General features: G+C 63.5%; 821 protein-coding genes, 12 tRNA genes and 2 pseudogenes (1 of these 835 only partly in view). 455 read left to right on the forward strand and 380 right to left on the reverse strand.

The features are described 5' to 3' along the window. The first annotated feature begins 237 nt into the window (after positions 1-237). Positions 238-978: an SDR family NAD(P)-dependent oxidoreductase gene (locus DOM41_RS05500; RefSeq protein ID WP_110685853.1), complete on the forward strand. Its 741-nt coding sequence runs from the start codon at positions 238-240 to the stop codon at positions 976-978. A gap of 21 nt (positions 979-999) precedes the next feature. Here DOM41_RS05500 and hisC read toward each other — a convergent pair whose 3' ends face one another. Continuing rightward, positions 1,000-2,052 carry a histidinol-phosphate transaminase gene (gene hisC / locus DOM41_RS05505; protein WP_110685854.1) on the reverse strand — a complete coding sequence of 351 codons (1,053 nt, stop codon included), beginning with the start codon at positions 2,050-2,052 and terminating at the stop codon, positions 1,000-1,002. A gap of 204 nt (positions 2,053-2,256) precedes the next feature. On the opposite strand from hisC, the gene DOM41_RS05510 reads away from it, so the two are divergent. From DOM41_RS05510 to mnmH, 5 genes are all read left to right on the forward strand, one after another. Further along, positions 2,257-3,360, forward strand: coding sequence for an alkene reductase (locus DOM41_RS05510; protein ID WP_110685855.1), 1,104 nt, complete (start codon positions 2,257-2,259; stop codon positions 3,358-3,360). 175 nt (positions 3,361-3,535) lie between these two features. Further along, positions 3,536-3,994: a copper resistance protein NlpE N-terminal domain-containing protein gene (locus DOM41_RS05515; protein WP_110685856.1), complete on the forward strand. Its 459-nt coding sequence runs from the start codon at positions 3,536-3,538 to the stop codon at positions 3,992-3,994. 183 nt (positions 3,995-4,177) lie between these two features. Continuing rightward, complete coding sequence (radA, locus tag DOM41_RS05520) at positions 4,178-5,560, forward strand: DNA repair protein RadA (protein WP_110685857.1); 1,383 nt, start codon at positions 4,178-4,180, stop codon at positions 5,558-5,560. A 117-nt stretch (positions 5,561-5,677) separates the two neighbouring features. Next, entirely contained in the window at positions 5,678-6,718 is a 1,041-nt protein-coding gene (selD, locus tag DOM41_RS05525) for a selenide, water dikinase SelD (RefSeq protein ID WP_110685858.1), read from the forward strand. After that, a complete protein-coding gene (gene mnmH, locus DOM41_RS05530) occupies positions 6,715-7,827 on the forward strand; it encodes a tRNA 2-selenouridine(34) synthase MnmH (protein WP_110685859.1) in 1,113 nt (370 codons plus the stop codon). The genes selD and mnmH overlap by 4 nt, the downstream gene beginning before the upstream one ends. Positions 7,828-7,839: 12 nt before the next feature. On the opposite strand, the gene DOM41_RS05535 is transcribed toward mnmH, so the two are convergent. After that, a complete protein-coding gene (locus DOM41_RS05535; protein ID WP_110685860.1) occupies positions 7,840-8,505 on the reverse strand; it encodes a type 1 glutamine amidotransferase in 666 nt (221 codons plus the stop codon). 61 nt (positions 8,506-8,566) lie between these two features. Here DOM41_RS05535 and DOM41_RS05540 point away from each other — a divergent pair, with 61 nt between their 5' ends. The 3 genes from DOM41_RS05540 to DOM41_RS05550 all read left to right on the forward strand — a co-directional run bounded on the left by DOM41_RS05540 (position 8,567) and on the right by DOM41_RS05550 (position 10,418). Then, positions 8,567-8,863, forward strand: a complete 297-nt coding sequence (locus DOM41_RS05540; protein ID WP_110686616.1) for an MGMT family protein — start codon at positions 8,567-8,569, stop codon at positions 8,861-8,863. A gap of 90 nt (positions 8,864-8,953) precedes the next feature. Next, a complete protein-coding gene (locus tag DOM41_RS05545) occupies positions 8,954-9,535 on the forward strand; it encodes a YjaG family protein (RefSeq protein ID WP_110685861.1) in 582 nt (193 codons plus the stop codon). A gap of 118 nt (positions 9,536-9,653) precedes the next feature. Next, entirely contained in the window at positions 9,654-10,418 is a 765-nt protein-coding gene (locus tag DOM41_RS05550; RefSeq protein ID WP_110685862.1) for an RsiV family protein, read from the forward strand. Positions 10,419-10,512: 94 nt separating this feature from the next. Here DOM41_RS05550 and hisF read toward each other — a convergent pair whose 3' ends face one another. The 4 genes from hisF to hisB form a co-directional block, all read right to left on the reverse strand. Next, entirely contained in the window at positions 10,513-11,286 is a 774-nt protein-coding gene (hisF, locus tag DOM41_RS05555; protein WP_110685863.1) for an imidazole glycerol phosphate synthase subunit HisF, read from the reverse strand. Next, positions 11,283-12,035, reverse strand: coding sequence for a 1-(5-phosphoribosyl)-5-[(5-phosphoribosylamino)methylideneamino]imidazole-4-carboxamide isomerase (hisA, locus tag DOM41_RS05560; protein ID WP_110685864.1), 753 nt, complete (start codon positions 12,033-12,035; stop codon positions 11,283-11,285). Before hisA ends, hisF begins: the two co-directional genes overlap by 4 nt. Positions 12,036-12,121: 86 nt before the next feature. Continuing rightward, positions 12,122-12,763 carry an imidazole glycerol phosphate synthase subunit HisH gene (hisH, locus tag DOM41_RS05565; RefSeq protein WP_110685865.1) on the reverse strand — a complete coding sequence of 214 codons (642 nt, stop codon included), beginning with the start codon at positions 12,761-12,763 and terminating at the stop codon, positions 12,122-12,124. Between the two features lie 58 nt (positions 12,764-12,821). Continuing rightward, positions 12,822-13,415, reverse strand: a complete 594-nt coding sequence (gene hisB, locus DOM41_RS05570; RefSeq protein WP_110685866.1) for an imidazoleglycerol-phosphate dehydratase HisB — start codon at positions 13,413-13,415, stop codon at positions 12,822-12,824. Positions 13,416-13,697: 282 nt separating this feature from the next. Between hisB and DOM41_RS05575 the strand changes: the two genes are divergently transcribed. From DOM41_RS05575 to DOM41_RS05600, 6 genes are all read left to right on the forward strand, one after another. Beyond that, positions 13,698-16,088 carry an AsmA family protein gene (locus DOM41_RS05575; protein ID WP_110685867.1) on the forward strand — a complete coding sequence of 797 codons (2,391 nt, stop codon included), beginning with the start codon at positions 13,698-13,700 and terminating at the stop codon, positions 16,086-16,088. 297 nt (positions 16,089-16,385) lie between these two features. After that, entirely contained in the window at positions 16,386-17,462 is a 1,077-nt protein-coding gene (gene mutY / locus DOM41_RS05580; RefSeq protein WP_110686617.1) for an A/G-specific adenine glycosylase, read from the forward strand. Between the two features lie 31 nt (positions 17,463-17,493). Further along, on the forward strand, positions 17,494-17,766 hold the full coding sequence (locus DOM41_RS05585) for an oxidative damage protection protein (protein ID WP_110685868.1): 273 nt from the start codon (positions 17,494-17,496) through the stop codon (positions 17,764-17,766). A gap of 113 nt (positions 17,767-17,879) precedes the next feature. Next, positions 17,880-17,955, forward strand: a tRNA-Phe gene (locus DOM41_RS05590). Positions 17,956-17,962: 7 nt separating this feature from the next. Next, positions 17,963-18,037 (forward strand) — tRNA-Gln (locus tag DOM41_RS05595). Positions 18,038-18,056: 19 nt separating this feature from the next. Further along, a tRNA-Thr gene (locus tag DOM41_RS05600) sits at positions 18,057-18,132 on the forward strand. Positions 18,133-18,320: 188 nt separating this feature from the next. Here DOM41_RS05600 and DOM41_RS05605 read toward each other — a convergent pair. The 3 genes from DOM41_RS05605 to DOM41_RS17375 form a co-directional block, all read right to left on the reverse strand. Then, complete coding sequence (locus DOM41_RS05605; protein WP_110685869.1) at positions 18,321-18,797, reverse strand: hypothetical protein; 477 nt, start codon at positions 18,795-18,797, stop codon at positions 18,321-18,323. 150 nt (positions 18,798-18,947) lie between these two features. Further along, complete coding sequence (locus tag DOM41_RS17370; RefSeq protein ID WP_157956843.1) at positions 18,948-19,145, reverse strand: hypothetical protein; 198 nt, start codon at positions 19,143-19,145, stop codon at positions 18,948-18,950. Beyond that, positions 19,142-19,393, reverse strand: a complete 252-nt coding sequence (locus tag DOM41_RS17375; protein WP_157956844.1) for a hypothetical protein — start codon at positions 19,391-19,393, stop codon at positions 19,142-19,144. Before DOM41_RS17375 ends, DOM41_RS17370 begins: the two co-directional genes overlap by 4 nt. 593 nt (positions 19,394-19,986) lie before the next feature. Here DOM41_RS17375 and DOM41_RS05615 point away from each other — a divergent pair. The 6 genes from DOM41_RS05615 (at position 19,987) to DOM41_RS05640 (ending at position 26,313) form a co-directional block, all read left to right on the forward strand. Next, positions 19,987-21,093, forward strand: a complete 1,107-nt coding sequence (locus tag DOM41_RS05615) for an AI-2E family transporter (protein ID WP_110685871.1) — start codon at positions 19,987-19,989, stop codon at positions 21,091-21,093. Between the two features lie 376 nt (positions 21,094-21,469). Beyond that, positions 21,470-21,545 (forward strand) — tRNA-Thr (locus DOM41_RS05620). 1,334 nt (positions 21,546-22,879) lie between these two features. After that, positions 22,880-23,485 carry a Yip1 family protein gene (locus DOM41_RS05625; protein ID WP_110685872.1) on the forward strand — a complete coding sequence of 202 codons (606 nt, stop codon included), beginning with the start codon at positions 22,880-22,882 and terminating at the stop codon, positions 23,483-23,485. Between the two features lie 144 nt (positions 23,486-23,629). Continuing rightward, entirely contained in the window at positions 23,630-23,908 is a 279-nt protein-coding gene (locus tag DOM41_RS05630) for a hypothetical protein (RefSeq protein WP_110685873.1), read from the forward strand. Positions 23,909-24,534: 626 nt separating this feature from the next. Next, complete coding sequence (gene thpD / locus DOM41_RS05635; RefSeq protein WP_110685874.1) at positions 24,535-25,482, forward strand: ectoine hydroxylase; 948 nt, start codon at positions 24,535-24,537, stop codon at positions 25,480-25,482. Positions 25,483-25,650: 168 nt separating this feature from the next. Further along, complete coding sequence (locus tag DOM41_RS05640) at positions 25,651-26,313, forward strand: fumarylacetoacetate hydrolase family protein (protein ID WP_110685875.1); 663 nt, start codon at positions 25,651-25,653, stop codon at positions 26,311-26,313. Between the two features lie 162 nt (positions 26,314-26,475). Here the strand turns inward: DOM41_RS05640 and DOM41_RS05645 are convergent, their stop codons facing one another. The 4 genes from DOM41_RS05645 to DOM41_RS05660 all read right to left on the reverse strand — a co-directional run bounded on the left by DOM41_RS05645 (position 26,476) and on the right by DOM41_RS05660 (position 32,536). Further along, the gene (locus DOM41_RS05645; RefSeq protein WP_110685876.1) at positions 26,476-28,818 is read right to left on the reverse strand and encodes a glucose/quinate/shikimate family membrane-bound PQQ-dependent dehydrogenase; all 2,343 of its coding nucleotides are present in this window, start codon (positions 28,816-28,818) and stop codon (positions 26,476-26,478) included. 178 nt (positions 28,819-28,996) lie between these two features. Continuing rightward, entirely contained in the window at positions 28,997-30,904 is a 1,908-nt protein-coding gene (gene speA, locus DOM41_RS05650; protein ID WP_110685877.1) for a biosynthetic arginine decarboxylase, read from the reverse strand. Between the two features lie 213 nt (positions 30,905-31,117). After that, entirely contained in the window at positions 31,118-32,074 is a 957-nt protein-coding gene (locus tag DOM41_RS05655) for a homoserine kinase (RefSeq protein WP_110685878.1), read from the reverse strand. Between the two features lie 135 nt (positions 32,075-32,209). After that, complete coding sequence (locus DOM41_RS05660; protein WP_110685879.1) at positions 32,210-32,536, reverse strand: DUF2782 domain-containing protein; 327 nt, start codon at positions 32,534-32,536, stop codon at positions 32,210-32,212. 115 nt (positions 32,537-32,651) lie between these two features. Between DOM41_RS05660 and polA the strand changes: the two genes are divergently transcribed. Together polA and gndA are read left to right on the forward strand one after the other, a co-directional pair. After that, entirely contained in the window at positions 32,652-35,432 is a 2,781-nt protein-coding gene (polA, locus tag DOM41_RS05665; RefSeq protein WP_110686618.1) for a DNA polymerase I, read from the forward strand. Positions 35,433-35,610: 178 nt separating this feature from the next. Then, a complete protein-coding gene (gene gndA, locus DOM41_RS05670; protein ID WP_110685880.1) occupies positions 35,611-37,026 on the forward strand; it encodes an NADP-dependent phosphogluconate dehydrogenase in 1,416 nt (471 codons plus the stop codon). 193 nt (positions 37,027-37,219) lie between these two features. Here the strand turns inward: gndA and DOM41_RS05675 are convergent, their stop codons facing one another. The 5 genes from DOM41_RS05675 to DOM41_RS05695 are packed head-to-tail and all read right to left on the reverse strand — an operon-like array spanning position 37,220 to position 53,973. Next, positions 37,220-39,403, reverse strand: coding sequence for a site-2 protease family protein (locus DOM41_RS05675; RefSeq protein ID WP_110686619.1), 2,184 nt, complete (start codon positions 39,401-39,403; stop codon positions 37,220-37,222). An 8-nt stretch (positions 39,404-39,411) separates the two neighbouring features. After that, positions 39,412-40,755, reverse strand: coding sequence for an efflux RND transporter periplasmic adaptor subunit (locus DOM41_RS05680; RefSeq protein ID WP_110685881.1), 1,344 nt, complete (start codon positions 40,753-40,755; stop codon positions 39,412-39,414). Between the two features lie 3 nt (positions 40,756-40,758). Next, positions 40,759-41,619: an efflux RND transporter periplasmic adaptor subunit gene (locus tag DOM41_RS05685; protein WP_110685882.1), complete on the reverse strand. Its 861-nt coding sequence runs from the start codon at positions 41,617-41,619 to the stop codon at positions 40,759-40,761. Continuing rightward, positions 41,609-43,234: a TolC family protein gene (locus DOM41_RS05690; RefSeq protein ID WP_110685883.1), complete on the reverse strand. Its 1,626-nt coding sequence runs from the start codon at positions 43,232-43,234 to the stop codon at positions 41,609-41,611. The genes DOM41_RS05685 and DOM41_RS05690 overlap by 11 nt, the downstream gene beginning before the upstream one ends. Then, positions 43,231-53,973: a VCBS domain-containing protein gene (locus DOM41_RS05695; protein ID WP_188112365.1), complete on the reverse strand. Its 10,743-nt coding sequence runs from the start codon at positions 53,971-53,973 to the stop codon at positions 43,231-43,233. The genes DOM41_RS05690 and DOM41_RS05695 overlap by 4 nt, the downstream gene beginning before the upstream one ends. A gap of 761 nt (positions 53,974-54,734) precedes the next feature. Between DOM41_RS05695 and DOM41_RS05700 the strand changes: the two genes are divergently transcribed. From DOM41_RS05700 to DOM41_RS05780, 17 genes are all read left to right on the forward strand, one after another. After that, positions 54,735-55,202: a hypothetical protein gene (locus DOM41_RS05700; protein WP_157956845.1), complete on the forward strand. Its 468-nt coding sequence runs from the start codon at positions 54,735-54,737 to the stop codon at positions 55,200-55,202. A 1,009-nt stretch (positions 55,203-56,211) separates the two neighbouring features. Next, positions 56,212-57,015 (forward strand): hypothetical protein, encoded by an 804-nt coding sequence (locus tag DOM41_RS05705; RefSeq protein ID WP_223160935.1) that lies wholly within the window; start codon positions 56,212-56,214, stop codon positions 57,013-57,015. A 143-nt stretch (positions 57,016-57,158) separates the two neighbouring features. Next, positions 57,159-58,496, forward strand: a complete 1,338-nt coding sequence (locus DOM41_RS05710; RefSeq protein WP_223160936.1) for an OmpP1/FadL family transporter — start codon at positions 57,159-57,161, stop codon at positions 58,494-58,496. 47 nt (positions 58,497-58,543) lie between these two features. Further along, positions 58,544-58,870, forward strand: a complete 327-nt coding sequence (locus DOM41_RS05715; RefSeq protein ID WP_110685886.1) for a hypothetical protein — start codon at positions 58,544-58,546, stop codon at positions 58,868-58,870. A 198-nt stretch (positions 58,871-59,068) separates the two neighbouring features. After that, positions 59,069-60,730, forward strand: a complete 1,662-nt coding sequence (locus DOM41_RS05720; RefSeq protein ID WP_223160937.1) for an arylsulfatase — start codon at positions 59,069-59,071, stop codon at positions 60,728-60,730. Positions 60,731-60,894: 164 nt separating this feature from the next. After that, on the forward strand, positions 60,895-61,929 hold the full coding sequence (locus tag DOM41_RS05725; RefSeq protein ID WP_110685887.1) for an HAD family hydrolase: 1,035 nt from the start codon (positions 60,895-60,897) through the stop codon (positions 61,927-61,929). Further along, positions 61,926-62,906 carry an AAA family ATPase gene (locus DOM41_RS05730; RefSeq protein WP_110685888.1) on the forward strand — a complete coding sequence of 327 codons (981 nt, stop codon included), beginning with the start codon at positions 61,926-61,928 and terminating at the stop codon, positions 62,904-62,906. Before DOM41_RS05725 ends, DOM41_RS05730 begins: the two co-directional genes overlap by 4 nt. Positions 62,907-62,978: 72 nt before the next feature. Next, positions 62,979-63,992 (forward strand): DUF58 domain-containing protein, encoded by a 1,014-nt coding sequence (locus DOM41_RS05735; RefSeq protein ID WP_110685889.1) that lies wholly within the window; start codon positions 62,979-62,981, stop codon positions 63,990-63,992. Then, positions 63,989-64,552, forward strand: coding sequence for a DUF4381 domain-containing protein (locus tag DOM41_RS05740; RefSeq protein ID WP_110685890.1), 564 nt, complete (start codon positions 63,989-63,991; stop codon positions 64,550-64,552). Before DOM41_RS05735 ends, DOM41_RS05740 begins: the two co-directional genes overlap by 4 nt. Further along, positions 64,545-65,549, forward strand: coding sequence for a VWA domain-containing protein (locus tag DOM41_RS05745; protein ID WP_223160938.1), 1,005 nt, complete (start codon positions 64,545-64,547; stop codon positions 65,547-65,549). The genes DOM41_RS05740 and DOM41_RS05745 overlap by 8 nt, the downstream gene beginning before the upstream one ends. Further along, on the forward strand, positions 65,546-67,165 hold the full coding sequence (locus tag DOM41_RS05750; RefSeq protein WP_110685891.1) for a VWA domain-containing protein: 1,620 nt from the start codon (positions 65,546-65,548) through the stop codon (positions 67,163-67,165). Before DOM41_RS05745 ends, DOM41_RS05750 begins: the two co-directional genes overlap by 4 nt. After that, on the forward strand, positions 67,162-68,676 hold the full coding sequence (locus DOM41_RS05755; protein WP_110685892.1) for a BatD family protein: 1,515 nt from the start codon (positions 67,162-67,164) through the stop codon (positions 68,674-68,676). The genes DOM41_RS05750 and DOM41_RS05755 overlap by 4 nt, the downstream gene beginning before the upstream one ends. Then, the gene (locus DOM41_RS05760; protein WP_110685893.1) at positions 68,673-69,476 is read left to right on the forward strand and encodes a tetratricopeptide repeat protein; all 804 of its coding nucleotides are present in this window, start codon (positions 68,673-68,675) and stop codon (positions 69,474-69,476) included. The genes DOM41_RS05755 and DOM41_RS05760 overlap by 4 nt, the downstream gene beginning before the upstream one ends. Positions 69,477-69,616: 140 nt before the next feature. Continuing rightward, positions 69,617-70,519: a formylglycine-generating enzyme family protein gene (locus tag DOM41_RS05765; protein WP_223160939.1), complete on the forward strand. Its 903-nt coding sequence runs from the start codon at positions 69,617-69,619 to the stop codon at positions 70,517-70,519. A 290-nt stretch (positions 70,520-70,809) separates the two neighbouring features. Beyond that, positions 70,810-71,520, forward strand: a complete 711-nt coding sequence (locus DOM41_RS05770; RefSeq protein WP_110685894.1) for a (2Fe-2S)-binding protein — start codon at positions 70,810-70,812, stop codon at positions 71,518-71,520. Continuing rightward, positions 71,517-72,551 carry an FAD binding domain-containing protein gene (locus DOM41_RS05775; RefSeq protein ID WP_110685895.1) on the forward strand — a complete coding sequence of 345 codons (1,035 nt, stop codon included), beginning with the start codon at positions 71,517-71,519 and terminating at the stop codon, positions 72,549-72,551. The genes DOM41_RS05770 and DOM41_RS05775 overlap by 4 nt, the downstream gene beginning before the upstream one ends. Before the next feature lie 23 nt (positions 72,552-72,574). Next, on the forward strand, positions 72,575-74,809 hold the full coding sequence (locus DOM41_RS05780) for a xanthine dehydrogenase family protein molybdopterin-binding subunit (RefSeq protein ID WP_110685896.1): 2,235 nt from the start codon (positions 72,575-72,577) through the stop codon (positions 74,807-74,809). Positions 74,810-75,023: 214 nt separating this feature from the next. Here DOM41_RS05780 and DOM41_RS05785 read toward each other — a convergent pair whose 3' ends face one another. Beyond that, a complete protein-coding gene (locus tag DOM41_RS05785; RefSeq protein ID WP_110685897.1) occupies positions 75,024-75,560 on the reverse strand; it encodes a DUF302 domain-containing protein in 537 nt (178 codons plus the stop codon). A 521-nt stretch (positions 75,561-76,081) separates the two neighbouring features. Between DOM41_RS05785 and DOM41_RS05795 the strand changes: the two genes are divergently transcribed. From DOM41_RS05795 to DOM41_RS05805, 3 genes are read left to right on the forward strand one after another with little or no spacing between them, the layout of a single operon-like run. After that, on the forward strand, positions 76,082-76,627 hold the full coding sequence (locus DOM41_RS05795; RefSeq protein ID WP_110685899.1) for a (2Fe-2S)-binding protein: 546 nt from the start codon (positions 76,082-76,084) through the stop codon (positions 76,625-76,627). After that, entirely contained in the window at positions 76,624-77,634 is a 1,011-nt protein-coding gene (locus DOM41_RS05800) for an FAD binding domain-containing protein (RefSeq protein WP_110685900.1), read from the forward strand. Before DOM41_RS05795 ends, DOM41_RS05800 begins: the two co-directional genes overlap by 4 nt. Further along, on the forward strand, positions 77,631-79,850 hold the full coding sequence (locus DOM41_RS05805) for a xanthine dehydrogenase family protein molybdopterin-binding subunit (protein WP_110685901.1): 2,220 nt from the start codon (positions 77,631-77,633) through the stop codon (positions 79,848-79,850). The genes DOM41_RS05800 and DOM41_RS05805 overlap by 4 nt, the downstream gene beginning before the upstream one ends. A gap of 88 nt (positions 79,851-79,938) precedes the next feature. Here the strand turns inward: DOM41_RS05805 and DOM41_RS05810 are convergent, their stop codons facing one another. Beyond that, the gene (locus DOM41_RS05810) at positions 79,939-80,598 is read right to left on the reverse strand and encodes a TetR/AcrR family transcriptional regulator (RefSeq protein WP_188112366.1); all 660 of its coding nucleotides are present in this window, start codon (positions 80,596-80,598) and stop codon (positions 79,939-79,941) included. Between the two features lie 130 nt (positions 80,599-80,728). Between DOM41_RS05810 and DOM41_RS05815 the strand changes: the two genes are divergently transcribed. The 5 genes from DOM41_RS05815 (at position 80,729) to DOM41_RS05835 (ending at position 88,059) form a co-directional block, all read left to right on the forward strand. Next, a complete protein-coding gene (locus DOM41_RS05815; protein WP_110685903.1) occupies positions 80,729-81,874 on the forward strand; it encodes an HlyD family secretion protein in 1,146 nt (381 codons plus the stop codon). After that, a complete protein-coding gene (locus tag DOM41_RS05820; protein ID WP_110685904.1) occupies positions 81,871-83,421 on the forward strand; it encodes a DHA2 family efflux MFS transporter permease subunit in 1,551 nt (516 codons plus the stop codon). The genes DOM41_RS05815 and DOM41_RS05820 overlap by 4 nt, the downstream gene beginning before the upstream one ends. 146 nt (positions 83,422-83,567) lie before the next feature. After that, entirely contained in the window at positions 83,568-83,987 is a 420-nt protein-coding gene (locus tag DOM41_RS05825) for a hypothetical protein (RefSeq protein ID WP_110685905.1), read from the forward strand. Positions 83,988-83,991: 4 nt separating this feature from the next. Further along, a complete protein-coding gene (locus DOM41_RS05830) occupies positions 83,992-86,367 on the forward strand; it encodes a GNAT family N-acetyltransferase (RefSeq protein ID WP_110685906.1) in 2,376 nt (791 codons plus the stop codon). A gap of 216 nt (positions 86,368-86,583) precedes the next feature. Further along, complete coding sequence (locus DOM41_RS05835) at positions 86,584-88,059, forward strand: aminoacyl-histidine dipeptidase (protein WP_110685907.1); 1,476 nt, start codon at positions 86,584-86,586, stop codon at positions 88,057-88,059. Positions 88,060-88,482: 423 nt separating this feature from the next. Here the strand turns inward: DOM41_RS05835 and DOM41_RS05840 are convergent, their stop codons facing one another. Both DOM41_RS05840 and DOM41_RS17865 read right to left on the reverse strand, forming a co-directional pair. Further along, entirely contained in the window at positions 88,483-89,325 is an 843-nt protein-coding gene (locus DOM41_RS05840; RefSeq protein WP_280951215.1) for an integron integrase, read from the reverse strand. Beyond that, positions 89,273-89,452 carry a phage integrase N-terminal SAM-like domain-containing protein gene (locus DOM41_RS17865; RefSeq protein ID WP_342588145.1) on the reverse strand — a complete coding sequence of 60 codons (180 nt, stop codon included), beginning with the start codon at positions 89,450-89,452 and terminating at the stop codon, positions 89,273-89,275. Before DOM41_RS17865 ends, DOM41_RS05840 begins: the two co-directional genes overlap by 53 nt. A gap of 226 nt (positions 89,453-89,678) precedes the next feature. Between DOM41_RS17865 and DOM41_RS05845 the strand changes: the two genes are divergently transcribed. From DOM41_RS05845 to DOM41_RS05855, 3 genes are all read left to right on the forward strand, one after another. Further along, complete coding sequence (locus tag DOM41_RS05845) at positions 89,679-90,602, forward strand: hypothetical protein (RefSeq protein WP_110685908.1); 924 nt, start codon at positions 89,679-89,681, stop codon at positions 90,600-90,602. A 105-nt stretch (positions 90,603-90,707) separates the two neighbouring features. Next, positions 90,708-91,832, forward strand: a complete 1,125-nt coding sequence (locus DOM41_RS05850; RefSeq protein WP_110685909.1) for a dsDNA nuclease domain-containing protein — start codon at positions 90,708-90,710, stop codon at positions 91,830-91,832. Next, a complete protein-coding gene (locus DOM41_RS05855) occupies positions 91,829-93,598 on the forward strand; it encodes a P-loop NTPase family protein (protein WP_110685910.1) in 1,770 nt (589 codons plus the stop codon). Before DOM41_RS05850 ends, DOM41_RS05855 begins: the two co-directional genes overlap by 4 nt. Before the next feature lie 222 nt (positions 93,599-93,820). On the opposite strand, the gene DOM41_RS05860 is transcribed toward DOM41_RS05855, so the two are convergent. Both DOM41_RS05860 and DOM41_RS05865 read right to left on the reverse strand, forming a co-directional pair. Then, positions 93,821-94,978, reverse strand: coding sequence for an App1 family protein phosphatidate phosphatase (locus tag DOM41_RS05860; RefSeq protein ID WP_342588146.1), 1,158 nt, complete (start codon positions 94,976-94,978; stop codon positions 93,821-93,823). Positions 94,979-95,237: 259 nt separating this feature from the next. Further along, a complete protein-coding gene (locus DOM41_RS05865; protein ID WP_110685911.1) occupies positions 95,238-95,801 on the reverse strand; it encodes a type 1 glutamine amidotransferase domain-containing protein in 564 nt (187 codons plus the stop codon). A 234-nt stretch (positions 95,802-96,035) separates the two neighbouring features. Here DOM41_RS05865 and DOM41_RS05870 point away from each other — a divergent pair, with 234 nt between their 5' ends. After that, the gene (locus tag DOM41_RS05870) at positions 96,036-97,628 is read left to right on the forward strand and encodes a DNA recombination protein RmuC (RefSeq protein ID WP_245391753.1); all 1,593 of its coding nucleotides are present in this window, start codon (positions 96,036-96,038) and stop codon (positions 97,626-97,628) included. An 84-nt stretch (positions 97,629-97,712) separates the two neighbouring features. On the opposite strand, the gene DOM41_RS05875 is transcribed toward DOM41_RS05870, so the two are convergent. Continuing rightward, entirely contained in the window at positions 97,713-98,867 is a 1,155-nt protein-coding gene (locus DOM41_RS05875) for a glycerate kinase (RefSeq protein ID WP_110685912.1), read from the reverse strand. A gap of 382 nt (positions 98,868-99,249) precedes the next feature. On the opposite strand from DOM41_RS05875, the gene DOM41_RS05880 reads away from it, so the two are divergent. Genes DOM41_RS05880 through DOM41_RS05895 form a run of 4 tightly spaced genes read left to right on the forward strand, consistent with a single transcriptional unit; the run spans position 99,250 to position 102,081 of the window. Then, a complete protein-coding gene (locus tag DOM41_RS05880) occupies positions 99,250-99,855 on the forward strand; it encodes a hypothetical protein (protein WP_157956847.1) in 606 nt (201 codons plus the stop codon). After that, on the forward strand, positions 99,852-100,268 hold the full coding sequence (locus DOM41_RS05885) for a hypothetical protein (protein ID WP_110685914.1): 417 nt from the start codon (positions 99,852-99,854) through the stop codon (positions 100,266-100,268). Before DOM41_RS05880 ends, DOM41_RS05885 begins: the two co-directional genes overlap by 4 nt. After that, a complete protein-coding gene (locus DOM41_RS05890; RefSeq protein ID WP_245391754.1) occupies positions 100,265-100,942 on the forward strand; it encodes a DUF1007 family protein in 678 nt (225 codons plus the stop codon). The genes DOM41_RS05885 and DOM41_RS05890 overlap by 4 nt, the downstream gene beginning before the upstream one ends. Further along, on the forward strand, positions 100,930-102,081 hold the full coding sequence (locus DOM41_RS05895; RefSeq protein ID WP_110685916.1) for a nickel/cobalt transporter: 1,152 nt from the start codon (positions 100,930-100,932) through the stop codon (positions 102,079-102,081). Before DOM41_RS05890 ends, DOM41_RS05895 begins: the two co-directional genes overlap by 13 nt. A gap of 23 nt (positions 102,082-102,104) precedes the next feature. Here DOM41_RS05895 and DOM41_RS05900 read toward each other — a convergent pair whose 3' ends face one another. After that, positions 102,105-102,527, reverse strand: a complete 423-nt coding sequence (locus tag DOM41_RS05900) for an HIT domain-containing protein (RefSeq protein ID WP_110685917.1) — start codon at positions 102,525-102,527, stop codon at positions 102,105-102,107. A 171-nt stretch (positions 102,528-102,698) separates the two neighbouring features. Between DOM41_RS05900 and DOM41_RS05905 the strand changes: the two genes are divergently transcribed. From DOM41_RS05905 to DOM41_RS05930, 5 genes are all read left to right on the forward strand, one after another. Continuing rightward, entirely contained in the window at positions 102,699-102,830 is a 132-nt protein-coding gene (locus tag DOM41_RS05905; RefSeq protein ID WP_110686627.1) for an entericidin A/B family lipoprotein, read from the forward strand. A 417-nt stretch (positions 102,831-103,247) separates the two neighbouring features. Next, on the forward strand, positions 103,248-104,054 hold the full coding sequence (locus DOM41_RS05915; protein ID WP_110685919.1) for a formate dehydrogenase accessory sulfurtransferase FdhD: 807 nt from the start codon (positions 103,248-103,250) through the stop codon (positions 104,052-104,054). 172 nt (positions 104,055-104,226) lie between these two features. Continuing rightward, entirely contained in the window at positions 104,227-105,120 is an 894-nt protein-coding gene (locus tag DOM41_RS05920; RefSeq protein WP_110686628.1) for a formate/nitrite transporter family protein, read from the forward strand. 173 nt (positions 105,121-105,293) lie between these two features. Continuing rightward, positions 105,294-107,639, forward strand: a complete 2,346-nt coding sequence (locus DOM41_RS05925) for an FdhF/YdeP family oxidoreductase (RefSeq protein ID WP_110685920.1) — start codon at positions 105,294-105,296, stop codon at positions 107,637-107,639. Then, the gene (locus tag DOM41_RS05930; RefSeq protein ID WP_110685921.1) at positions 107,632-107,937 is read left to right on the forward strand and encodes a MarR family transcriptional regulator; all 306 of its coding nucleotides are present in this window, start codon (positions 107,632-107,634) and stop codon (positions 107,935-107,937) included. Before DOM41_RS05925 ends, DOM41_RS05930 begins: the two co-directional genes overlap by 8 nt. Before the next feature lie 210 nt (positions 107,938-108,147). Here the strand turns inward: DOM41_RS05930 and DOM41_RS05935 are convergent, their stop codons facing one another. The 4 genes from DOM41_RS05935 to osmF are packed head-to-tail and all read right to left on the reverse strand — an operon-like array spanning position 108,148 to position 112,184. Further along, positions 108,148-108,912, reverse strand: a complete 765-nt coding sequence (locus DOM41_RS05935; protein WP_110685922.1) for an ABC transporter permease — start codon at positions 108,910-108,912, stop codon at positions 108,148-108,150. Further along, positions 108,909-110,045 (reverse strand): ABC transporter ATP-binding protein, encoded by a 1,137-nt coding sequence (locus DOM41_RS05940; RefSeq protein WP_110685923.1) that lies wholly within the window; start codon positions 110,043-110,045, stop codon positions 108,909-108,911. The genes DOM41_RS05935 and DOM41_RS05940 overlap by 4 nt, the downstream gene beginning before the upstream one ends. Then, positions 110,042-111,247, reverse strand: a complete 1,206-nt coding sequence (locus DOM41_RS05945) for an ABC transporter permease (protein ID WP_110685924.1) — start codon at positions 111,245-111,247, stop codon at positions 110,042-110,044. The genes DOM41_RS05940 and DOM41_RS05945 overlap by 4 nt, the downstream gene beginning before the upstream one ends. Before the next feature lie 10 nt (positions 111,248-111,257). Continuing rightward, positions 111,258-112,184 (reverse strand): glycine betaine ABC transporter substrate-binding protein OsmF, encoded by a 927-nt coding sequence (gene osmF, locus DOM41_RS05950; protein WP_110685925.1) that lies wholly within the window; start codon positions 112,182-112,184, stop codon positions 111,258-111,260. A 256-nt stretch (positions 112,185-112,440) separates the two neighbouring features. Between osmF and DOM41_RS05955 the strand changes: the two genes are divergently transcribed. Next, positions 112,441-112,776 carry an I78 family peptidase inhibitor gene (locus DOM41_RS05955; protein WP_110685926.1) on the forward strand — a complete coding sequence of 112 codons (336 nt, stop codon included), beginning with the start codon at positions 112,441-112,443 and terminating at the stop codon, positions 112,774-112,776. 117 nt (positions 112,777-112,893) lie between these two features. Here DOM41_RS05955 and DOM41_RS05960 read toward each other — a convergent pair whose 3' ends face one another. Then, complete coding sequence (locus DOM41_RS05960) at positions 112,894-113,946, reverse strand: ion transporter (RefSeq protein WP_245391755.1); 1,053 nt, start codon at positions 113,944-113,946, stop codon at positions 112,894-112,896. A gap of 36 nt (positions 113,947-113,982) precedes the next feature. Then, a complete protein-coding gene (locus DOM41_RS05965) occupies positions 113,983-114,459 on the reverse strand; it encodes an acyl-CoA thioesterase (RefSeq protein ID WP_110685928.1) in 477 nt (158 codons plus the stop codon). Positions 114,460-114,542: 83 nt separating this feature from the next. Here DOM41_RS05965 and DOM41_RS05970 point away from each other — a divergent pair, with 83 nt between their 5' ends. The 11 genes from DOM41_RS05970 to DOM41_RS17400 all read left to right on the forward strand — a co-directional run bounded on the left by DOM41_RS05970 (position 114,543) and on the right by DOM41_RS17400 (position 122,715). Continuing rightward, positions 114,543-115,061, forward strand: a complete 519-nt coding sequence (locus DOM41_RS05970) for an acyl-CoA thioesterase (protein WP_245391756.1) — start codon at positions 114,543-114,545, stop codon at positions 115,059-115,061. Between the two features lie 4 nt (positions 115,062-115,065). Continuing rightward, positions 115,066-116,913 (forward strand): recombinase family protein, encoded by a 1,848-nt coding sequence (locus DOM41_RS05975; protein ID WP_110685930.1) that lies wholly within the window; start codon positions 115,066-115,068, stop codon positions 116,911-116,913. A gap of 112 nt (positions 116,914-117,025) precedes the next feature. Then, complete coding sequence (locus tag DOM41_RS05980; protein ID WP_110685931.1) at positions 117,026-117,394, forward strand: histone-like nucleoid-structuring protein, MvaT/MvaU family; 369 nt, start codon at positions 117,026-117,028, stop codon at positions 117,392-117,394. A gap of 61 nt (positions 117,395-117,455) precedes the next feature. Then, the gene (locus DOM41_RS17380) at positions 117,456-118,043 is read left to right on the forward strand and encodes a hypothetical protein (protein ID WP_157956848.1); all 588 of its coding nucleotides are present in this window, start codon (positions 117,456-117,458) and stop codon (positions 118,041-118,043) included. 59 nt (positions 118,044-118,102) lie between these two features. Next, entirely contained in the window at positions 118,103-119,233 is a 1,131-nt protein-coding gene (locus tag DOM41_RS17385; RefSeq protein WP_157956849.1) for a DUF3800 domain-containing protein, read from the forward strand. A 23-nt stretch (positions 119,234-119,256) separates the two neighbouring features. Further along, positions 119,257-120,009 (forward strand): HNH endonuclease, encoded by a 753-nt coding sequence (locus DOM41_RS17760; protein WP_110685933.1) that lies wholly within the window; start codon positions 119,257-119,259, stop codon positions 120,007-120,009. A gap of 8 nt (positions 120,010-120,017) precedes the next feature. Further along, a complete protein-coding gene (locus tag DOM41_RS17635; protein ID WP_188112367.1) occupies positions 120,018-120,755 on the forward strand; it encodes a GIY-YIG nuclease family protein in 738 nt (245 codons plus the stop codon). 341 nt (positions 120,756-121,096) lie between these two features. Further along, complete coding sequence (locus tag DOM41_RS17390) at positions 121,097-121,402, forward strand: hypothetical protein (protein WP_157956850.1); 306 nt, start codon at positions 121,097-121,099, stop codon at positions 121,400-121,402. Between the two features lie 196 nt (positions 121,403-121,598). Further along, positions 121,599-122,075 carry a hypothetical protein gene (locus DOM41_RS06005; RefSeq protein WP_110685935.1) on the forward strand — a complete coding sequence of 159 codons (477 nt, stop codon included), beginning with the start codon at positions 121,599-121,601 and terminating at the stop codon, positions 122,073-122,075. 12 nt (positions 122,076-122,087) lie between these two features. After that, complete coding sequence (locus DOM41_RS17395; protein ID WP_157956851.1) at positions 122,088-122,336, forward strand: hypothetical protein; 249 nt, start codon at positions 122,088-122,090, stop codon at positions 122,334-122,336. Beyond that, entirely contained in the window at positions 122,329-122,715 is a 387-nt protein-coding gene (locus DOM41_RS17400) for a hypothetical protein (protein ID WP_157956852.1), read from the forward strand. Before DOM41_RS17395 ends, DOM41_RS17400 begins: the two co-directional genes overlap by 8 nt. A 111-nt stretch (positions 122,716-122,826) precedes the next feature. Here DOM41_RS17400 and DOM41_RS06010 read toward each other — a convergent pair whose 3' ends face one another. The 6 genes from DOM41_RS06010 to DOM41_RS06035 form a co-directional block, all read right to left on the reverse strand. Then, positions 122,827-124,104 (reverse strand): hypothetical protein, encoded by a 1,278-nt coding sequence (locus DOM41_RS06010; protein ID WP_157956853.1) that lies wholly within the window; start codon positions 124,102-124,104, stop codon positions 122,827-122,829. Between the two features lie 2 nt (positions 124,105-124,106). Continuing rightward, positions 124,107-125,081 carry a hypothetical protein gene (locus tag DOM41_RS06015; protein ID WP_110685937.1) on the reverse strand — a complete coding sequence of 325 codons (975 nt, stop codon included), beginning with the start codon at positions 125,079-125,081 and terminating at the stop codon, positions 124,107-124,109. Positions 125,082-125,163: 82 nt separating this feature from the next. Next, complete coding sequence (locus tag DOM41_RS17405) at positions 125,164-125,799, reverse strand: hypothetical protein (RefSeq protein WP_157956854.1); 636 nt, start codon at positions 125,797-125,799, stop codon at positions 125,164-125,166. Between the two features lie 70 nt (positions 125,800-125,869). Beyond that, a complete protein-coding gene (locus DOM41_RS06020; protein ID WP_110685938.1) occupies positions 125,870-126,784 on the reverse strand; it encodes a hypothetical protein in 915 nt (304 codons plus the stop codon). Positions 126,785-127,489: 705 nt separating this feature from the next. After that, on the reverse strand, positions 127,490-127,798 hold the full coding sequence (locus tag DOM41_RS06030) for a hypothetical protein (RefSeq protein ID WP_110685940.1): 309 nt from the start codon (positions 127,796-127,798) through the stop codon (positions 127,490-127,492). Positions 127,799-127,966: 168 nt separating this feature from the next. Next, the gene (locus tag DOM41_RS06035; RefSeq protein ID WP_110685941.1) at positions 127,967-128,578 is read right to left on the reverse strand and encodes a hypothetical protein; all 612 of its coding nucleotides are present in this window, start codon (positions 128,576-128,578) and stop codon (positions 127,967-127,969) included. An 807-nt stretch (positions 128,579-129,385) separates the two neighbouring features. Between DOM41_RS06035 and DOM41_RS06040 the strand changes: the two genes are divergently transcribed. The 5 genes from DOM41_RS06040 to DOM41_RS06050 all read left to right on the forward strand — a co-directional run bounded on the left by DOM41_RS06040 (position 129,386) and on the right by DOM41_RS06050 (position 132,839). Continuing rightward, positions 129,386-129,772 carry a hypothetical protein gene (locus DOM41_RS06040; protein WP_157956855.1) on the forward strand — a complete coding sequence of 129 codons (387 nt, stop codon included), beginning with the start codon at positions 129,386-129,388 and terminating at the stop codon, positions 129,770-129,772. Positions 129,773-129,893: 121 nt separating this feature from the next. Next, positions 129,894-130,997, forward strand: a complete 1,104-nt coding sequence (locus DOM41_RS06045; RefSeq protein ID WP_110685943.1) for a hypothetical protein — start codon at positions 129,894-129,896, stop codon at positions 130,995-130,997. Beyond that, positions 130,994-131,326, forward strand: a complete 333-nt coding sequence (locus DOM41_RS17410; protein ID WP_157956856.1) for a hypothetical protein — start codon at positions 130,994-130,996, stop codon at positions 131,324-131,326. The genes DOM41_RS06045 and DOM41_RS17410 overlap by 4 nt, the downstream gene beginning before the upstream one ends. Next, positions 131,319-131,699, forward strand: coding sequence for a hypothetical protein (locus DOM41_RS17415; RefSeq protein ID WP_157956857.1), 381 nt, complete (start codon positions 131,319-131,321; stop codon positions 131,697-131,699). Before DOM41_RS17410 ends, DOM41_RS17415 begins: the two co-directional genes overlap by 8 nt. A 96-nt stretch (positions 131,700-131,795) precedes the next feature. Next, complete coding sequence (locus DOM41_RS06050) at positions 131,796-132,839, forward strand: hypothetical protein (RefSeq protein WP_110685944.1); 1,044 nt, start codon at positions 131,796-131,798, stop codon at positions 132,837-132,839. Positions 132,840-133,010: 171 nt separating this feature from the next. Here DOM41_RS06050 and DOM41_RS06055 read toward each other — a convergent pair whose 3' ends face one another. The 3 genes from DOM41_RS06055 to DOM41_RS17420 form a co-directional block, all read right to left on the reverse strand. Then, positions 133,011-134,552, reverse strand: a complete 1,542-nt coding sequence (locus DOM41_RS06055) for a hypothetical protein (protein ID WP_157956858.1) — start codon at positions 134,550-134,552, stop codon at positions 133,011-133,013. Between the two features lie 73 nt (positions 134,553-134,625). Further along, on the reverse strand, positions 134,626-137,055 hold the full coding sequence (locus DOM41_RS06060; RefSeq protein WP_110685946.1) for a DotA/TraY family protein: 2,430 nt from the start codon (positions 137,053-137,055) through the stop codon (positions 134,626-134,628). Between the two features lie 21 nt (positions 137,056-137,076). After that, positions 137,077-137,460: a hypothetical protein gene (locus DOM41_RS17420; protein ID WP_157956859.1), complete on the reverse strand. Its 384-nt coding sequence runs from the start codon at positions 137,458-137,460 to the stop codon at positions 137,077-137,079. 304 nt (positions 137,461-137,764) lie between these two features. On the opposite strand from DOM41_RS17420, the gene DOM41_RS17425 reads away from it, so the two are divergent. The 7 genes from DOM41_RS17425 (at position 137,765) to DOM41_RS06080 (ending at position 142,709) form a co-directional block, all read left to right on the forward strand. Then, the gene (locus tag DOM41_RS17425; RefSeq protein WP_157956860.1) at positions 137,765-138,457 is read left to right on the forward strand and encodes a hypothetical protein; all 693 of its coding nucleotides are present in this window, start codon (positions 137,765-137,767) and stop codon (positions 138,455-138,457) included. Next, entirely contained in the window at positions 138,420-138,908 is a 489-nt protein-coding gene (gene mobC / locus DOM41_RS06065; RefSeq protein WP_110685947.1) for a plasmid mobilization relaxosome protein MobC, read from the forward strand. The genes DOM41_RS17425 and mobC overlap by 38 nt, the downstream gene beginning before the upstream one ends. Further along, the gene (locus DOM41_RS06070) at positions 138,898-140,439 is read left to right on the forward strand and encodes a relaxase/mobilization nuclease domain-containing protein (RefSeq protein WP_110685948.1); all 1,542 of its coding nucleotides are present in this window, start codon (positions 138,898-138,900) and stop codon (positions 140,437-140,439) included. Before mobC ends, DOM41_RS06070 begins: the two co-directional genes overlap by 11 nt. Positions 140,440-140,721: 282 nt before the next feature. After that, positions 140,722-140,940, forward strand: coding sequence for a hypothetical protein (locus tag DOM41_RS17430; RefSeq protein WP_157956861.1), 219 nt, complete (start codon positions 140,722-140,724; stop codon positions 140,938-140,940). Between the two features lie 111 nt (positions 140,941-141,051). Next, positions 141,052-141,237, forward strand: coding sequence for a hypothetical protein (locus DOM41_RS17435; RefSeq protein ID WP_157956862.1), 186 nt, complete (start codon positions 141,052-141,054; stop codon positions 141,235-141,237). A 150-nt stretch (positions 141,238-141,387) separates the two neighbouring features. Next, entirely contained in the window at positions 141,388-141,963 is a 576-nt protein-coding gene (locus DOM41_RS06075; RefSeq protein WP_110685949.1) for a hypothetical protein, read from the forward strand. 131 nt (positions 141,964-142,094) lie between these two features. After that, entirely contained in the window at positions 142,095-142,709 is a 615-nt protein-coding gene (locus DOM41_RS06080; protein WP_157956863.1) for a leucine-rich repeat domain-containing protein, read from the forward strand. 56 nt (positions 142,710-142,765) lie between these two features. Here the strand turns inward: DOM41_RS06080 and DOM41_RS06085 are convergent, their stop codons facing one another. Continuing rightward, a complete protein-coding gene (locus DOM41_RS06085; RefSeq protein WP_110685951.1) occupies positions 142,766-143,443 on the reverse strand; it encodes a thioredoxin domain-containing protein in 678 nt (225 codons plus the stop codon). 574 nt (positions 143,444-144,017) lie between these two features. On the opposite strand from DOM41_RS06085, the gene DOM41_RS06090 reads away from it, so the two are divergent. From DOM41_RS06090 to DOM41_RS06105, 6 genes are read left to right on the forward strand one after another with little or no spacing between them, the layout of a single operon-like run. Further along, positions 144,018-144,383, forward strand: coding sequence for a hypothetical protein (locus tag DOM41_RS06090; RefSeq protein WP_110685952.1), 366 nt, complete (start codon positions 144,018-144,020; stop codon positions 144,381-144,383). Next, entirely contained in the window at positions 144,380-144,679 is a 300-nt protein-coding gene (locus tag DOM41_RS06095; RefSeq protein ID WP_110685953.1) for a hypothetical protein, read from the forward strand. The genes DOM41_RS06090 and DOM41_RS06095 overlap by 4 nt, the downstream gene beginning before the upstream one ends. Before the next feature lie 22 nt (positions 144,680-144,701). Further along, positions 144,702-144,944: a hypothetical protein gene (locus DOM41_RS06100; RefSeq protein ID WP_110685954.1), complete on the forward strand. Its 243-nt coding sequence runs from the start codon at positions 144,702-144,704 to the stop codon at positions 144,942-144,944. Positions 144,945-144,955: 11 nt separating this feature from the next. Continuing rightward, complete coding sequence (locus DOM41_RS17440) at positions 144,956-145,303, forward strand: hypothetical protein (RefSeq protein ID WP_157956864.1); 348 nt, start codon at positions 144,956-144,958, stop codon at positions 145,301-145,303. Next, complete coding sequence (locus DOM41_RS17445; RefSeq protein ID WP_157956865.1) at positions 145,300-145,662, forward strand: hypothetical protein; 363 nt, start codon at positions 145,300-145,302, stop codon at positions 145,660-145,662. The genes DOM41_RS17440 and DOM41_RS17445 overlap by 4 nt, the downstream gene beginning before the upstream one ends. Next, a complete protein-coding gene (locus DOM41_RS06105; RefSeq protein WP_110685955.1) occupies positions 145,640-146,302 on the forward strand; it encodes a hypothetical protein in 663 nt (220 codons plus the stop codon). Before DOM41_RS17445 ends, DOM41_RS06105 begins: the two co-directional genes overlap by 23 nt. Before the next feature lie 32 nt (positions 146,303-146,334). On the opposite strand, the gene DOM41_RS06110 is transcribed toward DOM41_RS06105, so the two are convergent. Genes DOM41_RS06110 through DOM41_RS06120 form a run of 3 tightly spaced genes read right to left on the reverse strand, consistent with a single transcriptional unit; the run spans position 146,335 to position 147,471 of the window. Beyond that, positions 146,335-146,574, reverse strand: a complete 240-nt coding sequence (locus DOM41_RS06110) for a hypothetical protein (RefSeq protein ID WP_110685956.1) — start codon at positions 146,572-146,574, stop codon at positions 146,335-146,337. A 13-nt stretch (positions 146,575-146,587) separates the two neighbouring features. Further along, the gene (trbK, locus tag DOM41_RS06115; protein WP_110685957.1) at positions 146,588-146,791 is read right to left on the reverse strand and encodes an entry exclusion lipoprotein TrbK; all 204 of its coding nucleotides are present in this window, start codon (positions 146,789-146,791) and stop codon (positions 146,588-146,590) included. Positions 146,792-146,820: 29 nt separating this feature from the next. Beyond that, complete coding sequence (locus tag DOM41_RS06120; RefSeq protein ID WP_110685958.1) at positions 146,821-147,471, reverse strand: hypothetical protein; 651 nt, start codon at positions 147,469-147,471, stop codon at positions 146,821-146,823. Positions 147,472-147,615: 144 nt separating this feature from the next. On the opposite strand from DOM41_RS06120, the gene DOM41_RS17450 reads away from it, so the two are divergent. The 5 genes from DOM41_RS17450 to DOM41_RS17460 all read left to right on the forward strand — a co-directional run bounded on the left by DOM41_RS17450 (position 147,616) and on the right by DOM41_RS17460 (position 152,737). Then, positions 147,616-148,917: a hypothetical protein gene (locus DOM41_RS17450; RefSeq protein ID WP_157956866.1), complete on the forward strand. Its 1,302-nt coding sequence runs from the start codon at positions 147,616-147,618 to the stop codon at positions 148,915-148,917. A 143-nt stretch (positions 148,918-149,060) separates the two neighbouring features. After that, entirely contained in the window at positions 149,061-149,522 is a 462-nt protein-coding gene (locus DOM41_RS17455) for a hypothetical protein (RefSeq protein ID WP_157956867.1), read from the forward strand. Positions 149,523-149,811: 289 nt separating this feature from the next. Next, positions 149,812-150,780, forward strand: coding sequence for a helicase RepA family protein (locus DOM41_RS06125; RefSeq protein WP_110685959.1), 969 nt, complete (start codon positions 149,812-149,814; stop codon positions 150,778-150,780). After that, positions 150,758-151,666, forward strand: coding sequence for a replication protein C, IncQ-type (gene repC / locus DOM41_RS06130; protein WP_110685960.1), 909 nt, complete (start codon positions 150,758-150,760; stop codon positions 151,664-151,666). The genes DOM41_RS06125 and repC overlap by 23 nt, the downstream gene beginning before the upstream one ends. A gap of 492 nt (positions 151,667-152,158) precedes the next feature. Further along, positions 152,159-152,737 carry a hypothetical protein gene (locus tag DOM41_RS17460; protein ID WP_157956868.1) on the forward strand — a complete coding sequence of 193 codons (579 nt, stop codon included), beginning with the start codon at positions 152,159-152,161 and terminating at the stop codon, positions 152,735-152,737. 573 nt (positions 152,738-153,310) lie between these two features. Here DOM41_RS17460 and DOM41_RS06135 read toward each other — a convergent pair. Together DOM41_RS06135 and DOM41_RS06140 are read right to left on the reverse strand one after the other, a co-directional pair. Then, a complete protein-coding gene (locus DOM41_RS06135; protein WP_110685961.1) occupies positions 153,311-154,624 on the reverse strand; it encodes a short-chain fatty acid transporter in 1,314 nt (437 codons plus the stop codon). Positions 154,625-154,764: 140 nt separating this feature from the next. Then, entirely contained in the window at positions 154,765-156,117 is a 1,353-nt protein-coding gene (locus DOM41_RS06140; RefSeq protein WP_245391757.1) for an MATE family efflux transporter, read from the reverse strand. Between the two features lie 320 nt (positions 156,118-156,437). Here DOM41_RS06140 and DOM41_RS06145 point away from each other — a divergent pair, with 320 nt between their 5' ends. After that, positions 156,438-157,850 carry an alginate export family protein gene (locus tag DOM41_RS06145; protein ID WP_110685962.1) on the forward strand — a complete coding sequence of 471 codons (1,413 nt, stop codon included), beginning with the start codon at positions 156,438-156,440 and terminating at the stop codon, positions 157,848-157,850. Positions 157,851-157,964: 114 nt separating this feature from the next. Here the strand turns inward: DOM41_RS06145 and DOM41_RS06150 are convergent, their stop codons facing one another. From DOM41_RS06150 to DOM41_RS06160, 3 genes are read right to left on the reverse strand one after another with little or no spacing between them, the layout of a single operon-like run. Beyond that, positions 157,965-158,213: a YfhL family 4Fe-4S dicluster ferredoxin gene (locus DOM41_RS06150; protein WP_110685963.1), complete on the reverse strand. Its 249-nt coding sequence runs from the start codon at positions 158,211-158,213 to the stop codon at positions 157,965-157,967. A gap of 19 nt (positions 158,214-158,232) precedes the next feature. Further along, complete coding sequence (gene coaD / locus DOM41_RS06155; protein ID WP_110685964.1) at positions 158,233-158,721, reverse strand: pantetheine-phosphate adenylyltransferase; 489 nt, start codon at positions 158,719-158,721, stop codon at positions 158,233-158,235. Positions 158,722-158,763: 42 nt separating this feature from the next. Further along, entirely contained in the window at positions 158,764-160,641 is a 1,878-nt protein-coding gene (locus DOM41_RS06160) for a beta-ketoacyl synthase (protein WP_110685965.1), read from the reverse strand. Between the two features lie 415 nt (positions 160,642-161,056). Here DOM41_RS06160 and trmB point away from each other — a divergent pair, with 415 nt between their 5' ends. The 6 genes from trmB (at position 161,057) to DOM41_RS06190 (ending at position 165,626) form a co-directional block, all read left to right on the forward strand. Then, the gene (trmB, locus tag DOM41_RS06165; protein ID WP_110685966.1) at positions 161,057-161,734 is read left to right on the forward strand and encodes a tRNA (guanine(46)-N(7))-methyltransferase TrmB; all 678 of its coding nucleotides are present in this window, start codon (positions 161,057-161,059) and stop codon (positions 161,732-161,734) included. After that, complete coding sequence (locus DOM41_RS06170; protein WP_110685967.1) at positions 161,731-162,063, forward strand: DMT family transporter; 333 nt, start codon at positions 161,731-161,733, stop codon at positions 162,061-162,063. Before trmB ends, DOM41_RS06170 begins: the two co-directional genes overlap by 4 nt. Positions 162,064-162,300: 237 nt before the next feature. Continuing rightward, positions 162,301-163,674: a D-alanyl-D-alanine carboxypeptidase/D-alanyl-D-alanine endopeptidase gene (gene dacB / locus DOM41_RS06175; RefSeq protein ID WP_245391758.1), complete on the forward strand. Its 1,374-nt coding sequence runs from the start codon at positions 162,301-162,303 to the stop codon at positions 163,672-163,674. Between the two features lie 164 nt (positions 163,675-163,838). Next, the gene (locus DOM41_RS06180) at positions 163,839-164,285 is read left to right on the forward strand and encodes an META domain-containing protein (RefSeq protein ID WP_157956869.1); all 447 of its coding nucleotides are present in this window, start codon (positions 163,839-163,841) and stop codon (positions 164,283-164,285) included. Positions 164,286-164,318: 33 nt separating this feature from the next. Further along, positions 164,319-164,840, forward strand: a complete 522-nt coding sequence (locus DOM41_RS06185; protein WP_110685970.1) for a GNAT family N-acetyltransferase — start codon at positions 164,319-164,321, stop codon at positions 164,838-164,840. Between the two features lie 45 nt (positions 164,841-164,885). Then, positions 164,886-165,626, forward strand: coding sequence for a TSUP family transporter (locus DOM41_RS06190; protein ID WP_110685971.1), 741 nt, complete (start codon positions 164,886-164,888; stop codon positions 165,624-165,626). A 16-nt stretch (positions 165,627-165,642) separates the two neighbouring features. Here the strand turns inward: DOM41_RS06190 and DOM41_RS06195 are convergent, their stop codons facing one another. Next, positions 165,643-166,563, reverse strand: coding sequence for an AraC family transcriptional regulator (locus DOM41_RS06195; protein WP_110685972.1), 921 nt, complete (start codon positions 166,561-166,563; stop codon positions 165,643-165,645). Between the two features lie 253 nt (positions 166,564-166,816). On the opposite strand from DOM41_RS06195, the gene DOM41_RS06200 reads away from it, so the two are divergent. Continuing rightward, entirely contained in the window at positions 166,817-167,899 is a 1,083-nt protein-coding gene (locus tag DOM41_RS06200) for an NAD(P)-dependent alcohol dehydrogenase (RefSeq protein ID WP_110685973.1), read from the forward strand. Between the two features lie 131 nt (positions 167,900-168,030). On the opposite strand, the gene DOM41_RS06205 is transcribed toward DOM41_RS06200, so the two are convergent. Beyond that, a complete protein-coding gene (locus tag DOM41_RS06205; protein WP_110685974.1) occupies positions 168,031-168,849 on the reverse strand; it encodes an acyl-CoA thioesterase in 819 nt (272 codons plus the stop codon). 95 nt (positions 168,850-168,944) lie between these two features. On the opposite strand from DOM41_RS06205, the gene tadA reads away from it, so the two are divergent. Further along, a complete protein-coding gene (gene tadA / locus DOM41_RS06210) occupies positions 168,945-169,451 on the forward strand; it encodes a tRNA adenosine(34) deaminase TadA (protein ID WP_110685975.1) in 507 nt (168 codons plus the stop codon). A gap of 76 nt (positions 169,452-169,527) precedes the next feature. Here the strand turns inward: tadA and DOM41_RS06215 are convergent, their stop codons facing one another. Beyond that, positions 169,528-171,471: a sensor domain-containing diguanylate cyclase gene (locus tag DOM41_RS06215; RefSeq protein WP_110685976.1), complete on the reverse strand. Its 1,944-nt coding sequence runs from the start codon at positions 171,469-171,471 to the stop codon at positions 169,528-169,530. An 83-nt stretch (positions 171,472-171,554) separates the two neighbouring features. Beyond that, positions 171,555-173,015: a membrane-bound lytic murein transglycosylase MltF gene (mltF, locus tag DOM41_RS06220; RefSeq protein WP_245391759.1), complete on the reverse strand. Its 1,461-nt coding sequence runs from the start codon at positions 173,013-173,015 to the stop codon at positions 171,555-171,557. 231 nt (positions 173,016-173,246) lie between these two features. Here mltF and purL point away from each other — a divergent pair, with 231 nt between their 5' ends. Next, on the forward strand, positions 173,247-177,170 hold the full coding sequence (purL, locus tag DOM41_RS06225; RefSeq protein WP_110685977.1) for a phosphoribosylformylglycinamidine synthase: 3,924 nt from the start codon (positions 173,247-173,249) through the stop codon (positions 177,168-177,170). A gap of 159 nt (positions 177,171-177,329) precedes the next feature. Here the strand turns inward: purL and DOM41_RS06230 are convergent, their stop codons facing one another. Further along, positions 177,330-177,644: a putative quinol monooxygenase gene (locus DOM41_RS06230; RefSeq protein ID WP_110685978.1), complete on the reverse strand. Its 315-nt coding sequence runs from the start codon at positions 177,642-177,644 to the stop codon at positions 177,330-177,332. 145 nt (positions 177,645-177,789) lie between these two features. Continuing rightward, positions 177,790-178,221, reverse strand: coding sequence for a hypothetical protein (locus DOM41_RS06235; protein ID WP_157956870.1), 432 nt, complete (start codon positions 178,219-178,221; stop codon positions 177,790-177,792). Between the two features lie 237 nt (positions 178,222-178,458). Here DOM41_RS06235 and radD point away from each other — a divergent pair, with 237 nt between their 5' ends. The 15 genes from radD (at position 178,459) to DOM41_RS06310 (ending at position 189,489) form a co-directional block, all read left to right on the forward strand. After that, positions 178,459-180,336 carry a DNA repair helicase RadD gene (radD, locus tag DOM41_RS06240; RefSeq protein ID WP_110685980.1) on the forward strand — a complete coding sequence of 626 codons (1,878 nt, stop codon included), beginning with the start codon at positions 178,459-178,461 and terminating at the stop codon, positions 180,334-180,336. 372 nt (positions 180,337-180,708) lie between these two features. Beyond that, positions 180,709-181,077: a hypothetical protein gene (locus DOM41_RS06245; protein ID WP_157956871.1), complete on the forward strand. Its 369-nt coding sequence runs from the start codon at positions 180,709-180,711 to the stop codon at positions 181,075-181,077. 79 nt (positions 181,078-181,156) lie between these two features. Then, complete coding sequence (locus tag DOM41_RS06250) at positions 181,157-181,582, forward strand: DUF805 domain-containing protein (protein WP_110686631.1); 426 nt, start codon at positions 181,157-181,159, stop codon at positions 181,580-181,582. 161 nt (positions 181,583-181,743) lie between these two features. Beyond that, on the forward strand, positions 181,744-181,821 hold the full coding sequence (gene pqqA, locus DOM41_RS17950; RefSeq protein WP_075569317.1) for a pyrroloquinoline quinone precursor peptide PqqA: 78 nt from the start codon (positions 181,744-181,746) through the stop codon (positions 181,819-181,821). Continuing rightward, entirely contained in the window at positions 181,818-182,753 is a 936-nt protein-coding gene (gene pqqB, locus DOM41_RS06260; RefSeq protein WP_245391760.1) for a pyrroloquinoline quinone biosynthesis protein PqqB, read from the forward strand. Before pqqA ends, pqqB begins: the two co-directional genes overlap by 4 nt. After that, on the forward strand, positions 182,750-183,547 hold the full coding sequence (gene pqqC / locus DOM41_RS06265) for a pyrroloquinoline-quinone synthase PqqC (protein WP_223160941.1): 798 nt from the start codon (positions 182,750-182,752) through the stop codon (positions 183,545-183,547). Before pqqB ends, pqqC begins: the two co-directional genes overlap by 4 nt. Further along, positions 183,544-183,873, forward strand: coding sequence for a pyrroloquinoline quinone biosynthesis peptide chaperone PqqD (pqqD, locus tag DOM41_RS06270; RefSeq protein WP_110685982.1), 330 nt, complete (start codon positions 183,544-183,546; stop codon positions 183,871-183,873). The genes pqqC and pqqD overlap by 4 nt, the downstream gene beginning before the upstream one ends. Then, positions 183,870-184,976 carry a pyrroloquinoline quinone biosynthesis protein PqqE gene (gene pqqE, locus DOM41_RS06275; protein ID WP_110685983.1) on the forward strand — a complete coding sequence of 369 codons (1,107 nt, stop codon included), beginning with the start codon at positions 183,870-183,872 and terminating at the stop codon, positions 184,974-184,976. The genes pqqD and pqqE overlap by 4 nt, the downstream gene beginning before the upstream one ends. A gap of 91 nt (positions 184,977-185,067) precedes the next feature. Beyond that, positions 185,068-186,018: a segregation and condensation protein A gene (locus DOM41_RS06280; RefSeq protein WP_110685984.1), complete on the forward strand. Its 951-nt coding sequence runs from the start codon at positions 185,068-185,070 to the stop codon at positions 186,016-186,018. Beyond that, positions 186,015-186,902: an SMC-Scp complex subunit ScpB gene (gene scpB, locus DOM41_RS06285; protein WP_110685985.1), complete on the forward strand. Its 888-nt coding sequence runs from the start codon at positions 186,015-186,017 to the stop codon at positions 186,900-186,902. Before DOM41_RS06280 ends, scpB begins: the two co-directional genes overlap by 4 nt. Next, on the forward strand, positions 186,899-187,765 hold the full coding sequence (gene rluB / locus DOM41_RS06290) for a 23S rRNA pseudouridine(2605) synthase RluB (protein ID WP_110685986.1): 867 nt from the start codon (positions 186,899-186,901) through the stop codon (positions 187,763-187,765). The genes scpB and rluB overlap by 4 nt, the downstream gene beginning before the upstream one ends. A gap of 87 nt (positions 187,766-187,852) precedes the next feature. Further along, positions 187,853-187,928 (forward strand) — tRNA-Lys (locus DOM41_RS06295). A gap of 21 nt (positions 187,929-187,949) precedes the next feature. Continuing rightward, positions 187,950-188,025 (forward strand) — tRNA-Lys (locus tag DOM41_RS06300). A 60-nt stretch (positions 188,026-188,085) separates the two neighbouring features. After that, positions 188,086-188,161, forward strand: a tRNA-Lys gene (locus DOM41_RS06305). Positions 188,162-188,310: 149 nt separating this feature from the next. Next, positions 188,311-189,489 carry a serine hydrolase domain-containing protein gene (locus DOM41_RS06310; RefSeq protein ID WP_157956872.1) on the forward strand — a complete coding sequence of 393 codons (1,179 nt, stop codon included), beginning with the start codon at positions 188,311-188,313 and terminating at the stop codon, positions 189,487-189,489. 31 nt (positions 189,490-189,520) lie between these two features. On the opposite strand, the gene DOM41_RS06315 is transcribed toward DOM41_RS06310, so the two are convergent. Beyond that, positions 189,521-191,002, reverse strand: a complete 1,482-nt coding sequence (locus DOM41_RS06315; RefSeq protein WP_110685988.1) for a M48 family metalloprotease — start codon at positions 191,000-191,002, stop codon at positions 189,521-189,523. A 196-nt stretch (positions 191,003-191,198) separates the two neighbouring features. On the opposite strand from DOM41_RS06315, the gene DOM41_RS06320 reads away from it, so the two are divergent. Then, the gene (locus DOM41_RS06320; RefSeq protein WP_110685989.1) at positions 191,199-191,501 is read left to right on the forward strand and encodes a sulfurtransferase TusA family protein; all 303 of its coding nucleotides are present in this window, start codon (positions 191,199-191,201) and stop codon (positions 191,499-191,501) included. Beyond that, on the forward strand, positions 191,498-192,580 hold the full coding sequence (locus DOM41_RS06325; protein ID WP_110685990.1) for an AI-2E family transporter: 1,083 nt from the start codon (positions 191,498-191,500) through the stop codon (positions 192,578-192,580). The genes DOM41_RS06320 and DOM41_RS06325 overlap by 4 nt, the downstream gene beginning before the upstream one ends. Before the next feature lie 69 nt (positions 192,581-192,649). Here the strand turns inward: DOM41_RS06325 and DOM41_RS06330 are convergent, their stop codons facing one another. Continuing rightward, positions 192,650-193,120 carry a peroxiredoxin gene (locus DOM41_RS06330; RefSeq protein ID WP_110685991.1) on the reverse strand — a complete coding sequence of 157 codons (471 nt, stop codon included), beginning with the start codon at positions 193,118-193,120 and terminating at the stop codon, positions 192,650-192,652. A 345-nt stretch (positions 193,121-193,465) separates the two neighbouring features. Here DOM41_RS06330 and dapA point away from each other — a divergent pair, with 345 nt between their 5' ends. From dapA to purC, 4 genes are all read left to right on the forward strand, one after another. Continuing rightward, positions 193,466-194,350 carry a 4-hydroxy-tetrahydrodipicolinate synthase gene (gene dapA / locus DOM41_RS06335; RefSeq protein ID WP_110685992.1) on the forward strand — a complete coding sequence of 295 codons (885 nt, stop codon included), beginning with the start codon at positions 193,466-193,468 and terminating at the stop codon, positions 194,348-194,350. Positions 194,351-194,510: 160 nt separating this feature from the next. Further along, positions 194,511-195,485: an outer membrane protein assembly factor BamC gene (locus DOM41_RS06340; RefSeq protein WP_110685993.1), complete on the forward strand. Its 975-nt coding sequence runs from the start codon at positions 194,511-194,513 to the stop codon at positions 195,483-195,485. Further along, positions 195,485-196,315: an MBL fold metallo-hydrolase gene (locus DOM41_RS06345; protein ID WP_110685994.1), complete on the forward strand. Its 831-nt coding sequence runs from the start codon at positions 195,485-195,487 to the stop codon at positions 196,313-196,315. The genes DOM41_RS06340 and DOM41_RS06345 overlap by 1 nt, the downstream gene beginning before the upstream one ends. A 107-nt stretch (positions 196,316-196,422) precedes the next feature. Then, entirely contained in the window at positions 196,423-197,136 is a 714-nt protein-coding gene (gene purC / locus DOM41_RS06350) for a phosphoribosylaminoimidazolesuccinocarboxamide synthase (RefSeq protein WP_110685995.1), read from the forward strand. A gap of 110 nt (positions 197,137-197,246) precedes the next feature. On the opposite strand, the gene DOM41_RS06355 is transcribed toward purC, so the two are convergent. Together DOM41_RS06355 and tsaA are read right to left on the reverse strand one after the other, a co-directional pair. Further along, on the reverse strand, positions 197,247-197,813 hold the full coding sequence (locus tag DOM41_RS06355) for a peptidylprolyl isomerase (protein ID WP_110685996.1): 567 nt from the start codon (positions 197,811-197,813) through the stop codon (positions 197,247-197,249). 48 nt (positions 197,814-197,861) lie between these two features. Then, positions 197,862-198,656: a tRNA (N6-threonylcarbamoyladenosine(37)-N6)-methyltransferase TrmO gene (gene tsaA / locus DOM41_RS06360; protein ID WP_110685997.1), complete on the reverse strand. Its 795-nt coding sequence runs from the start codon at positions 198,654-198,656 to the stop codon at positions 197,862-197,864. 128 nt (positions 198,657-198,784) lie between these two features. On the opposite strand from tsaA, the gene DOM41_RS06365 reads away from it, so the two are divergent. The 5 genes from DOM41_RS06365 to fabF all read left to right on the forward strand — a co-directional run bounded on the left by DOM41_RS06365 (position 198,785) and on the right by fabF (position 203,308). After that, on the forward strand, positions 198,785-199,345 hold the full coding sequence (locus tag DOM41_RS06365) for a cupin (RefSeq protein WP_110685998.1): 561 nt from the start codon (positions 198,785-198,787) through the stop codon (positions 199,343-199,345). A gap of 189 nt (positions 199,346-199,534) precedes the next feature. Next, on the forward strand, positions 199,535-200,035 hold the full coding sequence (locus DOM41_RS06370) for a GNAT family N-acetyltransferase (protein WP_110685999.1): 501 nt from the start codon (positions 199,535-199,537) through the stop codon (positions 200,033-200,035). A 233-nt stretch (positions 200,036-200,268) separates the two neighbouring features. Then, positions 200,269-201,318, forward strand: coding sequence for a homocysteine S-methyltransferase family protein (locus DOM41_RS06375; protein ID WP_110686000.1), 1,050 nt, complete (start codon positions 200,269-200,271; stop codon positions 201,316-201,318). Positions 201,319-201,459: 141 nt separating this feature from the next. Next, the gene (locus DOM41_RS06380) at positions 201,460-202,035 is read left to right on the forward strand and encodes a winged helix-turn-helix transcriptional regulator (protein WP_110686001.1); all 576 of its coding nucleotides are present in this window, start codon (positions 201,460-201,462) and stop codon (positions 202,033-202,035) included. Between the two features lie 10 nt (positions 202,036-202,045). Continuing rightward, positions 202,046-203,308, forward strand: a complete 1,263-nt coding sequence (gene fabF, locus DOM41_RS06385; RefSeq protein WP_110686002.1) for a beta-ketoacyl-ACP synthase II — start codon at positions 202,046-202,048, stop codon at positions 203,306-203,308. Positions 203,309-203,429: 121 nt separating this feature from the next. On the opposite strand, the gene DOM41_RS06390 is transcribed toward fabF, so the two are convergent. Continuing rightward, positions 203,430-204,224, reverse strand: a complete 795-nt coding sequence (locus DOM41_RS06390; RefSeq protein ID WP_110686003.1) for an SDR family NAD(P)-dependent oxidoreductase — start codon at positions 204,222-204,224, stop codon at positions 203,430-203,432. A gap of 293 nt (positions 204,225-204,517) precedes the next feature. Here DOM41_RS06390 and DOM41_RS06395 point away from each other — a divergent pair, with 293 nt between their 5' ends. The 5 genes from DOM41_RS06395 to astB all read left to right on the forward strand — a co-directional run bounded on the left by DOM41_RS06395 (position 204,518) and on the right by astB (position 210,850). Then, a complete protein-coding gene (locus DOM41_RS06395) occupies positions 204,518-205,732 on the forward strand; it encodes an aspartate aminotransferase family protein (protein ID WP_110686004.1) in 1,215 nt (404 codons plus the stop codon). Beyond that, on the forward strand, positions 205,729-206,841 hold the full coding sequence (locus DOM41_RS06400; protein ID WP_110686005.1) for an arginine N-succinyltransferase: 1,113 nt from the start codon (positions 205,729-205,731) through the stop codon (positions 206,839-206,841). The genes DOM41_RS06395 and DOM41_RS06400 overlap by 4 nt, the downstream gene beginning before the upstream one ends. After that, positions 206,841-207,860 (forward strand): arginine N-succinyltransferase, encoded by a 1,020-nt coding sequence (gene astA, locus DOM41_RS06405; RefSeq protein WP_110686006.1) that lies wholly within the window; start codon positions 206,841-206,843, stop codon positions 207,858-207,860. The genes DOM41_RS06400 and astA overlap by 1 nt, the downstream gene beginning before the upstream one ends. A gap of 153 nt (positions 207,861-208,013) precedes the next feature. After that, the gene (gene astD / locus DOM41_RS06410; RefSeq protein ID WP_110686007.1) at positions 208,014-209,483 is read left to right on the forward strand and encodes a succinylglutamate-semialdehyde dehydrogenase; all 1,470 of its coding nucleotides are present in this window, start codon (positions 208,014-208,016) and stop codon (positions 209,481-209,483) included. Continuing rightward, positions 209,480-210,850, forward strand: coding sequence for an N-succinylarginine dihydrolase (gene astB, locus DOM41_RS06415; protein ID WP_110686008.1), 1,371 nt, complete (start codon positions 209,480-209,482; stop codon positions 210,848-210,850). Before astD ends, astB begins: the two co-directional genes overlap by 4 nt. A 13-nt stretch (positions 210,851-210,863) precedes the next feature. Here the strand turns inward: astB and DOM41_RS06420 are convergent, their stop codons facing one another. Further along, entirely contained in the window at positions 210,864-212,066 is a 1,203-nt protein-coding gene (locus DOM41_RS06420; RefSeq protein WP_245391761.1) for a CynX/NimT family MFS transporter, read from the reverse strand. Between the two features lie 233 nt (positions 212,067-212,299). On the opposite strand from DOM41_RS06420, the gene DOM41_RS06425 reads away from it, so the two are divergent. Further along, positions 212,300-214,438, forward strand: coding sequence for a response regulator (locus tag DOM41_RS06425; RefSeq protein ID WP_188112368.1), 2,139 nt, complete (start codon positions 212,300-212,302; stop codon positions 214,436-214,438). Positions 214,439-214,471: 33 nt separating this feature from the next. On the opposite strand, the gene DOM41_RS06430 is transcribed toward DOM41_RS06425, so the two are convergent. Further along, a complete protein-coding gene (locus DOM41_RS06430) occupies positions 214,472-215,893 on the reverse strand; it encodes a WecB/TagA/CpsF family glycosyltransferase (protein WP_110686010.1) in 1,422 nt (473 codons plus the stop codon). Between the two features lie 298 nt (positions 215,894-216,191). On the opposite strand from DOM41_RS06430, the gene DOM41_RS06435 reads away from it, so the two are divergent. The 4 genes from DOM41_RS06435 (at position 216,192) to DOM41_RS06450 (ending at position 220,750) form a co-directional block, all read left to right on the forward strand. Beyond that, positions 216,192-217,466, forward strand: a complete 1,275-nt coding sequence (locus DOM41_RS06435) for an oligosaccharide flippase family protein (RefSeq protein WP_110686011.1) — start codon at positions 216,192-216,194, stop codon at positions 217,464-217,466. Further along, on the forward strand, positions 217,463-218,392 hold the full coding sequence (locus DOM41_RS06440) for a glycosyltransferase family 2 protein (protein ID WP_110686012.1): 930 nt from the start codon (positions 217,463-217,465) through the stop codon (positions 218,390-218,392). Before DOM41_RS06435 ends, DOM41_RS06440 begins: the two co-directional genes overlap by 4 nt. Positions 218,393-218,771: 379 nt before the next feature. Next, a complete protein-coding gene (locus tag DOM41_RS06445; RefSeq protein ID WP_110686013.1) occupies positions 218,772-219,764 on the forward strand; it encodes a glycosyltransferase family 2 protein in 993 nt (330 codons plus the stop codon). Next, positions 219,761-220,750, forward strand: a complete 990-nt coding sequence (locus DOM41_RS06450; RefSeq protein WP_110686014.1) for a glycosyltransferase family 4 protein — start codon at positions 219,761-219,763, stop codon at positions 220,748-220,750. The genes DOM41_RS06445 and DOM41_RS06450 overlap by 4 nt, the downstream gene beginning before the upstream one ends. On the opposite strand, the gene DOM41_RS06455 is transcribed toward DOM41_RS06450, so the two are convergent. The 3 genes from DOM41_RS06455 to DOM41_RS06465 are packed head-to-tail and all read right to left on the reverse strand — an operon-like array spanning position 220,733 to position 224,645. Next, positions 220,733-222,076 carry an O-antigen ligase domain-containing protein gene (locus tag DOM41_RS06455; protein WP_110686015.1) on the reverse strand — a complete coding sequence of 448 codons (1,344 nt, stop codon included), beginning with the start codon at positions 222,074-222,076 and terminating at the stop codon, positions 220,733-220,735. The two genes, DOM41_RS06450 and DOM41_RS06455, sit on opposite strands and share 18 nt — an antisense overlap. Continuing rightward, on the reverse strand, positions 221,992-223,443 hold the full coding sequence (locus tag DOM41_RS06460) for a GumC family protein (RefSeq protein WP_110686016.1): 1,452 nt from the start codon (positions 223,441-223,443) through the stop codon (positions 221,992-221,994). Before DOM41_RS06460 ends, DOM41_RS06455 begins: the two co-directional genes overlap by 85 nt. Then, positions 223,440-224,645 carry a polysaccharide biosynthesis/export family protein gene (locus DOM41_RS06465; RefSeq protein WP_110686017.1) on the reverse strand — a complete coding sequence of 402 codons (1,206 nt, stop codon included), beginning with the start codon at positions 224,643-224,645 and terminating at the stop codon, positions 223,440-223,442. Before DOM41_RS06465 ends, DOM41_RS06460 begins: the two co-directional genes overlap by 4 nt. A 285-nt stretch (positions 224,646-224,930) precedes the next feature. On the opposite strand from DOM41_RS06465, the gene DOM41_RS06470 reads away from it, so the two are divergent. The 6 genes from DOM41_RS06470 to DOM41_RS06495 all read left to right on the forward strand — a co-directional run bounded on the left by DOM41_RS06470 (position 224,931) and on the right by DOM41_RS06495 (position 231,048). Beyond that, on the forward strand, positions 224,931-225,482 hold the full coding sequence (locus DOM41_RS06470; RefSeq protein ID WP_157956873.1) for a heme NO-binding domain-containing protein: 552 nt from the start codon (positions 224,931-224,933) through the stop codon (positions 225,480-225,482). Further along, complete coding sequence (locus DOM41_RS06475) at positions 225,479-226,927, forward strand: sigma-54-dependent transcriptional regulator (protein WP_110686019.1); 1,449 nt, start codon at positions 225,479-225,481, stop codon at positions 226,925-226,927. The genes DOM41_RS06470 and DOM41_RS06475 overlap by 4 nt, the downstream gene beginning before the upstream one ends. 82 nt (positions 226,928-227,009) lie before the next feature. Beyond that, positions 227,010-227,999, forward strand: a complete 990-nt coding sequence (gene galE, locus DOM41_RS06480) for a UDP-glucose 4-epimerase GalE (RefSeq protein ID WP_110686020.1) — start codon at positions 227,010-227,012, stop codon at positions 227,997-227,999. A gap of 140 nt (positions 228,000-228,139) precedes the next feature. Continuing rightward, entirely contained in the window at positions 228,140-228,775 is a 636-nt protein-coding gene (locus DOM41_RS06485) for a YceI family protein (protein WP_223160942.1), read from the forward strand. A 207-nt stretch (positions 228,776-228,982) separates the two neighbouring features. Beyond that, a complete protein-coding gene (locus DOM41_RS06490) occupies positions 228,983-229,537 on the forward strand; it encodes a TetR/AcrR family transcriptional regulator (RefSeq protein WP_110686021.1) in 555 nt (184 codons plus the stop codon). A gap of 119 nt (positions 229,538-229,656) precedes the next feature. After that, positions 229,657-231,048, forward strand: a complete 1,392-nt coding sequence (locus tag DOM41_RS06495; protein ID WP_110686022.1) for an MFS transporter — start codon at positions 229,657-229,659, stop codon at positions 231,046-231,048. Positions 231,049-231,088: 40 nt separating this feature from the next. On the opposite strand, the gene DOM41_RS06500 is transcribed toward DOM41_RS06495, so the two are convergent. The 7 genes from DOM41_RS06500 to DOM41_RS06530 all read right to left on the reverse strand — a co-directional run bounded on the left by DOM41_RS06500 (position 231,089) and on the right by DOM41_RS06530 (position 238,254). After that, the gene (locus DOM41_RS06500) at positions 231,089-232,453 is read right to left on the reverse strand and encodes an amidase (RefSeq protein ID WP_223160943.1); all 1,365 of its coding nucleotides are present in this window, start codon (positions 232,451-232,453) and stop codon (positions 231,089-231,091) included. Beyond that, positions 232,450-233,133 carry a DUF2848 domain-containing protein gene (locus DOM41_RS06505; RefSeq protein ID WP_110686023.1) on the reverse strand — a complete coding sequence of 228 codons (684 nt, stop codon included), beginning with the start codon at positions 233,131-233,133 and terminating at the stop codon, positions 232,450-232,452. The genes DOM41_RS06500 and DOM41_RS06505 overlap by 4 nt, the downstream gene beginning before the upstream one ends. Positions 233,134-233,179: 46 nt before the next feature. Next, the gene (locus DOM41_RS06510; RefSeq protein ID WP_110686024.1) at positions 233,180-234,460 is read right to left on the reverse strand and encodes a TRAP transporter large permease; all 1,281 of its coding nucleotides are present in this window, start codon (positions 234,458-234,460) and stop codon (positions 233,180-233,182) included. After that, on the reverse strand, positions 234,460-235,050 hold the full coding sequence (locus DOM41_RS06515; protein ID WP_110686025.1) for a TRAP transporter small permease subunit: 591 nt from the start codon (positions 235,048-235,050) through the stop codon (positions 234,460-234,462). Before DOM41_RS06515 ends, DOM41_RS06510 begins: the two co-directional genes overlap by 1 nt. A gap of 71 nt (positions 235,051-235,121) precedes the next feature. Then, positions 235,122-236,201, reverse strand: a complete 1,080-nt coding sequence (locus DOM41_RS06520; protein ID WP_110686026.1) for a TRAP transporter substrate-binding protein — start codon at positions 236,199-236,201, stop codon at positions 235,122-235,124. Between the two features lie 119 nt (positions 236,202-236,320). Next, on the reverse strand, positions 236,321-237,121 hold the full coding sequence (locus DOM41_RS06525) for a putative hydro-lyase (RefSeq protein ID WP_110686027.1): 801 nt from the start codon (positions 237,119-237,121) through the stop codon (positions 236,321-236,323). A gap of 227 nt (positions 237,122-237,348) precedes the next feature. Further along, positions 237,349-238,254 (reverse strand): LysR family transcriptional regulator, encoded by a 906-nt coding sequence (locus DOM41_RS06530; RefSeq protein ID WP_110686028.1) that lies wholly within the window; start codon positions 238,252-238,254, stop codon positions 237,349-237,351. A gap of 292 nt (positions 238,255-238,546) precedes the next feature. Here DOM41_RS06530 and ilvD point away from each other — a divergent pair, with 292 nt between their 5' ends. The 4 genes from ilvD to DOM41_RS06550 all read left to right on the forward strand — a co-directional run bounded on the left by ilvD (position 238,547) and on the right by DOM41_RS06550 (position 242,784). Continuing rightward, positions 238,547-240,301 (forward strand): dihydroxy-acid dehydratase, encoded by a 1,755-nt coding sequence (ilvD, locus tag DOM41_RS06535; RefSeq protein ID WP_110686029.1) that lies wholly within the window; start codon positions 238,547-238,549, stop codon positions 240,299-240,301. A gap of 178 nt (positions 240,302-240,479) precedes the next feature. Continuing rightward, positions 240,480-241,661 carry a cobalamin-independent methionine synthase II family protein gene (locus DOM41_RS06540; RefSeq protein ID WP_110686030.1) on the forward strand — a complete coding sequence of 394 codons (1,182 nt, stop codon included), beginning with the start codon at positions 240,480-240,482 and terminating at the stop codon, positions 241,659-241,661. Between the two features lie 95 nt (positions 241,662-241,756). After that, on the forward strand, positions 241,757-242,176 hold the full coding sequence (locus tag DOM41_RS06545) for a hypothetical protein (RefSeq protein ID WP_110686031.1): 420 nt from the start codon (positions 241,757-241,759) through the stop codon (positions 242,174-242,176). Between the two features lie 101 nt (positions 242,177-242,277). Next, positions 242,278-242,784 carry a metallophosphoesterase family protein gene (locus tag DOM41_RS06550; protein ID WP_245391762.1) on the forward strand — a complete coding sequence of 169 codons (507 nt, stop codon included), beginning with the start codon at positions 242,278-242,280 and terminating at the stop codon, positions 242,782-242,784. A gap of 13 nt (positions 242,785-242,797) precedes the next feature. Here DOM41_RS06550 and DOM41_RS06555 read toward each other — a convergent pair whose 3' ends face one another. Continuing rightward, the gene (locus DOM41_RS06555) at positions 242,798-244,090 is read right to left on the reverse strand and encodes a PQQ-dependent sugar dehydrogenase (protein ID WP_110686032.1); all 1,293 of its coding nucleotides are present in this window, start codon (positions 244,088-244,090) and stop codon (positions 242,798-242,800) included. Positions 244,091-244,403: 313 nt separating this feature from the next. Between DOM41_RS06555 and DOM41_RS06565 the strand changes: the two genes are divergently transcribed. Beyond that, entirely contained in the window at positions 244,404-245,432 is a 1,029-nt protein-coding gene (locus tag DOM41_RS06565) for an AbrB family transcriptional regulator (RefSeq protein WP_110686034.1), read from the forward strand. A 129-nt stretch (positions 245,433-245,561) separates the two neighbouring features. Here the strand turns inward: DOM41_RS06565 and DOM41_RS06570 are convergent, their stop codons facing one another. Further along, positions 245,562-246,068 carry a hypothetical protein gene (locus tag DOM41_RS06570; RefSeq protein ID WP_110686035.1) on the reverse strand — a complete coding sequence of 169 codons (507 nt, stop codon included), beginning with the start codon at positions 246,066-246,068 and terminating at the stop codon, positions 245,562-245,564. Between the two features lie 337 nt (positions 246,069-246,405). Between DOM41_RS06570 and DOM41_RS06575 the strand changes: the two genes are divergently transcribed. Next, positions 246,406-247,140, forward strand: coding sequence for a glutamine amidotransferase-related protein (locus DOM41_RS06575; RefSeq protein WP_110686036.1), 735 nt, complete (start codon positions 246,406-246,408; stop codon positions 247,138-247,140). A 101-nt stretch (positions 247,141-247,241) separates the two neighbouring features. Here the strand turns inward: DOM41_RS06575 and DOM41_RS06580 are convergent, their stop codons facing one another. From DOM41_RS06580 to DOM41_RS06630, 11 genes are all read right to left on the reverse strand, one after another. Then, positions 247,242-248,009 carry a transporter substrate-binding domain-containing protein gene (locus DOM41_RS06580; RefSeq protein WP_110686037.1) on the reverse strand — a complete coding sequence of 256 codons (768 nt, stop codon included), beginning with the start codon at positions 248,007-248,009 and terminating at the stop codon, positions 247,242-247,244. 178 nt (positions 248,010-248,187) lie between these two features. Continuing rightward, a complete protein-coding gene (locus DOM41_RS06585; RefSeq protein WP_110686038.1) occupies positions 248,188-249,306 on the reverse strand; it encodes a succinylglutamate desuccinylase/aspartoacylase family protein in 1,119 nt (372 codons plus the stop codon). A gap of 118 nt (positions 249,307-249,424) precedes the next feature. Beyond that, on the reverse strand, positions 249,425-250,246 hold the full coding sequence (locus DOM41_RS06590; RefSeq protein ID WP_188112369.1) for a transporter substrate-binding domain-containing protein: 822 nt from the start codon (positions 250,244-250,246) through the stop codon (positions 249,425-249,427). A 78-nt stretch (positions 250,247-250,324) separates the two neighbouring features. Continuing rightward, entirely contained in the window at positions 250,325-251,056 is a 732-nt protein-coding gene (locus DOM41_RS06595; protein ID WP_110686039.1) for an ABC transporter permease, read from the reverse strand. Beyond that, a complete protein-coding gene (locus DOM41_RS06600) occupies positions 251,056-251,760 on the reverse strand; it encodes an ABC transporter permease (RefSeq protein WP_110686040.1) in 705 nt (234 codons plus the stop codon). Before DOM41_RS06600 ends, DOM41_RS06595 begins: the two co-directional genes overlap by 1 nt. 24 nt (positions 251,761-251,784) lie before the next feature. Beyond that, positions 251,785-252,555, reverse strand: coding sequence for an ABC transporter ATP-binding protein (locus DOM41_RS06605; protein WP_110686041.1), 771 nt, complete (start codon positions 252,553-252,555; stop codon positions 251,785-251,787). Positions 252,556-252,906: 351 nt separating this feature from the next. Then, positions 252,907-253,908 (reverse strand): succinylglutamate desuccinylase, encoded by a 1,002-nt coding sequence (locus DOM41_RS06610; RefSeq protein ID WP_110686042.1) that lies wholly within the window; start codon positions 253,906-253,908, stop codon positions 252,907-252,909. A 191-nt stretch (positions 253,909-254,099) separates the two neighbouring features. Continuing rightward, positions 254,100-255,131 (reverse strand): SMP-30/gluconolactonase/LRE family protein, encoded by a 1,032-nt coding sequence (locus DOM41_RS06615; RefSeq protein WP_110686043.1) that lies wholly within the window; start codon positions 255,129-255,131, stop codon positions 254,100-254,102. Between the two features lie 325 nt (positions 255,132-255,456). Then, positions 255,457-256,059 carry a lipocalin family protein gene (locus DOM41_RS06620; RefSeq protein WP_110686044.1) on the reverse strand — a complete coding sequence of 201 codons (603 nt, stop codon included), beginning with the start codon at positions 256,057-256,059 and terminating at the stop codon, positions 255,457-255,459. Between the two features lie 89 nt (positions 256,060-256,148). Further along, entirely contained in the window at positions 256,149-256,844 is a 696-nt protein-coding gene (locus tag DOM41_RS06625; protein WP_110686045.1) for an SDR family oxidoreductase, read from the reverse strand. A gap of 117 nt (positions 256,845-256,961) precedes the next feature. After that, entirely contained in the window at positions 256,962-257,402 is a 441-nt protein-coding gene (locus DOM41_RS06630; RefSeq protein WP_110686046.1) for a hemerythrin domain-containing protein, read from the reverse strand. A 284-nt stretch (positions 257,403-257,686) separates the two neighbouring features. On the opposite strand from DOM41_RS06630, the gene DOM41_RS06640 reads away from it, so the two are divergent. Then, entirely contained in the window at positions 257,687-259,453 is a 1,767-nt protein-coding gene (locus DOM41_RS06640) for an IlvD/Edd family dehydratase (protein ID WP_110686048.1), read from the forward strand. Between the two features lie 44 nt (positions 259,454-259,497). Here DOM41_RS06640 and DOM41_RS06645 read toward each other — a convergent pair whose 3' ends face one another. Then, the gene (locus tag DOM41_RS06645) at positions 259,498-260,223 is read right to left on the reverse strand and encodes a GntR family transcriptional regulator (RefSeq protein WP_110686049.1); all 726 of its coding nucleotides are present in this window, start codon (positions 260,221-260,223) and stop codon (positions 259,498-259,500) included. Positions 260,224-260,546: 323 nt separating this feature from the next. Here DOM41_RS06645 and DOM41_RS06650 point away from each other — a divergent pair, with 323 nt between their 5' ends. From DOM41_RS06650 to DOM41_RS06695, 10 genes are all read left to right on the forward strand, one after another. Continuing rightward, positions 260,547-261,608 (forward strand): tripartite tricarboxylate transporter substrate binding protein, encoded by a 1,062-nt coding sequence (locus DOM41_RS06650; RefSeq protein WP_110686050.1) that lies wholly within the window; start codon positions 260,547-260,549, stop codon positions 261,606-261,608. Positions 261,609-261,643: 35 nt separating this feature from the next. Continuing rightward, entirely contained in the window at positions 261,644-262,210 is a 567-nt protein-coding gene (locus DOM41_RS06655; protein WP_110686051.1) for a tripartite tricarboxylate transporter TctB family protein, read from the forward strand. A gap of 59 nt (positions 262,211-262,269) precedes the next feature. Beyond that, positions 262,270-263,781 (forward strand): tripartite tricarboxylate transporter permease, encoded by a 1,512-nt coding sequence (locus DOM41_RS06660; protein WP_110686052.1) that lies wholly within the window; start codon positions 262,270-262,272, stop codon positions 263,779-263,781. A gap of 112 nt (positions 263,782-263,893) precedes the next feature. After that, on the forward strand, positions 263,894-265,015 hold the full coding sequence (locus tag DOM41_RS06665; protein ID WP_110686053.1) for a mandelate racemase/muconate lactonizing enzyme family protein: 1,122 nt from the start codon (positions 263,894-263,896) through the stop codon (positions 265,013-265,015). A 76-nt stretch (positions 265,016-265,091) separates the two neighbouring features. Then, positions 265,092-266,015, forward strand: a complete 924-nt coding sequence (locus tag DOM41_RS06670; RefSeq protein WP_110686054.1) for a dihydrodipicolinate synthase family protein — start codon at positions 265,092-265,094, stop codon at positions 266,013-266,015. A gap of 43 nt (positions 266,016-266,058) precedes the next feature. Next, positions 266,059-267,240, forward strand: a complete 1,182-nt coding sequence (locus DOM41_RS06675; protein ID WP_110686055.1) for an alpha-hydroxy acid oxidase — start codon at positions 266,059-266,061, stop codon at positions 267,238-267,240. A gap of 302 nt (positions 267,241-267,542) precedes the next feature. Continuing rightward, positions 267,543-267,980, forward strand: coding sequence for a type 2 periplasmic-binding domain-containing protein (locus tag DOM41_RS06680; RefSeq protein ID WP_110686056.1), 438 nt, complete (start codon positions 267,543-267,545; stop codon positions 267,978-267,980). Then, positions 267,973-269,181 carry an OprO/OprP family phosphate-selective porin gene (locus DOM41_RS06685; protein WP_245391763.1) on the forward strand — a complete coding sequence of 403 codons (1,209 nt, stop codon included), beginning with the start codon at positions 267,973-267,975 and terminating at the stop codon, positions 269,179-269,181. The genes DOM41_RS06680 and DOM41_RS06685 overlap by 8 nt, the downstream gene beginning before the upstream one ends. A gap of 3 nt (positions 269,182-269,184) precedes the next feature. Beyond that, positions 269,185-272,055 carry a bifunctional diguanylate cyclase/phosphodiesterase gene (locus tag DOM41_RS06690; RefSeq protein WP_110686057.1) on the forward strand — a complete coding sequence of 957 codons (2,871 nt, stop codon included), beginning with the start codon at positions 269,185-269,187 and terminating at the stop codon, positions 272,053-272,055. A gap of 52 nt (positions 272,056-272,107) precedes the next feature. Beyond that, complete coding sequence (locus tag DOM41_RS06695) at positions 272,108-272,872, forward strand: PEP-CTERM/exosortase system-associated acyltransferase (protein WP_157956874.1); 765 nt, start codon at positions 272,108-272,110, stop codon at positions 272,870-272,872. 109 nt (positions 272,873-272,981) lie between these two features. Here DOM41_RS06695 and DOM41_RS06700 read toward each other — a convergent pair whose 3' ends face one another. After that, positions 272,982-274,076: a tartrate dehydrogenase gene (locus DOM41_RS06700; RefSeq protein WP_110686059.1), complete on the reverse strand. Its 1,095-nt coding sequence runs from the start codon at positions 274,074-274,076 to the stop codon at positions 272,982-272,984. A 7-nt stretch (positions 274,077-274,083) separates the two neighbouring features. Further along, entirely contained in the window at positions 274,084-274,965 is an 882-nt protein-coding gene (locus DOM41_RS06705; RefSeq protein ID WP_110686060.1) for an alpha/beta fold hydrolase, read from the reverse strand. A 105-nt stretch (positions 274,966-275,070) separates the two neighbouring features. Between DOM41_RS06705 and DOM41_RS06710 the strand changes: the two genes are divergently transcribed. After that, positions 275,071-276,036, forward strand: a complete 966-nt coding sequence (locus tag DOM41_RS06710; protein ID WP_110686061.1) for a LysR family transcriptional regulator — start codon at positions 275,071-275,073, stop codon at positions 276,034-276,036. 129 nt (positions 276,037-276,165) lie between these two features. Here DOM41_RS06710 and DOM41_RS06715 read toward each other — a convergent pair whose 3' ends face one another. Together DOM41_RS06715 and DOM41_RS06720 are read right to left on the reverse strand one after the other, a co-directional pair. Then, positions 276,166-277,176 (reverse strand): ABC transporter substrate-binding protein, encoded by a 1,011-nt coding sequence (locus DOM41_RS06715; RefSeq protein WP_245391764.1) that lies wholly within the window; start codon positions 277,174-277,176, stop codon positions 276,166-276,168. A 75-nt stretch (positions 277,177-277,251) separates the two neighbouring features. After that, positions 277,252-278,499 (reverse strand): TauD/TfdA family dioxygenase, encoded by a 1,248-nt coding sequence (locus tag DOM41_RS06720; RefSeq protein ID WP_245391765.1) that lies wholly within the window; start codon positions 278,497-278,499, stop codon positions 277,252-277,254. Between the two features lie 207 nt (positions 278,500-278,706). On the opposite strand from DOM41_RS06720, the gene DOM41_RS06725 reads away from it, so the two are divergent. Both DOM41_RS06725 and DOM41_RS06730 read left to right on the forward strand, forming a co-directional pair. Continuing rightward, a complete protein-coding gene (locus DOM41_RS06725; RefSeq protein ID WP_110686641.1) occupies positions 278,707-279,570 on the forward strand; it encodes a LysR substrate-binding domain-containing protein in 864 nt (287 codons plus the stop codon). A 105-nt stretch (positions 279,571-279,675) separates the two neighbouring features. Next, positions 279,676-280,140, forward strand: a complete 465-nt coding sequence (locus DOM41_RS06730; protein ID WP_110686063.1) for a hypothetical protein — start codon at positions 279,676-279,678, stop codon at positions 280,138-280,140. A gap of 13 nt (positions 280,141-280,153) precedes the next feature. Here the strand turns inward: DOM41_RS06730 and ltaE are convergent, their stop codons facing one another. Continuing rightward, a complete protein-coding gene (gene ltaE, locus DOM41_RS06735; RefSeq protein WP_110686064.1) occupies positions 280,154-281,170 on the reverse strand; it encodes a low-specificity L-threonine aldolase in 1,017 nt (338 codons plus the stop codon). A 79-nt stretch (positions 281,171-281,249) separates the two neighbouring features. Then, positions 281,250-282,113, reverse strand: a complete 864-nt coding sequence (locus DOM41_RS06740) for a sirohydrochlorin chelatase (RefSeq protein WP_110686065.1) — start codon at positions 282,111-282,113, stop codon at positions 281,250-281,252. Between the two features lie 231 nt (positions 282,114-282,344). Between DOM41_RS06740 and DOM41_RS06745 the strand changes: the two genes are divergently transcribed. Together DOM41_RS06745 and DOM41_RS06750 are read left to right on the forward strand one after the other, a co-directional pair. Then, a complete protein-coding gene (locus tag DOM41_RS06745) occupies positions 282,345-282,641 on the forward strand; it encodes a YciI family protein (RefSeq protein ID WP_110686066.1) in 297 nt (98 codons plus the stop codon). Between the two features lie 5 nt (positions 282,642-282,646). Beyond that, on the forward strand, positions 282,647-282,991 hold the full coding sequence (locus DOM41_RS06750) for a hypothetical protein (RefSeq protein WP_110686067.1): 345 nt from the start codon (positions 282,647-282,649) through the stop codon (positions 282,989-282,991). Between the two features lie 203 nt (positions 282,992-283,194). Here the strand turns inward: DOM41_RS06750 and DOM41_RS06760 are convergent, their stop codons facing one another. The 7 genes from DOM41_RS06760 to DOM41_RS06785 all read right to left on the reverse strand — a co-directional run bounded on the left by DOM41_RS06760 (position 283,195) and on the right by DOM41_RS06785 (position 292,126). Continuing rightward, positions 283,195-283,680 (reverse strand): GNAT family N-acetyltransferase, encoded by a 486-nt coding sequence (locus DOM41_RS06760; RefSeq protein ID WP_110686069.1) that lies wholly within the window; start codon positions 283,678-283,680, stop codon positions 283,195-283,197. A 658-nt stretch (positions 283,681-284,338) separates the two neighbouring features. Beyond that, the gene (locus DOM41_RS06765; protein WP_110686070.1) at positions 284,339-286,516 is read right to left on the reverse strand and encodes an AAA family ATPase; all 2,178 of its coding nucleotides are present in this window, start codon (positions 286,514-286,516) and stop codon (positions 284,339-284,341) included. Positions 286,517-286,611: 95 nt separating this feature from the next. Further along, on the reverse strand, positions 286,612-287,547 hold the full coding sequence (locus tag DOM41_RS06770; RefSeq protein WP_110686071.1) for a hypothetical protein: 936 nt from the start codon (positions 287,545-287,547) through the stop codon (positions 286,612-286,614). Positions 287,548-287,595: 48 nt separating this feature from the next. Beyond that, the gene (locus DOM41_RS17465) at positions 287,596-288,654 is read right to left on the reverse strand and encodes a DUF6414 family protein (RefSeq protein ID WP_157956875.1); all 1,059 of its coding nucleotides are present in this window, start codon (positions 288,652-288,654) and stop codon (positions 287,596-287,598) included. Between the two features lie 106 nt (positions 288,655-288,760). Then, on the reverse strand, positions 288,761-289,345 hold the full coding sequence (locus DOM41_RS06775; protein WP_110686072.1) for a hypothetical protein: 585 nt from the start codon (positions 289,343-289,345) through the stop codon (positions 288,761-288,763). 396 nt (positions 289,346-289,741) lie between these two features. Continuing rightward, complete coding sequence (locus DOM41_RS06780; RefSeq protein WP_110686073.1) at positions 289,742-290,560, reverse strand: M90 family metallopeptidase; 819 nt, start codon at positions 290,558-290,560, stop codon at positions 289,742-289,744. 3 nt (positions 290,561-290,563) lie between these two features. Next, positions 290,564-292,126, reverse strand: coding sequence for a bifunctional GNAT family N-acetyltransferase/carbon-nitrogen hydrolase family protein (locus DOM41_RS06785; RefSeq protein WP_110686074.1), 1,563 nt, complete (start codon positions 292,124-292,126; stop codon positions 290,564-290,566). A gap of 460 nt (positions 292,127-292,586) precedes the next feature. Here DOM41_RS06785 and DOM41_RS06790 point away from each other — a divergent pair, with 460 nt between their 5' ends. Genes DOM41_RS06790 through DOM41_RS06800 form a run of 3 tightly spaced genes read left to right on the forward strand, consistent with a single transcriptional unit; the run spans position 292,587 to position 295,776 of the window. After that, on the forward strand, positions 292,587-293,732 hold the full coding sequence (locus DOM41_RS06790; protein ID WP_157956876.1) for a porin: 1,146 nt from the start codon (positions 292,587-292,589) through the stop codon (positions 293,730-293,732). 9 nt (positions 293,733-293,741) lie between these two features. Beyond that, positions 293,742-294,158, forward strand: a complete 417-nt coding sequence (locus DOM41_RS06795; protein WP_110686076.1) for a type 2 periplasmic-binding domain-containing protein — start codon at positions 293,742-293,744, stop codon at positions 294,156-294,158. A 4-nt stretch (positions 294,159-294,162) separates the two neighbouring features. Next, positions 294,163-295,776: a diguanylate cyclase domain-containing protein gene (locus DOM41_RS06800; RefSeq protein WP_188112370.1), complete on the forward strand. Its 1,614-nt coding sequence runs from the start codon at positions 294,163-294,165 to the stop codon at positions 295,774-295,776. A gap of 30 nt (positions 295,777-295,806) precedes the next feature. Here the strand turns inward: DOM41_RS06800 and DOM41_RS06805 are convergent, their stop codons facing one another. The 3 genes from DOM41_RS06805 to DOM41_RS06815 all read right to left on the reverse strand — a co-directional run bounded on the left by DOM41_RS06805 (position 295,807) and on the right by DOM41_RS06815 (position 297,674). Beyond that, positions 295,807-296,421: a flavin reductase family protein gene (locus tag DOM41_RS06805; protein WP_188112371.1), complete on the reverse strand. Its 615-nt coding sequence runs from the start codon at positions 296,419-296,421 to the stop codon at positions 295,807-295,809. A 162-nt stretch (positions 296,422-296,583) separates the two neighbouring features. Further along, complete coding sequence (locus DOM41_RS06810) at positions 296,584-296,832, reverse strand: GlsB/YeaQ/YmgE family stress response membrane protein (protein WP_110686079.1); 249 nt, start codon at positions 296,830-296,832, stop codon at positions 296,584-296,586. A gap of 128 nt (positions 296,833-296,960) precedes the next feature. After that, positions 296,961-297,674: a dienelactone hydrolase family protein gene (locus DOM41_RS06815; RefSeq protein WP_110686080.1), complete on the reverse strand. Its 714-nt coding sequence runs from the start codon at positions 297,672-297,674 to the stop codon at positions 296,961-296,963. Between the two features lie 404 nt (positions 297,675-298,078). Between DOM41_RS06815 and DOM41_RS06820 the strand changes: the two genes are divergently transcribed. The 3 genes from DOM41_RS06820 (at position 298,079) to rluF (ending at position 300,906) form a co-directional block, all read left to right on the forward strand. Then, complete coding sequence (locus DOM41_RS06820) at positions 298,079-298,741, forward strand: IclR family transcriptional regulator (RefSeq protein ID WP_157956877.1); 663 nt, start codon at positions 298,079-298,081, stop codon at positions 298,739-298,741. Positions 298,742-298,839: 98 nt separating this feature from the next. Further along, the gene (locus tag DOM41_RS06825; RefSeq protein WP_245391766.1) at positions 298,840-299,478 is read left to right on the forward strand and encodes an inorganic diphosphatase; all 639 of its coding nucleotides are present in this window, start codon (positions 298,840-298,842) and stop codon (positions 299,476-299,478) included. A 273-nt stretch (positions 299,479-299,751) separates the two neighbouring features. Continuing rightward, positions 299,752-300,906 carry a 23S rRNA pseudouridine(2604) synthase RluF gene (rluF, locus tag DOM41_RS06830; RefSeq protein ID WP_110686082.1) on the forward strand — a complete coding sequence of 385 codons (1,155 nt, stop codon included), beginning with the start codon at positions 299,752-299,754 and terminating at the stop codon, positions 300,904-300,906. A gap of 10 nt (positions 300,907-300,916) precedes the next feature. On the opposite strand, the gene DOM41_RS06835 is transcribed toward rluF, so the two are convergent. The 9 genes from DOM41_RS06835 to DOM41_RS06875 all read right to left on the reverse strand — a co-directional run bounded on the left by DOM41_RS06835 (position 300,917) and on the right by DOM41_RS06875 (position 313,348). After that, positions 300,917-301,582 (reverse strand): GntR family transcriptional regulator, encoded by a 666-nt coding sequence (locus tag DOM41_RS06835; protein ID WP_110686083.1) that lies wholly within the window; start codon positions 301,580-301,582, stop codon positions 300,917-300,919. 26 nt (positions 301,583-301,608) lie between these two features. Further along, positions 301,609-302,520, reverse strand: coding sequence for an aminotransferase class IV (locus tag DOM41_RS06840; RefSeq protein WP_110686084.1), 912 nt, complete (start codon positions 302,518-302,520; stop codon positions 301,609-301,611). Between the two features lie 27 nt (positions 302,521-302,547). Then, entirely contained in the window at positions 302,548-303,966 is a 1,419-nt protein-coding gene (nhaC, locus tag DOM41_RS06845; RefSeq protein ID WP_110686085.1) for a Na+/H+ antiporter NhaC, read from the reverse strand. Positions 303,967-304,210: 244 nt separating this feature from the next. Further along, positions 304,211-304,618 carry a GlcG/HbpS family heme-binding protein gene (locus DOM41_RS06850; RefSeq protein WP_110686086.1) on the reverse strand — a complete coding sequence of 136 codons (408 nt, stop codon included), beginning with the start codon at positions 304,616-304,618 and terminating at the stop codon, positions 304,211-304,213. Between the two features lie 60 nt (positions 304,619-304,678). Further along, positions 304,679-306,019, reverse strand: a complete 1,341-nt coding sequence (gene glcF / locus DOM41_RS06855; protein WP_110686087.1) for a glycolate oxidase subunit GlcF — start codon at positions 306,017-306,019, stop codon at positions 304,679-304,681. Between the two features lie 33 nt (positions 306,020-306,052). After that, entirely contained in the window at positions 306,053-307,183 is a 1,131-nt protein-coding gene (glcE, locus tag DOM41_RS06860; RefSeq protein ID WP_110686088.1) for a glycolate oxidase subunit GlcE, read from the reverse strand. Between the two features lie 66 nt (positions 307,184-307,249). After that, positions 307,250-308,749, reverse strand: a complete 1,500-nt coding sequence (gene glcD, locus DOM41_RS06865; RefSeq protein ID WP_110686643.1) for a glycolate oxidase subunit GlcD — start codon at positions 308,747-308,749, stop codon at positions 307,250-307,252. A 237-nt stretch (positions 308,750-308,986) separates the two neighbouring features. Continuing rightward, on the reverse strand, positions 308,987-310,684 hold the full coding sequence (locus tag DOM41_RS06870) for an L-lactate permease (protein ID WP_110686089.1): 1,698 nt from the start codon (positions 310,682-310,684) through the stop codon (positions 308,987-308,989). A gap of 312 nt (positions 310,685-310,996) precedes the next feature. Next, on the reverse strand, positions 310,997-313,348 hold the full coding sequence (locus DOM41_RS06875; RefSeq protein WP_110686090.1) for an FdhF/YdeP family oxidoreductase: 2,352 nt from the start codon (positions 313,346-313,348) through the stop codon (positions 310,997-310,999). Positions 313,349-313,577: 229 nt separating this feature from the next. Here DOM41_RS06875 and DOM41_RS06880 point away from each other — a divergent pair, with 229 nt between their 5' ends. Continuing rightward, positions 313,578-314,288: a glutathione S-transferase N-terminal domain-containing protein gene (locus tag DOM41_RS06880; protein WP_110686091.1), complete on the forward strand. Its 711-nt coding sequence runs from the start codon at positions 313,578-313,580 to the stop codon at positions 314,286-314,288. Between the two features lie 132 nt (positions 314,289-314,420). Here DOM41_RS06880 and DOM41_RS06885 read toward each other — a convergent pair whose 3' ends face one another. From DOM41_RS06885 to DOM41_RS06920, 8 genes are all read right to left on the reverse strand, one after another. Further along, entirely contained in the window at positions 314,421-315,380 is a 960-nt protein-coding gene (locus DOM41_RS06885) for a D-2-hydroxyacid dehydrogenase family protein (RefSeq protein WP_110686092.1), read from the reverse strand. A gap of 91 nt (positions 315,381-315,471) precedes the next feature. Next, positions 315,472-316,230, reverse strand: coding sequence for an amino acid ABC transporter ATP-binding protein (locus DOM41_RS06890; protein WP_110686093.1), 759 nt, complete (start codon positions 316,228-316,230; stop codon positions 315,472-315,474). Next, positions 316,223-316,888, reverse strand: coding sequence for an amino acid ABC transporter permease (locus DOM41_RS06895; RefSeq protein WP_110686094.1), 666 nt, complete (start codon positions 316,886-316,888; stop codon positions 316,223-316,225). Before DOM41_RS06895 ends, DOM41_RS06890 begins: the two co-directional genes overlap by 8 nt. 12 nt (positions 316,889-316,900) lie before the next feature. Beyond that, positions 316,901-317,542: an amino acid ABC transporter permease gene (locus DOM41_RS06900; RefSeq protein ID WP_110686095.1), complete on the reverse strand. Its 642-nt coding sequence runs from the start codon at positions 317,540-317,542 to the stop codon at positions 316,901-316,903. A 92-nt stretch (positions 317,543-317,634) separates the two neighbouring features. Then, positions 317,635-318,534 carry a transporter substrate-binding domain-containing protein gene (locus tag DOM41_RS06905; RefSeq protein WP_223160944.1) on the reverse strand — a complete coding sequence of 300 codons (900 nt, stop codon included), beginning with the start codon at positions 318,532-318,534 and terminating at the stop codon, positions 317,635-317,637. Positions 318,535-318,761: 227 nt separating this feature from the next. Continuing rightward, a complete protein-coding gene (locus DOM41_RS06910; RefSeq protein ID WP_110686096.1) occupies positions 318,762-319,751 on the reverse strand; it encodes a CobW family GTP-binding protein in 990 nt (329 codons plus the stop codon). 2 nt (positions 319,752-319,753) lie between these two features. After that, positions 319,754-321,412, reverse strand: coding sequence for an amidohydrolase (locus tag DOM41_RS06915; protein ID WP_110686097.1), 1,659 nt, complete (start codon positions 321,410-321,412; stop codon positions 319,754-319,756). Next, the gene (locus DOM41_RS06920) at positions 321,409-322,812 is read right to left on the reverse strand and encodes a sodium/glutamate symporter (protein ID WP_110686098.1); all 1,404 of its coding nucleotides are present in this window, start codon (positions 322,810-322,812) and stop codon (positions 321,409-321,411) included. Before DOM41_RS06920 ends, DOM41_RS06915 begins: the two co-directional genes overlap by 4 nt. Positions 322,813-323,084: 272 nt before the next feature. Here DOM41_RS06920 and pdxR (DOM41_RS06930) point away from each other — a divergent pair, with 272 nt between their 5' ends. Then, entirely contained in the window at positions 323,085-324,542 is a 1,458-nt protein-coding gene (gene pdxR / locus DOM41_RS06930) for a MocR-like pyridoxine biosynthesis transcription factor PdxR (RefSeq protein ID WP_110686099.1), read from the forward strand. A 35-nt stretch (positions 324,543-324,577) separates the two neighbouring features. Here the strand turns inward: pdxR (DOM41_RS06930) and DOM41_RS06935 are convergent, their stop codons facing one another. Further along, on the reverse strand, positions 324,578-325,897 hold the full coding sequence (locus DOM41_RS06935; RefSeq protein WP_110686100.1) for an aspartate aminotransferase family protein: 1,320 nt from the start codon (positions 325,895-325,897) through the stop codon (positions 324,578-324,580). 134 nt (positions 325,898-326,031) lie between these two features. Here DOM41_RS06935 and DOM41_RS17470 point away from each other — a divergent pair, with 134 nt between their 5' ends. The 3 genes from DOM41_RS17470 (at position 326,032) to DOM41_RS06945 (ending at position 327,812) form a co-directional block, all read left to right on the forward strand. Then, the gene (locus tag DOM41_RS17470) at positions 326,032-326,238 is read left to right on the forward strand and encodes a hypothetical protein (RefSeq protein ID WP_157956878.1); all 207 of its coding nucleotides are present in this window, start codon (positions 326,032-326,034) and stop codon (positions 326,236-326,238) included. Then, entirely contained in the window at positions 326,235-326,987 is a 753-nt protein-coding gene (locus tag DOM41_RS06940; RefSeq protein ID WP_110686101.1) for a sulfite exporter TauE/SafE family protein, read from the forward strand. Before DOM41_RS17470 ends, DOM41_RS06940 begins: the two co-directional genes overlap by 4 nt. Before the next feature lie 63 nt (positions 326,988-327,050). Next, the gene (locus DOM41_RS06945) at positions 327,051-327,812 is read left to right on the forward strand and encodes an SDR family NAD(P)-dependent oxidoreductase (protein ID WP_110686102.1); all 762 of its coding nucleotides are present in this window, start codon (positions 327,051-327,053) and stop codon (positions 327,810-327,812) included. Positions 327,813-327,976: 164 nt separating this feature from the next. Here the strand turns inward: DOM41_RS06945 and DOM41_RS06950 are convergent, their stop codons facing one another. Continuing rightward, a complete protein-coding gene (locus tag DOM41_RS06950) occupies positions 327,977-330,520 on the reverse strand; it encodes a membrane-bound PQQ-dependent dehydrogenase, glucose/quinate/shikimate family (protein ID WP_110686103.1) in 2,544 nt (847 codons plus the stop codon). 387 nt (positions 330,521-330,907) lie between these two features. Here DOM41_RS06950 and DOM41_RS06955 point away from each other — a divergent pair, with 387 nt between their 5' ends. After that, positions 330,908-332,194, forward strand: coding sequence for an ATP synthase subunit B family protein (locus tag DOM41_RS06955; protein WP_110686104.1), 1,287 nt, complete (start codon positions 330,908-330,910; stop codon positions 332,192-332,194). Between the two features lie 93 nt (positions 332,195-332,287). On the opposite strand, the gene DOM41_RS06960 is transcribed toward DOM41_RS06955, so the two are convergent. The 4 genes from DOM41_RS06960 to DOM41_RS06975 all read right to left on the reverse strand — a co-directional run bounded on the left by DOM41_RS06960 (position 332,288) and on the right by DOM41_RS06975 (position 336,662). Further along, positions 332,288-334,354, reverse strand: coding sequence for an FUSC family protein (locus tag DOM41_RS06960; RefSeq protein ID WP_110686105.1), 2,067 nt, complete (start codon positions 334,352-334,354; stop codon positions 332,288-332,290). A gap of 5 nt (positions 334,355-334,359) precedes the next feature. Continuing rightward, a complete protein-coding gene (locus tag DOM41_RS06965; RefSeq protein ID WP_110686106.1) occupies positions 334,360-335,325 on the reverse strand; it encodes an efflux RND transporter periplasmic adaptor subunit in 966 nt (321 codons plus the stop codon). After that, positions 335,325-335,543, reverse strand: a complete 219-nt coding sequence (locus tag DOM41_RS06970; protein WP_110686107.1) for a DUF1656 domain-containing protein — start codon at positions 335,541-335,543, stop codon at positions 335,325-335,327. Before DOM41_RS06970 ends, DOM41_RS06965 begins: the two co-directional genes overlap by 1 nt. A gap of 174 nt (positions 335,544-335,717) precedes the next feature. Further along, the gene (locus tag DOM41_RS06975; protein WP_110686108.1) at positions 335,718-336,662 is read right to left on the reverse strand and encodes a LysR family transcriptional regulator; all 945 of its coding nucleotides are present in this window, start codon (positions 336,660-336,662) and stop codon (positions 335,718-335,720) included. Between the two features lie 203 nt (positions 336,663-336,865). Here DOM41_RS06975 and DOM41_RS06980 point away from each other — a divergent pair, with 203 nt between their 5' ends. The 5 genes from DOM41_RS06980 to DOM41_RS07000 all read left to right on the forward strand — a co-directional run bounded on the left by DOM41_RS06980 (position 336,866) and on the right by DOM41_RS07000 (position 343,013). Then, positions 336,866-338,836, forward strand: coding sequence for a ligand-gated channel protein (locus tag DOM41_RS06980; protein ID WP_110686109.1), 1,971 nt, complete (start codon positions 336,866-336,868; stop codon positions 338,834-338,836). A 109-nt stretch (positions 338,837-338,945) separates the two neighbouring features. Continuing rightward, positions 338,946-339,881, forward strand: coding sequence for an ABC transporter substrate-binding protein (locus DOM41_RS06985; protein WP_110686110.1), 936 nt, complete (start codon positions 338,946-338,948; stop codon positions 339,879-339,881). A gap of 45 nt (positions 339,882-339,926) precedes the next feature. Further along, a complete protein-coding gene (locus tag DOM41_RS06990; RefSeq protein ID WP_110686111.1) occupies positions 339,927-340,952 on the forward strand; it encodes a FecCD family ABC transporter permease in 1,026 nt (341 codons plus the stop codon). Further along, positions 340,949-342,109: a FecCD family ABC transporter permease gene (locus DOM41_RS06995; RefSeq protein ID WP_110686112.1), complete on the forward strand. Its 1,161-nt coding sequence runs from the start codon at positions 340,949-340,951 to the stop codon at positions 342,107-342,109. Before DOM41_RS06990 ends, DOM41_RS06995 begins: the two co-directional genes overlap by 4 nt. Before the next feature lie 43 nt (positions 342,110-342,152). Next, positions 342,153-343,013, forward strand: coding sequence for an ABC transporter ATP-binding protein (locus DOM41_RS07000; RefSeq protein WP_110686113.1), 861 nt, complete (start codon positions 342,153-342,155; stop codon positions 343,011-343,013). A gap of 39 nt (positions 343,014-343,052) precedes the next feature. Here DOM41_RS07000 and DOM41_RS07005 read toward each other — a convergent pair whose 3' ends face one another. After that, positions 343,053-343,508: a GNAT family N-acetyltransferase gene (locus DOM41_RS07005; protein ID WP_223160945.1), complete on the reverse strand. Its 456-nt coding sequence runs from the start codon at positions 343,506-343,508 to the stop codon at positions 343,053-343,055. A 119-nt stretch (positions 343,509-343,627) separates the two neighbouring features. Next, positions 343,628-344,494, reverse strand: a complete 867-nt coding sequence (locus DOM41_RS07010) for a DMT family transporter (RefSeq protein WP_110686114.1) — start codon at positions 344,492-344,494, stop codon at positions 343,628-343,630. 150 nt (positions 344,495-344,644) lie between these two features. Between DOM41_RS07010 and DOM41_RS07015 the strand changes: the two genes are divergently transcribed. The 5 genes from DOM41_RS07015 to DOM41_RS07035 all read left to right on the forward strand — a co-directional run bounded on the left by DOM41_RS07015 (position 344,645) and on the right by DOM41_RS07035 (position 350,648). After that, entirely contained in the window at positions 344,645-345,166 is a 522-nt protein-coding gene (locus DOM41_RS07015; RefSeq protein WP_110686115.1) for a DUF192 domain-containing protein, read from the forward strand. A gap of 235 nt (positions 345,167-345,401) precedes the next feature. Then, on the forward strand, positions 345,402-346,376 hold the full coding sequence (locus DOM41_RS07020; RefSeq protein ID WP_110686116.1) for a TAXI family TRAP transporter solute-binding subunit: 975 nt from the start codon (positions 345,402-345,404) through the stop codon (positions 346,374-346,376). A gap of 203 nt (positions 346,377-346,579) precedes the next feature. Then, positions 346,580-349,180: a TRAP transporter permease gene (locus DOM41_RS07025; protein ID WP_110686117.1), complete on the forward strand. Its 2,601-nt coding sequence runs from the start codon at positions 346,580-346,582 to the stop codon at positions 349,178-349,180. 157 nt (positions 349,181-349,337) lie between these two features. Continuing rightward, positions 349,338-349,778: a DUF4385 family protein gene (locus DOM41_RS07030; RefSeq protein WP_110686118.1), complete on the forward strand. Its 441-nt coding sequence runs from the start codon at positions 349,338-349,340 to the stop codon at positions 349,776-349,778. A gap of 78 nt (positions 349,779-349,856) precedes the next feature. Further along, positions 349,857-350,648, forward strand: a complete 792-nt coding sequence (locus DOM41_RS07035) for an MOSC domain-containing protein (protein ID WP_110686119.1) — start codon at positions 349,857-349,859, stop codon at positions 350,646-350,648. Between the two features lie 40 nt (positions 350,649-350,688). Here the strand turns inward: DOM41_RS07035 and DOM41_RS07040 are convergent, their stop codons facing one another. Continuing rightward, positions 350,689-352,701 carry a metallophosphoesterase family protein gene (locus DOM41_RS07040; RefSeq protein ID WP_223160946.1) on the reverse strand — a complete coding sequence of 671 codons (2,013 nt, stop codon included), beginning with the start codon at positions 352,699-352,701 and terminating at the stop codon, positions 350,689-350,691. A 130-nt stretch (positions 352,702-352,831) separates the two neighbouring features. Beyond that, complete coding sequence (gene cra / locus DOM41_RS07045) at positions 352,832-353,809, reverse strand: catabolite repressor/activator (RefSeq protein WP_110686120.1); 978 nt, start codon at positions 353,807-353,809, stop codon at positions 352,832-352,834. A 238-nt stretch (positions 353,810-354,047) separates the two neighbouring features. Here cra and ptsP point away from each other — a divergent pair, with 238 nt between their 5' ends. The 4 genes from ptsP (at position 354,048) to DOM41_RS07065 (ending at position 360,469) form a co-directional block, all read left to right on the forward strand. Then, entirely contained in the window at positions 354,048-356,990 is a 2,943-nt protein-coding gene (gene ptsP, locus DOM41_RS07050) for a phosphoenolpyruvate--protein phosphotransferase (RefSeq protein WP_245391767.1), read from the forward strand. Next, positions 356,990-357,994 (forward strand): 1-phosphofructokinase, encoded by a 1,005-nt coding sequence (gene pfkB, locus DOM41_RS07055; protein WP_110686121.1) that lies wholly within the window; start codon positions 356,990-356,992, stop codon positions 357,992-357,994. Before ptsP ends, pfkB begins: the two co-directional genes overlap by 1 nt. Beyond that, positions 357,991-359,787: a PTS fructose-like transporter subunit IIB gene (locus DOM41_RS07060; protein ID WP_110686122.1), complete on the forward strand. Its 1,797-nt coding sequence runs from the start codon at positions 357,991-357,993 to the stop codon at positions 359,785-359,787. Before pfkB ends, DOM41_RS07060 begins: the two co-directional genes overlap by 4 nt. Before the next feature lie 145 nt (positions 359,788-359,932). Beyond that, on the forward strand, positions 359,933-360,469 hold the full coding sequence (locus tag DOM41_RS07065; RefSeq protein ID WP_110686123.1) for an O-acetyl-ADP-ribose deacetylase: 537 nt from the start codon (positions 359,933-359,935) through the stop codon (positions 360,467-360,469). Positions 360,470-360,520: 51 nt separating this feature from the next. Here DOM41_RS07065 and DOM41_RS07070 read toward each other — a convergent pair whose 3' ends face one another. From DOM41_RS07070 to folB, 4 genes are all read right to left on the reverse strand, one after another. After that, complete coding sequence (locus DOM41_RS07070) at positions 360,521-361,213, reverse strand: response regulator (protein WP_110686124.1); 693 nt, start codon at positions 361,211-361,213, stop codon at positions 360,521-360,523. Beyond that, a complete protein-coding gene (locus tag DOM41_RS07075; RefSeq protein WP_110686125.1) occupies positions 361,210-362,685 on the reverse strand; it encodes an ATP-binding protein in 1,476 nt (491 codons plus the stop codon). Before DOM41_RS07075 ends, DOM41_RS07070 begins: the two co-directional genes overlap by 4 nt. Before the next feature lie 78 nt (positions 362,686-362,763). Continuing rightward, positions 362,764-363,336: a 2-amino-4-hydroxy-6-hydroxymethyldihydropteridine diphosphokinase gene (folK, locus tag DOM41_RS07080; protein ID WP_110686126.1), complete on the reverse strand. Its 573-nt coding sequence runs from the start codon at positions 363,334-363,336 to the stop codon at positions 362,764-362,766. Next, entirely contained in the window at positions 363,336-363,689 is a 354-nt protein-coding gene (gene folB / locus DOM41_RS07085) for a dihydroneopterin aldolase (protein WP_110686127.1), read from the reverse strand. The genes folK and folB overlap by 1 nt, the downstream gene beginning before the upstream one ends. A 168-nt stretch (positions 363,690-363,857) precedes the next feature. Between folB and DOM41_RS07090 the strand changes: the two are divergent. Further along, positions 363,858-364,421 (forward strand): annotated as a pseudogene (locus DOM41_RS07090) (glycerol-3-phosphate acyltransferase); the annotation flags it as partial. 194 nt (positions 364,422-364,615) lie between these two features. On the opposite strand, the gene tsaD reads toward DOM41_RS07090, so the two are convergent. Continuing rightward, positions 364,616-365,644, reverse strand: coding sequence for a tRNA (adenosine(37)-N6)-threonylcarbamoyltransferase complex transferase subunit TsaD (tsaD, locus tag DOM41_RS07095; protein WP_110686129.1), 1,029 nt, complete (start codon positions 365,642-365,644; stop codon positions 364,616-364,618). 410 nt (positions 365,645-366,054) lie between these two features. Between tsaD and rpsU the strand changes: the two genes are divergently transcribed. The 3 genes from rpsU to rpoD all read left to right on the forward strand — a co-directional run bounded on the left by rpsU (position 366,055) and on the right by rpoD (position 370,857). Next, a complete protein-coding gene (gene rpsU, locus DOM41_RS07100) occupies positions 366,055-366,270 on the forward strand; it encodes a 30S ribosomal protein S21 (protein ID WP_110667173.1) in 216 nt (71 codons plus the stop codon). A gap of 303 nt (positions 366,271-366,573) precedes the next feature. Then, complete coding sequence (gene dnaG, locus DOM41_RS07105) at positions 366,574-368,502, forward strand: DNA primase (RefSeq protein ID WP_110686130.1); 1,929 nt, start codon at positions 366,574-366,576, stop codon at positions 368,500-368,502. A 474-nt stretch (positions 368,503-368,976) separates the two neighbouring features. Further along, positions 368,977-370,857 carry an RNA polymerase sigma factor RpoD gene (gene rpoD / locus DOM41_RS07110; protein WP_280951216.1) on the forward strand — a complete coding sequence of 627 codons (1,881 nt, stop codon included), beginning with the start codon at positions 368,977-368,979 and terminating at the stop codon, positions 370,855-370,857. Between the two features lie 110 nt (positions 370,858-370,967). Here the strand turns inward: rpoD and DOM41_RS07115 are convergent, their stop codons facing one another. The 4 genes from DOM41_RS07115 to DOM41_RS07130 form a co-directional block, all read right to left on the reverse strand. Beyond that, positions 370,968-374,933, reverse strand: a complete 3,966-nt coding sequence (locus tag DOM41_RS07115) for a hybrid sensor histidine kinase/response regulator (protein WP_110686132.1) — start codon at positions 374,931-374,933, stop codon at positions 370,968-370,970. A gap of 96 nt (positions 374,934-375,029) precedes the next feature. Beyond that, entirely contained in the window at positions 375,030-375,545 is a 516-nt protein-coding gene (locus DOM41_RS07120) for a hypothetical protein (RefSeq protein ID WP_110686133.1), read from the reverse strand. Between the two features lie 92 nt (positions 375,546-375,637). Next, positions 375,638-377,419 carry a sodium:solute symporter family protein gene (locus tag DOM41_RS07125; protein ID WP_110686134.1) on the reverse strand — a complete coding sequence of 594 codons (1,782 nt, stop codon included), beginning with the start codon at positions 377,417-377,419 and terminating at the stop codon, positions 375,638-375,640. 6 nt (positions 377,420-377,425) lie between these two features. After that, the gene (locus DOM41_RS07130; protein WP_110686135.1) at positions 377,426-377,686 is read right to left on the reverse strand and encodes a DUF4212 domain-containing protein; all 261 of its coding nucleotides are present in this window, start codon (positions 377,684-377,686) and stop codon (positions 377,426-377,428) included. Positions 377,687-378,582: 896 nt separating this feature from the next. On the opposite strand from DOM41_RS07130, the gene DOM41_RS07135 reads away from it, so the two are divergent. The 3 genes from DOM41_RS07135 (at position 378,583) to ttcA (ending at position 381,972) form a co-directional block, all read left to right on the forward strand. Further along, positions 378,583-380,400, forward strand: coding sequence for a putative nucleotidyltransferase substrate binding domain-containing protein (locus DOM41_RS07135; protein ID WP_110686136.1), 1,818 nt, complete (start codon positions 378,583-378,585; stop codon positions 380,398-380,400). 11 nt (positions 380,401-380,411) lie between these two features. After that, complete coding sequence (locus DOM41_RS07140) at positions 380,412-381,029, forward strand: 3'-5' exonuclease (protein ID WP_110686137.1); 618 nt, start codon at positions 380,412-380,414, stop codon at positions 381,027-381,029. A gap of 88 nt (positions 381,030-381,117) precedes the next feature. Then, positions 381,118-381,972 carry a tRNA 2-thiocytidine(32) synthetase TtcA gene (ttcA, locus tag DOM41_RS07145; protein ID WP_110686138.1) on the forward strand — a complete coding sequence of 285 codons (855 nt, stop codon included), beginning with the start codon at positions 381,118-381,120 and terminating at the stop codon, positions 381,970-381,972. A gap of 175 nt (positions 381,973-382,147) precedes the next feature. Here ttcA and DOM41_RS07150 read toward each other — a convergent pair whose 3' ends face one another. Together DOM41_RS07150 and DOM41_RS07155 are read right to left on the reverse strand one after the other, a co-directional pair. Next, entirely contained in the window at positions 382,148-385,057 is a 2,910-nt protein-coding gene (locus DOM41_RS07150) for an insulinase family protein (RefSeq protein ID WP_245391768.1), read from the reverse strand. Positions 385,058-385,123: 66 nt separating this feature from the next. Then, the gene (locus DOM41_RS07155; protein WP_110686139.1) at positions 385,124-385,804 is read right to left on the reverse strand and encodes an SOS response-associated peptidase; all 681 of its coding nucleotides are present in this window, start codon (positions 385,802-385,804) and stop codon (positions 385,124-385,126) included. A gap of 272 nt (positions 385,805-386,076) precedes the next feature. Here DOM41_RS07155 and DOM41_RS07160 point away from each other — a divergent pair, with 272 nt between their 5' ends. Both DOM41_RS07160 and DOM41_RS07165 read left to right on the forward strand, forming a co-directional pair. Then, positions 386,077-386,691 carry a TetR/AcrR family transcriptional regulator gene (locus DOM41_RS07160; RefSeq protein WP_110686140.1) on the forward strand — a complete coding sequence of 205 codons (615 nt, stop codon included), beginning with the start codon at positions 386,077-386,079 and terminating at the stop codon, positions 386,689-386,691. Then, positions 386,688-388,589, forward strand: coding sequence for an MFS transporter (locus tag DOM41_RS07165; protein WP_110686141.1), 1,902 nt, complete (start codon positions 386,688-386,690; stop codon positions 388,587-388,589). Before DOM41_RS07160 ends, DOM41_RS07165 begins: the two co-directional genes overlap by 4 nt. 186 nt (positions 388,590-388,775) lie before the next feature. Here DOM41_RS07165 and DOM41_RS07170 read toward each other — a convergent pair whose 3' ends face one another. Both DOM41_RS07170 and DOM41_RS07175 read right to left on the reverse strand, forming a co-directional pair. Then, on the reverse strand, positions 388,776-390,059 hold the full coding sequence (locus tag DOM41_RS07170) for an HlyC/CorC family transporter (RefSeq protein WP_110686142.1): 1,284 nt from the start codon (positions 390,057-390,059) through the stop codon (positions 388,776-388,778). Between the two features lie 101 nt (positions 390,060-390,160). Beyond that, entirely contained in the window at positions 390,161-390,964 is an 804-nt protein-coding gene (locus DOM41_RS07175) for a cytochrome C assembly family protein (RefSeq protein ID WP_110686143.1), read from the reverse strand. Positions 390,965-391,331: 367 nt separating this feature from the next. Here DOM41_RS07175 and ffh point away from each other — a divergent pair, with 367 nt between their 5' ends. The 11 genes from ffh to DOM41_RS07230 all read left to right on the forward strand — a co-directional run bounded on the left by ffh (position 391,332) and on the right by DOM41_RS07230 (position 402,583). Next, positions 391,332-392,777 carry a signal recognition particle protein gene (gene ffh / locus DOM41_RS07180; RefSeq protein WP_110686144.1) on the forward strand — a complete coding sequence of 482 codons (1,446 nt, stop codon included), beginning with the start codon at positions 391,332-391,334 and terminating at the stop codon, positions 392,775-392,777. A 159-nt stretch (positions 392,778-392,936) separates the two neighbouring features. Then, positions 392,937-393,188 carry a 30S ribosomal protein S16 gene (gene rpsP / locus DOM41_RS07185; protein WP_110686145.1) on the forward strand — a complete coding sequence of 84 codons (252 nt, stop codon included), beginning with the start codon at positions 392,937-392,939 and terminating at the stop codon, positions 393,186-393,188. A gap of 12 nt (positions 393,189-393,200) precedes the next feature. Continuing rightward, positions 393,201-393,749, forward strand: coding sequence for a ribosome maturation factor RimM (gene rimM, locus DOM41_RS07190; RefSeq protein ID WP_110686146.1), 549 nt, complete (start codon positions 393,201-393,203; stop codon positions 393,747-393,749). A gap of 70 nt (positions 393,750-393,819) precedes the next feature. After that, on the forward strand, positions 393,820-394,584 hold the full coding sequence (gene trmD / locus DOM41_RS07195; RefSeq protein ID WP_110686147.1) for a tRNA (guanosine(37)-N1)-methyltransferase TrmD: 765 nt from the start codon (positions 393,820-393,822) through the stop codon (positions 394,582-394,584). Between the two features lie 109 nt (positions 394,585-394,693). Continuing rightward, positions 394,694-395,050, forward strand: coding sequence for a 50S ribosomal protein L19 (rplS, locus tag DOM41_RS07200; protein ID WP_110686148.1), 357 nt, complete (start codon positions 394,694-394,696; stop codon positions 395,048-395,050). Positions 395,051-395,214: 164 nt separating this feature from the next. After that, complete coding sequence (gene xerD / locus DOM41_RS07205; RefSeq protein WP_110686149.1) at positions 395,215-396,102, forward strand: site-specific tyrosine recombinase XerD; 888 nt, start codon at positions 395,215-395,217, stop codon at positions 396,100-396,102. 2 nt (positions 396,103-396,104) lie between these two features. Continuing rightward, complete coding sequence (locus DOM41_RS07210; protein WP_110686150.1) at positions 396,105-396,851, forward strand: DsbC family protein; 747 nt, start codon at positions 396,105-396,107, stop codon at positions 396,849-396,851. 240 nt (positions 396,852-397,091) lie between these two features. Beyond that, positions 397,092-398,408 carry a homoserine dehydrogenase gene (locus tag DOM41_RS07215; RefSeq protein ID WP_110686151.1) on the forward strand — a complete coding sequence of 439 codons (1,317 nt, stop codon included), beginning with the start codon at positions 397,092-397,094 and terminating at the stop codon, positions 398,406-398,408. Between the two features lie 145 nt (positions 398,409-398,553). Next, complete coding sequence (gene thrC / locus DOM41_RS07220; protein ID WP_110686152.1) at positions 398,554-399,942, forward strand: threonine synthase; 1,389 nt, start codon at positions 398,554-398,556, stop codon at positions 399,940-399,942. Between the two features lie 8 nt (positions 399,943-399,950). Beyond that, complete coding sequence (locus tag DOM41_RS07225; RefSeq protein WP_110686153.1) at positions 399,951-401,768, forward strand: single-stranded-DNA-specific exonuclease RecJ; 1,818 nt, start codon at positions 399,951-399,953, stop codon at positions 401,766-401,768. A 203-nt stretch (positions 401,769-401,971) separates the two neighbouring features. Next, entirely contained in the window at positions 401,972-402,583 is a 612-nt protein-coding gene (locus DOM41_RS07230; RefSeq protein WP_110686154.1) for a YitT family protein, read from the forward strand. A gap of 213 nt (positions 402,584-402,796) precedes the next feature. Here DOM41_RS07230 and DOM41_RS07235 read toward each other — a convergent pair whose 3' ends face one another. Further along, the gene (locus DOM41_RS07235; RefSeq protein ID WP_245391769.1) at positions 402,797-405,343 is read right to left on the reverse strand and encodes a heavy metal translocating P-type ATPase; all 2,547 of its coding nucleotides are present in this window, start codon (positions 405,341-405,343) and stop codon (positions 402,797-402,799) included. Continuing rightward, entirely contained in the window at positions 405,340-405,771 is a 432-nt protein-coding gene (locus DOM41_RS07240) for a MerR family transcriptional regulator (protein ID WP_110686155.1), read from the reverse strand. The genes DOM41_RS07235 and DOM41_RS07240 overlap by 4 nt, the downstream gene beginning before the upstream one ends. Before the next feature lie 396 nt (positions 405,772-406,167). Between DOM41_RS07240 and DOM41_RS07245 the strand changes: the two genes are divergently transcribed. Next, positions 406,168-407,535 (forward strand): OmpP1/FadL family transporter, encoded by a 1,368-nt coding sequence (locus tag DOM41_RS07245; RefSeq protein WP_110686156.1) that lies wholly within the window; start codon positions 406,168-406,170, stop codon positions 407,533-407,535. A 232-nt stretch (positions 407,536-407,767) separates the two neighbouring features. Here DOM41_RS07245 and DOM41_RS07250 read toward each other — a convergent pair whose 3' ends face one another. The 16 genes from DOM41_RS07250 to DOM41_RS07325 form a co-directional block, all read right to left on the reverse strand. Next, entirely contained in the window at positions 407,768-409,843 is a 2,076-nt protein-coding gene (locus tag DOM41_RS07250) for a M13 family metallopeptidase (RefSeq protein ID WP_110686157.1), read from the reverse strand. Positions 409,844-409,975: 132 nt separating this feature from the next. Beyond that, entirely contained in the window at positions 409,976-412,474 is a 2,499-nt protein-coding gene (locus tag DOM41_RS07255) for a TonB-dependent receptor (protein WP_110686158.1), read from the reverse strand. Positions 412,475-412,930: 456 nt separating this feature from the next. Next, the gene (locus tag DOM41_RS07260; protein WP_110686159.1) at positions 412,931-413,332 is read right to left on the reverse strand and encodes an ExbD/TolR family protein; all 402 of its coding nucleotides are present in this window, start codon (positions 413,330-413,332) and stop codon (positions 412,931-412,933) included. Between the two features lie 52 nt (positions 413,333-413,384). Further along, positions 413,385-414,104 (reverse strand): MotA/TolQ/ExbB proton channel family protein, encoded by a 720-nt coding sequence (locus DOM41_RS07265; protein ID WP_110686160.1) that lies wholly within the window; start codon positions 414,102-414,104, stop codon positions 413,385-413,387. Between the two features lie 58 nt (positions 414,105-414,162). Then, positions 414,163-414,993: an energy transducer TonB gene (locus DOM41_RS17870; RefSeq protein ID WP_110686161.1), complete on the reverse strand. Its 831-nt coding sequence runs from the start codon at positions 414,991-414,993 to the stop codon at positions 414,163-414,165. Between the two features lie 652 nt (positions 414,994-415,645). After that, entirely contained in the window at positions 415,646-417,502 is a 1,857-nt protein-coding gene (gene pepF / locus DOM41_RS07275; protein ID WP_157956879.1) for an oligoendopeptidase F, read from the reverse strand. 120 nt (positions 417,503-417,622) lie between these two features. Beyond that, the gene (locus DOM41_RS07280; RefSeq protein ID WP_110686163.1) at positions 417,623-419,230 is read right to left on the reverse strand and encodes an ABC transporter ATP-binding protein; all 1,608 of its coding nucleotides are present in this window, start codon (positions 419,228-419,230) and stop codon (positions 417,623-417,625) included. Between the two features lie 10 nt (positions 419,231-419,240). Then, positions 419,241-420,206, reverse strand: a complete 966-nt coding sequence (locus DOM41_RS07285) for an ABC transporter permease subunit (protein ID WP_110686164.1) — start codon at positions 420,204-420,206, stop codon at positions 419,241-419,243. A gap of 44 nt (positions 420,207-420,250) precedes the next feature. Beyond that, positions 420,251-421,177 carry an oligopeptide ABC transporter permease OppB gene (gene oppB, locus DOM41_RS07290; protein ID WP_110686165.1) on the reverse strand — a complete coding sequence of 309 codons (927 nt, stop codon included), beginning with the start codon at positions 421,175-421,177 and terminating at the stop codon, positions 420,251-420,253. A gap of 49 nt (positions 421,178-421,226) precedes the next feature. Next, positions 421,227-422,834 carry a peptide ABC transporter substrate-binding protein gene (locus tag DOM41_RS07295; RefSeq protein ID WP_110686166.1) on the reverse strand — a complete coding sequence of 536 codons (1,608 nt, stop codon included), beginning with the start codon at positions 422,832-422,834 and terminating at the stop codon, positions 421,227-421,229. A gap of 70 nt (positions 422,835-422,904) precedes the next feature. Further along, positions 422,905-424,458: a peptide ABC transporter substrate-binding protein gene (locus DOM41_RS07300; RefSeq protein WP_245391770.1), complete on the reverse strand. Its 1,554-nt coding sequence runs from the start codon at positions 424,456-424,458 to the stop codon at positions 422,905-422,907. A gap of 238 nt (positions 424,459-424,696) precedes the next feature. Continuing rightward, a complete protein-coding gene (locus DOM41_RS07305; RefSeq protein WP_110686168.1) occupies positions 424,697-425,635 on the reverse strand; it encodes a C40 family peptidase in 939 nt (312 codons plus the stop codon). 33 nt (positions 425,636-425,668) lie between these two features. Next, positions 425,669-427,264, reverse strand: a complete 1,596-nt coding sequence (locus tag DOM41_RS07310) for a peptide ABC transporter substrate-binding protein (protein ID WP_110686169.1) — start codon at positions 427,262-427,264, stop codon at positions 425,669-425,671. Positions 427,265-427,429: 165 nt separating this feature from the next. Further along, positions 427,430-428,629, reverse strand: coding sequence for a GGDEF domain-containing protein (locus tag DOM41_RS07315; protein WP_110686170.1), 1,200 nt, complete (start codon positions 428,627-428,629; stop codon positions 427,430-427,432). A 56-nt stretch (positions 428,630-428,685) separates the two neighbouring features. After that, on the reverse strand, positions 428,686-429,360 hold the full coding sequence (locus DOM41_RS07320; RefSeq protein WP_157956880.1) for an OmpW/AlkL family protein: 675 nt from the start codon (positions 429,358-429,360) through the stop codon (positions 428,686-428,688). Positions 429,361-429,486: 126 nt separating this feature from the next. Further along, positions 429,487-431,064 (reverse strand): peptide ABC transporter substrate-binding protein, encoded by a 1,578-nt coding sequence (locus DOM41_RS07325; RefSeq protein WP_110686172.1) that lies wholly within the window; start codon positions 431,062-431,064, stop codon positions 429,487-429,489. A 295-nt stretch (positions 431,065-431,359) separates the two neighbouring features. On the opposite strand from DOM41_RS07325, the gene prfB reads away from it, so the two are divergent. Together prfB and lysS are read left to right on the forward strand one after the other, a co-directional pair. Beyond that, positions 431,360-432,458 (forward strand): peptide chain release factor 2 gene (gene prfB / locus DOM41_RS07330; RefSeq protein ID WP_110686173.1). Its coding sequence is split into 2 segments (ribosomal slippage): positions 431,360-431,434 and positions 431,436-432,458, totalling 1,098 coding nucleotides; the frame shifts between segments, so codons are not numbered across the junction. 178 nt (positions 432,459-432,636) lie between these two features. Continuing rightward, on the forward strand, positions 432,637-434,172 hold the full coding sequence (lysS, locus tag DOM41_RS07335) for a lysine--tRNA ligase (protein WP_110686174.1): 1,536 nt from the start codon (positions 432,637-432,639) through the stop codon (positions 434,170-434,172). 87 nt (positions 434,173-434,259) lie between these two features. On the opposite strand, the gene DOM41_RS07340 is transcribed toward lysS, so the two are convergent. From DOM41_RS07340 to DOM41_RS07365, 6 genes are all read right to left on the reverse strand, one after another. Then, positions 434,260-435,258 (reverse strand): ABC transporter ATP-binding protein, encoded by a 999-nt coding sequence (locus tag DOM41_RS07340; protein WP_110686175.1) that lies wholly within the window; start codon positions 435,256-435,258, stop codon positions 434,260-434,262. Continuing rightward, positions 435,240-436,292 carry an ABC transporter ATP-binding protein gene (locus DOM41_RS07345; protein ID WP_110686176.1) on the reverse strand — a complete coding sequence of 351 codons (1,053 nt, stop codon included), beginning with the start codon at positions 436,290-436,292 and terminating at the stop codon, positions 435,240-435,242. The genes DOM41_RS07340 and DOM41_RS07345 overlap by 19 nt, the downstream gene beginning before the upstream one ends. After that, positions 436,289-437,179, reverse strand: a complete 891-nt coding sequence (locus DOM41_RS07350; protein ID WP_245391771.1) for an ABC transporter permease — start codon at positions 437,177-437,179, stop codon at positions 436,289-436,291. Before DOM41_RS07350 ends, DOM41_RS07345 begins: the two co-directional genes overlap by 4 nt. Positions 437,180-437,189: 10 nt before the next feature. Then, entirely contained in the window at positions 437,190-438,140 is a 951-nt protein-coding gene (locus DOM41_RS07355; protein WP_110686177.1) for an ABC transporter permease, read from the reverse strand. Positions 438,141-438,208: 68 nt separating this feature from the next. Then, the gene (locus DOM41_RS07360; protein ID WP_110686178.1) at positions 438,209-439,879 is read right to left on the reverse strand and encodes a peptide ABC transporter substrate-binding protein; all 1,671 of its coding nucleotides are present in this window, start codon (positions 439,877-439,879) and stop codon (positions 438,209-438,211) included. A gap of 55 nt (positions 439,880-439,934) precedes the next feature. After that, complete coding sequence (locus DOM41_RS07365; protein ID WP_110686179.1) at positions 439,935-441,281, reverse strand: NAD(P)/FAD-dependent oxidoreductase; 1,347 nt, start codon at positions 441,279-441,281, stop codon at positions 439,935-439,937. A 536-nt stretch (positions 441,282-441,817) separates the two neighbouring features. On the opposite strand from DOM41_RS07365, the gene DOM41_RS07370 reads away from it, so the two are divergent. The 5 genes from DOM41_RS07370 (at position 441,818) to rimI (ending at position 445,432) form a co-directional block, all read left to right on the forward strand. Next, positions 441,818-442,204 carry a hypothetical protein gene (locus tag DOM41_RS07370; RefSeq protein WP_110686180.1) on the forward strand — a complete coding sequence of 129 codons (387 nt, stop codon included), beginning with the start codon at positions 441,818-441,820 and terminating at the stop codon, positions 442,202-442,204. 60 nt (positions 442,205-442,264) lie between these two features. Next, positions 442,265-443,653: an MFS transporter gene (locus tag DOM41_RS07375; protein WP_110686181.1), complete on the forward strand. Its 1,389-nt coding sequence runs from the start codon at positions 442,265-442,267 to the stop codon at positions 443,651-443,653. A gap of 101 nt (positions 443,654-443,754) precedes the next feature. After that, positions 443,755-444,069: a BolA family protein gene (locus tag DOM41_RS07380; RefSeq protein WP_110686182.1), complete on the forward strand. Its 315-nt coding sequence runs from the start codon at positions 443,755-443,757 to the stop codon at positions 444,067-444,069. Further along, positions 444,066-444,929 (forward strand): hypothetical protein, encoded by an 864-nt coding sequence (locus DOM41_RS07385; protein ID WP_110686183.1) that lies wholly within the window; start codon positions 444,066-444,068, stop codon positions 444,927-444,929. The genes DOM41_RS07380 and DOM41_RS07385 overlap by 4 nt, the downstream gene beginning before the upstream one ends. Positions 444,930-444,943: 14 nt before the next feature. Next, positions 444,944-445,432: a ribosomal protein S18-alanine N-acetyltransferase gene (gene rimI / locus DOM41_RS07390; protein ID WP_110686184.1), complete on the forward strand. Its 489-nt coding sequence runs from the start codon at positions 444,944-444,946 to the stop codon at positions 445,430-445,432. A gap of 54 nt (positions 445,433-445,486) precedes the next feature. On the opposite strand, the gene DOM41_RS07395 is transcribed toward rimI, so the two are convergent. Beyond that, positions 445,487-445,738, reverse strand: a complete 252-nt coding sequence (locus DOM41_RS07395) for a cell division protein ZapB (protein WP_110686185.1) — start codon at positions 445,736-445,738, stop codon at positions 445,487-445,489. Between the two features lie 204 nt (positions 445,739-445,942). After that, positions 445,943-446,599, reverse strand: a complete 657-nt coding sequence (rsmD, locus tag DOM41_RS07400; RefSeq protein ID WP_110686186.1) for a 16S rRNA (guanine(966)-N(2))-methyltransferase RsmD — start codon at positions 446,597-446,599, stop codon at positions 445,943-445,945. Between the two features lie 127 nt (positions 446,600-446,726). On the opposite strand from rsmD, the gene ftsY reads away from it, so the two are divergent. The 4 genes from ftsY (at position 446,727) to rpoH (ending at position 451,113) form a co-directional block, all read left to right on the forward strand. Further along, positions 446,727-448,280: a signal recognition particle-docking protein FtsY gene (gene ftsY, locus DOM41_RS07405; protein WP_110686187.1), complete on the forward strand. Its 1,554-nt coding sequence runs from the start codon at positions 446,727-446,729 to the stop codon at positions 448,278-448,280. Continuing rightward, a complete protein-coding gene (gene ftsE, locus DOM41_RS07410; RefSeq protein WP_110686188.1) occupies positions 448,277-448,945 on the forward strand; it encodes a cell division ATP-binding protein FtsE in 669 nt (222 codons plus the stop codon). The genes ftsY and ftsE overlap by 4 nt, the downstream gene beginning before the upstream one ends. Then, positions 448,942-449,925, forward strand: a complete 984-nt coding sequence (ftsX, locus tag DOM41_RS07415) for a permease-like cell division protein FtsX (RefSeq protein WP_110686189.1) — start codon at positions 448,942-448,944, stop codon at positions 449,923-449,925. Before ftsE ends, ftsX begins: the two co-directional genes overlap by 4 nt. A 321-nt stretch (positions 449,926-450,246) precedes the next feature. Beyond that, complete coding sequence (rpoH, locus tag DOM41_RS07420; protein WP_110686190.1) at positions 450,247-451,113, forward strand: RNA polymerase sigma factor RpoH; 867 nt, start codon at positions 450,247-450,249, stop codon at positions 451,111-451,113. Positions 451,114-451,234: 121 nt separating this feature from the next. On the opposite strand, the gene slmA is transcribed toward rpoH, so the two are convergent. From slmA to DOM41_RS07460, 8 genes are all read right to left on the reverse strand, one after another. After that, positions 451,235-451,843 (reverse strand): nucleoid occlusion factor SlmA, encoded by a 609-nt coding sequence (gene slmA / locus DOM41_RS07425; RefSeq protein WP_110686191.1) that lies wholly within the window; start codon positions 451,841-451,843, stop codon positions 451,235-451,237. 57 nt (positions 451,844-451,900) lie between these two features. Then, the gene (argB, locus tag DOM41_RS07430; protein ID WP_110686192.1) at positions 451,901-452,812 is read right to left on the reverse strand and encodes an acetylglutamate kinase; all 912 of its coding nucleotides are present in this window, start codon (positions 452,810-452,812) and stop codon (positions 451,901-451,903) included. 60 nt (positions 452,813-452,872) lie between these two features. After that, the gene (locus DOM41_RS07435; RefSeq protein WP_110686193.1) at positions 452,873-454,285 is read right to left on the reverse strand and encodes a phosphomannomutase/phosphoglucomutase; all 1,413 of its coding nucleotides are present in this window, start codon (positions 454,283-454,285) and stop codon (positions 452,873-452,875) included. 66 nt (positions 454,286-454,351) lie between these two features. Then, positions 454,352-454,888, reverse strand: a complete 537-nt coding sequence (locus DOM41_RS07440) for a YaeQ family protein (protein WP_110686194.1) — start codon at positions 454,886-454,888, stop codon at positions 454,352-454,354. Positions 454,889-454,964: 76 nt separating this feature from the next. Next, the gene (gene dut / locus DOM41_RS07445; protein WP_110686195.1) at positions 454,965-455,459 is read right to left on the reverse strand and encodes a dUTP diphosphatase; all 495 of its coding nucleotides are present in this window, start codon (positions 455,457-455,459) and stop codon (positions 454,965-454,967) included. 89 nt (positions 455,460-455,548) lie between these two features. Continuing rightward, positions 455,549-456,826: a bifunctional phosphopantothenoylcysteine decarboxylase/phosphopantothenate--cysteine ligase CoaBC gene (coaBC, locus tag DOM41_RS07450; RefSeq protein ID WP_110686196.1), complete on the reverse strand. Its 1,278-nt coding sequence runs from the start codon at positions 456,824-456,826 to the stop codon at positions 455,549-455,551. Between the two features lie 75 nt (positions 456,827-456,901). After that, entirely contained in the window at positions 456,902-457,828 is a 927-nt protein-coding gene (locus DOM41_RS07455; protein WP_110686197.1) for an EthD domain-containing protein, read from the reverse strand. 102 nt (positions 457,829-457,930) lie between these two features. Beyond that, positions 457,931-459,118, reverse strand: a complete 1,188-nt coding sequence (locus DOM41_RS07460; RefSeq protein ID WP_223160947.1) for an MFS transporter — start codon at positions 459,116-459,118, stop codon at positions 457,931-457,933. Positions 459,119-459,243: 125 nt separating this feature from the next. On the opposite strand from DOM41_RS07460, the gene DOM41_RS07465 reads away from it, so the two are divergent. After that, a complete protein-coding gene (locus DOM41_RS07465; protein WP_110686198.1) occupies positions 459,244-460,152 on the forward strand; it encodes a LysR family transcriptional regulator in 909 nt (302 codons plus the stop codon). Between the two features lie 38 nt (positions 460,153-460,190). On the opposite strand, the gene DOM41_RS07470 is transcribed toward DOM41_RS07465, so the two are convergent. After that, a complete protein-coding gene (locus tag DOM41_RS07470; protein ID WP_110686199.1) occupies positions 460,191-460,592 on the reverse strand; it encodes a hypothetical protein in 402 nt (133 codons plus the stop codon). Positions 460,593-461,037: 445 nt separating this feature from the next. Between DOM41_RS07470 and radC the strand changes: the two genes are divergently transcribed. The 14 genes from radC to DOM41_RS07540 all read left to right on the forward strand — a co-directional run bounded on the left by radC (position 461,038) and on the right by DOM41_RS07540 (position 475,206). After that, positions 461,038-461,712 (forward strand): RadC family protein, encoded by a 675-nt coding sequence (gene radC, locus DOM41_RS07475; RefSeq protein WP_110686200.1) that lies wholly within the window; start codon positions 461,038-461,040, stop codon positions 461,710-461,712. 246 nt (positions 461,713-461,958) lie between these two features. Next, entirely contained in the window at positions 461,959-462,192 is a 234-nt protein-coding gene (gene rpmB, locus DOM41_RS07480) for a 50S ribosomal protein L28 (RefSeq protein ID WP_110686201.1), read from the forward strand. A 15-nt stretch (positions 462,193-462,207) separates the two neighbouring features. Further along, on the forward strand, positions 462,208-462,363 hold the full coding sequence (gene rpmG, locus DOM41_RS07485) for a 50S ribosomal protein L33 (RefSeq protein ID WP_035472447.1): 156 nt from the start codon (positions 462,208-462,210) through the stop codon (positions 462,361-462,363). A 107-nt stretch (positions 462,364-462,470) separates the two neighbouring features. Continuing rightward, complete coding sequence (gene mutM, locus DOM41_RS07490) at positions 462,471-463,286, forward strand: bifunctional DNA-formamidopyrimidine glycosylase/DNA-(apurinic or apyrimidinic site) lyase (protein ID WP_110686202.1); 816 nt, start codon at positions 462,471-462,473, stop codon at positions 463,284-463,286. A 213-nt stretch (positions 463,287-463,499) separates the two neighbouring features. After that, the gene (locus tag DOM41_RS07495; protein ID WP_110686203.1) at positions 463,500-464,690 is read left to right on the forward strand and encodes a class I SAM-dependent rRNA methyltransferase; all 1,191 of its coding nucleotides are present in this window, start codon (positions 463,500-463,502) and stop codon (positions 464,688-464,690) included. Between the two features lie 4 nt (positions 464,691-464,694). Beyond that, entirely contained in the window at positions 464,695-465,024 is a 330-nt protein-coding gene (locus tag DOM41_RS07500) for a putative signal transducing protein (protein ID WP_110686204.1), read from the forward strand. 68 nt (positions 465,025-465,092) lie between these two features. Further along, positions 465,093-465,533: an acyl-CoA thioesterase gene (locus DOM41_RS07505; RefSeq protein WP_110686205.1), complete on the forward strand. Its 441-nt coding sequence runs from the start codon at positions 465,093-465,095 to the stop codon at positions 465,531-465,533. A gap of 193 nt (positions 465,534-465,726) precedes the next feature. After that, positions 465,727-466,845 (forward strand): alanine dehydrogenase, encoded by a 1,119-nt coding sequence (gene ald / locus DOM41_RS07510; RefSeq protein WP_110686206.1) that lies wholly within the window; start codon positions 465,727-465,729, stop codon positions 466,843-466,845. Positions 466,846-467,114: 269 nt separating this feature from the next. Continuing rightward, the gene (locus DOM41_RS07515; RefSeq protein ID WP_110686207.1) at positions 467,115-467,861 is read left to right on the forward strand and encodes an IclR family transcriptional regulator; all 747 of its coding nucleotides are present in this window, start codon (positions 467,115-467,117) and stop codon (positions 467,859-467,861) included. Then, the gene (locus tag DOM41_RS07520; RefSeq protein WP_110686208.1) at positions 467,858-469,159 is read left to right on the forward strand and encodes an NAD(P)/FAD-dependent oxidoreductase; all 1,302 of its coding nucleotides are present in this window, start codon (positions 467,858-467,860) and stop codon (positions 469,157-469,159) included. The genes DOM41_RS07515 and DOM41_RS07520 overlap by 4 nt, the downstream gene beginning before the upstream one ends. A 79-nt stretch (positions 469,160-469,238) precedes the next feature. After that, the gene (locus DOM41_RS07525; RefSeq protein WP_110686209.1) at positions 469,239-470,645 is read left to right on the forward strand and encodes a Na+/H+ antiporter NhaC family protein; all 1,407 of its coding nucleotides are present in this window, start codon (positions 469,239-469,241) and stop codon (positions 470,643-470,645) included. Between the two features lie 90 nt (positions 470,646-470,735). Next, positions 470,736-471,749 (forward strand): tryptophan--tRNA ligase, encoded by a 1,014-nt coding sequence (trpS, locus tag DOM41_RS07530; RefSeq protein ID WP_110686210.1) that lies wholly within the window; start codon positions 470,736-470,738, stop codon positions 471,747-471,749. A 258-nt stretch (positions 471,750-472,007) separates the two neighbouring features. After that, positions 472,008-473,222: a YeeE/YedE family protein gene (locus DOM41_RS07535; RefSeq protein ID WP_110686211.1), complete on the forward strand. Its 1,215-nt coding sequence runs from the start codon at positions 472,008-472,010 to the stop codon at positions 473,220-473,222. A gap of 301 nt (positions 473,223-473,523) precedes the next feature. Beyond that, positions 473,524-475,206 carry an NAD-dependent malic enzyme gene (locus tag DOM41_RS07540; protein WP_110686212.1) on the forward strand — a complete coding sequence of 561 codons (1,683 nt, stop codon included), beginning with the start codon at positions 473,524-473,526 and terminating at the stop codon, positions 475,204-475,206. Positions 475,207-475,295: 89 nt separating this feature from the next. On the opposite strand, the gene DOM41_RS07545 is transcribed toward DOM41_RS07540, so the two are convergent. Genes DOM41_RS07545 through DOM41_RS07565 form a run of 5 tightly spaced genes read right to left on the reverse strand, consistent with a single transcriptional unit; the run spans position 475,296 to position 480,608 of the window. Beyond that, positions 475,296-476,246 carry an SMP-30/gluconolactonase/LRE family protein gene (locus tag DOM41_RS07545; RefSeq protein ID WP_110686213.1) on the reverse strand — a complete coding sequence of 317 codons (951 nt, stop codon included), beginning with the start codon at positions 476,244-476,246 and terminating at the stop codon, positions 475,296-475,298. Further along, positions 476,243-477,181, reverse strand: a complete 939-nt coding sequence (locus tag DOM41_RS07550) for an ABC transporter permease (protein WP_110686214.1) — start codon at positions 477,179-477,181, stop codon at positions 476,243-476,245. The genes DOM41_RS07545 and DOM41_RS07550 overlap by 4 nt, the downstream gene beginning before the upstream one ends. A 10-nt stretch (positions 477,182-477,191) precedes the next feature. After that, positions 477,192-478,124: an ABC transporter permease gene (locus DOM41_RS07555; RefSeq protein ID WP_110686215.1), complete on the reverse strand. Its 933-nt coding sequence runs from the start codon at positions 478,122-478,124 to the stop codon at positions 477,192-477,194. Then, positions 478,121-479,581 carry an ATP-binding cassette domain-containing protein gene (locus DOM41_RS07560; protein ID WP_110686216.1) on the reverse strand — a complete coding sequence of 487 codons (1,461 nt, stop codon included), beginning with the start codon at positions 479,579-479,581 and terminating at the stop codon, positions 478,121-478,123. The genes DOM41_RS07555 and DOM41_RS07560 overlap by 4 nt, the downstream gene beginning before the upstream one ends. Next, positions 479,574-480,608: an ABC transporter substrate-binding protein gene (locus DOM41_RS07565; RefSeq protein ID WP_110686217.1), complete on the reverse strand. Its 1,035-nt coding sequence runs from the start codon at positions 480,606-480,608 to the stop codon at positions 479,574-479,576. Before DOM41_RS07565 ends, DOM41_RS07560 begins: the two co-directional genes overlap by 8 nt. 275 nt (positions 480,609-480,883) lie before the next feature. On the opposite strand from DOM41_RS07565, the gene DOM41_RS07570 reads away from it, so the two are divergent. Both DOM41_RS07570 and DOM41_RS07575 read left to right on the forward strand, forming a co-directional pair. After that, positions 480,884-482,080 carry a GAF domain-containing sensor histidine kinase gene (locus DOM41_RS07570; protein WP_110686218.1) on the forward strand — a complete coding sequence of 399 codons (1,197 nt, stop codon included), beginning with the start codon at positions 480,884-480,886 and terminating at the stop codon, positions 482,078-482,080. Beyond that, positions 482,077-482,796 carry a response regulator transcription factor gene (locus tag DOM41_RS07575; RefSeq protein WP_110686219.1) on the forward strand — a complete coding sequence of 240 codons (720 nt, stop codon included), beginning with the start codon at positions 482,077-482,079 and terminating at the stop codon, positions 482,794-482,796. Before DOM41_RS07570 ends, DOM41_RS07575 begins: the two co-directional genes overlap by 4 nt. A gap of 95 nt (positions 482,797-482,891) precedes the next feature. Here DOM41_RS07575 and acnA read toward each other — a convergent pair whose 3' ends face one another. Further along, a complete protein-coding gene (gene acnA, locus DOM41_RS07580) occupies positions 482,892-485,654 on the reverse strand; it encodes an aconitate hydratase AcnA (RefSeq protein ID WP_110686220.1) in 2,763 nt (920 codons plus the stop codon). A gap of 362 nt (positions 485,655-486,016) precedes the next feature. Between acnA and DOM41_RS07585 the strand changes: the two genes are divergently transcribed. The 3 genes from DOM41_RS07585 (at position 486,017) to trxB (ending at position 488,105) form a co-directional block, all read left to right on the forward strand. Beyond that, the gene (locus DOM41_RS07585; protein ID WP_110686221.1) at positions 486,017-486,223 is read left to right on the forward strand and encodes a zinc ribbon domain-containing protein; all 207 of its coding nucleotides are present in this window, start codon (positions 486,017-486,019) and stop codon (positions 486,221-486,223) included. A 137-nt stretch (positions 486,224-486,360) separates the two neighbouring features. After that, positions 486,361-486,963 (forward strand): peroxiredoxin, encoded by a 603-nt coding sequence (locus tag DOM41_RS07590; RefSeq protein WP_110686222.1) that lies wholly within the window; start codon positions 486,361-486,363, stop codon positions 486,961-486,963. Between the two features lie 188 nt (positions 486,964-487,151). Then, positions 487,152-488,105 (forward strand): thioredoxin-disulfide reductase, encoded by a 954-nt coding sequence (gene trxB, locus DOM41_RS07595; protein WP_110686223.1) that lies wholly within the window; start codon positions 487,152-487,154, stop codon positions 488,103-488,105. Positions 488,106-488,232: 127 nt separating this feature from the next. On the opposite strand, the gene DOM41_RS07600 is transcribed toward trxB, so the two are convergent. Continuing rightward, positions 488,233-488,511 carry a SlyX family protein gene (locus DOM41_RS07600; protein WP_110686224.1) on the reverse strand — a complete coding sequence of 93 codons (279 nt, stop codon included), beginning with the start codon at positions 488,509-488,511 and terminating at the stop codon, positions 488,233-488,235. Positions 488,512-488,734: 223 nt separating this feature from the next. On the opposite strand from DOM41_RS07600, the gene DOM41_RS17875 reads away from it, so the two are divergent. Further along, complete coding sequence (locus DOM41_RS17875) at positions 488,735-489,217, forward strand: cold-shock protein (RefSeq protein ID WP_110686225.1); 483 nt, start codon at positions 488,735-488,737, stop codon at positions 489,215-489,217. A 126-nt stretch (positions 489,218-489,343) separates the two neighbouring features. Here the strand turns inward: DOM41_RS17875 and DOM41_RS07610 are convergent, their stop codons facing one another. The 7 genes from DOM41_RS07610 to map form a co-directional block, all read right to left on the reverse strand. Continuing rightward, positions 489,344-490,282 (reverse strand): cation diffusion facilitator family transporter, encoded by a 939-nt coding sequence (locus DOM41_RS07610; protein ID WP_110686226.1) that lies wholly within the window; start codon positions 490,280-490,282, stop codon positions 489,344-489,346. Between the two features lie 126 nt (positions 490,283-490,408). After that, on the reverse strand, positions 490,409-490,801 hold the full coding sequence (locus DOM41_RS07615) for a hypothetical protein (protein WP_110686227.1): 393 nt from the start codon (positions 490,799-490,801) through the stop codon (positions 490,409-490,411). A 7-nt stretch (positions 490,802-490,808) separates the two neighbouring features. Then, positions 490,809-491,981: a succinyl-diaminopimelate desuccinylase gene (gene dapE, locus DOM41_RS07620; protein WP_110686228.1), complete on the reverse strand. Its 1,173-nt coding sequence runs from the start codon at positions 491,979-491,981 to the stop codon at positions 490,809-490,811. 23 nt (positions 491,982-492,004) lie between these two features. Further along, positions 492,005-493,039: a 2,3,4,5-tetrahydropyridine-2,6-dicarboxylate N-succinyltransferase gene (gene dapD, locus DOM41_RS07625; protein ID WP_110686229.1), complete on the reverse strand. Its 1,035-nt coding sequence runs from the start codon at positions 493,037-493,039 to the stop codon at positions 492,005-492,007. Between the two features lie 89 nt (positions 493,040-493,128). Next, positions 493,129-493,476 carry an ArsC family reductase gene (locus DOM41_RS07630; protein WP_110686230.1) on the reverse strand — a complete coding sequence of 116 codons (348 nt, stop codon included), beginning with the start codon at positions 493,474-493,476 and terminating at the stop codon, positions 493,129-493,131. Positions 493,477-493,583: 107 nt separating this feature from the next. After that, positions 493,584-496,256: a [protein-PII] uridylyltransferase gene (locus DOM41_RS07635; RefSeq protein WP_110686231.1), complete on the reverse strand. Its 2,673-nt coding sequence runs from the start codon at positions 496,254-496,256 to the stop codon at positions 493,584-493,586. Between the two features lie 111 nt (positions 496,257-496,367). Next, positions 496,368-497,159: a type I methionyl aminopeptidase gene (gene map, locus DOM41_RS07640; protein WP_110686232.1), complete on the reverse strand. Its 792-nt coding sequence runs from the start codon at positions 497,157-497,159 to the stop codon at positions 496,368-496,370. Between the two features lie 349 nt (positions 497,160-497,508). Between map and rpsB the strand changes: the two genes are divergently transcribed. From rpsB to tilS, 18 genes are all read left to right on the forward strand, one after another. Further along, positions 497,509-498,240: a 30S ribosomal protein S2 gene (rpsB, locus tag DOM41_RS07645; protein ID WP_110686233.1), complete on the forward strand. Its 732-nt coding sequence runs from the start codon at positions 497,509-497,511 to the stop codon at positions 498,238-498,240. A gap of 176 nt (positions 498,241-498,416) precedes the next feature. After that, complete coding sequence (tsf, locus tag DOM41_RS07650) at positions 498,417-499,286, forward strand: translation elongation factor Ts (RefSeq protein WP_110686234.1); 870 nt, start codon at positions 498,417-498,419, stop codon at positions 499,284-499,286. Positions 499,287-499,458: 172 nt separating this feature from the next. Next, positions 499,459-500,205 (forward strand): UMP kinase, encoded by a 747-nt coding sequence (gene pyrH / locus DOM41_RS07655; RefSeq protein WP_110666983.1) that lies wholly within the window; start codon positions 499,459-499,461, stop codon positions 500,203-500,205. A 10-nt stretch (positions 500,206-500,215) separates the two neighbouring features. Beyond that, positions 500,216-500,773 (forward strand): ribosome recycling factor, encoded by a 558-nt coding sequence (frr, locus tag DOM41_RS07660; RefSeq protein ID WP_110686235.1) that lies wholly within the window; start codon positions 500,216-500,218, stop codon positions 500,771-500,773. Positions 500,774-500,833: 60 nt separating this feature from the next. Next, the gene (gene uppS / locus DOM41_RS07665) at positions 500,834-501,595 is read left to right on the forward strand and encodes a polyprenyl diphosphate synthase (protein WP_110686236.1); all 762 of its coding nucleotides are present in this window, start codon (positions 500,834-500,836) and stop codon (positions 501,593-501,595) included. Continuing rightward, positions 501,588-502,388: a phosphatidate cytidylyltransferase gene (locus DOM41_RS07670; RefSeq protein ID WP_110686237.1), complete on the forward strand. Its 801-nt coding sequence runs from the start codon at positions 501,588-501,590 to the stop codon at positions 502,386-502,388. The genes uppS and DOM41_RS07670 overlap by 8 nt, the downstream gene beginning before the upstream one ends. A 37-nt stretch (positions 502,389-502,425) precedes the next feature. After that, positions 502,426-503,640 (forward strand): 1-deoxy-D-xylulose-5-phosphate reductoisomerase, encoded by a 1,215-nt coding sequence (gene ispC, locus DOM41_RS07675; RefSeq protein WP_110686238.1) that lies wholly within the window; start codon positions 502,426-502,428, stop codon positions 503,638-503,640. 49 nt (positions 503,641-503,689) lie between these two features. After that, a complete protein-coding gene (gene rseP / locus DOM41_RS07680; RefSeq protein ID WP_110686239.1) occupies positions 503,690-505,069 on the forward strand; it encodes a sigma E protease regulator RseP in 1,380 nt (459 codons plus the stop codon). A 201-nt stretch (positions 505,070-505,270) separates the two neighbouring features. Then, positions 505,271-507,610 (forward strand): outer membrane protein assembly factor BamA, encoded by a 2,340-nt coding sequence (bamA, locus tag DOM41_RS07685; protein ID WP_110686240.1) that lies wholly within the window; start codon positions 505,271-505,273, stop codon positions 507,608-507,610. Positions 507,611-507,801: 191 nt separating this feature from the next. Next, positions 507,802-508,305 (forward strand): OmpH/Skp family outer membrane protein, encoded by a 504-nt coding sequence (locus tag DOM41_RS07690; RefSeq protein WP_110686241.1) that lies wholly within the window; start codon positions 507,802-507,804, stop codon positions 508,303-508,305. A 23-nt stretch (positions 508,306-508,328) separates the two neighbouring features. Continuing rightward, positions 508,329-509,369 carry a UDP-3-O-(3-hydroxymyristoyl)glucosamine N-acyltransferase gene (gene lpxD, locus DOM41_RS07695; RefSeq protein WP_110686242.1) on the forward strand — a complete coding sequence of 347 codons (1,041 nt, stop codon included), beginning with the start codon at positions 508,329-508,331 and terminating at the stop codon, positions 509,367-509,369. Positions 509,370-509,517: 148 nt separating this feature from the next. Next, positions 509,518-509,961 (forward strand): 3-hydroxyacyl-ACP dehydratase FabZ, encoded by a 444-nt coding sequence (fabZ, locus tag DOM41_RS07700; RefSeq protein WP_110686243.1) that lies wholly within the window; start codon positions 509,518-509,520, stop codon positions 509,959-509,961. Continuing rightward, complete coding sequence (lpxA, locus tag DOM41_RS07705; protein ID WP_110686244.1) at positions 509,958-510,725, forward strand: acyl-ACP--UDP-N-acetylglucosamine O-acyltransferase; 768 nt, start codon at positions 509,958-509,960, stop codon at positions 510,723-510,725. The genes fabZ and lpxA overlap by 4 nt, the downstream gene beginning before the upstream one ends. A gap of 9 nt (positions 510,726-510,734) precedes the next feature. After that, positions 510,735-511,898, forward strand: coding sequence for a lipid-A-disaccharide synthase (lpxB, locus tag DOM41_RS07710; RefSeq protein ID WP_110686245.1), 1,164 nt, complete (start codon positions 510,735-510,737; stop codon positions 511,896-511,898). Between the two features lie 57 nt (positions 511,899-511,955). Then, positions 511,956-512,582 carry a ribonuclease HII gene (gene rnhB, locus DOM41_RS07715; protein ID WP_110686246.1) on the forward strand — a complete coding sequence of 209 codons (627 nt, stop codon included), beginning with the start codon at positions 511,956-511,958 and terminating at the stop codon, positions 512,580-512,582. A 199-nt stretch (positions 512,583-512,781) separates the two neighbouring features. Further along, on the forward strand, positions 512,782-516,285 hold the full coding sequence (dnaE, locus tag DOM41_RS07720) for a DNA polymerase III subunit alpha (RefSeq protein ID WP_110686247.1): 3,504 nt from the start codon (positions 512,782-512,784) through the stop codon (positions 516,283-516,285). Between the two features lie 91 nt (positions 516,286-516,376). Then, positions 516,377-517,330, forward strand: coding sequence for an acetyl-CoA carboxylase carboxyltransferase subunit alpha (locus tag DOM41_RS07725; RefSeq protein ID WP_110686248.1), 954 nt, complete (start codon positions 516,377-516,379; stop codon positions 517,328-517,330). Between the two features lie 168 nt (positions 517,331-517,498). Then, positions 517,499-518,770: a tRNA lysidine(34) synthetase TilS gene (gene tilS / locus DOM41_RS07730; RefSeq protein WP_245391772.1), complete on the forward strand. Its 1,272-nt coding sequence runs from the start codon at positions 517,499-517,501 to the stop codon at positions 518,768-518,770. Positions 518,771-518,823: 53 nt separating this feature from the next. Here tilS and ppx read toward each other — a convergent pair whose 3' ends face one another. Further along, entirely contained in the window at positions 518,824-520,332 is a 1,509-nt protein-coding gene (gene ppx, locus DOM41_RS07735) for an exopolyphosphatase (RefSeq protein WP_110686250.1), read from the reverse strand. 174 nt (positions 520,333-520,506) lie between these two features. Between ppx and DOM41_RS07740 the strand changes: the two genes are divergently transcribed. The 5 genes from DOM41_RS07740 (at position 520,507) to DOM41_RS07760 (ending at position 525,851) form a co-directional block, all read left to right on the forward strand. Next, positions 520,507-520,827, forward strand: coding sequence for a thioredoxin family protein (locus DOM41_RS07740; RefSeq protein ID WP_110686251.1), 321 nt, complete (start codon positions 520,507-520,509; stop codon positions 520,825-520,827). 405 nt (positions 520,828-521,232) lie between these two features. Then, positions 521,233-522,492: a transcription termination factor Rho gene (gene rho, locus DOM41_RS07745; RefSeq protein ID WP_110686651.1), complete on the forward strand. Its 1,260-nt coding sequence runs from the start codon at positions 521,233-521,235 to the stop codon at positions 522,490-522,492. Positions 522,493-522,697: 205 nt separating this feature from the next. Then, entirely contained in the window at positions 522,698-524,215 is a 1,518-nt protein-coding gene (ubiD, locus tag DOM41_RS07750; RefSeq protein ID WP_110686252.1) for a 4-hydroxy-3-polyprenylbenzoate decarboxylase, read from the forward strand. Positions 524,216-524,331: 116 nt separating this feature from the next. After that, entirely contained in the window at positions 524,332-525,174 is an 843-nt protein-coding gene (locus DOM41_RS07755) for an FAD-binding oxidoreductase (RefSeq protein ID WP_110686253.1), read from the forward strand. Then, on the forward strand, positions 525,171-525,851 hold the full coding sequence (locus DOM41_RS07760) for an SDR family NAD(P)-dependent oxidoreductase (protein WP_110686254.1): 681 nt from the start codon (positions 525,171-525,173) through the stop codon (positions 525,849-525,851). Before DOM41_RS07755 ends, DOM41_RS07760 begins: the two co-directional genes overlap by 4 nt. Positions 525,852-525,926: 75 nt before the next feature. On the opposite strand, the gene DOM41_RS07765 is transcribed toward DOM41_RS07760, so the two are convergent. Together DOM41_RS07765 and DOM41_RS07770 are read right to left on the reverse strand one after the other, a co-directional pair. Further along, positions 525,927-526,649, reverse strand: a complete 723-nt coding sequence (locus DOM41_RS07765; RefSeq protein WP_110686255.1) for an anti-sigma factor — start codon at positions 526,647-526,649, stop codon at positions 525,927-525,929. Continuing rightward, positions 526,628-527,182: a sigma-70 family RNA polymerase sigma factor gene (locus DOM41_RS07770; RefSeq protein ID WP_110686256.1), complete on the reverse strand. Its 555-nt coding sequence runs from the start codon at positions 527,180-527,182 to the stop codon at positions 526,628-526,630. Before DOM41_RS07770 ends, DOM41_RS07765 begins: the two co-directional genes overlap by 22 nt. A gap of 394 nt (positions 527,183-527,576) precedes the next feature. Between DOM41_RS07770 and DOM41_RS07775 the strand changes: the two genes are divergently transcribed. After that, positions 527,577-528,674 (forward strand): 3-deoxy-7-phosphoheptulonate synthase, encoded by a 1,098-nt coding sequence (locus tag DOM41_RS07775; RefSeq protein WP_110686257.1) that lies wholly within the window; start codon positions 527,577-527,579, stop codon positions 528,672-528,674. A 114-nt stretch (positions 528,675-528,788) separates the two neighbouring features. Here DOM41_RS07775 and DOM41_RS07780 read toward each other — a convergent pair whose 3' ends face one another. The 16 genes and pseudogenes from DOM41_RS07780 to DOM41_RS17475 form a co-directional block, all read right to left on the reverse strand. After that, on the reverse strand, positions 528,789-530,900 hold the full coding sequence (locus DOM41_RS07780; RefSeq protein WP_188112372.1) for a phosphatase PAP2 family protein: 2,112 nt from the start codon (positions 530,898-530,900) through the stop codon (positions 528,789-528,791). 349 nt (positions 530,901-531,249) lie between these two features. Further along, positions 531,250-531,975, reverse strand: coding sequence for a hypothetical protein (locus DOM41_RS07785; RefSeq protein ID WP_110686259.1), 726 nt, complete (start codon positions 531,973-531,975; stop codon positions 531,250-531,252). Beyond that, on the reverse strand, positions 531,972-532,442 hold the full coding sequence (locus tag DOM41_RS07790; RefSeq protein WP_110686260.1) for a hypothetical protein: 471 nt from the start codon (positions 532,440-532,442) through the stop codon (positions 531,972-531,974). The genes DOM41_RS07785 and DOM41_RS07790 overlap by 4 nt, the downstream gene beginning before the upstream one ends. Next, a complete protein-coding gene (locus DOM41_RS07795) occupies positions 532,439-533,752 on the reverse strand; it encodes a hypothetical protein (protein ID WP_110686261.1) in 1,314 nt (437 codons plus the stop codon). Before DOM41_RS07795 ends, DOM41_RS07790 begins: the two co-directional genes overlap by 4 nt. After that, positions 533,749-534,789: a type II secretion system minor pseudopilin GspK gene (gspK, locus tag DOM41_RS07800; RefSeq protein ID WP_245391773.1), complete on the reverse strand. Its 1,041-nt coding sequence runs from the start codon at positions 534,787-534,789 to the stop codon at positions 533,749-533,751. The genes DOM41_RS07795 and gspK overlap by 4 nt, the downstream gene beginning before the upstream one ends. After that, positions 534,786-535,436: a prepilin-type N-terminal cleavage/methylation domain-containing protein gene (locus DOM41_RS07805; RefSeq protein ID WP_110686262.1), complete on the reverse strand. Its 651-nt coding sequence runs from the start codon at positions 535,434-535,436 to the stop codon at positions 534,786-534,788. The genes gspK and DOM41_RS07805 overlap by 4 nt, the downstream gene beginning before the upstream one ends. Beyond that, positions 535,433-535,819 carry a type II secretion system protein gene (locus DOM41_RS17775; protein ID WP_245391774.1) on the reverse strand — a complete coding sequence of 129 codons (387 nt, stop codon included), beginning with the start codon at positions 535,817-535,819 and terminating at the stop codon, positions 535,433-535,435. Before DOM41_RS17775 ends, DOM41_RS07805 begins: the two co-directional genes overlap by 4 nt. Beyond that, a complete protein-coding gene (locus DOM41_RS17780) occupies positions 535,816-536,037 on the reverse strand; it encodes an elongator complex 1 family protein (protein WP_245391775.1) in 222 nt (73 codons plus the stop codon). Before DOM41_RS17780 ends, DOM41_RS17775 begins: the two co-directional genes overlap by 4 nt. Before the next feature lie 148 nt (positions 536,038-536,185). Further along, positions 536,186-536,290, reverse strand: a pseudogene (locus DOM41_RS17955) (prepilin-type N-terminal cleavage/methylation domain-containing protein); the annotation flags it as partial. Beyond that, positions 536,287-536,760, reverse strand: coding sequence for a type II secretion system major pseudopilin GspG (gspG, locus tag DOM41_RS07815; RefSeq protein ID WP_110686264.1), 474 nt, complete (start codon positions 536,758-536,760; stop codon positions 536,287-536,289). The gene gspG and the pseudogene DOM41_RS17955, both read right to left, overlap by 4 nt. 95 nt (positions 536,761-536,855) lie before the next feature. Continuing rightward, positions 536,856-538,076 (reverse strand): type II secretion system inner membrane protein GspF, encoded by a 1,221-nt coding sequence (gspF, locus tag DOM41_RS07820; RefSeq protein ID WP_110686653.1) that lies wholly within the window; start codon positions 538,074-538,076, stop codon positions 536,856-536,858. 29 nt (positions 538,077-538,105) lie between these two features. Then, complete coding sequence (gspE, locus tag DOM41_RS07825; protein WP_110686265.1) at positions 538,106-539,671, reverse strand: type II secretion system ATPase GspE; 1,566 nt, start codon at positions 539,669-539,671, stop codon at positions 538,106-538,108. Then, on the reverse strand, positions 539,668-541,770 hold the full coding sequence (gspD, locus tag DOM41_RS07830) for a type II secretion system secretin GspD (protein ID WP_110686266.1): 2,103 nt from the start codon (positions 541,768-541,770) through the stop codon (positions 539,668-539,670). The genes gspE and gspD overlap by 4 nt, the downstream gene beginning before the upstream one ends. Next, complete coding sequence (locus tag DOM41_RS07835; RefSeq protein WP_157956881.1) at positions 541,767-542,609, reverse strand: type II secretion system protein N; 843 nt, start codon at positions 542,607-542,609, stop codon at positions 541,767-541,769. Before DOM41_RS07835 ends, gspD begins: the two co-directional genes overlap by 4 nt. Before the next feature lie 11 nt (positions 542,610-542,620). Then, the gene (locus tag DOM41_RS07840; protein ID WP_223160948.1) at positions 542,621-544,321 is read right to left on the reverse strand and encodes a bifunctional UDP-sugar hydrolase/5'-nucleotidase; all 1,701 of its coding nucleotides are present in this window, start codon (positions 544,319-544,321) and stop codon (positions 542,621-542,623) included. Positions 544,322-544,333: 12 nt separating this feature from the next. Then, positions 544,334-544,690: a hypothetical protein gene (locus DOM41_RS17475; RefSeq protein ID WP_157956882.1), complete on the reverse strand. Its 357-nt coding sequence runs from the start codon at positions 544,688-544,690 to the stop codon at positions 544,334-544,336. Between DOM41_RS17475 and DOM41_RS07845 the strand changes: the two genes are divergently transcribed. Beyond that, positions 544,667-546,838 (forward strand): PhoX family protein, encoded by a 2,172-nt coding sequence (locus tag DOM41_RS07845; protein ID WP_110686268.1) that lies wholly within the window; start codon positions 544,667-544,669, stop codon positions 546,836-546,838. The two genes, DOM41_RS17475 and DOM41_RS07845, sit on opposite strands and share 24 nt — an antisense overlap. Before the next feature lie 85 nt (positions 546,839-546,923). Here DOM41_RS07845 and ppk1 read toward each other — a convergent pair whose 3' ends face one another. The 15 genes from ppk1 to DOM41_RS07920 form a co-directional block, all read right to left on the reverse strand. Further along, the gene (gene ppk1, locus DOM41_RS07850) at positions 546,924-549,077 is read right to left on the reverse strand and encodes a polyphosphate kinase 1 (RefSeq protein ID WP_110686655.1); all 2,154 of its coding nucleotides are present in this window, start codon (positions 549,075-549,077) and stop codon (positions 546,924-546,926) included. Positions 549,078-549,201: 124 nt separating this feature from the next. Continuing rightward, positions 549,202-550,209 (reverse strand): porphobilinogen synthase, encoded by a 1,008-nt coding sequence (gene hemB / locus DOM41_RS07855; RefSeq protein ID WP_110686269.1) that lies wholly within the window; start codon positions 550,207-550,209, stop codon positions 549,202-549,204. A 177-nt stretch (positions 550,210-550,386) separates the two neighbouring features. Continuing rightward, positions 550,387-551,151: a twin-arginine translocase subunit TatC gene (tatC, locus tag DOM41_RS07860; RefSeq protein ID WP_110686270.1), complete on the reverse strand. Its 765-nt coding sequence runs from the start codon at positions 551,149-551,151 to the stop codon at positions 550,387-550,389. Next, positions 551,148-551,666: a Sec-independent protein translocase protein TatB gene (gene tatB, locus DOM41_RS07865; protein WP_110686271.1), complete on the reverse strand. Its 519-nt coding sequence runs from the start codon at positions 551,664-551,666 to the stop codon at positions 551,148-551,150. The genes tatC and tatB overlap by 4 nt, the downstream gene beginning before the upstream one ends. Positions 551,667-551,672: 6 nt before the next feature. Beyond that, entirely contained in the window at positions 551,673-551,945 is a 273-nt protein-coding gene (tatA, locus tag DOM41_RS07870) for a Sec-independent protein translocase subunit TatA (RefSeq protein WP_110686272.1), read from the reverse strand. A 42-nt stretch (positions 551,946-551,987) separates the two neighbouring features. After that, positions 551,988-552,329, reverse strand: a complete 342-nt coding sequence (locus DOM41_RS07875) for a phosphoribosyl-ATP diphosphatase (RefSeq protein ID WP_110686273.1) — start codon at positions 552,327-552,329, stop codon at positions 551,988-551,990. 83 nt (positions 552,330-552,412) lie between these two features. Continuing rightward, positions 552,413-554,035 carry a ubiquinone biosynthesis regulatory protein kinase UbiB gene (gene ubiB / locus DOM41_RS07880; RefSeq protein ID WP_110686274.1) on the reverse strand — a complete coding sequence of 541 codons (1,623 nt, stop codon included), beginning with the start codon at positions 554,033-554,035 and terminating at the stop codon, positions 552,413-552,415. Next, a complete protein-coding gene (locus DOM41_RS07885; RefSeq protein ID WP_157956883.1) occupies positions 554,032-554,676 on the reverse strand; it encodes a ubiquinone biosynthesis accessory factor UbiJ in 645 nt (214 codons plus the stop codon). Before DOM41_RS07885 ends, ubiB begins: the two co-directional genes overlap by 4 nt. 10 nt (positions 554,677-554,686) lie before the next feature. Next, positions 554,687-555,433 carry a bifunctional demethylmenaquinone methyltransferase/2-methoxy-6-polyprenyl-1,4-benzoquinol methylase UbiE gene (gene ubiE, locus DOM41_RS07890; RefSeq protein WP_110686276.1) on the reverse strand — a complete coding sequence of 249 codons (747 nt, stop codon included), beginning with the start codon at positions 555,431-555,433 and terminating at the stop codon, positions 554,687-554,689. Between the two features lie 145 nt (positions 555,434-555,578). Beyond that, positions 555,579-555,962: a gamma-butyrobetaine hydroxylase family protein gene (locus DOM41_RS07895; protein WP_110686277.1), complete on the reverse strand. Its 384-nt coding sequence runs from the start codon at positions 555,960-555,962 to the stop codon at positions 555,579-555,581. 145 nt (positions 555,963-556,107) lie between these two features. Continuing rightward, positions 556,108-557,487 (reverse strand): ATP-dependent protease ATPase subunit HslU, encoded by a 1,380-nt coding sequence (hslU, locus tag DOM41_RS07900; protein ID WP_280951217.1) that lies wholly within the window; start codon positions 557,485-557,487, stop codon positions 556,108-556,110. A gap of 14 nt (positions 557,488-557,501) precedes the next feature. Next, positions 557,502-558,020 (reverse strand): ATP-dependent protease subunit HslV, encoded by a 519-nt coding sequence (gene hslV / locus DOM41_RS07905; protein ID WP_110686278.1) that lies wholly within the window; start codon positions 558,018-558,020, stop codon positions 557,502-557,504. 446 nt (positions 558,021-558,466) lie between these two features. Then, positions 558,467-559,168 (reverse strand): SPOR domain-containing protein, encoded by a 702-nt coding sequence (locus tag DOM41_RS07910; RefSeq protein WP_110686279.1) that lies wholly within the window; start codon positions 559,166-559,168, stop codon positions 558,467-558,469. A gap of 3 nt (positions 559,169-559,171) precedes the next feature. Further along, on the reverse strand, positions 559,172-560,857 hold the full coding sequence (argS, locus tag DOM41_RS07915; RefSeq protein ID WP_110686280.1) for an arginine--tRNA ligase: 1,686 nt from the start codon (positions 560,855-560,857) through the stop codon (positions 559,172-559,174). 243 nt (positions 560,858-561,100) lie between these two features. Then, a complete protein-coding gene (locus DOM41_RS07920; RefSeq protein WP_188112373.1) occupies positions 561,101-563,365 on the reverse strand; it encodes a primosomal protein N' in 2,265 nt (754 codons plus the stop codon). A gap of 245 nt (positions 563,366-563,610) precedes the next feature. On the opposite strand from DOM41_RS07920, the gene rpmE reads away from it, so the two are divergent. Then, the gene (gene rpmE, locus DOM41_RS07925) at positions 563,611-563,823 is read left to right on the forward strand and encodes a 50S ribosomal protein L31 (RefSeq protein WP_110686282.1); all 213 of its coding nucleotides are present in this window, start codon (positions 563,611-563,613) and stop codon (positions 563,821-563,823) included. Between the two features lie 299 nt (positions 563,824-564,122). Beyond that, the gene (locus tag DOM41_RS07930) at positions 564,123-565,397 is read left to right on the forward strand and encodes a malic enzyme-like NAD(P)-binding protein (RefSeq protein ID WP_110686283.1); all 1,275 of its coding nucleotides are present in this window, start codon (positions 564,123-564,125) and stop codon (positions 565,395-565,397) included. A gap of 106 nt (positions 565,398-565,503) precedes the next feature. Here the strand turns inward: DOM41_RS07930 and DOM41_RS07935 are convergent, their stop codons facing one another. After that, the gene (locus DOM41_RS07935) at positions 565,504-566,250 is read right to left on the reverse strand and encodes a DUF481 domain-containing protein (protein WP_110686284.1); all 747 of its coding nucleotides are present in this window, start codon (positions 566,248-566,250) and stop codon (positions 565,504-565,506) included. A gap of 87 nt (positions 566,251-566,337) precedes the next feature. Continuing rightward, positions 566,338-568,860, reverse strand: a complete 2,523-nt coding sequence (locus DOM41_RS07940; protein ID WP_110686285.1) for a penicillin-binding protein 1A — start codon at positions 568,858-568,860, stop codon at positions 566,338-566,340. A 254-nt stretch (positions 568,861-569,114) separates the two neighbouring features. Between DOM41_RS07940 and pilM the strand changes: the two genes are divergently transcribed. From pilM to DOM41_RS07990, 10 genes are all read left to right on the forward strand, one after another. Further along, positions 569,115-570,170: a type IV pilus assembly protein PilM gene (pilM, locus tag DOM41_RS07945; protein WP_245391797.1), complete on the forward strand. Its 1,056-nt coding sequence runs from the start codon at positions 569,115-569,117 to the stop codon at positions 570,168-570,170. After that, a complete protein-coding gene (locus DOM41_RS07950; protein ID WP_110686287.1) occupies positions 570,167-570,844 on the forward strand; it encodes a PilN domain-containing protein in 678 nt (225 codons plus the stop codon). The genes pilM and DOM41_RS07950 overlap by 4 nt, the downstream gene beginning before the upstream one ends. Next, a complete protein-coding gene (locus DOM41_RS07955) occupies positions 570,841-571,512 on the forward strand; it encodes a type IV pilus inner membrane component PilO (RefSeq protein WP_110686288.1) in 672 nt (223 codons plus the stop codon). Before DOM41_RS07950 ends, DOM41_RS07955 begins: the two co-directional genes overlap by 4 nt. Then, positions 571,509-572,075 (forward strand): pilus assembly protein PilP, encoded by a 567-nt coding sequence (locus DOM41_RS07960; protein WP_110686289.1) that lies wholly within the window; start codon positions 571,509-571,511, stop codon positions 572,073-572,075. The genes DOM41_RS07955 and DOM41_RS07960 overlap by 4 nt, the downstream gene beginning before the upstream one ends. Continuing rightward, complete coding sequence (locus DOM41_RS07965; protein WP_110686290.1) at positions 572,072-574,231, forward strand: type IV pilus secretin PilQ; 2,160 nt, start codon at positions 572,072-572,074, stop codon at positions 574,229-574,231. Before DOM41_RS07960 ends, DOM41_RS07965 begins: the two co-directional genes overlap by 4 nt. Next, positions 574,231-574,791 (forward strand): shikimate kinase AroK, encoded by a 561-nt coding sequence (aroK, locus tag DOM41_RS07970; protein WP_110686291.1) that lies wholly within the window; start codon positions 574,231-574,233, stop codon positions 574,789-574,791. The genes DOM41_RS07965 and aroK overlap by 1 nt, the downstream gene beginning before the upstream one ends. Before the next feature lie 7 nt (positions 574,792-574,798). Then, the gene (gene aroB / locus DOM41_RS07975) at positions 574,799-575,926 is read left to right on the forward strand and encodes a 3-dehydroquinate synthase (RefSeq protein WP_110686292.1); all 1,128 of its coding nucleotides are present in this window, start codon (positions 574,799-574,801) and stop codon (positions 575,924-575,926) included. 695 nt (positions 575,927-576,621) lie between these two features. After that, on the forward strand, positions 576,622-581,073 hold the full coding sequence (gene gltB, locus DOM41_RS07980; protein WP_110686293.1) for a glutamate synthase large subunit: 4,452 nt from the start codon (positions 576,622-576,624) through the stop codon (positions 581,071-581,073). Positions 581,074-581,139: 66 nt separating this feature from the next. Further along, positions 581,140-582,570, forward strand: coding sequence for an FAD-dependent oxidoreductase (locus DOM41_RS07985; RefSeq protein WP_110686294.1), 1,431 nt, complete (start codon positions 581,140-581,142; stop codon positions 582,568-582,570). A gap of 100 nt (positions 582,571-582,670) precedes the next feature. After that, positions 582,671-582,910 carry a hypothetical protein gene (locus DOM41_RS07990; RefSeq protein ID WP_157956884.1) on the forward strand — a complete coding sequence of 80 codons (240 nt, stop codon included), beginning with the start codon at positions 582,671-582,673 and terminating at the stop codon, positions 582,908-582,910. A gap of 188 nt (positions 582,911-583,098) precedes the next feature. Here DOM41_RS07990 and DOM41_RS07995 read toward each other — a convergent pair whose 3' ends face one another. Continuing rightward, positions 583,099-584,295 carry an NAD(P)/FAD-dependent oxidoreductase gene (locus DOM41_RS07995; RefSeq protein WP_110686296.1) on the reverse strand — a complete coding sequence of 399 codons (1,197 nt, stop codon included), beginning with the start codon at positions 584,293-584,295 and terminating at the stop codon, positions 583,099-583,101. A gap of 353 nt (positions 584,296-584,648) precedes the next feature. Between DOM41_RS07995 and DOM41_RS08000 the strand changes: the two genes are divergently transcribed. The 4 genes from DOM41_RS08000 to eno all read left to right on the forward strand — a co-directional run bounded on the left by DOM41_RS08000 (position 584,649) and on the right by eno (position 590,140). Continuing rightward, complete coding sequence (locus DOM41_RS08000) at positions 584,649-585,950, forward strand: solute carrier family 23 protein (RefSeq protein WP_110686297.1); 1,302 nt, start codon at positions 584,649-584,651, stop codon at positions 585,948-585,950. 111 nt (positions 585,951-586,061) lie between these two features. Beyond that, complete coding sequence (locus DOM41_RS08005; RefSeq protein ID WP_110686298.1) at positions 586,062-586,772, forward strand: gamma-glutamylcyclotransferase; 711 nt, start codon at positions 586,062-586,064, stop codon at positions 586,770-586,772. Positions 586,773-586,944: 172 nt separating this feature from the next. Beyond that, positions 586,945-588,603 carry a CTP synthase gene (locus DOM41_RS08010; protein WP_110686299.1) on the forward strand — a complete coding sequence of 553 codons (1,659 nt, stop codon included), beginning with the start codon at positions 586,945-586,947 and terminating at the stop codon, positions 588,601-588,603. A 244-nt stretch (positions 588,604-588,847) separates the two neighbouring features. Beyond that, positions 588,848-590,140, forward strand: coding sequence for a phosphopyruvate hydratase (eno, locus tag DOM41_RS08015; protein WP_110686300.1), 1,293 nt, complete (start codon positions 588,848-588,850; stop codon positions 590,138-590,140). A gap of 100 nt (positions 590,141-590,240) precedes the next feature. On the opposite strand, the gene fdxA is transcribed toward eno, so the two are convergent. Next, entirely contained in the window at positions 590,241-590,564 is a 324-nt protein-coding gene (gene fdxA / locus DOM41_RS08020) for a ferredoxin FdxA (RefSeq protein WP_110686301.1), read from the reverse strand. A gap of 340 nt (positions 590,565-590,904) precedes the next feature. Here fdxA and DOM41_RS08025 point away from each other — a divergent pair, with 340 nt between their 5' ends. Next, a complete protein-coding gene (locus tag DOM41_RS08025) occupies positions 590,905-591,357 on the forward strand; it encodes a DUF1203 domain-containing protein (protein WP_110686302.1) in 453 nt (150 codons plus the stop codon). Between the two features lie 14 nt (positions 591,358-591,371). On the opposite strand, the gene mutS is transcribed toward DOM41_RS08025, so the two are convergent. Continuing rightward, complete coding sequence (mutS, locus tag DOM41_RS08030; RefSeq protein WP_110686303.1) at positions 591,372-593,954, reverse strand: DNA mismatch repair protein MutS; 2,583 nt, start codon at positions 593,952-593,954, stop codon at positions 591,372-591,374. Between the two features lie 54 nt (positions 593,955-594,008). Here mutS and DOM41_RS08035 point away from each other — a divergent pair, with 54 nt between their 5' ends. The 4 genes from DOM41_RS08035 (at position 594,009) to DOM41_RS08050 (ending at position 596,824) form a co-directional block, all read left to right on the forward strand. Further along, complete coding sequence (locus tag DOM41_RS08035) at positions 594,009-594,437, forward strand: hypothetical protein (RefSeq protein ID WP_110686304.1); 429 nt, start codon at positions 594,009-594,011, stop codon at positions 594,435-594,437. An 84-nt stretch (positions 594,438-594,521) separates the two neighbouring features. After that, positions 594,522-595,046, forward strand: coding sequence for a CinA family protein (locus DOM41_RS08040; RefSeq protein ID WP_110686305.1), 525 nt, complete (start codon positions 594,522-594,524; stop codon positions 595,044-595,046). Positions 595,047-595,267: 221 nt separating this feature from the next. Next, positions 595,268-596,332: a recombinase RecA gene (gene recA, locus DOM41_RS08045; protein ID WP_110686306.1), complete on the forward strand. Its 1,065-nt coding sequence runs from the start codon at positions 595,268-595,270 to the stop codon at positions 596,330-596,332. Between the two features lie 24 nt (positions 596,333-596,356). Then, the gene (locus DOM41_RS08050) at positions 596,357-596,824 is read left to right on the forward strand and encodes a regulatory protein RecX (protein ID WP_110686307.1); all 468 of its coding nucleotides are present in this window, start codon (positions 596,357-596,359) and stop codon (positions 596,822-596,824) included. A 128-nt stretch (positions 596,825-596,952) separates the two neighbouring features. On the opposite strand, the gene DOM41_RS17880 is transcribed toward DOM41_RS08050, so the two are convergent. Then, positions 596,953-597,078, reverse strand: coding sequence for a hypothetical protein (locus tag DOM41_RS17880; RefSeq protein ID WP_280951218.1), 126 nt, complete (start codon positions 597,076-597,078; stop codon positions 596,953-596,955). Between the two features lie 261 nt (positions 597,079-597,339). Here DOM41_RS17880 and alaS point away from each other — a divergent pair, with 261 nt between their 5' ends. The 6 genes from alaS to DOM41_RS08080 all read left to right on the forward strand — a co-directional run bounded on the left by alaS (position 597,340) and on the right by DOM41_RS08080 (position 602,291). Continuing rightward, positions 597,340-599,943 carry an alanine--tRNA ligase gene (gene alaS / locus DOM41_RS08055; protein WP_110686308.1) on the forward strand — a complete coding sequence of 868 codons (2,604 nt, stop codon included), beginning with the start codon at positions 597,340-597,342 and terminating at the stop codon, positions 599,941-599,943. 59 nt (positions 599,944-600,002) lie between these two features. Next, entirely contained in the window at positions 600,003-601,247 is a 1,245-nt protein-coding gene (locus DOM41_RS08060) for an aspartate kinase (RefSeq protein ID WP_110686309.1), read from the forward strand. A gap of 231 nt (positions 601,248-601,478) precedes the next feature. Further along, a complete protein-coding gene (gene csrA, locus DOM41_RS08065) occupies positions 601,479-601,676 on the forward strand; it encodes a carbon storage regulator CsrA (RefSeq protein ID WP_110686310.1) in 198 nt (65 codons plus the stop codon). Between the two features lie 207 nt (positions 601,677-601,883). Further along, positions 601,884-601,976, forward strand: a tRNA-Ser gene (locus DOM41_RS08070). Positions 601,977-602,070: 94 nt separating this feature from the next. Beyond that, positions 602,071-602,147: transfer RNA gene (locus tag DOM41_RS08075), tRNA-Arg, on the forward strand. 67 nt (positions 602,148-602,214) lie between these two features. Further along, positions 602,215-602,291: transfer RNA gene (locus DOM41_RS08080), tRNA-Arg, on the forward strand. Between the two features lie 293 nt (positions 602,292-602,584). On the opposite strand, the gene DOM41_RS08085 is transcribed toward DOM41_RS08080, so the two are convergent. The 7 genes from DOM41_RS08085 to DOM41_RS08115 all read right to left on the reverse strand — a co-directional run bounded on the left by DOM41_RS08085 (position 602,585) and on the right by DOM41_RS08115 (position 609,596). After that, on the reverse strand, positions 602,585-603,559 hold the full coding sequence (locus tag DOM41_RS08085; RefSeq protein ID WP_110686311.1) for a tRNA dihydrouridine synthase: 975 nt from the start codon (positions 603,557-603,559) through the stop codon (positions 602,585-602,587). Between the two features lie 193 nt (positions 603,560-603,752). Continuing rightward, positions 603,753-605,252 carry a tripartite tricarboxylate transporter permease gene (locus tag DOM41_RS08090; protein WP_245391776.1) on the reverse strand — a complete coding sequence of 500 codons (1,500 nt, stop codon included), beginning with the start codon at positions 605,250-605,252 and terminating at the stop codon, positions 603,753-603,755. Between the two features lie 39 nt (positions 605,253-605,291). After that, positions 605,292-605,825 carry a tripartite tricarboxylate transporter TctB family protein gene (locus DOM41_RS08095; RefSeq protein ID WP_110686313.1) on the reverse strand — a complete coding sequence of 178 codons (534 nt, stop codon included), beginning with the start codon at positions 605,823-605,825 and terminating at the stop codon, positions 605,292-605,294. Beyond that, positions 605,822-606,829, reverse strand: a complete 1,008-nt coding sequence (locus DOM41_RS08100; RefSeq protein WP_110686314.1) for a Bug family tripartite tricarboxylate transporter substrate binding protein — start codon at positions 606,827-606,829, stop codon at positions 605,822-605,824. The genes DOM41_RS08095 and DOM41_RS08100 overlap by 4 nt, the downstream gene beginning before the upstream one ends. An 89-nt stretch (positions 606,830-606,918) precedes the next feature. After that, the gene (locus tag DOM41_RS08105) at positions 606,919-607,449 is read right to left on the reverse strand and encodes a chromate transporter (protein WP_110686315.1); all 531 of its coding nucleotides are present in this window, start codon (positions 607,447-607,449) and stop codon (positions 606,919-606,921) included. Then, on the reverse strand, positions 607,446-608,033 hold the full coding sequence (locus tag DOM41_RS08110) for a chromate transporter (protein ID WP_110686316.1): 588 nt from the start codon (positions 608,031-608,033) through the stop codon (positions 607,446-607,448). Before DOM41_RS08110 ends, DOM41_RS08105 begins: the two co-directional genes overlap by 4 nt. Before the next feature lie 3 nt (positions 608,034-608,036). Further along, complete coding sequence (locus tag DOM41_RS08115; RefSeq protein ID WP_223160965.1) at positions 608,037-609,596, reverse strand: gamma-glutamyltransferase family protein; 1,560 nt, start codon at positions 609,594-609,596, stop codon at positions 608,037-608,039. Positions 609,597-610,028: 432 nt separating this feature from the next. Between DOM41_RS08115 and DOM41_RS08120 the strand changes: the two genes are divergently transcribed. After that, the gene (locus DOM41_RS08120) at positions 610,029-610,694 is read left to right on the forward strand and encodes a GntR family transcriptional regulator (protein WP_110686318.1); all 666 of its coding nucleotides are present in this window, start codon (positions 610,029-610,031) and stop codon (positions 610,692-610,694) included. A gap of 1 nt (position 610,695) precedes the next feature. Here the strand turns inward: DOM41_RS08120 and DOM41_RS08125 are convergent, their stop codons facing one another. Together DOM41_RS08125 and DOM41_RS08130 are read right to left on the reverse strand one after the other, a co-directional pair. Continuing rightward, positions 610,696-611,313 carry an IMPACT family protein gene (locus tag DOM41_RS08125; protein WP_110686319.1) on the reverse strand — a complete coding sequence of 206 codons (618 nt, stop codon included), beginning with the start codon at positions 611,311-611,313 and terminating at the stop codon, positions 610,696-610,698. Then, positions 611,313-611,786: a LexA family protein gene (locus tag DOM41_RS08130; protein WP_110686320.1), complete on the reverse strand. Its 474-nt coding sequence runs from the start codon at positions 611,784-611,786 to the stop codon at positions 611,313-611,315. The genes DOM41_RS08125 and DOM41_RS08130 overlap by 1 nt, the downstream gene beginning before the upstream one ends. Positions 611,787-611,961: 175 nt before the next feature. On the opposite strand from DOM41_RS08130, the gene smc reads away from it, so the two are divergent. From smc to DOM41_RS08150, 4 genes are all read left to right on the forward strand, one after another. Continuing rightward, entirely contained in the window at positions 611,962-615,504 is a 3,543-nt protein-coding gene (gene smc, locus DOM41_RS08135) for a chromosome segregation protein SMC (RefSeq protein ID WP_110686321.1), read from the forward strand. A 255-nt stretch (positions 615,505-615,759) separates the two neighbouring features. After that, positions 615,760-616,995: a cell division protein ZipA gene (zipA, locus tag DOM41_RS08140; protein ID WP_110686322.1), complete on the forward strand. Its 1,236-nt coding sequence runs from the start codon at positions 615,760-615,762 to the stop codon at positions 616,993-616,995. Between the two features lie 226 nt (positions 616,996-617,221). Then, positions 617,222-619,252 (forward strand): NAD-dependent DNA ligase LigA, encoded by a 2,031-nt coding sequence (gene ligA, locus DOM41_RS08145; RefSeq protein WP_110686323.1) that lies wholly within the window; start codon positions 617,222-617,224, stop codon positions 619,250-619,252. A gap of 1 nt (position 619,253) precedes the next feature. Continuing rightward, on the forward strand, positions 619,254-619,523 hold the full coding sequence (locus DOM41_RS08150) for a YheU family protein (protein WP_110686324.1): 270 nt from the start codon (positions 619,254-619,256) through the stop codon (positions 619,521-619,523). Between the two features lie 120 nt (positions 619,524-619,643). Here DOM41_RS08150 and DOM41_RS08155 read toward each other — a convergent pair whose 3' ends face one another. Then, positions 619,644-620,957, reverse strand: coding sequence for a 2-hydroxycarboxylate transporter family protein (locus DOM41_RS08155; RefSeq protein WP_110686325.1), 1,314 nt, complete (start codon positions 620,955-620,957; stop codon positions 619,644-619,646). Between the two features lie 451 nt (positions 620,958-621,408). On the opposite strand from DOM41_RS08155, the gene DOM41_RS08160 reads away from it, so the two are divergent. Continuing rightward, entirely contained in the window at positions 621,409-623,004 is a 1,596-nt protein-coding gene (locus tag DOM41_RS08160) for an ATP-binding protein (protein WP_110686326.1), read from the forward strand. A gap of 5 nt (positions 623,005-623,009) precedes the next feature. Continuing rightward, positions 623,010-623,723 carry a response regulator gene (locus DOM41_RS08165; protein WP_342588147.1) on the forward strand — a complete coding sequence of 238 codons (714 nt, stop codon included), beginning with the start codon at positions 623,010-623,012 and terminating at the stop codon, positions 623,721-623,723. Between the two features lie 20 nt (positions 623,724-623,743). Here the strand turns inward: DOM41_RS08165 and mnmC are convergent, their stop codons facing one another. The 3 genes from mnmC to DOM41_RS08180 form a co-directional block, all read right to left on the reverse strand. Beyond that, positions 623,744-625,759, reverse strand: a complete 2,016-nt coding sequence (mnmC, locus tag DOM41_RS08170; protein WP_110686328.1) for a bifunctional tRNA (5-methylaminomethyl-2-thiouridine)(34)-methyltransferase MnmC2/FAD-dependent 5-carboxymethylaminomethyl-2-thiouridine(34) oxidoreductase MnmC1 — start codon at positions 625,757-625,759, stop codon at positions 623,744-623,746. A 247-nt stretch (positions 625,760-626,006) separates the two neighbouring features. Beyond that, complete coding sequence (locus DOM41_RS08175; RefSeq protein WP_110686329.1) at positions 626,007-626,306, reverse strand: YciI family protein; 300 nt, start codon at positions 626,304-626,306, stop codon at positions 626,007-626,009. Further along, positions 626,306-626,857: a septation protein A gene (locus DOM41_RS08180; protein WP_110686330.1), complete on the reverse strand. Its 552-nt coding sequence runs from the start codon at positions 626,855-626,857 to the stop codon at positions 626,306-626,308. The genes DOM41_RS08175 and DOM41_RS08180 overlap by 1 nt, the downstream gene beginning before the upstream one ends. Before the next feature lie 119 nt (positions 626,858-626,976). Here DOM41_RS08180 and DOM41_RS08185 point away from each other — a divergent pair, with 119 nt between their 5' ends. Together DOM41_RS08185 and DOM41_RS08190 are read left to right on the forward strand one after the other, a co-directional pair. Further along, positions 626,977-627,936, forward strand: coding sequence for a PHP domain-containing protein (locus tag DOM41_RS08185; RefSeq protein ID WP_110686657.1), 960 nt, complete (start codon positions 626,977-626,979; stop codon positions 627,934-627,936). Between the two features lie 91 nt (positions 627,937-628,027). Beyond that, on the forward strand, positions 628,028-628,648 hold the full coding sequence (locus DOM41_RS08190) for an L-threonylcarbamoyladenylate synthase (protein WP_110686331.1): 621 nt from the start codon (positions 628,028-628,030) through the stop codon (positions 628,646-628,648). A 57-nt stretch (positions 628,649-628,705) separates the two neighbouring features. On the opposite strand, the gene DOM41_RS08195 is transcribed toward DOM41_RS08190, so the two are convergent. Together DOM41_RS08195 and DOM41_RS08200 are read right to left on the reverse strand one after the other, a co-directional pair. Continuing rightward, positions 628,706-629,518 carry a 5'-nucleotidase, lipoprotein e(P4) family gene (locus tag DOM41_RS08195; RefSeq protein WP_245391777.1) on the reverse strand — a complete coding sequence of 271 codons (813 nt, stop codon included), beginning with the start codon at positions 629,516-629,518 and terminating at the stop codon, positions 628,706-628,708. Between the two features lie 298 nt (positions 629,519-629,816). Further along, positions 629,817-630,776 carry an ion transporter gene (locus tag DOM41_RS08200; RefSeq protein WP_110686332.1) on the reverse strand — a complete coding sequence of 320 codons (960 nt, stop codon included), beginning with the start codon at positions 630,774-630,776 and terminating at the stop codon, positions 629,817-629,819. A 244-nt stretch (positions 630,777-631,020) separates the two neighbouring features. On the opposite strand from DOM41_RS08200, the gene DOM41_RS08205 reads away from it, so the two are divergent. Next, entirely contained in the window at positions 631,021-631,584 is a 564-nt protein-coding gene (locus DOM41_RS08205; protein WP_110686333.1) for a heme NO-binding domain-containing protein, read from the forward strand. Then, positions 631,581-633,530, forward strand: a complete 1,950-nt coding sequence (locus tag DOM41_RS08210; RefSeq protein WP_188112374.1) for a GGDEF domain-containing phosphodiesterase — start codon at positions 631,581-631,583, stop codon at positions 633,528-633,530. The genes DOM41_RS08205 and DOM41_RS08210 overlap by 4 nt, the downstream gene beginning before the upstream one ends. A gap of 55 nt (positions 633,531-633,585) precedes the next feature. Here DOM41_RS08210 and DOM41_RS08215 read toward each other — a convergent pair whose 3' ends face one another. After that, the gene (locus tag DOM41_RS08215) at positions 633,586-634,458 is read right to left on the reverse strand and encodes a CYTH domain-containing protein (RefSeq protein ID WP_157956885.1); all 873 of its coding nucleotides are present in this window, start codon (positions 634,456-634,458) and stop codon (positions 633,586-633,588) included. Positions 634,459-634,672: 214 nt separating this feature from the next. Here DOM41_RS08215 and DOM41_RS08220 point away from each other — a divergent pair, with 214 nt between their 5' ends. The 6 genes from DOM41_RS08220 to glrR all read left to right on the forward strand — a co-directional run bounded on the left by DOM41_RS08220 (position 634,673) and on the right by glrR (position 642,880). Further along, the gene (locus DOM41_RS08220; protein ID WP_110686336.1) at positions 634,673-635,353 is read left to right on the forward strand and encodes a TIGR00153 family protein; all 681 of its coding nucleotides are present in this window, start codon (positions 634,673-634,675) and stop codon (positions 635,351-635,353) included. A gap of 70 nt (positions 635,354-635,423) precedes the next feature. Next, the gene (locus DOM41_RS08225) at positions 635,424-636,692 is read left to right on the forward strand and encodes an inorganic phosphate transporter (RefSeq protein ID WP_110686337.1); all 1,269 of its coding nucleotides are present in this window, start codon (positions 635,424-635,426) and stop codon (positions 636,690-636,692) included. A 121-nt stretch (positions 636,693-636,813) separates the two neighbouring features. Further along, on the forward strand, positions 636,814-638,127 hold the full coding sequence (gene argA, locus DOM41_RS08230; protein ID WP_110686338.1) for an amino-acid N-acetyltransferase: 1,314 nt from the start codon (positions 636,814-636,816) through the stop codon (positions 638,125-638,127). 901 nt (positions 638,128-639,028) lie between these two features. Further along, a complete protein-coding gene (locus tag DOM41_RS08235; protein WP_110686339.1) occupies positions 639,029-640,543 on the forward strand; it encodes a sensor histidine kinase in 1,515 nt (504 codons plus the stop codon). Between the two features lie 31 nt (positions 640,544-640,574). Further along, positions 640,575-641,093 carry a hypothetical protein gene (locus DOM41_RS08240; protein ID WP_157956886.1) on the forward strand — a complete coding sequence of 173 codons (519 nt, stop codon included), beginning with the start codon at positions 640,575-640,577 and terminating at the stop codon, positions 641,091-641,093. A gap of 416 nt (positions 641,094-641,509) precedes the next feature. Further along, on the forward strand, positions 641,510-642,880 hold the full coding sequence (gene glrR / locus DOM41_RS08245; RefSeq protein ID WP_110686341.1) for a two-component system response regulator GlrR: 1,371 nt from the start codon (positions 641,510-641,512) through the stop codon (positions 642,878-642,880). A gap of 293 nt (positions 642,881-643,173) precedes the next feature. Here the strand turns inward: glrR and xseA are convergent, their stop codons facing one another. Then, positions 643,174-644,550 carry an exodeoxyribonuclease VII large subunit gene (gene xseA / locus DOM41_RS08250; protein ID WP_110686342.1) on the reverse strand — a complete coding sequence of 459 codons (1,377 nt, stop codon included), beginning with the start codon at positions 644,548-644,550 and terminating at the stop codon, positions 643,174-643,176. A 194-nt stretch (positions 644,551-644,744) separates the two neighbouring features. Between xseA and guaB the strand changes: the two genes are divergently transcribed. From guaB to DOM41_RS08265, 3 genes are all read left to right on the forward strand, one after another. Continuing rightward, positions 644,745-646,214, forward strand: a complete 1,470-nt coding sequence (guaB, locus tag DOM41_RS08255) for an IMP dehydrogenase (protein WP_110686343.1) — start codon at positions 644,745-644,747, stop codon at positions 646,212-646,214. Between the two features lie 335 nt (positions 646,215-646,549). Then, positions 646,550-648,124: a glutamine-hydrolyzing GMP synthase gene (gene guaA, locus DOM41_RS08260; protein ID WP_110686344.1), complete on the forward strand. Its 1,575-nt coding sequence runs from the start codon at positions 646,550-646,552 to the stop codon at positions 648,122-648,124. Between the two features lie 243 nt (positions 648,125-648,367). Continuing rightward, positions 648,368-648,883: a hypothetical protein gene (locus tag DOM41_RS08265; protein WP_110686345.1), complete on the forward strand. Its 516-nt coding sequence runs from the start codon at positions 648,368-648,370 to the stop codon at positions 648,881-648,883. Between the two features lie 185 nt (positions 648,884-649,068). On the opposite strand, the gene DOM41_RS08270 is transcribed toward DOM41_RS08265, so the two are convergent. Then, positions 649,069-649,818 carry an SDR family oxidoreductase gene (locus DOM41_RS08270; RefSeq protein ID WP_110686346.1) on the reverse strand — a complete coding sequence of 250 codons (750 nt, stop codon included), beginning with the start codon at positions 649,816-649,818 and terminating at the stop codon, positions 649,069-649,071. Positions 649,819-649,948: 130 nt separating this feature from the next. On the opposite strand from DOM41_RS08270, the gene DOM41_RS08275 reads away from it, so the two are divergent. After that, positions 649,949-650,833, forward strand: a complete 885-nt coding sequence (locus DOM41_RS08275) for a LysR family transcriptional regulator (protein WP_245391778.1) — start codon at positions 649,949-649,951, stop codon at positions 650,831-650,833. A gap of 41 nt (positions 650,834-650,874) precedes the next feature. On the opposite strand, the gene DOM41_RS08280 is transcribed toward DOM41_RS08275, so the two are convergent. Beyond that, complete coding sequence (locus DOM41_RS08280) at positions 650,875-651,057, reverse strand: hypothetical protein (protein WP_157956887.1); 183 nt, start codon at positions 651,055-651,057, stop codon at positions 650,875-650,877. A 91-nt stretch (positions 651,058-651,148) separates the two neighbouring features. On the opposite strand from DOM41_RS08280, the gene DOM41_RS08285 reads away from it, so the two are divergent. Further along, complete coding sequence (locus tag DOM41_RS08285) at positions 651,149-651,601, forward strand: DUF2846 domain-containing protein (RefSeq protein ID WP_110686348.1); 453 nt, start codon at positions 651,149-651,151, stop codon at positions 651,599-651,601. Positions 651,602-651,809: 208 nt separating this feature from the next. Here the strand turns inward: DOM41_RS08285 and DOM41_RS08290 are convergent, their stop codons facing one another. After that, positions 651,810-652,943: a lactonase family protein gene (locus DOM41_RS08290; protein ID WP_110686349.1), complete on the reverse strand. Its 1,134-nt coding sequence runs from the start codon at positions 652,941-652,943 to the stop codon at positions 651,810-651,812. Positions 652,944-653,311: 368 nt separating this feature from the next. Between DOM41_RS08290 and DOM41_RS08295 the strand changes: the two genes are divergently transcribed. From DOM41_RS08295 to DOM41_RS08305, 3 genes are all read left to right on the forward strand, one after another. Beyond that, the gene (locus DOM41_RS08295; protein ID WP_110686350.1) at positions 653,312-654,325 is read left to right on the forward strand and encodes a DUF1852 domain-containing protein; all 1,014 of its coding nucleotides are present in this window, start codon (positions 653,312-653,314) and stop codon (positions 654,323-654,325) included. Beyond that, on the forward strand, positions 654,322-655,353 hold the full coding sequence (locus DOM41_RS08300; protein WP_110686351.1) for a methionine synthase: 1,032 nt from the start codon (positions 654,322-654,324) through the stop codon (positions 655,351-655,353). The genes DOM41_RS08295 and DOM41_RS08300 overlap by 4 nt, the downstream gene beginning before the upstream one ends. Before the next feature lie 141 nt (positions 655,354-655,494). After that, complete coding sequence (locus DOM41_RS08305) at positions 655,495-655,971, forward strand: LabA-like NYN domain-containing protein (protein ID WP_110686352.1); 477 nt, start codon at positions 655,495-655,497, stop codon at positions 655,969-655,971. Between the two features lie 22 nt (positions 655,972-655,993). Here the strand turns inward: DOM41_RS08305 and DOM41_RS08310 are convergent, their stop codons facing one another. Both DOM41_RS08310 and DOM41_RS08315 read right to left on the reverse strand, forming a co-directional pair. Further along, positions 655,994-657,400 (reverse strand): ATP-binding protein, encoded by a 1,407-nt coding sequence (locus tag DOM41_RS08310; protein ID WP_110686353.1) that lies wholly within the window; start codon positions 657,398-657,400, stop codon positions 655,994-655,996. Then, positions 657,400-658,218 (reverse strand): response regulator, encoded by an 819-nt coding sequence (locus DOM41_RS08315; RefSeq protein ID WP_110686354.1) that lies wholly within the window; start codon positions 658,216-658,218, stop codon positions 657,400-657,402. The genes DOM41_RS08310 and DOM41_RS08315 overlap by 1 nt, the downstream gene beginning before the upstream one ends. A 105-nt stretch (positions 658,219-658,323) precedes the next feature. Between DOM41_RS08315 and DOM41_RS08320 the strand changes: the two genes are divergently transcribed. Continuing rightward, entirely contained in the window at positions 658,324-660,633 is a 2,310-nt protein-coding gene (locus DOM41_RS08320) for a TonB-dependent siderophore receptor (protein ID WP_110686355.1), read from the forward strand. A 125-nt stretch (positions 660,634-660,758) separates the two neighbouring features. Here the strand turns inward: DOM41_RS08320 and DOM41_RS08325 are convergent, their stop codons facing one another. Further along, the gene (locus tag DOM41_RS08325; RefSeq protein ID WP_157956888.1) at positions 660,759-661,679 is read right to left on the reverse strand and encodes an alpha/beta hydrolase; all 921 of its coding nucleotides are present in this window, start codon (positions 661,677-661,679) and stop codon (positions 660,759-660,761) included. A 58-nt stretch (positions 661,680-661,737) separates the two neighbouring features. Continuing rightward, a complete protein-coding gene (locus DOM41_RS08330) occupies positions 661,738-662,826 on the reverse strand; it encodes a quercetin 2,3-dioxygenase (RefSeq protein WP_110686357.1) in 1,089 nt (362 codons plus the stop codon). A gap of 137 nt (positions 662,827-662,963) precedes the next feature. Between DOM41_RS08330 and DOM41_RS08335 the strand changes: the two genes are divergently transcribed. Further along, positions 662,964-663,848 (forward strand): LysR substrate-binding domain-containing protein, encoded by an 885-nt coding sequence (locus DOM41_RS08335; protein ID WP_157956889.1) that lies wholly within the window; start codon positions 662,964-662,966, stop codon positions 663,846-663,848. A gap of 90 nt (positions 663,849-663,938) precedes the next feature. On the opposite strand, the gene DOM41_RS08340 is transcribed toward DOM41_RS08335, so the two are convergent. Genes DOM41_RS08340 through DOM41_RS08365 form a run of 6 tightly spaced genes read right to left on the reverse strand, consistent with a single transcriptional unit; the run spans position 663,939 to position 670,192 of the window. Continuing rightward, on the reverse strand, positions 663,939-665,453 hold the full coding sequence (locus tag DOM41_RS08340) for an ABC transporter substrate-binding protein (RefSeq protein ID WP_110686359.1): 1,515 nt from the start codon (positions 665,451-665,453) through the stop codon (positions 663,939-663,941). Between the two features lie 7 nt (positions 665,454-665,460). Continuing rightward, positions 665,461-666,471 (reverse strand): ABC transporter ATP-binding protein, encoded by a 1,011-nt coding sequence (locus tag DOM41_RS08345; RefSeq protein ID WP_110686360.1) that lies wholly within the window; start codon positions 666,469-666,471, stop codon positions 665,461-665,463. Then, the gene (locus DOM41_RS08350) at positions 666,464-667,462 is read right to left on the reverse strand and encodes an ABC transporter ATP-binding protein (RefSeq protein WP_110686361.1); all 999 of its coding nucleotides are present in this window, start codon (positions 667,460-667,462) and stop codon (positions 666,464-666,466) included. The genes DOM41_RS08345 and DOM41_RS08350 overlap by 8 nt, the downstream gene beginning before the upstream one ends. Then, positions 667,459-668,337: an ABC transporter permease gene (locus tag DOM41_RS08355; RefSeq protein ID WP_223160950.1), complete on the reverse strand. Its 879-nt coding sequence runs from the start codon at positions 668,335-668,337 to the stop codon at positions 667,459-667,461. Before DOM41_RS08355 ends, DOM41_RS08350 begins: the two co-directional genes overlap by 4 nt. Beyond that, the gene (locus tag DOM41_RS08360) at positions 668,334-669,254 is read right to left on the reverse strand and encodes an ABC transporter permease (RefSeq protein ID WP_223160951.1); all 921 of its coding nucleotides are present in this window, start codon (positions 669,252-669,254) and stop codon (positions 668,334-668,336) included. Before DOM41_RS08360 ends, DOM41_RS08355 begins: the two co-directional genes overlap by 4 nt. Before the next feature lie 38 nt (positions 669,255-669,292). Further along, positions 669,293-670,192 (reverse strand): proline iminopeptidase-family hydrolase, encoded by a 900-nt coding sequence (locus DOM41_RS08365; protein WP_110686363.1) that lies wholly within the window; start codon positions 670,190-670,192, stop codon positions 669,293-669,295. Between the two features lie 240 nt (positions 670,193-670,432). Here DOM41_RS08365 and DOM41_RS08370 point away from each other — a divergent pair, with 240 nt between their 5' ends. Further along, positions 670,433-671,233: a LuxR family transcriptional regulator gene (locus DOM41_RS08370; RefSeq protein ID WP_223160952.1), complete on the forward strand. Its 801-nt coding sequence runs from the start codon at positions 670,433-670,435 to the stop codon at positions 671,231-671,233. Positions 671,234-671,321: 88 nt separating this feature from the next. Then, the gene (locus tag DOM41_RS08375; RefSeq protein ID WP_110686364.1) at positions 671,322-672,221 is read left to right on the forward strand and encodes a proline iminopeptidase-family hydrolase; all 900 of its coding nucleotides are present in this window, start codon (positions 671,322-671,324) and stop codon (positions 672,219-672,221) included. Positions 672,222-672,347: 126 nt separating this feature from the next. On the opposite strand, the gene DOM41_RS08380 is transcribed toward DOM41_RS08375, so the two are convergent. From DOM41_RS08380 to DOM41_RS08390, 3 genes are all read right to left on the reverse strand, one after another. After that, positions 672,348-673,943 (reverse strand): DUF2252 domain-containing protein, encoded by a 1,596-nt coding sequence (locus DOM41_RS08380; RefSeq protein ID WP_110686365.1) that lies wholly within the window; start codon positions 673,941-673,943, stop codon positions 672,348-672,350. A gap of 199 nt (positions 673,944-674,142) precedes the next feature. Continuing rightward, entirely contained in the window at positions 674,143-675,630 is a 1,488-nt protein-coding gene (locus tag DOM41_RS08385; protein WP_110686366.1) for a PQQ-dependent sugar dehydrogenase, read from the reverse strand. Continuing rightward, complete coding sequence (locus DOM41_RS08390; protein WP_110686367.1) at positions 675,627-676,055, reverse strand: DUF2231 domain-containing protein; 429 nt, start codon at positions 676,053-676,055, stop codon at positions 675,627-675,629. Before DOM41_RS08390 ends, DOM41_RS08385 begins: the two co-directional genes overlap by 4 nt. Before the next feature lie 327 nt (positions 676,056-676,382). On the opposite strand from DOM41_RS08390, the gene DOM41_RS08395 reads away from it, so the two are divergent. Continuing rightward, on the forward strand, positions 676,383-676,523 hold the full coding sequence (locus DOM41_RS08395) for a DUF2256 domain-containing protein (protein WP_110686368.1): 141 nt from the start codon (positions 676,383-676,385) through the stop codon (positions 676,521-676,523). A gap of 256 nt (positions 676,524-676,779) precedes the next feature. After that, entirely contained in the window at positions 676,780-678,954 is a 2,175-nt protein-coding gene (locus DOM41_RS08400) for a mechanosensitive ion channel domain-containing protein (protein ID WP_110686662.1), read from the forward strand. A 7-nt stretch (positions 678,955-678,961) separates the two neighbouring features. On the opposite strand, the gene DOM41_RS08405 is transcribed toward DOM41_RS08400, so the two are convergent. The 3 genes from DOM41_RS08405 to DOM41_RS08415 form a co-directional block, all read right to left on the reverse strand. Continuing rightward, a complete protein-coding gene (locus tag DOM41_RS08405; RefSeq protein ID WP_110686369.1) occupies positions 678,962-679,420 on the reverse strand; it encodes a DUF1284 domain-containing protein in 459 nt (152 codons plus the stop codon). Further along, positions 679,417-679,992, reverse strand: coding sequence for a biotin transporter BioY (locus DOM41_RS08410; RefSeq protein WP_223160953.1), 576 nt, complete (start codon positions 679,990-679,992; stop codon positions 679,417-679,419). The genes DOM41_RS08405 and DOM41_RS08410 overlap by 4 nt, the downstream gene beginning before the upstream one ends. A 207-nt stretch (positions 679,993-680,199) precedes the next feature. Next, on the reverse strand, positions 680,200-680,562 hold the full coding sequence (locus tag DOM41_RS08415; RefSeq protein ID WP_110686371.1) for a hypothetical protein: 363 nt from the start codon (positions 680,560-680,562) through the stop codon (positions 680,200-680,202). Between the two features lie 350 nt (positions 680,563-680,912). Here DOM41_RS08415 and DOM41_RS08420 point away from each other — a divergent pair, with 350 nt between their 5' ends. The 12 genes from DOM41_RS08420 to DOM41_RS08475 all read left to right on the forward strand — a co-directional run bounded on the left by DOM41_RS08420 (position 680,913) and on the right by DOM41_RS08475 (position 692,816). Then, entirely contained in the window at positions 680,913-681,680 is a 768-nt protein-coding gene (locus DOM41_RS08420) for an SDR family oxidoreductase (RefSeq protein ID WP_110686372.1), read from the forward strand. A gap of 232 nt (positions 681,681-681,912) precedes the next feature. After that, a complete protein-coding gene (yghU, locus tag DOM41_RS08425; protein WP_110686373.1) occupies positions 681,913-682,767 on the forward strand; it encodes a glutathione-dependent disulfide-bond oxidoreductase in 855 nt (284 codons plus the stop codon). A gap of 123 nt (positions 682,768-682,890) precedes the next feature. After that, a complete protein-coding gene (locus DOM41_RS08430; protein ID WP_110686374.1) occupies positions 682,891-684,153 on the forward strand; it encodes a dicarboxylate/amino acid:cation symporter in 1,263 nt (420 codons plus the stop codon). 15 nt (positions 684,154-684,168) lie between these two features. Continuing rightward, positions 684,169-685,314 (forward strand): N-methyl-L-tryptophan oxidase, encoded by a 1,146-nt coding sequence (gene solA, locus DOM41_RS08435; RefSeq protein WP_110686375.1) that lies wholly within the window; start codon positions 684,169-684,171, stop codon positions 685,312-685,314. A 44-nt stretch (positions 685,315-685,358) separates the two neighbouring features. Then, the gene (locus tag DOM41_RS08440; protein WP_110686376.1) at positions 685,359-685,853 is read left to right on the forward strand and encodes a nucleoside deaminase; all 495 of its coding nucleotides are present in this window, start codon (positions 685,359-685,361) and stop codon (positions 685,851-685,853) included. A 91-nt stretch (positions 685,854-685,944) separates the two neighbouring features. Continuing rightward, positions 685,945-686,127 carry a hypothetical protein gene (locus tag DOM41_RS08445; RefSeq protein WP_157956890.1) on the forward strand — a complete coding sequence of 61 codons (183 nt, stop codon included), beginning with the start codon at positions 685,945-685,947 and terminating at the stop codon, positions 686,125-686,127. Positions 686,128-686,227: 100 nt separating this feature from the next. After that, positions 686,228-687,181 (forward strand): phosphate/phosphite/phosphonate ABC transporter substrate-binding protein, encoded by a 954-nt coding sequence (phnD, locus tag DOM41_RS08450; protein WP_110686378.1) that lies wholly within the window; start codon positions 686,228-686,230, stop codon positions 687,179-687,181. Positions 687,182-687,331: 150 nt separating this feature from the next. Then, a complete protein-coding gene (gene phnC / locus DOM41_RS08455) occupies positions 687,332-688,147 on the forward strand; it encodes a phosphonate ABC transporter ATP-binding protein (RefSeq protein WP_110686379.1) in 816 nt (271 codons plus the stop codon). Then, the gene (phnE, locus tag DOM41_RS08460) at positions 688,144-688,950 is read left to right on the forward strand and encodes a phosphonate ABC transporter, permease protein PhnE (protein ID WP_110686380.1); all 807 of its coding nucleotides are present in this window, start codon (positions 688,144-688,146) and stop codon (positions 688,948-688,950) included. The genes phnC and phnE (DOM41_RS08460) overlap by 4 nt, the downstream gene beginning before the upstream one ends. Further along, positions 688,947-689,759 (forward strand): phosphonate ABC transporter, permease protein PhnE, encoded by an 813-nt coding sequence (gene phnE / locus DOM41_RS08465; RefSeq protein ID WP_110686381.1) that lies wholly within the window; start codon positions 688,947-688,949, stop codon positions 689,757-689,759. Before phnE (DOM41_RS08460) ends, phnE (DOM41_RS08465) begins: the two co-directional genes overlap by 4 nt. Positions 689,760-689,895: 136 nt before the next feature. Next, positions 689,896-690,798 carry a putative RNA methyltransferase gene (locus DOM41_RS08470; RefSeq protein ID WP_110686382.1) on the forward strand — a complete coding sequence of 301 codons (903 nt, stop codon included), beginning with the start codon at positions 689,896-689,898 and terminating at the stop codon, positions 690,796-690,798. A gap of 551 nt (positions 690,799-691,349) precedes the next feature. Further along, positions 691,350-692,816: a catalase gene (locus tag DOM41_RS08475; RefSeq protein WP_110686663.1), complete on the forward strand. Its 1,467-nt coding sequence runs from the start codon at positions 691,350-691,352 to the stop codon at positions 692,814-692,816. A gap of 86 nt (positions 692,817-692,902) precedes the next feature. Here DOM41_RS08475 and DOM41_RS08480 read toward each other — a convergent pair whose 3' ends face one another. The 8 genes from DOM41_RS08480 to DOM41_RS08515 form a co-directional block, all read right to left on the reverse strand. Beyond that, positions 692,903-694,210, reverse strand: coding sequence for an SPFH domain-containing protein (locus DOM41_RS08480; protein WP_110686383.1), 1,308 nt, complete (start codon positions 694,208-694,210; stop codon positions 692,903-692,905). Next, positions 694,210-695,643, reverse strand: coding sequence for an SPFH domain-containing protein (locus DOM41_RS08485; protein WP_110686384.1), 1,434 nt, complete (start codon positions 695,641-695,643; stop codon positions 694,210-694,212). The genes DOM41_RS08480 and DOM41_RS08485 overlap by 1 nt, the downstream gene beginning before the upstream one ends. Next, a complete protein-coding gene (locus DOM41_RS08490; protein ID WP_110686385.1) occupies positions 695,643-696,332 on the reverse strand; it encodes an NfeD family protein in 690 nt (229 codons plus the stop codon). Before DOM41_RS08490 ends, DOM41_RS08485 begins: the two co-directional genes overlap by 1 nt. 551 nt (positions 696,333-696,883) lie before the next feature. Next, on the reverse strand, positions 696,884-698,563 hold the full coding sequence (locus DOM41_RS08495) for a methyl-accepting chemotaxis protein (RefSeq protein ID WP_110686386.1): 1,680 nt from the start codon (positions 698,561-698,563) through the stop codon (positions 696,884-696,886). Positions 698,564-698,877: 314 nt separating this feature from the next. Then, a complete protein-coding gene (locus DOM41_RS08500) occupies positions 698,878-700,503 on the reverse strand; it encodes a methyl-accepting chemotaxis protein (RefSeq protein ID WP_188112376.1) in 1,626 nt (541 codons plus the stop codon). A gap of 224 nt (positions 700,504-700,727) precedes the next feature. Beyond that, complete coding sequence (locus tag DOM41_RS08505; RefSeq protein WP_110686388.1) at positions 700,728-701,786, reverse strand: nucleoid-associated protein; 1,059 nt, start codon at positions 701,784-701,786, stop codon at positions 700,728-700,730. An 89-nt stretch (positions 701,787-701,875) separates the two neighbouring features. Continuing rightward, positions 701,876-702,637, reverse strand: a complete 762-nt coding sequence (locus DOM41_RS08510; protein ID WP_110686389.1) for an ABC transporter permease — start codon at positions 702,635-702,637, stop codon at positions 701,876-701,878. Next, the gene (locus tag DOM41_RS08515) at positions 702,637-703,626 is read right to left on the reverse strand and encodes an ABC transporter ATP-binding protein (protein ID WP_110686390.1); all 990 of its coding nucleotides are present in this window, start codon (positions 703,624-703,626) and stop codon (positions 702,637-702,639) included. Before DOM41_RS08515 ends, DOM41_RS08510 begins: the two co-directional genes overlap by 1 nt. Positions 703,627-703,807: 181 nt before the next feature. On the opposite strand from DOM41_RS08515, the gene DOM41_RS08520 reads away from it, so the two are divergent. Continuing rightward, positions 703,808-704,398 (forward strand): BPSL1445 family SYLF domain-containing lipoprotein, encoded by a 591-nt coding sequence (locus tag DOM41_RS08520; RefSeq protein ID WP_110686391.1) that lies wholly within the window; start codon positions 703,808-703,810, stop codon positions 704,396-704,398. Positions 704,399-704,528: 130 nt separating this feature from the next. On the opposite strand, the gene DOM41_RS08525 is transcribed toward DOM41_RS08520, so the two are convergent. After that, entirely contained in the window at positions 704,529-705,257 is a 729-nt protein-coding gene (locus DOM41_RS08525) for a YebC/PmpR family DNA-binding transcriptional regulator (RefSeq protein ID WP_110686392.1), read from the reverse strand. A gap of 230 nt (positions 705,258-705,487) precedes the next feature. On the opposite strand from DOM41_RS08525, the gene dbpA reads away from it, so the two are divergent. The 3 genes from dbpA to DOM41_RS08540 all read left to right on the forward strand — a co-directional run bounded on the left by dbpA (position 705,488) and on the right by DOM41_RS08540 (position 708,944). Further along, complete coding sequence (gene dbpA / locus DOM41_RS08530; RefSeq protein WP_110686393.1) at positions 705,488-706,927, forward strand: ATP-dependent RNA helicase DbpA; 1,440 nt, start codon at positions 705,488-705,490, stop codon at positions 706,925-706,927. Positions 706,928-706,961: 34 nt separating this feature from the next. After that, positions 706,962-707,819 carry a PA4780 family RIO1-like protein kinase gene (locus DOM41_RS08535; protein ID WP_110686394.1) on the forward strand — a complete coding sequence of 286 codons (858 nt, stop codon included), beginning with the start codon at positions 706,962-706,964 and terminating at the stop codon, positions 707,817-707,819. Positions 707,820-707,936: 117 nt separating this feature from the next. Continuing rightward, positions 707,937-708,944, forward strand: a complete 1,008-nt coding sequence (locus tag DOM41_RS08540; RefSeq protein ID WP_110686395.1) for a zinc-dependent alcohol dehydrogenase family protein — start codon at positions 707,937-707,939, stop codon at positions 708,942-708,944. A 112-nt stretch (positions 708,945-709,056) separates the two neighbouring features. On the opposite strand, the gene DOM41_RS08545 is transcribed toward DOM41_RS08540, so the two are convergent. Next, the gene (locus DOM41_RS08545) at positions 709,057-709,869 is read right to left on the reverse strand and encodes a transporter substrate-binding domain-containing protein (protein ID WP_245391779.1); all 813 of its coding nucleotides are present in this window, start codon (positions 709,867-709,869) and stop codon (positions 709,057-709,059) included. A gap of 264 nt (positions 709,870-710,133) precedes the next feature. Between DOM41_RS08545 and DOM41_RS08550 the strand changes: the two genes are divergently transcribed. From DOM41_RS08550 to DOM41_RS08560, 3 genes are read left to right on the forward strand one after another with little or no spacing between them, the layout of a single operon-like run. Beyond that, positions 710,134-710,787: a LemA family protein gene (locus DOM41_RS08550; RefSeq protein ID WP_110686397.1), complete on the forward strand. Its 654-nt coding sequence runs from the start codon at positions 710,134-710,136 to the stop codon at positions 710,785-710,787. After that, the gene (locus DOM41_RS08555; RefSeq protein WP_188112377.1) at positions 710,787-711,587 is read left to right on the forward strand and encodes a TPM domain-containing protein; all 801 of its coding nucleotides are present in this window, start codon (positions 710,787-710,789) and stop codon (positions 711,585-711,587) included. Before DOM41_RS08550 ends, DOM41_RS08555 begins: the two co-directional genes overlap by 1 nt. Positions 711,588-711,616: 29 nt before the next feature. Beyond that, positions 711,617-712,258, forward strand: coding sequence for a TPM domain-containing protein (locus DOM41_RS08560; protein WP_110686398.1), 642 nt, complete (start codon positions 711,617-711,619; stop codon positions 712,256-712,258). A gap of 173 nt (positions 712,259-712,431) precedes the next feature. Here DOM41_RS08560 and DOM41_RS08565 read toward each other — a convergent pair whose 3' ends face one another. Continuing rightward, positions 712,432-713,859 (reverse strand): DEAD/DEAH box helicase, encoded by a 1,428-nt coding sequence (locus DOM41_RS08565; protein ID WP_110686399.1) that lies wholly within the window; start codon positions 713,857-713,859, stop codon positions 712,432-712,434. Between the two features lie 266 nt (positions 713,860-714,125). Between DOM41_RS08565 and DOM41_RS08570 the strand changes: the two genes are divergently transcribed. The 5 genes from DOM41_RS08570 (at position 714,126) to DOM41_RS08590 (ending at position 718,491) form a co-directional block, all read left to right on the forward strand. Next, a complete protein-coding gene (locus tag DOM41_RS08570) occupies positions 714,126-714,500 on the forward strand; it encodes a VOC family protein (protein WP_110686400.1) in 375 nt (124 codons plus the stop codon). A gap of 137 nt (positions 714,501-714,637) precedes the next feature. Beyond that, the gene (locus tag DOM41_RS08575) at positions 714,638-715,429 is read left to right on the forward strand and encodes a class II glutamine amidotransferase (RefSeq protein ID WP_157956891.1); all 792 of its coding nucleotides are present in this window, start codon (positions 714,638-714,640) and stop codon (positions 715,427-715,429) included. A gap of 202 nt (positions 715,430-715,631) precedes the next feature. Then, entirely contained in the window at positions 715,632-716,834 is a 1,203-nt protein-coding gene (locus DOM41_RS08580) for a glycerophosphodiester phosphodiesterase (protein ID WP_110686402.1), read from the forward strand. A 111-nt stretch (positions 716,835-716,945) separates the two neighbouring features. Continuing rightward, the gene (locus tag DOM41_RS08585) at positions 716,946-717,233 is read left to right on the forward strand and encodes a cupin domain-containing protein (protein ID WP_110686403.1); all 288 of its coding nucleotides are present in this window, start codon (positions 716,946-716,948) and stop codon (positions 717,231-717,233) included. A gap of 88 nt (positions 717,234-717,321) precedes the next feature. Further along, positions 717,322-718,491, forward strand: coding sequence for a M20 family metallopeptidase (locus DOM41_RS08590; protein WP_110686404.1), 1,170 nt, complete (start codon positions 717,322-717,324; stop codon positions 718,489-718,491). A gap of 88 nt (positions 718,492-718,579) precedes the next feature. Here DOM41_RS08590 and pip read toward each other — a convergent pair whose 3' ends face one another. Then, positions 718,580-719,554: a prolyl aminopeptidase gene (gene pip, locus DOM41_RS08595; protein ID WP_110686405.1), complete on the reverse strand. Its 975-nt coding sequence runs from the start codon at positions 719,552-719,554 to the stop codon at positions 718,580-718,582. A gap of 177 nt (positions 719,555-719,731) precedes the next feature. Here pip and DOM41_RS08600 point away from each other — a divergent pair, with 177 nt between their 5' ends. Then, entirely contained in the window at positions 719,732-720,103 is a 372-nt protein-coding gene (locus tag DOM41_RS08600) for a diacylglycerol kinase (protein WP_110686406.1), read from the forward strand. Positions 720,104-720,146: 43 nt separating this feature from the next. On the opposite strand, the gene DOM41_RS08605 is transcribed toward DOM41_RS08600, so the two are convergent. Both DOM41_RS08605 and DOM41_RS08610 read right to left on the reverse strand, forming a co-directional pair. Further along, entirely contained in the window at positions 720,147-720,788 is a 642-nt protein-coding gene (locus DOM41_RS08605) for a nucleotidyltransferase family protein (RefSeq protein WP_110686407.1), read from the reverse strand. After that, positions 720,778-721,749, reverse strand: coding sequence for an XdhC family protein (locus DOM41_RS08610; RefSeq protein WP_110686408.1), 972 nt, complete (start codon positions 721,747-721,749; stop codon positions 720,778-720,780). Before DOM41_RS08610 ends, DOM41_RS08605 begins: the two co-directional genes overlap by 11 nt. 372 nt (positions 721,750-722,121) lie before the next feature. Between DOM41_RS08610 and DOM41_RS08615 the strand changes: the two genes are divergently transcribed. From DOM41_RS08615 to DOM41_RS08625, 3 genes are all read left to right on the forward strand, one after another. Then, positions 722,122-722,679, forward strand: a complete 558-nt coding sequence (locus DOM41_RS08615; protein ID WP_110686409.1) for a MarR family winged helix-turn-helix transcriptional regulator — start codon at positions 722,122-722,124, stop codon at positions 722,677-722,679. Between the two features lie 166 nt (positions 722,680-722,845). Further along, a complete protein-coding gene (locus tag DOM41_RS08620) occupies positions 722,846-723,034 on the forward strand; it encodes a hypothetical protein (protein ID WP_110686410.1) in 189 nt (62 codons plus the stop codon). Between the two features lie 3 nt (positions 723,035-723,037). Further along, entirely contained in the window at positions 723,038-724,501 is a 1,464-nt protein-coding gene (locus DOM41_RS08625; RefSeq protein ID WP_110686411.1) for a sodium:solute symporter family protein, read from the forward strand. Here the strand turns inward: DOM41_RS08625 and DOM41_RS08630 are convergent. Together DOM41_RS08630 and DOM41_RS08635 are read right to left on the reverse strand one after the other, a co-directional pair. Next, positions 724,498-725,694: an MFS transporter gene (locus DOM41_RS08630; RefSeq protein WP_110686412.1), complete on the reverse strand. Its 1,197-nt coding sequence runs from the start codon at positions 725,692-725,694 to the stop codon at positions 724,498-724,500. The two genes, DOM41_RS08625 and DOM41_RS08630, sit on opposite strands and share 4 nt — an antisense overlap. Then, positions 725,691-726,677, reverse strand: coding sequence for a GlxA family transcriptional regulator (locus DOM41_RS08635; RefSeq protein ID WP_110686413.1), 987 nt, complete (start codon positions 726,675-726,677; stop codon positions 725,691-725,693). The genes DOM41_RS08630 and DOM41_RS08635 overlap by 4 nt, the downstream gene beginning before the upstream one ends. 225 nt (positions 726,678-726,902) lie before the next feature. Between DOM41_RS08635 and DOM41_RS08640 the strand changes: the two genes are divergently transcribed. Then, entirely contained in the window at positions 726,903-728,234 is a 1,332-nt protein-coding gene (locus DOM41_RS08640; protein WP_245391780.1) for a carbohydrate porin, read from the forward strand. Between the two features lie 137 nt (positions 728,235-728,371). On the opposite strand, the gene DOM41_RS08645 is transcribed toward DOM41_RS08640, so the two are convergent. From DOM41_RS08645 to DOM41_RS08660, 4 genes are all read right to left on the reverse strand, one after another. After that, the gene (locus DOM41_RS08645) at positions 728,372-729,898 is read right to left on the reverse strand and encodes a tripartite tricarboxylate transporter permease (protein ID WP_110686414.1); all 1,527 of its coding nucleotides are present in this window, start codon (positions 729,896-729,898) and stop codon (positions 728,372-728,374) included. Between the two features lie 2 nt (positions 729,899-729,900). Then, on the reverse strand, positions 729,901-730,452 hold the full coding sequence (locus tag DOM41_RS08650) for a tripartite tricarboxylate transporter TctB family protein (protein ID WP_110686415.1): 552 nt from the start codon (positions 730,450-730,452) through the stop codon (positions 729,901-729,903). A 127-nt stretch (positions 730,453-730,579) separates the two neighbouring features. Further along, entirely contained in the window at positions 730,580-731,560 is a 981-nt protein-coding gene (locus tag DOM41_RS08655; RefSeq protein WP_110686416.1) for a Bug family tripartite tricarboxylate transporter substrate binding protein, read from the reverse strand. Between the two features lie 149 nt (positions 731,561-731,709). Beyond that, a complete protein-coding gene (locus DOM41_RS08660; RefSeq protein ID WP_110686417.1) occupies positions 731,710-732,027 on the reverse strand; it encodes an NIPSNAP family protein in 318 nt (105 codons plus the stop codon). A gap of 237 nt (positions 732,028-732,264) precedes the next feature. Here DOM41_RS08660 and glnE point away from each other — a divergent pair, with 237 nt between their 5' ends. Then, entirely contained in the window at positions 732,265-735,261 is a 2,997-nt protein-coding gene (gene glnE, locus DOM41_RS08665) for a bifunctional [glutamate--ammonia ligase]-adenylyl-L-tyrosine phosphorylase/[glutamate--ammonia-ligase] adenylyltransferase (protein ID WP_110686418.1), read from the forward strand. Between the two features lie 109 nt (positions 735,262-735,370). Continuing rightward, positions 735,371-735,988 (forward strand): YrbL family protein, encoded by a 618-nt coding sequence (locus tag DOM41_RS08670; RefSeq protein ID WP_157956892.1) that lies wholly within the window; start codon positions 735,371-735,373, stop codon positions 735,986-735,988. 112 nt (positions 735,989-736,100) lie between these two features. On the opposite strand, the gene trhO is transcribed toward DOM41_RS08670, so the two are convergent. Further along, positions 736,101-737,054, reverse strand: coding sequence for an oxygen-dependent tRNA uridine(34) hydroxylase TrhO (gene trhO, locus DOM41_RS08675; protein WP_110686420.1), 954 nt, complete (start codon positions 737,052-737,054; stop codon positions 736,101-736,103). Between the two features lie 205 nt (positions 737,055-737,259). Between trhO and DOM41_RS08680 the strand changes: the two genes are divergently transcribed. The 4 genes from DOM41_RS08680 to DOM41_RS08695 all read left to right on the forward strand — a co-directional run bounded on the left by DOM41_RS08680 (position 737,260) and on the right by DOM41_RS08695 (position 740,059). Beyond that, the gene (locus tag DOM41_RS08680; RefSeq protein ID WP_157956893.1) at positions 737,260-737,703 is read left to right on the forward strand and encodes a hypothetical protein; all 444 of its coding nucleotides are present in this window, start codon (positions 737,260-737,262) and stop codon (positions 737,701-737,703) included. Positions 737,704-737,778: 75 nt separating this feature from the next. Beyond that, positions 737,779-738,471: a CDP-alcohol phosphatidyltransferase family protein gene (locus tag DOM41_RS08685; RefSeq protein ID WP_110686422.1), complete on the forward strand. Its 693-nt coding sequence runs from the start codon at positions 737,779-737,781 to the stop codon at positions 738,469-738,471. Next, positions 738,464-739,396 carry a phosphatidate cytidylyltransferase gene (locus DOM41_RS08690; protein ID WP_110686423.1) on the forward strand — a complete coding sequence of 311 codons (933 nt, stop codon included), beginning with the start codon at positions 738,464-738,466 and terminating at the stop codon, positions 739,394-739,396. Before DOM41_RS08685 ends, DOM41_RS08690 begins: the two co-directional genes overlap by 8 nt. Positions 739,397-739,405: 9 nt before the next feature. Continuing rightward, complete coding sequence (locus DOM41_RS08695; protein WP_110686424.1) at positions 739,406-740,059, forward strand: lysophospholipid acyltransferase family protein; 654 nt, start codon at positions 739,406-739,408, stop codon at positions 740,057-740,059. A 49-nt stretch (positions 740,060-740,108) separates the two neighbouring features. Here the strand turns inward: DOM41_RS08695 and DOM41_RS08700 are convergent, their stop codons facing one another. From DOM41_RS08700 to DOM41_RS08715, 4 genes are all read right to left on the reverse strand, one after another. Beyond that, the gene (locus DOM41_RS08700) at positions 740,109-740,759 is read right to left on the reverse strand and encodes an FMN-binding negative transcriptional regulator (protein WP_110686425.1); all 651 of its coding nucleotides are present in this window, start codon (positions 740,757-740,759) and stop codon (positions 740,109-740,111) included. A 3-nt stretch (positions 740,760-740,762) separates the two neighbouring features. Continuing rightward, positions 740,763-741,509 carry a GNAT family N-acetyltransferase gene (locus DOM41_RS08705; RefSeq protein WP_110686426.1) on the reverse strand — a complete coding sequence of 249 codons (747 nt, stop codon included), beginning with the start codon at positions 741,507-741,509 and terminating at the stop codon, positions 740,763-740,765. Then, positions 741,506-741,967: a rhodanese-like domain-containing protein gene (locus DOM41_RS08710; RefSeq protein ID WP_110686427.1), complete on the reverse strand. Its 462-nt coding sequence runs from the start codon at positions 741,965-741,967 to the stop codon at positions 741,506-741,508. The genes DOM41_RS08705 and DOM41_RS08710 overlap by 4 nt, the downstream gene beginning before the upstream one ends. A 148-nt stretch (positions 741,968-742,115) precedes the next feature. Then, a complete protein-coding gene (locus DOM41_RS08715; protein ID WP_110686428.1) occupies positions 742,116-742,571 on the reverse strand; it encodes a GNAT family N-acetyltransferase in 456 nt (151 codons plus the stop codon). A 137-nt stretch (positions 742,572-742,708) separates the two neighbouring features. On the opposite strand from DOM41_RS08715, the gene pdxR (DOM41_RS08720) reads away from it, so the two are divergent. Continuing rightward, a complete protein-coding gene (pdxR, locus tag DOM41_RS08720) occupies positions 742,709-744,187 on the forward strand; it encodes a MocR-like pyridoxine biosynthesis transcription factor PdxR (RefSeq protein WP_110686429.1) in 1,479 nt (492 codons plus the stop codon). Positions 744,188-744,199: 12 nt separating this feature from the next. On the opposite strand, the gene DOM41_RS08725 is transcribed toward pdxR (DOM41_RS08720), so the two are convergent. Together DOM41_RS08725 and DOM41_RS08730 are read right to left on the reverse strand one after the other, a co-directional pair. Then, positions 744,200-745,678 (reverse strand): mechanosensitive ion channel family protein, encoded by a 1,479-nt coding sequence (locus tag DOM41_RS08725; RefSeq protein WP_110686430.1) that lies wholly within the window; start codon positions 745,676-745,678, stop codon positions 744,200-744,202. 36 nt (positions 745,679-745,714) lie between these two features. Further along, positions 745,715-746,230 carry a YchJ family protein gene (locus DOM41_RS08730; RefSeq protein WP_245391781.1) on the reverse strand — a complete coding sequence of 172 codons (516 nt, stop codon included), beginning with the start codon at positions 746,228-746,230 and terminating at the stop codon, positions 745,715-745,717. Between the two features lie 109 nt (positions 746,231-746,339). Between DOM41_RS08730 and DOM41_RS08735 the strand changes: the two genes are divergently transcribed. Both DOM41_RS08735 and DOM41_RS08740 read left to right on the forward strand, forming a co-directional pair. Continuing rightward, on the forward strand, positions 746,340-747,053 hold the full coding sequence (locus tag DOM41_RS08735) for a DUF3581 family protein (RefSeq protein WP_110686432.1): 714 nt from the start codon (positions 746,340-746,342) through the stop codon (positions 747,051-747,053). Positions 747,054-747,126: 73 nt separating this feature from the next. Next, positions 747,127-747,954 carry an ion transporter gene (locus DOM41_RS08740; RefSeq protein WP_245391782.1) on the forward strand — a complete coding sequence of 276 codons (828 nt, stop codon included), beginning with the start codon at positions 747,127-747,129 and terminating at the stop codon, positions 747,952-747,954. A gap of 220 nt (positions 747,955-748,174) precedes the next feature. Here DOM41_RS08740 and DOM41_RS08745 read toward each other — a convergent pair whose 3' ends face one another. The 5 genes from DOM41_RS08745 to DOM41_RS08765 all read right to left on the reverse strand — a co-directional run bounded on the left by DOM41_RS08745 (position 748,175) and on the right by DOM41_RS08765 (position 752,870). Beyond that, positions 748,175-749,242, reverse strand: coding sequence for an ABC transporter ATP-binding protein (locus tag DOM41_RS08745; RefSeq protein WP_110686433.1), 1,068 nt, complete (start codon positions 749,240-749,242; stop codon positions 748,175-748,177). Beyond that, on the reverse strand, positions 749,239-750,063 hold the full coding sequence (locus DOM41_RS08750) for an ABC transporter permease (RefSeq protein WP_110686434.1): 825 nt from the start codon (positions 750,061-750,063) through the stop codon (positions 749,239-749,241). The genes DOM41_RS08745 and DOM41_RS08750 overlap by 4 nt, the downstream gene beginning before the upstream one ends. Further along, a complete protein-coding gene (locus DOM41_RS08755) occupies positions 750,047-750,889 on the reverse strand; it encodes an ABC transporter permease (protein ID WP_110686435.1) in 843 nt (280 codons plus the stop codon). The genes DOM41_RS08750 and DOM41_RS08755 overlap by 17 nt, the downstream gene beginning before the upstream one ends. Continuing rightward, a complete protein-coding gene (locus DOM41_RS08760; RefSeq protein ID WP_110686436.1) occupies positions 750,886-751,707 on the reverse strand; it encodes an alkaline phosphatase family protein in 822 nt (273 codons plus the stop codon). The genes DOM41_RS08755 and DOM41_RS08760 overlap by 4 nt, the downstream gene beginning before the upstream one ends. A gap of 80 nt (positions 751,708-751,787) precedes the next feature. Continuing rightward, positions 751,788-752,870: an ABC transporter substrate-binding protein gene (locus DOM41_RS08765; RefSeq protein ID WP_245391783.1), complete on the reverse strand. Its 1,083-nt coding sequence runs from the start codon at positions 752,868-752,870 to the stop codon at positions 751,788-751,790. A gap of 236 nt (positions 752,871-753,106) precedes the next feature. Here DOM41_RS08765 and DOM41_RS08770 point away from each other — a divergent pair, with 236 nt between their 5' ends. Both DOM41_RS08770 and DOM41_RS08775 read left to right on the forward strand, forming a co-directional pair. Beyond that, positions 753,107-753,862 (forward strand): UTRA domain-containing protein, encoded by a 756-nt coding sequence (locus DOM41_RS08770; RefSeq protein ID WP_110686437.1) that lies wholly within the window; start codon positions 753,107-753,109, stop codon positions 753,860-753,862. An 82-nt stretch (positions 753,863-753,944) separates the two neighbouring features. After that, positions 753,945-754,286 (forward strand): zinc ribbon domain-containing protein YjdM, encoded by a 342-nt coding sequence (locus DOM41_RS08775; RefSeq protein ID WP_110686438.1) that lies wholly within the window; start codon positions 753,945-753,947, stop codon positions 754,284-754,286. On the opposite strand, the gene DOM41_RS08780 is transcribed toward DOM41_RS08775, so the two are convergent. Next, the gene (locus DOM41_RS08780) at positions 754,273-754,752 is read right to left on the reverse strand and encodes a GNAT family N-acetyltransferase (RefSeq protein ID WP_110686439.1); all 480 of its coding nucleotides are present in this window, start codon (positions 754,750-754,752) and stop codon (positions 754,273-754,275) included. The two genes, DOM41_RS08775 and DOM41_RS08780, sit on opposite strands and share 14 nt — an antisense overlap. A gap of 107 nt (positions 754,753-754,859) precedes the next feature. Here DOM41_RS08780 and DOM41_RS08785 point away from each other — a divergent pair, with 107 nt between their 5' ends. After that, complete coding sequence (locus tag DOM41_RS08785; protein ID WP_110686440.1) at positions 754,860-755,345, forward strand: GNAT family N-acetyltransferase; 486 nt, start codon at positions 754,860-754,862, stop codon at positions 755,343-755,345. Positions 755,346-755,372: 27 nt separating this feature from the next. Here DOM41_RS08785 and DOM41_RS08790 read toward each other — a convergent pair whose 3' ends face one another. Both DOM41_RS08790 and DOM41_RS08795 read right to left on the reverse strand, forming a co-directional pair. Next, positions 755,373-755,714: a hypothetical protein gene (locus tag DOM41_RS08790; RefSeq protein WP_110686441.1), complete on the reverse strand. Its 342-nt coding sequence runs from the start codon at positions 755,712-755,714 to the stop codon at positions 755,373-755,375. Between the two features lie 105 nt (positions 755,715-755,819). Continuing rightward, a complete protein-coding gene (locus DOM41_RS08795; RefSeq protein ID WP_110686442.1) occupies positions 755,820-756,281 on the reverse strand; it encodes a hypothetical protein in 462 nt (153 codons plus the stop codon). A 214-nt stretch (positions 756,282-756,495) separates the two neighbouring features. Between DOM41_RS08795 and DOM41_RS08800 the strand changes: the two genes are divergently transcribed. From DOM41_RS08800 to DOM41_RS08810, 3 genes are all read left to right on the forward strand, one after another. Continuing rightward, positions 756,496-756,879 carry a PepSY domain-containing protein gene (locus tag DOM41_RS08800; RefSeq protein ID WP_110686443.1) on the forward strand — a complete coding sequence of 128 codons (384 nt, stop codon included), beginning with the start codon at positions 756,496-756,498 and terminating at the stop codon, positions 756,877-756,879. Positions 756,880-756,981: 102 nt separating this feature from the next. After that, entirely contained in the window at positions 756,982-757,653 is a 672-nt protein-coding gene (locus tag DOM41_RS08805; protein WP_110686444.1) for a response regulator, read from the forward strand. Next, positions 757,650-759,041, forward strand: a complete 1,392-nt coding sequence (locus DOM41_RS08810; RefSeq protein ID WP_245391784.1) for an ATP-binding protein — start codon at positions 757,650-757,652, stop codon at positions 759,039-759,041. The genes DOM41_RS08805 and DOM41_RS08810 overlap by 4 nt, the downstream gene beginning before the upstream one ends. A 5-nt stretch (positions 759,042-759,046) precedes the next feature. On the opposite strand, the gene DOM41_RS08815 is transcribed toward DOM41_RS08810, so the two are convergent. Further along, positions 759,047-760,036, reverse strand: coding sequence for a LacI family DNA-binding transcriptional regulator (locus DOM41_RS08815; protein ID WP_110686445.1), 990 nt, complete (start codon positions 760,034-760,036; stop codon positions 759,047-759,049). A 543-nt stretch (positions 760,037-760,579) separates the two neighbouring features. Here DOM41_RS08815 and DOM41_RS08820 point away from each other — a divergent pair. From DOM41_RS08820 to DOM41_RS08860, 9 genes are all read left to right on the forward strand, one after another. Then, on the forward strand, positions 760,580-761,884 hold the full coding sequence (locus DOM41_RS08820; RefSeq protein ID WP_110686446.1) for an ABC transporter substrate-binding protein: 1,305 nt from the start codon (positions 760,580-760,582) through the stop codon (positions 761,882-761,884). A gap of 231 nt (positions 761,885-762,115) precedes the next feature. After that, positions 762,116-762,961 (forward strand): carbohydrate ABC transporter permease, encoded by an 846-nt coding sequence (locus tag DOM41_RS08825; RefSeq protein ID WP_245391799.1) that lies wholly within the window; start codon positions 762,116-762,118, stop codon positions 762,959-762,961. Further along, entirely contained in the window at positions 762,958-763,782 is an 825-nt protein-coding gene (locus DOM41_RS08830; RefSeq protein WP_110686448.1) for a carbohydrate ABC transporter permease, read from the forward strand. Before DOM41_RS08825 ends, DOM41_RS08830 begins: the two co-directional genes overlap by 4 nt. A gap of 45 nt (positions 763,783-763,827) precedes the next feature. Next, positions 763,828-764,940 carry an ABC transporter ATP-binding protein gene (locus tag DOM41_RS08835; protein ID WP_110686449.1) on the forward strand — a complete coding sequence of 371 codons (1,113 nt, stop codon included), beginning with the start codon at positions 763,828-763,830 and terminating at the stop codon, positions 764,938-764,940. Positions 764,941-765,016: 76 nt separating this feature from the next. Continuing rightward, the gene (locus tag DOM41_RS08840) at positions 765,017-766,492 is read left to right on the forward strand and encodes a mannitol dehydrogenase family protein (RefSeq protein WP_110686450.1); all 1,476 of its coding nucleotides are present in this window, start codon (positions 765,017-765,019) and stop codon (positions 766,490-766,492) included. Between the two features lie 54 nt (positions 766,493-766,546). After that, positions 766,547-768,031, forward strand: coding sequence for a xylulokinase (gene xylB, locus DOM41_RS08845; protein ID WP_110686451.1), 1,485 nt, complete (start codon positions 766,547-766,549; stop codon positions 768,029-768,031). Positions 768,032-768,193: 162 nt separating this feature from the next. Next, a complete protein-coding gene (tal, locus tag DOM41_RS08850) occupies positions 768,194-769,150 on the forward strand; it encodes a transaldolase (RefSeq protein ID WP_110686669.1) in 957 nt (318 codons plus the stop codon). 134 nt (positions 769,151-769,284) lie between these two features. Continuing rightward, entirely contained in the window at positions 769,285-769,644 is a 360-nt protein-coding gene (locus DOM41_RS08855) for a DUF3302 domain-containing protein (RefSeq protein WP_110686452.1), read from the forward strand. Positions 769,645-769,646: 2 nt separating this feature from the next. Next, positions 769,647-770,774: an HlyD family secretion protein gene (locus tag DOM41_RS08860; protein ID WP_110686453.1), complete on the forward strand. Its 1,128-nt coding sequence runs from the start codon at positions 769,647-769,649 to the stop codon at positions 770,772-770,774. A 119-nt stretch (positions 770,775-770,893) separates the two neighbouring features. Here DOM41_RS08860 and DOM41_RS08865 read toward each other — a convergent pair whose 3' ends face one another. Then, positions 770,894-771,892 (reverse strand): LLM class flavin-dependent oxidoreductase, encoded by a 999-nt coding sequence (locus tag DOM41_RS08865; protein ID WP_110686454.1) that lies wholly within the window; start codon positions 771,890-771,892, stop codon positions 770,894-770,896. Positions 771,893-772,222: 330 nt separating this feature from the next. Between DOM41_RS08865 and DOM41_RS08870 the strand changes: the two genes are divergently transcribed. Beyond that, positions 772,223-773,857, forward strand: a complete 1,635-nt coding sequence (locus DOM41_RS08870; RefSeq protein ID WP_110686455.1) for a BCCT family transporter — start codon at positions 772,223-772,225, stop codon at positions 773,855-773,857. A gap of 201 nt (positions 773,858-774,058) precedes the next feature. Continuing rightward, positions 774,059-774,235, forward strand: coding sequence for a hypothetical protein (locus DOM41_RS17480; RefSeq protein WP_157956894.1), 177 nt, complete (start codon positions 774,059-774,061; stop codon positions 774,233-774,235). 29 nt (positions 774,236-774,264) lie between these two features. Here the strand turns inward: DOM41_RS17480 and DOM41_RS08875 are convergent, their stop codons facing one another. Beyond that, the gene (locus DOM41_RS08875; RefSeq protein ID WP_110686670.1) at positions 774,265-775,023 is read right to left on the reverse strand and encodes a GntR family transcriptional regulator; all 759 of its coding nucleotides are present in this window, start codon (positions 775,021-775,023) and stop codon (positions 774,265-774,267) included. Between the two features lie 223 nt (positions 775,024-775,246). On the opposite strand from DOM41_RS08875, the gene DOM41_RS08880 reads away from it, so the two are divergent. From DOM41_RS08880 to madM, 4 genes are all read left to right on the forward strand, one after another. Continuing rightward, entirely contained in the window at positions 775,247-776,611 is a 1,365-nt protein-coding gene (locus DOM41_RS08880) for a malonyl-CoA decarboxylase (RefSeq protein ID WP_245391785.1), read from the forward strand. A 46-nt stretch (positions 776,612-776,657) separates the two neighbouring features. Continuing rightward, a complete protein-coding gene (locus DOM41_RS08885; RefSeq protein ID WP_110686456.1) occupies positions 776,658-778,196 on the forward strand; it encodes a malonate--CoA ligase in 1,539 nt (512 codons plus the stop codon). A gap of 145 nt (positions 778,197-778,341) precedes the next feature. Further along, positions 778,342-778,749 (forward strand): malonate transporter subunit MadL, encoded by a 408-nt coding sequence (madL, locus tag DOM41_RS08890; RefSeq protein WP_110686457.1) that lies wholly within the window; start codon positions 778,342-778,344, stop codon positions 778,747-778,749. Between the two features lie 12 nt (positions 778,750-778,761). Next, positions 778,762-779,523 (forward strand): malonate transporter subunit MadM, encoded by a 762-nt coding sequence (gene madM, locus DOM41_RS08895; RefSeq protein WP_110686458.1) that lies wholly within the window; start codon positions 778,762-778,764, stop codon positions 779,521-779,523. A 29-nt stretch (positions 779,524-779,552) separates the two neighbouring features. On the opposite strand, the gene DOM41_RS08900 is transcribed toward madM, so the two are convergent. Beyond that, the gene (locus tag DOM41_RS08900) at positions 779,553-780,329 is read right to left on the reverse strand and encodes an EAL domain-containing protein (RefSeq protein WP_110686459.1); all 777 of its coding nucleotides are present in this window, start codon (positions 780,327-780,329) and stop codon (positions 779,553-779,555) included. Between the two features lie 264 nt (positions 780,330-780,593). Between DOM41_RS08900 and DOM41_RS08905 the strand changes: the two genes are divergently transcribed. Further along, positions 780,594-781,292 carry an extensin-like domain-containing protein gene (locus DOM41_RS08905; protein WP_110686460.1) on the forward strand — a complete coding sequence of 233 codons (699 nt, stop codon included), beginning with the start codon at positions 780,594-780,596 and terminating at the stop codon, positions 781,290-781,292. A gap of 19 nt (positions 781,293-781,311) precedes the next feature. On the opposite strand, the gene DOM41_RS08910 is transcribed toward DOM41_RS08905, so the two are convergent. Next, positions 781,312-781,539, reverse strand: coding sequence for a hypothetical protein (locus DOM41_RS08910; RefSeq protein ID WP_110686461.1), 228 nt, complete (start codon positions 781,537-781,539; stop codon positions 781,312-781,314). A 199-nt stretch (positions 781,540-781,738) separates the two neighbouring features. After that, positions 781,739-782,839: an agmatine deiminase gene (aguA, locus tag DOM41_RS08915; protein ID WP_110686462.1), complete on the reverse strand. Its 1,101-nt coding sequence runs from the start codon at positions 782,837-782,839 to the stop codon at positions 781,739-781,741. A gap of 184 nt (positions 782,840-783,023) precedes the next feature. On the opposite strand from aguA, the gene DOM41_RS08920 reads away from it, so the two are divergent. The 4 genes from DOM41_RS08920 to DOM41_RS08935 all read left to right on the forward strand — a co-directional run bounded on the left by DOM41_RS08920 (position 783,024) and on the right by DOM41_RS08935 (position 785,176). Continuing rightward, positions 783,024-783,647: a YbhB/YbcL family Raf kinase inhibitor-like protein gene (locus DOM41_RS08920; protein ID WP_110686463.1), complete on the forward strand. Its 624-nt coding sequence runs from the start codon at positions 783,024-783,026 to the stop codon at positions 783,645-783,647. A gap of 16 nt (positions 783,648-783,663) precedes the next feature. Further along, a complete protein-coding gene (locus DOM41_RS08925) occupies positions 783,664-783,996 on the forward strand; it encodes a DUF3253 domain-containing protein (protein WP_110686464.1) in 333 nt (110 codons plus the stop codon). Further along, the gene (locus DOM41_RS08930) at positions 783,989-784,504 is read left to right on the forward strand and encodes a retropepsin-like aspartic protease family protein (RefSeq protein ID WP_110686465.1); all 516 of its coding nucleotides are present in this window, start codon (positions 783,989-783,991) and stop codon (positions 784,502-784,504) included. The genes DOM41_RS08925 and DOM41_RS08930 overlap by 8 nt, the downstream gene beginning before the upstream one ends. A 132-nt stretch (positions 784,505-784,636) precedes the next feature. After that, the gene (locus DOM41_RS08935; protein ID WP_110686466.1) at positions 784,637-785,176 is read left to right on the forward strand and encodes a carboxypeptidase-like regulatory domain-containing protein; all 540 of its coding nucleotides are present in this window, start codon (positions 784,637-784,639) and stop codon (positions 785,174-785,176) included. Here DOM41_RS08935 and DOM41_RS08940 read toward each other — a convergent pair. Next, positions 785,166-785,654 (reverse strand): NUDIX hydrolase, encoded by a 489-nt coding sequence (locus tag DOM41_RS08940; RefSeq protein WP_110686467.1) that lies wholly within the window; start codon positions 785,652-785,654, stop codon positions 785,166-785,168. The genes DOM41_RS08935 and DOM41_RS08940 overlap by 11 nt on opposite strands. Before the next feature lie 239 nt (positions 785,655-785,893). Between DOM41_RS08940 and DOM41_RS08945 the strand changes: the two genes are divergently transcribed. Both DOM41_RS08945 and DOM41_RS08950 read left to right on the forward strand, forming a co-directional pair. Further along, the gene (locus tag DOM41_RS08945; protein WP_110686468.1) at positions 785,894-786,613 is read left to right on the forward strand and encodes a winged helix-turn-helix domain-containing protein; all 720 of its coding nucleotides are present in this window, start codon (positions 785,894-785,896) and stop codon (positions 786,611-786,613) included. 114 nt (positions 786,614-786,727) lie between these two features. After that, positions 786,728-788,353 carry an ATP-binding protein gene (locus tag DOM41_RS08950; protein WP_110686469.1) on the forward strand — a complete coding sequence of 542 codons (1,626 nt, stop codon included), beginning with the start codon at positions 786,728-786,730 and terminating at the stop codon, positions 788,351-788,353. A 135-nt stretch (positions 788,354-788,488) separates the two neighbouring features. On the opposite strand, the gene DOM41_RS08955 is transcribed toward DOM41_RS08950, so the two are convergent. Beyond that, entirely contained in the window at positions 788,489-789,412 is a 924-nt protein-coding gene (locus DOM41_RS08955; protein WP_110686470.1) for a LysR family transcriptional regulator, read from the reverse strand. A gap of 335 nt (positions 789,413-789,747) precedes the next feature. Between DOM41_RS08955 and DOM41_RS08960 the strand changes: the two genes are divergently transcribed. The 3 genes from DOM41_RS08960 (at position 789,748) to DOM41_RS08970 (ending at position 791,750) form a co-directional block, all read left to right on the forward strand. Next, a complete protein-coding gene (locus DOM41_RS08960) occupies positions 789,748-790,602 on the forward strand; it encodes a C-type lysozyme, inhibitor (RefSeq protein ID WP_110686471.1) in 855 nt (284 codons plus the stop codon). A 104-nt stretch (positions 790,603-790,706) separates the two neighbouring features. Next, positions 790,707-791,315, forward strand: a complete 609-nt coding sequence (locus DOM41_RS08965; protein ID WP_110686472.1) for an FMN-dependent NADH-azoreductase — start codon at positions 790,707-790,709, stop codon at positions 791,313-791,315. Positions 791,316-791,345: 30 nt separating this feature from the next. Further along, positions 791,346-791,750 (forward strand): DoxX family protein, encoded by a 405-nt coding sequence (locus DOM41_RS08970; protein ID WP_110686473.1) that lies wholly within the window; start codon positions 791,346-791,348, stop codon positions 791,748-791,750. 287 nt (positions 791,751-792,037) lie between these two features. Here DOM41_RS08970 and DOM41_RS08975 read toward each other — a convergent pair whose 3' ends face one another. After that, positions 792,038-793,090: a metal-dependent hydrolase gene (locus tag DOM41_RS08975; protein WP_110686474.1), complete on the reverse strand. Its 1,053-nt coding sequence runs from the start codon at positions 793,088-793,090 to the stop codon at positions 792,038-792,040. A gap of 162 nt (positions 793,091-793,252) precedes the next feature. Here DOM41_RS08975 and DOM41_RS08980 point away from each other — a divergent pair, with 162 nt between their 5' ends. From DOM41_RS08980 to DOM41_RS08990, 3 genes are read left to right on the forward strand one after another with little or no spacing between them, the layout of a single operon-like run. Continuing rightward, the gene (locus DOM41_RS08980; protein ID WP_110686475.1) at positions 793,253-793,693 is read left to right on the forward strand and encodes a VOC family protein; all 441 of its coding nucleotides are present in this window, start codon (positions 793,253-793,255) and stop codon (positions 793,691-793,693) included. 4 nt (positions 793,694-793,697) lie between these two features. Continuing rightward, positions 793,698-794,168, forward strand: coding sequence for a TspO/MBR family protein (locus DOM41_RS08985; protein WP_110686476.1), 471 nt, complete (start codon positions 793,698-793,700; stop codon positions 794,166-794,168). A 13-nt stretch (positions 794,169-794,181) separates the two neighbouring features. Beyond that, positions 794,182-794,880 (forward strand): uracil-DNA glycosylase family protein, encoded by a 699-nt coding sequence (locus DOM41_RS08990; protein WP_245391786.1) that lies wholly within the window; start codon positions 794,182-794,184, stop codon positions 794,878-794,880. 52 nt (positions 794,881-794,932) lie between these two features. Here the strand turns inward: DOM41_RS08990 and DOM41_RS08995 are convergent, their stop codons facing one another. After that, a complete protein-coding gene (locus tag DOM41_RS08995; RefSeq protein WP_157956895.1) occupies positions 794,933-795,340 on the reverse strand; it encodes a DoxX family membrane protein in 408 nt (135 codons plus the stop codon). Between the two features lie 344 nt (positions 795,341-795,684). Between DOM41_RS08995 and DOM41_RS09000 the strand changes: the two genes are divergently transcribed. Next, positions 795,685-796,887, forward strand: a complete 1,203-nt coding sequence (locus tag DOM41_RS09000; RefSeq protein ID WP_110686479.1) for a GGDEF domain-containing protein — start codon at positions 795,685-795,687, stop codon at positions 796,885-796,887. A gap of 69 nt (positions 796,888-796,956) precedes the next feature. Here DOM41_RS09000 and DOM41_RS09005 read toward each other — a convergent pair whose 3' ends face one another. The 8 genes from DOM41_RS09005 to DOM41_RS09040 form a co-directional block, all read right to left on the reverse strand. Further along, complete coding sequence (locus tag DOM41_RS09005; protein WP_110686480.1) at positions 796,957-797,673, reverse strand: phosphatase PAP2 family protein; 717 nt, start codon at positions 797,671-797,673, stop codon at positions 796,957-796,959. 10 nt (positions 797,674-797,683) lie between these two features. Then, positions 797,684-798,397 carry a phosphatase PAP2 family protein gene (locus DOM41_RS09010; protein WP_110686481.1) on the reverse strand — a complete coding sequence of 238 codons (714 nt, stop codon included), beginning with the start codon at positions 798,395-798,397 and terminating at the stop codon, positions 797,684-797,686. Between the two features lie 253 nt (positions 798,398-798,650). Next, positions 798,651-801,506 (reverse strand): valine--tRNA ligase, encoded by a 2,856-nt coding sequence (locus tag DOM41_RS09015; protein WP_110686482.1) that lies wholly within the window; start codon positions 801,504-801,506, stop codon positions 798,651-798,653. Between the two features lie 311 nt (positions 801,507-801,817). Beyond that, on the reverse strand, positions 801,818-802,243 hold the full coding sequence (locus DOM41_RS09020; protein WP_110686483.1) for a DNA polymerase III subunit chi: 426 nt from the start codon (positions 802,241-802,243) through the stop codon (positions 801,818-801,820). Between the two features lie 136 nt (positions 802,244-802,379). Beyond that, positions 802,380-803,120 carry an SDR family oxidoreductase gene (locus DOM41_RS09025; RefSeq protein WP_110686484.1) on the reverse strand — a complete coding sequence of 247 codons (741 nt, stop codon included), beginning with the start codon at positions 803,118-803,120 and terminating at the stop codon, positions 802,380-802,382. Positions 803,121-803,173: 53 nt separating this feature from the next. Further along, the gene (locus DOM41_RS09030; RefSeq protein WP_110686485.1) at positions 803,174-803,572 is read right to left on the reverse strand and encodes a VOC family protein; all 399 of its coding nucleotides are present in this window, start codon (positions 803,570-803,572) and stop codon (positions 803,174-803,176) included. Between the two features lie 102 nt (positions 803,573-803,674). After that, positions 803,675-804,775, reverse strand: a complete 1,101-nt coding sequence (locus tag DOM41_RS09035; protein ID WP_110686486.1) for a branched-chain amino acid aminotransferase — start codon at positions 804,773-804,775, stop codon at positions 803,675-803,677. A gap of 187 nt (positions 804,776-804,962) precedes the next feature. After that, positions 804,963-806,480, reverse strand: coding sequence for a leucyl aminopeptidase (locus DOM41_RS09040; RefSeq protein ID WP_110686487.1), 1,518 nt, complete (start codon positions 806,478-806,480; stop codon positions 804,963-804,965). 362 nt (positions 806,481-806,842) lie between these two features. Here DOM41_RS09040 and lptF point away from each other — a divergent pair, with 362 nt between their 5' ends. The 4 genes from lptF (at position 806,843) to bfr (ending at position 810,397) form a co-directional block, all read left to right on the forward strand. Beyond that, entirely contained in the window at positions 806,843-807,922 is a 1,080-nt protein-coding gene (lptF, locus tag DOM41_RS09045; protein WP_110686488.1) for an LPS export ABC transporter permease LptF, read from the forward strand. Continuing rightward, positions 807,919-808,983 carry an LPS export ABC transporter permease LptG gene (lptG, locus tag DOM41_RS09050; RefSeq protein WP_110686672.1) on the forward strand — a complete coding sequence of 355 codons (1,065 nt, stop codon included), beginning with the start codon at positions 807,919-807,921 and terminating at the stop codon, positions 808,981-808,983. The genes lptF and lptG overlap by 4 nt, the downstream gene beginning before the upstream one ends. Before the next feature lie 294 nt (positions 808,984-809,277). Beyond that, positions 809,278-809,481, forward strand: coding sequence for a (2Fe-2S)-binding protein (locus DOM41_RS09055; RefSeq protein ID WP_110686489.1), 204 nt, complete (start codon positions 809,278-809,280; stop codon positions 809,479-809,481). A gap of 433 nt (positions 809,482-809,914) precedes the next feature. Continuing rightward, on the forward strand, positions 809,915-810,397 hold the full coding sequence (gene bfr / locus DOM41_RS09060) for a bacterioferritin (protein ID WP_110666488.1): 483 nt from the start codon (positions 809,915-809,917) through the stop codon (positions 810,395-810,397). Between the two features lie 178 nt (positions 810,398-810,575). Here bfr and DOM41_RS09065 read toward each other — a convergent pair whose 3' ends face one another. From DOM41_RS09065 to DOM41_RS09085, 5 genes are all read right to left on the reverse strand, one after another. Further along, on the reverse strand, positions 810,576-811,667 hold the full coding sequence (locus DOM41_RS09065; protein ID WP_110686490.1) for a 5-(carboxyamino)imidazole ribonucleotide synthase: 1,092 nt from the start codon (positions 811,665-811,667) through the stop codon (positions 810,576-810,578). Then, complete coding sequence (gene purE, locus DOM41_RS09070) at positions 811,664-812,182, reverse strand: 5-(carboxyamino)imidazole ribonucleotide mutase (protein WP_110686491.1); 519 nt, start codon at positions 812,180-812,182, stop codon at positions 811,664-811,666. Before purE ends, DOM41_RS09065 begins: the two co-directional genes overlap by 4 nt. Positions 812,183-812,407: 225 nt before the next feature. After that, the gene (locus DOM41_RS09075) at positions 812,408-812,638 is read right to left on the reverse strand and encodes a DUF1653 domain-containing protein (RefSeq protein ID WP_110686492.1); all 231 of its coding nucleotides are present in this window, start codon (positions 812,636-812,638) and stop codon (positions 812,408-812,410) included. Continuing rightward, complete coding sequence (tcdA, locus tag DOM41_RS09080) at positions 812,631-813,575, reverse strand: tRNA cyclic N6-threonylcarbamoyladenosine(37) synthase TcdA (RefSeq protein ID WP_110686493.1); 945 nt, start codon at positions 813,573-813,575, stop codon at positions 812,631-812,633. The genes DOM41_RS09075 and tcdA overlap by 8 nt, the downstream gene beginning before the upstream one ends. Continuing rightward, entirely contained in the window at positions 813,572-814,444 is an 873-nt protein-coding gene (locus tag DOM41_RS09085) for a pseudouridine synthase (RefSeq protein WP_110686673.1), read from the reverse strand. The genes tcdA and DOM41_RS09085 overlap by 4 nt, the downstream gene beginning before the upstream one ends. A gap of 271 nt (positions 814,445-814,715) precedes the next feature. Here DOM41_RS09085 and DOM41_RS09090 point away from each other — a divergent pair, with 271 nt between their 5' ends. Further along, positions 814,716-815,501 (forward strand): hypothetical protein, encoded by a 786-nt coding sequence (locus DOM41_RS09090; protein ID WP_110686494.1) that lies wholly within the window; start codon positions 814,716-814,718, stop codon positions 815,499-815,501. A 74-nt stretch (positions 815,502-815,575) separates the two neighbouring features. Beyond that, positions 815,576-816,292: an SIR2 family NAD-dependent protein deacylase gene (locus DOM41_RS09095; protein ID WP_110686495.1), complete on the forward strand. Its 717-nt coding sequence runs from the start codon at positions 815,576-815,578 to the stop codon at positions 816,290-816,292. A 15-nt stretch (positions 816,293-816,307) separates the two neighbouring features. Here DOM41_RS09095 and DOM41_RS09100 read toward each other — a convergent pair whose 3' ends face one another. Beyond that, the gene (locus DOM41_RS09100; RefSeq protein ID WP_110686496.1) at positions 816,308-816,973 is read right to left on the reverse strand and encodes an NADPH-dependent F420 reductase; all 666 of its coding nucleotides are present in this window, start codon (positions 816,971-816,973) and stop codon (positions 816,308-816,310) included. Between the two features lie 127 nt (positions 816,974-817,100). Here DOM41_RS09100 and DOM41_RS09105 point away from each other — a divergent pair, with 127 nt between their 5' ends. The 13 genes from DOM41_RS09105 (at position 817,101) to DOM41_RS09165 (ending at position 828,665) form a co-directional block, all read left to right on the forward strand. Continuing rightward, positions 817,101-818,045, forward strand: a complete 945-nt coding sequence (locus DOM41_RS09105; RefSeq protein WP_157956896.1) for a LysR family transcriptional regulator — start codon at positions 817,101-817,103, stop codon at positions 818,043-818,045. A 127-nt stretch (positions 818,046-818,172) separates the two neighbouring features. Further along, entirely contained in the window at positions 818,173-819,135 is a 963-nt protein-coding gene (locus DOM41_RS09110; protein WP_110686498.1) for a bile acid:sodium symporter family protein, read from the forward strand. Between the two features lie 90 nt (positions 819,136-819,225). Then, on the forward strand, positions 819,226-820,020 hold the full coding sequence (locus DOM41_RS09115) for a tRNA-uridine aminocarboxypropyltransferase (RefSeq protein ID WP_110686499.1): 795 nt from the start codon (positions 819,226-819,228) through the stop codon (positions 820,018-820,020). Between the two features lie 269 nt (positions 820,021-820,289). Next, complete coding sequence (locus DOM41_RS09120; RefSeq protein ID WP_110686500.1) at positions 820,290-820,991, forward strand: metal-binding protein ZinT; 702 nt, start codon at positions 820,290-820,292, stop codon at positions 820,989-820,991. A gap of 132 nt (positions 820,992-821,123) precedes the next feature. After that, positions 821,124-821,200 (forward strand) — tRNA-Arg (locus DOM41_RS09125). Between the two features lie 164 nt (positions 821,201-821,364). Continuing rightward, on the forward strand, positions 821,365-822,564 hold the full coding sequence (locus DOM41_RS09130; protein WP_110686501.1) for a tyrosine-type recombinase/integrase: 1,200 nt from the start codon (positions 821,365-821,367) through the stop codon (positions 822,562-822,564). A 557-nt stretch (positions 822,565-823,121) separates the two neighbouring features. Next, positions 823,122-823,547, forward strand: a complete 426-nt coding sequence (locus DOM41_RS09135) for a helix-turn-helix transcriptional regulator (RefSeq protein WP_245391787.1) — start codon at positions 823,122-823,124, stop codon at positions 823,545-823,547. Continuing rightward, on the forward strand, positions 823,544-823,804 hold the full coding sequence (locus tag DOM41_RS09140) for a hypothetical protein (RefSeq protein ID WP_110686502.1): 261 nt from the start codon (positions 823,544-823,546) through the stop codon (positions 823,802-823,804). Before DOM41_RS09135 ends, DOM41_RS09140 begins: the two co-directional genes overlap by 4 nt. A 524-nt stretch (positions 823,805-824,328) precedes the next feature. Then, complete coding sequence (locus DOM41_RS09145; protein ID WP_110686503.1) at positions 824,329-824,568, forward strand: hypothetical protein; 240 nt, start codon at positions 824,329-824,331, stop codon at positions 824,566-824,568. Then, the gene (locus DOM41_RS09150; RefSeq protein WP_110686504.1) at positions 824,561-824,875 is read left to right on the forward strand and encodes a hypothetical protein; all 315 of its coding nucleotides are present in this window, start codon (positions 824,561-824,563) and stop codon (positions 824,873-824,875) included. The genes DOM41_RS09145 and DOM41_RS09150 overlap by 8 nt, the downstream gene beginning before the upstream one ends. Continuing rightward, the gene (locus DOM41_RS09155) at positions 824,868-825,914 is read left to right on the forward strand and encodes a toprim domain-containing protein (RefSeq protein WP_110686505.1); all 1,047 of its coding nucleotides are present in this window, start codon (positions 824,868-824,870) and stop codon (positions 825,912-825,914) included. Before DOM41_RS09150 ends, DOM41_RS09155 begins: the two co-directional genes overlap by 8 nt. Then, positions 825,907-827,682: a DUF927 domain-containing protein gene (locus tag DOM41_RS09160; protein ID WP_110686506.1), complete on the forward strand. Its 1,776-nt coding sequence runs from the start codon at positions 825,907-825,909 to the stop codon at positions 827,680-827,682. The genes DOM41_RS09155 and DOM41_RS09160 overlap by 8 nt, the downstream gene beginning before the upstream one ends. Before the next feature lie 137 nt (positions 827,683-827,819). Beyond that, on the forward strand, positions 827,820-828,665 hold the full coding sequence (locus DOM41_RS09165) for a hypothetical protein (protein WP_157956897.1): 846 nt from the start codon (positions 827,820-827,822) through the stop codon (positions 828,663-828,665). A gap of 645 nt (positions 828,666-829,310) precedes the next feature. Here DOM41_RS09165 and DOM41_RS09170 read toward each other — a convergent pair. The 3 genes from DOM41_RS09170 to DOM41_RS09180 form a co-directional block, all read right to left on the reverse strand. Further along, positions 829,311-829,946: a LysE family transporter gene (locus DOM41_RS09170; protein ID WP_110686508.1), complete on the reverse strand. Its 636-nt coding sequence runs from the start codon at positions 829,944-829,946 to the stop codon at positions 829,311-829,313. Between the two features lie 65 nt (positions 829,947-830,011). Next, on the reverse strand, positions 830,012-830,905 hold the full coding sequence (bla, locus tag DOM41_RS09175; RefSeq protein WP_110686509.1) for a class A beta-lactamase: 894 nt from the start codon (positions 830,903-830,905) through the stop codon (positions 830,012-830,014). 82 nt (positions 830,906-830,987) lie between these two features. Further along, positions 830,988-831,521, reverse strand: a complete 534-nt coding sequence (locus DOM41_RS09180; RefSeq protein WP_188112379.1) for an HPP family protein — start codon at positions 831,519-831,521, stop codon at positions 830,988-830,990. Between the two features lie 498 nt (positions 831,522-832,019). Between DOM41_RS09180 and DOM41_RS09190 the strand changes: the two genes are divergently transcribed. From DOM41_RS09190 to DOM41_RS17490, 3 genes are read left to right on the forward strand one after another with little or no spacing between them, the layout of a single operon-like run. Further along, a complete protein-coding gene (locus DOM41_RS09190; protein ID WP_110686511.1) occupies positions 832,020-832,898 on the forward strand; it encodes a DNA-processing protein DprA in 879 nt (292 codons plus the stop codon). A gap of 13 nt (positions 832,899-832,911) precedes the next feature. After that, complete coding sequence (locus tag DOM41_RS17485; RefSeq protein WP_157956898.1) at positions 832,912-834,036, forward strand: phosphoribosyltransferase; 1,125 nt, start codon at positions 832,912-832,914, stop codon at positions 834,034-834,036. A 2-nt stretch (positions 834,037-834,038) separates the two neighbouring features. Next, the gene (locus DOM41_RS17490; RefSeq protein ID WP_157956899.1) at positions 834,039-834,929 is read left to right on the forward strand and encodes an AbiJ-NTD4 domain-containing protein; all 891 of its coding nucleotides are present in this window, start codon (positions 834,039-834,041) and stop codon (positions 834,927-834,929) included. Positions 834,930-835,230: 301 nt separating this feature from the next. Here DOM41_RS17490 and DOM41_RS09195 read toward each other — a convergent pair whose 3' ends face one another. After that, positions 835,231-835,932, reverse strand: coding sequence for a cation efflux transmembrane domain-containing protein (locus DOM41_RS09195; RefSeq protein ID WP_110686512.1), 702 nt, complete (start codon positions 835,930-835,932; stop codon positions 835,231-835,233). A gap of 65 nt (positions 835,933-835,997) precedes the next feature. Here DOM41_RS09195 and DOM41_RS09200 point away from each other — a divergent pair, with 65 nt between their 5' ends. Further along, a complete protein-coding gene (locus DOM41_RS09200; protein WP_223160955.1) occupies positions 835,998-836,396 on the forward strand; it encodes a MerR family transcriptional regulator in 399 nt (132 codons plus the stop codon). 699 nt (positions 836,397-837,095) lie between these two features. Further along, positions 837,096-837,722, forward strand: a complete 627-nt coding sequence (locus DOM41_RS09205; protein WP_110686514.1) for a LysE family translocator — start codon at positions 837,096-837,098, stop codon at positions 837,720-837,722. Between the two features lie 220 nt (positions 837,723-837,942). Here DOM41_RS09205 and DOM41_RS09210 read toward each other — a convergent pair whose 3' ends face one another. The 5 genes from DOM41_RS09210 to DOM41_RS09230 form a co-directional block, all read right to left on the reverse strand. Beyond that, positions 837,943-838,578, reverse strand: coding sequence for a LysE family translocator (locus DOM41_RS09210; RefSeq protein ID WP_110686515.1), 636 nt, complete (start codon positions 838,576-838,578; stop codon positions 837,943-837,945). A gap of 85 nt (positions 838,579-838,663) precedes the next feature. Next, positions 838,664-839,302 carry a LysE family translocator gene (locus DOM41_RS09215; protein WP_110686516.1) on the reverse strand — a complete coding sequence of 213 codons (639 nt, stop codon included), beginning with the start codon at positions 839,300-839,302 and terminating at the stop codon, positions 838,664-838,666. A gap of 104 nt (positions 839,303-839,406) precedes the next feature. After that, entirely contained in the window at positions 839,407-840,300 is an 894-nt protein-coding gene (bla, locus tag DOM41_RS09220; protein WP_110686517.1) for a class A beta-lactamase, read from the reverse strand. Positions 840,301-840,556: 256 nt separating this feature from the next. Beyond that, a complete protein-coding gene (locus tag DOM41_RS09225; protein ID WP_223160956.1) occupies positions 840,557-841,066 on the reverse strand; it encodes a GNAT family N-acetyltransferase in 510 nt (169 codons plus the stop codon). A 68-nt stretch (positions 841,067-841,134) separates the two neighbouring features. Then, positions 841,135-841,668: an HPP family protein gene (locus DOM41_RS09230; protein ID WP_188112380.1), complete on the reverse strand. Its 534-nt coding sequence runs from the start codon at positions 841,666-841,668 to the stop codon at positions 841,135-841,137. Between the two features lie 1,010 nt (positions 841,669-842,678). On the opposite strand from DOM41_RS09230, the gene drt3a reads away from it, so the two are divergent. Next, entirely contained in the window at positions 842,679-843,995 is a 1,317-nt protein-coding gene (drt3a, locus tag DOM41_RS09235) for an antiviral reverse transcriptase Drt3a (RefSeq protein ID WP_157956900.1), read from the forward strand. Further along, positions 843,985-845,934, forward strand: coding sequence for an antiviral reverse transcriptase Drt3b (gene drt3b / locus DOM41_RS09240; RefSeq protein ID WP_110686520.1), 1,950 nt, complete (start codon positions 843,985-843,987; stop codon positions 845,932-845,934). The genes drt3a and drt3b overlap by 11 nt, the downstream gene beginning before the upstream one ends. 386 nt (positions 845,935-846,320) lie before the next feature. Here the strand turns inward: drt3b and DOM41_RS09245 are convergent, their stop codons facing one another. Next, complete coding sequence (locus DOM41_RS09245) at positions 846,321-846,860, reverse strand: AAA family ATPase (RefSeq protein ID WP_110686521.1); 540 nt, start codon at positions 846,858-846,860, stop codon at positions 846,321-846,323. 157 nt (positions 846,861-847,017) lie between these two features. Beyond that, on the reverse strand, positions 847,018-848,301 hold the full coding sequence (locus DOM41_RS09250; RefSeq protein WP_110686522.1) for an MFS transporter: 1,284 nt from the start codon (positions 848,299-848,301) through the stop codon (positions 847,018-847,020). Positions 848,302-848,806: 505 nt separating this feature from the next. Between DOM41_RS09250 and DOM41_RS09255 the strand changes: the two genes are divergently transcribed. After that, positions 848,807-849,421: a DUF2076 domain-containing protein gene (locus DOM41_RS09255; RefSeq protein WP_157956901.1), complete on the forward strand. Its 615-nt coding sequence runs from the start codon at positions 848,807-848,809 to the stop codon at positions 849,419-849,421. Between the two features lie 155 nt (positions 849,422-849,576). Here DOM41_RS09255 and DOM41_RS09260 read toward each other — a convergent pair whose 3' ends face one another. Both DOM41_RS09260 and DOM41_RS09265 read right to left on the reverse strand, forming a co-directional pair. Then, complete coding sequence (locus tag DOM41_RS09260; RefSeq protein WP_110686524.1) at positions 849,577-850,383, reverse strand: AraC family transcriptional regulator; 807 nt, start codon at positions 850,381-850,383, stop codon at positions 849,577-849,579. 1 nt (position 850,384) lies between these two features. Further along, entirely contained in the window at positions 850,385-851,005 is a 621-nt protein-coding gene (locus DOM41_RS09265; protein WP_110686525.1) for a LysE family translocator, read from the reverse strand. 222 nt (positions 851,006-851,227) lie between these two features. Between DOM41_RS09265 and DOM41_RS09270 the strand changes: the two genes are divergently transcribed. The 4 genes from DOM41_RS09270 (at position 851,228) to DOM41_RS09285 (ending at position 855,771) form a co-directional block, all read left to right on the forward strand. Next, positions 851,228-852,916, forward strand: coding sequence for a DUF748 domain-containing protein (locus DOM41_RS09270; protein ID WP_188112381.1), 1,689 nt, complete (start codon positions 851,228-851,230; stop codon positions 852,914-852,916). Between the two features lie 69 nt (positions 852,917-852,985). Continuing rightward, entirely contained in the window at positions 852,986-853,348 is a 363-nt protein-coding gene (locus DOM41_RS09275) for a GFA family protein (RefSeq protein WP_110686527.1), read from the forward strand. 204 nt (positions 853,349-853,552) lie between these two features. Further along, the gene (locus DOM41_RS09280) at positions 853,553-855,217 is read left to right on the forward strand and encodes a putative bifunctional diguanylate cyclase/phosphodiesterase (protein WP_110686528.1); all 1,665 of its coding nucleotides are present in this window, start codon (positions 853,553-853,555) and stop codon (positions 855,215-855,217) included. Positions 855,218-855,333: 116 nt separating this feature from the next. Beyond that, positions 855,334-855,771, forward strand: coding sequence for a BLUF domain-containing protein (locus DOM41_RS09285; protein WP_110686529.1), 438 nt, complete (start codon positions 855,334-855,336; stop codon positions 855,769-855,771). 61 nt (positions 855,772-855,832) lie between these two features. Here DOM41_RS09285 and DOM41_RS09290 read toward each other — a convergent pair whose 3' ends face one another. After that, entirely contained in the window at positions 855,833-856,093 is a 261-nt protein-coding gene (locus tag DOM41_RS09290; RefSeq protein ID WP_110686530.1) for a type B 50S ribosomal protein L31, read from the reverse strand. A 197-nt stretch (positions 856,094-856,290) separates the two neighbouring features. On the opposite strand from DOM41_RS09290, the gene DOM41_RS09295 reads away from it, so the two are divergent. Further along, positions 856,291-856,590: a hypothetical protein gene (locus tag DOM41_RS09295; RefSeq protein WP_110686531.1), complete on the forward strand. Its 300-nt coding sequence runs from the start codon at positions 856,291-856,293 to the stop codon at positions 856,588-856,590. Positions 856,591-856,609: 19 nt separating this feature from the next. Here DOM41_RS09295 and arfA read toward each other — a convergent pair whose 3' ends face one another. From arfA to DOM41_RS09310, 3 genes are all read right to left on the reverse strand, one after another. Beyond that, entirely contained in the window at positions 856,610-858,121 is a 1,512-nt protein-coding gene (gene arfA / locus DOM41_RS09300) for an arabinosylfuranosidase ArfA (protein WP_110686532.1), read from the reverse strand. Positions 858,122-858,233: 112 nt separating this feature from the next. Then, positions 858,234-859,706: an MFS transporter gene (locus DOM41_RS09305; protein ID WP_110686533.1), complete on the reverse strand. Its 1,473-nt coding sequence runs from the start codon at positions 859,704-859,706 to the stop codon at positions 858,234-858,236. A 504-nt stretch (positions 859,707-860,210) separates the two neighbouring features. Continuing rightward, positions 860,211-860,489, reverse strand: coding sequence for a hypothetical protein (locus DOM41_RS09310; protein ID WP_110686534.1), 279 nt, complete (start codon positions 860,487-860,489; stop codon positions 860,211-860,213). 462 nt (positions 860,490-860,951) lie between these two features. On the opposite strand from DOM41_RS09310, the gene DOM41_RS09315 reads away from it, so the two are divergent. Together DOM41_RS09315 and DOM41_RS09320 are read left to right on the forward strand one after the other, a co-directional pair. Further along, complete coding sequence (locus DOM41_RS09315; RefSeq protein ID WP_110686535.1) at positions 860,952-861,869, forward strand: CHAD domain-containing protein; 918 nt, start codon at positions 860,952-860,954, stop codon at positions 861,867-861,869. Positions 861,870-861,952: 83 nt separating this feature from the next. Beyond that, on the forward strand, positions 861,953-863,536 hold the full coding sequence (locus DOM41_RS09320; protein ID WP_110686536.1) for a BCCT family transporter: 1,584 nt from the start codon (positions 861,953-861,955) through the stop codon (positions 863,534-863,536). Between the two features lie 127 nt (positions 863,537-863,663). On the opposite strand, the gene DOM41_RS09325 is transcribed toward DOM41_RS09320, so the two are convergent. Further along, the gene (locus tag DOM41_RS09325; RefSeq protein WP_110686537.1) at positions 863,664-864,143 is read right to left on the reverse strand and encodes an Hsp20 family protein; all 480 of its coding nucleotides are present in this window, start codon (positions 864,141-864,143) and stop codon (positions 863,664-863,666) included. A gap of 320 nt (positions 864,144-864,463) precedes the next feature. Next, positions 864,464-865,678, reverse strand: a complete 1,215-nt coding sequence (locus DOM41_RS09330) for a TraB/GumN family protein (RefSeq protein WP_110686538.1) — start codon at positions 865,676-865,678, stop codon at positions 864,464-864,466. 130 nt (positions 865,679-865,808) lie between these two features. Between DOM41_RS09330 and DOM41_RS09335 the strand changes: the two genes are divergently transcribed. Then, positions 865,809-866,186, forward strand: a complete 378-nt coding sequence (locus DOM41_RS09335; RefSeq protein ID WP_110686539.1) for a DUF2784 domain-containing protein — start codon at positions 865,809-865,811, stop codon at positions 866,184-866,186. Here DOM41_RS09335 and sstT read toward each other — a convergent pair. From sstT to def, 8 genes are all read right to left on the reverse strand, one after another. Further along, a complete protein-coding gene (gene sstT / locus DOM41_RS09340) occupies positions 866,183-867,472 on the reverse strand; it encodes a serine/threonine transporter SstT (RefSeq protein ID WP_110686540.1) in 1,290 nt (429 codons plus the stop codon). The genes DOM41_RS09335 and sstT overlap by 4 nt on opposite strands. Before the next feature lie 136 nt (positions 867,473-867,608). Next, on the reverse strand, positions 867,609-869,057 hold the full coding sequence (locus tag DOM41_RS09345; RefSeq protein ID WP_110686541.1) for a TrkH family potassium uptake protein: 1,449 nt from the start codon (positions 869,055-869,057) through the stop codon (positions 867,609-867,611). Positions 869,058-869,163: 106 nt separating this feature from the next. Next, positions 869,164-870,537: a Trk system potassium transporter TrkA gene (gene trkA / locus DOM41_RS09350; protein ID WP_110686542.1), complete on the reverse strand. Its 1,374-nt coding sequence runs from the start codon at positions 870,535-870,537 to the stop codon at positions 869,164-869,166. Positions 870,538-870,703: 166 nt separating this feature from the next. Beyond that, positions 870,704-870,910, reverse strand: a complete 207-nt coding sequence (locus DOM41_RS09355; RefSeq protein ID WP_110686543.1) for a dodecin — start codon at positions 870,908-870,910, stop codon at positions 870,704-870,706. A gap of 66 nt (positions 870,911-870,976) precedes the next feature. Then, on the reverse strand, positions 870,977-871,669 hold the full coding sequence (locus tag DOM41_RS09360; protein ID WP_245391788.1) for a nicotinamidase: 693 nt from the start codon (positions 871,667-871,669) through the stop codon (positions 870,977-870,979). Between the two features lie 98 nt (positions 871,670-871,767). Then, positions 871,768-873,102 carry a 16S rRNA (cytosine(967)-C(5))-methyltransferase RsmB gene (gene rsmB / locus DOM41_RS09365; RefSeq protein ID WP_110686544.1) on the reverse strand — a complete coding sequence of 445 codons (1,335 nt, stop codon included), beginning with the start codon at positions 873,100-873,102 and terminating at the stop codon, positions 871,768-871,770. After that, positions 873,099-874,103, reverse strand: a complete 1,005-nt coding sequence (gene fmt, locus DOM41_RS09370) for a methionyl-tRNA formyltransferase (RefSeq protein WP_110686545.1) — start codon at positions 874,101-874,103, stop codon at positions 873,099-873,101. The genes rsmB and fmt overlap by 4 nt, the downstream gene beginning before the upstream one ends. 156 nt (positions 874,104-874,259) lie before the next feature. Then, positions 874,260-874,772, reverse strand: coding sequence for a peptide deformylase (def, locus tag DOM41_RS09375; RefSeq protein ID WP_110686546.1), 513 nt, complete (start codon positions 874,770-874,772; stop codon positions 874,260-874,262). A 200-nt stretch (positions 874,773-874,972) separates the two neighbouring features. On the opposite strand from def, the gene DOM41_RS09380 reads away from it, so the two are divergent. Further along, positions 874,973-876,064 (forward strand): LysM peptidoglycan-binding domain-containing protein, encoded by a 1,092-nt coding sequence (locus tag DOM41_RS09380; RefSeq protein ID WP_110686547.1) that lies wholly within the window; start codon positions 874,973-874,975, stop codon positions 876,062-876,064. Beyond that, complete coding sequence (gene dprA, locus DOM41_RS09385) at positions 876,061-877,230, forward strand: DNA-processing protein DprA (RefSeq protein ID WP_245391789.1); 1,170 nt, start codon at positions 876,061-876,063, stop codon at positions 877,228-877,230. The genes DOM41_RS09380 and dprA overlap by 4 nt, the downstream gene beginning before the upstream one ends. Before the next feature lie 39 nt (positions 877,231-877,269). Here the strand turns inward: dprA and DOM41_RS09390 are convergent, their stop codons facing one another. Next, the gene (locus DOM41_RS09390) at positions 877,270-878,133 is read right to left on the reverse strand and encodes a 5'-nucleotidase, lipoprotein e(P4) family (protein WP_110686548.1); all 864 of its coding nucleotides are present in this window, start codon (positions 878,131-878,133) and stop codon (positions 877,270-877,272) included. A gap of 334 nt (positions 878,134-878,467) precedes the next feature. Between DOM41_RS09390 and tsaC the strand changes: the two genes are divergently transcribed. From tsaC to aroE, 3 genes are all read left to right on the forward strand, one after another. Further along, a complete protein-coding gene (gene tsaC / locus DOM41_RS09395) occupies positions 878,468-879,034 on the forward strand; it encodes an L-threonylcarbamoyladenylate synthase type 1 TsaC (RefSeq protein ID WP_110686549.1) in 567 nt (188 codons plus the stop codon). 101 nt (positions 879,035-879,135) lie between these two features. Next, positions 879,136-880,086 (forward strand): oxygen-dependent coproporphyrinogen oxidase, encoded by a 951-nt coding sequence (gene hemF, locus DOM41_RS09400; protein ID WP_110686550.1) that lies wholly within the window; start codon positions 879,136-879,138, stop codon positions 880,084-880,086. Positions 880,087-880,099: 13 nt separating this feature from the next. Further along, positions 880,100-880,912 carry a shikimate dehydrogenase gene (aroE, locus tag DOM41_RS09405; RefSeq protein ID WP_110686551.1) on the forward strand — a complete coding sequence of 271 codons (813 nt, stop codon included), beginning with the start codon at positions 880,100-880,102 and terminating at the stop codon, positions 880,910-880,912. 126 nt (positions 880,913-881,038) lie between these two features. On the opposite strand, the gene DOM41_RS09410 is transcribed toward aroE, so the two are convergent. Both DOM41_RS09410 and DOM41_RS09415 read right to left on the reverse strand, forming a co-directional pair. After that, on the reverse strand, positions 881,039-881,845 hold the full coding sequence (locus tag DOM41_RS09410) for a M48 family metallopeptidase (RefSeq protein WP_110686552.1): 807 nt from the start codon (positions 881,843-881,845) through the stop codon (positions 881,039-881,041). 201 nt (positions 881,846-882,046) lie between these two features. After that, positions 882,047-882,682 carry an LEA/WHy family protein gene (locus tag DOM41_RS09415; RefSeq protein WP_110686553.1) on the reverse strand — a complete coding sequence of 212 codons (636 nt, stop codon included), beginning with the start codon at positions 882,680-882,682 and terminating at the stop codon, positions 882,047-882,049. A 228-nt stretch (positions 882,683-882,910) separates the two neighbouring features. Here DOM41_RS09415 and DOM41_RS09420 point away from each other — a divergent pair, with 228 nt between their 5' ends. The 4 genes from DOM41_RS09420 (at position 882,911) to DOM41_RS09435 (ending at position 889,373) form a co-directional block, all read left to right on the forward strand. After that, a complete protein-coding gene (locus DOM41_RS09420) occupies positions 882,911-883,786 on the forward strand; it encodes an ATP-binding protein (RefSeq protein WP_110686554.1) in 876 nt (291 codons plus the stop codon). 82 nt (positions 883,787-883,868) lie between these two features. Then, positions 883,869-887,354: a GAF domain-containing hybrid sensor histidine kinase/response regulator gene (locus DOM41_RS09425; RefSeq protein WP_110686555.1), complete on the forward strand. Its 3,486-nt coding sequence runs from the start codon at positions 883,869-883,871 to the stop codon at positions 887,352-887,354. After that, positions 887,351-887,740: a response regulator gene (locus DOM41_RS09430; RefSeq protein ID WP_110686556.1), complete on the forward strand. Its 390-nt coding sequence runs from the start codon at positions 887,351-887,353 to the stop codon at positions 887,738-887,740. The genes DOM41_RS09425 and DOM41_RS09430 overlap by 4 nt, the downstream gene beginning before the upstream one ends. Beyond that, entirely contained in the window at positions 887,730-889,373 is a 1,644-nt protein-coding gene (locus DOM41_RS09435) for a GGDEF domain-containing response regulator (protein ID WP_110686557.1), read from the forward strand. Before DOM41_RS09430 ends, DOM41_RS09435 begins: the two co-directional genes overlap by 11 nt. Positions 889,374-889,504: 131 nt before the next feature. On the opposite strand, the gene der is transcribed toward DOM41_RS09435, so the two are convergent. The 13 genes from der to DOM41_RS09500 form a co-directional block, all read right to left on the reverse strand. After that, the gene (gene der / locus DOM41_RS09440) at positions 889,505-890,908 is read right to left on the reverse strand and encodes a ribosome biogenesis GTPase Der (RefSeq protein WP_110686558.1); all 1,404 of its coding nucleotides are present in this window, start codon (positions 890,906-890,908) and stop codon (positions 889,505-889,507) included. 226 nt (positions 890,909-891,134) lie between these two features. Further along, entirely contained in the window at positions 891,135-892,298 is a 1,164-nt protein-coding gene (gene bamB, locus DOM41_RS09445; RefSeq protein ID WP_110686559.1) for an outer membrane protein assembly factor BamB, read from the reverse strand. Continuing rightward, positions 892,295-892,954 (reverse strand): YfgM family protein, encoded by a 660-nt coding sequence (locus DOM41_RS09450; RefSeq protein WP_110686560.1) that lies wholly within the window; start codon positions 892,952-892,954, stop codon positions 892,295-892,297. The genes bamB and DOM41_RS09450 overlap by 4 nt, the downstream gene beginning before the upstream one ends. A gap of 78 nt (positions 892,955-893,032) precedes the next feature. Beyond that, positions 893,033-894,298, reverse strand: coding sequence for a histidine--tRNA ligase (gene hisS / locus DOM41_RS09455; RefSeq protein WP_110686561.1), 1,266 nt, complete (start codon positions 894,296-894,298; stop codon positions 893,033-893,035). Between the two features lie 168 nt (positions 894,299-894,466). After that, positions 894,467-895,582, reverse strand: coding sequence for a flavodoxin-dependent (E)-4-hydroxy-3-methylbut-2-enyl-diphosphate synthase (ispG, locus tag DOM41_RS09460; protein ID WP_110686562.1), 1,116 nt, complete (start codon positions 895,580-895,582; stop codon positions 894,467-894,469). A gap of 8 nt (positions 895,583-895,590) precedes the next feature. Continuing rightward, on the reverse strand, positions 895,591-896,598 hold the full coding sequence (locus tag DOM41_RS09465; RefSeq protein WP_110686563.1) for a RodZ domain-containing protein: 1,008 nt from the start codon (positions 896,596-896,598) through the stop codon (positions 895,591-895,593). A gap of 21 nt (positions 896,599-896,619) precedes the next feature. Then, positions 896,620-897,372: a type IV pilus biogenesis/stability protein PilW gene (gene pilW, locus DOM41_RS09470; protein ID WP_110686564.1), complete on the reverse strand. Its 753-nt coding sequence runs from the start codon at positions 897,370-897,372 to the stop codon at positions 896,620-896,622. A gap of 160 nt (positions 897,373-897,532) precedes the next feature. Next, positions 897,533-898,666: a dual-specificity RNA methyltransferase RlmN gene (gene rlmN / locus DOM41_RS09475; RefSeq protein ID WP_110686565.1), complete on the reverse strand. Its 1,134-nt coding sequence runs from the start codon at positions 898,664-898,666 to the stop codon at positions 897,533-897,535. An 81-nt stretch (positions 898,667-898,747) separates the two neighbouring features. Further along, positions 898,748-899,176: a nucleoside-diphosphate kinase gene (ndk, locus tag DOM41_RS09480; RefSeq protein WP_110667547.1), complete on the reverse strand. Its 429-nt coding sequence runs from the start codon at positions 899,174-899,176 to the stop codon at positions 898,748-898,750. A gap of 230 nt (positions 899,177-899,406) precedes the next feature. Then, entirely contained in the window at positions 899,407-899,733 is a 327-nt protein-coding gene (locus DOM41_RS09485) for a HesB/IscA family protein (protein WP_110686566.1), read from the reverse strand. A 67-nt stretch (positions 899,734-899,800) separates the two neighbouring features. Further along, positions 899,801-900,976: an aminotransferase class V-fold PLP-dependent enzyme gene (locus tag DOM41_RS09490; protein ID WP_110686567.1), complete on the reverse strand. Its 1,176-nt coding sequence runs from the start codon at positions 900,974-900,976 to the stop codon at positions 899,801-899,803. A gap of 129 nt (positions 900,977-901,105) precedes the next feature. Further along, the gene (gene iscR, locus DOM41_RS09495; protein ID WP_110686568.1) at positions 901,106-901,588 is read right to left on the reverse strand and encodes a Fe-S cluster assembly transcriptional regulator IscR; all 483 of its coding nucleotides are present in this window, start codon (positions 901,586-901,588) and stop codon (positions 901,106-901,108) included. Between the two features lie 103 nt (positions 901,589-901,691). Further along, positions 901,692-902,516 carry an RNA methyltransferase gene (locus DOM41_RS09500; protein ID WP_110686569.1) on the reverse strand — a complete coding sequence of 275 codons (825 nt, stop codon included), beginning with the start codon at positions 902,514-902,516 and terminating at the stop codon, positions 901,692-901,694. A gap of 108 nt (positions 902,517-902,624) precedes the next feature. Here DOM41_RS09500 and DOM41_RS09505 point away from each other — a divergent pair, with 108 nt between their 5' ends. After that, positions 902,625-903,419 carry an inositol monophosphatase family protein gene (locus tag DOM41_RS09505; RefSeq protein WP_110686570.1) on the forward strand — a complete coding sequence of 265 codons (795 nt, stop codon included), beginning with the start codon at positions 902,625-902,627 and terminating at the stop codon, positions 903,417-903,419. A gap of 93 nt (positions 903,420-903,512) precedes the next feature. On the opposite strand, the gene DOM41_RS09510 is transcribed toward DOM41_RS09505, so the two are convergent. From DOM41_RS09510 to queA, 6 genes are all read right to left on the reverse strand, one after another. Continuing rightward, entirely contained in the window at positions 903,513-905,360 is a 1,848-nt protein-coding gene (locus tag DOM41_RS09510; protein ID WP_188112382.1) for an autotransporter domain-containing protein, read from the reverse strand. Positions 905,361-905,644: 284 nt separating this feature from the next. Next, entirely contained in the window at positions 905,645-906,550 is a 906-nt protein-coding gene (secF, locus tag DOM41_RS09515; RefSeq protein ID WP_110686572.1) for a protein translocase subunit SecF, read from the reverse strand. Positions 906,551-906,562: 12 nt separating this feature from the next. Then, positions 906,563-908,410 carry a protein translocase subunit SecD gene (gene secD / locus DOM41_RS09520; RefSeq protein WP_110686573.1) on the reverse strand — a complete coding sequence of 616 codons (1,848 nt, stop codon included), beginning with the start codon at positions 908,408-908,410 and terminating at the stop codon, positions 906,563-906,565. A gap of 106 nt (positions 908,411-908,516) precedes the next feature. Beyond that, positions 908,517-908,849 carry a preprotein translocase subunit YajC gene (gene yajC, locus DOM41_RS09525; protein WP_110686574.1) on the reverse strand — a complete coding sequence of 111 codons (333 nt, stop codon included), beginning with the start codon at positions 908,847-908,849 and terminating at the stop codon, positions 908,517-908,519. A 135-nt stretch (positions 908,850-908,984) separates the two neighbouring features. Continuing rightward, positions 908,985-910,103, reverse strand: a complete 1,119-nt coding sequence (gene tgt / locus DOM41_RS09530) for a tRNA guanosine(34) transglycosylase Tgt (protein ID WP_110686575.1) — start codon at positions 910,101-910,103, stop codon at positions 908,985-908,987. Between the two features lie 107 nt (positions 910,104-910,210). Beyond that, complete coding sequence (gene queA / locus DOM41_RS09535; protein WP_110686576.1) at positions 910,211-911,248, reverse strand: tRNA preQ1(34) S-adenosylmethionine ribosyltransferase-isomerase QueA; 1,038 nt, start codon at positions 911,246-911,248, stop codon at positions 910,211-910,213. Positions 911,249-911,391: 143 nt separating this feature from the next. On the opposite strand from queA, the gene DOM41_RS09540 reads away from it, so the two are divergent. Next, positions 911,392-911,478 (forward strand) — tRNA-Leu (locus tag DOM41_RS09540). Positions 911,479-912,408: 930 nt separating this feature from the next. Here DOM41_RS09540 and DOM41_RS09545 read toward each other — a convergent pair. The 3 genes from DOM41_RS09545 to DOM41_RS09555 form a co-directional block, all read right to left on the reverse strand. Further along, the gene (locus DOM41_RS09545; RefSeq protein ID WP_110686577.1) at positions 912,409-915,888 is read right to left on the reverse strand and encodes an acyl-[ACP]--phospholipid O-acyltransferase; all 3,480 of its coding nucleotides are present in this window, start codon (positions 915,886-915,888) and stop codon (positions 912,409-912,411) included. A gap of 193 nt (positions 915,889-916,081) precedes the next feature. Further along, positions 916,082-916,492, reverse strand: coding sequence for a carboxymuconolactone decarboxylase family protein (locus DOM41_RS09550; RefSeq protein ID WP_110686578.1), 411 nt, complete (start codon positions 916,490-916,492; stop codon positions 916,082-916,084). 265 nt (positions 916,493-916,757) lie between these two features. Further along, the gene (locus tag DOM41_RS09555; protein WP_110686579.1) at positions 916,758-917,081 is read right to left on the reverse strand and encodes an ElaB/YgaM/YqjD family protein; all 324 of its coding nucleotides are present in this window, start codon (positions 917,079-917,081) and stop codon (positions 916,758-916,760) included. A gap of 144 nt (positions 917,082-917,225) precedes the next feature. On the opposite strand from DOM41_RS09555, the gene DOM41_RS09560 reads away from it, so the two are divergent. The 3 genes from DOM41_RS09560 (at position 917,226) to DOM41_RS09570 (ending at position 919,050) form a co-directional block, all read left to right on the forward strand. Then, a complete protein-coding gene (locus DOM41_RS09560; RefSeq protein ID WP_110686580.1) occupies positions 917,226-917,834 on the forward strand; it encodes a LysE family translocator in 609 nt (202 codons plus the stop codon). 94 nt (positions 917,835-917,928) lie between these two features. Further along, entirely contained in the window at positions 917,929-918,435 is a 507-nt protein-coding gene (locus tag DOM41_RS09565) for an NUDIX hydrolase (protein ID WP_110686581.1), read from the forward strand. Positions 918,436-918,555: 120 nt separating this feature from the next. Next, a complete protein-coding gene (locus DOM41_RS09570; RefSeq protein WP_110686678.1) occupies positions 918,556-919,050 on the forward strand; it encodes a glutathione peroxidase in 495 nt (164 codons plus the stop codon). A gap of 25 nt (positions 919,051-919,075) precedes the next feature. Here the strand turns inward: DOM41_RS09570 and DOM41_RS09575 are convergent, their stop codons facing one another. Further along, positions 919,076-919,477, reverse strand: a complete 402-nt coding sequence (locus tag DOM41_RS09575) for a DUF7079 family protein (protein WP_110686582.1) — start codon at positions 919,475-919,477, stop codon at positions 919,076-919,078. 211 nt (positions 919,478-919,688) lie between these two features. Between DOM41_RS09575 and fabV the strand changes: the two genes are divergently transcribed. Beyond that, a protein-coding gene (fabV, locus tag DOM41_RS09580) for an enoyl-ACP reductase FabV (RefSeq protein ID WP_110686583.1) crosses the window boundary here: on the forward strand, positions 919,689-920,340 show its 5' portion. Its footprint extends 548 nt past the window's final position; 652 of the gene's 1,200 nt are visible here — the first part of the coding sequence; its start codon is at positions 919,689-919,691; its stop codon lies beyond the right edge, outside the window.

Here is a 920,340-nt window from a genome sequence, read left to right on the forward strand (position 1 = left end):
GAAAAGACCGCCGCGGGCCGTCGGTCGGCCTCGGCCGACCCTGGCGATGTGGGCGGTCTCGCTCCCATTGCGCCCTTGTCTTAGACGCCGTTTCTCCGGCTCTGCGCCCATCTGTGATTCCGCCACGCTTCTACGCTCACCGAAAGCGAACATTCGGGCGAGGCGCCAGCCTCGTCTGGGCTAGGCGGCGCCGAGCGGCTAAGCTGGTTTTAGAGTCACGCCAGGGAGAGTCACATCATGCTGGACCAGCTAGCGTCTCGATTCACGGCTCTCGTCACCGGTGCCGGCGGGGGGATCGGGGGCGCCATGATCGAGCGCCTGCTCGAGACAACCGAGGTCGGGAAGGTCTACGCGATCTCGCGCCGCCCGACGGCGTTCGGCGATGAGCGAGTCATTGGCATCCAGGCGGATATCACGACCGCAGATGGGCTATCACAGGTCGCGGCGAGCGTCGGCGACGAGCCTTTGCACCTGTTGTTCAATACGGTAGGGATGTTGCACGACCCGGCAGGCAACATCGCGCCGGAGAAGCGTCTGGAATCGCTGGACGCCGCGGCCCTGGCGACGCTCTTTCATGTCAACGCGAGTACGCCGGCGTTGCTGATCAAGGCGCTGAGCCGGTCACTCAAAGGGGGGCATCCCGCGCTGGTCGCGAGCCTCTCTGCGCGAGTGGGGTCGATCGAGGACAACGGGTTTGGCGGCTGGTATGGCTATCGGGCCAGCAAGGCCGCGCACAACATGCTGTTGCGCACGGCGGCCATCGAACTGGCTCGTTACAACCGCCAGGCGATAGTGCTCTGCCTGCATCCCGGTACTACGGATACCCGGCTCTCCGAGCCGTTTCAGGCCAGCGTTCCCGAGGGGAAACTGTTCACGCCAGCCTTCGTTGCCGATTCACTGTTGCAGGTGATGACGGACCGCCGCCCTGAAGAGAGCGGCAGTTTCTGGGACTGGGCCGGAAAGCGCATTCCCTGGTGAGACGCGCCTTGCCGGCGCGAGCTAGACGATCTCTGTCAGCGCATCGATGAAGTGCTTCATCTCGTCGTCGGTGCCGATGGAGACCCGCAGGAAATCTCTCAGGCCATCGCGATCGAAGTGACGTACGAGGACCCCGCGCTCGCGGAGCCCGGCGAACAGGGATTCGCCCTCGAGGCGCGGATGTCGGACGAACAGGAAGTTCGCCTGTGAGGGAAGTACCTTGAACCCAAGCGCCACCAGTTCACGGCGTGTCCACTCTCGGGTTGCCATCACGCGTTCGCAGCAGTCACGAAAATGCGCCTCGTCATCGAGGGCGGCGATCGCGACATCGCTCGCCAGCATGTCCACCGGATAGGAGTTGAAGGAGTTCTTCACCCGCTCCAGCCCCTCGATCAACTCCCGCGAGCCGATGGCGAAGCCCAGACGCAGCCCGGCCAGGCTGCGTGACTTGGAGAGCGTCCCTGTCACGAGCAGATTCGGATGTTCGTCGATCAGTGGCACGGCACTCTCGCCACCGAAGTCCACGTAGGCCTCGTCCACCAGTACGACGCTATCGCGAACCCGTTCAAGCAGCGAGGCGATTGCCGAGCGCGAATGGCCGTGGCCGGTGGGGGCATTGGGATTGGCGAAAATCACCCCGCCGTTGTCCGCATCGAACGCCTCCAGTGAGACTTCCCAGCGGTCGTCGAGGGCGATGGTGCGATAGTCGATGCCGTAGAGCTTGCAGTAGACCGGATAGAAGCTGTAGCTGATGGCCGGCATCAGCAGCGCGGCGTCCTGGCAGAAGAAGGCCTGAAACGCGAGCGCCAGCACTTCATCGGAACCATTGCCCACGAAGACCTGCTCGGGCTCGACCCCGTGAGCGCGCGCCAGTGCCTCACGCAGGGCCTGCGAATCCGGGTCCGGGTAGCGGCGCAGTCGTGTGCGGTCGAATTCCGTCAGTACCCGCTCCACCCGCGGTGACGGCGGGTAGGGATTTTCATTGGTGTTGAGCTTGATCAGTTTTTCGCGCGGCTGCTCGCCCGGTACGTAGGGCGTCAGGGCGCGAACGGCGGGGCTCCAGAATCGGCTCATGGTCTCTCGCGGCGGGATGCACAATAGTTAACGGAAGGAATGTCGCCATACTGGCCCTTGAGATAACGCTGCGCAAGTTCGTCGCCGGGTGTGGCAAGGGGTTGATTCGCCGCCTATCGGCCGCATCTAGATGGCACGTACAGCGAACCGGAAACCGTATCTGTCACCGTTCATCGTGAGGATCCGGTCTGGACAAGGACTATCATGGCTTATCCGCAACTGCTTTCCGACATCACCATGGGCGACGTCGCGCTGGACAATCGCGTGCTCATGGCGCCGCTCACCCGCGCTCGCACACCGGACAGCATCCCGGGCGATCTTCAGGTCGAATACTACGCCCAGCGCGCCGGCGCCGGACTGATCATCAGCGAAGCGACCAATATCTCGCCGACGGCGCGTGGCTATGTCTATACCCCGGGTATCTGGACCGATGCCCAGGAAGCCGGCTGGCAGCGCGTGGTCAGCGCCGTCCATGAAGCCGGTGGCCGCATGGCGCTGCAGCTCTGGCACGTCGGGCGAATCTCGCATGAGATCGTTCAGCCCGAAGGCCAGCAGCCGGTGGCCCCGAGTGCGCTGCGCGCCGAGGGCGCCAACTGCTTCGCCGAATTCGCCGACGGCAGCGCCGGGCAGCAGCCGACCAGTACGCCGCGAGCGCTCGAGCTCGACGAGATCCCCGCGCTGATCGACGACTACCGCCAGGCAACGCGTCGCGCTAAGCGTGCCGGCTTTGACATGGTGGAAGTCCACGCCGCCAACGCCTATCTCCTGCAGCAGTTCCTGGCAACCGGCAGCAACCAGCGCACCGACCGCTATGGCGGCAGTATCGTCAACCGGGCACGGCTGCTGCTCGAGGTCGTCGACGCTGTCAGCGCGGAGATCGGTAGCGGCCGGGTCGGCGTGCGGCTGTCGCCGTTCATCGAGATTTTCGGTCTCACCGATGACGAGCCGCAGGCGATGATGAATTACCTGGCCAGCGAGCTGGACCGCCGGGGTATCGCCTACCTGCACGTCAACGAGCCCGACTGGACCGGCGAGGGCCCTCAGCTGACCGACGCGTTCCGCCGCGACCTGCGTAGCCGCTTCTCTCGTACCCTCATCTACTGCGGCCACTACACCGCCGAGCGTGCCGAAGCGATGATCGACGCAGGGTATGGTGATGCCGCCGCATTCGGGCGCCCCTACATCGCCAACCCGGATCTGGTGGCGCGTTTCCGTCAGGACGCCGATCTCAACGAGCCCGACCCGAATACCTTCTACGGTGGTGGTGCCGAGGGGTACACCGACTACCCTGCACTCGCCCACGGCTGAGAGCGTCACCCAGCGGACGGCGCGACCGCGTTTAACGTGACGCGACAGTCGGTTGCGCCGACCGCCGCATACGCGACCCCGGCGGGAATGGGGTGTCAGCGTGGGCGGTAGCCGCTATTCTGTAGACAGTGGCCGCCCACGCGGCCGGAATGGCCCAGAAGTAAGGAGAAGCGAAATGCAAATCAGGACGTTGCTGGCCAGCGCCGCCACGGTAGCCCTACTGGCAGGCTGTGCCAGCGGGGGAACGCAGACTGGCCCCGGCGAGAGTGAGACGAGCGCTTCCGGTGCCACGACCACCTATCAGGGCACGCTGCCTTGCCGCAGCTGCGACGGCATCGATTTGACCGTCGATCTCCATGGCAGCGAAACCTCGCAGCCCGAGGCGCGTACCTTCGAGCTCGAGGCAGACTACCGCAACCATCCGCAGAACCCGGATCCCGAGCAGTACGAAGGGCTGTGGGACGTCATGACCGGTACCGCCGTCGATCCGCAGGCAACAGTCTACGAACTGACGCCTGAGGGTGAGGGGCAGGTCTACTACTTCCAGAAGATCGACGACAGCACCCTTGAGCTGATCGACCCGCAGCGTCGCCAGTTCGAAAACGGCCAGATGCTGCGCCTGACCCGCCAGTAACGGGGGCGAGGTGATCGAGGGCGGCCATTGGCCGCCCTTTGTTTTTATAGGGCCTGCCTCGGCGAGCCTTTGTCAGCCAGGTATGGGTAGGGTTCTGCACGGTGACGGCCAGGCGGCACAACAGGCGATGGCCTGCCTGGCGTTGCGCGCTGGCCGTATCCGTTTTGATAGAGAGAGACCCGCGTGGCCAAAGCGAAAAGCGCCTACGTCTGCACCGAGTGCGGTGCCGAATTCACCAAGTGGCAGGGCCAGTGTAGCAACTGTCGCGAGTGGAACTCCCTGAGCGAGATTCGTCTCGGGGCCTCCCGTCCCGGCGCCGGCAGCGCGACCCCCAGCGGTGGCGGCCGGGGCGGCTACGCTGGCGCCCTGACCAGAGAAGTGGTCGATCTGTCTGGCGTCGACCTCACCGAGGTGCCGCGTTTCAGCTCCACCTTCGACGAGTTCGACCGAGTGCTCGGCGGCGGTCTCGTACCGGGCTCTGCGGTGCTGCTGGGTGGCCACCCCGGCGCCGGCAAGTCGACCCTGCTGCTGCAGACCGCGTGTCGGCTGGCGCAGAGCAAGCGCGCGCTCTACGTCACCGGCGAAGAGTCGCTCTCCCAGGTTGCCATGCGCGCACACCGGCTGCAGTTGCCGACTCAGGGGCTCAAGATGCTCGCCGAGACCAGCGTCGAGACGCTGCTCGCCGTCGCCGAGCGCGAGCGCCCTGAGATCCTGATCATCGACTCGATCCAGACCATGCACCTGGAGGATATCGGCTCCGCACCCGGCGGTGTTGCCCAGGTTCGCGAGTCCGCCGCTGCGCTCACTCGGTTTGCCAAGCAGACCAATACGGTGTTGCTGCTGGTCGGCCACGTCACCAAGGATGGTTCGCTCGCCGGGCCCAAGGTGCTCGAGCACATGATCGATGCGTCACTGCTGCTCGAAGGCGGCAGCGACTCTCGATTCCGCACCCTGCGTGGCCAGAAGAACCGTTTCGGCGCGGTCAACGAGCTGGGTGTCTTCGCCATGCTCGAACTCGGCCTCAAGGAAGTGAAGAATCCCAGCGCGATCTTTCTCTCTCGCGGGGAAGAGCTCGCCTCCGGCAGCCTGGTCATGGTGGTCTGGGAGGGCACCCGGCCGATCCTCGTCGAGGTGCAGGCGCTGCTCGACGAATCGGCCCTGGGCAACCCGCGCCGCGTCGCGGTCGGGCTCGATCACAACCGGCTTGCGATGCTGCTCGCCGTGTTGCACAAGCACGGCGGGCTCTTCACCGGCGACCAGGACGTCTTTCTCAACGTGGTCGGTGGGGTCAAGGTGCTCGAGACCAGTGCCGATCTGGCGGTCCTGATCGCGGTGGTTTCGAGCCTCAAGAACCAGCCGCTGCCTCGAGAGCTGGTGGTGTTCGGCGAGGTTGGCCTCTCCGGCGAGATCCGGCCGGTGCCGAGCGGCCAGGAGCGTATCGTCGAGGCCGCCAAGCACGGCTTCACCCGGGCCATCGTGCCCAAGGGCAACGCACCCAAAAAGGCACCGCCCGGGATGGAGATCGTCGCCGTCGACAAACTCGCCGAAGCGATCGAGGCGCTCTGAGTCGCCGGTCCACCTCGGTTACACTGCCTGCACCGGTAACCGGCGTCAGCCATTACCGATGCCAACGATTTCGCCGCAAACGACTGATCATCGACGCCGCCGACGAGGAGCATCACCATGAGTGCCATCCGCTTGACCCAGTACAGCCACGGCGCCGGCTGTGGCTGCAAGATCGCCCCCGACGTGCTCGACCGCATTCTTGCCAAGGCGGGGCCGGGCGCGGGCAGCCATCGGTTGATCGTCGGCAATCAGGGCCGCGAGGATGCGGCCGTCTATGACCTCGGCGATGGCCGCGGGCTGATCTCCACCACCGATTTCTTCACGCCGATCGTCGACGATCCCTTCGATTTCGGCCGTATCGCCGCGACCAACGCCATCAGTGATGTCTACGCCATGGGCGGGGAGCCGATCATGGCACTGGGCATCCTCGGCTGGCCCATCGACAAGATCCCGGCCGACGTCGCCGGTGACGTGGTCGCCGGCGCCCAGGCGGTCTGTCGCAAGCTGGGGCTGGCGCTTGCCGGCGGCCACTCCATCGACGCGCCTGAGCCGATCTTCGGGCTATCGGTCAATGGCTTGGTGGATCTCGACAATCTCAAGCTCAACAGTGGGGCCAAGCCCGGGGATCAGCTCTATCTGACCAAGCCGCTTGGCGTCGGCATTCTCACCACCGCGGAGAAACAGGGCAAGCTGGAAGCCGGTCATCAGGGGTTGGCGCGAGAAACCATGCTGATTCCCAATGACATCGGCCAGGCGCTCGCCAAGGTAGCGGGCGTGCACGCCATGACCGACGTCACCGGCTTTGGGCTGGCAGGGCATCTGAGTGAAGTCTGTGCCGCCAGCGAGGTGGCGGCTCACATCGATTTCAGCCGTTTGCCGCGGCTCGCCGAGGCGGAAGCGTACCGCCGACAGGGCGCGGTCCCCGGCGGCGCCGGGCGCAACCGCGAGGCGATCGGCGCCGCGTTGGCGGAGATGGACGAGGCGCATTGGCAGTGGCTTTGCGACCCCCAGACCTCCGGCGGGCTGCTGCTGGCGGTCGACCCGGCGTGGGCGGATGACGTCGAGCGTATCGGCCGCGAGTACCGGCTCGATCTTCAGGCGTTCGGCGAGTGCCGCGAGGCCATCAAGGGCCAAGTCACGATCGAGGTGCGCGGTTGAGTCCGACGCCGGGATCGAACACTGACGCGACGCTCATCGACGCGGACCTGTCGCTGCTTGGACGCCCGTTGATCGACGTGCGCGCCCCGATCGAGTTCGCTGCCGGTAGCCTGCCGGGGGCGATCAATCTACCACTGATGGACGACGACGAGCGTCGCGAGGTCGGCACGCGCTACCGCCATGCGGGGCAGGCCGCGGCGGTGGAGCTGGGCAATCGCCTGGTCTCAGGCGAGCGTCGTCGGCAGCGTCTCGAGGCGTGGGCGCAGCACATTCGAGCGGCGCCGGAGAGCGTGCTCTACTGCTTTCGCGGCGGGATGCGTTCGCAGACCGTACAGCGCTGGCTGGCCGAGCAGGGCATCGAGATCCCGCGCATTCGCGGTGGCTGGAAGGCGATGCGCAATCGGATGATCGAACAGCTTGATACACGAAGCCCGGGGCCGACGCTGCTGGTCGCCGGGCTCACCGGCTGCGCCAAGACCTCGCTGGTCAATCGCCTCGCGGGGGGCGTCGACCTGGAGGGGCACGCCCGCCACAAGGGGTCCGCCTTCGGCCAGCATCCGCTGGCGGGGCCGTCGCAGATCGATTTCGAGCACGATCTCACGCTGGATCTGAGCCGTATCGCCGGCGGTCGCGTGATCGAGGACGAGTCCCAGCGCATCGGACGGCTCGCGATCCCCACCGGCTTCTGGCAGGTGATGAAGGAGGCGCCGACGATCCGTGTCGAGATGCCGCTGGCGTGGCGGCTCGAGCAGATCCGGCGCGATTACATCGACGATCTCGTCGCGCTTTACTACCGCCACTATGGCGATTGGCTCGGCGAGATTCTCTTTCGCAAGCAGCTCTCCGGCGCGCTCAAGCGTCTGGGCAAGCGCCTCGGCAGTGCTCGCTTGAACGCGCTGCTCGACGCCCAGCAGCGCGCCTTCGAACGGCAAGCCAGCACAGGCACCCAGGCGCACGACGCCTGGCTCGCCCCGCTATTGAAGGAGTACTACGACCCGATGTATCGCCACCAGCTCGAGGTTCGGCCACGGCCCACGCTGCATGTCGGCGACTGGCAGAGCTGTCTCGAGTTCGCCCAGGCGTGGGAGCAGCGCCAGACCCACGCCTGAGCGCGGCGGCGGTCAGGGCGCGGCGAGCCACTGGGTCAGCACGCGGTCGAGCGCCGCCGACTGGTGGTCGAAGCGCCGCGGATCGTCCAGCACATCTGCCGGCAGCGGCGGACGCTGGGTTCGCCGCGGGTCGACCGTCTGCTGGAGCGCACGGGTGCGGACGGCGTCGAGCTCGAGGTGGCACTGCAGTGCCACCACGCGGCCGAGGTCCCAGGCGAATCCCTGCACTGGACCGTCAGCGGTATGACCGAGCGGTAACGCGGCATCCGGCAGGCCGAAGATATCGCGGTGCCACAGCAGGACGTCGAAGGACTCGGGCAGGTCGAAGGGACTCGCAGGGTCCAGGGTCACCGAGTGCCAGCCGGCTTCGGGCACGACCGCCGGGGAGACGATCGCGCCCAGCGCCTCGGCGATCAGCCCCGCGCCGTAGCCGATGCCCAGCACCGGCTTGCGGCTTCTGAGCGCGCGATCGATCAGCTTGCGTTCGCGTTTTGCCAGCGCCGGTGCCGGGGGCGTCAGCGCATCGAGCACGATCAGTCCATCGCAGTGGTCCAGCGGGGGCGGCAGTTCGCCGTCGTCGAGTCGGCAGTGGTTGTGGCTGTGGCCCATACCCTCGAGCCAGTCGGCCAAACGCGCGGGGCCGAGAAGGGGGTCGTGCTGAAGAAAGTAGATATGCATGATTCAGTCATCATGGAGGCGTGAAGGCGTCGCCACAAGCGAGAGCGAAGCGGAGATCGCGATGCGCGCGGAGATTCTCGAACAGATCTACACCATCGTCGCCTCGGTGCCGGCAGGGCGAGTGACCACCTACGGCCGGATTGCCCGGATGACCGAAGGCGCGAGCGCCCGGTCCGTTGGAACCGCCATGCGAACGCTGCCGGCGGGGCATCAGCTGCCGTGGCATCGGGTGATCGGCGCTTCGCGTCGACTCGCGGATCACGGAGGGGCCGGGCGTCAGCGCGAGAAGCTGCAGGCCGAGGGCGTGGTGTTTGATGCGACCGGCCGAGTCCCGGCTCAGCGGCTCTGGCCTGATTGAGCGAAGCGTAGGCGATAGGTCCGGCAGGCGGCAACGGCTCGCGAGACACTCGGCGGAGGGAAGACCCCCGCCATCATGACAGGAGAAGACATGGCCTCGACTCAGGAAAGCTTCAACGTGCGGCTGCGCAAGCTCGACCGCCGCCAGGCGATCGCGTTCATGGCCGCCACTGCCGAAAGGCTGGTGCCCAACTACGTGCTTTACGCCCACGTCAACGCGGTCGGCGACCCGGCCATGCTGTATAACGTCATCGATCTCGTGTGGGAGTCGCTCAACGTCAAGTCGGCGAAGATCGACTTCGACAAACAGGCCGAGAAGCTCGCGGCGATCGAGCCACTCTCGGAAGACGACAGCTTTGGCGCGCGCCGCGCGACCGAGACCATCATGGCCGTAACGACGCTGTTGGATGCACTTCGCTCGGAGGCCTCGGAGTCAGTGATTGATGTCAGCCGGGTGTCGCGCAACGGTGTCCGCGCGATGATCGAGATGAGTGAGGGAACGGAGGACGCCGAGCAGCTCGATGCGCTGTGTCGCGAGCACCCTTTGATGCAGGACGAGCACGACTTTCAGGACGCCGTGCTGGAAGCGGTTGAGAACGGTGAGGCGATGCGAGACCTGAGAACGCTGGGGCGAAACGGTGGCGTCAGCAATCTCGGGCTCACGCTCGACTGAGGCGACGCCTCGAGCCGTGAGACGCGCCGGCCCCGCATCGTCCCACTCTCACGACGTTATCGAAAACGACTAGGCTCAAGGTCGAAGGTCGTAATCGGTATCACTCAGGGAGAAGGGCATGCAGGGACGTTGCGCGCTGGGAGCGCTGGGGCTGGTCTCGCTGCTGCTGGCGGGCTGTCAAAGCCTTGGCGATAGAGAAGGTAACGACGCGCTACGCACCGAGCCGGTGGTCAAAAGCGCACACGAGCCGGGGTGTTCGGGAGACGGCTGTGCCACCGTCGAGGCCGACTACCTGAGGTTTCCCGCGTCGCCGGCGCTCAGCGCCGATCTCGAGCGGCGCCTCTTCGGGCTCGCTGGTGGCATCAGCGACAGCGCCGATGGCGGCGCACCGTCGTTCGACGCCTTCGCGGGCCGCGTCTTCGCGGCGGCGAGTCGCGAGCCGCGTCGAACGGACGGTGTGCCAAGTTACGTCGCCGACCTCGGGGCACAGGTGGTCGCCGACAACCGCCACGCGCGGGTCATCCAGCTCGACGGCTATCTCTTCAGCGGCGGCGCCCATGGTCTGCCACTCACCGACTATATGGTGATCGACCGCGACACCCTGACGGTGGTCTCGCTGGACGACATGCTGCTGCCGGGGCAGCATCCCGCCTACGAGCGCGCGTTGGCGCGGGCGCATCAACGCTGGATGGATGGCGACGACATTATGGTCAACGAGGCGAACTGGCCGCTGTCGACCTCCGGCAATGCCGCGCCGCTGGCAGAGGGGCTTTCGGTCAAGTATCAGGTCTACGAGCTGGGTCCTTACGCCATCGGTCAGCCGACGCTGACGATTCCGTATTCGGAGCTCGGTGGGGTAATAAAGCCGCGTTACCTTCCCTGAGCCGTATCGCCGCCCCTGAAACAACGCCGCCGCGCCTTTGGAATCGTCCGAGGGCGCGGCGGCGTTGACGTCCTGCCGAGGGTCAGGCTGATGCCTACAGGCGCATTTCCAGGCCGTGCTCGGCCATGTAGCGCTTGGCATCGGGGATCGTGTATTCACCGAAGTGGAAGATGCTGGCGGCGAGCACGGCGTCGGCACCGCCCTCTCTCACGCCCGCGACCAGATGGTCGAGGTTGCCCACGCCGCCGGAGGCGATGATCGGCACCTCGACCGCATCGCTGATGGCGCGGGTAACGCCGATATCGAAGCCCGCCTTGGTGCCGTCCCGATCCATGCTGGTCAACAGCAGCTCGCCCGCACCGTACGCCACCATCTTGCGCGCCCACTCGACGGCATCAAGCCCGGTCGGACGACGTCCACCGTGGGTAAAGATCTCCCAGCGTGGCGTCTCGTTGTCGTCGCTCACCCGCTTGGCGTCGATCGCGACCACGATGCACTGGCTACCGAAGCGCTCGGCCGCCTCGCGGACGAAGTCCGGGTTCGTCACCGCGGCGGTATTGATCGATACCTTATCGGCACCCGCGTTGAGCATGGTGCGGATGTCCTCGCAGCGGCGGATGCCACCGCCGACCGTCAGCGGGATGAAGACTTCCCCGGCGATACGCTCGACCATCTCCACCGTGGTGTCGCGATCCTCGTGACTCGCGGTGATGTCGAGAAAGGTGATCTCGTCAGCGCCCTGCTGATTGTAGCGCTTGGCGATCTCCACCGGGTCACCGGCGTCGCGAATGCCGAGGAAATTGACACCCTTGACCACGCGGCCGGCGTCGACGTCGAGACACGGGATGATGCGTTTGGCGAGCGTCATGTCTTGGCGCCTCCGGCGCGGATGTCATCGCTGAGCTGCTGGGCGTGGGCGACGTCGAGGGAGCCTTCGTAGATCGCCCGCCCGGTGATTGCGCCGATGATACCGCTATCGGCGACCTCGGCCAGGGCACGAATGTCATCGAGGTTGGTCACCCCGCCGGAGGCGATTACCGGTAGGCCGCCGTCACGCGCGAGAGTCGCGGTGGCCTCGACGTTGACGCCCTGCATCATGCCGTCGCGAGCGATGTCGGTATAGACGATCGAGGAAACGCCGTCGTCGCGAAAGCGCCTGGCGAGATCCACTGCCTTGATCGTGGAGACTTCTGCCCAGCCGTCGGTGGCAACGAAGCCGTCGCGGGCGTCGAGACCGACGATCACGCGGCCCGGGAAGGCACGGCACGCCTCGCCGACGAATTCGGGCTGCTTCACCGCCTTGGTGCCGATGATCACGTAGCCGACCCCGGCCTCGAGATAGTGCGCGATGGTGTCGAGGCTTCTGATGCCGCCGCCGATCTGGATCGGCAGGTCGGGGTAGGCGCGGGCGATGGCGGTGACCGCCTCGCCGTTGACCGGCTTGCCTTCGAAGGCGCCGTTGAGATCGACCAGATGCAGTCGGCGTGCCCCCGCCTCGACCCAACGCGCCGCCATGGCGACAGGGTCGTCGCCGTAGGACGTCGCATCTTCCATGCGGCCCTGCTTGAGGCGCACGCACTGCCCGTCTTTGAGATCGATCGCGGGGATCACCAGCATGTCGTCCAATCCTTGTCTGTGCGAGCCGTCGCGGGTGCGGCTCAGTGTCGGGTCTTGTCGCCGAAGCGGGCGCGGACCGCGCCTGGCTAGGGAGCCCAGTTGACGAAATTTTCCAGCAGCTGCAGGCCATCCCGGGCGCTTTTCTCCGGGTGGAACTGCACGGCGAAGACGGTGCCGCGACCGGTCACTACGTGGGCGTCGACCCCGGCGTAGTCGGTCGCGCCGAAGACATCGCTCTCGAGGCCGGCTTCCACGTAGTAGCTGTGCACGAAATAGAAGCGTGCGCCGTCCTCGATGCCGTCCCACAGCGGATGCGCGTGGCGCTGGACCACCCTGTTCCACCCCATGTGCGGGACCTTGAGGCGTTCACCGTCGGTGCCGACGAGGCCGTGTCCGAAGTGCCTGACGCGCCCCGGCAGGAAGCCGAGGCAGTCGACGCCGCCGTTCTCCTCGCTGCGCTCGAACAGCATCTGCTGGCCCACGCAGATTCCCAGCAGCGGCTTGGCCTGCTCGTCGAGCAGCTCGGAGACCAGCCCGCGAAGCTCGGTGCGCTCGAGTTCGCCCATGCAGTCGCGAATCGCGCCTTGGCCCGGCAGCACCAGCCGCGACGCACCGCGGATGGCACGCGGGTCACGGGTGATGGTCACGTTCTCGTGGGTGACATGCTCGAGCGCCTTGGCGACGGAGTGAAGATTGCCCATTCCGTAATCGATTACCGCGATCGTCATAGCGCGCTCCTGGTCATGGCAAGGGGGTGCAGCTTAGCGCATGCCTCGGGGAAGGCGATCATAGCGAGCCCTTGGTCGAGGGCATCTGGCCTGCCATGCGCTCGTCGGGCTCGACCGCGGCGCGCACGGCACGGCCGAAGGCCTTGAAGATGGTTTCCGCCTGATGATGCGCGTTGAACCCCTTGAGGTTGTCGATGTGCAGCGTGACCTGAGCGTGGTTGACGAAGCCCTGGAAAAACTCCCAGAACAGCTGCGTATCGAGGCGGCCGATAGCGGCGCGGGTGAAGGTCACATCCATGAACAGACCCGAGCGCCCCGAGAAGTCGATCACCACCCGGGAAAGGGCTTCGTCGAGCGGCACGTAGGCATGGCCGTAGCGGCGAATGCCTCGTTTGTCGCCGATCGCCTTGGCGAACGCCTGACCCAGCGTGATGCCGAGATCCTCGACGGTGTGATGGTCATCGATCTCGAGATCGCCCTTGGCGTCGATGGTGAGATCGAGCATGCCGTGACGCGCGATCTGATCGAGCATGTGGTCGAGGAAGGGGACGCCGGTCTGGCACTCGAGGCGGCCGCTACCGTCGAGATTCACCGTGACCGTGATCTGCGTCTCCTGGGTGTTGCGTGACACCGTGGCAGTGCGCTCGGACATGCAGGGGAGTCTCCCGGGGGGTTGGCGAGAATCGGCCATTATAGAGAATCGGCACCGGCATCCGCTACAATGGCGGGATTGCAGAGCGGCCTGGGCCTGGCCGCTTCATCGACAGGGAGAAGCAGGGGGCATGCCGCAAGCCGCGCGCGCGATCGAGTCGAACTACCGTAGTCCGCCCACCCGATGCCCCAGGCGGGGCAGCGCCATGTGCCGTCTCACTCGCGATGCCCGCTGGAAGGGCGAGCCCTCGGGGGTGAGTGACGGCGACCGGGAGGCCACGGCATGAAAGGGTTGATCAGGGCGTTACTCGCGGCGGTCGGCGTTCTCGCCATGCTCGCCGTTGTGGCAGTGGTGTACATCACCACGTTTTTCGATCCCAACGATTTGAAGCCTCGCCTGGTCGAGGCCGTTCGCGACCAGAGCGGGCTCGAGCTTGCGCTCGACGGCCCGCTCTCCTGGAGCTTCTACCCGCGGATCGGCGTCAGCGTCGAGGATGCGGAGGCCTGGCTGCCCGAGCAGACGCACGACGAAGACGCCTTCGTGGGCTTCGACCGGGCGGAGGTGAGCGTTGCCTTCGCGCCGCTGCTGACCGGCGACGTCTCCATCGACGGCCTGATTCTCGATGGTATGCGCCTGAATCTGATTCGCGGGGCCGACGGTCACGGCAACTGGCAAGTGCTGCTCGACCGTCTGGCCGAGAAGGACGCCCAGCACGATGCCGATGTCGCCCCCCGCGCGGCGACAGCCGGCCCGGGGTTGAGTGAGGTCGACGACGAACCGGTGGCGTTCGATGTCGCCAGCGTCAAGGTCGAGAACAGTCGCGTGCACTATGTCGACCGCGGCGGGGCGGCGGAGGGCGACACCGACGCAGCGGGGGCGCTCGATGTCACGCTGGACGCGCTGAGCCTGACCGGCACCAACGTCAGTCCCCGCGCCGCGTTCCCGGTGCAGCTCGCGTTTGACATGCATGGCGTCGAGCCGCGGTTCGAAGGGCACGTCCAGGCCAAGAGCCGGATGAGCATGGATCTCGCCGCCAAGCGCTACACCTTCGAGAATGTCACGCTCGACGGTCGCGCTCAGGTGCCGACCCTGGCCGAGCCGCCGCAGACGCTCTCGCTCAAGATCGCCAATCTGCTGGCCGACACCGGGGCGCGACAGTACCGCGCCGAAGGCATCCAGCTTGGCGCCGGGCTCTCCTTTCCGGGGCTGCAGGAGACGCCACTGTCACTGTCGCTCAAACTCGACGCCGACACGGATCTCGACGCCCACACGGCGTCTCTCGCCAACGTATCGCTCACCGGCGACGATGGGCTAGATCTCACCGGCAGCGCGACGCTGAACGGTCTCGACGACGATCTGCGCTACCAGGGCCGGTTCGCCCTCGCGCCGCTGCCGCTGCGCGACTGGCTGACCCGGTTGGGCGTCGAGGTAACGACCGCCGACCCCGAGGCGCTGACGGCCGTCGCCGCGAACGGCGCCTTCCAGGGCGATCTCGCGCGGGTCGATGTCGACGATCTCGACCTCACGCTCGACGATACGGTCTTCGACGGCACCTTTGGCGCCGCTTTCGACGGCCGGTCCCTCGACTTCGACCTCTCGGGGGGGCGCCTCGATCTGGACGCCTACCTCGCGCCCGCCGGTACGACGTCGGGCGAGGCCAATGACACCCAGACAGCGTGGCTCGGCGCACTCGGCGTGGCGCCGGCCCTGGCCGCCGCCGAGCAGGCCGAACTGCTGCCGGCCGCGTGGCTCGCCGTGCTGAACCAGCAGGGGCGTTTGACGCTCGATGCGCTCCAGTTGAAAGGGGTGGAGATGCGCGACGTTACCCTCGAGTCCAGTGGCAGCGACGGGCGCCAGCGGATCGACACGCTCACCGCCGCGCTCTACGACGGCCGACTCGACGCCACCAGCGCGCTCGACCTGCGCCAGGAGCCAATGACGTGGTCCTTCACCGAACGGCTCGAGGGCGTCAACGTGGCGCCGCTGGTCCAGGCGATCAGTGACAAGCCATCACCCCTGCGAGGCAGGCTCGATCTTCAGGGCGATTTCGACTCGCGCACCAATACGCTCGACGGACTCAAGCGACACCTCTCGGGTCAGGCGGCCCTGCGTATCGACGACGGTGCCATGCTCGACGTCAATGTCTCGCGCCAGCTCTGCACGGCGGCAGCGGCGCTGCAGGGGCGTGAGTCGGAGCGCGAATGGAGTGACGACACCCCGTTCGACCGGCTGCGGGCCAGCGTCAGCGTCGACGAAGGCCGCCTTCACAACGAGGATCTCGACATCGCCATTCCCGGTATCGCGCTGACCGGCAAGGGTGACGTCGATCTGATCAGCCGCCAGATCGACTACCGGGCGGCAGCGCGCTTCACCGATACGGCGGACGAGGCAGCATGTCCGGTCAGCTCGCAGCTGGCCCGGGTCGAGTTTCCGATCCGTTGCCGGGGTGATCTTGCGGCGTCCCCGAGTGAATGGTGCGGCTTGGACCGCGAGGCGCTGGGAGAGCGGCTGGCCGCCTTCGCCGAGGGCGAGCTGCGTCAGCGCGCCGGCGAGCGAGTCGATCGGGCACTCGACAAGGCGCTCGACGCCGACACCCAGCGCAAGATCGATGACACGCTGGGCGAAGGGGCGTCCCGGGAGCTCGGCGATCGCATCCGGGGGCTATTCGACTGAGCGATCGCGACCCGCAGCCCTAGCGCCTCGAAACCATGGCGCCTCGAAGCCATAGCGCTTCGAAACCCTGGCAAAGTGCCACGCCCAGTCTTCGCGCCGACGCCCGTCGGCGCTCTCTTTGTTACCGACCCACGCTCGCCGGCTCTTGTCGGTAACGTCCGTTCGATTCTGTACAAACTCTCGGTTGCCGCCGCGCGGTGTGTCTCCCGGGATATCATGATTCCGCCTGCCCCCCATGATCTGCGTGCGCGGGGCGGGTGAGCCAATGTCTGTTTCAAGAGGTGTCGCTTGGCCGAGATGGATCTGTCGGTGGAGGCGTTTCGAAAGCGCGTTTTCACCTGGTTCGACCTGCACGGACGAAAGTCGCTGCCGTGGCAGTACGACAAGACCGCCTACCGCGTTTGGGTCTCCGAGATCATGCTGCAGCAGACCCAAGTCGCCACTGTCATTCCCTACTACGAGCGTTTCATGGCGCGGTTCCCCGACGTCGAAACGCTGGCCGAGGGGTCTCAGGACGACGTGCTGAGCCTGTGGACGGGGCTCGGCTACTACGCCCGGGCGCGTAATCTTCACAAGGCCGCCCAGGTCGTGGTGGCGGAGCACGACGGCGTCTTCCCCACCCATGACCTCGACGCCATGACCGCGCTGCCGGGGATCGGGCGCTCGACGGCGGGAGCGATCGTCAGCATCAGTACCGGTCGACGCGCTGCGATCCTGGATGGCAACGTCAAGCGGGTGCTGGCGCGCCTCCACGCTGTAGAGGGATGGCCCGGGCGCAGCGAGGTCGCCAACACGCTCTGGTCGCTGGCGGAGCGCTACACCCCGGCGTCTCGTCCGGCGGACTACACCCAGGCAATGATGGATCTGGGCGCGATGATCTGCACCCGCGGCAAGCCGAGCTGCCTGCTCTGTCCCTTCGAAGACGTGTGCGTTGCCCACGCGCGCGGTGAGGAGCGCCGCTACCCCGGCAGCAAGCCCAAGCGAGCGCTGCCGACGCGCCAGACGCAGATGCTGTTGCTGCGCGATGCAGACGGCCGTGTGCTGCTCGAGAAGCGTCCGCCAAGCGGACTCTGGGGTGGTCTGTGGGGGTTCCCGCAGTTCGATGATGAGGCCACGCTGTACGCCTGGCTGGAGCGCCACCATCATGGCGTTCACCTCAGCCAGGCGTGGCAGCCTTTCGTCCATACCTTCACCCACTTCAGACTGGAGATCACGCCACGCCCGGCGCGCGTCGAAGCGATGGGTGCCGGCGGGGTGAACGAGGCATCAGAAACCCGCTGGATCGACCCGGCCGCGCCCAGCGACATCGGGCTCGCTGCGCCGGTCAAGACGCTGCTGGGCAAGCTGGCCCAGACACCGCCTCTCAACGACTAGACTCAATCCGACATACAACAGGAGATGATCCATGGCGCAGACGGTTTTCTGCCGTAAGTATCAACAGGAGCTCGAGGCGCTCCCTTTTCCGCCGCTGCCCGGGGCGAAGGGGCAGGAGATTCAGCAGACGGTCTCCAAGCCCGCCTGGGAGGAGTGGCAGGCCCAGCAGACGCGCTTGATCAACGAAAAGCATCTCAACATGCTCGACCCCGACAACCGGGCCTATCTGCTCGACCAGATGGAGCGTTTTCTCGATAACCGCGATACTGATCACGCCGAGGGTTACGTGCCGCCCAGCGAGTGACTCTGGCGTCGCAAACCGGCCTTCGGCGGCACTGGAAGGCCGGTCTCATCTTTTTGAAATAAAAGGCTTGACCCCAAAACGGCTTGTTGGTTTAATGCGTCCCCGTTGGCAACGGCCAGATAGCTCAGTCGGTAGAGCAGGGGATTGAAAATCCCCGTGTCGGCGGTTCGATTCCGTCTCTGGCCACCATCATTGCTGGGGCATCGCCAAGTGGTAAGGCACCGCTTTTTGGTAGCGGTATGCGCAGGTTCGAATCCTGCTGCCCCAGCCATCGCCAACGTCTCTAGCTCGCCGACATAGCTCAGTTGGTAGAGCAACTGACTTGTAATCAGTAGGTCCCGGGTTCGACTCCTGGTGTCGGCACCAGAGCTTAGAGATGAATACAAAGGCTGTTACAGCCTTGCAGAAAACCGCCCCTCGAGGCGGTTTTTTCGTTTCTACGGATTCATTGCCACCGTCTTTTCTTGCGGTGACGTCACTCGCCGACTGACCGCTTCACGCGTGGCGTCACGGGGCATTGTCGTTACCGCGACGCCTGCACGTCTGGGGCGACGCTAGAGTTTCAGCCAGGCATAAAGCAGTTTGTAGAAGATCTCCTCGGTGAGCGCGTCGTACTGAGAGAGATGGCGCTTGTGACCGAACTGGAGGTCCGAGATGTAGTGCACCCCGTCGGACTCGATGATCTCCTTGACGTCGTCCTCATCGCTGGTCGCGAACAGCAGCGTTCTGCCCGTATCCAGAAAGCCATCCTCCGGACGCACGTGAATCTTGCACGCGCCGAGATCGATTACCTGGTCGTTGAGCTCCAGGCGGTAGACCTCGCTGAATCTCTCCAGCACATGCTCACGCGCCGAGTACTGAATATTGGACCGATCGAGGTCGAGCGCTTTGACCCAGGTATCGACCTGCGATTGCAGCGCGTTCAATTCGGCGCGCCGGGTGTTCAGCGATGCTTCGAGCTCCCGCCGCTCCGCCTGACTTTCTGCCACGGCGTCCTTGATACGCTGTTTGAGCTGCTCGATATCTGCCATGACGTGCATCCTTGTCGTTATGAGTCCGCTCGAGGCCGACTGAGCCGGATCGATGGATTCAAAGTGTAGTCGCCGCCTTTCAGCGGGAGACAATTATTACAGGCAATAAAAAACCGCCCTCTCGGGGCGGTTGCTATGACATAGGATGTGTCAGGCGGCGATGGCGGGTCGTGGGCTTGGCCTTGGCTGGCCGATGGCCATCAGCGCCCGCTCCAGATCCATCGCATGGCATTTGAATGCCGTGCAGTTCGCGCAGCAGACTTTCGATCCCTCGTCGGCACGGGTCGGCAGCTGGAATTGCGTATGGCCGCAGATCGAGCAGGACAGATCCAACGTCACTTTCATCATGCCGATACCCTGGCTCCGCCGCGATTATCATTGACCGGGCGCGATTCACGCGCCATCTGCAGTGACAACATACGAGAGCGGTTAAGTGTCTGGATCAGATAGTTGGGGGAGACGGAGTCTTCCCAATGGCCGTAGGTGTCGAGGAATTCACCGCATTCGATGCAGTTGATCTCGTCCCAGGCACACTCGGTATTGGTCGCCGGCGATTGAACGTTACCGCAGCGCGTGCAAGAAATTTGGTGTTGCATGGTCAGCCCTCCCTGGCTTTCCCGTCCGACCTTCCTGGTCGGTTGAGTGTTGGCAGTCCCTGCCGGGTGCGATTGGAGGCTCCCAACCGCTGCCGACCTTCCTGGCCAGCGATGAATTCAATTTTGCATATCCCCGAACCGTGTACAAGTGTTGTACCAAAGGATTTTTAGCTTTTGCTTGTCCCAGGTTAAATGACGGGGGCTAACGGGTTGAATTCGCTCGTCTTGAATCCGCCTCGGGGAAGCCGGATTTTCGCAGCTTTGACATAGGTTTAGCGCATTTTCTCGGTTTCACCGAAATGCCATCCCAACGACATGAAATCGTCACGCAAGCGCCGTATGAAGGAGTGGCAGGGACGCCAGATTGCCGACAGTGACGTCGAAAGCAGGAAGCTCTGTACAATGGCAGGGAACCGCCGGCGCGACCGAGCGCTTCGCCGTGAGGCCCAGCGCTCTCTTTTTGATCACGTTGGGCGCCGGCATCCCGGTCTGTCGACTCAGCCACCCTCCTGGGTCGGCGACATGGATTTATCGATCCCCGTCACCAGTGACGCGCTATGCTATCGCTCTCTTTTGTCCGTTGGAGGGCGCCAATGAACTCGTCAAGCCAGCACCGGGCCTTCATCCTTCTGCTGACGGCGGTGTCGATCGCCTTCGTCTGGTTATTGCTGCCTTTCTATGGCGCCGTACTGTGGGCGGTCATCCTCGCTATTCTGTTTCAGCCGATGTTTCGCCGCCTCGAGCGGAAGCTGGGAGGACGGCGGAACATCGCCGCGCTGCTGAGCGTCATGGCCTGTTTTTTTATCGTCGTGATTCCGGTGACGTTGATCTTCGCCTCTCTGGTACGCGAGGGCGCCAGCGTCTATCAGCGGATCGACAGCGGTGACATCGACTTCAACGCCTATCTTGCCCAGTTCCAGGCGGCGATGCCGGATGTCGTCAGAGATCAGTTCGGCAATGCCGGTCTCGGCAGCTTGAGCGATGTCGGTGACCGTCTGACCTCGGCGCTGCAGCAAGGGAGCCAGCTGATCGCCACGCGCGCATTGAGCATCGGCCAGAACACGCTGCAGTTTCTGATCAGTACCGGCATCATGCTCTATCTGCTGTTCTTCCTGTTCCGTGACGGGCGCGCGATCGGCCATCAGATCCGCGCGACGGCGCCGTTGAGCGATACCTATACCCATCGACTGATCGAGAAGTTCACCGCCGTGGTGCGTGCGACGGTCAAGGGCAATGTCATCATTGCCGTCGTTCAGGGCGCGATCGGCGGGGTGACGTTCTGGCTGCTGGGTATCGAAGCCGCCCTCTTGTGGGGCGTACTGATGGCGTTCCTCTCCCTGCTGCCTGCGATTGGTTCGGCGATCATCTGGGTGCCGGTGGCCGCCTACCTGCTGATCAGCGGGGACTATGTGCGGGGCGGGGTTCTGATCTTCGTCGGCGTCGTGATCATCGGGCTGGTCGACAACCTGCTCCGCCCGCCATTGGTGGGCAAGGAGACCAAGCTGCCCGATTACGTGGTGCTCATCTCCACCGTGGGCGGAATGACCTTGATGGGCATCAACGGCTTCGTGCTGGGGCCGATGATTGCGGCGCTGTTCATCGTCGCGTGGTCGCTGTTTCGAAGCGAAAAGGAAGCCGACGACGAGAATGGGGCCCGCCAGGTGGCGCCGGAGGTGCCCTTCGAGCTACGCGACCAATGATCAACGACAGGACGCGAGGGGCGTCGGCGGTGCCTTGCCGCCATCGGCTCCGCGCGTGCCGGCCTGGCCAACTACCTCGACGTTCTCAGCAGCGAACAACGGCTGTTCGCCGCCGAGCAGGGACTGTCTCAGCTCGTCACACAGCAGCTCGACCGGTCGATTCAGCTCGTCCACGCGCTGGGCGGCGGGCTGAAGCTCGATCTCGCGGTCCCTTGCTAGGAAGGCGGCTTCCCCCGTGCCCCGATCCCCTGCGGGTCTCGGCGAAGGAAGACTGACTCGCGCCGGGCGTGGCGGACGCGTCGTGGCAAGGAGGGCGAAAGGGCGAGCGGCAACGCTTGTGACCGCGGGTCCGGCTGATTATGATAGTCGCCGCCTGGCCGATGTAGCTCAGTCGGCAGAGCAACGCATTCGTAATGCGTAGGTCGGTGGTTCGAATCCACTCATCGGCACCAGGCGTTTCTCGTATCCCGTACGAGTTCGATGATGAAAAGCCGCTCTCGCAGCGGCTTTTTTGCGTTTGTGCCTTTCTCATCGATGCCGTTCTCAGCCAATACGCGCAATCCCCGTCGTCCTGTTCACACCGGAGGGGTGTCTCTCCAGCCCTAGAAAAGTTCAGCGAAAGACACCGCGTACGGGCCGATTAATACCGACGACATGAAGCCGATTCACGATAATGACAGGAGGGTTTGCGTCGAGCGTTGCTGCCTGAATAACCCAGGTAAGTCTCTTGTTGCGGTCCTGACCATCGGCGATTGATGGAGTCAGCCCGAGTGGTCTGGTATTTCAAATCGCGGATCAAGATCGAGTGACGATAATGGGATAGCAGCTGACAACGAGAAAACCGCGAATCGCGGAAGAGGACATTCGAAGTGGGGAGGGGGTCGTCGACAGACTGTGATGTTCGACTTGGGGAAAAGATCCCCGCTACACGTGGCGCCAGCCTGAGGCGATCGTAATAGCGGGAAGCGGTCGCAGGCCCAAGAAGTCCAACAAGCCTTACAAGCGGGCTGGACTCTTAGGTCGCCACCCTTAACAAAAGTTTAGATTAAAATAACCTCGGGCAACATAGCTTTACCCTAAGCTTAATTTGGAAATGGGGTAAAAAGTCCGCTGCGCATGCCCAATCCTCTGCCTGCCCATGAATGGCATCCCATCCGACAGTGCCGATGCCCGCGGGAAGTCGACAGTGAGGCCTCGAAAGCCCGTTCGACACCGCTGTTATCCAGCTCGATTTTCAGGCCATCGTCACGATACGGAATCAACCAGTGACAGCCTTTTAGTGGCGAAGAAACGGCAGCGATAGGGGGCTATTGAACTTCCGGGCCGTCGCTTCTTGATGTGCCTGTTTGATGTCGATTCATCCCCAAATGTTGATCTGCCGGTGCAGTGAAGTCGGTAGGTATGTGCACGAGAGGAAAACAAAACGCCTGACGTGGACGTCGTCGAAGAGCCTGGCTGCACGAGGGCCTGGTCTGTATCAACAGCAAGTCTCGAGCCATTGATGGATAGCGTGGGGTGAGGCGCGTCAGACGCTGGCGAGCGATGAGCGGTTGCCAACAAGCGCTGGAGACAGCGCCTCGAGGAAGCGCGGGCGGAGTGCGACACGCGGTGGCGGGGGAGGTCGATCGGCGACGAGGTCACCGCGGCAGTTTTTCATCGACAGCCGTTGCGTTGGGAAAAACTAACTACAGTTAAATTTGTGGACTCGCTCAGCGTTCGAGTCAGGCGACGCTGCAGGACGATGACGCGACAGGATGGTGACGCACGCACGACGAGGAGGTGACATATGATTCATCACGTCTGGGGTCTCATGGCCCATCCGCAGCGAGAGTGGCAGAGGATCAGGAGTGAGAACGAGAGCGTCAAGCAGCTCTACGGCTCGCATGTGCTGGTGCTCGCGGCCGTTCCGGTCGTCTGTTCGCTGATCGGCACGACGGTGGTGGGCTGGCATTTCGGTGAAAACCTGCAGGGGCAGGAAGAGCGGGTTCAGCTCAGCCTGGGGACGGCGCTGATTCTCGCGGTGGTGTTCTATGCGCTGATCCTGGGGGCGGTCTTTTTCATGGGGCGCGCCGTTCACTGGTTGGCGAAGCGGTTCGACTCGCGGCCGAGTGCTCACCGCTGTACGGTTTTCGCCGGCTATATGGCGACACCGCTTTTTCTCAGCGGCATCGTGGCGCTCTATCCGCTGATCTGGCTCTGCCTGCTCGCCGGCGTCATCGGGCTCTGCTACACCGCCTACCTCGTGTTCATCGGGCTACCGCACTTTCTGGACATCGATCAGCAGTCCGGCATTCGAGCGGCGGGGGCGTGGCTTGCGATCGGGGTGCTGGTACTCGAGGCGCTGTTGGCGGTTACGGTGTTGATGGGCGGCTACGGCGCTGAACTATTTTGACCTTCAGAGGCTGGTGGTCGTAAGGGGGAAACGATCACCGGCCGGGTAGCAGAGATTTCATCCGAGAGCCTTCGCCGTCAGGGCATACACTGATCGATACGCTGTCCGTTCAGTCATTGTTGGCATGCCCGTCTAAGGTTCCCCATGAGAGCGATCGTCTATCTGGTGGTATTCGCCTGTCTCGCTAGCGCCGATGCCGGCGCCGCGCCGACCGGCTGCGAGAATTTTCGCTGTGCCTACGGTGACGTACCGACACGGCGCGAGCCACTCATCGCAGAGCCCTTTCGCGCCTTCTATACCGACGCCGTGGTCATGCCGCTGATTCCCTATCGCCCCGACGCTGCGTCAGCGCCGGCCACGTCGAAAGCGGAACATGACGATGCCGCTCCAACAGACGATGATCCCGCGAAACCCGATCGCTAGCGATGTTACATTTGCACACAATTAAACCCAGTTGTTTAGCCTGAATCATTTTTGCTAATTGAGTGATGCTCTACTCTAGTCGGCGTTCCACGGAGGGACGCTCGCTAGGATAGAAGAAACGGGAATGTTTCAACGCCAAGGACACTCGGACCGCGAGGGCCGTGAAAGCCAGCGCTTTTGGCACGCTGACCCAGGGTCTTGCCGGTAACGTCACGGCCCTTTGCAAGACCGTCGCCCCGCACGCCAGTGCGGGGCGACTTTGTTTATCGGTGTCGGATTTGCCGAATGACGGTATGGCCGCCGCCCCCGCAAAACCTTCGGCCGCTCGGAGCGCCGGGATCTCGCCCTTCACGGCCTTCCGTGCTCGTGACTCGTGAGCGCCACCGCGAGAACCCCTTTTTGATGCCGGCCAGCGAATTGATCTACGTTATCGCCGAAAGGGAGACCCCCTGACACCGTGAGCGCCTTGGCGCGGAACGACAGGCGAAGATACCCGGCTGGGCGCCCGATCTACGCCGCAATTCATCGATATCAACAGCGAGGGTCCTTCGAACCTCTAGCCAATCTGGCGGCCTTTGGGCCGAGGACTGGATCTGAAACCTGATCACAAACTTGGAGGTGATTGGATGTCAGTACAGACCGCATCCCCCCAATTTTCGACGGCGTCGACGAAGCAGGATCGCTATCCGACACGCCTACGCAATACCCCGACCACGCTATGGCAAGATCGCCAGGAAGCCGTGGTCAAAGGGCGACACCTGGACGGCCCGCTCACGCGTGAGCAGCTCGATGGCTTCGAGCGCGACGGTTTTCTCTTCGAGCCCGACTTTCTGAAGCCGGTCGAGCTCGACGCGCTCAATGCCGAGCTTGCGTCGCTGCTGGCTCGCCCGGAGTTCCTGGACCGGGACTTCGCGATCACCGAGGCCGGCAGTCGCAAGATCCGGTCGCTGTTCGCAGTGCACCAGCTCTCCGAACGCTTCGCCAGGCTTGCCAACGACGCTCGTCTGATGGGGCGTGCGCGCCAGATCGTCGGTGGCGACGTCTACGTGCATCAGTCCCGCATCAACTACAAGCCGGGCTTTCACGGCAAGGGATTCGACTGGCACTCGGACTTCGAGACCTGGCACGCCGAGGACGGCATGCCGGAGATGCACGCCGTCAGCGCCTCCCTCGTGCTGACCGACAACCATCACTTCAACGGTCCATTGATGCTGATCCCGGGGTCGCAGAAGTGCTTCGTGCACTGCCTGGGCGAGACGCCGGACGATAACCACAAGCAGTCGCTGAAACAGCAGGAGTTCGGGGTGCCGAGCCATGCCGCGCTACGCGAACTGATCGAGCGCAACGGCATTCAGGCGCCTACCGGTGCCGCTGGCGGTCTGCTGATGTTCGACTGCAACACGCTGCACGGCTCCAACGCCAACATGTCGCCGGATCCTCGGAGCAATGCCTTCTTCGTCTATAACCGCCGCGACAATGCCTGTGGGCAGCCCTTCGGGGCCAAACGCCCGCGGCCTTCGTTTCTGGCGCATCAGCCGGATGAGGCGGGGACACCGCGGTCAGGCCAGCACTGAGCGTGACCGGGCGGCCGCATGACGCGTGATGCCATGAACCGCCGCCGGAGGTAGACTCGAGGGTCACCGCCGGCGGCGGTTTTTTTGTGCCACGCCGGGCAGTTGCAGGCGCCGGCAGCGGCGTCGCCGCAGCGACAATCCTGTCGAGACCTCAGAGGAGAGCACCGCATGTCCATGATCACCCGCTTCACCGACGGCAGGGAGACCGGCCTGCCGCTCGGCAAGATTCTGTGCGTCGGTCGCAACTACGCCGAGCACGCCAGGGAGCTCAACAACCCGGTGCCCACGTCGCCGATCCTGTTCATCAAGCCCTCGACGAGCGCCGTGGCGCTCGAAGACCCTATCGAAAGTCAGTTCACTTACGGCGAGGTGCATTTCGAGACCGAGCTGGCCCTGCTGATCGGCGAGCGCATGAGCCAGGTAAGCGCGGAGGCGTCGGTCAGTGGCATTGCCGGCGTCGGATTGGCGCTCGATCTTACGCTGCGCGACGTCCAGTCGGCGCTCAAGGAGAAAGGTCATCCGTGGGAGCGGGCCAAGAGTTTCGACGGCGCCTGCCCGCTCTCGCGCTTCGTGCCGGTACCAAAGGATGTCGACTGGCGCGCGCTCGGCTTTCAGCTGGATATCGACGGCCAGCGCCAGCAGACCGGCGACACTGGCGACATGCTTTTTGACATCCCCGCGCTGCTCGAGGAGATGACCCGCACGTTCACTCTGGAGCCGGGCGATGTCGTGCTGACCGGCACCCCGGCAGGCGTTGGTGCACTGCCGAGAAACGCCGAGCTGTCACTCTCGCTCTCGCTGGGGCTCGCCGCCGTCACGCAGACGCGCTGAGCCTGTATCGGGAGACTTGGCCGACGCCAGACGGGCTAGCGCCTGAGACTCACGTTGTCGATTGACGTCGGGTGTGGCGAGGCTGGAAACACAAAGGCCCCCGCCGGCAGTGCCGGCGGGGGCCTTGTCGTGAAGGGGCGCGTGCAGACGCGCCCCCGGCCGTTACTGCTTGGGCAGCTTGTAGGCCATCACGTAGTCACCGATGGTGGTGCCGATCGAGCCATGGCCACCCGCGACCTGGACGACCATCTGCTCGCCCTGGCTGTTGAGGTAGGTCATGGGGGTCGCCTGACCGCCGGCCGGCAGTCGGGTTTCCCACAGCTGCTCGCCGCTTTCGAGGTCATAGCCGCGCAGATAGTTATCCACGCTGGCGGCCAGGAACACGACGCCGCTATCGGTGATCATCGGACCCCCGATGCCGGGCACGCCCATGCGGATCTTGAGCGGCAGCGCAGTCATGTCTTCGACGGTGCCGTTCTTGTGCTTCCAGGCGACCTCACCGGTGCGCAGGTCGGCGCCGGCCACGTAGCCCCACGGGGGCTGCTGGCAGGGCACGCCGAACGGCGACAGGAAGGGCTTCATGTCGACAGCGTAGGGGCCACCGGCGTTCTCGTTGAGGCCCTGCTCGCCCTGGTTGGCGTCACCCAGGTCGACACCTTCCTTCGGCACTAGCGTGGAGGTGAAGGCCAGATAGAGCGGCATACCGAACATCACCTGACGCTTCGGATCCACCGCCAGGCTACCCCAGTTGAAGACCCCGAAGTTGCCCGGATAGACGATGGTGCCCTGCTCGGAGGGCGGCGTGTACTGGCCCTCGTAACGCAGCGACTTGAACTGGATGCGGCACATCAGCTGATCGAAAGGCGTGGCACCCCACATGTCCGTTTCGTGCAGCGTCGGCGGACGGAAGCTCAGGCTCGAGATCGGCTGGGTTTCGGAGGCGTGGTCGCCCTCGATGGTGCCCTGCGGCGCCGGCTGCTCAGTGACTGGCAGAATCGGCTCGCCGGTCTCGCGATTCAGCACATAGACGTCGCCCTGCTTGGTGGGAATCACCAGCGCCGGCTGACGGCCATCGTCAGTATCGATGTCGAGCAGGCTCGGCTGAGCCGGCGTGTCCATGTCCCACAGGTCGTGATGCACGAACTGCTGGACCCACTCCACCTGACCGGTCTCGAGGCTCAGCGCCACGACCGAGCTTGAGTACTTCTCCTCGTTCTCGCTGCGGTACATGCCCAGCTGGTCCGGGGTGCGGTTACCCATCGGGATGTAGACCATGCCCAGCTCTTCGTCGGCGCTGGCGATCGACCAGCTATTCGGCGAACTGGCGCTGTAGGTCTCGCCTTCGGCTATCGGGGCGGTCTCTTCCGGATTGGCGGCATCCCAGTTCCAGACCAGCTCACCGGTCTTGGCATCGTAAGCGCGGATCACGCCCGACGGGGAGTTGACGGCGTAGTTGTCGTTGACCGAGCCGGCAACGATGACCTTGCCATCGGCCACCACGGGGGGGGACGTGGAGTAATAGAAGCCGGCCTGCTTGAACGGCATGTTGTGCATCAGGTCCAGTTCGCCGTTGTCGGCGAAGTTGGCGCAGCGTGCACCGGTGGACGGGTCCACTGCCACCAGGCGGGCGTCGGAGGTCGGCATGAACAGTTGCGCATCGCACTGGATGGCGCCCTGATCTTCGGCCGGGCCATCGGCGACCTGCATGTCGAGGCTGTCGGTATCACCCGAGGCCGGCGGCAGGTAGGAGACGCCACGGCAGGTCTGGTGCTGGCGCGAGCTCTCTTCCGGCACCTTGGCATCGTAGACCCACTGCTCTTCGCCGGTGTCGGCGTTGAGTGCGATCAGCCAGTTGTGCGGCGTGCACAAAAAGAGCGAGTCGTCGATCTTCAGCGGCGTCGCTTCGTAGGTCGTCTCGGTGACGTCTTCAGGCCGCTTCTTGTCACCGGTCTGGTACTGCCAGGCCAGTTCCAGGTCGCTCACGTTGTCGGGCGTGATCTCCTCGAGCGGAGAGAAGCGCTGGCCGAGATTGCTGCGCCCATAGGCGTGCCAGCTATCTTCCGGGGTGTCGCCGAGATCGGGCGTCTCGTTGACCACGTCACGGTTCAGCTCGCCGTCGATGCGATGCTGGTCCACAGCGAGGCTGCCCAGCAGGCCCACGCCGATGATCGCCCAGATCGGCAGCAGCACGGCGGTGCCCAGACGGGAGCCGCCCTTGGCCGGCCACAGCAGCAGGATGGCGAGCAGCATGAAGACGCCCAGGCGCGGTGCCAGCGGCCACCAGTCATAGCCGGCTTCCCACAGCGCCCAGACGGCGGTCGCCACCAGGAACAGTGCGTACAGGATCTGGGCCTTGGAGCGGCGCGAGCGCGTCAGGAAGCCGACGGCGATCAGCGCGATGCCGGACAGGGCGTAGTACCAGCTGCCGTCGAGAGTGATCAGCCAGACGCCACCCCCGAGCAGGGCCAGCCCCACCAGCCAGAAAATGAGAGAAATTATGATCATGAAACCATGCCCCTTGCTCCTTGCGAAAAGAATTGTAAAGCGCCCATGATAAGTCATTAGGATGCAAATCAAAATGACATCGACAGACCGCAGTCATGCCGGGCCCGTCGGGATGATCCCATACCTTCAACCGGACCTAATGAAGGAATAGACCTCGGTGCGACCGCCTAACGGCGAATCACTCGAGATAGGTGTAGCCGCTCAGCCCCGCGGAAAGCTCCTCGACGAACTGCACGCGCTCTTCGGCGCTGAGGGAGCTGGCGATCAGCTGCTGGGTGAGCTGTTGCTTGAGCGCCTCGGCGTCGAAGTTGACGTAGCCCAGGACATCGGCGACCGCGTCGCCCTGTTGCACGTGAGAGAGCTGCCAGTCGCCGTTGGCGTCGAGTGCCACGTCGACCGAGTCGGTATCGCCGAACAGGTTGTGCAGGTCGCCCAGAATTTCCTGATAGGCGCCGACCAGGAAAAGCCCCAGCAGCTTGTCGTCGTCGTCTTCCCACTCCGGCAGCGGCAGCGTGCTCTCGAGCCCCTGGCCATCCACGTAGAGGTCGATCCGGCCGTCGGAGTCGCAGGTGATGTCCTGAATCACGCCGCGACGCGTCGGCGGACGTTCGAGCCCCGTCAGCGGCAGCACCGGGAAGACCTGATCGATCCCCCAGACGTCCGGCAGCGACTGGAACAGCGAGAAGTTGACGAACAGCTTGTCGGCCAGCTTCTCGGCCAGTTCGTCGGCGATCTCGCGGTGGGCACGGTTACGGTTGTCGAGCCGCTCCAGCAGTCGCTGGCAGGCGGCGAAGTAGACCGATTCCCCCTCGGCGCGGGTCTGGATGTCCACTAGGCCGAGCACGAAGTGATCCTGCAGCTCGCCCACCGCCTGCACCACGTCGTGGTAGGCCTCGACCAGATCCCGCGGCTCGCGCATGCCTTCGAGCCGATCGTGAACGCGCCACAGCTCGTCGACATTGGCGTCGCCTTCGGCGCGGCGTTCCGGCACCTGATGGCTCAGACGCTCCTCGCCGATCACGTTGGTCACCAGCACGGCATGGTGGGCGGTCAGGGCGCGACCGGATTCGGAGATGATTCGCGGGTGAGGCAGATCGTGGGTGTCGCAGATCTGGCGAAACGCCCACACCACGTTGCTGGCATACTCGCGCATCGAGTAGTTGATCGAGCAGAAGCTGCGTGAGCGGGTGCCTTCGTAGTCCACACCCAGGCCACCGCCGACGTCGACGGTGTCCACCGGCGCGCCGACAGCGCGCAGGCTGTGATAGAAGCGGGCGCACTCGCGCAGTCCCCGCTGGATGTCTCGAATGTTGGCGATCTGCGAGCCGAGGTGGAAGTGAACCAGCTGCAGGCTGCCCAGCGCATCGGCGTCACGCAGACGCTCGACGATGGTCAGAATCTGACCGGCGGTAAGACCGAACTTGGACTTCTCGCCGCCGGTGTCCTGCCACTTGCCCTTGCCGACGGAAGAGAGCCGGGCACGCACGCCGATGCGCGGGGTGACGTTGAGGTTCGCCGACTCCTCGAGGATCAGCGACAGCTCCGAGTACTTCTCCACCACCAGATAGACCTTGTGGCCGAGCTTCTCGCCCATCAGCGCCAGGCGGATGTACTCGCGATCCTTGTAGCCGTTGCAGATGATCACCGACGGACCGTCCCCGGAGAGCGCCAGCACCGCCATCAGCTCCGGCTTGCTGCCGGCCTCCAGCCCCACCCGGCCATGGCCGCGCTCCTGGGTCGCCAGAATCTCCTCGACCACCCGGCGCTGCTGGTTGACCTTGATCGGATAGACGGCGGTGTAGCTGCCGCGGTACTGCTCTTCACGCATCGCCTGGTCGAACGCCATGCAGAGCTGCTCGACCCGGTCATGGAGGATGTCGATGAAACGCACCAGCACCGGCAGGCGCAGGCCGGCCTCGCGCAGGCGATCCACCAGCGTGTCGAGTACCAGGCTCGGGCCGGGCGTTTCGCTACCGAGCGGACGCACCAGCGTGCGGCCCTGATCGTCGACGTCGAAATAGCCGCTGCCCCACTGGTCGATGTTGTAGGTACGGCGTGCCTCGGCGGCGGGGGAAGAATTCGTCATGGCACTCTCCGGTCGACCGGCGGTGGTAACCCGGCGTCGTGCAGGCCAAAGGCCGGGGCGCAATGGCGCGCATTATGCAGGGGCAGCCCCGCTGCGACTACCGCCAATCCAGGATGACTAATACGTGGCAGGCCGCTCGAGGGCGGCGGTGCGGCACGAGACGCCGATGGCGCTGCCGGTTGGGCCCGGCGCCATCGGCAGACACGCCGGGGGTTAGCCGGCGGCGGCGGGCAGCGGCGGAATGCGTCCCTCGCGGCGACAGCCAAGCAGGGTGCGAAAGCGTGCCGGGTCGTGGGGCGTGATGTCGTGGGCCGGCGGATCGACGTGGATCACCAGCAGCCGGGAGAGCCAGTAGCGCAGCGCGGTCATGCGCAGCATGCTCGGCCACAGGTCTCGCTCGGTCTCGGTCAGCGGGCGGTGGGCGAGATACGCTGTGAGAATCGCCTGATAGCGCGCCTCGTCGATCTCGCCGTCGTCGTCGCTGGTCCAGTCGTTGATCACGATCGCCAGATCGAACAGCAGATCGCCGGTGCAGCCATTGTAGAAGTCGATGATCCCGCCGAGACGGTCGCCGTCATACAGCGTGTTGTCGCGGAAGAGATCACCGTGGATCGCTCCCTGCGGGAGCTCGGCGTCGGCGAACACCTCGGCGTAGTGCGTGATCTCTTCGCGCATCAAGGCCTGATCGTCAGCGCTCAGAGACGCCAGGACTTCGGGATGGCGACGCTGAAGGTAGCCGAGATCCCGCGGATTGGGCCGCGTGCCGGTAAAGTCGCTCGCGACCTTGTGCATCCGCCCGAAGGCGTCGCCGAGGGCTTCGCACTGCGCCAGGTTGGGCGCGCTCGGGTGGCGACCCGGCATCCGCGGGAAGAGCAGGGCGGGGCGTCCGGCGAGGCGCTTCAGCGCCACGCCCTGGCGGTCGTGGATCGGCCCCGGCACCGGCAGGTCCGCCGCTGCCAGGTAGTCCAGCAGGTCGACGAAGAACGGCAGGTCCTCGAACTCTCCCTGCTCGAACAGCGTGAGCACCCACTCGCCCTGATCGGTGGTGACGAAAAACGTGCTGTTCTCGGTGCCGTGGGCCACGCCTTCGAGCGTCACCAGGTCGCCGATGGCGAACTCGTCGAGAAAAGGGGTGACCTGAGCGGCGTTCAGGGGAGTGAATACGGCCATGGGAACTCGTATCTGCAGAGCGGAAAGCCCGCATTGTAGCGACTCGGCGGGCGCTCTCCCACCGCCGCCGCTACCCCGGCGCTTTCCCGGTCTTCAGGGAGGGGCCTGTCGCCGGCATGGGATAGGTCGCAGACATCAATCGGCGCGAACCCAGTCCGGCACGGCCACGCGCGCCTGATCGACGCGTTCGAAGTTACCGCCGCCGGTGGCATCGAGCAGAAAATAGGCGGGCCCATCCGCCGGGATGATGCGAATCGCGTAGAGCTTGCCGTCGACGCGGTACTCCTTAAGCGTCTGGCCCGCCTCCTGGACGGTCATGACCTCGGGCGTCGGCCCAGACTGTGACGACGACTGGGCCTGTGCCGGCAGCGCGAAAACGCTCAGCGTGGCGAACGTGACGATCACCGACGCGGCGGCCTGCCCCCGGCGGCGCTGTCGGCAAAACGGTGACGGTCGATGCATGGTCGATCTCCTTGCGAGTCCCGTCCTCGATTCTAGCGCGTGGCTCGCCCTGACGCCGAGCGACGCCTTGCGTATCATGAGCGCATCGAAAAGCCAGCCACGGATGCCCGAGCTCATGGCAGATGCCCCCATCGTCCTCGTCGACGGATCGTCCTACCTCTATCGCGCCTTTCACGCGCTGCCGCCGCTCTCCACTGCCGACGGTGAGCCCACCGGCGCGGTGCGCGGCGTGCTCTCGATGCTCAAGAGCCTGATCAAGCAGTATCCACAAAGCCCCATGGCGGTGGTCTTCGACGCCAAGGGCAAGACCTTTCGCGACGAGATCTTCGCCGAGTACAAGGCCCACCGCCCGCCGATGCCGGACGAGCTGCGCCCGCAGGTCGAGCCGCTGCACGCGTGCGTCAAGGCGCTCGGCCTGCCGCTTCTGTGCATCGAAGGCGTGGAAGCCGACGACGTCATCGGCACGCTGGCCCGGCTGGCCACCGAGTCCGGTCGCGATGCGGTGATCTCCACCGGTGACAAGGACATGGCGCAGCTGGTCAACCAGCACATCACGCTGGTCAACACCATGAAGGGCGAAACCCTCGATGTCGCCGGCGTCGAGGAGAAGTTCGGCATTCCGCCCGCGCTGATCATCGACTATCTGGCGCTGATGGGCGACAAGGTCGATAACATCCCCGGCGTGCCTGGCGTGGGAGAGAAGACCGCGCTGGGGTTGCTGCAGGGCATGAACGGCGGGCTGGACACCATCTACGCCGATCTCGACCGCGTCACGACGTTGAGCTTTCGGGGCGCCAAGACGATGCCCAAGAAGCTGGAGGCCAACCGCGAGCAGGCCTATCTCTCCTATCAACTGGCGACGATCAAGACCGACTGCGAGCTGCCGGTGGGGCTCGATGAGCTGCATCTGGCGGCACCGGATCGCGAGGCGCTCAAGTCCCTTTACCAGCGACTCGAGTTCAAGAACTGGCTGAACGAGCTGCTCGAGGGCAAGGACGAGGGCGTCGACGACGTCAAAGCCGGCGATGCGTTGGCGCAGGCCGACATCGACGAAGAGCCGGCGCCGGCCAAGCCCGAGCGCACCGACCACACCCTGCTGACCCAGGCCGACCTCGACGCCTGGCGCGAGCGGCTGGCCGCGAGCGAGGCGTTCTGCTTCGACCTGGAGACGACGAGCCTCAACTACATGGAGGCGGAGATCGTCGGTATCGGCCTCTCGCTGGCGGCCCATGAAGCGGCCTACATCCCCGTGGGTCACGACTATCTCGATGCCCCCGCCCAGCTCGACCGCGATGCCGTGCTCGCCTCGCTCAAGCCGCTGCTCGAAGACCCCGCCATCGGCAAGATCGGCCAGAACCTCAAGTACGACATTTCGGTGCTGGCGCGCTACGACATTCGGGTTGCCGGTGCCCTGACCGACACCATGCTCGAGTCCTACGTGCTGAACTCCACCGTCACGCGTCACGACATGGACTCGCTGGCGCTGAAGTATCTCGGCGAGAAGACCATCAGCTTCGAGGAGATTGCCGGCAAGGGCGCCAAGCAGCTCACCTTCAATCAGATTGCGCTGGAAGAGGCGGTGCCATACGCCTGCGAGGACGTCGACATCACGCTGCGGCTGCACACCGAACTGCGCCCGCGCCTCGAGGAGGCGGGCCGGCTGGCGCAAGTGCTCGATACCCTCGAGCGGCCGCTGATTCCGGTGCTCTCGCATATGGAACGCGGCGGCGTGGCGCTGGACGCCAACCGCCTGCACGCCCAGAGCCAGGCGCTCGAGGGGCGCATCCACGAGCTCGAGCGGGAAGCCTTCGAGCTTGCCGGGCGCGAGTTCAACCTGGGCTCCCCCAAGCAGCTCGCCGAGATCCTGTTCGACGAGCAGAAGATTCCGGTGATCAAGAAGACCCCCAAGGGCGCGCCCTCCACCGCCGAGGCGGTGCTCGAGGAGCTGGCGCTGGATTACCCGCTGCCCAAGCTGATCATGACCCACCGCGGCCTGACCAAACTGAAGTCGACCTATACCGACAAGCTGCCCCGGCTGGTCAACAAGGCGACCGGGCGGCTGCACACGAGCTACCATCAGGCGGTAACGGCGACGGGACGGCTCTCCTCATCCGATCCCAACCTGCAGAACATCCCCATCCGTACCGAGGAGGGGCGCAAGATCCGCCAGGCGTTCGTCGCCCGCGAAGGGTATCGCATCGTCGCCGCCGACTATTCGCAGATCGAGCTGCGCATCATGGCGCACCTCTCCAACGACAAGGGCCTGCTCGACGCCTTTGCCAACGATCTCGACATCCACGCTGCCACCGCCGCGGAGGTGTTCGGCGTCTCGCTCGAAAAAGTCACCACCGATCAGCGCCGCAGCGCCAAGGCGATCAACTTCGGCCTGATCTACGGCATGAGCGCCTGGGGGCTGGGCAAACAGCTGCACATCGAGCGCAATCAGGCGCAGACCTACATCGACCGCTATTTCGACCGCTACCCGGGTGTCGCCAGGTTCATGGACGATACCCGCGCCCAGGCCGGCGAGGATGGCTTCGTCGAGACCGTCTTCGGTCGGCGCCTCTACCTGCCGGAGATCAAGGCGCAGAACCACGCCCGCCGGCAGGCCGCCGAGCGCACCGCGATCAACGCGCCGATGCAGGGCACCGCCGCCGACATCATCAAGCTCGCCATGATCGACGTGCACCACTGGCTGAACCCCGCCGACGGCGAGGCGGCGTTCGACGCCTGGATGGTGATGCAGGTCCACGACGAACTGGTCTTCGAAGTGAAGGAGAGCCAGGTCGAGGCGTTCATTCCCGCGATTCGTCAGCGCATGGAGAACGCCGCCGCGCTCGACGTGCCTCTCATCGTCGAGGCCGAAAGCGGCAGCAATTGGGACGAAGCGCACTAATCGTCCCGAGGGCATCAAGCCTACCGATCGCATCGATAGCCCGGCATGGGTCGGACTATCGGCGTGACTGACTTACACTGACGTCAACCGATGACCGTCATCGAACTTTCGTCATCTCTAGCCCCGCCGTGCGGCCAGTCATCGCCAGCGGCGGCTTTATCGGCAAGGAGCACCAGCAATGGCCCAGCAGCAAATCGGCGTCGTCGGCATGGCCGTCATGGGGCGCAATCTCGCGCTCAACATCGAAAGCCGCGACTATACCGTGTCGATCTTCAACCGCTCGTCGGAGAAGACCGACGAGGTGATGGCGGAGAATCCGGAGAGCAAGCTCGTGCCGTTCTACAGCGTGGAGGAGTTCGTCGCCTCGCTGGAAACGCCGCGGCGCATTCTGCTGATGGTCAAGGCCGGTGATGCCACCGACAAGACCATCGCCTCGCTCAAGCCGCATCTGGACAAGGGCGACATCCTCATCGACGGCGGCAACACCCCGTTCGAGGACACCATCCGCCGCAACAAGGAGCTTTCCGAAGAGGGCTTCAACTTCATCGGCACCGGCGTGTCCGGTGGCGAGGAGGGCGCGCTGAAGGGGCCGTCGATCATGCCCGGCGGCCAGAAGGAGGCGTATGACATGGTCGCGCCGATCCTCGAGAAGATCGCCGCCCGCGCCGACGACGGCGAGCCCTGCGTCGCCTACGTCGGCCCCGACGGTGCCGGCCACTACGTCAAGATGGTCCACAACGGCATCGAATACGGCGACATGCAGCTGATCAGCGAGGCCTATTCGATCCTCAAGGGCTCGCTCGGCCTGTCGAATGCCGAGCTGGCGGAGGTCTTCGGCGAGTGGAATCAGGGCGAGCTCGACAGCTACCTGATCGACATCACCGCCCGGATCTTCACCAAGAAGGACGATCGCAGCGACAACGATGTCGTCGATATCATCCTCGATTCCGCCGGCCAGAAGGGCACCGGCAAGTGGACCAGCAAGAGCGCGCTGGATCTCGGCGTGCCGCTGCCGCTGATCACCGAGTCCGTCTTCGCACGCTTCATCTCGTCACTCAAGGACGAGCGTGTCGAAGCCGCCAAGGTACTCAAGGGCCCGGCGGAGACGCCGCTGGCAGGGGATCGCGGCGAGTTCATCGAGAAGGTGCGCAAGGCGCTGTTCTTCAGCAAGATCGCCTCCTACGCCCAGGGCTTCGCCCAGATGCGCGCCGCCTCCGACCACTTCGGCTGGGGGCTCGACTACGGCGAGGTGGCCAAGCTCTTCCGCGCCGGCTGCATCATCCGCGCGCGTTTCCTGCAGGAGATCACCGACGCCTATCAGGAGAATCCCGAGCTCAAGAACCTGCTGATGGCACCGCACTTCAGCGAGATCGCCGCCAACTATCAGCAGGCGCTGCGCGACGTGATCGCCCACGCGGTCCAGAACGGCATTCCGGTGCCGACGTTCTCTTCGGCGATCGCCTACTACGACAGCTACCGCAGCGAGACGCTTCCCGCCAACCTGATCCAGGCTCAGCGTGACTTCTTCGGCGCCCACACCTACAAGCGTGTCGACCAGGAGGGCACCTTCCACACCGAATGGCTCGAAGACTGAGTCGCGCCGGCCGCGAGCGGCTTTCCAGGCCAAGGTTCGCCTCGGCTAAGCGGCTTGCCCGGCCGCGCGCGCGGCAAGGCCGCGTGCGATACAAAGGCCGCTGGTGATGAAAGGATCGCTGGTGATGAAAAGATCGCCCGCCCCGGCGCTGCCGGGGCGGGCGTTTTCGTGGGTGGCACTGTCGGTGCGCCGTTCAGAAACCGCTTTCACGGATGACTATCGCCGCCAGCCAGGTGCCGAGCTGGCTCACAAGGCTCTCGCGCTCGGCATCGACATGCAGACTGCCGCGCGCCTGTCGCGACTCGTGCCAGGGGGAATCCAGGCGCACCTTCACCGCGAACAGCGGCTGTTCCAGATGCAGCGCGTCCGGGTTGCCGCCAGCGCTGTCCGATAGCGTCAGCGGCCCGCCATGACGATTCGCCAGCATGGGCTGCTCCAGCCGGATGCTGCGGGTCGGTGCGATATCGATAATCTCGCCCTCGAGAGGGGTCGTCTGGCCCTCGACGAAGAAACGGGCCGGACTGCCGAGCGAGAGGCGATGAATCTCGTCCTGATCGATATACGCCTCGACGATCCAGTGCGTCGGATCCAGCAGCACGCCGAGAGGCGCTTGCGAATTCACCCACTGTCCCTGGGCCAGCTCCGTGGTGAGGCGTTGCCATCGTCCGGCGAAAGGGGCGGAAAGTGTGAGCCGAGTGATCTCCTGCTGCGCCGCCTCGGCGTTACGGGTTCCCAGCGTCCGCCTGGCCCGCGTGGCGCTATCGATGGCGAGACGCTGTGGATTGTCGAGCAGCCCGGCAAGCTCGGCATCGAGCGTGAGCAGATGCGCCTGCTGCGCCGCCAGGTCGCGCTGGATATCCGGCTGTGTCATCTGAATCAGCGGCGCCGAGCGGCTGACCGGGCCGTCGGGGGCGCGCTGCTCCAGGCGAGCCGGAAAGGGCGCGTAGAAGGTGATTTCCCGCTCCGCACGGATCATCCCGGGTCCGCTCACGCTGGTTCGCCAGGGCGTGCAGGCCAGCACGATCAGGGTCAGCGTCACCAGTCCCCACCCCAGACGATATCGGCGGGAAACGGCCTGGCGGCGAGACCACCAGTGCGAGAGTTCACGCGTGATCGGCAGGATGATGAACCATGCAACCTCGACGCAGAAAAGCACGATGCCCAGCGCCTTGAAGAACAGAAGATAGACCGCGATGGCGATACCGAGAAACAGAACGAGCCGATAGAGCCAGGTCAGAAAGGCAAAGCTCACCAGCGCTGCACGTCGGCGACGGGAAAACGCCTCGGGCCAGCTTTCGTCCAGACCGAGAAGACGTCGCCGTAGCCAGGTGCGGGCCTGGCCGCCGGCACGTTCGTGGAGATTGGGGAAGTCGAGCAGATCGGTGAGGATGAAATAGCCGTCGAAGCGCATGAACGGGCTGGCGTTGAGGGCCAGCGAGAGTATCCAGCTGGTGGTGGCCAGGTAGAGTAGTGCGCTGTTGATGGCGCCCGGCGCCGTGATGACCCAGCCGAGCGTCGCCAGTCCTGCCAGCCCCAACTCGGTCAGAATCCCGGCCGACGAGATCGCCAGACGCTGACGGCTTTCCTTTAGCCGCCAGCTTTCGCCGGTGTCGGTGTACAGCATCGGCCACAGCACGATGAATGCCACGCCCATGTGGGCCACCTTGACCCCCAGGCGGGTTGCCACCAGCGCGTGCCCGAGCTCGTGCAGAGACTTTGCGATGACCAGCGCGCAGGCAAAGCTGACCAGCCCCGAGAAGGAGAACGCCTCCACCACCGAATGGGTAAACCGATCCCAGCGCTGTAGCACCATCAGCAAGCCGGCGAGTGACAGCGCCAGCACCAGCGCCACGCAGGTGCGGGTAAACAGCCACGGCGTGAAGCGAGCGAGGCGCTGCAGCCCGCGCTGCGGACGGACCAATGGTAGGCGGAAGAAGAGATAGTGGTGCAGCCACCACGTCGGGCTGGCCCGGGGGGAGCCGCGTTCGGCATGGGCGATCAGCTCGTCGATCCGTTTGCGGTCGGGCCGCAGTAGCTGATGGCGGGCCAGGAACTCCAGCAGCTCGATCACCTGCTCGACATCGGGGGAAAGCGCCGTTTGCGCGGTGATCTGCGCGCAGATTTTCTCGGGGGACTCGCCCCAGCGCAGCAGGCATTCGAACTCCAGCCAACCGATGCGATAGAAGCGATTGACGACAGGGTCCTCGATCGACCAGATCGGCTCGCCGGTGCGGTCCTGCCCGGCGTCGACCAGCTGCAGGTCATCGCGCAGCGGCGGCACGCGGTTGTGTCGCCGTGGGTCGAGATCTGCGGACGCCGCAGCGGTAGAGGCATCGGACGGCACGCCGCCGGGCGGCGTTGGCGTCCAGACTGTCATGCCGGCGCTCACCAGCCCGTCCAGGCGCGCAGGGCCGACAGCGGACGTCGTATCAGGTAATAGCCGAGACTGACATCCTCGCCGTAAACCTTGGCCGTGCCGTGCAGGCCCAGCCTGGCCTGTTTGGCCCCCTCGGCTATGGAGCCCAGCAGACGATAGGCGGCAATGCCGTTGTCGTCCGGCCTGGCCTGATAGCTTGTCTCCTCGATGACACCGTGGAGGGGCGACAGCGGATAGGCCGTGAGAAACAGTGTCACCTCGGCACCGGGCTCGAGGGCAATGGCGTCGGCAACGGCCAGCTGAAGCTCCATCTGCGGCCGGGCGGGATCGGCCAGTCGCAGGATACGTTCGCCGGTCGTGACCGGGCGCCCCTGCCACTCGTCGACACTCCGGTAGACGGCGACGCCATCGCGGGGAGCGCGCACGAGCGTTCGCGCCAGCTCGGCCTTGACCGCGTCGAGCTCCGCCTGACGCTGATCACGTTGGCCGCGCAGGCGCGTCATCTCGGCCAGGCTGGTGCGATCGTCGAAGGCCAGACTGCCGGCGGCATCGAGTTCGGCTTCGGCGACCTTGAGCTGCTGTTCGAGGACCGCTGCCTGGCTCTCGAGGCGTGTCGTATCCAGGCGCAGCAGTGGGGTGCCCGCCGTCACCGCCTGGTTGGGTCGGACCAGCATCGCCGCCACGATGCCGTCCAGCGGGCTGGTCACCACCACGGCCTCGCGGGAGATGATCTGCGCGGGCGCCAGTGCCGACTGACGGATCGGCAGGAACATCGCCAACCCCAGCAGGCCGACGATCAGCCAGCCCATACGCCTGCGTGAAGGCTTTCTCCCGTGGCGACGCGGTGCCAGCGCCTGCCAGCAATAGGCCCAGGTGAATGCGAGCCCGGTCATCTGCGCTTGAATGGCCTGCGGCGGCGGCTGATCGAGCAGAAAGAGTGCGATTGCGCGACGTTCGCCGCGCGAGTCGTGAAGCGGCACGCACCAGACGACGCCGGGCCACCACTGCTGCCACCCCTGCGCGATGTCATCCGGTGGCGTGGTCTGGTGGCGGGTGAGGACGCGTGGCGTGCTCTCCTCGAGAGTCTGATCCAGCCAGCGCGTGACCGTCTTCAGCCAGTTGAGATAGGGCGTCTGTTCCTGCGGTGTCGCCAACCCGGAGACACACAGCACGGTCGACGACGCGCCGTTGGGGACAAGTACCAGCGCCTGCCGAAAGCGCAGCAGCGGATAGGGATCATTGGCAATCGAGAATCCCAGACCCGCCAGCGTCGACGCGGCCATCGCGCGATCGCGCAGTTCGGTGACCGCGGCGATGAGCGAGGGCGGGGTCGGTGCCTCACTGGCGCTCATCGGCTACTCGGACGACCGGGTGGCGATACCGGCCGCGGTGGCGTCATCGGCGTGATGCGCCGTGGACGACCGATCCGCCGACGTATCGTCGGCGTCGTTGAGCGACGCACGCCCGGTCATGCCGGCCATGAGCTCGGCGTGGGGCGAGTCAAGCGTGGCTTCCAGCTCGACGGTCTGGGCGACCGCATCAATACGCGCGCTGATCGCGCTCAGCGTCGCCGGATAGCGTTTGCCCGTTTCGTTGACGCGCACCGACAGCGCCTGGCCGGTCGCCAGCCGTGGCAGCAGCTCGGAGGGCGCGCTCAGCCTGAGCTTCAACGCCCCGTCGCCGATCAGGTCGACCAGCGCCGTGCCCGGCCCGAGGGTCTGGAAGGGTTTGACGTGCACCTTGGCGATGCGCCCCGTAAAGGGGGCTACCAGCGTGCAGCGATCACGCTGGGCGGCGGCGAGGCTCAGCGAGCTCTCCGCCTTGTCGACCTCGGCGGCGGCCAGGGCCACCTCCAGATCGCCGACGGCGTCGAGTGCTCGCAGATTGCGCTTGGCGTCGGCATTGAGCCTCGCCACCGCGCGTTCAGTACTGGCGACGTTGACTCTGGCCTGCTCGACTCGGCAGTCGAAGCGTGCCAACACGTCGCCTTCGGCAACGGCGTCCCCCAGCGAGACGGGCAGCGTTTCCAGAGTGCCCTCCATTCGACTCGAGAGGGTCGCCTCGAGCTGGGGGGTGAGCAGCGCTCTCAAGCGATACTCGGAGAGGGCGTCTTGGCGAAGGGGTTCCTGACCCTGTGCGACAGCACCGCTCAGCAGCAGAGTGGCGAAGGCGCCTGACCACAGGGCGCGCGGCGTCGCGATTCGATCAGAAGGCATCGGCCGGCTCCCGTAGCGGCTCGGGGCGAGACCGGCGAGTCGACGAGGGCGTCTGGAACGGCGCCCCGGCCTGGGGAGCCCGATCGAGTTCGGAGGGTCGCCGGACCGGCGGCGGCAGCGTCAGCGCGGCTTCGTTCTGGTGCATGGTCATCATCTGCTCGATCTCCAGGGCCAGCGCGTCGATGTCGTACTGTTCGACGGTCGCGGGCAGCACGTCGAGCCCGATGGAGTTGAACAGCCTCCCCCAGGCGGCCTGGGCGCGGGAGTAGGCGGCTTCTCGCTGATACTCGGAGAGCAGGTAGCGGCTTTCGGCACGAATCACCTCGAGTTCGGAGCCGATCGCGCTGGTCGCCGCGGCCCTCGCATACGCGAGCAGGTCCTGATCGACGGTCAGGCTCTGGTCGGCATAGTCCAGCTCCTCCTGTGCCAGGTGGTAGCGCAGGGCGCCGACACGCACCTGGGTCAACACCGCCATCGACAGCGCGGTGCGGCGCAGATCGTCGACGGCTGCCTGTGTCGTCTGGGCGCGATTGAGATCGGGATACTGCAGCAGTCTCAGCAGATTGAGAGAGACATTGACCCCGCTCTGTGCCCAGTCGTTGTTGTAGAGATAGTCATTGGAGTCGTACTCGACACCGGCACTCAGCGTGATGTTCGGCCAGAGGCGCGCCTTGGCGGCTTCCAGGTCGAGTTCGTTGACGCGCTTGCGATACCACTCTTCCATGATCTCCGGACGGTGCTGCAGCGCCAGCATTTCCAGGTATTCGACATCGACCACCGTCGGTGGCAGATCGTGGTGCGGCTCGTCGGCCAGCGTCATCCGGGTGCCGGGCGGTAGCGACATCAAGGCCGCCAGTTCGGTCTGCGCAAGCTCCAGGTCCTGTCGACGCGCGGTCAGCAGCGTGGTGGAGTCGAGCAGCGCGCGCTGGTAGGCGAGTACCTCCTGGCGCGGCAGCAGGCCCTGTCGCTGAGCCTGGCGAGCGGCATCGAGCGCGATCTCGGTACGCGCCAGCAGCGTGTTCAACTGCGGGATCAATCGCTGTGCTGCCAACGCTCGCCAGTAGGCGTTCCGCACGTCTCTGAGCACGTTCTGCGCCACCTTGCGGCGGCGCTCCTCCGCCATCAGTCGCTGATCGGCCCTCTGCTGGTTCTCGTAGTAGGCCAGCCCGAAGTCCAGCAGGCTCCAGCTCAGGCCGAGACCGGCGGTGGTTCGATAACGCTCTTCCGAAGTCGAGGCTCGCAGGCTCTCTTCGCCGTCCTCGATCCCGATGGACGTGCCGCCGGCGTCATTGCTGCGGTCGCGGTAACCCGCATCGGCCACCAGCTGTGGCAGCAACGCGTGACGGGAGACATCCTGAAGGTTCGATGCCAGCGCGCGCTCCATCAGCTTCAGTCGGTAGTCGAGGTTGTACTTCAGGGCGCGGGCGGCGGCTTGATAGAAGGTGATTGGCTGACGGATCGGTTCCTGGTTTCGATACATCTGCGCCTGATCGGCGATCGCTCGCTGGCGAACCTCCGCTTCGCTATAGGGGCGAGATTCCAGGCTGGAGCAGGCACTCAACGCCAGGGTGGCGGCTAGCGTCGCGGTGACAACCGTCAGGTGCGATCGAGTCATGCGTTGTCCTTTTGCCGTGATTCGAAAGCGGACGCCATCGCGAGAGAAGCGTGGCGCTGATGCGCGGCCATGAGCTGCTGGCGGAAGCTGCTGGCGACCGTGACAGCCGCCTGCCTCTTCGAGTCGGGGAGTGAAGCGTCGATGGTGTCCAGGGCGGCATCGCGGCGCGTCGTGCCGTCATCGTCTGCGGAGGCATCGCCGCCGGAGGTGTCGTCACTGCCAGTGGCGTCGTCGGTGCCAGAGGCGCCGTCGTCACCGAAATCGTCGTCATCGTCTGGCGGCTCACCGCCGCTGACTTCACCCGTGGAGAGCCCGAGTCGAGTGGCGGCGAACAGCGAAGGGTCCGGCAACAGCCCGTCGGCGGTCAGGTCGGTACGACCGTGGCGACCCAGCAGCAGCAGGCGATCCTGCTCGACGAAGCTTCGACTGAGCTCGAGGCTTTCGCCGATGAACTGGCCGGGCACTGCCTGCAGACGCTCCCGCAGCGAGAGCGTGCGAATCTCCACCGAGCTCACCAGCCAAGGCTGCGTACCGTCGGAGATCTGCAGATAGCCCGCACTCTCGACACTGCTCTGCTCGACGACCGGCGTCACGAAGACGGCAGGATCGACCGCCGAGAGCTGGCTGCCGAGGTCGGGCGGCGGTGGCGGGATGCTGGCGTAGGGGCCTGCCCCCTCCTCGACGAGGGGGAGATAGGGCGCCGAGATCTCCAGCGCGATACTGAGATTCGCCGAGGCGATGGCGCCCGCCGTATCGGCGATCCGGTAGACGAAAATATCGGTCAGGATTGGTCCGCGGCCGGCTGCCCTAAGCACCTCGGTGTTGGAAAGATCGATGGCGTATTCGTAGCGGCCGTCGGCCGTCAGGGTCAGCATGCCGTACTGGCCCGGCAGGGTGTCGCCGGGCGGGCGGGCGCTATCGCTGTCCGCCGCGCGCACGTCGATGACACGCACGCGGTCGTTGGCATCCACGTCGCTGTCATTGGGTAAGACGTTGCCGATCGCCTGCGGTGACGGCGTCTGGTCCGTGGCCAGATTGCTGTCATCGACGGCCATGGGCGCGTCGTCGGCGCCCTGGATGACGACTGTCAGGCGGGCGCTATCGGTTTCCCCGGCACGATCCCGCATCACATAGTCGAAGCGTTCGGTGAGCGTCTCGCCGGCCGTTCGCAACGCCTGAACCTCGGCATTGGTGTTGTCGACCACGTAGTCGTAGCGGCCATCGGGGGTTAGCGTCAGCGTGCCGTAGCGGCCGCGTAGCGCCTCACCGGCCCGGACGGCCGTCGAGCTCTCGGCCAGGGCGACGCTGGCGATCGTCCGCGTCTCGCCGTAGACCGTACCGTCCACGTCGGTGTCATTGGTGAGAACGTTGCCGGTCGGGTCCAGGCCGGACGTGGCGTTGGTGACACCGCCGGCTTCCACGGCGATCGCCACGTCGTCACTCGCCTCCGGGCTATCGTTGCGACCCTCCAGCGTGAGGATCAGCTCGGCGCTGGCCGTCGCGCCCCAGCGGTCGTTGAGGGTGTAGGTGAAGACGTCGGTCAGCGTCTGGCCGCGTTGTCGCAGCGCCTGAACGTCGGGAGCGTCATCGTCGATGTCGTAGCGATAGCTGCCGTCTTCGTTCATCAGCAGGCGGCCGTACTGTCCGTCGAGTCCACCACCGAGCGAGCCGTCTTCACCGCTATCGTCAGCGCCGCCGGTACGGATCGCGATAACCCGGAGATTGGGCCCCAGCGCCCCCGGGAAGCCGATGTCGTCCGGGTCGCTGTCGTTATCCATCACGTTGCCGGTCGCCGGGCGGCCAGGGATGACATTGTCGCGGCCACCCGCCTCGATGGCCGTGGCGCCATCGTCACTGGCCACAGGGGCGTCGTTGCGCCCGCGAATGGTGATCGTCAGCAGGGCCGCATCGGTCAGGTTGCCGCGATCCCGGGCAGTGTAGGTGAAGTCGTCGGCCACGAAGTCGATCGGGCCGAGCGCGGTGATCGCCGCGTCGTCGACCACGTAGGTATAGCGGCCGTCGGCGGCGACCGTCAGCGTGCCATAGGTGCCGACGACCTCGACCCGGCCTGCCGCCAGATTGGAGACGACCGCGCCGTCTGCGTAGGCGCCGGCGCGTACACCATCCACCACCAGGGTGTCACCGTTATCGTCGTCGCGGTCGTTGTCGAGCAGGTTGCCGGAAGGATCGCGACCGGGGGTCGGGTTGATCGGCGTATCCGCCACCGCCAGCGCGCTGTCATCGGAAGCGATAGGGGCGTCCCAGGCGCCCTCGATCGTCAGCGTGAGCTGCGCGGTATCGCGAGCGCCGGCGGTGTCGGCCATCTGATAGGTGAAGGCTTCGCTCAGCGACTCACCCGGTGCCAGCGCCTGCACGGCGGCAAGATCGTTGTCGATGCGATAGGTGAAACTGCCATTGGCGCTTAGGGTCAGTGCCCCGTAGTCGCCCTGAACGACCCGTGTGCCGGCGAGCGTGACGAAGCCGCTGCCGTCGCCTTCTGCCCCGGTGCGCACGCCGACGACCCGGCGTGTGTCGCCAGCGTCGACGTCGCGGTCGGTGTCCAGCACGTTGCCGCTGCCATTCTGGCCTGCGTCGGTGTTGTTGGTGCCGCCGGCTTCGAGCGCCGTGGCGCTGTCGTCGGTGGCGACCGGGGCGTCGTTACGCCCCTCGATGGTGATCGTCAGGGTGGCGCCGCTGGCACTACCGAGCGTGTCAATGGCGGTGTAGGTGAAGACGTCCGTCAGCGTGTCGGAGGACGTTCGCAGTGCCTGCACGGCCGAGTCGTCATCATCGACGACATAGGTAAAGTCACCGTCGGCGCCAAGGGTCAGCGTACCGTGGAGACCGACCAGGGTGTCGCCAGGGTTGGCTTGGGCCTCCGTATCATCAGCACCCTGAGCAAAGCCACTGATCGCCAGTGGCTGGCCGTCGACGTCTCGATCGTCGTCGAGCACGTTCCCTGTGGCCTCCCGACCCGGTCTGGCGTTATCGGCACCGCCCGCTTCGATGGCGGTGGCGCTGTCGTCGCCGGTCGTGGGCGGGTCGTTGGCCCCGGTTACCGTCACCTCGAGCTGCGCCAGGTCCGGATTGCCGGCACTATCGACGACGCGATAGGTGAACGTCTCGCTGAGCGTTTCGCCGGCCGCCAGCCGCTGAACGGCGGGATCACTGCCGTTGACGTCGTAGCGATAGCTGCCGTCGGCCCCGAGCGACAGCGTGCCGTAGCGCCCGGCGATCACGGTGGCATCGCTTGCGATGCGGGAGCCGGGGGCGACGTCGACCAGGCTGCCGCCGTCGGTTTCGCTGCCGCTGCGAATGCCCGTCACGCTGAGTGCGGTGTTGGGGCGATCGATGGCGTCGACATCGCTGTCGACGCCGTTACCGTCATCGTCAGTGATCACGTTGCCGGTGCCGGCTTGCCCGGGCGTGGCGGCATCCGTGGATGGCGCCTGAGCCGAGGTCTCGTTGTCGGTCGCCACGGGGGTGTCCTGCTTGCCTTCGATCGTCATCACCAGATTGGCGACGCCGCGCAACCCGCCAACGTCCGTGACGCGATAGCTGAAGGTTTCCGACAGTGAATCGCCCGCGCCCAGACGCTGCACATCGGTATTGTCATCGTCGATCTGATAGCGATAGCTGCCGTCGGCTCCGATCGTCAGCGTGCCGTAGTCACCGGCGATCACGGCGCCGCTGGCGCTGTCGGTGTCGTCATCCACCGTGTCGAAGGCACCCGACGTATCGGCATTACCCAGACGAATGCCGCTGACGTTTCGGGTTTCGCCGGCTTGATCCACATCGGTGTCGTTGTCGAGCGCGTTGCCGGTGGCGTCCCGCCCGCCGGCGACGTTATCGACACCGCCGGCTTCCACGGCGGTGCCGTTATCGTCCACGCCGAGCGGGGTGTCGTTGGCCCCCGTGATCGTGACCGTGATGGTGGCGGTCGATGTGAGGCCGCCTTCATCGGTGATTTCGTAGGCGAAGGTCTCCTGTAGCGTGTCGGATGCCGTTCTCAGCGCCTGAACGTCGGCGTTATCGTTATCGACGCGGTACTGCGCGAAGCCATCGCTGCCGATCACCAGCGTGCCGTAACTGCCGCTGACGTCGAGCGGTATTGCCGGGTTGGCGTCGACGAGCTCGAGACGGCCGGCGTCGATGCCCGCCTGGCTGACGCGCAGCGTGTCACCATTGGTGGCGATATCGACATCAGCGTCGTTATTCAGGACAAACCCATTGGGGTTGACCCCAGGGATATTGTTGCCGGTGCCGCCGGCCTCGACGGCGATGGCGTTATCGTCGTTGGCCACGGGTGCATCGTTGACCGCATTGAGGGTGAGGGTGAGCGTGTCGATATCGACCCGATCGTCCTCCGGCGACTCGCCGGGAATTCCGTTTCCCTCGCGGCGATCGGGGTTGTCGCCGAAGTTGCCGTGGTCATGGGTAGTGATAGTGAGTGTATCGCTGCCATTGACGTTGGCATCGCCGAGGTAGCTGAGGCTGGCGAGCGCCGTATTGATCTCGTCGAGGGTGCCGCTGAGCGTGACGGTGTTGCTGTTGTTACCCGATATCTGCGATCCGCCAGCGTTGGCGATGGCCAGCGTGCCCTGGGTGACGTTCAGTATGACTTCCAGATCATTGGCGCCGATCTGATCGACGTCATCCCGTGCATCCGGGTCGCTGATCGAGAGCCCGTCGATGGCGATGGGCGTGTCCTCGTCGCCGCTGGGCGCGTCGGCCGGCAGATTATTGACCGGGGCGTCATTGAGTTCGACATAACCGATATCCGCGTCGTCGGTGTCACCGTCCGTCAGGCTGATCTCGATGGACGAGAGGCTGCCATCACCGTAGTTGCCGCCGTCGCTATCGGTTCGGGCGCGCACGTCGCCGGCCGAGGTGGTCGGACCGGTATCGGTGAATGTCTCGGCGCTGGTGATGCGGTAAAGGCCAGTGGGGAGTACGCCGAACTGATACTGGCCGAGCGTGTCGGTGGTGGCGGTGAAGCTTTCGTCGTCAGATTGGGCGGCGTCAGCGTTGGCGAAAATGCCATCGTTGCCGGCCCAGGTCAGGGTGACCGTGCGGCCCGCGAATCCGGCTTCGTCACCATCCTGAATGCCATTGGCGTTTTGGGTATCGTTCCACAGCGTGCCCGAGATCACGCCCAGGCCGGCGCCGCTGGTCAGGATGTAGTCGTTGGGGCTTCCGCCGCTGCCATCATCGCCATTGCGCTCACCCTCTTCGGCCCCGTCGGTCGTGCCCACGTCGGTGCCGCCGAAGCTTTGAAAATCCTCCGGCAGACTCGACCAGGTCAAGGTGGCCTGCGAGTCGTCCGGGCTGATCACGCTGTCGTTGGGGACATCGACGCTGTAGGTCAGCGTGACCGAAGTGTCGGGGTCTAGCTGTTCAAAGCCGATCGAGACCGACTCACTGTTGGGGTCGACACTCGAATCCGTGATCAGGATGACGCCCTCCGGCAGCGAGTTAGCCGCGTAGGACTGGCCATCGATGATCACACTGTCGACGCGGTAATTGGCGCCGTCCGCAAAGCTATCGCTGAAGACGACGTCATAGGCCGGCGCGCTGCCATTCTGCGTGAAGCTGACATCGACGGTGGCGCTACCCATGACCGCCCCGGCATTGGGATCGAACGCGATGACACGCTTGTCTAGACCGTCGAAACCCGGCTCGACCAGGCGTTCCCTGAGCGTCTGGCTCGAGGTCGTGGCGCCATCGCGACTTTCGGTGACGGTCAGCGCGAGTGTCTGACCGGCGATATTGCCGGCGACGTTCGCGACGCGGACGTTGAACTCCAGCGACAGACCTTCCTTGTCGGCGTCGCTGTCGGTGTTGCTCAGCCTGCCGAGATCGACGGTCAGGATGCGTCCGTCAGCCGAGATCGTGTAGCGATCCGCATTCAGTACACCGGTCGGGCCGTTACCGAGATCCTCGGGGATATTGCCGGCTTCGACAGAGCGCTCGTTGCCATCGATGCTATTCGCACCGGTCTCCCGGTCGCTGCTCAATCCGCCCTGGTTGGCGATAAAGGCGATCAAAATCTGGTTGGCGGCTTCCGGGGGGATCGTCAGCCCTTCGTCGACCTGAATCGTCAGCTGGTAATTATCGATGTCGCCTTCCGGAATGAGGGCGACGACGCGATAGCGAATGATTTCGCCGACGGCGACATCCTCGCTCGGCCCGCTGGTGGGGTCGGCTGCCGCCGTATCGTCGAGCCCGCCCACGCGAGACAGCCGCAGCGCCTGAGCGACCGGGATCTCCAGCGTGGCGCTGCGCTGGTAGTCGTTGAGCACGCCACTATCCGACGCGCCATCCGCGCCGGTGCGCTCGCCCTCATCATTGGCCGGACTGCTCGAGCCGTCATCCAGACTCGTCCAGCGGACCTCGGCATTGCTGGTCAGGCGAGGGATGTCGGCGGCGCTGCTGCCGACGGTCGCCGTCAGGGTGATGACGATACGCTCGCCATCCGCCAGATCGATATCGGCACCGTCGACGGATTGCAGCGCGCCATCGACGATCTCGAAATCACCGGCCCCCGTGCCGGTAACGCTCGCGATATCGGTGCCATTCAACGCCGCCGGCAGCTCGCTATTCAGGGTCAGGCCGAAGGCATCGACGCCGGACGTGTTGCTCAGGGTGACCGTAAAGGTGACGGCATCGCCTTCATCCACGCCAACGCCAAGCTCGGCCGTGGACGGTACGACCAGCGTCTGTTCGATAGCGACGGCGGGCTCGACCAGTGTGGTGGTCACGGGGTTGCCGCTCAGGGAGAGTTGCCGCTCCACCGCGTCGTCGTTGCCGCTGTCGCCATCGATGTCGGTGTAACGCAGGGCGGCGCTCTGGACATGCGTGGTGCCGGCCTGGTTGCCGAGGGTGTTGGTGGCGACCAGGCGGAGGCGAATGACGAATTGGTTGTTGTCGGTGACGTTATCGTCGTCGGCTCGGCTCACGTCGAAAGCGAGGCGTCCATCGCCGGCATTGAACGTCCCGGCTGTCAGCGCCCCGGCGAAGTCGTTGGCGATGGCGCCGCTGCCTGCCGCCGTGGTGATGAGTTCGTAGCCGGTGCCGCCATTGAAGCTGGCGTCCAGCGTCAGTCCCACGGGTATCAGATCGTCGACGCTGAGACGCTGCGTCGTGCCTTCCGGCAGCGTGACCACGATGTCATAGGTCATGGTCTCGCCTACGACCAGCGCCGCACCGGTGGTGTGCGCTTCGCTGGAGTCGTCGTCGCTCAGGCCGCCATCGGCGAAGTCGATCCGAATTTCCGGCGCTGCCACCTGCTGATTGGCGTCATCCGTCAGATCGATGGGCGTGAAGTCACTGCCGTTATCGACGCTGGCGTAGCGGTTGAGTGTGGCCGTGGTGCCGAGCGTCCGGCTGGCAGCCACGGCGCTGGCAACCTGCACGTCGTAGGCGATAACGATCAGGTTGTTGCCGTTATTGTCATTGGCGGTGCCCGGGCGGCCGCCCCGCAGCGTGGCAAGGCCGTCGGCATCCAGCAGCGTGATGGTATTGCCGTCGACTTCGTAATCGGTGCCTTCGGTCAGCTCGGTGGTACCGTCGCCGAGGGTCAGCGTGAGATTGGCGAGCGCCAGACTACCGTTGGTGAAGGCCAGATCCGCCGGCAGGCTTATCGAGGTCGATACGTCGAAGGCGCCGCCGCCACCGGTATTCTCCAGCACGGTGACCAGCCGCAGGCTGTCGCCGGCGTCGATGCCTGCCACGTCGCCGGCGGCGACCGAGGGATCCGTCAGGGTGCCGGTGAATGGCACCCCGGCCGTGAGCGGCGCATTCCAGTTGACACTGCCGCCCGCGCCTGCGCCCGTGAGGGTGCCCTGGGTCGTGCTGACGACGCCATGGGTGATCGAGACCACAGGCTCGACGACCGACTGCACCTGGACCACGGCCTGGGAGGTCAGCACGTCCTTGTCGAGCGTCGTGGTCTGACGAGACTGCGCGAGGATGTCCAGCGAACGGTTGTCGGCGAACGGCTGGTCACCGACCGTCAGGGTGAAGCTCACCGCGATCGTGCTGCCGCCGAGATCATCGGTGGCGTAGTCCGCAAAGGAGAACACCACGGCGTTGCCCGAACGACTCTCGACACGGTCGACGGCTCCGGGATGCGTGTTATCGGCGGCAAGCTGCCAGCTGCCGGGGCCAGTGCCTTCGGCCCAATCGATGCCGGACACGTCGAGCAGCGGCAGGGGCAGATAGGCGGTCAGCTCCAGATTCTCGTGATCGCCGGTCACCAGGTCATAGCGCAGGGTGAAGGTGACGTCGTCGCCCGGCACGAGTTCGGGTTCGCCGCTGGTGATGCCGATATCCACCCTACCGGTGGGGATCTCGAGTTGGGTAGCCGAATCGTCCGACTGATTGTCGCCGGTGAGGTTGTTGGGATCGATCAGGATCGAACCCTCGACCCGTGCCTCGTTGCCCAGGCGATCGCCCTCATTGATCTCGGGGTGGGTCTCCTCGGTGACGTAACGCTGGCTGATCAGCGCGCTGTAGACGATGACAGCGGAAGTCGCGGTGCCCTCAATGGTGTTGTCGAAGGCGGCGTCGCCTACCAGCCCGCTCTCCAGTCCCCCTTGGTCGAGAGAGGCCTGCATCATCGACGCGGCGATATCGAACACCAGGGTCGTGGTGCCGTCGTCATTGGTCGTCTGGTTATAAATCAGATCGACATCAACGCTATCCGCGCCGACGAAGGTCACACGCATCGAAGGAGGTGCGTCCGTCGTATCCAGCACCTGACCGTTGCCCAGCGTGTCGGTCACGCTGAACTGCCCGTCATTCTGTGTATCGCTACCGAAGGCGAAGTAATCGGAGAGCGCCACGTCGAGTCGATACGCCAGCGTATCGCCTGGGGTCAATCCGCGGCTCCCGGTATCGAGGGCAATCGTGGCGCTCTTCGCCAGGGTGATCGACTTGGCAGCGAAGGCGATCGTGTCACCGACACCCTCGAAGGCGATCTGATTGCCGTTATCGGGATCCTGATCGCGGGGGTCGTTCGGCGTCCATGCCCCTGAGCCCGTCGGCGCGTCGAAGGTGATCGTCACGTCGTCACCGGTGGTGGGGTTCAGCACCGGATTGCCGTTGGCGTCGCTCTCCGGCACGTAGAAGTCGACGCGGCTGGCGGCTTCTGCCTGCAGCGTGTCGTAACGGACCTCATAGGCCGTGAGGAAGACATCGTCCCTGGCGATCAGCGCATCGATCGCGGTCTGCTCGGTAACCACGCGTCCACTGGCCAGGGTAATGGCGCTCAGCGTGCCGGCGCCGGGGTCGATGGCGATTACCTGAACGTTGGTCGGTATCGGCTGGGTGACGACCACGTCGGTCAGTGACTGTGTCTGCGTGCCGGCGCCCGCGGGCCGGATGGTGGTGGTCAGACCATGAATGAAGTTCTCACCGGTAGCCGTCTCGTTCTCGTTCATGTCCAGCGTCTGCGAGACCGCGATGACGGTGGGGGAAACGGTGAATACCGCGGCGTCGATGCCGATCAGGCTGGGATCGTCGCTAGGGTTGTCGAGCGCGTCGTTGCCCAGCTCGAAACCGGCGAGGGCCGTGATGTCGAGAGTCGGCGACCCGTTGACCGCCGCCGTATCGGCCAGATCGCTGAGCGTCGCATTGACGCTGACACCAATGGCGGGTTGGTCCTGCGTCACGCTGGCGAACGGCAGCGAAATGGCCACCAGCGTGTCGCCAGCGCGATAGCCGTAGTCTGCGGCCTGGATCACCCGGCTGGCACCGCTGGTATCCCTGGCCAGCGGATGCTGCGCCTCGCCGTCGGCATCGAAGGTGACGCGCTGGAGCGCGAGACTCTCGCCGAGATAGCGGGCGGCATTGACGGTGATGCCATCGTCGATCTCGACACCCGCGCCGTCCTTGCCCGTCGTCGGCACGAGCAGTGTGATGAAGGGCGCATATCCCTCCTGACGGGAAGCGGTTTCGAAGTTGACCGTGAAATCGAAATCTTCACCCAGTGGCACGCTGTCGCCGGGCGAGGAGAGGGTGACTTGGGGAGCGGCATCGGCCAGCAGGCGGTCCATGCCGGCGAGCCGGGAAAGCTCGAGCCCGGAGCGCTGATCGATCTCGCCGCTGGCAACCTCCAGCTTCCAATCGCCGCCCAGCCGGGTTTCCCCGCTATCGTCATCGGACGCGCCCACATCGGCGCTCGTTGCCTGTGCCAGCGAATCGACAAGGGCCACGCCGGCGGTATCCGCGCCGATGCGACAGCCGTAGAGCAGCAGGTCGGCATCGACGGTCAATGCGTCGCGCCACTGACCCAGCCGGCTCTCGAGCGCGCCCAGCGTGTCAGCAGCTATGCGCGTGCTGCCCAGTTGAAACTGGCCCGACGCGCCGTGACTGAAAATCTCGATGCTCTGTATACGATCCAGTCCGGCCAGCGCGGCGGTGATGACATCGACCCCGTCCTGACCGCGATCGACGATCACCAGTTCCGTGGACGCCCTGGCACTATCGGTGAGGGTCTGGCGTTGCTGGGTATCCAGGCGGGCATCGATCACGACGAGATGACGCTTATCTCGCTCGCCGCTGGCAGGCGCATGGGCATGGGCGCTTGACGCAGAATCCGTCGCTGATTGCCGGTCGTCGTTCTGAGTCGTGGCGTGATCGGTATCGACCATGTTCGCCGCCGAAGCTGCGGCCCCATCGAATAGCAGGCGGGGTTCAAGCGCCATCCGGCGTGACCGAGGTAGCGTTCTCTTCATGAACTCTCCAGCGGCAAGCATTGCCTGTGTGATCCAGTCATTGGCCCGGAAATCGACAGTCGTGTCTTGTCACGGCCAATAATGAGAATAGTCATTGCCTGGACTGCTTTGTGAATGAATTTCAGTGAAACTAAATGCATCGAGACTAATGGAATCGATCGTGCTGACGGCGTGACGCGAGAGCGCGAAATACAAGGGGGCGTGCAACATCGTCAATCGGCGCGGCGAGGCTATTGTTGTTAATTGATCGTAATAATCTGTCGTTTTTTGTAGGTGTTGATAAAAAACCGGTTTCTCAGTCCGGTTCAAACATCGTCGGCCCGATCGCTGGAGCGAAGCCGTAATGACGGTCAGGATTTATACATTCGCTGACATTGATGGTTTCACCATCGGGTGGGGCGTCACCGTGGGAGAAATCTTATTTGTCTCTGATGACTGTTTGCGGGCTAATCAGAGGTTGTGTATGTCTGCTTATCGGTGATGACCCATCATGATTCGACAATGCTTGTCGCAGACAATTTTTTTCCTCGATACTGTCGACGCGACAGGGCAGCTTTTCTGATGCCAGGGACTCGACCATTCAGGCGCTGGCAATGATTGATCGATAATGGATAGATAGTGCTAACCCCTGACTTCGTTTGACACTTTGATTATTGACCTAAGATGAAACGGCGCGATCAATGCGCCTTCAGACGGCGGTGGGCGGCGGCTCGACAACGACCAAGAGGGAACGGAATATGCAACGGTTTTCGAAGACGAGAATGCAAGTGATGTTCGCCAGCTCGCTGGCCCTGCTCGCCGGCTGTGCCGGTAGCGGCCCGGTGCACGAGTCGGTCTCGAGCTACATGGATTGTGACGCGCTCCAGCAGGCCGTGGCGAGTGCGGATAACGGCTTCGACGAGATCAAGCGGAGCCGCAAGAACACGCGCTTCGGTGAGATCTGGCAGACCGACGTGCAGGCATTCGCCAACGCGTGCACCATCGTCTCCACCAGCGGCCCGGGCTACTACACCTGTTCCGGTCAGATCGAGACCGATGCCACCACATCTCAGCTCGAGGCCGCTTCCGACGGCATCGGCCAGTGCCTGGGGACGGGCTGGTCCACGTCGCCAGCGGGGGACGGTGCCATCGCCTTCAGCGGCGGGGCCGGGACGCCGACGCTGACGCTCAAGAGCTTCGCCAACGACCGCGGTGCGCAGATGGTGGTCATGCGCATCGACCAGCCGTAACGTCAAACGGCGCTGACAGTGACCCGTCAGCGCCTGTCTCGCCTCTCTTTCGTCAGGGCAAGGCAAGCCTCTCGGGCAGCTCGCTAGCCCAGGACCCCAACATACTCATCTCCCGTCTCCCGTCTCCCGTCTCCCGTCTCCTGTCTGCATCGCCAAAGCCACGTTGCGCCTTCTCCAACGCCTGGTTCGTCGTGCCATTACCGGTAGACCACTCTTGACTCGAGCGGGGGCCAGCGCGGCGATAAGTCCATCGTTGAACCATGAAAGTGTCCATCCGTTACAGAAGTGCTTTTTGCTGCTATGGGGCCAATGGCACGCGCTGCGTCTTGAAGTTTAGTTAAGATAATTGGCTATATTTTAACTTGCTAATAAACCATGCCAGATCAAACCGCGAGTCTTGACTTGCCGATAGGCTAGCCAGTGATGATCAGGATCGAACCGAAAGCTATCGCTGGGCCTATGACACGACGTTTAAAAACAGAAGAGTCAAACCCGGATGGCCAACGCACATTGTTCAAAGGTCGCTTCTCAAGAGAAAAACCTACCGCATTGTTAACTGTGTTTCCAACTGTAAGCAGCCAAAAAAATCAATCGCTTGCGGATTATTAACGTCAGGTACGATAGGTTTTTGACTGAGCTTTCTCACGCTAGTTCTTTGTTCTTTATAGAAAATGGAGGGTCACGACGGGTGGCGTTCGATGGCTCGGGTCGTTTTTTCGGAAGCGCCGATTTAAATGCTGATTTTATCAAAGGTTTGCCGTTGGCTATTACGATCAAGGCCTGGTTTGTTTTTTTTTATGAAATGCTGAAGTTACGCAAGGCAACAAATTTTTTTTCCAGCAATGCGGAATGCGATTTATCTTTGCTTCGAAGTCGACGAATTCAGTCGCTGATGTTGGTCATGAGGTGTCATAGCTAGGTTTGATCGATCCTGCTGTCTTCGGTTTGGTTTGTAGTAATAATAAAAAACGATTTAGATCATAAAAACGATTATTACTAAGGGGCGGTCATGAAGCATGGATCCTGCTCGACGTTGGTCGTAGTCACCTTATGTTTCACGGCGAATTCGCTTGCCCAGACGACGGACTCCGCCGATCTCGCCCAACAGCTCACCAACCCGGTTGCCAGTTTGATCAGCGTTCCCTTTCAGCTGAACTACGACGAGAACGTCGGTGCGGGCAGGGGGGATCGCTACCTGTTGAACGTCCAACCCGTCATTCCGTTCAGTATTGCCGAAGACTGGAACCTAGTCAGTCGTACCATTCTGCCAATCATCAGTCAGGACGGCGTCGTACCCGGCGATGGCAGCCAGTTCGGCATGGGGGACATCGTTCAGAGCCTCTTCTTTTCGCCCAAGGAGACAACGGCGTCCGGTCTCATCTGGGGCGCGGGGCCAGTACTGCTTTTCCCTACCGCCAGCGAGGAGACGCTGGGTGGGGACAAGTGGGGCGCGGGGCCGACGGGGGTTGTGCTTAAACAATCTGGTCCCTGGACCACCGGCATGCTTGCCAATCATCTCTGGGATGTCGCTGGCGAGAGCGATCGTGCGCCTATCAACGCCACCTTCGTTCAACCCTTCATGGCCTACACCACGCCTGACGCCTGGACTTACAGCCTGAATACCGAGTCCACCTACGATTGGGAAACCAATCAGTGGTCGGTACCCATCAACGCCTTTGCCACCAAGCTGACATCACTCGGCGCGCAGCCCATCAGCGTTGGCGGCGGGGTGCGCTACTGGGCCGAGCAGCCCGACGGCGGCCCGGATGGCTGGGGGGCCCGGCTCATCGCGACCCTGCTTTATCCCCAGTAGGTCAGGTTGGCGATAGGTCGAGTTGCCAGATGGGGCGTGTTTCGAGATGGCGGGTGGTCGAGATGCCGCGTGATCGAGATCGCGGATGGTCGAAATCGCGCGTGACGGGAGGCAGAGAGACCGCGTTAGGAGAGAAGGTGAGGATGATGACAACCAACGGAGCGATCGCGGGACGTGCGGGCGTGCGGAAGCCAGCAACGCGCTGGCCGGTGCTGTCGGCTGGCGTCGTGTCGCTGGTGGCGGCGGCCGAATCTGAAAATGTCCGTGCCGGCGGTATTCTGCTCTACGAGGCCGGACACGAGGACAGCGCGCTCGCCAATGCGGGTGCCGCCGCCCGTGCGATGGATCCCAGCGTGATGATGACCAATCCCGCTGGAATCGTCCGACTCCCGGGCAATCAGCTCTATGTCGGCGGTCAGATGATCCTCGGGCGCATCGATTTCGACCCCGATGGCAATACCACGACGAGTGGCGGCGACGGCGGTAACGCCATGGTACCCACCCCTGGCCCGAGCCTTTTTATCAGCCACCGGCTGGACGACCGGGCGGCCATCGGCCTGGGGCTCTACGGCAATTTCGGGCTGGGGTTGGACTACGACAACGACTGGGTGGGGCGCTACGTGGTGCAGGAGACCTCGATCGTTGCCGCCTCGCTGCAGCCGACCTTCGCTTACCGATTGACGCCGCAGCTCTCGGTAGGTGTCGGCCCGCGACTGGTCTACGGCAATTTTCGCACCGAGTCCGCGGTGAACAATGACGTCGGCGGCGCCACCGACGTCGCCGACGGGCAGATGGAGTACGAGGATCACGACGTCGCCTGGGGGTGGAGCCTTGGCGCGCTGTTTGAGCTGGACGACTTCACCCGCTTCGGCGTTGCCTACACCAGCAAGGTCGATCTCGATTTCGACGACCGTCCGGACTTTCGCCGGCTGGACAACCCACTGGTCGCTGGCGCAGTGCAGTCGGTCGCCGTCCAGCGCCTCGGGCTGGGGCTGCGCATCCCGGAGACCGTCACCGCCAGCGTCTTTCACCAGTTCAGCGACGAATGGGCCGTGATGGCAAGCCTCGGCTGGCAGAACTGGTCCGAGTTCGGCGATGTCGCGGTGGAGCTGGATACCGCCGGCGGGACGGCCACGCTTAAGGCCGATCGGCACTATCAGGATACCTGGCACGCCTCGCTGGGCGCCCAGCGCCAGATTCATCGCGACCTGCGCTGGAACCTGGGCATCGCCTACGACAGTTCGGCGGTCGAAGGCCGCAACCGCACGCTCGACAACCCCATGAACGAGGCCTGGCGGCTGGCGACCGGGCTCAACTACCAGTGGGATCGCAGCTTCGATGTCAGCCTGAATTATACCTTCGTTTACCTGGGCGACATGGATGTCGACCAGACCAAGAATCTCTCCGGCCAGCGCGTGAGCGGTGAGTACGCCAGTGCGCATCTTCACGTGATCGGCGGCGGGGTGAGGTGGCAGTTCTGAAAGACTCAGCCGCAGTGCTGAAAGACCCAGTGACACAGGAGTCAGTCATGAAAAAACAGCGAATGGTGATTCTCGCGGCCAGCCTTGCCGTATTGGGCATGACGGGCGGGGCTTATGCCCAGAGCGAGGCGATGAAAGAGTCCTACGAGGCCAATGAAGACCCTTTGAACATGGAAGGCGGCGATGGCGCCGAGGGTGAGCAGGAGCCTCGCTCCGGTGTCGGCGGGGGCGAGAGTGCCGCGTCGCAGGAGTCGATGGAAGCGATCGAGGCTCAGACCCGCGGTGAGACCGAGATCGAGCAGGACGAGTCCATGCGTGAGCTGGACGCTGAAGGAGAGAGCGATGCCGCGGCGGAGGCGCAGATGAAGGAGTAGATGGCATCGAGCGCCAGGTATTGGCGGATCGGTCGACGCTGTGGGCGGCCGCCGGGCAGCGAGTGGCCCGGGGCCCGGAGACACGGCCGTAAACCGGGGCTCGCCCGAGCCCGGGCGACGTCATCTTCAGCGCTAGGTAGCAGTTCGGGATTAGCTAGTCGTTGTCTTCACAAACTGACGATTTGCAGGAGATTGTCGATGGAACTCACGCAACAGAAACCGCCCCCGAAACGCTGGAACGGGGTTCTCTCCGCGGCGTTGGCCGTTGCCATGGCGATGCCGGGCGCTGCCCTCGCGCAGGAGAGCCAGAATCAAAACCAGACCCAAAACCAGAGCCAGAGTCAGTCCGGCAATGGCAGCGGTAATAGCAACCCGACCAAGCCCAATATTCTCGTGCTGTGGGGGGATGACATCGGCCAGTCCAATATCTCCGCCTATACCCGGGGGCTGATGGGCTACCACACACCCAACATCGACCGCGTCGCCAACGAAGGCATGATGTTCACCGACTATTACGCCGAACAGTCGTGTACCGCGGGGCGATCGTCGTTCATCACCGGACAGAGCGTCTTCCGTACCGGGCTCTCAAAGGTCGGCATGCCGGGCGCTCAAGAAGGGATGAGCACCGAGGACCCGACCATCGCCGGGCTTCTCAAGGCCGAAGGCTATGCCACCGGCCAGTTCGGCAAGAACCATCTCGGCGACCGCGACGAGATGCTCCCCACCAACAACGGTTTCGATGAGTTCTTCGGCAACCTGTACCACCTCAATGCGGAGGAGGAGCCGGAGCTACCCGACTATCCCAATGACATGGAGCTGGCGGACGGCCGGACCTTCCAGGAAGCCTATGGCCCCCGCGGCGTGGTCCGCTCCACGGCGGACGGGGAGATCGAGGATACCGGCCCGCTGACGCGCAAGCGGATGGAGACCGTGGACGACGAGACCTCGGCGGCAGCCCTCGACTTCATCGAGCGCAAGACGCAGACCAACGAGCCCTGGTTCGTGTGGTGGAACGCCACCCGCATGCACTTCAGAACCCACGTGAAGGACTCGCTGCGCGGTATCTCGGGGCAGAACGAGTACGCCGACGGCATGGTCGAGCACGACCGCCACGTCGGTCTCTTCCTCGACAAGCTCGACGAGCTGGGCATTGCCGACAACACCATCGTCTTCTATTCCACCGACAACGGGCCGCACATGAACTCCTGGCCCGACGCCGGCATGACCCCCTTCCGCGGTGAGAAGAACACCAATTGGGAGGGCGGCTGGCGCGTGCCGGCCATGGTGCGCTGGCCGGGGCATATCGAAGAGGACACCATCTCCAACGAGATCATGCACCACATGGACTGGTTGCCGACCTTCCTGGCCATCGCCGGCAATGCCGACATCAAGCAGGAGCTGCTCGACGGCGGCGTCGAAGCGATCGGGCGGGAGTACAACGTCCATCTCGACGGCTACAACTTCCTGCCCTACCTGACCGGTGAGGCCGACGAGACGCCGCGCCATGAAATCTTCTACTTCTCGGACGACGGCGATCTGATGGCGCTGCGCTACGACGACTGGAAGCTGGTATTCATGGAGCAACGCGCCGAGGGAACGCTGTTGACCTGGGCCAACCCGTTCACGCCGCTGCGCGTGCCGCTGATCTTCAACCTGCGTCGTGACCCCTACGAACGTGCCCAGATCACCTCCAACACCTACTACGACTGGCTGCTGGATCACGCCTTCATGCTGGTGCCGGCACAGGCCTACGTTGCGAGGTTCCTGGAAACCTTCAAGGAGTTCCCGCCGCGTCAGGAAGCCGCGAGCTTCAGTCTGGACAAGGTCATGGAGACTCTGCAGGAGCCCATCTCCCAGTAACTGAGCGTCGCAGAAGCAGTCCCCGGGCGAGTGCGGTCTCCGCACTCGCCCACTCTTCGGTTTTCTTGCTAGCCGGTTGCCTTGCTAGCCGGTTTCTTCTTATCGCTCGGCGCGTGTGAGCAGGAAGGCGAGCCGCGCGGTGCCTGACAGGAGTGACGACCTTGATGACTCACCGTCTTTGCAACAGCGCCATCCCCTGGCTGGCACTCTTTTTTTCCACTGGCGTGATAGCCGATCCGCTGCCGTCCTGGCAGGCGGGTGAACCCAAAAGCGCCATCATCGAATTCGTCGACCGAACCACCAATGCCGACGGCGAAGACTTCGTCCCGAGGGAGCAGCGGATCGCCGTCTTCGACAACGACGGCACGCTGTGGTCCGAACAGCCGTACTACTTCCAGCTTGCCTACGCGCTCGATCGCGCCGAATCGGCGCCTGAGGGCACCCTGAGCGATACGCTGCAGACCGCCGTCGACGACCGCGATCTGGCGGCCATTCTCGAGGGCGGCACCCAGTCGCTGCTCGACATCGTCAACGTCAGCCACGCCGGTCCAACGGTGGAGGCGTTCCAGGATGACGTGGGCCGCTGGCTGGCCGAGGCGCGCCATCCCGAAACGGGGCTCGCCTACACCGAGATGGTCTTCCAGCCCATGCTGGAGCTGCTCGTCTATCTCCGCGATGCCGGCTATGCCACCTATATCGTCTCCGGTGGCGGTGTCGACTTCATGCGTGTCTTCACGCAGGACGCCTACGGCATTCCCCCGCAGAACGTGATGGGCACCACCGGCAATCTGGCGGTATCGCGGGACGATGGGGCCATGACGCTGGTCAAGCAGGGTGATATCGCCTGGCTCGACGACGGCGACGGCAAGCCGATCACCATTCAGCGCACCCTGGGGCAGCGCCCCATCATTGCCGTCGGCAACTCCGATGGTGACGTCCCCATGCTCACCTGGGCCACCGAGGGTGACGGCCCGCGGCTGGGCGTGCTGATCCATCACACCGATGACGCCCGCGAAGTCGCCTACGACCGCCAGAGCGCCATTGGCAAGCTCGACACGGGCCTCGACGAGGCGCCGGCGCGGCAGTGGGTCGTGGTCGACATGGCCGATGACTGGCGCACGGTTTTCGATGCCTCGCTGACCGCACAATCCGGGAGCGAGGATGCGTCCCCGGCGTCCTCGCAGGAGGCGACTGAATGAGTTGTCGGGCCGATATCGAAGCACTGGAGGCGGCGGTCGGCCGGTCGATCATCGGCCAGCAGGCAGTGATCCGGCGCCTGATCATCGGCCTGCTGGCCAACGGCAACCTGCTGATCGAGGGGCTGCCGGGGCTCGCCAAGACACGCGCGATCAAGGCGCTGTCGCGGCATCTGGAGGCCGACTTCAACCGCATTCAGTTCACTCCCGACCTGCTGCCGTCGGACGTCACCGGCAGCGACGTCTATCACCAGAGTGGGGACGGGTCGACATTCACCTTCAGCCCCGGGCCGCTGTTCGCGAATCTGGTACTCGCCGACGAGATCAACCGTGCGCCTGCCAAGGTGCAGTCGGCGCTACTCGAAGCCATGGAGGAGCGTCAGGTGACGGTCACCGGCAAGACCCACCCGCTGCCGGACCTTTTCATGGTGCTGGCGACCCAGAATCCCATCGAGCAGGAGGGCACCTACCCGCTGCCGGAGGCCCAGCTCGACCGCTTTCTGATGAAGGTGCTGATCGACTATCCCGCCGTCGAGGAGGAGGTCGAGGTGATCCGTCTGGTGCGTGACGAAGAGCGGGCAACGCTGGGCCAGGCGGGGGCCCACGCGCCTCCGGTAGTGATTGCCCAGGCGGCGGTCTTCGAGGCTCGCCGTGAGATCGCCGCGCTGCACGTCGCCGAACCGCTGGAGCGTTACATGGCCGATCTGGTCGATGCCACCCGACATCCGGCAGCGCTCTCGAAGGCGCTCGACCACTGGATCGAACTGGGCGCCAGCCCGCGGGCCAGTCTGGCTCTGGATCGCTGCGGCCGCGCCCACGCCTGGCTCGAGGGGCGTGACTATCTTGACCCCCAGGACGTGCAGGCGGTGGCGCCGGACGTGCTGCGCCACCGGTTGGGGCTCAGTTTCGAGGCACAGGGCGAGGGGCTGACGCCCGACGCGATCATCGCCGAGCTGCTGGCGCGGGTGGCGCTGGCCTAGCCGGGTTGGCTGTCGTTATCCCCGGCAGTCGTTGATCCCGGCCGCCGTGGGTTCGAAAGCGAGGAGGAAAGCATGTCGCGCTTGACCGCCAGAGAGCCAAACGCCCGCGCGGGCCGAGCCTCTCCCGATCCTCGGGTGCATACCGATCTGGCCCACCTGCGCGGGCTGGAGCGTCTTGGGCAAACGCTGAGCCTGCTGCCTCGGCAGCCGGCACGCAGCGTACTCAGCGGCCGCCACGGCTCACGCCTTCGCGGGCGCGGGCTCGACTTTCTCGAACTGCGCGGCTATCTGCCGTCGGACGACGTGCGCAACATCGACTGGCGGGTCACCGCACGCACCGGCGAGCCGCACGTTCGTGTCTTCACCGAGGAGCGCGATCGCCCGGCACTGATCGTCGTCGACCAGCGGATGTCGATGTTCTTCGGCAGTCGCCATGCGATGAAGTCGGTGACGGCCGCCGAGGCCGCTGCGCTGCTCGCTTTCGCCGTACTCGCCCAGCACGACCGCGTCGGCGGCATCGTGGTGGGCGATACCGGCCTCGTCGAGTGTCGCCCGGTCAGTTCGCGGGCTGGCGTAATGCGCTTTCTGCAGGCGCTGGCCGAGGCCAATCTGGCGCTGGATGCCGACGCTGACCCCCGTGATCCCACCTCGTTGGATGCGGTGTTCGAATCGGTCGCGAGGCTCGCGCGTCGCGATCATCTCATCGTGGTGCTGAGCGACTTTGATGTCATCGGTCCGCGCACCGAGCGCCTGTTGAGTGGGCTATGTCGCCACAACGATGTCGTGCTGGCACCGGTCACCGACGTGCTGGCCGAGACGCTACCGCGGGATCTGCGTCAGACGGTCTCCGACGGCCAGCTGCAGGCGCTGCTGGACGCCCGTAGCGGTCACGTTCGCGAGGCGCTCGAGCGGGTGTCGGCGGCGCGCCGCGAGACCCTGAGCGAGTGGCAGCGCCGCTACGGGCTCTCCATCGCCCCGCTTTCCGCCGGGGAGGATTGCGCGGTGCAGCTGCGTCGGCTGCTCGGGGGAGATCGGCGACGGGATAGCGAGAGCCCCGGTGTCAGGGTTGGAGGCACCGCCGTATGAGCGTGCCGAGCGCCGCCGTCGACCAGGCGATGGAGGAGGCCGTTGGGGAGACCGTTGGCGAGTCCCCACCGCTGATGCTGTCGCAGATGATCGACCAGCTATCGCCGGCACCCGAGCCCGCGCCCATCGCCTGGTGGCCGCAGACCTGGGGCTGGCTGGTGCTTGGGCTCGTGATCGCGGCGCTGTTGGCCTGGCGGGGCTGGCGCCGCTACCGGCAGTGGCGCGCCGATCGCTATCGACGGGAGGCATTGGCGGAACTGCGGCAACGGCTAGCGCAGGGCGAAGGCATCGTGGCGCTGGCAGAGGTGCTGCGACGCACCGCGCTGGCCGCGTTTCCGCGGCAGGCGGTCGCGTCACTGCGCGGCGACGCCTGGGGCCGGTTTCTGAATGCCAGCCTGCCCTCTGGGACGACCGGCTTCGACGACCGCGCCATCGCCCAGCTCTCGTCGCAGCCCTACCGAGCGCCCGATGCGGCCCCGGCGTCGCTCGAGGCGCTGACGCCGCAGGTCGAGCGCTGGATTCGCCGTCACGACGCGAGCCGGAGTGTCGCGCATGAATGAACTCGCGTCCGGCATGCTCGAACTGGCCGCCCCCTGGGCGCTGGTGCTGCTTCCGCTGCCACTGCTGGTGCACTGGCTTGCCCCCGCGCACCGGCGGCGCACCACCGCGCTGCGGTTGCCTTTCTTCCAGCGCTACATAGCGGCGGCGGGTGTGACCCCGGCCGCTGGCGCCCGGGTACTGACGCGCTCCCGGGCGATGACCGCCGTGCTCGCGCTCGGCTGGGGGCTATTGGTGCTGGCGCTGGCGCGTCCGGAGCAGGTGAGCGCCCCGATTCACTGGCAGACCTCGGCCCGGGATCTGATTCTCGCGGTGGATATCTCGGGCTCGATGGACGAGCGGGATTTCGCCAACGCGAATGAGGCGCCACTGCAGCGGCTCGAGGGCGTCAAACGGGTGATTGCCGACTTTCTCGACGCCCGCGAGGGCGAGCGGCTGGCACTGATCGTCTTCGGCACCCAGGCCTTCGTGCAGTCACCGCTGACGACCGATCTGACCACGCTGCAGTCGCTGCTGGCGCAGACCGAGGTAGGCATGGCCGGGCCCCACACCGCGCTGGGGGATGCCATCGGCCTCGCCATTCGTCAGTTCGAGAGCGACGAGGTCGCGCAGCGGCTGCTGATTCTGCTGAGCGATGGCGCCGACACCGGCAGCCGCATGAGCCCGGTCAACGCCGCCGACATTGCCGCCGAGCGCGAGGTGCAGATCGTCACCGTCGCCATTGGCGACCCTGACGGAAGCGGCGAGAACCGGGTCGACATACCGACCCTCGAGTCGGTTGCCGAAATCACCGGCGGTGCTCACTTTCTGGCAACGGATCAGCAGGCGCTGGCGGCGGTCTACGACCGCATCGATGCGCTCGCCCCGCGCCGGATCGCCGACCACAGCTACCGCCAGCGCCAGTCGCTGGCGGTCTGGCCGATGGGCGCCGCGCTGCTGCTGGTGCTGCTGGTCTGGCTGTGGCGCAGCATCGGGCTAGCCAGAGGGAAGCCGTCATGAGCGAATTCAGCGCGCTTTCCGCCTTTCACTTCCTCAGGCCCTACGGGTTTCTGCTGCTGGTGCCGATCGTCGCCCTCTGGTGGTGGTATCGCTTTCGTTTCACCCCGGGGCAGGCCAGAACGCGCCATGTCGCCCCGCACCTGGCCCGGGCGCTGGTCGTTGGCCAGCCGTCGCGTACCCGGCTGGGACCGGTGGATACGCTGGCCGCGCTGGCGGTCTGCCTGGTCATCGGGCTGGCCGGACCCACCTGGAGCCGAATGCCCAATCCGATGATCAGCCAGACAGCGCCGCTGGTGATCGCGCTCGAGGTGAGCGACTCGATGCTCGCGACCGATGTGCCGCCAACGCGGCTGGCTCGCGCCGGCATCAAGATCGAGCAGCTCCTGGCCACTCGCAGCGGCGCGGAAACGGCACTGATCGCCTACGCCGGTTCCGCGCATCGCGTGGTGCCGCTGACCCGTGACCCCGGGCTGATCAAGCCCTATCTCGAGGGACTCTCGCCCGAGGTGATGCCCTCGCAGGGGGATGCCGCCGGTCAGGCGCTGGCACTTGCCGAAACTCTGCTCGCCGACCAGAGCGTGGCTGGTACGCTTCTCTTCGTCAGCGACGGCGTGAGCGCGGCCAACCGTTCGGCCTTCGCCGCCCGTGACGAGACTCACGCGCTGGCAGTGCTATCGCTGTTGCCGGACGCCCAGCCGCTGGCCGGCATGGAAGGACTGGGCGCCCGGCAGGTCGGCGTCAGCGCGGACGATGACGATGTTCAGGCGTTGGCGCGGATGCTGGCCTCCGACTATCGCCGGGCGCTGCTCAACGACGAGCGACTGGCGTGGCAGGACCGCGGCGTCTGGCTCGCCTGGCCGGCGATGGTGCTGGCGCTGTTCGGTTTTCGTCGCGGCTGGCGCCTTGGCGCGGTGGCACTGTGGTTAGCCTCGGGGGTAGCACCCACGGGCATGTCCGGACCGAGTCAGGCGCAGGCGCAGTCGAGTGTCGCCACCCGCGCCGCCGAGACACAGACGACCTCGTCGCTGGCAATGCGTGTGACCGCACCGCTGATGGACGCGTTTCTGACCCCGGATCAGCAGGGGCGGTGGTGGCTGGAGCGGCGGCAGTATGCGCGCGCCGCTGCCAGTTTCGAGGACCCGGCGTGGCGCGGTTACGCACTCTACCGGGACGGCCAGTACGCCGATGCCGCCACCGCGCTGGCGCTGGTGGACACCGCGGAAGCAGCCTTCACCCAGGGGCTGGCACTGATCCGCAGCCGTCAGTACCGCAGCGCCGTTGCCGCCTTCGAGACGACCCTCGCCCGCGACCCCGACTACCCCGAGGGAGCGAGGAATCTCGCGTTGGCCCGCCAGATCGTCGGCTACGTCGAGGAGACGCAGGCGCAGTCCGACAGTGGCGAGGATCGCGGCGTAGGGGCCGATGACGTGGTGTTCGACAACGAGTCGCGGCGGGGCACGGAGACAACCACGACCGGCGCGGATGAAGACCCGCTGCTGACGCCGGATCAGTGGATCTCTTCCCTCGATACCGACACCGCCGACTACCTGCGTCAGCGTTTCGCACTGGAAGCTGCCTCCCGGACGTCCGTTCGCGCCGGGGAGGAGACACCATGAACGCTGGGAGGCGCCACCGGCCCCCGGTGGCAGCGCTGCTGGCGGCGAGCCTGCTGTTTGGCCCGGGGCCCCCCACCGTGTCGCTGGAGAGACTGTCGATCACCAGCGCCGCGGCCTGGGCACAGGCGCCGCTCGCGCCGTCAGCCGACTCGAGTGCACCATCCCGCGAGCCCCAGGTGTCGCTGACACTGACACCGGCGCAGGTGGCCCCCGGTGAGCGTGCCGAGCTGCGCATCACCGTACTGGTACCCACCTTCATGCCGCGTCCGATGGTGTTTCCGAGCCTGGATCAGCCGAACCTGCGGGTCGAACTGCCCGAGCGCGCGACCATGCCGCTCAGCCGGCGACTCGACGGGCAGACCTGGGCCGGTGTCTCGCGGCGCTATGCGGTGACTCCGCTCGCCCCCGGGGAATTCACTCTGGGAGAGGGGGCACTGGAGATCACCTATCAGGATCCCGACACCGACGAGACGACGGTGCGCGCCGCCGCGCTGACGCCGCAGACGTTGATCGCCGCCGTCCCCGAGGCGGCAGCCGGTCTTTCTCCCTATCTCGCCGGCACCGCGTTGACGCTGGACCAGCGCGTTGCGGTAACGCGGGCGCCACGTCCCGAGGCCGAGTCGAATCACGGAGTGCCTGCTGAGGGGGCGCAGGGTGAGGAAGCGATGGACGAGGAAGCGACGGATGAGCGAGAGCCTGACGGGGTGCCGGTCGCGTTGAACCTGACCGAGGGAGAACCGGTGTCGCTGGCGATCGGTGACAGCCTGCAGCGCGACATCGTACTCTCCCTCGAGGGCGGCAGCGCTCTGCTCCTACCGTCGCTGGCGGAGTCTGCATCGCCGCCGCCGCTGATGAGTCACGTGGCCTCTCCGATCTTGAGGGAGACGCCGACCGGCGGAACGCGGACCGAGCGCCTGACCTACATCGCCCAGCACGGTGGGATGGTGACGCTGCCCGAGCTGATCGTGCGCTGGTACGACCTCGCCAATCAGCGCATCGTCTCGACCCGCGTGGCCGGGGTCGATCTCGCCATCGACGGCGCGCCGGCGGAGTCGGGGAGTTCGAGTCCTTCGCGGTTTTCTGGCGGCGAGCTGGGGCTCGCCCTGGCGCTATCGGTCGCGCTGCTCGGCGCGCTGGCGGGCATCACCCGGTATTGGCTGTGGCCGCGCTGGCGGCACGCGCAGCAGCAGCGTCGTCGGCATCGCGACAGTCACGGTATGGCGGCACTGACGCGGCTCGAACAGCATGTCAGGGCGCGACACTATACCGAGAGCCTGCGTGCCTGGCAGGCACTGCGACGGGACGTGCCCGCGCTCGCCGCCGCCCATCATCGTCACATCGAGCTCTGCATGGCGGCGCTGGGGCGAGAGCGCTACGCCGCGCAGCCGGGGTCGAAGCGCTCGGATGCGCACTGGACTGCGCTGGAGCGGGCACTGCCGCCGGCCGCCGAGCTCCGCCCTCCGCGCAACGGCACGTCACTGCCACCACTCAATCCGAGGGCCGTCACATGATCGTCAGCCGATGCCCGTTTCGCGTCGACACCGAGAGTGCGCTGGCTGGGGCCGCTGTCGCCACGCGTCGGCGAGTCGCGCTGCCGATTACCAGGGGGCGAATCGCGCCCCTGGTGATGGCATCGCTGATGGCCGCTCTCTGGATCGTTACCCTGCCGGCGCTCGCTGCCGAGTCGGCGGAGCCAGATAACGCAGCGTCCTGCGGTGACTGCACCCCGTCCGAGGCCGCTGCGCGTCGGGTCGACCGAGCGAACGCACAGGTGCAGGCAGGCCGGACGACGGCAGCGATGGAAGGCTACCGCGAGGCGCTGGCACTCGATCCCGATTACCTGCCGGCGCGCGTCAATCTGGCGACACTTTACAACCGCCAGGGTGAGACCGAGCAGTCGCAGGCCCTGTTGCGAGCGGGCCTGGCGCTGCCGGAGGCACCAAAGGCGGATCGCGGTCATCTGGCCTATCTACTGGCGCTGTCGTTGGCGGAGCAGGGCGATCTCGACTCCGCGCTGGAGTGGCTCGACCGCGATACCCAGTGGCGCCCGACGCATGCGAGAACCTATTACAACCAGGCGCTGCTGCTGGATCGTCTGGGGCGCCAGGAGGCGGCCCTGGATGCGCTGCACAAAGGGCTCTATCTGGCGCCGGAGTCGCCGGATCTGCTCTACGCCGCGGTCTACCTGAACGCGACGCAGGGGCACGTTTCCCGCGCCCTGGCGGTGATGGAGACGCTTCGCCGGGTGGCGCCGGACGACCCTCAGCTCGACAGGCTCGAACGGCAGCTACAGGGGCAATCGGCCCCCTGAGTCCGTGTCAGTCGTCAGGTCGGTTTTTCGCACTAAACCAGCTCGTTTTCCCGGAACCAGGCAGCTCGATTTCCCGGAACCAGGCAGGTGGGTTCCTCGGTGTGAGCCAGTTCGTTTTCTCGGCATAAGGATGAGGTTCGATGGCCAAGCAGCGCAGCAAGTCTCGGACGATGACCATGGTCGCGCTCGACGGCGGCAGTTTTCGCATGGGATCGGAGGATTTCTATGCCGATGAGGCGCCGTGTCGCGAGGTCTCGGTCGGCGCCTTCGAGATCGATGTCCTGCCGGTGACCTACGCCGAGTACCGGCGTTTCGTCGAGTCGACGGGCTACGTCTCCGACGCCGAGAAGGCCGTCGACCCGGAGCGGTTCCCCAATGCTGATCCGACCCTGCTGTTGCCGGGCGCGGCGGTCTTCACGCCGACCGCCGGTCCCGTGCCGCTCAATGATCACCTGCAGTGGTGGCAATTCGTGCCCGGAGCCAGCTGGCACCATCCGCTGGGCAAGGGCAAGTCGCTCAAGGGGATCGCCCGGCACCCGGTGACGCAGGTCAGCTTTAATGACGCCCTGGCCTACGCCGAGTGGGCCGGCAAGGACCTGCCGACGGAAGCGGAGTGGGAGTTCGCCGCGCGGGGCGGGCTCGATGGCAAGAGTTATGCCTGGGGGGACGAACTTCATCCTGACGGCAAGCGCCTCGCCAAGATCTGGGAGGGCGCCTTTCCCTGGCGCAACGATGCCCCGCCGGGGTGGGAGCGCACCGCTCCGGTGGGCAGCTATCCACCGAACCCGTTCGGACTCTACGACATGATCGGCAACGTCTGGGAGTGGACGAAGGACCCGTATCACCGACTCGAGCAACCGACCAAGGCCTGCTGTAGCAGCAGTCAGAAGGTGGCGGACCCGGCCGCCACGCTCAAGGTGGTCAAGGGCGGCTCGCATCTCTGCGCGCCCGAATACTGTCAGCGCTATCGCCCCGCCGCCCGGCATCCGCAGCCGATCGACGAGTCGACGTCGCATATCGGGTTTCGCTGCGTGCGACGCTGATGTCGCTCATGCCTATTTCTCCACGATAGCGGCGGAATGCTCCTGTCTCCGTCGCTGTCATTTGCAGTCCGGCAGTTACCTTCCTAGTTTTATTTAGTGAGACCGACCGTCACGGCAATGCCTGACACATTGCGACGGCCTACCGATATAGCCACGGCTTCACGGCCCGAGGGCTTCACGGCCCGATCCGGCCCTCACAGCCCGGCCGTGTCCGCCTTTGCCGCCCCCGCGGGGCGGCACGACGACAATAACGATGCGACTCGTGACGACGCCTCGAAGAGGACGATGACATGGATGACAACGAACGCTCGACGACGGGCGTGGGGACTTTCGATCCCACGCACCCGGACGCTTCGACTTCTCCCGGTACGGCGCCACGCTCCCCCGGGCGCCGCCGCTTTCTGCAGGCCGCCGGTGTCTCCGGGCTCGCCGTCGCGGCGGCCCCGGCGCTCTCCGGCGTCAGCTACGCCGGCTCCCCGGATCAGCCGGAGACTCAGCCCGAGACGCCACCCGCGGAAGGGCAGCGGCGTATCACGCTCACCGTCAACGGCCAGCGCCAGCAGCTCGACGTCACGCCCAATGTGATCCTGCTCGATGCGCTGCGCCTGGGGCTGGCGCTCACCGGCACCAAGAAAGGCTGCGATCACGGCCAGTGCGGTGCCTGCACGATCCTCGTCAACGGCACGGCCATCAATTCCTGCCTGAGCCTGGCGATCACCCACGACGGTGACGAGATCACCACCGTCGAGGGGCTCGAGCAGAACGGGCGGCAGCACCCGATTCAGCAGGCCTTTCTCGCCCACGACGCCTACCAGTGCGGCTACTGCACGGCGGGGCAGATGATGAGTGCGGTGGCGATTCTGCAGGATGACGCGATCGGTACCAGTGACGCCGACGTCCGCGAGGCGATGAGCGGCAACATCTGCCGCTGCGGCGCCTACAAGAACATCGTCGCGGCGATTCAGTCCGCTCGCGGCGACCTGCAGGGGGGCCAGGCATGAGACATTTCGACTACGCCCGCGCCGACAGCGCAGAAGCCGCGGTTCAGGCTCACGGCAGCCGCGACGCGGCGAGCGGTGCCGGCTATCAGGCAGGCGGTGCCGCCTATCTGGCCGGCGGTACGACGCTGCTGGATCTGGTCAAGCTCGACGTCATGCAGCCGGACAAGGTCGTCGACATCAACGGCGTCGCTCTCGACGAGATCGAGCGCCTGGACGACGGCCGTCTGCGCATCGGCGCGATGGTCAGCAACACCGCGCTGGCGCGTGACCAGCGGGTGATCGCGGACTACGCGGTACTCTCCCAGGCGCTGCTGGCGGGGGCCTCGACCCAGCTTCGCAACAAGGCGACCACCGGCGGCAACGTCATGCAGCGGGTGCGCTGCCCCTATTTCCGCGACGGTGTCTCCGACTGCAACAAGCGCGAGCCGGGCAGCGGCTGCGCGGCGATCGGCGGGGTCAACCGCAGCGTCCATGCAGTGCTCGGCACCAGCGAGAACTGCATCGCCACGCACCCCTCCGACATGTGTGTCGCGATGGCGGCGATCGGCGCCACCGTCGAGGTCGAAGGGCCTGAAGGCCAGCGCGAGATCGACTTTGCCGACTTCCACCTGCTGCCCGGGGAGACGCCGGCGCAGGAGCATGCGCTGAAGCCCGGCGAGCTGATCACCCATGTGGTGCTCGACGCGCCGATGGAAAACGCCCGCTCGAGCTACCTCAAGCTGCGCGACCGCCAGTCGTACCAGTTCGCGCTCGCGTCCAGCGCCGTGATCGTGACGCTCGACGGCAACACCATCCGCAAGGCGCGTGTGGCGCTGGGCGGGGTGGGCACCAAGCCGTGGCGCGCCCCCGAAGTGGAGGCCGCGCTCGAAGGCCAAGCGGCGAGCGAGGCGCTTTTCACCGCGGCCGCCAGACAGGCGTTCACCCACGCCACCGCCTACGCCCACAACGCCTACAAGATCCCCCTCGGCCAGCAGGCGATCGTGCGTAACCTCGTCGATCTGACCGAGTCGGTCGATCCGACTGCCGCCTGAACCGCCCGTGAGGAGAACAGAGCATGAGTGATGACAACAGCAGCGCCAGCGGCATGATCGGTGCCGGCGTCGCGCGCATCGACGGCCCGGACAAGCTCTCGGGCCGCGCCAACTACGCCGCCGACAATCTGCCGCCCAATCTGAGCCACGCCTACGGCGTCTTCAGCACCGTCGCCAGCGGACGGGTCTCGCGCCTGAGCGTCGAGGAGGCGCGCCAGATGCCCGGCGTCATCGACATCTTCCACCACGGTCATTTCCCGACGCTCTACCGCACGCCGTCGAGCTTCGTGCAGGGCAACAAGGTCGAGGAGACCCGGCTGCCGTTCGAGGATGAGCGCATCTACTACGAGGGGCAGTTCGTCGCGCTGGTGGTCGCGGACACCTTCGATAACGCCCGCGCCGCGGCGCGCCGTGTCACGGTCGACTACAGCGCGGACGACGCCATCGCCAATCTCGAGCAGGGCGTCGAGGCCCACGGCACCCGGAAGGGCAGCGGCAACCACGCCCGCGGCGACGCTGGCGCCCATTTCGACGGCGCGGCGCACACCCTCGATGTGACCTACCGCACGCCGGTGGAGACCCACAACCCGATGGAGATGCACGCCTCCACCGCCTGGTGGGACGACGATCATCTGACGATATTCGACGCCTCTCAGGGCGTGGTCGTGGCGCGCAATGCGCTCTCCAAGATCTTCGCCATGCCGCCGGAACGCATCACCGTGCACGCGCCGTACATCGGTTCCGGTTTCGGCAGCAAGCTCTGGACCTGGCCGCACGCCATTGCCACCGCCGCGGTGTCCAGAGAGCTCGGTCGTCCGGTGCAGCTGGTGGTGCCGCGGGCGCAAATGTTCACTACCACCGGCCACCGACCGGAGACCCGTCAGCGGCTGCGTCTGGCCACGGATGACAACGGCAAGCTGGTCTCGCTGCGCCACGAGTCGATCAATACCACCTCCTTCACCGATCAGTACGTCGAGACCTGCGGCAGCGTCACCAAGAGTCTCTACAGCTGTCCCCATCTGACGGTGAGCCACGAGACCACGCAGGTGAACCGCGGCACGCCGACCTCGATGCGGGCACCGGGCGCCGCCCCGGGGCTGTTCGCGCTGGAGTCCGCCATCGACGAGATGGCCGAGATCGCCGGCGTCGATCCCGTGCAGTTCCGGCTCGACAACTACGCCGAGCGCGACGAGAGCCAGGATCTCGAGTTCTCGAGCAATCACATCGTAGAGGCGACCCACCGCGCCGCCGAACGCTTCGGCTGGGCGGATCGCAATCCGGCAATCGGCAGCATGAAGGCGGGGCGCGAGATCGTCGGCTACGGCGTCGCCGCCTGTAACTGGGAGGCGCTCAAGCGTCCGTGCGACGCCCGCGTCTCGCTGCGCGCCGACGGCACCGCGTTCGCCTCCTGCGCGACCCAGGACATCGGCACCGGCACCTACACCATCGTCGCCCAGGTGATCAGCGATGCCACCGGCATTCCGCTGGACCGGATCACCGTCAAGCTCGGCGACTCCTCCTACCCCGACGGCCCCATCTCCGGCGGCTCCTGGGCGACCGCGACCACGCTGCCGGCCATCGCCGAGGCGACGCGCAATGCCCTCGACGAGCTCAAGCGCTACGCCACCGGCGACGGCGGCGCCTTTGCCGATAGCGAGGCCGACGCCCTGGAGGTCGCCGACGGCGGCCTACGCAGTGCCGACGGCACGCAGACGAGCTTCGGCGACATATTGAAGGCGGCGCGCTTCGGCAGCGCCGACGGCGAGGCGCATACCGACGCGGCGGATTCGAAGTACTCCTATCGCTCCTTCGGCGCGCATTTCGTCGAGATTCGCTGGGATCCGGGTATCTCGAAGCTGCGCGTGGCCCGCGTGGTCAGCGCCATCGACGTCGGCAAGGTGATCAACGAGACCACCGCGCGCAACCAGGTCGAAGGGGCAGTGGTGATGGGCATCGGCATGGGGCTGTTCGAGGCGACCGAGTATGACGAGCGCAACGCCCGTCCGGTCAACAACAACTACGCCGAGTACGTGGTGCCGGTGCATGCCGACCAGCCGGAGATCGACGTGATTCTGCTCGACTACCCGGACCTCGAGTTCAACGAATTCGGCGCCCGCGGTATCGGCGAGATCGGCACCACCGGACTGGCCGCCGCCGTCGCCAACGCGGTCTACCACGCCACCGGCAAGCGCATTCGCGAACTGCCGATCACCCTCGACAAGCTGATGGACGATGTCCCCCAAGCGCGGAGCGCGTGATCCGAAAGAGACGCGTAGCGCGTAATCCGGAAGAGACGCGGCGCGCGTAATCCGAAAGAGACGCCGAGCGGACCACCGGGGCGAGGCACGAACGGTGCGACTTGCCGGCCCGGTATGGCGCAACGCAGAACGACACGGCCCGCCAATTGGCGGGCCGTATTGATGATGGGGCTGGGCTGGCGCGTGGCGCAGGCCAGCCCCTGTCGCGGCCGGCTTACGGCGCCTTCACGGTCTCGACCAGCGCGTCGAGGCTCTGCTGCAGCGGTGCCACCGCGTCGCAGTCGGCGATGCCGTGACGCGCAGCGATCCACGCCGGGTCGTTGTAGCCCAGCCAGGTCTGACCGTCGTCGTCCTGCCACACCAGCGCTTTCATCGGCAGGTCGATACCGGCGGTCGCCGCGCACTGCATCATTGGCGTGCCGCCACGGGCGCTGCCGAACAGGATCACTTCATTGGGGAGTAGTGCCAGATCGCGGGAGATCGCTGCCTGCCGGTGGTCGATGCGAGCGAACACGGTCAGGCCACTTTGGCGCGCGGCCGTAACGAAACGCCCGGCCACCTCGTGGACGCGTCCGTCGACCGGCGTACGAATGAGGCCGGCAACGTCGTCGCCCCGACTCACGTCGCCCGCGGCATCGACGCTCGTCGTCGGTTCGGTCGTCTCGGTCGATTGGGCGTTGACGCCGCCGGCCACGCCGAGCGCTGTCAGACAGAGCGCCAGGGTCAGCCAGCGTTTCGGGGCAAAGGGCATATCGAACTCCTCGTGAAACGATTGGGTTGGCTTCCATACGGCGATGATCGTCGGCCGGATGCCGAGGACCGCCGGGCAGGAACGCCGAGCGGGGGAGAGCATGACCCCGGCCGGCGCCAAGATCAAAACGTGCGCGCCGCAAGGCGTGAATTTTGCCCAAATCGGCGAGCAGGGACGCCGCATTCTGACTATGCTTCGGGGGCAGCGACGGCGGCGGCCTGACACCGCCACCGGCCTCGCTGCCCGCCTCGATAAGGCGCCGGGGCGAACGACGCTCCACCCAGAGACAGCCAAGAAATGATCGCGCGACAGCCGATCGCAAGACAAACACCGTGACATTCCGATCCGCCGCCCTTTGCAGACGGTGGACAACGACCGAGCCGCCCGCGCCGAGCGCCATCGCCGCGCGGTGGACGTCGTCCGAACGATTCGAATTCCGGCATCTCAAGGAGGCACGACGCGTGCCGGCCGTCATGGCCACGAGTGCGCCGGAATTCAGAACGCCATGAGGAGCCGGCAAGATGGATGATTCCGTGCATTCCCGCACCCGCGCGCAGGTTGCCCCAGGCACCCAGACGCTCAATTTCACGCTCAACGGCGAACCGCGCACCCTCGAGGTCGCGCCCAATGCGGTGCTGCTCGATGTGCTGCGTGAGCAGCTCGGCCTCGGCGGCACCAAGAAGGGCTGCGACCACGGCCAGTGCGGCGCCTGCACCGTGCACGTCGAGGGCCAGGCGATGAACGCCTGTCTGCGCCTCGCCGTGATGTGCGAAGGCCAGCACGTGACCACGGTGGAAGGGCTCGCCCGCGACGGCGAACTGCATCCCGTGCAGCAGCACTTCCTCGAGTGCGACGCCTATCAGTGCGGCTACTGCACGCCGGGCCAGATGATGTCGGCCACCGCACTGCTCAACGATGAGCGCGTGGGCACCGACGACGCCTCGGTCAGAGAAGCCATGAGCGGCAATATCTGCCGCTGCGGGGCCTACAAGAACATCGTCGAAGCGATTCAGAAATCCCGCGAGTCGCTGAGCTACGACGCGACTCGCAAGGAGGGCGCCGCATGAGAACCTTCGCCTTTTCCCGTGCCGACAGCATCGACGCCGCCGCCACGCCGGCGGACGCCACCGCCTTCGTCGCCGGCGGCACCACGCTGCTCGACCTGATCAAGCTCGACGTGCTCCAGCCGGAGAGCGTGGTCGATATCAACGCGCTGCCGCTCAAGCGCGTGGAGCGTCTCGACGACGGCCGGCTCAAGATCGGCGCGCTGGTCACCAACACCGATCTCGCGCACCACCCAGAGGTCAAGGCGCACTATCCGGTGCTCTCGGAAGCGCTACTGGCGGGTGCCTCGACCCAGCTTCGCAACATGGCGACCACGGCCGGCAACGTGATGCAGCGCACGCGCTGCCCGTACTATCGCGACCCGGCGGCCAAGTGCAATCGCCGCGAGCCGGGTAGCGGCTGCGATGCCATGGACGGCATCAACCGCATGAACGCGGTGCTCGGCGGCAGCGACGCCTGCATCGCGGTGCATCCGTCGGACATGTGCGTCGGCATCGCCGCCATCGGTGCGACGCTGACGCTCCAAGGGCCCAACGGGGAGCGCGAGGTCGACTTCGCCGACTTCCATCGCCTGCCGGGTGACACGCCGCATGTCGAGCACGACCTGCAGGAAGGCGAGCTGATCACGGCGCTGACGCTGGATGCGCCGCTGCCGGGTGCTGGCTCGCACTATCTGAAGCTGCGCGACCGCGCCTCCTACGAGTTCGCGCTCGCCTCCTGCGCCGCCGAGATCACCCTCGACGGCGAGACGATTCGTGACGCGCGCATCGCCCTCGGCGGCGTTGCCACCAAACCGTGGCGCTGCACCGAGGCCGAAGCCGCCCTCGTCGGCCAGCCCGCCGAGAAGGCGAGCTTCGAGCGCGCCGCGGAGATCGCGCTGAAAGACGCCGTGCCCCGCGAGCACAACGCCTACAAGATTCCCCTGGCGCGACAGGCGATCGTGCGGGCGCTGCGCAACGCCGCGCAGGACAGGACGTCACAGCGCGAGACACAGGAGACCCAGGCATGAACGATATGACGCAACCGAAGGTCGTCGGCCAGCGCACGCCGCGCATCGACGGCGAGTTCAAGCTCACCGGTCGCGCCGGCTACACCGGCGAACTCCACGTCGACGGCATGCTCTACGGCTACCCCGTGCCGTCGACCATCGCCAACGGCAAGCTCGAGTCACTGGAACTGGACGAGGCGCGTGCGATGCCAGGCGTGGTGGATATCTTCCATCACGGCCACTTCGAGACGCTGCACCGTTCGCCCAACTCGATGGCCCACGGCGACATGGTCAACGAGGTGCGCCTGCCGTTCGAGGACGAGCGCATCTACTACCACGGCCAGTACGTGGCACTGGTCGTCGCCGAGACCTTCGAGCAGGCGCGTGCCGCCGCCCAGCGCGTGGTCGCGCGCTACACCAGAATGTCCGGCGCGGCCCCCGGGCTTCTGCAGACCGACGCCGAGGGCGAACTGCAGGAGAGCGCCGGCACGTCGCGCGGGGACCCGCAAGCCGCCTTCGGTGGCGCCGAGGTGAAGGTTGACTCCACCTACCAGATCGCCGCCGAGAGCCATCTGCAGATGGAGATGCACGCCACGCTCGCCGAGTGGCACGACGACGGCCAGCGCCTCGTCGTCCACGAGTCGACCCAGGGCGTGTTCTTCCAGCGCAACGCCATGGCGCGGGTCTTCGGGCTCGCCCAGGAGAATCTGGAAGTCATCTCGCACTACATCGGTTCCGGCTTCGGCAACAAGCTCTTCATGTGGCCGCACGCCGTCGCCACCACCGTGGCCGCGCGCATGACCGGCCGCCCGGTGAAGGTGGTGCTGCCGCGCCAGCAGGACATGAGCAGTGGCGGCAATCGGCCCGCCTCGCGTCAGCGCATCCGGCTGGGTGCCGACCGCAGCGGCAAGCTCACCTCGGTGATCCACGACAGCACCACCGAGACGTCGCTGGTACACCAGTACGTCGACGGCTGCGGCAGCGCCACCCCCAGCTTTTACGCCTGCGACAACGTCTCGACCAGCCAGCGCGTGCTCGAGGTGAACCACGGCACGCCCTGCCCGATGCGGGCCCCGGGCGAAGTCTCCGGCATCTTTGCGCTGGAGACGGCGATGGACGAGCTGGCGGTCGAACTCGACATGGACCCGGTCGAACTGCGGCGGAAGAACAACGCAGAGCTTGACCCGGCGAGCGGGCTGCCGTGGTCGAGCAAGCACCTGGATGAGTGCCTCACCAGCGCCGCCGAGCGCTTCGGCTGGGCGCAGCGCAATCCCGCCGTCGGCTCGATGCGCGACGGTGACGAGATCATCGGTTACGGCATGGCCGCGTGCACCTGGTCCGCCGGACGCCAGCCGTGTGAAGCGCGGGTCGAGCTGCGCGCCGATGGCACGCTCTTCGCCGCCTGCGGTACGCAGGACATCGGCACCGGTACCTATACCATCGTGGCCCAGGCCGTCGCCGAGCTGACCGGCGCCGAGCTGTCGCGCATCGAGGTCAAGCTGGGCGAGACCAGCCTGCCCGCCGGTCCGCTCTCCGGCGGCTCCATGGCCACCGCCACGGTGCTGCCGGCGGTGGCCGCTGCGGTGCGTGACGCGCTGGACGCGATCAAGGAAGCGGCGATCGGCAGCGGCGGGGCGTTCGAAGGCAGCGACGCCGACTCGCTCTTTGCCGACGCGGGCTGTCTCACCGACGGCAACCGCCGCGTGAGCTTCGAAGAGGTGCTCGAGACCAGCAAGCTCTCGAGCGTCAACGGTCACGGCAGCGCAGCCCCCGGCAACGAGCAGAACGAGTACGCCTTTCGCTCCTTTGGCGCCCACTTCGTCGAGGTCCGCATCGATCCGGACATCTCGCGGGTTCGCGTGGCGCGGGTCGTCTCCTCGATCGATATCGGCCGGGCGATCAACCCGCCGACGGCGCGCAACCAGGTCGAGGGCGGCATCGTCATGGGCGTCGGCATGGGGCTGCTCGAGAAGCTCGACTACGACCCGCGTGACGCGCGGCTGATCAACGCGAACGTGGCCGACTACATCGTCCCGACGCACGCCGATGCGCCGGAGATCGACGTCGAGCTGCTCGACTATCCGGACTTCAAGCACAACGAGTTCGGCGGTCGTGGCGTCGGTGAGATCGGTCTGACCGGCGTCGCGCCGGCGATCGCCAACGCGATCTACCATGCCACCGGCAAGCGCTACCGGGACCTGCCGATCACCATCGAGGATCTGCTGGCGGCCGACTGACCGCCGTCGCCGGATCGCTTTTGATCGACCAACGAAAAACCGCCGCACCTTTCGGGTGCGGCGGTTTTTTTCAGTCGCTATGGCGGTGTCAGTCGGGCGCGTCGCGCAGCCCGCCCAGAAAGAGCGTGGCGCAGCGCGTCACCCGGGCGTCGATGGCCTCGGCGCTCGGCGGGGCTTCGAGCTGAAGCAGCTGAATCAGATGCCACTCCCCGAGCACCATGCCCAGATACATGCCGGCGAGGGCGGCAGTGTCGACGGGCGGAAGGGAGCGGTCGGCGACGCGGCGGTCAAGGTACTCCTTGACGACCTGACGCATGCGGCCGGGCCCGGCGTCGAAGAAGCGTCGGGCAAGCTCCGGCTGTCGCGGGCTCTCGGCGACCACTTCGCGGTAGATGCCGAGCGCCTCGTCATCCATCGCCTTGTGCAGCAGCCCGCTGCCGAAGCGGGTCAGCGCCGCTTCGACGGGCAGCGAGTCGATATCGTCGGCGGTCAGCGCGGTGTAGATGTCGTGGGAGCGATGCTCGACCATCGCCTGAAACAGCCCCTCCTTGTTGCCGAAATGGCGATAGAGCGTGGAGAGCGAGCCGCCCGCCTCGGCGACGATGTCGTTGACGCTCACCTGGCTGAACCCCCGCTCCAGAAACAGGCGCTGCGCTGCCTCGAGCAGGGCATCATGCCGCTTGCGCCCGCGCTGGGTCGTGGGGGAGAGCGGCGGGGTGAACGAGCGCGGAAGGGGGCTGTCTGACATGGCAGTTCCGAGGAGCAGGGGGCGGATCGTTGTATGCCAGGGTATGGACGCGCTGACACGCGGTAACGGTGGCGTTTTCAAAAAGAAAGCGTAGCATACACTACACCTAGAATCGGTCGTGGTTTCCTGCATGAAGATCAAGAAAAAGCTCTATACCTCGCTGGCGGTCGTCGTACTGCTGATCGTCGCGCTGGTGTTCGCCTGGCGCTGGTGGCAGACCGGGCGGTTTTACGTCGAGACCGACAACGCCTATGTCCAGACGGACAGCGTGGCCATTCGCTCGGAGCTATCGGCGCGGGTGCTGACGGTCGCCGTCGACGACAACCAGCGGGTCGCGGCGGGAGACGTTCTGGTCCAGCTCGACGACCGCGACACCCGCAGCCGGCTGGCGCAGGCGCAGGCGCAGCTCGCGGTCAGTTCGGCCAACGTGACCCAGAGCGAGCGTCAGGTCGAACTCGACCGGGCGAGTATCGACGAGGCCTCGGCGCAGGTGACCGCCGCGGAGTCCGACGTCGCTCAGGCGCGCCAGCATCTGCAGCGCTCGCAGTCGCTGGCGGCCAACAGCTATGCCTCGCGTCAGCAGCTCGAGGACGACCAGGCCTCGCTGCGTGTCGCCCAGGCCACACTCGCCTCGCGCCGGGCCAGCGTCGAGTCCGCCAAGCGGCGTCTCTCCGCCGACCAGGCGGCGATCGACAGCGCCGAGGCGAACCGCGAGGCCGCCGAGTCGGACATCGACTACGCCGAGAGCCAGCTCGCCAAGACCCGCATCGTCGCCCGGCGCAGCGGCGTGATCGGCAATCTCAGCGTCGAGCCGGGCGATCTCGCCCAGCCCTCGCTGACGCTGATGCAGCTGGTGCCCGTGGACAGCGCCTACGTCGTCGCCAACTACAAGGAGACGGAGATCGAGCGCATGCGGGTGGGGCAGCCGGTGGCCGTGGCGGTGGACGCCTACCCGTCGGTGGCATTCAAGGGCCGCGTCGACAGTATCGCCCCGGCGACCGGCACCGAGTTCAGCCTGCTGCCGCAGGACAATGCCACCGGCAACTTCAACAAGATCGTCCAGCGCGTGCCGGTGAAGATTCGGGTCACCGGCCCCACCGACGAACTGTGGCGGCTGCAGGCCGGACTCTCGGTCGTGCCCTCGGTCGATACGCGTGAAGTCGACGGCCAGGCGATCTACTTCGACCCCGCGCCCGAGCTCGAGGATGCGCCGCCGGAACCGCGGCGACCGCGTGACAACAACGCCGCCACCGCCCCCGCCGAGCGCGATTCATGAGCGAAGTGGCGCCCCCGACCGGCGCCGGCCCGCAGGAGATGCCGTCGTGGCACTACCGCTTCGGCTTCATCGCGGCAGTCTTCGGCATGTTCATGGCGATTCTGGACATCCAGATCGTCGCCAGCTCGCTCAACGAGATCCAGGCGGGGGTCTCCGCCTCGCAGGATGAGATCTCCTGGATCCAGACCTCCTATCTGGTCGCGGAGATCATCATGATTCCGCTCTCCGGCGTGCTGATGCGCTGGCTCTCCACCCGGGTGGCGTTCGTCATCTCGTGCGCCGGGTTTACCCTTGCGAGTCTCGGCTGCGCGCTGGCCACGACCATCGATCAGCTCATCGTGCTGCGCGCCATCCAGGGCTTCATGGGCGGGGCGATGATCCCGATTACCCAGGCGATCAGCTTCTCGCTCTTTCCCCGCCGGGCAATGGGCACCGTGCAGGGCGTGATCGGCATGGTGGTGACGCTGGCGCCGTCGATCGGCCCCACCGTGGGCGGGTATCTCACCGAGGTCTTCAGCTGGCACTGGCTGTTTCTGGTCAACGTCATCCCCGGCATCATCGTCACGCTGATGGCGTGGCGCTTTCTGGATATCGACAAGGGCGATGCCAAGGTCGGCAAGTTCCTCGATTTCCGCGGCCTGATCCTCATCGCGCTGTTTCTCGGCAGCCTCGAGTTCGTGCTCGAGGAGGGGCCGGGCGACGACTGGTTCGCCAGCGACCTGATCATCGGCATGACCCTGCTCTGCGCGCTCTCCTGCGTCGGTTTCTTCTGGCGGGTCTTCACCTACGCCCACCCGATCGTCGATCTGCGCGCGTTTCGCAATCTCAACTTCTCGGTGGGCACCGGGCTGGTCTTCGTCGTGGGTATCGCGATGTACGGGCTGGTCTACCTGATGCCGCTGTTTCTCGGCGGGGTGCGCGGCTATTCGAGCCTGCAGATCGGCGAGGTGATGTTCGTCACCGGCGTGGCGATGTTCTTTACCGCGCCCATCGTCGGGCGCCTGACCAACTCGGTGGATCTGCGGGTGCTGCTCTTCATCGGGCTGGCGCTGGTGGGCATCGGTACCGCGATGAACGCGAACCTCACCAGCGAGTCCGGCTTCTGGCAGTTCTTCTGGCCGCAGATCGTGCGTGGCACGGGCATGATCATGTGCATCATCCCCGCTTCGCGCATCGCCATGGGCACCCTGCCGCCGCATGAACTCGGCAACGCCGCCGGGCTCTTCAGCGTGATGCGTAACCTCGGCGGGGCGGTGGGGCTGGCGATGCTCGACACCGTGCGCGACTGGCGCGCCGACTACCACTGGAACCAGCTGATTCCGGCGCTCGACACGTCCCGCCTCGTGGTGATCCAGGAGATCCAGCGCTACCAGGCGATGCTCGTCGGCCATGTCGCCGACCCCTATCACAGCGCCGTGGCGCTGCTCGGCCAGCGGGTCGGCGTGCAGGCGCAGGTGCTTGCCTACAACGACATCTTCCTGTGGCTCGGGGTGATCTACCTGCTCAGCGTGCCGTTGGTACTGTTGCTCAGAAAGATCGATCACTAGTCGCGCAGAGGCGGCCGCGGGCGGGCTCTTCTGCCCGTGCCCTGTCGCCACGGCGAGACCGTGCACCCGGCAGGGCGTCGATGGTTCAATAGCGCCATTCACGATGCGTCATCGACACCCTTGCCAAACCGCGACAGGAACCGCCCATGAACACCCCCGGCTCACCCAAACCCGGCAGCGACGAACCCGTACGCACCATGATGCGGCTCATCGGGGCCTTCGCGGCACCGGTGGTGATCTATGTGCTGGTCTGGGAGCTGTTCGCCGGGGCGGTGCTGCCCAACGTGGCGCCGGCGGGGCAGTGGTTCGCGATCAATCTCGCCAACGCGCTGATTCCCTGCCTCGGGGTGCTGGGCAGCGTCTTTCTCGCCGGGGTGAAGATCGGTCGCTACCTCGGCGGCGGCGTCATGATGCTGTTCTTTCTCTACTCCTATCTCGTCTCCGGCACCGCCTTCGGCTGGCTGCCCATCGCACTGACCCTCGGCGGTGTGGCGCTGGCATGGGCGCTTGCCCGCGTCACCCCGCGCCTCTCGCCCGACCTCGATGGTCTGATCGGTTCGGCGTGAGCCAATGACGCCCTCGACTGCGCCTCCTCTCGGCGAGTGGCTTGCCGACTGGCGGGCGGAACTGGCCGCACGGCGTCAGCGCGGCATTGTGTGGATCGCCGCCGACGCCCCCTTGCCGCGCGCGCAGGCGCTGCTGGCGGCGAGCGACTGGGCGTCGCCGCTCTGGATCGGCGCGGCCTCGCAGGCGCCGACGCAGTCGATCACCTGTCTCGCCCCGGGGCGCGCCCGCAGCCGGCTGGGTCAGGAGCACGACCTGATCGTCTTCGACGCCACCGGGCAGAGCGGCTTCGACCCGGACGCCTTCGGCGCGATCAGCGGCACGCTCGTTGCCGGCGGCTGTCTGGTGCTGCTGACACCCGCCGCCTGGGCCGAACCGAACGCCACTGGCTGGTATGGGGACGCCGACTACCGGCGGCTGGCGCACTGGCCGGTAGAGGCTGGCGAGATCGAGGCGCGCTATCTGGCGCGGCTGGCCCGCTGGCTCGGCGCTTTCGACGCGCTCGTGACCTGGCCTGCCGACGCCGCGCTGCCGGGGGTTCCCGCCTCGTGTTCTGTCCCGTCCGTCGCCGACTTGGCGTCAGCCGATAGCGATGCCGAGGATGCCCCGTCTCACGCCGAGTTCAATGATGACGAGCTCAATGACCCCGACTGTCTCAGCGCCGATCAGGCGGCGGCGGTGGGCCGGCTGACGCGGCTGCGTCGGCGCCGGCCGCTGGTGCTGATCGCCGACCGCGGCCGGGGCAAGAGTGCCGCGCTGGGGATCGCCGCCGCCCGGCGGCTGATGGCGGGAGAGCGCCGGCTGTGGATCGCCGCCTCCAGCGAGGCCGCGGTGGCGCCACTCTTCGAGCGGCTGGTCGCGCTGCTGCCGACGGGGCAGCGCGTGCCCGGCGGCTTCACGCTGACGCTGAAGGGGACGGAGAGTCACGAGAGAGAGTGTCGCGTTGAGTGGCTGGCGCCGGAGCGCGTCGCAAGCGCCCTCGATGATCCGGAGATCGACCGGCGCTCGCCGCCGACGCTGTTCGTCGACGAAGCGGCATCGATTCCCGCCGCGCGCCTCGCGGATTGGCTGGCGCGCTTTCCGCGCATCGCCTTCGCCACCACCGTCCACGGCTACGAAGGGACCGGGCGCGGCTTCGAGGTGCGACTGCGCGATACCCTCGACCGGCTCACGCCGGATTGGCGCCGGCTGCGGCTGACCACGCCGATCCGCTGGGCGGCGGATGACCCGCTGGAGCGGCTCACCCGCGAGCTGCTGTGTCTGGATGCCGAGATCGACGACCGCCCATTCGCCCGCGCTGAGGCGAGCGGTGTCGCGCTCGACGGGCTTACTCTCGACTGGCTCACTCTCGACTGGCTCGACCGCACTGCGCTGGCTCATGACGAGGCCGCACTGCGGGAGGCGTTCGGGCTGCTGGTGCAGGCGCACTACCGCACCACGCCCGCCGATCTGCGCCAGCTGCTCGACGGCCCCGGCGTGCGCCTGCTGGCGGCGCGCTGCGAAGGGCGGCTGGCCGGTCTCTGCGTGGTGCAGGCCGAGGGCGGCTTCGATGCGGCGCTGGCCGGGGCGATCCAGCGGGGCGAGCGGCGCCCGCGGGGGCATCTGCTGGCACAGTCGCTGGCGATGCACGCCGGCCACGCCGAGGCGGCAACGCGCCAGTGGTGGCGCATCATGCGGATCGCGGTCCACCCCGGCTGTCGCCGTCGCGGTATCGGCCAGACGCTGATCGAGGCGGTGGCGGGCGCCGCGGTAGGGCAGGGCATCGACCATCTCGGCGTCAGTTTCGGGGCCGAACCCGGGCTGATGCGCTTCTGGCGCGACCGGGGCTTCACGAGTCTGCGCGCGGGGCTGACCCGCGAAGCCGCGAGCGGCGAACCGGCGCTGATGATGGGGCGGGGGCTCGCCCCTCTGGCGGTCGCGGAGATCGCGACGTGGGCGGCGGATTTCCAGACGCTGCTGGCGGATCTGCTCGTCGGCGAACTCAGTGACATCGAACCCGAGGTCGCCGCCGGCTGGCTTCACGAAGGGCAGCGCCCGGCGTGGCCGGCCGCGCTCACCGCCCGACTTGAAGCATTCGCGGCGGGTGGCGGCGAACTCGCGCTGATCCGCCCCTGGCTGCGTCAGGCGTGGCTCTGCTGGTGGCGCCAGCAGCCGATTACCGCGCTGCCGGACGGTCTGGGCGCCTCGGCGACAGCGGCAGAGAGCCCCGACGAGCCGTTCGAGCGGGTGCCGCCCGCGGCGGCAGTGGCAGCGCTCTTTCAGCACCGGGCAACGGCGCTGGCCCCCGGCGATGGCGCTGCAGGGCGCCGCGACCGGCAGGCGGCGGCGCGCTCGCTCGCCCGGGGGCTGCTCGCGTGGCAGCGAGCCGCGACACGCCACTGACGGCGTCGCCTCGCGGCGAGAGACGCGCAATGGCCGGTCAGCCTCGACGGCCGGTCACGCCAGGCGCGCCGTACCCGTGCATATGGTCAAGCCAGAGGGAGGCGGGTAAGGTGAGGGCACTTTTTTGCCGGGGGCGAGCGTCAGGCTCGCCCTCGGGTGTCCCATTCATCATCGTGGAACGCGCCGCGTTCGACACGCGCCGCGCCTGGAATCGACATGAACGACCATCTGCTCACGCTCTCTCCCGAACCCGTCTGGCGCCATTTCCGCACCCTGTGCAACACGCCGCGCCCCTCTGGCCATGAGGCCAAACTGGTCGACATCCTCGAGCGCTGGGCCGACGACAAAGGGCTCGCCCACGACCGCGACACCTACGGCAATCTACGGATTCGCCGGGCCGCGACCCCGGGTTACGAAGCGGTGCCCGGCATCGTGCTGCAGGGCCACCTGGACATGGTCACCCAGGCCAACAGCGATCACCCCCACGACTTCCTGAACGACCCGCTCGACACCTTCGTCGAGGACGGCTGGCTCCACGCCCGCGGCACCACGCTCGGCGCCGACAACGGCCTTGGCGTGGCCGCCGCGCTGGCGGTGCTGGAAGCCGACGACATCGCCACCGGCCCCATCGAGGCGCTGTTCACGCTGGAAGAAGAGACCTCGCTGCAGGGCGCACTCTCTCTCGACGCGGGCTGGCTCGAAGGGCGCTATCTGCTCAATCTGGATTCCGAGGATCGCGGCGAGGTCTACATCGGCTGCGCCGGCGGCGCAGACGTGGTGATCGACGCCGACCTGCCGATGCGCGGCTGCAACGACGACGAAGTGATGCGGCGCGTCTCGCTCACCGGGCTGGTCGGCGGTCACTCCGGTGCGGATATCCACAAGGAGCTCGGCAACGCCAACCAGCTACTGGTCCGCGCGCTGCGTCAGCTCGACGAGTTCGACATCCGTCTGGTCGACTATCAGGGCGGCACGCTGCGCAACGCCCTGCCGCGGGAAGCCTTCGCCACCATCGTCATCAACGAGAGCCATCTGCCGGCGCTCGAGGAGACGCTGGACGCGCTGCAGACGACCTACCGCGCCGAGCTCGCCGGGGTCGACGACGACGTGACGCTGACGCTCTCGCCGGCCACGCTCTCCTGCAGCGATGCCGAAGCGCTGACCGACACCGCCACCGACCTGCTGGTCGCCGCGCTACACGCCGCGCCCTACGGCGTCGAGCGGATGAGCGCCGAAGTGCCCGGCGTGGTCGAAACCTCGAACAACCTGGGCGTCGTCTCGCTCGAGAACGGCCGCTTTCACCTCTGCGCGCTGGTGCGCTCGCTGCGCGACAGCGCCGCCGAGAACCTGGCCGACCGCTTCACCGCGCTGTTCGGCCTGATCGGCGCCAAGACGCGGGTCGAGAACGCCTACCCCGGCTGGGCGCCGAGCGCCGGCAGCGCCCTGCTGACCCGCTTTCGACGCCTCCATCAGGAACAGGTCGGCAGCGACCCCGCGGTGAAGGTAATCCATGCCGGGCTCGAGTGCGGCATCATTGGCGGCAAGTACCCGCACCTGGAGATGATCTCCTTCGGCCCCGTGATCCGCGGCGCGCATTCCCCCACCGAGCGCACCGAGATCGCCTCCGTCGAAGAGTTCTGGAAAGTGCTCAAGGCGCTCGTCGCCGACATCGCCTCCGGCAAGGCGGCCTGAGCCACTCTGAAACCAGGCCGGTCTGAAACTAAGCCACTCTGAAAAGAAAACGGGCGAGTGGTTCTCTCGACATCGTGCGCTCCTCACGGAATGCGATTCGAGAGAACCACTCGTTACGGGTAATCCCCCCAAAATCCCTACCTGACACGGTATGTCCTATCCCCTCGGATAACCGCTAATCCGCCCCCAGGACTTTCTCGAAGCGACATCCAGACGCCTCGCGTGGACGAAAATCGTCCCACCCACGCCTAAGACTTTCTTGGGCATTGCGCTTCATGTAACCGCTGGTTACGGTGCGATAACGCCCATTCAAAACGATTGATGATCAAGCGTTACCCAACGGCTATCGCATGGCTGGCGACCGATGATCGCTGCCTGCTCAGGTAGGGGCGGTAGCGTGCAACAAAAAGTGCAGCTTACCCGTCAGCCTAGCGGGCTACGGACACCGGCAAAGCCTTTGCCCAAAACATGCGTATAGATCTGGGTGGTTTCCACGCTCTTGTGCCCGAGCAACTCGTGAACGGTACGTATGTCCGTGCCCTGGCTCAGCAATTGGGTGGCGAAGCTATGTCGCAGCGCATGACAAGAACCGGGACGAGGTAACGATGCCGCTCTCATTGCCTGCTTAACGGCCTTCTGTACTGCTGAAGTATGAATATGATGGAGCACCACCTTGCCACCCTCATCAAAGCACGGGCGGCTAGCCGGGAATAGCCACTGCCAACCCAGAGAGATTCCGGCATTGGGATATTTTCGATCTAGTGCATTGGGAAGCGTTACAGGGACACTGCCACGACTCAGGCGTTGATCAAGTCGCTGATTGGCGAGGTCGATTTGATGCTGCAAATAGGGGGTGCAGAGTGCGGGTAGTAGAGTGGTTCTGTCCTTGTCGCCTTTGCCAGCCCTAACCGTAATGATTTGGCGCTCGAAATCGATATCCCGAACTCTCAGACGGCAGGTTTCCAGAACCCTTAACCCCGAACCATACATCAAGGTCGCCATTAGACGCATTGGCCCGGAAAGCTGATTCAGCACGCTTATTACCTGTTCGTGACTTAACACTACGGGTAACCGACGTGCCTGCTTCGCATGCGAGAAATCGCCAATATCTCCCAGCGGTTGCTCTATTACGTGTCGATAGAGAAAAACGAGTGCATTCAGGGCCTGATTTTGTGTGGCCGCCGCCACCACCTGGCGTTGTATCGCAAGATGCTCAAGAAACGCTTTTACCTCGGGACCCCCCCATGCTGGCCGGATGCCGCACATCACGGAAGCGAATGAAATAGCGTATCCAGTAGCAGTCAATCTTGACCGTGCGGGGGCTGTAACGTTTCACGCGCATGATGGCTTTCACACGATCCATCAGCTTTGGCGGTCGGCTGTGAGCATTCATGATTAACTCAATTTAGCTGTATCTCTATACAGTAATATCAGGTTCAGCGGAACGTGCAAGGGTGCGAGTTCTGCACAACCTGCCGAATTATTATTAGTTGTACAGAAAATCAATGGGTTAGCACCAGATTGATGGGCTAGATAAGAATTCATAAACACGCGCGCTCGTTCAAGTGATAAAACGAGCCTGCTACCTAATACCTGTTATATTCAATTAGGAACCGTTCATGGAAAAGACACTCCAGTCAGGGTGGTTTGATATATTCAAAAAAAAGTTGATGACTGAGTTTAACTTGGATGTCAGAAAAATTCAGAATTATCAGTCAGATATATCTCCAATAGTGTATTGCTGTTTACAACACAGGCGAGTTACACCTAAGCCAAGAAATGTAATTTTAAGCAAAAAGCTCCAAGAAAGCTCATGGGCTACCAATAAAGAATGGATGTCGCTTCAAGAAAGCATTGAAAAAGGAGATGATATAAATGGGTATATGAGTAAGAAAATAAATGAATGGCAGGCGTTTGATTATTTGCTCTATACATGCAATATATCGCATTTTCACTTGTATAAAAATAAGGAAGGGGGGATCAGAGACCCTTTGGTTTTCGGTATTTTTACAAAAGAATTTTTTTATGCTTTAGACATTGGCAGTCATGATGACTTGTACAAGGCGGGGTATTTAGTTTCTATTGTTAGTTCAAATTGGCCCAATTTAGATATTTTCAAAGTAAAAGAAGCAGCAGGGAAGACAGAAGCAGCGTTTGATCCAAACAATTTTAAGCGAACTGCAAACGATCCTCATTTACAATACAACATGATAGCCCCGACAAGTTTTATCGATCATAATGGCCAACGAAAAGAACTAGACAACCATCGAAATACAGCATTAATAAACTTCGTGTTAAATGGTATTGATATTGGGAAAATACCATTTAGAGTTTACTGTGCCTACACAAATGAAATAAAGCACTTAGAGGAGCTTGACGCAAGGCTGTTTAAACATTTTGGGGCAAAAAGGATGTCGCTTGAGATAGATGCTAAAAAGAAGAATTATTCTGTAGAAGTCCATCTTCAGCGCAGTAAAAAACTAAATTACAAAATACCTAAAAAGTTCATAACTTGCAGCCTTTACCATTATGCCGACAGCTAACAATATAACGCTGCCTTGCAGCGGACAAGCCGCTGAATGCGGCGTTATGAGTAGGCGCATAGGGCTAAATCAATTTCAAGTATTCTGCTTTTGGAAGGTGAAGCTTTGACCAAAACAAAAAAGGCAGTCAACGCAGGCGTAGATGCTTTATTGGGCTTCGAGTTTCAGCGAAATTGCGCGTTGTACTTGCTGCTTAATAATTATGACCGTTTCAAGGGGAGAGAGTTCTTTCTGTGCATTGAACACCATGATGACTTTCTATTCTGCTACAGATCTGATTGCCGGGACAAAATAGAAGAAATCCATTCTTATCAGGCCAAGAAACTTTCAGGAGCTGTCTGGACTATAAACGAACGATTTTCCGAAGCTGTTGCGAAGATGCTTGAAGTTGGAAACAACCTAATAAATGATCCAGCTCCAAAATGCCAAAGCTACACTCATGATTTGATATTCATATCAAATACCGATATTAAGCTCAACTACAAACCCAGCAAAGATGAAAAGGAATATGGGAAAAAGGAAATAGTCTACTTCCTTAACGAACAGAACTTTAAGTGTAGTTACGATGGTATACCTGGAGAAATTCAGGACGTGATTGACAAGAAAGTAGGAAGTTTCTGTAATAAGGAAAAGATCACATATCACAAGCCTGAACTAGATAATCTGCATATTGAATGGGTCGACCTACCACGCAGAAAAAAAGACCAAAAAGATATTTTGGTTGGACTTATGTGTAGGAATTTTCCGCATGTTTTAGATCCTAATGCAGCAGTTGAGCTGCTTCTTAGCTTATTTAGAGAAGTGGAAGCTGTGTACAATCAAGGTAGGGTTATTAACTTACTTGACAGCAGTAAGAGGGTTGAAGGCGGCGAGATAAAGAGAGCAATTGATGTTATTGAGACTGAACAAAAGACATTCAATCTATGGAGAAATTATTCAACGGAGCTATCTCGTAGGTTCCAAGTTCCTATCGGTATCCAAAATAACCACGAAAACCATATCAGAAATACCTTTGAGTTACTGAAAGACATGGCAAACAGAGAGCATCAAATAATAAAAAGCTTCATTCGAGAGAATGATTACTCCATGGATTTTTATAGCCATGAGGACATGTTTTATAAGTACGTCTCAGATATAAAGGATGAAAATAGTATGAACCTAAAGGATGTCGACATCTTCTTCTCTGTTTTGTGTGCATATGTAGAATGCCATGGTGGGGATATGCAATGAGTGTAACTATTAATTTCAACAGGCTGTTTGTCAGCTCTGCTTCGCATAACCTCTGTTTTTTTGATGAGTTTTCCTCTGGTGTGAATATTATTAGTGGGCGTAATACATCTGGGAAAAGTTCTCTACTTCAGAGTTTGTTGTTTGCTTTTGGTGTCAATGATGTTCGTGAGAATCTAGCTGAAATTCTTAGTTATAATCCAATATTCAGAGTGGACTTCACCAAGACTGTTGATGGGGTTGAAGAAAAATACACAATTATTAGGGAGCCGAAATCCATCTATGTAAGAGAGCCGAAGGGAAGAGTGGTTCCCTTTCATGGAATAGATGCTGATAATAGCGTTGAGCACGTCAAATTAAAAGACTATATGCGCGATTTGGTTGGCTTTACCCTGCTTCTAGAACAAAAAGGAGAGCTTAAGTCTGCCCCTCTCGAAAGCATGTTTTTGCCATATTATATTTCTCAGTCTGTAGGTTGGGTCTATTTGCGTGAATCGTTTTCTAATCTTCAATATTATAAAGGGTTTAAAGACGATTACTTGGACTATTATCTTGGGGTAAATAATAGCTTCGATAGGGTGAAATATAGAGAGCTTACGAGAAAAAAAGATCGGCTGACAGCTGATATCCAAAATCTCAATCGTTATAGCAAAAAGGCCGAATTCCAGTTTTCAAATTTAGTTGACGAAACCTTTGGTGAGAAGGCAGAAGAGTACATTGAAAGCTACGTTAAAAGGTCGAGCTCCCTGGAAGAAGAAAGAATTAAATATATAAAGCTATGCAATGAGCTTTCGTTACTACAGAACCACCACAAAATTCTCAAGAGAACTAGGAGTAATGTCAAGAGCCAAAAGTATAATGATATCGATCGCTGCCCAGCCTGCACCCAAGTATTGTCATATTCTTTAGAGGGTTTGTATAGCCATTATCAGAAATACAATGATACAGTTGAGCTAGAGTCACACATTGCCGACAAGCTGACAACAAAAAAGTCACAAATAAACTCATCAAGTAAAGTAATTGAAAAATTTAGAAAGGAAATTCAAGATGATTACGGTGTTCTTTTAAGCAAAAATGTAGACGGAGTTACCTTTGATCAATGGGTGGATAATAAAGCAAATATTAAATTATACAAAAAGATGCAGAAAGACATTGGCGATTCAGAAAATGAATTAGACGCTGTTAGGTCATTCATTAATTCTATGAATACGGAGCAGGAAGCAGTCTCTGCAAGGAAAGCAAAAGAAAGGGGGTTTGAAGAGTTATTCTCTGATTATGCGTCACAGTTGAAGCTTAATCCGTTAGTTGACTCTAGATATCTTAATCTATATTCAATTAATTCTTTTCCGCGACAAGGTGTTGAGCTTCATAAGACTGTTATGGCCTATCATTTTGCATTGAACGCTATCATTGCGAAAACAAAAATTGCACATAGGCTGCCATTTTTGTTGGACGCCATTCTCAAGGAAGATATAGATGAGACTAATCTAGCGACTATTTTGTCATTTGTTAGTAATAATCTACCGGAAGATACTCAGACATTCGTTTCTATATCGGAGCATGTCAAAAGTGATTCAGAGGTTAGAGATGAGAAAGATATTAAACCTATCGAGAAAATTAGTGTTAAAGACGTTAAAGATGCTTACTTCCCTGAAAATTCGAAGCTAATCTACATTGGTGGTGGGGAACTTGAACGTGGCTTTCTTTCTCAGTTACTAGAAGATCATCAAGAATTACATGATGAAACTCTTGATTTGACGGCCATCTAAATGATAGTAAGAGGATAGGCGTCGTTGGTATCATAACAAATGCAGGCACAGCGACGCCCTTTCCATTGCGCCTTCGGCTCCATTCCAAGCGCGCGCGTGCTGCAAGCGTTAACTGCCTTAATTCCTCCATCATCATTACCCCCTGCTCACCACAACTTGTTGGCACTTCCACATACCCAAGCCATCCACACCCCTGCGATAAGCCGAAGCGTTCACAACGATTCACTCCCGCTGCTGCTGGGCGCGGGTATCGTCGCGCACGGCATCGAACCCTTCCTGTGAGATGAATCCGCGGGAGAGGGCGTGTTCGGCCATGATGGCGCTGTCGCTGGCGAGGATCAATTCGCAGTCGGAATCGCCGATCTCCTTGGCGAGGGCGTCGATGGCGGCGTCGCGTTCGTCGTCGTCATCCACCTTGCGAATGTAGATGGCGCGGACCCGGTCGGGGTAGGCCTTGACGATCTCGGTGTAGACCTCGGGGTCGTGCTGGCCGCTGTCGCCGATCAGCACGAAGGGCAGCCCCTCGTAGAGTGACAGCATGCTTTGAATCACGTCGGACTTGTGATCCTCTGCCTTGCGCGGCCACGGGCGCTTGAGCGTCATGCCCCACTCGCGCAGAAAGAGGATCGGCCCCACCGGAATGCGGTTCATGTTGAAGAACATCTCCAGCACCTCGTAGATGCTCCACGGCCCGCGGGAAACGTAGAGCATCGGCCGCTGACGGTTACCCTCGGCGCCTTCATAGAGCGCGCGATAGAGCGCAGCCACGCCGGGAAAGGCGGTGCGCTCGTCGGCCTTCTCCATGAACAGGCGATAGAACATCTTCAGCTTGTTGGCGACGCCGGTGTACATCACGGTGTCGTCGATGTCGCTGATGACGATCAGGTCGGTGCTCGCCGGCGGAATGTAGACCTCGGTCTCGGTGCTGATGGCGTCGTCTTCGGAGACCACCTCGAGCTTGGCGGTATGCCAGATCGCCTCGGCCGGCAGGGTGTGGGTGATCTCGATATGGGCGTGGAAGTAGCCGTCGCGGTCGGTGGTGACGGAGGTGCGCGTTGCGCCGAGACGTATGTCGATACGGGCGTCGGCCACGCCGTGGCGCACCAGTCGCCGAGCCAGGTCGGCCAGATCCTGCATGATGCCGGCCTGCTCCCAGCGCGCGAGGCGTCGCGGCTGGCGAAACACGCGGCCCATGATGAAGGCTTCCTTCTGCGAGCCGTAGCCCCGGTAGGGGTGGACGATGACGCCACCCTTGCCCTTGTCACGTCGCATCGGGCGGGTGAACAGGCGGACCAGCTTCTTGCTGAAGTGGATCAGCTTGCCAAAGAACATCTGGCGCTTGGAGCCGTCGCGATGGGGCGTTGAGGCGTCTCGGGTCACGGGGGCTCGTCCTTGTTGGGGGCTTGCAGCGCAGCGACTCTGTCGCCCGCGCCTTTCAGCCTAGCCGCTATCGGGCGAATGAACGATGCGTGTCGTGCCAACGTTCGCCCGGTGGGGCCAATGCCAGTGCCATGCGGGGCCGGGTACTGCTGAGTCTGGCGGCCTCAGGCGGGGGCGTAACGTCGGCCGTGGGGTCAGGCGGGCGGACACAAAAACGCCCGCCATGGGGCGGGCGTTTTCAAGGTCAGGGCCGCAACACTCAGGCGTGCTGGTTGCTGTGGCGGCCTTCGGCAATCTCTTCGATGAGCTTGGCGTTGAAGTCGTCGAGATCCTTGGGCGTGCGGCTGGTGACAAAGCCGCTATCGCAGACGACGGACTCGTCGACCCATTCGGCGCCGGCGTTCTTGAGATCCTGCGCGATGGAGGGCACGGAGGTCAGCTTACGACCGTCGACGACGCCGGCGTTGATCAGGATCCACGGCGCGTGGCAGATCGCGGCGACCGGCTTGCCGGCCTGGAAGAACGATCTGACGAAGCTCAGCGCCTTCTCGTCGGTGCGCAGGGTGTCCGGGTTGAACAGGCCGCCCGGCAGCAGCAGGGCGTGATAATCAGCGGGGTCGGCGTCATCGAGCGCCTTGTCAGCCTCATAGGTTTCGCCCCACTCGGTTTCGGCCCAGGCGCGAATGCCTTTGCCATCCGGTGTCACGACATGGGTCTCGACGCCTTGACCCTGAAGCGCGGCGCGCGGTGAAGCGAGTTCGGATTCCTCGAAGCCGTCGGCAGCGAGAATGGCGACGCGTTTACCATTGAGTTGTTGAGCCATCTTGACCTCCTGGTCGTGATGTAACGATGAATGACGTAGAAGCCCATGGGCCATCCGGGTCCATGTCTCGGCTTACCCCATGAGTTTGGGATAGTCTCGGCGAACTTCAAGGAGAGAATGTCGGCCTCGGCGCCGATATCCTGATGAGAGGCGAAAGGCCGGCGAGCGGCCGGCACGACGCGCAGCGCCGGCCCCGGCCGGGGCGAAAAGCGCAAAAACGACGAGGAGAGGTTCATGCTTGGCGAGGCGGGTAGCGCAGTGTCGCTGATCGGTATGGCGCTGTTGGGCGCGATATTCGGCGCGCTGGTGGCCGGCATGGCGGCACTGTCGGTGCTTCGGCGCCGGCGGGCGCGGAACGACGCCCTCGAGACGCGGCTCGACGAGAGCGACCGCCAGCGGCAGCGGCTCGAGCAGGAACTCTCCCAGAGCGATGCCCAGCAGGACGAACTGCGCGAGCAGCTCGGCGAGCTCAAGCAGCGGCTGACCACCCGGGAACAGCAGGTCGAGACGCTCAACGAGCGCCTGGCGGATCTGCGCGAGCGCTACGGCCGGCTGGAGACGCATGTCGAGCAGGCCAAGCACCACCACGCCGAGCAGATCAAGCTGCTGGAAGACGCCAAGGGCCGCATGGGTCACGAGTTCGAATCGCTGGCCGGGCGCATCTTCGACGAGCGCAACCGCAGCTACAGCGCCCAGAGCCGCGAGAGTCTCGAAGCCCTGCTGCAGCCCTTTCGCGAGCAGGTGGCGGGCTTTCGTCAGCGGATCGAGGAGATTCACGGTCAGGAGAGCCGCGAGCGCACCACGCTCAAGGTGCAGATCGACCAGCTCGCCACGCTCAACCGCCAGATCACCGAAGAGGCCGCCAATCTCACCCGGGCGCTCAAGGGCGACAAGAAGATGCAGGGCAACTGGGGCGAGGTGATGCTCGAGTCGGTGCTCGAACGCTCCGGGCTGCGTCGCGACATCGAGTACCGCCGCGAGGTGTCGCTGGAGGGCGAGAACGGTCGCCAGCGCCCGGATGCGGTGATCTATCTGCCCGACGACAAGCACCTCATCGTCGACGCCAAGGTTTCGCTCAACGCCTACGTGCGCTACGTCAACGCGGAGGAGGACGCCGAGCGGGAGCAGGCACTGCGCGCCCATGTGCAGGCGGTGCGCTCGCACATCGACGCGCTCGCCAGCCGCGACTATCCCAAGCTGCCGGGGCTGCGCTCGCCGGACTTCGTCTTCCTGTTCATGCCGGTGGAGCCGGCGTTCGCGGTCGCCTTCCAGTTCGACGAGACGCTGTTTCAGGATGCTTTCTCCCGCGACATCGTGGTGGTCACGCCGACCACGCTGCTGGCGAGCCTGCGCACCGTCGCCAGCCTGTGGAATCTCGAGCGCCAGAACGAGAACGCCCGGTATATCGCCGAGCGTGCCGGCAAGCTGCTCGACAAGTTTCAGGGGTTCGTGTCGAGTCTCGAGGACGTGGGCAAGCATCTGGGGCGGGCGCAGTCGAGCTACGAGCAGGCGGTGTCGCGGCTCTCCACAGGGCAGGGGAGTCTCGTCGGTCAGGCGCTGCAGCTCGAGAAGCTCGGCGTGCGCATGAAGCGCGAGTTGCCATCCCACCTCACCCGTCGTGCCGAGGGCGAGACTGAGGCGGGCGAGAGTGAGGCGGGTGAGACCGAGGCGGGCGAGAGCGGACGGGAAGACGAACGGCGCGCCGACACTTCTCAGGCCCGCGTCGAAGAAAAAGCCCCGCGCGGGCCCGCGCCGAACGGTGACGACATGCGTCGGGGCGCGGGCTTCGGTGCGGGCGATACCGCCGACGATCGGGGCGGGGCGTAACGGCGCCGTCTCACTTTTCGAGCGGTCTATCCTCTTTTCGGGCCGTCTCGCCTCGCTTCGGGCCGGCTTACCTGGCGGTCGCCGCTATACCGGCCTGGCGTCGGCTGGCTGATGTCGTCCCCAGAGCCTGCCGAGGGCGTGACTGCGGTCGCGCAGCAGGTCGGCGCAGCGGTCAAGCGCCGACGCCAGTGTCATCGGGCCGTCGGCGAGGGCAAACGCTGCGGTCACATCGTGTTCGAACGCGGCCTGCCAGCCGTCGCCGAGCCGGCCCGCCAGCACCACCGTGGGCACGCCGTGCTGTGCCGCGCGCCGGGCGACGCCGATCGGTGTCTTGCCCGAAAGGCTCTGGCCGTCGAGCTGGCCTTCACCGGTGATGACCCAGTCAGCCCCGTCGAGATAGCCGTCGAACCCGGCATGCTCCATCACCAGCTCGATCCCCGGGCGCAGCGTGGCACCCAGCAACACCTTGGCGGCGAAACCCATGCCGCCGGCGGCGCCGGCCCCCGGCAGGTCGCGGCTCTCCTCGCCGCATGCCTCGGCGACACGGTCGGCAAAGTACCCCAGCGCGCGATCGAGCTGTTCGACGTCGGTCGGCGTGGCCCCTTTCTGCGGCCCGAAGATGGCGCTGGCGCCCTGCGCGCCGAGCAGCGGGTTGTCGACGTCGACGGCGGCCTGCACGTCGAGCGTGGCGAGGCGAGGATCGAGCCCGGAGAGGTCGAGCCGCTCGAGCTGCGCCAGCGCGGCACCGCCCGGGGGGAGTTCGTGGCCCTCGGCGTCCCGCAGGCGGGCGCCGAGGGCACTGAGCATGCCGGCCCCGGCGTCGTTGGTGGCGCTGCCGCCAAGCGTCAGCAGCAGCGACTCGGCGCCGGCGTCCAGCGCTGCCAGGATGAGCTGGCCCACGCCGAAGGTGGTGCTGTGCAGCGCGGTGCGCTCGTCGGTGGTCAGCGCCTGCAGTCCGCTGGCCTCCGCCAGTTCGACGAAGGCGCTGCGGCTGTCGGCAAGCCAGCCCCAGGCGGCCTGGCGCTCACGGCCGAGGGCGTCCTGGACCCGTGCCTCGCGGCGCTCGGCGCCGGTGGCGGCAATCAGGGCCTCCAGCGTGCCTTCGCCGCCATCCCCCATCGGACACTGGATCAGCTCGGCCTCGGGGGCGCCGCGGGCCAGCCCCTCGGCGATCGCGGCCGCCGCGTCGCGTGCGGAGAGGGCATCCTTGTAGCTGTCGGGGGCAATGACGATCTTCATGGCATCCTCTCTCGATGGTGGCGCGCAGCAGGCGGTGACAGGTGGCGAAACGGCGAGGTGGTGAAAAGGCGAGGTGGCGACAAGGCAACGTTGCGAAGGGCCGCGCCGCCGTGACCTCGTCATCAGCTTAGCGGCATTGCCCCACGGCAGGGAACGCCAACCCTCGCCGGGCGCGTGACCAAGGCAGCGTGGCGCCGGAAGTCGCCAACTGGCATTCTGAACGCCGTTCACATTCGCCACTGGCGAGGATGATGTGATGAATCGAAACGACAGGATGACGCGGGATGACGCAAAGGGGTCCCATGACGGGGCGAGGTGGGATGCGCCGGTGACGCGTGACCGCCGCGATCGCATGCACTTGCGCCCGTTCGCGGGGCTCGGCATGGGTGCAGTGACTCTGGTCATGGCGGGTCTGCTCGCCGGCTGCCAGTCGCTGTCATCGCCATCGCCGGTCTCCCCGCAGGGCAGCGGCGCGTTGCCACCGGCGTGTCAGTGGCCGGCCAGCGGCGACGATCGTCTCGAACGGCTCCGCGCCACGCGGGAGGTGATCGAGGCGCGGGGCTACGTCATTCTCGATACCGACGTCACCCTCGGCGTGGTCAGCGCCGAGCGGCGAACGCGTCAGCCGGGGCTCGGGGCGGTCGACTCGCCCTTTGGGCGTACCGGGTTCTGGGGGGGATTCGGGATCGGCGGACGCGGTGGCTACGGCGTTGGCATTTCCCAGGGCTTCGGCAGCGGCTACGACCGCGATCCGATCCAGGTCGAGCGCCTCTCGGTGTCGACGCCGGCGGCGGTCACCTATGTCGACCGCGACTCGGTAGTGGTCGATCGCAACGGCTACCTCATCGACGCGCGCAGCTACAACCATCAGGGGCTCTGCAGCGAGCTGCGTCAGGCAATCGAGTCGCAGCTCTCCACGCCAACCGCGGCACCGGGCACCGGCGTGCCGCTTCCCGCATCGACGTCGACGGGGAGGGCCACGCCATGACGCGCTCATCGACAACGCCAAGCCGCTCTTGGCGGCGGGCACTCGCCCTGCTGGCCGCGCTCATGCTCGCGGGATGCGCGGTTGCCCCCGCGCCGGCGCCGCGTAGCATCTCCCTCGACGCGGATGCCGATGCCACGCTCCGGGCGACGCTTGCGATGTTTGCCGAGCGGGGGTTCGTGATCCGCCACGCCGATGGTGAGCTGCGCCAGATCGATGCCGTGCTCGCCTCGCGAAGCGGTTATCAGGTCCATGCCGAAGTCACCACCGGCGACACGCCACCGCCCGGGCTGGCGCTGCGCCAGGGCGATACCTATCTGACGCTGAGCGGGCGTCAGGGTGGACATCCCCTCGGCGCCACTGCGCTCGACCCGCTTTTCATCGATGTTCAGAACCGTATGAGATCACAGCCTTGATTCGACCGATGTACCGCGGCCTTCAGCTCGCGTTGGCGCTGACGGTCGCCGCGGCGGCCACCCCGGCCTTCGCTCACCCGCACGGCTGGGTGGACCTGAGCGTCGAGGGGGTCTTCGACGACGCCGGCAGACTGCAGGCACTCCGCCAGCAGTGGCGAATGGACCCGTTCTACAGCCAGGTGGTGATGGAAGAGATGGGACGCCTGGAAGACGGCACCAGCATGCCGGAGCGCCTCGACGCCCTTGGCGTGGAGATCCGCAACAACCTGGCGACGCAGGACAATCTCACCCACATCACCCTGGACGGCGAGCCTGTCGCTCAGGCCGAGGTGACCAACACCAATACCGAGATTCGCGGTGACCGACTGGTCTTCAGCTTTGTGCTGCCGCTCGCGTCGCCGGTCGAGATGGCCGGCCACGCGCTCGACTACCGCATCTTCGACCCGACCTACTACATCGAGATGGTCCACGAAGCGAACGCCGACGGTTCCGAGCCGCTGCCCGAGGCGCTGACATTGAGCGGCGCGCCGGCGGACTGCACGACGCAGATCGTCCAGGCGGACCCGGACCCCTCGAAAGTGATGGAGGCGGCGATGCTCGACAAGACCGAGTCCGGCGAGCCCAACCTCGGGCGCTTCTTCGCCGAGACGGGAGAGATTCGATGTCCCGCCTGAGACCCGACGCCGCCCGGTGGAAGCCCTGGCTGGCCTTCGGCCTGCCGCTGGCGGGCGTGCTGCTGATCGGTTGGGCGATCTACGCGATGGGCTGGTGGCAGCAGGGAGCGGTGCAGGTCGTGCTGTGGCAACGCGACCTTTACCACGCGCTCACGTCGGCGATCGGCGAGATCGACCGGGCGCCGGGGCTGACGACCTGGGGCGTGCTGCTCGGGGTAAGCTTCGGCTACGGGGTGTTCCATGCCGCCGGCCCGGGCCACGGCAAGGTGGTGTTGAGTACCTACTTGGCCTCTCAGGGCGGGGCGTGGAAACGCGCCATCGTGCTCTCCGCACTCGCCTCGCTGCTGCAGGGCGTGATGGCGATCGCGCTGATCGCCGTGCTCGTCTTCGGCCTCGGCTGGCTGACCCGCCAGGCGATGGCGAGCGTGGATCAGGCCGAGACGGTGAGCTTTCTGCTGGTGGCACTGGTGGGGCTCTGGCTCTGTGTGCGCTCGCTGCGCAGGCTCTATCGGGCGACGTTCGCGGGCGCGCGCGGCGCTTCCGAGCCGGCGGTAGCGACCGCCGCGACGGCGCATGACGCGCACGGGCATAGTGCCCATGAGCACAGTGGCCACGGGCACGACGACCACGGGCACGACGACCCTGAGCACGGCGGCCATGAGCATGCGCATGACAGCCACGAGCACGGCGCACACTGCGGCTGCGGGCACGACCACCACGTCGACCCCACCACGGCCAGTGACTGGCGCGGAGCGCTGCTGACGGTGCTGTCGATCGGTATTCGCCCCTGCAGCGGCGCGGTGCTGTTGCTGGGTGCCTCGGCGCTGCTGGGGCAGTTCGGCAAGGGTGTGGTGGCGGTGATGGCGATGTCGCTGGGGACGGCGCTGACGGTCTCGTCGCTGGCGCTGTTGAGCGTCTTCGCCCGGGACTGGGCGCAGCGCCGGCTGTCGCCGATGGCCAGCCGCCACCCGTGGCAGGCGTGGATCGGTCTGGCAGGCGGGGCGCTGATCCTCACGTTCGGGCTATCGCTCAGTCTCGCCCAGTGGCAGCGCGGTGAGGCGCCCGGCGCGCCGCTACTGGGATCGCCGACAGCAGACGCGCAGGCGGCGCCGGTGGGCGGGCCTCTCGGCCGCGGCTAGCACGGCGTGGCGTCGGGTAACGCTCAGCCGGCGTCCAGCGTCCGGGCCAGGCGGCGAATCGTCTCGCAGCGCTCGTCCAGCGCCGCCTCGGCGTAGGTTTCGGCCTCACCCTGACCCCACACCGGCCCCGGCCAGGCGGGGTCGTCGGCAAACCGCACGATGACGTGGACGTGGAGCTGGGCGACGACGTTGCCCAGCGTGGCGACGTTGAGCTTGTCCCCCCGCCAGTGGGTCATCATCGCCTGGCCCAGCGCGGTCGCTTCGCGCCAGAGCTCGCGCTGGTCGGCTTCATCGAGATCGAAAAGCTCCACCACGTCGGCGCGGCGCGGGACAAGCACCAGCCAGGGATAGCGGGCATCCCGGCTCAGGCGCACCTGGCTGAGGCTCAGGTCGACGACGTGGACGCTGTCCCGCTCGAGTCGATCATCGAGGGTAAAAGTCGGCATGGGGTCTCTCTCTATGAGTGGCAGGCGGGGGCAGGGCAGAAAGGCGGCGCATCGCGTCAGCGAATTTACGCGCGCCCTCGCGCTGCTCTGCTATGTTGGAACTCAGGTCGACGACTGTACGACCGGATGCGTCACGGCGCATCCTTCAAGCCCGTTAAGGAGGACGACACCATGAAACGACTCATCGCATTCTCGCTGCTGGCACTGTTCAGTGCCGGTATTCTCGCCGGCTGTAACACCGTTGGCGGCGCCGGCAAAGATATCGAAGAAGGCGGCGAAGCCGTGCAGGACGCGGCCAGCTAAGGCACTCGACGCCTGGCCCTCGCCAGGCGTCTTGCTTCTAACGCCGCGCGTCGTTGCACCCGCCTTCCGTAAGACGTTGTTGCGCCTGTCTGCCGTAAGATGCTCATTCCTCTACTTGTCCTGGCGCTGCCTAACGGCGCTTATTGTTTGCTGCTTACTGCTTACTGCTTACTGCTTACTGCTTACTGCTTACTGCTTACTGCTTACTGCTTCCTGCTTCCTGCTTCTTGCGTTGTCCCAGTTACCGCTCCAGGGTCACCTCGAACGATGCCGGTGCGTGCGTCGACGGGTCTCGGGGGCACGAGCCGACATGCTAAAGTAGGAGATTGTCCGGTCGCTTCCTTTCGCGTCGCGCTGTCTTCGCGAATCGCTTGCTCGAGCCGTTTTCCCCGCCGCCGACCGGATGGGAGGTTATCCATGTCATCTACCGATGCGCGCGCACGCCGCGCCGATGTCACCGCTGATCCCGACGCCGAGTCGACGGGCGCCTTCAGCGACTCGAGCGATGCGCCACTCGACGCGCTGCCCGGGCCGGACGAGAAGCCGGTCTCCATCGTCTTCAACGACACCGCCTACGCCACGGTGCTGGCGACGCCGTCTCAACTGGAGGCGCTGGCGGTCGGCTTCGCCTTCAGCGAGGGCGTCATCGATCGCTACGCCGACGTCGAGTCGATCGACAGCGAGTCGAGCCGTCACGGGTTGCGGGTGAGACTGACGGTAGCGCCGAGGATCGCCCGCCGTGCCGAGAGTCAGGCGCGGGCGACGCTCTCCACCAGCGGCTGCGGCGCCTGCGGCGTGCAGGAGGAGTCGCAGCTGTTGTTCGGCCTGACCCGGCTGCCGACGCTCGCCTTGCCCGCGCCGGCGGCGCTGCAGGGCGGGCTCGACACCCTGCGCGAGCGCGCTGCCACCGGCATGCATCTGGCGCTCGGCCTCGATGAAGACGGCCAGACGACGAGCCTGGGGCTCGACATCGGCCGCCACAACGCGCTCGACAAGGTGATCGGCGAAAGTCTGATCGCGGGCCGAATGCCCGCCGTGGTGATGACCTCGAGCCGCTGCAGCCTGGAGCTTGTGCAGAAGAGTGTGCGGGCACGCATCCCCGCGCTGGCTACGCTCTCCTACCCCTCGCGGCTGGCGGTGGATGTGGCCCGCTCCTGCAATCTGACGCTGATCAACTGCCATCGCGGGCGGCGACTGGAACTGCTCAGCCGGGGGGACGACTAGTCCCCGGCGGTGCCTGCGGCTGGCCGTGCGAGATCAATTTTCATGCCGATACAGTTAGTGAGCGAACAATGTTCATGCGTACTGAACTATATGAATGGTACGATGTATTAGCGTGACGAAACGTCACACGCTTTCACTCATCGTTTCCGTTCAGACGTCGCTCGAGGCATTCATGGCTTTCAATTCTCCCCAGGACACCGCGCTCCAGGCAGTTTCCGCCGGCTACAAGAAGACCCAGACACCGCTTACGGCGCTGCTCATCCTTGGCTTTCTCGCCGGCGCCTTCATCGCCACCGGCTTTCTGCTCGACATTCGCGTGACCGCGACCATGCCCGCTGAGTGGGGCGGCCTGCGGACCTTCATCGGGGCGTCCGTCTTTCCCGTCGGTCTGGTACTGACGCTGATCGCCGGCGGTGAGCTGCTGACCGGCAACATGATGACGTTGCCGATGGCGCTTTTCTCGCGTCGTATCGGTATCGCCGCGCTGCTCAAGAACTGGGGGCTAGTCACCGTCTCGAACTTCGCCGGCAGTCTTGCAGTGGCGTATGCCTTCGGACACTTTCTGGGGCTGGCGGAAGGCGACTTCCTGGCGACCACCGTGGCGGTTGCCCAGCACAAGGTACAGACGGACTTCTGGCATGCACTGGTGTCAGGCATCGGCTGCAACTGGCTGGTCTGCCTGGCGGTCTGGCTCGGCTATGCCAGCAAGGACGTCGCCGGTAAGATATTCGGCATCTGGTTTCCGGTCATGGCCTTCGTGGCGATCGGTTTTCAGCACGTCGTCGCCAACATGTTCGTGGTCCCGGCGGCGATCTTCGCGGGTGCGGTGACCTGGGGCGAGTATCTGCCCAACTTCCTCGCGGTCTTCATCGGTAATGCGATCGGTGGTGCGCTCTTCGTGGGGCTGGCTTATCACTTCGCCTATCGCCCCCAGGCCTCGCTGGATGCCGTCGCCGACGCCCCGGCCGCGCAGGGTGAAGCCGCCGTTGACGCCAGCCGCGCGGAAGTGAATCGCGCCAAGCGCGCAAGCAAGACCGGCGAGACCCAACCGGCCCAACGCGCCTGAGGGCGCGTTAGTTCACGAGCTGACCCGATCGAGGGTTGGCTCGGTACCGTTTTCGCTTTCCTTTCGTCGCGGCGTCCGTTTTCCCCAGGGAAAAGCGGCCGCCGCGACGCGACGCTCGGCAAGGGATGAGTCCCGCTGGATCGGTGCGTCGTTCGCTTTTTCGGAGATTTGGCATGTCAGACGTTTCTAACGATTCCGCCCAAAACGATCGAGCGGCCGGCGACTGGCCGGTCTATGAGCAGGACCCCACGGTCACCGAATACCACAACCCGGCCGGTGGCTGGGGCGCGCTGAAATCGGTCGGCAAGCATCTGCTACACAGCCGGGCGCTGGGAACCAACGCGCGCTCGCTGTTCAAGCTCAATCAGCCGGACGGCTTCGACTGCCCGGGCTGCGCCTGGGGCGATCCGGAACACGGCTCGTCGTTCGAATTCTGCGAGAACGGCGTCAAGGCGGTGACCTGGGAGTCGACGGCCAAGCGCGTGACCCGCAAGTTTTTCGCTCAGCACAGTGTCAGCGAGCTCAAGGAGTGGGACGACTACCGCCTTGAGGATCAGGGGCGCCTGGTCGAACCGATGCGCTACAACGCCGAGACCGATCACTACGAGCCGATCGGCTGGGACGCCGCACTCGACCTGATCGCTGAAGAGCTCAAGGCGCTGCCGACGCCGGACGACGCGATCTTCTACACCTCGGGCAAGGCGCCCAACGAGTCGGCCTACGTCTTCCAGCTGCTGTCGCGGCTCTACGGCACCAACAACATGCCGGACTGCTCCAACATGTGCCACGAAGCGAGCGGCGTGGCGCTCAATGCGGCCCTGGGCACCGGCAAGGGCAGCGCGCGGCTGGAGGATTTCGAGCAGGCCGAGGCGATCTTCGTGTTCGGTCAGAACCCGGGCACCAACCATCCGCGCATGCTGGGCGTGCTGCGGGAGGCCGCCGAGCGTGGCGCTGACATCGTCACCTTCAATACGCTCAAGGAGCGGGGCCTGGAGAAGTTCGCCGATCCGCAGAAAGCCGGCGAAATGCTTCACAACGGCAGCCACCGCATCAGCAACCACTACTTCCGGCCCAAGCTCGGCGGCGACATGGCCGTGGTGCGTGGCATGGCCAAGGCGCTCTTCGCCCGCGATGCCGCCGGCGAAGAGGTGCTCGATCACACCTTCCTGGCCCATCACACCGCGCAGCTGGCGGCGTATCGGAGCATCGTGGAGGCCACTGACTGGGCGACGCTCGAGTCCCAGTCCGGCCTCAGCCGTCAGGAGATGGAGCAGGCCGCCGAGCTCTACGCCCGCTCCAAGGCAACGATCGCCTGCTGGGCGATGGGCATCACCCAGCATGAGCACTCGGTGGCGACGATCCGCGAGATCGTCAATCTGCTGATGCTGCGCGGCAACATGGGGCGTCCCGGTGCCGGGACATCACCGGTGCGCGGCCACTCCAATGTCCAAGGTGATCGCACCATGGGCATCTACGAGAAGCCGTCCGATGCCTTTCTCGATGCGCTGGAGGCGAAATACGGCCGCGGCATGCCGCGGGAGCACGGCTTGGACTCGGTGGCGGCAGTGCAGGCGATGCGCGATGGCGCCGACAAGGTGTTCATCGGTCTGGGCGGTAACTTCACCCGGGCGATTTCGGACAGCGGCGTCACCGAGCGCGCGATGGGCAACTGCCGCCTGACCGCCTTCATCAGCACCAAGCTCAACCGCAGCCACCTGGTCACCGGCAAGCAGGCGCTGATTCTGCCCTGCCTGGGTCGCACCGAGATCGACCGCAACGCGGCGGGCAAGTCGCAGCTGATCACCGTCGAGGATTCGATGAGCATGGTCCACGGTTCGGCGGGCATCAATCGCCCGGCGGACAAGGCACTGCGCTCGGAAGTGTCGATCATCACCGGTATCGCCGAGCGGCTGCTGGGCAATGACGTGGTCGACTGGTCGGCGATGCGTGAAGACTACGACGTCATTCGCGATCACATCAGTGAGGTGATCCCCGGTTTCACCGACTTCAACGCTCGCGTTCGCACCCCGCGAGGTTTCTGGCTGGTCAACCCGGTGACGCGGCTGCGCTTCTCGACGTCGACCGGCAAGGCGGAGTTCTCCAGCGACGCGCTGCCTGGACAGGTCATGCACCAGCGTCTCGCCGAGCGCGACGGCTGGCTGACGCTGCAGACGATGCGCTCTCACGACCAGTACAACACCACCATCTACGGCTACAACGACCGCTACCGCGGCATCGAGAACGGCCGTCAGGTGATCTTCGTCAACGCAGCGGACATCGAGCGACTCGGCTTCCATGCCGGGCAGTGGGTCGACCTGATCGGTGAAGCCGAGGATGGCGAGGTTCGCCGCGTCAACGGCTTCAAGATCGTCGCCTATGACACGCCGACCGGCTGTGCGGCGGCCTACTACCCGGAAACCAATCCGCTGATTCCGCTCGACCACAAGGGCGAGTTCAGTCACACCCCGGCGTCGAAATCCATCGCCGTTCGGCTGGAAGCGAGCGCGCGCCTTGCCTGAGGCTGGTGACGAGGCGGGTCTTGCCCAGGCGCTGATGTCGCTGCTTGAGGCACACCCGTCGCTGGACCCGCTGGCGGGCATGGTGTGGATCGCCCTGCGCGACTGGGGCACCACGGCGCGGGGGCTGACCACCGCTCAGCTCTCGCGCCGGCTCGAGGTCGAGCATGCCCTGATACGCAGGGCGGCTGCCGACCTCGAGGCGCTGGGCTGGATCGACAGCCAGCCCGCCGGCGGGGCGAGTCCGGCGCTTCGTTTGACCCGGGTCGCGGTGACTGACGACTGCCCCGCCAACGCATAATCCCCTCTCTCTCAGGATGACAGCCAACCGGCTAGACTCACCGCCAACCGGCCAGGCTTACCGCCAACCGAGCGGTGGGTAGGGCAGCAGGGGGCTGGCGGGCCGCCTCGTGCGCGTCACAGGCGGCGGCACCGAAATCGGCTTTCCCTCGCCCACGCGATGGCTCGCCACGCGGAAGTGATACTCATCCCGTGCAGCGCCCGGTGAGGGTCAGCCACCGAAGCTGAAGCGCCGCTCCAGACGCTCGAAGGCGAGATCGGCGACGATCGCCAGCAGCCCCACCAGCACCGCGCCCTGAATGATGTAGGCGAGGTTGTTGCTGACCAGTCCGGCGATCAGCGGGGTGCCGAGACTCTTGGCGCCCACCGTGGAGCCGATCGTTGCGGTTCCAATGTTGATGATCACCGATACCCGAATCCCGGCGATGATCACCCGCATCGCCAGTGGCAACTCGATCCGCCAGAGAATCTGCCAGGCGCTCATGCCGTTGCCTCGGGCCGCTTCTCGGGTCGTTTCCGGGACGGTGTTGAGTCCGGTGATGGTGTTCTGGATCACCGGCAGCAGCCCGTAGAGCGACAGGGCGATGATCGTCGGGGCGAAGCCGAATCCGGCAAGGGGAACGGCGATGGCGAGCACGGCGGCAGGCGGGAAGGTCTGACCGATGGCGGCCAGCGACGACACCATGGGTTCGAACTCGCGCCCGGCGGGCCGGGTGACGAACAGCCCGGCGGCGATCCCGATACTCACCGAGATCAGCGACGACACCGCGACCAGACCGAGATGGGCGAGCATCAGGTTGAGATAGCTGTCGCGGGTGTAGAGCGGGTTGCTGACGGAGGGGAACAGCGCGCGGAATAGCGGCTCGAGCTGACCCATGCCGAGCGTCAGCGCGACCAGCAGCACGCCGAGTGTGATCAGCACGCCGGCGCCCTGACTCGCCGAGCGCAGGCGTCGAAGACTCAGGGCAGGGCTCATGCCGGCTTGCCGTCGCTTGCGGTGGGCGCGGTCTCGCCGGGGCGGACGGCAGTCGAGGCGAGCGTCGCCGGCGGCGTCTGCACGCTGTTCTCCATGCCCATCACGCCCTGCATGCCGACCTCGGCGATGAGCTTACCGTCGCCATCGACCACCGGTAACGCCATCACGCGATACCAGACCATGCGCGACAGCGCCTCCTTCATGCTCATCTCGGGGGTGGCGACCCACTCCGCCTTCACTCGGGTGACGGCATCCTCGTCGTCGAGCCGGGCGCCGGCCAGCGCCGTCGGTCGGCCTTGGTCGTCGACCAGCCACCAGTGACTGCCCGGTTCGGGTAGTGCATCGGCGGGCGCGAGGCTCGGGGGACGCTGGTACTGATGAACCCAGCGCCGCGAGAGCAGCTTGAGTCCCAGATCCGCCTGACCGATGAATTCGCGGACGAAGTCGTCGGCGGGATCGACCATCATCTCCACGGGCCGCTCGTACTGGATCAGTCGGCCGTCATTGAGCAGCGCGATGCGAGTGGCGAGCGACAGCGCTTCGTCCATGTCATGGGTGACGAAGACGATGGTCTTGCCGGTCTGTTGATGCACGCGCCGCATCTCCGCCTGCAGCACCTCGCGGGTGATCGGGTCGACGGCGCCGAAGGGTTCGTCCATCAGCAGGACTTCCGGGTCGGCGGCCAGCGCCCGAGCGACACCCACGCGCTGTGCCTGTCCGCCGGAAAGCTGATGCGGCAGCTTGTCACGAAATGCCGCCGGGTCGAGATGGAACATCGTCATCAGCTCATCGACACGGTCGTCGATGCGCGATTTGGGCCACTTCAGTAGCTGCGGCACGGTGGCGATATTGCGTGCCACGCTCCAGTGCGGAAAGAGCCCGGTCGACTGGATCGCATAGCCGATCCGTCGGCGCAGCTGCTCCACCGGCAGCGTGGCGATATCCTCGCCGCCGAGCGTGATGCGTCCGGCGCTGAGCGGAATCAGACGGTTGATCATCTTCAGCGTGGTCGACTTGCCGCAGCCGGAAGGGCCGATCAACACGCCGAATTCACCGGTCCCGAACGTCAGCGTGATGTCGTCGACCACGGTCTTGCCGGCGTAGGTCTTGGTGAGGCCCTGCAGCTCGATCATGTCGTTTTCCCTTGGCCGGCGCGAGAGGGGCGGCTTAGCGCCACCAGTAGCTGGAGAGCGAAGTCGGCGACCACCGCGAGCACGATGGTGGGGATGGCACCGAGCAGCACCAGGTCGATGGCGTACTGGCCCAGCCCCTGAAAGATGAAGGCGCCGAGCCCGCCGGCGCCGATCAGCGCGGCCACCACCGTCAGCCCGATCGCCTGCACCGTGACGATTCGCAGTCCGGAGAGAATCACCGGCAGCGCCAGCGGAATCTCCACCTGCCACAGGATCTGGCCGGATGTCATGCCCATGCCTCGGGCCGCTTCCAGCGTGCCGGGGGCGACGCCGGCGAGACCGGCGTAGGTGTTGCGCACGATCGGCAGCAGCGAATAGAGCACCAGCGCGATCAGCGCCGGCGCGGCCCCGATACCACCGACGCCGAGTTCGCGCAGCCACGGCAGTGCCGCGGCAAGTGCCGCCAGCGGCGCGATCAGCAGACCGAACACGGCGATCGACGGCAGCGTCTGGAAGACGTTGAGCACACTGAAGAGCGCGTTGCGGGCGCCCGGTCGACGCCTGGCGAGCAGACCCAGTGGCAGACCGATGGCCAGCGCCGGCATCAGCGCGCCGGCAACCAGCGTTAGATGGCGCAGCAGTTCATCGACGAAATTACCGCGCTGGTTGGCGAACTCGCGCATGATCGACAGCGGCGAGAGCAGCGTCGTGGTGAAGCAGGCCACCACGATGAGCAGTGCCACTGCCGCGTAGAGGGCACGCCAGAGCGGGGGCGGGCGCAGGCGCTGCAGCGCGTCGACCATGATCAGGCCGGTCGCGAACAGCAGCACCCAGAAGGCGCTGCCCTGAGAGACCCGGGCAGTGGGGGACGCCTCGGCGAGCGCACGGTGGGCATAGCCGCCGAGAGCGACGAAATCCAGCGCCAGCAGCCCAAGCGCCGCAGCCAACGCCAGCCCGTGGCTGGTCTGGCGCGAAAGACCGCGTTCGCAGGCGGCCAGCGTGAGCAGCACCAGCAGCCCCGCCAGCGTGGCGAGCTGCCACGGCTCGAAGGCTACCCATGCCGACACCGACTGGCCCGACAACAGTCGGTTGGGCGCCATCGAGGCAAAGGGCAGCAGTCCGACGCCGAGCAGGCAGGTGATCACCAGCGTCAACAGCACGCGGTTGCCGATCAGGCGGGTAGGCTGCTCGGCGGCCGGCATGACAACCGCCTCAGTCAAGCAGGCCCTGCGCGTTCAGATAGTCGCGGGCAACCTGCTCTGCGGGTAGGCCATCGACCTGAATCTTGCCGTTGAGCGTCTGCAGGGTCTCGCGGTCGAGCGACTCGAAGACCGGTGCGAGCAGTTCCTCGATCTGCGGGTAGCTCTCCAGCGTCGCCTGGCGCACCACCGGTGCCGGCGCGTAGACCATCTGGACGCCTTTCGGGTCGCCCATCACCGTCAGGCCAGCGGCGGCGATGGCGCCGTCGGTGCCGTAGACCATGGCGGCATTGGCGCCGCTGGTTCCCTCGGCGGCCGCGCGGATGGTCGCGGCGGTATTGCCCCCGGAGAGCACCAGCAGCTGGTCCTGATCGAGCGTGAAATCGTAGGCGCGCTGGAAGCTCGGCAGGGCGGCGTCACTTTCGACGAACTCCGCCGAGGCGGCAAGCTTCACCTCGCCGCCATCGGAGACCCAGCGGCCGAAGTCGGCCATGGTCGACAGATCGTTGTCGTCGGCGATCGCCTGGCGCAGGGCGATGGCCCAGGTATTGTTGGCCGGCGCCGGGGTCAGCCAGATCAGATCGTGCTGATCGCGATCCATCGCTTGAATCTTGTCGAAGCCCGCATCGAGGCGCTTCCAGGCGGGGTCGTCGGTGGTGTCGGTGAAAAAGGCACCGTTGCCGGTGTACTCGGGGTAGAGATCGATATCCCCGGAGATCAGCGCCTGGCGGACGATATTGGTGGGACCGAGCTCGAGGCGGCTCTCCACCGGTAGATCGGCGTTCTCGAGTACCTCGATCATCATGTTGCCGATGAGCGCACCTTCCGTATCGACCTTGGAAGCGATACGGATGGGGTCGTCCTGGGCGACCGCTTGACCCGCGCCACCTGCCATGGCGAGCGTAGTGGCGACGAGGCTTGCGGCGAGCGATTGGCGCATGGTGTCGTTCCTTGGCATCTGGAGCGGGCCGATAATCCCGGCCATCGAGCGGTTCGGGCGGCGGGCGCCGCGTGTCAGTGAAGTTTAACGCCCTCGCTGTCACCCGGCCAGCCGGTGCCGGCGCCGTTGCCAGCTGCTAACCTTGGCGCATCGATCGTTGCCGACGGCCACCCGGCCAGGCGCGGAGATTGACTCGGGGAGGCCGCCAGGCGGCGTCCCGAGCCGACACGCTGACTCTGTCGAAGGGAAGACCACGATGAGCGAAGTAAAGAGCATGAGGCAAACGGGTGCGGCGCTGATGCTGGGCACGCTGCTGCTGGCAGGCTGCAGCAGCTCGCCGGCACCGGATATCGCACCGCCGCCGCCCGATTTCCCGCCGGCACCGGCGGATACCTGCGGGGCGCAGGCGGTGGAGAGCCTGACCGGCGAGACGCTGGACGATGAGACCCGGATCTGGCTCGAGGACCGCTCGGGGGCGAGCACCATCCGCATCGTCGAACCCGGCCAGAACTACACCACGGATTATCGTGCCGAGCGACTGCGGGTCGTCGTCGACGAGGACGATATCATCACGTCGATTCGCTGCGGCTAGCGCCGGTTGACCGCGGCCACCGTCATCAGCCGCTGCAGTGCGTCGGGAAAACCGCACGCCGGAACGACCGAGGGCCGGACGATTGTCCGGCCCTCGGCGTTGTGAACCCCGGCGACCTCAGCGGGTGTCGATCGCGCCCTGGGCGTCGTCGTCTTCGGTATAGGGCGACTGTTTCCAGCGCTGTACCGCCACCTGCTCCTTGAGTAGCTCTAGCAGGTCGATGATGACCTCCTGCGTGACCCGGTCGGTGGTCGCATCGACCTTGAGCCAGGCATCGACACCGCTGCCCACCATGTCCGACAGCAGGCGGTGGAACTCAGGCGAGCGCAGCCCCTCCACCGCCTCGTGGACCATGCGGCTGGCGATGTCGCTCAGGCTGCGTTCGAGCCCGTCGGAGATCGCATCGCCCATCGGCAGGCGTCGCAGTCGGCGAAGTTCGGCGTTCTCTTCGAGCGTGCGCCCGACCAGACCGGCGACGTAGCGGTGTATCTGCTGATGGTTCTCGGCGTAGCTCTTGTCGACGGTGCGCTCGAGTCGCGCCGCCACCTCCTTGACCAGCGCGTCCTTGCGCGGCTGGATCACCTCTTCCGAAATCCGCCGCGACAGATGCTCGCTCTGACGCACCTCGCTCTGGATATCGGTGAGCAGTTTCAGCGCCACCCGGTCGGAGAGTTCCTCCATCGCCACGCCGTAGTAGGTGCGGTAGAAGCGATAGATCGCCCAGCGGTTGACGTCGATGAGGCCGAGCCGCTGAAGCCGTATCAGCAGCGAGACCACACGCAGCAGACGTAGCCAGCGGAAGCCGGCGAGGGGAATGCAGCCGAGCACGTCGTACCAGTGCACGAACGGATAGAAGAACCAGCGTGCGTAGCGTTTCTGGGCAACGGCGATGATCCAGCCGAGCAGCACATCGAGCGCGAAGACCGCAACGAAGTAGAGATCGATGGTGAAGAAGTGGTCGCGGATGTTGGCGTCGTAGGCCGCGTGGAGCCCCGGGGCGACGGCCTCGAAGGCGCCGTTGAGCGGCGGCACCAGATAGAGGCTGTCGAACAGCAGCAGCGCCAGGTTGACGATCACCAGCACTACCACCGAGACGTCCCAGACGGCGAGCAGTCGCTCGCTCATGCGGCTGATGCGACGTCTTGGGCGAGGGGAATCGCGATTGGGCATCGAACGTCCTTGTTCCCTAGGGGCGAGGGCGCGCTATCACGCGTCGGTGCTGCCGGCAGGATAGGCCTTGAGATGCGCATCCATGGCGTTGCGCTCCTCCTCGGCTTCCTGTTTGCGCAATCTCTTGCGCAGCGCGGCCTTGTCGAAGCGTAGCTGCTGCAGGGGCGTGTTCAACGTGAGCGGGGGCACCTCGACCGGTTTGCCGTCGCCGTCGACGGCCACCATGGTGAGATAGCAGCTATTGGTGTGACGAATCACCCGCTCCTGAATCGACTCCGCCAGCACCTTGATGCCGATCTCCATCGACGACCGGCCGACGTGATTGACCATCGCCAGAAAGGTGACCAGCTCGCCGACCAGGATCGGCTGCTTGAACAGCACCCGGTCGACGGAGAGCGTGACCACGTAGCTGCCGGCGTAGCGGCTGGCGCAGGCGTAGGCGACCTCATCGAGCTTCTTGAGGATCGCGCCGCCGTGAACCTTGCCGCTGAAATTCGCCATGTCCGGCGTCATCAATGGGGTTACGGTATCCACAAACTCAATATCCCTTGCTATGCTCTGCCACCTAACCCGTGCTTGCAATGAATGAGAAGACTATGACCCAACAACACAGCGAACGCCATGAGCTATCTCTAACAGTGCTTATGACGCCTGACATGTCGAATTTTTCAGGCAAGGTTCACGGTGGTGCAATCCTGAAAAAACTCGACGAAGTGGCCTATGCCTGTGCCAGTCGCTACTCAGGTAGCTATGTGGTCACTCTATCCGTAGACCAAGTGCTATTCAAAGAGCCGATCCATGTTGGTGAGCTTGTCACATTCCTAGCGTCAATCAACCATGTTGGCCGGTCTTCCATGGAAGTCGGTATCAAAGTCATTGCCGAAAATATCCAAGAACAATCCGTCCGCCACACCAACAGTTGCTATTTCTCAATGGTGGCCGTCGACGCGGACGGTAAACCTCAAGCCGTGCCAGCTCTCGAACTCAACTCCCCACTTCAAAAATTGCGATTCGAAAAAGCGTCACTGCGTAAAAAACTACGCAAGCAAGCTATGCAAGCTGAATCGACCGCAACGCAAGAATTCATTAAGCACTATCCCGATCAGGAACGGTGAAATCATGAAGCCTAAAGCTATCGTTTACGCCCGATATTCGTCAGATATCCAGAAAAAAGGCGACAGTATCGACCGCCAAACGGGTAGCGTCGACGATATCGCTGAAAGGCTTCAAGTCGATATCAAAGAAATAATTATTGACAAAGGTGTTTCGTCATTTCGAGGCCAAAACATTCGACGAGGAAATTTTCAGCAGGTTTGGGATCGAATCGAAGACGGCACACTTCAGGAAGGCGATTTTTTGATTGTCGAATCAGTCGACCGTATTTCGCGACAAGAGATTATTAAAACAACGCAAGAGATTTACAAAATCCTAGAGAAAGGGATTCGAATCCATACTACAACAGATAATCGAACATACGACATAAAAGGAAGAGACGCTGGAAGCCGTTCAGAAGGATTTCTGAATTATGTCGGCTTAGGTGTCCGAGCCGAAAGAGCTAATGAAGAATCAGAAGTTAAGAGCATACGAAGAAAATCAGCTTGGAAAAAACAACGCCAACTTGCGAAGCAAGGTGTCATTTTCAACCGACACCACAACACACCATATGGTTATCGATTAGTCGAGCTTGAAGGTGAAAGGCATTTCGCAATTCAAGAGGACGAAGCTGACGAAATTCGTGAAATTTTCCGCTTGTTAAAGTCGACAGGCATGAGTAGTGCTTGCCAAATAATTAACCAAAAAAGTAAACGGAAATGGCAACCGCGCCGAGTCGCGTCAATGCTCGAAAGCCAGTATCCGACTGGCACACTCAGAACCACTATCACCAGCGCAGACGGTAAGCCTGTTCGTGGTGAATTTATTGAAAACTACTACCCGCGCATTGTCGACGAAACGGACTTCCAAGAAGCCAAGATTGCCGTTGATAAACGTCGAAATGACAAAGCCTACCAAGGCCGGAAATCGTCTCGTAATCTCAACATCCTTTCGAATGTTGTCAAGTGTGGTCTGTGCGGTAGTGGAATGACCTTTGTGTCGAACAAAGTAAAAGGTATCACCTACTACTATTATGAGTGCGGTAAGAAACGATTCGACAACAGTTGCACAGCTCGCGTGAGAGCCGATTACGCCTACCTCCTTGTCATTGAGTTAATGCAGAAAGGTGTGAGCGGTATTTACGAAGGCACAATTGGTGAGCTAATCGAGAAGCAATTTGGAACGGATATCGAGAAGCACAATGAAGAAATCGAGTCGTTCCAAAAGAGCTTCACAATGCTATTGACGACTAAAAAGCGTGCCAAAAAATCAAGAGAGATTTTCGACACACAAAACAAGGTTGCAGAACTAGACCGCACACTTTCGAACTATAAAACACGCTTGAAGGATTTGAAAGGTGAAGTTCCTCAAATGTTCGTTGAAGCAGTTATGGAAGCTGAAACGGAGAGGAAACAAGCTTTAGAAGCTCTGACACAACTTCAAGTCGAACAAGAAAAAGAAGGTTTGGGCATAGAATCCGAACAAGACCTTTTGCAGTTCATACAGGAAGAATCGAAACGCTTGAAGCTCAATGCGTTCTTCAGAGACAACGATATCAGTTTTGTGCTTTGGAACGACATTGACCATATGCTGAAGAACTTCAAGGAAAACTGGCATCCTGATAATAATAGCTATGACGATTGCGATATTCTCGGTGAGGTGAAGCATTTCTATCCGCGTCTCAATCTTGAAAGCAAGACCCGCAACGAGCTTGTAGACCTCATGCACCAGCACTGGGTGAAAGAAAAACGCAAGCACTATAAGGCAGTATCCGCTGAATTGAAATTTGGTGATAAGAAAATGTCTTTTGCTCATCGGGTTTGCACAAACGGGATATTGAAAGAAAAGTTCGGAATCGACCTTAACGAAATATAAAAATTCAAAAAAGTTACTTCAAACACTAGATGACTCTATTTGATTTTGATATATTCAAATTGTTCTCAAGCAAAACAGTAACCAAACCACCGCTACACAAGGACTTATATCAATGTCTAAGCTAGCCGATTTCGTCAGAGCAGAAGCAGAATACAAGCGCCTCAAAGAGCAAATGGAGGCTATGCAAAATGACGATAGCTTCAAGAAAGAGCTTGAGTTTAAGGACAAGCTCGAAGCTCTAATGAAGAAATATGAGAAGTCCGAAAAAGACGTTCTCGAAATTCTCGACCCGGCCCCGGCCAAGGAAGAAGAGAAATCTTCTGGCAACGCTCGTCGTAAGCGTAAGCTCAAAGTCTACAAAAACCCGCATACGGGTGAAGTCGTAGAAAGTCGAGGCGGGAACCATAAGGTTTTGAAGCACTGGAAAGCAGAACACGGCAACGACGAAGTTGAAAGTTGGCTGGCCGAAGAACGCGACTAAGACCAGATCCAAAGCCCATCCATAGAAGATGGGCTTTTTTTACGCACGGGGAACATAAAAAATGAAAACGCTAAAACTCTCAGCACTCCTTTTGCTGTCAATCCTGATCGTCTCCACAACCGGCTGTGTCAGTATCACTAGCTCACCTGATGTTGAAGATAGTTTTTACGACGACCCGAATCCTGTAACCACCGATAGCGAGTATTTTCAAGCTATTGAGGTCGGAAAAACTGAAGGCTTTAAGGGAACCAACCCTTTCTGGTTCTCGGGCAAGGTTTCCCCTAATCTTGACAACGACACAGCCAAAGAAGCTTTAGAAGATACGCTACGCTCGGCGGAAATGCTGGCAGTAAATGGTTCGGCTACCTACCAATTAGACGCAATCATGGTCGACGACGACGCAAAAGGTGTATTTGGTGGGGATAATATTTTCACAGGCACAGAACGCAATATGAGCATTCGATATGTGCTGAGAGCGCTGAATACGACTGCCATACTTTACAACGAAGTCATTAAATCGCACGGCGAAGCAGGTTGCTCAGATCTTTGCATAGGAGCTTATCTTCAGGAATCTATAGCTACAGAGCGAAGCAACACTGATAGTCATAAACAGCTAATCGAAGACCTTAAAGGTCTTCAAGCAGATTGACAGCAAACAAGAACACCAAGCCCGCCACCAGAGCGGGCTTCTTGAATGGAGTAAAACAAATGTCTAACAACATCCAAGCGGAAAGAGATTTAAAAATAAAATTCGGAGGTATTACTAACCCCGATTCAAAACTCGTATTTTATTACGACGAATCAAACAATGACCGCAAAATTAGAATTAAGGAAGGCGAGCTTAATGTAGAAACGTTAAGGAACTTTGCCCTTGGTGGAATTGTAGAAACTCCTGATAGCGATTTTGATTTTGAAAACTTAAAAAGAAGAATAGGTTTTCAAGCTGGCAAGGCAGAACTTAAATTTAGTGATATAGGAAAAGGTAACTTCCTCATCGTTCTTGGGAGCATGAAGCTCAATCACGTTCTTAACTGGCTTTTAGAAAGCAATTTAAATATCCACTTTTTCAATCTAAATCCTTTGTATTGGGGTGTTGTGGATATCATAGATTCAATTTATGGGCAAGACCCGGATAACTTAGACCCGAGGTTTCACCGAAAAATAAAAAATGATTTATATAAAGCCATAAGTAGAAATCTCGACACTTTCGTTCAGTTAGTAGAGGAATGCAACTACCCTGATGTGCCATTGAGTAAGCTGCAATACTTTCTTTTCTCATTAGTGCATATGGTTAATCTAGAGAATGCTGGCTTAGATGATTGGGAAAGAGGATTGATAGCTGGAATTCTTGCGAATGCAGTTCACTATGAAGAACTTGAATTTATTCAAGGTTTTGAAGCAAAGCACTTTATCGATAGCTTTCATCCTTTTTACCTCGAGAGAATAACAATTTATATAAAATCGGAACATATATTCGATAACGAAAAACAAGTAGAAGACGAAATCGAAGGATTCGAAATGCGGTTGGATGATGGCACCAAGTCGAATTATAGATTCGTCGATTCTGTCGAAGAGCCTAAGATTCAAGTCTCAGACGTTGTAGTTGGACTGCTCGGTAAATACTTTACCTATCTTAAAGACGTTGAACTCGAACAATTGATTAGTGATAAACACCTACTGAATGAAAGACAAAAAACTAACTTGTCGCTTCTAAAAACACTTGTTGATAAGAGCATTGCGACTTCAAGCGGGTTTGCTCATTGGTTAGTGCCTGACTCAGAATGCATTAAGCACGAAGTATTTATGAATGGTGCTGATCCAAATCAATTCAATATCTGATTTTGTGTTCGAGGAAACTGCTTATGAACCGTAAACAATTCATAGAGAAACACGGTGCAACTTGCTCCAATTGGACTTGGAGTTGGTCCTTCGTCAATCATAGGGAAAGGTTTGTCATATTCGGCATATGGAACGATAACGTCGATACCGATATGAGTTTAATTCTGAGCGAGGGTTGGCAGAAATCAAACAAAGGACGGATTCAGAACGGTTATGTTCAGGCGATTGAGCACATCAAACTGATTGATAACGAAGGCTATGCTCTCAAAACCTTTGTTATGGAATATGTAGAACAAGAGCGAGACGGGGAAGAGGGTCCGGCCAAAATAGGTGGTTTCACTCCTGAACTCAATGACATGCAACTAATCCAAGTTGGCAACGATTGGTTCGCTCAGGATAGAGCAACGCAACCAAAGCTCGTAGCAGAAGAAATTGAAAGCAATGAAGACTATTTCGAGGGTGCTTCTAAATCAGTGCTGGTCAACCAGTACGAGCGTAACAGCAAGGCCAGAGCCCAGTGTCTAAATAAGCATGGGTACCAGTGCAAGGTGTGTGAATTCGACTTCAAACACTTCTATGGCGGTCTTGGCAAAGAGTACATTCACGTTCACCACATCGTGCCTATCTCAGAGATCGGTCAGGAATATCAGATTGACCCGGAGAGCGACCTTGTGCCGGTCTGTGCCAACTGTCACGCCATGATCCATAGGACACGGCCAGCACAAAGTGTGGAAGGCTTGAGGAACCACCTAAGAGCCCTTGGCTCGATACAGTGAGGTAGCCCATGGACAGACTTCTGAAAGTCGGTTTCGAGCACGCTGGTTACTGGCTCATTGAAGACAACCGGATTGCTTTCAAGCTCGACCGTTTCTACAAGGACTCAAACGTCCTGTATGCCTTCGTGGTCGACGGTGAAGTGCGATACGTAGGAAAGACCACCACAACGCTCTCACGCCGTTTCTATGGCTACCGTAACCCGCACGGGAGACAGCCCACCAACACCAAGAACAACGCCAACATTCTCGCTTGCCTGCAAGCTGGTGAGGAAGTCGATATCTACGTCCTACCTGACAACGGCCTCATGCATTACGGCTCGTTCCACCTGAACCTAGCCAGTGGCCTTGAGGACAGCATTATCAAGACCCTCGACCCTCCATGGAACGGTAAGCCACCCAAAGAGGTCGCTCAGGAGCAGGAAGAAGCCGATCTGCAGGCACCAGACTTCCCTGCTCCCACCGACACCTTCACCGTTAAGCTTGGCACCACCTACTACGAACAAGGCTTCTTTAACGTACCCAAGGAAGCCTCAGATCTGTTCGGTGACCACAAAGACACGCTCGAAATCTATGTGAAGGACTCACCAGAAGCCGTTCTCGGCTACATGAGCAGGAAAGCTCAGTCTACAGGCGCACCACGGATCTATGGACGCTCAGAGCTTGCGACGCTGTTCCAGCAGGCCTACAGCCTTGGGGAAACGGTCATAGTAGAAGTGCTGTCCAGCGAAGCCATACGATTCACCTAAACCGCAAGAATGGCCTTACGACCCGCCATTACGGCGGGTTTTTTGTGTTCACGATCCCTGTAACGAAGACAACACCTTATTGTGTCTAAGCTGGTTATTGAAAAGTAGAGTTCAGATCTCCCACCTTTAATCAATAACCCCTTTGTTTTCAACCATTATAACACTCTCGTCAAAACTAATTTTCCCTTGAATCAAAAAATAAATTGTTTAAAGGCATAAGCAGATTTGCTACCAAAGTGGTCTAATTTTGTTTTAACTGATAAGTAATTCACTGTAAAAGTAAACATTTACAGTAATAATATGTTATAATAATAAAACAATAACAAAAAAGGAGAAACGATATGGATACAGTAATATCAGACTGGAATAAAGAAGTAGAAATCAAAAGTATGAAGGACATAACTACAAAAAAACTTATGGAAATATTTAAGTTTATTGATAGTGAAGAGTATCATCCAAGAGAGCTTGGGACATTTGATGGAGCAAGAAGATTCGAACTTTTCAATGCTTATGAAACTATAACTTCTGTTAGAGTCAGACCCGCTTCAAGAGCATGGCCTTTCTCAGTTTATAAGCACTGCTTCACGAAGAAATATAAGAACTCACTCAAAGACAAAATTAACAGAGTGATTGAATCTAGAAAATAATAGAAAACTATAGCCCGCCAATTCGGCGGGCCACAATAACAGAAAGGGGAATCACAATGACAACACTAGACAGCTTCGAGAGATTCACAAAAAACTTAGAAAAGCTTCAAAAGATTGAAGACAAAAAGAACAAACCAAAACGAAAGCGTGGTAGGCCAAGAAAGAACGAAACCAATAACAACAAAGGAGAAAAATAATGACTGACGAACATAACCATAGCCACAATAAAGAGCGTTTAGCAGAACACATATTGCCACTCTCTGAATCAGACGACTTCGACACCGCAAGGCTTGAATGGTCGATATTTGATATCAAGATTGACGACAACTTTGACCACTGCCCTTGCGGACAGTTAATCAAAGAGCTTTGCTACATAAAGAACGAGAAAAACGGCAATACCACATTTGTCGGCAATGTGTGTATCAATAGATTCATGGCTATTGAGACTGGGAGCCTTTTTGAAGGTCTAAAGCGTATCAGTGCTGACAGCACCGCTAACGCAAACGAAGACTTAATCACTCACGCATATGAGCTAGGCTATATCTTCGAAAAAGAATATGACTTTTTAATGGATACGCGCAGAAAAAGAAAGCTATCGGTTAAACAGCTTGCTTGGAAGCAGAAAATCAATAGAAGGATTATCAACAAAACGCAAGTCAACAAGAATAAATAAAGGAAAACACCAATGAAATTAAAAAACAAATGGCTTGAAGAAACATTAAATGAAGAAATAGAGAAAGTAAAATTTGGAGTAAAATTTGGAGCTATATTATTAGTTGTAAACGCAGTTATATCTATAGCATCAGGTGATCCGAGTTGGATATATTCAGCCTTGGCATTGTCATTAGCTTATACAATCGCTGAATGCTTAAATTTTGGAGCCCATATCGTTGTGAGAATAATAAAAATAAAAAAGGGGCTGATCAATGACTGACGAACAAATTGAAGCCAATTTTGGCACCTACGGCGCACTCGTCGTAGCAAAAGGGCTGATATCGCGTGAGAGGCTGATAGAGCTTGCTCGCAAATACCCCGGCACTCACATAGCGCATGACCGCTCAACGGGGCACTATCAGCTTCATATGCCTTCTACGAAGACAAGCGGTAAGCTAGTGTTGGATCTACACACACACAAAACCGTGCAGGCACCCGGCAAGCCAAAAATCGACCCAGCACAGCGCAAAGCTAAGGCTGTGAGCTTCAAGCTCACGGAAGGTCAACACAGCGCGATTCAGAAGCTCACTGGCTCTGAGGAATCACCCGGCCAGCTAGCTAGGCGTCTGGTTCGTGAATATCTGGAACAACACGCATAAAAAAACCCGCTCGGAGAAGCGGGTTTTTAAACAATAACAATAACAACTTTGGAGAATAACTTTACAACCACAAATAGATTATAACATACAATTTTAAATAAACAATACTTTTCACATATTTAGTGAATTAAACCCATTCTTTATTGTTTGCCACTCCTTTTTCTTTCTTTGCTGAATTCCTTCGTTACCAGTTCGCTCATAAATTCTATTGCGAATCTCCGACATTGAAGCATTCTCTGCTATTGACCAAGAACTTTCATAATTCAGTCCTTCAATATCAGATTTGAATTCAATATCCTGCAGGCTTTCAAGCACCGCCAATTCGATATGTAGACGATTATCCGACAACAGTTTCGAAATTTCTGCTTTGTCGTGTTCGCTCAAGTATCGTTCGTTAGTGCCATTCTTCGCGAAAATTGAGTTCAGGCACTCGCTAGCGCCTTCATGAAAAAACCAACATTCATAAAGTTCGTCAATTTTATCGTCCACATACCATTCGACACGCCATTCAGCTCCAGTAAAATCACAATCTGAGATAGCAACCGCGTCCATAATTTGTTCTGTTACGAATCCTTGCTTTTCAAAGCTGATATTGAGTTCACGAATTAAGGTAGGCACAAGTTCTATAAACGACTCGTGTTGCATACCACCAACAACTTTCTTCAAGTCTTTCGCTGAAATAGAGCGGTCCTGAGTCATTAGCAGTTCATAGTGAATCCGACTCTCATTCAAGCCAACAAGGCTATAGTCCAAGATTCCAGACGATTTCATAATCATTTCGAAAGCGGTCCACTGTTCTTCGCCAGTCATAGAATGAATAGGTTTTCCGTCGAAGCAATAGCCTTCTTCGGGAGCAAGAACCAGCCACTTCAGTATTTGATTATCACCTTGGTAGGGATCATGACGAAGCAACATGCTGACAGCGTTATTCATGTCCTCAGTTGCGAAAATCCTGAATATTGGCGCTTGGTGGACATACATCATTGGTTCGACGATACCCGCAATCGAGACCACGCTTTGATTTTCGATTCGTTTCGCCAACTTAAATAAAGCCAAATCTCTTTCATTTCGAGCAACTTCGTGAAGTAGTCGAGCTTTATCTTTTATTTCAATATCACAGCCTTCAAGTTCGAGATAGATATCATCAGCTTTGTCGTCATAGCCGATCTCGATACTTCGCAGAGTTCTCTGCTTTCCACGATCCAGTTTCAATTCCAAATTATGCTCGAAAAGGCTTCTTGCGTGTTGAGTGATTGGATTATTTTTATACTCGAACATTAAGTTTTCAACTCGACCCGGAAAAGGGCTGTTATCGGAATTCATAAACATCATTGAAAGCTGGCGAGCATGAGAAGGAGGTAGCTGTGAAACGAGTTTTTTTGTATACATAGTCAAACTCTCCTATCACTGAATGACAGCCCGCTCGAAAGCATAGACTTCACGCGGTCGAACCCTTTCATTTCATGCCCCGTGACCGAGAACAGCTTGTCTCGTATCTGACCGCGACTGAATCCTTGATCGACTTGCCACTGACCGTCAACCTTGGTTAGACCCAGCACAGGCGCAGAATCGCCCGTAAGCTCAGCTAATGCGCTACGGATATCGTCAGAGTGCTTTCCACCTCTCGGAGCTAGAGCAACCGCTATAGCGTCGATATCCTTCAAATCCAGCGAGTCACGCCCGGCAAGCTCGAAGGTCTCATAGCGCAGATTTTGAAAATCGGTGTAGCTGTCTTCCACAAAGCTTGATAGACGGTCTTCAAGCTGTTGGAACACAAGCTCACTGAACCGATTGCTACCCAGCTTCGCACCGAGTGAAGAGCTTTCTTCGTCTATCAAACCAACGACCGCATATGACGCACGAATGGGACGCTCAGACGCGATAAACTGGATAGCGTGCAGATCTGCACCCCACGCGAAGGTGGCTATACCCTTGTGGCCGTCACCGTAGGGCTCAATCGAAACCTTTTGAATGGTGATCTCGTCAGCAAGGGCGGTAGCCTCTTCAAGCTCGATACGCTCGATTTCAGCCTTTTCAGCCTTTTCAGCGTCCAGATCCCTTTCCCCTTGCTCGAAAACGAATCTATCCACATTCACAGCGATTCCGCTGAAAATTTCGTCTACGTGCTCGGGGTATCGACCCGCTAACTCGAACTCCAGGCCGTCTGTGCTAGCGAACGGCTCAGATTTGTCGACAAGCAGTGAAATTCCATGGTCATTCGCTCGCATTTCGGTTTCATATAACTTGCCTTCAAAAACGAGGCTCACACCGATTTTGAAGGTTTCACCGTCAGGGACATATGAAGGCATTCGTAGTGATTCGACACGAACCGCGTCGATAAGCTCTACAAGTTGTTCGTCTTTCATTATTGTTGTTCTCCTAATTTTGGCTATTGCTAGCTCCTATGTTGTGTTAAAGAAAACCCGCCTGTGTAGCGGGTTTGGGGTTTCAGTTGAAGCCAAGGCTTGAAGATTTTATTTTCTCTTCTTTCATTTTTTTCTTGGTTTTTTCATAGAGATTATGATTGTTTGTAGACTCAAAAATAGCTTCACGAACAGAATGTTTCGATTGCTCACCAATATGCATCCAGCCACTACCGACCTTAGTAAAGTCACTCATTGCAGATTTGAATGTTGGGTTTGGAGATTTGAAGCCCTCTTCAATAGCACGAGTTATTGAGGCCTCCATAGCTTTCTGTCCGTATTTAGGATAGTCGCCACCTTTAGCGATAAGTTTGCCAAGCTGGTCAAAGTCATGTTTTTGTAAGCTGTCAGAAGAATCAACAATCTCTTGAAAAGTCTTTTGTAGCCCAGTAGCCGAATCTACAATGCCTTTGAGTGTGTCATGGTATCTCACCGCACCTTCATCGGAACCGTATTCGCTTATCATATCTTGATAAAGCGTTCCAAGAAAATCTTCATCAAATTCTACGTCGCGTTCTTCAAAAAAGCCGTTAGCAAACTCGACAGGTATTTCAAAACTGTATTCGGCAGAGCCGAAGACAATCTTTCCCGATAAGAATGGTGAATTATTGACATGCTCGGAAACATCTATTTCTTCAATCTGACCAAAATCGTATTTCATTTTGCTACTCCTTTTGTTGTTAGCTATTTTAATTTTTAGCCCCACCACCATTGGCGGTGGGGCAGGTGTTTCAGTTGAAGCCAAGGCTGGTGCTTTTCTTCTTCTTCGATTCCTTCGGCTCTCTACTCAAATCGACGTATTTATGTTCTAGGCCATATTCGTCTTTTTTGGTATGAGTATGTCTTTGCGACTCTTTATCTAGAGCCTCTTCGACTTTTGGATAAACCTTTTCTTCAATAAAGCTGTTGACGCAGATATCCATATCCTCTTTATTTAAGGCTCTGAATCGAACGTCTTGACCTATCAAGGCTTTTTCAACAGCGTTGACAAACTCTTTGTCATTCTCCAACCCTACACCGTCACCAGACTCGTCAAAAATCAATCTTTGCTCAACACCAGCGTAAGCATTCTGAATATCAATCCAAGTCTCATGCTCTTTACCAGCTAAGGCTACGACAGGTGTGAAGACATAAGTTGTTGAAGCTTCGTCACCTTCACCATTTTGAACAGAGTCAAATCTTGATTCCATGACCTCAACAGATATTTTGTCGAATGCGCTATCAAATGCTTCCGACTGCTTGAATCTCTCAGCTAATTCAAAGCGAACACCTTCCTTCACTTGCTCTTGAATCGTATCTACAACTTTTTCCATTGAAGCAACTGAATAGCCGGTAACCTCGCCGAACTCGTCACGAAATTCTTCACCTTCTGACTTCAAAAATGCTTCTGTAGCTTCAAAGAAAAACTCAGGCTTTCTTGATATAGAATCCTTGTCCAATCTCACAGCAAAATCGTCTTGGTCGAATGTAGCTTCAAAGCCTTCGACTTCTGCCACGATTCTATCGTTACCAAAGCCCGCCAAGGCGTCTTGAATGGTGATATCAATGTTCACAACGTCGTCGTAAAACTCATTCACTCTGACCTTGATTTTGTTGTGACCGTCTAAGAATTTTTCTATTTTTTCATACTCTTCTCTATTACTCATAGCAGTTTTCCTTTTTTTGTAATTGCTATATAACTTCGACTTTTATTATATCATAAAGTTCATTTAATTGCTGATTTAATCCAATAATTTATTGACTTTTTTGTTTTCGATTTGCTCTCAATTTCTGAAAGCATATTGAAAACAAAACAGCCCCCGAGCCGTCACGGCTGGGGTGCATTTTTAAAACTCTTCGATTCTCGTTTCGTAAAACTGACCTATCTCAATTTCTTTCAAAAGTCTAAGATATCCCAAGAAGTTTTGAACGGCAAAAACCATATCGTCTTGTTCTGAAGGTGAGTAAGTATCAAGAATCTCGAATCTCCCATTGTTGTAGAAAAAGGAAAAACTTCGCTCGAACACCAAGTTCTTATCGACCTCTTTCTTGTACGATATCATTGCTTCTATGCAATCCCTATCTTCGCTCATATCGCACACATAACCACCAATTTCATGTATTTCGTTACACATTTTTCATTCTCCTTTTTGGTTTTGTTTTCCAGTGATTCACCACCATTGCCGACAACCTGCTGGAGTCAGTTGTCAGCAAATTTCTTCAAAAGAACAGAGCATGACCGCCCATAACCGCTATACCCAAGCCCACAATGAAGCAGTAAACCCAAGACCCACGGGCCTTTCGTTCGTATAGACTTCCAGTCACTGAGACCACCGCCAGAATCGAACCTGCTATAAAGAAAAGCCAAGGATTCATAGCGCACCTCCTAGCTTTTCAGCAATGATTTCTCTCACAGCGTCATGTGCCGGGCTGATTAAGTGACTGACCAATTCATTGTATTCGTCAATGTATTCAAGCTCGTAAACCAGTTCGAGAAACAACACAGCCATTTTGGCGTAAAAACCCTCGTCAGTTCCTGCTTCGCTGATTCTCAGAGAATCCATATCTTCTTCAATACCGTCCATAATGTGATAGTGAAGCTCCTTATCGTCTTTGGAAAGAAACAACCTAGCTGCCATTTCTTCTTTGATTTCTTCCTTCGCTTTATCGTAATCAATCATTGTTATTATCCTCCTATTTTGGTTTCAATGATTTCGAGACACACCTTCCCCGGCCCATGTGTCAGAGGCAAAAATCAGTCAAGTCACTTTGAGTGAGGAACAGGCTCCGAGCCTGCTTACAGCTAGACCTGCCAGCGGAATACTGGCAAGACTTGTGTCAGGCTACCGCTACGCGATTGCCTTCAATTTTCGAGAATCCACGGCAGTGACCTTCTCGAAAAAAGCGTCGTCCACCTTTTCACCGTTGAGGCCAAGGTGGTCAGCGTTTAGACGCTCTTTCACTGCGAAAAGGAAGTCGCTATGACGAATCACATTGCCAGATTTCGCGATACGAGCCTCGCCCCGGAGGTCTTCATAGGCCAGAAGCACATAGCCTGCGTCGTCAGGCTTGGAGACAAAGAGGGTGTCCCGTAGCTTTTGGAGCTTCGTCATGTGCTTCGTGCAGGTAGATAGCGGGTAGCTCTTTTCCACGCACAGTGACCGCCGATTCTCGCGAACGAAGTCGACACAGAGGTCGGTCAGCTCTTTCTGAAGGAATTGGTGTGGCAAGGCACCGGCTTTGGACTCAACCGAAACGGTAGGTCTGTTGAAACCAGCTTGCCAGTTGAAATGCAGAATAAAATCTGATAGGACTTTCTGATTCTTCAACTCCACAACAAGCGAAGCTTCGAATTGCTCGACAGCTTGATACTTGTCTTTTGCTAGTCCGATTTTTCGAACATAGAGTGAAGTGTTGTTGTTGCTGTGATTATAGTCATTGACGCCAATGCTGTTGCTCATAAAGTTCTCCTAAAAGTTGTGCTTTGGTCATACGCAGCTACTCCTGAATTGGAAGTAAATTGAGCTGTATTGCTATTAAGTCCGTTGGTGGACGAGATACATTTCATCACCAAGTTGCATATAAGTCAATACCACGAAAAAGCGTTATAAATTTCTTAATATTGAAGGTGGCAGCCGGATTAAATAATAACTTAAATAAAAAACCTTTAGGATCAGGGTGTTATGTAATTTTTTCGCAGCGAGATTATTATAATTTTTTTAAAAAATGGCTTTTTAATAGCCCCATGGAATATGAGTAGACTTCCTTATAGCAAAATGTGATTAAAAAGGTCTGAAAAGGTCTTCACATTCTTAAAAATCGCGAGGCTAACGGTGTGGAACTGGTCAGATTTTGATCTTCAATAACCCATTTGTGATCAAAAAATGACCGGAAGAGGCTTGCCGAATTGGCTTCAGTTCACACTCCTAAACAACAGAAAGGGTTTTCTGTAATACGGAAACCCCCTTCTGGCTCAAACACAGTAACGACACAGCCACGAACCCGGCCAAGGCCCCTATCGACCTATCCGGGCAGTGCTATAGAATCCAGTAGCTAAGCATAACAACAGCATGGGCAACTCAATGATCTATAGAAGGCAGTTCCAGAAGGCTATTGAGGCACGCAAAGTCATTTTGCCGAACGAACCATCCCATCGGCCTATTAGAAACCAGCCCAACAACCCTGACATTGAACGTGCCTTGTTCGAGCTAGGCACCCTATTCATAGGCCGTATACCCCCAATGGACAGGGTGGCGAAGTGCCATGCTGTGGCTACCAGCTTTAAAAATTTCATCGACTCACAGGACTTTTCGTTCGATTTTGGTTTGAGTGTCACGGTGGGCATCGTTCGATTACAGGGTAGGAGCCTGTTTCCCTGTGGTTTGGAGTCAATCCAGAGCCTGATAGAGGCTGGCCCTGATTCAGACCTACCTATGAACGCTTATGTCTGGCTCACTGCTGGTGACTCCACAGTGATTGACCTCAACATTCTGGCTTGGCTCAAGGCTAAGCTCAGCGTTGAAATGCACCCCGGCATTCACTGTCCTGCGCTTTGGCGTGAAGGGGACAGATCACCATTGAGCTATGAGCCATTGCTAGTAGACGACGACTTCATGTTCCGTGTAGATAGAGTGAAGGCGATACGACCGCTGTAGTACAAAGCAGATTTTTCATCTACCCATCTATATGAATATTCGTTCCTAAAGTTTTTTCCACCTCTGCCGATTCTTCCCAGAACACTACGTCTAAGCTCGGCGCAGATCGCTGGAGGGTCGGATGCCATTTGGATTTATCAAAAGCTTTTTTGACAGTCCGCTAGATAATGACGACTACTGGGACAAAAAGGCTAGCGCACTTACGTACATGTCCAAGGCCCATGCTGGTGAAGTGGATAACGTTTACCTCGCCAATAGCGATGAGCTTTATGCCCATGCGGTAGCTACTGTAGGCAACATCGACTTCAATGCCTTGCTCACAGATCTCGAAATCGAAGATACTTTCGAGGGGCTAACCAGTGCGCACGAAGTAATCGCTGTAGCCTTCGGCATAGTAGGTGTGCTAACGACAGTTTTGGTAAATTCAAAAGCTAAGTGGTTGGAAGAAAAATTTCTTTCTCTTCATAAGAAATTCAAGCCTGATGGGGCCAGTCCTCTCGACTATCGTACTGGTAAAGGCCATCGATACATATTTGGTCACGATGGTAATTTTTTCCAAGAATTACCAGAGGGATATACTTTTACCGGTGAAGAGGTCGGTGGTAAAAGTCTTTACCAATTGGTCACTGATTACATCGGTGCCAACTACCCCGGTGCCGGAGTTTTTACTAAGCATCTGAAAGCAGTGTCACATATCTTCACCCACTATCTTAGTGACCTACCTACTAAGGATGGGTTACCCCTTCCTTTCACTTCGCTGTTCACGAAGTGGTCAGAGGATGCTACTAAGGCAAGTGGATATTCAGCCAGTAATCCAGTAATGGACGCTCTTGGAAGAGAATTTGGCACAATCAATTTCGCAGATATGTCGTCTTACGCGGTGATTAAGCTTCTTTTGACTGGACACCACCATATCACTTTCGGGAACGTCGAAGTCGCTAAAGACGAAAAAGAATTACACCATGCACAAATGAGCACAATAGCTTATGGTACGGCTTTGTATATCCAAACTTTCTTACTCGCTATTGGTGTAAATGGCAATAAGATTAGAACAGCAAAAATGAACTATCTGATTGCTGGACCCTTCGTTCTTAACTCGACAAAATCAGTCCTTATTGCCACGCGCATGCACAAAAAAGTCGTCGCGCAATATGAAGAGTCAATCGCGATGTTGAAAAATGAAGAAGTCAGCATCGAACAGTGGGTTAAGGCGCAAGCACTATGAAAGCACATCAAGCAAGCTCAAACAGTGAATATCATTTCGAAAGCTCAGATGAATACTGTGATCCTATATTGGTTCGCAAGGTTAAAGACGAAATGGTTGCAGAAAGCTTTTTATCTGAATTAGAACTAGCTCAGCTTATAGCCATAGTTAAGCTGGAAACAGCTCGCTACGAGTACGCTGTAGGCGATTCAAGTTTGAAGGCTCATGGTGAAACCGTTCAGGCTATACGAAATGAGCTGATACAAGCAAACGGCGTTGAGCCATTTGACAACGGTAAAGTTGAATCCGAATTCTATAGACGCCTGAACAGGGAGTACGGCAATGAGTAGTATTTGGAAAAGCGTTGCTTTGGGCATTGGTGCCCTTGGTGCGTCTGCTGTCTCAGCCGTAGTTGCTGCCAAAGCCGCTGACAAAGTATCAGACAGTCGTGAAAATGAAAGGCGGACTAAGCTAGATGAAGAGTTTGACCAGCTAAGGCGGAAAACAAACCCGGCCACTACACCAATTTACGAACTGGAACCCTCTGACGACTCCTTCTTTACGAAGGTAGGAAAAGATAGTCTCAATGAGACTGTGAAAAGACGACAAAAGGAAATGCTAAATGATTATCATCGCGTTCTTGGTATTGATAGCAATAGTTATGATGATGAGTTTCAGCGTGAGGTTTTCGAAGAAGGAAAACAAAAGGATGGCCAAGCATAAAAAAATGAGACAGGCTAAATCCAAGGCTTTTGACAAAGGGTAATTCTTGCTCAAAAATTTCATCCATGAATCCGGCGAATAGGGTAAGGGGCTTTCATGACTAGCTATAAAGTACAAGAACTCGACGCTAACAAGCTTCGTGAAAACGCCTTAACTTCAATTCGGCTTGGTATCGAAGATTTTGGTCTTACGAAAGATCATCCCAAAGGGGAAGGTGATCCTGCTCGTGCCTTATCTTCTATTCGGAACCTTTTTGCGGGAGTCCTTTTGCTACTCAAATATAAAATTTTGAGTAGCGTTGAAGACCCCAAGGAAGCATCTTCTCTCATCTTTGTTCCTCCCAAAAATATACAACCTATCCCTGACGGCGAAGGTGGGATTCTATGGGAACCTGCTGGAAATTTCCAAAAAGGGACAATCGACGTTGACTTGATAAAAAAGCGTCTCGATAGCTTCGATATTTCTTTTGATTGGGCTGTCATACAGGAGCTACAAAAGGCTAGAAATAACATTGAGCACCTTCATCCCGAAAATAGCTTGAACGAGTTATCAGGCTTGATTGCTCAGTTATTCCCTGCTCTTCGAATCTTCATTGAAGAAGAAATGAGTGAGCGACCGGTGGAAATTCTAGAAACTGCTTGGCCCATAATGCTTGCCCATGCCGATTTCTATAATGGAATCCTCAAGGAATGTCGTGAGAGATGGGAAGCTGCTGGAGTTCCAACTCTACTGCAATCTATTTTAAAAATATCGCAGTGCGATAATTGTAGCTCATACCTTATCCAGCCAGATGATGAAGCATTGGACGATGGTCGTTCGGTTGAAAGAGATGAGGCCAATTTCGACTATGCTTGTCGTGAGTGCGGAGATCAACAATCCATTGCGGATCTTTTGATTTCTACATTACATTTTCACCATGGTTTTCACCCGACTGATGATGTTGATCCCAGTGTCGCGTCCTGCATTTGGTGTGACCATGACACGTTTGTAGTTTCGGATCTAAAATGCTTCTGGTGTGAAGCAGAGCTGGATTACAAACAATGTTATATTTGCGAGGAACCCTTGGGTCAGGAAGATCAACTCAACAACGGAATGTGTGGATACCATGCTCATGTTTTTGAAAAAGTGATGAAGGAATAGAGTTTATGCTCTTTATACAAATTAAAGTGCGACAAAGTGTTTTAAAACACTTTAAGAATTCTTAAAACACTTCAAAGTGTCACAAAACACTTTAAAACACATTGTTGTGTATAGAAGCGTTTTTGAGATCAAAAAAACCCGCTCAAAAAGCGGGCTTCATTTAACTATGTATTACTGGTTCTGGAAATAGATCCTTAAATCGATTTCAGCGGGACCATTGCCGGTCTCGTAGCTGATAGGCACGACTTTCGACGAGGTGCCACGCTCACCGACCTTGTAGCCTGAAGCATGGATACCTTCTGTTCCGGTTGAAGTGGTGATCTGACCTGACACGGTATAGACATAGAGGTAACGCCCGTTACCTAGGTCTTTCGCTATGGTGTTGACCACTATGAAGGCCGGTATCACGAAGTCAGAGCGGTAATCGATACCGGGACCGCATTCCATGACGCCTATCCAGATTTTGCCAGCACCCGAAATGTCCTGACCACACAGATTTGCTAGATACTTCGCTGACACGAAGTCATTTATGACATATCGCTTCGTTTCTGCAGTGCTAACGATTTGCCTGAAATGCTCGGAATCGTAGCTACCGGCTAGACCCGCATTGCTCGCAAGCTGTTCAGAATCCGCGTGACGCTCAATCAAGCCTTCTACAGAGTAAGGGTTCACGAATGTTCGAATCTGTCCGTCAAAGCAGTGTGCGGACGCTCTGAGCGGGTAGCTACTGTAGTCAGCTTCCAGCGGGTAGCACCTACGGCCTCGCAAGCTTGGATTATTGCCCAGTGGTGCAGGGCTGGTGCCGTCTATGGCGGAATGTGTGGTCAAGAACTGGAAACTTGTCTTCGCTTGAAGGTCCGAATCGACATGACCGGCCAAGGATTCGAGACACAATCCTCGAGATCCAGACGGTAGCTCTACCCAGTCGGTCGTTTGGTCGATACCGATTGAGTCCAGAGCTTTGCCACAGAGCGCACGGCCACCAAGATTCTGAAGCATAGGTGGCCTGCTCGCATACTGAACGATAACGCTACCTGAGAGGTCGCCAGTAGCCTTGGGCTCATAGCTACCGTAGTCAGTGAGGTTCGTCAGGAAGGTCCATTCTACGAGCTGATTTGGTGCCTTCACGAACACGCCGAATCGCTTCTCAGAGCGGTCGAGATAGCTTGAGAAAGCTGATAGGTCGATATCCTGACCGGCTGACCCTTGGAGTGTGTAGCCGTCGATCTCACCTGCCACGGCTTTGACAGGCTCACCATACGCCGTAAAGCGTAATCCTTCGCTATCAGACACACGACGAATGTAGTCGCTGAAATTCGCCTCCCATCCATATTTTGCGAGCAATGCCCCTGAAGCCTGGCCCTCGGTGGTTATCAGCAGGTCGACACGCTTAGGTTCGTTCTGAGCAACCGCGTAGTAGGCTACAAGGTCTTGACCACCGAGAATCGAATCGAATCCGGGTAGCGAGCTGTTTCGCTCGCGTAGCTGGTCTACTGTCACCCGGCCTTCAGGCATCCAACCTACTGACGAGGCGGCTTCCATATTGGCTTCAACGAATCGTGAAAAAGCGAGCGCCGAGTATTCGACAGTCAAGTCTCGCTCTTTGACGTTCATCTGGGTTTGGTTTTCGGTTGACGCCAAGATAGTGCCTGTCAATGCGAGTGTGGCGATACCTAGCGTCAAAAGTAATGCGTATCCTCTTTGTTTTTTCATAATGTGTTCCCTTTTTTGGTTTCATTGTATTTGTTAGAAAAAGGGGCCAATCCTTGGCCCCTATCCATAGCTATCACTCTCTTGAATTGTCAGAGTCTTTTCCTTTCCACATAGACCTAACTTTGCCCGGTGCGCCACCGATAGCATTACCGATACCGGCTCCTAGGCTGTGACCCATTTGGCTGTTGGTGCCTGTAGAAGTTGAAGGAGAAGTATTCACCATTTTGTCGACAGCAGCGTTATCGCCGTTGTTGCCAAAGGTATTGGTGATACCCGCAAACAACCACCTATCAAAATCGTCTGGCACCGTAGTTATCAGCTTGAAGGTGTTGTGCATAAAAGTGGTTATGAATGTTAGATATATGCCTGTAATGCAGGCAACCTTCATAATATCGAAAGTCCAAAACTCACTTTGACCAACCGACATCCAGAAGATTTCATTCATAAATATCCATCCCACCGCTAGGATAAACCTAGATAACAAGATTCCCACGACAATCATGAAAGGTCTAAGGAGCAAGGTCATACCCATCCCGAGATTTCTTTGCCAGTTTGAACCGGCTAGGCCACTGCCTTCAGGAGAAGCCAACATTGCTAATCCTAGTGGTGCAAAGAACATGGCTTCGGCAAAGATGACCATATAATTCAAGCTTGTAAATCCGGCAATGATTCCGGGCAATATGGGTATGTAGTATGCCATTACAGCACCGGAGCCCTGAAGAACGGTTATCCAGCCTTTTAGATAGTCGGAGACTGACCCTATAAAACCGCCCATTAAACCGCCGATACCAACTTGGCTCAACAAGCTGTTCTCTAACCCTGAAGCCACGCTATCCAGCACAAATGTCACTTGGCGTGCAAAGAAGGTGGTATACATTATTGAATGACCCATTGTCTGGACAATCCCTATCGGATCAGGAAGAGCCGTAGCGCCAGCAGAGATAGCCGTTCCATTGCCATAGTCGTTAGCATCGTAGGTATTTTCATCTGCAAGCCCGAAACCACTACCTAGCACACTGAAGGTGCCTTTTGCCAAAGTCGTACCAAAATCGCCTTTTGTCGCCAATAATGGCGAAGCAACCATTCTGGATACGTTTTTAAGTGTTGCTTTATCACTTGGGCACGACACATCATTACAGGACGCCTCAGAAGCAACACGGGCACTACCATCGCTATTAGCAAGAAAATCTGAAGCTGTTTTCAAAACGTATGTCGATTTATTGAAAATATCGTCATAGCCTCTCGTTCCACAGTCTTCTTCATCTTTGAATGGATTCCATTTCCAGCTGTCATTAGTCATTAGACAGCCTTTTTCGGCGTCAAAGTTGAATGAGGTGTTATCTGTCGCGACAGCAATGCTGGATGTGATGTTGTTGATAGAATTTCCGAGCAACATATAATAGCCACCTAGCATCATCCAACCATATTTATCATTGAATTTTTCGGGATCTACTGACACATACATATTGCCATTGTTGTTTATCAACTGCATGTCGGGGTGCGTAGCTTCGTAATTCGCATTGATTCCTTCAACAATAATGTTCTTCAATTCGCTGTCGTAACTTCTTTGAATTCCTATTAGTTTGTTAGCAGAGTTGATGACATCGTTTTTAATCTTCACCCCATTCGTGCCAGTTTCAATAGCAGAAGCCATATCATAAGAACTATACCAGCCTTCTTCACTATCAACTGGAATCACGACTTCGCTCATAATTCTCGAAAGGGTTTTGATTTGAAGGTTGAGTATTGGTTTCTCTAAATAGCTCATCTCGCCTAGGTCTGGCATTGTAATCATGCCACAATTTCCGTTTTGACCCATCTTAATGTTTGAAGTGACATTCAATAAGTCTGTGTCTAGTCCGTTGGCCGACTTGGCAAGCGTTTCATTAACTGCAGTCCCTAAATCCGTCTGGCGCTGGTTTGAGTAGGCGTACATCATGCCTTTGTAGTCCTGATAATCGTCTATTCCGATATTCAGGGCTCGCGTGCAAAATGCCATATTCACCATGTCTTTCATGGCGTTAAAGCCCGCAGACGAGTCAGGGAGGCTAATCATGGTATTCGTGCTGTTCGCCATCGCAAAACCAGCAGGCTCATCAGCAATGTTATTAGCTGTCCCGAAAATCAATCGACCCACAATCAACTGAATGTTGCTAAGGCCCGCAGGATTTTCACCAAATACCGGCTGAAATACCGGCTGAATAAGCCCAACAACCAAAACACTTAGAAGTATGCTGAAAGGCGACATTTTTGTTGCTGACAACTTGCCAGATTCATTCACCTTCATTACCGAAAAAACAATGCTAAATCCGATCATCCAGCTTGCTATCAAAAAGGCTATCGGATTCGCGTAGCCTGCTATATATGAAAGAAGTGTGACATCCGTTAGATCTGTTTCTAGCCATTTTCCGAATAAAAGTTTACCCATTTCCCAAGCTACACCTGAAGGGTCTGAAAACCAATTATCGGGATTCATAGTTCCTATTATTCCATTCTCGTCCATGACAGTTTTCTCCTATTATTGTTATTCGGTGACGTAATCCCTTGTCAGTGTGTTTTCAAAGAAATGCTTTCTTTGTGCTTTTGATTTCAAGCTTTCAACATAGTCGCCAGTCAAAGTGAACGCACCGTGCGATTTCAATTCGACTTCTGATATCAAACCTTGAATTGCTGGTTCACATAAAGCAGGCTTGAAACCTTTTGGACTTTCATGCACACACTGATCGATTACTGCATTAGCTTCTACTTCAATTCCATTTTGCTGTTCTACATTGATACTCAATTCTTGCAAATGGTTCACAAACATTCTTTCGGACAGGAGGTAAGTAACCCCGTTTGATATCAAAAATGTTGTCAGCAAAATGAAGTATGTAGCAAACCTATCGGTTATCTTTTTTGTTGTTTCCATAACACTCTCCTTATTGGCATTGTTATCAAGTAAGCATCCTTGCTTACTTATGTAGCATTTATCACTATTAGAATTATCTACATTATATTATTATAACATATTTTTAAAAAATGTGTTATAATAAGTTTGTGGTCAATATGAAAGCGAGCATATACGAGCCGGACATAAATGTCCGGCACCACGAAATCGGAGATTTCGTTTCGTAGTCTCGAAAGGGCTCTGCCCTTTACCCGTTTGAATCTCTTCGAGCTTCAAATTATTGCCCACAAAACAGAATGATTGATAACAATAAAGGAGACCAATCATGGAAGATAATGACAACAACAAGCCAAGTTTTTGGCAGAAGCAATTCAGTCGAGACAGAGCAGTTAGAAGGCAGCGTGGTTTCTGGCAAAGACAGTTAGCCACATACACCGATTCGTTCACTTGGCGAGGTGATACGATTAGGGATACGTATCAAGGATTCAATAATCTTAAGAACAATTCTAGAGGTGTACTGAGTCAGTCCAGAACGATGAAAGGTGTCTTTTTGGATTTCGAAACTGAGGCCCAAGCGATGGGTTGTTCGGTCGAAGAGGTCAAAGCATTTCTAATGCGAAGACACACAATATGGAATTTGTTCTCTTGGTTTCTGATTCTTGTTTTAATGGTCGGATTTTATAACATAGCCAACATCTCAGTCGAAGGGTTCACGAATGGTATTGTTTTATGGAGTGGTAGCATTTCTGGCTCAGCCATATTTTATGCCATATGGTGGGAATGTTTGATATTGGGTATTTATCTGCACACTCAATACCACGCTTTCATTATAAGAAATATGTTCGTTCCTAATTTCTGGTCAGGTTTGAAATATCTCTTACGTAATCCGTCAGAGCTTCTACCTATATCCAGCATCTACGATGGTGTCGACGAGGAAATACTTTATGAGCTAGGAAATTTTGAGTCCAAGGAGAACGATAATGAAAAGAACAAGAAGAATAGAAGTCAGAGTCAGTGATATTGAAAAGGAGAATTTCTCTAAGGTCGCTTCAAGCTTGGGACTGACACCTACGGACCTTGTGAGAGTCGCCATTTATCTGATCCCAGCTTTGCAGGCAAGGCAGATTGATATCAATGCCTTTTTGGACGATATCAACAAGCTTCGCGCCAGTGACGCAGTGCCCTATATCAGGAAAAAGAGAAAGGTAGAATTACCGGCCCCTGCAGTGGACCCCGAATTGGTGTCGGCTATCAACTCGATTGGGAACAACGTCAACCAGATAGCTAAGCGTGCGAACGAGGATACCAAGGCCGGAACGCTCGATATCTTCGACTTCCAAACTGACGTTCGTCGCTTGGCTGAGCTTCTGGAAGATATCAAGTATGTCTACCACCGTGACGTTCAGCAGAACATGCGTGACGAGCTGAAGGCCGAGTATCGTGCCAAGGGGGTTCTCTATGCTGATTGAGATGATCCCCAATGGTAAGTCGAAGTCACCTATCAACACAGTGAAAAAGGCCGTGAGCTACCTGCTTGGTGAGAAGGACAGCCATGGCACCACCCGAAGCGTGGAGCCTGAGCTTGCTGACGGTGATGTCGATATGTTTTTGGAACAAACCTGCTATGGCAACCAGCCCGGCAAGTTCACTTCCGGTGTGTTGAGCTTTATGGAGTCACCTGAGCGTATCCCTGACGAGGTTCGTCAGGCTATCAGGGAGAGCCACAAGCAAGCTTCCTTCCCCGGCTTGGACCCTAACAGGGTTGTCTCTATCAATGTGGTCCACGGTGACAAGGGACGCTATGAGGACCATTTCCTCTATGGCGGTGAGGATCTGGCTACCTCGAAGCGTATCAATGGCTATCAGTCTCATGTCTTCAGGAACGGGCGTAAGGTCGATATCGACTTCGAGCGGATGGATGCATGGAAGGACATGACGAATGCCTTCTATGGCTTCGACGACCCTAAAGATCCGCTGTATCGCAAGGGAGCAGAGCTTGAGAACCGCAAGGCATGGCCGAAAGACATTCAGGACATGGTTTCGACTATCAATAGCTACATTGCCCACAAAGTGGCTGAAGGTGACATAAAAAATCGAAAGGACGTGATTTCACAACTACAAGAAAAAGGAATGGAGGTGACCCGTGAAACCAGACAATCAATATCAATCAGAAACCCAGACAGACCAGATGGACGACCTATCAGGCTCAAAGGCGAATTCTTCGAAAAGGATTTCGTCGGAGATGCGAAAAGAACTCAACTCAAAATTGAAACCGAATCAGAAGAGTTCAGAGCCAGAAGATGGGAGCGTTACGAAGAAGCCAAGGCTAAGTTCGACAGACTCTACGAAGTCAAAGCACAGTATTATGAAAAACGTTTCGCAAGCCCCAAGTTCAGGAAAGGCAAGGATAGTTACAAGGGTAGAAAGAAAGCTCTCAGGAAAAGGCGTTCTGCTAAGCATGTTGGCGGGGGCGTTCCTCTCAATAACGATTTTGACTGGAGCAAAGTTGATCAGTCACACACAATTGGTGACCTCTTATTCAGAGACCTCGACTTACATAGAATGCAAGGAGCTAGGCAAAGACACCCAGTCAGGCAAAATCCTATGCCTGCCAAAAACAACAATACTATAAAGGAGCAAGCCAATGGAAAGGATGCCAGCGATAGATCGAGAGATAATAAAGACCTTAATGCGTTCGTTGAAGGAAAGCGAACAGCAAACGAACGATTTGAAAGAACTATTCGAGTTCATGCAGACCAATTTGAAAGAGTATCCGAAGCAACAGGAAGCGCTTCACGAGAAAATGAACAGCTTATTGCTAGTTTTGAAAAGACTCTCAGAAGACTCCAAGAACAAGCAGAACAGGATATCTCAGCTAGAGGAATATCAGCAGAATATGCAGAGACAGATAGAAAAATTGACAAGTCTATTGAACAATTGACGACACCACGTCCGAATCAAGGTCGTAAGATAAAGAAGAACGAAGGTCTTGGTTATTGATATAGAAATAATGTGGTTTAATTTCACTGCTTAAAAGCTTGGGAAAGGTATAAAGCATTGGAAAAAACGAAAATAATCCAACTTTTATTTATTATTTATGATATAATATTAGCATGGGTTTAATTGAGAAAAGCTTTCAGGATGAATATATAGATAGAAAAACACTGCAGGATGAATTAGAGAGGTAGGTATATAATGATAACAATAACAGAAATAGTGGATTGGTTAAGAATGATGAATATGAGACCTGTTATCAGAAGGTCTAAAGGCAACTGGTTTCGAATGTATATTATCGATAGCAATGGTTCAAAGGTTCTACCTGCCGAGTGCTTCAGGTTTTACCCTGTCGCTTTAGGCAAAAGCCTTGAAGTCGATAATATGGACAAGGTTAAGAATAAAGCATTGCAAGATTTGTTATTGAAACTAATGAAAAGTGATATTTTGATAGAAAGCTATGTAAGACAAAACACAGATTTTGACAATAAAGGAGTTAAGTTATGAATATTTTAATGAGATTTTTAGGCTCGCAGTTCGGTAATTCCGTGATTGCACTGATTGCATACGGTGCTGTTGCTTACTTCTGCTTGTCATCAATGTTCGGAGGTCAGTGATATGAGCTACTTCGATAAATTTGATGGCAACGGTGAAAAAGACACCGACCATGCTTTTTACAAGGACCAGCGCGGAAATCGCAAGACAACCGGGGCGGGTAGAGCTTTCGCTTGGAAGCTTGTCGCCTTCGCTGGTGTAGCAGGATTTATGTATTACCAATTCAGTTCGTATTCTATCGGAGGATGAAACTATGTTTAGAAGAAAACCAAAACAAAAAAAGCAAATTGAAGTTCATAGCAATGGATACACGAAAGGCGAGAATCGCTTATACGGCTTCTTCGCACTGGTTGCGGTGTCATTTGGCTTGTATTTCATGATCATTGGCGTGCTTTGATTATGGCTAGCGAGACAGTCGTAACGCTCACTATGACAGCTCAGGGCATGTTTAATCACGAAAGCCTTGAAGAGCTTGCTCGCAAGCGAATCGGTTTCGTCGAGGCGGGTAGCATTATGCTTTACGACCTTGATGACAATCTGTTCGTTCTGTCGCCGGTCGGGAATGATTTTGACGATAGTGTCGCTAGAAACGATTTTATCGTCAGAACCATTCTAGAGAATAGCCCTAAAGCGTTCTCTCGTCGCCTATCAATTGTCACTGCCGTGGATATCGATAGCAAGCCGTCTCTGAAGCTGTCTACGAGCCAGTACGGTGAGTATATCCAGCAGACGCTTACTGACCTAGATACGCAGAATGTGGCCTATGTGTCGGATGGTGAAATCTACATTCATGAAACCGACCGAGATAACACTTGTATCGGTGAGGTGAGAATGAAACGGAATTCGGACACGCTCATTGACGCCGAAGACGTTGTTGGTCGTGTCCTGAAATTCATGCAACTTAAACGAAGTAAAAACTATGTAGTAGAGAAAGTGGTTTATAAGAAAGATAAGAAGAAAAAGGAGGGCAAATGATATGGATAACAAGCATATGGTTTTTGGCTTGGCGATTGGCCTCTTCGTTTTTTCTATCTTGTGTTTATCGTATGGGCTAACAAATTTATGAAATGGGCAAGGAAGCCCAAAAAACAAAAAAGGAGAATTTCATGAAAAAAGCAATTTTAGCAACAGTAGCAATAGCAGTCGCGACAGCAAGCTTGTCAGCAAATGCAGGGTTTATGTTCAGATCAGAGCTTCCCGGTGTCAAAGCAAGTGTCGATTCAGAAGCACCTGATAGTGAGCCTGTGAAACAAAATCCTGATGCGTGGAGTGAATTCGCGATAGCGAATGAGGTTCCTGATCCTAAAGATTCGAATTATCACTCATTGACTTGGGATAGAACCAATCTTTCTAAGTTGCCAAACGAACTTTACCCCGTTGCGACGGTTAATAGAATGTTAATTAGTGGGAATTCTTTTACAAGCATTGCTTCTCTATCTTCAATAATTAAAGCTTATGAGTTGGATCTTTCATACAACAACATAACGTCGCTCTCTGGTTTGAATAACCTTGATTCAGTATCAGAACTCTACCTCTATCGTAATCCAGCACTAACTGATATCTCAGCGTTGTCGAATTTGAAGTCAGCAGATTACGTTGATTTAGATTCAGATATCGCCAGTCGCTCGGGATTCGTTCCAATATCTTCAGAAGCGTGGCTATGTCAATCTAAAAACTCAGGTGTCATACAAGGCCCATCTCAAGCAGATATCTGTTATTGATATTGATTTTTAAAAAAGGAGCCCCTTAAGGCTCCTTTTTTTGCTGACTACTACTGTTATTGATGACTCAAGCTTTCAAGTTTGTTTTCGATATAGCTTGTTTCAGCAGCGCCATAAACCGTTGAGCTATCCTCGAAGAAAATCACAGGTACGCCATGTTTAGCAAGCGCTGTTGAATTACCGACTTTGGTGCCAACATCTTTAGCTTTTAAAGTTTCGAGCATGACGTTGTATACCTCAATCTGCGTTTTCCGGCATGAACGGTTTGCTAATGCGCCTGACGCATTTGTTGGCACGCCACCGTGCATGACAGCTTCATAAGCCTCTAACCGAGACTGATTGTCAGCTTGGCAGTTTACCGCCTGTGCCACCTTCACTGGGGTGGTCTTAAAGAACGGCCCCATAAATATATGGACCGTAGTATTATCGAGTTTGTCCAACCGATCGTTCAGTATTCTTGAATACGGGCAACCCGGCTCCATAAGCACCGCCATTTCCCTCTCTCCCGTTCCGTTGACCTTCTTGATGGAGTGTTCTAACGGCAAAGAGGAATACTGGATTACACGTCCCTGAGAGCCGTAGGTGATTTCCAAAGGCTTAACTTCTTCACTTTGACTGCTCTGAGTGAGAGAAGACATGTAGGATTGCGTGCTGTTCATGGCTTGATCCATGGTCTTACAGCCGGTTAGGGCCGTTGCGATCAAAGGCAAGGCCAGCCATAGCTTGGTATTCATTTCTTGAGTTCCCCGTTAAATTTTCTTTTATATGACACCCACGCGATTGGAACTTAAGACCGCCCGCAGATGAAGGGCTTTGCGGTAAGTTTTTTCTGTCAGAGTCTGTAAGACAAATCCTACAAAACATCCTGAAAAACTAATGTTGCTTGTCCTTCATAATCCCAGCAAATCTACATACCCCAAAACCTTGTCAAGTAAATGATGGGGTGGAAATGAAAAATAAATTAACTTATAAAACTTTTAGAATTGCTTTGATATTCACATAAAACTTTCCCTAGTGTGATACCTATATCACTAATAACGCCCTAAATAATGAATTACTATGTTATAATGGAGTCATAACAAAACAACAAAGGAGAAATTGTTATGACAGCAACTACAGCGCTTTTTATTGCAGGGTTAAGCATTTTATCAGCAACGGTCTGTTTCTTTATCTTAATGCTTACTGCATTGCCAGCAACCTACTTCATAGGAATTGGAATACTAGGATTGGCTTGTTTATCACCGGTCTTGTTCTTCGTCGCGAGAACAGTTCTAGGCTTCGACATATAATAACAAAAAGGAGAAATTTATGAAAACCACTACAAAAATAATATTGTCACCAATCAGACTACCTTACCTACTTATCAAGAAGGTCAGCCTTGGAATCAAAAACAAGTTCTTGGACTTAGCTGAGTGGGCAGAAACCGCGAAGCTAGTTCCCTTGTTACTAGCTTCAATGGGCGTCTCGTTTATCTCATTGTTCTTCGTGTCGCTCTTCCTGAACGCAATCGGCTTGACTTCAATTGCGTCATTCGTGTTCTCAATGTCAGGCTTGATAGTGCTCTATTTCACGTTCTTGGCCGTAGCAATTCTACCTCTAGGCATTCTAGCTGCTGTGTTCTTAACACTAAGAGCAATCACAAGAAGGTTCGTGCTGTCAGGAGGTGCTAAATGAATATCTCATACACAGACACCTTGAATCTTATTTCTGTCTTCAATTTCAAATTGTTGTTCACAAAGCACGGCTCTGCTCAAACCAGAATCTATGTGACGCATGATGGCAAGAAATTGAATGACAACAAAGTGATTGCTGGTCAGAGGAAAGAAAGGATTGAAGCTGGTTATCTCTCTGACAGAACGAAGGGCTGTATCGTCTCAGCCTTTGCCAATGTTCTTGAGTTTTACCCAATGTATAAAGAGCTAGCCAAGAAATGGCTTCACTACCACTACATAGACGAGACAATGATTTAATAACAACAAAGGAGAATACGCTATGGACAGCTACCTACTAACAATAATTTTAGCCTCATACAATGTCGAAGACACGGCAGAGCTTTTAGAGCTGATCGAAGATGGAGGCTACACATACGATTTCGACGCAGAGAAAGCCTATCAGCACTATTCGAGAGCTATCGAATTCGAAAGAAGAATCGGCGACACCCAATTAGGTTTCGACTCTTATGAAGAGGAAGAAGACACATACATAGAAGAATACGAAATGGCCGGAATGGTCTAAGGAGAACAACAATGAATATACTACAAAAAATTGAATCTAAATTAACCCCAAAGTTTACAGACGAAGCAGTGGATAAAGAACTTGAGGACTATACAGTTGAAGCGATAAGGCATAGATTGAAATCTGAAAAACGCTATCTAAAGATTATTCGGTTCATATATCCTTTACTCTTGCCTTCTTTGGTATTGCTGTTGTTTTGGCCCATTACTACTGTTGCGACTGCTACCATTGCATTTGTTTTTTCGGCGCTCTTGCTCACTTCTAGTATTAGAGCTTACAGAAATCTTAAGATAAAGCAGGAAGCTTTGGAATCAGGTTTGAAAAGAAAAATTGAAAACAATAAAGGAGAAGAGCTATGAAATTTTCAACACATAATCTATTCGGAGGAATAAAGACTTTATCTGAGAAGCCGGAATCTAAAGCAACTCTGAGCTTGATTTTCCTTTTTTGCTATTTTCTTGTTTATGCTCTATACATTGTGCCTTTCCTAAGCCATTTAGAAGTTTATTTGTTCTTATTTCCTAATACACTTGGCCTTTTGACTTTTGACTCGCTCTACATTTCATATGAAATGATGATTGATCTAGTTAAAGCTTTTGCTTTTATAGTCGCTACCTTTCCACTATTTAGCTTTGCAACCGTCTTCATTCGAAATCTTGGGTTGATCCCTGACGGTAAAGATAAGGAGATTCACAATGTTGATAACAACAAACAATAACCCCGTCGCATTTGCGCGAACTACAGAAGAAGTCCTGAAAGCAGGTGCTTCTAGAAAAGCCAAGCTCGATATTTTCAGTCTCATGCAAGCTGAGCCGGTTTTTCTAGAAACGTCTCTGACAGACGATGGTCAGCTATACGACCTTGCGGTGTTCGATTCTGCGGGTAAGCCTGTGCTGGCTACGGGTATCAGCCCTACGCACCGTTTTGAAGGTGATACCGCAACGGGGGATAGCTATGAGTCCTTGAGCGTGTATCCGTCTCTATGCCAAGTCTGGGACCGTTTGGCTACGGTTCTGGCTGGTAGGACCGTGGTCAGCTATCAAGCCTCAGAAACGCTCTACAGGCTTCTCTTTGCCTTGAGCGATTGCGGTATCCAATTCGAGTTCGCAGGGCTTGTGGACGCTTCGGAAGCCTTACAGCGTGTGTTGGGGTCAAGACACTCGCTAGCAAGCGCCTATGAGCTTCTGAGCGGTCAGGAAGCCTTGGGTATGGATGTGGCTTACGGAAAGGCTCTCATGCTGTCTCAGGTTTACCGTTCCATAGCTCAATCGGTGGAGGAACCGCTTAGGTCTGGTGTGGTTTCAGGTGGTGTGTATCGCGAGATCCATGAGGCTCGAAATGAAAAGGGGAACCTGTGAGGTTCCCCACCGCTGAAACGGCTGTGGATAGGTCAGAAGCGGTTTTCTGGCCCGCCGGTCTGGATATCGATGCACACGTCCACGATTCGATCTCGGATTTTCGGGGGCAGGTCTTCGATTTTTTCCCACCTATCACTGGCATTGCAATACGCTTTGTCAACGTAGATACCGCCTACAGTTTCTTCGTAGCCAGTCAATTCGCTGGATTCTTGCGCTACGGCAGAACCAGCCGATAAGGCCAGCGTTACCGCTATGAATGTGGTGGTCTTCATGGCGTGTCCTTGGCTACTGGGCGTTCTTGAAGGCTTCACCCATCAGAATTTTTTGGCATTCTTGGACGAACTTCATTTGGTCCTCGCGTGAAGCGTCCCGGTATTGCTCACCCACCTCGGGATCTTGGCAGTTCTCAGCACTGGGTTCGGGCAATCCGCAACCTGTTAGCAGAACAGCGGATACGGTGATAGCGGTGCTTGCGATAAGTGTTTTCATGTCAGGTGTTCCCTTTTTTAACCCAATTTTTAAGTGTTAGCTTGCTTCAACATTTCTTTTTCGATGTTGCTGATATAGGAATTACCTCCTCGGGTTACCTTGAAGCCGATAACCAAGGCTACGATTGTTGCCGGTATTACTGCTAGCACCGAGTAACCAAAACCAGCTTTCATGCCATATTCATAGTATGCATAACATATAGCCACGCTGATCCAGCCAACGTAGTAGCTAATAATTCGGTTAAGTTTATCAACAACAGGGCCATTACCTGATTTCTTTTCCGCTGACAGAAAGCCCAACAGGCCGAATATCGGAAGCATTACAGAAAATGCAACCCATAGGGCGCATAGAATCACTGTTCCTGTAAGGTTACCGTCGTTACCAGTTTCTACTCTCATACGAACGATTTCAGCGGTGGACTTGTTATAGAACATGACGAGCCCTTGATCGTCGTAAGCCATGATCAGCTCGTGACCCGGCCAGAACGAGAGATTCGTATCACTTAATGACCAAGTGCGTTGAGAGCCGGTTTTCTGGTTCTCCAACAAGACTTTGGTCGTAACCCCGCCGGTGTGCTCAGTTTTGATCTCAAAGTAGCGACCGCTCCCCTCGCTGTAGACGGAAGCGTTACGGCTGTCCTGCTCCACAACGTCCACGACCTTCACATGATCGAAGCGCATTCCCCAGACCTCATTTTTGGTTTTGGCCGGTAGGTTTGATCGCTTGTAACAGGATGTCAATAGGCGATGTCTCAAGCTTTGTAGGAAATGATTTATTTAGAGATTTATGATATAATAGAATCAATAACAAAAAGGAGATATGGCATGATTTACAACAACACGCAGGAAATTAGAAAAAAATCCAAAAAGTTTATGTATCAAGGAATCTTAGGAACTACCGCGTTAGCTTACGGGACTGGCGCTGTTGCTCAGGGTTGGGAGCAAGTGGATAAGAAAGAGTTGGTTTTGAATAAAGCTTCGCAGAGTGACGAAGCATTCGATTTGACGCAGTTCATTCAAGACGGTCGAACAAAGCTGAATAATGATAAAGGGGCTATGTCTTCAGAAACACGCTTAACAGCAGAAGAGGTCGCAACTTCTCCAATGACTCAGCTAACAAAAAACGAACCCGTGGTCATGGGAATGTTTGACGGTGCTAATGATTTAGGCACTATTCAGGTTATCAGTATGAAGCGTCACCCAGACGGTTCGGCGACTCTATATCAGAAGTTCTTTACGCCCTATGACTTTGACCCCAAAAGTGAAGGTGGCACCATGTCGCGAGCGAGCGTCGACATTCTCGAAAATCGATACGGCGGGAATCCATTTGAAGATTTCAAATCTGATGAAGAAGAATACAAAAATTCGTTTATCAAGATAAAGCCTTATGGCCTACAAACGGCTATGGGGCTTGCTATGCAACATTACCAGTCAACGACCGGAATATATGTTTTTCTTGAACCTCAAGTTCGAGTTTGGACTACGACAAGTGGTGGCCCTTTCAGAAAGAAAGTGACAACGCATGTTGAAGCACACTTTAAGCCACACTGGGGGCTTCTAACTCCTTCTGATATCGGCAACGATATGGGAACCGTGGGAAAACCGTTTTATGTGCTTGCGAATGGTAAAACTGTCATATCAGGTGCAAGTCTTCATGAAGGTAGTTGTGCTTTAAATCCGCACTATGGCGATAGCCCTGACGAACCGAAATATCTATCTACTTTCGCGTGTGATCGAGTCAAAGTTTTCTACGACAAAAAATCAAAATCCGGTTGGACCGGTATAGCAATTATCGCAGTCGGAATCGCTGTTGGAATGGCAACTGGTGGATTCGGTCTTGCAGGAACCAAAGTCATGGGCGCACTTTATGGTGGTATGGCTTTCGCAGGGTATGGAGCAATCAATGGAAACACCAACTTCACTGAAGTTTCGACCACAAGCATAGGGAATGTTACTGCGATATCTGATACCAGATCCCTTGAGAAACAGGGTGATTGGGCCATGAAATGGAAAAATGTTATGAGGGATAGAGTTAACGAAGGACCGCTTGATTCAAAACTTGACGAAATCAATGAATCACTCAAAAAAGAAAAAGACAACTGGGAATTAAATACCATAGAACCATAATAAGGAGAACAGCATGGAAAAAAACAATAATAGCAATAGCTTTAGTTTCAATATCACTACCTGCTTTTGCCGACTTTTCGCTATCAGCAGAAGAAAGCAAAAACTCACCGATTTCGATACTGCTTTACGGTCAGGCTGTAGCAGTGTCGACTAGCCCCAGCAAAACCATTGTTATTGAAAAGCAAGGTCTTGACAATTCCCGTCGCCAAATCGTGCATGAGACGATCTACGAAAAACCATTGCAAGAGGTTTTACAGTCGGACGCTATAGCCTATGGAATTCACCATGACGGCCATGAGTGGACCATAGAAACCAAGAGTCATAGCGAGAGAGTGAATGCTTACACCAAGGCTTCTATCGACTCTACGCACAAAGCTTGGGCAAGAGGAATGTTAGCTTTTAATCCGGTCGACAAGCCATTTTTTGAACTGCCTTTAATTCAGTCAGGTTTTGTATACGCGAATCAAATTGTTCTTGGAAACACTGAATATGAAGTCTCACCCAAAGCTGAAAAATTATTTCAGGTTTCAAACAAGCCAAAACGAAAGGAAATCAACGGTCGTGACGCTTGGGATACGCTTAACAATGCCAGCCGAAACTTTTAAAAGCGTTAACTTTTTTTCATTATACTTTTACTGTAAATGTAAACTTTTTAAGTAAAAAAGATAAATAATTATTACATTTTAATATTTATATGTTATAATATTAAAATAGCCACCCGGAAGAAGGTGGCTATAACTAGAAGGCAAAACTGGCGCTGAAACCAAAATGAAAGAGAACAATTTGACGCCAGCCTTGACAGCAATCATTATATAATAAGTTGTATGTAATTGTCAATTAAGTATTTGCCTCCTTTTTAATAATAAGTCATTAAAAATACAAAAGGAGAGAAGAATGACTAACAATAATGTTTTAGAAAAATCTGCAAGTGGTTGGAACTACTTTAATATAGACGCAGTTAGCAAGACTACCCCTGAACCACTCGATTTTGTTCTACCCGGCTTTGTATCAGGAACCGTGGGTTCTTTAGTCGGTGCTGGTGGTGCTTCAAAATCAGCCATGGCCCTCGCTATTGCTGGTGAAATTTGCGGTGGTAGCGAAATGGTGGGTGCGAAGCCAAACCCTACTGACAAGGCTGTCAGCGTCCTTGTTCTTGAAGATCCAGCGCTAGCGACACAGCATAGAATCGACTCCTACTTTCATTCGCTCAACGACGAACAGAGAAAGAATGTAGCTGACGGCAGGCTTCAAATCATGCCATTAGCCAGTCAACCCTTTGATATCGAAAAATCTGCTACGCTCGAAAAACTTGAGCAGATTGCTAGCTATTCCCGTCTAATCATTTTGGATACATTCAAGAAGGTCCACAACCTTAACGAGAACGACAGTGGCGATATGGGTATCGTGCTAGACAAGCTCTTGAAAATTGCTGACAAAAACAACTGCGCGATTCTATTCCTCCACCACATGAACAAAGGTTCTGCTGTCAACGATACTGCAGGAGAACAGCAGTCTTCGCGTGGCTCGTCTGTGCTTGTCGACAATATTCGTTTTCAGGCTTACATGAAAACCATGTCGGTCAAAGACGCTAGTGAATATGGAATCTCAGAAGACGAGCGCAAAAGATATGTTCAGTATGGCGTTAGCAAGGTCAATCTAGCTATGCACCCTGAGCCTATCTGGTTCAAAAGAGTCTCGGACCCGAGGCCCGAAATCTACGGCTATACGCTTCAGCGTGTAGAGCTTGAGAAAAAAGACAAAAAAGAAAAGCCAGTCGCAAAACCTGCAAAAGCAAGGAAGCCAGTAGCAGTCGAAAATAACAACAACATGGAGAGTTCAAATGAAAAATTTGCAGACTTCTGAAATCACTTTCGCGCAGAATGACACGGCTTCACTTTTAGCGCCAATTTTTACACACGTCAGCAATACGAAAGGCGAACGAGACAAAGATATCGTTCACTACAACTACAATGGCGCTGATATCACATTCAGAATGTTCGAGAAGCTTGACGCTATCGAACAGTCCGTTTTGCTCGCAATCGTTGGATTGTCAGCAAAACAGGGGTTGTTGCTACCACCTGAGCCAAAGCAGGGCTCTATCTCTGAAAAGCTTTTGAGCCGTTTGGATAAGGGCACCGACGAGCTATCCCCATTCTCAAACCACCCGCGTGTTATCAAAACTAGCTACTATGCGATTTTGAAGGCTTCAGGCATGGGTAGGAGCAAGCAGAGCAAAGAAAGGCTCATAAAGGCTTTGAGAAGGCTTTCTCAGGTTAATTATGAAATCGAGACAGATAGATATATCACCTCAGAAAACATGATATCGCTTGTCGTCGATAAAGACGAAGAAATGTTATATATCGGTATTTCAAGTATTTTGTCCTATGCTCTAGAAAATCAATACACTTACATAGACCTTGTTGAAAGGAAGCAATTAGGTTCTCGTGCTGGTGTTGCTCATTTACTACACGCTCGCTTAAGCGCGAGTGTTAATGTTGGTAGAACTCACTCTTTCAATGCAGAGAGAATGGCTTTAATGCTCAATGGTTTCGTTTCAAGAAAAAAAGTGGACGGAGAGTGGTCAGAAGTTTACGACGATATTGACAGCTTGAAATTAAAGAACTTGAAAAGGTTTGTTGTCTCCGCTTTCAGGAAAATCGGCGAACTTGAAGGATGGGTAGTTTCTGAAAAAGGTAAAGGCAAGAATCATGTTTTTAAGGTCAGTAGACTTGATATTAGTAATTCTTAATAATTCGCTTAGACAGCACCTTGTAAAATTCAGGGTGCTTTTTTTTGTGCCTTCAACACCATTAAAACTATCGCTTAGACAGCACCAACTATCGCTTAGACAGCACCAACTATCGCTTAGACAGCACCTAGCGACTCAATATTTTCGTCATTTTTCAAGCGGATTTACTACCATAATGAAAGTCGCCATTTTTCTCTTTTAATACTCTTTAAAGAGTATTTTAAGGAATCTCTTAAAACCGGCGCTTGAAGCGCCGTTTTCTTCGATTCGAATTTCGGTTTTAGAAAAACAAAACCTATTCGCTTGGAACTTCGTTCCAGCGCTCAATGTTATTGATAAAGAGAGTTAGTTGATTTTGTCTGGCTTTAAGAGAATAGCTTTAATCAATTAAAAATTAGCGATCAATAAATAATATTAGCATTAAATAGTTGATGCTTAAAAACTATGATGATATAATAAAGACTGAAACCAAAAATATAAAGGGGAACAAAAATGAAAACTTTCAAAACTATATCTATTGCTTTTATATCATTTGCTTTGCTTGGCCTTCAAGGTTGTGTAAGCATAACTAGCCAATCTGATCCTAACAAATCAGCATTCATAGCTAGTGACAGTGTTAGTCAGTCACATAAGCTTTATCAAGGTGTCACTGTTTCAGATACTGAAGGGTTCAAGGGCACTAATCCTCTTTCCTTCACTTCTACTGTATCGCCGAATCTCGACAATGAATCAGCAAAAGAAGTGTTGGAAAAATCTCTTGATTCAGCAGGTATGCTTGCTAGCACCGAAAGCTCTGCTCGTTATGCATTGTCAGCCAAAATGGTTGATAGCGGGGCTTACGGAGCCTTTTCTACCAAAACTACCTTTACTGATATCACAAGAACAATGACTATCGAGTATATTTTGACTCAAATCTCAAATTCATTGAATGTGTATGAAGAATCGATCACTAGCTCGGGAACTGCTACTGGCTTCAAGGTTCTTTTCTACGCGAAAGAAAAGGATGCAAGTGAGAAAGCTTATAATGCTAACACAGAACAGCTTATTTCTAATTTGAAAGCTATTGAATAACTCTCAGCAGGAGTTTCAAAGCCTCGCCCACCAGCGGGGCTTTTTTATGTCTATGCATGCATAAAGTAGACGCCTTGACAGCTATTACCACTTCTTCAATAACAAGGGTTCTTGCTAACAAAACTCATTGAGGTCAAGCCTCCTACCTTCATAGTCCTGCGCGGGGCTAGGAAACCCGCTTATGCCCGCACGACACAGGCTTTCGAGGTGAGGTAGGTAAAGGCGTGCGTTCGATTCGATTGACTTCTGTAGGGCTTCCATAGCCGGGCTCTCGGATACTGTATGGATAGACAGTATCTAGCCTAGCCCATGTTCAGGCAAGCTAGCAATCACGCGGTTTTGACTGCAGAGGTAGAGTTTGTGTATAACATGACTGGCTTGATGAGTACGGTCATCGACAGCTCGTGCTGTCGGGGAATGTCGTCTTGCGCCACGTTCGCCTCGAAGAGTCGGTATTTCGCTCGTTGTCGTTCGGCGCGACCTGTCACGCACAGGCGCGCTCGCTGGGCGCAAGATGTATCACGTTTGGCCGGGACTGCCCATCGCGGGCGGCCCGCCAGGGCCCCGGTGGCGCTACAGGAGCGTCAGTCCCAGTCCGATCACGGCACCGGTCACCACGAGCTGGATCAGGCAGAAGCCCATGATGTCCTTGGCGTTCAGCCCGGCGATGGCGAGCACCGGTAGTGCCCAGAAAGGCTGCAGCAGGTTGGTCCAGGCATCCCCCCAGGCGACCCCCATTGCCACCCGGGCCACGTCCGCCCCCAGCGCCTCGGCGGCGGGCAGCATCACCGGTGCCTGTACCGCCCACTGCCCGCCGCCGGAGGGGACGAACAGATTGACCACGCCGGCACTGATGAACGACCAGAACGGCAGGCTCTCGGCGCTGGCAATGGCGACGAACATCTGCGACAGCGACTCGGCCAACCCCGAGCCCATCATGATGCCCATGATACCGGCGTAGAACGGGAACTGGATGACGATACCGGCGCCGCCCTTGATCGCCTCGTTGAGACTCGCCAGCAGGCTTCTCGGGGTGCGGTGCAGCACGATCGCCAGCATCAGGAACAGGAAGTTGACGCTGTTGAGGTTGAGCCCGCCACCGGCAATGGCGAAGTCGTAGATCAGATAGGCGAGCCCCGGTACGCCGACCAGCCAGGAGAGCAGGGTCGAGTTCTCCAGTCGGTCCGCCGGGCGCTCGATCGTCACCCGGTCGTCGGCGCCCGGCTCGGTCAGGCGCGAGGGCGGGATGTAGACGCTGTCGCGAGGCGCCGGCAGCATCCAGCGATTGACCAGCGGCATGATCACGAACAGCGCCGCAACGATGAGCAGATTGAAACCGGCAAAGATCGTCTGCGAGGTGGAGATGAGGCCGATCTCGGCCTCGCTGAAGTGGCCCGGTGTGGCGATGGTCAGCGGGATCGAGCCGGCGAGCCCGCCGTGCCAGACCACGAACCCCGAGTAGGCGCTGGCGATCAGCAGGCGATAGTCGACCCGGATGCGTCGCGCCAGCGCCTTGGCGAAGAGCGCGCCGATCACCAGCCCGAAGCCCCAGTTGATCCAGCTCGCCGCCAGCGACACCAGCGTGACCAGCACGATGGCGCCACCCGGCGAGCGGGCGAGGCTTGCCAGTCGGTCGAGCAGCCGCTTGATCGGCGGCGAACTGGCGAGCATGAAGCCGGTGACCAGTACCAGCAGCATCTGCATCGAGAACGACAGCAGCCCCCAGAACCCGTCGCCCCAGTCGCGCATGACGGCCAGTGGCGCTCGCCCCTCGATGAGCATCGCGGCGAGGGCGGCGATGAGCGTGAGCAGCAGCACGAAGATGTAGGGATCGGGCAGATAGCGTTCGACCATGCGAACGGCGGGGCGCGATAGACGCTGGAGCATGGAGGCGGGCTCGTCGGTGGGTGTCGGCCGAGCGTAGCGCCTGGACGCCAATGGCGTCAGTCAACCTTGGTCGAGTCGCCCGGCCGCCGGTGGGCTCGCCACCCTGAGGCCGTCCAGGGCGCCCGCCGGAGCCCGCGACGTCAGCCGGTGGGCGTAGCTGTCCAGCGCGTGCGGCGGTAGTGCCAATAACAGGCGCCGAGGGACGCCGAGCGCACGGCGGTGAAGAGCAGAAACGACAGCCACAGGCCGTGGTTGCCGAGCCCTTGAGTCAGCCACCATGCCGGCAGGTAGCAGGCGATCGCCAGCCACACCGTATCGCGCATCGCACGGCTTTCGGTGGCGCCGATGAACACCCCGTCGAGCAGGTAGCTCCAGACCGCGATCGCCGGCATCACGACCATCCACGGCAGATAGTCGGTGGCGGTGGCGCGGACCTCGGGAAGATCGGTCAGCAGTGCCACCAGCGCGTCGCCACCGACGGCGAACATCAACATTGACGCCCCGGCGACCGCCACCGAGAGCTTGGTGGCGGCCCGGACGGCATCGTTGAAGTCGTCCCAGGCGCGCTGGCCCACCGAGCGCCCGGTGAGCGCCTCGGCGGCGTTGGCGAAACCGTCAAGGGCAAAGGACGTGAGCATGATGAACTGCAGGAGAACGGCATTGGCGGCGAGCACCGTATCGCCGAAGTTGGCCGCCTGAGCGGTGAAGAACGCCTGCGCGAACAGCAGCCCCAGCGTGCGCACGAACAGGTGCTGATTGACGCGGATCAGCTCCGCGTAGCGCGCCAGCGAGCGCAACGCCTCCCGCGACAGTGACCCGCCGAGCGTGCGCCAGTGCAGCGCCACGCGCCACAGTCCGAAGGCGAGCGCGCTGTAGTCGGCGATCAGCGAGGCCCAGGCGACCCCGTCGCTGGCAAAGCCGAAGCCGACCACGAACAGCAGGTCGAGGGCGATATTGACGCCGTTGGTGAGCAGCAGGATCGCCAGAGTGATGCGGGTGCGCTGCTGGCCGATGAACCAGCCCAGAATGGCGTAGTTGGCGAGCACCGCCGGCGCCGAGAAGATCCGGATGTGGGCGTAGTCACCGGCCAGCGCCGTCGCCACCGCACTGCCGTCGAGAAGCCATAGCCCCAGCGAGATCAACGGCTCGGCAAGCAGGATCAGCAAGAGCCCGATCACGCCCGCCATCACCAGTGACTGCGCCAGCAGCAGTCGGACGTCGCTGTCGCTCTCTCGCCCGACTGCCTGGGAGGTGAGTCCGGTGGTGCCCATGCGCAGAAAGCCGAAGCCCCAGTAGAGAAAGCTGAAGAGCGTCGCTCCGAGCGTTACCGCGGCGAGGTAGCGCGAGTCCGGTAGATGGCCGACTACCGCGGTATCGACCAGCCCGAGCAGCGGCACACTCAGATTGGAGAGAATGATCGGCCAGGCCAGATTCCAAATGTGGAACGTGGTGTAGCGGCGGGGAGCGGTGTCACTGGCGGTCGAGCGATCCACGGCAGTCCTTGTCGTGTTGATAGGTGGGCAAAGGGCACTGGGAAAACGCCACGGCAAGGCGTGCAGCGGCGCAGCCGGCGGCGTGACGAGACGCGAGGTATGTCACGCGGGCCACAGGATACGCGGTCGGTGCCTGTCGATCGATGCGCGGTGCGTCGCGGGCGTGATGTGGCCGCGGGCGATGCGCTGAGTTGGCATTGAGAGTTGCGCTTGGGGCCCGCTCCTCTACGTTAAGAGAACCGCCGCCGACAAATGGCCTCACGGTCGATACCGTTCGCGACGCAACACAACAAGATCCGATCGCTTTCAAGGAATGAATCATGACGATAACTACCGCTGTTGCCGGTCGTGCGTCGCGTCGATCGCTTGCCGCCGCCGCATTGATGCTTCCCGCTTCCGGTGCGTTCGCCTATACCGCCGTCACCGATATCGACTACCAGACCGCCGGCATCGTGCCGCCTGCCGCGCCTCACACGCTGTATGAAAGCGGCGATGGCGATGTGCGTCTCAATGGCGGGCTGTCACTCTACGGCTTCGCCGCCGCGACCGACGACGTCAATTTCGGCTCGGGGTCGAGCATTGACGCCGGCGCCCCGACCGGTTCGAGCCCGGACTGGCTGGAGGCGGTGGTTCAGCCCGCGCTGACCGCCGAGTGGGACGTCGATGACGCCGGCACCTGGTTTACCGGCGTGCAGGGAAGCTACGCGGCGACGCGCGGCAGCCGCTACGGTGACGCGGCCGGTGCTACCCCCAACCATCCCGAGCATGGCCGCCTCGACCGCGCCTATCTCGGCTGGCGCAGCGGCAGCCTATGGGCGGACACCCTCGGCGAGGACGCGGTCACGCTCTCCGGCGGACGCCAGAAGTTCCAGTTCGGCGAGGGCTTTCTCGTCGGCGATGGTTTCACCGATACCGGCAAGTACGCGGGCTACTACATCGGCCCCAGCGAGGGGTTCGAGAATACCGCCGTGGCATCGCTCGACAGTCAGGGCTGGCACGGTGATCTCTTCCATCTCGAGGCGGACCAGTACGTGCGTGGCGGGCCGGATACCGAGACGAAAGCCAACGGCATCAACGTCGACTACACCTTCGGGGAGCGGGCCAAGGTTGGGGCGGCCTACCTGCGGGTCTACGACAGCGATACTGCCACCCGCGACGGCATGGACGTCTATAACCTGCGCGCCAAGGCCAAACCCTTTACCGCCGTGCCCAATCTGTCGCTGGGCGGCCAGTTCGTGCTCGAGAAGAACGACGACGAAGGCATCGATGACAGTGGCTGGTACGTCCAGGCCACGTACGACTTCGTCGACCTGCCGTGGACGCCGCAGCTCGCCTATCGCCACGCGGAGTTCGAGGCCAACTACGACACGCTCTTCTACGACTTCGCCGGCGGCTGGGGCAACTGGTTCATGGGGGAGATCGTCGGCGAGTACATGCTCTTCAACAGCAATCTCGATATCGACATGGTGCGGCTCTCGGTGGCCCCGCGGGACGATCTCGAGGCCGGCGTGATCGGCTATCACTTCCGCTATCATGACCGTGAGGCGGCGGGCGTCAGCGACAGTGACTTCGCCAACGAGATCAATCTCTACGCCGACTGGTCGATCACCGAGCGGCTGTCGCTGTCGGCGATCTATGCCTTCGCCTCGCCGGAGACCGGCGCCGAGGAGCGATTCGGCGGCAACGACGACGACGCCCAGCTCATCGAGCTCTACGCCACCTACACCTTCTGACCGCGACTAGCGGCCATCGACAACGCCATCGCCGCCCCGGTCCTGGGATCGGGGCGGCGATGGCGTCTTGCGGTCGGGGACTTGGCGAGTCGTGCGGGAAGGAGGGAGAGGCGCTCAGGCGGCGGTGATGATCTCGTATTTCTTCATCAACTGTTCCTTGCTCTCCTCATGCTCGGGATCGAGCGGAATGCAGTCCACCGGGCAGACTTGCTGGCACTGGGGCTCGTCGAAGTGGCCGACGCACTCGGTGCAGTGGGCCGGGTCGATGACGTAGATCTCCTCGCCCGGCGAGATGGCGTCGTTGGGGCACTCCGGCTCGCAGACGTCGCAGTTGATGCACTCGTCGGTGATCATCAGGGCCATGTCGAACTCCTCGCGGCGATCAGCCGTCGTCTGCCATGAATCGCCGACGCAGCGCGTCGACCACGCAGGGCGATACATGTTGGGAAACGTCTCCGCCCAGCCGCGAGATCTCGCGAATCAGGGTCGAGGAGACGTAGGCGTTTTGGACCTCCGGCGTCAGAAACAGGGTCTCGACGTCGGGGGCCTGGGCGCGATTCATGTTGGCCAGCTGCAGCTCGTACTCGAAGTCGCTGACACCGCGGACGCCGCGCAGCAGAATGCGCGCATTCAGACTGGCGAGCAGCTCGGTGAGCAAGCCGTCGAAACCGATCACTTCCACGTTGTCGCAGTCGGCGAGCACTTCTCGGGCCAGCGAGGTGCGGATATCGAGACCGAGCGCCGGGGTCTTGCGCGGGCTCTCGGCCACTGCCACCACGACCCGCTCGAACAGCCGCCCGGCTCTGACGATCAGATCGCGGTGGCCGTTGGTGATCGGGTCGAAGGTGCCGGGGTAGACCACGGTGTGCATGCCATTTACCTCGTTGACGTCATCGCGTCGCCTGTCGGGGCGTCAGTCGAGTGTACCGAAGGGGTTGTCCGCCTTCAGTGAAACCGGCTGGCCGTAACCGGGAATCGAGACTGCACTCTCGCTGACGTCGAGCTCCGGGCCGTCGAGTACGCCCTCGCCGAAACGATAGATCACGTTGAAGCGTCCGGCGTCGGCGTTGGCGTCGTAGCGCTCGGCGGTCGCCAGTGTCTGCTCGCGGCGCCGGCGCCAGTCGTCGACGGCGCGCTGGCCGTGGCGCTTGACCAGCAGCCGCTCGGTGACGCTCGGCGAGAGCACCAGGCCGGTGGCGTTGTTGCCACCGAAGCCCTTGGCGTTGACGAAGCTGGCGTCGGCCTCGAAGGCGAGCGGATCCTGGAAAAAGCGTAGCCGCTCAGCGTAGACGTCGTCGGCCACGGCATCGAGCGTCGGGATGCCGGGAATCCAGCCGTGGGCGAAGGTCCCCAGGGCGCTGGCTATCTGATCGCCAGCGGCGCTGCCCTGGGAGTGACCGATGAACGCCTTGATCGCCGCGACCGGCCAATTTTCGATGCCGTTGGCGCGGGCAACCTGGTCGAAGATATGCGACTCGGTGGTGCGATTCTTCGGCGTGCTGGTGCCGTGGGCGTGCAGATAGGTGCGCTGACGCACGCTCTCGTCGCCGAGAATCGAGCGCGCCAGCGACACCGATTTGCCAAGGGTGATGTAGTTGCCGATGCCGGGGGCGGAGATCGAACGCTTCCAGCCGTCGGCGTTGACGTGCACCGCGGGTACCGAACCGAGGATCTGGGCGCCGGTCTCCAGCGCCAGCGAGTCGTCCATCAGCAGCACGAACTGCGAGGCCTCGGCGATGGTGAAGCCGCAGTTGCGGGCAAACGGGCGACAGGCGCGCTGATAGTCGGTGTCGGTGAGCAGTTCGAGGGCATCGAGCGCCATCAGGCTCTGGTCGTCGGCCAGGGCGCTCATGGCGCGGAAACCTTCGATGATCTCCGGGGTCACCGGCGCATCGCTGGTGCCGACCATCACCGCCCGGCGTCGGCCATGGCGAATGTCCTCGACGCCAAGGCGCAGGTTGTAGAGGAAGGTGGCACAGGCGCCCTGAATCGCGCCGGTGGCGCCGACGCTGCCGAGCACGTAGGCGTTGAGAAAGTCCGCCGTCATCTGGCCGTAGCCCAGCGGCATCTGCTTGGAGGTGACGCGGCTGCCGGTGACATAGCTCTTGAGCATGCCGCCCCAACCGGCGTCGTCGAGCTGGCCGATGGAGTTGCCGGCGTAGACGGCGATAGCGTCGGGGTCGAGGCGATCACGCAGGGCATCCCAGTCGAGTCCGCTCTGGCCGAGGCAGTCGCTGGCGCCGAAAATCGCCATCGACAGGCCGCGGGGGTGATGAACGCTGCGATAGAACGATGCCGGCGCGAAGCCATCGGGCAACTGACCGGCAGCGCGCACCGACGCCTGTCGCCGCTCCGGCAGCAGCGCCTCCAGGGGGCCGGCGGGCACGCTCACCTCGACCGTCTTGGCGTCGACTTCCTGCGTTTCCCATCCCTCGGGCAGCGGCTGGGGTAGCTGGCGGCGCGAGATCGTGAAGGTGAACGGCTCACTGAGGTTCATCGTGACCGGACGGTTGCCGGGGATCCCCGCCTCGGCGAAGGTGTCGTCCTCGATCCGGCGAATCAGCGTGTGTTCAAGCACGGTCTGACGGCATCGGTCCGCTGCCACGGCGGTGTCGAGCACCTCGCCATCGGCAGTCTCCCAGCGGCCGTCGTCGCGCTGGGTGATCAGGCGCATCAGCGCGGCCAGCGCGGTCAGGGTCTGGTGCTGGGTCGCCTGCGGCAGGGCGTCGAGAATCGTCCGGCGGTAGGCCTGGTGCCCGGAGGTCCTGCCTGCGGCGTTGATGCCGCCCATTCCGACGATCACCGGTAAATGTGACAAGCCACGTCCCTCGTAAGCGTTGGGGCAATCGGTTGTGAGGTGAGAGGGCAAGGCGGCTCACGCGAGAGCCGATACCGCGGGGCGAGGCCACTGTCGATAGCCCATCAGGCGAGAAACAGCGGTCGAGGTGCGTTCGCTCGACTAGAAATCACGAAGAGACATCGACGATAAACGGGGTGCCGCGCCTGCCACCTAAGGCCGTATTGCCAGGATTGGCTGAATGTGGGCAGGCATGATACACCCGCGCGTAGCCGGCGTCATGCCGGCCGACGTCGAGTCGACCGCGCGAGCGGCTGCCGGGTCACAGCGTGGCGACGCTGCGTCGTGTCGTGGCTGATAGACTAGGCCTTCGTTTCGTTCACTGACCCAGCGAGCCCGTTTCTCTGCCATGAAAGCCGCCTCCCGCCGTATCGAAAGCGCCCAGACCGCGCCCCACGACGATCTTGTCCGCCGCGTCGAGCGCGCCCGTGAAAGCGTGTGGCAGCGTCCGCCGGCGGCGCATACGCTCGACGCCTTCGCTGACGCCGAGCGCTGGCTGGCCGAGGCCGGGCGGCCGCTGATACTGGATGCCGGCTGCGGCGTGGGCCTGTCGACGCGACAGCTGGCCGAACGCTACCCCGAGCATGCGGTGATCGGCGTCGACCGCAGCGAGGATCGTCTGGGGCGGGATCACGGCCCGCTGCCGGACAACGCGCGGCTGGTGCGGGCCGACCTGGTCGATTTCTGGCGGCTGGCCCGGGCCGCCGACTGGCGACCCCGCCGGCACTACCTGCTCTATCCCAATCCTTACCCCAAACGCGCGCAGCTGAAAAAACGCTGGCAGGGGCATCCGGTCTTCCCGACCCTGATCGCCCTGGGAGGCCGACTGGAGCTGCGTACCAACTGGGAGGTCTACGCGCGTGAATTCGCGCTGGCGGTGAGCACGCTGGTGGGGCGTGAGGCGCCGGTCGAGGCGTTCACCCCCGGCGACGCATACCTCACCCCGTTCGAGCGCAAATACGCCGAGAGCGGCCAGACCCTGTGGCGCTATCGTATCGGCCTCGACGCGGTTCCGGAGTCGTCATGACAAGCTATCTGCTACTCGCACTGGCGGTGGTTGCCGAAGTCATCGCCACCAGTTCACTCAAGGCGTCGGCAGGGTTTACCCGGCTGGTGCCCAGCATCGCCGTGGTCGTGGGCTACGCACTGTCGTTCTACGCCCTGTCGCTGGTACTGAAGGTGCTGCCGGTGGGCATTACCTACGCCATCTGGGCGGGGCTGGGGATCGTGCTGGTCACGCTCATCGGCATCGTGGTGTTCGGCGAGCGCCCGGACCTGCCGGCCTATCTCGGCATGGGGCTGATCATTGCCGGGGTCGGCGTCATCCAGGTCTTTTCCCGCCTCTCTCACGGATGATCGCCGCCGCCGGCGACCGGGCCGGCGGGGCGAAACGACATCCCGCGGATGTCTTTGCGTCCCGGCGTCGCCTAACCCCGGGAAACGCTGCTAGTCTCGATAGCGCGGCGAATTTTCATTCGGGTTCGCACCGTCTCTCTTCCTTCACTCAAAGCGAGCATTTCCATGCGGCGTTGGTTGTCTCGAGGTTCTCTGGCTGTCTGCCTTCTTTCTCTTCCGTGGGTCTCGAGCGTCGCTGTGGCGGCCGGGTTCGAGCATATCGCCCAGCTCGCCGACCGCGGTTTCGTACTCAGCGCCCAGGCCCGGCTGCTCGACAGTGGTGAGGTGCTGGGCGCGCTCAATCCGACCCAGTCGCTGTCTCCGGCGTCGGTCACCAAGCTCTACACCGCGGCGGCCACACTCGATCGCTGGGGGCCGCAGCACCGCTTTACCACTCGCTTCGTCTCGACCGGCTCGCTCGATGCGGGCGGCGTGCTCAATGGCGATCTGGTGCTCGAAGGTGGCGGTGACCCGGCGCTCACCTCGGAAGAGCTGTGGCGTCTGATCCAGAAGCTGCGCGAACGCGGTGTGTCTCAGGTGAACGGTGATCTGGTGGTGAGCCAGTGGCGTTTCGGCCCGGTGGCCTGCGTGACCACCGATCGCTGCCAGACACGTACCGAAGGCACCAACGCCTACAGTGCGCTGCTCTCCTCGGCGGCGGTCAACTACGCCAACTGGTGCGCCACGGTGACACCCGCCGCGCCGGGCGAGCGCGCCCGAATCACCAGCTGCGACACCGTGGCGCCGACGATTCGTGTCGACAACGACGTCGAGACCGTTGCCGCCGGCGGTGCGGTGAATCTCAACGCCCGCCGACTGACTGACAGTCAGGGCGACCTGCTGCGGGTGACGGGCCAGATCCCTACCGGTGCCTCGCCACAGGCCGTCTACAAGGCGAGCTCCGATCCGGCGGATCAGACCGGGCGAACACTGGCGTCGCTGCTCGAGCAGGCGGGCGTGGGGGTTCGCGGCTACGCGGTGAGTCAGACGCCGCCGCCCTCGAATGCCACGCTGCTGGCGGCGGTGGAGGGCAAGCCACTGCAGGAGCTTCTGCTGCGCACGCTCAACTACTCCAACAACTTCATGGCGGATACGCTCGCCCTCGATTTGACCAGCGGTGCCCAGCAGGGGCTGCCTGAGGCAGGTGCGGCGCTGGAGCGTTTCGCCGGCGCGCTGCCGGGGCATGGTCAGGTCACGCTGAGAAGCGGCAGCGGTCTGACCCCGGAGAACCGGGTGTCGGCGCAGGACGTCAACGCGCTGCTCGGCGCGATGTACGATCGTGCTTCGCTCTTTCCCACCTTCGTCGCCGGTATGCAGGTGCCGACCAACGGCCCGATGCGCTTCATTCGACGCGGTAGCCAGACCTTTCAGGATCACGTGATGATCAAGACAGGAACGCTCAACGAGCCGGTCACCGTGCGGGCCATCGCCGGCTATTTCCGCACGGAAAGCGGGCGCTGGGGGAGTTTCACGGTGCTCGTCAACGGGACCGCCTCAACGCCGTATCTGGCCTGGCGCGACACGCTACCGCTGGTCTCCGACGATCTCACGGCGATGATCGAGAGCCACTGAACGCACGATTGCCGAGCTCGATGCCCCACTGAACGCCGACCTCGAGTCGGCGTTCGTCGTTATCCGGTGGGGAATGCGAAGAGATCGGGCAAGAGCGGCCCGCCCCGTTGTCCCGATGCGGTGCCCGGGGCAGTATGGCGACATATTCACAGCGGAGAACGGCGATGCGCGGGAAAGGCTTACTGATGGCAGCGTTGCTGGGCCTGTTGACGGCCTGTGCGGGGCAGTTTGGCGGCACGCCGGAGACGGCGCAGCCGGCGGAAGCGCTGGTCGGCACCTACTGGAAGCTGATGACGCTGGACGGCGAGCGGGTGACGGTGGCTGCGGATCAGCGCGAGGCGCACATGGTGCTCGACGCTCACGGCCGCGTCACCGGTTCGACGGGCTGCAATCGTCTGGTCGGTAGCTACACCCTCGAGGGTCAGCGGCTGGAGTTTTCACAGGTCGCGACGACGCGGATGGCGTGTCCGGGCGAGGTCGGCACGCTCGAGCGCGACTGGACCGATGCCCTGTCACGCACCGCCCGCCTCGAGCAGACGGGCAAGCGATTGATTCTCGAGGATGCCGACGGGCAGTCACTGGCGGAACTCAAGGCGACCGCGCTGTATTAAACTGCGCGCTGATCTTCGAGAAGGAGCAGCATCTTGACCCTCATCGAGTGCGACTTCGCCAGTCATGGCGAGTCGATCCTGGCCATCTTCAACGATGCCATCGTCAACACGACGGCGCTCTACGAGTACCTGCCACGCACCACGGCCTACGTCGAAGGCTGGTTTCAGGCCAAGCGCAATGCCGACCTGCCGGTTATCGGTCTTATCGACGACGCCAGCGGGCGGCTGATGGGCTTTGCCAGCTACGGCGCGTTCCGACCGCAGGCGGCGTTCCGGACCAGCGTCGAACACTCGGTTTACGTCGACGCCGAGTTTCGTCAGCGCGGCGTCGCCCGCCGGCTGATGACAGCGCTCATCGAGCGCGCCGAGGCGCAGGGTTATCACCTGATGATCGGCGGAATCGACGCCGAGAACGCTGCCAGCATCGCCCTCCACGAGCGTCTGGGTTTCGAGCACTCGGGGACCGTTCGCGAATCGGCCTTCAAGTTCGATCGCTGGCTCGACCTGGCGTTCTACCAGCGGGTGCTGGCAGCGCCACACTCCGTGGATGCCTGACCCTGATGGCTGCGCGCCACTGACGACGGGTAGGGCGGCTCGCCGATGACGCTCTCCCTGCCGCTGCTGTTTCTCGGCGTCGTATTTGCCACCTCGCTGATATCGGGCATCTTCGGCATGGCCGGCGGATTGATCCTGCTGGGGTTTCTGCTCGCCTGGCTGCCGGCGGCAAGCGCCATCGCCGTCCACGGCGTTATCCAGCTCAGCGCCAACGGCGCAAGGGCGTGGCTGTCGCGGCGCTTCATCGTCTGGCCCATTGTGGTGCGTATCGCGCTTGGCACGAGCGTGGCGTCGCTCTGTCTGGCCTTTCTCGACTACCACCCCAGCGAGACGGGGGTGCTGATCATGCTCGGGCTGATGCCGGTGCTGGTGTGGATCCCCAAACGCTGGTTCCATCTCGACGTCACGCGTCCCTGGCACGCCTTTTTCTGCGGGGTGGTGTCGGGTGGACTCACCATCGCCGTCGGCGTCTCCGGGCCGACCATCGACATCGGCTTTCTCCGCTCGCAGCTCGACCGCCGCGCGGTGGTCGCCTCCAAGGCACTGGTTCAGGTGATCGCGCACTCGCTGAAGATCGTCTTCTACTGGCGGGCGGCGTTGGTGCTCGGGCCGCAGGAGTGGGGGTGGGTATTGCTGGGCATTCCGGTGGCGTTTCTGGGAACCCGCAGCGGTAGCCGAATACTCAATCGGCTCAGCGACGTCGGCTTTCGAACCTGGACGCGCTGGATCGTCACCGGGGTCGGTGGCTACTACCTGGTGCGAGGTCTCATCGGCATGGCGATGTGACCCCGCGGTCGCGGTATTACCCCACCGAGGGGCTGACGCCGAAGTAGCGCTTGTATTCGCGGCTGAACTGCGAGGTGCTGCGGTAGCCCACGTCGTCGGCGGCACGCGCGACGTTCATGCGCTGCTGACCGAGCAGTGCCCGTGCCTTGAGCAGACGCAAGCGTTTGAGGTACTGCAGCGGCGACTGCTGGGTGGTGCGTTTGAAGTGGTGGTGGAAATGCGAGGCGCTCATGTTGGCGCGGGCGGCGAGGGCGTCGACGGTCAGTGGCTCGCGGTAGTGCCCGTGGAGATAGTTGAGTGCCTCGACGATGCGCGCGTACTGGCCGTTGCGCTGGACGAGCTGACGCAACGAATCGCCCTGGGGCCCCTTGAGGGCGGCGAACAGCACCTCCCGGACCCGCCCCGGGCCGAGCACGCGGCTGGCGGTCTCGTCGCCCAGGCATTCGATCAGGTTGAGCACCGCTCGCTCCATGGACGCATCCAGCTCGACGGCGGCCATCGGGGCCGCCTGGCCATCGTCGCCCGATGTCGCTGGCATCTGTTGTACCAGCTCGTTGAGCGTGAGCGGGTCGAACGCGATATTGATCCCCAGCAGCGGCATGTCGGCGTCCGCCCGAGTCTCGCACTCGAACGGCAGCGGCAGCGCCTGAACCAGGTAGTTGCCCGGTCCGTAGTGGATGACCCGGTCGCCGAGGTAGCCGATCTTGTCGCCCTGAGCCATGACGAACAGCCCGGGTTCGTAGATCAGCGGGGTGCGGGCATGACTGCAGTGGGCCGCGATCAGCCGCACGCCGTCGATGGCCGTGTCGATGAATCCTTCGCCGACAGCGTGCGGAGCAATCGCTTCGGCGAGGTGATGCGTGCAGCGACGGTGTTCTTCGGCCGTCGATGAGGCCTCGGGGGGCCTATCGGATACGGTGCGACGAGAGGCGAGCATGGCAGATCTCTCAGGTGTGACGATTCAGTGATGTATCGGTTGATTGTGCATACGCAAGGCCAGAAATGCGGCCTATCCTCGCTCTGGCAATAGTATCGCGCAAACACGCGACAGAAACGAGCATGGTCGTCTTCGCCAAAGTCAACCAGACTTCAGCCCGTTCAAGCGACCCACCGGTTGGGTCCATTACCCTGAAACGCCGCCGACGGATGCGCCAGTCGCTCCCGGCGGTGTTGCCACACTGGAGTCATTCATGACGCAATCGACCGATACCCAAGCGAGCCCCGCCAAGGGGTATGCCGCGCACTCCGACAGCACGCCGCTGGAGCTCTGGAATTTCGAGCGCCGTGCCCCGCGCGCCGACGACGTCGCAATCGAGATCCTTTACTGCGGCGTCTGCCACAGCGACCTGCACTTTGCTCGTGACGACTGGGGCATGGCGGCCTACCCGGTCGTGCCCGGGCACGAAATCGTGGGTCGCGTCACCGCCGTCGGTGATGACGTGAGCCAGTATCAGGTCGGCGATCTCGTCGGCGTCGGCTGCATGGTCGACTCCTGCCGCGAGTGCAAGGCATGTCACGACGGGCTGGAGAACTACTGCGCCGAAGGGTTCGTGATGACCTACGGCAGCCCGGACAAGCAGGACGGCACCCTGACCCAGGGCGGCTACTCCGACAAGGTCGTCGTCAGCGAGCGTTTCGTGGTGCGCATGCCCGACGGGATCGATCTCAAGTCGGCGGCGCCGATTCTCTGCGCCGGCATCACTACCTATTCGCCGCTCAAGCACTACGGCTTGAAGCCGGGCCACAAGGTCGGTGTCATCGGCATGGGCGGGCTGGGCCACATGGGCGTGAAACTCGCCAAGGCGCTCGGCGCTGAGGTCACGCTCTTCACTCGCTCCGAGTCGAAGAAGGCCGAGGCCAAGAAGCAGGGCGCGGATCACGTCGTCATCTCCACCAACGACGACGAGATGGAAGCCATCGCCGAGACTTTCGACTTCATGCTCGATACCGTCCCGGTGCAGCACGACCTTAACCCCTACCTCGCCGCGCTCAAGCCGGATGGCACGCATATTCTCGTGGGCCTGCTCGAGCCGATCGACCCGGCGATCGCCGGTGCCAACCTGGTCTTCCGTCGCCGCGTTCTCGCCGGATCGCTGATCGGCGGCATGCCGGAGACGCAGGAAGTGCTCGATTTCTGCGCCGACAATGGCATCACCTGCGATGTCGAGATGATCAACATCGATCAGATCAACGAAGCCTGGGATCGCATGCAGAAAGGCGACGTGAAGTATCGCTTCGTCATCGACATGCAGTCGCTGAAAGACGCGAGCTGATGAGCCGAAGCGCCGATGTCGGAGGGCGCTAGACTCGCGCCGACGTCGGGCGCGGAAGTCCGCCGCCAAAAGCGAAAAACCCGCGACACTGTCGCGGGTTTTTTTGTGGGGGCTCAGGGGCACCGGCGGGATCAGGACTCGGGCTGCACCCTGACCATTCCTTCCTGCGCGGCGCTGGCGATCAGCTTGCCGTCGCTGTCGTAGAAGCTGCCGCGGGCGAAACCGCGAGCGCCGCCGGCCCAGGGGCTATCCATCACGTAGAGCAGCCAGTCGTCGAGTTTGGGGTCTTCGTGAATCCAGAGCGCGTGGTCGAGGCTGGCGATACGAAGGCGCGGGTCACCGAATTCGACATCGTGGGCGAGCAGGCTGGTCAGCAGCAGATTGAAATCCGAGCCGTAGGCGAGCAGCGCCCGGTGCAGTGCGGGGTCGGCCGGGAGCTCCCCCCCGGTCAAACGGAACCAGATCATCCGCGAGGGCGGATTGGCGTGTCGCTCCTCGACGGTGATGAACTCGACCGGGCTGCCCTGGAAGCGTCGCCGCACCGCTTCGCCGCGGGCGACGAGCGCTTCGGGGTGTTCGATCGCCGGCGCCGTCGTCTGGTGCGACAGCCCGTGCTCGCTGCCCTGAAACGAGGCGCTGCAGAAAAAGATCGGTTGCCCCTTCTGAATCGCGGTGACGCGGCGTGTGGTAAAACTGCCGCCATCACGCACCCGGTCCACGGAGTAGACCACCGGCTGGTGAGCGTCGCCGCGGCGCAGGAAGTAGCCGTGCAGCGAGTGCAGATAGCGGTCTGTCGGCACGGTGCGCGCGGCGGCCGCTGCCGACTGCCCCAGCGCCTGACCGCCGAAGAGCTGGGGGAGGCCGAGATCCTGGCTCTGGCCGCGATAGAGGTTCTCCTCGAGCGCCTCGAGGCTGAGTAGGTTGACCAGGTCATCCAGCGCTTGCGTCATTCGGGTATCCTTGAGGGTCTTTCTTCAGCGGAGACGTGCGCCAGTATCGGTTCAAACCGACGGCGGGTCACGTCGTCCAGCACGACGGATGAGGTATGCGACAGAGCGACGAATTCTACATGCACCGCGCCCTCGACCAGGCACGTCTGGCGATGGACGCGGGTGAAGTGCCGGTCGGGGCGGTGGTGGTCGACGCCGAGGGCGTGGTGATTGGCTGCGGCTACAATCGGCCCATCGCGGGTCACGATCCTACCGCGCATGCCGAGATCCAGGCGCTGCGCCATGCCGCCGCCACGCTCGGCAACTATCGTCTCGACGCCTGCGAACTCTTCGTGACGCTCGAGCCGTGCATGATGTGCACCGGGGCAATCATTCATGCCCGTCTGTCGCGGGTGATCTACGCCGCCGCCGAGCCCAAGGGCGGGATGGTGGAGTCGCGTGCCAATCTCTTCGCCCAACCCTGGTTCAACCATCGGGTCGAGATCCGCGGCGGCGTACTCGCCGCCCCCGCCAAGCGTCTGTTGAAAACCTTCTTCCAGCGTCGCCGAACGCCGGACGATACCGCGGCCGGCCCCTGCGGCGGTGATGGCTCACAGGCTTAGGGGATGGGTCACAGGCTTGGATGCGGTCGACAGGCTTTGGGTGGCGGCGTCGGCATCGACGGTAGTCATCCCGCCATCAATCAATCTCGACGCGGTCTCGTCCCTGCTGTTTGGCGCGATAGAGGGCGTCGTCGGCCGCCTGCAAGAGCTGGTCGCGGCCGATGCGATCGCCGTCGCGAACCGCGAGCCCCACGCTTAGCGTGACCGGCTGACCGTCGGGGCGTACCAGCCCGGCGGTCGAGGCGGCGCGACGCATCGCCTCGGCGATCTCGAGCGCCCGGTCGCGGTTGAACCCCGGCAGACAGGCGACGAACTCCTCGCCGCCGTAACGAGCGAACAACCCGCCACCGGCTTCGACCGGTATCCGGCAGCGCGCCGCGATCGTCTGCAGATAGCGGTCACCGGTGAGATGACCGAAGTGATCGTTGACGTGCTTGAAGTGATCGAGATCGCAGATGAGCAGGGCTAGCGGCGAGGTGTCGCCTTCCGCGTCCATCCACGCGATCAACTGGCGACGATTGGGCAGCTCGGTCAGCTCATCGTGGGTCGCCAGCCATTCGATTTCGCGCTGTAGCCGCTCACGGGTCGTCATCTCGTCGCGCAGCGATTCATTGGCGCCGTTGGCGAGCCGGTGCTGATGTTTCAGCCGGCGATAGATGTAAAGCACCATGTACAGCAGGTAGGCGAGCAGGACACCGAAGATCAACGTGATCTCCGGCAGTCGCTCGCGGAGCTCGAGGAGTAGCTCACGCTTGGGACGCACGCTGAGCATCAGCGTATCGGCGCCGAGCGTGACCGGCTGCGCGTACTGCCAGTTGGCAAGGTCGCTAAGCGGACCGTCGTAGAAATAGAGCTGGTTCTCGCCGTTCAGCACGATGGCGCGGTCGTTGCTGTCGGTCTGCGACAGCAGCGAATGGATCAGGTCGTCGATGCTCACCATCGTCCCCACCGCCCCCAGCAGCGTGCCGTCGACCACGTCGCGTACGGGCAGGAAGCTGACCACGCCACGCCCACCGCGAATCGTCAGAATGCCCCCCAGCCCTTCGATGCCGTAGACCAACGGACGGTCGAGCACCGGTGGGACTGTCGCGCCGGCAACGTAGAGATCAAGTCCCTGCAGTGCCTGATTGCCGCGCAGGGGGTAGACCTGCAGCACGACCCCCTCGAGATCGACGAACATGATGCTGTGAAAGTAGCCGAAGTCGTCGTAGTAGCGTCTGGCCTGGCGCTCCCAGTCGGCCTGCGAGGGCACCGACCCGAGCATGCTCCAGAAGCTGGCGAAGCGGCGTGTCGCCTTGAGGTGCGAACTGGTCTCTGCCGCCAGCATCGACGCGAGGCGGCTCCCGTCATCGGCGATGCGTTGATAGAGGCGGTCGTTGTCGCTCAGTCGCTGACTCTGCCAGCCGAACAGCGTGACCGACATGACGACAGCGCCGACGCAGAGCGGCGGTAAAATACGCCGCCAGTAGCGAAAGAGTACCGGCCAGATCGCCAATAGCTGGTGCAGCCAGAGAAGCCAGAAGGTCGCGAGCATCAGCCGCGGGACGCCCACCAGGGCGGTGGCGTGAACAGGGGGTGGCGTTAGCGACTGGTAGCTCAATGTCGCTAGGCTCGAGGCGATCAGCAGCAGCATGATCGGCGAGCCCAGACCGAGTCGCATCAACAACAGTGTGTTGAGTGACAGCCCGAACAGCAGGCCCAGCGACAGTGCCGGCGGGCGCACGTCGAAGAGTCGCCCGCCGCCGGGCAGCCAGTCGAGGACGGCCTGCCACGCGGCTGTCGATAGCCAGCTCTCGGCAACGGCGTAACTCGACAGCAGAGCCAGCGCGGCGAAGCCCGTGGGAATCAGTAGCCAACGGCTGGTGCGTCGCCAGCGGTAGTTTTCGGCGAGCATGCCGAGCCACACCGCACCGGTGATCGGTACGAGCACCCAGCGCTGATCGGGTACTGACCCGGGCCATGCCAGCAGGCAAAGCGGCACCAACGCCATGTAGAGCGCGAATCTAGACGCGACGGGCATAGCTCACGATGGCTCCCTGGCCGGCGTCGGCGTTCCCGGGACGGGGTGGCATCGACGATCTTATGGTTATAACGGTCTGGTCGTTAGAGTAAAGGCGCGACGACGTCGAGCGGGGCGATCTCGTCGGCCTCGAGGACGCGCTCCCCGAGTCGGTCGAACTGCTGCTGGCTGCGCTGAACGTATTTGAGAATCTCGTAATAGCGGCGCACGTTGCGCACGTAGATGACGGGTTCTCCGCCGCGAGCATAACCGTGGCGGGCCTGAGAGTACCACTCGCGCTGCGCCAGCAGCGGCAGTGCCTCGCGTACGTCCGCCCAGCGGTCGGGATTGCCGCCTCGCTGGCGGACAATGGCGCGGGCGTCGAACAGGTGCCCGAGGCCCACATTGTAGGCGGCCAGCGCCATGAACGTGCGGTCGGGTTCCTGGATCGCCTCATCGAGCCGCGACTCGATGTGACGCAGATAGCGCGCGCCGCCGTCGATACTCTGAGCGGGATCCAGACGATCGTCGATACCGACCTCGCGAGCCGTCGGGTGAGTGAGCATCATCAGCCCGCGGACCCCGGTGGGAGAGGTCGCATCGGGCTCCCAGTGCGACTCCTGGTAGCCCAGCGCTGCCAGCAGACGCCAGTCGAAGCCGGTATCGCGCGCGGCTGCCTTGAAGTCGGGGACGAAGGCCGGCAGCCGCTGGCCCACGTGGCGAATGAAAAGCCGGGCGCCGACGTATTCGAGGTAGGCGTCGTGGCCAAAATAGCGCCCGATCAGTGTGTCCAGTCCGCCGTTCTGGCGCTGCCGCCGTATGAAGGCGTTGGCGGCCGCCTGCAGTGTTAGGGGCGCGTCGTCGGCAAACGCCCAGACCAGCGTCTGCGGTCGACCGAGCGCAAAGCCGCGCTCGACGTTGGGAAAGAAGAGCCGGTTGAGCGTGAACTGATGGGAATAGAGCACCGCGGCATCGAGATCGTCCCGTTCGACCATCTCCAGCAGGTCCGCCACGCTGAGATTTTCCGCCTCGCGCCAGCCAAGCGCCGGGACAGTCTGCTGCTGGCGCGCCAGCGCCTCGGCGCTGCCGGAGCCGGCCACGGTGCCGATGCGAAGATCGAGCAGGTCATCGAGGGTGCGCACCGGCGACAGCCCGCGGCGATAGACCACCAGCGGCTGGAGCTCGAGCAGCGGCTGGCTGTACCGCACGTCGGTGCGATCGGCATCCAGCGACAGCGCGCCGGCGGCGAAGTCGGCGTTGCGGGTGGTGATGTCGTCGTAGACGTCGGCGATGGCGGTATGCGAGGTCACCGAGAGGCTCACGCCGAGCGAGCGCGCGAAACGGTGCAGTAGCTCGTACTCGAAGCCGGTAGGGCCTTGCGCGCCTTCGTAGTAGGTCAGCGGCCCGTTGCGAATCGCGACCTGCAGAAAATCTCGATGGCGAATCGGATCGAGGCCGCTGCTTCCACGGGGGAGCAACTCGGCGGGACAGGCAAGTGTCGCCGCAGCCAGCAGTGTCGTCAGCGCCAGCCGCAGTAGCCGCAGGTGCATCGCGAGATCGAGCATTCAGAGAGGGTCGGTAGCGACAGACGCCTTACCTTATCCGCCCGGTCCTCGACTGTCATCCGTGCGCACGCTCACGATTGTTTGCCCGCGCATCGCGAGGGCGCTTAGCGAGCCACCGCGCTTTCCAGTATCATGCACGCCAAACAAATTCGGCACGCTGCCACGATTCGCCCGATTGCCTGCGATCCGACAGATCCGCGATCCTTGACCGTCCTGGAGGCTTCCCCCGCCATGCTCGAATTGCAAGGCGCGCCCGCGCTATCTGCATTCCGTCACGCCAAGCTGCTCGCCGATCTGCGTGCCGCTGTTCCCGAAGTCGATACGCTGACAGCGCACTACGTTCACTTCATTGACCATCATGCCGATCTCGACGCCGAGGCTCGCCAGACCCTCGAGCGGCTGCTGGATTACGGTATCGCGAACCCCGGTGATCAGCCTGCCGAGGCCGAGACGGCCAACGCGGGCCACGCCTTTCTGATCGTGCCGCGCATCGGCACGCTCTCGCCCTGGTCCTCCAAGGCGACCGATATCCTGCATAACTGTGGACTGTCCGGGGTGACCCGCGTCGAGCGCGGGATTCGCTACCGCGTGAGTTTCAAGACCGCACCGGATGCCGAGGCGTTCGCCGCCCTCACGTCGCGGCTGCACGATCGCATGACCGAAACGGTACTGTTCGATGCCAGCGACGCCGCCAAGCTTTTCTCCCATCACGCGCCGACCCCGCTCTCCACTGTGGATGTGATTGACGGCGGACGCCCGGCGCTGGCGGCGGCCAACGCGCAACTCGGCCTGGCGCTCGCCGAGGACGAGATCGACTATCTGGTCGCGGCGTTCCAGGAGCTCGCGCGCAATCCCACCGACGTCGAACTGATGATGTTCGCCCAGGCCAATTCCGAGCACTGCCGGCACAAGATCTTCAACGCCGACTGGGAGATCGACGGCGAAGCGCAGACGCATTCGCTGTTCAAGATGATCAAGAACACTTTCGAGTGCTCCCCCGACAAGGTGCTCTCGGCTTACAGCGACAACGCGGCGGTGATCGAGGGCGCGAGTGGCGGGCGCTTCTTCCCCGCCCCCGACTCTAAAGTCTATGGCGCGACGCAGGAGCCGATCCACATTCTGATGAAGGTGGAAACGCACAATCACCCGACGGCGATCGCGCCGCACCCGGGGGCGGCCACGGGGGCCGGCGGCGAGATCCGCGATGAAGGTGCCACCGGGCGCGGCGGCAAGCCCAAGGCGGGCCTGACCGGCTTTACGGTCTCCAACCTGCGCATCCCCGAATTCGTGCAGCCCTGGGAAGCCTTCGACTACGGCAAGCCCGAACGGATCCAGTCGGCACTCGACATCATGCTCGAGGCGCCGATCGGCGGCGCCGCCTTCAACAACGAATTCGGCCGGCCCAATCTCAACGGATTTTTCCGCACCTTCGAGCTGGAGGCGGTGGGCGCCAATGGCATCGAGCGTCGCGGCTACCACAAGCCGATCATGCTCGCCGGCGGCTACGGCAACGTGCGTGACGGCCACGTCCAGAAGGGCGAGATCGCCGTCGGGGCCAAGCTCATCGTGATGGGCGGCCCGGCGATGCTGATCGGTCTCGGCGGCGGCGCGGCGTCGAGCATGGCTTCCGGCGCCTCCAGCGCTGATCTCGATTTCGCTTCGGTGCAGCGCGACAATCCCGAGATCGAGCGCCGCGTCCAGGAAGTGATCGATCGCTGCTGGGCGTTGGATGACGCCAACCCCATTGCCTTCATTCACGATGTCGGCGCCGGTGGACTCTCCAACGCGCTGCCGGAGCTGGTCAAGGATGGCGGTCGCGGGGGGCTCTTCGATCTGCGCGCGGTGCAGAGCGTCGAACCGGGCATGAGCCCGCTGGAGATCTGGTGCAACGAGGCGCAGGAGCGCTACGTGCTGGCGGTGTCGCCGGAGCAGCTCGAGACGTTCGACGCCATTTGCGCCCGCGAGCGCTGCCCCTACTCGGTCGTGGGCGAGGCGACAGAAGCCCACCATCTGGCGGTGCGCGACGGCCATTTCGAGGCCGACCCGGTGGATCTGCCGATGAGCGTGCTGTTCGGCAAGCCGCCCAAGATGCAGCGCCGCTTCGACCGACGTGAGCTCGACCTGCCGGGTCTCGGACTCGATAACCTCGACCTGCGCGAAGCGCTGGATCGCGTTCTCAAGCTGCCGACCGTCGCCTCCAAGAGCTTTCTGATCACCATCGGCGACCGTTCGATCACCGGCACGGTAGCGCGTGACCAGATGGTCGGTCCGTGGCAGGTGCCGGTGGCCGACTGCGCGGTGACGACGGCAAGCTATGACACCCATGCCGGTGAAGCGATGGCGATGGGCGAGCGTCCGCCGGTGGCGCTGATCGATCCCGCCGCTAGTGCGCGGCTGGCGGTAGCGGAGGCGATCACCAACCTCGCCGCGGCCCCCATCGGGCAGCTTTCGGACATCAAACTCTCCGCCAACTGGATGAGTGCGGCGGACCACGGCGGCGAGAACCAGGCGCTGTTCGATGCCGTCCACGCTGTCGGTATGGAACTCTGCCCGGCGCTCGGCATCGCCGTGCCCGTGGGCAAGGATTCGATGTCGATGCGGACCGCCTGGCAGGAAGAGGGTGAGGAGAAGAGCGTTACCGCCCCCCTGACGCTGGACATCACCGGCTTCGCCCCGGTCACCGATGCGTTGAAGACGCTGACGCCGCAGCTGCGCCTCGACCAGGACGAGAGCGACCTGATCCTGATCGACCTGGGCCACGGTAGCAACCGCCTGGGCGGCTCGGCGCTGGCGCAAGTCTACGGTCAGGTCGGCAACGTCTGCCCCGATCTCGACGACGCCGAGGATCTGGCCGCGTTCTTCCGCGTCATTCAGGGCCTCAACGCCGACGGCAAGATTCTCGCCTACCACGACCGCAGTGACGGCGGCCTGATCGTCACCCTGCTGGAGATGGCATTCGCCGGTCGTGGCGGTCTCGAGATCAAGCTGGACTGGCTGATCGACGACGCCGTGGGCGCGGTGGAAGCGCTCTTCGCCGAGGAGCTCGGCGCGGTGATTCAGGTCAATCGCCAGGACACCGAGTTCGTGCTCGCCCAGCTTGCCGCCGCCGGCCTCGAGACCTGCGGCGTCATCGCTCGTCCGCGCTACGACGATCAGGTTCGCGTCACGCTGTTCGAAGAGCCGCTGCTCGAGACGACCCGCGCGCATACCCAGCGCACCTGGTCGGAGACCAGCTATCGTCTACAGGCGCTGCGCGATAACCCGGAGTGTGCCAAGAGCGAGTTCGACGCGCTGCTCGATCCGCGGGACCCCGGGCTCTCCGCCCACCCGACCTTCGACGTCAACGAGGATATCGCCGCGCCGTTCATCAGCAGCGGCGCCCGTCCGCGAGTGGCGATCCTGCGCGAGCAGGGCGTCAACGGCCACATGGAGATGGCTGCCGCGTTCGACCATGCCGGTTTCGAGGCGGTCGACGTCCACATGAGCGACATCATCGAAGGGCGCATCGCGCTCGACGAGATGAAGGGGCTGATCGGCTGCGGCGGTTTCTCCTACGGCGACGTCCTCGGCGCCGGCGGCGGCTGGGCCAAGTCGGCGCTCTACAACGCCCGCGCCCGCGATCAGTTCGCGGCGTTCTTCGCCCGCGAGGACACTTTTGGCCTCGGCGTCTGCAACGGCTGCCAGATGTTCTCGCAGTTGAAGGAACTGATTCCCGGCGCCGAGCGCTGGCCGCGCTTCGTGCGCAACCGCTCCGAGCAGTTCGAGGCGCGGGTGTCGATGGTCAAGGTCGAGGAGAGTCCGTCGATCCTGCTCGACGGCATGGCGGGGTCCATGCTGCCGATCGCCGTGGCGCATGGCGAAGGTCAGGCGATGTTCGAGGATGGCGGGCACCTGCGCCGCACCGAGACTAGCGGCCACATCGCCATGCGTTACGTCGACAACGCCGGTCAGGTGACCACGCGTTATCCCGCCAACCCCAACGGCTCGCCGGCGGGGATTACCGGCCTCACCACGCCGGACGGCCGCGTCACCATCATGATGCCGCACCCGGAGCGCGTCGCCCGTGCGGTGACCAACTCCTGGCGTCCGGCCGAGTGGACCGAGGACGGTGCCTGGATGCGCCTGTTCCGCAACGCTCGCGCCTGGGTGAACTGAGGCAGACCGCAAGGCGAGCCGCGCTCGCCTTGCGGTTCAAAAAAACCGGCTGGCNNAGCCGGTTTTTTCATGGGCGGTCGACGGCGCCTTGCATCAGGCGGGCGTCGGCGCCTTGCGTCAGGCGGGTACCGGCGCCGTGAAGGGCGGCGCCGATCGCTCTCAGCTCGGTCGCGTGGCCGGGTAGAAGAAGCGGACCCGGGGTTCGTCGGCGAGCAGTGGGGCGCTACCCTCCTTGAACGGGGCATAGTGCGGCATGGTCGTGTGGTGCTCGAAAGCGGCACGGTCGCGATAGATCTCGTGCAGCACGACGACATCTTCGCTGCCCTCGGGTGTCAGCACCTCGAAGCTCAGACAGCCTTCCTCGTTGGCCAGTGATTCGCTGGCGTCGTTGTGCGCTAGGGCCAGAAAGGCGGGCACCTGTCTCGGTTTGATGGAGAATTCGGCGAGGACGACGAAGTGGCTGGTATCGCTCATGGCGAACTCCCTGTCGTGGATGAAAGTGGGCCGGCCGCGACGCGATGGCGCCGGGCGTGACGTGAGCCTAGGAAGGAAACGCGCACAACGCGAGGCCGTATTGCCGTCGACGACGCGGTGTCATCGGTGCAGGCATCGCGAGACGTCAGTGAACCCGCGGCGCCTCGCCCATGCCCAGGCGCTCCTGGAATTCGGCCACGGCGCTCTTGAGCAGTTCCATCAGTCCCGGCATCAGTGCCGCGCCCTGTTCCGGGCCAGAGACGAACTGCTCGACGCTGACGTGCACCGCCTGATTATGGACCACCAGTTTCGCCGCCTTCAGCGTATTCATGACGTCGTTGGCAGTCTCCAGCAGGCGAAGACGATCGGTGGAATCCGCCGCCTGCCAGACACCGGGAAGCATGAGCTGGAAGAACGCCGGCTCGTCCGGGGCCACCACCAGCACGAATTCCAGGTCGTCGTGGCGCAGGCGAGCGGCCTGATCGTCCATCGCCTCGATCTCGATGTCCGAAGCGCTGAGTCGCGCGATGTACTCCTCGATGGGGGTGGCGGATGGCAAAGAAGTGCTGCTCGTCATGGTCATGCTCCCAAATCGTCGGCGGCGCAGCGGCGTCGCGTATTGACGCCATTGTAAGGCAGCGCGAATTCGGGGTCAGGTTGGCGTTGGGTTTCCGTGCTGTCCTGTCGCCGGTGGCCCGTCAGCGTTCCGGGGCCTGCCGGCGAGCCCCGGAGCCGACACCCGCAGAGCCGGCAATAACAGGCGCTGCCAATCTTGCCGTTTCGGGGCCGGTCGCCAGTGCGTAAACTCCGCGCCATGTCCACGAACGCTCTCTCGCCCCACGCGCCTAAGCTTCGCCCCTACCAGTGTCAGGCCGTCGACAACGTCATCGCGCACTTTCGCCAAAGTGACGACCCTGCGGTGGTCGTGCTGCCCACCGGTAGCGGCAAGTCGCTGGTCATCGCCGATCTCGCCCGCCGCGCCCGCGGTCGGGTGCTGGTGCTCGCCCACGTTCGCGAGCTGGTGGAGCAGAACCACGCCAAGTATCTCGCCTACGGGCTGGAGGCGGATATCTTCAGCGCGGGCCTGAAGCGCAAGGAGAGCACGCGCCAGGTGGTGTTCGGCTCGGTACAGTCGGTCGTCAACGGTCTCGATGCCTTTGCCACCGGCGACTTCACGCTGCTGGTGATCGACGAGTGTCATCGCGTGGCACTCTCTCGAGATGCGCTGGCGGCGCCAGCGAACGAACAGCGCAGCGCTTCGACCTACGAAAAGGTGATCGCCCGGCTGCGCCAGGCCCGGCCCAATCTCAAGGTGCTGGGGCTGACCGCCACTCCTTACCGCCTCGGTGAAGGATTTCTCTACTACCGCCACTATCACGGCATGGTGCGCGGCCCGGAAGAGGCGTTCTTTCGCGACTGCGTGTTCGAACAGCCGCTGCGGGTCATGGTTCGCAAGGGGTACCTCGCCGAGCCCAGGCGCATCGACGCCGCCATGGCGTTCTACGACTTCTCGCGACTGCTACCGCAGCGCAACGGGCAGTTCGCCGAGCGTGACCTGAACGCCGTGGTCGAGGGCAATCGCGCCACACCGCAGATCATCGCCGACATCATCGAACGTGCCCGCGACCGCGAGGGCGTGATGATCTTCGCCGCCACGGTTGCGCACGCCGAAGAGGTGGTCGGGCGCTTGCCGTCCACCGAGAGCGCGCTGATTACCGGCGCCACGCCGGGGCCGGAGCGCGAGCGCCTGATCGCAGCGTTCAAGGCCCGCGAGGTGAAGTATCTGGTCAATGTCGCGGTGCTCACCACGGGGTTCGATGCGCCCCACGTCGACGTCATCGCGATGCTGCGGCCCACGGAATCGGTAGGGCTCTACCAGCAGATCGTCGGCCGGGGCCTGAGGCTCTCGCCGGGCAAGACGGATTGCCTGATCCTCGACTATGCCGGCAACCCCTGGGATCTCTATGCCCCCGAGATCGCCCAGGCGAAGCCGGACAGCGAGAGCGAACCGGTGCAGGTCGAGTGTCCGGCGTGCGGTTTCGCCAACATCTTCTGGGGCAAGCGCGACGGTGAGCTGGTGCTCGAGCATCACGGTCGCCGTTGCCAGGGGCTCGTTGAAAAGGGTCAGGACCGCGCGCTCGGCGTAAGGTCAAACCCGACGGGTATGACCGAGGCGGGCGCGCGAGAGCGTCGACAACAGTGTACTTTCCGCTTTCGCTTCAAGGTGTGCGAACAGTGCGGCGGCGAGAACGATATCGCCGCCCGCGCCTGTGGCCACTGTGGCGAGCGTCTGGTCGACCCCGACGACAAGCTGCGCGATGCGCTGAAGCTGCGCCACGCCAAGGTGCTGCGCGTCAGCGGCATGGAACTCCAGGCGACCACCAACGGGCGTGGCGTACCCAGGCTCAAGGTGATCTATCACGATGAGGATGGCGAGACGCTGGAAGAGTGGTTCGGCCTGGAGACGCCGGCGCAGCAACACGTCTTTGAACGGGTCTTCCTGCGTCAGCACCTGCGCGCCCCCGGTTCGGGCTGGCGGCCAGTGTCCGCCGAGGAGGCAACGCGCGAGGCCGACCGTCTGCGGGCCCCGGATTTCGTCATCGCCCGCAGGACCGGCCGCCACTGGCGCATCGGCGACAAGCTCTTCGATTATCAAGGACGCTACCGCACCGCCGACGCCGCGAGCGGCTGAGGGTGAATCCTGTCTCATCGCGATGATCGCGGCTGTCGAACCTTCCCAGGGCGCCCCCCGGCCTGCGGACATCTTATCGGGAATGAGGTCTGAGCCATTCAGCCAAAGACGACGGGTTCATCGTTCGATGATTTCCGAATAGCGGTCCTCGGTCTCATTGTGAAACCTTCCTGAACGTCGCGATGAAAAAGACATCAATCCGTCCTGATTACCCGTGTCTGATTGGGTCTTTGGCAGAGGGCTTCATCATCGACTGACAGGCTGACAAGGCGATCTCTTACACGCGTTGACGTGATGTGCCACGGAACTCGATTGGCAAAACTGATAGCATCCCGAGCGCTTGATGTGGCCGAGCTAATGCGAGGAGGTGGCGTGGAAAACAGTCGGTGTCCCTACTGCCGGGAGGGGATCAAGACAGAGGCCATTCTTTGCCGACACTGTCACTCCCGTCTCGGCGCCGTGGGTGCCCACGGGCGCCGTCGAGCATTGAGCCCGGAGACCTGGTGGCTGCCCATCCCGGCCGTTGTCTTCGGCCTGCTGTCGCTTTTCTGTTCGTGGTCCACGGCCGGCGTCTATCTGAGTTGGGACGAGATGGCGGGCCTGATGGTGATCCCGCTATTCGGCATCATTACCGGACTGTCCGGGGCGCTGATCCAGGCAAAGGGGCGTAATACCGCCATTGTCGGATGCGCGATGTCAGCGCTTGGGCTGATCGTCGCCATCCTGTTACTGATCGATTAAAACGGAAAAGATTATGGACTGCCCCTACTGCCGTGAAGAGATTCAAGACGGCGCCACGAAGTGTAAACACTGCGGTTCAATGCTGGGTGATACTGCCGCTGCCAATGTGGAAACGACGTCGGCTTTCGGCTACTTCACGAAGTGCTTCCAGCTCTACTGCGTCTTTCAAGGGCGAGCACGACGGCGTGAATACTGGTTCTTTATCCTGTTCACCACCCTTTTCTCGTTCGGGTTCGGCATGCTGGATGCGATCCTCTTCGATGCGACGGACGTCGGTGTCTTCAGTCTGATCTTCAACCTGGTCGCACTGCTGCCGAGCATCGGCGTGACCGTACGGCGTCTGCACGATACCGGTCGCTCCGGCTGGTGGGCGTGGATTGCGCTCATTCCACTGGTGGGGTCGATCATTCTGCTGGTCTTTCTGGTTCAGGACAGTCACCAGGACAACGACTATGGCAGGAATCCGAAATTGGCAGCGCCAGCCGGCGCCACCACGATCGCCTGATGCGGGGTGGCAGCGCCGCCCTTCGAGAACCCAGGGGCCGGCGGGGGGTAAAATCGGTACGACGCTCGACGAAGTGCTGGGGTCGCTCGAGACGATTGTCTAGAATGGGCGCGGAGCCCGGCCACCGGGCGCCTTCAATTCTGTAGCCAAGGAGCGACCCCATGAGCTGGACGACCCCGGAAGTGAAAGAGATCTGTGTCGGCATGGAAATCAACGATTACATGCCCGCGGAATTTTGAGTTCTGCTGAACCCGTACGCGCGGCAGCTACCCTGCAGCTTCGCGTACTCGGAGCCGCCGCTGGCGGCGGCTCCCCTCAATGGAATTGCCGATGCGAGGTCTGCCGTCTGCTGTGGGCGAAGGACCCTCGCGTCACACCCCGCACCCAGTCCTCGATCGCCGCCAGTGTCGACGGTGAGAACTGGGCGCTGATCAACTGCGCGCCGGAAATCCTGAGCCAGATCCAGACCACGCCGGCGTTGCAGCCGAGCCATGGCGATCGACACACGCCGATTCGTTCGGTGATGGTCACCAACGCCGATGTCGACCATATCGGCGGGCTGTTGAACCTGCGCGAAAGCTCGCCGTTTCGCCTTCTGGCGACGCCGCTGATTCAGAACGTTCTCGCGCAGAATCCGATCTTCGACGTGTTGAATCCGCAGTTCGTCGACCGCGAGCCGATCGCCCTGAACGCGCCATTTGCGCTGCTCGAGGGGCTCGGCGCGCGGCTGTTCGCCGTACCCGGCAAGACGGCGCTCTATCTCGAGGGCGATACGGTGGAGATCGGCGGCGAGAGCGAGAGCACGGTGGGGGTAGAGTTCCTCCATGGTGATCAGCGCGCCTACTACATCCCCGGATGCGCGGCGATGACACCCTCACTGGCGGCACGCCTCGACGGCGCCGATCTGGTGCTGTTCGACGGCACGCTCTGGCGCGACGACGAGATGATCGAGGCTGGCGTCGGCGTCAAGACCGGCGCTCGCATGGGCCACATGTCGATGTCCGGTGACGACGGCAGCATCGCCGCCTTCGCCGAGCTCAACGTCGCGCGGCGGGTGTTCGTGCACATCAACAACACCAATCCGGTGTTGATCGAAGGTTCGAAGGCACGCCTGGCCGCCGAGAAGGCCGGCTGGGAGATCGCCTTCGACGGTATGGAGCTAAACTGTTGAGCGCGACATTCGAAAATCGCCGCGACCTGACCGACCCCCTCGATGTCGCGGGGTTGGAAGCGCGCCTGCGCGAGGTCGGCGAGAGCCGCTACCACCATCGTCACCCGTTCCAGCTAATGCTGCAGAACGGCGAGCTCGACAAGCGTCAGGTGCAGGCGTGGGCACTCAATCGCTATTACTACCAGGCGATGATCCCCATCAAGGATGCCTCGCTGATGGCACGCATGAGCGACCCGGCACTGCGTCGCGAATGGCGCTCACGGCTGGTCGACCACGATGGCGAGATGGCAGGCGAGGGCGGTATCGAACGCTGGCTGAAGCTCACCGACGGCCTCGACCTGCCGCGTGAGCTTGTGACCTCCACCCGAGGCATCCTGCCGGCGACGCGCTTCGCGGTGGAGGCCTATACCCACTTCGTGCGCGATCGCACACCGCTGGAGGCGATCGCCTCCTCGCTCACCGAGCTCTTCTCGCCGATGGTGATCGGCCAGCGGGTACGGGGGATGCTCGAGCACTACGATTTCGTCTCGCGGGAGACGCTCGCCTACTTCGAGCCGCGTCTGACCCAGGCGCCGCGGGATGCCGAGATGGCGCTGGATTACGTCAAGCGCCATGCGGTGCGCGCCGACCAGCAGCAGGCGGTGATCGATGCGCTGCGCTTCAAGTGCAGCGTGCTGTGGGCGATGCTCGACGCGCTGCAGCATGCCTACGTCACCCCCGGCCAGGTGCCGCCCGGTGCCTGGGGCAGCGGCGTCGACGGCGACGGCCTGGGCGGCGAAGGGAGGCTGTCATGACCCGCACGGAAAACCCGGAAAACACCGAGCTGGACACCGGCGGCGCACCGGCGCTGTCAGAGACGGACGTGGTCAAGATCCCGCGCGGCGTACGGCTGCGCGAGGACAAGGCGCGTGGCGGCTGGGTGCTGCTGGCGCCGGAGCGGGTGTTCCAGCTCGATCCGGTCGCCCGCGAGGTGCTCTCCCGCCTCGACGGCGAGCGCAGTATCGCGGCCATCGTCGACGATCTGGCAGCGACGTTCGCGGCCCCCCGCGAGCGCATTCTCATCGACGTTCGCGCCATGCTCGTTGACCTGCTCACCAAGAACGTACTGGAAGTGGTATGACGCCCGGCACCCCCGCCCCCCAGCCGCCCATTGGCATGCTGGCGGAGCTGACGCATCGCTGTCCCCTGCAGTGTCCCTACTGCTCCAACCCGGTCGAACTGACGCGCAAGCGTGACGAACTCGATACCGAGACCTGGCAGCGCGTTTTCGCCGAGGCCGCCGAACTCGGTGTACTGCAGGTGCATCTCTCCGGCGGCGAACCGGCGGCGCGCCCCGACCTCGAAGCGCTGATCGCTGGCTGCGTCGATTCGGGGCTCTACTCCAATCTGATCACCGCCGGCGTCAATATCTCGCGAGCCCGGCTCGAAGCGTTGGCGGATGCCGGTCTCGACCACGTCCAGCTCTCGATCCAGGGCGCGACGGCGGAGGTCAACGATCGCATCGCCAATCTGCCCGGCGCCTTCGACAAGAAGCGTGCCTTCGCCGCCGAGGTGACCGACGTCGGCCTGCCGCTGACGCTCAACAGCGTGATCCACCGCCACAATCTGCATCAGATTCCCGATCTGGTGGAGCTGGCGCTGGAGCTCGGGGCGCGTCGTCTGGAGATCGCTCACGCCCAGTATTACGGCTGGGCACTGGCCAACCGGGGGGCGCTGATGCCGCCTCGCGAGCAGGTGATGGAGGCGCTGGAGCTGGTCGAGGCCGCCCGTGAGCGGCTCAAGGGAAAGCTCGTGATCGACGCCGTGGTGCCGGACTACTACGCGCGCCTGCCCAAACCGTGCATGAACGGCTGGGGGCGCCAGTCGCTGAATGTCACGCCTAACGGTCGCGTCCTGCCGTGCCATGCGGCGGAGACGATCCCCGGGCTCGAGTTCTGGAACGTGCGCGAACACGCCCTCGACGAGATCTGGCGCGACAACCCGGCATTCAACGCCTATCGCGGCACCGACTGGATGCCCGACGCCTGCCAGAGCTGCGATCGACGCGAGATCGACTGGGGCGGCTGCCGGTGTCAGGCGCTGGCGCTCACCGGCGACGCCGCCCAGATGGACCCGGTCTGCGAGTTCTCGCCCTACCATGACGACGTTCAAGCGCTGGCCATCGTCGATGCGCAAAAAGGCGACGACTTCGCCTACCGCCGCTTCGCCCGTCAGCCTGCCTGAATCCGCCATCCGATTGCTGGAGGCCGCGTGGGCTTGGGCCGCCGCGCTTGATAGACTGCGCTGACTGCATTGGCCGGTGACGGGAGACGAGATGAGCGTGACCGAATCCGAACGCGTCGATAGCGATTCGTCGAGACCCGAGGCGTTCGTCGCGACCGTCAACGGCGAGGGCATGAGCGAGCTCCCGGAAGATCTGTATATCCCGCCGGAGGCGCTCAAGGTCTTTCTCGAGACCTTCGAAGGGCCGCTCGATCTACTGCTCTATCTGATTCGTCGTCACAACCTCGATATTCTTGCCGTCAACGTCGCGGCGATCACCCATCAGTACGTCGAGTACGTCGAGCTGATGCAGGCGCTCGAGATCGATCTCGCCGGGGAGTATCTGGTGATGGCGGCGATGCTGGCGGAGATCAAATCACGCACGCTGCTGCCGCGTCCGCCCAGGGGCGACGACGAGGACGAGGAGGCGGATCCCCGCGCTGAACTGATCCGTCGGCTGCAGGAGTACGAGCAGCTGAAGGTCGCTGCCGAAGCGCTCGACGAAGTGCCAAGGCAAGGGCGTGACTGGATGCCGGCGCAGGCGGCGCTGCCGCAGCTCGAGGTGCGAATCCAGCACCCCGACGTCGGCCTCGACGATCTTCTCGGCGCGCTTGGCGGGATGCTCAAACGCGCGGATCTGCGTCAGTCGCACCGCATCAGTCGGGAGACACTCTCGACGCGTGAGCGAATGCTCGCGATCATGAACCGGCTCGGCGCCGACCGCTACACGCGCTTCGAGACGCTGTTCGACCTCGAGGAGGGGCGCGCCGGCGTCATCGTCACCTTCGTGGCGATTCTGGAATTAGCGCGTGAGTCGATGATCGAAATCGTGCAGAATGCGCCGCTTTCTCCGATCCATCTGCGGGCGCGCCTGGCCCTGGAATCCGGCGTCGACGGCGCGTTCGAGGTGCCCGACGGTGAGCCGCAAGCGGTGTCCGACGCGCCCTTTGTCGATGCTGCCGAGCCGCGTGCGCGACCCGGCGACGATACCCCGACGCCATGAACCGTTTGACCGACTCCTACGTGACGCCAGCCCTTGACGATATACTCGAAGCGGTACTGTTGGCCGCCGGCGAACCCGTATCGCTGGAACGGATCGAATCGCTGTTCGAGCGTCAGCCGCCGTCGCGGGCCGCGATTCGCGAGTCGCTGACCAAGCTATCGGCGCGTCTTGCCCAGAGCGGTGCACTGGAACTTAGCGAGACGGCATCGGGTTATCGGGTGCGTATTCAACAGCGCTACTCGCCCTGGGTCTCGCGGCTCTGGGAAGAGCGCCCCCAGCGCTATTCGCGGGCGCTGCTGGAAACGCTGGCATTGATCGCCTACCGTCAGCCGGTGACCCGCGGCGACATCGAGGAGGTGCGCGGCGTGGCCGTCTCGAGCTCGATCGTGCGAACGCTGCACGATCGTGGCTGGATTCGAGTGGTGGGCCACCGCGACGTGCCCGGCCGGCCGGCTGTCTATGCCACCACGCGGGCCTTTCTCGACGATATGGGATTGAAGAGTCTGGATGCGCTGCCGCCCATGCAGGCGCTGCAGCAGATGGAGACTTTCGAGACCGCCATGCACGAGCCGTTTGCCGATCAGGGCGGCGGTGATCACGGCCAGGGCCCCCCGGGTGCCGAGGCCGTCGATGATTTATCGGCAAAGGCCGCCCCGACTCCTGTCGAGTCGAAGGCGGACGACACAGACGAACACGCCGAGACGGCGTCCCCCGACCGGTCGCCGAGTTTTGCCGAGCTCGAAGCGCGACTGGTCGAACGCGCCCGCCAACGCGATGCCGACGAGCAGCGCGCAGCGGGGGCGGACACTTCGGAAGCGGTCGATGATGGCGACGACACGCCCGCGACGCTTCCCGCAGCCGATGAGGCCAAGAAAGACTCATGACCGATACGTCCACCGAAAAACTGCAGAAGGTGCTGGCGCGGGCCGGCTACGGCTCGCGCCGTGAAATGGAGACCGCGATCAGCGCCGGCCGCGTCAAGGTCAATGGCAAGATCGCAACGCTTGGCGATCGGGTCGAGGCCCGCGACCGTGTCGCGCTCGACGATCGTCCGCTCAGCCTGCGCGCGGTCGAGGAAGTGCCGCGCCGGGTGATCATGTACAACAAGCCCGAGGGCGAGCTCTGCACGCGCAAGGACCCGGAAGGGCGGCGCACCGTCTTTGAGCGGCTGCCGCGGCTCAAGGGCGAGCGCTGGATCGCGATCGGCCGCCTCGACATCAACACCAGTGGCCTGCTGCTCTTCACCACCGATGGCGAACTCGCCAACCGCCTGATGCACCCGTCGCACCAGATCGAGCGTGAGTACGCCGTGCGCGTCATGGGTGACGTGCAGCGTGAGCACGTGGTCAACATGGTCGACGGGGTGATGCTCGAGGACGGCCCGGCGCGCTTTAGCGACGTGCAGGAGTTCGGCGGCGAGGGCATCAATACCTGGTTCCATGTGGTCATCATGGAAGGCCGCAATCGCGAGGTCCGCCGGCTGTGGGAGTCCCAGGGACTCACCGTCAGTCGGCTCAAGCGGGTGCGCTACGGCAGCATCTTTCTCGACAAGCGGGCCAAGGCCGGCGAGTGGCTCGAGCTCTCCCAGGATGAGATCGACGAACTCTCCACCCTGGCGGGTCTCGAGGCGCGCAAGGTGCCGGAGCTCACCCCGGACGAGAAAAACCGCTGGAACCGTGACAAGAACAAGCGGCGTCCGGTCACGGCGATGAAGAAACCGCGTCGGCCGCGTCGCAGCGACGACTGATCGGCTGGCACAGGGGTAACCCCCGGGGCGGGAAAAAACGCTTGCCTGTCCCGGGGGTTACCAGTAGTATGTGCGCGCAGTCGGAAGGGGTCGTTAGCTCAGTTGGTAGAGCAGTTGGCTTTTAACCAATTGGTCGTAGGTTCGAATCCTACACGACCCACCACTTTCCGACGGGTCGCTCGATGGGTCGTTAGCTCAGTTGGTAGAGCAGTTGGCTTTTAACCAATTGGTCGTAGGTTCGAATCCTACACGACCCACCATCGACTCCCCATCTCGCCGTCATGGCATCGATTCGGCATCCCTTGTCGATCGCACCTTCAGGGTCGTTAGCTCAGTTGGTAGAGCAGTTGGCTTTTAACCAATTGGTCGTAGGTTCGAATCCTACACGACCCACCATTTTGACCTCCTGTTTTCTCCCGGATGGCTGCCTGTCCGTCTGATGTCTCTGTATGAATCGTTCCGTTGGTTGCCGGTCTGCAACTGATGCGCTGGGTCAGGCGTGGCGGGTGTGATAAGGATTGATGATCACCTCAGGGAGAACGAGCATGTCAGAGCGTGCATCATCGACGCCCTACCGCCACGCGCACGAGCCCATTGGCGATGTCGGCGACGCCTATTCCGGTCGGCTGACGCCGGATCTGGCCGTTAATACCTACCGCAATATCGATCGTCTCTTTCCCTCGCGAGTGATCCCGGCCGGCGACGCCGTACGCGCCTTGCCCCCGGCGCCGGCGGATCTCGGCGACCTCTGCCTGCGTGCGGGGGGCAACGACTACGACCTCTTCGACTATCTGGCACTGAACAGCGTCACGGGCTTGCTGGTGCTGCAGCGCGGGCGCGTGCGCTACGAGACCTACCAGCGCGGCAACGCCCCCGATACGCGCTGGATGTCGATGTCGCTGGCCAAGTCGGTCACCTCGACGCTTGCCGGCATGGCCATTCGCGATGGCCTGATCGCGGAGGGACTGGCCGCCCGGGTGGGCGACTATGTGCCGGCACTGGCCGAAAGCGACTATGCGGCGGTCTCGCTGCGCGATCTGCTGATGATGGCTTCCGGTGTCGGCTGGGACGAGACCTACACCGATCCTGACTCCGATCGGCGGGCGCTACTGCAGGCGCAGCGCGCTCAGCGCCCCGGGGCGACGATGGCGGTGATGGCGGGGCTACGCCGGGTGGCGGCCGCGGGGACGGTCCACAACTACAGCACCGGTGAGACCCAGATTCTCGCTGAAGTGGTCCGCGGCGCGGTCGGCGGCTCGCTGAGCGACTATCTCTCGGCGAAGCTGTGGCGCCCCTACGGCATGGAGAGCGATGCTACCTGGTGGATCGAATCGCCGGGTGGCGTCGAGATTGGCGGCAGCGGGATCGCCGCGACGCTGCGTGACTACGCGCGCTTCGGCCAATTCATGCTCGAGGGCGGGGTGGTGCAAGGGCAACCGACGCTACCCGAGGGCTGGATCGCGGCGGCGACGCGACCGACGCAGCTGGCCGGCGGAGAGACGCTCGACTACGGCTACATGTGGTGGACCGGTTGGACCGAGGCGTCGCGGCGGGACGGCGCCTACACGGCGCGCGGTATCCACGGTCAGTACGTCTATATCAATCCGGCGCGGGAGCTGGTGATCGTGCAGCATGCCGCCGCCCCGAAGCCGAAGTTCCGGATGGTGATCGAGCCGATGACGTTTTTCGATGCCATCGCGGCCCGCCTTGACGAGGCCACCTGAGCGGCCTCATCCGCTTGCCGCTCAGCGCGGATCAGAAATTCCGCATCGTCTCTCGATAGCCGAGAAAATCCTCGCGCCGGCGCTCGATGCGCCCGGCCATGGCGTAATCGTTCTCGCGCTTGGCGGCATCGCGAGCCGAGTCGAGCTGGCGAATCGCCGTGTCGATGCGGCCTTCGAGCTGAAGCTGCTCGGCGCGGGCGAGCTGCCCCCAGGCGTCGCGACCGCTGCGCCCGGCCGCCTCGGCGAGCAGGCCGAAGACGTTGGGGTTCTCCGGGTAGGCTTCGCTCATTCCGCGCAGGACATCGAAGGCACGATCCGGCGCCAGCTGCAAAAGCGCCTCTGCCTGCACCCACTCGGCGGGGTAGTAGCTCGGCGACACTCTGAGCACGCGCCGGGCGCGCTCGAGCGCCTCCTCGCGGCGATCGGCGGCGTAGGCGATTTCGGCAGCGGTGGTGGGAATCAGTGACAGATCCGGATACTCCCGCGTCAGCGCATCGAGACTCGCCAGCGCGTCGTCGTAGTGGTTCTGCGCCGCTGCCGTCAGCGCCTGCAGGTAGCGCACCGCAGCGGCGGGCGGATGGTCCTGCATCAGCACGGTCATCGCCTGCGCCGGTGTTTCCCGGTTGAGCATCAACAGCGCCCGCGCTCGAACCATGTCGTAGGTCGGATCGTCGCGGGGTGGCGGGGAGGCGAGCTGGTCGGCGCGGGCCTGGGTATCGCTGATTCGGGATTCGGTGATCGGGTGGGTCAGCAGGAATTCCGGCGGGTTGCCACCCTGGAGGGCGGCGAGCTTCTGTAGCGAACGGAACATCTCCGGCATGGCCTGCGGATCGTAGCCGGCCTTGGCCATGGCATTGATCCCGACGCGATCGGCCTCCTGCTCGAAACGCCGCGAGTAGGCGAGCTGGTCCTGCATGAAGGCGGCCTGGGAGCCCATCATCGCGGCGATACCGGCACTGCCGCCGCCGCCCGCGGCGAGCACCATGCCGGCGAGCATGGCGGCCATGGTCGGCAGCTGGGTCTGCTCGACTCGCTCCATGCGCCGGGCATAGTGGCGCTGGGCGAGGTGGCCGAGCTCGTGAGCCAGCACCGAGGCGAATTCGCCCTCCTTGGGTGCCGAGGCAAAGAGGCCGGCATTGACGCCGACGATACCGCCCGGGACGGCGAAGGCGTTGAGCAAACGGCTCTGCACCAGCGTGACGACGAGACGCTCGTTGGCACCGCTGTAGGGCTGCAGTTTGGCCAGCATCGAGCGCACATAGGTCTCGGCGATCGGATCCTGCCACTGGTCCGTCTGCGCTCGGAACTGGCGCAGCCAGGCGCGGCCGAGGCGATACTCGTCGCCAGTGGTGACCGAGGCGCTGGTGCTGCCGAGATCCGGGAGCTGGTAGGTCGACTGCGCCTCGGCGAGCGGTACGCCGGGGCCGAGCACCAGCGCCAGCGCGGCACCCGTCGTCCAGCGCCTCGCGAGACGCGTGCGGCGTCGCAAAAAACTCAGGGCTCGTGGCGTCATGAGCGTTCTCGTCTGCGGGCGGATGAAAGCGACGCAGGCCTTTGTAGGGTTTGCGTTATCATGCTTTGCATCGCAGTCTGCCGCAGTCGCCTGTACGAGTCGACGCCTTGCGCGACGCGGCCGTCGACTCGCGGGTCAGGAGGCCCGGGAGTTCGACCTTCGACGACCAGGATCGCCACGCCAATCAGGAAGTGCCATGTCTTACGCGCCCGATGAACGCTCCCACCCTTCGGCATCGTCCCCGATCAACGCCGGCGAGCCGGACGCGCGCCTCGATGCCACCGGCCTCGATTGCCCGCTGCCGCTGCTCAAAGCCAAACAGGCACTCGCCAGCCTGCCCGACGGCGGCGTGCTCGAGGTGATCGCCACCGACCCCGGTTCGTGGCGCGATTTCGAGAGTTTCGCGGCTCACAGCCGCCATGAGCTCCTCGAGCGCACCGACGAGGCGGGTCGCTATCGCTATCGGCTGCTCAAGGTCGCCAATGAGGAGCGCTCATGAGTTTGAAGCGTGCCGTTCAGCGCTGGTTCGAGCGCTATCTGTCGGACGAGGAGGCGATCGTGCTGCTGGCGCTACTGGTCGGCGGTTGCCTGTTGGTGATCTGGCTCGGCCAGGCGCTGGCGCCGTTTTTCACGGCACTGGTGGTGGCCTTTCTGCTGCAGGGCGTGGTGACCTGGCTCGAGCGGCGGGGGTTACCGCGTCTACTGGCCGTGGGGCTCGTCTTCTTGCTCTTCGTCGGCGCGCTGCTGGCACTCTGTCTGATCGTACTGCCACTGGTGTGGAATCAGCTCGTCGAGCTGGTGCGCGTGGCGCCCAGCATGTTCGACAGCTCCCAGCGCTGGCTTGGCGAGATGCAGCAGCAGTATCCGACCATCGTCACACCGGACCAGATACAGGGCTGGATCGCCACGGCCGGGCGCCAGGCCTCGCAGCTCGGCCAGCAGGCGGTGACGCTGTCGCTGGCCTCGCTCGGCAGCGTGATGGCGGTAATCATCTATCTGGTGCTGGTGCCGATTCTGGTGTTCTTTCTGCTCAAGGATCGGGACCGGCTGGCCGCCTTTATGCTCTCGATGCTGCCACGCAAACGGACGTTGATGACGCGAATCTGGCTCGAGATGGATGACCAGATCGCCAACTACGTTCGCGGCAAGGCGATCGAGATCACGATCGTCGGCAGTGTCGCCTTCACCACGTTCTGGGCGTTCGGCCTGCCCTACGCGGCACTGCTGGCGCTGATCGTCGGGTTGTCGGTGCTCGTCCCCTATATTGGCGCCGCGGTGGCCACGCTGCCTGTGGCCGCCGTGGCGGGGTTCCACTTCGGCATGAGCGAGCAGTTCTTCTACGTGCTGGTCGCCTACGCCATCCTGCAGGCACTCGACGGGAATGTGCTGGTGCCGATCCTGTTCTCTGAGGCGGTCAACCTGCACCCGGTGTCGATCATCGTGGCGGTGCTGTTCTTCGGCGGGATCTGGGGGTTCTGGGGGATCTTCTTCGCCATTCCGCTGGCGACGCTGATCAAGGCGCTGGTCACAGCGTGGCCACGGGGCGAGCGCGTGGTGGAGCGACTCGAGACGCCCTGATTGTCTCGGCGTCTCGGCCGTCGACAGCCTCATATCGGCTGTCGACGGGGACGCTGCTGGGATCGGGCGTCAGGCGTTGAGCTCGCGCGCCGCTGTCAGCACCTCGTCGACGTGGCCCGGAACCTTCACGCCACGCCACTCTTGAGCGAGGCGGCCCTCCGCGTCGATCAGGAAGGTGCTGCGCTCGATGCCCAGGTGTTCCTTGCCGTAGAGCTTCTTGAGCTTGATGACGTCGAACTGGCGGCAGACGGCCTCGTCACGGTCCGAGATCAGCTCGAACGGATAGCCCTGCTTGGCCTTGAAGTTCTCGTGGGACTTGATGCCGTCCCGCGAGACACCCACCACGACGGTATTGGCCGCGGCGAAGGCCTCGATGTTGTCGCGGAAGTCGCCGCCTTCGGTGGTGCAGCCCGGCGTGCTGTCCTTGGGATAGAAATAGATCACGACCTGCTGGCCGCGCAGCGCATCGAGCTCAAACGGCGCGCCGCCGGTCGCCTCGGCGGTAAAGTTTTCGACGGGTTCTCCAACGCTGACTGGCATGTTGACTCTCCAAAACGGTCGATAGGGTAGGGCATCGTCTCATCGCACGCGGATGCCCTTGGCGCACGATACCCGATACCGTGGCACGATGCGGCGTCAGCGACGACCACCCCGCTCGCGCCGGGGCTTGGCTGTACACGCCACAGTTGCCTGAGTACCATCTGGGGTTTGCAGAAGTCGGGCCCGCGGCTGGGCTGTTGGCGCACACCGCTTCGGCTATCGTGCCGGTCACCTCGCATCAGGCAAGGCCTGCTTAGGCAGGTCGTATCAGTCGGCGCGTACGAGCCCGCGTCAGACGCGGTGCACGGCGCTGAGCCAAATCGGTTTAAGGGAGAGAACGGCAAGATGATCACAGGCAGCATCGTCGCGTTGGCGACACCGATGAACGCCGGTGGCGAGATCGATTGGGAAGCGCTGCGGCGTCTAGTGAACTTCCATCTCGAGCACGGCACCGACGCAATCGTCGCCGCGGGCACGACCGGCGAGCCCACCACCATGTCGTTCGCGGAGCACTTCGACGTGATCCGCACGGTGGTCGAGGAGGTCAACGGCCGCATTCCCGTCATTGCCGGCACCGGTGCCAACAACACCGCCGAAGCGGTCGAGCTGGTGCGCTACGCCAGCGACGTTGGCGCGGACTACTGCCTGTCGGTTGCGCCCTACTACAACAAGCCGACCCAGGAAGGCTTGTATCGCCACTTCAAGGCGGTTGCCGAGGCCAGCGAGCTGCCGATCATTCTCTACAACGTGCCCGGCCGCACCGGCTCGGACATTTACAACGAGACAGTCTTTCGCCTTGCCGAACTCGAGCGCATCGTCGGTTTGAAGGATGCCACCGGCAATCTCGAGCGCGCCGAAGAGTTGATCGATCGCCTCAAGGGCAGCGATTTCGCGCTCTACTCCGGCGACGACCCGACGGCCTGCGACTTCATGCTGATGGGCGGCCATGGCGACATTTCGGTCTCCGCCAACGTCGTCCCGCGGGCCATGCACGAGCTCTGCGTCGCCGCGACCGCCGGCCAACGTGACAGGGCACACCAGATCAACGCGCGATTGGCCTCGCTGCATACGGCACTCGGCATCGAAGCCAATCCGATTCCAGTCAAGTGGGCACTCAACCGCATGGGTTACGCGGGCGAGGGCATCCGTCTGCCGTTGACCTGGCTCTCCGAGCGCTACCACGGCAACGTGGGTGAAGCGCTTCAGCTGGCGGGCGTCGAACCGACGTGAGTCCAGGCGGTCAGACGTTCGGGGCCCCGCAGGGAGGGGCGCCCGGGCGCGTGGCACTGAAACCTCGTCGAGTTGCGAACCGCGCCATCATCGAGACGCGCTCCCCAGGGGCGCGTCGCTCCGTATTGAAGAATCGCCCGTATCGAAGAAAGGTGGATGCATGAAGCCCATCCTCAAGTGGATGCCCCTGATGTTGTGCTCGTCCGTTGCACTGAGCGGCTGCGGTCTGTTCCAGAGCGGTTACTACTACGATCGCAACGATGAGTACCGCAATGCCGAAATGAGCGAGCCGCTGCAGCTGCCGGATTCGCAGAACGCGATCCGCTATCAGGATTCGATGCCGGTGCCGCAGGCCGACAGCGACTTCATGGCTTCCGAAGCCGATCCCGATGCGCCGCGCCCCGCGCCGCTGGCGGCCAGTGGCAGCAGCGACCAACCCTTCGCCGAGATGCGTAAGGCGGGCAGCGAGAGCTGGCTGCTGGTGAGCGCCGCGCCGGCGAGCGTGTGGCCGCGGCTGCAGGGCTTCGTCGCCGATCACGGCGTCGAGACCACCGCCATCGACCCGGCCAGCGGACGCATCGACACCCCGCAAGGGAGCCTGAGCGTGCGTCAGGGCCTGCGCGGCGGAACCAGCGAGGTTCGCTGTGACGTCGGTGCCAGCGCCCAGTGCCTGAGCGCGGTCAAGGCGTATCTGGAAGCCGGTGGCGATACGGATACCGGCGTCTCTCTCGCCGCTCAGCCGCTGGATCAGAGCGAGCGCATCAAACTGCAGAATCGCGGCGATAGCTGGCAGCTGGCCCTGGCGCTGGATGGTGAACGCGCCTGGTCGGAGATTCTCTATCAGCTGCAGAACGCCTTCGACGCCGATCGGCTGACGCTGGTCGATCAGAACCGCAGCGCCGGGCAGTTCTACGTCGACTATCGCGATCGTGACGCGAGCGCCGGCAGCTGGGGCGGCTGGGCCAATCCGGTGAACTGGTTCGGCGAGGATGCCGCGCCGGCTACGCGCTATCGGCTGCAGCTCCAGTCTCAGGCGGACTCGACGACCGTCGGGGTCGAAGATCCCGACGGCGGTCAGGTACCCGCCAGTGCGTCACGCGATCTGCTCGACGCGATCGCGGCAACGCTGCGCTGATGCCGTCAGCGTCGGCGGCAGAGCGCCAGGGGAGCGGTGCGCCCTTCGGACCCGAGGCGTCCCCGGGGCTCTATTTCGCTTCTCTGGGCAGCGGCAGCAAAGGCAATGCCACGCTGGTCAGCGACGGCGAGACGCTGGTGCTGGTGGACTGCGGGTTTCGCCTGCGCGACGCCGAGCGTCGTCTGGCGGCGCTCGGCGTGCATCCGCGTCAGCTGTCGGCGATTCTTGTCACCCACGAGCACAGCGACCACATCACCGGCGTCGGACCGATGGCCCGGCGCTATGCCATTCCGGTTCATCTCAGCGCCGGTAGCTGGTTCAGCGGTCGACTGGGCGCGCTGGACGCGTACACGCTGATCACGCCGCAGGCGCGCTTTGCCATCGGCGGTCTCGAGATCGACCCGGTCACCGTGCCCCACGATGCCCGCGAGCCGATCCAGTTCCGCTTTCGGGCGCACGATCGCCATGTCGGTGTGCTGACCGATCTTGGCCACCCCACGGCGCACGTGATCGAGGCGTTTCGCGGTTGCGACGCGCTCTTTCTCGAGTGCAATCACGATCCGCGAATGCTCGCCGAGGGACCCTATCCTGCGCATCTCAAACGCCGGGTCGCGGGTCGCTGGGGGCATCTTGCCAACGCGCAGGCGGCAGCGCTGCTCCAGCATCTCGGGCTCGACCGGCTTCAGCGGATTGTCTGTTCGCACCTCTCGGAGCAGAATAATCATCCCGATCTGGCTCGCGAGGCGCTCATGCCGCTGCTCGATGGCGATGCCTCTCGGCTGATGATCTCGGCACAGAACCAGGGAACCGACTGGCAGCGGGTCGCCTGAGCGGTCTCGGCCGTCACCTGCCTGCGGTATCCGATATTTCCACCCTCATCAAGAATCAGGCGCCCGTCTTCTCCATCGATTCACGGGCGCGACGCGGAGACAGCTGCATGCAAAAACGCGATCTTCTCTATGCCGGCAAGGCCAAGTCGGTCTATCTGAGCGACGACCCGCAGCGGCTGGTGCTGCACTTCCGCGACGACACCAGCGCCTTCGACGGCAAGAAGAAGGAGGCGCTCGAGCGTAAGGGGCTGGTCAACAACCGCTTCAATGCCTTCGTCATGGACAAGTTGACCCAGGCGGGCATCCCGACGCACTTCGAGACATTGCTCTCGGATACCGAGTGCGTGGTGAAGAAGCTCGAAATGATTCCGGTCGAGTGCGTGGTGCGCAACGTGGCAGCGGGCGGCCTGGTCCGCCGGCTCGGGGTCGAGGAGGGGATCGCGCTGACACCGCCTACCTTCGAACTCTTTCTCAAGAACGACGAGAAGGGCGATCCGATGATCAACGAGTCGCTCGCCGAGACCTTTGGCTGGGCGACTCCCGAGCAGCTGGCGACGATGAAGTCGCTCACCTTTCGCGTCAACGACGTGCTCAAGCAGCTCTTTCTCGACGGCGACATGCTGCTGGTGGACTACAAGCTCGAGTTCGGCGTGTTCGATGGCGAGATCGTGCTCGGCGACGAATTCTCCCCGGATGGCTGCCGGCTATGGGACGCCAACACCCGCGAGAAGATGGACAAGGATCGTTTCCGCCAGGGCCTCGGTGGCGTCATCGAAGCCTACGAAGAGGTGGGGCGCCGGATCGGCATGACCTTCGACTGAGGCGAGCTCGGCGGTAACCACCGCGCCAGTCGCCAGCAAGAAAAAAGCCCGACGGTCGCAACCGTCGGGCTTTGTCGTTTCTGGCGTGCCGAGTGCCAGCGGAGGGCGCTTCAGTCGACGCGTTCCGCTCCCTCAATCGTGATCGGTTGGCGGGGGACATTCGCGTGGGGGCCCTGGCGGCCGGTCGGGGTCTCGGCGATGGCGTCGACGACGTCCATGCCCGAGACCACGTGACCAAAGACGGTGTAGCCCGGGTTGTAGAGATCGCGATAGTTGAGCGCGTCGTTGTCGACCAGATTGACGAAGAACTGGCTGGTCGCCGAGTCCGGATTGGCCGTGCGTGCCATGGCGATGGTGCCGCGGCGGTTGTCGAGGCCACTCTTCTCGAGCGGAATCGGCGCGTGAGTCTCCTTTCTCGTCAGCTCGGCGTCCATGCCGCCGCCCTGGATCATGAAGCCGGGCATCACCCGGTGAAACACCGTGCCGGCATAGAAACCTTCATCGACGTAGCGCAGGAAGTTGTCGACCGTGGCCGGCGCGGCCTCGGCGTCGAGCGCAACCTCGATGTTCCCCTGGCTTGTCTCGAGGCGGACATGGGGCGAGGCGTCATCGGCAAGCGCCGGCAGCGACAGCGCCGCGAGCACGGAGAGAGAGAGCAGGATCGTCGGCATTCGCATCGAGAAGCTCCAGAGGATGGGCGAAGAGCGCCAAGCCTAGCCGGATCGTCAGGGTGTGACCAGATCCCGGGGCTCGACCGCGAACACCTCGAGCCAGGCGCCCACCTCACTCGCCACCGCCCGAAAGCGCACGTTGACGTCGCGCAGGCAGACGCCGTAATCGCGCGTCGCCGTCGGATCGCTGGCGTGGTAGGCCGGCCGCGGGTCCTGGGCCAGCACCTCTTCGATCAACTGGCGCAGCGCGTCACCGTCAGCGCGCTGCGCAAGCTGCACCATCGCCGATTCGGTGAACGCCACCGGCGTCACTGTCGGCGGCGTCGGCGCGAAGCCGGCGCGGGCATCGCCCCGCGCCTCCGCCCACGGCAGGTAGGGCTTGATGTCGAGAATCGGCGTGGCGTCGCTGAGATCGTGGCTTCGCAGATGGAGCTTCACCCGACTTCGGTGTCCGGCCAGTCGTGAGCCGGCGATCGGCGTGTCGCTCGGCGTCGGCTTGCGGCTGGTCTCGACGCGCTCGAGTGTCACCAGGGACAGACCGAGCCGATTGGGGCGATGGGTGGCGCGACTGGCGAAGACACCGATTCGGCGATTGCCGCCCAGTCGCGGCGGGCGGACGCGAGTCGACCAGCGCTCGGGGCTGCGGTCAAAGACAAACTGCAGCCAGAGATGCTCGAAGTCCTCGAGGCCGGAGACGGCCATCGGATCGTCGTACGCGTCGGCGAGATAAAGGATTGCCCGAGCCGACGGCGCCAGACCGGGCTGACGCGGGATGCCGAACTTGTCGGGGTAGTCGCTCGCGAGATGACCGATCGTCGAGAGCGTGAAGCTTGTATCCAGAGAGGGCATGGGAATCGGCGTTCTGGAGGTGAAATTCGGCAACGGTGCCATACTGCAGGGACACGTGAGCCAGGGTGAGACGGGCCGTTCATCGTCTCGCATCATACGGACTCACAGATGCCACGGAGAGGTGTTGGATGAGTTTTTTACACGTATATCACGAAGCGGACGGCGATCAGCCGCTGCTGACCACGCAGGACCCCTACCGCATCTCGCTGGAGATGAGCACCATCGAGGTCTACTTCGACCGGCGTGAATTGACGCCACTGCCCGTGGGTGCCGATCGACAGGAACTGATGGTCCTGCATCACGATGTCGCTACCGAGGTGCTGCGGCTGAGTGGCCGTGCCCACTGCGATCTGCGGGGCATGAGCCCGCGTTATCCGGATCTCGAACTGCGGCGTGAGCTGCTGTTCACCGAGTCCGCAGACGACGAGGAGAGCTGGCATCTCTTCCTGCGCGGACAGGCGATCTTCTATCTGCACGTGAACAGTCGCGTCTATGTCGTCGGCTGCGACCGTGGCGATCTGATCTCGGTCCCCGCGGGGCTGCCGCACTGGCTCGATATCGGTCCCGAGCCGGATTTCCTGCTGCTGACGATGAGCAACGCGCTGGCGCAGAATTCGATCGTCACGGCGAGCGAGATCGCCACGCGCTTTCCACGCTTCGAAAAGCTGATAGAAGACGCCGCCGCCTGACGCCGAATCGCGTCGCAAGACCGCCTGGCTGCCGGAGTCGGCTGGCCCCGTCATGCCTTGTTTAGTGCGTCATCGAGCGCCAAGATGGCGGCGCGATCGACACCACGCCAGTGATCGAGCCAGAGGCGCATTCTGTGAGTGGGGGTCGGGACCGGCAAGCCAGCCGGCCGAACTGCGAGGAGAGAGAGCATGATCGAGCGGACGCGTTTTCGAGAAGCCCTGCCGCGCGACGCCGCGGACCAGGCAGAAGTCTTCCACCATGCCGTCATGGAGGGCGCCTCGTCCCACTACACCCTGGCCCAGCGTGAAGCGTGGGCGGCGGCGCTACCGCGAACCGCCGAGGCGTGGATGGCCCGCCAGGCGCTCTATCCGACGCTGGTGGCGGAGTGCGACGGTCACTGCGTCGGCTTCTGTGAGCGTGACGCCACGCAGCATCATGTCGAGACACTGTACGTCTGGCCGTCGGTGGCACGTCAGGGTATCGGTGCCCGGCTGCTCGCGCTCACGCTGGAGGCGTTTCGCCACGCCGGCGCTCGCGAGGTCTCCATCGAGGCGAGTCTGGTCCTCGCGCCAAGCCTGGAGAGTCAGGGCTGGGTACGCCAGGGACAGAGCTGGGTGGAACGACACGGTGAGCGCCTCGACCGGGTTCGGTTGCACCAGGCGCTCGATGTCGCCGCGTCGGCGTCATGAACGCGAGTTGGAAGCGCCCTTTGTCGGTCCTCATCCGGCGTGGTGACATCGCCGTCGATGACGACTCGAGCCTGCCATCGCGTGCCCAGGATGCCGGTCAGGCGCTGTGACGTGTCCATCCTGTCTGGCATGAGCGACGTTCATGTTGAGTGCCGAATCGTTCATTAGTATTAATGGCGAAAGGGCTGCCAGAATGCGTTTCACCGACCCCGACATCGCGAAGGCACTGACTCATGGCAAACGATCTGATCACCCAGCGGCTCGACCAGGGCCCTCTTATCTGCGCCGAAGGCTTTCTCTTCGAGCTCGAGCGCCGCGGCTATCTCTCGGCCGGTGAGTTCGTGCCCGAGGTGGCGCTACTGCGTCCGGATGCTCTGGAAGCGCTGCATCGGGATTTCCAGCACGCCGGGTCGGACATCGTGCAGGCGTTCACCTATAACGGCCATCGCGAAAAAATGCGGGTGATCGGCAAAGAGGAGCTGCTGGAGCCCTTGAACCGCGCCGCACTCAGGATTGCGCGCAAGGTCGCCGACGAGCAGCCGGGTAACCTAGTGGCCGGTAATATCTCCAACAGCAACGTCTGGGATCCCGAAGATCCGGCATCGCAGCAGAGTGTGCGCGCGATGTTCGACGAGATGGTGCAGTGGGCGGTCGAGGAGGGTGCCGATTTCATCATCGGTGAAACGTTCTACTATGCCGGCGAGGCGCAGGCGGCGCTGGAAGCGATCAAGGCGAAGGGGCTGCCCGCTGTCATCACGCTGGCGCCAATGGCCGGAAACGCCATGGTCGACGGCCCCGGTATCGTCGAGACCTGCGTCGCCCTCGAGAAAAACGGCGCCAGCGTGGTCGGACTGAACTGCTTCCGGGGACCGGATACCATGCTGCCGTGGATTCAGCAGGTCCGGGAGGCGGTCTCCTGTCACGTGGCGGCGCTACCGGTGACCTACCGTACCACCGAGCAGGAGCCAACATTCTTCAACCTCTCCGATACGCACCACTGCAGCTGCCCATCGCCGCATGGGCGGCCGTTCCCCACCGCGCTGGATCCGCTGTTCTGCAACCGCTATGAACTCGGTGCCTTCGCTCGCGAGGTGTATGAAGGCGGGGTCAACTATATCGGTGTCTGTTGCGGCGCCTCGCCGATGCACATACGTGAAGTCGCCATGGCCGTGGGGCGTGAACCGGAAGCCGCACGCTTTGCCGAGCGCATGGAGAATCACTTCATGTATGGCTCGCATGACCGCCTGCCGAAACACATCGCCGCGCTGGGCGAGAAGGCCTGACGCAGCGTTCGTCGAGCGCAGAGGCTGGGCGCGAAGGCCTGACGCAGCGTTCGTCGAGCGCAGAGGCTGGGCGCAACGGTAGCGCGTCCAGCCGGCCCGAACTTTCCCTCGTAACCGAATTCCGGTAAAGTCGCTTTCATTATGAAAGTAAGCGATGACCCCGAGCTTTGCCCCATCGCGCGTGCCCTGCACTGCGTGGGTGACAGCTGGACGCTATTGATTCTGCGTGATGCCTTTCAGGGCGCCACGCGCTTCGATACGTTTCAGCGTGATCTGGGCATCGCCTCCAACATGCTGACGCGGCGTCTCGAGCGCATGGTCGCCAACGGCCTGCTCGAGAAATTCCGCTATCAGGATCGGCCGGCGCGCTTCGAGTACCGATTGACGCTGGCGGGCCGGGAGCTGCTCCCGGTTCTCCTCACGCTCTATCGCTGGGGCGAGCTGCATCGCCCGATCTCCCAGCAGGGGCTCCAACTGGTTGACCGCGATACCCGGGCGCCTATTGCGCCGGTCGTTGTCGACGCCCGGTCCGGCGACGCGCTGACGCTGTCGCGTCTCACGCTATGCCCGGGGCCGGACGCCACGCCAGCCATGCATCGACGCGCCGAGCGCATGCAATCGATGCGCGCGCACACCACCCCGAATTCCGCCGAGACCGACGCGGCCGCCCCTGCCGAGGGCGCCGACGCGGCCAGGCGCACGATCAACGACCGATAAGGACACCGTCATGCGACGCATCGTAGTGACCGGAATGGGCATTCTCTCGCCGCTGGGCTGCAGTCTCGAAACCGTCTGGCAGCGGCTGCTGGCCGGCACCTCTGGCCTGCGGCAGCTGCCTGCCGAAACCGTCGAGGGGCTCGCCGTCGGCGTCGGCGGTCCGGTGCCATCGATCGAGGAGGACAGCACCGGTTTCGATCTCGACGGCACCATCGACCCGAAGGAGCGGCGCAAGATGGACCGCTTCATTCAGATGGCCGTGGTGGCTGCCGAGCAGGCGCTCACCCAGGCCGACTGGTTCCCCGAGAGCGACGCCGACAAGGAGCGCACCGCCACGGTCATTGGCTCCGGGATCGGCGGCTTTCCGGCCATCGCCGACGCCGTGCGCACGGTCGACAGCCGCGGCCCGCGCCGCCTGTCCCCCTTCACGATTCCGTCGTTTCTGGCCAACCTGGCCTGCGGCCACGTGTCGATCCGCCACGGTCTCAAGGGGCCGCTGGGCGCGCCGGTGACCGCCTGCGCTGCCGGTCTGCAGGCGATCGGCGACGCCGCGCGCATGATTCACGCCGGCGAAGCGGACGTTGCCGTCTGCGGCGGTAGCGAAGCGTGTATCGATCGCGTCAGCCTCGGCGGCTTTGCCGCTGCAAAAGCGCTCTCCTCGCACTACAACGACACGCCGGAAGCCGCCTCGCGCCCCTTCGATCAGGGTCGCGACGGTTTCGTGATGGGCGAGGGCGCGGGACTGCTGGTGATCGAGACCCTCGAGCACGCACTGGCCCGCGGTGCCAAGCCGATCGCGGAAATCGTCGGTTACGGCACCAGCTCGGACGCTTATCACCTCACCGCCGGACCGGAAAACGGTGAGGGTGCGGCTCGCGCGATGCAGGTCGCCCTGCGTCAGGCGAATCTGGCACCCACGGATATCGGCCATCTCAACGCCCACGCCACCTCGACGCCAGTCGGCGATCGCGGCGAACTCGCCGCTGTGCGTCGGGTCTTTGGCGATCACCGCCCGGCAATCAGTGCCACCAAGGCGGCCACCGGCCATCTTCTGGGCGCCGCCGGCGGGGTCGAATCAATCTTCACGCTGCTCGCCCTGCGCGATCAGATCGCCCCGGTGACGCGCAACCTCGACGACCCGGACCCGATGGCTGCCGACATGGACATCGTCCGCGGCGAATCCCGCGAGATGCCGATGGAGCATGCCATCTGCAACGGCTTCGGCTTCGGTGGGGTGAACGCGAGCGTCATCTTCAAGCGCTACGCCGGCTGACACGGGCCGCGCGCCACAGCATTGGTGATGCGCAACGCAAAACGCCAGCGACGACCGTCGCTGGCGTTTTTGTGATGACAGCCTACGGTACGGGCCGTTTTTGCCGCGTGACGCTTTGGCGTCAGGCCATCGTATCGACGATGCCGCCCTCGACCCGCATGGCTGCGCCGGTGGTGGCGCTGGCCTGCTCGGAGGCGAGATAGACGCTGAGGTTGGCCACCTCGTCGACCTCGGCCACGCGCTGGATGATCGACGACGGCCGGTTGTCCTTGACGAAGTTGGCCTCCGCCTCGGCTTCGCTCACCCCCTGCTGCCGGGCGATCCCGGCGATCATGTTGCCGACCCCTTCTGACTTGGTCGGCCCCGGCAGCACCGCGTTGACCGTCACCTGTGTGCCGGCGAGCACCTTGGCGAGACCGCGGGAGATCGACTGCACCGCGCTCTTGGTCATGCCGTAGTGCACCATCTCGGCGGGGATGTTGAGGGCCGATTCGCTGGAGAGGAACTGTATCCGGCCCCAGTCGCGCTGCTTCATGCCCTGGGCGTAGTGGCGTGACAGCCGCACCGCGCTCATCACGTTGACGTCGAAGAACTGCTGCCACTCCTCGTCGGGAATCTCGAAGAAGTCCTTCGGCCCGAAGATCCCCACGTTGTTGATCAGGATGTCGCAGTCGGGCTTGGCCTGAATCAGTGCGCTGCAGCCCTCGGCCGTGCCGAGATCCGCAGCGACGCCGTCGGCGGTCGCCCCGGGCACCGCTTCCTTGAGCGTGGCGATCGCGTCGTCGACACGCGCCTGGGTACGTCCGGTGAGGGTGACGGCGGCGCCGGCGCCGGCGAGCCCCCGGGCGATGGCGAGGCCGATGCCGGCGGTGGAGCCGGTGACAATGGCGGTCTTGCCGGTAAGGTCGATCTTCATGCGGGTACTCCCTGATCGGATAGCGGTTCGCGCCGCCGGGAACGGATGACGCCGAGACTCAGCCGGCGCGAGCCATCCGTCGGCGGCGGTGAATGTCGGTGGTCGCCCATGACATCGGGGCGGCAGGGCGTGACGACAACCCGTTTTCACGAATAAGGTAGACGATCGCCAGGTGGCCGGGCGTGGGCGCTTTTCGCAACTCCCCGTCCCATCGCTGAAAGTCGATGCGTCGCCCGGTCCCTATACTCGTTTGAACACCTCGGTTCGATAGACCCATCTCCAGGGAGAGAGACATGCCCGCCAGCTCCACACGTGACGATTTCGACAAGTACATGGCCCCGAACTATGCCCCGCAGCGCGCGATTCCGGTCCGCGGTGAAGGCAGCCGTCTGTGGGATCAGGAAGGGCGCGAGTACATCGATTTCGCCGGCGGCATCGCAGTCAATGCGCTCGGTCACTGTCATCCCGTCCTGGTCGAGGCGCTCACCGGGCAGGCCAACAAGCTCTGGCATCTCTCCAACGTCTACACCAACGAGCCGGCGCTGGCGCTGAGTCGCGAGCTGGTCGAGCGTACCTTCGCCGACAAGGTCTACTTCTGCTCCTCCGGCGGCGAGGCCAACGAGGCGGCGTTCAAGCTGGCCCGTCGCTGGGGGTTCGACAACTTCGGCGAGAAGAAGCACAAGATCATCTCGTTCAAGCAGTCCTTCCACGGGCGCACGCTCTTCACCGTCAGCGTCGGCGGCCAGCCCAAGTACACCGAGGGCTTCGGTCCGGTACCCGCCGGCATCAGCCACGCCACCTTCAACGATCTGGATAGCGTGCGTGAGCTGATCGACGACGACACCTGCGCGGTGGTCGTCGAGCCGATCCAGGGCGAAGGCGGCGTGACCCCGGCCACGCCCGAATTCCTGCAGGGGCTGCGCGAGCTCTGCGACCAGCACCAGGCGCTGTTGGTGATGGACGAGGTGCAGTCCGGCGTGGGGCGTAGCGGCAAGCTCTACGCCTACATGCACTACGGCGTGACGCCGGACATTCTGACCAGTGCCAAGGCGATCGGTGGCGGCTTCCCGCTCGGTGCCATGCTGGCCTCCGACCGGGTTGCCAAGTCGCTGGTCGTCGGTACGCACGGTTCCACCTACGGCGGCAACCCGCTGGCCTGTGCGGTGGGCCTCGCGGCGCTGACCACCATCGACACGCCCGCGGTGCTCGAGGGCGTCGAGCGGCGCCACATGCTCTTCCGCGAGCATCTCGAAGTGATCAACCGCAAGCACGGCGTATTCAAGGAAATTCGCGGCATGGGCCTGCTGATCGGTGCCGAAATGAGCGACGACTTCCAGGGCAAGGCGCGCGAGATCCTGCCGCTGGCCCTCGAAGAGGGGCTGATGGCGCTGGTCGCTGGCCCCAACGTGCTGCGCATGGCGCCGTCCCTGATCATCTCGGAGGCGGACATCGAAGAGGGCATGGCGCGTCTGGAGCTCGCCATCGAGCGGCTCCTCGGCCAGTCATGAGTGATTCGCGAACGTCGACCGCCGCCGCCGCGGCGGCGGACGATACCGGTCAGCTGCTGGTGCGCCCCGCGCGGTCTGACGACCTGGCGGCGATCGAGCGTCTCGCCAGCAGCGCCACGCCGCGGCTGACCAATCTGCCGCTGCATCGCGACCGGCTCGAGGAGCGTATCGCCCGCTCGACGCACTCACTGGCCCACAACGTCGACTTCCCCGGCGACGAGACCTACACCTTTGTGCTCGAGGATCGCGGCGAGCTGGTGGGCACCGCCAGCATCCGGGCCCAGGCCGGGGCGCAGGACGTCTACTACACCTATCGTCAGGAGACGCTGATTCACGCCTCGCAGCAGCTGGATCTGCGCCACGAGGTGCAGACGCTCTCGCTCTCCCACGAGATGTCGGAAGTGTCGCTGCTCTGTGCGCTGTCGCTGGATGCCCGCTACCGCGGCACCAGCGCGGCATCTCTGCTGCGTCGGGCACGGTTGATGTTCATTGCACAGTATCCGGAGCGCTTCGCCGACGTGCTCGGGGTCGCCTTTCCGGGCTATCTCGACGATGACGGCGCGTCGCCGTTCTGGAACAGCGTCGGTCGCCATTTCTTCCAGCAGGACTACCACGAGATTAATCATCTGGCGGGGGTGCGCTCGAAGAGCTTCATCGCCGAGGTGATGCCGCAGTTTCCGCTCTATCTGCCGCTGCTGACGCCGCAGGCTCGGGCCGCGATCGGTCGTGAACACGCGGTCCACGAGTCGGCATTGACCGAGATGCTCGCCGAGGGGTTCGTACGCTCGCGTCACGTCGATATCTTCGACGCAGGCCCCGTACTGCGTGGCGAGCGCGCCCGGCTGCGCACGCTCACCGGCTGCGGCTGGCATCCGGTGCGCATCCGCCCGGCAGCCTCGTTGCCGGACGGCGAGCCGGCCATGGTCGCCAACCAGCAGCTGGCGGATTTCCGCTGCACCGTCGCTCGCTACGCGCTGACGCCCACCGGACAGCTATTGCTCTCCGAGGCCCAGGCCGAACTGCTGGGTGTCGAGGAAGGGCGCGCGGTACTCGCCGCACCACTGCCGCTGCCAGACGTCGAGGACGCGCTGGACGAGGGGGAATTCTGATGCGCCTGAGACCCATCGCATACGACGACATCGCAGAGCTCAGGGCGTTGGCCCAGGAAACCGGCGTCGGTTTTACCTCGCTGCCGGACAGTCAGGAGTTTCTGAGCGCCAAGATCGACAAGGCGGTCGCGGCCTTCGAGGCCCGCGTACCGCCGGAGGAGCGTCTCTACTTCTTCGTGCTCGAGGACGAGACCAGCGGCGAACTCGCCGGCTGCTGCGCCATCGAGGCTGAAGTCGGTCGCGAGACGCCGTTCTACCACTACCGGGTGGGCAAGCTTGCCCACTCGTCGGTGCAGCTCGATCTGCACCGCACCATCGACACGCTCTTTCTCAGTTCGGATCACACCGGAGATGCCGAGGTGGCGTCGCTGTTTCTGCGTCCGGCCTATCGGCGCGATCGTAACGGCACGCTGCTCTCCAAGGCACGCTGGCTGTTCATGGCGGAGTTCCGCGAGTGCTTTCCCGACAAGGTGCTCGCCGAGATGCGCGGGGCGTTCAGCGCCGATGGCGTCAATCCGTTCTGGGAGAGTCTCGGCAGCCACTTCTTTCCGATGGAGTTCAAGCGGGCGGATCAGCTCACCGGCCTTGGGCAGAAGAGCTTCATCGGCGAGCTGATGCCGAAGTATCCGATCTACACGCCGTTCCTGCCGCAGGCGGCCCGCGACTGCATCGGTCAGGTGCACGAACACACCCGCCCGGCGCTGGAGATGCTCAAGAAAGAGGGGCTGCGCTGGGAGGGTTACATCGACATCTTCGACGGCGGCCCCACGGTCGAGGCGTATATCGACGATGTGCGGGCGATCCGCCACTCCCACTGCGTGAGCGTCGAGATCGGCGATGCCGGGCTCGAACAGAGCGAGCGGCCGGGCTGGCTGGCGGCGAGCACCGGCATGGCGGATTTTCGCTGCAGCTGGATCGGTCGCGGGCCGAGCGACGACGGTGTCGTGACGCTCACGCCGCGGGAGGCCGCGCGCCTCGGCGTGGGCAGTGGCGGCCGGCTGCGCCTGCTCGAAACGTAAAGAACGTCTACACAGCGACCCCAGCCCCGCGAGGCGACCCGCGCCGCGCCGTGGCGTGATCCGGCGACGCCGCCGGGCGAATCGACGAGGAAAGGGGCTGGGCCGAACGCGCCGGGTGCCTTGCCCGCGTTCCAGAACAACCAGGAGTGAGATATGCACGCCAAACAGCAGCTGCTGATCGACGGTCACTGGCAGCAGGGTCAGGCCGACGTCTTCGACAAGCGAGATCCCGTCTCGGGTGAGGCGCTGTGGCAGGCGAGTGCGGCCTCACCCGAGCAGGTGAATGCGGCGGTCGCGGCAGCACGCCGCGCCTTCCCCGGCTGGGCGCAACGGGCATTCGACGAGCGACAGGGTGTCGTCGAGCGCTTTCGCGACCAGCTCGAGGCGCAACGCGAGCCGCTGGCGGTCAGCATCGCCCAGGAGACCGGCAAGCCGATCTGGGAGGCACGAACCGAAATCGGCGCGATGATCGGCAAGGTCGCCATCTCGCTCACCGCCTACCACGAGCGGACGGGCGAGCGTGCCCGCGACGCCAACGGAACGCGGGCGGTGCTACGCCACCGTCCCCATGGGGTGATGGCCGTTTTCGGCCCCTACAACTTTCCCGGACACCTGCCCAACGGGCATATCGTACCGGCGCTGCTCGCGGGTAATTGCGTGGTGTTCAAGCCCAGCGAGCAGACGCCGATGACTGCCGACCTGGTGCTGCAGTGCTGGGAGCGAGCGGGACTGCCGGCCGGCGTGATCAATCTGGTTCAGGGCGCCGCCGAGGTGGGGCAGGCACTGGCGGGCAATGCCGATATCGATGGCCTGCTCTTCACCGGCAGCGCCAAGATCGGCGGGCTGCTGCACCGTCAGTTTGCCGGCCAGCTGGACAAGATTCTGGCGCTGGAGCTTGGCGGCAACAACCCGCTGGTGATCAAGGACGTGCGCGATCTCGACGCGGCCGTACTCACCGTGCTGCAGTCCGCGTTTCTCTCCGGCGGGCAGCGCTGCACCTGCGCCCGACGGCTCATCGTGCCGAAGGGGGAAAGCGGCGATCGGTTGATCGACCGGCTCGTCGAGGTCATGCGCGAGCTGCACGTGGCCGCGCCGTTCAGCGAACCTGCGCCGTTCTATTCGGGACTTGTCAGCCCGGAAGCCGCCGAGGGGCTGCTTGCCGCGCAGGCGGAGCTCGAGTCCCGCGGCGGCGAGGTGCTGGTGCGCATGGCATCGCTGGAGTCGGGCACCAGCCTGCTCTCGCCGGGGCTGGTCGACGTCACCGGCTGCGACGTGCCGGACGAGGAGCACTTCGGGCCACTGCTCAAGGTGAGCCGCTACGCCGACTGGGACGATGCGATCGAGCTTGCCAATGACACCCGCTACGGTCTCTCCGCCGGCCTCATCGGCGGCGATCAAGCCGACTGGGACGACTTTCTGCTGCGCATTCGCGCCGGCATCGTCAACTGGAACCGGCAGACCACCGGTGCTTCCAGTGATGCCCCCTTCGGCGGTATCGGCGACAGCGGCAATCACCGCCCGAGCGCCTACTACGCCGCCGACTACTGCGCCTACCCGGTGGCCTCGATGGAGTCCGACACCCTGGCGATGCCGAGCGAGCTGCCACCCGGGGTCACGTTATGAGCGGCGAGGCGATGAACGACGCGGGGAGTGACGTCCAGGAGATCAACTTCGACGGTCTGGTCGGTCCGACGCACAACTATGCCGGGCTCTCCCACGGCAACGTCGCCTCGATGCGCCACGGGGGGCTCGATGCCAATCCGCGGGAGGCGGCCCTGCAGGGACTGGCGAAGATGAAGTCCCTGATGGATGCCGGCTACGCTCAGGGCGTGCTGTTGCCGCAGCAGCGCCCCGATCTCGGTGCCCTGCGTGCGCTCGGCTTTGGCGGCAGCGATGCCCAGATCCTCGCCCGTGCCGCCGAGCAGGCCCCGCAACTCCTGCGCGCGGTCTGCTCGGCCTCGAGCATGTGGACGGCCAATGCCGCCACGGTGACGCCGGGCGTGGACGCGCCCGACGGCCGCGTCCATTTCACCCCCGCCAATCTGCAGTCGAGCTTTCATCGCTATCTGGAGCCGCAGACCACCGCGCGAGTGCTGGCCGCGATCTTCAACGACGCCGGTCACTTCGCGCACCACCCGGCGCTGCCGGCGACGCCGGCGTTTTCCGACGAGGGCGCGGCCAATCACACCCGACTGGCAGGCGACCACGGCGAGGCGGGGGTGCACCTTTACGTCTACGGGCGTCAGGCGTTTGGCGGCGAGCGCGGCCCGGTGCGCTATCCGGCCCGCCAGACGCGAGAGGCAAGCGAAGCCATCGCCCGCCAGCATGGCCTGAGCGAGGCCCAGTGCGTCTTCGCCCAGCAGCACCCCGACGCCATCGACGCCGGCGTGTTCCACAACGATGTCATCGCTGTGGGCAACGGCCCCGTGCTGCTCTATCACGACATGGCGTTCCGGGACGAGGAGGGCACGCTGGACGCGCTGCGTGAGCGGATGTCGACACCCCTGATTCCGGTGCGGGTGCCGAGCGAGGCCGTCGCACTCGACGACGCGGTATCGACCTATCTGTTCAATTCGCAGTTGCTCTCCAATCCCGACGGCAGCATGACGCTGGTGGTACCCGGGGAGTGTCAGGAGAACGAGTCGGTCTGGCGCACGATTCAGGATCTGCTGCTGGCGGGCTACAACCCGATCAGCGAGGTGGTAGTGAAAGACGTCAAGCAGAGCATGCGCAACGGCGGCGGCCCCGCCTGTCTGCGTCTGCGCGTGGCGCTCTCCGCCGCCGAGCGCGGCGCGATGAGCGGACGTGCGCTGCTGACCGAAAAGCTTTACGCCGAACTCACCGCCTGGGTCGAGCGGCACTACCGCGACCGGCTCGGCCCGGGGGATCTCGCCGACCCGGCACTCGCCCGCGAGACGCTGACCGCACTCGACGAGCTCACCGGGCTGCTGCGGGTCGGCAGCGTCTATCCGTTCCAGCTCGACGTGTGAGCTGACGCGTGCTTCAGGCGTTTTTCAGCTCGACCATTCGCGGCCGGCCAAGCAGCACGCCGGCCACGCTCTGGCCCGCCAGCAGAACCAGCAGGAAGAGCAGCGAGACGTGCCAGCTGCCGGTCCAGCCGTGCAGCGCACCGAAAAGCAGCGGCCCCCCGGCGGCGAGCAGATAGCCCAGGCTCTGGGACATCCCCGAGAGCATTGCCGCGTGGTGCGGCGCACGGGTCCGCAGCACGATCATCGTCAGCGCGAAGCTGAAGCAGCCACCCTGTCCGGCGCCGAGCAGGACCGCCCACGCCAGTGGCGCTGCCGTTGGCGCCAGCAGCAGGCCGAGCAGCGAGGTGCCGATCAGCGCGCAGAGCGCGACCACCAACAGGCTGTGATGGCTGAGCCGCGCCGCGAGTCGGGCGATCAGATAGCTGGCCGGAATGCTGGTCAGGTTGATGGTCGAGACCATCAGTCCCGCGGTTGCTGCGGGGACGCCCGCGTCGCTCGCCAGCGCCGGCAGCCAGGTCTGCAGAGTGTAGAAACCGAGCGATTGGGCGCCCATGAAGAGCGTCAGCGTCCAGGCGACCGGATTGCGGAAGAGCCGTGACATTGGCGGCCGGGCCGCCTGGGTGCCCGCCACGCTGGCCCGCCGGGCCATGCCCCACCACAGCAGAGCGCAGGCGAGCCCTACGCCAGCCCACAGCCAGATCGGCGTCGACCAGCTGTCGCTCATCTGCATCAGCGGTACTGCCGTTCCGGCGCTCACGGTCGCGCCGATGCCCATCATTACCGTATAGAGCCCCATGGTCTGGCCCAGCCGATCACCGCGATCGCGCTTGACCAGCGCCGGCATGAACACGTTGCCGAAGGCGATCCCCAGTCCTGCCAGCAGGGTGCCCAGCAGCATCGGTGACAGCAGCTCGACCCCCCGCAGCGCCCCGCCCGCGGCGACCAGCGTGAGCGCACAGGCGATCGCCCGATCGAGCCCGACCCGGTCGGCGAAACCGGGTGCCAGCGGCGAGAGCAGCCCGAAGCAGAGAATCATCCCGGTCGTCAGCAGGCTCGCCGTGCTGGCATCGATGGCCAGCGTCGACATGATCGGTTCCAGCACTGGCCCGATCACGACGATGGGGGCGCGAAGATTGATCGCCGCGAGGCCGAAGGCGAGCAGCCAGAGCCAGGTGGGCGGAGCAGAATAATGAGGTTTGAGCGGCGGTTGCGACACGTTGAACGACTTTGCGGAATGGCGTTGTATCTTAGCATTTTCGCGATTCACACCGCCGCGTCGGGACGATCGACACCCTCCCGACGCACGGACCAGCGCGAGAGTCGGATAGGCAGGCCCGAGCGGAGGCAACTAAGATGGCCGCAGGAACGAGTCGCCGTCCGTTGCCGCGGCCATCGTCCGTTCGTTCGACTGCATTCTGGGGCAAGCCGCCCGGCGAAGAGGAGTCTTTAGTGTCTCTATCCGATGAAGCCCCATCAGCTGAACTCATCCGGCGCCTTGAGCGACGTCTTCAACGCTCGGAGGCCGCGCGCGAAGAGGCGGAGCAGATCATCGAGTCGCGCAGTCGCGAACTCCTGCACGCCAATGAGCAGTTGATGGAGCGCGAGGCCGAGCTGCGTCAGCGGCTCGATATCGAGAGCCAGCATCTACTTCGGGCCCAACGCACTGCCGGTCTCGCAACGTTTCATCGCCACCGCGCCGATCGATTACTGACGTCACCTGAATTCAACACACTGCTGGGCCTCGAGCCTGCCGTCAGAGCCGACGAGCAAGCCTTGCGCGGCGTCGTCCATCCGCTGGATCAGGATCGGTTGATGCGGCTCGAGGCATCGTTTTCACCGTCGAATCACGATGAGCGCGAGCAGACCCACGAGCTACGCATTGTCCGTCGGGGGGCCGTGCGCTGGACCCGCTGGGTGGTGCATCGAGAGGCCGACGAGCAAGGCGATTTTGCCGTGCTCTTCGGCACCGTTCAGGACATTACCGAAAAGCGCCAGTCCGAGCGTACGATTCAGGCACTGGCGCGGGTCGCCGAGCGGCGCGTTCACCAGCTCACGCGACTGGGCGCGACGCTGCGCCAGAGCCAGCGCGCGCTGGAGGAGGCGCTGGACTTCAAGGGGGACTTTCTGGCGACGGTCAGCCATAACATCCGGACTCCCCTCAACGGTATTCTCGGCATGCTGGAGTTACTGGCCTCGGGGGTTCCCGAGGGCGAGTCGCATAGCCGGCTGACCGTGGCTCGGGAAGCGGCCAAGCAACTCGATCTCTACATCGGTGACATCGCCGAGATGGCCTATGCCGAGGACAAGGCGCTGGAGTCTTCGCCGCAACCCGTGCAAATTCGCCAGCTGTTCGATCACCTGATGCAGTTCTGGCAGTACGCCCACGCCCAGCCCGACCCTCTCTTGCGCCTTGCGGTCGATCAGTCGGTTCCGCAGGCAGTGGTCATCGACCCGCATCGATGTCGACAGATCATGGATGTGCTGATCGGTCGGCTGATCCGGGATGGTGGGCCAGTGCATCTGCACGCGACCTTCAATGACGGCCACCTGACGATACGTCTCTCTACGCTGAATGGCAGGCCAGGGTTGCTCGACGATGGAACGACACGATATCCGTTGATGCAGCGTATTCCCGCCGCGATCGGCGGGACGCTCACGCGCATCGATGACGCCGGTGCCATCGGTGTCGTGCTGACGCTGCCCGTCGGCCCGGCGCCCGAGCAGGATGAAGGATCGACCCGCGCGTCGATGGCGCCGCTGCGGGTCGAGGCGCGTCGTCCTCGTCTGCTGGTGGTGGATGATATCGATACCAATCGCCTCGTTCTGACTCAGTTTCTCGACCTCATGGGTTGCGACTGGGTGACGGCCGATGACGGGGATGTCGCCGTGGAACAGGCACTGGCGGGCGGCTTTGATGCCATTCTGATGGATATCCGGATGCCGCGCCTGTCAGGTGTCGAGGCAACTTGCCGCATTCGAGCGGCGTCGGATGCCACCGTGCGATCCGTGCCGATCATCGCGGTGACCGCGCACGCCAATCGTGCCGAGCGGGAAGGGCTTGAAAGCCAGGGATTCACCGCCGCGCTCTCCAAGCCGGTCGACGCTCGCGTGCTGCGCACGTCGCTGCAGGCGATCTTCGCGGCCTCCCCGCCTGGCGCGGGAGTACAGCACGTCTCTCCCTCGCTGGCTGATGACAGACCATCGCCCGCGGCGGAAGGTGCAGAAGGGGCCGCCAGCCAGTCGCGCGACATGCCGATCGACAAGGACTACTTCCAGGCGCTGTTCAAGCCGCTGGCATCGGCGCGTCGCGACCTGCTGCTGAAGGCGGCGGTCGACGACCTCGAGCGATTGATCACGGATATCGAGAGAGGCTACGTGGAGGAGAATCTCGATCTCACCGCTCGGGCCGCGCATAGCCTCAAGGGGGTCGCGGGGAACTTTGGCGCCTTTGCGCTGATGGAGGCAGTGCAGGTCTATCGAGACTTGCCGAAGGAAGAGGCCGGCTGCCGGCTACCCGAGTTGCAGGCGCAGGTCGCGGGGGTGATCGAGCACGCCCGCGACCTCTTTGCCACGCTGGATCGTGATTGAGGCTACCTGCCGTCTCTTGCCACTACCCGGCACTCAGTAGGCTCCCCGTCGCGCGAGGACGGCGGGTACGGTACGGAACATCAGACCGATGTCATGGATCACGCTGTGGCGCTTGAGATACGCGATATCCATGACGACCTGCTGTTCGAACGGAATATCGGCCCGGCCTGATACCTGCCAGGTGCAGGTGATGCCGGGTTTCCCGCCCAGGCGAAGCCAGCTTGCGTCCTGATAGGTAATCACCTCTTCGGGCAGCGCCGGACGAGGGCCGACGATCGACATGTCACCGCGCAGCACATTGAACAACTGCGGCAGCTCGTCCAGCGAGGTCTTGCGCAGCAGCGCGCCAACGCGCGTGATCCGCGGGTCACGTTTCATCTTGAAGCAGGCGCCCTGACGCTCGCTTTGCGAAAGCAGTTCGGCGCGACGGGCCTCGGCGTCCTGGACCATGGAGCGGAACTTGAGCATCTTGAAAGGTTTGCCATAAGCGCCGATGCGCCGCTGGGTGAACAGCGCCGGTCCGCCGTCTTCGTTGCGGATTGCCAGCGCAATCAGGCCGATCAGAGGGGCGAGGGCGAGGATCGCCGTGGCGGAGACGGTGATGTCCACGGCCCGCTTGATGACGCTCTGAATCCTGCGGCCCGGGATGCGCGACTGCACGCCATGGCATAGCGCATGGAACAGGAAGGTGGCATTGCCGATCAAGTATCGGCTGGCCAGACGCCGGGGTTCCTGCATCAGTCGCCATGCCCATTCGCAACCCACACGGCGAACCACTTCAGGGGCGCGAGTGACGTTGCCGGCATAGTAGTCGAACAGGCCTCCGACCCCGATGATGACCGGTACGCGAAGCCGATGACGGTTCTCGGCGATCCACTTCTCCTGCAGCGGGACGCCCAGGCCGACGAACAGAATGGCGGGACGGGCGCGATTGATTCGCGAAATCAGAAGTTCGGTTTCGGCGGGGGCAAAGAATCCATGCTGAGTGCCCGCGATCTCGAGGTCGGGGTAGCGTTGCTGCATCGCGCCCGCTGCCTGCTGGGCCGTGCCGGGTTTGCCGCCCAACAGATAGAGTGAGAGGCCCTTCTTAGCGGCTCTTTCGCACAGCGGTGGGAAGAGATCGGTGCCGTTGAGGTTATCGCCCATGGTCTTGCCGGCCAGCTTGGCAGCGATACGCATGCCGGAACCGTCCGGGAGCAAAAGGTCGGACTCGGCGAGGTGCTCACGGTAGGTCGCGTCGTGGCGGGCCACGTTGATGCAGTGGGCGTTGATGAAGTTGATAGTCGTCGACTGCGTATGGGTCGCGTGGTCGATAATCAAGGAGACCGCAGCATCGCGAGACGCATTGAGCAGCGACAGGCCGAATAACGGCGTCGCGGCACTGGGCGTCGTAGGGGCCGAGCGGCTGTCGCGAGTCTGAAAAGTGCGTGAGGAGTGGGTCGAGAAAGCTGGCATGTTGTCTCTCCGCTGGACGTAAAAGAGCGTTTCGACAGACCAACATCCATAAATCGTGCCAACTTTTATTTTTCATTATTTATCAGAGCATTATGCTATTTATTGCGATTGTCAGCTCGCCCCTATTTGCGTATTGCAATGCGTCGCACAATGGGTTTTGCAATCTGCGGATAAATCCGCGAGATAGTGTGCGAAATGGAAAGATAAAAACGATAGAGCCTTGTTTTACATAAAACTTAGCGAGTGTTGGCCTGGATATTGAAAGCAGTGGAGAAATGCTCTTTATCCGGAGACTTTCATGTTGCGCATTCCTCTGCTGTCCCGCTATGAATCCAGCCCCCTCTACCGGGGATTGATGGCCTTCGGCAGTGCCGAGATGATCAATCGAGTCGCGCGTATCTTGGCGGTCGTGGTGATCGCCAGACAGGTCTCGCCCGCCATGATGGGGGCAGCCGCGCTGGCGCTCAGTCTCTTCGAGGTGGTTCGGGTGTTGACCAACGCCGGCATTGGTCAGCGGGTGATCGCGGTCGGGGCCACGCAGCTCGACGCCACCTGCAACACGGCAGGTCGCCTCTTCTGGCTCTGGTGTCTACTGGTCTGCGGGGTGCAGCTGCTGCTGGCCGGCGCCCTGTGGCTCACCGGCCTGAGCGACATTGCCGTGATGTTGTCGGTGCTCGCCGGGGTCTACTTGTTCATGCCCGCCGGGCTGGTATCGGTCAACCTGCTGATGCGTGAAGAGCGTTTCGGGGCCATCGCGCGCATCGCGACCATCCAGAATGTCAGTGATCATCTGCTGACCCTCATACTGGTCCTCATCTGGCCGAGTGCCTGGGCCATCGTGCTGCCCAAGCTCTGCACGGCGCCGCTATGGCTGATCCTGGCGCGCCGCGCCAGGCCCTGGGCGCCGTGTAGCCGGTCCGGTTATGCGCCATGGCGTGGCTTTGTCGGGTTCGGCACCGGCGTGCTGATCTCGGAACTGGTCAATGTGGGACGTGTCCAGCTCGATAAACTCATCGTCGGTGCGCTATTCGGTGTCAATGCGCTGGGCATCTACTATTTTGCTTTCAATGCCGGGCTCGGCATCACGACGTCCTTCGTCATGGCGCTGGGGCAGGTGCTGTTTCCCTATCTCTGCAGCGCCAAGGATGCCTCGCAGCGTCGCCAGCGTTGCCGCAAGGGAATGCGCGTGGCGCTGCTCGTGTTTCTGCCCATACTGCTGGCGCAGGTCACCCTTGCCCCCTGGTATGTTCCGTGGGTCTTTGGTGCGCAATGGACGGAGGCTGCGCCACTCGTATCGGTACTGGGACTGGGCGCCATTCCCATGATCTTCGCCGCCGTCGCTAGTGCCTGGCTGCGCGCCAACGACCATGCGGGTATCGAAGCCGGCATCAGCAGTGCATCGACCGCCGCCGCGCTGACGGGGCTGGTGACCTTCGCCAGCTGGGGGCTGATGGCTTCGGCGGTGGCCTATGTTGCCGGGCTGGCCATGGTCGTGATCCCCATGGCGCTGTGGCTCCTGTCGCGGCGCGACGTGGCTGCCGAGGCCGCGACACCAGAAAGGTCCTGTGTATGAATCGACCGATATTCAGCGTCATCGTCCCGGTTTACAACGCCAGCGATTCCATCGAAGAGACGGTCGCCAGCGTGCTGATGCAGACGGAGCGGGATTTCGAACTCTGGCTCGTTGATGATGGATCGACCGATGAGACGCCGGCGCATCTGCAGCGCCTGAGGGAGCGCGATCCGCGAATTCAGATACTGTCGCTGCCCAACGGGGGCGTGGCGGCCGCCCGCAATGCCGGTGCCGCCAAGGCGCAGGGGGAGCTTCTCGCCTTTCTCGATGCAGACGACCTCTGGTTGCCGACCAAGCTGGAACGGCACCGTCAGCATCACCGGGATGATCCGGAATGTGCGGCCAGCTTCGCGAGGATCGCCTTCCTGCCCGAGGGGGTGTCGAATTTTAACGAGGCGTCGACCCAGTCAAGCGTGCCCTCAGGGCCGCTGGCGTTGAGTCAGATTCTAGGGGAGAACCCGGTCTGCACCAGCTCAAACCTGGTGGTCAGTCGGCAGTGTTGGCAGGCAATTGGCGGATTTCGTGACGGCATGCAGTACGCGGAGGATCAGGAGTGGCTGGCTCGGGTGGTCGACAGCGGCCGAGAGGTCCGTGGGCTGGACACCCTGCTGGTGGGCTACCGCATGTCGACCGGTGGCCTGTCGGCCAACCTGCAGGCGATGTATGCCGGCTGGCATAGCCTGGCGGGGGATTACGCCAGCCACGCTGGCGTCGCCTCGGCACGTGCAACCTACTGTCGTTATCTGGCCCGGCGCGCGCTGAGATCGGGAGGGGCACCAACGCTCTCTTTGCACTTTGCGCTCGCCGGTCTCTTTAGCTCGCCCAGCGCCTTTCTGAAAGACCGGCGCCGAGGCGTGATGACGCTGCTTGGCGCACTGGTCAGCCCGTTACTCCCCCGGCGTCTGCGGATGCGCCTGTTCGCGTGAGCGGTGCTTTCGGCGCCACGGGATGACGTCGCCGTTGACGGCGGTCTCACGGCCGTCCCTCTGACACAGTGACCTGACAAGCGGTGTCGTTGCCGCGGGCGCGGCGGAATGGCTCGGGCGAGGCTGTCGATCATTGCCTGCTGCCTGCTGCCTGCTGATGGCATGACTCGGGCGCGTCCACGCTGCCGCCGACGTTCGCACTCCCGATCTGCAAATTGCGACACCGGCTTTGCATTTTGCATATGCTCCCGGTTGAAACGCGTTTTCCAACACTGAATTAAAATCCAAGTCATTAAAATAAAACAATAAAATAAATCTGGCACGGTTCTTGTAAAGGAGGAGGCATGTCACGCCTTACGCCAACCTTGAGGAATCGACCATGAACACGCCCACCTTCTCCGTCGTCATGCCTGTCTACAATGTGGAAGCCTTCGTCGGCGAAGCCATCCAGTCCGTTCTCGCACAGACGTTTACCGACTTCGAACTGATCATCGTCGACGACGGCTCCCACGACAGAAGCATGGACATCTGCCGCACGTTCACCGATGAACGCATCCGGGTCGTGACTCAGCGCAATCGCGGGCTGGCGGGCGCTCGCAACAGTGGTATCGCGGTCGCACGGGGAGACTATGTCGCGCTGCTCGATTCCGATGATCGCTGGGATACCGCGAAACTTTCGCTTCACTATATTCACCTGAGAGCGGATGAGAGCGTGGACGTCAGCTATTCGGGGTCGCGCTTGATCGATGCCGCTGGCCGGCCGCTGGGCATCACCCAGCAGCCTCGTCTCACCGGCGTGGCAGCGCGTCATATCCTCACGCGCAACCCGATCGGCAATGGCTCGGCGCCGGTCATTCGCCGCCGGGCGCTGGACGCCGCCCTGTTCGTGCATCCGCAGGAGCCCGGTCGGCTGTGCTGGTTCGACGAGAGTTTCCGGCAGTCCGAGGACATCGAGCTTTGGCTGCGCCTGATTGGCAAACACGGCTGCCATTTCGAAGGGATCGATGGATTGTTGACCGACTATCGCATCGTCACGGGCGGGCTCTCGGCCAACGTGATTCGCCAGTACGAAAGCTGGGAGCGGGCCATCACCAAGGCGCAGGAGTACGCGCCGGCGCTACTTGCCCGCTACGGGGCGCGCGCCAGGGCCTACCAGCTGCGCTATCTCGCTCGCCGGGCGGTTCAGCTGGGAGATGGCTCCTTCGCCGTTGCGCTGATGCGTCAGGCGTTGGCTGCCAGTCCCTGGATCGCGCTTCAGGAGCCGGTCAAAACGCTGGAGACCAGTGTCGGGGCCCTGGCTGCCCGCTGGCTGTCGCGTGAAACCTTCAACTCACTGCTCAACCGCCGCTTGGGCTCGGAGGTGGCCGCATGACACGCTTGAAGGTGATCAGTCTCGTCGACGATGTCTCCCCCGGTGGCGTGATGCAGGCGTTGCAGGTACTGGCACACCCGTCGCTGTCGGCCTCGATCGACTCGCGTGTCTTACAGGTCGACCCGGATCGTCAGCAGGCGCCGGTCTGCGATGCCGATATTGTCATCACCCACTTCCCTCCGAGGTGGCGGGCGTTACCCTTTCTGGCGTCGCTGAAGTGGCGGGCTCGTGGCGCCAGGCTCATCCATATCGAGCACAGCTATACCGGTAGCTGGGAGTGTTTGAAGGTATCCCGGCCCGAGCGATTCCGGCTGATGCTCAAACTGGCCTATCGGCTGTTCGACCATGTCGTTGCCGTTTCGGAGGGGCAGGCCCAATGGCTCAGGACGGTCACCGGCTTGCCAGAGGCCGACCTCAGCGTCGTGCGGCCCTGGAGCGGTGTCACCGGGCTAGACACGCTCCCGCTACCTCACTGGCAGGAGCAGCGCCCGCTGGTTCTGGGCGCCTACGGGCGATTCGCCGAACAGAAGGCATTCGATCGGCTGATCACGCACTTTCGGAGGCTCGACCCGCAGCGCTATCGCCTGCGACTGGGTGGAAGTGGCCCGACCGAAGCGGCGCTGCGCGCCTTGGCGGCGGGGGCGTGCAACATCGATTTCGTTGGCCAGGTCACCGATCGCGCCGCTTTTCTGGGCGCTTGCGATCTCATCGTGGTGCCGTCGCGCTGGGAGGCCTTCGGGTTGGTTGCCACCGAGGCGCGACAGGCGGGCAGGCCGATTCTGGTGGCCGACGTCGATGGCCTGCCGGAGCAGGTCGGGCAGGCAGGCAGGGTGGTCGACTTTACCGCTGACACCGAGCTGAAAGCGGTGCTGGAGGCGCTGGACGGCCCTACGCTCCAGACCCTGGCGCTGGCCGCCCGGCAATCGACGGCAGACCTGGCCGAGCGTCGCCTCGCGTCCTGGCGTGAGTTACTCCGCCTGGCCTGACACCGAGACGGCCGAACGATCGCCGGGTGCCGACACGGCAAGCCCCGGCAGCGCCGACCGGCGCAGTACCGCCCGGCGTGCGGCGATGCCGATGAGCATCAGCGCGGGCCAGTAGAGGTAGCTCAATATCTCCAGGTTTTCTCCGAAGCTGTAGAGCGTCAACAGCAGCAACATGGAGAGGGCGACGCGACCAATCGACTCGTATAGCGACAGTTTTCCAACCACCCAGAAACTGGCCGCGAGTGGAATCGCCAGCGCCAGCGCGCCTACCAGTCCCTTGACGAAAAGCAGTCCATACCAGCTGTGATGGCTACCGATCGGCATGTACTCGACGAGGTGCGGGCCGTTCTCCACGATGCCGTGGCCAAACCATGGGGCTTCATTGCGCCACCGCTCCATGGCAATCCGTCCCAGGGCGGCGCGAACCCGGCTGGAGTCGGCGCGGGCGCTGGTGAAACCTTCGATGAGCTGATCCAGCAGCGTCTGTATTTGGGGGGCCAGAAGCCCGAGTATCAGAATGGCGGGGGCGGCGGCGAACCAGGTCCACGCCTGTCGCAGCCGGCTCACCCCGAAACAGAAGGGCCAGACGATGGCCAGCGCGACCAGCGCCAGCCGTGACTGGCAGAGCAGCGCCAGCAGAAGGCCAGCAAGCACACCGATGATCTTCCAGCCCGGATGCTTCTCCTCAAGAGCGCACAGAATGTGGACCACCGCGATCATGCCGGCGGCGGGAGACCAGGGCGCGAAAAACTGCCAGCGGGGCGTGCCCGCTCCGGGCTCCAGCGTATACAGGATCACGGCAAAGTACTCCGGCCCCGAACCGCCGACGATCTTGAGCGGCGACACGTAGAGCAGACCGGGCAGACCGATAAACGGCGCCACCAGAAAGAGGGGGATCAGCAGCAAGGTCTGCAGACCCAGCCGACATATCGCCCGATAGATGACTTCCGGGCGTATGGAGAGGACAGCGCCGGCCAGGGGAAACAGGGCCAGCAGTGCCCAACCCTTGGCCCAACCGATCGATGACTTGATCGTCTTGGGTAGCCCCAGCTCGTTGAGGAAATGACCGACGATCAGCGCGAACAGCATCACCAGCATGGCCAGTAGCCATATCAGGATGAGTGTGTGCAGCGGCGGCGGCCTGAGGTGAGGCGGTCGCGCCGGCGCGATATACAGCGTCACCGCCGCCATCATTGCCAAAATCCAGGCCAGCGCGGGCCCGGCGATGTAGAGCCCGCCGATCAGCCAGAGTCCCCAGGTACTCTGTATGGCGACTGAGACGACTCTTTCGGCAACAGTAACTGGATGAGGGGCTGGCGTAGCCATAGCAGCAGGAAGCCTGTGATCACGAAGATGGTGGCAACGACGGCGCCGGCAATGGCCAGCACCACGGAGGGCGAGGAGGGCGCTTCCGGCAGCGACGGGGATTCGAAGGTCTGGACCAGCGGGTAGGACGAAAAGGGGTCGGACTTGTTGGTGTCCAGCCGGGCCAGTGCCGAGGAGAATACCGCTTCCGCGACCCGGCGCTCTCGCAGCAGTTCGGAAAGCCTCGCGGCGGTTTGCACGAGCGCCTGGGATGCGTCGCTCTGCTGGCGAATTTGTCGACTGACCTCGGTCAGGGCGCCTTCGGTGCCCGCGATCCTGCCCATGGCGCTGAGCAGGTCGTCAAAGATGCGTCCCCGACCGTCACTGACCGCCAGGTCGGCAAACTGAAGCAGGGCCTCTCGGTCGAGGTCGGTCAGTGCCTGACCGCGGCCTAGCAGGACATTCTGCAGCGTCTGTTTCTGGGCCCCCAATTCGACCAGTTGCAGATGATTGTCACCGAGCGTGGCGCGCGCCTGATTCCAGTCGGTCAGAACCAGCGCGTAGCGGGACAACAGCGACTGAAAGATAGGATCAGCCTTGAGCAGCAGAGCACTGTGGGCATCTGCCACGGAGACCTGCAGGGTGTCGCTTAGCCCCTCGGCATCCGCCTGTAGCCGCTCGAGCTCCAGTTGGAGGTCACGCCGGTCCTGCCTCAGGCCGTCGATCACGTTCAGTCGCTGATGAAACTGATCCATGGTCGCCAGTCCGGACGCTCCCTGAAATTCGAGGATCTGCTGCTGGGCCTGCTGCAGCTTCTCCTCCAGCAGTTCGATCTGCGCGAGATCGGCGGCCTCTCGCTTGGCCGCTTCGTCCTGGCGTAGTTCTACCAGCACTTCCAGAAAGGCTTGCCTCAAGGCGATCAGGCAGTTCTGCGCGTCCTGCGGTGTGGGCGCCTTCAGCGATACCATGATGAGGTTCGTCTGATCCACCAGGCTGACGCTGGGTTTGGGCAGCATGTCCATTGTCTTGTCGACGTGCAGCGCCCCCTTGCGCAGGGTGATGTCTGCAGTCAGCAGTCGTTTGTAATTTTCCGTCGGGCTGAGCGCCGGCGTCGCAAATGCCGAGCTCGACTGCGAGGTGGCCTGGCCGATCGACTCCAGGTTGAGGGAACCGCCAACCCCTGAGCCGGGTAAAATCAGCGTCATCGTGCTTTTGTAATTGACCGGCGCGACAAGAATATAGGCGATGGCCAACCCCCAGATCGCCAGGATGAACGGCAGCATGGCGAACACGTACCGCCGATAGCGACCGGCGGCCGGCAGCCCGTCGCGGATGAACCACCATGCCCTGACCAGCCGACGAGGCGGCGCCGCTGAATGGCGACTCATTGAGACACATCATTGATCAGTATGACGGTGGCCGCCGGCCCCAGTGCATCGCCCGCCATCGATATCGCATCGCGTACGTTCATCCACCGGCTGTCGTAGCAGGCAAGGGCATCTCCGGGCATCAGGTAAGGATTCACTCGATCTCGATCGGCGCTTTCCAGCATGGCCTCGACGTCGCGAGCCATCACGAAGGTTTCACCGTTGAAGGGATTGGTGGAGATCAGGATGGCTTCCCGATGCGCGTTCATGGCCGAGCCGCCGACGCAGTTGGCGGCCACCAGCCCCTGAAGCAGGCGCGTGCCGTAGGGCAGGCTGGTCGTTTCCTTGCCGATCGCCGACGTGGCGTTACTGGCGGCGGGCCGCGACAGGTTCGACATGTAGATACGAATGCCGGGTGGCGTAACGGGACTCGGCCTGATGAGCTCGGGAGCGAAGCAGTGGGTCGTGGGGACGTAGATCCGATCCTGTGCCGCGAGCCTCAAGTCCAGGGCGACCTCGCCGCTCAATAGGCCTGTCAGATCGATTTCCGTCCAGCGCTCGCCCCGAAGCACGCGCACATGAGCGAGATCCGCGTCAGGCCGGACACCGCCGGCGGCCCGCAGGGCGGCCGAGAGGCTACGTTCGGTATTGGCGTCTCCCGTGGCCGGTCCTTCGCGTTGGCCCACCCGGTTCTCCACGGGGCGCTCGCCGACACGAACCGTCCCCTCATTGAAGACCGACCCTTGGACAAAGACGAAAATCCCGGCCCGCTCCACCAGCGAGACTGCCGCGACCCGTGGCAGTGGGCGGACCAGCTGCTCGCGAACCAGAAGTTGGCCCAGTCGGGTCTCGATCTCTTTCACCGACTGCTGGGTGGTATCGATGGCCGGCAGGCCTGGCATGTCGAGCTGCCCATATTCATCGATCACATAAAGGCTCGAAAGGTCGCCGGAGTCCCCCATGACGTCCACCCGTAAACGATCCCCTGGGGCGACGATGGCGGGCGCGGCGCGCAGTGTCTCGGGGGGCACCTGCGTCGCCTGCGGGGGCGGTGGGAGCGATTCTGGCTGACCACATTGACTGTCGTAGGGGACGGCGTGCTCGGGCATCCAGGGTGCAGTATCAAGGTTCTCTGGCTGGGGGGCGGAGCGACAGGCGCTCAGCGTCAGCATGCTCGAGATCGCAATCGCCAGCAGCGTGACACTGGACCGGATGTTGCGCATACCTGCTCCCCTTGAATCTTTGCTTGTGACTAAAAGCCTAGCGGATCATAAGCCACTTTAAATATTCGGTATGTCATACCATTTTGCGGCATTCTTGATCATTCATCTCTTTTTTGCGTTCCGCAATCCCTAAGCAGGCGTTATGCAAAACAGCGTTTGCATAACGCAATTATCGAAGCAATTGTCGAGTCGGAAGCGCGATGGGCGGGTGTGTCAATGTTGGTCCGGTTATTGCTTTGTCTTAATACAAGGGCGATTTCACGACCCGCGAGCGAGGCAACACTCATGAAAGGCGTCATATTCGTCGAGTTAATGAACTTTATGGATGAGCAGTTTGGCGGTGAGTTTACCGAGCGTGTCGTCGATGAAGTCGCCCTGCCCAACAACGCGGCCTTTACCTCCGTAGGTAATTATCCCAGCGTTCAGGCGGCCGACATGGTAGCGACGGCTGCACGACTCGCCGACGCCGATGCTGCCGATCTTTGCGAGCGCTTCGGTCTGTATCTCTTTCAGCGATTCGAGGTTCGCTTCCCGCATCTTTTGACGCGCTATCAGAGCGCCCGCGAACTGCTGGATCATGTCCAGAGCCACATCCATGAGGAGGTCAAGGTGATCTACCCCGGCGCGACGCCGCCGGAAGTGGTCACCCATGAGGGACCCGAAGGGTATGTGGTTATTTATCGATCGCACCGTGCCTTCGCCCACATCGCCTATGGTCTGGTTCAACAGTGCATTACGTTCTACGGTGACAACAGTACGGTTCACTGGTGTGAGGGAGGCACGGCGCACGCGGCGCGTTTCATCATCAAGCCTCATTCGGAAAGCGACCCATCATGAGCGAAAAGACGCATGTTCTTATTGTCGAAGATACCCTGTCACTGGCGTTGACCTACGCCAGCCAGCTCGAGGCGGCAGGATGCGTGGTCGAGCTGGCGGGGAGCGGTGCCGACGCTCAGCAACAGCTGGCATCTCGTCACGGTGGCCAGGCTTTCGATGTCATCCTGCTCGATCTCGGGTTGCCTGACACCGATGGTCTGGAACTCATGGCATCGACGCCGGAGATGACCGAGCAGACGAGCACCGTGGTGATTACGGCGGATGGCTCGATCAATCGCGCCATCAATGCCATGCGCCTCGGCGCCTATGATTTTCTGGTCAAGCCCGTAGCGCCCGAGCGGCTGGTCACGACCGTGGATCGAGCCGGCGAGCGACGTCGACTCGAGAACGAGCTGGTGCTTGCCAGGCAGGTTCAGCGCCGCGAGTCGTTTCAAGGCTTCATCGGCGCATCCGATGCCATGCAGGTCGTCTATCGAGCGATCGAGAATGTCGCCAATTCCAAGGCGACCGTGTTCGTGACCGGCGAGAGTGGCACCGGCAAGGAAGTGACGGCGGAAGCCATCCATAATGTCAGCCAACGCCGCGAGGGGCGCTTCGTCGCGATCAACTGCGGTGCCATTCCCGAAAACCTTCTCGAGTCTGAGCTGTTCGGTCATGTCAAAGGCGCGTTCACGGGCGCGCTGGAACATCGCACGGGGGCTGCCAAGGAGGCCAGCGGCGGCACGCTCTTTCTGGATGAGATCTGCGAGATGGAGCTGAAGCTGCAGGTCAAACTGCTGCGCTTTCTTCAGACCGGCATGATTCAGCCGGTGGGGAGTAGCCGAGCCGTACCGGTGGACGTGCGCGTGATCTGTGCCACCAATCGTGATCCCCTGGTTGAAATGCAGGCGGGACGCTTTCGTGAAGACCTGTTCTACCGCTTGTCGGTACTCCCTATCGAGTTGCCGCCGCTGCGTGAGCGCGATGATGACGTTGTGCTGCTGGCGCAAGGGTTCGTCGACCGCTTTTCGGCAGAGGAGAACAAGTCTTTCGAGCCGCTGGGCGAAGCCGTGCTCACCCTGTTGCGCCGCCACCGCTGGCCGGGTAACGTCCGCGAGCTGCAGAACGAGGTGCGACGCGCCGTCGTCATGAGCGCCGGGCCGACGCTGTCGCTGGAGACTCTCAATGTCACGACGTCGGCGTCACCGCCAGGTTACCGGACGGCCGAGGCGAATCCGGCTCTGGATAGTGCGCCGAGCCCAAGTGGGGACGATGAGTCGCTGGCGGGACTCTCGTTTCAGGGGCTGACGCTGGAGCAGATCGAAAAGATGGCGATCGAGAACGCGATCGCCAGAAACAATGGCAGCATACCGGGGGCGGCGAGAGATCTGGCAGTGAGCCCCTCGACGCTATACCGCAAGCTGGAAAAATGGTCTGTCGGCGGGGCCACATCGTCACTCTCGTGACAGGTGCAACGATGCGCCGCACGAGAACGTGAGGTGGCCCACGTTACCGCCAGTACTTGAAAGCCCCCGACTGGAGGCAGGAATGTCCGCACGAAACGTACTGGTTGTCGGTGGCGCCGGGTATATCGGCTCTCATATGGTTGATCACCTGGTCCGTGCCGGCTATGCCGTCACGGTGCTCGACAATTTGTCGACGGGACATGCCGATGCCGTGCTGAACGCCGAACTCGTCGTCGGCGATCTGGGAGAACCCGACACGCTCGACCGGCTCTTTACCGCACACACCTTCGATGCCGTCATGCATTTTGCGGCGTTAACGGAGGTGGGGGCGTCCGTCAAGGACCCCGAGGCGTATTACGACAACAACGTGGCCAAGACACTCCGATTGCTGGCGGCGATGCGCCGTCATGGCGTGGAGCGCTTCATCTTCTCCTCGACGGCAGCCGTTTACGGTGACTCCATTCCCGGTCTGATCCGGGAAAGTGATATCGGCAGCCCCATCAACCCCTACGGTTGGACGAAGAGAATCATCGAGCAGGTCCTGCGTGACTACTCGCGCAGCTACGGGCTTCGCTCAGTGGTTTTTCGCTACTTCAATGCCGCGGGTGCCGATCCCGAGGGGCAGCTGGGCGAGCGTCATGATCCCGAGACGCACGTCATCCCACTCTTGCTGCAGGCGGCTTCCGGGCGCCGACAAACCTTCACCATCTTCGGTGACGACTACCCGACGCCGGATGGCTCCTGTGTCAGGGATTTCGTCCATGTCGCAGACCTGTGTCGCGCTCACCGGTTGGGGCTGGAGCGTCTGCTGCGCGGCGAATCGGGTGACGTCTTCAATCTCGGCAGCGGTGTCGGCTATAGCGTCCGAGAGGTCATCGAGTCCACCAAGCGAGTGACGGGGCGCGATTTCGCGGTCAACAGTGCATCACGGCGGCCGGGCGATCCGGCGTATCTCGTGGCCGATGTCGCCAAGGTCGAGCAAGCCCTGGGATGGCAGCCGGCGTATTCGCTGGATGAGATGGTGGCGCATGCCTGGCGCTTTGAAACCGACACGCACGGTTCATCAACTTGAAAAGGGCGAGGGCTGTCGCCGTTGCCTACGCCTGCTGCTGAGCGCGGATTGCCGGGCCGGATGCCGGACCCACGCGTCCCCAGTTTTCTCCTACGCTGAATGACGTCGTTACTGACTCAATAGGTTTAGGGAGAAAACTCATGAATCGCACGATGACCACGCTGGGCGTCACCACGCTTGTCGGCCTGATGAGCAGCGGCGCCGTGTTGGCGGCCGAGCAGCCCGAGACGAACGACATCGCCGAGGTGCCGGCCGGGACCTACGACCTCGACGGCTCGCACTCCAAGATTACCTGGGCCGTGGACCACTACGGTTTCTCCACCTATCAGGGGCAGTTCACCGGCATCACCGGGACGCTGACGCTCGCTGAGGACCCGGCCCAGAGCGAGCTGAACATCGAGATTCCGCTCGACCAGGTGGTCACCGGCGGGGCCCTGGACGACCACCTCGCCAGCGACGACTTCTTCGACGTTGATGAGAACCCGACTGCCACCTTCCGCTCGACCCAGATTGCGCTGGACGACGACAACGAGGCGACCATTGAAGGCGAGCTGACCTTCAACGGCCAGACTCACCCGTTGACGCTGGAGGCTGATTTCAATCAAGCCGCCGTCTACCCCTTCGACAAGAACTACCGTCTCGGTTTCGATGGTGAGGCCGAGATGATGCGCAGCGACTGGGGCCTCGACTATCTGCTGCCGGAAGGCGACAGCGTCATGGGCATCAGCGATGAGGTCGAGCTAGAGATCGAAGCGGAGTTCACGCCGCAGGGTTGATCAACGGCGTCGGGAGTCGATCTCGGCCACCCGCGGCAGACCGACAGCACGGCGGGGCNNGCCCCGCCGTGCTGTTTTTGATGGTGCCTGGCGTGTGTGCAACCCGACCGGGTCGCCACGAGCTTGAGAGATTGTCCGGCGAGCGACTTGATTGTGTAAAGTGATCGTTTTACATTGGTGGTGAAGCCAACACCTCGAGGACGGGACATGCAGGCCAGCAACGACATTCGCGCGCGGCTACTCGACGCCGCGGAAGCGCTCTTCGACCGTCATGGCTTTACTGCCACAGGCATGGATCGGCTGACCAGCGCCGCCGGCATCTCCAGCCGCACGCTCTACAAGCACGTGGGCAGCAAGAACGGTCTGATGGCCGCGGTACTTCAGGCGCGCGATCGTCGCTTTCGGCGCCGGGTCGATGTCGCCAGCGTCGACGCGTTCTTCGCCGCACTGGAGACATGGTTCGCGGAGGAGGGCGCGCGAGGCTGTCTGTTTTTGCGCACCTGGCGCGAGACCGGCGGCGACGTGCCCGAAATCGCCGAGGCGATGTCGCGGCACAAGGCATTCATGCAGGAGACGATCGGCGAACTCGTGGTCTCGGAGATCGGGAGTCGCGACGAGGCGCTCGCCGACGAGATCCTGGTGCTGTTCGAAGGCATGGTGCATGCCTACACCTACCGTGGCGAGGCGATGGCCAGCGCGGCCCGCCGCGCCGTCCATACGCTCGTCTCGGCGGCGAGAGCGAGGGAGCCGAAGACGGAATGAGCCGCCTTTTCTCGCGCTGATCTCGACCGAATAGCGACCGATCGTCCCACCGGCTTGCTGCCGGGGAGTCTTATCGCCCCAATGGAAAACGATCATTTTACACCTCAAGGAGAGACCCCATGAAGCGTCCCGAACGCCGTTTGATCGTCGCCGGCATCCTGTTGATCGGTATTAGCTACGGGCTGGCCCGTTTCGCCTACGGGCTCTTTCTCCCCAGCATGCGCGACGACGTGGGGCTGAGCACTGCCACGGCGGGGTTCATTGGCAGCGGCGCCTACGTCGGGTACTGCCTGGCCATCGTGGCGAGCGCCCTGTGGGTCGAGCGACTGGGGGCGCGGCTCGTCGCCGTCATCGCCGCACTGGTGGCGGCGGGCGGTATGGCCGCCATCGCCGTGAGCACTCACCCGCTGGTGCTGGCCGTCGCCATCCTGTTCGCGGGAATGAGCACCGGGCTCGCTTCGCCGCCCATGGCGCAGGCGGTCTCGGGGGTGATCGACGAGGCCCGCCAGGGGCGCGCCAATACGCTGATCAATGCCGGTACCAGTCTCGGCGTCGCGGTCTCCGGCCCCGTTGCCTTCCTCGCCACGGGCCAGTGGCGGCTCGCCTATGCCGTCTTCGCCGTCGCCGCGCTGATCAATGCGCTGATGCTCTGGTTCAGTGTGCCGCGGCGTCTCGACGCGTCGGACACGCCGTCTGAGGCGGATTCGACGACACCTCGTACCGGCGGACTTCGCCGCCCCGGCATGTTCGCGCTGGTGCTTGCGGCCATTGGCATGGGCACGGCGAGTGCGGCCTACTGGAACTTTGCCAGCGATGTGGTGATGACGCTGGGTGATTTTGGCCAGAATACGGCCAGCGGCGTCTGGGTTCTGATCGGCGTGGCGGGGCTATTCGGCGGCGTCGCCGGCGATCTGGTGGAGCGGCTGGGGGTGAACTGGGTTCATCGGGTGTGGCTTTGCGCCATGGCGCTGTCACTGGTGCTACTGGTACTGATGCCGACCCACCTGATGGCCGTGGGCATCTCCGCGGCGCTATTCGGCGCGGCCTACATCATGCTGACGGGTGTCTATCTGGTCTGGGGCGTCGGCCTGTACGCCGACCGGCCCGCGGTGGGGCTGGGGCTGCCGTTTTTGATGATCGCGGTGGGGCAGGTCGTCGGCTCACCTCTGGCCGGCTATCTGATTGGCAGCCAGGGGAGCGTCTTCTGCTTCACCACGTTTGCGCTGATCGCCCTGGCGACGGCGCTGGTGCGCCATCGAGAGCGGCATCAGGTCAGCCATTACCCGGCGCATCCTGCGGGGAAACACGAGGTCAATGGCAACGCTGACAAGGCCCGGGCCGAGGTGGCACGGCCCGGCAAGTCGAGCGACGGTACTGTCGCGGCGTCTACCGGATCGGTCGCGCCACTGGGGCGCTTTTACCTGCCCGCCATGCCGCCGCTGGGGGCCATCGAATGGATCGCCCGCCGACTCAGCGGATCTCGCCGCGTGGCGAGACGGCGGCGGGATTGAGGGCGGGAGCCAACGGCGGCCATGGCGACCGCCAGTGCGCTCAGCGGGCCAGCATCGCCTCGACCACGCTGGCTTGCTGCAGCAGCTGGCTATCCTGCCCCTGGGGGCGCGACAGCATCAGGCCGATGGGCAGTGCGTCGTCAGAGACGAAAAACGGCAGCGAGATCGAAGCGGCGTCGAGATAGTTGAAGACGCTGGTGTTGCGCAGCGCCAGCCGGTTGGCCCGCTGGAACGCCGCGGCGTCGTTCTCCAGCTCGGCGCGCTTCGGCGGTAGTGTCGCCACTGTGGGCAGCAGCACGGCATCGAAGCCGCTCATCTCCTCGGCGAAACAGCGCTGCCAGCCGGCACGCGGCCAGAGCCGCTGGAGATAGTCCGTGGCGCTGATGTCGCGGCCGCCGGTCAGGCGTTCAGCGATCAGCGGATCGTAGTCGGCCTGCGCGCGTTCGAGCTGTTCGCGGTGTAGCGCCGCCGCTTCCGGCACGACGAGTCCGCCCTGCTGGTTGATGGCGAGCGCGCCATCGACCGCCTCGAACGTCAGCCGCTCGACGTGGCATCCCGCAGCCTCCAAGCGGGCGATGGCCGCCTCGAAGCCCTCCCTGACGGCGTCGTCCAACTCCTGGAGCAGACCGCCGAGAGGCACCGCCAGTCGCAGCGGGCGCGGTGTCGGGTCGAGAGTGGGCATGGGCTCGGTCGCCAGCACCGACCAGAGCTGCGCGCAGCAGTCGACGCTGGGGGCGATGGGGCCGACACAGTCGAGGCTCGGCGACAGCGGGTAGGCCCCCTCGCCGGGAACGCTCGCCTGGCTGGGCTTGAAGCCGGTCAGGCCGCAGAACGCCGCCGGAATGCGCAAGCTACCTCCGGTATCGCTACCCAGCGTGGCCGCGGCCAGGCCGAAGGCGATGGACGCCGCGCCCCCGGAGGTCGAGCCGCCAGTGATGCGCTCGACGTCAAAGGGGTTGGGCGGCGTGCCGCAGTGCGGGTTGAGGCCGAGTCCGGAAAACGCGAACTCGCTCATGGTGGTGCGCCCGGCGAGCAGCGCCCCGGCCTGGCGCAGACGGGCGACGGCGGGGGCATCCCGCGGGGCCAATGGCGCCTTGGCAAGTACTTTCGAACCGGCAGCGGTGGTCTCTCCTCGCACGTCGAAGAGATCCTTGATGCTGATCGGGAGACCGGCCAGCGCGCCGTCGGGTTCGATGCCTTGCAGACCCGCACGCAGGGTGTCGGGATCGTAATCGACGAAGGCCGTCGCGGTGACCTCGGGAAGCGATCGAGCGCGTTCGGTCAGCGCCTCCAGCGCCGCCGCCGGGGTGAATTCGCCCGCGGCGAGCGCCGCCTGCCAATCCTTCAGCCGTCGCCGTGCCGGGGGGCGTTGCCAGAACGCCGTGGCGCCATCGGCCCCGCTCACTGCGCGACCTCGAGCTCGACAATGCGGTAGCTGTGATCGAGGCGGCGATCGCTCACCGGATCCACCAGCGACATCGAAAAGCGCGGGCTGGGACGGATGCCGCCGATCGCCGGCACGGTGCCGCACAGCAGCAGCGTATTGGGGGCTAGCGACTCGCCTTGCTTGAGCGCGGCAGGGAGTTTGGCCAACAGCGTCTCTACGTCCAGCAGCTCGGCCAGGGTGCCCTGCTGATAGGTCACCGACTGACCGCCTTCCTCGATCTCACTCGACAGCGCCAGCTGGTCCCAGTGCTCACGAACCTCGTCGAGTGCCCACGCCGTCGCGGCGACCGGCTTGGCGCAGAGCTGCTTGGACTCGGCCACGCCTACCGCTTCCAGCTTGCGGTCGGTGTGATCGGAGGCGAGCGTCACCCAGAGCCGACCGTCGCTGTCGCTGACCAGGCACACCTCGGCCTCGCCGGAGCCGTCGCCACCCAGCATCTCGACGTCCTCTGCCTGGGTCAGCAGCTGCGCGCTGGCGCGGTAGAACAGCGGCACGCTCGACGGCGGTTTGACGCCCAGCTCGGCGAGTTCGGCGATGTGATGCTGGACGCCGGCCTGATCGCGGCCGGCCCAGCCGGCGATGGCCAGGCGCTGGGGGGTAAGTGTCAGAGAACCCTGAGGCGTATCAAAAGTCAGCATGAGTCGCGTTTCCGTAAAGGTGAAAGGAGCCGATGAAAAGTTCGGGTCACAGCGAGTTGGGCAGCCACAGCGCAATGCTGGGGAAGATCACCAGCAGTACGGCCATCAGCAGCATCGCGCCGATGAAGGGCAGCGTCCCGACGACGACATCGGAGAATGGCTTGCCGCGGCGAGCCGCCTGGACGATGTACAGATTGAGCCCCACCGGCGGCGTGATCAGCGCCATTTCGACGAAGAGGATCATGACGACGCCGAACCACACCTTGTCGAAGCCGGCGGCGGCGATCAGCGGCGTGACGATGGGAATGGTGATGACCATCAGCGACAGCGTCTCAATGAAGAAACCCAGCACGACGAACAGCGCGATCACCGCCAACAGCAGCGCGTAGGGCGAGAGGTCGTGGGTGCTGAGCAGCGTATTCAGCTGCTGGACCAGACCGGACGAGGTCAGCGCGAAGTTGAGGAACGAGGCCGCCAGGATGATGAACAGCAGCATCGAGGTCGTCTTGACTGTCCCGTCGAGCGCGGCAATCAACATCTGGCGATCCAGGCGGCGATTGGCCGCTGCCAGCCCCAGCGAGACGATGACGCCGACCGCCGCGGCTTCGGTGGGCGTGGCCCAGCCGAGGTAGATCGAACCGACGATGACCGCGAACAGGATCAGCAGCGGTGCCAGAAACGCCAGACTGCGCAGACGCGCGCTCCAGCTGGCGACGCTACGCGGCCCGCCGAGGCTTGGCTTCCACAGACACAGCACCAGCGCCATGGCCATGAACAGCAGCGACAGCCCGAGACCCGGAATCAGCCCTGCCATGAACAGCTTGGGAATCGAGGTTTCGGTGAGAAAGCCATAGACGATCAGGTTGATCGACGGCGGAATCAGAATGCCTAGCGTGCCGCCGGCGGCGATGCTGCCGCAGAAAAGGCGCGGATCGTAGTTGAGCTTCTCGCCCTGAGGCAGCGCCACCGTGGAGATCGTCGCGGCCGTGGCGACCGACGACCCCGAGGTCGCCGAGAACAGCGCAGCGGTAGTGATGTTGGCGTGGATCAGGCCGCCCGGCAGCCAGGAGAGCCAGTGATCCATGGCGCGATAGGCCTTCTCGGCGATACCGGCGCGCACAATGATCTCGCCCATCAGCACGAACAGGGGGATGGCGATCAGCAGAAAGGAGTCTGCGGCCGACCACAGGTTCTGGCCCAGCGCCTTGGTCAGCGGGAAGAACGAAAAGAACTGGTCGACACCGAAGGCGAGCAGGAACAGCGTGACGGCAACGGGGATGCCGGCGAGCAGCAGCGTGAGAATGCCGACCGAGAGAAATCCGAGCATCAGTGGGTCTCCTTGGCGGGAAGAGCTTCGGTGATTTCGCCGTTATCCATGCCCGCCAGTGCGTCCAGCGTCGGCACGTCGCGCTGGAAGAGCGCGGCGAGTACGCGCAGACCCATGACACTGGTGGTAAAGGCGAACCAGCAGTAGCCCGCGGCCCAGAGGAGCTGGGGAATCCACAGCGGGGTGGCCAGTGGTGTGTTGGCAGTGGAGCCGTTGGCGAGCGATTTACTCAGGACCGGCCAGGCATTCACGGCGATCACCCAGGCCACCAGGTTGAGCGCCAGCAAGGAGATGACGTTCAGCGCGTGGCGCGACAGCGGCGGCAGCCGCCCGTGCACGACATCGATTCGGATATGCGCCCGTTCGAGCAGGGTGTGGGAAATACCCCACGCCGACAGGACGGCGAGCACGTAGCCGGCATACTCGTGAACGCCGGAGAGCGAGTGTCCGGTTAGCTTGCGCAGCAGGATCTCGACGCCGATGAAGGCGACCACGCCCAGCAGTGCCAGACCGATGACCCGCGCCGCCAGGCGAGAGACGCCGCGGGTGAAGCGCACCAGCCCGTCGAGGCCCTTGATGAAGGTAGACATGAAGCGGTTCTGCCTGTCGAAGATAGCAAACCCGGCGTGCGGCTCTCGGGCAGCGCGCCGGGAGGCGGAGGTCAGGGGGCTTCGGCTTGCAGGTCGACGACCTGGCCGACGCCGGCATTCCACTGCTCGATCGTTGCCGCATCGACACGGCTGGCCCACGCCGGCAGCACGACGTTCTGCAGTGCCTGACGGGCGCGCTCGGTATCGGCCTCGGTCGGCTCGACCAGCGTCATGTCGGCGGCATCGCCGGCCGGGCACTCACCGTGCCCCGTGAGGCAGGCGATGCCGCGCTGGGTTTCGCTCTTGGCGTTGTTCCAGGCGGGCGCTGTGAAGGCGTCATCGACCTGTGCCTGGATCAACTGCTGATCGGCGGGGTCGAGACTTTCCCACTTGTCCTGATTGATGGCGGTGATGACGTAGTCCCAGCCGCCGATGGGCAGCGGCAGCATATGGCTGGAGACGTCGTACCAGCCGGCGCTATAGCCGGACATCGAGCCGGTGACGGCACAGTCGATCACGCCGCGCTCAAGCGAGCCGGGAACCTCGTTGAAGGCGATGTTGAGACTCTGCGCGCCGAGGGCTTCGAGAAACTCACCGGTCGAGCGGCCGCTGCCGCGGACCTTCTTGCCCTCGAGGTCAGCCAGTCCCGAAATCGGCGTGTTGCAGAACAGCACCTGGGCGGGATAGGGGACGATCGCCAGCACGTGGCTGTTGAAACGCTGGTTCAGCGCCTCTTCGGCGATGGGGCGGAAGGCCTCGGCCACGGCGCGAGCCTGATCGCTGTCCGTGGTCATCATCGGCAGGTCGAGCCCTTCGAGCTCGGGCGCGTCGCTGACGGTGTAGTCACCCACGGTCATGCCGACGTCGAACAGCCCGTCGCCGAGATAGCGGAAGACGTCGCCGCTGGCGATGCCCATCTGATCGAAGCTGGTGACCTGCGTCGTGATCTCGCCGTCGCTGGCCTCGGGTAGCGTCTCGCTCCAGAACGGCTGCTCGAATTTCTGGTGCAGTTCGAGGCTGCTCCAGCTGCCGACGACGTTGAGCGCTGTGTCGGCCGAGGCCGTGGACACCATGCCGGCGCCGAGAACGGTGGCGGCCAGCGCGGTCAGGGCGCGGCGACGACGGGGAGTGTTGACGGAGTGTCGAGTCATGGGAAGGCCTCGCTTGGCGTTCGTTGTTGATGTTGTTGATGTTGTTGATGTTGTTGATGCTGTTGATGTTCGTATCGGACCACGGCAGCCGTCTCATGGACGCTGCGGTTGCGTCGCGTCTAGCCGTATTTCAGGCGCTGGTTGGGAATGTCCGTGATCAGCATGTGCCCCGGGCTGTGGGTGATCGCAAGCGGCAGCCTGGCGGCCTCGAGGGCGGCCTGGGGGGTCACGCCACAGGCCCAGAAGACCGGAAGCTCGTCATCGTGGATGAGCGGGGCGTCGCCGAAGTCCGGGCGTGACAGATCGGCAATGCCCAACGACTGCGGCAGACCGATGTGGACAGGGGCACCGTGGACTCGCGGCATGTCAGTGGTGATCTGTACGGCGCGAATGGCGTCCGCCGGTTTGAAGGGGCGCATCGAGACCACCAGGTTGCCGCCGAAGGGGCCGCTGGGTTCGAGCGGGATCTGGGTGCGGTACATGGCCACATTACGGTCGAGCTGAATGTGGCGGATCGCCAGACCGTCGGCGATCAGCGCGTCTTCGAAGGAGAACGAGCAGCCGATGGAGAAGGTGACGAAATCTTCCTGCCACAGATCGGCGATATCCGTGCGCTCTTCGCTCAGCTCCCCGTCCCGGTAGAGTCGGTAGCGTGGCACGTCGTGACGCAGATCGATGTCGCTGCCCAGCGCGCGAGGGTAGGGATCCCCCGGGTCGGTGACGTCGAGCAGTGGGCAGGCGCGAGGGTTGCGCTGGCAGAAACGCAGAAACGATTCGGCGTGACGTGCAGGCAGTATCACCAGATTGGCCTGGGCATAGCCCGGTGCCAGTCCGCTGGTGTGGCGCTGCCAGTCGCCGCGACGAATGGCTTCGCGCGCGTGGGCCGGAGAGGCAAGGTCGATGGTGCGTTCGTCTGACATCGAGCTTTCCTGATTGTGGTTGTTGACCCGACCATAAGAAGCGCTCGTCGATAAGGCAAATCGATTTTTCATATCCCTAAAGATCGACTAAACCTTTCACCCGAATCGGCCGTCCCGACCTGGCTGCGGCGGCCCCGTTGGTGGCCGTCGGTATTCGGTCATGGGCGCGGTCGCGAGCCCCAGCGGTGCGTCGACTCAGAGGGCGTGTCTCACCCAGAGGGCGTGGCTCACAGCGCGTATTGGGGGTGGCGCGCCTGATCCTCACGCGCGATCTCGATCGCCAGCTCGATCACGCCCTCGGCCAGCGAGCCATCGAGGTGCTGCGGCCACGACGCCGTGAATTCCAGCTCCGGCAGCGCGATCGGCAGTTCGATCAGCCGCGCCTGCACCAGCTCTTCATGAACCAGACGGGGCGGGATGGCGCCGATGCCGATGCCGTCGAGCGCCATCCGCACGATCGTCCATACCGAACTCGAGCAGTGCAGCTTGAGATGTTCCAGTCGCTGGTGATGGAGCAGTGATCCCAGCTCGCGGTAGGGGCGGCTTTCGCGATTGAAGGTAATCAAGGCGAGCTTGTTCAGGCGCTGCAGCGAAAAGTCGTCGGGGTCGATGCCCAGCTGCGGACTGGCGATCAGGCCCATCTTGTAGTGACACAGGAAGCGATTGAAGACGTCCTGCCGGGTCACCGGCCCCATCATGAAGGCCATGTCGATGTCGCGGCTGTGCAGCTTGGCTGCCAGCCCCGGCGAGGTGTCCACTTCCAGTTCCAGCGTCATCTCCGGGAATCGCCGGGAGAGCTCGGCCAGAAACTGGGGCAGCCAGCTGTGAGCAATGGTCTCGACGACCCCCAGGCGCAGTGTGCCCTGAAACGGGGTGCCCAGTTCGACCATGGCCATCGCCTCCTCCCGCGCTTGCAGCAGCTTCAGGGCGTGGCGATAGAACTGCCGCCCCTTGGGGGTCGGTTTGATGGGGCGCTGGGTCCGTTCCAGCAGAGGCTCGCCCACCGTGGCCTCGAGCCGGGCGATGCGATCGGAGACCGACGGCTGGGTGAGATGCAGATGCCGGGCAGCCAGACGAAACGAGCCGAGCCGGACGATCCAGACGAAAGCGTCGATTTCCTTGAAGTCGAACATGCGGTGACGGCTCCGTATCCTCGTGCGCAGCGAACGCGGGAGTATGGCACAACGCCCCACGCTGCGGATGTCGCCGGCCTGCCAACGTGGCTACAATGACGTATCCGCAGCGTGCCGGGTGTGTTGCCTGCTCCACAAGAGTGCTCATGTCCGCGTACCCGTCATTTGACCGTGACGCCGATGCTTGCCGTTCCTTATTGCCGTGTCATCCCGGCCGGCAGGCGTCGACCCTCTCAAGTCCCGACCGGCGCCGCCTTTGCCGCGGGCGAACAGACGATTACAGGAGCGCTCGATGAGCCAGCAGGACCGTCCCGAAGACGCCGCTTCCGCGACACCCGATGTCAGCGAGAACACCGATCACCGCCGCCGTCACTCCGCCCAGGTGGTGGACGGCCCGGGCAAGGCGGCCAGCCGCGCCATGCTGCGTGCGGTGGGTTTCAACGATGACGACTTCAAGAAACCGCAGGTCGGCATCGCCTCGACCTGGAGCCGGGTCACACCGTGCAACAGCCACATCAACGTGCTGGCGGATGCGGCCAGCGACGGCGCCGATGCCGCCGGCGGCAAGGGCGTGGTGTTCAATACCATCACCATCAGCGACGGTATCGCCAACGGTACCGAAGGCATGAAGTACTCGATGGCCTCGCGGGAGATCATCGCCGACTCCATCGAGGCGGTCGCCGGCTGCGAAGGGTTCGACGGCGTGGTCGCCATCGGCGGCTGCGACAAGAACATGCCGGGCTGCATGATCGGGCTGGCACGCCTGAACCGTCCGAGCCTCTTCGTCTACGGCGGCACCATCCAGCCCGGCGCCGGCCACACCGACATCGTGTCGGTTTTCGAGGCGATGGGCGCCTACTCCCAGGGCAACAAGTCGCTGATCGAGGTCAAGCAGATCGAAGAGACGGCGATCCCGGGGCCGGGCTCCTGCGGCGGCATGTACACCGCCAACACCATGGCCTCCGCCATCGAGGCGATGGGCATGAGCCTGCCCAACTCGTCGGCGCAGGATGCGGTATCGCAGACCAAGCAGGACGACAGCCGCGAAGCCGGCGAGGCCGTGCTCAATCTGCTCGAACTCGACATCAAGCCCTCCGATATCATGACGCGTGAGGCGTTCGAGAACGCCATCACCGTGGTTATCGCCCTGGGCGGCTCGACCAACGCCGTGCTGCACCTGCTGGCGATCGCCAACACTGTCGGCGTCGAGCTGTCGCTGGACGACTTCACCGAGATCGGCAAGCGGGTCCCGGTGCTTGCCGATCTGCGTCCGAGCGGCCACTACATGATGAGCGAGCTGGTCGCCGTCGGCGGCATCCAGCCGATGATGAAGATCCTGCTCGATGCCGGACTGCTCCACGGCGACTGCCTGACCGTCACCGGTCGGACGCTGGCCGAGAATCTCGCCGACGTGGCCCCCTATCCGGTGGACCAGTCGATCATCAAGCCGCTCGACGCCCCGGTGAAGGCGACCAGCCACCTGCGTGTTCTCTACGGCAACCTCGCGCCGGAAGGCGCGGTGGCGAAGATCACCGGCAAGGAGGGCACCCGCTTCACCGGTCGTGCTCGGGTGTTCGACTCCGAAGAGGAGGCCCAGGCGCGCATCAACGACCTGACCGTGGTCGCCGGCGACGTGCTGGTGATCCGCTACGAAGGGCCGAAGGGCGGCCCCGGCATGCGCGAGATGCTCACGCCGACCTCGGCGATCATGGGGCGCGGACTCGGCGATCAGGTCGCGCTGATCACGGACGGGCGCTTTTCCGGCGGCAGCCACGGTTTCGTGGTCGGCCACATCACGCCCGAGGCCTTCGTCGGTGGGCCAATCGGCCTGGTCGAGGATGGTGATCAGATCACCATCGACGCCGAGAATGACGTCATGACCGTGCACATCGACGATGCCGAGATGCAGCGCCGTCGGGCGGCGTGGAAACGGCCGGCGCCGCGCTATACCCGCGGTACGCTGGCGAAATACGCGCGCACGGTCAGCTCCGCCTCGAAAGGCGCGGTGACCGACCTCCCCGAAGCGCTCGACGACGGCATCGACTGAAATCCGACGCCAGGTAACGACCGGCGCCCCCGGCACGTGAGTGTCGGGGGCGCCGTCGTGTCGGACGCGCTATCTTGAACCGCTCGACGTCTCGCTGGGGTCGCTGCCGACAATTTCCCTATTCTATGTGTCGATCCCACGGCGAGTTTCGCCGCCTCTTTTTCTGTCAGGAGTCACCATGAGAACCAGCCGCGATCGCATCCTCACCACGCATACCGGCAGCCTGCCGCGCACGCCGGCACTGTCGAAACTGCTGGTCCAGCGCGAGCAGGGCCGGGCGATCGACGGCGCTGAGTTGGACCGCCAGGTCGCCGAGTGCCTCGACGGGGTCATTCGCGGTCAGCTCGACGCCGGTCTCGACAGCATCAACAACGGTGAGGTGCCGCGGGTCGGCTTCTCGACCTACGTCACCGAGCGGATGACCGGCTTCGGCGGCGAGGGGCGGCGCAAGCCGGCGCTGGATATGCAGCGCTTCCCCGGCTATGCCGCCCACATGGCGCGCCAGATCGGCGTGTCGGAGGATCTGGCCAAGGTCTGGAACACGCCGCTGGCCCAGCGCGCGGTGCAGTACGATCCGACCCTCGCTGGGGTGAAAGCGGAGCTCGCCTCGTTTTCGACCGCGCTGGCCGGCGGCGCCCAGCCGGCGGAGACCTTCATGACAGCGGCGTCTCCCGGCGTTGTGACCACCACCATGCTGCGCGCCGACGACAATCCGGACTATCCCACCGACCGTGACTACGTACTGGCCGTCGCCCGCGAGATGAAGCACGAGTACGAGGCGATCGTCGCCGCCGGCCACGTGTTGCAGCTCGACGCGCCGGATCTCGCCATGGAGCGGGTCATCATGTTCGGCGACGCCGATCTCGGCACCTTTCTCGAGCGGGTCGAACTTCACGTCGAGGCGATCAACCTGGCGCTGGAGAATATTCCGGCGGATCGCGTCCGCCTGCACGTCTGCTGGGGTAATTGGCAGGGGCCGCACCAGGATGATGTTCCGGTCTCCGAGCTGCTGCCGATCCTCTATCGCGCCAACGTCGGCGCCCTGAGCATTCCCCTGGGCAACCCGCGCCACGAGCACGAGACCGTGTCGTTCAAGACGCACCCGCTGCCGGATCACATGCTGCTGTTGCCGGGAGTGATCGACGTCACCACCAACTATCTCGAGCACCCGGAAGTGGTCGCCAATCGCATCTGCGCTTCGGTGGCCGCTGTCGGCGACCGCGAACGGATCGTCGCCGGCACCGACTGCGGCTTCGGCACCTTCGCAAGCTACGAGTTCGTGGCCCAGGACGTGGCGTGGGCGAAGCTCAAGGCGCTGAGCGAAGGCGCGACCATCGCCACCCGGCGGCTCTGGGGCTGAGCCACCGTCATCGGGCGCGGGCGCTCGACCCGGGCGTGCACCCTGGCCGCGCTCTCCTATACTCCAGAGGCACTCGCACAACAGGGAGACGTGCAATGTCGCTGAACAAGATGATGGGCGCCGGCTTGGGTCTGACGCTGAGCGCCATGCTGCTCGCCACGGGGGCCGTGGCGGAAGTGCAGCACCAGCCGCAGGTACAGGCCAGAGACGGCGCCAACGAGACCGCCAGCCAGAGCGAAGGCGTGCCGCCGAAGGCCGCGGAGTGCAAGCAGCTCGCGGTGGACGAGAACGACACCGATTTCGATATCGAGGGCAAGGAGGTCTACGAGAATAACGCCAAGGACTTCGATGCCAGCGAGCTCGACGCGGGCGATACCTTCGAGCTGCGCGTCGACCTGCTCGGTGAGGGCAATTCGATGTACAACATCACCTGCCAGATGGATGCCGACGAGACGTTGACCTTCGAGAGCCTCGAAAAGACCGCCTCGTCCAAGGCCAATCCCGGTGGTGCCTGAGCCCCGGCCTATCGATTCCACGGACGGCCCCTCGGGGCCGTCTTGCGTTGGAGAGCCGCGTTGACGGTGTCGGCATCGGCGAAACGAGGACACGAGAGACAGTGATAGCGACGACCAGAATCTCAACGTCGAGCCCTGTCGGCATCATTTCGGATACCCACGGACTGTTGCGCGACGAGGCGCTGGCGCTGCTGGCGGACTGCTATCCGCTGATCCATCTCGGCGACGTCGGCGATCCCGCCATTCTTCGGCGCCTCGAGGCGCTGGCGCCGCTCTATAGCGTGCGGGGGAATATCGATCGCGACGGTGAGTGTGCCGAGCTCCCCACGCATCGACGCCTGGAGATCAACGGTCGAGTGCTCCAGCTCGTTCACGATATCGCGGATACCGACGAGACGATGGCCTGCGAGGCGGTGCTCCATGGACACTCGCACAAGCCACGTAACGAGTGGCGTGAGGGGGGATGGCAGGGCAGGGAAGAGACGCGCCGGCTGCTGTTCAACCCCGGCGCGGCCGGCAAGCGCCGGTTCAACCTGCCATTGACGCTCGGCAAGCTCTGGATCGACGCCGCGGGGATTCGCGGCGCCATCCTGCATCTACCGCTATGACGGGCCGCCGGGGTTACTCCTGCGCCGGGGTCACGCGGATCAGCGCACCGTCGCGCTGGTCCGTTAGTAACCAGAGGGCGCCGTCAGGCCCCTCGGCAACGTCGCGAACCCGGCCCAGCGACGTGAGCAGTCGCTGTTCGCCGCTGACCCGGTCGCCATCGAGTGTCAGGCGCACCAGGCCGCCGGGGGAGAGCGAGGCGATGACCAGACTGCCCGTCCAGTCGGGAAAACGCGTGCCCGCGTAGAAGGTCATGTCGCCCGGGGCGATCACCGGGTCCCAGTAGTAGATGGGCTGCGCCATGGCCGAGTGTTTGGTGATGCCTCTGCCGATCTCGCTGCCGTCGTAATCCTCGCCGTAGGTGATCACCGGCCAGCCGTAGTTCTCGCCGGGCTCGGGCCGGTTGAGCTCGTCGCCGCCCTTGGGACCGTGCTCGATCGTCCAGAGTCGGCCCGTCTCCGGCTCCAGGGCCGCGCCCTGCACGTTGCGGTGGCCGTAGGACCAGATTTCGGGAAGTCCCTCCTCGCCGTCCGCGAAGGGGTTGTCCTCGGGGATCGAGCCGTCATCGAGGATGCGTATCACCTTGCCCAGATGCGCCTGGGTATCCTGCGCGAGCTGGCGGGGCGCCGGGAGTGAGCGCTCACCCAGAGTGACGTAGAGCCGGTCTTCGTGGTCCCAGACCAGCACGGAGCCGAAGTGTTTGGTGGACTGCCACGCCGGCGTCTGACGGAAGATCACCTCGACGCTGTCGAGCCGATCGCGATCCTCGCTGAGTACGGCGCGGGCGACCGCGGTGCCATTCTCGCCATCCCCGCGGGGCTCGGCGTAGCTGAAATAGACGCGACGATTGTGCGCGAAGTGGGGGTCGAGGCTGACGTCGAGCAGTCCGCCCTGGCCGCGGGCGTCGATATCGGGCAGCCCCTCGATCGGCTCGGAAAGCGTGCCGCTTCGCAGATCAACGACGCGAAGTCGCCCCGGGCGCTCGGTCACCAGCGCGCTATCGGCGTCGAGAAACGCCAGACCCCAGGGGTGCTCGAGCCCGGTTGCCACGCGCTCAACGCGGGTGGCGATCGGCTCGCCCAGCGAGGGCGCGCGGGTCTGACGGTCGAAGGCCGGGGTCTGGTCGGGCGCATTGGGTGGCCCGGTCTCCACCGGCGCCTGGGCGAAGGCGTGACTCGCCACGACGAATGCTAGGGCCGCCGCCGAGAGACAGGCGGTCAGAGCGAGGGGGCGGTGTGCGCTGCTGCGCAGTGACGGGTTGGGGCGGCTGCGTACGCGATCCGTCGCGTGAATAGGGACGTCGAACATGGCGTGTCCTCGTTATTGTGACGATGGCGAGATCCTGTCGACCGCCGTTGCCCACCGCGCAGTCAGACGCGATCCCTGCTGTCGAGTCGGCATCCGGCCATCCTGCCCGACTCGTCTGACTGACTCTAGCAGCTGGATCGCAGCGGTTATCGGTAGGCCCCGAAAGATTATCGAGGCGAGCTGCCCGCGGCCCCGGCTGCTATGCTCGCCGCTTTGTCGAGTGAACGCTGTGTCGCGCCTGTCCTCCTCTTCCTCCTCTTCCTCCTCTTCATCGTCTGCTTCCTCGCCGCCGCCGTGGTCGCCTCCTCGCTGGATGCGCTGGCTTCTGCTCGCGCTCGCCTGCCTGTTGGCCAATCGGCTGCTGGCACTGATCCACATGCCTGCCGGCGGTTTCATTGGCCCTATGGCCGTTTCCATCGCCTACGGGGTAAGCATTGGTGGGCTCAGGCTTCCTCGGGCGGCGTTCAAACTGGGTCAGGGCGTCATTGGCGTGCTGATCGCGCAGACGCTCACCCTCGGGGTGCTGACGCAGATCGTCGCGGCGTGGCCAATCATGTTGCTGGCGACGCTGATGACGCTGGCGCTGAGCGTGGCCGTCGGTGTTGGTCTGGTGCGATATGGCGGGTTGCCCGGCTCGACGGCCGCCTGGGGCACGACGCCGGGCGCGGCGGCGGCGATGGTCGCGATGGCCGAGGAGAACGATGCCGACCCGCGGATCGTTGCCGCCATGCAGTACGTGCGCGTCGTCGCCGTGGTGCTGGTCGGCGCCCTCGTGAGTCACTTTCTGGGGGGGACGGGCAGTGCCGGCCACCCGCCGACGCCCTGGCTTGCCTCCGGGATGGGGTGGTGGCAAATGGCGACGACGCTTGCGACCGTTGCCACGGGTGTGTGGCTGTTCGATCGCCGATTGCCGGCGGGGGCGCTGTTGGGTCCCGTGATTCTCGGCTGTCTATTGAGCCTCGGCGGCGTGATCACGATCTCACTGCCCCAGCCGCTGCTCGAGCTCGCCTATGCGGCGCTGGGGGTCTATGTGGGGCTACGTTTCGATCGCGAGACCGTGCGTATCATCGCCCGCTCACTCGGGGCGCTGATCGTCGCCTCGCTAACGCTGATCACTCTCTGTGCACTCTCGGCCGGGGGGATTGCCTGGCTCATGCAGACCCGGTTCGTGACCGCCTATCTCGGCACCAGCCCCGGCGGGCTGGACTCGATGACGATCATTGCCGTCGAGTCGCATGCCGACGTCGGAATCGTCGTCGCACTGCAGACGCTTCGGCTATTCACCGTGGTGATGGTCGGTCCGGCGATGGCGCGTTTCGTCGCCCGCTTTGCCAGACACTGATCGGGAGGGCAGTGATGAGTTGTGGGGCCGCGCGTCGCGTCAGGAACCTGGCCCCCGACGCCAACCGTCTCAAGCGCCCGAACTCCGCTCGAGCGCCCGCGCGCCATCACTGACCGTCACGCGCCGGCGTCAGGAGTGGCCCAGATCGAGTCGCCAGCGCTTGACCGAGGCGGAGGACTGAGTTCGGCTTCTGACACGGCTGACCCATGCCCGGGTCCCGTCATGACGAATCAGATAGACCGTTTCGCCCTCGCGCAGCGCCGGGTTGGCGGGGTCGAGCAGAATGGCTTCGAACCAGCGTGAAAGATGGAATACCTGCAGTCGATGGGTGACCGGGTGGGCCGCCACCTCGAGCGCGATCTCGCCGGCGGCATTCGACGTCGCGGAGTCGTTGGGCGTCAGCCAGGCGGTGAGACGTCGCCGCCGGTTCGCCATGACCACACTGCCGAGCAGAATGACGGCGAGCGTCAGATCCATCGATGATGGCAGGGGAATCGAGGCGAACCCTGCCACCAGACACGCGACCATGATGGTGCCCACGACGGGGTGTCGTAGCTGACGATACAGCGGAATCAGGGCGCAGAGTGCAATACCGAGCGCCGTCATTTCCTGAGCTGAGGTCTGCCAGTTTTCCATGAAGGTCCCTGCTGGAGTCGTGCGCTCACCTGCGATGGGGAAGCGTCATTATGGCGCGGTGCCGTCGAGGGCGGCCGTCTACGGATTCGAGCGTCGCAGAGTGACACGCGGCGTCGAGGGAGTGCGGTTCATGATTCTTAGCCCAGAATACTAATGGGTTCCGGCGCTCACCATACGAGAACGGTAAACAATTGCTGCCTAACGTAGCGCCCGAGAGGGATTGTCACTTGCATCTCGCTGGCGTGACCGCCGCGTTTTCGTGATAGCTGGGCCGGGTTAGAATGACCGCCATCGAAACTGACCCCGCCACATCCGGCGCGATGAGAGGAGGTGACCGATGAGAGTCGGCATCCTGCAGTGTGACGACGTTGCTGAGCCGCTTCGGGACGCCCATGGCAACTATCCCGAGCAGTTTGAGCGGTTGCTGGCGCGGATCGAGCCAACGCTCGACTTTCGTCACTGGCGCTGTCTCGACGGCGAAATTCCGACGGCGAGCGACAGCGAGACAATCGATGCGTGGCTCGTGACCGGCTCCAAGCACGGCGTCTACGACGGCCTCGCCTGGATCGAGCGGCTCAGCGAGTTTCTTCGCACACTCTACACGGCTCGTCGTCCGCTGGTCGGCGTCTGTTTCGGCCATCAGCTCATTGCTCATGCCCTTGGCGGTGAGGTCGAAAAAAGCGAGCGAGGCTGGGGGGTGGGCGTCTCTTTCAACCGAGTGACCGACACGGCCGCTTGGATGACGCCGGCCCGCGAGCGCCTGGACTTGCTGGTCAGTCACCAGGACCAGGTGACGGCGCTACCGCCTGAGACGACCGTGCTGGCCGAAAGTGACTTCTGTCCGTTCTACCTGATCGAGGTCGGCGGCTGCTTTCTCGGCGTTCAGGGGCATCCCGAGTTCACCAAGGCCTACTCCTCGGATTTGATGACACTGAGAGCGGACAAGGTGCCGGCCGAGCGGGTCACCGAGGGGCTCGCCTCGCTGGAAGCCCCCATCGATGGCGACCTGATGGCGCAGTGGATGCTCAATTTCTGGCGCCGCGCCGGCGCCGCGCCGTCCGGTTCGGGATAACCGCGGCCCGCCCCGCGACGGTTGACCCGTCAGCCACGCAAAAGCCCCGGCCATGGCCGGGGCTTTTGCATCATTGGCACTCGGCAATAGCCGATGCGCGCTTACTGCGTCTTGAAGTACTTGTCGTAGATCTCGTCGTAGGTGCCGTCGTCCTGGAGGGTTGCCAGCGCTTCGTTGAAGCGTTCTGCCAGGTCTTCGTCACGCTGACGGAAGGCAATGCCGAAACCTTCGCCGAAGTACTCTTTCGGTTCACTGATCATGTTACCGACGGTGACGTAGTTGCCGTCGTCGCTATCGAGCAGGGTCGACTTGCCGATCGGGAAGTCCAGGAAGGCGATGTCAACGCGTCCGGCATCCATGTCGAGGACCAGGTCGTCAGCGGTGGTATAGCGGCTGATGTCGGCCACGTCGCCGTAGTTGTCGGTGACGTAGTTGTCCTGGAGCGTGCCGCGCTGGACGCCGATGGTCTTGCCTTCCATCGACTGCGGGTAGATGGTCTCGATGCCACTGTCGGCAGCCGCGAACCAGGCCGACGGCGGCTGGATGTAGGCATCCGAGAAGAGCACGGTCTGGCGACGTTCGTCGTTGATGGTCATCGACGACATGATGGCGTCGTACTTGCGTGCCATCAGGCCGGGAATGATGCCGTCCCAAGCCTGCACGACCCACTCGCACTCGGCATTGATCTGTTCGCAGAGCGCGTTGCCGAGCTCGATATCGAAACCGGTCAGCTCGCCGTCAGCGGTGCGGTACTCCATCGGCTCGTAGGGGATGTCGACGCCGATGCGCAGTTGCTCGGTGTCCTGGGCTTGCGCGGCGCCGGCGAGTAGGGCGGCACCGAGAAGGCCGGTAGTCAGCATTTTTTTCATGGATCGCGTCTCTCTCAAACGGTGGAAATGTTGTTGTGTTGTGACTTCGAGCTTGGGTCCGCGGTAAGCGTAGTCGCGAATCTGACCGTTGCTGTGACCGGACCGTGCGACGTTGTGAGCATAACGAATGCTTACACGGTTGAATATCGCCCAGCGCGACACTCACGTTACTGCGTGGTCAAGGTGCCAGTAGATAACCGCTGCGATGACTTTCGAAGCCAGCGATATCGGCGACGATCGTGCCCGCCGTTGCCATGCGGCGGTGGCTTCTGGCGTAGAACATGCCTTTTTGATTCGCCCGGACCGGCTCGATCCGGTCGCTCAGCGGATCGATGATCTCCGCAATCAGTGTGCCTGCCTCGACCTCGACCCCGGGCGCAAGATGGAACACCAGGAGTCCGCCAATCGGCGCGTGGAGAAAGTCCATTGCCGCCAGCTCCGTGGCCGGGAAAGGCAGCGCGGGGAGCTCGGGAGCGCGACCGGCGATCAAGCCCAGGTAGGTCATCCAGTCGAGAATTGCCTGGCCGTCGCGCTCGCCAAGGGTTCGCGAGACATCCTGCTGGCCGCGCAGTTCGAGGGTGATCGACTGGCAGCCGTCGTCGATCGCAAAGCGCTCGCCGAAGCGTTGACGCAGGCCTTCCCAGACCAGCGTGAAGCATTCGTCGAAAGACTGCCCGCCCGAGTCGGTGGCCAGCATGCTCGCCTTCGAACCGAAATAGCGCGCCAGCGGCTCGAACACCGGCCACGCCGCGGGCGTGGTGTAGAGGTGCTCGACGGCGTTGAAATCGCAGTGCAGATCGAGCACGAAATCCGCGCCGCAGGCCAGCTGCATCAGCGTGAGCTGCATCGATTCCAGACTGGTGGTCGGCGTGATAGCCGCGAGCGCGGCGGCGAAGCGTTCGCGAATGCAGCGCCGGTTGTCGGCGGCATCGTCGCCCAGCAGTGGCTCGAGGCCGTCTGCCACTGTCTCCAGCACGCTGACGTAGCGGCGGTTGAAGTTGGTCAGGCTCTCGAAATCATAGCGACCGAGCGGCGTGTCCATCAGCTGTTGATCGAGCCCGATCGGATTGGCGACCGGCACGACCGTGACGCGACAGGCGAGCTGCCCCTCGCGCTCCAGCTCGGCAAGGCGCTGCTTGAGCGTCCAGGCGACCATCATTCCCGGCAGCTCATCGGCGTGCAGCGAGCCCTGAATGTAGACATGGCGCTCGGCGTTCGGTGGGCCGAAATGGAAGCTGTCGATCTGACGCTGGGTCCCCGGCACCGGGGCGATCAAGGGATGTTGCTGGTGTTCCACGATGCGGCCTCGAGGTGAACGGATGAAGGCGGGAGCAGCGGCCGGTCAACCCGGCCGGCTTCTTTCGCAGGGGAGACGGACACCGCCATCGAGAGGCGGGTGCCCGGTCATGCCCTTTTTACTGGTAGTCGGCGCAGTCGGCGTCGCTCGGACGCGTCGAAAGATCGTAGTCGAAGTACTCGTTCATCAGCGCATCGAACGTCCCGTCGGCGTAGACCTCGCAGATCGCGGCGTTGAATGTCTCGGCCAGTGCCTCGTCGCGCTTGCGAAACGCAATGGCCGCGCCTTCGCCGAAGATCGAGGTCGGCGTCTTGATCGAATCGCCGAGCTGCTTGTACGGGCTGTCGTCGCCGCGGAAGTCGATCCCCTCGACGGCGAGCGGAAAGTCCTCGAAGGTCAGATCGAGACGGCCGGCCTCGAGGTCATTGATGACATCCTGGGACGAGCCGTAGCGCTGGATATCGAGCACGTCGCCGTAGGTCTCGGTGACGTAGACGTCACGGATCGTGCCGCGCTGTACGCCGACGGTGAGGCCCTCGAGCGAGTCGCGGTCAGTGATGTCGATGTCACGGTCGGCCGCGGCGATCCATACGCTTGGCGTGTTGTAGTAGGGCAGCGAGAAGAGGGCCTGACGCTCACGCTCCGGGGTGATCGCCATCGACGACAGGATGGCGTCGTACTTGCGTGCCAGCAGCCCCGGAATGATGCCGTCCCAGCCCTGCTCGACCCAGCTGCACTCGAGGCCGGCGCGATCACAGAGTTCGTTCCCTAGATCGATCTCGAAGCCACTGAGCTCGCCGTCGGCATCACGGACCACGAACGGCTCATAGGGCACGTCGATGCCAAAGCGCACGCTATCTTGTGCCGAGACGGGCGCGGAGACGAGTGCGCCGCCCAGCAGTGCGCCGGTGAGTAGCAGAGTGATCGGTCGCTGTTTCATTGTCGTTCTTCCTCTTGGGCGTGCCGCCAAGGCGGCGAATTTTGTCGAGCGCTGACGCGGTTGAACGTGAGGGCGGGTCTAACCCTCGCGCGGTCTGAGGTGCGCCAGCAGGCGCCGCTCGAGCCGGCGGAACACGAACATGACGCTGAAGGTGAGGCAGAGATAGATCAGTGCCACGAAGATGAACGCCTGGAAGGGGGCGTAGAACCGGGCGTAGACGTAATACGCCGCCCCGGTCAGGTCCATGATCGTGACCACGCTCGCCACGGCGCTGGCGTGGAGCATGAAGATCACTTCATTACCGTAGGCCGGCAGCGCGCGGCGGAAGGCGCTGGGTAGCACGATGCGGCGCAGCATGAGCGGCTTCGACATGCCATAGGCGCGGGCCGCCTCGATCTCGCCCTTGGCGGTGTTCTTGATCGCGCCACGGAAAATCTCGGTGGTGTAGGCCGCGGTGTTCAGCGTGAATGCCATCAGTGCCGGGTAGAAGGCTTCGCGGAAGATCGGCCAGAACATCGATTCCTGGATGCCTTCGAAGAACACCACACCGTAGTAGACCAGGTAGAGCTGGATCAGTAGCGGTGTCCCGCGAAAAACGTAGGTGTACGCGTAGATCGGCATTCGGATCCAGGGGTGCTTGGACCCCCGACCGATGGCCAGCGGCACGGCGAGCAGGATACCGATCAGCAGCGACAGGAAGACCAGCTGAATCGTCGTCGTCAGGCCGTTCCAGTAGAACTCCAGCGTGTTGGCGGTGAAGATCGCGTTGCCGCCGAGCAGCTCCGTCCACCAGGTGGTCAGTGCCTCCATTAGTGCGTCTCCCCGAATCCGGCGTTGTAGCGCTTGGCGAGGCGGGAAAAGATCCACTCGGAAAGCGTGGCGATCAGTAGATAGGTCATGGCGACCGGCACCATGAACAGAAAGGGCTCGTGGGTGGCCTTGGTGGCTTCGGCGGCCACGCGGACCATGTCGGTGAGACCGATGATCGAGACCAGTGCAGTGGTCTTGAGTAGTACCATCCAGTTGTTGCCGATGCCGGGCAGCGCATGGCGCATCATCAGCGGGAAGCGGATGCGGCGAAACGCTAGCCAGTCGCTCATGCCGTAGGCGCGCGCGGCCTCCATCTGGCCCTCCTCGACGGATTGAAACGCGCCACGAAACGTCTCGCCCATATAGGCACCGAAGATCAGGCCGATGGTGACGACACCCGCGATAAAGGCGTTGACGTTGATGAAGATGTCGATGTCGAAGGCTTCATAGAGCTGGTCGGTCAGCATGTTGATGCCGATCTGACCGCCGTAGAAGAGCAGCATCATCAGCACCAGATCGGGGACACCGCGAATCAGCGTGGTGTAGAGCGTGCCGATGCCGTGGACGAGCCGGTTGCGCGAGAGCTTGGCGCTGGCAGTCAGCAGACCCAGGATGACCGCAACGATCAGCGACAGCACCGCGAGTTCGAACGTGACCCAGGCGCCTTCGAGCAGCCGTGGGCCATAACCTTGAAGGTTGATCATGTCATTGGCTCCGAGTCGCGTGCCTCAATGCTTGGGCGCCAGGAACTGGCGGAGGCGCTCGGAGCGTGGGTCATCGAGCACCTGCGCCGGCGCGCCGGACTCTTCGATCACGCCCTGATGCAGGTAGATCACCTGGCTCGAGACATCACGGGCAAAGGCGATCTCGTGGGTGACCAGAATCATCGTGCGGCCCTCGTCGGCCAGTCCGCGCATCACCTTGAGCACGTCGCCGACCAGCTCCGGATCGAGCGCGGAAGTCGGCTCGTCGAAGAGCATCACTTCCGGGTCCATGGCGAGGGCGCGCGCAATCGCCCCGCGCTGCTGCTGGCCGCCGGACATCTGGGTGGGATAGTAATCGGCGCGGTCGAGCAGACCGACCCGGTCGAGCAGTGAGCGCGCTTCGTCGATCGCCTGCTTCTTGGGCTTGCCGAGCACGTGGACCGGCGCCTCGATGACGTTCTCGAGCAGCGTCATGTGGGCCCAGAGATTGAAGTTCTGGAACACCATCGACAGCTTGGCGCGGATGCGTTCGACCTGCTTCCAGTCCATCGGCTCGCGGCCGTGCTTGGTGTCGCGGAAGTGGATCGGCTCGTCGTGGACGATCAGTTCGCCTTCGTCGGGCTGCTCGAGCAGGTTCATGCAGCGCAAGAAAGTGCTCTTCCCCGAGCCGGATGCGCCGATCAGGGTAATGACGTCGCCCTGATGCGCCTCGAGAGAGAGACCCTTGAGCACTTCGTGAGTGCCAAAGCGCTTCTTGATGTTTCGCGCCTGGAGCGGGGTTGCGGTCGTGGCCATGGGTGTCCACCGAGTGGGTTGGCTGGCGAAAAGCGTCGCTCGATCGTCAAGGGAAGTCGTAATGAGGATGACTGACGCGATCGGAACGGCTATCCGGCGAAAAATCCGGCGATTCTAGCAGTTTCGCCGCTAGGTTCCAGACGAGCGGAGCGTCTGGCGTACGACTCGGCCCTTGCGGACACATCGGGGTGCAGCGAATTGGCGGGACATGGGAAACGCCTCATGGTTGTTATCGTTGTCTGGGTATTCGTTGCAGTTCTTTGATTATTCGTAAACTTTGACGGTCTGTCGACCACTGAACGGTAACAGCCCACGGCGTCGCGCCGTCGGTCTGGTCGTCCGCGCTCGGTGTCAGCCGGCCGCCGCCGCGGGTGGCTCGCAGCGGCGAACCAGCAGGGCGGCGCGGGCGCCGAGTTCGACTCGGGCGTTGGGAAAGACGACGGCGAGCGGCTCATCCGGGACCACGAAATCCTCGCTGCCCGGCGCCTCGGTCAGCCGCTCGCCGGCGGCGAACGGCGTGAAGTTGGCCACGTCGTCGGCGAAGGTGAAGCGAAAGGACTCGACGTCGCGGGTGAGTTCGAACGCGACGCGGTAGAAGGGCAGTGCCTGGTAGTCGGTCTGGGGGCCGTCCAGCCCCTCGGTCACACGCGCGAGCAGCCCGCGCATGCCGGCAAGGGCTTCGAGGTCGTTGTCCCCGAAGGGACGAACCTGGCCGAGCTCCAGCGTATAGGCCTCCACGCCATGGTAGTGGCGCGAATAGTGCGAAAACGTCCAGCTATGCTGATGCTGCAGCAGTACTGCCTGCATGTCGGCCTCGGCGAGCAGCGGCCAGCTCGAGGGCGTCGCGGTGTCAGTGTGGGGCACCACCGCAAAGCGCGGATAGCGGCTGTCGCGAATGGCGGTGTGAAGGTCCAGGTGCAGTGCGCGTTCGGGATGCGCGGTGAGAAACGAATCCACGGCCTGCATGAGCTCGCGGGCGCGATCGGCTTCGTCGCCGGTGGCGTCGAGATCGCGCCGAAAGAGCCGGTTCAGGTTGGTGTCGATAAAGCGGGTCCCGGCGCGGATCGCCGGCACGTTGCCGAGAATCACCAGCAGCGGGGCGCCAAGTGTCAGCCGGCCGGCCTCGAGCGCGGCGAGCAGTTCGCCGACGAGCTCGATCGGCGCCGTCTCGTTGCCGTGGATGCCGGCGGAGACCACCAGCGGCCTCACCCCCGGGCGCGGCGCGCGCGGCGTGAGCTCGAGCACACCGTGACCCCGCATGCGGTAGCGACCGCCGGCAAGCTTGCCCTCAAGGGGGCGCGTATCGGCGGCATCGGTGGCGGCGAGCGTCAGCGTCAGCCAGTCATCGAGCATGTCGGCTCCTGCAGTTCAGAGAGGGTGGCCTCGTGAGGCCTCAAGCCGAGCATTGCCCGTGCCCTGCGATACGGCAACCCTCCGCGTGCCTCGCCTGAAAATCGGCGGTGCGAACCTGAAAGCCTTGCGCGTTGGCCAGTGCCCAACGATCAATGTCACCGCACCGCCTTGCCCCTCACTCGTTGACCCTCTCAAGCCCCCCGGGTGCCGGTATAGAGGGTGTAGATTGAACGGCTGGCGGTCATCAACAGGCGGTTACGCCGCTCACCGACGAAGCAGAGGTTGGCACACACCTCCGGCAGCAGTATCCGGCCGATGCGATCGCCGCCGGGAGCGAAGATCGAGACGCCGTCGTGGCCTTCACCGCCGGAGACGCTGGACCAGAGGTTGTCGTCGATATCGAGGGCGATGCCGTCATAGGTCTCGTCATGGCTCGAGACGACGATCTCGCGACTGCCCAGTCGGCGCCCGCCATCGGCAATCGTCCAGCGCGAGATGGTCGCCGGTTCGGTGGGGCGATGCGAGGGTGCGGTATCGCTGGCGTAGAGGGTGCCGCCGTCGGCGGAGAGCGCCACGCCGTTGGGTTTGACGAGTTCGTCGGTCACCAGTACCGGCTCTTCCAGGGTGTCGTCGACGTAGTAAATGGCGGGCGGGAGCTCGAGAACGCGCTTTTCCCCTTCGTAGTCGGCATGGGCGCCGTAGCCGGGGTCGGTGAAGAGAATGCCGTCGCCATCGAGGACGACGAGATCATTGGGGGCGTTGAGCCGCTGGCCCTGATAGTGGCTGGCGAGCACTGTCAGGCTGCCGTCCCACTCGTAGCGCACGACCCGTGCCGGCGAGTGCTCACAGGCGACGAGCCGCCCGTGACGGTCGAAGGCGTTGCCGTTGGAGTGCCCCACCCCTTCACGCAGGACACTCACCTCGCCGGTCACCTCGTCCCAGCGCATCTGCCGGGCGTTGGGGATGTCGCTGAAGACTGCGTAGCGGCCCACGGCGTTGTAGGCGGGTCCCTCGACCCACAGTCCTTCGGACCAGTGACGCTCCAGCGGTGAATTGAAGAGGAAGTACTCGTTGAAGCGGTCGTCGAGCACCTGCCAGGCCTCGTCCGGGTAGCGGCTGGGCCCCTCGCCGCTCGGCTTGGCGAAGACCCGCGAGGAGAGGGCGAGTGCCGCACCCGCGGCGGCGGCGGCGGCGCTGAGAAACTGTCGGCGATGTAGCGTCATGGGGGCCCCCATTCGAAGAAGAGTGGCAGTGTGTGACCCGTTGGCTTTTCCGTGTCCCGGCCATCCGGTGAGCGCGGCGTCCCCGCTCACTATAGTCGCTCATGCTGCGTGGTCGGCCGTCTCGAACCAAGGTCTGAGAGCGCGCGGGAGGGTCCAGGAGAGGGCGGGGGATCAGGGTCGACATGGCAACGATCGAGGCGACATGGCACCTGCGACGTCAGGGGGCGAGGCTCAGGAACGACGGGGCATTGGCGCGATCAGATCGGGGCCAGGCCGACGAGCGTCAGGGGCGCGGCGGGTGCCAGGCTAGCGCATCGGCTGGCGGCTAGGCATTCCCGGCGGCATCGGCGGCGGGTTCGTCGGCCTCGGGAAAGGGAGGGCAGGCCGAAGGACGCTGCTCGACCTGAATCAACTCGTCGACGGGAAAGTCCAGCTCGCGGGCGCGCTCGACCAACGCGCGGTAGGTGGTGGGCTCGAGGGTCGGCGTCCGCGACAGGATCCACAGATAGTCCCGGTCCGGCCCCGCTACCAGCGCGTGGCGATAGTCCTCGTCAAGCGCCAGCACGTTGTAGCCGGCGTAGAAGGGACCGAAAAAGCTCACCTTGAGATGGCCGACATCGGCATCCCCGACGAAGCTCGCGCGGCCCTCGGCCTGCTCCCACTGCTGGGTCTCGGGGTCGAACCCGCTGTTGATCACGCGGATGCCGCCATCCTCGCGGCGGCTGTACTCGGCGCGCACGCACTCCAGTCCCTCTTCGAAACCGTGGTCGAGCCGGGCGATCTCGTACCACTGGCCGAGGTAGTGATCGAGTCGGAAGTCGCCGACGGGCTGGGTGCCTTCCGGCATGCCGGTACAGCCCGCCAGAAAAGTGAAAGGGGCAAGCCAGGTCAGTCGCGGGTAACGGGGGAGGCGAGTGGGCAACAGCATGACGATCCATCCTTGATAAAACTGCCCCGTGAGACCGCGGCGATGAGAAAAAGTTGCATTTGTCACCGCGGCGGCTCCCCCGGGGAGGCTCACTCGATCGGCGGCGTGGGGCGGATCAGAATCTCGTTGACGTCGACGTGCGCCGGCTGCTCGAGGGCGTAGATCACCGCGTTGGCGATGTCTTCGTCCTTCATCGACTGCGCCGGTGGCTCGTCGAAGAACGGCGTGTCGACCATGCCGGGCTCGATCAGCGTCACCCGCATGCCGGAGCCTCTTAGCTCCTCGCGCAGATTGTAGCCGATCCCGGTGACAGCCCACTTGGTTGCGCCGTACATCGAACCGGGGATGGTCGCGCGCCCTGCCGCGGAACCGGTCAGCAGAATATGGCCGCGGCTCTCGCGCAGCGCCGGCAGCGCCGCCTGCACTGACAGGCCGACGCCGTAGACGTTGGTGAGGATCATTTGCTGCCAGACATCCGCATCGGCCTCGCTGAAACCGCCCGGCGTGCCGCCCATACCGGCATTAGCGAAGAGTGCGTCCAGCCGGCCGAACTGCGAAAGCGTCTGTTCGACCATCCGCCGCTGATCCGACTGCGAGGTGACGTCGCACTCGATAGTGAGGGCGTTGTCTTCACCGAGTTCGCTGACCAGCGCGTCGAGTTTCTCCCTCGAACGCGCGGCCAGCGCCACGCGATAGCCCGCCGCCACCGCGCGGCGTGCGGTGGCGGCACCGATGCCGCTGGAGGCGCCGGTGATCAGGACAACCCTGGATTGAGATTCGGACATCGTGACTCCTTGTCGACGCGGGATGCTCACCGCGGCCGGTCGTTCAAAAACTCGGGGGCGCGTGTCGATGTGACCGTCGCCCCCGCTGGGTCTAAGACGCGTGTCGGCAGGCCAAGCTCAGCTGCCCTCGCGCGCTTCCATCTCTTCTCGATAGGTCGTCGCCAGGGCCTTCTTGGTGTCGTCGTCCAGCGCGCGACCGGCGGCCTGGAACATCTCGTGTTCCTCCTCGTCGAGATGGTGGGTCACCGTGTCCTGGAGCTTCTTGGCGGTGGCGACCCAGCTCGGCGAGCTGTAATCGGTGCTCTCCAGCGTCTCCAGCAGTTCGTCGATCTCGTGATGCTCGGCGACGCTGTGCCGCGCCTTCTCTTGCGTGGTATCGATCTCCATCATCGGCACGTAGAGCGCCCGCTCTTCGGCGGCAGCGTGGTTTTCGAGTTCCGCTTTGACGCGCTTGAAGAGCTCGTCGCGGCCGTCGCTGTCACCGTGGGTCTTGACCAGCAGGTCGAGCAGACGGCGTTGCTTGTCGTGGCTTTCGCGTAGGGCTTCGAACAGAGTCATGGTCATCCTCGTCATCTATGGCGCACGTCCAGTGCGGCCTGGCCTTCATTCTGGCGATCGATTCCGGGTTCTTCGCCGGGAGATCGATTCGTCGTTCGGGGTCACGGTCAGGTGCCCTCGGCGTCGTGCTGCCGATAGGGAGAAAGATTAGGCGATAGGTCTGGGTGCCGCGACCGTCGCTGGTGTTCTTCCTTGCTGCGCCCCCCTCTTAGGTCGCATATCGCCAGATGAGCCTCCTGTGGTGTTATCACGTCAATAATATTATTGATAATTCAGGAGGCGACATGCGCCACGATGACGCTCGCGATGGCAGTGATCCGGTGAATGGCAACGACGAAGCCCCCAAGACCGGACTCAATCAGGGGTTGGCGAACTACGGCGACGAGGGCTTCTCGCTCTTTCTGCGCAAGGCATTCATCAAAGGCGCGGGCTACAGCGATGACGCGCTGAACCGCACCATCGTAGGCATCATCAATACCGGCAGCGGCTACAACCCGTGTCACGGCAACGCGCCGCAACTGATCGAGGCGGTCAAGCGTGGCGTGATGCTGGAAGGCGGCCTGCCCATCGACTTCCCCACCATCTCTGTCGCCGAAAGCTTTTCCACGCCGACCAGCATGTACCTGCGCAACCTCATGGCGATGGATACCGAAGAGATGATCCGCGCCCAGCCGATGGATGCGGTGGTGCTGATCGGCGGCTGCGACAAGACGGTGCCGGCGCAGTTGATGGGCGCGGCGTCGGCCAATCTACCGATGATCGAGCTGGTCACCGGGGCGATGCTCACCAGCGGCCATCGCGGCGTCCGGGTCGGTGCCTGTACCGACTGCCGGCGCTACTGGGGCATGTATCGCGGCCAGGAGATCGACGAGGCCGAGATCGAGGAGGTCAACGCCAAGCTGGTCGGGAGCGTGGGTACCTGTTCGGTGATGGGGACCGCCAGCACCATGGCGTGTCTCAGCGAGGCACTGGGGATCGCGCTACCGGGAAGCGCCTCGCCGCCGGCAGTGACCGCGGATCGGCTGCGGATCGCCGAGTGGAGCGGCCGCCAGGCGGTCATCAACGCCCGTACTCGGGTGACGCCGGACCGGATTCTCACTGAAAAAGCGTTCGAGAACGCGCTGCGTGTGCTGCTGGCGATCGGCGGCTCTACCAACGGCATCATCCACCTCACCGCCATCGCAGGGCGCATGGGGCTGGATATCGATCTGGAAGCCTTCGACCGTATGGGCCGCGAGACGCCCGTATTGGTGGACCTCAAGCCCTCCGGGCAGCATTACATGGAGGATCTACACCGCGCCGGCGGGCTGATAACGGTGCTGCGCGAGCTCAAGCCACTGCTGCATCTCGACGCGCTGACCGTTAGCGGGCGCACCCTCGGCGAGGAGATTGATGCCGTACCGGCGTTCGAGCAGACAGTCGTGTATCGCTTCGATGATCCGCTTTACCCGAGCGGCGGCATCGCTTTCCTGCGCGGCAACCTCGCCCCCGGCGGCGCGATCATCAAGCAGTCCGCCGCCGATCCGGCATTGATGGAGCACGAGGGGCGGGCGGTGGTGTTCGAGAGCGCCGAGGACATGGCGGCGCGAATCGACGACCCCGGGCTCGACGTCAACGTCGACGACATTCTGGTGCTCAAACGGATCGGCCCGGTGGGGGCGCCGGGGATGCCCGAGGCAGGCTACATGCCGATCCCGCGCAAGCTGGCGCGTCAGGGGGTGCGCGACATGGTGCGGATCTCCGACGGGCGCATGAGCGGCACCGCCGCCGGTACCATCGTGCTTCACGTCACGCCGGAGTCGGCCCTGGGGGGGCCGCTCGCACTGGTGGAAAGCGGCGACCGCATCCGCTTGAGCGTGCGCGAGCGCGCTCTGGAGTTGCTGGTCGACGAGGCGGAACTCGAGCGCCGCCGGCAGGGGTGGAAGCCGCTGCCCATCGTTGCCGAGCGCGGCTATCGCAAGCTCTTCTTCGAGCAGATCACTCAGGCGGACAAGGGCTGCGACTTCGAATTTCTGCGCCCGCCCAGCATGCAGGGGCGCGTGCCGCGCTGACGGACGGTGGCGTCGAATCGAGGAGATCCCGGCGAGAGAAGGACTCAGCCGCCCTCGCGCTGCCGATAGAGCCGTAGGTAGCGCTCCTTGGAGGGCTGCAGGTGCTGATAGCAGAGTTGGGAGAACGCCTCACGGTCCTCGCGCTCGAGCGCGTCGATCATGCCGCGATGCTCGTCACGGGCGAGCTCGATGCTCTCGCGGTCGGTGGTGCCGATGAAGCGAATGGCGTGCGCCTTCTGGGCGAAGTCGTTGATCGTCTCCGAGAGATAGGGGTTGCCACAGGCCGCGAACAGGGTGCGGTGGAAGTCGATGTTGTGGCGAAACACCGCGCGCCAGTCGCTGCGTTCGATGGCTTCGCTGTGATCGCGCTGAATGCGGTTCAACGCGTCGAGCAGTGACGATGGCGCCGGCAACGGAATCTGTGCGGCGGCGCGGCCCTCCAGCAGTTCGCGCATGGCGTAGATCGCCTCGACCTCGTCGGGTGTATAGGCGCGCACGAAGGCGCCGCGATTCTTGATTCGCTCGACCAGTCCTGCATTTTCGAGCTGGAAGAGCGCCTGGCGGACAACGTGGCGCTTGCCGTCGAAGCGTCGCATCAAATCTTCCTCGACCAGCCGCTCACGGGGGTGAAGGCGGCTGAGCACGATCTCCTCCTCGATCGCCGAGACGATGGCCGGCACGGTGACGCCGTCCGTGCTCGCGCTCGCGGCATCGTCGGCGACGAGCGCTTCGCGCTCGATGACGGGCTGGGAGGCGTCGCGATGGGGCATGGGGACTCCTTGAATGACGGTGGTGATCATTGTCCTGAGCGATGCGTGGCGCTTGCAGACGCACTTGGCACACCGCAGATGGCCGCTTCCAGGGCGCTGGGCGCGGTCCGTGCGCCTGGCGCATCGCCGACCGCCCGCGTTCGCATCGAGATACCTTGGTAAGCCCTGATGCATGGCATGGCAAGACCTTCGTTCAAGACGCGCACGGCGGCGATGCTGCTTTAGTCGTTATTGGCGTCAATATTATTGACAATTTAATCGACAAATTCATACGTTGCCATGGCAAGGCAACGATAACGGACTCCATCGACGAGGTTCCCGTCATGCACGCCAACACGCTTTCGAACGCTATCAGGATTTCCCGAGTCGCCCGTCAGACGGGCCTCACCGAATCAATTGGCCGCCCGGCGGCCGCCCGACTCTGCGGGGTGCTCGGCCTGAGTGCCCTCGCAATTGCCATCGTGCCGCTGGCCCAGGCTCAGGAGTACGCCGGCGGTGATGAGGTCCGGGTCCTGCAGGGCTTCAAACCCGGCGGCGGCAGCGACGCTTTGGCGCAGCTGGTGCAGCCGAAGCTCGCCGAGATCCTCGGCGTCGACTTCGTCAACGAGTACATGCCAGGAGCGACCGGCGCGGTCGCCTGGACTCGGCTCGCCAAGCAGTCGGCGAACGATGGCAGCGTCATCAGCATCACCAACACGCCAATGCTGATGACCAACTACATCATGAACGATGCCATCACCTACACCACCGACGAGATGACGCCGATCGCCAACGTGGTCACCGATCCGGGCATCGTCGTGGTGAGCGCGGACAGCCCCTTCGAGACCATCGAGGATCTGATGGAGGCGGCCGAACAGAATCCCGGAACCGTCACCATCGGTAATTCCGGCGTTGGCGGTGACGACTTCTTCACCACCATCCAGCTCGAACAGGCGACCGGCCTGTCGTTCAAGCGAGTGCCGTTCCAGGGCGACGGCCCATCGGCGACGGCGGCAATGGGCGGCAAGATCGATGCCAGCTTCAACAACGTCGGCAACGTCTATGGCCAAGTGGAATCGGGCAACCTGCGAGCGCTGGCGGTATTCGCGGCGGAGCGTTTAACGAGTCTGCCCGACGTTCCCACCATGCAGGAGAAAGGCATCGATATCGTCGCCGGCTCCTCGAGGGGTTACAGCGCACCGGCGGACATCCCCGACGACGCACGAGACCAGCTGATCGCGGCGTTCGAGACACTGGCGGACGATGAGGCGTTCCAGTCGCAGGCCGAGCAGCGAGCGATGAATCTCGACGTGGTCACCGGTGATGACTACGGCGAAATGATCGCCGACATGGAAGCCGAGTACCGCGATATCTGGCAAGAGGTCCGGGATCAGGTCTCGCAGTAAATCCCGTCACCACTGGCCCTACCAAGGGGAGCGCCATGAACGTCAGTCGCCTGCTGCTCGGGGTTTTCGGAATCATCGTGGCCGCCACCTTCTACGTCGCGGCCGATGACTATCCGCGAGCCGCGGCCGAAATGCCGGTCATCTACGCGGTGGCGGTGGCGCTACTGTCGCTCGCCATGGTGCTAGATGAGCTGGTCTTCAAGCGCCGCCGCCTGGCGGCGCGGGAGGCAGGGGGCAGCGATATGGCGTCCGGTTCATCGGCAACCTCGACCGGGGGAGCGAACGAGCCATCGATGCGCGACGCCTCGCCACAGCGCGCGGCGCCGGCCGCGGCAGACAAGGATGAGGCGACGTCCACTGGAGGCAAGCGCTGGCTGGCGGTGGTAGCGATCTTTGCGCTGGCCGTGGCCTATGTGCTCACGCTGCAGACGCTGGGCTATATCTTCGCCACGGCGCTGTTCATGGCGCTGGCGCTCGGCGTGATCGGCACCGTGCGGTGGCCCTTCGCGGTCATCGGCAGCGCGGTGCTGATCGCGATGATCTGTCTAGTTTTCATCGGGTTCCTGGGGCTGCCGATTCCTCTGCTGCCGGCCTTCGTCTGAGCGCCTCTGGCGTGTGATACGAACCCGCTAGCGTCTCGACGAAAGGAGAGTCAACGCGCATGGATTCCTCTCTGGTGATGATCGGGCTGACCAACGTCCTGAGCATCAACAACATCGCCTGCATTCTGGGTGGCACGGCGCTGGGGCTGTTTGTCGGCGCCATGCCGGGACTCTCGGCCACCATGGCGCTCGCGCTGCTGCTGCCGCTGACCTTCAGCTTCGACCCGGCGACGGGCTTGAGCATGCTCGCCGCGCTCTATGTGGGCGCCTCCTACGGCGGCTCCATCGCCGCCATCCTGTTGCGCACGCCGGGGACGCCCTCGGCTGCAGCAACCGTGCTCGACGGCTTTCCACTCTCTCAGCAGGGCAAGGCGGGACACGCCCTCGGGGTGTCGCTGTTCGCCTCCTTCTTCGGCGGTCTCATGAGCGGTATCGCGCTGCTCACGGCGGCGCCATTGCTGGGTACGCTGGTGCTGGAGTTCGGCCCGGTGGAGCTCTTCGCCATCGCCGTACTGGGGATCACCATCATCGGTTCGCTGGCCCAGGGGTCAGTGATCAGCGGGCTACTCTCCGGCGGTCTCGGGCTGTTGATCAGCACGGTGGGGATGGACCTGACCACCGGCACGCCGCGGATGACCTTCGACCAGATCAGCCTGTTCTCCGGAATCGACTTCACGGTCGCGCTGATCGGGCTCTTTTCGGTCCCGCAGGCGCTGACGCTGATCGAGAACTCGCATCAGGGCAACAAGGTCGCCAGCCGCATCACCGACCGGCTGGTGCCGCAGTGGAAGACGATCAAGCGCCTGATGCCCAATATCCTGCGCTCCAGCGGTATCGGCGTCGTGGTCGGGTTGATCCCCGGCACCGGCGGCGATACCGCGAGCTGGTTCGCTTACAACGAAGCCAAGCGCTTCGCCAAGGACAAGAGCGGCTTCGGCAAGGGGGAGATTGCCGGCGTCGCTGCGCCGGAGGCGGCCAATAACGCGGTGGTGGGTGGGGCGCTGATACCCACCATTGCGCTGGGAATTCCGGGCAGCTCCTCCACGGCGATTCTGCTCGGCGCGCTGATGGTGCAGGGCATCCTGCCCGGGCCCAACCTGCTCACCGACTACGGCGACGTCACCTACACCCTGATCTGGGCGGTGATCATGGCCAATATCGCGCTGCTGGTGGTGGGGCTGGCGTTCACCAAGATGAGCGTCTCGGTGACCCAGGTGCCCGACGGCTTCATTGCCTGCGCGATTCTCGCGCTCTGCATCATCGGCGCATTCGCCATCAACAACAGCCTGTTCGACGTCGGGCTGATGCTGGGCTTCGGGCTCTTCGGTTACTGGCTGAGCAAGGCCGGCGTATCACCGGCGCCGATGGTCATCGGGCTGATCCTGGGGCCTGTGATGGAGATCAGCTTTCAGCAGTCGATGCTGATCGGCAACGACAGCTTCGGCGTCTTTCTCGAAAGCCCGATCGCCACGGTGCTGCTGATCATGGCGCTGCTCTCGATCCTTCAGGCAACGCCGCTGTTCAGCTGGTTGCGACGTCCGTTCAAGCGCCGCCTAGAGCGCAAGCGATAGCGGCGTTCGTCCCGGCCGATCCCGCGAGCCGACGACGTATGGGATCGGTCGGCCGTCACATGAGCGATTCGCTTATCGATCAACGACTCGACCCTTCACTGGAGAATGCTGCATGACACGAATCACCGACGTTCAGGCCCGAACCATCAGCGTTGCGCTGGATAACCCCACCAGTTTTTCCAACCGCCAGGTATTGAAGCGCGACTATTGCCTGGTGCGCGTCACCGGTGACGACGGCGTCAGCGGCATCGGCTTCTGCTACGCCGGCAGCAACGCCGGCGAGGTGGTGACCCGGGCGGTGCGCGATCTGCTCAAACCCGTGCTCATCGGCCAGGACACCCATCGCGTCGAGGGGCTGTGGCAGGAGATGTACCAGGAAGGGCTGCTCCACGGGCGCACCGGCTCGGTGATGCGCGCGCTGAGCATCCTCGATGTCGCGTTGTGGGATCGCAACGCCCGTGCCGCCAACCTACCGCTGCATCGCTTTCTCGGTGCCACCGACGAGGAGAGCGTGGCGGCCTACGCCAGTGGCGGTTACTACCTCGAGGGCAAGACACCTCAGGACCTCGCCGACGAGATGACCGGCTACGTCGGCCAGGGTTTCGGGGCAGTGAAGATGAAGGTCGGGCGAGAGGATCTCGCCGGGGAAGAGGCGCGACTGGCGGCGGTGCGCGAGGCGATCGGCCCCGACGTGCTACTAATGATGGATGCCAACAATGCCTGGCGCGATCTGCCCACGGCGCTGGCGTTCGCGCGCATGGCGGAGCCCTATTCGCCCTACTGGATCGAGGAGCCGTTCAGCCCGGACGACATCGACAACCACCGCCGTCTGGCCGAGCGCACGCCGATTCCCGTCGCCACCGGTGAGATCGAGGCGGGGCGCTGGCGCTTCAAGGAGCTGCTCGACAAGGAGGCGGCGATGATCCTGCAGACGGATGCCGCGGTCTGCGGCGGGATCACCGAGTTTCGCCGCATCGCCGCGACGGCGGCGAGCTACGGCGTCGACATCTGTCCGCACTGGTTCCACGACCTGCACGTGCATCTGGTCGGTTCGACCCCCAACGCGCCCTACGTCGAGTTCTTCGCCGACGATCAGGTGCTCAACTTCCGCAAGCTAATCGATACCCAACTGAGTTTCCGCGACGGCCGCCTGATGCTACCGCAGACACCGGGGTTGGGCTTCGACTTCGACGAGGCGGCGCTCGATCGCTACGCCACCGGCCCCTGGGGCTGAGTCACGCCGCGTCGTCTCCGCCAGCGCCGCGCGCATGCCCGTTGGCGGGGCGCACTCGCACACTCTGGAGATCACCATGTCCGTCAAGGCTCCCTGTGGCACCGTTCTCTCGCCGGTCATCACGCCGTTCGGTGACGATCTCGCCCCGGATGCCGAGCGCTTCGTCGCCCACTGCCGCTGGCTGCTCGCCAACGACGTGGGGCTGGCGATTTTCGGCACCAACTCCGAGGCCAATTCACTGTCGCTGGTCGAGCGCCAGTTTTTGCTCGACCGGCTGATCGAGGCGGACGTCAACCCCGGCCGGCTGATGCCAGGCACCGGCTGCTGTTCGATACCCGAAAGCGTTGCGTTGACTCGCCATGCGATCGAGCAGGGTGTCGGCGGAGTGCTGATGCTGCCGCCGTTTTACTACAAGGGCGTCTCGGAGGAGGGCGTCTTTCGCTACTACGCCGAGGTGATCGAGCGGGTCGGCGACGACCGCCTCCGGCTCTATCTCTATCACATTCCCCCTGTGGCCCAGGTGCCTATCGGTCTCAAGCTGATCGAGCGGCTGGTGGCCCGCTACCCCGGTGTGGTAGCGGGCATCAAGGACAGCGGCGGCGACTGGGAGAACACCCGAGCGGTGATCGAGACCTTCAGCGGTGACGGGTTTCGCGTCTACGCCGGCAGCGAGCGCTTTTTGCTGCCGACGCTGCGTGCCGGCGGCGCGGGCTGTATCAGCGCGACGGCCAACGTCAATTCACGCGCCATCGCCGCACTCGGCGAGAACTGGGCGCTAGAGGGCGCCGACGCCCGCCAGACCGAGCTCAACGTCATCCGCGACATCTTCGAAAGCGTGCCGATGATTCCGGCGCTGAAGGCGGCCACCGCCCACTTCGCCAGTGATCCGCGCTGGGCTAGGGTGCGTCCGCCGTTGGTAGAGCTGGAAGCCAACCAGCGCCAGACGCTGCTCGAGGCGCTGGCGCGCGCCGGTTTCGATATGCCGGGACTCGGGGCATAGTGCGTACGCAGGTCCCCTTGCATTCGACACCTGAGGAGCCGATGTGAATCATCCCTCTCGAGCCGTGGCGCGCCGGCTGGCGCGGATCCGCAACTTTTCGGATCTGGAGTGGGCAGGTCGACGCAGCCTGCCGCGACCGATTCATGGCTACGTCGCCAACGCCGCCGAGGATGGGCGGACTCACGCCGCCAACCGCGCGGCTTTCGACGACTACGGTTTTCTGCCGCGCACGCTGCGTGACGTCTCCGGCATCTCGCTCGAGACCGAACTGCTGGGTCGGCACTATGCGGCGCCCTTTGGCATCGCCCCCATGGGCATCAGCGCGCTCTCCGGCTACCGCGGCGATCTGGCGCTTGCACGCGCCGCATCCGCCGCGAAGGTGCCGATGATCATGAGCGGTTCGTCGCTGGTGCCGATGGAGGAGGTCGTCGAGGTGCCGGGCAGTGACTGGTTCCAGGCCTATCTGCCGGGAGATCGCGAGGGCATCGAGGCGCTGCTTGAACGAGTCGAGCGCGCCGGCTTTCGCCATCTCGTCATTACGGTCGATTACGCGGTGCCACCCAACCCGGACAATAACCGCCGAAGCGGTTTCTCGTCGCCGATCCGCCCCAGCCTGCGCCTCGCTGTCGATGGCCTGCTGCGCCCGCGCTGGCTCTATCACACCTTTTACAAGACGCTGCGTCACCACGGCATTCCGCACTTCGAGAACAACTTTGCCCAGCGCGGCATTCCCGTGATCTCGCGCCACGTCAATCGCGATTTCTCCGGGCGCATGCATCTCGACTGGGAGTACCTGGCCCTGGTGCGCGAGCGCTGGAAGGGCGCGCTGATCGTCAAAGGCATTCTTCACCCCGAAGACGCCAGCCGGGCGAAAACGCTGGGCGCCGATGCGCTCATCGTCTCCAATCACGGCGGACGTCAGCTGGATGGCACCATCGCGTCGCTGCGCGCGCTGCCGGCCATCGTCGAGTCGGTAGGCGAGCTCCCGGTGATGATCGACAGCGGCTTTCGCCGCGGCACCGACGTGCTCAAGGCACTCGCCCTCGGCGCGCGCTTCGTCTTCTTTGGCCGTCCCTTCAACTATGCGCTCGCCTACGCCGGCCAAGCCGGTGTCGCCCACGCCATCGAGCTGATGAACGCGGAAATCACGCGTGACATGGCGCTACTCGGCATTACCCATCCCCGCCAGATGACCTCGGAATGGCTCTGCCCGTCGCGGCGGTAACGCCGCGCCACCGACGGCCCCACCCCAGGCATAAATTAGAATTAACTGTTGTTCGCAGTCGACGACCACGTATCGTAGCCGGCTTCAAAACAGTGACGTCCGGCGTGGTATGCGTTAAAGATAGCTGTGTAAGATCATGCTTTTTTGGGTACCGGGTCGTTCGAAATCTGTAAAGCTGACGCGAGGAATTCATCCGCGTGGCGGAGCCTTCACCTCATCATCAGGCAGTGGAACCCTCTTCCTATGGCGCTGGTTCATTCGATGCCGACACGCTATGCGTCACCGCGACAGGGTCGCGGAACATGCTGAGAACGCTGACTTTTACACTGCTGCTGAGCCTGTCGCTGTCGATCGTAACCGCCTGTCGAGCCGACGACGGGCGGCAGCTGGTGGTCATCGCCAACCCTGGCATCGACCAGAGCTCGATCTCTCTGGAGACGCTCCGTGCCATCTTTGCCATGCGTCAGCGCACACTATCGAGCGGACAGCCGCTACACGTCTTCGTGCTCGGCGATGCCACGCCTCTCCACGAGGCGTTCTCCAAAAGGGTTCTCGGTGTCTATCCTCACCAGCTGAGATTGGCCTGGGAGCGCGCTGTTTTTTCCGGTACCGGGCAGGCGCCCAATCAAGTTGCGAGCGAAGCCGCGCTGATCAATGCCGTCGCCTCGACGCCGGGGGGCATTGGTTACGCCCTGCGATCCCATGTCACCGAACGACTTCAGGTGCTTGCCGTTGACTAGCCAACTTCGAATCGTCGCGACGGCGGTGGCGCTGACGTGCGCCGCCGCGGGCGCGAGCTACGCCGACCTCGCCCGTGCCCAGAGTGATGAAGGCCGGGACACGCTGCAGGTTCACGGCTTCATGAGCCAGGCGCTGGTCGTCACCGACCACAATGCGTTCTTCGGCCCGAGCGATGAAGGACTCGGCAGCCTCGAGTACACCGAACTCGGCCTCAACGTCTCAAGGCGGCTCGGCGATCGCTTTCTCGTCGCGGGTCAGGTGCTCAGTCGGGTCGCGGGAGACTACGGCGATGCCTGGAAGCCCACTCTGGATTATGGCGTCGTTGACTATCAGGCATTGACCCGCGACGACCTGGTGCTGGGCTTGCAGGTCGGTCGTTTCAAGAACCCCTTCGGATTCTACAACCAGACCCGCGACGTGCCGACGACACGCCCCAGCGTGCTGCTGCCGCAGTCAATTTATTACGACCGGAGTCGCTCGCTGGGGTTGGCGTCGGACGGCGTCAGCCTCTACGGCGAGCGCCGCCTGTCCAACGGTACGCTGTATTGGCAGGGCGGCATCGGCGTGCCGCAGATCAATGAAGATGCGGAGATCTCTCTCTCGGCCAGCCGCCCCGATCTGGAGGCCAAGCTCTCAACCATTGGCCAACTGCTCTATGCTCATGATGGTGGGCGAATCAATGTCGCGCTGAGTATGGCCCGGGTTCGCGCCGATTACCGCTCCCGATTGACGCCGTCGGCGCGGGGCGACTTCCTTTTCCAGCCCGTCATCGCGTCGTTCGAGTACAACGCCGAACACTGGAGTCTGACGTCGGAGTACGAATTTCAGACACGCAAGCTCAGCGGCTTTGAGTATTCGCGCGCCAACCGATCGACCGACGGCGAGAGCCTCTATGTCCAGTACCAGTATCGTATTACCCCGCGTTGGCAATGGCTGCTGCGCTACGACTACACGGTCAGCGAGCGTGACGATCGAGACGGTAGGCGCTTCGCGGCGACGGGGCTGGGACCCAGCCATACCCGTTTTGCGAGAGACCTCACAACGGGGGTTCAGTGGCGTATCACCCCTCGCTGGAGCGCTCAGGCCGAGTGGCACTACATCGATGGCACCGCCTGGCTGCCACGCCAGGACAACCCGGACGACGAGGAGACTGATCGATACTGGAACCTGGTGCTCTTCCAAACCGCTTACAGTTTCTGATTCATGATCGGTCGCGAGCAGCCCTATCGGCTCAGCCTGAAATGGCGCGCCTTCGTGCTCACCAGTCTGGTGCTGGTGGCGCTGGCGGCTTCCATCGCCTGGATCAGCTACGCCAATCTGACGAGTCAGTTCGACGCCCGCCAGCGCGCCGGGCAGGAAAACCAGCGTCAGCTGTTGGCCAGTGCGCTGGAGAGTTCGGCCAAGGAGCTCAGTCAGCTCGCCGCCATCATTGCTGCGTCGGAGAGTCTCGAGGAGGCGCTTGGCGATGGCGACCCGGAGACGGTCGCGCAGGCCCTGCAAACCCAGTGGCCCACGCTGCAGCTCAATGCCGGCATCGAAGAGATGCAGATTTTCGATGTCGACGGCGAGCGCCTGGCCCGCTACGGCAGCGAGCAGATCGAGTCTGCCAACGCCGGCTGGCAGCAGTGGGTCGCCAACATCATCGACAGCGAGCGCCCGGACGCGCGCACGGTCTGCCTAACGAGCTGTCGGCAGTACGTCGCGGTACCGATTCTGGTCGCCGGTGGCAGCGCCGGGGTGCTCGTGGCCTCACGTTCTCTGGTCGACGTACTGGACTACTTCCAGCGAAGCTCCGGCAATGATATTGCGTTGTTGACTCGCGACACGCGGGCGCAGAACGCTCCCCAGGGCGCATCACGCCGCGGAGAGGCGCTCAATGTCATGCCTGCCAACCGGACGATTCCCGCGTGGAACGCGCAGGCACTGGCCCTGACCCATCAGGGGGATGTGCTGCCGCTTCTTGCCGAACTCGCCGAACGCCGTTCACTCGAGGCGCTGGTTGGCTCACCGGCACGAATCGAGCGCGACGAGCGCGATTTCGAAGCTATCGCCATGCCGCTCGAGGGCAATCAGCGCGCCAACCTCAACCGCCAGGGTTTTTTCGTCTCGCTTGAAGACGTCACGCGGCAACTTGGCGCCATCAAGCGCACGATTCGAATGGTACTGCTGGCGAGCCTGGTTGGCTGGCTCGTGGCAGAAACCCTGCTGCTGTCTATCCTCTGGCGCCCGGTGCGGCGCATCCGACTGTTGAGCCGCTACCTCCCCGGGCTTGCCAGCGGTGACTTTGAGCGCTTTCGTGACCGGATTGCTCGCAGCTCGCGTCAGCCGGCGCGTGACGAAATCGACGTGCTCGCCGACACCACCGTCGAGCTCTCCTATCAGCTCGAGGCCCTGGAGCAGGAAGTCACCGCTCGTGGGAAGGTGCTTGAGCGACAGGTCAGCGAACTCGAGCGTGAACGCGATCTCGTCAGCGCACTGATGGATTCCGCCGAGGCGTTGGTGGTCGTTCACGACGCCGAGGATCGGGTGCTACTCGCTAACCGCCACGCCCTGCGCATGATCGGCGTCGAGTCACTCGACGGTGAATCGTTCCGGCAATACTTTCTGGAACGTGAGGCGTCGGTGTTGGAGGTGGTCAGTTGTGATGGCCAGCGGGAGAGCGATCTGATCACCGGCGACGGTCAGCGCCGTGCCATTGCCTGGTATCACTCCAGGCTCAAGGCATGGTCGGATGAGGTGCCCGCGGTGGTCTCGGTCGGTATCGACATTACCGAGCGCAAGACGGCAGAGATGCGTCTGGCCTGGCTCGCCCATCGCGACCCGCTGACCGAGCTCTACAACCGTCGCTACTTTGAAGAAACGCTGGCGGGAGCGGTGGTCTCCGGAGCGCAGGGCGCGATGCTCTATCTCGACCTCGACCGGTTCCGCGAAGTCAACGAACTCGGCGGCCATTCCATGGGCGACCAGCTCCTGATGCGAGTCGCCGAGGTGTTTCGCCGTCAGCTTGGCCAGATGGGGACCGTGGCGCGGTTGGGGGGCGATGAGTTTGCCGTACTCATGGAGCGGGCGGAGGCCGATCAGGCGGTCATCCTGGCCCAGAAGATCGTCGCCGCGCTCACCGAGGTCACCCTCGAGGTCGAGGGGCAGCGCTATCGGGCGGCGGCGAGTATCGGCATCGCGCTGTATCCCGACCACGGCGGCACACCCAAGGAGCTGATGGCGAGCGCTGACTTCGCGATGTATCGGGCCAAGGCCAACGCCGAGCAGCGCTGGCATCTGCTCACGTCTCGCGTCGATCGCCATGCACTGCAGGAGCGCATGGTCTGGGAGGAAAAGATTCGCAAGGCGCTTGCCGAGGACGGCTTTCAGCTCTGGCAGCAGCCCATCATGCGCCTTGCCGATCAGGTCGTGACGCACCATGAAGTGCTGCTGCGCCTGCCCGATCCGGTCACCGGCGAGATCGCCTCGCCCGGCTGGTTCATCTCCATCGCCGAAAGCAGCGGTCAGATCGTCGCGCTGGACCGCTGGGTACTGAGACAGACGCTGCTGCACATGCGTCGCGTCGGTGACGATAGCCGCTTCGCCGTCAACCTCTCCGGCCAGTCGCTTCGCGACGAGAAACTCACCGAATTTCTCCGCAACGAGCTCGATGCTCATGGTATCGACGCGCGCCGTCTGATCCTGGAAATCACCGAGACCGCCGCTGTCACGGATTTTTCAACGGCGCGCTATATTCTGCAGGGGCTGCGCAGTCTCGGCTGCCGCGTGGCGCTCGACGACTTCGGGGTCGGATTCAGCAGTTTCTACTATCTCGACCAGCTACCGGCGGACTACATCAAGATCGACGGCTCGTTCATTCAGGACTTGCCCGAGAACCGCCGCAGCCAGATGATCGTCAAGGCGATCGTCGAAATCGCCCGCGGTCTCGGCAAGTCGACGGTGGCAGAGTTCGTCGATCGTGCAGAGATCGTCGATATGCTGCGAACCTATGGTGTGAACTACGCGCAGGGCTACTGGATCGGGCGGCCTGCCCCCATCGATGCATCGAGGGAGTCGACCGGTCCCGTGCGCTGACGCGGATCAGGAAAAATCAACAACAAACGACAGAACGACCCAGGGAACAAGAATGCCAATACAAGAGAGGTTCTGGGACCACTTCGAGTTTGCGCTGGCGCTGACGCCAGCCCAGAAGAACGAGGTCTATGCGCTCCGTTATCGTGTCTATACCGGAGAATTCGGCCATCGGATGCCGGGCGCGCCCGAGCAGGCGCTGGAGTTCGATGATTTCGACACCTCGGCGTTGCACTGTTTCATTCGCCATCGGGACTCAGGCGAGGCGGTCGCCTGCATCCGCATCGTCTCTCCCGGCAGCGCTGAGCCTGGCCTTGGTGCGCTGCCGGTCGAAAATCTCGCCGACGGTTTTTTTTCTCATCCGGAGCTCGTACCCGACAAGCTCCCTCGCGAGACGATCTGCGAAGTCTCCCGCGCCGCCATTCTTGGCAAGTATCGCAAGCGTTCCGGCAGTGACTGCGCCGAAGCGGACAGCACGGCCGAGCGCGAGGCGGCACGGGTCGCCTCGCTACTCGGCGGCGCGGTCTACTTCGCCTCCACGGTCATGATCGAGCTCATCGAGCGCCGCCACGCCTTCGCCCTGATGGAACCGCGGCTGGCCCGACTGCTCAGTCGTTTCGGTTTGCGCTTTGAACGGGTGGGGGAACTGCAGTCGTTCAACGGCGTGCGGGCGGCCTATTACATCGATCAGCGCCAGGCGCGCGAGAGCCTCAAGCCTTCACTGCAAAGCTTCTATCAGCGGATCTCGGATACCTTGCGTGAGCAGTTCGCCGCGACGCGCAGCGAGGTACGTTCCGCGCCGGCGCTGACGTCGGCTTGACCGGCAGGCGCGTCCCTCGATGACCCCGCAGACGGCGACGGCGCAAGCCGCCGCCGTCTGGCGTTAGGGCATTACCCGGGTAGTGTGCTGGCGGTGCGGGTGATCGCGTTCAGCGGCTCGACGCCTCGAGCGCCTCGACGATGGCGCGGCCGAGCGTTTCCGTGGTGCCCTGGCCCTTGAGATCCGGGGTCAGCACCGAGCTGTCACGGGAAGCCAGCACCGACTCGATTGCCGTCACCATTGCGGCGCCCGCGTCGTCGTAACCCAGGTGCTCCAGCATCATCGCGCCGCACCAGATCTGGCCGATGGGATTGGCGATGCCCTTGCCGGCGATATCCGGCGCGCTGCCGTGGACCGGTTCGAACAGGCTGGGGAACTTGCCCTCGGGATTGATGTTGGCCGACGGCGCAACGCCGATGGTGCCGGTGCACGCCGGGCCCAGGTCGGAGAGGATGTCGCCGAAGAGATTGCTGGCGACGACGACATCGAACCAGTCCGGATGGAGCACGAAGTTGGCGGTCAGAATGTCGATGTGGAACTGGTCCACGCTCACGTCCGGGTAGCTCCCGGCCATCGCTTTCACCCGCTCATCCCAGTACGGCATGGTGATGGAGATGCCGTTGGACTTGGTCGCCGAGGTGAGCTTGCGGCGCGGCCGGGTCTGGGCGAGATCGAAGGCATATTTCAGCACGCGGTCGACCCCGGTGCGGGTCATCACCGTTTCCTGCATCACGGTTTCCCGCTCGGTGCCCTCGAAGATCTTGCCGCCGATGCTCGAATACTCTCCCTCGGTATTCTCGCGCACCACGTAGAAGTCGATGTCGCCGGGCTCCCGGTCGGCCAGCGGGCTCTTGATGCCCGGCATCAGCCGGCAGGGGCGGAGATTGACGTACTGGTCAAAGTGGCGCCGAAACTGCAGTAGCGACCCCCACAGCGAGACATGATCCGGCACCTTGTCGGGCCAGCCCACCGCGCCATAGTAGATCGCATCGAAACCGGAGAGCGTCTCGAACCAATCGTCCGGCAGCATCTTGCCGTGCTCGAGATAGTAGTCGCAGCTACCGAACTCGAAGGTCTCGAATTCGAGCGGAATGTCGAAGCGCCTGGCGGTGGCCTCGAGCGCGCGCAGGCCTTCGGGAATCACTTCGGTGCCGATGCCGTCGCCGGCGATGACGGCGATTCTGTGGGTCTTGTTGTGGGCCATGGTTGGCTTACCTCATGAAGTCGATCAAGTGCTGGAAGACCGCATCCGGTGCTTCCTCGGGAAGATAGTGGCCGCAGGGCAAAGAGTGGCCCTCGACGCTGTCGCGGGAAACCGCTCGCCAGGCGGCGAGCGCATCGAAACAGCGCTCGATGGTGCCGTGCTCGCCCCACCACACGGCCAGCGGGACCTGAAGATGTTGGCCGGCATCGCGGTCGGCGCGATCGTGGGTGAGATCGATGGTGCGCGAAGCGCGGTAGTCCTCGCAGAGCCCATGCGCCGCGCCGGGCAGCGCCAGACAGCGCTGATACTCGGCGATGGCTCGGGGATCGAATGGCCCCAGGCCGGCATGCCGGCTGCCCATGATGCGGGTGACGTAGTCGGCGGGTGACGCCTCGATCCAGGATTCCGGTAGCGGTGCCGGCTGGATCAGGAAGAACCAGTGCCAGTAGGCGGTGGCGAAGGTGAGGTCGGTGGCCTCGTACATCGCCAGCGTGGGCGCAATATCCAGCACCACAAGTCTGTCCACGCGGTCGGCATGATCCAGTGCCAGGCGATGGGCGACGCGACCGCCCCGGTCGTGGCCGCAGAGGAAAAAGTGCTCGAACCCCAGCGTCTGCATGACGGCTACCTGGTCCGCCGCCATCCGGCGTTTGCTGTAGTTGGCGTGATCGGGGTCACCCACCGGCTTGCTCGAATCGCCGTAGCCGCGCAGATCGGTCGCGATCACCGTGTAGTGCCGAGCCAACGCCGGCGCGAGCCGGTGCCAGATGACATGAGTCTGGGGATGCCCGTGCAACAGCAGCAGTGCCGGGCCCTCACCGCCGATGACGCCATGAATGACAACGTCGTCGTCAACGCGGATAGCGAAGTCGCGAAATCCATCGAACATACGCAGGCTCCTGCGCCGAGGTCAGTCGTCTCAGTGTAGTGCCTGACCCGGCGAGGATAATCCGGGTAAAATCGAACCGACTGTTGCGTCAGAGTGGAGAGTTCAATGTCGGCGATGGATGACCTGGCGTTCTTTCAGTGTATCGCTCAGGCAGGCAGCCTCACCGGCGCCGCCCGCGAGCTCGGGCTATCGCTGTCGGCGGTGAGCAAGCGGCTGCAGCAGCTGGAGACGCGGCTGGGGGTTTCCCTGGCGGCGCGGACGACGCGGCGGCTGGCGCTGACCGCAGAAGGTGAGCACTACCTGCAGCGGGGCGCGCTGATCCTCGACGATCTGGGCGACCTGGAGAACGCGTTGCGCGATCAGGGACGTGCGCTTTCGGGGCGATTGCGAATCAACGCCACGTTCGGCTTCGGTCGGCGTCACGTCGCACCGCTGATCTCCCGCTTTGCCGACCTCCATCCCCAGCTGGAGCTGCTGCTGGAGCTGACCAGTTTTCCGGTAGGGCTCGACGCTCAGGGGTTCGACGTCAACATCCGCGTCGGCGAGCCACCGGATGCACGGTGGATCGCGAAACGCCTGCTCCCCAACCGCCGCGTCCTCTGCGCGGCACCGGCCTACCTCGCGACGGCGCCGCCGCTCGAGCGGCTGGAGGATCTGGTGAATCATGGCTGTCTGATCGTGCGCGAAAACGATACCGACTATTCGCTGTGGCGGTTCGAGGCGACCGACGACCCCGCCGTCCAGCGCCATGTTCGCGTCGACGGCCGGCTGGCCAGTAACGACGCCGAGGCGATGACGCGAATGGCGTTGGACGGGCACGGGGTGCTGCTGCGTTCCTGGTGGGATGTTCACGATCATCTGGCCAATGGCGATCTGGTCAGGCTGCTGCCGCAATGGCAGGGCGTGCGGGCAGACTTCCATCTGCTCTACAGCGAGCGGGCGCGTAACAGTGCCAGGGTGCGTCATTTCGTCGATTTCATGGCCGCGGAGATGGCCGGGCGGGTGCCCGAACTGCCCGAAACGCCAAACGACAGGCAAAAAAATGCCCACCAGGGGATGGTGGGCAAGTAAGGGATCATTCAAGGGAACACTTACTCAGAGTTGCCCTGCAAAAGTTAGTTCCCAGCGGTTTCAAAAAAATGCCGCTTATTTTGTAACGAAATTTTGCTACGCCAACGGCGCCGGCAATCGTCCTTGCCGTCAGAGCGAAAGGGCGTCTCGTACCGCCGGCCAGGCGGGGTCGCCGTCGCGGGTCGTCACGCCTTCCAGCATCGCTTCGATGCGCGCGGGATGCGATTCGATCCAGGCGCTCGCCACCTCTTCGAATCCGCGACTTTCCTGACCGTACTGCTGAATCATCCAGCTCTGCTCCTCGGCGGAGAAACTGAACTGGTCGAACAGACTGACCAGATTGGGGTTGGCCTCGGCGTAGTCGCTCGCGATCAGAGTGCGGACGTCGCTTTCGCCATTGCCTTCACCAAAGAGGTTCTTGTCATCCTCGAGATAGCGCATCGGCAGCTCGAGGTTCATCCAGTGCGGGGTCCAGCCGACCCAGACGATGGGATCCTGGTTCGTGATCGCGCTCTTCGCGGCGCTCAGCATGCCCACGGTGCTGGTATCCACCAGCGTCCAGTCGCCCAGGCCCCAGGTATCGGCGGTGATCGCCTCGTTGAGAATCTCGCTGGCCGCCGAGCCGGCGCCAAAGCCGTAGATCTCGCCGTCGAAGGCGTCGCGGTTGGCGTCGAGATCGGCGAATGAGGTGACGCCGTCTTCATAGACGTAGTCCGGCACTGCCAGCGTCATCTGGGCCCCGGTGACGTTGGTCGCCAGTCGCTGAATGCTGCCGTCGGCCTCGAGCGGTTCGAGCATGGGATTCTGCGCCGGCAGCCAGGCGCCGAGGAAGAGGTCCACGTCGCCCGTCGTCATTCCCTGGTAGATCACCTGCAGGCCGATCTCGCGAGTCTCGACGGTGTAGCCCAGCGGTTCGAGCAGCTGGCTGGCGATCTCGGTCTTGACGGTGATCCCCGGCCAGGCCGGCACGCCGAAGACCACCTCGTCGTCCGCCGCGACGGCTGGCGAAGCGAACACAAGCCCGGCGCCGAGACCGGCGCCCAGTGCGAGGGCGAGACGAAGGGTCCCGGCGCGGGAGCGTGTCAGCCTGCCGGCCCGTGTGTGCGCTGTCGTGGAAAGTGCTTGCGATGACATTGGCATTGTTGTGATTTCCCGTTCCCGTTGTGAATTGTTGTCGACGTGACGTCGTCGTCCGGTGGCGTCGGCGGGTGACGCCTAGCGGGAGAGCACCCGCAGGTGAGACTCCAGCATGTCCCGGTCGAGGTAGAGACCCTGGAGATGGCGCTTGCCGGTGTTGGGGTCGAAGGCGTTGCGACCGTGCAGGACACGGCGATTGTCGAACGCCACCATCTGGCCCGGCGCCAGGGTCAATTCGACCCGGCGCGCCGGGTCGCGAAGCTCCTGCCAGAACTCGCGATAGGCCGCATACCACGCCTCGATGACGTCGGCGGGCAAGCTCAGCGTGTCACGAATCCAGTTGTTGAAACGAATCTCCCGCGGACGACCGTCGGCATCGAGATCGATGATCGGCTCACGAACCGCAATGTCGTGGCCCTCGTCCTGAAAGCGAAAGTCGATCGGCGTTCTGGCGAGAATCTGGAACGCTTCCGGCGCCCGTAGACGCAGTGCCTCGGCGGCCGCAAAGCCGTCGGTGAAGCTGGATTCTCCCCCCTGGGCCGCATTCTCCAGGCAGTAGAGCAGCTGGATATCCGGCGGCTGGCGCCAGTTGGGCAGGTCGGTATGCAGCTCCAGCCCGATGGCGGTGTAGGCGGCGTTGTTGGGATTGGGCTTGGACTGCACGTCGAAGCGCCCGCCGAAGTTGGTCGAACGCATCGGCCCGATCCGCTCGGCAATGCGCGAAACGGTCTCGAGTTCCCGCGGGCCGTCGTCGAGCAGCGCCAGACCGTCGCGCAGCACCGCCGTGACCCAGCGGGTGCGCCCGGCATCGGTCTCGGCGAAATCGGCATGCGCCACGTGCTCGGGGCGAAAGCCCTCGCACCAGGGCCGCGCCGGCGGCAGCAGCGATTCGAGTTCATGGCCCGGGCGGCGCTGGTGCAGCCAGCCCGCATCGAAGCGCGAGACATGGCCGTCGGCCCAGACGAGCGTCAGGCGGTCGGCGGCGACGTCGATCTGCGCCACGGCGTCGCCGCGATCCAGAGACGCCCAGAGAGGATCGTCCATCAGCTTGTAGAGGCGCTCCCGGGTCATCGGGTGCCGGCACGCGGCGCAAGCGCAGTGATCGCGCAGCCACATCAGCGGAAACTCGCCGGTATCGCCGTTGGCCCAGCGCAGCGAGAGGCGCCGGCCCTGCGGCTCGGCGGCGATCAGATCGCTGTCCGGTGTGGCCTCACCGCGGCGGTAACGACGCAACTCCGCCATCTCCACAGCGGTATCGTCCGTGGGTTCGCCGAACGGTCCGTTATCGTGGGCAGGGGCTTTTTCGGGTGCGTCGATCGCTGACATGCAGACTCCTCCGCGATGGCCGTGCCATCCTGATGACGAGTGGTTGAATACCCGTTCAGGATGCGCCTGCCTGATTTTCTTCACAAACGATCGATTTGGCCGCTAAGGCCAAGCTCAGCTAATGTCTAACTTTTCTTCACGGTGAAGCGGCGTCCGCGCGCTGCGCCTGCCGTCGCCGCCTTGGCCACCATCCGATGAGGAGTGTCGATCATGAGCCTGCCACCGGTACTGTGGCTTCAGGCGTTCGAATCCGCCGCGCGAACGCTCAGCTTCACCGAAGCGGGGCGCGAACTCGGCGTCACCCAGTCGGCGATCAGTCAGCGCATTCGACTGCTGGAAGATCGCGTGGGGCAGCCACTGTTCGCCCGCTATCCACGAAGCCTGGCACTGACGCCGGCGGGGCAGGCGTGGCTGCCGAGCGTGCAGGAGGCGTTCCGGCGACTCGCCGAGGGCACCGCCGAAGTTTTCGGTCCCAGCCCCGACGCCCCGATCACCCTGCGCGCCACCCCGGCGATGCAGCAGACCTGGCTGGCCCCGAGACTGCTGCGATTTCAACAGGTGCGCCCGGACATCACACTGCGACTGGTCAGCGCCATCTGGGCGGATGATTTCGGCGTCGAGGGGGCGGATCTGGAAGTTCGCTACGGTCGCGGGGAGTGGGACGACGTGGTCGCTCACGGTCTCGGCGAGGAGCGACTGTTGCCGGTCTGCAGTGCGGCGATGGCCAGGACACTCAAGCGCCCCGCGGATCTCGCCGGGCAGACGCTGCTGCACGCCGCCGGGTTCGACGCCGGCTGGCCGCGCTGGCTCGCCGAGGCCGGCGTTGCCGGGCTGGAGAACCGCTGCCGGGCGATGATCTGCGATACCCACGTCACCACGCTCGCCATGGCCGGTTACGGCGGCGGCGTGGCGCTCTCCCACCGCCGACTGCTGGAGGCCAGCCGCGATCTGGTCGCGCCGTTCGCCCTCGACATGGGCACCGACGAGGCGTTCTGGCTGGTGCGACCGGCCAATCGCCAGATGCGCGAACCCGCGGCAGCCCTGTGGGAGTGGCTGGCCAACGACCGATGAATCGAGCAGAGAGCGTGGAAGTTTCGCGGTATCACGGCCGATAGAGGGGGATGCGCTAGGCTGAGACCAGAGCGAGTCAAAGAGCGAACGACAGGAGATCACGCCATGACCCACGCGACGAACCGAGGCATCACCCGTGTCGCGGCCCGGTATCTGCCGGCCGGCCGCGCCGTGCTGGCGGCGCTCGTGCTAGCGCTGGCGGGGGCCTCGGTTGCCACCCCCGCGCTCGCCGACCGCGTGTTCGTGGTCGACCCGCAGAGCGGCAAGCGCCACTATCTGCCGGATCATAACGGCGACGGTCGCGCCGACTACGTGCCGCGGCATCTGGAGCTCAACGTCAATCCGGGGCTGGTGCAGCGCGAGTACCGAGAGCGCGACCGTGAGCGCTCCAGCGGCGGCACCATCTGCCACGGCGACGATGGCGGCACGACCGTCTCGACGGCGAAACGCGCCTGCGATCCCGGTGCGCCCGCCGGCGATGCCATCCGCTCCCGGTCGCGCTCGACCACCTCCACCACCACCGGCGGCGCAACGCAGCCCTCGCGCAGTTCCAACACCCAGCTCGATTGACACCTCGGCCGGCTCAGGCCGCCCGGGCGAAGTACTCGCGCATCGCCTCGATCACCTGCTCGATCTGCGCCTCGGACACATCGCGGTGGGTGACGAACCGGGGGGCGTAGAGCGCCCCCACCAGGATCTCCCGCTCGCGCAGCCAGGCGTGAAGATGCGCCGGGTCGAGACCTTCACGCGCGAACCGCACGAACACCATGTTGGTCGCCCGGCGCGTCACCGTGATGCCGTCGATCCCATCCAGCCCCTCGGCCAGTCGCGCCGCCTTGGCGTGGTCCTGCGTCAGTGTAGGGAGGTGGTGCTCGAGGGCGTACTCGCACGCCGCGGCAAGCATCCCCACCTGGCGCATGCCGCCGCCGACCACCTTGCGCCAGCGTCGCGCGGTGTCGATGAACGCCTCAGGCCCCACCAGTACCGTGCCCGCCGGCGCCCCCAACCCCTTGGAACAGCAGATCGAGACCGTATCGAACGGCGCGCAGAGCGAGGCCAGGCTCGCGCCACTGGCGGCTGCGGCATTGCCGAGTCGCGCGCCGTCGAGGTGTGTCGCCAGTCCGTGGCGACGGGCCAGCGCCGTCGCCTCGGCCACGTAGTCGGCGTCCAGCACCTCACCGTGGAAGGTGTTCTCCAGCGCCAGCAGCCGGGTGCGGGCGAAGTGCGGGTCGATCGGTTTGACCGCCGCCTCGATCTTCTCGAGCGGCAGGCGGCCGTCGGCCTCGTTGTCGATCGGTTGGGGCTGGATACCCCCGAGCACCGCCGCGCCGCCGCCTTCCATGCGGTAGGTGTGCGCCTGCTGGCCGACGATGTATTCATCGCCGCGCTGGCAGTGGCTGATCAGTGCCACCAGATTGCTCTGCGTGCCGGTGGGGAAGAACAGCGCCGCCGCCTTGCCGGTGCGCTCAGCAACGTATTGCTGCAGGCGGATGACGCTCGGGTCGTCGCCCCAGACATCGTCACCCAGCGGGGCATCGCCCATCACGCGCTGCATCTCGGCGCTGGGGCGGGTCACGGTGTCACTGCGTAGATCGATCATGATAGAACCTTCAAGAGTGTTAAGGACGTCGCTCGACACGCCGATTATTCAGCGTTCGGCGGGCTGTGGCGGGGAGAGCTCAGGGGGGCGGTGACGCGGCAGGGCACGCCATCAGCAGTGGCCCGCCGGCGAGCGCTTGCTGCAAGCGCGTGGCGAGAATCTCGACGATGGCATCGTTTTCGCCCACCAGCCGTGTCGGTTCGACGGTGAGCCCGGGGCTGTTCGCCATCGCCTGGGTGCAGATCTCGGCGATATCGCCGCCAACACCTGCGTGGCGGCCCGGGGAGAGAAACAGCATCGAGAGAATCACGTGGCTCTTAGCCAGCGCGGGGGAGGCCAGCAGGCCTTCGAGCAGCGGTTCGTTGAAGCGGTATGCCTCGCCGTCGCGGCGCTCCATCGAGGCGAAGGTCACGCAGTCGGCCTCATCGGCGAGCAGCGCGCTCAACTGCCCGGCGAGATAGTTGCGCACCGCCGTCACCTCGGGGATCGGGCTGCCGTGGTCCACCAGCACGACCTTCGGTCGCGTCTGGCCGGTGATGCGCTCGCGCACGTTCTGGGCCAGTAGCTTTGCCAGGCGCAGGTCCGGCGGCAGGCGTGTGTCGACCAGCGGCGGGGCGACCTGGATCGAAAGCTGCGGGTAGCTGGCCTGAACCTCGGCCAGACGCTCCGGCAGGTAGCGGGTCAGCGCCTGGCTCGGGCCGAAGAAGAACGGCAGGATCACCAGCTCGGTCATGCCCGCGGCGGCGTAGCGCTCCGCCAGCGGTCCCACCGAAACGGCTTTCTGGCCGTCCAGTTGCTCCGGCGGAATCTTGAACGAGTGCAGCAGCGAGGCGGCCTCGATCGTCTCGCCGCTGGCCTGGCTCAAGGCCTCGGCGAGCCGACGCAGGTTGCGCGTTGCGGCAGGGCGCAGAGAGCCGTTGTCGACGAGCAGAATCTTTCGCATGGGACCTCGCAGTGGGCGCGGCAGGGGCATAGGGAGAGGGCGCGCGGATAAGAACCCTGTTCGATGCTTTGCCAAAGCACGAACCCAACGCCGCCCAGCATACCCGAGCGCGAGCGGCCGGCAGAACCGACGCGCCGGGCCGGCGGATGCAGACTGTCGGTTTGTTCCCGTCGAACGGTTGTCGCATCATGCCGACTCTATCCGGTAGCGAACGAACGACGGGAGCTTGGCATGACACAGTACGCCGTGGTGGCTTACGACTATACCGATGACGACGCCCTCCAGCGCCGGCTCGACCAGCGCGAGGCGCATCTGGAAGGGATCCGCGCGCTGGCAAGCGAAGGGAAGTTTCTCAGCGGCGGCGCCATTCTCGACGGCGAGGGCCGGATGATCGGCTCCAACGCCCACTTCTGCTTTGACGACCAGGTAGAGCTGGAGAACTGGCTCGAGACCGAGCCCTACATGACGGGTCTCGTCTGGGAACACGTCGAAATCCGCGAAGTGAAACTGTTCGATCCGACGGCCTGAGCCCGATGACCCTCGATCCCGCACTACCGCCTCGCGTCCGCCACATTCTCGAGACTGCCCCTCGCGAGGCGCTGCCGATCACCTATCAACAGCTCGCTGAGGCGTTGGGCCTGCAGCCGCCGCGCACCATCCAGCGCGTCGCCCAGGCGCTGGAAACCCTGATGCGTGAAGACGCCGAGCAGAACCGTGCCTTCATCGCCGCGCTGGTCGTCAGCCGCCGCGGGGAAGGGCTCCCAGCGCAGGGCTTTTTCGACCTTGCAGCGGAATTGGGGCGATTTCCTGCCGACCCGGCGCTTCAGGCTGAGGCGTGGCGGGATGAGTTTGAGCGGGTGTTGGCCGTTATCAGTTAGGTGTCCTTGGATAGCTCTATGGTAAGCGAAATAGTCATTTATCAAATCCGGCCTCGGCCCAGAGCGGACTTTGAGTAGTGTCGATATAACGCCCTGTTAAGGTGTGAGCAACGCAATACCCATGCCGCCGCATACCACCTTAATCACCAAATTCAACGCGTAGTAGAAATGCCATGCGTTGCGAAACACTCTTAAACAGTTTGCTAGGTATTTGCCAAAGTACTGATTTTATTATTTAATTCCCAGTACTCTAATGACTCGGCATCACTATCCACAACAATATTTTTATAAATAAATCCATTTTTTTGAACAACGTTAATCGACGCAAAGTTCTCAGAAGAGATTGATGCAAAGACAACTTCGACCAAACCAGATTCAAAAGCAATTTGGCAAAGTTTGTTAACTGCTAAAGTTGCAATGCCTTTACCTTGATGACCAAAAGCTACGTTGTAGCCGATTTCAACTCGGCCGTCGTTCGGTGGATTCTTGAAACCACAACTGCCAATTAACTGGTCATTTGACTTCATAAAGTATGGTAAAGACCAAGCTTCACGTATCGAGTCACGATAATGATTAAGAGAGCGCTCTAAAACATGATTTGGAGGCACTTCATCGATCATATACTTGAGATCTGATCGACCATCACGCAACATTTTTAGCTCATTTTTATTTAGCTGAATGAGCTCCATAATTTCCTTATGCCTAACGCATAGCAAAGCGGCGGCACGTCAGGGACGTCCGGCGGCCGTAGGCCGCGAACTGCTGCGAATTGTTAGGAGATTTGCGCACGAGCAAGGCTCCCGTTATGTTGAATGCACCACTCACTCACCGTTTTGGCGCAGTTCAGCATTGCCTCTGGAGGATAATGCCGCACTGCATTTCCGTAACGTATCTCGTTCGGATAAACAGAGCCGCCCGACAGCTCTGACGCAAGTAATGTCCCTACTGTGCCATTTGCGGTCTCTGGCACCACCATTTTCGACCTAATGCAAGAAGCCCTTTTGCCTGTTGAGGCAACAGTGCATGAACTGACCTCAGCCAGTAGCCGAGATAGGTCGTGGGACAACTTCTTCAACTCTTTTGATGAGTAGCCAGAGCGTTTGAGAAGAGCTTTTAGGCTAATTTCACAAGACAAACAGCTCAAATACAGAACAGTTCGGCCAGCTTCATCCTTTTCGGCTCCGTCACGGGACATCGTTTTTGCTGCCTCGATGAGCCTCTTGGCGAACTCAAAGCTATAAAGCACAGTTCATCTCCAAACGCCCGCAGCACGTGCGGCTTTGTAGTGAAGGCGAAGCCGCAACGGAAAAGCCGTCGCTGTGCCTGCGTTTGTTATGTGCTGACAAACTATTGCCCTAGTACCTGTGTCATTTTGTTATGATGCTCAATATAACCGGTTACTTCGAAAACGAGCTTTAAGCCTTCTCGAAAAGACTCATAGTCAAACTCTTTGTAATCGAAAATATTCTGCCCAAGCGAATGAGACTCCCGATTGATGTACCTACAAAATGCCTGATACCTATTCTCCTGTAACTCTGGCATTTGAATTACGTTGCTCAAATCCTGCTTTTGAACAAAGTTGAAAAAATACTCTACGATATTTCGCATGCAGTTAGCTATGAGAGCGGGTGGCTGCGCTGAATCAGTGACTACAGACCAGTATGAGTGATAATCGTTCTGGACTTCTTCGTAGCTCATTTTAAGCATCTGGCTACCTGAATCATTCTTAAGCAACCGAAATAGTTTTTGGTTTTCCTTTCTTTTTTTGTGGTTTGAGTCTGCTAATTCGTAGAAAAAGTACAAACTATGTGTAAGTACAAAAACTTGCTCAAAATCGACTGAATCAAAGAACTCGCTTTTAATTAGCCGGCCAATATTGAAAACAAATATGTGAGACAGGCTCGATATTGGGTCATCAATGGCCACCACTTTTTTTCCTGGGACTTCTGAAGCGTTTCGCTTACCTTTACATAACTCGCAGAAGTATAGAAAGCTGATGATCATCTTCTCACCTTCGCTGAGAGACGAAAAGTCGGCCTTTGAATTTCCAAGGCGTACTATTTTGTAAAGTGTGTCATTGTGTTTTGCTATTGAAAAATCGGATATACCGATCTGAACCAGACCAATATTTATGTTGTCTATTGCTTCTTCAATATTAACGGTGGATTTTTGTAGTATTGAAATTTCGTTTTTCTTTGATTCGATAATGCCCGAAGCGACTTTTTCTCGCTCCTTTGATTCAGCCAGTTTCTGATTAGACGTTTTTACCTGAGCATCTAAAGCCGAGATAGTTTGGTCGTAATCCCAGCGCATCAACCCCCAAAATTCTCGCTTTAACTTGTTTAGTTCAGCGCCAATATTCTCAAGTTTTTCGTTGTGTCTTGAAATTTTTGCATTTACTGCTTCTAGCAACTCGTTAAAGCTCGCAACTTCGTTGCGAGTGCATTCAAGGGATACACTCATACTTGGTGAATTTTTCTTCGCTGTTATTAGTCTTACATTCTTATCTAATTTTTTTACTAATTTTCCATGTTGTTCTGTCAGTGCAGGTAGTTCTTCAATAGAAAATGGATTTGACTTGTAGGTTTCAAGCGAAGCTATTTGTTCGAGTGCAGTGTAATAACGGGATAGAAGGCTCTCAATTCGATCAATTGAATTGCTATAAGACTCATCGAAATAGTTTTCTATTTGCTGGGCGAGCTCCTGGGATATTGTGTTTTCTTGACAAAACGGACAAGTGCTAGCCTCATTTTCAGATGGTGGCTCTAGGTAAGCTAGCCCCTTTTGTACCCAATCTGAATTGTTCATTTTTTCGATTAGCGCCGATACAGAGCTGTTGGTATTACCAACTATCACCTGCTCAAAGATAGGATCAAATTCGACTTCGTGTTCATTAAACTCCAAAAGATTCAGAGTAGAATACTGCTGAGCGGTATCTCCCTTTAAAGCCTCAACACCAGCCTTTAACTGAGATATATCCGTATTCGGCTTCTCAGTAGGCCTAGGTAAGGCCGACAAATGAGAATATAGTGTCTCTTTGTTGCCCTTGAGGCCATCCAAAAAGCCTTCTAGAACGCGGTCTCCACCTGTAAAATCCTGCTTAATTTTCCAAGTGACGCCACATGCATTTGATCGCTTAGCTGAGAGCTCAGCCCTTTCATCATTAGCAACTTGTTGCTCTTTCTCTTCCACAAGAACCTGTGCACTAAGTTCAGCTTGAGCTTCATTGATAGCTTTCTCAATATCTTTATTTTCTTTGGAGAGACTGAATATCCCTTTTAGATTGTCGGCCTCGTAAAAGTTCTCTTCGATGAACCTCTGATTGTAAACATAGAGCGATATATCGTTAGCCATATCAACAGAGCAATCATGATATTCGGGGGCTTCTGGTTGATACAAATAGTTAGAAAGTGTGCTCTTACCTGAACCGTTTAGTCCGTAAACAACATTCACTTTTTTATCTGTGGCCAAAATAGTTGCGGCTTTGTAGCTAGCGATATTTTGAATACTTATCTTGGAAATCATCTAGGAGCTTCCTTTTAAGCACATAACGCCCGCATTTGCGGCTTGTTTGGAGCGCAGCGGAAAACAAGTCCGCCAACATGCGCTTGTTAGATTTGCTAATATAGTGATCTTGCCTTCGAGCTAGAGCGTTCAAGATTGACCTCTAGATAAGTTGTGTTAATCAACTGGCAAAATGAACTAATTGAATGAATAAGATTTTTTATTTGTTCATCTATGTTTTCATACATGTCATTCTCTTCTCGGTTTCTACAAGAATCACCCGGCATGTAGAAGCTTAATGTGTTTTGATCTCCGATTAAGTTGTATGGTGCTTGGCGCACAAGAGAACACAAATCACTCCATTCATCTATAAGTTCGTTTACAGCGGCAAGTAAATTTTTGTCATGTAAATTAAAGACTGGAGACTGCTTAACACTATTCATATTCTCCAGCTGCTCTAAAATAGATAGATGAATGTATTTTGCCCCCCATCTTAAGTGTTCGTATGTTGACGGGAAGTCTATTACTTCAATGAATGCACTTATGTTGTCAATATCCTTTTCACGCTTTAATTGTTCAGGTGTTTGAGAGGGCAAACTGAAGTATTGAGGAAAATGCTGCCGAATTGCAGCATCGTCTCTAGACAGGTCATGGACAATATCTGGCCAAAAAACCACATCAACTGGGAATTTACTTTGAGCTCTTCTTTCTTCAGAGAGCTTGCGTGCAAAAGCTTGAATATGCACATCACGATCAGCCGTTGTCGCAATATAAAGTGCAGCCAGCTGAGGAGCAAACTGTTCTGCTTTTACAATCTCGCTTTCTATTAGCTGCTGGCTGATTGTGGAAATAGTATTTTTACATTGAATGCCGACAAAGTTTTGTAAAGAATCTACCCCGTAGATATCGACCCCGTCTTGTTTCTGTCCTTGCCGTCCATGTCTTGCCAAATTTTGATTAGCCCACCTCAGTGAGAATGAACTTTTACAGACATCTTCAAACTCATCCCAAGAAGTTGGCGGCGGAAGTCTTGATGTTGTTGTGGTAGGCATATGTTTCAGTCTCAAAATTCAATCTAACGCCCGCCAGAAGCGGCGAATTTACGAGTCCGACTTACTGGCATTGTTATATTCCGATTGAATATTTCGATACACGGCAATTGGGTGTACGACTATTCTTGGATATCTATGAAACGATGTAAATTTTTCCATGTTACGCAATGCTGGGAATATTGATCTAAATGCTCTCTCAATAGTTTCTACTTCAGTTTCCCCATCTACCTCCTCTTTATCCACATATGCTTCATACATATCGAATAAAGTAGTTTCATCTTTCGGTGGTACTGAAGTCACAAGCCCAAGAACACACAACTTTCGATTTGGCTCCGAGCCATATCCATACATGAGATGCTTTAAATCATCATCAATAAAGCAAGCCCTTTTCAAGTTGGCTATAACCTCCATTTCTGGAAACTCTTCAAAAGGACAAACCCGTAGATTTAAACGACCATCAATATATGTGTCTATCCACTCTCTAACTCCTTCAAATAGCCACTCTGGGAGCTTAGCCTTATCAATGTTCTCAGCAACCAATTTCTCGGACTGTTTAAATTCCGCTCTTGCATCCTTGAATCTCTTAGAATTCTTTCCAGACTCTTCTTCTATAGAATCCAACTGTAGCTTTAATTGGTCTATATTTAATATTGAATTAAATTCGCATCGCTTTATAAAACCCAGCAAATCATTAAAGTTTTTTGTTGACTCATAGAGCTTCTCAAAATCTTCAAAGGCACACCACCCTTCAACTTTTAAATATGGGGATTTCGATATGTCTGCATGCATTGCTTCAAGAGAAGAATTTTGTGAAATCGCTACCGTACCGTTTATATCGGTAGCGAAGCCTAGTTCAATTAACGTCTCCTCAAGTCTTACCAGAAGATCATGGTGCAGAACTTTTGTTTCTAAAACAGCTTTTTTATCTGTATGAATGCCGCCAAACTCAGACTTGAAAACCTTTAACAACTCGTACTTTCTGATATTTTTTTCGTCTTGAGTTTCTTCGGATGTTTCAGCTCTTTGCTTAGCTAAACCGCCTTCTAATTGGCTGACAAGAGAGGCAGCCTTATCAAAGTCAAAATATAAGATATCCCTAAGATTCAATGTAACCTCCTATGTCTGTAAAGGAATATAACGCCCGGCTCACGCGCCGGTTTTGGAGCCGCGAAGCGGCGGAAAAACGGTCGCTGTGCAGCCGATTGTTATATTTTTACTTCGCATGCTCTTTCTGAGCTTCGAGCAACGGATCAAGTAGCGTCCAAATTTCTTGCTCGGGGTCGAACTCGAAATAGAGTGACCTACTAGGAGAACTTAACTTCACCGCAATTTCGGTGATGCTGTCGCTAGGATGCATCTGGAAGTGCTCTGACAAGAGGCTGTACATCGAATCAACCGCAATCTCATATTTTTCGAGCGACACACCTTCGGGGAAAATAAACTTCAGAGACCTTCCATCTTGCAAAGACACTATGGTTGAAAACAGCAATGAGCGCTTCCGATCTCTGCGTTCCGGATGTTTGCCGTGTAGCCTGCGAGCAAGCTGCAAGATACCTTTCTTCAGAGCCTGATAATGATCCTTCCCGGCCTCTTGGAGGAATCCCTCGAAGTACGGTTTTGCCAAATACGCGATTACCAAGGTTGGCAAGGCCCACTCAATAGAGGCGTAGAAACCACGAGATCGCGATTCAATTTTAAGCTGGAGGCGGGGGGCAGAAACTGTCGCAGAGAACTCATCTATGAAGCCCTGAGGAATGTCTTCCTGATACGAAATACCGATGTGTATTTCTTGAATCATATTCCCCGCCTATAAATATAACAGGTATTAGGTGGTGCGCGCGTTTTGCTACTTGAACGAGCGCGCGCGTTCAATATTCTTATGCTGCAACACCAAGCTTCTGATTTTGATGGAAATTTTCTTCGCGGCTGCCCCATAGCACCAATATGCGCGCCTGCTGCCTTTGCCGGAAGGGGCGCTTTGGGGTCGTACACAGCCTCGGTCTTCCAATGCCCATTCCCCAGCCATGGCGCTACCCGAACTCCATGGCATGCGATTTCCCTTCAATGTAAATCAATGTTTCTTATGAGTAACGCCCGTGAGACCAATTCTCTAGTCGGAATCGGTTGGATCGGAATGATCGGTGGAGCGAGGTGGTGGGTGATACGAGGCGAGCGGAATCGCGAGGCGTGAGGATCAGCCCTGCAACTGATCATTTCTGGCCGGAGGGTTGCGCCCAAACCGCGCCAGTGATTCCTGCCGAAAGTACCGCTCGAGCAGATTCAGCAGCTCGGGATACACGGCGTGTAACTGATCCGGGGCGGTAAAGAACAGCTCGCAGCAGACGGCGAAGCATTCGCCGGGGTGGGTGGCGGCGTAGTCGTCGATGGGGGTGGGGGCGTTGCGTTCGAGATGCGCCTGCAGGTCGTCCCACACGGCGGTGAAGACGCGGTGCCACGCCTGGGCAGTGACGTCGCTATTGGCGGCGAGCGGGGGAAAGCCGTCGACGTCCTGAGAGTTGCCGAGGTCGAGCTGGTGGGCGAACTCGTGGATCACGACGTTGTAGCCGGTGAAGTCGCCGCTCTCTTCGATCTCGGGGATGGCGAGTGCCACCGGGCCGCGCCAGGAGGTCTCGCCGGCGCGCTCATCCACGTATTCGTGCATGACGCCGGCCTCATCCATCTCTTCCACCTGGCGGTGAAAGGCGTCCGGCAACAGCACGATCTCGTGGACGTTAGCAAAGGCCGCCTCGGCGTCGGCGTCGTTCCAGCCGAGTGTCAGCAGGCACGCCTGAGCGGCGATGGCGAGCTGGGCGGGCAGGTCGAACTCGACCTCGCCCGCGGCGGACCAGCGTAGCCGTTGCGTCAGTGCCCAGGCGCGGAGGCCGAGGCGTTCGGCCTCGGCGTCAGTGAGCGCGGCCAGCAGCGGCAGGCTCTGGCGCACGGGGCGCCAGACATCGGGGTCGAAGGCCGGCGCATGGGAACGCCGTCTGCCCAGCCTGCCCCACCAGCCCATGGCTCAGTTCTCTTCCTGACGGCTACCCGACTTCCACGACCAGTCGCGCAGGCGTAGGTCGTAGAGATCCAGCCGGCGGTCGCGCAGGTTGGTGACGGCGCCTTCGGCGCGCACCAGCTTGAGCTTGGTCAGGTCGAGATCGGAGAACATTACCATCTCGGTGTTCGGCGTGGTCTCCGACATCACCGCGTCGTGCGGGAAGGCGAAGTCCGACGGCGAGAAGACCGACGACTGGGCGTACTGGATGTCCAGGTTCTCGATGGAGGGCACGTTACCCACGCTGCCGCAGGCGACCACGTAGCACTCGTTCTCGATGGCGCGGGCCTGGGCGCAGTGGCGCACGCGCAGGTAGCTGTTCTTGGTATCGGTCCAGAACGGCACGATCAGGATGTCCATGTCCTGCTCGGCGAGCAGGCGCGGTAGTTCCGGGAACTCGACGTCGTAGCAGATCAGGATGCCCACGCGGCCGGCGTCGGTTTCGAACACCTGCAGTTCGTCGCCGCCTTCGACGATCCAGTCCCGGCGCTCCTGCGGGGTGATGTGCAGCTTCGCCTGACGGTCGATGCTGCCGTCGCGATGGCAGAGGTACGCCACGTTGTAGAGCTTGCCGTCCTCGCCGATCTCGACCATGGAGCCGGCGACGATGTTGATGTTGTAGGAGATCGCCATGCGGGAGATCTCGGTCTTGAAGCGCTCGGTAAAGCCCGCCAGAAACTGAATCGCCGCGGCCTGATCGGTCTGGTCGGTCAGCGCCATCAGCGGCGTGTTGAACAGTTCCGGGAAGACGGCGAAGTCACTCTGGTAGTCGGAGATGGCGTCGACGTAGAACTCCACCTGCTCGAGCACTTTCTCCACCGAGTCGAACTCGCGCATCTGCCACTGCACCGCGCCTACGCGAACCTGGGTCTTTCGCGTGTCGATCACCAGGCTCGCCGGCTCATAGAGGATGTTATTCCACTCGAGCAGGGTGGCGTAGCCCATCGATTTCTCGTCTTCGGGCAGATACTTCTTCAACAGCCGCTTGACCAGGAAGTCGTTGGCGAGCTGGAACGAGAGGATCGGGTCGTAGAACTCCTTGCGGGCGACCCGCTCGATGTACTCGCTCGGCTCCATCTCGTCGGCGTGCTGGTGGTAGTGGGGGATTCGCCCGCCGGCGAGAATCGCACGCAGGTTCATCGAGCGGCAGAGATCCTTGCGCGCCTCGTACAGGCGCCGGCCCAGACGGTAGCCGCGGTAGGCGGGGTCGATCAGCACGTCGAGGCCGTAGATGGCGTCGCCGTCGGCGTCGTTGAGGATGATCTCGCGATGGCCGATCAGCTCATCGTATTTGTGCGGGTTGGAGAAGCGGTCGTAGTCCACCTGCACGGTGAGGGCGACACCGACGATCTTGTCGTCGTCCTCGATCAGGATCTGGCCATCGGGGAACTCGTCGATCAGCTTGTCGATGGTGAGCTTCGACCAGGCGCCGCCGATATCGTCGTAGATGGCGTCCATCAGCCGCTTGAGCTGCGGGTAGTCCTCGGAAGCGAGGTTACGCAGATTGAGATGCAGTTCTTCCAGAGACATGCGTGCCTAGCTCCTTGAATACGCGGAAACGAGTCGTCGAGCGGAACCTGGTGTGCGGTGGCGGCGCGCAAGCGCTCGCCGAGTCCCGGACGCAAAAACAGGCGCTGAGTCTAGCACGTCGGCTGCAACCCACCCTGACAGCCCCGTTGCCGGTCGGGTGTCAGCGCCTGACGCCGCGGTGACGGTTTAAGGGGTCGTCATCATGTGGCGGCAGCCGATAACGAACTCAAGTCGAGGTGTGCTTAAGATTTGCCGCCGTCTGCCGACAATAACTTCACCTCTGTAACCTTTCTTTACAATTCGGGTGTCGTCGGCGCCGGAGAGATGTATGAAGCGATTGTGGTTTGCGCGGCTCAGTCCGCGCCGACGGAGACGAACCCGACAGCGAAGTGTCGGATCGGGACCGGCGGGTTCTGCCAGGGGAGAGAACCCACGCCTCGGGCTGACAGCGCTGGGGCTTGTGTCCTGGGCGCTGTGTCTGGCCGCACCGATCCCGTCGGCGTTCGGTCACCCGCTCGACGATGAAACCCGGCTGAGGTTCAGCGGTTTCGGCACGCTCGCGGCCGTTCACAGCGATCAGGCGAATGCGGATTTCGTTCGCGACATCAGTCAGCGCGAGGGCGCCGGCGATGGCTGGAGCGGCAAGACCGATTCGCTGCTCGGCGCGCAGCTCGGCTATCGCTTCACCGATGAACTCGACGTGGTGGTCCAGGGGCTGAGTCGCTATCAGGAGTCCGGGCACTTCGAGCCGGAGCTGAGCTGGGCGTTCGTGCGTTACCGGCCCGACCCCGCCGTGCAGCTTCGCGCGGGGCGGCTGGGCTGGGACGTCTATCAACTCGCCGATTCCCGCTACGTCGGATATGCCTACAACTGGGTGCGGCCGCCGGTGGATCACTTCGGCACGCTGCAGCTGGTCCACATCGACGGCGCGGACGTGACGTTCAAGCAGCCGGTGGGCAGCGACCTGGTGCGTTTGAAGCTCTACGCCGGTCGCTCCGACAGCGAGATCTATCTCACTGAGGGGCTGTCCGCCGAATTCGACGTCGATCAGGTCTACGGCGGCAATCTCGACTACGAGACGGGCCCTTGGCGGTTTCGGGTGAGCTATACCCAGATCCACTCCGATGTCGACTATCGCGGCCCGGTCGCCGACGCGATCGAGCGCGTGCCGTTCGCCAATCTCGATCCGAACAACGTGCTGGGAGATGTGTTCGGATTCGATCGCATTACGCTCTTCTCGTTGGGCGCGCTTTACGACCGCGGGCCGCTGACGGTGCAGGCGATGGTCAATCGCAGCAAAGTGACGCGCTACGAGGGCCAGATCGACTCCGGCTTCGTCTCCGTCGGCTATCGGGTTCAGCGGGTCACGCCTTTCGTCATGATGTCGAAGGTCAAGACGACCTCCACCCACCCTGACGGCAGCGATATCGATCAGCAGACCTATTCACTGGGGGCGCGATACGACGTTGCCGCCAACCTGGCGCTCAAGGCGCAGCTCGACCGCATCGATACGCGCAGCCCGGGCTTCCTGTGGCGCGATACCGACAGCGACTGGCGCGGAGGGTGGAGTTCGGTCTTCACCCTCGGTCTGGACTTCATCTTCTAGGGACGCGTCATGAACCGAGTCCGACTGTTTTTGCTTGTGTCGATGCTGCTGGTCGCGGTTCCGGCCGGCGCCGACATCCTGGTCGTCGTCAATCCCGACAGCGGCATCCGGACGCTGTCACGCAGTGACGCGATCAATATCTTCATGGGGCGGTATCGCAAGTTGCCCAACGGGGGGCTGGCGCTGCCGGTCGATCTGGTGTCACTCAAGCCGCGCTTCTATCGTGCGCTGGTCGACAAGAATCTCGCAGCGATCAACTCCTACTGGGCGCGGCTCGTCTTCTCCGGCGAGGCATCGCCGCCGCAGCAGAGCCAAAGTGCCGCTGACGTCCATCATTTGTTGGCTCACAACCCCAACGTTCTCGGATATGTCGACAGCGAGACGGCCTGGGATGACTTGCGCGTCGTGCTGACGCTCGATGAATAACCCGATGACGCGTCTGCTGCTGCTCTTCCGCACGCGCCTGGCACTGCGCACCACGGCGATCATTCTGCTGATCGTCGCGCTGCTTGGCGGTCTGTTTCTGGGCATCGCCGTCCAACTGCGCGCGGCCAACGTCAAACAGACACAGCAGATCCGCCTGGAAGAGCTGCTCACGACGGTCGAGCGGACCGCGCAGATCGCCTGCTTTCTGGCCGATGAGCGAATGGCGCAGGAGGTCACGCAGGGGCTTCTGAGCAACAATATCGTCAATGCGGTCACGATTCGGGCGAGCGATGGAACGGTGCTCGCCGCGGGGCGAACCGGGCCGAGGCTTGCCGAGACGACGCTATCGCCAGTCGTTCGCGAGGTCAGCTCGCCGTTCGAGCCCGGTGTGAACGTGTGTCGCATGACCGTCGAGCCGGATCAGGACGAGGTCGATCTCAAGGTCGCCCAGGCGTCGATCTTCCTGGGTGCGGCGCTGTTGCTGCAGCTTCTCGGGATCGGCGTCTGCGTCATTCTGGTGGTCGCGCGTTACGTGACCCGACCGATTACCGGGATATCACACCGGTTGAGCGAGCTCGAGGTGGAAACGGGACAGAAGCTCAAGGCGCCGCGCAGCAACCGTGACGATGAGATCGGTGCGCTGGTTGCCAGCGTCAACGTGATGATCGACAACCTGGTCGCGAGTCTCGGTCAGGAACGCCGCTTGAGGGTGGAGCGTGAAGTCGAGGAGCGCCGCTACCGGGCAATTTTCGACAACGTCGAGGCGGGACTGTTCGAACTCGATGGCCAAGGGCTGATGCGCTCGGCCAACCCGGCGTTTCGCCGGCTGTTCGGCATCGAGCGGCAGCGGGATCTTGACGCCGACCCCATCGCGTTCGCTTCGCTGGCACCGGGCGACGCCAGCATCGAGACGGCGAGCGGTCGGGAGCGCGATGAGAAGCGCGAGGGGCAGCGCGAGTATCTCTGCGAAGTCACGCAAGAGGGCGGGTCACGCTGGATCAGCCTGCTGGTCAAACCGCTGGAGACGGGGCGACTGCAGGGGGTCGCCCACGACGTGACGGAGCGCAAGCACGCCGCCGAGACGGCGGCGCAGATGGCGGTGACGGACCCGCTCACCGGGCTCGGCAACCGCCGCGGATTCGATCACCGTCTGGCGGTGATGGCGCGCCATTACCGGCTCTACCCGAGCCGCCACCACTCGCTGATGATGCTCGATTTCGATCATTTCAAGCAGATCAATGACACCCACGGGCATCACGCCGGCGATCGCGTGCTTCGCCACGTCGCCAGGACCCTTTCCGGCCTGTTGCGGCAGCGAGACTACATCGCGCGTCTCGGTGGCGACGAGTTCGTGGTACTGCTGGAGGGCTGTGAGCGTCACGACGAGGTGGAAACGCTCATCCAGCGCTTTCTCGCGTGTCTGGAGACCCCCATCCCGCTGGAAGATGGCGCGGGGACGGAGATACGGCTCGGGGTCAGCCTGGGTATCGCCACGCTGGGTATCGACACCGACAGCCCACAGCAGGCGGTCGAAATGGCGGATCGGGCGATGTATGCCGCCAAGCGCGCCGGGCGCAATACCTGGCGCTTCTACGCCACCGAGATGGCGAAGACGTGAGTCACGCCCTCGCGCCAGCGACGGTGAGATTCACGACGGGCGGCGCATCTCGAAAAGCGCCTCGTTGCTGATCTCGAAATAGTCCCCCGGTCCGCCACCGCGGAGGATCGGACGCGCCGCGGCGGTCTGATAAACGCCGTCGTCGATCAGCGCGGTGTCGATATGCACGCCGACCACTTCGCCCAGCACCAGCCAGTTGTCCATCGACTCGCCGGCGGCAGAGGTGAGCCGGAGGCACTGGCTCAGCCGGCACTCGAAGACGACCTGGGCTTCCTTGACGTGAGGCACGTCGATGACCGAAGACGGCGTCGCCGTCAGCGCGGCCAGATCGAATTCATCCACATCCGGTTCGACCGTGGCGGCGCTCTGGTTCATCGCCTCGCCGAGCGCGCGGGTCGCCAGATGCCAGCAGAATTCGCCGGTCTGCTCGATGTTGCGCACGCTGTCCTTGTAGCCGGCGCTGGCGAAACCGATGATCGGCGGCGCATCGGCGAACGCATTGAAGAAGCTGTAGGGGGCCAGGTTGAGATTGCCCTGGCGGTCGCGGGAGGAGATCCAGCCGATCGGGCGCGGTCCGACGATCGCCTTGAAGGGGTTATGGGCCAGACCGTGGCCGTTGGCGGGTTCGTAGAAATGAGTCGTCATGAAAAGCGTTCCGAAAACGTTGAACGAGTAGAACATTGGCCGCGCGTGTCACGGCCAGTGTCCGGGGGGAGTTCCTGTCACCGCCGGCCACTGAGCGAACGACGCCCGACTCGGCACGGGGCCGAGTCGGGCGCATCGGTAAAGCGCGGGGCGTGGAGCGGGTTACTTACGCACGACGCGATAGAGCACCAGCAGCACGATGGCGCCGAGGATCGCGACGGCGAAGCTGCCGACGTTGAAGCCGGACACGCTGCCAAAGCCCAGCGCGGTACCGATCCAGCCACCGACCACGGCACCCAGGATCCCGATGATGATGGTGACGATGAAACCGCCCGGATCCTTGCCCGGCATGATCAGTTTCGCAATGGCGCCGGCGATCAGGCCGAAGATGATCCACGCAATGATGCCCATAGTGCTTCTCCTTGCTCAGTCAGATGCGCATGCTGTCTCCCTGCATGCCTGACGAAAGCTAGTCGGCGCTGCGGCTATCGACAAGCGCTTATCTCGGCGCCCGGCCGCTGGCGGCTTCGCGGCGCTGCTTACTGAGTGCGGCTGGCCAGAAACGTCAGTGTGTGGCCGTGGGCCAGTGCGGAAGCGTGCTGGTTGTAGCTCGCCCGCGCCCAGCAGTTGAAGCCGTGCTCGGCGTTGTCGTAGAGGTGAACCTCGACGTCACTGCGGCCGGCGAAGGCGTCGCGAGTCTGCTCGACGTGCTCGAGCGGAATATGGTCGTCTTCGGCACCGAAGTGGAACTGCGTCGGCACCTTGAGTTCATCCGCACGGCCGAGGTGCTCGGTCACACCGCCCGCGTAGTAGCAGATGGCAGCATCGACGCCGGCATCCAGGCCGCAGAGGTAGGAGAGCACGCCGCCCATGCAGTAGCCCACGGAGGCCACGGGGCCGTCGCAGACCGGGCTCGCCCGTAGTGCTTTGGTGACGGCACGCAGGTCGCTGATGGCGGTGGGGAAATCGAGCGCGTTCTTGTGCGCCACCGCTTCCTTCCAGTCGTCGCCGTCGTAGCCCAGCTCCACGCCGGGCATCTCGCGCCAGAATACGTCGGGAGCGATGACGGTATAGCCATCCATCGCGTACTGCTCGGCGACGCCGCGGATATGGCCGTTGACGCCGAAGATCTCCTGAATCAGCACGATGCCGGGGCCTTTACCCTTCGGCGGCAGCGCCTGATAGGCGTTGAACGTCTTGCCATCCTCGGCGGTGATCTCGATCCACTCGGTCTTGATGGTCGTCTGAGACATGCGGTTTACCTCGCAACGGGAAAGAACGTGAAAAGGGATAAACAGGTGACGGGGCGTTGCCGAACCCGGGGAGAAGTCTAGCAAGTGAGTGCCGTTTTGCAGCCGATGCGTCGTTCAACCCCGAGACGGCGTCTCGCGGTGATCCGATGTGAGTGCTCACACTGCAGTGAACCCCGTGAGCGTGGCCGGTGGGTCACCCCGCCGGCAGCCGCGAGCGTTCGGCCAGTCGCCGGGCCAGCAGCGATGCCGGCAAGGTTCTCTCCAGTGCACTCTTGTTTTACCATGCGAAATACTCTTCGAGGTGCCAGATGGCGACATGCCGGCGCTGGTCGCTTGCGGTGCCCGTGAGATTGATCCCGACCCGGACGGGGCATCGTCACTCTTCAATCGCCAAGGAATCCGCCATGACCCAACGCCGTGTCGAAGCCGTGGAGCGAGCGCTCACTCTGCTCGAAGCATTCACGACTCAGCGCCCGGCGCTGTCGCTGACAGAGCTCTCTCACGCCACGGGGTTCTACAAGAGCACCATCCTGCGGCTGATGTCATCGCTGGAGCGCTACGGTTATGCCGTGCGCGACGGTCGGGGAATCTATCGTATCGGGCCGGCGGTGGTGCGTCTGGCGCCGATCGCGGTGGAGGACGACACGCTGGAGCGACTGGTACGACCGGTACTGACGGCGCTTCGCGACGCCACCGGGGAGACGGCCTCTTTCCACCTGCATGACGGCGGCCAGCGGCTCTGTCGCCTCGTCGAGATCGGGCATGGCGAGATCCGCCATCACCTCGAGGAGGGCACGGTCTTCGATCTGAACCGCGGCGCGACCGGACAGGCGCTGCAAGAAGAGGGAGGGCGCGGCGATATCTTCCTGAGCAAGGATGTCGCCTGTGCCGGTCTCTCCGCGCTGGCCGTGGCGGTTCACACTCCGGATGGAAAGCGGGTGGGCGCGCTGACGCTCTCGGGGGCGACGCCGCGCTTCATCGACGAGCCGGATGGCGAACTGACCGTTGCGCTGAGATCGCAGCTCACGGCCCTCGAGGCGAACTGGCCGGGACCCCTTCACGGCTAGCGTGGCCTCACGATCCGTCGGCAGGGTATGCGCCTTCATCGATGTGACATCCGGATCTGCGACAGTCACTGGCTTCGATAACCGACCGGAGCCGCACCATGCCCCCCCTGAACTCGAAGTTTGTCACGCCGACGTCGCTTGCCACCTGGCTCGCGGGCACGGCAGTCGCTGTCTGTCTTGCCGTCGCGTCACCGGTCATGGCAGCGGAGGGGCTGGCCGATGTCGCGCAGAGCGACGACGCCCCCGAGACCTTTCTGATGGTCAACGAGATCCCCGCCGGCAGCGCGATCAAGTATGAGCTCGACGCGGCAGGCCGGGTCATCGTCGATCGTTTCCTGTCGATGCCGATGGCGTATCCCGCCAACTATGGTTCGATCCCGAGCTCGCTCGGCGGCGATGGCGACCCGCTGGACGTGCTGGCGTTCACGCGCACCCCGATCGTGCCGGGGGCGATCATGCAGGTTCGGCCGATTGGCATGCTGCGCATGATCGATGGCGGCGAACAGGACGACAAGGTGATCGCGGTACCGACGCATGACGTCGACCCCTCCTGGGACGAGGTGCAGAGCATCGATGACCTGCCCTCGATGGAGCGCGAACGGCTTCAAGGATTCTTCAGGGTCTACAAGCAGCTGCCGACGGGGGGCAAGACGATCGAGCTCGATGGCTTTGCCCCGATGCCGGACGCGGTTGAAGTGCTCGAGGCCTCGCTCGCGCGTTACCGCCAGGCGCAGTGATCCGCGCTAACGCCGCCACGACTCGGCTCGCCGTTACCGTCTGACGCGTCACCACCGCCTGACTCGCCACCGCCGCGCCTCGCTCGAGCGCGGCGGTGGCGTTTTGACGTCTCGACGCGGCGGCGCGACAGGATGCCTCGCGATGGCGTTATGTCGTCTCGGCGATCACGCTGTCGGGGGCCACCGGGGATTTTTTGCCCCGAGGACTAACGTTTCCCCCGCGGTTTGCGACACACTTTGCGCTTTCTGTGACGTTTTACGGTGTTAGACGCTATGTCGTTTCGGCAATCCATCCGCATCAACAAGTACATCAGCGAAAGCGGGATGTGCTCTCGCCGCGAAGCGGACCGCTTCGTCGAGCAGGGCAACGTCTGGATCAACGGGCGTCGGGCGACGACCGGCGATCAGGTCACGCCGGGGGATCGGGTCAAGGTCAATGGCCAGGAGATCGAGCCGACGGCGGAGGATGACTTCGTCCTCATCGCGTTGAACAAGCCGGTGGGGATCGTCAGTACCACCGAGTCGAGCGAGAAGGACAACATCGTCGATTTCGTCGGGCACGGTGTCCGGATATTCCCCATCGGGCGTCTGGACAAGGATTCCGAAGGGCTGATCTTTCTCACCAGCAACGGTGATCTGGTCAACAAGATCCTGCGCGCCGACAACAATCACGAAAAAGAGTACCGGGTGACGGTGAACAAGCCGATCACCGAGCAGTTCGTCGAGAACATGCAGAAGGGCGTGCCGATTCTCGGCCAGGTGACCAAGCGCTGCCGGGTGAAAAAGGTGTCGACGTTTACCTTCGACATTACCCTGGTGCAGGGGCTGAACCGCCAGATTCGCCGCATGTGCGAGTACTTCGGCTATGACGTCACGCAGCTGGTGCGTCACCGCATCATGAACGTCTCGCTCAAGGGGCTGGCGCGGGGAGACTGGCGCGACCTCACCGAGAAGGAGATCGAGGGCATTCTCGCGCTGACGCAGCAGTCCGAGAAGGTGGCCGACAAGGGGCAGCCGCCGCGCGCCAAGTCGACGCCCAAGGCAGGCAACAAAGGCGGCGGCCACGCCTCGGGCAAGCGTTCCAGCGGGAGCCGATCCGCCGGCGGCGCGAAGCACAAGCCGTCCGGCGCGAGTGGTAAAGGAGGGGGCGCGGGTCGTCACGCCGCGAAGTCCGGGGCGCCGGGCTCGGCCAAACCGGCGACGAAGGGAAAGCCCGCCGCGAAGGGCAAGCCCCACGCCAAAGCCAATCCGAACGCGACGAAGGGCAAGCCGGCAGGTCGCAATGCCGCGAAGCCCGGCAGCGGTGGGCCGGGCAAGCCCAAGCCGTCATCCAGCAAGTCAGGCAAGCCCGATGCCCGCGGCAGTGGCAAACCGCGCAATGCCAAAAGCGCCAGCCGAGCGCCGCAGGGGCGTGCCAAGAAGCGCTGACGGTCGCGCGTCAGCGGAGGTGCCGGATCACCTGGTCGAAGCCCTGCTTCATGTGCTGTTCGATGAAGTCGAGCGCCGCCGGCAACGACTCTCCCTTGGCAAACTCGAGGTAGCGGTCGTGCGATCCACGCGCCGGGCCGGCCCGGTTATGCGCGCGCTGATGCAGAACGAAATAGCAGCACAGGTGCGGTTTGACCCGAGCCCAGGCATCCACCAGTAGCGCATTGCCGCTGAGCTCGTAGCACCACTGGTGCAGCTCGAGCTCGCGCTCGATGGCCAGTGCGCTGTCGCCACTGTCGATGGCCTCGAGCAGTGCCGCGTGGCGCCGGTCCAGGTCGTGGAAACTCTGCTCGCTGCGTTTCGGCCACAGGCTGCGAAACGCCATCTGCTCGATCCCGGTCCGGTACTCATACAGTTGATGCAGGCCTTCCGGGGTCAGCTCCAGCACCCGCACGCCCTTGTAGGGCTCGCTGACCAGCAGTCCGATATTCATCAGATGACGAATCGCCTCGCGCAGGGGGGCACGGCTGACCCCGAGCTGTTCGGCGAGGGCGTGTTCGGTCAGACGAGTGCCCGGCGCGATGGTGCCGTTGGCGATCAATGTCTGCAGGCGCTGGGCGGTCTGCTCCCAGAGAGTCTGTCGCCCGGGGATCTGCTCGATGGCGGTTTTGAACATGCAATTCCAACAGTGGGAGTCAGGCTTCAGCCGTGGAGGTAGGCGTCGTAGAGCGCCATCAGCCGCGCGGTCAGGCTGTCGCTGCGCTCGTTAACGATAGCATGCCCGTCGATCTGATAGACCGGCGTCAGGCCACCCAATGTACCCGTGACGAAGGCTTCGTCGGCGGTGTAGGTCTCCGCCAGGGTGTAGTCCGTTTCGTGCACGACGATGCCATCTTCGCGGGCCAGGCGCATCAGCGTCTTGTGGGTGATGCCCTTGAAGTTGTAGCGCCCGGTGGAGGTCCAGAGTTCGCCATCGCGGACGATGAAGAAGTTGGTCGAGTTGCAGCTGGCGACGAAGCCGTTGGGGTCGAGCATCAGCGCTTCGTTGGCGCCGGCATTGATCGCCTGGATCAGTGCCTGGATGAAGTTGAGCCGGCTGTGCGAGTTGAGCCTGAGGTCGAACACGTCCGGCGAGCTGCAGCGGAAGGTCGAGGTGAAGAGCGAAAGCCCCTTCGCCTTGGCCGCGGTATCGACCACCTTGTGCTCGGCGACGATGACGATGGTCGCCTTCCCCCGCAGAAATCGCGGGTCCTGGTTGGGCGTGCTCTTGAGGCCACGGCTGACCATCAGGCGAATGTGGACGCCGTCGGTCATCCCGTTCTTCTCCAGCGTCTGATGAATCAGGCCGACCAGCTCATCGCGGGTGACGCCGAGATCCAGCGAGATCGATGCCGCGCCCTGGAAGAGACGCTTCATGTGCTCGTCGAGGGCGATCAGTTTGCCGTTGACCAGTCGAATGCCTTCCCACACGCCGTCACCCAGCACGAAACCGCTGTCGAAGATCGATACCGTTGCCTGGCTCTTGGGTTTGAACTCGCCATCGACGTAGACGATGACGTCTTCGTTGCGCGAGTCGGCGACGTAGGATTGAGAGCTGCCGGTGGTGTTGGTCATGAGGTCGTTCTCCAGAAAGTGGGGGGATCAGCGAGCGGGTTCGGCATCGACGTCGGTATCGGCCTGTGGGCGTCGCCACATTGCGAACCCGGTGAAGCCATAGAGGAGCGAGAACGCCATCACCAGCCAGTGATACCAGAGGAAGGGGAGGTAATCGGTGGTCGCGACGCCGGTGGTGGTCGCCATGAATACCGCGCCGCTGGTCCAGGGAATCATCGGCGTGGAGAGCGTGCCGCCGGCTTCGACGTTGCGTGACAGCACCGTGCGCTGCAGCCCCAGCCGGTCGTAGATGTTTCGGGTCATCGACGCCGCCGTGAAGATGGCCACGTAGGCGGCGCCGCCGAAGATGGTGCCGAAGAAACCGCAGGCCATGGTGGCGAGGGTGAGCCGGCCGGTGCTGCGGTGAACCATTCGCGTCAGCGCATTGGCAATCGTTTCCAGTACGCCCAGGCGCTCCATCAGTCCGCCGAGCCCCAGCGCAAAGATGACGATCGCGATCACCGGTAGCATCGACACGATGCCGCCGCGATTGAGGATGCTGGCGAGATAGCCGTCACCGTAGTCGCCCTGGTTGCCCACGTAGAGCGCGTTGACGGCCTGAAGCGGCGTATCGTCCTGCACGACCCAGGCGCAGGCGACGCCGAGGACCGCGCCGATCGCGATGACCGGCAGTGCCGGCTTGCGCAGCGCGAGCAGCACCAGTGTGGCGAGGATGGGCAGCAGCAGCCAGAGCGAGATCGAGAAGTGGGCATCGAGCTGATTCATGACCGCATCGGCCTGCTGCATGTCGTAGTCGGCGCTCGAGAAGTGATTGCCGGCGAGGGCAAAACCGACCGTCGCCAGCGTCACGCAGGGGACGCCGGTGTAGAGCATGGAGCGCACGTGCTCGATCAGCGGCACTTCACAGATGGAGGCCGTCAGTACGGTGGTATCGGAAAGCGGTGAGAGCTTGTCGCCCACGTAGGCGCCGGAGATGACCGCACCCGCGACCACCGGGAGTGGTAGCTCGAACCCGTGGCCGATCCCCATCATGGCGATCCCGATGGTGCCGACCGCACCGAACGAGGTGCCGGTGACCAGCCCGGTGAGACCGCAGATCAGAAATGCCGCCGGTAGGAACCAGGCGGGATCGATCAGCGACACGCCGTAATAGATGACGCTGGGCACGATGCCGCCGGCGATCCAGCCGCCGATCAGCGCACCGACGGTGACGATGATCAGCACGCCCTCCAGACCGCTGCGAATACCGTCGAGGGCACCCTGCTGGAGCGAGTCGTAGGTGTGCCCGAGTCCTTTGCCGATGGCGAACATGGCAAACCAGGCGGCGAACAGCGCCAGCGCCACGGGGATTTTCAGAAGAAGTACCGTCGACATGATGACGGCAAAGCTGGCAAGGATCAGGCACAGGGCCGCGAGCCCCGGCGGGCGGGCAATTCGTGGAGTCATTTCACACCTCGAGCGTTCTTGAACTTGTTATACCGTCGTGCCGCTCTAAATTGTATACAGCATACAATGAGCCAGGTTCAAGTGAATCGCGCGGCGAACATTACCGGTCGCGTCGCTCGGAAATGCCGGCGCCGGAACGTAAAAAGCGGCCGATAACGGCCGCTTGAGGACGGGAGAGAGAAGGGGGACGGAGGGCAGTCGTCACCGCCGTAGCAGCAGGACGCGCCGACTCTCGTCAGGACAGCTAACCTAGCGCGATGGCGCTGACGCCGGCCTTGGCGACCTGGACGTCCTGATCGGGTTTGACGCCGGAGACGCCGACGCTGGCAATGACCTGACCGTCGTGAATCACCGGCACGCCGCCGGCGAGTAGCGCTTTCATCGGCGCGGTCACGAAGGCGGTGCGGCCACCGTTGATCATCTCCTCGAAGACCTGGGTCTCCTTGCGGCCGATGGCAGCGTTGCGTGCCTTCTCGGTGGCGATGGTGGCGCTGTTCGGGGAGGCACCGTCAAGCCGGCGCAGTGCCAGCAGGTGGCCGCCGTCGTCGGTCACGGCGATGGTCACGGCCCAGCCCTGGGCTTCGGCTTCGGTCTGGGCCGCATCGAGAATGGCGTTGACGTCGGTGAGTTCGAGTAGGGCTTTGGTCTGCATGGGGACTCTCTTGGCAGGGTGAAGAAAACCGGGCCTGGCGTGACGGCGGACGCGTGCCGTTCACGTCGCGCGCGTCGCCTCGGTGTCGCGCGCCTGATGACCGGGGTGCGCCTGGGAGTGTAGCGGCTCGGGTGGGGTTAGCGCCTCGTCGACGAGTTCGATCCAGTGACGCACCGGCTTGCGATGCGCGCCGTTGAGGTGCGTCTGGCAGCCGATGTTGGCGGTGACGACGGCCGCCGCGCCGGTGGCCTCGAGCGCCTCCATCTTGTTGTCGCGCAGGCGGTTGGCGAGGGTCGGCTGGGTGATCGAGTAGGTGCCGGCGGAGCCGCAGCAGAGATGGCCGTCGCGTACCGGCGCCAGCTCGAAGCCCAGGCGCGTGAGCACGCTCTCCACAGCGCCGCCGAGTTTCTGCGCGTGCTGCAGGGTGCAGGGGCAGTGGAAGGCCAGCCGTGTATCGGGGCGATGCGAGGTGCCGGCCAGTGTCTCGAGATCCTCGTCGCGCAGTATCTCGACCAGATCCTTGGCCAGCGCGCTCACGCGTTTGGCCTTGGTGGCGTACTCGGGGTCGTCGGCCAGCATCTCGCCGTACTCCTTGACGAAGGCGCCGCAGCCGCTGGCGGTCTGAATGATCGCCTCCACCCCATCGCCGGTGGCGCCGGCCTCGCCGGTGCCCTCGATCCACGGCCACCAGGCGTCGATATTGGCACGCATGCGCGCCCGGCCGGCGGCCTGGGCGTTGAGATGAAAGTCGAGCGCGCCGCAGCAGCCGGCCTCCTCGACGCCGCGCACGCCGATGCCCAGGCGGTCGAGCACCCGCGCGGTGGCGTCATTGGTGGCGGGGGCGAGACTCGGCTGGACGCACCCTTCGAGAATCAGCATCTGGCGGGCATGGCGCTCCGGCGCCGGGCGGCGCTGGGCATGGCCACGGCGAGCGGGGATCTTGTCGCGAAGGTCCGTCGGGGCCAGCGGGCGGAAGGTCTGGCCCAGCGCCAGCAGCGCCTGGAAACGGCGAGGTTCGGCCAGCGCGATGCGCAGCCCAAAGCGCATCGCTCGATCGCCGGGAGGGCGGCCGACCCGGCGCTCGACCTCGGCACGGCCGATGTCGAGCAGCTTGTGATACTCGACCCCCGAGGGGCAGGTCGTCTCGCAGCTGCGACAGGTCAGGCAACGGTCGAGATGGAGCTGGGTCTCGCGGGTGATCTGATCGTCGTCGGGCTCGCTCTCCAGCAGCTCCTTCATCAGGTAGATGCGCCCGCGCGGGCCGTCGCGCTCGTCACCGAGCAGCTGATAGGTGGGGCAGGTCGCGTTGCAGAACCCGCAGTGAACGCAGGTGCGCAGGATGCGATCCGCCTCGCGGATATGGGGCTGCTGGCGCGCGGCGTCGGAAAATCGAGTCTGCATGAACCCTCCTGGGCAGAAATACCCTCGACCGGCCTACCAGTCGGCGTAGAGCCTGCCGGGATTGAAGAGGCCGTTGGGGTCGAGGCGTGCTTTCAGCCGCCGGTGATACTTGTCGAGCACCGCCGTCAGGGGCGGATGCGGCGAGACGTTGTCGTCACTCGGCGTGTAGCGCGTGGCGTGGCCGCCGATGGCCGCCGTTGCCTCCTGAATGTGGGTCGGACTCTCGTCGCTGCGAAGCCAGGGTTGCACACCGCCCCAATCGATCAGCCAATCGCCGTCGAGGGCCGGCAGGCGCGCGCGGGCAGGTAGCGAGAGTCGCCACAGGGGGCGCGGGTCGTCGTGGTGAAAGAAGGGCAGCTGGTGCTCGCGCAGATCGTTCCAGAAATCGGCCGATTCCGCGTCACCGCCGATCTGCCGGCGGGTGGATTCGACCGAGCCCTCCCCGCCCTCCAGGCGCAGGTGCAGCGTGCCGGCTTCGAATGCTGCACCGGTAATCGGTAGCGGCAGGCGGCTCCACTCGATGAGCCGCTGGCGAGCGTCCTCGAAGGAGAGCGACAGACGCAGCCAGGCGTTGGCCACCGGGGCGGGCAATACCTTGAACGACACTTCGGTCATCACACCGAGTGTCCCCTGGGCACCGACCATCAGCCTCGACAGGTCGTAGCCGGCGACGTTTTTCATGACTTCGCCGCCGAAGCGCAGATGCTTGCCTTCGGCGGTGATGACGCGCACCCCGAGAACGAAGTCGCGCACCGAGCCGGCCCAGGGACGGCGAGGACCGGAGAGACCGGCGGCGACCATGCCGCCAACGGTGGCGCCCCCGCCGAAGTGCGGCGGCTCGAAGGCAAGGCGCTGCTGGCTCTCGCCGAGTACTTGCTCCAGATGGGCAAGCCGGGTACCCGCCCGGGCCGTGGCGATGAGTTCGACCGGGTCGTAGTGGACGATGCCGGCGTGGCGGTTGAGATCGAGCGTCTTCGTGGCATCGACCCGTCGACCCAGAAACGCCTTGGTGTCGCCCCCCACGATACGCAGCGGCGTGCGCTCGCGGCCGGCCTGCGTCACCGTGTCGATCAGCGCCGCGCTGTCATCCTGCCCATCGTCCTTGGTCGGCCCGGGTTCAGTCGGCTCGGTGAACGCCGGGCGTCGATCCTGTAGGTGTGCCATAGAAGGAATTCCTGTCCTTGCCTTGTCGGCTCGTCGACGATGCTCGCTCGGGGATGTCGGCCGCGCTCAAAACCGCGGCAGCTCCGGATGCGCGAGCTTGCCCTGATGAACGTGCATGGCGCCGTGCTCGGCGCAGCGTGCCAGCGTCGGGACGTTTTTCCCCGGGTTGAGCAGCCGGCGCTCATCGAAGGCATGCTTGACGCTGTGAAAGAGCGTCAGCTCGTCGCTGTTGAACTGCGTGCACATCTGGTTGAGCTTTTCCCGGCCGACGCCGTGCTCGCCGGTGATGGTGCCGCCTGCCTCCACGCAGAGGGTCAGAATCTCGCCGCCGAGCGCTTCGGCCGTCTCCAGCTCGTCGGGATGGTTGGCGTCGAACAGAATCAGGGGATGCAGGTTGCCGTCACCGGCGTGAAAGACGTTGGCGACCCGCAGCCCGTAGTGCTCGGCGAGGTCATTGATGCGCTTGAGGACGCGGGGGAGTTCGCGGCGCGGAATGGTCCCGTCCATGCAGTAGTAGTCCGGCGACATGCGCCCGACGGCGGGGAAAGCCGCCTTGCGTCCGGCCCAGAAGAGCGCGCGTTCGGCGTCGTCACGGGCAAGCGCGATACTGATGGCGCCGGCCTGCTCGAGCAGCCCGCGAACCCGCTCGCCGTCGGCGCGCACGTCCGCCTCGACCCCGTCCAGCTCGCACAGCAGGATGGCCTCGGCCTCCACCGGGTAGCCGGCGTGGACGAAATCCTCCGCCGCCCGGATCGCCAGGTTGTCCATCATCTCGAGCCCGCCGGGGATGATGCCGGCGGCGATGATGTCGCCCACCGCACGCCCGGCGCGCTCGACGTCATCGAAGGCGGCCATCAGCACGCGGGCGACCTCCGGCTTCGGCAGTAGCTTGACGGTCACCTCGGTGATCACGCCGAGCATTCCCTCGGAGCCGGTGAACAGCGCCAGTAGATCGAAGCCCGGGGTATCGAGGGTCTCGCCGCCGAGCGTCATCCGCTCCCCCTCGATGGTCACGATCTCCACGCCGATCACGTTATGGACGGTCAGACCGTATTTGAGGCAGTGCACGCCACCGGCATTCTCGGCGACGTTGCCGCCGATCGAGCAGGCGATCTGCGACGATGGATCCGGGGCGTAGTAGAGCCCGTAGGCCGCGGCCGCCTCGGAGATGGCGAGATTGCGCACGCCGGGCTGTACCCGGGCGATGCGCGCGTCGGCATCGAGTTCGAGAATGCGGTTGAAGCGCGACATCACCAGCAGAACGCCTTTCTCCAGCGGCAGCGCGCCACCGGAGAGTCCGGTGCCCGCCCCGCGGGTCACCACCGGCACCTGGTGCTCGAAACAGACCCGCATCAGCGATTCGATTTCCGCAAGCGTGGTCGGCATGGCGACCATCATCGGCAGCACGCGATAGGCTGAGAGGCCGTCGCACTCGAAGGGGCGTAGATCCTCCACGCGGTCGAGCAGCACGAGATCGGGGGCCACGGCGTGAATCGCCGCCGCCAGGGCGGCGGGGTCGACGTCGGCGATCTCGCCGTCGATTCGCTCGTCAAAGAGCAGCTCCATGATCGTCTCCTCGCCGGCCTCATCGCGGTCGACGCGCTTTGTGGAAGCGATTTCCACGGTGGCTTTCATTCTGGGTAAGCGCTGACGCCACAGCCATTAGCCAATAGGCCAAGAGCGCGGCGTCGAGAGGGCAGCGACACGCCGTGCGCAGTGACATCGAGAGGGGGACTGAAAAGCCCTCGGCCCGGCGGTGAGCCGGGCCGAGGGTGGGACGTGGGATGACCCGATGCGGAGGCTTCAGCCCCCCATGAGGGGATCGGTGAAGTCGAAGACGAAGAACGCCAGCAGCCCGATGATACCGGCGAAGAGGCAGTAGTAGAGGGTCGGCAGAATGGTCTTGCGCAGGGTGATGCCCTCGCGGCCGAGCAGGCCCACGGTGGCGGAGGCCGCGACCACGTTGTGGATGGCGATCATGTTGCCGGCAGCGGCACCCACCGCCTGCAGCGAGACCATCATTGCGGTGGAGACGCCCAGCACCTCGGCGACATTGAACTGGAAGGCCGCGAGCATCAGGTTGGAGACCGTGTTGGAACCGGCGATGAAGGCACCGAGCGCTCCCACCGCCGGGGCGAAGAGCGGGTAGACCTGCCCCATGCCGCCGGCGACGAGTTGGGCCATGGCGACCGGCATCGAGACCAGGTCGGACTCGTTGACGCCGGAGTTGATCAGGATGCGCACCATCGGGATGGTGAACAGCAGCACGAAGCCGGCACCGAGGAGGGTCTTCGAGGACTCGGCGAATGCCGCCTTCACCTGCGGCGCGCGCATGCGGTGCAGGAAGATCGTCGCGATGACCGCGATCAGGATGATGCCGCCGGGCAGATAGAGCCATTGGATGCTGCCGGAAATGCCCGTCTCGCCCAGGATGTCGCTCCAGCCGGTGCTGATCGAGGAGAGGCCGTCCTTGACCGCAGGCACCGTACGCGAGATCACCAGCAGCGCGGCGACGATGACGTAGGGCATCCAGCCCATCAGAGTCGACATCGGTGCGCGTCCGGCGACGTCCTCGACCTTGATCTCGATGCTGCCGATCCACTCCTTGGGCCACAGCGAGCGCTCGGGGAAGTCCCAGGTGTCCTTGGGTAGCAGAAAGCCCTTGCGCGCGGCGGGGACGACGATGGCCAGACCGATCAGGCCGCCCAGCAGCGAGGGGAACTCCGGCCCCAGCAGGACGCCGACGAGCATCGAGGGGACGACGAAGCAGGCACCGACGAACAGAGCGAACGGCGTGATCGAGAGTCCCTCGGTCCAGGAGCGGTTGGTGCCGAAGAAGCGCACCATGACGGTGACCAGAATCAGCGGCATGAACACGCCGATGATGCCGTGCGTGATGACGACTTCAGACGTGATCAGGCGAAAGTAGGTCTCCCAGCTCGAGCCGTCGGCGGCGAGCTGCTCGGCGATGCTGACCTGATTCACGCCACCGGTGACGCCGACGACGATGGGCGTCCCCACGGCGCCGAAGGAGACCGGCGTGGACTGCAGCATCATGCCGACCACCACCGCCGCCAGCGCCGGGAAACCGAGCGCGACCATCAGTGGCGCGGCGACCGCGGCCGGGGTGCCGAATCCCGAGGCGCCCTCGATGAAGCAGCCGAAGAGCCAGGCGACGATCAGTGCCTGCACCCGCCGGTCGGGGCTGATGCCGGAAAAGCCGTTGCGGATCGCCATGATGCCGCCGGAGTGCTTGAGCGTATTGAGCAGCAGGATGGCCCCGAAGATGATCCAGAGCAGCGCCCCGGTCAGTATCAGTCCCTGCAGGGTCGACGCCACGACGCGCGTGGCCGTCATGTCCCACGCCAGCAGCGCGACCAGTACCGCCACGATGAAGACGATCGGCATGGCAATGCGCGCCGGCATGCGAAAGCCGATCAGCAGTACACCTGCGAGTACCAGAGGAAGGAAAGCCAGCAGCGACAGCAGCGTTGAGTTCATGTCGAAAGCCCCGAATCGTTGTTGTGAGCGCTCGTCGAAAGCAACGCCGCTGGCCGCTCGTGTCGACGAGGGCGGCCAGCGGCGTTGATCGGAAGATAGCCACAGCGCCGGTGCCTGCCAACGCGGACGAATGGGCTAGATCAGCAATGAGGTCGTTCAGGCAATAGACGCTAAGGTGCTGTTTGAAAGACCCTTCGCGCCGCGGTGGACGGTCCCTGCAAGGCTTTTCGGGAACAGTTGCTGCGACCAATGGACGACGCCGCCGAGGGGGTAGCCTCGGCGGCGTCGGGTCGGTAACGCCAGGGGCGAGTGTCAGGCGGAGGCGAGCATGCCGGTTTCGGCCTCGACCGCCTCGGTGGACATCAATTCGAGTCTCACCGGAATCGACTTGCCGGCAATGGTGTTGCTCTGGGCGTCGCGGTCAGCCACTGAGATCAGGTCGTTGACCTCCGGGTAGTAGGCCCCCAGGCAGCGCTCGGGCAGATCGTAGGCGATGATCTTGAACCCGGAGACGTGACGCTCGATACCGTCGCTGGCCACCGCACGCAGGGTGACGCGGTTGCCGGCCTCAAAACCGTGCTTCTCGATATCCCTGGGGTTCATCATCAGCACCATGCGCGTGCCGTAGATGTCGCGATAGCGGTCGTCGTAGGAGTAGACCGTGGTATTGAACTGGTCGTGTCCGCGGATCGACAGCAGCTGGAAGTGGTCATCCTCCGGCTGGGAGTCGTCTTCGGCCAGGTGCTCCTTCGGGAACAGAAAGTGCGCCTTGCCGGAGTCGGTTTGCCAGATGCGGTCGCGGGCGGCAATGTCGAGATGGAACACCCCGGTAGCGGCGAGGCGGGCGTTGAAGTCGTGGAACGTCTCCGGCTGGGTTGCTTCGATCTTGTCGCGAATGCGCGCGTAATCCTCGGCGAGCCACTCCCAGTCCACCTTGGCGTTGGGGGCGAGCGTCGCCTTGCCGAGACCCGCGACGATGGCGATCTCCGAGAGCAGGTGCTTCGAGGCGGGATCGATCTGCCCCTTCGATCCCTGAACGTTGCACATGCCATCCTCGATGGTGATCGTCTGCTCGACGCCGACCTGAACATCTTTCTCGGTACGCGCCAGCGCTGGTAGCAGATAGGCCGATTTACCGTGAATCAGATGGCTACGGTTGAGTTTGGTCGCGATCTGCACCGTCAGAGGGATGTTTTCCACGTGGGGGAAGATGCGCGCCTGATCGGCAATGGCGCGGAAGAAGTTGCCGCCCATGCCGAGAAAGGCATCCACCTCGTCACGCAGCATCGCTTCGCAGCAGAGCGCGACGTCATGGCCGTGTTCGCGCACGCACTCGATACCGAAGGTCTCGTCCATCTTCGACAGGAACGCTTCGCCGGACTTGTGAAAGATGCCCACCGTGCGGTCGCCCTGTACGTTGGAGTGGCCGCGAACCGGGCAGGCACCGGCGCCGCGACGGCCGATGTGGCCTCCCATCAGCAGCAGGTTGAGGATCTGGTGGACGTTGTCGCCACCGCGGATGTGCTGGGTGATTCCCATGCCCCAGCAGCAGATCACGCGCTCGGCGCGCATCCATGCCTGTGCCGCCTCTTCTAGCGCCTGCCGGGTCAGTCCGCTGTAGCGCTCGATGCGCGCCCACGACAGCTCTCGGCAGTGATCGGCGAAGGCGTCAAAACCCTGGGTGTGCATCTCAACGAAGGCATGATCGATGACCCGCTCGCCGCCGTTGTCGCGGGCATCATCGTCGACCGCCAGGATGTGCTTGCAGATGCCCTGGATCGCGGCGATGTCGCCGCCGATGCGGACCTGGTGGTACTGCGAGCTGATCGGCACCCCATGATTGGTCAGCATGTCCTTCGGCGTCTGGGGATTGGCGAACTTCACCAGAGCCCGCTCGCGCAGCGGATTGAAGGTGATCACCTCGGCACCGCGTAGACGCGCCTCGTGCAGCAATCCCATCATGCGCGGGCTGTTGGTGCCGGCGTTCTGGCCAAAAAGGAAGATGCAGTCGGCGTGCTCGAAATCGTCGAGTGTGGTCGTCGCCTTGCCCACGCCGATGCTCTGCGGCAGCGCCACCGTGGTGGTCTCGTGGCACATGTTCGAGCAGTCGGGGAAATTTTGCGTACCGATCATGCGGCCGTAGAGCTGCCACAGAAACGCGGCCTCGTTGGAGGTTCTTCCCGAGGTATAGAGCTCGACCCGCTTGGGGTCGGAGGCGGCGACCTTGTCGCCAATCTCGCGGAAGGCGGTGGCCCAGTCGATGGGATCGTACTTGTCGGTGGTGGCGTTGTAGCGCATCGGATGCGTCAGCCGACCCTGTTTTTCCAGCGCGTGATCCGACCAGGCGAGCAGCTCGGTCAGCGTATGGTCGGCGAAGAACTCCGGCGTGGTACGCGCCCTGGTGGCTTCCCAGGCAACCGCCTTGGCCCCGTTCTCGCAGAACTCCGCCGGCCCGGGTTTGCTCGGATTCGGCCAGGCGCAGCTTGGGCACTCGAAGCCGCCGTTGGGGGTATTGATCTTCAGCATCAAGCGGTTGCCGACGAAGGGAACCTTCTCGCGTAGAAAGTGCTGCTCCGTGGCCTTAACCGACTGCCAGCCGCCGCCGGGGGCGTCGTTCTCTCCCTGTTGGCCGTGCAGTTCGTCGTCCTTGAGTTCATGCGCCATGATCGTCTTCTCCCTGAGTCTCTTGGCCGGCAGGCCCCGGTGCCAGTGAGGGCGCGTCGTCACCTGGGGCCCGCATTCCCCAGCAGTATGGCAACCCGATCGAATTCTCGCCGGGGTGATCCGAAGTCGAGCTCGGGAAATGGCGAAGTCGCCGCAAAACGAGGGCCGGTTTGACGCCGGCGACAACCCTGCACATGCTGACTCGTCTTCACTCAAGGAGAGGCTGGATATGGCGCGCAAGATGTTCGATCTCTGCGGTCGCGACGAGCGGCTGCGTTTTTCGCCCTACTGCTGGCGCGTGAAGTTCGCGCTCGCCCACAAGGGACTCGACTGCGACTTCGTGCCGTGGAAGTTCACCGACAAGGAGGCGATCGCCTTCTCCGGTCAGTCCAAGGTGCCGGTGCTGCTGGATGGCGATGAGGCGGTCACCGACAGCTACGAGATTCTGCGCTATCTCGACCGCGTCTATCCCGAGCGGCCGCTGCTCGGTGACGAGGTCGCCGAGGCGCGAGCGCGGTTCTTCAAGCACTACGCCGAGCGCTCGCTGGCGCCCGGTGTCGTCCGCACGATCCTGATGGATGTCTTCAACGCGGTGCATCCCGACGACCGCGACTACTTCCGCACCACCCGCGAGAAAGCCTTCGGGCGCACACTGGAGGAGATGCACTCGCCGATTCAGGGACTGTCGATGCTCGACAAAGCGCTCGAGCCGATGCGTGGGCAGCTAGAGGAGACTCCGTTTCTGGAAGGCGAGACCGCCGGCGCGTCCGACTATCTGGTGGTGGGCGTGTTCATGTGGGCGCGGGTCTGCTCGGCGGCGGACCTCGTCTCCAATGCCGACCCGGTCTACGCGTGGTTCCAGCGCATGCTCGATCTTCACGATGGCCTCGGGCGCCGCGCCACGCGCATCACCGATATCGAGGGCGGTTACGCCAACTGACTCGGGATCGAGACGATCGCCACGAGACGACCCCGGCATTGCCGGGGTTTCTCGTTTGCGAAGGGGGGAGCGTGCGCGGGTCGCTTGCACGGGGAGCCGCCGGATCAGCACGGCACGCCTAGACCGGGGCGCCTAGACCGGGGAGAAGAACGCTTTGACCTGGCGAAAGGCCGTTGAGAAGTAGCGCTCGAAGGTATCTCGCTCGACGAAGCCGATGTGCGGCGTGGCGAGGATGCGCGGGTGGTGGAGGTAGGCCTGGGCGCCTTCGGGTTCGTTCTCGTAGACATCGAGCGCCGCGGACCCCGGGCGGCCGGCGTCGAGCGCGTCGAGCAGGGCGCCGCCACGAATCAGTTCGGCGCGACTGGTGTTGACCAGCAGGGCATCGGCGCGCATCGCCGCCAGATCGGTGGGACCGATCATTCCCCGTGTCTCGTCGTTGAGCTTGAGGTGCAGACTCACGACGTCGCAGCGCGCCAGAAAGCGCTCCCGGTCCGGCTCGTACTCGATGCCCAGCTCGAAGGCGCGCCCGGCGCTGGACTCACGGCCGTGCGCGATCACCTGCATTCCGAAGGCCTGGGCATAACCCGCCACGCGGCTGCCGATCCGACCCAGCCCCCAGATGCCCAGCGTGCGGTCCTGGACAACGTGGCCCAGCGACTCGGTCTCGAACTGCGCGGTGGTGCGCTGCCACTCGCCCCGACGCTGGCGCGCGAGATAGCTGCCGAGCCGCCGACTCCCGGCCATGATCAGCAGCCACGCGAGTTCGGCGGGCGCGACCGGCGAGCCTTCTCCGTCGCGCACGGCGATGCCCCGTTCGTGGCAGGCCTCGAGATCGATCGCGCCGGAGAGCCGACCGGTCTGCACGACGAGCTTCAGGCGCGGCAGTTTGGCAATCAGCTCGCGGTCGAGCCGGGTTCGCTCGCGGATCAGAATGATCGCGTCACTCTCGGCAAGGCGCACGGCGAGGGCGGAAGCGGGAAGGTGCTCATGTTCGACGTCGAGTCGGACGTTGCTGCCGTCGAGTTCGCAGGCGGCATCGAGGAAGGCACAGCAGCCCTGATAGTCATCCAGCACGGTAACCGTTATCGGCATGGCGGACTCCTCGCGTGAACGCACCGTTGCTGCGGCGATGCAGCACTGCATTGTTGGCACGTTGGTTCGCGGCTGTCGAGTGCCCGACGACTCAGCCGTGGTTTTCCAGAAAACGCTGCACACGGGTGGTCGAGGGCCGGTCGAAGAAGCTTTCCGGGTCCGCGCGCTCGACGATCAGTCCCTTGTCGAGAAACACGACCTGATTGGAGACCGCGCGGGCGAAGCTCATTTCGTGGGTAACGATCACCATAGTGTAGCCCTCCGCGGAGAGGTCCTTGATCACTGCCAGAACCTCGCCGACGAGTTCGGGGTCGAGCGCCGATGTCGGCTCGTCGAACAGCATCACCTCCGGTTGCATGGCCAGCGCCCGCGCAATGGCAACGCGCTGCTTCTGCCCACCGGAGAGCGTGCCGGGATAGGCCTCGGCCTTGTCCGACAGTCCCACTTTGGCGAGCAGCTCGCGGGCGTGTGTCTCTGCCTCGTCGCGCGGCTTGCCCATCACGTGAATCGGCGCCTCGGTAATGTTGTGCAGCACGTTGAGATGCGGCCAGAGATTGAAGCTCTGAAAGACCATGCCGGTTTTGGCGCGCACGCGAGCCAGTGCCTTGGCGCCCATGCGTTTGCCGGAATCGTCGAGGCCGATTCGTTCGCCCGCGATGTGGATGCTGCCGCGATCGGGCTGCTCGAGCCAGTTGATGCAGCGCAGCAGCGTCGACTTGCCCGATCCCGAGGCGCCGAGAATCGTGACGACATCACCGGCGGCGACTTCCAGATTGACGTCACGCAGCACTTCGACGTCGGCGAAACTCTTCGATAGCTGGCGGATCGATACCGCGGTGGTCTCAGGCATGATCGAACCCTCGCTTGGCGCCGAAACGCCCGCACTGTTTGATGATGATTTCCATCGCGATACTCACTGCCCAGTAGAAACCGATGACCACCAGAAAGGCTTCGGTGGGAATGAAATAGGTGCCGGAAAGGCTATTGGCTGCGGCGGTCAGTTCGCGCACCGTGATGATGACCAGAAAGGCCGTATCCTTGAGTGCATAGATGAGCTGGTTGCCGATGAGCGGCCGGGTCTGCATGACGATCTGCGGCAGGATCAGACGCAGAAACATCTTGCCCCGGGTGAAGCCGTGAGCTTCGGCCGCCTCGATCTGGCCCTGCGGAAACACCAGGCGACTACCACGAAAGATTTCGGCGAAATAGCAGCCGTGATAGACCGCCAACGCGCCCACACCTGACCACCAGGCGTCCAGCCGAATGCCGAAGGTCGGCAGGCCGTAATAGAGCAGATAGGCGAGCATCAGAAACGGCAGCATCCGCATGCCATCGATGAACACCCGAAGCGATAGCTTTCCCCCCGAGGGGCGACCTTCCAGCAGATAGAGCATGAAACAGCCGATCAGGAAGGCGCCGGTAATCGACAGCCCGAAGATCTGCATCGTGCTCAGAAACCCCGCCCAGAACTCGTCGCGGGCCTGCCACAGAATTTCCCAATTACTCATGCGCCTCTCTCCTCAAGTGGCCAGGCGGTTGGCGCGACGTTCGGCGCGACGCTGCAGCCACACGAGTGCACCGATGATCATCATGTAAAGCACGCAGGCGACGAGAATCGGTGGCAGCGGTTCATAGGTGACTGCCGAAATACGGTTGGTCACACGGGTCAGATCGACGACGCCGATGACGGCGATGGCCGGGCTGCCCTTGATCAAAAAGGACATCTCGTTGATCAGCCCCGGGAGGCTGGTGATCATCATCTGCGGCAGCATAATGCGGCGAAAGGTGATCCACGGCGTCATGCCGGTCGCCATGGCCGCTTCACGCTGGTCACGAGAAAAGTTGCGAAAGCCGCTGCGCCAGATCTCGGCGTTGAACGCGGTCGTGTTGAGCGTCAGCGCCAGAATGCCGGCGACACTTCGGTCCAGGCCGATACCGAGCGTGGGGGCGCTGAGAAAGATGAACAGGGCGAGCGTGACCAGCGGTGTCGCCCGCGCAAGACTGATGTAGAGCACGAGCAGCTGATCGAGGACGGGAATTCTGGCCAGTCGGATCAGCGCGACGATCAGTCCGGCGACGACACCGATGGCGATCGACACCGCGGAGATCCACAGTGTGGTCCAGGCCCCGTCGAACAGCATCTGCCAGGCGCTGGCATTCATGGGCGTCCCCCAGATAACCGGTGTTGAGCCGCAAGTGACGAGGCGGGCGCCGGCAATGCCGACACCCGCTCAGAAGGGTGTGGTGGCGCTGCTCAGTCGCTGAGTCCGGCCAGTTCGTGGAACTGTTCGACGCTTTTCAGCGGCTCGGTGGGCAGGTCGGGGAAGCTCTCGCCGAACCACTCTTCCTGCAGCTCGGCCAGGCGGCCGCTGTCACGCAGGTGGGCGAGGAACTCGGTCATGTAAGTGAGCAACTCGGGGCTCGACTTGGGGACGGGCCAGGAGACGTAGCCGGCCCCGGAGACCGCGGGCCCCTTGGCGAAGACGTCAGGCTTGGACGCCACCAGGGTGTTGGCCGGCACTGCCGAGTCGATCACGTAGTCGAGTCGGCCGTTGGCGAGATCGGCGAAGGCTTCGGGGTAGGACTCGTACTGCACCACCTCGCCAAGTTCGCCGCCATCCTCGGTGAGCATGGCTTCGAGTTCGGGGAGCCGGGAGAGCAGTGCGCTACCCGCCTGTACCCCGAGCTTCTTGCCGCTGAGGTCATCCACGCTGTCGAAACCCGCATCCGCTCGAGTGATCGCGAAGTGCTGCGCCGAGGCGTAGGGCGGGGTGTAGTCGAAGACCCGCAGGCGCTCGTCGGTTACCGAGGCGCCGGTCAGTGCCATGTCGTATTGCCCGGTGGAGACCGCCGCCAGCAGACCTGTCCAAGGCAGGATTTCCTGGTCGATGTCGAACTCGGCGTAGTCGCGAAGCTCCTCGAGTACGTCGGCGTTGAAACCCTTGGCGTCGCCGTTTTCGATGAAATTGAACGGGGCATAGTTGTCTTCCGTGGCCACTTTCAGGCTGCCGCGGCTCTCGATCTCATCGAGATCGGCGGCGACGCCGGGGAGGGCTGCACTCATCAGCGAGCCCGCAAGAGCGGCGGCGATCCATCGCTTGAGCGAAGTCAAGGCGGGTGTAGCGACGGGTAGCGGATGACCAAACTGTTTCATGAAACACCTCGATGTTGTTGTTGGGCGGCGTTTGTTATGTGCTGCATCCAGGAAGCGGGACGAGACGCCAGTGATCTCGCCTCACCGGGTGGCGCCAGTGCGTGAGCGCCAGGCAACGGCGACTCACGGGACTGAATTCACCCTAAAGAAGATTCTCGAGCGCGCTGTAGAGCCAGTTCAGCGGTATCGGCTGGCCAGTTACACGGACGCCGAGCCACACTGGCCGCTCAGTGCTCGCTGCGGTGGCGTTCCGTCGGCGTGGGCGTCGAGAGTTCGGCGAGAGCGTCGAGCAGCGTGTCGAGGTGAGTGCCGGCGAAACCGATGCCCACCAGCTGCCCCGCAGCCGCACCCGTACGCGGCGCGGCTGGCGTCCAGCTGGCTCGTCCTCCGCTCCAGTGAAAAGTGAAGTGTCGGTTGCCGACCTGAAGAAACCCCTTGGCGCGAGCCACCGCGCTTGCGTGCTTCGCCAAGAGTGTTTCCAGCTCGTTTCGCTCGGAGATCGCGTTCAGTCGGCAGGTGAAGCGCCGCCAGGTCGGAGCGTCGATCGGGACCGCGCGGTGGAGAGGCAATCGGGTAGCGCGTGACTCGACATCGGGGTTATCGGGCAGACAGGGCTCGACCGCCGTGTCGTCTGAACGCGGCTCGCGTATCGCGTGGGGATTGATCGACGCGAGCCATCTCCCTGCAGAGGCTAGTTCGTCACCGGCGAGCCTGTCGTCACGGTTGAGCGAGAGACGATCGGCGGCGGCGATCTGTACCTCGACAAGATCAGCGATGCGGCGATCCTGACGATGACGAGACAGGGCGTCTAAATCGACCAGGGTAACGATCTCGGCTAGATGAAACTGGCGGGCGACGCGGACCATGTCGGCAATGCGCCCGGGTAGTGCGACGCCGCTGGTCTCGATGATCAACGCCGTGGGCGGCTCTGGCCAGCGAGCGATTCGTGAGAGCTGGGCGCCGAGAGCGCCGTTCAGTGAGCAGCACAGACAGCCGTTGTCGAGTGACAGAAGCCGGTCACTGCGATAGTCGATCAACTCGGCATCGACGTTGATGGCACCGAAATCGTTGACCAGCACCAGCGTGCCCGGAGCGACGCCCGCGCGCAGTTTACGGTTGAGCCAAGTTGTTTTGCCGGCGCCCAGGTAGCCCGCGACTAGCGTCACGGGAATCGTCGGCGGTGATGGCGCCGCAGCCGATTCAGTCGTCGCGGGCATCGTTAATCGCTGAGCCTGTCGTCATTGTTGAATACCTTGCCGCCCACCAGGGTCGCCGCGATGCGAATACCTGCCAGCCGCTCGAGTGGTACCTCGGTCGGGTCCTCGTCGAGCACGGCGATGTCGGCGAATTTGCCGATCTCCAGGCTACCGATACGGTCATCGAGCTTGAGCGTGTAGGCGGCATCAAGGGTGATCAGGCGCAGCGCGCGCTCGACCGAGAGTGCCTCGGCGGCTCCGAGAACTCGGCCAGAGGCGGTCTGCCGCGCAACGCTGCACCACGCCGTGAAAAGCGGCGACAGTGGCGTGACCGGGGCGTCGCAGTGCGCCGCGATGGGAATGCCCAGGCGGTCGGCGCTGGCCAGCGGTTCCAGCCGCTGACTGCGCTCGAAGCCCAGCGTGCGCTCGCGGTGGATGTCGCCCCAATAGTAAATATGGTTGGCGAACATGTTGAGGCAGACGCCAAGCCGTGCGGCACGCTTCATCTGGGCGTGATCGATGATCTGGCAGTGCTGAAGGGTATGGCGATGGTCGGGGCGCGGTGATAGCTCCAGTGCGGACTCGATGGCGTCGAGCATCAGCGCGACGGCTTCGTCCCCGTTCGTGTGGATGTGCAGCTGCAGTCCGGCCATGTGATAGCGATGCACCAAATCTACCAGGCGCTCGGGCTCGGCGTTCCAGAGCCCGTTAGGGGCGCCGTCATGATAACCGGGCCATCGCAGCCGGGCACTGTAACCCTGGATCGAGCCATCGGTCATTAGCTTTACCGGGCCGAAATACAGGCGGTCCGTCCCCAGCGGCCGGCAAGCCAGCAGGCGCTCGATGCCTGCATCGGCGGTATAGGTCAGTGCGCTCATCGCCGGCATCAATCGCATCGGCAGCGTGTCGTCACCAAGACTGTCACGCATGCTCGCCACGCCGGTCTCGCTGAGCGGGTTGTAGAGATCGGTGAGCGTGGTGACACCGTTGCGCTGGGCGATCTTCGCGTAGCGCGTCAGCGTTTCCGGCGTGCTGCCTCGATCGAAGAGGTCGAGTCCCAGCGTATCGAAGACGGCATGCATAGCCGCCATCTCCCGCAGTTCGCCGTTGAGCGTGCCGTCGTCGAAGGTCATAACACCCTCGATGTCAGCGTGGTCCTCAAGCCCGGCGAGTTCCAGCATCGCAGAGTTGACGGTAATCATGTGTAGGCTGGCGTGAATCATCACGATCGGGCGATGCGCGTCGACGGCGTCGAGATCGTCGCGATAGAGCCTGCGTGCCGGGAAATAGATAGGGTCGAATCCCCAGGCAATCAGCGGCGTACCGTCCTCGAGCGTTGAGGCGTGCTGAGCGAGACGGGTCTGAACCGCAGCAATGTCGGTCACTCCTTCCCATACCCGGCCGTTCGGATCGGTGCGAGGGAAGAAACCGGCGTAGACATAAGCCCACATCGCTCCCTCTAGGGCATGGCTGTGCCCCTCGACAAAGCCCGGCATCAGGACCTTGTCGGCGAAGCGTTCGTCGAGAGTGTAATCGCCGAATTCGGTCAGCGACTCGAGCGGGCCGACACCCAGAATACGGCCGTCGCGCACCGCGATGTGGGTGGGGGACTCACCCTCGGCGGTGGGCTGCGAGGGATTCATGGTCAGAATGCGCTTGGCAGCGTAGATACGACAGCTCATGCGGGGTGCTCCGTGGTGTGACGGTTGGCACCGGTTTCACGCCGCCGCTGCCAGCGTAGCAACAGGGGAATGCAGGCTAGCGTGAGAAGCGCGTAGCCGCCGAAGATCAAGAGGTAGACCGTTGGGCTCAGACTCGGCGCGATGGGGGCGAAGAAGAATAGGGTGGGGATATTGACGACCAGTATGGCGATGTTGAAGAACGCCAGCTCTTTCGGCACCGACGTACTGAAATCGGCATCCAGCATCCGCAGCAGCAATAGCCCCGTACCGGTGGAGCCGCAGCAGCAGCCGAAGGCGGTCACCGCGCGCTCGGCGCCGAGCTTACCGCTGACGCGGCCGATTGCCAGCGCACCGACAAAGGTGAACAGCGTAATGCACACGGCCACCAATAGAATGGGGAGTAGCAGCGCGGCAAGGACGGCGACCTGGATACTCATCAACGTTGCCACCACCATGAAATCCACCGAGGCGCTGGTAATCCGCTTGAGGGTGTCGTTGTCGACGCGATGCGCCCAGCCGAGGCGATCGATCGCAAGACGCATCAGCACGCAGACCGTCAGGCCGTGAGCGAAGAAGAGGTTGTAACTGAAAAACACCGAGAGCACCTGGTTGCCTTCGACCAGCGGCTGCATCAGGGAGAGCCACACATAGGTGATGACGTAGGCAACGCCCAGCAGGCCCAGGTGCCATGCGAATGAGTCGACGGTACCGGCGTGGGAGATCTGCTGTCCCGCGCTGGGGCGGGTGTTCGGGCGATGAAAACCGCTAACGAAGTCGTCGTCGAGCGTTGAATGGCGATTGGCGTTCTGACCCCGTTTGAGGAAGTAGCGCGCCATCGGCACGCCGACGGCAAAAGCGGCAATGAAGCCCATTGACGCGAAGATGACCCCGACCTGTGCGGCGTCAGCGATGCCGTAATCCTCCTGCCAGATCGTGCCGTAAGTGAGCGCCTGCCCGGGTCCTTGGGTAAAACCGTGAGTGGCGATGGCGCCAAGCAGTGGATCGAGATCGTTACCGCTGAAGAGATCGAATCCCGACATTACCGCGTAGCCGATCACCGCCTGAACGCCGAGGCTGGCCGTCCACATCAGCGTCAGCCAGAGCCCGCCCCCGATGACGCTTTGACGCTCGCTACCACCGGCCGCCGGCGGGCTGCCGGTCAGGCACAGCGACATGAAGCTCAAGGTAAAGAAGTGGAACGCCAGGGCGGTGAAATCCTGGGGTCCATAGCCGGGAATCCACCCCAGCGAGAGCGCGCCGAAACCGATGGCGCCGGCAACGATACTCCCTGGGACAAGACTTGCGCGTAGCCACGATAGGCGTGAACGCAGAAGGCTGCCAATGACTAGCAGCGCGGCCATCAGAGCGAAGGCGATAACACCGTGGAAGGTACTGCCCATGGAAAATCCTTGTCGTTGTCGTTGTCGTTGTCGTTGTCGTTGTCGTTGTCGTTGTCGTTGTCGTTACGTCAGTCGAGATATCGCGCGGGGGCCGAAATTAGCGCTTTATCTTAAACAACGCGTTCGTGGGTGGGTAAGGACAGATCGATGGGCCGCCTTGGACAGCGCTATCGCTCCCTGCCGTTGGCGAGGTCCGGATGGCTCACCGCACCCCTGGCGCGTTAATTGCATCGAACAAGGACATACAGGCTATCTCGATCAGGGAGTCGTCCATGCTCGATCACTACTTTCATCTCGATTTCGATTGTCATCGAGGGCTGCAGGAGCAGCTGCGCAAGGCGCTGCTGGACGCCATCCACACAGGGACCATTCCGACCGAAGAGGCGCTGCCCTCGTGCCGCAAGCTCTCGCTTCAGCTGGGGGTCTCGCGCAACACGGTCGCGCTCGTCTACGAGAAGCTGGTCGAGGATGGCTACCTGGTGAGCCGGCCGCGCAGCGGCTACTACCTCGACGATGCCTACCAACCAGGTGCTGCACCCGAATCGATTGAAGGCGCGCGTGACGAAGTCGTCGATGCGCCATCCTGGGGCAGTCGCTTCACGCATCGCCCCAGCCACCTGCAGGGCGTGCTGCGACCGAGCAATTGGATGCACTACGAGTTTCCGTTCGTTTACGGTCAGCTCGACGCCAAGCTGTTTCCGCTCGAGCAGTGGCGAGAGGCCTCGCGTCGTCTGCTGGGCGGGCATCGCGAACGTCACTGGCTCAATGACCGCTACGATCAAGACGATCCCATGCTGGTCGAGCAGATCCGAACCCGGGTACTGCCCAAGCGGGGCATTCATGTGCGCAGCGACGAGATCCTGATCACACTCGGCTCCCAGAACGCGCTCTATCTCATCGCGCAGCTGCTTTTCGACGCCCGCACTCGGGTTGCCGTGGAGAATCCCGGCTATCGCGAGGCGGCCAACGTGTTCCGCCGACAGGGGGTGACACTGAGTTATCAGGGAGTCGACGAGCAGGGGATGCAGCTCGACGCCGGCGCCGCGAGCTGCGACTACCTCTACGTGACGCCGAGCCATCAGGTACCGACGGGTGTCACCATGAGTCGGGCCCGTCGCGAGGCGTTGATCACCCAGATCCTCGATCGCGATCAGATCGTGCTGGAAGACGACTACGATGCCGAGACCAATTTCGACCGTCACGCCCAGCCCGCGCTGAAGGCGAGCCGTGCGGGTTCCCGCGTGATCTACATGAGCTCGCTCTCCAAGCCGCTCTCCGCGGGCCTGCGACTGGGCTATCTGGTGGCGGATGCGGAGCTGATCGATGAGATGAGAGCGCTGCGGCGGCTGATGTATCGCCATCCCCCTTCAGGGCTGCAGCAGCAGCTGGCGGAATTCCTCGCGCAGGGGCACTACGACCGCTACCTGCGGACGTTCTCCGATGACATGCGCCGGCGCTGGGAGACGATGAACGACGCCGTCACGCGGGGGCTGCCGTCGTGCCGGCGGATCGGTAACGATCACGCCAGCGTGTTCTGGCTGGAGGCACCCGCCGAGATCGATACTCAGCGTCTGGCCTGGCGCGCGGCCCAGCAGGGCGTGCTGATCGAACCGGGGTTTCAGCACTTCTTCGACCGGGCGCCACCGACCAACTTCATGCGGCTCGGTTTTGGTGCAATCGATGGCGAACGCATTCGTCCGGGGATCGAGCGTCTGGCCGACGTCTTCTAGTCGACGCGCGCCGGCGAGCGCGCGTCGGTTCCGACTCAGACTAGACGGCTGCTGGCCTCGCCAAGGACCGCGTCGAGCGCGGCAAGCCCCTCTTCGACTTCCGCTTCACTGACGATGCACGGCGGCACGACGTGGATGCGGTTTTCGACGACGAACGGCAGGACGCCGCGGTCGATCAGCGCCCGTTTGATCGTTGCCATCTCGGCGGCGGGAAGCGGCGCGCGTGTTTCGGCGTCGCTGACGAGTTCGAGCGCATGGAACACACCGAGTCCGCGTGTCTCACCGACGATGGCGTGTTTCTCGGCCAGCCGCGAGAGCCCGGTTGCCAGCACGCCGTTGCCGATGTGGTCGGCGTTTTCCACCACCCCCTCTTCTGCCATCGCGTCCAGCGTGGCAACGATCGCTGCCATCGCCAGCGGATGCCCTGAGTAGGTGAGACCGCCGAAGAACATGCGCTCGTCGAAATGCCGCGAAATCGTCTCGGAGATGACGACCCCGCCCGCGGGCACATAGCCCGAGTTGACGCCCTTGGCGAAGACGATGAGATCCGGGCGGGCCGCGGAGTGTTCGAAGGCGAACCAGCGTCCGGTCCGACCGAAGCCTGCCATCACTTCATCGAAGATCACCAGGATGCCGTGCTGATCGGCGAGCCGGCGCACGCCCTCGAGATACCCCTTGGGAGGCACGAGCACGCCGGCGGTTCCGGGAATCGATTCGAGCAGGATGGCGGCGATCGATCCGGCGCCCTCGCACTCGATCACGCGCTTCAAGTGGGCGAGGGCGCGCTCGCACTCCTGGGCCTCATCCTTCGCCCAGAAGTCGCTGCGATAGAGAAACGGGTTGAAGAAGTGGGCGTGACCGCGGGAGAACTCGTTGGGAACCCGCCGCGGGTCACCGGTGGCGGCAATGGCAGCGCCAGTGCTGCCATGGTACGAGCGATAGGCCGACAGGATCTTGTCGCGTCCGGTCACCGCACGCGCCATGCGAATGGCATTCTCGTTGGCGTCGGCGCCGGCATTGGTGAAAAAGACTTTCTCGAAACCCGATGGGGCGTGCGACAGGATGCGCTGAGCGGCTTCGCCTCGGGAAAGATTGGCGTGCGCCGGGGCGACGGTCGCGAGCGTCTCTGCCTGGGCCTGGATCGCCGCGATCACCTTGGGGTGCTGATGACCGATGTTGGTGTTGACCAGCTGACTCGAGAAGTCGAGATACTCTCGCCCGGCGTAGTCCCACAGGCGACACCCCTTGCCACCGGCGATCACCAACGGGGCGAGACTGCCCTGTACTGACCAGGAGTGAAAGACGTGCTGACGGTCGAGGGAGAGGGTGAAGTCGTTGAGCGCGGCGTCGTTCATGGTCGAGTGTCCCGGTGGGGTGGCGTAGCGGCGCCTGTGAGGCAGGCATCGGCGGTTCAGAGCGGCTCCACGGCTGAGCCGTTCAATCGAGTGTTCAGCCTAGGGCGACCCGATCCCCGTTATCTAGAGCCAGAATGGCGCTCTCCTTGGGACAGCGGCGAGGCATCGCTGTCGCCGGCCGGCGGCGCCTTCTGCCCGTCGATGTCTCGGCGGCGCTGGGCAACTGGCCCTACCGGGAGCCGGTGCGGCTCGCTAGGGTGCTCGCTCTATCGACAACGCGGGGTGATGCCATGGCGACGGTCGCCAAGCCCGTGGGCACGTCTTCGGTGAGTGGTCGATGACCCTGGGGATCGGGCTTTTCGCGGTGGCGCTGACCCTGCTTGCGGGCATCATTCGTGGCTACTGCGGGTTCGGTTTCGCGATGATCGTCGCGCTGGGGCTGGTCGGCTTCCTGCCGCCGACCGAGGCGGTGCCGCTGGCACTGCTGCTCGATCTGCTGGCGAGCGCGACGCTCTGGCGACGGGCGGCTCGCTTTGCAGCGTGGCCGCGGCTACGGCACCTGCTGGCGGGGATGGTCGTTGCCACCCTGGCCGGCGTTGGCCTGGTCTCGTCGCTGCCCACAACGGCGCTCGTCGTCGGTATCGCCCTGCTGTCGCTGGGCGGCGCGCTGTCCATCATGCTGCGCCGCGAGGGCTCGACGACGCCGGCGCCATTGTCGATGAGCCGATGGTCGGACGCGACCGCCGGCGCGGCGTCGGGGCTCTGCATGACCCTGGCCTCCGCCGGCGGCCCGCCGCTGATGCTCTATCTGTTGCATCGGCGTCTGGCGCCCGCGGTGCTCAGGGCCACCGCCATCCTGTTTTTCGCCGCCAGTAGCACGGCCTCGTTGATCGGTCTGGCGGGCGTGGGCGTCGTCGGGGCTGATACGCTACTGCGGGCAGCCGTGCTCATTGTCCCGGCACTCGCCGGCAACGCGTTGGGCCAGTGGCTATTCGAGCGGTCTCGGCCAAGATCGCTCAAGATCACGGTGGCGCCACTGCTGGTGGCGCTGTCTCTCTGGGTGCTCGTGCGGGAATGGCTGTCGCTGTGAGCCGAGGTCGGCTTCGAGCGGTTACGGCATGAGGACCCTCGCAATACAGTCGAGGAGTCGAGTATGACGAATACGGTTTTCATTACCGGTGCGACCTCGGGGTTCGGTCGGGCAGCCGCCCGACGTTTCGCCGAAGCCGGCTGGTCGCTGGTGCTGACTGGGCGTCGCCAGGAGCGCCTGGAGGCCATTGCCGAAGAACTCGGCGAGAAGGCAAGGGTGCACACCCTCGCGCTGGACGTGCGCGACGATCAGGCGGTGCAGCAGGCGGTCGAGGCGCTGCCGGCGGACTTTCGCCGCATTCACGCGCTGATCAACAACGCCGGTCTGGCGCTGGCGCCGCAGCCGGCGCAGAAGGTGGAGCTCAAGGACTGGCACACCATGATCGACACCAACGTCACGGGGCTGGTCAATGTCACGCACGCGCTGCTGCCGACGCTGATCGAGACCGGGGCCGGTGCGACGATCGTCAACGTGGGCTCCATCGCCGGCCAGTGGCCCTATCCCGGCAGCCACGTCTACGGCGCCTCGAAGGCCTTCGTCAAGCAGTTCAGCTATAACCTGCGCTGCGATCTGCAGGGCACCGGGGTCCGCGTGACCGATCTCGCCCCGGGGATTGCCGAGACCGAGTTCACGCTGGTGCGAACCGGCGGCGACCAGAGCGCCTCGGATGCTCTCTATCGCGGCACCACGGCGCTCACCGCCGAGGATATCGCCGAGCAGATGTTCTATATCGCCACACTGCCGCCCCACATCAACTTCAACCGTCTGGAGGTGATGCCGACGCGTCAGGCGTGGTCCGCCTTCGCTATCGATCGCGACGAGTGACACTCGCCACGCGCTAGCGGCGGCGCCAGTCTCCCGCTCGCCTCTGGACGACGCTCGGCCACGCGCCGGTCTCCCGCCGGAGGGTCGTAAGACGCGGTCTAGAAACGACATCGCCCCGGCCAATGGGCCGGGGCGATGCGTTTCCAGCGATCGACTCTCGATGATCAGTCGTCGTCCTGCTCCGGCAGGGCGTAGGCGATCACGTAGTCGCCGGTCGGCGTCTCCATGAAGTGATGTCCCGTGGCGACGATCACCAGATACTGGCGACCATTGGCTTCGTACACCATCGGGTTGGCCTGGCCGCCGGCGGGCAGCGGGGCCTGCCAGACGGTGTCACCGCTCTCGATGTCGATTGCGCGGATCAGATCATCCGTCGCCGCGGCGATGAAGATCAGGCCGCCGGCGGTCACCACGGAACCGCCGTTGTTGGGCGTGCCGATGTCGATCGGCAGCCCCGAACGGATGCCCCACGGGCCGTTGGCGCGCGCTGTGCCCAGCGGGCGATCCCACAGCGTATCGCCGCTGGCGAGCTCGATGGCGCGAATGTGACCGTATGGCGGCTGCTTGCAGAGCATGCCGGTATAGGGCACGCGCCAGCCGGCGTTGACGTTGATCGCATACGGGGTGTTCGCCTGCGGATCGCCCGCGCCTTCGGCACCGCCGGTGTCCTCATCGACTTCCTCACGCGGTACCCAGCCCCGTTCGTTGGCGACGTCGCGCGGCACCAGTTCGTTGTAGTTGGGCATGTCGTTGTAGTTGGCGATGATGACGCCGCGCTGCGGGTCGATCGCCACGCTGCCCCAGTCGGAGCCGCCGTTATAGCCGGTGTACTGCACCCAGGGCTGGTCGGCGGTCGGTGGGGTATACATGCCTTTCCAGCTCGCCTGTCGATATTGAATACGGCAGAAAAGCTGGTCGAACGGTGACATGCCCCACATGTCCTTCTCGGTGATGTCGGGCTGGCGGAGCGTCGCGTAGAGGGAGAACGGCTGCGTTTCGCTACGCTGCTCCGGTTCTGCGCCACCCTGCGGCACCGGCCGCTCTTCGGCACCGCCACCCAGCATCTCGCCGGTCTCGCGGTTGAAGATGTAAATCTCACCCTGCTTGGTCGGCATGACCAGCGCCGGCACGTCGCCTTCACCGGTGGGGAAGTCGATCAGCGTCGGCTGCGAGCCCGGGTCATAGTCCCAGACGTCCTTGTGCGCGGTCTGGAAATGCCAGACGGGCAGGCCGGTTTCGACATTGATCGCCACCAGCGAACTCGCCCACTCGTTCTCTTCTTCGGTCCGCGAGCTGCTCCAGTAGTCGCCGGCGCTGTTGGCCATCGGCAGGTAGACCATGCCGAGCTGGCTGTCGCCGACGGCGGTGGTCCACATGTTGGGAGAGCCGCGAACGTAGGTTTCGTCGCCGGAGAGCGGTTCGCTGCGGTCGGGGCGGGCAGCGTCCCATGCCCAGACCTGTTCGCCGGTCACGGCGTCATACGCCTGGATCACGCCGGAGGGCGGATAGCGACGCTGGCCATCGAGTACCTGGTGGCCGGTGATGATGACGTCGTTGACCACGGTCGGGGCGGAGTTGATGGAGACATAGCCTTCCGGCGCCTCGCCCATGTTGCGCTTGATATCGACCTGGCCGTTGTCGCCGAAATCGCGGCAGGGTTCCCCGGTGGCGGCATCGACCTGGATCAGGCGGCCGTCGAGGGTGCCCGAGATGATACGCGTGCGGCACGCCTGGGCGTCGTTGTTGGCGGTGGTCGGCGCGGTGGGCGCGTCGTCGTCGGCCGTGTCGCCCTGCGCGTTGGCGGCAAGATCCCCCTCGTTGCCCGCTGCGCTATTCGACTCGGCGTCGTCGCCCTGGGGGGCGTCCGGCACCTGATAGTAGGTCACCCCGCGGCAGGCGGCGGTGTAGGGCACGGCATCCTCGGAGACGACCGGGTCGAAGCGCCAGTTCTCTTCACCGCTGGCGGCATCGAGAGAGATCAGGATGTTGCGCGAGGTGCAGAGGAATACGTTGTCGCCGATCTTGAGCGGCGTAGTCTCGGCGCCCCAGCGGTGATCGAGTAGATCGCCGGTGCGGTACTGCCAGGCGACTTCGAGGTCGCCCACGTTGTCGGGATTGATCTGCGCCAGCGGCGAGTAGCGCGTCGCGGCAGAGTCTCGCCCGTAGGCCGCCCAGTCACCGTCTTCCGGCGTATCGGCGGGCTGTGCGTTGCCGACGTCGGTGGCCAGTGAGCCGTTGGCCATTTCCGGCACATCGGCATTCTGCTGGTAGCCGCGGCCGGGCAGGAACGCCAGCGCACCGGCCACTAACAGGCCCACGAAGAGCAAACCAGCCAGTGAGAAGCCGGTCTTGCGGCCGGGACCGCCCTTGAGGCCAGGCAGGGCGAGAGCGACGAGGATCGCCAGAATCAGCGCAACGTCGAGACGCGGAATCCAGCGCCAGTAGTTGAGCCCCGATTCCCACGCGGCCCACAGGAAGGTGCCCAGAAAGACGAGGCCGTAGAGCCATGCGCCGGCAACACGACCGCCGACCATGAGAAGGCCGGATACCAGCATGAGGACGCCGGCGACCAGGTAGTACCAGGACCCGCCGAGCGTGGCGAGATAGAGTCCGCCAGCGCCCAGCGCGAGGCCGACGAGCGCGACGATGATACCCACGACCTTGGCGAACACGCCGCCAAGCCCCCGAGTCGAGGTGGATTGATTCACTGTTTTCTCCCTTGCGTTCCCTTGGGCTCACTCTTTGCAAGTGATGCGATCCATGCCGTGTGCGACAAATTGTCGTAGGTGGACGCGTTCAGCGTAGAGCATTCAATCGGTGAATTCAGCCCGCGGTGCGTCAATCGGTCGCTGGGAACGCGCCCGCCGATGGGGGGCTTCCACGCGATAGGGTCGTGTGAGATGCGGTCTTCGGAGACCGATACAGGGAGCGTCATTCTGGCGCTGTATGGCTTCAGCCCCCGGCACGCCCGGCATACTGCTTTGGTTTAAGTCGCGCCACCTCTTTGTTACGGTTTTTAACGCCCCATTGCTCGGGGCCACTCAAGACCCTCTCGAGGATCTTGAGTGCCAACACAATAAAAGGGGAATACTTACGTGACTCCACGAACCTTCAAGACCCTTGGGCTCTCCATGGGCATGCTGGCGTGTGCCTCACCTGCGCTCGCCCAGAGTGACGCCGCGATCCAGCAGCGTCTCGACGCGCTTCAGGCCGAAGTCGAGAGGCTCCAGCAATCGCTCGAAGCGCAGCAGTCGATGCAGCAGAGCGCCGACCCGAGCACCCGCCAGATGGCCGAAGAGAACCGCGCGAGGCTCGAAGAGTCCAGCGGGCCGCGCTTCACGGGAGCGGTCGAGCTCGGCTATGCCTTGAACGACTGGAGCGAGTCGGACAAGGACAAGGTGGGTGACATCGACTTCAGCAAGTTCGTACTGGGCATGGCGGGGGAAGAGGGGCCGCTCTCCTACTCGTTCCAGTACCGCTTCTACAATGGTTACCGGTTCCTTCAGCACGGCTGGGCGGGCTACAACTTCGGCGACAACGACACCGTCAAACTGGGTCTGGTGCAGCTGCCGTTCGGTAACATGGATTACGGCTACCTCGGCTGGTACGGCACCTTGCCCTATCTCGCCGGCTTCAACGACAACCAGAACGTGGGTATCAAGTGGGATCATACCCAGGGCGCCTGGGACACCAGCCTTGCCTTCTTCAAGAGCGACCAGCTCGGCGGCGGCAACGAGCACTACGGCGCCAATGCGGTCGGCGACAGCGCTCAGGGCAATACCGAAGAGAACCAGGTCGCGGGTCGTGTCGCTTATACCTTCGGTGCCGGCAGCGACTACACCACCCAGCTCAACGCCTCGGCCAAGGGCGGGCAGCTCTACAACGAGAATACCAATCGCAGTGGCGACAACTGGCAGGTCGCGCTGGGGCTGGACGGTAGCTACGGCAACTGGCATACGCTGCTGCAGGCGACGCACTACGAGTACAATGCGGAAAACCCGAACGAGTCCACCTCCGGTATCTCGGATGACGTCATTCAGATCGGGGCCTTCGGCTTCAACTATCTGATTCCGTCGGAAGCCGAGATCTATTCCGCCAGCGTGAGCTACAGCATGGATGTGGACTGGGGCTCGGTAGACAACCTCTACTTCTACAACGACTTCAGCTACATCGATCCGCGCGAGAGCTACTCGGCGGTCAACGGCGGCTTCGGTGACATGGACGATCCCATGCTCAACGACGTGGGCGTCAAGGTTACGGCCGGTCGCTACTACGCGTGGTTCGACGTGATCACCAACAAGAATGGTCTGAACTACTTTGGCTCACCCGTCGACGATGGCTGGCACACCAGTGTGCAGTCGCACGTCGGTCTGACCTTCTGATTCCGAAGGCCATTGGCTGATCGAATGCCCTGTCGACTGCGGTCGGCGGGGCATTCTGCTTTTAAGGGCTGGGTTGCTGAGCGGCGTGTCAGGTCAGGCGGTGGCGTTATCACCGGCGTGGCTATCCGGCTTGATGCGCGGGCGTTCTGCCATGATCCGGCCCAGACGCGCGAGCGCGAGTTCGAGACGCTCGACCAGGCCCTCCAGCAGCACCCGCCGATCCGCCGGGATATCGCCGTGTTCGGCGATGGCGGCCTCGAGGCGCTGGCCCGCTGCCTGAATGCCTTGAGGCTGGCGACCGTTGGCACCCTCCTCGAAGCCGTTGGCCAGCGCGCGCATCAGCTGACGGTGCGCGCGATGGATCTCCGGGCGCGGCGTATCATCGAGACGGGCCCGCAGCCGGAGCGTCGCGGTGCCGACATCGAGCCCCGTCAGCCCCAGAATGAACAGGTGGCGCTGATCGTCGGGCAGCATGTCGTCGTGCTGAGCGAGCTGCAGCATGCGATCCGCCATGTGGCCGCTGAAGCGCCGCTCGGCGTCGCCGATCGAATCCTCACCCAGCCGCTCGATATCGCGTGAGATGGCGTTGATCAGCCGGCGGCGGCGAAGCTTCGCCCCCAGCCCCGGCAGCAGGCGGAAGCCCATCGCCACGCAGCTCAGGCCGATCACCACGGCAACGGCGCGGTTGGCGAAGCTGTCCAGGCCGAAATCCATGTTGTTGCCGGGCATCGTCAGCAGGATGTTGAAGATCGAGAACCCCAGGCAGTAACCCATGGTGGCCGGGTTGGTCGCCCCCAGCAGGCCGAGAAAGAGCGGGGTGCCGAAGATCATTGCCAGCATCGGGAAGCCCGTCGCCTGGGAGAGCAGCACGTGGCCGAACAGCAAGGCGCTGGGGATCGCCGCGAGCATTCCTTTATAGAACATCATGGTGATCGCGATCGGATTGTCGCGGCTGGCAAAGAACGCCGAAAAGAGGGTGCCCAGCAGCATTGCCACCATGGCGCTGTTCCAGGCGGTGAGAATCCAGAACGTCGCGAGGGCGGACAGGACGATGCCTGCGCGCAGCGCGTTGATGCCGGCAGCCAGATGGTCGCGGTGCCAGGCAAGCGAGCTCGAGCGCAGGTTGTGTCGACCGGGGTCGGCGATGGCCTCGCGGGCATCGAGCATCACCATGGCGGTGCCGATCGTCTCGCGCAGGCCGAGACGCACGCGCCGGTCGAGAGGAGCCAGCGCCTCGTCCTTGTCCTCCTGCACCAGACGACGCAGGTCCTGCAGCTCTCGCCGAGCCTGGGGTACGCCCTTGACGTGCTCGGCCTCGCGAAAGCCCCTGGCCACACGGCGTGAGAGATCCAGGCTGCTCTCGTGCAGTCGATCGGCGTGGTCGTGCGTCAGCTGGTGAAGGGCCTGCAGATTGGCCAGAAAGCGCAGCGTTCGGCGGGTGAGAACATGGGTGGCGCGCACCCGGCCAGGGCCTGCCGGCCCCTCGAATCTTGCCGCCTTGCTGTCGGTCTCCAGCGTGGTCAGCGGGCCGAGACTGCCCCGCAGCGCCTGTTGCATGGCGGGAATGTCATCGCTTGCCTCGAGCCGCAGCGCGGCGTTCTCGAAAGCCTGGTTGATGGCATTGTCGGCCTGGGTAGAGAGATGCTGCCCCACGCGGGTCGGCCACAGCAGGGAGCTGACCAGCGTCGCGCAGATCGCCCCCAGGGCCAGCTCGGAGAGTCGCGCCACGGCGATGTCGAAGAGGCCAGAGGGAGAGCTGCCGCTGGAGATCACCACGATCAGCATCGCCGTCACCGCCGCCATGATGCAGCCGTAGGTGTAGTTGTTACGCCACAGCGAGGCGACGTAGGTGCAGCACATCACCCAGATCACAAGCGTTGCGATGGCCGGCACTCGGGCCTGGGCGAAGAGCGCCATGATGGCAATGCCGACGAGGGCGCCGATCAGTGTACCGGTGAGCTGGCAGATGCCTTTCTCGATCACCATGCCGCTCATCGGACGAATCTGCAGAAACGCCGCCGATATCAGCGCCCAGTAGGGACGATCGAGGTTGAACCAGAGGGCCAGATAGAGCGCGACCATCATCGCCAGGGTGGTCTTGATGGCGAACTTGACCGCCGTGGCGTCGGGCATCAAGTAGGTGCGGACGAGCGGTGGCATGGCGCTTAGTTCGCGGCGGTATCAGCGGCGGAATCGGTGGGCATCGCATCCGGCAGCGCCGCTGCCGACGCCGAGTCCGACGTGCGACGCGCCTTGGCCGCCTTATCGTCGTCTTTCGCGTCGTGGACACGAACCGTTGCCGTCATGCCGGCACTCAGCAGTACGTCGTCCGGCATCTCGTCGAGGGCGATCCGCACCGGGATGCGCTGGGCCAGACGCACCCAGTTGAAGGTTGGCTGGACCTGCGGTAGCAGCCGGTTGTTGAGACTGGTGTTGGTATCGGCGATGCCACGACCGATCCCCACGACGTGACCGTCGAGATGCTGGTCACCGTTCATCAGAATGACGTCGGCGCTGTCCCCGACCCGAATCGAGGACATCTTCGTCTCCTCGAAGTAGCCCATCACGTAGTACGAATTCGACTGGACCATCGCCATCACTGGCGTGCCACGATTGACGAAGTTGCCCGCGGCGAGCTGCAGGTTGAGCACGTGGCCGCTCACCGGGGCGACCACCCGGGTGCGGGAAAGGTCGAGCTGGGCGCTGTCGAGATCGGCCTGGGCCTGTTCGAGATTGGCCTTGGCGATGCGGGTGTTGATCTGGGCGATCTGGCGATCCTCGGTACTGATCGAGCGATCGCTCAGGCTGTTGCGTCGCCGCTCTTCCGCCTGCCGCAGGTCCAGCGTCGCCTGGTTATTGGCGACCGTCGCCTTGGCACGGTTCAGTGCCGCCTGGTAGCGGGAGGGGTCGATCTCGAACAGCGTATCGCCCTGGCTGACGAAGTCGGTGTCGCTCACCTCGAGCGAGCGCACCCACCCCGACACGTCCGGGGCGATGGTGACGACTTCGGCATTCACCCGGGCATCGCGAGTCCAAGGCTGGTAGAGGTAATAGTTCCATAGCCACAGGCCCGCGAGGACGGCGATCGCCACCACGATCAGCGTTAACAGAATTCTAAGGACGTTGCGCATCAAGAGTTCTCGAGCAGAACGGTCAACACGAAGGTGATGCCGGCGGTGAAGATGACGAACAGGGAGACGTCGACCCAGGCCTCGTACCAGAGCGCGCGCTGGCCGACAAGCCAGTGCAGCAGCATGCGCGTGACGATCGTCGCGATGAAACCGAACAGCGCGTAAAGCAGAAGCGGACTGATGAAGATGCCGCCAATGGCGATTTCCTGAAGACCCATGGTGCCCCTGAAGGATTCGGTCGTCGAAGCGGGCGGCGAATATTAGCACGCTCAATATTGCATGTCAGAAGGCGCGATATCGAGCCATCCGCGCGACGCCGCACTCGCCACGGAGTCTAGTCGCTACCGGTGGCGAAGGCGATTGCGGGGCAAGGTTTTATTAGGGGCGGGTGTCTAGCGGTGAGCGCTCGGCGCCGGCGTGTCACGCGTCAGCTGCCAGGCGCTGGGCGCGCCGGCGCGGAGCTGTTCGATCATCGCGCGTAATCTGCCCGGCAGATGGCCGTGGGGATAGAGCAGCGTCACCGGCTGCGGTGTGGCGTGCCAGGCCTCGAGCACTGCCACCAGCGTGCCTGGGTGATGGTGCAGGCGCTGTTGGGCCATCCAGTGTGGCATGAGGCCAAGTCCCTGACCGTTGACGATGGCGTCGGCATGGATCGTGTGCTGATCGACGCGAAGCCGCGAACGGCCAAGCGCCGTGTAGTAATCGCCATGTTCAGCGTGCGACAGCGTCATACCCGCATCGGTATCGCCGAGCAGATCGACCCAGGTGTGCTCGGCGATGTCGCTGGGGTGAGCGGGTACGCCATGACGACGCAGGTAGTCCGGGTGGGCGTAAACGCCGCGAGAGAGCGCGCCCAGCGACTCCTGGCGCAGGCCGCATGTCGTGAGTTCACCGAGCCAGACCTGGATCGCCTGAACGTCCGGCGCTACCGGCGGGGCCTGCAGCAGGCGCAGGGAGACGTTGGTCTGGGGGTGCTGATCGAGAAACGCTCTCGCCTGCGCTGCCATCCAGCCGCGTGAGAGTGCCGGGTGCACCTTGACGACTACCTCGCCGCTCACCGCCTCGCGCAGATCGTCCAGGGCCAGGCTGCTCTGCTCGGCGAGGCGCAGCATGTCGCGGGCGTATTCCAGAAAGAGATGCCCCGCCTCGGTGGGCAGCAGGCGATTGCCGTGGCGGCGAAGAAGCGGCTGGCCGAGCTGGGTCTCGAGCTGCGACAGCCGTCGGCTCAGCGTCGATTTGGTGATCCCCAGTCGACGCCCGCTCAGTGTGAGGCTGCTGGACCCCATCACGTCGACAAAGGCGGCAAGCGTTGCATGATCGAAGGCGGGGGAATTCATTGCGGTCGTTACGCCTCGGGTCGTGTCTCTACTGACCGTCTCGACGGCCACTCTGCCAGTTTGCCGTTGCATTTTCTGCAACACACTGTCGCGGCACTTTACCGTAAAACTATGGAAGAATCTAAATGATAAATATTCGTATTACCTATAACAGAGCGGGGCGCACACCGGTGATGCTCCGAAGTTAGTCAAGGGAATCCAGAATGGCCTCGAAAGTCTCTTATGCCGCGGCGGGCGCGCTGTCGCTCATCGTCTCTCAACCGGTTCTGGCGCAGGCAACGACGGCAGACACGATGGTCGTCACCGCCGCGGGTTACGCCCAGCAGGTGACCAATGCCCCTGCGTCGATCAGCGTCATCACCCGGGAAGAGTTGGAGGACAAGTACTATCGGGATGTCACCGATGCGTTGCAGAACGTCCCCGGCGTCATGATCACCGGTGGCGGCTCGTCGCAGGACATCAGCCTGCGAGGCATGGCGAGCAAGTACACCCTCATACTCATCGACGGTAAACGTCAGGGCTCGCGCGAGACACGTCCCAACAGCGACGGACCGGGTATCGAGCAGGGCTGGCTACCGCCGCTGTCGGCGATCGAACGGATCGAGGTCATCCGGGGGCCGATGTCCTCGCTCTACGGCTCGGACGCCCTGGGTGGCGTAATCAATATCATCACGCGCAAGGTACCACAGGCCTGGAGTGGCAGCGTCACCGCCGATACCACCCTTCAGGAAGATGCCGACTCGGGCAATATCAACCAGTCGCGGTTTTACGTCGGCGGTCCGTTGAGCGAAGAGCGACTCGGCCTCCAGCTCTATGGTCAGTATTCGCATCGCGACGAGGACCACATCGAGAACGGCTACAACGAGCAACGCCTCGGCAATGCCACGGCCAAACTCAGCTGGCAGGTCAACGACGCCAACGACCTCACCTTCGAAGCGGGTTACGACGAGCAGACACGGATCTCGAATCCGGGCGAGTCGGTGGCGGAAGTCGGGCGTCGCGGGCCGGCGTCGCGCTCCAACACCCACTATCGCCAGCACCACTACGCGGTGACGCACAGCGCCCGGGTCGCGGGGAGCACCATCGACAGCTACGTCCAGCGGGAGGAGACCGACAACCCCTCTCGCGATATGACCTACCAGAGCACCGTCTTCAACACCAAGGCCGTCGTGCCGCTTGGCATGCATATCCTCACGGTGGGTGCCGATTACGAGGACCAAGCGCTCGACGACGGTGGCAACCAGGCCGGCGCCCAGAGCGAGCTGACGCGCTGGCGCGGCGCCGTTTTCGTCGAGGACGAGTGGATGCTCACCAACGATTTCTCGCTGACTGGCGGTGCACGGCTCAACCGTGACGAGAACTATGGCAATCACTGGTCCCCGCGCCTCTATGGCGTCTGGAACGCGACCGAGGCGTGGACGGTGAAGGGCGGTGTCACCAGCGGTTACCGTGCGCCGGATCTGCGTCAGTCGACGCCCGGCTGGGGGCAGGTGACCGGGGGGCCCAACGCTGCCGTGCCGGCGGTGATTCTGGGTAACGCCGACCTCGACCCCGAGAAGAGCCTCAACCAGGAGCTGGGGGTGATCTGGAGCGGCGCGGCGGGCGTGCAGGCCGGCGTCACGCTGTTCCACACCCAGTTCGAGGACAAGATCACCGAGCAGCGCGTCTGCGATACCGAGGCGGGCGACGCGAGCTGCAGCTACGGCGGGACCGACTACCGCTACATCAGCCGGCGCTTCAATGTCGACGAGGTGACCACCCAGGGTGTCGAGGCGACACTGACCCTGCCGCTCGGCGATGACTACTCGCTGAGTGCCAACTACACCTACACCGATTCCGAGCAGAAGACCGGCGAGTTCAAGGGCGAGCCACTCAACCGGTTGCCCGAGCACATGGCCAACGCCACGCTGGACTGGGAGCCGGGCGGCGCGCTCTCCGGCTGGGCGCGAGTCAACTATCGTGGCCGCACCACCGAGGGCCTGAGCCGGACCAGCATGACGGAAGAGCTGCCGTCCTACACCTTCGTCGACACCGGCGTCGCTTACGGTCTCAATGAGCACGTCAAGCTGTTCGGCGGCATCTACAACCTGTTCGACAAGGACGTCGGCTTTGATGACTACGAGAAGGTACTCGACGGCCGTCGTTACAATGCTGGCGTTACCGTGAGCTTCTGACCGCGGACCGCCCTCACCACTTTGACAGAACCGCGAACCGGCGATACCCGAGCGGCGCCGGGTCGCGACATCCCCGACCTCAGAGGCTTCAATGATCAAGACAGTATTTATGCCCGCCCGTTTGATGATGGTCGCCGCGACGGTGGCCTGTGCACTGGGCACGTCACTTGCGCAGGCGCGCACGCTCGAGACCGCCTACGGCGACGTCGAGATCGAGGGTCAGCCCGAGCGGGTGGTCACGCTCTACGAAGGGGCGCTCGACGCCTCCCTTACCGCTGGCGTCACGCCGCTCGGCGCAGTGGCGACCCGCGGCGGCGACGGCGTGGCCGACTATCTCGGTGACGCCGCCGACGGCATCAGCATCGTCGGCACTGCCCGCGAGACCAACATGGAAGCCGTGATCGCCCAGCGCCCGGATCTGATCCTCGCCTCCTCATGGCTGCCCCGCGAACAGTACGAGCTGCTCTCCCGCATCGCCCCCACCATCGTGCCGCCGAGCGAAGGCTTTTCGCCGGAGGCCTGGAAGACAGAAGCGCGCCTGTTCGGCGATGCACTGGATCGGCGCTCGGCGATTGACGACGCGTTGAAGACGATTGAAAATCGTTCTCAATCACTTGCGCAGCGTCAGCATGACGGTGACACTGGCGCCGCCCCCGTGGCGACGGTCGCCCGCTGGATGCCGCAGGGGCCGCGGGTGATGTCCTCGAAGATCTTCTCGAGTGGGCTGCTCGCTGCCGCTGGCTTCCAGGTGGACGATGGTGGCGTGGTCAAGGCCGGCCGTCCGCACAGCGATCCGCTCAGTCTCGAGAATCTGTCGCGTATCGACAGTGACTGGCTCTTCCTGGCCACGCTGAACGCCGACGGCGAAGCCGCGCTCGACGCAGCCCGTCAGACGCCGGCCTTCGAGCGTCTGGACGTCGTCCAGAACGACCACGTGGTGCCGGTCGACGGACAGCTCTGGTCCAGCGCCTCCGGACCGATCGCCGCCGAGCACGTTCTCGACGACATCGAGGCAGTGCTCGATCGCCGGGATACGAATGAATAAACGCGTCGTACGAGACGCGTGTGAAGAACGCTATAGATACGATTCATGACGACACGCGTGACGACACCGAGCGCCCGCACCAGAGCGCCGCTCGCGACTCTCCTGTTCGCCCTGCTGATCGGCCTGGCGCTGGTCTGCGTGGCAAGCCTGCTCTATGGCGCCGGCGATGTCGGTCCCGCCGAGGCGTGGTCGGCGATCCACGGCAGCGGTAGCGCCGATGCTCGCTTCGTGATCGGCTCGCTGCGGCTGCCGCGCACGCTGGTCGGTATCGCCGTCGGCGCGGCGCTGGGACTCGCCGGTGCGCTGATCCAGGCTGTGGCGCGTAACCCGCTGGCGGAGCCTGGCCTGCTCGGGGTTAGCGCCGGTAGCGCGCTGGCGGTGGCGGTGGCGCTGGTGCTGGGCGCCGATGCCGCCACGCTGCGCGTGTCGGTGGCGCAGGCCGGGGCGCTTGCCGGGTGCCTCTTCGTGCTCGCGGTGGCCCGGGTCAACGGCGTCGGCAACGACCCGGTGCGCCTGGTGCTGGCGGGGGCGATCCTCTCCGGGCTGCTCGGCGCGCTCACCTCGATGATTCTGCTGATCGACCAGCGCAGTGCCGATGATATCCGTTTCTGGATCGTTGGCAGCCTCGCCGGGCGGCGTCTCGACGACCTCGGGGCGATCCTGCCGAGTCTCGGCGTGGCGCTGGCGCTGGTGATCGCCGTTGCCCGCCCGCTCGCGGCCCTGGCGCTGGGCGAGCGGGTGGCGGTGGGGCTCGGTCATCGCCCGCGATGGACGCGGCTATTGACGGTGATCGCCGCCGCGCTGCTGGTGGGTGCCGCGACCGCTGTCGCCGGGCCCATCGCTTTCGTCGGCTTGGTAGTGCCTTTCGCTGCTCGGGCGCTGGCGGGTCCGGACGTCCGCCGCACGCTCTGGCTCTCCCTGATACTGGGGCCGATCCTGGTGCTCGCGGCGGATATCGTGTCGCGGCTGCTGGTCGCCCCGTCGGAGATGCCGCTGGGGGTCGTCACCGCGCTGATCGGCGCGCCGGTGCTGGTGGCCGTGGTTCGTGCTCATCGGATGCCTGCGCTATGACCTCTCGCTCTATTGCCTACGCCACGTCGCCGAGAACGGCGCCAGGAATCAACGCTGCCGTGACGCCGCCGACTGCCTCACCGGCCGACTCGCCCGCGCCGGCGGCCAAGGCGCCCACCGGTACCCGGCAACTGACGTGGCGCTTTCGCGGCCATCGCGGTGCCGTGCTGTTCGACCGGCGCGGCGTGGTGACCAATCTTGGACTCGCGCTGGCCCTGGCGCTGGTGGCGATCGCCTCGCTGTGTCTCGGCAGTCTGGCGATCTCGCCGCTGGCGGCGCTTCAGGGGCTGGCCGGGTTCGGCGACCCCATGAACGTCTTCGTCGTGCGCGAACTGCGGTTGAGCCGGCTGATGGCAGGGCTGGCGACCGGCGCGGCGTTCGCGCTCTCCGGCTGTCTGATGCAGACGCTGGCGCGCAACCGGCTGGCAACGCCCGGCATCATCGGTATCGACAACGGCGCCACGGCGTTTGCGGTCGCCTCGGTACTCGGTGTCGGCGTGGGACTCGCGCCACCGCCGATGGCCCTGGCCGGCGCGGTGACCGCCACTGTGATTACCTTCGCGCTCGCCAGTGACATCGGGACCCGCGGCTACCGTTTCCTGGTAGCGGGTATCGGGGTGGGGGCGATCTTCGGGGCGTTGACGCAGCTGTTGCTCGCCCAGGTGGCGATCGACGCCGCCAACGCCGCCTACCCCTGGACGGTCGGCAGTCTCAATGCGCGCGACGCCGCCTCGCTCACCTGGCTCGAGATCGGGCTGGGGCTGGGGTTGATCGCTGCGCTGTGGTTCAAACGCGACCTTGCCTGCCTGCGCTTTGCCGACTCCGTCGCGACGGGGCTCGGCGTGCGAGTGAAGCGCAGTCGCTTTGCGGCGCTGGCCGTGTCGATTGCGCTGACGGGGCTCGCGGTCGCAGTCGCGGGGCCGGTGGGCATGGTGTCGCTGATGGGACCCGAGATCGCGCGCCAGCTCTCCTCGCCGCGCGGCGTGCCACTGTTCGGCGCGGCGCTGTCCGGGGCGCTAGTGATGGTCAGCGCGGATCTGGTGGGACGACTGCTGGTCGCGCCGATCGAGATTCCAGTAGGGATCGTCACCGCCATCGTCGGGGCGCCGTTCCTGCTTTGGATTCTGCTACGTCCGGCGGCCCGATTCCGCCGCTGATCGGTCATGCCATGACGCCACTTCGACGACAATGAGAGATTTCATGACCCGCGCTTCGAACGCCACCGCTTCATTCCCCGATGCCGTCGCCAGCGTTGACGCCGAGTCGCCGCTGGCGGCGCGCTCGTTGCACGCAAGCTATGGCCGTGGGCGAGGGCGGCGCCCGGTGATCGACGACCTGTCGCTGGCGCTTCCGGCCGGCCAGGTGACGGCGATTGTCGGCCCCAATGGCTGTGGCAAGTCAACGCTGCTGGCGAGCCTCTCGAGGCTGCATGTGCCGGACGCCGGGGCGGTGGTGCTCGACGGTGACGATATCCAGCAGCTGTCGGCGCGGGAGGTGGCACGCAAGCTCGCGCTGCTGCCGCAGGAGACTCATGCGCCGGAGGGGCTCACCGTCTCCGAACTGATCCAGTTCGGACGCCAGCCCCACCAGGGCATGATGCGCCAGTGGTCGGCCGAGGATCGTCGCGTGGTCGACGAGGCGCTCAGCGCCGCCAACCTGCATGCGCTGGCCGAGCGACCGCTGGATGCGATGTCCGGCGGCCAGCGCCAGCGCGCCTGGATCGCCATGGCGATCGCCCAGCAGACGCCGCTGCTGCTGCTCGACGAGCCCACCTCGGCGCTGGATCTCGGCCACCAGCTCGAGGTGTTCGAGCTGATTCGCGAGCTCGCCGCGGCGGGAAAAACCATTGCCATGGTGGTTCACGATCTCGTCAGCGCCTGCCGCTACGCCGACCATCTTGTTGCCATGCTCGACGGCAGGATCGTTGCCATGGGCAGCCCGAGCGAGGTGGTCACCCCCGAGCTGGTGCGACGGCTCTACGGCGTGACCTGCGATCTACTACTCGATCCGGCGACCAACAGCCCGATCCTCACCAACGTGCGCTCGGCCCGCGGCGAGTAGCGCCAGTCTCCGCGGCGCCGGCTTCTGGCGCCGCACCGATCAGGCGTCGGGGTCGTCCACCAGTACCCGTGAGAACTTGACGATCTCGGCGTTGCGATTCGCCCAGCCTAGATGCGTCCAGAAGCGGTGGGCCTCCTCGTTCTCGGCCAGGGTGTCGAGATGCACCTTCTCGATCCCTGCGGCGAGCAGCGCCTCCAGCGAGCGGGCTACCAGCTCGCGGGCGAGCCCGAGCCCGCGAAACGCCGGCTCGACCATCACGTGCTGCAGATAGCCGCGGCGACCGTCGTGGCCGGCCATGGCACAGCCGACGATGCCCTCGTGCTCGATGTGGCGGGCGACGAAGCTCATCCCGGGATTGCGGGTCAGATAGCGCGCGGTGGCGTCGAATCCATCCGCGTTACGGATCACCACGCCCGGCGTGCGGCGCATCATGTCCAGAAAATCGGGATGATCGTCGAGAGTCATTTCGGCAACGCGGAGGGTGTCGGGGGTCATGGGGGTCTCTTCGGGGCGGCGGAATCTGAAGCGAACGGTTGAAGCGCGGCGTCGCCGCGAGCGGGGAGGCCAGGTCCCTTGATGACGCCATGGGACCGATCGGCTCCCCCCATGGCGTCTCAGCGCAGTCGCGGTCGGCGTAGCCGGCGAAACGGAATGTTGATCACCGCGAGACCCACGATCACTGTCAGTCCACCGATCACCTTGTGCATGCCCAGCGAGTCATCGAGGAGCCACACGCCGAGCAGTACGGCGAATACCGGCATCAGCAGCGTCAGCGGTACCACGCGGCTCACCGGGTGCTTCTGCAGCAGACGATACCAGAGTCCGTAGGCGGCGATGGAGGACATGATCGCGGTGTAAAACACCGCGCCCCAGCCGGCCAGGCCCGCCTGGCGGATCGCTTGCCACTGGCCGGATTCGAGCAGTGCGCTGCCAATCCCCACCAGCGGGATGGCGAACAGCGCGATCCAGCCGGTCATGGTCAGCGGTGCGATCGGCGGGGCGAACTTGATCAGCAGAGTGGAGACCGCCCAGAAGAAGGCGCTGGCAAGGAGCAGGGCGGTGGAAGCGGGCGGTGGCAGCGTCGGCCCCCCGGCGAGAATCACGACGCCGCCGAAGGCGAGCGCCAGCCCGACGATGCGCCGCGGGCTCAGCCGTTCACGCAGGAAAAGCGCTGCGAGAATCGTCGCGAACGGGGTGCCCATCTGCACCAGTAGGGCGCCGGTGCCGGCTTCGGCCTGCTGCAGGCCGAGAAAGAGCAGTGGGAAGTGCAATCCGCCGAACGTCACCGCCAGCAGCAGAATCCAGGGTAGCTGGGTGCGCGTGATCCGGGTGAAGGGGACGACCAGCAGGGCGACCAGGGCGAAGCGCAACAGCGTCACCAGCAGTGGCGGCAGATCCGCCACGCCCAACTTGATGACAATGATGTTGAACGCCCAGATGACGATGATACCCAGGCCTATCGCGAGATCCTTGGGGGGCACTGACGACGCTCCTGGTCGATGGCGACGCCGTGACGGACGGCGATCGAGGGGACGCCATTGTCTCAGGGTGCGGTTTGATCGCAAGATGATTTTCTATCGCCGCACCGAGGGGAGGTGCGGCCCTCGCCCCTGTTTCGAGATCATCCCATCATGCCGTCACTGACAGCCCGCCGAGCCATCCTGATCGCTTTTGTCATCGCCTTGAGCCCCGTCTGGGGAGCAGCGCTTGCGAGCCCCGCCTCGACGTCATCGGCGGCTGCCGACGGGGCGACGCAGCGTCTGACGCTGGAGAATGATACGACGTCGCATACGCTCGAGGTCGAGGTGGTGGATACGCCCGCCGGCCGCGCCCAGGGGCTGATGGAGCGCGACTCGCTGCCGCCCAAGGCGGGGATGCTGTTCCTCTACGCGCATGAACAGAGCGGTGCCAATGCCTTCTGGATGTACCGCACTCGCATCCCGCTGGACATCGCCTTTCTCGGCGGCGACGGCGAGATTCGCGCGCTCGAGACGATGTCGCCGTGCCGAGCGGCCTCCTCCGGCGAGTGCCCCGTTTATCCCGCCGGCGCGCCGTTCCGTGCTGCCCTCGAGGTGAATGCAGGCTATTTTAAAGCGCATGGCGTCTCGGTGGGTGACCGTGTCGACCTCTCGCCCTGGATCGGCGAGCGGTAGGCGGCCTGGTGAAAGGTGATCGAACACCATCGAAACCGCGTCCAAAGGAGAGTTTTGCCGGGCCGAAACTCACTATATGATGTCGCGATGTCAGGCTGCGCTATCCGGTGGCGGTCGTGTTGCGTAAGGTGAATCACGCGGCGCGCCAATCGCGATCGCTGTAGCCTGCCGATAGCCCGCTTCAAGGGGGCCGCTCGGCGGCCGACACAATAAATGGGAAATTCGAGGTAAGCGCATGAAACGCCACGCTTTGACCGCTGCGGTCCTCTCCACCGCCTTCCTGGGCGCTGCATCCTTCTCGGCGTCAGCCGTCGCGCAGGAGACGCAGTACATCACTATCGGCACCGGCGGCCAGACCGGCGTCTACTACGTCGTCGGCCAGTCCGTCTGCCGCATGGTCAACCGCAGCGCTGAAGAGCTCGGCATTCGCTGCAACGCGCCCTCCACCGGTGGCTCGGTCGCCAACATCAACGGCATCAAGTCCGGCGAGCTGAACATGGGCGTGGCCCAGTCCGACGTTCAGTACAACGCCTACAACGGCGAAGCCCAGTTCGACGAGCCGATGGAGAACCTGCGTTCGGTGTTCGCCGTCCACGGCGAGCCGCTGACGATTCTGGCGCGCAAGGATGCCAACATCGAATCCCTCGACGATCTGCAGGGCAAGCGCGTCAACATCGGCAACCCGGGCTCCGGTCAGCGTGCCACCATGGAAGTGCTGATGGACGCCGAGGGCTGGGACACCGACGTCTTCTCGCTGGCTTCCGAGCTGGGCGCGGCCGAGATGGCCTCGGCGCTGGCCGACAACAACATCGATGCCATGGCGTACGTCGTCGGTCACCCGAACGGCGCGATCCAGGAAGCCACGACAACCGTCGATGCCAACCTGGTGCCGCTCAATGACGACGCGGTCAAAGGTCTGGTCGACGAGTATCCGTACTACAGCATGGCCACCATTCCCGGCGGCATGTACGAAGGCAACCCGGACGACGTCGAGACCTTCGGCGTGCGCGCGACCTTCGTCACCTCCGCTGACGTCGACGACGAAGTCGTCTACCAGACCGTCAAGGCGGTCTTCGACAACTTCGACCGTTTCAAGCGTCTGCACCCGGCCTTCGGCAACCTGGAGCCGGAAGACATGATCAGCCAGGGTCTCTCAGCACCGCTGCATGAAGGTGCCAAGCGCTACTACAAAGAGCAGGGCTGGCTCTGATACGGCTCGCGTCGGCCGTAGGGTCGGACGCACCGCTATCCTGAGGGCGCCTTGCGAGGCGCCGCACCGAGAGCGCGGTGGCTGTGAACCGGCCGCCGCGTCTTTGCGTTGGGCCGGCGCACCATCGCGCCGACCGGACCCGCAGGAGACGTTCTGACCCACGGGGCGTCTCCACCACCGGTTTGTCACGTCAGGATCGACACATGACCGACAATACTTCCGGCCCCGATCAGGCCAAGCTCGACGAACTCGCCGCCACCGATACCGGTGGACGCAAATTGACGGGCATGCCCAATCGCCTGTTCCTAGGCATTGCCGCGCTCTGGTCTCTGTTCCAGCTCTGGATCGCGTCCCCGCTGCCCTTCATGTTCGGCTTCGGGGTGTTCAGCGCCACAGAGTCACGCTCGATCCATCTCTCGCTCGCCGTGTTTCTCGCCTTCATGGCCTACCCGGCGCTGAAGCGCTCGCCGCGTGAGCGCATGCCGATCACCGATTGGGTGATGGCACTGGTGGGCGCCTTCTGCGCCTCCTATCTCTACTTTTTCTACGACCAGCTGGCGCAGCGGCCGGGGGCGCCGATCCTGCAGGATGTGATCATCGGTGTGATCGGCATCATCCTGCTGCTGGAAGCGTGCCGGCGCTCGCTCGGCCCACCGCTGACGATCATCGCGTTGATCTTCCTTGTCTACTCCCTGGCGGGCCCGTACATGCCGGGGATTCTTGCGCATCGCGGGGTCAGTTTCTCGGGGCTGGTCAACCACCAGTGGCTCACCACACAAGGGGTGTTTGGCATCGCCCTCGGTGTCTCCACCAGCTTCGTCTTTCTGTTCGTGCTGTTCGGGGCGCTGCTCGACAAGGCGGGGGCGGGTAACTATTTCATCAAGGTGGCCTTCTCGCTGCTCGGCCACTACCGCGGTGGCCCGGCCAAGGCAGCGGTCGTCGCCTCGGGACTCACCGGGTTGATCTCGGGCTCGTCGATCGCCAACACCGTGACCACCGGCACCTTTACCATCCCGATGATGAAGCGCGTTGGCTTCAGCTCGACCAAGGCTGGCGCGATCGAGGTCTCCTCGTCGGTCAACGGTCAGATCATGCCGCCGGTCATGGGGGCGGCCGCCTTCCTGATGGTCGAGTACGTCGGCATTCCCTATATCGACGTCATCAAGCACGCCTTTCTGCCGGCGGTGATCTCCTATATCGCGCTGCTCTACATCGTCCATCTGGAGGCGATGAAGGCGGGCATGCAGGGGCTGGAGAGCGGCAATCCGGTTCGCCCCTGGCTTACCAAGATTCTCGGCTTCCTGACCGGTCTGGTCGGCCTGATGGCGCTCTCGGCCGCGGTCTATTACGGCATCGGGTGGTTGAAGCCGGCGCTGGGTGAGGCCGCTTCCTGGGTTATCGCGGGGGGCGTGGCGGCCGTCTATGTCGCGCTGCTCAAGCTCGGGGCGAAGTATCCGGAGCTGGAAACCGACGACGCGTCCCGGGAAATCACCCAGCTCCCGCGTACCAAGCCGACGGTCATGGTGGGCCTCCACTACCTGCTACCGGTGGTCGTCCTGGTCTGGTGTCTGATGGTGGAGCGGCTGTCGCCGGGGCTCTCCGCCTTCTGGGCCACCGCTTTCATGATCTTCATCATCCTGACCCAGCGTCCGCTGGATGCGCTGTTTCGCGGCAAGAGCGATCTGGCCGCCGACATCAAGCGCGGTGGTATCGAGCTGTGGGAGGGGCTGGTCGACGGCGCTCGCAACATGATCGGTATCGGCATCGCCACGGCGACCGCCGGCATCATCGTCGGTGCGGTGGCCCAGACCGGCGTGGGCCTGGTGCTGGCGGATCTGGTCGAGCTGCTGTCGATGGGCAATCTGCTGCTGATGCTGCTGCTCACCGGCGTTCTCAGTCTGATCCTCGGCATGGGGCTGCCGACGACCGCCAACTACATCGTGGTATCGGCGCTGCTGGCGCCCGTGATCGTCCAGCTGGGCGAGCAGCAGGGGCTGATCGTGCCGCTGATCGCGGTGCATCTGTTCGTGTTCTACTTCGGCATCATGGCCGACGTCACGCCACCGGTGGGACTGGCGTCCTTCGCCGCGGCGGCGATCTCCGGGGCGGATCCGATCCGTACCGGCTTCCAGGCGTTCTACTACAGCCTGCGCACCGCGGCGCTGCCGTTCCTGTTCATCTTCAATACCGATCTTCTGCTGATCAACGTCGACCTGTGGCACGGCATTCTGGTCTTCGTGGTGGCGACATTCGCGATGCTGATCTTCGCGGCGGCGACGCAGGGGTTCATGCTGGTCAGGAGTCGCTGGTACGAGAGCGTACTGCTGCTCCTGGTGGCCTTCACGCTGTTCCGGCCGGGCTTCTGGATGGATCGGGTCGACTCGCCGTATGAGCAAGTGCCGCCGGCGCAGTTCGAGCAGGCCCTCGACGAGATCGATGCCAACGAGCATGTGCGCGTGCGGATTGACGGTCTCGACGCCTACGGCGCGCCAACGAGTTTCGTCGTCCAGGTGCCGGCGACCGAGGGTGATACCGGCGCCGAGCGGCTCTCGAGTCTCGGCCTGCATCTGATGGAAGAGGATGGCCGAACGCTGGTCGATATGACCGACTTCGATAGTCAGGCGGAAAAGCTCGGCTTCGACTTCGATCAGGAGATCGTCTCTGTGCAGCTGCCGGCGGATCAACTGCCCAAGGAACTGATGTGGATTCCGGGGCTGATCCTGTTCGCGCTGGTCGTGCTGCTGCAGCAGCGTCGGCGACGCCAACAACCGCGCAGAGAGGCGGAAGCCCCGGCGACCGCCTGATCGGTGGGCCGGGTGCCGATCCCCCGGCACGCATCGACCTTCCATCTTCGCCTAGCGACAGCGGCCGTCATCTCCCGACGGCCGCTTTTTCGTTCGCATTGCGTCGAATGATCTCGTCGCGACGCCATGATTGTCCGACCGTAAACGGAGCCTTGCGATGGCCTTTCCCGACAGCAGCATCGACTACCGCGAGCACCCCGAAGCGTATCGTATTGGCCACGGTGAACGCGGCGTCTTCCACGTCCAACCCTATAAAGACGAGCTGCTGCCCCTGTGGGCGATTCGCAATGAGGCGGATGCCACGGAGGCGATTCTTGCGATCGAGGCGCGCTATCGCGACTACCGCGAGCAGGACGACTTCGTCGGCATGGACATGGCGCGCAAGTATCTGCAGATGGGCTATACCCGCTCGCGGCGCTATGCCCGCTACCCCGGCGGTCGCAAACGCGACAAGAGCGGCAAGGCGATCGAGCCGCGGGATGCCGATGCCGAGAAGGCGCGCATCGCCCAGCGCTACCAGAAGGCCCTGGATGCGGTGCGCGACGACAAGCAGTACTGTCAGGCCAAAAAGGCGCATCAGCGCATGACGCGCCGCTAGTGCCGGACCGATCGCGCCGCTGACCGGCGCGCGACATCCGGCAGGCGTAACCTCTCATCAGTGCCTCAGGAGCCGACCTTGCCCACGCTGACCGCGATCCACCGTTACCCCGTCAAATCCACCGCCGGGCATCCGCTCACTCACGCGCGGATCGAGGAGGAGGGGCTGGTCCACGATCGACGCTTCATGGTCGTCAAACCCGACGGCACCTTCATCACCGCGCGCACCCACCCGCAGCTGCAGCGCGTTCGCGCCCAGTTCGACGGCCGACGTCTGACCCTGACCCACGCGATCTTTCCGCCGTTCGATGTTGCCTGCGACGAGTTCGTCGATGCGTCACTCGCGACCCGGGTATGGGGTGACGATTTCACCGCTCGCGCCACCCATCCCTCGGTGGATGCCTGGTTCAGCGAGATGCTTGGCGAGCCGGCGCGGCTTTTGTGGTTGGGGGAACGCTCGCCCCGCTATCGCGAGCCACTCGGTGTGCGGGTCAACTTCGCCGATGGCTTCCCGCTGTTGCTGATCTCGCAGGCTTCCCTCGACGATCTCAACCGGCGTACCGACGGCACGCACGTGATGGCGCAGTTCCGGCCCAATCTGGTCGTCGACGGCGTCGAGGCCTATGCGGAAGACACCTGGAAGCGCGTAAGAATCGGCGAGCTGACGTTCCGTGTCGATGCCCCCTGCGCACGCTGCGCGATGGTCACGGTGGATCCGGCCCGCGGCGAGAAGCGTCGCGACAAGGAGCCGCTGAAGACGCTCGCCGGCTATCGCCGCGGCGAGGCAGGCAAGGTCTACTTCGGCCAGAATCTGGTGGCCGAGAACGGCGGCGAGATCGCCGTGGGTGACACGCTCGAGATACTCGAATAGCCCGTCGTCTGTCGTCCGTCCCCCGTCTCGGCACGTCGCGTCAGGAGCGAACCTTTGTCGCTTCGCCGGGCGTATCGTCGATCTGCGCGAAGCCCGAATCGACGTCGTCGGCACCCAGCTGGGAGACCGTTCGCGGCGCGCCGTCGTCGCCCAGCGTGACGCGGCCGATGCCGGCACGATTCCAGAGACGCTCACCGCGACTGGCACCGTCCGGCCGCCACGGCGCGATCAGCATCCGACGGCGCTTGGTGAGCCAGTTGAGCGGTGACCAGGGCGCGTAGAGCCAGCGGTTCAGACGATCGAACCCGTCCAGCAGCGTATCGGGAAAGGTGTTCTTGAGGCCGCTGCTGGTGATCTGCCACATCCGAGGGCTGTTGCGCCGCTGGCGGATGGTGATGGCGTAGACGAAGGAGTAGTGGACGTCGCCGGAGAGAATCACGTAGCGCTTCGGGGTACGGCTGTGGCGCAGGATATTGAGCAGGGTGTACGCCGAGCCGGGATGGGCCATCCAGTTCTCCGCATCGACCAGTAGCGGCTTGCCGATCCAGGTGAACATCCGCTGCACGCCCTCGATCAGCTTGACGCCGAACACCGGCGCCGGTGACACCACGATGACCGCCGGCGTATCCAGCAGCGTCTGCTGAAACTCACTCAGCGCCTCCCAGTCCATCAGGCCCGAGGGCCTGTGGCGCCGCCGTTCGCTGCGCCAGCGGCGTGTGCGCGTATCGAGCACCACCACCGGGGGTGTGGTGTCGAGGGTGTAGCCCCAGCCGGTGAAGCGCAGCAGCGTCGTGATCAACTGGCGCTGCTCGTCGTTGTCGAGAGCGTCGCCGGGGTCGCCGGTTGCCAGCCAGCGCTGGCACTGCGTCAGCGGTTCGCCCAGGCCGTCAGGGTTATTGCCCCAGCCCTGGCAGAGCAGATACGCGATCAGCGCGTTGCCGACGATCCGCCGCGAGAAGGGATGGCCGTACACCGCCGCTTCCCAGGCGGCAGTCAGGTTCCAGTCATCGGTGATGTCGTGGTCGTCGAAGATCATCAGTGTCGGCAGGTGGGCGAGCAGTCGCGCCACCGCTGGCAGGGTTTCGACGAAGGCCTCGAGTTGCTGGTGTTCGGCGTGATAGCGCTCGCGCTCGGCGCTGTCGAGTGTCGGCATGTCGACCGCGATCAACTGCCAGGGCGTCGGCGACCACACCAGTAGATACATCGCCATCACCTCAGCGAAGGTGATCAGATGGTTCTCGGCGCTGGCGGTGGTGAAGATCGGCTTGCGGGCGCCGCCGAAGAACTTCTCGCGCAGCGCCTCGGTGGACTCTCTGGCCGGCAGCAGTTCGTCGCGGTGATAGTAGGTCTCGTCGCGGGCGTAGAGCTCACTGCCGGTGGCGATATCGGTGCCTTCGAGCCGCTCGTCGAAAAGCCCGAGTCGTGCGATCAGCGCGTGAATCGCCGCGAGCATCGGGCCGGCGACGTCGTCGGCATAGATTTGATCGCCGGTCAGCAGCAGCGCCGCCGGACGCTGCGTCGGGTCGTGGTGGCGTTCGGCCAGCCAGCGATCGGCGCGGGCCAGGCCGTCAGACGCCGCGTGGTGTGGCTTGCGACAGGAGCCGTGGAGCAGGTCATCGAAGCGCGAGCGCAGCACGAAGGTCGGCAGGGGCTCATCGGCGTGACAGAGCGACGCGCCCCAGCGTCGCATCGAATGCCAGACCGGCTCGGCGTTGCCATCGTCCTCCCCCTGGCTGACGTCACCTCGGCTGTCGAGGTCACTCGCGCCAGGGCCACTCGCGCCAGGGTCACGATAGGCGAGGTCGTAGGCGATGCGCACGTCCTGCGGCAGCGGCGTCTCGAGCGCGAGATCGATCAAGTGCAGGTGCGCCCGCTGCCCGATGGCAAGGCGGGTCGTGGCGGCGGCAAGATCGAGCTGCCTCGATGCGTCGGCGACGTCGAGCGTCAGCGTGAGCGAAAGCGGGCGGCTCGCGACCAGCCACATCACCAGGCGCCGCGGCTCTGATCGGCGCAGGATTGGACCGGCGAGAATCGCGGGTAGGGTCTCTTCCATGACAGGGTTCCACATCGCTCGCCGGGCGGCGGTTCAAGGGGGCATGCCAACCAAGATAGGAGCCCCCGGGGTGAAGTCCAGCGCGAACGTCCCTGCAGGATTCACGGTCGGCGTGGTGTCGGATGGGGACTCAGCGCCGACGCTTGAGCACACGTTCGATCACGACGGGCCCCGGCCGGTAGTCACCGCGGATTGCGGCCAGTGCCAGCGCCAGCGAGCGCTCCGCCACGCGGTCGTGATCCTGCGGCAGCGAGTTGACCCGGCACGGCAGGAAGTCGAGCAGGCGGTCGTCGCCGAATGTCGCCAGTTTGAGCGTCTCGGGCAGCTTGCCGCGCTCGAGCAGTGCGTCGAGCAGTCCCTCCATCAGCGTATAGGAGGCGGTGACCACCGCGTCCGGCAGGCCCTCCTCATCGATCAGCCCTCGCATCAGCGCCGCGCCGACGTCGCGCTCGTAGCGTGCGCCGCTCAAGCAGCGATGACGCGAGCCATCTTTGCAGGCGTCGAGAAACCCCTGGCGGCGCTCGGCGCTGATCGACAGTGTCGGTACCGCATCGAACCAGACCAGACGTTCGTCATTGCCTGCCATGACCGAGCGGGTCAGTGCCTCGCCGGCGGCGCGGCCGTTGGTCACCACGCTGACGAAGCGCTCGGGGGCGAGCGGGCGGTCGACGGCGATGACCGGCACGCCGGCGGCGAGCAGCTCGGCGTAGAAGGCGTCATCGCCGCCGAGGCTGCTGGCGACGATCAGCGCATCGCAGCGCTGGGCGCGCAGCGACAGCGCGACCTCGCGCTCGGTGGCGGGATCGTCGTCGGAGCCGGCGATCCAGAGCTGATAGCCCTGACGGCGAGCGCCGTGCTCGAGCCGCTTGGCCAGGCGGGCGTAGCTGCCGTTCTCGAGGTCCGGCACGATCAGTCCCAGGGTGCGACTCTCGCCGCCACGCAGCGCCGCCGCCTGCGCATCAATGCGATAGTCGTGAGCCCGGGCCACGGCGAACACACGCTCCACCGTGGCTGCGCTGATGCGCCGGGTACGCGCCTGGCCGTTCAGGACGTAGCTTGCCGTGGTGCGAGAGACACCGGCGAGGCGAGCGATGTCGGCTAATGTCATCCAGAAACTCCAGCGCTGAAAACGGCATGACCATACTCTGCTGCCGGTGATCGCAACACTCCTTGCGACGATGAAACGTGGCATCGCACGGGTTCATCGAAGGTCTAGCTTGTCACGGCGCAACGAAACGACGAGCATATCGCACTATCAGGTGACACGATTCAGCTTTCGACGATTGGCGTACGCTGCAATCACCGCCGACCCCTGTCCCAATCAGAGCCACCGAGGGAAGTCATCGATGGGAGAGATCGATATGTCCAACCGTTCACCCGAGGCCAAGCTCGCCCTGCAGCCGGAGAACGTGACGCTGGGCTGTCGCGCGTCGAACTGGCAGGCGGCGCTCGACCAGGCCGCCGAGGCGCTGACCCGCGCCGAGCTCGTCACCGCGAGCTACCGCGACGCGCTACACGCCCGTGAGGCGCAGGGTTCGACCTATCTCGGCAGCGGCATCGCCATTCCGCACGGCACCCCCGAGAGCCGCGAACTGATCCACCACACCGGCGTGGTGCTGCTGCAGTTCCCCGACGGCGTCGAGTGGCACGATGGCAACCGCGTTTATCTGCTGGTGACCATCGCGGCGGCCGGTGACGAACACCTCGACGTGCTGCGCCGTCTGACCCAGGTGCTCGACGACGACACGCTCGCCGAACGCCTTCCCCGCGCCGAGAGCGCCGAGGCGATGATCGCGCTGCTGAGCAAGACGCCGGTCAGGGCCCGGCTCGACGCCGACACGCTGTGTCTCGGTTTTCCCGCCCGCGATCGCTTCGAGCTGGCACTCGCCGCGGCGGCCAGGCTTCGCCAGGCGGAGTGCGTCGACGTCGACTTCATCGCGGCCATCAATCAGCAGGAGCCGGTGGCGCTGGGCCAGGGGCTGTGGCTGGTGAGCGCGAGCCAGGGGGTCAAACAGCCGGCGCTGTCGCTGGCCACGCCCGAGCGCGCCTTCAGCGGTCCCCATGGGCCGGTCAACGGCGTCTTCTGCATCGCCGCTCAAGGCGAGGCGCACCGCGACCTGCTCTCCCGCGTGGCCGATCTGCTCGACCGTGGCGAGGGCACGGCGCTGGTCGACAGCGACCCCGAGGGGGTACTGGCGCGCCTCTCCGGTGAGTCGAGTCAGAGCACCACGGCGCGAGTGACGCTGTTGAATGCCCACGGCCTGCACGCGCGCCCGGCGAAGGTACTGGTCCAGTGCGCCCGCGAGCAGACGCTGCCCGTGCGGGTCAGGCTGCTCGAGGGCGAGGCCGAGAGCGTGTCGGCGGCGAGTCTGACCAAGGTAATCGGTCTCGGCGCCCGCCGCGGGCAGACCCTGGTCTTCTCCGCCGATGCGGGGCACGAAACGGCGGGGCAGGACGCCGCCGCCGCGCTGGCGGCCATGGTCGCCGCGGTCGAACAGGGGCTCGGCGAGTCCGTGCGACCGCTGTCGGAGAGCGCAGCCCCCGCGGCGCCGGTGCGCGCCGCCGCCGACGCCCCGGCACCCGAACCCTTCACCCCCGACAGCGCGCTGCCGGCAACCGCGGCCTCACCGGGGCTCGCCATTGCGCCGGCCTACGTCATGCGCGCCCCGAGCTTCGACTACCCCGAGCGCGCCCGCGATCTGCCCGCCGATCGACAGGGCGATGCCGCGCATCAGCGCGAGCGCCTCCAGGCCAGCCTGAGCGAGGCGCGGGTGCAGCTGAATGCGTTGATCGGCACCGCCAAGGGCGGTGATGTCGCCGAGATTCTCTCCATGCATGCCGAGATGCTCGACGACCCGGAGCTCCACGAGGCGGCGTTCGAGGGCATGCGCGACGGCTTGAGCGCCGAGGCCGCCTGGTGGCAGGCGATCGATACCGCCGCGCGCGCTCAGGAGGTGCTGGCGGATCGACTGCTGGCCGAGCGCGCCGCCGACCTGCGTGACGTCGGCCGGCGCGTGCTCGGGGTGCTCTGCGGGGTCGCGCTGCCGACGCCGCCGGATCGCCCCTACATTCTGGTCACCGACGACATCGGCCCCTCCGACGTGGCACGGCTCGACACTGCCCAGGTGCGTGGACTGCTCACCGCCCGCGGTGGCGCGACGTCGCACAGCGCGATTCTGGCGCGGGCGCTGGGTATTCCGGCGGTGGTCGGTGCGGGTGAGCGCATCCTCACCGTCGCCAACGATGAAGAGCTGATCCTCGACGGCGATCTCGGTCGGGTGATCGTCGCGCCGGCCGCCGAACGTCGCGACCGTGCCGAGCTGCGATTGAAAGAGCTCGAACGACTGCGCCGCGAGGCGTTCGGTTCGCGCTTCGAGCAGGGCCGCACGCGGGATGGCAAACGCGTCGAGATCGCCGCCAACCTCGGCAATACGGCCCATGCCGAAGAGGCGGTCGAGCACGGCGCGGAGGGCGTGGGGCTGCTGCGCACCGAGTTTCTGTTCATGGCGCACCCGCAGGCACCGGATCTCGAGACCCAGATCGCCGAGTATCGCCGGGCCTTCGACGCGCTCGATGGCCGACCGCTGGTGGCGCGTACGCTGGACGTCGGCGGCGACAAGCCGCTGCCGTACTGGCCGGTTGCCGCCGAGGACAATCCCTTCCTCGGCCTGCGCGGCATCCGTCTGGCACTGACCAAACCGTACATTCTCGAGACCCAGCTGCGGGCGCTGCTGACCGCTGCCGGTGATCGGCCGCTGCGGATCATGTTCCCGATGATCAAGGACATCGACGAATACCGCCGGGCGCGCGCGATCGTCGATGCACTACAGGCAGAGATCGGCGCGCCGGACGTGCAGGTCGGCGTCATGATCGAGATTCCCTCGGCCGCGCTGCTAGCGCCGAGCCTGGCCGCCGAGGTCGACTTCTTCTCCGTGGGCACCAACGATCTAACCCAGTACACGCTGGCGATCGACCGTGGCCACCCGGAACTCTCTTCGCAGGCGGATGGCCTTCACCCGGCGGTGCTGCGGCTGATCCAGATGACGGTCGACGCCGCTCACGCCCACGGCAAGTGGGTCGGGGTGTGCGGTGAGCTGGGTTCCGACGCCGCCGCCGTGCCGGTGCTGGTGGGGCTTGGCGTCGACGAGCTGTCGGTCTCGGTTCGCCAGGTGCCGATGGTCAAGGCGCGTCTGCGCGGGATCACCCTCGCCACGGCGCGGCTGCACGCGGAGACCGCGCTTGCCCAGGCAACGAGTCAGGCGGTGCGTGACGCCCTGGAGGCGCTGTGATGTCCGGCCTCGAATCGTCGGCGAACGAGACAGCTCGCTCGCCGTTGCTGGTGGTCACGCTGAACCCGGCGCTGGATTTGACCATCGAGCTGGCCGCGCTCGAACCCGGGGCGGTGAACCGGGCCTCATCGACGCAGCTCGCCGCGGCCGGGAAGGGGCTCAACGTCGCCCGCGTGCTCGCATCGCTGGGTCACCGGGTGGTGCTCTCGGGCTTTCTCGGCGCCGACAACGACGCCGCCTTCGTTGCTGCCTGCCGCGAGCACGGCATCGAGGACGCCAGCCTGCGCTTGCCCGGCGAGACGCGAATCAATGCCAAGGTGGCCGAGGCCAATGGTCGTGTCACCGATATCAACGGTCCTGGCGTTGCGGTCTCCACGGCCGATCTCGAGCGCCTCACCCGTGAATTGGTCTCGCGCTGTGACAACCAGCGACCGGCGGCGGTGGTGATTACCGGCAGTCTGCCGCCGGGGGTGTCACCGGCGGCGCTGGCGACGCTGATCGCCACGCTCAAGGCGAGTGGCGTGCCGGTCTGGGTCGATACCAGCGGGGCGGCGCTCGCCGCGGCGCTCGAGGTGGCCCCCACCGCGGCCAAGCCCAACGAGCACGAGCTGGCCGAGTGGGCCGGCGGCGCGCTCGACGATTTCACCACCCAGTGTGAGGCGGCGCGCCGGCTCCACGCCGCGGGGGTCGAGGAGGCGCTGGTCTCCCTCGGCGAGGCGGGGGTGCTCTGGGTCAGCCGCCGTGGCGAGTGGTTCGCCGAGGCGCCCGCGGTCGAGGTGGTCAGTACGGTGGGCGCGGGGGATACCCTGGTCGCTGCCATGCTGCACGGCATCGTCGAGCAGGGCGAGCCTGCCGCGGTACTGGGCTATGCGGCGGCGCTGGCGGCGGAGTCGGTACGCCATATCGGCGTCGGCGACCCGAACGCCTCCGATCTTTCACAATTGAATCAACGCACGCGTGTCAGCCGCTTCGATGCAGCGAGTCACGCCGGGGAGAGCGCATGAATGTCATCCTGATCACCGCCTGCCCGAGCGGCATGGCGACCACCTTTCTCGCCGCCCGCCGGCTTGAGCAGGCCGCCGGCCGTCTCGGTTGGCAGGTCCACACCGAAATGCACGGGGAGCTGGCATCGGTCGAGCCGCTCGCCGCAGAGACGATCGCGGCCGCCGATCTCGTGGTCGTAGCCGCTGAACAGGTGCCGTCGCCGGCACGTTTCGCCGGCAAGGCGCTCTACCGTGCGCCGGTGGCGCAGGCGCTGCCCGACCCCCAGGCCTTTCTCGAGCGCGCCCGGCGCGAGGCAGCAAGCTTCGACCCGGCCGGCGAGCCCACTGGCGCTGACGCCGCCGCGACGCCCGGCGAGAGCCGCCGCGAGGGCAAGCGCATCGTCGCGGTCACGGCGTGTCCCACCGGCGTCGCGCATACCTTCATGGCGGCCGAGGCGCTGACCCAGGCCGGCCGGGGGATGGGTCATACGATTCAGGTCGAGACCCAGGGCTCGGTGGGCGCGCAGAACGCGCTCGACGACGAGGCGATCGCCAACGCCGATGTGGTCATCCTCGCCTGTGATATCGAGGTCGATGCGACCCGCTTTGCCGGCCGGCCGATCTATCGCACCGGCACCGGCACGGCGCTCAAGCAGCCGCAGCAGACTATCGAGCGGGCGCTGGCCGAGGGGCAGGTGGAGTCCGCCGGTGGCGGGGCCGCCAAGGGGGGCGGCGAGGCGAAGAGCCTCAAGGAGCGCGGTCTCTACAAGCATCTGCTCACCGGTGTCTCCTTCATGCTGCCGATGGTGGTCGCTGGGGGGCTCTGCATTGCGCTGTCGTTCGTCTTCGGCATTCATGCCGCCGACGAGGCGGGGTCGCTCGCCGCCGCGCTGGCGCAGATCGGCGGCGGTACCGCCTTTGTGCTGATGGTGCCGGTGCTCGCAGGCTACATCGCCTACTCCATCGCCGACCGCCCCGGTATCGCGCCGGGGATGATCGGCGGGCTGCTCGCCTACAACCTGGGCGCGGGCTTCATCGGCGGCATACTCGCCGGGTTTCTCGCCGGCTACTCGGCCAAGGCCGTGACCCGCTACGTCAAGTTGCCGGCGAGCGTCGAATCGCTCAAGCCGATCCTGATCATTCCGCTGCTGGCGAGCCTCGTCACCGGCCTGGTGATGATCTACGTGGTGGGCGCGCCGGTGGCAGCGCTGCTCGAGGCGCTGACGACCTTCCTCAACGACATGGGCTCGACCAACGCCGTGCTGCTGGGTCTGCTGCTCGGGGCAATGATGTGCTTTGACATGGGCGGACCGGTCAACAAGGCGGCCTACACCTTTGGCGTGGGGCTGCTCTCCACCGAGACGTATCTACCGATGGCGGCGATCATGGCGGCGGGCATGGTGCCGGCGATCGGCATGGGTATCTCGACCCTGGTGGCACGGAGCAAGTTCTCGCAGCCGGAGCGCGAGGCGGGCAAGGCGTCCTTCGTGCTGGGACTCTGCTTCATCACCGAAGGCGCCATTCCGTTCGCTGCCAAGGATCCGCTGCGGGTGATCCCGGTGGCAATGATCGGCGGTGCGGTCACCGGGGCCCTGTCGATGGGGTTCGGGGTTCAGCTGATGGCCCCGCACGGCGGGCTCTTCGTGCTGCTGATTCCCAACGCGGTCAATATGGCGCTGCTCTATCTGGTCGCCATCGCCGCGGGTTCGCTGATCACCGGGCTCGGCTACGCCGCGATCAAGCGCGGGGCGGCAGCGCTCGACACCAGTACTACCGGTGGCGAATCGGTGGCTAAGGCGCCGTCGAACGCCTGATCCGATTGGCCTTCGAAGCGTGAGGTGACGCACGTCGTCGCCGTCACCCGAACCCGTCGTCGCGATCTTCGCGGCGGCGGGTTTTTCGTTGGCACCGGCGGCCATCTACAGTGAGTGGACACGGACACGAAGAGAGGCTGATGTGATGAAGGTGCACTGGCAGGGTGAGCGGCTCAGCGTCGTCGAGGGCGACATCACGCGGTTCGAGGGCGACGCCATCGTCAACGCCGCCAACCGGTCACTCCTCGGGGGTGGCGGGGTCGATGGTGCGATCCACCGCGCCGCCGGGCCGGAACTGCTCGAGGCGTGCCGGGCGCTGCGCGCGAGGGTGTGGCCGGACGGTCTGCCGGTGGGGCAGGTTGCGGTAACGCCGGGCTTTCGTCTGGCGGCGAATCACGTTATCCACACCGTCGGCCCGGTGTATGCCAGAACAGAGGATCGCTCCGCACCACTCGCCGACTGTTACCGTCGCGCGCTCGACGTCGCCGCGGAGCAGGAGTTCGCCCGGCTGGCGTTTCCGGCGATCTCCACCGGCGTGTACGGCTATCCGGCCGAGGCCGCCGCCAGGATCGTCTCCGGCGTCGTGCGGGAACGGCTGCCCGATATACCCGGCCTCGAGGTGACGCTGGTGTTCTTCTCCGCCAAGGATGCCGAGACCTTCCTGACGGCGGCTACCCTCTGAGCGGTGGCTGACGCCTGGAGCGATGGCGGCGAGCACCGTCCCGCCACGACCTCACTCCTCGGGCTGGTACTTGTAGCCGACGCCGTAGACGGAGCGAATGATGTCGCGCTCCGGCCACACATCGGCCACCTTGCGCCGCAGCTTCTTGACGTGGCTGTCGACGGTGCGCTCGGAGACGATGCGGTGATCGCGATACATGTGATCCATTAGCTGGTCGCGGGAGAAGATGCGTCCCGGACTCTGCATCATCACTCTGAGCAGCTGGAATTCGACGGCAGTGAGGCCAAGATCGGTGCCGCCGGCCAGCGCTCGCCAGCCGTCTTCGTCGAGGGTCAGGCCCGTGGCCGATGACGGCGTCTCGCCGATCGCGATGGCACCGTGGGTGCGCCGCAGTACGGCCTTGACCCTCGCCACCACTTCTCGCGGACTGAACGGCTTGCAGATGTAGTCGTCGGCGCCGAGTTCGAGTCCCAGCAGGCGATCCACCTCTTCGACCCGCGCGGTCAGCATGATCACCGGTAGCGTCGGGTAGCGCTCGCGAATCTGGCGGCAGAGCGTCAATCCATCGGTGCCCGGCAGCATCAGATCCAGCAGTACCAGCATCGGCGCGTGACTCTCGAGCCAGGGCATGACGGCGTCGCCATGATCGAGATGATCCGAGGCGTAGCCGCTCTTGGCGAGGTAGTCGGCGATCAGCCGCGCGATCTTGGGCTCGTCTTCGACGATGAGAAGCGGGTCGGTCATCGAGTGGGCTCCTTGGCCAGGGCGTCGCGGGTAGCGGACGCGAGCGGGAAAGTGAGGGTCCAGCGCAGCCCGCCAAGCGGCGAGGCGGACGGGACCAGCGTACCGCCCTGGGCACTGATGAGCGCGCTGGCGATGGAGAGCCCCAACCCGCTGCCGCCGCTGCGCCGGTTGCGCGACCCTTCGACGCGATAGAGACGCTCGGTGAGCCGTGGCAGCTCGGCGGTCGCCACGCCCGGGGCGGAGTCCTCCCAGATCACCTCGGCGACCTGGCGCCGGGTGCGCAGCGTGACGCGAAGCGCGCCGGGGCTGTCGGTGTAGGCGAGGGTATTGGCGAGCAGGTTGTTCCACAGCTGACGCAGACGTTGGCTGTCGGCCCGCACCCAGGCCGATTCGGTATCGAGAGTCAGCTGGAACCCCTGGCTCTCGAGCCGTGCGCGCCCATCCTCGAGTCGCTGATCGAGGGAGTCCGCCAGATCCACTGGAATCAGGTGCATGTCGAGCGCACCGGCGTCGCTCTGTGCCAGCAGACGCAGGTCCTCGACCAGATGACCGAGCTGACCGACCTCCTGCTGCAGCGACCCCAGGCTCTCGATGCTCAAGGCGCGCACGCCGTCCTGCATCGCCTCGATCTCGCCGCGCAGCACCGCCAGCGGCGTGCGCAGCTCGTGAGCGATGTCGGCGACCCATCGCTGTCGCGCCCGGCGGTTGGCGTCGAGCGTCTCGGCGAGCTGGTTGAAGTCCTGAGAGAGACGCGAGAGCTCGTCGCGGCCACGCTCGGAGAGGCGCACGCTGTAGTCGCCCAGCGTGAGTCGCCGGGTGGCCAGGGTCATGGTCCGCGCGCGGCGGCCGAGCCACCAGGAGAGGCCGCCGGCGAGCAGCAGTGAGGCGAGGAAAAGCGAGCCGATGATGATCGTCAGACTGCGCTGCTGACGGTCGAGAAAGATCCGATCCATACGCGCCATCAGCCGCTCCGGCGGCAGATAGCCGAGCTGGCCGACGGTGGCCCCGTTACTGCGGATGGGAACGAAGTGCGGCTCCGGCGCGGGCGGCAGATCCGGGTCCTGTAACGGGGGATCGAGCAGCGGCTCGCCGATGACCGGATTGCTCAGCTCATCGAGCAGCACGAAGCCGCCGGCATCGGTGAGCTCGCGATCGAGCCCGCTGGGCGGACGCCGCTCGCTGGACCAGAGCTGGCTTCTCACCAGACTCTGCCAGGCGCTGGGGTCGTCGCGCAGCCACTGCCAGCTGCCGCGCTCCTGCCACTGCTCGCCGAGTGCCGCGGCCAGGGTCTCGGCTCGCGTCGCCTGACTGCGCTCCAGGTAACTGATGAAGCCCTGATCGAGACTGCGCGAGACGAAGAGGAAGACAAGCCCGCTGATCAGCACGTTGGTCAGCAGGATGACGATGAAGAGCTTGAGACTCAGGCGGGAGGGCCGAAGCGCATCGCGCGGCGTGTTGGGCAGTGGGAGCATGGGCTCGGAGCGCTTCACGGTGACGAAAGGTGCTGTCGAGTCTGCCTGCATATCGCGCAGAGAGGCGGCAGTGAATGGTCAAGCATTGTGGAGATCGTCGCGAGTGTCGGTGGCCGGCGCCTCCTCGGGCGTCCGTGTCCACGCCACGGCGACCGGCCAGTGGGGCTGTCGGGTGGCGTCGAAACGCGACCAGAGTTCCGCATAGGTCGCACCGAATACCGGGTGGTGATGATCGGGGAGCAGTTCTGCCAGCGGGTGCAGGACGAAGGCAAACCGTTCGATATCGCAGCGGGGCAGGGTGAGCGTCGGCGAGTCGATGCAGAGATCGCCGAGCAGCAGCAGATCAATGTCGAGGGTGCGCGCACGCGGGCTTTTGGAGCGGCCCCTGTCGCTGATCACTTCATCACGGCCGTTGTCTCGCTCGATCGTCTTGCAGTGCGCATTGAGGGCGTTCGCGTCGAGCGGTGTCTCGAAGGCGACGACGAGGTTGTAGAAATGCCGGGCGTCCTCGAAGCCAACCGGCGGGCTTTCGAACACCCGCGAGTGCGACACCGGCTCGGGCGCGGCGAGCTGCGCAAGGGCCTCGATCGCGCGACCGAGATGGCGTTCGCGGGCGATATTGCTGCCGAGCCCCAGGACCGCGAGGGCCATCAGCCTGCCTCGCGCTCGATCCGCACGCCGACGGCGCGGGCAGCGGCGACGGCACCGGGCTTGCGCACCGTCAGCCGCAGCCGCTTGACGCCGAACTCGGCGATCAGCAGTTGAGCGACCCCCTCGGCGAAGGTCTCGACGAGGGCGTGGGAATGGTCGTCGGCATAGCCGGCCAGCCGCTCGCAGATAGCGGCGTAGTCCAGGGTATGGGCGAGGTCGTCATCCTGCGCCGCGAGGCGGATGTCGGTGGCGAGCTCGAGATCGAGCTCCAGGCGCTGGTGTATCCGGCGCTCCCAGTCGTAGACGCCGATGACGGTGTCGAGCGTCAGTCCTTCGATCAAAACCTGATCCACGAAGATGGCCTCTCGCCGGTAATTCGAAAAACGGGGGGTGCGGCGGCGTCATGATGTCGGCCGCACCGGGATAAGCGAGATCGATTGTACGTCAGCGCGGTGGCAGAATCAGGGGCCGGCCCGGGCGGTTTTGCTCGCGGCGCCAGTCACCGCCGAGAGGAGTCGCGGATGCTGTCACCCCCCCTGACGCTCGGCCTGCTGGTCGGCGCGGGCTACCTGAGTGGTTCGTTGCTCGGCGCGATCTGGGTATGCCGGCTCATGGGCCTTGAGGATCCGCGTATCGCGGGCTCCGGTAATCCGGGGTTCTCCAATGTGCTGCGCGCCCACGGGTGGCGACCCGCGGCGCTGACGCTCACCATCGACGCCGCCAAGAGCGTGCCGGTGATGTGGCTGGCCGATGCCGCCTCGCTGACGATCTGGGCCCAGGGGCTGGTGGGATTGAGCATTCTGGTGGGGCACAGCGTGCCCGTCTGGCACCGCGGGCGGGGTGGCAAGGCGGTGGCCAGTGCCTTCGGTGTGCTGCTGATGCTCGCCACCCCGGTGGCACTTGTCGCGGCGCTGATCTGGTTCGTCCTGGCCTGGCGGTTGAGAACCGCGGCACTGGCCTCGCTGGCCGCGGCGCTGACCGCGCCGCTTGCCAGCTACTGGCTGGCGCCGGAGGCAACCGGCGTGGTCTGCGTCTTCTCGCTGCTGGTGATGCTGCGTCACGGTTGGGACATCCGTCACTGGCGCGAGCGTCGAAGCCGCACGCTGACGCCGACGTTGGCCGATCCCTTCGACGAGGAGGACGCCCTCACGGACCGTCATGACCTGGCGGCGGAGGCGCAAGCGGTCGATGAGCCCGGCACGGAGGGACACCTTGGCAGCGAGTCTAGCCCCGCGGGGCACCCCGAGCCGGCGCGGGGGGAGCCTCCCCCGCGACGGCGCTAGCCGCTCGGCGTGGTAAGTTCGGATAGTGGCCAGCGCGGCCGTGGCTGCAGGGTCTCGGTACGCTCGCCGGCGAGCAGGCGCTGGGCGCCGGCGTAGGCGATCATCGCGCCGTTGTCGGTGCAGAAACGCCCCCGCGGGTAGAACGCGCGAGCGCCAAGCTTTGTCATCGCCGCGTCCAGACCCTCACGCAGCCGCCGGTTGGCGCTGACGCCGCCGGCCACCACCAGACGTTCGCGTCCGCTCGCCTTGAGCGCTCGACGACACTTGATCAGCAGCGTATCCACCACGGCATCCTCGAAGGCGCGGGCGACGTCCGCGCGATCCTGATCCGCCACTGAGCCGTCGACGGTCAGCGCGCGGAGCGCCGTCAGCGTGTGGGTTTTCAGCCCGGAGAAACTGAAGTCGAGGCCGGGGCGGTCGGTCATCGGGCGCGGGAAGCGAAAACGCGTGCCGTCACCGCGCTCAGCCAGCGCCGCCACCTGCGGACCTCCGGGGTAGGGCAGTTCGAGCATTTTGGCGACCTTGTCGAAGGCTTCTCCCGCGGCGTCGTCCACCGACTCCCCGAGCAGGGTGTACTCACCGAGCCCGCGAACGTCGACCAGTTGGGTGTGGCCGCCGGAGACCAGCAGGGCGATGAAGGGGAACGCCGGCGCGTCGGCCTCGAGCATCGGTGCCAGCAGGTGCCCTTCCATGTGATGGACGCCCAGCACCGGCACACCGAGTGAGCGTGCCATGCCGTGGGCGGTACAGGCCCCGACCATCAGCGCGCCGACCAGCCCTGGCCCCGCGGTGTAGGCGATGGCGTCGATGTCGTGCTTGCCGAGTGAAGCACTCGCCAACACCTCGTCGATCAGCGGCAGCAGCTTACGGGTGTGGTCTCGCGAGGCGAGCTCGGGAACCACGCCGCCAAATTCGGCATGCAGCGCGATCTGGCTGTAGAGCGTGTCGGCGAGCAGGCCGCGCTCGGTATCAAAGAGCGCGACGCCGGTTTCGTCGCAGGAGGTTTCGATGCCCAGCACGCGCATGATCGAGAAGTCCCTCGAAGTGGTTGGTGTCGGCCGTTCGGGCCCCCGCGACGCCCCTCTGGCCAGCAGTGGAGCGCGGCGTGGCGGCCGATCGGGAAAAGGCGCCTAGTCTAACCTCGCGGCGGTGTGATCGACACCGCCACTTGTGCGGTCCGCCCGGACCGTGTCGCCGACGATTCGAGGTGTCGGTGAGATTGCAATGGCACCGGTCGACGAATAGAATACGCTGCTCTGCAAGACTGGGTCGTGCGCCCATAACACGTTTTCCGAGTCCCGCAAAGGGAGTCTCGGGATGATCCGTAGTCGCAACGCGCCGAGGAGTCTGCTCCACTGCGTACTGCGGTGCCGGATCGTGTCACTCAAGGCGTACGTACAAACCGAACTCGATTCTCAAGGTAGGTGAGTGCTTAATGCCTTCTGTCAAAGTACGTGATAACGAGCCGTTCGACGTCGCGCTGCGTCGCTTCAAGCGTTCCTGTGAAAAAGCCGGAGTGCTTTCCGAAGTCCGCCGTCGCGAAACTTACGAAAAGCCCACTTCCGTGCGTAAGCGCAAAGCTGCCGCGGCAGTGAAGCGTCACGCCAAGAAGCTTCAGCGTGAGCGTAAGCGTTTCGAACGCTTGTATTGATCCGTACTGGGGGCAGTTCTTGCCCCAGAGGGATATGCGAACGGCTGCCTTAATCGGCGGCCGTTTGTTTTTGTTGCCGCCGGCTTTACCGATCCGGTTCGATCCGCTTCCCCGGCACGCCGATGCTCGCCGCCGGTGACCCTCTTCGATTGCCCGATGCCGATCGCTAGGCGATGCAAAGCGGCGACGACTTCAGACATAGACTGCCCCGGTTGGCTAGACTTCGCTGAGCGTGCGGCATGCGCGGCTGGCGAATCACCCCGCCCGGCTTCCTGACTCGTTTTACCAGAGCGTCTCGACGATATGGCTGGACAGATCTCACAGCGCTTCATCGACGATCTATTGGCGCGTTCCGACATCGTCGACGTTGTCTCCGAACGGGTGCAGCTAAAAAAGAGCGGGCGCAATCACAGCGGTCTTTGCCCCTTCCATCAGGAGAACTCGCCCTCCTTCACCGTCAGTCACGACAAGCAGTTCTACCACTGCTTCGGCTGCGGCGCGCACGGTAACGCGCTGCGTTTTCTGATGGAGTACGACAACCTTCGCTTTCCCGAGGCCGTCGAGCAGCTCGCGTCACGAGCCGGGATGGAGGTCGAACGTGAAGGCGGGGGTGACCCCGGGGCGCATCAGCGCCGGCAGAAGCGGGAAGAGGGCGTCAATCTGCTCGATCTCGCGGCGCAGTTCTTTCGCGAACGTCTGGCGCTCGGCAAGGGCCGTCAGGCGCGGGAGTATCTGGAGCAGCGAGGCCTGAGCGACGAGGTGATCCGGGAGTTTGGCGTCGGCTATGCCGAAGACGACTGGGAAGCGCTCAAGCGTCACCTGCTCAACCAGGGCATCAGTGAGGCGGTACAGGTCGAGTACGGCCTGCTCGTCCATCGCGAGGAGAGCGGGCGCACCTACGACCGATTTCGTGACCGGGTTATCTTCCCGATTCGCGACTGGAAGGGCCGGACGATCGCCTTTGGCGGGCGCGTGCTCGGCGATGCCAAGCCGAAGTATCTCAATTCGCCGGAAACGCCGGTCTTCCACAAGGGGCGCGAGCTTTACGGACTCTTCGAAGCGCGCCAGGCCAACCGTCAGCTCTCGCGCGTGCTGGTCGTCGAGGGCTATATGGACGTTGTCGCCCTGGCGCAGTTCGGAATTCGCAACGCCTGTGCGACCCTGGGGACGGCACTGACGTCGGATCACCTTCAGCGATTGTTCCGTCTGGTCGATGAAGTGGTGTTCTGTTTCGACGGCGACAACGCGGGACGACAGGCCGCCAGGCGTTCACTGGCCACTGCCCTGCCGTCGATGATCGACGGTCGGCAGGTCCGCTTTCTGTTTCTGCCCGAAGGTGAGGACCCCGACACGCTGGTGCGTCGCGAGGGACAGGCGGCGTTCGAGGATCGAGTGACCTGTGCAAGCCCGCTTTCCGAGTTTCTTTTCGAGCAGGCCGGCGAAGGGCGCGAGCTGAAGCAGGTCGAAGGGCGCGAGCGCTTCGTGACTGCGGTACTCGAATGGCTCAAGCTGCTGCCTGAAGGCATGCTCAAATCGTTGATGCTCAAGGAGCTATCGACGCGCAGTGGCATCGAGCAGGCGCAGTTCAACGACTGGCTGGCGAAGAAGGCCTCGCCGTCGCCTCGCCCGGGGGCGGCGGCAAGTGCGACGGCGAGCGCCGATGAGGGGTTCGAGTCGCTGATGCCGCCGCCGGAAACGGATGACGTTTTCGATGTCGACACACCATCGACGCTGTCGAATCCGACGAGCCCAAGGCAGGGCAAATCGCGCGGTTTCTCTGCGTCGCGAGCGACAACTGCTACGCTGTCATTGAGTATTCCCGGGCGCATCCTGCACTTGCTGCTGCACGAGCCGGCGCTTGTCGAGCACCTGCCTGACACGCCGGAGTGGTGCCCGACCTCCCTTGCCGATGGCCCACTGTGTCGCGAGGTCGTGGCGCTACTGCAGGCCGGTCGCTACCGCAGCCCGCAGGTGCTGCTGGCGCACTTTCACGGCAGCGTCGAAGGGGAGCGGCTCGATGAGCTGGCCCGACGCGAGCTGGCGATTCCCAGAGAAGTGCGTGCCAGCGAATTGCAGAGCTGGGTGCGCTACCTCGAGCGCGAAAGTGAACGTCTGACGCCGGCGGAGGAGTACCGTCAGCTCCTCGACAAGAGCCGTCAGGCAGGCGCGTTGAGCAGCGAGGAGAAGCAGCGGCTGCGCACGCTGCTGACACAGCTAGCCAGCGGTGCCTGAGCGGCGTGCGTTGCCAGGCCTGGGTCGCCAGTTGGCGGTTCGGAGTTCACCACCGCCCGTGATCACTCAGGGCCTCGGGCATCGATTGGCAGGGCGTCAATCGAGCTCTTCGATCGAACGGCGTCAATCGAACGGCGTCAATCGAACGGTGTCGATCGAAGAGCGTCGAGGATTCAGGCCGCCGTGACTCGGGGCCGATAACGCGCAAGACAACTGAAGCGCAGCGAAAACGACCGGGTACATCGCACGCAGGCAGCGAGCGAAGTGCAAACGGTACAGGGACGATAGAAGGGTCTGAAGGGACTTGAAGAGCGGGGGCGAGACGCCGAAACGGTTGAAATGGCGGCGTTCGTCACCAAATAGGGTAACCAAATACACTAGCACACCTGGTGGGCCAGGCAAATACGCACTGGCGGCAAAAAGCCTCTACACGCTATACTAGTGGGCTTTCGGGGCATCGCGCTGTCACCCCAGGTGCTTCATTCTTCTTCGTCGAGTAGGGTTTCTATGGCTGGAAATGCACAGCAGTCACGTTTGAAGGAGTTGATCGCCCGCGGCAAAGAGCAGGGATTCCTGACCTATGCCGAGGTCAACGATCACCTCCCCGAAGATATCGCCGATCCCGATCAGGTGGAAGACATCATCGCCATGATCAACGACATGGGGATCAAGGTCGTCGAGGAAGCGCCTGACGAAGACACGCTGATGATGTCCGATAACTCCACCGACGAGTCGGCGGCGGAGGAAGCGGTTGCAGCGTTGGCGGCGGTCGAAAGCGATGTCGGACGAACGACCGACCCGGTCCGCATGTACATGCGCGAGATGGGTACGGTAGAGCTGCTGACTCGTGAAGGCGAGATCGAGATCGCCAAGCGCATCGAGGAAGGCCTGCGCGAAGTCATGTCGTCGCTGGCCTATCTGCCGGGCGCCGTCGACTCTGTACTCGCGTTCTACGACCAGACCCAGGACGAGGAAGCGCCGGGTCGTCTGTCGGATCTCTTCTCCGGCTTCATCGATCCTGACGAAGGCATCCCCGGGGTCGCCGAAGTCGAGCTGCCCGAAGAGGTCGAGCCAGAGGTCAAAGACAAGGACGAAGACGACGAAGAGGGTGACGAAGAGGAAGACGACAACTCTAACGAGGGTGGTCCGGACCCGGAAGAAGCTCGAGTGCGCTTCGAGCAGATCCGCGAACAGAACGAGAGCGCCAAGGCGGCTATCGCCCAGCACGGTTTCGGCAGCAAGGAAGTCGAAAGCGAGCAGGCCCGCCTGGCGGTGCTGTTCTCGCCGATCAAGCTTTCGCCCAAGCACTTCGAACGGCTTGTCGGTCAGGTTCGCATCAGCGTCGAGCAGGTCCGCGAGCAGGAAAAGGCGATCATGCAGGTGTTCGTCAGGCAGGGCAAAGTCCCGCGCAAGACGTTCATTGGCGCATTCCTGGGTAGCGAGACCACCGAGAGCTGGTTCGACGATTTCGTTGCCAAGCACCCGAAATACGCCGATCGCCTTGCGCCGTTCCGCGGTGACGTCCAGCGGGCCCAGCGCAAGATCGGTTTCGAGCAGGAGATGGTCCAGCTCAACGTCGGTCAGCTCAAGGAAGTGAACCGTCGTCTCTCCATCGGCGAGGCCAAGGCGCGCCGCGCCAAGAAAGAGATGGTCGAGGCCAACCTGCGACTGGTCATCTCGATCGCCAAGAAGTACACCAACCGTGGCCTGCAGTTCCTGGATCTGATCCAGGAGGGCAACATTGGCCTGATGAAGGCCGTGGACAAGTTCGAGTATCGTCGCGGCTACAAGTTCTCGACCTACGCCACCTGGTGGATTCGTCAGGCGATCACCCGGTCCATCGCCGACCAGGCGCGCACCATCCGTATCCCGGTGCACATGATCGAGACGATCAACAAGCTCAACCGGGTCTCGCGTCAGATGCTTCAGGAGATGGGCCGCGAGCCGACGCCGGAAGAGCTCGGCGAGCGTCTCGAGATGCCGGAAGACAAGGTGCGCAAGGTCCTGAAGATCGCCAAAGAGCCGATCTCCATGGAGACCCCGATCGGCGACGACGAGGACTCGCATCTGGGCGACTTCATCGAGGACAGCACCATGGTGCTGCCGATCGATTCCGCCACCGGCGAAGGGCTGATCGAAGCGACGCGCAACGTTCTCGGCGGCCTGACCGCGCGGGAAGCCAAGGTGCTGCGCATGCGCTTTGGCATCGACATGAACACCGACCATACGCTGGAAGAGGTCGGCAAGCAGTTCGATGTCACCCGTGAGCGTATTCGTCAGATCGAGGCCAAGGCACTGCGCAAGCTGCGCCATCCGTCGCGCTCCGAACCGTTGCGCTCGTTCCTGGACGAGTAAGCGCGCCGCCCCGCCCGACGGGATCGACGAAAAAACCCCGGCAANNTTGCCGGGGTTTTTTGATGCCCGGGGAAAGGGCCCGGCGAAAGCCGGTGAGTGCACCCGGGTGGTTAGGCGGACGCGTCGTCCGTGCCTCTGGCCGCACGGCTCGCCTGCAGCGTCCGCGTCATCAGCGCGCGCAGCGCGGCAGGGCGAACCGGCTTGAGCAGGATCTGATAGCCGCCGCGCTTGATCTCTTCGGCGACCTCTTCGGTACGGTCGGCCGTGATCACGATGCCGGGCACCGACTGGTCGCAGAGTTCCTCCAGCGCCTCCAGCGCCATCATGCCTGTCACTTCGTTGTCGAGGTGGTAATCGGCCAGAATCGCATCGGGGTCGCCGCCCATGTTGCGGATGGCTGACTTGGCGCCGCCGATGGAGGTTGCGGTGAAGACCTCGCACTCCCACCCCTCCAGCATGGCCTTCATGCCTTCGAGGATCAGCCGCTCGTTGTCGATGCAGAGGATGCGGGTGCCGACCAGCTTGTTGCCGGCGCGTCGCGGGGCATTGTCCTCCGGTTTGACCTCGCCACGGCGCGCAACGATCAGCGGCACGGACACCGAGAAGACGGTGCCGGCACCGACCGTCGAGCGCACGCGGATGGGGTGCTCGAGCACCCGGCTCATGCGTTCGGCGATGGAGAGCCCGAGCCCCAGGCCGCGCTCGCTCTCCTTGTGCCGGGAAGCCTGATCGAGCCGGCGAAACTCCTGGAAGATTTCACTGAGCTTCGATTCGGGGATGCCGGGACCGGTGTCCCACACCTCGATCAACACGCGCTCCCCCTGACGCCGGCAGCCGAGCAGCACGCGCCCCTGTTGGGTGTAGCGCAGGGCATTGGAGAGGAAGTTCTGCACGATACGTCGCAGCATCTGCGGGTCGCTGTCGACCCAGTGGCTCGACGGCACCATGTCCAGATCCAGGCCGCGGTCATCGGCCATCACCTCGAACTCGGCACGCAGCGGCCTGAGAATCTCGGCCAGCGGGAACTCGCTGCGCCGCGGCGTCAGCGCACCGGCGTCGAGTTTGGAGATGTCGAGCAGCGTCCCGAGCAGCTCCTCGGCGGCCTGCAGCGAGTTGTCGATATGTCCGATCGTGCGCTTATGGTCGGTGTCCGCGACCTGCTGGCCGAGCGCCGAGGTGAACAGCCGGGCGGCGTTCAGTGGCTGGAGCAGGTCGTGGCTGGCGGCGGCGAGAAAGCGGGTCTTGGAGGTGTTGGCTTCCTCGGCGGTCTGCTTGGCCTGCAGCAGCGCCTGCTCGGCCTCGGCGCGCACCCGGTTCTCCTGACGTAGCGCAGCGTTGGCCTTCGACAGTGCCTGGGTGCGCTCACGCACACGCTCCTCGAGGTTTTCGTTGGTCTCGCGCAGGGCGATCTCCGCCAGTCGGCGCTCGGTGATGTCCTGGTAGAGGGCGAAGAAGCCGAGAATGCGCCCCCCCTCGCCGAAGTGTGGCGTGTAGGTCACCAGCATATAGCGAACGCCGCCGTCGCCATCGTCCAGGGAGATCTCGAAGTTCACCCGCTCGCCGCCGAGCGCGCGACGCATCCAGGGCTCGCGCTGACGCGCCGTCGCGCTGGGCATCACGCTATCGACCCGTTCACCGATCACGGCATTGCGATCGACGTTCATCGCCGCCTCGTAGGCGCGGTTGGTGAAGAGGTAGCGGCACTCGGTATCGAAGTAGGCGATCAGCGCCGGCACGTTGTCGGTGTAGATCCGGATGTTGCTCTCGGATCGGATCAGCGCCTCTTCGGTTCGCTTCTGCTGGGTGATGTCCTGGTAGGTGTAGACGAATCCACCGCCGGGCATCGGGTTGCCCAGCACTTCCAGCACCGTGCCGTCGGGGCGGTAGCGTTCGTAGCGATGCGGCTGGCCGCCGCGGATGTTGTCGAGCAGCTGCTCGACGTGCTCCTCCGGGTCGCCGGGGCCGTACTCGGCGTTGTGGGCGTTGTAGCGGAAGACCTTTTCCATTGGCGTGCCGACGCGGATCAGGTTGTCCGGAAACCGGAAGATCTCGAGGTAGCGCTGGTTCCAGACCACCAGGTTGAGGTTCTGGTCGACCACGCCAATGCCCTGGTTGATGTTCTCGATGGTCGCCTGCAGCAGAGCGCGGTTGAACTCCAGCACCTGCGAGGCTTCGTCGACAATCGAGATGACATCCGAGATACCGATGCCCCGACCCTGCAGCGCCGAGTTGACCACGATCCGCGCCGAGGATGCGCCGAGTACCGAGGCCAGTAGCTGCTCGGTGAACTGGATCACGTCGATGGAGGCGCGCGCGTTGTTCTCCAGCGGTTTGGCGTTGCGTCTGGCGTAGTCGTCGAAGGCCCGCTCGACCTGGGCGTGACCGATGAAGCGCTCGCACAGCACCTTGAGGTCGTTGATGGTCGTCGCGCCGGTCCAGGGCCGATTGACGGTGGTCTGGCGAGTTTCGATGCTGTCGACGAACAGGGAGGCCTGGATGCGTTCAACCACGCGCTGCGGCGTGAGCTGCGAGATGAAGATGTAAAAGAACAGATTGAATGCCAGGGACAGCATCACGCCGTGGGCGAAACTGTCGGTGACATTGAGCCCGAAAAGCGACAGCGGCGAGAGCCACTCGATCCCCAGCGGCCCGCCGGCGAGCCATGCCGTGGGCAGCAGTCCCGCGCGAATCAGCGCCGGCATCAGCAGGGTGTAGGCCCAGATCGCGAAGCCGACATTGAGCCCCGTCACCACGCCGAGGCGGTTACCCCGCTTCCAGTAGAGTCCGCCGAGCAGGGCCGGCGCGAACTGGGCGGCGGCAGCAAGCGAGAGCATGCCGGTGGCGGCGAGCGAGCTGTACTCGGCGACCAGCTGATAGAAGAGGTAGGCGAGCACCAGAATCCCGCCGATGGTGATGCGTCGTGCCATCAGCACCACGCGGCCGTAGTCGCGGGACTTCTCCTCGAACCAGCGCAGCCTGAACAGAGCCGGCATCACCAGCTCGTTGGAGATCATGATCGCATTGGCAACCGCCGCCATGATCACCATGCCGGTGGCTGCCGACAGGCCGCCGACGAAGGTGAGCATGGCGAGCCACGGCTGATCGGCGACGATCGGCAGCGCCAGCACGTAGCTGTCCGGCGACAGGTCGGTATCGCCGAATAGCGTCAGCCCCGCCCCCGCCAGTGGCAGCACGAAGAAACCGATCAGCAGCAGATAGAGCGGGAAGAGCCAGCGTGCGCGCTTGGCATCATCGGTATGGGTGTTCTCGACCACCGTAATGTGGAACTGCCTGGGCAGACAGAATACCGCCAGCATCGCCAGCAGCGTCTGCGTCCAGAGACCGGTATTGAGATTCTGCTCGGTGAGCTGCTGCTGCAGCTGCAGATAGGTGTCCGCCCGGTTGAGCAGTGAGCCGAGCCCGTCGAACATGCCCCAGGTGACGTAGGCGCCGAGCGCCAGAAACGCGCCCAGCTTGACCAGCGCCTCGAAGGCGACCGCCTGGATCAGTCCTTCGTGGTGTTCGGTGGCGTTGGTGTCGCGGGTGCCAAAGAGTATCGCGAAGGCCGCCATGACGATGGCGATGTAGAACGCGGTGTCGTCGACGATGGGGGTACGGATCGTCTGGCCGTCGTTGGTCATGACCTGAAACGCGCTCGAAACGGCTTTCAGCTGCAGTGCGATGTAGGGCAGCGTGCCAACCAGCGCGATGAGGCTGGCGAATGCCGCCAGCGACTGTGACTTGCCGTAGCGCGAGGCGATGAAGTCGGCAATCGAGGTGACGTTCTGGCGCTTCGCCACCCGGATCATCTTGCCGATGACCGGCCAGAACAGCAAAAAGGTGAGAATCGGCCCCAGGAAGAGACTGGCGAACGACCAGCCCGACGTCGCCGCCTGCCCGACGCTGCCGTAGAACGTCCACGAGGTACAGTAGACCGCGAGCGCCAGACTGTAGACGATCGGCCGGCGCTTGGCCGGGCCGTTGCGTCGTGCCTGACGATCCCCGCGCCAGGCGATGGCGAACAGCGCGGCCACGTAGAGCAGCGCCACCACGATCAATAACCCACCCTCGAACATCGATTGTCTCCCTAGACCGATGGCTATCCCTGGATACCTGGGTTCTGACTGTCCGTCAGGACCTTGCGAGTCGTGAATTGGCGGCCGAGTGCGATATCAGCCTTTGGAACAGACCGCCTGACGCTGCGGGTCGTTCTCCTCGAGCTGACGCAGACGGTCCAGGTCGGGCCGACGACGCGCCCCGATGAGTGGCACGCGCTCACCGGCGCTGCAGTTCATCAGATAGGCCTGATGCGTCAGCACGTCGCGATACTGCCTCTCGAAGCGATAGAGAATGAACTCGACCAGGCGGTCGCCATTGGCCCTGGATTCCCGCAGTGTGTCCCGGTCCACCACGCTGAACGCCGTGGTCAGGGGGTAGCGATAGGTCCAGGGGCGCCACAGCATCCGGCTCTGCTCGGTAGAGACCACTTGCGCCGATTCCGGCAGCTGCTGGCGCTTGTTGTCATACCAGTCGTACTCGTAGTGGATCTGGTAGGCCAGCAGGCCCAGCCCCGCGAACGCCGGGATCATCCAGCGCGGCAGACGCCTGCCACTGAGAGCGCGCAACAGCAGCGCAATACCGGCCGCGCCAAGTGCCGCGGAGGCTGCCGCCACCCAATGCCATATCATGATGAATCCTTACTCAAAGAATCGGGCTTCCCGCTGGGAAGCCCGATTGGATTCGCGCCGATCCGCCTGGCGCATCAGGGAAGCATTGTCGCTTAGTGATCGATCGCGGCACCAGCCCCCTTGGGATAGCGCACACTCTCCACCAGATCCTGAATGTGCTGCGGCGGCTCCTCGGTAGCGCTGGAGACCATGTAGGCCACGGCGAAGTTGAGGATCGCCCCCACTGCGCCAATGGAGAGCGGCGAGATGCCCAGTACCCAGTTGGCCGCGCTGTCCTCGAGGTTGTTGGTCCCGGGGATGAAGAACCAGCCCTTATAGACGAAGATATACACCAAAGTGAAGATCAGGCCGGAAAGCATGCCGGCGATCGCCCCCTTGTTGTTGATCCGCTTGGAGAAGATTCCCATCATTAGGGCCGGGAACAGCGAGGCGGCGGCGATACCGAAGGCCAGTGCCACCACCTGGGCGGCGAAGCCGGGAGGATTCACGCCGAGATAGGTCGCGACGACAATGGCCACGGACATCGAGATGCGTGCTGCCCGGAGTTCGCCCTTCTCGGTGATCTTCGGGTTGATCGCGCCCTTGATCAGGTCATGACTGATGGCCGAGGAGATCGCCAGCAACAGGCCAGCCGCGGTGGATAGCGCTGCCGCGAGGCCGCCTGCAGCAATCAAGCCCACGACCCAGCCTGGGAGATTGGCGATTTCGGGGTTGGCCAGCACCAGAATGTCATTGCTGACAACCAGCTCGTTGCCCTGCCAGCCACGATCCGAGTAGTCGGTGGCGTCGTTGTAGAGCTGGATATTGCCGTCGTTGTTCTTGTCATCGAAGGAGATCAGCCCCGTCTCCTCCCAGGTGCGAATCCAGTCGGGACGGTCTGCGTAGGCGATCGGATTGGCGACGGCATCCTCATAGTTCTCGACCTGCGCGGCCATGTCCGGATAGATGGTCGTCACCAGGTTGAGGCGGGCCATCGACGCCACGGCGGGGGCAGTCAGGTAGAGCAGGCCGATGAATACCAGAGCCCAGCCAGCCGACCAGCGCGCATCGGCAACCTTGGGAACGGTGAAGAATCGCATGATGACGTGCGGCAGTCCCGCGGTGCCGATCATCAGCGATAACGTGAACAGCACCATGTTCAGCTTGTTGTCGACCATCGCCGTGTATTCATTGAAGCCCAGTGCGACGACGACCTCGTTGAGCTTGTCCAGCAGCGGCTCACCGGACGCGGTGTGGTCGGAGAACAGGCCCAGCGGCGGGATCGGGTTGTCGGTGAGCTCCAGCGAAATAAACACCGCCGGGATGGTGTAGGCGACGATCAGTACGATGTACTGCGCCACCTGGGTGTAGGTGATGCCCTTCATGCCACCCAGCACCGAGTAGAAGAACACCACGATGGCGGCAATGATCAGACCGGTCGTCGCGTCGACTTCGAGAAAGCGCGAGAAGGCAACGCCGGCACCGGCCATCTGACCGATAACGTAAGTCAGCGAGGCGACGATCAGACAGATCACGGCGACCATGCGTGCCGATCGACTGTAGAAGCGGTCGCCGATGAATTCAGGGACGGTGAACTTGCCGAACTTGCGCAAGTACGGGGCCAGCAGCAACGCCAACAGGACGTAGCCACCGGTCCAGCCCATCAGGAAGGTAGAAGCGCCATAACCTGCCGAGGCGATGATGCCCGCCATGGAGATGAATGAGGCGGCGGACATCCAGTCGGCGCCGATCGCCATGCCGTTGGTGATCGGGTGAACGCCACCGCCGGCGACGTAGAAATCTTTGGTCGAACCGGCCTTGGCCCAGATCGCAATGCCGATGTAAATGGCGAAGGAGCCGCCAACAAAGAGGACGTTAATCGCAAATTGACTCATGCCGGATTACTCCCCAAGGCCGAATTGTTTGTCCAGCCGGTTCATCTTCCAGGCATAGAAGAAAATCAAGCCGATGAAAATCAGAATGGAGCCCTGTTGCGCGAACCAGAACCCCAGGTCCGTGCCGCCGACGGATATGCCCGCGAGCAGGGGGCGCAGCAGGATGGCGCCACCATAGGAGGCCAGCGCCCAGACAATCAGGCAGCCGGTTATCAGGCGAAGGTTCGCCTTCCAATAGGCAGCAGCGTTGGATTTGTCATCTGCCATATTCTTGTTCTCCGCGTCATTCAAGATGGATGGGAATGTCACTCGGGCCTGCTTGGTTGAGTCGTTCCTCTTTCCTGCCAACTCTGTCACTACATCGACGTCTGTCGGTGTTTCAACGGGAATCGAGTAGCGCACGATTTATGGGTTGTTACTGTTCATCATTCCACGGCGGCGAAAACCGGCGTTGTCGTGCCACACATAAAACCGTTTTCCACGTCACTCACTCATGCATGAAGGTCGCTTGTGATCGCCATTACCGTGCATTACTCAATAGCGACATTGAGAAGCAAGAACAAGCAGTTAAATACCCGACCTTAGTATGGCGGCCTGCTGTCGCGAGTGAGTCTGCACTCAGTTCGCGGGGATTTAATTAATCGACTATGTGAATAGTTCGGAAAGCCCATAAGACCCTATTGCGGTCTATACCACGATAGTCGCGAGTTTCATGGCGCGACGACGTTTCATCGGGCCGAAAGAGATGAATTATTAGCGCGCTTTTGGTCAGTCGTCGAAAGGTTCGGACAATCTTCTCCCATCTGAAAATTCGGTGATCGAAGACGTCACGGAAAATCACCGCTATCAATCGACGTATGTCAGTACGACACCCTGATGGAAACTCTCTGCGATAAATTGATGTCAAAATCAGTCGCGTGAAGAAGATGGCGGGAATAGAATTTCATAACAGTGGATCGATAGTGACGTCTCCTGGCGTTTGGTTCTTTGCGCCCTTTTTAGGGGGAAATTGACTTGCCCAAGCTGACGACAGCGGGAACGGGCCGCAAAGAGGCATCCCGGTCTGGCCGGCAGCGCCTGGAACCCTGCCGCGATCATCATTCGGGGCTTGCGCTGCTGGACATCCGACCGTGGTCCGGCGTCGTGGCGGCGAGGCTCCGATAATGGTCGACATCGATCTTTCTCAGCCTCCTTTCACGCTGCTCGACGATAGCGGGCGTGAGCGTGTGGTTCATGGCGTCGACCTGCGCTATTTCAGTCGCGACGAGATCATTCTCGAGGCTGGCCAGCCTGGCGAGTTCGTCTACATGATTCACAAGGGCGAGGTTGCGGAGTTCGATCCTCACGCGCCGTGTGATCAGTCGCGCATTGCCCATTACACGGCAGGCGACCTGTTTGGTGCTATCAGCATTCTCAAGGGAAACAGTCGATATCGCTTCGTGGTAGAGCAGGAAAGTCTCTGCTATGCGATGCCCAAGTCACTCTTCGAGCGCCTTTGTGACGATTACCCGACTTTCGCCGAATTCTTCCGGCGGGGGCTGGCGCAAAAGGCCCGCCTGTTGGCCGAGCGTCGCATCGACAGTGGCGTGAACATGGCGGGTTTCATGCTCGCGCGGGTCAGCGAGTGCATGCGGGCACCTTTGATCGTCGATGCGGCCACCACCATCGCCATGGCGGTCGGCCGGCTCAACGAGAGCCATGCCGATAGTCTGTTGGTTGGCAAGGACGGGCGCTTCGGCGTGGTGACCAAAACCGATCTGCTCAATGCCTTGGTGACGGAAGGCGCGACGCAGGCGAGTCCGGTCGTCGCGATCGCCCACTTCGAGCTGATTGTCACGGGTTCCGATCAGTATCTGTTCGAAGCGCTGGTACAGATGACCCGACATCGGGTGGCCAGGGTCGTGGTGGTCGAATGGGGGCGGCCGGTCGGCGTGGTGGAGTTGACCGATGTGCTCAGCCATTTCTCGAGCCGCTCCTACATGGTCGGTCTCGAGCTCGAGAAGGCCGATGATCTCGACGCGCTGGCCCGCGCCAGCGCGAGGCTGCCGGAGTTGGTCCAGACGCTGATGGCCCAGGGGGTGAAGCTCCGATTCGTCATGGACCTGTTGGCAGCGCTCAACGGACGCATCGTCGACAAGGCCTATCAGTTTCTCATCGACCCTCGCTACCGCGACCAGAGCTGCCTCTTGGTGATGGGCAGTGAAGGGCGCGGCGAACAGATTCTCAAGACCGATCAGGACAATGCACTGATCGTTGCCGACGACAGTGATTGGCCCGATCGCGAGATCGCCATGCAGCGTTTTACCGAAACGCTGTACACCCTGGGTTACCCGCCGTGTCCGGGCAATATCATGGTCTCGAATTCCGCTTGGGTAGACAGCGAGAGCGGCTGGCGAAGGACGGTCTCGCGCTGGGTCGAGCGCCGTGATGCTAACTCGCTGATGAACCTCGCGATCATGCTCGATGCCCGTGGCATAGCCGGCGATACCCGTCTGCTGGATCGCCTGCGCGAACACCTCTTTGCCAGTTGTTCTCACGATGAACTGCTGCTTTCCCATCTAGCTCGGGCGGCACTGCATTTCGCCGCGCCACTGACGCTGTTCGGCACGCTCAAGAAACCCAGGCACGGTATCGACATCAAGAAGGGCGGCATCTTTCCGATCGTGCAAGGGGTGCGCACGTTGGCGCTGGAGTGCCGCATCACCGCGACATCGACCCTGGCCCGATTGGAGGCTCTTGTCGAACAGGGCAGGCTGGAAGCGGACTTTGCCGCGGATCTCGGCGAGGCGCTGGCGCTATTCGTCGAACTGCGTCTCAAGCAACAACTGCCCCAGCTCGACGGTCGGCAGAACAGCGAAGAACCCAACCAGATCGTGGTTCAGAATCTGTCCTCGCTGGACCGCGACCTGCTGCGTCAGGCGCTGCATATCGTCAAGGATTTCCAGCAACGTCTGACGCACCGGTTTCATCTCGAATATTGACGAGGGCCGCGATGATACGTTCGCTACGCCGTGCGGCGGATCGACGACGCCAGGGGCAGGGCCGCTATGACTGGCTGTTCACTCCCTACGCGGGTGACGAATTGGTGGCCATCGACTGCGAGACGACCGGCCTCGACACCAGGACCGCTGAACTGGTGTCGATCGCTGCAGTGCGCCTCGAGGGCGGGCGGGTGATGACCAGCGGCTCGCTGGATCTGCGCCTCCTGCCGCCGGCCAGTCTGCGCGGCGACTCCATCAAGATCCATCGCCTGCGCGAGGTCGACTTGAATGAAGGCGACGAACTGGAAGCGGCGCTGGGTAAGTTCATCGACTTCATCGGCAATCGTCCGCTGCTGGGCTGGTGCATCGACTACGACCTGGCGGTCATCGATCGCCAGCTGCGGCCGATGTTCGACTTCGGGCTGCCCAATCCTTGCGTCGACGTGGCACGGCTCTATCGGCGCGAAATGCATCGGAGGCGGCCGCAGCTGGAGCCAGCGATGGGTTTCGAGAGGGTTGCCGAGGCGCTCGAAGTGCCGGTGATGGGCCGCCACACTGCTCTTGGCGATGCGGTGACCACTGCCCTGATGTATATCCGCCTGAAACAGGGCGCGCTGGCGGCGTGTTAGGGGCCTGTCATCGGGGATGGCATCGCAAGTCGCCAGGCGCGGTGATAGCATGAGCGCGCCTTCATATCCCCTATGTGTCGTTCGACCAATGCAAGCATCTACTGATACTCAGAAGCAGGAATTCAACAAGCTGCAGAAGCGTCTGCGGCGTCAGGTCGGCAATGCGATCATCGACTACGGGATGATCCATGAGGGCGACAAGGTGATGGTCTGCCTCTCCGGCGGCAAGGACTCCTACACCATGCTGGAGATTTTGTTGAATCTTCAGCGTAATGCCCCGGTGAACTTCGAACTCGTCGCCGTCAATCTCGACCAGAAGCAGCCCGGTTTTCCCGAACATGTGCTGCCCGAATATCTCGATGCCAAGGGCGTGGCTTACCACATCCTCGAGCGCGATACCTACTCGGTGGTGAAGGAGAAGACGCCGGAAGGCAAGACGACCTGCTCGCTCTGCTCGCGGCTGCGGCGCGGCTCGCTTTACGGCTACGCCGAGGAGATCGGGGCGACCAAGGTGGCGCTCGGCCATCACCGGGAAGACATTCTCGAGACGCTGTTTCTCAATATGTTCTTCGGCGGTTCACTCAAGGCGATGCCCCCGAAGCTGCTCGCCGACGATGGCAAGAACATTGTCATCCGTCCGCTCGCCTACTGCCGCGAAGCTGATATCGCCGAGTTCTCCCGGCGGATGGAATTCCCGATCATTCCCTGCAATCTGTGCGGCTCGCAGCCAAACATGCAGCGCCAGAACGTCAAGGCGATGCTTGCCGAGTGGGAGGCGAAGCACCCGGGGCGGCTCGAGACAATGTTCAAGGCGGTCACCAACGTGGCCCCGTCGCAGCTCGCCGACCGTGAACTCTTCGACTTCGAAGGCCTGGAAGCGAAGCAGCGCCAGATGCGAGAGACGCGTATCGACACCTTCGACCTGCTGGCTCGCGAGGCCTGATGCGCCTCGGCGACGCCGCTCGCTGACTCGATGATCGGGCAGCATGCCCACGAAACGGCCCCGGCCGGCGGAAGCCGACTGGGGCCGTTGGCGTTGCGACTCACCGGGGCCGTTGCCACTCAGTGGCCTGGGTGGGCTCGGGCCGGCGCCTCCTCGCGCTGACCCGACGCGGTGTCTAATCGTTGGCCGCCTCGCCGGCCGCACGAGCGGCCCGCGGCAGCGGCGCGAAATCGCGGGTCGCTGCGGCAACGTCGCTGGCCGTGTCGCCGTCGTCGAAACTGATCTCCAGCGGTTGGGCGTTGCGAAGCGCGCGCCAGGCTGCCTTCACGTCAGCGACCGTCACCGTATCGACCCGTTCGGCCAGATGCTGGCGACGCGCGAAATCCACGTCGGTATAGGCAAGGTTCTGCCACAGCCGCTCGGCGCGATCCGAGAGCGATTGGTCACGCTGGAGCAGCGACTGACGCACGGCCTGACGGTATGGGGCGAGATCAGCATCGGTGATTGAGGCAATGCGTGCGTCGAACTCGTCGAGAAAGGCATCGATCCGCTCGCCGATGACCGCGCTGCCGGTATTGGGCGACTGTACCAGCATCATCAGTCCGGCCCCGTCCAGCAGCGGGGCGTAGCCGGCGCTGACGATGTAACCGAGCTGCTCATCGGTACGCAGGCGCGCAAAGAAGGGCGTGCCGATCAGCTGGCCGATCACCGCGAGCGTGGCCTGAGTGTCGCGCCCGCGATCCGCACCCTGCAGATAGCGCAGCAGCACGGAGTCGTTGCGCGCACTCTGCGGGTGCAGGCGCGGCGGGTTTGCCGGCACGGCCAGCGGGGTCAGTTCGGGGATGTCCCTGGCCGTGAGCGTCGGTGCCAACGCGTTGGCGACGGCCAGGCCCTCCCGCTTGGCGAGGGCGGCGTCGAGATCGCCGACGGCAAGCGCCTGCACGTAGAGCTGATCGAGGAAGGCGTCGCGGTAGCGGCGAACGTCCTCGACGTCGAGATCGTCGATCGCCGCGAGCATCGCCTGACGGCTTGCCTGCGGGCGAATCAGGGCTTCGCTCAGGGTGCGGCGCGCCTGGCTGTAGAGGGCATCCTGCGGCGCGTTGCGCCAGCCGCGCTCGAGTCCCTGTTTGACACGCTCGACGCTGGCGGCGGTGATGGTCGCGTGCTTCATCTGCTCGACGACCGTCGCCATCAACCGCGCCTGATGGTCGCGCCAGCCGGAGAAGGCGAGCGTCACGCCGCGCCCGTGGGGGTAAGCGACGAACTCCTGACCGGCGAGCGTGGCGGGGTAGAAGCGCTCATTGAGGCCATCGTTGAGCCAGCCGGCCAGCAGCTGGGTGAGTGCCGCCTTGCGCGGCGTGTCGGTGGCGTGCGGGTTCTGCAGGCTGAAGCGCCACTCGACGCGGGGCGAGCCGAACTCGCTGGTAGGCTGATGCCAGATGGCGGTGGTGGGGGAGTCCACCAGCGCCGTGGGGCCGTGAGTCTCCAGTGACGCAAGGCTCAGGTCCTCGGCGATGTAGGGGTTGGGCTCGGGCAGGCTCAGGTCGGCGAGCGCCTGCGCCTCGGGCCAGCTATCCAGCCGCGTCAGCGTATAGGGAGCGTCAAAGTAACGGGTGGTCTTCTCGCCCTCGACCTCCGGGGCGCTGTAGACGCGCAGCAGATTGTCCGGCGTCAGGCGCGAAAGCAGGCCCTCGATGGCGTCGGCGTCGAAGTCGTCCATGCGGTAGGGGGCGTACTGCACGTCGACAAGCGGGTAGTAGGCCATGTTCATCGCCAGCGCGCTGACCGTCTGCATTGGCGCGCTGCGCTGCTGAAAGCGAAAGCTCTGCTGGGCCAGCCTGGCCTGCTCCTCGAAGCGCCAGTCGGTGACGCCGTCGCGGCGGATGCGCGCGATCTGGTCGAACAGACTCGTCTGAATCGCATCGATATGCTGCGTGCCGGCGTCGGTCAGGCTCACCGAGACGTCGAACAGGGCGCTGCGGCCATCGGCGCTGCGGGTCCCCGCCGACAGGCCGTCTGCCCATCCAGCCTTGCGCAGTCGCGCCAGCAGGCTCCCCTCGCCCTCGTGCCCCAAAAGGTTGGCGATATAGCTGGCGGGCTTGTCGGCATAGGCATTGATCGGATCGTCGATCGGAAACAGAAAGTCGAGCGTTTGACGATCCTCCAGGCTTTTGACACGAAGCTTGGCGGGTAGATCGCCGCTGCGCGCCAGCGCGACCTCGATCTGGGGAGGCTCGAGATCACGGTCCGGCACGGCGTCGAAGCGCTCGCGGACCTGGGCCTCGAGCGCATCGAGCGACGTCGGGGCAAGGACCGCCAGGTGCATGACGTTGGCGTCGTAGTGCCGGGCGTAGAAATCGAGCAGGGCCTGGCGCAGCGGTCGGCGGTCGCTGTTGAGCGTATCGAGGCTGCCCACGGAGAAATGCGTGATCGGGTGCTCGGGGTTGAGCGCCTTGCCCAGCGCCTCGTTGATCCGGCGCGGGTCGTCGTCGCGGCGGGCCTGGTATTCGGAGTTCACCGCGTGGCGCTCGCGGTCGACATAGTCGGGGTTGAACTGTGGCGAGACGAAGAACTGCGAGAAGCGGTCCAGCGCCTCGGGAAACGCCTCGGGGTCGATGTCGAAGAAGTAGTTGGTGTTCTGATCGGCAGTGAAGGCGTTGTGCGAGCCCCCATGCTGTCTGATGAAACGCTGGTAGCCGTCCGGGTCGGGGTAGCCTTCGGTGCCGAGAAACAGCATGTGCTCCAGGAAATGGGCAAGCCCCGGCATGTCGTCGGGGTCGTTATTGCTGCCCACGGAGACATCCATGGCTGCCGCGGCCTTGTCGGCCTCGGGATCGCTGATCAGCAGGACTTCCAGGCCGTTGTCCAGCGTCAGCGTGCGGTAGTCGCGGCTGTCGTTGGGGCTCTGGATCAGCGCGTCGCGCGCCGCACTCATCGAGGTGTCATCGGCAGCGGGGCGGATTGCATCCGTCGAGGTCGATGGCGCCTGCGCGACGGCGCTCTGGCCGGTGGCGAACGTCAACAGCAGGCAGGCGGGCGCCAGCCAGCGTCGGGTCAAACGTGAATCGATCTTCGACTTGCCCATGAAAACTCCCGATGGAAAACGGATGACATAAATGCAGTGGCGGCGTCAGGTCGGCCCGGGTTCGGTTCACCCGTCCGAAGGACAGACCTGCATCGCGCCGACCGGATAGGCGCTGGCCCACGCTTGTTCCGCTGGACTGTTGATGGCCTTGGAGACCGGAAACGCGCCCAGCAGCGAATCGGGAGCGCTCGTGATCATCGAGCGCACGTCGGCCAGCGGTGTTGCCGGATCGAGCCAACGTTCGAGCTGCTCGGGGGCGATCAGTGACGGGAAACGCTCGCTCAGCGGCGCGATGAACGGAGACGCCGCAACGGTGATCAGCGCGCAGGAGTCCCGCGAGGGGCCGGCGTCGAGGGTATACCGGGTCCAGAGCCCCGCCAATAGCAGCGGCGCGCGATCGGTATGGGTCACCATGTACGGCTGCTTGCCGCGAACGCGCTGCTGCCACACGTAGACGCCGGTCACCGGCACCACGCAGCGACGCGTAGCGAGCGCGTCCCGAAACATACGCCGATCGTCGAGGGACTCCGCCCGCGCCAGGTGAGGGGCGTGGTCCAGGACTTTGAGCCACGAGGGTGTCAGCCCCCAGAAAGCGTCGCGCAGCAGCACGCGTCCCGACTCATGACGCAGCAGGGTGAGCCAGGTTCTCGGGGGGACGTTGGGGCTGAACGTCGGCACCTCGTCGCGTTCAAAGCGAGGTAGCGCCGAGTAGCGGGTCCAATCGTCGATGTGCAGCCGACCGGGCATGATCTCTCCTGTGGCGTGGGCGTCGGTCCGCGCTCCTTGCCGTCGGGCAGGAGGTGACGGACGGAACGAGGCGGACGTGAGTCTGTCGGCGGGCCGTCGTCGAGCTGGGATCGGCGACCCTATGTCTCGAGAGCCACTGGCCGCGCGCGGGATACTTGCGTTTACACCTTGAGCAGATATGCTAAGAAACACTGTTCGATTTTAAATCGTTAATCACATTCCTGCACCTCCGGTACTCGCCGGCGCTGACACCTTTTCGATCGAGGGATTCGATGGCTCGTCCACGACAGCACGCCCCCGAGGCGCTACATGCCCAGGTCATGGCGGCTTGCGACGCCTGGTTGCGTGAAAACGCCGTGCATACGCTGTCGCTGCGCTCGCTCGCGCGCGATGTGGGCTGCGCGCCCAGTACGCTGCTCAAACTCTACGGCAGCTTCAGCAACCTGCTGCAGTACGTCAACGTCGAGACGCTGGATCGGATGGGCGCAGCGGTAGCCGAGCTCGAGGGCACCGAGCCCGAAACGCAGCTCAAAGCGCTGGCGCGGGCCTACTGGCAGTTCGCTCATCATGAATCGCACCGCTGGCAGATGCTGTTCGAGTTTCCGTTGGCCGAGGAGGGCGAGCTCGACGCGCGCCAGAGCGACATCATCGAAGCGCTGTTCGTTCGTGTCGAGAGTGCGTTGAAGTGTCATCAGCCGTCGCTCGACGACGCCACCGCCCGCCGAATGGCGCGCACGCTCTGGGGCAGTGTGCACGGTCTGGTTCAGCTGGGGCTCAATGACCGGCTCGGCTACTGGCAAGGCCAGCCGATGGAGGTCGAGGAGCTGATCGATCAGCTTCTCGAGACCACGCTGAATGGCCTGAGCCATCCACCGGACGCGTCGTGACGCGGGGACTCCTCGGCGAAAGACGCTTTGCGCCCTTTTTCTGGACCCAGGCGCTGGGCGCCTTCAACGACAATCTGTTCAAGCAGGTACTGCTGCTGTTGCTGACCTTCGTCGCCGCACCCCGCTACGGGTGGGACACGGGGCTGCTCAACAACATCGCTGCAGGCCTTTTCATCCTGCCGTTCTTCCTCTTCTCCGCCTGGGGTGGGGCGCTTGCCGACCATCTCGACAAGCAGCGCCTGATCCGCCGGCTCAAACTGCTCGAACTGGCGACCATGTTCGCGGCAGCCGCGGCGATATGGTTCGAACTCTTCGGGCTGCTGCTGGCGCTACTGTTCATGATGGGGACGCAGTCGGCGCTGTTCGGGCCGGTCAAGTACGCCATTCTGCCGCAGCATCTCTCGGCGACCGAGCTGGTGCGGGGCAACGCCTGGGTCAATCTGGGGACTTTCGTGTCGATCCTGCTTGGAACGCTGCTGGCGGGCGTGCTCACGCTGCTCCCGGGGGCGCTGGGCCGGGGTACGGTCGCGCTGGCGCTGATGGCGATCGCCCTGCTGGGGCTGGCGGCGAGCCTGGCGGTACCCTCGGCGCCGGCGGTCCAGACAGGCCGGGTCACCTGGCGCCCCTTCTCGGGAACCCTTGGCGTGCTGAAGGATGGCTTGCGTCAGCGCCGGCTGCGGATGGCGCTCATCGGCATCAGTTTTTTCTGGTTTCTGGGCGCCTGCTATCTGACCCAGCTGCCGGCGTGGGTGCGGGACGTCGTCAATGGCGATGAGGGGGCGGTCAGCTTCCTGCTCGGGGCTTTCGCTCTCGGCGTCGGCGGCGGCGCACTGCTCTGTGCCAGGCTCTCCGCGGGACGTCTTGAGATCGGTCTCGTCCCCATGGGGTTGCTGATCATCGGTGTCTCGAGTATCGAGCTGGCGGCGCAACCGTCGATAGCGGGCAGTCAGCTGACGCTTGCCGAGCTGCTGACGATGACCGGGTTCTGGCGGATGAGTACGTTGCTGGCGTTGATCGGCGTGGGCGGGGGGCTCTATAGCGTGCCGCTTTACACCCTGATGCAGCTGGCGAGCCCGCCGGGGCGACGGGCCCGTATGATCGCCGCCAACAATATTCTCAATGCCCTGTTCATGATCGGCTCGGCGCTCACCGGCATCCTCGTGCTGAGCGTGATGGGGCTATCGCTCTCGACCCTGTTCTACGGTCTCGGCTGGCTCGCACTGCTGGTGGGGATCGGGACGCTGATTCGCAATCCCCGGCCGGCGCTGCGTCTGGCGATCTTCGCGCTGATTCGCGTGCTCTACCGGCTGCGGTTTCGGGGCCGCGACAATGTTCCGGCCACCGGGCCGGCCCTGGTGGTGTGCAATCACGTCAGCTTCATGGATGCCCTGGTGTTGGGCGGAGGCTGCCCTCGGCCACTGCGCTTCATGATGGACCGACCGATATACGAAACGCCGTGGCTCAACTGGTTCTTTCGCATCGCCGGGGCCATCCCCGTCGACTCGGACCGCCGGGACCCGGGCGGGGTGCGTCGTGCGCTCGACCAGGTGAGTCGCGCCCTGCGCAACGGAGAAGTGGTGATGATCTTTCCCGAAGGGCGCCTCAGTCCGGACGGTGAGGTCCATGCTTTCCGACGCGGACTCGATCTGGTGCTGGCGCGGGACCCGGTGACGGTGGTGCCCGCCTCGCTGTCGGGGCTCTGGGGGTCATGGACATCGAATAAGGATGGCAAGGCCCTGACCAAACGTCCGAGTCGCCTGCGGGCGAGGGTCGTGCTCTCCTTCGGTGAGCCGATTGCCCCCGGCGAAGCGAAGCGGGAGATGCTGCAGCAGCAGGTGCGCGAGCTCAAGGCTCGCGCCGATGAACGGCTGGCGCAGCGCCTGGGTGGGCCGATCTAGCGACCGGCTTGCGCCCGCTCGAACCGCCAGGCGCGCGGGTGACCGCTGCTGGGCTCTCCCCAATCTCTCTCGTCCGCTCCTGCCTATCCTGTCCTGTCCACCAGGCGCCATCGCGCTGTCTCACGCTGGCCTGCGTCGTTGCGCCTTCTCAGGGGCAGCGAGGCCGCAGGCTTGGCGCCGACGGCGTCACTCGCCGCTGAGACGGCGAACGTTCTGGTGCCAGCAGCGCACCGAGGTGATCAGGTTGTCGCGCATCTCGAGGATCTCGAGGCGCGTGGGGCCGATCTGCAGGCAGGCGGGGGCGTCGGGAAAGGATTCGAGATGCTCGAGAATCAGTCCGTTCAACGTCTTGGGGCCGTCGGTGGGAAGCTGCCAGCCGAGCGCTTTGTTGAGATCCCGAATGTTGGCGGTGCCGTCGATGATGTAGGCGCCGTCGGTCTGCGGGTGGATATCGCGGTGGGTGTCGGCAACGTCGGTGGTGAACTCGCCGACGATCTCCTCGAGGATGTCCTCGAGCGTCGCCAGCCCCTGAACGTCACCGTACTCGTCGACCACCACGCCGATCCGACGTTTCTGCTGCTGAAAATTGAGCAGCTGAGTGTGCAGCGGTGTCGACTCTGGGATGAAGTACGGCTCGCGGGCCTCCTGCACGATGGCAGCCTTGTTGAGGTCCGGCTTGGTCAGAAAACGCGAGGCGTTGCGCAGGTGCAGGATGCCCAGGACGTTGTTGACGTCGCCTTTGTAGATCGGCAACCGATTGTGCTGGCTCTGGCGGATCTGGCCCAGCAGCGTCTCGAGATCGTCTTCGAGATCGAGGCCGACGATCTCGTGACGCGGCACCATGATGTCATTCACCGTGACGTTTTCGAGATCGAGGATCGACAGCAGCATCGCCTGGTGGCGCGTGGGGATCAGCGAGCCCGCCTCGTGGACCACGCTGCGAAGCTCATCCCGGGTGAGATTGTCCTTGTCGGCGTTGAGCTGCTTGACGCCGAGCGCTCGCAGCAACGAGTTGGAGATGGCATTGACCAGCCACACCAGCGGGTAGAAGACCTTGAGCAGCGGGGCGAGGACCAGCGACGCGGGTATCGCGATGCGATCCGGCCGGATCGCGGCATAGGTCTTTGGCGTCACCTCACCGAAGATCAGCACGACGATAGTCAGAGACAGCGTGGCGATCGCCGGCCCGGAGACATCGCCGAAGAAGTGAATGGCGAGGATGGTCGCGATGGAGGCTGCCAGGTTGTTGATCAGGTTGTTGCCGATGAGGATGACGCCGAGAAGGCGGTCCGGACGCTTGAGAAGCTCGACGACACGTCGCGCCGAGCGATCGCCGCTGGCGGCCTGATGGTTCAGTCGATAGCGGTTGATCGACATCATGCCGGTTTCGGAACTCGAGAAGAAAGCCGACAGGCAGACCAGAACGAACAGCAGGCCGAGCATCAGGCCGAGAGGGAGATCGTCACTCAAGACGGAGGGTTCCTAGTGGGTGATCAAATCGTTTTAGGGGGTCGCGCCAACGCTGTCAACGCCGCGGCGGGCGCGCAGGCGTATCGTTCGGTAGCAAGACATCAGGCGTTATAGTGGAAGACGTATTCGAGTACGAACTTGGTCCCGAAGAACGCCATGACCAGTACTGTGACACCGGTCAGCGTCCATCGAACCGCCTTGAGTCCGCGCCAGCCGAGGTAGTGGTGACCGGCGAGCAGGCCGGCGAAGATCAACCAGGCGAGCAGCGAGAGCACGGTCTTGTGCGCCAGGTGCTGGGCAAAGAGGTTATCGAGAAAGACGAAGCCGCTGAGAATCGCGGCGGTCAACAGCAACATTCCGCACCAGATCAGCTCGAACAGCAGCTGCTCCATGCGGGTCAGCGGCGGCAGAACCTGAACGATACCGCCGGTATGACGGCGTTTGAGTGCGTGATGCTGAAACCCCAGAAGGACGGCCTGGACCGAGGCGATCGCAAAGAACGAGAACGCAGCGATCGAACTCAGGATATGGAAGTAAAGTCCCGGGGAAACGCCGGACTCGGTCATGTTGCTGGGCATGCCGATCGCCCCGACGATGGTGATCGCGGCGAGCGGGAAGATGCAGACACCGGCGTTGAGCACCGGTTTGAACAGGCTGGCCGCCAGCAGCAGGGCGACGACCAGCCAACCCACCAGCGCCGCGCTCTGGGTCAGGCCGAGATGCAGTCCTCGAGGGCCGACCACCACAAGCGCCAGAATGACACCGTGGCAGACGAGGGCTGTGAGGCCTGCGCTACGTACCCAGCTCGGCCGCTCGGCGACACGGCGGGCCAGACTCAGGCTCTGCCAGAGTCCGGCGGCGAGATAGCAGACGATAGCGACAAGGGCGAAGGGAAGCGCCGGCATCGGTGTTGAAACCTCATGAGTGGCCTTGGCGGCCGCGAAGACCAACGGGGTTGGTCGCCATGACCGCGACAGTCGTGAACGCGGCGTCACGCGGAATGAACGTCGGGAGTCGAAGGCGACGACGGGCTTGCCCCATCGGATGATTCGCCCTGACAAATGATAAAGGCTCGCGTTTCGTAGGCCACTATACCCAATTGGCCGAGCCTCGCCCAACCCCATCGCGTGTCGGCGGCGGTTCGACGCGGGCTTTCGCTGCATGGAGCCCAGGCGATTGCGCGCGTATAATGATCGGCCACATTCTTATCAGCGGCGCCGCGCTCGCATCCTCGAACCCAGCGGCGCCCGGCATTGCTGCCCGGAGCGTTCCATGTTCGAAAGTCTCTCCAATCGCCTGTCGCAGACGCTGAAGTCGGTGACGGGTCAGGCGCGTCTGACCGAAGACAACATCAAGGATACCCTGCGTGAGGTCCGGCGAGCCCTGCTCGAGGCCGATGTCGCGCTGCCGGTGGTCAAGGATTTCGTTGACCGGGTCCGCGAACGAGCTGTCGGGCAGGAGGTCTCCAAGAGCCTTTCGCCGGGCCAGCAGTTCGTCAAGATCGTCCAGCAGGAGCTGGAGTCGATCATGGGGCAGGCCAACGAGGCGCTGAGTCTCAAGGGCACCCCGTCGGTGATGCTGATGGCGGGTCTGCAGGGCGCGGGCAAGACCACCTCCGTGGCCAAGCTCGCCAAGTACCTGCGCGAGCGCGAGAAGAAGAAAGTCCTGGTGGTCTCTGCCGACGTCTATCGCCCGGCGGCCATCGATCAGCTCGAGACGTTGGCGAAAGAGGTCTCCGTCGACTTCTTCCCCTCCGATAGCAGTCAGCAGCCGGTGGCGATCGCCGAGGCGGCGATCAAGCACGCCAAGATCCAGTTCCATGACGTGGTGCTGGTCGATACCGCCGGCCGCCTGGCGGTCGACGAGGCAATGATGGAGGAGATCCAGTCCCTCCATCGCGCCATTCAGCCGGAAGAGACGCTGTTCGTCGTCGATGCCATGACCGGGCAGGACGCCGCCAACACGGCGAAGGCGTTCCACGACGCGTTGCCGCTGACCGGCGTGGTTCTGACCAAGGCCGACGGTGATGCCCGCGGCGGCGCGGCGCTGTCGGTTCGTCACGTTACCGGCAAGCCGATCAAGTTCATGGGCATGGGCGAGAAGGTCGACGCCCTGGAGCCGTTCCATCCGGACCGTGTCGCCTCGCGCATCCTCGGTATGGGCGACATGCTGTCGCTGATCGAAGAGGCAGAGCGCAGCGTCGACAAGAGCAAGGCCGATCGCCTCGCCAAGAAGGTCAAGAAGGGTCAGGGCTTCGATCTCGAGGACTTCCGCGACCAGCTTCAGCAGTTGAAGAAGATGGGCGGCATGGGCGGCATGATGTCCAAGATGCCGGGCATGGGCCAGATGGCCGAGATGGCGCAGAGCAAAGGCGCGGAGCAGGAGTTCGGCAAGCTCGAATCGCTGATCAACTCGATGACGCCAAAAGAGCGACAGAAACCGGAGATCATCAACGGTTCGCGCAAGCGCCGCATCGCCAATGGCGCGGGGCTGCAGGTGCCGGATCTCAACCGCCTGCTTAAGCAGCACAAGCAGATGCAGAAAATGATGAAGAAGGCCGGGCAGAAGGGCGGCATGCAGAAAATGATGCGCGGCATGTCCGGCATGATGGGCGGCGGCTCCGGTGGCCCGGGCGGTATGGGTGGCCCGGGAGGCATGGGCGGCCCCGGCGGTATGGGTGGCGGTGGCGCGGGCGGCGGCGGGTTCCCCTGGCGCTGAGCCGCGCCTGCCGGTGGCTCGCCCGCGACCCGTCGCGAGTTAAAGGTTCCCTTGACGCGGCCTTTTCCGTAGAATGCTGCGTCTTCGTCTCGGGCGTACGCCCGGCAAGACTCGAATCCGTGGCGTAAAGATCAACTTAACCGAAGGATTATCAACGCAATGGTTACCATTCGTCTGGCACGTGGTGGCGCCAAGAAGCGTCCCTTCTACCACCTGGCGGTAAGCGATTCGCGCGTTTCTCGCGATGGTCGTTTCATCGAACGCGTAGGCTTTTTCAACCCGATCGCTCGCGGTCAGGAAGAACGTCTTCGCGTCGACCTCGACCGTGTCGCTCACTGGCAGTCTCATGGCGCGCAGATGTCCGAGCGTGTCGCTGAGCTGGTGAAAGAAGCACGCAAGGCACAGGCCTAAATCGACCCCATCATGACCGAAGCGGCCCAAGACAATACCGGCGACACGCAGCACGTTCTGCTGGGTCGGTTGACCAGTCCGCACGGCGTGAAAGGTTGGCTGAAGGTCTATTCGTACACCAGCCCGGCCCAGAACCTCTTCGAGTATCCCGCGTGGACTCTCTCGATGCAGGGGCGAAGCGAGACGCGAAAGCTTCTCGATGCGCGCGTTCAGGGCAAGGCGCTGGTGGTGCGACTGGAAGGCATTGACACGCGGGAGCTGGCCGAGCAGTGGGCCGGCGCCGAGGTGTTGATGGACAAGACGGCGTTACCCGAACTCGATAGTGACGAGTACTACTGGTATCAGTTGGAGGGTCTCGAGGTGCATACCCGAGACGGTCTCAAGCTGGGCCAGATCGATCATCTGTTCGAGACCGGCGCCAACGACGTTCTGGTGGTTCGCCCGGTGACGGGCAGTCTCGATGATCGCGAGCGGCTTCTGCCGTTTCTGCCCGACGATGTCATCGTCGGTGTCGATCTCGAGCAGGGCATCATGACCGTCGATTGGGACCCCGAATTTTAGGTCGTGACCTGAAATGCGGCGTCGTACTGGACGGAAACCTCCGTCAGTCCAAGGGTAGGAGTCGTTAACCGTGTGGATTGGTGTCGTCTCCCTGTTCCCGGAGATGTTCGAAGCCGTGACGCGATATGGCGTGACGGGGCGTGCCGTGGATCGAGGTCTGCTCGACATGGCGTTCTGGAATCCCCGGGACTACGCCACGGACAGACATCGCACGGTGGACGACCGACCCTACGGTGGCGGCCCCGGCATGCTGATGAAAGTCCACACGCTGCGGGCGGCCATCGCGGATGCCAAGCAAGGCGCGGTCGAAGCCGGACATCGGCCTACGGTGATTTACCTGTCGCCGCAGGGCCGCCGACTCGACCAGGCCGGCGCCCGTGAGCTCGCCTCTCGGGAGGGACTGATCGTGGTGGCCGGGCGGTACGAAGGCATCGACGAGCGCGTGGTCGAAGCCGATATCGACGAAGAATGGTCGATCGGTGATTACGTGCTCAGCGGTGGCGAGCTACCCGCCATGGTGATGATCGACGCGCTGTCGCGGGAGGTTCCCGGCGTTCTCGGGCACCAGAACTCGGCAAGTGAAGACTCCTTTGCCGATGGACTGCTCGACTGTCCGCACTACACGCGACCGGAAAAGGTCGATGAGCGGCAGGTACCGGATGTCCTGCTCAGTGGCAATCATGAGATGATTCGTCGCTGGCGCCTGAAACAGTCGCTCGGACGTACCTGGCTCAGACGTCCGGACATGCTTGAGAGCCGAACGCTGGATCGCGAGCAGCAGCGTCTGCTCGATGAATTCATCGATGAACACGTCGCACGCGACGGCGGTGCATGAGGCGAGACCCATCGTCTGCATGCGTCATCCACGAGTCCGATTCCGCGCCGGTCAGCCGAGCGCCGGGATCACGGAGCGCCCACGGGCACTCCCTAACGAGGAGCAAGACATGAGCAGCAAGAGCAAGGTGATCCAGGCGCTCGAGAACGAGCAGATGACCCAGGAAATTCCGGCGTTCGCCCCGGGCGATACCGTCGTTGTCCAGGTCAAGGTCGTTGAAGGTAGCCGCGAGCGTCTCCAGGCGTTCGAAGGCGTGGTAATCGGCAAGCGTAGCCGCGGCCTGAACTCCGCTTTCACCGTGCGCAAGATCTCTCACGGTGTCGGCGTCGAGCGTACCTTCCAGACCTACAGCCCGCTGGTGGCAGGTATCCAAGTCAAGCGTCGCGGTGACGTACGCCAGGCGAAGCTGTACTACCTCCGCGAGCGCAGCGGCAAATCCGCGCGTATCAAGGAAAAGCTGGGCTAAATCGGTCTTTGCCTGGACGCCACGCCGGGCACTGCCGACAGGTCAGTTCGAAGACCCCGCGAGCCGAGAGGCTCGCGGGGTCTTTGCGTTATGATGGCGCATTGCGCGGATCGACTGACATGACGTCTATCGACTGACTCTCCACCCACAGAGCGAGCTTTCGCATGACGGATGCCGACCGGCGCGATGCTTTTCTCGACGCGCTCTGGCTCGAGCGCGGTGCCAGCGAACACACGCTGAGCGCCTACCGACACGATCTTTCGACCTGGATGGGCTATCTCGAGGCGCAGGGGCGAAGCCTGCTGGACCCCGGTGAGCCAACGCTGCTGGCGTTCGTCGAGGCAAGGCGAGAGAGCCACCATGCCCGTTCCATCGCGCGCGCGCTCTCCTGTCTTCGGCGCTTCTACCGCTGGGCCCTTGGCGAGGGGCTGATCGATCACGACCCGCTTGCCGAGATCGAGCCGCCGAGGATCCACCCTTCGCTGCCCTCGACGCTCGAGGAAGCCGAGGTGGAACGCCTGCTGAATGCCCCCGACGTCGAGACGCCGCTCGGGCTTCGCGATCGCACCATGCTCGAAGTGCTTTACGCCTGTGGGCTTCGCGTCTCCGAGCTGGTCGGGTTGACGGTGAGCGCGGTCAATCCGCGCCAGGGCGTCGTGCTAATCCGCGGCAAGGGCGACAAGGAGCGGCTCGTGCCGCTCGGGGAAGAGGCGCTGGCGTGGCTCGAGCGTTACCTGCGTCAGGGTCGCAACGAGCTGATGAGCGACATTCGCCGACCGCCGCTCTTTCCCGGGCGCAACGACGGATTCATGACGCGTCAGACCTTCTGGTATCGTCTCAAGCACTACGCCGAGCTCGCCGCGATCGACAAGCCGCTCTCGCCGCATACGCTCAGGCATGCATTCGCCACCCATCTTTTGAATCATGGCGCCAATCTGCGTGTCGTACAGCTGCTGCTGGGGCATAGCGACCTGTCGACCACCCAGATCTACACGCACGTGGCGCAGGCCCGGCTCGAGGCGCTGCACGCCCAACACCATCCTAGAGGTTGAAGATGATCAGTCGTTTGTTTCTCTCTGCGCTTGCCCTGGCGGGCGCGACGCTCTCCGTGAGTGCCTTTGCCGAACCGCCGGCGGATCTCGCCGACAAGCTCAATGCCAAGGGCGGGCAGCCGCTCCCCATCGATGCGATCGACGATTCGCCGCTGCCCGGGTTGTACGAGGTACGTTTGAAGGGGGGCAATACGCTCTACTCGGACAGCAATGGGGAGTACCTGATCGTCGGCGATCTCTATCAGAATGCCGAGTCAGGGATGGTCAACCTGACCGAGCAGGCGGCCAATGCTCGGCGCCAGGCCCGGTTGGCGGCGATACCCGACGACCAGCGGGTCATCTACAAGCCGGCCGGCGAGGTCCGGGCGCGCCTGACCGTCTTCACCGATCCGACCTGTCCGTACTGTCACAAGTTTCATGAAGAGATGAGCGAGCTCAACGAGCGCGGCATCGAGGTCGACTACCTGGCGTTTCCGCGCATGGGACCGAACTCCGAGGTCGCCCGCCAGCTCGCCGGTGTCTGGTGTGCCGACAACCGCCCGGAAGCGATGAGCGCAGCCTTCCGTGGCGAGACGATCGAAGTGCCCGATCACTGCGACGCGCCCATCGCCGAGCAGTATCAGCTGGGCGTCGAGGCCGGGATTCAGGGCACGCCGGCGATCATCTTCCCCAGCGGCAAGATGGTGCCGGGCTACCTTCCGGTCGCGCGGCTCGCAGCGATGCTCGAGCAGGACGGGCGCGACAACTGAGTCGGCTTCTCGGCCCGCGTTGCGAGGGCGCTTGACAAGTGTCAAGGGGCTTTCTACCGTGACCGACCCCCGAGCGCCCGGTCACGCAGTGGCCGGTAGCGAAACGGGCGGTTCGGTCCGGTCGAAACGGTGTGTTCGGCCGGCCGGGAACATCGATCGTCGACCGGTGTGCACCGGTTCACGACCCGCGAGCGTCTCGACGACGACAGATCAGTTTCAATCAATCGAAGGAGCGTCATCTTGAATCCGGTGAGAGTGGGACTCTGCGGCTTGGGCACCGTCGGCGGCGGCACCTTCAACGTGCTCACGCGTAACGCCGACGAGATCGCGCGTCGCGCCGGTCGCCCCATCGTCATCGAGCAGGTCGGGGCGCGGCGCGACAACCCTGACTGCGACACCGCTGGAATCAAGACCACCAGTGACATCTTCGAGGTCGCTCGTAACCCGAATATCGACGTGCTGGTCGAGCTGATCGGTGGTTACGACGTGGCCCGCGAACTGGTAATGACCGCGATCGAGAACGGCAAACACGTCGTCACCGCCAACAAGGCGCTGATCGCCGTGCATGGCAACGAGATCTTCCGCGCCGCCCACGAAAAGGGCGTCATCGTCGCCTTCGAGGCGGCGGTCGCGGGCGGCATTCCGGTGATCAAGTCGCTGCGCGAAGGGCTCGCCGGCAATCGCATCCAGTGGCTCGCGGGCATCATCAACGGCACCGGCAACTATATCCTGACGCACATGCGCGACGAGGGGCGGGCGTTCGACGACGTTCTTGCCGAAGCGCAGGCGCTGGGCTATGCCGAAGCCGACCCCACCTTTGACGTCGAAGGTATCGATGCCGCGCACAAGCTCACCATTCTCGCTTCCATCGCCTTCGGCGTGCCGCTGCAGTTCGATCACGCCTACACTGAAGGCATTGCCCGGATCACCTTCGACGATGTCGAGCAGGCGGACAATCTCGGCTACACCATCAAGCACCTGGGGATCACCCGGCGCAGCGAGAGCGGCGTCGAGCTGCGCGTCCATCCCACGCTGATTCCCAAGGAACGCCTGCTCGCCAACGTCCACGGCGTCAAGAACGCCATCGCGGTGATGGGCGATGCCGTCGGCCCGACGCTTTACTACGGGGCTGGCGCCGGCGCCGAGCCTACCGCCTCGGCGGTCGTCGCGGATCTGCTCGACGTTGCGCGCAACATCGCTACCGACCACGACTATCGCGTGCCTTATCTGGCATTCAGCGGCATTCACGACGAGGCCAATGCCTTGCCGATTCTGCCGATGGAGGAAATCGTCACCGCCTACTATCTGCGGCTGCTGGCGGTCGACAGGCCCGGTGTGCTGGCCAGGGTGGCCACGATCCTCTCCGAGCAGGGCATCTCGATCGAGGCGATCATCCAGAAAGAGGCGACCGAAGGCGAGCTGGTGCCGATCATCCTGATGACTCACCGTACCCGCGAAAAGCACATGAACGAGGCGATCCGTCAGCTCGAGTCGCTGGCGGACGTCGCCGGCGCGGTCACACGAATCCGCGTCGAGTCCCTGGACGAGCAGGAATAACCCCCGCGCTGCGAGCGGCGAGTCTCGACGCAGGGTGCATGCAGGTCCGTGATCGGAACGGGCATCAACACGATGACACCCGCGAGCAGTGATATCGGCAGGATGGCGACTCGACGCTCGAGGCACGCCACTCACGGAGTGAAACATGCGATACATCAGTACGCGCGGGCAGGCACCGGCGCTGAGTTTCGAGGAAGTGGTCCTCACAGGAATGGCGGTCGACGGCGGCCTCTACGTGCCGGAGACGGTGCCTCAGTTCAGTCACGACGAACTCGCCGAGATGGCGGGGCTGTCGTATGCCGAGATCGCGTTCCGGGTGATGAAGCCCTTCGTCGGCGGCGAGATCGACGACGACACCTTCCGCACCCTGGTGAACGAGGCGTACGCCACTTTCACCCACGATGCCGTGGTGCCGCTCAATCAGCTCGACGCCAATCATTTCCTGCTCGAGCTGTTCCACGGCCCGACGCTGGCGTTCAAGGATGTGGCGCTGCAGCTGCTGGGACGCATCCTCGATCACTTCCTGGACAAGCGCGGCGAGCGCGCGGTGATCATGGGGGCGACCTCCGGTGATACCGGCTCGGCGGCCATCGAAGGCTGTCGGCACTGCGACAATCTCGATATTTTCATCCTCCACCCGCACAACCGGGTCTCGGAAGTGCAGCGTCGGCAGATGACTACGGTACTGGCGGACAACGTCTTCAACGTCGCCATCGAGGGCAATTTCGACGACGCCCAGGCGATGGTGAAGGCGAGCTTCGCCGATCAAGCGTTCTTGAACGGCGCCCGCCTGGTGGCGGTAAACTCGATCAACTGGGCGCGCATCATGGCCCAGATCGTCTACTACGTGGCCGCCGGCGTGGCGCTGGGCGCCCCGCACCGCGAGATCAGCTTCTGTGTGCCATCCGCCAACTTCGGCAATCTCTTTGCCGGTTACATGGCCTCGCAGATGGGCCTGCCGGTGAAGCAGTTCGTCATTGCCACCAACGCCAACGACATTCTCCACCGCACGCTCGCCGACAACGACTTCTCCAAGCGTGAACTGGCTGCGACGCTGGCGCCGTCGATGGACATCGTCGTGTCGTCGAACTTCGAGCGATTGCTGTTTGACGCCTACGGTCGCGACGGTGACGCGGTTCGTGAGCTGCTCGAGCGCTTCCAGCGCGAACCCGCCGTGCTCGCTGAGGCGCCGTTGGCGTCGCTGCGAGAGCGCTTCGCCAGTTTCAGCGTCGACGACGACGCGATTCTCGAGGCGATTCGCGACGCGCATCACCGCACCAAGGAGCTGCTCGATCCGCACACGGCGACCGGCTACCGCGCCGCCGAGCAGGCGCGAGCCGATGCAGTGACGCCGATGATTACCCTGGCAACGGCGCACCCGGCGAAGTTCGCCGAAGCGGTAGTCAAGGCCGGCTTTACCGGCGCGGCGCTGCCGGCCCACATGGCCGACCTGCTCGAGCGCGAGGAGCGCTACAGCGTGCTGCCCGCCGAGCTCGGCGCGGTGCAGGCGTTCGTCGCCGAGCACCGGCGCTGAGCCGCGGTATGGACGACGGCGGCCTTCCCGAACCAAGTCCCGAGGTGACGTCCACCGATCCCGCGCGGCGGCGGATTCTGGCTCGCCCGCGGGACGAGTCGCTCTACCGGCGCGGACTCGATCTCGGTCTCTCCGAGCTGCAGGCGCGCATCCTGGCCGGGCGTCTGTCCGGATATGACGGGGCGCTGGAGGCGTTGACCGCCCCGTCGCTTCGCTATCTCAGCCATCCCGACCGGCTTGCCGACGGCGTCAAGAGTGCCGAACGTATCGCCCGTGCGGTCAGCGAGGGTGAGCATATCGGCGTGCTTACCGACTACGACGTCGACGGCATTACCTCCCACGTGGTGATGCTGCGTGCGCTGACCGAGCTTTTCGGCGTGCCGTCGTCGAGGATCCACAGCCTGATCGGCCACCGCATCAACGACGGCTACGGTATCAGCCTGCCGCTGGTCGAGCGCACGCTCGCGCTCTCGCCACGCCCGACCCTGGTGGTCACCGCCGACTGTGGCTCCTCGGACGAGCCGCGCATTGCCCGGCTGCGGGCGGCGGGTATCGATGTCGTCGTCACCGATCACCATGCGCTGCCGCTGGAGGGGCCGCCATCCTCGGCCTACACCACCGTCAATCCGACGCGCAGCGACTGCCGCTACCCGGACAAGACCATCGCCGGCTGCATGGTCGCCTGGCTCGTGATGTCACTGACCCGTTCGGTGCTGATCGAGCAGGGCGTGCTGGCGTCGTCGACGCCCAAACTGTCGCCCTGGCTCTCCTACGTGGCGCTCGGTACCGTCGCTGACTGCGTTTCGCTGGGGGCGAGTGCCGCCAACCGCGCCGTGGTGACGTACGGTTTGCGGCTGATCAACCGCATGGAGGCCCCCTGCTGGCGGGTGATGGCCGAGCGCCTCGGTGCCGACAGCACGCCGTTCGACGCCGAAACGCTGGCCTTCCAGATGGGCCCGCGCATCAACGCGCGCTCGCGACTCGACGACCCCTACGCGGCACTGCACTTCATGCTGGCCGCCGACGATGCGCTGGCGCGTCAGAAGCTGCAGGTACTCGACGACGACAATCAGTCGCGCAAGGCGCTCGAGGCGGACATGGTCGAGCAGGCGCGGCAGCAGGCTGCGGGTCAGCTCGATCAGGATTACACCGCGCTGGTGATCCACCTGCCCGAGGGTCATCCGGGGGTGCAGGGCATCGTCGCCTCGCGGTTGGTGCAGTCATTCGGCCGGCCCGCCGTGGTGCTGACCCCGGCCACCGCACCGGAGATGCTCACCGGTTCCGGTCGCTCCATCGATGCGCTTCACCTGCGTGACGCCCTCCAGCGCACCGTTGAGCTGGCGCCCGAATGTCTGCCGCGCTTTGGCGGACACCGGGGCGCGGCGGGCGTCGGCGTGCCGCTGGCGCAGCTGGAGACGTTCAGCGCGAGGTTCCGGCAAGCCGTCGATGAGCAGCTCGGCGGTCGCGAGCTCTTCCCGGTGGTGTGGACGGACGGCGAGCTCGACGCCGATCAGTTGACGCTGGGCACTCTGGATGAACTCGCGGCGCTGGCGCCCTACGGTCGTGAATTCGACGCGCCGCTGTTCGAGGCGACGTTCATCGTCGAACAGCTACGCCCGGTGGGAGCGGAGGGCAACCATCTGATGCTCGAGCTCTCGCTGGGGCGAGCGGTTAGCCGGGCGATCTGGTTTCGGGCCCTCAATCCCGGCGAGGCGGCGCCCATCGCCTCTGGCGATCACGTACGCTGCGCTTTCAAGCTCTCCCGCAATCGCTGGAAGGGGCGGGAGTCGCTGCAGTTGATGGTCGAGCACGCCGAGCGCGTCTAGCGAGCGTGGCAGTGGATGCGCGCCCTACCCCAGGGCGCTGGCCGCCGCGTTGTCGACCCCGCACATCCTGTCCCGCCCTTGTCGTTTCTTCCCCTTGTTTCTCCGGACCGTGGGTGTTGCCGCTATAATCCTGTGCGAGGCGCCACAAGCGCCCCATGCGATAACACCTGCCTATCCGGCAGCACGACAATAAGGGTTGCTTCATGGAAACCACGCAGCGTCATCGGCCTTACGAGGACGGTCTTGCCATCATTCTGGGATCGTCCTGCGCCGCCCTCGGCCTTGCGCTCTACCATCACGCCGAGATCCTTATCGGCAGCACCGCCGGCATGGCACTACTGATCACCTATGCCACCGGCGCCAGCTTCGGCCCGGTCTTCTTCGTCATCAATCTGCCGTTCTACTGGCTGGCGTGGCGCCGTATTGGTCACCAGTTCACGCTGAAGACGTTTCTCGCGGTCAGTCTGCTCTCCTGGATCTCCTGGATGCTGCCGGCGTGGCTCGATATCGGTGAGGTGGAGCCGCTGTTCGCGGCACTGCTGGGCGGCAGTCTGATCGGGCTCGGGGTGCTGTTTCTGTTCCGACACCGGGGCAGCCTCGGCGGCTTCAACATTCTCGCCGTCTATCTGCAGGATCGCTACGGCTGGCCGGCGGGCAAGGTGCAGCTCGCACTGGACGGATTGATCATGCTGTCAGCGTTTGCCGTGCTGCCGGTGGCCAACGTGATCTATTCGATCATCGGTGCCGTGGTGCTGGGTGTGATCCTGACGATCAACCACCGCCCCGGACTCTACACCGGCGTCAGCCAGAGCTGAATGGGGTTGGCTCGGGCGCCAGGGACGAGACAGCGCGGCGACGCGCAGGGCCACGTGCCTCCCGCAGGCGGGACGCAAAGGCCCAAAAAAGGGCGAGCCCGTGGGCTCGCCCTGCGTCTTCCGGCCTTGACGCCGGAACGACTCATCCCTTGAGCCAGAACCACCAGATGATGAATACGATCACGGCGATTCCCAGGGTATTGAGGAGCAGTGTCATGTCGCTGCCGTCTCTCTGTCGTGGGTCGCTTGCGGGCGTTGGCGTTCGGGGTCGAACCACCGCAGCCGATTGGCATTGCTCACCACCGTGACCGACGACAGCGACATCGCGAGTGCCGCCAGCAGGGGGGAGAGCAGCGCGCCGGTGATGGGGTAGAGCACACCGGCGGCAATGGGAATGCCGAGCGCATTGTAACCGAACGCCCCCCACAGGTTCTGCCGGATATTGGCGAGCGTCGCCCGACTGATGGCAATGGCGTCGGCGACGCCGTGCAGCGAGTCGCGCATCAGGGTCATGCCGGCACTCTCGATCGCGACGTCGGTGCCGTGGCCGATGGCAAAGCCGACCTCGGCCTGCGCGAGTGCCGGGGCGTCATTGATGCCGTCGCCGACCATGCCGACGCGCTCGCCGCGACCCTGTAGCATCTCGACGATGCGCTGCTTGTCCGCCGGCAGCAGCCCGGCATGGACTTCGTCGATGCCTGCCTCGGTGGCGATCGCGCGGGCAGCGGTTTCGCTGTCGCCGCTCAGCATGACCACTCTCAGCCCTGCCGCCTGGATCCTTGCGATCGCCGCTTGGCTGTCGTCACGTAGCGGGTCGCGCACCGCAAAGGCGGCCGCCAGCGCGTCACCGACGCCGAGATAGATCACGCTCGCCGCCTGCTGCTGCCACTGCGTCGTCGTCTCCCGCAGGCCAGTGAGGTCGATGCCGGCGTCACTCATCATGGCTTCGTTGCCGAGCCATAGCCCCCGACCATCGTCCAGCGTGGCCGTGACACCGCGGCCGCTGTAGCTCTCGAAGTCACGAATCGTGATCGCGTCGGCGTCATGGGTGGCCGCGAGCAGCGCCGCGGCCAGCGGGTGCTCGGAGCGGCGTTCGAGGGCGACGACAATGGCGTCGATCTCGGCGCGTGAGAGGCTCGGGCTTTCGTCGTGGCGGCCGATGACCCGCGGTTTGCCCTCGGTCAGGGTGCCGGTCTTGTCGACCACCAGTGTGGTCAGTCGACTCGCGGATTGCAGCGCCTCGCCGTCACGCACGAGGACACCGTGTTCGGCGGCCTTGCCGATGCCGATCATGGTGGAGATCGGCGTGGCGAGGCCCAGCGCGCAGGGACAGGCGATGATCAATACCGTGGTTGCCGCGATCAGGGTATGGATGAGCTGAGGCGCCGGGCCGACGTTGAACCAGATCAGCGCCGTGAGCATGGCCGCGATCATGACGCTGGGTACGAAAACCGCCGAGACGCGGTCGGCGAGGGCGCCGATCGGCGGGCGTGACGCCTGGGCGCGGGCGACCTGGTCGACGATACGTCCCAGCCGGGTGTCGTCACCGACCTGGGTCGCCCGGTAAACCAGTGAACCTTGTCCGTTGAGCGTGCCGGCGCTCACCGCTTGCCCGGCAGACTTGCGTACCGGCGTCGGCTCGCCGGTGAGCATCGATTCGTCGATGTAGCTCTCGCCCGTTTCGACCTCGCCGTCGACCGGTAGCCGCTCCCCGGGGCGCACGCGAATCCGTTCTCCCGTCGTGACCGTGTCGATGTCGACATCCAGCTCGCGGCCTTCGCGGATGACCCGGGCGGTGTCACTGCCAAGGTCGAGCAGGCGCGAAAGCGCCTGGCTGGTACGCCCGCGGGCGCGCAGCTCCAGCGCCTGGCCCAGACCGATCAGCCCCACGATCATCAACGAAGCCTCGAAGTAGAGATGGCGTGAGCCCTCGGGAATGGCGCCGGGGAAGAGCACCACCGCCATGGAGTAGAGCCAGGCGGCGGCGCTGCCGAGGGCGATCAGCGTATCCATGTTGGCCTGATGGTGACGAAACGCCTTGAAGGCGCCGTCGAAGAAGCGTCGCCCGGCCGTCGCCAGCACGCCCAGCGTCGCCATACCCAGAGCGAACCAGAGCCAGCGCTCGCCACCGGTGAGTGCTGGCGTATGAACGAACATCGCCAACATCAGCGGAAGACCGAGGGCGAGGCTCACCGCCGACTCGATAGCGTGGCGGCGCATCCGGCGCTCGGCGTCCTGCTGGCGGCGTTCATTCGCTGTTTGGAGATCCTCGACCGGGGTGGCGTCATAGCCCGCCGAGCGGACGGCGTCGATCAGCGCCTCATCCGACGCGCTGCCGGTCACCAGGGCGCTCTCGCCGGCGAAATCGACCTGGGCGTGCTGAACGCCGGTCGTTGTCGATAGCGCCTTCTGCACCGCGTTGACGCAGCCGGCGCAGGTCATGCCGTCGATGCTGAAGCGCCGCGGCCGGCTGTCGTCGCTGGCCGGTGTCGGGTGGTCCGCGGAGGGACTCCCGGACGCGGCGGCGTCGGGCTCACCGGAGCCAGTCTGCCTGTGGCCGTCGTCGTTCGGCGGATAGCCCGCTTCGGTCAGCAATGCGCTGACCTGCTCGGCGTCGAGTCGCGTGTCGATGTCGAGGCGTTTTTCGGCGGGGTCGCCGACGACCTCGGCCTCGACGTCTTCGGCCTGAACCGCCGCGCGCATGCGTTTGACACACCCCTGGCAGTGCATGGCGTCGATACGGTAGCGATGCGCGTTCATGGCGTCTGCCCGCGCGTGGCGTCATCGTCGGCCGCGTGCTCGATCAGACGACAGATGCTGTCGCCGTTCGGTGTGCCGTCCGGCAGCGTCGACCACTCATCGATGGCCTGTTCCATGCGTGTCGCCAGGGACTGGAGCTCCTCGATCTGGGCGCGAATGCGGGGCAGGCGAGCCGCCAGCAGATCCCGCACCAGCGGGCAGGGCGAGTCACCCTGGTCGGCCTGTTCGAGAATCTCGGCGACCTCCTTGAGGCTGAAGCCGAGCGTACGCGCGCGTTGTATGAAGCGCAGCCGACCCAATGCACGCCGGTCGTAGAGTTGATAGCCGTTGTCGGGGTCGCGTCGCGGAACGAGCAGTCCCTGCCGCGAGTAGTGGCGCACCGTCTCCGGCGTGACGCCGGCCGTGCGGGCGAGTTCGGTGACTTTCATGCGACCTCCTGATCTCGAACTGACTACTCCAGCTTAAAACCTGTGTGTTAGGCAATGGTCAATCGGCGCGGAGAGCGTGGAGGCAATCGGTGGCGAAACGAGTCGCTGGGGTCAGTAGCGCCCGGCACCGATCGCGCGCGGTCGGCCGTCCTATGGAGCGAGGCTTTTGTCGTACGACTTGTGTCGACCAAGACTAAAGAGAGCGCCAAAACGCGATTGAAACGACCGTTTGCCAATTGACGGCCCTGGGCGCTTACGTCAAAAGAGAAGGCGACAAATCGATACGTCACCTTGCCTTCGCAAGCGTGCCGGTCGCCGACAACCGCAATGGAAACCCCTCAGCGATGGCGCCTGTCGTCTCGTCTCGAAAGGGGTAACAAGTGCAGGGGACAGACTATGGAACAGTGCTACCGTCATCGCTTCGACCGTCGCGTGGGTAACCGCGATAACCGACTTTCGCTCGCCATCGCCGTTGCGTGTCTCGTCGCCTCCGGGCAGGCCGTTGCCGGGGGGTATCAGCTCAATGAGCAGAGCGTGAGCGGGCAGGGCTATGGCCATGCCGGCCGCAGCTCCAACGTCAACGACGCCAGCATCGTCTACGGCAACCCGGCGGGCATCTCGTTTCTGGATCGCGCGCAGATTACCGCCGGTGCCACTTATCTCGACGTCAAAAACGATATCGACAACGTGAGCACGAGCCGGTCGGTGGATAGTGGCGTTGCCGGGGGCGGCGCCCCGTCGGGGGTCCAGGTGCCGATCGGCGCAGTCCCCGGCAGCAGCGACGGCGACATGGTCGGTAGCAAGGTGATCCCGTTCGGGTTCTATGCCCAGCCGATCAACGACAGCTGGTCCTTCGGCCTCGGGGTCTATGCTCCCTTCGGCTCCAAGACAGACTACGAGGCTGACTTCCAGGGGCGCTACTTCGGCGACTACACCGAAGTCGTCGTGGCGACCGTTCAGCCGACCTTGGCCTACCGCTTCAACGATCAGTGGTCGCTCGGCGTTGGCGTGACCTACAACCAGGTCGAGGGCGAGCTGCGTCGGCAGCTTCCCACCGACGCTGCCTATAACTCGGCGGCGGACATCGACTCGCGCGTCGACGGTGACGACGACGCCTGGGGTTACAACATCGGCGTGCTCTATCGACCGTTCGAAGCGACGACGCTGGGCCTGACCTACCGCTCCAAGGTCGACTACACCCTGGAAGGGGACTTCGAAGCCAAGGATCCGCTGGGCAACGTGGTAGCCGCCGACAGTGCCGAGCTCGATCTCACGACACCGGAGACCATCAATTTCTCGATTACCCAGCAGATGACGCCGGATCTCAAGCTGATGTTCGGAGCCTCCTGGGTACGCTGGGACCGCTTCAATGAAATCCGGGTGACCGGCGACGCAGGAAACACGATTACTCAGGAGCAGCAGAGCTATCGCAACGCCTGGGCATTCGCGGTGGGCGGCGAGTACGCGCTCAATCCGCAATGGGTACTGCGCGCCGGCGTCACGCTCGACGAAACGCCGACCAACGACACCTACCGCAGCGTGCGCATCCCCTCGGACGATCGACGCATCTTCTCGCTGGGGGCGGGCTGGACGCCGGTGCCGGATCTCACCATCGATCTTGCCTACTCCTACCTCACCGAGCGGCGCACCGAGGTCTCGCAGGAGCGCAGCGACCTGCTGAACGGCGCTGGAGGAGCGACTTACGAAGCCGATTACAAAAATGAAGCCCACGGCTTTGGTGCCCAGGCAACGTATCGGTTCTAGACACGCGAGGCGACGTCGCTCATCGAGAACCGACGAAGGGAACGTAGGTAGAGAACGGATTGGGAGAACCTTCCAAGCTAACCGACAAGGAGACGGCCCCGCCCTGGAAAGGGGCGGGGCCGTTTGCCGTGTGGAGAGTCGCCAGCGGGGGCACACCACACCGCCTACCCACCGCTCGACAGCCTCTCGACAGAGACTCTGGCCTCTCGGTGACTCCCGTCGTCGCCGGGCGCTACCAGATCACGACGCGCTCTTTGGGTGGCAGATAGAGCGCGTTGTCCGGGCCGACGTCGAAAGCGTCGTACCAGGCGTCCATGTTGCGCACGATACCGTTGGCACGGAACTGGGACGGGGAGTGAGGGTCACTCTTGACGCGATTGATCAGCGCTTCCTGTCGGAAAAGGCGACGCCAGACCTGCGCCCAGCCCATGAAGAAGCGTTGATCGCCGGTAAACCCATCCAGCGTGGGCGCCGACTGGCCATCCAGCGAGCGGTGGTAGGCGCTGAGCGCAATGTTGAGGCCACCCAGATCACCGATGTTCTCGCCCATGGTCAGATCGGGGTCGAGAGAGTACCCCGGGACGGGTTCATACTGGGCGTATTGTTCGCCGAGTTTCGCGGCCAATCGGTCGAAATGCGCCGTATCGGACGGCGTCCACCAGTCTGTCAACCTCCCCTGGCCGTCGGATTTGCGGCCCTGATCGTCGAACCCATGACTCATCTCATGGCCGATGACGGCACCGATGCCACCATAGTTGACCGCGGGGTCGGCGTGGGGATCGAAGAAGGGCGGCTGAAGTATTGCAGCAGGAAAGACGATCTCGTTGCGGTTGGGTGAATAGTACGCATTGACGGTTTGCGGGTTCATGAACCACTCGTCTCGATCGATCGGACCGCCGAGCTTGGCAAGATCATCCTGCCAGTGCCAGCGACGGGCTTCCCGAACGTCGGCGTAGAGATCGTCGGGGGTGATCGTCATCCCATCGTAGCGTTCCCACTGCTCGGGGTAGGCGATCTTGGCACCGAAGGCGTCGAGTTTCTCGAGCGCGCGTTCACGCGTTTCCTCGGTCATCCACGCGACCTGATGGGTCAGACGCTCGCGATAGGCCGCCTTGAGGTTGTCGACCAGCGTCTGCATCTGCGATTTCGCGTCGGGCGAGAAGTGTCGCATGACGTAGAGCTTACCGGCGGCTTTCCCCACCTGATTGTTGATGAGATCGACCCCGCGCTTCCAGCGCTCCCGTTGTTCGGGCTGTCCGGAAAGCGTCTTGCCGTAGAACGCGAAGCTCGCCTGATCGATGGCGGCGGGCAGGTAGCTGCTGTTGGCATTCAACAACCGAAAAGTCAGATAGGTCTTGAGTGTGGAGAGCGGCGTGGCGTCGAAGAGCCGAGCCAGCGAACGAATGGCATCGTTCTCCCGCAGCACCACTTTCGACTGGTCGTCGAGGCCGCTCGCCTGGAGCCAGGGCTGCCACGCGAACCCCGGGGCGTAGACCGCGAGCTGGTCCGTGTCGATGGGGTTGTAGGTCAGAGACCGGTTACGCTGTTTGGCAGGTGCCCACTCGACGTCGGCCATGCGCGTCTCCAGCGCCAGCACGAGCCTGGCCTTCTCCTCGGAGTTGCTCTCGCCGGCGAGGGCGAGTAGCTGCGCGATATAAGTGACGTAGGCCTCGCGAATCTCCTGCATGCGTGGCTGATCGTCGAGATAGTAGTCCCGCGTGGGGAGGCCCAGCGTCATCTGGGAAAGGTAGGTCACATAGCGCTCGGGATCGCGAACGTCGATATCGACGTAGGGCTCCGCCAGGGAGCCGAGACTCAGATCGGCGCGCCCCATCAATCGCGCCAGCGCGCGCTTGTCGGTCGCCGCCTGAATTCGCGCAAGATCGGGACGGATGGGCGCGAGTCCTCGCTGCTCGACGCGCGCGCTATCCATCCACGCATGGTAGAGATCGCCAAGGCGCTGCTGGGGCGAGTTCGGCGGCGTGTTGGCGCCATTGAGCTGTTCGAGAATGTCATGGACCTGCCGTTCGGCCTGATCGGCCAGTACGGTAAAAGCGCCGTAGTTGCTGCGGTCCGGTGGAATCGACGTTGTCTTCAGCCAGCCACCATTCACGTAGTGGTAGAAGTCATCGCCGGGGGCGATGGTCGTGTCGCGCTCGTCCAGCGCGATACCCCATTCCCCCATCTGAGCCTGCGAGGCGCTACCGGGTGGTGTGGGGGCAGTCGACTGGGCGCTCGCCGTACCGGCGGCAAGTAGGAGGGTCAGCGCCAGACGGGCGTGCGACCGCGAGTACAGGAAGGCGTTCATAGTGTCTCAGTGTCTGAATCACGATGTGGGATCGCTAACATCGCGTGATTGGGAGTGTCGTGCAACGGGGAAAAAAGGCCGCTACGTTGCGCAGCGGCCAATCGATCGAGCAAGGAAAGCGACTGCTTCTTCTTAGAAGTTGTAGTTGAACCGGGCGTAGATGCTGCGACCCAGTGCGTCGGCATAGCGGGCGTCGTAGCCGAGCTGTCCGACTTCCGGCTGGTTGCTGAAGGGCGGATCACGGTCGAAGAGGTTACGCACACCCAGGGTGACGGTCGGTCCCGCCGTGAAGGTATAGGCGCCGAGCGCGTCCCAGGTCGTATAGGACCCCACCTTTTCGTTGGTCGAGGTGTCGTAGTCGTCGTAATCGCTCATGTAGTGATTGACGACCCCCGCGCCCCAGTGACCCTTGTTCCAGTTGAAAGTCACCTTGTGTTTGAACCGGAAGATGGTGCCGTAGCCGCTACGGTAGTGCCCGACGTTACTGACGTAGCTGCCGTCCGGGCTTTCCTGAAAGTCGTAACGGTCAACGTAGGTCCCGGTATAGCCGACCGAGAAGAGCCCGTAGCGGGTCGGCAGCCGGTAGTTCGCCGAGATATCCACACCGTTGGTCTTGGTCGAGCCCAGATTCTTGTTATACGTCGGGATGTAGTCGATGGTGTCGTCGTCCTTGCGCTCGATGCTGCCGGGCGCGTTATCGATTACGTAGCTGGCCGTTGGCGCGGCGACTTCGTTTTCGATCTCGATCCACCAGAAATCCAGCCCGGCGGAAAAGCTGTCGACGGGCTGAAAGACGAAGCCCAGTGTCCAGTTCTTGGCCTCTTCGGGCTCCAGATCGGCGTTGCCACCCTGCTCGACCAGAAACTGCGTGCTGCAGTCACGGCTTTCGACGCCGCCGGGGGCCGGCGAACCGCCGGGGCAGAGCAGTGGGTCGTTGAGACCGCCCGGCGAGTAGGTCTGCGCATTGGGGTCGTAGAGCTCGTAGAGCGAGGGGGCACGAAAGCCTTCGCTATAGGCGCCGCGGACCAGCAGCTCGCGAATCGGCTGCCAGCGGAAGGAGACCTTGGGGTTGGTGGTATCGCCGACATCGCTGTAATCGTCGTAGCGCACAGCGGCAGTGACCTCTAGCCCCTCGACGACGGGGACGTTGAGCTCGGTATAGATGCCTTTGACGTCACGATCCTCGCTGACCGAAGCATCCGGCGAGAGTCCGCCGCTGGTGGCGCGAGAGGCGATGTCCGGATCCGTCTCCAGGCTCAGCCGCTCATGACGATAGTCGGCACCGACTGCCATCGCCGACGAGCCGGCACCGAACCAGTCACCGATTTCCCGGCTCAGTTTGCCATCCCAGGCGTAGACGTCGGTCTTGGCGTGCCACACCGAGCCATGGGCTTCGGCGTCCTGAAGCGCCTGGCGGCCAGCGTCGGTCAGCGGGTCGGTCGAAAAGGGATCGATGATGCCGTTATTGAAGGCTTCCTCGAGGTCGCTATCGTTGAGATAGCCGCCGCGATAGTTGATGTCGGTATCGCTCTCGTTCCAGGACGCCGCCGTGGCGTAGTTGAAACCCGAGAAATCGCCGGTGAAGTCCAGTACCAGCCGGCTCGCGTCGATGGTGTTGTAGGTCTCCCGCGCACCGGCCGGAATACCGCGCCAGCGAACGGAGACAGGCTGGGTCGGATCGAGAGCCGGGTCATCGGGGTAGAAGAGCGAATCGGGCTGGAGTACCGGGCTGGTAGACGTGGGAGAAGGCGCGCCGAGCGAAATGTTCTTGTTACGCGACCACAGGTAGGAGAGTCCGACCGTGTGGTTCTCCGCCAGCTTGGCGCTCGCCCGCGTATAGAGCGACGTGTTTTCGCTCTCCTGCTGGACCTGGCCGTAGCGACCGTAGTCGTAGGAGCAAGTTCCTTCGCCGGTATCGACGATGCCTTCGCTGTCACAGCCGCTGCCGGCGAGCGGGTTGCCGGCGACACTGCCCTGGTAGTAGTTGCCGGGGTAGGCGAAGGAGGAGACGCCGAAGATCCCTTTACCCGGCGCGTAGACTTCACGGATATCGCCGCGGTCGGTGTAATCCAGATGGCTCTTCTTGCGATAGCTCATGGAGCCCATCACGTTGAAACCGTCGGTTTCCAGATCGCCATTCCCCCAGGTGGCGCTGATGTCGCCGCTGTCTCCGCCCCCACTCCGGGTCGGCGTTTCATAGCCGAACTCGACGTTGCCGCCGGTCAGGCTTTTCTTGGTGATGAAATTGATGACGCCACCAATGGCGTCGGTGCCGTAGATGGCCGAGGCGCCATCGCGCAGCACCTCGACACGCTCGATCGCGCCGAAGGGGATCGTGTTGAGATCGACCGCGCCGCCGTCGAGCGAGTTGTTGGCGAGTCGTCGGCCGTTGAGCAGAACCAGCGTCTTGTCGGTGCCGATACCGCGCAGGTTGGCGAAGCTCGCCCCCCCCGTGATCGCGGTGCCCGTGCTCAAGCCGGGACCCGAGCTGGTGTCGTTGGCGGCGATCTGCGAGACCAGCTGAGCGGTCGAGGTGATCCCCTGCTGACGAATTTCCTCGGCTTCGATGATGGTCACGGGCACTGCCGTTTCGGCATCGGTCCGGGCAATGGCCGAACCGGTGACTTCCATGCGCCCCAGATTCTGGGTCGGTGCGGCAGCCGCCGCCGGGGCAGCAGCAGCCGGGGCAGCAGCAGCCGGTGCGGCCGCGGCCGGCGCTGCGGGAGCCGGTTCGGCAATGTCTTCGTTATTGGAAGCCGGGGCGACGTAATCTTCGTTGTCCTGGGCCGCCGCGAGGGGGGCCGCGGTGAGAAGTACGAAGGTCGATGCAAACAGCGTGCAACGCCAGTCGACGCTGGAAAATCGACGATGGTCGGAATTTGGGCCGCAAGAAGCCCAGGGATGTCTAGCATCCCGAAAAAATCGCGGTGTCATAAAATCGTCCTGAATAGCTGTAGTTGGTCGTTGTGGCTATCGTCTTGATGATCGGTCGTTATTGTTGTGCCCTTGCTGTCGCCCTCCGTGCGTCGTTCCCTAGAAAAACGGTCGTTGCAGTACTTTCAGTCGCGCTGTTTTAACGGCTCGTTGTCATTGTTGCGTCAGTACTGCCACTTTCTGAATGCCAGAGCGTTCGATGGCCGCCATTGCCTTGGCAACCGTGCCGTAATCGACTTCTTCGTCTGCCTGAAGCTGGACCGCCTGCTCCGCGTTGTCTTCATGTGCCTGAACCAGCGCTTTCTCCAGTGCATCGAAGGCGTACTCTTCCTTGCCAATAAAGTAAGTGCCCTCGGCATCAACACTCACGACCAGGGGTTCTTTGGCCTCCGGGGGAGCAACGGCACCGGTCTTGGGCAAGTTGACGTTGACGGCGTTGGTCATTAGCGGTGCCGTGACGATAAACACCACGAGAAGTACCAACATGACGTCGACAAGCGGCGTGACATTCATTTCGCTGAGGACTTCGTCGTCGTCCTGATTGGAAAAAGCCATTGTTATTCGCCCTGTGTTATACGGTTGAGGAAAAGACCTCTGAACGTCGTGGTCAGCTCACCGCCAATGAGGGGTTGGATGGGGTCGTTGTCGTCGCTGGCGTCGTTGTCTGAGTCTTGAACGCCGACTGTTGCGCCAGGCTGTAGAAATCGTGAGCGAAGTCATCCATCAACGAGACATTGAGCTTGAGGCGGCGGGTAAAGTAGTTGTAAACGAGGACGGCGGGGACGGCGACGGCAATACCCACGCCCGTCGCGATCAGTGCGTGACCGATGGGGCCGGCAACCGTGTCGAGCCCGGCCTCCCCGGTTTCACCAATGGTCATCAACGCTTCCATGATCCCCCAGACCGTGCCGAAAAGGCCGATAAAGGGCGAGGTGCTGCCGATACTGGCGAGGATGGCCAAGCCCCCCTCCAGAGAGCGCCGTTCGCGCTGAATCTGCTGGCGAAGACTGCGCTCGAGACGATCGGAGAGATTGATCTTCTGGGCGAGTTCCTGGTTGGAGGGCGCGATATCACGTCCCGTCACGACGGCAAACCCGGCCCTGGCAATCGCGGCCATGGTGCCGGGGCGATTGTCACTGATCGATTCGCCTTCCTCCATGCTCCTGGCTTCCCAGAACTGCTTCTGAAACCGCTTGTTTTCGGTTCGGTTTCTGGCGAACTGCAGGCCCTTGATCAGCAGCACCGCCCAGGTGAGCACGGAGAAGAAAATCAGTGTCCAGAGCACGCCGGGTACGATCAGGGCCGTGATTTCATTGCTTTCTAGCATCTTGAGTTCCTCATGAATGAAGTGGGGACGTCGTTTTTTTCGCCACCCGTGGATGGCGTCAATTGGGTAGCTGGAAAGCGATGGTCTGCAGGGCCCAGCCTTTGATCGGCGTATCGCCACGCCGCGCCGGTTTGAACCGCCAACCTCTTACCGTCTCCATTGCGGCTTCATCCAGCTCGCGATGACCACTGGATTGCACCACTTCCACCTGACCTGCCGAGCCATCCGGCATGACCAAAATCTTGACTTGGACATTGCCCTCATAGCCGCGGCGCAGCGCCAGAGAGGGATAGCGTGGCGGGGGGTTGCCCAGGCTCTGCATGCCCGAGACCGCCGGCGTCACCTCGTTGCTGGACGAGGCAGCGGAACTCTGACTCGCCTGCGATGGCGATGAAGCGCTCTGACTTGGCGTCGACGGCTGTTGTGTCGGCTGTGGCTCGGGTTCGGGCTGTGGCTCGGGCTCGGGCTCGGGCTCCGGCTCCGGCTCCGGTTCGGGTTCCGGTTCGGGCTCCGGCTCGGGTTCCGGTTCGGGCTCGGGTTCCGGCTCGGGTTCGGGCTCAGGTTCGGGTTTTGGCTCGGGAACGACCTCCTCCTCCGGCGGCATGACAGCGTGCTCATCGACCACCGGGACATCCTGGGTTTCCGGTTGCGGCGTGGGCGGTGGGGGAGGCGGTGGAGGGGCGCTCAATGACACCGTTACTTGCGAAGGCGCGGAAGCCTGGTTGGGCAGCATCTCTGCGGCGACGATCGGCTGGCGGTTGATCGACCACAGCAGCAGCCCGTGGGTCAGTGCTGATACGACGACCAGTACCATCACTTCAGAGCCAGAGATCGATCGTTTGTTCTTGTTCGCGCGCTCCCATGAGAGCGGATTCTCGGTCAGTGCCATAGTGTCTCGATTGTTCTGAATGCCGCTGAATCTGGCGCTGCCTTGAGCGCATGATTTTCCCTTCCCATAGCGAGAGCAATTAGCGTGCCAGTTCCAAAGTTATTTAAAGGGCGCTGATGCCGGATGCGTGTAACAGAATGTTAAATCGGACGCTTATTCTCAATCGTCAGGTTTTCGTCTTTCACAAAGTTATGATTAATCAGCTTTTTATGGAGGCGTAGAAGCGATCGTTGCCGTTGGGTACGACCGGTCGTCAACCTTTGATGGTTGTCGGTAGTGAAGGCGTCGGGCTGTCGGAAGGGCGCTGTGAAGCGTTCGGGATGTACTCAAGGATACGACAATTCAAAAAAAACGATTTTCCCTACCTGTTATCGCTATTAAAGAATTTTTTTTGCACTTTGGGTGTGCGATTTAAAAGTTAATGCACGCGAATGAAACATGCGTTTTACGTATGGTTTCATAGAGCAATTGAATAATCGGCAATGGGTTTTAATTATGCGTTAAACGTATTCGGCTATTCAAAAAATCAATAACAGTAAAGCGAAAATAATATGATGGGCGGGTTTTGAATCAAAAAAAGCGCCTTCCGGGGAAGACGCTTTGACAGTGGGGGAAGTGTCCCGCCGACGACGGTGCTTAGCGGGCGATGCGCTTAGCTGCTTTCACTTTCCCTAGCGTCCATGATGCGCTGGGCCTGATCGAGGAGACGGTCCATGGTGGCCATCAGGCTGTCGTAGGGCGCTGCCGTCGCGAGATCGACCCCGGCGTCCTTCAATAGCTCATAACCGCTGGCGGCGCCGCCCTGCGACAGGACGTGCAGATAATCGTCCCGCCACTGCTGCGGATCGTCTCTCAAATGCTTGGCGAAGACCTCGGCGGCCGTGATCGAGGTCGCGTACTGATAGACGTAGAAGTCGTAGTAGAAGTGCGGGATGTAAGCCCACTCGACGTACTCGGCCTCGTCGATATCGGTGACGCCCTCATCCACACCGTAGTATTTACGCAGAATCCGACCGTACATCTCCGTCATCCTCTCTCCGGAGAGCTGTTCACCCTTTTCCGCCGCTTCATGTATCGCCAGCTCGAACTCGGCGAACTGAGCCTGTCGGAAGAACGTGCCGCGCAGGGCCTCCAGCGCCTGGCCGATATAGAAGAGCCGCTCTTCCGGGGTGTCGGCCTGGTCGATCATCTGCTCGATGAGCAGCTGCTCGTTGGTAATGGAGGCGACCTCGGCCGTGAAGATGGAGTAGTTGGATGTCGTGAACGGCTGGGCCTCGTTGGACAGCATGCTGTGAACGCCGTGACCCCATTCGTGGGCATAGGTGGAGACGTCACTGTACCCGCCGTTGAAGTTCATCAGAACGTAGGGGTGAACATCGTAGGCGGACCCGTTCATGTAGGCGCCGGAGCGTTTGCCTCGGCTGGGATAGGCGTTGGTCCAGGCCGAGTCGGTCGCGTCCTCCAGCAGATCGGCATAGTGGCTACCCAGCGGTTGGGTGGCTTCGCGGGTGAGGCGCTGGGCGTCAGACAGTGTGAAATCCCGGTCAAGCTCATTCAGCGGCGGATAGATATCGTAGTAGTGGAGCTGGTCCACCCCCAGAATCCGTTGACGCAATTTCAGGTAGCGATGAAGCGTGTCGAGATGCGCATTGGTGGACTCGACCAACTGATGGTAGACCGCCGTCGGGATCTCGTTGCGTGAGAGGGCGGCTTCCATGGCGCTGTCGTAGCCCCGCAGATTGGCCTCAGTGACATGTTGCTGAACCTGGGCATTGAGCAGCGAGCCGGTCGTTGCCGTGTACTGCTTCCAGGTGGGCCAATACGCCTCGAAAACGTGCTTTCGCACGTCACGATCCGGCGACTCTCGCCAGCGGGCGTAACCGGCGGCGTCCAGCGTCACGCTCTCGCCATCGATCGTTATCTCTGGCCAGTCGATATCCGAGTTCGCCAGCAGCGAGTAGGGCGTGCCATGACTCATCACTGGTCCCAGGGCGGCCAGCGCCGACTCGGTCTGCGCCGATAGCGTATGCGCCGATTCGCGGATCACGGTTTCCAGAAAGCGACGGTGATCCTGCAGTCGATCATCGTCCAGCCAGTCGCTGAGCTGCTGCTGATCCATGGCGACCAGCTCGGGGCGGAGGTAACCGATGGCGGCGTCGAAGTCCGCACGGAGCTGGTTGGCCTCTGCCTGACGCGCCTGGGCCTCGGCGTTACGTAGGTCCTCGTCTGCCTGCAGAGAGGCATAGGTCGCGACGCGGTTGGTCGCTTTCTCGACTTCGCGAATCGCATCGAGGGCCTCAGCGAGCGCGGCGGGGCTGTCCGTCAGCGTGGCGCGGTACGCCTCGAGGCCATCGAGCTGTTCCTCGACGCGGTTCGAGGCCTCCTGCCACGCCGATACGGAGTCATAGAGGTCACTGAGATCCCAGCGGCCGTTGTCCGCAGACGGTGCCTCGTCCTGCGCGAGAGCGGTGGTCGTCAGCGAGACGCTGCCGGCCAAGAGACTCAGCACAAGCCAGGTCCGAATCCTGCGGTGACCCGCCGGTAGCGTTGTTGGAGCGATTGGAAACACGACAATTGCCTCTCGATTGATTTGTTGTTGTAGGCGTCAACGACGCAGTGTCGTCGCCACTCAGGCGGCGACGGTCTCCTCTTCCAGAAAAGCTGCCTTGAGCAGCGCCTGGGTGTAGGGCTCGCGGGGCTGCGTGAACAGCGCCTCCGACGGCCCCTGCTCGATCACCTGACCCTCTTTCATCACCAAAACGTGGTCGGAGAGGGCGCGCACCACCGACAGGTCGTGGCTGATGAAGAGATAGGTCAGGCCGTGCTTCTTTTGCAGGTCGCGCAGCAGATCGATGACGCGAACCTGAACCGAGCGGTCCAGCGCCGAGGTCGGCTCATCGAGCAGCAGCAGCTCCGGCTTGAGAATGAGTGCGCGAGCGATGGCGATACGCTGTCGCTGGCCACCGGAGAACTCGTGGGGGTAGCGGTTGCGCATCGCCGGGTCGAGGGCGACCTCCTCGAGCGCTTTGACCACTTCGGCGTCGCGCTGGCGGCGGTTCATCTCCGGGTGGTGAACCTTGAGCCCTTCGCTGATCACCTCGCCGACCGTCATTCGCGGAGAGAGCGAGCCGAACGGGTCCTGGAACACTACCTGTAGCCGCGAGCGCAGCGGCCGCATGCCGGACTTGTCGAGTGCCTGCAGATCGCTCTGCTCGAAACGGATATCGCCAGTGGATTGGAGCAGGCGCAGCAGAGCGCGGCCGAGGGTGGATTTGCCGGAACCGGACTCGCCGACGATGCCCAGCGTCTCGCCGCGGCGCACGCTGAGATCGATGCCGCGCACCGCCTCGAAGTAGTCGTCCTTGCCGAAAAGACGCTTCTTGAGAGAGAAGCGCACCTTGACGTCGCGCCCGCTCAACAGCACCGGCGCGTCCGCCGGGGCGGGCTCCTTGCGTCCACGGGGAATGGCGTCGAGCAGCATGCGGGTGTAGTCGTGCTTCGGGTCGTCGAACACCTCGAGAGTGCGACCGGTCTCCACCACCTCGCCGTAGCGCATGACACAGACGCTGTCGGCGAAGTGACGCACGATGCTGAGATCGTGGGTGATGAAGAGGATCGCCATGCCGTACTGCGCCTGCAGCGACTTGAGCAGATCGAGGATCTGCGCCTGGACGGTGACATCCAGCGCCGTGGTCGGTTCGTCCGCGATCAACAGCTTGGGCTCGCAGGCGAGCGCCATGGCGATCATCACGCGCTGGCGCTGGCCGCCGGAGAGTTCGTAGGGGTAGCTGTCGATGCGCCGTTCCGGTTCGGGAATGCCGACCTGCTCGAGCAGCGCCAGGACGCGCTCACGATTTTCACGGCCCTTGAGCTGCTTGTGCTTCTCCAGGACTTCACCGATCTGACGCCCGATGCGATGCAGCGGGTTCAGCGAGGTCATCGGCTCCTGGAAGATCATCGAGATGTCGTTGCCGCGGACGCGGCGCATGCGCTTGGGCGTGACCTCGAGCAGGTTCTCGCCGTTGAAGCGGATGGCGCCGGTCGTCTCGGCGAGCTCCGGCAGCAGTCGCATGGCGGCCGTCGAGGTCACCGACTTGCCGGAGCCGGATTCCCCCACCAGCGCCAGCGTTTCGCCCTCGGCGATGGTGAAGCTCACGTCCTTGACCGCCGTGACCGGACCGGTGGGCAGCTGGAACGTCACGCTGAGCTTGTCGATTTCGAGTAGTGATTGAGTCATCGAGAGATCCTCAGCGGGTCTTGGGGTCGAGGGCGTCACGCAGCCCGTCGCCCAAAAAGTTGAGACAGAAAAGCGTCATCGCGAGGAAGGCCGAGGGCACCAGCAACATCCACGGAGAACTCTCCATCATGTCCACCCCCTCGGAGATCAGCACGCCCCAGCTGGTCAGCGGCTCCTGCACACCGAGACCGAGGAACGACAGGAAGCTCTCCAGCAGGATCACCTTGGGAACCGTGAGGGTCACGTAGATGATCACCGGGCCGATGGCGTTGGGAATGAGATGACGGGTCACGATCTTGCTGTCGCGGACGCCGAGGGCATGGGCGGCCTCGATATACTCGCGCCGCTTCAGGGCGAGGGTCTGGCCACGCACGATACGTGCCATGTCGAGCCACTCGACGGCGCCGATGGCGGCGTAGATGAGAAAGATGTTCCGTCCGAAGACGACCATCAGCAGGATCACCAGGAACATGAACGGCAGTGAGTACATGATGTCGACGAAGCGCATCATGAGGTTGTCCACGCGACCGCCGAGATAACCCGAGATGGCGCCATAGAGCACGCCGATCAGCAGGCTCACGAAGGAGGCCACCAGCGCCACCGAAAGGGAGATCCGGCCGCCGTAGAGCACACGCGTCAGCAGGTCGCGGCCGTTGGCATCGGTGCCGAGATAGTGGGCGTTCTCCAGCGTCGGTCCGGTGCCGAACGCGTTCCAGTCGACCTCGGCAAGTCCCCAGGGCAGCAGCCAGGGGCCGACGATGCAGACGAGGATAATGGCCACCAGCAAGCCGAGGCTCGCCATGGCAGCACGGTTCTGGGAAAGCCGGCGCCAGGCGTCGCGTGCCAGACTTTCACCGGCTGGCGCCGCCTGCGCGGACGTTTCGGGCTCGGGCGAGCGCGGCGGATTGGGGCCGCCCGCGGGCAGCGGGGCAGCGTTGGCTTGTTCGCCGCTATAGGGCTTGGAATCGGATGTCATTAGCGGCCTCCCCCGGGTCGTTTTTGTGAGTAATGGGTCATGAATCAGTCGTCGTAGCGGATTTGCGGGTCGAGCGCCGAGTAGAGCAGGTCGACAATCAGGTTCATGACCACGATGAGGATGCCGTAGAACACCACGGTGCCCATCACCAGGGTGTAGTCACGGTTCAGCGCGCCCTGGACGAAGTAGCGGCCGATGCCGGGAATGCCGAAGATCTGTTCGATGACCACGGAACCGGTGACGATGCCGGCGATGGCCGGGCCGAGATACGACATGACCGGGAGCAGGGCGGGGCGGATGGCGTGCCGCCAGATGACCTCGCTCTCACTGAGGCCCTTGGCCCGAGCCGTCCGGATGAAGTGGCTGCCCAGCACCTCGATCATGCTGGCGCGCATCATCCGTGCGATGTAAGCGATCTGCTGGATGGAGAGCGCGACGACCGGCAGCACCAGGTTGGGCAGGGCGCCGCCGTTCCAGCCCCCCGCGGGCAGCCAGCCCAGCAGCACGCCAAAGACCAGTGCGAAGATCGGCGCCAGCACGAAGTTGGGCACCGCGATGCCGGTCAAGGCGGTCCCCATCACCACATAGTCCACCGTGGAGTTGCGCTTGAGCGCGGCGGCGATGCCCAGCGGTAGCCCCACGATCAGGGCCAGCAGAATCGCCAGCCCGCCGATCTCCAGACTCACAGGGAACCCCTGGGCGATCAGCTCGGTGACCGTGAAGTCCTTGTATTTGAATGACGGGCCGAAGTCGCCCTGGAGCAGGTTGCCCATGTAGCGCAGGTACTGCATCGGCAGCGGCTCGTCGAGATGGTAGGCGGCCATCAAGTTGGCCTCGATCTCCGGCGGTAGCTGGCGCTCACCGTCGAAGGGGCCACCGGGTGCCACGCGCATCAGGAAGAACGAGATCGTGATCACGATCAGTAGCGTCGGAATCGCCTGTAGCAGGCGCTTGAGGGTATAGATCAACATGCGTCGCGATCTCTCGGGCTTATGTCAGTCATTCCGGGACGGTCTCGTATCAGTTGTCGGAAAAGTGCATCCAGCGGCTGGGATGGGTGTCCATGGGGTTTTCCTGCCAACCCTCAAGCGTTGGTGAGACGAGCTTGGCCTTGACGTAGAAATAGAGCGGCAGCATGGCGTAGTCGTCTAGCAGGATTGCCTCGGCGTTGGCCATGAGTCGTGGGCGTTCGTCGAGGTCCAGTTCGTTCGAGGCGCGGGCCATCATGGCGTCGTAGTCGGCATTGCTGTAACCACCATGATTATTGGGCACGCCGGATCGAAATAGGTCGAGGAAGTTGCTGGCGTCGTCGTAGTCGGCGATCCACGGCGCCATGCCGATCTCGAAGTTCCCCTCGCGCAGCTTGGCGTAGTAGACCGCCGCATCGCTGTTGGTGAGCGTGACGTCGATGCCTAGCGGCTTCCACATTGCGGCTAACGCCACGGGGATCCGCTTGGTGTCCGGATTGGTGATGTAGTCGATGGTTAGATGCAGTGGGTTTTCCGAACTGTAGCCCGCCTCCTCGATCAGCTCGCGGGCTCGGATCAGACGCTCGTCCATCGGCTGTTCGGCGAAATCGAACTGCGGGCCGTCGTAATCGCTGATCGCGGTCGGCACCACGCTGAAGGCCGAGGGCTGGTTGAGCTTGGTGATCTGGCTGGTGATGACGTCGCGGCGGAGCGCCAGATTCAGCGCCTCGCGAATGCGCCGGTCGTTCAAGACACTGCCGGGACGCTGGTTGAAGGCGAAATAGAAGGTCGCCAGTATCGGCGTCTCGTGCAGCGCGTCGGGAAGATTCTCCCGGGCCCATTCGATCCGACCCTGGGGCACGCTATCGGCAGTATCGATATCGCCGGCGCGAAAACGGTTGAGGGCCGCGCGGGAGTCATCGATCGGCAGGAAGCGAACCTCGTCCAGCGCCACGTCATCGACAGCGTGAAAATTCGGGTTCCTGACCGCCGTGATGTGGTCGTGGGAGATCCACTCGCTCAGCTTGAAGGCCCCGTTGGAGACCATGTTGCCGGGCTTGGTCCAGTCGCTCCCATGGGCTTCGATGGCGTCCTTGGGTACCGGGTAGGTCGATGCGTGCCCCAGCATCTCGACGAAGTAACCTGTCGGGCGTGTCAGTGTCACTTCCAGTGTCTGAGCATCGCTGGCTTCGACGCCGAGCGTTTCGGCGGCGCTGTCTCCACTGTTGACCGCCTCGGCGCCTTGGATCGGCGACAGCATATACGCGTAGGGTGCGGCCAGCGCCGGACTGAGAATACGTTGCCAGGCGTAGACGAAGTCCTCGGCGGTCAGCGGTGTCCCGTCAGACCATTTGGCGTCGTCGCGGAGATGGAAGGTGTAGTGGAGACCATCATCGGAGCGCTCCCAGGATTCGGCGACACCCGGAATGATGCTGCCCGAGGCATCGCGTGCGACCAGTCCTTCAAAAAGATCGCCAACGATGCTCGATTCCCAGGTGCCGGTAGAGAGCTGAGGATCGAGTGTCGAGGGTTCGGCGCCATTGTCGCGGCGGAGAACCTGCCTGTCGCCCTCGATGTCTGCCGCGGCGAGTGGCGGCGTCAGCGCCAGTAGCGCGCAACCGGCGCCTGTCAGTAACTGTTTGATTGTTTTGTTGATCATGCCGAAATTCGCCCTCTTTACAGCGATGTTGTCATTGTTAGCGGGTGTCTTGGCGAGTCTGCGAGTGGGCTCATTCCTCCTTGGGAAGCGACAACCACCGTGACAGGTGGCGATTGAGCGCGTTGTCCTCCCAGCCTTCGAGCTTGGGAGCGACCAGGTTGCGAGAGACGTCGACGTAGACCGGCATGACCGCGTAGTCGCCGAGTGCCTGGCGCTCGGCCTGCTCGAGGAGTGCCTGACGGGCGTCGGGGGCGGTCTCGCGGGCGGCGCGATCCATCAGCGTGTCGAACTCGTCACTGGCGTAGCCGCCGTAGTTCTTGGGCGAGTCGCTCTGCAGGATGCCAAGGAAGTTGCTGGCGTCGTCGAAGTCGGCGACCCAGCTACCCCGACCGATGTCGAAATTGCCGTTGGCGAGCTCGGAGTAGTGCACCGCGCCCTCGGCGTTGACCAGTTGAACGTCGATGCCGAGCGGCCGCCACATGGCGGCCAGCGCCACGGCGATGCGCTTGTTGGCCTCGGTGGTGGAGTAGCGCAGCGTGAGTTCGAGCGGGTGATCGGGGTCGTAGCCGGCATCCGCCAGCAGCGATCTGGCTTCATCCAGTCGAGCGTCCATGGGCTGGTCGAGCCCCGGCATCGTCTGCGCGGCGTAGTGGCTGACCCCGTCGGGAACGAAGCCGCTGGCCGGTGCGACCACGCCGCCCATGATCTGGGTGGCGATCACCTCGCGGCGGGCGGCCAGATTGAGCGCTTCTCGCACGCGAACGTCGGCCGTGGGGTGACCGTCGCGCTGGTTGAGCGCGAAGTAGTAGTTGGCGAGCTGCGGGGCGAGGTGGGCGGCATCGGGAAGGTTTTCCTGCAGCCACTGATAACGATCCGGCGAGAAGTCGCGGACGATATCCAGGCCGCCGGCACGGAAGCGCTGCAGACCGCTACTACGGTCCTCGACCGGGTAATAGTCGACGCCGTCCAGGGCGACTTCATCGGCGGCATGGAACTCGGGGTTCTTCACCGCGGCGATATGGTCGTGAGAGACCCAGCTCGTCGGCGTGAAGGCGCCGTTGGTGACGATGTGCGCCATCTGCGTCCAGCCGTCACCGTACTGGGCAATCACATGCGAGGGCGCCGGGGAGGCGGCGATATGCGCAAGCAGTGTCGGAAAGTAGGGCGTGGGCCGGTTCAGCGTGATCTTCAAAGTCTTGGCGTCGACGGCTTCGACCCCCAGCGGCGGCGCATCGGCTTCGCCCTTGGTGTGGGCCTCGGCGCCGCGGATGGCATAGAAGAGGTTGGCGTAGACGGCGCCGTTGTCCGGCTCGAACAGGCGCTGAAAGGCGAGCACGAAATCGTCGGCGACGACCGGTTCGCCGTCGGACCAGTCGGCCGTGTCACGCAACCGAAACGTGTAGACGCGACCCTCCTCGCTCAGCGACCAGTCGCTTGCCGCCCCGGGGACGTATTCGCCGGCGGGGTCGAGAGTGACCAGCCCCTCGAACAGATCGCCGAGAACGTCGTTCTCCCAGGTCGTACCGCCGATACGGGCGGTGTCGAGCGACGCCGGCTCACCCTGGGTACCCAGACTCAGCGTGGCGGCGAGCAGCGAGGTGCTGGGCGAGAGTGCTATCAGCACGCCGAGCGTTAGCCGGGCGAAACGGCGCGCTGAGCGAGCCGTCGCGCGCGACCTGACACATCGGGGAAGTGACGATTTCAGCATGATCGAGCCATCCAGGTGGGTTGTTATTGGCAGGGCCGCTGTCGATGGCAGCCCCGTCTCGATCCCATGTTATCCAAATCCGCCCAAACCCATGTGGCCGGGCGGCTTCGCCTCGATCATCGCGTGACAACCGAGCAGCGTTACATTGGCGGCGTCAGCCGAGGTGTCGCCTGACGGCGCAGAGTTCACGGGCGTAGCAACTTCCGCTGAGCTGGCGACACTCGATGCGCGCATTGTTGGTCGGCGCGTGCAGTATCCGATCCTCTCCGAGATAGAGCGCGACGTGATCGACTTGCACACGACCGGCGTCGTCGGGCTTTTCGAAGTAGAGCAGGTCGCCGGCGCGGCGCGCCTCGAGACTCACCGATGTTCCCGTGTCCACCTGATCGCCGGCATCGCGAGGGAGCGTCACGCCGACCGCGGCGAAGAGACTGTGCACGAACCCGGAGCAGTCGAAACCGAAACCGCTGTTGCCCGCCCATAGGTAGCGCAGACCGTCAAAGCGTCGCCCCATTGTCTCGAGCGTTGTCGCCGTGTCCTTCGGGTCGGCGGTTTCCGCCAGCCGCACGCTCTCCCGCGAAAGCCAGCCTCGCCCCAGCGCGGTGACGACATCGACGCGGGCGTCGCCAGCGTTCACGGGGGCCGCCAGGGCAAGCTGCGTCGCGAAGCTGATCTTGACCGGTGTGCCGCCGACCCGCTGAAGCCAGGCCGTGGGGGCCGTGACGAATACCCGGCCAGAGGCATCCCCCGATTCACGCTCTCTGGCGACGCCCGCGGCGTCGGCGAGTTGCGCGGTCGGTAGCCAGCCCGGGTAGCCGCGAGCATCGAGCGACGAGGGCTGACTGGGGACGACCACGCGACTCCAGGCCATACCGTCCGTCCCCGTTGCGGTTTCGATCACGGTGACCGGTGTGTCCAGTAGCGCCTGCGTCGCGAGACGCTTCTCGCGGCAGAGCGCCAGTCGGGTGGCATCATCGAGACCGGCGAGCCAGCGCTCCATCGCGACCGGCGCAGTGAGCGCCGGCGCGTCGACGGCTCGTGGGGTGTCGATGCCGGTCCAGAGACCGGCGACCGCCACGCCGATGCAGGTCATCGACGGGTCCTCGCGCCGCGCAGGGTGCGCGGCTCAGTCCTGAAACTCGACCCAGCGCGAGGGGTGATCGTCCTCGACGTTGTCTTCCCAGCCGGTGATGTTCGGGTTCACCAGGTTGCGAGTGACGTAGGTCAGCATCGGGGCAAAGGCGTTATCGTCGAGAGCGAGGTTCTCGGCCTGCTCGAGCAGTGCCTGACGGTCGTCAAGATCGAGCGTCTGGGCCGCCTGATCCATCAGCGCATCGTACTCCTCGTTGGAGTAGGCGCCGTAGTTGTTGCCGACACCGGTATGCAGCAGCGTCAGGAAGTTCTCGGCATCGTTGTAGTCGGCGATCCAGCCGGCGCGGGCGACGTCGAAGTCACCCTCGGCGATGGTCTGGTAGTGGACGGTGGCTTCCGAGTTGATCATCTGCACGTTGACGCCGAGCGGCTTCCACATCGCGGCCACGGCGATGGCGATCTTCTTGTGCTCATCGCTGGTGTTGTAGCGCAGGCGCAGATTCAACGGGTTGTCGGGGCCGTAGCCGGCGTCCTCGAGCAGCGTCCTGGCCTTTTCCAGGCGGGCGTCCATGTCATCGCCGATGTCCATCTGCTGGGCGTCGTAATGGCTCGTTCCCGGCGGGACCATGGCGGTGGAAGCCTTGAAGCTGCCTGCCATGATCTGCTGGGAGAGCACGTTGCGACGGATGACGAGATTGAGCGCTTCACGCACGCGGGCGTCAGTGGTCGGGTGGCCGTCGCGATGGTTGAAGACGTAGTAGTAGGAACCCAGCATCGGGCTCATGTGTGTGGCGTCGGGCAGGTTCTCGGTCAGCCATTGGTAACGGCTGGAAGGGTAGTCGGACAGCACGTCTAGCTCGCCGGCGCGGAACCGCGAGATGCCGGCGTTGCGATCCTCGACGGTGTAGTAGTTCACCCCGTCCAGCGAGACCTCGTCGGCGTCGTAGTAGGTCGAGCTCTTCTCGACCGAGATGCGCGACTGCGACACCCAGTCCACCGGGTGGAATGCGCCGTTGGTGGCGATGTGGTCGAGCTTGACCCAGTCCCGGCCGTATTCGTCGACCAGATGCTTGGGCACCGGGTAGGCGGTGTAGTGGGTCAGGAGCTGAAGAAAATAGGGCGTCGGGTGGTCGAGGGTGACCGTGAAGGTCTTGCCGTCATCGGTGGCTTCCACGCCGAGGGTGTCGAGCGGCTTCTCGCCGGTATTGACCGCCTCGGCATTCTTCACCGGGTAGAGCATGTAGGCGTACTTGGAGGCGTTCTCCGGCTTCAGCAGGTGCTGCCAGCCGAAGACGAAGTCCTCGGCGGTGACGGGCTCGCCGTCGGACCACTTGGCGTCGTCACGCAGGTGAAAGGTGTAGGTCGTGCCGTCGTCGGAGATCTCCCACTCCGTCGCCATCCCGGGCAGCAGTTCACCCGCCGGTGACTGGGTGACCAGGCCTTCGTAGACGTCCATCAGCACCTGGGATTCCCACACGCCGCCGGAGACCTGCGAGGTGTCGAACGAGGCGAGTTCACCCTGCACGCCGATATTGAGCATGTCGGCACCGGCGGGGGCGCTGGCGGCACCGATGGCGATCGCCAAAGCGCTCAGCGGGAAGAGACGACGAGAAAGAAGAGACGAAGACATGGGGTAGCTCCGGTTTGTTGTTGTACAGCCTCGTTGTCGTGGCACTCAAGCGACGGGGCATGACGCCGTACCTTCTCGCGAAGGCGCGAGAGCGTCTAATACAAATGCTCGATGATGCGTTTCATTTTGTGTATGACCTCGCACGAGCACCGTGGATGACGGCGCTCAGCCTCCGATGTCGCGCGTCTGGTGCATCGTGGTGGCGTTGCCATCGTGGGGGGCGTGGGGCGCTTCGCAGACGCGGTTGCGCCCCTGGCGCTTCGCGCGGTAGAGCGCACGGTCAGCATCCGCGATACTCGCCGACAGTGAGCCGCTGTCGCCGTTCGCTTCGGTGGTGCCGAGCGAGAGTGTCACCGGCACCTGTGCCGTCCCCTCCTTGACCGGCTCGGCAGCGATGCTGGCGCGCAGTCGCTCGGCAATGCTGAGCGTCTCGCCGCGGCGGGCGCCGGGCAGCAGGATCAGGAACTCTTCGCCGCCCCAGCGCACGGCGATGTCCTGCGGACGCATGACGCGCCTGAGACGTGCGGCAATGTCGACGATGACGGCATCGCCGACGTCATGGCCGTAGGTGTCGTTGATCGACTTGAAGTGATCGATGTCCCCCATCAGGAGACCAATCGTGTCGCTGCTGTCGCGCTTGCGTTCGAGGCGCTCGAGCGCACGCTGCGCACCGTGCCGATTGGCGAGATCGGTGAGCTGGTCTGTTTCCGCCATGCGGCGCAACGCGTTGCTCGCGCGCTCGCTGGCCATGGCGATATACCCGAAATAGACGAGGATGCTGGCGATGCGGTCCGCCACCATCGAAACGTAGCCACTCGCTTTCAACTGTATGGCTCCCGTACTCACGAATACCGAGAGACCCGAGCCGAGCAGAATGACGGCGTAAGCGCCGAACGCAAATGCGACGACGTAGGGCGAAAAGAGCCGGTCGCGCGAGGGACGGAGGATCTCCCAGACCGTCAATATCGAGGTCATGGCGCTAACGAGGAAGAGCACGGTCAGTGCATGACGTGCGCCTCCCTCGATGGAAGCGACGAGCAGGTACAGAAGCGGCGCCAGTCCGATGAGCACTGTCAGAATCTTCCAGCTGACGCGCCGACTGTAGAACAGTCTCACGCCGCTCCAGGAGCAGGCGAGACTCGCCTGAAACAGCGAGAAGGTAACGCCACTCAGTGCCCATGACGCTTCACCCCTGTCCGGGAATTGCTGCAGGAGCATCGAGCCCAGGGCCGACGCCACGAGCGCCCCCAGCCAGTGGCGTAGATATCGTTCCCGCGGTTGGCTCAGCACCACGGCCAGAAAGACAACCAGGAACGCGGAGCGACTCAGCGTGGCCGTGATGATTGCCTCTTCCATCGTACCCATGAGTCGTTACCTCCAGCGCTGCCCTTCGAAGGTGGTGGTGGGATCGAACTCGAGGCTCAGAACCGGTATCCCATACCGGCCCCGACCGTCCAGATATCGAGCTTAACCTCGCTGTTGAATCCTTGGCTTTCGAAGCGATAAGTGGGAATGACGTACTGACGGACACTGGCGTTGACGAACCAGTTACCGCCGATGGAGTAGTCGGCGCCCATTTCGAAGAGGTGGCCTGCGACCGGTTCGACGGAAAAGTCCGGGATCCCCTCGGCGGGATCGACGTTGCGCTCACGGGCGTAGTGAACGCCCGCGCCCAGGTAAGGGTGCAACCCGCCCACGGGGGGAAAGCGGTACTGCAGTGCGAGCGCGGCCGCATAGGTCTCGATCTCTCCCACATCGAAATCCCCGAGGGTCGAGCCGCTGACCCGATAGCGCGATCGAGAGACCCCACCGGATAGGGCGAGTGCCCACCGATCGCTGAGGAAATAGGTCAGCTCTGCACCCGGCATGACCCGGTCGTCGATCTCGACCTTGCCGCCGACGCCGGAGATCGTCGAGCGAACTCGGTGAGGCTCGGTGCGCATCACCGTGCCGCGGAGTAACCAGTCCCCCTGGCGCAAGTCGGGGCTGGCTTCGGCGGTGGAGCTGAGCAGTGATAAGGCGAGGAGAGAAGCGAGCAGTGGCCTTTGGGCTGTGCGACGTTTCTGCCGATTGAACAATGCGTCCCGACGCGGCATGAACGTTTCCCTTGCTGGCCGAAGCGGATGCCCGACCATGCGTCTCGCGGGCCACGGGCACTTGATACTTGGCTATCGGCGGCGGCGGGGACCGGCTTGAGCCAGTGGTCCCCGCGGGAAGCCAGTTCACTCAGGCAGGTGCACCCAGCGCGAGGCGTGCATGTCCAGCGCGTTGTCGGCCCAGCCCTCGATACTGGGGTCGACCAGATTGCGTGAGCTGTAGGTGTAGATCGGCGTCAGCGGGTAGTCCGCGAGCGCCAAGGCTTCCGCCTGCTGCATGAGGTCGGCGCGTTGGTCGGCATCCTGCTCGCCGTCGGCGCGTGTCAGCAGATCGTTGTAAGCGTCGTTCTGGTACGCCCCGTAGTTGTTGGTCTCTGCCGAGAGCAGTTGAAGGAAGTTCTGGGCATCGTCGTAGCTCGAGATCCAGGCGGCGCGAGCGACCTGAAAATCGCCTTCCATCAGATCGGCATAGTGCACATTGGCTTCGGTATTGCGCAGCTCGACGTCGACGCCCAGCGGCTTCCACATCGCCGCCACCGCCACCGCGATCTGGCGATGCTCGTCACCGCTATTGAAGCGGAGCGTCAGTTCGAGCGGCTTGTCGGGGCCGTAGCCGGCCTCGGCCATCAGCGATTCGGCCCTGGCGAGTCGGCTGTCGATGTCATCGTCGAGGCCGGGCTGCGTTTGTGCGTCATAGCCGCTGGTGCCGGGTGGGACCAGTGAGGTGGCGGGTTCGACCCCACCCTTGAGCAGCTGCTCGGCGATCACGTCGCGGCGAATGGCCAGGCTCAACGCTTCGCGGACGCGGGCATCCGCGACCGGTGAGTCGTCACGCAGGTTGAAGACGTAATAGTAAGTACCGAGCGAGGCGAAGAGATGCGTCGCCTCGGGCAGCGTCTCGGAAAGCCGCGGATACTGTGCCGCGGGATAGTCGCGCAGCACGTCGAGCTCGCCGGCGCGGAAACGCTGAATGCCGGCGTTCTTGTCTTCGAGGGGATAAAAATCGACGCCATCCAGCGTCACCGCCGCCGCATCATGGAAACGCGCGTTCTTGACCGTCTCGAGCTCGGTGTTGGAGACCCACTTCGTCGGCTTGAAGGCGCCGTTGACGACAATGTTGGCGGGATCGCTCCAGTCATCGCCGACGTCGTCGAACACGTGCTGGGGAATCGGGTAGGCAAACGGCAGTACCAGCGTCTTGAGGAAGTAAACCGTGGGTTCCTTCAGCGTGATGCGAAGCGTCCGGCCGTCATCGAGGGATTCGACGCCGAGCGACTCCAGTGGCTTGTCACCGGCGTTGATCGCCTCCGCGTTGACCACCGCGTAGAGGCGGTGCGCGTAGTTCGATGCGGTGGAAGGGTCGACCTGATGCCGATAGGCGAAGACGAAATCGTCGGCGGTGAGAGGTTCGCCGTCGGACCACTCGAGCCCATCGCGCAGGTGGAAGGTGTAGGTCCTGCCGTCGTCGGAGATCTCCCAGCTTTCGGCCGCGCCGGGAATGATCTGACCCTCGGCGTCGATGGCGATCGGCCCCTCGAAGATATCGCGCAGGACGTCTTCCTCCCAGACGCCACCGGTGACCTTGGCCGGGCTCAGCGAGGCGGGGTCGCCGGAGATGCCCACGTGCAGTGTGGCGGCCATCAGCGGGGAGGCGGCGAAGGTGCCGGCGAGGCCGATGGCGACGGCGAGTCGAGTCGGTAGCATGGCGGAAATTTCCTTGTTGTTGAGACATCGATGGGGCGGCGTCGGCGGTTGGCAGCGCAAGGCTGGCGGGTGCTCTGGCTTGCCAGTGCCGGTTGGGCCATGAGGTAGGGCCATGATTCTTGCGGTCGCGATGAGAGGCCGTGTCGACCTACCTTAGCCCATCGCGTCGGCGTAAACAGCGTCACCGCGCCCGGGATGACGCTATGCCGGGCTTTGGCTACAATGGGCGCCCTTTGACGCGCCCCGAATCGAGCCGGTTCCTCGGGAGCGCCGACACCCTATTGGTAGGAATTCCATGCAAGAGATCAATCCGATCCACAGCCTCATCAAGGACCTGTCCGAACGGACAGACGTCCTGAGGGGGTATCTTTGACTATGCCGAAAAGAAAGATCGGCTAGAAGAAGTGAGCCGCGAGCTCGAGAATCCCGACGTCTGGAGCGATCCGGCCTATGCCCAGAAGCTGGGCAAGGAGCGTGCGTCGCTGGAGACGGTCGTCGAGACCATCGATGCGCTGGACAGTGGCCTGGTCGACAATCGCGAGCTGCTCGAGCTGGCGGTAATGGAAGAGGACGACGCCACCATCGATGAGGTCAGGCGCGAGCTCGACAGCCTCCAGGCGCAGCTCGACAAGCTCGAGTTTCGGCGCATGTTCTCCGGCGAAATGGACGCCAACAACGCCTATCTGGACATCCAGGCGGGCTCCGGCGGCACCGAGGCTCAGGACTGGGGCAACATGCTGCTGCGGATGTACCTGCGCTGGGCCGAGCATCACGGCTTCAAGGCCGATCTCACCGAGGTGTCGGCGGGTGACGTCGCCGGGATCAAGTCCGCGACCATTCACGTCCAGGGGGATCACGCCTTCGGCTGGCTGCGTACCGAGACCGGGGTTCACCGGCTGGTGCGCAAGAGCCCGTTCGACTCCGGCGGGCGTCGCCACACCTCCTTCGCCTCCGTGTTTCTTTCACCGGAGGTCGACGACAGCTTCGAGGTCGAGATCAATCCGGCGGATCTGCGCACCGATACCTACCGCTCCTCGGGTGCCGGCGGTCAGCACGTCAACACCACGGACTCGGCGGTCCGAATCACCCACGAGCCGACCGGTATCGTGGTGGCGTGTCAGAGCCAACGCAGCCAGCACGCCAACCGCGACTTCGCCATGAAGCAGCTCAAGGCGAGGCTGTGGGAGCACGAGATGCAAAAGCGCAACGCGGCCAAGCAGGAAGCCGAGGAGAGCAAGGCGGACATCGGCTGGGGTAGCCAGATTCGCTCCTACGTGCTCGATGACCAGCGCATCAAAGATCTGCGGACCGGCGTGCAGTCGAGCAACTGCGAGAAGGTGCTGGACGGCGATCTGGATCAGTTCATCGAAGCGAGCCTCAAACAGGGGCTTTGATTCGCGCCGACGGCGTTCGACGAGGCGGTATGGCGCCGACGCTCCTCCTGCGCCTGGACAATCACGTCCATATTGCGGAGTGATCGCTTGGCGCTCAGCCTCGCCGTCGTCGCGAAACGGCCAGCGCTGATATCGCGCGCTTCCCATTTTTTGGTACTCATTCTTTACAGGCGACGACATGGCGAACCAGGACAATCCGCAATCTCCCTCTGATGCACCGACCGACGTGCAGGAAGAAAACCGGCTGATCGCGGAGCGTCGGGGCAAACTCGCCGCCCGTCGCGAGAAGGCGGCCGGCGAAGGCGGTAGTGCCTTCCCCAACGACTTTCGCCGCGACAGCCTGGCTGCCGATCTGCAGGCGGAGCTGGGCGAGCAGGAGAAAGAGGCGCTGGAAACCCTCGACCGGCAGGCGGCGGTCGCCGGCCGGATCATGCGCAAGCGCGGTCCGTTCATCGTCATTCAGGACGTTTCCGGGCAGATTCAGCTCTACGTCGACAAGAAGGGCCTGCCGGCCGACCTGCTCGAGGATATCCAGAGCTGGGACATCGGCGACATCGTTGCCGGTCGCGGTCCCGTGCACAAATCCGGCAAGGGCGACCTCTACGTGCTGATGCGTGAAGCGACCCTGCTCACCAAGAGCCTGCGGCCGTTGCCGGACAAGTTCCATGGTCTGACGGACCTGGAAGCCCGTTACCGTCAGCGCTATGTCGACCTGATCATGAACCCGCAGTCGCGGCGGGTGTTCGAGGTCCGCTCCGGTGTGATCGCCGCGATCCGTGCCTTCATGGTCGAGCGCGGCTTCATGGAGGTCGAGACGCCGATGCTCCAGCCGATCCCCGGCGGGGCGACGGCGCGGCCGTTCACGACGCATCACAATGCGCTGGACATCGACATGTACCTGCGTATCGCCCCGGAGCTCTACCTCAAGCGGCTGGTGGTGGGTGGCTTCGAGCGCGTGTTCGAGATCAACCGCAACTTCCGTAACGAGGGGCTATCTACCCGGCACAACCCCGAGTTCACCATGCTCGAGTTCTACTGGGCCTACGCCGATTATCGCGACCTGCTCGACCTCACAGAGGCGATGGTTCGCGATGTGGCGACCCGCGTGCTGGGCTCGACCACGCTGACCTATCAGGGCACCGAGTACGACATGGGGCAGCCATTCCGGCGGCTGACGATGCGCCAGTCGATTCTCGAATACGGTGCCGAGCAGGGGATCGGTGAGTCGGAAGTGGATAGCGTCGACGGCGCCAGAGCGGTGTGCGAGCGCCTGGGTATCGAGGCCAAGCCAAGCTGGGGCCTGGGCAAGCTGCAGACCGAGATCTTCGAAACCGTTGCGGAGCCGCATCTCGATCGGCCGACCTTCATCACCGAATATCCCGCCGAGGTGAGCCCGCTGGCGCGGCGTAACGACACCAATCCGCACGTCACCGATCGCTTCGAGTTCTTCGTCGGTGGGCGCGAGCTCGCCAACGGATTCTCCGAGCTCAACGATGCCGAGGATCAGGCCGAGCGCTTCGCCGCCCAGGCGGCCGAAAAGGACGCCGGGGATCTGGAAGCGATGTACTACGACGCCGACTACGTGCGCGCGCTGGAGTACGGCATGCCACCGACCGCGGGTGAAGGGATCGGCATCGACCGTCTGGTCATGCTCCTCACCGACAGCGCGTCCATCCGAGACGTGCTGCTTTTCCCGGCCATGCGACCGGAGTAAGCGGCCTCTTCAGTGACCAGTGCCCAGCGCCGCTGCATCGCGGCGCTGCGGCCCCCTGGCTTGCGTGACTGGTCGCGTTCCGTCGCGTTACGTCGCGATCGGCGACGCCAGTTCCAGTTCCGGGCGGTGGCAGGCCGCATAGTGGCCGGTGCCGCGCACGTCGAGGGGCGGCGCTGAATCGGCACAGGCGGGCTTGGCATAGGGGCATCGAGTACGAAACGCGCAGCCCGAGGGTGGCGAGATCGGGCTCGGGATGTCTCCCTCCAGCATGATCCGCTGGTGCGCCCGGCGCTCCGGGGTCGGTACCGCCGACATCAGCGCCTCCGTATAGGGATGACGTGGCCGGGTGAACAGCTCTCGGGTCGGCGCGACCTCGACGATTTTTCCCAGATACATGACGGCCACGCGATCGGCGATGTGGCCGACCACTGCCAGATCGTGCGTGACGAAGAGCATGGTCAACTGCCAGCGATGCCGAATCTCCGTGAGCAGGTTGAGAACCTGGGCCTGGACGGAGACATCGAGGGCAGAGACGGCCTCGTCGGCGACGATGAACTCGGGGTCGGTGATCAGTGCTCGGGCAATGCCGATGCGCTGACGCTGGCCGCCGGAGAACTCATGCGGAAAGCGCTCCAGGATGTCGCCGGACAGCCCCACCGTCTCGATCACCTGGCGCGCCTTGTCCAGGCGGGCCGAGGCGCTCATGTCGGGGGCCTGGAATCGCAACGGCATGGTCAGCGAGTCGCCGACACTCATGCGCGGGTTGAGCGAGCTGAACGGGTCCTGAAAGATCATCTGCATGCGGCGGCGAAAGGGCTTGAGCAAGCGCTCGCTGAAGCGGCTGATTTCGGTGTCGCCGAACACGATCTGGCCTGAGGTGGGGGGCTCCTGCATCATCAATGTCTTGCCCAGCGTGCTCTTCCCGGACCCGCTCTCGCCGACCAGGCCAAGGACCTCCCCCCGGCGGATGGTCAGCGAGATGCCGTCGAGCGCTCTGACCGCCTTGGCTTCTCGCTGCAGGATGCCCTTGCGCACCGGGAAGTGCTTCTTCAGCGCGACCGTTTCGATCATGACGTCTGCGGGCATGGCGAGAGCTCCTCGGCAGGTATGAGTTCGTGGGCGCGAGTGCACCTCACGCGTCGCCCCGCCTTCAGTGAGGCCAGGGCGGGAACGGCACTGTCGCAGGTCCCGGGCACGGCAAACGTGCAGCGCGGCTGGAAGCTGCAGCCCGCGGGAAGACTCGCGGGATCGGGCACGCGACCCGCAATGGTGGCCAGCCGCTCGCCGGGCAGTCCCGCGCGTTCCAGCCGCGGCACCGACGCGAGCAGACCCGCCGTGTAAGGCATCAGCGGGCGCGCCAGCACCGCCTCGACGTCACCCTCTTCGACGATGCGCCCGGCGTACATGACGGCCACCCGGTCGGCCACTTCCGATACCACCCCGAAGTCGTGGGTGATAAACAGCATCGCCATCCCGGTGTCGCGCTGAAGTGTCTTGAGCAGCGTCAGAATCTGGGCCTGGACGGTCACGTCCAGGGCCGTCGTCGGCTCGTCGGCGATCAGGACATCCGGCTCCATCGCCAGCGCCATCGCGATCACGACGCGTTGACGCATCCCGCCGGAGAGTTCGTGAGGGTAGCTGTCGAGGCGGCTGCTCGGTTCGGGAATGCCAACCTGTTCGAGCAGCGCCAGCGCCTGGGCGCGTGCCTGTCGGCGGGGGCTGCCGCTATGGAAGCGAACTACCTCGGCGATCTGATCGCCGACGCGGTGCACGGGGTTGAGCGCCGTCAAGGGTTCCTGAAAGATCATCGCGATGCGCCGGCCTCGCAGTTGACGCATCCTCGCATCGTCGATCTGGAGCAGGTCGATTGGCTCTCGCTCGGTTGCAGCGTGCAGTGCGACCTGTCCGGTGACGGCGGCGCGGCTCTGGCGGCCAAGCAGGCGCATCAGGGCCATGCTGGTGACGCTCTTGCCGGAGCCGCTCTCGCCGACCAGTGCCAGCGTCTCCCCGGCGGCGATCTCGAAATCGATGTCATGGATCACCCGGGTCTCGCAGCCGTTGCGCTGAAAGGTGACGCAGAGATCCCGAACCGCCAGGGCGGGGGGGTGCGAAAGAGTCATGGCAGATTGCTCCTGCTATCCAGCGCATCGCGCAAGCCGTCACCGATGAAGTTGAAGCTGGAGACGGCGAGGGTAATGGTGATGCCGGGGACGATGGCCAGCCACGGGGCATCGGCCAGGTATTGCTGGGCGCTATTGAGCATGTTGCCCCAGCTGGGCAGCGGGGGCTGTATGCCGTAGCCGAGAAAGCTGATGTAGGCCTCGAGCAGTATCGCGTTAGCAATGGTCAGCGTTGCCGCCACGATGATCGGGCCCATGGCGTTGGGAACGAGTTCGCGGAACATGATCCAGCGCGCGCTCGCCCCGGACAGGCGGGCCGCGATGGTGAAGTCGCGCTCGCGCAGAGAGAGAATTTCGGCTTCGACGATGCGCGCGATCTCCATCCAGCAGGTCAAGGCGATGATGACGGTGATCATGAAGGGGCTGGGCTCGACGAACGCGGAGAGGACCAGCACCAGAAAGATGCTCGGGAAGGCGAGAAAGGCATCGACGATCCGCATCAGCACGCTGCCTACCCAGCCGCGGAAGTAGCCGGCGACGACGCCGATCAGCGTGCCGAATACGGTGCTGATCAGCATGACCGAGAAGCCCACCAGCAGTGAAATGCGCCCGGCCATCAGCAGGCGAGCGGCAATATCCCGACCCAGCGGGTCCGTGCCCAGGTAGTGATCCTGCGTCAAGGGCGGCGAGAATCGGGCTCGCAGATCCACGGTCAGCTCATCGTAGGGCAGAAGATGCGGTCCCAGCAGGCAGGCCAGCGTCAGCATCAGGATGATGGCCAGGCCGGTTGCCGCGAGCCGATGGCGGAGAAAGCGCGATAGCGTACGATGTTGCCACCAGTGATGGCGGGTGTGCGCGGCGTCGCCGGCAGCAGTCATAGTGGTCATGTTGGGCTCCTCAAGCCAGCCGCACGCGCGGGTCGGTGATTGCGACGAGGAGATCGGCCAGCAGATTGCCCAGCAGCACGAAAATCGCCGACAGCATCAGAATGCCCATCACGACGGGATAGTCGCTGTAGCCGATACTATCGAGGAACAGGCGCCCCATGCCGGGCCAGGTAAAGACCGTCTCGGCGACGAGCGCACCGCCCAGGATGGTCGGCAGCTGCAGGCCTGCCAGGGTAATCATTGGCAGCAGTGCATTGCGCACGATGTGGTGGACCAGTACGCGGTAGCGAGAGAGCCCCTTGGCGCGTGCCGTGCGCACGAAGTCTTGATCCAGAACCTCCAGCGTCGAGGCACGCATGTAACGGCTCCAGATCGCCACGTTGACCAGCGACAGCACGAGGGTGGGCAGAATCAAGTGGCGAAGATAATCGACAACCGAGCCATCCCCGATGGTGGTCATGCTGCCGGCCGGTAGCCAGTCGAGCTGGAGTGCGAAGAGATAGATCGCCACAAGACCAAACCAGAAGGTCGGGATCGACAGTGCGACCATGGCCCCCACGGTCGCCAGATAGTCGAACACCGAGTAGCGCCGGACGGCGCCCGCGATGCCGACCCCGATACCGATCACAATGGAGACCGCCATCGAGGTGCCCATCAGCAGCAGGGTGGCCCACAGATGTTCGATGATGATCTCGAGAACCGGTCGGCCGTCACGAAACGAATCGCCCCAGTCACCGACAAGCAGCCGGCCGAGCCAGTCGAAATACTGAATGATGAGTGGCCGGTCCAGCCCCATCTGTGCGGCAATTCGCTGGATGTCGGCCTGGCTCATGCCCGGCGTGAGGGCGAACTGGGACAGCGGCCCTCCCGGTGCCAGGTTGAGGATCATGAAACCGATCAGGGAGACCAGAAAGAGCACAATGATGCTCTGTCCCAGTCGCCCGATGAGATAACGTCCCATCGCGTACCCTCCCGTTAACGTCGTGTGGGCGCCCCGCGTGGCGGGGCGCGATCAGCTGTCCGCTCGAGTCAGCTCCAGCGCCACTGGTTAACGTTCCAGGTCGAGATGCGCGTATTGATATTGCCCTCGAAGCCCTGCAGGCCATCCTTGTAGCCGCGGATATAGGCGTATTGAAAGAGCGGTAGTAGCGGCAGGTCGGCGCGAATCTTCGCCTGGATCTGGTGATAGATCGGCTGGCGTTTGGCCGGGTCGGGCTCACTGGCGCCCTCGCCCAGCAGACGGTCGATCTCGCTATTCTGATACTGGAAGGTGTTCTGCCCGCCGCCATTCTGGGCGGGGATGGCATCCGAGCGGAAATAGTTGGAGACGTCGGGATCGCTGCCGGTCAGGAAATTGAGTCCGACGACGACCGAGTCGAACTGCGACTGCATCCAGTAATCCCCCCACATGACCGCCGGTGGCCGGTTGGATATCTGCATGTCGACGCCGAGCGCCAGCCAGGTTTGCTGGACGAACTGCTGCATCTGCTCGCGAACCTGATTGCCGGCAGTAGTTGAATTGGTAAACGAGAGTCTGACGCCCGCCTTTTCGCGCACGCCATCGCTGCCCGGCAACCAGCCCGCGTCATCCAGTAGTTGCTTGGCCGCCTCCAGATCGAACTGGTGCGGCGGCAGCTCGTGGTTGTAGTAGGGCGACTGGTGGGGCATGTAGGACTCGGTCTCTTCGGGCAGGCCGTAGTAGAGCGCGTCCAGAATGGTGGCCTTGTCCAGCGCCAGATAGAGCGCCTGACGGACCGCCGGGTCCTGAAACTGAGGTCGCTCCATATTGAAGGCGATGCTCTCGACGCTGGCCGAAGGCACCAGTACGACGGCTTTGTCGTTCAGGCCTTTTGCCTCCTCGTAGTGGTCCGGCATGATCCCCTGCATCCCGATGACGTCGATATCACCGGTGCGGAACTGGGTGTAAAGCACGGTGATATCCGGGATGTAGCGAAAGACCACTTCCTCGAGACCGGGGCCAGTGCCGAAGTACGCCTCATTGGCTTCGAGCAGGATATGGTCGCCGGCCACCCGGTCTTTCCATTTGAACGCGCCGGTGCCGACCGGAGCGTTGTTGAAGGGCGCCTCGTTGGGCTGGCTCGCCAGCAGGTGGCTCGGGACGATGAAGGTGGTGGCCAGAATGGAGAGGAAGGGCGCGTAGGACTCGCTCATCGTCCACCGCAGCTCGGTCGGCGAGATGACCTCGATCTCGTCGATCAGATCGAAGCCCGCATGGCGGGCGCTGCGAAAGTCGGGGTCCACCGTCAGGCGGAAGGTGAAGGCCACGTCCTCGGCCGTAAAGGGTTGCCCATCGTGCCAGCGGACGTCGTCGCGCAGCTTGATGTGCCAGCTGAGACCGTCTGCCGAAATACCGCCGTTCTCTACCGTGGGCACCTCCGCTGCCAGCGCGGGGACGAGGTTGCCCTGCGGGTCGGCGAAAAACAGGGGATCGAAGAGATTCCAGTGAATGCCATCATCGACCTCGATGTGAGGCATCAGCGGATTGAAGACCGTCGGTTCCTGGGAGAAACCGATGGAGAGCCGGCCTGAGGTCGTCACGGTCTCGGCAGCGAGTGTCTGCTCGGCCAGACTCCACGGCAGAATCAGGCTGGCCACACCGGCTGCACCGAGATGCAGGAAGCGGCGTCGGTCGAGCGGCAATTTGCCGAGTGGGCGATCGGTGTCTTTTGGGGTTGTCATGTCGAGATGCCTTTGTTGTCGATTGTTGGATCTCAGGAGGCGATTGACGCCCTGTTTAATCTGTCTGGGGTAAACCAAAGCCGCTGTCTGGCCGGAGCTTGGAGCCGTCCGTGAAGCGGGAGAAGCGGAAGGCGTGAGGGTCGGAGAAGGGCGTGTCGTTGAGCGCCAGATCTGCCGCCAGGCGGCCAGCGCCGGGGCCGATGCCAAACCCATGGCCGGAAAAGCCGGTAGCGATGACTAGCCCGGGCAGCGTGTCGACGGGCGAGATGACGGGAATCGCGTCCGGCGTGACATCGATACTTCCCGCCCAGCGCTGCTCGATGGAAGCCTCCTTGAAGACTGGAAAGGCTTGAACCAGCTTTTTCCAGGCTTCGTCACCGCGCTCGCGCGACGGCTTGGGGTCGAGGACACGGTGATATTCAAAGGGCGATGACTCATCCAGCGACCATCGCTTGGGGACTCGCGCGTCATCCAGGAACTGCCAGCCAAGGCGTGGCTTGACCCCGCGGCGTTCCGTTCTCAGCGCCGGCAGGAATCGGCGCATGTAGCGGAAGGTGTCGGGCACGATCGGGGCACGATTGCCGCCGCCGTTGGCGATGGTATAGCCACCATCCTGGCGTTTGCGCAGCGCGAATCCCGATGCCCACATCGCGGTGTCCGGCCCATTGATCGGCGAGGTCCGCAGCACGTCGTTGATGACGCGTAACTGGGGCAGATCGAGTCCATGACGCCCGCAAAACAGGTTGGACCAGGCCCCTCCCGCAAGGATGACCGACTGGCAGCGTATGAAGCCACGCTCTGTCATCACCCCCGTGACTTGCCCTGCGGCTGTGTCGATCCCCCGCACGGCGCATTCAGTGAGGATATGGGCGCCCTTGTCGCGGGCGGCTTCGGCAATCGCCGGCGCGGCCTGCTGAGGCTCGGCGCGGCCATCCGAGGGCGTGAGCAGTCCCCCTTTGGCCGAAAGCTGGCAGCCGGGAAAGTTGTCGCGCAGCTCGCGGTCGGTGAGCAGGCGGCTCTCTATACCCGTGCCGTCCAGATGGCGGCGCCAACGATCATGATTGGCCAGGGTCTGGTCGTCTTCGCACGCAAACAGGATCCCGGTCTGGCGGTATCCCACCGAGCGACCGATGCGAGACTCGAGCGAGCGCCAGAGTTCCAGCGTCTTCGCCATCAACGGGATCTCTCGCGGGTCACGGCGGGACATACGCACCCATCCCCAGTTGCGGCTGGACTGCTCCTGGCCGATGCCTCCCTTTTCGCAGAGAGCGACACGCTGACCGCGTTCGGCGAGCTCGAGCGCCGCGGACGTGCCGATGATGCCGCCGCCAATCACCACGACGTCGACGGTTTCGGGAATCGTCAGATCCCCCTGTACGGGGGTGACTCGCGGGCCGGGCATATCAAACCTCCCTGCTGACGAGTGATCGAGAGAGCGAGCCTGCAGACGCGTCAGGGTCATGCGGGCAGCGGGGGGTGGGGATGGACATTCAACGTCTCCTTGGATTGTTGTTGTGTGGCGCCGGGGCTTGACGGCGTCGGGGCTTCGCGGTGGCGGACTCGCCCGGGGGCTCGAGCCTGTCGCGCTCAGGCGCCGATCCAGATCCCGGGATAGCGCCAGCGTGAGTGTGCGCATGTAGAAACTGAGGAGGTCGCCCAGAACATCCAGGTCGACGGTGGCCTCTGTGGACGGCTCGCACATGAAATCCCCTGACGGTTAATTTCGTATACGATGCATCATGCATTAAAACTTACGAGCAATGGTACTCAAATACAACGGTTGTCGATGCCTACCCTCGAGACGTTCAGGTGAGCCTTAAGAGCGGGGCGCGCAACCAATCTCGCGTTCGGGCTTGGTTGATCCTGTCCCAGCGCCCATAATGGCCGCGTTTCAAATTCAGCCGACATCACGCCGGCTCCATGACAGGGGTGACACCGATGAAGCTGCTCAACCGTTCCGCGCTGAGCGTTAAGCCGACCCAGGCGTTCGTCGACTGGGTCAACTCGCTGGAGCCGACCGTCGGCGATGACGATCTCACGCTCGATGACATCGCCGGTGAGACCACGGTTTATCTGATCCCGGAGATGGATACGCCGGAAGCCCTCAGTGCCTACGTCGAGGAGCGCTGTGTCGATCTGCTCGAGAGCGAGCTACGGGCCTGGGAAGAGGACGAGCGGCAGTGGCCGGAAACGGTCGACGCCGCACTCTTCCGAGAGTTTCTTTCTGTCGAGCACAGCTACCTCGCGGTGGATTTCGACGACGAAGCGGCGCTCGAGACCGCCGAGGTCGATGACGAGTTGCTCATGGAGACCGACGAGGAGTGAGTGGCGCGTGGGTCGAAGGGGCGGGGCGTACGCCGATCGTCGCGGGCGTGACGTGACCGCATGCTGAAAAGGTTGTTCGAAGAGCGTCCGGGGGACGACGGTCTACCCGGACGCGAGCGCAAGCTGGCGATGCTGGCGATGATCACCGGCACCCAGCTGGCGGTACTCGACAACGGTATCGTCAACATTGCCCTGCCGACGCTGGCCGATGCGCTTGCCATCAGCGGCTCGCAGTCGATCTGGATTGCCAACGTCTATCAGCTGGTCACGGCGGCGCTGCTACTGACCTTCGCGGCGCTGAGTCGTCGCATCGGTCGCCATCGGCTCTATATCGGCGGGCTGGCGATCTTCACGCTCGCCTCGCTCGGCTGTGCGCTGTCGCGCTCCTTCGAGTGGCTGCTGGCAGCGCGGGCGCTGCAGGCGGTGGGGGCAGCGGCGATGTTGAGCATCGGCCCCTCGCTCTACCGGATCATCTTTCCCAGCCGCCTGCTCGGCTCCGCCATTGGTCTGAGCGCGTTGACCGTCGCCTTCGGCATCGCCGCCGGGCCGTCACTCGGCGGGCTGATTCTGCACGTGGCCGACTGGCCGTGGCTGTTCGCGATCAATGTGCCCATCGGGCTGCTGGCGCTGACGCTGGCGACACGCTCGCTTCCCCGGGAGGCGCCGGTGCGGGGGCGGATCGATCTCATCGGCGCACTGCTCTCGATCGTCATGCTCAGTGGCAGTGTGTTCGCGCTGGATCAGTTCGGTCACGGCGACGGCGGTGCGCCGGCGATCGCGACGCTCGCCGTCAGCCTGCTCTGTCTGGTGGGGTTCGTATGGCGCCAGCGCCGCGTCACGCGCCCGCTCGTACCGCTGGCGCTGTTTGCCGAGCCGCGCTTCTCGTTTGCCGCCACGGTGTCGATGTTTGCGTTCCTCGCCCAGGGCATCGCCTTCGTCGGCCTGCCGTTTCTGTACCAGACCACGCTCGGCGTCTCGCCCCTGGATTCGGCGCTGCTGTTCACACCATGGCCACTGGCGATCATGCTCATCGGGCCGTTGGCGGGGCGGCTGGCGGACAAGGCCAACCCGGCCGTGATCAGCTCGACCGGACTCGCCATCTTTCTCTGCGGCATGCTGGCGCTGGCCGGTATCGACGCGCAGACCCATGGCCTCGATATCGTCTGGCGCAGCGCGCTCTGCGGTATCGGCTATGGGCTCTTTCAGGCGCCCAACAATCGGGAGATGATCGGCAGTGTCTCGGTTGCGCTGAGCGCCAGTGCTTCCGGCGTGCTCGCGTCGGTGCGTACCTTTGGCCAGTCGTTGGGGACCGCGTCGGTCGGCCTGATACTGGGGCTTTCATTTGGTTCGCTGACGCTGTCGCTGTGGCTCGGTTGCCTCTCCGCGCTGGTCGCGCTGGGGCTTAGCCTCTACCGCGTGCCACTGGCGAGAACCCGACATCGTCGCTGAGTCACCCCGTCGCTGCATCGAGCGCGCGTGTCGTCGGCGCCTCGCTGTGCGAGGCGCGAGTGCGACGGTACAATGACGCCACTGGCACAGGAGACGCTGACATGAGTGTTCAATCCCGCATCGAGGAGAAGCTGCTCGCCGCGCACGAGCCGCTTCACATGGCGGTAGAAAACGAAAGCCACATGCACAATGTCCCGCCGGATGCCGAAACGCATTTCAAGGTGACGCTGGTGTCGTCCCAGTTCGAGGGACTGATGCCGGTCAAGCGCCACCAGCTGCTTTATTCAACGCTGGCCGATGAGCTTGCCGGCCCGGTCCATGCCCTGGCGCTGCATCTCTACACGCCTCGACAGTGGGAGATGCGCGGTGAAGACCGCCCCGACTCTCCCAACTGCCGCGGGGGAGGCGGGCGTTGATCGCCGATCCCCAACGGCTGCAGTATCTGGAAGCGATGGGCATTCCCGCCTGGGTGTCGCGCTATCGCTTCAGCAATGCCAGGCCGACCGAGCAGGGCGAATGGGTCGAGCCGGCGCGGGGTGAAAAGCCCGCGCCCGGTGAGCGCCTGCACGCGCTGCTCGATCGCCCCGAGCCGAACGAAGAGACGCGTCGCCGGCCCGAGGTGAACCCAACCGGCGATGCCTCGTCGGCGCCGGCCGAGACCGCAGACCCGGCACCCCAGGGTGAGCGTACGTCGCGGGCCCGCGCCCTGCTGGAAGCGGAGACCGGCATTGCCGAGTCCCGCACGCCGGCTCCGACGGCCGCCGCCGCGCCAGCGCCTGTCGCGGAGACGGCGGCCGAGGCGGCAAGTCCCGCCGAGCCGCTGCGTTTTTCGCTGAATCTTGCCGTGCTTGGCGGGCGCTGGTGGCTGCTGATGCCCGGGGAACGGGCGTTGTCGAAGCCGGGCGAGGCGCTACTCCAGCAGATGCTCTCGGCGGCGGGCCTGCCCGCGCGCTGGCAGGCGCTGGCGAATCTTCGCTGGCCGCTGATGTCGACACCGACCCCGGACCCGGAAGGGGAAGCGCGGGAGGGCATCGAGGTCTTCTGTGCCGGGCAGGCGCGACGCAACGAGCTGACCATCGACGGCGCCATCGTCGTCGGCAACGAGGCCTGGGCGTCGCTGGTCGATACCCAATCGACGACACTGGCCGTGCATCGTTGGCCGCATCCCGATGATCTCCTCGGCGACGTCCGCGCCAAGCGTGAAAGCTGGTCGCGGCTGTGTGCCACCGGCGATGGCTGGCGGGCGGCATCGGTCAGCGCCGACACGCCAAGCTGAGGGTCACATTGTCCATGACGCCTCCGCCCGATACCCCGCCGTTACCCGACAATGCCCACGTGCGCCAGTTGGACGTCACCGATCTCGACGCCGTGATGGCCTTCGAAGCCCGCGCCAATCCCGATGCCTGGTCGGCGGCACTGTTCGAACGCGCGCTCATCGATAGGGATCAGTGTGTCTGGGGGCTCTACCTCGACGGCACGCTCTGTGCGACGGCGTTCATCGCCTGGCTTCCCTACGATGCCGAACTGCAGTCGATCAGCGTCTCACCCATCCACCGACGACAGGGGCTGGCCGCCGCCCTGCTGGCGCGGTTGAAAGGGTGCGCGGTAGCGCGGGGATGCGAGAAGGTGCTTCTGGAAGTGCGGGCGTCCAATCATGCCGCCCAGGCGCTCTACCAGCGCTGCGGCTTCGCGGTCGATGGCCGACGGCGAGGCTACTACCGATGCGAGGATGGGCGTGGCGAAGATGCCATCCTGATGTCCTGCGAGCTTTCACGCTGAACGGCCGGCGGCATGTGATCCGCCGGTCGCCATGCCAGGGAGCGCGCTAGGCGCTCAGTAGGCATTCTCGTGCGGGTTGCCGGTGGGCGCGCTCGGCGTTGCCGGCTGGCTCGAGCCGCTCTCCTCGGTGTCCAGCGACTGCAGCGTGTTGAGCAGGCCGCTCAGGCGCTTTTCCCATTCGTCACGCTCGCTGCGGAAGCGGGCATTTTCCGCTTTCAGCTCTTCGTTCTCCATCTTCAGCATCTCGATGCTGTCGACGGCGTTCTGGATTTTCTGCTCTAGCTGAGCGAAGACTTCACCGTTCATGACGGGCTCCTTATTCAGGTATGACACGACGCTGGCACGCCGATGTGGCGGGCCAGCGGCAGGATGATTGGGCGTTGAATCCGACGCACGCAAGGCCGGGTGGCGCACCGCGACGGCTGGCCCGCCAGATTACGTGGCGCCGCCCGGGCCGACAAGCGTCGCGACCTGCCGACGCGGGGGCGCCGCTCCTTTGGCGGCGTCGACTCAGCGGGCATCGTCATCGCGCCCCGCGGCGAGTCGGCGAAAGAGTCGGCCGTGGCTGTCCCCGGCGCGCACTTCGCGGTGCAGCGACCAGTTCGCCGGCGGTGACCACTCGAGCATCGGCTCGCTTTCGACGTAGATGAGTGCCCCCTCGCTGAGCCAGCCAAGGCGCTCGAGTTGCTCGCAGGTGCTCGCTGCCAGCCCCTGGCGAAACGGTGGGTCGAGAAAGACCAGGTCGAAGGGGCGTGGGGCCTTCTCCAGATAGCGAGCCACCTCGTCGCGGACGACCTGCGCGTCGAGATGAAGGCGAGCGAGATTCTCCTCGATGGCCGTTGCCACCGGCGCCTGGGACTCGACGAAGACGGCCTCGGCCACGCCTCGGGAGAGCGCCTCCAGGCCCAGTGCCCCCGTGCCCGCGTAGAGATCCAGGACACGGCGACCGGGAAGCTCGAAGGCGAGCCAATTGAACAGCGTTTCTCTCACCCGGTCTGGCGTCGGCCGCAGCCCGGGGCTCTGCAGTACCGGCAGTCGGCGACTCCGGTGCGCACCACCGATGATGCGCAGCTCGCCGCCACTGCCGCGATGAGACGCGGCATGGCGTGACCCTTTGCCGGGGGAGGTTTGGCGCGGTTTGGCGCGGTTTGAGCGGCGTCGATTCATGGCGCGCGATTGTACCCCCGCTCCCGTGCCGGTGATAGGATGAGCGCTCGATATCGATATTCTCCGAGGCCACGGTGGTAGGCACTGCCAGACGCCTCGCCCCGGCCCGCCAGTAGCGAAGTCATTCATGTTCGGACTATTCAAGAGTCGCAAGAAACAGCAGCAGGAAAAGGAGGAGGCACGCCGCCGCGAACAGGCGGAGGCCGTCGAATCTTCCCGCGAGTCTGACGTCAGTGAGGCCGCCGTCGACGAAGCCGCCGTTGACGAGACCGCCATCGAAGAGACCGCCCAGCACGATAGGGTCGGCGAGGTCGACATGGTTGATCCGGCCGAGGCGTCGGTCGATGCCGTCGATCCCGAGCGGTCGACAGCGGTCGACTACACCCCGGCGTCGATCGAACAGGCGGCTGCCGAGCAGGCGCTGAGCGAGCCGCTGCCCCCGGAGTCAGCGACATCCGCCGTGGAAGAGACGCCAGCCGGACAGACCCGCGCCAGCGAGCTCGCGGTCGACGTCGGGGCCGATGCGTCCGCGGCGGACGCCGACACCGCGACCGGCGAGACACCGGCGGCCGTTGCGGCAGAAACACCGGGGATCGAGCCGTCGACGGCGACACCCTCGGCCGCTGACGACTCGGCGACGACGCAAGCGTCTGCCGATGACCAGCCCGTCGCGCCGGTTGCCACTGCGCCGTCTTCTGCCGAACCCCAGTCAACGGCGACCCAGGAAAAGCCCAAGGGCAAGGGCGGCTGGCTGGCACGCGTGAAGGCCGGTCTCGGCCGCACGCGGGCCAACCTCACTGACGGCATCGCCGAGCTGCTGGTGGGAAAAAAGCAGATCGACGACGACCTCATCGAGGAGCTCGAGACCCAGCTGCTGATGGCGGATGTCGGCATCGATGCGACCACCGAGATCATCGAACGTCTGACCGAGCGCGTCTCGCGCAAGGAACTCGCCGATGCCGAGGCGCTCTATCGGGCACTGCAGGAAGAACTCGCCGCGCTCCTCGCGCCGGTCACTCAGCCGCTGGCGCTGCCGCCCAAGGGCGAAGGCCCGTTCGTGATCCTGATGGTCGGGGTCAACGGTGTCGGCAAGACCACCACCATTGGCAAGCTGACCCAGCGCTTCCAGAACGAGGGCCGCAGCGTGATGCTCGCTGCCGGCGACACCTTCCGCGCTGCCGCCGTGGAGCAGCTCAAGGTGTGGGGTGAGCGCAATCATGTGCCGGTCATCGCCCAGCACACCGGCGCTGACAGCGCTTCGGTCATCTATGACTCGCTGGCCGCGGCGCGGGCGCGGGGTGTGGACGTGCTGATCGCGGATACGGCAGGGCGCTTGCACAACAAGAGCCACCTCATGGAAGAGCTCAAGAAGGTGCAGCGGGTCATGGCCAAGCTCGACGCTTCCGCGCCGCACGAGGTCATGCTGGTGCTCGACGCCGGTACCGGTCAGAACGCCATTTCGCAGGCGACCACGTTCGACGAGGCAATCCCCGTCACCGGGATCACGTTGACCAAGCTCGACGGCACCGCCAAGGGCGGCATCATCTTTGCGCTGGCGAAGAAGATGAACATTCCGATTCGCTTTATCGGTGTCGGCGAGACCCTCGACGATCTGCGTCCGTTCGATTCGGACACCTTCGTTCGAGCGCTTTTCGAGCGCGATAACGACGCCGATTCATGATCGCTTTCGAGCATGTAGGGAAACGCTATGGCGGGCGCTTCGAGGCGCTCGCCGATATCGACTTTCGGGTCGATCGTGGCGAGATGGTCTTTCTGACCGGTCACTCCGGGGCCGGCAAGAGTTCGCTGCTGCGCCTGATCATGCGCCTGGAAAAGCCATCCCGCGGACGGGTCCTGGTCGCCGGACACGACCTCGACCGCCTTCATCTCAGCCAGGTGCCGTACTATCGCCGCCAGATCGGCGTGGTGTTCCAGGACCATCAGCTGCTTTTCGATCGAGATATCTTCGCCAATGTCGCGTTGCCGCTCACCATTCAGGGCCTCGAGCCGCATGAGGCGGCGCGACGGGTGCGCGCGGCGCTGGACAAGGTCGGTCTGCTGCACCGCGAACGGGCGCTGCCGATCGAGCTCTCCACCGGTGAGCAGCAGCGTGTGGGCATCGCTCGCGCCGTGGTCAACAAGCCGGCCCTGCTGCTGGCGGATGAACCGACCGGTAACCTCGACCCGCAGCTCTCGGCGGACATCATGCGTCTGTTCGAGGACTTCAACCGCATCGGCACGACGGTGCTGATCGCGAGTCACGATCTTGCGCTGATCGCGCGTCTGCGCCACCGGGTCATCAAGCTGAGCGAAGGCCGGCTGGTCAAGGATGGAGCCGCGGTATGAGCCAACGTGAGACAGCCAAACGCCGCGCGCCGAGCGGTGCGCGCAAAGCGCAGCGCAGCGGCAGCCAGAGTGGTCGTGCGTGGCTGCGGCATCATCGCGCCATGCTGGGCGACAGCGCCCTGAGATTGATCCGGCGCCCGGTGGCGACACTCTTGACGCTGCTTGCCATTGCCATTGCACTGATTCTGCCTGCCGGTCTCTGGATCGCGCTGGACAGCGCGAAGCTGCTCGACGCCGAACTCGATGAAAGCGCGACCCTCACCGTCTATTTCACCGGTGACGTCGACGAATCCCGGGCGATGACGCTCGCCGGAGAGATCGGCGACGCCCAGGGCGTCGCGGGAACTCGGCTGGTGACAGCGGCCGAGGGGCTGGCCGATTTTCAGCAGGCGCTCGGCGTTGACGACGCGCTGTCCCAGCTCGACGCCAACCCGTTGCCGGCCAGTGTCGTCGTCACGCCAGCGTCGACGACGCCGGTGGCGGTCGCGGCGCTGAGTGATCGGCTGGAAACCCTGGCCGGCGTGGATGAGGTCAGGCTCGATCTCGCCTGGCTCGACCGGCTGCAGCAGCTCGCCGAAGTGGGGAGGCGGGTCGCGCTGGCGCTGGCGCTGCTCTTTGGGCTCGGCGTTCTGCTGGTAGTGGGTAATACGGTACGCCTGGCGGTGGAAAGCCGGCGACAGGAGATCGAGGTCGTCACGCTGATCGGTGCGACACATGCCTTCGTGCGCCGTCCCTTCCTCTATAGCGGGGCCTGGTATGGGCTGGGAGGCGGCTTGCTGGCGCTGGGTATACTCTCCCTTGGCGGGAACTGGCTGGCGTCACCCGTCGCCGCACTCGCCGAGAGCTACGGGGCGCACTTCAGTCTGCCGGGGCTGGGGCTCGGGCATTCGGCTTTATTGCTCGTTTTTAGTACAATACTCGGCTGGCTTGGCGCATGGCTTGCCGTGGGACGTCATCTGGCGGACATCAAACCTCGGTAGGATCGCGTCAGGCGCGGACGCTGGGTCATCGGCCCACGCCGAACCGGTGTTTGAATAGGGTCCCTCGGCGCGGAGCGATAGCCTGCGTTGATAACGTCGATAGGCCGTTCAGCAGAGGTGCAGTCTGGATAGGGCATTGAACCTTCGTCTAGACTTAGGGTCCTAACAGGACTTTTCAAGAGCGGCTCGTGACGGGAGTCGCAGTCATCGACGGCAATCGCCGTCACTCAAGGTGAGCAAACGGCTCGCCGAAGGACGCGAAACGGGATGTGAGCCACGCTCTCCCGAATCGACGGACCGATGTTTACGGAGACATTGCACATGAGCACCAGTCTTCAAGCCATGGGAAATCTTTCCCCCGGCCACGATCTCAACGGTTACATCCAGGCCGTCAACGGTATTCCCGTGCTGACAGCCGACGAAGAGCACGATCTGGGCGTTCGCCTGCGTGAAGATGACGACCTGGAAGCGGCACGCCGTCTGATCATGTCGCACCTGCGCTTCGTCGTTCACATCGCGCGCAGCTACTCCGGTTACGGTCTGCCGCAGGCGGATCTGATTCAGGAAGGCAACGTCGGTCTGATGAAAGCGGTCAAACGCTTCGATCCCTACCAGGGGGTTCGCCTCGTCTCTTTCGCCGTTCACTGGATCAAGGCGGAGATTCACGAATACGTGCTGCGCAACTGGCGCATCGTGAAGATCGCCACGACCAAGGCGCAGCGCAAGCTGTTCTTCAATCTGCGTAGCGCCAAGAAACGCCTGGCCTGGCTCAACAACGACGAAGTCGATGCCATCGCCAAGGATCTCGACGTCAAACCTACCGTGGTCCGTGACATGGAAGGTCGGCTCTCGGCCTACGATGCGGGTTATGACGCGAGCCCCGGTGACGATGACGAGCAGGCCTACCAGGCGCCGGCGCAGTACCTGGAAGACCATAGCTTCGATCCGGCAGCACAGCTCGAAGCGGACGACTGGGAGGCGGATTACACGCGGCGTCTGCGCGATGCGCTCGCCATGCTCGACGAGCGCTCGCAGGACATTCTGCAGCGTCGCTGGCTGGCCGAGACGAAGTCGACGCTTCACGAGCTGGCCGATGTCTACGGGGTTTCCGCCGAGCGCATTCGTCAGCTCGAGAAGAACGCGATGAACAAGATCAAGCAGCAGCTCGGTGACACGGTTGCCGCGTAACGGTCTGGTAGCGGGCGGCCCTGACTGACTCGAGCCGCCTCTCCCATGGCACATGAATAAAGCCCGGCTTCCTGCCGGGCTTTTTCATGAGTGGTCGACCGTTGGCGCTGTCAGGGCAGGCTCAGCAGTTCGCCGGTGCCGTCAGCAGTGCATCGGCGATGAGTGCCCACTGATCCTCCCAGTACGCGGTCGGCGCGTGGCGAAAGTCACTTCGCACGTACTGACTGATACGCCCCTCGACGAATGCGGCAAGCAGGTTGGCCGCTGCCGACGGTGGGGCGTTAGGCCGAAGCCCTTCCCGCGCCTCGGCCTCGCGGAGCACCTGCTTGAACTGGGTCTCCAGCCGCTCGAAGAGCTGCGACATGCGCTTTCGCAGCCGCTCCGTCTCGCCGGTGAGGACGTCGCCGTCCATTAGCCGACAGAGGCCGGGATTCTTCTCGGCAAAGGTGAGGGTCAGCCTGACGATCGTCTCGCAGCGAAGCGCTGCGCTCGGCGTGTCGTCGAGGATGCGCCGGATGCGTTCGAACAGACTCGTCTCGATGAACTCGATCAAAGCCTCGAACATCCGTGCCTTGCTTGGAAAGTGGCGGTAGAGCGCAGCCTCGCTCACGCCGACCTGTCGGGCCAGCGCGGCGGTGGTAATGCGTTTGCCGCTGTCTTCTTCCAGCATCATCGCGAGCGCCTGAAGAATCTGCTCGCGACGAGAGGGTTGGGGTGTTGCCTGCGTCATGGCGTCGTCTTTTTTATCGGATTGTCTTGTTATGCAGTGGCGGCGATCGGGGTCGGCTCAGGCCTCTTGGCGCGGCTGATCGGTGATCTGGGTGCCGACACCGGTATCGGTGAAGATCTCGAGTAGCGTCGAGTGCACCACGCGACCGTCAACGATGACGGCACTGCCGACCCCTCCCTTGACCGCTTCCAGTGCGCAGCGAATCTTCGGCAGCATGCCACCGTAGATGGTGCCATCGGCGATCAGCGTGTCGACCTGATCCGTTGAGAGCCCGGTCATCACGTTACCGGCGGCGTCCTGCAGGCCAGCGACGTTGGTCAGCAGCATCAGCTTCTCCGCGGAGAGTGCCTCCGCCACCTTGCCGGCGACGAGGTCAGCGTTGATGTTGTAGCTGTGGCCCTTGGCGTCGACGCCGATCGGTGCGATCACCGGGATGAAGTCGCGCTCGGCGAGCATCTCGATGAGGTCGGTGGAGACGTGCTCCACTTCGCCGACGTGGCCAATGTCGATGATTTCGGAGGCGGTCATCTCCGGCGTGCGGTGCTCGACCTTGAGCTGACGGGCTCGAATCTGGGCGTTGTCCTTGCCGGTCAGGCCGATCGCCTTGCCGCCACACTGATTGATCTGATTGACGATGCTCTTGTTGACCAGACCACCAAGGACCATCTCGACCACATCCATCGTCTCGGCGTCGGTCACCCGCATGCCGTTGACGAAGCGCGATTCGATGTTGAGCCGCTCGAGCAGGTGACCGATCTGCGGACCACCGCCGTGCACGACCACCGGATTGATGCCGACTTCCTTCATCAACACCATGTCGCGAGCGAAGGAGTCGATCAGGTGATCTTCGGTCATGGCGTTGCCGCCATATTTGACCACGATCGTCTTGCCCGAATAGCGCTGAATGTAGGGCAGCGCCTCGGAGAGAATTTCCACCACCTGGCGGGGGTCGCGGGGGGTTGCGCTCATGTCGTCGCGGCTCCGGTGAATGTGTGAGTCGGCCGGCCGTTCAACGCGCCGGCATGGGGTTCAAAAGGGGAGGTTGGCACCCGGCAGGACGGCGTCCAGGGCAGCGCGAAAACGGGCCTGGATACGGGCCAGCGAGGCGGCGTCCTTGCCCTCGAAACGCAGCACCAGCGCCGGCGTGGTATTGGAGGCGCGACACAACCCCCAGCCGTCGGGATAGTCGACGCGAATGCCGTCGAGCGTCGTGCGCACGCCGTCGGCGCCAAAGTCGCCTGTCTGGGCGAGGCGTTCGACGAGCGAGAACTTGGTCTCGTCGCTCACCTCGACGTTGAGCTCGGGCGTGCCCGGGTCCTGCGGGAAGGCGGCGAAATAGCCATCCGCGTCATCCGGCTGGCGCGAGAGAATCTCGAGCAGTCGAGCGGCGGCGTAGAGACCGTCGTCGAAGCCGTACCAGCGTTCGGCGAAGAAGATATGCCCACTCATCTCGCCACCGAGCTGAGCACCGGTTTCCTTCATGCGCGCCTTGATCAGTGAGTGCCCGGTGCGCCACATCTCCGGCTCGCCACCGGCCTGCTCGATGACCTGGGCAAGGTTGCCGGTGCACTTGATGTCGAAGACCACGCGGGCCCCCGGGGCGCGTTCGAGCAGATCGGTCGCAAAGGCCATCAGCAGACGGTCCGGGTAGATGATCTCGCCGCGAGGCGTGACCACGCCGACGCGATCGCCGTCGCCGTCGAAGGCCAGGCCGATATCGGCGCCGGTCTCCTTCACCTTGCGGATCAGGTCGACGAGGTTCTCGGGCTTGCCCGGATCCGGGTGGTGGTTGGGGAAGTCACCGTCGATCTCGGCGAAGAGCGGGATCGTCTCGACGCCCAGCGCCTCGATCAGGCGCGGCCCGAGTTCGCCGGCAACCCCGTTGCCGCAGTCCACGACTGCCTTCAGCGGTCGCGACCGCTGATGGGTCTCGAGACGGACATCCCCCAGAATGCGATCGAGGTAGGCTGGCGCAATGTCGCGCTGCTCGAGCGCCCCGTCGCCCTCGGTGAGGTCGTTGTTGCGGAGTCGCTCGTAGAGCGCGGTGATCGCCTGGCCCGAGAGGGCGACGCCGCCGATCACGATCTTGAGCCCGTTGTAGTTCGGCGGGTTATGGCTGCCGGTGACCATCACCCCGCTGGCGCCGTCGGCGAGGGTCGCGGTGGCAAAGTAGAGCACTGGGGTCGGCACGCGACCGATGTCGATCACATCGCGACCGGCGGCGCGCAGACCGCGGATCAGGGCAGCGCTGAGCGAGGGCCCGGAATGGCGGCCGTCTCGGGCGACGATGACACGCTGTTCGCCACGGGCGGCGACTTCGCTGCCGATGGCGCGGCCGATCGCCTCGACCGCGGACGCCGTCAGCGTGTCATCGACGATGCCGCGAATATCGTAGGCGCGAAAGATCGAGGCAGCGGGCAGCGGGGTCGGCAGATCGGTCATCGAGCGCTCCTCATGAACGTGGGATGGGCATTGAGCGGGCGGCCGCTGGGGTAAGAGAGTCTCGCGTCATGTCCACGGCTCCGGCGCGAGCGTGACGGACTCGCGGCCATCGGTAATCAGCCACTCGCCCTCCATCAGGGTCGCCCCCAGGCGCATGTGGCGCTCCACCAGATTGGCCAGTGACTGTAGCGAGGGTTCCGGCAGATACCACACCTCGACCCGGGAGAGGGCGCGGATGTCATCGCCGAGTTTCTTCCACCACTGCTCGGCGCTGCGAGCCGTATAGGCGTAGACGATGACGCGATCCGCCCGCGACAGTCCCTGCTTGATGCGCTTGAGCGACGGCTCGCCGAGCTCGATCCAGCACTCGATGCGGCCGTCCGGTGCCTTGCGCCAGAGATCCGGCTCGTCATCGCTGCTAAGCCCTCGCGTCATGGTCAGGGCCTCGTCGGCGTTGGCCATGAAGGCCAGCAGCCGAGCGGTCAGCCGCAGGTCGGTTTCCGACGGGTGGCAGGCGATGGTCAGCGCGTGCTCGGCGTAGTAGTGGCGCTCGAGATCGCTGATGTCGAGCTTTGCCTTGTAGATGGTTGCGCCGAGCGCCACGTGACTCTCCTGAGTTATCGGCGGGCCGGAAGCGGCCCGTCCGCGATGCCGGCGCGTCAGCGCCGGTCGGGTTCGATCATTGCCGCCCGGAGTGGCCGAAACCGCCGTCGGCGCGAGCGCTTTCGTCGAACGTCTCGACGATCTCCAGCGCCGCCTGGACGACCGGCACCAGCACGTACTGCGCCAGGCGTTCGCCGGGTTCGAGAGTGAACGCCTCGCTGCCGCGGTTCCAGACCGAGATCATCAGCTCGCCCTGATAGTCCGAGTCGATCAGTCCGACCAGGTTGCCGAGCACGATGCCGTGCTTGTGGCCGAGCCCCGAGCGCGGCAGCACCATGCCGGCGAGGCCTGGGTCGGCGATATGGATCGCAAGACCGGTGCGCACCAGCTCGGTCTCGCCGGGCTCGAGGGTGAGTGGCGCGTCGAGCAGGGCACGCAGATCCATGCCCGCACTGCCCACAGTGGCATAGTGCGGCAGCGGGTAGTCATGGACGCGGGGGTCGAGAATCTTGACCGACAGGCGGCGAGAGGGCGTGGTCGGAGAGGGCGTGGTCGAGAGAGGCGATGACATGAACGTGATCCTGAAAACTGATGACGCCGCGGAGTGACGCGGCGAGTCCAAAAGCCCCCTAGCTTACCACTGACCGCAAGCCGAGGCGTTCAGGCGAGCCGGGCGGCGATGCGATCGACAAGGATCTCGGCGAGCGCCTGCTTGCTTTGCAGTGACAGTGACTCTCGCTGGGTCGCTGCCTCGCCGGGCCAGAACAGGGTGACGGCGTTGTCGTCACTGCCGAAGCCGGCGCCGGCCAGGGTGACGTCGTTGGCGACGATCATGTCGAGGCGTTTGCGGGCGAGCTTGTCGGCGGCGTGCGCCTCGAGCGACTGCGTCTCGGCAGCAAAGCCAACCGTAAAGGGCCGATCCGCCCGGGCGGCGACCGTGGCGACGATGTCCGGATTGCGCGTCAGTCTGAGCGTCAGGTCGGCGTCGTCATTCCCTTTCTTGAGCTTCTGCGGGCTGACCTCGGCGGAGCGGTAGTCCGCCACCGCCGCGCAGCCGATGAAGCAGTCGCAGGGTAGCGCCGACTCGACGGCGTCGAGCATCTCCTCGGCCGACACGACGTCGATGCGCTCCACCGCGGCAGGCGTTTCCAGCGAGACGGGGCCGCTGACCAGCGTGACCCGGGCACCGCGCGCCGCGCAGGCCGCGGCAAGGGCATACCCCATCTTTCCCGAGCTGTGGTTGGAGAGATAGCGCACCGGATCGAGCGCCTCTCGGGTGGGGCCGGCGGTGATCACCACCCGTTTGCCGGCCAGGTCGCGGTTATCGATGCTTTCTCGTGCAACCGATGAGCGGCCCCTGTCCACGTGGGACAGCGGCTTAGAGAGAGACGCGAGCGTCGCTGCAAGGCGCGCGTGAATGTCCTCCGGCTCGAGCATACGGCCGGGGCCGACATCGCCGCAGGCTTGATCGCCGGCGTCCGGGCCCAGCAGTGTCCAGCCGAAGGACTCGAGACGTTCGGCATTGGCAAGGGTCGCTGGGTGGCGCCACATCGCCTGATTCATCGCCGGCGCCATGATGCAGCGCGCCTCGGTGGCGAGACAGAGCGTGGTGAGCAGGTCGTCGGCGTGGCCGTGGGCGAGACGCGCCATCAGATCGGCGGTGGCCGGCGCGATCAGGACGACATCGGCCCACTTGGCCAGCTCGATGTGGCCCATGCCGGCTTCCGCCTCCGGGTCGAGCAGGGAAGTGCGCACCGGCTCGCCGGTCAGCGCCTGCAGAGTCAGCGGCGTGATGAAGGCCTGGGCCCCCTCGGTCAGGACCACGCGCACCTCGCAACCCGTCTTTTTCAGCAGGCGTGCGAGGTGAGCACTCTTGTAGGCGGCGATGCCCGCGCTGATACCGAGCAGCACGCGCTTTCCGAACAGTGAGGTCGACATGATCGCGGGTCCTGAAAAACGGGCCCTAACCTTATCACCCGCACATGCGGTTGCGTAGCGCGTGCCGGGTCGCGATCAGTCGCTGTCGAGCTTGCCGTCCTTCATCAGCGTCTGGACCTCGGACATGAACTGGTTGTTGGCGCCGAGCTTGCGAATCAGCTGCGCCGGGCGGCTGCCGCGAAGACCGGCCAGCGTCATCTGCTGGTCGCGAACGTAGACGTAAGTACCACTGACGGCGAAGGCCGTCGCATGGGCGACGTGCGTTTTCAGCCCGTTCTCGAGCCGCTTGAACGCCTCGGACTCGAAGAAGGCGCGACGCTCGAGTGGCGATTCGAACGCCAGCTCCAGCACGGCGACCAGCTCGCGCTCGGTGGGCACAAGGTGATTGACGTCCGGTGCCGGCGGGGCCGGATTGTCGTTGTCGTACCGCTCTGGCGTGTGCACCCGCACTTTCAGCAGCGCTGACTCCTGCGCCAGCGCCGATGCCAGCTCGTCGCGAATATAGGTTGCGAAGGTGGCGACGTCGCCATGCGCGGCACCCAGGTGCACGTGCATGCGGTCCAGGCCATCGTCGCCGTTCGGCGTGGCATCGGCGACGCGATCGACCAGTGTGGTCGAACCGTTCGGCAGCGAGTAGGCGATCGTCTCGTCGAACATGTTCTGTTCGTCGGCGAACAGCAGGTGACAGGCGTCCATGAAGGTCTGCTGGTCCTGCTCGGAGGCGAAGCCGATCTCCACGCCGCCATCCAGCACGTAGCCCGGGAAAGGGGGGATGCCCTCGACGGCGGGCCAGAGGTGGTCGTCCTGCTCTCGGTCGAGGTGTGTCTGGACGTACCAGGCCAGCCCCGGCAGGCGAGCGCAGAGCGGGCCGTGAACGTCGCGCCAATAGGTCGCGAACAGCTCGTGCGGCACGCGTTGGCGTCGCAGCACGGTGGTGTAGGTGTTGATGGCGATGTTCGCGTCACGCTCGGAAAAATCGCGCTGATCGGATGCTGTCGTCATGCCGTCGACTCCGTCATTGATGAAATATCGTGCACGAGAAGGCGCGGTGTGTATCGAGACCGGCGACGCCGGTCTCGATACCCGGTCACCACCGGGTCTTGCTTAACGAGACAGGTGGCGAACGAACGGGATGGCCGCGGCCGCGAGCAGGGCGATCGCCGCGGCGACAATGCCAAGAGAGACCATGCCGAAACGGTCGATCACCGCTCCTCCAATGATAGCCCCCAGACCGATGCCGGCATTGGCCATGGAGACATTCAGCGTGCCGGCCAGCGCCTGGGCGTGAGTGGCGGCCTGCATGACGCGAACCTGGCAGATCGGATAGAGCGCGGTATTGGCGATGCCCCAGAAGACGATGGCGATGGCCAGCAGCAGCGGATGGTCGGTCACCGACACGGTCGCCGCCATGGCGATCGCCAGCGCCACCACGCCGACCAGGGTCGCTCGGAGCGGGGCACGCTCGACGAACTGCCCGCCCAGCCAGTTGCCGAACAGACCGGTGACACCGAAGCCCATCAGCCACCAGCCCACCTGCTCGGATGGGATGTCCGCCAGACGTTCCAGCAGATCGGCGAGGTACGTGTAGGCCGTGAACATGGCGGTGAAGACGACGACGGATAGGGCCAGATTGGCGAGGAAGAACGGGCTCTTGAGAATGCTGGCTTGTTCCTTCAGGCGCAGTCGCGAAGGACGTTCCAGCGTCGGCATGACGATCTGCAGCAAAATGGCCATCACCAGCGACAGCGCCGCCAGGGCGACGAAGGTGCCACGCCAGCCGATGACGCCGGTGGCCAGCGTCCCCATCGGAATGCCCAGTACCATCGCGCCGGCGATGCCGAGATAGACATTGGAGACCGCCTTGCCGGCACGATCGGGGCCGGCGATGCTGGCCGCGGTCTCGCTGGCGGTGCCCCAGAACACGGGGAGTGCCAGGGCTGGCAGGATGCGTGCGATTGCCAGTACCCATACGTTGGTGGAGACAGCGGCCAGGGTGTTGGCTGCGGCGAACAGCACCAGGATGGCCACGAACAGCCGTTTACGATCAATGTGCGACACCAGGCTGGTGAGCAGCGGCCCGAAGAGCATGACCGTGAAGGCGAATAGCGTGACGAGTTGGCCCGCCGTCGAGATCGACACGTCGAGATCGCGGGCCAGCGATGGCAGCAGTCCGACAATCACGAATTCCGTGGTCACAATGACGAACGCCGAGATCGCGAGCAGCAGGATCGACAGATCGCGGCCTGCGGACGCGTCTGCCCGCTCGGCGGTGGGGGAGGAGGTCGAGGACACGAAAGGCTCCAGTGAAAAGCTAGCAGTGAGTTGAATGGCGCTTAGCCTAACGCTGGAACTAAAATCTGTACTGCGGAGTTTTTTCACTGGATAGTGGAATTTCAGTCAATAATCGGAGGCGGGTCATGGTGCCGTCGGAACGCCTGAAAGGGATCGAGACGTTCGTCGCCGCTGCCGACCTGGGTAGCTTCACGGCAGCGGCGTCGCGTCTGAATCTGACCACTTCGGCGATCAGCAAGAGCGTGGGGCGGCTGGAAGCCCGGCTGGAGACGCGGTTGTTCGCGAGGACGACCCGTCGGTTGGTGTTAACCGACGCCGGCGCAGGGTTCTATGCCACCTGCACTCGGGTGCTGGCGGAACTCGCCGATGCGGAGTCGATTCTCGCCGCGGACGGCTCCGAGCCGGTGGGTCGCCTGACGATCAACCTTCCTGCGGCGTTCGGCCGGATGCAGGTGATGCCGACACTGCTCGAATTCTGCGATCACCACCCGGGCATCGAGCCGCAGGTCGTCTTCTCGGATCGCTTCGTCGACCTGGTGGAAGAGGGCGTGGATATCGCCGTGCGTATCGGCACCTTCAGGCAGCCGTCGGAAGCGCTGGGGTTTCGTCATCTCGGAACGGAGTCGCTGATACTCTGCGCCGCCCCGAGCTACGTCGAGCGGCACCGGGGCATCGAGAGCATCGACGATCTACCATCTAGGGACGCTATTCTCTACGGCAGAGCGGATGGTGCGACCACGCCATGGCGGTTGAACACCGGTGATGGCGGGGTCGAACACCGCGTGATGCGAGGACGCATGGTGCTCGGCAGTGCCGAGGCGCAGGTGAGCACGGTCAAGGCCGGGTTCGGTGTGGCGCAGCTCGCGACCTGGCTGATCGAGCGCGAGCTGGAAAGCGGTGAGCTGGTCGAGATCCTGCCCGCGTACCGTTCGCCCGGCCTCGACCTGCATCTGCTGTGGCAGCGCGGTCGACAGTTGAACCCCAAGATCAACGCCGGCATTCGCTGGCTGGGCGAGCGGCTGCGAATCGACTGATCGAGGTTGGCGGCGGGCGCCGCCCCGGCCTCTCGCCGTCAGTCGGCGTCGCTGAGTTCGCCTTCACCGACGACCTCGTCACCGTCGAGCCACTCGATGCTCGCCTCGCCGTCCCGGCGCACGCCGTAGCAGGTCGGCTCGCCGTCGCCATAGTCGAAGCACATGCGGTCATCGACGACGGTGGCCTGGCCGGTATAGCCGTCACCCTCGATGGTGCCGTCTTCGCGGTAGACCTCGTCGTAGCGCTGGCCGCTGGCCATCGCCCCTTGAACCCGATTTCCCCACACCTCCTGACGGATGTCGGCGCCGCTGAGGCGTTCGCCCTCCGCTGCTGCGGCGGTCGTGGCGGTGGCACCGGTCAGAGCGGCGAGGCTCGCCGCCAGGCAGAAGCCCAGCAGGGCGCGGTTATTGAGGGTTTTCGGTAATGTCGCGGTCGGCATGTGGCGCACTCCCGGAGAGGTTGGCAACAAATCGCGTGACGGCCGCCAAAGACGACCCTCACGGGCAGGGCGACTCCCTTGACTGAGCGTAGACCGCCGGCCGTGATCGGGAGGCGTTTTCACAGCAGTTCCTGCGCTGAATCGTGAGTCTCTGTTCGAAAAATAGTGACTCTCGGGTCGAAAAATTATGATCCGCCGATCGCTGAACCGTGAGTGCTCGGGTGGTCTGCGTGCCGGCGCGTGTGCCACAAGCTGTGAGACCTGGAGAGATAGCAGCGTCTTTGATGCGGTCAAGAGAGCCTGCGGCTTAGGGGGGCGGCACCGGCAAAAGTTCCGCCAGGCGCCGCCGATGTCACTCTTCGAGGGCGTGGCGCAACGCTTTCGGTGCGATGCAGGGTCGGCAAAGGCCCGGGCATGACCTGAGATTGGCGGGGAGCGGACGATCATGGGAATACGTGACTGGCCGGAGGGGGAGCGGCCGCGAGAGAAACTGATGACGCTGGGATCGTCGGCGCTGTCGGACGCCGAGCTGCTGGCGATCTTCTTACGGGTTGGCGTCAAGGGACGCTCGGCCGTGGATCTGGCGCGGGATCTGCTGACCCGCTTCGGGGGGCTGCGGCCGCTGCTCGAGGCCGACCGCCACCGGTTCTGCGCCGAGCATGGCCTGGGCGAGGCGAGCTACGTGCAACTCCAGGCGACACTGGAGCTCTCCCGGCGGCACCTGGGGAGTCTACTCGAGCGCGATGCGCCACTGACGTCGCCGGCGCTGGTGCGACAGTTTCTCAGCGCGCAGTTGCGCCATCTCGAGCACGAGGCGTTCGCCGCGCTCTTCCTCGACAGCCAGCATCGAGTGATCCGTTTCGAGATTCTCTCTGAGGGAACGCTCGACAGCGCCTCGGTCTACCCCCGCGAAGTCGCGAGGAAGGCCCTGGCTCGTAATGCCGGCGCGGTCATTTTCGCTCACAACCACCCATCCGGCGTCGCCGAGCCGAGCGACGCGGATCGGCGAATCACCGACCGTCTGCGCGAGGCACTCGGGCTTTTCGACATTCGGGTGTTGGATCATTTCGTCATCGGGGACGGTGAGGTATCGTCTTTCGCCGAACGCGGCTGGCTTTGACGTCTCTTGCGTGAACCTCTCGAAGCAGGCCAAACCGCTCGATCGCCTCGAATCACTCTGATTTATGACGAAATCCGGGCTGAAACTTGCGGGGGTATGCCCCCTCTGGTATAAAGTACGCCCTTTGAATCAGGGCAGAAGGCGGATGCCGGCCAGCGCGACCTTTCTAGACGTGAGTCTAGACCCAAGTCGCTGCGTGGTTTGCCCGATCTGATCTGCACAACACGCCAGTGGTCGGAGGCTTCCATGTCCCAAGTTTGTCAGGTTACCGGTAAGCGTCCGGTGACTGGTAATAACGTCTCGCACTCTCAGCGCAAGACGCGTCGTCGTTTCGTCCCCAACCTGCATACGCATCGTTTCTGGGTCGAGTCCGAAAAACGTTTCGTCAAGCTGCGTATCTCTACCAAGGGTATGCGCATCATCGACAAGAAGGGCATCGAAGCGGTGCTCGGCGATATGCGCAAGCGCGACGCCAAGTAATCAAGGAGCCTAGAGATGCGTGACAAGATCAAGTTGGTGTCGAGCGCCGGTACGGGCCATTTCTACACCACGGCAAAGAACAAGCGTAACACTCCGGACAAGCTGGAATTCAAAAAGTACGATCCGGTCGTTCGCAAGCACGTCATCTACAAGGAAGCCAAGATCAAGTGATCTGGCAGTTGCCTTCGTAGAAGTCAGTTGAAAAAACCCGGTCCCGACCGGGTTTTTTCGTTTCTGTCCGGTCGAACCTCGAGCGCCCGTCCTACCGAGAGTCAGTCATGCCCGAGCTGCCCGAAGTCGAAACCACCCGTCGAGGGATTGCGCCACACGTCGAGGATCGAGAGATCGTCGAAGTGATCGTTCGCCAGCGGCGATTCCGCGTGCCGGTGCCGTCGGATGTGGAAGAGAGCCTGATCGGCTCGCGCTTCGGCGAGCTTACGCGTCGGGCCAAGTACCTGCTCCTGCCAGTGGGGGAGCGCACGCTGCTCTGGCATCTCGGTATGTCGGGAAGCCTGCGCCTCGCCCGTGTGGGAGATCAGCCGCGCAAGCACGACCATGTCGACGTGGTGTTCGATGACGGCGCCATCCTGCGCTATCACGATCCGCGTCGTTTCGGCTTCGTCGACTGGCTCGCCGGTGATGTCGACACCGATACTCGGCTGGCGCGTCTGGGGCCGGAGCCGTTGTCGTCGGCATTCGACGGCGATCGGCTCTATCAGCTATCGCGGGGGCGACGGGCGGCGGTCAAGCCGTTCATCATGGACAATGCCGTCGTCGTCGGGGTGGGTAACATCTACGCCACCGAGGCGCTGTTTCTGGCGGGAATCGATCCGCGCCGCGCGGCCGGACGCGTCTCCCGCGAGCGCTATGCGCGTCTGGCCGAGGCGATCAAAGAGGTGCTGGCCGCGGCGATCACCCAGGGCGGCACCACGCTTCGTGATTTCGTCAGTGGTACCGGCGAGCCGGGCTATTTCGCCCAGCGCCTCAATGTCTATGGTCGAGCCGGGCAGCCGTGTCGTCGCTGCGGCGCCGAGCTGCGTCAGATCGTGCTGGGTCAGCGCGCCAGCGTCTTCTGTCCGATCTGTCAGCGCTGAACCTCGGCCGCTCTCAATCAACACAACGTCGGTCGCCGGGAATTCGGTGGTCGATTGCCGGTCTCAGATGCCAGGCCGCATCTGACGAGATCGCGGACTCGTGACGTCTTGGCGTCGTCGTTCGGCGCGTTAGAATGCCCACCCAACGACGCTCGAGACGATCACATCCGACGGGCTCTACCCGACACCTCACCAATGCTCATGGAGTCCCCTGTGCCTCAAGCTCTGCGCCTCAAGAAGAACGCCGACCGTCGCCTCAAGGCAGGTCACCTCTGGCTCTACTCCAACGAGATCGACATTCAGGCGACGCCGCTGAAAGGGTTCGAACCCGGCGCACAGGTCGTCATCGAGGCGGCCAACGGCAAGGCGCTGGGCGTGGCCTACGTCAACCCGCATTCGCTGATCTGCGCCCGGGTCGTCTCCCGCGATGCCGAAGTGCGGCTCGACCGTTCACTGCTGGTGCACCGTTTCAATCAGGCGCTGGCACTGCGCGATGCGCTCTACGACAAACCCTTCTATCGCCTGGTGCACGGCGAGGGCGACCTCCTGCCCGGGCTGATCGTCGACCGCTTCGGCGACATCGTCGTCGTGCAGCTCAATACGCTGGGGATGGAGGCGGTTCGCGACGAGGTGGTCGCGGCGCTGGAAAAGGTACTGTCACCGCAGGCGATCGTGTTCAAGAACGACTCCAGCGGTCGGCGGCTGGAGAAACTCGAATCCGAAGTCTCGGTGGTGTATGGCGAGCTGCCCGATGAGGTGTTGATCGAGGAGAACGGCGTGCGCTTTGCGGTGCCCGTCATCGACGGCCAGAAGACCGGCTGGTTCTTCGATCACCGAGCCAACCGTGCCTGGCTCAACGGCCTGGTCGCCGGCAAGCGCGTGCTCGACCTCTTCAGCTACGTCGGTGGCTGGGGCGTGCAGGCGGCGGCTCACGGCGCCAGCGAAGTCCTGTGTGTCGATTCCTCCCAGGCTGCGCTCGATCGCGTCGCCGACAACGCGGCGCTCAATGGTCTTCACGAGCAGGTCGCCGTAGGCCAGGGCGATGTCTTCGAGGCACTGACGGCGCTGCGTGCCGAAGGTGAGCGTTTCGACGTTGTGGTTCTCGATCCGCCGGCGTTCATCAAGAAGCGCAAGGACATCACCAACGGCGAACGCGCCTACGCGCGTCTCAACCGCGAAGCCATGCGCCTGCTCGGCCGCGACGGCCTGTTGATGACGGCTTCCTGCTCGATGCACCTGGCCGAAGAGCGGCTGGTCGAGAGCGTGCGTGGCGCAGTTCGCCATCAGGACCGTCACGGTCAGATCCTCTACCGCGGCGGCCAGTCGGGGGATCACCCGATTCACCCCGCCATCCCCGAGACCGCTTACTTGAAAGCGCTGGGTGTGCGGGTCTTCCGCAACTGATGCCATGACGCCCTTCGCCGACAAGACCTGCGTCTTTCGCCACCCCAACACGATGCTAGTCAGCCATGTGCGCAACGTGCTCGACAGTGCGGGGATCGAGGCGACACTGCGCAACATGACCCTCGCGGGTGGCGCCGGCGAGCTGCCACTAGATCAGTGCGAAGCGGAGGTCTGGGTGGCGCAGGACGAGGCTGTCCTCGCCGAGCCCCTGGTGCGCGAAGCGCTTGACGGCCCGGCCTTGCGGACGCCGGGCTGGCGTTGCTTTCACTGCGGCGAGTGGCTGGAAGGCGCCTTTGATACCTGCTGGCAGTGCGGGGCGCCGCGCCCCGCCTGAGCTGTCGTTCGACGGGCGGGGAGGGGCGTTGGGTCGCTTCCCGCTGCGCCAACCTGGGGAGCCAGACGATGGAGTGGGACCACGCCGAGCCGTTCGTTCTCGACCTTTGGGTCGAGGCTTCTGCTATCGACCACTACGGTCACGTCAACAACGCCGAGTATCTTCGCTGGATCGAGCGGGCGAGCTGGGCGCACTCCGGGGCGCTGGGGCTCAGCCTTGACGACTATCGTGCGCTCGATCGAGCGATGGTGGTCCACCGCCACGAGCTCGACTATCTGTCGCCGGCGTTCGAGCATGATCGTCTGGCCCTGGCTACCTGGATCGTCGCCTGCGACGGGCGTCTCACCCTCGAACGCCGCTTCCAGCTCATCCATGTCGATACCGGGCGAACCCTGCTTCGCGCCCACACCCGTTTCGCCTGTATCGCGCTCTCGAGCGGCCGTCCCCGACGAATGCCGCCGAGTTTCGTCGAGGCCTATGCGGGGGCCTGTAGGCCGTTGCCTGACTGAGGCCGTCCCGGTCTGTCGATAGAAATATCGTCTGCTCAACGCGTAAATTCAGGATTTTATTTCGCAGCGTGGGCGGTTTTCGCGACAATTTCGTCTTTTGCGCAGACCTATTCCGACGACAGGAAGCGGCGTGCTGTAATCCGGTAATGCGCTTTTTCGCTAGTCATTTGCCCGCCATTACCAGGAGTCGGCCATGCGTATCGGTGTCCCCAAAGAGATCAAGAACCACGAGTACCGCGTCGCACTGACGCCGGGTGGCGTCCGTGAACTCGTCGAGCGCGGTCACCGCGTGCAGGTACAGTGTGACGCCGGCAGTGGCGCGGGCTACAGCGACGAGGCATTTCGCGACGCCGGGGCCGAGCTGATCCGTGACGTCGACGCGCTGTGGGCCACGGCGGAGACGATCCTCAAGGTCAAGGAGCCGCAGCCGGAAGAGGTGGCGCGCCTGCGTCCCGAGCAGGTGCTGTTCACCTACCTGCACCTGGCCGCTGAGGAGCGTCTGACGCGGGGACTGATCGAGAGCGGGGCGACCTGTATCGCCTACGAAACCATGACCGATGACCAGGGGGGGTTGCCGCTGCTGGCGCCGATGAGCCGCGTCGCCGGGCGAATGGCGGTCCAGGCCGGGGCGCACAGCCTGGAGAAGGCTCAGGGCGGTTCCGGCATTCTGCTTCCCGGCGTGCCGGGTGTCGCACCCGCGAAGGTGACCGTGATCGGTGGGGGCGTCGTCGGCGAGAACGCCGCGCGGATGGCGCTGGGCCTCGGCGCTGAGGTCACGATTCTCGACCGCTCGCTGCCGCGTCTCGAGGTGCTGGATCACCGCTATCAGGGGCAGATTCGTACCGTCTATTCGACTGCCGAGACGCTTGATATCGCAGTGCGCGAGTCCGATCTGATCATCGGTGCTGTCCTCGTACCCGGTGCCGCCGCGCCCAAGCTGATCACCCGCGCCATGCTGGCGGACATGAAGCCGGGCAGCGTGCTGGTGGATGTCGCCATCGACCAGGGCGGCTGCTTCGAGACCAGTCGGCCCACGACCCACGCCGACCCCAGCTACCTCGTCGACGGTATCGTCCACTACTGCGTGGCCAACATGCCGGGCGCGGTGGCAAGAACCTCCACGCAGGCGCTGACCAATGCCACGCTGCCGTTTGTGCTGGCGCTGGCAGAGAAGGGCGCCAGGCAGGCCCTGGCCGACGACCCGCATTTCCTCGCCGGGCTCAACGTCCACGCCGGTCAGGTGACCTACGCGGCGGTGGGCGAGGCGTTCGGGTTCGATGTCGCCGATGCCAGGCGCTGCATCGAAAGCTGATTCAGACGCCGACCGCCTGGCCGCGGTCAGCCGAGTCGACGGCCGCCGTTGTGGCGACCGATTTAGCCAGGGGGCGAGGCCGAGTCGCCGGTCTCGCCCCTGACTGTCTCGAAAGCGACACCCGCGGGGAAAAGTGCTTGAGTCTCTCTATATGAGACGAACTCGATTGGGCGTCTCGGTATGCTCGAGAAAGATACCTATTTCGAGTTCCTGCCTTGGCTTCCCATTCTCGCGAACCTTCTCAGACACCTTCCACTTTGCGCCATGTCATGGGGCTTCTGCGTGCCACGGCCGCCTGCGGCGCGCGCGGTGCCAGCATCGACGATTACCTCGACGCGACGGAACTGAGTCGGCCGACGATTTATCGGCTACTCAAGGGCTTGCGCGAAGAGGGGTTTCTGCGGCCTTCGCCGGTCCGCCACCGCTATCTGCTCGGCTACGAGCTGCTGGCACTCGGTGCGGAAGCCGGTAACGGTGCCAACCTGCGCGATCTCGCCCGTCCTCGACTGTTGACGCTGGCGCAGCAGCTCGGCGACAGCTTCTATCTCTTCGCCCATGACGGGCGTCACGCGGTCTGCCTCGAGGTGCAGAACGGCGCCTACCCCGTCGGCAGTTTCGTGGCTTCGATCGGCGGGCGCGTGCTCCTGGGCGCCGGCCAGGCCTCGATTGCGCTTCTGGCGTCTTTGGCGAAAAGCGAGCGTGACTGGATTCTCGCCGCCAACCGGGATGAGCTGGCCAGCCGCTATGACATCGAGATCGACGCCGTCGAAGCGGAGATCGAACGGTGCGTCGAGCAGGGCTATGCGCGGGGGGTGGAAGGGTCGAGCCTGCCCGAGTTTACCGGGCTCGCCCTGCCGCTACTCGACCACAGTGGGCGCTGTCTCGGGGCGATGACCTGTTCGATGCTCAAGTCGCGGATGACACCCGAGCACCGCCGTGACGTGCTGGCCGGGATGGCCGAGCAGATCGAGGACCTGGTGACGCAAGCCCATGGCTTGCTGAGGGCGGACACATGAGTCTGTCCAGCACCCGCCCCCATTTCCCCGCGCACCGTCGCCCCTGCGGCTGGCAGGCGCTGCTTTCCCCGGCTGCCGATAGACCGGCGCTTCACGGCGACCAGACGGCCGACGTGGTGATCGTGGGGGCTGGCTATACCGGTGTGGCCGTCGCGCAGACCTATCACGCCCTGGCACCGCAATCACGGATCGTCATGCTCGATGCCGAAACGGCAGGCGAGGGCAGCCCGGGGCGTAACTCTGGTTTCATGCTCGAGATCGCGCTGGCGGGAGATGCCTCGACGGGCGAGCTCGAACGGATGTCGGCGCTCAATGCCTTGAGCCGGCGCGCCATGGCGTCACTGAAGTCGCAGGTCGACGCGAACGGTATCGACTGCCAGCTGCAACGGACTGGCACCTATCGCGCGGCGCGCGGCGCGGAAGGTCGCGCGTCTCTCTCTCGCTACCGTGAATTTCTCGCCGCCGCCGGACTCGAGTTTCAGGCGCTGGATCGCCGGGGGCTGGCATCGGCACTGGGCACTGACTACTACGCCGAGGGCCTCTACTCCCCCGACTGCTATCTGGTCCAGCCTGCCGCACTCATTCGTGGGCTGGTCTCGACGCTGCCTCAGGGGGTCGAGCTTTACGAGCGCTCGCCGGTCGTCGGCCTCTCGCGTGATGGCGATGCTTGGCGCGTCGTGACACCCGAGGGGACGGTGCGTGCCCGCCGAGTGGTGCTGGCCAATAACGCCTTTTCTCGGTCACTGGGCGCGGATCGGTCCCGCCTCACCGCCATTTATACCTATGCCGCGTTGACGCCGCCGCTGACCCCCGAGATCAGCGCGGCCGTCGGCGGTGCGCCCTGGGGGCTGCTCCCGACCCACCGGCTGGGGTGCACGTTACGGACCACGGCGGATTCCCGCCTGATGATCCGAGCGCAGTACAGCTATGAGCGTGAACGTAACAACGACGAGGTCGCGGCCGATCTCGCCGCCAGTCTCGTGGCGCGTTATCCGTCGCTCGACGGCATCGGCTTCGACAAGGTCTGGGGGGGCACCACGGGTCTCACCCATAACGGCGCGCCGTTATGGGGAGAGATCGAAGACGGCCTGTTCGTCTCTGCCGGTTGCAACGGCGGCGGCATCGTCAAGGGCACGGCGCTGGGGGATGCACTCGCCCGGCAGATGCTGGGGCATCCCTTGGCTGACATCCCCGCGCTCTTTGGCAAGCCCAGTTGGATGCCGCCGGAACCGATTCGTCGCTTGGGCTTTGAAGCGATTCGTCGCGTCGAGCAGCGCAAGGGGCGCGACGAGGCCTGACACGACCTGGCCTTTGCGCCGCGTATCGAATAACCACAACTCGCACCATGACATCCAAAACAGATAACAAGGAGTCAGCATGGATCCTCAGACTCACTTCGGCCTGCTCTCGCTGCTACCGGCCGGTCTTGCCATCGTGTTGGCCTTCGCCACGCGCAACACCATCTTCTCACTGGCCGTGGCCTGCGTCGTGGGCGTCTCGATCATGGGCCGGGGGCTTTTCGGGTTCCCCGATCTACTGAAGACATCGCTGGGCACGACGGATTTTTCCTGGATCCTGCTGCTGGAGCTTTTCATCGGGACCGTGATCGCCTTCTTCCAGCGCACCGGGGCGATCCGCAACTTCACGCTGTGGGTCGAGGCCAAGGCGTTGTCCCGGGTGCGGGTACAGCTGGTGGGCTGGGTGATGGGGATGTTCGTCTTTTTCAGCGACTATTTCAGCCCGCTGTTCGTCGGCTCCACCATCCGCGGACTGACCGACCGCTATCGCGTCTCGCGCGAGAAGCTGGCCTACATTGCGGATTCGACCTCGGCACCGGTCAGCGTGCTGATCCCCATCACTGGCTGGGCGGTCTTCATCTCGGGACTGTTGATCGGCATGGGGCCTATCGAGACTGCGGGGGATGCCATTCAGGCCTTCGTCTATGCCGTGCCGTTCAATCTCTACGCCTGGCTGTCCGTGCTGACCGTCGGACTGGTGATCGTCGGTGTTGTCCCGCTCTTTGGCCCCATGAAACGCGCCGAAGCGCGGGCTCAGGAGGAGGGCAAGGTGTTCCGCGACGGCGCCGACCCGCTCCTGGGAGAGGAGTTGACCGATCTGCAGCCGTTCGAGGGGATCAAGACGAGCCTCTTTTTGAACTTCGTGCTGCCGGTACTCGTGGTCATTGGCATCGCGGTGGGAACGTTCGCATTCCAGGGCTCTGCGAAGACCATGGAAGCCTTCCTGGCGGCGGCGGTCGTTCTCGGCGTGATCATGCGGCTGCAGGGCATACCGCTCAACGACATCATGAAGACCGCGACGGCGGGCATGAAAGGCGTCATGCCGGCCATTCTCATTCTCGCGCTCGCCTACTCCCTGAACCAGCTATCCAAGGACATGGGGACCGCGGCCTATATCGTCGAGGTCAGTCGTGACTGGCTCTCGCCCACACTACTGCCGGCCATCACCTTTCTGCTGGCTGCGCTGATCGCCTTTGCGACCGGCTCTTCCTGGGGAACGTTCGCGATCATGATGCCGATCTCGGTGCCGGTCGCCTTTGTCTTCACCGGCGATGCGCTCACCTCGCTGGTCTACGCGACGATCTCGGCGGTAGCGGGCGGCGGTGTCTTCGGCGATCACTGCTCCCCGCTTTCCGACACGACGGTGCTGGCCTCGACGGGCGCGGCCTGCGATCACATGGATCATGTTCGGACACAGATCCCCTTCGCCCTGGCTGTCGCGGCCGTGTCGCTGATGGCCTACCTGCTGATCGGCCTCACGCTGTAGCGGCCTGAGCGGGCGGGGGAGGTTCGCTAAGGAGAAAGTGGCAGGGTAGACTCTCGGTTCTGCCACTTCTCCCATTGATTCGAAGAGTCCATGAGCAAGCGACGCGTTCTTACCGGTATCACCACCACGGGTACGCCCCATCTGGGCAACTACGTCGGCGCGATCAAGCCGGCGATCGCCGAGAGCCAGAACCCCGACGTCCAGTCCTACTACTTTCTCGCCGACCTGCACGCCTTGATCAAGGCGCAGGACCCGCAGCGAGTCCAGCAGTCTCGCCTCGAGATCGCGGCGACCTGGCTGGCGCTGGGGCTCGATACCGACAACGCCATCTTCTATCGCCAATCGGATATACACGAGATCCCCGAACTCGCGTGGCTGCTCTCCTGCGTCTGCGCCAAGGGGCTGATGAACCGCTCTCACGCCTACAAGGCCGCCGTGGGTGACAATGAAGCCGCAGGGCATAGCGACCCGGACCGCGGCATCAGCATGGGACTGTTCGGCTACCCGGTACTGATGGCCGCCGACATTCTCATGTTCAATGCCAACAAGGTGCCGGTGGGACGCGATCAGATCCAGCACATCGAGATGGCCCGCGACATGGCGGGGCGCTTCAACCACATCTACAAGGGCGACTACTTCACGCTGCCGGAAGCAATCGTCGATGAGAAGGTCGAGGTGCTCAGAGGGCTCGACGGGCGCAAGATGTCCAAGAGCTACGACAACACCATTCCGCTGTTCGTCAGCGAGAAGAAGCTGCTCAAGCTGGTGCGCAAGATCAAGACCAATTCGCTGGAACCCGGCGAGCCGAAGGATCCTGACACCTGCACGCTGTTCCAGATCTACTCCGCGTTCGCCACGGGCGAGGAGAGTGCCGAGATGCGCCGGCGCTACGCCGAGGGCATCGGCTGGGGTGAGGCCAAAAACGAGGTGTTCGAGTATCTCAACGCCCACCTGCGAGAACCGCGGGAGCGCTACGAGGCATTGATGAGCGACCCGGCGCATATCGAGCAGGTGCTGGTGAAAGGCGCCGAGCGTGCACGTGAAGAGACGCAGGCGCTGATGGACAAGCTCCGGCCCGCCGTGGGGCTCGGGCGCTTTCTGTAGCGTCTCTTGATGTCCTGACGCCCTGACGTTGAGAGGACGTCGGCGCTATCCGAAGAGCGGCACTGCCTCTCCATCGGATCGGGCGTGAGACCCGCCAACGACCGACGACGACACGACTCGGGCCAGCGCCACGGCGCTGGCCCGAGTCGTTTTGTTATAACGTCATCGCCTATCGTCAGAACGGATCGAGTTTTGTAAAACTCAACCATAGGACTAAAGTACTCGCCATTCGATTTTGATCTAATGGAAGGAGTTTTTATGTCCACCGTGACTCGTCCTTCACCGCCGGGTATCGGGCGCTTTTCCCCGCGGGCGTGGATCGCTGCCATTGCGCTGTTGGTGGGATCGCTCGCTATCGGGACGCTCTTTGAATCGCGTCAGGGCTGGCTGATGCTGGTCGGCGGCGCGCTGGGGATCGTGCTCTACCACGCCTCTTTCGGCTTCACATCGGCCTGGCGTGTATTCATTACTGAACGCCGCGGTCGCGGGCTGCGGGCGCAGATGGTGATGCTGGCGCTCGCGGTCGTACTGTTCTTTCCGGTGCTCGCATCCGAGACGCTGTTCGGCCATCCGGTGCGCGGCTTTGTCTCGCCGATCGGTGTGTCGGTCATCGTGGGCGCGTTCCTGTTCGGCATCGGCATGCAGCTCGGCGGTGGCTGCGCTTCGGGCACGCTCTTCACGGCGGGCGGTGGCAACGCCCGCATGATGATCACGCTGACGTTTTTCATCGTCGGCTCGGTCATCGGGACAGCGCATTTCGCCTGGTGGCAGAGCCTGCCGGCCTTTGAACCGATGTCGATGCGAGACCTCTTCGGCACCGGCGGGGGTATTGCGGCGAGCCTTGCCCTGTTTGCGGCGATCGCCGCTGTCACTGTGGCGATGGAGAAGCGCCGCCACGGCCAGCTCGAGGCCGCTCCTGCCGCGGTGCCCAACGGCAAGCGCTGGCTGACTGGGCCCTGGCCGATTCTTGCCGGTGCCATTGGTCTGGCTCTGCTCAACTTCCTGACGCTGGCGCTGGCGGGACGCCCGTGGGGAATTACCTCGGCGTTTGCGCTGTGGGGTGCCAAGGTTTTTCAGGCCCTTGGCGGTGACGTGACGAGCTGGGGCTACTGGCAGAGCCCGGGCCGCGCCGCCTCTCTCGATGCCAGCGTCTTCAGCGACGTCACCACGGTGATGAATATCGGCATCATGCTGGGAGCAGGGCTTGCCGCCACGCTCGCCGGCCGCTTCGCTCCGAACTTTCGCATTCCGCTGCGTTCGGTGCTGGCGGCGATGATCGGCGGCATCTTTCTCGGTTACGGCGCACGCCTGGCCTTCGGCTGCAATATCGGTGCCTACTTCAGCGGCATCGCCTCCGGCAGCCTGCATGGCTGGCTGTGGCTGATAGCCGCGTTCGCCGGCAACATGCTCGGCGTCAAGCTACGCCCGCTGTTCTTCCCCGGGCCGGCGAGGCCGGTGGCGGCGAGCTGCTGAACACCCCACGAAGACGCGATGACCCTCGCGCCTTGTCGCTCGAAAGCCCCGCTCCGGCGGGGCTTTTTCGTGGCAATGGGCGCTACGCTTGCGGGCGGTCCCCTGCGTCACAATGTCATCCCCGGTATGAAATGGCATACTGGCGCCCCTCGACCTTCCTCCGAGTCGGTCGATTGCGCCTGCCGGTGGGACTGCGCCGGACAGAGGCTAACGACAGCGCCACTGCGAGCCGACACCGCCGAGCGATGGTGCCCCGGTTCGGCCGGCGCCATCCATTCGTAGGTTATCGCGAGAGTCGACCATGACAGATCACGCCAAGCGCGCCCTCTATATTCCCTACGCGGGCCCCACGCTGCTGGAGATGCCGCTGCTCAACAAGGGCAGCGCCTTCACGAGCGAGGAGCGCATCGAGTTCAACCTGGTGGGTCTGCTGCCGCAGAACGTCGAGAGTATCGAAGAGCAGGTCGAACGCGCGTATCACCAGTACACGCTGTGTCAGAACAATCTCGACAAGCACATCTATCTACGTGCCATTCAGGACGACAACGAGACGCTGTTCTTCCGCCTGCTGGAGGAGCACCTCGAAGAGATGCTGCCGATCATCTATACGCCCACGGTCGGCGAGGCGTGCGAAGAGTTTTCCAATATCTACCGCAATCACCGCGGGCTCTTCATCTCCTATCCCGATCGCCACCGCATGGACGACATCCTGCGTAGCGCCACCAAGGACAAGGTGCGGGTGATCGTCGTCACCGACGGTGAGCGCATTCTCGGCCTCGGCGACCAAGGCATCGGCGGGATGGGGATTCCCATCGGCAAACTCTCGCTCTATACCGCGTGCGGCGGCATCAGCCCGGCTTACACGTTGCCGATCACGCTCGACGTGGGGACCAACAATCAGAAGCTGCTCGACGACCCGATGTACATGGGGTGGCGCCACGAGCGCGTCTCGCCGGACGAGTACGCCGAGTTCATCACGCTGTTCATGGAAGCGCTCAAGCGCCGCTGGCCCGATGCGCTGCTGCAGTTCGAGGACTTCGCGCTGACCAACGCCATGCCGCTGCTCGAGCGCTACCGCGATGAGGTCTGCTGCTTCAACGACGACATCCAGGGAACGGCATCGGTCGTGGTGGCGACTCTGCTGGCGTCGTGCAAGGCGAAGAACGCCAAGATCAGCGAGCAGGTCATCACCTTTGCCGGGGCCGGTTCCGCCGGCTGCGGTATCGCGGAACAGATCGTGATCGCCATGACCCGGGAGGGGCTCTCCGAGACCGAGGCGCGCCGGCGCATCTTCATGGTCGACAAGGACGGCCTGCTCACCAGCGAGACGCAGAATCTCTATCCTTTCCAGCAGCGCCTGGCGCACGATGCCGCCGATCTCGGCTTTGACGGCGACGCCACTGCGCTGATCGACGTGATTCGCAATGCCAGACCCACGATTCTCATTGGGGTGTCCGGCCAGCGTGGGCTGTTTACCGAAGAGGTGATCAAGACGCTCAACGCCAACTGCGACAATCCGCTGGTGATGCCGCTTTCCAACCCCACTTCCAAGGTGGAAGCGACACCGGAAGACGTGCTGGGCTGGACCGACGGTCAGGCGATGGTCGCGACGGGCAGCCCCTTCCCGGCGGTCGAGGTCAACGGGCGTAGCGTGCCGATCGCCCAGTGCAACAACTCTTACATCTTTCCGGGCATCGGCCTTGGGGTGATTGCCGCCAACGCCAATCGGGTCACCGACAACATGTTGATGGCCGCCTCGAATGCGCTGGCCGACAGCGCACCCATCGTCCAGACCGGTGAGGGTGCGTTGCTGCCTTCGCTCGGCGACATTCGCGAGATCAGCCAGCAGATCGCTTTTGCCGTCGGCCAACAGGCCCAGGCCGATGGCGTCGCGCTCTCCTCGAGCGACGAGGTGCTGTGGGAGTCGATTCACGGCCACTTCTGGTACCCGCGCTACCGCCAGTACCGTCGCCGTTCGGTCTGATCCGGTTGGCGCGAGCCAAGCGCGACAACCCGTCAAGCGCCCCGCCCCGTGCGGGGCGCTTGCGTTTCAAGCGGGCGCTTTTGGAGGCGTTAGCGCGATGTGGTCACCGGTGGCGATGACGGTGTGGTCCAGGACTCGGCACCCTGAATATCGACAAAGACGCAGTAGAGCGAGGTCGTGGCGGTGAGATAGAGACGGTGCCCGTCACTGCCGCCGAAACAGAGATTGGAGACGGTCTCCGGCACCCGGATCTTGCCCAGCAGCGTGCCGTCCGGGGCAAAGCAGTGCACGCCATCAGCGGCGGACGACCAAAGGTTGCCCTCGCAATCCACACGCATGCCGTCCGGCAGGCCGCTGTCGATCTCGGCGAAGACGCCGTCGTCGACGAGTCGCGCCCCCTCCACGCGAAAGCGGCGTATCACCGACGCTACGCTATCGTCGTGACTTGACCCGCTTTCGGCCACATATAGCCGGTCTTCGCTCGGGGAGAAACACAGGCCGTTGGGCTGGGTGAAATCCGAGACGACCGCCTCGACCGCCTGCGTCACGGGGTCGATACGGAAGACGTGATTGGCGGCCTGAGCAGGCGTTGCTCGATAGCCTTCGAAATGGGAGAGGATTCCGTAGGTGGGATCCGTGAACCAGACGGCGCCGTCGCGGCTGACGACCACGTCGTTGGGCGAGTTCAAGCGCTGACCGTCGTGGTGCGAGGCAAGGACGCTGAGGCTGCCGTTGTGCTCGGTCCGAACCACATCGCGGTGGCCGTGACGGCAACCGACCAACCGGCCCTGGCGATCGCGGGTATTGCCATTGTTGAACCCCGAGTCACGGCGGTAAACGCTCAGGCCTTCAGTGTCCGACCAGCGCAGGATGCGTTGCGACGGGATGTCGGAGAACAGCAGGCACTGGTGGTCGCCAAACCACACAGGGCCTTCCGTCCAGGTGAAGCCGGTCGCCAGCCGCTCGAGCTTCGACATGGGATGCACCAGACGACCAAAGCGCGAGTCGACAAGCTCGATGTGCTCCGGAAACTGAATCATGCGTGATTCCTTCTGCTGCTGGCGGCGATGACGATGCCGATGATGATCACGCCCGTCAGCACGCTGCGTGCCCCGGCACCGGCGCCGTAGGTGTTGAGCATCGAGACGACCAGGAACATGAAAAAGGCCGCACCCCAGATACCCGGGACGTTGGAGAAACCGCCTGCAATCGACGTGCCACCGATAATCACCACGGCGATCGACATCAACAGGTACTCCGCGCCCATGTTGAGCGCCGCGCCACCTGAGAAACTCGCGAGCAGAAAACCCGCGACGGCGGCGAACACGGACACGCTCAGATAGGCGGTTGCACGGACCCGCTCGACGGGAACGCCGGCGAGTCTCGCGGCCCTTGGATTCTGTCCGGCAGCCAGCAGCCAGCGGCCCCAGACGCCACGTTCGAGCACGATCCAGACGCCTATGCTTAGCGCGAGGCCCACGAGAGCGACGTTGGGGATCTCGAGGGTGCGTCCGGTCGCGAACTCCGCAAGCGCCTGTGGGGGTTTGACCCGCAGCCCGCGGTTGGACCAGATGGCCAGAGACTGATAGACCAGCGACGCGGCCAGGGTGGCGATGATCGGAGGCAGACGCAGCAGGAAAATCAGGGCGAAATTGGCCATGCCCGTGCCCAGACCCACCAGTAGCGCGACGCCCAGTCCCAGGAGCACGGTGTCCGGCGCCCCATCCATCGCCTTGAGGGCAAGGGTGGCGGATAGTGTCATGGTGGCGGGGATCGAAAGGTCGACGTTCCCCGGTCCCAGGGTAATGACGAGCATCTGCCCGACACCAACGATCGCGGCAAACGCGCCGAAGGAGAGCGCGGCATAGGCCAATCCGCCGGCGCCGCGCCCCGACCCTAGCGCCAGAGTGGCGGCGAAAGTGGCGGCGGCTGCCAACCAGGCCCATAGCCAGGGCCGGCGTAGCACATTGGGCATCTTGTTCTCCTTAGCGCCGGGCGCCGTCACGTCCGTTGAACAGTAGGCGTGCTGCCAGCACGGCGATCAGAATTGCCCCCTGGGCACCGATCTGCCAATCGGGGGAGAGGCGCATGAAGCTCAAAAACGAGGCGGCGAGGGCCAGCGTCAGCGCGCCGATCACGGCCCCCGCCGGGCTGACCTTGCCGCCGGTGAACTCACCGCCGCCAAGGATCACGCCGGCGATGCTGAGCAGCGTGTAGCGCAGGGCGATATTGGCATCGGCCGAGGTTGTGAGACCCACCAGCGCCATCCCGGCCAGTACGCCGAAGAGCCCGGCCAGTCCGTAGGCCAGGGCCTTTAGTCGGACCAGCGACCAGCCGGCCCGGCGGACGGCGTCGGCGTTGCCGCCCACACCTCGCAGCACCGTGCCGATCCCGGCGCGGGCGATCAGCCAGTGCGTCACGCCGGCGATCAGGCAGGCCGCGACCAGGGCCATCGGCATCAGGGGAGGCTTGACCGTCATGATCGCTCTAAGCCAGGCGGGGCTGGTCCCGCCGGGGGAGGGCAGCAGGAACAGTGCCAGTCCTCCCCAGACGAATGACATACCCAGCGTGACGACGATGGCGGGCAGGGCCAGCGCATGAATCATGGCGCCCATCAGCGCATAGCTGAGGATGAGTGCCGCCATGATCATCGCGCCGATCAGCGGCGACTGCTCGAGGAAGGTGGCGGCGACACAGGCGGCCAGACTGACGAAGGCGCCGATTCCCAGGTCGATGTCATTGACCATGATGATCAGCATCTGGGCGATCGTCGCGAGCGCGATGGGCACCGCGAGATTGAAAAGCAGGTTCAGGCCGAAGTAGCTCATCGTGCGCGGCTGGACGTAGAAGGTCACGGCAAGCAGCAGCGCCAGCGAGGCGATCGGCAGTAGAATTCGGTAACGGCTGAACAGCGTCATGCCTCTGACTCCTGCATCTCGAAAGAGGCTTCGAGAATCTTCGCCTCGGTCAGCGCGTCACCGCTCAACGCCGCGGAAATGGCGCCGTTGCGATAGACGAACACCCGATCGCACTGACAGACCTCCTCCGTCTCGGTGGAGTACCAGAGGAAGGTGCGTCCCTTGGTCGCCTCGGCACGCACGAGGGCGTAGACATCCTGCTTGGTGCCCACGTCCACGCCGCGCATCGGATCATCCATGATCACGATCGGCGCCGCTGAGGCCAGCGCGCGCGCGAACAGCACCTTTTGCTGATTGCCGCCGGAGAGCGAAAGAATGGGGTTGGAAAGCGTCTGGGTGCGAATGCCGATGCGCCGTTGCCACTCATCGCCGACCCGGCGCTCGCTCGCCCGATCCACCAGCCCCCAGCGAGCGGTGGTGGCCAGAAACGACAGGCTGATGTTGTGCAGGATCGACCCGAGAGGCAGGAGGCCATCGCGCTTGCGATCGCCTGCGACGAAGACCATCGGGGGCGTACCGGTCTCACGCCAGGCGGAGGTGGCGTCGAGATAGAGCCTGGCCAGCGCTTCGGCCTGGCCGTGACCGGCGAGCCCCGACAGGCCCACGATCTCACCGCGACGCGCCTGTAGCCCCGCTTGCTCGACCAGCACGTCGCCGAGTTGGCGCGGCGAGGCTTCGCTGTCGCTCTCTGGCGCCGTTGCAACATGTCCCATGACATCGACCAGCCCCTGGCGCGTGAAGTGGTCAGCGGCTTCGTCGGCGACGATGTGGCCATCCTTCATCACCAGAATGCGGCTGGCGACCCGGAATATTTCGCCGAGCATGTGCGAGATGAAGACGACCGCGCCACCGTCATCGCAGAATCGCGTGATCGCCTCGAGCAGTTGATTGGCAATCCCGGCGTCGAGCGACGACGTGGGCTCGTCGAGAATCAGCAGTTTTGGCGCTCCGCCCAGCGGGGAGAAACGGATCGCGATTTCCACCATCTGGCGCTGGGCGATGGAGAGCGTCTCGACCAGCGCGTCGGCGGCGATGCCGTGACCGGGAAAGAGAGTATCCAGACTGGCTTCGATTTCGGCACCGGCGCGTCGCCGCCAGCCCCAGCCGCGGAGGTCGGCATGAGCGATACGCAGATTCTCCGCAAGGCTCAAGTTGGGGCACAGGGACAGCTCCTGGAAGACGGAGCGGACCCCGGCGGCCAGCGCGTGGTCGGCCGAGCTGGCCGGAAAGTCGACGCGACCCGACGAGGCGGCGAGCGCGCCGTTGATGAGGCTCACCAGCGTCGACTTCCCCGCCCCGTTGTGACCGACCAGACCGAGGCATTCGCCGGCCCGGATGTCGAGATCGACCCGGTTCAGGGCCGTGACCGCGCCGAAGCGCTTGGTCACATCGGTGAGCGTTACCAGCGGGGCCGTCTCTCGCGAAGGGCCTGTTGGCTGGAGCGCGGGCTCATCCATTGTCGGCGCTGGCGATAACGGACTGGGCGTCGTCGAGGGTGTAGACCGTATTGGCGACCGACCCTCGGGGTGTCTCTTCCAGCACCGACTCCAGCGTGTCCTGTGTCACTTTCAGAAAGGGGACGGTGAGATCCTTGGGGACCTCCTCGCCGGCGAGGATCTGCTGCGTCACCCAGAAGGCCAGCGAGGCGACGCCCGGCGCGATCGACATCGACAGCGTCTCGTAGCCATCCTTTGCGTGTTGCTCCTGCCACCACTGCAGCTCGTCCTGACGGTTGCCGAGCACGATGATCGGCATATCCCGACCGGCGGCGTCGAACGCTTGCGCGGTACCGTAGCCATCGCCGCCCTGGGTCACGACGCCGGCGATCTCGGGCAGCGAGGGCAGCAGCCCTGCGACCCCTTTTTGTGCGACCTCCTGCGCCCAGTCGCCGTGAACCGAGCCGGAGATACGAAACGCGTCGTGCGTCTCGACGCCTCGCTGGATTCCGGCGTGAATCTGTTCGTCGACGGAGGTACCGGCCAGTCCCCTGATCTCGAGAAGGTTGCCACCGTCGGGCAGACGTGAAGCGAGATAGTCCACCTGCTGATGGCCCATCGCCTCGAAATCGACCGCAATGCGCCAGGCGCAGGGTGCCGTGACGATACCGTCGAAGCTGACCACGGTGACCCCAGCATCGCAGGCTTCCTGAACGGCCCCATTGAGCGCAGTCGGTGAGGCGGCATCGATGATGATGGCGTCGTACCCCTGGAGGATCAGGTTCTGAATCTGGGCCGCCTGCTCGGTGGCCTGGTTTTCCGAGGTGGTGTAGGCGTCGGCCGCGTCGATGACCCCGTCATTTGTCGCCTGTTCTGCCGTCTCTTCGAAGGACTGCAGCATCACCTGACGCCAGGAGTTGCCGGCGTAGTTGTTGGAGAGGGCCACGCGCTTGTCGGCGGTCGCCTCCTGCGCCTGTGTCATGCCGCTCAGGGTGAGGCTGATGGCGCCGATCACGGCGGCAGAGAACAGCTTGTTGTTCTGAGTCATGAGTGTCTCCCGTTGGCCTTATCGCGCGTCGGCGATGTCGAGCACGCCAGCATCGGTTGCCGACGTCCTGAATCCTGCTGTCGATGATTGGCTTCCCACGAGAAAAGCGTAAAGGCGGTGGGCCGCACAAATCCTGCGGGTTCCCGCCATTCGAGGGTCAACTTAGGGATGAGAAGGGGCGCGGGCATCGTACGATCGCGACTTATGGATGAAGGGCACGCCGCCAGGTTCCGGATATTCTTCAGCATCGTAGGGCAACCAGAGTGAGCCGGGGCATGAGCGAAATCGCGGCGCCGTTGTCGCCAGAGGCGATCCTGATGCGGATTCCCGCACGCCTGAATCAGCAGGTCAGCATCCAGTCGGCACTCGACGCCGTCGCCGAGGATATCGCTCAGCTCATCCCCTTCACCCACGCGGATATCTGTCTGTTCGATACCCCGGCGTGGGTCGCAAGCTATGAGGTGGGTATCAGCACCTACTGGTCGGAGCGGCGTACGCGGCTCGACTGCTCGCCGGTACGCGATGTGCTCACCGGCAAACTGCCGTTCATGTTGAGTGAGAATGCGATGGAGGATCCGCGCCAGACGTTCAGCAATGCCTGCAGCGACCCCATATTCAGGCATGGCCTGCGCAGCCGGGTGCATGTTCCGCTCTACGGCATGGGCAGCGTGTTGGGCACGCTCAACCTCTCGCATGACGTCGCCGGTCGTTATGCCCACGCCACCGTGACATTGGCCCAGCGCCTGGCGTCGGTGCTCGCCCCGGGTTTTCAGGCGCTGCAACTGCGCGCCAGCCTGCAGCAGATGTCCCGGACGCGAGCGGAAACCCAGGCGCGGGAGGAGGGGCTGCGCCGAGGGTCTCTCGAGTTGACGCAAGCGCTGGAACAGGAACGCCAGCGGATCGGTATGGACCTGCACGATCAGACGCTGGCGGACCTCACACGTCTGCTGCGCGAGCTGCAGGGCGACGGGCCGCCGCCGGCGAGTGAGTGGCTTGCGGAGCAGCTGGAGGATTGCATCGACGATCTTCGCGGCATCATCGAAACGACATCGCCGAGACTGCTCGATCTTTTCGGCTTCACTCACGCCATTCGGGTGCATCTCGAGCGGGCTGCCGAGCGAGATAGACTTCAGGTCGACATTATCGATGAGACCCAGGGGGCGCCCGATCAATTGCCACCGACGGTGCGCACGGCGCTGTATCGCATCGTTCAGGAGGCGATCAACAACGCCGCCAGGCACGCCTGTGCCGGACGTATCTGGGTCAACGTGAGGCGCAATGCTCAGGCCGCGCTCTGGTTGACCGTCCGTGATGACGGCCGCGGACTCGGCGGCGGACACCCGCGCGCCTGCGGCATCGAGCACATGCGTACCCGCGCTCGGCTGATTGCCGCGGAACTGGACATCTTCGACGACGCAGGCACCTGCGTGTCGATGACGCTGCCGCCGTTACCGCTTGAGGTCCGAGCATGAGAATTCTGGTGGTCGAGGATGACCATTTTCACGCGTCGTTTTTGCAGGGCGTCATCGCCGAGGCGTTGCCCGAGGTCACCGAGACGCTACACGCCCAGGATGGCCTCCAGGGCGAGGCCGCAGCGCGCGCCGGCCACTTCGAGGCGATCGTCATGGATCTTCAGATGGTGCCCCGCAATGGCGTGGAGGCGGCGCGCACCATCTGGCGAGAACGGCCGCGGACGCGCATCCTGTTCTGGTCCAACTACTCCGATGAAGCCTATCTGCGCGGTGTGTCAGAGATCGTGCCGGCCAACAGCGCCTACGGGTATGTGCTCAAGACGGCCAGTCGCGAGCGCCTCAAGCTGGTCCTGCGGGCCGTCTTGATCGACGGCCAAGTGATGGTCGACCGCGAGATTCAGCGGCTGCGGCGGCGCAGCGCCTCGCCCCGCCATGTCCTCAGCGACAGCGAGTACGCGGTGCTGCTGGATCTTGCCCTGGGTCTGCAGGACAGGCTGATTGCCGAGCGCCGGGGGATGTCGCTGAGAACGATCCAGAATCGCCTGCTGACGCTGTATGAAAAGCTTGGCGTGAGCGATGACGAGCCCGGCGTTCCCGCTTTCAATAAACGCGTTCGCGCGTTGTCGCGGGCGATCTCCACCCGGACGCTCAATGTGGAAATGCTGGAGACGGCGCAGCGCGACCTGGATCACTGGCTGAGCGAACGCCGCGACTGACGCGGCGCCGCGTCGAGGGGCCGAACGAAAAAGCCCCACCAATCGGTGGGGCTTCGATGACGCCTGCTGGGGAGCAGGCTGAATGCGTCCGGCGTTTACAGCATGCTGCGCAGCACATAGTGCAGGATGCCGCCGTGGCGGTAGTACTCCAGCTCGTTGGCGGTATCGATACGGCAGAGCGCGTCGAGTGTCTTCTCGCCCTTATCGGACTGGATGGTCACCTTGACGTTGCCACCCGGGGAGAGCTCCTTGAGGCCTTCGACGGAGACGGTCTCGTCGCCGGTCAGGCCCAACGTCTCGCGGGTTTCACCTTCCGGGAACTGCAGCGGTAGTACGCCCATCCCGATCAGGTTGGAGCGGTGGATACGCTCGTAGGACTCGGTGATGACGGCGCGCACGCCGAGCAGACGCGTGCCCTTGGCCGCCCAGTCCCGCGAGGAGCCGGTGCCGTACTCCTTGCCGGCGATGACCACCAGTGGCGTGCCCTCTTCGGCGTACTTCATCGCAGCGTCGTAGATCGACATCTGCTCGCCATTCGGGACGTAGCGCGTATAGCCACCCTCGACGTTCTCCAGCATCTCATTGCGGATACGCACGTTGGCGAAGGTGCCGCGCATCATGACTTCATGGTTCCCTCGGCGTGAGCCGTAGGAGTTGAAGTCTTTCACCGCGACACCGTGTTCCTGCAGGTACTGGCCGGCCGGGCTGTCGGGCTTGATCGCGCCGGCCGGTGAGATGTGGTCAGTGGTGACGGAGTCGCCAAGCTTGGCCAGCACACGAGCGCCCTGGATATCCTCGATCGGTGCGGGCTCTTTCTCCATGCCCTCGAAGAACGGGGGGTGCTGGATGTAGGTAGAGTCCTTCGACCAGGCGTAGACCTCGCTCTGCGGGAACTCGATGGATTGCCAGATCTCGTCGCCGTCGAAGACTTCGGCGTATTCCTTGCGATACATCTCGGTCTTGACCTTCTCGACCGCCTCGGCGATCTCGGCCTGCGAGGGCCAGATGTCCTGCAGATAGACCGGGTTGCCGTCGCTGTCGTTACCCAGCGGCTCCTTCGACAGATCCTTGCGCACGTTGCCGGCGAGCGCATAGGCGACGACCAGGGGCGGTGACGCCAGCCAGTTGGTGCGCACCAGCGGATGGACGCGACCTTCGAAGTTGCGATTGCCCGAGAGCACGGAGGCGACGGTGAGATCGCCGTCGTTGATCGCTTTCTCGATCGGCTCCGGCAGCGGGCCGGAGTTACCGATGCAGGTGGTGCAGCCGTAGCCGACCAGGTTGAAGCCCAGCGCGTTCAGGTCGTCCTGCACGCCGCCGGCGGCAAGGTAGTCGGTGACCACCTTGGAACCGGGGGCGAGGGATGTCTTGACCCAGGGCTTGGTGGTCAGGCCTCTCTCGTGTGCCTTACGCGCCAGCAGACCGGCGGCCATCATCACGCTCGGGTTCGAGGTATTGGTGCAGGAGGTGATGGCGGCGATGACCACGGCGCCGTGGTTGAGCGAGAAGGACTCATCGTCGTACTCGACCTGCTGGCTGTCCCCGGTCTTGTAGTCGTTTCCGGTTTGGTAGTCTTCGCCGTCGGCAGGCGGCGCGCCGACCGCGGTGTCACCGCCCTCCGAGAGCCACTTGCCCTGTTCTTCGGCGGGAGCGTCCGGCTTGCTGCCGCTCATCAGCGCTTCGAAGGTGGACTTGAGATTGCTCAGCGCGACACGATCCTGCGGCCGCTTGGGGCCGGCAAGGCTGGCTTCCACCTCATCCATGTCGAGATGCAGCGTATCGGTGAAGGTGGGCTCGGCGCCCGCTTCGCGCCACAGGCCCTGCGCCTGGGAGTAGGCCTTGACCAGCTCGATCTGCTCTTCGTCGCGCCCGGTGAGTCGCAGATAGTTGAGCGTCTCGTCGTCGACCGGGAAGAAGCCGCAGGTCGCGCCGTATTCCGGCGCCATGTTGGCGATGGTGGCGCGGTCGGCCAGCGGTAGATCCTCGAGACCGTCGCCGTAGAACTCGACGAACTTACCCACGACGCCTTTCTTGCGCAGCATCTGGGTGACGGTCAGCACCAGGTCGGTGGCGGTGATGCCTTCGTTGAGCTTGCCGGTGAGCTTGAAGCCGACGACTTCGGGAATCAGCATCGATACCGGCTGGCCGAGCATCGCCGCTTCGGCTTCGATGCCGCCCACACCCCAGCCGAGAACGCCGAGGCCGTTGATCATGGTGGTGTGGGAATCGGTGCCGACGAGGGTGTCGGGGAAGGCGTAGGTCTTGCCGTCGACTTCCTTGGTCCAGACCGTCTTGCCGAGGTACTCGAGGTTGACCTGGTGACAGATGCCGGTGCCCGGCGGGACGACACGGAAATTGTCGAAGGCGTTCTGGCCCCAGCGCAGGAACTCGTAGCGCTCCTGGTTACGCTCCATCTCGATGGCGACGTTGTCCTTGAAGGCGGACTGGTCGCCGAAGTGATCGACCATGACCGAGTGGTCGATCACCAGATCCACTGGCGAGAGCGGGTTGATCCGCTCGGCCTTGGCACCCAGCTTCTTGACCGCATCGCGCATCGCCGCCAGATCGACGACGCCGGGCACACCGGTGAAATCCTGCATCAGCACGCGAGCGGGGCGGTAGCCGATCTCGCGAGTGGACTTGCCTTCCTTGAGCCAGGCTGCGAGCGCCTGCATGTCCTCCTCGGCGACGGTGGGGTCGTCGGCATAGCGCAGCTGGTTCTCCAACAGCACCTTGAGGGTCATCGGCAGCTTGTCGATGTTACCCAGGCTCTCGGCGGCCTTGGGGAGGCTGTAGTAGTGGAATGTCTTGCCCGCGACGTCCAGCGACGACAGCGTGTGACTGGGTGATGTAGACATAGAGTCCTCCTCGTCATGATGGCAGCGTCGACGTCGACTCACAGGCGTCGGCGTACCGGTCCGGTTGCTTAGCGACGCGCGGCAGACACGGCTGTCGGCGTTCTGTGGCGATTCTGGCGTCGCCACTCGGCTATGTGCGTCATTATGGTCCCACGGCAGTTGTCGACAATAAAGATGGGCGTGATGCGCCGCCTTTTCAATCGCTGACGCGCCCGCGGTGACGCTTGCCTGGATTCGCGCGCCGCCTGCGAGCCGAAATCATGGCGGTAGTCCCTGCCAAGGCTTGAAACATCGCATCACTGGCTCCACTTCAGCGTAGTCCACGCAAATGACGGTGTTGGTTCGATCTCCCGGAGGCAGCAATGACGCAAGAAGGCGTAGTCGAGTGGCCCGTCCACTGCCCCTACTGCGACGCACCGTTCACGATGCTGCTGGACATCAGCGCCGACAGCTACACGACGTGGGAAGACTGTGCCGTCTGTTGTCAGCCAATTCAGGTCGCGGTCGCCGTCTCGACCGCCGGCGAGCTGGAAGATGTGACGCTCGCCAGTGACGATGATGTGATGTGAATCGCGCCAGAAGGCGATGGCAATAGCAACGCACTATGTATCCTATTGCCGTAATCCAATGGGACTATTAAGCACTAGCCTTTAGTCTAGTCTCGTATTCAACGCCGCTATCTACCTCAACTCTCGAAGGAGAACTCATGAGCGTACTCGTAGGTCGTCAAGCCCCCGATTTCGAAGCCGCAGCCGCGCTGCCCGACGGTTCCATCAAGGACGACTTCCGTCTGTCCGACTCCAACGGCAAGCTGCGCGTCCTCTTTTTCTGGCCGCTCGACTTCACCTTCGTCTGCCCCTCCGAGATCATTGCCCATGACAACCGTCTGGCGCAGTTCAAGGAGCTGGGTGTTGAGGTGATTGGCGCCTCCATCGATTCGCAGTACACGCATCACGCGTGGCGTAAGACCTCGCCGGATGCCGGTGGCATTGGTGAAGTCGGTTTCCCCATCGTGGCCGACGTCAAGCATGAGATCTGCCAGGCCTACGGCATCGAGCACCCGGAAGCCGGCGTGGCACTGCGCGCCTCCTTCCTCATCGATGAAGACGGTGTCGTACAGCACCAGACGGTCAACAACCTGCCGTTGGGCCGCAACGTCGACGAGATGCTGCGTATGGTCAAGGCGCTCAAGTACCACCAGACCCACGGCGAAGTCTGCCCGGCTGGCTGGGAAGAGGGCCAGGAAGGCATGAAGGACACCGCTGAAGGTGTGGCTAAGTACCTCGGTACGTACTCCACCAACCTGTAAGGTGGGTGATCGAGAAGGCGGCCTGCGGGCCGCCTTCCGTGTTTCTGGTATCATGCGCGCTTTTCAGCGCTCTGCGGCATGGCTCGAGAACCGGGCCATGCCGCAGAGCGTTCCCTGTCTCGCCTCGAGCCGGATCGGCGCGGGACAGCGAAACCGTCTTCCGAATCGTTGATTGAATCGAGGTAGCCATGAGCGACGTGCGCCACGAACGTTTGATAATCCTGGGCTCCGGGCCGGCGGGCTACAGCGCGGCGGTCTACGCTGCGCGCGCCAACCTCAAGCCGCTGCTGATCACCGGCATGCAGGCCGGTGGCCAGCTAACGACCACCACCGATGTGGACAACTGGCCCGGTGACGACGAGGGCGTTCAGGGACCGGAGCTCATGGAGCGCATGCGCAAGCACGCCGAGCGGTTCCAGACGGAAGTGCTGTTCGACCATATCAATGAGGTCGAGCTTCGTGAGAAGCCGTTCACGCTCAAGGGCGACAACGGGACCTATACCTGCGACGCGCTGATCGTCTCCACCGGTGCCAGCGCCCGCTATCTGGGGCTGCCGTCTGAGCAGCAGTTCATGGGGCAGGGCGTCTCCGCCTGCGCGACCTGTGACGGTTTCTTCTACCGCAATCAGGAAGTGGTGGTCGTTGGCGGTGGCAATACCGCGATGGAAGAGGCGCTCTACCTCTCCAACATCGCCTCCAAGGTGACGCTGGTGCATCGCCGGGATTCGCTGCGCGGTGAGAAGATCCTGCAGGATCGGCTGATGGAGAAAGTCGAGAACGGCAACATGGCAATCGAGTGGAACCATACCCTCGACGAAGTGCTCGGCGACGGCAGCGGCGTCACCGGTGCCCGGCTGCGCTCCACACTCACCGGCGAGACGAAGGATCTCGGCGTCATGGGCGTATTCATCGCGATCGGCCATACGCCCAACACTGGCATCTTCGAAGGCCAGCTCGAGATGGCCAATGGCTACATCCGTGTTCAGTCCGGACTCGAGGGCAATGCGACTGCCACCAGCGTGCCCGGTGTCTTCGCCGCCGGCGACGTCATGGATCACGTTTACCGTCAGGCCATCACGTCTGCCGGCAGCGGTTGCATGGCAGCGCTGGACGCCGAGCGATTCCTCGACGGGCTCGAGTAACTCGCAACCGCTGGCGACCGCAGACAGAAAGGCCCGGCAATTGCCGGGCCTTTCGGTTTCTCCTCCCGGCGCGTCCGGCCTGGAAGGGCGATCTCCTGCCGCGCGTCATTACCCAGTGTCGAGCGCGTCAGTAGTGAGGAGGCAAGTCGTCGTGGGACGTTGACTGCTCTCCACCCAGGTCGGCGAGCACCTGACCCTGCTCGCGTAGACGCTCTCGCATCAGGGCGTTCAAGCGGGTGAGGCGTTCGATCTCGGCATCCTGTTCGCGAAGACGACGATCGAGCGTTTCCAGCCAGTCCTCCTGAAAGGTCAGCCGGCTCTCCAGCGCCTCGACGCGCTCCTCCAGCGGCGTGCGCTGCTCCCCGATTGCCGTGTTAGACTTTTCCCGCTGCGTGTCATAGGTCATTGACGGCACCTTTATGTACGTAAATCACTGAACGTGCGTAAATTAATGGATGTACGTAAGTTATTCGCTGTACGTGAGTTGTTGGATGTACTTGAGTTGTTGGATGTAAGTAAGCCATTTCGTTTTAACGCAAGCGTTTCGACGTCAGTGCCAACCGCGCTCCACACCGCCACTCGACGGTGCTGCGCGCTCCACCGATTCGACTTTAGAGATTTGAGACTCCATGAATAGTAAGACGCTTCTACGCTGTACGCTGATCAGTTTACTGCTGTCGATTCCCTCTCCGCTGCTCATCGGCCTGGTGATCACCTTGATCAGCAGCATGTTGGCGCACGATCTCACCTGGTTCCTGGACTTCGAGGGCGTCTCGGCGCTTTACGCTGCCACCGTGCTTGCCGTGTTTATCATCCTGCTGCTCGGTACGCTCGCGGTAACGGCGCTGGCCCCCCAGAAGACACATGCCGTGACAGCGGCCATGCTGGCCGACGTCGAGAACGACGACCGCGAGCTCGGCGAGGTGAAGTGGTTCAACGTCAACAAAGGCTACGGCTTCATCACGCGGGCCAGTGGGGAGGACGTGTTCGTCCACTTTCGGGCCATTCGCGGCAAGGGCCATCGCACGCTCGCCGAGGGGCAGAAGGTTCGATACTACGTGGTGGAGAACGACCGTGGCCTGCAAGCTGACGATGTGACCGTCATCACCTGATCGGATCGCTGGCTTCCCGCCGGTATTCGATGGTGAGTACCGAAACGCCCCCCGCTGCGCGAGCAGCGGGGGGCGTTGCGTTGGGTGGCAGCCAGAAGCCTGTCGCCACCGCTTGGCCGGGCCGACTCAGCTCGCCGTCACGCTGGCAGGCTCGTCATCGACGCCGGCCCGGGCTTCCGCCTCGACGAACACGCGTTTAACGCTCTCGTGCTGCTGCTTGATTCGCTTGTCCAGCTCGGCGATGGTCCGCTCGATACGCTCGGCTTGAGTGCCTCGGGCGAAGCGGACACTCAGATTCACCAGCACGAAATCGGGGCCCATGTGCATGGTCAGTACCTCGTTGACCTCGTCGATACCGTCGGCGGCGCGTGCCAACTGACGAATGTCCTCGACCACGTGGCGGTTGGCGCTCTCGCCAATCAGCAGACCCTTGGTCTCCGAGGCGAGCCAGATCGCGGTGCCGCCGAGGATCAGACCGATGACCACCGAGGCGATGCCGTCGAAGATCGCCAGGCCCGTCCACTGGCTCAGCCCGACGCCGGCCAGGGCTACCGTCAATCCCAGCAGCGCAGCAGAGTCTTCGAAGACGACCACGAACAGCGACGGGTCCTTGCCGCGGTGAACCGCTTCGAGATAGCTCCACTTGCCTTTGGTCTTGCGAAAGGCGTTGAGCGCGAAGGCCCATGAAGCGCCCTCGAACAGGATTCCCAGCCCGAGGACGATGTAGTTGATCAGCGGCGACTCGATCGGCTCGGGATTCATGATGTGGATCACGCCCTCGTAGAGCGAGACGCCAGAGCCGATGGCGAAGATCAATAGCGCGACCACGAAGCTCCAGAAGTAGACCTCTTTACCGTGGCCGAACGGGAACTCGGGACTTGCCGGGCGTTGGGCGCGCTTCATGCCCAGCAGCAGCAGAATCTGATTGCCCGTGTCTACCACGGAGTGAATGCCCTCGGAGAGCATCGCCGAGCTACCGGTGAGGGTCGCGGCGACGAACTTGGTGACGGCGATGGCTAGGTTGCCGCCCATGGCCGCATAAATGACCGCTTTGGATTCCGCCATTGTCAGACTCCCTGTCCTGGCCGCGGTTTGCGGCGCTGGCGTGATGGGCTATTGCCACCCCTGGCCGGTGCGGGGGCACCGGCTGATAGGGGGTATGGATTCGTCGATTGTCAGGTCGCTGACACGTCAGCGACCGGAGTCCGGCCAGCTGATGGCGTTCTCCGTGCCATCCGGCAGCACCTGCCAGAAACGGTCGGGATCGTCTCCCGGCTGCCAGCCACCGAGCGAGCAGCGAGCCTCGCAGCCGAGAGCCACTGCGGCCTCGCGGGCACAGTCGGTGTCCCGAGGCCAGGGGGTGGCATCGCAGTCGAACCACAGGCTCGCGAAGCGGTCCGCGGCACGCTCGACCAGCATGATGCCGATGCTTGTCGACTCACCGCTGGCCCGCGCATGCCAGATCCCTCGCTTGCCCTTAGAGAGGGTGAGGGCATCGTCACCGAGGCGCTCCCCCAGCCATGCGGCGATGGCGTCGATGTCGACGTCGGCGAGATAGATTTCGATATCGGGAAAACGCTCCATGACTTCCTCAGGTAAGCAGCCGGACGAGAATGGTTTCGTAGATACGGCTCAACGTGTCGAGATCGTTGGCACGGATGCGTTCGTCGATCTGATGGATGGTTGCATTGACCGGCCCCAGTTCGATGACCTGGGTGCCGAGCGTGGCGATGAAGCGCCCGTCGGAGGTGCCCCCGGCGGTCGAGAGCGCCGGTTGCTGTGTCGAGACTTCTTGGCAGGCGCTCCGGGCGGCATCGAGTAGCGCGCCGCCCGAGGTCAGAAATGGCTTGCCGTTGAGCGTCCAGTCGAGGCGGTAGTCGAGACCGTGGTGCTCCAGGATCGCCTCCACCCGCTGCTCAAGCGCCTTGGCGGTCACCTCAGTGGAGTAGCGGAAATTGAACGTCACCTCGAGTGCGCCCGGCACCACATTGGTCGCGCCGGTGCCGCCGTGAACGTTGGAGATCTGGAAGCTCGTCGCCGGGAAGAAGTCGTTGCCTTCGTCCCAGTGCTCCTCGACTAGTGCCTGTAGTGCGCCCAGCGCCTGATGGATCGGGTTGCGGGCCAGATGCGGGTAGGCGACGTGCCCCTGGATACCGCGTACCTGCAGCACGCCGCCGAGCGAACCGCGGCGGCCATTCTTGATCACATCCCCCACGTGGCGGGTGGACGAAGGCTCGCCGACGATGCAGTACTCGAGGGCTTCGTTGCGCTCGCGCAGGCGTTCCACCACCGCGCGGGTTCCGTGGATCGCCGGCCCTTCTTCGTCCGCGGTAATCAGGAACGCCAGCCGCCCGTCGTGGTCGGGATGATCGGCAACGAAGCGCTCGACGGCCGTCACCATCGCCGCGAGACTGCCCTTCATGTCGGCGGCACCGCGGCCGCGCAGGAAGCCGGCTTCGTCGACGTGTGGCGAGAAGGGCGGCGAGGCCCACTCGCTCTCCGGGCCACTCGGTACCACGTCAGTATGACCGGCAAAGGCCAGCGTGGGGCCGTGCTGGCCTCGGGTCGCCCAGAAGTTGTCGATGCCGCTGATCGTCATCCGTTCGACGCTGAAGCCGAGGCGCTCCAGCCGCGCGATCATGAGTGCCTGGCAGCCGTGATCGTCAGGGGTCACCGACGGCCGCGCGATCAGCTCGAGGGCGAGCGCCAGTGTGGCCGAGTGGGCAGTGGACGTTGGCGCGGGCGTCGGGGACGCTTGAGTCATGTAGGGCTTCCGGTCGGCGCGAATCAATTGTGGGCGTGGAGCGCTTCGTTCAAGGCGATCGCACTCTTGTTGGTCAGGCACTCGACGCGCCCGCTCTGCGAATTACGGCGCAGCAGCAGATCGTCCTGGCCGGCCAGCTCGCGTCCGGCAACCACACCCGCGTCGTTTTTCTCATCGTCGAGTAGGGTGACCTTGGTGCCGGCCGTCACGTAGAGACCTGCTTCCACGGTGCAGCGGTCGCCCAGCGGAATGCCGATGCCGGCGTTGGCGCCGATCAGGCAGCCTTCCCCGACCTTGATGACGATGTTGCCTCCGCCGGAGAGCGTGCCCATGGTGGAGCAGCCGCCGCCGAGATCCGAGCCTTGACCGACGAACACGCCCGCGGCGATGCGTCCTTCGACCATGCCCGGACCTTCGGTGCCGGCGTTGAAGTTGCAGAACCCTTCGTGCATGACCGTGGTGCCTTCCCCGAGGTAGGCGCCGAGGCGCACGCGGGCGGTGTCGGCGATGCGGATCCCCTTGGGTACGACGTAGTCCACCATCTTGGGGAACTTGTCGACGCAGTCGACGGAGAGCGGGCGGCCAGCGAGACGCGCCTTGAGCTGGCGCCCCGGAAGTTCTTCGACGTCGATGGCGCCTTCGCTGCTCCAGGCGATGTTCTTGAGCAGACCGAACATGCCGTCCAGCTTGATGCCGTGAGGCTTCACCAGCCGGTGCGAGAGCAGATGCAGCTTGAGGTAGACCTCTGGGACGCTGGCCGGGGCGTGGTCTTCGGCGAGAAAGACCGCGACCAGCGGACGCTGCGAATCGGCGAACGTCTCGGCGATCTCGGCCTGGTCGACGAAGCCACCCTCGCGCAGTGCCAGTGCCAGGCTCGCGCAGTGCTCGGGCAGAAAGCTCACCGCTTCCGCGTCGCTACGATTCTCGTCATCACCGAGCGCCCCGCGCACGATCTCGACGAGCTTGGCATCAGGGCGGTACTGCGGTGCCGGATAGTAGACTTCGAGCCAGTCGCCCTGGCCGTTCTGGGTGCCGATTCCTAGCGCGAAGCTCAGCATCGTTAACTCCTGTCGTAGCGGTACGTCGTGAAAGAGGTGTCGGATCGTCTTCGGGGGAGCCGTCCGAGCAAGCGCGGCCCGGCGCCGGTTCAGTCGCTGGCCCCTGCGTAGACGCTGCGGTCCAGACCGACGATGAGGGCGTCGTCACGGGACAGCAGCGGACGCTTGATCAAGGTGGGATGAGCGAGCATCAGCTCGCGGGCCCGGTCGCTGTCGAGGGGATGTTTGTCGGCGGCGTCGAGCTGACGCCAGGTCGTGCTGCGGGTATTGAGCAGCGTCTGCCAGTCAACGCGGGCGAGAAAGGCGTCGAGCGTCGCGGCATCGAGACCGTCGTCACGCAGATCGTGATAGTCGAAGTCGACGTTGCGCGCATCGAGGAGACGGCGCGCCTTGCGACAGCTGTCGCAGTTTTTGATGCCGTAGAGCGTGGTAGTCATGACAGCCGATCGTCGCGGGTTCGAGGGCGCCGATTATAGGCGCGCGTCGACGGGGGCTCAAACCGGGACGTCCGAGGCAGCGCCCCGGCTAGCGTCCCGGACGCCCGTCATACGTCGAGCACTTCGCAAAGCCGTTCACGCAGGCGCGCCTGCGCGGCGGCATCGGTCAATGGTTGGCCCTGTTTGTCGGTAATGAAGAAAACATCCTCCACACGCTCGCCGAGAGTGGCGATCTTGGCGGCGGAGAGCGCGATGTCCTGCTCCATGAAGACCCGGCCGACGCGGGCCAGCAGTCCCGGGCGGTCCGGGGCGACGAGCTCGAGCGCGGTGCGCGCGTTGGCCGGATCCTGCTCGATGGTGACCTCGATCGGTACCTTGAAATGCTTGAGCTGTCGCGGCGTGTGACGCGTGACGATCTGCGGGTAGTCGTCCGGATCGTCGAGCTCCTCGACCAGATGGCGGCGGATATCCTCGAGGTTGGCCGGGTCGCAGATGGCATCGCCATTGTCGTCGAGGAGGATGAACGTGTTGAGCGTCCAGTCGTCGCTGGAGGTGGCGATGCGGGCGTCGTGAATGGAGAGCCCGAGCTGTTCGATCGCAGCGGCGGTGGCCGCGAACAGGTCATCCACCGACCGGGTATGAATGAAGGTCTTGGTGCCGCCCTCGCTGATCTCCTCGCTGGGTGCGCTGACCAGCACCAGTGGCAGCCCCGTATCATGGTGATCGAGAATGCCCTGGGTCTGCCAGACGATCTCCCCGGCGGTGTACTGCAGGAAGTAGTCCTCGCCGAAGGTTTGCCACAGCGTTTCGACGCGGTCGACATCGTCTCGGCTCGTTTCGAGCAGTGCCTTCGCTTCCTGACGGGTCTCGACGGCCCAGTCGTGACGGTCCACCGTGTTGTCTAGGCCTCGCCGCAGGACGCGGCGTGTCTCGGTGTAGAGCTGGCGCATCAATGAGGCGCGCCAGCCGTTCCAGAGCGAGGGATTGGTCGCACTGATATCGGCGACGGTCAGGGCGTAGAGATAGTTCAGGTGAATCTCGTCGCCCACCGTGCGGGCGAAAGCATGAATTATGTCGGGATCGGAGATGTCGCGCTTCTGGGCGGTCTTCGACATCAGCAGGTGCTGTTCCACCAGCCACGCGACCAGCCGGGTATCCCAGGCCGACAGATCGTGACGACGGCAGAAGTCGGCGGCATCGACGGCGCCGAGCAGCGAGTGATCCCCGCCGCGCCCCTTGCCGATATCGTGATAGAGCCCGGCGATCCATAGCAGTTCGAGCTTGGGCAGCTTGTGGATCACTTCACTGGCAACGGTGTACTCGTCGCTGTCGCGCTGGGTGCGGAAACGTTGCAGAAAGCTGAGCAGCCGCAGGGTATGGGCATCGACGGTGTAGACGTGGAAGAGGTCGTGCTGCATCAGGCCGACCGCCTCGCCAAACTCCGGCAGATACTTGCCGAGCACGCCATAGCGATTCATCCGCGAAAGCTGTGTCGGCACGTCGCCGCCGCTGCGCAGCAGCTCCATGAAGAGACACTGATGACGAAGATCGTCGCGAAAGCTGCTGTCGATCAAGTGACGATGATCGCGAATCTGGCGAATGGTATCGGCACGGACGCCTTCGATTTCCGGGTGCTGAGCCATCAGTAGAAACAGCTCGAGGAGCGCACTCGGGCGACGCAGGAACACGTTGGCATCGTGCAGTTGAATGTAGCCGCCCCTGATCTCGAAGCGCGGATTGATCGGGTGCACCTGAAGCGTTTCGCCGCCGCGGAGAATGACCTCATCGAAGTGCTGCAGCAGCATGTCATTGAGACCGGCGAGCGCAGTGACGTGGCGGTAGTAGGCCTTCATGAACTGCTCGACGGCGAGCCGTCCCTCGATGTCGCGGTAGCCGAAGAGCGTGGCCAGGGCCCGCTGGTGGTCGAACAGCAGCCGATCCTCGGCCCGTCCGGTCAGCATGTGCAGTGCGTAGCGGATCTGCCACAGAAACGCTTGTCCCTGGCTCAGGATGAGCAGTTCGGCGTCGTTCATGAAGCCCTGGGCGACCACGTCTTCGTAGCGCAACGGACCGAAATGGCGCTTGGCGACCCAGCCGATCATCTGGATGTCGCGAAGTCCACCGGGCGCGCTCTTGATATTGGGTTCGAGGTGGTACTCGGAGTTGTCGTGCTTGTGATGTCGAGCGATCTGCTCTTGCCACTTGGCTTCGAAGAAACTGGCGGAAGACCACATGCGATCGGTCGCCAGGCGCTTGCGCATGGCGTCGCGAAGCCGCTCCGGGCCCGCGATGGTGCGCGTCTCGAGCAGGTTGGTGATGACCGTGATATCGGCTTTCGCCTCGCGCTCGCAGTCATTGAGCGAGCGCACGCTCTGGCCGATCTCGAGGCCGATGTCCCAGAGAAAGGTAATAAAGCCGGTGAGCGATTCGCGAAACGGTGTGTCGTCGTCGGCCTCGAGCAGCAGCAGGAGGTCGATGTCGGAGCAGGGGTGCAGCTCGCCGCGACCGTAGCCGCCCGCGGCGAGCAGCGAAATGCCCTCAGGCCACTCAAAGCGCTCCCATGCCACCTGAAGCAGTCCGTCCAGACAGCGCGCCCGGCCGTAGACGAGGTCGCGGATATCGGTACCGTTGCGAAAGCGGGTGTCGAGACGCTCGCGAATGGTCTCGAGCGCCTGCTTATAGAGTGCAATGGGGTTGCGGCTACTGTTTGAGGCCTCGCGAAACGCTGCCACGTCGAAGAGGGAGTCGTCGGGCTGGAATCGGTAGTGGTGCAACAGCATGAAGGCGCGCGCTCCCGTTGGCGAGGCAGGGAAAGTGTCGGTCGACGATCATGCCGGGTGCGACGTGATGGCGCCAGTGCTCGCCGAGCGCACCCGGCGAGCGTCTACCGTTCAGGCAGTGAGAAAGGAGAGGTCTTCGTCGCTGCGCGCGGTCAGGACTTCGACGCCGTTGTCGGTCACCAGCAGCGTGTGCTCCCACTGGGCGGAGAGACTCTTGTCCTTGGTCACGGCGGTCCATCCGTCCTTCAACACCTTGGTGCGGTACCCGCCGGCGTTGACCATGGGCTCGATGGTCAGGCACATGCCGGCGGCCAGCTCGGCGTCAGCGTCGGCGGCGTACCCGTCGTAGTGCAGCACCTGGGGTTCCTCGTGGAAACCCGCGCCGATCCCGTGACCGCAGAAGTCGCGGACCACGGAGTAGCCGAAGCCTTCGGCATGCGCCTGAATGGCGCGAGCAATGGTCGAGAGCTTCACGCCGGGGCGAACTTCGGCCATACCTTTATAGAGGCACTCCTGGGTGATCCGGCAGAGGCGGTCGCCCTGGATGCTCTCGCCGACGACGAACATCATGCTGCTGTCGCCGTGGTAGCCGTCCGGCGTCTTCACGGTGATGTCGATGTTCATGATGTCGCCGTTCTTCAACTTCTTGTCGAAGTCCGGGATGCCGTGGCAAACGACGTGGTTGATCGAGGTGCAGATCGACTTGGGAAAGCCGTGGTAGTCGAGGCACGCCGAAACCGAGCCGAGTTCGTTGACGATGAAATCATCGCACAGCTTGTCCAGCTCGCCGGTGGTGACACCCACGCGAACGTGGGGCGTGATCATCTCCAGAACGGCCGCGGCCTGGCGGCCGGCTTCACGCATCTTCTCGATTTCGTCTGGGGTCTTGCGGGGAATGTTCATGCGTTCTCGCAGCGGGGTTCGGAGGGGGTCGCGCGGTGTCTCAAGGGCGACACAACGGGTCGCCCGAGTAGCGCTCGAGCGACCGGCGACTTCATCTTGTATGCGTTGTATGGTATAAAGCCGCGCGCTCGACTGCAATTCCCGTCCTGCAGCCGAATCAGCCGCTCGATGCGAGTCGAGAGGGTGCAGCGAGAAAGCTCGAGCCGACAGCGGCGGTCATCGTTCAGGCGGTGGGCGTCATTAAAAACACACACGCACCGACACATGGTCCCGGGTGCCGTAGCGGTTTCGCCGCGCGGTCGGATCCATGGGGTGTGTGGAGGCCTAACCCGATTCTCCAGGAGTCATCATGGCACAGGTAAATATGCGCGATCTGCTCAAGGCAGGCGCACACTTCGGTCACCAGACCCGTTACTGGAACCCGAAGATGGGTCAATACATCTTCGGTTCGCGTAACAAGATTCACATCATCAACCTCGAGCATACGTTGCCGGCACTGCTCGAAGCGACGGGTGTGGTTGAGCGTATGGCTTCTTCAAGCAACAAGATTCTGTTCGTCGGCACCAAGCGCAGCGCGAGCAAGATCATCAAGGAAGAAGCGAACCGTGTGGGTCAGCCGTTCGTCAACCATCGCTGGCTGGGCGGCATGCTCACCAACTTCAAGACGATTCGTCAGTCGATCAAGCGTCTGCGTGAGCTCGAGACGATGCGCGAAGACGGTACGTTCGAGAAGTTGACCAAGAAAGAAGTCCTGATGGCGACTCGCGAGCAGGACAAGCTCGAGCGTTCCATCGGTGGTATCAAGGAGATGGGCGGCCTGCCGGACGCGCTGTTCGTGATCGACGTCGACCACGAGCGCATCGCCATCAACGAAGCCAACAAGCTGGGTATCCCGGTCATTGGCGTCGTCGACACCAACTCCAATCCCGATGGCGTTGACTACGTCATCCCGGGTAACGATGACTCCATCCGCGCCATCCAGATCTACGTGCAGGCGATTGCCAATGCCTGCGCCAAGGCGAAGGAAGGCCGTCCCGACGAGTTCGTCGAAGTGGACGAGCCGAGCGAAGTCGCCGAGTAAGCCCGACGGCAATTCGAGCGAGTCTACACTGAGCAACCGCCGGCAAGGCGATCCGCATCGCCTGCGCCATCGAGCGCCGGTGTAGACCAAGGGGGCTCTAGAGCCCCCTTTTGCTACCTGGGGCGGCGCTTCGGCGTCTGCCACGAGACGAAACAGCGATATTCAGAGGGACAGTAATGGCAGCTATCAGCGCTTCTCTAGTCAAAGAACTGCGCGAGCGTACCGGGCTCGGCATGATGGAGTGCAAGAAGGCACTCACCGAAGCCGACGGCGACATCGAGCGTGCGATCGACGACCTGCGCAAGAACTCGGGCCTCAAGGCCGCCAAGAAGGCCGGCCGTACCGCCGCTGAAGGCGCGATCCTCACCCGCGTTGCCGACGACGGCAGCTATGGTGCGATGCTCGAAGTCAACTCCGAGACCGACTTCGTCGCGCGTGACGAAAACTTCACCAGCTTCGCTTCCAAGGTGCTGGACAAGGTCTTCGCGACCAAGTCCGAGGACATGACCGAGATCATGGATGCCGAGCTCGAAGACGCTCGCAACCAGCTGGTTCAGAAGATCGGTGAAAACATCTCCGTGCGTCGTGCAGTCGTGGTCGAAGCGCCGGAAGGCGGTGTCGTCGGCGCTTACGTCCATGGCGATCGCATCGGCGTGCTGACGCGCCTCACCGCCGGCAGTGCCGATGTCGCCAAGGACATCGCCATGCACGTGGCAGCGATCAATCCGGTCGTGGCGCGTCCGGAAGAGATGCCGCAGGAGCAGCTCGACCAGGAGAAGGCCGTCATTCTGGCGCAGCCGGACATGGCCGGTAAGCCGGCGGAGATCGCCGAGAAGATGGTCCAAGGCCGTCTCAAGAAGTATCTCGCCGAGAACAGCCTGACCGAGCAGCCCTTCGTCAAGGATCCGAACCAGACCGTCGCCGAATACGCCAAGTCGGCTGGCGGCGAAGTGCTCGGGTTCACTCGCTTCGAAGTCGGTGAAGGCATCGAGAAGGAAGAAGTCGACTTCGCTAAGGAAGTCATGGAACAGGCTCGTCGCAGCTAAGCGACATCTGTGCTGAGTCAGTTCCCCTTAGTGCCGGTGCGGTGGCCGACGTCGTCGGTCACCTCAACCGCCAATGGCGTGCGCGAAAGCGCACGCCATTGCGTATCCGGCAGATGAGAAGCGTCTTCGTCCGATCCCACCGACACGATCCGTCAAACCAGGAGAAACCGTCATGTCCGACGTCATCGACCGTCCGAACAAACCTGCCGAGAAGTCGAAGTTCAAGCGCGTTCTGCTCAAGCTTTCCGGCGAAGCGCTGACCGGCGAGCAGGAGTTCGGTATCGACCCCAAGGTGCTGGATCGCATGGCGCTCGAGATCGGGCAGCTGGTGGGGATTGGTGTTCAGGTCGGTATCGTGATCGGCGGGGGGAACCTGTTTCGCGGTGCGGCGCTTCACGCCGCGGGCATGGAGCGCGTCACCGGCGATCACATGGGGATGCTGGCGACGGTAATGAACGCGCTGGCGATGCGCGATGCGCTCGAGCGCTCCAATATCCGTTCGCGGGTGATGTCTGCCATTCCCATGAGCGGTGTGGTGGAACATTACGATCGTCGTACGGCCATTCGCTATCTCACCTCCGGCGACGTGGTGATCTTCTCCGCGGGTACCGGTAACCCCTTCTTTACTACCGACTCTGCAGCCTGCCTGCGGGGGATCGAGATCGACGCCGACGTCGTCGTCAAGGCCACCAAGGTCGATGGCGTCTACGACAAGGATCCGGTCACGCACGCCGATGCCACCAAGTACGAGCGTCTGAGCTACGATGACGTGCTGGACCAGAAGCTCGGTGTCATGGATTTGACCGCTATCTGTCTGGTACGTGACCATGATATGCCGGTGCGTGTGTTCGACATGACCAAGCCCGGGGCGCTGTTGAATCTAGTGGTGGGTGGTCGAGAAGGCACGCTGATTGATTGAGGTTTAGGACATGATCGACGATATCAAGAAGGACGCCGAAGGGCGTATGAAGAAGACGCTGGAAACACTCCAGTCGAACTTCCACAAGATCCGGACCGGCCGTGCGCATCCGAGCATTCTGGATGCGGTGACGGTCGAGTACTATGGCAGTGAAATGCCGCTCAACCAGGTGGCCAACGTCAACGTCGAGGACGCGCGCACCCTGAGCATCATGCCGTGGGAGCAGTCCATGGTCGGCAAGATCGAGAAGGCCATCATGACTTCCGATCTGGGGCTCAATCCGGCCACCAACGGTAACGTCATCCGCGTGCCGATGCCGCCGCTGACCGAGGAAACGCGCCGCAACTACATCAAGCAGGCTCGCGCCGAGGCGGAAAACGCCCGTGTGGCCGTGCGCAATGTGCGTCGCGATGCCAACGGCGATCTCAAGTCGCTACTCAAGGACAAGGACATCACCGAGGATGACCAGCGTCGCGGCGAGGAGTTGATCCAGAAGCTGACCGACAAGCATGTCGCCGAAGTCGACAAGCTGCTGGAGTCCAAAGAACACGACCTGATGCAGGTGTAAGTCCGGGCGACGTACCGGACCGGCGTGTGGCGCCGAATTCCACCTGGCTTGCGAGATACCATGACAGACATGCAGTCGCGCGGTGCGCAAGCGATGCCGTCGATGCCACGCCATGTGGCGATCATCATGGATGGCAACAATCGCTGGGCACGCGCTCGGGGCCTTTCCAGTGCCCAGGGGCATCGCGCAGGCGTCGAGTCGCTGCGCGCTGTCATTCGCTGTGCCGTGCAGCGTCGCATCGAGGCGCTGACGCTTTTTGCCTTCTCCAGCGAGAACTGGCGCCGGCCGAGCGCCGAGGTCAGCGCGTTGATGGAGCTTTTCATGCTCGTGCTCAAGCGCGAGGTCAAAAAGCTGCATGAGAACGATATCCGCTTGAGCATCATCGGCGATCGCCAGCGCTTCTCGTCGTCGCTTCAGCGCCAGATGGAGAAGGCCGAAGTCCTGACCCAGGACAACGGAGGGCTGCATCTGATTGTCGCCGCCAATTACGGCGGACGCTGGGACATCGCCGGCGCCGCTCAGCGTCTGGCCCAGCGCGTCGCTGACGGCGAGCTCGCACCCGCGGCCATCGACGAAGCAGCGCTGAACGACGAGGTCTGTCTTCACGGCGAACCGCCCGTCGATCTCTGCATTCGCACCAGCGGCGAGCAGCGCATCTCCAACTTTCTGCTGTGGCAGCTTGCCTATGCAGAGTTCGTGTTTTCGCCTGAGCTCTGGCCCGATTTCGACGCGGCGGCATTCGACGCCGCCATGGATGCCTTCCAGGGTCGCCAGCGCCGTTTCGGCATGACCCAACAACAGATCGAGGTGAGCGGTGCTTAGACAGCGCGTGTTGACGGCGCTGGTACTGGCGCCGCTGGTACTGGTAGGGCTTTTTGGCCTGACAGGGGCAAGCTTCGCCTTCTTCACTGCCATCGTCCTGCTGCTGGGTGCCTGGGAGTGGGCGCGTCTGGCAGGGTTCGATGCTCATGCACCGCGTCTTCTCTACGCGGCGGGCTTCGGGGCGCTGATGCTCGTTGCCTGGCAAGCCGGCTGGATGGACGATCAGTGGCCGCTCTGGCTTGGGGCGCTCGGCTGGCTCGTCAACGCCTGGTGGATTTCGCGCTACCCCGACGCCACGGCACAGTGGCAGCATCCGGCCATACGTCTGGCAATGGGCGGCTGGGTACTCTTTCCCTGCTGGATCGGGTTCCATCAGCTGCGTCAGGATGGCAGTGAATGGCTGCTGTTCGTTCTACTGCTGGTCTGGGTCGCTGACATCGGGGCCTATTTCGCCGGCCGGCGCTTTGGCCGGCGCAAGCTGGCCTCCCGCGTGAGCCCGGGCAAGTCCTGGGAAGGCGTCTACGGGGGGTGGGTCGCCGTGGCGCTGCTGTCGCTCGGCTATGCACTCTGGCTCGGGATGGGGCTCGCCGAGACGCTGGGCCTGCTGCTCGTCGCGGTGTTTGTCGCCTATGTCTCGGTCATCGGGGACCTGCTCGAGAGCATGCTCAAGCGCTTTCGCGGTCTGAAGGATTCGAGTCAACTGCTCCCCGGCCACGGCGGCATCCTCGATCGTATCGATAGCCTCACCGCCGCTATCCCTATCTTCGCCCTGATTCGGCCCTGGCTTGGCTGACCCCGCGCGCTGTCGCCGTGCTGACAACAAGGCTCCTATGACCTCCACTGCACCTCACAATGTCGCCATCCTCGGTGCGACCGGATCGATCGGGCGCAGTACGCTCGATGTCATTGCGCGACATCCCGAACGCTATCGCCTGCAGGCGGTGACGGCCTGGCGCTCGAAAGAGGCGCTGTTTGAGGTTTGTCGGCGTTTCTCGCCGGCGGTCGCCGTGCTCGAAACCGAGGCTGACGCCGACTGGCTGCGCGAGTCACTGCGCGATGTCTCGCTGTCGCATATCGAGGTGCGCGCCGGCGAGCAGGCGCTCGTCGAGGTGGCTGGCGCCAGTGAGGTCGACACGGTGATGTCCGCCATCGTGGGCGCGGCGGCGCTGTTGCCGACGCTCGCCGCGGTCAAGGCGGGCAAACGGGTGCTGCTGGCCAACAAGGAGGCGCTGGTCATGTCCGGCGCGCTCTTCATGGACGCCGTCGAGCGGCACGGCGCTTGCCTGTTACCGATCGACTCCGAACACAACGCCATCTATCAGTGTCTGCCGCCGTCCCACCGCGGCGGTCTGGAACCGCTCGGCGTGTCGAGACTCCTGCTGACCGCGTCCGGTGGCCCGTTTCGCGAGCGGACCCTCGCCGACATGCATCACGTCACGCCCGCCGAGGCTTGCGCTCACCCCAACTGGTCGATGGGGCGCAAGATCTCCGTCGACAGCGCCACCCTGATGAACAAGGGGCTCGAGCTGATCGAGGCCTGCTGGCTTTTCGACGCGCGACCCGAGCAGGTCGAGGTGGTCGTTCATCCCCAGAGTATCGTGCACTCGATGGTGGGCTACACCGATGGCTCGGTGATCGCCCAGATGGGCAATACCGACATGCGTACGGCGATCGCCTACGGACTCTCCTGGCCGTCGCGCATCGATGCCGGCGTCGAGGCGCTGGATCTCTTCGCGGTGGGGCGTCTCGACTTCCAGGCCCCGGACGAGCAGCGCTTTCCCTGTCTGCGCCTGGCGCGAGAGGCGATGCAGGCGGGCGGCACCGCGCCGGCCTGCCTCAATGCGGCCAATGAGGTCGCGGTCGCCGCATTTCTCGACAACCGTCTGGGATTTCTGGAGGTTGCCGAGGTGGTGGCCCGGACCCTCGACAGGGTGCCGACTCACGGGGCAGATTCGCTCGAGACGATACTGCACGACGACGGCCGTGCACGCCGAGTGGCCCAGGAATTGTTAACCCAGCGCCACGCCAACGGGGCCTGGGTCTGATTTCGCCGGCGGTCGAGCCCCGTGACGCGCTAACAGGAGGGCGAGCGTGATGGATGCACTTCAGAACGTACTGGCGGTGATCGTCGTGCTCGGCCTGCTGATCACGTTTCACGAGTTCGGCCATTTTTGGGTCGCCCGCCGCTGTGGCGTCAAGGTGCTGCGGTTCTCGGTCGGCTTTGGCAAGCCGCTGTGGTCGCGCGTCGACCGGCACGGCACAGAGTTCGCTATCGCTGCCATTCCCCTAGGCGGCTACGTCAAGATGCTGGATGAGCGGGAAGGGCCGGTCGATCCCGGCGAGCGTGATCGCGCCTTCAATCGCAAGAGCGTCTGGGCGCGCATCGCCATCGTTGCCGCGGGGCCGATCGCCAATTTCCTGCTGGCGCTGGTCGCCTACTGGGCGCTGTTCGTCTACGGCACGACGACGGTCGCGCCCGTGATCGGTGATGTGGACGCCGGCTCCCCCGCGGCCATGGGCGGGCTTGCCAGCGGACAGGAGATCGTCAGCGTCGAGGGGGAGCGGACGCCCTCCTGGAACGACGTCAATCTGCGGCTGATCGGCGCCATTGGCGTTGATGGCGAGCTTCGCGTCACGACTCGGGATGCCGATGCGGGCGAGGCCGGCCCCTCGAGTGCTAACGCTGGGCTGGCGACTCACGCCGTGCCGGTACAGCACTGGCTGGTGCGTCAGGATCCGCCCCGGCCCATGGCGTCGCTGGGCATTACACCATGGCGGCCGCCGGTGCCGGCGGTGCTCGATCGCGTGCTGCCGGAGAGTCCGGCGTCGCAGGCGGGGTTGGCCGCGAACGATCGTATCATCAGCGTGGACGACGCGCCGATTGCCGACTGGTCGGCGTTCGTCGCCGTCGTCCGCGACAATCCCGAACGAACGCTTGCGCTCGTGGTCGAACGCGACGGCCGGCGTCAATCTCTGACGTTGACCCCGGCATCGCGGGAGAGCGGGGAGACCTCGATCGGTTATGTCGGCGCTGCGTCGCAGGCGCCGACCTGGCCGGCGCGCTACCAGCGCGAGATTCGCTATGGGCCGATCGAGGCGATCGGTCAAGCCGTGAGCAAGACCGGCGAGATGACCTGGCTGACAGCAGACTCGATCCGCAAGATGATCGTCGGCTGGATCTCGCCGTCCAATCTGTCGGGACCGATCACGATCGCGCGGATTGCCGGCGATTCGGCGCGCAGTGGCCTGGAAACCTTCATTGGCTTTCTTGCCTACTTGTCGATCAGTCTCGGCGTGCTCAACCTGCTGCCCATTCCCGTTCTCGACGGCGGGCATCTGGTTTACTACGTCGTTGAATTGATACGAGGGCGGCCCGTTTCCGAAACGGTGCAGGCCATGGGGTTGCGTATCGGCGTGGCGCTCGTCGCCACGCTGATGATTGCCGCGCTCTATTTCGATCTGATGCGGCTTTGAAGGTTGGCCAATGGCGGCTCGACGTCCCGGCCGGGCAGGACGTCGACTTTTGATGAGGCGCGATTTTGCGTCCGGCCGAGTCGCCGGGCCGACGATCATTCAGTACCCGGTGGTGACGAGCGAGCCTTGTCAGTCACTAGGGGAAATGTATAAGGTGCCTGTTCCATATGCGGGCGGGCCCCCAGAGAAGCGACTGATTGCATGAAACTCAAGACCATCGGATTGGCAGGACTGCTGCTGACCAGCTCCCCTTTGGCGTTGGCGGCACCTTTCGAGATTTCGGACATTCGCGTGGAGGGACTGCAGCGCGTCTCGGCGGCTTCCGTGTTCAACGCTTTTCCCGTCAGCGCAGACGAGACCGTCAATGACCAAGAGCTGGGTGACGCAGCGCGTACCCTGTTCGATACCGGTCTGTTCGACGACATCCGTCTCTCACGTGATGGCGATGTTCTGATTGTCAACGTGGTCGAGCGCCCCTCGATCGCCGAGATCAACATCGAGGGCAACTCACAGATCTCCGAAGACGACCTGCGTGACGGTCTCCGGGATTCTGGCCTTGCCGAAGGTCAGGTTCTGCAGCGCTCCACGCTGGAAGAGATGCAGCGTGAGCTCGAGCGTCTCTATCAGTCCCAGGGTCGCTACAGCTCGAGTATCGACTCCTCCGTCGAACAGCTCGAGCGCAACCGCGTTCGCGTCAATATCGATATCAACGAAGGTGCCGTCGCCAAGATTCGACAGATCAACGTCGTCGGCAATGACGCTTTCGATGACGACACCCTGCGCGATCTTTTCCAGCTCGAAGACAAACCCAGCTGGTTCTTTGGCTGGTTCTCCGACGACGAGTACTCGCGTGAGGCGCTTTCCGGGGATCTGGAGACGCTGCGGTCCTGGTATCTCGATCGCGGCTACGCCAACTTTTCGATCTCCTCGACTCAGGTCTCCATCAGTCCCGACAAGTCGCGGATCTTCGTGACCATCAACGTCGACGAAGGCAAACGCTACAAGTTCGATCAGATCAACTTCGATGGTGATCTGAAGATGGACGACGAGAAGGCGCGCTCGCTGGTCACTGCCGAGCCGGGTGACTATTTCTCACAGAGTGCACTGACCGCGTCATCAGAGGCGCTGCGTCAGCGGCTCGGTGCCGATGGTTTTGCCTTTGCCGATATCAATGCGGTGCCGACGCTGAACGATGCCGCCGGCACCGCGGACATTACCTTCCGAGTCGATCCCGGTCGCCGCGCCTACGTGCGCCGTATCAGCTTTGAAGGCAATACCACGACCCAGGACGAGGTGCTGCGTCGTGAAATGATCCAGATGGAAGGGGCGCCTGCCTCGACCGATCAAATCAGCCAGTCGCGGCAGCGTCTCGAGCGGCTCGGTTTCTTCCGGCAGGTTGACGTCGATACGCGCCCCGTCGCCGGCGAGCCGGATCAGCTCGATGTCACCTACAACGTGCAGGAGCAGCCTTCCGGCTCGATCTCCGCCAGTGTCGGTTTCTCACAGTCGGCGGGCGTCATCTACGGTGCCGCACTCTCCCAGAACAACTTCCTGGGTACGGGTAACCGGGTCAACATCGGCGCCCAGCGCAGCGATACGTTCACCAACATCAACTTCGGTTTCACCGATCCGTACTGGACGCTCGACGGTATCTCACGCGGGTACAACCTGTTCTATCGCGAGACGGATTACGAAGACTCCGATATCTCGACCTACTCGACCGACTCCTACGGCGGTAACCTCAACTTCGGTTACCCCATCAACGATCTGTCGCGGTTGAACTTCGGCGTCGGCCTCGAGCAGCTGTCGATCGATACCTATGACGACACGCCCTCCGAGATCATCAGGTATACGGATGACGAGGGCGAAGATTTCCTTAACTACAAGCTGACGGCCAGCTGGACGCGCAACAATCTCAACCGCGGCATCATGCCGACCGATGGCAGCTACCAGCGCGTGTCGCTGGAGACCGCCGTGCCCGGTTCCGATGCCGAGTACTACAAGTTGCGCTACCGCGGTCAGCGACTGTTCGAGCTCAACCCGGACTGGTCGGTGAAGTTCAGCAGCAATCTGGGGTATGCCGATACGCTGGGCTCCGACGACCCGTTCCCGTTCTACGAGAACTTCTATTCCGGCGGACTGGGTTCCGTGCGCGGCTATACCAGCAACACGCTGGGACCGCGGACCACCGAACGCGGTGACGGCGACGATGACACCCTCGGCGGGAACGTGCTGGTGGAAGGTTCGGCGGAGTTGATCTATCCCTTCCCCTGGGTCGAGGATCGGCGCTCGCTGCAGACCAGTATCTTCCTGGATGCCGGTAACACCTACCTCACCGACTGCTACGACGTCGTCGAGGGCGACGGGCCGTCGAGCTGTGACAGCGGCGTCAATCTGGACGATGTCCGCTACAGCGTGGGGCTTGGGCTCTCATGGCTTACCCCGGTGGGTCCGTTGACGTTCAGCGTGGCCAAGCCGCTCAACGAGAAGGATGGTGACGATCCGCAGGTGTTCCAGTTCTCGTTGGGACAGACGTTCTGATCTCGAAGACCGTGAAATCGAGTCGACTCGCCGCTGAACAGTTCGCTGTGTCAGGGTGATCGTATTAACGGTCGTGGCGAAGGATGCCAGTATTCGCGACTTTCGCCGCGACTCATTTTAACTCTCCGGTTTGGTCCGGTGCTCTGGTCGAGCACCGCAACCGAGGAGAGTCGCTCTCAAGGAGGCGTTGCATGCGCAAAGTAGTAGGAGCCCTAGGGCTTGGACTGTTGTCGGCCGTATCGCTGCCTGCCATGGCAACCGAAGTCGGCGTGCTGGACTGGCGCGAAGCGTTGATGTCTTCCGATTCGGCGCAGGTGTCGATGAACCAGCTGAAGAATCGAATCAGCGCACAGCAGCAGCAGGCACAGTCGCTGAGCCAGGAGCTGCAGCAGTTGCAACAGCGCCTGCAGCAGGATGGCGACGTGATGTCGGAAGCCGAGCGTAACTCGGTGACCCAGCAGCTGCGCCAGAAGGGTGGGCAGTTCCAGCAGCTTCGCGGTCAGATCTCGCAGGCGCAGCAGCAGGCCGAGCAGCAGTATCTTCAGGGTGCCAAGCCCAAGCTCGACCAAGCGATCGAACGCGTGGTCGAGCAGCACGATCTGGACATGGTCGTTGACCGTGATGCGGTGGTGTACTCCGGCGACAGCCTGGACGTGACCAACGAAGTGACCCAGATATTCAATTCGCTCAACTGATGCTCTGAGACCGGCGCCCATTCATGAAGAGTGCTGCTAACGCCTCCTATACGCTCGGCGAGCTCGCCGAGCATATCGACGCCCGCCTGATCGGCGACCCCAATATTCGTATCGAGGGGCTGTCGACGCTGACCGATGCGGGCCCCCAGGAACTGGCTTTCCTGGCGAATCGAGCCTACATCAAGTACCTGGACGAAACGCGTGCGGGCGCGGTGCTCGTGCATCCCGCGCACGGGGAAGGGTGCCCGGGCGCCAGACTCGAGCTGGACAATCCGTATCTCGGCTACGCGCGTCTGTCGCGGCTTTTTGACCCGCTGTACCAGCGCAGCAGCCAAGGCGTCCATCCCGCGGCAGTGGTTTCTCCAGAGGCGCACATCGGTGCCAACGTCGAGATCGGTGCCAACAGCGTCATCGACGCCGGCGTCGAGATTGCCGACGGGTGCGTCATCGGGTCAGGCTGCAGCATCGGCGCGGACTGCATCATCGGCGCAGGATCGCGGCTTCACGCCAATGTCACCCTGTACCACGGTGTGATCGTTGGCGAACGCGCCATACTGCACGCCGGCTGTGTCATCGGTGGCGACGGCTTCGGCTTCGCCCATGACGGCAAGCAGTGGGAGAAGATCGCTCAGCTAGGCGGTGTCACGCTCGGTGACGATGTTGAGGTCGGCAGCTGCTCGAGTATCGATCGCGGTGCGCTGGGCGATACCCGTATCGGTAATGGCGTCAAGATCGACTCCCAGGTCCAGATCGCCCATAACGTGCAGATCGGCGATCACAGTGCGCTGGCCGGATGCGTCGGCATTGCCGGCTCGACCAAGGTCGGACGGCACTGTCTGCTCGGCGGTGGGGTCGGCCTGTCGGGGCATCTTACGCTCGCCGACGGCGTGCAGGTCACCGGCATGAGCCTGGTCACCAACTCGATTCACGAAGCCGGCGTTTACTCTTCCGGAACGGGATCGATGTCGAACAGTCAGTGGCGCAAGAATGCGGTCCGTTTCAAGCAGCTCGACGATATTGCCAAGCGCTTGAACCGGCTCGAGCGCAACGCCCGTGACGATTGACCCGTGGCCGGTAACGGAACGGCACTGGGTTAAGACTGGCGGCTGATGACCTCGCCTGTATAATGCCGGCCCACACGGGTGAACGCCGCTTTGCCGCCCTGTGCCTGCCCTTGTTGGCGGGCATTTCGTTTTTTTTGAGGTCGTATTGATGATAATGGACATCAACCAGATTCGTGAGTATCTACCGCATCGTTACCCGTTTTTACTGGTAGATCGCGTGACCGAGATCACGCTTGGCGAATCGATCGTGGCGTACAAGAACGTCAGCATCAACGAGCCCTTCTTCAACGGCCACTTTCCCCATCACCCCATCATGCCCGGGGTGTTGATCATCGAAGCGATGGCCCAGGCCTGCGGTATTCTGGGGTTCAAGACGGTCAACAAACTGCCCGCCGACGGCTACGTGTACTACCTCGTGGGCAGCGATAATGTCCGCTTCAAGCGCCCCGTCATGCCGGGCGATCAGCTGCGTCTCGAAGCCGTTGTCATCAAAGGCAAGCGCGGTATCTGGAAGTTCCAATGTCGAGCCACAGTCGGTGACGAGCTCGCCTGTGAAGCTGAAATCATCTGCGCCGAGAGGAAAATCGCTTGATTCATCCCACCGCCATCGTCGATCCCGCCGCGACCCTGGCCGACGATGTCGAAGTCGGCCCGTTCAGCGTCATCGGTCCCGATGTCGAGATCGATGCGGGCTGCGTGATTGGGCCGCACGTGGTGATCAAGGGGCCAACCTGTCTCGGTAAGCGCAACCGCATCTTTCAGTTCGCTTCCGTGGGCGAGGATTGCCAGGACAAGAAGTACGCCGGCGAAACCACTCGGCTCGAGGTGGGTGACGACAACGTCATCCGCGAGAGCGTGACGCTGCATCGTGGCACCTCGCAGGACCGCGGTGTCACCACTATCGGTAGCCGTAACCTGTTCATGGCCTACTCCCACGTGGGGCACGATTGCATCATCGGCGACGACTGCATCCTGGCCAACCAGGCAACGCTGGCCGGTCATGTTCGGCTCGGCAACTTCGCCATCCTCGGTGGTCTCTCGGCGATTCACCAGTTCTGCCACATGGGTGAACACGCCATGGTCGGCGGCTGCTCGGCGATCACCAAGGACATTCCCGCCTTCGTGATGGCCAACGGCAACCCCGCCGCGCCCCACGGGTTGAACTCCATTGGCCTCAAGCGTCGCGGTTTCTCCAGCGAGAGCGTACGAGCGCTGAACGAGTGCTACCGGCTGGTCTACCGCAAGGGGCTGACGCTCGAGCAGGCCATCAGCGAGATCGAGAGCCGGTTTTCGCTCGACGAAACGCAGCGCTTCGTCGAGACCCTTAAGAGCTCCCAGCGCGGCATCCTCCGCTAGGAACTGCCGATGCGCATCTATCTGGTCGCGGGAGAGCTTTCCGGAGACATCCTGGGCGCCGGTCTGATGCGCGCACTCAAAGACCGCCATCCCGATATCGAATTTCGGGGGATTGGCGGGCCGCGTATGCAGGCCGAAGGGCTGACATCCCTGTATCCGCTCGAAACGCTCTCCGTCATGGGGCTGGTGGAGGTGCTCAGGCATCTGCCGGGACTGGTCAAGGTGCGACGCCATCTCAAGCGTGATGCCCTCGCCTGGCAGCCCGACGTCATGGTGGGTATCGACGCGCCGGACTTTAATCTGGGGCTGGAGCTTGCGCTGCGCGATCGGGGAATCCGCACGGCGCACTACGTGAGCCCCTCGGTATGGGCCTGGCGCCAGGGGCGGGTGAAGAAGATCGCTCGGGCTGTCGATGCCATGCTGACCTTCCTGCCCTTCGAGGCCGATTTCTACAGCGAGCATCGGGTGCCGGTGGCCTACGTCGGCCATCCGTTGGCGGATGAACTGCCGTTGACCAATGACCGCCGAGCGGCGCGCGAGTCGCTCGGTCTCGACACCGAGATGCCAACGCTCACGCTACTGCCGGGATCGCGCAGCAGCGAGATCCAGTTTCAGGGAGAGATCTTCCTGCGGGCTGCGCTCGGGCTCAGAGATCGCCTTGGCGCGTTGCAGGTCGTCATCCCCGCGGCCTCTCCCGAGCGACGACGGGAACTCGATGCGCTGCTGGCGCGCGCCCCCGAACTCGCCGACAACGTCACGCTGATCGAAGCGCAATCCCGCGAGGCGATGGTCGCGGCGGATGCGGTGCTGCTCACCTCGGGCACCGCAGCGCTGGAGACACTGCTGTGCCACCGGGCGATGGTCGTCGCTTACCGAATGGCGCCAGCGACCTACTGGCTCGCGCAGCGGCTGGTCAAGACGCGCTGGATTTCGCTGCCCAATCTCATCGCTCAGGAGACGCTGGTACCCGAGCTGATTCAGGACGCGGTCAGCGCCGAGTCGCTGGTCGATACGCTGCTGCCGTGGTTCGAGGACGCCGGCCAACGGCAGGCACTCGAGTTGCGGTTCGCCGAGATGCACGCCGCGCTGCAGCGCGGTGCCAGCGAGCGCGCCGCCGAGGCGATCGACTCGCTCGTTCGCGATGGACGGCTGGCGCCCGACGCCGCCGCCTGAGCGTGCCCCAGTGTCTGACTGCCGCAATCTCTCGACTATCCACTGACGAGGACGACGATGCCGACTCCCTCATCGTCCGGCGATTGGCCGGCGCTGAAGATCGCCTATACCGGTGACCGCCTCGCTGGCGTCGACGAAGTCGGGCGTGGCCCGCTCGCCGGCAGCGTGGTCGCCGCCGCGGTCATTCTCGATCCCGCGCGGCCGATCGAAGGGCTGACGGACTCCAAGGCGCTCAGCGCCAAGCGACGAGAGGCCTTCGACCGCCGCATTCGCGACGAGGCGCTGGCGTTCGCCATCGCCGAGGCCACGCCGGAAGAGATCGACGCGCTCAACATCTATCACGCCACGCATCTGGCGATGCGTCGGGCGATCGATGCCCTGCCGGTTCCGGCGGAGTATCTGCTGGTCGATGGCAACCGCTTACCCGGGCATGCCTGTCCGGGGCAGGCGGTGGTCAAGGGCGATCTGCGCCACGCCGCTATCAGCGCCGCCTCGATCCTGGCCAAGGTGGCGCGGGACGCGCAGATGATGGCGCTGGACGTGTCGCATCCCGAGTACGGGTTCGCCCGGCACAAAGGCTATCCCACCGCCCAGCACCTTGACGCGTTGCGTCGGTGGGGGCCGCTCGAGGCGCATCGTCGCTCTTTCGCCCCGGTGCGAAAGCAGCTCGAAATGTTCGCCTGAGCGCGAGGTGACGCTGGCGCCGAATGAACTAACGCGCCGGCGGCACACGCCTCGATCATATCGAGCCTGGCCCACGTGGCCCGACTCACTGAAGCATTGTGACCCCCTCTGGCTTTGGGCATGCTGAGACAGCGCTGACAGACAGTCTGCCCGCATCGCTGCCGCCGGAATCCATTCGTCGTTTCGAACCGAGCTCGCCATGACAACTCCCTTCGTCCATCTTCGTGTCCACAGCGAATACTCACTCGTCGACGGTCTGGTTCGCCTCAAACCGTTGATCAAGGCCACTGCCGAGGCGGGGATGCCGGCGGTCGCGGTGACCGACGACACCAACCTCTTCGGGCTGGTCAAGGTTTACAAGGCGGCGCAGGGTGGGGGGCTCAAACCGGTCATCGGCGCCGATTTCTGGCTCCATAACGCCCTCGACGAGAGCCACCCGTACCGGATCACGCTGCTGGCGATGAACGATACCGGCTATCGAAATCTCACCGAGCTGATCTCGCGCGCCTGGACCGACGGTCAGCGCCAGAATCTGGCGATTCTCGATCGGGCGTGGGTCTTCGAGCAGAACGAGGGACTGATCTGTCTGTCGGGCGCACGCGAAGGCGAGATCGGTCGGTTCTTGATCGGTGAGCACGTCGATACCGCGCGCACGCTGCTCGCGGAGTGGAACCAGCATTTTCCGGGGCGCTTCTATCTCGAGCTGCAGCGCACCGGGCGCCAGTACGATGAAGAGTGCGTCTACGCTAGCGTCCACCTGGCCTCTGAAACCGGTACGCCGGTGGTGGCGACCAACGACGTGCGCTTTCTGTCACGCGAGGATTACTGGGCGCACGAGACCCGAGTGTCGATCGGCGAGGGCAAGGCGCTCGAGGATCCCCGGCGCGAGCGAAAGTACAGCGAAGAGCAGTATCTGAAAACGCCCGAGGAGATGGCCGAACTCTTCGCTGATGTCCCCGAAGCGCTGGAGAACAGCGTGATGATAGCGGCGCGCTGCAACGCCAGCGTGCGTCTCGGCGAGATCTTCCTGCCGGAATATCCGATTCCGGAGGGAATGACTCAGGACGAGTTCTTCCGCAAGATCTCTCACGACGGCCTGACCGCCCGCCTCGAGCAGCTCTTCGGTGGTGATACGCCGATCTACCCGGGGCGTGATCTTGCTGAGCATGAGCCCGCCTACCGCGAGCGGCTCGATTTCGAGCTGAATATCGTTCTCGAGATGGGGTTTCCCGGTTACTTCCTGATCGTCATGGACTTCATCCAGTGGGCCAAGGACAACGACATTCCGGTAGGGCCGGGGCGCGGCTCCGGCGCCGGCTCGCTGGTCGCCTATGCGCTCAAGATCACCGACCTCGATCCGCTCGAGTACGACCTGCTGTTCGAGCGCTTCCTCAACCCCGAACGTGTCTCGATGCCCGACTTCGACGTCGACTTCTGCATGGAGAAGCGCGACCGGGTGATCGACTACGTCGCCGACCGCTACGGGCGTGATGCGGTCTCCCAGATCGTCACCTTCGGCACCATGGCGGCGAAGGCGGTGGTGCGCGACGTCGCCCGCGCCCAGGGCAAGCCCTATTCGATGGGTGACAAACTCTCCAAGCTGATCCCGTTCGAGGTCGGCATGACGCTCGGCAAGGCGATCGAGCAGGAGCCTCAGCTCAAGGAGTACCTGGAGTACGACGAGGAGGCCGCCGAGATCTGGGAGATGGCGCTCAAGCTCGAGGGGATTACCCGCGGCACTGGCAAGCATGCCGGTGGCGTGGTGATCGCGCCCACCAAGCTGACCGACTTCTCGCCGCTGCTCTGCGAGCCGGACGGTTCCGGGCTGGTGGTGCAGTACGACAAGAATGACGTCGAAGAGGCGGGGCTGGTCAAGTTCGACTTCCTCGGGCTGCGTACGCTTACCATCATCGACTGGGCGCTGGAGATGGTCGATACGGTGCGCGCGCGGGATGGCGAGGGACCGCTGGACATCAGCACCATCCCGCTCGACGACAAGTTGACCTTCGACATGCTCAAGAAGGCTGACACGACAGCGGTCTTCCAGCTCGAATCCCGCGGCATGAAAGAGCTGATCAAGCGGCTGCAGCCGGACTCGCTGGAGGACATGATCGCGCTGGTCGCCCTGTTCCGCCCCGGGCCGCTGCAGTCGGGCATGGTGGATGATTTCATCAACCGTAAGCACGGTCGGGCGGCGATCGCCTACCCCAGCGCAGACTACCAGCACGAAGCGCTAAAACCGGTGCTCGGACCGACCTACGGCATCATCCTCTACCAGGAGCAGGTGATGCAGATCGCTCAGGTCCTGGCGGGCTACACCCTGGGGCAGGCGGACATGCTGCGCCGCGCCATGGGCAAGAAGAAGCCCGAGGAGATGGCCAAGCAGCGCGCCGGTTTCATGGAAGGGTGTGCCAATCACGGGATCGACAAGGATCTGGCGGGCAACCTCTTCGACCTGGTCGAAAAATTCGCCGGCTACGGCTTCAACAAGTCGCACTCGGCCGCCTACGGTCTGGTTTCCTACCAGACCGCCTGGCTCAAGGCCCACTACCCCGCCCCCTTCATGGCGGCGGTGCTGTCTACCGAGATGGACAACCTCGACAAGGTGGTGCCGCTGATCGAGGAGTGCCGCCATCTGGGGCTGACGGTGACGCCGCCGGACGTCAACATCGGGGCCTACAAGTTCACCGTCGACGACAGCGGGCAAGTGGTCTACGGACTCGGGGCGATTCGCGGCGTCGGCGAAGGACCGATCGGCGCGATCGTCGAGGCGCGCCAGAGCGGAGGCGCGTTCAGCGATCTGTTCGACTTCTGTCGACGCATCGACTCCAAGCGGATGAACAAGCGAACCATCGAGGCGTTGATTCGCTCCGGTGCACTCGATCATCTGGGGCCCTCCCGCGCGGTGCTCTCCGCCTCGCTGGAGTCCGCGCTCAAGGCGGCATCCCAGAATCAGGCCAACCAGAACATCGGCATGATGGACATGTTCGGTGAGGCGTTCGTCGAGACCGAGACCGACGTTTTCGCCGACTTCCGCCAGGTACGCGACTGGAGCGACAAGGAGCGTCTGGCCGGCGAGAAGGATACCCTCGGGCTCTATCTGACCGGCCACCCGATCGATGAGTACGAGCACGAACTCAAGCGTTTCGTCGCCACGCGAATCGTCGATCTCAAGCCCTCCCGCGAGCCGCAGCGCGTCGCCGGGCTGGTGATCGCCATGCGCACCATGAAGTCCAAGCGTGGCGATACCATGGCGTTCGTCACGCTCGACGACCGCACCGGACGCATCGAGGCATCACTGTTCGGCGAGCTGTTCGATCAGGTGCGCGGGCAGCTGGCGGCGGATCAGGTGCTGATCATCGAGGGCGAAGTCTCCAGCGACGACTACTCTGGCGGTCTGCGTCTTCGCAGCAAGGAGGTCACGCTGATGGCCGATGCCCGCGCGCGTTTTGGCGAGGCGGTCGAGCTGTCGGTCGATGGCGCCCGGCTCAATGGACGCTTTACCCGTTCGCTTCACGACAGCCTCACGCCCTGGGTGAAGTCGGACGGGTTGCCGGTGCGGGTGCGTTACCGTAACGACAGCGCCAGCGGTTGCTTTGAACTCGCCGCCGACTGGCGGGTCTCTCCGAGCGACGAGTTGTTGACGGCGCTACGCGACGTCGAAGGACATGAGTCGGTGGCACTTCGCTATCGCGGCGGGTGAGCGGTTGCCAAGTATCGTGAGGGTGCGATAATGACGCGTTTCGCCGCAAGCCAGACGCCACCGGTTGCCAGGATCACACAGTAGAAGCTCTATGAATCCCAATTATCTGGACTTTGAACAGCCGATCGCCGAACTTCAGGCCAAGATCGAAGAGTTGCGCCTGGTCGGCAACGACAGTCGCATCAGTTTGAGCGACGAGATCGGAAAGCTCGAGGAGAAGAGCCGTAAACTCACCGAGCAGATCTTCCGCGATCTGAGCGCCTGGCAGGTGACCCAGCTCTCGCGTCACCCGCAGCGTCCCTACACGCTGGATTACCTCGATCGCATCTTTACCGAGTTCGAGGAGTTTCACGGGGATCGTCACTTCGCCGACGACGCCGCGCTCGTGGGGGGGGTTGCTCGCCTCGACGACCGCCCCGTCATGGTCATCGGTCATCAGAAAGGGCGCACGGTCAAGGACAAGGTCCGGCGCAACTTCGGGATGCCGCGTCCCGAGGGCTACCGCAAGGCGTGTCGCCTGATGGAAATGGCCGAGCGCTTCAAGATGCCGGTGCTCACCTTCATTGATACCCCCGGCGCCTATCCGGGAATCGATGCCGAGGAGCGCGGTCAGTCAGAAGCCATCGCCTACAACCTGGCAGTGATGTCGCGCCTGAAAACGCCGATCGTTGCCACCGTGGTGGGTGAGGGCGGTTCCGGAGGGGCGCTGGCCATCGGGGTCTGCGATGAGCTTCAGATGCTGCAGTACTCGACCTATTCGGTGATCTCGCCGGAGGGCTGCGCCTCGATTCTGTGGAAGAGTGCCGCAAAGGCCTCCGAAGCGGCCCAGGCCATGGGAATTACCGCGGCCCGCCTCAAGGAGCTGGGCTTTGTCGATACGCTGATCGACGAACCGCTCGGTGGCGCCCACCGCCAGCCCCAGAAGGCCGCGGATCGCGTGCGTGAGTCGCTGCTCGGCAGCCTCGATCGACTGCAGTCGATGGATACCGACACGCTGCTAGAAAAGCGGTACGCGCGTTTGATGTCCTACGGAGCCCCTCAGTAGCTGAGGATCGGTAACGCCTTCTCATGCGGCGTTGAACGCTCGCTCGGGCAGCGCATGACGCCTGCTGCGCCGCGGGTCCCCGCTGGCGTTCGCCTTATCTGACCCACTCTGGCGCGGCTGAGGATGAGACGCGAGAGTGGAGCGTTGCAGGACCAGGAGGTCGATTCGTTGTCGGACGCTCTCTTAAGCTCGCTGCTCGATGACGCCCTGGCGCAGACCGCGCCGGGGCGTTGTGTTTGGGTGGCACTCTCCGGTGGCGTCGACTCCACGCTCATGCTGCATATTGCCGCGCCACTCGCCGCGGCCCGGGGAATCGCGTTGCGGGCGATCCATATCAATCACGGTTTGCAGGCCGCCGCAGCGACCTTCGAGGCGCACTGTCGTCGCGCCTGTGAGGCGCTCGGCGTGACGCTGACGGTTGTGCCGGTGACGGTCGAGACGGACGGCCGTGGCATCGAGGCGGCGGCGCGGGAGGCCCGCTACCGGGCGTTTGCCGAGGTGCTAGGGGAGGGGGATCGCCTCTGGCTCGCCCAGCATGCGGACGATCAGGCCGAGACGTTCCTGCTGGCGGCGCTTCGCGGCAGTGGCGTCCGTGGCCTTGGCGGCATGCCGGCGAGGCGCCGGGCACGAGGCGTCGTTGTCGAGCGTCCCTGGCTTACGCGTCGGCGCGCGTCACTGCTCGCCGAGGTCCAGCGCCGCGGTATCGCCTGGTGTGATGACCCCAGCAACGCCGATCTCGGCTTTGATCGCAATTATCTTCGCGCCCGGGTGGCGCCGGCGCTGAGCGCGCGCTGGCCTGGGGCGGTCGATGCGCTTTCTCGCGCTGCCGAACAGGCACGAGAAGCTGACGCACTGCTCGAGGAGCTGGCGTCGATCGATCTGGCCACGGCGGGCGGCGATCCTGCCTGCCTGCCACTTGCCGTGCTCAACGCGCTGAGCGAAGCGCGGCGACGCCTGCTGATTCGTCACGCGGCAAGGCGGCTGGCGCTGCCTCTGCCGCCGGCGGCGCGACTCGAAGAGCTGGTCCGCCAGTGCGCCGATGCCGCCCCGGAGCGGACACCCCGAGTGGGCTGGCCCGGTGGCGAAGGGCGGCGTTGGCGTGGCGGACTCTATCTGCAAGCGCCTACCGAACCGATGCCTGCCGGGTGGGCGATGCGCTGGCAGGGCAATACACCGCTGACCACCCCGGCAAAAACCTACCGCTGGCGGCTAGAATCGAGCGTTACCGAGCTGCCGACGACGTTTACCGTCACGCTGCGACAGGGTGGGGAGACGCTGGTCGTCGAGGGACGCGGAAGGCGAGACGTCAAGCGGCTGCTGCAGGAAGCGGGCGTGCCACCGTGGGAGAGGGCCAGCGTGCCGCTGGTCTGGCACGCTGACGAGCTAATAGCGGTTCTCGGGGTCGCGACGGCGAAGGGCTGGCGACAGCTGCCGTTCTAACGCCGGCTGTCGCATCGCGCCGGCGAGATCGGGCTAGATAGACGGCGCTTTTGTCAGGCATCGAATGTCAGCGTCAGTCCCACGGCGCGCTGATAGACCGCTTCCTGCTCGAGGTCGTTGATCATCAGCGGGTGGCGGCGCGCGGGCGGAAGCTCGACGTGCAGCGACTCGCCCTCGGCGCGGAACCTGGCGTCGTCGACTCCGCGCTCCGGCCGCGAGTGATGCAGACAGACGGCCAGTCGCAGTAGGCGAACCAGGCGCCAGTCATCGCAGTACTTGGCGTTGTCTGGCGTCTCGCTCTCCTTTTGCGGAAACTTGCGCCGATGGGCGCGGACCAGGAACGCGAGCGACTGCTGCTCGGGGCGCGAGAATCCGGTGAGATCCGAGTGTTCGATCAAGTACGCGCCGTGGCGATGAAACTGACTGTGGGAGATTGCCAGCCCGATCTCGTGAAGCTGAGCCGCCCAGTAGAGAAACAGCCGCTGCTCGTCGCTCAGACGCCACGCCTTCTGGAGCTGGTCGAACGCGATCAGCGCGCAGCGGGCGACATTGTCGGCCTGCGCGATGTCGACGCTGTAGCGCGTCATCATCGACTCGACGCTATGGCGACGTGAGTCCTCGGGCGTATCGCGGCCGACCAGATCGAAGAGCACGCCTTCGCGCAGGGCGCCGTCGGAGTAGCGCATACGCTCCAGGTCGAAGGCCTCGAAGACCGCACACAAAATCGCCACCCCGGCGGGGAAGACGCGCGCGCGATCTTCCTTGAGTCCGTTCATCGCCACCTTGTCGAGCTGACCGAAGGCGATCAGCCGCTTGCGCAGCTTGCGCAGGGCGTCGCGCTCGATCACCGAAGCGTCGCCGTCACCGTTGGCGGCAATCACCGCAGCGGCGGCCTTGATCGTGCCGCTGGAGCCGATCGGATCCTGCCAGCCGAGGCGACGGTACTGACGCTGGATATTAGCGATCTCCGACAGCGCCGCCATCTCGGCGCGGCGAAACCGCTTCTCGGTAATGTTGCCATCGGCGAAGAACCTGCCGGTGTAGGCGACGCAGCCCATGTGAAGACTCTCCAGCGCCTGAGGCTCGAAGTCCTCGCCGATGATCAGCTCCGTCGAGCCGCCGCCGATATCGACGATCAGCCGGCGTCCGTGCACCTCGGCCAGCGCGTGCGCCGTGCCCAGGTAGATCAGGCGCGCTTCCTCGCGGCCGCCGATGATCTCGATGGCGTGGCCGATCGACGACTGGGCACGGCGGATCAGATCGTCGGCATTGTTGGCCGCACGCAGGGCGTTGGTGCCGACAATGCGCATGTCATCATCGGCGACGTCCTCGAGAAAGGGGGCAAAGCGCTCGAGACAGGCAAGCGCACGCGCCATGGCGTCGGGGGTGAAGTTGTCGTCGTCATCGAGGCCGGCGGCGAGCTGAACCTTCTCGCCCATCTTGGCAACGACCTGTAGCCGTCCATCCTGATAGTTGGCGACCAGCAGATGAAAACTGTTGGAGCCGAGATCGATGGCGGCCAGGCGACGAGTCGCCTCCTTGGCGGTCGACTTCCCGCTCATGGCGTGACGTCCTTGAAGGCGTGTCTGGATACACGGTGAAAGTGAGTGCGCACCGACCACGATGGACGCCGACGGCCGCTCTTTCGGGCAAGGTTGCGGTGCCCCCGTTAGCTTGTCAATTGCGCGGCAGCTGGGCATTCTGCCGTCAGTGTGCAACGAAGGGACTTCCGGTATATGACAAAGCGTATCGCACTCGACGGTGACGCCTTCGAACGTCGGCGCCGCGAGCATCCGACGCCCTGGTTCGGGGTCTTCGTCGCCCCTTGGTGCCAGCCCTGCGAGCGGTTGCTGGCGCGCCTATCGGCTGCCGCGACGCCCGATCTGGATGTTGCGGTGGTCGACGTTGATCGTGAACCGCAGCTCGCCGAGCGCTACGGCGTACGCGGCACGCCGACGCTGTGTCTATTCGTCGATGGAGAGATGAAAGCGATGCGGGTAGGAGGATTGTCAGAGAGTCAGCTCATGGCGTTATATGCCGAGATCGACAAGAGCTGATACTCGCCGTTCTCTCCGGGTTTAACGCTTGCGTTCGCTTCAAGGCTTGTCTAACATCGGGTCGTTCGCCTGTTCCGAATAGCTTCTTGACCGCCTCGCGGTCCCCCAAGTCGTCAGTCTGCTCTAGTTTTATTTTGATCATCAGATCTTGCGTTGTTTCATGGAAAGCTCCGTGAACAGCTATTTCACGAACGTCTTAGTCGTGAAATAACAGGCGAATCGAACCGCTCTCCCACTATGCCATGTCTTTCGGCGCGCAATCTGCGTGATCCGATTGCTTCAAGGAAAGCCAAGTTTCTGGGAAGACTGAACGCACCGCGCGGCGTTTGAATCTATCGCCTCTTGTCCTTCTTTCTCCTCGGCAATCTCCATTGCCTGCGACACGAGCCATTTCTGATCGAACTCATGAATCTAACCGAACTCAAGCAACAATCCGTCCCTGAGCTGCTCGAAACTGCCCGTGAAATGGGCATCGACAATCTGGCCCGCTCTCGCAAGCAGGACATCATCTTCGCCATCCTCAAAAAGCACGCCAAGAGCGGCGAGGACATCTACGGCGACGGGGTGCTGGAAATTCTGCAGGACGGTTTCGGGTTTCTTCGCAGCGCCGACTCTTCCTATCTGGCCGGCCCGGACGATATCTACGTGTCACCGTCGCAGATTCGTCGTTTCAATCTGCGCAAAGGCGATTCGATCTCCGGCAAGATTCGTCCGCCCAAAGAGGGCGAACGTTATTTCGCGCTGCTCAAAGTTAATGAAATCAACTTCGACAAGCCCGAAAACGCCAAGCACAAAATCCTGTTCGAGAACCTGACGCCGCTCTTCCCGCAGGAACGCCTGCACATGGAGATCGGCAACGGTTCGACCGAAGACATCACGTCCCGCGTGATCGATCTGACCGCGCCTATCGGCAAAGGCCAGCGTGGCCTGATCGTCTCTCCGCCCAAGGCGGGTAAGACGCTGATGCTGCAGAACATCGCCACATCGATTACGCGTAACAATCCCGAATGCCACATGATCGTGCTGCTGATTGACGAGCGGCCCGAGGAAGTGACCGAGATGTCGCGGACGGTGCGCGGCGAAGTGGTGGCCTCGACGTTCGATGAGCCGCCGGCGCGTCACGTTCAGGTCGCGGAAATGGTCATCGAAAAGGCCAAGCGCCTGGTCGAGCACAAAAAAGACGTGGTGATCCTGCTCGACTCCATCACGCGTCTGGCGCGTGCCTACAACACCGTGGTGCCGTCGTCAGGCAAGGTGCTGACCGGTGGTGTCGACGCCCACGCCCTCGAGAAGCCGAAACGTTTCTTCGGTGCCGCGCGTAACATCGAAGAGGGCGGTAGCCTCACAATCATCGCCACTGCGCTGGTCGATACCGGTTCCAAGATGGACGAAGTCATCTTCGAGGAGTTCAAGGGGACCGGTAACATGGAAGCCCACCTCGACCGCAAGCTGGCCGAGCGTCGCGTCTACCCGGCACTCAACATCCGCCGCTCCGGCACCCGCCGCGAAGACCTGATCGCCTCCGAGGACGAAATGCAGCGCATGTGGATTCTGCGCAAGCTGCTCAACCCGATGGATGATGTGGCAGCGACCGAGTTTCTGATCGATCGACTCAAGGATACCAAGACCAATCTGGAGTTCTTCGAGGCCATGAAGCGGCGCTGATGTCGACGACGCGGTGGCCATGCCAATGAGCCACCGCCGTCGCGATGGGCTGGCCGGCGTTCGCCGGGTCCTGCCCCGTTCGATTCGATGCGCTGCCAGGATCCCGAAGGCGCATCATCGAATAAGGTAGGGCAAGCGAACAGTGAAAGGGCGGCATGCTATGCTGCCCTTTTTGCGTTCTTGGATACTCGGTGCGGAAAACGCCATGAAATATCACGACTTGCGAGACTTCATCGCGGCGCTGGAGCAGCGCGGTGAGCTGAAGCGCGTCACCGCTGAGGTGGATCCGTACCTCGAGATCACCGAAATCTGCGACCGCACACTACGTGCGGGCGGCCCGGCACTCCTGTTCGAGAACGTCAAAGGCAGCGAGATGCCGGTACTCGGCAATCTTTTCGGTACCCCGGAACGGGTTGCCTTCGGCATGGGCCAAGAGAGCATCGGGGCCCTGCGCGAAGTGGGCAAGCTGCTCGCCTTTCTCAAGGAGCCGGACCCGCCCAAGGGGCTCAAGGACGCCTGGGACAAACTGCCGATCTTCAAGCAGGTCATGAGCATGGGGCCCAAGACGCGACGTTCCGCGCCATGTCAGGACGTGGTCTGGCAGGGCGACGATGTCGATCTTGACCGTCTGCCGATTCAGCACTGCTGGCCAGGCGATGCCGCGCCCCTCGTGACCTGGGCGCTGGTGGTCACCAAAGGGCCGCACAAGTCACGCCAGAATCTGGGAATCTACCGTCAGCAGAAGCTTGGCAAGAACCGACTGATCATGCGCTGGTTGTCGCACCGTGGCGGTGCGCTGGATTTTCGCGAGTGGCAGCAGGCCCATCCCGGCGAACCGTTCCCGGTAGCGGTCGCCCTCGGTGCCGACCCCGCGACCATTCTGGGGGCGGTGACGCCGGTGCCGGATACGCTCTCCGAGTATGCCTTTGCCGGGCTGCTTCGCGGCTCGCGCACCGAGCTGGTCAAGTGTGGTCACGCCGACCTGGAAGTGCCTGCCTCCTGCGAGATCGTGCTCGAGGGTTACATCTACCCCGATGACATGGCACCGGAAGGGCCGTTTGGTGACCACACGGGCTATTACAACGAGGTAGAGTCGTTCCCGGTCTTTACCGTGGAGCGGCTGACGCATCGTCGCGACCCGATCTACCACTCGACCTACACAGGCCGCCCACCGGACGAGCCGGCGGTACTGGGGCTCGCGCTCAACGAGGTGTTCGTCCCCATTCTGCGCAAGCAGTTCCCGGAGATCGTCGACTTTTACCTGCCGCCGGAAGGGTGCTCCTACCGCATGGCGGTGGTGACCATGAAAAAGCAGTACCCCGGGCACGCCAAGCGCGTGATGATGGGAGTCTGGAGCTTCCTGCGTCAGTTCATGTACACCAAGTTCGTGATCGTGCTGGATGACGACGTCGATGCGCGCAACTGGGAAGACGTGATCTGGGCAATCACCACGCGTATGGACCCGGCTCGCGATACGGTGATGGTCGAGAACACCCCCATCGACTATCTCGATTTCGCCTCGCCGACGGCGGGGCTGGGGTCCAAGATGGGGTTGGACGCCACCAACAAGTGGCCCGGTGAGACCACCCGTGAGTGGGGAGAGCCCATCACCATGGACCCGACGGTCAAGCATCGCGTCGACGAGCGCTGGGCCGAGTACGGTATTGATATCTCACCGCCGGCGCCGCGCACCGGCAAGCCGGGCGGTGACGCGTCGGCGTGAGTGACGAATCTCTGGAGCGCGACTGACGAGTCTCCGCGGGTGTGGCTGAAGAGACGAGGTCGGCGCGAACTGTGTCGGCGCGATAAGCGGCGGGTATTCAAAGCAAAGAGGTGAACATGACGGTCAGAACTTTGACCTGCCAGGTGCAATCGGTCGAGGACCTGACGCCGGATGTCTTTCGGGTGATGCTCGAAGGACGCGCGGAAGCCATCGCCCATGCCCCGGGCCAATATCTCGAACTGGCGGTCGATGACGAGACCTGGGTGCCATTCTCCATCGCCTGTGCCGACAACGGGGAAGGCCGGCTGGAGTTGCATATCCAGCACTGGCCGGAGCGAACCCACTCTGCGCGCCTGCGCGAGATGCTCACGCATCCGGCACGACTCTCCGTGCGCCTGCCGAGTGGCGGCTGCTATCTGCCCCCGGCGAGCGAGGCGCCGTTGATGCTGATCGGCGCGGGAACCGGGTTTGCACAGATGAAAGCGATCGTCGAGGCGGCGCTGGCAGAGAATCCCGCGCGGGACATCGCGATCTGGTGGGCCGTGCGAGAGCGCCGCGACCTGTATGCCGAGGATCTTGCACGGGGGTGGGCGCTGGATCATCCGAATGTCGTCTTTCATGCAATCGTCGAGTCTTCGGAGGCCGAACTCGAGCCGAGGGACGGGATCGAATGGCACCGAGGACGAGTCGATGTCGTGCTCGCCAGCGAAGTCGCGTCTATCGACGAGCGCGAGATCTACTTCGCGGGCTCGCCGGGGATGGTCTATGCCTGTGTCGATACTCTGGCGGCCAAGGGGCTGAACGAGGCCCAGTGTCACTCCGACGTCTTCGACTACGCGCCGCGGGTGCCGTTTCTCCCGCTGCCCGACGGCGAGCCGGCGCGAGAAGCGCTGTCGCCGGGCGAGGCGCTGGCGCTGGAGGGTAACGACCCCGAGGCAGGCGCCAAGGACGAGTCATGAGCCAGTCGCCGATTCTCATCACGGGCGGGGCCCAGCGGCTCGGACTGCACTGCGCTCAGCGGCTCCTCGATGATGGTCATCCGGTGATCGTCACCTACCGTACCGAGCGCGACTGCCTCGAGTCGCTGCGCCAGCGGGGCGCGATGACGCTGACCGCGGATTTCTCGTCGCGGTCGGGAATCGAGGATTTCATGGTGCGGCTCAAGCAGGCCACGCCCAGCCTCAGAGCGATTGTCCATAATGCGAGTGAGTTCCTGGCCGATCCCGAGCCGGACGCGGCCTGCGAGACCCTGGAGCAGCTATTCAGAGTCCATATGCAGGCGCCCTACGCGATCAACCTCCAGGCCCGCGAACTGTTGGAGGCTTGCCCGGAGCCGCAGCGGGACATCGTTCACATTACCGATAGCCGAGTGCCGCGTGGCGCGGCAGGGCAGGCTGCGTATCTGGCGACCAAATCGGGGCTTGAGAGCCTGACGCGCTCGCTGGCGATGAGCTTTGCGCCGAGCATTCAGGTCAACGCGATTGCGCCCGGCGTCATCATGCAGCGCGACGATGGCACCGTGCAGGGACGGGTGCCCGGTCCCGGCGTGCTCTATCAGACGCTTCGCTACCTGCTCGACAACGACTACGTCACCGGCGCGGTACTGCCGCTGGACCGTGACCAGCCATTGAGCTGACGCGTCCCGCGATTCGCCTTCGACCAGCCGCTTTCGGTGGGCGGCCGGCACCCGCCGGTGCGGGCGCCGGCGGCGTCAGAGCAGTACCGTCTTGCCCTGCTTCGGCGTGAGCTTTCCTCGATCCATGATGGCGCCGGTGGGCTTGCCATTCGGTGAGCCGGCGCTCGGCTCCATGGTGATCATCAGGTCCGCGCCGTCGATCTTGGTCATCAACCGTTCGGGGAGCTGCATGACGACTTCCCCTTTCAGCGGTAGCATCCCCAGTGACACCGGTTCGCCGTCATCCATCATCCAGAGTTCGCATCCCTTGCCGTCGGGCATGCCGCCGGGCGCGAGCGCGAGCAGTTGCATCTGACCATCGCTCGAGGCATTGACCACCCACCCCATCTGCTGGTTTGGCGCGGTGGCGGCAAAGACATAGTTGCCGAGGGTCGAGGAGTCATCGCTCGGCGAAAAGACCAGCACCGCCAGCGCGAGTGCCGCGGCGGTGGCAAGCGCCGTGGCACTGCACCAGACGCCCGCGCGCTGCCAGCGCGAGTGCCGTGCCGGGCGCTCACGGACCGGCAGGCGGGCACGAACGCGCGTCCAGACGTTATCCGGCGGGGTGACCGGTTCCAGCTCGTCATTGAGTAGCTGGAGACGCTCTCGCCACGCGTCGACCTGACGCTGCAGGTCATGGCTCACCGCGAGAACGGCTTCGAAGGCGGCGCTGTCGGCGGCGTTCAAGGTGCCGAGAACGTACTCGCCGGCAGCCAGGTCGCGCACCTCGGGGTCGCTCAAGCCAGACGTGTCATGCATGCTTTCAATCTCTCCAGGCCGCGTCGCACCCAACTTTTGACGGTTCCCAGCGGCGTTGCCAGTCGAGCAGCCAGGTCGTGGTGTGTCAGCCCCTCAAAAAACGCCAGTTCCAGCGTCTGGCGCTGCTGGGGGGACAGCTCGCCGAGACACTGTTGAAGCACCTCGGCCTGCTGACCGATATGACTTTCGTGTTCGATGTCGCCCTCGCCGGGCAGCGTGTCGATGATGGCCTCGCTGTCGGCCTCCTGGGGCCGCTGGCGGCGGATCCAGTCGATCGCCATGTTGCGCGTCATGGTCGAAAGCCAGGTCATGGGGCGCGCGCGGGAGACATCGTATTGTCCGGCAGCCTGCCAAATACGCAGATAGACCTGCTGCAGACAGTCCTGTGCGGCGGCTTCCTGGCGAACGATACGCAGTAACTGCGCATAGAGATGCGGGCTCGTTGCACGGTAGAGCGACTCGAAGGCGCGTTCATCGCCTTGAGCAATCGACTCGAGCTGTTCGACCAGCGCCTCGGATGGCGGATAGGCCATGGATGTCCTTGGTTTTTTTGGTTCCCGGGTTCCTCTAGGGTTTACCACAACTGCCGCCGCGTTGTCTTTGTCTCGCGCCGTGGCAACGCGGTCTCGGGGAGGACTTGCCAAACACCGGCAATCGGTTAGGATGGAGCGACTACGACGCGAGTACGCCCCATGACCCAGCACTGCCATTCAGCTTCACTCATCACTGCCGCCACACCGGTCGGCGGTGATGTCGTGACGTTTGGCTATGGCTATTGGTTTAGGTCTGGCGTGCCCGCTGGACGGTCGACATGACCTGAACCGCGAGGCACGCCCCCAAGGGGCTGCCACCGCGTCGAGAGAACCCCCGGACGGCAGCCCTCCGGGGGTTCTCGCGTTTCGGGCCCAACCTGAAATGAGATGAGTAATGAACGCGCTGACCACTGCCGCAAGACCCGCATCCGACCCCGCCTCGTCGTCGGCGACGTCCGAGCCCGCCGTATCGACCCGAACGACCCGAATCCGCGCGCTGCCGAGTGCCAGCGAGCTCAAGGCGCAGCTTCCGCTGGATGTCGCGCTTGCTGACCGGATCGCACATCAGCGCCAAGCTGTCAGCGATGTGCTCGAGGGTCGTGACGACCGTCTGCTGGTGGTGACCGGGCCCTGCTCGATCCACGATCCCGAGGCGGCGCTGGAGTACGCCGGCCGGCTGGTGTCTCTTGCCGAACGGGTGAGCGATCGACTGCTGCTGGTGATGCGCGTCTACGTCGAGAAGCCGCGCACGACGGTAGGCTGGAAAGGACTCGCCTACGACCCGGGGCTGGATGGCAGCGACGATATCGCCACCGGGCTCGAAAACGCGCGCCGGCTGATGCGCGACATCGCCGCGCTCGGCTTGCCGGTCGCCACCGAGCTGCTTCAGCCGATGGCCGCGGCCTACTTCGAGGATCTACTGAGCTGGGTCGCGATCGGTGCGCGAACCACCGAATCCCAGATTCACCGTGAGATGGCCAGCGGGCTGGATGCCAGCGTCGGTTTCAAGAATGGCACCCAGGGCAACGTCGACGTGGCGATCGCCGCCATGCAGTCCGCCGCTCACCCGCACCGTTTCGTCGGCGTCGCCCCCGAGGGCGGCCAGGCGATCATCGAGACCCTTGGCAACCCATCGACGCATCTCGTCCTGCGAGGCGGGGCGAATGGGACCAACTTCGACAGCGCCAGCATCGCGGCGAGCCGGCGCGCGCTGCAGGCGGCCGGGCTAACGCCGCGGATCATGGTGGACTGCAGCCATGCCAACTCGCAGAAGGATCATCGCCGCCAGACCCAGGTGCTCCACGACGTGGTGGACCAGCGTCTGGCGGAAGGCTCGGGTCTGATCGGCGTAATGCTCGAAAGCCATTTGTTCGAGGGTAAGCAACCGCTGAATCCCGCCGCGCTGCGCTACGGTGTCTCGGTGACCGATGCCTGTCTTGGCTGGGAGACCACCGAGCAGCAGCTGCTGCTGGCTGCCGACAAGCTGCGCTGAGCCAACCGGCCAAGCCCTTGCCTTGCATGGATGAAGGGAATCGACGAAAACGCCCACGACGGCGAACCGTCGCGGGCGCTGGTGGTTTACGCGAGCCTTGGGCGAGTCGCGATGTTACTGCACGACGGCGGTGACGCTGCCGTTGTCGTATTGCAGTTCGACTGCCACGCCCTCGGCATCGACCTCGGCGAACTCGCCGTGCAGCGAGCCTGACTTGATCACTGCGATCTCCGTGCCGGTTTCGGGTTTTTCGCCGTCGAAGTCGAGCTGCAGTTGCCCACCTGACAGATAGACCAGACCGTCGACGACGATCTGGTTGCCATCGGCAACGGCCAGTGTGCCGTCGTCCATCGTAAAGTTGCCGGCGATCTGTAGCGCATCGGCGTCGGTAGTATCCACGCGAACCGTGCCGTTCTCGACGTAAAGGTCGCCGCGACCGAATGCTGACGTCGATGCCGCCTCGAGCGTACCTTCCTGCAGCAGCGTGCCGCCGGCGTAGCGGTTGTCACCGGTGAGCACCAGATGCCCCGAGCCTGACTTGGTCAGCATACCGTCGCCGGTGATGTCGTTACGCCACCAATCCTTGGCATTGAAACCTTTCTCGCTTGCGTCCATCGTCACGCTGACGTCGCCATCGAACGCGCCGTAGCCGTCAGCGGCCGTCACGAGATCGAGCCGTCCCCAACCGTTGGTATCGTCCAGAATCGGATAACCGGAGTCGATCTCGGTGGTGTAGAGCACCGCGCGTCGCTGGTCGTCGCTGAGGTAAGGCTGACGGGATTTCAACAAGGCTTGCGCACCGGCAGGGACGACCGGCTCTTGACCCGCCTGGCTCGCATTCTGACTCAGACCGTAGGTCAGACGTTCGCGGTAGAGTCGCTTGTTGGCTTCATGATCATCGTAGTCATCGTTGTCGTAGACTTCGACGTTGACGCGGTCGCCGTCGATCAGACCGGCTTCGTCCTCTACGTCCCGGTGGGCGAAGTCGTAGAGGCTCATCCCCGCGGCGTCGGCAAGATCGCCGAAGTACTGCTGGGCCCGGTCATAGGCGGCTTGCGCTTCGCTGGCGATGTCCGGCTGATTGAGGGCGAAGCTTGCAACGTTGAGCGCGTGGATGCGTCCGCCGATCACGTCGACCGGGGAGTGCATGCCGGCGACGATTCGATCTTCGCCCAGCTGGGAGCCGCGAGTCAGCATCTCCGAATAGCGCTGCGGTAGCGCGTACGCCATCGCCATCGAGGCGAGATAACCCGCGTTGGTGTGCCCGCTCGGATAGCCTCCGTCCTTGCGCCGATTCTCGGTGTCGACACTGTAAAGACCCTGCGCTTCTTTTTCCGGGTTATGGGCGCGACGCGAGCACATCAAACCGGGTACCACTGACACGCTGCTCTGATAACGATCGTAGGTGGCCGACGCATCGGTGCCATTCTGCTGAATACAGCGGTATTGCTTGTCGGTGCCCTGGAATTCGATGGCACCCTCATCGTTCATGCGCCAGGGGCGTGGCGTCGAGAAGATATACTTCGAGGCGCTGGTAGAGGCGGGCGCGCGCTGACGAAACGCATCGACCAGCGTCACCACGTCGCCCAGCTTGGAGCTCATGTCGCCGGCGAAGGAGATGTTGTCGTCGTGAACACTTTGGTAGTGCTGATCGTTCAGCACCTGATCGACGGTAGGCACGGGGATAGAGACGTTAGCGCCCGAGCCTTCGACGTACGCTTCGGTGAGCGGCCCGTAGCCGTCGATGATGCTGTAGTTCTTGCTGCGCTGATCGTCGAGAAAGGCCAGGATCGCCTGCTCGTCGGAGCGGTTTTTCGTGACGTCGATAACGTACTGAATGTTTTCTTTCCAGATGTCGGCGTCGACGATAGGGTCGTTCAGATAGCGATCGGGACCGTTCCCGTTGGCGCCGCTCTGCCAGAGGTCGGAGGTACCCTTCCAGATCTTATTGATGCCGCGCAGGACGTAGGCAATGGCGTTCTGATTGAGATCGTAGCGCAGGTCGCCGTCGGCATTGTTGGCGGCATAGTCCAGTGTCGGAAGCGGAAAGGCGACCGCGGGCTCTTCGACCTCCAACGACGATCCTATTCCGGTGGGCTTGGCAGGTTTACTGACGCTGATCGAGTCACCGTCGTCATCGCTCGAGCTGTCACTGCAGCCAGCGATTGCCAGCGCCATCACTGCGGTAATGGCAAGGAAAAGCGGGCGTTTCTTGAATGATGTCATATCGCACATATTGTCACTATGAGTCGAGAGAGTTAGCGTCGGTCCAGCGTGGAATCATGCGAAAGACCAACGAAAGGGAGATGCAAAAGCAACATAAAGGCGCAATGTGTTGACATGATGACATTTCGATGTCGAGAGAATTTCGAGCGATATAGTGAATAGCGCCATTGCATTTCATGGATATATGGCAGTTTTTACCTCGAGTAGAACCGGGCATTCTTTAAAATGATGCTCGCTCGATGTGACGACACCACCGCTATACCGACAGAAATATCGTCGGCGGTAGACATGACAGTCTTCGATTTTCGACGTTTTATGAAGTTAAATTCGATCAGGAATTTCCCGGAATTTAGCGAGCGAATGTCCGATGGAGGTCGGGGAAATTTGCCTGTCTATCGACCAACCGCCACCAGTCGGCGAGCGGGTGATTCGCATCGAGGTGACCGTGCAGCTCTCCCCGAACGTCGCTCGGCCTCAATTCGAACGTGGCCGTCATGTCCAGCTTCGGATTGTCCTCGATCTTAAAATCAAGCCGGGGCACTGCCCCCCCATCGCAGTCGAGGGTCAAGCGTCCTCGTCCGAGCGCCAACGGGGCAGGGGTGACCAGCCGGATGTCCCTGGAGACGAGGGAGCCCTGCGCCGCTTTGCAGCTCGCCCCCTCGAAGTCGGCCACTAACTCACCCTGCCAGTTCCCCGCCAGCGAGGCGGGCCACTGCTGAAGCGCGAAGGCTTCGAGACTGCCGCCGGTTAAACGCCAGTGACTGTCGATACCTCGCCACTTTCCGGTCAGCTGCCATGATTGCCGGTCGCCGAGCGTCATCCGTATCGATGCCGGCGACGTCCACTCCCAGCGCAACGGACCGAGCCCGATGGGCCAGCCTTGAGAGGGGACGATACGGAGCTCGGTGATACTGCCCGAGAGCAGCGTGCCGTGGGCGGGCGCGATCGATACCTCCGAAGGGAGGCGATTCGATAACGCGGCCAACAGGGGGCCGACGGGCCAATTCAGCAGCAGCGTCACCAGAAAGAGGGTGACGATGACAACGATACTCAGCGCTCGGCGAACCCGGGTCACGGCGTCCCCTCCCCGTCGCCTTCGAGCGATGCGCTGAAACGTGTCTCGAACACGACGCTGTCATCGGCTTCTCGGGCCAATCGCCATTCGGTTGCCCACCAGCCGCGATCGGCGGCCCAGGTCGTCAGCGCACGCCAGTCGTCGCGGGTGGCGACCTGGCCCTGCAGTCGCCAGCCTCGCCCGCTGCGGCGGATCTCGTCCAGCGCGATGCCGCTCGCGTCGCCCGCCTGTCGCCAGCGCGCCTCGCTCATGGGTGAGATGGCGGGTAGCTGCGATACCAGGCGCGCGGTTGCCGGTGGCGTCTCGCCAGGCGGGGAGACGGTCGACCGATTCTGATCGTCGGCGAAAGACTGGATGAACCAGTATGCCAGGAGCAGCACGACGATTGGCAGCAGAACGGCAAGTCGACGACGCTCGGCGGCCGAGCGGTCGTTCCATGCGCTTCTCAGAGCGTCCAGTGCCGTCATGACGTTTCCTCGGCGTTTGCACGCTCGGCGGCCGCGGTTGCGGCTTCCGCCTCGAGCGGGAGATGAACGATGAGTCGCTTCGACGTCGACCAATCGAAGCGTGCCTGCGGGATCGACGGCGGGGGGATCGGCTCACGACCGAGTCGCTCCCACTCGCTGGTCAGCTCGCCGTCTTTGACGGAAAGTGCGATGAGCCGCCAGTCGTCCGGCTCGAAGCGCTCGGCAAGCTCCGTCTGCCAGGTGTCGATGCGTTGATTGCGCTCTCTCAGACGGTCGAGGGCTTCACGACGCTGGAGGAGACGTGCGCCGGCGTCGCGGGGGATCGCGCCGTCGAGAAAGCGGGACGCGAGAAGAGTCCTGGACTGCTCGGTGTGGGCACGCCGGTCGAGCTGCCACTGAGTCAGCGTGATCCCGCCCAGGATCAGGCCCAGCAGGACGGCGGCAACGCCCAGCCGACGTGTCGAGCGGCCCGGCGAGACACCACGCAAGCCGCGCGGTCGCGATCGCTCGGCGTCGGGGAGTCTGGGGAGCGTCGCCGGGAGCCGTTCGAGCCAAAGGCGGGGTTGCCGATGGACATCCTCGACGTCATCGGCATCGAGCGCGGCAGGCTCGACGAGCCGGCCTTCCGGCGCCAAGCGCCATTGGCGCGTCAGCCAGGCCGGCGGCAGTTGGGAAAGCGGCCAGCCGCGGGGCCACGCAAGCCACTGGCGTTGGCGCGATGGCCGGCCGGCCAGCGGCTCGCCCAGCGCCTTGAGCAGCCAGTGATCCGAGGTGGCCATCACGCTGAGCCGATCGGTGTCGTCGGCCTCCGGCTGCATCATGAACGCCGTGGTCCAGCTATCGATCGCCAGATCCAGCTGGTCTGCCCAGTCACGCCAGGCGAGAAGCCGAGCGGTATCGATCGCCAGGATCTCGAGTTCGCCGCGTTGATTGGAGAGCGGGTGCAGCGTAAGCGCAGCGACGTCACCACACAGCGACTCTTCCAGCAGCGTCGGCCACTCTCGGCGTCGCAGCCCCGGCGGCGTCGCCAGATGGAAGTGGCTCGTCGCTGCAGGATCCAGCAGCAGTACGCCTTGCCGGCGCTGCAGACACTGACGCAGCGTTGCGAGTTCATCGGTCATGTCCGGCGTCAGATGCCGCCAGCGGGGTTCTGGCTCGCCGCCGTCGGCCCACCATAGCGCTCGCCATTCGACACGGCTATCGGGCGTGCCACGGTCGGCCGCCGACGGACACGCCACCTGAAGTAGCAGGCGAGGGCGGCTGGCGCGGGTCGGCAGCCTGCGCCGCGCGCGCTTCGAAAAACGGCTCATGAAGCGTTCTCTTGGAAAACGTTGGCGGGTTCGGTGCCGGCGTCGGGCGCGCTGGAAACGTAGCCATCGCGGCGTTGCAGAACCCGAACCCGGGCGGCAGCGGAGAGCGGCGACCAGCTACTGATGCCCTCGGCTTTCAGCAGCCGCCAGTAGTGGAAGCGCTCGCCCCCCAGGGTCAGGGCAAGGTCCAGCGAGACGTAGTCGGGGGTCAACGTCAGCCGGTCGCCGTCGGTATCGAACCAGTCGGCGTTATCGCCGAGCTGCGCCCTCACCGCCTCCGCGCTGTGATAGCCGGTGGCCGGGCGGGCGTTGATCAGGCGAATCAACGTACCGCGCCCGGCCCGACCCTCGAAGAGCGCCTCGAGCAGGGGGAGCTCGGTGAGAGACAACGTGTTGAGATTGAGCCGCCAGGGCCCGGTCTCGGGCAGCGCGCAGAGCTCGGGCAATCGCTGGAAGCGCTGTGGGTTCAGCGGTTCTATCCAGTTGATCTCGCTCGTGTCCTGCATGAGCGTATCGCCGCTGACACGCGGCGGATCGCCTCGAGCGTAGTCGGCGCCGTCGAAGCCGTTCGGACGAGCCTGGGTATCGTCGTCGACCCAGTCCGCCAGGCGCGCCGCGAGCGTCGACGGCGTCAGCCCGTCCAGCCGGCTTGCCGGCAGCCGGGAAAGAAAATCGCGCAGCTGCCGCTCGGCGAGTCTCGAGTCGTCGCCCGCCAGGGCGTTGACGTTGAAGCAGGTGCGCAGATCGCGAACGCGCAGGCGCAGGTCGCCCTCGTCGGTGGGGTAGTCCAGCGGCCGTCCCGCCAGCGTCTGCCACCACAGGCTCGCCTGACGCACGTTGCCGTCGGTCAGCGCACGGATGGCGATGGTTTCGGCGCCGGCGGCGTAGAAGTCGGCCTGGGTCTCGTTCTGCAGCAGCCGCATGCGCGTGACCTGATCGCCTCCCTCTTCGGCGAGCTGGGTGAGCAGCAGCGCGCAGAGTGCCAGGCACATCAGCACCATCAGCAGCGCCGCGCCGTCCTGTCGGTGGTGGCTCACGACGTCGCCTCCGGCAGCCGGACAGTGAGCGTCACCGGGTTTCCGTCTCGCCACCAGGTGAGGCGCGCGCCGAGTGTCAGGGGCGTCGCGGGTACTGGATTCCAGCGGCTGCCGTCGAAGAAGGCCCAGTCGATCCGGGAGACGTCGTCGAGCACGGCGACGACTTGCCAGTCCGGCGTCGTCGCCGCGTCGAGCAGACCGGCACTTGTCAGCATCAGCCGTCGCTGGTCGGGCAGCCAGGTCAGCCGCTGACGGCGCAGGCGCGTGTAGTGGTCGCCCAGCGGTACCGGCGTATCGGCGAGGGCGACCCACTCCAGCGACCGAGAGTCGGTGGCGTAGTCGAGCCGCGCGTTGAGCTGCGGCTGGCCGCTTTCGTGAACCGGCCGCATGACCACGGCTTTCAAGCGGCGATCGACCCGTCGCAGCCAACGGAGATCGTCACTGAGTGCCAGCGGCTCGTCGAAACGCTCCCTCGCGTTGGTGAGGCCGTTGACCAGCGCGGCGACGCCCAGTCCGACCAGCGCCGTCAGGGCGATGGCGATGAGTACCTCCAGCAGCGTGAATCCCCGCTCGGCGCCGTGCGCGACCGCATTGGGTGAATGGGGCGGAGGTGAATGGGGAACGGGTGAGTAGGGCTTGGAGATCATCGCGGCGAAAAGAACAGCGTGAAGGTGATTTCGGCTCGCTCTCGAGCGTCGTCGTGAAACAGCGTGAGGTCGCCGCGGCGCATGGCGCGAATGGCGGTCGACTGAACGTCGAGTTGCCAGTAGCACCGCGTACCTGCCTGGGTCGTTTCGCCTTCGCTCGAGCCGACCGGTGGCCAGTAGTGGGTGAGACGGAACTCCGCCGCCAGGGAGCGAGCGCAGAGCACCATGGGGAGCCGGTCCCGTTCGGCGACGGCGATACGCGTGCGCTGATTGATCCCTTGGGAGACCCCGACGGCGATGATCGCCAGCAGAAAGAGCGCCACCATGACCTCGAGCAGTGTAAAGCCGCGTTCGGTGGCATGACTTGCTCGACCGAGATTCATGGTGCCGCCAGCTCGTGGACGCCCAGCGCGTCGACGGCGAGGGTGCGTGTCTCGCCCCGGCTCGACAGCGTCAGCGTGCCGCCGAGAACTTCTCCCTGCGGCCACCAGGCCAGCCACGGCTCGGCGCCATCCGCCTCGTCGGGGGCGGCTGTCATCTCGAGTGCGACGGGGCGCGACCACTGGCGCGCCGCCAGCGCGCGCCGGCTCCCAAGCGACAAATCGATAACCCCCTTCGACGGGGCGCCAGCCGATGACCCGCTGCTGGCCCAACGCCACCGCGGCGGCCAGCTGCCAGTCGCGCGCCAGCCGATCCGTCAGCGTCTGCAGACGATCGCGCTCACCGCCGCCGAGCCAGGCGATGCCGAGCCCTGCCGCCAGTGCGATAATCACGATGACCACCAGCAGCTCGATCAGCGTCATACCGCGCTGGCGGCGACCGAGTGCTGCGCGGATGTCCGACCTCGACGTCATAGCATCCAGTTGCCGATATCGGCGTCGTTACCGTCGCCACCGGGGGCGGCATCGGCGCCCAGCGAGAGGATATCGACGCTGCCGTGCTCCCCCGGGCTGCGGTACTGGTAGGCGTTGCCCCAGGGGTCTTCCGGCAGGCGTCGGATGTAACCGTCGTCCCGATAGTTCTTGGGTTCGGGGGCTTGCGTCGGCTTTTCGGTCAGGGCTGCCAGACCCTGCTGCGTCGTCGGGTAGCGGTAGTTGTCCATCCGATACATGTCGAGGGCCTGCTCTAGGGTCGAGATGTCGGCGCGCGCCTTCTGCTGCATCGCCTCGTCCTGATTGCTCAGCACGTTCGGGGCGACGATCGCCACCAGCAGGCCGATGATGAAGATGACGACCATGATCTCCAGCAGGGTGAAACCCGACTGGCGGTGGGTATCGGTCGTCTTGCCACGTTGAGCGTGTGGGGCTGGCCGGCGGTCGTGCATGGTGATCTCCTGAGGGTCGGGAAGTGAGTGAAACACCGCGTCTTTCGCCAAGGGTGAACCCGGCGCGTCTCACAAAGATGACGTGAGTCCGGGCATCAGATGGCCATCGCGCCGTTGAGTCGCATGATCGGCAGCAGAATGGAGAGCACGATGGCGAGCACCACGCCGCCCATGGCGAGAATGATCAGCGGTTCGAACAGGGCGAGCGCCATGTCCACCCGGCGATTGAAGGTCGTCTCCTGGTTGTCGGCGATGCGCTCGAGCATGTTCTCCAGTCTCCCGCTGGCTTCGCCGCTGGCCACCATGTGCAGCATCGTCGGTGAGAAACGGCCGACTTCCCCCATCGCCTTGTGCAGGCTGACGCCCGTGGTGACACGCTCGGCGATGTGATCGACGCTTTCCCGCAGTAGGCAATTGCCGAGCGTGTCCCGGCTGACCCGCAGCGCGTCCAGCAGGGGAATGCCGCTCTGCGTCAGGATGGCGAGGGTCCGCGTGAGGCGGGCGGTATCGAGCAGCGACACCAGCTCGCCGATCCGCGGCAGCCGCAGCAGGCCGGCGTCCCAGCGTCGCCGGAAGGCCGCTCGGCGCAGCGCACGGTTGATCGCGACGATCACCAGCGGCACGACGATCGCGAGCCATAACCCACTGCTCTGGAGCCCTTCGGAGAGGGCGATCATGAACCGGGTGATCCAGGGCAGCGTCATGTCGGCGTTGGCGAACTGATCCGCCAGGCGCGGCACGACATAGGTCATCAGGCCGATCACGACCCCGACCGAAACGACGATCAGCACGGTGGGGTAGACCAGTGCGGTGCGCGCTTTCTGACGCTGAGCCTGAACGCGTTCCAGATAGTCGGCGAGGCGCTCGAGGACCACGGCGAGACGCCCGGCGCGTTCGCCGGCGGCGACCAGCGCACAGTAGAGCGTGGAGAACGTCGTCGGATGCGCGCGTAGACTGTCGGCGAGGCTGTGTCCTTCGCGTACGCGATCGAGCACCGCAAGCAGTAGCGCGCGCGCGCGCGGCTTTTCCGTCTGGTCGGTCAGCGCCTGAAGCGCATCACCGATCGGGATGCCTGCCTCGATCAGCGTCGCCAGCTGCCGCGTCATCAGCGTCAGCTGGGTGGCGTCCATCTGCGCCCCCCGCGTACCGGCGTGGGCGGACCGTGCCTGGCGGCCGGCCTCCACTCGCTGCAGCTTGCGAGGGAACAGGCCCTGATCGCGCAAGCGTTGGCGCGCCTGGCGCTCGCTGTCGGCCTGGACGACATCGCGACGCCGTGCGCCGTTTACCGTCAGTGCGACGTAGCGGTAGGTCGGCACGTCAGCGCGCCTCGCCGCCGCGGTCGGACTCAATCGTTACCGAGCTGAATCGCACGGATCACCTCCTCGAGGCTGGTATCGCCGGCTTCCAGGCGCCGATGGGCGGCTTCGGCAAGAGACTGCTGGTGCGTGAAGGCGTAACGCGCGAGCTGATTTTCGGCCGCACCGTCGTGAATCATTTCGCGCAGGGTGTCGTCGATGGCGATGAATTCGTAGAGACCCAGGCGTCCGCGATAGCCGGTCTGGTCGCACGAATCGCAGCCGACCGGCGCGGCAAGACGCGCCAGCGCCGGCAGTTCCGCGAAGGGCTTGGCCTCGACGCCGTTGGGGTCGTGCCACTGTCGGCAGTGGGGGCAGAGCCGGCGCACCAGTCGCTGTGCCATGACCCCCTTGAGACTGGTCGACAGCAGGTAGGATTCGATGCCCATGTCGCGCAGCCGGGCGATGGCGCCAAGCGCGCTGTTGGTGTGCAGCGTCGAGAGCACGAGGTGGCCGGTCAGGCTCGACTGCACGGCGATGGCCGCGGTCTCCAGATCGCGAATCTCGCCGATCATGATCACGTCCGGGTCCTGGCGCAGAATGGCGCGAAGCCCCCGAGCGAAGGTCAACCCGGCGTGGTGGTTGACCGGCGTCTGACCGATGCCGGGAATGGCGTACTCCACCGGATCCTCGACGGTGAGAATGTTGTGCTCACGGTCGTTGAGGCGGTTGAGACTGGCGTAGAGCGTGGTCGTCTTGCCGGAGCCGGTGGGGCCGGTATTGAGCAGGATCCCGTTGGGCTGGCGGAGCACCTGCCGGTAGCGCTCGAGCACCGCCGGCGGCATGCCGAGACTGTCGAGTTCGAGCAGTTCGGCGCGCTTGTCGAGCAGGCGCATGACCACGCGCTCGCCGTGAATGCCGGGCAGCGTGGAGACACGAATGTCGACCTGCCGGCCCGCGGTGCGAACGGCGATGCGTCCGTCCTGGGGCTGGCGCTTCTCGGCGATGTCGAGCTTGGCCATGATCTTGATACGCGAAATCAGCATCGGCGCCAGCGCTCGGGGCGGCGTCAGCGCCAGTCGAAGCGCGCCGTCCACCCGAAGCCGTACGTTGAGCGTCTTCTCGAACGGTTCGACGTGGATGTCGGAAGCGCCGAGTCTCAATGCCTCGGAGAAGACCCCGTTGATCAGCCGGATCACCGGCGCGTCGTTCTCGGCGTCGAGCAGATCCTCGGCGCGCGGCAGCTCCTGCATCAGGCTGTCGAGATCGACGTGCTCGGCGATCCCCTCGAGAAGCGCGGCCGTACTGGCGCGGTCGCTGTCGTAGAGGGCCGCCAGACGCGCCTCGAAGCGTTCGTCGTCGAGCCACTCGCAGCCGAGGGCCGTGCCGTGCACTCGCTGCAGCTCCTGAAGCGTGTCGATCTGCGCCGCCGCGCCACCCTCGCGGCAGTAGAGCCGGTACCCCTTGGATTCCGCGACGGCGGCAATGCCGGCACGCTGCGCGCTGCGATAGCTCAGAAGCGGTCCCGCCTCATGCGCCGGCGAGGCGGCACCGCCGGCGTCTGTCCCCTCGACAAGGGTATCGCTGGCCGGCTGGCGGGTTGCGCTCGGCTTCATGGCGCAAGGCTCCCCAGCCGATCGCGGGCGGAGGGGTAGAGCTGCTGCCAGGATGCGCTCGCCGTCGAGGCGCCTTGGGGGGCGTTCGAAAGGTTACCCGCGCCGGTGTTGCCCTCGACCATTGTCTCAAGCGGCGGCAGCTGCTGATCGGCGTCGAGCTTCTGAAGTACCTGCTGGGCGCGCATGTACTGATACTTTTCCGCGGTGGCGGCATCCAGCGGCTGGCCGTCGCGGAGTACCCGTGCGCGGATGAAGACCATCAGATTCTGACGCTCGTTCTCGTTGCTGGTGTAGCGAAACAGATTGCCGACCAGGGGAATGTCGCCGAGCAGCGGTACGCTTTGCTGCGTGCTGCTGGTGTTGTTGCTGATCAGCCCACCGAGTACGACCATGCCGCCATCCTGGGTCACGACGGTGGTCTCGATCTCGCGCTTGTTGGTGACCACGTCGCTGGCATCGACGTTATTGGCGATCGACGATACTTCCTGACCGATCTCCATGCGGATGGTGTTGTCGGCACTGATGCTGGGGCGAATGTTGAGCTTGATGCCCACGTCTTCGCGCTGGATTGTCTGGTAGGGGTTGGCGTTGTCCAGCGTGGTGGAGCCGGTGACGAAGGGAACTTCCTGACCCACCAGGATGTAGGCCTCGGCGTTGTCGAGCGTCATCAATGATGGTGTCGAGAGCAGATTGGTACTGGTATCGCTGCGCAGGGCATTGAGCAGGGCGGCAAAACTGATACCGCTGTCGCTGAGCCGCCCGACCCCGGCGGTGATGCCGTCGAGACCGCCGAGCAGGCTGCCGAGTGCGGAGGTGTCGTCGCTGATCGCTGCCGCCGCGATGTCATTGATGCCGGGATTGCCTGACACCGGGAAGTTGACGCTGCCGATCGGCACGGAACCGCTGCCACTGGTGTCGGCGAAGAGCCACTGCAAGCCCAGCTCGCGGGCGCGACTCTCGCTGATCTCGGCGATGATCGCCTCGACGGCGACCTGGGCGCGCCGCACGTCGAGCCGTTTGACGATCGCCTCGACGGCGTCGAGGCGACTCGATGGCCCCGTCAGTACCAGCGCGTTGGTTTCGGGATAGACGGCGAAGCTGACCTCACCGCCGACCCCGCCACCGGCAGTACCGCTCGGCGAACGCAGGCGCGACTGCTCGACCGGATCGTCGCCGGCGAGCGCGGGACGCGCTTCATCGGCCCCAATTGCGGCGTGGGAGACGCCGGTATCGAAGTCGCCGCCGTCGCGCAGACTGCGCAGGACGTTGACCACCGCCTCGGCACTGCCGTGATTGAGGTAAACGACGCGGGTATTGGTCTGGGTGCTGGTCGGGGTATCCAGCGAGGTGACGAGTCGGCGCAGCCGCGCCCGCTCGCGTGCCGGTCCGTAGGCGACCAGGCCCTGGCCGCTGGGGCTGGCGACGATGCGCGTTGCGCTGCCGTTCTCCTGCATCACCCCGTCGAGCGTTTCCGCTAGCTCGTCGGCGGCGGCGTAGTTCACCGGAATGACCTCGGCTTCGGTGTCCCGGCGGCTGTCGAGCCGGGCCGCCAGCTGGGTCAATCGATCCAGGTTGTCCTGCCAATCGGTGACGACCAACAGGTTGCTGTTGGGATAGGCGCTGACAGCGCCCACGCGGGCGTCGACCAGCGGCTCGATGATCGTCGAGAGCGTTGCCGCGTCGAGAGACTGAGTCTCGATCACGCGTGTTGCGATGGACTGGCCGTCACCGCCGCCAACTGGCAACGGCTGGGTCCGGGCGACCTGGTCGGGGACGACGCGCACTCTGCCGTCGGCGAGCGCCACCGTGGCGAAGCCGTTGACCTGAAGCTCGTTCTGGAACACGCGATAGAGCTCGTCGGCGGTGAGTGCGCGCTGGCTGGTCAGGCTGATCTCACCGCGAACCCGCGGGTCGACGACGAAGTCGCGCCCGGTGATACGGCCTATGCTCTGGATGAAGTCGGGCAGACTGACGTTATCGAAGTCCACCGTGTAGCGTGCGTCTGATGCCTCTGCCGCCGTCTGCGCCTGGACGGAGGCGGTGAACGTGGCGACTAGCACCGCTAGAAGAATGCGGCCGAGCAGCGGGCGCAGTGTCATGAGGAAGGCTCCAGAACCAGAGTGAGGGGCGCGCCGTTGCGAACCAGCTGTAGCGAGACGGGGAGGTCGCCGACGGCCCTGGCGACGTCGGCCGGCGAGAATTCGGCGATCGGGCGCTCGCCGATGGCGGTGATCAGGTCGCCGCGCTCGAGGGGGAGAGCGTCGAAGAGCGTCGCGTCATCGCCCGCTGCCAGGCGATAGCCCTGCAGGCGCCCGTTCTCTACCACGGGCACCACGGCAAGGTGCGGCGAGAGGCGCTGCGGCTCGGCCAGCAGCCGTGTTCGGTAGTCCTCGCCGAAAACCTGATGCAGCGCGACCTCCGGCCATCTCGCCTCGATCCGGCGCGAGGGTGACGCGACCCGCTGATCGACGATGAAGATGCTCTCGGGAGCGGCTTCAGACTGCGGCCACGGGAGGCGTTCCCGCGTTCCTCGGTTGTCGAGGATCAGCCCCGTCTCGGTGATGCGCTCGAGCACCACGTCCGAAAAGATCTCCTCACCGGCCATACGCACGCGTTGCCCCTCGGGGGTGTCCAGAATGACCAGCGAACGCGATACCGGTGTCGCGCGCACAATGCCTAGAAAGCTCAGCGGTAGCTGCGTCAGGGCCAGATCGGTCGTGGTCGTTTCCGTCGGCGAGCTCGACCAGGCGCGATCCGCCGTGGCCGGCAGACTGTGCGGCGGTGGCGAGACGACCTGATGGCCGGCGGTAACCGGCGGGTGCGCCAACTGCCAGATCAGCTGCGCTGAGCCTGCAATGACGCGCGCTGCGAGCCAGGCGACGAGGCACCAGAGCAGCCAGCGCCCCAGCGTTGTCGGCCAGGAAGATGAAAGGGGCATGAACCGCAGCATCAGCTTTCCAGGCGCAGTTCGGGGTGCCAGCCGGGATGCCCTTCGACGAACTGCATGCGCGGACGATTCGGCGATGCCAGGTGGCGGTTGTCGCGCTGCTGTAGATGGCGCTCCATGAGCTGCCAGAGCGGTTCGCCATTCGAGGGGTGGGGGTGGGCCCGGGCGCTCCATGTGACGAAGTCGGTGCGGGGGGCGTCGGCCAGCTGGATGCGTTGACCGGTCTCGGCGCCGTAGCGACACGTCCAGTCGACGCCGGTCAGGCGCGGCAGGTCCTCGCTGTTGTCGAGCAGAATCGGCGTGCCGAAGCACTGATCGGCGGCGCGTTCGAGTAGCCCGGTCAATGCGGCGTGATCGAGCGAGACCGGGAAGACGAGGGCCGCGTGGCCGCCGCTGAGAGCCAGGAGGTGGTCTCGGGTAAGCGTCGCCTCGGGGGGCAGGACCACGTCGTGGCGCAGGCCCGGCGAGAGAGTGGGAGTGCCCGGGTCACCGCCGGAGAGCGCCTCGGCAATGAGGGCGTCCCAGCTGCCGCCGGTGGTATCACGACGCCAGAGCCACTCTGGCGCTCGTCCCACCGGGCGATCGAGCCAGTCGGCATAGGGCGCGCGCCATCGGCCCACCTCGGTTGCCATCGTCTGCCGCTGGGTCTGTGCCGCAGAGGATAGCTGTCCGGCGTCGGCCGGCAGAAAAGTGGCCTCGAACTGCCATCGCCCCGCCTGCGAGCGCGCCTGAATACGATAGGCGCCCATCCCGCGGGAACCGGGAAAGCAGACCGGCAGACGCTCGCCGTGCGCCTGATCGACTTCCACCAGGGTGGGCCAGAAATCCTGGCCGCGGGCGCAGAGTAGCAGATCCGCCTGATCGAGACGCTGCGCCAACCACAGTCCCGGACCGGTCCCGGTATCCGCCAGGACGATGACCAGATCGGCACTCGCGCGCGCTTTGGCGACGTCGGACTCGATGGCGAGATACCACGCATCCAGCGGCCGCGTCTCGTCCGCCGCGTAGGGGTCGGTTGCGCCGACCACCCCGATACGCGCCCCGCCGCGTTCGAAGTAGCTGACGGGCACGACGCCAGCCGCGGTGGCGCTCTCGTTGGATCGACCCAGGACGGGGCGTGCATAGCGCCGATAGAGCGCCTCGACACGCTCCGGCCATAGCACGCGCTCCTCGCTGCTGACGCGAACATCGCTGCCGAAAAGCTGACTGCTGGCGACGCCTCCATCGCCCTGGGAGAGATGCCCCAGGCCGGCACCGTTCCAGCACTGGCCGTTCTCGAGCGTCAGGCAGCGCTTCTCACCCAGGCGCTGGCGCCAATCTGCCAGCAGTGCGGCCAGCGTCGCGTAACCGCCGAGCGGCCGAGTCGTCGCCGCTCGAGGCGTTGTCGAGAAATCCGGCGGCGTGACGCCGGCGATTGCCGACACTCCGGCGCCGGTGGCCCAGGGCGCGCGACCCATGCGGCTCGAGGGCCCGATTCGGGTCGCGGCGACGGGCGGGATCGACGGCGCGAGCGCATCCAGCGTGTCGGCGTAATAGAGCAGTTCGACTGCGGCCCCCTGGGGAGCCGATCGTCCGGGACCCGGTGCGGTCATTCCCGTGCATCCCGCCATGGAGAGCGGCAAGGTGAGCCCGATGCCCTGGAGCAGGCGGCGGCGCAGGAGATCGATCTTCGAATGGCTCGGTGTCGCGGGACGGTGGGTCAAAACGGGGCCTAATCAAGCGAGCGTAAAGGTGTCGTTGCCGGTGAGGAACACCGTGCTCTCGTCGGCATGGCTGGGCATCTTAATGACGACTTCATGACATTTTGATGATGGTGAGAGCGAGCGCTCCCCTTCGGTCACCATCCTGTCACCGATGGCGTCTACCGTTGCCACGTTCGCCGCAGGGCAATGCAGCGCGAAGGGGGAGACGGCACGGGATATGCCGGCTCTGGGCACCTGGGCGTTGATGGCGAATGCCGGGGCCAGCGGGTGAAGACGTTCGGGACTGACCCAACGCGCCCCGCCCGCTGGCCAAAAGACCGCTGACGACAGGATGAGCGAGGAACCATGAGCAAAGAGATCGAAGATCATCGCCTGCTGAACCCGAGCTGCAACGAACCGTTCTCCTCGGTGCTGGAGCGACACGTTTCACGCCGGAGCATCATGCGAGGGGGCGCCGGGCTGGCGGCGATGGGGCTACTGAGTGGATTCGGCCTGGCGGGGTGCAGCGACAGCGATGGCGATGACGACGTCGATCGCGACAACGACACAGCACCGGAAAAAACGCCCTTGGCGCTGGCGTTCGAGTCCATTGCCGGCTCGCGCACCGACGCCATCGTCGTGCCGGAAGGCTATACCGCCCAGGTACTCGTTCCGTGGGGAACGCCGCTCAACGCCAGCGCCCGCGACTGGCGTTCGGACCTGCGCATGACCCCCGAGCAGCAGGCCGCAAGCCTCGGCATGCATCACGACGGCATGCACAATTTCGCGCTGAGTGAATCATCCGCCTCGCGGGATTTCCTGCTGGCGCTCAACAACGAATACATCGATCAAGATGCACTCTGGGCGCCCCAGGGTGGTCCGACCAACGCCGACGAAGGCAACCGTCCGGCCGACGAAGTCCGTACCGAGGTCAACGCTCACGGCGTCACGGTGGTTCGGGTTCAGAAAGGAGACGACGGTAGCTGGCGTCACGTCGCCGACTCGCCCTACAACCGTCGCTTTACCACGGCAACGCCGATGACGCTCGCCGGTCCCGTCGCCGGCACCGACTACGTGATTACCGCCTATTCGAGAGACGGTACACAAACCCGCGGCACCAACAACAACTGCGCCAACGGCTATACGCCCTGGGGCACCTACCTTACCTGTGAAGAGAACTGGCCCTCGGTCTTCATCAAGAACACGGGGCGTGAAGCGGACGACGATCGTCTGGGGATCGAGACCGGTCGCGGTCGCTACGGCTGGGAGACCGCCGCGGGTAGCGCCGACGAGGTCGATGGCGAGTTCGCCCGCTTCGACGCCACGCCGCGCGGTGCCTCGGCCGCCGACGACTACCGTAACGAGCCGCGTACCTACGGCTATATCGTCGAGATCGACCCCTACACGCAGGCGCGAGCCGTCAAACGCACCCATCTGGGGCGCTTCCGCCACGAGGGCTGTTGGCCGGGCAAGCTGATCGAGGGCGAGCCTGTCGTCTTCTACTCGGGGCACGACTCGCGCAATGAGTACATTTACAAGTTCGTCTCCCGCGAGCTGTGGGACCCCGCCGATGCGAGTCGAATCGGCAGCGACTACGACCGCCTGGCGATCGGCGACAAGTACCTCGACGAAGGGACGCTCTATGCGGCACGCTTCGACGCTGATGGTACAGGGGAGTGGCTGCCGCTGACGCCGGAGGCCACCACACAGGATGGCCGTCGTCTGTCACAGGCGCTGCAGCTGGCGGACGACGATCTGGCGGGCGTCATCATCCACACGGCGGATGCGGCCGACCTGATGGGCGCGACGCCGATGGACCGTCCCGAGTGGGGAACCGTCGATCCGGTGAGCGGCGAGGTCTACATGACCCTGACCAATAACAGCGACCGTACTCCGGAAGGTACACAAGCGACCTTCACCAGTGGTGACGACATCGATGCGCTGGGTGTTGGCTATGCCACCGCGCCGACCAATGCGGCTAATCCGCGTGCCAATAATGAGAGCGGTCAGATCATCCGCTGGCGGGAGCCAACGCCCGCCGAGACGACCTTCGAGTGGGAGGTCTTCGTCTTCGGGGCCGCTGCCAGCGCCACGGACAACTTCTCCGGACTCACCGAACTCAATCAGTTCGCGAGTCCGGACGGCCTGTGGTACGACGATCGAGGCGACGGCCGGGGCATTCTCTGGATCGAGACCGACAACAGCGGTAACGACGTGGCCGAGTACACCAATGACCAGGTGCTTGCGGTGGTGCCGGGGGCAGTGTCGCTGGCCGATGGCGATCGCGCCGTGATCGACAGTGCCGATCAGCAGTATCTGAAGCGCTTTGCGGTCGGGCCGAACGGCTGTGAAGTCACCGGCATCTTCGCCACGCCGGACAAGACGTCGCTGTTCATCAACATCCAGCATCCCGGCAACTGGCCTGCCAACGGCGACGAGCTGACTCAGGATGCGACACGACAGACGAGTGGGCAGGTACGCCCGCGGGCCTCGACGGTGGTCATCCAGAAAGAAGACGGCGGCGAGATCGGACTCTGAGCGAACCTCGCATCACGCCGATATGAAACGCAACGGGCGCCGCATCAGCGGCGCCCGTTGTCGTTGAGCTGTTGTCGAGTCTTTGTCAGGCCTGACTGGCGTAGGCGTAGAGCAGCGTCTCCTGAGCGCTGATCGGCTCGGCGTCGCCGCTCTCCTGCAAATGATAGAGCCCATCGGCATCGAGCACCCAGCTCTGGCAGTTGTCGAGCAGATAGGTATCGAGATCCTTGCGCACCTGTTGGGCGATCTTCCTGTCGAGCAGCGGAAAGCAGGTCTCGATGCGATGGAACATGTTGCGCTCCATCGCATCGGCGCTGGAGCACCATACCTCGTGGTCCCCGGCATTGTGGAAGTAGTAGACGCGCGTGTGCTCCAGAAACCGTCCGATGATCGAGCGCACGTGGATGTTGTCCGAAATGCCCGGCACGCCGGGGCGCAGGCAGCACATCCCGCGAATGATCAGGTCGCAGCGCACGCCCGCTTGTGACGCGCGATAGAGCGCACGGATCAGCTTGGGTTCGGTAATGGCGTTGCACTTGATGATCAGGCGCGCCTTCTTGCCTTCCTCGGCGAGTTTCGTCTCGCGGTCGATCATCGCCACTAGCCTTTCGTGCAGCGTGAAGGGCGCGTGGAGCAGCGTGTTGATCTTGCGCGGTTTGCCCATGCCCGACAGCTGCTGAAAGACACGATGAACGTCTTCGCACAGCGTTTCATTGGCGGTCATCAGGCTGTAGTCGGTGTAGAGCTTGGCGGTCTTGGCGTGATAGTTGCCGGTACCGAGGTGGGCGTAGTGGCGCAGCGTACCCCCCTCGCGGCGCACGATATGTATGAGCTTGGCGTGGGTCTTGTAGGCCATCACGCCATAGATCACGATCGCGCCGGCTTCCTGAAGGCGCGACGCCAGTGCGAGGTTGTCCGCTTCATCGAAACGCGCGCGCAGTTCGATGACCACCGTGACCTCCTTGCCGGCACGAGCGGCCTCGACCAGCGCGCCCACCAGCGCGGAATCGGCGCCGGTGCGGTAGAGGGTCTGTTTGATCGCCATCACGTCCGAGTCCCGTGCCGCCTGGCGGACCAGCTCTTCCACCGGCGCAAAGGATTGAAACGGATGGTGCAGCAGGAGATCGCCACTGGCGATGACGCTGAACATATCGACCTCGCCACGGAGTGATTTGGGCAGGCCCGGGAAGAAGCGACGATAGCGCATCTCGGGACGATCGACGTCGCCGAGCACTGCCATCATGCGGGTCAGGTTGACCGGCCCGTTGACGCGGTAAAGATCCTCCTCGCCAAGTTCGAACTGACGTCGCAGAAAGTCGATCAGATGATCGGGGCAGTTGTCGGCCACTTCGAGTCGCACGCCGCTGCCGTAGCGTCGAGCCAGCAATTCGCCGCGCAGCGCCGAGGCGAGATCCGACACCTCTTCCGGGTCGACGGACAGGTCGGCGTTCCGGGTGAGCCGGAACTGATAGCAGCCCTCCACCTCCATGCCCGGGAATACCTCGTGGGCATGGGCGTGGATCATCGAGGAGAGAAACACATAGTCAGTGAATCCCTCATCGCTGAGCCAGTCGGGGAGCCGAATCAGACGCGGCAGGGAGCGTGGCGCGGGCAGTATCGCCATGCCGCCGTCGCGCCCGAAGGCATCGACTCCGTCGAGTTCGACGATGAAGTTGAGGCTCTTGTTCACCAGTCGCGGGAACGGATGTGATGGATCGAGGCCGATCGGGCTGATGACCGGCGCGATCTCCGCGGCGAAGTACTCGGCAACCCAGGCAGCTTGGTCCGGCGTCCACTGGGCACGGCGTCGAAACCGAATCCGGTACTCCTCCAGTGCCGGCACGAGCGTGTCATTGAGAACGCGATACTGGCGTTCGACCTGCTCGTGGGAGATGCGTGAGATCGCGTTGAGCACGCGCGCGGGCCCCAGACCGTCGACACCGCCCTCGTCGTGGCCGAGCGCGAGCTGGCGCTTCAGACCCGCCACGCGGATCTCGAAGAACTCGTCGAGGTTCGACGAGAAGATCAGCAGGAACATCAGCCGGTCGAGCAGCGGGTGAGAGGCATCCAGTGCCTGCTCGAGCACCCGGATGTTGAACTGCAGGTGCGATAGCTCACGATTGAAGTAGAGCGAGGGATCGCTGGGGTCGGCGTGTGGAGAGGGGGGCGCCTTGGCGTGAATCCCCTTGCGGGTGCGGTTAACGCGCAGCGGCTGGGTGCTCTCCTCGAGCGTCTCCATCGTCTCGGCGTCGCTGCGATCCTCGCCGGCCTGCTCGGCCGACGAGGAGGAGGAAGACTTTTGGGGCGCGTCCGAATCGATCATGCAAGCGTCTCCTGCCTCGCGAGCGGCCACGCCCGCAGGCTTAGTCGTTGAGTAACTGGGCCGCGCGTTTGGCGAAGTAGGTCAGAATGCCGTCCGCGCCGGCGCGCTTGAAACAGGTCAGGGATTCGAGAATGACGCTGTCGGCGTCGAGCCAGCCTTTCTCGAAGGCGGCCATGTGCATCGCGTACTCGCCGCTCACCTGGTAGGCAAAGGTGGGCACCCCGAAGGACTCCTTGACCCGCTGCACGACGTCGAGATAGGGCATTCCCGGTTTCACCATCACCATGTCGGCGCCCTCCTGGATGTCGAGGGCGGTCTCGTGCAGCGCCTCGTCGGTGTTGGCCGGGTCCATCTGATAGCTGAACTTGTCCGACTTGCCGAGATTGCCGCTGGAGCCGATGGCGTCACGAAACGGGCCGTAATATTTCGACGCATACTTGGCCGAGTACGCCATGATCTGGGTCTCGTGAAGCCCCTCTCGCTCGAAGGTGCGGCGAATCTCGCCGATGCGACCATCCATCATGTCCGAGGGCGAGATGACGTGCGCCCCCGCGTCGGCATGCGAGAGGGCCTGCTTGATCAACGCCTCGATGGTGCGATCGTTGACGAGGTAGCCGTTCTCGTCCGGTATGCCGTCTTGCCCATGGGTCGTGTAGGGGTCGAGGGCAACGTCGGTGATGATGCCGAGCTCTGGGAAACGCTCGCGCAGCGCGCGGATCGCACGTTGAATCACACCGTCCGGATTCCACGCCTCGGCACCGTCGGCGGTCTTCTTCTCCGCCGGGGTATACGGGAAAAGGTCGATCGCCGGAATCCCCAGCTCGCTGATCTCTTCCGCCTCGCGCAGCAGCTCGTCGATGGAGAGACGCTCGACTCCTGGCATCGAGGCGATGGACTCGCGGCGCTTTTCACCGTCGAGCACGAAGACCGGCAGGATCAGGTCGTCCGTCGTCAGTGCCGACTCTCGCGCCAGTCGGCGTGAAAAGTCGCTCTTGCGCAGGCGGCGCAGGCGAGTGGCGGGATACTGGCGGGCGAGGGTATGACGCATGAGAATCTCCACGAAGCGACGGGGCGGTATGCGCGCGCCCGAAACGCCGATGGCAAAGCTATCAGCGCGGTATGACAATTGGGTGACAGTGACGGTCTAGTATAGCAACGCTGCCGTCGACGGGCCTGAGTGGGATGGTCGCAGCGAGAGCCGGCCCGGCGATCGCCGCGACCGGGTTCAGTCGGCTTCCCGCAGCTCGGGACGTCGGCGGACGAATCGGCCGAAGAAGATGCCGACCTCGAACAAAAGCCACATCGGCACGGCCAGCAGGCTTTGGGAAATGACGTCCGGTGGGGTCAGGACCATGCCGATGATGAAACAGACCAGGATCACGTAGGGGCGCTTCTTGCCCAGGGTCTTGACGTCGGTGATGCCGGTCCAGATCACCAGGAAGGTGGCGATCGGGATCTCGAAGGCGACACCGAAGGCGAAGAACAGCTTGAGGACGAAATTGAGATAGGCGTTGATATCCGTCATCACCGTCACGTCCTGCGGCCCGGTATGGACGAAGAAGCTGAACAGCAGCGGAAAGACGACGTAGTAGGCGAACGCCGCGCCGCCGTAGAACAGCAGGATACTCGAAGCGAGCAGCGGGAAGGCGATGGCCTTCTCGTGCTTGTAGAGCCCCGGCGCGATAAAGGCCCAGGCTTGATAGAGAATCATCGGAATCGCGGCGAAGACCGCCACCACCATGGTCAGTTTGAACGGCGCCAGAAACGGCGACGTCACTTCGGTGGCAATCATCTGCGAACCCGGCGGCAGCAAAGCGACCAGTGGGTCGGCGACGAAACGATAGATGTCGTTGGAAAAGGCGTAGAGACCGGCGAAGATCACGACGACCACGATCACCGCTTTCATCAAACGCGAACGGAGTTCGATCAGATGTTCGATCAGCGGCGCCTGCGCCTGCTCTTCGTCCGGCTGGCGGGATGCGTCACTCATCGGTCACGGTGGTCCTTGTCCTCGGTCGGCGATTCGGCAGCCGGCGCGTGCCGGTCAGTGCCGCTGGTGGGCTGGGGGATCGGCGAGGGGGGCGCATCGGCGGCATGGGTCCCCCCGTCGTCGACTGACTCGCGGGTGTCATGACCTGGCGGTGACTCGCTCGTCGACACCGCAGCCGGTGATGCGGTGCTCGAAGTCGACGGGACCTCCGACGACGACGTGGCCGTCGGCGACGAGTCCCCGCGCTGGCTGGAAGAGGAGAACGTGTTCTCGACGCCACGGCGCACCTGATTGACGCCGTTGTCGAGTTTAGTCTGCTGTTCGGCGACCTTCTGGCGCAGCTCCTCGGCCTCGAGCTGAGACGAGATCTCGCGCTGTACGTTGGAGACGCTACGCCGGATCTTGCCGATCCAGAGCCCGGCGGTGCGCGCGGCGACCGGCAGGCGCTCCGGGCCGAGGATCAGCAGGCCGACAATGCCGATGAGCAGCAGCTCGAAGAAGCCGATATCGAACATCGAGGTTTACTGTCGCCCCGCCTTGTCGTCAGACGTCGATTTGACGTCGTCGTGCGCGTCGAACTGGCTGTCCGTCGGCTCCTGGCGGGATTGGTCGATCCGGCCCTGAGCCGTCGTGTCGGCCTTGTCCTTACCGTCGTCATCGTCCATGGCTTTCTTGAAGCCCTTGACCGCGCCGCCGAGGTCGCCGCCGATGTTGCGCAGCTTCTTGGTGCCGAAGATCAGGATGATGATTCCGAGGACGATAAGTAGCTGCCAAATACTGATACCACCCAGCATGACGTTCTCCTTGCACTGGCGCCGTGACGCGCGATGTTTGGCTTAAGAGGGTTGTTGGCGAGACGCTTTCTCGTCGAGCCCGGAGACGCCGAAGCGGCGCGCCAGCTCGTCGAGAATCTCGCGATGATCGATGTCTAGATGCGACAGCATGACCAGACTGTGAAACCAGAGGTCGGCGACTTCGCCGATCAGCGCCTGACGACTCTCGGCATCATCCGCCTTGACGTCCTTGGCGGCAAGCAGCGTCTCGGTCGCTTCTTCCCCCACCTTTTCCAGAATCTTGTTGAGTCCGCGGTGATGCAGCCCGGCCACGTAGGAGCTATCCGGGTCGGCCGAGCGGCGGGATTCGAGTACGTCAGTCAGTCGCTCGAGCGTATCACTCATGACGAAGGTTCCTGTAGCTTGAGAGTCGTCGTTGCAAGCGGTCGGTGCGCCGAGGCCTGTCACAGTCGCGAGCTATCATACACTTAGCGCCAGGCGAGGAGCACTACGCCGAGCCCGGCGGCGACGAGGATCGGCCAGGGCTGGTGCTGAGCCCACTCGAAAAGCGGTCGCCAGGCGAGCGCCAGCGCCAGCAGCACGGCGCCGACCCTCAGCCGCCGGGCTCGGCCGCTGGCATTCTCCACCCGCGACTGCAGACTGGCGAGCGCCTCGCTCTGGCGGCGCTGCTGACGCTGGCGCTCCTCGTGGCCGGCAAGCATCTGGTGCGCCAGTACCGGCAGCTCCGGCAGCTGGTGGGAGAGTTCCGGGGCGTGTTTCTTGAGTGAGCGCCAGAAGCCCTGCGGCCCGGCGCGCTCGCGCATCCAGGTCTCGAGATAGGGGCGGGCGGTACTCCAGAGATCGAGGTCCGGATAGAGCTGACGACCCAGCCCCTCGATGTTGAGCAGCGTCTTCTGCAGCAGCACCAGCTGTGGCTGCACCTCCATGTTGAAGCGCCGCGCCGTCTGAAAGAGCCCCAGCAGAACCTGGCCAAAGGAGATGTCCTTGAGCGGTTTTTCCAGAATGGGCTCGCAGACGGCACGAATCGCCGAGGCGAACTCGTTGGCTCGCGTCCCCTCGCCGACCCAGCCGGACTCGATATGCAGCACCGCTACCTCGTAATAATCCTGGCGGAAGAAAGCGAGCAGGTTGCGTGCCAGATAGTCCTGATCCTCCCGCGTGAGGCTGCCGACGATGCCGCAGTCGATGGCGATGTACTGCGGGTTTTCCGGATCGTTGCGTGAGACGAAGATGTTGCCCGGGTGCATGTCGGCGTGGAAGAAATTGTCGCGAAAGACCTGGGTGAAGAAGATCTCCACACCACGCTCGGCGAGTTTTTTCAGATTGATGCCGTGCGCCTGCAGCGCCTCGATATCCGCAACGGGAATGCCGTTGATTCGCTCCTGCGCCATCACCTGGCGGTGAGTCAGCGACCAGTCGATGCTCGGCACGTAGAGCAGCGGTGAGTCCTTGAAATTGCGCTTGAGCTGGGAGGTGTTGGCCGCTTCCTTGTTGAGGTCCAGTTCGTCGAAAAGCGTGGCTTCGTAGTCCTGAACCACCTCGACCGGGCGTAGTCGACGTGCCTCGGGGACGCGGCGCATCAGCCGCGCGAAGGTGTAGAGCAGCCCGATGTCTTCGCGCATCGTGCGCTCGATGCCGGGGCGAATGATCTTGACCACGACCTGCTCGCCGCTATGGAGCTCGGCGGCGTGCACCTGCGCGATCGAGGCCGACGCCATGGGTTCCGTCTCGAAGTGGGCGAAAGCCTGTTCGACACTCATGCCCAGCTCGCGCTCCACCGTCGCCTTGGCGATGTCGCTGGGGAACGGCGGTACCTGGTCCTGCAGCCGCTTGAGCTCATCGGCGATGTCGGGTGGCAGCAGGTCACGCCGGGTCGAGAGCATCTGACCGAACTTGACGAAGATCGGACCCAGCGACTCCAGCGCGACGCGTAGCCGCTCCCCGCGGGAGTGATTGCCGGTAGGAACCAGGCGTACCGGCGAGAAGCGCCAGAGCCAGCGGATGCTGCGCGGCAGGCGCTCGAGCGGAACCAGACTGTCCAGTCGGTAGCGAACCACGGTCCAGCCGATGCGGAACAGGCGCAGGCTCATGGGCGCGGCTCCTGCGCTCGGGGGGCTCGGGCGCTCACGCGCTCGAGCCGATTGGCCCGCGCCTCGAGGCGATCGAGGCGCTGCTTGAGTTCACCGAGCTGGTCGCGGGCCACCTCGAGCTGATCCTGACCGGGCAGCCAGCGGCTCTCTTCGAAGAGATACTCGCGAACGTCGTGCTGGAAGGCGTCGCCCAGGGTGCGCGCCTGACGGGTCAGGTTGCGGACTGCCAGGGCCACGGCGTGGGCCCCGTCGTTGCCGACGCCGCCGGCCAGCGCGCCTTCCCAGTCCAGGTCGAGATCCAGAAAGAGCGCTTGAATGGCGGGCAGCATACCGGTGTCGCCCGCGACAGGCAGCGTGCCGCTGAACAGCAGCCGCTCGAGCGAGTCACCGGCCGCGAGACGCTCTAGCGCGTGCTGGGTGAGGGTGATGCGAAGATCGTCCTCGCCCTCCCAGTCGCGAATCCGCATCAGTGTCAGACCGGTCTCGTGAAAGGCGACGCGCAGTGTGATCCCGGGAGACTCGATCTCCACGCGCAGCGTCTTGCCGGCAAGCGTCTCGAGCCGCTTCGGCGTGGCGGGGTCACGCGCGAGCAGGCGAGTGAGGGCGCGCTCGAGCGCGACCAGAGCGAAAGTATCCAGCACGCCGGCCACCCTAGAGTTTGATGCCGCGGTGAAGCGCGACGATACCACCGGTCATGTTGGTGTACTCCACCCGCTCCAGACCGGCCGCCTGCATCATGCCCTTGAGCGTTTCCTGGTCCGGGTGCATGCGAATGGATTCGGCCAGATAGCGGTAGCTGTCGGCATCGCCGGCGACGTACTGGCCGACCCGTGGCAGCACGCGGAAGGAGTATTCGTCGTAGGCTTTCGACAGTAAGGCGTTGTTCGGTTTGGAGAACTCGAGGACCAGCAGGCGTCCACCGGGCTTCAGCACGCGGGCCATCGAGCGGAGCGCAGCGTTCTTGTCGGTGACGTTGCGCAGGCCGAAGGCGATGGTGATGCAGTGGAAGCTGTTGTCCGGGAAGGGCAGGCTCTCGGCGTTGGCCTGAACGTAGCGCACGTTGTCGCCGACGCCGTTGTCGACCAGTTTGTCACGGCCGACACGCAGCATCGACTCGTTGATGTCGGCGAGGATCACCTGGCCCTTGGGGCCGACTCGCTTGGCGAACTGGCGGGTCAGATCACCCGTGCCGCCGGCGATGTCGAGCACGCGGTGGCCAGCGCGCACGCCGCTGCGCTCGAGGGTGATCTGTTTCCAGACCCGATGAATGCCAAACGACATCAGATCGTTCATTACGTCGTAGCGAGCAGCCACCGAGTGAAAGACATCGGCCACGCGGGCCTCCTTCTCCTCGACTGCGACCTGTTCGTAGCCGAAGTCGGTCGTGCGCTTATCCATGTGCTGCTCTCCCGGGTGACGCTGTCGACGGTGTGATCGGTCGTTTCGCGAACGCGAACCGAGCTCGCATTGTAGCGTCTGGCCGTCACCTTGTCTTCGCAGGCCGGGCCGGCGGCGGCGTCTCGCTCATCCGCGGCAGGGCCGGTCAGACCTGGTGGATCTGGATGGTGCTCGGCTCGCGGGAGGCGCCGGCACGCTCGACCCGCGCCAGATAGTCTGCCCACCAATCCTCCTGGTGGCGCGCCATGTCGTAGAGATACGCCCAGGTGTAGAGACCGGTGTCGTGGCCGTCGTCGAAGTGGAGCTTCAGCGCGTAACGCCCAGCCTGCGTGATATCCAGCAGGCCCACATGACGCTTGCCGGTCTGCAGCACCTCGTCGCCGGGACCATGACCGCGAACCTCGGCGGAAGGGGAGTAGACGCGCAGCAGCTCGACCGGTAGCTCGAAGCGCTCGCCATCGGGATAGCCGAGCTCCAGCGCTCGCTGCTGCTTGTGGTAGTGAACGCGGTTGGGAACGGGGGCGCTCATATCGGACTCCTGCTATCGAGCCAGTAAAGGAGGGGCAATGTTCGAGAGTATCGATCCTGCCGTGGCGCGACAAAAGACAACAGCGGCCGGAGCCGCTGTTGTCGATCGGGACGATAAGCATCGCTTTGCGACTAGAGAGAGTCGCCTAGAGAATGTAGCGCGAGAGATCCTCGTCCACTGCCAGCTCCCCGAGCTGCGAATTGACGTAGTCAGCGTCGATCACCAATGGGCTCTCGAAGTCGCCACCCTGATAGGACGCCTCCTCGAGCAGACGCTCCATGACGGTATGCAGACGCCGCGCGCCGATGTTTTCGGTGCCGTCGTTCACCTGCCAGGCGATCTGGGCGATACGCGAGATACCGTCCTGGGTGAACTGCACGTCGAGCCCTTCGGTCGCCAGCAGCGCCTGGTACTGCTTGGTCAGTGCCGCCGACGGCTCTGTCAGGATGCGCTCGAAATCATTGGGCGACAGCGCGGTGAGCTCGACGCGAATCGGCAGGCGGCCCTGCAGTTCCGGTATCAGATCCGACGGCTTGGCGAGGTGGAATGCCCCCGAGGCGACGAACAGGATGTGATCGGTGCGCACCATGCCATGCTTGGTGGAGACGGTGGAGCCCTCGATCAGCGGCAGCAGGTCGCGCTGCACGCCTTCGCGGGAGACGTCGCCGCCGCTGCCACCGGAGTCGCCGCGCTTGGCGACCTTGTCGATCTCGTCGATGAAGACGATGCCGTTCTGCTCGACAGACTCCAGCGCGCGCTGCTTGATCTCTTCCTCGTTGACCAGCTTCGCGGCTTCCTCGTCCTGCAGCAGCTTCCAGGCGTCCTTGACCGTGACGCGACGGCTCTCGGCCTTCTGCTTGCCCATATTGGCAAACATGCTCTGGAGCTGGTTGGTCATCTCCTCCATGCCCGGCGGGGTCGCGATATCCATGCCCTGGCTCGCCGGCGTCACTTCGATGTCGATCTCCTTGTCATCGAGCTGACCTTCGCGAAGCTTCTTGCGGAAGGTCTGACGCGTGGTGGAGTCGTCACGGCCGGCGTCGTACTCGCTGCCACGAGGGCGGGGGAGCAGCGCATCGAGAATCCGCTCCTCGGCGGCATCCTCGGCCTTGACGCGGACTTCCGCCTTGGCCTGCTCGCGCACCATCTTGATCGCCATCTCCATCAGGTCGCGAACGATGGATTCGACGTCACGGCCGACGTAGCCGACCTCGGTGAACTTGGTCGCCTCGATCTTGAGGAACGGCGCCCCGGCCAGCTTCGCCAGACGGCGGGCGATTTCGGTCTTGCCGACGCCGGTGGGGCCGATCATCAGAATGTTCTTGGGCACGATCTCGCCGCGCAGCTCCTCGTCGAGGCGCATGCGACGCCAGCGGTTGCGCAGGGCGATTGCCACGGCACGCTTGGCGTCGTGCTGCCCGATGATGTACTGGTCCAGCGAGTGAACGATCTCTCGCGGGGTCATGGCAGTCTGAGTCTGGCTCGACGGCAGTGCCGGCTGGGCGTTGGAGGTTTCCTGAGACATGGCTCTCGCTCTCGTCACAGCTCTTCGAGCGTGATCTGGTGATTGGTGAAGACACAGATGTCGGCGGCGATGTTGAGGGACTTCTCGGTGATCTCGCGCGGGCCGAGTTCGGTGTTCTCCAGTAGCGCCCGGGCAGACGCCTGGGCAAAGTGGCCGCCGGAACCGATGGCAATGATGCCGCGCTCGGGTTCGACGACATCCCCGTTACCGGTGATGATCAGCGACGCTGTCTTGTCGGCGACGGCCAGCATCGCTTCCAGTCGGCGCAGGGCGCGGTCGGTGCGCCACTCTTTGGCCAGCTCCACGGCGGCCTTGGTCAGGTGGCCCTGATACTTCTCGAGCTGTGCTTCGAAACGTTCGAACAGGGTGAAAGCGTCAGCGGTGCCGCCTGCGAAGCCGGCCAGAACCTGGCCGCGATGAAGTCGGCGCACCTTGCTGGCGTTGCCTTTCATTACCGTGTTGCCCAGGGACACCTGGCCGTCTCCCGCCAGCGCGACCTGCTCGCCGCGGCGCACGGATACGATAGTGGTCATGCAGTCACTCCCAATGACTCGTCGTCCATAAACCGACGACGACTGTAGAAACGGGTGCGATCGCGACAGGCTCGGCGAGCGCCGCGATGCGACATGATTGGCATATGCGGGCGCGGAATCGGAAATCAAGCCGCCGTCTGCGGTGAGACGATGAAGAGAGTGTGTGCTGAGGAGAGATCACGCGGGCGAAATGTGGCACGAGATCAGCCAACTTGAGCGACAGGCGCGGATGACAACGGCTAGGCGAATCGGCGCTGGCTCGAGGTGTCGCGGGCGGCGTTACCCGAAAAAGAGCGGCCGGCGTCACTGAGGGGGTGTCGGAGAGCGTCGCTGAAAAGGGAGAGCGTCGCAGGCAAGAGAGGCGCGTGAGTCGCTGATGACGAGAGGCCAGCGAGCCGCGCTGCGGCCGCAGGGCCGCCCGGTTGGGCGGCCCTGCGGCCGCGATGTCAGTTCTGCAGCCGGATCATCAGCGGTTCGATCCCCTGGGTCATCATCAGGTCCTGGGCGCGGGAGAGCTCGCGCGTGTCCTCGTAAGGACCGACCTGCACGCGGTGCCAGAGCTGGTTGCCGTTGGCCCGCACGTCGGTGATCTTGGCCAGCAGGCCGAAGTCCTTCAGCCGATTGGCGAGGCGCTCGGCGTCGTCGATCTCGCGAAACGACGCCGCCTGCAGCATGTAGCGCCCGGTCGCCTTGGGCTGCTGGGTCTGATTGGCAGCGTCGTCGGCCGCCGCTGCCGGTTCAGGGGGCGGCGCGGGCTCGGAGACGTCCTCGCCGCCGGGGGCGATTACCTCGGTCTCCGGCAGCAGGGTGTAGAACTCGAAGGTTGGGGTGGCCGGCTGCGACGGCGCTGTTTCGCCGTCCCTCCCGGCAGCGGGGGTGTCACCGGTGCGCGCTGAATCCGACTCGCTGGACGCCGGCTGGCTGGCGGTCGGTCTGGGGACCACCGCTGCCACCGGCTCCGGCGAGGAGCGGTCGAGATACTGCGACAGGAAGAAACCGCCGATCAGACCGGCGATCGCCCAGAGCCAGCCCGGAATGCCGGCGAAACCGCCCCCGCTGTCGTTGCGCTTGGCGTTGCTGCGCTGGCGCGACTTGGTGGTCGCCCCCTTTGGGGGCGGGCGTTGGCTCTGAGCAGGGCGGCGTGCCATCGATTACATCTCCTCCGGGGCGCTGACGCCGAGAAGCGACAGTCCATTGCTGATGACCTGGCGAGTCGCCAGACCCAGTGCCAAGCGCGCGTTGCGCAACTCGGCGTCGTCGACCATGACTTTCTGGGCGTTGTAACAGGTGTGGAAGTCGCTCGCCAGATCGGTCAGGTACTGCGCGATCTGGTGCACTTCGCGGGCGCGGGCGGCGCGCTCCACCGTTTCCGGGTAGCGGGCGAGGCGGTTCATCAACGCCTTTTCCTGCTCGGCGTCGAGACGCGAGAGGTTGGCCATCGCCACCGCGTGGTCGAAGGGCTGTTCTTCGCTCTCGGCCTTGCGCAGCACGCTGCAGACGCGGGCGTGGGCGTACTGGATGTAGTAGACCGGATTTTCGTTGGTCTGCGCGCGCGCGAGGTCGATGTCGAAGGTGAGCTGCGAATCGGCACGCCGCGCGGCGAGGAAGTAACGCGTGGCATCGCGGCCGACTTCGTCGATCAGGTCGCGAAGGGTGACGTAGCTGCCGGCCCGCTTGGAGAGCTTGATCTCCACGCCGGAGCGGGTGACCAGCACCATCTGGTGCAGCACGTAGTCCGGCCAGCCCTGGGGAATGCCGGTCTCCAGCGCCTGCAGGCCTGCACGCACGCGGGTGACGGTCGAGTGGTGATCCGCCCCCTGCTCGTCGATCACCGTGGTGAAGCCGCGCTGCCACTTGTTGTAGTGGTAGGCGACGTCGGGCACGAAATAGGTGTAGTCGCCATCCGTCTTGCGCATGACGCGATCCTTGTCGTCCCCGAAGTCGGTCGTGCGCAGCCAGAGCGCGCCGTCTGCCTCGTAGGTATGGCCCTTCTTGATCAGCTCGGCCACGGTCTCCTCGACGCGACCCTCGGCGTAGAGCGAGGACTCGAGAAAGTAGACGTCGAACTCGACCCCGAAAGCCTTGAGATCCAGGTCCTGCTCACGGCGCAGGTAGGCGACGGCGAAATCGCGAATCGCCGCATCGTTCTCGGGGTCCGCCTCGGCGGTGACTTCGCGGTCGTCGGCGGTCACCGTCTCGCCGGCGAGATAGGCGTGGGCGACGTCCTTGATGTAGTCGCCCCGGTAGCCGTTTTCCGGCCACTCGGGGGCGTCGGGCGTCAGGCCCTGGGCGCGCGCCTTCACCGAGCGCATGAGGTTGTTGATCTGCGCGCCGGCGTCGTTGTAGTAGAACTCTGCGGTGACATCGAAGCCGGTCGCCTCGAGCAGGCGGCAGAGGCAGTCGCCGATGGCCGCGCCGCGACCGTGGCCGACGTGCAGCGGGCCGGTCGGGTTGGCCGACACGAATTCGACCTGCACCTTCTCACCGGCGCCGATCAGGCTGCGCCCGAAGATGTCGCCGGCGTCGATGATGTCGCTGACGACGCTGGCGATGGCGTCAGTGGCGGCGAAGAAGTTGATGAAGCCGGGGCCGGCGATCTCGGTGCGGCTGACGGCGGTGCTCTTTGGCAGCGCGGCGATGAGCCGTTCGGCCAGGTCGCGTGGCTTGGCGCCGGCCGGCTTGGCCAGCATCAGCGCGAGGTTGCTCGCGTAGTCGCCGTGGGCCTTGTCGCGGGTCGGTTCGACCTTGATCGAAGGGTCGACGTCGGCCGGCAGTTCACCCGAGCCCTTGAGCTCGGCGACGGCGGCGTGCAGCAGTTCGGTGATCGTCTCTTTCATTGCCTGATTGGGTCTCAAGGGCCGGGAGTTGACGGGCTCTCGCCCGCGATCGGCGCGGTGATTCATGGGAGTGGACGCCGTCGAACGGATATCTCGGCACCGCAAAAGGCGCTCATTATCAGCGATTGGCGCATGGCTTTAAACCCTGCCGCGCGACCGGAAGCCACCTGGCTGCCGGCAGGTGCGCGCAATGCGTGCAACGTGCGGCTCTGGGGGCGGCTCGGGGTGCGGCTGGAATGGGGCTCACACCAGCGTCACGGGGTCGACGTCCAGCGACCAGCGCACCCGCCGCGAGGCGTGCTGCTCCAGATAGGCCACCAGCCAGGCACTCGCCTCGTGCAGCTCGCTGCGCTTATCCGCGGAGAGCAAAAGCTGCAGATGGTAGCGGTTCTGGCGCCGCTCCATGGGGGCCGGTACCGGACCGAGGCAGTGGACGTCGAGCGCCTGTCCGCGCTCCCGGCGTTCCCCGAGCCAGGCGCGCAGTGCGTCGCCGGCGGCTTCTGCCTCGGTGGTGGCGTCGCCTTCTCGCGGCGCTTCGAAGCGTGCCAGGGCCAGGCGTCGAAATGGCGGCAGCATCGCCAGACGCCGCTCTTCGAGCAGCTGATAGGCGAGTGCATCGTAGCCGTTGTCCGCCAGCAGTCGCAGGTTGGGGTCGTCGGGATGAAGCGTCTGGACCAGCACGCGACCCGCGCGATCCGCCCGACCGGCGCGACCGGCGACCTGCACCAGCAGCTGGGCGCTGTGCTCCAGTGCGCGAAAGTCGCTGGCGTAGAGGCCGGCATCGGCGTTGACCACGACGACCAGGGTGACGTGAGGAAGGTGGTGGCCCTTGGCAAGCATCTGGGTGCCCACCAGCAGACTCGGTTCACCCCGGCGGATCTCGCCGAGCACCTGATCGAACGCCTCCTTGCGGCGGGTACTGTCACGATCGACCCGATGAATCGGCACCTCGGGGAAGAGCGTCGAGAGTGTCTCTTCGGTTCGCTCCGTACCGGCACCCATCGGGCGCAGATCGGCGCTGTCGCAGGTGGGGCAGGCGTCAGGCTGCAGCGTCTGGTGCTCGCAGTGATGACAGACCAGTCGCGGCGGCTGGCGATGCAGCGTCATGCGTGCGTCGCAGTGGCGGCACTCGGCGATCCAGCCGCACTGGTGACAGGCGAGAGTGGGCGCAAAGCCGCGACGATTGATGAAGACCAGCACCTGCCCGCCGGCGTTGAGCGCCTGACGGATGCCATCGATCACCGGCGGGATCAGGCCGCCCTGGCGCATTCGTCCTCGCAGGTCGACGAGTTCCAGCTTGGCCGGGGCGTGACGGCTGGGGCGTTGGGTCAGGCGCAGGTGCCGGTAGCGCCCGCTTCTCGCATGGGCAAGACTCTCCAGCGACGGCGTGGCACTGCCGAGCAGCACGGGGATGCCCTCGTGATGGGCGCGGGCGATGGCGAGATCGCGGGCGTGATAGCGCAGCCCGTCCTGCTGTTTGAAAGAGCCGTCGTGCTCTTCGTCGACGATGATCACGCCAGGGTGCGCCAAGGGCGTGAAGATCGCTGAACGGGTGCCGATCACGATCGGCGCGCGGCCACTGCGCGCGGCCTCCCAGGCATCGAGTCGCTCGAGATCGGTCAGCCCCGAGTGCAGCGCGACCACGGGGGCGCGAAAGCGTTTGCGAAAGCGCGACAGCGTCTGCGGGGTCAGGCCGATTTCCGGTACCAATACCAGCGCCTGTCGGCCCTGACTCAGCGCACTCTCGATCAGTTGGAGATAGACCTCGGTCTTGCCGCTGCCGGTGACGCCGTGGAGCAGGCAGGGGTGAAAGCGCTCCAGTCCCTCATGAATCGTGGCGAGCGCCTGTGCCTGCTCGCGGTTGAGCGATAGCGATGGTTCGGCGAGCAGCGGTCCTGCCGCCGCGGGGGCGGCGGCGAGCGGCTCCTCGCTGCGTGTCACCAGCGCCTTGTCGAGCAGGCTCTGGAGCTGGGCGCGGGTAAACCCCTGGGCGGTGATGGCCGATGTCACCAGGCCGTGCCGGTGCTGGGCGAGCAGTTCGACCAGCGCCTGCTGTTTCGGCGCGCGGGTGAGTCTCGCGAGTGCCTGCGTCGGCTCGGCTTCGAGATGCCATCGCTCCCGGGTTCGCGCCTCCAGCGGGCGGCCCTGACGCAGCGGGCCGGGCATGGCGTGCTGGAAGGTATCCCCTGGCGAGTGCTGGTAGTAGCGGGCGGTGAAGGCGCAGAGCCAGAGCCAGTCCGCCGGGAGCGGCTCGTCGTCGAGACAGGCGACGATCGGCTTGAGCTGGGCGGCGTCGAGGTCGCTCGTTGCGGCGCACTCGGCGACGACGCCCACCAGCTCGCGGCGGCCGAACGGGACTTTGACTCGCAGCCCGGCTCGCCAGCCGCCGGCCGGAGGGACCGGCCCGGGGCGATAATCGAACAGCCGGCGCAGCGGGGTGGGGACGGCGACCCGCAATACCTGCGGTTCGGCGTGCGCAACGGTCGTGGGGGCCTCAGTATCAGCCAATTGGCCTCCATGAAGAATGCTGCTAAAATATTTCGCCTTCCGACGTAGGATGCGTCTCTTATCCGGGGTTTCCAGCGATCAGAGTGATCGAGATCGCTGACGGCGCGAGCGGATTATACGCTCATGGCGACAACTTCGGGATTCTAGGCGTGCCGGACCCGCGGGAGTTAACCGCTACTTCCTAATCCGTGTACGGTGCCTGGCAGATGACCAGGTGGCGGTGCACCGCAAAGCGAGGCTTCACGATGAAACAGGGTATCCATCCTGAGTACAACAAGGCTACAGCGACCTGCTCCTGTGGCGCGACTCACTCTATCGGTACCACCGCGAACCACGGCTTCGATCTCGATGTCTGCTCGCAGTGCCACCCGTTCTACACCGGTAAGCAGAAGCAGGCGACCACCGGTGGCCGCGTCGAGCGTTTCAACAAGCGTTTCGGTGCCGTTCGCAGCAACTGATCGCCCGTCGACGCCTTCGGGGGTCGATCGAAAAGCCCGCCACTTCGGCGGGCTTTTTTGTGTCTATCATCCTGATGCACAGCCGCTGAATCCGGCGTTGAACCGTCGCGACCCGGCGCCGTCGATAAGCAATGCGTTATGCCTGAATAAACATGTATAAGTGTTGCCAAATGGCTCCAAAAGTTTCAAACGAGCGATTAAAAATCGTCAAAAGTGAATATCTTGTAAGATTGTGAGATCCGGTTTTTTTCTATACGCTTGGCGGCACTTCTGCCGACCCAACAGGGATACCCGCTCTCATGAGTGACGATAAGCGACAGGCGGCGCTCGACTACCACGCCAAGCCGATCCCCGGAAAACTCTCCGTGGAAATCACCAAGCCGACGGAAACCGCCAAGCATCTCGCCATGGCCTACAGCCCGGGTGTCGCCGAGCCGTGTCGCGAGATCGCCGCCGATCCGGAGAACGCCTATCGCTATACCGGCAAGGGCAATCTCGTGGCGGTGGTTTCGGATGGCAGTGCGATTCTGGGACTCGGCAATCTCGGGCCGCTGGCGAGCAAGCCAGTAATGGAAGGCAAGGGGGTGTTGTTCAAGCGCTTCGCAGGCATCAACGCTGTCGATATCGAAGTGGAAGCGGACTCCCCGCAGGCGTTCATCGATACCGTTGCCAATATCGCCAACACTTGGGGTGGCATCAACCTCGAGGACATCAAGGCGCCGGAGTGCTTCGAGATCGAGGCGGCGCTGAAGTCGCGCTGCAGCATTCCGGTCTTTCACGACGACCAGCACGGCACCGCCATCGTCACCGCGGCCGGCATGCTCAACGCGCTGGACATTGCCGGCAAGCGCCTGGAGTCGGCGCGTATCGTCTGCCTCGGGGCGGGCTCGGCGGCGATCGCCTGCATGAAGCTGCTCATCGAGTGCGGGGCGCGAGCCGAAAATCTCTACATGCTCGATCGCAAGGGCGTGATTCACAGCGGCCGTGACGACCTCAACGCACACAAGGCGCAGTTCGCTACCGTGACCGAGCGGCGAACGCTGGATGACGCCATCGATGGCGCCGACGTCTTCGTCGGACTGTCCGGGCCGAATCTGCTGTCGCCGGAGCAGCTCAAGAAAATGGCGGCCGACCCGGTCGTCTTCGCCTGCTCCAATCCCGATCCGGAGATTCACCCGGATCTCGCGCGCCAGACTCGCGACGACGTGATCATGGGGACCGGGCGCTCCGACTACCCGAACCAGGTCAATAACGTTCTCGGCTTTCCGTTCATCTTCCGCGGTGCGCTGGACGTACGTGCATCGACGATCAATGAAGCGATGAAGATTGCTGCCGTGCACGCGCTCAAGGATATCGCCCGCGAGCCGGTGACTCGGGAAGTGCTCAACGCCTACGAACTGGAATCGCTCGAATTCGGCCGGGGTTACATCATCCCCACGCCCGTGGATTCGCGGCTGCTCGAGCGCATTCCGGCGGCGGTCGCGCAGGCGGCGGTGGAGACCGGTGTGGCGACCAAGCCCTACCCGGCGCACTATCCGCTGAAAAGCGTCGAGGATATCTACGGCGAGCGCTGAGCGACGCGCGCCTTGCAGACACGACGATGCCGCCTCTCGGGGCGGCATCGTCGTGTCCGGGGTGTGCTCAGTGAGTGCTCAGTGATTCAAAACCGCTGGCGGTGGGTTACCAGCTATAGAGGACCGAGACCGACGTCGTGGTGTCGGTGCGGGCGGTGGCGTCCGGCGGTGGGTGGGTGTTGCTCTTGACGTCGTAGGCCACGCGAAGCGCGAGATGCGAGTTGAGCTGCGAGGTGATGGTCGACAGCGACCGCGTGGTCACGCTGATGTGCGTCGCTTCCGCGGACATCTCCTGCTCGAACGAGATGTCGTCACTGAAGTTGAAGGTGTAGTCCAGCGCCGAGTAGGCCAGGGCGAGATTGTCGCTGCCGCCCTCGGCGTAGGCGTCGTGGCGATAGCCGGGGCCGGCTTCCGCCGAGAGGGTGTGCGTCGGTCCCGTCAGCAGTTGTCGGCCGTAGCCGGCAATGGTGGTGAGCTGCGACGCGTAGCCGCTGAAGCGGTCGCGTTCCCAGCGGGCGAAGCCGAACAGGTAGTTGTCGTCGGCGAGTTCGTAGCGCTCACGCGCGGCCGCCAGATAGCGCTCCGAGGTGGTGCTTTCCTGATCCTGGACGCTTCGCGTCTCGGCGCGAAAGGTGTGCGTATAGCGTCCCGTGAGCCAGGTCAAACGCCCTCTGGCCAGCAGTGTCTGGGTGTCGGTGTTGCCGGTAAGGCGGGTATAGCCGAGTTCGGCGCTGCCGCTGAAGTTCGGCGCATCGGCCTCGGGTGCCGGTGGTGCGTAGAACAGGTCGGCGGTAGCGGGCATCGACAGGAGACAGCCGGACAGGAGTAGCCATCGACAGCGGGGCAGGGGCATGACGTCTCTCTTGGCGCGGCGGCGGTCGGTAGCCAGGGTGAGTGGAGGCGTGATCGGCCCGGGGCGTCGCACCCCGGGCCAGAGCCGCTAGAAAATCGCTTCGTAGGTGCCGGTGCCCTGAGAGCCGCTCTCGTCTTCGAGCTCGGGCCGCATGCCTCGCGGCTGGTACGCCGGCAGATTGTCGCGGCGGAAGATTTCGCTGATGCCGCCGGGCTGATCGTCGTGAAGACGCTTGCCCGTATCGGGGTCGATCTTCGCGGAGACAATGTTCGCCGGACGCGGCGGCGTGGCCTCCGGCGTCCCCTCCAGTGCGGGGCCCATGAAGGCTTTCCAGATCGGTAGCGCCGCCTGAGCACCGTACTCCGCGGTCGTCGTATTGTCGTCCTTGCCCACCCAGACCGTCGTCACCAGTGCATCGTTGAACCCGGAGAACCAGGCGTCACGCTGGTCGTTGGTCGTGCCGGTCTTGCCGACGATGTCGCCTCGATTGAGGGTGAGTGCAGCACGCCCGGTGCCCCGCTCGATGACGTCGCGCAAGATGCTGCGCAGAATATAGAGCGCGTCCTCGTCGACCACGCGCGGCGCTACACGCCGAGGTTCGCCGTCGACGTCGGTCTGGGTGGCATCCGGCGCGCAGTCGCGGCACGCCACGAGCGGGTTGGCCTCTTCGACCACGGTGTTCTGGCTACCCTGGGTGATCTGGTCGATGTACCAGGGCGAGACCTGGAAGCCGCCGTTGGCCAGCACCGCGTAGGCGTTGGCGATCTCCAGCGGTGTCAGCGAGGCGCTACCCAGCGCCAGTGACAGCCCGTGGGGAAGACGGTCACGGGAGAAGCCGAAGCGCTCGAGGAAGTTGAGCGCATTGTCGAGTCCGAGCGACTGCAGGATGCGAATCGTGACCAGGTTGCGCGAGGTATACAGGCCGACGCGAAGGCGGGTGGGTCCCTGGAAGCGCTGTTCGGCATTCTCCGGGCGCCAGTCCTCGCCGCTGAACTGCGACATGACGATGGGTGCATCGTTGATGATGGTCGCCGCCGTCATGCCGCCTTCCTGCAGAGCGGCCAGGTAGACGAACGGTTTGAAGTTGGAACCGACCTGACGCTGGGCCTGGATCGCACGGTTGAACTTGCTTGCCTCGAAGCTGAAGCCACCCTGCAGCGCTTCGATGGCGCCGGTCTTGGGATCGAGGACGACGATCGCCCCCTCGGCCCCCGGGCGCTGCGAGAGTCGCCATTGATCTCCGTCGCGCATGATGCGGACCAGATCGCCGCGGTCGGCAATGGCGGCGGCATTGGCCGGCTCGCCGCCGCGCCATTTCGCGCTCTTGTACTCACGAGCCCAGCTCAGGCCGTCCCAGTCGAGCGTGATGACCTCGCCATCGGCATTGAGAACGCGCATCTCGCGCCCGCTGGAGTCGATAACGATCGCCGGGCGCAGTGGTCCGTAGTTGGGGGTGCGCTGCAGAACCTTGAGCCAGTTGCTCACGTCGCCGTCGACGCCCTCGATGTTTGCCTGGCTGCTCTGCGCCGCCTGGCGGGCGGTCTGAATCACCTCCGGCGATTCCGAGAGCTCTTCTTCCAGGCCCTGACGTTCGGTGCGGTCCTGGGCCTCGACCAGACTCGGCGGTATGTCCTGCTCCTCCGCACCGCGCCAGCCGTGGCGGGTGTCGTAGTCGATCAGTCCCTGTACCAGAGCGTCGCGGGCCAGCGTCTGGCGTTGGCTATCGAGCGTTGTCGTAATGCGGATGTTGTCGGTGTAGGCCTTGTCGCCGAAGCGCTCGACCGCGTAGGCGCGTGCCATTTCGGCGACATAGGGCGCGTCGACTTCGGCCTGGGCGGTGTGACGGCTCGCGGTGATGGGGGCCTTCACCGCCTCGTCGTAGGTCGCCTGATCGATCGACCCGAGTTCACGCATGCGATAGAGGATCCAGTTGCGGCGGATCAGTGCGCGCTCCGGATTGGCGATCGGATTGAGGCTCGAGGGGGCCTTGGGCAGCCCGGCGATCATCGCGAACTGGGGGAGGGTCAGATCGGCGAGCGGCTTGCCGTAATAGGTGTTCGCCGCCGCCGCCACGCCGTAGGAGCGGTGGCCGAGATAGATTTTGTTGACGTAGAGCTCGAGGATCTCGCCCTTGTCGAGAATCTGCTCCATCTGCAGCGCCAGCAGAATCTCGCGAATCTTACGGGTAAAGGTCTGATCGAGCGTCAGCAGATAGTTTCGCGCCACCTGCATGGTAATGGTGCTGCCGCCGGACTGGATGTTGCCGGAGGAGGCGAGTTCGACGGCGGCGCGGGCGAGGCCCTTGGGGTCGACGCCCGGGTGGGTAAAGAAGCTCGCATCCTCGGCGGCCAGCAGGGCATTCACCAGCGGCTTGGGAATTTCGTCGTAACTGACCGGCATCCGGCGCTCTTCACCGTATTCACCGATCAGTTTGTCGTCTTCGGTATAGATCCTGAGCGGCGTCTGAAGCTCGTAGTTCTGCAGTTGATGGACGTCGGGGAGGCCGGGCGCAAAATAGAGCGCGGCGCCGACGACCGCCAGCACGGCGCCTGCGCCTAGCGAGACGATCAGCCAGAACACGGTCGTGAGTAGGCGGGTGAAAAGCTTCATGGTCTGAACGTGATTCCTTGGCTGGTGGCGATCCGGCCGTGGAGTGGCGTGGCCGCGGGAAAGGGAGCGCGCGTGACCGCTCGGGGTCCCGAAATGATGCGGGCATTATATGGACGCGGCTCAGCCGGGGCCAGTTTCGCAGAGACCGCTTCCTGCAAGTTATGCGGAATAAATGTAACGAAATGTCTCAAGTCGACCGGTTCGAGGCCGTTAACCGATATCTGGGTTCTCGGCTTCAACGGGGTGGGACAGTGCTGCGTCTGAAAAGGTCCGCAAAGGGGTTGGTCGGGGTCGACATCACTTCCGCCACCGTCAAGCTCCTGGAACTCGGACGCCGCGGCGATGGCTTTCGTATCGACAGCTATGCGGTGCGCCCGCTCACCGAAGGGGCCGTCATCGAGCGTCGCATCCGCGACCGCGCCGAGGTGGTCGATGCGCTGGGCCGCGCGCTCGAGCACGCCAGCCTGAAATCCCGCCAGGCCGTCGTCGCCGTGCCAAGCTCGGCGGCGATTACCCGCACGCTCACGCTGCCGGCGTCACTCAGTGACGACGACATTGAAGCGCGTATCCAGATGGAGTCCGAGAAGTACGTGCCGTTCCCGCTCAATGAAGTCGCTTTCGATTTTCAGCGGCTGGGGACCCGGGGCCGGTATGACGACCAGCAGGAGGTGCTGCTGGTCGCCTGTCGGATGCAGGATATCGAGACGCTTACCGCGACCCTTGAGGAAGCCGGGCTAGAGGTCGTCGCGGTGGACGTCGAGGGCTTCGCGCTGGAGCGGGTCTGGCGAGAGCTCGTGACCCAGATCAACGTGCCTGACGACAACGCCACTGCGCTCGTCGATATCGGTGCCAACCTGTGTGCGTTCCACGTATTGAAGGCGGGGCGCATCGTCTATAGCCGTGACAATCTCTACGGCGGTCGCCAACTGACTGACGCCATCAGCAAGCGCTTCGGCATGAGCTTCGAGGAAGCCGGTCGGGCCAAGAAGCGTGGGGGGCTGCCCGACGCGTACGAGCAGCGAGTGCTGACCCCTTTCCTCGATACATTGATCCAGCACATTGGCCGTTCGCTACAGCTCTACTATACCGCCGCCGGGCAGGATGAGATCCGGCACATCATTCTCGCCGGTGGCTCGAGTGCGCTGCCGGGATTCGCCGAGCGTCTGCGCGCCCAGAGCGGGCTGGAGTCGATTCTCGCCAATCCTTTCGCCAGCATGCGCGTGCACTCTCGGGTCGACCGCGGCGCGCTCGCCGCCGACGCCCCGGCCATGCTCACCGCCTGCGGTCTCGCCATGCGGAGTCACCGATGACACCGGCCGAGAGCAGGGCGTTTCGCAAGCCGGCCGACGCTCGTGGGAGTGCCGGTGTCTTGCCCGGGGCGTCGACCCTGGCCGACGCGACCCAGGCGCGGAAGGCCGGGATCACGATCAATCTACTGCCATGGCGCGAGCGACGTCGCGAGCAGCGCACGCGACGCTTCAAGCAGGCGATGTTGCTCACGCTGTTACTCGGCTTGCTGCTTGGCTGGGGAGTTGCCCAGCACGAGAAGGCGCTACTGCGCGCGCAGCAGGCGAGGATGGCGATGATCGAGCGCCACACCGCGGTGCTGAGTCGAGACATCGAAGCGGTGCGCGACTTTCGTCGTCTGCGCGAGCGCATGCTCGCGCAGATCGAGCTGATCACCCAGCTCCAGGCCAGTCGGCCGCTGACCGTCCGCGTTGTCGACCAGCTCGCCGCCACGCTGGTCGACGGCGTGGTCTACACCGCACTCGAGCGCCGCGGGGCGCGGCTCGAGATCAGCGGCGTCGCCAGCGCCAATCGCCAGGTCTCGTCGCAGATGCGCGCACTCGCGCAGAGCCCGGTTTTCAGTACGCCGCTGCTCGCCAACGTCAAGTCCGGTGACGGGCCGAATGCCCCCAAGCAGTTTCATATGAGCGTCGACGAGCGGGCGTTGGGCGCGACGACCCTGGAGGCGACGCCATGAGCCGTTTCGGCGACAGCGGCGCCCTCGCACGACTTGGGCGGGCCAGCCGTGAACAGTGGCGCCAGTTGCGTCAGGCGCCGCTTCGCGAGCTCGACGTCCGGGAGGCGGGCAGCTGGCCGCTGCTGCTGCAGGGTTTGATGGCACTCGTCCTGTTCACGGTCGTCGCCTGTGGCGTGCAGTGGTGGCTCGGGTCAGAGCCGAGAGAGGCTCACGCGCGCCTGGTTCGCGATGAGATGCAGGCGCTGGAGCGATTCGAGTCGCTCTCCTATCAGGCGATCAATCTGCCCGACATGCGGGCGCAACGCGACGAGCTGCAGGCGCGCATGGATCACGCGCTGGAGATGCTGCCGTCGGACGCCGAAGTGCCGGCGCTGCTCGACGCGATCAGCGATGCGGCCCGAGAGCATCAGCTCGACATCGACAGCATCAAGCTTCGGCCCGCCGTGGCGCAGACGTTCTATTACGAGCAGCCGTTCGATATCCAGGTGCAGGGCAGCTATCACGCCATCGCCGCTTTCCTGGCCGACGTGGCGGCGATGCCGCGCATCGTCACGCTTCACGACTTTACCCTCGCGCCACAGGGTGATCGTCTGAGTCTGGTCATGCTCGCGAAGACCTACCGCTACCGCGACGATGCCGACACCGATTCCGCCGGCGGTGTGCCATGAGTCGCTCGCGGCCGCTCGCGCTGGCGACGCTGCTCGGGCTCACGCTCGGCGGCTGTGCCGATGCCGATCTCGGCGCGCTCGAGTCACACCTCGATGCCCTGCGCCATGCGCCCCAGGGTCAGATTGCCGAGCTCCCCGAGATGCCGTCCTTCGAGGCGGTCGACTATCGCCAGCGCGAGCGGCGCAGCCCCTTCGTTGCCGACGTTGCCGCCTCCAGGGAGAGTGCCACCGAAGCGGCGCCGCTGCCGGACGCCGCTCGGGCGAGTCAGCCGCTGGAGGCGTTCGATCTCGAGAGTCTCGAGCTGGTGGGCACGCTCAGCGTCGGCGGTCGTGATTCGGGTCTGATTCGGTCGCCGGAGGGCCGTGTGCATCGCCTCTTCGTTGGGGACTACCTCGGGCGAGACGACGGCCAGGTCGTCGCGGTCGGCGAGCGCAAGCTGTCGCTCGTGGAGACCGTGCGCGACGCCCAGGGGCACTGGATGGAGCGGCCTCGCCAACTACTGATGACACCACGCGACACCGACGGCGACGCCGGCGGCGGTCGAGAGAGGAGCAGTCGATGACAGTGATACGTTCTCCCATCGCCTGGCTGTTGGCGCTGGCGCTCTGGGGTGTCGCGCCGCTCGTCTGGGCAGCACCGACGCTGACGGCGATGGCGTTCACCGATCGCGGCAGTCAGGGGCTTGATGTCGGACTCGACTTCGTCGGCGGGCTACCGGAGATTCGCGGCTATCGCACCGACGCTCCGCCGCGGCTGGTCCTCGATCTGGCCGGGACGCGTAGCGGCCTCGCCGAACCGCGATTCGCCGTCGACACCGGCGGCGTCGAGTCGGTCCGCGTACTCGGCGCCGGGGCGCGGACGCGGTTGGTCTTCGCGCTCGCCGCCGCCAGCGACTACCGACTGGAGCGCGGCGACAGTCGGGTCATCGTGCATATCGGTGGCGACGCCTCCCGCCGCGAAACGGCGCAGCGCAGTCAGCCACCGACATCGTTTCTGGCGGCAGCCGCCATCGGCGAGTCAGTCGATGCCTCCGGGCGCGGCGCGTCGTTGCTGGCGCAGGGGCGCGATCTCACGACCGGCGAGCCACGCGTGGGTTCGATCGACTTTCGGCGTGGCGAAGGCGGTGTCGGTCAGCTGGTGCTTGGGCTCGACCGCCCCGGCGTTGCCGCGGAAGTGAGCGGTCGCGGGCGGGATATCACGCTGACTCTGCCGGGCGTGACGCTGCCCGACGAGCAGTACCAGGCGCTCGATGTCAGCGACTTCGGTACGCCGGTCCAGCGTATCGTTCCCCGTCGCCGGGCCGATGGCGTGAGCTTCGATATTCGCTCGACAGACGACGTCGAGCCGCTGGTCACGCAGAGCGGACGCAGGCTTAGCGTGGAGCTGGCGCCTGTCGGCAGCATTCAGCGCCCGCAGCAGGAAGCGGGGCCGAGCTATACGGGGCAGCGCATTACGCTCGATTTTCAGGATATCGCGGTCCGCGACGTGCTCTCCATCATCGCGGATGTCTCGGGGCTCAATGTGGTCGCCAGCGATAGCGTGCAGGGGAGTGTGACGCTCAACCTGGTCGACGTGCCCTGGGATCAGGCATTGGATCTGGTCCTTCAGAGCCGGGGGCTGGCATCGCGCCGCAATGGCGAGGTGATGATGGTCGCTCCGGCGGGAGAGCTTGCGAGCCTGCAGCGCCAGACCCTCGAAAACCGTGAGCAGTCCGAGCAGTTGGCGCCGCTCGCCACTGAGTTTCTCCAGGTCCGCTACGCCAAGGCCGAGGACCTCGCCGCGCTGTTGCGCGGCGGCGAGGGTGTGGGGCTGATGTCGGAGCGGGGCCGGGCGGCGGTCGATCCGCGCACCAATACCCTGATCCTGCAGGATACCCGCGAGCAGCTCGAAGCGATCCGGCGGACGCTCGACCAGCTGGACGTGCCGGTCAAGCAGGTGCAGATCGAAGCGCGCATCGTCATCGCCCGTGACAGCGCCGCCCGTGAACTCGGCGTCAACTGGGGCGTCTCCGCTGCGGCCGGTCGTCACTTCGACCTTGGCAATCGCCCGCGGGGTAGCGGCAGCGGTGCCGCCAATGGTGACCCGGCGTCAGTGCCCACGACATCGGACGATCCGGCGCCCTACGGGGGTGGGCTGGCGGTGGATCTGGGCAACGCGATCAATCCCGCCAGCGCCTTCAGTTTCGGCTATCTCTCCGGTGACGTGCTGATCGATCTGGAACTGCGCGCGCTGGAGAGCGAGGGCAAGAGTCAGACGATCTCGCAGCCCAAGGTGATCACCGCCAATCAGCGCACCGCGGTGATCAAGCAGGGGCAGGAGGTGCCCTATCAGGAAGCCTCCTCCAGCGGCGCGACCACCACTGAGTTCAAGGAGGCGGTGCTGTCGCTGGAGGTGACGCCGCAGATCACCCCGGACGACCGGATTATCATGGATCTGCGCATCAACAATGACGATATCTCTGACACGCGATTCGATGGTGCGCCGGCGATCGATACCAACGAAATCGAGACCCAGGTGCTGGTCGAAAACGGCGAAACCGTGGTGCTGGGCGGCATTCTGACCTCCGAACAGCTGCGCACGCTGTTCAAGACGCCGTGGCTTGGGGACCTGCCGCTGATCGGCAATCTGTTCCGCTATACCCAGGAAAGCAACGAAAAGGTAGAATTGCTGGTATTCATTACGCCCAAGATCATCGAGGACGGACTGGCCATTCGCTAATGCGCTCGCTCCCCAATCTATTTCTCGTCGGTCCCATGGGGGCTGGCAAAAGCACGATCGGCCGCCTTTTGGCGGCCGAATTGCAGCGCGACTTCCTGGATAGCGACCATCAGATCGAGGCGCGATGCGGGGCGAATATCCCGTGGATTTTTGACGTCGAGGGGGAGGTGGGCTTCCGCGATCGTGAGACGGCGATGCTCGACGAGCTGAGTCGGCGCGACGAGATCGTCATGGCGACCGGCGGTGGCGCCATCATGCGCGAGGTCAACCGGGCGCTGCTGCGCGAACGTGGCATTGTGGTCTATCTCGCGACCACGGTGGAGCAGCAGATTCGCCGCACGGCGCGCGATCGTAACCGTCCGCTTTTGCAGAACGCCAATCCCGAGCAGGTCCTGCGCGATCTCTTCGCCATTCGCGATCCGCTCTACCGCGATACGGCAGATCTCATCATCCGTACCGATCGGCGCAGCCCGCGCAGCGTCGTCGCCGATATCGTTCGCCGTGCCACACGACTTCACGAGCCGCTGGCGGTCAAGGCAACGCTCTACCACTCAAGGTAATTTGTTCATGTCATCCGCAACCTCGCCTGCCGCGTCCCCGCGATCCGCGACCACGCTGACTGTTTCGCTGGGCGAGCGCAGCTATCCCATCTATATCGGCGCCGGTCTGCTGGGCGACCGCGAGCGGCTGGTGGGGCATCTCGCCGGGCGTCAGGTGATGATCGTCACCAACGAGACCGTCGCGCCACACTATCTCGAATCGCTCAAGGCCACGCTGGCCGGCGCCGATCTCGACGTGCGCGAGGTGATCCTTCCTGACGGCGAGTCGACCAAGACGATCGCCTCTGTCGAGCGGATCTGGGATGCGCTGCTGGCGGCAGGGTTCAATCGCCGCTGCACGCTGATCGCCCTCGGTGGCGGCGTCATCGGTGACATGGCGGGATATGCAGCGGCAAGCTACCAGCGTGGCGTCGCCTTTATTCAGGTCCCAACCACGCTACTGTCACAGGTCGACTCCTCCGTGGGCGGCAAGACCGGCGTCAATCATCCCCGTGGCAAGAACATGATCGGCGCCTTCTGGCAGCCGAAAGCGGTGATCATCGACACCGAGACTTTGGCGACGCTGCCGCCGCGAGAGTTCTCCGCAGGCCTGGCCGAGGTGGTGAAGTACGGCTTTATCCGCGACGCCGAGTTTCTGGCCTGGCTGGAAGGTCACGTCGAGTCGCTGCGCGGGTTGGATGACGAATCGATCGTCCACGCCATTCGGCGCAGCTGCGAAATCAAGGCAGAGGTTGTTGCTGAGGACGAGACCGAGCAGGGCGTGCGTGCGTTGCTCAACCTCGGCCATACCTTCGGGCACGCCATTGAGGCGCATCAGGGCTACGGCAACTGGCTTCACGGTGAGGCGGTAGCGGCGGGGACGCTGATGGCGGCCTGTCTCTCCGAGCGCCGCGGCTGGCTCGATGCGACGGATGTCGCGCGTGTGCAGGCGCTGCTCCAGGCAGCCGGTCTCCCCGTCGTGGCGCCCGCCGGCATGACGGTGGAGGATTTTCTGGCCCGGATGCGTCTGGACAAGAAAAACGTCGATGCTCGTCTGCGATTGATCCTCCTCGAGTCGCTGGGGCGCGCCGTCATCCGCGATGACACGCCGAGCGAGATGCTCGAAGCCCTGATTCGCGATTTTCCTCGCGACTGATCGTCGCTCACGACCGGCGTCCTGGGCCGCTGGCCCCCGTTTGGGCGTCGTGCTGATTCGCGGCCGAGTGCCTCTCGCCGGGTGATCGCCCGGCGGTCACTGTCGGTCGAGACTTTCTCCCGTCTCTCTTTCCTCACTCTTCACTCCCCATTTTCCACTCCTCGCTGCTCTTTCGTCATCGTGCCGGCGCGTCCTGTCGGCGCGGTGCGCGGCCGTGGGCATGCCTCGCGGCTCTTTCGTCATCGTGCCGGCGGTGCGCAGTCGGCGGAGGTCTTTGCGTGCTGTCGGCTCATTATTCTTTTATTGGCATGTTCCATGTCGGATCGGCATGGGTGCGAGATACCGAGTACGGGGCGAGGTGTCGACATTAGACTTTGGTCTAAGGTCGCCTCTTAACCACTTGAGATGACAGGTAATTTTGCGAGCGCTTGATATAAGTTGCCGATTTGTAATGGAAATGCCCGGGGTAACGGGGGGCTGAGAGATTGCGCCACCGAGCCGGACTGGCTATTCTGGCCGACCTTTTTGCGAATCAACGTGATCGCGACAGAGCGTCCTGAGGCGCCAAAATACGCCAGTGACCGGTGACGGTAATAATAAAAAACCCTCCAGTATATTTGGTGATCGACCAAATGCAAGCCCCATGGCCCCAGGTCAGGTGCTCGGTTTTTGAACAAGCTTTGTGAGGCACGCCCATGATGAGAGGTCTTCACCAGCCCGGGGAGTTCCGCGATAACTGCGGCTTCGGGTTGATTGCACACATGGAGGGGCAGGCCAGTCACGATCTGCTCGAGACGGCGATCGAATCGCTGACGTGCATGACGCACCGCGGCGGTATCGCTGCCGATGGCAAGACGGGTGACGGCTGCGGTCTGCTGCTGAAGATGCCCACGGCGTTCATGCGCGACATCGCGCAAGAAGCGCTCGGCGCCGAGCTCGGCGAGCGCTTTGCCGTCGGCGTGGTGTTCTTTCCCGATGACGATGCGCTGGAAACCGAAGCGCGCAAGACGGTAGAAAACGAGCTCGCGGCGCGCGGTCTCGAGGTGCGCGGTTGGCGAGACGTACCGACCGACCCCAGCGTCTGCGGACCGATGGCACTCGACTGCCTGCCGCGAATCCGTCAGGTCTTCGTCGAGGGCGACGCCGAGCAGTCGGATGCCGATTTCAACGTTCAGCTCTTCATGGCGCGTCGCCGGGCGGAGGAGACGCTGCGGCACGAAGAGAACTTCTACATCTGTTCGCTCTCCTCGAAGGTGGTCTCGTACAAGGGCTTGATGATGCCCGCCGACCTGCCGACCTTCTACCAGGATCTCGGCGACGAGCGTCTCGAGACGGCGATCTGCGTCTTCCACCAGCGCTTCTCGACCAATACCGCACCGCGCTGGCCGCTGGCGCAGCCGTTTCGCTTCATGGCGCACAACGGCGAGATCAATACCATCGAGGCCAACCGCAGCTGGGCCAACGCGCGCAAGGCCAACTTCGTCAGCGAACTGCTGCCGGACGTTGACGGTCTCGAGGAGATCGTCAACACCAGCGGTTCCGACTCCTCCAGCATGGACAACATGCTGGAGGTGCTGCTGACCGGGGGCATGGAGCTCTACAACGCGGTGCGCATGATGGTGCCGCCGGCGTGGCAGAACGTCGAGACCATGGATGGCGATCTGCGCGCCTTCTACGAATACAATTCCATGCACATGGAGGCGTGGGACGGCCCCGCCGGCATCGTCATGACCGAAGGCCGGCATGCGCTCTGCATGCTCGACCGCAACGGCTTGCGCCCGGCGCGTTGGGTGATCACCGACAACGGCTATATCACGCTCTCCTCGGAAGTCGGCGTCTGGGACTATGCGCCGGAGTCGGTGGTCGCCAAGGGGCGCGTCGGGCCGGGGCAGATTCTGGCCGTCGACACCGAAACCGGTGAAGTGCTGCACACGGATGACATTGATCAGCGGCTCAAGTCGCAGTATCCGTATCGTCGCTGGCTCAAGGATCATGCGCACTATCTGGAGTCCGCGCTCACCGAGCTGGCGCGTTTCCAGCCGATGGATGCCGACGAGCTCGACGTCTATCAGAAGATGTACTCGGTGACGTTCGAGGAGCGCGACCAGCTACTGCGCCCGCTCGCCGAGAGCGGCCAGGAAGCCGTGGGTTCGATGGGCGACGATACGCCGATGGCGGTGCTCTCGCGCCAGAACCGTCTGCTCACCGACTTCTTCCGTCAGAAGTTTGCTCAGGTCACCAATCCGCCGATCGATCCGCTGCGCGAGGCGATCGTGATGTCGCTGGAGACCTGCATGGGCTCCGAGCTCAACGTCTTCAAGGCGACCTCCGAGCACGCCAATCGCCTGATCCTGACCACGCCGGTGCTCTCGCCGCGCAAGTTCACCGCGCTGCTGGGCCGAGACGATCCGGCGTTCGCCTCGCATCACCTGCCCCTGCATTACGATCCGGAGACCACCTCGCTTCAGCAGGCGCTCAAGGTTCTCTGCCATGACGCCGAGCAGGCCGCCCGCGACGGCAAGGTGATTCTGGTGCTGTCGGATGCCGAGCTTGAGAAGGGCAAACAGCCGATCCAGGCGCTGCTGGCCACGGGCGCGGTACACCACCACCTGGCGAAGCTGGCGCTGCGGCCGAAGGTCAATCTGGTCGTGGAGACCGGCTATGCCCGTGATGCTCACCAGATGGCGGTCTTCTTCGGCGTCGGGGCCACCGCGGTCTACCCCTATCTCGCCTATCAGGTGATGGCGGACATGCACCGCACCGGCGAGCTGGTGGGCAACCCGGCGGACGCCCGCGAGAACTATCGCAAGGGCATGCAGAAAGGGCTGTTCAAGATCCTCTCCAAGATGGGGATCTCGCAGATCTCCTCCTACCGTGGCTCGCAGCTTTTCGAGGCCGTGGGGCTTGGCGGCGAGGTGATGGCGATGTGTTTCGACGGCATGAAGTCGCGCATCGAGGGGGCCGGCTTCAGCGAGCTGCAGATGCAGCAGGCGCTGGCCGCGCGCGATGCCTGGGTGTCGCGCAAGGAGATCAAGCAGGGCGGACTGATCAAGTACGTCCATGGCCATGAGTTCCACGCCTACAACCCGGACGTGGTGATGCTGCTTCAGCAGGCGGTGCAGCAGGGCGATTACACCAAATGGAAAGCGTTCGCACGGCTGGTCAATGAGCGTCCGGTGGCGACCATTCGCGACCTGCTCGCGCTCAAGCCGGCTCCCGAGCCGCTGCCGCTGGAGGAGGTCGAGCCGGTCGAGAACCTGCTGCCGCGCTTCGACAGCGCCGGCATGTCCCTGGGCGCGCTGTCGCCGGAAGCCCACGAGGCGCTGGCGCAGGCGATGAACGAGACCGGGGGGCGCTCGAACTCCGGGGAGGGCGGCGAGGACCCGGTGCGCTACGGCACCATCCGCTCCTCCAAGATCAAGCAGATCGCGTCGGGCCGCTTTGGCGTGACGCCGGCCTATCTCGCCAACGCCGAGGTGCTGCAGATCAAGGTCGCGCAGGGCGCCAAGCCCGGCGAGGGCGGTCAGCTTCCCGGCGGCAAGGTCAACGAGACCATCGCCCGGCTGCGCTATGCGGTCCCCGGGGTGACGCTGATCTCGCCGCCGCCGCACCACGATATCTACTCGATCGAGGATCTGGCGCAGCTGATCTTCGATCTCAAGCAGGTCAATCCGACCGCTCAGGTCTCGGTGAAGCTGGTCTCGGAACCCGGCATCGGCACCATCGCCGCCGGCGTGGCCAAGGCCTATGCCGACCTTATCACCGTTTCCGGCTACGACGGGGGAACGGCGGCGAGCCCCATTACCTCGATCCGCCATGCCGGTAGCCCGTGGGAGCTGGGTCTGCCCGAAGTGCATCAGGCGCTGCGTATCAACGGACTGCGTGACAAGATTCGCCTGCAGACCGATGGCGGCCTGAAAACCGGGCTCGACGTGGTCAAGGCGGCGATTCTCGGCGCCGAGAGTTTCGGCTTCGGCACCGCGCCGATGGTCGCGCTAGGCTGCAAGTATCTGAAGATCTGCCATCTCAATAACTGCGCCACCGGTGTCGCCACTCAGCACCAGGATCTGCGTGACGAGCACTTCCGCGGCACCGTGGACATGGTCAAGCACTACTTCCGCTTCATCGCTGAAGAGGTGCGCGAGCTGATGGCGCTGCTCGGGGTGGCCAAGCTGACCGACCTGATTGGCCGCACCGATCTGCTGACACTCCTCGAAGGCCAGACGGCGGCGCAGCGCAAACTGGATCTCACGCCGCTTTTGGCCAACGACTTCGTGCCGAAGGAGGCGCCGCAGTTCTGCCAGGTCAGCCGCAACGAACCGCACGACCCTGCGGCCAAGAACCAGGAAGTGTTCGACGCGCTGCTGCCGGCGATCGAGGCCAAATCCGGCGGCGATTTCAGCTTTCGTATTACCAATTGCGACCGCTCGGTGGCGGCTCGGGTCTCCGGTGAGATCGCCAAGCGCTACGGCGAAGCGGGGCTCGAGGATGCACCGATCACGGCGCGCTTTACCGGCGTCGCCGGGCAGAGCTTCGGCGTCTGGAACGCCCGCGGCCTGCATCTCTATCTGGAGGGCGATGCCAACGACTACGTCGGCAAGGGCATGAATGGGGGTAAGGTGGTGGTCACGCCGCCGGCCGCTAGCCGCTTCAAGAGCCACGAGACGGCGATCATCGGTAATACCTGCCTCTATGGCGCCACCGGCGGCAAGCTGTTTGCGGCCGGGACGGCCGGCGAGCGCTTCGCGGTGCGCAACTCCGGCACGCTGGCGGTCATCGAAGGGGCGGGCGATCACTGCTGCGAGTACATGACCGGGGGACTGGTCTGCGTACTCGGCAATACCGGCGTCAACTTTGGCGCGGGGATGACCGGCGGTTTCGCCTATGTGCTCGACGAGAGCCGTGATTTCGTCGACCGCTACAACCACGAGCTGGTCGACATTCACCGGGTCAACACGGAGTCGATGGAGGCCTATCGGCGCTATCTGCGCGAGGTGATCACCGAGTACGTCGAGGAGACTGGTTCCGCCCGCGGGCAGGAGATTCTCGAAGATTTCTCCAACTTCATCCGTCACTTCTGGCTGGTGAAGCCCAAGGCCGCGAGTCTCAACGGGCTTATGGCCCAATCCCGGCGCCAGCCCGAGTGAGCCGGCGTTAGCCGCGAATGCGTCACGGCGCCGGTAGCGACCGGCGTCGGAGTGAGGAGATAGACCATGCCAAATCGTCTCAACAACGACTTTCAGTTCATCGACGTGGGGCGCCAAGATCCGCAGAAAAAGGACGCGCGCCGCCGCTCGAAAGAGTTTGCCGAGATCTACGAGCCGTATAAGCCGGCCGAGGCGGCCAGCCAGGCGCATCGCTGCCTCCATTGCGGCAATCCTTACTGCGAATGGAAGTGCCCGGTTCACAATTACATTCCGAACTGGCTGAAGCTGGTGACCGAGGGCAACATCCTCGAAGCCGCCGAGATGTCGCACCGCACCAACTCGCTGCCGGAAGTCTGTGGCCGCGTCTGCCCGCAGGACCGGCTCTGCGAGGGGGATTGCACGCTTAATGACGGCTTCGGTGCCGTCACCATCGGCTCGATCGAGAAGTACATCACCGATACCGCGTTCGCCATGGGCTGGCGCCCCGACCTCTCCAAGGTCGTGATGACCGACAAGCGGGTGGCGATCGTCGGTGCCGGCCCGGCAGGACTTGCCTGCGCCGACATCCTGATCCGAAACGGCGTGACGCCAGTGGTCTACGACCGCTATCCGGAAATCGGGGGCCTGCTGACCTTCGGGATTCCCGAGTTCAAGCTCGAGAAACATGTCATGGAGCGTCGCCGTGCGGTGTTCGAGGAGATGGGCGTCGAATTTCGACTGGGTGTCGAGATCGGTCGAGACACCACCTTCGAGCAGCTCGACGACGAGTTCGATGCGGTATTCCTGGGTATGGGAACCTACAAGTACATGGTCGGGGGCTTCCCGGGGGAAAATATCGACGGCGTCCACAAGGCGCTCGATTTTCTGATCACCAACGCCAACCACACGCTAGGCTTCGAGAAGGATCCTGCCGACTACGTCTCGATGACCGGCAAGCGTGTGGTGGTGCTCGGCGGTGGCGACACTGCCATGGACTGCAACCGCACCTCGATCCGCCAGGGTGCGACCAGCGTGACCTGCGCCTACCGCCGCGACGAAGAGAATATGCCGGGTTCACGCAAGGAGGTGGCCAACGCCCGCGAGGAGGGCGTGGACTTTCTCTTCAATCGCCAGCCGGTGGCCATCGTCGGGGATGACAAAGTCGACGGCGTGAAGCTCGTGCGGACGCGCATGGGCGAGCCGGATGAGAAGGGGCGCCGTAGCGCCGAGGTCGTGCCGGGCTCGGAAGAGGTGCTTGCGTGCGACGCCGTGATCATCGCGTTCGGCTTTCAGCCCAGCGAGATCGAGTGGTTCGACACGCATCAGATCGAGGTCGACGAACGCGGCCGGGTGCTGGCACCGGAAATCCCGGCACAGATGGAGCGCTACGCCTACCAGACCAGCAACGAAAAGGTGTTCGCCGGCGGCGACATGGTGCGTGGCTCCGATCTGGTGGTGACCGCGGTCTTCGAGGGTCGTCAGGCGGCCGAGGGCATTCTCGACTACCTCAAGGTATGACAGGTGGGCGCGGGATCGATGAGATCGGCGGTAGTATCGCGCCGGTCAAATCTATACAGTGGCGCGCTTCATACGCATCACGAGCAGCAAGGAGGTCGATATGATCAGGCTTGAACGCAGCATTCTGGACCAGGCGAACGGCTACATGCGGGCGCTGGAAGAACACGTGCTGGAAGGCAGCGACGATCGCGATCAGGTCATGTCGGATCTCTACAAGCTTCAGGCGCTCTACACGCTGCCGAAGACGCACGACAGCGGCATGTCGGAAGAGTGTCAGGGCATGCTCGAGGAGATCGAGCGCCGCGCCGGTATCATCACGTCGCGTCTGACGTTCGACTGAACCGGCCGGGCCTCGGCCCTGCGGTCCAACCACAAGCGCGCCGGCATCACTGCCGGCGCGCTTTTTTTGGCCTGTTGCGGGCTCTCCTCGTTGAGGCGTAAACCGGGTCTCGTTGAGGCATGAGGCGGGCCGCGTTGACGCATGAACCGGGCCTCCTGCCCGGCGTGAGTCGTTGAGGTGCACCGTGACTAATCGCGGGAGATGCGGCCGATGAGCGTCGTTTCATCCTGCGTCGAGGTATCGGCGAGCACGGCGCGGGCGTCGTCGAGCTTATCGGCGTCGAGATTGAGCAGCAGGACGCCTTTTACCCGGCCCGCCTCGAGGTAATAATAGACCCCCGAGTCGCCGTCGGCGTCGGCGTCCTCGATGATGTCGAGATGGCTATCGAGCGTGCCCACTGCCTTCCAGGCGATATCGAAAACGGTCGAGTAGAAGTAGGGCGTATGGTCGTAGGTTTCATCGCTGCCGGCCATGATGTGACCGACCGTGCTCCCCATCTGATTGGCGTTGTCGACGTGTTCGGCGTGCCAGCGGCCGAGAATTCTGTCCGGGTAGGTGGCCACGTCGCCGGCGGCGAAGATCGCCGCGTCCGCAGTGGTCAGCCGCTCGTCGACGACGATACCGCCGTCGATCTCGAGCCCGGCGTTCTCGGCCAGCTCGATGCAGGGCGCAACCCCTAGGCCAAACGCCACCGCGTCCGCCACGAGCTGGTTGCCATCGTCGAGTTCGAGCGTGACCTTGCCATGGCTCTCGCTGCCACTTTTGACCTTGCGTCCGCCGAGTAGATTGACGCCGTGATCGAGATAGGTCTGGTGAAAGCGGTCCGCCAGCGAGGGCGGCAGCATGCTCCCGGCCAGCACCGCTTCCGGGTAGACGAGAGTGACGCGGCAGTCGTTCTGGATCAGCGCGGCGGCGAGCTCGGTACCGATGTAGCTGCCGCCGACGACGACGATGTGAAGGCCGTGCCCGGCGAGTTCGCGCAGATAGTCGTAGTCGGCAACGGTGCGGAAGTAGCGCACGCGCTCGCTTTCGGGGATGTCGAGGCGCACCGGGGCACCGCCGGTCGCGAGCAGTAGCTTGCCGTAGCCGACACGGTCGCCGGTCTCGAGCGTGACCGTCTTGGCATCGCGGTCGATCTGGGTGACGCGGGCGTCGAGATGCAGCGTGGTGTTGTCGTCATCCGCCTCCGGCGCCATCCAGATCTTGTCGTAGGTGAACTCCGGGTCGGTCCAGAGCTTTTTGGAGAGCGCCGGACGCGTCACCGGGCCGTTGGGCTCTTCGCCCAGAATGCCGATGCTGCCATCGCGGTCGTGCTCACGGATGCCGGCGACGGCATTGGCGGCCACCATGCCGGCACCGACGATGAGGTAGTCATAGCGTTGCATAACGTCTCCCTGTAATTGCGCTCGCGGAGCTGACGACGGGCCTGGGGGACGGTGGCCCTTGCCCGGGGCGCGCCATCCCGACGCGGACTCCCGTGGCGTGCGCTTCGTCACGTTCCCCCTGGCCGTTTTTGCGTGTCAGCCGTGGCCTCAGCATAGATCAGCGCTGGGTGACCTGCTTCGGGTCGGGGGTGTGATCGGCGAGGGGCGAACGTGTGCCCGAGAAGCCGCGGGAGTGGGCGCGGCGCTGCCGCGCGGGTAGAATGCGTCGCCAATCGCACTCGCTACCGCCCGATGTCGCCCCTGATCCGAGCCCGGTTCAGGGGGTGTCGGCGCGCCCAAAACGGAGCTTTTCGATGTCATCCTGGTTTCCCCACTGGCGGCGGGTGAGCCCCAGCCGAGACGGGCTGGTTGCCCCTGATGAACGCCTGTCGACGCCCCAGACGCTGCTGATGGGCATCCAGCATGCCGTCGCGATGTTCGGCTCAACGGTGCTGGCGCCGCTGCTGATGGGGTTCGATCCCAATCTGGCGATCCTGATGTCGGGTATCGGCACCCTGTTGTTCTTCGTCATCGTCGGTGGGCGGGTGCCGAGCTACCTCGGCTCCAGTTTCGCCTTCATCGGCGTGGTGATCGCCGCCTCCGGCTACGCGGGTAGCGGAGCCAACCCCGGCATCGGTCTGGCGCTGGGCGGGATCATCGTCTGCGGGCTGATCTATGCGCTGGTGGGACTCGTCGTCATGGCGCTGGGCACCCGCTGGATCGAGGTGCTGCTGCCACCGGTCGTCACCGGGGCGATCGTGATGACCATTGGTCTCAATCTGGCACCGGTGGCGGTCTCCAGTGTCGCCGACTCGAGCTTCGATGCGGCGATGGCGCTGGTGACGATTCTGTGTATCGGGCTCGCGGCGGTGTTGACCCGCGGTATGCTGCAGCGGCTGCTGATCCTGGTCGGGCTGGTGGCGGCCTATGCGCTATACGCGCTCGTCACCAATGGGCTGGGGCTGGGACCGGCGATCGACTTCACCCCGGTCGCCGAGGCCGCCTGGTTGGGGATGCCGACCTTCAGTACACCGACGTTCACCTGGCATGCCACGATCCTGATCGCGCCTGTAGCGGTGATTCTGGTGGCGGAGAACCTTGGCCACATCAAGGCGGTGGGGGCGATGACCGGGCGCAATCTCGACCCCTACATCGGGCGGGCGTTTCTCGGCGACGGGATCGCGACCATGGTGTCGGGGTCGGCCGGCGGCACCGGCGTTACCACCTACGCCGAGAACATCGGGGTGATGGCGGTGACCCGGGTCTACTCGACCCTGATCTTCGTCGCCGCAGCGGCTTTCGCCATTCTTCTCGGCTTCTCGCCGCGCTTCGGCGCGCTGATCCAGACCATTCCGGGGCCGGTATTGGCCGGTGCGTCGATCGTGGTGTTCGGTCTGATCGCCGTGGCCGGCGCACGCATCTGGATCCAGAATCAGGTCGATCTCAGCGACAACACCAACCTGATCGTCGCGGCGGTGACGCTGGTGCTGGGGGCGGGCAACTTCTCCATCGATTTCGGTGGCTTCACCCTCGATGGTATCGGTACGGCGACCTTCGGCGCGATCGGACTCCATCTGCTGCTGCGCCGAGGCGCCCGGCTCGGACGCAGGGGTTGATGGCAGCGCGGCCGTCGCTCCCTTGCACCCGCGCTCAGTCCGGTTACGCTGGTCACTTGCCTGGCGCGTCGTTGACGCGCCCATTCCGATGCCACCCGGCGAGAAACGTTCATGAGTGATCCGCAAGACAGCGCCGACCCCGGCGAAAAATCGATCGCGATGACCCGGGAGGTGCTGGAGCAGGACCTGATCCGTCGCCACTTCGAGCACGCCTATCCGGATGTCGAAATGCTCAGTGAGGCCGCCCTCGAGGCGTCGATCCAGCAGATGCTGGAGACGATGCCGGCCGCGGCACAGGAGACCGACGGCGTCTATCTCTTCGCCTACGGCTCGCTGATCTGGAACCCCTGCGTGGAAGTCGCCGAGCGCCACACCTGCCGGCTCTACGGCTACCATCGCGACTTCTGCCTCAAGCTCGAGCATGGTCGCGGCACCCCGGATCTTCCTGGGTTGATGCTGGCGCTGGCACCGGGCGGCTCCTCCCAGGGCGTGGCGCTGCGCGTGCCGGCCCGAGATCTCAAGCGTGAACTGCTGCTGGTCTGGCGGCGGGAGATGCTCACCGGGGCCTATCGGCCGCGGTGGGTTCGGCTGGTCAGCGACGCAGGACCGCTCTGGAGCATCGCCTTCGTGGTCAATCCTCACGGCGAGCGCTACATCGGCCGACAGCCGGACGAGACGGTCATCGAGCTGCTCAGCACCGGGCGTGGCGTGCTGGGCAGCTGTCGTGAATACCTGGACAACACGGTGGGGGATCTGTCGGCGCTGGGCATCCGCGACAAGCGCCTGGAGAGCCTCCAGCGAGCCGTCCACGCCAGAGCCTGAAACAAAAAGCCTGAAACAAAAGGCCTGAGACAAAAGGCCTGAGACAAAAGGCCACGGCGTGCCAACCGGTAAAGCAAATTGAGCGCCTGGGGCGTCTCTGGTAACCTGACGTCCCATCCTGGCTCGACTTTCTCCCCCCGAGCTTTTACGACCACGATTCGACAGGTTTTCCATGACACGATATATCTTCGTGACCGGCGGCGTTGTGTCCTCTCTCGGCAAGGGCATCGCGTCGGCTTCGCTGGCGGCTATTCTCGAGGCCCGCGGCCTCAAGGTCACCATCCTCAAGCTGGATCCGTACATCAACGTCGATCCCGGGACCATGAGCCCGTTCCAGCACGGCGAAGTGTTCGTCACCGAGGATGGCGCGGAGACCGATCTCGACCTGGGCCACTACGAGCGGTTCATCCGCACCAAGATGACCCAGGGCAACAACTTCACCACCGGGCGCGTCTACGAACACGTGCTCCGCAAGGAGCGCCGCGGCGACTATCTCGGCGGCACGGTGCAGGTGATCCCGCACATCACCGACGAGATCAAGCACCGCGTGATCAAGGGGGGAGAGGGATACGACGTGGCGCTGGTGGAGATCGGCGGTACCGTCGGCGACATCGAATCGCTTCCGTTTCTCGAGTCGATCCGCCAGCTGCGCAGCGAAGTCGGCGCCAGCCGCGCGTTGTTCATGCACCTTACCCTGGTGCCCTACATCAAGACGGCCGGCGAGACCAAGACCAAGCCGACTCAGCACAGCGTCAAGGAGCTGCGCTCGATCGGTATTCAGCCGGATATCCTGATCTGCCGCAGCGAAGTCGAGCTCGAGGAGAGTGAGCGACGCAAGATCGCGTTGTTCACCAACGTCGAGGAGCGGGCGGTGATTCCGCTGCAGGATGCCGACACCATCTACCGCATCCCGCTGATGCTTCACGAGCACGGCCTCGACGAAATCGTCTGCGACAAGTTCCGGCTCGAAGCGCCGCAGGCGGATCTGGGCGAGTGGATCCACGTGCTCGACGCCAAGCTCAACCCGCTCAAGACGATCAACATCGCCATGGTCGGCAAGTACATGGAGCTGCTCGACGCCTACAAGTCGCTCAACGAAGCGCTGATCCACGCCGGGATCCAGACCCGGGTGAAGGTCAACGTCGAGTACGTCGACTCCGAGCTGATCGAGCGTCAGGGCGTCGAACGTCTCGCTGGCAAGGATGCGATTCTGGTCCCGGGCGGCTTCGGAGAGCGCGGCGTCGAGGGCAAGATCGCCACCGCCCGCTTTGCCCGCGAGAACGGCATCCCCTACCTGGGCATTTGCCTCGGCATGCAGGTGGCGGTGATCGAGTTCGCCCGCAACAAGGCCGGCTGGGAAGACGCCAACTCTACCGAGTTCACTCGCGATACCCAGCATCCGGTGGTCGGTCTGATCACCGAGTGGATCAATGCGGAAGGGCAGATCGAGCTGCGCGACGAAGCCTCCGATCTCGGCGGCACCATGCGCCTCGGCGGTCAGGAGTGTCAGCTGAAGCCGGACTCCAAAGCGCGCGAGATCTATGGTCTGGATACCATCACCGAGCGTCATCGCCACCGCTTCGAAGTGAACAATCAGTTCGTCGATGCGCTCGAGGACGCCGGGCTGGTCATCTCCGGCAAGAGCGGCGATCAGTCGCTGGTCGAGATGGTCGAGCTGGCGGATCACCCCTGGTTCGTGGCGTGTCAGTTCCATCCGGAGTTCACCTCCACGCCGCGGGACGGCCATCCGCTCTTCACCGGCTTCGTCAATGCCGCGGTGGAGCACAAGGCGCAGCGCCAGCGCCATCATGGCCATAGCCACCAGGAGTGACCGGTTGCGGGGGATGAAGCGATTCATCCCCCGCTTGCGTTGTAGACGATGGACCGCGATGGCTTCGATTGGCTAAGCTCGAAGCCTTCCGGACGCGGCGCATTCGCCCCGGCGTCGGCTCGCCGCTGAGCGAGTCGCGGCATCCCCGGCGCGAGATCGCGCGGCTTTCAGACGGTCGAGCATCCAGGCGTTCGACCGTCCAGGCGTTCAAGCGTTAAGCAATCCTCTGACAGGACGATGTGACATGGCTGAGATCGTAGATATTCGTGGCCTCGAAGTGCTCGATTCCCGAGGCAACCCGACAGTGCAGGCAAAGGTCGTGCTGGCCGGGGGGATCGAGGCGAGCGCCTGCGCGCCGAGCGGCGCGTCGACCGGGTCGCGTGAAGCGCTGGAACTGCGTGACGGCGACAAGTCTCGTTATCTGGGCAAGGGCGTGCTCAAGGCCGTCGAGGCGGTCAACGGTCAGATCCGCGAGCAGCTGCTGGGGATGGACGCCAGCGATCAGCGCGCGCTCGATGACGCCATGCTCGCCCTCGATGGCAGCGACAACAAGGCGAATCTGGGCGCCAACGCGATTCTCGCCGTCTCGCTGGCCGCGGCCAAGGCGGCCGCCATCGCCAAGGGCCTGCCGCTCTACGCGCACATTGCCGAACTCTACGGCCAGCCGGGTCAGTACCTGATGCCGGTGCCGATGATGAACATTCTCAACGGCGGCGAGCACGCGGATAACAACGTCGACATTCAGGAGTTCATGATCCAGCCCGTCGGCGCGCCGGACTTCCGCGAAGCGCTGCGCACCGGCGCCGAGATCTTCCATGCCCTCAAGAAGGTGCTCTCTGCCAAGGGGCTCTCCACCTCGGTGGGGGACGAAGGCGGCTTCGCGCCCAATCTCTCCTCCAACGCCGAGGCGCTGGCGGTGATCAAGCAGGCGGTCGACGACGCCGGCTACACCCTGGGCAAGGACGTCACCCTGGCACTCGATTGCGCCTCCAGCGAGTTCTACAAGGATGGCGTCTACGACCTCGCCGGCGAGGGCAAGCAGTACGACGCGGCGGGCTTCACCGACTACCTGGCCGACCTCTGCGATCAGTATCCGATCGTCTCGGTGGAAGACGGCATGGACGAGTCCGACTGGGACGGGTGGAAGGCGCTCACCGACAAGATCGGCGACAAGGTACAGCTGGTCGGCGACGATCTCTTCGTGACCAATACGCGGATTCTCAAGCGGGGCATCGACGAGAAGATCGGCAACTCCATCCTGATCAAGTTCAACCAGATCGGCTCGCTCTCGGAGACCCTGGATGCGATCAAGATGGCCCACGATGCCGGCTTTACCGCGGTCATCTCCCACCGTTCCGGCGAGACCGAGGACACCACCATCGCGGATCTGGCCGTCGGCACATCCGCCGGTCAGATCAAGACCGGTTCGCTCTGCCGCTCCGACCGCGTGGCCAAATACAACCGGCTGCTGGTGATCGAGGACGAGCTGGGCGGTCAGGCGGCCTACCCGGGGCGCAAGGCCATCAAGGGGCAGTAACCGCTGATCGGTAGACAGGCTGATCGTTCAGCGTCTAGACGAAGAAGGCCGCTCATCGAGCGGCCTTCTTGCGTTCACGCGATAAAACGGTCTCGCCGGATCAGCGCTCGAGCACCTCGATCTTGTTCGGCTTGCCATCCCACTCCTTGGCATCCTCGGGCGGGTCCTTCTGCTCGGTGATGTTCGGCCACACCTCGGAGAGCTCGGCGTTCAACTCGATGAACTGCTGCTGTCCCTCGGGTAGCTCGTCCTCCGAGAAGATCGCCTCGGCGGGACACTCCGGCTCGCAGAGCGCGCAGTCGATGCACTCGTCCGGATGAATGACGAGGAAGTTGGGCCCCTCGTAAAAACAGTCGACCGGGCAGACCTCGACGCAGTCGGTGTATTTGCACTTGATGCAGTTCTCGGTGACGACGAACGTCATGGATCTTCTCTCCTTTACGAGGCCGAGCGGCTGATTTGGCGCTTCTCGGCCGGGCGCGTCGCGGTACGGTCGTCGGCGGAGTGTAATGACGACGAGGGTGAGTCATATCGCCGGCCTTTCGACCGACCCATTACCCCTCTTCTTGATAGTCACCGCGAATCGCGGCGCCGCCGGGGTCCAACAGTGGCGCCATATTCTAGGCGTGGCGCGCCAATAGCGGCAAGCCGGGCGAGGGAACGTCTCGCTATGGCGTTATAGCTCGAGTTCCGGAAATGGCCGGCGCCGAAAGGGTGGTCGGGGCAGATTCCTTGCTGATCGCGCTGCCCAAGGAGGCTGCCCCATGTCCTTTCGTTTCGTCGGTATCGATGCGCAATCGATCGATTTCGACCATCTCGCGGGTCGCGGTCTCGCGACACGCTTCCCTGTGACGCCGGAGGCGAACCTGCCGTGTCGCGCGACGCTGAACGATGCCGAGCCGGGCAGTCCGGTCTGGCTGGTGCATTTTCGGCATCATGCGGTGGCTTCACCCTACCGCGCCGCCGGGCCGATCTTCATCACGCAGGGCGCGACCCGCGGCATCTACCGGCATGGCGAGGTGCCACCGTCGCTGGCCAAACGCTCACTGGCGCTGAGAGCCTTTGATGCGGCCGGCTTCCTGACGGTGGCGACACTCTGCCAGAGGCATGATGTCGCGACACCGATTGAGACGCTGCTCGAGGACGCGCGAATCGACTACCTGCACTTTCACTACGCCGCGCCAGGCTGTTTCGCCTGCCGTGTCGAGCGCGAGTGAACGGGCGCTCTCGACTATTTGGCGTCCATCTCCTTGAGACGATAGAGCAGCTCCAGCGCCGCCCGCGGCGTGAGCGAGTCGACATCGAGCGTCTCCAGTGCTTCGAGCGCCGGATGAGGCGTAGCGGCGAAAAGGTCTGCCTGCTGCGGCGCCGGTGTCGCACTCGGACGCGCCTCCAGCGTCGCCGCGGGCTGTTCGAGACTCGACAGTTTTTCCCGAGCGCGCGCGATCACGTTCTGCGGGACGCCGGCGAGCTGGGCGACCTGCAGCCCATAGCTCTGACTCGCCGGTCCCTCTTCCACCCGATGCATGAAGACGATGCCGTCGCCGTGCTCGGCGGCAGTGAGGTGGACGTTGGCCACGCCTTCCTCATGTTCGGCGAGGGCCGTCATCTCGAAGTAGTGGGTGGCGAAGAGCGTGAAGGCACGCTGGGCGGCGAGGTGCTCGGCGCTGGCCCAGGCCAGGGACAGGCCGTCGAAGGTGCTGGTGCCGCGGCCAATCTCATCCATCAGCACCAGGCTTTCGGCCGTGGCGTTGTGCAGGATGCTGGCGGTTTCGGTCATTTCCACCATGAACGTGGATCGCCCGCCCGCGAGATCGTCGCTGGAACCGATACGGGTGAAGATGCGATCGATGGGGCCGATCTCGACCCGCTCGGCGGGCACGAAAGCGCCGGTATGGGCCAGCAGCGCGATCAGCGCCGCCTGACGCATGTAGGTGGACTTGCCGCCCATATTGGGACCGGTGATGACCAGCATCCGGCGGTCGTCGTCGAGCACCAGATCGTTGGGCACGAAGGGGTGCTGGCTGACGTGCTCGACCACCGGGTGGCGTCCACCAAGGATGCGAATGCCGGGCGTCTCGCGTAGCGCGGGACGGACGAAATCCAGCGCCTGGGCGCGCTCGGCAAAGGTACACAGCACGTCGAGGGCGGCGAGGGCGCGTCCGGTGGCCTGCAGCGCGTCGAGCGCGGCGTTGAGCGTGTCGATCAGGCTCTCGTAGAGCAGCTTCTCCCGGGCCAGCGCCCGTGACTTGGCGGAGAGCGCCTTGTCCTCGAACTCCTTGAGCTCGGGGATGATGAAGCGCTCGGCGTTCTTCAACGTCTGGCGACGAATGTAGTCTGCCGGTACCTCGCGCGCCTGCGCCCGGGGAATTTCGATGTAGTAGCCGTGGACCCGGTTGTAGCCGACCTTGAGTCCGCTGAGCCCGGTGCGTTCCCGCTCCCGTGTCTCGAGCTGGACGAGATAGTCACCGGCGTGTTCGGCGAGGCCGCGATACTCGTCGAGCTCCTCGTCGAAACCTTCCCGCAGCACTCCGCCGTCGCGAATGACTACCGGTGGGTTGTCGACGAGGGCGCGGGCCAGGGTGTCGGCAAGCTCGGGGTAGGGCACGATGTGCTGCGCCAGGTCGTCCAGCGCGCTCGCGCCGTCGATGCGGGCGAGATCGTCCCTGAGCGTCGGCAGTGCGGCCAGGGCATCCCGCAGCCGAGCGAGGTCGCGGGGCCGGGCGCTGCGCAGCGCGACGCGGGCGAGGATACGCTCGACGTCCCCCACTGTCGCCAGAGGCTCGCGCAGGAGGGTGTGATCGTCGTTCTCCATCAGCAACTGCACGGCGGCCTGGCGTGCGCCGATCTGCGCGTGGTCGCGCAACGGGCGGTTCAGCCAGCGCTTGAGCAGGCGCGAGCCCATCGGCGTGACGCTGGTGTCGAGCACGCTCGCCAGGGTGTTGTCGCTGTTGCCACCGAGATTGATGTCGATCTCGAGATTGCGACGACTGGCGGCGTCGATCACCACGGCATCGTCGCGGCTTTCGACGCCGAGCGCGGTGACGTGTGGCAGCCGCGAGCGCTGGGTGTCACGGGCATAGTCGATCAGCACGCCGGCGGCGACGACGGCGGTCTCCAGGTGGGTGCAGCCAAAACCGCGCAGGTCGGCGACACCAAACTGATCGCACAGCAGCCGCTGGGCGGTCTCCAGATCGAAGTGCCAGTCGCTCTGACGGCGCAGGCCGGTCCGCTCGGTGAGCGCGATGGGGAGACTGAGGCTTTCGGCGGCCAGTACCTCGGCAGGCTGCAGACGGTGGATCTCGGCCATCAGGTCGGCCTCGGTATCCACTTCCAGCACGTTGAAGCGCCCGCTGGAGAGCTCGAGCCCGGCGATTCCCCAGCGTTCGCCATGGCGATGCAGGGCAATCAGCAGGTTGTCGCGGCGCTCGTCGAGCAGGGCTTCGTCGTGCAGCGTCCCGGGGGTGACGATGCGCACCACGCGGCGTTCCACCGGCCCCTTGGAAGTGGCGGGGTCGCCGATCTGCTCGCAGATCGCTACCGACTCGCCCGACTTCACCAGCCGCGCCAGATAGTTTTCGGCACTGTGGTAGGGCACGCCGGCCATGGGGATCGGCGTGCCGGCGGACTGGCCGCGCGCGGTCAGGGTGATGTCGAGCAGCTTGGCGGCGCGCTTGGCGTCGTCAAAGAAGAGCTCGTAGAAATCGCCCATGCGATAGAAAAGCAGTACATCGGGATGTTCGCGCTTGATCTTGAGAAACTGCGCCATCATCGGCGTGTGCTGGGAAGACTTGCTGGCGGCCGCGTCCTGCATGGCGTGTCGCATCGCTCCGTGGGTAACTTGGCAGGCGAGGCGGGAGCGAGGATTTTGCAGAAAGTGACTGCGCTGCCGCTCGTGACGACGCTCCTCGCTCCCGGCGAATTGGGCAAAGCGGCAAGGGTACCATGCAGCCGCGATGCCGACATCCGACAGACCGCGGAAGGGGAGGCGTTCAGGCGCTTCATGCGTGCGGGTCTAGTGATTTCAGCCGGGTCGATCACTGATAAGCCGTTACAGTATTTTGAAATCGGCATCGAGGAATCGTTCATGGCCCGGCTGGTGCTCAACCACCTCAGCGAATCGTCCTACCGACAGCTAGTGCTCGCCTCCGAACGGCGTAACGTCAACGTCAGTGAACTCGCCGTCATACTGCTCGAGATTGCGGTGGCGGAACTGGCAGAGGAGGAGGCAGCCTGGCAATCCTCTTCTTCCTCCGAGACGCCGCGCCCACCGCCGTTACCACCGTCTAAGAAGTGATGTCGTCGGCCGGGCAGTGGGTTGTCAAATTCGGCACGCCTTCCATACTGGGCATCGACCTCACTGCGAGCGGATACGCCCACCATGTCCATTCCCGCTGCCTTTGTCCCACCCGACGAGGCCGACCGGTCCCTCGAGACGCTGACGCATGCGCTGGCCGAGCGCTGTCTCACCGCCGGTATTGGTGTCACCGCCGCCGAGTCCTGTACCGGCGGGGGCGTGGCGTCGGCGATTACCGCGGTCGCCGGCAGTTCGAGTTACTTCGAGACCGGCTACGTCACCTATGCCAACGCCGCCAAGACCCGGCTGCTCGGTGTCCGTGAAGCGACCCTTGCGGACCACGGCGCCGTCAGCGAGCAGACCGTGTGTGAAATGGTCGCCGGCGCCTGCCGGGACAGCGGTGCCGGTCTCGGCGTCGCCATCAGTGGCGTGGCGGGGCCGGGCGGCGGCAGTGCCGACAAGCCCGTGGGTACCGTCTGGATCGCCTGGGGTCACACGCAGGCGCAACGCGCCCGGCGCTACCGGTTCGAGGGGGATCGTGCGGCGGTCCGTGAACGTGCCGTGGCGATCGCGCTCGCCGGCTTGATCGACTGGCTGGCCGCGACCTGAAGCGTCGCGACACGGGGCACCGAGAACCCTTGGGGCATCGAGTCCTGGCGTCTCGGCCCTGTGGAAGCTCGGCTAAAATAGCGGGGTCAGGGATAGTCGCGCCGCATTTTTTTCTCCATAATACTGTCTAGCCATACAGTATTTGAAACCGGTTGGGCCGCCTCGCTCGACGGACGGTGCCACCCCGGCGCCTTCACTCAGTGCACTCCTAGGAGACCTTCATGGCAAAGGACGAAAACCGCAGCAAGGCGCTCAACGCGGCTTTGTCACAGATCGACCGCCAATTTGGCAAGGGTACCGTGATGCGTCTGGGTGACACCCCGCGTACCGCGATACCCGTGGTATCCACGGGGTCGCTGGGGCTCGACATTGCGCTCGGCGTGGGCGGCCTGCCGTTCGGTCGTGTGGTCGAGATCTTCGGCCCGGAATCGTCGGGTAAGACAACGCTGACCCTGTCGGTCATCGCTCAGGCCCAGAAGGATGGCAAGACCTGCGCATTCGTCGATGCCGAGCACGCGCTCGATCCGAGCTATGCCGAGAAGCTGGGCGTCGATCTCGACGAGCTGCTGGTCTCGCAGCCGGACACCGGCGAGCAAGCGCTGGAGATCTGCGACATGTTGGTTCGCTCCGGCGGCGTCGACGTGATCATCATCGATTCCGTGGCAGCCTTGACGCCCCGCGCCGAGATCGAAGGCGAGATGGGCGACTCCCACGTCGGTCTGCAGGCGCGTCTCATGTCCCAGGCGCTGCGCAAGATCACCGGTAACATCAAGAACGCCAACTGCATGGTGGTGTTCATCAACCAGATCCGCATGAAGATCGGCGTGATGTTCGGCAGCCCCGAAACCACCACCGGCGGTAATGCGCTCAAGTTCTACTCCAGCGTGCGTCTGGATATCCGACGCGTCGGCTCGGTCAAGCAGGGTGATGAAGTCACCGGTAACGAGACTCGGGTCAAGGTGGTCAAGAACAAGGTGGCACCGCCGTTCCGCCAGTCCGAGTTCCAGATTCTCTACGGCAAGGGCATCTATCATGCCGGCGAAGTGATCGATCTTGGCGTGCAGTGCAGCCTCATCGACAAGGCGGGCGCCTGGTACAGCTACAAAGGCAGCAAGATCGGTCAGGGCAAGGCCAATTCCGCGCAGTATCTTGAGGATCATCCCGAGATCATGAAGGAGATCGAGGATCAGATTCGCGCGCAACTGCTGGCAGCGCCAGTGGCCAAAGGCGAAGAGAAAGTCGAAGAGACCGCTGCTGCGGAAGACGACAGCGACTCCCTGATCTGATCGCCTCTCGGTAGTGATCGCAGCATGACGCATTCCCCTGAAACGTCCCCCCGTGACATGGCGATCCAGTATCTGGCCCGGCGAGAATACTCTCGGGCCGAACTGGTTCAGCGCCTGCAGTCGAAAGGGGTCGCCATCGAGGCGATTGACCCCGCCCTCGATGGCCTGGCGGCAGAGGGGTTGCAGTCGGACTCGCGATTCGCCGAAGTGTTCGTCCGCTCGCGCCTCGTGCGCGGGCAGGGCCCCAACCGAATCCGCGCCGACATTCGTCAGCGGGGTATCGACGACTCGCTGACGGACCTGGCATTCGAGGCCGAGTCACCGGATTGGTGCGAGCTTGCCACGCAGGCGCTCGCCAAGCGTTTCGACGATGCCGGCGCGTCTCCGCGAGAGCGTGCCAAGCGAGAACGATTCCTCGCCGGTCGCGGCTTCGAGTTCGACCAGGTGCGCCACGCCATGCAACACGCCTGGGAGGATCCTGCCGCGCGCTGACGCGATCTTTCCCTTCCATGTGTGTGGCTATCGTGTGTGGCTATCGCCCGACACGCCCGGCTTTGCCGTATCGGCGTGTTTTGCCTGCCGACGCCTTCACTTGTCGACGCCCTCACTTGTCGACGCCTTCACTTGTCGATGCCCTCAACGGTGTCGATGCCCTCCTGCGGGTTGTCGACTTCCCCTGTCTCGTTGGCGCCGACGGGTCTTGTGATGTCGTCGAATCCCCACTCGTGGGTTCGGTGAGCGTTCATGGGAGAGATCGCAGGCATCTTTTGGGTATTCTAGGGGCGTGATGCGCAGCCAACGCGCCCACGGTGTCAGCCGACCCGGCCCCCGGTCGGTGCCGATTGGCGCTGCGTGAGCGGCCGGGCCAGGGCCTGCACTCGACAGAGAGACAGGCGACCACGTTATACTAATGCGCTTTGTGTCGGCCGCATTGGCCGGCGCTCGTTCATGCGTCACCACGTGGTCCGCTTGCCGCCGTGGATGCGCTCATCGCCACGGATCCCTTCATGAAAAGTGCAGATATCAGACAGGCCTTTCTGAGCTACTTCGAGGAGCGCGGACACACCATCGTGCCTTCCGCCTCTCTGGTACCGGAAAACGACCCGACGCTACTCTTTACCAACGCCGGCATGGTGCCGTTCAAGGATGTTTTCCTGGGACGCGACCCCCGGCCCTATGTGCGAGCCACCTCGGCGCAGCGCTGCGTGCGCGCCGGCGGCAAGCACAACGATCTCGATAACGTCGGCTATACCGCTCGTCATCACACCTTCTTCGAGATGATGGGCAACTTCAGCTTCGGCGATTACTTCAAGGCCGATGCCATCCGCTTCGCCTGGCGTTTCATCACCGAGGTGTTGTCCATCCCCCGCGAGCGACTCTGGGTCACCGTTCACGTCAGCGACGACGAAGCGGCTGCCATCTGGACCGATGAGATCGGCGTCGATCCGGCGCGGATGTCGCGGCTCGAAGAGGACAACTTCTGGCAGATGGGCGATACCGGGCCGTGCGGGCCGAGCTCCGAAATCTTCTACGATCATGGCCCCGAAGTGTGGGGTGGGCCCCCCGGGACGCCGGAAGAGGACGGCGATCGCTTCATCGAGGTCTGGAACCTCGTATTCATGCAGTTCGATCGCGACGCCACGGGTACCATGACGCCGCTGCCCAAGCCCTCGATCGACACCGGCATGGGGCTCGAGCGCATGGCGGCGGTGATGCAGGGCGTGCACTCGAACTATGAGATCGACCTCTTCCACAACCTCCTGCTGGCGGCCGCCGAGGTCACCGGGCATGACGATACCGCCACGCCGTCACTGCGCGTCATTGCCGATCACATTCGCTCCTGCGCCTTCCTGATCGTCGACGGTGTCCTGCCCTCCAACGAGGGTCGCGGCTACGTGCTGCGCCGGATTATTCGCCGCGCCGTGCGCCACGGTCACAAGCTGGGCGCCAACGAGCCGTTCTTCCACCGTCTGGTGGCGGCACTCGATGCCGAGATGGGCGAGGCCTACCCGGAGCTGCGAGACGCCCGCGAGCGCATCGAGCAGATCCTGCTGAAAGAAGAGCAGCAGTTCGCGCGGACGCTGGATCACGGCATGGGCTTGCTCGACGAAGCCCTCAAGGCGCTCGATGCCGACGTTCTACCCGGTGAGACCGTCTTCAAGCTCTATGACACCTACGGTTTTCCGTATGACTTGACTGCTGATGTCTGCCGCGAGCGCGGCGTGACGCTGGACGAAGCCGGTTTCGAGCGTGAGCTGGAAGCGCAGCGCCAGCGTGCCCGCGCCGCCAGCCAGTTCGGCGGCGACTACACGGCGGCGCTGTCGCTCGACGGTACCACCGAGTTTACCGGCTACGACCGCCTCGAGGACAGTGCCACCGTGGTGGCGATCGTCGACGCTGAAGGGCGCGAGCTCCAGGCGCTGGAAGAAGGGCAGCGCGGCGTCGTCGTACTCGACCGCACGCCGTTCTACGGCGAGTCCGGCGGTCAGGTAGGTGATTCGGGCTATCTCGACACCGATGCCGGACGTTTCCAGGTCGGCGATACGCGCAAGCAGGCGGGCCACCACCTGCACGAGGGCGTCCTCATTCGCGGGCATCTCGCCGTCGGCGAGCGGGTGGCGCCGCAAGTCGACGCTTCGCTGCGCCAGGCAACGATGCGTAACCACTCCGCGACGCACCTGCTGCACGAGGCGCTTCGTCGGACCCTCGGCGATCATGTCCAGCAGAAGGGCTCGCTGGTCAGCGCCGAGCGGCTCCGCTTTGACTTCAGTCACTTCGAAGCGGTGACGCCGGAGCAGCTTGTCGAGATCGAGCGCATCGTCAATGCGCAGATTCTCGCCAACGCCCCCACGATCACCGAGCAGATGACGCTGGACGAGGCGAAGGCGAAGGGAGCTCAGGCGCTGTTCGAGGCCAAGTACGCCGACAGCGTTCGCGTTCTCACCATCGGCGCCGACGACTTCTCCATCGAGCTCTGCGGCGGGACACACATTGCGCGCACCGGCGACATCGGTGTCTTCCACATCGTCGCCGAGTCGGGCACCGCCTCCGGCGTACGCCGTATCGAGGCGGTGACCGGCGAGGGCGCGCTCGCCTGGTTCCAGGGCCAGGAACGTCAGATTCACGCCGTCGGCGAGCGTCTCAAGGCCAAGCCAGAGCAGGTGGTCGAACGTCTCGACGCCATGCTCGAGCGCCAGCGCACGCTGGAGAAGGAGCTCGAGCGGCTCAAGGCCAAGCTGGCCAGCGCTGCCGGCAACGATCTGCTCGATCACGCTCAGCAAGTCGCCGGCGTGCAAGTGCTGGCAACCCAGGTCGAGGGCGTCTCTGGCAAGGAGCTTCGCGGCCTGCATGACCAGCTCAAGTCGAAGCTCGGCTCGGGTGTGCTGGTGCTCGCAACCGCGCAAGAAGGCAAGGTGAGCCTCATTGCCGGGGTGACCGACGATCTGACGGCGACCCTCAAGGCCGGCGAGCTGGTCAATCACGTCGCCGGTCAGGTGGGCGGCAAGGGCGGTGGACGCGCCGACATGGCACAGGCCGGGGGGAGCGATCCGAGCCGTCTGACCGAGGCACTGGAGAGCGTGCCCGCCTGGATCGTGGATCGACTAGGCTGAATGCACCGGGCCGCTACCGGGGTGGCGGCCTTCAACGCTAGGGAGCGATAGAGAGACTCATGGCGCTATACGTACAAAAATTCGGAGGCACCTCCGTCGGCTCGGTCGAGCGGATCAAGGCGGTGGCGGAGAAGGTCAAGCGCGATCGGGACGCGGGCCACCAGGTCGTCGTCGTCGTTTCCGCGATGAGCGGGGAGACCAATCGGCTGATCGATCTGGCCTCACAGATCAACGAGGACCCCACGCCACGCGAGATGGACATGCTGGTCTCCACCGGCGAGCAGGTCACGATCTCGCTGCTGGCAATGGCCCTGCATCAGCTCGGCGTGCCCGCCACTTCCTACACCGGCGCTCAGATCGGCATTCGCACCGACAGCGCGCACACCAAGGCGCGTATTCAGCGCATCGAGACCGATGACCTCAGGGACGACCTGGCCGAAGGGCAGGTCGTGGTGGTTGCCGGTTTTCAGGGCGTCGATGACGACGGCAATATCACGACGCTCGGTCGTGGCGGCTCGGACACCACCGGCGTGGCGCTGGCGGCGGCTCTCGATGCCGACGAATGTCAGATCTACACCGACGTCGACGGCGTCTATACCACCGACCCGCGGGTGTGCTCCAAGGCGCAGCGTCTGTCTCGCATTACCGTCGAAGAGATGCTCGAACTGGCCAGTCTCGGCTCCAAGGTGCTGCAGATTCGTGCGGTGGAGTTCGCGGGCAAGTACAACGTGCCCCTGCGCGTGCTGTCGAGCTTCGAGGAAGGCCCCGGTACGCTTATCGTTGCAGACGAGGAAATTGCATCCATGGAAGAACCGCTCATCTCCGGCATCGCCTTTACCGCCAACGAGGCGAAGCTGACGCTTCTCAACACGCCGGACGTTCCCGGTGTCGCCTCGCGGATTCTTGGCGCCATCTCCGATGCCAACATCGAAGTGGACATGATCGTGCAGAACGTCGCCCCGACGGGGGACTACACCGATTTCACGTTCACTGTCGCCAAGAGCGACTACAAGCAGACCTTCCGCATCCTGCAGAACGACGTCATCCCGGCCCTGGGCGGCGGCGAGCTGCGCGGCGACGACAACATCGCCAAGGTGTCGCTGGTCGGTGTCGGCATGCGCTCCCACGCCGGCGTGGCGTCCAAGATGTTTCGCGTGCTCGCGGAGGAAAATATCAATATCCGGATGGTCTCCACCTCCGAGATCAAGATCTCCGTGGTCATCGACGAAAAGGCGATGGAGCTCGCCGTGCGCGCGCTTCACACCGCGTTCGGTCTCGACAAGGACAGTATTCAGAGCGAATAACCCAATAACAACTTCAAGATTGTCTCAAGCCTTCTACGCTTAGGGAGAATTGGATGAAGTGAAGGGATTCGAACGCTTTTTTCAATGTCGCCCTCGGTCGTCGGCAACGACGTGATTGGCCTACCGGTCTGTATGACGCATAATCGCCCCCCTCGGGTGGTAGGTCTAATCGCAGCAGGCAGCCCGAGAGCACCCCGAGAATGGAAGAAGGCCTGAGAAGGAGATCAGACAATGCTCATCCTGACCCGTCGCGTGGGAGAGACTCTCATGATCGGCGACGAAATCACTGTCACCGTTCTGGGAGTGAAGGGGAACCAGGTGCGCATCGGCGTCAACGCGCCTAAGGATGTGTCTGTCCATCGTGAAGAGATCTATCAGCGCATACAGCGCGAGAAATCAGAAGACGATGACGGCGGTCCGGACGTCTAGATGGCCATGTGTGAGTCTGGTACCGCCTGAGCTGGTGAAGTCGTCCCTTTATCGGCTCGGGTTCTGGCGCCAAACGCTTTCGCCCATCTCTCGTTTTTCATTCTCGATTCACAGCCTGTCGCGAGCCGCTAAAGAATCTCAAAAAAGTTTAGGCAGCTTCTAGACAAAGCCTAATGAAATCGGTAACCTATGCGCCGTGTTGATGAGGGAGAGGTGGCCGAGCGGCTGAAGGCGCTCCCCTGCTAAGGGAGTATGGGGTTTATAGCCTCATCGAGGGTTCGAATCCCTCCCTCTCCGCCAACATCACTTCAGGTGATGACATCAACGCTGGGTCGTAACGCTCGAAAAAGTTCGACTTCCGAGATGGTGCTTAAGACCTAACAATTTGTGATCAGCGCCCGTAGCTCAGCTGGATAGAGTACCTGACTACGAATCAGGGGGTCGGAGGTTCGAATCCTCCCGGGCGCACCACAGATTGCAGTCAGTCAATATTGGCATCACGAGCTGTGATTGGCTCGGATCGTCATCCAGGTTATAAGCGCCCGTAGCTCAGCTGGATAGAGTACCTGACTACGAATCAGGGGGTCGGAGGTTCGAATCCTCCCGGGCGCACCATATCAATGACACCCGCACGGCAACGTGCGGGTGTTTTTGTTTGCGCGTCATTCCGTGGAATCTCGACGAACAACCCGTCGCTGATGCTTGGGCACACCTTCCGGTACACCAACGTTCGCTGTTGTGAAGGGTCACCCAGCCGTCGGCACGACGCCGAACTAGCCCAAGAGCCTGCGAAACGGCCCCGAGACTTTGTGTCACGTCACGTCACGTCACGTCACGGCCGCGTGACCCCTCAGCGATCGTTGCGACGGGCGGGCGTCACTCGAGGTGCGACGGCGTCCCGCCGCGGATCAGGCGGGCAGGCTGTCAGTCGCTTCGGGGCGTGGCGCCGACAGTCCTTCGAGAAACGCCGCGAGAGAGGTTTCCCGGCGCAGCAGACGAAACCGCTCAGCGGCCTCGGCGTCTCGTGCCCGCATGTGGTTAAGCCACTGTTTCAGCAACGAGACCACGACCTTTTCCGGCATGCCTCTCTCTCGCTTGCGCGCCGCGTAGTGACACAGGATCTCGCTGCGTGCCGACCAGGGCGTTGCCGCCAGCCGTTCACCGCTCAGCTGCCAGTGGCGGATACGCCTTGCAAGCCAAGGATCGGCCAGCATGCCACGGCCGAGCATGACGTCACGGCAGCCGGAAAGCGTGCACGCCTTCCAGTACTCTTCCAGTGTCCAGATATCGCCGTTGACCACCACCGGGACGCTCACAGCGGCACGAATCCTTGCCACCCACTCCCAGTGCGCCGGGGGACGGTATCCGTCGCGACGCGTACGCGCGTGCACGACCAGCTCCTTGGCGCCACCGGCTTCGGCGGCGAGGGCGCAGGCCAGCGCCACGCGTCGATCATCGAACCCGAGTCTGAGCTTGGCGTTGACCGCCACGCCGTGCGGCGCGGCGGCCGCCACGACAGCGGCGACCACCGTTTTGACCCGTGCCGGCGTTCGTAGCAGCGAAGCGCCGCCATCGTGGCGGTTGACCAGCTTCGCAGGACAGCCAAAATTGATGTCGAGCCGCGTCGCGCCCAGCGCGATCGCCTGTTCGGCATTGGCGGTTAGCGCCGCCGGATCGGAGCCGAGTAGCTGCAGGGTGACGGGCGCGCCGGATGGCGTCAGTGGGCCGCGCGTCGAGGCGGTGGCGAGTTCCGGGCAGTGGCGGAGAAAGACGCGTGGCGGTAGCTTGGCGTCCACCACGCGCACGAACTCGGTCACACACCAGTCGAGCGCACCGTCGGCGCTGAGCAGGTCACGCGTATCGGCATCGATCACCCCCTCCATGGGCGCCAGGCCTAGGCGACCGGTGCCGACAGAGAGAGGAGCGGGGAGCGAAGAGGGCTTGACCATCGAGAAGCGGTTCATCCGGCCTGAGAAGTGGGCCGCTACGCTAGCACAGCTATCGGTTGACGCAACGCCTGGCGTGATGGCCCATGACGTTGCATCAATGACGGGGGCGGTCTGACTCGCCAGTCGCCTAGCTGGCGCGGCGCTGCCGGAGCGCGCGCCGGACGGTAAAGGCGACGGAGAGCAGCGCCAGAATCAGTAGTGCCAGCGAGATCGGACGCGTCAGGAACAGGGTCCAGTCCTCGTTGGTCATCAACGCACGGCGAAGATTGGTTTCGGCGATCGGCCCCAGGATCACGCCGAGCACCAGCGGTGCGAGGGGATAGTCCAGCTTCGCCAACAGGTAGCCGACCAGGCCGATGCCGACCAGCAGGTAGAGGTCGGTCACGCGATTGTTCATCGCCAGCGCCCCCACCGCGCAGCAGATAAGCACCACCGGCACGATGATCGACTTGGGGATCTCGGTGATGCGCAGGAACCAGCGCATGCTGAGCAGACAAAATACGAGCACCATGGCCGCGGAGAGGAACATCGCCAGGAAGATACCGTAGGCGAGATCCGCGTTGTCCATGATCAGCCGAGGGCCGACGCTGATACCCTGCACCATCAGCGCCGCCATGAGCACCGCGTCCACCGCGCTGCCCGGTATGCCGAGTGCGATCATGGGAATCAGGCCACCGCCGGCAGTCGCCGAGTTGCCGGACTCCGAAGCGACCACGCCGTCGGCGATGCCGGTGCCGAACTGTTCGGGTGTCTTGGAGGCGCGCTTGGCCTGATCGTAGGCGATCAGGTTGGCGATGCTGCCCCCGGCCCCCGGTACGGCACCGATGACCACCCCGACCAGCGAGGAGCGGATCAGGTTGCCCGGTCGGCTCAACACCTCACGCATCACCTTGAACGGCTCGAAGCGAATCCGGCCTTGGATCAGCGCCTTGTTCTGCCGCAGTTCGTCGGGGTTCTCCACCTCGCCGGCGAGCTGGCTGACGGCGAAGATGCCGATGAGCACGACCAGAAAGGGGATGCCTGAGGCCAGCAGGTCGAGGCCGAAGGTGAAGCGGGGAACGCCCATCATCGGATCCTGACCGATGGTGGCGATGAACAGGCCCAGCAGGCTCATCATCAACCCCTTGAGGACTGATTTGCCGACCAGACTGGCGACCACGGTGACGGCAAAGAGAATCAGCGAGAAGTACTCCCAGGGGCCGAGCTTGACCGCGATCATTGCCAGTGGCGGCGCCGCCACGATCAGAATCACCGCGCTGATCAGCGCCCCGAAGAACGACGCCCAGATGCCCAGCCCAAGCGCTCTGCCGGGTTCGCCGCGGCGAGCCATAGGGTAGGCGTCGAAGGTTGTCGCGACGGCAGAGGGCGTGCCCGGAATGCCGAGCAGGGCGGCGCTGATCAGGCCGCCGGTGCAGCCGCCCACGTAGACGGCGAGCATTGTCGCCACGCCCTGCAGGGCCGGCATGGTGAAGGTCACCGGCAGCGTCAACACGATCGCCATGGTGACGGTAAAGCCCGGGATCGCGGCGGCGATGACGCCGGCCACTACCCCGATCGCCATGCTGAGCAGGGTCGCCAGCGTGAAGAGTTGATCCAGGCTCGAAAGCAGCGCAGTTGTCATTGGCATGGCGCGTTGTCTCGTTGCGAAGTGCTGAAAAAAGCTCGGCTACCAGAGTCTTCCCGCCGGTAGCGAAATCCGAAAGACCTCACCGAAAAGCCAGTAGAGGCCCAGGCTGAAGACCACCGAGACGACGAGCGCGATAGCGAGGCGCTTGCCGCGCCGCGCGCCGAGGGTCCACTGCACACCGGCTAGAAAGAGCAGCGACGCGAGCGGAAAGCCAAGCCAGGGCATCAGCAGCGCATAGAGGGTGAAGGCAGCGAGGGTCGCAAACGCCAGGCGGCGCTGGAGGCACCAGGCGATCATTCCCGGGCCGCCAGCCGGGTCGTGGCGCCGCAGGGAGAGTACCGACTGCACCAGAATCAGCACGTTGAACACCACCAGCGCTGCCAGCACCAGACGCGGAAACGACCCCGAGCCCAAGGGTTCCCACATCGATGACGGCAGGGCGTCGGCCTGCACGAACAGCGCGGCGAAGAGCGCCGCCAGAACGGCGTTCAACACCGCGTTGGCGAGCGCTTGCCCATAGCCCCCTTCGACCACCGGCGTGTCGCCGGTGGTCATCTTGGGTGTCGCTGTCATCGTGCCAGCTTGCCGGAGAGGCGCTTCACGGTGGCGTCGACGCCGCTCAGGTAGCTTGCATAAGCATCCGGCCCCATGAAGTCGACCTCGGCGCCTACCCGATTGACGCGCTCGATGAACGCCGGGTCTTCGGACATCGCCTCGAGACCGTTGGCCAGCGTCTCGATCTTGTCCTCAGCGATTCCCTTCGGCGCGATGATGCCGCGATTGATGGTCAGATTGAGGTTGTCGTAGCCGAGTTCCTTGAACGTCGGCACCTCCGGCGTGCGTTCGACCCGCTCCTGGGTGCCCACGGCGAGAAAGCGCAAATCGCCGTTCTTGACGAACTCGAGGCTCGATGAGACATCGCCGATGGCGGCATCGATGTGACCGCCGACGAGTGCGCGAATCCGCGCGCCGGTCCCCTCGAAACCGACGTAGCGGAAGTCCGCATCGATCGCGTCTTCGATCATCGCCGAATGGACATGGGGAATGCCGCCGAGCGTCGTACCGATTCGGATGTCGCCGGGATGAGATTCGGCATACTCGGCGAATTCCTCGAAGGTATTCCAGTCACTGTCGGCATTGACGACCAGGTACTGCGGCGAGGAGGCGAGCGAGGCGATGGGCACGAAGTCATCCCAGTTCAGCTGCGTCAGCCCCGTGGCATTGGCGGCCATCAACCCTTCGTGGATCTGACCGACGGTGTACCCGTCCGGCTCGCTCTCGGCGAGGGCTTCAAGGCCCACCGTGCCGCTGACACCGGGCATGTTGATGACCGGCATGGGCTGGCCGATGTGGTCGTCGGCGGCGTTGGAGATGATGCGCATCAGCGCGTCACTCCCTCCGCCCGGCGACCAGGGCACGATGAATTCGATGGCGTGATCCGGGTAATCGGCCGCCACGGCCGCGGGGACCACGCCCGTGGCGGCGACCCCTAGCGCCAGTCCGAGCGCACAGGCCGAGCCCGTGAGATGGCGTGTTGCGTCTTTGGCAGTCGTTTTCAGTGTGGTGTAGTCCAGCATCGATGCGTCCTTTATTGGAGTTGGCTAACGTCGACGGTCTCTAGCGATGGTTATCGTCTAATCCTGCGAGTGGTGCCACCGGGTGGCGTTCAGCCTAGCAGCAGGGCGCCGTAGGCCAGACCCGCGGCCACGGCCCATACCGGATGCAGCTTGAGTTTCCAGAGCATCAGCGTGGCGACCGCGCCGATGATGAGTACGTGGATCACCCCGGCACTCTCGACCCCTTCGTCAAAGAACGACCAGGTCAGATAGGCCATCAAGACCATGATCACGGGACGCACCCACTGGCTCATCGACTTGACCTTGATCGAGTCGCGGTAGCGATAGAGCGTGCCGAGGGCGACCAGCATGAGCAATAGTGACGGAGCGACGGTAGCGAAGGTAGCGATCAGGCCACCGCCAATGCCTCCGACCTCGTAGCCGATGTAGCCGGCCACCTTGGTGGCGATGGGACTGGGCAGCGTATTGCCCAGTGCCAGCGTTTCGGCGAACTGCTGCGAGCTCATCCAGCCGTAGTGACCGACGACCTCGTTCTCGATCAGGGGAATGATGGCCGGTCCGCCGCCGTAACCGATGATGTTGGGGATGAAAAAGGCGAGGAAGATCTCCCAGTAGATCATCGTTTGCGCTCCTCGACAGTGGCGGATGACGCCGCGCCGGTGCCCTTCTTGCGAGAAGGACGCAGCAGCGCCGCCACCAGAATCGCGCCGATGACCAGCCCCGGATGAACATCCAGCCAGTAGATGAGTCCGCCGGCGATCCCCCCCATGATCAGCGTCGCCAGCCACCCCAGGGCGGCACGCGACTTGGCAAAGAAATCCCAGGTCAGCTGCGCCATCATCACCATGACCACCGGGATGACCCCTTCGCTCATGCCCTGAATCCAGCGCTGATCGCGGTAGCGGGTGAACAGTCCCAGCAGCGCGATCATGGCCAGCACGCAGGGCAGCACGACGGCAACGACGGCATTGATGCAGCCGAACACGCCGCCGACACGGTAGCCGATGTAGCCGGCCATCTTGGTGGCGATGGGGCCGGGAAGGGTATTGCCGATGGCGAGAACATCGCCGAATTCGTCATCGGTCATCCAGGCGTAGCGGGTGACCGCCTCGGCGCGCACCAGCGGGATCATCGACGGGCCGCCGCCGAAGCCGAGCAGGCCGATACGCAGAAACGCCATGAAAAGCTGCCCTTGTCGTTTCATCGTCTAGACGACCGCGATCGAGGCATCGGTACGCGGCTCGGTGCCACCGCAACAGACCCCGGTCTGCGGGTCGCGCAGGATTATCTGGCCGCGACCGTAGGCGGTGGAATCGACCGCCAGTGTCACCTCATGGCCGCGCTCCGCCATGTCGCGAACCAGGTGCAGCGGGTAGCCCGGTTCGATCCCGACCTTGCGCCCGCCCATCCATTGCCAGCGCGGCGCATCCAGTGCCGCCTGCGGATTCAGATGATAATCGACCAGGTTCATCACCACCTGCATGTGCCCCTGGGGTTGCATGAATCCCCCCATCACGCCGAAGGGGCCTAGCGCCGTGTCGCCGCGGGTCAGAAAACCGGGAATGATGGTGTGAAAGGTACGCTTGCCGGGGGCGAGGGTATTGACGTGATCCGGATCGAGACTGAAACCGTGGCCGCGGTTCTGCAACGAGATCCCCGTGTCCGGCACGACCACACCCGAGCCAAAACCGTGATAGTTGCTCTGGATGTAGGAGACCATGTTGCCGTCGGCATCCGCCGTTGCCAGATAGACCGTGCCGCCGGCCTGGGGCTCGCCGGGCGTCGGGTCGATCGCGGTGTCGGTGATCAGCCGCCGACGTGTCTCGGCATAGGCGTCGCTCAAAAGCGATGCGACGCTGGTGGCCATGTGGGCGCTATCGGTGATGTGATGATGGCCATCGGTATAGGCGAGTTTCATCGCCTCGATCTGGCGGTGAAGCAGCTCCGGATCGTCGCGAACCGCGGGATCGAAGCCCTCCATCAGGCGCAGTGCCATCAGCGCGACCATGCCCTGACCATTGGGCGGAATCTCCCAGACGTCGATGCCGCGATAGTTGACGGAAATCGGCTCGACCCACTCCGGCTGATAGCCGGCGAGATCCTCGGCGCGGAGATAGCCGCCGGTCTGTCGCGAAAAAGCGTCGATCTTTTCGGCCAGCTCGCCGCGATAGAAACTTTCGCAGTGGGTCGCGGCGAGGGATTCCAGCGTGCGGGCCTGCGACTCGTTACGATGGATCTCGCCGGCGCGCGGTGCGCGTCCGTGCGGGGCGAAGGCATCCAGCCAGGGCGCGACGGCGGGGTCATCGGCTTCGGCTCGAAACTGGCGCTCGCCGCGCGCCCACAGCTTGGCAATCACCGGCGAGACGGGGAATCCCTCGCGGGCGATGCGAATGGCCGGGGCAAGCAGGGTAGCGAAGTCGAGCTTGCCGTAGGTCTTCGACAGCGTTGCCCATGCCGCCGGAACCCCGGGCACGGTGACCGGCGTCCAGCCGTGCAGTGGCATCTCATCGAAGCCGGCAGCTTTGACCGCCTCCGGCGTGAGGCCGGCTGGGGCATGGCCACTGGCGTTGAGGCCGTGCAGCTTGCCGCCTTGGGCGTCGTCGGCGAGCCACACCAGCGCGAAGGCGTCACCGCCGATGCCGTTGCCCGTTGGTTCGACCACACTGAGGACAGCGGCTGTCGCGATGGCGGCATCTACGGCGTTGCCGCCCTGCATGAGAATGTCACGACCTACCTGGCTTGCCTGCGGCTGCGAGGCGGCGACCATGCCGTTTTTCGAATAGGTCGCGCTACGCTGTGAGGCGTAGGGGCTGTCGGAAGAAAAGCGCAGAGTGTCGAAGGGGGCAGCGCCGTGGGCGGCTGCCGCGGCATCGGTAGCGGTCGTCATGCGGGCGTTCTCGGTTGTTATGGGCCGAAGGGCGATCGATGTCGCAACAAAAATCGATTTTTACTATGACGTTCTCTTGCGTGAAGGGTCAAGCTGGCTCGCCGCATTGCGGCGAATTCGCACCTTTACGCGAATTCGGCAATAGTTGAGGGGGATTGTCGGGTCTCGCCGTCAGCGATCCTCCGACCGGTTACCGGCACTGCTCTGACCACGGGCGATGCGTTCCAGAATCACCCGGCATCGAAACCACCTGACATCGAAATCACCTGACATCGAAATCACCTGACATCGAAACACCAACAAGAGTCGGTCATGTCGCAAAGAGAACCTGCAGGGCTCACTGCCGCCAGTCAGATTTACGCCGCCCTGAAACGCGACCTCATTCAGGGGCGGTTCGCGGCGGGGGAGAAGCTCGCCATCAAGTCGCTCAAGGACCACTACCAGGTCGGGTTGAGCCCGCTGCGCGAAGCGCTCAATCGGCTCTCTGCCTACGGTCTGCTGACCCAGGAAAATCAGCGCGGTTTTCGCGTGCCGGCGCTGACGCGCACTGACCTCGACGACATCGTGACGCTACGACAGCGGTTCGAGCGTCAGGCCCTGGTCGAGGCGCTGGACAATGGCGACGACCAGTGGGAAGCGGAGCTGCTGGCGGCTTTTCATCGGCTCAAGCGGGCCGATGATCAGGCCGAGGATCTCGAACACTGGGAGCAGATGCATCTGCAATTCCACCGCCGCCTGCTTGAGCCCTGTGCGTCGCGCTGGCTGTTGCGCTTCATCGAGCAGCTACATGATCAGTTCGACCGCTACCGCCGCCTGGCGCCGGCGATTCCCGGTCTGCGGAAGACGCTGGACGCCCAGCACGGTGAGCTGGTCGAGCTGGCGCTGGATCGCCGTACCGAGGCCGCGCGTGCGCTGATTCACGAGCATATCCAGCTCTCCTACGAGGTCGCCTGCGGCGCCTGCCGCGACGATGCGTGAGTCACGCGTCGAGCCGGGTCAACTCGCCGCGCAGACGCTGTTCGAGCGCTTCCATCGAGACGCTATCGTCGTCCGGCCAGCCGAGGCTGAGCAACACGCCGTCACTCGAGTAGCTGACGCCGTCGACCGGGATTTCCCGCTCGGCAAGCCAGTGACGGGTTTCCGCCTCCTGACCGAACCCGACGCGAATGCGACATTCGCGTCGCTCGGTATGGGTGGCGAGGGGCAGGGTATCCAGCGCCTGGACGACGGCCTGTGTGTAGGCGCGCACCAGGCCACCGGTGCCCAGCTTGGTACCGCCGAAGTAGCGTGTGACCACGACCCCGATACGACCGATGCCGCTGCCATCGAGGGCCTGAAACATGGGCCGGCCGGCAGTGCCGCCGGGTTCCCCATCGTCGGAAAAACCGATGGCGACCTGCTCCCCCGGTGCACCGGCGATGAAGGCGCTGCAGTGGTGGCTGGCGTCGGGATAGTGCCCGCGAGCCCGTGTCAGTAGCTGCTCGAACGCCTGCGGCGTCGCCACCTGGCCAATCCAGGTGATAAAGCGGCTCTTCTCGATTTCCAGGGTATGAACGTGCAGCTCGTCCGGGGCGAGTGCCGGTGTGGGGTAGCGCATCAGGCGGCTTGCGAGGGTTGACGCATGACACCCATGACCAGCCCCAGCACCTGAACGTCCTCGTTTTTGAGAAAGATCGGCGGCATGGTGTCGTTGGCCGGCTGCAGACGTACGCCGTTCTTTTCGATGAACAGCTTTTTCAGCGTGACCTCCTGATTGTTGATCAGGATAACGGCGGTCTCGCCGTTTTCGGCGGATTCGTAGCGTTCGATGATGATGATATCGCCGTCGAAGATATGACTGTCGATCATCGAATCGCCGCGGACCCGCAGCGCGTAAGTGTTGCGCCGGACGAGTCGTGCGGGAACCTGCACCGTGGCATCGTCGAGACAGGCTTCCATCGGCAGTCCTGCGGCGACCTGGCCGAGCAGCGGAATCTCCACCAGGTCGGTCGCATCGATGGTCTCCCAGTCCCCCGCCATGAGCGGCAGATTGGGGTGGCGTTGCAGGTAGCTCGGTGCACGGTTATTCATCGTTTTCTCCCGACAGGTGATGCTCATCATAGCAAGCTAGGCGAGACGGACAAGCCATCCCCAGGCCCCGAGCGACGCGGTGGCTGGCTATCGCGAGGTATGTGCCGTAGGCTTGCCGGCGGTCGGGCCCAGGCCCCCGGGATCGCAATCTTGAACCAGGAGACAGAGCGGCGGTATGCGCCTCAAATCGATCAAACTGGCCGGCTTCAAATCCTTCGTCGACCCGGTGACGGTCCCCTTCGACGGCAACATGACCGCCATCGTCGGGCCCAATGGCTGTGGCAAGTCCAACGTCATCGATGCCGTGCGCTGGGTGATGGGCGAGTCCTCCGCCAAGACCCTACGCGGCGAGTCGATGGCGGACGTCATCTTCAACGGCTCGACCGGGCGCTCGCCGGTGGGGCAGGCCGCCATCGAGCTGCTGTTCGACAACCGCGACGGCAGTCTCGGCGGCGCCTATGCCAGTTATGCCGAGATCGCGGTCAAGCGTCAGGTCACGCGGGAGGGGCAGTCCACCTACTACCTCAACGGCCAGAAATGCCGGCGTCGCGATATCGCCGACATCTTCCTCGGTACCGGCCTGGGGCCGCGCTCCTACGCCATCATCGGGCAGGGGATGATCTCGCGGCTGGTCGAGGCGCGTCCCGAAGAGCTTCGCAGCACGATCGAGGAAGCGGCCGGCATCTCCAAATACAAGGAGCGGCGGCGCGAGACCGAGAATCGCCTGCGGCGAACTCAGGAGAATCTGGAACGCCTCGACGATATTCGCGAGGAGCTCGACAAGCAGCTCGAACGGCTCAAGCGCCAGGCGGAAGCCGCCCGTCGATACCAGCGATTCCAGGATGAGGCGCACCGCCTCCGCGGCGAACTCGCGGTCCTGCGTGAACGCGCCCTGCGCGGTCAGCTCGCCGAGGAAACGGCGCGGGCTGGCGAGCTCGAGACCCTGATAGAGAAAGAGACGTTGGGGCTTCGCGCCTGCGAGACGCAACTGGTGGAAGGGCGCGAGACGCACGATCAAATCGCCCAGGAACTCGAGCGACATCAGGCGAGTTTCTACGAAACGGGGGCCGCCATCGCCCGGCTCGAGCAGTCTCTTGAACACGCGCGCCAGCGCGACGATCAACTCGCCACCGATCTCGAGGCCGCGTACCGCGAGCGGGAATCGCTGGCCGAGCTCGTCGCCGAGGACGAGCGCCGCCGCGGTGAGATCGCCTCGCGCCTTGAGGCACTGGCGCCGGATTCCGAGGCTGTCGAGGAGCGACTGGAGGCACTGGAGAGTCGACTGGCGGAAGCGGAAGCTCAGATGAACCAGCGCCAGCAGGCCTGGGAAGAGGCCAGCGGCAAGGAGAGAGACAGTCGCTACGCCGCGGAGCGCGAGCAGGCGACCATCCAGCGGCTCGAACGCCTCGTCACCGACCTCGATGGTGAGATCGAGCGTCGCCGCCGCCAGCGCGCCGAGCTACCGGACGTCAGCGAGCTCAAGCGAGAGCGCGACGCACTCGTCGAGAGTCAAGCGGCGGTGGCGGTGCGCGAACGGACCTTCGACGAGCAGCGCCAGCGCCACACCGACGCGCGTGACCAGGCCCGGCAAACGGTCGAGACGCAGCGGCGTGACCGTGAAGACGTGAGCGCCGAGCGTCACCGGTTGCAGGGCGAGATCGCCTCCCTCGACGCGCTGATCGATGCCGCCCTGACCGACAGTGACGCCGGGGTGGCCGACTATCTCGCCGATCATGCCCTTGCCCGGGCACCGCGGCTGGCGGAGCGCCTCGATGTCGAGGCGGGCTGGGAGCGAACCGTTTCCTGGGTGCTGGGGCCCTGGCTGCACGCTCGCCTCGGCGAGATCGATCAGGCGCGGGCACCGCTCGAGGGCTTGATCAGTGGCGAGCTGCCGGTGGTCGACACGGCCGATGTCGCGCCAGATCGTCAGGCTTCGACGCCGTCGCTACCGCAACAGACACCTCAGAGCGGCACCCTCGCCGACAAGGTGGCTGGGGCCGGCCCGCTTGCGCCGCTGCTGGACAGCATCCACTGCGCCGAGGCACTCGATGATGCCTGGCGTTGGCGCGAGCGTCTGGCGCCCGGGGAGAGCGTGATCACCGCGGAGGGGCTCTGGCTCGGCCGGGGCTGGGCGCGTCGCCTGGGCCGCGACGATGCCGCCGGCGACAGTGTCGTCCTTCAACGGCAACGGCGGGCAACACGGCTGGCGCGTCTGGAGACCCTCGACGCCCGCATCGAAACGATCGATGCCGCACTGGCCGAAGCCCAGGCGACGCTTGCGTCGAGTGAAGCGGCGCTGGAAGCCTCGAGAGAGGAGGAAGCGGTACTGGCTCGCGAGCGCCAGCAGGCGGCAACGCGTCTGGCGACGCTGGATGGCCGGCTCGAGAACGCCGAGGCGCGGGCGCAGGAGATCGACGAAGAGCTCGCCGAGCGTCGCGAAAGATGCGAGAGCACCCGGCTCGAGTGGGAAGAGGCGCGGGAGCGCTGGCAGCAGGCGCTGACGATTGTCGAGGCCGCCGCTATCGAGCGGGGTGGGGTCGACGATGCCCGCCGCGAGACGCAGGAAACGCTGGATACGCTGCGTCGGGAGCAGCAGAAGGTGCGCGCGCAGCATCAGGCCCAGGGGCTCGAGTGTCAGCGTCTCGAGACGCAGCGCAGCGAGTTGGCCCAGCAGTTGGCACGTAGCCGGGTTCAGTTGGCCACCCTCGATGAGCGCTGCGAGAGCCTACAGGCCCAGCGCGAGGCACTCAACGAGCCGGACGACGAGCAGCGTGAGCGACTCGCCTCGCTGCTCGACCAGCGCAGTCGCGAGGAGCAGACGCTCGAGGCGTGTCGCGACCGCGCCAATCAGGTGGGCGAGAGTCTGCGCCAGGCGGAGACCGATCGCCAGACACATGAGCGCACGCTGAACGAGCGACGCGAGCGGCTGCAGGAAGTGCGGATGCAGGTTCAGGCACTGACGCTCAAGGCCGAGGCGCAGGCCGCCCAGCTGGAGGAGGCGCGGCACGACCGTGACGCGCTGCTCGACGCGCTCGACCCCGCGGCCACCGAGTCCGCCTGGCAGGCACGCCTCGACGAGACGCTCGAGCGCATCCGGCGGCTCGGTGCCATCAACCTTGCAGCGATCGAGGAGTACGACCAGCAGGCGGAGCGCCGCGACTACCTGGAAGCCCAGCACGCCGAACTCAGCGAGGCGATCGAGACGTTGGAGCGGGCGATCAAGCGTATCGATCAAGAGACACGCAGTCGCTTCAAGCAGACATTCGAGCAAGTCAACGACGGACTGGCGGCGCTTTTTCCAAGAGTCTTCGGTGGCGGGGCCGCGTGGTTGACCCTCACCGGCGAGGATTTGCTGGAGACCGGCGTGGCGATCATGGCGCGCCCGCCCGGCAAGAAAAACAGCACCATTCATCTGCTGTCCGGCGGCGAGAAGGCGCTCACCGCGCTGTCGCTGGTCTTCGCCATCTTTCAGCTCAATCCGGCGCCGTTTTGCATGCTCGATGAAGTCGATGCGCCGCTGGATGATGCCAATGTCGGACGCTACGCCAGGCTGGTCAAAGAGATGTCGGAAAGCGTGCAGTTCATATTCATCACCCATAACAAGATTGCCATGGAAGCCGCAGAGCGATTAATGGGTGTGACAATGCAGGAGCCGGGTGTCTCCCGGCTGGTCTCGGTGGGCGTGGACGAGGCAGCGTCGCTGGCGGAGTCCGCTTGAGATGGACGAAACCCCTAGCGAAAAGTCGACTGGCGCTCGACGGGGCATTGGGGAAAATAGCCAAACCGTCCGACGGCGTAATAGACTAGTCTCCAAACGGGATAATTGAAGGGCGATGGCAGGTGAGCAAAACAGTCCTTGACAACGAAAAAAAATAGCTCACTTCGGACAAATCACGCTATGCTTAGGCCCGCATGCCCCGGCATGTAAACCTTCCCTTCGGCATAGCGGCATCGCGAACAGGCAAGACGACCCATGGAACTAAGAGAGTGGCTCATCATCCTGGGGCTGGTTTTGGTAGCGACCATCGTGATCGATGGCTTTCGTCGCCTACAGCGCCAACGTCGCGTACCGCGACTCGACCGCGCGACCACTGACGCCGCTGAGGCCGAGGGGGACGCCGTCGACTCCGACGCGCAGGATACGGAAGAGCAGGCCCGCGAGGCCGAAATGAATTGGGAACTTCCCAATGGCGGCGCTCGTGTCGTGCGCGCGGCGACGTTCGAGCGTAGCCAGGACGCCATGGAGCCGGTCCGGCCGACCGAGCCGAAACGCCAGGAGCGGATCCCGGAAGCGTCTCTTCAGAGCAGCATTCTCGATCGCCGCTCTCGCTCGTCGTTTGCCAACATGCAGGCGAACGTCAAAAGCGCGATGCGCGCCGGGGCCAAGCGCATGAGCGAGTCCGCACAGCGCCTCGGCCAGAAGCGTGACGATATCGAGCATGACGACGAGGCGATTCACGAAGAACCGCGGCTCGCCGGCTTCGAGGCCGACGTCGAGCCCGACACCCGGGCGGCGGACGCCGAGCGGCTGCGGATCGAGACGCTGACACCGGTGGATCTCGATCCCGACCAGATCGGCGACGAGCAGCCAGCCCGGTCCGCGGCCGATACGCGGGGCGACACGGGCGTCCGGTCCGAGTCCCTCGAGGCGCCTGCCGCCGATGACGCGCCCGCCCGTCGCGATGACGTGGTCACGCCTCATCCGGTGGTCGAGCGCGCCAAGCGCCACCATGTCAACGCGGCACGAGCGCGCGAAACGCTGGCGGATGCAGAAGAGATCATCGTCATCAGCGTGCTGGCGCGCAGCGAGGAAGGTTTCGACGGCACTACGCTGCTCAAACTGATGCTCGCATGCGGTCTGCGATTCAGCGAAATGGGGATTTTCCACCGTTTCGAGACCGAAGAGAGCGATAGCCAGCTCCAGTTCTCGATGGTCAACGTGCTCAAGCCCGGCGTCTTCGACCTGGACAAGATGGACGAGATCGTCACCCCCGGGGTGAGCTTCTTGATGCCTCTGCCCGGTGCCAATGACACCTCGGTGGCCTTCGAGGCGATGCTCGAGACTGCGATGGTGCTGGTGCGCCATCTGGGCGGTGAGCTCAAGGACGAGAATCACAGCGTGATGACCGCCCAGACGATCGAGTTCGCCCGTCAGCGCGTTCAGGATTTCGAACGTCGTCATCGGCTGCATCGCTACCAAGCCAACTGATTGCGCCCGCCAGGCGGGTGAATCGGAAACGACGGGGCCTTCGGGCCCCGTTGTCGTTTGTGCTGGGGGCGCCGCCGGGTCCGGGCCTCGCCCTTGGCAGCGTCGGTCCCACCGATGACCTCCTCGTGATCGGCGCGGCGCCCGCCATCCGCTACAATCGCTCTCTGTCAGAAACTCCTCTTCGCGATACCGCGAGCCTTTCTTTCACGCGATCGAATCGAGCGCCATGAGTCAGATTTCCGAAGCGGCCCGCCAGCGGGCGGAGACGCTGCACCGGCAGTTGGATGATGCCAACTATCACTACTATGTCGAAGATGATCCCCGTCTCACCGATATCGAGTACGACACGCTGCTGCGCGAACTCCAGCAGCTCGAGGCCCAGTACCCTGACCTCGTGACGCCGGAGTCACCGACCCAGCGGGTCGGTGCTGCCCCTGCCGACCGCTTCGAGGAAGTGAGTCACGCGGTTCCCATGCTGTCGCTCGATAACGCCTTCGATGAGGAGGAGTTGCGGGCCTTCGTCAAGCGCGCCGCGGACAAGCTCGAGAGCGAGGCGTCCGAGGTCACATTCTGCTGCGAGCCCAAGCTCGACGGTCTTGCCGTCTCGCTGATCTATGAAAACGGCCGTCTGGTGCGCGGCGCGACGCGCGGCGACGGTCGCAGCGGCGAGGACGTCACGCTCAACCTGCGCACCGTTCACTCGATCCCGCTGAAACTTCGTGGCGATGCCATTCCTGAGCTGATCGAAGTCCGAGGCGAGGTCTACATGCGTCACTCCGGCTTCGAGGCGTTGAACGACCGCGCCCGGGCGAGTGGCGACAAGGTCTTTGCCAACCCTCGCAACGCGGCCGCCGGTAGCCTGCGCCAGCTCGACTCGAGCATCGCCGCCCAGCGGCCACTGGAGTTCTGCGCCTATCAGGTTGCCCGGCTCGAGGGGGACGACGTCGCACGCTCGCATTCGGATTATCTCGCGCGGCTGCGCACGCTCGGTTTTCGTACCAGTCCGCTGCTTGACGTGGTCACCGGCGACGAAGGCGTTATCGAATTCTGTCGGCGCCTGGGCGAGCAGCGCGATTCGCTCGACTACGACATCGACGGCGCGGTGATCAAGATCGACAGCCTGCGTGCCCAGCGCGAACTCGGCTTTGTCTCGCGCGCCCCGCGCTGGGCGATCTCGCTGAAATATCCCGCCCAGGAGCAGACCACCACGCTCAACGACGTCGCCTTCCAAGTCGGCCGGGTGGGGACGCTGACGCCGGTGGCCAAGCTCGAACCGGTGCAGGTGGCGGGGGTCACGGTGTCCAACGCGTCACTGCACAATATGGACGAGATCGCCCGGCTCGACGTGCGCATCGGCGATACCGTCATCGTGCGGCGTGCCGGTGACGTCATCCCGCAGATCGTCGGCGTGGTCGAGTCGCAGCGGCCCGAGCACACACGCACCATTGAGCTACCCGAGGCCTGCCCCGTCTGCGGCTCCGCCGTCGAACGCCTCGACAACGAGGTTGCCGCGCGCTGTGCCGGCGGTCTCTATTGCCCGGCGCAGCGCAAGGAGGCGCTCAAGCATTTCGCCAGCCGACGCGCGCTGGATATCGACGGTCTGGGTGAGAAGCTGATCGATCTGCTGGTCGAGCGTGACTGGGTCCAGACGCCGGCGGATCTTTTCCGGCTCGAGACCGAAAGCCTCGCCGAGCTGCCCCGACTGGCGCAGAAGTCGGCCAGCAATCTGGTCAACGCCCTCGACGCCGCCAAACAGACCACGCTGGCACGATTCATCTACGCCATCGGTATCCGCGAGGTGGGCGAGACCACGGCGGCCAATCTGGCGCGCCACTTCGGCACGCTGGAGGCACTCCGCGGCGCCGAGCTGCCGGCGCTGGAGGCGGTCAATGACGTGGGTCCGGTGGTCGCTCGTCACGTGCATACGTTTTTCCGCCAGGCGCATAACCAGGAGACGCTGGACGATCTGATTCGTGTCGGTGTGACCTGGGAAGAAGAGGCGGTCGCCGATCGCCCACAGCCGCTAGAAGGCCAGACCTGGGTGCTCACCGGCACACTCGAGGAGATGACTCGGGACGAGGGCAAGGCACGCCTGCAGGCGCTGGGTGCCAAGGTGGCCGGCAGCGTCTCCAAGAAGACCGCTACCGTCGTCGCCGGCCCCGGTGCCGGCAGCAAGCTCGACAAGGCCGAGTCACTCGGCGTCGAGGTGATCGACGAGGCGACCTTTATCGCACGTCTGACCGAATGGGAGTCCTGACATGAGCCGCTTCATCGACGTACCGCACGCCATGCTGCCCGCCGACACGCTGGACGCGCTGCTCGAGGTCTTCGTCACCCGGCAGGGCTATGACACCACGGACGTCGTCACCGACATGCACGACTGGGTGCGTGAGCTCCGACGCCAGCTCGAGCGGGGCGAGCTGCTGATCGTCCACGATCTGCAGACAGAACTCACCGAAGTGATGACACTCACCCAGTGGAAGAGCTTCGGGCGTCAGATTGGCGACGACGAGGAGGAGGGCGACTGATGCCCTCAGTCACGGCGGCCAGGCGGGCAGTCGATGCCAGACTTCAACGACAAACGGCGCCCCGTTCCTGAACGGGGCGCCGTTGTTGGCAGCAGCGGTCTTGCCGGCCGAGTCGAGCCGTCAGGCGAAGAAGATCGGCACCAGAATGCTCGAGATCAGCAGGATCAGCGCGCCGCCGAGCCGCGAGGAGATCTGGGCGAACGGCATCAGCTGCATGCGTTTCGCCGCCGATAGCACCGCGACGTCGCCGGTGCCGCCCATGTTCGCCATGCACAGCCCCGCCGTGATCGCGGATTCGATCGGGTAGAAGCCGACCAGCTTGCCGACCAGACCGGCACCGAAAGCCGCACCGGCGACCACGGCGAAGACGATCATGACGTAGGTGATCGAGATCGCATCGATGACCTGCCCCAGGTCCGTGTAGGCGATGCCGATGCCGAAGAGCAGCGCGAAGGTCCAGTTCTTGGCCACGAACTGGAACCACTGAGCGGCGGACTCGTTGATCGACTCCGGGACCACGTTGGCGATCTTGAGCGCGGCGACCAGAACGATCATCAACGCATAGGGATGCAGCGGGATGACGCTGCCCAGGATCTCGCCGCCGACGAAGAAGGTGAGCGCCGCGATCACGCCAATCCCCAGCTTGGAAAGATCGGGTTTGGTCTCCCGCTCTTCGATCTCGACGCCGGGCATCATCTGGCCATTGCCGGTCAGGCTCGGCACCCGATTGGCCAGACCGTTGAGCAACCCGGCGATGATGATCGCAAAGACGTTACCCAGCGCCAGCGCCGGTACCAGGATCGAGATGTAGTAGCTCGCCGGCTGGCCGAGGAGCTGCTCGTAGATCTGGCTCATCGGCACCGCACCGGCGCCCATGCCGCCGCCCATGATCGGCAGCGTAATGACGACGACCGCGTCCTGGGGCGAGAAACCCATGACGTAGCCCACGGCGACGGCAAACAGCGCTGCGAACAGCACCGCGCAGGTCAGCGGCAGGGCATAGCGTGAGCCGACCTTGACCAGCACCTTGGAATCCATGCCCAGAATGCTGCCGGTGATCAGCGCCGCGATGTAGAAATTCAGAAAGCCGCCGCCTTTCATGAACTGGGTCACGTTGTCCACGACACTCGTCGGCAGCCACTGCAGATAGACCAGCGCCGCGGAGCCGAAGATGGAGAGGATCGCCCCGCCGCCCAGGTAGGTCTTGACGATCGGCAGCCGATCGCCGATGAAGCCGAACAGCTCGCCTAACAGCATCATCACCAGCAGGGCGCCGATCATGCCGGTCGGTAGCGTTTCCGTGATCATCGACAGGATGAGGACAGCGGAGGCGATCGCAAACAGGGGGAAAGGGATACCGAAAATCGGCGTCGCCAGCCAGTGGCGTCGGTCGGCCGATTCGGCGTGCGCACGAGGCGACACGGATGAAGTCATGATTGGCTCCCCGAAGGTGAGCGCCCGGTGGGCGGTGGACGAAAGTGTGCCGCGAACGGCTGGTCGCCGAGGATAAAAGGGGAGCCGGCTGAGCCAAATTTTCCCAACTTAATTAAGTCTTTAGAAACTATTGAAAGCAGCGCGAGATGGCGCTGCACAAACCCTTGAGCGTCGGAATACCACGTTGGTCTAAGCCGCAGGATTTTTGCCCGCTGCGATTCGCCACGTGCATCGGCGGGACTCGGCGCCGATCCCGGCGCGAGTCAGAAGCGAAATCGGTGCCAGTCAGAGAGAAACTCGAGGCGAGCCGGCGTCCACGCTGCGCGAAGCCTGGGTGCCATGAGCCGGCCAACCGGGGCAACGAGTCCGTGTGATAGGCGTGATTTCGATGGCACGGTATGCTGCGCCCACTTCGCCGATCCTGACCATCGATGCCTTGTCTTGAGGGCCCATGAAACGCTTACGCCTGAGCGCCCAGATATTCCTCCTCGTCGCCAGCATGATCGTGCTGACGCTGGGAACGGCGTTTCTGATTTTCGACTACCAGCTCGGCGAGAGCGTCGAGCGGGCTCAGGCCAAGCGGGTCCAGGGGTTGGCGAGCGTCATCGCGACCCGACGCGATGTACGCGATGCGCTGGCGGCAGCGCCGATCGTGCGCGATCCGGGCTCTTCGCTGCGTCGTGACATCGAATCGCTGCGCGAGCGGCTCGGCGTCGACTTCATCACGGTGATGGATCGTGATCATCTGCGCCTGACGCATCCCGACCCCGACGCGGTGGGCCAGCGATTTCGCGGCGGCGACGAGGACCCTGCCCTCGACGGTGAGTCCTACGTGTCGCGGGCACCGGGTACGCTGGGGCTCAGCCTGCGCGGCTTCTCGTCCGTGCGCGGCGAGGACGGCAGCATCCTGGGGGCGGTCGCCACGGGCGTGACCCTGAGCCGACTGGGACTGCTGGTCGCCGAAAATCGCCAGATCGGCCTGCTCGGGGTCTTCTTGCTGACGATCGTCGGCGGGATTGGCGCGGGCTGGCTCTCGCGTTACATCAAACGCGTGCTGCTGGGCTTCGAGCCGCATCAGATATCGCATTGGGTGCAGGAGCGTCAGGCGGTGATGGCCTCGCTGCACGAGGGGGTGCTGGCCGTCGGTGCGGACGGCGAGCTCACCCTGATCAATCCGGCAGCGCAACGACTACTGGGTGTCGACGCCACCGGTTCGGTCCCGCAACAGACCCTCGACACCCTGTTCGGCGACGACTCGCTCGTCCGTGACCGACGGCTGACGCTCAACGGTCGGGCGCTGGTCGTCAACCGAGCAACGATTCGCCACGCGGGAGAGGGCGTGGGGGGTAGCGTGGTGACGCTTCGCGACCGCAGCGAAGTGAATCGTCTGGCGGAGGAGCTGACCGGTGTCAGCCGCTATGCTCAGGCGCTGCGAGCCTCGACCCACGAGTTCAAGAATCGTCTCCACGTCATTCTCGGCCTGGTCCAGTTGCGCGATCTCGACCGGCTGGAGCGCTACCTGCGCGAGCTCGACAGCACCCTGATCGCCCCCGCGGCGGAGCGGGTCGAGAAGGTGCGAGATCCGGTACTCGCAGGCTATCTGCTCGCCAAGGGAAGCGAAGCGCGGGAGCGTCGTATCGAGCTTGAGATCGAGCTCGAGACTCCCTTGCCCGCGGCGGCGGAAGAGGAGGTGTGCCATCTGCTGGTGACGATCATCGGCAACCTGCTCGAGAACGCCTTCGAGGCACTGGCCGGGCGTGAGTCGCGGCGGGTCACGCTCACCCTTGCGCTCGATGCCGATGCGCTGTCGCTGCATGTGGCCGACAGCGGCGCGGGAATGAGCGCCGAGCAGTGCGCCCGCGTGCTGTCGCAGGGCGTGTCGACCAAGGGCGAGGGGCGGGGGTTCGGCCTCGCCATGGTCAAGACCCATATCGAATCCCGCGGCGGCACGCTCGCCCTCTACTCGACGCCGGGGCGTGGCACCCTGGTCGAAGTGACACTGCCCTACACCGCGACCGTTAACCCGGTAACCGACGGAGTGACCTGAGCGAGATGAGCATGCGTGTACTGGTGGTGGAAGACGATCCGATGGTGATGCGACTCAACGTCGAATTTCTCAATCGCGTCGATGGTGTGAGCCTGGTCGCCCAGTGCGAGGATCTGTCGACCGCCCGCGACGTCCTGGCCCGCGACGCCGTGGATCTCCTGCTGCTGGATGTCTATCTGCGCGACCAGAACGGACTGACGCTGGTCCGCGAGCTTCGCCGTCAGGCCCGTGATGTGCAGATCGTGCTGATCACTGCCGCCTCCGAGATCGATACGGTCCGCGAGGCCAAGCATCTGGGCGTCGCCGACTATCTGGTCAAGCCGTTCGACTTCGCCCGCTTTCGCGAAGCGCTCGGCCAGTGTCTCGACACCCACCATCGACTCTCGGGGTTGCCGGCGCGGGCGCACCAGCGCGACGTCGATGCGCTGTTCCGGCGCGACGCCGGGGCGCCGGCGCGCCCGGGCGATCTGCCCAAGGGACTGACGCAAAATTCTCTCGCCCAGGTCGCGCGGGCGGCCGTCGTTCACGCCGGCGATATCTTCACCACCGAAACGCTGAGTGAAGAGAGCGGCATGTCGCGGGTATCGGTTCGCAAGTACCTCAAGCACCTGGTGGATCGCGGCCTGCTCGAGGAGTCCTTTCACTACGGCCAGATTGGCCGCCCCTCGTTCACCTACCGCTGTCTGGATATCGCCGCTCTCGAATACATCGGCCATTAGCGCACACGCGGCCTGTGCCGCTACTGACCGCGGATCAACTCGGCGATCAGGCGCCGGCCGGGGTGGAGGTGATCGACCAGCGCCCGTGGCAGCGGCAGCGGCTCCGCGTGAATCCGCGACGCGATCAGCTCGGCGCAGAGCGGTGCGCTCACCATGCCCCGCGAACCGTGGGCGGCGCTGACCCACACCCCTGGATAGTGCGCCCCCGGCGTCGAGAAGCGTCGGCGGGCATCCTTGGCGAGGGCGGCGTAGTCCTCTCGCCACTGCGCCGCCATCGGCAGCGGCCCGGCGTAGGGCGTCTTGTCCGGACTCGCCGCGCGGACGGCCGCGCGACCGTCGAGGCTTGCCGGATCGATGTCGCCGAGCGCCTCGGCGAGCGCCGGGGCCGTGCGCGCGAGCTCTTCCAGATTGCGCCGATGATCCGCCTCCGTCACCGCGGTATCGGCGTCGTTGGGGTGGAAGGTCGCGCCAAAGGTGAGCGTGCGGTGTCGCGGCGGCAGTACATAACCCTCGGCGCAGAGCACCCGGTTGAGCGCCGGCAGCGCGTCCCGCTCGAGCATCGATACCTGGCCGCGAATCGGCTGCAGGGGCAGGCCATCGAGCCAGGCGGCACTGGCGGGACCGGCGGTGATCACTATCTGATCCACGGTGAGGTCACCGTCGCTCAATTCGAGTTGCCAGCCGTCGCCGTGCGCGTGGTATCCCGCGAGCGAGGCCTGGCGCAGCGTCACGTTCGGCGTGTCGGCCAGGCGTCGGCAGAGCGCGCCCGGGTCGACCCAGCCGGCGCTGCCATAGTGCAGGGCGTCGTTCTCCACCGCGATGCCTGCCAGGCGTGACGCGTCAGCCGTGTTGCAGGCAGCAACGACGCTCGGCGGCAGGCCGTAGTGGTCGAGAAATCGTCGCTGGCGCCGGTTTTCCCGCTCGTGGGGCGCGAGGGCCAGCAGCCCGCAGTCGGACCAGAACGTGCGCTCGGGATCGAGCGTCGAGAGCCAGCGATGCGCATGCTGCAGGGCCGCCAGATAGAAAAGACTCTGCCGGTTCGGCTCGGCGGCGAGTTTGACGTAAAGCGCCGCCTGCGGATTCCCGGAGGCGCCGCCGGCGATGCCTTTCGGGTCGATTAGCGTTACCTGGCTGCCCCGTCGGGCCAGCGCTTCGGCCATGCTCGTGCCGGCGATGCCCGCGCCGATCACCGCGATGTGGGCAGCTCGGCGTGTCGCCGGTGGGGTGAACCAGGGCGTCGCGGCGCGAGCCTCGTCGTCGGGTGCCGAGGCCAGCGACCCGCAGAGCATCTCGCGCTTGCGGCCGAACCCCGGCACCTTGCGCCAGCTAAAACCGGCTTCGGCCAGTCCGCGGCGAACGAATCCCGCACAGGTGAAGGTCGCGAACGTCGTCTCGCCATGGCTGGCGCTCGCCATGGCGTGAAACAGCCCGGCGTGCCACATGTCCGGATTCTTGGCGGGGGCGAAGCCATCCAGAAACCAGGCGTCGACCTGGCCTTCCAGCGCGCTGAGCGACTCGGCGGCGTCGCCGATGTGCAGATCGAGCGTGACGCGGGGGTCGAGTCGAAGCCGATGAATGCCCGCGACGGCGTCCGGCCACTGGGCGATGAGCGTCTCGGCGCGGGGGGCGAGATCCGGCCAGCTCTGCCAGATGCGAGCGAGCGCTTCGCGCGTCATCGGATGCTTTTCGGTCGAGACCAGGTGCAGCCGTGCCGACGGTGGCGCGTTGTCGGTGAAGCATGCCCAGGCGAGCAGCATGTTGAGCCCGGTACCGAAGCCCGTTTCGCCGACGACGAACGGTCGCGCCGACTGCCAGGCACCAAACCGCTCGGCCAGCCGGTTGTGGGCGAGGAAGACGAAGCGACTCTCTTCCCGGCCATCGTGGCGAGAAAAGTAGACGTCGTCGTAGCGCGCGGAGAAGGGGGCCTCGCGGTCCTCCGCATCCCGTCGCCACTCCAGTTCAGCGGGCTCGACGGTCAGCGCCGGGGTGCCGGTATCGGCGTCGGTCTGGGCAGGGCGGGACGGGGTATCGGACATGCGGTAGCGTCTCGGCGGGGGTTCAAAAATTGATCAATTGGCGCCAGTCGGCGTGATGTCGGCGGCTCGTCCAGACGTCCGCGGGATCTCAACAGTGTTATCCACAGCCACTGTGCAAAACCCGATGGCGATCTCATCGCTGGGATCTGCCCCTGTGATGGATTGGGCCTGTGATGGATTGAACATGCGGTGGATCGGCCGTTGCGCGGCAGATACCCGGCGCGCGACACCGCGCGCCGGGGGGAACTCAAGGCAGGACGTGCTTGAACGGTTTGACGATGACGTCCGCATAGACCCCGGCGGCAACGTACGGGTCGGCGTCGGCCCAGGCTTTGGCCGCCTCCAGGGAGTCGAACTCGGCCACGACCAGGCTGCCGGTGAAGCCGGCGTCGCCCGGGTCTGCGCTGTCGGTGGCGGGCAGCGGACCGGCAAGCACCAGACGCGCCTCGTCGCGCAGGCGTTCGAGCCTTGCCAGGTGTTCCGGGCGCGCCGTCTTGCGCTTGTCGAGACTCTCCTCGACGTCCTGACTCATGATGGCATACAGCATCAGCGATTCTCCTCGGTGGGGGAGCGGGAAAGGTGACGGGCCAGGTAAAGCGCCTGTCCCACCACGAACAGTAGCGTCAGACCCAGCATGCCGAACAGCTTGAAGTCGACCCAGGTGGCCTCGCTGTAATGGGTGAAGACGTAGACATTGAGGGCGGCCATCGCAAAAAAGAAGGCGACCCAGGCAAGATTGAGCCGCCGCCAGGCCGCTGCCGGCAGCGTCACCGCCTTGCCCATCATGCGTTGGGTCAGGGTCAGTCCGCCAAATAGCGGCGAGAGCAGAAAGGCGATGCCGAAGGCCGCGTTGACCACGGTCGGCTTCCACTGGATGAACGCCGGGTTATTGAAGGCCACGGTTGCCCCGGCGGACGCCAGGACGATGATCGAGGTCACCAGCAGCGTCTTCTCGATGCGCCGCTGGCGCCACCAGGTGATGGCAAGCTGGGCGAGCGTTGCCGGTATCAGCACCAGCGTGGCGGTGATGATGTCGCCCGTGAAGTGGTACACCGCGAAGAAGATCGCGATCGGGAGAAAGTCGAACAGCAGCTTCATGGGCGGAGCGCTCTGAGGGAACTGGCAGGATGTTAAGCGGGGTGTCGATTGACCGGGTCTGTCGCGACCCTCACCATTGGTGGCCTATTCTGACAAAGACGCCATGCGGCGTCATGCGCATGCCCACCGAAACCTCGCACCGCCCGGGTGACCCTATCAGCGACCCCTTATCATCGCCGCTCGCCGAGACCCTCGACGTCGCCGCCGGCGTGGACCTGCACATGCACTCGCGCGCCTCCGATGGCAAGCTCACGCCGACCGAGCTTGTGGATCTCTGCCACGTCCGCGGAATCCGACACATGGCGTTGACCGACCACGACACGCTCGACGGCGTGGCCGAGGCGAGCGAGCGCGCCCGCTCTCTGGGTCTCAAGCTGCTGCCGGCGGCAGAGCTGTCGTGTCAGTGGCGCGGGCAGGGCATTCATATCGTGGCGATGCTGCCTGCCGGGGTCTCCGAGGGCTTTACCGCGGGCCTTGGCGTGCTGGCCAATGCGCGCAAGGCCCGCAGCCGAGAGATCGCCCATCGGCTCGAAAAGATCGGTCTCGAGGATGGGCTGGCACGAGCCCGGCATGAAGCCGGCAGCGAGCGTCCGCTCGGGCGGCCGGACTTCGCCGCCGCGCTGGTGACGGCGGGTCTGGTGCCGGATATGCCGACGGCATTCAAACGCTATCTGGGCGCGGGCAAGCGCGGCGACGTCAAGATGCACTGGCCGGAACTCGCAACCGTCGTCGGCTGGATTCGCGACAGTGGCGGCGTCGCCGTCATCGCGCACCCGTTGCGCTACGGCATGACCCGACGAAAGCGCGATCTACTGTTCACGGCGTTCATCGAGGCCGGTGGCGAGGCCGCAGAGCTGGTCAGCGGTTACCAGAATCCGAACGCGACGTTCGATTTTGCTCGCCAGCTCCATTTTCACGGCCTTTATGGCTCCCTCGGCAGCGATTTTCACTATCCCGGCGGGGCGCTGGCGCCGGGCACGATCAGCCCGCCGCCGCGGTCGCACGTCGTCCCGGTGTGGCGTCACCCGGCACTGGCCGATTTCGCCACGGGCGGCAGCGCACCATCTGTTACGCTCTGACCCCGGGGCAATGTCGATCGCCAGCCGAAAGCGTTGAGAGTGAGAGACACTTCCCCATCGACGAGCGAACGTCTCGCTTCAGGAGGCCAATATGACCCAGTTTTTCCAGATTCACGCGCAGAACCCGCAGAAGCGCCTGATCGATCAGTCGATCGCTATCCTGCAGAAGGGGGGCGTGATCGCCTATCCCACCGACTCCGGCTATGCGCTTGGCTGCCGTCTCGGCGAAAAGAAGGCCGTGGAGAAGATCAAGTGGCTGCGCGAGCTCGATGACCGCCACAACTTCACCCTCGTCTGCTCGGATCTCTCGGAGATCGGCACCTACGCCAAGGTCGACAACAGCGTCTTTCGCCTGCTGAAGTCCCACACGCCCGGGGCGTATACCTTCATCCTCAATGCCACCAACGAAGTGCCCCGGCTGCTGCTGCATCCCAAGCGTCGCTCGATCGGCGTGCGCGTGCCGGACCACAAGATCACGCATGCGCTGCTGGATGCGCTGGGCGAGCCGCTGATGAGCGTGACGCTGATTCCGGTTGGTGAAGCGTTACCGATGACCGATGCCGAGGAGATCCGGGATCGCTACGGCGCCCATCTGGACCTGATCATCGACGGCGGCGCCTGCCATCTCGAACCCACCACGGTGGTCGACCTGCGCGAGACGCCGCCGACGGTCGTCCGCGAGGGCCGCGGCGACACGGCGGCCTTCCTGTAAACCAGAGCCGGCGCCAGTGGCGCCGGTTTCCTGTGGGTCAGGTCAACACCTGATCCGCTATTGCGCCTCGAGCGGTTTCGCCCAGGCCTCCAGGTCGGCGTCGCTCCAGCTGCCATAGCTGGCGTTGGGGAACATGATCCAGTCGTCGCCGAAGTGCGCTGCCTGATCGACGACCTGCCGCTGCTGGCTCGCGAGATCGGCGTGGTGGAAATCGCGCGAGAAATCCGCGAGCGAATCCCCCAGTTGCAGCACCAGGTCGTAATCCTTCTCGATCGCGGCTCGGCGTTCGCCTTTCGAGGGCCCGAGGAGCCGGACCTGCGCGTCACTGACCTGCGGGAGTCTCAGCGCGTCGAGCGTCGCCAGCGTTCCTGCCTTGTTCTCTTCGTAGCGATCGGAAACGTAGAAGATGGTCACGTCATGCGCGTCGGCGTAATCGAGGAACGCGCGGGCGCCCGGGATCAGCCGCGGATGGCCCTCCTGCTCCCAGGTCTTCCAGGTATCCCAGCGGGTGAAGTCGTGACAGGCCTGCATGTCGCGCACCAGAAGCGCGCTGTTATCGATCACCGTCTCATCGAGGTCGGTCATGATCGCGAGGTTGTTCGCTTCCGGCCGTTCGGCGAGTGTCTGCGCCAGACGCGCGGTGGCAAGAGCGTAGCTCTGCCGCTGCAGGGCCTGGATCTCGGCCGACTGCTGCTGATAGCGCAGCGCCATCGCGTAGTCCTGCGGCGGGCAGTCGGTTGACGGCGTCGGGGTATCGGCAAGGGCGAGGCTGCTGGCGCCCAGCGTCAGCATGCCGGCGAGCAGCGTGCCGGTGAGGGACGGCCCGGAGAGCGTTCGGGGTTTCATTGGATTATGGGTGACGACAGACATGAGTTCCCCTTTTGTCGTTAGGCAATGAACGAACGCCGGTCGTAGCGTAGCGTTATCGGTAACCGGCTTTTTTATTATTAAATGTTATTGAACAGGTGGTCAATAAAAGCGCGCGCACGCCGAGGCTTGCCCGGGCGCTAGCGCTGTCCGGTCACGGCGCCGGTGTAAGGGGGGCGACGTGGCGGCGGCCACGTCGGTTTACGTGCGGCTGGCACAGGTTGCACCAGGTGTCATCGAGAGGCGCTGTCAGCCAACTTCGGGCAGGGCAGAAGGCGTGGCGGGAAACGGCGAGCGTCGCTTACCGAGCCCCGTTGCTCTGGGGGTCATCGTGACCGGCAGCCTCGCTGTCGTCATCACCCGAAGCACGGCCATCCGTATCGCCGGCCTTCTCCTGATCGTCGTCTTTCTCGGGCGTGGGGGCGTGGGGGTCGGGCGTGTTCTCGTCGAGCCAGGTCCCGCAGAAGCGGCAGTACTTGGCGTCCTGCTCGTGCCCTTCATGACCGCAGCCGGGGCAGGCTTCTTCGGAGTAGCGGTCCTCGCGGATTGAGCGGATCACTTCGGCGGAGAAGACGCCGGTGGGAACGGCCAGGATCGAGTAGCCGAGAATCATCATCAGCGCCGAGATGAACTGGCCCACCGGCGTGATGGGCGCAATATCGCCGTAGCCTACCGTGGTCAGGGTGACGATCGCCCAGTACATCGAGCGGGGCATGCTGGTGAAACCGGCTTCCGACGGCTCGATCATGTAGATAAGGGCGCCGAAGATGGTAATAATCAACAGCACCGTGATGAGAAAGAGCATGACCTTGCGCTGACTGCGTCGAAGCGCCTGCACCAGAAGCCGTCCCTCGCCGACGAACTCCATCAGTCGCAGCACGCGAAAGACCCGCAGCACCCGCAGTACCCGCAGGACGAGCAACGACTGCGCGCTGGGCAGGACGAGCCCGAGCCAGGTCGGCAGGATCGCGATCAGATCGAGGATGCCGTAGAAGCTCTTGAGATAGGTGAGCGGGCGCTCCAGACAGTAGAGGCGAAGCGCGAGTTCGAGTGTGAAGATGAGCGTGAAGCCCCACTCCAGGAGGTAGAACCACTCTCCATAGCGCGCGTGCAGGTGCGGGACGCTGTCGATGAATACGACCAGTACGCTCAGCAGAATCAGGCTGATCAGCGCGATATCGAAGCCCTTGGCGAGCGGGGTGTCCGATTCGAAGATGACCTGAAACAGTTTTTTGCGAAATGCGGATTCCCCGGATTGCATGGCTGGCTGGGCTCGTGGGTTGTTTTAAAGTGATGAAGAGAGTGTCGGACTCCCGGCGAACATCGGGCGCACTTAACAATCGGCGCGCCGCGCCGATAACAGTCCCATAATCGATAGCGGCCACGCCGACATCCACTCGACGTTCTGCCGCGTAGGACAGGGACGAACGGCTTCCAGCAGCGAGTTGGCGAATCGTTGGTACGGATCGACGAGAACTCACGCCTGACGACAAGAGGCCAGTGTCATGATCGGATTGATTCAGCGCGTGCTGATCGACCGCATCGAAGCGGACCACGGCGAGGATGCGATGGCGAGCATCGCAAAGCAAGCAGGTATCGATTCGCCCGGACGGCGGATCGATACCGATTACGCCGACATCGAATGCCTGTCGCTGTTCGAGGCGACACAGCGCTATTTGTCTATCGATCACGAAGCCCTGATGGCGCGCTACGCTGACTGGTTCATCGTCTGGGCGAAACGCCACTATCCCATGTTCTTTACCATGGCGGACTCCGCGCAGTCATTTCTGGCGCGTCAGCCCTGCATTCACGCCTCACTCGGCGCGAGTCTCCACGAGCCGGTCGCCCGTGACCGGGTGAGCGACAAGTTTCATATCCTGCAGCGGGGCGAGCGATCGCTGACCGTCGATTACCGTTCGGCCAATGGTCTTTGCGCGCTTTATCGGGCGATCGTTGCACGCGTGCTGGAGGAGTATCAGCAGAGCGGTACGCTGTCCGAGACACTCTGTCGTCACCGCGGCGACGATCGATGCCGCTTCGTCCTGCACTTCGACGAGGCGCCAGAATGAGCCTGAACGAGCCCCCCAAGGTCAGTGAGCGTGAGCGTCACCTCATCGATCAGATCGACGCCATCAGCAACCAGCTCTGTCAGGCCGTCGACGGAACGTTCGACTTCTACGTCGAGGCCGACAGCGATGAGATCGCGATCCAGAAACTGGCGCAGCTCAACAATTTCCTGCTCGAAACCGCCCATCGCACGCTGGGGGAGCTGAGCGACTCGCATCGTCAGCTCGAGGCCCGCGTGGTGGAGCGGACCCAGCGTCTCGACCTGGTGCTGACAGCCACCAATGACGGGATCTGGGAGTGGGATCTGAAAAGCGGACTCGTCACCCTCTCGGTGCGCTGGACGGGCATGCTCGGTCTACCGCGCCCCGAGGAGTCGAGGCCGCTCGACGACTGGCTGTCACTGGTTCACACAGAGGATCGCGAGGCCGTCGAACGCGCGCTCTACCGCCATCTCGACGGTTTGACCAAAGCCGTGAACGTCGAGTATCGCATTCGCGACGCGCGCGGTACCTGGCGGATGGTGCTCTGCCGCGGTCTGTGTCAGCGCGACGAACAGGGACGTCCGGTCCGCATGGCAGGCACGCAGACGGATACCACCGAGCAGCGGTTGAGCGACTCGCTGACCGGGCTGCCCAACGGTCACTACCTGGACCTGCTGCTGAACGAGCGCCTGGTCGAAAAATCACGTCAGCCGATGTCGCTGGTGAAGTTCCAACTGCTCAATGTCGCGTCGCTGTTCGACGGCGTGGCGGTGGAAGACGCCGTCAAGGCGCTACGCTCGCTGGTACAGCGCATGCGTCGGCAACTGCCCCCCAACGTGAGCCTGGTGGCGCTTCCCGAGCACACCTTTGCCATGATCTTCGAGACTGCCGAGGTGCTTGCGCTCGAACGTCTGCTGGAACCGCTCGAGAAGCTACTGGGGCAGCCCGTGGAGATCGAGGGGCAGCAGGTGTGGCTCTCCCACATCAGCGGGGTGGCGATTCTCAACCCGCAGGAACCGATCTCCGCCGACGAGTGGCGTCAGCAGGCCAGGTTGGCCCAGGCCAGTGCCCGCGCGTCGGACAGTGGTGCCAGGCGCTATTACAGCGAGGCGCTGCGGCTGGGAGCGCGTGCCAACAGTCGCGCCGAGCAGATGATCCGGGGGGCGATTGCCGCCAACGGCGTGCGCTGCTTCCTGCAGCCGATCGTCGACCCGTTGAGCGGTCAGGTGCGCTGCGTCGAGGCGCTGATGCGCCTGCAGGATCCGGTGGATGGACTGGTCAATCCGGCGGTTTTCATCGAAGTGGCCGAGCGCACCGGATTGATCACGCCGCTCTGGGAGATGCTGATGGACCAGGCCCTCAAGCTGCTCAAGGACCCCGCAGCGGCGGAGCGATTCGGCAACGAGTTTCTGCTCAGCGTGAATCTCTCGGCGCGTCAGCTGCTGGATTCATCGCTGCTCGAATCGATCATCCTGCGCTGCGAACGCGAGGGGGTCTCTCACCGCCGACTACAGATCGAAGTGACGGAAACCGCCGTGTTGAGTGAGCCGGCCAAAGCGTTTCGCATCCTTCAGCGCATGCGCGCCGCCGGCGTGCGGGTCGCGCTGGACGACTTCGGCAGTGGCTACTCGTCACTGGCACAGCTCACGTCGATGCCGCTGGATACCGTCAAGATCGATCGGCAGCTGGTGGTCGGTGTCAACGAGTCGCCACGCAAACGGCACGTCCTCGCGGCGGTCGTCGCGCTCTGTCAGCGCCTCGAATACGACGTGGTGGTCGAAGGCATCGAGGATGCCGCGACGCTCGACCTGCTCTGCGGATGGGAGGCGGGCGATATCCAGGGCTACTACTACGCCCGCCCGATGGCGTTTCCGGACTTCATCAAGACCTTTACGCAGCCAAGCCCACACCCACAGCCGCCGCGAGATGTCTCTTGGGAGCCACCGACCGACGCCGCCTTGCGCTAGCGGCGCCTCGTGCTCGTGACGACGGCGGGCGACGCGTCGGGCAGGTCGGACGGGATTATCGATCCCGGCGCAGTATCAGCCAGGCGCTGGCCTGCCAGGGGATGTGACCGGCGGCGAGCGCCTCGGCGATATGGTCGAAAGCCGCTCGCAGGGTGTCATCCTTGTGAGGTGTGTCTTCGCGCAGCGCTTCGATCCGCTCGACCGCCGAAATCAGCCAGCGCGGCTCCTCGCTGTCCTGCCAGCAATCCACGGCGTCGATGACGTCGTCGAGGCTCGGTGCCGAAGGGATGTCCGGTGCCGGCCAGCCGCTACGCAACGCCGCGGCTCGGCTCGCCTTGCTGTGATTGGCCGGGCGCGCGGCAAGCGGCGTCTCTCCCTCGCAGAGTCGGTGGGTCAGGGCCCACAGCGACGACGGCTCGCCGGCTTTCAATTCGAGCTCGAGTTCCAGAATCGACAGGCAGCGATCGCCGACGGTGATCTCGCCCTGATCGAGCGCGATCTCGATCTCGCCGCTCGACTCCGCCTCACGGTAGCGCCAGAGGCGCCGCTCGAAGTCGGTCGAGAACACCGGGGCCAGGCGATCCAGATCGATTCCTTCCAGCGCGGGCAGGCCGAGTTCGCGAAGCCCGGCGATATCCAGCCCGGCCGCGTTGCAGTCGCGGCCGTCGAGTGACCATTCCCACTCCCCGCGGCTCGAGAGGCCGCCCTGGCTGGCGGCGGCGGTCTTCAGCGTCTGCAGGCGCCGGTTGCCACTCTGGCGCACGCGCAGTGCCACCTTCGCCGCTTCCAGATCGCCGTCTGGGGTGTCGTAGTAACGGTTGCCAAGCGTGAGCGTCTCGCGCTCGCAGTCAGCCAGCTCGGGATGGGCATCGAGCATCGTCGGGGCGCTCGTGTCGAGGGCCAGTTTGAGTTCGATTTCTTGGCTCATGGGAACTCCGCAAGGGGTGCATGAAACAGGGGGCAACGACCGTGGCGGCGCAACCGCAAGGCTTGCCGCGTGAAGCCAGGGTGTCACGTTCGATCGCTGACGTCGGCCACTTCGCTGCCAACAGGGTCGCGGGCGCGAACATGAATTTTTCATGACGGGCCAAGGTGCAGTCATTATACTGGCGCCGCCACTTCCAACGCATTTGGGCCAAGTCATGGTGAGTACCAATCCGTTCTCAGCACTGTTTGGACGTTCCCCTTTCCAGCCGCTGCTGGCGCACATCGTCAAGACCAGTGAGTGTGCTGCCGAACTCCTGCCGTTCTTCGACGCCGCGCTCGGTGGCGATTGGGAAGCGGCGCGCCGGCACCGGGAATCGATCACGCAGCTCGAGCACGATGCCGACGAGCTCAAGACGCAGCTTCGGTTGAATCTCCCCAACACCATGTTCTTGCCGGTGTCGCGATCGGATCTGCTCGAGCTGATCAGCGTCCAGGACAAGATCGCCAACAAGGCCCGCGACATCACCGGCATCATGCTGGGTCGCAACATGAACATTCCCGAGTCGCTGGCCGAGCCGATGCGTGCCTACCTGCAAACCGCCGTGGCGACGGTCGATCAGGCGCGCAAGGCACTAGAAGAGCTCGAGGATCTACTCGAGTCCGGCTTCGGTCGCAACGTGTCCGATGTGATGCACACGTTGATCCGCGAGCTCCATGAGCTCGAGCATCAGGCTGACGATCAACAGATCGCGATCCGCCGCCAGCTCTTTCAGCTCGAGTCCGAGCTGCCCCCGGTCGATGTCATCTTCCTCTACAAGATCATCGAGTGGATCGGGGAACTCTCCGATCGTGCCGAGAGAGTCGGCAGTCGTCTCCAGATCCTGACGGCCCGCTGAACAGCGGGCCTCTCTCTTCTGCGTCCCCAGTACGTCAGTCTTCGACACGCCACTTTAGCGAAATCAGCCTATGTCCATCATTGCGCAATACGGTGATGTCTTCATCATCCTCGCCTGTGCCTTCGGTTTCTTCATGGCCTGGGGCGTCGGCGCCAACGACGTCGCCAACGCCATGGGCACCTCCGTCGGGTCCAAGGCGATCACGATCAAGCAGGCGATCATCATCGCGGTGATCTTCGAGTTCCTGGGGGCGTGGCTCGCCGGCGGGGAAGTGACCGAAACCATCCGCAAAGGCATCATCGATCCGGAGCTATTAAAGGGCAATCCGGAGCTGCTGGTCTACGGGATGCTCGCGTCGCTGCTGGCGGCCGGGTCGTGGTTGATGGTCGCCTCGCTCAAGGGCTGGCCGGTCTCCACCACGCACTCCATCGTCGGCGCGATCGTCGGTTTCGCCATCGCCGGGCTCGGCGTGGGGTCGGTGCACTGGGACGCGGTGGGCACGATCGCCATGAGCTGGGTGACCTCGCCGCTGATCGCCGGGGTGTTCGCCTACGTGCTGTTTCGTTCGGTACAGGTGCTGATCTTCGATAATCCCGATCCCTTCGCCGCCGCCAAACGCTACGTGCCGGGCTACATCTTTCTGGTGGGCTTCATCGTCTCGATGGTGACGCTGGTGAAAGGGCTGTCACACGTGGGGCTGCATCTCAGCTTCGGTCAAAGCCTGCTGCTGGCGGTGGCCTTCGGCGTGATCATCATGTTGATGGGGCTTCTGCTCGAGAACCGGATCAATCGCGGCGATCGCCGTTCGCGCAGCAACTACGACTTCTCCGGCGTCGAGCGCATCTTCGGCGTGCTGATGATGTTCACCGCCTGCGCCATGGCGTTCGCGCATGGCTCCAACGACGTCGCCAACGCGGTGGGGCCACTGGCCGCGGTGATCAGTGTGGTGGAGAGCGCCGGCAGCGTGGGTGGTTCCGCCTCGATGCCGTGGTGGGTGCTGGTGCTCGGCGGTGGCGGTATCGTGGTCGGGCTTGTGACCTACGGCCACAAGGTGATCGCGACGGTGGGTACCGGCATCACTGAACTGACACCGAGCCGCGGTTTCGCCGCCACGCTGTCGGCCGCCTCCACGGTGGTGCTCGCCTCGGGGACCGGGTTGCCGATCTCGACCACGCATACGCTGGTTGGCGCGGTTCTCGGCGTGGGACTCGCCCGCGGTATGGCCGCGTTGAACCTGCGCGTGCTGGGGCAGATCGTGCTCTCCTGGCTGATCACGCTACCGGCCGGGGCGCTGCTCTCCATTATCTTCTTCTTCATGTTGAAGGGCATGTTCAGCTAGCGGTCTCGGCCACGCCCCCGCCCGACGCCACTTTGCGCGTGTCAGTGCGGGGCCCCCTGCGATAACGCTCTGGTATAGTGATGGCTCGACTCAGCCATGCACCTGCCGGAGCGTTACTGCATTGGACTCGCGCTTTCCTTTCGTCGACTGGTTCCGTAACTCCTCGCCCTATATCAACGCCCATCGAGGCAAGACCTTTGTCGTCCTGATCGAGGGGGAGGCGATGACGTCCTCGCGCTCGGATCAGCTCCTGCAGGACATGGCGCTGCTGCACACCCTCGGCGTGCGTCTGGTGATCGTCTTCGGTATTCGGCCGCAGGTGAGCGCCGCGCTCGATGCCGACGGCGTGACCCCCTATCGGACCGACGGACGCTGGGTGGCGACGCGCCAGATCATGGACCACGTCGAACGGATCGCGGCGCGTCAGCGGCTCGATCTCGAGGCCAAGCTCTCGCTGGGCCTGCCCAACACGCCGCTGCACGGCACCGAGCTCACCGCCGTGTCGGGCAATCTCGTCACCGCCAAGCCGCTCGGCGTTCGTGCCGGGGTCGACTTCGACCATAGCGGTGAAGTTCGTCGGGTACGCGCCCCCGCCATTCAGACACTGCTCGACGGTGGCAACCTCGTGCTGCTGCCGCCGCTTGGCTACTCCCGCACCGGCGAGGTGTTCGATCTCGATGCCTCCGAAATCGCCCAGCACGTGGCGATTTCGCTGGGGGCGGACAAACTCGTGCTGCTTGGCGAATCCGCCGGGCTGCATGACGATGGCGGTCAGCTACAGCGCCAGCTGTCGCCGAGCGAGGCGGAGTCCTTGCGGGCGCAGTCGGAAGCGGGCAGCGAACAGTGGCGTCACCTTGGCGCGGCCTGTGAAGCGGCCCGCCACGGCGTCGAGCGGACACACCTGCTCTCCTGGCACGACCATGATGCGCTGCTGGGCGAACTCTTCACGCGTGACGGGGTGGGCACCATGATCACCCAGAATCGCTACGAGCAGCTACGCCAGGCAGTGCTCGACGACGTCGGGGGGCTGCTGGCACTGCTGCAGCCGCTCGAGCACAGCGGCATGCTGGTGTCGCGGACCCGCGAGCGGCTCGAACACGACATTGACGACTACGTGGTGATCGAGCGTGACGGCATGGTGATCGGCTGTGCCGCGCTGCACGGCTACGCCGACAACGCCATGGGTGAACTCGCCTGTCTGGCGGTGCACGATGACTATCGCCGAGGATCGCGAGGCGAAACCCTGCTCGCCGAGGTCGAGCGGCGCGCCCGACGGGCCGGTCTGTCCCAGCTCTTTGCGCTCACTACTCACACGACCCACTGGTTCTTCGAGCGGGGTTTCGCGCTCGGTGAGCTCGGCTCGCTGCCGGCGGGCAAGCGCGAGGCCTACAACCAGGCCAGGGGCTCCAAAGTCCTTGTGAAGTCACTCCGATAGCGCGTAACGCGCCGCCTATCGCGGTTGTCGCCAATCGGAGACATGCTAAGTGTCTGTTAATAAAGCGATATTTATTTTCACGTCTTTTAGCGTCCGCATTCGGCGACGATTTTCCCGTGTCTAAGGCGGTGTTTTCGTCGCTGATCGCGTCACGTCCTTTTCCCCCGCCTCCCGTTAAGCTATAAGCTACTGAAAAATAAGCAATAACTATTTTTTGGCACACTCTTGGCTATAGTATTTGACGAGAGCAGGCGGGGTGATGCTGATCACGTCAGTGCCTGGCGTCGCCGGAAACGGTTGCCGTCACCACTCCGGCTTCTGCTCACGCGATAGGCGACTCAGGTTGCGATGAGACGGGTGCAGCCCTCGGGGCATGGAGACGCACTTTAGGGCATGGATGCTCTGGCATGGATGCCTCCCCTTCGATTCACGATCCCCGATGCGGGAAGAATCGAATGGCGGGACGAATCAAGTCCGGACGTGGGTCAACAATGACCGACGACCGGCAGGAACCAAGGCCGGCGAGTGATCGCCACGAGACGAGACGCCCCTGAATGGCAGCAGTCGACTCTCCGCTTTGGGGGCCCTCGGGCCCGATGGAACGCCTTCGAACAGCTGATTCAGGCAGTTATTCAAGGGCGTTTTGACTGACCCTTCAGTTCCCTGCGTACCTTGGGCCGGCTCTTGCCGGCCCATTTTTTTGCCCGGTTTTCGAGGCACCATTCCGTCGAACCCGCAAAGGTTCATCCCCTGACCGCAGGGGTTAACGCCTTGCCTCCGACCAATGAATGCCGTCTCCGGTCCCCCACAGTGACGCCAGCAAAAATGGGCAGCGTGATTAAATGTTATTCTTGCGTACCGACCCATGAGCCGCATCGGCTTTCTGCCCAGAGTCCTTGTCATGTCCACCGAGCTCTCCCGACGCTGGCGCCCGCGCTCGTTGATGCAATTGGTGATGCTGGCGTTCGCTGTTGTCATGTTACCCATCGCGGTGCTGATGTTTCAGGCCGGCGAAGCGCTGTCCGAACTGTCGGCGCTGGCCAATCAGAGTGCCCGACAGGCGGTCGAAGAGACCCGCCGTTCTCGCATGCTCAGTTCGCTGGCGCTGCAGATGGAGCGCAGTGCTCGCCAGTACGCGGTCATCGAGGAGCCGGGCCTGCGTGATATCTACGAAGACAAGTCGAACCAGTTCGGCCGGCTTCTCGATCAGCATGAAGCGCTGATGCGCGACGACCCGGACTACCGCTCGCTGGTCTCGCGCTACCAGTCGCTCAAGGTCCTGCCGGAAATGCCGACCGACTCGATGGCGCCGTTTCTCGAGCGCTTCTCCGACTTCGGCGCCGAGGCCGACGCCGTCCGCGACAAGACCAACGGTTTGATCGACACGCGGATCAATGCGATCCGGGACAGGGCGGATACAGTTCGCGCCAGGCTTTGGATGCAGACTGCCGCACTGGTCTCTGCGAGCCTGATGCTGATGCTCTTCTTTACCTGGCTGATCACTCGACCGATTCGTCAGCTCGAGCGGCGCATCTTCACGTTGGGTAGCAGCGAGCGGGACGCGGGCGTCGTACGGATTCAGGGGCCGGCAGAGCTGGTTCATCTCGGCGACCGGCTGGACTGGCTGGCCAACCGGCTCAACGAGCTCGAAGCCCAGAAGCGTGAGTTTCTTCGCCACATGTCGCACGAGCTGAAGACGCCGCTGGCGAGCATTCGCGAGGGCACGGCGCTGCTGTCGGATCGCATTGCCGGCGATCTCAATGCCCGGCAGGACGAGATTCTCGGCCTGATCGACGACAACGGCCAGGAGCTACAGACATTGATCGAGCAGCTGCTCGATTACAATCTGCTCCAGAGCGGGCACCGAATGAACGTGTCGCAGTTCGACATCGCCACCGTCGTGCAGGAGGTGTTGTCGAAGCATCGCCTGGCGCTCGACAACAAGGGGATGACGCTGACCGCTCCGCATCAGCCCTGTCAGTGGCAGGCAGATTGCGAGCGCAGCGCGCGAATTATCGATAACCTGATCTCCAATGCCATCGCCTATGGCGAGGATGGTGGCAAGCTGATCGTGCGCGTGGCGCATCGCTACGACTGGCTGTCGGTGGAAGTGGCGAACAGCGGCGAGGCAATCGCGGAACACGATCGCGAACATCTCTTCAAGCCGTTCTATCAGGGCAGTGCGCGGCGCAAAGGGCCGCTCAAAGGCTCGGGAATCGGGCTGTCGGTGGCCGCCGACTGCGCGCGACTGCAGGGGGGCGATCTCGCGCTGGTCGACGACGCTGAACTGCCGGTCTGCTTTCGGCTGACGCTACCCTGGGTGGATTTGCCGACGACGGCACAGCAACACGAGACCGACGAGAACGCCGGTTCCCGGGCTCTCGAACGAGACGACACACACGACACATGGCTTTGATAACGCAATGATGGGAATAACGAGAGTCGTAGTGATCGCCGCCATTTTGGCGGTCGTCACCGGCTGCCAGTCGCTGCCGGAGCAGGCGGTGCCGCGCGGCTGCGGAGAGATTCCGCGCTTTGCCGACAACGTCTGCCTGCTCGACACCTGGGTGGCCTTTGGCCTTGAGTCCCAGCGCGGCGACGCGATGTGGCGCCAGACGCACCTGCGCGCGCTCAAGGGCATGCAGCCCGAGCGCAAGGCGGCCCGTGCCGTGGTGCTCGGCGAGGGGAGCCCCGCCGAGTGGGCGCAGGCCTCCGAGCTCTACAAGGCGAGCATTGACGAGGCGCCGCCTCGACTGCAGCCGCTGCTGCGGCAATGGCTCAACGCGCTGGAAGCGCGCCGGCGTCTTGAATCGCAATCCGCAGCGGCGCCCACCGCGGCAGCGTCCGGCGGTCAGATGCAGGCGTTGAAGCGGGAGAACCAGAGACTCAAGCAGCAGCTCGAAACGGTTTCCGCCAAGCTCGAGGCGCTCACCGATATCGAGCGAACGATCAACGCACGCGAGTGAACGTTTGGGTCACGCAAGATAACGGTCAACGCACGCGAGTGACCGATCCACGTACGCGAATGGCGGCTCGAGGCATGAGCGTAAGCGGTGGAACGCAACCGTCAGTGAGTGGTCACTGTTTCTGTGTGACTCTTAAAACGGCGTCAGTGAACGTTTACTTCGAATAGAGTCATGACTCGCTCGGGCCCCGCGACGCCTGGAGTGAGGAAAACACCACGAGCGTGTGTCGACACCTGATCGACGCGCGCTCGTCGACGTCACCGACCGTTCCGCCGTGACCCGGCGGGCGAGTCAACGCCGCCGGCGTCACCCGCCGGATTCGGCACCCGGGCTGCGGCCCGGCGATGGCAAGAGGTACCCAACCGATGTCAGTGAATTCCCAAGCGTCTCACCGCCGGGCGGTCAGGACCCCGGCGATGCAGCCCGGCCAGTCCACCGACAGCGCGCACATCCTGCTGGTCGACGATGACACCAGCCTGCTCAAACTGCTCGGCATGCGCCTAGAGAGCCGAGGCTTTCAGGTCACTACTGCCGAGAGCGGTCGTGAAGCGCTGGGGCTCATGGTCGATAGTGTCCCCGACCTGGTGCTCTCCGACCTGCGCATGGACGAGATGGACGGGCTCGCGCTCTTTCACGAGCTTCAGCGCCGCGTGCCGGGGCTGCCGGTGATCATTCTGACCGCCCACGGGTCGATCCCCGAAGCGGTGAACGCAACGCGTCAGGGCGTCTTCAGCTTCCTGACCAAGCCGATCGACCGCGACGAACTCTTCGATGCCATCGACGAGGCGCTGGCACAGGCGCCGAGCCCGCGGGGCGAGGGCGGCGAGCTGTGGCGCTCCAAGATCATCACCCGCAGCCCGCAGATGGAGCGAATTCTCGAGCAGGCCTACATGGTCGCGGCATCCGACGTCAGCGTGCTGGTGACCGGCCCCAGCGGCACCGGCAAGGAGCTGCTGGCCAACGCCATGCATCAGGCGAGCCCCCGCGCCGATAAGCCATTCGTCGCGATCAACTGCGGCGCGCTGCCGGAGCAGCTACTCGAGAGCGAGCTGTTTGGCCACGCCCGCGGCGCCTTCACCGGCGCGGTGACCCAGCACGAGGGCCTCTTTCTCGCGGCCGACGGCGGTACGCTGTTTCTCGACGAGATCGGCGACATGCCGCTGACGCTGCAGGTGAAACTGCTGCGCGCCCTGCAGGAGCGCCAGATTCGGCCGCTCGGCAGCACCCAATCCGTCCCCATCGATGTGCGCATCATCTCCGCGACCCATCGCGATCTGGACCGCGCCATGCACGAGGGCGATTTCCGCGAGGATCTCTATTACCGCCTCAACGTGGTCAATCTGCGCCTGCCGCCGCTCAAGGAGCGCGCCGAGGACGTCCCGCTGCTCGCCAAGCACATGGTGGCGCAGGTCGCCGCGCGCCATAAGCCGTTCGTCAAAGGCTTCTCGCCGGACGCGCTCAACTTGCTCGCCGCGAGCGCCTGGCCCGGTAACGTGCGCCAGCTCGTCAATGTGGTGGAGCAGTGCGTGGCGCTCACCAGCACGCCGATGATTCCGGAGGCGCTGGTTTCCCAGGCGCTGGTCGCCGAGGAGAACGCGCTGCCGTCATTCAGCGAGGCCCGGGCGGGTTTCGAGCGCAGCTATCTGGTCAAGGTGCTCAAGATCACCGAAGGCAACGTGACCCAGGCCGCGCGCATTGCCGGGCGTAACCGCACCGATTTCTACAAGCTGCTGTCGCGCCACGATCTCGACCCCGGCACCTTCAAAACGGGGGCGAACGCGCTCTGAACCCGGCCACTCGGGGCAGCGCTTGGAGTTGCCTCGCGCCAGGGGTAAAAGCCGCTGACGCGTGACGCCCAAAGACGCGTTGAGCAAAAAAAAAGTGTCGAAGCCAGAAGGCTGGGGAAGCCAGAAGGTTGTGGCAGCCAGAAGGTGTTAAAGAGAAACGGCGCCGAGCGCGAAACGACGCTGACAGCAAAGTGGCTGTCAACGCAAAAGCCCCCATCGGTGTGAGCCGGTGGGGGCTTTTGCGTAAGTGAGCGATCACTTTTTATCGTCCAAGCGTTCAAGCGTTCAAGCGTCTAGCGCTTCAGGCGACGCTTTACCTCGAGCTTGAGTCGCCCGTCGCCGAGGCGGGCGGTGAGCGTCTGGCCGGGCTGGGTCTGACTGGCGGCGCGAATCACCTGACCGTCGTCATCCTGCAGGATGGCGTAGCCACGGCCGAGCACCGCCAGCGGGCTGACGGCATTGAGCTCGCGCGCGCCGGCCTCCAGTCGCTGGCGCGCCTGCTGTAGCTGGCGACGCTGGGCGGTCTCCAGTCGTGTTTGCAGATCGGCCACCTGTGCCCGGGTGCGGGCGAGCGTTCGCGCCGGGTCGTGGCGAGTGAAGCGCTGCGCGACCGCGGATAGGTGCTGGCGTTCGTCACCGAGCCGACGTTGCATCGCGCTGTTCAGCCGCTGCTCCAGCGTCGTCAGATGCTGACGCTGTTGAGCGAGACGCTCTCCGGGGTGACGCAGGCGGGCGCGGAGGTGATCGAGCCGCTGCGACTCGGCGTTGGCGCGGCCCTGCCACGCTCGCACCAGCCGCGCGCGGGCCTGTTCAAGGCTCGCGGTGAGGTCGCGGCGGTCCGGTACCAGCCGTTCCGCCGCCGCCGACGGAGTGGGGGCGCGCACGTCGGCGGCGAACTCCGCCAGGGTGTGGTCCACCTCATGACCGATTGCCGCCATCACCGGCAGCGCGGAGCGGAAGATCGCCCGCGCCAGATGCTCATCGTTGAAGGCCCACAGGTCTTCCAGACTGCCACCGCCGCGGGTGACCAGAATGGCATCGAACGGCGTGCCGTTCGGGCGTTGTGCGTCGTTTTCCGATGCGTCGCGTCGAGCCTGACGGTTGACCAGCGCCAGTGCGCGAATCAGCGCCGGTGGCGCCTCGCGACCCTGTACCGGTACCGGGAAAACGCTGACACGCACCATCGGCCAGCGCGCCCGCAGCACCGCGAGGACGTCACAAATCGCTGCACCGGTGGGGGACGTGATCAGCGCCAGATGTTGCGGCGGGTAGGGCAGCGGTCGCGCGTTGGCAAAGGCGCCCTCGGCCTGCAGCGTCTGCTTCAAGCGCTCGTAGGCCGCCATCAGCTCGCCTTCGCCGCTTGGCTGCACCGCCTCGACAATCAGCTGATAGTCGCCCCGCGGTTCGAAAATCGAGACTTTTCCGCGCACCCTGATGCGGTCGCCATCCTTCAACGGCGTGCGCGACAGCCCCGCGCGATTGCGGAAGAAAGCGCACTTGAGCTGCGCCTTGGCGTCCTTGAGCGAAAAGTAGATATGACCGGACGCGGGGCGCGCCAGCCCGGAGATCTCGCCCTCTACCCAGCAGTCGCCGAAGCCGCGTTCCAGCAGTTGGCGGGCCTGACGGTTGAGGTCGCTGACGGAGATCGCCTGGGGCGTCGGGGCGGGCATGGCAAGTCTCGGAACGGTCACGAAAGCGTGGCAGCGTAACACGCACGGTGGCTTCGGCGTTGAGTGGGTGTCGTCAAATGTCTATAATGCGCGATTAACTTTTCGCACCACCCGCCGAGCCGTATCCAGCCTAACCGGCTTCCCGCGGATGCTGCCACCGGTCCCTCACCACCTGCCAGATTGGGTTTCCGACCATGCTACGTATAGCGCAAGAAGCTCTTACGTTCGACGACGTATTACTCGTACCCCGCTACTCGGATGTCCTGCCCAGAGACGTCGACCTGAGATCCCGCCTGACTCGCAAGCTCACGCTGAACATCCCGCTGCTCTCGTCCGCCATGGACACCGTCACCGAAGCCCGTTTGGCGATCGCCATGGCGCAGGAAGGCGGTATCGGCATCATTCACAAGAGCATGTCGATCAACCAGCAGGCGGCCGAAGTTCGCAAGGTCAAGAAACACGAGAGCGTCATCGTCAAGGACCCGGTCACCGTCGGGCCCAACGCCAAGCTGCAGGATCTGCTGGAGATGGCCCAGGAGTACGGCTACTCCGGCTTCCCGGTCGTCGAGGGTGAAACCCTGGTCGGGTTGGTCACCGGCCGCGACATGCGCTTCCAGCCGGACTACAGCGACAGCGTCGAGGCGATCATGACCCCGCGCGAGAAGCTGGTCACCGTGCCGGAAGGCACCAGCCTCGACGTGATCAAGTCGAAGCTGCAGGAAAACCGCATCGAGAAGATCCTCGTCGTCGACAAGGACTTCCACCTGCGCGGTCTCGTCACCGTGCGTGACATCGAGAAGGCCCGCACCTACCCGATGGCCGCCAAGGATGCCGATGGTCGCCTGCTCGCCGGCGCCGCCGTGGGGACCGGCGCCGAGACGCCGGATCGCATCGCCGCGCTGGTCGAGGCCGGTGTCGACGTGCTCGTCGTCGATACCGCCCACGGTCACTCTAAGGGCGTCATCGACCGCGTGCGCTGGGTGAAGGAACACTACCCGGAGCTGCAGGTAATCGGCGGCAACATCGCCACCGGTGACGCCGCCGTCGCGCTGGCCGAAGCCGGCGCCGACGCGGTCAAGGTCGGCATCGGCCCCGGCTCCATCTGCACCACCCGCGTCGTCACCGGCGTTGGCGTGCTGCAGATTAGCGCCGTGGCCAACGTCGCCGAAGCGCTCAAGCCGTTCGACATCCCGCTGATCGCCGACGGTGGCATCCGCTACTCCGGTGATATCGCCAAGGCGATCGTCGCCGGCGCCAGCACCGTGATGCTCGGCAGCATGCTCGCCGGCACCGAAGAGTCCCCGGGCGAGGTCGAGCTGTTCCAGGGCCGGACCTACAAGGCCTACCGCGGCATGGGCTCCATGGGCGCGATGTCCCAGACCCAGGGCTCCTCGGATCGCTACTTCCAGAGCAAGGAAGAGGGCGTCGAGAAGCTGGTGCCGGAAGGGATCGAAGGGCGCGTCGCCTACAAGGGCCAGATGAGCGCCATCGTCCACCAGATGATGGGCGGCCTGCGCGCCTCCATGGGCTACACCGGCTGCCACGACATCAACGAGATGCGCACGCTGCCGGAGTTCGTGAAGATCACCGGCGCCGGGATCACCGAGTCCCACGTGCACGACGTGCAGATCACGAAGGAAGCGCCGAACTACCGCGGGGCGTAATGAACCCTCTGCGCTCGCTCGGGCTTTGTTGAACGTCGGCTCGCCTGAGCATCGCTCGAAGGGTTTCTTTCCATGGTTGAGTTCATCTTGTATGGGCTCGGCCATGGAATCAGTTTCTAGCCATTTCCGGCTTCATCAGCGGCGCCCAGGCTCCGTCTGAAACGTTGACGAGCGAAGTCCAGGCAAGGCGAAAATTGAAGAAAGAGCGGAGTTTACGGTTGTAAATGAGCATCTTGAGACAATTTTCAACGCTGTATGGACAAGCGCAGTCGCTTTTCAGGCTGAGTCTGCAAGCGCCGCTGCTTGTTTAAGCACTACATCTCAGGGCCCATTCGATGACCGACATCCATTCGCACAAGATCCTGATTCTCGACTTCGGCTCCCAGTACACGCAGCTGATTGCTCGCCGCGTGCGTGAGCTCGGCGTCTACTCCGAAGTGCGCGCCTTCGACATCACCGAAGACGAGATCCGCGAATACAACCCCAACGGCATCATCCTCTCCGGTGGGCCGGAGTCGGTGGCCGAGCTGGACTCCCCGCGCGCGCCGCAGTGCGTGTTCGAGATGGGCCTGCCGGTACTCGGCATCTGCTACGGCATGCAGGTGATGGCGGAGCAGCTTGGCGGCGCCACCGAAGGCTCCGACAAGCGCGAGTTCGGCTATGCCCAGATCAGCGTGGCGGCGGAAGACGACCTGCTCGGCGGCATCAAGGACCACATCGGCGAGCGCGGCGACGCCCTGCTCGACGTCTGGATGAGCCACGGCGACAAGGTCGCCCGCGTGCCCGAGGCGTTCGAAGTGACCGCCTCCACCCCGAGCTGCCCCATCGCCGCCATGAGCTGGGCGGAGAAGCGCCTCTACGCAGTGCAGTTCCACCCGGAAGTGACCCACACGACCCAGGGCCAGCGGATTCTCGAGCGCTTCGTGCTCGAGATCTGCGGCTGCGAGACGCTCTGGACGCCGGCGAAGATCATCGAAGACCTCGCCGAGCGCGTGCGTGAACAGGTCGGCGACCGCCACGTCTTGCTGGGTCTCTCCGGCGGCGTGGACTCCTCCGTCGTTGCCGCGCTGCTGCACAAGGCGATCGGCGATCAGCTCACCTGCGTCTTCGTCGACAACGGCCTGCTGCGCAAGGACGAAGGCGAGCAGGTGATGGACACCTTCGCCCAGCACATGGGCGTGCGAGTGATCCGCGTCGATGCCGAAGACGAGTTCCTCGGCAAGCTGGAAGGGGAGAACGACCCCGAGGCCAAGCGCAAGATCATCGGCAACACTTTCATCGATGTCTTCGACCGCGAAGCCGCCAAGATCGACGGCGTCGAGTTCCTCGCTCAGGGCACCATCTACCCGGACGTGATCGAATCCGCCGCCAGCAAGACCGGCAAGGCGCACGTGATCAAGTCGCACCACAACGTGGGCGGTCTGCCGGAGACAATGAAGCTCAAGCTGGTCGAACCGCTGCGGGAACTGTTCAAGGACGAAGTGCGCAAGCTCGGCCTCGAACTCGGCCTGCCCTACGACATGGTCTACCGTCACCCCTTCCCGGGGCCGGGCCTCGGCGTGCGCATTTTGGGTGAAGTGAAGAAGGAGTACGCCGACATCCTGCGGGAAGCCGACGCCATCTTCATCGAAGAGCTGCACAACTTCGACTGGTACCACAAGACCAGCCAGGCGTTCGCCGTCTTTCTGCCGGTGAAATCGGTTGGCGTCGTCGGTGACGGCCGCCGCTACGAATGGGTCATCGCCATTCGCGCCGTCGAGACCATTGACTTCATGACCGCCCGCTGGGCCCACCTGCCGTATGAGCTGCTGGAGAAGGTCTCCGGAAGAATCATCAACGAGATCAGTGGCGTATCGCGCGTGACCTACGACGTCAGCAGCAAGCCGCCCGCGACGATCGAGTGGGAGTGAGGTTTAAATTGTAGGTTTTTTCCTACAAACCTGTAAGTAAAAAGCCCGCCATTGAGCGGGTTTTTTCATGAATTAATGCCCCTGTCGACAACGGCTGCTGACCAATAAAATTATTTTCATTTGATGCCTAAAGAAGTGCAAGAAAGGGTCGTTATTCGACAGGAACTTGCGCTTTGAAGGTGCGCGCATTGCGTTCACGAAGGCCTTAAAGAGCCTACCTGCACTTCAAGAGAACGTTGATTAATGAGCTTCAAAACCCTTGCCGCTCTTGTGGCAGCTTGCGCCTCGATCAGCCTGACCGGCTGCGCATCTATTGTTGGCGACAGCGATCAAAGCATGACGATCAGTAGTTCACCCTCCGATGCGGCGGTTGTTATCACTGACGAAACTGCCAAGCAAATTTTCACCGGCACGACGCCGACCACCGTCACACTCAAGAAGTCTGACGGCAGCTATTTCGGTGGAAAGACCTACCATGTCGAGATCGACAAGCCGGGCTACCAGATGCGTCAGATCACGCTGACGACGTCGCCGAACGGCTGGTTCATCGGCGGTAATATTCTGTTCGGTGGCGTCATCGGTTGGCTGGTCGTCGACCCGTTCAATGGCGGCATGTATACGCTGTCACCCGATGAGATCAGCGCCGATCTCGGCGATGCCGTCTCCATGCAGGGTGAGGGGGCGTCGCTCAACCTGGTGATGATGGAAGACGTGAGCACCGAGATGAAAGACAAGCTGGTCAAGGTTGGTCAGATCTGAGTACTTTGGACCGGGCGTTTGCCCGGTCTATTTCTCTCTGGATTCCCACGAACGTATCCATTCCTACGACCAATCCCATTCCCTCAAAGACCTGAACGCCTCTCTCTATCGCCTCTTCCTCTATCGCGTGTGTCGACTCAATTCGCCGATGCCGTCGGGCGAATGGTGATCTCGGTGGTGTCGACTCAATTCGCCGATGCCGTCGGGCGAATGGTGATCTCGGTGGTGTCGACGCTGGCCGGCGCTTCGATGAGTTGGCGAACGGCGCGGGCGATGTCGCTGGGCTTTAGGGCGATGGCGCGATACTCATCCATCAGGGCGGCGGTGTCGCCGTGGGTGATGGTCGAGGCAAGCTCGCTCGCCACGACGCCGGGATTGACGCAGGTCACGCGAATGTTCGATGTCTCCTGGCGCAATCCGTCGGAGATGGCGCGGACGGCGAACTTGGTCCCACAGTAGACCGCGGCGGTAGGCACGGCCTGCAGCGCGCCGATGGAGCCGATGTTGATGATCTGCCCCTCGCCCTGTCGCTCCATCACCGGTAGCACGGCGCCAATACCCCACAGCACGCCCTTGATGTTGACGTCGACCATCCGCTCCCATTCGTCCCGTTTGCCGGCAGAGAGCGGGGAGAGCGGCATGATGCCGGCGTTGTTCACCAGCACGTCGATTCGACCCCAGCGCTCCAGCGCGGTATCGGCGAAGGCGGCCATGTCGGCGCGGTCGGTGACGTCCAGCGCCTGCACCTCAACCTCAACCCTACCGCCGCTGTCGCGGAGCTCGGCGGCGATGCGCTCCAACTTGTCCACCCGGCGCGCGCCGAGCAGCACACGGCCGCCGGCGGCGGCCAGCTCACGGGCGATGCCTTCACCTATGCCGCTGCTGGCGCCGGTAATCAGGATGACTTTGTCGTTCAGGTTTGTGCTAGCGCTCATGATTCTGTTTCCCGTCGTTTCTCAAGCGGACGAATGTCCGGCTCCCGTGAGCGACAAGATAGGGCGCGGCACCGTTGAGTAGAATAGGCTGCACGCTGGACATAATGGTTAGCAAGGCTTGCCAATCGCGATGGATCTCAATCTTTTGACACTGTTTATTGCCGTGGCGGAGGCGGGCAATTTCCGTGCCGCCGCGGATCGGCTGGGGGTGACGCGCTCCGCCGTCAGCCAGGGCGTAAGACGGCTGGAGAGCGACCTGACGCGGCCGCTATTTAACCGCACCACGCGTAGCGTTCGACTCACGGAAGAGGGCGAGCGCCTGTATCAGGCGCTTGTCCATCCGCTGGGGGAGATTGACGCGGTGCTGGGAGCCACGCGGGATGCGCCCGGCGCGCCCCACGGCACGTTGCGGGTCACGGCGACATCGATTGCCGAGCGATTCCTCTCCGGGCCGCTGATCGCCGACTTCGCCGAACGCTATCCGCACGTCACCCTCGACGTGACGGTAACCGACGAGGAATTCGACATCGTCGCCACGGGGTTCGACGCCGGCATTCGTCTGGGGGAGGTGATCGAGCGTGACATGGTCGCCGTGCCGCTGACCGGCGAGCAGCGACAGGTCGCCGTCGCCTCGCCGGCGTATCTGGCGCGTCATGGCTACCCGGCGCACCCCGGGGAACTGACGCATCACCGCTGCATCGGCTGGCGCCCGCGACCCGACACGGCGCCGTATCGCTGGGAGTTCGAGCGTGACGGCCAGGCATTCGATGTGGCGGTCGCGCCGCAGGTGACCACCAACGACCTGTTGCTGATGATCCGCACGGCGCTGGCCGGCGGCGGTATCACCTTCGGCATGGAAGAGACGTTCCGGCCCTACATCGAGCGCGGCGAGCTGATGACGCTGCTGGATGACTGGCTGCCCCCTTTCGCCGGCTTCTCGCTCTACTACCCGAGCCGGCGCACCGTCACGCCCAAGTTGCGCGCACTGATCGATCACGTTCGCGACTATCGCTGACCCCTTGGTCGCTTCTGGTCAGAGTGGACGCGCGCCGCCTCTCACTCGGGCGGTAGGGCGCCTTCCTGCATCACTTGGCGCCAGCGGTGGCGCTGTGCTTCCAGCGCGGCGATCTGGCCGAGTTTGTCGAGGCCGCGATTTCCCGTTAGCTGTCGGTCGTGCCTGCCCGGGGTAAGCCTGGGCAGCCTCTGGCCGGTGTCGATGGTCGAACGGGTGGCCGTCACGACATCTTCCTCAGGAAATGCCTTTACCGGCCGATACTTGGCGCGGCGGTTCGCCGCCATGACCACCAAGCAATGCCGTAAGGGAACATCGATGATCAAACGCACAGTGTTGGGCGGGCTGATTGCCGCCACGCTGCTGGTGTCGGGGTGCGCCTCGGTGCCGATGGGGAGTAGTGAAGAAGACCGGGCACTCAAGCAGTTTCCCGTGCCGCCCGACAATCAGGCGGGGCTCTACGTCTACCGCGACAGCTTCATGGGCAAGGCGCTGAAGAAGACGTTGACGCTAGATGGCCGCCCTCTGGGTAAGACCGCCAATGGCGTCTATTTCTACGAGACGATCGCGCCGGGTGAGCACGAACTGGCAACGGAATCGGAGTTCAGCGACAACGCGATCCGATTCTCGGCGAATGCCGGGAAGAACTATTTCGTCGAGCAGTACATCAAGCTGGGCGTCTTCGTCGGGGGGGCCAATCTCGAGCTGAAACCCGAAGCCGAGGGCATGCAGGCGCTGCGCGAATGCTGCCATTTGGCCGCACCTCAGTAGAGTCCCCGCGCCAGAGTGTCGCGCGCCGAAGAGCGGTCTTTCGCCGGTTATTGTGGTTCACCTACCGACAAGGGATCTTACCCGCCGATAAGGAATCTCACCCGCCGATAGCCGAGAAGCCCTGACGACGCAGGGCTTCTCGGGTGGGTAACGAAGCGCATCGTGAAGGCCGGGCATCCTTCATCGATAGCGCGACTCGCCGCGGCGATCACTCATAAGAGACGATCTCGACCCAGTTGGCGTTGTCTCCCGTGGCGGCGCTGTCGACCTTCTCCAGCCCGCCGTTTTCGGGGTCGATTCGGTAGAGCCCCAGCTCGCCGTCGAGCTGGCCGGAAACGACCATGTAGCGCCCGGTGTCGTCGATGCGAAAGCCGCGGGGCTGGAGCTCCACCGGCAGGCTGCGCTGGTAGCTGAGTTCGCCCGTCTCCGGGTCCGCTTTGAGGGTACTGATGAGGCTGCTGGTGCGCTCCGAGATGTAGACGTAGCGCCCGTCCGGGGTGACCTGAATGTCTGCGGCCCAGATGCGCAGGGTTTCGTCACCGTCCGGGATGTCTTCCTGCGGGATGCCGTGGGCCAGATCGAGCGCCTCGGGGACGCCCTCGACGGTGCCCTGGCGCGTCAGCGTGCCGTCGTCGGCATCAATGGCGTAGGTGGTGACGGCGCCGGTGAGTTCGCCGAGCACGTAGAGATGGCGGCTATCCGGGGCGAAGCGGAAATGGCGCGGCCCGGTGCCTTCCGGCGTGTCCACGGTGGCGGGCTCGTTGGCGCTGAGTTCGCCCGAGTCGGCGTCGAAGCGGAACTGGGTGATCTGATCGTCACCGAGCACGGAAACGAAGGCGAAGCGGTTATCCGGCGTGGTCTGGATGGCGTGGGCACGCTGGCCGGTGTCGACGGTCTGTGTCGAATCCCCGGCCACGCCGTCGGCGTCGATGGGGCCGACGCTGGCGATGTCGTCCGAGTAGGAGGCGCTGAGCAGGTAATTGCCGCTCTCATCGGTATCGATGTAGGCCATGGGAGAGGGCAGTGACCCGCTCCCTTCTCGCGTCAGCTCGCCGCTCTCCGGGTCGATGCGGTAGCTCAGCACGCGGTAGGGCTCGCTGCCGATGCCGGCGTAGAGATGGTGTAGGTCCGGGCTGAGTGCCATCGGCATGACCGAGTCTTCCGCCTTGGTGGTGGTCAGCGGCGTCAGCGTCGCGCTGTCGCGGTCGAGCGTATAGCTTGCGATGACGCCGTCGTCGGCGTTGGAGACATAGACGTAGGTCGCCGCCTGAGCGCTCAGACAGGCGGCGAGCAGTGCGCCTCCCGTGAGCCAACTGACGGCCTGGTTCCTCATCCTTGGCATGGGTCTTCCTTGTTCGTCGGTAGCGTGCGGGCCGCTTCGCCGCGTGGGCGGCGAGACGCCGGGTGGCGACACGGGTAACCGTGCGGCTGCGAGTCAAACTAGGCCGCTGCCCGCTATTCCACAACGCGACCTTAAGCTGAGAGCCTCGCCGCGAGGGGCGGCCATTCACGCCGCGCAGCGGTTGATGAACGTGGCTCACGTTGCGGTGAAATTAAATCACTACACCTCATGCGGAGGCTCTGTCATAAAGGGTCAAATGTTTTCCGGTGATGGGCCCGTGCGGTCCGTTCGATGAAAGAATTCGATAAGCGGTTGGATTCGTTCTGAAGCATCAGAATCGATCCCAGTGACCAGGGTGGGCACCAACGATGAGCCAGGACTTTACGTTTACCGTCAGCAGTGTCGCGTTCGACGAGCACTATCGTCCCGCCGACAACACGCGGACCACGACCAATTTCGCCAACCTGGCGAGAGGCGAGCGGCGTCGTGAGAACCTGCGCAATGCGCTGACGATGATCGAGAACCGTTTCAACAGCCTGGCCCACTGGGACAACCCCACCGGCGATCGGTACGCGGTCGAACTCGAGATCATCACCGGCGACGTGCAGGTGGGCGCTGAGGCAAGCGAGACGCGCTTTCCGGCTATCGAGGTGCTGAAAACGACGATCGTCGACAGGCAGGCGGGCGTGCGAATCCCGGGCATGGTCGGCAACAACTTTTCGTCCTACGTGCGGGATTACGACTTCAGCGTGCGCCTCGCCGAGCACAATCGAGATCGTGCGGCATTCGGCATCCCGGAGGGATTCGGCGACCTGCACGGCACGCTGTTCAGACGCTTCATCGACTCCGAGGCGTATCGAAGCATCGCCGGCAAGCCGCCGGTCATCTGCCTCAGTGTCTCCAGCAGCAAGCAGTATCGTCGCACCGACAATCACCACCCGGTGCTGGGCGTGGAATACGTCAACGACGACGCGTCGCTGACGGACTTCTACTTCGGCAAGATGGGGCTCGAGGCGCGCTACTTCATGCCGCCGAACGGTGTCGCCCCGCTGGCGTTCTACTTCGCCGGTGATCTACTCACCGACTATACGACGCTCGAGTTGATCAGCGCGATCAGCACGATGGAGACGTTCCAGAAGATCTATCGCCCCGAGATCTACAATGCCAATTCGCCGGCGGGACAGTGCTATCGCCCGAGTCTGGAGCACGCTGACTATTCGCTGACGCGGGTGGTCTATGACCGGGAAGAGCGCAGCCAGTTGGGCATCGAGCAGGGGAAGTTCGCCGAAGAGCACTTCATCACGCCCTACCGCCACGTCTTCGAACGGTGGTCGGCCAAAGACACCGTTGATCAACCCAGGAACAAGGTCGCGTTTTCATGAAAACATTGTTACCCACGTCGACGGCGGGCAGCCTGCCCAAACCTGCCTGGCTGGCGGAGCCCGAAAAACTCTGGTCGCCGTGGAAGCTGGAGGGTGACGCCCTGGTCGAGGGCAAGCAGGATGCGCTTCGACTGACGCTGGCCGATCAGCAACAGGCGGGAATCGATATCGTCAGCGACGGCGAGCAGACCCGCCAGCACTTCGTCACCACCTTTATCGAGCACCTGAGCGGCGTCGACTTCGAGAAACGTCAGACGGTGAAGATTCGTGATCGCTACGAGGCGAGCGTGCCCTCGGTCGTGGGGCCGGTGGCGCGTGAAAAAGCGGTGTTCGTCGATGACGCCCGTTTCCTGCGTCAGCAGACCGACCGGCCGATCAAATGGGCGCTGCCGGGACCGATGACCATGGTCGACACGCTATATGACGGCCACTACAAGAGCCGCGAAAAGCTCGCCTGGGAGTTCGCCCGGATCCTCAACGAGGAAGCCAGAGAGCTGGCGGCCGCCGGCGTCGATATCATTCAGTTCGACGAGCCGGCATTCAACGTCTTCTTCGACGAGGTCAACGACTGGGGTATCGCGGCCCTGGAGCGCGCCATCGAAGGCGTGACGTGCGAGACCGGCGTGCACATCTGCTACGGCTACGGCATCAAGGCCAACAACGACTGGAAGAAGACCCTGGGGTCGGAGTGGCGCCAGTACGAGGAGACGTTCCCCAAGCTGCAGGCTTCCAACATCGATATCGTCTCGCTGGAGTGCCAGAACTCTCACGTGCCGATGGAGCTCATCGAGCTCATCCGCGGCAAGAAGGTCATGGCGGGAGCCATCGATGTCGCCACCCAGACCGTCGAGACGCCGGAAGAGGTCGCCGACACGCTGCGCAAGGCCCTGCAGTTCGTCGACGCCGACAAGCTCTATCCCTGCACCAACTGCGGCATGACGCCGTTGCCGCGGCGCGTCGCGAGCGCCAAGCTCGAGGCCTTGAGTGCCGGTGCGGCGATCGTTCGCCGGGAGCTCCAGACCCGCTAGAACACGAGGGCCGGCGCAAACCGGCCCGGGCATGACAGTGCCACCCTTCCTTTTGCGGTGCATCGGGTGCAGGGTGGCATACCCTCGAGAGGGAGCCGGCCCGGTTGGGCTGGCCTGTCACTGCCTGCCGGGAACCTCACCATGACCACCGTCGCCATCTTCGTCGACACCCAGAACGTCTACTACACCGCGCGTGAAGCCTACGGCAAGCACTTCGACTATCGCCGCTTCTGGGCCAAGGCGACGGCGGGGCGAGAGGTGCTCACCGCGCGCTGTTACGCCACCGACAAGGGAGACGCCAAGCAGCGCGGCTTCCAGAACACGCTGCGCACGATCGGCTTCGAGGTGAAGTTGAAGCCCTTCATTCAGCGCGCGGATGGCTCCGCCAAGGGCGACTGGGATGTCGGCATCACGCTCGACGCCATCGAGTTCGCGGCGCGGGCAGATGTCATCGTGCTGGTCTCCGGCGACGGCGACTTCGACCTGCTGGCACAGAAGATTCGCGAGGCGCACGGCAAGCGCGTCGAGGTCTACGGCGTACCCCGGCTGACCGCCAATTCGCTGATCCGCTCGGCGAGCGAGTTCATGCCCATCGAAGGCGAGCTGCTGCTGGGCTAGCGCGCGGCACCGTGACCCGCGGTCAAGTCTCGGCCCGTGGCAGCGCCATCACCACTCGTAGTCCACCCCCCGGGCGGTTGGTCAGCGTCAGCCGGCCGCGGTGCGCCATCACGATACTTCGAACGATGCTCAACCCCAGACCGTAGCCGCCGCTGGCGGTGGGCGAACCGTCGCCCTGCCCGCCATTGCCTTGAACATAGGGCTGGGTGACGTCGACGGTTTCCGTGCCATCAAGGCCGGGGCCGTCGTCTTCGATCGTTACCTCGGCCCAGGCGCCTGTCGTTCGCAGCGATAGATGGGCGTTGCCGGCATGGCGCAGGGCGTTGTCGATCAGATTATGCAGCACCCGCCGCAGGCTGGCGGCGTGGCCGGCGACGGGCACGGATTCGCTGGCGTGCCAGTGAACGTCGCTGCCGGTCTCGGTGAAGTCATCGGCGACGGCGGTGATCAGCCCGCTCAGGTCGCAGGTGGTGTTGCCGGTCGGTGTCGTGTTCTCGCTGGCGGAGTCCAGCAGCGAGCGAATCAGTCCTTCCATCTGCGCGATGTTGTCGATCAGTTTGCCGCGAAGTCTCTCGTCACCGATGCCTTCCGCGCGCAGCCGCATGCGGGTAAGCGGGGTGCGCAGATCATGCGAAACGGCCGCCAGCAACTGGGTGCGGGCCTCCAGCAGGTCGATCAACTGATGCTGCATGGCGTTGAAGGTCTCCGCCGCCTGGCGCATCTCCTTCGGCCCCTCCACCGGTATTGGCGGCTGCTGAAGATTGTGTCCCAGCGCCGAAGCCGCGCGCACCAGCCGCCTGAGCGGTCGGGTGCTAAGACGCACCACGAGGAGCGCCACGGCCACTAGGGCGAGGGCGCGCAGCAGATAGACGCGCAGCCCGTAGTCGAGCAGCACCCGCCACACGGAGCGAGCGTTCCACCCCTGTTCCTGCCTTGCCTCGATATGCAACCACCGATGCGGCGCCAGCCGAAGCTGAAAGTCGAAATGCCCCACCACATGGGAGAGTCCGAACAGGCCGGCCCAGGTTCTGGCGTGGCCGTTCTCGTCGCGAATCTGCACGTTGAGTAGCTCGAGTGTCACGTCATGCCCCAGCTCTCGTTCCAGGGCTTCCCGGAGCATCCGTTCGACGTTTTCGGGCCCGGCATCGAGCCGACGCGGCGCGGGAAGCGGTGCGTCGAGGCGCTCGGGATGGAACGTCTCAGTGGCCAGCGAAGCGAGCGGTGCGCCGCTCGCAAGCTGCTGCAGGGTATCGACGGTGCGAAAGCTCACCAGGCGCGTGGGCACCTCGAGCACCTGGCTGTAGCGCACGTCATACCAGATGCTGCTGAACAGCAGTTGGATCGATAACCCGCCGGCGACGACGATCACGCAGAGCTGACCGAAGAGCGAGTCGGGCCAGAGGCGGCGAAAGGCTGTCGTTGTCCGCATCAGTCGGCGGTGGCGGGTAGTTCGAGTAGATACCCTTCGTTGCGCACGGTGCGAATGAACCGAGGCCGGCGGGCGTCGTCCTCGAAGAGTTGGCGCAGGCGGCTGATGCAGACATCGATGGAACGGTCGTCGGGGAAGTAGTCGCGGCCGAAGGCGCGCTGACTCAGGCAGTTCCGGTCGACGATCCGGTTTGGCGTCGCGCTCAGCGCTTCCAGCACGCGGAAGTCCGAGCGCGGGAGATCGAACGCCTGGCCGCGAGGCGAGTGCAGCCGTCGAGTGCCGAGATCCAGCTGCCAGCCGGCGAATCGGCGCTGGTGCGCGTCGCTTGCTCCACCGCCAGGGGTCGGCCTCGAGCCCGGGTGACTCTGCGGCTGTCCGCCTGGATGACGGCTTTCTCGGGCCAACGGCTGGCGGCGGAGCACGGCGCGAATGCGGGCGAGCAGCTCGCGAGGATCGAAAGGCTTGCAGAGATAGTCGTCCGCGCCGATTTCGAGACCCACGATGCGCTCCGAGCAGGCGCCGCGGGCGCTGATCATGATCACCGGCAGATCGCCCTGGTGGCGCAGCGCGCGGCACAGGCTGAGCCCATCCTCGCCCGGCAGCATCAAGTCGAGAATCACCAGATCGACGGCATCATCCAGCCTTGCCCACATCTCGCGACCGTTGGCCGCCGGTCGCGTGCGGTAGCCCATGCCCGCCAGATAGTCGCTGATCAATTCACGGATTTCGTCATCGTCATCCACCACGAGAACCAGCGGCGCTTCGAGGGATGCCACGGCGTGGGAAGCCGCGGGAAGCACATCGTCAATACAATTCATTACATTTGCCACACAGACGCCAAGGTTGTCGCGGTAAGTCGCCAATATAATTGTCGGCCTCAGCGCAGTAAATGCTAATCATTATTATTCAACCAAGGGTCAGTCATGACGTATCGCGCCTCGAAAGCCACCGGCAACGTCTTCCACGGATCAAGGACGCCGCTCGCCGCGGCGATCGCCGCCACCCTCGGCGGCTGTCTGCTGAGCACGCCGGCTCTGGCACAGTCCGCTGGGGCCGAGACGCCTGACGACTCGACGACGGTGCTGGCGCCGGTAACGGTTCAGGGCACCTACCAGGGTTATCCGTCGCGAAGCTATACGGTTTCCGAAACGAGCAGCGCGACCGGCCTTAGCCTGTCACAGCGGGAGACGCCGCAGTCGGTCACCAGTCTCACGCGTCAGCAGCTCGACGACCGTCAGGTGGTCAACATCGCCCAGGCGCTTGAACTCACGCCGGGCGTCACGTCGAACGAGACCGAGGTCGGTGGCCGAACGGCGTTTCGAGCGCGCGGCTATGACATCAGCAACTGGAAGGTCGATGGCCTGCAGTTTCCGGGGGGCTCGGATTTCAGCGGCGGCGGCAACGCCTTGAACATGGATCTCTATGAGCGTGTCGACATCGTGCGCGGCGCCAATGGACTGCTCGGCGGCACCGGCGACCCCTCGGCCACGGTCGATCTGATCCGCAAACGCCCGCAAAAGACCTTTGGCGGCAGCGCCTACGGCCGCTACGGTCGCTGGGACCAGCGCCGCATCGGTGCCGATCTGAACGTGCCGCTGACCGAGGATGGCAGCGTTCGCTCGCGCTTTGTCATCACGCAGCAGGAGGGCAACGCCTTCCGCGACAACGAGTCGACCCGCGCCCGCGCCGCACTGGCCAACTTCGAAGCCGACGTCACCGAGGACACCACGCTGGGACTTGGCTATCAGTACGAGTACAACAAGACCTTCGGGGCAGGGTGGGGCGCCAACGTGCCGATCTGGTACGCCGACGGAGAAAAGGCCGATCTCTCCCGCAGTACCAATCTGGCGCCTGACTGGAGCTATGGCGAATACCAGACCGACACGGTGTTCGGTTCGGTGAGCCACCGCTTCAACGAGGACTGGACGCTTGATGTACGCGCAGCGCAAAGCGACACCGAAGCGGTCAATCATCGCGGTCTGGCCAAGGTCAACCGGGGGGGCGGTGGCACCTTTATCGGCTACTGGGATCAGGACGGTAGCGGCGCGATCCTGAACGGCCTGCACAACAGCACCGACACCCGCACGCGCTCGGTCCGTGTCGATCTGGACGGCGTCTATGACCTGTTCGGGCGCGAGCACGAGGTGATGGTCGGCTACAACGACAGCCGCACCGTCGAGCGAAGCCCGGAATATTCGTGCACCATGTCCAGCGCCACCGCCTCGGTCGACTCCTCGCGCTGCATGTACCGCGCCACCAACGGCCTGCCGATCTCCGACTGGCGAAACGGTGTCGATGGCGATATCGACCTCGATGCCTCCCGGACCGGACGCAGCGGCAAGACCGTCACGCGGCTTCGCGGTCTCTACGCCGCGACCCGCCTGAACGTGACCGAGCCGCTCTCGATCATTCTCGGGGCGCGGACCAGCAACTACAAAACGGTGAGCGATAGCGCGTCCGGCGATCACACCAGCCGCAGCGAAGATGGCGTCTTCACGCCCTATGCCGGTGTGGTGTACGACCTTTCGGACAATTACTCGGTCTACGCAAGCTACACCAATCAGTTCACCCCGCAGAGCGAGGAAACCTCCAGCGGGTCGATGGTCGAGCCGATCAAAGGCGAGAGCTACGAGACCGGTATCAAGGGGGCGTGGTTCGATGGGCGCCTGAATGCTTCCGCGGCGTACTTCCGCACCAAGCAGGAAAATACCGCGGTGCGCGATGGCGCCAGCCTGACGCCGACCGGCGATCAGGCCTATACCGCTGGCACCGGTAACGAAACCGAAGGGCTCGATGTCGAGGTTGCCGGGGCGATCACACCGAACTGGAACGTCTACGGGGGCTACACCTATCTGCATTTCCGCCGGGTGGATTCCGACGGCCGCAGCGATCCCTCGCACCTGTTCAAGCTTTCTACCACCTACGCGCCCGGTGGATCCCTGAACCGCTGGACCTTCGGCGGCGGCGTGTACGCCCAAAGCCACATCGACGCGGTCTCGGGCCCGGCCGGTCAGCCGTCCAACGGGGTCAGCACCGGACCCACCGACGTCAAATGGCCGGGCTACGCGATCTGGAACGCCATGGCCCGCTACGACATTACCGATGCCACCAGCCTGACGGTGAACGTCGACAACCTCTTCGATCAGCACTACTACACCCGCTACGGATTCTATGCCGGCGCCATTTACGGCAATCCGCGCAGCGCCTCGGTCACGCTTCGCACTCACTTCTAAGCGCTTGATTCACGTAGAGCACGGGTCGCGCCTTTCATTGGCGCCCCGGCCATTAGCGCCCCTGTCGGTTCGCCGGCAGGGGCGCTTCGGGGGTTACCCCATCCGGCGGGCAGCAGCGCTGGGGGTCAGGGGTGTCTCAAATGGTTGGCAAAGAATCGACCGACGTAGGCGAACACCTCGTGGCATTCGACACTCGACCGCTCTGGCGCGTCACTCTGAGAGACATGCCACGTCCGCGGGCCGTCATCGTCCAGCGCGTTGCGGTTGAAGAAGCCGTGCCCCAGCCCCTCGATCAGCCCCAGGATGGCGGGATTGTCGCTGCGCGAGAGCGCCTCGAACAGTAGCCGGCTCTGCTGCCACGGCACGGCGGTGTCGCTCAGGCCATGCAGAATCAGCATCGGTGGCAGACCGGATTCCAGATACGTGATCGGATTGGCCGCCGCCACTTGCGCCGGCGCGTCCTCGATGGGAACGCCGATGAACAGCGATTCCATCGAGTCGGCATCGGCGCTGAACTTGCCCGCCGGCATCTGGATGGACTCCGGGTCGTCGGAAGGCACGCCGTCGGGGTCGCGAAACGCATCCTGCTGCAGAAAATCGGTCGGTCCGTAGCCATCGACCACCGCTCGTACCTGCTCATCGAATTCGCCGTAGTCGTGGCCAGGAAAGCGCGCAGGACCCGCGGTGACGGCCAGCGTCGCCAGATGCGCGCCGGCGGAGGAGCCCCATAGCCCGAGTCGCTCGGCGTCGAAGCCGTAGGTGTCGGCGACGGATTTGACCCAGCGGATGGCGGTCTTGACGTCCTCGATCGCCGCCGGAAAGGGCGCCTGATCGGATAGGCGGTAGTCGACGCTGATCATGGCGAACCCCTCGCGAGCGAAAAAGCGCGACAGGTCCGGGGCCAGTTTGCGATCGCCGAATTTCCAGCCGCCCCCGTGCAGGAAGAGAATCACCGGTGGCTTGTCGTCTCGCTCAGGCAGATAGAGATCGGCCTTGAGTGCCACATCGTCGATGGTGATGTAGGTGATATCCAGCACGGTTTTCACAGGGTTCTCCTCGAGAATCGGTGTCTGTCGAGCCGTTGAACGATGGCCCGACATCGGTTCATGTCGCGGGCCCGTCGCCCTGGCCCAGCGGCTGCAGGTCCAGCTCGTCGAGATGCGCAAGCACCCGGTCGAATCGGAAAGCGGGCGGATTCAGCGGGAACACGTGGCCGTCGTAGGGTTCACCCAGATAGCGGAAGAAGGGCTCGAAGATACCCGGCACCAGCCAGCCGAAAAAGCGCGTGTAGGGGGCATCCAGCCGGTAGGCATGGACGTGGCGAGCGGGTACCTGCAGATAGTCGCCGGGCAGGAGCTTCACCTCCTGACCGTTGACCCACATGGTCATGTGGCCATCCAGACAGAAGAAGTTCTCCGTGTGCTCGCGATGGTAGTGCGGCGGAATGGCCTCGCCCTTTGGCCCCTCGTTCATGATGGCGATGAATTGATCGCCGCTGGAGGCCTGGGTCTGCAGGAACGAGAAAAGCTGTTCGGCGGCGACCAGACGCTCGCCGGTACCGGCGGCCAGCACGTAGGGGACCTTGTCGGTCGGCACCTGGTCGTTGGTCACGCGCACCGCGGGGGTCGCCGGCACAGCCGCCTCGACGAAGGTGACGTCGGCGACCGCCTCGGCTGCGCGGAGCCGTTCCTCGTCGATCGAGACATCGGCCTGCTCCGGTTGGACCGGGCGCGAGAACGCAACGCCCAGGGCCGGGTACATGGCGCCGACGCGATCGCCGGTGGTCCAGGTCAGAAAGCGGGTGCGCCAGTCGATCAGGGTATGGGCGTAGACCGTACCCGCCGGCACGTAGGCGTAATCGCCCCGATTGAGCAGGTGGCGCTCGCCGTCGATCAGCAACTCCACGCTGCCGTCGAGCACCAGAAAGGCGGCGTCACTCTCGGCATGAGCGCGGGGCGGAAGGTAGGCCCCCTTGCCGCCGGTCACTACGGCCGCCTCGAACTGCCCGGCGGACTCCTCCCCGCGAGCGATCAGCGTCACCACCTGGCCACCCACCCGATGAAACTCACCTTCACCGTCGCGCAGGGCGTAGAGCGCTTCGCAACCGGGCAGCGTGCCGTTGGCCAGCAGGGCGGCTTCCGGTCCGGTGACCGGACCGGCGTCTTGCGGGTCGGGGGCGGTGTTCTGAGACATGTCGACACTCCTCTTGCTGTGATCTAACGATGACCGCGAGGATAGTTAGCTCAGAGTCTTCAGTGAAATAGATTGTTCTGTCGTCTGTGATCATTCAAGTTGATCACAAGATGAGAGACGCTGAGCAAGGAGCGAGAGTGGAGCTACGACATCTGCGTTATTTTCTGGCCGTCGCCGAGACGCTGCATTTCGGCCGGGCCGCCGAGCGGCTCAATATCGTGCAGCCGGCACTCAGCATGCAGATCAAGGCGCTGGAGTCGACGCTGGAGGCGCAGCTTTTCATCCGCAACCGCCGGCAGGTGCGTCTGACGGCCGCCGGACTGGCCCTGGTGCCGGAGGCGCGGCGAATTCTCGAACAGGTAACGCACGCCGGGGAGGTGGTTCGCCAGACGGCGGCCGGGGTGCTCGGCAGCGTGCGCCTGGGCTACGCCGCCAGTGCGCTCTACGCCGGCGTCCTCGGTCGGGTAGTGAAAGCGGTTCAGGCGGCCTGTCCCGATATCGAACTGCAGGTGAGCGAGCTGCATCCACACAGTCAACAGACGGCGCTTCGCGAAGACCGTCTGGATGCGACCTTCGGCCCGATGCTCTCCCTGACCCCGGATCCCGAATTCGAATACCGTCGATTGGCCGCGTTCCCGCTGCGACTGGCGCTACCCGAGGCACACCCGCTGGCCAAGCGCGAAACGCTCATGTCGGAGGACATTCGTCACGAGCGTTTTATCGGCTACGTTGGCGAACACGATGACGAGGGCGGCTATCTGATGGCGCGGGCGCTGGGGTATCAGCCAGTGATCGGCATGCAGGCCCGAAGTCCGGTCATTGCCCTGGGGCTGGTCGAGGCCGGGTTGGGGGTGACACTGGTCTCATCGATACTCGCGCCTCGTTTCCCGGAGGGTGTGGTCTATCGCGAGCTGGCCGACGTCGAGCTGGAGCTCGACGTTACGCTGATGATGCGACGCGAGGCGCAGGCTCCCGCCGTGCTGGCGTTTCGCCGGGTGCTCGAGACGCTCAGGTTGGGCTAGAAGGGGAGGAAGGCGCTTTTTGGTGTTTCGTGTCACGGCTCGAAAGGACCGCATCAGGCGGTCCTTTCGAGTGCCCTGACTCCCTGGTGACTATTCGCTGAGTGAAACGTCTTCCAGGAAGAAACGCCCCATGGGGTTCTGATAGAAGTTACTCACCGCCTTGGTAGATACATTGCGATAGGGGCTGTAGTAGAGGTCGATCCAGTTGACGTCCTGCTTCGCCATCTCCTGCAGTCTGGTGTACATCTCCTCGCGCACGTCCGGGTCCGTTGCAAGGCGTGCGTCGGCCACCAACTGAGTCACTTCAGGATTATCGTAACGCGTCATGTAGTTCATGTTGGCATCGTTGCCGAGCACGAAGGTGGTTTTCTGGTCGGGGTCGAGAATATCGTTGGTCCAGTACATGACCGAAATATCGTAGTCACCATCAACCAGCATGCCCCAGCTCTGGCTTGGGTCTACTTTGGTCAGGTTGGCTCGAATGCCGACTGCGGAGAGTTGCTGCTGCAGCAGTACGGCAATTTGTTCGTCCACTTCATCACCGGCATTGACGACATAATCCAGCGTGAGATTGTCGACGCCAGCTTCTTCCAGCAGTGCCTTGGCTTTCTCGGGATCGTAACCCCGGGAGAGGTTGTCAGCGTTGTGGTACAGCGCGCCCATGGGGATGTAGGCGTTGGCAACCGTGCCGTAGCCGAACGTGACCGTATCGATGATTGACTGCTTATCGATGGCGTAGTCCAGCGCTTGACGCACCTTGACGTCATCGAGCGGCGGATGGGAGTGATTGATCAGCAGGTGATCCTCGCGAGTAGAGGCATCCAGATGAACCGTGAGATTCGGGTCCGCTTCCAGTGAGCTGATACGCGAAAAGGGCACGTTGATCGCCGCGTCGATTTCACCGGCCTGGATTTTCAGCATGCGCGTATTGCTGTCCGGCAGGGTCAGCCAGTTCACGCCATCGAGTTCGATACGATCCCTATCCCAGTAGTGAGGGTTCTTGCGCAGGATGACGCTTTCGCCGCGATTCCATTCCTCCAGCATGAAGGCGCCTGAACCGACAGGTGCTTGAGAGAAGGCTTCTTCCCCCACCTCCTGGAAATAATCCTTGGGGATGACGGAGGCGTTGGGCAGTGCCAGTTGCGAAAGGAAAGGCACTGAAGGTGCGCTTAACGTGATCACCAGCGTGTGGTCATCCTCGGCATCTGCCGACTCGATGATCTTGTAGGAGTCCGCCCAGAGCGATTTATCGTCATTGCGAATCCGCATCAGGCTGAATGCGGCATCTTCTGCGGTGACGGGCGTCCCATCGGAAAATTTGGCATCCCGCATGGTCAGCGTATAAGTCTTGCCGTCTTCGGAGATAGTCCAGCTCTCCGCCAGTCCTGGCACTAATTCCGTTCCGCTTCTATCCAACGCGATCAATGGGTCGAAAATATTGGAAAAGATCCAGTTGTCAGCGTTCTGAGTCGTATTGATCGGGTCGAACGTCGTACTGTCCGCGCTGCGCCCGATGGTTAGGGTCGCGGCGGATACCAGTGAGCTGGCCAACAACAAACCTAGGCAGCAGCAGTTGAGTAGGTGGCGCTTGAACGGTGTCGGCATGTCTCTGTTACCTCATTGGGTCGGTCAGTCTTTCGGCTTCACCAGCCTCGAGAAGGCAGGCGTACTGGTGATTTCCATCGCCTCTCAGCTCGGGGGCTTCACCCTTTCGGCAAGCCTCCCGAGCGAAGCAACAACGAGTATGAAAGGCACAGCCATCAGGCAGGTCGAGTGGGCTCGGTGGCTCACCCCGCAGCAGCGTGTCCGGTAATCGGCGCTCAGGGTCGATATCCGGTATGGCGCTGATCAGAGCGGCGGTGTAGGGGTGTCGGGGATGGGAAAACACGCTCTCCGTTGGCCCCTCTTCGACGATTCGGCCCAAGTACATGACCGCTACCCGGTCGCAGAGTCGCCGGACGATACTCAAATCATGGGCAATAAAAAGCAGCGTTAAATTGATCTTGCGTTGCAGCTCCAGCAGCAGGTTGACGATCTGCGCCTGGATCGAGACATCGAGTGCGGCAACACACTCATCCGCGACAATGAGGCGGGGCTCGATGGCGAGGGCGCGTGCGATCGCTGCGCGCTGGCACTGCCCCCCGCTGAGCTGCTTCGGATAGCGACTTTTATAGTCGCCACTCAGCCCGGTCAGGGTCAGCAACTCGTCGACTCTCGACGCTCGCTTCTCCGCGGAACATTTGCGGTGCACCTTGAGCACTTCGGCAATGGCCTCACCGAGGGTCTGGCGTGGATTGAGTGACGAGTAAGGGTCCTGAAAGATCATGGCCGTTTGCTGACGCAGGCGTGCTATATCGCTCTGCGTCGCGTTGTCGAGCTGCAGGCCATCAAAGGTGATCGATCCGGCGCAGGATGGCTCGAGCTTGAGCATGGCGCGGCCGAGTGTGCTTTTGCCGCTTCCCGACTCGCCGACCAGACCCACGACGGAGCCGGGCTCGACCTGCAGTGATACGGCATTGACCGCATGCAATTTCTGCTTCAGAAACAGCCCTTTGAGCCCGGGACCGGTCACCGGAAAGCTCACACTGAGGCGCTCCACCTCCAATAGCGGATGACTACTCATGATCGAGCTCCCTGTGGATCAGTCGCTGGAGGGGGTAGTGACAGGCGACACGATGCCCGCTCTCTTGCGCGACATCGTGCACGACGGGCTGACGGGTCTGGCAACGCCGTTGGGCGTCGGGGCAACGGGGATGGAAACGACAGCCCGCTGGCATCTCCTCGGCGGTCGGTGGCGCACCCGCAATGGTGGTCAAAGGCCCTTGGGCGTTGACGTTGGCGTGTGGCTGACAAGCGATCAGCCCGCGGGTGTAGGGGTGAGCGGGATGCTTCAGCAGATCCGCGGTCGCTGCAATCTCACAGATTCGGCCTCCGTAGAGAACGGCGACCCGGTCGCAGGTTTGCGCCACCACCCCCAGATCGTGAGTGATCATGATGATGCTCAGACCATGCTCCCGCCGCAGCCCGTCGAGCAGTTTCAGAATCTGAGCTTGTACGGTCACATCCAGCGCCGTGGTCGGCTCATCGGCGATCAGAACTCGCGGTGAGCAGGCCAGCGCAATGGCAATCATGGCGCGCTGACGCATACCGCCGGAAAACTCATGAGCATGGCTGTCCAGTCGCTGTTCCGGCGAGGGGATTCCCACTTGCTCGAGTAGCGAGACAGAACGGGCTCTGATCTCCTTGCGAGACAGTCGCCCGCGTAGCCGCAGACTCTCCGCCATCTGCTGGCCGATGGTCATCAAGGGATTGATATGAGTCGACGGGTTCTGAAAGATCATGCCGACCCCGGCACCCCGAAGTTGTCTCATCTCCCGCGGGCTCAGTCGCAGTAGATCGCGACCGTCGAAATCCACACGGCCGCCGGTAATCTGCAACGCGCCCTCCGGCAGCAGTTGCAAGAGGGCACGGCAGGTCAATGTCTTGCCAGAGCCGCTCTCGCCGACAAGGCCCAGCATTTCACCCGGCGCCAAACTGAACGACACCTGATCGACCAGGTTGAGACCGGCCCTCGTGGTGATGGTTAGGCTATCCACAGTCAGCAGCGGACTCATTGCGTGCCTCCACGGTTTTCGCTCAAGCCATCAGCAATAAAGCTGAAACCCACGGCCAGCAGTACGATGGCGAGACCGGGGAAGGCGGTCAGCCACCAGGCGGTGGTGATAAAACCCTGACCTTCGGTGACCATCACCCCCCATTCGGCGACCGGTGGTTGAACGCCCAACCCGAGGTAGCTGATGGCGGCGCCATTCAGCAGTACCAGCACCACATCGGACATGGAAAACACCACGGCATCGGTCAACACATTCGGCAGCAGGTGCTTGCAGATAATTCGGCTGTGGCTGTACCCCAGGCTTCTTGCCGCCAGCACGAAATCGCTCTGTTTGAGTACCAGAACGCGCGCCCTGACCAGGCGTGCGTAGGAGACCCAGCCCACCAGTGCCATGGCGATAAAGAAGCTGCTGAGACCCGGACCCAGAATCGTGATGATTGCGAGCATCAACACCAGGAATGGAAAGGCCAGCACGATATCGATCAGCCGCATCACGATCGCGTCGCACCAGCCGCCGATATAGCCGCTGAAAGTGCCCAGCACCGTGCCGATGATGAACGGGAAGATCACACCCAGTAGACAGATCTGGAGATCGACCCGGGCGCTGTAGATGACGCGGGAGAGGATGTCCCTGCCGAAGTTATCGGTACCCATCGGATGGGCCCAACTCATGGGGGCAAGGCGGGTAGTGAGATCCTGATAGACAGGGTCGTAAGGCGAAATCCAGGGTGCCAGCAGTGCCACCAGGACCCACCCCAGCACGATCGCCAGACCAATTTTCAGGGTCGTGCGTTGAGACAGATCTCGGCTCAGCCTGCGCAGTGGAGCCGTCACGCGCTGTCCCATGGAGATCTGAGTCGAGGTGAGGGCCGTCATAGCTTGATCCTCGGGTCGATGAACACGGTGAGGATGTCCGCCAGCAGGTTCACCAGCACGGTAGAAAGAGCGAAGAAGAGCACCACGCCCTGCACCACCATGTAGTCCCGGCTGAAAATGGCTTTGATCAGCAACTGCCCAAGCCCGGGGATACCGAAAACGGATTCGATCACCACCGAGCCGCCGATCAGCCAGCTGACGTTAACGGCCAGCAGATTGATGATCGGTACGATGGCGTTGGGCATCACATGCCGCCAGAAGATATAGCGCTCTGACTGACCTCGGGCGAGTGCCGCGACGAAGTAGTCGGCACGCATCTCGCGGATCAGCGCTGACCTCAGGCTGCGGGTGAGCACGGCAGACAGCGATAGCGCTGCGGTGAGGCAGGGGATGAACAGGTGGTAAAGCTTCTCGCCAAGGCTATCGCCATAGCCGGAGACCGGAAACAGGCGCCAGGTGATGCTCAGCAGAATGATGAGCATGATGCCAAGCCAGAACGGGGGTAAGCCAAGGCCTGCCGTGGTGAGTAAGCGAATCACGTGGTCGGCGACCCCGCCACGACTTCTTGCTGCCCACGTTGCCAGAGGAAGCGCCAGTAGAACCGACAGCAGCACGCTACCCAAGATAAACATCGCCGTGGGTTCCAATCGCTCCAACAGCAAGGTCAGCGTGTCCGTCTTGTAGATGATCGAACGGCCCAGTTCGCCATCGAAGAGATGCTTGAGAAACAGTAGGTATTGCATCGGTAGCGGCTGATCCAGACCGTACTCGGCATGGATACGGGCCAGCGCTTCCGGCGTGCTCCGGGTGCCCAGCAGTACCCTGGCTGGGTCACCGGGAATGGCGCGGACAAGCACAAAGGAAATCGCACTGATACCGAACAGCACGGGTATCAGCTGAAGCGGTCGCAGTAGCAAGAATCGATATCGATGCATAACTGGCTGTCAGTCCTCGGTTAATGCGTCTGACGGCTGTGACGCTGCAGAAAATCAAGGAGTACCGGATAGTAGGCCTGTGGCTCTTCGTAGAAGGGCATATGGCTACTGTTGGGAAAGACCTGCAGCTCTGCGTGCGGCAACCCTTCCTTGATTCGTGCCGCGCAGGCCGGTGTCAGTTCGTCATGCTGTCCGGTCGTGATCAGCGCCGGCACCTTGACCGACTTGAGCGCTTCGACGCGGCACCAGTCCTTCAAGTTGCCGTTGTAGAGAAACTCATTAGGCCCCTGCATGGCTTCGTAAGGCGCCTTGTTCCAGTCGTTCAGCGAGCGTTCTACCGGCGCTGGCAAGTCATCCAACCGGCAGACATGGCGATAGTTGAGTAGCGTGAGCGCGGCCTGATAGGCGGGATGGTCTAGCTGGCCCAGTGCCTCGTGCCGGTTCATCATCGCGACGGTTTCGGGGCCAAGCGCCTCTCGCAGACGACCCAGCTCACGAGAGAGGTGGGGGATATCCGCGACGGTGTTCTCCAGGATCATTGTTTTCAGGTGTTCCGGGTAGGTGAGCGCGTATTCGATGGCCAACCAGCCGCCCCACGAGTGGCCAAGCATGTGGACTTTGTCCAGCTTGAGCGCCTCGCAAACCGATCGGACCTCTTCTACATAGCGTTCAATCGTCCAGAGATTATTGTCATCCGGGCGATCGGATGCCCCGGTTCCCAGCTGATCGAAAGCGATGATTCGGTAGCCAAATTCACTTAGGAAAGCGTGCGCTTCGCGAAGGTAGTCACAGGGTAAACCCGGCCCGCCATTCAGGCAGAGTATGACCTCTTCTCCCTTGCCGAACTCGTAGGCGAAGATCTTATAGCCGTCCACAGTAATCTCGTGGATGTCGTCTGCAGCGATTTCCCGATAGTTCATGCTGTCGATGCCTGTCTCGATTCGGTTATTGATGGCATCAACGTTACGAAAGAGAACAAGGGTATCGTAACTAGAAAAATTGATAGGTTTTGACAAGGACTAGAAAAGCGAAGAAATTCCGCACACTTTTAGTGCGTATATTCACTTTATTTTCCAACTTGGTGCAACAGATTTTCCGCCTCTTTTCGCCATACGTCATTGCCAGCGAGAATCGAGCTATCGTCGCTACAGGAGGAGGCGATGCCAGGTGAACCGATGGCACTCATCTTGCATCATTATGCGGTTAGTATTCCATTCTCATTGGGGAAAGCCATGCCGCCGGCCAGTGATCGACATGCCCTTGATGCCGAGTTATCGAAATTGCAGGTGGAGACGGCAGCGCTGGGGTTTGAAGCCTTTATCTATGACTATTCCCCTGTCCCTACCTCGATTGAAGGGGATTTGATAACACCGTCTTTTTTGCACATGGAGCGAGTTCCCCCGGACATGCAGGGGCTATGGTGCAATGATGGCTACTATCAGATCGATCCTGTTCAACAATTAGCGCTACAGTGTTGTGCTCCATTTGTATGGTCTTATCGCCATCCGGAACGCACTGCGCTAAAAGCGTTGGTGACGAAACGCGATCGGGTGGCGGAATACATGAACGATAATGATATTGCCTGTGGCCTGACAGTGCCGCTGCATCTTAGAGACGGTAGTTTTGCGACATTGACGGGAATGAAGCATGGGCAAACTCATGAAGCGAGGCTGGAGGAGACAATGGCTGAATTTAGCCTTTTAGCTCATCAGTTTCATGATCGTGCGTATTCATGTTTTGGCAGTGATGCTCGCAATAGCAGTCCAGTGTCCCTTAGTAGTCGAGAAAAAGAGTGTCTGGCATACGCTGCCGAGGGGCTGACGGCGAAGCAGATTGCACGTCAGCTCAACCGCTCCACGGCGACGGTCAATCTGCATCTCAATTCGGCCATTCATAAGCTTGGGGCTAGCAATCGTGTTCAGGCCGTGGTGCGTGCCATTCACTATCGCCTTATCGATTAAGTGGCGATGAACTAGCATTTTTGTTAGGTCACGTGCATCCAGGATTTGTTTAGTCTGGCGTCATTCTTCATGAGTCAGGAGAGAGTGAATGATGTCAGTCACTGAGGGGTGGGCCCCGTTCGGAGAGTACCAGACCTGGTACCGGATCACGGGAGACTTGAAAACATCGTCGCTGACGCCGGTGGTAGTGGTTCATGGTGGCCCTGGCTGCACGCACGACTATGTCGAGGCCTTCAAGGATCTGGCCGCCACCGGCCGACCGGTGATTCATTACGATCAAATCGGCAACGGTCTCTCGACTCACCTGCCAGAAAAACCAACGGCATTCTGGCAGGTGTCACTGTTTCTGGACGAAATGGACAACCTGCTGCAGTGGCTGGGCATCCAAAAAGACTATCTGCTAATCGGGCAGTCCTGGGGAGGCATGCTCTGCGCTGAACATGCGGTACGTCGGCCTGGCGGGTTAAAAGGGTTGGTCGTCGCCAACTCACCGGCTTCCATGTCACTCTGGCTTGATGCAGCCTGCCAGCTGCGTGCTCAGTTGCCGACCGATGTCCAGGCGACACTTCTCGCTCATGAGGAGGCGGGAACCCTCAGTTCCGCCGAGTACAAGGCGGCATCGGACGTTTTCTACAAGCGACACGTCTGTCGTCTGGCGCAATGGCCTGCCGAAGTCACGCGAACTTTCGATGCCATCGATAATGATCCCACCGTTTATCACGCCATGAACGGTCCAACGGAGTTTCATGTCATCGGCACGATGAAAAGTTGGAGCATTATCGATCGGCTGGGGAACATCTCCGTACCGACACTGCTGATCTCCGGGCGTTACGACGAAGCGACGCGTGAAACAGTGAAGCCTTACGCAGACCATATCGCCGATGTGGAATGGGAGGTATTTCAGGCATCCAGTCATATGCCTCACGTTGAGGAGCGCGAAGCCTGTATGGCCAGGGTGCAGCGCTTCTTTACGGGAAAGGGCCTTTAGGGGGTATGGGTGCGGTAGCGGTTTTCTCGATAGAGGCTTGTGCAGAGCGGTAACCACGGCGCTCTGGGACACACTGTCGGTCCTCACCGAGTCATGGACAGCACTCCGACCCATTGCAACGCTGATTCAGCGATGGACCCAGTCCAGATGCTGGAACGCGCCGCGAGCGTGGTCTTCGCAGAACAGCGCGTGATCGCGGCGGACGCGATCGGCAGCTTCGCTGGCGAATTCGACCATATCCTCAGCGAACAGCTTGGGCGGGCCGATGGCGTCGACGATGGCAGGCTCGATGTCGTAGTCGATCTTGCCGAGCTCGTCGGAGAGGGCATGCACGGTGGCAAGTACACGACCGCAGATACGGGCATACTCTCTCCACTCGCTTTTGGAGAGGTCGTCGAGATCGATGTCGTCGCGGAACGGCGCGCGTTCGCGAGACAGATAGCTCTGACCTTCGAATTCGACATGGCCGTAGAAGACGTCGCCACGAACCAGATGCACGGCCTGCGCATGACTCACCCGCTCGGCGAGCGTATCGACTTCATAGGCGGTAGGTGGGGCCAGGCCGGAGAGCGCGGAGCGCCGGGCCTGCTTGTATTCGATGATCAGGTCGTCGGTGCCATCGCCCTCGGGCCCTTCGATCAGTACGTAGTAGCGGTTGAGCCCGAGCGAGGCGGTGCCCTGGCCCAGACGGATGGCGACGTCCTTGACGCGCATGCCGGGTTGTCCGCGCTGGGCTTTCTTTCCGCTCTGGGCCTTCTTTTTACCCGGCGCTGACTTTTTACCCATGGTGGCCGCGTCCGCACCAAGCGCCCGGTGCGGCACCTCGATGGCGTTCTCGGCGACCAGCTGGTCGGTGAGTCGCTGAAACTCGTCCCGGCGAGAGGAGATCGGCACCAATTTCTTCGTCGGCCGGAAACCGCTGCGGGTCTCGTCGAGGTAGTCATCCATCAGCCACTCGTCGCGAGCCTCGTCGGCGTCCTCGAACAGCTTGCGAATCAGCTTTGGCGCGTTGTCATGGCGCATCTCCTCATCGCGCTCGGTGCCCTCCCGCGATAGTCGCTGCATCTCGTTGATATACCCTTTCACGAAATGGCGCACGATCTTGGCCTGATGCTTTCGCTCGAGCTTGCCTTCCGTCTCGGCGGCGATCATGAAGCCGGTGGCCCCGCGTTTGAGATCCCAGGTAAAGGGAGCGTAGTAGGCCTCGTCGAAGTCGTTGACGGAGAAAATCGGCACGTTGTCGGCGTTGGGCATGACGCCGAAGTTCTCGGGGTGGACATCCCCGAGCGCGAGCACGGTCGGCATCCAGGCGTCGTCGCCGGCCATATCGCGGTAGAACAGCAGCGCCGTGCCGCGGAAGAAAGAGAACATTGAACCGGCGAGCTTATCGAACTTGTCGCCGGCCTCTTCGCAGCCCTCGGCGATACGGGTCTGGTGATCCTCGCGCAGGGTCTGGCGCAGATGTCGGCGTCTCTCGTGCCCGGATAGCGCCCGGGGTCGCAGCACGAACTCGCCGCTGGCCACGGCTTCGGCGAGGCGCTTGAAGGTCGCATAACGAGAGGCGATCTCTGGCGCCGGGGGCTCTGGCGTAGCGGTTTCCGACGTATGACGCGCCAGGGCGGCGGCGAGCTCGGCCTTGCTCATGGAAGCGCGGCCGGGAATCTCGCGCTGCTGTGCCTCGGCGTAGAGTGTCCTGCGGGTCGGTTCGGAGGATGTCGTCATGGCGCTCGCGTGCCTCTCTCGTCTGCGGTCAGTGTCTTGTTGCCGTTAGCCTCAAGATGGCTCAAAAGCGCGCGATGTGCTCATGACGCGGAGCCCCGGAGAAGAAAAGGCGAGGGCTTGACGAAAAACACCCCGAGGAACAGACCCCGGGGTGTCGTCGTCTCACGCCCAGCGAAGGACGATCAGTCTTGCGGTGCGATCAGTTGGACGTCGTCGTGCTCTCGTCGTCCGTCTCCCTCGCATCGGCTTCAGCCGAACCGTCGTCGTCAGCGGCCGAAGTCGCTTCCTGGCTGCCGGTATCGACGTCCGACGCCGCACTGTCATCGGCGTCGATGGAGACGTCGTTACCCGCAGCATTGTCGCCGGTCGTGGCGCTGGCGGGCTCGTTGCCGGCATCGTCGCGGGTGACGCGCCAGACGGCGTTGGTCAGGTCGTCGGCGATAATGACCGAGCCATCCGGGGCGACGGTCACGCCGACAGGTCGGCCGCGGGTGCGGCCGTCGTCCGTCAAGAACCCTGACACGAAGTCGACCGGGTCACCCGCTGGTTCGCCGTTGTCGAAGGGGATGAAGACAACCTTGTAGCCCACCGGGTCGGCACGGTTCCAGCTACCGTGCTCACTGACGAAGACACCGTCCGAGAAGTCGCCGCCGACGGTGTCATTCGAGAACGCGATACCCAACGGCGCCATATGGGAGCCGAGGCTGTAGTCCGGGGAAATAGCCGACTCCACTTTTTCCGGATTCTCCGGTTTGACGCGCGGGTCGACGTGCTGGCCCCAGTAGCTATAGGGCCAGCCGTAGAAACCGCCGTCCTGAATCGAGGTCAGGTAGTCCGGCACCAGGTGCGGGCCGAGCTCGTCACGCTCGTTGGCGACGGCCCAGAGTTCGTCGCTGTCCGGCTGGAAGGTGAGCGCCGTGGGGTTGCGAACGCCGGTGGCGTAGGCGCGGTGTGCGCCGGTGTCGGCGTCGATCTCCCAGATTTCGGCGCGATCGACTTCCGCGGCCATGCCGCGCTCGGTGATGTTGCTGTTGGAACCGATGCCGACATAGAGATATTCACCGTCGGGGCTGGCGGTGAGTGCCTTGGTCCAGTGGTGGTTGATCTCTGAAGGTAGCGGCGTCACGACCTCGGGGTCCCCATCGGCCTCCGTCTGGCCTTGCTGATAGTCGAAGCGGACCAGCGCATCCTGATTGGCGACGTAGAGCGCGTTGTCGACGAGCGCCAGGCCATAGGGCGCATTCAGCCCTTCGGCGAATACCGTCTGCTCCTCGTAGGTGCCATCGTCGTCGGCGTCACGCAGCAGTGTCAGCCGGTTGCCGCCGGATACCAAGGTCTTGCCCTTGGCCTTGATCACGCCGGCGATGAAGTCCTTGGGCTTGAGCTTGGGGGCATTGCCACCGCTGCCTTCGGCGACGAGGATATCGCCGTTGGGCAGCACCAGTGTCTGTCGCGGAATCTTCAGGTCGGTGGCGATGGCGCTGATGCTATAGCCTTCCGGCACGGTGGGAAGCCGGTCATCCCAGGGGGCGCGTTCGGGCACCCCCATGTTGGGCAGCAGGCCGCGCTGCGGCTCGGGAAGGTCCGGATTGGCACCGTACTGCATGTCACCGTCGGCGGCGCTGGCACCACTGGCCATCAGTACGAGCGTGAGCGGGGCGATGTGGCGAATGCGGGCGTACTTCATGAATGGCCTCCGGTCTTGCGACTGGTAAATCCGATCCAGATGGCGGCGAACGACAGGATGGCGACGACGATCGATAGCACGAAGCCGGTGGGCATCATGGCCCAGGCATCGCGAGCATGAATCAGGGCGTTGATGAAGCCGAGACCCCAGGTTGCCAGTAGCAGAAGAAAGTAGACGACTGAGAGTCCCCGGCTAGCCACCGGCCGAAAGATGCCGATCAGTGCGAAAATCATCGCCAGTCCGCAGAACACCAGCCCGCCGGCGAGGAGCCAGGAAGCGAAGGTCTGCCACTGGATGTGGTAGCTGGTGGAGTAGGCATAATCGCTCAGTGCAGCGCCCAGGAAGAGGGGGAAGGCACCGGCGAGTAGCATGCCGTGCAGCGGATTCGGCCCGCTTCGATGGGGGCGTTCGGCAATCGCGTTCACGAAGAACTCCTTAGGCTGATCCAATATCGGGGACAGGAAAAGCGCCGCTCGCGCCACTTCCCTTGACGGCATCGGTCTTTGTTTTCACCGCGAGACCGACTCCCTCGTCGCGCAGGCTAAGTCTAGTTCAGCTCTCGTGTTTTACCCGAATAAACGGGTTGACGTGCGCAGTCAGGTTTCGTGCCAGGCTGGCGCCAGACGCGAAACCGTCAAACGCATGACAGACCGGATTGACGTCACCCCGGGCTCGAGATCCGGGGCTTTGAACCCGGTAGGAAAGCAACGGCCTGGACTTTCAGTCCTTCACTCTTCGCGAAGGAGCCAATATTGGCGCATCGTAAACCTCATCTACCGACCAAGATCTGCCCGGTCTGTGAACGGTCCTTCGCCTGGCGCAAGAAGTGGGCACGAGATTGGGAGCATGTGGTCTACTGCTCCGAGCGGTGTCGGCGCCGGGGCAAAGCCTAAGGGAGGGGGATCTCTAAGGGAGGGGGATTGCTAGGAGAAGGAGATCGTTTGAGAGACGCGGCGTGGGTCATGTCGCGCGATTTCTATACTTGGGTTGAAGTCTCGGGCGTGCAGGACCTTTAAGCTTCTCCGCCGACGCAGGGGAAGCAATGACTCGCTGGTCAGGCCTTGCGCCGATGAGACATGACAAACAACCATCGGATCGATGACGATCCGTCAGGGCACAACGGAAGTCCCAAGGACACGATAACGGATGATGAAGAGAAACGGCGTTTTGCGGGGATGGCTGACGGTCACGCTCGTCACCCTGCTGATGACGCTCGCCAGTGCGGCGGCGCAGGCGCAGGTCAGAGAAGTCGACGAGGGCAGTTGGTACGTGACCGATGCCATCAACGAAGGCCTCGGTGCGGTGCCGGACGCGGTCAATCTGCGGACGCCCCGAGAGGCGATCCGCAGTTTTCTGGATCTGACTGATAGCGGTGATTATGCCGCCGCGGCGCATATCCTCAACCTCTCCGATCTTTCGCCAGCGGATCAGCGCGAACGCGGTGCGGAGCTTGCGCGGAAACTCTCTGAGGTGCTGCGACGCGGGGAGTGGCTGACCTCGAGGAGTCTTTCCGGACGACCCGACGGCGCGACCGAACAGATCACCAAGCAGAGCACCCAGACCAGCGACCCGCGACGCAACATCGAGCTGGCTTCGCTCAGTCTCGGTAACGATGCCTACGATATTCGCCTCGGCCGTTACCGCGTGGGAGAGGCGGACCCGGTCTGGCTGTTCATGTCGGACAGTATCGAACCCATCCCACGGCTCTATACCGAGTACGGACCGTCGGCTTTCGAGGATTTCATCCCTGATCGATTCAAGAGCACCTTCGGGATGCTTCGAATCTGGGAGTGGATCGCGCTGCCGATCGTCTTCCTTTTCATCGGTCTCGTAGGATGGGCCGTCTACAGCCTGGTGGGGTGGTTGGCGAAACTCCTGCCATCCGGCTCGCGCAGTGTCTTCGCCGGGCAGGTGCGTGTGCCGCTGGCGCTGATCGCGATGTCGCTGACGACCCAGACCCTGCTCGACTACGTCGTCTCGTTTTCGGCGGCAGCAACCACCACGCTGCGGGTGATACTGATGGGCGTGCTGGCCTGGGGGATCGGCACCATCGCACTGCGTGTGGTCGACGCCGTGATGCTGAAGATGATGCGCCGACTGATGGGACAGATCGACGACCTCAAACTCAAGGATGATCGCCGACTGCTCACATCGCTCTATGCGCTGCGGCGGGTCATCATTCTGATCACCGTGTCGGTCGTCTCGGTCTACGTTCTGGGTCAGGTACAGCTGTTCGAGACGCTCGGACTCTCGATCCTGGCATCGGCGAGTGTGCTGGCGGTGCTGGTCGGTGTCGCGGGTCAGGCCGTGCTCGGCAACATTCTCTCCTCGTTTCAGCTCTCGCTCGCCAAGCCCATCCGGATCGGCGATCTCGTGATGTTCGAAGGGCAGTGGTGCTATGTCGAGGGCATCTTCTACACCTTTATCCGACTTCGCGCCTGGAACGAACGCCGCATCGTCGTGCCGGTCACTTATTTCGCCTCCCAGCCGTTCGAGAATCTCTCCTCCAAGAACGTCAAGGAGTACCGCAGTCTGGAGCTGTCGCTGCACCTGAATGCCGACGTGGCCGTGATTCGGGAGCGCTTTTTCGCCTTCGCCAAGGAGGAGGAGAGCGTCATCGAGCATCACAAGCTGCTCTCCTACGTCACCGCGCAGAGCGGCACGTCGCAGACGATCACCTGCTATTTGATGACATCCGACCCGCTGTCGGGGTGGGCCGCTCAGATGAGCGTGCTGGAGAAGTTGATGGCCTTCGTGCGCGACAACCACCCGGACTGGTGGCCGCGTGACGTGATGGTGATCAGTCAGGAAGACATTACCCTGGGCGCCAATCAGCGCAATGCCAGTGGCACGAATGGCGCGCCAACCGCTGAAAAGGGCACGCAAAATCGCGAACACGGCGAACAAGCGTTTCGTCACGACAACGAGGATGGCGCAACGGGCAACGCTAACCAGAGTGGGTATGACAATGCCGAGGAGAGTGAGGACGAGCAGCCGCCCGGGCCCACCAGCGACGAAGATCGTCAGGATGACGAGGCGAGCGAGCCGCGCGGGGAATCAGGCGGTGCGCCGGACTGGGACGATACCGATGCCGATGAGAGCCACAAGATCGCCCCGTCGCGGCGATACGCTCACGAGACGGACGCGTATGACGCGGACGAGCATGGCGCGGATGAGCATGGCGCGGATGAGCATGGCGCGGATGAGCCAGGTTCCGACGGGCGAGACGCGGATGGGCGTAAAACCGACGAGACGCGACGCCGGGGCCGCCGCGGCGCTGAGGATGATAAAGCCTCTGACGAGGATGAGGAGGGTAGGCGTTAGCCGTCAGTCACGTCGCCGGCGATTCGGCAGTCGGTGCGGTGACAATGCGAACGTCCCGGTAGCCGGTGTCGGCGACACGCGTACACAGCGCGCTCCACTGGCAGTCCACGCAAGCAGTGCGGATCTCATTGGCGCGGAACCCGTCGCGAAGACGGGAAAGCGTGTCGGCGTCCAGCGTGAACGTGTCACCCACGGCAAGCGCTCGCCCGAGCAGCGCGGCGACTTCGTGGCGGGCCGCCGCATCGCGCTCGACCACGCTCGGTTGCCGGCAGTGGGCCGGCGCGCTGGCGGTGGGGGCGAGTAGCGGGGCGCAAATATCGTCCGGCCCCGCGACCAGTCGTATCGGCTCGCCGGCGATGATCCGCCGCGCCAGAGCGTCGTAGTTGGCAACGAACGCTTCGCTGTAACCCCGGCCGACGTAGGTGAGCACGCAGAGCAGATGATGCGCGCGTAGCGCCACGCTCATCGGCGGCCGCGCGCCTGGATCTGCGCCAGTAGCCGGAGCGTGACGGCGCCGAGCGCGGACTTGAGCAATGCTCCGACCAGAAACGGCACTGTCCCCACCGCGATCGCCGATTCGATCCCCACCAGTGGCGTTAGCCAGGCCGTCCCTATCAGCAGGCAGAGCAGGTTGGCAGCCAGCAGGCTGATGCCGGCGAACCAGGGACGATGGCCATCCCAGCCGCGTTCGGCGAGCCAGCCGCAGAGTGCCGCACAGAGCGGAAAGGCTAAGAGATAGCCAGCGCTGGGGCTCATGAAGGCGCTCCAGCCGCTGGCACCCCCGGCCAGTACCGGCAGCCCGACTGCCGCTTCGCCCAGCCAGGCCATGACCGTCAGTGCGCCCAGGCGCCAGCCGTAGAGCGCCCCGATGAGCGTCACCGCCAGCATCTGTAGCGTGACTGGTACCGGCACCATGGGAATCTGGGCATAGGACGAAAGCGTCAATGCCAGCGTGCCCGCGACGATAGCGCCGAGCTGCCAAGTGCGCGATCGAGACGTCAGGCCCTGGGCTTGGGGCGTCGCGAGGGAAGAGAGCATCACCATCGATCAGTTACCCTTTATTTCTGTAAAAGTTAACTGCGCGACTGTAGCGCGTTCGTCGACGGCGATTCAATCGCTCAAGGCAAGCCCCTTGTCCAGATTGACGATCTCCACGCTAGCCATGTGTGTCGCGTTACCCGATAGCTACCCGCGGCTGGCGGCGCGTGACGTGCGCTGGGGCCGATATCGCCTCGGCGGGTTCGATCAGCGACAGGCGCTCTGACCGTCGCTCCACAGCCAGTAGCCGCCGCCGAACAGTGCGCTAACCAATAGCCCTGGCCCCGTCGCTGCCCCCGCGATGGTGGCCAGGTTCCAGCCGCCGGCTGCCATGCCGGCCGTCTCGATGCCGTCGTGGGCGCACTCCTCGCTCAAGCCACCGTATTCGTGAAGCGCGTACTTCACGCCCTGTTTCAATCCGACCACGGCCAGTGCCGTGAGATAGGGGTCACCGATCCCGGAAAGCAGCGGATTCGCTTCGCTATAACCGTGATCGAGTGCGTAGGCCGTGGTGGCGGCGTCGAGCGCCGTTCCCGCTCCCGGCGGGCGAGTGGAGGCGCAGCCGGACAAGGTGGCAATTGCCAGTACGCTGAGTGCGAAGATTGACGTTTTGATGAGACTCTCCTGAAGTATCGACCGCGACGGCGGTGGGACGGTCCTGCGTTACGCATCATGCCGTCTTCGCAATCGATACGCCGGGGGGGTCGACCTAATGCTAAGGCTCATCGACCCATGGGAAAGATTCGAACGGCGGGGCAGCCAGACTCGCTGGTGCTCGCTTTCACTATCGACCTGCCGATTTCGGGCTTTAATTAAGTCTTTGACGATCGCCGATGCACTTTGCCTATCTCGGCCGAGGCGCGGGTTATCCTTCGCGCCTTCAACGATAGCCCGCAGCCTACAATTCTTGGAGAAAGCTGATGACTGACTCAACGATCGATGCCCCAATAACGGACACTCGCCAGAAGGTGGCGCTGGTTACCGGCGGCTCCCGCGGTATCGGCCGAGCCACCGCCGCCGCGCTGGCGGCAGACGGATTCGCGGTGGTGGTCAACTATGCCAGCAACGTGGCAGCGGCAGAGGAGACGGTGAAGACGATCGCCGCGAGCGGTGGGGTCGCCGAAGCGATCCAGGCCGATATCGCCGACACCGAGGCGGTGGCGCGGCTTTTCGCGCAGACGCTGGCGCGCTTCGGGCGACTCGATGTGGTCGTCAACAATGCCGGCATGATGCAGATGGCGGAGATGACGAGCGACAACGTCGAGGTGCTCGACCGGACACTGGCCACCAATCTGCGCGGTAGCTGGCTGGTCATGGCGAAAGCGGCGGAAACGCTCTCGTCGGGCGGGCGGATCATTGCTCTGACGTCCTCGGTGATCGGTAAGTCGTTCCCCGGCTACGGTGCCTATATCGCCAGCAAGGCCGGCGTCGAGGGGCTGGTTCGTGTCCTCGCCAATGAACTCCGCGGCCGTGAGATCACGGTCAATGCGGTGGCGCCGGGGCCGGTCGCGACCGAGCTTTTTTTCAATGGCAAGAGCGAGGAAACCGTGCAGAAGATCGCCGCGATGTCGCCGTTCGAGCGCGTGGGCCAACCCGACGAGATCGCCGGCGTGGTGACCTTTCTCGCAGGTCCCCAGGGTTCATGGATCAACGGCCAGATACTCCGTGCCAATGGCGGCATGGTTTAGAACAGGTTGAAGCCAGTCTCGGCAGCGCGGGTCTCTTCGCCCTGAAGGCCGCCGCGACGCAGCAAGGTGGACAGTCGGGGTTATCTTCGGCGTTTTTGGTCAGCGACGTGTGACAAACAGCGGTCGATGCTTTTTCATTAACCCGCTACCTTTCAGGTCACACAGCCGATGGGGCCGCTAACGGGCCCGACAGTCATCGGCACACGATCTAGCAATCGATTCAGGAGAGAGCATGAGCGATTACACGCCCCCCAAGGTCTGGGAGCCGAAAGAGAGCGGTGGAAAATTCGCCAAGACCAATCGGCCGGTAGCCGGCCCGACGCACGACAAGGCGCTGCCGGTCGGCGAGCATCCGTTTCAGGTCTACTCGCTCGCCACCCCCAATGGGGTCAAGGTCGGTGTCATGTTCGAGGAGCTAATGGCGCTGGGCAAGGAGGCCGAGTACGACGCCTGGCTGATCAACATCGGCGATGGCGATCAGTTCGGCAGTGGTTTCGTGGAGATCAATCCGAACTCCAAGATTCCGGCGATGGTGGATCACACCGGGGAGACGCCACTGCGCGTGTTCGAGTCCGGTTCGATTCTGATCCATCTCGCCGAGAAGTTTGGCGCCTTTCTGCCGAGCGACCCTGCCACGCGCGTAGAGACGATGAACTGGCTGTTCTGGCAGATGGGGAGCGCCCCCTACCTCGGTGGCGGTTTCGGGCACTTCTACGCTTATGCGCCGGTCAGTATCGAGTACGCCATCGATCGCTTCACCATGGAAACCAAGCGACAGCTCGATGTGCTCGACCGTCGTCTGGCAGAGACCGAGTATCTGGCCGGTGACGAGTACACCATCGCTGACATCGCGACCTGGTCGTGGTACGGCCAGCTGGTGCTCGGCCGGCTCTACGACGCCGCCGAATTCCTCCAGGTCGAGAGCTACACCCACGTGATGCGCTGGGCCAAACAGATCGACGCCCGTCCGGCGGTGCAGCGCGGGCGCATGGTCAATCGGACCTTCGGCGAGCCGGAGACGCAGCTTCATGAGCGCCATGACGCCAGCGACTTCGAGACGAAGACGCAGGACAAGATCGGCGGCTGAAAGTCGTCGATGACTCCTAGCCCGGCCTCGCGCCGGGCTTTTCGTTTCCGGGGACAAAACGGTGATAATGGGGCGATGGCGTAAACGACGCTGATTTCTCCAGTCGATCGATAAGGCATAGGCATGCAATCACTGCTTCGAGGCTATCTCGACGCCTCTCTCATTCTTCGCGTGACCCTTGCGCTGATACTCGGCGTTGCGGTCGGACTGATCGGCGGCGATAGCGTCGCGGCGTGGCTTTCCCCCTTCGGCGATCTGCTGTTGCGGTTGCTGCAGTTTCTGATCGTACCGATCGTGCTGTTCACGCTGATCGTCGGGATCAACCAGGCGGAACTGGGGCGTATGGGCCGCATCGGCGGCAAGGTATTTCTCTACTACGTCGCCACCTCGGCGGTTGCCATCGTGGTGGGGCTGATAGTGGCGACCTGGCTCGAGCCGGGCAGTGGGCTGTCGCCACCCGCCGATGCGACGTTCGATGTCCCCGACAACCCGGGGCTTGTCAGCGTGCTGCTGTCGATCGTGCCAGATAACATCGTCGCCGCCTTCGCCGCGCCCAATCTGCTGGGCATCATCTTCACCGCGTTCGTGTTTGGCATTGCGCTGCTGAAGCTGCGTCAGAGCGATGGGCCGTCATCGGCGGCGGCGGAGAGACTCTTCGGTGTGATCGACGGGCTTAACGCGGTGACCATGAAGGTGATGGCGGGGGTGCTGCAATATGTGCCGATCGGCGTGTTCGCGATCGTCGCCGGTACGGTCGCCGAGCAGGGCCTCGATACGATCCTGTCGCTCGGTACCATGGTGGTGGTGCTCTATGTCGCGCTGGCCGTGCATCTTTTCGTCTACTGCGTGCTGATGAAACTCTTTGGCGTGCAGCTCGGTGCCTTCTTTCGTGAAGCGCGAACGCCGATGGCGACCGCCTTCGCCACCCAGAGTAGCACCGGCACCTTGCCGCTGACGCTCAACGCCGCCCAACGCCTGGGGCTTTCCCGATCGCTCTACGCCTTTAGCCTGCCGCTCGGCGCCACCGTCAACATGGACGGCGCGGCGATCCGCATCGCCATCTCCGCCGTCTTCGCTGCCAACGTCGCCGGCATTCCGCTGGACCTCTCGAGCATGATCCAGATCGTGTTGATCGGTACGCTCACCTCGATCGGCACGGCAGGGGTCCCAGGTGCCGGCATCGTGATGATCGCGACGGTCTTCGCTCAGGTTGGCCTGCCCATCGAGATCGTGGCCATGCTTACCGCCATCGATGCGCTGGTGGGGATGGGCTGCACCGCGCTCAACGTCACCGGTGATCTCACCGGCACGGCGATTATCGCTCAGAGCGAGCGAGAGCCGGATGCCGCTCCTGCGCCTCGCGAAACCGACGCCGGCCGAATCTGAAAGGGAGAAAAGACGATGACGCTCGAGGCAAAGACCGACTGCCTGGTCATCGGCGGAGGGAGCATGGGGCTCGCCGCTGCGGACTGGCTGGCGGAAAACGCCAATGGTTCCGTGAACGTGCTCGACGCGCACAGCCCGCCCCACGACCAGGGCGCCCATCACGGCGAAACGCGCCTGATCCGGCTGGCCTACGGGGAAGGAGCGGGGTACGTCCCGCTGGCTGTGCGGGCGCTCGAGCGCTGGCGCGAGCTGGAGGCGGCGACTGGCGAGTCACTGTTCCTGCCTGTCGGCATCACCAATATCGGCCCCGCCACGGCACCCTTCGTGCGCCAGGTAGCGGCCAGTGCCGACACCCATGGGCTGTCGCTGGAGGTGCTCGACGGGGTGGCGGCCTCGCAGCGCTGGCCCGGCTGGCGGCTCGACGACACGATGAGTGTGGCGTTCGAACGCGAGGCGGGGGTGCTAAGGGTCGAGCGTATTCTGGCGCGCTGGCGCGAGCGGGTGGCGCAGAGCGCCAACGTCACGCTCACCGCTGATGCGCCGGTGGTCACGCTCGAGCCGCAACCCGGTGGCGGCTATGTCGCGCGCTGCGCCGACGGCCGCCGCTTCGGCGCCGACCGCGTGCTGCTCGCCGCCGGCCAGCACGTGGCGCCGTTGATGGCCGGACTGGGATTCGAGCTGCCGCTGACGCGGGTGCGCAAGACATTTGCCTGGTTCGAGGCGGATGCCCGCTACACCAGCACCGATTTCGCCGGTTTCAGCCTCACCGACGACGCGCTGGGCGTCTATTACGGCTTCCCCGATATCGACGGCGCCGGCTTCAAGATCGGCCGCCACGATGCCGGTCAGCCGCTGCAGCCAGGGGAGCCGATGCTTGGTTTCGGCGAGCATCCTGACGACAGTCCGGAGCTTCAGCAGGTGATCGACCGCTATCTGCCTGGCGTCGGCGTAATGAAGCATGGCGCGGTGTGTCAGTACATCCGCACGCCGGACGAGCACTTCCTGATCGACGAGCCGCTACCGGGGCTGATCGTCGCCGGCGGTTTCTCCGGCCATGGGTTCAAGTTCGCCAGTGCCCTGGGCGAGTCGCTGGGGCAATGGCTCGAATCGGAGCGGGCCTCGCCCGCGCTCGGGGCCTTCGGCCTCGCGCGCTTCGGCTAAAGACACGCTGTTCGTGTCGCCACTCCTGTCATCAGGTAACTGCGATGAGCGATGAATCCCCGACGATCAAAGCCAACGAGAAACGCCACCTCGAGCGCGCGATCTCCTTGGCCGAGGCCGCGCTGCAGGCGGGCGACGAGCCCTTCGGCAGCGTCCTGGTCGGCGCCGACGGTCGCGTGCTCGCCGAGGCGCGCAATCGCATCAACACCGGTGAGGCCACTCGACATCCCGAGTTCGCGCTCTCCCGCTGGGCCGCTGACAACCTCGAGCCGGCGGCCAGGGCGGTGGCCACGGTCTACACCTCGGGGGAGCACTGTCCGATGTGTGCCGCCGCCCACGGCTGGGCGGGGCTGGGGCGCATCGTCTACGCCAGCTCTGCTGCACAGCTCACACAATGGCTCGCCGAGTTCGGCGTCGATCCGGCGCCGGTGGCCATGCTCTCGATTCGTGACGTCCTGCCAAGTGCCGACGTCATCGGTCCGATCGAAGGTTACGATCAGCGAGTGTATGCGCTGCACCGGCGCTGTCACACCGGCTGATGCCAATACCTCCCGAGCACCTCGCCTCGTTGCTTTTATGGACGCTCGGGGACAATTCGGTCGGCAAGGCCATGCTCGCTGGCTGTGGCGAGTGCAGTTCATCTCGCTGGCGCAGGCACCGATCTGCGAGGGCTTCGCCACCGCCGCCACCCGAGAGGACGCCTACGATGCGAGGCGCGGGCGGCTCATGATGATCGAGCGGGCCGAGCCAGAGGAGGCGCCCGACTCGAATGACGCTGCCCGCGAGAGGGAGGGAAAGACTCTGGGCGTCTGATGTCGGGCGAGGGGATGTCGTCAAACTGTCATGGCCGTTGCGATAGCGTACTGGGGTTTTCAGGGAACGCTTTCCGCAAAAACAAGGCGATAAACAGCTTATGAAACTGACGACTCCACTGCTCGCGGGTTTGCTCGGTGCGGCTTTCGCACTGCCGGCCACGGCCGATTTCCAGCTCAGCGATCGTTATGCCGATCAGGACGGCGATCTGGTTGCCGACGTGCCCACCGACGCGTCCGAATGGCTCGACCCGAACACGCTGATCTTCTCCTATACGCCGGTGGAAGACCCGGCAGTCTATGCCGATGTGTGGTCGGAGTTTCTCGACCACATGGCCGAGGAGACCGGCAAGAAGGTGCAGTTTTTCCCGGTGCAGTCCAACGCCGCCCAGATCGAGGCGATGCGTGCCGGACGCCTGCACGTCGCGGGCTTCAACACCGGCTCCAACCCGCTGGCGGTGGCCTGCGCCGGCTTCCGGCCCTTTGCGATGATGGCGGCCGACGATGGCTCCTTCGGCTACGAGATGGAGATCATCACCTATCCGGGTTCGGGCATCGAGTCGGTCGAGGACCTAGAGGGCAAGGAACTTGCGTTCACCTCCGAGACCTCCAACTCCGGCTACAAGGCGCCGTCGGCGATTCTGAAGTCCGATTTCGATATGGAAGCGGGAACCGATTTCGAACCGGTCTTCTCCGGCGCCCACGACACCTCGATTCTCGGCGTCGCCAACCACGACTATCCGGCGGCTGCCATCGCCAACTCGGTCCTGACACGCATGATCGACCGCGACGTGATCGACGAAGATCAGGTCGAATCGATCTACCAATCGCAGACCTTCCCCACCACTGGCTACGGCACCGTCTACAACCTCAAGCCGGAACTTCAGGAGAAGATTCGCCAGGCGTTCTTCGACTTTGACTGGAGTGGTACGGGGCTCGAGGCAGAGTTCGCCAACTCCGGTGAGAGCCAGTTCATCGAGATCAATTTCAAGGACGACTGGGACGTCATCCGCAAGATCGATCAGGCCAACGGCGTCAGCTATAGCTGCAACTGATTGGTCCTTCGGTGCGGCGCTCGACCGTCACGGCCGAGCGTCGCATTCGCTGACAGAAGCGAGTGGTATGGCACGGCGGGCGGGGGCATGGGCGAGAGGATGCCGAAGGCCACTCGCGTGTCGGCTTTGCCGCTCGTCTGAGGAAACGTCATGCTCCAGATAGACTCCCTTTCCAAGACCTATCGCACCGGCGATAAGGCATTGACCGATATTTCTTTGAGCGTGCCGAAAGGCCAGATCGTCGGTCTGATCGGCCCTTCCGGGGCGGGCAAGTCGACCCTGATTCGGTGTATCAATCGGCTGGTGGAACCCACCGAGGGGCGCATTCTGCTCGGTGACAGCGATCTGGCCAGACTCGGCAAACGGCCGCTGCGTCGCCAGCGTCGACGTATCGGCATGATCTTTCAGGAGTACGCGCTGGTCGAACGGCTGACGGTCATGGAGAACGTGCTCTCCGGCCGACTCGGCTACGTGCCGTTCTGGCGCAGCTGCCTGCGTCGCTTCGAGCCTCACGATGTCCGCCGCGCCTATGCACTGCTCGACCGCGTGGGACTGTTGCAGCACGCGGACAAACGCGCCGATGCGCTCTCCGGTGGCCAGCGGCAGCGGGTGGGGATCGCCCGTGCGCTGGCGCAGGAGCCGGAACTGCTTCTGGTCGACGAGCCTACCGCGAGCCTCGACCCCAAGACGAGTCGCCAGATCATGCGGCTGCTCACCGAAATCTGTGCCGAGCGCAAGCTACCGGCCATCGTCAACATTCACGACGTGCCGCTGGCATGCCAGTTCGTGCAGCGCGTGGTCGGTCTCAGCGCGGGCAAAGTGGTATTCGACGGTGACCCCTCGACGCTCGACGAGACGGCGCTCTCGACGATCTATGGCGCCGATGACTGGCACGCCATGCAACAAGAGAGCCGTGATGACGACGAAGCCGAGAGTGCGCTGCGCTTGGTGGGAGTCGGCACATGACCGAGGTGACGTACGCCGATACCTGGCGCCGCCCACCCCAGATCGTCAAGCGGCGCGCTTGGCGCTGGGGGCTGGCAGTCGGAGCGGTGATCTATCTGATGCTGGCACTCGGCACCATCGACATCGACTGGCAGCGGGTGGTGGTCGGGCTCGAGCGAGGCCAGCGCTTCGTCGCGGGCTTCCTGCAGCCGGACTTCGTCAGCCGCTGGGACGATATTGCCCAAGGGCTCATCGAGAGCCTCACCATGACGCTGACCTCGACGGTCGTGGGTATCCTGATCTCGGTGCCCATCGGCATCGGAGCGGCACGCAATCTGACGCCACCGCCGGTCTATCTGGTGTGTCGCGGCATCATCGCGGTGAGCCGCTCGCTCCAGGAGATCATCATCGCGATCTTTCTGGTGGCGATGTTCGGATTCGGGCCCTTCGCCGGCTTTCTCACGCTCTCGTTCGCCACCATCGGCTTTCTCGCCAAGCTGCTCGCTGACGACATCGAGGAGATCGACGAGCGTCAGGCCGAGGCGATTGCCGCCACCGGTGCCTCCTGGTGGCAGCTGATCAACTACGCCATCCAGCCGCAGGTGATGCCACGGCTGATCGGGCTCTCGCTGTATCGCCTGGACATCAATTTTCGCGAGAGCTCGGTCATCGGCATCGTCGGTGCCGGGGGGATCGGGGCGACGCTCAATACCGCGATCGATCGCTACGAGTACGACAGCGCCGGGGCGATTCTGCTGCTGATCATCGTCATCGTGATGCTGTCGGAGTACGCCTCCGGCTACGTGAGGAAGTTTCTACAATGAGCGAGATGACTCACTATCGAGAGGTCTGGGCGCCACGCCCGCCGCGGACGCGTCTCATGGTCTGGTTCGCCTGGTTGTTGCTGGTGGCCCTGTTCGTCTACTGCTGGCAGGTGATGACCGAGAACACCATCTGGGCGTTCGTCAGCGACGCGCCGCGCCAGGCGATGGACATCGGTAGCCGTATGGTGCCGCCGCGCTGGGGCTATCTACCGGAGCTGCTCGAGCCGCTCTGGGACACGCTCAACATTGCCACTCTCGGCACGCTCGGTGGCATCGTCATGGCGGTGCCGGTGGCATTTCTCGCCGCGCGCAATACCACGCCATCGGCGCGCTTTCTTCGGCCCGTGGCGCTGTTCATCATTGTTGCCTCTCGTTCGATCAACTCGCTTATCTGGGCACTGCTGCTGGTGGCGATCATCGGCCCCGGACTGCTCGCCGGTATCGTCGCCATCGCGTTGCGCTCGATCGGCTTCGTCGGCAAGTTGCTATATGAGGCGATCGAGGAGATCGACACCAAGCAGGTCGAGGCGGTCTCCGCCACCGGTGCCAGCTCGGTGCAGGTGCTGAACTACGCCATCGTTCCGCAGATCGTGCCGACGTTCATCGCCATCGGCGTCTTCCGCTGGGACATCAACATTCGCGAGAGCACGATTCTCGGACTCGTCGGCGCCGGCGGTATCGGCCTCAAGTTGCAGTCGTCGATCAACGTGCTCGCCTGGCCGCAGGTGACGATGATCCTACTGCTGATTCTGGGCACGGTGGTGGTCAGCGAGTGGGTGTCGGCGAAACTTCGTCGCGCGGTGATCTAGCGCCGGTCGTCAGCGTGGGTGACGCTGGCAAGCGCGGCGCCCCAGCGCTCATCGCGTGCGAGTCTCGCGGCATTCGGCTGCCTAGGCGCCGCGGTGTCGCGTAGACTGAGCGGCTTTGCCAGTCCACGAGAATGTCATGCGTCTGACCCCCTTCGATGCGCTTGCCTGCCCCCTCGACGCCCTGCCGCTGCGCCGTGAAGGCCGTCGCTGGTGCTGCGAGGCCGGCCACAGTTTCGATGTCGCCCGAGAGGGCCACCTTCATCTGCTCCCGGTGCAGCACAAGCGTTCCCGCGATCCCGGCGACAGCAAGGCGATGGTCGCCGCCCGCGAGCGCTTCCTGAACGCGGGCCACTACCAGGGCATCGCCGATGCCATTGCCGAGGCCGTGCTGGCCGGGGCTTCGCCCGAACGGCCGTTGGCCTGTCTCGATGCTGGCTGCGGCGAGGGCTACTACCTGCGGCGTCTCGCGGCCAGCGCCGGCGATCGGAACGTGGCGCTCTCACTGATGGGGCTGGACATCTCCAAGTGGGCGGTGCTGCGCGGGGCCAGGCAGGCGCGCGCGCTGCACCGCGACGCGCAAGCCAATGCGACCGCTGACGCGACTGCAAAGCGAGAGGGCGCGACCTGGGTAGTCGCCAGTAACGCCAAGCTACCGGTGCAGGATGCCGCGCTCGACCGCGTACTCTGCCTGTTTGGCTTTCCCGTCTACGCCGAGTTCGCTCGCGTACTCAAGCCTGGCGGTCGGCTGCTGCTGGCGGAGGTAGGGCCGGACCATCTGCGCGAGCTGCGCGAGATCATCTACCCCAGCGTGAAAGAGGCAACCGAGCGAGAGCCGGTGCGCCACCCGGCGCTCACCCTGGAATACGAAACGTCGGTGCGCGCTACGCTCAGCCTCGAAACCCCCGAGGCGATCGCCGACCTGCTGACCATGACCCCGCATCTCTACCGCGCCAGCGCCGAAGGGCGGGCGAGGGCGGAAGCGCTGACGTCGCTGTCGGTCACCCTCGACGTGCGCCTGACAACGCTGGGGCGTCGATAACGCCGCGTATCCGCCTCTGAATCACGCCATGGTGTGGTCGGCGGGGTCCGCATCCAGGGCGTGTCATCGCCCCGGCGATGACGTTGAGAAGACGATCTCTAAGAAATGTCTCGGTTTCCAGCGCGCTCGTTGCGACACGTCGGCAATTGGCACGCTGGTGCGGTGCCCGATGAAACCTGGCCATGGGTAGCATGTTTAACAGCTATCACTGAGCACCCTTCAAAAAGCCTGTCACTATCTCTGGTCCCCATCACCACCGGCCTGTCGGCCGGGGGTCGAGCACAACCGATGGGCCGACCTGGCTGATTCATGCGCGCCAGACGGCCCAAGTACGGTTTGGCATTGTGGACAGTGACCCCTGTTTCTATCTATACCTTGTGCTGCCCTGTCGCTGATCACCAACCTGGAAATGTTGTGTGTAGGCAGGACATGGCGATCATGCTGCGAACCTGACAGCCAGCTTGGCTTGTCGCGGCACCGTTTACGGGATGGCCATGGAGTGACCCATGTGATGCGCCATGCATCACATCGATGAACAGGGAGAGATCACCGTGAGCAGCGATAACCAAAAGCCGACAACGACGGACGCCGGGGTTCCGGTTTCCAGTCAGGAATATTCCCTCTCGGTCGGCCCGGACGGGCCGATCGTACTGCACGACCACTACCTGATGGAGCAGATGGCGGCTTTCAATCGGGAAATGATCCCCGACCGCCAGCCGCACGCCAAGGGCAGCGGCGCTTTCGGTCACTTCGAGGTGACCCATGACGTCAGCCAGTTCACCAAGGCGGACTTCCTCCAGCCGGGCAAGAAGACCGAGATGGTCGCGCGATTTTCGACCGTCGCCGGCGAGTCCGGTAGCCCGGACACCTGGCGCGACCCGCGTGGCTTCTCGCTTAAGTTCTACACCGAGGAAGGCAACTTCGACATGGTGGGTAACAATACCCCCGTGTTCTTCGTGCGCGACCCGATGAAGTTCCAGCACTTCATCCATTCGCAGAAGCGTCGTGCCGATAACGGTCTGCGCGACCACGACATGCAGTGGGATTTCTGGACGCTGTCTCCCGAGTCGGCGCACCAGGTGACCTGGCTGATGGGTGATCGTGGCGTGCCTGCCACCTGGCGCCACATGAACGGCTACTCAAGCCACACCTACATGTGGGTCAACGCCCAGGGCGAGCGTTTCTGGGTCAAGTACCACTTCAAGACCGACCAGGGCATCAAGTGCATGACCCAGGAGCAGGCGGATCAGATGGCGGGGTCGGATGCCGACTACCACCGTCGCGACCTGTTCAACGCCATCCAGCGCGGCGACTACCCGACCTGGACGCTCCACGTTCAGGTAATGCCGTTCGAGGATGCCAAGACGTATCGCATCAACCCGTTCGACCTGACCAAGATCTGGCCACACAGCGACTATCCGCTGCACGAAGTCGGCAAGATGACGCTGGACCGCAACCCCACCGATTTCCATACCGAGATCGAGCAGGCGGCATTCGAGCCCAACAACTCTGTGCCGGGCACCGGCTTCTCGCCGGACAAGATGCTGCTGGCGCGGACCATCTCCTACGCTGATGCCCACCGGGCGCGTCTGGGGATCAACTACAAGCACATCCCGGTCAATTCGCCGAAGAGCCCGGTTCACAGCTATAGCAAGGGCGGTCGGATGCGGATTCACAATTCGACCGATCCGGTCTACGCGCCCAATAGCAAAGGCGGGGCAGCACCCGATTCTGCGCGCTATCCGGAAGATGCGACCTGGCAGGCCGATGGCGAATTCGTCCGCGCCGCCTACACGCTGCGTCCGGACGACGGCGACTTCAATCAGGCCAATGACCTGGTCAACAAGGTGATGGACGATGCCGCCCGTGATCGTCTCGTCAACAACATCGTCGGCCACGTCGCTGGTGGGGTCGAAGAGCCGGTACTGTCGCGCGTCTTCGAGTACTGGAAGAACGTCGACGAAACCATCGGTCGTCGCGTTGAAGAGGGCGTTAAAGCCAAGCGTAACGAGCAGTGACCAGCGGCCAGTACCGCAATATCTGATGCAGTAACGCAAAACGGCTCGCTGAAAAGCGAGCCGTTTTTTTGGGGCAGGGTAAGCGCTCAGCGACGCTGGTCGGTACTCTGCTGTGACGCCGCTGCGGTGCTCGGGCTGACGCCACTCTGGCGCTGGCCGGGGGCGTGGCCGAGCGTTTCGTCCAACGCGAACGCCTTGTGCGCCTCGATAGGGTGTGCCTCCACTGCGGAAATCTGGTCGTGTTGCTGGCCACCGAAGCCGGCGAGCACGTTCACCTTGTCCGCCGGGAACAACATCATGGTGCCGCTGAACGGCTCGATCAGCGATTCGAAGTTGTCGATGAGGTAGGCGTTGAGCGCGTTTTCGCCACCCTCCTCGAGGATACGAATGGTCTCGCCGAGCTGCTGGATTTCCGACTCCCGCACACCGCGGTAATCGGTGGCCTCGCGTTCGGCAACCAGCACCAGACGCTGTTTCTCGGCCTCCGCTGGAGTCAGGATCTCGGCACGATACTGGGCGTTGAGATAGTCGATGCGACTGCGCTCGGCCTCGATTGTCGCCTTGACGCCGGCCAGGTCGGCGACACCCGAGCGCTCGGCCTTCTCGACGCCAACCGCGCCGCGCTGACGCTCGTCGGCCACCGAGGCGCTGGTCTGGTTCTCCAGTGCTTCCCGATCGTTGTCGCGCCGACGGACTTCCACTTCACCACGACGACGGTGGCTCTCTTCTGCGGAGTCTGCCTTGGCGCGGGCTTCCGAGGAGCGTGCCTGAGAGCGCGCTGAGGCGGACTCGACCCGGTTGAGCAGGCCAATGTAGAGATCGCCTTCGCCCATGCCGGTGAGGCGATGATCATCGACGTCGGCGATGTTCATGGTGGTGATCTCCAGCCCGATCGCCTCCAGGTCGCTCTTGCAGACCCGGATCATGTTGCGGACCAGCTCATCCTTGTCGCGCATGACCTGCTCTGGCGTCATGGTGGCGATGGAGTCACGCAGATGCCCTTCGATGATCGACGCCGCGACGTTCTCCAGATCGTTCCAGTTCTCGTTGAGCGAGAGAATGCGGCGAATGGCGTTCTGCAGCACTTCGCCGGAGGAGGAGATCGCGAACGATACGGTGGAGACCACATTCAGCGGCACCATGCCGCGAGCGATCGCCGACTCAACCTCGACGGTGGCCGTTCGCGGGCGCAGATCCAGGTCGAAGCGTTTGTTGATGATCGGCCATACCACGACTCGGCCGCCCTGGTAGGTCCGGTAGCCGCCGCGACTCTTGCCGGCGACGACGGCGACCTGGTTGGCGCCGACGACGCGGAAGTTGCGCACGAACTGGAAGGTCAGCGTGATGATGATCAGCGTGACGAGCAGAAAGAAGGATAGGGCGAGCGTGGCCATCAGTTGCTCTCCGCTTCAGTATCGGTGGAGGAGGAAGGGGCGGTGTTCTGAGCGGTAGTGAAGTCTCTGACACGGATGCCGAAGGCCTGCTCGAAGCGGTCGAGGAAGTCGACGAAGCCGGCGGGACCGCGGTTGATGGCCGCGTTCATGCCGTTGTCGGCGTCGTCGCCCATGAAGGTCAGATTGTCGAGCTGGATCTCTTTGGCGTTCTGGTGGTACGCCTTGAATAGCTGTGGCAGCTGGCCCTGCACGAACATCGGAATACGGCCGTAGTGGCCAGCCTTGCCGATCATTTCTGCCTGCTGCTCGAGCATCTGGTTGCGCACGCCCTGGCGGATGCGGATCGCCTGATCGTTACCCTCGGCGACGATTTCCGCGGCCTTGGCCTCGAACTCCGGCTTGAGCGTGACGTCCGACTGGTTGCGCAGTGTCTGCAGCTCATTCTGGGCGTTCTCGACATCGATCTGCGCGTGCGACTGCGCACGAGCGACCTGCGCGGCGGCCTCTTTCTGTGCCTGATCGATCCTCGCTTGGCTCTCTTCCTGCGCGATCCCCAGGTTCTGCTCGGCTTCGACGATCGACTCGTCCGCCTGGCTGCGGGCAATCGACTCGCGACGTCGACCGTCGGATTCGGCATTCTCCGCTTCCGCCTGCAGCCTCGCTTCCTGAATTTCGACCGCCTGGCGCTTGTGGGCTACTGCCTTGGTGGCAAGGCTGCTGATGTAGTCCGAACTATCCCAGATGCGCTGGAAAGAGACCGAGAAAACCCGGAAGCCGAAGCTCGCAAGGTCTTCATTGGCATCGTCCAGCATGTCCTGACGAAAGCGGGCGCGCTCGCCTTCGTCGGAAGAGATGACTTCCTCTTCCGGTGTTTCACCGGCGTTGACCTTCTCCACGCTCTCGACCATGCCCATTGCCTGCAGCGGCGTCGTGCGGTTCATGGCGCCGCGGAAGTTGCCCACCATCGTCTGGTGGATCTGGTCGTGGATTTCGGCACGGGACTTGCCCAGCATGCGCTCGACCGCGGTGTAGAGCAGGGCGGTATCCTCGATATCGACACCGACGCAGGCCGTGGCATCGGCACCAACCGTGATGCCGTTGGCCGAATTGACGCCCTCGACCCGGACGTTGATCGGCAGCACGCTCAGGTCGAGAAACTCCGCGCGATTGAGGAAGGGGATAACGATGGCGGTGCCGCCGAGGATCACCCGGAAGCCGTACTCGCGGCCATTGGTCTTGGTCTTGGAGCCTTGAACGACCATTACCTGATTCGGCGGACAGACCTGAATGACCGCCTTGAGCATGGCGAGCAGGCCGAGAAAGATGACCACGGCCACGGCGCCGGCGGCAACGAAACCGGCCGTGCCGAGCGTGGCATTGCCCAGCCCGGGCAGTGCTCGGGTGATGGTGAAGAGGATAGAGTCGATATCCATCAGAGTTCCTTCTTGTCGGAGGGCGTCAGATTGTCGGGGGGCGTCAGGGGTTCTACGGAAACATCAGCGGCGTTCACGGTGACGATGCGAACGGGTGTCCCTTTCGCAAGCACCTTGTGGCTATCGGCTTTGGCGTAGCGATCTCGGGTTAACTGGCCAAACGCGACTCTCACACGGCCGGTTTCATTGGGGTGAATGGCGATGGTGACGTGGCCCTCGCGGCCGACGAGTTCGTCGTCGGTGATCGAGGAGTCGTACTCACGCTGCTGGAACTTCAGGATTGCCCAGGCGCAGACCATGACGAAGAGCCCGGAGGGCACGGCCCAGGCGAGCCCCGTCATCAGCGGCTCGCCGCGCAGCGTGGCGATCAGTCCCATGGGTCCGAAGCCGGCGCAGAAATAGATGAATAGCCGCAGCAGGAACAGCAGTTGGAAGATGTGACGGCCGGCACGAATGCTGCGGCTGTACTGGCCGCCACGGGAAGCGACCCCATCGGCGCCGTCTCCTTGCGTATCACCACCGTCTGCACCGGCATCGCCGTTGGCCAAAGCGCCGTCTTGCGCCGGTGCATCGCCGCCATCAGGGTCGCCATCGCCGGCGCTCAGGCCGACGCTTTCCGCCACGATGACCCCCAGGCCAAAAAGCCCCAGGGCGGCATAAATGCCCATCAGCAAGTTGTCATCCATCATTGGTCAATGTCTCTTTTGTAGACGATTGATACATTATGTAAGTCAAAAAAACGTTAAATTAACGCTAAAGAAAGCGCGCGAATATACGCGGAAATTTAACTTGTAACAAATATCGGAAGAGTGAACGACGGCGAGGGGCCATCGCTGGCTGCCACCCGCGATTTCAGAGCCGGTAGGGTTGTCAGTGATCGGCTATAGCTGATGTGCGAGATTGGACAGTCGTGCCATTTTTGCGTGCCAGCTGACCCTGACGTCGGGACTGGATAGCAAAGTCCGGCCAATATCTGTGACCCGAATCGGCGCCAATAAAAACAAATAAAACGAATGAATTCGCTATGTCGCGGAGCTAACTTCAATGGCTTTTGGTGCCTCAAAGATCACACAATGAGCCGCGGAAAGTCGCTATCGTCACTCGTCGATAGGCCGACGCCCGCGCGGGCCTGTCGAGCGACCGGGCATCGGCGGGCAGAACGACAAACGGCTCGGTTTTCAGCGAGCCGTGGGTTGTGGCTGGGCGATCGTGCGCCGTGAAGTCAGACGCGGTCGACGCCCTAGAATTCACTCCATTCATCGGTATCGCTGGTCTCGCTTTTGGCGGGACTGCGAGACGTGGGGAAAGCGGGCCGGGCGCTGGCCGCCGGTTTGGCCGGCTGTTGGGGCGAGTGCTGCGACTGCTGCGCCGGCTGACGGGCAGCGGCCGCCTGGAGGTCGTAGTTTCTGAAGAAACCGATCTCTCGGGCCAGACTCTCGGCCTGCGTCTGCAGGTGGCTCGTCACGGTCGTGGATTCCTCGACCAGTCCGGCATTCTGCTGTGTCACGCTATCCATCTCGCCCACGGCCAGGTTGATCTGCTGAATGCCGGCAGACTGCTCTCGGCTGGCCGTCGCGATCTCGGAGACCAGCGACGTCACCTTCTCCACGCTGGAGACGATCTCGGTGAGGGTGTTGCCGGAACGCTGCACCAGCTCGGAGCCTTTGCGGACGCGTTCAGCGCTCTCCGACACCAGCTGCTTGATCTCGCCGGCGGCATTGGCGCTGCGGCTGGCGAGCTGGCGAACTTCCTGGGCGACCACGGCGAAACCGCGGCCCTGCTCCCCGGCACGAGCGGCCTCCACGGAGGCGTTGAGCGCGAGCAGGTTGGTCTGGAAGGCGATCTGATCGATCATGCCAATGATGTTGGAAATCTGCTTGCTGGACGCGTCGATCTCCTGCATCGCCGTGACTGCCTGACCCACCACCGCGCCGCCTTCCTGTGCGCTGTTGCTGACGACACCCGCCAGTTGATCGGCTTCGCTGGCGTTGTCGGCGTTCTGCTTGACGGTGTTGGTGATCTCCTCGAGCGCCGAGGCCGTCTGCTGCAGGCTCGCGGCCTGCTCCTGGGTGCGCTGGCTTAAGTTCTCGTTGCTGGCCGCCAGTTCACCGGAGACCGACTCGACGATCTTGGCGTTGCGGGAGACTTCACCGATGACCCCTGTTAGCTGGTCACGCATGGTGGTCATGGCGCCCAGCAGCTCGCCGAACTCATCGCGGTAGGGGTTGGACACGGTCGTCCCAAGGTCCCCGGAAGCCAGTGACTTGGAGAAGGTGGTGGCCTCGTTCAGCGGTCGGATAATGCCTCTCGCGAGCCATAGACCAATGCCGATCGCCGCCAGAATGCCCGCCAACAGCACGCCAATGGTCAGGTTGCGAGTGAACTCGTAGGCCGAGACGCTATTAACATAAGCCTGCTGAACGTTGTCCCGGGCTCCCCGATAGAGCGTCGTCACGAGGTTATAAATCTCGGTATAGGCCGTGTCGATCTGCGCCTGGCTGGCCTGTCCCGAATCCAGCAGCCGACGCAGCGTGGCGAGTTGCGCCAGATAGGCTTCGGCAGTCTGTTGCTCGGCGTCGCTGGTGACCATGGCCGGGTAGTATCGGTCCCACGCTTCGTCGGTGCGACCGCGGTTGACCTCGACGTCCTGACGCTGAGCAGTGGTCAGCGGCTCGTCGCCGGCAGCCGCCATGATCACCCGGTTATCGGCGATCGACGCGCGCACGGTGGTCAGGTCGATCATCGTGGCGAGCTCTTGATCGACGATCTCTTCCATCGTGTGCTGCGTGGCCCGGTTACTCATGATGCCGACCAGGCCGATGCCCGCCAGCATCAGAATCAGGAACCCCAAGCCCGCGGAAAGCTTGAGTTTGACGCTGCCCTTGCGTGGCCCAGCACCGCCTGTTTTTGTCAGTCTCATCCCCAGTGCCTCCAGCCTCTTGGCTGCTTCTCATCGCCTTCCTCAGCTGGAAGACGTTCCGGCCTCAGTTATCGGCATTAGTAAAATTGACTTAACAACTTTACTTAGATCCTAATTATAATTATTCATTTTTTGCGCGCTGGATAAGAGGTCTGGTCACAGGAGGCGACGCTCACCCGTCGCCAGCCGTGGGCCGAAGCCTGGTGGAAGAACGCGCTTGCGCGTTGGCAGAAACGACAAACGGCTCGCTTTGCAGCGAGCCGTGGGTTGTGGCTGGACGATCGTGCGTCGTGAAGTTAGACGCGGTCGACGCCCTAGAATTCACTCCATTCATCGGTATCGCTGGTCTCGCTTTTGGCGGGGCTGCGAGACGTGGGGAAAGCGGGCCGGGCACTCGCCGTCGGTTGGGCCGGCTGCTGAGGCGAGTGCTGCGACTGCTGACGGGCGGCGGGCGCCTGAAGGTCGTAGTTTCTGAAGAAACCGATCTCTCGGGCCAGACTCTCGGCCTGCGTCTGCAGGTGGCTAGTCACGGTCGTGGACTCCTCGACCAGTCCGGCATTCTGCTGTGTCACGCTATCCATCTCGCCCACGGCCAGGTTGATCTGCTGAATGCCGGCAGACTGCTCTCGGCTGGCGGTCGCGATCTCGGAGACCAGCGACGTCACTCTCTCCACGCTGGAGACGATCTCGGTGAGGGTGTCGCCGGAACGCTGCACCAGCTCGGAGCCTTTGCGGACGCGTTCAGCGCTCTCCGACACTAGCTGCTTGATCTCGCCGGCGGCATTGGCGCTGCGGCTGGCAAGCTGGCGAACTTCCTGGGCGACCACGGCGAAACCGCGGCCCTGCTCCCCGGCACGGGCGGCCTCCACGGAGGCGTTGAGCGCGAGCAGGTTGGTCTGGAAGGCGATCTGATCGATCATGCCGATGATGTTGGAAATCTGCTTGCTGGACGCGTCGATCTCCTGCATCGCCGTGACCGCCTGGCTGACCACTGCGCCGCCTTCCTGCGCGCTGTTGCTGACGGTGCCAGCCAGTTGATCGGCTTCGCTGGCGTTGTCGGCGTTCTGTTTGACGGTATTGGTGATCTCCTCGAGCGCCGAGGCCGTCTGCTGCAGGCTCGCGGCCTGCTCCTGGGTGCGCTGGCTTAAGTTCTCGTTGCTCGCCGCCAGTTCGCCGGAGACCGACTCGACGGTCTTGGCGTTCCGGGCCACTTCGCCGATCACGCCGGTCAATTGATCGCGCATGGTGGTCATGGCACCCAGCAGCTCGCCAAACTCATCGCGGTAAGGGTTGGAGACACGAGAGCCGAGGTCACCCGATGCCAGCGCTTTCGAGAACGCCGTCGCTTCGGCCAGCGGACGCATGATGCCCCGCGCCAGCCAGAGTCCAATGGCAACGGCCAGAATGATGCCGATCAGCAGGACGGCGATGGTCAGATTGCGATTGAACTCATAGGCGGTGACGCTTCCCGCATACGCCTCCTGGACGTGCGCGCGGGACTCGCGGTAGAGACCGGTCACCTGAGTGTAGATTTCGTCGTAGGCCGCATTGATCTGGTCTTCGCTGGCCTGTCCGCTGTCCAGAAGTGTGCGAAGAGAACTCAACTCGGCGAGATAGGCCTCGGCGATGTTACGCTCCGTATCGCTGTTGACCATTTGCGGGTAGTAACGGTTCCAGGCTTCGTCGGTACGCGCGCGATTGGCTTCGAGCTCCTGGCGCTGCCGCTCCGTCAGCGGCTCATCGCCGGCGGCGGCCATCAGTGTCCGGTTGTCGCCAATCGTCGCGCGCACCGTCGCCAGATCGATCATGGCGGCAAACTCGTGGTCCACGATCTGCGCCATCGTGTCCTGGGTTTCACTGTTGCAAAGAATTGCTTCCGTGCCGACGCCGACCAGCATCAGAATCATGAAGCCGAGACCGGCAGAGAGCTTGGTTTTCACGCTTCGACCGCGACTCCCCATCCCCATACCCATCGATTTCATCTCCGTTACCCTCTGTCAGTAATCGCGTTGTTATCGTCCCCTCAACGCTGAGGACGTTCTGACCCGAGTTATCGGCATGAGAAAAATCAACTTGACAATTTTACTTAGATCCTAACTAAAATTAATTTGATGATAGGCATGAGTCTGGGCGACCGATCCAAGACCGATCCGGTGGCACTATTTTAGTGGCGGGATTTGATCTGCGCTTTGAGCGGCTCGGGAACCTGTTTAATGATCAGTCGATCGTGGGTCTCGTCATACTCGATGCTGTTGCCCAACAGGTGGGAGTCGAAACTGATCGAGACACCGCTTGCGCGTCCGGCGAAACGCTTGAACTGCTGGAGGGTACGCTTGTCCGGGGGGATCTCTTCGGCGAGTCCGTAGTCCTGGTTGCGGATGTAGTCGTAGAACGCTTTGGGCTGGGTCTCGTCGACCAGCTCCGAGAGCTCATCCAGCGTGATGGCTTCTCCGTTTTTAGCCTGTGCATTGGCGTAGTCGATCAGGCTGACGGTCTTCTCGCGACTGGCCTCCTCGGAGAGGTCCTCCTGCTCGACGTAGTCGCTGAATGCCTTCAGCAGCGTTCGCGTCTCCGCACTCGCATCCACGCCCTCATGACACCCCAGCCACTCGGCGAAGGCCGTGCTGGCTTTCTTGCCGCCGCGGTCCTGAACGTGGGCAATGTACTGGCGCGACTGGCCGCGCTGCCACTGGGTCAGGTCGATACGTGCGGCGAGCATCAGCTGGCCGAGGTTGAGCTGCTGGGCGACGACCACCCCAAGGGTATCGTCTATTGCGTAGCCTTCACGCTGGTGCAGCAGCGCCAGTGTCAGAAATTCCGCCTCGCCCTGGCGGGAATGCACGAACCACCAGTGTCCCCCTGTCGAAAGGTGCGCATCGATGATCGGCATCAGGCCCTCGGCGGCCCAGCGAGTGAAGGCGGTGAAATCCAGCTCGCCCTGACGGTAGCGCTCGAGCTCGACGGCAAAGCGAGACCCTCCCGTGCTCGTTTCAGCGGCGGCATCGATCTCGGCGCCCTCGGCATCGGTCTCGACTTCCACGCTCTCATCGGCGGTGGCGAAGTATCCCCAGGCCTTGGGCTTTTGATGAAAACTCGCATTGAAGCTGGCGAGCAACGCGGCGGCGGCATCGGTGTCGCCGCTCGCTTGGCCGCCGGTCAGGTTGGCGGGCTGGTCGTTGCCGGATTTATCGATGCGATGGGCGCAGGCGTTGAGTATCGGCATGAAGCGACTCCGCAATCGGAAGAGAGAGCGACGCGCCCGGCAAGCCGGGCGCGTCGAGAGACGAGAGAGTGGGGGCCAGCGTCGCCGGCTCAGGGGCGCAGGCGGTAGCCGGTGCGGAAGATCCAGCTTACGACCGCGAGGCTGATCGCGAGGAACAGACCGACCATCACCAGGCTTGCGATGATGTTGACGTCGCTGATGCCGTAGAAGCTCCAGCGAAAACCGCTCACCAGGTAGACCACCGGATTAGCCAGGGTCACTGTCTGCCAGACCGGTGGCAGCATGTCGATGGCGTAGAAGCTGCCGCCGAGAAAGGTCAGCGGGGTGATGATCAAGAGTGGCACCAGCTGTAGCTTCTCGAAGCTGTCCGCCCAGATACCGATGATGAATCCGAGCAGGCTGAAGGTGAGCGCCGTCAGCACCAGAAACAGCAGCATCATGAACGGGTGGAGTATCTGCAGGTCGACGAAGAAGGTCGCGGTGGCCAGTATCAATAGGCCCAGCACGGCGGATTTCGTCGCCGCGGCACCGACGTAGCCCAGCACGATCTCGAAATACGAGATCGGCGCCGACAGCACCTCATAGATAGTGCCGGTGAACTTGGGAAAGAAGATGCCGAAGGAGGCGTTCGACACGCTCTGGGTCAACAGCATCAGCATGATCAGGCCCGGCACGATGAAGGCGCCGTAGCTGACGCCCTCGACCTCTTGGATGCGCGAGCCGATGGCGGCGCCGAAGACGACGAAGTAGAGCGACGTGGAGATGACCGGTGACACCAGACTCTGAAGTAGGGTGCGGCCGGCCCTCGCCATCTCGAAGCAGTAGATGGCGCGTACGGCTTGCAGGTTCATTAACGCTCCTTGACCAGGTCGACGAAGATCTCTTCCAGTGAGCTCTGCTTGGTCTGCAGATCCTTGAACTGGATACCGGTGGCTTCGATATCGTTGAGCAGCGTGCTGATCGAGACCCGCGTCTCGCTCGTCTCGCTGGCATCGTAGGTGTAGACGAGCACGCTGCCATTGTCGGCGAGCGACAGCGGATAATGCGACAGTGCCGGCGGGACGCTCGCCAACGGCTTGTGTAGCTGCAGCGTCAACTGCTTGCTGCCGAGCTGACGCATCAACGCCGCCTTCTCGCGGACCAGCACGATCTCGCCGCGGTTGATCACCCCGATGCGGTCCGCCATCTCTTCGGCTTCCTCGATGTAGTGCGTCGTGAGGATGATCGTTACCCCACGCTCCCTGAGCTTGCGCACTACCTCCCACATGTCACGGCGCAGCTCCACGTCGACGCCGGCGGTGGGCTCGTCGAGGAACAGAATTTCCGGCTCATGAGCCAGCGCCTTGGCAATCAGCACCCGGCGCTTCATGCCACCGGAGAGTGTGATCAGCTTGTTCTTGCGCTTTTCCCACAGCGAGAGCGATTTGAGGACGTCTTCGATGTGGGAGCGCTTGGCCTTGTGACCGAACAGCCCACGGCTGAAGCTCACCGTATTCCAGACGGTTTCGAAGGCGTCGCTGGTCAGTTCCTGGGGAACCAGACCAATTTTGGCGCGGGCGGCACGGTAGTCGATGACGTTGTCGTGGCCGTCGATCAGTACCCGGCCCTCGGTGGGGTTGACCAGTCCGCAGATGATGCTAATCAGGGTGGTCTTCCCGGCCCCGTTGGGGCCGAGCAGCGCGAAGATCTCGCCGCGCTGGATCTCGAGGTCGACGCGCTTGAGCGCCTCGAAACCAGAGTCGTAGCGCTTGGCCAGTCCCTGGATTTCGATGACGGAAGAAGCTGACGGCGTCTCGATGCGAGGCTGTGACTCGCTGGCATTTGGCGTCTGATGACTCATGAAAGCCCTGCTTCGTGACGACTTGGGGGCGCTCATTGTAGGCGAAAACGCCAGGCGACTGTGACCGTCGGTCGCTTAGTCTCGAATCCGGGCGCGAGCGGTCGGGTTGAGCTATAGGGATAGAGAGGACGATTCGAATGATACCGGCGCGTCGCAGCGTGCCATACCAGGAGACCGACACATGACTTCGATCATCGCATGGCGGCGACTCGCGCTCGGGCTGGTTGTCGCCACTCTGACCGTCGGCGGCTTGACCGCCTGTACTACCACCTCAACCGAGGATCGCCAGAGCAACGTCGAGCAGCGCCGGCAGCTCGATCAGGACATTCAGCAAACGCTGTCGCGCCTGTACCGCTCCGTGCCGGAAGCGCGCTCGATGGCCGATGAGGCCCAGGGCATACTGGTATTCCCGGGCGTGCTTGGCGCCAGCTTCATTGTCGGCGCCAGCCATGGCGACGGCGGGCTCTTGATGGACGGCACCAAGGCCGGCTACTACACCACCACCAGTGGCTCGATCGGCTTCCAGGCCGGTGCGCAGTCCCAGGCGATCATTTATCTACTGATGACCGAGCGCGCCCTGAATCGCGTGCGCAGCGACAACGGCTGGTCGGTCGGGGCCAGCGCCGGCGTGGCGGTGGCGGATATCGGCGCCAACGGCCAGATCACCAACGACACCGCTAATCAAGAGGTCGTCGCCTTCGTGATGAACAATCAGGGCATCCAGGGTGGCGTCTCGCTCAATGGGGCCAAAATCACCAAGGTTCGGCCGTGATCGACCGCTGACGTTCGGTCGGAGGAGGCCACAAATGCAAGAACCCACCGCGAGGGTGGGTTCTTGCGTCATGGCGCTGGTACGTCACACATGCCGGACGGCACCGTCGCAGGGTCACCCGGCTATCGGCTTACGCCTCTTCGGGCAGTTCGGCGTTGTGGTAGACGTTCTGCACGTCGTCGAGATCGTTGAGCATACCGATGAATTTCTGAAACTGCGCCACGTCGTCGCCTTCGATGGCGGTAGTGGTTTGCGGCAGGAACTGGATCTCGTCGGCTTCGAAGTCGAGCTCGCCGAACGCGTCGATCAGCGCCTGCTTTGCCTTGGCGTACTCGGTATGCGGTGCGAAGACAGTGATGCGGCCCGCCTCGTTTTCGATGTCGGTGACGTCGACGTCAGCCTCCATCAATGCTTCGAGTACCGCTTCCTCGTCTTCACCGGCGAAAGCGAAGATCGCGCAGTGGTCGAACATGTGGCTGACCGTGCCCTGCGTCCCGATCTTCGACTTGTTCTTGGTGAAGCAGCCGCGCACATCGCCGTAGGTGCGGTTCGGGTTATCCGTCAGACACTCGACGATGACCATGCAGTTGCCGGGCCCGAAGCCCTCGTAACGCGCAGGAGAGAAGTCCTCGCCACCGGCACCCCGTGCCTTGTCCAGCGCCTTATCAATGACGTGGGAGGGCACCTGATCCTTCTTCGCTTTCTCGATCAGCCCGCGCAGCGTGAGGTTGCCGGAGGGGTCGGTGCCGCCCGACTTGGCACAGACGTAGATCTCGCGGCCGTACTTGCTGTAGACCTTGGTCTTGGCGTCGGCCGTCTTGGCCATCGATTCCTTGCGGTTCTGAAAAGCCCTACCCATTGTCACACCTTGTTCGGTTGTCAACGACGGCGGCGATTTTACGCAACTTTGCCGTCCTGTTGCAGGATAATTTACGCCGCTAACCGCCCGACGGCACGCGGGATGTTCGTCGAGGAAACGCCGCGTCGCCGCCCGAGCTTTGTTATCCTGCCGCCCGGTGACGCCGCGAGGCGCCACCGACCGTTCGCGAGCCCTAATGCGGCTCGCCTCGACCATCCGGGAGTTTCTGCGTGACTGACCGTTCGACCCCCGCCGCGACTGGCTCCGCCACGACCCGCGACGGTTTTGACACCCTGGCACTGCCTGCCGAACTGCTCGAGGGGCTGGCGCTGCTCGAGTACACGTCGATGACGCCGATCCAGGCGGCGACGCTACCGGCCGTGCTCGACGGGCGCGACGTGCTCGGTCAGGGACAGACGGGCTCCGGCAAGACCGCCGCCTTCGGCCTTGGTCTGCTCGCGTCACTCGACGTCGAACGCTTCGACGTGCAGGCGCTGGTGCTCTGCCCGACCCGCGAGCTCGCTGATCAGGTCGCCGATGAGATCCGGCGTCTGGCGCGACGCCTGGCGAACCTCAAGGTGCTCACGCTCTGCGGCGGGGCACCGCTAGGCCCACAGTCGAACTCGCTGGCTCATGGGGCCCACGTGGTCGTGGGGACGCCGGGGCGCATCGAGGAGCACGTGCGCAAGGGAACGCTGTCGCTGGATGCCCTGAAGGTGCTGGTACTCGACGAAGCGGACCGGATGCTCGACATGGGGTTTCAGGCCTCCCTGGAGGCGATCGTTGCGGCGACGCCGCGGGCCCGCCAGACATTGATGTTCAGCGCCACCTACGGCGAGAGCGTGCGTCCCGTCGCCGAGCGCCTGCTGCGTGACCCGGTAGCGGTCGAGATCGCCTCGACCCACGACGACACCAGCATTCGCCAGCACTTCCATCAAGTCGCCGACGAGTCGGCGCGGCTCAAGGCGCTACGTCAGCTGCTGCTGCATCATCGCCCGGCCACGAGCGTGGTGTTCTGCAACACGCGTCGCGAGACCCAGGAGGTCGCCGAGGCGCTGTCGGAGATGGGCTTCAGTGCGGCGGCGATCCACGGCGATCTCGAGCAGCGCGAGCGGGATCGCACGCTGATTTGCTTTGCCAACCAGAGTCTCTCGGTGCTTGTCGCCACCGATGTCGCCGCCCGCGGTCTCGACATCGACTCGCTGGATGCCGTGTTCAACTATCAGATCGCCCGCGAGCTGGAGGTCCACGTGCACCGTATTGGCCGCACCGGTCGAGCCGGCGGCAGCGGCGTTGCGTGTACGCTGATCACGGCCGCCGAGCGCTACCGCCTCGAGCGGCTGGAGGCCTTTCTCGAGCAGACCCTCGAGCTCGAACCGCTGCCAGGAAGCGCCAAGCAGACAGTGCCGTTCATTGCGCCTCGCGTTACGCTCGAGCTCGATGCCGGCAAGAAGCAGAAGATCCGGCCCGGTGACATTCTGGGCGCGCTGACCACCGGCGAAGACGCCCGCGCGCTGCGCGGCGATCAGGTGGGCAAGATCAAGGTGCTGGCGCGTAACGCGTTCGTTGCCGTCGACCGCGAGGTCGCCAGACAGGCGCTTGCCACGCTCAACGCCGGCACGTTGAAAGGGCGGCGCTGTCGCGCGCGCCGGGTCGACGAATCCGCATGACGGCGCCAATTGGAAAACGGGAGACGCCAAGCGCATGAAAGTCCCTAAGCGACTCAAGCCGCTGATGGAAGATGGTCTGATCGACGAGGTGGTCAGCCAGCTGATGAGCGGCAAGGAAGCCCAGGTGTTTGTGGTTCGCTGCGACGCGGAGCTGCGCTGCGCCAAGGTCTTCAAGGAGGCCAAGAGCCGCAGCTTCAAGCAGGCGGCGACCTATCAGGAAGGGCGAAAGGTGCGCAATAGCCGCCGCGCCCGTGCCATGTCGAAGAAGACCCGCTACGGCCAGCGCGAGCAGGAGTCGGCGTGGCTCAATGCAGAGGTGGATGCGCTCTACCGGCTGGCCGAGGCCGGCGTTCGCGTCCCCACGCCTCACGGCTTCGTCGACGGCGTGCTGCTGATGGAGCGGATCGCCGACGGCGACGGTGACGTGGCGCCACGCCTCGATGATATCGAGCTCGATGCCGCCACGGCGCTCGACTATCACCAGCGGCTGATCAACGAAGTCGTGCGCATGCTTTGCGCCGGCTTGATCCATGGTGACCTGTCGGAATTCAATATCCTCGTCGGCGCTGACGGCCCGGTGGTGATCGATCTGCCGCAGGCGGTGGATGCCGCCGGCAACAACAACGCCCCGTGGATGCTGGTGCGCGATGTCGACCGCCTGCGTGCCTTTTTTGGCCGGATCGCCCCGGAGATTCTCGCGACCGATTACGGCAAAGAGATCTGGGCGCTTTACGAGGCGGGCCAGCTACACCCTGACGTGACCCTGACCGGGCGCTTCACCCCGGATACCACGCTGATCGACGTCGATGACGTGATGCGTTCGATCGACGACGCGCGGGAAGAAGCGGCGGAGCGTGATGCCAGGCAGCAGGACGACGTCGAAGAGTGGTAGCCCGCAGCGTCTCGCGATGAGGGTTGGACAGTGCGCATGAGCGTCTACAATGGTAGCCCTGCACGCAAGTGAGACGGAGCGCCGTTCGACGGCCCGTCGTGATCAAGGAGTTCGCTCATGCAAGTCGTCAATCTTCGCTCACCCGGTGGCCTGGATCAGCTCACGCTCAATCAGGTCGATGAGCCCGGCGAGCCCGGCCCGGGCGAGATTCGCGTCCGCCTCCACGCCAGCTCGCTCAATTTCCACGACTATCTTGTGGTCAGCGGCGCCATGTCCACCGAAGAGAACCGTATCCCGATGTCCGACGGTGCCGGCGTCGTTGAAGCCATCGGCAAGGGCGTGGATGAGTTCTCGGTCGGTGACTCGGTGGTTTCCACGTTCTTTCCGCACTGGCTCGACGGTCCCGCCCGTGTCGCCGACTTCAAGACCGTGCCGGGCGATGGCGTCGACGGCTATGCCCGTGAGCAAGTGGTGCGGCCGGTGGCATGGTTTACCCATGCGCCGAAGGGCTACACCCACGCCGAGGCAGCGACGCTGACCACCGCCGGGCTGACTGCCTGGCGTGCCCTGGTGGTCGATGGCGGTCTCAAGGCCGGTGACACCGTGCTGACGCTCGGTACCGGCGGCGTCTCGATTTTCGCCGTCCAGCTCGCCAAAGCGATGGGCGCGCGAGTTATCGCGACGTCCTCGTCCAATGACAAGCTCGCCCGACTGCGCGAACTCGGCGCCGACGAGACCATCAACTATCGCGAAGAGCCGGAGTGGGGCAAGCGCGTCAAGGCGCTTACCGATGGTCATGGCGCCGACCACGTCATCGAAGTCGGCGGCCCGGGTACACTGCCGCAGTCCATCGAGGCGGTGGCGATTGCCGGACACATCTCGCTGATCGGGGTGCTCACCGGTACGGCCGGCGACGTGCCGACGGCCAAGCTGATGGCGAAACAGGCGAAGCTTCAAGGGTTGATCGTTGGGAGTCGTCGCGATCAGATCGATATGATTCGCGCGCTCGAGGTCATGGGCATCAAGCCGATTCTCGACCGTGCTTTCGGACTCGACGAGATCGCCGACGCGTTCCGTCACCAGGAGTCGGGACAGCACTTCGGCAAGATCTGCCTGGAGTTCTAAGGTGCTCTCGCGCCGTGAACGGGCTGTTATCCGGTCACGGGGCCGTTCGCCTAATCAAAAACGCCGCCGGGNNCCCGGCGGCGTTTTTCGTTGGCCTGCGGCAGGTGGCGGCTTAGCGACGTGAGGCGGGTCGCAGGTCGTAGTCGAAGTACTCTTCCATCAGCGTTTCGAAGGTACCGTCGGCATAGACCTCGTCGAGTGCCTGATTGAAGGCATCCGCGAGTGCCTCGTCGCGAGGATGCACGGCAATCGCATTCCCCAGGCCGAAGATCGACTCGGGCTCGTTGATGCGCGGACCAACCTGCTCGTATTCACTGTCGGCATCGCCGATTGACAGAGTATCGAGCGCGACGGGGTAGTTGAGGAAGGCGAGGTCCAGCCGCTGGGTTTCCAGATCCAGCGCGACTTCCGCTGCCGTGGCATAGCGACGAACGTCCAGCGTGTCGGCATAGCGCTCGGTAATGAAGGCGTCCTGCGTCGTGCCGCGCTGCACGCCTACCGAATGGCCGTCGAGTGAGGCCGGATCGTCGAGGTCGATGTCGGCGCCCTTGCGCGCCACCCACACCTTGGGCGACATCGCGTAGGGCTCGGTAAACCGCACCTGACGCTCGCGGGCCGGGGTGATTCGCATCGACGACATGATGGCGTCGTACTTGTGCGCGAGCAGCCCCGGAATGATGCCGTCCCATCCCTGCACGACCCACTCGCAGTCGAGCTCGGCGCGGCGGCAGAGTTCGTTGCCCAGCTCGATCTCGAAGCCCTCGAGTTCACCGTCGGCATTGCGGTACTCGAACGGGGGGTAGGGGACGTCCACGGCAAGACGAACATGCTGGGTATCGGCGGCGATGGCGGAAGAGGTGACAGTGCCGCTCAGTGCAGCAAGGGAGAGCGCAACGGCCATCCCGGTGAACGATCGTGATTTCAACGCATTTATCCTTGGTATTTTGACGTAACGAGCCCCGGGCGCCGACGCTGCCCGGGCCGGTTAGCTTGGCGCCAACGGCGTGGGCGCGCAACCGCTCGGTGGGGCGCGCCCGTGTCGCGGTGGCTGGCCGCTCGCGCGTCGAATCGCGGGGAGCCGGCGACGATGACGAGGTTGGCATGTAGACTGAGGGCCGCGCCGGCAGGCGTGACGCTGGCCCGCCAGGTGCGGGATCGCCAAGCTTTGACCGTTCGAGAGTTCCGACCCATGCCAACGCATTTTGATCGACGTTCCTTCTCTTCCCGCACGCCAAGCCGAGCGCTCGCGCCGACCGGATGGCGGCTCCAGTGGCTGGCGCTGATCTGTCTCTGCTTCACGCTCTCCGGCTGCGGAATCAACGATATCCCGACGCTCGACGAGAAGGTGAAGTCCGCCTGGTCGCAGGTCGAGAACCAGTATCAGCGGCGTGCCGATCTGATCCCCAATCTGGTCGAAACGGTGAAAGGCTACGCCACCCAGGAGCGAGAGACGTTGACGGCGGTGACCGAGGCGCGCGCCAAGGCGACCTCGATTCAGGTCGATGCGGACACGCTCAACGATCCGCAGCAGATGCAGCAGTTCCAGCAGGCGCAGCGCCAGCTCACCGGTGCGCTCAGCCGGCTGATGGCGGTCTCCGAGCGCTACCCCGACCTCAAGTCGAACCAGAACTTCCTGGCGCTGCAGTCGCAGCTCGAGGGCACCGAGAACCGTATCGCGGTGGCGCGGCGTGATTTCATCGGAGCGGTGGAAGCCTACAACACCGAGATTCGCACCTTCCCCGGCAAGATCTGGCACAGCCTGATGTACAGCGACATGCCGGTCCGTGAGAACTTCGAGGCCACGGCGCCGAACGCCGATCAGGCCCCACAGGTCGATTTCTGATGCGATTCGACACTGGCAAAGGGTTGGGTTTTGCCCTCGTCGCTGGCCTCTGGCTGATGCTTTGCGCCGCCACCGCTCAGGCCGCACCGGATTTCCCGGCGCTGACCGGGCGGGTGGTGGACAATGCCGAGCTGCTCGATCCCGCAACCGAATCTCGTCTCACCGATACCCTTGCGGCGCATGAAGAGGCAACCGGCGAACAGGTCGTGGTGGTGACGCTGCCCGACCTGCAGGGCGAGCCCATCGAGGATTACGGCTATCAGCTCGGCCGGGCCTGGGGGATCGGTCAGGAGGGCGAGGACAACGGCGCGCTGCTGATCGTGGCGCTGGACGAGCGCGCCGTGCGAATCGAAGTGGGCTATGGCCTGGAAGGCCGGCTGACCGACGCGCAATCCTCGGTCATCATCAATCAGGTCATTACCCCGGCCTTTCGCAACGGCGATTTCACTCAGGGCATCGTCGATGGCACCGACGCGATCGTTCAGGTGCTCGGCGGCGACCCGCTGGCCGAACCCGAGCGACAATCGCCGAGAGAGCGTAGCGGTGGTGCCAGTCTCGGTGGGGCCGGCGTCTGGTTCTCGATTCTCTTTTTCATCGTCATGATCATCGTCCGCAGTGGCGGTGGGGGCGGTGGTAAAGGCGGCGGACGCCGTCGGCGCGGACGCGGCATGCTCGGCGGGGCCGCGATAGGCGGGGCCCTCGGTGGCGGTTTCGGTGGCTCGGGCGGCGGCTTCGGTGGCGGCGGGTTCAGCGGCGGCGGCGGCGGTTTCGGCGGCGGCGGCGCCTCCGGCGGATGGTAACGGCGGTGACTCAACAAGGACGAAGCGGCATGTCATTACTCAACAAGAGCGAACAGCGCGAGGTGGGCGAAGCGATCGCCCGGGTCGAGCGCGATACGGATGCCGAGATCGTGACGGTGCTTGCCGCGCGGGCGGACGACTATGCCTACATTCCGCTGCTATGGGCGGGGCTGGTGGCGCTGATCGTGCCGGGGGCAGTGGCCGTGGTCGCAAGCTGGATCGATGCGGCGACGGCGCAGTGGGTCGGTGGCTGGATGCTGCTGTTATGGCAGTGGCTCACCTTCGTGGTGCTGGGCGTGGTGTTTCGGCTGCCGGCCGTCACGCAGCGGCTGATCCCGCGCCATGTCCGCTTCTGGCGCGCCTCCAACCTCGCCCGGCGTCAGTTCCTCGAACAGAACCTGCATCACACCGAAGCGGAGACCGGCGTACTGATCTTCGTCTCGGAAGCGGAGCGCTACGTGGAAATTCTGGTGGATCGGGGCATCTCCGGCCGGCTCGATAACGGCGTCTGGGAGCGCATCGTCGCGGATTTCACGCAGAAGGTTCACGAAGGCCACACCCAACAGGGCTTTCTCGACTGCGTAGAAGCCTGCGGTGAGCTGCTCAAGACCCATGTGCCCGCGACCCATGAACGTAACGAGCTACCCAACCGGCTCGTCATACTGGAGTGAGCGCGGCGTCGTTCAGTGTCGTCCCCGTGACGGTCGCTGGGTCGACGCTCGATACCCCATCGCACCAACGACAGCGCCANNGGCGCTGTCGTTTCCAGGGACCCGGCGAGCCAGGGCCTGAGGCTTGAGGCAAAGCGCCTGAATCCCAGCGCTTTACCCTCGCAACCGGATCTTCAGACGTTGCCGCCGGCCGAGCCGCCGTTACCGGTACGACCCCGGCCGCCACGCGAGCGGCGCCGGCGCGGCGCGCCAGCGTCGTCGCGACGATTGCCTTCATTGCCGGCGGCACGATTGCCGCGATTGTCATCATTGCGTTGTGAGGACGCGCTGCGCCCGCCACCGTTACCACCGCCGTTGTTGCTGCCACCACCGCCGCCGCGGCGCTGACCGCCACCGCCGTTGCCGCGGCGCTGGGCCGGACGCGGGGCACGACCTTCGTTCTCGTCGACCTTGGGGCCGCCACCGGGGGTGGGCTCGAAGCCTTCGATGATCTGGCTCTGCAGACGCTGGCTGATCAGGCGCTCGATCCCGGCCAGCTCTTTCTTCTCGTCGACGCTCACCAGCGAGACGGCTTGACCGCTGGCGCCGGCACGGCCGGTACGGCCGATGCGATGGACGTAGTCCTCGGCGACGTTGGGCAGCTCGAAGTTGACGACCTGCGGCAGCTGGTCGATGTCCAGGCCGCGGGCAGCGATATCGGTGGCCACCAGCGCGCGTACGTCACCGCTCTTGAACTCCGCCAACGCCTTGGTACGCGCGTTCTGGCTCTTGTTGCCGTGAATCGCCGCGGCCTCGATGCCCTGACCTTCCAGATACTTGGTCAGCCGGTTGGCGCCGTGCTTGGTGCGAGTGAAGACCAGCACCTGATGCCACTGGTGCGTCTGGATCAGATGCGAGAGCAGGGCAGGCTTGCGGCTCTTGTCGACCGGATGCACCCACTGGGTGACGGTGGTCGCGGCAGTGTTGCGCGGCGTGACCGAGACCTCGACCGGATCGTTCACCAGACCGCGGGCCAGGCTGCGAATCTCGTTGGAGAAGGTCGCCGAAAAGAGCAGGCTCTGACGCTGCTTGGGCAGCACCGCCAGAATCTTGCGGATATCGTGGATGAAGCCCATGTCGAGCATGCGGTCGGCTTCGTCGAGTACCAGCACTTCGAGCTGATCGAAGCGCACGGCTTTCTGCTGGTAGAGGTCCATCAGACGACCGGGCGTCGCCACCAGGATGTCCACGCCGCTCTTGAGCTTGGCGATCTGCGGGTTGATCTTGACGCCCCCGAAGACCACGGCGCTGTTGAGCGGCAGGTGCTGGCCGTAGGTCTCGACGCTCTCGGCGACCTGGGCGGCGAGTTCCCGTGTCGGGGTCAGGATCAGTGCCCGAACGGGGCGCGCGCCGCGGGGCGCCTCGCCCTGGGACAGACGGTGCAGAATCGGCAGGGTGAAACCTGCGGTCTTGCCGGTGCCGGTTTGGGCGGCGGCCATCACGTCACGACCCTCGAGCACGGCGGGAATCGCCTGCGCCTGGATCGGGGACGGCGTGTCGTAGCCCTGTTCGGCCACGGCTTTCAATAACGGGGCGCTAAGGCCCAGCGAGTCAAAACGCATTCGGAATTCTCTAGGTCGCGGCAGAGGCGAAGCGAAGCGGCTACGCGCTGCCGGAAGTTGCCAAGACTGGCGGGTGCGCCGAAGTGGCGCCGAGTCGGAGGGTCGTCATCTCTATGCGCTTCGCGTGACGACGGCCAGACGGGTAAATTCAGTGGGCGGCAGCTTAACGCATGTGCTTCTTCACGGCTATCTTGCTGATGTGCCGGGTTCGATGGGGGAGAGTCCCCATCCGCCCCAATGCCTCACATCACACCCGGAGAGACCCCATGCACCGAAGCCGCCTCGCTGCGCTCGTCATCGATAGCCGCGTCGATGACCCAAGAACCGCCATCGACTTCTGGGCGGCCGCACTGGGCTATCCCTGCCGCGAGGTCGACGGCCAGTACGGCCATCTCGAGACACCCACCGACCAGCCCGACGTGCTGGTACAGCGGGTCGCCCACGAAAGCCGAGTCCATCTGGATATCGAGACCGACGATATCGATGCCGAGGTCGCCCGGCTCACCGCCATCGGGGCGACGGTGGTCGAACGCTTGCGGCGCTGGGTGGTGATGCAGGCGCCGACCGGGCACCGGTTCTGCGTCGTGCATCCCCAGCGGGTCGATTTCGACGCCGACGACAGGGTCAACGTCTGGTCTTGATCCGATATCCACCGCTCACCGTAGAACGTATCGTGATCGGAAGGCAGAGTATCGTCGCTCTCGGTGCGGCGGGCTCGCGCAGCTTCTGACTGTCGATAGAACCGATTCTTGATGCGGTTAACCTGGGAGCGATGACCGTGTGTGAACTACTGGGCATGAGCGCGAATGCGGCGTTGGATCTGCGCTTCAGCTGGCGCGCATTTCGTCGTCGCGGCGGAGGCAACGGGCCCCACCGCGACGGTTTTGGTGTCGGCGTCTATCGTGACGACGGCTATCACGACTTCCACGACCTGTCCCCGGCGGCCGAATCGCCGTTGGCCGATTTTCTCGCTAACACCATCGTCCCCGCGACAACGCTGCTGGGGCATATTCGCCAGGCCAACGAAGGCAGCATCGAGCTGCAGAATACCTATCCGTTCACTCGAGAGATGGGCGGGCGTCTCTGGTGCTACGCGATGCAGGGCCAGCTCGCGGGCTACGAAGCGCTACCGCTCTCCGGACGCTTCACGCCCCAGGGCAGCACCGATGGTGAACACGCCTTCTGCTGGCTGCTCGACAGGCTCTCTGAGATCGACAGGAGCGACTCGGCCGCAGTGGCTGCGCTTATGGATGTCTGTGGCGAGCGGCTGGCGGGGATGGGCGTTTTCAATGCGCTGCTCAGCGATGGTCGAACGCTCTACGCCTACGCCAGCAAGCCGATGCACTGGCTGACACGGCGCGCGCCCTTTGGGGTCGCCAACGCGCTCGACAGCGGGGAACGCCTGGATCTAGCGGTTCACTGCGACGAAGCGAACGTCCACACGCTGATCGTTACCCAGCCGCTGACCGACGAGCCATGCTGGCAAGTGATGCCGGCCAACCGGGCGGTGGCGTTTCGCGCCGGCGAACGTCTGACTCGAGACGTTCATGAGACGTTCTCCCGAGGCTGAGCACGAGGGTTGGCAACGCGCTGGTGTTGCTGAGCCCAAGGCATGCGTTTACCCCGCGCAATTGAACCCCGTTAATAATCCCGCTAACGTCTTCCTGTCATAACAACAATGTAGGGTGACGCCCGAGAGCGAGCGCCGGTGGGCTGGCGGCCACGGTTTCCAACGGGCAACGCTCGCGGAGTCACTTCTAAAGGAGACTATTATGGTGTCGAACCGTTCTCGCTACGCGGTCGGTGGGACCGCTGCCAAAGCGTCATCACGTCTGGCGCTCGTCGCCGCGATCGGCCTTGGTGGCCTCGTCGCAAGTGCCGGTGCCAACGCGCAGAGTGAAACCACAGATCAGCCCAGAGGCTCGACTCTCTGTACCAAATTGCCGGTTCCCTGCGACGCCGTGATCGCCCACCGAGGCGCTTCTTTCCAGGCGCCGGAGTCCACCACCCCTGCCTATCGCCTCGCCCGGGAACTCGGTGCCGACTACCTCGAACTCGACCTGCAGCGAACGAAGGATGGCGAGCTGATCGCTTTTCACGATAACGCGCTCGGGCGAAACACCGACGTTGCCAAGGTCTTCCCGGATCGCGCCGATGCCCCGGTATCGGCTTTTACCCTGGCCGAGCTCAAGCAGCTGGATGCCGGCAGCTGGTTCAACGAGACCTACCCCGAGCGGGCGCGAGACAGCTACGTCGGGCTCGATATTCTCACCCTGGACGAAGTGATCGATATCGCCGAGGGCGGTGACAACCGACCCGGGCTCTACATCGAGACCAAGGTCCCTGAGCAGTTCCCCGGCATCGAGTCGGACCTGCGCGCGGCTCTCGAGGCGCGCGGCTGGGCCGGTGACTCGACGACGACAAGCGAGCCGGCTGCCGAGGGTGCCGTCGACGTTGCCGATGGCCCCGGGCGGGTGATCATGCAGACGTTCTCTCGCCAGAGCCTCGCCGAGCTGGAAACGTCGCTGCCTGACGTGCCACGGGTGCTGTTACTTTGGCTCGGGGAGGGCGGAATCGATGCCGCCCCCAGCGATCCGCAGGGCGATACGGAGAGCGTCGCCGACTACTACGCTCGCCAGACCGTCGCCTCACCCGAGGCGTACGCCGAGTGGATCGACTTCGCCAAGTCACACGGCGCCGTCGGTATCGGCCCCTCGACCGTGCAGCAAGATCATGACGGCACGTTCAGCAGTCAGTTCAGCTACTCCGATCTCGCCGAACCGTGGATGATCGGCATGGCTCACGACGAAGGATTGTTGATCCATCCCTACACCGTGGATGAACCCGTCGATTTCGAGCGCTATCGCGAGCGAGGTGTCGATGGTTTCTTTACCAACCGCCCCGCAGCGCTGCTCGAATTCTACGGTCGTGGCGCTGGCGATCCATCGACGATCCTGAACGATCTCGGCTACTAGGCGCTACCCGAAAGGCGCCAGTCTTCGCCGGCACTTCAGCCCCATCCCTTTGTATCCGACAATTGTCGCTCGCCCTCGCGGCGAGCGTTTTCATCGACTTGGAGATTCATCGTGACTCAACGCCCCCAAGCGACGCCCAGTGTGCAGGTAGACAACGACCGCGTGCGCGTTACCGAGTGGCGCTTTCCCCCAGGTGGCGAGACCGGTTGGCACGAACACGGCCACGACTATGTCGTGGTCCCGCAGACCACCGGCAAACTGGAACTCGAAACTCTCGACGGGCATACCTTCTCCACGCTCGAAACCGGCGTCTCCTACTACCGGGACAAGGGGGCCGAGCACAATGTGGTCAACGGGAATGACTTCGAATTCGTCTTCGTCGAAATCGAGATGAAGTAGCGGCGGACGAACCCGACTGCCGAGGTGCCTGCCGTCGGCTTCGATGGCAGGGCCGCAGGATCAACACAACAGGGAGAGAGAAGGTTCGATGTCCGATGAGAAGCGTCAAAGCGTCTGCCGCTGGCTCGCCGAGCAGCAGGCGGCGATGGTGTCCTGCCTCGAAACGCTGGTGAATATCGACTCCAACAGCTACGACAAGGCGGGCACCGATGCCGTGGCGGATGTCATCACGGGCTGGCTGGAGGACGACGGTATCGATGTGCGGCGCCTGCCGCGGCCGGACTCGGGAGATATTCTCGAGGCCCGACTCGAAGGGGACGGCAGCGATGCGGCCAGCGGCCATGTCCTGATGATGGGGCATCGTGACACGGTCTTTCCCACCGGGACGGTGGCCAAGCGCGGCTATACCCAGGAGGGGGAGACCGCCTTCGGGCCCGGCGTCGCCGACATGAAAGCGGGACTGGTGCTGAACCTCTTCGTGCTCCGCGCCTTGAAACGACTCGACCCGCTACCGTTCCCGGTGCGGGTACTGTTTACCGCGGACGAAGAGATTGGGTCTCAGGATGGAACGGCATTCATTCGTGAGGCGGCAGCGGGTGCCAGAGCCGTTTTCAACGCCGAACCCGGACGGATCAGTGGCAATGTCGTCACCGGGCGCAAGGGCGGTGCAGCCTTCCGCATCGAGGTCGAGGGGCAGGCGGCCCACGCCGGTGTCAGCCACGCCGACGGGGCCAGTGCCATCGAGGCGCTGGCGCGCAAGATCGTCAAGCTGCATGCCCTGACGGACTACGAGGCCGGCGTGACCACCAATGTCGGGCTGATCGATGGCGGTGTCTCGCGCAATACCGTGGCGCCGTCAGCCAGCGCGCAGCTCGATACGCGTTTCGTCACCAACGCGCAGCGCGAGCGATTGCTGGCCGAGATCGAGGCGATCATCGAAGCGGTCGAGGTGGCCGGGACGCGGGCAATCCTCACGCAGGTTTCCGGTTTTCTGCCGATGGAACCCGCCATGAGTGAGGGACTGTTTCTGCGCTACCAGGCGCAGGCACGAGCCTTGGGTTTTGACGTCGATGGCGAATTCACCGGCGGCTGCTCGGATGCGGGCACGACCGCGAGTCTGGGCATTCCGACCCTCTGCGGCACGGGCCCCGTGGGGGCAAAGATGCACACCGACGCCGAGTACTGCCGGCTCGAGACTTTCGTGCCACGAACGCAGGCTATCGCGCTGACCATTCTGGATCTTATCGACAACCGCTGAAGTCAGAACGCTCGACCTCACCGAACGCCACCGCAACGCGCGGGCATCCGGTGAGGGTCGCGTCGCGACTCGGGGTCACGCAGGGTGGCTAGCCGCGGGTGGCAAAGCGATCAGTGGCGCGCACCAGCGCCGCCATGGTCTCCGGTTCGCTGAAGGCGTGGCCAGCGGCTTCGATGATCTCGAGCTCGGCTTCGGGCCAGGCCTGCTTCAGTTCCCAGGCGTTGCGCAGTGGGCAGACCATGTCGTAGCGACCGTGAATGATGATTCCCGGAATGCCCTTCAGCCGGTCGGCCTGACGAATCAGCTGGTTGTCGAGCGAGAAGAAGCCCTTGTTGACGAAGTAGTGGTTCTCGATGCGCGCGAAGGCGAGCGCGAAGTGCGCATCGGCATGGGACTGGCTGGCATCGACCGGGAGTAGCTTCGACGTTTCGCCCTCCCAGACGCTCCAGCGCTGCGCGGCCTCGAGCTGCACCTTCCGATCCTCGCCATTGAGTCGCTCGTGAAAAGCGGCGATGACATCGTCACGCCGTTCTTCCGGCAGGATCTCAACCAGCCGAGCCCATTTCTCGGGGAAGACGTTGCGGGCGCCGTCTTTGTAGAACCAGTCCAGCTCCTGCTGGCGCATGGTGAAGATGCCCCGCAGCACGAGCTCGCTGACGCGTTCCGGGTGCGCTTCGGCGTAGGCGAGCGCCAGTGTCGAGCCCCAGGAACCGCCGAAGACCTGCCACTTGTCGGCGCCGATCATCTCGCGCAGGCGCTCCATGTCGTCGATCAGATGCCAGGTGGTGTTGTTGTCGAGGCTCGCGTGCGGGGTGGAGCGCCCGCAGCCGCGCTGATCGAACAGCACGATATCGTAACGTTCGGGGTCGAACAGCTGACGATGGATGGGCTTGGCGCCGCCGCCGGGGCCGCCGTGGAGAAACACCACCGGCTTGCCCTGCGGGTTGCCGCAGCGCTCCCAGTAGACCTGATGGCCGTCGCCAGTATCGAGATGTCCGCTGGTGTGCGCGTCGATCGGCGGATAAAGGGGCGATTCGGCGGGTTGTGAAGCATTGACTGACATGGTTGACCTTGACCAGAGAGTGAATGAAAGACGGCGCGCGAGGGCGGTGATGTCGCCCCACGGCTCTGCTAACATCTCGACACTTTGACCCAAAGGTACGCTGCGACTCCAGTGCGAGCTGCCGCCGGGTCCCTTGATTCGAACGAGGGCGGTCGCCTCTGGCCGCGACGGGACGCCATGAAATCTCGCGATACCGGCTTTCGCCATCTAGTTTACTCCACCGGCTACTCTCTGAAGGGGTTGGTCGCCGCATTTCGTAACGAGACCGCGTTTCGTCAGGAAGTGGCGCTCTGCGCCGTGCTGGTTCCCTTCGCCTGGTGGATCGGCAAGAACCCTGTGGAGTGGCTGGTTCTGGTCGGTAGCTGCGTGTTCGTGCTGATCGTCGAGTTGCTGAACAGCGCGGTCGAGACCGTGGTCGACCGCATTGGGCCGGAGCACCACGAGCTGTCGGGGCGCGCCAAGGACATCGGCTCGGCGGCGGTGATGCTGGCGCTGGGGATGGCGGCGACCACATGGGGGCTGCTCGCCTGGGACAAGTTCTCCGGCTGAGCTCGCGGCGCGCAAACGTTTCCCGTCCCGATGTTCTTGCGCCTCAGTCAAGGTCCCCCCGCCGGTCGACGTCACGCCATATGCTGGGCGTCTCGACATCCACCCAGTGGCGTGCGGCGCTATGACGATTCACGATATCCCGTGCGCCCTCGCCGTCGGTGAGGGTGGCAAGCGCCCCCCAGAACGTTCGCCCGAACACCACCGGATGCCCACCGCGGCCCGCAAAGCGCGGCATCACGATTGCCTTCGGCTTGGCCTCGGCACTCAGTTGCTGACACAGCGTTGCCTCCAGCCAGGGCATGTCGCCAAGGATGACCGCCGCCGCCATCGCCGGCTCCTCGATGGCCTGCAGGTGTCGAAAGGCGTCGCCCAGCGATCCGCCCAGCCCCTGCATCGCCGATATCGCCTCCACGCACTCGAATCGCGTTGTCTCGGCGGCGGGCGCGCCGGTCGGCGTCGACACCTCGACCTCGTTGCGGTAATCGATCCCTAGCGAGGCCGATGTCTCACCCGGTCGCGTCAGCACATAAACCCGGGGGTAGGCGGGGGAGACGTTGTCGAGGGTCGTCGCGAGCAGGGTGCGGCCGTCTTCGAGCCGGTGGTGGCGCTTGTCGGCGCCAAAGCGCCGGCCCTGGCCGGCGGCCATCACCACGGCAATGACGTCGCCGGGCAGGTCAGAGCGCATCGCGCGCCTTGCCCCGTCGTACCCGTAGCACGTCGGCAACCACGGCAAGGGCGATCTCCGCTGGTGTCTTGCTGTCGAGATCCAGTCCGATCGGCATGTGAATGCGGTCGATGGCTTCGTCGCTCAGTCCGCCGGAGCGGGCGAGACGTTCGGCGCGTTTGGCGGAGGTGCGCTTTGATCCCATGACCCCCACGTAAAAAGCCGGTGTTCGTACCGCTTCGATCACCGCCAGGTCGTCGATACGCGGGTCGTGGGTCAGCGCCACCACGGCAGTGGCGGCGTGACAGGCGCCGGAGGCGATGAACAGTGACGGTAGGGCGGACTGTACCTCGACGCCCTCGATGACGAAGTCGCGGCGCAGCGCATCGCGTGGGTCGCAGACAATCACTTCGAAGCCGAGGGTTCGGGCGAACTCGGCACAGAAGCGAGAGACCGGCGAGATGCCCGCGATGATGAGTCGCAGCGCCGGCCCGACGCGCAATTTGACGACCTGGCCGTCGCGCTCGACCCGCGGACCGTTTTCGTCGGCCTCGACGAAACGTTTGCGCTGACGCTGGAGGTCGATGTGGCGCACCAGTGATCGCTGGCCGAGCAGGGTGGCGTGAAGGACCTCCAGATGGGTCAGCGTCTCGGCGCCGGGTGCCAGGCGTTCGACCAGCACATCCAGAATGCCGCCACAGGGGAGCGATACCTGGGGCGATTCGTCGGCGCCATCGCCGTAGCGAACGATTTCGAACGCCTCAGTGAAGCGCCCCTGGGCGACACGTGCCAGGAAATCTTCCTCGATGCAGCCCCCCGACAGTGAGCCGACACAGGTGCCGTCTGCCTTGGCGACGAGCATCGACCCGGGTTCGCGAGGGGATGAGCCAAAGGTGGCGAGAACGCTGCAGAGCCAGACGGTCTCACCGCCGTTGGCCCACGCTAGCGCGGCGTCGAGGACCTGGAGATCCATGTGCTGCATAGAGACTCGTTCCTTGAGAATCCGCGCGTCTTGATGTCGCGCGCTGCTCGACAGGTAGCAGAGAAAAAGAGGAAAAACACTTCAGTATAATTCGCGATCGGCCGCGCATCGCGTCTAAAAAAGGGTACCGTATCGAGAGTCTGGCTGACGGCGTGCGACGCGCCAAGGTTTCAGGCCCGATGAGATGCCGATGCGGACGGGACGAGGGTGGCTGCGGGTGTCGTTGCGCAAGCGACGCTCGATTTGCTCCCAATTTGCCCCATACTGTGAGTCACGATGCGACATGTTACCCCATGGCATCGCTGCCTCCGTCACGCCACTCGGCCCCACAGGACCGCCGTGCAACGACAATAAAGAGGGGAGCTTTCACTCATGCCCTATCGATACTCCGTCGGCGACAGCGCTGTCCCGCCCACCTCGTTCTACGGCTCGTCCGAAGACGCCCCGCGTAGCGAGTGCCATACGTTCACCGACCAGGTCGGACACCTGCTGCGTCGCGCCTATCAACGCCACACCGCGCTGTTCCAGCAGCAGAGTCTGGACTCGCAGCTCACACCGATTCAGTTCGTGACGCTGAGCGCGCTGCATGATCGCGGCGCGAGTTCGCTGACCCAGCTGGTCAAGGCGACCTCGATCGACCTGGCGACGATTCGTGGCGTCATCAAGCGCATGCAGAGTCGCGGCTGGATCGAGACGACGTCTGACCCCAGCGACCAGCGCAAGGTGATCGTTGGCGTGACTGCCGCCGGCAACGCACTGCTGGTGGAGATGTGGCCGCGTGCTCGGCAGGTCTCCTCGATGACGATGAAAGGGCTCAACGTGGCAGAACGGGTCGCGCTGATCCACCTGCTCGAAAAGATGACCGACAGCGAAGTCTCGGCAACCGACGACAAGCTCACTCCGCCCTTCGATGACGTCGGTGATTACTGACCGACCTGCCGGGTCGTGAACAGCGCCCGGGTCCTCGCCCAGCTTCCTGCGCGAGGCGGCGGACTCACCTTTCAAGATGACTTTTGCAGGCCGTCGGGGCACTCTCTGGCATCCGGCGTGGGTTCGCCGGACCTGTCTTTCCAGCCGAAGAGTGAGAGGAGTGTCGATGAATCCCCGACGACTCAAATGGGGCATCTGGGCCGTGGTTGTGCTCTGCTACGCCGTACCCTACGCCCTGCTGCGGGACGTCGCCCACTGGTACGGTAGCTTTCTCTTCTGGGGAATCGCCGGCCTAACGATCATCCTTCTCAACGTGCTGATGACCGCTGATTTCAACGATCGATTCGAGGAGTGACCGATGTCGCTTGGACTTATCTGGGCGGCGGTCGGCGTCTATCTACTGCTTGGCCTTGCCATCGCTTTTCTGTCGCGCTCGGAGAGCACCAACGGCGCGCGTGTGGACATGTCGGGGTTCTTTCTCGGCAATCGCCAGATGAATGGCTTCGTCTCTGCGCTTAGCTACAGTGCCACCACCTACAGCGCCTTCATGATGGTGGGTCTGGCCGGCCTGACCTACGCCGGCGGCGTCGGTGCGTTCGGCTTCGAGATCGTCTATTTCGCTGGTGTGTCGCTGGTGGCGATCTTCGGCCCGAAGTTCTGGGCCGTGGGCAAGCGATTCGGCTACGTCACCCCCAGCGAGATGCTTGGCCATCGCTATCAGGATCGCCGGGTGGCCATCGTCACGGCATTGGCGAGCTGCCTGTTTCTGATTCCCTATGCCGCGGTGCAGCTGGCGGGTGTCGGCTATCTACTGGCGGGCATGAGCGAGGGGGCGATCACTTTTACCACCGGCGTGGTGGTCGCCGCGCTGCTGGCGATCCTGTTCTCGTTCATCGCTGGCATTCGCTCGGTCATGTGGACGGATTCGCTGCAGGCGCTGTTCATGATCGTGGCGTCGACCCTGGTCGCGCTGCTGGTGGTGCAGTCGCTCGGTGGGTTCGCCGCGCTCTTTGATACCCTTGCCACCGACCATCCGCAGTCACTCACCGTTCCGGGGCCAGGGCTTTTCAACCTGACGACCTTTGTCGGCCTCACGATTCCGTGGTTCTTCTTCAGTCTCTCCAATCCGCAGGTCAGTCAGCGGCTGTTCATGCCGGCCTCGCTGAAATCGATGCGCCAGATGCTGATCGGTTTCCTGGTTTTTGGCTTCGTCTACACCCTGGTGTCAGTGCTGTGGGGTTTCTCCGCGCTGGTGGCCTTTCCAGGCCTGGACCAGTCGGACCTGGCGACGCCGACACTGCTCGCCTCCGAGCACGTGCCACCGATACTTGGCGTGATCGTCATGGTGGGCATTCTCGCCGCCGCGGTCTCCACCATCGACTCGATCATGCTGACGCTCTCTTCGATGCTGTCGCGGGACGTCTACGCCCAGCTCGCCCCCGGCGCGAGTGACGCGCGACAGCTCCGGGTCGGCAAATGGGTGCTGCCGGTGATCGCGCTGCTGGCGCTCATGTTTGCCGAGCTGCAGCTGGATCTGATCGCGGTGCTTTCCGTTGCCGCCTCCACCGGTCTGGTCGTGATCGTGCCGTCGATCATCGGCGCCTTCTACTGGCGACGGGGAACGGCTGGCGGGGCGCTGGCGAGTATTGGCGGCGGCGGCTTGGCGGTGATCGCGCTCTACGCTACCGGAGTCACGCCGCTGGGTTTGCCGCCGGGCATCTGGGCGCTGCCGGTAGCGGTGACCCTGTTCGTCGTCGCGAGTCTCGTGACGCGGGCGCCGTCGGTGCGGGCGCAGGAGTTTCTCGCTGCGGCGGGCCGCTAGACGTCCGGCGCCGCCTTCGGCTTCCCGCCGTGGCGAATCGCTAGAAAGAGCAGTAGCAGCACCGGCGCCAGCAGCAGCAGATTCACGGTCTGCCATCCCAGCCAGGCCTCGAGCGGGCCAGCCATCAGTGCCGACAGGGCAGCCAGCGAGAAGACGCTGAAGTCGTTGATTGCCTGCAGTCGCGGCGCCTCGCTGGCGCTGTGCAGGGTCGTCAGCCAGGCGCTCGCCGGCAGGAACGTGAAGTTCCAGCCGAGCCCGAGTAAGACCAATCCCGCCACGAACCCGATCAGTGCCGGCGTCAGCAGCGCGCAGGCGAGGCTCGCCAGCAGGCAGGTCGCGCCTGCCGCGATCATCGGTCCGTGGCCGAGGCGGCGCGTCAGCCGGCCGGTGAGGAAAGAGGGGGCGAACATCGCCAGCATGTGCCACTGGATCACGTCGGCAATGTGACCGAACGGGTGTCGGGCCTCGTCCATCGCCAGCGGCGTGGCGGTCATCGCGAGGTTCATCACGCTGTAGCCGAGGGCCGCGCAGACGACCGCGGCGACCAGCGTTGGCTGGCGCAGCATCGACACCAGCGGCCGCGGCGACGCTTCGGGAGCATCGCGGCCGCCGGCTGGCGGCAGCCGAAGCAGCAGCAGAATGACGAAAGCGATCCCATAGAGCCCGGCAAGACCGAGGAACGACCCCAGAAATTCGGTCGCGAGGATGTCGCGAGAGTGGCGTGCGAGCCACGGACCGGCGAAGGCGGCGAGCACACCGCCGGCCATCACCAGACTCAGTGCACTGTCTCGCTGCGCCGGCTCGGCAACGTCCACCGCGGCGAAGCGATAGAGCATGCCGGTGGCGATACTCGCCCCGATGCCCAGCGTGCCGACGACGAAGCCCGTGAATGAGGCCCCGAGGAGGGCAGTCATGCAGAGGCCGACGCCAGCCAGCCCCACCAGATTCCCCATGACGAAGGTGCGCTTGCGGCCCCATCGCGCCGTCAGATAGCCCGCAGGCAGCGTGGCAAGGGTCAGGCCGATCAGCTGACTGGCCACGGGCAGGGTCGCGAGCGCTGACGACGGCGCGAGCCAAGCGCCCACCAGCGGACTGACGGTGACCAGCAGCACGTTGCCGGTGATCAGGAGCGCCTGGCAGAGCGTCAGCCCCCAGACCGTCAGTGGCAGAGACGGTCTTGAGATAGTGCTCATGAAGCCTCCCGGGCGAGGTCGTCGGTGTGGCCAAAGCGGGCGCGGTAGACGCTGGGTGCGAGCCCGTAGCGGCGTTGAAAGCCTCGCCGTAGCTGCTCGGGGCCGCCCAGCCGGCAGTGTGTGGCGATATGGGTCAGCGACGCGTCGCTCTCGGCGAGCAGTTGCCGCGCGGCTTCCAGTCGCAGCTCGGTGAGAAAGGTACCGGGCGTCATGGCGAGCTGGCGGCGAAACAGCCGCTGGAAGTGACGAGGTGTCACCGCCAGGGCTTCTGCCAGTGTCTCGACCCGCCAGTCGGCCAGCGGGTCAGCGAGCACGCGGTCCAGCAACGCGCGAAGCCGACCCACGCTGTTGATCTGGCAGCGCAAGCCCTGGCTGAATTGCGCCTGGTCGCCGGGACGGTGGAGAAACATGACCAGTTGGCGGGCGACCGCTGCGGCGAGTCGGTGATCGTGGTCGCGTGCCACCAGCGACAGTGCCAGATCGATCCCGGCGGTGACGCCGGCGCTGGTGTAGAGGCCGCCGCTTTGACGGTAGAGCGCGTCGGCGGCGACATGAACGCGTGGGAACTCCCTGGCGAGGCGGTCGGCGTCGCGCCAGTGAGTCGTGACGGTGCAGCCGTCGAGCAGTCCCGCTCTGGCTAGCGCGAAGGCGCCGCTGCAGATCGAGCCGACACGGTGTGTGCTTGCCGCGCGCTCGCCGAGTGTCGCGATGAAGCTGTCGGGCAGGTCGTGTACGCCATGGCCGCCGGCAACCAGTAGCGTGTCGCCGGGAGGCGTGCCGGCCAGCGCGTGGGTGGCGAGTAGCGTCATTCCGCCGTTGGTGGTGACGGGGCCGGGGGCCTCGGCGAGCAGGCGTAGCCGATAGCGCGCGCCCTCGCTTGCTTCCTCGCTTTCCGTATTGGCCGTCGCGAACACCTGCCAGGGACCGCTGGCATCCACCAATTGGCAGTCCGGATAGACGACAATATCCACAGTGTGTGGCATGGCAGGACTCCTCGAACGATTCGCCCAGTCTGGCGCCGCCCGCCGAGGTCGGCAACGACGCGGTCCCCACCGATAACGACCCTGCCGTTGCGTCTACGGGTCGACCCTCTCATCCTTTCGTCTAATTCAGCCCGCTCTCATGGGTTTATGTTTCACAGCCGAGGAGCCGGTCTCTATCATTTATCTGACCGATAACAGGCTAACTAACGGAAGACAGGGAGCTCTATGAGCAACGTCGAGCAGAGAGATATCGAAGCCAGTCATCGGAGTGGGGCGAAACGGCGGTGGGTGCCGCTGGTGATGCTGAGCAGCGTGGCTCTGGCGGGGAGCGCCCATGCCGCCGAGCCATTTTCCGCCGACGGCGACTATCTCTTCGGCGACTGGGGCGGCAATCGCACGGCCCTCAGCGAGGCCGGTATCGACTTCGATTTCAACTACACCGGTGAGGCGGCGACGCTGCTGGACGGCGGCTATCACGACAGCCACGTCACCAAGTACGCCGATCAGTTCGCCGTCGGTGCGCAGCTCGATCTCGACCGTCTCGCCGGCATCCCCGACGCGGTCTTCCAGGTCACGCTGACCAACCGCAACGGGCATTCGGTCAACGACCGCATGAGCGATCCTGACGCCATCGTCGGCGGCTCCAACGTGCAGGAAGTGCAGGGGCGCGGGCCGGTGACGCGCGTCACGCAGCTCTGGTACCAGCAGAAATTTCTGCAGGAGAGCCTCACGATCAAGCTGGGGCGCATTCCGTTCGGCGACGACTTTGCGGTGTTCGACAATCACTTCCAGAACCTGGCGCTCGGCAGCAATCAGCCGGGTAACTGGGGCAACAACATCTACAACTGGCCGATCTCGCAGTGGGCAGCCGTGGTCCGCACGGATTTCGCTGATGACTGGTACGCCCAGGTCGGCGCCTTCGACATCAACGACCGCAACCTGGAGAACGACGGCTTCGATCTACGCACCGGCGGCAGCGATGGGACGCTCTTGCCCGTTGAGGTGGGCGTCACGCCGACGATCAACGGTCTGCCCGGCGCCTATCGATTGGGGGGCTACCACAACGACGTCGAGAATCGTGCCTACGGGGCCCGCGACGCCGACAGCACCAACGACACCAGCAGCGGTCTTTTCTACGTGGTCGAACAGCAGGTGTCCCAGCGAGGGGGCGATACCGAACGCGGCCTGACGCTCTTCAGCATGGGTAACGTCAATCACGGTGACACTGCCGGAATCGACCGCTACTTCGCCCTCGGCGCAATGTACGAAGGGCCGTTCGATGCCCGTCCGCAGGACGATCTCGGTGTTGGCCTTGCCTATCTGCACGTCAACGATGACGTCAACGACTACGTCGATTACTACAACGCCACGCCGGCAGGATCGCTCACGCCGCTGCCGAATCAGGGCCACGAGTACAACGCCGAGCTCTACTACAGCGTCAACCTCACCCCCTATCTCACCGTGCGGCCCAATCTGCAGTACGTCGTTAATCCTTCCGCCGTGGACGACGTCGACGACGCCTGGGTCGCGGGCACGACCCTGCAGGTGAGCTTCTAGAAAAGACGCCAAACCGGCCCAGTCGGTCACGCCGACAATGAAACCCCGGATCGCGCGTCGCCGCGATCCGGGTTTTTTTGCGGCTGTCAGGTGCCCCCGCGGCGGCAGGCCGGCGGGCATGCCAACCGGGGGTCACGTCACGCGGGAGTGGGGCCCAAGCCATGATCCCTGGGCTTGCGGATCACCATGAAATAGAAGAACACCGCGGTCAGCGCGATGAAGAAGAGACTGTCGGGGCTGGTCAGAAAGATCAGCGGATTGCCGTCGTTGATGGACAGCGCACGGCGGCAGTACTCTTCCAGGCTTGGGCCGAGCACGAAGCCCAGCAGCAGGCAGACGATGGGATAATGCTGACGCCGCAGAAAGTAGGCCAGCACCCCGAAGACCAGCGCCAGCGCCATCTGGAAGGTGGAGTAGGTCGCCACGTAGCTGCCCACCAGAGCGACGATCGCGATGCTCGAGTAGAGCACGTCGCGGCGGATCGACACGATCTTCAGAAAGTAGGGACCGAGCAGGTAGAGCGTCAGCGGAACCAGGATCAGCGCGCTGACGAACAGCGAGGCGAACATCGGCGCGACGAGATCGAGCTGCTGGGTCATGAACTGCGGCCCCGGTTGGAGCCCGTTGATGACCAGTACGCCGAGCACGATGGCGGTAGTCGGGTCGCCCGGGATCCCGAAGGTCAGCATCGGCACGAAGGCGCCGCCGCACATCGAATTGTTGGCGCACTCCGCCGCCGCGATCCCCTCGGGAGTGCCCTTGCCATAGCGCTCGGGATGTTTGGACGAGCGCAACGACTCGGCGTAGGAGACGAAAGCTGCCATCGAACCACCGGCCCCCGGCAGAATGCCGACCGCGTAGCCGATCACCGCGCTTTTCAGGTAGCGCAGGAATCCGATCTCGCGGACTTCGGAGAGCGGCGGGACAAAGTCACGCCGGCGCACCGGCGCTGCCTTGATCATGTCAGGGTCGACGGTGCGCGTGCTGCGGCTGTCCGCCTGGATCAGAAGCTCGCTGATAGCGAAGGTGCCGATGATCAACGGCATCATGTCGATGCCCTGCACCAGTGTGCTGGTGCCGAAGGTGAAGCGCGCCAGCGGCTGGACCACATCGATACCGATGGTGGCGATCATCACCCCCAGCAGCGTGGCGATCATGCCCTTGGTGATCGAGCCGCGCTGGGAAATGATGATCACGATCAGGGCGAAGGCGATCAGCGAGAACTTGCCCGGCGTTCGAATGAGCAGCGCCACGTCGGCCGCCAGCGGCGCGACCACCATCAGCAGCAGCGCACCCACCGAACCGCCGATCATCGATCCCAGTGCCGCGTGACCCAGCGCCTTGGCGCCTTCGCCACGCTGCTGCATTGGGTAGCCCTCCAGTGCCGTCATCATCGATGAGGGCGCACCGGGGATGTTGATCGTGGTGGCGGTAATGCTGCCGCTGCACATGCCGGCCATGAAGATACTGGCGCAGGCGACCAGTGCCGTGGTGACGTCGAGACTGTAGGTCAGAGGCAGCAGCAGGGCGATGGCGAGCACCGAGGTAAGGCCGGGCACGGCACCGAAGAAGGTGCCAATGAGAAAGCCGCCGACCATGTAGAGCAGGGTTTCGGGGTTGGCGAGCGCGGCGAAGCCGCCCATGAGGCCAGAGAGAGTCTCCATGATCACTGGCTCCAGAAGGTGGGCAGGCGAACCTGGAAGACGACCTCGAACAGCAGATAGCCGGCGAGGGTGATGAGCAACGTGGCGACCAGCTTCGAGAGCCACTGATTGCGCAGGCTGCCGCTGAAGAGTCCGGTCAGCAGCAGTACGTAGACCAGCGTCGCGACGACATAGCCGATCCGATCGAACGCCAGCAGATAGCCCGCCGTTAGAACGATGACGCCGATCGCCCCCGGCGTGAGGCCGAGATACCGCCTTTCAGTGGGGGCGTCGTTGCGCGCTTCAGTGCTGGCCGCTTTCGCGGAGTCTGCGGGGGCTTCTTCGGTGGCTGGCGCGCGGGGGCGCAGAGCATGGAACATCGCGACAGCGAGCGCGATCAGCACGACGACGGCCGTTGCGATAGGAAAGAACGAAGCGGTCATGTTGCCGTCGCGCATCGGCGGGCCGAGCTGCAGCGCGGAGATCAGATAGATCAGCGTGATGACGGCAATGATCGCCGGCAGCAGGAACTCGCCGTCGAGAAGGCGTGACCGGAGAGCGTGTCTCGAGGGCATGGTGGCGAACCTCCGAAGTGCGCCCCTTGCCGGGCCAGTGGCCGGCACAGGGCGAGGGTGGCCTCTCGGCCGAGCCGAGACATTGGGGCAGCGATCCCGGCGCGGGGATCGCTGCCGACCCGAGGGGTTATTTCTCGAGCACGCCCTGGTCGACCAGATCGTCCATGGTGGTGAAGAGCTGCTGCTGAGTCTCGTTCGCCCATTCGGTGACGTCGTCCGTGCCGAGCCAGGCCGGCGTGACGCCGATATTCTCCAGCCACTGCTGGAACTCGTCGCTCTCGTAGGCGTCGTGATAGGTCGACTCGAGTTTCTCGATGATGTCATCCGGGGTGCGCGCCGGCGCCACCATGATGATGAAGCTGCCCATCTCGAGATCGATGCCCGTGTCGGTCTCGGTCACTGGCGGCACATCGGGAAACCCCTCGTTCTGGGTGTCGGTGAACTCCACCAGGCCGCGCGCCTGTCCGGACTCGATCAGCGGTGCGAGATCGCCGAGGCTGGTCACCACGGCATCGACCTCGCCGTTGAGCAGCGCTTCCTTCTGCGTTGCCGCGCTGTTGTCGTAGGCAACGATCTTGAACTCGGTGCCGGTCTGCTCTTGAAGCTGGAGCATGGTGAGGTGCGTCCGTGCGCCCAGGTTCTGAACGCCGACACGGATGGTGCCGGGGTTCTCCTTGGCCGCGTCGATGAGGTCCTCGAAGGTTTCGTAGGGCGCGCGCTCGGAGACCGTGATCGCATCCGCCTCGCTGGTGATTCGCGCGATCATGCGCATCTTGTCCATGGTGAAGCCCGGCAGCATCTCCTTCCACGGAATGGTGATGATGCTGTCGTAGGTGATCGCGGCGACGGTCTGACCGTCCGGGCGCGCCTTCATCAATTGCAGCAGGCCCGTAGCCGTCATGCCGCCCTCGACGTTCTCGACGTACATCGAGACCGGCAACGGCTCCTCGGCGAGATTGGAGATCTTGCGGACGATGGCGTCGGTGCCGCCGCCGGCAGCGGCGGGCACGATCACCCGAATATCGCGTTCCGGGTAGTCGGCGTAGGCCGCTCCGGTAGAAAGAGCGGTCAGTGCGGTGAGTCCGAAACAGACTGTCTTGAGTATCATGAGGCGTTCCCCTGAGGCTGGCTTTCGCCGTTCCATCGGTTTCACGAGTCGGCGACCTTGGACTGTTGACGCGGGTCGCCGGAGGTTCGCATCGCCCGGTACGCTGGTGAGCGATGTCTCAGTAAGCGCGCGTTCCGGATGCTGCCGATCTACAGCGGCGAGAAGGAGACGGAGCGCAGCAGCTTGTTCTCCTGATACTGGACGTTGCCGGTATCGGCACTCTTGCGGCGATAGGCGATCCAGTCGGGATCCTGCTCCATCTCGCCACGTCGCTGCTCGCGCTCGGCTGCGCTGGCGTAGCCCCAGAGGTGCACCACCTGGTTCTGCGGCCCGGTCTCGACGGTTAAGTAGCCGATCGGCTCGCCGAGATAGCGCCGTTGGATCGGGAGACCTTCCTGTTCGTAGAGTTCGAGAAAGGCGTGCAGCCTGCCAGGCACCAGGGTGTAGGTGCGTTGGTCGACGATCATGGCGGGTCTCCGACGGGGAAGAGAGCGATTCGATGCTCGGCGCGGCGATCGAGGTGTGAAGCAGGTATACCCGGACGAGTTGTAGGATGTAATGCAACCTTGGTGGCAGAGCCGGGATTTCGCGTCACGCCACCCCTTCGAGATACTGCGTGCCGCGTTGGCCCGCCCCGGTCCATTCGCTATGCTGGCTTGTCGAAACCGCCACTTCCGATCCCGCCCCTCGCCATGGAGTTGACGATGCCGCGACCCGAGTCTCATGACCTCGACGACGCCTGGTTCGCCGAGCCGGCATTTCCCGATGCGCTCCACGAGGCGCGTGAAACGACCGTGCGTCGTCTTCGAGAAGCGCTGTCCTCCTGTGACGACGAGACGACGGTCGCCCTCTGGCGCGACCTCGACCCGGCTCGGCGCCGGTCGCTGCTGACAACGACGGTGCTGTCGGACTTTGCCCTTGAGACGCTCGCTCATGAGCCGGCGCGGCTGGGGGCGCTGCTCGAGCACGGTGAGCTGGACGCTGCCCTGCCGCGAGAGGCGCTCGAGGCCTTGCTGACGGAATTGTTGAACGCCGCCGACGACGAAGCGGCGCTGCATGCGGAACTGCGACGCTTTCGTCAGCGACGGATGCTCGGCATCGTCTGGCGGGATCTGAACGGGGGCGACATGTGGCAGACGGCGGCGGCGGTCTCGACGCTGGCAGAGGTCTGCGTCGAGGGCGCGCTCGTCTGGCTCGAACGCCACTTCGCCAAACGCTGGGGCGCGCCCCAGCCACGGGAGAATGGCGAGGCGCAGCGGCTGGTGGTCCTCGGGATGGGCAAGCTCGGCGCCGGCGAGCTCAACCTCTCCTCGGACATCGACCTCATCTTCGCCTTCCCCGAAAAGGGCACAAGCCAGAACGGAGAGCGACAGTATGACCATCAGCAGTACTTCACCAAGCTGGGGCAGAAGCTGATCGCGGCGCTGGACGAGATCACTGCCGACGGCTTCGTGTTCCGTGTCGACATGCGGCTGCGTCCCCTCGGCGACGGCGGCCCGCTGGTGGGGAGCTTCAACACTCTCGATGCCTACTATCAGGATCAGGGGCGGGAGTGGGAGCGCTACGCGATGCTCAAGGCGCGGCCCATCGCCGGTGATATCGCCGCCGGGCAGGCGCTGCTCGACTCCCTCAAACCGTTCATCTATCGCAAGTATCTGGATTTCGGGGCGATCGCTTCGCTGCGCGAGATGAAGTCGATGATCCATCGCGAGGTCACGCGGCTCGGGCGTGACGACAACATCAAGCTCGGCCGCGGTGGCATCCGAGAGGTCGAGTTCGTCGTGCAGGCGTTCCAGCTCATTCGTGGCGGGCGCGACACCGAGCTACAGGTCAGCTCGCTACGACGCGCCATGCGCTGTCTGATCGAGCTCGAACTGCTGCCCCAGGCCGTCGTCGACGAGCTGAGTGACGACTACGTCTTCCTGCGCAATCTCGAGCATGCGCTGCAGGCGCAGCACGACCGCCAGACGCAGCAGTTGCCGGCGGATGACACGGATCGGGCGCGGCTGGCGATGGCGCTCGACTTCGATGACTGGGCGGCTCTGACAACCGCGCTGGCAGAGGCGCGAGCGAGGGTGCGTCATCATTTCGATGCGGTTGTCGCCGACCCCGAGGAGAGCGACGACGAAGCCCCGGAGAACGGGGCGCGGGATAGCGGGGGGGACGAGTCGGCGGCCGACGCGCGGGAGCGTGCGCTGATGCACTGGGGGCAGCTCTGGCGTGGCGAGCTCGACGAGTCGACGGGCGAGCAATTGCTGGTGGATGCCGGCTTCACGCTGCCCGAGTCATCCCGGCGTCTGGGCGCCTTTCGCGATTCTCGCGGCGTCCGCGGCATGCAGCGTATCGGCTACGAGCGGCTCGAGGCGGTCATGCCGCTGCTGCTGCAGGCCGCGGCGGAGAGTGATTCGCCGGGCCTGGCGCTCGAGCGGGTACTGCCGCTGATCGAGGCGGTGCTGCGGCGCACTGCCTACCTCTCGCTGCTGCGCGAGAACCCTCGGGTACTGCCGGCGCTGCTCAAGCTCTGTAGCGCCAGTCCCTGGATCGCCGAGCAGCTGGCCCGTCATCCGATCCTGCTCGACGAACTGCTCACCCCGGCAACGCTCTATTCCCCCGCCGACAAGGGGCAGCTGGCGGACGAGCTGCGTCAGGCGCTGGCGCGGGTACCGGAAGACGACGACGAGGGCCTGCTCGAGGTGCTGCGGGTGTTCAAGCAGACTCAGGTGCTGCGCGTTGCCGCCTCTGACGTGGCAGGTGGCAGGGTGCTGATGAAGGTGAGCGACTATCTCACCGCCATCGCCGAGGTGGTGCTGGAGAGCGTACTGCAGATGGCGTGGCGCTCGCTCACGGCACGCTACGGCCGTCCCGCCCCGCGTGACGGCGAGCGCGATGCGGCGTTCACCATCGTCGGTTACGGCAAGCTCGGTGGTATCGAGCTCGGCTATGGATCGGACCTCGACGTCGTCTTTCTCTACGATGCCGCACCCCGGGGCGTCACCGACGGTGCCAAGTCGATCGACAACATGGTCTTCTTCACCCGGCTCGGGCAGCGCATCATCCACCTGCTGACGGCTACCACCCCGAGCGGGACGCTCTACGAGGTCGACCTGCGCCTGCGTCCGTCGGGCAGTGCGGGGCTGCTGGTCTCCTCGCTGGAGGCGTTTGCCGAGTATCAGCGACGCGAGGCGTGGACCTGGGAGCATCAGGCGTTGGTGAGGGCGCGTCCCGTGGCCGGCGACACCGCGCTGGGCGAGCGCTTTGAGGCCGTGCGGGCCGAGATTCTCGGTCAGCGGCGCGACGACGAAGCGCTGCGCCGGGCCGTGATCGAGATGCGCGCCAAAATGCGCGATCACCTGGGTAGCGGCAAGGAGGCGAGGGCCGAGGGACGCTTTCATCTCAAGCAGGACGACGGCGGCCTGGTGGATATCGAGTTCATGAACCAGTATGCGGTGCTGGCCCTGTCGCACGAGACGCCGGCACTGCTGAAGTTCACCGACAACATGCGAATTCTCGATGTGCTGGCCGAGCGCGCGCGGCTGCCGGAAGACGAGGCGCGCGATCTGCAGGCGGCCTATCTCGCCTATCGTGACGCGACGCACCGTGCCGCGCTGGCTAAATCCGGTGGTCTGGTCGACGAGCGTACGTTCGCCACGCATCGTCAGCGGGTTCGTGAACTCTGGGACAAGTGGATGCGCTCGGCGTGATGCGGTGACACGGTAGGTCGCGACATGAAACGGGCGGACGCCCGCGCTATCATTTCGACTTCACGCAGGCTTCATGCGCCTGTCATCGTCGCGTCACATCGAGGTTTGCATGTTGTCTCTCTCTTCGGCGACGGAGCTCGCCCACGGAAACGACCGGGCAGTCTATCGTCATCCGGATCATGTCGATCGCTGCATCAAGGTGGCGCGTTTCCCCGAGCGCGGCAGCGAGCAGAACGCTCGCGAGAAAGCCTACTTCGAGCGGTTAACGAGTCGCGGCATGAGCGACTGGCGCTATGTGCCGGCCTACCATGGCACGCTGCAGACGGATCGCGGCGAGGGGCTGATCTTCGGGCTGGTCTGCGATGCCGGCGGTGGCCTGTCGCAGACGGTGCGAGAGTGGCGGAATCGCGGTGAGACCAGCTGGCTCGAGAGCGTGGCCTTTCGCGATGAACTCGCGCGGCTCTACCGCTATCTGCGCGAGAACTGGATCGTTCCTTCCGACATCAACGATCGCAACATCGTTTGTCAGCGCCGCGCCGACGGCAGCATCCGGCTCTGGCTGATCGACGGTATCTCCAACCCCGACTTTCTTCCGCTGGCCAACGTCTGGCCGTGGTTTGCACGGCAGAAAATCGATCGGCGCATGGCTCGCTTCTTCGGCAAGCTCATCGGCTACGGACTGCTACCGGCCACGAGCCGCAAGTCGATCCTCGCCAGCGTGAAATAGCTCGGTGGGAGGGGGGCGGATTAACCCTGCGTCGAGTGCCCCTGCCGAACCGAAAGGCCCGGCCGTTGCAGAGGCACCGGCCGGGCAGGGTGATGATCGCGTCGCACAGGAATCAGGCGGTTTCGTCGTGGGTCGCGCGCGGGTCGCGGCCGATCGGATGCGGCTCGTTGCGTGCCTTGGCCAGTTCGATCTGGCGTTGACGCTCGCGGGCGCTGGCCCGGGTCTTCTCGGGTAGCGAATCCCAGCAGTGGGGGCAGCTCACGCCCGGCGAGTATTTCTCGGAGGCCTGATCCTGTGCCGAAATCGGTCGACGGCAGGCGTGGCACTGGTCGTACTCGCCCTTGCTCAGGTCGTGGCGTACCGTCACCCGGTTGTCGAAGACGAAGCAGTCGCCGCGCCAGCGGGTCTGCTCTTCCGGCATCTTTTCCAGATAGTTGAGGATGCCCCCCTTCAGGTGGAAGACCTCCTCGAATCCTTCATTGAGCATGAAGCTCGACGCTTTCTCGCAGCGGATGCCCCCGGTGCAGAACATCGCCACTTTCTTGTGCTGGGCGGGGTCGTAGTGCTCGCGGACATACTCCGGGAACTCACGAAACGAGCGGGTTGCCGGATCGACGGCACCCTCGAAGCTGCCGATGGCGACCTCATAGTCGTTGCGGGTATCGATCACCAGCACTTCCGGGTCATCGATCAGTGCGTTCCACGCTTCCGGTTCGACGTAGGTGCCTACCCGGTGGTTGGGGTCGACCTGGTCGACGCCGAGAGTGACGATCTCGCGCTTCAACTTCACCTTGGTACGGTAAAACGGGTGCGTCTCGCAGTAGGACTCCTTGTGGTCCAGTGCGGCGAGGCGCTCGTCGCGTCTGAGCCAGTCGAGCAGCGCGTCGATGGCGTCGCGCGTGCCGGAGACGGTGCCGTTGATGCCTTCGGCGGCGAGCAGCAGCGTGCCCTTGACGTCGAGGCGCTTCATTTCGTCGAGCAGTGGCTCGCGCAGGGACTGGTAATCGTCGAGGGTCACGAAGCGGTACAACGCCGCGACCACGATCGGCTGATCGGTTGAGGACATGCAGTGGCTCCAGGCAGTCGCCCACGTAAAGGGCGGACCGGGTGGGGTACCCATGGGTACCGAGATGAACGCCCGGCATTTTACGCCGCTGGCGGGCGAGGTCCAGCGACGCAGGGTCGCGGCGATCGACGAAGCGTCGATAGATAATGGACATCAAGGTCACAAGCCGTTAAGGATAGCGGCTCATGTCAGCAAGAGTGACGTCGTGACAACGCAAGATAACATCGCGCCGGAAGGCAACCCGGGGCGAGCCTCGAGGCGGGCCATGCTCGCCGCCATGCTGCTATGGGGCAGTTGGTGCTTTCTCGCCAATGCCGAGGCGGTCTGGCCCGTTCGTCTGGGTATCGCGCTCGCGCAGGCACTCGCCAGTGGCGCCATGACCTGGGGCCTGGCACGTGTCGTAGCGCTTGCCATGGCGGGCATCGGTCAGCGACCGGGCATGCGCTGGCTGGTGCCACTCGGCGTCGTCGCGGTGACCGGCAGCGGTCTTTGGCTGTTGCACCGGACGCTGGGGACCCCGGCGTTGGCGCGCACCATTGCGCCGCCCATCGTGGTGGCCTGGAGCTACTGTCAGTGGCTTGCCTGGCAAGCGTCGCGGCACCGTTCGCTCCCCGCCGGTGCCAGCGATGTCGAACGGCCTGCATCATGATGTGGCTCACGCTGTCACCCATCGCCTCAGGGGTGACACTTTCTCAACCTTTTTGCCTCGGTCAGGAGTACTACCGTGCCATCTACCTCCGCCAATCGGCGGCCCATCAAGAGTCGAGATCATCGTCTCGCGCAGCGCACCGCTGCCTGGCTGAATCAGCGTGGCATCACGCCCAATCAGATATCGCTGGCGAGTATCGGCTTCGCCGCGGTGGCCGCACTCATGCTGGTGGCTTGGCGCCATGCCGCCGACGGCATTCAGTGGATTCTGCCGCTGCTGGCGATCCTTGGCATCCAGGGGCGCCTGCTGTGCAATCTGTTCGATGGCATGGTAGCGGTGGAAGGGGGACGCTCGACGCCCGCTGGCGAGCTCTATAACGACATGCCGGACCGGGCGGCTGATGCACTGCTGCTGGTCGCTGCGGGCTATGCCGCCGGCGCGTTCTGGAGTCTCGCCCCCTGGATGGGATGGCTGGCGGCGCTGCTGGCGGTGGTGACGGCCTACGTGCGCGTGTTGGGCGCGTCGATGGGGGCGCCGATGCGTTTTTCCGGGCCGATGGCCAAGCAACACCGCATGGCGTTGCTGAGCGCTGCCTGCCTGCTCAGCGTGTTCGAGCCTGCCTTCTGGCCGAAGGGCTGCGTGCTGCTGTTGGCGGTGACCGTCATCGCCCTCGGCAGTGCCCTGACCGTCGCCCGGCGAACTCGCGACATCCACGCCTACTGTGAGGATCACGCCGCTGATCGGTCAAAGGATGCCGGTGATGTTTGAGATCGCTCCGCACGTCGAGACCGTGATTATCGCAGTACTGGCACTACTCTGTGTCGCCAGCCTGACCCGCGTCTGGCTCGGACAGCGCCATCCGGCTGGGGACGGCCTCGAGCTCAAGCAGCGTATTCGCTCCTGGTGGTGGATGATCGGCCTGCTGTTCGTGGTGCTGCTCCTCAGTCGTAACGCCGGGATTCTCTTCTTTGCCTGTCTCAGCTATCTGGCGCTCAAGGAGTTTTTCTCGATCGTCCCGACAAGACTGGTGGATCGCCGCGTACTGTTTTGGGCCTACCTCGCAATCCCGCTGCAGTACCTGTGGATCTGGCAGGGGTGGTACGGCATGTTCAGCATCTTCGTGCCGGTCTACGTCTTTCTGTTCCTGCCGGTGCGCATGCTACTGCTGGGCGACAGTCAGGGCTTCATCCGCGCGGCGGGGGTGATCCACTGGATGACGATGCTGGCGATTTATTGTCTCAGCCATCTGGCGGCACTGCTGACGCTGCCGGTACTCAATCCGGTAGCGGGCTACCTGGGGCCGGTGTTGTTCGTGCTGTTCATCACCCAGTTCAATGATGTCTGCCAGTACGTGTGGGGCAAGCGCATCGGCAAACGGCCGATTCTGCCTCAGGTCAGCCCCAACAAGACCTGGGGCGGTTTTGTTGGGGGCGGCCTGACGGTCACGCTGTGCGCCGGTCTCGTCGGTCCCTACCTGACCGGCATGACCTGGCCGCTCGCGTTGGCCGCGGGCGCGCTGCTCGCGGTCTGCGGCTTTTTCGGCGATGTGGTGATTTCCGCGGTCAAGCGCGACCTTGGCATCAAGGACACCGGGCAGCTGATACCGGGACATGGCGGGATTCTCGACCGGCTCGACAGCATCATCTACACGGCGCCGATCTTCTTCCATTTCTACCGCTACTTTGCGTATTGAGGGGGCGTCATGCAGCGCTGGCTAAAAGTGCTCTTCTTCCTGCTGATCGTGAAGCCGGTGATCGTGCTCGTCATCGGCCTCAACGTGTTTCAGCGCGAACGTCTGCCTCGGCGGGGGCCTCACGTCCTGGTGGCCAATCACAACAGCCACCTCGACACGCTGGTGCTGATGAGCCTGTTCTCCTGGCGAGACCTGCATCGCGTGCGCCCCGTGGCGGCGGCGGACTATTTTCTCGCCAACCGCTGGCTGGCGTGGTTCTCGACCCATGTACTCGACATCATTCCGATTCGTCGTGACGGCGGCGGTAGCCGTCGAGATGTGATGGCTGACTGCCGCGCGGCGCTGGCGGCGGGGGATATCGTGGTGCTGTTTCCGGAGGGCAGCCGGGGGCGGCCGGAGTCGATGCAGCCTTTGAAAAAGGGCGTGTTTCATCTTCTCAAGGAGAGCCCCCAGATACCGCTGACACCGGTCATGCTGCGCGGGCTGGGGCGGGCGCTACCCAAGGGCGAGGCGCTGTTGGTGCCACGCAACTGCGACGTTGCCGTGGGCGAGCCGATGCGCGTGGGCCGCGATAGCACGGAGTTCATGGCCACCCTGGAGACAGCGTTCGAGATACTGGCGGAGCAGTGCCGCGCCAGCGCCTGGCTCGACGACTGGCAGTGACGCAGCGACCGTGGCCGCGACAGTCGCCGGCCACGAAATCCGCCGGTTTTCATGCGTCGTCCATCCCGCTTAGCGTTCGCGCAGTGGCCGGATCGAACCCAGGCGCTACCTGCAGCCCGCGATAGATCGCCTCGCGCTCGGCGAGTGACTTGTGTTGGCTGGCCTTGCGTGTGCCATCGATGCGCTGGATGACTAGTTCGATGCCGACGATGGCGCCACAGAGCCTCGCGATGAAGTCACTCGGGGCATCGTCGACCGACCAGGGGGACGGCTGGTCGGTCTCGAACCGCGCCGTCAGGCTGTTGAGATGGGCGAGGAGCCAGTCGGCATCCTCGATCCGCTTCACGACGCCGTGGACGTGGACCACCTGGTAGTTCCAGGTGGGAACGACCCGGCCATGTTCACGTTTGGCCGGGTACCAGGTGGGCGTTATATAAGCCTGGGGTCCGTGGAATATCGCCATCGCCTCGATGGCTCCCGCCTCATTCAGACGCTCGGCCAGCGGGTTAGCGCGGGCAATGTGACCCAGAAGGCGCTCGCCGGCGGCGGCCGTTGCACCGAAGTCGCGCAGGAGTGGCAGATGATCGGCGTCGATGCCACCATCCCCATCCGAGGTGATCAGCGTGGCGAAGGGGGCGTCGTCGATGGCCTGGGCGAGAGCCCTGGGATCGCCGATTCGAAACTGGCGGGGTTGGTGCATGGCTCAGTCCCCTGACTCGTGGAGGGTGGCGGCGATCGTCGATAGCGAGCGCCGCTGACGGCCAGCAATATTGAAGTTCTCCGGCGCGAGCCAGGCGCGGTGGATCGCCTGGCGCGCTGGCCAGTCGGCGTCGACGATCGAGAACCAGGCGGTGTCGCGGTTGCGCCCGTTCACCACGCGATGCTGGCGAAAGATCCCTTCGAAGCGGAATCCCAGCCGCTCGGCGGCGCGCCGTGAGGCAGCATTCAGCGCGTCACACTTCCACTCCACCCGGCGATAGCCCAGCGCGAAGGCGTGATCGATCAGCAGCATCAGCGCCTCGCTGGCGAGTGCCGTTCGTGCCAGCCGGGGCGAGAAATTGAGATGGCCAATCTCCAGACTGGCGTTGGCTTGATCGATTCGCAGATAGGTCGCCATGCCCAGCGCGACGCCTTCAGTGTCGACGATGGCGAAGGCGAGCGGGTCGCTGCCGGCCCCCATCCCGGCAAGCCAGGTGAGGCAGCCCGGCTCGTCGGCGAACGGCCTGCCACCGAGATAGGTCCAGCGGGCACCGGCATCGGTATCTTCGGGAATCCCGGGATCGGGCTGCTGCCAGACTCGCCATAGCGACGGGCCGTGACGGTCGGCGTCGAGCGGCTCCAGTCGCCCGAAACGGCCGTTCAGCGTGACCGCGGCCGGCGCCGGTGGCGCCTGCCAACTGTCGATGGCGTTTCCCACCGGCTGGCCGTAGCGATTGGTCGTTTCGTTCACGGTGCCACCCCGCAGCCACAGCGCGCGATCTCGTCCGGCTGCAGCGCGCCGGGTTCCTCGCCGGTCGCCACGGGGTGGCCATCGCGCTGCCAGAAGTCCAGCCCACCCAGCAGCTCCTTGACCCGCAGCCCGGCGCTCGCCAGCTTGAACGCGCCGCGGGTCGAGCCATTGCAGCCGATGCCGTCGCAGTAGCAGACGTAGACGCGATCCGTGGCGAGCGTGGCGAGGCGCGCCGGTGTCATCTCGACGTGGGGCAGGCTGTGGGCGCCGGGGATGTGGCCGGCGGCATAGTGCGACGGTGAGCGGGTGTCGATGACGACCAACGTCTCGACGCCGGCGGCGAGATCCACCGCCAGATCCGAGGCATCCGTATGCAGTGCGAGCTTTTCGGCCATGGCCGCAGCCATGACGTCCGGGGCGGCGGGCGGGGTGTCGAGAACACGGGAAACAGGGTTCATGGCAAGCTCCTGGCGGCGTCGACGGTAGCGTTGAAAGCGGTGCCGAGCGTGGTGCTGAAAGTGGCGTTGAGAGTGGGGCGGAGCATGGTGCGGCGCGTGGCGTTGAAAGATTCCGTCGGGGGCGAGTCGCGGTGGCTCGGCGCCAGGTTCATACGCTCAGCAGGTAGGTATCGAATGCGGCATCGCGTTGCCAACCGAGCGCCTCGTAGCGCGATTTGGCGGCGGCGTTGCCGACCTGGGTGCGCAGCATCAGTTTGGGAACCTGACGGCTGGCGGCGAGTTCGCGGGCGCTCTCGAGCAGCGCCGTGCCGACCCCACATCGGCGAGCCGCGGGTTCGACGTAGAGGTCGTTGAGTATCCAGCGCGGCGCGAGATCGGTGGTCGAAGGTACCGGGAAGAGTTGCGCAAATCCCAAAGCCCGCTTGTCCTCGGCGGCGTCATCGAACGCGAGAAGGATCTCGGCGTCGTCGTTTGCCAGTCGGGCCTGCATGAAGTCGCGCACGCCTTCGATATCCCGGGATTTGCCGTAAAAACGGCGATAGGCGTCGACCAGCGGGACCAGGGTGTCGAGATCGTCTCGATCGGCGGGGCGAGTCATTATCATCGGGCACTCCCTCGAATGAACAGTGTTGATCCATCACACCGCCCGCCCTTCGAGAACGAGGCTGGTGTCGATCACAGATTGCCGCGATAGTGGTTCTGCAGTAAGAGCCAATTTCAGACAAATAGGGGGAACCGGTGATGGAAGCCAGCGATGCCAGGCTCTGGATCATCGAGGCGCTGGGGATGCGACTCGCCGAGCCCGCTGGCGACACGCTGTCGCAGCGCCTCTACGCCGAGCTGCGCGCGCTGATTCAGCAGCGTCGGCTGACGCCGGGCAGCGTCCTGCCGTCGTCGCGTCAGTTAGCCACTGCCCTCGGCGTCGGGCGCAATACGGTGCTGGCCGCCGTCGACCGACTGATCGCGGAAGGATTTCTACTGTCACGGCCAGGAGCCGGCGTTTTCGTCGCTCACTGGCAGCCGATGGCGGAGGCTCTGGACGCCGGCGACGTGCCGGTGTCACGGCTGTCGCGTCGCGGTATGCGGATTCTCGATTTCAGCGCCACGCTCAGCGAGCGGCATGCCGCTTTCGCCCCCGGAGTGCCGGCACTCGACTGCCTGCCGCGGGAGCGCTGGCAGCGGTTGTTGCGGCGCCACCAGCAGCGGGCCCCGGCAGGTTGGTTCGACTACACGACCGAGGGCGGCTTGCCGGCGCTGCGCGAAGCGCTCTGCGACTATCTGCGACTGTCGCGGTCGGTGCGTTGCGATCCCGGGCGGATCGTGATCACTCAGGGCGCGCAGCAGGGCTTTGAGCTGATTGCCCGTCTACTGGCCGACGTCGGCGATAGCGTCTGGATCGAGGAGCCCGGCTACGGCGGGGCCCAGGCGTGCTTTCACTCGGCGGGGCTCGCGATGACGCCGGTGCCGGTGGACGAGGCGGGAATGGACGTGGCATCGCTGCCAACGGATACGCCCACGCCTCGACTGATCTATGTCACGCCGTCACACCAGTATCCCCGCGGCGTCACGCTCTCGCTGCCACGGCGAACGGCACTGCTCGAACTGGCCCAGCGTCACGACGCCTGGATCGTCGAGGACGACTACGACAGCGAGTTTCGCTACGCCAGTGCGCCCATCGCGGCCATGCAGGGGCTGCGGGAGGACGCCCGCGTAATCTATGTCGGCACCTTCAGCAAAGTGCTGTATCCGGGCATGCGACTGGGCTATCTGGTGCTGCCGCCGGCGCTGGTCGACCCCTTTCGCCGCGCCAACGCGCGGCTCCATCGCGAGGGTCAGTATGTGGTGCAGGCGGCTCTGGCCGACTTCATCGCCGAGGGCCATTTCGTTCGTCACGTCGCCAGAATGCGTGAGCGCTACCGTCAGCGTCAGGCGCGGCTGCGAGACGCGCTCGCGCCGGCGGTCGCCGCGGGGCTGTCGCTCTCGTCGGGGCAGGCGGGCATGCATCTAGTGGCAAGACTCGATTCGGTCGAACTGGAAGGTGCGCTGGTGACGCGGGCGCGCGAGGCAGGCGTTCAGCTCTCACCGCTATCGCGTTTCTATCTGCAAGCGCCGGGTGAGCCAGGGCTGGTGCTCGGCTACGCGGCGGCGAGTGAGGCGCAGATCGATACCGCCGGGGCGTGGCTCAGTGACGCCTGGTTCGAGTGGGTTGGCAAACGCTGACCGCCGATGGATTCAGGCATCGGCATCCTGGTCGTCGTCAGCGGGACCGCGGCGCGATGCCTGTCGGTCCCGCTCGCTGCGACGGGAAGCGTCAGCGGCTTGGCGACCGGTGGCGTGGCGATGTCGCTGCCGAGCGGCGTTCTCATTCTCGTCACGAGAGTCCTCGCCGTCCTCTTCAGTGTCGTCGGCCTTGCCTCGGCCAGAGTGATCGTCGCGGCTCGATTCATTATCGTCGGCCCGTTCTTCATCGCGGCGTGAGTTCTCGTCGCGAGTCGTCCGGCGCTCGATCCCGTCCGGGAAATAGAGACGGGAAGCGGGAATCGCCGGCTGGGCGCCGTGGTCATGGATGATGTCGCGGATCTTGAGCAGGATATCCTGTTTGATTTCGTGGAATCGCTGCCAGTCGGTCTCGTGCGTAAAGGCGTAAACCATGATGTCCAGCGAGTACTGGCCGAAGGTGACGAAGTTGACGGTCACCAGCTCGTCCTGATCGATCTCTTCGTGATCGAGCAGCGTATCGCGAATGGCCTTGACGATCGCCTCCAGCGAAAGGGCGTCCTCGTATCGAATCCCGATGGTTTCCCAGAGGCGACGGCTGACCATGCGCGTCGGTGTTTCCACCGAGATCTGACTGAACCAGGCGTTGGGAATATAGAGCGGTGGCCCGGAGAACGTGCGCACCGTGGTCAGACGCCAGCCGATATCCTCGACCATGCCTTCGATCTCGCGCTCGGGAGAGCGAACCCAGTCGCCGACGACGAAGGGCTTGTCCAGGTGAACCACCATGCCGCCGAAGAAGTTGGCCATGACGTCACGCGCGGCGAAACCGATGACCAGCCCGCCGAAGCCGCCCATGGCGAGGATGCTCGACATGGCGACGCCGAGTACCTGAAGGCCGATCAGTGTCAGGGTGATCAGCAGCACAGCACCCACGATCTTGGTCAGCGCGGAGGCCGAGGTCCGATCCACTGGCTTGGCCTTGCATTGCGCCGGCGGAAAGGTCAGGCGCTGCTCCAGGCGTCGAAAGAGGCGTACCCCACCCCAGGCAACGAGGATGAGCGTGGTTAGGGCGCCAACCTTGTAGAGCGCCGATGTGAGCTGGCCGATGCCGAAATGTGCCCCCAGCGTGCCCACGGCGACAAACAGCGCCGTCAGCCAGACCCACCAGCGCAGCGGTAGCCGCAGCCCGTGGAGGATGGGGTCGTCCCATCGCCGCGGTGAGGATTGCAGGCGTCGGTCCAGTCGGCCCAGGGTGAAGTGCAGGACGAGATCGAGGATCGCGGCGAAGATCAGGACCGATAGCGGCAGTAGAATCCAGCCGGGCACGTTGAGCCACTCACCGAATTGCTGTTGAAGAGCGTTGAAGAACTGCGTCGCGCTATCGGGGGTTTCCATGGGCTTGACCGAGTGGCAGAAGAGAGCGAAAAGGGCGGTGAGTGACAGCGGTGGCGACTCGACCGGGATGACCGTGGTCAGCCTAGCCGGGGCCATCTCCCCGCGCCAGTCGGCAGCCGGGGGCGGTCGGACTCACGCCTGACAGCAGCGCTTGGCCTTCTTGCCGCTGCCGCAGGCGCAGGGGGCGTTGCGCGAGACCGGCGTCGGCGGCGGGTCGATGACACCGTCGAGATAGCGCCAGACGCCACCCTGGCATCGAAAGCGGGAGCGCTCGTGAAGCACTTGGATCGCTGCCGCCGGATCGAGAATCGGCCGATAGTAGGCTTTGAACTCGACCGTTCCACGATTTGCCTCGGTCTGCGTGGCGACGATCTCGAGACCCAGCCACTGGCTGTCGCGGACGTCGAGCGCCTCGGCGGTCAGCGCCGGGCGCGTCCGTGGCGCCCAGGTATCGAGCAGATAGTCGCCGAGGCCGCCCAGTGCAAACGCACTGTAACGCGAGCGCATGAGCTCTTCCGGGGCGGTGGCGATGGCCTCGCCCTGGTGCAACCGGCGACAGCAATCGCGGTAAACTCGGCCCGAGCCGCAGGGACAGACGCCGGTGTCGGCATGGGCGGCATCGACAGTGGGATCTTGAGTGTGAAGCACGGTCATTTGTCTCAAAATGTTACGAGAACGCTGAACTTAGCAGCAGCTTGTGATACAAAGCGCTTCTTGGGTTCCAGTACCAGCCACGCGACGTGTCGATCGACTATCTATGTTTCTGGACGAGTTTCATTCTACCGATGCGGATCGGGTTTGCATCACGGCCGAGCAGGCCAGTCGCTTCGCGAGAGAGATCGCGGGGGACTTCAACCCGATTCATGATCCCTGCGCGCGGCGGTTCTGCGTGCCGGGGGATCTGTTGTTCGCGCTGGTGCTCTCGCGCTATGGCCTATCCCAGCGGATGACGTTTCATTTCTGCGGTATGGTCGGTGACAGCGTAAGCCTCGGTTTCGTCGAGGACGCCGACGGCACCGTCGAGGTGGTCGATCAGGCCGGCAAGCGCTACCTGAGCGTGCGCCGCGAAGGCTGGACCATCCGTGATCCCGCCACCGTTGAGACCTTCACGCGCCGCTACGTGGCCTTCTCGGGGCGTAACTTCCCGCACTACCTCAAGCCGCTGCTGGAGGAGAAGGGCGTCATGTTCAACCCGCAGCGCCCGCTGGTGATCTATGACAGCATGGGCTTCAGCCTCGAGGATCACGATCCCTGCGATCTGGATCTGACCTTCGCGGGCGCAACGCTCGGGGTGAGTGGTAAACGGGGAGAGGCGCACCTGGAGTTCGAAATGTACTGCCACGGCAAGGCGGTCGGCATCGGTTCCAAGAAGCTGGTCATCAGCGGTCTGCAGCCCTACGACGCTGAGAAGATGGACGATTTCGTCACCAGTTTCGTCAAGCTTCAGTCCACCAGCCCCTGCTCGGCGTAAACGGTACTCGAGCGCGGCGTTGCCGCTTCGGTGGTGACGGGGGCGGTAAGGATCTCCACCCGGCGGATCGCCCATGAACGCACTGCGGATGAAAGAGTCGGTCACCCCGTTTCAATTCTTCGTCCTCGCGCTCTCCTTCTACGTCCTCGGCGCACTGGTCGCCGATACGTTCTTTCAGCTCCCCCCGGAGATCACCCGTCTGCTCGGCTACATGGACTATGTGGTCTGTGCGGTTTTCTTCGGCGATTTCTGCCAGCGTTTCTACCGTGCGCCGAGCAAATGGCGCTACATGCGCTGGGGCTGGCTCGATCTTCTTGCCTGCATTCCCGCCGGCTGGTTCCAGGCTGCCCGACTCGCTCGCGTGGTCCAGGTGCTGCGCGTGCTGCGGGCGCTGCGCTCTCTCGAGCTGATCTGGCAGCTACTGTTCCGCAATCGTGCCGAGGGGGTTCTCGCCTCGGCGGCTACGGCGACCGTGCTGCTGGTGATCTTCGGGGCACTCACCGTGCTGATGGTCGAGACACCGAACCCGGACAGTCCTATCGACACGGCAGAGGAAGCGCTGTGGTGGGCGATCGTCACGGTGACGACGGTGGGCTACGGCGATTACTATCCGATTACCACGCTGGGCCGGGTCGTCGCCGTGCTGCTCATGGTCTGCGGTGTCGGGCTTTTCGGTAGCTTTGCCGCCTATGTCAGCTCGCTGTTCGTCGAGGACCAAAGCGAGTCGGACTCCCGTCAGCACAAGGCCAATCGGCGCATGATGCGCCACATGATCGATCAGGTAGGCGACCTTCGACTGGAGATCGATGCCCTGCGCCAGGAGCTCCAGGATTACCGCCGTGAACGGCGCGAGCGGGAAGGCTACGGTGACGATGACCGGCCCCCCGAGTCACGGGATTGAGCGAAACCGCATTGCAAGAAAAATATAAGGGCGCTAATATAAATCCATAGCGCGGCGGTCGACGCTGCCGCGCCGGTTGTAATGTGTGTCGATGTAGACCGCCAGCCGCTGTTCGAATCGTCGATGCATCTCCTAGGCAACACCCCGCCTCACCCGCGCACCCCCTATTGCGCGGGTTTTTTTTGCGCTTCACTTGCCGCTATCCCGCGCTGCCTGTCGCCTATAGCAGGCGTGCCTCATCGATATCGGCATGGACCACGACGTCGCTTCCGCGGGTCATCAGAGACCGAACGCCGCGGTTGAGCGTGTCCACATTCATGCTCAGTCCCTCACACTCGATGCGATAGCGCACGATGCTGCCCAATAGCTGACGTGCGGCGATCGTGCCTCGACACCCCGGGCCCGGGTTGGCCGGGAGCGCCGGGGCGCTCTTTTCACTCACCAGGTAGAGCGCCTCGGGGCGCAGGGCAAAACATTGGCCTTCAATGTCTCGCCCCAGCAAGCGTGACGCCTGCTCGGCATCGAAGCGATTGTAGGCGCCGACGAAATTGACGACCGCCTCACTATTGGGCCGGGTGTAGAGCGATTCGGCGTCGCCGTGCTGCAGGATGTGCCCCTCGCCCATGAGGAAGATTCGATCGGAGAGCATCATGGCTTCTTCCTGATCGTGGGTGACGAACAGGGTCGTCAGTTGAAGCTGGCGCTGAATCTCCCTGAGCTGCTCGCGAAGATGCTGGCGGATCTTGGCATCGAGTGCGGAGAGCGGCTCATCCATCAACAGAATGCGGGGGCGGGTGATCAGCGCTCGCGCCAGCGCCACGCGCTGACGCTGGCCGCCGGAGAGCTGATGCGGGGACTTCAGCGCATGCGTGTCGAGCTCGACCAGCGCGAGGGCCTGCTCGACACGCTCTCGCCGCTCGGCAGCGTCCACCCGACGCATTTTCAATCCGAAGGCAACGTTATCGGCCACGCTCATGTTGGGGAACAGCGCGTAGTGCTGAAAGACCATGCCGATGTCCCGCCGCTGGGGCGGCAGATGAGTGATCGTTTCGCCCGCCACCTCGATATCGCCGGCATCCATGGGGGTCAGCCCGGCAATCGCCCGCAACAGGGTCGACTTGCCGCAGCCGGAAGGGCCCAGCAGGGTCACGAACTCGCCGCGAGCAATGTCGGCGTCGATCGACTGAAGCACGGGGGTATCGCCATAGGACTTGTGTACGCCGCGGAGTCGAAGATAGGGCGACGTCGAGGCGTCGGCGGTGGGCGAAGCGGGCGAGGAAGACGTCATAGTGAACGCTCCTTTGAGTCGGTGATCTCGCTCTTGCCGTTACCCAGCCAGGTGAGGATCAGTATGAAGGTGAACAGGGTGATCACGAGCGCGCTGGTGAAGTGGCCGCTTTCGCGCCGGACGTTGAATAGATAGATCTGAAGCGTCTCGAAGCGCGTGCCGACCAGCAGATTGGCGAACACGAACTCGCCGATGAGAAACGACAGTGACAGAAACACCGCGATACGAATCCCCAGGCGCAGATTGGGTAGCACCACGCGCAGGAACGCGACGAAGGGGCTGGCACCGAGCAGCTGTGCAGCTTCCATCAGCTCTGTCGCTTCGATGCCCCGCAGACTGTTGATCAGCGTTCGATAGACGAAGGGCAGGGCGATCGAGACGTAGGTGAAGATCAGAATCCATGGCGTGCCCACCAGGGGCAGAGGTCCCCCCGCGTAAAGCTGAAGTAGCCCCACCGAGGTGACCACCGGCGGCACCGCGAAAGGCATCAGGACCAGGGTGTTCATCCCGCGCTCGAGCCAGGCAAAGCGGGTGTGCGCGAGAAAGGCCACCGGCAGAATCAGCACCAGTGACAGCAGCAGGGCACCCGCGACGACGATCAGCGAACGGCCGAACGCCGCGAGAAATCGTGGTGTCTGCCAGAGCCGCTGAAGCCACTCGAGCGTCAGGCCATCCGGCAGTAGCGTCGCCCCCCAACGGGTGGAGATGGCGTACAGCAGCGTCGCGGCCAGCGGTAGGGCCAGCGACGTGAAGATGGGTACCAGAACCCACCAGTGCAGCGGCAGGGCACGCGGGGCTTGGTTGTTAGCGCTTGCCGGCATGGGGCCTCCCGCGCATCAGGCGCTGCTGGATCAGGGTCATCAGTGTCAGCAGTGCCACGGTGATGAGCGATAGGGCGCTCGCGAGATCCGGTTGCAGGAAGAGATCCCCCGACACCAGGTTGGCGATACGGATTGTCAGCAGGTTGTAGTTGTTGCCGACCAGGGCGAAGACCGTGGCATAGGTGCCGATGGCATTGGCGAGCAGAATGGAAAGGGTGCCGACCAGACTGGGCCAAAGGGCGGGTAGGCCGATATGCCGCCAGTAGTCGAACCTGCCGGCACCCAGCAGACTCGCGGCCTCGCGCCACTCCCGGCGCAGCCCGGCGAAGGCGGGTAGCAACAGCAGAATGCCCAGCGGGACCTGAAACCAGGTGTAGATGATCATCAGTCCGGTGCGGGAGTAGAGGTTGAAGGTGTCGACCAGCCCAAGACGTTCGAGCGCCAGGGTGAGGGTGCCGTTGGCACCTAGCAGAATGATGAAGGCAAATGCCAGCGGTACACCGGCGAAATTGCTCGTCATGTTGGTGAAGGCGATCAGCACGCGTCGCACCCGGCCGCCGGTGCGGGTGAGTCCGTAACAGGCAAACGCGGCGATAACAATGCCGAGGAGGCTCGAGACCAGGGCGATCTCCAGGCTTCTGAGGATTGCCTGGCGGTAGAACGCCGACGTCGCTATCTCGCGAAAGTGATCGAGCCCCCAGCCACCATCGACGCGAAACGCGCCAAGCGCCACGTAACCGAGCGGGGCGAGTTGAAACGCCCCGAACACCAGAGCGAAGGGGAGTAGCCACCAGAGTGCGAGCGGCGGACGGAAACGTCGTCTCACGAGGCTCGCTCCGGGGCGAGCAGGGCGCTAGCCACGGCTTTATCGTGGGACAGGCCCATCAATGTCGCCAGCGTGCCGCAGAGCTCGGTCTGTGACAGTCCGGTCACGCGCTGATTCGTGAACGCTCCGCCAAGGGTCCAGAGTGGCACCCGGCGCTCTTCGGCCAGCGTGCCCGAGTGGGAGCGATCGGCGTTCATGCCGTGGTCTGCGGTGACCAGAATCTGATAACCCTCAGCCATCCACAGCGGCAGATAGTCGGCCAGAGCGATGTCGGCCCGACGTGCGGCATTGCGATACGCCGGCGAGTCCGCCCCGTCGCGGTGGCCGACGTCGTCGATGTTCATGCTGTGAACCAACAGAAAGTCGGGCGCGTGGAGCTGCCTCAGCATCTCCGCATCGCTGAAGAGATGATCGTCGGGATAGTGGTCTCGCCAGTAGAACAGTCCGGCTTGAATCGCGGCGTCGGTGTCGTGGCGAAAGCGGTGTCGGGTGCGATCGAAGGGCGCTTCGACGTAGAGTTCGCTGACCCAGTGGTAGGCGGCGGCTGCGGTGCGCCGGCCTTGAGCCACCGCCAGATCGAAAAGGCTCGTTCCGGTGGAGCGGCGCACGACGTCGTTGTTGACGACGCCGGAGTCGACCGGGCGGTCGCCGGTGAGCAGGCACTCGTAAAGCGGGCGGGACATGGCCGGCAACTCACAGTCGAGAGCGTGGTAGGTCGCCCGGCCGGCCTCGCACAGCGCGTGCAGGTAACCCATGGCGTGCTGACCCACGTCGTGATTTAGACCGTCGAGCACGACCAGGATGACGCGTTCGGACATGATAGTGACTCCTGCCGCCCCGGCCGGGGCGGCATCTAGCGAGAAACGAGAGACGAGAGATTTAGCGTGGGGCGCGTTGGCTAACGCTGGTGCATCAGCACTTCGGACTGCCATAGCTGCGGCAGGCGATGGGCGCTCGCTTCCCACGCCTGAAAATCCTCGATGGGGCGAGCATTGGCGTATTCGCTGTCCGGCAGCAGCTTGGCAGCGACGCTGTCGTCGAATGTCAGGTACTCCGCGCGGATGGGGCGCGCATAGCCCTTGGCGAGGTTCGCCTGCCCCTCGTCGGAGAGAATGTACTCACGTGCCAGCTTGGCAGCGTTGGGGTGCTTGGCGTGCTTGTTGATGATCGTCGAGTAGCCAGAGACGACCGAGGCATCCGACGGGATGACCACCTCGAAACGGTCACGGTCGATCTGGTCGCGATAGTTCAGGGCGTTGAAGTCCCACAAGAGTCCCACTTCGATCTCTCCCTTCTCGAACGCCGCGATGTTGGGGTCGGCCAGTGAGAGACGTCCCTGCTCGGCGAGTTCACCGAAGAGCTCGAGCCCTGGCTGCAGATCACTCTCGTCTCCGCCCCGGGCGAAAGCCGCGGCCAGTACAGCGCTATTGTTCTGTGCGCCTTGGCCCACCGGCCCGACCGCCACGTTGTAGTCGCCCTCGAGCAGGTCCGAGAAGGCGTGGGGACGCTCGTCCTCGGCGACGAGATCCGTGTTGATCATCATGGCGATGGTGCCGGTGTAAGCGAGCATCCAGTGCCCATCGTCATCTTTTGCCCAATCGGGGATTTGATCCCAGGTCGTAGGCTTGTAGGGCTGCGTGACGCCCTGTTGAACGGCGATCGGACCGAACGCGATGCCGACATCGCCGATATCCGCGCTGGCGTTCTCGCCCTCGGCCTTGAACTTGGCGATCTCCTCGGCCGAGCTCATGTCGGTATCCCTGTGTTCGAGACCGTATTGCGCCTGCAGGTCCGCCCAGGTGTCTTTCCAGTTGGCCCAGCTATCGGGCATGCCGACGCTGTCGACCTGTCCCTCTTGTTGCGCGGCATCGATGAGCGACTGTGGAGCGGCGCTGTCGGCCGAGGCATGACCGGCAACGAGATAGAGGCCGAGTAGCGTGGCCGTGGAGAGCAAACAGAGAGGATGGCGAGGCGATTTCACGACGAGCGCTCCTGACAAGAGGATGACGTTGAGCTCGATAGCGAGCTGGTCTAGTCCAGTGGACCGCCAACGAGGCTATCGCCAACCTGTGACGCTCCCGTGTCAGCCAGATGGCGCGTCGATGACGGTCGCGCTGCCCTCGGCGCAAGGTCTTCGCGCCGGCAAGGGTGTCACGCGAGCGACACGCCCGACCGTTAGCGTTTCCGGATGTCTGATCGAGACCCGAGGAGGCCGGGATGGTGTCGACGAGTGACTTCGAATCGACGGAGGCGGCCCCGCCGTCGCGGGTCGCCGGGCTACGGCAAGCCCTGATCGAGCGAATCGGAGAGCTGCGTGCCGGCGGCGTGTCGAAGCTTCCCGCGGAACGTGAGCTGATGCGCTCACTGGCGACCACACGAATCACCCTGCGGGCGACGCTGGGTCAGCTCGAGAACGAAGGTCTGATCTATCGTGAAAGTCGTCGTGGCTGGTTCGTTGCCCCACCCAGGCTGCGCTACGACCTGCTGGCAGGGATTCCCTTTCCCGAGATGGTGACGTCGCAGCAGCGGCGTGTTGCCACCGAGGTGCGCTCTGCCGCCAGGGTCGCGGCACCCGCCAATATCGCCGGTCGGCTTGGCCTTGCCAACGGGGCGCCGGTCATCCGTATCGTCAGGGTCCGCTCGGTGGATGGACGACGGGTGGTCTATGTCGAGCATCATCTGCGCCCCGACTGCTTTCCGGGCATTCTCGACTTCGATCTTGAAGCGCAGTCACTGACCGCACTCTATCGCCACGAATACGCCATCCGGATTGTCGAAGTAACGTTCGAACTTGGCTCCACCGTCTTCGGTGGGCCCGCAGGCGAAGCCCTGCGCGTCGCACCGGGCGCTCCCGCCCAGCGCATCACGCGGATCAATCGTGACCAGCACGGACGCGTCGTCGACTGCGACGACGAGTACTGGCGCCACGACGCCATCGAACTCAGGCTGCGGGCGGTGCCCGAGCCCCCGTGACGCCAACAGCGCCGAAATGTCACTGGGCCGTGAGTGCCGCGCCGGTTAGACTGCGCGGCTTTCCCCACGACAGGACGATCGCATGAGCCAGCTTCCTCCCTGCCCGCAGTGCGGCGGTGAATTCACCTATCAGGACATGAGCCTCTTCATCTGCCCGGAATGCGCCCACGAGTGGTCGTCCGAGGCGGCGGCTCCCGTCGAGGAAGAAGTCAATACCGTGACTGACGCCAATGGTACGCCCCTCGTCGACGGCGATAGCGTCACGGTGATCAAGGACCTCAAGATCAAGGGGACGTCTCAGGTCGTGAAGGTCGGCACCAAGGTGAAGAGCATTCGACTGGTCGACGGTGATCACGACATCGACTGCAAGATCGAAGGCGTCGGCCCGATGAAACTCAAGTCCGAGTTCGTCAAGAAGGCCTGACTGACCGACCGACGGCCTGCGGCGCCGGGTGCCGCTTCCGGTGAAGATGCAGGATCGGGAAGGGGCGACCCTGGCCGTCGGTCGCGGAGCGGCTGACGCACTCGAACCCCAGGTGGCGGTAGAATCCGACGGCGCGCGTATTCTGCTCGTTGACGTCGACGCGCTCGATGCCGTGCGTGGCGATGGCGTGGCTCACCAGGGCGCGACCCACGCCCAGCCCCTGACAGCGAGGGGCAATGAACAGCATCTCGAGTTGATGGCCATCGACCCCGTAAAAGCCGGTCACGGTGCCTGCGTCGTCGAGGTGGACGACCAGTTCGAGCATCGGCAGATAGGCGCTGGCGATCAGGGGTTTCAGTACCGCGATCTCGTACGTTTCCAGGAACGCGTGCGATGAGCGCGTCGCGGCTTCCCAGATCTGGGTAAGCCGGTGGTAGTCCGATCGATCGGCGCGACGAAATGCCATGCGAAGCTCTGCAGTGAGGAAGGCCGGGGCGGGTCGTGGTCAAGAACGGGTGACAATCCGGCTCGTGTGTTTGTCAGGGTAACCGCAACGACCAGGGAGACTGGGGCATGTCGGCGTGGAGTTTATCGCGGTTGATGTCGGATTCCCCCCATGTCGAGACGCTCGCCGGTTTGACGTACGCCGAATGGGGGGCTCTCTATCCCCATGAGAGCCTGGCGCAGTGGACCGACGATCTACGTGCCAGCTGCGGCAGTGGCGGTGTCCCGTCGGTGTTTGTCGCCACCGCACCCGGGCGAGACGGTGACGTGGTGGTGGGAACGGCCAGCCTGCTGGAGGCGGATCTGCCGGTGCGGCCAGCGTACTCGCCGTGGCTGGCCTCGGTGCTGGTGCTGCCCGCGTGGCGCGGACAGGGAATCGCGTCTGCGCTCGTCGAGCGCGTGTGGCAAGAGGCCGAGGCCTCAGCCGTCGCGCGATGCTACCTTTTCACGCCGGATCGTCAGTCGCTTTACGCGAGGCTCGGCTGGCGCTGGACAGAGTCGCTGACGTACCGCGGTAACGCCATGACTGTCATGTGTCGCGAGAGGCGACGCTGACGTCGATGCGACGGCACCCGGAGAGGTTTAGCGCTCGTTACGCACCTCGTATTCTCCGTCGAGGACGCGCTGATCACCCGCTGAATGAGGCGTATCGGCGCTACCGCCGGCGTAGGTGGCCTGAGAGGCGCGGACCTGCTCGGCATGCTTTTTCATGCGGTGACGCAGGAACGGCAGCATCGCCCAGCCCACCACCAGAAAGAAGAGTCCCAGCACGGTGCCGATGATCAGTACGGCGCCGAACAGCAGCCAGGTCAGGACCAGGCGCAGCCCGCCGGAGCCGCGATTGGGGCGGGTCTGGTTGACTCGCTCTCGCCAGCGCTCGGCGGCGTGCCAGGCGGCGTTGTCGGTGCGACGATGTTGGGTCATTGCGGTTCTCCCCGTAGCGTGGGCGCGGTCGGTGCCATGGCTTCCAGCTTAGCCCTCGTGGCGCCCGACTGTCGCGTGCCGAGTGGGTGACGAGTGGGTGACGAGTTAGTGGGACGCGAGCGCATCGCGAGGCAGATCGACATCAAGGTCGCCGCCGCTGGCGTCGTAGCCCTCGATCTCGATGTGCCCATCGCTGTCGACCTCCAGCTCATCAATGCTTTCGAGTCCGCGGCGGCGTGCGGTATCGAGTGCCACCGTCAGTTCATCGCCGGTCAGGCTCCAGTCCGGTAGCGTCGATTGTCGCTGACGCTCGCGCATCAGGGCGCCGTCCTCGAGCGCCAGGCTTGCATCGAGTGCCCAGCCGTTCTCCCGCCAGCCTTCGATCTCGAGTTCGCCGTCGTCGGCGTCCGTTTCCAGTTTTTCGTAGCGGCTGAAGCCGTACTGAGACGACTGACTGAGCAGCGCCGCCAGGTCACCTTGGGAGAGTGTGGCGTCGTTGGCCATGGCGCCGGCACTCAGACCGCTGCCCAGGGCGACCGCGGGAAGCATCCAGAGACGATATTTCATGCGTTGACTCCTGGCCGATGAACTCAAGCCTCGCCGACAATCATTCCGCGCTCTGCGGGTTGTTCGGCGAGCCGTCGCATTCGTTATACGCGCGACGACCTTGCCAATAACTGACAGTGCGCTTCATCTTGGGTTCATCTCGGCACCCACGGATGGCCTCAATGATCTCGAGCTGTTCATTGGCGGTTAATCCCGATTGCGCCAGACTCGCGGCATGAAATGTTCCCTTCGCCTCTCCTCCCTTGTGGCCGGCGTCTGTCTGGCAGTTGCCGCGGCCTGTGGTCCGCCGACGGTGGCGCGCGCCGATGGTACGCACTGGCGGGATCTGCACCAGCAGGTCGAGGCCGGCCATCTCGTGGGGCTCAATGAGATCATGGACTGGCTTGAGGCCCGCTATCAGGGGCAGATCCTCGAGGTCGAACTGGAACAGAATGACGACAACGGCAGCCTCAAATACGAGGTTGAGATGATCGGGCCGCAGGGGCAGGTGGTGGCGTTCGAATTCGACGCCCGAAGCGGCAAGCTGCTGAGCGTCGAGGGCGTGAACATCGAAGCGATGCGGAAACCGTCGGTCGGCGACACGCCCCGTCGCCCCTAGCCGTCGGAACCCGTCGCCGCAACCCGGGGCCGGCCGTTCGCGCCGGTCTATCACTGCCCAAGCCCAAGACGGCGCCGAGCGGTAGACAAGAGGAAGAGGTCGATGAAGATCCTGCTGATCGAAGATGACACGGCGCTGGCCCAGGCGCTGATGGAAGCCTTGAAAGAAGCGGGGCTGCTCGTCGAGACGACGGGCACCGGTAGTGAGGCGGACTTTCTGGTGCGAACCGAGCGCTACGATGCCGTGATACTCGATCTGGGCCTGCCCGATGGCGATGGCACGCGCTGGCTTTCGCAGTGGCGCGAGGACGATATCGACCTGCCGGTGCTGGTGCTCACGGCGCGTGAACGCTGGTCAGACAAGGCGGCGGGCTTCTCCGCCGGTGCCGATGACTACGTGGTCAAACCCTTCGAGACGGCTGAGGTGCTGTTCCGTCTGCGGGCGCTGGTTCGCCGCAGCCACGGCCACGCGCACCCGGTGATCCGCGTGGGCGAGCTCACCCTCGACACCCACGCCGGCAGTGTCACCCTTGCCGGCCGGCCGATCACGCTGACGGCGCAGGAGTCGCGGCTGCTCTCGTACCTCATGCACGCCTCCCCGCGCATCGTCGGTCGCGCCGAGCTTGCCGAGCACGTCTACAACCGGGACCACGAGCCGGACTCCAATGTCATCGACGTCCAGATCAGTCGGCTGCGGCGAAAATTCGGGCGTGCTCGTATCGAGACCTTGCGCGGGCTCGGCTACCGGCTGGTGGATCTCGAGGCGCAGGCTTGAGCGACGCTCGTCTATTGAAGCGGCTGAAGCGTCGTCTCATGCTCGCGCCACTCGGGGCCCGCCTGCTGCTGGGGGCGCTGATGCTGGTCATCGTGCTGCTGCCGCTGGCGGGCGCCGGGCTGACCTGGACCTTTCGTCAGTCGGCGACCGCTTCCTTCGACAGCCGCCTGGAATCGCAGCTCAATGCCCTGCTCGCGGGGATCCAGATCAACAACGCCGCCCAGAAGCTCAAGCTCAACCGCTCGCTGGGCGACGCGCGCTTCGAGCGCGCCTACTCCGGCTGGTACTGGCAGGTCACCGACGGTGACGATCTGACGCTGACCTCGCGTTCGCTCTGGGATCAACGGTTACCGCTGGTCTCCAGTGACGACGGTATCAATGTCTACGCAGTCGATGGGCCCCGTGGTCAGTCACTGCGCATGATCGAACGCGACGTTCGGTTGCCCAACCTCACTCAGGTCATTCGTGTCTCGCTGGCAGGTTCCACCCGCGAGCTGGATCGCGAGGTCGCGCGATTCGAACGGCTGCTGACGCTCTCGCTGGCCTCCTTCGCCGTACTGCTATTGGCCGGGATGGCGCTGCAGATGCGCTGGGGGCTGGCGCCGCTGCGGCGGATGTCGGCCAATCTACAGGCGGTGGAGGAGGGCGACGCCGAGCGACTCGAGACCGAACTGCCCGCCGAGCTCAAGGAGCTGGCGCTGGCGATGAACAGCGTAGTGGAGCGCGACCGGCGGCTTATCGAGCGGGGACGTGCGGCCGCCGGCAACCTGGCCCATGCGCTCAAGACGCCGGTGAGCGTACTCAAGACACAGGCCGAGCGCTTTCCGCCGGCGCAACGCGACCCCATTAACGTGGAGCTCTCGCGCATCGATGATGCGGTGCGCCACCACTTGGCACGCGCCTCCGCCGCCGGTGGCGTGGCCTTCTCCGGTCGGGTCGCCATTGATCAGGCGGTCGAGCCGGTGATTCAGGGGTTGACCCGCCTCGCCGAGCGTCGGGGAATTCGCTTTACCGCGGAGATCGATCCGCGAGCCACGGCACGGGTCGACCCGCAGGATCTGCAGGAGCTGACCGGCAATCTGCTGGAGAACGCGCTGCGCTGGGCCGACGGTCGCGTCACGCTGGTCGTGCGTCGCGTCGAGGCGGGGGTGCGGCTTCGCGTCGAGGACGACGGGCCAGGGATGACGCCGACCCAGAGCGAGGCGGCGCTGGCGCGCGGGGTGCGGCTGGATGCGGCCGGTGCGGGGTCGGGACTCGGGCTCGCCATCGTCGAGGATCTGATGGCGCTCTACGGAGGACGCCTCTCGCTCGAGACGGCCGCTATCGGCGGCCTGGCCGCCGATGTCTGGCTGCCGGCCTCGCCGGTCTCCCCCTACACGCCGGCTTGAACGTCTCAGTCGCCGCGTAGCTCCCCCCTGACCACCGAGCGAAAGCCGCGCCGCGCCGGGGAGTCGATGGTCGCCAGGGCGAGCTCGAGCACCTGCTGGGCGATCTTCACGAGGTCGTGGCGAATGCAGGGTATCTGCAGCCCGAACACTTCGCTGTATTCGATATCGTCGACGCTGAAGAGATGCACGTCGCGCTGGGGCGTGATGCCGTGTTCATGGCAGAGCTTGAGAATGGCCATTGTGATCTGGTTGTTGGCGCCCACGATGCCCTGTGGCCAGTCGTGGTCTTCGAGATAGGCGCGCAGCGCGCGATAGGCAGGATCGAAACTGAAGTCGCTGTAGACCACGTCGAGGGCAACGTCGCGACTCCCGATGGCCTCGCGCAATCCCGACATGCGACCGATCGACACCATGGAGTCGGCGGGTCCCGAGACCGCCAGCAGCCGTTCGAACCCTCGCTCCAGCATGTAGCGTCCCGCCCGATAGCCACAGTCCAGATTGTCGATGTAGACACCGCCGCTATGGGGCGCCTTCAGTTCGCGATCGACCAGCACCACGGGAATTCCGGCGCGGTCGAGCCGATCCAGGTAGGACGGGTGATAGTCGATGTCCGAGGAGATCACCGACAGGACGATCGCATCCACCGAAAACTCGATCAGTTTCTCGATCGACTCCGCTTCTAGCGTCTCCGACTCGTAGGAGTCGAAGGCCAGCACCGTGTAACCGTGCTCCCGCGCGGCCAGTGTTATCTCCCGCGTCAGCCGGCCGAAGAAGGGGTTGCCCATGTTGGGGTTGACCAGGCCGAGCGTGCGCGTCCTGGCGGGGCTTGCGGGCGCCGGTCGTGACGCGGGGGCATAACCCAGGTCGCGCGCCACACGCAGGATCTGGTCGCGCGTGTCCGCTCGCACCTTGTCCGGTGCACTGAACGCCCGCGACACCGTGATCTTGCTGACGCCCGCCTCTCTGGCAACGTCCTCGAGCGTGGTTCGCGCCATCCGCCTTCTCTCCTTCGATGATCGACCGGTGATTGTGAACGATGTGCCGGGCCGCGCAATGTCCACCGGCGCCACGCCACCCGATATGACTCGGGTCAGGGGGCGTGCGTCGCCGTTCGTTAAGCTCTTGTCGCCTTATCATTTGGCATCATTCTGAATCATTTTTAACCCCCTTTATCGATGAATCGTGATGATTACTAAGTCTATGTTGGCGCTTTATACCTTGGTCTTATTTTTTATAAACTATTGTTTGATAAGAACTTTGCGAATTACTTGCGGCTTGATAAACCGGCCGTTGTCTCTATGATATTTCGGTGATGTCGATGAGTTGAGCCGCATCATGGGTGGCATCGTCTCTGGGCGATTCCGAGGTGATGAAACCGCGATCGAACGGTCCAGCCGAGGCGGGCAGCCAGCGCGTTCTGTGCCGGCGCCCGCGGGCACGGCGGCCGTCGCCGCAGCCGGTCTCATCACGACGTTTCAGCGGAACGCGTCGGCCCGACGTCTGAGCACAACAACGAATGAAACGAGAGGAACGCCAGCATGAGAACAGCCTTACTGGTCGTGGGACTTGGCGCCTGCTCCGCCGCGATGGCGCAGAGCACCGAAATTACCGTCGCCACCGTCAATAACCCGGACATGGTGACCATGCAGAGCATGATGTCGGCGTTCAATGACGCGCACCCCGACATCCAGGTGAACTGGGTGACGCTGCCGGAGAACGAGCTGCGTCAGAAAGTGACCACGGATATCGCCAGCGGCGCCGGTCAGTACGACGTGGTGACGGTCAGCAACTATGAAACGCCGATCTGGGCGCAGAACGAGTGGCTCGCGCCGATTACCGAGCTGCCCGACGACTACGACGTCGATGACCTGCTAACACCGGTGCGGGAAGGACTCAGCGTCGATGGCGAGCTCTACGCGCTGCCGTTCTACGCGGAATCCTCGATGACCTATTACCGGACCGACCTGTTCGAGAAGGCCGGCATCGAGATGGCGGACAAGCCGACCTGGGATCAGATGCGTGAGTACGCCGAGGCGATCCATTCGCCCGCCGACGGCGTCTACGGCATCTGCCTGCGCGGCCTGCCAGGCTGGGGTCAGAACATGGCGCTGTTCGGCACCATGGTGAACAGCTTCGGCGGACGCTGGTTCGACATGGAGTGGAATCCGCAGCTCGATAGCGAAGAGTGGAAGAACGCCGCCAACGCCTATGTCGAGCTCCTCGACAACTATGGCCCGCCGGGCTCCACGTCCAACGGGTTCACCGAGTCGGAGACGCTGTTCGCCAACGGTCAGTGCGGCATGTGGGTCGATTCCACCGTGGCTGCCAGCTATGTCAGCGATCCTGCGACCTCGAAAGTCGCCGACAGCGCCGGCTTTGCGCAGGCGCCCTACCAGACCACCGAGAAGGGATCGAACTGGCTCTTCACCTGGGCGCTGGGCGTGCCTCAGTCCTCCCGGCATCAGGAAGCCGCCACCACCTTCATCGAGTGGGCAACCTCGCAGGACTACATCGAAGCCGTGGCCAGCGAGAAGGGCTGGCTGTCGGTGCCCCCGGGGACGCGTCAGTCTACCTACGACAGTGACGCTTACGTCGAGGCCGCCCCCTTCGCCCCGCTGGTCGAAGAGGCCATCAGCAGCGCGAGCCCCAACGACCCCAGCGCGCAGGAAGTGCCCTATACCGGCGTGCAGTTCGTCACTATCCCGCAGTTCCAGGCGATCGGGACACGCATGGGTCAGCTGATGGCGGCGATGCTCTCCGGGCAGCAGAGCGTCGATGATGCCCTGAGCCAGGGCCAGGCCTTCACCGAGCGGCTGATGCAGCAGACCGGCAAGCCGGAGTAGATCGCCGACCGGCGCCGTGAGATCACGGCGCCGACCCGCAACCGGTGCCCGCGCGTCGTCGACCTTCATTCCCGGTCGACGGCGCCGCGCAGCGGTTGGACTCTCTGGCTGCAACAGGGCAGCCGACACCCGCGGGAACCGCCCATGAAAGCCACTACTGCCACTGCTTCGGCGACGACGGCTGCCGAGGCTCCCGGCGCGCGATCGTTCGCGCGCACCACGCGCCTGTTGATGGCGCCTGCCGTGATCTTTCTGCTGATCTGGATGCTCATCCCGCTGCTGATGACCATCTATTACTCGTTTCAGCAGTACAACCTGATGATGCCGATGTACGACGGCTTCGCCGGATTCGGTAACTACGCCATTCTTCTGAGCGATCCCGTCTTCTGGGATTCGCTGGGCAATACGCTGATCATCGTGGTCGCGAGTCTTGCCATCACCGTGTCGCTCGGCATGCTCTTGGCGCTGCTCTTCAACCGCACCTTCATGGGTCGCGGTATCGCCCGCACGCTGGCGGTGGCCCCGTTTTTCGTCATGCCGGTGGTGACCGGGCTGATCTGGAAAAACATGCTGCTCCATCCGGTCTTCGGGCTGTTCGCCTGGATCGCACGACAGTTCGGACTCGAGCCCATCGTGTGGCTCGATCAGTACCCGATGGTCTCGGTGATCATCACTATCACCTGGGAGTGGACGCCGTTCGCGCTACTGGTGCTGCTGACCGGGCTGCAGTCGCTGCCGGAAGATCAGCTGGAGGCCGCGCGGCTCGACGGCGCCAGCGCCCTGCAGGAGTTCCGCCATATCGTGATTCCGCACCTGGGCCAGGTGCTCTATGTGGTGGTGATGCTTGAGAGCATCTTCTTTCTGACCTCCTTTGCCGAGATCTACACCACGACCAGTGGCGGCCCCGGCACGGCGACCACCAATCTGCCGTACTACATCTTCCAGACGGTGTTCCAGCAGTCCGACATCGGCATCGCCTCGGCAGCGGCGATCGGTGCCGTCATCCTCGCCAACATTTTCGCCATCATGCTGATCCGGTTCATCGCCGGAAACCTGAACGCGGGAGCTGCACGATGACTTCGAGCCGATTCTCCAACTTCGCCTTCGGCGTGCTCGCCTGGGGCGTCGCGCTGCTGATTTTCTTCCCGATCCTCTGGCTGCTGTTGACGGCATTCAAGACCGAGCAGCAGGCGTTCAGTGTCGATCCGACCTTCTGGTTCACGCCAACGCTCGAGAGCTTCCGGACCGCGCTCGCCCAGGGCAACGGCTACTGGCATTACGCCTGGAACTCGGCGCTGACCGCTGTTGCCTCGACGCTGGTCGGTCTGGCGCTGGCGGTACCGGCGGCCTATGCGATGGCGTTCTATCCCAACAAGCGAACCGATTTCCTGCTGGTGTGGATGGTCTCGACCAAGTTCATCCCGGCAGTGGGCGTGCTGATCCCGATGTTTCTGGTCTACAAGACGGTCGGCCTGCTCGATCATCCGCTGGGGCTGACGCTGCTGTTCACCGCCATGAACCTGCCGATCATCATCTGGATGGTTTACTCCTACTTTCGCGACATCCCCAAGGACATCGTCGAGGCCGCCGACATCGATGGCGCCAGCATTCTGCAGACGCTGTTCAAGGTGGTGCTACCGCTGGCGCTGCCTGGCCTTGCGTCTACCGGCCTGCTGGCGCTGATTCTGGCGTGGAACGAGTCGTTCTGGAGTATCACCATGAGCGACCATCGGGCGGCGACCCTCGCCGTCTACATCGCCTCCTTCAAGAGTGCCGAAGGGCTCTTCTGGGCCAAGATGTCGGCCGCCTCCGTGCTGGCGATCGCACCGATCATCGTGCTTGGGTGGTTCACTCAGCGCCAGATGGTTCGTGGGCTGACGTTCGGGGCCGTCAAATGACCGGCGGTTGCGCGGGTCGAGAATTTCTATCAGAGGGTTTTTGAGATGGCCATCGTCGAACTCAAGAACGTCGCCAAGCGCTACGGCAGCAGCGGCAGCAACGCGGTCGAGAACTTCAATCTGACCACTCGCGACGGCGAGTTCGTGGTGCTGGTCGGTCCTTCGGGGTGCGGCAAGTCCACCACCATGCGCATGATCGCCGGACTCGAGCGCAACACCGACGGCGAGATCCTCATCGGCGGCCGCGACGTGAGCCAGGTACCGCCGAAAGAGCGCGACATCGCCATGGTCTTCCAGAGCTACGCGCTCTATCCGCACATGACCGTCGCCGAGAACATGGCCTTCAGCCTCAAGCTCAAGAAACGCTCGGCGACCGAAATCAAGGCCCAGGTCGACGACGCGGCCCGGACGCTTGGGATCGAACAACTGCTCGAGCGCAAGCCACGCGAACTCTCCGGCGGCCAGCGCCAGCGCGTGGCCCTCGGTCGGGCGATCGTGCGGAGTCCGCAGGTCTTTCTGATGGATGAGCCGCTCTCCAACCTCGACGCCAAGCTGCGGGTCGACATGCGCGCCGAGATCGTCAAGTTGCACAAGCGGCTCAAGGTCACGACCTTCTACGTGACGCATGATCAGGTAGAGGCGATGACCATGGGCGAGCGCATCGTGGTGATGAAGGACGGCCAGATCCAGCAGATCGATACCCCCATCAACCTCTACGAACATCCTGCCAACCGTTTCGTCGCGGGCTTCATCGGCAACCCCTCGATGAACTTCCTGCGGGCGAGTCATGTCGACGGCGTGCTCGAGGGAGAGGGGTTTCGACTGACGCTGGATCCGGCTCACGCAAAAACGATGGCCGCCCGCGCCGGCGATGTCTGGGTCGGCGTGCGCCCGGAACATCTCGAGGACACCGACGGCGAGGGGAATGCGATCGCCGGCGAGGTCGAGGTGGTCGAGACGCTGGGGTCGGTGACCGTCGTCCAGCTTCGCGTGGGTGAGCGCTTCGTCACCGCGCAGCTCTCGGGCCATCGCCGGATCGAGGTCGGTGAGCGGCTGACGCTGGGCTGTGCGAGCGACAAACTGCATCTCTTCGATGTCGAGAGCGATGAAGTGATCGCCCGTAACAGCGTTTCCGCCCTGAATGCCGTCGCGACCTGAGCGGCGGCCCTTGCCGTCCTCAAGCGAGTGACTGAATCCTCATGCTTTCGTCCGCCGGCCCAACAGGAGCTGAATCATGCAGACATTGAATGCCGCCGCCCTCGATCGCCTCGACGTGACCGTTGCCAAGCCCGAATACGACCGTGCCCGGGTCACGCCCGGCATCGCCCATTTCGGCGTCGGTGGCTTTCACCGGGCCCACCAGGCGATGGTGCTCGACACCCTGATGAACGAGGGCAAGGCACTGGACTGGGGCATTGTCGGCATTGGCGTGATGCCGGGAGATCGCCGAATGCAGGAGGCGCTCGCCGCGCAGGACCATCTCTATACGCTGGTGGTGAAGTATCCCGATGGCGATTACCAGGCGCGGGTCATCGGGTCGATCGTCGATTACCTCTTCGCCCCGGATGACGTCGAGAAGGTGCTGACAACGCTCGTCGATCCGCAGATTCGCATCGTCTCGCTGACCGTGACGGAGGGCGGCTACAACTTCCATCCCGTCACCGGCGAGTTCGATCTCGACAATCCCGACGTCGCCCGGGATCTCGCGTCACCGACGACGCCCACGACGACCTTCGGCATCATCGTCGAGGCGCTGGCGCGTCGCCGGGCGCAGGGTGTCGAGCCGTTCACCGTGATGTCCTGCGACAACATCCAGGGCAACGGCGAGGTCGCCCACAAGATGTTTGTCGCCTACGCCCGGGCTCGAAAGGCCGAACTCGGCGCCTGGATTGACGCCGAGGTCCAATTTCCGAACTCGATGGTCGATCGCATCACGCCGGTGACCACCGCTGAGGACATCGAGGAAGTGCGTAGCCGCTTCGCGCTGGACGACCGCTGGCCGGTGGTCTGCGAGCCGTTTACCCAGTGGGTGCTCGAGGATCATTTCAACGCCGGGCGTCCCCCGTTCGAGCAGGCCGATGTCCAGGTGGTCGACGACGTCATGCCCTACGAGCTGATGAAGCTGCGCCTGCTCAATGCGAGCCACCAGGCGCTGACCTACTTCGGCTACCTGGCCGGCTATCGCTACGCGCACGAAGTCTGTCAGGACCCGCTGTTCGTGCAGTTTCTGCTCGACTACATGAACGAGGAGGCGACGCCGACGCTGTCGCCGGTGCCGGGTGTCGACCTCGACGACTACAAGCACACGCTGATCGAGCGCTTTGCCAACCCCGAGATCCGGGACACCCTGGCACGACTCTGTGCCGAGAGCTCCGATCGCATCCCGAAATGGCTGCTGCCCGTGATTCGCGCGCAGCTTGAGAGTGGTGGCGAGATCCAGCGGAGTGCCGCCGTGGTGGCGAGCTGGGCGCGCTATGCTGAGGGAGCCGACGAGCAGGGCGAGCCGATCACGGTCGTCGACCGCCTCCACGACGAGCTGACGGCGATCGCCCAGCGCAACCGCGGCGAGCCCGCCGCCTTCATCGAAAATCGCCAGCTCTTCGGTGACCTGGCTGACAATCCGCGCTTTCGCCAGGCGTATCTCGAGGCGCTCGAACGACTTCACCGCGATGGCGCCCGTGCCTGCGTCGAGTGGCTCGTCGCTCGCTGAGCCCTGCCTGACAGCCAGGGAATGTTCACATCAGCCATACAGGGGAGCGAGACGATGTACATCGGCGTGGATTGCGGTACGCAGAGCACCAAGGTCGTCGTGGTCGATCCCGACGGCCAGATTCTGGGTGAGGCGTCTCGTCCCCATCGGCTGGAGCAGGGGGACAACGGTCGGCGCGAACAGCACGTCAACGAGTGGACCGGTGCCTTTCGCGAGGCGCTGCAGGAAGCGCTCTCCCATGCCGGCGTCGAGGGGAGTGCCGTCCGCGGGATCGGTGTCTCCGGACAGCAGCATGGCATGGTGGCGCTGGATATCGAGGGCGAGCCAGTGCACCCCGCAAAGCTCTGGAACGACACCGAGACTGCCGAGCACAACGAACGGTTGATCAAGCGCCTTGGCGATGAGGCCGGCTGTCTCGACAAGCTGGGGCTGGTGCTGCAGACCGGCTACACCGCATCGAAGATCGCCTGGCTACGCGAGACGCACGCCGACGCCTATGCACGGATTGCCACACTGCTGCTTCCCCACGACTATCTCAACTTCTGGCTGACAGGGGAACGGGTGGCGGAGGCGGGAGACGCCTCGGGCACCGGCTATTTCGACACCCGCGCGCGAACCTGGCGTCGCGACGTGTTCGACCTCATCGCGCCCGAGCTGGACGCGGATGCCGTACTGCCAAGGCTGATCGACTCCGGAGAACCGGTCGGCCGGGTTCGCCCCGAGCTTGCCCGCGAACTTGGCCTGGGTGACGACGTGTGGGTTGCCAGCGGCGGCGGCGACAACATGATGGGCGCTATCGGCACCGGTAATATCGAACGCGGCATGATGACCATCAGCCTGGGGACGTCCGGCACCATCGCCGTGCACTCGCCGGACCCGGTCGTGCCGGACAATGCCATGGTCGCCAACTTCTGCGCCAGTCACGCCGGCTGGCTGCCGCTCATCTGCACCATGAACGTCACCTCGGCGACCACCACGCTGCGTGAGCTCGTCGGGCTGGATCTCGACGGATTCAACCGCGCCGTGGCCAGCGCCGAGCCGGGCGCCGGCGGTGTGACGATGCTGCCCTTCTTCAGTGGCGAGCGGGTCCCGGCGCTGCCCCAGGCGCAGGCGAGTCTGAGCGGCTTGACGAGCTTCAACACCACGCCGGCGAACCTCTGTCGAGCGGCGGTCGAGAGTGCGACCTTCGGTCTGCGCTACGGGCTCGAGCTGCTTGGGCCGCTTGCCGATCACGCCACTCAGGTGCGGCTGGTGGGCGGAGGGGCGAAGAGTCCGGTATGGCGCCAGATCGTCGCCGATATCCTGGATGTCGAAGTGGTCTGCCCACGGGTGACCGAGGCGGCCGCGTTCGGCGGCGCGATTCAGGCGCGCTGGTGCGACGATCGCGAGGGCGCCGTCACGCTCGAGTCGCTCTGCCGCAGCTGGGTCAAACTCGACGAGGCGACGCTCACCCAACCGCAGCCGGAGATCGTGGCGCGCTATCACGACGTCTACGCGCGCTATCGAGAGGCGCTCGCCGCGCAACACGACATCCGTTGACCCGGCCCGCGAGCCGGCGGCGCGATCAGGGATCGCGTCGGCGAGCCTCAACCAACGGTGTTATGCTTTTGGGATCGATATCGCGCCCGCACGACGGCTCGACACGACCGCGTGCCGCGATTTTCCCGAGGCGATTTCTATCAGACGACGATGGAGCGATTCATGACTCAGCAACTCGACTCTCTCAAGCAGGTTTCCATGGTGGTCGCCGACACCGGCGATCTCGACGCCATTCGTCGCTACGAGCCGCATGATGCCACGACCAACCCTTCGCTGATCCTCAAGGCGTTCGATCTCGAGGGCTATCAGTCGTTGATCGACGAGACGCTGACCCAGGTCAAGGCCGAGGTCAGCGACAAGGCCCAACAGGTCGAGGAAGCGGTCGACCGACTCTGCGTGGCGATCGGCACCGAAATCACCAAGCTGATTCCGGGGCGTGTATCGACCGAAGTCGCCGCCAAGCTCTCCTTCGACGAGCAGGCGAGCTACGACAAGGCGCATCATCTGATCTCGCTCTACGAGAAGCAGGGGGTGTCGCGGGATCGCGTGCTGATCAAGCTGGCGTCCACCTGGGAAGGGATTCGCGCGGCGGAGCGCCTCGAGAAAGAGGGCATCCACTGCAACCTGACGCTGCTGTTCTCCGACGCTCAAGCGCGTGCCTGCTTCGAAGCCGGGGTCTATCTGATTTCGCCGTTCGTCGGTCGTGTCACCGACTGGTACAAGCAATCCACCGGGACGGAATCCTACGCGCCGGACGAAGACCCGGGTGTGAAATTCGTGCGCGGCGTTTGCGAATACGCCAGCCGCTACGGCTACGAGACCGTGGTGATGGGCGCGAGCTTCCGTAACACCGACCAGATCCTGGCGCTCGCCGGGTGCAACCGCTTGACCATTTCGCCGGAGCTGCTCGAGGAACTCGCGTCCAGCGATGGCGAGGTTGCCCGCAAGGTGAGCGATGAAAGCGGCCGTGAGGAGCACCCTGGCAAGATCGGCGAGACGCAGTTCCGCTGGGAGCACAACGAGGACGCCATGGCGACCGAGAAGCTCGCCGAGGGCATTCGCAAGTTCGCCGCCGATCAGGGAAAGCTGGAAGGAATGCTGGAAAAGCGTCTAGGGTGAGCTAGTCAGCAACGGACCTCTGCCACGGAGCAGCGGCCGACACCGGTCTCGCGATGACCGGAACGACAGGCAAGACGATGGTTCTTTTTCTGCGCCGGCCCGTTCTCGGGTCGGCGCATTGTAGAGGCTTAACCATGCTTAGCTATGTTGCACTCGGCCTAATGGTCTTCGTGGCACTCGTCCTGTTCTACGGCATCATCGCGGTGCACGACATTCCCTACCTCATCGCCAAAGGGCGAGACCATCCTCATCAGGATGCGATTCACGTGGCGGGCTGGGTCAGCCTGTTCACGCTTCACGTGCTTTGGCCTTTCCTGTGGATCTGGGCCACGCTCTATCGTCCCGAGCGCGGCTGGGGATTCCAGAAGCTTCAGGTGGCGCAGCAACAGGAGGCGGTAGAGCTCCAGCAGCTGCGTGAGGAGCTGGAGCGGATGCGGGCGCGAGTCGATGCGCTGGAGTCGGCGGCGCCGACGCCCGGCAGCCGGGAGGCATAAGCATGGAGACCCTGATCGTCCTCACCTATGCCGCGATCTGCATCGCCATCTTCAAGATATTCCGAATTCCGCTGACCAAATGGACCGTACCCACGGCGATTCTGGGCGGCATCGTGCTAGTCGCCACCCTGGTTTTGGTGATGAACTACAATCACCCGTTCACGCGTCAGGTCCGCCAGGCCTACGTGGTCACGCCGTTGGTCTCTGAAGTCCGGGCCAAAGTGTTGAGTGTCGATGTGGCGCCCAACTCGCGAGTCGAGGCGGGGACGCCCCTGTTCACGCTCGATCCATCGCGTCATGAAATGCGCGTCGCGAGACTGACCGCGGAACTGGCGGATGCGTTGCGCAACTCTCAGGGACGGGTGGCCAGTGTCGGTGAGGCAGAAGCTGCCCTGGTGGCGGCTGAGGCCCGGCGCGATCAGGCGCAGCGGACGTTCGATCGCTATCGCGGCGCGGCATCGGCGTTCAGTCGCCAGCAGGTGGATCAGGCCCAGGAGCGGCGCGACACGGCGCAGGCTGGCGTGGTTCAGGCGCAAGCGGCAGTGGAGCGCGCGCGGGCGCAGCAGGAGACGTTCGACGAATCAGTGGATCCCGTCGTTGCCGCCAAGCAGGCTGAGCTGGAGGAAGCGCAGCTCGATCTGGCCAATACCGTGATCCGGGCACCCACGGACGGCTACCTCTCGCAGCTGGCAGTCCGGCCGGGCATGATGGCGGTTCCGCTACCCCTGCGGCCGCTCGGGGTATTCCTCCACGAGCAGAGCGGGACCTTTACCGCGGCATTTCGCCAACAGTCGCTGGCACGCATCAAAGCCGGTGCCCCGGCGGAACTGGTCTTCGATGCGCTTCCGGGAAGAATCTTCGAGGCCGAAGTGGTGGAGGTGCTGCCGGCCATCGCCGAGGCGCAGCTAGCCGCTGGCGAGAGGCTGGTAGGCGGTGAGGCTTTCGCCAACATGGATAGCCGGGCACTCGTCACGCTGGCGCTCAAGCCCGGGGAAACACTGCCGCCGCTGCCGCTCGGCGTTAGCGGACAGGCCGCCGTCTATAGCGAACACGCTCACCACATCGCGGCCATGCGCAAGGTACTGCTGCGCATGCTTAGCTGGCAGCACTATCTCTACCTCGATCATTGAGTCTGCGTCACTTTCGATCACTGGGTCTGCGCCTCCCTCTCGATCACTGAACCTGCGAATCCTTCCGGTGGCAGGACGGCGGGCTGCGTGCCCGCCGTCTCACTCGGCGTTCGGGGCAGTCAGCCCGCGTCGCGCTGAATGCCGGCGAGAATCTCGTAGGAACGCACGCGGTCGGCGTGGTCGTAGCAGTCGGTATTGACCAGGATCTCATCGGCGCCGGTCACCTCGAGTAGCTCGTCGAGCTGCTGACGGATGCTCTCCGGGCCGCCAACCACAGCGGCACCCAGGTTTTGTCTCACCATCCCCGCTTCCTGCGGCGACCAGTCCATGTGATCGGTCGGCGGCAGGGTGCGCGTGCTCTTGCCGCGGATCAGATTGAGAAACTTCTGCTGCTGGGTGGTGGCGAGGTAGTGGGCGTAGGCGTCGTTGTCGGCAGCCACCAGCGGAATGCCGATCATCGCATGGGGCTTGTCCAGAACACCGGGCTGGAAGCCTTCGCGATAGAGGTGCAGCGCCTCGTTCATGTAGCCCGGCGCAAACTGCCCGGCGAAGGCAAACGGCAGACCGAGTCTGGCGGCGAGTTGCGCACTGTAGCCGCTGGAACCGAGCAGCCAGATCGGCACGTGAGTGCCTTCCCCGGGAATCGCGCGGATGCGCTGGCCAGGCACAGTGTCGCCGAGATAGCGGCGCAGCTCGTCGAGACGGTCAGGGAAGTCGTTGACCCCGGCGCGCGGGTCGCGGCGCATCGCCTGCATGGTGATGCCGTCGGAACCGGGGGCGCGTCCCAGCCCGAGATCAATCCGATCGGGATAGAGCGTTGCCAGCGTGCCGAACTGCTCCGCGATCGCCAGCGGCGGATGGTTGGGCAGCATGATGCCGCCGCTGCCGATGCGCAGCCGTGACGTCGCGCCGGCGATATGCCCAATCAGCACACTGGTGGCGGCGCTGGCGATCCCGTCGATGTTGTGGTGTTCGGCGAGCCAGTAGCGGTTGTAGCCCAGACGCTCGGTCTGCTGCGCCAGGTCAACGCTGTGACGGAAGGTGTCGGCAGCGGTGCCATCGCGGGTAATCGGCGCGAGATCCAGCACGGAAAGGGGAATATCGGCGAGTCGTGACATGGTCGTCCTCGGTCCGGGGAGTGATGGCGGCAACGGAGTGCTCCGTTAGCGCCCTCATTGTTTCGTCTCAGTGTGTCACATCATGAGGGCGCAAAAGTCGAATGCAACCGACGCTGAGACGTGGGGTGTCGATAAGCCTTGCCGGGTCTCGCCGTCGCACGTCGCAATAGCGAACTCGGCGTCTACACTGAACCCGTCACGCCGCACTCGGTGTGCACGTACCGCTCTGCCGTGCGCCGCGACAGCCCGCTTTCGCGCGTGAACGGATCGATCTCCAAGGATAGGGGTGGGTCGTCTCCAAGGCATGTCAACAAGAGAAAAGGAGAGAACATGGGTAGATTCGACAAGCAGGGCGTATTCATCGTCTCGGCGCTGGTGGTCGCTGCCATCGTCGCGCTCGGCGCGATTTTTCCGGAAGGGTTCGGCAATGTCGCCAATCGCTTGCTCAGCGCAACCACTTACTACTTTGGCTGGTTCTATCTCATCTCTGTCTTCGGCTTCGTGATCTTTCTGTTCACGCTGGCGTTCAGCAAATACGGCAAGATTCGCCTCGGACCTCAGGACAGTCGGCCGACCTACAGTTTCTTCTCCTGGATCAGCATGCTGCTGGCCGCCGGTTTCGGCGTCGGGCTGGTGTTCTATGGCATGGCCGAGCCGATGAGCCACTACCTGAACCCGCCCTACGGCGATCTCGAGGGCGCCTCGCCGGAGGCGGCGCGCTACGCCATTCAGTACAGTTTCTTCAACTGGGGAATCCACCAGTGGGCGGCGTTCTCGGTGGTCGGGCTGATCATCGCCTATTACCAGTTCCGCAAGGGGCAGGCGGGCATGGTCTCCAACGTGCTGTCCTCGGTGACCGCCAAGCGACCCAAGTTACGCAAGCTCGGGCCGGCGCTGGATGTGTTCGCCGTCGTGGCGACCGTGATGGGTGTCGCGACCTCGATCGGTCTGGCCGTGCTGCAGATCAATGGCGGGCTCAATGCGGTCTTTGATATCCCTGAAAGCGTGTTGTGGCAGTTCATCATCATGGGGGCGATGTTCGTCTGCTACATGATCTCCACGACAACCGGCCTCGATAAAGGGATCAAGTATCTCTCCAACCTGAACCTGGCCCTCTGCTTCGCGCTGATGTTCTACGTGCTGTTCACCGGCCCCACAGTGGCCATTCTGGAGACGATCACCCTGGGCATCGGCGATTACCTGCAGAATTTCATCGGCATGAGCCTGCGGATGGCGCCGTTCGAAGAGAATGAGTGGGCGAGCAGCTGGACCATTTTTTACTGGGCATGGGTCATCGCCTGGTCGCCGTTCGTGGGTACCTTCGTGGCACGAATTTCCCGCGGGCGCACCATCAAGGAGTACGTCTTCGGCGTACTGATCGTGCCGCCGCTGCTGGCGTGTCTCTGGATTGGTGTCTTCGGCGGCGCGGCCATTCAGATGGAGCTCAACGGCAACGTCGGGCTGGCGGAGGCGACACAGGACAACCTCACCTCGGCGCTGTTCCAGATGTTCGATCTGATGCCGTTCTCCAGCGTGCTCTCCGTCGTTGCGCTCTGCCTGATCTTCATCTTTCTGGTCACTTCCGCCGATTCCGCGACCTACATCGTCTCGCAGATGACCGACCGCGGCTCGCTGAACCCGCCGCTGATCAAGCGCATCATCTGGGGCGTGTTGATCGCGGCGATCTGCCTGACCCTGCTGTCGGCGGGGGGCGAGAGCGGGCTCAAGGGCCTGCAGTCGGCGGCGGTGCTCGCGGCGCTGCCGTTTACCTTCATCCTCTACGGCATGATTCTGGTGATGATTCGTGAGCTGCGTGCCGATCGCAAGGCGATGCTGACCGCCCTCTATCGACGCCATAGCGAGACGCCGGTGGGGGCCGATGCCTTCGAGGCGGAGACCCTGGCAGACGAGGATCGCTATCGACGGGCGCCGGACGTCAAGAATCGCCGGATCAACGCCCGCTGATGCCAGCAAGCGCCCACTCGGCGTCACGCCGAGCGACCGCGCCCTACCGTCTGGCGGTGGGGCGCTTTTTTTAAGGGAGTCGCGGCCGTAACGTCGATTACCGCTGGAGAAAGCCGTCACAAACGCTTAGTTTTATAGTGTTACGTGGCGTTACTCGACGCCACGCCCTTCTGGGTGTTTCAGCGGCTTGGAGCTTCAATCATGCAACCGGCGGTGAGACCGGCAAAGCGCCGGCAGGGCGCGACACGACGCCAGGGGCCGATCGCCCCCGCGTCGTCTCGCTTCGATCGCTGGCTCGACCGACTGGTGAGTATCGCCGTCGTCACCGCCACCGTTGTCGGTGGGATGGCGGTGCTGGTGACACTGTTCTTCGATTGACCCGGCGCAGACAGGTTAGGGCGCAGGGCTCACGCCAAAGGGTCCTCTCTCAACTGCGGCATGGTCGCCATCAGATCGTTGAAGCGATTGCCCTGTAGCTGAACGTGTTGCTGGATGGCGCGACGCGCGGCGTTGGCATCGTGTCGTTCGATGGCTTCCAGAATGGCCTCGTGCTCGGCGAAGCTCTCCTGCAGGCGGTGATGCACGTGAAGCTGCAGGCGGCGATAGGGCTTGAGAATCGCGTGCAGCCGGGTCGCCTCTTGCGTAAGAAAGGCGTTGTGGCTGGCAGCGTAGATCAGATGATGAAAGGTGCCGTTGGCGTGGTAGTAGCGGTCGGCATCGCTACCGTCGAGGCAGTCGCGACACGACTCGTGAGCCTGCCTGAGTCCTGCCAGTTCTTCCTGCGTAATCCGCCGCGCCGCCAGGCGGGCGCACATGCCCTCGAGCTCTGCCATCACATCGAAGCGCTCGATTAGATCGGCAACGCCGAGCTGGGTCACGAAGGTCCCTCGCTTGGGGTAAACCCGCACCATGCCGGATGCCTCGAGCTGCTGCAGGGCTTCGCGAATCGGCGTTCGTGAGCAGGCGTAGTCACGCGCCAGCGCCACCGGATCGAGCCGGTCTCCCGGGGCGAAGTGGCCGTCGACGATGGCGTTTTCGAGCTGCTCTCGCAGCCACTGCGCCCGCGAGAGGCGTGACAGTCTGGGCGCCGCCGCGGTGCGACCTTCCGGCCGTGTTGCGGCCCTGTCTTCAGGCGTCGTCTCGGGCGCATTTCGCGACGCTGTCATCGAGACTTCCCGGGTCGATTTCTCGGCCACCTTAGACTTTCTCCTATATTGACACCCTCAGCGCCATGCCCAACTGTTGTATACATCAGGGCCGTGGCTTGTATGTCTTGTCTGCCTGCGCATCAGCGTCTCGCGATGCCGTCGGTCTTGCAACGGTTTCTGCTCCAGTCCATCGATCGCTCGTCGCTAACGGGTGCCCAGTCATCGACCCGAGAGGGCCGGCATGAACGTCAATATGAATTTCCTTCAGGAACTTTTGTCGAGTATCGGTCGGCGCAGCCGCGGCCAGGGGTCGCACGCCGACAAGCAAGGCTCGTCGAATGGGCTGTCACGGCTGAGCACGCTGTGCGAAACGCTGATGCACCCGGTCGGGGAGGCATCCCAGATACTGACGGCCCAGGAGGCGCTGGAGCGGTATGCCACGCTCGACGACGCCGGGCGACTGGCCTTCTTCAGACTACTTGCCGATCACTACGCGGCGGTGCCCGAGGAGATTCACGCGGCCTACGCCGAGTACCGGACGCATGAGGACAACGCCAGCCTGGAGACGCTATTCGCCGCTTGCGAGCCTCGCCGTCAGCACCTGCTCAGGCGGCTCAATCTCTGCCCCGGCGGTACTTACGAGCTGGTCAAGATGCGCTCGGATCTCCTCGGCTTGCTCAAGGCCAACCCCGAACTCAAACCGCTCGATGCCGATTTCGCGCATCTGTTCGCCTCGTGGTTCAACCGCGGTTTTCTGGTGCTCGAGAGCATCGACTGGAACACGCCGGCGGCGGTACTGGAAAAGATCATCCGCTATGAAGCGGTCCATGCGATCAACGACTGGTCCGACCTGCGCCGACGTCTCGATCCCGATGATCGGCACTGCTACGCGTTCTTCCATCCGGCCACCGGTGACGAACCGCTGATCTTCGTCGAAGTCGCGCTGTGTCGCGGTATACCCAACAACATTCAGGGCATCCTCGCCGGTGGCGACGACGTGCGCCCCGAAGACGCCGATACCGCTGCGTTCTACAGCATCAGCAATTGCCAGAGCGGCTTGAAAGGCATCTCCTTCGGCAATTTCCTGATCAAGCAGGTGGTGCAGGAGCTCAAGCGTGAGCTGCCGAACCTCGAGAAGTTCGTCACGCTATCGCCGGTCCCAGGCTTTGCCCAATGGCTGGAACAGGAGCGCAAGGCGCATCCGGAAGGGGGCGGTGCCGAGATCGCCTCGGGGCTTGAAGACGGGCCCTGGCTGGCCGACGCCAAGGCGCGGGAGAAACTGCAGCCGGCGGTGCGTGGACTGGCCGCCCATTACCTGGTCGACGCCAAGCACGGCAGCGGTCTACCGCTCGATCCCGTCGCCCGGTTTCATCTGGGTAACGGGGCTACGCTACATCGTCTCAACTGGCCCGGCGACACCTCCGACAAGGGCCTCAAGCAGTCTCATGGACTGATGGTCAATTACCTCTACGAGCTGGACCGTATCGAACAGAACCACGAAGCGTTCAGCCGCGAGGGCACGGTGGCCTGCGCCGGAGAGATCCGCCGCGATGCCAAGCAGGGCCGCGCGCGACTGCGCAACAGCACGACGAAGGCCGACGCCTGATTCGAGATCGCAAGCCACGCAGGTGGCGGCACAGCGGGAGATTCGCATGAACCACAACCTCTACCTTCAGTTGTCGAGCCACTTCGACCGTCAGCCGGACAAGGTGCTGATCGATACGCCTGACGGTGATCGCTATCGCTATCGCGACGTACTGTCCCTCTCCCAGCGCATGGCCCATGTGCTGCACGACCGAGGCGTCGAACCGGGAGACCGGGTCGTCGTCCAGGTCGACAAGAGCCCGCAGGCGATCATGCTCTATCTGGCGTGCCTGCAGGTTGGCGGCGTCTACCTGCCGCTCAATACCGCCTATACCGATGCCGAGATCGACTACTTTCTCGGTGACGCCGAACCCAGGCTCTATGTCTGCCGACCCCAGGCCGAGGAGAGCGCGCGCCGGCTTGCGGCGGCGTGTGGCGTCGAGGCGGTGGAGACCCTGGGGGTCGATGGCGACGGCTCGCTGATGGCGCTCGTCGACCTTGCCTCTGAGGACGAGCGCGTTGCAGACGTCGGCCCCGACGCTCTGGCTTCGATTCTCTACACCTCCGGGACCACCGGACGTTCCAAGGGTGCGATGCTCACACACCAGAATCTCGCCGCCAACAGCCAGGCGCTGGCGACGACGTGGCAGTTCAGCGCCGAGGACCACCTGCTGCACGCCTTGCCGATCTTTCATACCCACGGCCTGTTCGTTGCCTGCAACATCGTGTTCACCGTCGGTGCGTCGATGACCTTCCTGCCCAAGCTCGATGCCGAGCAGCTGCTCGATCTGATGCCGCGGGCGACGGTGCTGATGGGAGTGCCCACTTTCTACACGCGCCTGCTGGCGAGTCCGCGGCTGGATCGCGAGACCACCGCCAACATGCGGCTGTTCGTCTCCGGGTCGGCGCCGCTGCTCGCCGAGACGCATCGCGAATTCAGCGAGCGCACCGGTCACGCCATCCTCGAGCGCTACGGTATGACCGAGACCAACATGAATACCTCCAACCCCTATGACGGCCAGCGCCGCCCGGGGACCGTCGGCTTCGCGCTACCGGGTAGCGAGGTTCGCATCACCGACCGGGAGAGTGGCGACACGCTCTTGCCTGGCGAGACGGGGGCGGTGGAAGTCCGTGGGCCCAACGTTTTCAAGGGTTACTGGCGGATGCCGGAAAAGACCGCCTCCGAGTTCCGTGACGACGGTTTCTTCATCACCGGCGATCTAGGGGTGATCGACGCGGACGGCTATCTCTCGATCGTCGGGCGCGACAAGGACCTTGTGATCTCCGGTGGTTATAACGTCTATCCGAAAGAGGTCGAACAGTGGATCGACGAGCTGCCGGGCGTCGTCGAATCGGCGATCGTCGGCGTCGCCCATCCGGATCTCGGCGAAGGCGTCACGGCGGCAGTCGTGCTCAAGCCCGATGCGAGTCTCGATGAGGAGGCCGTGCTCGCCGCGCTCAGTGACAAGATCGCGCGCTACAAGCAGCCCAAGCGGGTCTTCTTCGTCGATAGCCTGCCCAGAAACGTGATGGGCAAGGTCCAGAAGAACGTTCTAAGAGAGCGCTACGCCGATCTCTACCAACCTTCCGGCGCCTCTAGCGACTGAGCGCGAGTCCGCAGCGCCCGTTTTTCCCTGTCATGCCGACAGGCGCCATGCCCTTTGCCCGCGAGCCGCTGACAGGCTGCGACTCGCGGCACGCCAGACGCGTCCGACAGGACACCCGAAACAACGCCCCGAGAGGTGAACAACGATGGTGATCTACGGTGTCGCACTACTGGCCGGCTGCATGCTGGCCGGGCTAATCATCGGCGATGTACTCGGCCAGTTGCTGGGTATCGATGCCAATCTCGGCGGTGTGGGTATCGCCATGCTGCTGCTCATCTTTCTCACCGGCTACCTCAAGGATCGCGGCAAGCTGCCGGAGGCGACTGAAAGCGGCATCAATTTCTGGAACGCGATGTACATCCCCATCGTCGTCGCGATGGCGGCGAGCCAGAACGTCGCCGCCGCCTTCAGCGGCGGGCTGGTGGCGATTCTGGCCGGCACGCTGGCCGTGGTACTCGGGCTCGCCCTCGTGCCGGTGCTGACCGGCAAGAAGGTCGATGATGCCGCGCCGCTGGATGCGCGCCCACCGTCTCATCCGCCCACCGGCCGCTAAGGGGAGCCTTGCATGAACGATTCCATCGTATCGCTGGTCGACAAGTATCACCTGATCGCCGCCTTTGCCGTCATTGGCCTCGCCATGTACGTCGCCTACTGGATGAGTCGCAATCTGACCGGCGGCCGGCTGCATGGCAGCGCCATCGCCATCATCATCGGACTGGCGCTCGCCTATGTTGGCGGTATCACAACCGGAGGCAGCCATGGCCTCGCCGATGTCACTCTTTTCTCGGGGCTTGCGCTGATGGGAGGCGGCATGCTGCGGGATCTTGCGATCATCGCCACCGCTTACGGCGTGCGCTTGCAGGAGGTGAAAAAGGCCGGGTTGCGTGGCGTGGTCGCGCTCTTTCTCGGCGTGCTCGTGTCGTTCGTCGCGGGTGCCGTCGTCGCGGTGGGGTTCGGCTACACCGACCCGGTCGATATCACCACCATTGCCGCGGGGGCAGTGACTTACATCGTCGGCCCGGTGACGGGGGCCACGCTAGGGGCGAGCTCTGAAGTGATCGCATTGTCGATCGCGGCGGGGTTGGTCAAATCGATTCTCACCATGATCGCCACGCCATTGACTGCCAAGTGGATCGGGCTGGACAACCCGCGCTCGGCGATGATTTTCGGTGGCATGATCGGGACCACCAGCGGCGTCGCCGCCGGTCTCGCCGCCACCGATGCCCGACTGGTGCCCTATGGCGCGATGACGGCGACGTTCTACACCGGACTCGGCATTCTTCTCGCCCCGACCCTGCTGTTTCTCGGCGTCCGGGCGATCTTCTAGCCTCGACGGTCGGTCGGTTGCGTCAAGGGTCAATGCTCTCCCCGAACCAGAGCGAATTGACCGTCGGCGCACCCAGGCAGCTGTTCGGCGACCGGTCTGGCATACCAATACCCCTGCTGTCTGACGATGCCGCGCCGATAGAGCCAGCGTGCCTCTTCCAGGGTCTCGACACCCTCGGCGATCAGGCTGATATCGAGCCGCTCGGCGAGGGTGATGATCTGATCGATGATGATCTGCTGGCGCGGCGACTGAGGAATGTCGCTGATCAGCTGGCGGTCGAGTTTCAAGATGTCGGGAGCGATGTCGATGAGCAGGTTGAGATTGGCGTGGCCGGTGCCGAAGTCGTCGAGTGCGACACTCAGGCCCATCGCGCGATAGCTCTCGACGATATTCTTGAGATGGCGCCGATCGCGGACGCTCTCGGTCTCAACAATCTCGAAACAGAGCCGCTCCAGGGGCCAGCCGACCCGCTTGGCGGTCTCCAGAGTGGCCTGGATGCAGGCCTGGGGCTCGTAGACCGCATTGGGCAGAAAGTTGATGGACAGAACCGAATCCGCCCCCAGGCTATCGGCGATCTCGATTGCCCGAACCCGGCAGGCCTGGTCGAAGCGGTAGAGTGTCGTCTCATCGAGTCGGGAAAGGACTGAAAAGGCTGACTCTCCCGCGGTACCCCGTACCAGCGCTTCATAGCCGTAGATTCGATCCTGGTCGATATCGACCAGCGGTTGAAACGCCATCGTGAAATCGAACTCCAGCGGGCGGTCGCAACGGCCACAGACGCTGTCGTGTCTCGCGCATCCTGACATCCATTCCTCCTTGACGGCGGATCGAGCCTTCACGGCCCAGCATCATTGCTTGATCGGCAGAGACGATAAAATGATTAATTATTATGCAAAATGGTCCGCCAAGGGTGTTCACAGCTTAGAAGTGAATGATCGGGACGAATAGCGTTATCGGGATGAAAAATGTGAACTGTAGTTAACGCTGCGTCGCAACTCTCGAACGGCCGCCCGGCCTGAAAGCACCGGCCGCTGACGGCGCGGCTCGCTTCCCCATTGCCCTGAGGTGACATGAAACCTTCCCTGGCCACTGTTGGCTGTCTGCTGCTGATTGCCCTGGGTGTCGCCCTCGACAAGGGGGTCTGGCAGATACCGCGAGAATGGAACCCGCTGGCGCCGCTCAACGTCGACGATCCGGTGACGGTGATGACCTCGCTCAAGCTCAAGCGCCTGACAGGCGACCGTGACGGCTGCCTCGCCGCGCTGAACACGGCCCCCCAGGTGAGTTATGCCCCGCTCGAGGACTACACCCCAGTGGCGGGCTGTCCGCTCGAGAACGTGGTGAGACTTGCGCGGACCGGCGTCACCTTCAACGCGAGCTTCGTGGCGACCTGTCCCATGGCGCTGGCGTGGACGATGTTCGAGCGACATGAGCTGCAGCCGCTGGCCGAACGAACCTTCGGTCAGCGTGTGGCATCGGTGCAGCATTACGGCTCGTTCGCCTGCCGCAACATCTATCACCGCAAGAATGCCCGGCGCAGCGACCACGCGACGGCCTCGGCGCTGGACGTGGCGGCGTTTCGTCTGGCGGATGGCCGGCGGATCGGCCTGCTCGAGGATTGGGAGGGAGATGATGATGCCTCGCGCTTTCTCAAGGAGGCGCAGAAGGGGGCGTGTCACTATTTCGGTACGGTGTTGGGGCCGGACTACAACGCCGCCCATGCCAATCACTTCCATCTCGGCATGCGCGGCATCGCGTTTTGTCGCTGAGCGCCTGATCGCGGCGGGTTCAGTCGCCGAGGTTGACGTCGTCCTCGTCGGTCGCGGCACCGGTTGCCGCGCCGACACCGCCACCGATTGCCGCACCTTGCGTCACGCTGCCGCCGGTCGCGGCGGCGGCACCCGCACCTACCGCTGCACCGATGCCGGCGCCGCTGGCGGTGCGTTCGCCGGTGCCGGTGCCACAGGCGCTGAGCAGCAGGGCGGCGGCGAGCATGAGAGGAATCGTGCGCAACATGGAGTGTCTCCTGCGAATGTCGGAAAGGGTCGATACGTGCGTGGCCACGGCCCGCAGCGCGCTGGTCGTGTGCCGTCGGAACGACGACCGGCGGGCGCCGTGAGCCGTGAATGCCCTCCAGCGTAGCTGTCTGATGTCGCGGCGCAATCGTCAGCGCGGCGTTTTCAGGTGATGCCACCTGCGCGCGTCGGGGCGCCGGTCAGGGGCGCGGCTGTTGCTGCGTAATGCAGTGGATATTGCCGCCGCCGAGGAGTATCTCGCGGGCGGGCACACCGACGACGCGACGCTCGGGGAAGAGCGCCTGCAGCCGCTCGCGGGCGATCTCGTCCCAGCGGGGGTCGAGCAGCGGCATCGCGACGATCCGGTTGCCGATATAGAAATTGACGTAGGAGCCAGCGAGGCGATCGCCGGCACGCCGAGGCCGCGAGCTCGAGAGCCGATCCACACCGCTGGCCTCTTCCTCGGCAAGGTGAAGTGGCCCCGGCTGGGGCAGCTTGTGCACCGTCAGGCGTCGGCCGCGGGCATCGCTTTCGTTTTCCAGCACGGCTAGCGCACGTTGCGATATCGCATGCTGCGGATCGGCGGTGTCGTCGGTCCAGGTGAGTGCGACGACCCCGGGGGCGACGAAGCAGCAGAGATTGTCGACGTGGCCGTCGGTCTCATCCTGATAGCAGCCGGCGGGTAGCCAGATCACCTTTTCGATCCCCAGGTACTCGGCCAGCAGCGTCTGCTGAGCGTCGCGTGTCAGCGCCGGGTTGCGATTGGGGTTGAGCAGGCACTCTTCCGTGGTGATCAGCGTGCCTTCACCGTCGACGTGGATCGCGCCTCCCTCGAGCACCATCGGCGCCGAAAAGCAGGGAACACCGAGCATGCCGGCGATCTTGCGCCGAATGCGCTGGTCCTTGTCCCACGGAAAGTAGAGCCCACCCCCGAGCCCGCCCCAGGCGTTGAAATCCCAGTCCACCACGGCAAGGCGCCCATCCGGGTGCGTGACGAAGGTCGGGCCGACGTCGCGCATCCAGGCATCGTTGCTGGAGAGTTCCACCACGCGCACCGGGGGGGGAAGCTGATCGCGGGCGTTTTCGTACTGCTCGTCACTGGCACCGACGATGACGGTTTCGCTCTCGGCGATGACGCGGGCCACTTCGACGAAGGCGCGCTGCGCCGGTTTGGCGCCTAGCCGCCAGTTGTCCGGCCGCTGTGGCCAGAGCATCCAGCAGGCATCGTGGGGCGCGAACTCCGCCGGCATGCGAAAACCCTGGCGGGCGGGGGAGACCGGGGGTGAAACGAGATCGCTCATGACAAACGCCCTTGGGAACCCTAAGGTTATCGATGGATCGTGGCGCCGACTGTAGCACTGTGCAGGGGGCCTTACGTGAGCGCGTTCGCCGAAAAGCGTTACTACGGGCAGGCGTTGCGTCAGGGCCTCATCGGATGCACCTTCATAGCGTCAATCGGCGTCCCAAGCAGGCAAGGAGAGAGTCATGAGATTCAACGTCAAAGGTGTCGAGGAAGGCCAGCCCATTCCCAAGGAATTCGCTTTCGCGGTGCCGGACCCCGAGCAGCACATGCGCTTCAGCGACAACCGCAATCCGGAAGTTCGCTGGCTCGACGCTCCCAAGCAGACGCAAAGTTTCGTGGTGCTGGTGTGTGACCCGGACGTGCCCGGCGTCGCCGATGATGTCAATCAGGAAGGCAAGACGCTGCCGCCGGACATGCCGCGGGTCGACTTCTACCACTGGGTGCTGATCGACATTCCTCACGATGTCAGCCTGATCGAAGAGGGCGAAGCGGCCGATGGCGTCGTGCCCCGCGGCAAGACGCCGGGAAAGACGTCGAAGGGGATCGCCGGCATCAACAGCTATACCGGTTTCATGGCGGGCGACCCGGACCTCGCCGGCACCTATGGCGGCTATGACGGCCCCTGCCCGCCGTGGAACGACGAGATGGTCCATCGCTACACCTTCAGCGTCTTTGCGCTCGACGTCGAGACGCTCCATTTGGAGGGTGACTTCACCGGCGATCAGGTCCGCGAGGCGATGGAGGGCCACGTGCTGGCGGAGTCCAGCGTGACCGGTACCTATACCCTCAATCCGGATCTGACCTGAGTCCTTCACGCCATCCATGAGCGGAGACCCGTCGCCCGATTCCCTCCCGGCGCAACTGGAACAGGCGCTGCTGGCGCTCGCCGAGGCGCGCGGTGCGGAGAAGACGTTCTGCCCCTCGGAAGCCGCACGGCGGCTCGACCCGGTGGCGTGGCGTGAATGGATGCCGGCGACGCGAGAGGCGGCGCGCTCGCTCGCCCGGCGCGGTGAGCTGATCGTCAGCCAGCGAGGTCAGGTGCTGACGCCGGCTATGCCGTGGACCGGCCCGATCCGGCTGCGGCTGCCGCGCGATGCCGAACGTGCCGACAACGCCGGCCCGTCGGATGACACCCCGGAGCGTGGCGATGCGTGAAACCGGCGGGCGAGGCGCCGGCATCGTCATGATGCTGCTCTGCTGGGTGACCATCATCGGGCTGGCGATGTGGTGGTTTCGAGGGTTCGAGGCGCGCCGCGAGAACCCCAACGCGGCACGGGTCGAGCAGGTCGAGCCCGGCGAGCCGGTGACGCTGTTGCGCAATGCCTACGGTCACTTTGTCGCCCCGGGGGAGATCGACGGCCAGCCGGTGACGTTTCTCGTCGATACCGGCGCCACCTATGTCTCCCTGTCCAGTTCGCTCGCCGACACCCTGGGTCTGGCGCGGGGGCGCGAGGCGACATTCTCGACTGCCAACGGCCGTGTCACCGGGAGTCTCACGACGCTGGATCGGGTCCGGCTCGGCGGGCTGGCGGCGCGCGACGTGACCGGCTCCATCCACGCCGGTATCGACGATGATGTCGTGCTGCTCGGCATGAGCTTTCTGGGCCGCTTCGATATCTCCATCCGCGGCGACTCGATGCATCTCGTCGCGACTTCGCGCTAGGGCGCAGCGCTGACTCACCCACACGCGGACAGACTTCGTCTTCCCGTCGGGGGCGTCGTATGATGGCGCGTTTCCAGGTAGCCCCGCGCCGGCCAGCGCAGCGTGGGCATCGACGATCAGCGGAGAGCAGTGATGACGGGAAGACGACTCAGGGCCATCGGCGCGTTAACACTCATGACGCTGGTGCTGGCGGGCTGCGAGAGTCTGTCGACGGGCTCGCTATCGATGCCGCAGATCTTTGACAGTCCCGGCGACGAGGAAACGGTGGTGGCGCGGCAGGTCGAATTTCCCGCCGACGAGTACGCCAAGCTCGACAAGCAGGGCAGCGCCGCCGTGCAGGGTCGGCTCACCTACACCGCCCCCGGGGGAGACACCGTCATCGGGGCGGACGAACTCATCTCCGTGGCACCGGCCACCCGCTATGCCGCAGAAGCGGCCGATGTGGCGCTCTCCGGGCGCAAGATCGAGCCCGCCGATCCGCGAGCGCGCGCCTACACCCACACCGCCAGGACCAACGCCGACGGCTACTTCGTCGTTCGCGGCCTCCCGGCCGGGGTGTTCTACGTTGCCGGTAGCGTGCTGCTGCCCGGTGGCGACGCCCGCAGCCCGATCATCATCCGCCAGGTGGAACTCACGGCCGGCCAGGCCCGGGACGTCGACCTCAGTCGCTGAGAGGCGAGTGCTCGGCCACGAGGTGCTCGGCCACGAGGTGCTCGGCCACGATGGGGAGGATGGTGTCGCGAGTCAGCGCCGCCAGCGGCAGCGCCCCGGCCTCGGTCAGAGTCACCCAGCGCAGCTCCTCGATCTCGGCAGCCGGCGTCGGTTCGCCCGACAGGCATCCCCAGAAGAGGTGAGCATCGACCCGATGACCGGCTTCGTTGGCCGCCGTGGCACTGGCCTGCCCCAGCGGCTCGCAGCCAGCGAGGGGCACCCCGAGCTCCTCGAACACTTCCCGTGCGACGGCGGCTTGCGCCGACTCGCCGGGCTCGATCTTGCCGCCGGCCTGCATGAAATAGGGGCTTCCGCGCTTTCTCACGAGCAGCAGACGTTCGCCGTCGACGATGACCGCGGCAGCGATGGTCAATACCAAAGACTGAGAAGACTCGTCGGTGGCGCCATGGCGGCGGCTAGGTAAGAACTCGTTTTGCATATCGTAATCCGATTAAAGACGTGTTTACGTAGCCATCTATGAACGGAACAATTCGGGTATCATGCGTTCTATTCTGCGGTGCATGATGACCGCACGCGATATTCGGCCGCCAGGGACATGACGCAAAAGACGTCGAGATCGGCCGAAGCGCGTCAACACTCGAGCGATAGCAGCAGTGAAACGCATCGCCAAATTATAAAGAACCGACGGTATGCAGGGTTTAGAGGCCAACTATAGGGATGGAAGACAGCTTGGACAGCACTGCACATCAAGATCGCGTACTGATCATCGAAGACGACGAACGGCTGGCCCATCTCACGCGTGAGTATCTCGAGGCTAACGGCTTTCATGTCGGGCTCGAACACGACGGTACCAACGGGGTGGAAAGAATCATCGAAGAGCAACCGGACATGGTGATCCTCGATCTCATGTTGCCGGGTGAGGATGGTCTGTCGATCTGCCGTCGCGCGCGCCCGCATTACGCCGGGCCGATTCTCATGCTGACCGCACGTACCGACGATATGGATCAGGTGCTCGGTCTCGAAATGGGCGCCGATGACTACGTGCCGAAGCCGGTTCAGCCGCGGGTGCTGCTGGCGCGCATGCGGGCACTGATGCGTCGCGCCGACAGTCTGGTCTCCGCCAGCGGAGCCACGCGCCTCACCTTCGACAATCTGGTGGTCGACAGCGCGACACGCGAAGCCTGGCTGGAAGATGAGCGCATCGATCTCACCAGTGCGGAGTTCGATCTGCTCTGGCTGCTGGCGGACAACGCCGGGCGCGTCCTGACTCGCGAGGAGATATTCTCTCAACTTCGCGGGATCAAGTACGACGGTCAGGATCGTTCCATCGACGTGCGCGTCTCGCGTATTCGTCCGAAGATCGGCGACGACCCCAACCACCCTCACCGCATCAAGACTGTGCGCAGCAAGGGCTACCTCTTCGTGCGCGACAGCTGATCGACGGTGGCGGCGTCCGTCGCCACCGTACGTCCACCCGATTCGATGAATCGAACAATCGGAAGCGTCCGAGCGCGTTGACGCGCTCGCGACATCCTCCAGGCGAGAGCAGTCATGCGGCGATCGTTCACCGATAGTACCTTCCTGCGCTTCTATCTCGCGCTGCTCGCCGCACTGGTCATCACCTTCGGCCTGGCGCTGCTCGGCTTTCTGGTGGTCGACAAGGTGCGCCAGGAGCAGTACCGCGAGAGCTTGGTCAGCGGCCCGCTGGCGCTGCTCTCCGACCTCGTTTCGCGCCAGCCGCTCGAGAATCGCGACGACTGGCTGGCCTCGATGGCCTCGACACTCGGCATGCCGCTGGGACTTTTCGAACTCGATGATCTCTCGCTGAATTACTTCGAGCGCGCGCGGCTTGCCGACGCCCGGCCGGTGATCGAATCGGACAGCGATGGCTGGCGCTCGCTCTACCAGTTACCGCATTCGGACTGGGTGCTGGCGGCGAGGATCAACTCGCTCAACGAGATGCAGCTGCGCGGGATCACCGAGGTGCTTCGCAGTTGGCTCAGCGGGGAGTCGGCTCAGGTCCAGCGGCAGCGCCTGAAGCGGGTCCAGCATCAGTTCCATGTGCCGGTGACGCTTTCCGATATGGCGCCCGCCGATGTCGACCCGATTCAATCCACCCGTCTTGCGGCCGGCGAAGTGGTCGTAAGGCTCGATCCCAGCCTGAGCACGCTGCACATTCACGCCCGCGTCGGCTCGGACCGTTGGTTGCATATCGGCCCGCTCCCGAGCTTCGAGTCGGTGCCGCTGTCGCTGGCCTTTGCCCTGCTCATCACGGTGCTGGTCACGCTGGCCGGCGCGATCTATCTCATTGTCTGGAGTATCGAGGGGCGCGTCGCGCGGCTCGAACGGGCGGCCACGCGCATTGCCGGCGGGCATCTCAATTCCCGTGTGCGGGTCGATGGCAGCGACTTCCTGGGGCGCCTGGGCATGGCGCTCAACGGGATGGCGGTCCAGGTGCAGTCCCTGTTGAGAAGTCAGCAGGAGATGATCCGCGCGGTATCGCATGAGCTTCGCACACCGGTGGCGAGGATTCGCTTTGCGGTGCAGATGCTCGAGGATCTGAGCCGGGACGACAGCTCCCGGCGGCAACTCGAGGGGATCGACGGAGACATCGCCGAGCTCGATCGGCTGATCGACGAGATCCTGACCTACGCCAAACTCGATAGCGAAAATGCGCAGGGGATGAGCCTCAATACCGAGAGCGTGGAGTGTCGCAGCGTTGCCTGGCGGGTGGTGGATACGCTGAGTCCGCTGCATCCACATTTGACGCTCGAGGTCGCCGATGGCCCCGAGCTCGAGGTCGAGGCCGAGCCGCGCTATCTACAGCGCGCGGTCCAGAACCTAGTTGCCAACGCCTGCCGCCACGCCGAGCGCCAGGTGATGCTGACCGTGCATCGCGAACCGCGAGCGGTCCGCATCGATGTGGAGGACGATGGCCCGGGCGTGCCCGAAAAAGAGCGCCTGGCTATTTTCAAACCCTTCGCTCGGCTGGATGACAGCCGCACTCGGCGCTCCGGCGGCTATGGTCTGGGGCTTTCCATCGTGCAGAAGATCATGGCGTGGCACGGCGGCAACGTGGTCGTCGATCGCAGCGAGCGCCTCGATGGCGCCCGCTTCAGCCTACTGCTGCCGCTTCACGGTCTCGAATCGATCTCGCCGCTCACCGATGACCACTGACTCCGCTCAGCGATAACCACTGGCTCATCTTACCGATGACCACTGACCGCCACTGGGCGGTCGGGTCTGTCGGCGGCAACCCGCGATCGGGGCCATGGCGTTGCCCGGGTGCGGGCGTCGCGGCTCCATCCCGGCTCAGTCCTCGCTTGCCGGCTTGATACCGCTCAGCACGGAGAACGAGGTCTCCCGCGCCGTGCGCACGAAATCCTGCATCCAGGGCAGCTCACGGCTCTCTTCGCGAATCGCGGCGTAGAGCGTGCTCCAGACACCCTCCTTGCCGAGCGGCAGCGCCTTGACGTACCCACGCTCGAGATACTCCGTCAGTGCCCAGTTGGGGAGGGCGCACACGCCACGGCCACTGGCGACCAGCTGCATCATCATCACCGTCAGTTCGGCGCTTCGGATCTCCCGGGGCTGCTGGCTCGCCGGATCGAGAAACTGGGTGAAGATATCGAGCCGGGAGTGGTCCACCGGGTAGACGATCAACGTCTCCTCGATCAGCTCATGCGGCTCGACCCAGGCGTTCTGGGCCAGGGTGTGATGATTGGAGACCGCGAGCAGGCCTTCGTAGCGAAACAGCGGAGCATAGTGGACCCCGGGCAGCGGCTGCGGGTTGTCAGTGATCACCAGATCCAGCGCTTGGCGGGCGAGACCGGGAAGCAGATCGAAATTCTGACCGCTGGGGATGTCGATCTCGATTTCCGGCCAGTGATCGCGGAAATGGTCGACCGTCGGCATCAGCCATTGGAAGCAGCTGTGGCACTCGATCGCCATGTGCAGTCGTCCCTGCTCATGGCCGGCGAGGCGCGCGAGATCGCGCTCGGCGAATCGGATCTGTGGCAGGACCTGCTCCGCCAGCGCGAGCAGGCGCTCACCCGCGCGGGTGAACGCGACGGGGCGCGTCTTGCGCGCGAACAGCGGCATCCCGAGCCTCGACTCGAGATCCTTGATCTGATGCGACAGCGCCGACTGGGTCAGATGGACCCGTTCCGCCGCCTCGACCAGCGAACCGGTGTCGCGCAGGGCAATCAGCGTTCGCAGGTGGCGAAGTTCGAGCATGCTAGGAATAGGGGTCACGTTGATGATACGACAAACGCGTAGGTTTCGGTTCAGGGCGGGCAAGACGGCCTGCCTGCGAATATAATCGCCAGTCTACCTGTTAACGTCCAACGACCCCACTGGTGACGATGCGAAGCCCGCGTTCGTCAGCCTGGCGGTGGGGGCGGCCGGTAGTGCGCTCGGAGATGGCCTGGGCCTCACTCAAGCTCTGGCCGCATGGTAGGCTTTGTGACGCGCCGCGGGTGATATCCCGCGGCGCGCTTTTTTGTCCGCGCCGGTCGGCGACGTCGGCCGAAAGCCGCGGACGGGATCGAACCGGCCCGGGAACAGACAGCATGTCGAACAACAAGCCACTTGGCGAAACGGCGCCCACCGCTGGCGTCTCTCAGACCGCGACGGGCGCGTCCGTCGTGTCCATGACACCCCCGCAATGGCCATTGGCGAGTCGACGGACGCGCGGTTTCGCTGCGGCCACCCTCGCGCTGGCGGCGCTGCTTTCTGGCTGTGCCGGTGGCACGACGCAGACCGTCGATGCCACCTCGCCGCTGGCGGTAGCCGACGATGCCCCGCAGTCGCCGCTGCTGCCGAGTCTCTTCTTCGCTGACGGCGGCGAGACCTTCGCAAACTGGCGCTGCACGCCATCGCGCGATCTGGTCACCACCGCCCCCGACGATCGTCGGCTGCGTCTATGGACGGCGCAAGGCGGCACGCAGCTTCCCCGCGCGGCGAGCGGGAGCGCGCAGCAGCGCTACACGCAGGGCGGTCTGTCATTCAAGCGACTGGGTCGCGATGCGCTGGTCGAAAGCGACAGCGCCCGGCTCGTCTGCACGCTGGCGGGCGAGCGCCGCACGGTCACCCGCGAAGACCGACCCGAAAGCATTTTTTACGCCAGCGGTAGCGATCCGGGTTGGAACATTTCGCTGGATCGGCGTCGGACGACCCTGACGCTGATCTCCGACTACGGCCAGGCCAAGGACACGTTCGACTACCGGGTCGCATCGCTTCGCAACGGTGCCGGTGCCGAAATGGTGCTGGTCAGCGACAGCGGTCGGCGACCGCTGGAGATGCATCTCACGGCCAAGGCGTGTTTCGACAGCGTCACCCGTAAGCCCTGGCCGGTGGAAGTGACACTGCGCTACGGCCGTCAGGAGTGGAAGGGGTGCGGACAAGGTGTCGAGGCCAAAGGCTAAAAGGACGAAAAAATCGAACGAATCTGGCTAAAAAACCCGATTTTGTTATCGATAAGCCGCACCGATAATGATGTCATTCCCAGTCATTCATCTAAAGGACCAACATGACCCAACGCATTCTCCTGATTACCAGCTCCCTGTTTGGCGACAACGGTCAGTCCACCGGACTTGCCGCACACTTCAAGGCCGCACTTGCCGAGCGCGATGTCGAACTCATCGAGCGTGATGTCGTTGCCGACCCGCTGCCGCACCTCGACGCCGAGGAGATGGCGAGCTGGATGACCGATCCGGCCGAGCGCACCGCCGCCCAGCGCGCGCTGGCCGAGCGCTCCGACGCGGCGCTCTCGGACGTCGAGCGTAGCGATCTGATCGTGCTTGCGGTGCCGCTCTACAACCTCGGTATCCCGAGCCAGCTCAAGGCGTGGTTCGACCGCGTGCTGCGCGCCGGACGGACCTTCCGCTACACCGAAAACGGGCCGGTGGGGCTGCTCGAGGGCAAGTCCGGCCTGCTGCTTGCGGCTCGCGGCGGCAAGTACGCCGGTTCCGAGATGGATACCCAGACCCCGCACCTGCGCCATATGCTCAAGCTGATCGGCATTGGCGACGTCGAGGCCATCTATGCCGAAGGCCTCAACATGGGCGATGCGGTCAAGGCTGAAGCGCTGGAAACCGCTCAGCGCGATATCGTCGACTTCGTCGACCGTCGCTGCTGATCGCCAGCGCCTCGGCAAGGAGATTCACCCATGCTTCAACGACTGCACAGTGATGGCCTCGGCAAGCTGATTCTGCGCCTCGCCGTCGGCGTCACCATCCTGCTGCACGGCATCCACAAGGTGCTCAACCCGGGTAGCTTCGATTGGCTAGGCAGCCTGCTTGCCAACGTCGGCCTGCCGACGTTTCTCGCCTACGGCGTGCTCCTCGGCGAGATCGTCGGCCCGCTGATGGTGATTCTCGGATCGAGAGCGCGGATCGGTGGCCTGCTGATTGCCGGCAACATGGTCGTCGCCGTGCTGCTCGCGCACCTGGGTGAATTCTGGACCCTCAATGGTCAAGGCGGCTGGACGCTGGAACTGCAGGCGATGTTCTTCGCCGCCGCGGTCGCCGTGATGCTGCTGGGAAGCGGGCGTTTCGCCATCAATCCGGACTGATGCCGGTCGGATAGCTCTGTTCGTCAGATCTATTCGAAAGTTCTATTCGAAAGCCCTGTTCGACAGTTCTGTTCGAAAGCCCTTTTTGAAAGTTCTATTCGAAAGCCCGATGCCAGCGCCGCCTCCGCGCAGCCGCTCGATACCTCACGGTGTCGGGCGGCTGTCGTTGGGGCCCGGGAATACAAGGGGGCGCCGCTAAAAGCCTGGCGAACGAGGCGACCGATCGTATCGTTACGACCGATCGTATCGTTAGCGGGAACTCAGGACTCGGATCGGCGCCTCGGGGGTCATTCGGGAGGCTGCGTTGTCGAGTTCGGCGGCGGTGGCACCGGCACGACGCTGGGATCGAAGAGTCGAGCGAAGAGTCGCTGCAGAACGGCGAGATCCGGGCGCCCACCACTCTCGCGTTGACTGCGGATCGCCCGCCAATCGCCAGCGTGCTGACGCGCGGCGAGGGGGAAGACGAAGGGATGTGTGCCGGGCAGGCCGAGCCGGATATCGGTCGCGTCCAACCGCTCACGGCCCCCGCCATCGTCAATGACCCGGTAGCGCAGGTAGGGCGCGGAAAACCAGGCCAGACGTCGGCCGTTCTCGGTTGCATCGGCGGCGGCGCGCCAGCGTTCGCCCAGCGGCCACGGCGTGAGTGCCAGCGGTACGTCGCCGTCGAACAGGCTTGCCCACCCCTCGTAGGCCGTGCCGTCGACGACCGCAGTGACTCGCCACAGCAGCGTGGTCAGCGGTGCCGGTTGCACCAGCGTATCGGCGGTCTCGATGCCCTGTTCAGCCAGTTGCCGGGCCACACGCGACTCGACGCTGGCCTGCGCCCATAGGCTGAAGGCGATGTAGAGACATGAGGCCGAGAGCAGCGTCACCAGCGTGCGGTAATCGCGCGGCCGAATCGCGAAGGCGATGACGCCGACAAGCAGCAACAGGGTGTAGAGCGGGTCGATGATGAACAGACTGCTCCAACTGATCGGGCGCATCGGGACTGGCCACAGCAGCTGAGTGCCGTAGGTCGTGAAGGCATCGAGCAGGGGATGGGTCAAAAGACAGAGCGTGAAGAGCCACCACCAGTGGCCAAAAGAGGCGAGTGCGCGAGTACGCGAGGCGAGCCGGGTCGCGCCGGCGAAGAGCGTGGCAAGCCCGGTCAGAACGAACAGCGAATGGCTGAAACCGCGATGAAGGGTGTAGTCGGCGACCGCGTCGCCGTAATCGATCATGACGTCGAGATCGGGGAGTGTCCCCAGCGCCGCGCCGAGAATCAGTGCCCGGCGGCCAAGGCGGGGCATCACGGCGCCGGCGACGGCGGCGCCGAGACAGGCTTGGGTCACTGAGTCCATTCGGGGTTCCTGGGCTGACAGGGGGCTGACCGGGAGGCTGGCGCCGGGACCGGCCTGGCTCAAGTGTGCTCAACCCGCTCCCCGGCGTCGAGTCGGCATTCATCAACGTCGCTGCGTGCGCTACCCTGAATGCGCAACCTACTGACATGGCAGGAGATCATCATGGAATATCTACACACGATGGTGCGCGTCAGCGATCTCGACGCATCACTGCACTTCTACTGCGATCTGCTCGGCCTCGAGGAGGTGAATCGCAAGGAGAGTGAGAAAGGGCGCTTTACCCTGGTGTTTCTGGCGACGCCGAACGACCGCCCGCGGGCGGAGGCCGAGAAGTCGCCGATGGTCGAGCTGACCTACAACTGGGATCCGGAAACCTACACCGGTGGGCGAAACTTCGGTCATTTGGCCTATCGCGTCGACGACATCTACGCGCTCTGCGACAAGCTCCAGAGTGCTGGCGTGACCATCAATCGTCCGCCCCGCGACGGGCACATGGCGTTCGTTCGCTCGCCCGACGGCATCTCGATCGAACTGCTGCAGAAGGGCGATGCGCTCGAGCCGCAGGAGCCGTGGGCGTCGATGTCCAACACGGGGGAGTGGTAGGCGCATGAGTCGCTCGCTCGCCGTCTTTCTCGGCTGGCTGCTGCTGGTGGCGATCGCCGCCAGCAGCGGTATCGTGACGCCCCCCGGCGACTGGTACGCCGCGCTGGAAAAACCGCCGCTGACACCGCCTAACTGGCTTTTCCCGACGGCGTGGACGCTGCTTTACCTGGCAATGGCGGTGGCCGCCTGGCGCGTCACTCGGGTTGCCCCCGTCGCTGAGCGGCGGCGCGCGCTGACGCCATTCGTCGCCCAGCTCCTTGCCAATGCGCTCTGGTCGATCCTGTTCTTTGGCCTGAACTGGATGGTGGTCGGCCTGCTCGATCTGCTGGCGCTCTGGGGGCTGATCGTGTGGACGCTGATGACGTTTCGGCGCTACTCGACGCTGGCATTCGCCTTGATGCTGCCGTACCTCGTCTGGGTCAGTTTCGCCGCGTATCTCAATGCAGCGCTGCTGGTACTCAACTTTCCCGCATGATCGAGAGGCCAATTTGCTCGCTGTTCCCCCACCCGGTCCCGCGGGGCTGCCCGCCGACATCGAGCACGCGCTTCGCCGCGAGGCCCTCGAGCTCGATCGTCTCGATCGCGACGTCTATCGCCAGTTCGACCGTGATCCGAGCGAACCGATCGTCGGCCTGGGCCCCAGCGACGCCCCGTTTGCGATTTTCGGCCGCGACCCCGGTCGCAAAGAGGTCGAGCTCGGACAGCCATTCGTCGGTGCCGGCGGTCAGAAGGTCAGAGCCGCACTCCATCGCCACGCCCACGGCACGCCCTTGCCGGATATCGAGGCCTCGCTGGCGGTCGGTGACGCCTGTTTCTGGATCAATACCGTGCCGTACAAGCCTGTGGGTAACAAAGCGTGGTCGATGGCGGTCAAGAAACGCTTCCAGCCGCTGATGGCAAGGCTGCTGGTCGAGTGCTGGCAGGGCGAATACATCATCACGCTCGGCCGGGAGGCGTTCTTCTGGTTCGGGATCGGTCAGCCGCGTGCGGTGCGCCATGATCTCGAGCGCTTCTGGGCAGAGGAAACGCGTTTCGAGTCGACGCATCGGATCACGCTCACGCTCGACGATGGAACCACTCGGCCGTTCACGCTGGCGCCATTGCCTCACCCATCGCCGCTCAACCAGCGCTGGTTCACGCGTTTTCCGGCGCTAATGGACCGCCGTCTCGAAGCGCTCGGCGGCTGACCGCTCGTCACGGCGATCGTTGTTGTTCCGCACAGGCGCGCGGGGCATGGCGTCAGTCGGGCCTGAGCGCCAGCCGACCGCTTCCGAGCAGGACGATCACGGCCGCACCGGCGAGCAGCATGGCCGGAAGCTCCAGCGTCCACCCGCCGTTTGATCGCAACGACAACACCTGGGACAGAGGCACCAGGGCGATGGCGGCCGCGATCTCCGCCGCGACCAGCAAGGCGCCCAGGCGTGCGCGCCACCCCAGCAGGATCATCAGCGACCCGCCAATCTCTGCGATCAGCGTGGCGTAGGCGAGAAAGGCGGGTAACCCTGCGGTCTCCAGGGTATGGGCGATGGCGGTAAGCAGTGACGGCGTCGTCAGCTTCGCGAGGCCGTGAAGCAGTAGCGTCAGGCCCAGGCCCAGGCGTAGCGCCAGTCGGCCGATATCGTCTTTGTCCAGTGGCAGCGGGGTCACGAATGTCTCGCGGGTAGTGGGTGAGGGCGGCAGGCGATGAATCGCGGCAGGGTAACATTGACCTAGGAACGTAGCCTTGCCTCGACCTTGGAAAGCTCCCGGCAGCGACCTTGGGGCCGGGACCCGCATTGGCGTCCCACGCCACGCCGCGCATTGGAGGGTCGTCTCTGGGGCGGCCGACTGGCATAAAACCAAGAAATTGTCTTATGTTACTAAACAGTAAAAATAGTGATAATAATGTAAACGGCACTCAGCGCTCAGCCGGTCGTTCGTCCCCGGCACGGCGCGATTTCAGCGACGAATTGATAGTGCCAGGACGCTAACAAACCCCAGAGTCCCAAAGCATGTGGAGATTGCCTCTTTCCCTTTGGCAGCGCATTACGACGCCGCCAGAGACACTCGCGGTCGAGCGCCGCCGCAGCTTCGAGATCATGGCGGAGATCTATCTGTTGGCGCTGGTACTGCAGATCCTTATCGCCCCGCTGCTCTACCTGACCGATGAACCCATCGTCGGTCATCTCAATCTCGTCTGTCTGGTGGCCTACGTCGGCGCGCTGTGGCTTCACCGGCGGCTGTACTTCGCCACGGCGCTTGCCTGCAAGTTGGGCAGCTTTCTGATACTCGTCGTCTACGCCAGTCTCGCCAGCGAGAGCGGTGGCTCCATCATCTACTACCTGTTGTTCGCCGAAATCGAGCTGATGCTATCCGGACTGCGGCCGCGGACCAAAGTCGCGGGGACCCTGGGGCTGATCGCCGTCACGCTGACGGTCGTGCACACCCAGCGCGTCCTCTTGCCACCGGCGGAGTTCCCGCTGCTCGATGTGCTCATGTCCGAAGTGGGCCTGGCCGCTGTATTCCTCATGATCTGCATGGTGATTCTGCGCATGTTGGCGATTACCGACCGCCATGAACATCGCCATCGCCGCGACGCCATGCACGATGGGCTGACGCTGGTGTTCAATCGGCGGGCGATCTTCGAGCGGGCTTCGAGTCTGTGGCAGCAGTCAGCGCCTTTCTCGCTGGTGCTGGTCGACGCCGATCGCTTCAAGGAGGTCAACGACGCCTATGGGCACACCGCGGGCGACGCGGTGCTTCGACATCTGGCCGCGGCGCTCAAGGAGACCCTTCGTCGGGATGATGCGGTCGGCCGAGTGGGCGGCGAGGAGTTTCTCGCGCTGCTACCCGGCGCCTCTCGCGCCCAGGCGCTGGAGATCACGCAGCGCATTCGTGACCGCCTGGCGCAGGAGGCGTGCTGCTTCGACGGGCAGATGCTGCCGGTGACGCTCTCCATGGGCATCGCCCAGTCGACGGACGCGCAAAGCCTGCATGCCCTGATCGAGCTGGCGGATCGCAGGCTTTACGCGGCCAAGTCCGGCGGGCGTGACCGCGTGATCGCCGACGGCGAGTTCCAAAGCGCCGCCTCGCGTAATGCCGTGCGACTCTCCAGCGGCGTGAAGACAGCGCTCTGCGAGCGCTCGATCAAGGCCGGCAGCATCGCTGCCAATGCTGGCACCCCGACCGACTCGCCGCCGTTCGGGCGCACGTGAGGTGGGAGGGCGTCTGCCAACGAGCGCCAGGCTGGGTAGCCCGCAATGAACGGTCTCGGGATCGGCCGGTCAGCCCAGCCGGAGCAGTCGTGACACGCCGCGCTGGATCGTCGCGGCGATCCGTCCGGCCAGCGGCGTGCACAGCACCCATGGCAGTGCGATCAGCGCGATGGTGAGCGCGCCCATGTAGACGTCGCTGAACCAGTGAGCCCCCACCATGATCCTCGGCGCGCTCAGCAGCACGACGAAGGCGACACTCCATGCGGCCACCTGTCGGTCCGCGAAGCGCAGCATGAATCCGGCGAACACCATCAGCATCAGCCCGTGATCGCCGGGGAAGCTGTTCGAAGCGGAATCCTTGGTCTTGATCGACACCAGATCCGTCAGACGCATGGCGTGATCGAAGGCGCGCGTCGGGCTGGGGTGTCCATAGGTAATGCCCTTGGTGGTAAACAGGGCCAGCACACCCGCCGTCAGCAGCATGGTCACCCCGATTCCCAGCCAGCGCTCGAGCCGCTGTGGCTGCGTATCCCGGCGTATTGCCAGCGCAAACAGCCCCCCCAGAATCCCCAGCGACACCATATCGAAGGCGCGGTGGTTGAGAAGCGCCAGTACGTCGTCCCAGGTATTGGGCTCCGGCGTGATCAATGTGTTGAAAAACCAGAAAATACGGTCGTCCATGTCGTTCCAGAGAACGCCATGGGGCCAGGCCCAGCTCACCAGCAGCAGCAGGCCAGTGGCGTTCAAGGCAACGATACGTTTGAGATGGAATCGCGTCGGGCTCATATCGAATGTCTCAGAAGGCGTGGGGGCGGCAGCGTTGATAGATCCGGTCGAAGGTCTGGGCCATGCCATCAATCAGGCGCTGAATCTGCGAGTTGCAGAGCACCCATGGCAGCACGACCAGCGCGATGGCCAGCGCGCCAAAATAGACGTCGCTCACCCAGTGTGCGCCGACCATGATGCGTGGCAGCGTGACCATGACCGTGAGAGCCACTGACAGCGACGCGGTCACCCGATCGGCGAAGCGCAACATGAAACTGGCAAAAACCATCGCCATGACGCCGTGGTCGCTGGGGAAGCTGTTCGACGCCGTGGTCTTGGCATTCAGTGCCGTATAGTCGCTGAGCAGGTTGACCTGGCCATGCCAGAGCGTCGGGCTCGGCCGGGTCATCAGAAAGTGGGTGTGCAGCAGCTCGTTGAGCAGCGCGCCGACCACCGACATGATCAGCCCGATCGCCAGCCATTTCTGCCAGCCGCCGTTGCGGTCGCGAACCATCGCGACGAAGAGCATCACCACCAACACGCCGAACATGATCTTATCGAAGGCACGCGTATTCAGTAGCGCCAGGGTCTCCGTCCAGTGGGGGTAGACCGGCCCGATGAACTGATTGAAGAAATAGAAGACGTCGTCGTCGAGCCGGGTCCAGAACAGCACGGAGGGAAGCCACCAGCTCAGGATCAGGACGAGCGCGAGCGCGTTATAGAAAAGGATTCGGCGGACTTGCATGGCACATCTCGAAACGGTTTGTGCCAGTATAATTTAAGCCATTCATAAGGAACAGTGTTTCTAAACTGTTTGCGAGGGTTGATGCGCCGCGAACGGCGAGTGGGGGCCAGACGGGATGCTGGGGGAACCTCATGACGAACGACGCCGGCTTTCACAGCCGGCGTCGTCAGGGTTGTCAGCGACAGCGCTGCGGGGTCATGCACAAGGCGCCGCGGGATGGCGCCAGATTTGAGCGGCGGTCCCGATCGCTCAGTCAGCTCTCAAGCGCCGCGATCTTGTCGCGCTGTTCTACCAGTAGCTGGCGGGCGGCGAGAAGATCCTTGAGCTTGCCGCGCTCCTTCTCCACCACGGCCTCCGGCGCCTTGGCAGTGAAGCCCTCGTTGGCGAGTTTCTTCTCGATGCCGACGATCAGCTTGTCCTGCTTGTCGATCTCCTTGGCGAGTCGCGCAAGCTCGGCGTCCTTGTCGATCAGGTCAGCCATCGGCACCAGCACTTCCATGTCGCCGACCAGCTGGGTGGCGGCGAGCGGGGCGCTCGTCGGGTCGTCGAGCCAGGTGACGCTGGCCAGCTTGGCGAGTTTCGACAGGAATCGCCGGTTGGCTTCCAGGCGCTCGCGGTCCTCGGCTTCACCTTTGGTCAGCAGCACATCGAGCGGCTTGCCCGGGGCGATATTCATCTCGGCGCGGATGTTGCGCACGGCGACGATCACCCCCTTGAGCCATTCGATGTCGTGAATCGACTGCGCGTCGATCCGTGCGTCGTCGGTCTCCGGCCAGGGTTGCGTCATCAGGCTCTCGCCGTCCGCGGTGGCGAGGGTGCCGGCCAGCGGGGCGACACGCTGCCAGATCTCCTCGGTGACGAACGGCATCATCGGGTGGGCGAGACGCAGAATGGTCTCGAGGACGCGCACCAGCGTCTGCCGGGTGCCGCGCTTGGCCTCGGCCGTGGCGCTTTCATCCCACAGTACCGGCTTTGAGAGCTCCAGATACCAGTCGCAATACTCGTTCCAGACGAATTCGTAGAGCGCTTGGGAGGCGAGATCGAAGCGGTACTCCTCGAGCGCCTGGGTCACCTGCGTCACGGTCTGCTGCAGCCTCGACGTGATCCAGCGATCCGCCAGCGACAGCTCGACGCCCTCGGCGTTCAGCCCGACGTCTTCGCCCTCGGCGTTCATCAGCACGTAGCGCGAGGCGTTCCAGAGCTTGTTGCAGAAGTTGCGATAGCCGTCGAGCCGGCCCATGTCGAACTTGACGTCGCGTCCGGTGGTGGCGAGCGACAGGAAGGTGTAGCGCAGCGCATCGGTGCCGTGGGCTTCGATCCCGTCGGGGAACTCGGCGCGGGTGGCCTTCTCGATGGCGCGCGCTTTCTGCGGCTGCATCATGTTGCCGGTACGCTTGGCGACCAGCGTCTCCAGGTCGATGCCGTCGATCAGGTCGATGGGGTCGAGCACGTTGCCCTTCGACTTCGACATTTTCTGGCCCTGGCTATCGCGCACCAGACCGTGGACATAGACCTGCTTGAAGGGCACCTCGTCGGTGAACTTCAGCGTCATCATGATCATCCGGGCGACCCAGAAAAAGATGATGTCGAAGCCGGTGACCAGAACACTCGAGGGATGGAACGTCTCGAGTTCTGGCGTCTTCTCCGGCCAGCCGAGGGTGCCGAAGGTCCAGAGCCCGGAGCTGAACCAGGTATCCAGCACGTCCTCGTCCTGCGACAGCGCCACGTCGTCGGCCAGCCCGTGCTTGTCACGGACTTCCGCTTCGGTGCGGGCGACGTAGACATTGCCGTCGGCGTCGTACCAGGCCGGAATGCGATGCCCCCACCAGAGCTGACGCGAGATGCACCAGTCCTGCAGCTCGCGCATCCAGGCGAAGTACATGTTCTCGTAGTTCTTGGGGACGAACTCGATGTCGCCGTTTTCGACCGCGGCGATCGCCGGTTTGGCGAGTTCCTCGACGGCGACGAACCACTGGTCGGTCAGCAGCGGCTCGATGACGTCCCCGGAGCGGTCGCCGTACGGCAGGGTGTTGCTGATGGTTTCGACCTGCGCGAGCAGACCCGCCGCGTCCATGTCGGCGACGATACGCTCACGCGCTTCGAAGCGTGGCATGCCGGCATAGGCAGCGGGCAGCGTAACGTCGACGTCGTCGAGCACGCGACCCTGCAGGTCGAACGCTTCGGCGCGGTCGAGAATCGTCGCATCCTTGGAGAAGATGTTGATCAGCGCGTGGTCGTGGCGCTTGCCGACCTCATAGTCGTTGAAGTCGTGCGCCGGGGTGATCTTGACGCAGCCCGAGCCCTTCTCCATGTCGGCGTGCTCGTCGGCGATGATCGGGATGCGCCGGCCCACCAGCGGCAGCTCGATGAACTGGCCTATCAGGGAGGCGTAGCGCGGGTCTTCCGGGTTGACCGCCACGCCCGTATCGCCCAGCAGCGTCTCGGGACGCGTGGTGGCGACCACCAGATGATCCCGGCCATCGGCGGTTTTGGCGCCGTCGGCGAGCGGATAGCGGAAGTGCCAGAACTGACCCTGCTGCTCGCGGTTCTCGACCTCGAGGTCCGAGATCGCGGTATGCAGCGTGGGGTCCCAGTTGACCAGCCGCTTGCCACGGTAGATCAGGCCCTCTTCGTGCAGGCGCACGAAGACTTCCTGCACCGACCGGTAGAAGCCGTCATCCATGGTGAAGCGTTCGCGGCTCCAGTCGGCGCTGGCGCCCATGCGGCGAAGCTGGCGGGTAATGTGCCCACCGGATTCCGCCTTCCATTCCCAGATCTTGTTGGTGAACGCCTCTCGGCCCAGGTCATGACGCGTCTCGCCGGTCTCCGCCGCCAGCTTGCGCTCCACCAGCATCTGCGTGGCGATACCGGCGTGGTCGGTACCGACCTGCCAGAGCGTGTTGTTGCCGCGCATCCGCTTCCAGCGCACCAGAGTGTCCATGATCGTGTCCTGGAAGGCGTGGCCCATGTGCAGGCTGCCGGTCACGTTGGGCGGCGGAATCATGATCGAGAAGGGCGCGCCCTTGCCTGAAGGCGTGAAGCGGTCGTCCGCCTCCCAGCGCTCGTACCAGCGGGTTTCAATCTGATCGGGTTGGTAGGTCTTTTCCATGGAGCGACTCGATTTGGCAACGGTGACGACGGCGTACGGTGCGCCACACACGGGGTGTGGCATCGCAAAAATGGCGAGAATTATAACCGCTGGCGGGGCGCGGCGTCAGGGTGGGGTGATCGCGCGGTGCGGCGACGAGCGACATTTGCGCCCCGCGGGGCCCAGGGCGGGCGCTCGCGTCACCCGAAGGGCGGCCGGCACGGTGGTGCCGACGTCGGTTCAGCGCTGAATCAGGGTCGGCACCCGCCGGTCAGGCCAGATCGCCGGGTGTCGCCTGTCCCCGCTTTGACGCCATGAGAACGCTCACCGCGCTAGAGCTTGTGCGCCTCGACCTTGTAGCCGCGATCCTTGTAGGTCTTCCAGCAGGCGCGTTTGGTACGCAACACGTCCTGGTGCTGGTTGATGATCTCGGCGACGCGTTCGACGCGGGAGAACCACTCGGGAATGTCGTCGTGAAGGTTGAGCATCGCCTGCACGCCGGGCTCCGGCACGCTCTCCCAGCCGATGGTGACCGGCGGCGCGGGCTCCATCGCGTCGCCGGCGACGACGTGGGGGACATAGCTCTCGTCGCGAAACGTCCAGAGCCGCTCGTCGACCTGGCGTGCCATCGCCTCGTCCTGGGTGTGGATATGCAGCTTGTAGCCCTTGCGATAGATCGTCTCCGCCAGTCGGCAGGCGAAGTCGAGCCGCGCGTCGAGGGTAGTGTCCTGGAGGATGTAGAAATCGACTTGGGTCATGGGATTCCGTTGATGGCGAGCGGCGAAACACAGAGGACTAGCCTACCGGATTCGCCGCCGCGTCGCCGAGCGAGGACGTGACGCGACACCCGATGACGGGCAATGACGCCAATCGCTCGCGCAGGCCCGATCTCGACTAGACGCCGCCGTCGACGTCGACCAGCGCCCCCGTCGTGAAGCCCGCTTCTGCCAGCCACAGCACCGCGTTGGCGATCTCCTGGGGCTCGCCGATGCGACCCATGGGGATGACGTCACCGGCCAGCTCGGGCTTGTCCGGGTTGCCGCCGCTGGCGTGGATGGTGGTGCGCACGACACCCGGGCGCACGGTATTGACGCGAATTCCCTCGCCGGCGACCTCCTTGGAGAGCCCTTCGGTCATGCTGTCGATGGCCCCCTTGGAGGCGGCGTAGTCGACGTATTCGCTGCCACCGCCCAGGTGGGAGGCGGCGGAGCCGACGTTGACGATGGCGCCACCCTGGCCGCCATGCGTCGTCGACATGCGCTTGATCGCCTCGCGGGCGCAGACGAACGGCGCCACCACGTTGATCTTCATCATGCGGTCGACGCGCGCAAAGCTCATCTCGTCGACGCGGCTGATCTGATCGACGATACCGGCGTTGTTGACCAGCACGTCGACGCGACCCAGCTCGCGATCCACCGTCTCGAACAGCGAGACGATCTCGGACTCGTTGGCGATGTCGGCCTGGATGGCGAGCGCCTGTCCGCCATCGGCCTCGATCTCGGCGACGACGGCATCGGCGGCGTCCTTGTCGCTGCGGTAGTTGACCGCCACGGCATAGCCTTTCTGTGCGGCCATGACGGCCGTCGCGGCACCGATGCCGCGGCCGGCACCGGTAATGATCATCACGGGTTTCATCCTGCGCTTCTCCTTGGTGCTGTCGTTGTCGTCAGCGGTCGGTGCCGCTCGACTCACTCGGCGCTTTCGAGACGGTGGATGGCGCAGAGCTTGTTGCCGTCCGGGTCGCGAACGTAGGCGAGAAACATCTCACCCATGGCGGCGTGACGAACGCCCGGCGCGTCCTCGGCAGACGTGCCGCCATTGGCGACGGCGATATCGTGGAAGTGCTGCGCCTGCTCGGAAGAGGTGCAGTGAAAGGCAAACGTGCTGCCGTTGCCCACCGTGGCCGGCTGACCGTCGACCGGTTCGGTGACCGCGAAGACATCGCCGTCGTGACGGTAGAAGACTCGCTGAACGCCCTTGCGTTCGCCGAGCTGGCCCTCCTCGACGCCGAGCGTCCCCAGCACGGCGTCGTAGAAGCGCTTGGCGCGGCCGATATCGTTGGTGCCGATCATGACGTGGCTGAACATGCGTCTCTCCTTGGCTGAACGAGCGCCTGGAAACGCGATGACCGCCTCCCGGGCGGTCATCGTCACTTGAGCCGGCGCTCAGGCATTGAGCGTAGGCCGGATTCAGGCCAGCTGCATCAGCCAGCCGCGGGTGTCTTCGCTGCGACCATACTGGATATCCAGCAGGCGCTTGCGCAGCCGTGCGCTGACCGCCTCGTCGCCGGGCGCCGGCGTGACCACGCGATCCTCTTCCGTCACCAGTTCACCGATCTGGGTGATCACTGCCGCGGTACCGCAGGCGAAAACCTCGACGATGTCGCCGTTGGCAATCCCGTCGCGCCACTCGTCGATGCTGATGGCGCGTTCCTCAGGCGTCAGCCCCTCGTCGCGGGCGAGTTCGAGGATCGAGTCCCGGGTCACGCCCTCGAGGATCGTGCCGGTCAGCGCCGGGGTGACCAGGCGGCCATCGCGGTAGACGAAGAACAGATTCATGCCGCCCAGCTCTTCGATCCACTTGTTTTCGGCGGCATCGAGGAAGGCGACCTGATCACAGCCGTGAGCCTCGGCCTCGGCCTGTGCCAACAGCGAGGCGGCGTAGTTGCCACCACACTTGGCCGCTCCCGTGCCGCCGGGCGCGGCGCGGTTGTAGTGCTGGGAGAGCCAGATCGAGACCGGCTTGCCGCCGCCCTTGAAGTAGGCCGCTGCCGGCGAGGCGATCAGGTAGTAGTCGACCTCGGCGGCGGGCTTCACGCCCAGCGACTTGCCGTTGGCGATCATGAACGGACGCAGGTAGAGGCTGCACTCCTCGCTGTCGTTCTGCGGCGTCGGCACCCAGGCGGCGTCGTGGGCCAGCAGCGCCTTGAGCGACCCCAGGAAAGTCTCGTCGTCGAGTTCCGGCAGGGCGAGACGCTTGGCGGAGGCGCGAAAACGCGCGGCGTTCTTCTCCGGGCGGAAGGTCCAGACCGAACCGTCGGCGTGACGATAGGCCTTGATGCCCTCGAAGATCTCCTGACCGTAGTGCAGCACCGGCGACGCGGGGTCGATCAGCAGCGGCCCGTAGGGCCGGACTTCGCCGCGCTGCCAGCCGGTCTGCTTGCTCCAGGGTACGTGGACCATGTTGTCGGTGAAGTAACGCCCGAAGCCCGGGTTGGCGAGAATGCCGTCGCGAAGGCTCGCGTCGAGCGGGTTGGACGAGGGGCGGGCTTCGAAACCTTGAGTGGACACTGCGTCTCTCCTGCGGCGGTGACGCCGGCGTCGGGTCGGCGGCGTCACGATAATCGTTCGATGGAATCCGTGGGTGAATACGGTCGATGACACGAAAGCCCGCCGATCGCCGGCGGGCCGTTCAAGTTAGCATGCAAATAGTTGGCTGCGAAGGGGGCGCGAGGCCCCGCTTCAGGCCGCCATGGCCTCAGGTTTCGTCGGTGACGACGTGCTCGTTCTCGCGATCGAGCAGATAGCGAGTCAGCAGACCGACCGGGCGTCCGCTGGCCCCTTTCTGCTTGCCGCCGGTCCAGCCGGTGCCGGCGATGTCGAGATGTGCCCACGGGTACTTGTCGGCAAAACGCGAGAGAAAGCACGCGGCGGTGATGGCGCCGGCCGGACGCCCGCCGATGTTGGCCAGGTCCGCGAAGTTGGAGTCGAGCTGCTGCTGATAGTCGTCCCACAGCGGCATGTGCCAGGCGCGATCCCAGGAAGCTTCGCCGGCGTCGAGCAGGTCGAGCGCCAGGTCGTCGTCGTTCGAGAAGAGCCCGCTGGCGTGGTCGCCCAGCGCGATCATGCAGGCCCCGGTGAGCGTGGCGATATCGACCACGCTCGCCGGGTGGAAGCGCTCGGCGTAGGTGAGCGCGTCGCACAGCACCAGCCGGCCCTCGGCGTCGGTGTTGAGGATCTCGACGGTAAGGCCCTTGAGCGTGGTGACGATGTCGCCCGGCTTGATCGCCCGACCGTCCGGCATGTTCTCGGCGCTGGCGACGATGGCGATCACGTTGATCTTCGGCTTGAGGGCGAGAACGCTCTTCATCGTGCCGAACACGCTCGCCGCGCCACACATGTCGAACTTCATCTCGTCCATGCCGGCGCCACCCTTGATCGAGATGCCGCCGCTGTCGAAGGTGATGCCCTTGCCGACCAGCACGTGAGGCGCCTCGTCGGCGTCTTCCGCGCCCTGGTACTTCATCACGATCAGCTTGGAGGGCTCTTCGCTTCCGCGGCCCACCGACAGCAGCGAGTGCGCGCCGAGGGCCTCGAGCTGGGCTTCGTCGAGGATCTCGACCGAGAGATGGCCCTGAGAGCCGGCACCCAGCTCCTCGGCCTGCGCGGCGAGGTAGCTCGGCGTGCAGATGTTGCCCGGCAGGTTACCCAGCGTGCGGGCATAGTTGACGCCCTCGCCGAGCGCGGCGCCGATGCGCGCACCGGCCTCGGCGGCCTGGCTGTGATCGGCACTGTTGATGAGCAGTTCAACGCGCGTGAGCGCGGCGGCGGGAATCGGCGTCGATTTGCACTGATCGAAGCGATAGACCGCGCGGGTCGCCGCTTCCAGCGTCATCTGCGCGTTCCAGGCGATGTCGCGGTCGTCGAGCGTGGCGTCGGAGAAGGCCACGGCGGCGCTATCCACCGGCAGCTTGGCAAGGCTGGCGAAAGCAGCGTCGAGCGCCTTGCGCAGGCCGCCTTCGTTGAATCCCTCGCGCTTGCCCAGACCGACCAGCATCAGCCGCTCGGCGGAGAGGCCCGGCGCGAACGGCACCCGCTGGACGTTGGCGAGTTCCGGTGTGAAGTCACCGCGCTCGAGCAGCTGCGCGATCAATCGCTCGCTCGCATCGTCGAGTTTCGCCGCCGCGGAGAGCAGATCGCCATCCTCGAACAGCGGTACCACGAGGCAGTCGGTCTCGACCTTGGCCGGATTGACGGTGAGTACGGAAAATTCCATGTCGTCTCCAATGAACGATTGCGCTGGCTTTGCGTCACAGGTCTCGGCGGCGAGACAAGTGCTTAATGATCCCGGATAATGGCGACCGGTTCGCCGCGGCGACGTCGCTTGAAATCGCGAGATGACGAGCGTCGCATCGCGCCAGCCGACCGCGGTATTGGGCCTCGGTCGGTCACTGTCGAACCAATCCTCTGTCAGTTTACGCAATGCGCGCCGAGGTTGCACAAGCCCCCGAGAGCGTTGTCCCGATCGCATGGCGACTCTCGAGTGGCGCTCCGTATCGTCCGGGATGGCCTCGTCCCGATGCCATCGAGCGACTGGCAGGAAGCCAGATCGGGAGTGGATGTTGCCAGGAGTCTAGATTGATCGTATTCCGCTATTTGACACGCGAGATTCTGCTGACGATGTCGGCGGTCGCCGGCATTCTGCTGCTGGTCATCATGGGTAGCCGGTTCATCCGCTACTTCACCGATGCCGCGCAGGGAGAGCTGCCGCTGGGCGCGCTCGGCTCGCTGATGCTTTTCCACATGCCCAGCTTTCTCGAGCTGGTGCTGCCGCTGTCATTCTTTCTCGCCATTCTGCTCGCCTACGGCCAGCTCTATCTCAATAGCGAGATCACCGTGCTCGTCGCCTGCGGCATGAGCCCGAATCGGTTGCTGCGCGTCACGCTGCTGCCGGCGGCGATGATTGCCGTGCTCGTCGGCGCTTGCAGTCTGTGGGCGACCCCCTACGGCGCGGCGAAGAACGAGCGGCTCATCGACGAGCAGGAGAGCCAGCTCGACTTCTCGCTGCTCTCGCCGGGGCGTTTTCAGGACTTCGGCAGCGGGCGTACCGCCTACACCCAGAGCCTCAACGACGACCGCTCGCGCATGCAAGGGGTCTTCATCAGCGAGCAGGAGACCCAGGCCGATGGTACGGAGACACAGGTGCTCACCCGGGCCGAGGGCGGCTATCAGACCGTCGACCCCGACACCGGTAGCCGCTATCTGGTGCTCTCCAACGGGTCGCGCTACAGCGTCGACCCCGGCAGCGCCGCCGGCCAGCGCCTGGCGTTCGGCAGTTATGCGGTGCGCCTCTCCGTCGACGAAAAGCAGGAGCAAGACGATGACCGCGAGCTCATGAGCACGCCCGCGCTGATTGCCGATGGCGGTGACGAGGCCATGGCGCAGCTACAGTGGCGACTCTCGATGCCGCTGATGATCCCCATCCTGACGCTGCTGGCGCTGCCGCTCTCTCGCGTCAATCCGCGTCAGGGCCGCTTCGCCAAACTGATGCCGGCCATCTTCCTCCACGTGAGTTATTTGAGCCTGCTGCTCGCCGCGCAGGACGCGATCGCCCGCGGCAGTCTGCCGGCCAGTATCGGCATGTGGCCGATCCACGCGGTCTACGCGCTGTTCGGGCTGGTGCTGATTCGCCGCGACCAGAAACGGGGAGGCCGCTGATGTTCGATCGTCTCGACCGCTACATCGCCCGCAACGTCCTCGGTGCCATGCTCGTCGTGCAGACCATGGTGCTGGGGCTCGATCTGGTGATCTCCTACATCAATGATCTCGGCGACGTGTCGGGCGACTACTCTGCGCTCGACGTCCTGGTCTATCTGCTCATGCGGCTGCCGTGGCGCTTCTATGAATACGCGCCGGTGGGTGTGCTGATCGGCTCGCTGATCGGACTGGGCACCATGGCCTCCAGCAATGAGCTGACGGTGATGCGTGCGGCGGGGCGCTCGCTCGGACGTATTCTGCTCGGCGTCCTCAAGCCGTTGGTGCTGGTGATCCTGGTCACCATGGCGATCGGCGAGTACGTCAGCCCCGTCACCGAACAGCACGCCGCGGCCTGGCGGCTCGAGCAGTCGAAAGGCGCCGATGCCGTTCTCTCCCGGGGCGGCGGTTGGCAGCGGGAGGGCAACGACTTCTATCGCTTCGGCACCATCCGCGCCGACGATACGGTCATCAACGTGCGCCGCTATGTCTTCGACGACCAGGAGCTGACACAGGCCTCGGAAGCCGAACGGGCGGTCTGGAACGGTGACGCCTGGCAGCTGGAGAACGTCGCGACGACCTTCTTCGATGACGATGCCACCCGGGTCGAAAGACACGCGAGCGAAACCTGGGAAACTGCGCTGACGCCCGCCCAGCTCAACCGACTGCTGCGCCCGCTGGATAGCCAGCCGTTAACGAGCCTGTGGAAGTATGCAAGCTACCTGCGTACTCAGGGTCAGGAAGCAACCCAGCCGCTGCTCTACTTCTGGCAGAAGAGTCTGCTGCCGGTGACGCTGGCGGGGCTGGTGCTGCTGGCGGCCTCGTTCGTTTTCGGACCGCTGAGAACCGTCGCTGCCGGCACGCGGATCTTCTACGGCGTGATCGTGGGGCTGACCTTCAAGTATCTGCAGGATCTGCTGGCGCCGGCCTCGGTGCTGTTCGGCTTCTCGCCCGCGGTGGCGGTCATCGTGCCGACGGCAACCTGCTATCTGCTCGGGTTCTGGCTGCTGCGGCGCACCGGCTGAGCGAGACCAGCGCCTGCGTAGCGAGAAGTTGCGCAGGCGTCGCGCCATGACGACCCGCGCCAGCGGAATGTGATCCTCGACACGCCGCGCCCGCCAGGGCGCGGCGTTTGTCGTTCCAGGGGGCCGGTCATGTCAGATCAGCGCCTGCCGCTGGCTCGAAAACCGGAGGGCGGGGCGAGTGACTCTGGCAATGATCTGGCAATGATAGAAATGCGCAATCGACTTAGATTCGTAGTTGAAACTGCCTATGCGAATCATTTACATTCACCGCAGAGCCGCTCAAGGGGTTTTGCCGTGTACGTCTGTCTCTGCGTGGGTGTTACCGATCGGGATATCGAAAGTGCCGTCAGCGACGGTGCGCGTAGCTGGCGCGCCGTGCGCGAGGCGACCGGCTGTGCCGGCCAGTGCGGCAAGTGTGCCTGCACCGGCAAGCAGGTGATGCGCGAGGCGATCAGCCGTGAGTTCGAGATGGAGCCGGATCTCGCCTACGCGGTGTAGTCAGCCGGTTTGCCCCGGCGCGCAAGCCGCCTTCTTTTCCAGGACCGTCACGGCGTCGGTCTTCAATCAGTCGCTCTGAGGCTGCCCCCTTTCGACCGTCGCGACTGTGGCTCTCCCTTCTTCAGATTGTCACTCCCTCGGGCCCCTGCTGTTCGCTGACGCGTGCGTCTGGTGCCAGGCGATTGATCGCGTTGGAGAATTTCTTCGCTGGCGGCCATTCCCGCCGGGATCCCAGCGCGAGTCGTTATCACCCGCGTTCTCACCTGCCAATCGATAGCAGATGAGAGGGTTTCGTAAGTAGCTGTTATGCTTGAGTTTTTCGATAACTCCAAGGATACTTGCCGCACAGCGGGCGAGCCGATAGCATCGGTTCGGCTGTACGGGAGGGCGCTTTTCGGTGTCTCCCCTTATTTCATTCGAGGAGATCACGATCATGAAAGGCGACCCCCAGGTCATCGCACATTTGAACACCGTACTCGGCAACGAACTTGTCGCCATCAACCAGTACTTCCTGCACGCCAAGATGTACAAGAATTGGGGCCTGAGCGTACTGGCCAAGTGGGAGTACGATGAGTCGATTGAAGAGATGCAGCACGCCGACCGGCTGACCGACCGCATCCTGCACCTCGAGGGCATGCCCAACCTGCAGGATCTGGGCAAGCTGCAGATCGGTGAAAACGCCAAGGAGATGCTCGAGTGCGATCTGCGCATCGAGCAGAAAGCCTGCGCCGATCTCAAGGCCGCCATCGACCACTGCGAAACGGTCAACGACTATGTCACCTGCGACATGCTCATCAAGATCCTCGAAGACGAGGAAGGGCACATCAACAAGCTCGAGGCAGAACTGAAGCTGATCGATCAGGTCGGTATCCAGAACTACCTGCAGAAGCACATGTTCGCGACCGACAAAGAGTAAGACCCGCAAAGAGTAAGTCCGGCCGGTCGGGCTCTCGCCGTCCGCGTGAGCCTGCCGCCAGCGGCGCCGATTCGTCGAGCGCCCACGCAAAAGCCCCGATGTCATCGACATCGGGGCTTTGTTTTTTGGCCCGCTTGCTGCACGTAGCGCAACGGGCCGGTCGGCGCTGCGTGACGGCTCAGCCGAGATCGTTGACCAGCAGCGCGTCGACCGCCGCGACGCGCTCGGCAAGCGTTCTATCGTCGACGGCGAGCACCGTGATATGGCCGATCTTGCGGCCGGGGCGGGGCGCCTTGCCGTAGTCGTGCCAGCGGGTGCCGGGCAGGGCGAGCACGGCGTCGCGATCCGGGAAGGCGCCGATCACGTTGAGCATCGCGCATGGCACCAGCCGCGTGGTGTCGCCCAGCGGCAGCCCGGCGACAGCGCGCACGTGGTTCTCGAACTGGCTAGTGGCCGCGCCCTCGATGCTCCAGTGACCGGAGTTGTGCACCCGGGGGGCGATCTCGTTGGCAAGCAGCCCTTCACCGGTGACGAAGAACTCGAACGCCAGCGTGCCGACGTAGTCGAGCTTTTCCATCACCCGGGCAATCGCCTGTTCGGCCTGGCGCTGCAGCGGGTGGCCCGGCTGCGGCTCCGAACGGTGCAGAATCCCCTGGCGGTGTTCGTTACGCGCCACCGGCCAGTGGCGGATCTCGCCGTCACGGCCGCGGACGGCGATCGCCGAGATCTCGTGATCGAAGTCGATGAACCCTTCGAGAATCAGCGGCATCTCGCCCAGCTCGGCGAACGTACCCGCCACATCGGCGGCTTCCCGCAGGACCTTCTGCCCCTTGCCGTCGTACCCCATGGTGCGGGTCTTGACCACCGCCGGCAGGCCGATCTCGGCAACCGCAGCGTCGAGATCCGCCTGATCGTCGATCCTGGCGATCGGCGGCACCGCAATCCCGAGCTCGCGGAACAGCGACTTCTCGACCCAACGATCCCGCGCCGTGGCCAGCGCCTGGGCCGGCGGAAAGGCCGGCCGGTGCTCGGCGAGGCGCTCGACTGCCGCGGTGGGAACGTTCTCGAACTCGAAGGTGATGGCATCGCACTGCTCGGCGAGACGCGAGAGCGCCGTCTCGTCCTGCCAGTCGGCGCGGAGATGCTCGCCGTGAGCGCTGGCGCAGGGCGCCTCGGAGGGGTCGAGAAAGGTGAAGCGGATATCCAGCGGCGCGCCGGCCTGGGCGAGCATGCGCCCCAGCTGGCCGCCACCGACGATGCCGAGTCTCATTGGGTCGCCTCGCTGTCGTCTTCCTGAATGGGACGGGGATCGGGGGCGTCGAGCACCTTTTGCGTCTGGGCGGCGCGGTAGGCCTCCAGCGCTTCACGCACCGACGCATCGTGATTGGCGAGCATGGCGGCGGCGAGCAGAGCGGCGTTGACCGCCCCGGCGCGGCCGATGGCGAGCGTGGCGGTGGGAATGCCCGCCGGCATCTGCACGATGGAGAGCAGGGAGTCGACGCCGGAGAGCGTGCTCGACTTTACCGGCACGCCGAGCACCGGCAGACGCGTCTTGGCGGCACACATGCCCGGCAGGTGCGCGGCGCCGCCGGCACCGGCGATGATCACCTCGAGGCCGCGTTCGGCGGCGGTCTCGGCGTACTCGAACAGCAGGTCAGGGGTACGGTGTGCGGAGACCACCCGGGTCTCGTGCTCGATCCCCAGTTGCTCGAGGGTCTCCACCGTGTGGCGGAGCGTCGACCAGTCCGACTTCGACCCCATGATCACGCCAACGCGTACGCTCATGCTTGCTTCCTCTTGTGCTTCCACCTCTGAGAACGACCCCGACGCCACCCGGTGAGTGCGCGTCGTTCGGAAAGCAGCGCATTGTACGGGAAATCCAAAACTGACGGGAAATCCAAAACTGACGGGAAATCCAAAACCGACGGGAAACCGCGAACCGCCGAAAACGCTAAAATCGCGCCGGGGACGGCATCCGTTCGTGCGCGGCGACGCCCATCGGGCCCGGCGTCAGTGAAACGCCTTCTCCAGCGCGAAGCGCGCCACCGGCTCGCCGTCGATCTCGACCTCCTCGCAGAACATGCCAAGCGGCCGTACCCAGAGGCCGTATTCACCGTAGAGCGCGCGGTAGACCACCAGCCACGCTTCGGTCTCACTGTGGCGCGCGACGTCCACGACCTCATAGAGCGCGCCTTTATAGTGGCGATAGATGCCGGGGACGGGGTGTGAACGCTCACTCATCGGGTGGGACTCCTGTCGATGTCTGCAAAGTTTCGCTGGCGGTGGCATTCCGCCGCGCCCTCTCGGCCAGCCGGGTCAGCACGCGGCTGGCCGCCGTGAAGCCGAAGTTGCCGGTGACCACGCTCACCGCACCAAAGCCCGAGGCGCAGTCGAGCCGGGTGGATTCGCCCGGGGCCGGTTTCTGCAGGCAGACCTCGCCATCCTCGCCCGGGTAGACCAGCTGCTCGTCGGAGTAGACGCACTCGACGCTGAAGCGCCGCTTGGGATTCCGCGAAAAGCCGTGATCGCGTCGCAGCTTCGAGCGCACCTTGGCAAGCAGCGGGTCGTGCTGGGTACGGGTGAGGTCCGCCACACGGATGCGCGTGGGGTCGGTCTGGCCGCCGGCGCCGCCGGTCACGGTGATCGGCAGCTTGCGGCGCTGACAATAGTGGATCAACGCGGCCTTCGCCCCCACGTGATCGATGGCATCGATGACGTGGTCGGCGTCTGCCGGGATGCGCTCGTCCAGGTTGGTCGGCGTGACGAAGGCGGCATCGGCGATCACCTGGATCCCCGGCCAGATCGCTCGACAGCGTTCGGCCAGCACCTCGACCTTGGGCCGGCCGATCTGGCCGTCGAGGGCGTGAAGCTGGCGATTGACGTTGGAGACGCAGACATCGTCAAGATCGATCAGCGTCAGCTTGCCGATGCCGGAGCGGGCCAGCGCCTCGGCGCTCCAACTACCGACGCCGCCGACGCCCACCACGACAACGTGAGCGCCGCGGAAGGCGTCGGCGGCACGCCGGCCGTAAAGACGTCGAATGCCGCCGAAGCGGAATTCGTAGTCGTCGTTCGGCGCGGTGGCCGCCTGTGTCTCCTGTACCGCCTCAGCGGCGTTCGCCGTGATGGCGGTAACGTCCTGAGGGGCGTCGTCTCTGGCGTGATCGTCGTGGGTCATGGCGTGGCGTCGAACGTGTGGGTGGCGTCAAAAGTGTGAGTGGCGTCGAGAGCCTGCGTCCCGCCGTGAGCATGAGAGGCGGCGGGAGCGTTCGGCGTCTCGGCCTCATCCGCCCAGCACCAGCCGCTGGCCGGCGCGTGGGTCTGCCAGCCGAAACGTGCCAGCAGCGCGGCAAAATGCGCATCGCAAGCGGCGCTCAGCGATAGCGAGCGACCACTCACTGGATGCGGCAGGGTCAGCTCGACCGCGGCGAGCAGCAGATGCGGGCAGTCGAAATGATCGCGGAAGTAGCGATTGTGAATGCCCTTGCCGTGCTTGGCGTCTCCGATGATCGGGTGCGCCGCGCGGGCGAGATGGCGACGAATCTGGTGCCGCCGCCCGGTCTCCGGCGTGGCTTCCATCAGCGAGTAGCGCGAGCGCGGGTAGCGGTCGACAGCGGCGTCGATCTCCACCGTCGCCAGCCGCTTCAGATGCGTCACCGCCGGCTGCGCCGGCATCTCGGCCTTGGGCCGGGTGCCGTCCTCCTCCCGCAGCGGCGCGTCCACCGTCAGCGCTTCCGGGCCCCAGCCGCGCACCACCGCCAGGTAGCGCTTGGTCGTGCGCTGACGGGTAAAGGTTTCGGTCAGCGCGGCGGCAGTCTCCGAGTCGAGCGCGAACAGCAGAACGCCCCCGGTGGGGCGGTCGAGCCGGTGCACCGGATAGACGTGGCGGCCGAGCTGGTCGCGCAGCGTCTGCAGCACGAACCGCGTCTCGCCGCGGGAGAGCGCCGTGCGGTGCACCAGCATGCCCGGCGGCTTCACCACCGCCACCAGAGACTCGTCCTGGTAGATCACCTCGAGAGTCGAGGCGTTGAAGAGGCAGTCACTCATGGCATGGCGGACGACAATGTTGAACGGGCCGCTATTGTCGAGGCGGCGAGCATCGACCACAAGCGTTACTTAACCGGCTAGCTGTCGGCATGGCGAGCGTAATAGACACTCGGCAAGCGCTCTCTCGATGAGGAGGGAAACAGGGTGTATCGGTTGAGAATGCGTTGCCGGACAGCGGTTCACGTACGATTTTGATATTTTGACGGCCATCCACAAAGTCGTATCGAGGTTGGCCGATACGATCTCCCCTATACGGTCAAGGTTGTCATCGATGCTATTTAAGTTCACCTGGTGGGAAGCACTCCTGTTGATGGTGATTTACGCCTGGCCACTTAGCCTCCTGGTGCTGTCCATACCGGTTGCCGTTGGTGTCGCCCACTGGCGGCGCTGGTGGGGGCTATGTATCGCACTGACTGCCTTGGCGCTCATGGTCGCCGTGGCGTGGATTCCCGCGAAGGAAGCCTGGAGGAGTTATCAGAGCCATCAGCGACACAAGCACCAGGGATTGGCGATCGCCGAGGGAATGCGAGCCGATAAGGCTCAGGCCTATGCCGACTGCCTGCTGCGCTGTGATGATTACTACATTGGCCAGTGGGTCGAGAAGGGGAGTGACAGTCGCGTTGCCGCACTCAGGCAACGCGCGGCCCAGGGGTTCTTGCGCAAAGAGGGCATCGACGACATGCCGGCAGAGGCAGTTCGTACCGTGACGATGATCGCGCACGTCACCTTGGCAGAGGAGGGGCAGCCGACACAGCAGCTGGCTCACTTGCACAAAGCCATGTCCCTCGCCGAATCCTCGTCGCTGTGGGCGTGGCTCGAGACGCAAGAAATCCTACCCGGCAATCGTTACGCCTTCAAAAGCCGAGTCGACAATATTCCCTACGACATTCTCGTTGCGGAATATTCCCTCAGGAAACGCACCGACGCCAACGCGGAATTCGCGTGCGACCCGGCGCGTTTTAAAGCGTTCTACGCTCGGATCAACTCTATTCTTCGTTCGGACCCGTGTCGGACGTTGCGCCGGCATTGGCAGTACGAGCAGCGCGGGCTTCTCTAGGGGCATGACGTGTCATGTGCCACGGGCGGATCACCGATCGTTTTCCAGAATCATCGACCTACAGGAGGCGCCACATGTCTGAATCTGCGGCACGCCATCTCGTCGTACTCACCGGCGCCGGCATCAGCGCCGAGAGCGGGCTGAAGACGTTTCGCGACGGCGACGGCCTGTGGGAGAACCACCGGGTCGAGGATGTCGCCACACCGGAGGCCTGGGCTCGGGACCCGGAGACCGTGCTGCGCTTCTACGACGAGCGCCGGCGTCAGGCGCGCCAGGCCGAGCCCAACCCGGCTCACAGGGCGCTGGCCGAGCTGGAAGCGGCAGGCTTTCGCGTCAGCGTCATCACTCAGAACATCGATGACCTGCACGAGCGGGCCGGCTCCCGCGATGTGCTGCATCTACACGGCGAGATCACCCGGGCGCGCTCGTCGGCGGATGCCGAACTCCGCTACCCGGCGGGGGAGGCCATCCGTCTTGGCGATCTGTGCGATCACGGCAGCCAGCTTCGCCCGGACGTGGTCTGGTTCGGCGAGGCCGTGCCGCGCTACGCCGAGGCCTGCGATATCGTCGCCGAGGCCGACGCGCTGCTGGTGGTTGGCACCTCGTTGGCGGTGATGCCGGCGGCACTGCTGCTCGAGCAGGCGCCCCTCGGGGCGCCGTGCTGGCTGGTCGACCCGCAGGCACGGGATCTCGCCCCCGCCGGTGTCAGTCCCGTCGCCGAACCCGCGAGCCGGGGTGTGCCTGAACTCATCGCGCGATTCATCCAAGACGGCGGGTTCGGGATTGCGTAAGACCCGTTCGCTCAATCATCCGTCGTTCCAGCGCGTATCGGGCAGCGTCACGTATCGTTCTGTCGCTGCCAGCGTGCGCGCCAATGTCTGCGCATGTAGAGGGATGCAGTAGGCCGGACGAGCGCGTTCGAAGCGCCAGCCCTCGCTAAGTGAGCCGACGTCGACGACGTCGTAGCCGAGGGTCTCCAGCAACTGGCTAACTCTTGCTTTAGCGTTCGAGTCATCGCCAGCGATTGGCAGGGCGCGACGATCGTTCGCGTCCGGTGGTCTCGCGTCCGCCACAATGTCGCTGGCCAGTATCGCATTGACTGCCTTGACTATGGTCGCGCCCGTAAGGTGCGCCGCGAGCCGTTCGCTGGTCGTTGTCCGATGGGCATCTAGGTCCAGCTCTCTACCATCGCGTTGCGGATAGTAATTACCGGCGTCCATGACGACCTTTCCGTCGAAGACGGCGACCGGGAGCTGACCGTAGTGAGAGAAGGGAATGGCCAGCAACAGCAGGTCAGCGAATCGACAAGCTTGTTCCACCGTCCCGGTTTCTAGGCCTTCCAGTTCGGGCTGGAGGGCGCGAAGCGTCTCTGGCCCGCGTGAATTAGCGATCATCACCCGATATCCCTTAGCCAACAGCAGGCGAGACATGGCCTGACCTATGAAGCCGGCACCGACGATGCCTATGTTCATGTTGAAACCCCTTAGTGGTGAGCGAGGCCGTTTTCTCGTGGAGCGGCACCGGGTATAAGCTATCGGCAAACGTTTAGGCGATAAATCGGTCGTTTTTTGAAACACCTACAACATAAAGTGGTGAATCGTGGACAAGATCCGAGGCATGGAAGCGTTCGTCGCGACGGTGGAATCGGGGTCGTTCACGGCCGCGGGTGAACGAATCGGTCTTTCTCAACAGAGGGTCGCCAAGCGGGTCGCCGATCTCGAAGCCCACCTACAGGCGAGTCTACTGGAGCGAACCACGCGGCGGCAGCGACTAACACTGGTGGGGGAACGCTACTACCAACGGTGCCGGCAGATCCTGCAGGAGATCGACGCTGCCGAAAGTCTGCCTCGAGAGTTGGAGGCGTCTCTTAGCGGCAGCCTGTGTATCGGGGCGGCTAAAACCTTCGGCATTCACAGTCTGATGCCGTTCATCAACGACTTCATGGCACGCCATCCTAGCGTCGATGTTGAACTGAGTTTGGGCGAGCAGCGAGCTAACCTGCTCGAAGAGGGATTGGATGCCGCATTCCGGATCGGTCCCGTTGGAGACGAATCACTCATTGCGCGACCGCTTTCGCCGTATCGGCTGGTCTGCTGCGCGACCCCAGGCTATCTGCAGCGCTTCGGCGTGCCCCGGCACCCCCGCGACCTCATCGACCACCACTGTCTGGACTATCGATTTTCATCGCCCGCGACGCCCAACATCTGGGTGTTCGTGGATCGAAAGGGGCTCAGTCATCCGGTGTCAGTGAGCGCGAGGCTCCGAATCGATGAGAGTCACGCGCTGCTTCAAGCAGCGCTCGCCGGTCGAGGCATTCTCATGGCACCGGAGGTAATGGTCCGTCGCCATCTGGCGGAGGCGGCGCTCACGCCCTTGCTTGCCGACTACAGCGGGCCGACGCGGCCGGTGCATTTCATCTATCGCCCGGATCGGTACCGAACTCGTCTCATGCGAACACTGATCGAGGACGTGATGCGCTGGTTCGGCTCCGGACAGCCGGCGGCAGGTGGACGCACGGAGAAGGGCTATCCCGTAAGGTCGTGAGCCGCCTGTGCGCCACAAAGAACGTCTTTCGCTGTCTCTAGCCCTACGGCATGATGACCGGCCAAATCACACTCGAACCGATACTCAAGGCCGCGCTCGACGGCTACCCTACGCCAGGATTCATACCATGTTCGAACGCATCAACCGGCTCTTTCCCGTCTGGGCCGTGCTGCTCGCGGCCATCGCCGCTTTCCAACCCCAGCTCTTCGTCGGCCTGAAGGGCAGTATCCAGACGCTGCTGATCGTGATCATGTTCGCCATGGGCCTGACACTGACCCGTGAAGACTTCGCCCGCGTGATCAAATCACCCAAGCCCATCGCGGTCGGGGTGGTTCTGCAGTTCCTGCTGATGCCGGTGGCGGCGCTGCTGGTCTCCCGCGCGCTCGACCTCAGCCCGGAGCTCACCACCGGCATGGTGCTGGTGGGTGCGACGGCAGGCGGCACCTCGTCGAACGTGATGGCGTGGCTCGCCGGTGGGCACGTGGCGCTGTCGGTCACCATGACCATGGTCTCCACGCTGATCTCGGTAGTGGCGACGCCGTTTCTGACCTGGCTGATCGTCGGCCAGAGCATCGACGTGCCGGTGCTGGGCATGCTCTTCAGCATCGCCAAGCTGGTCATTGCGCCGATCGCGCTCGGTGTCATCGTCCATCACCTGCTGGGCGCGCAGATTCGGCGGATCGAGCCGGCGCTGGCGACGCTCGCCATGGCGGCCATCGTCGTGATCATCGCCATCGTGGTCGCGCTCAACGCCGGTAACCTCGCGACCCTTGGCCCGATCGTCGCGCTGGCGGTGATCGCCCACAACGGTATCGGCCTGGCCGGCGGCTACTGGGCGAGTCGCGCGCTCGGCTTCGACGTTCGCACCGCGCGCACCATCGCCTTCGAGGTCGGCCTGCAGAACTCCGGGCTGGCCGTGACCCTCGCCAATCAGTTCTTCACGGCCGGTGCGGCGCTGCCCGGTGCGCTCTTCTCGGTCTGGCACAACGTCTCAGGCTCGCTGCTGGCGGGCTACTGGAAGCGTCGCGGTGTGACCGATGCCACTGGCGACGGTACCCGTGGCGTGAGCGGTGATCGTCACGGCGGCTGATTGCACCAAATCCTAACCTTAATTCGGCCTTTAGACGGCGGAGCGCGATGCTAGAATGCCTTCCGTTTTCCGATCAGAGAGCCGAACGCGATGCGCGACGACGCCGACACCCTTCACGAGGCCTGCGCCAGCTGGGACTCGCTTCCGGAGACCGTCACGCCGATTGGCCTGGGCGCGGTCGACAACCCCCCGCGGCGCGAGTTCAAGGCCCGAGGCAGCTTCGTCGAGCGTTGCGACGGCTGCCGACTGCCGGCGCTCAACTGCCTCTGTCCGTTTCGCGTGACCGCCACCAGTGATGCGCAGATCTGGCTGCTGACGCATCCGCTGGAGCACAACAAGCCGACCAATACCGGCCGGCTGATTGGCGACGTGCTGTCGACCACCGAGACGTTCAACTGGCACCGCACAGCGCCGGACGAGCGGCTGCTCGCCCGGCTTGCCGATCGCCGCTACGTGCCATTCGTCGTCTTTCCCGACGACCAGCCGGACTATCAACACCGGGTGGTCGACGAGCGGGCGGTGACCAGCGCCAAGCAGGACGGCTTCATTCCCGTCTTCATTCTGATCGACGGCACCTGGCGTCAGGCACGACGGATCTTTCGCCGTAGCCCCTATCTCGATGGGCTGCCGGTCCTGCCGCTGCACACCCAGCGGCTGACCCGGTACCGGCTGCGCAAGCCGGCCTCCGCGGCGCATCTGTGCACCGCCGAAGTCGCCGCCGAGCTGCTGCGCAATACCGGCGACAGGCTGGCCGGCGACGTGCTCGATGACTACTTCGACGCCTTCAACGACAGCTACGCCGCCAGCCGGCGTCACGGCAAGCTGGAGGCGCCAACCCCTGCCATGCAGCGTCTGCTGGCACGTCGCGCCGACGGTACCCGCTAAGCCGGCGTGCGCCGCTGACCGCCCCCGGAGCGACGACGGCGCTGGCGTCGTCGTTCCGCCTTTCTGTTTCTGCCGTTGTCATCCCCGCGAGGTTCACGGGCGATGTTATCGATTGCCTTAATGTTATGTTATAACGTATGTTCTGACGGTCGAGCGTCAGCCGCTCAACGTCAGTCGTTCAACACGCGACGTTCAACGTAAGGCACCTGGGGGCTGACGCCGTCGTTCGGTATTCATCCGAGCCAACAGTCGAAAAAGGGATTGATTTCATGAAAGCGACCACCGCGCGCCACGCCGCCACCTTCGCCGTCGGCCTGCTGACGATGGCCAGCTACGGCTCTGTCATGGCCGACGATAACCACAGCCACGGGGATCACGATCACGCCCATGAGTCATCGCACGGCCACGACCACGACGCTCACGGCCACTCGCATGACGACGATATCTATCACGGTCACTTCGAGGACAGCCAGGTCGAAGCGCGGGCACTGAGCGACTGGGCAGGGGACTGGCAGTCCGTCTATCCCTACCTGCAGGACGGCACCCTCGATGAGGTGTTCGCCCACAAGGCAGAGGAGGGCGACAAGACCGCCGCCGAGTACAAGTCCTACTACGACACCGGCTATCGCACCGACGTCGAGCGCATCACCATCGATGACGGCGAGGTCACCTTTTACCGGGGCGACGATAGCTATGGCGGCGAGTATGTTGCCGACGGCTACGAGATTCTGACCTACAAGGCCGGCAATCGGGGCGTTCGCTATATCTTCGAGCGTGAATCCGGGGACGACGAAGCGCCCGAGTACATCCAGTTCAGCGATCACACCATCGCGCCGACCGACGCTGGCCACTATCACCTTTACATGGGTGACGATCGCGCCGCGCTGCTCGAAGAGGTGACGAACTGGCCGACCTACTACCCGGCCGACCTCGATGGGGAAGAAGTCGCCGCGGAGATGATGGCTCACTAAGCCGACGCTACGGGGAAGGCGCGTTACCGGAAAGACGAACGGGAACAGCGACTTCCCTCTCTGTCGATGGGCACTTCGACGCGATTGGCTCTCGCGCCGAAGCCCCGAACGATGTTATCGTTTGCGCCGTGCGCCCGAGTGGCTCAACTGGATAGAGCAACGGCCTTCGAAGCCGTGGGTTGCAGGTTCGAGTCCTGCCTCGGGCGCCAGATCGACTTCCTAAACGTTCCTAGATGTTCCGATAAGACGCTGAAACGGTTAGATTTTTAGAGAATTTCCTTCCTCGCTGTTCCTCATTATTCCTACTCAATCTGGCATACAAACGGTATAGTTTTTGGCCTACTGCCTGTTCGAATAGGGTCGCTATACCTGCATGCCGCTAACTGCCCGGAAAATCGAGACAACCAAGCCAGTGGACAAGGTGATAACCCTATCCGATGGTTCGGGACTAGAACTCAGGATCACGCCCAACGGTAAGCGTGGCTGGCGTTTCCGCTACGTCCGTCCCGACGGCTCTCGACGTCGCAACATGATCAGCCTGGGCGTCTATCCGACCATCACGCTCGCCAGGGCGCGAGAGCTTGCGCTGGACATCCGCCGCCAACTCGCTGACGGCATCGACCCAGGTGAACACCGCAAAGCCGAGAGAGAGCAGCAGGAGAACCCGCACGCCCATACCCTCCGCGTCATCGCCGAGGAATGGCACGCCGGTAAGGCCCAGCAGTGGAAGGCGTCATCGCGGCGGACGCAAGGAAGCTGGGCAGCGCTCGAGCGCCACGTTTTTCCCTTCGTCGGTGATAAGGGGCTCGATGACATCACGCCCATGGACTGGCTCGAATTGCTGCGCAGGCTTGAGCAGCAGGGCAAGCACGAGCAGAAACGGAAGGTTCATTTCTTCTGCCGAGACATCTACCGCCTCGCCGTGGTGACGGGGAGGGCGAAGAACAACCCGCTCAACGATCTGGGCGTGGCGCTGGTGCGTGGCAAGTCCAAGAATATGGCTCACCTCGACGCCGATGAACTGCCAGAGCTGGTGCGAGCCATCGAGGTTTACACGGGTAACGAGCTGGTGAAGCACGGCCTCAAGCTGCTGTTGTTGACGGCGGTGCGACCTGGCGAGCTAAGGCTTGCCGAGTGGAAGGAATTCGACTTCGACCGAGCCGTCTGGACGATCCCTGCCGACCGCATGAAGATGGGCCGGCAGCATCGTGTGCCACTGCCGCGCCAGGCGATGGACACCTTGCGCCAGATGCAGCCCATCTCCGGCCACTATCCGCACCTGTTCCCCAGCCGTAACGACGCCAGCAAGATCATGTCGAACATGACGTTCAGCATGGCGCTGAAGCGAATGGGATTCGAGGGCCGCCACGTCCCTCACGGCACACGTCACACCGTTGCGACGGGTCTGAAGGAAGCGGGCTATCCGGGCGAGTGGATTGAGATGCAGCTATCCCACAAGCTGCCGGGCATTCAAGGCGTCTATACCCACGCCGAGCACATGGCTGTCGAGCAGCGTCCGGCGATGATGCAGTTCTGGGCGGACAAGCTTTATCCCCAGACCACAGAGCTTTGACGTGCGGGGATTTGGTGGGAAGTGCCCGGACTGCAAGTTTTGGATGCTTACCCAAGGCAATTGGCGAACATCCGAAATGCAACGAGTCGCTATCGTTCAATGCCCCCTATGCGACCGTCGGTTTCGTTTCAAAGTCACCTTGCGACGGCTTAGAGCGTACCGGAAGAAATCAGAAGGCAACTCGCCACGGCCCACGGACGCAATCGATCGTCAGCCAAGGCCCCGTCGTATGTCTTTGGGGCGAACGAAAGACGAGATGGACTCCGATACTTTTGGGTTAGGTGAGGCTTGCCCGAAGTGCCATTCCTACATGTTCATTCGTACCAGCCGGCTGATTGCTGGAAATCACAAGATTTTCTATCTCGCCTGCACCGCGTCGGGATGTGATGGGAGCCTGCGTGCCGATGTACGTACTTCCCCCATGCCAGACCTATCGCACTTTTTTTGGCCAAAGCAACCGACCTCTGTTCATCGGTTGATTAGATCTTTGCGCTAATCCTCATTCCCTCATCGATTATCGACTTTTCCTCAGTGGGCTAGCAGGGAATGACACACCAATGTTGTATTCCGTTGTAGAACGGCAGTTCTACAACGCCAGCCGCTCGAAGCGCTTTCCTCACCTCGTCATGCTGTCCGTGTTCTACGAGGCAACGCCCGGACATACCAAGACAGTCAGCGAGGAACCCATGGCCAACGCCCCATCGACAACCGCCCCTTACCGCCGGGTCGAGCGTATCGAGCTCGGCAACCGCCTACTGCGCCGCCGCGATGTAGAGCTCAAGACCGGCAAGAGCCGATCCGCGATCTATGCCGGCGTGAGCAACGGCACCTTCCCGGCGCCGGTACCCATCGGCGACAAGAGCGTCGCCTGGCTCGAGGAGGAGGTGGATAGCTGGATCGCCGCCAGACTCGCCGAGCGCAACCGCACGCTGAACACCGGCAAGATCCAACACTTCGCCACCGCCCAGGAGGCCCGCCCATGAAACGCTTCACGCTCACCGTGGGCGGTCAATCGCTCCAGTTCACCGAGCAGGACATCCCGGCACTCGACGAGGCGCTGAACGTCGCCACCAACCGCGCCGGGCGCGAAGTGGTCCGCCACAGTGAGGGCGGCACCCGCGTGGCGGTGCTGATGGAGCGCGCCGGCAGCGGCGGCAAGCATTCGGCGCTACCGCGCGATCCCAACACGGTCCTGATGCGCGATCAGCGTCGCGGCCCGCCCGTCGAGACCGACTGCTAGACCGCCCGCCGCACCCGCAACACCCACCGATAGCGAATCATCCAGCCGCTCGGCGCTCGCGCCGAGGGGAATAGGGAGGCTTTGTGCCCAACAAACGCGAAAACCCCGGTCAGCGTGGGGCTGCCGGGGCTCTCGAAGACACTCAATGCACGCTCGATCCTAGCAAATTCCGGGGCGCTGTCACGCCCGGCGTGGCGCCGTTTTTCCACGGGGTCGGGCTATCGATTCACGTATCCAACGCCGGGGAAGGCTTGCGCGTTCCTGAGCGCTCCGCTTACGATGCTCGCGTCGCGGCAAAATCCGCGACCGGGTTTGGCGACCCGAGCTTATCTAGGCGCAGTAGCGCCAACACTCTTGCAGGCGCTTTTTTTGTGCCCGTGAGAAGTGGTTATGGCGGGCTGTGTGGGGAGACCTACGGGTCTGCCGGTTTCCTAGATAGCCGGTTCGCCAACCCTGCACAGTCCGCCCCCAGTCTGTTTGGCGACAGCCGGGGCGGTTCCAGGATTTATCTAGGAGCCACACCCATGGCAGAACACGCCACAAGTGCGTCCGCACGATCCGTCATTCCCCCGCACCAGATCGCCACCGCCGTCATTGGCGCCAAGCTGATCGCCTTTCGCGTCAACCGCCGTCCCGACCAGCTCGCCCATTTGCTGGGCATGACCCGCATGGCCGCCGAACTCGGCGCGATCACCCCGGACGAGCGCCAGCAGTTCCTCGCCGATCTCGACGCCCTGATGGCCGAGGGGGTGACCCATGGCTAAGCGCCTCGAGGATGCCAACTGCCTGACCGAGACCGAGTGTCTGTTGATCGATCCCCGCACCGACCGCGAGACGCTGCTGGATAACGCGGAGATGCGTCTGGATGCGATCAAGGATCTGATGTTCACCCTCTCGACCATGAACGGGCGGGACAACGATCTGACATCGGTGGATCTGTCGAACCTGGCCATGGTGTCGCGACTCCTCGTCGGTGATGCCTCCGATCTACTGGTGGCGGCACGTCAGCAAGACCTACACGCCCGGGCGGCGTCGCGGCGCCAGACGACGCCGGGAGGTGGCCATGTCTGAGGTCATCGCCAAGATTCAGCGCGTGTCCCGCGCCTCGCTCGCCCATGCCGAAACCCTCACCCGCGAATGGCTGCCCCAGGGCAGCCGTCAGGGGAGCGAATGGGTCGCCCGCAACGTCGCCCGGGGCGACCGGGCCAGCGGCTCCTTTGGGGTGTCGCTGGTCAGCGGCAAGTGGAACGACTTCGCCGACCGTAGCGCCCACGGCGGCGATCTGGTGTCGCTCTACAGCTACCTGCACGGCTGTCGCCAGGTCGACGCCGCCATGGCGATCGATCGCCGGTTGGGGCTGGGCGTGTTCCGCTGGGGCGCGGCGCCGGCGGCGGCGCAGCCAACCCCCTCGCTCGCCAGTGAGGCGGCGCATCGCCAACGCCTCGAGGCGCACGCCGCCGAGCGCGAGAACGCTCGCCAGGAAGCGGCGTCTCGAGCGCAAGCCGCGTGGGCCGCCGCCAAGCCGGCGCCCTCGACGCATCCCTACCTGATGAGCCGGGGTGTCCCGGCTTATGGTCTGCGTCAGTGCCGGCGCGGGTGGCTGCTGGTGCCGCTGCTGGCCGGTGGCGAGTTGGTCAATCTCCAGTGGATCACCCCCAACGGCAAGAAGCGCTTTCTCAAGGGGGGCCAGGTCCAGGGCGCCCATGCGGCGCTGGGCGAGCCCGTCGCGGGCGGGCGGCTGTTCGTCTGCGAAGGCTGGGCGACCGGGGCGACGCTCTATCGCCTCACCGGCGACCCGGTGGTCTGCGCCATGAACGCCGGCAACCTGCGCGCCGTCGCCGAGACCATGCGCGGCGTCCTGAATGGCTCGCTCGATCTGGTCATCGCCGGCGACGACGATCGCCAGACGGCGGGCAACCCCGGGCGCCAGGCGGCCAACGATGCCGCCCTCGCCGTGGGCGCGATGGTGCTCTATCCCAAGTGGCCCGACGGCTGCCCCGGCGATCTCACCGACTTCAACGACCTGTATCGCTGGCACCGCGCCAGACTCGACGAAGCGGCCCGCGCCGACTCTGGGCAGGCGGGCAGCGTGGGAGGTGGCCATGAGTGAGTCACAGCCCCACCTCACCGTGGTCGGCGAACCCGCCGCGCCGGAGCGCATTAGCGTCGACCGACCGGGTTACGAGGTCTACGCCGGTCCCACCACCGTCGACGGGCGCGTCTACCGCGCCGGCGTCTGGTATCACGGCAGCAAGCAAACGAGCCCGGACGAGCCGGGCCAGCCGTTCGACCTGTGGGTCTGTGGACCGGTCCACGTCATCGCCGAGACCGTGGATAGCGACGACGGCAGCATTGGGCGGCTACTGCGCTTCCAGCACCGGGGGCGCGAGTGCGAATGCGTCATCCCCATGGAAGCGCTCGCCGGGAAGGGCGAAGACGTGTTGAAGACGCTGATGCGCCAAGGGCTGGTGGTCGAGTATCACCACCGCAAGCACGTCCCGGCCTACATCGCCAGCCACCACACGCCGGCGCTGGTGCTGGATACCGTGACGCGGCCCGGCTGGCACGACCGCAGCGGCGCCTTCGTGCTGCCGCATCGCATCATCGGCAGCGACCAGGTGCGCTTCCACAGCTCGGGACGGGAGGCGCGCATCTTCGACACGCTCGGCAGCCTCGAGGGCTGGCAGGAGGAGATCGCCACGCCATGTCTGGGCAATCCGGTCCTGATCCTTTCGGTGTGCTGCGCGCTGGCCGGGCCGCTGCTCAAGAAGGTCGGCGTCAACGGTGGCGGCGTGCATCTGGTCGGCGACTCCTCGAGCGGTAAATCGCTCGCCCAGGACATCGCCGCGACGGTGTGGGGGCCGGCGGACCGCTTCAAAGTCTCCTGGGACATGTCCGGCGGCGGCGTCGAGATCGAGGCTTCCTCGCGCAACGACACGGTGATGATCAACGACGAGATGAGCCGGGCGAGCCCCAAGCAGATCCAGGGCCACGCCTACGCCATCGCCAACGGGACCGGCAAGGGCACCATGACTCGGGAGCGGGAAGGCCGGCCCAAGAACTACTGGCGCCTGCTCGCGCTCTCTAGCGGCGAGCGATCGCTGGCCGATCACGCCGCCATGGGCGGCAGCACCGCCCACGCCGGCGCCGAGCTGCGCATGGTCGACATCAACGCCGGCACCCGCCGTTACCGCGCCTTCGACGACGTGCATGGCACCAGCGGCGAAGCCTTCCACCGCACCCTGACCGGCGCACTGGGGCGCCACTATGGCCATGCCGGCCCGGCGCTGGTCGAGCGCTTGCTCGAGGACGGCATCGCCGACGGCTTGGCCTGGCGCTTCGGCGAGATCCGCCGCGCCTTCGACGTGACCAGCTCGCAAGCCGGGCGCGTGGCGGACCGCTTCGCGGTGATGGCACTCGCCGGCGAGCTGGCCAGCGAAAGCGGCATCCTGCCCTGGCCGGCGGGCACCGCCACCGACGGCTGCCGGCAGCTCTTCGCGGAGTGGCTGGCCACCATCGGCGACGGCAACGCCGAGGATCGCCAGATCCTCGCCGCGCTCTCCGACTTCATCGCCCTGCACGGCGATAGCCGCTTCTCGAGCATTCACGCCCAGATCGCCGATACCGGCGTTCGCCAGCGCGCCGGTTACTACGAGATCGAGGGCGACAAGCGCTTCTATCTGTTCAACCGCGCCGCGCTGACCGAGGCCGCCGAGGGCTACAGCCGCGCCCGCATCCTGCGCACGCTCGGCGATCACGACGTCCTCGCCCGCATGGACGAGGGGCGCAAGCAGAAGAAATACCGCCTGCCAGGGGGCGGCATGGGTCGCTTCTTCGTTATCGATCCCGACCGCCTCGACCCGGAGGGCGGTACCTGATGCGACCCGACAACGCCCCGCACGTCCATGACGTGCCGATCGACACGGCCCCAAGCCACACACACCCGGGCGGTATGACTACCGCCCGGCAGCCAGCCGACGCCAACGCCACCACCGCGCCCCAGGAGCGAGCCCGCATGACCACGCCAACCGAGAACAGCCAGGACACCCAAACCCCGACGCAACCGATTGGAGAGAGCGCCGACATGACCCAGCCTCGTCACATGATCGCCCACGACCAGAAGCGCACGGCCTACCTGACCAAACGCGACACGCTTAAGACCCTGACCGATCGTCTCGAGCGCTATCGCAAGGGCGCCGCCGCTGCCCGTGAAGAGGCCGACACCAGCGACAAGCGGTGGCGCGAACTGCTGCGCGAGAACCACGGCGACGTCACCAAGGAGATCCGGCAGCTAAAGCGAGCCGTGGGCGACAATCGCGAGACGGCCGAGGAACTGGAAACCATGGCCACCGAACTGACCGGGGAGTACGAAGCCCGTCAGGTCGAGGTGATCGCGGCGCGCAGGGCGTATCGGGATGCTCGGCAAGCGGCCTGGGATACCGAGGTCGAGAACGAATTCGATCACGCCCTGGCGGCGGTGACCGCCACACCCGAAGGCCAGCGCCTGCTGTCCGCCATGCGGCTGATGCAGCGCAAGAGCGAGCGCGACGTGATGGTCGATCCGGCCTATGGCGATGACCAGTACAGCGGCCTGCCTGCCGACGCACGCCGCCGCGTGGATGCCGAGGTCGAACGGCGCTTCCCGCGCCGGCTGGCCGACGGGCTGGCGAAGCAGGAGCAAGCCCAGGGGATCGATGCCCCGGCACAGCTCCATAGCCTCGACGCGCTACAGCCGGTAGCCGAACTCGCCTGCGAGCAGGGCTACACCGGACCCAAGACGGCTGGCCAGCTGGACATGGCCAACCGCCGCCGGCAGATCGACGCCGCCGAAGGCAACGCGAGCGAGCATCGCCGCGCCTAGCGCCCCGGCCCTGCCTGACCCAACGAACAGCCCCGCCACGTGCGGGGCTTTTTGCGTGGCGCGCCAGCCATCGCCCGGCGCCTGGGAATGGCTCAGCGCGGCGACCCAATCACGAACCCCTTTCGCTCGCCAGGAAAGAGGGATTTGCCTAATCCTACGATTCCGGCAGTCGGCACGCTCGGCGCGTCGATCAGGAACATCTAGGCAACTTCTCACAGGAACCTGAAAAAAAGTGGGAACACCGGGAACAGTGGGAACACCGCGCTACAACCCGCATGGTTGAGCGGTTCCCTTGTTCCCACTAGTGAGTGTGTAAACGGGAACAAGTGGGTACAACAATGGGTACGGGCCTCGCTCCCCCTCGATCGAAGGCGATTCTGTTCCCACTGTTCCCAAAACGGGGAACGGTGTACCCACGCTGTAACCCGCATGGTTGAGCCTTGTTCCCGGTGTTCCCACTGTTCCCACTCAAAAATCACGTGTGTGAATATGTGCTCTGAGAGGGTGAGGTGTCAGAGGCATGTGATATGCACAATCGAGCGCCGAACACTTCACCCCCTGGCGAGCGAATGGGGTGAGGTATCCACGACGTCGGCATCGGCCAGCAAGATCGGGCCGACGACTAGGCGATGGGTAGACAAGCCATCAGCGATGTGACGTGGCCAGCGCACCACCGGCTGCCACGAACAGCCCGCCTGTGGTGCGATTGAAGAGCCGCACGCGGCGCGAGGTGCCGAACCAGCGGCTTACAGTTGAGCCAAGCGAGGCATAGGTGGTCATCGTCGCCAGGTCGACCGCTAGCCACGTCAGCGCCAATATCGCGAACTGCGACCACTGGGGCTGCCCCAGGTCGATGAAATTGGGGAAGAGGGCGCCGAAGAACAGAAGATCCTTGGGGTTGCTGATCCCGACTATGAAGCCCTTGGCGAACAGACGCCGCGCCGAGCGAATGCTTGCCGTGGAGAGCGCCGCCGCCTCAGGTGCTGCCATTGGCTCGGCGGGAGCGAGCCACGCCTGTACCCCGAGATAGACCAGATACACCGCCCCCACCGCCTTCAACAAGACGAAGGCGGTTTCCGAGGTGGCGAGGATCGCCCCCAGCCCCAGCGACGAAAGCGCCATAAGCGCTAGCGACGCCAGCGCACCGCCTACCACGGTTGCCAGCGCTCGCCGGCGCCCGTGTCGTAGGCCGTAGCTCATGCAGAGAAGGGCCACCGGTCCCGGGAAGAGAATCAGGGCGGTGATGACGCCGAGATAGGTAAGCCAGACGGCGGGGTCCATCGCATTTTGTCCTTACGTCGAGTGTTCGGAGTGGGGCGGCGGTGTCGAGGCTCATGCCGAGCGGTTCACACGTCGGCAGCGAGTCGGCCAATCTCGGCGATCACGTCGTCCCGCTGTGTCTTGCTGGCTTCCGGCAGGTAGGTATACGCCACGGCGATCACCGCACCGCGATCCCCCGGCCAGGCGATGCCGATATCGTTGGCGTTGCCCACCCCGTTGGTGCCGGTCTTCTCGCCGATCAGCCAACCGGCGGGCATGCCAGCGCGCAGACGGGCGTCTCCCGTCTTGCCCGCGATCATCCAGGCGGCGAGCTGATGACGAGACGCCGACGATAGCGCATCGTCCATCAGCAGCGCGCGCAGCGTCTGCATCATCGCCAGCGGCGTAGTGGTGTCGCGCTCGTCGCTCTCGTGGTCGTGCTCGTTGAGCTCGGGCTCCATCCGGTCCAGGCGGGTCGTCTCGTCGCCAATACCGCGCAGGAAGGCCGTGATGCGTTCCGGGCCGCCGGCGCTCTCGACTAGCAAGTTCGCGGCGGCGTTGTCGCTCCACGCGACCGCTGCCTGGCAAAGCTGGGCGACTGTCATGCCCGGGCTGCCAAGGTGCTGTTCCGTGATCGGCGTCCAGCCGCCGAGATCTGACTGGCTGACCTCGATGCGCCGGTCCAGCGACTCGTCGCCGCTATCGACCCGCGCTAACACTGCCGCCGCGATGAAAAACTTGCCCGTACTGTTGAACAGAAACCGCTCGTCGCCGCGGTGACTCGCGACCGCGCCAGTGGCCACGTTCATCAGTGCGACGCCGACGCGTCCGCCGTGACACTCCTCGAGCGCTTCCAGCTCGCGCTTGACACTGCTGCCAGTTGCGGCGCTCGGCTTGTTGGCAAAACCGGGAAGCGCGGTCAGTGCCAGCGGAAGTAGGGCGGTCGCAGTTAGCAGCTTGCGTCGGTCGATCAATGGCATGGGGCTCACGGCTCTTGTCGGGAAAATATCGAACCTAGCCCGAAACGACGGCAATGGGTAGACGCCGAACGTCGCCGCTAGACTAGAGCCAGTGCTGCGGATACCGCCGATGCCGCGCCAGATTGTTGATCAGCACCGCCACCACCAGCATCAGCAGGCAGCCGGCGCCGACCGGGAAGAACGCATAGGCCCAGCCTAATTCGTGCAGTTCGCCCGAGCCGATCACCGCGATCAGCGCCGTGGCCCCGCCCGGCGGGTGGAGCGTGTGGGTCAACTGCATGATAAGAATGGAAGTAGAGACCGCCACCGCCGCCGCAATCCAGGTATCGCCCAGAAGCGACCAGGTGGCAAAGCCACAGAGCGCTGACAGCACGTTACCGCCGAGCACGTTGCGCGGCTGCGCCAGCGGGCTTTCCGGCGCCGCGTAGAGCAGCACCGACGTCGCCCCGAACGATCCCACCATTAGCAGCGGATGAGCCTCGATCGACTGCGAACTGATCCAGCCGACCCCAGCCATACCTAGGAACGCACCGATCCACGACCAGAGCGCATCGCGCCAGCACGGCGTGCCCCGGGAGACCGGCGCCCCCTTCATCTTCCCCAGGTAGTTCTTCACGACGCCTCCGCGATGGTCGATCAAAAGGATCGCGGATAGTGCCACCGGCAAGCGTCGCGCTGAAATAACGGATGGCTATGGACTTAGGTAGCCCGCTAGGCTGAATAAAGGGGAAAAGCGGAGGTGATGGGCTTATGGGCTGCGCGCTCGAGATATCCGCCCACTGTGGCCAGTTGCTGGTCGCTCGAGCGCTGCTCCCCGCCGGCGCGCTGTCGACTCCCCGCCCCGCCTGCGCGCTAAATGCGTCGGTTTTGATGCAGCGTTGTATAGGGCGTCAGGCCGCGCCGGTGCTGGGGTGGAGAAGCGATTTGGCTCTATGAAAAACAGTGCGGAATGATGCACTTTGAAATACTTGGGTGCGACATGACCGGCTGCCGTTGGACACCGGATATAGGTATGCGATAGTGCTGCAAAGCTAGGTTCTTGAGCATTCCTGCACAGGCCTGTTGAGAAAAGATTTTTCAAAAGTCGACGAGGAACGGCCACGAAGGTCGACACATGGATGAACCTATGGAATTGGATGCTGATAGAGAGAGGGTGCTTCAAGCTGCCGCTTACGAGGCGTTGTGGCTACGTGAAAAAGCTAGCTTCAAATATTTCTCTGACTTAAGAAGGTCCGGCGCGACATCTGATCTCAAAGACCTAGTGTCAGATGGCGAGCTCTATCATTCGGAAAAAGAATTGAGTGGTTACTTGTCAGGAGAGTTTGGCGAGTTAGTAAATATAAAGCTAATTAGTGATGCTGATTATCCTAACAACCTTCTCGACGCAGTTAATCCGATCAATCTGTTTTACAGTATAGGCGATTGGCAACTTTGTTCTTGTGCTAAGAAAGTGTCGATCATCGGTTCGCGAAGTGTATCTTTTGATGGTCTGCAAAGAGCCCATCGATTAACAAAAATTCTAGTAGAAAATGGGTTTGTGGTTATTTCCGGGCTGGCTCGTGGAGTGGACAGTATTGCTCATGAAGCAGCTATGCATTACGGGGGAAGGACGATAGGCGTAATTGGTACTCCAATCTTAGACTATTATCCAAAAGAAAATTGGAAATTGCAAAACAAGGTTGCGAGAAATCACCTTTTAATTAGTCAAGTACCGGCTCTGAGGTATAAAAGCCAAGACTTTAAGCTTAACAGACACTTTTTTCCGGAGCGTAACGCTACGATGTCCGCAATAGCAGACGCTACGGTCATAATCGAGGCAAGTGATAAGTCTGGAACATTAACACAAGCTAAGCATGCGATAGCGCAGGGGCGTAAGCTTTTTATACTAAATAGCTGTTTTGAGAAAGATGGGGCCCTATGGCCATGGGATCTTTTAAAGAAAGGGGCTGTTAGAGTCAAGAGTCCTTCAGACATACTAAGTTATTTTTCCTAAATTAGGGGGCGATATGAGTATTCTTCTAACCTCGCCGAGCGCGCTTAAAATTGGCAGTACTATAAGCGACGATTTAGTCAGTACGCTCGTGCATTACTCTAAAAGACTGCCCGTTCATATCGTTTCCAATAAAGATGAGCCTGATTGGTTTAGCGAATGCTTCGAAGGAACAAAAGTTACGTTCGTGAAAGCTGTGGGTCGCCAAAATGGAGATGTTATTAAGCAAGCGGCTGATTATTACCAAATAGACGTCCAAAATGTCTTGGTATTGAGCTCTAGTCCTGAAGACGTTCAGATGAGTAAAAATGGCGGCGCTGTGATGATAATGGCGGGCTGGAGCAGAGACCCTAAAATCTCGAAATGGGGTATTAAGGTTGATAGCCCTCAAGACCTATCGACTATAGTTGATTTGGCAGTCGAATGGTCCGGTGACTGGTGGTATACATCGCCTGATGGGGATTATGCTATTTATGCGCTGGCTAACTTGTCGGGAAAAGGGGTTGACGAATCTCAGCAACGCTTCGCAGGAGACCTAACTCGGTTAGTTAAACAGGGTGGAGCTCAGCTCAACGCACTCTTAACAGTGATGGCGCGTTCCTGTCTTTCAGAATTCTCATCTCTTGATGACCAGTTGTGGGGTGTTTATCCATCGTCGAACAGTACTAATAAAGATCAAGAGGTGTTGAGCGAATTTGTCCATCGGCTCCGTACTACAGTGTCTAGAAAAAGATTGGCCTCGCAAGGGAATCCATTGTTTATAAGGCATAGCCAGTCTTCAAAAAGATCATATGGGCAAGGTGGAAGTCGAATAGATCCTAAAGAGCAAATAGAAACATTGCATATCAATCCCTTTTACAGGGGAAAAGTTTCAAACAAGGATGTTATTGTTGTGGATGACTGCGCAACTTATGGTCTATCTTTTGGCGTTGCTTCCGCTTTCTTGAAAGCCGCAGGCGCGAAGACAGTTTCTTGTGTGGCTCTGGGAAAAATTGGGAACTGTCTCAAAGAATATGATATTACCATCAATTCTGATCCTTTTTTGCCGGTTTCGGCGCGAGGTTATAGCTATAAGCGCCATTGGAATTGCGTTGGCGTATCACACGGGGAAAGTAATGAATTTCTACGAGGGTTCTTTTGATAATGAGAGGGCCTAGATTTTCGTCACGATTTGTTTCTAACTCATCTCATTCGTCGATTATAAAAGATGCCCCTAGAGCTACCAGAGTAGGATTTGTAAAAGGCGTGCTTGCTGAGTATTTGAAGCCACAAAGTAGCATGTTCGGTGTTAAGAGCGAAGGTTTCGATATTTATGATGTCCATTTGAAATTTATTGCTTTGATTAGAGATGAAAGCGAGCCTTGGGAATATGATGATCGAGATGCCTGGGACGGTCTAAAATATCATTTGCTCGAATGTGAATGGTTAGAGTTTTACGATTTTGTTGAGTTTTTTGGCCATTTAATGGCTGAGCGAGAAAAGACGAATCCATTTGGAGCGTTTGGCGCTTTTGAAGCTTATAGAGGGTCTGTTAACTCTCTTCTGATCGAAGATAATATTGGTTGGAGTTTATCAGAGGATTCTCAGCTAACTAGGGTTGTCTATAAGTCTTTGCAGGATAAAATATCTTCTGTAAAGCAGAACTTGGATGATGATTATGAGAATGCGCGTGAGCATTACAGGAAAGCGCTGGCATATCTTCACCGCCATCCAGTGGATGAAGCAAATTCCATAAAAGAGGTGGTTGCATCGATTGAAAGCGTTGCAAGAGTGTTATTTCCAAAAGCCAAAACCTTAGGGGATGCTCTAAAGCTATTTCGTCAAAATGAAACAATGCCTCGATTTCTCATAAACTCCTTGGAGCAGGTAAGCACTTACGCTAACGCAACGCCATTAGTTCGGCATGGCCACACGAATGGCACCCGACCCAGCCTTGAGGATGCAGAGCTAGTGCTGGCTTTGGGCACCGCATTTGTGCTCTATCTCACTGAAAAGAATAAAGCAAGTTCCCATGATTCCATTCGCGATGAATAGTTGGAAGAATAGACCAGGCATACTACGTGGTATAGGGTTTCACATCCTCTCCGGTTTCTGCTTTTAATATCAGTAATTTATGGCGTTTTTGTGGTCCTGCCTCGGGCGCCATTTTTTCAACGCCGGTCTTGTCTTGGTCGGCGTTAGCAGTCCCTCCTCAAGTCGCTCTCTCACTGGAAAGTCGCATCCTCCTTAGAAAGTCGCTCTCTTCCTAGAAAGTTGCACCCTCGCTCGACAGTCGCTCTCTCCCTGGAAAGTCGCACCTTCCCTCGATCGACCTCATGACATTACCCATGGCGCTTCAGTCACAGCATGACGTCTTTGACTCACAGCAAGACCCTGCGGCCGTCTCCTGCTGAGAAGGCGCGGTGCCTTCGAACGCTTCCGCCCCTGTTCGCCGCCATTCGACAATGGCCTCGGTTGATATCTGCCACGCTGAATGGAGAAAGAGCGCAGCGATGGCCAGGCCCACGATCACATCGGGCCACAGCGTGTCGGTGATCGCCACGGCCACCGCCGCCAGCACCACGCTGGTGTTCGCGATGAGATCGTTGCGCGAGCAGATCCAGGTCGAGCGCATATTGAGATCGGCCGAGCGGTAACGAAGCAGCATGACAAAGCAGACCGCGTTGGCCGCCAGCGCCACGATGCCCGCGATCCCCATCGCGCCAGCCTCGGGGACGGTGCCCCACAGGCTTTTATGGATCGCCTGCGCAATGACCGCCAAACCGAAGACGAGCATGAACAGGCCCTTGATGAGTGCCGCGCCGGCTCGCGTTCGACCGCTTCGGTCCAGCGCATAGAGCGTCAAGGCGTAAACGGTGGCGTCGCCGAACATGTCGAGCGAGTCCGCGAGTAGCGCCGTCGATCCGATGAGCCAACCCGCCAGGCTCTCGATCAGGAACATCGAGCCGTTGATACCCAGCACCCAATACAGCACCCGAGCCTGCGCCCCCCGCAGTTGCGCCAGCTCCCCAGCCTTGTTCTCGCAGCAGGAATCCATAGCGATGCCTCCCTGGGTGATGGCCTGCTAGCATGAAGGTTCTAGCCACTATAAGGTCAAGCATCATGAGCGGGCAGATCACCATCGGTCGGCTTGCCAAGGCAACCGACACGAAAGCCGTCACCATCCGCTATTACGAAAGCGCGGGGCTCATCTCGCCGGTCAACAGAACGCAGGGTGGCTACCGGCTGTATACGGATCGCGAGAAGGATCGACTGCTCTTCATCAAGCGCGCCCGGCAACTGGGGTTGAGTCTGGAAGACGTGAAATCGTTGCTCGGGCTTGCCGATGACGAGAACGCGCCGTGTGAGCAGGTCGACTCGATCATTCACGAACAGCTAGAGCGCGTTAGGTCGCGAGTTCGGGACTTGCTGAAGCTGGAGCAGGAGCTCGGCCGCCTCGAACGGGGCTGCAAGGCGGAGACGATAGGCGAGTGCAAGATCATCGAATCGCTGTCGCGCTGACGCTGGGGAGTCGGTGGCCACGTCCTGTGTCCACCATCCTCTCTCTGTCTCGCCACCACCCCTATCTCGCCACCACCCCTATCTCGCCACCATCCCTATCTCGCCACCACCTGCTGGCGCGCTTTCCCGCGCGCCGCCTGCCCGCCAGGCGATGTCTGAAAAGTACCTGCGTTCGACCCTCACGCCGTTAACCCTTGGCGCCAGACGCTCAGTGACACCCGGTAACCGCCACGCTTTGTCCTTTTATGCGTTTTTAGGACGTCGCTCGTCGATTGTTCAGGCAGTGCCTCAATGGCTCAGACAGGGTGCCGCGTTGCAGGCGGCACCAAGCCGCGCTCTCAGTGGGGCGGTGGCTGCGTGTCAGGCAACACGACGCGGGAGGGGGTATTCGTCAGCTCATCGACGAAAGGCGGGGTGACGTGGGATAGATAAAGGGGATGGAATGTGGCAAACGGTGTTATTGGGAACGCTTGAGAAGTCCACTGGGCTTTGCACCCGAGGGCATGCAGGCAAGGGCCGTGGGCTCATTGACCCGTGCACCCTCGTTCCAGTGAGACAACGTGCCCGCTATCGAAACTCGGTTAAGTCGACGTAGGAATATTCGAAACGTAAGAATATTCGAAACGTACGAGCATCCCCAATGGATCAACATCCCAAACGTATGACCATCGAACGGGTCGTCAAGAAAGAGGAAGTTTCATGTTTCCATTGGACATGTTTGTGACTTATACAGTGGCGTGCTTGCTGCTGGTTATCTCACCGGGGCCGGATAACCTGCTCGCCATCGGCCGAGGTTTGAGTCAGGGGCGATTGGCGGCGGTCATGTCAGGCATGTCTTCTGGGGCGGGTATCCTGTTTCATGTCGTCGCCGCGACCTTCGGACTCACGCTGCTTATTCAAACATCCGAGTTGGCCTTCTATGTCGTCAAGCTGGTGGGGGCGGCTTACCTGATAGGGTTGGGTGTGAAGGTGCTTCGTTCGAGGAATCTGTTCTCATTGGCGCCAACGGAAAAACAGTCTTTGAAAGTGATCTTCTCGACGGGTTTCCTATCCGCTGCGCTCAATCCGAAGCCAGGCCTGTTTATTCTGGCCTTTGTCCCTCAGTTCGTGAATCCCAGCTTAGGCTCGGTGACAACTCAGATGATCGGCTATGGGGTGTGGTTTGCCGGATTGACTGCGATCGGTTTTAGCTTGATGGGTGTGTTTTCTTCTCACTTGTCCGAGTGGCTGAGAAAAAAGCCCCGATTAGCGTCCGGTTTGAATGTGGGCGCCGGTGTCACCTTCGTCTCTTCCGGGCTGGCCGTTGCGTTGATGAAGCAGCGATAATCGCAAAGCCTCGCGAACGGTTGGCATCCGCTCTGACTGCCAGCCTGTCAGGGGTCTGATCCCCCACCAGAAGCGCTAACGCCTGGGAGACATTTCCTCCCGCCTTTAACGCCTGTCATACCTGATGGAGCACACCCCGTCGCGTTCGTGGACCTTCATCGCGGATGCCTTTTCCTAGCCCGCCGGCGGTATCGCGGCCGACCGGCCGAGAGAACGGTCATCACCGGTGCGAAGCGGCAAGCGCCCCACCGGCGGCCACGAACAGCCCCCCGGTGGCGCGGTTGAAGATGCGCACGCGGCGCGAGGTGCCGAACCAGCGGCTCACCGTCGAGCCGAGCGAGGCGTAGGTGGTCATCGTCGCCAGATCCACCATGAGCCACGTCAGTGCCAGAATCACGAACTGCGACCACTGCGGCTGGCTCAGGTCGATGAAGTTGGGGAAGAGGGCGCCGAAGAACAGCAGATCCTTGGGGTTGCTGATCCCCACGGTGAAGCCCTTGGCGAACAACCGCCGGGTGGCGCGAAGGTCTGTCGAGGTCTCTTCTGTCGTGCCGGGCGCAGCCATCGGCTCGGCGGGTGCCCGCCACGCCTGCACGCCGAGGTAGATCAGATAGGCCGCGCCTACCGCCTTCAGCACGACGAAGGCGGTTTCCGACGTAGCCAGGATCGCCCCCAGTCCCAGTGACGACAGCGCCATCAGCGCCAGTGATGACAGCGCGCCGCCCACCACCGTTGCTAGCGCCCGGCGGCGACCGTGGCGCAGCCCGTGACTCATGCAGAGCAGGGCCACCGGCCCGGGAAACAGAATCAGTGCGGTGATGACGCCGAGATAGGTGAGCCAGACAGCGAGGTCCATCGGGGATTCCTGTTATTCAAAGGCGTTCAGTAAGATTCGGGGTGGGCCACTAAGGTGACCGCTCAGGCGGATTGCGTCGATTCGGCTAACGCTGTGCTTCGCGCAGGCCGGACCACACCAGACTCGCCCCCATGACGCCGAACGACGCCGCGAAGACGCCCTCGAACCAGCGCCCGGCGCGGGCGTAGCCGCGTACCGCCACGCCGGTCGAGAAGAGCCAGGCGTAGCCGCCGTAGATTGCAAGGCCCGAGAGCGCCCCCAGCGGTCCGAAGGCGAAGACCTGAAGCCCGCTCAACCCCTTGCCGAACAGGAAGGCGGCCACCGCCGTCCACATCAGCGCCGCCTTGGGATTGGTGAGCAGCACCCAGAAGCCGCGACGCCAGGCCTCGCCGTCACTGAAGGTCCGAGCCTCCGGCATGAAGGCCGAGCTGGCGCCGGCACGCAGCGTCGCCCGCGCCGCCTTGATCGCGAGATAAAGCAGATACCCGCCGCCGAGCAGCTTCAGCAGCAGAAGCGACGACGGAAACGCCTGAATGAGCGCGCCGAGGCCCAGCGCCGTGGCGAGCGACCACACCAGCATGCCGGAGGCGACACCCGTCACCACGAAGAGCGCCGGCCGCCGCCCCTGGGCCAACCCCACGGAAGCGACGGCGGCGAGGTTCGGCCCGGGTGCTGCCTGCGCCGCCATCACACCGAGCCAGGTCAAGATGTAGATCGAAACCACGATAGCCTCCTTGGAAAGCGTGCCTGGGCAACGAAGTGCCCATGGCGATGACAGCACACCCGCCGACGTTCAGCCGGGCGACGTTCGGCCCGGCTTGCGGCGGTTCAAACGGACGCGGCGAGCCGGCCGATTTCGGCGACCACATCGTCCCGCTGCGTCTTGCTGGCGTCCGGCAGGTAGGTGTATGCCACGGCGATCACCGCTCCGCGATCCCCCGGCCAGGCGATGCCGATGTCGTTGGCGTTGCCCGCGCCACTGGTGCCGGTCTTCTCGCCGATCAGCCAGCCCGTCGGCATCCCCGCCCGCAGGCGAGCGTCTCCGGTCTTGCCCTCGATCATCCAGGCGGCAAGCTGATGGCGAGACATCGGCGAGAGCGCCTCCCCCAGCAGCAGCGTGCGAATCGTCTGCATCATCGCCAGCGGGGTGGTGGTGTCGCGCTCGTCGCCTTCATGGCCGTGCGCGTTGAGTTCGGGCTCCATTCGGTCGAGGCGAGTCGTCTCGTCGCCGATACCGCGCAGAAAGGCGGTGATGCGTTGCGGGCCGCCGGCGCTCTCCACCAGCAGGTTGGCCGCGGCGTTGTCGCTCCACGCCGCCGCTGCCTGACAAAGCTCGGCCACCGTCATGCCCGGGCTGCCGAGATGCTGCTCCGTGATCGGCGTCCACCCGCCGAGATCCGACTGGCTGACCTCGATGCGCCGGTCCAGCGACTCGTCGCCGCTATCGACCCGCGCCAGCACCGCCGCCGCAATGAAGAACTTGCCCGTGCTGTTGAACAGAAAGCGCTGGTCACCGCGATGGCTCGCGACCGCACCGGTGGCGACATTCATCAGCGCCACCCCCACGCGACCGCCGTGGCGTGCCTCCAGCGCTGCCAGCGCACGCTCGAGGTCGCCGCCGCTGGCGGCATTCGTCGAGTGGGCAAAAGCGGGTCGAAGGGTCAGCGCCAGCGGGAGCAGGGCGGTCGCGGTCAGCAGTTTACGGCGGTCGATCAGTGGCATGAGAGGCTCGAGGCTTCCAGGGGAAACCCCGAAACTAGCCCGAAATGGCGGGGAAGGGTAGACGTCGAACGTCGCCGAGGCAGAGACCGGCGTTCGGCATCGTAGGCCGGCTCGCTCTCGGCCTGGCGCGTGCTCGACTGGGTAAGCGTTCGGCTGGGTAAGCGTTCGGCTGGGTAAGCGTTCGGCTGGGTAAGCGTTCGGCTGGGGGCGTTCTCGGCTGGGAGCGTTCTCAACTAACGCCAGTTGCGTCGGGCGATCAGAGGTGGCGCTTCATGAGATAGTCGTTATCCACCACGTCGCCCATGCGAAATTCGTGAACACCATCGATCACGAAACCGAGCTTTTGGTAGAACGCGATCGCCGCGAGGTTGTGTTCCCACACTCCCAGCCAGACGAGAGCGGCCCCGCGGCGCTCGGCGATGGCCAACGCCTTGTCGTAAAGCGTTCTGCCGTAGCCTTGCCCCTGAAGCGAGGCGAGCAGGTAGATGCGCTCGATCTCCAGCGCATTCACGTCCTGACGCTCGGTTTGCGCTTCCCCCCAGTTGACCTTGAGATAGCCGCCGCACGTGCCGTCGACCTCCAGCAGCCAGAATTCGGACTGGCTCGCCGCGAGTTCACGCGCCAGCGTCGCCGTATCGAAAGCGGATTCGAGGTACTGCGCCATCGTCTGCGCCGAGTAGTGCGCGGCAAACGTCTCGGTGTAGGTGGTTCGACTCAGGGCGGCGAGAGCGTCGATGTCGTGTTCTGTCGCCTGTCTCACGATCACGGGCATGGATCCTCGGGGTCAGTACGAAGGGAAGCTATCGAGGGGGAGACGACAGGACACTAACACGCTCACAGCCAGTGCTGCGGATACCGCCGGTGCCGCGCCAGATTGTTGATCAGCACCGCCACCACCAGCATGAGCAGGCAGCCGGCACCCACCGGGAAGAACGCATAGGCCCAGCCGAGTTCGTGCAGCTCGCCCGAGCCGATGACCGCGATCAGCGCCGTGGCGCCGCCCGGAGGGTGCAGCGTGTGCGTCAACTGCATGACGAGAATGGAGGTGGAGACCGCCACCGCCGCCGCGATCCAGGTATCGCCCAGCAGCGACCAGGTGGCGAAGCCACAGAGCGCCGACAGCACGTTACCACCGAGCACGTTGCGCGGCTGCGCCAGCGGGCTCTCCGGCGCCGCGTAGAGCAGCACCGACGTCGCCCCGAACGAGCCCACCATCAGCAGCGGATGCGCCTCGATCGACTGCGAGCTGATCCAGCCGACCCCCGCCATACCCAGAAACGCACCGATCCACGACCAGAGCGCATCGCGCCAGCACGGTGTGCCCCGGGAGACCGGCGCGCCCTTCATCTTGCCCAGATAATTCTTCAAGACGCCTCCGCAATGGTCGATCAAAAGGATCGCGGATATTGCCACCGGCCAGCGCCGCGCTGAAATAACGGATGGCTATGGACTTAGGTGGCCCAATGGGCTGGATAAGAGAAAAAGCGGCGGTAATGGACTTATGGACTGCTCGTTTGAGATCCCCGTTCGCTGTGGTCAGTCGCTAGCCGCTCAAGCGCTGCTCCCCGCCGGCGCGCTGTCGACTCCCCGCCCCGCCTGCGCGCTAAACGGGTCGGTTTTGATGTAGCGTTGCAGAGAGCGCTAGCCCGCGCCGTTGCCGGGGAAGCAGGCTTATAGGTAGGCCGAAAAATGTTGCGGAATGATGCATTTTGAAGATGCGTCGTGGGGCAATTCTGATTATGACCTGTCTACGCTTTAGTTTTTCCTGAGAGCATTCGCGAGTGGTTCTATCATTGCGCTCTCGAGCTGCGAGCAGGGCTAACTTTAGCCGGTCGTGCGCGATCAGCACCTCTCCCCACTCGTGCGCTAAATGGGCTAAAAATTACGCAGGTGCAAAAATGGCCTCGAGCCGCACCACTGTTGGCGCAGAAGAGGTGAATAGGGTACAAAAAAATATGCGGATTGATGCGGTTCTACCTATCCCTGACGGTGGGAAGCGATTGAATAACGCTTAAGTCTGTCGGTATGGCGCCAGATAGACTTAAGGTGCATTCCGGAGAAAGCCAGAGTAAGCCAAAGTGTTATTGAATGGTAATAGAGCAGTAGCCTCTGCCGTTACTGGGGCCGGCGTGCTACCGACTCCAGGCCCATCCTGCGAGCTAAATGGGCCGGTTTTGATGCAGCGTTGCAGATGGCTTCAAAATGTGCCGTTGCTGGGACGACGGGGCGATCCGCCGGGGCGTGATAAACGAAGCGGAAGGATGCATTCTGAACTCGCAGTTTTGCTGAGCTAATTCACCTAGTTCGGTGAACTTGGTTGCTTTTCGCTTTTGTCGCTTCAGTTATGCTAAATGGGACTTGGCAGGATAAGGAAGATAATGATTTCCCAGGAATTTAGTGCAAGTGCAATGAATCGTCTTCGAAGGCGTGGTGCTCAGTTTGATTATCGAGCTGATGACGGAACCATCCCGATCAGTGAAGATCAGTGGCGGAAAGTCCTGTATAAAGTGCAAGACGAAATTATCCAAGGGTCGTACCGCTACCGGAGTTTTAATGTAAAGAAGCTTGGAGATAAAAAGCTTCTTTTTACAACGAAAAGCTTAGAAAACATTCTGGTCATAAGAAAAATAAATGACAATGTTCGTAGGGCTTATCGAGTTAGACAGGCAAACAGGCACGATACGGTCGTCCAGGTAAAGCAAGCTTTGGAAGAGTCAGTTCCCAAGCGTATATATAAGTTAGATATAAAATCTTTTTATGAGTCAGTGCCAAAGAGAAAACTTTTGTCGAGTTTGAAGAAAGACCGCCTTTTGTCTAATGTCACTCTGGATCTTATTGATAAGTTGTTTAAATATACAAGCCACTTAGGTGCTAGGGGGTTGCCTAGAGGGTTGCAGATCAGCGCTACTCTTTCTGAGTTGGTGGCTCGAAGGTTGGAGCAGGATTTAAGAGAGATTGATGGAGTTTATTATGTCGCTCGGTACGTAGACGATATAATTATTCTTACGAATAACGTGAAGTCGGATTTAATTCCAGATATTTCGCGAAAATTTGCGTTTCACGGTCTATCTCTGAACGATAAGAAGTTGTTGGAGCATAGTGTCAAATGTCGGTGCAGTGAGGGCTGTAGTCATAAAAATGGTTGCCCATGCGCGAGAAAATGTTCATGTAAACCTATCTTGTCCAACAATAGTATGCGAGAGCTAGATTTTTTAGGCTACAAGTTGGCTTTTCCAGATGTTAACGGTCCGAATCAAAGCAAGCCTAATGACATTGGTGTCTACTTAGCAGATAAGAAGGTTGACAAGTATAAGCGTAGAGTGTGGAGGGCCGTCGAGGATTTTCTTCGAACCCAAGATCAAGAGATGCTCTTGAAGCGAATCATGTATCTGACGGGGAATCATAAAATAGCAGAGTCTGATGATGGTTCGGCGTTATACGGTGGGATTTATTATAATTTTAACTTGTATGCCTCTTTGGCTGAGCCGGGTTTGTGCTTCGATAACAAGCTTGCTTCATTGGACCGTTTTTTGGAAAAGGCCCTTTTGCGAGCCTTCAAAATATGTCCTGTAACGCGTCTAACAGTTAGGGAAATTCTCTCTCTTACCTTTAGTAATGGGTTTAAGTGGAGGCGTAGGCGCGCTTTTACTCCATCTGAGATCGTGCGTATAGGAGCGTGTTGGAATGAGTTATAGAGTTGTCCAAGTTGATAAAACAGATCGCGCCCGAGTTCTTCTGACAGAAGTTTTGCCCTATGAAATGCCGATTTTTTTTACGAATTATAATTTGTATGGGTTTAAGAAAAGGTTGGACGCTGCTTGTGTTTTCCCAGCTTTTATACATACTATGTTGAAAGCGGCTGGAAGTTACACGATACCTTTTACATACACAATCTCGAGAGGGGGTGGGAAGTTACGAACTATCTCGTTGATGCATCCTTTTAGTCAGTTGGAATTCGCTGATTTTTATTCAAAGTGGGATCATTATATTCTCAATCAGTGCTCAAAGAGCGAGTTCAGCCTCAGGCGCCCATTTCAGGTTGGGTCGGTTTTTTTTGAACCCAGTTTACAGGATCATAACCCTATTGAAGGTGATGTGGCTGGTGATATAGCTCCAGGCAGTACTGCTGACCAAAGGTCCAGCGCGTCATCCTATTTTTATTATATTAGGTACAATCAAATCTGGCGGTTTTTCGACTCGACCGAATTTAGGCGTGTTGAGCAAAGTTTTAGAAAAATGCTTAAGCTTGACATTTCGAAATGTTTTCATAATATTTATACCCACTCAATATCTTGGGCTGTAAAAAATAAGTCAGTGGCAAAGAAGTATCGCGATGCCAAAACTTTTGACAACGATTTTGACAAGCTGATGCAAAGGGTTAATTGGTCTGAAACCAACGGGATACTGGTGGGGCCTGAAGTCTCAAGATTGTTTGCTGAAATAATCCTGCAAGATGTTGATCAGAAGATTAAAGAAGATCTTTCTCGGAAAGCTATGTGGCCGGATAAGATATCCATTTATCGGTATGTTGATGATTATATGATTTTTTATAATCACGACGACCATGCGATAGAGGCCAAAAAGGCTGTTGAGCAGTCTCTAGATTTTTATAAACTTTTTTTAAATGAATCCAAGACTGAGTATTTTTCCTCCCCATTGATTAGCGGCTTAGCGATGGCTAGAGACTCGTTAAGAGAATTGTTTCGAGAGAGAATTGATGCGGTCGCGAAGTGGGACGCCCCAACTGAAGATCATGTCGTTAGGCCGGTAGTTAATCATCGGTCTCCAGATTATCTTATAAAGGCTATAAAGAAAATAGTTAAGCTGCATGATGTGGGGTACTCAGATATCTCCTCTTATTCATTGTCCGTGATCTCTCGTATGCTTTATAAGGGGGTTCTGGTTTTAAAAGGAGAGGATGTGGTGTTAGAAAATCCATCGCGCGTGTTAGCTGTGATGAATTATTTGTTAGAGGTGGTTTTCTTTATATACAGGATGGATATTAGGGTTAATACAACTTATCGGCTGGTGTCTATTTTAATTAAGGTTAATGAGGTCGCTTCTTATTTTGGCGGTTTGTCAGGCATATTGAAAAATGAAGTTCTTGATCATGGTATGTCTGTGCTGAAGCAGGCAAGACAAGTTGAAATTGGGTCTTGCGAGATTTCAACCTTAATTCCTTGTTTGTACTACATATCGGGCCCTCGTGCTATTTCACCAGATGATTTGGTGTATTTTCTAGGCTTGGAAGATGAGTCGGTTGAGGCGAATTACTTTTGTATAGTTGCAGCCTTGTTTTGTGCAGAGCAAAAACATGGTTACGACAGAGTGAGGAGGGTAGCGGTTGAGAGGGCATTGCAGATAATAGATTCGGCAGACAAAGATGTTTGCTCAGACACGCAAGCCTTTGTTTTAGCAATGGATTTGATTTCTTGTCCCTATGTCTCGGATGAGGTGAAGTCTGCTGTATTAGATAGGCTTTCGGTCAGCGTTCAGTTAAAACCATTGAAGGTTAATGACAGGAATCAAGTAAAAAAATTTATCGCTGATAATTTAGCGTTTTGCGATTGGGGGGGTAACGAATATCTACCGGTCATGTTAAAGCGCAAAGAGGGTATGCCCGCGTACGATTAGTGGTAAGTTGTTAACAGAGGTCGTAGTAGGGTCTTGCAGGCAAATTGTCTGTAGTACGAATGGGATGCATTGTACTAGGCACTTATTCGTCGGCGGTCATAGCGTGTATAGGTACGTGCACGGGGGCTGTGACCACATGCCACACACACGACGTCCCTACTACGGCCTCCCCTCCTAGCGGTTTTTGTCCCCCCGTTTTCTTGCCGGACATGGCCTTATGTGATGTATCTAAGCCTGCGCTTAGTTTATCGGCCACCGTCAGGCTCTGAGACGTAAAGTACCTCGCTATCACGTCAATAAAGATTTTTGGAGAGGTGGTATAAAAAATGGCATAACATTGGTTTTTGTACTGATTTTTTAATAAAAACAGTTAGTTATCGTTATTTTTAGTCCTGCCTAGTGACCTCCTTCACCAACACGTCAACACCCCGCCGTGTCCGCAACCGCACGAACCGAATGTGCGCGTAGCGCGGGTCCTGCATCACCGTCTCGTAGCGGCGGCGGTGGCTTCGCCATGTCTTCAGCGTCCAGAGGAGGACGGACTCGCGGCTGAAAAAGGTACGGCGCACGCTCTCGCGGTTGCCGGTGCCGGGCCAGAGCTCTTCCCGGGTGCGAATGCGCTGGATGGCGCGGCCCAGTGCCTGACGCAGCGTGCGCCAGAAGCCGGTATCGACCCACACGATCATGTCGACGTCGCGCCATTTGATCTCGCGGGTGCGGTGGTAGTTGCCGTCGAGAATCCAGCCCGGCGTGGCCGAAAGCGCCGCGCGCAGGTCGGCGAAGAATTCGTCATTGGGGGCGATCTGCCAGTTCGGTCGGAACTGCAGCCGGTCCATCGAAATCACCGGGAGGTCGAGCGCCTCGGCGAGACGATAGGCGACGGTCGTCTTGCCGGTACCGCTGGTACCGACCACGTTGATCTTCATGGGCGCTGGCTCCCGGCGCGTTGAGAGGGCGGGGCAGGATACGCCCCCGCCGCGTGCCGGTGAAGCCGCTGGGGGGTCGATGCCATGGCACACGGGCAGAGCACTGCCGAGCGGCCATGGCTTAACGTCGCTTACCAAGGCACTTCTCGGGCAACGCCTAACGCGCGGGGGCCTCTTGCGCCGTCGTCTCCTCGATATCCTCCAGCGGTTCGCCGTCCTCGTTCTGGAGCTGGCTGTCGTAGGCCGCTTGCAGGCCGGGTTCGTTGTCGGCCTCGTCATCTGCCTCCTGACGAATATGGCCGGGATAGAAGGGCGAGAGAATCGCCACCAGAATGCCGAGCGCGGCCATGATCGAGAAGGCATCGGCGTAGTCGACGGCGTCGATCAGGGCGCCCATCACCGGGGAGCCGGTGGCCTGGCCGACCGACACTGCCATGAAGGGCAGTACCGGCCCCACCGATAGACGTCCCGGCAACAGCCGAATGCCGGTCATCAGGTAGAGCCCCGTCAGGCTCATGTAGGCAAGGCCGAACAGCAGTGCGGAGAATGTCGCCAGCAGCGGCTGGGCGGGGCTGGCCGCCAGCAGCGCCAGACTGGCGGCGAGCATCATCAGCATCAGCGCCTGGGTGATAGGCGGGTTGTTGCGGTCCGCCAGGTCCGCGGCGGCGGCACCGCCAAGGCCGGCGAGCCCCACGGCGAACCAGAGCCACCCGGTCATTTCGGGAGAGAGACCGCCCAGGGTAATCGCCAGATCCGGCGCGAAGATCCAGTAGGCGGAAGAGACGAAGCCCATCAGAAAGGCAAACAGCGTCAGCCGTGTCAGCCGCGACCAGGGTAGCTCGCGCAGGGGCGGCGGGGCCGCGGCGTTGGCGGGCGTGAAGGGCGTGATGGAGGGCAGAAACACCCAGGTGGCGGCCACCCCGACCACCGCCAGTAAGGTGAACGAGAGATAGGCCAGCCGCCAGGCATCGGCCATGAACAGCACCGTGGGCACGGCTACCATGATCCCGATACTGGTGCCGGCGTTCATGACGGAGCTGACGCGAGCGTGCAGCGCGCGTTTGACCATCGCCTGCATGCCCGTGGTGAGCGCCGGCATCATCAGACCGGTACAGATGCCGCAGGCGAAGACGCCTGTTCCCAGCATCAGGGCGCTGGTGGCCTGGCTGATCAGTGCCAGACCGGCAACGCCGAACACCCCTGAAAGTACCGCTGCGTAGCGGGCGCCGAGGCGGTTGGCGACGGTGGGTGCGGCCAGGGTGGCAAGCAGAAAGCTGATGAGCGGCAGCGCCCCGATGATCCCGATGAGATAGGGCGAGAGCGCGAGTTCGTTGCGAATCTGCGGAACGAAAAGCCCGAAGGCGAATCGCGCAAGCCCGTAGCTGATGGCCACGAGCCCTGCGCCGAAGGCGGCAAATGTGGTGCTCGAAATCGCGCGCATGGGTGCCCCCTGAGACCGAAAAATGGGTAAGCGCTTCAACGCGGAGTCCTTCCTCGTTGAGGCGCTGCGCCGTCAAATTAGCCTAGCCCAAAACGCAGGGTCTCGAACGGGGTCCGCCGTGCGGACGGGGCTTATCCGGCGCCCTACGGTTCGGCAGTGCAACATCGCTCTCGTTGAGGTCCCGGGTGGTCTGCGTATCGGTGAGGGGCGCGCCGGCAAGCCTCGGTGTGGCGGCAGCAACGCCGAGGCGTAGAGAGGCCGGTGACAGGGTCCTCACGCCATGAGGTAGATCGTCGACAGACGACGCCCTGACTCTCTGCCTGGGAGATGACTACGCTATGAAGTGAGGCTATCCATTCTGGCCATGAAGTCCGTCTTGGAACGATGTGTCTGACGTCTGCCCGTTAAGGACGTTGGCTCAGCACGTCAATGATCGACGTCCATGACGTGCGGGCTCGCCGCGGGAACGCAACTTCCCGTCGCGAGTCTCAGCAGGAACCGGCGGATGCACCGTCGGCGCGGACTCACTCGAGAGGTGATGACGATGGCGATGAACGACGAAGAGAAGCGCTTGATCGATGGGCTGTTCGACCGGCTGGCGCAGGCCGAGCGGGAGACCGGCGAGCGCGACCCGCAGGCCAGCGAGCAGATTCAGCAGCGCGTCGCGGCGCAGCCGCAGTCGCCGTACTACATGGCGCAGACGATCATCATTCAGGAAGAAGCGCTCAAGCGTCTCAATGACCGGGTCGAAGAGCTGGAGCGTAACGCGCAATCCCAGTCCAGCGGCGGCTTTCTGGCGGGGCTTTTCGGCGGCGATCAGAGCCGCGCCGGCACGCCGCAACGCACGCGGCGTGCGCCGTCGGACGACTCCAGTTTCGGCAAGGCGATTCGCGCCGGCCGCGGGGGCGGGTTTCTCGGCGGTGCGCTGCAGACGGCGGCGGGGGTGGCCGGCGGCGTGCTGCTCGGCAACATGCTGATGGATATGTTCAGCGGCGGCGAGCCGGGCATGGAAGCGGACATGGCCGCGCAGGACACCGACTTTCAGTCCGATGAGCACCAGGGGTTGGACGCCGGCGCCGACGGCGGTCTCGACGACTTCGGTGACGACGACTTCCTCTGAGCCCTGGCCGGCGGCGGTCGCTCTCGTCGCCGGCGCTGGGTCAGCGTGTCGCGAGTCATGATGTCGATAGTCGTGATGTCGGTTCGTGCCCCGTGCCCCGTGACGCCTCAAGCGCATCTTCCGGCCGCGGTTCTTCCGATCATGCGCCTTGCGCTTTATCCCTGACGCAGTAGCGTTCGCCATCGCGAGGGCGTGACGCCGAAGGCCTGCTTGAAGGCGCGGGTCAGATGGCTCTGGTCGGCGAAGCCTGCCGTCAGCGCGGCCTCGCTCAGGCCGCTGCCGCCGGTAATCAGACGGCGGGCAAAATCCAGTCGACGCAGCGTCAGATAGCGATACGGACTGGTGCCATAGAGGGCGCGAAAGTCTCGTGTCAGGGTCCAGCGTGGCTGGCCGGCGATGCGTTCGAGATCCTCGAGCGTGACCCAGTGTCGATAGTGGCGTTCCAGATAGTGCCTGACTCGCTCCGCCGCCAGACGGTCGGGCGTGACGCGGGAGCGCGCCCGCCGGGCGTCGCCGCTTGCGTCCAGCGCGGCGGCGAGGTCGATGAGGCCGTTCTCCTCCTCGAGCGGGGTGAGCGGCGCATCGAGCGAGTAGAGCAGCCCGCAGACCGCGCGGCGCAGCGCGTCGTTCTGGGTCAGCCCGCCGCTCACGTAGGGCAGCGGCCGGCCGTCGAGGGCGGTCTGGATCAGCGCCGGCGACACGTAGAGCATGCGGTACTGAAATCCGGCATTGCCGCCGGCGTGGCCGTCGTGGAGTTCGTCCGGGTGGATCACGATCACCGTGCCCGGCAGGCTGCTGCGGTGGCTGCGTCGATAGTGAAAGCTCTGGACGCCCGAGAGCGTAATCCCGATGGCAAAGGTGTCGTGACGATGCGGGCTGTAGGCGTGGCCATGAAAGCGCGCCTCGAGCCGGTCGATGCGAGTGGCGGGCGCGACGACACACCAGTCGGAAGTGTAAGTCATGTCATCTTGCCTGCAAGAGAGGGAGTCCGTAGTCGTAGAGCAGTAGTCCGGCGACCACGACCAGCAGCAGTGCCATCGACCGATTGGCATTGCGCAAGTATCTCGGCTGCGTGATGCGTTTGCCAAGCGCCTTGCCTGCCAGGAAGTACGTCGCCGGCGCGCCACCGCCGCCCACGGCAATCAGCGCGGAGACGGCGACGATCGCAAGGCCGGTGTAGCCGCGCCCGGGGAACATCACCGTGGTGATGGGAACCACCAGCAGCGAGTTCTTGGGGTTGAGTAGCTGCATGAGGAAACCGTCGCGAAAACCCAGCGCCCTGGCGGCGCCGTCGTCGTTGGCGGCATCGGCGGCGTCGATCTCCGGCGTGGCGCGGTAGACCTTGAATGCCAGATAGAGGATATAGAGGCTGCCGGCCAGCGCGATATAGGGAATCAGCCGCTCGACGACGAAGAGCTGCCCGGCGAACCCGACCACCACGAACCAGCAGAAGATCGCCAGCGCCACGCCAGCGAAGAAGCCCCAGGTTCTGGCGAGCGGTGCGCGCAGTCCGGCGTTCATTCCCAGCAGGTTCACCGGCCCCGGGGTGTACATCACGGTGAAGGCGTAGAGCAGGATTTCCATGGTGGGTGTCGGCAGCCTGTCTTGATGGATCGGGTGAGCAGCGTAGCGCCGCTGAAGAGGCCCGGTCTTGAACGATCCTGCAGCGCCCCCAAAGACACGGATATGCTTCGGTGCCCCGGCTCTCCCGGCGTGCCCGATGAGCCTTGCGTGCTATTCTCGCAGCACTGTTGTCGGCGCTGTTGCCTGCCGCCGGCTCGCCCCATTGATGCCAGGGAGTGTGTCATGTCTACGTCTGCCCGCCGCCAAGTGCTCACGACGCTGACGGTCATCGCCGCGCTGGTGCTGGCGCTCTATTTCGCCGGCCCCTGGGCGCTGCGGCAGTGGGCGCAGAATCACTTCACCCAGACCCTGGGCCAACCGGTGCGCGTGAGCCACCTGAGCTTCAATCCGTTCACCCGCACGGCGGATTTCACCCACCTGCGCATCGGTGAAGTCCACTCGCCAATGATTTTGGTGGGCCACGGTGAGGCGACGTTCGAGTGGTCGACGCTCTGGCAGAGCGGCGTGCATCTGTCGCAGGTGTCGCTGGATTCGCCGCGGCTGCGTCTGGTGTCGCCAGACGATGGTGCTCTCAACGTCACGCGTCTGGGGGCAAGCGACGATGGCTCGGCGCCCAATGATTCGACGAGTTCGCAGGAGGGCGCGTCGTCGCTCACGATCGAGCGCCTCTCGGCCAATGACGGGCGCATCGACTGGACCGACCGGCGTGGCGCCTCCGAGGCTTCGGTCTCGGCATTCGGTATCGACCTCGCTCTAAAAGACTATGCCCGCGGCAGCGACAGCCCCATGCAGGGTGAAATGAGCGGGGAGTTTGGCGAGGGGTCGTTCACGTTGAAGGGGCAGTTCGGTATTGCGCCGTTCACCGGTGACCTCGACCTTCAGGCCGACAAGGTCGCGCTCGCCACCGTTCAGCCCTGGCTCGACCCCGTCGCGGCGCTGCGCATTCGGCGCGGCAGTGTCAGCGGCGAGGGGCGTGTGCGCTTCGGCGAGGCGGGAGCGCTGGCGTACCAGGGCGGTGTGGGACTTACCGGCTTGGCGCTGCAGAACGAGGCGGGGACGACCCTGCTGACCCTCGACCGCGGAGATTTCGAGGGACTGGACTGGCAGCTGGGCGATCACCTGATCATCGATGCCACCACCTTGAGCGCGCCGGACCTGATGGCCCAGGTCAGTGCCCAGGGCGAGTTCAATCTGACCGCGCCGTTCAGTGGCGGCAAAGAGTCGGGCAACGACGCCTCTCAGACGAGTGCGGGCGAGGCATCGGCCGCGAGCGACGCCGCCGAGATAGCGCTGGCGCTGCAGCAGGTCACCGTCGAACAGGGCGTGTTCGAGTTCGAGGATCACCGCATGGATCCTGTCGTCGCGCTCGATGTCTCGAGTATCGCCGGGGAGATCGAGGGCTTCGACACGCGCAGTGCCAATCCCGCGCGCTTTCACTTTCAGGGCGCCGAGAGCGACCGGACACCGGTGATGCTGGAAGGCAATGTCGGCTTCGGCGAGGCTCTCGATGCCCATCTGCGATTGACCAGCCAGCGGCTGACGCTGCAGCAGTTTGCACCTTATTTCCGCCAGCTTGCCGGCTATCGCATCGACCACGGCATCGCCGATCTGGACCTCGACTACCGGCTCAAGGGTGAGCGTCTGAGCGCGCGCAACCATATCGTCCTGCACCGGCTGGATCTCGGTGAAGAGGTCGCGCCCGGGGAAACCTCGCTGCCCCTCAAGAACTTCGTGGCGCTGCTGCAGGGCGAGTCTGGCGAGATCGATCTCGATATTCCCATCGATACCACGATCGACGGCAGCCGCGTGGATGTCAGCGTGGTTGTCTGGCAGGCGATCACCGAATCACTGGAAAATCTGATCACCTCACCCGTCGATACGCTGCAGGCGGTCATCAATAGCGGAGAGTGAGGCGACGTTGTGACTGAGGTAACGTCGTGACTGACACGAGAGACAAATGAGGCGACGGCGACGAACGAGATGGCAAGCCGCGTGACCGGTGAGACGCTGCAGTGTCGCTGCGACGGCGGCAACGTGATCATCGAGGCGCCCCGGCCCGACAGCGTCACGCTCTGCGACTGCAGTATCTGTCGGCGCTACATGGCGCTGTGGGCCTATTATCTTCCTGACGCCGTCACGGTTCGCATTGGCGAGCCAGGCGTCGAACGCTGGCAGCGAAACGAGCGCGTCATCGAGTTCGTGCGCTGCGCTGACTGTGGCGGCGTCACCCACTACCGCACGCTGTCTGGCGACCCCGACCCGCTGATTGCCATCAACTGCCGGCTGGCAGAGCCCGAGTGCCGCGAGATTCCGGTGCGTTACGTCGCCAACGCCGGACGCTGATTCCTGACTTCCGTGTTCGACCCGCGAGGGCCGGGCCTGCGTCATCGGTGTCTCCCCGGCTGGCGGTGAACGGATGGGATGGGTCAGGTGTCGATAAGATATCTGAAGAAAACTTTGGAGATTATCGCCTCGCGGCCGATAGCTGATCTCGACGCCGGAGATAAGTCTGACACCGGACTCGCTCGGGGGAGATAGGGATTGGGGATGACTATGACGGATCATTTGACGCCTGACACCAGCACCGACGGCGCGACATCGGCGGCCGGCGGCCTCCTCGAGCAGGCGGTGCGATCGGGCTCACTGGCCATTGCGCTGGTCGACGCCCAGGGAACCATTGTCGATGCGACCCCCGCGTTTATCGACTTACTCCCCCCGGAGGCGGTCGAGGCAGGTGGTGCCTTGCGGCTCGATGCGCTTTTCTCGCCCGATGACCATCGTCTGGCCGCCGGGCTCGCCAGCGATGGCGCCGGGGTGCTTCGAATCGAGCACTCCGGTGGCCCGTTGGCGCTCAGCCTGGGCTCTCTGCAACCCGTGGGGCGCCTTGTCACGCTGATGCCCTTTCTGGAATCGCCCTGCATCGACAAGGCGGTCAGCGATCCGTTGACCGGGCTCGGTAACCGCAACGCCCTGAAACAGATTCTGGCGCAGTGGCAGGCCGAGGCGGACCCCGAGGCGGAGCGCGTCGTGCTGATGATCGATCTCGATCGATTCAAGCAGGTCAACGACACGCTGGGACATCCCATCGGCGACGATCTTCTCGTCCATGTGGCGGGCCGTCTCGAGCGCACTCTCGATGGGGACGGCGCGGTGCTGCGCCTGGGCGGCGACGAGATGATCGTGGTCTACCGCGATGACGACTACCCCCGGCAGACCGAGCGGATGGCGCAGGCCATCGTTTCGCGGCTGGCCCGCACCTTTCTGATCGGTGGCCACCAGATCGATATCTCCGCCAGCGTGGGGATCGCGTGCTTCGATCCGGAAGAGGGCGATACCTCGCGGCTGCTGATGCATGCGGATCTGGCGCTCTACGCGGCCAAGACCGGCGGTCGGAACCAGTACTGTTTCTTCGAACCCCATCTCGAGTCGGCGGCGCAGGCGCGCCGCGACATGGAGGTGAGGCTGCGGCGGGCACTGGCACTCGAGGAGTTCCAGCTCGTCTATCAGCCTCAGATCAGTCTCTCGGATGGCTCGATCTCCGGCTTTGAAGCCCTGATCCGCTGGGTCTCCGAGGATCACGGGGTCGTCCTGCCGGCGCAGTTCATTGGCCTCGCCGAGGAGATCGGCGAGATTCATGCGATCGGCGAGTGGGCGATTCGGACTGCCTGCCGGGAAGCGGCGGGGTGGGATGCGCCCTACAGCGTCGCGGTCAACGTCTCGCCGCTGCAGTTCGAGGGCGGACGGCTGGTCACGGCCGTGGCCTCGGCGCTGGAAGAGAGCGGCCTGGACCCGGGGCGTCTCGAGCTCGAGATCACCGAGGAGGCGCTGATCGACAAGACGCGCGAGATTCTCGAACAGCTCTGGACGCTGCGCGAGATGGGTGTGTGCATCGCGATGGATGACTTCGGCACGGGCTACTCCTCGCTCGGCTATCTGCGGAATTTCCCCTTCTCGCGTTTGAAGATCGATCAGTCATTCGTTGGCGGCGCGCCGGACGAGCGGTCCCGGACCCTGGTCAGCGCCATTCTGGTACTGGCCAACGAGCTGGACATGACGACGATTGCCGGCGGGGTCGAGACCGAGCAGCAGCATCAGATTCTGACCCAAAGTGGCTGCGTCCGGGCGCAGGGGCATTTCTTCGCGCCGCCGATGCCGCCGGGCGCGATCGCGGCCTACTGCGCCGGCGTCGCGAAGACGGTAGGCGCCGGGTAACGCCCGCGCTCCCCCGTCGCTGACGCAAAGGTGATGGGGGGCGATATTACCGTTGGCAGGATAAGCGGTTGCTGATAGCCATAGACCGATCAACGACTGCGGTGAGGGAGGAATGAATGCCCGAGCGACTACGCAAGCTCGTCTATTTGAGCCACGCGACGCTGGGAGTGGAGATGCGCCTGCTGCTTCCCGAAGTGGAAGATATTCTCGCCACCTCGAGACGCAGGAATGCCGAGTCGGGGGTGACCGGGGCGCTGATGTTCAACCATGGCTATTTCGCCCAGGTATTGGAAGGGCGGCAGGACGCCCTCGAGGCGACCTTCGAGCGCATTCAGATGGACGAGCGCCATGACCATGTGTCGATACTGGCCTACGATATCGTGCCACGCCGCGTATTCGAGAGCTGGTCGATGGGCTGGGTCGGCAACGACGACGGGCAGACGGCAGGTACCTTCGCCGGGCTCACCGAGCGGGTTGATCGGCAGACCCGAGAGCTCGCTGGGGAGCGGATCTACTCGCTGTTGTGCCGGCGCATGCACGATGGCGGGGCCTGACCCCGCCACCGTGCCGATATCGCAGCGCCCGGCGTGCCAAGTGCGGCATGGCGCCCTCGAGTTACTTGCGGCGGGTAGAGACACTGCCGAAGCGACGCTGGAACTGCGCGGCGCGACCCTCGCTGCCGACCTCGCGCTGCTTGCCGGTGTAGAAGGGGTGAGAGGCCGAGGAGATATCCAGATTGACGAGCGGATAGGTATTGCCGTCTTCCCACTCGATGGTTTCGTTCGATGTCATGGTCGAGCCGATCTTGAAGTAGGCGTCGACGCTGCTGTCGTAGAAGATGACCTGACGGTAATCGGGATGGATACCACTGCGCATAGTGCCTCCTGAGTGGATAGTGAGCGGGCTGAAGCGCACTATATGCGCAATGTTATTACATTACAATATTGCGGCAAGCGCCTTGTCCCGCGACAGCGTGACGGTGGGGCGAGCGCAGAGGCCCCTGCCCGAGGGAGAATGCGTGGCCCGTGCGCATTCCGGTATCATGCTAACTTCATGTCGCCCGAGCAGCCTGTATGCACAACGTTTACGTCCCCGTCGTCGCCATCGTCGTCGCCTTCGCCGCCATTTTCGGCTTTCAGGCCTTCTCCGAGAGTCACCTCGACGACGATATCGCCGATAAGATCGCTGCCTCGCTGGGTACCGACACCGGCGTGGGTATCGAAACCATGGAGTCGGTCCAGAAGGGCTACGGGTTCTGCGGCACCTACGTTACCGACGGTGCCGCTCCCGCGCCGTTCTATTTCAGCAAGGTCGACGAGCGGGTGGTGCTCGACACCGACGCCCGCGAGTTACAGAACCACTGCATGGATTGAGCGCGACGGGTGCGCGTCCTCAGGACGCGCGTAGCCGCAGGCAGTGATAGCTCAGCGGGGGCACCTCGCCCCGCAACGTGTGCGCATCGACCGCAAGGCCGCTGCCCGGGACCGGCTGGATGCGCTCGGGGTGGCCGGCATCATTCACCGCCTTGAGATCGTCGCCACGCAGACACTGGTGCTCGACCAGCGCCAGGCTCTCGAAGCCGAGTAGCTCGGTGTCGAGGGCGAGGGCCTCGTCGGGATGGCGGTTGACGATGAACAGCGTCAACCAGCCGCCGGATTCGTCGTGGACCGCGCTGATGTCGAGATAGGAGACGCGGCCGACGTCCGTTGCCTCGTAGGTGGGGCTGTCGACGGCGAGCCTCAGCGCATTGCCCTGGCCGTAGCGGGAGGCAAAGTAGAGCGGATAGAAGATGCTCTGCTTCCAGGCAGCGCCTCCTTTTTCGGTCATGATCGGTGCGATCACGTTCACTAGCTGCGCCATGCAGGCGATCTTGACCCGATCGGAGCGGCGAATGAAGGTGTTGAGCACGCAGCCGATCAGCAGGGCGTCTTCCAGGTTGTAGACGTCCTCGAGGATCGGCGGGGCGAAGGGCCAGTCGTCGCCCTCCAGCACCTGACGGTCCCGCTCCTTGCTGTGATACCAAACGTTCCACTCGTCGAAGCAGATATAGACCGACTTCCGGGAGCGCTTCTTGGCCTTGATATAGTCGATCACGCCGCCGATGGAGACGATGTACTGATCGACCTGCTCGCTCAGCGCGAGATAGTCGCCGAGTTGATCGCTGTAGTTGGTGAAGTACATGTGCAGCGAGATGTAGTCGACGGTCTCGTAGCACTCGTCGAGCACGCTCGCTTCCCAGCTCGGGTAGCTCTCCATGTAGGGATTGGAGGAGCCGCACGCCACCAGCTCGATCGATCGGTCGAACGCCTTCATCGCCTTGCCAGTCTCGTGCGCGAGATGCCCGTACTCCGCCGCACTCTTCTGGCCGATCTGCCAGGGGCCGTCCATCTCGTTGCCCAGACACCAGAGTTTCACGTTCCACGGCTCGGCGCGGCCGTTGGCGATACGCAGATCGCTCCAGGCGCTCCCCCCCGGATGATTGACGTACTCGAGAAAATTGCGCGCGGCGTCGATCCCGCGTGAGCCGAGATTGACCGCAAGCATCATCTCGGTGCCGGCCTTGGCCGCCCAGTCGGCGAATTCGTGGATGCCGATCTGGTTCGACTCCCGGCTGTGCCACGCCAGATCCAGTCGCACCGGTCGCTGGTCGCGCGGGCCAATGCCATCCTCCCAGTTGTAGGCAGAGACGAAGTTGCCGCCCGGGTAGCGCACCATGGGAGGCGCCAGCTCCTTGACCAGCGTCAGCACGTCCTGACGGAAGCCATCCTCGTCGGCGGTGGCGTGATCGGGCTCGTAGATGCCCTCGTAGATCGCGCGGCCCATGTGTTCGAGAAAACCGCCGTAGAGACGCGGGTCGATCTGGCTGATGACGTAGTCACGATGCAGTTTGACGCTGGCTTTCATAACCGGCTCCTGGGGTGTGGGGAGATCGCTACGTTCGCGGTCGCGGGAGAGCGAAAAGCCAACCGGGGGCGCAGCAGGCCGCCCGGTTGGTGAGTCTTTCGTGCGTTGGCGCTCAGGCGAGTTGCCCGTCGGCGGCCGGGTCCTGTTGTGCGCGTCGGCTGTCGAGGTCACGGCGTATGTCATCCATCTGGCGGTCGTCGAGACCGAACCAGGCGATCAGTGCCATCAGCAGCGCGATGATGCCGGCGGGGATCAGTGTCAGCATCAGCGAGATGGCGAGGATCGCGCTGTCTGCCTGCTGCTCGACGCCCGCCTCGTAGCCGCCGACCGACAGCAGCAGGCCGACGAGTCCACCGGCTACCGCCAGCCCCAGTTTGAGAAAGAAGAGGTTGCCGGAGAACGAAAGGGCGGTGTTGCGCTCGCGCGTCTTCCACTCACCGTAATCCTCGGCGTCCGCCATCAGTGACCAGGAGATCGGCGTGCCGATGCCGTGGATGAAGTTGATGACGGCGAAGAACAGCGTCGCCAGCAGCGCCCAGTCGTGGGGCACGAAGAACAGCAGGATCGAGCCCAACGCCATGATGCCGGAGGCCGTCATGTAGACGCGCCGCTTGCTGAAGCGGTTGGTAAACCAGGGTGAGACCAGTGAGCCGAGCATCTTGCCGACGATGGCTGCGGTGATGAAGAACGAAATGGCGCCGGCGTCGAGCATCAGCACGTAGGTGGCGAAATAGATCGCCGCGCCCTGACGAAGAAAGAACTGTAGCGCCTGCAGAAAGGTGATGCCGAGAATGATCAGCCAGCGCTCATTGCGTGCCAGCGCCTTGAGTGAATCCAGCAGCGGCTTGCGGGTCTCGTTGATGGGCACGACTCGCTCGCGGGTGGTGGCGAAGCAGAAGGCAAACATGCCCAGCGCGATCACGCTCATCAGCCCCATGGTGAGCTGGAACCCCCGCGCTTCGTCGCCACCGCCGAGCAGCTCCACCAGCGGGAGCAGCGAGGCAGTCAGAATCAGATAGGCCACGCCGGCAAAGAAGAAGCGATAGGACTGAAACGATACCCGCTCCTTGTGATCCGAGGTGACCACACCCCCCAGCGAGCAGTAGGGAATGCTCACCGCGGTGTAGAGCAACGACATCAGAAAATAGGTCGCGAAGGCGTAGGCGATCTTGGCGTTCTGACCCCAGTCAGGGGTGGTGAACAGCAGAAAAATCGAGATCGCCAGCGGTATTGGAATGATCAGCAGATAGGGGCGGTACTTGCCCCAGCGCGTGCGGGTACGGTCGGCCACGAATCCCATCAGCGGATCGGTGACGGCGTCGACGATCCGCATGGTGAGGAAGATGACCCCGACGATCGCCGGGGAGATGCCGTAGATATCGGTGTAGAAATAGGAGAGATACATGACCACGGCGGCGAAGCTCATGTTGCAGCCGGCGTCCCCCATGCCGAAGCCGATCTTCTCCTTCCAGGTGATCGCCGATGGAGCGGAACCGGCACTGGCGGCGTCGTCACGCCGGCCGCTGGCGCCGGTGGATGAACCGCCGGGGCTTGTGTTGCCCCACTCGAGTGTTTTCTGAGCCATGACGTTCTCCGGTTGAGAAAGGCGCCGCGACCCTCGGTCTCTCGTTGTCAGCCCACGGTCGCGTTAGGCTTCTGACTCTAGTGAGCGCGAGTCAGCCTCTCTAATAGATGACGGCACGCAGGTGATATACGTTCGGTTATCGGAGGAAGGACCCACCCGTGATTCAGGGCGTGGTAAACCGACTAACGGTTTTCGCACTTACTAAAGTCGAGCCGTCGTGCGACCAATGTCTGGCGGGAAACCGCAAACCGGATGGCGGGAAACCGCAACTGCGATAGCGGGAAACCGCAACTGCCATGGTGGGAAACCCGGTAGCAGATCTCGGCAAAGTCTGGTGTGCGGTGCGGTGCGGTGCGGATCGCGATTCCGAGTCGGGGGCGCGTTAGTGACTCGAGGCCGCGCAGGCAGGGCGATCGACGTCAGACCCGAGGCAGCCCGGGAAGCGATAACGCCGGCGGCGGGGCCGCCGACGCGGGAGGAGGGTTTTTTCTTGCAGACCAGGGATCAGCACTGTTGAAAGCGTTCGATGCGCAGCCTCACGACATCCTCCGGGCCGATGAGATCATTCAGGTCGTTCTCCGTCAGACCGAGATGCGTGTGGCCTCGCGCGATGGAGGTGTAGGTTTCGCCCTCGCGAATCGCCTGCTCCACCAGCAGCGAGAGCTCCTTGCGGTCATTCAGAGACGCCGGGTCAAAGCGGTGACGCGAGCGCTCAAATTGGTTGGCCTGCTCCTTGCGACAGCGTCGGAGCAGCTCTTCAGTGATGAAACTCGAACTCTTCATATTGCCGATCTCCTCCAATGGGGCCATTTGAGGCTAAGCCGAAGCAGCGGAGAGCGACTATCAACCTTTGGGCGTAGATCGTGCACTGATGCGCCGCGAAAACCGGCAATTGCCTCTTTTCGCGACAACTTTACGTCGATGGTGGGCCTTCGATTTGCCAGGTCGTCAGCCGGTCGAGCCGTCGCCATTCCGGCTAACTGACTGCTGTGGAAAGGTATTTATTCGGCGCGCCGCGGCGCAGAGGAAATGCCTGCGGCGGCAACGGCTCGGACGCGCCGGCCCGCGCAGGCGCGACTAGAATAAGACTTATTGACGACGTAAAGAGCGGCGCTTTTGGCCCCCTCCGCCTTGCCGGGTCCCCGGTGGCCGGCGCCAGGGCGTCTCGCTGCCCGGAATCGGACGCGGCGGGGTCATCGCCGAGCGGCCATCGCCTAGTCACTCTCACCCTCAGGGGAGGATTGCATGCCCTATCGCCTGAAGCCCCAGGAGCGCGTTCAGTCCGGCATTCAACGAATCGCGCTCGAGCAGCTCGAGCGGGCGGCCCAGGCGCTTGAGCGCGAGCCCCCCGTCGAGGCGGTTCACGAATTGCGTCGACGCTGCAAGAAGCTCCGAGCCCTGGTGCGCCTAGTCCGGCCGGCGCTGGGTGAACGCTATACCGAGGAGAACCTGCGGTATCGAGACCTGGCCCGCCGTGTCGCCGGCCAGCGTGACGATCAGGTGCTGATCGAGACGTTCGAGGGCCTGCTCGCGCACTACAAGCCCGAGATCGACAAGCGCCAGTTCACGGCCATCCGTCAGCGCTTGAGCGACTGGCGCGAGCGTTCGCTCGCCGACATGCCGGCGCGCGAGACGCTAATCGCGGGGTTGTCCCAGGCGAAGGAAGCGCTCAACGAATGGCAACTCTCGACCCCGGGCTTCGACGCCGTCGTGGGGTGGGAAGCGACCTATGCAAGAGGGCGGGAGGCGCTGGCAACGGCGAGGGTCTCACCCACCACCGAGGCCCTTCATGCCTTGCGAAAGCGAGTGAAGTATCACCGCTATCACTGCGCGCTGCTGACCGCACTCTGGTCGGCGCCCTTGAAGGCACGAGAGGCCGAGGCCCATCGTCTCTCCGACTGCCTGGGCGAGGATCACGATCTCGCGGTGCTGGCGGCCCGACTGGACCACGAGGCGTTCTCGCGGGTCAATCCCGAGCGCCTGGCCGCGCTCGAGCGCTTGATTCAGCGTCGCCGTGACGCCTGTCAGGCCGAGGCCTGGCCACTGGGGCGGCGGCTTTTCGCCGAGCCGCCCAAGCCGATGCGCAAACGACTGAAACGCTATTGGAAAATCGCTCACTTCGAGTCGGCGTGTCATTCCGACAGCGCTCACGCTCGTTCCTGAACCCAATTTTTCTTCAGTTATATTTGCCGGCGCGCCTACCTCACGGTAGTGTGTCGCGCTTCATGCCTAACGAACCCCTGTCTATGACCCCCGACACCAACGCGCCATCGAATACAGGTGGCCGGTTTGGCGATCCTGTCGTTCTCATTCTGACATTCGGCTTCATACTGCTGTTTCTGGCCGGCTCGGCGATAGCGCCAGAGACCGTCGCCGGTATCATCGATGTGGCCTTCAGTTGGTCCGCCAAGACGTTTGGCTCGCTTTTTCAGCTTCTCATGCTGTTGACGTTCTTCATTGCCCTCGGGGTTGCCTTTTCACCGGCAGGCCGGGCAAGGATCGGTTCTCTCGACCGACCGGACATGAGCACCTTTCGCTGGGTCTCGATCATTCTCTGCACGCTGCTGGCGGGCGGCGGTGTCTTCTTCGCCGCGGGTGAGCCGATCTACCACTTCGTGGTGACGCCACCGGCATTCGACACCGAGCCCGGTACCGCCGAGGCGATTCCCAACGCGCTGGCGCAGGCGTTCTTCCACTGGGGCTTCACCGGCTGGGCGATCCTCGGCACGCTCCCGGCAACCATTCTGTCCTATCAGCACTATCATCGCGGGATGCCACTGCAGCCGCGCACGCTGCTGGCGCCGCTGCTCGGCGACCGCCTCGTCCGCGGGCCGCTCGGCGGGGTGGTCGATGCGATCTGCGCGGTTGCCGTCACCGCAGGCACGGTCGGACCGCTCGGCTTTCTGGCAACGCAGGTGAGCTTCGGTCTGCACGACCTGTTCGGTTTCCCGCGGGGCTACAATATTCAGCTGATGATCCTGATGGGGCTCGGCGCCATCTATGTCACCTCCGCGGTGACCGGGATCGACAAGGGCATCCAGATACTCAGTCGTTTCAACGTGGGGCTGGCGATCGCCATCGGCGCGGTCATTCTGGTCTTCGGTCCGACGCAGTTTCTGGTCGATAGCTGGTTCCAGGGCTTTGGCAGCTATCTCGACAATTTCTTCGCGCTCTCGGCAATGACCACGGTCACTGCCTCGCCGGACTGGATGAAGTGGTGGACGGTGTTCTTCTTCGCCTGGTTCGTCGGCTTCGCGCCGCCGATGGCGATCTTCGTCACGCGGATCTCGCGGGGCCGCACGGTGCGCGAGATGATCGTCGCCACCGCGATCCTGGCACCGGTCGTCACCACGGTGTGGTTCACGCTCCTCGGCGGCTCGGGCATCTTCTACGAGCTCAATGGCGTGATCGAACTCACTGAGCCGCTCAAGAACTTCCAGTTCGATATCGCCACGCTCACGGTGGCCCAGGCGCTCCCTGGCGGTGTCTGGATGGCGCTGGCGATTCTGGTGCTGACCACCATCTTCGTCGCCACGACCGGTGACTCGATGAGCTACGCCGTCGCCGTCGTCTGCGCCGGTAACGACAGTCCCGGTTCGCTGCTGCGCGCGTTCTGGGGTATCACCTTCGCGGCAATGGCGGCGATCCTGCTCTATATGGGCGCGGGGCAGGTCAGCGTGCTGCAGCAGTTCGTGGTCATTCCCGCGGTCCCCGTGGCGATTGTCCTGGTCCCCACGCTCTGGCTGGGGCCGAAGGCCGCCTACGCCATGGCGCGAGAGCAGGGCGTGCTGCCCGAGAAAGTCTCGACTCCGGCCAGACCGGCGAGCTGAAGACACCGTGTCCGAGCGCGCTCGGACACGGTGTGCTGACCCCAATGACAACGCCCCGGTGGATCACTCCACCGGGGCGTTGTCATGCAGAGGCCAATGCCGTCGTTATCGCGGCGATGTCACCGTGTCAGGCGGTGGCTGTCTCGGCGACGGGCGCTGACGAGACATCGGTCATCTGCCTCTGACCCGTGCTGATCGGAATCTGGCGCGGACGCTGCTCTTCGGGCACCACGCGCAGTAGATCGACGATCAGCAGGCCGTTCTCCATGCGGGCTCCCTGAATCTCGATGTTCTCATCGAGACGGAACGATAGCTTGAAACCGCGCTGGGCGATGCCCTGATGCAGATACTGGATGGCATCGTCCTGCTCTCGCTCGCGGCGAGCAGCGCTAATGCTCAGCACGCGCTTGTCGACGTTGACGTCGAGCTCCTCCTCGCTGAAGCCCGCGGCGGCAACGGCGATGCGATAGTCGTTCTCGCCATGTTTTTCGACGTTGTAGGGCGGGTAGCTCGGCACGTCGTTCTGCACGGCGTTCTCGAAGAGATCGTTGAGGCGATCGAAGCCGATGGAGCGACGGAAGAGTGGAGAAAGAGACATCGTGTTCATGTACAACCTCCTGAAACTCAGCGAAGTCATAGCGGGCCCGAGCCCATCTCGGGTCACCGTCAGCGAACCCGCTTGGCGGCGTTCGCCGTCGAGGAAATGACGCATTCGACACGTCGTCGGCGCGAGCGCGCCGCCTCGACGCTCTGTTAAATAGTGGCTTCGGCGCGGCTTTCAAGGGGCGCGATCGATTGCGAACGCTATTTTTTTGCACCGCTGGCAAGCGCCCTGCGTGGCCAACACGTTGGGCGGGGCGCCTGATGAGGATGACGAGCCTCTCGAGAAAGCAGAGACCGGCGTCAGTCCTCACTTGGGGGGGGAATCTAGCCGAATAGCTGCCCGGCGATGCGCAGCCCGGCGACCCAGGTGGCGACCGCGGAGCCCAGCGTCGAGAGCAGGAAGACCAGCAGGGTGCGGGCGACGCGGTTGCGCCACCAGCCGCGCCAGTGACCGACGTCGCTGCGCAGTTTGGAGAAGTCGCCCACCGTCGGCCGACGCAGGTAGAGCTCGGCGCCGGCCGTGACGAAGCCGACCCCGATGGTCGGGTTGAGCGAGGTGAGCGGGGCGGCGACGAAGGCGGCCAGCACCGTGAGTGGGTGAGCGAGGGCAACCGCCGCGCCCAGCGCCGAGAGCGTGCCGTTGATCAGTACCCACTCGGCCACCAGCGACCAGCCGAAGCCAGCGTCGCGGCTGAAGCCGATAGCGAAGCCGGTCAGCACCAGCGCCACGATGACCCAGGGCAGCGCTTTCCAGCCGCGCGAGCGGGGTTTCGTGGTTTCCAGCGTCTCGCGCGCCTGACGCGCGCTGTCCGGGGAGATCGGCGCCGCCTCCAGTTCGCGCAGATGACCGGTCATGCCCTTGAGGTGGCCGGCGCCGACCACGACCAGCACCCGCTGGGCGCCGCCGTCGGGCAGTGTTTCCACCAGCTTGAGCGCCATGTAGCGGTCGCGCTCGGCGATCAGCGGCTCATACAGCGACTGCGATTGCTCGGCGAATTCCGCGAAGGTCGACTCGAGCACGTCGCCCTCCTTGAGCTTCTCGATCTCCTCGCTGGAGACCTTCTGACGGGACAGCACGCTGCCGAGCAGCCCCGAGATCAACCCCGCGCGCTTGTACCAGGGCACGTTCTGATAGATTCGCTTGAGAGTGACGCCGATCTCGCGGTCGATCAGGTAGAGCGGCACGCCGGCGCGCTCGGCACCTTTCACCGCGGCGCGCATCTCGGCACCGGGCTCGACCCCGGACTGCTCGGCGACGCGCTGTTGAAAGGCGCCCAGCGCCAGACTCGCGGCGACCATGCCCGCCTTGCCCTGCTTGAGCACCTGAAAGAGATCCATCTTGGCCATGGCGTTGGGCTGCACCAGGCTCTGGTGGCGGGAAGCGCAGAGCTCGATGGCGACGGCGTCGAACTCGCCGGAGCGAATCATCGCCGTCACCTCGTTGGCACTTGCTTCGGAAACGTGGGCGGTGCCCAGCAGGGTCAGGCGGTGGGCGGCGAGATCGGCGGTCTCGCGCGGGCCCTGAGTGGGGTCGGTCATGGTGTCTCGCTGTCAGAGGAGCCGACGACGCGGATGGCGTCGAGACGAAGGTGAGCGGATTATCGCCAAAGCGCTGGCGGGGAACAAATCGACCGCAGCGATCGAGGCGCAAGCGACTCGGGAGGAATCGATGGGGTATCGCGTCATGGCGGATGCGGTGCTGATCCTGCATCTGGGGTTCATTCTGTGGGTGCTGCTCGGCGCCCTGGCGGTTTGGCAGCGACCGTGGCTGGCGCTCTGCCATCTGCCGGCCTGTGTGTGGGGGACGCTGGTCGAGCTCAATGCCTGGCTCTGCCCGCTGACGCCGCTGGAGAACCGGCTGCGTCAGTGGGGTGGCGAGGCGGGCATCGGCGAGAGTTTCATCGCCCACTATCTGCTGCCGATTCTCTACCCGACGGGACTGACGCCGGCCATTCAGTGGTGGCTCGGCGTCATCGTGGTGGCGCTCAACGGGGGGCTCTACGCGGCCATGCTCTACCGCCGCTGGCAGCGCCGCCGCCCGGACTAATCGCTTGCGGCCTGGCTGACGTGACCGGTGGTCCGGTCCGGGGACGCGGTGTCAGCCTCGTCGCCCAGGCGCCGCCTGGCACCGGGGGAGCGGCAGGCGGCCGCGGTGAAGAGCACGTCGGTGGAGGAGTTGAGCGCAGTCTCGGTGGAATCCTGCAGCACGCTGATGACGAAGCCGATGGCGACGATCTGCATGGCGACGTCGGCGGAGATGCCGAACAGGCTCGCCGCCATCGGAATGAGCAGCAGCGAACCGCCGGCGACGCCGGAGACACCGCAGGCCGCCAGGGCCGACACCACGCAGAGCAGAAACGCCGTCAGGAAGTCGACGCCAAGGCCGAGCGTGTGGGTCGCGGCCAGCGTCATCACGGTAATGGTGATCGCAGCGCCGGACATGTTGATTGTCGCGCCCAGCGGAATCGACACCGAGTAGGTGTCATGGTGCAGCTTCAGACGCTGGCACAGCGCCATGTTGACCGGAATGTTGGCCGCGCTGCTGCGGGTGAAGAAGGCCGTGATGGCGCTGTCGCGCAGGCAGGTGAAGACCAGCGGATAGGGGTTCCTGCGGGTGTAGGCGAACACGATCAGCGGGTTGGTCACCAGCGCCACGAACGCCATGCAGCCCAGCAGTACGCCGAGCAGGTGCGCATAGTTGGCGAGTTCCCCCAGGCCGGTATCGGCCAGCGTGTTGGCGACGAGTCCGAAGATACCCAGCGGCGCGAAACGGATGATAAAACGCACCAGCCCCGACACCGCATCGGAGAGATCGCCAAGGGCGTTGCGGGTGGTGTCGCTGGCCTTGCGCAGCAGCAGCCCGAGACCCACGGCCCAGGCGAGAATGCCGATGAAGTTCGCCTCCACCAGCGCATTGACCGGATTGTCGACCGCACTGAGCGCGAGATTGCGCAGCACCTCGATGATGTCCGACGGCGGCGTGCCGTCGGCCGGCGGCGCGTCGATCGACAGCGTGGTCGGAAAGGCGAAGCTGGCGACCACGGCCACCAGCGCGGCCACCAGCGTGCCGACCAGATAGAGGCCGAGGACGCCATGGACCTGCGTCGGCCGCCCCCGCTGATGCGCCGCGATGGCCGCCATCACCAGCACGAAGACCAGAATCGGCGCGATCGCCTTGAGCGCGTTGATGAAGAGGTCGCCAAGGATGGCGAACGACTGCGCGATACCCGGGGCTTTCATCGCCAGCGCCGCACCGAGGATGATGCCGATGAGAATCTGCGGAATCAGCCCCAGCCGGGGCAGGGCGGAACGACGAGCGGAACTGGCGGACATGGAGCTCTCTTGTAGGCCGAGACGTGGGGTGCGCAGGCGCGACCGCGGATACCCGGGAAAAACCGGCGAAGCCGCGCATTCTAGCACCGCCACGCCTGTCGCACGCCACCGTTGGGGCGACGCCTTTCGACCCGCTTCAGCGTCGCCAGAACGCCGGCGTGAACAGTACCAGTACCGTGAAGATTTCCAGTCGCCCCAGCATCATCGCCACGACCAGTATCCACTTGGCGGTATCCGGGATGCTGCCGTAATCGGTGGAGACCGCCCCGAGGCCAGGGCCCAGATTGTTGAGCGCGGATCCCACGGCCGACCACGCCGTCACCTGATCGAGCCCAGTGGCGAGCAGCCCCAGCAGCATCAGCACGAAGAGCATGAGATAGACCGAGAAGAAGCCCCACACGGCCTCGGCAACCCCCTCGGAGATGCGCATCTTGCCCACCTTGACCGCAAAGATGGCGTTGGGATGGATCAGACGGTGAATTTCGCGGATCCCCTGTTTGACGATCAACAGGATACGAATGACCTTCATGCCGCCCCCCGCGGAGCCGGAGCAGGCGCCGACGAATGCGGCCATGAACAGCAGGATCGGCAGCACGCCGGGCCAGAGCGTGAAATCGGCAACGCTGAATCCGGAGGTCGTTGCCACCGACACCGACTCGAACAGGCCATGGCGAAAGCCGGTGGCGTCGTGGTAGGTGCCGGTGACGAACAGGGTGGTCACGGTGACCACGACCAGCAGCATGAGAAAGACGGCGAAAAAGCGGAATTCCGGGTCACGGATGTACTGCAGCAGGCGCTTCTCGCGCCATACCGCAAAGTGCAGCCCGAAGCTCACCGACGACACGATCATGAAGAACACGCAGATCAGTTCGATGGTGGCGCTATCAAAGTGCGAGATGCTGGCATCGTAGGTCGAGAACCCGCCGACGGCAACCGTCGCGAAGCTGTGGCCGATGGCGTCGAAGGCGTTCATGCCGGCGAGCCAGTACGCCAGCGCGCAGACGATGGTCAGGATCAGGTAGATGTACCACAGCGCCTTGGCGGTCTCGGTGATTCTCGGGGTGAGCTTGGAGTCCTTGAGCGGTCCCGGGATCTCGGTGCGATAGAGCTGCATGCCACCGATGCCCAGTGTGGGCAGAATCGCCACCGCCAGGACCACGATCCCCATGCCGCCCAACCACTGCAGCTGCTGGCGGTAGAAGCGAATCGAGGCGGGGAGGTGTTCGATGCCGCTGAGTACCGTCGCCCCGGTGGTCGTGAGTCCGGAGAACGACTCGAAGACGGCGTCGGTGAACGACATCGACGGCGCCGCCGAGACCATGAAGGGAATCGTCCCGAAAAGCCCCAGCACGCCCCAGAACAGGACCGTGATGATGAAGCCGTCGCGGGTGCGCAGCTCGCGTCGGGCACGGCGGTTGGGCCAGTAGAGCATCGCCCCGGTCAGCACCGAGATCGCCATGCCGCTGGCGAACGCGTACCAGTTGCCGTCGTGGTAGATCCGCGCAATCACCATCGGCGGCACCATGGTCAGGCTGAACAGCATCAGCAACAGCCCGACGATGCGAAGAATGACGAAAAGGTTCACGGCGCCGGGCTTCCTGTCGGTCGAGGCGGTGCGACACGCCGGGTCAACGTGTCGGCATGGGCGAATGTGACGGGGGGGAGCGAGGCGTCAGGGGGCGACAACGGCATCAGAAGAACGTCAGACCGACCTGGAACAGCCGTTCGACATCACGAATCCGGCGCTTGTCGACGACGAACAGAATCAGGTGGTCGCCGCTTTCGATCATCACATTGTCGTGGGCGATAAGTACCTCCTTACCGCGCACAATGGCACCGATGCTGGTACCGCTCGGCAGCTCCACCTCTCCGATGGCGCGCCCGATCAGCTTCGACGAGCGCTTGTCGCCGTGGGCGATCGCCTCGATCGCCTCGGCAGCACCGCGCCGCAGCGAGTGGACGTTGACGATGTCGCCGCGGCGCACGTGAGTCAGCAGGCTGCCGATGGTCGCCTGCTGCGGCGAGATGGCGATGTCGATCTCGCCGCCCTGGACCAGGTCCACGTAGGCTGCGTTGTTGATCAGCGTGAGCACCTTCTTGGCGCCGAGACGCTTGGCCAGCATCGACGACATGATGTTGACCTCGTCGTCGTTGGTCAGCGCGCAGTAGATGTCGCAGTCCTCGATGTTCTCCTCGAGCATCAGCCGCTTGCTGGTGGCGCTGCCGTGCAGCACCACGGTGCGGTCGAGTTTCTCCGACAGCGCCCCGCAGCGGGTGAGATCGTGCTCGATGATCTTGACCTGATGCTTGTGCTCGAGCGTCTCGGCCAGGCGCTCGCCGATGTTGCCGCCGCCGGCGATCAGCACGCGGCGGAAGTTGCGGTCGACCTTGCGCAGCTCACCCATGACGGTACGAATGTCGCGGCGCGCGGCGATGAAGAAGACCTCGTCGTCCGCTTCGATGACCGTATCGCCGGTAGGGATGATCGGCCGGTCACGGCGATAGATCGCCGCCACTCGGGTATCGACGTCGGGCATGTGGCGACGCAGGAAGCCCAGCTCCTGCCCCACCAGTGGACCGCCGTAGTAGGCCTTGACCGCCACCAGCTGGGCGAGCCCGCCGGCGAAGTCCAGCACCTGCAGGGCGCCGGGGTACTCGATCAGCCGGCGAATGTGGTCGGTGACCACCTGCTCGGGACTGATCAGCACGTCCACCGGCATGGCGTCGTTGGAGAAGAGGCTCTTGCGGGTCAGGTAGGCGGTCGAGCGCACGCGACCGATCTTGGTCGGCGTGCGAAAGAGCGTATGCGCGACCTGGCAGGCGACCATGTTGATTTCGTCCGAGCTGGTCACGGCGATCAGCATGTCGGCATCCTCGCCGCCCGCCTGGCGCAGAATATTCGGGTACGAGGCGGTGCCGATCACGGTGCGGATGTCGAGCCGATTCTGCAGCTCGCGCAGGCGCTCTTCGTCGATGTCGACGACAGTGATGTCGTTCTCTTCGTGTGCCAGATGCTCGGCCAGCGTGCCGCCGACCTGGCCGGCGCCAAGAATGATGATTTTCATGCCAAACCGTATAGGAAGAGAAACGAAAGTGGGCGTGGTCGCACGCGGCGCACCGAGGCGCCGCTGTCAGGGCGTAGGATAAACACCCCGTGGCGTGAATGACACCACGACGAAAATGACATCGGAACATGGGACGCCGCGCCCGGCAGGCGGCGCGGCGACGGGGTCATTCGAGGGTGATGCCGACCTTGACGGTGACCTGCCAGTGGCCGATGCGGTTGCCTTCCAGGTGACCGCGGGTCTCGGTGACCTCGAACCAGCGCATGCCGTGGAGCGATTCGCTCGCCTTGGTGATGGCGTTCTGAACCGCCTCCTCGATGCTCGTCGGCGATGAGCCGGTGATCTCGATCTGCTTGTAGACGTGATCGCTCATGTAACGCTCCTTGGTCTGGGTGAAAACAGCGGACTGAAAGGATCGAGGCGGCGCGTCGGGCCAGACTCACTCGTCGACGATGACGACGCCGAGAGATTCCAGACGCTGTCGGGTGTCGTCATCGGTCTCGAAGGTGACCGGACGCGTCAACGGCCATAGAAAATGGGTGCGAAAACCGGCGGCGACGGCGTCTTCTGCCGTCCATAGCACGCAGACGTCACGGGCCAGGCCGCAGAGGTAGACATCGGTGACGCCGCGATCCCGCAGCCAGCCGGCGAGCCCGGTGGCGGGGCGCTGGCCATCGGGGCCGACGTTGTTGCGAAAGGCGCTGTAGGAGTCGATCCGCGGGTGGGTGCCCTTGCGGATGATCACGTCGCAGGCAGACCAGTCGATGGCGGGGTGCAGCGCGGCGCCTTCGCTTTTCTGAAGGCAGTGATCCGGCCACAGCGTCTGGCTGTGGCCGAAGTGCTCGATCGCCTCGAACGGCTGATGCGGCGGATGGCTGGAGGCGAAGGAGACGTGCCGGGTCGGATGCCAGTCCTGCGTGGCGACCACGTGGCCGAAGGCATGCTGGCCCAGCAGCCACTCGATACCCGGCAGGATGGCGTCGCCCTCGGTGCAGGCAAGCGCGCCGCCCGGCATGAAGTCCGGCTGGACGTCGACCACGATCAACGCGCTCTCGGCGGCGCTGCCCTCGAGCGTCGGCATCGCGGGCTGGGTCTGCGGTTCGGGGCTTTCATCGATGACTTCGTCGTGCATCTGGGTAGAACTCCCGCTGGCGCGTCAGTCGCGTGTCGGCCCAGTATCGGAGCCCTTGACACCCGGTGCAAGTCACACCGGGTGCAACTCAGCCCGGCTCAGGCGGCCTTGACGAGTCGGGCGTAGAAGAAACCGTCGTGCCCGTTCTGCGCCGCCAGTAGTTGGCGACCGGCGCCGGCAGCCGCGCCCCAGGTGACGTCCGCGGGGGTGTCCGCGCTGGCGTCCGCGGTGCGCGCGAGAAACGCGGCGATCTGCTCATCGTTCTCCGCCGGCAACACCGAGCAGGTGGCGTAGAGCAGGGTGCCGCCGGGGGCGAGGCGCTGCCACAGCGCGTCCAGCAGGCGTGACTGCAGGGCGGCCAGCGCGTCGATATCACTTTCGCGCCGGGCCAGCTTGATGTCCGGATGACGACGAATGACGCCGGTGCCCGAGCAGGGGGCGTCGAGCAGAATGGCGTCGAACGCTGCCGCGCCTTCGGGGGGCGTGGCGCTGGCGTCGGCCGCCTCGAGGCCGGCGGAGAGACCGAGCCGCTCCAACGTCGCCTCGACCCGCGACAGGCGTTCGGCGTCGATGTCGGCGGCGGTGAGCGCGATATCGAAGCGCTCCAGCAGGTGCGCACTCTTGCCTCCCGGGGCGCTGCAGGCGTCGAGTACCCGCGCGTTGGGGGCATCGGCCAGCGCCGGCGCGAGGAGGCTGGCGCAGAGCTGGGCCGCTTCATCCTGCACGCTGACGTCGCCGTCGGCGAAGCCGGGTAGCTGCTCGACGTCGAACGGGGTCGCCAATTGAATGCCGTCTTCGACGTGGACGCAGGCGGTCGCGTCGATACCCGCCGCGGCAAGGCGTTCCAGATAGGCGTCGCGCGTGGTGTGCCGGCGATTGACCCGCAGCGTCATCGGGCCGGGCTCGTTGTTGGCGTGACACAGCGCCTCCCACGACGTCGGCCAGGCGCTGCGCAGCGCGTCGACCAGCCACGCAGGGTGCATCAAGGCGACGGCCTCGTCACGATCGACCTTCGCCTCCAGCGTGGCGGACTCGCGCTGGAAGCGGCGCAGGCAGCCGTTGAGCACGCGGGTCGCCCAGGTCTTGCCGAGCGCGCGGGCGGCGCCGGCGCTCTCGCTGACGGCGGCATGGGCGGGGACGCGCATGTGCAATAGCTGGTAGAGCCCGAGCATCAGCAGTGCCTGGACATCGGCATCACGCTGCTTGAACGGCTGACGCAGCAGCTCGCCGGCGAGCGCATCCAGTCTTGGATAGGTGCGGCAGACGCCGAAGCAGAGCGCCTTGACGAAGCCGCGGTCGCGGTCGCTGACCGCCATGCCGGAGAGACGCTGGTCGAGCGTGGCAAGCGATGCCTGACCGTTGATCACCGGGGCGAGCAGCGTCGCGGCGGCGGCGCGCGCGTCCTTGATACGGCTGGATTGGGAGGATTTCAAGACGGTGTCTCCTGGGCGGGGCTACCGAGGCGCTGGCCCGGTGCGAGCCGCGAATGATTGGCGTTGAGTAGATCCCGAGCGGTGAGCGGTTTGCCCCCCGGTAGCTGCAGGCGGGTGATGCGCAGCACGTCGTTGCCTGTCTCGCCGCAGGCGATGCGCAGGGCATCCTCTGCCGGCGTCAGCAGCGTGCCCGGGGCACTCGGCGATTGGGAGGCCACGTTCGACTCGGGTTCGGCGAACCACACCCTCAGCGTCTCGCCCGCCAGGCGGCTCCAGGCGACCGGCCAGGGATTGAAGGCGCGGATGCGACTGGCCAGTTCGGTGGCAGTCCGGGTGAAGTCGAGCTCGGCCTCGGCCTTGGAGAGCTTGGCGGCGTAAGTGACGCCGGCTTCCGGCTGCGGCGTCGCGGTGAGCCGCCCTTCGCTCAGCGCATCCAGCCCGTCGACCAGTGTCTTGCCGCCGAGTGCGGCCAGCGTGTCGTGCAGCGAGCCGCCGGTCGTGGTGGCATCGATCGACGTTGACGCGGTCATCAGACTCGCCCCGGTGTCGAGCCCCGCATCCATCTGCATCAACGTGATGCCGGTCTCGGCATCGTCGGCTTCGATGGCGCGCTGGATGGGGGCGGCGCCGCGCCAGCGCGGCAGCAGCGAAGCGTGCACGTTGAGGCAGCCGAGTCGCGGGATATCGAGTACCGCCTGCGGCAGCAGCAGGCCGTAGGCGACAACGATCATCACGTCGGCTTCGAACGCCGCCAGCCGGGCGCGGGCGTCGGCGTCCTTGAGCGTCTCGGGCTGCTCGACCGGCAGGTCGTGCTCGAGGGCGAGGCGTTTGACCGGGCTCGGCGTGAGCTTGCGTCCGCGTCCGGCGGGGCGATCGGGCTGGGTGTAGACGCCGACCACGCGGTGGCGTGAGGCGAGCAGCGCCTTCAGGCTCTCGGCGGCGAAATCGGGCGTGCCGGCGAAAACGATTCGCAGGGCGGGCGCATCGGAGCAGTCGCTCATGCGGCGGGGGTCCTCTGTCGGAATGGGGGGGCGCTCAGGTCACGGGATCGGCGGCGGGTCTCGGCGCGCGCCTGGGGCCAACGTACCCGGGCCGGCATCGCAGTGATGACCGGCCCGGTACGTATAGCAGTCGATGTCGACGGCGGGCGTCGAAGGTCAGGCGTTCTGATCCTGACGGTGGCGCTTCTGCATCTTCTTGAGCACGCGGTCGCGCTTGAGCGGCGACAGGTAGTCGACGAACAGGACGCCCTCGAGGTGGTCGTACTCGTGCTGAATGCAGTGCGCCAGCAGGCCGTCGGCCTCGAGCTCGTAGGCCTTGCCGTCGCGATCGGTGGCCTTGAGCCGGACACGCAGCGCGCGCGGCACTTCGGCGTAGTAATCGGGAATCGACAGGCAGCCTTCCTGCAGCGGCTGACGCTCGTCGTCGAGCGGCTCGTAGCTCGGGTTGATCAGCACCAGCGGCGAGCTGCGGTCATCGCTGACGTCCATCACGATCACTCGCTGGTGCACGTCGACCTGCGTCGCCGCCAGGCCAATGCCGGAGGCGTCGTACATGGTCTCGATCATGTCGTCGACCAGGGCGCGGATGTCGTCGTCGACCTGCTCGACCGGAGCGGCCTGGGTTCGCAGACGTGGATCGGGATATTCGAGGATGGTTCTGATGGCCATAGCGTGGACGCCCGTCGGCAGGTAATGAAATAGCTCGCCATTGTAAGCCGGGCGCCACGGTTCTCAAACCTTGCGTGGCACGCGGCACCGGTCGCGGGTCCGGAAATCGGCGAGGCGCGGCTAATCGTGACCCATGGGCGTCGTTCAAGTCTCGCCGGGAGACGCCGATCTACTGGGCAATCCGCTGTCGAGACCCGTTCATGGATACTGTTGTCGCCGTCGATCGTGTCGGTTGCCGTCTGCTTCGCGCCGCCGCGCTCTGCCTGCTGCTGCTGGCCCCGAGCGTCGAGGCGCTGTCACTCAAGCCCGATGCACCGACGCGCTACACCGTCCGCGCGGGCGATACGCTCTGGGGTATCGCGGCGCGCTTTCTCGAGGCGCCCTGGCGCTGGCGCGAGCTGATGGCGAGCAATCCGGCCATCACCGCGCCGGATCGGCTCTACGCCGGCGACGTCATCCGCCTCGAGGGGCCACCGGCGTCGCCGCGGGTCTCCCTCGACCGAGGGCGCGGTGAGGCGGTCAAGCTCTCGCCCGGGGTACGCCGGGCCCCCGCGCGGGACGCGGTGCCGGGGCTGCCGCTCGATCGCATCCGCGTCTTTCTCTCGGCCTATCGGGTGGTGGATCCCGGCGTGCTCGTCGATGCGCCGACGGTGGTGGCGGGGCAGGCGCAGCGGCTGCTGAGCGGCGCGGGCGACACTCTCTATGCGCGCGGCCGGTTGCCGACGGCGGGTGCCACGCTGGGGGTCTATCGCCCCGGTGCCCGCTATCGGGCGGCGGCCAGCGGCGAGTTTCTGGGGCTCGAACTCCATCGCCTGGGGCATGTTCAGGTGAAGCGCAATGTCGGGGCGGTGGCCGAACTCGTGGTGCTCGACGCGGTGCAGGAGATTCGGGATGGCGACTTTCTGCTGTCGCTGGACGAAGGCGGCATCACGACGCAGTTCGCGCCACGGGCACCGACAGTTCCGCTCGTCGCGACGCTGATCGATGCCCCTGCGGGCGTTCGTCATGCCGGCCGTTACGATGTCATCGCGCTGGACCGCGGCCGCCGTGACGGCCTGGCGGTGGGGCATGTGCTGCAGGTCATGCGCCAGGGCGAACGCGTTCGCGACGACCACCGGGATAGCGTCGTCACGCTGCCGGATACCGAGGCTGGTGCGGTGATGATCTTCCGGATCTTCGATCGAGTGAGCTATGCGCTGGTGATGCGTGCCTCGCAGCCGCTGTCGATCGGCGACCGGCTGGTCGTGCCGCGCGATCTGCGCGCCACGCTCGAAGGCGGAGCGTCGTCGTGAACCCGCGCGTGGCGGACTGGCTGGCGCTTCGCGCGATCCCCGGGCTGGGGCCGTCGACGCTGGCGCCGCTCGTCGCCCGCTGGCGCGAGCATCAGGCGCCCGTCTGGCCCGACGGCTGGCTTGCGGCACTGCCGGCGGCGCTGGCGCAGCCCCTGCGACTGTGGCTCGATCATCCCGGCAAGAGTCCGCTCGCCGGCGAGATCGAGGCCGCACTCGCCTGGGAAGCCGAAAGCCCGCGGCATCATCTGCTGCATCCCGGTCATCCGGCCTGGCCTGCGCTACTCGATCAGCTCCCTGACCCGCCGGTCATTCTCTGGGCGAAAGGGGACCTGGCCGCGCTCACGCCGCCTTTGCTCGCGATGGTGGGAACGCGTCGCCCCACGCGGGAAGGGCGCGACAACGCTGCGGCATTCGCGCGCGAGCTGGTTACACAGGGCCTGGGTATCGCCAGCGGCATGGCGCTGGGGATCGATGGCATTGCCCAGCACGCTGCCCTTCAGGCCGGCGGGCGAACGGTGGGCGTGCTCGGTTGTGGCGTGGAGGTGATCTACCCGCCGCGACACGCCGGACTCTACCGGGCACTGGTGGAAGAGGGCGGGCTGCTGCTCTCCGAGCATCCCGCCGAGACTCGCGCGCACTCGCGCTTCTTTCCGCGCCGCAACCGCCTCATTACGGGGCTGTCGCTTGGGGTGCTGGTGGTCGAGGCGGCGGAGAAGAGCGGTTCGCTGATCAGCGCCCGGTTGGGGCTCGAGCAGGGCCGCGACGTGTTCGCGATTCCCGGCTCGATTCATAACCCTCAGGCGGGCGGCTGCCTACGCCTGATTCAGCGCGGGGAAGCGGCGCTGGTACAGGAGGTCGGAGACGTTCTCGCTGAGCTGGGGCATTGGGACGCGAGCGCGGCGACTGCCGCCGACCGGACGGGGAATACCAGCACTCCGGGCTTGGCGACACCCGAGGAGCGTCAGTCGTCGCTGAACGAGTTGCCGGTCGATCAGTCCCAAGCCTCGTCGCTGCTGGCACACCTCAGTGATGCCCCCACCCCGGTCGACCTGCTGGTGGAGGCCACCGGGCAGGGCGTGGGCGAGCTCCAGCTCGCGCTGCTGGAACTGGAGCTCGAGGGCCGTGTGGCCCAGACCAGTGGCGGCTGGGTGCGTCGCGGGCGCTGAGCCGGCCGGCGCTATTTGCGCCGCGCGACAGGGCCCCTTTCAGGGCGTGGTCGGGCCGCTCCAGGCGTCGAGATGATCGCGCCGCGCCCGAGCCTTCTCCGCGTCATCCAGGCTGAAGTCATTGCCGTAGATCGCGCCTTCCCAGGCCCCGTAGGCCGGGTTGGGCAGCACGATGTAGCGTGCCCCGAAGGCGTTGGCCTGGGCGTCGACCGCTGCCCGCCGCGCCTGAGCCGTCTCGCGGTCGAATCCCGCCGAAAAATCCCCCAGGTTGTCACCCATCAGCAGCACGACCCAGTTCGATGCGGCCACCCGCTGTCGTCGTTCGGTCTTGTCGCTGGCGTCCGTTCGCGGCAGGAAGTGCTCGACATCCGCATCCGGAAAGCCGACGCGCTGAAGGTTGGCCAGTGTCGCGTCGGTTTCCCCGTCGCGACGATTGGTGACGTAGAAGATCTCGACGCCCCGCGAGGCGGCGTAGTCCAGAAAGTCCCTCGCCCCGGGCATCGGCTGGGCGCTGGCCTGCTCGACCCACTGGTTCCAGGTGTCGCTCTCGTAGTGCCTGCCGCTGGCGATCAGCCACGCCTGATAGGGCGAGTTGTCGAGCACGGTCTCGTCGACATCGACGATGATCGCCGGCTGGCGCTCGCCGCTGTCGGCGGCCAGCGCGCGATCCAGGCTCAGACGCGCCAGGTTGAAGGCCTGATGGCTGAGCGCGGCATATTCGCCCGAGGTCTGCATCCAGGCCGTCGCCATCACCAGTTCGTCGGAGAGCGAAGGTTGTGGCGCTGCCGGCTCGGCGGGCTGCTGCGCACAGGCGGTGAGGGCACCGGCACAGACGAGACCGACCAGCGACCGACACCACGGTGACGAGACGAACACGGAACTTGGCGGGGAGAAACGGGGCATCGATCACTCCTGGGTCATCGTTCAAGGGGCTTTGACGTTTCACTATGGCCACCCGCGCCGGCTCTCGCCAGTCGGCAGGGATCCGCAAGCGGTTCGATGATCAGGCAGGTGCGACGCGATTCGCAGGGCAGGTGCGACGCGATCCGCTGGGCAGGTGCGACGCGATCCGCTGGGCAGGTGCGACGCGATCCGCTGGGCAGGTGCGACGCTTGGGCACGCCCAAGCCCTGCCGTCTCGCATGGTAATATCGCATCAACGGGACGCGTGCTGCCGGCTGTCCACGGGGCGCTGGCCGGCGGGTTCGCAACGACGATCGAATCGGCAGGATTTGGGTATGCGCGAGAGTTCAGACAATGGGCAGATGGCGGCAGCGGTCACTGCCCTTCAGCGGGGCGGCGTGATCGCCTATCCGACCGAGGGCGTGTGGGGGCTCGGCTGCAATCCCGACGACGCCACCGCACTGTCGCGGCTGATCGCGCTGAAAGGGCGGGCCAGCGACAAGGGGTTGATCCTCATTGCCGGCGAGATCGCTCAGCTCGAGCCCTGGCTGGCCGGCATCGACAGCGAGGCCCGAGAGCGACTCGAGGCGAGCTGGCCCGGCCCCAATACCTGGTTGATTCCCGATAACGGTCGCGCGCAGGCGCTGCTGCACGGCGCGCATCCGACGCTGGCCGTGCGGGTCAGCGATCATCCGCTGGTTCGCGAGCTCTGCGCGGCCTGGGGCGGGGCGCTGGTCTCGACTTCCGCCAACCGCGCCGGGGAGGCACCTGCCATGAGCGGCGATGCCATCCGCACGCTCTTCGGCGATGCGGTGGATGTCGTCGTCGACGGCGCACTCGGCGGGCGCGATCGGCCCAGTACCATCCGCGATCTCGCGAGCAATCGAACGCTGCGAGAGTGACGTCATCGCCGGCCGATTCGCGCAGGTGCGCGTGGCGGTCGACCCATGCAACCGAACGGACTTTTCCGACCGAACCCTTCGACCGACTCAGGAGATCGACCGTGGCCCATCCCAATTTCGAACGCGTCAAAGCCTACCTGCAGAGCCTGCAGGACCGGCTCTGCGAGGACCTGGCAGCGCTGGACGGCGCGCAGACGTTCCGCGAAGAGAGCTGGGAGCGTGAGGCGGGAGGCGGCGGTCGCTCACGGGTGATCGAGGAGGGCGCGCTGTTCGAGAAGGGCGGGGTGAACTTTTCCCACGTCTACGGCGCCGAGCTGCCGGCCTCGGCCAGTGCTGCGCGCCCGGAGCTCGCCGGGCGCAGCTTCCATGCCGTCGGCGTCTCCTGGGTGCTGCATCCGCGTAACCCGCACGTGCCCACCTCGCACGGCAACGTCCGCTTTTTCATTGCGGACAAAGAGGGTGAAGAGCCGGTGTGGTGGTTCGGCGGCGGGTACGATCTGACGCCGTACTACCCCTACCTGGAAGACGTCGAGCACTGGCATCAAGTGGCCAAGGCAGCCTGTGATCCCTTCGGCGAGTCGGTCTATCCCCGCTTCAAGCGCTGGTGCGACGAGTACTTCTACCTGAAGCACCGCGACGAGACCCGCGGCGTCGGCGGGCTCTTCTTCGACGACCTCAACGAGTGGTCCTTCGAGGAGTGCTTTGCGTTCCAGCGTTCGGTCGGCGACAGCTTCATCGAGGCGTTCCGGCCTATCGTCGAGCGCCGCCGCGAGGTGCCGTTCGGCGAACGCGAGCGTGAATTCCAGTCCTACCGCCGCGGGCGCTACGTAGAGTTCAATCTGGTGTGGGACCGTGGCACCCTGTTCGGCCTGCAGAGCGGCGGGCGCACCGAATCCATCCTGATGTCGATGCCGCCGATGGCGCGCTGGCAGTATCAGTGGGCGCCCCAAGCAGACAGTGACGAGGCCGGGCTCGACGCCTTTCTGGTGCCGCGGGACTGGCTCGGCCTCGACGCCCCGGCGGAAGACTCTCAACGCCAAGCCGTCCAATAGGAGCGATGTTTCGATGACAGACCGCTACGCCGTCTTCGGCAACCCGATCGGCCACTCCCGATCGCCGCGACTCCACGCCGCCTTTGCCGAGCAGACCGGCCAGGCGATGCGCTACGAGGCGATCGAGGCCCCGGTCGCGGATTTCGCCACTGCCTGGCAGCGATTCGTCGCCGACGGCGGGCGGGGGGCCAACGTCACCGTGCCGTTCAAGGAGACCGCGTTTGCGCTGGCAGACACGCTGACGCCGCGGGCGCGCCTCGCCGGCGCGGTCAATACACTCAGCGTCACGCCCGAGGGCGGGACTCACGGTGATACCACCGACGGCGTGGGGCTGGTGCGCGATCTCGAGGCCCACGCGGCCCCCCTCGATGGCGCGCGCGTACTGCTGCTGGGGGCGGGCGGCGCCTCGCGGGGCGTGATCGAGCCGCTGCTGGACGCGGGTGTCGCGTCGCTGACGATTGCCAACCGCACGGTGGCCAAGGCGGAGGCGCTGGCACAGCTCTTCGCCGAGCGTGGCGAGGTTGAGGGCTGCGGCTTCGAAGCCGTCACCGGGCCGTTCGATCTGGTGGTCAACGCCACCAGCGCGAGCCTTGCCGGCGATCTGCCACCGCTGCCGGAGGGGCTTTTCGGCGTGGGCGGGCTCGCCTACGACATGATGTACGCCGCCGAACCCACGGTGTTTCTGCGCTGGGCCGGGGCGCAGGGCGCGCGCACCGTGGACGGGCTGGGCATGCTGATCGAGCAGGCAGCGGCCTCCTTCGCGCTCTGGCGCGGCGTCGAGCCTGAGACCGCACCGCTTTACGCCGCGCTTCGCCAGACTCTATAGCCCGTCTTGCCCCGCGACCGACCCACGAAGAAACCGCTGCCCGGGCAGCGGTTTCTGCGTTTCTGACAGGCGTTTGCCACGCCCTGCCTGGCGGGGGCTTGTCGCCCCTGTCGTGGGGGCGATGGCTCAGGCCCGGCAGCTGGGGCGCTTGCCGTTGGCTTTGGCCTGCTCGAAGCGGGGGGTGGCCTCGGGCAGACGGTTGCGCAGATCTTCCATGCGCTGCGTGTTGCTCGGGTGGGTCGACATCCACGCCGGCTGCTCGCCCTGGCTGTTGGCGGCCATGTTCTGCCACAGCGCGAGACTCGCCGACGGATCGAAGCCGGCATCCGCCATCAGGTCGAGCCCGATCAGATCCGCTTCGGATTCATGCTTGCGCGAGAACGGCAGTACCACGCCGTACTGCGCGCCGGCGCCGAGCAGCCCCATGACCTGCTGGCCGCCCGCGCCCTGCAGACCCACCGCGCTCTGCAGCACCGACAGGCCGCCCTGCGTCACTGCCTGAGTCGAGGCCCGCTCGTTGGCGTGGTGGGCGAGAACGTGGCCCACTTCGTGGCCGATGACCGCGGCGAGCTGATCCTGATTGCTCGCCACATCGAGTAGCCCGGTGTTGACCCCGATATAGCCCCCCGGCAGCGCGAAGGCGTTGGCGGAATCATCCTTGAAGACCTTGACCTGCCAGCTGTCGATGCCTTCGCTGGCGGGCACTTCGGCGGTGATGGCGTTCGCCACGCACTGCACGTACTGCGCCTGGGCACCGCCCACGGTCGGCAGCTCCTGCTGGTACTGGGCGAAGCTCTGCTGGCCCATCTCGGCCAGATCGCCGTCGGAGTAGAAAGCGAGCTGGTTGCGGCCAAGCGGTGACGTGCTGCAGGCGCTGAGCAGAGCGGCCACGGCGAGGGCGCCGACGGCGCAACGTGTGGGTCTTGCAGGCATGGTGGTCTCCGAATACGGATAGGTCGTTATCGTGGTGATCGTCGGCGATCGAGTTGGCCGAGGCCGGGCGCCGATGTCGAGATGGGAGCGTCGACCCGCTCAAGATACCCGGCCCGCCCCCGCGGTCAACCTTGGAGCGCACGCCGGCGCTGCGGTGTCAGCGTCGGCGCGGGGGCGCTGTGGGCGTGAGGCGGATTCGCACTATAGGCCGCTCGAGTCAGGGCTGTCGTCTCGATCCTCCTCATTCAGGCTGCCGCCGTTGCCGATATCGAAGTGCAGGGTGGGCGCCTTGATGATCCGTGCGATCTCGGCGGGAAGCGTCGGTGTGAAGGCGAGTCGGCTGCCGGCGGGGAGGGTATTGTCGGCGCTGAGCTCCCGCGCCAGCGCCAGTAGCGCCGAGACCCTGGGCTCCGGCGAGCCGGCGGTGTCCGGGTGCAGGGAGATGGGCAGGGTCACCGTCTCGCTGTCACCGCCACCCAGTGTTATCGGCTCGCTGACTTCGCCCCGGGCAGGCTCGGCGCCGGGAACCTCGAGCGACCAGGCGAACCCCTGAAGCTGGATGGGGGGGGCGCTCATGGGCAGCGACAGCGCTAACGGCAGATTGAAGTTCACCGGCAGTCCTGCCAATGCGAGCCCGGAGTTCAGCAGCGTCATTTCATTGATCTGCTCGAGGCCGGGGTCGAAGTGGTAGTTACCGATGCGGACGTTCTCCACGCCCATCGAGGAGAGCGCGATCCGCCCCAGCAGGAAGCCGACCTGCGGCAGGGCCAGACAGCCACCGAGCGACAGGCATAGCAGCAGGGCGAGGGAGGGGCGAAAACGGGAGCGAGACATCATCGACGTGACTCCGGTCGCCGGGGCAGCGGCGAACGCATGGGGGATAGGCCGGCGCGGGTGGACCCGAGCGGGACGGGCGGACAAGATACGCCGAGTCGGTATCGTCCCGCCGGGAGACTCTCTCGGTCTGGCGTTCTCGCACGGAAAGGCCCGGCGGGCAAGTCCGTCGCGCCCTCGCAGGCTCGGGACCGATGCCTGCCGTTACGCATCAGCAGAGGAAGGACAACGATGGATCAGGAGTTGAGTCAGCGGCTTAGCCGCCTTCTGGATCGGGTCGAGGCGTGGCTGCCGGAGGCGCCGGTGGCGGTGGATTGGCAGCATGACATCGCCGCGCTGTGGCAGCGCCACCCGCTCGGCGGTCAGCTGGTGCCGGTCGCACCGCGGGACGCCGTGAGCCTGGACGATCTGATCGGCGTCGAGCGTCAGAAGCACGCCCTGCTCGACAACACGCGGGCGTTTCTCCGCGGACACCCCGCCAATCACGCGCTGCTGTGGGGCGCCCGCGGCAGCGGCAAGTCATCGATGGTGCGGGCGCTGCTCAACACCCTTGCGGGCGAGGGGCTGCGGCTGATTCAGGTCGATCGCCACGATCTGGTTGCGCTGCCGACGCTGGTTCAGCGACTCAGGGGGCGGAACGAACGCTTCGTCGTCTACTGCGACGATCTCTCCTTCGAGGGGAGCGACGATGCGTACAAGGCGCTCAAGAGCGTGCTCGATGGCACCCTGACCGGGCCGCCGGAGAACGTGCTGCTCTATGCCACCTCCAACCGTCGCCACCTGCTGCCGGAGTCGATGGCCGATAACCAGCAGACGCAGCTCGTCGACGGTGAGTTGCATCATGGTGATGCGGTCGAGGAGAAGATTTCGCTGTCGGATCGTTTCGGGCTTTGGCTGGCGTTCCATCCCTTTGATCAGCGGGCCTACCTCGACGCCTGTCACCACTGGGTGGTGCACCTCGGCGGTGAGGGCGCCTGGGATGATCAGGCACGCCAGGAGGCGATCCGTTTCGCCACCCTCCGTGGCGTGCGAAGTGGGCGCGCGGCCTGGCAATTCGCCTGTCAACGTGTCGGTTCTCACGCTGTTCTCGATTCCAAAAACCGGTGAATGCGTTAGGCTCATGAAAAAGGCTGGATAATCTCGTTCGGCCTGACGTCCGTTTGTGCATCAGACGACCGAGGAACCTGCCGTGAAACGTGTTCGATTGCCCCTGCAGCTGAGCCTGATCGGCAGTGCGCTGCTGACGCTCTTCTTTGGCTGGATGTTGACCGAAGCACTCCAGAACGATCGCAAGTCATTTCAGCGTGACATCGCTTTTCAATCGGGCGAGCAGGCGATTACGGTCAACGCGTCCAAGTCAGGGCTCGAGCGTCGGGTCCAGGTACTCGCCTCGACGCTCGCCCTCGATCCGAGGATCCGTGAGCTGGTGACACGGGCTAGCGAGAGCGGTAGTGCCACGAATCTGGCGCCTCTCCGCGAGACCCTGCGCAACGAGATCGCACCCTACTGGGGCGCGATCAACGACGGCGGGGCCGTCGAACTCAACGTCTTTCTCGACGGGGATCGCCCTCAGGTCCTGCTGAGCCTGAGTGCGGCCCGTGAAGCACCCGTCGTGCGGGACGCCCCCGTCCCGCGTCACCTCCTGCGCGAGAGTCGCGATCGACGCGCGGCGATCTTCGGCACCGAATTCGATGGCCAAAACGCGACCACGGTGGGCATCGCGCCCATTCGGTCGATCGATGACGAGACTGACTCGCTACCCCTGGTCGGTCTGCTGGAGGTGGCCTTTGGCATCACGCCGGACGCCGAATACCTGGATGAGCGTCTCGAGAGCGGTGTCGCGCTGCTGACGCGGGAACCGGGGGAAACGGGCGTTTCACGGTGGCGCATCGATGACGCCTCACGCCCGGAAATCGAGCGCTGGCAGCAGGAGAGGCGACTCCCTGCAGTCACGGATGGTCCAGGTCACACGGTCCTGACCGATAGTGACGGGTTCAGCTATCTGCTGACCCTTGTGCCTTTCGGTGCCAGCGGCGATGACGACGGCTCGGCAGTCGCGGCGGCGGCGGTCTGGAACGACATTACCTGGCAGGTCGAAGGCCTGGACGATCTGTTCCTCGCCACCTGGATCCGTTGGGGGGTGGCGTGGCTGATCGCCGAAGCCTGCCTGCTGGCACTGCTGTGGGCCACGCGTCGAGTCACGCGGCGCACCATGCTCGACAGTCAGGAGCGTCTCGAGAGCCAGAAGGCAACGCTGGAGGCGTTGAACCACCGCTTAGCCGCGCAGAAGGAAGCGCTGCAGGCGCTCAACGACATCGCGGCCCAGCAGGAGATCTCGTTTCCGCTGCTGATGGAGCGTGCGCTCAAGATGGGGGCTGCGCATCTCGATATGCCGTTCGCGGTCGCCAACCAGATCGATGGCGAGGATTACATCATCCAGGCCGGCTATTCGCCGGACAATCGCTTCGTGCGCGGTCAGGTGCTGGAAACCCGCGATACCTACTGTAGTGAGGTGGTGGCGAGTAACGACGTGGTGGCGTTCGCCGATGCCGATGCCGAAGGCTGGAGCGACCATCGCTGTCATCAGCTATTCCAGCTTAAGAGTTATATCGGCGCGCCGATCTGGGTCCACGGCCAACGCTTCGGTGCGCTGTCGTTCAGCGGCGACAGCGCACGCACGCATCCGTTCGACGAGGCCGACCACGAGTTCGTGCGCCTGCTGGCGCGCTGGGTCGGTGGGACCCTGATGCGCTGGCAGGAGGTCGAAGCACGTGAGGAGCTGTCCGGGCGTCTGTCCAAGATCGCCTCGCAGACGCCGGGGCTGATCTTTCAGTATCGAATCGATGCCGACGGGCATGCCTCATTTCCCTATGCCAGTGACGCCATCAACGGCTACTACGGCATGACCCCGGCCGAGGCGGCCGCGGATGCCTCCAAGGTCATCGAGATGATTCCCGAGGAGGATCGCGCCAAGGTCGTCGAGTCGATTGCCGAGTCTCAGAAGCATCTCACGCCCTGGCACTCCGAGTATCGAATTCGTCATCCGGACGGTCGCGTGATCTGGGTGGCGGGTCAGTCGATACCGGAGCGGGAGGCCGACGGCGGCACGCTCTGGCATGGCTTCGTCCACGACGTGACCGAGCGCAAGCGGGGGGAGCGTCTCAAGGGCGAGTTCATCTCGACGGTGAGCCATGAGCTGCGCACGCCGCTGACTTCCATCTCCGGCTCGCTGGGGCTGATTCAGGGCGGTGCGTTGGGTGCGCCGCCCGAATCGATGCGCTCGATGCTGGCCGTGGCGCACAACAACGCCCAGCGGCTGATCCTGCTGATCAATGATCTGCTCGACATGGAGAAGCTCGCCGCCGGCAAGATGGCCTTCGAGATGGAGGCCCAGCCGCTGATGCCGTTGATCGATCTCGCGGTGGAGTCCAATCAGGGCTACGCCGATCAGTATCAGGTTCACTATGCAGTGACACAGCGTGTCGAGGATGCCTGGGTCAGCATCGATGCCATGAGGCTGCAGCAGGTGCTCAGCAACCTGCTCTCCAACGCGGCCAAGTTCTCACCGCCGAACATGCAGGTCGAGGTCCGCGTCGAGCCGCTGGGGGATTGCGTTCGGGTCAGTATCGTCGACCACGGCCCCGGGATTCCCGAGGCCTTCCACGAGCGGATCTTCCAGAAGTTCTCTCAGGCCGATGCTTCGACCACCCGCAAGCAGGGCGGTACCGGGCTCGGCCTCTCCATCACCCGCGAGCTCATCGAGCGCATGCGCGGGTCCATCAATTTCTTCTCCAAGGAGGGGCACGGCGCGTGCTTCTTCTTCGAGCTGCCGCTGCTTGAGCGGTCATCCGTCGTGGCACTCGACAAGCCGGAACAGCAGGCAGAGCCGACGGTGCTCGCGGGTGAAGACCTGCCCTCGGGGGCCAGAGTCTTGATCGTCGAGGACGACCCCGATACCGCCCTGCTGCTGGCGGTTCTGGTGCGTCAGTGGGGCTATCGCGCAGAGACCGCGCACACGCTGGATGAGGCGACCCAGTGGCTGGAACGGCGCAGTTTCGATGCGATCACCCTGGATCTGAAACTGCCCGACGGCAGCGGCCTGACGCTACTGCGCCAGCTACGCGAGCAGCCGCGAACGCGGGATCTTCCGGTGTTGGTGCTCTCGGCGATTGCCGACGAGGGGCGACTCGAGATCGGCGGCGAGCTCAACGCCGTGGACTGGCTCGGCAAGCCCTTGGACGAAAAGCGCCTGGCGGCAGCGCTACAGGGCTCGACCCGGGGCGCGTCGAGCTACGAGCGCGTTCTTCACCTCGAGAGCGATACGGCGTTGACCCAGCGCATCGCGGGCTACCTCGCGCCCGCGTTGACCCTCGATGTCGCCCGCTCGCTGCAGGAGGCGCGCTATCTCATGGCGAACAACGATTACGATCTCATCTCTCTGGATCTGACCGCGGGCGACAGCGTCGCGTGGGAGATGATTCCGCTACTGAGCCAGCTGGCTCATCAGCCGGCAGTGATTATCTTCTCTGAACAGGCACTTTCCCCGACGCTGCTGGGTCAGGTCGATACCGCGATCGCCGCGCCGGGGCTGTCGCCCGAAGCGCTCAGGGAGGCTTTCGAGCGTCAGTTAAAGGCGCGCGGCAATGATTCGACGCTCACGGGAGAGCTCACATGACGACTCTGCAACGGATACTCCACGTCGAGGACGATCCTTCGATCCAGGAAGTGGCGCGCGTAGCGCTCGAGATCGTTGGCGGCTTCGAGGTGAAGACCTGTGACGACGGCTACTCGGCGCTCGAACGGGCCAGCGAGTGGCAGCCGGATCTCATCCTGCTGGATGTGATGATGCCGGGCATCGACGGACCCACGACGCTGGCACGGCTTCGTGAGCAGGACGCGACCCGCGAGATTCCGGTCGTGTTCATGACCGCCAAGGTGCAGACCAGCGAGCAGGCGCACTATCGGGCCATCGGCGCGCTCGACGTGGTGGTGAAGCCCTTCGATCCGATGACGCTTGCCGCCCAGCTGCGCGACATCTGGGAGCGGGCTCATGGTGGATGATAACGTTCAGGCGAAGCTCGCGGCGCTTCGAGAGCAGTATCGACTGCGGCTGACCCACGACCTGCAGACACTGCTCGCCCAGGCCAGGGAGCTGAGCACCCACGACCAGGGAATCGACCCGGCATCGCTGGAGACCCTGCGTCAGGGGCTCCACCGCAATGCCGGCTCCGCGGGGACGTTCGGTTATGCCAAGCTCGGCCAGGAGATGCGCGAGCTCGAGCTCTGGCTGCAAGCGGCGATGGAGAGTGACATCGCGCCGACGACGTCCATGCTCACCGCGATGTATCACCGTCTCGAGGAGATTCTGCGCGAGTTGCTGGAGACGCCGGATGCCGCCGTCACCGAGGCGCGCAACAGTCACGAGCTGGCCAGCGGCGAGCGTGCGGTCAGTGTGGCCGTGCTGGCCGAGGAGGAGGTGAGCGACCATCTGATCCGATCCCTCAAGGGGTTCGGCTACACCTGTCACAAGCTGTCGCCGTCGGCCGAGGATTCCTCCATGGAGGCAGCCGATGCGGTGATCGTCGACGCGGCGCGCATCGACGAGTCGCAGTGGAAGGCGACACTGGAAAAGATGCCCAGCGCGATGCTGATTCTGCTGAGCGACGATGGCGGATTCGACGCACGCCTGCACGCCGTTCGCCACGGCGCTCAGGGCTTCTTCATCCACCCCGTGGATGTGCCCTCGCTGGAGCGGGGTTTGCGGCATCTGATCAACCTGCCCCAGCAGGACCCTTACCGGGCGCTGATCGTCGATGACGACGTCGAGCTCGCCGAGCACTTCCGACTGACGCTCAAGAGCGCCGGCATCGAGTCTCGTGTGATCAACGAGCCCCGAGCTGCGCTGCAGGTCCTGCGGGACTTCGTGCCCGATCTCGTGCTGATCGATATCAATATGCCGGGCTGCTCGGGCCCCGAGCTGGCGCGTATCATCCGCTTCGATGACGACTGGTTGAAGATTCCGCTGATCTATCTCTCTGCGGAGTCCAATGCCAGGCGGCAGGCCCAGGCGCTGGCGCAGGCCGGCGATGACTTCCTGGTCAAGCCAATTACCGATGTCTCTCTCATCGCGGCGGTGACGGCGAGGGCGCAACGCTCGCGTCAGCTCAGCCTGGCGCTGGCGAGGGATGGCTTGACCGGGCTGATCAAGCATCCGGCGATCAAGGAGCTGATCGAGATCGAATTGGCGCGGAGTCTGCGCACGCAGAGCAGTGCCTGTGTGGTGATGATCGATATCGATCGCTTCAAGTCGATCAACGACACCTACGGCCACGCCACCGGCGACTACGTCATTCGGCTGCTCGCCAATCTGCTGCGACAGCGTCTGCGTCGGGTGGACCATATCGGCCGCTACGGCGGTGAGGAGTTCGTGGCGATTCTGCCGGCGTGTTCGCTGATTCAGGCGCGTGACGTGGTGGAGCGAATTCGCCAGAACTTTGCACGGCTCGACTGTGTCGCTGGCGCGCAGACCTTCCATACCAGCTTCAGCGCGGGGATCAGCTGCACGGATGACTGGGGAGATGCCGACGGGCTGCTGGAGGCGGCTGATCGTGCGATGTACGAGGCGAAGCAGAACGGGCGCGACCAGGTGTGTCTGGCACATTCCCCTCAGTCCCCCAAGACCGGCGAGGCGTGAGCGAGTCACTTCCCGGCTCGACGGCGCCTGCCCCATGACCCCGTACGCAAACGACGACGCCCCGGCCGCCAAGCGGTCCGGGGCGTCGTCATCGCGGCAGCAGGCGCCGTCGAGCGAGGCTTGACCCCCGCTCAGCGCCGGTTCTTGCGAGCTTCCTTGGTCCGACTCAGCTGGCGCGCGCGAGCCTTTTCGCGGTCGCTGGCGTCAGGGTTGTTGTCGTACGGGTTGTCACCGGAGCGAAACTCGAAGCGAATCGGCGTGCCGCGCACCTTCAGTACCTTGCGAAAGGTATTGATGAGATAGCGCTTGTAGGCTTCGGGCAGCGACGCGGTCTGATTGCCGTGAACGACGATGATCGGCGGATTGGTGCCGCCCTGATGCGCCATGCGCAGCTTGATCCGACGGCCATGGATCATCGGCGGCTGATGCTCGCTGACGGCGTCCTGCAGAATCGTCGTCAGGCGATTGGTCGACCAGTGGGTGTTGGCGCTGTCGAAGGCCTTGTCCACCGACTTGTAGAGATCGCCGACCCCGGTGCCGTGCAGCGCCGAGATGAAATGGAGTTCGGCGTAGTCGGCGAAGCCCAGGCGGCGCTTGATCTCGGTGCGCATCTTGTCGCGAGCTTCCTGCTCCAGGCCGTCCCACTTGTTGACCGCGAGCACCAGAGCTCGACCGCTCGAGAGCACGAAGTCGAGCAGATGCATGTCCTGCTCCACCAGCCCGGTCCGCGCGTCGAGCACCATGATGGCGACATGGCACTCCTTGATCGCCTCCAGCGTCTTGACGATGGAGAACTTCTCCGCGGTGAGGCTGACGTTCTTGCGCCGCCGGACGCCGGCGGTATCGACCAGCACGTAGGGTTTGCCGCGCCGTTCGAACGGAATCTCGATGGCGTCACGCGTCGTGCCGGCCTCATCGAACACCACGACACGATCTTCGCCGAGCATGCGGTTGACCAGCGTCGACTTGCCTACGTTGGGGCGTCCGACGATGCCGATGTGGATGCCCTGATGCTCACCCTGAGGGCCAGCGCCCGGGTCGCGCTCGGGGAAGGGCGCCAGCACTTCGTCGATCAGCGTGGTCACGTTGCGGCCGTGGGATGCCGCGATGGGGCGGGGGTCGCCGATGCCCAGCCCCCAGAAGTCGGACATGCCGATATGCTCGTCGAGACCGTCGGTCTTGTTGACCACCAGCCAGGTCTTCTTCTGGTTCACCCGCAGGTGATTGGCGATCGCTTCGTCCGCCGGCATCAGACCGGCGCGAGCGTCCACCATGAACAGCACGATGTCCGCCTCGTCGATCGCGGTGAGCGACTGTTCGGCCATGGCGGCGTCGATACCCTGCTCGTCACCGCTGATGCCGCCGGTGTCGATTACCGTATAGGCCTTGTCGCCGAGCTGGCCGCTGCCGTATTTACGATCCCGCGTGAGGCCTGGGTAGTCGGCCACCAGCGCATCGCGCGTGCGGGTGAGACGGTTGAATAGCGTCGATTTGCCGACGTTGGGTCGGCCGACGAGGGCGATAACGGGGATCATGGCGATTCGCAAAGAGGCGGGTGGCAAGAGAGACGACGCTTGCGGACTGTCGAGTGTGCCTTGTGGCGGCGTCAGCGCGGCATTCTAGCACAGCATTGTCCCGCCAGCGCTAACCGCGGATGGCGGCACGTGGCGGCTGACAAACGCATTCGGCCCCGCCTGAGCGGGGCCGAACCCTGGCCTCTCGACAGTCACTGTCGAGAGTGCCTGCCGACAGCGGTTGTCGTCAGCGCGCCGCGACGTTTTCCAGGTCGTAGGCGACCAGACGGCCGTCGTTGGCGAGGGCGTAGAGACGCTGGTTGCCGGTGAGCAGCGGAAGACTCAGTCCGCTACCGTCGACGTGGGTGCGTCCGCGCATCTCGCCGCTGGCAGCGTCGAGCAGGTGCAGATAACCCTCGCTGTCGCCGACCGCAATGTTGCCGTCGACGAAGGCGGGCGCGGTCAATTCGCGACCCTCCAGGGTGTCGGCATCCCACATGACGCGCCCGGTATCGGCTTCGACGGCGATGACGTGACTCGCCTCGTTCACCGTGAACAGGTAGTTGCCGACGACCAGCGGTGTCAGGTAGCTGGATTCCTCACGCTCCCAGATGACTTCGCCGGACGTGGCCTCCAGGGCCAGCAGGCGACCGTTGTAGCTGGTGACATAGAGGCGGCCGTCCTGCGTCAGTACCGGTTGGCCGTCGATGTCTACCAGCTGGTCGACCTCGGTGCGGCCCTTGGGCACCGCGACGCGCATGTCCCACAGCGGCTGGCCGCTGCGATTGTCGAGCGTGACCAGTCGGCCGTTGGCAAAGCCGGCAAAGGAGACCTGGTCGATGACGCGTGGCGAGCCGGTGCCACGCAGCGTCAGCGCGGGCTGCGAGCTGGAGTAGACCCACTGTTCGCTGCCGTTGAGTCGATTCAACGCGGTCACGGCACCATCGACGCTCTGCACGATGACCTGCGAGCTATTGACCTGCGGGGGGGCGAGCACTTCGCTCGAGACCCGCGAGCGCCATTCGATGTTGCCATCGTCGCGATCGATGGCCAGCACTTCACCGTTGCGGGTGCCGATGTAGAGTCGGCCGCCGTCGGCACCGATACCGCTGGAGATGGCGGTGCCGAGTTCGACCTGCCACTCGGTCTCCCCGCTATCGGTGTTCAGTGCGCGAAGCTCGCCGGTCTGATCGACGGCGTAGAGTGTGCCACTGTCGACCAGCGGGGTGAGCGGATACCGGGCGCGGCCGAGGCCCTCGCCGATACCGTCGCTCCAGCGTGCGTCGAGGTCGACCTGGGTATCGAAGTCGGTCAGATCCTTGGGCGGATACTGGGGTTCCACGCTGCCTGCGCAGCCTGCGAGCAGGGTGGCGGTCAGGCCGACCGGCAGAAGTAGGCGATGTAGTTTCATTGGGCGGCTTCCTCTGCACCGAGATCGTCCAGCTTCAGATCGATGCCGTAGAGCGTCTGGCCGGCATCCTGAGCTTGTGTTTGCGCTTGCTGATAGGCGTCACGGGCCTCGTCCGGTCGCTCGAGCGACACCAGGGCGTCACCGCGGACTTCCAGGCGCTGCGCTTCGAGGGCCTGGGGGACGGCGGTGTCGAGCGTGTCGAGCGCGACGTCGGCATTGCCAGCGGCAAGCTGCAGACGGGCGAGATCGACGCGTGCAAGGCCCTGCATATAGGGACGCTCGGATCGATCGCTGATCTCCTCGAGGGCTGCGCGGGCGCGGTCATAGTCCTCGGCGTTGACAGCGATCTTCGCTTCCAGCAGGCCGGCGAGGTCGCCGTAGAGCGAACCACCGTGGTCGCTCTGGAGCTGATCTGCGAGCGAGAAAGCCTGCTCGCGTGCGTTCTCGTCGAGCGAGTCGCTACCGGCAATCGCCATCAATTGCTGATAGGCGACCGAGGCGCTGGCGGACTGGTTCGCCTGATGGCGCTCCCAGGCGTTCCAGCCGAGTACGGCCACCAACGCGACCAGGACGCCGGCGATCAGCGATTTGCCGTTGGCTTTCCACCACTGCTTGATTGCGTCCAGCTGCTCTTCTTCGGTTCTCAGCTCCGCCACGGGCGGTCTCCTTACACTGTTGCTTTCGAGCTTCGCACTTCGACTTCGAGCGCGCGGCTCGGGTATCCAATGTCGCGGTCAGTCGCGAGCGTCTTCGTCCATGAAGCGGCGCAGACGGGCGACGGACGTGTCGAAATCCAGCGTCTCCTGCTGGCCCTCACCGCGAAGCGGCTTGAGCGTGAGCGTCTCGTCGCGCATCTCGTCCTCGCCGAGAATCACGGCGAACGCGGCACCGCTGCGATCGGCCCGGCGCATCTGGCTCTTGAAGCTACCGCCGCCGCAGTGTACCTGAAGTCGCAGGTCGGGCAGAGCGTCGCGCAGGCGCTCACCGATCAGCAGCGCCTGGCGCTCGGCGTCCTCACCCATCGCGAGGAAATAGGCATCGGCACCGCCCTTGGCCTCCTCGGGAATCAGTTCCAGAGTCTCGAGCAGCAGCATCAGCCGTTCCAGGCCGATGGCGAAGCCCACCGCCGGGGCCGGCTTGCCGCCAAGCTGCTCGACGAGCGCATCGTAGCGTCCGCCGCCGCAGACGGTGCCCTGGCTGCCGAGCGCCGTGGTGGTCCACTCGAAGACGGTGCGCGAGTAGTAGTCGAGGCCACGCACCAGCCGCGGGTTGATGCGGTAACCGATGCCGGCGGCGTCGAGGGTCGCCTTGAGGCGTTCGAAATGCTCGCGGGACTCGTCGTCGAGATGGTCCAGCAGCTGCGGGGCGGCGTTCAGCATCTCCGCCATCGCCGGATTCTTGGAATCCAGGATGCGCAGCGGGTTGCTGACCAGACGGCGCTGGGAATCCTCGTCGAGCAGCTCGCTGTGCGCTTTGAAATAGTCGACCAGGGCCTGGCGATAATCGGCTCGGGCCTCTGCGGTGCCCAGCGAATTGAGTTCGAGGGTGACGTGCTCGGACATCCCGAGCTGTCGCCACAACCGTGCCGACAGCAGAATGATTTCGGCATCGATGTCCGGCCCGGTCATCCCGTAGGCTTCGATACCGATCTGGTGGAACTGGCGATAGCGGCCTTTTTGCGGGCGCTCGTAGCGAAACATCGGACCCATGTACCAGAGCCGCTGGGTCTGGTTGTGCAGCAGCCCGTGCTCCAGTGACGCGCGCACCACGGCAGCGGTGTTCTCCGGGCGAAGGGTGAGACTCTCGCCGTTGCGGTCGTCGAAGGTATACATCTCTTTTTCGACCACGTCCGTCGCTTCGCCGATGGAGCGGGCGAACAGGCCGGTCTGTTCGACGATGGGCGTGCGAATCTCACGGTAGTCATAGCGATCCACCAGCGAGCGCAACTGACGCTCGAGGTATTGCCAGGCCGAGGAGTGATCCGGCAGCAGATCGTTCATGCCACGGATGCCCTGGAGTTTACCGCGTGAAGATTTCTTGCTGGATGACTCGCTGCTAGATGACTGGTTGCTCAACTCACACTCCTACCCAAAACGAAGCGCCTCGGGCGTGGTGCCCGGGCGCTGGAAGATTCTTGTGACATGATCCCGCACTGCTCGGTCGTGATGTCAGACCTCGCGGGTGATGACGGCGGCGTCGCGAGCCTCTTTCTCCTTGGCACGCTCGCGGATCAGCGTCTCCAGGTCGTCGACGAGATGGTCGTTGCGCAGCTTGTGCGCCGGCTTGCCATCGATATAGACCAGGTTCGCCGGGCTGCCGCCGGTGAGGCCGACATCGGTCTCCTTGGCTTCGCCGGGGCCGTTGACGACACAGCCGATGACCGAGACGTCGAGCGGGGTCATGATGTCGTCGAGGCGCTCCTCGAGGGCGTTCATGGTGCCGATGACGTCGAAGTTCTGACGCGAACAGCTCGGACAGGCGATGAAGTTGATGCCCTTGGCGCGAAGCCGCAGGCTCTTCAGCATGTCGTAGCCGACCTTGATCTCCTCGACCGGGTCGGCGGCCAGCGAGACACGGATGGTGTCGCCGATGCCGTCCATCAGCAGCATGCCCAGACCGATCGACGACTTGACCGTTCCCGAGCGCAGGCCGCCGGCTTCGGTGATGCCCAGGTGCAGCGGCTGCTCGATCTGCTTGGCGAGCAGCCGATAGGCGGAGACCGCCATGAAGACGTCGCTGGCCTTGACGCTCACCTTGAAGTCGGGAAAGTCGAGCCGGTCGAGATGATCGATGTGGCGCATGGCGGACTCGACCAGCGCCTCCGGCGTCGGCTCGCCGTACTTCTTCTGCAGGTCCTTCTCCAGCGAGCCGGCGTTCACGCCGATGCGGATCGGAATGCCGTGATGGCGTGCGGCATCGACGACCGCGCGGACACGATCCTCGCGACCGATGTTGCCAGGATTGATACGCAGGCAGTCGACGCCGAGTTCGGCGACGCGCAGAGCGATCTTGTAATCGAAGTGGATGTCGGCGACCAGCGGTACGTTGACGCGACGCTTGATCTTGCCGAAAGCCTCGGCGGCGTCCATGTCGGGCACCGAGACGCGGACGATATCGGCGCCGGCCTGCTCGAGGCGCTGAACCTGATCGACGGTCGCGTCGACATCCAGCGTGTCGGTGTTGGTCATGCTCTGGACGGCGATCGGGGCGCCGCCGCCAACGGGCACCTTGCCGACGTGGATCTGGCGCGAGTGACGGCGGACGATTGGAGATTGCGAATGCATGGCGCTTGTCAGTCTCCCAGGGTAAAGCGAGCGACGTTACCGCTCGTGTATTGATCGAGGTCGATCTCTTCGCCGCGATATCTCAAGGTGACCATGGCGGACTCGCCGATGGTCATGCGAAAGGGCGGCTCGCCGGTGACGGTCGCTTCGCTACCGGCCGGCTGCAGCGCGCTGAAGACGGTACTGCCGGTGGCGTCGATGATCTGGGTCCAGGACTCGCCGTCGAAGCTGAGCTTCAGGGTATTGTCATCGGTCTCGGCAGCGCCGGTGTCACCGTCGCCGTCCGCGGCCGTCTGGTCGTCCTCGACAGCGGTGTCCGGCGTGACCGCCGCATCCGCGACCTGTTCGGCCTGGCGGGCGTCGACACTGGGTGTGTCGATTTCGGCGTTGCTGGAAACGCCGCCGTCAGTACCCTCGATGTCATCGTCTACCGAGGCGGCGGGCGTGTCGCTGGCCGGTGTGTCCTGCGGGTTCGGAACCGGCGGCAGCGCGGTGTCCGTATTCGGCTCGAGGTCGGTGTTGGCGTTCTGGCCGTCGCGGGCGTCGACGGAGATGGGGTCATCGCCGCCGCCGAGGGCGTCGTTGCCTTCGCGGCTCTGCCACCAGAGTAGCGTCAATGACACCAGGCCGACGAGAACCAGCAGCGTAAAGAGCCGAAAGACCCACGCCCCGGCGCGCGACGGCTGACGTGTGGTGTTGACGGGGGAGAGCTTGCGGTCGATGTCGGCGCGCCCGTGAGCGGCATCGAAGGCGCGAACGATGGCGGCGTCGTCCATGCCCAGCAGTCGGGCGTAGGCGCGCATGTAGCCGCGTCGGTAGGCGGCGACGGGCACCTGGTCGAAGCGCTCCTCCTCAAGCCCCGCAACGACGACGGGTCGCAGATTCAACTGCAGGGCGACTTCGTCGAGGCTCAGGCCCTGGCGCTCGCGCTCGCGGCGCAGCATGGCGCCCGCGAGTTCCTGAGAACCGTCGGAAGCGGCCTGCGCGTTGCGTTGCTGTTCGTCCATTTCGCTCATGGGCGAAAATCCTTATCGATTCTAGGGTCGGTTTGCCTGGGCGCCGTCGAGCTGCTGACGGTAAAAGGCGGCGCGGGCGTCGTCATCCCGGGCGCTGGCGATGTCGCTTGCCAACCTCAGGCTGTCGTCGCTGGGACCTGCCACGGTGAAATAGCGCTGTAGGCGCTCCCAGGCCTGTTCGTTGTTACCCTGCGTATGATCGATGGTCGCCAGGGCCAGCAGGCTCCGTGCGCTGCGTGGATCGATGTCCAGCGCGCGGCGGTAGTGCTGTTCGGCCGCGGCCGTGTCGCCCTGAGCGATCTCACACTGGCCCAGATTCGCGAAGAGCTGGGCTCGATTGGTATAGGTGATGTCGTGGCTGGCCCGCTCGAGCTGCTGGCACGCCTGCGCGTAGCGCTGGCGCTGAAAGAGCAGCGCGGCGTAGTTGTTGCGGATCCGAGTGGCCTCCGGGTCGGCGCGCAGCGCACGCTCGAAGAAGCGCTCGGCGAGTTCAAGCTCGCCTTGACGCTGATAGAGCAGCGCAAGCCCCTCCATCGCCTCGCTGTTGTCGGCGTCGATTTCGAGCGCGTGCTCGAGGGCCTGTTGCGCGCGAGGCCCGTTATTTTCAGCCAGATACGCCTTGCCGAGACGGGTGTAGGCCGCCGCAGCGTCTTCAGGCGACGCGCTTTCCGGTCTGTTGGAGGCAACCGGCGTCGCGCAGCCATGCAGTAGAATCGCCAGCCCAAGGACGATACCGGTCGTGCGTATCGACGTGGGACGCAGTGGGCGATTCATGAATGACTCTCCCCTGAATCGGGAACGGACGGCGCGGTGTGGTTCATCGAGTCCCGAGCGGCTGAAAACGAAGCGGTTTTGGGGCTCCCATCAAAGCGCCGCACCGAGGCGAAGTCAAGGCGACACCCAGGGGGCAACTTGCCTCGTCCCGGTGCCACGCTCAATCGGCATCGAGCTGGATCGACTGGATGTAGCGCTCATGGCGCTTGGTGCGATCCTTGACGCGCCCGACGAGCTGGCCGCAGGCAGCGTCGATGTCGTCGCCGCGGGTGGTACGCACCATCGCGGTGTGTCCGAGCTCGTAGAGCCAGGTCTGAAAGCGCATGACCTGATTGCGGGACGGTTTCTCGTAACCCGAATGCGGGAACGGGTTGAACGGAATCAGGTTGATCTTGCACGGCAGCTCTTCAAGCAGGGCGATGAGCTCCTCGGCATGCTGCTGCTGATCGTTGACGTCCTTGATCAGCGTGTACTCGATGGTCACGTGTCGAGCGCTGTCGGATTTGGCGAGATAGCGCTTGCAGGCGTCGAGCAGCTTGGCGATATCGTACTTGCGGTTGAGCGGCACCAGCTCGTTGCGAAGCTCGTCGTTGGCGGCGTGCAGCGAGATCGCCAGGCTCACGTCGATGTCATCGCCGAGCTTGTCGATCATCGGCACCACGCCCGAGGTCGAGAGCGTCACCCGGCGCTTGGACATGCCGTAGGCGTTGTCGTCGAGCATCAGCTTCATCGACGGCACGACGTTGTCGTAGTTGAGCAGCGGTTCGCCCATGCCCATCATCACCACGTTGGTGATGGCACGGCGACCGTCGGCGGCGCTCATGCGGCCGCCGGCGCGCTGCTGCGCCACCCAGACCTGGCCGATGATTTCGGCGCTGGTCAGGTTGCGCTGAAAACCCTGCTTGCCGGTGGAGCAGAAACTGCAGTCGAGCGAGCAGCCGACCTGAGACGAGACGCAGAGCGTGCGCCGCGTGCCGTTGTCGGCGGGAATCAGCACCGTTTCGACGTAGCTGCCATCTTCCACTTCCAGCACCCACTTGCGTGTGCCGTCGCTCGAGGTGCCCTCGTAGACGACACCGGGGCCGCGAATTTCCGCGTGCTCGGCCAGCCGTGTGCGCAACGACTTGGAGAGGTTGGTCATCGACTCGAAGTCGTCGCACCCCTCCTGATGAATCCACTTCATGACCTGGGCGGCACGAAACTTCTTCTCGCCCAGCGAGACGAAGAACGTCTCCATCTGCTCGCGGGAGAGACCCAGGAGGTTGGTGCGGGGAGTGACGGTGACTGCGCTCATGGCAAAGGGGACCGGCTGGAAGTGTGAAAGGGGGACCGCTGCGAACAACCGGTCGGCCGGGCGGCCGACCGGTCGGCGGCATTAACCGCGCGGGCAGATCTCGTCGTCGCTGAAGAAGTAGCTGATTTCGCGAGCGGCGGATTCTGGGGCGTCGGAGCCGTGAACGGCGTTGGCGTCGATGGACGTCGCGAAGTCGGCGCGGATGGTGCCCGCTTCGGCTTCCTTCGGGTTGGTGGCTCCCATGAGCTCGCGGTTCTTGGCAATCGCGCCGTCACCTTCGAGAGCCTGCACCATGACCGGGCCGGAGGTCATGAATGCAACCAGGTCCTTGAAGAAGCCGCGTTCGGCGTGCTCGGCGTAGAAACCTTCGGCCTGCTCCTGGGAGAGGTGCAGCATCTTGGCAGCGACGATCTGCAGACCGGCGTTCTCGAAGCGGCTGTAGATGTCACCGATGGCATTCTTGGCGACGGCGTCCGGCTTGATGATGGAGAGTGTACGTTCGGTGGCCATGATGAATGACTCCTGATTGAGGGTGAGGTCGCGTGCGACCGGGTCATGAAAGCGCGACGCGCCACGGGTTAGAACATGGCGCGTCGGTCGAGTTCGTCTGTGGGCCGCGGCTCGGGTTGCGAGGCGGCGCGTCGATCGAGCAGAGGCCAAAGCGTGGCCTGCCCGGTCGAAAGCGCGCCATTGTAGCTCAAGGCCCGATACCACGCACCCCGGCAGGTGCGGCGTGGGTGCTAGACGTTGAAGCTCTCGCCGCAGCCGCACTCGTCGGTGACGTTGGGGTTGTTGAAGCGGAAGAAGCGGTTGAGCCCTTCGCTGACGTAGTCGACCTCGGTGCCGTCCAGAATCTGCAGCGCTTCCTTGTCGACCAGCACCTTGACGCCGCGCTCCTCGAAGGTGATCTCGTCGGCACGCGGCTCGTCGGCGATGTCGAGCACGTAGCTATAGCCGGAGCAGCCGCTCGGCTTGACGGCGACGCGAAGCCCGACGCCGCTGCCGCGCTCGGCGAGCACATTACGGATCTGATTGGCGGCGGATTCGCTGATGGTGATGTTCTGCATCATGACTCTCCCTGACGTCGATGAAAGCGGTAATGGTAGTGAAGGCGCAAGCGAGGTTGGCTCGCGGTCAGCGCGAGTTCGACACTTGATTGGCGCTGGCCCGCAATGTCGTCAGCGCTCGGCGGATTTCGTCGACGGCGCTGTCGATCTCGTCGAGGGACGTGAATCGGCCGAAGCTGAAACGAATGGACGCCAGCGCCTGCAAATGGGGAACGCCGACACCTTTGAGTACGTAGGAAGGCTCGACGCTCGCGGAGTTGCAGGCCGAGCCCGTCGACAGCGCCAACCCGCGCAGGGCCATCAGCAGCGACTCCCCATCGACGTCGTCGAACGCGAGATTGACGATATTGGGAATCGAGCGCTCCTGCGGGACGTGTTGATGAACGCCCGTAAGCCCGGCAAGGCCCGCCAGAAAACGCTCGCGCAGGGCGCCAACGTGCTCGCCATCGCGCTCGCGCTCGTCCCGGGCAATCGCGAAGGCTTCTCCCATGCCGACGATCTGGTGCGTGGCCAGGGTGCCGGAGCGCATGCCGCGCTCGTGACCGCCACCATGGATCAGTGCCTCGATGCGCAGCGCCGGGTCCCGCCTCACGTAGAGTGCGCCGATGCCCTTGGGGCCGTAGGCCTTGTGCGCGGAGAGCGACATCATGTCGATACCCATTGCCTCGACGTCGAGTGCCAGCCTTCCCGAGGCCTGGGCGGCGTCGGTATGAAAGTGCGCACCGAACGCGTGGGCGACTTCGGCGAGTGCGGTGATGTCGTTGACGCTACCGAGCTCGTTGTTCACCGCCATCAGCGAAACCAGCACGGTGTCGTCGCGCATTGCGGCTCTCAGCCGCGCCGGCGAGACGGTGCCATCACGCTCCGGCGCGAGCCAGGTAACGTCGAAACCCTCGGCTTCCAGCGCGCGGGCGGTGTCGATGATCGCCTTGTGCTCGATGATCGAAGTGATCAGGTGTCGCCCGCGACTGCGGTTCGCTCGCATGTAGCCGATGAGCGCCAGGTTGTCGGCCTCGGTCGCGCCGGAGGTCCATACGATCTCTCGCGGATCGGCATTGACCAGGTCGGCAACCTGACGCCGCGCGCCCTCGACCGCCTGCTCGGCAAGCCAGCCGGGCATATGGCTGCGCGACGCGGGATTGGCGTAGACACCGTCCATGCTCAGATGCCGCATCATTTGCTCGACAACCCGCGGGTCGGCAGGGGTCGTGGCGGCGTAGTCCAGATAAAGAGGAGCGCTCATGGGGCGACGTGTCTCCGGGTCGATCGTGATACCGGCGCCGGTGCGACCCCGTGAAAGGGAGGCAACCGTTGGCGCGTTATTCCACAGCGTCGTTCTTTACCGTGCGTCGTTCGTCATGCGCGTCGTTCTTCACTGCAATAGCGCGATGGTCGCCGGATCGTCCGCAAGGGCGGAATCCTCGGCGGGCTGTCGCGACGCGGTGAGGCGACTCTCTTCGCGGCGAACCAGCTCTTCGAGGCTGATATCGCTCAAGAAGCGCTGGATTTCGTCGGAGAGGTCGCACCACAGATGATGCGTAATGCACTTGCTGCCCTGGTGACAATCTGCCTGGCCCTGGCAGCGGGTGGCGTCGACGGACTCATTGACGGCATCGATGACGCCGGCGACCGAAATGTCGCCGGGGGCACGCCGCAGCCGGTAGCCGCCGCCGGGGCCGCGCACACTGGTAACGAGCTCGGCCCGGCGCAGCCGTGCGAAAAGCTGCTCCAGATACGAAAGCGAAATACTCTGCCGCTTGGAAATATCTGCCAGGCAGACCGGGCCCTGATTGGCATTCAGAGCCAGATCGAGCATGGCGGTGACGGCGTAGCGGCCCTTGGTGGTCAAGCGCATCGGCGGGAGTCAATGGTCACTGCGAAAGTGCCGGCATTATGGAAAACCCGAGTGAAACGGTCAACCTTTCTGCCGACGCCGGTCGTCTGCCATCGAATGCCGGTCAGGCGCTGTCGTCTGGGCCGCTATCGCTGCGCTTCGAGGGCCTGTCGTGCTGTGCGGCTGGCATCGTGGCGGCGAGGCGCTTGTCCATGGTGCCAAGAATGCCGCGGAGAATGTTCATCTCCATGCTGTCGAGATGCGCGCGCAGGAATAGCCGGCGCAGGCGAGCCATCAACTGGCGCGGATTGTCCGGATCATGAAACTCGAGCGTGGTCAGCGTCTTCTCGAGGTGCACGAAGAAGCGCTCCATGTCGGCGTGGCTCGCCGGCGGGTTGTCCCACTCGACACCGAAGGGCTGGCTCGCCTCTTCGTCGGCGGGCGTGGTGTCCAGCGCCAGATGGGCCTGACGGCACTCGTAGGCGAGCACCTGGACCGCGGCGGCGAGATTGAGCGAGCTGAAATCCGGGTTGGTCGGGATATGCACGTGACGGTGGCAGCGCTGCAGCTCGGCGTTGGTCAGACCGGTGTCCTCGCGGCCGAAGACCAGCGCCGCCTGCGCGTTGGCAGGGGCCAGCGCGTCGGGCAGGCTCTCCGCCAGCGCGCGCGGCCCGACCATCGGCCAGGGGAGATGGCGGGAACGGGCACTGGCGCCGACCACCAGCGTGCAGTCGGCGACTGCGGCTTCGAGGGAGTCGAAGACGCGGGCGCCATCGACCAGCTCCAGCGCACCCGAGGCTCGCGAGAAGGCGTCGCGGTCCTTGGGGTCGCAGCGTGGGGCAACGAGTGCCAGATCGGCGAGGCCCATGTTGCGCATGGCGCGGGCGGCACCGCCGATGTTGCCGGGGTGGCTGGTGCCGATGAGAACGATACGGATACGGTCGAGCATGAGGTCAGCGATCGGGCTTGAGAGGAAAACGCATAGTCTAGCATGAGTGCCATCTGCTAGAATTCGCCGCGTTCTTTAACAGCCCCCAGACACCCCAAGGCCAGATCCATGCATCCTATGGTTCAGTATGCGCTGCGCGCTGCACGTAGTGCCGCGGAGCAGTTCGTCCGTATTCGCGACCGACTCGAGGTCAGCCACGACGAGCAGGCAACCAAAAGCCTGCTGCAGGATACCGCGCGTAACGCCGAAACCCTGATCGTTCATCAGCTCTCCCGCGGTTATCCACAGCACGGCGTCAGCGGACGCTTCACCCCGCACCGCGACGGCAAAGGCGCCGACAGCGAGACCGTTTGGCACATCGAGCCTTTCCACGGCGAGTCCAACCTCGGCGTGGGCGGTCGACAGTTCGCCCTGTCGATGGTCTGTCTGGTCAAGGGGCGTCCGGAGCATGCCGTCATTGTCTGCCCGTTCAGCGATGACGAGTTCCTCATCAGCCGTGGTCGCGGTGCCCAGGGCAACGGCAAGCGCATGCGCGTTTCCAAGGCCGGCGGTGTCAACGGCGCGCGCATCGCGCTCTCCTGGCCCAGTGTCGATCAGCGCGAGCGCTGGCTTCCCCAGTACCTCACCATCGTCGAGCGCCTCGGGCCGCAGATCGAGACCCTGATCGGCAGCGGCTGCCCGATTCTCGACCTTATCGAATTCGCCAGCGGCCGCACCGACGGCGCCTTTGTGCTGGGCCTCGAAGAGCAGGATCGCTGGATCGGCTCGCTGCTGCTCAAGGAGTCCGGCGCGCTCTCCGGCGGTATCGATGGCTCGCCGAGCCTGGAAGTCGATGGCAGCCTGATGGCCGCCGGACCGAAGCTTTACAAAGCGCTGGCCCAGCAGCTTCGCGTCGCTGTCTGACGCGAGACGTGACGCCATTCAAGACGCCCCGCCGGGTTTGCCCGGCGGGGCGTCTTCGTTTGGGGCTCGCTCGTCGCGACGCTCGGGTGTGGTTCAGAAAGTCTTGCCCAGGCCCAGAAACAGGGTCGTCGTACGTGAATCGGTGGGCTCGACGCTGGCGCCCACCTGCGTCTCGACGCCCCATAAGGAAGTCCGCGCCCCGACGGTGAGTTCGGCATAGTCACTATCGAAGCTGAGTGCCGGGACTTCATAGGCCCCTAGCTCCGGTAGGCTTTGCAGGGTGGCTTCGACGCCACGGCTCTTCTCGAACTCGTGGTTGTAGGCGAGCTGCAGGTAGGGATTGAAGGTGGGGCCGTTGCGGCGAATCTGCCAGCCTACCCGCCCCACCAGCGAGTCCACCTTCTGATCGGGATAGCTCAGCGAGGTCGAGGGCTGACCGTCTTCGTCGTAGCCGTCGAGCTGGATTGTCTGCCAGGTCACGCCAGCAATGGGGCCGGTGCGGATGTCCCCTTGCGGAATGGAGAAGGCGCTGAACTCGTAGCCTGTATGGACCGCGGCCGTCAGGTTATCACCGCTTGGCGAGCCGCGCTGGTGACGGGTGGCTGCGCCCAGCGGCACCTGGCGGTCAATGTCGTAGTCGAGCCAGCTATAACTCAGTTGGGCGTTGACCCAGGCGCGCTCAGTGTACCAGCCGGAAAAGAGCCCCACCGTCGTCTCTTCCCGCTGGAAGTCGCCGCGGCGGTTGCCGAAGTCAGCGTTCTGATTGCCATAGCCGACGAACCCGCCCAGCACCAGGCTACCGCGTGCCCAGTCCACGCCTAAGAGCCCCGCCGGCATCGTGGCGTCGTAGAGATCCCCCGAGTCGAGTTCCTGACTTTCGCCGCGCAGATCGCCCCACCAGCGCAGGCCGTCGGCCTGTGTGCCCGCGTCGAGGTGCGCCGCGACCCGGTTGGCACGCGTACGCCCACTGAGTACCGCCGAATGTGTCAAAAGCTGTTGCAGCTGAGGCGCTTCGAGCAGTGAGACGACATAGTCGCCGATGATGCGATGGGTCGCTGTTGTCGGATGGACGGCATCGGCAAAGAGGTAGGTCTGATCGGCGTTGGGTTCGACCAGCGTGGAAGGCGTGCACAGCGGTAGCGTCTGCGTGCAGGCAGGCTCGGTCACGTTGGTGAAGCCGTAGGCATCGGGAGAGTCGACGACCTCCTGTAGCAAGCTGAAGGTGTCCACCGGTATCACCGAATTTCCGCCATCGGCGACGGCGGCATAAAGTGCCGTGTTGTACTGCTGAGCAAGCGCCGTGGCGCCGCCGCTAGTGGAGGGATCGCCGTTGAAGCGGGGGGTTAAACCGAAGTCAGGGGTGTTGAACAGCAGCACGTGATTCGCACCGGCGCTCTCGAGCGTGGCGATGAGGTTGGCCTCGCCGGCGACGGCCGTGGCAATGGTGCGCGTGGCCTCGGCGCCGCTGGCGACTGCGAAGAGATCGTTGGCACCGCCCCAGATCGTATAGAGATTCCCGCCATCGGCGACGCCGCCCGTCGCTGCGAGATAGGTCGCGACCTGCTCGCTCAGCGCGGGGGCCTGTCCGAAGGTCGTGATGACGGGTTCGGTCACTCGGGCGCCGCCGACAGCATAGTTGTTGCCACCGTCGTTGCTCGTGCCGGCGTTGCTGCCATAGTGACCGGCGACGCGCTCGGCCCATACCGGGCCGGGATTGGTGGTAAACCGACCGATGAAGTTGCGTTGCGCCGCGGGCAGCGAGAGCTGATCGCCTATGGCGTCGCGATAGTAGCCGCTGTCGCTGAGGCTGTCGCCGAAGAAGACGGTCTCATCGAAGCTTTCCTGAACGCGACTGGGGGCAGCCAAGGCCGGTAGCGGCAGGGCGCTGGCGCCCGCGATGACGACTCCAAGAGTCAGCCACCCATAGCGTGACGTTTGCATAGCGTTGATCCCCCGATAGCGGCTGTTGTTATGTTTTGCCGGGGGCGAATCGTTGACGTCGGTGAGCCCCTCATCGATCCCCGTGCAATCGTTTGCTTTATGCCATGCCGCCGAGTCCATCGCTGTAAGAGAAAGGTCGAACTTGCCGACTCCTGGCTGACGATCGGTGCGCCGTGGACAGCGAGAATGCCGGGGCGTCTGTAAGCGTCAGCCCTGTCGATCCCGGGCATAAAAAAAAGGCCTCCCGATCGGGAGGCCTTTTCATCAAGCGAACCCTAGTGCGACTAGGGCAGCTCTTCTTCGACGTTCTCTTTCTTCACCGGGATCAGATCCTGGCGTTCGAGCTTGAACACGATGAGCAGGGCGGCGGCTACGTAGACCGACGAGAAGGTCCCCGCGACGATCCCGAGAATCAGCGAGATCGAGAAGTTGTGGATCATGTCCCCGCCGAGGAAGAACAGCGCGAACAACACCAGCAAGGTCGTACCCGAAGTCGCCAAGGTCCGCGCCAGCGTCTGGTTGATGGCGCCGTTGAAGATCTCCGCCATGTCGTTGCTCTGCGAGAGGCGGATGTTCTCCCGAATCCGGTCGTAGACGATGATGGTGTCGTTCAGTGAGTAGCCGATCACCGCCATGATCCCCGCGAGTACGGTGAGGTCGAACTCCCATTGAAACAGCGCGAACAGGCCGACAACGATCAACACGTCATGACCCAGCGAAATCAACGCGCACAGGGCGAACTTGTACTGGAAGCGAAACGCCACGTAGATCGCCACCCCCGCCAGCGCGACGATCATGCCAAGGCCGCTCTGATCGCGTAGCTGATCGCCCACCTGGGCGCCGACGAATTCGGCCCGAACCAGGTCGATGGAGGCGCCGTTGCCGTTCAGTGCGGAGACGACCTGATCGCCGACGCTGCTGTTGAACGTCTGCTGCAGGCGCACGAGGATCTCGTTGGTGGCACCAAAGGTCTGCACCGAAAAGTTCTCGAAGCCCTGGCTCGCGAGCAGGGTGCGGACGTCATCGAGCGACGGTGCCGCGGCATAGTGGAGCTCCACGACGGTGCCGCCGGTGAAGTCGAGACCCAGATTGAGATTGAAAAACACAAGGGCACCGATCGAGACGATCGTCAGAACGATCGAGACGACGAAAGCGAGTCGACGCTTGCCCATGAAGTCGAGTTGGCGCATTGCTCGCGGCTCCTAGATCCAGAGTTTCTTCACCGGCTTGCCGCCGATGGAGAGATTGACGAGGGCACGCGACACCAGAATGCCGGTGAACATCGACGTCAGAATGCCGAGCGACAGGGTCACGGCGAAGCCCTTGACCGGCCCCGTGCCGATGGAAAACAGCACGACGGCGACCAGCAGGGTGGTGAGGTTGGCATCGATGATAGAAGTGAAGGCGCGACCATAACCGGCGTGGATCGCCTGCTGGGCCGGGGTCTTCGCGCGAACCTCCTCTCGAATGCGCTCATAGATCAATACGTTCGCATCCACTGCCATCCCGAGTGTCAGCACGATGCCGGCGATGCCAGGCAGCGTCAGCGTGGCGCCGAGAACCGACATCGCCGCGATCAGCAGGATCAGGTTGACCCCGAGGGCGATGTTGGCGACCACGCCGAACGCCCTGTACCGGGCCAGCATGAACAGAATGACCAGCAGACCACCGACCAGCACCGAGAAGATGCCGCGCTCGATGTTCTGGGCCCCCAGGCTTGGCCCGATGGTGCTCTCCTGCACGAAGTAGATCGGCGCCGCCAGTGAGCCCGAACGCAGCAGCAGGGCCAGCTCGCTCGCCTCGGTGGGGGAGTCGAGCCCGGTGATCCGGAAACGGTTGCTCAGCGCGCTCTGGATCGTTGCCAGGCTGATGATGCCCCGCTCGGTGCTCGGGATTCGCTCCTGGACCTGCTCGCCGTCACGCATGACGGTGCGGGTTTCCGTGTTGTGCTCGATGTAGACCACCGCCATGCTGCGCCCGATATTGGTGCGCGTGGCCTGGTTCATCAGCGAGCCGCCGGTGCCGTCGAGGTTGATGTTGACCTGCGGGCGGCCGTTCTCGTCGAAGCTCTGGCTGGCGCTGGAGACGCGGTCACCGGTAATGATCACGTCGCGGGAGAGTGCCGCGGTACGTGACGGGGTGTTGCGAAAGGAGAGCGTTTCGGTATCGGCGTCCGGGGTGTCCGGCCGGGCTTCGAGTCGGAACTCGAGATTCGCCGTGGCGCCGACGATGCGCTTGGCCTCGGCGGTGTCCTGCACGCCCGGAAGCTCGACGACAATGCGGTTGGGACCTTGACGCTGCACCAGCGGCTCGGAGACGCCGAGCTCGTTGACGCGGTTGCGGATCGTCGTCAAGTTCTGCTGGACGGCGTAGTCCTGAATATCCTGGATAGACTGCTCGGTGAGCGTCATGTCGAGAAAGGCGCGGCGGCCCTGTTCCCGACTGTCGATCTGGAACTCGCTGAAGTTCTGCCGAATCTGAGTGCGAGCGGCGTCACGATCCTCGACGTTGGCGAACTCCAGATGCAGCGAATCGTCATCCACCTGGGTGTCGCGATAGCGGATACGCTCATCGCGCAGGTCGGCGCGGATGGCGCTGGCCGTTGCCTCCAGACGCTGCTCGACGGCGGCGTCCATGTCGACTTCCAGCAGAAAGTGCACGCCGCCGCGCAGGTCCAGGCCGAGTTTCATCGGTGCGGCACCGAGGCTTGCGAGCCAGTCGGGCGTCGAGTCGGCCAGGTTGAGTGCAACGGTGTAGTCGTCGTCGAGGGTCTGATCGACCACATCGCGGGCGGGTAGCTGCTGTTCGGCATCGTTCAGGCGGATCAGGCCGGTACTGTCGCTGACCATTTCGGCGGACTTGACGTCGATGCCTTCTTTATCGAGGGCCTGGGAGAGGCGTTCAAGCTGCTCGCTGTCGAGGCTGCCGCCGGTAGAGCTGATCTGGACGGCGGGATCCTGCGGATAAAGGTTGGGGAGCGCGTAGACGACGCCCACAACGATGACGACGAGTATCAGCAGATACTTCCACAGGGGGTAACGATTGAGCATGGAAGCCCTGTCCTTTCAATCAGTGACGATCGCGAGGTGATCGTCGTGCGAAGAGAGTCGCGGAAAAGGAGGCCGCCGGCGGGGAGTGTGCCGGCGGCGAGGAGAGTCAGATCGACTTCAGCGTTCCTTTGGGCAGGACGGAAGCGACGGCGTTCTTCTGGACGTTGACCTCCGTGCCCTCGGCGATCTCCATGCTGAGAAAATCGTCGGTGACGTTGGTGATCCGGCCCATGAGGCCACCGCCGATGACGACTTCGTCACCCTTGGACAGATTCGAGATCAGGTTCTTGTGCTGCTTGGCACGCTTGGACTGCGGGCGCCAGAGCAGGAAGTAGAAGATCAGTACAAAGCCGACCAGCATGATGATCTGCGCGATGCCACCGCCGGCGGCGCCGCCGGCATCCTGGGCGTGGGCCGCAGGAATGAAAAAGTCCAGCATGGATGTATCTCCGACCGTTGTATTGAACAGGCTCGTCAGATCGTGAACTGCCCGTCTGACATGATTCGGTTGCAGACCGTAACCCGGTAATCACGCAGGACGCAGGCGCTTTTCCGTGATCGTCGTGGCGACGGGTTATTCGATCATGGGCGGCACGGAAAGCCCGCGCTGCCGGTAGAATTGTGCTACGAAGTCGGCCAATGTACCCGCTTCGATAGCCCCGCGCAAACCCGCCATCAGGCGCTGGTAGTAGCGTAGATTGTGGATCGTATTGAGCATCGAACCGAGCATTTCCCCGCACCGATCAAGGTGGTGGAGATAGCCGCGAGAGAAGTGCTGACAGGTGTAGCAGTCGCATGCCTGCTCGAGCGGACCGGTGTCATGACGGTGGGTGGCGTTACGTATCTTCACCGTGCCGTCGGCGGTAAAGAGATGGCCGTTGCGCGCATTCCGCGTTGGCATCACACAGTCGAACATGTCGATCCCGCGACGGACGCCTTCGACCAGATCCTCGGGTTTGCCCACGCCCATGAGATAGCGCGGTTTCTCTTTCGGCATCCACTCTGGCAGGTAGTCGAGGACACGGATCATCTCTTCTTTGGGCTCGCCGACGGAGAGACCGCCGATCGCCAGGCCGTCGAAGCCGATATCGAGCAGCCCCTCGAGGGAGCGCTTGCGCAGTTCCGGATACATCCCGCCCTGAACGATACCGAAGAGTGCCGACGGCGAGTCGCCGTGGGCCGCCCGGGAGCGGGCCGCCCATCGAAGCGACAGCTCCATCGACTTCTGCGCCTCGGCTTCGGTGGCCGGGTAGGGGGTGCACTCGTCGAAGATCATGACGACGTCGGACCCGAGCGAGCGCTGCACGGCCATGGATTCCTCGGGGCCCATGAAGACCTTGGCGCCGTCGACCGGCGAGCGGAAGTGCACGCCCTGCTCGGTGATCTTGCGCATTGCGCCGAGGGAAAAGACCTGAAAACCGCCTGAGTCAGTGAGTATCGGCTTGTGCCACTGCGAGAAGTCGTGGAGATCGCCTTGGCCTTCGATCACTTCGGTGCCAGGGCGCAGCCACAGGTGGAAGGTGTTGCCGAGAATGATCTCGGCCCCGATGCCCTCCACGTCTCGCGGTGTCATGCCCTTGACCGTGCCGTAGGTGCCTACCGGCATGAACGCCGGGGTTTCGACCGAGCCGCGCGGGAAGGTGAGGCGGCCACGGCGAGCGCGGCCGTCTTCCGCCAGGCGCTCGAAGTTCATGAAGCACTCGTTTCGCATACTCTACTCTCGAACTGTCGGGGCTCGGGCCTGCTGCGCGGGCCCGGCGAGAAATCATCGACCCACGCGGTCAGCGGCGGGGGTGAGGGTCAGTTGGCGCGGCGACGCTCGAGCAGCATCGCATCGCCGTAGCTGAAGAAGCGATATTGCTCGGCAACCGCTTCCCGGTAGGCGCGCATCATCGTGTCGTAACCGGCGAACGCCGATACCAGCATCAGCAGTGTCGATTCCGGCAAATGGAAGTTGGTCACCAGCGCATCGACGCAGCGCCAGCGGTAGCCGGGATAGATGAAGATAGCGGTCTCGCCGCGGTAAGGCGTCAGTTGTCCATCTTCCTGACTGGCTGACTCGAGGCAGCGCACGCTGGTCGTGCCGACGGCGACGACCCGGTTGCCGTTCGCCCGGGCGCGATTGACCTGGTCGCAGGCCGTTTCCCCGACCTCGAACCATTCGCTGTGCATGTGATGCTCGCGAACATCGTCGACGCGCACCGGCTGAAAGGTGCCGGCGCCGACGTGCAGGGTCACGAACGCAGTCTCCACGCCTCTGGCGCGCAGGGCCTCCATCATCGCCTCGTCGAAATGCAGCCCCGCCGTGGGTGCCGCGACCGCTCCTTCGCGGCGTGCGTAGACCGTCTGGTAGCGCTCTCGATCTTCGAGCTCGTCTTCGCGGGTGATATAGGGCGGTAGCGGCATGTGCCCGTGGCGCTCGAGCAGTTCGATCATCGGCGTGTCGCCGACAAAACGGAGTTCGAACAGCGCGTCTTGCCTGCCCTCGACCACGGCTCGGACATCGCCTTCGAAAATCAGTTCGGTGCCAGGCTTCGGCGACTTGCTGGCGCGAAGATGGGCCAGACCTCGATGGGCGTCGAGCGGGCGCTCGAGCAACATCTCCACGCGCCCGCCGCTGGCCTTCTGGCCGAAGAGACGAGCCGGGATCACGCGCGTGTCGTTGAAGACCACGACATCACCCGGCTCGAGCCGGTCGAGCAGGGCGGGGAAGCGAGCGTGTTCGAGCGCGCCGCTATTCCCGTCGACGCAGAGCAAACGGCAGTCGGTCCGCTGCTCGGAAGGATAGCGAGCGATCAACTCGTCGGGCAGGTCGAAATGGAAGTCGGCGCGCTGCATGGTTATCACGGATCGGCTGAAAACGAGGACCCCGGGCGTCATGGGCTCGGGTGAATGAAGAGCGCGCATGATAAAGCACACGGTGGATTAAGTCAGCGTGGCAATTGACGCTGATCGAGGCGTCCGTATAATGCGTCTCCGCTGCCGGCGTGGCGGAATTGGTAGACGCAGCGGATTCAAAATCCGCCGCTGGAAACAGTGTGTCGGTTCGAGTCCGACCGCCGGCACCATCCGCAAAATCAGTACCTTAGCGTTATTTCGCTCCCTCTCGTTTCACCTTCTTTTCAGTGTTTGGTCGCAGTTTGGTCGCCCGCCCAGGGGCGAGATCGGTGATTTGCCGTTTCGTGGTATCCAAGCGTTGCCAGTTCACGTCTGCAAGACTCTGCCCCGTACATCCGCAAAACTTTGCACCGTACGTCCGCAAGACTCTGCTCCGTGATGGCGGTGTGGCTTTGCGTGTCCGGGTTAACCTTCGCGCTTGTGCTGCTCGTCGTCAGACACTACCGATCGAACGTTTGCGCTGGGTTTGCCCCGTGATGGTGGGCGGTTAGCCCGGCTCTCTGCGCGGCCGGCCCTGCGGGCCGATCGGTTTGCGAAGCGCCTGCTCGATGGCGTCCTCTCTCGAGTGACCGGCGTTCATCAGTGATTTGATTCGGGTTTTTAGCGTGCTCGTTGGCATACCGGCTTCTTCGGCGAGACTGGCAAGGCTGCCGGGTTGTCGTTGCCGGCGCTTCGTGCCCGTGAGCTTGGTTCGATCCTGGCTCGTTATCCGCATGAGAATTTTGCCTTGGGATACTCAGATCAAATGTCAGATTTCAAAGTTCAAAGCTCAAACAATAGGCAATTTTCCGGCGAATAGACATAAATCTTTACATGCCTGGTCGGTCTTCACTGCGCTTTCAAATTTCGCTAATACCAGCGGCCAGTGAAGTCTCAGTTATGAGTGTGACCCCACACCGGCAGGCGGTGTCCCCGATCGCGACAAGACGGCGTCATGGTGGGGTTCAGGCGTACCGTTTCGGTTGCCAGTGTTTTGTGACCCCCTGGCCAGCGGCTGTCATTGTTGACTATTCCGGGTGGTTGGCCGGGCGATGCAGCCCGGGAGAGAGGTGTCGTTGACGATTGGGCAGGTGCGGCAGTTCATCGATCCCGCCCGAGCGTCAGGGAGGCGCGTTCTCTGAAGCGCTCGCCAGGCGCTCCGCTGCGCCGATATCCGCCTTCCCCGAGCCCAGACGGGGTAACGCCGCCACGGTCAGCCACTCACTGGGTATGCTGAGCGCGCCAATCCCGTTTCCACGCAGTTGCCGTGCCAGCGCGGGGCCATCCAGCGGCACCTCCGAGAGAAGCACGATCCGCTCACCCTTGGTCGCATCCGGCAGGCTCACCGCCATGATCTCCCCATCTCCCTCGTCGAGAAGGTTCTTGATGGCCCGTTCGACGGCGCCGAGGCTGATCATCTCCCCGCCAATCTTGGCAAATCGAGAGTAACGGTCGATCAGGGTGAGAAAGCCATCTTCGTCCAGCATGCCCTTGTCGCCGGTCACGTACCAACGGTGCCCCGCGAGCTCGATGAGTGACTCGGCACTGCGCGCCGGATCGTCTAGATAGCCCTGCATCACTTGTGGCCCACTGATCAGCACCATGCCGGCTTCTCCGGTGGGTAACGCTTCGAAGGTCTCCGGGGAAACGATGCGAAAGCGGGTCCCGGGCAGGGGCATGCCGACGCTGCCGACCCTGCCGCCACGCTGTATCTGGGAGTAACGGATGTCGAGCGCGTCTGGTAGGTTGACGCAGGCGACCGGCCCGGTCTCTGTCGCCCCGTAGCCCTCGTGAAGGGTCTTGTGAAACCGGCGCTCGAAGGCCTCGCGTACCTGAGTGTCGAGCCTTTCTGCGCCGGCGATGACGATTCTCAGGCTGACCAGCATCAAGGGATGCACTTTGCGCTGGCGGATGAGCAGTCGCAGCGAGGTCGAGGTGCCGCACAGTATCGTCGCGCGGTGCCTGGCGATCGACTGGGCGATGCCGGCGGCATCGGTCATGTCGGGATGGCAGACCAGCGGCAGCCCCTCGATCAGCGGCAGGAACTGCGTCACCGTGAGCCCGAAGGCGTGAAACAGCGGAAGCGATCCCATGACGACATCGTCATGTTCGGTGTTGAGCACATCGGACGTCTGCTGGATGTTCGCCATGATGTTGCGATGGCTGAGCATCACGCCCTTGGGCTCGCCTTCGCTGCCGCTGGAGAACAGGATCGCTGCGGTGGCCCGGGAGTCCGCCGCCTGACAATAGCGTGCACAGAGCAGCGAAGCGGGAAGCAGGCTTACCGCGAGTCCGGTGAGCCTGCGCCGCCAGCGTGCCGTTGGTCGGATCAGATCCTCGACGTACTGGAGGCGATGCGCCTCGAGCAGGAGGCTGACATCGAGACCCCGGCGTGTGAGCGTCTCGACGAACGCGTGCGAGGTCACGATCGTGACAAGCTCGGCGCGGGCGATCATCCCGGCAAGCGTCGAAGGCGAGGCGGTGTAGTTCAAGTTGACCACGATGCCTCCCATCATCAGTGTCGCCATGTTGGCGAGCGCGCCGGCGCTGCTGGGGGGTAGTAGCAGCCCGACCCTTGGGGGCTCGTTGTTTGCCGCCGTCACTCGCTGTCGTAGCTGGGCGGCCATTACCAGGCTTGTCGTCAGTGCGCCACGGGCGTCGAAGCGCTGGCCGTCGGCATCGACGAGCGCAAGCTCTCGGGGGCGGCGCTTGACGCTTTGAATCCAGGCATGGGGTAGCGAGGGAAGCGCCGCCATTGCCCCCTGCCAGGAGTGGCTAGCCTGCTCGACGAGACGTTGCTTGATCACGGCCGCCGGGGTGCTCCGTGGCATCGGCGCGCCGAAGGCAACGACCACCGCGCGATGAAGCGGGGCGTCGCGCAGTGCTTTCAGCTTGCGCGACGAGCGAGAGAACTGGCTGCCCCACAGACCGCGGAGATAGAAGGGGACGAGGCTCACGCTGTCGTCGGCACGCTCGCAGGCGCGCTCGAACCCCCTGCGGAATGCCTCCAACTGCCCGCTTCGACTGATGGCACCTTCCGGGAAGAGACAGACCACCTCACCGGCGTTCAGGCAGTCCGCGACGGCCTCGAGAGCACTCTCCGCGTCGGCACCTTGCTCGACGGGAATGCAGCCGAGCGCCTTGAGTACCCCCTTGAAATAGCGCCGTTCATCAACGCGCTTGAGCATCACGAAGCGAATTGGTCGCGGGCTCGCGATCTGCACGATCGCCCAGTCGATCCCGCTGATGTGATTGCCAAGGAGCAGCACGCCACCCTGGGCGGGAAGGTTCTCCAGCCCCTGGACGCCGACGCGGTAGTGCCGTGTGAGCAGGAAGGCGAGCACGAAGCGGATCAGACTTTGGGGGAGCCGGATTACCGTATAGCCGCCGCCGACGATTGCCAAGACAGCGATCAGCGCGAGCAGATAACGGCTGTCGATGCCGCTGAGCGCGGCGCCGGCGGTCAGGATCAGAAAGCCGAGCATGGCCAGATTCTGAATCCAGTTGTTCGCGGCGAGAACGCGGCCCAGCTCGCCCTCGCGAGCGTGGAACTGGATCAGCGCGTTGAGCGGCACGATGAAGAGTCCCCCCATCAGACCGATGCCGACAAAGTTCGCCGCCTGGGCCCAGGCGCTGTCGAGTAGCGGCAAAAGGCCAAGACCCAGCGCAACCCCGAGTGCGCCGACAGGGATCAGCCCGGTTTCGATTCGGTTGGGCGAAAGGCGGCTTGCCAACGCCGAGCCGAGAGCGACGCCGATGCCGCTGGCCGCGAGTATGCCCTGGAGCACCAGCACACTGTCGATACCGACATACGTTTTGGCGTAGGCAGGGAATGTCGCCAACATGACCTGGCCTACCGACCAGAACGTTGCCAAGCCGATGATGCACACCCGCAGCACCGGCTGGCTCAGGACGCTCCTGAGCTGAGCCCGGGCGATGCGGCCGGTGACGTGCTCACACCATGCAGTCCGTGGCCGAGAGCCGGTGACCTCGTCCGGTGTCAGGTGATGGAGTACCAGCGCTTCGGCCAGGCTGCTGACCACGAGTAGCCCGCCCAGCGGTACCAGTTCTGCCAGCGTGGCGCCGGGTGCGTCGGTGGCGGCTGCGCGAAGCGCGAAGAGCAGGGTGAAAATGGCCGTGCCGGCGAGAACTGCGGTAATAGTGATCGCCTGAACCACGCCATTGGCCTCGGCGAGGCGGGCCTTGCCGAAGAGCGGTTTGACCAGGCCGTACTTGGCCGGCGAGTAGAAGGCCGACTGGATGGAGAGCAGTAGCGTCAACGCGAATGCCATCCAGAACCAGCCGGCGTAATAGGCGCCGGTGATACCTACACAGAGAATCACCGCCGCCCACGCCGAGAGGCGCAGAATTCGTACTTTGGGGTAGCTGTCTGCCAGCTGGCCCGCCGGCGTGAAAAACACCACGAAGGGCAGCAGAATCAGACCGTTGATCAGCGCCGTCAGCACGACCTGAGTATCACCGGTGTAGCTCTGAAAGACCGTGTTCTGGATGACGATCTTGTGCCCCAGATCGACGAAGGCGTTGAGAAAGATGGCGATCGAATAAGGCCAGGCGCCGGCCGCGCGGTAGAGCTTTTCCATCGTCAGAGCCTTATGCGAGGCGGAGGGGCGTCATCGTCGCCCCGTGTGCGCACCACGAACCCCGCCCGTGGTGTTGGCGCGGGTCAACCGGTGCCAAACCCTACCGGGCATAAAAAACGTGGCGCCCGAGAGAGTCGAGCGCCACGTTGCGTGGTGGCTACCTGATCGCCGGCCTGTAGTCGCCGGTGGCCTCTCAGCCAATGGCGCGGCGAGAGGCTCGACTCAGGGCGCTGGTCATCTCGATGGCCATGGTCAGGTCCGCCAGCTCACGCGGCGAGAACGCGGTCAGCGCAAGCTTGCGGGTGGCCGGATTGGCCGGGCGAAAATGTGTGAAGGACTCACACCACGCGAGCGCCGCCTTTTCACGCTCATTGAAGGCATCGGACTCGGCCCAGGTGGCCAGCGATGACAGCTTCTCGGCGGAGATACCGAGCGACTCGGCCTTCTCCTGGCGGAAATGCGTGCAGGTCAGGCAACCATTGATCTGGGACGTACGGAGCTCGGCGAGGCAGCGAATGGAGGGATCGAGCGAGCAGGCGTGCAGGGCGCGCGCCGACTTATCGATGTTTTCAACGTCGATGGTTTGCCACTTCTCGGTACTCATCTCGCGCTCCCACTGGCTGTTTCGTTCATTAGACGCTGATCATTGGCTGCATTCTACAGCCGCGATTGAGAAGTTTTATCACGGTTAAGCTTTAAAACGAAGGTTATATCGGGTAAGGCCCGCCATCGTGGGCATCGAGCCGCACTGACGCATTAGCGGAGCTGAGTGACAGACGATAGGCGAAAGGTCGCTTTGGCGTCTGGTGAAACGCAGACGCCCCGCTCAAGGGCGGGGCGTCCGGCACGCAGCGCTGTCGGTCCGACGTTCAGCGGCGGCTGACGAGGAATCCGACGACGGCACCGGCAATTGCGGCAACGCCGATGCCCGACCAGGCATGATCCTGAACGTAACGGTCGGCTTCGTTCATCGAACGCTGCGTCGACTGACGCATGGTCTGTCGACGCCGACGTGCATCCTTGGCCATGCGCGCATACTGCGCTTGACTGCGCGCTCGCGCCTCTTCGATGGCATCTTCGCTGTCATGGCGAAGGCCTCGACCCAGCTCACGCCCCTGGTCGCCGATATCGCGGAAATCGTCCCGGATCCGTTCGGCGCGTGCGTGGCGGTCTTCACGATTGAAAAGGCCCATGGTCACCTCCCTGATATGGATAAGCCGTACAGCCTTGATAGCGTAGTCGCAGAGTCGCCTATCCGCGACCTGCCATGCGCGGGCGACAGGCGAGGACGATCAACGGATGATGTGGCGGAAAACGGACCGAACGAGGAGAGGGGGATGTCGCTGGAGCTCTGGCTATCGCTGCTGTTGATCTGTGGGCTGGGGGCGATGTCGCCGGGACCGAGTCTTGCCGTCGTCGTGCGTCATACCCTGGGAGGTGGACGGCGGAACGGGCTGATCACGGCGCTGACGCATGCCCTGGGGGTTGCGCTCTACGCCGGTCTGACCGTGCTCGGACTGGCGGCAGTCATCGTGCACCAGCCATGGCTCTACCGCCTGGTTACCTGGGCGGGGGCGCTCTATCTGGCCTGGCTGGGCGTGTGCGCGCTGCGCGGCGGTGAAAGCGAAGCCTTCGAACCGCGAGCCGTCGCGGCTTCTGGTCTTCGCGCCGCCCGCGATGGTTTTGCCGTCGCACTGGGCAATCCCAAGCTGATCATTTTCTTCGTGGCCCTGCTCAGTCAATTCGTCGGTCCCGATATGGCAGCGGGCGGGCGCTGGCTGGTCGTCACGACGGCTGGCGGTGTCGATGGTGCCTGGTATGCGCTGGTGGCAATGGCGCTTTCGCACTCTCGCGTATTGCCTTGGCTGCGTCGGCACGCTGGCCGCATCCAGCGTGTTACCGGCGTGGTGCTGTTGCTGCTGGCGGCTCGGGTCGCGGTGGGGTGAGCGTCGCCCGTTTACGGCCCGCTCGCTGCCGGCTCTTGGCCTGCCGCGGTCACGTGCTAGGCTTTCGCTCGCCAACTGCAGGGAAGAGGTCCTCATGACCGATGTCGTCATCGCCGATGAGCAGGTCCAGCTCGTCGACTCCCGCAATCGCCCGCGGGGAAGTACCGCGCGCCGGACCATGCGTCGTCTCGCCTGCTGGCATCGGGCGACCTACGTGGTCGTGCGCAGTCGTTCCGGCCAGATCTGCGTTCAGCAGCGCACCTTGCAGAAAGAGACCTATCCCGGCGGTTTCGATCTCGCCGCAGGTGGGGTCGTCGGTGCGGGAGAGTCGTCGCTGCCGGCGGCGCGGCGAGAGCTCGAAGAGGAGCTGGGAATCCGCGGGTGCCGCCTGGAGGGTGGTCACACGTTTCGCTTCGCCGAGGACGGGCTCTACGCCTTCGGCAGCCTCTACTGGGTGCATCACGACGGGCCGCTTCGGCTCCAGGCCTCGGAAGTCGCTGCGGTACGTTGGCTGCCGCTCGATGAGGCGCTGGCGCTGGAGATGGCTACGCCGGACACCCGCGTCGCGCTGACGCTGGCGGCTCGCGAGAATGGTTGGTGATGTCGTGAGCGCCATGGCACTCTTCGTTGTCGTTTCAACGCGGCCCGCGGGATCGAAACACGCGGGATCTTGATTGCCCGCCGCCGCCGGCCGCTCATCGGACTCATCTATCGGTTCATCATGTCGATCTATACCCAGGACTGTCGGACACGGGCCGGCGAGGCTTTCAATCTGCGGGCGCTGCGGGGGCAGGTGCTGCTGGTGGTCAATGTCGCCAGCCGGTGCGGTTTTACGCCCCAGCTCGAGGGGTTGGAGAAGCTCTATCGCGACTACCGCGATCAGGGATTCACCGTGCTGGCGTTTCCCTGTAACCAGTTCGGCCGCCAGTCGCCGGAGTCGGCGGGGCATTTCGGCGCATTCTGCGAGCAGCGCTACGCCGTGACTTTCCCGCTGATGGAGAAGGTCAACGTCAACGGCCGCAGTGCCCATCCGCTATTCGTTCACCTGCGCCGGCAGGCCCCCGGGGTGCTTGGCAGTACGCCGATCAAGTGGAATTTCACCAAGTTTCTGGTCGGCCGGGACGGCCAGGTGATTCGACGATTCGGTCCCCGTGCACAGCCGCGTTCGCTGCGAACGGCCATCGAGGATGCGCTGGATACGCCATTTTCGGCATGAGCGGGCTTTCAGGCGCCACTGGCGGTTAGCTGGGCGGGCGTTCGCCCCGGGCGACCATGACCCGCACGACCAGTTCGTTGAAGCGGTAGCGGCTCATCATGGTGGTCAGCCCCGAAAACAGTGACCAGCTAGTGCGGCGCCAGCCATTCAGGCGACGGTAGTGGCGCACCAGTCGCGTCAGCAGCACGTTTTCGTCGAATTCACGCCACTCGCCCGCCATCGAGAACTGATAGCGCGCCATCACCGGCGACATCTCCAGTCGATAGACCTGTTCCAGCGCCTTGAGCGTCAGTCCGCTGGCGTTGATCTCGCGCACCATCGCGGCGTAGTCCGCCTCGCGGGGCTCGCGCTCCAGCCAGAGTACAGAGAGCGTCAGCCACAGCGCCCCTCGCTCGATGACCAGTGCCTCGATCTCCTGTTCGTTCATGATACCGCGGCCGCCTCGTGGAAGTGGGGCCAGCATGATCAATCAGCCTTTGCCCAGACTCAAGCTCGCCGGTCTCTCCGGCGGCGCCCATTCGCCCGCACGCGGCGGCGAGTTAGCCCGGCGTTTCGCCACCCTGTTAGAATGCACGACATGTCACGTTCCGACGGCTTCGTTGGGGCGTTTTGTTTCGGCTTTTGCTACGAGGTTCAACGTGATCATCAAGCCCAAGGTCCGCGGTTTCATCTGCACAACGACGCATCCCCAAGGCTGCGAGCGCAACGTCCTCGAACAGATCGAAACCACCCGTGCCAACCTCGACGGCGTCGAAGGCGGGCCGCGTAACGTTCTGGTCATCGGGGCATCGAGTGGCTATGGCCTCGCCGCTCGCGTCACCGCCGCGTTCGGTTACGGTGCCGACACGCTCGGCGTCTTCTTCGAAAAACCGGGCACCGAGAAAAAACCGGGCACCGCCGGCTGGTACAACTCGGCGGCCTTCGACAAGTTCGCCAAGGCGGAAGGGCTCTACAGCAAGTCGATCAACGGCGATGCCTTCTCGAACGAAGTGCGCGAGGCAGCGATCGAGCGTATTCGCGAGGATATGGGCCAGATCGACCTGGTGGTCTACTCACTGGCCTCGCCGGTTCGCAAGATGCCGGAGAGCGGTGAGCTCAAGCGCTCGGCACTCAAGCCGATCGGCGAGACCTACACCGCCACCGCGATCGACACCAACAAGGATGCCATTACCGAAGCGTCCGTCGAGCCTGCCACTGAGCAGGAGATCGCCGACACCATCGACGTCATGGGTGGCCAGGATTGGGAGCTCTGGATCGATGCGCTGGATCAGGCCGGCGTGCTCGCCCCAG

It is taken from the genome of Salinicola aestuarinus (assembly GCF_003206645.1).
In the GTDB taxonomy this organism is placed as follows: domain Bacteria; phylum Pseudomonadota; class Gammaproteobacteria; order Pseudomonadales; family Halomonadaceae; genus Salinicola; species Salinicola aestuarinus.

Bases quoted from the DNA above. Each gene is read 5' to 3' on its own strand.
- DOM41_RS07525 (WP_110686209.1), top strand. From the start codon at position 469,239: ATGGATCCTCAGACTCACTTCGGCCTGCTCTCGCTGCTACCGGCCGGT.
- DOM41_RS06085 (WP_110685951.1), bottom strand. From the start codon at position 143,443: ATGAATACCAAGCTATGGCTGGCCTTGCCTTTGATCGCAACGGCCCTA.
- DOM41_RS06915 (WP_110686097.1), bottom strand. From the start codon at position 321,412: ATGAGCTGTCGTATCTACGCTGCCAAGCGCATTCTGACCATGAATCCC.
- DOM41_RS17370 (WP_157956843.1), bottom strand. From the start codon at position 19,145: ATGATGAAAGTGACGTTGGATCTGTCCTGCTCGATCTGCGGCCATACG.
- DOM41_RS08840 (WP_110686450.1), top strand. From the start codon at position 765,017: ATGCAGACATTGAATGCCGCCGCCCTCGATCGCCTCGACGTGACCGTT.
- DOM41_RS06530 (WP_110686028.1), bottom strand. From the start codon at position 238,254: ATGTTCGACTTCAAGGAAATCGACGCTTTCGTCTGGATCGTCCGGCTC.
- pdxR (WP_110686099.1), top strand. From the start codon at position 323,085: ATGCTCGATCACTACTTTCATCTCGATTTCGATTGTCATCGAGGGCTG.
- pfkB (WP_110686121.1), top strand. From the start codon at position 356,990: ATGTCCGGCCTCGAATCGTCGGCGAACGAGACAGCTCGCTCGCCGTTG.
- DOM41_RS07370 (WP_110686180.1), top strand. From the start codon at position 441,818: ATGAAGCTGCTCAACCGTTCCGCGCTGAGCGTTAAGCCGACCCAGGCG.
- DOM41_RS07570 (WP_110686218.1), top strand. From the start codon at position 480,884: ATGAGCGAAATCGCGGCGCCGTTGTCGCCAGAGGCGATCCTGATGCGG.
- dapD (WP_110686229.1), bottom strand. From the start codon at position 493,039: ATGCTGAGCTTCGCGCTAGGAATCGGCACCCAGAACGGCCAGGGCGAC.
- DOM41_RS05915 (WP_110685919.1), top strand. From the start codon at position 103,248: ATGTCATCTACCGATGCGCGCGCACGCCGCGCCGATGTCACCGCTGAT.
- DOM41_RS07725 (WP_110686248.1), top strand. From the start codon at position 516,377: ATGAATCCCAATTATCTGGACTTTGAACAGCCGATCGCCGAACTTCAG.
- DOM41_RS07255 (WP_110686158.1), bottom strand. From the start codon at position 412,474: ATGGAAGTCACCGGTTCGGCCATTGCCCGGACCGATGCCGAAACGGCA.
- bamA (WP_110686240.1), top strand. From the start codon at position 505,271: ATGAAACTCAAGACCATCGGATTGGCAGGACTGCTGCTGACCAGCTCC.
- DOM41_RS07560 (WP_110686216.1), bottom strand. From the start codon at position 479,581: ATGGATGAGCCCGCGCTCCAGCCAACAGGCCCTTCGCGAGAGACGGCC.
- DOM41_RS06870 (WP_110686089.1), bottom strand. From the start codon at position 310,684: ATGAACTCAACGCTGCTGTCGCTGCTGGCTTTCCTTCCTCTGGTACTC.
- DOM41_RS05585 (WP_110685868.1), top strand. From the start codon at position 17,494: ATGGCGCAGACGGTTTTCTGCCGTAAGTATCAACAGGAGCTCGAGGCG.
- drt3a (WP_157956900.1), top strand. From the start codon at position 842,679: ATGATTTCCCAGGAATTTAGTGCAAGTGCAATGAATCGTCTTCGAAGG.
- DOM41_RS08430 (WP_110686374.1), top strand. From the start codon at position 682,891: ATGCAATCACTGCTTCGAGGCTATCTCGACGCCTCTCTCATTCTTCGC.
- DOM41_RS06745 (WP_110686066.1), top strand. From the start codon at position 282,345: ATGACACAGTACGCCGTGGTGGCTTACGACTATACCGATGACGACGCC.
- DOM41_RS08060 (WP_110686309.1), top strand. From the start codon at position 600,003: ATGGCGCTATACGTACAAAAATTCGGAGGCACCTCCGTCGGCTCGGTC.
- DOM41_RS07985 (WP_110686294.1), top strand. From the start codon at position 581,140: ATGCCAAATCGTCTCAACAACGACTTTCAGTTCATCGACGTGGGGCGC.
- DOM41_RS06330 (WP_110685991.1), bottom strand. From the start codon at position 193,120: ATGCCAGTCAGCGTTGGAGAACCCGTCGAAAACTTTACCGCCGAGGCG.
- DOM41_RS08770 (WP_110686437.1), top strand. From the start codon at position 753,107: ATGGTGTCGACGAGTGACTTCGAATCGACGGAGGCGGCCCCGCCGTCG.
- DOM41_RS08095 (WP_110686313.1), bottom strand. From the start codon at position 605,825: ATGACAGCGACACCCAAGATGACCACCGGCGACACGCCGGTGGTCGAA.
- DOM41_RS07160 (WP_110686140.1), top strand. From the start codon at position 386,077: ATGGCTCGTCCACGACAGCACGCCCCCGAGGCGCTACATGCCCAGGTC.
- slmA (WP_110686191.1), bottom strand. From the start codon at position 451,843: ATGACGCAGGCAACACCCCAACCCTCTCGTCGCGAGCAGATTCTTCAG.
- DOM41_RS06760 (WP_110686069.1), bottom strand. From the start codon at position 283,680: ATGGAGCTCATTCAGCTAAATAAAAATGAGCTAAAAATGTTGCGTGAT.
- DOM41_RS09040 (WP_110686487.1), bottom strand. From the start codon at position 806,480: ATGGAATTTTCCGTACTCACCGTCAATCCGGCCAAGGTCGAGACCGAC.
- DOM41_RS08710 (WP_110686427.1), bottom strand. From the start codon at position 741,967: ATGAACCCTGTTTCCCGTGTTCTCGACACCCCGCCCGCCGCCCCGGAC.
- DOM41_RS05675 (WP_110686619.1), bottom strand. From the start codon at position 39,403: ATGACAGTCTGGACGCCAACGCCGCCCGGCGGCGTGCCGTCCGATGCC.
- DOM41_RS07210 (WP_110686150.1), top strand. From the start codon at position 396,105: ATGATCAGTCGTTTGTTTCTCTCTGCGCTTGCCCTGGCGGGCGCGACG.
- DOM41_RS05805 (WP_110685901.1), top strand. From the start codon at position 77,631: ATGAACGATATGACGCAACCGAAGGTCGTCGGCCAGCGCACGCCGCGC.
- DOM41_RS06810 (WP_110686079.1), bottom strand. From the start codon at position 296,832: ATGGGCATCATTGCGTGGATCATCTTCGGCCTGATCGCCGGCGCCATT.
- DOM41_RS07395 (WP_110686185.1), bottom strand. From the start codon at position 445,738: ATGAACGGTGAAGTCTTCGCTCAGCTAGAGCAGAAAATCCAGAACGCC.
- astA (WP_110686006.1), top strand. From the start codon at position 206,841: ATGCGCCTGAGACCCATCGCATACGACGACATCGCAGAGCTCAGGGCG.
- DOM41_RS07835 (WP_157956881.1), bottom strand. From the start codon at position 542,609: ATGCCCCTTTCATCTTCCTGGCCGACAACGCTGGGGCGCTGGCTGCTC.
- DOM41_RS07780 (WP_188112372.1), bottom strand. From the start codon at position 530,900: ATGACATCATTCAAGAAACGCCCGCTTTTCCTTGCCATTACCGCAGTG.
- DOM41_RS07005 (WP_223160945.1), bottom strand. From the start codon at position 343,508: ATGACCCCCGACACCCTCCGCGTTGCCGAAATGACTCTCGACGATCAT.
- dnaG (WP_110686130.1), top strand. From the start codon at position 366,574: ATGGCTGGACAGATCTCACAGCGCTTCATCGACGATCTATTGGCGCGT.
- glcF (WP_110686087.1), bottom strand. From the start codon at position 306,019: ATGCAGACTCGATTTTCCGACGCCGCGCGCCAGCAGCCCCATATCCGC.
- DOM41_RS08520 (WP_110686391.1), top strand. From the start codon at position 703,808: ATGACTTCGATCATCGCATGGCGGCGACTCGCGCTCGGGCTGGTTGTC.
- DOM41_RS06805 (WP_188112371.1), bottom strand. From the start codon at position 296,421: ATGACGACTCATTTCTACGAACCCGCCAACGGCCACGGTCTGGCCCAT.
- DOM41_RS07555 (WP_110686215.1), bottom strand. From the start codon at position 478,124: ATGACGCTGTTCAGCCGTTACCGAATTCTACTGCCGATCGCCTCGCTG.
- DOM41_RS06570 (WP_110686035.1), bottom strand. From the start codon at position 246,068: ATGGAAAACTGGCAGACCTCAGCTCAGGAAATGACGGCGCTCGGTATT.
- DOM41_RS09325 (WP_110686537.1), bottom strand. From the start codon at position 864,143: ATGAACACGATGTCTCTTTCTCCACTCTTCCGTCGCTCCATCGGCTTC.
- DOM41_RS05870 (WP_245391753.1), top strand. From the start codon at position 96,036: ATGCTTGGCGAGGCGGGTAGCGCAGTGTCGCTGATCGGTATGGCGCTG.
- tal (WP_110686669.1), top strand. From the start codon at position 768,194: ATGACTCAGCAACTCGACTCTCTCAAGCAGGTTTCCATGGTGGTCGCC.
- rnhB (WP_110686246.1), top strand. From the start codon at position 511,956: ATGCCGACTCCCTCATCGTCCGGCGATTGGCCGGCGCTGAAGATCGCC.
- DOM41_RS06630 (WP_110686046.1), bottom strand. From the start codon at position 257,402: ATGACTCTGTTCGAAGCCCTACGCGAAAGCCACGACAAGCAACGCCGT.
- DOM41_RS08010 (WP_110686299.1), top strand. From the start codon at position 586,945: ATGACACGATATATCTTCGTGACCGGCGGCGTTGTGTCCTCTCTCGGC.
- secF (WP_110686572.1), bottom strand. From the start codon at position 906,550: ATGCGCCAACTCGACTTCATGGGCAAGCGTCGACTCGCTTTCGTCGTC.
- mnmC (WP_110686328.1), bottom strand. From the start codon at position 625,759: ATGTCCGATACCCCGTCCCGCCCTGCCCAGACCGACGCCGATACCGGC.
- gltB (WP_110686293.1), top strand. From the start codon at position 576,622: ATGATGAGAGGTCTTCACCAGCCCGGGGAGTTCCGCGATAACTGCGGC.
- DOM41_RS09500 (WP_110686569.1), bottom strand. From the start codon at position 902,516: ATGCTCGACCGTATCCGTATCGTTCTCATCGGCACCAGCCACCCCGGC.
- DOM41_RS09435 (WP_110686557.1), top strand. From the start codon at position 887,730: ATGGTGGATGATAACGTTCAGGCGAAGCTCGCGGCGCTTCGAGAGCAG.
- DOM41_RS07465 (WP_110686198.1), top strand. From the start codon at position 459,244: ATGGTGCCGTCGGAACGCCTGAAAGGGATCGAGACGTTCGTCGCCGCT.
- DOM41_RS08590 (WP_110686404.1), top strand. From the start codon at position 717,322: ATGTCCGATGAGAAGCGTCAAAGCGTCTGCCGCTGGCTCGCCGAGCAG.
- rlmN (WP_110686565.1), bottom strand. From the start codon at position 898,666: ATGAGCGCAGTCACCGTCACTCCCCGCACCAACCTCCTGGGTCTCTCC.
- DOM41_RS05550 (WP_110685862.1), top strand. From the start codon at position 9,654: ATGCAGGGACGTTGCGCGCTGGGAGCGCTGGGGCTGGTCTCGCTGCTG.
- argS (WP_110686280.1), bottom strand. From the start codon at position 560,857: ATGAAAGAGACGATCACCGAACTGCTGCACGCCGCCGTCGCCGAGCTC.
- selD (WP_110685858.1), top strand. From the start codon at position 5,678: ATGAGTGCCATCCGCTTGACCCAGTACAGCCACGGCGCCGGCTGTGGC.
- DOM41_RS07355 (WP_110686177.1), bottom strand. From the start codon at position 438,140: ATGGGACGTTATCTCATCGGGCGACTGGGACAGAGCATCATTGTGCTC.
- DOM41_RS08495 (WP_110686386.1), bottom strand. From the start codon at position 698,563: ATGAGACTGACAAAAACAGGCGGTGCTGGGCCACGCAAGGGCAGCGTC.
- DOM41_RS09550 (WP_110686578.1), bottom strand. From the start codon at position 916,492: ATGAGTACCGAGAAGTGGCAAACCATCGACGTTGAAAACATCGATAAG.
- DOM41_RS08340 (WP_110686359.1), bottom strand. From the start codon at position 665,453: ATGCCGACACCGTTCAAGCGCCACCTACTCAACTGCTGCTGCCTAGGT.
- DOM41_RS08155 (WP_110686325.1), bottom strand. From the start codon at position 620,957: ATGACTTCATCCGTGTCGCCTCGTGCGCACGCCGAATCGGCCGACCGA.
- pdxR (WP_110686429.1), top strand. From the start codon at position 742,709: ATGGAAGCCAGCGATGCCAGGCTCTGGATCATCGAGGCGCTGGGGATG.
- hslV (WP_110686278.1), bottom strand. From the start codon at position 558,020: ATGACCACTATCGTATCCGTGCGCCGCGGCGAGCAGGTCGCGCTGGCG.
- glcE (WP_110686088.1), bottom strand. From the start codon at position 307,183: ATGGCACACCTACAGGATCGACGCCCGGCGTTCACCGAGCCGACTGAA.
- DOM41_RS08275 (WP_245391778.1), top strand. From the start codon at position 649,949: ATGGATCTCAATCTTTTGACACTGTTTATTGCCGTGGCGGAGGCGGGC.
- DOM41_RS08820 (WP_110686446.1), top strand. From the start codon at position 760,580: ATGAGAACAGCCTTACTGGTCGTGGGACTTGGCGCCTGCTCCGCCGCG.
- DOM41_RS08540 (WP_110686395.1), top strand. From the start codon at position 707,937: ATGCAAGTCGTCAATCTTCGCTCACCCGGTGGCCTGGATCAGCTCACG.
- DOM41_RS07845 (WP_110686268.1), top strand. From the start codon at position 544,667: ATGAGCAAAGAGATCGAAGATCATCGCCTGCTGAACCCGAGCTGCAAC.
- DOM41_RS07020 (WP_110686116.1), top strand. From the start codon at position 345,402: ATGAAACGCCACGCTTTGACCGCTGCGGTCCTCTCCACCGCCTTCCTG.
- secD (WP_110686573.1), bottom strand. From the start codon at position 908,410: ATGCTCAATCGTTACCCCCTGTGGAAGTATCTGCTGATACTCGTCGTC.
- DOM41_RS05770 (WP_110685894.1), top strand. From the start codon at position 70,810: ATGGATGACAACGAACGCTCGACGACGGGCGTGGGGACTTTCGATCCC.
- DOM41_RS07150 (WP_245391768.1), bottom strand. From the start codon at position 385,057: ATGGGCAAGTCGAAGATCGATTCACGTTTGACCCGACGCTGGCTGGCG.
- DOM41_RS05660 (WP_110685879.1), bottom strand. From the start codon at position 32,536: ATGCATCGACCGTCACCGTTTTGCCGACAGCGCCGCCGGGGGCAGGCC.
- DOM41_RS06785 (WP_110686074.1), bottom strand. From the start codon at position 292,126: ATGTCTCTGGAAGAACTGCATCTCAATCTGCGTAACCTCGCTTCCGAG.
- DOM41_RS06825 (WP_245391766.1), top strand. From the start codon at position 298,840: ATGCCCCCCCTGAACTCGAAGTTTGTCACGCCGACGTCGCTTGCCACC.
- phnE (WP_110686381.1), top strand. From the start codon at position 688,947: ATGAGCGAGATGACTCACTATCGAGAGGTCTGGGCGCCACGCCCGCCG.
- madL (WP_110686457.1), top strand. From the start codon at position 778,342: ATGGTGATCTACGGTGTCGCACTACTGGCCGGCTGCATGCTGGCCGGG.
- DOM41_RS06620 (WP_110686044.1), bottom strand. From the start codon at position 256,059: ATGCTGTTGCCCACTCGCCTCCCCCGTTACCCGCGACTGACCTGGCTT.
- DOM41_RS07260 (WP_110686159.1), bottom strand. From the start codon at position 413,332: ATGGCTTTTTCCAATCAGGACGACGACGAAGTCCTCAGCGAAATGAAT.
- DOM41_RS08700 (WP_110686425.1), bottom strand. From the start codon at position 740,759: ATGCACCAACCCCGCCAGTTTCGAATCGGCGATCCCAGGGCTCTCGCC.
- DOM41_RS06055 (WP_157956858.1), bottom strand. From the start codon at position 134,552: ATGAAAAAACAAAGAGGATACGCATTACTTTTGACGCTAGGTATCGCC.
- DOM41_RS09095 (WP_110686495.1), top strand. From the start codon at position 815,576: ATGTCTGAATCTGCGGCACGCCATCTCGTCGTACTCACCGGCGCCGGC.
- DOM41_RS08200 (WP_110686332.1), bottom strand. From the start codon at position 630,776: ATGCAATCCGGGGAATCCGCATTTCGCAAAAAACTGTTTCAGGTCATC.
- gspD (WP_110686266.1), bottom strand. From the start codon at position 541,770: ATGACACTGCGCCCGCTGCTCGGCCGCATTCTTCTAGCGGTGCTAGTC.
- DOM41_RS07950 (WP_110686287.1), top strand. From the start codon at position 570,167: ATGACACCGGCCGAGAGCAGGGCGTTTCGCAAGCCGGCCGACGCTCGT.
- DOM41_RS06800 (WP_188112370.1), top strand. From the start codon at position 294,163: ATGACGCGTCTGCTGCTGCTCTTCCGCACGCGCCTGGCACTGCGCACC.
- glnE (WP_110686418.1), top strand. From the start codon at position 732,265: ATGCCGCGACCCGAGTCTCATGACCTCGACGACGCCTGGTTCGCCGAG.
- tcdA (WP_110686493.1), bottom strand. From the start codon at position 813,575: ATGACCCACGACGATCACGCCAGAGACGACGCCCCTCAGGACGTTACC.
- DOM41_RS08865 (WP_110686454.1), bottom strand. From the start codon at position 771,892: ATGTCACGACTCGCCGATATTCCCCTTTCCGTGCTGGATCTCGCGCCG.
- DOM41_RS07265 (WP_110686160.1), bottom strand. From the start codon at position 414,104: ATGCTAGAAAGCAATGAAATCACGGCCCTGATCGTACCCGGCGTGCTC.
- DOM41_RS17440 (WP_157956864.1), top strand. From the start codon at position 144,956: ATGAATATACTACAAAAAATTGAATCTAAATTAACCCCAAAGTTTACA.
- DOM41_RS08920 (WP_110686463.1), top strand. From the start codon at position 783,024: ATGAGATTCAACGTCAAAGGTGTCGAGGAAGGCCAGCCCATTCCCAAG.
- DOM41_RS17880 (WP_280951218.1), bottom strand. From the start codon at position 597,078: ATGAACGCTCACCGAACCCACGAGTGGGGATTCGACGACATCACAAGA.
- DOM41_RS05510 (WP_110685855.1), top strand. From the start codon at position 2,257: ATGGCTTATCCGCAACTGCTTTCCGACATCACCATGGGCGACGTCGCG.
- DOM41_RS17445 (WP_157956865.1), top strand. From the start codon at position 145,300: ATGAAATTTTCAACACATAATCTATTCGGAGGAATAAAGACTTTATCT.
- tgt (WP_110686575.1), bottom strand. From the start codon at position 910,103: ATGAACTTCGAGCGCCTGGCGGAAGACGGCCGCGCTCGCCGTGGCCGC.
- DOM41_RS09245 (WP_110686521.1), bottom strand. From the start codon at position 846,860: ATGAAGATCAACGTGGTCGGTACCAGCGGTACCGGCAAGACGACCGTC.
- pqqE (WP_110685983.1), top strand. From the start codon at position 183,870: ATGACGCCCGGCACCCCCGCCCCCCAGCCGCCCATTGGCATGCTGGCG.
- DOM41_RS07550 (WP_110686214.1), bottom strand. From the start codon at position 477,181: ATGCCCAATGTGCTACGCCGGCCCTGGCTATGGGCCTGGTTGGCAGCC.
- DOM41_RS06815 (WP_110686080.1), bottom strand. From the start codon at position 297,674: ATGTCTCAGACGACCATCAAGACCGAGTGGATCGAGATCACCGCCGAG.
- trbK (WP_110685957.1), bottom strand. From the start codon at position 146,791: ATGAAAACACTTATCGCAAGCACCGCTATCACCGTATCCGCTGTTCTG.
- DOM41_RS06315 (WP_110685988.1), bottom strand. From the start codon at position 191,002: ATGACGCCACGAGCCCTGAGTTTTTTGCGACGCCGCACGCGTCTCGCG.
- DOM41_RS08510 (WP_110686389.1), bottom strand. From the start codon at position 702,637: ATGAACCTGCAAGCCGTACGCGCCATCTACTGCTTCGAGATGGCGAGG.
- ftsE (WP_110686188.1), top strand. From the start codon at position 448,277: ATGATCGCTTTCGAGCATGTAGGGAAACGCTATGGCGGGCGCTTCGAG.
- DOM41_RS06280 (WP_110685984.1), top strand. From the start codon at position 185,068: ATGAGCGTGACCGAATCCGAACGCGTCGATAGCGATTCGTCGAGACCC.
- DOM41_RS06495 (WP_110686022.1), top strand. From the start codon at position 229,657: ATGAAGCGTCCCGAACGCCGTTTGATCGTCGCCGGCATCCTGTTGATC.
- ptsP (WP_245391767.1), top strand. From the start codon at position 354,048: ATGGGAGAGATCGATATGTCCAACCGTTCACCCGAGGCCAAGCTCGCC.
- DOM41_RS05955 (WP_110685926.1), top strand. From the start codon at position 112,441: ATGAGCGAAGTAAAGAGCATGAGGCAAACGGGTGCGGCGCTGATGCTG.
- DOM41_RS08355 (WP_223160950.1), bottom strand. From the start codon at position 668,337: ATGACGGCCCTCACCTCGACTCAGATCTCCATGGGACAGCGCGTGACG.
- DOM41_RS08620 (WP_110686410.1), top strand. From the start codon at position 722,846: ATGAATCCCCGACGACTCAAATGGGGCATCTGGGCCGTGGTTGTGCTC.
- DOM41_RS06370 (WP_110685999.1), top strand. From the start codon at position 199,535: ATGATCGAGCGGACGCGTTTTCGAGAAGCCCTGCCGCGCGACGCCGCG.
- DOM41_RS08835 (WP_110686449.1), top strand. From the start codon at position 763,828: ATGGCCATCGTCGAACTCAAGAACGTCGCCAAGCGCTACGGCAGCAGC.
- DOM41_RS17375 (WP_157956844.1), bottom strand. From the start codon at position 19,393: ATGCAACACCAAATTTCTTGCACGCGCTGCGGTAACGTTCAATCGCCG.
- DOM41_RS06125 (WP_110685959.1), top strand. From the start codon at position 149,812: ATGACTAACAATAATGTTTTAGAAAAATCTGCAAGTGGTTGGAACTAC.
- DOM41_RS08615 (WP_110686409.1), top strand. From the start codon at position 722,122: ATGCCCTATCGATACTCCGTCGGCGACAGCGCTGTCCCGCCCACCTCG.
- DOM41_RS08085 (WP_110686311.1), bottom strand. From the start codon at position 603,559: ATGGAGGGGGTGATCGATGCCGATACGCGTGACCTGCTCAGCGCCGAC.
- rplS (WP_110686148.1), top strand. From the start codon at position 394,694: ATGAGCAGCAAGAGCAAGGTGATCCAGGCGCTCGAGAACGAGCAGATG.
- DOM41_RS06110 (WP_110685956.1), bottom strand. From the start codon at position 146,574: ATGAAGACCACCACATTCATAGCGGTAACGCTGGCCTTATCGGCTGGT.
- hisH (WP_110685865.1), bottom strand. From the start codon at position 12,763: ATGACGATCGCGGTAATCGATTACGGAATGGGCAATCTTCACTCCGTC.
- DOM41_RS17410 (WP_157956856.1), top strand. From the start codon at position 130,994: ATGAAAGCACATCAAGCAAGCTCAAACAGTGAATATCATTTCGAAAGC.
- pip (WP_110686405.1), bottom strand. From the start codon at position 719,554: ATGTCAGTCAATGCTTCACAACCCGCCGAATCGCCCCTTTATCCGCCG.
- DOM41_RS08105 (WP_110686315.1), bottom strand. From the start codon at position 607,449: ATGATCTACTGGGAGATCTTCCTCGCCTTTTTCATCCCCAACATCATC.
- DOM41_RS06885 (WP_110686092.1), bottom strand. From the start codon at position 315,380: ATGCCGATAACGGTTACCGTGCTGGATGACTATCAGGGCTGCTGTGCC.
- DOM41_RS08930 (WP_110686465.1), top strand. From the start codon at position 783,989: ATGCGTGAAACCGGCGGGCGAGGCGCCGGCATCGTCATGATGCTGCTC.
- DOM41_RS07325 (WP_110686172.1), bottom strand. From the start codon at position 431,064: ATGCTACCGACTCGACTCGCCGTCGCCATCGGCCTCGCCGGCACCTTC.
- DOM41_RS07375 (WP_110686181.1), top strand. From the start codon at position 442,265: ATGCTGAAAAGGTTGTTCGAAGAGCGTCCGGGGGACGACGGTCTACCC.
- DOM41_RS09100 (WP_110686496.1), bottom strand. From the start codon at position 816,973: ATGAACATAGGCATCGTCGGTGCCGGCTTCATAGGTCAGGCCATGTCT.
- DOM41_RS07895 (WP_110686277.1), bottom strand. From the start codon at position 555,962: ATGAGCGCCCCCGTTCCCAACCGCGTTCACTACCACAAGCAGCAGCGA.
- DOM41_RS06995 (WP_110686112.1), top strand. From the start codon at position 340,949: ATGACCTCTCGCTCTATTGCCTACGCCACGTCGCCGAGAACGGCGCCA.
- DOM41_RS06190 (WP_110685971.1), top strand. From the start codon at position 164,886: ATGACGCTCTCCCTGCCGCTGCTGTTTCTCGGCGTCGTATTTGCCACC.
- DOM41_RS09190 (WP_110686511.1), top strand. From the start codon at position 832,020: ATGGATGAACCTATGGAATTGGATGCTGATAGAGAGAGGGTGCTTCAA.
- DOM41_RS06520 (WP_110686026.1), bottom strand. From the start codon at position 236,201: ATGACTCGACACTCCGTCAACACTCCCCGTCGTCGCCGCGCCCTGACC.
- DOM41_RS05760 (WP_110685893.1), top strand. From the start codon at position 68,673: ATGATCGTCAGCCGATGCCCGTTTCGCGTCGACACCGAGAGTGCGCTG.
- DOM41_RS06015 (WP_110685937.1), bottom strand. From the start codon at position 125,081: ATGAAAGACGAACAACTTGTAGAGCTTATCGACGCGGTTCGTGTCGAA.
- DOM41_RS08975 (WP_110686474.1), bottom strand. From the start codon at position 793,090: ATGGACTCAGTGACCCAAGCCTGTCTCGGCGCCGCCGTCGCCGGCGCC.
- DOM41_RS08270 (WP_110686346.1), bottom strand. From the start codon at position 649,818: ATGAGCGCTAGCACAAACCTGAACGACAAAGTCATCCTGATTACCGGC.
- DOM41_RS05905 (WP_110686627.1), top strand. From the start codon at position 102,699: ATGAAACGACTCATCGCATTCTCGCTGCTGGCACTGTTCAGTGCCGGT.
- recA (WP_110686306.1), top strand. From the start codon at position 595,268: ATGGCAAAGGACGAAAACCGCAGCAAGGCGCTCAACGCGGCTTTGTCA.
- DOM41_RS06200 (WP_110685973.1), top strand. From the start codon at position 166,817: ATGACGCAATCGACCGATACCCAAGCGAGCCCCGCCAAGGGGTATGCC.
- DOM41_RS06875 (WP_110686090.1), bottom strand. From the start codon at position 313,348: ATGGCGCATGAACTCAAGGACGACGAACTGCACGGCCAACAGGGAGAG.
- DOM41_RS05775 (WP_110685895.1), top strand. From the start codon at position 71,517: ATGAGACATTTCGACTACGCCCGCGCCGACAGCGCAGAAGCCGCGGTT.
- ispG (WP_110686562.1), bottom strand. From the start codon at position 895,582: ATGCATTCGCAATCTCCAATCGTCCGCCGTCACTCGCGCCAGATCCAC.
- dut (WP_110686195.1), bottom strand. From the start codon at position 455,459: ATGTCATCGCCTCTCTCGACCACGCCCTCTCCGACCACGCCCTCTCGC.
- DOM41_RS07000 (WP_110686113.1), top strand. From the start codon at position 342,153: ATGACCCGCGCTTCGAACGCCACCGCTTCATTCCCCGATGCCGTCGCC.
- DOM41_RS08265 (WP_110686345.1), top strand. From the start codon at position 648,368: ATGAGCTTCAAAACCCTTGCCGCTCTTGTGGCAGCTTGCGCCTCGATC.
- DOM41_RS06100 (WP_110685954.1), top strand. From the start codon at position 144,702: ATGGACAGCTACCTACTAACAATAATTTTAGCCTCATACAATGTCGAA.
- DOM41_RS09335 (WP_110686539.1), top strand. From the start codon at position 865,809: ATGGGGTATCGCGTCATGGCGGATGCGGTGCTGATCCTGCATCTGGGG.
- DOM41_RS08910 (WP_110686461.1), bottom strand. From the start codon at position 781,539: ATGTTGCGCACGATTCCTCTCATGCTCGCCGCCGCCCTGCTGCTCAGC.
- DOM41_RS06605 (WP_110686041.1), bottom strand. From the start codon at position 252,555: ATGGCCACGACCGCAACCCCGCTCCAGGCGCGAAACATCAAGAAGCGC.
- DOM41_RS08305 (WP_110686352.1), top strand. From the start codon at position 655,495: ATGACCACCGTCGCCATCTTCGTCGACACCCAGAACGTCTACTACACC.
- DOM41_RS08295 (WP_110686350.1), top strand. From the start codon at position 653,312: ATGAGCCAGGACTTTACGTTTACCGTCAGCAGTGTCGCGTTCGACGAG.
- DOM41_RS05875 (WP_110685912.1), bottom strand. From the start codon at position 98,867: ATGAAGATCGTCATTGCCCCCGACAGCTACAAGGATGCCCTCTCCGCA.
- DOM41_RS07280 (WP_110686163.1), bottom strand. From the start codon at position 419,230: ATGACTCAATCACTACTCGAAATCGACAAGCTCAGCGTGACGTTCCAG.
- DOM41_RS06580 (WP_110686037.1), bottom strand. From the start codon at position 248,009: ATGAAAAAAATGCTGACTACCGGCCTTCTCGGTGCCGCCCTACTCGCC.
- DOM41_RS07610 (WP_110686226.1), bottom strand. From the start codon at position 490,282: ATGGCGGAATCCAAAGCGGTCATTTATGCGGCCATGGGCGGCAACCTA.
- DOM41_RS05615 (WP_110685871.1), top strand. From the start codon at position 19,987: ATGAACTCGTCAAGCCAGCACCGGGCCTTCATCCTTCTGCTGACGGCG.
- rpmB (WP_110686201.1), top strand. From the start codon at position 461,959: ATGTCCCAAGTTTGTCAGGTTACCGGTAAGCGTCCGGTGACTGGTAAT.
- DOM41_RS08925 (WP_110686464.1), top strand. From the start codon at position 783,664: ATGAGCGGAGACCCGTCGCCCGATTCCCTCCCGGCGCAACTGGAACAG.
- mutS (WP_110686303.1), bottom strand. From the start codon at position 593,954: ATGCAGGACGCGGCCGCCAGCAAGTCTTCCCAGCACACGCCGATGATG.
- DOM41_RS06045 (WP_110685943.1), top strand. From the start codon at position 129,894: ATGCCATTTGGATTTATCAAAAGCTTTTTTGACAGTCCGCTAGATAAT.
- DOM41_RS07940 (WP_110686285.1), bottom strand. From the start codon at position 568,860: ATGAAGCTTTTCACCCGCCTACTCACGACCGTGTTCTGGCTGATCGTC.
- DOM41_RS07965 (WP_110686290.1), top strand. From the start codon at position 572,072: ATGACAGTGATACGTTCTCCCATCGCCTGGCTGTTGGCGCTGGCGCTC.
- DOM41_RS05605 (WP_110685869.1), bottom strand. From the start codon at position 18,797: ATGGCAGATATCGAGCAGCTCAAACAGCGTATCAAGGACGCCGTGGCA.
- DOM41_RS06770 (WP_110686071.1), bottom strand. From the start codon at position 287,547: ATGCCTACCACAACAACATCAAGACTTCCGCCGCCAACTTCTTGGGAT.
- DOM41_RS17635 (WP_188112367.1), top strand. From the start codon at position 120,018: ATGGACAGACTTCTGAAAGTCGGTTTCGAGCACGCTGGTTACTGGCTC.
- fdxA (WP_110686301.1), bottom strand. From the start codon at position 590,564: ATGACGTTCGTCGTCACCGAGAACTGCATCAAGTGCAAATACACCGAC.
- DOM41_RS08970 (WP_110686473.1), top strand. From the start codon at position 791,346: ATGCTTCAACGACTGCACAGTGATGGCCTCGGCAAGCTGATTCTGCGC.
- DOM41_RS09465 (WP_110686563.1), bottom strand. From the start codon at position 896,598: ATGAGCGAAATGGACGAACAGCAACGCAACGCGCAGGCCGCTTCCGAC.
- cra (WP_110686120.1), bottom strand. From the start codon at position 353,809: ATGACATTAGCCGACATCGCTCGCCTCGCCGGTGTCTCTCGCACCACG.
- DOM41_RS06475 (WP_110686019.1), top strand. From the start codon at position 225,479: ATGAGCGAAAAGACGCATGTTCTTATTGTCGAAGATACCCTGTCACTG.
- mutM (WP_110686202.1), top strand. From the start codon at position 462,471: ATGCCCGAGCTGCCCGAAGTCGAAACCACCCGTCGAGGGATTGCGCCA.
- DOM41_RS09090 (WP_110686494.1), top strand. From the start codon at position 814,716: ATGCTATTTAAGTTCACCTGGTGGGAAGCACTCCTGTTGATGGTGATT.
- DOM41_RS06090 (WP_110685952.1), top strand. From the start codon at position 144,018: ATGAAAACCACTACAAAAATAATATTGTCACCAATCAGACTACCTTAC.
- DOM41_RS09270 (WP_188112381.1), top strand. From the start codon at position 851,228: ATGTCTACGTCTGCCCGCCGCCAAGTGCTCACGACGCTGACGGTCATC.
- DOM41_RS08115 (WP_223160965.1), bottom strand. From the start codon at position 609,596: ATGGTCGCCGCCTCGCAGCCGCAGGCAAGCCAGGTAGGTCGTGACATT.
- trpS (WP_110686210.1), top strand. From the start codon at position 470,736: ATGAGCAAGCGACGCGTTCTTACCGGTATCACCACCACGGGTACGCCC.
- DOM41_RS05865 (WP_110685911.1), bottom strand. From the start codon at position 95,801: ATGGCTCAACAACTCAATGGTAAACGCGTCGCCATTCTCGCTGCCGAC.
- ald (WP_110686206.1), top strand. From the start codon at position 465,727: ATGCGTATCGGTGTCCCCAAAGAGATCAAGAACCACGAGTACCGCGTC.
- DOM41_RS09140 (WP_110686502.1), top strand. From the start codon at position 823,544: ATGAAACGCTTCACGCTCACCGTGGGCGGTCAATCGCTCCAGTTCACC.
- polA (WP_110686618.1), top strand. From the start codon at position 32,652: ATGGCAGATGCCCCCATCGTCCTCGTCGACGGATCGTCCTACCTCTAT.
- DOM41_RS07235 (WP_245391769.1), bottom strand. From the start codon at position 405,343: ATGAACGCGCATCGCTACCGTATCGACGCCATGCACTGCCAGGGGTGT.
- DOM41_RS09430 (WP_110686556.1), top strand. From the start codon at position 887,351: ATGACGACTCTGCAACGGATACTCCACGTCGAGGACGATCCTTCGATC.
- DOM41_RS07995 (WP_110686296.1), bottom strand. From the start codon at position 584,295: ATGCAACGCTATGACTACCTCATCGTCGGTGCCGGCATGGTGGCCGCC.
- DOM41_RS06600 (WP_110686040.1), bottom strand. From the start codon at position 251,760: ATGATCAACCTTCAAGGTTATGGCCCACGGCTGCTCGAAGGCGCCTGG.
- DOM41_RS08210 (WP_188112374.1), top strand. From the start codon at position 631,581: ATGAGCCTGAACGAGCCCCCCAAGGTCAGTGAGCGTGAGCGTCACCTC.
- DOM41_RS05705 (WP_223160935.1), top strand. From the start codon at position 56,212: ATGAAGCATGGATCCTGCTCGACGTTGGTCGTAGTCACCTTATGTTTC.
- DOM41_RS09285 (WP_110686529.1), top strand. From the start codon at position 855,334: ATGCCCGAGCGACTACGCAAGCTCGTCTATTTGAGCCACGCGACGCTG.
- DOM41_RS06590 (WP_188112369.1), bottom strand. From the start codon at position 250,246: ATGAAACAGCGACCGATCACTCTGCTACTCACCGGCGCACTGCTGGGC.
- radC (WP_110686200.1), top strand. From the start codon at position 461,038: ATGGGAATACGTGACTGGCCGGAGGGGGAGCGGCCGCGAGAGAAACTG.
- DOM41_RS08830 (WP_110686448.1), top strand. From the start codon at position 762,958: ATGACTTCGAGCCGATTCTCCAACTTCGCCTTCGGCGTGCTCGCCTGG.
- fabZ (WP_110686243.1), top strand. From the start codon at position 509,518: ATGATAATGGACATCAACCAGATTCGTGAGTATCTACCGCATCGTTAC.
- mutY (WP_110686617.1), top strand. From the start codon at position 16,386: ATGGATCTGTCGGTGGAGGCGTTTCGAAAGCGCGTTTTCACCTGGTTC.
- csrA (WP_110686310.1), top strand. From the start codon at position 601,479: ATGCTCATCCTGACCCGTCGCGTGGGAGAGACTCTCATGATCGGCGAC.
- ndk (WP_110667547.1), bottom strand. From the start codon at position 899,176: ATGGCCACCGAACGTACACTCTCCATCATCAAGCCGGACGCCGTCGCC.
- DOM41_RS06730 (WP_110686063.1), top strand. From the start codon at position 279,676: ATGACCCACGCGACGAACCGAGGCATCACCCGTGTCGCGGCCCGGTAT.
- DOM41_RS07240 (WP_110686155.1), bottom strand. From the start codon at position 405,771: ATGAAAGTCACCGAACTCGCCCGCACGGCCGGCGTCACGCCGGAGACG.
- DOM41_RS07590 (WP_110686222.1), top strand. From the start codon at position 486,361: ATGAGCGTACTCGTAGGTCGTCAAGCCCCCGATTTCGAAGCCGCAGCC.
- DOM41_RS09150 (WP_110686504.1), top strand. From the start codon at position 824,561: ATGGCTAAGCGCCTCGAGGATGCCAACTGCCTGACCGAGACCGAGTGT.
- DOM41_RS09290 (WP_110686530.1), bottom strand. From the start codon at position 856,093: ATGCGCAGTGGTATCCATCCCGATTACCGTCAGGTCATCTTCTACGAC.
- DOM41_RS07765 (WP_110686255.1), bottom strand. From the start codon at position 526,649: ATGCATGACACGTCTGGCTTGAGCGACCCCGAGGTGCGCGACCTGGCT.
- DOM41_RS06020 (WP_110685938.1), bottom strand. From the start codon at position 126,784: ATGAGTAATAGAGAAGAGTATGAAAAAATAGAAAAATTCTTAGACGGT.
- DOM41_RS06575 (WP_110686036.1), top strand. From the start codon at position 246,406: ATGAGAGTCGGCATCCTGCAGTGTGACGACGTTGCTGAGCCGCTTCGG.
- DOM41_RS08380 (WP_110686365.1), bottom strand. From the start codon at position 673,943: ATGACGACATCCTCCGAACCGACCCGCAGGACACTCTACGCCGAGGCA.
- DOM41_RS05710 (WP_223160936.1), top strand. From the start codon at position 57,159: ATGATGACAACCAACGGAGCGATCGCGGGACGTGCGGGCGTGCGGAAG.
- DOM41_RS07470 (WP_110686199.1), bottom strand. From the start codon at position 460,592: ATGCCGACCGCGACATTACCGAAAACCCTCAATAACCGCGCCCTGCTG.
- DOM41_RS07635 (WP_110686231.1), bottom strand. From the start codon at position 496,256: ATGCTGTTGCACCACTACCGATTCCAGCCCGACGACTCCCTCTTCGAC.
- DOM41_RS05800 (WP_110685900.1), top strand. From the start codon at position 76,624: ATGAGAACCTTCGCCTTTTCCCGTGCCGACAGCATCGACGCCGCCGCC.
- DOM41_RS08350 (WP_110686361.1), bottom strand. From the start codon at position 667,462: ATGAGTCCGCTGCTGACTGTGGATAGCCTAACCATCACCACGAGGGCC.
- DOM41_RS07070 (WP_110686124.1), bottom strand. From the start codon at position 361,213: ATGACCGACCCGCTTCTCATCGTCGAAGACGAGCCCAAGATCGCGCGG.
- DOM41_RS07135 (WP_110686136.1), top strand. From the start codon at position 378,583: ATGGTCGACATCGATCTTTCTCAGCCTCCTTTCACGCTGCTCGACGAT.
- DOM41_RS09085 (WP_110686673.1), bottom strand. From the start codon at position 814,444: ATGAGTGACTGCCTCTTCAACGCCTCGACTCTCGAGGTGATCTACCAG.
- pilW (WP_110686564.1), bottom strand. From the start codon at position 897,372: ATGAATCGCCCACTGCGTCCCACGTCGATACGCACGACCGGTATCGTC.
- trmB (WP_110685966.1), top strand. From the start codon at position 161,057: ATGAAAGCCGCCTCCCGCCGTATCGAAAGCGCCCAGACCGCGCCCCAC.
- DOM41_RS09145 (WP_110686503.1), top strand. From the start codon at position 824,329: ATGGCAGAACACGCCACAAGTGCGTCCGCACGATCCGTCATTCCCCCG.
- ltaE (WP_110686064.1), bottom strand. From the start codon at position 281,170: ATGATCGATCTACGCAGTGACACCGTGACCCGCCCCAGCGCCGAGATG.
- DOM41_RS09310 (WP_110686534.1), bottom strand. From the start codon at position 860,489: ATGAAGAGTTCGAGTTTCATCACTGAAGAGCTGCTCCGACGCTGTCGC.
- DOM41_RS06975 (WP_110686108.1), bottom strand. From the start codon at position 336,662: ATGAATTCCCCCGCCTTCGATCATGCAACGCTTGCCGCCTTTGTCGAC.
- fabF (WP_110686002.1), top strand. From the start codon at position 202,046: ATGCGACGCATCGTAGTGACCGGAATGGGCATTCTCTCGCCGCTGGGC.
- DOM41_RS09000 (WP_110686479.1), top strand. From the start codon at position 795,685: ATGTGGAGATTGCCTCTTTCCCTTTGGCAGCGCATTACGACGCCGCCA.
- DOM41_RS08165 (WP_342588147.1), top strand. From the start codon at position 623,010: ATGAGCATGCGTGTACTGGTGGTGGAAGACGATCCGATGGTGATGCGA.
- DOM41_RS06135 (WP_110685961.1), bottom strand. From the start codon at position 154,624: ATGCTCCAGCGTCTATCGCGCCCCGCCGTTCGCATGGTCGAACGCTAT.
- DOM41_RS07125 (WP_110686134.1), bottom strand. From the start codon at position 377,419: ATGAGTCAATTTGCGATTAACGTCCTCTTTGTTGGCGGCTCCTTCGCC.
- DOM41_RS08800 (WP_110686443.1), top strand. From the start codon at position 756,496: ATGAAATGTTCCCTTCGCCTCTCCTCCCTTGTGGCCGGCGTCTGTCTG.
- DOM41_RS08555 (WP_188112377.1), top strand. From the start codon at position 710,787: ATGCGATTCGACACTGGCAAAGGGTTGGGTTTTGCCCTCGTCGCTGGC.
- DOM41_RS08645 (WP_110686414.1), bottom strand. From the start codon at position 729,898: ATGGAGACTCTCTCTGGCCTCATGGGCGGCTTCGCCGCGCTCGCCAAC.
- DOM41_RS09330 (WP_110686538.1), bottom strand. From the start codon at position 865,678: ATGACCGACCCCACTCAGGGCCCGCGCGAGACCGCCGATCTCGCCGCC.
- DOM41_RS06345 (WP_110685994.1), top strand. From the start codon at position 195,485: ATGCCGTCAGCGTCGGCGGCAGAGCGCCAGGGGAGCGGTGCGCCCTTC.
- rimM (WP_110686146.1), top strand. From the start codon at position 393,201: ATGACCGAAGCGGCCCAAGACAATACCGGCGACACGCAGCACGTTCTG.
- DOM41_RS07910 (WP_110686279.1), bottom strand. From the start codon at position 559,168: ATGGCACGCCGCCCTGCTCAGAGCCAACGCCCGCCCCCAAAGGGGGCG.
- hemB (WP_110686269.1), bottom strand. From the start codon at position 550,209: ATGCGTCATACCCTCGCCCGCCAGTATCCCGCCACTCGCCTGCGCCGC.
- bfr (WP_110666488.1), top strand. From the start codon at position 809,915: ATGAAAGGCGACCCCCAGGTCATCGCACATTTGAACACCGTACTCGGC.
- DOM41_RS17865 (WP_342588145.1), bottom strand. From the start codon at position 89,452: ATGAATGCTCACAGCCGACCGCCAAAGCTGATGGATCGTGTGAAAGCC.
- DOM41_RS06205 (WP_110685974.1), bottom strand. From the start codon at position 168,849: ATGACGCAAGCGCTGGATGACCTGGTCAACCTACTCAGCCTCGAGGCG.
- der (WP_110686558.1), bottom strand. From the start codon at position 890,908: ATGATCCCCGTTATCGCCCTCGTCGGCCGACCCAACGTCGGCAAATCG.
- pqqA (WP_075569317.1), top strand. From the start codon at position 181,744: ATGAGCTGGACGACCCCGGAAGTGAAAGAGATCTGTGTCGGCATGGAA.
- DOM41_RS06080 (WP_157956863.1), top strand. From the start codon at position 142,095: ATGAAAAAAGCAATTTTAGCAACAGTAGCAATAGCAGTCGCGACAGCA.
- DOM41_RS06150 (WP_110685963.1), bottom strand. From the start codon at position 158,213: ATGGCCCTGATGATCACCGACGAGTGCATCAACTGCGACGTCTGCGAG.
- DOM41_RS06145 (WP_110685962.1), top strand. From the start codon at position 156,438: ATGACGATAACTACCGCTGTTGCCGGTCGTGCGTCGCGTCGATCGCTT.
- DOM41_RS17485 (WP_157956898.1), top strand. From the start codon at position 832,912: ATGAGTATTCTTCTAACCTCGCCGAGCGCGCTTAAAATTGGCAGTACT.
- DOM41_RS08750 (WP_110686434.1), bottom strand. From the start codon at position 750,063: ATGCCGGCAAGCGCTAACAACCAAGCCCCGCGTGCCCTGCCGCTGCAC.
- tatB (WP_110686271.1), bottom strand. From the start codon at position 551,666: ATGTTCGATATCGGCTTCTTCGAGCTGCTGCTCATCGGCATTGTCGGC.
- DOM41_RS08745 (WP_110686433.1), bottom strand. From the start codon at position 749,242: ATGACGTCTTCCTCGCCCGCTTCGCCCACCGCCGACGCCTCGACGTCG.
- DOM41_RS05980 (WP_110685931.1), top strand. From the start codon at position 117,026: ATGTCTAAGCTAGCCGATTTCGTCAGAGCAGAAGCAGAATACAAGCGC.
- DOM41_RS08185 (WP_110686657.1), top strand. From the start codon at position 626,977: ATGCCCACCGAAACCTCGCACCGCCCGGGTGACCCTATCAGCGACCCC.
- DOM41_RS05880 (WP_157956847.1), top strand. From the start codon at position 99,250: ATGGGTGCAGTGACTCTGGTCATGGCGGGTCTGCTCGCCGGCTGCCAG.
- DOM41_RS06435 (WP_110686011.1), top strand. From the start codon at position 216,192: ATGTTGCGCATTCCTCTGCTGTCCCGCTATGAATCCAGCCCCCTCTAC.
- DOM41_RS06555 (WP_110686032.1), bottom strand. From the start codon at position 244,090: ATGTTCGACGTCCCTATTCACGCGACGGATCGCGTACGCAGCCGCCCC.
- DOM41_RS08550 (WP_110686397.1), top strand. From the start codon at position 710,134: ATGCCAACGCATTTTGATCGACGTTCCTTCTCTTCCCGCACGCCAAGC.
- DOM41_RS06215 (WP_110685976.1), bottom strand. From the start codon at position 171,471: ATGCCCGTCGCGTCTAGATTCGCGCTCTACATGGCGTTGGTGCCGCTT.
- DOM41_RS05695 (WP_188112365.1), bottom strand. From the start codon at position 53,973: ATGAAGAGAACGCTACCTCGGTCACGCCGGATGGCGCTTGAACCCCGC.
- rho (WP_110686651.1), top strand. From the start codon at position 521,233: ATGAATCTAACCGAACTCAAGCAACAATCCGTCCCTGAGCTGCTCGAA.
- DOM41_RS09545 (WP_110686577.1), bottom strand. From the start codon at position 915,888: ATGGAAAAGCTCTACCGCGCGGCCGGCGCCTGGCCTTATTCGATCGCC.
- DOM41_RS06650 (WP_110686050.1), top strand. From the start codon at position 260,547: ATGCACGCCAACACGCTTTCGAACGCTATCAGGATTTCCCGAGTCGCC.
- DOM41_RS06980 (WP_110686109.1), top strand. From the start codon at position 336,866: ATGGCCTCGAAAGTCTCTTATGCCGCGGCGGGCGCGCTGTCGCTCATC.
- tsaC (WP_110686549.1), top strand. From the start codon at position 878,468: ATGCGCGAGAGTTCAGACAATGGGCAGATGGCGGCAGCGGTCACTGCC.
- folK (WP_110686126.1), bottom strand. From the start codon at position 363,336: ATGGCCCTCGCGGTCCTGGGGCTCGGCAGCAATATCGCCCGCGAACGC.
- DOM41_RS06365 (WP_110685998.1), top strand. From the start codon at position 198,785: ATGAGTTTTTTACACGTATATCACGAAGCGGACGGCGATCAGCCGCTG.
- DOM41_RS06160 (WP_110685965.1), bottom strand. From the start codon at position 160,641: ATGGGCGGCATCAACGCCGCAGGCAGGACCTCCGGGCACCAGGCCTAC.
- DOM41_RS06935 (WP_110686100.1), bottom strand. From the start codon at position 325,897: ATGAACGACGCCGCGCTCAACGACTTCACCCTCTCCCTCGACCGTCAG.
- DOM41_RS06440 (WP_110686012.1), top strand. From the start codon at position 217,463: ATGAATCGACCGATATTCAGCGTCATCGTCCCGGTTTACAACGCCAGC.
- DOM41_RS06035 (WP_110685941.1), bottom strand. From the start codon at position 128,578: ATGAGCAACAGCATTGGCGTCAATGACTATAATCACAGCAACAACAAC.
- DOM41_RS09020 (WP_110686483.1), bottom strand. From the start codon at position 802,243: ATGACCCAAGTCGATTTCTACATCCTCCAGGACACTACCCTCGACGCG.
- rpsP (WP_110686145.1), top strand. From the start codon at position 392,937: ATGGTTACCATTCGTCTGGCACGTGGTGGCGCCAAGAAGCGTCCCTTC.
- DOM41_RS06890 (WP_110686093.1), bottom strand. From the start codon at position 316,230: ATGCCTGAGACCACCGCGGTATCGATCCGCCAGCTATCGAAGAGTTTC.
- DOM41_RS06820 (WP_157956877.1), top strand. From the start codon at position 298,079: ATGACCCAACGCCGTGTCGAAGCCGTGGAGCGAGCGCTCACTCTGCTC.
- queA (WP_110686576.1), bottom strand. From the start codon at position 911,248: ATGCAGCGCGCCGACTTCCATTTCGACCTGCCCGACGAGTTGATCGCT.
- DOM41_RS06460 (WP_110686016.1), bottom strand. From the start codon at position 223,443: ATGAGTCGCCATTCAGCGGCGCCGCCTCGTCGGCTGGTCAGGGCATGG.
- DOM41_RS08160 (WP_110686326.1), top strand. From the start codon at position 621,409: ATGAAACGCTTACGCCTGAGCGCCCAGATATTCCTCCTCGTCGCCAGC.
- smc (WP_110686321.1), top strand. From the start codon at position 611,962: ATGCGCCTCAAATCGATCAAACTGGCCGGCTTCAAATCCTTCGTCGAC.
- DOM41_RS06320 (WP_110685989.1), top strand. From the start codon at position 191,199: ATGTCTTACGCGCCCGATGAACGCTCCCACCCTTCGGCATCGTCCCCG.
- DOM41_RS07630 (WP_110686230.1), bottom strand. From the start codon at position 493,476: ATGACTACCACGCTCTACGGCATCAAAAACTGCGACAGCTGTCGCAAG.
- DOM41_RS08565 (WP_110686399.1), bottom strand. From the start codon at position 713,859: ATGCGTTTTGACTCGCTGGGCCTTAGCGCCCCGTTATTGAAAGCCGTG.
- DOM41_RS09510 (WP_188112382.1), bottom strand. From the start codon at position 905,360: ATGCAAACGTCACGCTATGGGTGGCTGACTCTTGGAGTCGTCATCGCG.
- DOM41_RS06610 (WP_110686042.1), bottom strand. From the start codon at position 253,908: ATGCTCGATGACTGGCTGACGCTGACGCTCGCCGCCACCGATGCCGCC.
- DOM41_RS17480 (WP_157956894.1), top strand. From the start codon at position 774,059: ATGCAACCGGCGGTGAGACCGGCAAAGCGCCGGCAGGGCGCGACACGA.
- DOM41_RS06105 (WP_110685955.1), top strand. From the start codon at position 145,640: ATGTTGATAACAACAAACAATAACCCCGTCGCATTTGCGCGAACTACA.
- DOM41_RS06700 (WP_110686059.1), bottom strand. From the start codon at position 274,076: ATGGCCCACAACAAGACCCACAGAATCGCCGTCATCGCCGGCGACGGC.
- gndA (WP_110685880.1), top strand. From the start codon at position 35,611: ATGGCCCAGCAGCAAATCGGCGTCGTCGGCATGGCCGTCATGGGGCGC.
- DOM41_RS05700 (WP_157956845.1), top strand. From the start codon at position 54,735: ATGCAAGTGATGTTCGCCAGCTCGCTGGCCCTGCTCGCCGGCTGTGCC.
- DOM41_RS08440 (WP_110686376.1), top strand. From the start codon at position 685,359: ATGAGCGATGAATCCCCGACGATCAAAGCCAACGAGAAACGCCACCTC.
- DOM41_RS17435 (WP_157956862.1), top strand. From the start codon at position 141,052: ATGAGCTACTTCGATAAATTTGATGGCAACGGTGAAAAAGACACCGAC.
- DOM41_RS05715 (WP_110685886.1), top strand. From the start codon at position 58,544: ATGAAAAAACAGCGAATGGTGATTCTCGCGGCCAGCCTTGCCGTATTG.
- DOM41_RS17870 (WP_110686161.1), bottom strand. From the start codon at position 414,993: ATGGCACTGACCGAGAATCCGCTCTCATGGGAGCGCGCGAACAAGAAC.
- lpxD (WP_110686242.1), top strand. From the start codon at position 508,329: ATGAAGAGTGCTGCTAACGCCTCCTATACGCTCGGCGAGCTCGCCGAG.
- DOM41_RS06665 (WP_110686053.1), top strand. From the start codon at position 263,894: ATGACACGAATCACCGACGTTCAGGCCCGAACCATCAGCGTTGCGCTG.
- coaBC (WP_110686196.1), bottom strand. From the start codon at position 456,826: ATGTCGACCTCACTGTTCGGAAAGCGCGTGCTGCTCGGTATCAGCGCG.
- DOM41_RS07115 (WP_110686132.1), bottom strand. From the start codon at position 374,933: ATGTTCGAGGGTGGGTTATTGATCGTGGTGGCGCTGCTCTACGTGGCC.
- DOM41_RS09410 (WP_110686552.1), bottom strand. From the start codon at position 881,845: ATGCCTGCAAGACCCACACGTTGCGCCGTCGGCGCCCTCGCCGTGGCC.
- DOM41_RS07565 (WP_110686217.1), bottom strand. From the start codon at position 480,608: ATGACTCAGAACAACAAGCTGTTCTCTGCCGCCGTGATCGGCGCCATC.
- DOM41_RS09320 (WP_110686536.1), top strand. From the start codon at position 861,953: ATGACCCCCGACACCAACGCGCCATCGAATACAGGTGGCCGGTTTGGC.
- DOM41_RS08315 (WP_110686354.1), bottom strand. From the start codon at position 658,218: ATGAATTGTATTGACGATGTGCTTCCCGCGGCTTCCCACGCCGTGGCA.
- rluB (WP_110685986.1), top strand. From the start codon at position 186,899: ATGACCGATACGTCCACCGAAAAACTGCAGAAGGTGCTGGCGCGGGCC.
- DOM41_RS06400 (WP_110686005.1), top strand. From the start codon at position 205,729: ATGAGTGATTCGCGAACGTCGACCGCCGCCGCCGCGGCGGCGGACGAT.
- tsaD (WP_110686129.1), bottom strand. From the start codon at position 365,644: ATGCGCGTGCTGGGCATCGAAACCTCCTGCGACGAAACCGGCGTCGCG.
- ilvD (WP_110686029.1), top strand. From the start codon at position 238,547: ATGAGCCAGCAGGACCGTCCCGAAGACGCCGCTTCCGCGACACCCGAT.
- osmF (WP_110685925.1), bottom strand. From the start codon at position 112,184: ATGCGCCAATCGCTCGCCGCAAGCCTCGTCGCCACTACGCTCGCCATG.
- DOM41_RS06895 (WP_110686094.1), bottom strand. From the start codon at position 316,888: ATGAGTAATTGGGAAATTCTGTGGCAGGCCCGCGACGAGTTCTGGGCG.
- DOM41_RS06945 (WP_110686102.1), top strand. From the start codon at position 327,051: ATGACGAATACGGTTTTCATTACCGGTGCGACCTCGGGGTTCGGTCGG.
- DOM41_RS06485 (WP_223160942.1), top strand. From the start codon at position 228,140: ATGAATCGCACGATGACCACGCTGGGCGTCACCACGCTTGTCGGCCTG.
- DOM41_RS07310 (WP_110686169.1), bottom strand. From the start codon at position 427,264: ATGTCTTCGTCTCTTCTTTCTCGTCGTCTCTTCCCGCTGAGCGCTTTG.
- DOM41_RS05540 (WP_110686616.1), top strand. From the start codon at position 8,567: ATGCGCGCGGAGATTCTCGAACAGATCTACACCATCGTCGCCTCGGTG.
- DOM41_RS08605 (WP_110686407.1), bottom strand. From the start codon at position 720,788: ATGCGCTCTGACCTGCCCGGCGACGTCATTGCCGTGGTGATGGCCGCC.
- phnE (WP_110686380.1), top strand. From the start codon at position 688,144: ATGACCGAGGTGACGTACGCCGATACCTGGCGCCGCCCACCCCAGATC.
- DOM41_RS07245 (WP_110686156.1), top strand. From the start codon at position 406,168: ATGGAACAGTGCTACCGTCATCGCTTCGACCGTCGCGTGGGTAACCGC.
- DOM41_RS05640 (WP_110685875.1), top strand. From the start codon at position 25,651: ATGTCCATGATCACCCGCTTCACCGACGGCAGGGAGACCGGCCTGCCG.
- ubiE (WP_110686276.1), bottom strand. From the start codon at position 555,433: ATGGATAAGCGCACGACCGACTTCGGCTACGAACAGGTCGCAGTCGAG.
- DOM41_RS17490 (WP_157956899.1), top strand. From the start codon at position 834,039: ATGAGAGGGCCTAGATTTTCGTCACGATTTGTTTCTAACTCATCTCAT.
- aroB (WP_110686292.1), top strand. From the start codon at position 574,799: ATGTCATCCGCAACCTCGCCTGCCGCGTCCCCGCGATCCGCGACCACG.
- DOM41_RS08775 (WP_110686438.1), top strand. From the start codon at position 753,945: ATGAGCCAGCTTCCTCCCTGCCCGCAGTGCGGCGGTGAATTCACCTAT.
- repC (WP_110685960.1), top strand. From the start codon at position 150,758: ATGAAAAATTTGCAGACTTCTGAAATCACTTTCGCGCAGAATGACACG.
- DOM41_RS07520 (WP_110686208.1), top strand. From the start codon at position 467,858: ATGAGTCTGTCCAGCACCCGCCCCCATTTCCCCGCGCACCGTCGCCCC.
- guaB (WP_110686343.1), top strand. From the start codon at position 644,745: ATGCTACGTATAGCGCAAGAAGCTCTTACGTTCGACGACGTATTACTC.
- DOM41_RS08300 (WP_110686351.1), top strand. From the start codon at position 654,322: ATGAAAACATTGTTACCCACGTCGACGGCGGGCAGCCTGCCCAAACCT.
- purC (WP_110685995.1), top strand. From the start codon at position 196,423: ATGCAAAAACGCGATCTTCTCTATGCCGGCAAGGCCAAGTCGGTCTAT.
- DOM41_RS05735 (WP_110685889.1), top strand. From the start codon at position 62,979: ATGTCGCGCTTGACCGCCAGAGAGCCAAACGCCCGCGCGGGCCGAGCC.
- DOM41_RS17380 (WP_157956848.1), top strand. From the start codon at position 117,456: ATGAAAACGCTAAAACTCTCAGCACTCCTTTTGCTGTCAATCCTGATC.
- dapA (WP_110685992.1), top strand. From the start codon at position 193,466: ATGATCACAGGCAGCATCGTCGCGTTGGCGACACCGATGAACGCCGGT.
- DOM41_RS09255 (WP_157956901.1), top strand. From the start codon at position 848,807: ATGCACCGTCGGCGCGGACTCACTCGAGAGGTGATGACGATGGCGATG.
- DOM41_RS08525 (WP_110686392.1), bottom strand. From the start codon at position 705,257: ATGGGTAGGGCTTTTCAGAACCGCAAGGAATCGATGGCCAAGACGGCC.
- DOM41_RS08365 (WP_110686363.1), bottom strand. From the start codon at position 670,192: ATGAACTATCGGGAAATCGCTGCAGACGACATCCACGAGATTACTGTG.
- DOM41_RS08385 (WP_110686366.1), bottom strand. From the start codon at position 675,630: ATGAAGTACGCCCGCATTCGCCACATCGCCCCGCTCACGCTCGTACTG.
- DOM41_RS07775 (WP_110686257.1), top strand. From the start codon at position 527,577: ATGAACGCGCTGACCACTGCCGCAAGACCCGCATCCGACCCCGCCTCG.
- DOM41_RS06690 (WP_110686057.1), top strand. From the start codon at position 269,185: ATGATCGGTCGCGAGCAGCCCTATCGGCTCAGCCTGAAATGGCGCGCC.
- map (WP_110686232.1), bottom strand. From the start codon at position 497,159: ATGAACATTCCCCGCAAGACCCCAGACGAAATCGAGAAGATGCGTGAA.
- DOM41_RS05545 (WP_110685861.1), top strand. From the start codon at position 8,954: ATGGCCTCGACTCAGGAAAGCTTCAACGTGCGGCTGCGCAAGCTCGAC.
- DOM41_RS07770 (WP_110686256.1), bottom strand. From the start codon at position 527,182: ATGGCCTATCCGCCATCCGAGGCGCTGGTCGAACAGCTCGAGTCGATT.
- rpoH (WP_110686190.1), top strand. From the start codon at position 450,247: ATGAGCACCAGTCTTCAAGCCATGGGAAATCTTTCCCCCGGCCACGAT.
- DOM41_RS07600 (WP_110686224.1), bottom strand. From the start codon at position 488,511: ATGACCTATGACACGCAGCGGGAAAAGTCTAACACGGCAATCGGGGAG.
- bla (WP_110686517.1), bottom strand. From the start codon at position 840,300: ATGCCACTGATCGACCGCCGTAAACTGCTGACCGCGACCGCCCTGCTC.
- DOM41_RS17875 (WP_110686225.1), top strand. From the start codon at position 488,735: ATGAATAGTAAGACGCTTCTACGCTGTACGCTGATCAGTTTACTGCTG.
- DOM41_RS08120 (WP_110686318.1), top strand. From the start codon at position 610,029: ATGTCGCAAAGAGAACCTGCAGGGCTCACTGCCGCCAGTCAGATTTAC.
- DOM41_RS06625 (WP_110686045.1), bottom strand. From the start codon at position 256,844: ATGTCCGAATCTCAATCCAGGGTTGTCCTGATCACCGGCGCCTCCAGC.
- rpsU (WP_110667173.1), top strand. From the start codon at position 366,055: ATGCCTTCTGTCAAAGTACGTGATAACGAGCCGTTCGACGTCGCGCTG.
- radD (WP_110685980.1), top strand. From the start codon at position 178,459: ATGTCCACGAACGCTCTCTCGCCCCACGCGCCTAAGCTTCGCCCCTAC.
- DOM41_RS07030 (WP_110686118.1), top strand. From the start codon at position 349,338: ATGGCCTTTCCCGACAGCAGCATCGACTACCGCGAGCACCCCGAAGCG.
- DOM41_RS08220 (WP_110686336.1), top strand. From the start codon at position 634,673: ATGGTGAGTACCAATCCGTTCTCAGCACTGTTTGGACGTTCCCCTTTC.
- DOM41_RS06230 (WP_110685978.1), bottom strand. From the start codon at position 177,644: ATGAGCGATACCAGCCACTTCGTCGTCCTCGCCGAATTCTCCATCAAA.
- DOM41_RS05725 (WP_110685887.1), top strand. From the start codon at position 60,895: ATGACTCACCGTCTTTGCAACAGCGCCATCCCCTGGCTGGCACTCTTT.
- DOM41_RS06390 (WP_110686003.1), bottom strand. From the start codon at position 204,224: ATGAAGATCGACCTTACCGGCAAGACCGCCATTGTCACCGGCTCCACC.
- DOM41_RS08735 (WP_110686432.1), top strand. From the start codon at position 746,340: ATGTTTCTGGACGAGTTTCATTCTACCGATGCGGATCGGGTTTGCATC.
- DOM41_RS07755 (WP_110686253.1), top strand. From the start codon at position 524,332: ATGACGGTCAGAACTTTGACCTGCCAGGTGCAATCGGTCGAGGACCTG.
- DOM41_RS08980 (WP_110686475.1), top strand. From the start codon at position 793,253: ATGGAATATCTACACACGATGGTGCGCGTCAGCGATCTCGACGCATCA.
- DOM41_RS08370 (WP_223160952.1), top strand. From the start codon at position 670,433: ATGCCAGGTGAACCGATGGCACTCATCTTGCATCATTATGCGGTTAGT.
- DOM41_RS07505 (WP_110686205.1), top strand. From the start codon at position 465,093: ATGGAGTGGGACCACGCCGAGCCGTTCGTTCTCGACCTTTGGGTCGAG.
- DOM41_RS09390 (WP_110686548.1), bottom strand. From the start codon at position 878,133: ATGCCCCGTTTCTCCCCGCCAAGTTCCGTGTTCGTCTCGTCACCGTGG.
- DOM41_RS07320 (WP_157956880.1), bottom strand. From the start codon at position 429,360: ATGCCGCGTCGGGACGCATTGTTCAATCGGCAGAAACGTCGCACAGCC.
- DOM41_RS07545 (WP_110686213.1), bottom strand. From the start codon at position 476,246: ATGATTCAGTTTCCGGAGCACATCGAGCTTGTCGACTCGCGCTTTGGT.
- DOM41_RS05940 (WP_110685923.1), bottom strand. From the start codon at position 110,045: ATGATCGAGCTGCAGGGCCTCACCAAGACCTACGCCGGCAAGACCGTG.
- DOM41_RS08005 (WP_110686298.1), top strand. From the start codon at position 586,062: ATGAGTGATCCGCAAGACAGCGCCGACCCCGGCGAAAAATCGATCGCG.
- aguA (WP_110686462.1), bottom strand. From the start codon at position 782,839: ATGAGCGATCTCGTTTCACCCCCGGTCTCCCCCGCCCGCCAGGGTTTT.
- DOM41_RS06455 (WP_110686015.1), bottom strand. From the start codon at position 222,076: ATGGCTACGCCAGCCCCTCATCCAGTTACTGTTGCCGAAAGAGTCGTC.
- DOM41_RS09130 (WP_110686501.1), top strand. From the start codon at position 821,365: ATGCCGCTAACTGCCCGGAAAATCGAGACAACCAAGCCAGTGGACAAG.
- DOM41_RS08195 (WP_245391777.1), bottom strand. From the start codon at position 629,518: ATGTCTGTCGTCACCCATAATCCAATGAAACCCCGAACGCTCTCCGGG.
- DOM41_RS17430 (WP_157956861.1), top strand. From the start codon at position 140,722: ATGTATATTATCGATAGCAATGGTTCAAAGGTTCTACCTGCCGAGTGC.
- DOM41_RS17470 (WP_157956878.1), top strand. From the start codon at position 326,032: ATGGCGCTCTCCTTGGGACAGCGGCGAGGCATCGCTGTCGCCGGCCGG.
- DOM41_RS08310 (WP_110686353.1), bottom strand. From the start codon at position 657,400: ATGCGGACAACGACAGCCTTTCGCCGCCTCTGGCCCGACTCGCTCTTC.
- DOM41_RS09135 (WP_245391787.1), top strand. From the start codon at position 823,122: ATGTTGTATTCCGTTGTAGAACGGCAGTTCTACAACGCCAGCCGCTCG.
- ppk1 (WP_110686655.1), bottom strand. From the start codon at position 549,077: ATGGAGACGCTCGAGGAGAGCACCCAGCCGCTGCGCGTTAACCGCACC.
- dnaE (WP_110686247.1), top strand. From the start codon at position 512,782: ATGACAACTCCCTTCGTCCATCTTCGTGTCCACAGCGAATACTCACTC.
- DOM41_RS07935 (WP_110686284.1), bottom strand. From the start codon at position 566,250: ATGCCCCTGCCCCGCTGTCGATGGCTACTCCTGTCCGGCTGTCTCCTG.
- trhO (WP_110686420.1), bottom strand. From the start codon at position 737,054: ATGTCCTCAACCGATCAGCCGATCGTGGTCGCGGCGTTGTACCGCTTC.
- DOM41_RS05795 (WP_110685899.1), top strand. From the start codon at position 76,082: ATGGATGATTCCGTGCATTCCCGCACCCGCGCGCAGGTTGCCCCAGGC.
- DOM41_RS08610 (WP_110686408.1), bottom strand. From the start codon at position 721,749: ATGCAGCACATGGATCTCCAGGTCCTCGACGCCGCGCTAGCGTGGGCC.
- DOM41_RS17450 (WP_157956866.1), top strand. From the start codon at position 147,616: ATGATTTACAACAACACGCAGGAAATTAGAAAAAAATCCAAAAAGTTT.
- DOM41_RS06940 (WP_110686101.1), top strand. From the start codon at position 326,235: ATGACCCTGGGGATCGGGCTTTTCGCGGTGGCGCTGACCCTGCTTGCG.
- DOM41_RS06640 (WP_110686048.1), top strand. From the start codon at position 257,687: ATGCGCCACGATGACGCTCGCGATGGCAGTGATCCGGTGAATGGCAAC.
- eno (WP_110686300.1), top strand. From the start codon at position 588,848: ATGGCTGAGATCGTAGATATTCGTGGCCTCGAAGTGCTCGATTCCCGA.
- DOM41_RS06340 (WP_110685993.1), top strand. From the start codon at position 194,511: ATGAAGCCCATCCTCAAGTGGATGCCCCTGATGTTGTGCTCGTCCGTT.
- DOM41_RS09260 (WP_110686524.1), bottom strand. From the start codon at position 850,383: ATGACTTACACTTCCGACTGGTGTGTCGTCGCGCCCGCCACTCGCATC.
- DOM41_RS17400 (WP_157956852.1), top strand. From the start codon at position 122,329: ATGACTGACGAACAAATTGAAGCCAATTTTGGCACCTACGGCGCACTC.
- DOM41_RS07305 (WP_110686168.1), bottom strand. From the start codon at position 425,635: ATGACCTGCATCGGCGTGGCGGTCGCCGGTCTCTGGACCGGCATCGAC.
- DOM41_RS08875 (WP_110686670.1), bottom strand. From the start codon at position 775,023: ATGACAGCGTCGCGAAATGCGCCCGAGACGACGCCTGAAGACAGGGCC.
- DOM41_RS08100 (WP_110686314.1), bottom strand. From the start codon at position 606,829: ATGCTGGACTACACCACACTGAAAACGACTGCCAAAGACGCAACACGC.
- aroK (WP_110686291.1), top strand. From the start codon at position 574,231: ATGCGCTCGCTCCCCAATCTATTTCTCGTCGGTCCCATGGGGGCTGGC.
- DOM41_RS07285 (WP_110686164.1), bottom strand. From the start codon at position 420,206: ATGACATCCGATTCCAAGCCCTATAGCGGCGAACAAGCCAACGCTGCC.
- DOM41_RS08405 (WP_110686369.1), bottom strand. From the start codon at position 679,420: ATGAGCGTGGCGCTACGCGCGCATCATCTGCTCTGCGTGCTCACCTAC.
- DOM41_RS06515 (WP_110686025.1), bottom strand. From the start codon at position 235,050: ATGTCTACCTTCATCAAGGGCCTCGACGGGCTGGTGCGCTTCACCCGC.
- DOM41_RS07250 (WP_110686157.1), bottom strand. From the start codon at position 409,843: ATGAACGCCTTCCTGTACTCGCGGTCGCACGCCCGTCTGGCGCTGACC.
- DOM41_RS08420 (WP_110686372.1), top strand. From the start codon at position 680,913: ATGACTGACTCAACGATCGATGCCCCAATAACGGACACTCGCCAGAAG.
- DOM41_RS08410 (WP_223160953.1), bottom strand. From the start codon at position 679,992: ATGCTCTCTTCCCTCGCGACGCCCCAAGCCCAGGGCCTGACGTCTCGA.
- DOM41_RS05935 (WP_110685922.1), bottom strand. From the start codon at position 108,912: ATGAGCCCTGCCCTGAGTCTTCGACGCCTGCGCTCGGCGAGTCAGGGC.
- DOM41_RS05680 (WP_110685881.1), bottom strand. From the start codon at position 40,755: ATGAGCGCCAGTGAGGCACCGACCCCGCCCTCGCTCATCGCCGCGGTC.
- alaS (WP_110686308.1), top strand. From the start codon at position 597,340: ATGAAAAGTGCAGATATCAGACAGGCCTTTCTGAGCTACTTCGAGGAG.
- xerD (WP_110686149.1), top strand. From the start codon at position 395,215: ATGACGGATGCCGACCGGCGCGATGCTTTTCTCGACGCGCTCTGGCTC.
- DOM41_RS08285 (WP_110686348.1), top strand. From the start codon at position 651,149: ATGATCAAACGCACAGTGTTGGGCGGGCTGATTGCCGCCACGCTGCTG.
- DOM41_RS08940 (WP_110686467.1), bottom strand. From the start codon at position 785,654: ATGCAAAACGAGTTCTTACCTAGCCGCCGCCATGGCGCCACCGACGAG.
- DOM41_RS06850 (WP_110686086.1), bottom strand. From the start codon at position 304,618: ATGCAGACCAAAGCCCTACTCGAACTCACCGACGTCAACGCCATTCTC.
- DOM41_RS08600 (WP_110686406.1), top strand. From the start codon at position 719,732: ATGAAATCTCGCGATACCGGCTTTCGCCATCTAGTTTACTCCACCGGC.
- DOM41_RS06900 (WP_110686095.1), bottom strand. From the start codon at position 317,542: ATGAATGCCAGCGCCTGGCAGATGCTGTTCGACGGGGCCTGGACCACA.
- rimI (WP_110686184.1), top strand. From the start codon at position 444,944: ATGACGCCTCCGCCCGATACCCCGCCGTTACCCGACAATGCCCACGTG.
- DOM41_RS07040 (WP_223160946.1), bottom strand. From the start codon at position 352,701: ATGGAAGAGACCCTACCCGCGATTCTCGCCGGTCCAATCCTGCGCCGA.
- DOM41_RS06525 (WP_110686027.1), bottom strand. From the start codon at position 237,121: ATGTCAGACGAACGCACCATCGACCTTGCCTCTCCGGCCCACGCGCGC.
- DOM41_RS06430 (WP_110686010.1), bottom strand. From the start codon at position 215,893: ATGCCAGCTTTCTCGACCCACTCCTCACGCACTTTTCAGACTCGCGAC.
- DOM41_RS08050 (WP_110686307.1), top strand. From the start codon at position 596,357: ATGACGCATTCCCCTGAAACGTCCCCCCGTGACATGGCGATCCAGTAT.
- hslU (WP_280951217.1), bottom strand. From the start codon at position 557,487: ATGTCTCAGGAAACCTCCAACGCCCAGCCGGCACTGCCGTCGAGCCAG.
- DOM41_RS07760 (WP_110686254.1), top strand. From the start codon at position 525,171: ATGAGCCAGTCGCCGATTCTCATCACGGGCGGGGCCCAGCGGCTCGGA.
- DOM41_RS09575 (WP_110686582.1), bottom strand. From the start codon at position 919,477: ATGAACGAACAGGAGATCGAGGCACTGGTCATCGAGCGAGGGGCGCTG.
- DOM41_RS07140 (WP_110686137.1), top strand. From the start codon at position 380,412: ATGATACGTTCGCTACGCCGTGCGGCGGATCGACGACGCCAGGGGCAG.
- hisB (WP_110685866.1), bottom strand. From the start codon at position 13,415: ATGTCCGAGCGCACTGCCACGGTGTCACGCAACACCCAGGAGACGCAG.
- DOM41_RS05630 (WP_110685873.1), top strand. From the start codon at position 23,630: ATGAGAGCGATCGTCTATCTGGTGGTATTCGCCTGTCTCGCTAGCGCC.
- DOM41_RS05820 (WP_110685904.1), top strand. From the start codon at position 81,871: ATGAGCGAAGTGGCGCCCCCGACCGGCGCCGGCCCGCAGGAGATGCCG.
- DOM41_RS06235 (WP_157956870.1), bottom strand. From the start codon at position 178,221: ATGACGAGCAGCACTTCTTTGCCATCCGCCACCCCCATCGAGGAGTAC.
- DOM41_RS06920 (WP_110686098.1), bottom strand. From the start codon at position 322,812: ATGGGCAGTACCTTCCACGGTGTTATCGCCTTCGCTCTGATGGCCGCG.
- DOM41_RS05975 (WP_110685930.1), top strand. From the start codon at position 115,066: ATGAAGCCTAAAGCTATCGTTTACGCCCGATATTCGTCAGATATCCAG.
- DOM41_RS06835 (WP_110686083.1), bottom strand. From the start codon at position 301,582: ATGTTCAAAACCGCCATCGAGCAGATCCCCGGGCGACAGACTCTCTGG.
- DOM41_RS08885 (WP_110686456.1), top strand. From the start codon at position 776,658: ATGAACCACAACCTCTACCTTCAGTTGTCGAGCCACTTCGACCGTCAG.
- DOM41_RS06030 (WP_110685940.1), bottom strand. From the start codon at position 127,798: ATGATTGATTACGATAAAGCGAAGGAAGAAATCAAAGAAGAAATGGCA.
- galE (WP_110686020.1), top strand. From the start codon at position 227,010: ATGTCCGCACGAAACGTACTGGTTGTCGGTGGCGCCGGGTATATCGGC.
- DOM41_RS06120 (WP_110685958.1), bottom strand. From the start codon at position 147,471: ATGCGCTTCGATCATGTGAAGGTCGTGGACGTTGTGGAGCAGGACAGC.
- DOM41_RS08090 (WP_245391776.1), bottom strand. From the start codon at position 605,252: ATGCCAATGACAACTGCGCTGCTTTCGAGCCTGGATCAACTCTTCACG.
- DOM41_RS07805 (WP_110686262.1), bottom strand. From the start codon at position 535,436: ATGATCTCCAAGCCCTACTCACCCGTTCCCCATTCACCTCCGCCCCAT.
- DOM41_RS06905 (WP_223160944.1), bottom strand. From the start codon at position 318,534: ATGAAACAGTTTGGTCATCCGCTACCCGTCGCTACACCCGCCTTGACT.
- DOM41_RS08670 (WP_157956892.1), top strand. From the start codon at position 735,371: ATGTTGTCTCTCTCTTCGGCGACGGAGCTCGCCCACGGAAACGACCGG.
- DOM41_RS09380 (WP_110686547.1), top strand. From the start codon at position 874,973: ATGGATACTGTTGTCGCCGTCGATCGTGTCGGTTGCCGTCTGCTTCGC.
- DOM41_RS09120 (WP_110686500.1), top strand. From the start codon at position 820,290: ATGAAAGCGACCACCGCGCGCCACGCCGCCACCTTCGCCGTCGGCCTG.
- uppS (WP_110686236.1), top strand. From the start codon at position 500,834: ATGACAGACATGCAGTCGCGCGGTGCGCAAGCGATGCCGTCGATGCCA.
- DOM41_RS05645 (WP_110685876.1), bottom strand. From the start codon at position 28,818: ATGATCATAATTTCTCTCATTTTCTGGCTGGTGGGGCTGGCCCTGCTC.
- DOM41_RS06695 (WP_157956874.1), top strand. From the start codon at position 272,108: ATGCCAATACAAGAGAGGTTCTGGGACCACTTCGAGTTTGCGCTGGCG.
- DOM41_RS07230 (WP_110686154.1), top strand. From the start codon at position 401,972: ATGGAAACCACGCAGCGTCATCGGCCTTACGAGGACGGTCTTGCCATC.
- DOM41_RS06250 (WP_110686631.1), top strand. From the start codon at position 181,157: ATGCTGGGTGATACTGCCGCTGCCAATGTGGAAACGACGTCGGCTTTC.
- DOM41_RS09560 (WP_110686580.1), top strand. From the start codon at position 917,226: ATGTCGCTGGAGCTCTGGCTATCGCTGCTGTTGATCTGTGGGCTGGGG.
- DOM41_RS06310 (WP_157956872.1), top strand. From the start codon at position 188,311: ATGTCAGAGCGTGCATCATCGACGCCCTACCGCCACGCGCACGAGCCC.
- DOM41_RS07155 (WP_110686139.1), bottom strand. From the start codon at position 385,804: ATGCCCGGTCGGCTGCACATCGACGATTGGACCCGCTACTCGGCGCTA.
- DOM41_RS07930 (WP_110686283.1), top strand. From the start codon at position 564,123: ATGAGTGACGATAAGCGACAGGCGGCGCTCGACTACCACGCCAAGCCG.
- DOM41_RS09010 (WP_110686481.1), bottom strand. From the start codon at position 798,397: ATGCAAGTCCGCCGAATCCTTTTCTATAACGCGCTCGCGCTCGTCCTG.
- DOM41_RS07175 (WP_110686143.1), bottom strand. From the start codon at position 390,964: ATGCCGGCGCTTCCCTTCGCCCTTGTCGCTATCGTCTGCTATCTCGCC.
- DOM41_RS08880 (WP_245391785.1), top strand. From the start codon at position 775,247: ATGAACGTCAATATGAATTTCCTTCAGGAACTTTTGTCGAGTATCGGT.
- DOM41_RS09110 (WP_110686498.1), top strand. From the start codon at position 818,173: ATGTTCGAACGCATCAACCGGCTCTTTCCCGTCTGGGCCGTGCTGCTC.
- DOM41_RS05900 (WP_110685917.1), bottom strand. From the start codon at position 102,527: ATGCCGACTTTTACCCTCGATGATCGACTCGAGCGGGACAGCGTCCAC.
- fmt (WP_110686545.1), bottom strand. From the start codon at position 874,103: ATGAGCGACTGCTCCGATGCGCCCGCCCTGCGAATCGTTTTCGCCGGC.
- DOM41_RS08630 (WP_110686412.1), bottom strand. From the start codon at position 725,694: ATGAGCACTATCTCAAGACCGTCTCTGCCACTGACGGTCTGGGGGCTG.
- DOM41_RS07515 (WP_110686207.1), top strand. From the start codon at position 467,115: ATGGGGCTTCTGCGTGCCACGGCCGCCTGCGGCGCGCGCGGTGCCAGC.
- DOM41_RS08805 (WP_110686444.1), top strand. From the start codon at position 756,982: ATGAAGATCCTGCTGATCGAAGATGACACGGCGCTGGCCCAGGCGCTG.
- DOM41_RS08515 (WP_110686390.1), bottom strand. From the start codon at position 703,626: ATGAGTCATCAGACGCCAAATGCCAGCGAGTCACAGCCTCGCATCGAG.
- ubiD (WP_110686252.1), top strand. From the start codon at position 522,698: ATGAAATATCACGACTTGCGAGACTTCATCGCGGCGCTGGAGCAGCGC.
- DOM41_RS05655 (WP_110685878.1), bottom strand. From the start codon at position 32,074: ATGGCCGTATTCACTCCCCTGAACGCCGCTCAGGTCACCCCTTTTCTC.
- ppx (WP_110686250.1), bottom strand. From the start codon at position 520,332: ATGAGCGGGAAGTCGACCGCCAAGGAGGCGACTCGTCGCCTGGCCGCC.
- DOM41_RS08855 (WP_110686452.1), top strand. From the start codon at position 769,285: ATGCTTAGCTATGTTGCACTCGGCCTAATGGTCTTCGTGGCACTCGTC.
- DOM41_RS05825 (WP_110685905.1), top strand. From the start codon at position 83,568: ATGAACACCCCCGGCTCACCCAAACCCGGCAGCGACGAACCCGTACGC.
- DOM41_RS07025 (WP_110686117.1), top strand. From the start codon at position 346,580: ATGACCGACAATACTTCCGGCCCCGATCAGGCCAAGCTCGACGAACTC.
- DOM41_RS05895 (WP_110685916.1), top strand. From the start codon at position 100,930: ATGTCCCGCCTGAGACCCGACGCCGCCCGGTGGAAGCCCTGGCTGGCC.
- DOM41_RS08480 (WP_110686383.1), bottom strand. From the start codon at position 694,210: ATGGCCACGCTCGCCCTATCCTTCTTTCTGCTCGTCACGCTGATCATC.
- DOM41_RS06960 (WP_110686105.1), bottom strand. From the start codon at position 334,354: ATGCCACCGCTCGTCCGCACCTACTTGATGCCCGACGCCACGGCGGTC.
- DOM41_RS17425 (WP_157956860.1), top strand. From the start codon at position 137,765: ATGGAAGATAATGACAACAACAAGCCAAGTTTTTGGCAGAAGCAATTC.
- DOM41_RS08205 (WP_110686333.1), top strand. From the start codon at position 631,021: ATGATCGGATTGATTCAGCGCGTGCTGATCGACCGCATCGAAGCGGAC.
- DOM41_RS08690 (WP_110686423.1), top strand. From the start codon at position 738,464: ATGTTTGAGATCGCTCCGCACGTCGAGACCGTGATTATCGCAGTACTG.
- DOM41_RS08570 (WP_110686400.1), top strand. From the start codon at position 714,126: ATGCACCGAAGCCGCCTCGCTGCGCTCGTCATCGATAGCCGCGTCGAT.
- DOM41_RS06465 (WP_110686017.1), bottom strand. From the start codon at position 224,645: ATGCGCAACATCCGGTCCAGTGTCACGCTGCTGGCGATTGCGATCTCG.
- DOM41_RS06880 (WP_110686091.1), top strand. From the start codon at position 313,578: ATGGCGCGCAAGATGTTCGATCTCTGCGGTCGCGACGAGCGGCTGCGT.
- xseA (WP_110686342.1), bottom strand. From the start codon at position 644,550: ATGCCCGCCCCGACGCCCCAGGCGATCTCCGTCAGCGACCTCAACCGT.
- hisC (WP_110685854.1), bottom strand. From the start codon at position 2,052: ATGAGCCGATTCTGGAGCCCCGCCGTTCGCGCCCTGACGCCCTACGTA.
- DOM41_RS09250 (WP_110686522.1), bottom strand. From the start codon at position 848,301: ATGCGCGCGATTTCGAGCACCACATTTGCCGCCTTCGGCGCAGGGCTC.
- DOM41_RS06545 (WP_110686031.1), top strand. From the start codon at position 241,757: ATGTCGCTGAACAAGATGATGGGCGCCGGCTTGGGTCTGACGCTGAGC.
- DOM41_RS06170 (WP_110685967.1), top strand. From the start codon at position 161,731: ATGACAAGCTATCTGCTACTCGCACTGGCGGTGGTTGCCGAAGTCATC.
- DOM41_RS07360 (WP_110686178.1), bottom strand. From the start codon at position 439,879: ATGACAACCCCAAAAGACACCGATCGCCCACTCGGCAAATTGCCGCTC.
- DOM41_RS06395 (WP_110686004.1), top strand. From the start codon at position 204,518: ATGCCCGCCAGCTCCACACGTGACGATTTCGACAAGTACATGGCCCCG.
- gspG (WP_110686264.1), bottom strand. From the start codon at position 536,760: ATGCACGACCGCCGGCCAGCCCCACACGCTCAACGTGGCAAGACGACC.
- DOM41_RS08780 (WP_110686439.1), bottom strand. From the start codon at position 754,752: ATGGCATTTCGTCGCGCCGATCGATCGGACTACCACCGGCTTACCCAG.
- ffh (WP_110686144.1), top strand. From the start codon at position 391,332: ATGTTCGAAAGTCTCTCCAATCGCCTGTCGCAGACGCTGAAGTCGGTG.
- DOM41_RS07790 (WP_110686260.1), bottom strand. From the start codon at position 532,442: ATGACGGCACTGGACGCTCTGAGAAGCGCATGGAACGACCGCTCGGCC.
- sstT (WP_110686540.1), bottom strand. From the start codon at position 867,472: ATGTCCGCCAGTTCCGCTCGTCGTTCCGCCCTGCCCCGGCTGGGGCTG.
- ftsY (WP_110686187.1), top strand. From the start codon at position 446,727: ATGTTCGGACTATTCAAGAGTCGCAAGAAACAGCAGCAGGAAAAGGAG.
- DOM41_RS05815 (WP_110685903.1), top strand. From the start codon at position 80,729: ATGAAGATCAAGAAAAAGCTCTATACCTCGCTGGCGGTCGTCGTACTG.
- DOM41_RS09200 (WP_223160955.1), top strand. From the start codon at position 835,998: ATGAGCGGGCAGATCACCATCGGTCGGCTTGCCAAGGCAACCGACACG.
- DOM41_RS06965 (WP_110686106.1), bottom strand. From the start codon at position 335,325: ATGCGCAACGTCCTTAGAATTCTGTTAACGCTGATCGTGGTGGCGATC.
- DOM41_RS06195 (WP_110685972.1), bottom strand. From the start codon at position 166,563: ATGCTCGCCTCTCGTCGCACCGTATCCGATAGGCCCCCCGAGGCCTCA.
- phnC (WP_110686379.1), top strand. From the start codon at position 687,332: ATGCTCCAGATAGACTCCCTTTCCAAGACCTATCGCACCGGCGATAAG.
- DOM41_RS06595 (WP_110686039.1), bottom strand. From the start codon at position 251,056: ATGGAGGCACTGACCACCTGGTGGACGGAGCTGCTCGGCGGCAACGCG.
- DOM41_RS17395 (WP_157956851.1), top strand. From the start codon at position 122,088: ATGAAATTAAAAAACAAATGGCTTGAAGAAACATTAAATGAAGAAATA.
- DOM41_RS09305 (WP_110686533.1), bottom strand. From the start codon at position 859,706: ATGGCTCAGAAAACACTCGAGTGGGGCAACACAAGCCCCGGCGGTTCA.
- DOM41_RS06070 (WP_110685948.1), top strand. From the start codon at position 138,898: ATGCTGATTGAGATGATCCCCAATGGTAAGTCGAAGTCACCTATCAAC.
- DOM41_RS05970 (WP_245391756.1), top strand. From the start codon at position 114,543: ATGACCCAACAACACAGCGAACGCCATGAGCTATCTCTAACAGTGCTT.
- DOM41_RS08560 (WP_110686398.1), top strand. From the start codon at position 711,617: ATGTCATTACTCAACAAGAGCGAACAGCGCGAGGTGGGCGAAGCGATC.
- DOM41_RS08215 (WP_157956885.1), bottom strand. From the start codon at position 634,458: ATGAGCCAAGAAATCGAACTCAAACTGGCCCTCGACACGAGCGCCCCG.
- DOM41_RS05840 (WP_280951215.1), bottom strand. From the start codon at position 89,325: ATGTGCGGCATCCGGCCAGCATGGGGGGGTCCCGAGGTAAAAGCGTTT.
- DOM41_RS08715 (WP_110686428.1), bottom strand. From the start codon at position 742,571: ATGATAATGACTCGCCCCGCCGATCGAGACGATCTCGACACCCTGGTC.
- DOM41_RS06670 (WP_110686054.1), top strand. From the start codon at position 265,092: ATGTCCGTCAAGGCTCCCTGTGGCACCGTTCTCTCGCCGGTCATCACG.
- DOM41_RS17390 (WP_157956850.1), top strand. From the start codon at position 121,097: ATGGATACAGTAATATCAGACTGGAATAAAGAAGTAGAAATCAAAAGT.
- DOM41_RS07350 (WP_245391771.1), bottom strand. From the start codon at position 437,179: ATGACCACTATGACTGCTGCCGGCGACGCCGCGCACACCCGCCATCAC.
- phnD (WP_110686378.1), top strand. From the start codon at position 686,228: ATGAAACTGACGACTCCACTGCTCGCGGGTTTGCTCGGTGCGGCTTTC.
- DOM41_RS05885 (WP_110685914.1), top strand. From the start codon at position 99,852: ATGACGCGCTCATCGACAACGCCAAGCCGCTCTTGGCGGCGGGCACTC.
- DOM41_RS05765 (WP_223160939.1), top strand. From the start codon at position 69,617: ATGGCCAAGCAGCGCAGCAAGTCTCGGACGATGACCATGGTCGCGCTC.
- DOM41_RS08785 (WP_110686440.1), top strand. From the start codon at position 754,860: ATGTCGGCGTGGAGTTTATCGCGGTTGATGTCGGATTCCCCCCATGTC.
- frr (WP_110686235.1), top strand. From the start codon at position 500,216: ATGATCGACGATATCAAGAAGGACGCCGAAGGGCGTATGAAGAAGACG.
- DOM41_RS08965 (WP_110686472.1), top strand. From the start codon at position 790,707: ATGACCCAACGCATTCTCCTGATTACCAGCTCCCTGTTTGGCGACAAC.
- DOM41_RS08635 (WP_110686413.1), bottom strand. From the start codon at position 726,677: ATGCCACACACTGTGGATATTGTCGTCTATCCGGACTGCCAATTGGTG.
- DOM41_RS08400 (WP_110686662.1), top strand. From the start codon at position 676,780: ATGAAGAGAAACGGCGTTTTGCGGGGATGGCTGACGGTCACGCTCGTC.
- DOM41_RS08490 (WP_110686385.1), bottom strand. From the start codon at position 696,332: ATGATGGATGACAACTTGCTGATGGGCATTTATGCCGCCCTGGGGCTT.
- zipA (WP_110686322.1), top strand. From the start codon at position 615,760: ATGGAACTAAGAGAGTGGCTCATCATCCTGGGGCTGGTTTTGGTAGCG.
- DOM41_RS08290 (WP_110686349.1), bottom strand. From the start codon at position 652,943: ATGCCAAGGATGAGGAACCAGGCCGTCAGTTGGCTCACGGGAGGCGCA.
- DOM41_RS05845 (WP_110685908.1), top strand. From the start codon at position 89,679: ATGGAAAAGACACTCCAGTCAGGGTGGTTTGATATATTCAAAAAAAAG.
- DOM41_RS07690 (WP_110686241.1), top strand. From the start codon at position 507,802: ATGCGCAAAGTAGTAGGAGCCCTAGGGCTTGGACTGTTGTCGGCCGTA.
- DOM41_RS17760 (WP_110685933.1), top strand. From the start codon at position 119,257: ATGAACCGTAAACAATTCATAGAGAAACACGGTGCAACTTGCTCCAAT.
- DOM41_RS08040 (WP_110686305.1), top strand. From the start codon at position 594,522: ATGTCCATTCCCGCTGCCTTTGTCCCACCCGACGAGGCCGACCGGTCC.
- DOM41_RS06075 (WP_110685949.1), top strand. From the start codon at position 141,388: ATGGCTAGCGAGACAGTCGTAACGCTCACTATGACAGCTCAGGGCATG.
- DOM41_RS07130 (WP_110686135.1), bottom strand. From the start codon at position 377,686: ATGGCAGATGACAAATCCAACGCTGCTGCCTATTGGAAGGCGAACCTT.
- DOM41_RS05920 (WP_110686628.1), top strand. From the start codon at position 104,227: ATGGCTTTCAATTCTCCCCAGGACACCGCGCTCCAGGCAGTTTCCGCC.
- arfA (WP_110686532.1), bottom strand. From the start codon at position 858,121: ATGAAAGCCAGCGTCAAACTGCATCGTGACTACGTCATCAGCCAGATC.
- DOM41_RS17405 (WP_157956854.1), bottom strand. From the start codon at position 125,799: ATGAAATACGATTTTGGTCAGATTGAAGAAATAGATGTTTCCGAGCAT.
- DOM41_RS06970 (WP_110686107.1), bottom strand. From the start codon at position 335,543: ATGGGTCTTCAGGAAATCGCCATTGGCGGCATCTTCATCAGTCCGCTT.
- DOM41_RS09205 (WP_110686514.1), top strand. From the start codon at position 837,096: ATGTTTCCATTGGACATGTTTGTGACTTATACAGTGGCGTGCTTGCTG.
- DOM41_RS08110 (WP_110686316.1), bottom strand. From the start codon at position 608,033: ATGAAACGACAAGGGCAGCTTTTCATGGCGTTTCTGCGTATCGGCCTG.
- DOM41_RS08625 (WP_110686411.1), top strand. From the start codon at position 723,038: ATGTCGCTTGGACTTATCTGGGCGGCGGTCGGCGTCTATCTACTGCTT.
- DOM41_RS07615 (WP_110686227.1), bottom strand. From the start codon at position 490,801: ATGGAGCGTTTTCCCGATATCGAAATCTATCTCGCCGACGTCGACATC.
- pqqD (WP_110685982.1), top strand. From the start codon at position 183,544: ATGACCCGCACGGAAAACCCGGAAAACACCGAGCTGGACACCGGCGGC.
- DOM41_RS08345 (WP_110686360.1), bottom strand. From the start codon at position 666,471: ATGAGTAGTCATCCGCTATTGGAGGTGGAGCGCCTCAGTGTGAGCTTT.
- DOM41_RS07585 (WP_110686221.1), top strand. From the start codon at position 486,017: ATGACGCAAGAAGGCGTAGTCGAGTGGCCCGTCCACTGCCCCTACTGC.
- DOM41_RS08815 (WP_110686445.1), bottom strand. From the start codon at position 760,036: ATGGCGCGAACCACGCTCGAGGACGTTGCCAGAGAGGCGGGCGTCAGC.
- DOM41_RS08125 (WP_110686319.1), bottom strand. From the start codon at position 611,313: ATGCGCTACCCCACACCGGCACTCGCCCCGGACGAGCTGCACGTTCAT.
- DOM41_RS07015 (WP_110686115.1), top strand. From the start codon at position 344,645: ATGCCGTCACTGACAGCCCGCCGAGCCATCCTGATCGCTTTTGTCATC.
- DOM41_RS07955 (WP_110686288.1), top strand. From the start codon at position 570,841: ATGAGCCGTTTCGGCGACAGCGGCGCCCTCGCACGACTTGGGCGGGCC.
- DOM41_RS08935 (WP_110686466.1), top strand. From the start codon at position 784,637: ATGACGGGAAGACGACTCAGGGCCATCGGCGCGTTAACACTCATGACG.
- madM (WP_110686458.1), top strand. From the start codon at position 778,762: ATGAACGATTCCATCGTATCGCTGGTCGACAAGTATCACCTGATCGCC.
- ubiB (WP_110686274.1), bottom strand. From the start codon at position 554,035: ATGAGCCTGCGCCTGTTCCGCATCGGCTGGACCGTGGTTCGCTACCGA.
- DOM41_RS08945 (WP_110686468.1), top strand. From the start codon at position 785,894: ATGGAAGACAGCTTGGACAGCACTGCACATCAAGATCGCGTACTGATC.
- DOM41_RS05830 (WP_110685906.1), top strand. From the start codon at position 83,992: ATGACGCCCTCGACTGCGCCTCCTCTCGGCGAGTGGCTTGCCGACTGG.
- DOM41_RS05780 (WP_110685896.1), top strand. From the start codon at position 72,575: ATGAGTGATGACAACAGCAGCGCCAGCGGCATGATCGGTGCCGGCGTC.
- DOM41_RS09555 (WP_110686579.1), bottom strand. From the start codon at position 917,081: ATGGGCCTTTTCAATCGTGAAGACCGCCACGCACGCGCCGAACGGATC.
- DOM41_RS09275 (WP_110686527.1), top strand. From the start codon at position 852,986: ATGGCAAGCCGCGTGACCGGTGAGACGCTGCAGTGTCGCTGCGACGGC.
- DOM41_RS17420 (WP_157956859.1), bottom strand. From the start codon at position 137,460: ATGGAAACAACAAAAAAGATAACCGATAGGTTTGCTACATACTTCATT.
- DOM41_RS06490 (WP_110686021.1), top strand. From the start codon at position 228,983: ATGCAGGCCAGCAACGACATTCGCGCGCGGCTACTCGACGCCGCGGAA.
- DOM41_RS08330 (WP_110686357.1), bottom strand. From the start codon at position 662,826: ATGTCTCAGAACACCGCCCCCGACCCGCAAGACGCCGGTCCGGTCACC.
- DOM41_RS09360 (WP_245391788.1), bottom strand. From the start codon at position 871,669: ATGCACGACGAAGTCATCGATGAAAGCCCCGAACCGCAGACCCAGCCC.
- DOM41_RS07875 (WP_110686273.1), bottom strand. From the start codon at position 552,329: ATGAGTGATACGCTCGAGCGACTGACTGACGTACTCGAATCCCGCCGC.
- tsaA (WP_110685997.1), bottom strand. From the start codon at position 198,656: ATGCCCTCTCTGGATACAAGCTTCACGCTCTCGACGATCGGTCATCTC.
- DOM41_RS09315 (WP_110686535.1), top strand. From the start codon at position 860,952: ATGCCCTATCGCCTGAAGCCCCAGGAGCGCGTTCAGTCCGGCATTCAA.
- DOM41_RS07315 (WP_110686170.1), bottom strand. From the start codon at position 428,629: ATGGGTACGATGGAAGAGGCAATCATCACGGCCACGCTGAGTCGCTCC.
- DOM41_RS08655 (WP_110686416.1), bottom strand. From the start codon at position 731,560: ATGATACTCAAGACAGTCTGTTTCGGACTCACCGCACTGACCGCTCTT.
- astD (WP_110686007.1), top strand. From the start codon at position 208,014: ATGCACGCCAAACAGCAGCTGCTGATCGACGGTCACTGGCAGCAGGGT.
- DOM41_RS07295 (WP_110686166.1), bottom strand. From the start codon at position 422,834: ATGATCAACAAAACAATCAAACAGTTACTGACAGGCGCCGGTTGCGCG.
- DOM41_RS08375 (WP_110686364.1), top strand. From the start codon at position 671,322: ATGATGTCAGTCACTGAGGGGTGGGCCCCGTTCGGAGAGTACCAGACC.
- purL (WP_110685977.1), top strand. From the start codon at position 173,247: ATGCTCGAATTGCAAGGCGCGCCCGCGCTATCTGCATTCCGTCACGCC.
- DOM41_RS05730 (WP_110685888.1), top strand. From the start codon at position 61,926: ATGAGTTGTCGGGCCGATATCGAAGCACTGGAGGCGGCGGTCGGCCGG.
- DOM41_RS05750 (WP_110685891.1), top strand. From the start codon at position 65,546: ATGAGCGAATTCAGCGCGCTTTCCGCCTTTCACTTCCTCAGGCCCTAC.
- nhaC (WP_110686085.1), bottom strand. From the start codon at position 303,966: ATGACTCCACGAATTGCCCGCCCGCCGGGGCTCGCGGCCCTGTGCCTG.
- DOM41_RS06720 (WP_245391765.1), bottom strand. From the start codon at position 278,499: ATGTCAGCGATCGACGCACCCGAAAAAGCCCCTGCCCACGATAACGGA.
- speA (WP_110685877.1), bottom strand. From the start codon at position 30,904: ATGACGAATTCTTCCCCCGCCGCCGAGGCACGCCGTACCTACAACATC.
- DOM41_RS07075 (WP_110686125.1), bottom strand. From the start codon at position 362,685: ATGCTCCCACTGCCCAACACGCCGCGCGATGCGCTTCGGCCCTCCCGC.
- DOM41_RS08535 (WP_110686394.1), top strand. From the start codon at position 706,962: ATGAAAGTCCCTAAGCGACTCAAGCCGCTGATGGAAGATGGTCTGATC.
- DOM41_RS06450 (WP_110686014.1), top strand. From the start codon at position 219,761: ATGACACGCTTGAAGGTGATCAGTCTCGTCGACGATGTCTCCCCCGGT.
- astB (WP_110686008.1), top strand. From the start codon at position 209,480: ATGAGCGGCGAGGCGATGAACGACGCGGGGAGTGACGTCCAGGAGATC.
- DOM41_RS06765 (WP_110686070.1), bottom strand. From the start codon at position 286,516: ATGATTTCCAAGATAAGTATTCAAAATATCGCTAGCTACAAAGCCGCA.
- DOM41_RS06355 (WP_110685996.1), bottom strand. From the start codon at position 197,813: ATGCGAATGCCGACGATCCTGCTCTCTCTCTCCGTGCTCGCGGCGCTG.
- DOM41_RS07065 (WP_110686123.1), top strand. From the start codon at position 359,933: ATGAAGGTGCACTGGCAGGGTGAGCGGCTCAGCGTCGTCGAGGGCGAC.
- DOM41_RS05515 (WP_110685856.1), top strand. From the start codon at position 3,536: ATGCAAATCAGGACGTTGCTGGCCAGCGCCGCCACGGTAGCCCTACTG.
- DOM41_RS17775 (WP_245391774.1), bottom strand. From the start codon at position 535,819: ATGAATCTCGGTCGAGCAAGTCATGCCACCGAACGCGGCTTTACACTG.
- trkA (WP_110686542.1), bottom strand. From the start codon at position 870,537: ATGAAAATCATCATTCTTGGCGCCGGCCAGGTCGGCGGCACGCTGGCC.
- DOM41_RS07225 (WP_110686153.1), top strand. From the start codon at position 399,951: ATGGACGACGGCGGCCTTCCCGAACCAAGTCCCGAGGTGACGTCCACC.
- bla (WP_110686509.1), bottom strand. From the start codon at position 830,905: ATGCCATTGATCGACCGACGCAAGCTGCTAACTGCGACCGCCCTACTT.
- DOM41_RS05810 (WP_188112366.1), bottom strand. From the start codon at position 80,598: ATGTCAGACAGCCCCCTTCCGCGCTCGTTCACCCCGCCGCTCTCCCCC.
- DOM41_RS06780 (WP_110686073.1), bottom strand. From the start codon at position 290,560: ATGGGCTGGTGGGGCAGGCTGGGCAGACGGCGTTCCCATGCGCCGGCC.
- lpxB (WP_110686245.1), top strand. From the start codon at position 510,735: ATGCGCATCTATCTGGTCGCGGGAGAGCTTTCCGGAGACATCCTGGGC.
- drt3b (WP_110686520.1), top strand. From the start codon at position 843,985: ATGAGTTATAGAGTTGTCCAAGTTGATAAAACAGATCGCGCCCGAGTT.
- tsf (WP_110686234.1), top strand. From the start codon at position 498,417: ATGGCAGCTATCAGCGCTTCTCTAGTCAAAGAACTGCGCGAGCGTACC.
- DOM41_RS06680 (WP_110686056.1), top strand. From the start codon at position 267,543: ATGCTGAGAACGCTGACTTTTACACTGCTGCTGAGCCTGTCGCTGTCG.
- DOM41_RS06985 (WP_110686110.1), top strand. From the start codon at position 338,946: ATGCCCGCCCGTTTGATGATGGTCGCCGCGACGGTGGCCTGTGCACTG.
- lysS (WP_110686174.1), top strand. From the start codon at position 432,637: ATGGCGAACCAGGACAATCCGCAATCTCCCTCTGATGCACCGACCGAC.
- DOM41_RS08320 (WP_110686355.1), top strand. From the start codon at position 658,324: ATGACGTATCGCGCCTCGAAAGCCACCGGCAACGTCTTCCACGGATCA.
- bamB (WP_110686559.1), bottom strand. From the start codon at position 892,298: ATGAAACTACATCGCCTACTTCTGCCGGTCGGCCTGACCGCCACCCTG.
- DOM41_RS09490 (WP_110686567.1), bottom strand. From the start codon at position 900,976: ATGAGCGCTCCTCTTTATCTGGACTACGCCGCCACGACCCCTGCCGAC.
- acnA (WP_110686220.1), bottom strand. From the start codon at position 485,654: ATGTCTACATCACCCAGTCACACGCTGTCGTCGCTGGACGTCGCGGGC.
- guaA (WP_110686344.1), top strand. From the start codon at position 646,550: ATGACCGACATCCATTCGCACAAGATCCTGATTCTCGACTTCGGCTCC.
- DOM41_RS09165 (WP_157956897.1), top strand. From the start codon at position 827,820: ATGACCACGCCAACCGAGAACAGCCAGGACACCCAAACCCCGACGCAA.
- rsmD (WP_110686186.1), bottom strand. From the start codon at position 446,599: ATGAATCGACGCCGCTCAAACCGCGCCAAACCGCGCCAAACCTCCCCC.
- DOM41_RS08470 (WP_110686382.1), top strand. From the start codon at position 689,896: ATGCGTCTGACCCCCTTCGATGCGCTTGCCTGCCCCCTCGACGCCCTG.
- DOM41_RS06710 (WP_110686061.1), top strand. From the start codon at position 275,071: ATGTCGGCGATGGATGACCTGGCGTTCTTTCAGTGTATCGCTCAGGCA.
- DOM41_RS07455 (WP_110686197.1), bottom strand. From the start codon at position 457,828: ATGACGACAGCATCCGATCAGCGCGATTTTTCCGAGCGTGACGCGAAC.
- DOM41_RS08190 (WP_110686331.1), top strand. From the start codon at position 628,028: ATGACCCAGTTTTTCCAGATTCACGCGCAGAACCCGCAGAAGCGCCTG.
- ttcA (WP_110686138.1), top strand. From the start codon at position 381,118: ATGCAAGCATCTACTGATACTCAGAAGCAGGAATTCAACAAGCTGCAG.
- DOM41_RS06750 (WP_110686067.1), top strand. From the start codon at position 282,647: ATGACCCTCGATCCCGCACTACCGCCTCGCGTCCGCCACATTCTCGAG.
- DOM41_RS08900 (WP_110686459.1), bottom strand. From the start codon at position 780,329: ATGTCAGGATGCGCGAGACACGACAGCGTCTGTGGCCGTTGCGACCGC.
- def (WP_110686546.1), bottom strand. From the start codon at position 874,772: ATGGCCATCAGAACCATCCTCGAATATCCCGATCCACGTCTGCGAACC.
- DOM41_RS17475 (WP_157956882.1), bottom strand. From the start codon at position 544,690: ATGATCTTCGATCTCTTTGCTCATGGTTCCTCGCTCATCCTGTCGTCA.
- DOM41_RS09015 (WP_110686482.1), bottom strand. From the start codon at position 801,506: ATGGAAAAGACCTACCAACCCGATCAGATTGAAACCCGCTGGTACGAG.
- DOM41_RS08870 (WP_110686455.1), top strand. From the start codon at position 772,223: ATGGGTAGATTCGACAAGCAGGGCGTATTCATCGTCTCGGCGCTGGTG.
- DOM41_RS08225 (WP_110686337.1), top strand. From the start codon at position 635,424: ATGTCCATCATTGCGCAATACGGTGATGTCTTCATCATCCTCGCCTGT.
- DOM41_RS09170 (WP_110686508.1), bottom strand. From the start codon at position 829,946: ATGGACCCCGCCGTCTGGCTTACCTATCTCGGCGTCATCACCGCCCTG.
- DOM41_RS07380 (WP_110686182.1), top strand. From the start codon at position 443,755: ATGAGTGTTCAATCCCGCATCGAGGAGAAGCTGCTCGCCGCGCACGAG.
- ftsX (WP_110686189.1), top strand. From the start codon at position 448,942: ATGAGCCAACGTGAGACAGCCAAACGCCGCGCGCCGAGCGGTGCGCGC.
- DOM41_RS07795 (WP_110686261.1), bottom strand. From the start codon at position 533,752: ATGAGCCGTTTTTCGAAGCGCGCGCGGCGCAGGCTGCCGACCCGCGCC.
- DOM41_RS09485 (WP_110686566.1), bottom strand. From the start codon at position 899,733: ATGCAGAACATCACCATCAGCGAATCCGCCGCCAATCAGATCCGTAAT.
- DOM41_RS07345 (WP_110686176.1), bottom strand. From the start codon at position 436,292: ATGACTCTTTCGCACCCCCCCGCCCTGGCGGTTCGGGATCTCTGCGTC.
- rpsB (WP_110686233.1), top strand. From the start codon at position 497,509: ATGGCACAGGTAAATATGCGCGATCTGCTCAAGGCAGGCGCACACTTC.
- thrC (WP_110686152.1), top strand. From the start codon at position 398,554: ATGCGATACATCAGTACGCGCGGGCAGGCACCGGCGCTGAGTTTCGAG.
- DOM41_RS08860 (WP_110686453.1), top strand. From the start codon at position 769,647: ATGGAGACCCTGATCGTCCTCACCTATGCCGCGATCTGCATCGCCATC.
- DOM41_RS06795 (WP_110686076.1), top strand. From the start codon at position 293,742: ATGAACCGAGTCCGACTGTTTTTGCTTGTGTCGATGCTGCTGGTCGCG.
- DOM41_RS05535 (WP_110685860.1), bottom strand. From the start codon at position 8,505: ATGCATATCTACTTTCTTCAGCACGACCCCCTTCTCGGCCCCGCGCGT.
- DOM41_RS05690 (WP_110685883.1), bottom strand. From the start codon at position 43,234: ATGACTCGATCGCACCTGACGGTTGTCACCGCGACGCTAGCCGCCACC.
- DOM41_RS09075 (WP_110686492.1), bottom strand. From the start codon at position 812,638: ATGAGTGAGCGTTCACACCCCGTCCCCGGCATCTATCGCCACTATAAA.
- DOM41_RS08505 (WP_110686388.1), bottom strand. From the start codon at position 701,786: ATGCCGATACTCAACGCCTGCGCCCATCGCATCGATAAATCCGGCAAC.
- DOM41_RS06990 (WP_110686111.1), top strand. From the start codon at position 339,927: ATGACGACACGCGTGACGACACCGAGCGCCCGCACCAGAGCGCCGCTC.
- DOM41_RS08025 (WP_110686302.1), top strand. From the start codon at position 590,905: ATGTCCTTTCGTTTCGTCGGTATCGATGCGCAATCGATCGATTTCGAC.
- ispC (WP_110686238.1), top strand. From the start codon at position 502,426: ATGACCTCCACTGCACCTCACAATGTCGCCATCCTCGGTGCGACCGGA.
- DOM41_RS08950 (WP_110686469.1), top strand. From the start codon at position 786,728: ATGCGGCGATCGTTCACCGATAGTACCTTCCTGCGCTTCTATCTCGCG.
- DOM41_RS05625 (WP_110685872.1), top strand. From the start codon at position 22,880: ATGATTCATCACGTCTGGGGTCTCATGGCCCATCCGCAGCGAGAGTGG.
- DOM41_RS06010 (WP_157956853.1), bottom strand. From the start codon at position 124,104: ATGTATACAAAAAAACTCGTTTCACAGCTACCTCCTTCTCATGCTCGC.
- DOM41_RS07435 (WP_110686193.1), bottom strand. From the start codon at position 454,285: ATGACCGATCTGCCGACCCCGCTGCCCGCTGCCTCGATCTTTCGCGCC.
- DOM41_RS08485 (WP_110686384.1), bottom strand. From the start codon at position 695,643: ATGGATATCGACTCTATCCTCTTCACCATCACCCGAGCACTGCCCGGG.
- glrR (WP_110686341.1), top strand. From the start codon at position 641,510: ATGCAGCCCGGCCAGTCCACCGACAGCGCGCACATCCTGCTGGTCGAC.
- rpmE (WP_110686282.1), top strand. From the start codon at position 563,611: ATGAAACAGGGTATCCATCCTGAGTACAACAAGGCTACAGCGACCTGC.
- DOM41_RS06705 (WP_110686060.1), bottom strand. From the start codon at position 274,965: ATGTTCGATGGATTTCGCGACTTCGCTATCCGCGTTGACGACGACGTT.
- DOM41_RS06470 (WP_157956873.1), top strand. From the start codon at position 224,931: ATGAAAGGCGTCATATTCGTCGAGTTAATGAACTTTATGGATGAGCAG.
- DOM41_RS08150 (WP_110686324.1), top strand. From the start codon at position 619,254: ATGAGCCGCTTCATCGACGTACCGCACGCCATGCTGCCCGCCGACACG.
- rpmG (WP_035472447.1), top strand. From the start codon at position 462,208: ATGCGTGACAAGATCAAGTTGGTGTCGAGCGCCGGTACGGGCCATTTC.
- mobC (WP_110685947.1), top strand. From the start codon at position 138,420: ATGAAAAGAACAAGAAGAATAGAAGTCAGAGTCAGTGATATTGAAAAG.
- DOM41_RS06325 (WP_110685990.1), top strand. From the start codon at position 191,498: ATGAGTTTGAAGCGTGCCGTTCAGCGCTGGTTCGAGCGCTATCTGTCG.
- DOM41_RS08790 (WP_110686441.1), bottom strand. From the start codon at position 755,714: ATGACCCAACATCGTCGCACCGACAACGCCGCCTGGCACGCCGCCGAG.
- DOM41_RS07120 (WP_110686133.1), bottom strand. From the start codon at position 375,545: ATGATATGGCATTGGGTGGCGGCAGCCTCCGCGGCACTTGGCGCGGCC.
- DOM41_RS06740 (WP_110686065.1), bottom strand. From the start codon at position 282,113: ATGCGAAAGATTCTGCTCGTCGACAACGGCTCTCTGCGCCCTGCCGCA.
- coaD (WP_110685964.1), bottom strand. From the start codon at position 158,721: ATGCACACCGTGGTCTACCCCGGCACCTTCGACCCGATCACCAACGGC.
- DOM41_RS05960 (WP_245391755.1), bottom strand. From the start codon at position 113,946: ATGCCCAATCGCGATTCCCCTCGCCCAAGACGTCGCATCAGCCGCATG.
- gspE (WP_110686265.1), bottom strand. From the start codon at position 539,671: ATGAAGCCGAGCGCAACCCGCCAGCCGGCCAGCGATACCCTTGTCGAG.
- DOM41_RS08985 (WP_110686476.1), top strand. From the start codon at position 793,698: ATGAGTCGCTCGCTCGCCGTCTTTCTCGGCTGGCTGCTGCTGGTGGCG.
- DOM41_RS05500 (WP_110685853.1), top strand. From the start codon at position 238: ATGCTGGACCAGCTAGCGTCTCGATTCACGGCTCTCGTCACCGGTGCC.
- DOM41_RS07540 (WP_110686212.1), top strand. From the start codon at position 473,524: ATGACAGATCACGCCAAGCGCGCCCTCTATATTCCCTACGCGGGCCCC.
- DOM41_RS05685 (WP_110685882.1), bottom strand. From the start codon at position 41,619: ATGCCTTCTGATCGAATCGCGACGCCGCGCGCCCTGTGGTCAGGCGCC.
- DOM41_RS05740 (WP_110685890.1), top strand. From the start codon at position 63,989: ATGAGCGTGCCGAGCGCCGCCGTCGACCAGGCGATGGAGGAGGCCGTT.
- DOM41_RS17415 (WP_157956857.1), top strand. From the start codon at position 131,319: ATGAGTAGTATTTGGAAAAGCGTTGCTTTGGGCATTGGTGCCCTTGGT.
- DOM41_RS08660 (WP_110686417.1), bottom strand. From the start codon at position 732,027: ATGATCGTCGACCAACGCACCTACACCCTGGTGCCTGGCAGGCTGCAC.
- DOM41_RS08000 (WP_110686297.1), top strand. From the start codon at position 584,649: ATGTCATCCTGGTTTCCCCACTGGCGGCGGGTGAGCCCCAGCCGAGAC.
- DOM41_RS09195 (WP_110686512.1), bottom strand. From the start codon at position 835,932: ATGGATTCCTGCTGCGAGAACAAGGCTGGGGAGCTGGCGCAACTGCGG.
- thpD (WP_110685874.1), top strand. From the start codon at position 24,535: ATGTCAGTACAGACCGCATCCCCCCAATTTTCGACGGCGTCGACGAAG.
- DOM41_RS09210 (WP_110686515.1), bottom strand. From the start codon at position 838,578: ATGGACCTCGCTGTCTGGCTCACCTATCTCGGCGTCATCACCGCACTG.
- DOM41_RS08130 (WP_110686320.1), bottom strand. From the start codon at position 611,786: ATGAATAACCGTGCACCGAGCTACCTGCAACGCCACCCCAATCTGCCG.
- DOM41_RS09030 (WP_110686485.1), bottom strand. From the start codon at position 803,572: ATGTTCAGCCACGTCATGATCGGCACCAACGATATCGGCCGCGCCAAG.
- DOM41_RS08235 (WP_110686339.1), top strand. From the start codon at position 639,029: ATGTCCACCGAGCTCTCCCGACGCTGGCGCCCGCGCTCGTTGATGCAA.
- DOM41_RS06645 (WP_110686049.1), bottom strand. From the start codon at position 260,223: ATGCCCCATCGCGACGCCTCCCAGCCCGTCATCGAGCGCGAAGCGCTC.
- DOM41_RS09415 (WP_110686553.1), bottom strand. From the start codon at position 882,682: ATGATGTCTCGCTCCCGTTTTCGCCCCTCCCTCGCCCTGCTGCTATGC.
- DOM41_RS06660 (WP_110686052.1), top strand. From the start codon at position 262,270: ATGGATTCCTCTCTGGTGATGATCGGGCTGACCAACGTCCTGAGCATC.
- aroE (WP_110686551.1), top strand. From the start codon at position 880,100: ATGACAGACCGCTACGCCGTCTTCGGCAACCCGATCGGCCACTCCCGA.
- mltF (WP_245391759.1), bottom strand. From the start codon at position 173,015: ATGCTCGATCTCGCGATGCACCTGCGGCTACTGCGGCTGGCGCTGACG.
- DOM41_RS06060 (WP_110685946.1), bottom strand. From the start codon at position 137,055: ATGGACGAGAATGGAATAATAGGAACTATGAATCCCGATAATTGGTTT.
- DOM41_RS08580 (WP_110686402.1), top strand. From the start codon at position 715,632: ATGGTGTCGAACCGTTCTCGCTACGCGGTCGGTGGGACCGCTGCCAAA.
- DOM41_RS06375 (WP_110686000.1), top strand. From the start codon at position 200,269: ATGGCAAACGATCTGATCACCCAGCGGCTCGACCAGGGCCCTCTTATC.
- DOM41_RS07340 (WP_110686175.1), bottom strand. From the start codon at position 435,258: ATGCCCGCAGACGTCATGATCGAAACGGTCGCGCTGAAGAAGCACTTC.
- hisA (WP_110685864.1), bottom strand. From the start codon at position 12,035: ATGCTGGTGATCCCCGCGATCGATCTCAAAGACGGGCAGTGCGTGCGC.
- DOM41_RS09280 (WP_110686528.1), top strand. From the start codon at position 853,553: ATGACTATGACGGATCATTTGACGCCTGACACCAGCACCGACGGCGCG.
- DOM41_RS09025 (WP_110686484.1), bottom strand. From the start codon at position 803,120: ATGAAACCCGTGATGATCATTACCGGTGCCGGCCGCGGCATCGGTGCC.
- DOM41_RS06005 (WP_110685935.1), top strand. From the start codon at position 121,599: ATGACTGACGAACATAACCATAGCCACAATAAAGAGCGTTTAGCAGAA.
- DOM41_RS09265 (WP_110686525.1), bottom strand. From the start codon at position 851,005: ATGGAAATCCTGCTCTACGCCTTCACCGTGATGTACACCCCGGGGCCG.
- DOM41_RS09505 (WP_110686570.1), top strand. From the start codon at position 902,625: ATGCATCCTATGGTTCAGTATGCGCTGCGCGCTGCACGTAGTGCCGCG.
- DOM41_RS08175 (WP_110686329.1), bottom strand. From the start codon at position 626,306: ATGCTGTATGCCATCATGAGTCAGGACGTCGAGGAGAGTCTCGACAAG.
- DOM41_RS08795 (WP_110686442.1), bottom strand. From the start codon at position 756,281: ATGAAATATCGTCTCTGGATGCTTCCCGCGGTCGCCCTGGGCAGCGGT.
- DOM41_RS09115 (WP_110686499.1), top strand. From the start codon at position 819,226: ATGCGCGACGACGCCGACACCCTTCACGAGGCCTGCGCCAGCTGGGAC.
- DOM41_RS06380 (WP_110686001.1), top strand. From the start codon at position 201,460: ATGAAAGTAAGCGATGACCCCGAGCTTTGCCCCATCGCGCGTGCCCTG.
- dapE (WP_110686228.1), bottom strand. From the start codon at position 491,981: ATGACTCAAGCGTCCCCGACGCCCGCGCCAACGTCCACTGCCCACTCG.
- DOM41_RS08640 (WP_245391780.1), top strand. From the start codon at position 726,903: ATGAGCAACGTCGAGCAGAGAGATATCGAAGCCAGTCATCGGAGTGGG.
- tadA (WP_110685975.1), top strand. From the start codon at position 168,945: ATGCGACAGAGCGACGAATTCTACATGCACCGCGCCCTCGACCAGGCA.
- DOM41_RS06715 (WP_245391764.1), bottom strand. From the start codon at position 277,176: ATGCCAATGTCATCGCAAGCACTTTCCACGACAGCGCACACACGGGCC.
- DOM41_RS17460 (WP_157956868.1), top strand. From the start codon at position 152,159: ATGAAAACTTTCAAAACTATATCTATTGCTTTTATATCATTTGCTTTG.
- DOM41_RS05720 (WP_223160937.1), top strand. From the start codon at position 59,069: ATGGAACTCACGCAACAGAAACCGCCCCCGAAACGCTGGAACGGGGTT.
- DOM41_RS09065 (WP_110686490.1), bottom strand. From the start codon at position 811,667: ATGAGACTCGGCATCGTCGGTGGCGGCCAGCTGGGGCGCATGCTCGCC.
- DOM41_RS09355 (WP_110686543.1), bottom strand. From the start codon at position 870,910: ATGAGCGATCACGTCTACAAGCAGATCGAGATCACCGGCTCATCGCCG.
- DOM41_RS09005 (WP_110686480.1), bottom strand. From the start codon at position 797,673: ATGAGCCCGACGCGATTCCATCTCAAACGTATCGTTGCCTTGAACGCC.
- DOM41_RS07575 (WP_110686219.1), top strand. From the start codon at position 482,077: ATGAGAATTCTGGTGGTCGAGGATGACCATTTTCACGCGTCGTTTTTG.
- DOM41_RS05925 (WP_110685920.1), top strand. From the start codon at position 105,294: ATGTCAGACGTTTCTAACGATTCCGCCCAAAACGATCGAGCGGCCGGC.
- DOM41_RS07535 (WP_110686211.1), top strand. From the start codon at position 472,008: ATGTCCACCGTGACTCGTCCTTCACCGCCGGGTATCGGGCGCTTTTCC.
- DOM41_RS07060 (WP_110686122.1), top strand. From the start codon at position 357,991: ATGAATGTCATCCTGATCACCGCCTGCCCGAGCGGCATGGCGACCACC.
- DOM41_RS09155 (WP_110686505.1), top strand. From the start codon at position 824,868: ATGTCTGAGGTCATCGCCAAGATTCAGCGCGTGTCCCGCGCCTCGCTC.
- rluF (WP_110686082.1), top strand. From the start codon at position 299,752: ATGTCGTTTCGGCAATCCATCCGCATCAACAAGTACATCAGCGAAAGC.
- DOM41_RS17385 (WP_157956849.1), top strand. From the start codon at position 118,103: ATGTCTAACAACATCCAAGCGGAAAGAGATTTAAAAATAAAATTCGGA.
- DOM41_RS08650 (WP_110686415.1), bottom strand. From the start codon at position 730,452: ATGCCCTCGAGACACGCTCTCCGGTCACGCCTTCTCGACGGCGAGTTC.
- iscR (WP_110686568.1), bottom strand. From the start codon at position 901,588: ATGCGCTTGACCACCAAGGGCCGCTACGCCGTCACCGCCATGCTCGAT.
- DOM41_RS08180 (WP_110686330.1), bottom strand. From the start codon at position 626,857: ATGAAGCTGCTGTTCGACTTTCTCCCGATCGCGATCTTCTTCGCGGTG.
- DOM41_RS08825 (WP_245391799.1), top strand. From the start codon at position 762,116: ATGGCGCCTGCCGTGATCTTTCTGCTGATCTGGATGCTCATCCCGCTG.
- yajC (WP_110686574.1), bottom strand. From the start codon at position 908,849: ATGCTGGACTTTTTCATTCCTGCGGCCCACGCCCAGGATGCCGGCGGC.
- DOM41_RS09570 (WP_110686678.1), top strand. From the start codon at position 918,556: ATGTCGATCTATACCCAGGACTGTCGGACACGGGCCGGCGAGGCTTTC.
- DOM41_RS08905 (WP_110686460.1), top strand. From the start codon at position 780,594: ATGAAACCTTCCCTGGCCACTGTTGGCTGTCTGCTGCTGATTGCCCTG.
- DOM41_RS05835 (WP_110685907.1), top strand. From the start codon at position 86,584: ATGAACGACCATCTGCTCACGCTCTCTCCCGAACCCGTCTGGCGCCAT.
- DOM41_RS06840 (WP_110686084.1), bottom strand. From the start codon at position 302,520: ATGACCAACACCACCGGCAGCTCTCAATCCTACGTCGCCGACTCGCGC.
- DOM41_RS07365 (WP_110686179.1), bottom strand. From the start codon at position 441,281: ATGCCCGGCCCGCGAGTCACCCCCGTACAGGGGGATCTGACGATTCCC.
- DOM41_RS05745 (WP_223160938.1), top strand. From the start codon at position 64,545: ATGAATGAACTCGCGTCCGGCATGCTCGAACTGGCCGCCCCCTGGGCG.
- argB (WP_110686192.1), bottom strand. From the start codon at position 452,812: ATGAGCGCAACCCCCCGCGACCCCCGCCAGGTGGTGGAAATTCTCTCC.
- pyrH (WP_110666983.1), top strand. From the start codon at position 499,459: ATGTCCGACGTCATCGACCGTCCGAACAAACCTGCCGAGAAGTCGAAG.
- DOM41_RS06910 (WP_110686096.1), bottom strand. From the start codon at position 319,751: ATGCCCGCGACGACTGAATCGGCTGCGGCGCCATCACCGCCGACGATT.
- DOM41_RS08740 (WP_245391782.1), top strand. From the start codon at position 747,127: ATGAACGCACTGCGGATGAAAGAGTCGGTCACCCCGTTTCAATTCTTC.
- hisF (WP_110685863.1), bottom strand. From the start codon at position 11,286: ATGACGCTCGCCAAACGCATCATCCCGTGTCTCGACGTCGACGCCGGC.
- purE (WP_110686491.1), bottom strand. From the start codon at position 812,182: ATGAGCGTACGCGTTGGCGTGATCATGGGGTCGAAGTCGGACTGGTCG.
- DOM41_RS06510 (WP_110686024.1), bottom strand. From the start codon at position 234,460: ATGCTCGGATTTCTCTCGGTCGGCATTCTCACGCTGCTGCTCGCCGGC.
- oppB (WP_110686165.1), bottom strand. From the start codon at position 421,177: ATGTTGATCTATACCCTCAAGCGCCTGCTACAGGCGATTCCGACGCTA.
- DOM41_RS07990 (WP_157956884.1), top strand. From the start codon at position 582,671: ATGATCAGGCTTGAACGCAGCATTCTGGACCAGGCGAACGGCTACATG.
- trxB (WP_110686223.1), top strand. From the start codon at position 487,152: ATGAGCGACGTGCGCCACGAACGTTTGATAATCCTGGGCTCCGGGCCG.
- DOM41_RS06615 (WP_110686043.1), bottom strand. From the start codon at position 255,131: ATGACGCTACATCGCCGACAGTTTCTCAGCGCCGCCGCCGCCGCCGCG.
- DOM41_RS06050 (WP_110685944.1), top strand. From the start codon at position 131,796: ATGACTAGCTATAAAGTACAAGAACTCGACGCTAACAAGCTTCGTGAA.
- DOM41_RS07740 (WP_110686251.1), top strand. From the start codon at position 520,507: ATGACAAAGCGTATCGCACTCGACGGTGACGCCTTCGAACGTCGGCGC.
- DOM41_RS08960 (WP_110686471.1), top strand. From the start codon at position 789,748: ATGTCGAACAACAAGCCACTTGGCGAAACGGCGCCCACCGCTGGCGTC.
- rseP (WP_110686239.1), top strand. From the start codon at position 503,690: ATGGATGCACTTCAGAACGTACTGGCGGTGATCGTCGTGCTCGGCCTG.
- DOM41_RS07960 (WP_110686289.1), top strand. From the start codon at position 571,509: ATGAGTCGCTCGCGGCCGCTCGCGCTGGCGACGCTGCTCGGGCTCACG.
- tatA (WP_110686272.1), bottom strand. From the start codon at position 551,945: ATGCTGGGTGGTATCAGTATTTGGCAGCTACTTATCGTCCTCGGAATC.
- solA (WP_110686375.1), top strand. From the start codon at position 684,169: ATGACGCTCGAGGCAAAGACCGACTGCCTGGTCATCGGCGGAGGGAGC.
- DOM41_RS09160 (WP_110686506.1), top strand. From the start codon at position 825,907: ATGAGTGAGTCACAGCCCCACCTCACCGTGGTCGGCGAACCCGCCGCG.
- DOM41_RS07500 (WP_110686204.1), top strand. From the start codon at position 464,695: ATGACGCCCTTCGCCGACAAGACCTGCGTCTTTCGCCACCCCAACACG.
- DOM41_RS09295 (WP_110686531.1), top strand. From the start codon at position 856,291: ATGCACAACGTTTACGTCCCCGTCGTCGCCATCGTCGTCGCCTTCGCC.
- DOM41_RS08725 (WP_110686430.1), bottom strand. From the start codon at position 745,678: ATGGCCCCGGCTAGGCTGACCACGGTCATCCCGGTCGAGTCGCCACCG.
- DOM41_RS05945 (WP_110685924.1), bottom strand. From the start codon at position 111,247: ATGCCGGCCGCCGAGCAGCCTACCCGCCTGATCGGCAACCGCGTGCTG.
- DOM41_RS08760 (WP_110686436.1), bottom strand. From the start codon at position 751,707: ATGTCCGAACGCGTCATCCTGGTCGTGCTCGACGGTCTAAATCACGAC.
- DOM41_RS05575 (WP_110685867.1), top strand. From the start codon at position 13,698: ATGAAAGGGTTGATCAGGGCGTTACTCGCGGCGGTCGGCGTTCTCGCC.
- yghU (WP_110686373.1), top strand. From the start codon at position 681,913: ATGAGCGATTACACGCCCCCCAAGGTCTGGGAGCCGAAAGAGAGCGGT.
- xylB (WP_110686451.1), top strand. From the start codon at position 766,547: ATGTACATCGGCGTGGATTGCGGTACGCAGAGCACCAAGGTCGTCGTG.
- DOM41_RS06180 (WP_157956869.1), top strand. From the start codon at position 163,839: ATGCGCGGGAAAGGCTTACTGATGGCAGCGTTGCTGGGCCTGTTGACG.
- DOM41_RS06505 (WP_110686023.1), bottom strand. From the start codon at position 233,133: ATGCTGACTTTTGATACGCCTCAGGGTTCTCTGACACTTACCCCCCAG.
- DOM41_RS06445 (WP_110686013.1), top strand. From the start codon at position 218,772: ATGAACACGCCCACCTTCTCCGTCGTCATGCCTGTCTACAATGTGGAA.
- DOM41_RS06775 (WP_110686072.1), bottom strand. From the start codon at position 289,345: ATGATTCAAGAAATACACATCGGTATTTCGTATCAGGAAGACATTCCT.
- tatC (WP_110686270.1), bottom strand. From the start codon at position 551,151: ATGAGTGACGCATCCCGCCAGCCGGACGAAGAGCAGGCGCAGGCGCCG.
- DOM41_RS09420 (WP_110686554.1), top strand. From the start codon at position 882,911: ATGGATCAGGAGTTGAGTCAGCGGCTTAGCCGCCTTCTGGATCGGGTC.
- DOM41_RS06095 (WP_110685953.1), top strand. From the start codon at position 144,380: ATGAATATCTCATACACAGACACCTTGAATCTTATTTCTGTCTTCAAT.
- DOM41_RS08955 (WP_110686470.1), bottom strand. From the start codon at position 789,412: ATGCTCGAACTTCGCCACCTGCGAACGCTGATTGCCCTGCGCGACACC.
- DOM41_RS05855 (WP_110685910.1), top strand. From the start codon at position 91,829: ATGAGTGTAACTATTAATTTCAACAGGCTGTTTGTCAGCTCTGCTTCG.
- DOM41_RS08695 (WP_110686424.1), top strand. From the start codon at position 739,406: ATGCAGCGCTGGCTAAAAGTGCTCTTCTTCCTGCTGATCGTGAAGCCG.
- DOM41_RS05785 (WP_110685897.1), bottom strand. From the start codon at position 75,560: ATGCCCTTTGCCCCGAAACGCTGGCTGACCCTGGCGCTCTGTCTGACA.
- DOM41_RS06655 (WP_110686051.1), top strand. From the start codon at position 261,644: ATGAACGTCAGTCGCCTGCTGCTCGGGGTTTTCGGAATCATCGTGGCC.
- DOM41_RS06540 (WP_110686030.1), top strand. From the start codon at position 240,480: ATGAGAACCAGCCGCGATCGCATCCTCACCACGCATACCGGCAGCCTG.
- scpB (WP_110685985.1), top strand. From the start codon at position 186,015: ATGAACCGTTTGACCGACTCCTACGTGACGCCAGCCCTTGACGATATA.
- DOM41_RS05755 (WP_110685892.1), top strand. From the start codon at position 67,162: ATGAACGCTGGGAGGCGCCACCGGCCCCCGGTGGCAGCGCTGCTGGCG.
- hisS (WP_110686561.1), bottom strand. From the start codon at position 894,298: ATGAACGATCTGCTGCCGGATCACTCCTCGGCCTGGCAATACCTCGAG.
- DOM41_RS09565 (WP_110686581.1), top strand. From the start codon at position 917,929: ATGACCGATGTCGTCATCGCCGATGAGCAGGTCCAGCTCGTCGACTCC.
- DOM41_RS06565 (WP_110686034.1), top strand. From the start codon at position 244,404: ATGCGCTGGCTTCTGCTCGCGCTCGCCTGCCTGTTGGCCAATCGGCTG.
- ligA (WP_110686323.1), top strand. From the start codon at position 617,222: ATGAGTCAGATTTCCGAAGCGGCCCGCCAGCGGGCGGAGACGCTGCAC.
- glcD (WP_110686643.1), bottom strand. From the start codon at position 308,749: ATGGAGCTGCTCTTTGACGAGCGAATCGACGGCGAGATCGCCGACGTC.
- DOM41_RS05965 (WP_110685928.1), bottom strand. From the start codon at position 114,459: ATGACGCCGGACATGGCGAATTTCAGCGGCAAGGTTCACGGCGGCGCG.